The 922,746-nt window shown below is 49.1% G+C and carries 762 protein-coding genes, 1 tRNA gene, 4 rRNA genes, 6 pseudogenes and 1 riboswitch (1 of these 774 running past the window's edge); of the genes and pseudogenes, 410 read left to right on the top strand and 363 right to left on the bottom strand.

The genetic code is table 11. The features are described from left to right. Positions 1–900, top strand: the final stretch of a protein-coding gene (locus AC27N8_RS10800) for a CheR family methyltransferase (protein ID WP_487066800.1). Its footprint begins 1,803 nt before the window's first position; 900 of the gene's 2,703 nt are visible here — the last part of the coding sequence; its start codon lies off the left edge, out of view; the stop codon is at positions 898–900. Positions 901–914: 14 nt separating this feature from the next. Here AC27N8_RS10800 and AC27N8_RS10795 read toward each other — a convergent pair whose 3' ends face one another. Together AC27N8_RS10795 and AC27N8_RS10790 are read right to left on the bottom strand one after the other, a co-directional pair. Beyond that, positions 915–2,816, bottom strand: a complete 1,902-nt coding sequence (locus AC27N8_RS10795; RefSeq protein ID WP_487066799.1) for a protein kinase domain-containing protein — start codon at positions 2,814–2,816, stop codon at positions 915–917. Positions 2,817–2,939: 123 nt separating this feature from the next. Beyond that, positions 2,940–3,494 (bottom strand): hypothetical protein, encoded by a 555-nt coding sequence (locus tag AC27N8_RS10790; protein ID WP_487066798.1) that lies wholly within the window; start codon positions 3,492–3,494, stop codon positions 2,940–2,942. Between the two features lie 276 nt (positions 3,495–3,770). Here AC27N8_RS10790 and AC27N8_RS10785 point away from each other — a divergent pair, with 276 nt between their 5' ends. Together AC27N8_RS10785 and AC27N8_RS10780 are read left to right on the top strand one after the other, a co-directional pair. Next, on the top strand, positions 3,771–4,466 hold the full coding sequence (locus AC27N8_RS10785) for a hypothetical protein (RefSeq protein WP_487066797.1): 696 nt from the start codon (positions 3,771–3,773) through the stop codon (positions 4,464–4,466). 95 nt (positions 4,467–4,561) lie between these two features. After that, positions 4,562–4,840: a mycoredoxin gene (locus AC27N8_RS10780; RefSeq protein ID WP_487066796.1), complete on the top strand. Its 279-nt coding sequence runs from the start codon at positions 4,562–4,564 to the stop codon at positions 4,838–4,840. Between the two features lie 207 nt (positions 4,841–5,047). Here the strand turns inward: AC27N8_RS10780 and AC27N8_RS10775 are convergent, their stop codons facing one another. After that, positions 5,048–5,653 carry a hypothetical protein gene (locus tag AC27N8_RS10775; protein ID WP_487066795.1) on the bottom strand — a complete coding sequence of 202 codons (606 nt, stop codon included), beginning with the start codon at positions 5,651–5,653 and terminating at the stop codon, positions 5,048–5,050. 279 nt (positions 5,654–5,932) lie between these two features. Here AC27N8_RS10775 and AC27N8_RS10770 point away from each other — a divergent pair, with 279 nt between their 5' ends. Both AC27N8_RS10770 and AC27N8_RS10765 read left to right on the top strand, forming a co-directional pair. After that, positions 5,933–6,487, top strand: coding sequence for an RNA polymerase sigma factor (locus tag AC27N8_RS10770; protein ID WP_487066794.1), 555 nt, complete (start codon positions 5,933–5,935; stop codon positions 6,485–6,487). Beyond that, positions 6,480–7,730, top strand: coding sequence for a hypothetical protein (locus AC27N8_RS10765; RefSeq protein WP_487066793.1), 1,251 nt, complete (start codon positions 6,480–6,482; stop codon positions 7,728–7,730). Before AC27N8_RS10770 ends, AC27N8_RS10765 begins: the two co-directional genes overlap by 8 nt. A 107-nt stretch (positions 7,731–7,837) precedes the next feature. On the opposite strand, the gene AC27N8_RS10760 is transcribed toward AC27N8_RS10765, so the two are convergent. Then, complete coding sequence (locus AC27N8_RS10760; protein WP_487066792.1) at positions 7,838–8,632, bottom strand: DUF4388 domain-containing protein; 795 nt, start codon at positions 8,630–8,632, stop codon at positions 7,838–7,840. Between the two features lie 195 nt (positions 8,633–8,827). Continuing rightward, positions 8,828–10,849, bottom strand: coding sequence for a methyl-accepting chemotaxis protein (locus AC27N8_RS10755; RefSeq protein WP_487066791.1), 2,022 nt, complete (start codon positions 10,847–10,849; stop codon positions 8,828–8,830). A gap of 753 nt (positions 10,850–11,602) precedes the next feature. On the opposite strand from AC27N8_RS10755, the gene AC27N8_RS10750 reads away from it, so the two are divergent. Both AC27N8_RS10750 and AC27N8_RS10745 read left to right on the top strand, forming a co-directional pair. Further along, positions 11,603–12,859: an amino acid ABC transporter substrate-binding protein gene (locus AC27N8_RS10750; protein WP_487066789.1), complete on the top strand. Its 1,257-nt coding sequence runs from the start codon at positions 11,603–11,605 to the stop codon at positions 12,857–12,859. 122 nt (positions 12,860–12,981) lie between these two features. Next, on the top strand, positions 12,982–13,866 hold the full coding sequence (locus AC27N8_RS10745) for an NAD(P)-dependent oxidoreductase (protein ID WP_487066787.1): 885 nt from the start codon (positions 12,982–12,984) through the stop codon (positions 13,864–13,866). Between the two features lie 21 nt (positions 13,867–13,887). On the opposite strand, the gene AC27N8_RS10740 is transcribed toward AC27N8_RS10745, so the two are convergent. Together AC27N8_RS10740 and AC27N8_RS10735 are read right to left on the bottom strand one after the other, a co-directional pair. Further along, positions 13,888–14,631 carry an SDR family oxidoreductase gene (locus AC27N8_RS10740; protein WP_487066785.1) on the bottom strand — a complete coding sequence of 248 codons (744 nt, stop codon included), beginning with the start codon at positions 14,629–14,631 and terminating at the stop codon, positions 13,888–13,890. A gap of 29 nt (positions 14,632–14,660) precedes the next feature. After that, entirely contained in the window at positions 14,661–15,020 is a 360-nt protein-coding gene (locus tag AC27N8_RS10735) for a nitroreductase/quinone reductase family protein (protein ID WP_487066783.1), read from the bottom strand. 412 nt (positions 15,021–15,432) lie between these two features. Here AC27N8_RS10735 and fxsT (AC27N8_RS10730) point away from each other — a divergent pair, with 412 nt between their 5' ends. Both fxsT (AC27N8_RS10730) and AC27N8_RS10725 read left to right on the top strand, forming a co-directional pair. Next, positions 15,433–18,393, top strand: a complete 2,961-nt coding sequence (gene fxsT / locus AC27N8_RS10730) for an FxSxx-COOH system tetratricopeptide repeat protein (protein ID WP_487066781.1) — start codon at positions 15,433–15,435, stop codon at positions 18,391–18,393. 881 nt (positions 18,394–19,274) lie between these two features. Continuing rightward, positions 19,275–22,235, top strand: coding sequence for a tetratricopeptide repeat protein (locus AC27N8_RS10725; protein ID WP_487066779.1), 2,961 nt, complete (start codon positions 19,275–19,277; stop codon positions 22,233–22,235). A 522-nt stretch (positions 22,236–22,757) separates the two neighbouring features. On the opposite strand, the gene AC27N8_RS10720 is transcribed toward AC27N8_RS10725, so the two are convergent. The 5 genes from AC27N8_RS10720 to AC27N8_RS10700 form a co-directional block, all read right to left on the bottom strand. Then, positions 22,758–23,237: a putative molybdenum carrier protein gene (locus AC27N8_RS10720; RefSeq protein ID WP_487066777.1), complete on the bottom strand. Its 480-nt coding sequence runs from the start codon at positions 23,235–23,237 to the stop codon at positions 22,758–22,760. Position 23,238: 1 nt separating this feature from the next. After that, entirely contained in the window at positions 23,239–24,549 is a 1,311-nt protein-coding gene (locus AC27N8_RS10715; protein ID WP_487066775.1) for an MFS transporter, read from the bottom strand. Positions 24,550–24,565: 16 nt separating this feature from the next. Next, a complete protein-coding gene (locus tag AC27N8_RS10710; protein WP_487066773.1) occupies positions 24,566–25,921 on the bottom strand; it encodes an NAD(P)-binding domain-containing protein in 1,356 nt (451 codons plus the stop codon). A gap of 106 nt (positions 25,922–26,027) precedes the next feature. Further along, entirely contained in the window at positions 26,028–26,519 is a 492-nt protein-coding gene (locus tag AC27N8_RS10705; RefSeq protein ID WP_487066771.1) for an arsinothricin resistance N-acetyltransferase ArsN1 family A, read from the bottom strand. Between the two features lie 75 nt (positions 26,520–26,594). Then, complete coding sequence (locus AC27N8_RS10700; RefSeq protein ID WP_487066769.1) at positions 26,595–26,927, bottom strand: hypothetical protein; 333 nt, start codon at positions 26,925–26,927, stop codon at positions 26,595–26,597. A 297-nt stretch (positions 26,928–27,224) separates the two neighbouring features. Here AC27N8_RS10700 and AC27N8_RS10695 point away from each other — a divergent pair, with 297 nt between their 5' ends. Together AC27N8_RS10695 and AC27N8_RS10690 are read left to right on the top strand one after the other, a co-directional pair. Beyond that, a complete protein-coding gene (locus AC27N8_RS10695; protein WP_487066767.1) occupies positions 27,225–28,088 on the top strand; it encodes a Hachiman antiphage defense system protein HamA in 864 nt (287 codons plus the stop codon). Beyond that, positions 28,085–31,294, top strand: coding sequence for a DEAD/DEAH box helicase (locus AC27N8_RS10690; protein ID WP_487066765.1), 3,210 nt, complete (start codon positions 28,085–28,087; stop codon positions 31,292–31,294). The genes AC27N8_RS10695 and AC27N8_RS10690 overlap by 4 nt, the downstream gene beginning before the upstream one ends. Before the next feature lie 46 nt (positions 31,295–31,340). On the opposite strand, the gene AC27N8_RS10685 is transcribed toward AC27N8_RS10690, so the two are convergent. Next, positions 31,341–31,955, bottom strand: a complete 615-nt coding sequence (locus AC27N8_RS10685; RefSeq protein WP_487066763.1) for a UbiD family decarboxylase domain-containing protein — start codon at positions 31,953–31,955, stop codon at positions 31,341–31,343. 521 nt (positions 31,956–32,476) lie between these two features. Here AC27N8_RS10685 and AC27N8_RS10680 point away from each other — a divergent pair. After that, entirely contained in the window at positions 32,477–34,240 is a 1,764-nt protein-coding gene (locus AC27N8_RS10680) for an NB-ARC domain-containing protein (protein ID WP_487066761.1), read from the top strand. Between the two features lie 87 nt (positions 34,241–34,327). Here AC27N8_RS10680 and AC27N8_RS10675 read toward each other — a convergent pair whose 3' ends face one another. The 3 genes from AC27N8_RS10675 to AC27N8_RS10665 all read right to left on the bottom strand — a co-directional run bounded on the left by AC27N8_RS10675 (position 34,328) and on the right by AC27N8_RS10665 (position 38,037). Beyond that, on the bottom strand, positions 34,328–35,005 hold the full coding sequence (locus tag AC27N8_RS10675) for a TMEM175 family protein (RefSeq protein WP_487066759.1): 678 nt from the start codon (positions 35,003–35,005) through the stop codon (positions 34,328–34,330). 47 nt (positions 35,006–35,052) lie between these two features. Further along, positions 35,053–35,190, bottom strand: a complete 138-nt coding sequence (locus AC27N8_RS10670) for a hypothetical protein (RefSeq protein WP_487066757.1) — start codon at positions 35,188–35,190, stop codon at positions 35,053–35,055. A gap of 129 nt (positions 35,191–35,319) precedes the next feature. Next, positions 35,320–38,037: a CDGSH iron-sulfur domain-containing protein gene (locus AC27N8_RS10665; RefSeq protein WP_487066755.1), complete on the bottom strand. Its 2,718-nt coding sequence runs from the start codon at positions 38,035–38,037 to the stop codon at positions 35,320–35,322. A 211-nt stretch (positions 38,038–38,248) separates the two neighbouring features. Between AC27N8_RS10665 and AC27N8_RS10660 the strand changes: the two genes are divergently transcribed. From AC27N8_RS10660 to AC27N8_RS10635, 6 genes are all read left to right on the top strand, one after another. Next, a complete protein-coding gene (locus AC27N8_RS10660; protein WP_487066753.1) occupies positions 38,249–38,587 on the top strand; it encodes a nuclear transport factor 2 family protein in 339 nt (112 codons plus the stop codon). A gap of 25 nt (positions 38,588–38,612) precedes the next feature. After that, positions 38,613–39,113 carry a (2Fe-2S)-binding protein gene (locus AC27N8_RS10655; RefSeq protein WP_487066751.1) on the top strand — a complete coding sequence of 167 codons (501 nt, stop codon included), beginning with the start codon at positions 38,613–38,615 and terminating at the stop codon, positions 39,111–39,113. 64 nt (positions 39,114–39,177) lie between these two features. Then, positions 39,178–41,553: a xanthine dehydrogenase family protein molybdopterin-binding subunit gene (locus AC27N8_RS10650; RefSeq protein WP_487066749.1), complete on the top strand. Its 2,376-nt coding sequence runs from the start codon at positions 39,178–39,180 to the stop codon at positions 41,551–41,553. A gap of 76 nt (positions 41,554–41,629) precedes the next feature. Next, entirely contained in the window at positions 41,630–42,478 is an 849-nt protein-coding gene (locus AC27N8_RS10645) for an FAD binding domain-containing protein (protein ID WP_487066747.1), read from the top strand. Positions 42,479–42,647: 169 nt separating this feature from the next. Next, entirely contained in the window at positions 42,648–43,397 is a 750-nt protein-coding gene (locus tag AC27N8_RS10640; protein ID WP_487066745.1) for a type 1 glutamine amidotransferase domain-containing protein, read from the top strand. A gap of 582 nt (positions 43,398–43,979) precedes the next feature. Next, a complete protein-coding gene (locus AC27N8_RS10635; RefSeq protein ID WP_487066743.1) occupies positions 43,980–45,188 on the top strand; it encodes an AfsR/SARP family transcriptional regulator in 1,209 nt (402 codons plus the stop codon). 55 nt (positions 45,189–45,243) lie between these two features. Here the strand turns inward: AC27N8_RS10635 and AC27N8_RS10630 are convergent, their stop codons facing one another. After that, entirely contained in the window at positions 45,244–46,059 is an 816-nt protein-coding gene (locus tag AC27N8_RS10630; protein ID WP_487066741.1) for a phage antirepressor N-terminal domain-containing protein, read from the bottom strand. A gap of 364 nt (positions 46,060–46,423) precedes the next feature. Between AC27N8_RS10630 and AC27N8_RS10625 the strand changes: the two genes are divergently transcribed. From AC27N8_RS10625 to AC27N8_RS10580, 10 genes are all read left to right on the top strand, one after another. Then, entirely contained in the window at positions 46,424–47,248 is an 825-nt protein-coding gene (locus AC27N8_RS10625; RefSeq protein WP_487067923.1) for a type 1 glutamine amidotransferase domain-containing protein, read from the top strand. Positions 47,249–47,425: 177 nt separating this feature from the next. Next, positions 47,426–49,147: a thiamine pyrophosphate-binding protein gene (locus AC27N8_RS10620; RefSeq protein WP_487066739.1), complete on the top strand. Its 1,722-nt coding sequence runs from the start codon at positions 47,426–47,428 to the stop codon at positions 49,145–49,147. A 70-nt stretch (positions 49,148–49,217) separates the two neighbouring features. Continuing rightward, positions 49,218–49,598, top strand: coding sequence for a nuclear transport factor 2 family protein (locus AC27N8_RS10615; RefSeq protein WP_487066737.1), 381 nt, complete (start codon positions 49,218–49,220; stop codon positions 49,596–49,598). A 65-nt stretch (positions 49,599–49,663) separates the two neighbouring features. Further along, the gene (locus AC27N8_RS10610) at positions 49,664–51,199 is read left to right on the top strand and encodes a GMC family oxidoreductase (RefSeq protein ID WP_487066735.1); all 1,536 of its coding nucleotides are present in this window, start codon (positions 49,664–49,666) and stop codon (positions 51,197–51,199) included. Between the two features lie 48 nt (positions 51,200–51,247). Further along, entirely contained in the window at positions 51,248–51,853 is a 606-nt protein-coding gene (locus AC27N8_RS10605) for a DJ-1/PfpI family protein (RefSeq protein ID WP_487066733.1), read from the top strand. After that, complete coding sequence (locus AC27N8_RS10600; protein WP_487066731.1) at positions 51,847–52,293, top strand: VOC family protein; 447 nt, start codon at positions 51,847–51,849, stop codon at positions 52,291–52,293. The genes AC27N8_RS10605 and AC27N8_RS10600 overlap by 7 nt, the downstream gene beginning before the upstream one ends. Before the next feature lie 78 nt (positions 52,294–52,371). Next, on the top strand, positions 52,372–54,549 hold the full coding sequence (glgX, locus tag AC27N8_RS10595; RefSeq protein ID WP_487066729.1) for a glycogen debranching protein GlgX: 2,178 nt from the start codon (positions 52,372–52,374) through the stop codon (positions 54,547–54,549). A 438-nt stretch (positions 54,550–54,987) separates the two neighbouring features. Beyond that, the gene (locus tag AC27N8_RS10590) at positions 54,988–55,206 is read left to right on the top strand and encodes a hypothetical protein (RefSeq protein ID WP_487066727.1); all 219 of its coding nucleotides are present in this window, start codon (positions 54,988–54,990) and stop codon (positions 55,204–55,206) included. Positions 55,207–55,255: 49 nt separating this feature from the next. Beyond that, positions 55,256–57,469: an AGE family epimerase/isomerase gene (locus tag AC27N8_RS10585; protein ID WP_487066725.1), complete on the top strand. Its 2,214-nt coding sequence runs from the start codon at positions 55,256–55,258 to the stop codon at positions 57,467–57,469. Positions 57,470–57,529: 60 nt separating this feature from the next. After that, entirely contained in the window at positions 57,530–58,006 is a 477-nt protein-coding gene (locus tag AC27N8_RS10580; RefSeq protein WP_487066723.1) for a hypothetical protein, read from the top strand. Positions 58,007–58,185: 179 nt separating this feature from the next. Here AC27N8_RS10580 and AC27N8_RS10575 read toward each other — a convergent pair whose 3' ends face one another. Next, the gene (locus AC27N8_RS10575) at positions 58,186–59,145 is read right to left on the bottom strand and encodes an LLM class flavin-dependent oxidoreductase (protein ID WP_487066721.1); all 960 of its coding nucleotides are present in this window, start codon (positions 59,143–59,145) and stop codon (positions 58,186–58,188) included. Between the two features lie 275 nt (positions 59,146–59,420). Here AC27N8_RS10575 and AC27N8_RS10570 point away from each other — a divergent pair, with 275 nt between their 5' ends. From AC27N8_RS10570 to AC27N8_RS10535, 8 genes are all read left to right on the top strand, one after another. Beyond that, positions 59,421–59,990 carry a dihydrofolate reductase family protein gene (locus AC27N8_RS10570; RefSeq protein WP_487066719.1) on the top strand — a complete coding sequence of 190 codons (570 nt, stop codon included), beginning with the start codon at positions 59,421–59,423 and terminating at the stop codon, positions 59,988–59,990. Between the two features lie 317 nt (positions 59,991–60,307). Then, complete coding sequence (locus AC27N8_RS10565) at positions 60,308–60,763, top strand: hypothetical protein (protein ID WP_487066717.1); 456 nt, start codon at positions 60,308–60,310, stop codon at positions 60,761–60,763. A gap of 1 nt (position 60,764) precedes the next feature. After that, a complete protein-coding gene (locus AC27N8_RS10560; RefSeq protein ID WP_487066715.1) occupies positions 60,765–61,541 on the top strand; it encodes a glycosyltransferase family 2 protein in 777 nt (258 codons plus the stop codon). 25 nt (positions 61,542–61,566) lie between these two features. After that, a complete protein-coding gene (locus tag AC27N8_RS10555; RefSeq protein ID WP_487066713.1) occupies positions 61,567–63,846 on the top strand; it encodes a glycosyltransferase family 4 protein in 2,280 nt (759 codons plus the stop codon). A gap of 217 nt (positions 63,847–64,063) precedes the next feature. Next, positions 64,064–66,169, top strand: a complete 2,106-nt coding sequence (locus tag AC27N8_RS10550) for a DUF2206 domain-containing protein (RefSeq protein ID WP_487066711.1) — start codon at positions 64,064–64,066, stop codon at positions 66,167–66,169. A 43-nt stretch (positions 66,170–66,212) separates the two neighbouring features. Continuing rightward, positions 66,213–67,379, top strand: a complete 1,167-nt coding sequence (locus tag AC27N8_RS10545) for a glycosyltransferase family 4 protein (RefSeq protein ID WP_487066709.1) — start codon at positions 66,213–66,215, stop codon at positions 67,377–67,379. 51 nt (positions 67,380–67,430) lie between these two features. After that, positions 67,431–68,642, top strand: a complete 1,212-nt coding sequence (locus AC27N8_RS10540; RefSeq protein ID WP_487066707.1) for a glycosyltransferase family 4 protein — start codon at positions 67,431–67,433, stop codon at positions 68,640–68,642. A 3-nt stretch (positions 68,643–68,645) separates the two neighbouring features. Further along, a complete protein-coding gene (locus AC27N8_RS10535; RefSeq protein WP_487066705.1) occupies positions 68,646–69,608 on the top strand; it encodes a PIG-L family deacetylase in 963 nt (320 codons plus the stop codon). An 85-nt stretch (positions 69,609–69,693) separates the two neighbouring features. On the opposite strand, the gene AC27N8_RS10530 is transcribed toward AC27N8_RS10535, so the two are convergent. From AC27N8_RS10530 to AC27N8_RS10520, 3 genes are all read right to left on the bottom strand, one after another. Next, on the bottom strand, positions 69,694–71,139 hold the full coding sequence (locus AC27N8_RS10530) for a cellulase family glycosylhydrolase (protein ID WP_487066703.1): 1,446 nt from the start codon (positions 71,137–71,139) through the stop codon (positions 69,694–69,696). Further along, on the bottom strand, positions 71,133–72,644 hold the full coding sequence (locus AC27N8_RS10525) for an oligosaccharide flippase family protein (protein WP_487066701.1): 1,512 nt from the start codon (positions 72,642–72,644) through the stop codon (positions 71,133–71,135). The genes AC27N8_RS10530 and AC27N8_RS10525 overlap by 7 nt, the downstream gene beginning before the upstream one ends. A gap of 305 nt (positions 72,645–72,949) precedes the next feature. Further along, positions 72,950–75,193: a sensor histidine kinase gene (locus AC27N8_RS10520; protein ID WP_487066699.1), complete on the bottom strand. Its 2,244-nt coding sequence runs from the start codon at positions 75,191–75,193 to the stop codon at positions 72,950–72,952. A gap of 265 nt (positions 75,194–75,458) precedes the next feature. Here AC27N8_RS10520 and AC27N8_RS10515 point away from each other — a divergent pair, with 265 nt between their 5' ends. Together AC27N8_RS10515 and AC27N8_RS10510 are read left to right on the top strand one after the other, a co-directional pair. Beyond that, positions 75,459–76,292, top strand: coding sequence for a sensor histidine kinase (locus tag AC27N8_RS10515; protein ID WP_487066697.1), 834 nt, complete (start codon positions 75,459–75,461; stop codon positions 76,290–76,292). A 198-nt stretch (positions 76,293–76,490) separates the two neighbouring features. Continuing rightward, complete coding sequence (locus AC27N8_RS10510; RefSeq protein WP_487066695.1) at positions 76,491–77,537, top strand: universal stress protein; 1,047 nt, start codon at positions 76,491–76,493, stop codon at positions 77,535–77,537. A 120-nt stretch (positions 77,538–77,657) separates the two neighbouring features. On the opposite strand, the gene AC27N8_RS10505 is transcribed toward AC27N8_RS10510, so the two are convergent. Both AC27N8_RS10505 and AC27N8_RS10500 read right to left on the bottom strand, forming a co-directional pair. After that, positions 77,658–78,278 (bottom strand): hypothetical protein, encoded by a 621-nt coding sequence (locus AC27N8_RS10505; RefSeq protein WP_487066693.1) that lies wholly within the window; start codon positions 78,276–78,278, stop codon positions 77,658–77,660. A gap of 413 nt (positions 78,279–78,691) precedes the next feature. Further along, a complete protein-coding gene (locus AC27N8_RS10500; RefSeq protein ID WP_487066691.1) occupies positions 78,692–79,255 on the bottom strand; it encodes a VanZ family protein in 564 nt (187 codons plus the stop codon). A 300-nt stretch (positions 79,256–79,555) separates the two neighbouring features. On the opposite strand from AC27N8_RS10500, the gene AC27N8_RS10495 reads away from it, so the two are divergent. Together AC27N8_RS10495 and AC27N8_RS10490 are read left to right on the top strand one after the other, a co-directional pair. Then, the gene (locus AC27N8_RS10495; RefSeq protein ID WP_487066689.1) at positions 79,556–82,918 is read left to right on the top strand and encodes a winged helix-turn-helix domain-containing protein; all 3,363 of its coding nucleotides are present in this window, start codon (positions 79,556–79,558) and stop codon (positions 82,916–82,918) included. Positions 82,919–83,096: 178 nt separating this feature from the next. Next, the gene (locus AC27N8_RS10490) at positions 83,097–84,269 is read left to right on the top strand and encodes a cytochrome P450 family protein (RefSeq protein ID WP_487066687.1); all 1,173 of its coding nucleotides are present in this window, start codon (positions 83,097–83,099) and stop codon (positions 84,267–84,269) included. Positions 84,270–84,371: 102 nt separating this feature from the next. On the opposite strand, the gene AC27N8_RS10485 is transcribed toward AC27N8_RS10490, so the two are convergent. Next, a complete protein-coding gene (locus AC27N8_RS10485) occupies positions 84,372–85,226 on the bottom strand; it encodes an SDR family oxidoreductase (protein ID WP_487066685.1) in 855 nt (284 codons plus the stop codon). Between the two features lie 168 nt (positions 85,227–85,394). Between AC27N8_RS10485 and AC27N8_RS10480 the strand changes: the two genes are divergently transcribed. Further along, positions 85,395–85,772, top strand: a complete 378-nt coding sequence (locus AC27N8_RS10480; RefSeq protein ID WP_487066683.1) for a winged helix-turn-helix transcriptional regulator — start codon at positions 85,395–85,397, stop codon at positions 85,770–85,772. Between the two features lie 130 nt (positions 85,773–85,902). Here the strand turns inward: AC27N8_RS10480 and AC27N8_RS10475 are convergent, their stop codons facing one another. Continuing rightward, positions 85,903–86,754: an alpha/beta fold hydrolase gene (locus AC27N8_RS10475; RefSeq protein WP_487066681.1), complete on the bottom strand. Its 852-nt coding sequence runs from the start codon at positions 86,752–86,754 to the stop codon at positions 85,903–85,905. 242 nt (positions 86,755–86,996) lie between these two features. On the opposite strand from AC27N8_RS10475, the gene AC27N8_RS10470 reads away from it, so the two are divergent. Continuing rightward, on the top strand, positions 86,997–87,557 hold the full coding sequence (locus AC27N8_RS10470; RefSeq protein WP_487066679.1) for a Uma2 family endonuclease: 561 nt from the start codon (positions 86,997–86,999) through the stop codon (positions 87,555–87,557). 60 nt (positions 87,558–87,617) lie between these two features. Here AC27N8_RS10470 and AC27N8_RS10465 read toward each other — a convergent pair whose 3' ends face one another. From AC27N8_RS10465 to AC27N8_RS10445, 5 genes are all read right to left on the bottom strand, one after another. Beyond that, on the bottom strand, positions 87,618–87,908 hold the full coding sequence (locus tag AC27N8_RS10465) for a hypothetical protein (RefSeq protein ID WP_487066677.1): 291 nt from the start codon (positions 87,906–87,908) through the stop codon (positions 87,618–87,620). 201 nt (positions 87,909–88,109) lie between these two features. Then, positions 88,110–89,006: an endo alpha-1,4 polygalactosaminidase gene (locus AC27N8_RS10460; RefSeq protein WP_487066675.1), complete on the bottom strand. Its 897-nt coding sequence runs from the start codon at positions 89,004–89,006 to the stop codon at positions 88,110–88,112. Between the two features lie 164 nt (positions 89,007–89,170). Next, positions 89,171–90,601, bottom strand: coding sequence for an ABC transporter substrate-binding protein (locus AC27N8_RS10455; RefSeq protein WP_487066673.1), 1,431 nt, complete (start codon positions 90,599–90,601; stop codon positions 89,171–89,173). 56 nt (positions 90,602–90,657) lie between these two features. After that, entirely contained in the window at positions 90,658–91,554 is an 897-nt protein-coding gene (locus tag AC27N8_RS10450) for a carbohydrate ABC transporter permease (protein ID WP_487066671.1), read from the bottom strand. Between the two features lie 62 nt (positions 91,555–91,616). Next, on the bottom strand, positions 91,617–92,645 hold the full coding sequence (locus AC27N8_RS10445) for a carbohydrate ABC transporter permease (RefSeq protein ID WP_487066669.1): 1,029 nt from the start codon (positions 92,643–92,645) through the stop codon (positions 91,617–91,619). A 398-nt stretch (positions 92,646–93,043) separates the two neighbouring features. Here AC27N8_RS10445 and AC27N8_RS10440 point away from each other — a divergent pair, with 398 nt between their 5' ends. The 3 genes from AC27N8_RS10440 (at position 93,044) to AC27N8_RS10430 (ending at position 96,570) form a co-directional block, all read left to right on the top strand. Further along, positions 93,044–94,081, top strand: coding sequence for a LacI family DNA-binding transcriptional regulator (locus tag AC27N8_RS10440; protein ID WP_487066667.1), 1,038 nt, complete (start codon positions 93,044–93,046; stop codon positions 94,079–94,081). A gap of 36 nt (positions 94,082–94,117) precedes the next feature. Beyond that, positions 94,118–95,419, top strand: a complete 1,302-nt coding sequence (melA, locus tag AC27N8_RS10435) for an alpha-galactosidase (protein WP_487066665.1) — start codon at positions 94,118–94,120, stop codon at positions 95,417–95,419. Between the two features lie 233 nt (positions 95,420–95,652). Further along, complete coding sequence (locus AC27N8_RS10430) at positions 95,653–96,570, top strand: ROK family protein (RefSeq protein WP_487066663.1); 918 nt, start codon at positions 95,653–95,655, stop codon at positions 96,568–96,570. Between the two features lie 19 nt (positions 96,571–96,589). Here AC27N8_RS10430 and AC27N8_RS10425 read toward each other — a convergent pair whose 3' ends face one another. Both AC27N8_RS10425 and AC27N8_RS10420 read right to left on the bottom strand, forming a co-directional pair. After that, positions 96,590–98,383, bottom strand: a complete 1,794-nt coding sequence (locus tag AC27N8_RS10425) for a WD40 domain-containing protein (protein WP_487066661.1) — start codon at positions 98,381–98,383, stop codon at positions 96,590–96,592. Next, positions 98,361–98,969, bottom strand: coding sequence for an RNA polymerase sigma factor (locus tag AC27N8_RS10420; protein WP_487066659.1), 609 nt, complete (start codon positions 98,967–98,969; stop codon positions 98,361–98,363). Before AC27N8_RS10420 ends, AC27N8_RS10425 begins: the two co-directional genes overlap by 23 nt. Before the next feature lie 157 nt (positions 98,970–99,126). Here AC27N8_RS10420 and AC27N8_RS10415 point away from each other — a divergent pair, with 157 nt between their 5' ends. After that, a complete protein-coding gene (locus tag AC27N8_RS10415; RefSeq protein ID WP_487066657.1) occupies positions 99,127–100,383 on the top strand; it encodes an RNA polymerase sigma factor in 1,257 nt (418 codons plus the stop codon). Between the two features lie 26 nt (positions 100,384–100,409). On the opposite strand, the gene AC27N8_RS10410 is transcribed toward AC27N8_RS10415, so the two are convergent. After that, positions 100,410–101,024, bottom strand: a complete 615-nt coding sequence (locus tag AC27N8_RS10410; protein ID WP_487066655.1) for a hypothetical protein — start codon at positions 101,022–101,024, stop codon at positions 100,410–100,412. 331 nt (positions 101,025–101,355) lie between these two features. Here AC27N8_RS10410 and AC27N8_RS10405 point away from each other — a divergent pair, with 331 nt between their 5' ends. The 4 genes from AC27N8_RS10405 to AC27N8_RS10390 all read left to right on the top strand — a co-directional run bounded on the left by AC27N8_RS10405 (position 101,356) and on the right by AC27N8_RS10390 (position 106,065). Beyond that, positions 101,356–101,934, top strand: coding sequence for a YdeI/OmpD-associated family protein (locus AC27N8_RS10405; protein WP_487066653.1), 579 nt, complete (start codon positions 101,356–101,358; stop codon positions 101,932–101,934). A gap of 109 nt (positions 101,935–102,043) precedes the next feature. Next, positions 102,044–102,871, top strand: coding sequence for a MerR family transcriptional regulator (locus tag AC27N8_RS10400; RefSeq protein WP_487066651.1), 828 nt, complete (start codon positions 102,044–102,046; stop codon positions 102,869–102,871). A gap of 201 nt (positions 102,872–103,072) precedes the next feature. Further along, positions 103,073–103,936, top strand: a complete 864-nt coding sequence (locus tag AC27N8_RS10395) for an SDR family oxidoreductase (protein WP_487066649.1) — start codon at positions 103,073–103,075, stop codon at positions 103,934–103,936. Between the two features lie 386 nt (positions 103,937–104,322). After that, positions 104,323–106,065, top strand: coding sequence for a serine hydrolase (locus tag AC27N8_RS10390; protein WP_487066647.1), 1,743 nt, complete (start codon positions 104,323–104,325; stop codon positions 106,063–106,065). A gap of 66 nt (positions 106,066–106,131) precedes the next feature. Here the strand turns inward: AC27N8_RS10390 and AC27N8_RS10385 are convergent, their stop codons facing one another. Beyond that, complete coding sequence (locus tag AC27N8_RS10385; RefSeq protein WP_487066645.1) at positions 106,132–106,968, bottom strand: IS5 family transposase; 837 nt, start codon at positions 106,966–106,968, stop codon at positions 106,132–106,134. Positions 106,969–107,111: 143 nt separating this feature from the next. Then, the gene (locus AC27N8_RS10380; protein ID WP_487066643.1) at positions 107,112–108,092 is read right to left on the bottom strand and encodes a helix-turn-helix transcriptional regulator; all 981 of its coding nucleotides are present in this window, start codon (positions 108,090–108,092) and stop codon (positions 107,112–107,114) included. Positions 108,093–108,209: 117 nt separating this feature from the next. Between AC27N8_RS10380 and AC27N8_RS10375 the strand changes: the two genes are divergently transcribed. From AC27N8_RS10375 to AC27N8_RS10355, 5 genes are all read left to right on the top strand, one after another. Beyond that, positions 108,210–109,358 carry an epoxide hydrolase family protein gene (locus AC27N8_RS10375; RefSeq protein ID WP_487066641.1) on the top strand — a complete coding sequence of 383 codons (1,149 nt, stop codon included), beginning with the start codon at positions 108,210–108,212 and terminating at the stop codon, positions 109,356–109,358. A 321-nt stretch (positions 109,359–109,679) separates the two neighbouring features. Further along, positions 109,680–110,417 carry a M15 family metallopeptidase gene (locus AC27N8_RS10370; protein ID WP_487066639.1) on the top strand — a complete coding sequence of 246 codons (738 nt, stop codon included), beginning with the start codon at positions 109,680–109,682 and terminating at the stop codon, positions 110,415–110,417. A gap of 370 nt (positions 110,418–110,787) precedes the next feature. Continuing rightward, positions 110,788–112,296 (top strand): alpha/beta hydrolase family protein, encoded by a 1,509-nt coding sequence (locus tag AC27N8_RS10365; protein ID WP_487066637.1) that lies wholly within the window; start codon positions 110,788–110,790, stop codon positions 112,294–112,296. A gap of 89 nt (positions 112,297–112,385) precedes the next feature. Beyond that, a complete protein-coding gene (locus AC27N8_RS10360) occupies positions 112,386–113,363 on the top strand; it encodes an alpha/beta hydrolase (protein ID WP_487066635.1) in 978 nt (325 codons plus the stop codon). Positions 113,364–113,691: 328 nt separating this feature from the next. Next, positions 113,692–114,561 (top strand): DUF6585 family protein, encoded by an 870-nt coding sequence (locus AC27N8_RS10355; protein WP_487066633.1) that lies wholly within the window; start codon positions 113,692–113,694, stop codon positions 114,559–114,561. A 146-nt stretch (positions 114,562–114,707) separates the two neighbouring features. Here AC27N8_RS10355 and AC27N8_RS10350 read toward each other — a convergent pair whose 3' ends face one another. The 5 genes from AC27N8_RS10350 to AC27N8_RS10330 form a co-directional block, all read right to left on the bottom strand. Further along, positions 114,708–116,249: a WD40 repeat domain-containing protein gene (locus AC27N8_RS10350; RefSeq protein WP_487066631.1), complete on the bottom strand. Its 1,542-nt coding sequence runs from the start codon at positions 116,247–116,249 to the stop codon at positions 114,708–114,710. A 14-nt stretch (positions 116,250–116,263) separates the two neighbouring features. Next, on the bottom strand, positions 116,264–116,797 hold the full coding sequence (locus AC27N8_RS10345) for an RNA polymerase sigma factor (protein ID WP_487066629.1): 534 nt from the start codon (positions 116,795–116,797) through the stop codon (positions 116,264–116,266). Between the two features lie 362 nt (positions 116,798–117,159). Continuing rightward, positions 117,160–118,302 (bottom strand): pyridoxal phosphate-dependent aminotransferase, encoded by a 1,143-nt coding sequence (locus AC27N8_RS10340; protein WP_487066627.1) that lies wholly within the window; start codon positions 118,300–118,302, stop codon positions 117,160–117,162. A gap of 39 nt (positions 118,303–118,341) precedes the next feature. Beyond that, complete coding sequence (locus AC27N8_RS10335) at positions 118,342–119,223, bottom strand: bifunctional helix-turn-helix transcriptional regulator/GNAT family N-acetyltransferase (RefSeq protein WP_487066625.1); 882 nt, start codon at positions 119,221–119,223, stop codon at positions 118,342–118,344. Positions 119,224–119,507: 284 nt separating this feature from the next. Continuing rightward, positions 119,508–120,419: an NmrA family NAD(P)-binding protein gene (locus AC27N8_RS10330; RefSeq protein WP_487066623.1), complete on the bottom strand. Its 912-nt coding sequence runs from the start codon at positions 120,417–120,419 to the stop codon at positions 119,508–119,510. A gap of 218 nt (positions 120,420–120,637) precedes the next feature. On the opposite strand from AC27N8_RS10330, the gene fxsT (AC27N8_RS10325) reads away from it, so the two are divergent. Beyond that, positions 120,638–122,965: an FxSxx-COOH system tetratricopeptide repeat protein gene (gene fxsT / locus AC27N8_RS10325; RefSeq protein WP_487066621.1), complete on the top strand. Its 2,328-nt coding sequence runs from the start codon at positions 120,638–120,640 to the stop codon at positions 122,963–122,965. A gap of 169 nt (positions 122,966–123,134) precedes the next feature. After that, positions 123,135–124,157, top strand: a complete 1,023-nt coding sequence (locus AC27N8_RS10320) for a CPBP family intramembrane glutamic endopeptidase (RefSeq protein WP_487066620.1) — start codon at positions 123,135–123,137, stop codon at positions 124,155–124,157. Positions 124,158–124,246: 89 nt separating this feature from the next. Here the strand turns inward: AC27N8_RS10320 and AC27N8_RS10315 are convergent, their stop codons facing one another. Next, complete coding sequence (locus AC27N8_RS10315; RefSeq protein ID WP_487066618.1) at positions 124,247–125,134, bottom strand: SDR family oxidoreductase; 888 nt, start codon at positions 125,132–125,134, stop codon at positions 124,247–124,249. A gap of 57 nt (positions 125,135–125,191) precedes the next feature. After that, positions 125,192–125,845, bottom strand: a complete 654-nt coding sequence (locus AC27N8_RS10310; protein ID WP_487066616.1) for a TetR/AcrR family transcriptional regulator — start codon at positions 125,843–125,845, stop codon at positions 125,192–125,194. Positions 125,846–126,279: 434 nt separating this feature from the next. Between AC27N8_RS10310 and AC27N8_RS10305 the strand changes: the two genes are divergently transcribed. Next, positions 126,280–127,431 carry an epoxide hydrolase family protein gene (locus tag AC27N8_RS10305; protein WP_487067922.1) on the top strand — a complete coding sequence of 384 codons (1,152 nt, stop codon included), beginning with the start codon at positions 126,280–126,282 and terminating at the stop codon, positions 127,429–127,431. A 120-nt stretch (positions 127,432–127,551) separates the two neighbouring features. On the opposite strand, the gene AC27N8_RS10300 is transcribed toward AC27N8_RS10305, so the two are convergent. Next, complete coding sequence (locus AC27N8_RS10300) at positions 127,552–128,130, bottom strand: cysteine hydrolase family protein (RefSeq protein WP_487066614.1); 579 nt, start codon at positions 128,128–128,130, stop codon at positions 127,552–127,554. 203 nt (positions 128,131–128,333) lie between these two features. Here AC27N8_RS10300 and AC27N8_RS10295 point away from each other — a divergent pair, with 203 nt between their 5' ends. Continuing rightward, a complete protein-coding gene (locus tag AC27N8_RS10295) occupies positions 128,334–128,900 on the top strand; it encodes a TetR/AcrR family transcriptional regulator (RefSeq protein ID WP_487066612.1) in 567 nt (188 codons plus the stop codon). A gap of 540 nt (positions 128,901–129,440) precedes the next feature. Here AC27N8_RS10295 and AC27N8_RS10290 read toward each other — a convergent pair. After that, a complete protein-coding gene (locus AC27N8_RS10290; RefSeq protein ID WP_487066610.1) occupies positions 129,441–129,809 on the bottom strand; it encodes a hypothetical protein in 369 nt (122 codons plus the stop codon). Positions 129,810–130,011: 202 nt separating this feature from the next. Further along, positions 130,012–130,941: an MmyB family transcriptional regulator gene (locus tag AC27N8_RS10285; protein WP_487066608.1), complete on the bottom strand. Its 930-nt coding sequence runs from the start codon at positions 130,939–130,941 to the stop codon at positions 130,012–130,014. Positions 130,942–131,085: 144 nt separating this feature from the next. Between AC27N8_RS10285 and AC27N8_RS10280 the strand changes: the two genes are divergently transcribed. The 3 genes from AC27N8_RS10280 to AC27N8_RS10270 all read left to right on the top strand — a co-directional run bounded on the left by AC27N8_RS10280 (position 131,086) and on the right by AC27N8_RS10270 (position 134,329). Next, positions 131,086–131,913 carry an SDR family oxidoreductase gene (locus tag AC27N8_RS10280; protein ID WP_487066606.1) on the top strand — a complete coding sequence of 276 codons (828 nt, stop codon included), beginning with the start codon at positions 131,086–131,088 and terminating at the stop codon, positions 131,911–131,913. Positions 131,914–132,233: 320 nt separating this feature from the next. Continuing rightward, positions 132,234–133,256, top strand: a complete 1,023-nt coding sequence (locus AC27N8_RS10275; RefSeq protein ID WP_487066604.1) for a hypothetical protein — start codon at positions 132,234–132,236, stop codon at positions 133,254–133,256. Between the two features lie 275 nt (positions 133,257–133,531). Next, a complete protein-coding gene (locus AC27N8_RS10270) occupies positions 133,532–134,329 on the top strand; it encodes a DUF899 family protein (RefSeq protein ID WP_487066602.1) in 798 nt (265 codons plus the stop codon). A gap of 402 nt (positions 134,330–134,731) precedes the next feature. On the opposite strand, the gene AC27N8_RS10265 is transcribed toward AC27N8_RS10270, so the two are convergent. Beyond that, entirely contained in the window at positions 134,732–135,373 is a 642-nt protein-coding gene (locus AC27N8_RS10265; protein ID WP_487066600.1) for a TetR/AcrR family transcriptional regulator, read from the bottom strand. A 118-nt stretch (positions 135,374–135,491) separates the two neighbouring features. On the opposite strand from AC27N8_RS10265, the gene AC27N8_RS10260 reads away from it, so the two are divergent. Together AC27N8_RS10260 and AC27N8_RS10255 are read left to right on the top strand one after the other, a co-directional pair. Further along, positions 135,492–136,460: an amidohydrolase family protein gene (locus AC27N8_RS10260; protein ID WP_487066598.1), complete on the top strand. Its 969-nt coding sequence runs from the start codon at positions 135,492–135,494 to the stop codon at positions 136,458–136,460. 191 nt (positions 136,461–136,651) lie between these two features. After that, complete coding sequence (locus AC27N8_RS10255; RefSeq protein WP_487066596.1) at positions 136,652–138,046, top strand: S53 family peptidase; 1,395 nt, start codon at positions 136,652–136,654, stop codon at positions 138,044–138,046. Positions 138,047–138,053: 7 nt separating this feature from the next. On the opposite strand, the gene AC27N8_RS10250 is transcribed toward AC27N8_RS10255, so the two are convergent. Continuing rightward, the gene (locus tag AC27N8_RS10250; protein ID WP_487066594.1) at positions 138,054–138,182 is read right to left on the bottom strand and encodes a hypothetical protein; all 129 of its coding nucleotides are present in this window, start codon (positions 138,180–138,182) and stop codon (positions 138,054–138,056) included. Between the two features lie 121 nt (positions 138,183–138,303). Between AC27N8_RS10250 and AC27N8_RS10245 the strand changes: the two genes are divergently transcribed. Both AC27N8_RS10245 and AC27N8_RS10240 read left to right on the top strand, forming a co-directional pair. Then, a complete protein-coding gene (locus AC27N8_RS10245) occupies positions 138,304–138,969 on the top strand; it encodes a PadR family transcriptional regulator (RefSeq protein WP_487066592.1) in 666 nt (221 codons plus the stop codon). A gap of 51 nt (positions 138,970–139,020) precedes the next feature. Further along, entirely contained in the window at positions 139,021–139,998 is a 978-nt protein-coding gene (locus tag AC27N8_RS10240) for a quinone oxidoreductase family protein (RefSeq protein ID WP_487066590.1), read from the top strand. 101 nt (positions 139,999–140,099) lie between these two features. On the opposite strand, the gene AC27N8_RS10235 is transcribed toward AC27N8_RS10240, so the two are convergent. The 4 genes from AC27N8_RS10235 to AC27N8_RS10220 form a co-directional block, all read right to left on the bottom strand. Further along, positions 140,100–141,335 (bottom strand): outer membrane protein assembly factor BamB family protein, encoded by a 1,236-nt coding sequence (locus AC27N8_RS10235; RefSeq protein ID WP_487066588.1) that lies wholly within the window; start codon positions 141,333–141,335, stop codon positions 140,100–140,102. A 281-nt stretch (positions 141,336–141,616) separates the two neighbouring features. Beyond that, positions 141,617–142,246 carry an NADPH-dependent F420 reductase gene (locus AC27N8_RS10230; RefSeq protein ID WP_487066586.1) on the bottom strand — a complete coding sequence of 210 codons (630 nt, stop codon included), beginning with the start codon at positions 142,244–142,246 and terminating at the stop codon, positions 141,617–141,619. A 392-nt stretch (positions 142,247–142,638) separates the two neighbouring features. Beyond that, the gene (locus AC27N8_RS10225) at positions 142,639–143,649 is read right to left on the bottom strand and encodes a methyltransferase (RefSeq protein WP_487066584.1); all 1,011 of its coding nucleotides are present in this window, start codon (positions 143,647–143,649) and stop codon (positions 142,639–142,641) included. 107 nt (positions 143,650–143,756) lie between these two features. Next, positions 143,757–144,647, bottom strand: coding sequence for an alpha/beta fold hydrolase (locus AC27N8_RS10220; protein ID WP_487066582.1), 891 nt, complete (start codon positions 144,645–144,647; stop codon positions 143,757–143,759). Positions 144,648–144,799: 152 nt separating this feature from the next. On the opposite strand from AC27N8_RS10220, the gene AC27N8_RS10215 reads away from it, so the two are divergent. Continuing rightward, positions 144,800–145,273, top strand: coding sequence for a MarR family winged helix-turn-helix transcriptional regulator (locus tag AC27N8_RS10215; protein ID WP_487066580.1), 474 nt, complete (start codon positions 144,800–144,802; stop codon positions 145,271–145,273). Positions 145,274–145,315: 42 nt separating this feature from the next. On the opposite strand, the gene AC27N8_RS10210 is transcribed toward AC27N8_RS10215, so the two are convergent. Both AC27N8_RS10210 and AC27N8_RS10205 read right to left on the bottom strand, forming a co-directional pair. Continuing rightward, entirely contained in the window at positions 145,316–145,909 is a 594-nt protein-coding gene (locus tag AC27N8_RS10210) for a DinB family protein (RefSeq protein ID WP_487066578.1), read from the bottom strand. A gap of 618 nt (positions 145,910–146,527) precedes the next feature. Further along, positions 146,528–147,472 (bottom strand): LysR substrate-binding domain-containing protein, encoded by a 945-nt coding sequence (locus AC27N8_RS10205; protein WP_487066576.1) that lies wholly within the window; start codon positions 147,470–147,472, stop codon positions 146,528–146,530. Between the two features lie 114 nt (positions 147,473–147,586). Between AC27N8_RS10205 and AC27N8_RS10200 the strand changes: the two genes are divergently transcribed. From AC27N8_RS10200 to AC27N8_RS10180, 5 genes are all read left to right on the top strand, one after another. Continuing rightward, a complete protein-coding gene (locus tag AC27N8_RS10200; protein WP_487066574.1) occupies positions 147,587–148,615 on the top strand; it encodes an NADP-dependent oxidoreductase in 1,029 nt (342 codons plus the stop codon). A gap of 400 nt (positions 148,616–149,015) precedes the next feature. Then, entirely contained in the window at positions 149,016–150,314 is a 1,299-nt protein-coding gene (locus tag AC27N8_RS10195) for an erythromycin esterase family protein (protein WP_487066572.1), read from the top strand. Positions 150,315–150,640: 326 nt separating this feature from the next. Then, the gene (locus AC27N8_RS10190; protein ID WP_487066570.1) at positions 150,641–151,024 is read left to right on the top strand and encodes a nuclear transport factor 2 family protein; all 384 of its coding nucleotides are present in this window, start codon (positions 150,641–150,643) and stop codon (positions 151,022–151,024) included. A 149-nt stretch (positions 151,025–151,173) separates the two neighbouring features. Beyond that, positions 151,174–151,554: an ArsR/SmtB family transcription factor gene (locus tag AC27N8_RS10185; RefSeq protein WP_487066568.1), complete on the top strand. Its 381-nt coding sequence runs from the start codon at positions 151,174–151,176 to the stop codon at positions 151,552–151,554. After that, on the top strand, positions 151,535–153,844 hold the full coding sequence (locus AC27N8_RS10180) for a heavy metal translocating P-type ATPase (RefSeq protein ID WP_487066566.1): 2,310 nt from the start codon (positions 151,535–151,537) through the stop codon (positions 153,842–153,844). The genes AC27N8_RS10185 and AC27N8_RS10180 overlap by 20 nt, the downstream gene beginning before the upstream one ends. Before the next feature lie 38 nt (positions 153,845–153,882). On the opposite strand, the gene AC27N8_RS10175 is transcribed toward AC27N8_RS10180, so the two are convergent. Next, entirely contained in the window at positions 153,883–154,332 is a 450-nt protein-coding gene (locus tag AC27N8_RS10175; RefSeq protein ID WP_487066564.1) for a MarR family winged helix-turn-helix transcriptional regulator, read from the bottom strand. A gap of 99 nt (positions 154,333–154,431) precedes the next feature. After that, positions 154,432–156,288, bottom strand: a complete 1,857-nt coding sequence (locus AC27N8_RS10170) for a chloride channel protein (RefSeq protein ID WP_487066562.1) — start codon at positions 156,286–156,288, stop codon at positions 154,432–154,434. 430 nt (positions 156,289–156,718) lie between these two features. Between AC27N8_RS10170 and AC27N8_RS10165 the strand changes: the two genes are divergently transcribed. Then, positions 156,719–156,961, top strand: coding sequence for a Uma2 family endonuclease (locus tag AC27N8_RS10165; protein WP_487067921.1), 243 nt, complete (start codon positions 156,719–156,721; stop codon positions 156,959–156,961). Here AC27N8_RS10165 and AC27N8_RS10160 read toward each other — a convergent pair. Beyond that, positions 156,956–157,783, bottom strand: coding sequence for an AraC family transcriptional regulator (locus AC27N8_RS10160; RefSeq protein WP_487066560.1), 828 nt, complete (start codon positions 157,781–157,783; stop codon positions 156,956–156,958). The two genes, AC27N8_RS10165 and AC27N8_RS10160, sit on opposite strands and share 6 nt — an antisense overlap. A gap of 196 nt (positions 157,784–157,979) precedes the next feature. Between AC27N8_RS10160 and AC27N8_RS10155 the strand changes: the two genes are divergently transcribed. Continuing rightward, positions 157,980–159,911, top strand: a complete 1,932-nt coding sequence (locus AC27N8_RS10155; RefSeq protein WP_487066558.1) for a right-handed parallel beta-helix repeat-containing protein — start codon at positions 157,980–157,982, stop codon at positions 159,909–159,911. Positions 159,912–159,918: 7 nt separating this feature from the next. On the opposite strand, the gene AC27N8_RS10150 is transcribed toward AC27N8_RS10155, so the two are convergent. After that, complete coding sequence (locus AC27N8_RS10150; RefSeq protein ID WP_487066556.1) at positions 159,919–162,939, bottom strand: tetratricopeptide repeat protein; 3,021 nt, start codon at positions 162,937–162,939, stop codon at positions 159,919–159,921. Positions 162,940–163,162: 223 nt separating this feature from the next. Here AC27N8_RS10150 and AC27N8_RS10145 point away from each other — a divergent pair, with 223 nt between their 5' ends. The 5 genes from AC27N8_RS10145 to AC27N8_RS10125 all read left to right on the top strand — a co-directional run bounded on the left by AC27N8_RS10145 (position 163,163) and on the right by AC27N8_RS10125 (position 169,004). Then, positions 163,163–163,861 (top strand): alpha/beta fold hydrolase, encoded by a 699-nt coding sequence (locus tag AC27N8_RS10145; RefSeq protein ID WP_487066554.1) that lies wholly within the window; start codon positions 163,163–163,165, stop codon positions 163,859–163,861. 314 nt (positions 163,862–164,175) lie between these two features. Then, positions 164,176–164,733: a hypothetical protein gene (locus tag AC27N8_RS10140; protein WP_487066552.1), complete on the top strand. Its 558-nt coding sequence runs from the start codon at positions 164,176–164,178 to the stop codon at positions 164,731–164,733. Continuing rightward, on the top strand, positions 164,730–165,878 hold the full coding sequence (locus AC27N8_RS10135) for a methyl-accepting chemotaxis protein (protein ID WP_487066550.1): 1,149 nt from the start codon (positions 164,730–164,732) through the stop codon (positions 165,876–165,878). The genes AC27N8_RS10140 and AC27N8_RS10135 overlap by 4 nt, the downstream gene beginning before the upstream one ends. Before the next feature lie 236 nt (positions 165,879–166,114). Continuing rightward, on the top strand, positions 166,115–167,848 hold the full coding sequence (locus AC27N8_RS10130; protein ID WP_487066548.1) for a thiamine pyrophosphate-binding protein: 1,734 nt from the start codon (positions 166,115–166,117) through the stop codon (positions 167,846–167,848). Between the two features lie 139 nt (positions 167,849–167,987). After that, on the top strand, positions 167,988–169,004 hold the full coding sequence (locus AC27N8_RS10125; RefSeq protein ID WP_487066546.1) for a 3-oxoacyl-ACP synthase III family protein: 1,017 nt from the start codon (positions 167,988–167,990) through the stop codon (positions 169,002–169,004). A 221-nt stretch (positions 169,005–169,225) separates the two neighbouring features. Here the strand turns inward: AC27N8_RS10125 and AC27N8_RS10120 are convergent, their stop codons facing one another. From AC27N8_RS10120 to AC27N8_RS10100, 5 genes are all read right to left on the bottom strand, one after another. After that, positions 169,226–170,122 (bottom strand): heme NO-binding domain-containing protein, encoded by an 897-nt coding sequence (locus AC27N8_RS10120; protein WP_487066544.1) that lies wholly within the window; start codon positions 170,120–170,122, stop codon positions 169,226–169,228. A gap of 65 nt (positions 170,123–170,187) precedes the next feature. Further along, positions 170,188–171,282, bottom strand: coding sequence for a nitric oxide synthase oxygenase (locus AC27N8_RS10115; protein ID WP_487066542.1), 1,095 nt, complete (start codon positions 171,280–171,282; stop codon positions 170,188–170,190). 450 nt (positions 171,283–171,732) lie between these two features. Beyond that, on the bottom strand, positions 171,733–174,315 hold the full coding sequence (locus tag AC27N8_RS10110; RefSeq protein ID WP_487066540.1) for a peptidase domain-containing ABC transporter: 2,583 nt from the start codon (positions 174,313–174,315) through the stop codon (positions 171,733–171,735). Positions 174,316–174,413: 98 nt separating this feature from the next. Next, positions 174,414–174,974: a hypothetical protein gene (locus AC27N8_RS10105; protein WP_487066538.1), complete on the bottom strand. Its 561-nt coding sequence runs from the start codon at positions 174,972–174,974 to the stop codon at positions 174,414–174,416. Positions 174,975–175,156: 182 nt separating this feature from the next. Further along, complete coding sequence (locus tag AC27N8_RS10100) at positions 175,157–175,414, bottom strand: hypothetical protein (RefSeq protein ID WP_487066536.1); 258 nt, start codon at positions 175,412–175,414, stop codon at positions 175,157–175,159. A gap of 563 nt (positions 175,415–175,977) precedes the next feature. On the opposite strand from AC27N8_RS10100, the gene AC27N8_RS10095 reads away from it, so the two are divergent. The 3 genes from AC27N8_RS10095 (at position 175,978) to AC27N8_RS10085 (ending at position 179,011) form a co-directional block, all read left to right on the top strand. After that, a complete protein-coding gene (locus AC27N8_RS10095) occupies positions 175,978–176,529 on the top strand; it encodes an RNA polymerase sigma factor (RefSeq protein WP_487066534.1) in 552 nt (183 codons plus the stop codon). After that, complete coding sequence (locus AC27N8_RS10090) at positions 176,522–178,015, top strand: hypothetical protein (RefSeq protein ID WP_487066532.1); 1,494 nt, start codon at positions 176,522–176,524, stop codon at positions 178,013–178,015. The genes AC27N8_RS10095 and AC27N8_RS10090 overlap by 8 nt, the downstream gene beginning before the upstream one ends. Positions 178,016–178,222: 207 nt before the next feature. Further along, the gene (locus AC27N8_RS10085) at positions 178,223–179,011 is read left to right on the top strand and encodes a hypothetical protein (RefSeq protein ID WP_487066530.1); all 789 of its coding nucleotides are present in this window, start codon (positions 178,223–178,225) and stop codon (positions 179,009–179,011) included. A gap of 18 nt (positions 179,012–179,029) precedes the next feature. On the opposite strand, the gene AC27N8_RS10080 is transcribed toward AC27N8_RS10085, so the two are convergent. Beyond that, positions 179,030–179,398, bottom strand: coding sequence for a hypothetical protein (locus tag AC27N8_RS10080; protein WP_487066528.1), 369 nt, complete (start codon positions 179,396–179,398; stop codon positions 179,030–179,032). Between the two features lie 622 nt (positions 179,399–180,020). On the opposite strand from AC27N8_RS10080, the gene AC27N8_RS10075 reads away from it, so the two are divergent. Further along, positions 180,021–180,218 carry a YwbE family protein gene (locus AC27N8_RS10075; protein ID WP_487066526.1) on the top strand — a complete coding sequence of 66 codons (198 nt, stop codon included), beginning with the start codon at positions 180,021–180,023 and terminating at the stop codon, positions 180,216–180,218. A 202-nt stretch (positions 180,219–180,420) separates the two neighbouring features. Here AC27N8_RS10075 and AC27N8_RS10070 read toward each other — a convergent pair whose 3' ends face one another. The 3 genes from AC27N8_RS10070 to AC27N8_RS10060 all read right to left on the bottom strand — a co-directional run bounded on the left by AC27N8_RS10070 (position 180,421) and on the right by AC27N8_RS10060 (position 182,901). Beyond that, entirely contained in the window at positions 180,421–181,527 is a 1,107-nt protein-coding gene (locus AC27N8_RS10070; RefSeq protein WP_487066524.1) for a ferritin-like domain-containing protein, read from the bottom strand. Between the two features lie 224 nt (positions 181,528–181,751). Further along, positions 181,752–181,913 carry a hypothetical protein gene (locus AC27N8_RS10065; RefSeq protein ID WP_487066522.1) on the bottom strand — a complete coding sequence of 54 codons (162 nt, stop codon included), beginning with the start codon at positions 181,911–181,913 and terminating at the stop codon, positions 181,752–181,754. 109 nt (positions 181,914–182,022) lie between these two features. Continuing rightward, a complete protein-coding gene (locus AC27N8_RS10060; protein WP_487066520.1) occupies positions 182,023–182,901 on the bottom strand; it encodes a spherulation-specific family 4 protein in 879 nt (292 codons plus the stop codon). Positions 182,902–183,147: 246 nt separating this feature from the next. On the opposite strand from AC27N8_RS10060, the gene AC27N8_RS10055 reads away from it, so the two are divergent. Then, on the top strand, positions 183,148–183,771 hold the full coding sequence (locus AC27N8_RS10055) for a GNAT family N-acetyltransferase (protein WP_487066518.1): 624 nt from the start codon (positions 183,148–183,150) through the stop codon (positions 183,769–183,771). A 68-nt stretch (positions 183,772–183,839) separates the two neighbouring features. Here the strand turns inward: AC27N8_RS10055 and AC27N8_RS10050 are convergent, their stop codons facing one another. Next, the gene (locus AC27N8_RS10050) at positions 183,840–184,388 is read right to left on the bottom strand and encodes a DUF6036 family nucleotidyltransferase (protein ID WP_487066516.1); all 549 of its coding nucleotides are present in this window, start codon (positions 184,386–184,388) and stop codon (positions 183,840–183,842) included. Then, positions 184,385–184,993, bottom strand: a complete 609-nt coding sequence (locus tag AC27N8_RS10045; protein ID WP_487066514.1) for a hypothetical protein — start codon at positions 184,991–184,993, stop codon at positions 184,385–184,387. The genes AC27N8_RS10050 and AC27N8_RS10045 overlap by 4 nt, the downstream gene beginning before the upstream one ends. 606 nt (positions 184,994–185,599) lie before the next feature. Here AC27N8_RS10045 and AC27N8_RS10040 point away from each other — a divergent pair. Beyond that, positions 185,600–186,397: a class I SAM-dependent methyltransferase gene (locus tag AC27N8_RS10040; protein ID WP_487066512.1), complete on the top strand. Its 798-nt coding sequence runs from the start codon at positions 185,600–185,602 to the stop codon at positions 186,395–186,397. A gap of 101 nt (positions 186,398–186,498) precedes the next feature. Here AC27N8_RS10040 and AC27N8_RS10035 read toward each other — a convergent pair whose 3' ends face one another. Then, complete coding sequence (locus AC27N8_RS10035; protein ID WP_487066510.1) at positions 186,499–188,394, bottom strand: arabinofuranosidase catalytic domain-containing protein; 1,896 nt, start codon at positions 188,392–188,394, stop codon at positions 186,499–186,501. A gap of 520 nt (positions 188,395–188,914) precedes the next feature. On the opposite strand from AC27N8_RS10035, the gene AC27N8_RS10030 reads away from it, so the two are divergent. Continuing rightward, on the top strand, positions 188,915–189,421 hold the full coding sequence (locus AC27N8_RS10030) for a hypothetical protein (protein WP_487066508.1): 507 nt from the start codon (positions 188,915–188,917) through the stop codon (positions 189,419–189,421). Here the strand turns inward: AC27N8_RS10030 and AC27N8_RS10025 are convergent. Continuing rightward, positions 189,385–189,912, bottom strand: a complete 528-nt coding sequence (locus AC27N8_RS10025; RefSeq protein ID WP_487066506.1) for a hypothetical protein — start codon at positions 189,910–189,912, stop codon at positions 189,385–189,387. The genes AC27N8_RS10030 and AC27N8_RS10025 overlap by 37 nt on opposite strands. 623 nt (positions 189,913–190,535) lie before the next feature. On the opposite strand from AC27N8_RS10025, the gene AC27N8_RS10020 reads away from it, so the two are divergent. The 8 genes from AC27N8_RS10020 (at position 190,536) to AC27N8_RS09985 (ending at position 203,264) form a co-directional block, all read left to right on the top strand. Further along, entirely contained in the window at positions 190,536–191,099 is a 564-nt protein-coding gene (locus AC27N8_RS10020) for an RNA polymerase sigma factor (RefSeq protein ID WP_487066504.1), read from the top strand. Between the two features lie 44 nt (positions 191,100–191,143). Continuing rightward, a complete protein-coding gene (locus AC27N8_RS10015; RefSeq protein WP_487066502.1) occupies positions 191,144–192,568 on the top strand; it encodes a HEAT repeat domain-containing protein in 1,425 nt (474 codons plus the stop codon). 21 nt (positions 192,569–192,589) lie between these two features. Beyond that, on the top strand, positions 192,590–193,054 hold the full coding sequence (locus AC27N8_RS10010; RefSeq protein ID WP_487066500.1) for a toll/interleukin-1 receptor domain-containing protein: 465 nt from the start codon (positions 192,590–192,592) through the stop codon (positions 193,052–193,054). Positions 193,055–193,487: 433 nt separating this feature from the next. Next, the gene (locus AC27N8_RS10005) at positions 193,488–200,225 is read left to right on the top strand and encodes an RHS repeat domain-containing protein (protein WP_487066498.1); all 6,738 of its coding nucleotides are present in this window, start codon (positions 193,488–193,490) and stop codon (positions 200,223–200,225) included. A 406-nt stretch (positions 200,226–200,631) separates the two neighbouring features. After that, complete coding sequence (locus tag AC27N8_RS10000; protein WP_487066496.1) at positions 200,632–201,681, top strand: beta-galactosidase; 1,050 nt, start codon at positions 200,632–200,634, stop codon at positions 201,679–201,681. After that, on the top strand, positions 201,662–202,108 hold the full coding sequence (locus tag AC27N8_RS09995; RefSeq protein ID WP_487066494.1) for a hypothetical protein: 447 nt from the start codon (positions 201,662–201,664) through the stop codon (positions 202,106–202,108). Before AC27N8_RS10000 ends, AC27N8_RS09995 begins: the two co-directional genes overlap by 20 nt. 43 nt (positions 202,109–202,151) lie before the next feature. Beyond that, positions 202,152–202,673 (top strand): nucleotidyltransferase domain-containing protein, encoded by a 522-nt coding sequence (locus AC27N8_RS09990; protein WP_487066492.1) that lies wholly within the window; start codon positions 202,152–202,154, stop codon positions 202,671–202,673. 315 nt (positions 202,674–202,988) lie between these two features. Continuing rightward, on the top strand, positions 202,989–203,264 hold the full coding sequence (locus tag AC27N8_RS09985; RefSeq protein ID WP_487066490.1) for a ClpX C4-type zinc finger protein: 276 nt from the start codon (positions 202,989–202,991) through the stop codon (positions 203,262–203,264). A 77-nt stretch (positions 203,265–203,341) separates the two neighbouring features. On the opposite strand, the gene AC27N8_RS09980 is transcribed toward AC27N8_RS09985, so the two are convergent. Further along, positions 203,342–206,713, bottom strand: coding sequence for a HEAT repeat domain-containing protein (locus AC27N8_RS09980; protein ID WP_487066489.1), 3,372 nt, complete (start codon positions 206,711–206,713; stop codon positions 203,342–203,344). Positions 206,714–207,077: 364 nt separating this feature from the next. Here AC27N8_RS09980 and AC27N8_RS09975 point away from each other — a divergent pair, with 364 nt between their 5' ends. From AC27N8_RS09975 to AC27N8_RS09905, 15 genes and pseudogenes are all read left to right on the top strand, one after another. Next, positions 207,078–207,722 (top strand): P-loop NTPase family protein, encoded by a 645-nt coding sequence (locus AC27N8_RS09975; RefSeq protein ID WP_487066487.1) that lies wholly within the window; start codon positions 207,078–207,080, stop codon positions 207,720–207,722. Between the two features lie 96 nt (positions 207,723–207,818). After that, positions 207,819–208,874, top strand: coding sequence for a leucine-rich repeat domain-containing protein (locus AC27N8_RS09970; protein WP_487066485.1), 1,056 nt, complete (start codon positions 207,819–207,821; stop codon positions 208,872–208,874). Positions 208,875–209,187: 313 nt separating this feature from the next. Then, positions 209,188–209,862, top strand: coding sequence for an HAD family hydrolase (locus AC27N8_RS09965; protein WP_487066483.1), 675 nt, complete (start codon positions 209,188–209,190; stop codon positions 209,860–209,862). Positions 209,863–209,893: 31 nt separating this feature from the next. Beyond that, positions 209,894–210,715 carry a DUF6585 family protein gene (locus tag AC27N8_RS09960; RefSeq protein ID WP_487066481.1) on the top strand — a complete coding sequence of 274 codons (822 nt, stop codon included), beginning with the start codon at positions 209,894–209,896 and terminating at the stop codon, positions 210,713–210,715. Between the two features lie 24 nt (positions 210,716–210,739). Continuing rightward, on the top strand, positions 210,740–211,357 hold the full coding sequence (locus tag AC27N8_RS09955) for a WD40 repeat domain-containing protein (protein WP_487066479.1): 618 nt from the start codon (positions 210,740–210,742) through the stop codon (positions 211,355–211,357). Beyond that, positions 211,354–211,701, top strand: coding sequence for a WD40 repeat domain-containing protein (locus tag AC27N8_RS09950; RefSeq protein WP_487066477.1), 348 nt, complete (start codon positions 211,354–211,356; stop codon positions 211,699–211,701). The genes AC27N8_RS09955 and AC27N8_RS09950 overlap by 4 nt, the downstream gene beginning before the upstream one ends. Positions 211,702–212,338: 637 nt before the next feature. Further along, positions 212,339–212,941, top strand: coding sequence for a Uma2 family endonuclease (locus tag AC27N8_RS09945; RefSeq protein WP_487066475.1), 603 nt, complete (start codon positions 212,339–212,341; stop codon positions 212,939–212,941). Between the two features lie 50 nt (positions 212,942–212,991). Further along, a pseudogene (locus AC27N8_RS09940) lies at positions 212,992–213,159 on the top strand (YwbE family protein). Continuing rightward, the gene (locus tag AC27N8_RS09935) at positions 213,122–213,451 is read left to right on the top strand and encodes a hypothetical protein (RefSeq protein ID WP_487067931.1); all 330 of its coding nucleotides are present in this window, start codon (positions 213,122–213,124) and stop codon (positions 213,449–213,451) included. The pseudogene AC27N8_RS09940 and the gene AC27N8_RS09935 overlap by 38 nt, the downstream one beginning before the upstream one ends. A 49-nt stretch (positions 213,452–213,500) precedes the next feature. Then, positions 213,501–214,675 (top strand): IS3 family transposase gene (locus AC27N8_RS09930; protein WP_487066473.1). Its coding sequence is split into 2 segments (ribosomal slippage): positions 213,501–213,773 and positions 213,776–214,675, totalling 1,173 coding nucleotides; the frame shifts between segments, so codons are not numbered across the junction. Between the two features lie 283 nt (positions 214,676–214,958). Continuing rightward, positions 214,959–215,513, top strand: coding sequence for a hypothetical protein (locus tag AC27N8_RS09925; protein WP_487066471.1), 555 nt, complete (start codon positions 214,959–214,961; stop codon positions 215,511–215,513). Between the two features lie 606 nt (positions 215,514–216,119). Further along, on the top strand, positions 216,120–219,128 hold the full coding sequence (locus AC27N8_RS09920) for a TIR domain-containing protein (RefSeq protein ID WP_487066469.1): 3,009 nt from the start codon (positions 216,120–216,122) through the stop codon (positions 219,126–219,128). 279 nt (positions 219,129–219,407) lie between these two features. Continuing rightward, a complete protein-coding gene (locus AC27N8_RS09915) occupies positions 219,408–219,950 on the top strand; it encodes a tyrosine-type recombinase/integrase (protein ID WP_487066467.1) in 543 nt (180 codons plus the stop codon). Further along, the gene (locus AC27N8_RS09910; RefSeq protein WP_487066465.1) at positions 219,947–220,597 is read left to right on the top strand and encodes a site-specific integrase; all 651 of its coding nucleotides are present in this window, start codon (positions 219,947–219,949) and stop codon (positions 220,595–220,597) included. Before AC27N8_RS09915 ends, AC27N8_RS09910 begins: the two co-directional genes overlap by 4 nt. Positions 220,598–221,048: 451 nt before the next feature. After that, the gene (locus tag AC27N8_RS09905) at positions 221,049–222,053 is read left to right on the top strand and encodes a sigma-70 family RNA polymerase sigma factor (RefSeq protein WP_487066463.1); all 1,005 of its coding nucleotides are present in this window, start codon (positions 221,049–221,051) and stop codon (positions 222,051–222,053) included. A gap of 512 nt (positions 222,054–222,565) precedes the next feature. On the opposite strand, the gene AC27N8_RS09900 is transcribed toward AC27N8_RS09905, so the two are convergent. Together AC27N8_RS09900 and AC27N8_RS09895 are read right to left on the bottom strand one after the other, a co-directional pair. After that, positions 222,566–223,909 carry a PP2C family protein-serine/threonine phosphatase gene (locus tag AC27N8_RS09900; RefSeq protein ID WP_487066461.1) on the bottom strand — a complete coding sequence of 448 codons (1,344 nt, stop codon included), beginning with the start codon at positions 223,907–223,909 and terminating at the stop codon, positions 222,566–222,568. Positions 223,910–224,052: 143 nt separating this feature from the next. Further along, positions 224,053–224,319 carry a hypothetical protein gene (locus AC27N8_RS09895; protein ID WP_487066459.1) on the bottom strand — a complete coding sequence of 89 codons (267 nt, stop codon included), beginning with the start codon at positions 224,317–224,319 and terminating at the stop codon, positions 224,053–224,055. Positions 224,320–224,602: 283 nt separating this feature from the next. On the opposite strand from AC27N8_RS09895, the gene AC27N8_RS09890 reads away from it, so the two are divergent. Next, entirely contained in the window at positions 224,603–225,013 is a 411-nt protein-coding gene (locus AC27N8_RS09890) for a hypothetical protein (protein WP_487066457.1), read from the top strand. 66 nt (positions 225,014–225,079) lie between these two features. Here the strand turns inward: AC27N8_RS09890 and AC27N8_RS09885 are convergent, their stop codons facing one another. Beyond that, positions 225,080–225,871, bottom strand: a complete 792-nt coding sequence (locus AC27N8_RS09885; RefSeq protein ID WP_487066455.1) for a hypothetical protein — start codon at positions 225,869–225,871, stop codon at positions 225,080–225,082. A gap of 1,014 nt (positions 225,872–226,885) precedes the next feature. On the opposite strand from AC27N8_RS09885, the gene AC27N8_RS09880 reads away from it, so the two are divergent. Beyond that, positions 226,886–227,782 (top strand): hypothetical protein, encoded by an 897-nt coding sequence (locus AC27N8_RS09880; protein WP_487066453.1) that lies wholly within the window; start codon positions 226,886–226,888, stop codon positions 227,780–227,782. 242 nt (positions 227,783–228,024) lie between these two features. After that, positions 228,025–229,059 carry an SIS domain-containing protein gene (locus AC27N8_RS09875; protein ID WP_487066451.1) on the top strand — a complete coding sequence of 345 codons (1,035 nt, stop codon included), beginning with the start codon at positions 228,025–228,027 and terminating at the stop codon, positions 229,057–229,059. Between the two features lie 122 nt (positions 229,060–229,181). Here the strand turns inward: AC27N8_RS09875 and leuD are convergent, their stop codons facing one another. Beyond that, entirely contained in the window at positions 229,182–229,802 is a 621-nt protein-coding gene (leuD, locus tag AC27N8_RS09870; RefSeq protein ID WP_487066449.1) for a 3-isopropylmalate dehydratase small subunit, read from the bottom strand. Between the two features lie 123 nt (positions 229,803–229,925). Continuing rightward, a complete protein-coding gene (gene leuC / locus AC27N8_RS09865) occupies positions 229,926–231,371 on the bottom strand; it encodes a 3-isopropylmalate dehydratase large subunit (RefSeq protein WP_487066447.1) in 1,446 nt (481 codons plus the stop codon). Between the two features lie 233 nt (positions 231,372–231,604). Here leuC and AC27N8_RS09860 point away from each other — a divergent pair, with 233 nt between their 5' ends. Continuing rightward, positions 231,605–232,510 (top strand): LysR family transcriptional regulator, encoded by a 906-nt coding sequence (locus AC27N8_RS09860; protein ID WP_487066445.1) that lies wholly within the window; start codon positions 231,605–231,607, stop codon positions 232,508–232,510. 57 nt (positions 232,511–232,567) lie between these two features. Here the strand turns inward: AC27N8_RS09860 and AC27N8_RS09855 are convergent, their stop codons facing one another. Together AC27N8_RS09855 and AC27N8_RS09850 are read right to left on the bottom strand one after the other, a co-directional pair. Further along, positions 232,568–233,164 (bottom strand): hypothetical protein, encoded by a 597-nt coding sequence (locus AC27N8_RS09855; RefSeq protein WP_487066443.1) that lies wholly within the window; start codon positions 233,162–233,164, stop codon positions 232,568–232,570. Between the two features lie 155 nt (positions 233,165–233,319). Then, positions 233,320–233,868, bottom strand: coding sequence for a hypothetical protein (locus AC27N8_RS09850; RefSeq protein ID WP_487066441.1), 549 nt, complete (start codon positions 233,866–233,868; stop codon positions 233,320–233,322). Between the two features lie 645 nt (positions 233,869–234,513). Here AC27N8_RS09850 and AC27N8_RS09845 point away from each other — a divergent pair. Beyond that, a complete protein-coding gene (locus AC27N8_RS09845; RefSeq protein ID WP_487066439.1) occupies positions 234,514–234,714 on the top strand; it encodes a helix-turn-helix domain-containing protein in 201 nt (66 codons plus the stop codon). 231 nt (positions 234,715–234,945) lie between these two features. Here the strand turns inward: AC27N8_RS09845 and AC27N8_RS09840 are convergent, their stop codons facing one another. Next, the gene (locus AC27N8_RS09840) at positions 234,946–236,622 is read right to left on the bottom strand and encodes a serine/threonine protein kinase (protein ID WP_487066437.1); all 1,677 of its coding nucleotides are present in this window, start codon (positions 236,620–236,622) and stop codon (positions 234,946–234,948) included. 550 nt (positions 236,623–237,172) lie between these two features. Between AC27N8_RS09840 and AC27N8_RS09835 the strand changes: the two genes are divergently transcribed. From AC27N8_RS09835 to AC27N8_RS09820, 4 genes are all read left to right on the top strand, one after another. Further along, positions 237,173–238,003, top strand: coding sequence for a GNAT family N-acetyltransferase (locus AC27N8_RS09835; protein ID WP_487066435.1), 831 nt, complete (start codon positions 237,173–237,175; stop codon positions 238,001–238,003). 380 nt (positions 238,004–238,383) lie between these two features. After that, a complete protein-coding gene (locus AC27N8_RS09830) occupies positions 238,384–239,061 on the top strand; it encodes an HAD-IA family hydrolase (protein ID WP_487066433.1) in 678 nt (225 codons plus the stop codon). A gap of 1,040 nt (positions 239,062–240,101) precedes the next feature. Further along, entirely contained in the window at positions 240,102–240,287 is a 186-nt protein-coding gene (locus AC27N8_RS09825) for a hypothetical protein (protein ID WP_487066431.1), read from the top strand. Between the two features lie 748 nt (positions 240,288–241,035). After that, positions 241,036–241,224, top strand: coding sequence for a helix-turn-helix domain-containing protein (locus AC27N8_RS09820; RefSeq protein WP_487066429.1), 189 nt, complete (start codon positions 241,036–241,038; stop codon positions 241,222–241,224). 200 nt (positions 241,225–241,424) lie between these two features. Here AC27N8_RS09820 and AC27N8_RS09815 read toward each other — a convergent pair whose 3' ends face one another. After that, positions 241,425–242,639, bottom strand: a complete 1,215-nt coding sequence (locus tag AC27N8_RS09815) for an MFS transporter (RefSeq protein ID WP_487066427.1) — start codon at positions 242,637–242,639, stop codon at positions 241,425–241,427. Positions 242,640–243,101: 462 nt separating this feature from the next. On the opposite strand from AC27N8_RS09815, the gene AC27N8_RS09810 reads away from it, so the two are divergent. The 5 genes from AC27N8_RS09810 (at position 243,102) to AC27N8_RS09790 (ending at position 248,428) form a co-directional block, all read left to right on the top strand. Next, positions 243,102–244,322 carry a 6-phosphofructokinase gene (locus AC27N8_RS09810; RefSeq protein ID WP_487066425.1) on the top strand — a complete coding sequence of 407 codons (1,221 nt, stop codon included), beginning with the start codon at positions 243,102–243,104 and terminating at the stop codon, positions 244,320–244,322. Positions 244,323–244,402: 80 nt separating this feature from the next. After that, positions 244,403–245,152, top strand: coding sequence for a YqjF family protein (locus AC27N8_RS09805; RefSeq protein ID WP_487066423.1), 750 nt, complete (start codon positions 244,403–244,405; stop codon positions 245,150–245,152). Positions 245,153–245,547: 395 nt separating this feature from the next. Further along, positions 245,548–246,606, top strand: coding sequence for a phospholipase D-like domain-containing protein (locus AC27N8_RS09800; protein ID WP_487066421.1), 1,059 nt, complete (start codon positions 245,548–245,550; stop codon positions 246,604–246,606). A 197-nt stretch (positions 246,607–246,803) separates the two neighbouring features. Next, positions 246,804–247,808, top strand: coding sequence for a D-alanyl-D-alanine carboxypeptidase family protein (locus AC27N8_RS09795; RefSeq protein WP_487066419.1), 1,005 nt, complete (start codon positions 246,804–246,806; stop codon positions 247,806–247,808). Between the two features lie 176 nt (positions 247,809–247,984). Continuing rightward, positions 247,985–248,428, top strand: a complete 444-nt coding sequence (locus AC27N8_RS09790) for a GNAT family N-acetyltransferase (RefSeq protein ID WP_487066417.1) — start codon at positions 247,985–247,987, stop codon at positions 248,426–248,428. Between the two features lie 12 nt (positions 248,429–248,440). Here AC27N8_RS09790 and AC27N8_RS09785 read toward each other — a convergent pair whose 3' ends face one another. The 6 genes from AC27N8_RS09785 to AC27N8_RS09760 form a co-directional block, all read right to left on the bottom strand. After that, complete coding sequence (locus tag AC27N8_RS09785) at positions 248,441–249,034, bottom strand: GNAT family N-acetyltransferase (RefSeq protein WP_487066415.1); 594 nt, start codon at positions 249,032–249,034, stop codon at positions 248,441–248,443. Positions 249,035–249,157: 123 nt separating this feature from the next. Continuing rightward, positions 249,158–250,870 carry a peptide ABC transporter substrate-binding protein gene (locus tag AC27N8_RS09780; protein ID WP_487066413.1) on the bottom strand — a complete coding sequence of 571 codons (1,713 nt, stop codon included), beginning with the start codon at positions 250,868–250,870 and terminating at the stop codon, positions 249,158–249,160. 493 nt (positions 250,871–251,363) lie between these two features. After that, entirely contained in the window at positions 251,364–252,689 is a 1,326-nt protein-coding gene (locus AC27N8_RS09775) for a zinc ribbon domain-containing protein (protein ID WP_487066411.1), read from the bottom strand. A gap of 368 nt (positions 252,690–253,057) precedes the next feature. After that, on the bottom strand, positions 253,058–253,939 hold the full coding sequence (locus tag AC27N8_RS09770; RefSeq protein WP_487066409.1) for a hypothetical protein: 882 nt from the start codon (positions 253,937–253,939) through the stop codon (positions 253,058–253,060). Between the two features lie 223 nt (positions 253,940–254,162). Then, positions 254,163–255,353 carry a formaldehyde dehydrogenase, glutathione-independent gene (gene fdhA, locus AC27N8_RS09765; protein WP_487066407.1) on the bottom strand — a complete coding sequence of 397 codons (1,191 nt, stop codon included), beginning with the start codon at positions 255,351–255,353 and terminating at the stop codon, positions 254,163–254,165. A 340-nt stretch (positions 255,354–255,693) separates the two neighbouring features. Continuing rightward, positions 255,694–257,409: an ArnT family glycosyltransferase gene (locus tag AC27N8_RS09760; protein WP_487066405.1), complete on the bottom strand. Its 1,716-nt coding sequence runs from the start codon at positions 257,407–257,409 to the stop codon at positions 255,694–255,696. Between the two features lie 291 nt (positions 257,410–257,700). Here AC27N8_RS09760 and AC27N8_RS09755 point away from each other — a divergent pair, with 291 nt between their 5' ends. The 3 genes from AC27N8_RS09755 to AC27N8_RS09745 all read left to right on the top strand — a co-directional run bounded on the left by AC27N8_RS09755 (position 257,701) and on the right by AC27N8_RS09745 (position 261,353). Further along, positions 257,701–259,371 carry a thiamine pyrophosphate-binding protein gene (locus tag AC27N8_RS09755; protein WP_487066403.1) on the top strand — a complete coding sequence of 557 codons (1,671 nt, stop codon included), beginning with the start codon at positions 257,701–257,703 and terminating at the stop codon, positions 259,369–259,371. A gap of 229 nt (positions 259,372–259,600) precedes the next feature. Next, entirely contained in the window at positions 259,601–260,140 is a 540-nt protein-coding gene (locus AC27N8_RS09750) for a hypothetical protein (RefSeq protein ID WP_487066401.1), read from the top strand. 22 nt (positions 260,141–260,162) lie between these two features. Beyond that, on the top strand, positions 260,163–261,353 hold the full coding sequence (locus tag AC27N8_RS09745; RefSeq protein WP_487066399.1) for a methyl-accepting chemotaxis protein: 1,191 nt from the start codon (positions 260,163–260,165) through the stop codon (positions 261,351–261,353). Between the two features lie 102 nt (positions 261,354–261,455). Here AC27N8_RS09745 and AC27N8_RS09740 read toward each other — a convergent pair whose 3' ends face one another. Next, on the bottom strand, positions 261,456–262,169 hold the full coding sequence (locus AC27N8_RS09740; protein ID WP_487066397.1) for a YjbE family putative metal transport protein: 714 nt from the start codon (positions 262,167–262,169) through the stop codon (positions 261,456–261,458). Between the two features lie 402 nt (positions 262,170–262,571). Further along, the gene (locus AC27N8_RS09735) at positions 262,572–262,823 is read right to left on the bottom strand and encodes a helix-turn-helix domain-containing protein (protein ID WP_487066395.1); all 252 of its coding nucleotides are present in this window, start codon (positions 262,821–262,823) and stop codon (positions 262,572–262,574) included. 549 nt (positions 262,824–263,372) lie between these two features. Between AC27N8_RS09735 and AC27N8_RS09730 the strand changes: the two genes are divergently transcribed. The 6 genes from AC27N8_RS09730 to AC27N8_RS09705 all read left to right on the top strand — a co-directional run bounded on the left by AC27N8_RS09730 (position 263,373) and on the right by AC27N8_RS09705 (position 269,638). Next, positions 263,373–264,551 carry a lipid II:glycine glycyltransferase FemX gene (locus AC27N8_RS09730; protein WP_487066393.1) on the top strand — a complete coding sequence of 393 codons (1,179 nt, stop codon included), beginning with the start codon at positions 263,373–263,375 and terminating at the stop codon, positions 264,549–264,551. A gap of 767 nt (positions 264,552–265,318) precedes the next feature. Beyond that, positions 265,319–266,416: a substrate-binding domain-containing protein gene (locus AC27N8_RS09725; protein WP_487066391.1), complete on the top strand. Its 1,098-nt coding sequence runs from the start codon at positions 265,319–265,321 to the stop codon at positions 266,414–266,416. Between the two features lie 241 nt (positions 266,417–266,657). Continuing rightward, on the top strand, positions 266,658–267,620 hold the full coding sequence (locus tag AC27N8_RS09720; RefSeq protein WP_487067920.1) for an ABC transporter permease: 963 nt from the start codon (positions 266,658–266,660) through the stop codon (positions 267,618–267,620). Continuing rightward, a complete protein-coding gene (locus tag AC27N8_RS09715) occupies positions 267,617–268,414 on the top strand; it encodes an ATP-binding cassette domain-containing protein (RefSeq protein ID WP_487066389.1) in 798 nt (265 codons plus the stop codon). The genes AC27N8_RS09720 and AC27N8_RS09715 overlap by 4 nt, the downstream gene beginning before the upstream one ends. Before the next feature lie 174 nt (positions 268,415–268,588). Then, positions 268,589–268,705, top strand: a 5S ribosomal RNA gene (rrf, locus tag AC27N8_RS09710). Positions 268,706–269,077: 372 nt separating this feature from the next. Continuing rightward, positions 269,078–269,638, top strand: a complete 561-nt coding sequence (locus tag AC27N8_RS09705; RefSeq protein ID WP_487066387.1) for a hypothetical protein — start codon at positions 269,078–269,080, stop codon at positions 269,636–269,638. A 111-nt stretch (positions 269,639–269,749) separates the two neighbouring features. Here AC27N8_RS09705 and AC27N8_RS09700 read toward each other — a convergent pair whose 3' ends face one another. The 4 genes from AC27N8_RS09700 to AC27N8_RS09685 form a co-directional block, all read right to left on the bottom strand. After that, on the bottom strand, positions 269,750–270,235 hold the full coding sequence (locus tag AC27N8_RS09700; RefSeq protein WP_487066385.1) for a MarR family winged helix-turn-helix transcriptional regulator: 486 nt from the start codon (positions 270,233–270,235) through the stop codon (positions 269,750–269,752). 334 nt (positions 270,236–270,569) lie between these two features. Continuing rightward, complete coding sequence (locus AC27N8_RS09695) at positions 270,570–271,349, bottom strand: SDR family NAD(P)-dependent oxidoreductase (RefSeq protein WP_487066383.1); 780 nt, start codon at positions 271,347–271,349, stop codon at positions 270,570–270,572. A gap of 429 nt (positions 271,350–271,778) precedes the next feature. Beyond that, the gene (locus AC27N8_RS09690) at positions 271,779–272,741 is read right to left on the bottom strand and encodes an SDR family NAD(P)-dependent oxidoreductase (protein WP_487066381.1); all 963 of its coding nucleotides are present in this window, start codon (positions 272,739–272,741) and stop codon (positions 271,779–271,781) included. 98 nt (positions 272,742–272,839) lie between these two features. Beyond that, a complete protein-coding gene (locus AC27N8_RS09685; RefSeq protein WP_487066379.1) occupies positions 272,840–273,583 on the bottom strand; it encodes an SDR family NAD(P)-dependent oxidoreductase in 744 nt (247 codons plus the stop codon). A gap of 182 nt (positions 273,584–273,765) precedes the next feature. Between AC27N8_RS09685 and AC27N8_RS09680 the strand changes: the two genes are divergently transcribed. After that, the gene (locus AC27N8_RS09680) at positions 273,766–274,392 is read left to right on the top strand and encodes a TetR/AcrR family transcriptional regulator (RefSeq protein ID WP_487066377.1); all 627 of its coding nucleotides are present in this window, start codon (positions 273,766–273,768) and stop codon (positions 274,390–274,392) included. Positions 274,393–274,795: 403 nt separating this feature from the next. After that, the gene (locus AC27N8_RS09675; RefSeq protein WP_487066375.1) at positions 274,796–275,290 is read left to right on the top strand and encodes an RDD family protein; all 495 of its coding nucleotides are present in this window, start codon (positions 274,796–274,798) and stop codon (positions 275,288–275,290) included. 115 nt (positions 275,291–275,405) lie between these two features. Here AC27N8_RS09675 and AC27N8_RS09670 read toward each other — a convergent pair. Together AC27N8_RS09670 and AC27N8_RS09665 are read right to left on the bottom strand one after the other, a co-directional pair. Continuing rightward, a pseudogene (locus tag AC27N8_RS09670) lies at positions 275,406–275,696 on the bottom strand (SDR family NAD(P)-dependent oxidoreductase); the annotation flags it as partial. A gap of 179 nt (positions 275,697–275,875) precedes the next feature. Continuing rightward, positions 275,876–276,973, bottom strand: coding sequence for an alpha/beta fold hydrolase (locus tag AC27N8_RS09665; RefSeq protein ID WP_487066373.1), 1,098 nt, complete (start codon positions 276,971–276,973; stop codon positions 275,876–275,878). A 128-nt stretch (positions 276,974–277,101) separates the two neighbouring features. Between AC27N8_RS09665 and AC27N8_RS09660 the strand changes: the two genes are divergently transcribed. After that, positions 277,102–277,695: a TetR/AcrR family transcriptional regulator gene (locus AC27N8_RS09660; protein ID WP_487066371.1), complete on the top strand. Its 594-nt coding sequence runs from the start codon at positions 277,102–277,104 to the stop codon at positions 277,693–277,695. Here AC27N8_RS09660 and AC27N8_RS09655 read toward each other — a convergent pair. Beyond that, positions 277,623–277,960 (bottom strand): annotated as a pseudogene (locus AC27N8_RS09655) (ATP-binding protein). The gene AC27N8_RS09660 and the pseudogene AC27N8_RS09655 overlap by 73 nt on opposite strands. Positions 277,961–278,455: 495 nt before the next feature. Here AC27N8_RS09655 and AC27N8_RS09650 point away from each other — a divergent pair. Further along, on the top strand, positions 278,456–279,928 hold the full coding sequence (locus AC27N8_RS09650; RefSeq protein ID WP_487066369.1) for a glycoside hydrolase family 10 protein: 1,473 nt from the start codon (positions 278,456–278,458) through the stop codon (positions 279,926–279,928). 160 nt (positions 279,929–280,088) lie between these two features. Here the strand turns inward: AC27N8_RS09650 and AC27N8_RS09645 are convergent, their stop codons facing one another. The 3 genes from AC27N8_RS09645 to AC27N8_RS09635 all read right to left on the bottom strand — a co-directional run bounded on the left by AC27N8_RS09645 (position 280,089) and on the right by AC27N8_RS09635 (position 282,693). Beyond that, positions 280,089–280,907: an aspartyl protease family protein gene (locus tag AC27N8_RS09645; protein WP_487066367.1), complete on the bottom strand. Its 819-nt coding sequence runs from the start codon at positions 280,905–280,907 to the stop codon at positions 280,089–280,091. Positions 280,908–280,959: 52 nt separating this feature from the next. After that, complete coding sequence (locus AC27N8_RS09640) at positions 280,960–282,087, bottom strand: trans-sulfuration enzyme family protein (protein ID WP_487066365.1); 1,128 nt, start codon at positions 282,085–282,087, stop codon at positions 280,960–280,962. A gap of 533 nt (positions 282,088–282,620) precedes the next feature. Further along, a tRNA-Ala gene (locus AC27N8_RS09635) sits at positions 282,621–282,693 on the bottom strand. Between the two features lie 241 nt (positions 282,694–282,934). On the opposite strand from AC27N8_RS09635, the gene AC27N8_RS09630 reads away from it, so the two are divergent. Further along, on the top strand, positions 282,935–283,894 hold the full coding sequence (locus tag AC27N8_RS09630) for a serine/threonine protein kinase (protein ID WP_487066363.1): 960 nt from the start codon (positions 282,935–282,937) through the stop codon (positions 283,892–283,894). Positions 283,895–283,905: 11 nt separating this feature from the next. Here AC27N8_RS09630 and AC27N8_RS09625 read toward each other — a convergent pair whose 3' ends face one another. Continuing rightward, on the bottom strand, positions 283,906–284,676 hold the full coding sequence (locus AC27N8_RS09625) for an SDR family NAD(P)-dependent oxidoreductase (protein WP_487066361.1): 771 nt from the start codon (positions 284,674–284,676) through the stop codon (positions 283,906–283,908). Between the two features lie 324 nt (positions 284,677–285,000). On the opposite strand from AC27N8_RS09625, the gene rrf (AC27N8_RS09620) reads away from it, so the two are divergent. Then, positions 285,001–285,117: ribosomal RNA gene (rrf, locus tag AC27N8_RS09620) — 5S ribosomal RNA — on the top strand. A gap of 547 nt (positions 285,118–285,664) precedes the next feature. Then, positions 285,665–285,919, top strand: a complete 255-nt coding sequence (locus tag AC27N8_RS09615) for a hypothetical protein (RefSeq protein WP_487066359.1) — start codon at positions 285,665–285,667, stop codon at positions 285,917–285,919. A 20-nt stretch (positions 285,920–285,939) separates the two neighbouring features. On the opposite strand, the gene AC27N8_RS09610 is transcribed toward AC27N8_RS09615, so the two are convergent. From AC27N8_RS09610 to AC27N8_RS09595, 4 genes are all read right to left on the bottom strand, one after another. Beyond that, a complete protein-coding gene (locus tag AC27N8_RS09610) occupies positions 285,940–286,953 on the bottom strand; it encodes a hypothetical protein (protein ID WP_487066357.1) in 1,014 nt (337 codons plus the stop codon). A gap of 30 nt (positions 286,954–286,983) precedes the next feature. Next, a complete protein-coding gene (locus tag AC27N8_RS09605) occupies positions 286,984–287,499 on the bottom strand; it encodes a hypothetical protein (RefSeq protein WP_487066355.1) in 516 nt (171 codons plus the stop codon). A gap of 231 nt (positions 287,500–287,730) precedes the next feature. Continuing rightward, positions 287,731–289,833 (bottom strand): S9 family peptidase, encoded by a 2,103-nt coding sequence (locus tag AC27N8_RS09600; RefSeq protein ID WP_487066353.1) that lies wholly within the window; start codon positions 289,831–289,833, stop codon positions 287,731–287,733. Between the two features lie 245 nt (positions 289,834–290,078). Further along, on the bottom strand, positions 290,079–290,999 hold the full coding sequence (locus AC27N8_RS09595) for an endo alpha-1,4 polygalactosaminidase (protein WP_487066351.1): 921 nt from the start codon (positions 290,997–290,999) through the stop codon (positions 290,079–290,081). Between the two features lie 462 nt (positions 291,000–291,461). On the opposite strand from AC27N8_RS09595, the gene AC27N8_RS09590 reads away from it, so the two are divergent. Both AC27N8_RS09590 and AC27N8_RS09585 read left to right on the top strand, forming a co-directional pair. Beyond that, positions 291,462–292,082, top strand: a complete 621-nt coding sequence (locus AC27N8_RS09590; RefSeq protein ID WP_487066349.1) for a hypothetical protein — start codon at positions 291,462–291,464, stop codon at positions 292,080–292,082. Positions 292,083–292,430: 348 nt separating this feature from the next. Further along, a complete protein-coding gene (locus AC27N8_RS09585; RefSeq protein WP_487066347.1) occupies positions 292,431–292,727 on the top strand; it encodes a GlsB/YeaQ/YmgE family stress response membrane protein in 297 nt (98 codons plus the stop codon). A gap of 101 nt (positions 292,728–292,828) precedes the next feature. Here AC27N8_RS09585 and trxB read toward each other — a convergent pair whose 3' ends face one another. Both trxB and AC27N8_RS09575 read right to left on the bottom strand, forming a co-directional pair. After that, on the bottom strand, positions 292,829–293,779 hold the full coding sequence (trxB, locus tag AC27N8_RS09580) for a thioredoxin-disulfide reductase (protein ID WP_487066345.1): 951 nt from the start codon (positions 293,777–293,779) through the stop codon (positions 292,829–292,831). A gap of 54 nt (positions 293,780–293,833) precedes the next feature. Further along, positions 293,834–294,337, bottom strand: coding sequence for a peroxiredoxin (locus tag AC27N8_RS09575; RefSeq protein WP_487066343.1), 504 nt, complete (start codon positions 294,335–294,337; stop codon positions 293,834–293,836). A 283-nt stretch (positions 294,338–294,620) separates the two neighbouring features. On the opposite strand from AC27N8_RS09575, the gene AC27N8_RS09570 reads away from it, so the two are divergent. Beyond that, positions 294,621–295,082 (top strand): MarR family winged helix-turn-helix transcriptional regulator, encoded by a 462-nt coding sequence (locus AC27N8_RS09570; RefSeq protein ID WP_487066341.1) that lies wholly within the window; start codon positions 294,621–294,623, stop codon positions 295,080–295,082. A 166-nt stretch (positions 295,083–295,248) separates the two neighbouring features. On the opposite strand, the gene AC27N8_RS09565 is transcribed toward AC27N8_RS09570, so the two are convergent. The 5 genes from AC27N8_RS09565 to AC27N8_RS09545 form a co-directional block, all read right to left on the bottom strand. Further along, positions 295,249–295,527, bottom strand: a complete 279-nt coding sequence (locus AC27N8_RS09565) for a hypothetical protein (protein WP_487066339.1) — start codon at positions 295,525–295,527, stop codon at positions 295,249–295,251. A gap of 252 nt (positions 295,528–295,779) precedes the next feature. After that, a complete protein-coding gene (locus AC27N8_RS09560) occupies positions 295,780–296,433 on the bottom strand; it encodes an MOSC domain-containing protein (RefSeq protein ID WP_487066337.1) in 654 nt (217 codons plus the stop codon). Positions 296,434–296,496: 63 nt separating this feature from the next. After that, a complete protein-coding gene (gene rocD / locus AC27N8_RS09555; RefSeq protein ID WP_487066335.1) occupies positions 296,497–297,699 on the bottom strand; it encodes an ornithine--oxo-acid transaminase in 1,203 nt (400 codons plus the stop codon). A 110-nt stretch (positions 297,700–297,809) separates the two neighbouring features. Continuing rightward, positions 297,810–298,694, bottom strand: a complete 885-nt coding sequence (proC, locus tag AC27N8_RS09550) for a pyrroline-5-carboxylate reductase (protein WP_487066333.1) — start codon at positions 298,692–298,694, stop codon at positions 297,810–297,812. Positions 298,695–298,734: 40 nt separating this feature from the next. Next, positions 298,735–298,872, bottom strand: a complete 138-nt coding sequence (locus AC27N8_RS09545) for a hypothetical protein (protein WP_487066331.1) — start codon at positions 298,870–298,872, stop codon at positions 298,735–298,737. A gap of 279 nt (positions 298,873–299,151) precedes the next feature. Here AC27N8_RS09545 and AC27N8_RS09540 point away from each other — a divergent pair, with 279 nt between their 5' ends. From AC27N8_RS09540 to AC27N8_RS09530, 3 genes are all read left to right on the top strand, one after another. Then, positions 299,152–299,667 (top strand): hypothetical protein, encoded by a 516-nt coding sequence (locus AC27N8_RS09540; RefSeq protein WP_487066329.1) that lies wholly within the window; start codon positions 299,152–299,154, stop codon positions 299,665–299,667. Continuing rightward, complete coding sequence (locus AC27N8_RS09535) at positions 299,633–300,442, top strand: aldo/keto reductase (RefSeq protein WP_487066327.1); 810 nt, start codon at positions 299,633–299,635, stop codon at positions 300,440–300,442. Before AC27N8_RS09540 ends, AC27N8_RS09535 begins: the two co-directional genes overlap by 35 nt. Positions 300,443–300,565: 123 nt before the next feature. Next, the gene (locus tag AC27N8_RS09530; protein ID WP_487066325.1) at positions 300,566–301,333 is read left to right on the top strand and encodes a class I SAM-dependent methyltransferase; all 768 of its coding nucleotides are present in this window, start codon (positions 300,566–300,568) and stop codon (positions 301,331–301,333) included. Positions 301,334–301,434: 101 nt separating this feature from the next. Here the strand turns inward: AC27N8_RS09530 and AC27N8_RS09525 are convergent, their stop codons facing one another. Continuing rightward, positions 301,435–302,445 (bottom strand): NADP-dependent oxidoreductase, encoded by a 1,011-nt coding sequence (locus tag AC27N8_RS09525; RefSeq protein WP_487066323.1) that lies wholly within the window; start codon positions 302,443–302,445, stop codon positions 301,435–301,437. Between the two features lie 174 nt (positions 302,446–302,619). Between AC27N8_RS09525 and AC27N8_RS09520 the strand changes: the two genes are divergently transcribed. The 8 genes from AC27N8_RS09520 (at position 302,620) to AC27N8_RS09485 (ending at position 311,148) form a co-directional block, all read left to right on the top strand. Further along, positions 302,620–303,081: a winged helix-turn-helix transcriptional regulator gene (locus tag AC27N8_RS09520; protein WP_487066321.1), complete on the top strand. Its 462-nt coding sequence runs from the start codon at positions 302,620–302,622 to the stop codon at positions 303,079–303,081. A gap of 187 nt (positions 303,082–303,268) precedes the next feature. Then, positions 303,269–306,514, top strand: a complete 3,246-nt coding sequence (locus AC27N8_RS09515; protein WP_487066319.1) for a winged helix-turn-helix domain-containing protein — start codon at positions 303,269–303,271, stop codon at positions 306,512–306,514. Positions 306,515–306,660: 146 nt separating this feature from the next. Continuing rightward, positions 306,661–307,872 carry a macrolide family glycosyltransferase gene (locus AC27N8_RS09510; RefSeq protein WP_487066317.1) on the top strand — a complete coding sequence of 404 codons (1,212 nt, stop codon included), beginning with the start codon at positions 306,661–306,663 and terminating at the stop codon, positions 307,870–307,872. Positions 307,873–307,957: 85 nt separating this feature from the next. Beyond that, positions 307,958–308,935, top strand: coding sequence for an ATP-binding cassette domain-containing protein (locus tag AC27N8_RS09505; RefSeq protein ID WP_487066315.1), 978 nt, complete (start codon positions 307,958–307,960; stop codon positions 308,933–308,935). Then, complete coding sequence (locus tag AC27N8_RS09500) at positions 308,925–309,758, top strand: ABC transporter permease (RefSeq protein ID WP_487066313.1); 834 nt, start codon at positions 308,925–308,927, stop codon at positions 309,756–309,758. Before AC27N8_RS09505 ends, AC27N8_RS09500 begins: the two co-directional genes overlap by 11 nt. Before the next feature lie 245 nt (positions 309,759–310,003). Beyond that, entirely contained in the window at positions 310,004–310,414 is a 411-nt protein-coding gene (locus tag AC27N8_RS09495; RefSeq protein WP_487066311.1) for a hypothetical protein, read from the top strand. A gap of 51 nt (positions 310,415–310,465) precedes the next feature. Further along, positions 310,466–310,855, top strand: a complete 390-nt coding sequence (locus tag AC27N8_RS09490) for a hypothetical protein (RefSeq protein WP_487066309.1) — start codon at positions 310,466–310,468, stop codon at positions 310,853–310,855. Positions 310,856–310,965: 110 nt separating this feature from the next. After that, positions 310,966–311,148, top strand: coding sequence for a hypothetical protein (locus AC27N8_RS09485; RefSeq protein ID WP_487066307.1), 183 nt, complete (start codon positions 310,966–310,968; stop codon positions 311,146–311,148). Positions 311,149–311,151: 3 nt separating this feature from the next. Here AC27N8_RS09485 and AC27N8_RS09480 read toward each other — a convergent pair whose 3' ends face one another. Beyond that, complete coding sequence (locus AC27N8_RS09480; protein WP_487066305.1) at positions 311,152–311,994, bottom strand: SDR family oxidoreductase; 843 nt, start codon at positions 311,992–311,994, stop codon at positions 311,152–311,154. Between the two features lie 192 nt (positions 311,995–312,186). Between AC27N8_RS09480 and AC27N8_RS09475 the strand changes: the two genes are divergently transcribed. After that, positions 312,187–312,762 carry a PadR family transcriptional regulator gene (locus AC27N8_RS09475; RefSeq protein ID WP_487066303.1) on the top strand — a complete coding sequence of 192 codons (576 nt, stop codon included), beginning with the start codon at positions 312,187–312,189 and terminating at the stop codon, positions 312,760–312,762. A 236-nt stretch (positions 312,763–312,998) separates the two neighbouring features. Next, on the top strand, positions 312,999–313,484 hold the full coding sequence (locus AC27N8_RS09470) for a nitroreductase/quinone reductase family protein (protein WP_487067919.1): 486 nt from the start codon (positions 312,999–313,001) through the stop codon (positions 313,482–313,484). Positions 313,485–313,666: 182 nt separating this feature from the next. Here AC27N8_RS09470 and AC27N8_RS09465 read toward each other — a convergent pair whose 3' ends face one another. From AC27N8_RS09465 to AC27N8_RS09450, 4 genes are all read right to left on the bottom strand, one after another. Further along, complete coding sequence (locus AC27N8_RS09465; RefSeq protein ID WP_487066301.1) at positions 313,667–315,397, bottom strand: glycerol-3-phosphate dehydrogenase/oxidase; 1,731 nt, start codon at positions 315,395–315,397, stop codon at positions 313,667–313,669. A gap of 213 nt (positions 315,398–315,610) precedes the next feature. After that, positions 315,611–317,113: a glycerol kinase GlpK gene (gene glpK / locus AC27N8_RS09460; protein WP_487066299.1), complete on the bottom strand. Its 1,503-nt coding sequence runs from the start codon at positions 317,111–317,113 to the stop codon at positions 315,611–315,613. Positions 317,114–317,353: 240 nt separating this feature from the next. Next, complete coding sequence (locus AC27N8_RS09455) at positions 317,354–318,394, bottom strand: hypothetical protein (RefSeq protein WP_487066297.1); 1,041 nt, start codon at positions 318,392–318,394, stop codon at positions 317,354–317,356. 172 nt (positions 318,395–318,566) lie between these two features. Further along, on the bottom strand, positions 318,567–319,532 hold the full coding sequence (locus AC27N8_RS09450) for a helix-turn-helix transcriptional regulator (protein WP_487066295.1): 966 nt from the start codon (positions 319,530–319,532) through the stop codon (positions 318,567–318,569). Positions 319,533–319,689: 157 nt separating this feature from the next. On the opposite strand from AC27N8_RS09450, the gene AC27N8_RS09445 reads away from it, so the two are divergent. After that, positions 319,690–320,061 carry a glyoxalase superfamily protein gene (locus AC27N8_RS09445; RefSeq protein WP_487067918.1) on the top strand — a complete coding sequence of 124 codons (372 nt, stop codon included), beginning with the start codon at positions 319,690–319,692 and terminating at the stop codon, positions 320,059–320,061. 54 nt (positions 320,062–320,115) lie between these two features. Further along, a complete protein-coding gene (locus AC27N8_RS09440) occupies positions 320,116–320,856 on the top strand; it encodes an SDR family NAD(P)-dependent oxidoreductase (protein WP_487066293.1) in 741 nt (246 codons plus the stop codon). Positions 320,857–320,958: 102 nt separating this feature from the next. Here the strand turns inward: AC27N8_RS09440 and AC27N8_RS09435 are convergent, their stop codons facing one another. The 9 genes from AC27N8_RS09435 to AC27N8_RS09395 form a co-directional block, all read right to left on the bottom strand. Then, positions 320,959–321,348 carry a hypothetical protein gene (locus AC27N8_RS09435; protein ID WP_487066291.1) on the bottom strand — a complete coding sequence of 130 codons (390 nt, stop codon included), beginning with the start codon at positions 321,346–321,348 and terminating at the stop codon, positions 320,959–320,961. Between the two features lie 260 nt (positions 321,349–321,608). Beyond that, positions 321,609–322,526, bottom strand: a complete 918-nt coding sequence (locus tag AC27N8_RS09430; protein WP_487066289.1) for an ABC transporter ATP-binding protein — start codon at positions 322,524–322,526, stop codon at positions 321,609–321,611. A 30-nt stretch (positions 322,527–322,556) separates the two neighbouring features. Then, on the bottom strand, positions 322,557–323,318 hold the full coding sequence (locus AC27N8_RS09425; RefSeq protein WP_487066287.1) for a hypothetical protein: 762 nt from the start codon (positions 323,316–323,318) through the stop codon (positions 322,557–322,559). After that, complete coding sequence (locus tag AC27N8_RS09420) at positions 323,305–324,156, bottom strand: ABC transporter permease (protein ID WP_487066286.1); 852 nt, start codon at positions 324,154–324,156, stop codon at positions 323,305–323,307. Before AC27N8_RS09420 ends, AC27N8_RS09425 begins: the two co-directional genes overlap by 14 nt. After that, on the bottom strand, positions 324,153–325,100 hold the full coding sequence (locus tag AC27N8_RS09415; RefSeq protein WP_487066284.1) for an anti-sigma factor family protein: 948 nt from the start codon (positions 325,098–325,100) through the stop codon (positions 324,153–324,155). The genes AC27N8_RS09420 and AC27N8_RS09415 overlap by 4 nt, the downstream gene beginning before the upstream one ends. Before the next feature lie 9 nt (positions 325,101–325,109). Next, positions 325,110–325,718, bottom strand: coding sequence for an RNA polymerase sigma factor (locus AC27N8_RS09410; protein ID WP_487066282.1), 609 nt, complete (start codon positions 325,716–325,718; stop codon positions 325,110–325,112). Positions 325,719–326,103: 385 nt separating this feature from the next. Beyond that, the gene (locus AC27N8_RS09405) at positions 326,104–326,535 is read right to left on the bottom strand and encodes an SRPBCC family protein (protein ID WP_487067917.1); all 432 of its coding nucleotides are present in this window, start codon (positions 326,533–326,535) and stop codon (positions 326,104–326,106) included. A gap of 87 nt (positions 326,536–326,622) precedes the next feature. Next, a complete protein-coding gene (locus AC27N8_RS09400; RefSeq protein ID WP_487066280.1) occupies positions 326,623–327,069 on the bottom strand; it encodes an SRPBCC family protein in 447 nt (148 codons plus the stop codon). 9 nt (positions 327,070–327,078) lie between these two features. Continuing rightward, positions 327,079–327,627: a MarR family winged helix-turn-helix transcriptional regulator gene (locus AC27N8_RS09395; RefSeq protein WP_487066278.1), complete on the bottom strand. Its 549-nt coding sequence runs from the start codon at positions 327,625–327,627 to the stop codon at positions 327,079–327,081. A 47-nt stretch (positions 327,628–327,674) separates the two neighbouring features. Between AC27N8_RS09395 and AC27N8_RS09390 the strand changes: the two genes are divergently transcribed. Further along, a complete protein-coding gene (locus tag AC27N8_RS09390) occupies positions 327,675–327,848 on the top strand; it encodes a hypothetical protein (RefSeq protein ID WP_487066276.1) in 174 nt (57 codons plus the stop codon). A 59-nt stretch (positions 327,849–327,907) separates the two neighbouring features. Here the strand turns inward: AC27N8_RS09390 and cofH are convergent, their stop codons facing one another. Next, complete coding sequence (cofH, locus tag AC27N8_RS09385; protein WP_487066274.1) at positions 327,908–330,343, bottom strand: 5-amino-6-(D-ribitylamino)uracil--L-tyrosine 4-hydroxyphenyl transferase CofH; 2,436 nt, start codon at positions 330,341–330,343, stop codon at positions 327,908–327,910. Between the two features lie 395 nt (positions 330,344–330,738). Here cofH and AC27N8_RS09380 point away from each other — a divergent pair, with 395 nt between their 5' ends. Both AC27N8_RS09380 and AC27N8_RS09375 read left to right on the top strand, forming a co-directional pair. Continuing rightward, complete coding sequence (locus AC27N8_RS09380; RefSeq protein ID WP_487066272.1) at positions 330,739–331,176, top strand: MarR family winged helix-turn-helix transcriptional regulator; 438 nt, start codon at positions 330,739–330,741, stop codon at positions 331,174–331,176. 130 nt (positions 331,177–331,306) lie between these two features. Next, the gene (locus AC27N8_RS09375; RefSeq protein WP_487066270.1) at positions 331,307–332,182 is read left to right on the top strand and encodes an LLM class flavin-dependent oxidoreductase; all 876 of its coding nucleotides are present in this window, start codon (positions 331,307–331,309) and stop codon (positions 332,180–332,182) included. A gap of 186 nt (positions 332,183–332,368) precedes the next feature. On the opposite strand, the gene AC27N8_RS09370 is transcribed toward AC27N8_RS09375, so the two are convergent. Continuing rightward, a complete protein-coding gene (locus AC27N8_RS09370; protein WP_487066268.1) occupies positions 332,369–333,220 on the bottom strand; it encodes an NAD-dependent epimerase/dehydratase family protein in 852 nt (283 codons plus the stop codon). A 180-nt stretch (positions 333,221–333,400) separates the two neighbouring features. Here AC27N8_RS09370 and AC27N8_RS09365 point away from each other — a divergent pair, with 180 nt between their 5' ends. Together AC27N8_RS09365 and AC27N8_RS09360 are read left to right on the top strand one after the other, a co-directional pair. Beyond that, positions 333,401–334,222 carry a helix-turn-helix transcriptional regulator gene (locus AC27N8_RS09365; protein WP_487066266.1) on the top strand — a complete coding sequence of 274 codons (822 nt, stop codon included), beginning with the start codon at positions 333,401–333,403 and terminating at the stop codon, positions 334,220–334,222. Between the two features lie 210 nt (positions 334,223–334,432). Further along, the gene (locus tag AC27N8_RS09360) at positions 334,433–337,069 is read left to right on the top strand and encodes a DUF2298 domain-containing protein (RefSeq protein WP_487066264.1); all 2,637 of its coding nucleotides are present in this window, start codon (positions 334,433–334,435) and stop codon (positions 337,067–337,069) included. A gap of 183 nt (positions 337,070–337,252) precedes the next feature. On the opposite strand, the gene AC27N8_RS09355 is transcribed toward AC27N8_RS09360, so the two are convergent. Beyond that, positions 337,253–337,525, bottom strand: a complete 273-nt coding sequence (locus AC27N8_RS09355; RefSeq protein ID WP_487066262.1) for a hypothetical protein — start codon at positions 337,523–337,525, stop codon at positions 337,253–337,255. A 277-nt stretch (positions 337,526–337,802) separates the two neighbouring features. On the opposite strand from AC27N8_RS09355, the gene AC27N8_RS09350 reads away from it, so the two are divergent. From AC27N8_RS09350 to AC27N8_RS09340, 3 genes are all read left to right on the top strand, one after another. Next, positions 337,803–339,443, top strand: coding sequence for a Vgb family protein (locus tag AC27N8_RS09350; protein WP_487066260.1), 1,641 nt, complete (start codon positions 337,803–337,805; stop codon positions 339,441–339,443). Positions 339,444–339,672: 229 nt separating this feature from the next. Continuing rightward, positions 339,673–341,085, top strand: coding sequence for a S1C family serine protease (locus tag AC27N8_RS09345; RefSeq protein ID WP_487066258.1), 1,413 nt, complete (start codon positions 339,673–339,675; stop codon positions 341,083–341,085). A gap of 200 nt (positions 341,086–341,285) precedes the next feature. Continuing rightward, the gene (locus AC27N8_RS09340; protein WP_487066256.1) at positions 341,286–341,801 is read left to right on the top strand and encodes a YtxH domain-containing protein; all 516 of its coding nucleotides are present in this window, start codon (positions 341,286–341,288) and stop codon (positions 341,799–341,801) included. 121 nt (positions 341,802–341,922) lie between these two features. On the opposite strand, the gene AC27N8_RS09335 is transcribed toward AC27N8_RS09340, so the two are convergent. Beyond that, entirely contained in the window at positions 341,923–342,396 is a 474-nt protein-coding gene (locus tag AC27N8_RS09335; protein ID WP_487066254.1) for an SRPBCC family protein, read from the bottom strand. A gap of 187 nt (positions 342,397–342,583) precedes the next feature. Here AC27N8_RS09335 and dinB point away from each other — a divergent pair, with 187 nt between their 5' ends. Continuing rightward, positions 342,584–343,690, top strand: coding sequence for a DNA polymerase IV (dinB, locus tag AC27N8_RS09330; protein WP_487066252.1), 1,107 nt, complete (start codon positions 342,584–342,586; stop codon positions 343,688–343,690). A 1,062-nt stretch (positions 343,691–344,752) separates the two neighbouring features. Here dinB and AC27N8_RS09325 read toward each other — a convergent pair. The 3 genes from AC27N8_RS09325 to AC27N8_RS09315 form a co-directional block, all read right to left on the bottom strand. Further along, positions 344,753–345,835 carry an ABC transporter permease gene (locus AC27N8_RS09325; RefSeq protein ID WP_487066250.1) on the bottom strand — a complete coding sequence of 361 codons (1,083 nt, stop codon included), beginning with the start codon at positions 345,833–345,835 and terminating at the stop codon, positions 344,753–344,755. 249 nt (positions 345,836–346,084) lie between these two features. Next, on the bottom strand, positions 346,085–347,251 hold the full coding sequence (locus AC27N8_RS09320; RefSeq protein WP_487066248.1) for a ParB/RepB/Spo0J family partition protein: 1,167 nt from the start codon (positions 347,249–347,251) through the stop codon (positions 346,085–346,087). 136 nt (positions 347,252–347,387) lie between these two features. Next, positions 347,388–348,410, bottom strand: a complete 1,023-nt coding sequence (locus tag AC27N8_RS09315; protein WP_487066246.1) for a ParA family protein — start codon at positions 348,408–348,410, stop codon at positions 347,388–347,390. Positions 348,411–351,082: 2,672 nt separating this feature from the next. Here AC27N8_RS09315 and AC27N8_RS09310 point away from each other — a divergent pair. Further along, on the top strand, positions 351,083–352,783 hold the full coding sequence (locus tag AC27N8_RS09310) for a M3 family metallopeptidase (protein WP_487066244.1): 1,701 nt from the start codon (positions 351,083–351,085) through the stop codon (positions 352,781–352,783). 98 nt (positions 352,784–352,881) lie between these two features. Here AC27N8_RS09310 and AC27N8_RS09305 read toward each other — a convergent pair whose 3' ends face one another. Then, positions 352,882–353,478, bottom strand: a complete 597-nt coding sequence (locus AC27N8_RS09305) for a GNAT family N-acetyltransferase (RefSeq protein WP_487066242.1) — start codon at positions 353,476–353,478, stop codon at positions 352,882–352,884. 894 nt (positions 353,479–354,372) lie between these two features. On the opposite strand from AC27N8_RS09305, the gene AC27N8_RS09300 reads away from it, so the two are divergent. The 4 genes and pseudogenes from AC27N8_RS09300 (at position 354,373) to AC27N8_RS09285 (ending at position 358,166) form a co-directional block, all read left to right on the top strand. Further along, complete coding sequence (locus AC27N8_RS09300; RefSeq protein WP_487066240.1) at positions 354,373–354,933, top strand: alpha/beta hydrolase; 561 nt, start codon at positions 354,373–354,375, stop codon at positions 354,931–354,933. A 654-nt stretch (positions 354,934–355,587) separates the two neighbouring features. Next, positions 355,588–356,322 (top strand): annotated as a pseudogene (locus tag AC27N8_RS09295) (transposase). Next, entirely contained in the window at positions 356,300–356,830 is a 531-nt protein-coding gene (locus tag AC27N8_RS09290) for a hypothetical protein (RefSeq protein ID WP_487066238.1), read from the top strand. Before AC27N8_RS09295 ends, AC27N8_RS09290 begins: the two are co-directional and overlap by 23 nt. A gap of 1,072 nt (positions 356,831–357,902) precedes the next feature. Continuing rightward, positions 357,903–358,166: a hypothetical protein gene (locus AC27N8_RS09285; RefSeq protein WP_487066236.1), complete on the top strand. Its 264-nt coding sequence runs from the start codon at positions 357,903–357,905 to the stop codon at positions 358,164–358,166. 101 nt (positions 358,167–358,267) lie between these two features. On the opposite strand, the gene AC27N8_RS09280 is transcribed toward AC27N8_RS09285, so the two are convergent. From AC27N8_RS09280 to AC27N8_RS09265, 4 genes are all read right to left on the bottom strand, one after another. Next, positions 358,268–360,073, bottom strand: coding sequence for an ABC transporter permease (locus tag AC27N8_RS09280; RefSeq protein ID WP_487066234.1), 1,806 nt, complete (start codon positions 360,071–360,073; stop codon positions 358,268–358,270). A 71-nt stretch (positions 360,074–360,144) separates the two neighbouring features. After that, on the bottom strand, positions 360,145–361,092 hold the full coding sequence (locus AC27N8_RS09275) for an ABC transporter ATP-binding protein (RefSeq protein WP_487066232.1): 948 nt from the start codon (positions 361,090–361,092) through the stop codon (positions 360,145–360,147). A gap of 79 nt (positions 361,093–361,171) precedes the next feature. Continuing rightward, positions 361,172–361,777, bottom strand: a complete 606-nt coding sequence (locus AC27N8_RS09270) for a hypothetical protein (RefSeq protein WP_487066230.1) — start codon at positions 361,775–361,777, stop codon at positions 361,172–361,174. 170 nt (positions 361,778–361,947) lie between these two features. Beyond that, positions 361,948–365,376, bottom strand: a complete 3,429-nt coding sequence (locus AC27N8_RS09265) for an Eco57I restriction-modification methylase domain-containing protein (RefSeq protein WP_487066228.1) — start codon at positions 365,374–365,376, stop codon at positions 361,948–361,950. 165 nt (positions 365,377–365,541) lie between these two features. Between AC27N8_RS09265 and AC27N8_RS09260 the strand changes: the two genes are divergently transcribed. The 4 genes from AC27N8_RS09260 (at position 365,542) to AC27N8_RS09245 (ending at position 370,808) form a co-directional block, all read left to right on the top strand. After that, on the top strand, positions 365,542–366,225 hold the full coding sequence (locus AC27N8_RS09260; RefSeq protein WP_487066226.1) for a TetR/AcrR family transcriptional regulator: 684 nt from the start codon (positions 365,542–365,544) through the stop codon (positions 366,223–366,225). Beyond that, positions 366,222–367,877: an MDR family MFS transporter gene (locus tag AC27N8_RS09255; RefSeq protein WP_487066224.1), complete on the top strand. Its 1,656-nt coding sequence runs from the start codon at positions 366,222–366,224 to the stop codon at positions 367,875–367,877. Before AC27N8_RS09260 ends, AC27N8_RS09255 begins: the two co-directional genes overlap by 4 nt. After that, entirely contained in the window at positions 367,874–369,514 is a 1,641-nt protein-coding gene (locus AC27N8_RS09250) for a CocE/NonD family hydrolase (protein WP_487066222.1), read from the top strand. The genes AC27N8_RS09255 and AC27N8_RS09250 overlap by 4 nt, the downstream gene beginning before the upstream one ends. A gap of 403 nt (positions 369,515–369,917) precedes the next feature. After that, positions 369,918–370,808, top strand: coding sequence for a fumarylacetoacetate hydrolase family protein (locus AC27N8_RS09245; protein WP_487066220.1), 891 nt, complete (start codon positions 369,918–369,920; stop codon positions 370,806–370,808). Positions 370,809–371,048: 240 nt separating this feature from the next. On the opposite strand, the gene AC27N8_RS09240 is transcribed toward AC27N8_RS09245, so the two are convergent. Both AC27N8_RS09240 and AC27N8_RS09235 read right to left on the bottom strand, forming a co-directional pair. Beyond that, complete coding sequence (locus AC27N8_RS09240; RefSeq protein ID WP_487066218.1) at positions 371,049–373,496, bottom strand: hypothetical protein; 2,448 nt, start codon at positions 373,494–373,496, stop codon at positions 371,049–371,051. Positions 373,497–375,447: 1,951 nt separating this feature from the next. Then, positions 375,448–376,746, bottom strand: a complete 1,299-nt coding sequence (locus AC27N8_RS09235) for a hypothetical protein (RefSeq protein ID WP_487066216.1) — start codon at positions 376,744–376,746, stop codon at positions 375,448–375,450. Positions 376,747–377,162: 416 nt separating this feature from the next. Here AC27N8_RS09235 and AC27N8_RS09230 point away from each other — a divergent pair, with 416 nt between their 5' ends. Both AC27N8_RS09230 and AC27N8_RS09225 read left to right on the top strand, forming a co-directional pair. Then, positions 377,163–378,596 (top strand): MFS transporter, encoded by a 1,434-nt coding sequence (locus AC27N8_RS09230; RefSeq protein ID WP_487066214.1) that lies wholly within the window; start codon positions 377,163–377,165, stop codon positions 378,594–378,596. Positions 378,597–379,042: 446 nt separating this feature from the next. Then, positions 379,043–379,198, top strand: coding sequence for a DUF5679 domain-containing protein (locus tag AC27N8_RS09225; protein WP_487066212.1), 156 nt, complete (start codon positions 379,043–379,045; stop codon positions 379,196–379,198). 85 nt (positions 379,199–379,283) lie between these two features. On the opposite strand, the gene AC27N8_RS09220 is transcribed toward AC27N8_RS09225, so the two are convergent. After that, positions 379,284–380,255 (bottom strand): serine/threonine protein kinase, encoded by a 972-nt coding sequence (locus AC27N8_RS09220; RefSeq protein ID WP_487066210.1) that lies wholly within the window; start codon positions 380,253–380,255, stop codon positions 379,284–379,286. A 204-nt stretch (positions 380,256–380,459) separates the two neighbouring features. Here AC27N8_RS09220 and AC27N8_RS09215 point away from each other — a divergent pair, with 204 nt between their 5' ends. Beyond that, on the top strand, positions 380,460–381,092 hold the full coding sequence (locus AC27N8_RS09215; protein WP_487066208.1) for a TetR/AcrR family transcriptional regulator: 633 nt from the start codon (positions 380,460–380,462) through the stop codon (positions 381,090–381,092). Positions 381,093–381,096: 4 nt separating this feature from the next. Here the strand turns inward: AC27N8_RS09215 and AC27N8_RS09210 are convergent, their stop codons facing one another. Continuing rightward, the gene (locus AC27N8_RS09210; RefSeq protein WP_487066206.1) at positions 381,097–382,305 is read right to left on the bottom strand and encodes a lipid II:glycine glycyltransferase FemX; all 1,209 of its coding nucleotides are present in this window, start codon (positions 382,303–382,305) and stop codon (positions 381,097–381,099) included. Between the two features lie 785 nt (positions 382,306–383,090). Continuing rightward, positions 383,091–383,924 carry an NAD(+) diphosphatase gene (nudC, locus tag AC27N8_RS09205; protein WP_487066204.1) on the bottom strand — a complete coding sequence of 278 codons (834 nt, stop codon included), beginning with the start codon at positions 383,922–383,924 and terminating at the stop codon, positions 383,091–383,093. Between the two features lie 282 nt (positions 383,925–384,206). Between nudC and AC27N8_RS09200 the strand changes: the two genes are divergently transcribed. Beyond that, the gene (locus AC27N8_RS09200) at positions 384,207–385,352 is read left to right on the top strand and encodes a right-handed parallel beta-helix repeat-containing protein (protein ID WP_487066202.1); all 1,146 of its coding nucleotides are present in this window, start codon (positions 384,207–384,209) and stop codon (positions 385,350–385,352) included. 88 nt (positions 385,353–385,440) lie between these two features. Here the strand turns inward: AC27N8_RS09200 and AC27N8_RS09195 are convergent, their stop codons facing one another. Further along, positions 385,441–385,839 (bottom strand): hypothetical protein, encoded by a 399-nt coding sequence (locus AC27N8_RS09195; RefSeq protein ID WP_487066200.1) that lies wholly within the window; start codon positions 385,837–385,839, stop codon positions 385,441–385,443. Positions 385,840–386,128: 289 nt separating this feature from the next. Here AC27N8_RS09195 and AC27N8_RS09190 point away from each other — a divergent pair, with 289 nt between their 5' ends. Continuing rightward, on the top strand, positions 386,129–389,239 hold the full coding sequence (locus AC27N8_RS09190) for an FtsX-like permease family protein (protein ID WP_487066198.1): 3,111 nt from the start codon (positions 386,129–386,131) through the stop codon (positions 389,237–389,239). 8 nt (positions 389,240–389,247) lie between these two features. On the opposite strand, the gene AC27N8_RS09185 is transcribed toward AC27N8_RS09190, so the two are convergent. Beyond that, a complete protein-coding gene (locus tag AC27N8_RS09185; RefSeq protein WP_487066196.1) occupies positions 389,248–389,790 on the bottom strand; it encodes a hypothetical protein in 543 nt (180 codons plus the stop codon). A gap of 44 nt (positions 389,791–389,834) precedes the next feature. Next, on the bottom strand, positions 389,835–390,365 hold the full coding sequence (locus tag AC27N8_RS09180; protein ID WP_487066194.1) for a hypothetical protein: 531 nt from the start codon (positions 390,363–390,365) through the stop codon (positions 389,835–389,837). 309 nt (positions 390,366–390,674) lie between these two features. Between AC27N8_RS09180 and AC27N8_RS09175 the strand changes: the two genes are divergently transcribed. The 3 genes from AC27N8_RS09175 (at position 390,675) to AC27N8_RS09165 (ending at position 394,563) form a co-directional block, all read left to right on the top strand. After that, positions 390,675–391,724: a hypothetical protein gene (locus AC27N8_RS09175; RefSeq protein ID WP_487066192.1), complete on the top strand. Its 1,050-nt coding sequence runs from the start codon at positions 390,675–390,677 to the stop codon at positions 391,722–391,724. A gap of 299 nt (positions 391,725–392,023) precedes the next feature. After that, positions 392,024–393,178: a LacI family DNA-binding transcriptional regulator gene (locus tag AC27N8_RS09170; protein WP_487066190.1), complete on the top strand. Its 1,155-nt coding sequence runs from the start codon at positions 392,024–392,026 to the stop codon at positions 393,176–393,178. A gap of 11 nt (positions 393,179–393,189) precedes the next feature. Further along, a complete protein-coding gene (locus AC27N8_RS09165; protein WP_487066188.1) occupies positions 393,190–394,563 on the top strand; it encodes a GH1 family beta-glucosidase in 1,374 nt (457 codons plus the stop codon). Positions 394,564–394,667: 104 nt separating this feature from the next. Here the strand turns inward: AC27N8_RS09165 and AC27N8_RS09160 are convergent, their stop codons facing one another. Together AC27N8_RS09160 and AC27N8_RS09155 are read right to left on the bottom strand one after the other, a co-directional pair. Beyond that, positions 394,668–396,467, bottom strand: a complete 1,800-nt coding sequence (locus AC27N8_RS09160) for a hypothetical protein (RefSeq protein WP_487066186.1) — start codon at positions 396,465–396,467, stop codon at positions 394,668–394,670. A gap of 178 nt (positions 396,468–396,645) precedes the next feature. Then, entirely contained in the window at positions 396,646–398,130 is a 1,485-nt protein-coding gene (locus tag AC27N8_RS09155; RefSeq protein ID WP_487066184.1) for a hypothetical protein, read from the bottom strand. A gap of 486 nt (positions 398,131–398,616) precedes the next feature. On the opposite strand from AC27N8_RS09155, the gene AC27N8_RS09150 reads away from it, so the two are divergent. Further along, positions 398,617–399,045 (top strand): winged helix-turn-helix transcriptional regulator, encoded by a 429-nt coding sequence (locus AC27N8_RS09150; protein ID WP_487066182.1) that lies wholly within the window; start codon positions 398,617–398,619, stop codon positions 399,043–399,045. A gap of 152 nt (positions 399,046–399,197) precedes the next feature. Here the strand turns inward: AC27N8_RS09150 and AC27N8_RS09145 are convergent, their stop codons facing one another. Both AC27N8_RS09145 and AC27N8_RS09140 read right to left on the bottom strand, forming a co-directional pair. Next, complete coding sequence (locus AC27N8_RS09145; RefSeq protein ID WP_487066180.1) at positions 399,198–399,530, bottom strand: hypothetical protein; 333 nt, start codon at positions 399,528–399,530, stop codon at positions 399,198–399,200. Positions 399,531–399,671: 141 nt separating this feature from the next. Beyond that, positions 399,672–400,937 carry a Glu/Leu/Phe/Val family dehydrogenase gene (locus AC27N8_RS09140; protein ID WP_487066178.1) on the bottom strand — a complete coding sequence of 422 codons (1,266 nt, stop codon included), beginning with the start codon at positions 400,935–400,937 and terminating at the stop codon, positions 399,672–399,674. Positions 400,938–401,160: 223 nt separating this feature from the next. On the opposite strand from AC27N8_RS09140, the gene AC27N8_RS09135 reads away from it, so the two are divergent. Continuing rightward, entirely contained in the window at positions 401,161–401,637 is a 477-nt protein-coding gene (locus AC27N8_RS09135) for an Lrp/AsnC family transcriptional regulator (RefSeq protein WP_487066176.1), read from the top strand. A 30-nt stretch (positions 401,638–401,667) separates the two neighbouring features. Here AC27N8_RS09135 and AC27N8_RS09130 read toward each other — a convergent pair whose 3' ends face one another. Further along, positions 401,668–402,072: a hypothetical protein gene (locus tag AC27N8_RS09130; protein ID WP_487066174.1), complete on the bottom strand. Its 405-nt coding sequence runs from the start codon at positions 402,070–402,072 to the stop codon at positions 401,668–401,670. Positions 402,073–402,321: 249 nt separating this feature from the next. Here AC27N8_RS09130 and AC27N8_RS09125 point away from each other — a divergent pair, with 249 nt between their 5' ends. Next, positions 402,322–404,109: a protein kinase domain-containing protein gene (locus AC27N8_RS09125; RefSeq protein WP_487066172.1), complete on the top strand. Its 1,788-nt coding sequence runs from the start codon at positions 402,322–402,324 to the stop codon at positions 404,107–404,109. Positions 404,110–404,119: 10 nt separating this feature from the next. Here the strand turns inward: AC27N8_RS09125 and AC27N8_RS09120 are convergent, their stop codons facing one another. Further along, positions 404,120–404,605, bottom strand: coding sequence for a hypothetical protein (locus AC27N8_RS09120; protein ID WP_487066170.1), 486 nt, complete (start codon positions 404,603–404,605; stop codon positions 404,120–404,122). Positions 404,606–404,962: 357 nt separating this feature from the next. Between AC27N8_RS09120 and AC27N8_RS09115 the strand changes: the two genes are divergently transcribed. Beyond that, positions 404,963–408,085, top strand: a complete 3,123-nt coding sequence (locus tag AC27N8_RS09115; protein WP_487066168.1) for a type IV secretory system conjugative DNA transfer family protein — start codon at positions 404,963–404,965, stop codon at positions 408,083–408,085. Between the two features lie 73 nt (positions 408,086–408,158). Here AC27N8_RS09115 and AC27N8_RS09110 read toward each other — a convergent pair whose 3' ends face one another. The 3 genes from AC27N8_RS09110 to AC27N8_RS09100 are packed head-to-tail and all read right to left on the bottom strand — an operon-like array spanning position 408,159 to position 411,322. Next, entirely contained in the window at positions 408,159–408,965 is an 807-nt protein-coding gene (locus AC27N8_RS09110; RefSeq protein WP_487066166.1) for a hypothetical protein, read from the bottom strand. Positions 408,966–409,019: 54 nt separating this feature from the next. Further along, entirely contained in the window at positions 409,020–410,108 is a 1,089-nt protein-coding gene (locus AC27N8_RS09105; protein WP_487066164.1) for a methyl-accepting chemotaxis protein, read from the bottom strand. Then, on the bottom strand, positions 410,105–411,322 hold the full coding sequence (locus AC27N8_RS09100) for a serine/threonine protein kinase (protein WP_487066163.1): 1,218 nt from the start codon (positions 411,320–411,322) through the stop codon (positions 410,105–410,107). Before AC27N8_RS09100 ends, AC27N8_RS09105 begins: the two co-directional genes overlap by 4 nt. Positions 411,323–411,678: 356 nt before the next feature. Between AC27N8_RS09100 and AC27N8_RS09095 the strand changes: the two genes are divergently transcribed. Beyond that, positions 411,679–412,014 (top strand): hypothetical protein, encoded by a 336-nt coding sequence (locus AC27N8_RS09095; protein WP_487066161.1) that lies wholly within the window; start codon positions 411,679–411,681, stop codon positions 412,012–412,014. A gap of 34 nt (positions 412,015–412,048) precedes the next feature. Here AC27N8_RS09095 and AC27N8_RS09090 read toward each other — a convergent pair whose 3' ends face one another. The 4 genes from AC27N8_RS09090 to AC27N8_RS09075 form a co-directional block, all read right to left on the bottom strand. Next, positions 412,049–413,203: a zinc finger Ran-binding domain-containing protein gene (locus tag AC27N8_RS09090; RefSeq protein ID WP_487066159.1), complete on the bottom strand. Its 1,155-nt coding sequence runs from the start codon at positions 413,201–413,203 to the stop codon at positions 412,049–412,051. 148 nt (positions 413,204–413,351) lie between these two features. Further along, positions 413,352–416,009 (bottom strand): hypothetical protein, encoded by a 2,658-nt coding sequence (locus tag AC27N8_RS09085; RefSeq protein WP_487066157.1) that lies wholly within the window; start codon positions 416,007–416,009, stop codon positions 413,352–413,354. Between the two features lie 33 nt (positions 416,010–416,042). Then, on the bottom strand, positions 416,043–418,880 hold the full coding sequence (locus AC27N8_RS09080; protein WP_487066155.1) for a hypothetical protein: 2,838 nt from the start codon (positions 418,878–418,880) through the stop codon (positions 416,043–416,045). A gap of 177 nt (positions 418,881–419,057) precedes the next feature. Further along, positions 419,058–422,363 carry an ATP-binding protein gene (locus AC27N8_RS09075; protein WP_487066153.1) on the bottom strand — a complete coding sequence of 1,102 codons (3,306 nt, stop codon included), beginning with the start codon at positions 422,361–422,363 and terminating at the stop codon, positions 419,058–419,060. A gap of 301 nt (positions 422,364–422,664) precedes the next feature. Here AC27N8_RS09075 and AC27N8_RS09070 point away from each other — a divergent pair, with 301 nt between their 5' ends. From AC27N8_RS09070 to AC27N8_RS09060, 3 genes are all read left to right on the top strand, one after another. Beyond that, entirely contained in the window at positions 422,665–424,644 is a 1,980-nt protein-coding gene (locus AC27N8_RS09070; RefSeq protein ID WP_487066151.1) for an ArnT family glycosyltransferase, read from the top strand. 161 nt (positions 424,645–424,805) lie between these two features. After that, entirely contained in the window at positions 424,806–426,785 is a 1,980-nt protein-coding gene (locus tag AC27N8_RS09065; protein ID WP_487066149.1) for a glycosyltransferase family 39 protein, read from the top strand. Between the two features lie 141 nt (positions 426,786–426,926). Further along, positions 426,927–428,903, top strand: coding sequence for an ArnT family glycosyltransferase (locus AC27N8_RS09060; RefSeq protein ID WP_487066147.1), 1,977 nt, complete (start codon positions 426,927–426,929; stop codon positions 428,901–428,903). Positions 428,904–428,996: 93 nt separating this feature from the next. On the opposite strand, the gene AC27N8_RS09055 is transcribed toward AC27N8_RS09060, so the two are convergent. Further along, a complete protein-coding gene (locus AC27N8_RS09055; RefSeq protein ID WP_487066145.1) occupies positions 428,997–429,626 on the bottom strand; it encodes a hypothetical protein in 630 nt (209 codons plus the stop codon). A gap of 419 nt (positions 429,627–430,045) precedes the next feature. Here AC27N8_RS09055 and AC27N8_RS09050 point away from each other — a divergent pair, with 419 nt between their 5' ends. The 8 genes from AC27N8_RS09050 (at position 430,046) to AC27N8_RS09015 (ending at position 441,626) form a co-directional block, all read left to right on the top strand. Beyond that, a complete protein-coding gene (locus AC27N8_RS09050; protein WP_487066143.1) occupies positions 430,046–431,437 on the top strand; it encodes a hypothetical protein in 1,392 nt (463 codons plus the stop codon). A 422-nt stretch (positions 431,438–431,859) separates the two neighbouring features. Next, a complete protein-coding gene (locus tag AC27N8_RS09045; RefSeq protein ID WP_487066141.1) occupies positions 431,860–433,176 on the top strand; it encodes a hypothetical protein in 1,317 nt (438 codons plus the stop codon). Between the two features lie 52 nt (positions 433,177–433,228). After that, positions 433,229–434,542, top strand: coding sequence for a CHAP domain-containing protein (locus tag AC27N8_RS09040; protein WP_487066139.1), 1,314 nt, complete (start codon positions 433,229–433,231; stop codon positions 434,540–434,542). Positions 434,543–434,798: 256 nt separating this feature from the next. Further along, complete coding sequence (locus AC27N8_RS09035; protein ID WP_487066137.1) at positions 434,799–435,110, top strand: hypothetical protein; 312 nt, start codon at positions 434,799–434,801, stop codon at positions 435,108–435,110. Between the two features lie 185 nt (positions 435,111–435,295). Beyond that, positions 435,296–435,700, top strand: a complete 405-nt coding sequence (locus AC27N8_RS09030; protein ID WP_487066135.1) for a hypothetical protein — start codon at positions 435,296–435,298, stop codon at positions 435,698–435,700. Between the two features lie 22 nt (positions 435,701–435,722). Beyond that, complete coding sequence (locus AC27N8_RS09025) at positions 435,723–438,404, top strand: VirB4 family type IV secretion system protein (RefSeq protein ID WP_487066133.1); 2,682 nt, start codon at positions 435,723–435,725, stop codon at positions 438,402–438,404. 14 nt (positions 438,405–438,418) lie between these two features. Continuing rightward, positions 438,419–439,177, top strand: a complete 759-nt coding sequence (locus AC27N8_RS09020) for a hypothetical protein (RefSeq protein ID WP_487066131.1) — start codon at positions 438,419–438,421, stop codon at positions 439,175–439,177. A 22-nt stretch (positions 439,178–439,199) separates the two neighbouring features. Continuing rightward, a complete protein-coding gene (locus AC27N8_RS09015) occupies positions 439,200–441,626 on the top strand; it encodes a thaumatin family protein (protein WP_487066129.1) in 2,427 nt (808 codons plus the stop codon). Between the two features lie 121 nt (positions 441,627–441,747). Here the strand turns inward: AC27N8_RS09015 and AC27N8_RS09010 are convergent, their stop codons facing one another. From AC27N8_RS09010 to AC27N8_RS08995, 4 genes are read right to left on the bottom strand one after another with little or no spacing between them, the layout of a single operon-like run. Next, entirely contained in the window at positions 441,748–443,601 is a 1,854-nt protein-coding gene (locus AC27N8_RS09010) for a TRAFAC clade GTPase domain-containing protein (RefSeq protein WP_487066127.1), read from the bottom strand. A gap of 40 nt (positions 443,602–443,641) precedes the next feature. Continuing rightward, positions 443,642–444,778, bottom strand: coding sequence for a hypothetical protein (locus tag AC27N8_RS09005; protein WP_487066125.1), 1,137 nt, complete (start codon positions 444,776–444,778; stop codon positions 443,642–443,644). 1 nt (position 444,779) lies between these two features. Further along, complete coding sequence (locus AC27N8_RS09000) at positions 444,780–446,378, bottom strand: hypothetical protein (RefSeq protein ID WP_487066123.1); 1,599 nt, start codon at positions 446,376–446,378, stop codon at positions 444,780–444,782. Then, positions 446,375–448,114, bottom strand: a complete 1,740-nt coding sequence (locus AC27N8_RS08995; RefSeq protein WP_487066121.1) for an Hsp70 family protein — start codon at positions 448,112–448,114, stop codon at positions 446,375–446,377. Before AC27N8_RS08995 ends, AC27N8_RS09000 begins: the two co-directional genes overlap by 4 nt. A gap of 197 nt (positions 448,115–448,311) precedes the next feature. Here AC27N8_RS08995 and leuS point away from each other — a divergent pair, with 197 nt between their 5' ends. Then, the gene (leuS, locus tag AC27N8_RS08990) at positions 448,312–450,792 is read left to right on the top strand and encodes a leucine--tRNA ligase (RefSeq protein ID WP_487066119.1); all 2,481 of its coding nucleotides are present in this window, start codon (positions 448,312–448,314) and stop codon (positions 450,790–450,792) included. Positions 450,793–450,912: 120 nt separating this feature from the next. On the opposite strand, the gene AC27N8_RS08985 is transcribed toward leuS, so the two are convergent. From AC27N8_RS08985 to AC27N8_RS08960, 6 genes are all read right to left on the bottom strand, one after another. Continuing rightward, positions 450,913–452,754: an MraY family glycosyltransferase gene (locus AC27N8_RS08985; RefSeq protein WP_487066117.1), complete on the bottom strand. Its 1,842-nt coding sequence runs from the start codon at positions 452,752–452,754 to the stop codon at positions 450,913–450,915. Positions 452,755–452,963: 209 nt separating this feature from the next. Continuing rightward, complete coding sequence (locus AC27N8_RS08980; protein ID WP_487066115.1) at positions 452,964–453,527, bottom strand: Fur family transcriptional regulator; 564 nt, start codon at positions 453,525–453,527, stop codon at positions 452,964–452,966. An 82-nt stretch (positions 453,528–453,609) separates the two neighbouring features. Beyond that, the gene (locus AC27N8_RS08975; protein WP_487066113.1) at positions 453,610–454,512 is read right to left on the bottom strand and encodes a metal ABC transporter permease; all 903 of its coding nucleotides are present in this window, start codon (positions 454,510–454,512) and stop codon (positions 453,610–453,612) included. A gap of 6 nt (positions 454,513–454,518) precedes the next feature. After that, positions 454,519–455,430 (bottom strand): metal ABC transporter permease, encoded by a 912-nt coding sequence (locus AC27N8_RS08970; protein ID WP_487066111.1) that lies wholly within the window; start codon positions 455,428–455,430, stop codon positions 454,519–454,521. Between the two features lie 15 nt (positions 455,431–455,445). After that, positions 455,446–456,222, bottom strand: a complete 777-nt coding sequence (locus tag AC27N8_RS08965) for a metal ABC transporter ATP-binding protein (RefSeq protein WP_487066109.1) — start codon at positions 456,220–456,222, stop codon at positions 455,446–455,448. Between the two features lie 49 nt (positions 456,223–456,271). Next, complete coding sequence (locus AC27N8_RS08960; RefSeq protein WP_487066107.1) at positions 456,272–457,183, bottom strand: metal ABC transporter solute-binding protein, Zn/Mn family; 912 nt, start codon at positions 457,181–457,183, stop codon at positions 456,272–456,274. 227 nt (positions 457,184–457,410) lie between these two features. On the opposite strand from AC27N8_RS08960, the gene AC27N8_RS08955 reads away from it, so the two are divergent. Beyond that, positions 457,411–457,812 (top strand): hypothetical protein, encoded by a 402-nt coding sequence (locus AC27N8_RS08955; RefSeq protein ID WP_487066105.1) that lies wholly within the window; start codon positions 457,411–457,413, stop codon positions 457,810–457,812. Positions 457,813–457,929: 117 nt separating this feature from the next. Here the strand turns inward: AC27N8_RS08955 and murA are convergent, their stop codons facing one another. Beyond that, positions 457,930–459,222: a UDP-N-acetylglucosamine 1-carboxyvinyltransferase gene (murA, locus tag AC27N8_RS08950; protein WP_487067916.1), complete on the bottom strand. Its 1,293-nt coding sequence runs from the start codon at positions 459,220–459,222 to the stop codon at positions 457,930–457,932. A 235-nt stretch (positions 459,223–459,457) separates the two neighbouring features. Here murA and AC27N8_RS08945 point away from each other — a divergent pair, with 235 nt between their 5' ends. The 4 genes from AC27N8_RS08945 (at position 459,458) to AC27N8_RS08930 (ending at position 463,360) form a co-directional block, all read left to right on the top strand. Then, a complete protein-coding gene (locus AC27N8_RS08945) occupies positions 459,458–460,120 on the top strand; it encodes a DedA family protein (RefSeq protein WP_487066103.1) in 663 nt (220 codons plus the stop codon). Between the two features lie 149 nt (positions 460,121–460,269). Beyond that, on the top strand, positions 460,270–461,136 hold the full coding sequence (locus AC27N8_RS08940) for a HEAT repeat domain-containing protein (protein WP_487066101.1): 867 nt from the start codon (positions 460,270–460,272) through the stop codon (positions 461,134–461,136). Between the two features lie 246 nt (positions 461,137–461,382). Further along, entirely contained in the window at positions 461,383–462,630 is a 1,248-nt protein-coding gene (locus tag AC27N8_RS08935; RefSeq protein WP_487066099.1) for an MFS transporter, read from the top strand. A 109-nt stretch (positions 462,631–462,739) separates the two neighbouring features. Then, positions 462,740–463,360: a Dps family protein gene (locus AC27N8_RS08930; protein WP_487066097.1), complete on the top strand. Its 621-nt coding sequence runs from the start codon at positions 462,740–462,742 to the stop codon at positions 463,358–463,360. Here AC27N8_RS08930 and AC27N8_RS08925 read toward each other — a convergent pair. Beyond that, complete coding sequence (locus AC27N8_RS08925; protein WP_487066095.1) at positions 463,354–463,635, bottom strand: hypothetical protein; 282 nt, start codon at positions 463,633–463,635, stop codon at positions 463,354–463,356. The two genes, AC27N8_RS08930 and AC27N8_RS08925, sit on opposite strands and share 7 nt — an antisense overlap. A 62-nt stretch (positions 463,636–463,697) precedes the next feature. On the opposite strand from AC27N8_RS08925, the gene AC27N8_RS08920 reads away from it, so the two are divergent. Beyond that, positions 463,698–463,838 (top strand): hypothetical protein, encoded by a 141-nt coding sequence (locus AC27N8_RS08920; protein ID WP_487066093.1) that lies wholly within the window; start codon positions 463,698–463,700, stop codon positions 463,836–463,838. Between the two features lie 7 nt (positions 463,839–463,845). Here AC27N8_RS08920 and AC27N8_RS08915 read toward each other — a convergent pair whose 3' ends face one another. Continuing rightward, a complete protein-coding gene (locus AC27N8_RS08915; RefSeq protein ID WP_487066091.1) occupies positions 463,846–466,866 on the bottom strand; it encodes an NACHT domain-containing protein in 3,021 nt (1,006 codons plus the stop codon). Between the two features lie 357 nt (positions 466,867–467,223). On the opposite strand from AC27N8_RS08915, the gene AC27N8_RS08910 reads away from it, so the two are divergent. Both AC27N8_RS08910 and AC27N8_RS08905 read left to right on the top strand, forming a co-directional pair. Further along, positions 467,224–470,592, top strand: a complete 3,369-nt coding sequence (locus AC27N8_RS08910) for a type 2 lanthipeptide synthetase LanM family protein (RefSeq protein ID WP_487066089.1) — start codon at positions 467,224–467,226, stop codon at positions 470,590–470,592. A gap of 255 nt (positions 470,593–470,847) precedes the next feature. Continuing rightward, positions 470,848–471,078 (top strand): mersacidin/lichenicidin family type 2 lantibiotic, encoded by a 231-nt coding sequence (locus AC27N8_RS08905; protein WP_487066087.1) that lies wholly within the window; start codon positions 470,848–470,850, stop codon positions 471,076–471,078. A gap of 578 nt (positions 471,079–471,656) precedes the next feature. On the opposite strand, the gene AC27N8_RS08900 is transcribed toward AC27N8_RS08905, so the two are convergent. Both AC27N8_RS08900 and AC27N8_RS08895 read right to left on the bottom strand, forming a co-directional pair. Then, on the bottom strand, positions 471,657–472,796 hold the full coding sequence (locus AC27N8_RS08900; RefSeq protein WP_487066085.1) for a carboxylate-amine ligase: 1,140 nt from the start codon (positions 472,794–472,796) through the stop codon (positions 471,657–471,659). A 215-nt stretch (positions 472,797–473,011) separates the two neighbouring features. Then, positions 473,012–475,303 carry a sensor histidine kinase gene (locus AC27N8_RS08895; protein ID WP_487066083.1) on the bottom strand — a complete coding sequence of 764 codons (2,292 nt, stop codon included), beginning with the start codon at positions 475,301–475,303 and terminating at the stop codon, positions 473,012–473,014. A 518-nt stretch (positions 475,304–475,821) separates the two neighbouring features. Here AC27N8_RS08895 and AC27N8_RS08890 point away from each other — a divergent pair. The 3 genes from AC27N8_RS08890 (at position 475,822) to AC27N8_RS08880 (ending at position 480,476) form a co-directional block, all read left to right on the top strand. After that, a complete protein-coding gene (locus AC27N8_RS08890) occupies positions 475,822–478,854 on the top strand; it encodes an ATP-binding protein (protein WP_487066081.1) in 3,033 nt (1,010 codons plus the stop codon). 69 nt (positions 478,855–478,923) lie between these two features. After that, positions 478,924–479,316 (top strand): response regulator, encoded by a 393-nt coding sequence (locus AC27N8_RS08885; RefSeq protein ID WP_487066079.1) that lies wholly within the window; start codon positions 478,924–478,926, stop codon positions 479,314–479,316. 44 nt (positions 479,317–479,360) lie between these two features. Then, positions 479,361–480,476, top strand: coding sequence for a DmpA family aminopeptidase (locus AC27N8_RS08880; protein ID WP_487066077.1), 1,116 nt, complete (start codon positions 479,361–479,363; stop codon positions 480,474–480,476). Between the two features lie 3 nt (positions 480,477–480,479). Here AC27N8_RS08880 and AC27N8_RS08875 read toward each other — a convergent pair whose 3' ends face one another. Next, complete coding sequence (locus tag AC27N8_RS08875; RefSeq protein ID WP_487066075.1) at positions 480,480–482,267, bottom strand: protein kinase domain-containing protein; 1,788 nt, start codon at positions 482,265–482,267, stop codon at positions 480,480–480,482. Positions 482,268–482,656: 389 nt separating this feature from the next. Here AC27N8_RS08875 and lepB point away from each other — a divergent pair, with 389 nt between their 5' ends. From lepB to AC27N8_RS08855, 4 genes are all read left to right on the top strand, one after another. Next, positions 482,657–483,208 carry a signal peptidase I gene (gene lepB, locus AC27N8_RS08870; protein WP_487066073.1) on the top strand — a complete coding sequence of 184 codons (552 nt, stop codon included), beginning with the start codon at positions 482,657–482,659 and terminating at the stop codon, positions 483,206–483,208. Positions 483,209–483,487: 279 nt separating this feature from the next. After that, a complete protein-coding gene (hemE, locus tag AC27N8_RS08865) occupies positions 483,488–484,558 on the top strand; it encodes a uroporphyrinogen decarboxylase (RefSeq protein WP_487066071.1) in 1,071 nt (356 codons plus the stop codon). Between the two features lie 20 nt (positions 484,559–484,578). Next, positions 484,579–485,664 carry a uroporphyrinogen decarboxylase gene (gene hemE, locus AC27N8_RS08860; protein WP_487066069.1) on the top strand — a complete coding sequence of 362 codons (1,086 nt, stop codon included), beginning with the start codon at positions 484,579–484,581 and terminating at the stop codon, positions 485,662–485,664. 468 nt (positions 485,665–486,132) lie between these two features. Then, positions 486,133–487,584 (top strand): hypothetical protein, encoded by a 1,452-nt coding sequence (locus AC27N8_RS08855; RefSeq protein ID WP_487066067.1) that lies wholly within the window; start codon positions 486,133–486,135, stop codon positions 487,582–487,584. Positions 487,585–487,767: 183 nt separating this feature from the next. Here the strand turns inward: AC27N8_RS08855 and AC27N8_RS08850 are convergent, their stop codons facing one another. Beyond that, positions 487,768–489,459, bottom strand: coding sequence for a S53 family peptidase (locus AC27N8_RS08850; RefSeq protein ID WP_487066065.1), 1,692 nt, complete (start codon positions 489,457–489,459; stop codon positions 487,768–487,770). Between the two features lie 625 nt (positions 489,460–490,084). Here AC27N8_RS08850 and AC27N8_RS08845 point away from each other — a divergent pair. Continuing rightward, positions 490,085–491,542 (top strand): hypothetical protein, encoded by a 1,458-nt coding sequence (locus AC27N8_RS08845; RefSeq protein WP_487066063.1) that lies wholly within the window; start codon positions 490,085–490,087, stop codon positions 491,540–491,542. A 65-nt stretch (positions 491,543–491,607) separates the two neighbouring features. Next, positions 491,608–492,795 carry a hypothetical protein gene (locus AC27N8_RS08840; protein ID WP_487066061.1) on the top strand — a complete coding sequence of 396 codons (1,188 nt, stop codon included), beginning with the start codon at positions 491,608–491,610 and terminating at the stop codon, positions 492,793–492,795. A 129-nt stretch (positions 492,796–492,924) separates the two neighbouring features. Here the strand turns inward: AC27N8_RS08840 and AC27N8_RS08835 are convergent, their stop codons facing one another. Continuing rightward, the gene (locus AC27N8_RS08835; RefSeq protein WP_487066059.1) at positions 492,925–494,325 is read right to left on the bottom strand and encodes a hypothetical protein; all 1,401 of its coding nucleotides are present in this window, start codon (positions 494,323–494,325) and stop codon (positions 492,925–492,927) included. Between the two features lie 359 nt (positions 494,326–494,684). On the opposite strand from AC27N8_RS08835, the gene AC27N8_RS08830 reads away from it, so the two are divergent. Both AC27N8_RS08830 and AC27N8_RS08825 read left to right on the top strand, forming a co-directional pair. Beyond that, positions 494,685–495,404, top strand: coding sequence for a ThuA domain-containing protein (locus AC27N8_RS08830; RefSeq protein ID WP_487066057.1), 720 nt, complete (start codon positions 494,685–494,687; stop codon positions 495,402–495,404). Between the two features lie 48 nt (positions 495,405–495,452). After that, positions 495,453–496,463: an aldo/keto reductase gene (locus AC27N8_RS08825; protein ID WP_487066055.1), complete on the top strand. Its 1,011-nt coding sequence runs from the start codon at positions 495,453–495,455 to the stop codon at positions 496,461–496,463. An 82-nt stretch (positions 496,464–496,545) separates the two neighbouring features. Here AC27N8_RS08825 and glk read toward each other — a convergent pair whose 3' ends face one another. Continuing rightward, complete coding sequence (gene glk, locus AC27N8_RS08820) at positions 496,546–497,547, bottom strand: glucokinase (RefSeq protein WP_487066053.1); 1,002 nt, start codon at positions 497,545–497,547, stop codon at positions 496,546–496,548. A 375-nt stretch (positions 497,548–497,922) separates the two neighbouring features. Then, the gene (locus tag AC27N8_RS08815) at positions 497,923–499,035 is read right to left on the bottom strand and encodes a WD40 repeat domain-containing protein (RefSeq protein WP_487066051.1); all 1,113 of its coding nucleotides are present in this window, start codon (positions 499,033–499,035) and stop codon (positions 497,923–497,925) included. 285 nt (positions 499,036–499,320) lie between these two features. Between AC27N8_RS08815 and AC27N8_RS08810 the strand changes: the two genes are divergently transcribed. Further along, positions 499,321–500,175: a PHP domain-containing protein gene (locus AC27N8_RS08810; RefSeq protein ID WP_487066049.1), complete on the top strand. Its 855-nt coding sequence runs from the start codon at positions 499,321–499,323 to the stop codon at positions 500,173–500,175. A gap of 125 nt (positions 500,176–500,300) precedes the next feature. Beyond that, positions 500,301–500,825 carry a GNAT family N-acetyltransferase gene (locus AC27N8_RS08805; protein ID WP_487066047.1) on the top strand — a complete coding sequence of 175 codons (525 nt, stop codon included), beginning with the start codon at positions 500,301–500,303 and terminating at the stop codon, positions 500,823–500,825. A gap of 189 nt (positions 500,826–501,014) precedes the next feature. On the opposite strand, the gene AC27N8_RS08800 is transcribed toward AC27N8_RS08805, so the two are convergent. After that, positions 501,015–502,940: a bifunctional homocysteine S-methyltransferase/methylenetetrahydrofolate reductase gene (locus AC27N8_RS08800; protein ID WP_487066045.1), complete on the bottom strand. Its 1,926-nt coding sequence runs from the start codon at positions 502,938–502,940 to the stop codon at positions 501,015–501,017. Between the two features lie 312 nt (positions 502,941–503,252). Beyond that, positions 503,253–504,017 carry a 2-phosphosulfolactate phosphatase gene (locus AC27N8_RS08795; protein WP_487066043.1) on the bottom strand — a complete coding sequence of 255 codons (765 nt, stop codon included), beginning with the start codon at positions 504,015–504,017 and terminating at the stop codon, positions 503,253–503,255. Between the two features lie 287 nt (positions 504,018–504,304). Between AC27N8_RS08795 and AC27N8_RS08790 the strand changes: the two genes are divergently transcribed. The 4 genes from AC27N8_RS08790 to AC27N8_RS08775 all read left to right on the top strand — a co-directional run bounded on the left by AC27N8_RS08790 (position 504,305) and on the right by AC27N8_RS08775 (position 509,345). Then, positions 504,305–505,342, top strand: coding sequence for an ADP-ribosylglycohydrolase family protein (locus AC27N8_RS08790; protein WP_487066041.1), 1,038 nt, complete (start codon positions 504,305–504,307; stop codon positions 505,340–505,342). Between the two features lie 198 nt (positions 505,343–505,540). Next, positions 505,541–506,269 (top strand): histidine phosphatase family protein, encoded by a 729-nt coding sequence (locus AC27N8_RS08785; protein ID WP_487066039.1) that lies wholly within the window; start codon positions 505,541–505,543, stop codon positions 506,267–506,269. 195 nt (positions 506,270–506,464) lie between these two features. After that, complete coding sequence (locus tag AC27N8_RS08780; RefSeq protein ID WP_487066037.1) at positions 506,465–507,499, top strand: NAD(P)-dependent alcohol dehydrogenase; 1,035 nt, start codon at positions 506,465–506,467, stop codon at positions 507,497–507,499. Positions 507,500–507,662: 163 nt separating this feature from the next. After that, positions 507,663–509,345, top strand: coding sequence for a CocE/NonD family hydrolase (locus AC27N8_RS08775; protein WP_487066035.1), 1,683 nt, complete (start codon positions 507,663–507,665; stop codon positions 509,343–509,345). A 123-nt stretch (positions 509,346–509,468) separates the two neighbouring features. Here AC27N8_RS08775 and AC27N8_RS08770 read toward each other — a convergent pair whose 3' ends face one another. Both AC27N8_RS08770 and AC27N8_RS08765 read right to left on the bottom strand, forming a co-directional pair. Next, the gene (locus AC27N8_RS08770) at positions 509,469–511,157 is read right to left on the bottom strand and encodes a L,D-transpeptidase (RefSeq protein ID WP_487066033.1); all 1,689 of its coding nucleotides are present in this window, start codon (positions 511,155–511,157) and stop codon (positions 509,469–509,471) included. A gap of 241 nt (positions 511,158–511,398) precedes the next feature. Continuing rightward, on the bottom strand, positions 511,399–512,145 hold the full coding sequence (locus tag AC27N8_RS08765; RefSeq protein ID WP_487066031.1) for a hypothetical protein: 747 nt from the start codon (positions 512,143–512,145) through the stop codon (positions 511,399–511,401). Between the two features lie 1,031 nt (positions 512,146–513,176). Here AC27N8_RS08765 and AC27N8_RS08760 point away from each other — a divergent pair. From AC27N8_RS08760 to AC27N8_RS08745, 4 genes are all read left to right on the top strand, one after another. Continuing rightward, a complete protein-coding gene (locus AC27N8_RS08760; RefSeq protein ID WP_487066030.1) occupies positions 513,177–514,343 on the top strand; it encodes a WD40 repeat domain-containing protein in 1,167 nt (388 codons plus the stop codon). Between the two features lie 463 nt (positions 514,344–514,806). After that, positions 514,807–515,895 carry a fatty acid desaturase family protein gene (locus tag AC27N8_RS08755; RefSeq protein ID WP_487066028.1) on the top strand — a complete coding sequence of 363 codons (1,089 nt, stop codon included), beginning with the start codon at positions 514,807–514,809 and terminating at the stop codon, positions 515,893–515,895. 285 nt (positions 515,896–516,180) lie between these two features. Further along, positions 516,181–516,561: a hypothetical protein gene (locus AC27N8_RS08750; protein WP_487066026.1), complete on the top strand. Its 381-nt coding sequence runs from the start codon at positions 516,181–516,183 to the stop codon at positions 516,559–516,561. A gap of 230 nt (positions 516,562–516,791) precedes the next feature. Continuing rightward, on the top strand, positions 516,792–517,796 hold the full coding sequence (locus tag AC27N8_RS08745; RefSeq protein WP_487066024.1) for a DUF4349 domain-containing protein: 1,005 nt from the start codon (positions 516,792–516,794) through the stop codon (positions 517,794–517,796). A gap of 117 nt (positions 517,797–517,913) precedes the next feature. Here AC27N8_RS08745 and AC27N8_RS08740 read toward each other — a convergent pair whose 3' ends face one another. Then, positions 517,914–518,222, bottom strand: coding sequence for a hypothetical protein (locus AC27N8_RS08740; RefSeq protein ID WP_487066022.1), 309 nt, complete (start codon positions 518,220–518,222; stop codon positions 517,914–517,916). Between the two features lie 418 nt (positions 518,223–518,640). On the opposite strand from AC27N8_RS08740, the gene AC27N8_RS08735 reads away from it, so the two are divergent. Continuing rightward, positions 518,641–519,282: a hypothetical protein gene (locus tag AC27N8_RS08735; protein WP_487066020.1), complete on the top strand. Its 642-nt coding sequence runs from the start codon at positions 518,641–518,643 to the stop codon at positions 519,280–519,282. A gap of 67 nt (positions 519,283–519,349) precedes the next feature. On the opposite strand, the gene AC27N8_RS08730 is transcribed toward AC27N8_RS08735, so the two are convergent. Together AC27N8_RS08730 and AC27N8_RS08725 are read right to left on the bottom strand one after the other, a co-directional pair. Next, entirely contained in the window at positions 519,350–519,742 is a 393-nt protein-coding gene (locus AC27N8_RS08730) for a response regulator (protein ID WP_487066018.1), read from the bottom strand. Positions 519,743–520,070: 328 nt separating this feature from the next. Then, positions 520,071–521,681: a gamma-glutamyltransferase gene (locus AC27N8_RS08725; protein WP_487066016.1), complete on the bottom strand. Its 1,611-nt coding sequence runs from the start codon at positions 521,679–521,681 to the stop codon at positions 520,071–520,073. Positions 521,682–522,058: 377 nt separating this feature from the next. Here AC27N8_RS08725 and AC27N8_RS08720 point away from each other — a divergent pair, with 377 nt between their 5' ends. Further along, positions 522,059–523,810 (top strand): MptA/MptB family glycosyltransferase, encoded by a 1,752-nt coding sequence (locus AC27N8_RS08720; RefSeq protein WP_487066014.1) that lies wholly within the window; start codon positions 522,059–522,061, stop codon positions 523,808–523,810. 89 nt (positions 523,811–523,899) lie between these two features. Here AC27N8_RS08720 and AC27N8_RS08715 read toward each other — a convergent pair whose 3' ends face one another. The 5 genes from AC27N8_RS08715 to AC27N8_RS08695 form a co-directional block, all read right to left on the bottom strand. After that, complete coding sequence (locus tag AC27N8_RS08715) at positions 523,900–524,685, bottom strand: ABC transporter permease family protein (protein WP_487066012.1); 786 nt, start codon at positions 524,683–524,685, stop codon at positions 523,900–523,902. A 43-nt stretch (positions 524,686–524,728) separates the two neighbouring features. Then, entirely contained in the window at positions 524,729–525,715 is a 987-nt protein-coding gene (locus AC27N8_RS08710) for an ABC transporter ATP-binding protein (protein ID WP_487066010.1), read from the bottom strand. Further along, on the bottom strand, positions 525,708–525,929 hold the full coding sequence (locus AC27N8_RS08705) for a helix-turn-helix transcriptional regulator (protein ID WP_487066008.1): 222 nt from the start codon (positions 525,927–525,929) through the stop codon (positions 525,708–525,710). The genes AC27N8_RS08710 and AC27N8_RS08705 overlap by 8 nt, the downstream gene beginning before the upstream one ends. Positions 525,930–525,945: 16 nt before the next feature. Beyond that, positions 525,946–526,350: a hypothetical protein gene (locus tag AC27N8_RS08700; RefSeq protein WP_487066006.1), complete on the bottom strand. Its 405-nt coding sequence runs from the start codon at positions 526,348–526,350 to the stop codon at positions 525,946–525,948. A 455-nt stretch (positions 526,351–526,805) separates the two neighbouring features. Next, entirely contained in the window at positions 526,806–527,288 is a 483-nt protein-coding gene (locus tag AC27N8_RS08695) for a TIR domain-containing protein (protein WP_487066004.1), read from the bottom strand. 107 nt (positions 527,289–527,395) lie between these two features. On the opposite strand from AC27N8_RS08695, the gene AC27N8_RS08690 reads away from it, so the two are divergent. Next, positions 527,396–527,587, top strand: coding sequence for a hypothetical protein (locus AC27N8_RS08690; protein WP_487066002.1), 192 nt, complete (start codon positions 527,396–527,398; stop codon positions 527,585–527,587). Positions 527,588–527,597: 10 nt separating this feature from the next. On the opposite strand, the pseudogene AC27N8_RS08685 reads toward AC27N8_RS08690, so the two are convergent. Together AC27N8_RS08685 and AC27N8_RS08680 are read right to left on the bottom strand one after the other, a co-directional pair. Beyond that, a pseudogene (locus tag AC27N8_RS08685) lies at positions 527,598–528,749 on the bottom strand (IS3 family transposase). Positions 528,750–528,978: 229 nt separating this feature from the next. Further along, the gene (locus tag AC27N8_RS08680) at positions 528,979–529,392 is read right to left on the bottom strand and encodes an RDD family protein (RefSeq protein ID WP_487066000.1); all 414 of its coding nucleotides are present in this window, start codon (positions 529,390–529,392) and stop codon (positions 528,979–528,981) included. Positions 529,393–529,968: 576 nt separating this feature from the next. On the opposite strand from AC27N8_RS08680, the gene AC27N8_RS08675 reads away from it, so the two are divergent. Then, a complete protein-coding gene (locus tag AC27N8_RS08675; protein ID WP_487065998.1) occupies positions 529,969–530,976 on the top strand; it encodes an aldo/keto reductase in 1,008 nt (335 codons plus the stop codon). Positions 530,977–531,014: 38 nt separating this feature from the next. Further along, positions 531,015–531,821, top strand: a complete 807-nt coding sequence (locus tag AC27N8_RS08670) for a carbon-nitrogen hydrolase family protein (protein ID WP_487065996.1) — start codon at positions 531,015–531,017, stop codon at positions 531,819–531,821. Positions 531,822–531,838: 17 nt separating this feature from the next. Here AC27N8_RS08670 and AC27N8_RS08665 read toward each other — a convergent pair whose 3' ends face one another. After that, a complete protein-coding gene (locus tag AC27N8_RS08665) occupies positions 531,839–533,038 on the bottom strand; it encodes a class I SAM-dependent methyltransferase (RefSeq protein WP_487065994.1) in 1,200 nt (399 codons plus the stop codon). Positions 533,039–533,284: 246 nt separating this feature from the next. On the opposite strand from AC27N8_RS08665, the gene AC27N8_RS08660 reads away from it, so the two are divergent. Then, positions 533,285–534,127, top strand: coding sequence for a DUF4352 domain-containing protein (locus tag AC27N8_RS08660; RefSeq protein WP_487065992.1), 843 nt, complete (start codon positions 533,285–533,287; stop codon positions 534,125–534,127). A gap of 208 nt (positions 534,128–534,335) precedes the next feature. On the opposite strand, the gene AC27N8_RS08655 is transcribed toward AC27N8_RS08660, so the two are convergent. The 6 genes from AC27N8_RS08655 to AC27N8_RS08630 form a co-directional block, all read right to left on the bottom strand. Beyond that, a complete protein-coding gene (locus AC27N8_RS08655; protein ID WP_487065990.1) occupies positions 534,336–535,292 on the bottom strand; it encodes a hypothetical protein in 957 nt (318 codons plus the stop codon). Positions 535,293–535,618: 326 nt separating this feature from the next. Next, on the bottom strand, positions 535,619–536,071 hold the full coding sequence (locus AC27N8_RS08650) for a hypothetical protein (RefSeq protein WP_487065988.1): 453 nt from the start codon (positions 536,069–536,071) through the stop codon (positions 535,619–535,621). Positions 536,072–536,157: 86 nt separating this feature from the next. Then, the gene (locus tag AC27N8_RS08645; protein ID WP_487065986.1) at positions 536,158–536,655 is read right to left on the bottom strand and encodes a CoA-binding protein; all 498 of its coding nucleotides are present in this window, start codon (positions 536,653–536,655) and stop codon (positions 536,158–536,160) included. Positions 536,656–536,660: 5 nt separating this feature from the next. Continuing rightward, on the bottom strand, positions 536,661–537,995 hold the full coding sequence (locus AC27N8_RS08640) for an O-acetylhomoserine aminocarboxypropyltransferase/cysteine synthase family protein (protein WP_487065984.1): 1,335 nt from the start codon (positions 537,993–537,995) through the stop codon (positions 536,661–536,663). A 134-nt stretch (positions 537,996–538,129) separates the two neighbouring features. Further along, positions 538,130–539,923 carry a hypothetical protein gene (locus AC27N8_RS08635; protein WP_487065982.1) on the bottom strand — a complete coding sequence of 598 codons (1,794 nt, stop codon included), beginning with the start codon at positions 539,921–539,923 and terminating at the stop codon, positions 538,130–538,132. A gap of 433 nt (positions 539,924–540,356) precedes the next feature. Next, positions 540,357–540,959, bottom strand: a complete 603-nt coding sequence (locus tag AC27N8_RS08630) for a 3'-5' exonuclease (protein ID WP_487065980.1) — start codon at positions 540,957–540,959, stop codon at positions 540,357–540,359. A 467-nt stretch (positions 540,960–541,426) separates the two neighbouring features. On the opposite strand from AC27N8_RS08630, the gene AC27N8_RS08625 reads away from it, so the two are divergent. The 5 genes from AC27N8_RS08625 to AC27N8_RS08605 all read left to right on the top strand — a co-directional run bounded on the left by AC27N8_RS08625 (position 541,427) and on the right by AC27N8_RS08605 (position 547,917). After that, positions 541,427–541,630: a hypothetical protein gene (locus tag AC27N8_RS08625; RefSeq protein ID WP_487065978.1), complete on the top strand. Its 204-nt coding sequence runs from the start codon at positions 541,427–541,429 to the stop codon at positions 541,628–541,630. A gap of 516 nt (positions 541,631–542,146) precedes the next feature. Next, positions 542,147–543,169 (top strand): AAA family ATPase, encoded by a 1,023-nt coding sequence (locus AC27N8_RS08620; RefSeq protein WP_487065976.1) that lies wholly within the window; start codon positions 542,147–542,149, stop codon positions 543,167–543,169. Beyond that, positions 543,159–544,199: a DUF58 domain-containing protein gene (locus tag AC27N8_RS08615; RefSeq protein WP_487065974.1), complete on the top strand. Its 1,041-nt coding sequence runs from the start codon at positions 543,159–543,161 to the stop codon at positions 544,197–544,199. Before AC27N8_RS08620 ends, AC27N8_RS08615 begins: the two co-directional genes overlap by 11 nt. Further along, entirely contained in the window at positions 544,196–545,140 is a 945-nt protein-coding gene (locus AC27N8_RS08610; RefSeq protein ID WP_487065972.1) for a VWA domain-containing protein, read from the top strand. The genes AC27N8_RS08615 and AC27N8_RS08610 overlap by 4 nt, the downstream gene beginning before the upstream one ends. 122 nt (positions 545,141–545,262) lie before the next feature. Next, positions 545,263–547,917: a DUF8189 domain-containing protein gene (locus tag AC27N8_RS08605; RefSeq protein WP_487065970.1), complete on the top strand. Its 2,655-nt coding sequence runs from the start codon at positions 545,263–545,265 to the stop codon at positions 547,915–547,917. A gap of 305 nt (positions 547,918–548,222) precedes the next feature. On the opposite strand, the pseudogene AC27N8_RS08600 reads toward AC27N8_RS08605, so the two are convergent. From AC27N8_RS08600 to AC27N8_RS08590, 3 genes and pseudogenes are all read right to left on the bottom strand, one after another. Then, a pseudogene (locus tag AC27N8_RS08600) lies at positions 548,223–549,875 on the bottom strand (glycosyltransferase); the annotation flags it as partial. Positions 549,876–550,154: 279 nt separating this feature from the next. Further along, the gene (def, locus tag AC27N8_RS08595; protein ID WP_487065968.1) at positions 550,155–550,658 is read right to left on the bottom strand and encodes a peptide deformylase; all 504 of its coding nucleotides are present in this window, start codon (positions 550,656–550,658) and stop codon (positions 550,155–550,157) included. A gap of 182 nt (positions 550,659–550,840) precedes the next feature. Beyond that, positions 550,841–551,911, bottom strand: coding sequence for a serine/threonine protein kinase (locus AC27N8_RS08590; RefSeq protein WP_487065966.1), 1,071 nt, complete (start codon positions 551,909–551,911; stop codon positions 550,841–550,843). Between the two features lie 757 nt (positions 551,912–552,668). Between AC27N8_RS08590 and AC27N8_RS08585 the strand changes: the two genes are divergently transcribed. The 6 genes from AC27N8_RS08585 to AC27N8_RS08560 all read left to right on the top strand — a co-directional run bounded on the left by AC27N8_RS08585 (position 552,669) and on the right by AC27N8_RS08560 (position 560,650). Further along, positions 552,669–553,739 carry a BMP family lipoprotein gene (locus AC27N8_RS08585; RefSeq protein WP_487065964.1) on the top strand — a complete coding sequence of 357 codons (1,071 nt, stop codon included), beginning with the start codon at positions 552,669–552,671 and terminating at the stop codon, positions 553,737–553,739. A gap of 193 nt (positions 553,740–553,932) precedes the next feature. After that, positions 553,933–555,306, top strand: coding sequence for an ABC transporter permease (locus AC27N8_RS08580; RefSeq protein WP_487065962.1), 1,374 nt, complete (start codon positions 553,933–553,935; stop codon positions 555,304–555,306). 2 nt (positions 555,307–555,308) lie between these two features. Further along, positions 555,309–556,256 carry an ABC transporter permease gene (locus AC27N8_RS08575; RefSeq protein ID WP_487065960.1) on the top strand — a complete coding sequence of 316 codons (948 nt, stop codon included), beginning with the start codon at positions 555,309–555,311 and terminating at the stop codon, positions 556,254–556,256. Positions 556,257–556,271: 15 nt separating this feature from the next. Further along, positions 556,272–557,852 (top strand): ABC transporter ATP-binding protein, encoded by a 1,581-nt coding sequence (locus AC27N8_RS08570; protein WP_487065958.1) that lies wholly within the window; start codon positions 556,272–556,274, stop codon positions 557,850–557,852. Between the two features lie 283 nt (positions 557,853–558,135). Continuing rightward, positions 558,136–558,726, top strand: coding sequence for a PadR family transcriptional regulator (locus tag AC27N8_RS08565; protein ID WP_487065956.1), 591 nt, complete (start codon positions 558,136–558,138; stop codon positions 558,724–558,726). Positions 558,727–558,859: 133 nt separating this feature from the next. After that, on the top strand, positions 558,860–560,650 hold the full coding sequence (locus tag AC27N8_RS08560; protein WP_487065954.1) for an MDR family MFS transporter: 1,791 nt from the start codon (positions 558,860–558,862) through the stop codon (positions 560,648–560,650). A gap of 97 nt (positions 560,651–560,747) precedes the next feature. Here the strand turns inward: AC27N8_RS08560 and AC27N8_RS08555 are convergent, their stop codons facing one another. Further along, positions 560,748–560,990 carry a hypothetical protein gene (locus tag AC27N8_RS08555; protein ID WP_487065952.1) on the bottom strand — a complete coding sequence of 81 codons (243 nt, stop codon included), beginning with the start codon at positions 560,988–560,990 and terminating at the stop codon, positions 560,748–560,750. A gap of 700 nt (positions 560,991–561,690) precedes the next feature. Between AC27N8_RS08555 and AC27N8_RS08550 the strand changes: the two genes are divergently transcribed. After that, the gene (locus AC27N8_RS08550; protein WP_487065950.1) at positions 561,691–563,046 is read left to right on the top strand and encodes an NRAMP family divalent metal transporter; all 1,356 of its coding nucleotides are present in this window, start codon (positions 561,691–561,693) and stop codon (positions 563,044–563,046) included. Between the two features lie 42 nt (positions 563,047–563,088). On the opposite strand, the gene AC27N8_RS08545 is transcribed toward AC27N8_RS08550, so the two are convergent. From AC27N8_RS08545 to AC27N8_RS08515, 7 genes are all read right to left on the bottom strand, one after another. Then, on the bottom strand, positions 563,089–564,720 hold the full coding sequence (locus AC27N8_RS08545; RefSeq protein WP_487065948.1) for a hypothetical protein: 1,632 nt from the start codon (positions 564,718–564,720) through the stop codon (positions 563,089–563,091). A gap of 202 nt (positions 564,721–564,922) precedes the next feature. Beyond that, positions 564,923–565,141 (bottom strand): KOW domain-containing RNA-binding protein, encoded by a 219-nt coding sequence (locus tag AC27N8_RS08540; protein ID WP_487065946.1) that lies wholly within the window; start codon positions 565,139–565,141, stop codon positions 564,923–564,925. A gap of 32 nt (positions 565,142–565,173) precedes the next feature. After that, positions 565,174–566,190, bottom strand: coding sequence for a hypothetical protein (locus tag AC27N8_RS08535; protein WP_487065944.1), 1,017 nt, complete (start codon positions 566,188–566,190; stop codon positions 565,174–565,176). Continuing rightward, on the bottom strand, positions 566,178–566,435 hold the full coding sequence (locus tag AC27N8_RS08530) for a hypothetical protein (RefSeq protein WP_487065942.1): 258 nt from the start codon (positions 566,433–566,435) through the stop codon (positions 566,178–566,180). The genes AC27N8_RS08535 and AC27N8_RS08530 overlap by 13 nt, the downstream gene beginning before the upstream one ends. Before the next feature lie 202 nt (positions 566,436–566,637). Continuing rightward, a complete protein-coding gene (locus AC27N8_RS08525) occupies positions 566,638–567,039 on the bottom strand; it encodes a hypothetical protein (protein ID WP_487065940.1) in 402 nt (133 codons plus the stop codon). A 114-nt stretch (positions 567,040–567,153) separates the two neighbouring features. After that, positions 567,154–567,468, bottom strand: coding sequence for a hypothetical protein (locus AC27N8_RS08520; RefSeq protein WP_487065938.1), 315 nt, complete (start codon positions 567,466–567,468; stop codon positions 567,154–567,156). A gap of 606 nt (positions 567,469–568,074) precedes the next feature. Next, the gene (locus AC27N8_RS08515) at positions 568,075–568,722 is read right to left on the bottom strand and encodes a thiamine diphosphokinase (RefSeq protein ID WP_487065936.1); all 648 of its coding nucleotides are present in this window, start codon (positions 568,720–568,722) and stop codon (positions 568,075–568,077) included. A 252-nt stretch (positions 568,723–568,974) separates the two neighbouring features. Here AC27N8_RS08515 and AC27N8_RS08510 point away from each other — a divergent pair, with 252 nt between their 5' ends. Further along, positions 568,975–569,241: a metal-sensitive transcriptional regulator gene (locus AC27N8_RS08510; protein WP_487065934.1), complete on the top strand. Its 267-nt coding sequence runs from the start codon at positions 568,975–568,977 to the stop codon at positions 569,239–569,241. Between the two features lie 22 nt (positions 569,242–569,263). Here AC27N8_RS08510 and AC27N8_RS08505 read toward each other — a convergent pair whose 3' ends face one another. Beyond that, on the bottom strand, positions 569,264–570,178 hold the full coding sequence (locus AC27N8_RS08505; RefSeq protein WP_487065932.1) for a glycosyltransferase family 2 protein: 915 nt from the start codon (positions 570,176–570,178) through the stop codon (positions 569,264–569,266). Between the two features lie 529 nt (positions 570,179–570,707). Between AC27N8_RS08505 and AC27N8_RS08500 the strand changes: the two genes are divergently transcribed. After that, positions 570,708–571,100 carry a response regulator gene (locus tag AC27N8_RS08500; RefSeq protein WP_487065930.1) on the top strand — a complete coding sequence of 131 codons (393 nt, stop codon included), beginning with the start codon at positions 570,708–570,710 and terminating at the stop codon, positions 571,098–571,100. Between the two features lie 48 nt (positions 571,101–571,148). Here the strand turns inward: AC27N8_RS08500 and AC27N8_RS08495 are convergent, their stop codons facing one another. Together AC27N8_RS08495 and AC27N8_RS08490 are read right to left on the bottom strand one after the other, a co-directional pair. Then, a complete protein-coding gene (locus AC27N8_RS08495) occupies positions 571,149–572,675 on the bottom strand; it encodes a family 20 glycosylhydrolase (protein WP_487065928.1) in 1,527 nt (508 codons plus the stop codon). A gap of 23 nt (positions 572,676–572,698) precedes the next feature. After that, positions 572,699–574,669, bottom strand: coding sequence for a S9 family peptidase (locus AC27N8_RS08490; protein WP_487065926.1), 1,971 nt, complete (start codon positions 574,667–574,669; stop codon positions 572,699–572,701). A 515-nt stretch (positions 574,670–575,184) separates the two neighbouring features. On the opposite strand from AC27N8_RS08490, the gene thiO reads away from it, so the two are divergent. The 3 genes from thiO (at position 575,185) to AC27N8_RS08475 (ending at position 581,730) form a co-directional block, all read left to right on the top strand. Then, positions 575,185–576,300, top strand: a complete 1,116-nt coding sequence (gene thiO / locus AC27N8_RS08485) for a glycine oxidase ThiO (protein WP_487065924.1) — start codon at positions 575,185–575,187, stop codon at positions 576,298–576,300. Between the two features lie 659 nt (positions 576,301–576,959). Continuing rightward, positions 576,960–578,440: ribosomal RNA gene (locus tag AC27N8_RS08480) — 16S ribosomal RNA — on the top strand. Between the two features lie 310 nt (positions 578,441–578,750). Then, a 23S ribosomal RNA gene (locus AC27N8_RS08475) occupies positions 578,751–581,730 on the top strand. The 16S and 23S rRNA genes sit together here, the layout of an rRNA operon. 159 nt (positions 581,731–581,889) lie before the next feature. Here AC27N8_RS08475 and AC27N8_RS08470 read toward each other — a convergent pair. Continuing rightward, positions 581,890–582,498 carry a DJ-1/PfpI family protein gene (locus AC27N8_RS08470; RefSeq protein WP_487065922.1) on the bottom strand — a complete coding sequence of 203 codons (609 nt, stop codon included), beginning with the start codon at positions 582,496–582,498 and terminating at the stop codon, positions 581,890–581,892. Between the two features lie 70 nt (positions 582,499–582,568). Then, positions 582,569–583,993, bottom strand: coding sequence for an ATP-binding protein (locus tag AC27N8_RS08465; RefSeq protein ID WP_487065920.1), 1,425 nt, complete (start codon positions 583,991–583,993; stop codon positions 582,569–582,571). 446 nt (positions 583,994–584,439) lie between these two features. Between AC27N8_RS08465 and AC27N8_RS08460 the strand changes: the two genes are divergently transcribed. Both AC27N8_RS08460 and AC27N8_RS08455 read left to right on the top strand, forming a co-directional pair. Further along, complete coding sequence (locus AC27N8_RS08460; RefSeq protein WP_487065918.1) at positions 584,440–586,149, top strand: hypothetical protein; 1,710 nt, start codon at positions 584,440–584,442, stop codon at positions 586,147–586,149. A gap of 80 nt (positions 586,150–586,229) precedes the next feature. After that, positions 586,230–586,664, top strand: a complete 435-nt coding sequence (locus tag AC27N8_RS08455) for an OsmC family protein (protein ID WP_487065916.1) — start codon at positions 586,230–586,232, stop codon at positions 586,662–586,664. A gap of 105 nt (positions 586,665–586,769) precedes the next feature. Here the strand turns inward: AC27N8_RS08455 and ureG are convergent, their stop codons facing one another. From ureG to AC27N8_RS08400, 11 genes are all read right to left on the bottom strand, one after another. Further along, on the bottom strand, positions 586,770–587,507 hold the full coding sequence (gene ureG / locus AC27N8_RS08450; RefSeq protein ID WP_487065914.1) for an urease accessory protein UreG: 738 nt from the start codon (positions 587,505–587,507) through the stop codon (positions 586,770–586,772). Between the two features lie 81 nt (positions 587,508–587,588). After that, the gene (locus AC27N8_RS08445; protein WP_487065912.1) at positions 587,589–587,711 is read right to left on the bottom strand and encodes a hypothetical protein; all 123 of its coding nucleotides are present in this window, start codon (positions 587,709–587,711) and stop codon (positions 587,589–587,591) included. 41 nt (positions 587,712–587,752) lie between these two features. Further along, complete coding sequence (ureC, locus tag AC27N8_RS08440; protein ID WP_487065910.1) at positions 587,753–589,477, bottom strand: urease subunit alpha; 1,725 nt, start codon at positions 589,475–589,477, stop codon at positions 587,753–587,755. Between the two features lie 234 nt (positions 589,478–589,711). Then, positions 589,712–590,233 carry a GAF domain-containing protein gene (locus AC27N8_RS08435; protein ID WP_487065908.1) on the bottom strand — a complete coding sequence of 174 codons (522 nt, stop codon included), beginning with the start codon at positions 590,231–590,233 and terminating at the stop codon, positions 589,712–589,714. Positions 590,234–590,415: 182 nt separating this feature from the next. Then, a complete protein-coding gene (locus AC27N8_RS08430; protein ID WP_487065906.1) occupies positions 590,416–593,403 on the bottom strand; it encodes an amino acid permease in 2,988 nt (995 codons plus the stop codon). An 81-nt stretch (positions 593,404–593,484) separates the two neighbouring features. Continuing rightward, positions 593,485–593,823 (bottom strand): STAS domain-containing protein, encoded by a 339-nt coding sequence (locus AC27N8_RS08425; RefSeq protein WP_487065904.1) that lies wholly within the window; start codon positions 593,821–593,823, stop codon positions 593,485–593,487. Between the two features lie 23 nt (positions 593,824–593,846). Beyond that, on the bottom strand, positions 593,847–594,317 hold the full coding sequence (locus AC27N8_RS08420; RefSeq protein WP_487065902.1) for an ATP-binding protein: 471 nt from the start codon (positions 594,315–594,317) through the stop codon (positions 593,847–593,849). Continuing rightward, positions 594,292–595,425 carry a PP2C family protein-serine/threonine phosphatase gene (locus AC27N8_RS08415; protein WP_487065900.1) on the bottom strand — a complete coding sequence of 378 codons (1,134 nt, stop codon included), beginning with the start codon at positions 595,423–595,425 and terminating at the stop codon, positions 594,292–594,294. Before AC27N8_RS08415 ends, AC27N8_RS08420 begins: the two co-directional genes overlap by 26 nt. A gap of 16 nt (positions 595,426–595,441) precedes the next feature. Beyond that, positions 595,442–595,792, bottom strand: coding sequence for an STAS domain-containing protein (locus AC27N8_RS08410; RefSeq protein ID WP_487065898.1), 351 nt, complete (start codon positions 595,790–595,792; stop codon positions 595,442–595,444). After that, positions 595,768–597,774 (bottom strand): glycosyltransferase, encoded by a 2,007-nt coding sequence (locus tag AC27N8_RS08405; RefSeq protein WP_487065896.1) that lies wholly within the window; start codon positions 597,772–597,774, stop codon positions 595,768–595,770. The genes AC27N8_RS08410 and AC27N8_RS08405 overlap by 25 nt, the downstream gene beginning before the upstream one ends. A gap of 355 nt (positions 597,775–598,129) precedes the next feature. Next, positions 598,130–599,452 carry an oligosaccharide flippase family protein gene (locus AC27N8_RS08400; protein WP_487065894.1) on the bottom strand — a complete coding sequence of 441 codons (1,323 nt, stop codon included), beginning with the start codon at positions 599,450–599,452 and terminating at the stop codon, positions 598,130–598,132. 244 nt (positions 599,453–599,696) lie between these two features. On the opposite strand from AC27N8_RS08400, the gene AC27N8_RS08395 reads away from it, so the two are divergent. After that, on the top strand, positions 599,697–601,052 hold the full coding sequence (locus AC27N8_RS08395; protein ID WP_487065892.1) for a cellulase family glycosylhydrolase: 1,356 nt from the start codon (positions 599,697–599,699) through the stop codon (positions 601,050–601,052). 72 nt (positions 601,053–601,124) lie between these two features. Here AC27N8_RS08395 and AC27N8_RS08390 read toward each other — a convergent pair whose 3' ends face one another. The 8 genes from AC27N8_RS08390 to AC27N8_RS08355 all read right to left on the bottom strand — a co-directional run bounded on the left by AC27N8_RS08390 (position 601,125) and on the right by AC27N8_RS08355 (position 608,152). Further along, positions 601,125–603,209 carry an amylo-alpha-1,6-glucosidase gene (locus tag AC27N8_RS08390; RefSeq protein ID WP_487065890.1) on the bottom strand — a complete coding sequence of 695 codons (2,085 nt, stop codon included), beginning with the start codon at positions 603,207–603,209 and terminating at the stop codon, positions 601,125–601,127. A gap of 229 nt (positions 603,210–603,438) precedes the next feature. Beyond that, positions 603,439–603,759 (bottom strand): urease subunit beta, encoded by a 321-nt coding sequence (locus tag AC27N8_RS08385; RefSeq protein WP_487065888.1) that lies wholly within the window; start codon positions 603,757–603,759, stop codon positions 603,439–603,441. A 21-nt stretch (positions 603,760–603,780) separates the two neighbouring features. After that, positions 603,781–604,083 carry an urease subunit gamma gene (locus AC27N8_RS08380; RefSeq protein ID WP_487065886.1) on the bottom strand — a complete coding sequence of 101 codons (303 nt, stop codon included), beginning with the start codon at positions 604,081–604,083 and terminating at the stop codon, positions 603,781–603,783. A 49-nt stretch (positions 604,084–604,132) separates the two neighbouring features. Continuing rightward, positions 604,133–604,966, bottom strand: a complete 834-nt coding sequence (locus AC27N8_RS08375; protein WP_487065884.1) for an urease accessory protein UreD — start codon at positions 604,964–604,966, stop codon at positions 604,133–604,135. Positions 604,967–605,119: 153 nt separating this feature from the next. Then, positions 605,120–605,827, bottom strand: coding sequence for an urease accessory protein UreF (locus AC27N8_RS08370; RefSeq protein ID WP_487065882.1), 708 nt, complete (start codon positions 605,825–605,827; stop codon positions 605,120–605,122). A gap of 110 nt (positions 605,828–605,937) precedes the next feature. Then, positions 605,938–606,216 carry a hypothetical protein gene (locus AC27N8_RS08365; RefSeq protein ID WP_487065880.1) on the bottom strand — a complete coding sequence of 93 codons (279 nt, stop codon included), beginning with the start codon at positions 606,214–606,216 and terminating at the stop codon, positions 605,938–605,940. Beyond that, complete coding sequence (locus tag AC27N8_RS08360; protein WP_487065878.1) at positions 606,183–607,358, bottom strand: zinc-dependent alcohol dehydrogenase; 1,176 nt, start codon at positions 607,356–607,358, stop codon at positions 606,183–606,185. The genes AC27N8_RS08365 and AC27N8_RS08360 overlap by 34 nt, the downstream gene beginning before the upstream one ends. Before the next feature lie 26 nt (positions 607,359–607,384). Continuing rightward, positions 607,385–608,152: an SRPBCC family protein gene (locus AC27N8_RS08355; RefSeq protein WP_487065876.1), complete on the bottom strand. Its 768-nt coding sequence runs from the start codon at positions 608,150–608,152 to the stop codon at positions 607,385–607,387. 367 nt (positions 608,153–608,519) lie between these two features. Between AC27N8_RS08355 and AC27N8_RS08350 the strand changes: the two genes are divergently transcribed. Then, positions 608,520–610,019 (top strand): sugar porter family MFS transporter, encoded by a 1,500-nt coding sequence (locus AC27N8_RS08350; RefSeq protein ID WP_487065874.1) that lies wholly within the window; start codon positions 608,520–608,522, stop codon positions 610,017–610,019. 180 nt (positions 610,020–610,199) lie between these two features. On the opposite strand, the gene AC27N8_RS08345 is transcribed toward AC27N8_RS08350, so the two are convergent. Further along, positions 610,200–610,463 (bottom strand): 4Fe-4S dicluster domain-containing protein, encoded by a 264-nt coding sequence (locus tag AC27N8_RS08345; protein WP_487065872.1) that lies wholly within the window; start codon positions 610,461–610,463, stop codon positions 610,200–610,202. Between the two features lie 675 nt (positions 610,464–611,138). Here AC27N8_RS08345 and AC27N8_RS08340 point away from each other — a divergent pair. From AC27N8_RS08340 to AC27N8_RS08325, 4 genes are all read left to right on the top strand, one after another. Continuing rightward, on the top strand, positions 611,139–612,107 hold the full coding sequence (locus AC27N8_RS08340) for a hypothetical protein (protein WP_487065870.1): 969 nt from the start codon (positions 611,139–611,141) through the stop codon (positions 612,105–612,107). Positions 612,108–612,316: 209 nt separating this feature from the next. Beyond that, entirely contained in the window at positions 612,317–613,186 is an 870-nt protein-coding gene (locus AC27N8_RS08335) for an ABC transporter ATP-binding protein (protein ID WP_487065868.1), read from the top strand. Between the two features lie 13 nt (positions 613,187–613,199). Next, complete coding sequence (locus AC27N8_RS08330) at positions 613,200–614,633, top strand: ABC transporter permease (protein ID WP_487065866.1); 1,434 nt, start codon at positions 613,200–613,202, stop codon at positions 614,631–614,633. A 114-nt stretch (positions 614,634–614,747) separates the two neighbouring features. Beyond that, the gene (locus AC27N8_RS08325; protein ID WP_487065864.1) at positions 614,748–615,695 is read left to right on the top strand and encodes an aldo/keto reductase; all 948 of its coding nucleotides are present in this window, start codon (positions 614,748–614,750) and stop codon (positions 615,693–615,695) included. A 171-nt stretch (positions 615,696–615,866) separates the two neighbouring features. On the opposite strand, the gene AC27N8_RS08320 is transcribed toward AC27N8_RS08325, so the two are convergent. Beyond that, the gene (locus tag AC27N8_RS08320) at positions 615,867–616,583 is read right to left on the bottom strand and encodes a DUF4388 domain-containing protein (protein WP_487065862.1); all 717 of its coding nucleotides are present in this window, start codon (positions 616,581–616,583) and stop codon (positions 615,867–615,869) included. A 609-nt stretch (positions 616,584–617,192) separates the two neighbouring features. Here AC27N8_RS08320 and AC27N8_RS08315 point away from each other — a divergent pair. Then, positions 617,193–618,143 (top strand): MBL fold metallo-hydrolase, encoded by a 951-nt coding sequence (locus tag AC27N8_RS08315; protein WP_487065860.1) that lies wholly within the window; start codon positions 617,193–617,195, stop codon positions 618,141–618,143. Positions 618,144–618,267: 124 nt separating this feature from the next. Here AC27N8_RS08315 and AC27N8_RS08310 read toward each other — a convergent pair whose 3' ends face one another. After that, positions 618,268–618,660: an ACT domain-containing protein gene (locus AC27N8_RS08310; protein WP_487065858.1), complete on the bottom strand. Its 393-nt coding sequence runs from the start codon at positions 618,658–618,660 to the stop codon at positions 618,268–618,270. Positions 618,661–618,823: 163 nt separating this feature from the next. Then, positions 618,824–619,816, bottom strand: coding sequence for a helix-turn-helix transcriptional regulator (locus AC27N8_RS08305; RefSeq protein WP_487065856.1), 993 nt, complete (start codon positions 619,814–619,816; stop codon positions 618,824–618,826). A gap of 602 nt (positions 619,817–620,418) precedes the next feature. Between AC27N8_RS08305 and AC27N8_RS08300 the strand changes: the two genes are divergently transcribed. The 4 genes from AC27N8_RS08300 to AC27N8_RS08285 all read left to right on the top strand — a co-directional run bounded on the left by AC27N8_RS08300 (position 620,419) and on the right by AC27N8_RS08285 (position 626,299). Further along, positions 620,419–622,275, top strand: coding sequence for an ABC transporter ATP-binding protein (locus AC27N8_RS08300; RefSeq protein WP_487065854.1), 1,857 nt, complete (start codon positions 620,419–620,421; stop codon positions 622,273–622,275). Then, positions 622,272–624,131 (top strand): ABC transporter ATP-binding protein, encoded by a 1,860-nt coding sequence (locus tag AC27N8_RS08295; protein ID WP_487065852.1) that lies wholly within the window; start codon positions 622,272–622,274, stop codon positions 624,129–624,131. Before AC27N8_RS08300 ends, AC27N8_RS08295 begins: the two co-directional genes overlap by 4 nt. Positions 624,132–624,370: 239 nt before the next feature. Further along, the gene (locus AC27N8_RS08290; protein WP_487065850.1) at positions 624,371–625,711 is read left to right on the top strand and encodes an MFS transporter; all 1,341 of its coding nucleotides are present in this window, start codon (positions 624,371–624,373) and stop codon (positions 625,709–625,711) included. Positions 625,712–625,834: 123 nt separating this feature from the next. Continuing rightward, positions 625,835–626,299 carry an SRPBCC family protein gene (locus tag AC27N8_RS08285; protein WP_487065848.1) on the top strand — a complete coding sequence of 155 codons (465 nt, stop codon included), beginning with the start codon at positions 625,835–625,837 and terminating at the stop codon, positions 626,297–626,299. A gap of 11 nt (positions 626,300–626,310) precedes the next feature. On the opposite strand, the gene AC27N8_RS08280 is transcribed toward AC27N8_RS08285, so the two are convergent. The 4 genes from AC27N8_RS08280 to AC27N8_RS08265 form a co-directional block, all read right to left on the bottom strand. After that, a complete protein-coding gene (locus AC27N8_RS08280) occupies positions 626,311–626,946 on the bottom strand; it encodes a DUF4291 domain-containing protein (RefSeq protein ID WP_487065846.1) in 636 nt (211 codons plus the stop codon). 97 nt (positions 626,947–627,043) lie between these two features. After that, positions 627,044–627,595, bottom strand: coding sequence for an RNA 2'-phosphotransferase (locus AC27N8_RS08275; protein WP_487065844.1), 552 nt, complete (start codon positions 627,593–627,595; stop codon positions 627,044–627,046). Positions 627,596–627,657: 62 nt separating this feature from the next. Next, positions 627,658–628,137 carry an NUDIX hydrolase gene (locus AC27N8_RS08270; RefSeq protein WP_487065842.1) on the bottom strand — a complete coding sequence of 160 codons (480 nt, stop codon included), beginning with the start codon at positions 628,135–628,137 and terminating at the stop codon, positions 627,658–627,660. Positions 628,138–628,200: 63 nt separating this feature from the next. Next, positions 628,201–628,956, bottom strand: a complete 756-nt coding sequence (locus tag AC27N8_RS08265) for an HAD family hydrolase (protein WP_487065840.1) — start codon at positions 628,954–628,956, stop codon at positions 628,201–628,203. 249 nt (positions 628,957–629,205) lie between these two features. Here AC27N8_RS08265 and AC27N8_RS08260 point away from each other — a divergent pair, with 249 nt between their 5' ends. Both AC27N8_RS08260 and AC27N8_RS08255 read left to right on the top strand, forming a co-directional pair. Beyond that, positions 629,206–630,120, top strand: a complete 915-nt coding sequence (locus AC27N8_RS08260) for a PP2C family protein-serine/threonine phosphatase (protein ID WP_487065838.1) — start codon at positions 629,206–629,208, stop codon at positions 630,118–630,120. Between the two features lie 164 nt (positions 630,121–630,284). Continuing rightward, complete coding sequence (locus tag AC27N8_RS08255; protein ID WP_487065836.1) at positions 630,285–631,331, top strand: phosphotransferase enzyme family protein; 1,047 nt, start codon at positions 630,285–630,287, stop codon at positions 631,329–631,331. Between the two features lie 19 nt (positions 631,332–631,350). Here AC27N8_RS08255 and AC27N8_RS08250 read toward each other — a convergent pair whose 3' ends face one another. Then, on the bottom strand, positions 631,351–632,370 hold the full coding sequence (locus AC27N8_RS08250; protein WP_487065834.1) for a GAF domain-containing protein: 1,020 nt from the start codon (positions 632,368–632,370) through the stop codon (positions 631,351–631,353). A 355-nt stretch (positions 632,371–632,725) separates the two neighbouring features. On the opposite strand from AC27N8_RS08250, the gene AC27N8_RS08245 reads away from it, so the two are divergent. From AC27N8_RS08245 to AC27N8_RS08235, 3 genes are read left to right on the top strand one after another with little or no spacing between them, the layout of a single operon-like run. Beyond that, positions 632,726–633,562 (top strand): SDR family oxidoreductase, encoded by an 837-nt coding sequence (locus tag AC27N8_RS08245; protein ID WP_487065832.1) that lies wholly within the window; start codon positions 632,726–632,728, stop codon positions 633,560–633,562. Positions 633,563–633,609: 47 nt separating this feature from the next. Continuing rightward, a complete protein-coding gene (locus AC27N8_RS08240; RefSeq protein WP_487065830.1) occupies positions 633,610–633,987 on the top strand; it encodes a hypothetical protein in 378 nt (125 codons plus the stop codon). Continuing rightward, complete coding sequence (locus AC27N8_RS08235) at positions 633,987–634,124, top strand: hypothetical protein (RefSeq protein WP_487065828.1); 138 nt, start codon at positions 633,987–633,989, stop codon at positions 634,122–634,124. The genes AC27N8_RS08240 and AC27N8_RS08235 overlap by 1 nt, the downstream gene beginning before the upstream one ends. A 66-nt stretch (positions 634,125–634,190) precedes the next feature. On the opposite strand, the gene AC27N8_RS08230 is transcribed toward AC27N8_RS08235, so the two are convergent. Beyond that, positions 634,191–634,673 (bottom strand): GNAT family N-acetyltransferase, encoded by a 483-nt coding sequence (locus tag AC27N8_RS08230; protein ID WP_487065826.1) that lies wholly within the window; start codon positions 634,671–634,673, stop codon positions 634,191–634,193. Between the two features lie 274 nt (positions 634,674–634,947). Next, positions 634,948–635,772, bottom strand: a complete 825-nt coding sequence (locus tag AC27N8_RS08225) for a sugar phosphate isomerase/epimerase family protein (protein ID WP_487065824.1) — start codon at positions 635,770–635,772, stop codon at positions 634,948–634,950. A gap of 385 nt (positions 635,773–636,157) precedes the next feature. On the opposite strand from AC27N8_RS08225, the gene AC27N8_RS08220 reads away from it, so the two are divergent. From AC27N8_RS08220 to AC27N8_RS08210, 3 genes are all read left to right on the top strand, one after another. Continuing rightward, positions 636,158–636,964 carry a hypothetical protein gene (locus AC27N8_RS08220; RefSeq protein WP_487065822.1) on the top strand — a complete coding sequence of 269 codons (807 nt, stop codon included), beginning with the start codon at positions 636,158–636,160 and terminating at the stop codon, positions 636,962–636,964. Positions 636,965–637,102: 138 nt separating this feature from the next. Further along, on the top strand, positions 637,103–638,266 hold the full coding sequence (locus AC27N8_RS08215; RefSeq protein ID WP_487065820.1) for an FIST signal transduction protein: 1,164 nt from the start codon (positions 637,103–637,105) through the stop codon (positions 638,264–638,266). Positions 638,267–638,473: 207 nt separating this feature from the next. Beyond that, the gene (locus AC27N8_RS08210; protein ID WP_487065818.1) at positions 638,474–639,058 is read left to right on the top strand and encodes an NUDIX domain-containing protein; all 585 of its coding nucleotides are present in this window, start codon (positions 638,474–638,476) and stop codon (positions 639,056–639,058) included. 60 nt (positions 639,059–639,118) lie between these two features. Here AC27N8_RS08210 and fxsT (AC27N8_RS08205) read toward each other — a convergent pair whose 3' ends face one another. The 3 genes from fxsT (AC27N8_RS08205) to AC27N8_RS08195 all read right to left on the bottom strand — a co-directional run bounded on the left by fxsT (AC27N8_RS08205) (position 639,119) and on the right by AC27N8_RS08195 (position 644,098). Continuing rightward, complete coding sequence (gene fxsT / locus AC27N8_RS08205; RefSeq protein WP_487065816.1) at positions 639,119–641,572, bottom strand: FxSxx-COOH system tetratricopeptide repeat protein; 2,454 nt, start codon at positions 641,570–641,572, stop codon at positions 639,119–639,121. A gap of 355 nt (positions 641,573–641,927) precedes the next feature. Continuing rightward, positions 641,928–643,202, bottom strand: a complete 1,275-nt coding sequence (locus tag AC27N8_RS08200) for an adenylosuccinate synthase (protein WP_487065814.1) — start codon at positions 643,200–643,202, stop codon at positions 641,928–641,930. A 5-nt stretch (positions 643,203–643,207) separates the two neighbouring features. Next, positions 643,208–644,098, bottom strand: coding sequence for a TrmB family transcriptional regulator (locus AC27N8_RS08195; protein WP_487065812.1), 891 nt, complete (start codon positions 644,096–644,098; stop codon positions 643,208–643,210). Between the two features lie 149 nt (positions 644,099–644,247). Between AC27N8_RS08195 and AC27N8_RS08190 the strand changes: the two genes are divergently transcribed. Then, the gene (locus tag AC27N8_RS08190; protein ID WP_487065810.1) at positions 644,248–645,057 is read left to right on the top strand and encodes an AAC(3) family N-acetyltransferase; all 810 of its coding nucleotides are present in this window, start codon (positions 644,248–644,250) and stop codon (positions 645,055–645,057) included. A 174-nt stretch (positions 645,058–645,231) separates the two neighbouring features. Next, positions 645,232–646,812: a phytoene desaturase family protein gene (locus AC27N8_RS08185; RefSeq protein ID WP_487065808.1), complete on the top strand. Its 1,581-nt coding sequence runs from the start codon at positions 645,232–645,234 to the stop codon at positions 646,810–646,812. A 652-nt stretch (positions 646,813–647,464) separates the two neighbouring features. Here AC27N8_RS08185 and AC27N8_RS08180 read toward each other — a convergent pair. Both AC27N8_RS08180 and AC27N8_RS08175 read right to left on the bottom strand, forming a co-directional pair. Then, positions 647,465–647,635: a hypothetical protein gene (locus AC27N8_RS08180; RefSeq protein ID WP_487065806.1), complete on the bottom strand. Its 171-nt coding sequence runs from the start codon at positions 647,633–647,635 to the stop codon at positions 647,465–647,467. Positions 647,636–648,031: 396 nt separating this feature from the next. Next, on the bottom strand, positions 648,032–648,223 hold the full coding sequence (locus AC27N8_RS08175; RefSeq protein ID WP_487065804.1) for an AsnC family protein: 192 nt from the start codon (positions 648,221–648,223) through the stop codon (positions 648,032–648,034). A 529-nt stretch (positions 648,224–648,752) separates the two neighbouring features. Between AC27N8_RS08175 and AC27N8_RS08170 the strand changes: the two genes are divergently transcribed. The 9 genes from AC27N8_RS08170 (at position 648,753) to AC27N8_RS08130 (ending at position 657,240) form a co-directional block, all read left to right on the top strand. Beyond that, positions 648,753–648,992 carry a hypothetical protein gene (locus tag AC27N8_RS08170; protein ID WP_487065802.1) on the top strand — a complete coding sequence of 80 codons (240 nt, stop codon included), beginning with the start codon at positions 648,753–648,755 and terminating at the stop codon, positions 648,990–648,992. 184 nt (positions 648,993–649,176) lie between these two features. Further along, entirely contained in the window at positions 649,177–650,604 is a 1,428-nt protein-coding gene (locus tag AC27N8_RS08165) for an ABC transporter substrate-binding protein (RefSeq protein ID WP_487065800.1), read from the top strand. Between the two features lie 40 nt (positions 650,605–650,644). Beyond that, a complete protein-coding gene (locus tag AC27N8_RS08160; RefSeq protein ID WP_487065798.1) occupies positions 650,645–651,625 on the top strand; it encodes a carbohydrate ABC transporter permease in 981 nt (326 codons plus the stop codon). An 18-nt stretch (positions 651,626–651,643) separates the two neighbouring features. After that, the gene (locus tag AC27N8_RS08155; RefSeq protein WP_487065796.1) at positions 651,644–652,507 is read left to right on the top strand and encodes a carbohydrate ABC transporter permease; all 864 of its coding nucleotides are present in this window, start codon (positions 651,644–651,646) and stop codon (positions 652,505–652,507) included. Between the two features lie 214 nt (positions 652,508–652,721). Further along, positions 652,722–652,964, top strand: coding sequence for a hypothetical protein (locus tag AC27N8_RS08150; RefSeq protein ID WP_487065794.1), 243 nt, complete (start codon positions 652,722–652,724; stop codon positions 652,962–652,964). 310 nt (positions 652,965–653,274) lie between these two features. Then, positions 653,275–654,573, top strand: coding sequence for an ArsB/NhaD family transporter (locus AC27N8_RS08145; protein WP_487065792.1), 1,299 nt, complete (start codon positions 653,275–653,277; stop codon positions 654,571–654,573). A gap of 134 nt (positions 654,574–654,707) precedes the next feature. Further along, positions 654,708–655,346: an RNA polymerase sigma factor gene (locus tag AC27N8_RS08140; protein ID WP_487065790.1), complete on the top strand. Its 639-nt coding sequence runs from the start codon at positions 654,708–654,710 to the stop codon at positions 655,344–655,346. A gap of 125 nt (positions 655,347–655,471) precedes the next feature. Further along, the gene (locus AC27N8_RS08135) at positions 655,472–655,690 is read left to right on the top strand and encodes a hypothetical protein (protein WP_487065788.1); all 219 of its coding nucleotides are present in this window, start codon (positions 655,472–655,474) and stop codon (positions 655,688–655,690) included. 413 nt (positions 655,691–656,103) lie between these two features. Continuing rightward, positions 656,104–657,240, top strand: a complete 1,137-nt coding sequence (locus tag AC27N8_RS08130) for a lipid II:glycine glycyltransferase FemX (RefSeq protein WP_487065786.1) — start codon at positions 656,104–656,106, stop codon at positions 657,238–657,240. 285 nt (positions 657,241–657,525) lie between these two features. Here AC27N8_RS08130 and AC27N8_RS08125 read toward each other — a convergent pair whose 3' ends face one another. The 4 genes from AC27N8_RS08125 to AC27N8_RS08110 all read right to left on the bottom strand — a co-directional run bounded on the left by AC27N8_RS08125 (position 657,526) and on the right by AC27N8_RS08110 (position 661,748). After that, positions 657,526–658,122 carry a LysM peptidoglycan-binding domain-containing protein gene (locus tag AC27N8_RS08125; RefSeq protein WP_487065784.1) on the bottom strand — a complete coding sequence of 199 codons (597 nt, stop codon included), beginning with the start codon at positions 658,120–658,122 and terminating at the stop codon, positions 657,526–657,528. Between the two features lie 491 nt (positions 658,123–658,613). Continuing rightward, positions 658,614–659,447 (bottom strand): carbohydrate ABC transporter permease, encoded by an 834-nt coding sequence (locus tag AC27N8_RS08120; RefSeq protein ID WP_487065782.1) that lies wholly within the window; start codon positions 659,445–659,447, stop codon positions 658,614–658,616. Positions 659,448–659,465: 18 nt separating this feature from the next. Next, positions 659,466–660,431 (bottom strand): carbohydrate ABC transporter permease, encoded by a 966-nt coding sequence (locus AC27N8_RS08115; protein WP_487065780.1) that lies wholly within the window; start codon positions 660,429–660,431, stop codon positions 659,466–659,468. A 30-nt stretch (positions 660,432–660,461) separates the two neighbouring features. Next, positions 660,462–661,748 carry an ABC transporter substrate-binding protein gene (locus AC27N8_RS08110; protein ID WP_487065778.1) on the bottom strand — a complete coding sequence of 429 codons (1,287 nt, stop codon included), beginning with the start codon at positions 661,746–661,748 and terminating at the stop codon, positions 660,462–660,464. 483 nt (positions 661,749–662,231) lie between these two features. On the opposite strand from AC27N8_RS08110, the gene AC27N8_RS08105 reads away from it, so the two are divergent. Further along, entirely contained in the window at positions 662,232–662,879 is a 648-nt protein-coding gene (locus AC27N8_RS08105) for a uridine kinase family protein (RefSeq protein ID WP_487065776.1), read from the top strand. Positions 662,880–662,964: 85 nt separating this feature from the next. Here the strand turns inward: AC27N8_RS08105 and AC27N8_RS08100 are convergent, their stop codons facing one another. Further along, entirely contained in the window at positions 662,965–663,891 is a 927-nt protein-coding gene (locus AC27N8_RS08100; RefSeq protein ID WP_487065774.1) for a phosphotransferase family protein, read from the bottom strand. A gap of 269 nt (positions 663,892–664,160) precedes the next feature. On the opposite strand from AC27N8_RS08100, the gene AC27N8_RS08095 reads away from it, so the two are divergent. After that, the gene (locus AC27N8_RS08095) at positions 664,161–665,279 is read left to right on the top strand and encodes a carboxylate-amine ligase (RefSeq protein WP_487065772.1); all 1,119 of its coding nucleotides are present in this window, start codon (positions 664,161–664,163) and stop codon (positions 665,277–665,279) included. A gap of 9 nt (positions 665,280–665,288) precedes the next feature. Here AC27N8_RS08095 and AC27N8_RS08090 read toward each other — a convergent pair whose 3' ends face one another. Further along, positions 665,289–666,029 carry an N-acyl homoserine lactonase family protein gene (locus AC27N8_RS08090; RefSeq protein WP_487065770.1) on the bottom strand — a complete coding sequence of 247 codons (741 nt, stop codon included), beginning with the start codon at positions 666,027–666,029 and terminating at the stop codon, positions 665,289–665,291. A 292-nt stretch (positions 666,030–666,321) separates the two neighbouring features. After that, positions 666,322–667,200 (bottom strand): DUF6585 family protein, encoded by an 879-nt coding sequence (locus AC27N8_RS08085; protein ID WP_487065768.1) that lies wholly within the window; start codon positions 667,198–667,200, stop codon positions 666,322–666,324. A 239-nt stretch (positions 667,201–667,439) separates the two neighbouring features. On the opposite strand from AC27N8_RS08085, the gene AC27N8_RS08080 reads away from it, so the two are divergent. Next, positions 667,440–668,714, top strand: coding sequence for a DUF4097 family beta strand repeat-containing protein (locus AC27N8_RS08080; protein ID WP_487065766.1), 1,275 nt, complete (start codon positions 667,440–667,442; stop codon positions 668,712–668,714). A gap of 315 nt (positions 668,715–669,029) precedes the next feature. On the opposite strand, the gene AC27N8_RS08075 is transcribed toward AC27N8_RS08080, so the two are convergent. After that, positions 669,030–672,269, bottom strand: a complete 3,240-nt coding sequence (locus tag AC27N8_RS08075; protein ID WP_487065764.1) for an efflux RND transporter permease subunit — start codon at positions 672,267–672,269, stop codon at positions 669,030–669,032. Between the two features lie 119 nt (positions 672,270–672,388). Then, positions 672,389–673,012, bottom strand: a complete 624-nt coding sequence (locus AC27N8_RS08070; protein WP_487065762.1) for a TetR/AcrR family transcriptional regulator — start codon at positions 673,010–673,012, stop codon at positions 672,389–672,391. Positions 673,013–673,348: 336 nt separating this feature from the next. Between AC27N8_RS08070 and AC27N8_RS08065 the strand changes: the two genes are divergently transcribed. From AC27N8_RS08065 to AC27N8_RS08055, 3 genes are all read left to right on the top strand, one after another. Further along, complete coding sequence (locus AC27N8_RS08065) at positions 673,349–674,296, top strand: N-acetylmuramoyl-L-alanine amidase (RefSeq protein WP_487065760.1); 948 nt, start codon at positions 673,349–673,351, stop codon at positions 674,294–674,296. Positions 674,297–674,663: 367 nt separating this feature from the next. After that, positions 674,664–675,011, top strand: coding sequence for a hypothetical protein (locus AC27N8_RS08060; protein ID WP_487065758.1), 348 nt, complete (start codon positions 674,664–674,666; stop codon positions 675,009–675,011). A 602-nt stretch (positions 675,012–675,613) separates the two neighbouring features. Next, entirely contained in the window at positions 675,614–675,898 is a 285-nt protein-coding gene (locus tag AC27N8_RS08055; protein WP_487065756.1) for a hypothetical protein, read from the top strand. 44 nt (positions 675,899–675,942) lie between these two features. Here the strand turns inward: AC27N8_RS08055 and AC27N8_RS08050 are convergent, their stop codons facing one another. Further along, positions 675,943–678,324, bottom strand: coding sequence for a phosphoketolase family protein (locus AC27N8_RS08050; RefSeq protein WP_487065754.1), 2,382 nt, complete (start codon positions 678,322–678,324; stop codon positions 675,943–675,945). A gap of 494 nt (positions 678,325–678,818) precedes the next feature. On the opposite strand from AC27N8_RS08050, the gene AC27N8_RS08045 reads away from it, so the two are divergent. After that, the gene (locus AC27N8_RS08045) at positions 678,819–681,131 is read left to right on the top strand and encodes an MMPL family transporter (RefSeq protein ID WP_487065752.1); all 2,313 of its coding nucleotides are present in this window, start codon (positions 678,819–678,821) and stop codon (positions 681,129–681,131) included. A gap of 91 nt (positions 681,132–681,222) precedes the next feature. Here the strand turns inward: AC27N8_RS08045 and fgd are convergent, their stop codons facing one another. After that, positions 681,223–682,236 carry a glucose-6-phosphate dehydrogenase (coenzyme-F420) gene (fgd, locus tag AC27N8_RS08040; RefSeq protein WP_487065750.1) on the bottom strand — a complete coding sequence of 338 codons (1,014 nt, stop codon included), beginning with the start codon at positions 682,234–682,236 and terminating at the stop codon, positions 681,223–681,225. Between the two features lie 353 nt (positions 682,237–682,589). On the opposite strand from fgd, the gene AC27N8_RS08035 reads away from it, so the two are divergent. The 3 genes from AC27N8_RS08035 to AC27N8_RS08025 all read left to right on the top strand — a co-directional run bounded on the left by AC27N8_RS08035 (position 682,590) and on the right by AC27N8_RS08025 (position 685,691). Continuing rightward, positions 682,590–683,468: an aquaporin gene (locus tag AC27N8_RS08035; RefSeq protein WP_487065748.1), complete on the top strand. Its 879-nt coding sequence runs from the start codon at positions 682,590–682,592 to the stop codon at positions 683,466–683,468. Positions 683,469–683,906: 438 nt separating this feature from the next. Then, positions 683,907–684,155: a hypothetical protein gene (locus AC27N8_RS08030; protein WP_487065746.1), complete on the top strand. Its 249-nt coding sequence runs from the start codon at positions 683,907–683,909 to the stop codon at positions 684,153–684,155. 552 nt (positions 684,156–684,707) lie between these two features. Continuing rightward, positions 684,708–685,691 carry an NAD-dependent epimerase/dehydratase family protein gene (locus tag AC27N8_RS08025; protein ID WP_487065744.1) on the top strand — a complete coding sequence of 328 codons (984 nt, stop codon included), beginning with the start codon at positions 684,708–684,710 and terminating at the stop codon, positions 685,689–685,691. A gap of 136 nt (positions 685,692–685,827) precedes the next feature. Here AC27N8_RS08025 and AC27N8_RS08020 read toward each other — a convergent pair whose 3' ends face one another. After that, on the bottom strand, positions 685,828–686,907 hold the full coding sequence (locus AC27N8_RS08020) for a lactonase family protein (RefSeq protein ID WP_487065742.1): 1,080 nt from the start codon (positions 686,905–686,907) through the stop codon (positions 685,828–685,830). 21 nt (positions 686,908–686,928) lie between these two features. On the opposite strand from AC27N8_RS08020, the gene AC27N8_RS08015 reads away from it, so the two are divergent. Beyond that, entirely contained in the window at positions 686,929–688,614 is a 1,686-nt protein-coding gene (locus tag AC27N8_RS08015) for a M20/M25/M40 family metallo-hydrolase (protein ID WP_487065740.1), read from the top strand. 56 nt (positions 688,615–688,670) lie between these two features. Here AC27N8_RS08015 and AC27N8_RS08010 read toward each other — a convergent pair whose 3' ends face one another. Continuing rightward, positions 688,671–688,880, bottom strand: coding sequence for a hypothetical protein (locus AC27N8_RS08010; protein WP_487065738.1), 210 nt, complete (start codon positions 688,878–688,880; stop codon positions 688,671–688,673). Between the two features lie 94 nt (positions 688,881–688,974). Here AC27N8_RS08010 and AC27N8_RS08005 point away from each other — a divergent pair, with 94 nt between their 5' ends. The 9 genes from AC27N8_RS08005 to AC27N8_RS07965 all read left to right on the top strand — a co-directional run bounded on the left by AC27N8_RS08005 (position 688,975) and on the right by AC27N8_RS07965 (position 699,182). Next, entirely contained in the window at positions 688,975–689,769 is a 795-nt protein-coding gene (locus tag AC27N8_RS08005) for a PhzF family phenazine biosynthesis protein (RefSeq protein ID WP_487065736.1), read from the top strand. Between the two features lie 165 nt (positions 689,770–689,934). After that, positions 689,935–690,417 (top strand): hypothetical protein, encoded by a 483-nt coding sequence (locus tag AC27N8_RS08000; RefSeq protein ID WP_487065734.1) that lies wholly within the window; start codon positions 689,935–689,937, stop codon positions 690,415–690,417. 135 nt (positions 690,418–690,552) lie between these two features. Beyond that, complete coding sequence (locus tag AC27N8_RS07995) at positions 690,553–691,818, top strand: acyl-CoA dehydrogenase family protein (RefSeq protein WP_487065732.1); 1,266 nt, start codon at positions 690,553–690,555, stop codon at positions 691,816–691,818. A 1-nt stretch (position 691,819) separates the two neighbouring features. Further along, a complete protein-coding gene (locus AC27N8_RS07990; RefSeq protein ID WP_487065730.1) occupies positions 691,820–692,872 on the top strand; it encodes a phosphotransferase family protein in 1,053 nt (350 codons plus the stop codon). A gap of 389 nt (positions 692,873–693,261) precedes the next feature. Next, entirely contained in the window at positions 693,262–694,104 is an 843-nt protein-coding gene (locus tag AC27N8_RS07985; RefSeq protein ID WP_487065728.1) for an SDR family NAD(P)-dependent oxidoreductase, read from the top strand. A gap of 140 nt (positions 694,105–694,244) precedes the next feature. Beyond that, complete coding sequence (locus AC27N8_RS07980; protein ID WP_487065726.1) at positions 694,245–695,159, top strand: LLM class flavin-dependent oxidoreductase; 915 nt, start codon at positions 694,245–694,247, stop codon at positions 695,157–695,159. A gap of 238 nt (positions 695,160–695,397) precedes the next feature. Next, entirely contained in the window at positions 695,398–696,810 is a 1,413-nt protein-coding gene (locus AC27N8_RS07975) for an ABC transporter permease (protein WP_487065724.1), read from the top strand. 23 nt (positions 696,811–696,833) lie between these two features. Beyond that, positions 696,834–697,637: an ABC transporter ATP-binding protein gene (locus AC27N8_RS07970; protein WP_487065722.1), complete on the top strand. Its 804-nt coding sequence runs from the start codon at positions 696,834–696,836 to the stop codon at positions 697,635–697,637. Positions 697,638–698,015: 378 nt separating this feature from the next. Then, on the top strand, positions 698,016–699,182 hold the full coding sequence (locus tag AC27N8_RS07965) for a sensor histidine kinase (RefSeq protein ID WP_487065720.1): 1,167 nt from the start codon (positions 698,016–698,018) through the stop codon (positions 699,180–699,182). A gap of 8 nt (positions 699,183–699,190) precedes the next feature. Here AC27N8_RS07965 and AC27N8_RS07960 read toward each other — a convergent pair whose 3' ends face one another. Continuing rightward, positions 699,191–699,748 carry a hypothetical protein gene (locus tag AC27N8_RS07960; protein ID WP_487065718.1) on the bottom strand — a complete coding sequence of 186 codons (558 nt, stop codon included), beginning with the start codon at positions 699,746–699,748 and terminating at the stop codon, positions 699,191–699,193. Positions 699,749–699,753: 5 nt separating this feature from the next. Further along, positions 699,754–700,935, bottom strand: coding sequence for a hypothetical protein (locus AC27N8_RS07955; RefSeq protein ID WP_487065716.1), 1,182 nt, complete (start codon positions 700,933–700,935; stop codon positions 699,754–699,756). 252 nt (positions 700,936–701,187) lie between these two features. Here AC27N8_RS07955 and AC27N8_RS07950 point away from each other — a divergent pair, with 252 nt between their 5' ends. Both AC27N8_RS07950 and AC27N8_RS07945 read left to right on the top strand, forming a co-directional pair. Next, positions 701,188–701,907: a response regulator transcription factor gene (locus AC27N8_RS07950; RefSeq protein WP_487065714.1), complete on the top strand. Its 720-nt coding sequence runs from the start codon at positions 701,188–701,190 to the stop codon at positions 701,905–701,907. Between the two features lie 83 nt (positions 701,908–701,990). Continuing rightward, on the top strand, positions 701,991–702,218 hold the full coding sequence (locus tag AC27N8_RS07945; protein WP_487065712.1) for a hypothetical protein: 228 nt from the start codon (positions 701,991–701,993) through the stop codon (positions 702,216–702,218). On the opposite strand, the gene AC27N8_RS07940 is transcribed toward AC27N8_RS07945, so the two are convergent. The 4 genes from AC27N8_RS07940 to AC27N8_RS07925 form a co-directional block, all read right to left on the bottom strand. After that, a complete protein-coding gene (locus AC27N8_RS07940; protein ID WP_487065710.1) occupies positions 702,190–702,375 on the bottom strand; it encodes a hypothetical protein in 186 nt (61 codons plus the stop codon). The two genes, AC27N8_RS07945 and AC27N8_RS07940, sit on opposite strands and share 29 nt — an antisense overlap. Positions 702,376–702,501: 126 nt before the next feature. Continuing rightward, positions 702,502–703,005, bottom strand: a complete 504-nt coding sequence (locus AC27N8_RS07935; RefSeq protein WP_487065708.1) for a GNAT family N-acetyltransferase — start codon at positions 703,003–703,005, stop codon at positions 702,502–702,504. A 203-nt stretch (positions 703,006–703,208) separates the two neighbouring features. Next, a complete protein-coding gene (locus AC27N8_RS07930) occupies positions 703,209–704,192 on the bottom strand; it encodes an RpnC/YadD family protein (RefSeq protein WP_487065706.1) in 984 nt (327 codons plus the stop codon). Between the two features lie 117 nt (positions 704,193–704,309). Then, the gene (locus tag AC27N8_RS07925) at positions 704,310–704,786 is read right to left on the bottom strand and encodes a Chromate resistance protein ChrB (protein ID WP_487065704.1); all 477 of its coding nucleotides are present in this window, start codon (positions 704,784–704,786) and stop codon (positions 704,310–704,312) included. 245 nt (positions 704,787–705,031) lie between these two features. Between AC27N8_RS07925 and uraD the strand changes: the two genes are divergently transcribed. The 10 genes from uraD to AC27N8_RS07875 all read left to right on the top strand — a co-directional run bounded on the left by uraD (position 705,032) and on the right by AC27N8_RS07875 (position 716,162). Then, positions 705,032–705,565 (top strand): 2-oxo-4-hydroxy-4-carboxy-5-ureidoimidazoline decarboxylase, encoded by a 534-nt coding sequence (gene uraD / locus AC27N8_RS07920; protein ID WP_487065702.1) that lies wholly within the window; start codon positions 705,032–705,034, stop codon positions 705,563–705,565. Between the two features lie 66 nt (positions 705,566–705,631). Next, a complete protein-coding gene (gene pucL, locus AC27N8_RS07915; protein WP_487065700.1) occupies positions 705,632–706,561 on the top strand; it encodes a factor-independent urate hydroxylase in 930 nt (309 codons plus the stop codon). Between the two features lie 47 nt (positions 706,562–706,608). Then, on the top strand, positions 706,609–706,971 hold the full coding sequence (uraH, locus tag AC27N8_RS07910; RefSeq protein WP_487065698.1) for a hydroxyisourate hydrolase: 363 nt from the start codon (positions 706,609–706,611) through the stop codon (positions 706,969–706,971). A 2-nt stretch (positions 706,972–706,973) separates the two neighbouring features. Continuing rightward, positions 706,974–708,224 carry an allantoate amidohydrolase gene (locus tag AC27N8_RS07905; protein ID WP_487065696.1) on the top strand — a complete coding sequence of 417 codons (1,251 nt, stop codon included), beginning with the start codon at positions 706,974–706,976 and terminating at the stop codon, positions 708,222–708,224. Positions 708,225–708,227: 3 nt separating this feature from the next. Further along, positions 708,228–709,598 (top strand): allantoinase, encoded by a 1,371-nt coding sequence (locus AC27N8_RS07900; protein ID WP_487065694.1) that lies wholly within the window; start codon positions 708,228–708,230, stop codon positions 709,596–709,598. Between the two features lie 52 nt (positions 709,599–709,650). Continuing rightward, positions 709,651–711,060 (top strand): FAD binding domain-containing protein, encoded by a 1,410-nt coding sequence (locus AC27N8_RS07895; protein WP_487065692.1) that lies wholly within the window; start codon positions 709,651–709,653, stop codon positions 711,058–711,060. Further along, positions 711,057–713,258 (top strand): xanthine dehydrogenase family protein molybdopterin-binding subunit, encoded by a 2,202-nt coding sequence (locus AC27N8_RS07890; RefSeq protein WP_487065690.1) that lies wholly within the window; start codon positions 711,057–711,059, stop codon positions 713,256–713,258. Before AC27N8_RS07895 ends, AC27N8_RS07890 begins: the two co-directional genes overlap by 4 nt. 46 nt (positions 713,259–713,304) lie before the next feature. Beyond that, positions 713,305–713,796 carry a DUF3830 family protein gene (locus AC27N8_RS07885; protein ID WP_487065688.1) on the top strand — a complete coding sequence of 164 codons (492 nt, stop codon included), beginning with the start codon at positions 713,305–713,307 and terminating at the stop codon, positions 713,794–713,796. A gap of 243 nt (positions 713,797–714,039) precedes the next feature. Further along, positions 714,040–715,089: a glycoside hydrolase family 16 protein gene (locus tag AC27N8_RS07880; protein WP_487065686.1), complete on the top strand. Its 1,050-nt coding sequence runs from the start codon at positions 714,040–714,042 to the stop codon at positions 715,087–715,089. A 59-nt stretch (positions 715,090–715,148) separates the two neighbouring features. Continuing rightward, positions 715,149–716,162: a thaumatin family protein gene (locus AC27N8_RS07875; RefSeq protein ID WP_487065684.1), complete on the top strand. Its 1,014-nt coding sequence runs from the start codon at positions 715,149–715,151 to the stop codon at positions 716,160–716,162. Positions 716,163–716,416: 254 nt separating this feature from the next. On the opposite strand, the gene AC27N8_RS07870 is transcribed toward AC27N8_RS07875, so the two are convergent. Next, positions 716,417–717,313: an MBL fold metallo-hydrolase gene (locus tag AC27N8_RS07870; protein WP_487065682.1), complete on the bottom strand. Its 897-nt coding sequence runs from the start codon at positions 717,311–717,313 to the stop codon at positions 716,417–716,419. Positions 717,314–717,608: 295 nt separating this feature from the next. Here AC27N8_RS07870 and AC27N8_RS07865 point away from each other — a divergent pair, with 295 nt between their 5' ends. Beyond that, complete coding sequence (locus AC27N8_RS07865) at positions 717,609–718,229, top strand: TetR/AcrR family transcriptional regulator (RefSeq protein WP_487065680.1); 621 nt, start codon at positions 717,609–717,611, stop codon at positions 718,227–718,229. 103 nt (positions 718,230–718,332) lie between these two features. After that, positions 718,333–719,139 carry a hypothetical protein gene (locus tag AC27N8_RS07860; RefSeq protein ID WP_487065678.1) on the top strand — a complete coding sequence of 269 codons (807 nt, stop codon included), beginning with the start codon at positions 718,333–718,335 and terminating at the stop codon, positions 719,137–719,139. A gap of 42 nt (positions 719,140–719,181) precedes the next feature. On the opposite strand, the gene AC27N8_RS07855 is transcribed toward AC27N8_RS07860, so the two are convergent. Then, positions 719,182–719,718 (bottom strand): HNH endonuclease, encoded by a 537-nt coding sequence (locus tag AC27N8_RS07855; RefSeq protein ID WP_487065676.1) that lies wholly within the window; start codon positions 719,716–719,718, stop codon positions 719,182–719,184. Positions 719,719–719,953: 235 nt separating this feature from the next. Next, positions 719,954–720,715, bottom strand: a complete 762-nt coding sequence (locus AC27N8_RS07850; protein WP_487065674.1) for a sensor domain-containing protein — start codon at positions 720,713–720,715, stop codon at positions 719,954–719,956. A gap of 314 nt (positions 720,716–721,029) precedes the next feature. Here AC27N8_RS07850 and AC27N8_RS07845 point away from each other — a divergent pair, with 314 nt between their 5' ends. Together AC27N8_RS07845 and AC27N8_RS07840 are read left to right on the top strand one after the other, a co-directional pair. Further along, entirely contained in the window at positions 721,030–722,457 is a 1,428-nt protein-coding gene (locus tag AC27N8_RS07845; RefSeq protein ID WP_487065672.1) for a sensor histidine kinase, read from the top strand. Between the two features lie 118 nt (positions 722,458–722,575). After that, entirely contained in the window at positions 722,576–723,331 is a 756-nt protein-coding gene (locus AC27N8_RS07840) for a response regulator transcription factor (RefSeq protein ID WP_487065670.1), read from the top strand. A gap of 308 nt (positions 723,332–723,639) precedes the next feature. Here AC27N8_RS07840 and AC27N8_RS07835 read toward each other — a convergent pair whose 3' ends face one another. Together AC27N8_RS07835 and AC27N8_RS07830 are read right to left on the bottom strand one after the other, a co-directional pair. After that, on the bottom strand, positions 723,640–725,412 hold the full coding sequence (locus tag AC27N8_RS07835) for an ABC transporter ATP-binding protein (protein ID WP_487065668.1): 1,773 nt from the start codon (positions 725,410–725,412) through the stop codon (positions 723,640–723,642). Positions 725,413–725,429: 17 nt separating this feature from the next. Next, entirely contained in the window at positions 725,430–727,229 is a 1,800-nt protein-coding gene (locus AC27N8_RS07830; protein ID WP_487065666.1) for an ABC transporter ATP-binding protein, read from the bottom strand. Between the two features lie 308 nt (positions 727,230–727,537). On the opposite strand from AC27N8_RS07830, the gene AC27N8_RS07825 reads away from it, so the two are divergent. The 4 genes from AC27N8_RS07825 to AC27N8_RS07810 all read left to right on the top strand — a co-directional run bounded on the left by AC27N8_RS07825 (position 727,538) and on the right by AC27N8_RS07810 (position 733,669). Beyond that, positions 727,538–728,428 (top strand): RDD family protein, encoded by an 891-nt coding sequence (locus AC27N8_RS07825; protein ID WP_487065664.1) that lies wholly within the window; start codon positions 727,538–727,540, stop codon positions 728,426–728,428. 248 nt (positions 728,429–728,676) lie between these two features. Beyond that, a complete protein-coding gene (locus AC27N8_RS07820; RefSeq protein WP_487065662.1) occupies positions 728,677–730,650 on the top strand; it encodes a primary-amine oxidase in 1,974 nt (657 codons plus the stop codon). 188 nt (positions 730,651–730,838) lie between these two features. Continuing rightward, positions 730,839–732,137: a 4-aminobutyrate--2-oxoglutarate transaminase gene (gene gabT / locus AC27N8_RS07815; protein WP_487065660.1), complete on the top strand. Its 1,299-nt coding sequence runs from the start codon at positions 730,839–730,841 to the stop codon at positions 732,135–732,137. A gap of 26 nt (positions 732,138–732,163) precedes the next feature. Further along, entirely contained in the window at positions 732,164–733,669 is a 1,506-nt protein-coding gene (locus AC27N8_RS07810) for a gamma-aminobutyraldehyde dehydrogenase (protein ID WP_487065658.1), read from the top strand. Here AC27N8_RS07810 and AC27N8_RS07805 read toward each other — a convergent pair. After that, a complete protein-coding gene (locus tag AC27N8_RS07805) occupies positions 733,659–734,321 on the bottom strand; it encodes an alpha/beta hydrolase (protein ID WP_487065656.1) in 663 nt (220 codons plus the stop codon). The genes AC27N8_RS07810 and AC27N8_RS07805 overlap by 11 nt on opposite strands. 333 nt (positions 734,322–734,654) lie before the next feature. On the opposite strand from AC27N8_RS07805, the gene AC27N8_RS07800 reads away from it, so the two are divergent. From AC27N8_RS07800 to AC27N8_RS07790, 3 genes are all read left to right on the top strand, one after another. Further along, a complete protein-coding gene (locus AC27N8_RS07800) occupies positions 734,655–736,280 on the top strand; it encodes a peptide ABC transporter substrate-binding protein (RefSeq protein WP_487065654.1) in 1,626 nt (541 codons plus the stop codon). 167 nt (positions 736,281–736,447) lie between these two features. After that, a complete protein-coding gene (locus AC27N8_RS07795; RefSeq protein ID WP_487067915.1) occupies positions 736,448–736,861 on the top strand; it encodes a MarR family winged helix-turn-helix transcriptional regulator in 414 nt (137 codons plus the stop codon). Positions 736,862–736,951: 90 nt separating this feature from the next. Beyond that, positions 736,952–737,623 carry an SGNH/GDSL hydrolase family protein gene (locus tag AC27N8_RS07790; protein WP_487065652.1) on the top strand — a complete coding sequence of 224 codons (672 nt, stop codon included), beginning with the start codon at positions 736,952–736,954 and terminating at the stop codon, positions 737,621–737,623. 120 nt (positions 737,624–737,743) lie between these two features. Here AC27N8_RS07790 and AC27N8_RS07785 read toward each other — a convergent pair whose 3' ends face one another. Beyond that, complete coding sequence (locus tag AC27N8_RS07785) at positions 737,744–738,253, bottom strand: hypothetical protein (protein WP_487065650.1); 510 nt, start codon at positions 738,251–738,253, stop codon at positions 737,744–737,746. A gap of 386 nt (positions 738,254–738,639) precedes the next feature. On the opposite strand from AC27N8_RS07785, the gene AC27N8_RS07780 reads away from it, so the two are divergent. Continuing rightward, positions 738,640–739,059, top strand: coding sequence for a YidH family protein (locus AC27N8_RS07780; RefSeq protein ID WP_487065648.1), 420 nt, complete (start codon positions 738,640–738,642; stop codon positions 739,057–739,059). On the opposite strand, the gene AC27N8_RS07775 is transcribed toward AC27N8_RS07780, so the two are convergent. Further along, complete coding sequence (locus AC27N8_RS07775; protein WP_487065646.1) at positions 739,056–739,640, bottom strand: GNAT family N-acetyltransferase; 585 nt, start codon at positions 739,638–739,640, stop codon at positions 739,056–739,058. The genes AC27N8_RS07780 and AC27N8_RS07775 overlap by 4 nt on opposite strands. A 531-nt stretch (positions 739,641–740,171) precedes the next feature. Between AC27N8_RS07775 and AC27N8_RS07770 the strand changes: the two genes are divergently transcribed. Then, on the top strand, positions 740,172–740,531 hold the full coding sequence (locus AC27N8_RS07770) for a hypothetical protein (protein ID WP_487067930.1): 360 nt from the start codon (positions 740,172–740,174) through the stop codon (positions 740,529–740,531). Further along, positions 740,438–740,764, top strand: a complete 327-nt coding sequence (locus AC27N8_RS07765) for an RNHCP domain-containing protein (protein ID WP_487067914.1) — start codon at positions 740,438–740,440, stop codon at positions 740,762–740,764. The genes AC27N8_RS07770 and AC27N8_RS07765 overlap by 94 nt, the downstream gene beginning before the upstream one ends. Positions 740,765–740,868: 104 nt before the next feature. Here AC27N8_RS07765 and AC27N8_RS07760 read toward each other — a convergent pair whose 3' ends face one another. Beyond that, on the bottom strand, positions 740,869–740,997 hold the full coding sequence (locus tag AC27N8_RS07760) for a hypothetical protein (RefSeq protein WP_487067913.1): 129 nt from the start codon (positions 740,995–740,997) through the stop codon (positions 740,869–740,871). Between the two features lie 760 nt (positions 740,998–741,757). Between AC27N8_RS07760 and AC27N8_RS07755 the strand changes: the two genes are divergently transcribed. From AC27N8_RS07755 to AC27N8_RS07745, 3 genes are all read left to right on the top strand, one after another. Next, complete coding sequence (locus tag AC27N8_RS07755; protein WP_487065644.1) at positions 741,758–742,720, top strand: hypothetical protein; 963 nt, start codon at positions 741,758–741,760, stop codon at positions 742,718–742,720. Between the two features lie 237 nt (positions 742,721–742,957). Then, positions 742,958–743,344: a hypothetical protein gene (locus AC27N8_RS07750; RefSeq protein ID WP_487065642.1), complete on the top strand. Its 387-nt coding sequence runs from the start codon at positions 742,958–742,960 to the stop codon at positions 743,342–743,344. Continuing rightward, positions 743,341–744,801: a hypothetical protein gene (locus AC27N8_RS07745; RefSeq protein WP_487065640.1), complete on the top strand. Its 1,461-nt coding sequence runs from the start codon at positions 743,341–743,343 to the stop codon at positions 744,799–744,801. Before AC27N8_RS07750 ends, AC27N8_RS07745 begins: the two co-directional genes overlap by 4 nt. A gap of 269 nt (positions 744,802–745,070) precedes the next feature. Here AC27N8_RS07745 and AC27N8_RS07740 read toward each other — a convergent pair whose 3' ends face one another. The 3 genes from AC27N8_RS07740 to AC27N8_RS07730 all read right to left on the bottom strand — a co-directional run bounded on the left by AC27N8_RS07740 (position 745,071) and on the right by AC27N8_RS07730 (position 748,448). After that, positions 745,071–746,423 (bottom strand): MFS transporter, encoded by a 1,353-nt coding sequence (locus AC27N8_RS07740; RefSeq protein ID WP_487065638.1) that lies wholly within the window; start codon positions 746,421–746,423, stop codon positions 745,071–745,073. 35 nt (positions 746,424–746,458) lie between these two features. Further along, positions 746,459–747,511: an alpha/beta fold hydrolase gene (locus AC27N8_RS07735; protein ID WP_487065636.1), complete on the bottom strand. Its 1,053-nt coding sequence runs from the start codon at positions 747,509–747,511 to the stop codon at positions 746,459–746,461. A 106-nt stretch (positions 747,512–747,617) separates the two neighbouring features. Further along, on the bottom strand, positions 747,618–748,448 hold the full coding sequence (locus AC27N8_RS07730) for a helix-turn-helix domain-containing protein (RefSeq protein WP_487065634.1): 831 nt from the start codon (positions 748,446–748,448) through the stop codon (positions 747,618–747,620). A 237-nt stretch (positions 748,449–748,685) separates the two neighbouring features. On the opposite strand from AC27N8_RS07730, the gene AC27N8_RS07725 reads away from it, so the two are divergent. Then, positions 748,686–749,108: a hypothetical protein gene (locus AC27N8_RS07725; protein WP_487065632.1), complete on the top strand. Its 423-nt coding sequence runs from the start codon at positions 748,686–748,688 to the stop codon at positions 749,106–749,108. Between the two features lie 159 nt (positions 749,109–749,267). On the opposite strand, the gene AC27N8_RS07720 is transcribed toward AC27N8_RS07725, so the two are convergent. Then, positions 749,268–750,920: a Na+/H+ antiporter gene (locus tag AC27N8_RS07720; RefSeq protein ID WP_487065630.1), complete on the bottom strand. Its 1,653-nt coding sequence runs from the start codon at positions 750,918–750,920 to the stop codon at positions 749,268–749,270. 362 nt (positions 750,921–751,282) lie between these two features. Between AC27N8_RS07720 and AC27N8_RS07715 the strand changes: the two genes are divergently transcribed. Both AC27N8_RS07715 and AC27N8_RS07710 read left to right on the top strand, forming a co-directional pair. After that, a complete protein-coding gene (locus AC27N8_RS07715; protein WP_487065628.1) occupies positions 751,283–752,803 on the top strand; it encodes an alpha,alpha-trehalose-phosphate synthase (UDP-forming) in 1,521 nt (506 codons plus the stop codon). A gap of 95 nt (positions 752,804–752,898) precedes the next feature. Continuing rightward, complete coding sequence (locus AC27N8_RS07710; protein ID WP_487065626.1) at positions 752,899–753,720, top strand: hypothetical protein; 822 nt, start codon at positions 752,899–752,901, stop codon at positions 753,718–753,720. Positions 753,721–753,853: 133 nt separating this feature from the next. Here the strand turns inward: AC27N8_RS07710 and rpoD are convergent, their stop codons facing one another. Then, positions 753,854–754,975: an RNA polymerase sigma factor RpoD gene (gene rpoD / locus AC27N8_RS07705; RefSeq protein ID WP_487065624.1), complete on the bottom strand. Its 1,122-nt coding sequence runs from the start codon at positions 754,973–754,975 to the stop codon at positions 753,854–753,856. Positions 754,976–755,757: 782 nt separating this feature from the next. On the opposite strand from rpoD, the gene AC27N8_RS07700 reads away from it, so the two are divergent. Together AC27N8_RS07700 and AC27N8_RS07695 are read left to right on the top strand one after the other, a co-directional pair. Beyond that, a complete protein-coding gene (locus tag AC27N8_RS07700; RefSeq protein ID WP_487065622.1) occupies positions 755,758–756,930 on the top strand; it encodes a metallophosphoesterase family protein in 1,173 nt (390 codons plus the stop codon). A gap of 146 nt (positions 756,931–757,076) precedes the next feature. Next, entirely contained in the window at positions 757,077–757,799 is a 723-nt protein-coding gene (locus tag AC27N8_RS07695; protein WP_487065620.1) for a cytidylate kinase-like family protein, read from the top strand. 104 nt (positions 757,800–757,903) lie between these two features. On the opposite strand, the gene AC27N8_RS07690 is transcribed toward AC27N8_RS07695, so the two are convergent. Next, on the bottom strand, positions 757,904–758,164 hold the full coding sequence (locus AC27N8_RS07690) for a hypothetical protein (RefSeq protein WP_487065618.1): 261 nt from the start codon (positions 758,162–758,164) through the stop codon (positions 757,904–757,906). Positions 758,165–758,754: 590 nt separating this feature from the next. Here AC27N8_RS07690 and AC27N8_RS07685 point away from each other — a divergent pair. From AC27N8_RS07685 to AC27N8_RS07665, 5 genes are all read left to right on the top strand, one after another. Further along, entirely contained in the window at positions 758,755–760,989 is a 2,235-nt protein-coding gene (locus AC27N8_RS07685) for an ATP-dependent Clp protease ATP-binding subunit (protein WP_487065616.1), read from the top strand. Positions 760,990–761,299: 310 nt separating this feature from the next. Further along, positions 761,300–763,522 carry a murein biosynthesis integral membrane protein MurJ gene (gene murJ / locus AC27N8_RS07680; protein ID WP_487065614.1) on the top strand — a complete coding sequence of 741 codons (2,223 nt, stop codon included), beginning with the start codon at positions 761,300–761,302 and terminating at the stop codon, positions 763,520–763,522. 243 nt (positions 763,523–763,765) lie between these two features. Further along, a riboswitch (TPP riboswitch) is annotated at positions 763,766–763,875 on the top strand. A 193-nt stretch (positions 763,876–764,068) separates the two neighbouring features. Then, a complete protein-coding gene (locus AC27N8_RS07675) occupies positions 764,069–764,863 on the top strand; it encodes an ABC transporter ATP-binding protein (protein WP_487065613.1) in 795 nt (264 codons plus the stop codon). Then, positions 764,860–765,627: an ABC transporter permease gene (locus AC27N8_RS07670; protein WP_487065612.1), complete on the top strand. Its 768-nt coding sequence runs from the start codon at positions 764,860–764,862 to the stop codon at positions 765,625–765,627. The genes AC27N8_RS07675 and AC27N8_RS07670 overlap by 4 nt, the downstream gene beginning before the upstream one ends. A 30-nt stretch (positions 765,628–765,657) precedes the next feature. Beyond that, positions 765,658–766,713 (top strand): ABC transporter substrate-binding protein, encoded by a 1,056-nt coding sequence (locus tag AC27N8_RS07665; RefSeq protein ID WP_487065610.1) that lies wholly within the window; start codon positions 765,658–765,660, stop codon positions 766,711–766,713. Here AC27N8_RS07665 and AC27N8_RS07660 read toward each other — a convergent pair. After that, complete coding sequence (locus AC27N8_RS07660; protein ID WP_487065608.1) at positions 766,698–767,372, bottom strand: thiaminase II/PqqC family protein; 675 nt, start codon at positions 767,370–767,372, stop codon at positions 766,698–766,700. The two genes, AC27N8_RS07665 and AC27N8_RS07660, sit on opposite strands and share 16 nt — an antisense overlap. Before the next feature lie 184 nt (positions 767,373–767,556). On the opposite strand from AC27N8_RS07660, the gene AC27N8_RS07655 reads away from it, so the two are divergent. Next, positions 767,557–768,519: an alpha/beta hydrolase gene (locus tag AC27N8_RS07655; RefSeq protein ID WP_487065606.1), complete on the top strand. Its 963-nt coding sequence runs from the start codon at positions 767,557–767,559 to the stop codon at positions 768,517–768,519. Positions 768,520–768,801: 282 nt separating this feature from the next. Here the strand turns inward: AC27N8_RS07655 and AC27N8_RS07650 are convergent, their stop codons facing one another. Beyond that, entirely contained in the window at positions 768,802–770,613 is a 1,812-nt protein-coding gene (locus AC27N8_RS07650; protein ID WP_487065604.1) for a hypothetical protein, read from the bottom strand. Positions 770,614–770,799: 186 nt separating this feature from the next. Here AC27N8_RS07650 and AC27N8_RS07645 point away from each other — a divergent pair, with 186 nt between their 5' ends. The 6 genes from AC27N8_RS07645 to eccCb all read left to right on the top strand — a co-directional run bounded on the left by AC27N8_RS07645 (position 770,800) and on the right by eccCb (position 778,548). Continuing rightward, positions 770,800–771,558 (top strand): VWA domain-containing protein, encoded by a 759-nt coding sequence (locus tag AC27N8_RS07645; RefSeq protein ID WP_487065602.1) that lies wholly within the window; start codon positions 770,800–770,802, stop codon positions 771,556–771,558. A gap of 35 nt (positions 771,559–771,593) precedes the next feature. Next, positions 771,594–772,487, top strand: a complete 894-nt coding sequence (locus tag AC27N8_RS07640) for a hypothetical protein (protein WP_487065600.1) — start codon at positions 771,594–771,596, stop codon at positions 772,485–772,487. Further along, entirely contained in the window at positions 772,484–773,419 is a 936-nt protein-coding gene (locus AC27N8_RS07635) for a serine/threonine-protein kinase (protein ID WP_487065598.1), read from the top strand. Before AC27N8_RS07640 ends, AC27N8_RS07635 begins: the two co-directional genes overlap by 4 nt. A gap of 171 nt (positions 773,420–773,590) precedes the next feature. After that, complete coding sequence (locus tag AC27N8_RS07630; protein WP_487065596.1) at positions 773,591–773,893, top strand: WXG100 family type VII secretion target; 303 nt, start codon at positions 773,591–773,593, stop codon at positions 773,891–773,893. 157 nt (positions 773,894–774,050) lie between these two features. Then, positions 774,051–774,419 carry an EsaB/YukD family protein gene (locus AC27N8_RS07625; protein WP_487065594.1) on the top strand — a complete coding sequence of 123 codons (369 nt, stop codon included), beginning with the start codon at positions 774,051–774,053 and terminating at the stop codon, positions 774,417–774,419. A 46-nt stretch (positions 774,420–774,465) separates the two neighbouring features. Further along, the gene (eccCb, locus tag AC27N8_RS07620; protein WP_487065592.1) at positions 774,466–778,548 is read left to right on the top strand and encodes a type VII secretion protein EccCb; all 4,083 of its coding nucleotides are present in this window, start codon (positions 774,466–774,468) and stop codon (positions 778,546–778,548) included. A 55-nt stretch (positions 778,549–778,603) separates the two neighbouring features. Here the strand turns inward: eccCb and AC27N8_RS07615 are convergent, their stop codons facing one another. Beyond that, positions 778,604–779,002 (bottom strand): PPOX class F420-dependent oxidoreductase, encoded by a 399-nt coding sequence (locus AC27N8_RS07615; protein WP_487065590.1) that lies wholly within the window; start codon positions 779,000–779,002, stop codon positions 778,604–778,606. Between the two features lie 343 nt (positions 779,003–779,345). Here AC27N8_RS07615 and AC27N8_RS07610 point away from each other — a divergent pair, with 343 nt between their 5' ends. Beyond that, positions 779,346–779,933, top strand: a complete 588-nt coding sequence (locus tag AC27N8_RS07610; protein WP_487065588.1) for a chemotaxis protein CheB — start codon at positions 779,346–779,348, stop codon at positions 779,931–779,933. 20 nt (positions 779,934–779,953) lie between these two features. On the opposite strand, the gene AC27N8_RS07605 is transcribed toward AC27N8_RS07610, so the two are convergent. Then, positions 779,954–780,724, bottom strand: a complete 771-nt coding sequence (locus tag AC27N8_RS07605) for an SDR family oxidoreductase (protein WP_487065586.1) — start codon at positions 780,722–780,724, stop codon at positions 779,954–779,956. 187 nt (positions 780,725–780,911) lie between these two features. Beyond that, positions 780,912–781,613: a CDP-alcohol phosphatidyltransferase family protein gene (locus AC27N8_RS07600; RefSeq protein ID WP_487065584.1), complete on the bottom strand. Its 702-nt coding sequence runs from the start codon at positions 781,611–781,613 to the stop codon at positions 780,912–780,914. Between the two features lie 300 nt (positions 781,614–781,913). Between AC27N8_RS07600 and AC27N8_RS07595 the strand changes: the two genes are divergently transcribed. Next, positions 781,914–783,269 carry a zinc ribbon domain-containing protein gene (locus AC27N8_RS07595; protein WP_487065582.1) on the top strand — a complete coding sequence of 452 codons (1,356 nt, stop codon included), beginning with the start codon at positions 781,914–781,916 and terminating at the stop codon, positions 783,267–783,269. Positions 783,270–783,293: 24 nt separating this feature from the next. On the opposite strand, the gene AC27N8_RS07590 is transcribed toward AC27N8_RS07595, so the two are convergent. Beyond that, positions 783,294–783,452, bottom strand: coding sequence for a hypothetical protein (locus AC27N8_RS07590; protein WP_487065580.1), 159 nt, complete (start codon positions 783,450–783,452; stop codon positions 783,294–783,296). A gap of 250 nt (positions 783,453–783,702) precedes the next feature. On the opposite strand from AC27N8_RS07590, the gene AC27N8_RS07585 reads away from it, so the two are divergent. Next, on the top strand, positions 783,703–784,329 hold the full coding sequence (locus AC27N8_RS07585) for a hypothetical protein (RefSeq protein WP_487065578.1): 627 nt from the start codon (positions 783,703–783,705) through the stop codon (positions 784,327–784,329). 57 nt (positions 784,330–784,386) lie between these two features. On the opposite strand, the gene AC27N8_RS07580 is transcribed toward AC27N8_RS07585, so the two are convergent. The 3 genes from AC27N8_RS07580 to AC27N8_RS07570 all read right to left on the bottom strand — a co-directional run bounded on the left by AC27N8_RS07580 (position 784,387) and on the right by AC27N8_RS07570 (position 787,726). Then, positions 784,387–785,208, bottom strand: coding sequence for a sugar phosphate isomerase/epimerase family protein (locus AC27N8_RS07580; protein ID WP_487065576.1), 822 nt, complete (start codon positions 785,206–785,208; stop codon positions 784,387–784,389). Between the two features lie 209 nt (positions 785,209–785,417). After that, on the bottom strand, positions 785,418–786,560 hold the full coding sequence (locus AC27N8_RS07575) for a dihydrodipicolinate synthase family protein (protein WP_487065574.1): 1,143 nt from the start codon (positions 786,558–786,560) through the stop codon (positions 785,418–785,420). Continuing rightward, positions 786,557–787,726, bottom strand: a complete 1,170-nt coding sequence (locus AC27N8_RS07570; RefSeq protein WP_487065572.1) for a Gfo/Idh/MocA family protein — start codon at positions 787,724–787,726, stop codon at positions 786,557–786,559. Before AC27N8_RS07570 ends, AC27N8_RS07575 begins: the two co-directional genes overlap by 4 nt. A 267-nt stretch (positions 787,727–787,993) precedes the next feature. Between AC27N8_RS07570 and AC27N8_RS07565 the strand changes: the two genes are divergently transcribed. Then, positions 787,994–788,980 carry a COX15/CtaA family protein gene (locus AC27N8_RS07565; RefSeq protein WP_487065570.1) on the top strand — a complete coding sequence of 329 codons (987 nt, stop codon included), beginning with the start codon at positions 787,994–787,996 and terminating at the stop codon, positions 788,978–788,980. Between the two features lie 180 nt (positions 788,981–789,160). Here the strand turns inward: AC27N8_RS07565 and AC27N8_RS07560 are convergent, their stop codons facing one another. After that, positions 789,161–791,755, bottom strand: a complete 2,595-nt coding sequence (locus AC27N8_RS07560; RefSeq protein WP_487065568.1) for an RICIN domain-containing protein — start codon at positions 791,753–791,755, stop codon at positions 789,161–789,163. A gap of 222 nt (positions 791,756–791,977) precedes the next feature. Between AC27N8_RS07560 and AC27N8_RS07555 the strand changes: the two genes are divergently transcribed. From AC27N8_RS07555 to AC27N8_RS07545, 3 genes are read left to right on the top strand one after another with little or no spacing between them, the layout of a single operon-like run. Next, positions 791,978–792,346, top strand: coding sequence for an ArsR/SmtB family transcription factor (locus AC27N8_RS07555; RefSeq protein WP_487065566.1), 369 nt, complete (start codon positions 791,978–791,980; stop codon positions 792,344–792,346). Next, positions 792,324–792,473, top strand: a complete 150-nt coding sequence (locus tag AC27N8_RS07550) for a hypothetical protein (RefSeq protein WP_487065564.1) — start codon at positions 792,324–792,326, stop codon at positions 792,471–792,473. Before AC27N8_RS07555 ends, AC27N8_RS07550 begins: the two co-directional genes overlap by 23 nt. 11 nt (positions 792,474–792,484) lie before the next feature. Beyond that, a complete protein-coding gene (locus AC27N8_RS07545) occupies positions 792,485–792,925 on the top strand; it encodes an SRPBCC family protein (protein ID WP_487065562.1) in 441 nt (146 codons plus the stop codon). Between the two features lie 115 nt (positions 792,926–793,040). Here AC27N8_RS07545 and AC27N8_RS07540 read toward each other — a convergent pair whose 3' ends face one another. Then, positions 793,041–793,535, bottom strand: coding sequence for a hypothetical protein (locus AC27N8_RS07540; protein ID WP_487065560.1), 495 nt, complete (start codon positions 793,533–793,535; stop codon positions 793,041–793,043). Positions 793,536–793,684: 149 nt separating this feature from the next. Continuing rightward, on the bottom strand, positions 793,685–794,926 hold the full coding sequence (locus AC27N8_RS07535; protein ID WP_487065558.1) for a DUF4097 family beta strand repeat-containing protein: 1,242 nt from the start codon (positions 794,924–794,926) through the stop codon (positions 793,685–793,687). Between the two features lie 186 nt (positions 794,927–795,112). Here AC27N8_RS07535 and AC27N8_RS07530 point away from each other — a divergent pair, with 186 nt between their 5' ends. Then, positions 795,113–795,616 carry a DoxX family protein gene (locus AC27N8_RS07530; protein ID WP_487065556.1) on the top strand — a complete coding sequence of 168 codons (504 nt, stop codon included), beginning with the start codon at positions 795,113–795,115 and terminating at the stop codon, positions 795,614–795,616. Here AC27N8_RS07530 and AC27N8_RS07525 read toward each other — a convergent pair. The 4 genes from AC27N8_RS07525 to AC27N8_RS07510 all read right to left on the bottom strand — a co-directional run bounded on the left by AC27N8_RS07525 (position 795,587) and on the right by AC27N8_RS07510 (position 800,673). Beyond that, positions 795,587–796,507 carry an ABC transporter permease gene (locus AC27N8_RS07525; RefSeq protein WP_487065554.1) on the bottom strand — a complete coding sequence of 307 codons (921 nt, stop codon included), beginning with the start codon at positions 796,505–796,507 and terminating at the stop codon, positions 795,587–795,589. The genes AC27N8_RS07530 and AC27N8_RS07525 overlap by 30 nt on opposite strands. A gap of 5 nt (positions 796,508–796,512) precedes the next feature. Beyond that, on the bottom strand, positions 796,513–797,499 hold the full coding sequence (locus AC27N8_RS07520; RefSeq protein WP_487065552.1) for an ABC transporter permease: 987 nt from the start codon (positions 797,497–797,499) through the stop codon (positions 796,513–796,515). Positions 797,500–797,562: 63 nt separating this feature from the next. Next, positions 797,563–799,248 carry an ABC transporter substrate-binding protein gene (locus AC27N8_RS07515; protein WP_487065550.1) on the bottom strand — a complete coding sequence of 562 codons (1,686 nt, stop codon included), beginning with the start codon at positions 799,246–799,248 and terminating at the stop codon, positions 797,563–797,565. Between the two features lie 90 nt (positions 799,249–799,338). Next, positions 799,339–800,673 (bottom strand): GH1 family beta-glucosidase, encoded by a 1,335-nt coding sequence (locus AC27N8_RS07510; RefSeq protein WP_487065548.1) that lies wholly within the window; start codon positions 800,671–800,673, stop codon positions 799,339–799,341. 294 nt (positions 800,674–800,967) lie between these two features. Here AC27N8_RS07510 and AC27N8_RS07505 point away from each other — a divergent pair, with 294 nt between their 5' ends. The 16 genes from AC27N8_RS07505 (at position 800,968) to AC27N8_RS07430 (ending at position 816,234) form a co-directional block, all read left to right on the top strand. After that, entirely contained in the window at positions 800,968–802,047 is a 1,080-nt protein-coding gene (locus AC27N8_RS07505; RefSeq protein WP_487065546.1) for a LacI family DNA-binding transcriptional regulator, read from the top strand. A 133-nt stretch (positions 802,048–802,180) separates the two neighbouring features. Then, positions 802,181–804,163, top strand: coding sequence for a glycoside hydrolase family 9 protein (locus AC27N8_RS07500; RefSeq protein ID WP_487067912.1), 1,983 nt, complete (start codon positions 802,181–802,183; stop codon positions 804,161–804,163). A 683-nt stretch (positions 804,164–804,846) separates the two neighbouring features. Continuing rightward, the gene (locus AC27N8_RS07495; RefSeq protein ID WP_487065544.1) at positions 804,847–805,071 is read left to right on the top strand and encodes a hypothetical protein; all 225 of its coding nucleotides are present in this window, start codon (positions 804,847–804,849) and stop codon (positions 805,069–805,071) included. A 432-nt stretch (positions 805,072–805,503) separates the two neighbouring features. Continuing rightward, positions 805,504–805,773, top strand: a complete 270-nt coding sequence (locus AC27N8_RS07490) for a hypothetical protein (RefSeq protein WP_487065542.1) — start codon at positions 805,504–805,506, stop codon at positions 805,771–805,773. 256 nt (positions 805,774–806,029) lie between these two features. Then, the gene (locus tag AC27N8_RS07485) at positions 806,030–806,464 is read left to right on the top strand and encodes a WapI family immunity protein (protein WP_487065540.1); all 435 of its coding nucleotides are present in this window, start codon (positions 806,030–806,032) and stop codon (positions 806,462–806,464) included. Between the two features lie 179 nt (positions 806,465–806,643). Beyond that, positions 806,644–807,057, top strand: coding sequence for an SMI1/KNR4 family protein (locus tag AC27N8_RS07480; protein ID WP_487065538.1), 414 nt, complete (start codon positions 806,644–806,646; stop codon positions 807,055–807,057). 284 nt (positions 807,058–807,341) lie between these two features. Beyond that, a complete protein-coding gene (locus tag AC27N8_RS07475) occupies positions 807,342–807,716 on the top strand; it encodes a hypothetical protein (protein WP_487065536.1) in 375 nt (124 codons plus the stop codon). Between the two features lie 115 nt (positions 807,717–807,831). Continuing rightward, entirely contained in the window at positions 807,832–808,161 is a 330-nt protein-coding gene (locus AC27N8_RS07470; RefSeq protein WP_487065534.1) for a hypothetical protein, read from the top strand. Between the two features lie 165 nt (positions 808,162–808,326). Beyond that, positions 808,327–808,845: a hypothetical protein gene (locus tag AC27N8_RS07465; protein ID WP_487065532.1), complete on the top strand. Its 519-nt coding sequence runs from the start codon at positions 808,327–808,329 to the stop codon at positions 808,843–808,845. A gap of 149 nt (positions 808,846–808,994) precedes the next feature. Further along, on the top strand, positions 808,995–809,642 hold the full coding sequence (locus AC27N8_RS07460) for a hypothetical protein (RefSeq protein ID WP_487065530.1): 648 nt from the start codon (positions 808,995–808,997) through the stop codon (positions 809,640–809,642). A gap of 444 nt (positions 809,643–810,086) precedes the next feature. After that, complete coding sequence (locus tag AC27N8_RS07455; protein ID WP_487065528.1) at positions 810,087–810,446, top strand: hypothetical protein; 360 nt, start codon at positions 810,087–810,089, stop codon at positions 810,444–810,446. A gap of 28 nt (positions 810,447–810,474) precedes the next feature. Beyond that, the gene (locus AC27N8_RS07450; RefSeq protein WP_487065526.1) at positions 810,475–811,200 is read left to right on the top strand and encodes a DUF2625 family protein; all 726 of its coding nucleotides are present in this window, start codon (positions 810,475–810,477) and stop codon (positions 811,198–811,200) included. A gap of 20 nt (positions 811,201–811,220) precedes the next feature. Further along, positions 811,221–811,781, top strand: a complete 561-nt coding sequence (locus AC27N8_RS07445) for a hypothetical protein (protein ID WP_487065525.1) — start codon at positions 811,221–811,223, stop codon at positions 811,779–811,781. Positions 811,782–811,857: 76 nt separating this feature from the next. Continuing rightward, positions 811,858–812,241, top strand: coding sequence for an Imm50 family immunity protein (locus AC27N8_RS07440; RefSeq protein WP_487065523.1), 384 nt, complete (start codon positions 811,858–811,860; stop codon positions 812,239–812,241). A 519-nt stretch (positions 812,242–812,760) separates the two neighbouring features. Then, the gene (locus AC27N8_RS07435) at positions 812,761–813,228 is read left to right on the top strand and encodes a hypothetical protein (protein WP_487065521.1); all 468 of its coding nucleotides are present in this window, start codon (positions 812,761–812,763) and stop codon (positions 813,226–813,228) included. Between the two features lie 177 nt (positions 813,229–813,405). Continuing rightward, positions 813,406–816,234, top strand: coding sequence for a protein kinase domain-containing protein (locus tag AC27N8_RS07430; RefSeq protein ID WP_487065519.1), 2,829 nt, complete (start codon positions 813,406–813,408; stop codon positions 816,232–816,234). 80 nt (positions 816,235–816,314) lie between these two features. Here AC27N8_RS07430 and AC27N8_RS07425 read toward each other — a convergent pair whose 3' ends face one another. After that, the gene (locus tag AC27N8_RS07425; RefSeq protein WP_487065517.1) at positions 816,315–817,289 is read right to left on the bottom strand and encodes an LLM class flavin-dependent oxidoreductase; all 975 of its coding nucleotides are present in this window, start codon (positions 817,287–817,289) and stop codon (positions 816,315–816,317) included. Positions 817,290–817,585: 296 nt separating this feature from the next. Between AC27N8_RS07425 and AC27N8_RS07420 the strand changes: the two genes are divergently transcribed. After that, positions 817,586–818,215, top strand: a complete 630-nt coding sequence (locus AC27N8_RS07420) for a TetR/AcrR family transcriptional regulator (RefSeq protein ID WP_487065515.1) — start codon at positions 817,586–817,588, stop codon at positions 818,213–818,215. A gap of 221 nt (positions 818,216–818,436) precedes the next feature. On the opposite strand, the gene AC27N8_RS07415 is transcribed toward AC27N8_RS07420, so the two are convergent. Continuing rightward, positions 818,437–819,114 (bottom strand): response regulator, encoded by a 678-nt coding sequence (locus AC27N8_RS07415; RefSeq protein WP_487065513.1) that lies wholly within the window; start codon positions 819,112–819,114, stop codon positions 818,437–818,439. Between the two features lie 20 nt (positions 819,115–819,134). Then, positions 819,135–820,901, bottom strand: coding sequence for a sensor histidine kinase (locus AC27N8_RS07410; protein ID WP_487065511.1), 1,767 nt, complete (start codon positions 820,899–820,901; stop codon positions 819,135–819,137). A gap of 221 nt (positions 820,902–821,122) precedes the next feature. Here AC27N8_RS07410 and AC27N8_RS07405 point away from each other — a divergent pair, with 221 nt between their 5' ends. Continuing rightward, a complete protein-coding gene (locus tag AC27N8_RS07405; protein WP_487065509.1) occupies positions 821,123–823,210 on the top strand; it encodes a glycosyltransferase family 39 protein in 2,088 nt (695 codons plus the stop codon). Between the two features lie 21 nt (positions 823,211–823,231). Here AC27N8_RS07405 and AC27N8_RS07400 read toward each other — a convergent pair whose 3' ends face one another. Next, complete coding sequence (locus AC27N8_RS07400; protein WP_487065507.1) at positions 823,232–824,047, bottom strand: alpha/beta hydrolase family protein; 816 nt, start codon at positions 824,045–824,047, stop codon at positions 823,232–823,234. A gap of 111 nt (positions 824,048–824,158) precedes the next feature. Here AC27N8_RS07400 and AC27N8_RS07395 point away from each other — a divergent pair, with 111 nt between their 5' ends. Together AC27N8_RS07395 and AC27N8_RS07390 are read left to right on the top strand one after the other, a co-directional pair. Further along, positions 824,159–824,710, top strand: coding sequence for a DUF6036 family nucleotidyltransferase (locus AC27N8_RS07395; RefSeq protein ID WP_487065505.1), 552 nt, complete (start codon positions 824,159–824,161; stop codon positions 824,708–824,710). Between the two features lie 132 nt (positions 824,711–824,842). Then, positions 824,843–825,289 carry a hypothetical protein gene (locus AC27N8_RS07390; protein WP_487065503.1) on the top strand — a complete coding sequence of 149 codons (447 nt, stop codon included), beginning with the start codon at positions 824,843–824,845 and terminating at the stop codon, positions 825,287–825,289. Between the two features lie 140 nt (positions 825,290–825,429). Here AC27N8_RS07390 and AC27N8_RS07385 read toward each other — a convergent pair whose 3' ends face one another. Beyond that, on the bottom strand, positions 825,430–826,086 hold the full coding sequence (locus AC27N8_RS07385) for a hypothetical protein (protein WP_487065501.1): 657 nt from the start codon (positions 826,084–826,086) through the stop codon (positions 825,430–825,432). A 171-nt stretch (positions 826,087–826,257) separates the two neighbouring features. On the opposite strand from AC27N8_RS07385, the gene AC27N8_RS07380 reads away from it, so the two are divergent. Beyond that, complete coding sequence (locus AC27N8_RS07380) at positions 826,258–826,401, top strand: hypothetical protein (protein WP_487065499.1); 144 nt, start codon at positions 826,258–826,260, stop codon at positions 826,399–826,401. On the opposite strand, the gene AC27N8_RS07375 is transcribed toward AC27N8_RS07380, so the two are convergent. Together AC27N8_RS07375 and AC27N8_RS07370 are read right to left on the bottom strand one after the other, a co-directional pair. Next, a complete protein-coding gene (locus AC27N8_RS07375) occupies positions 826,395–827,714 on the bottom strand; it encodes an MFS transporter (protein ID WP_487065497.1) in 1,320 nt (439 codons plus the stop codon). The two genes, AC27N8_RS07380 and AC27N8_RS07375, sit on opposite strands and share 7 nt — an antisense overlap. 266 nt (positions 827,715–827,980) lie before the next feature. Further along, a complete protein-coding gene (locus AC27N8_RS07370; RefSeq protein ID WP_487065495.1) occupies positions 827,981–829,624 on the bottom strand; it encodes an FAD-binding oxidoreductase in 1,644 nt (547 codons plus the stop codon). A gap of 306 nt (positions 829,625–829,930) precedes the next feature. On the opposite strand from AC27N8_RS07370, the gene AC27N8_RS07365 reads away from it, so the two are divergent. The 4 genes from AC27N8_RS07365 (at position 829,931) to AC27N8_RS07350 (ending at position 834,359) form a co-directional block, all read left to right on the top strand. Beyond that, positions 829,931–830,635: a ribulose-phosphate 3-epimerase gene (locus AC27N8_RS07365; protein WP_487065493.1), complete on the top strand. Its 705-nt coding sequence runs from the start codon at positions 829,931–829,933 to the stop codon at positions 830,633–830,635. A gap of 57 nt (positions 830,636–830,692) precedes the next feature. Continuing rightward, positions 830,693–831,766 (top strand): Gfo/Idh/MocA family protein, encoded by a 1,074-nt coding sequence (locus AC27N8_RS07360; protein ID WP_487065491.1) that lies wholly within the window; start codon positions 830,693–830,695, stop codon positions 831,764–831,766. Beyond that, on the top strand, positions 831,766–832,596 hold the full coding sequence (locus tag AC27N8_RS07355; protein WP_487065489.1) for a sugar phosphate isomerase/epimerase family protein: 831 nt from the start codon (positions 831,766–831,768) through the stop codon (positions 832,594–832,596). The genes AC27N8_RS07360 and AC27N8_RS07355 overlap by 1 nt, the downstream gene beginning before the upstream one ends. A 197-nt stretch (positions 832,597–832,793) precedes the next feature. Continuing rightward, positions 832,794–834,359, top strand: a complete 1,566-nt coding sequence (locus tag AC27N8_RS07350; RefSeq protein WP_487065487.1) for a DHA2 family efflux MFS transporter permease subunit — start codon at positions 832,794–832,796, stop codon at positions 834,357–834,359. 25 nt (positions 834,360–834,384) lie between these two features. Here AC27N8_RS07350 and AC27N8_RS07345 read toward each other — a convergent pair whose 3' ends face one another. The 4 genes from AC27N8_RS07345 to AC27N8_RS07330 all read right to left on the bottom strand — a co-directional run bounded on the left by AC27N8_RS07345 (position 834,385) and on the right by AC27N8_RS07330 (position 838,138). Continuing rightward, on the bottom strand, positions 834,385–835,113 hold the full coding sequence (locus AC27N8_RS07345) for a response regulator (RefSeq protein ID WP_487065485.1): 729 nt from the start codon (positions 835,111–835,113) through the stop codon (positions 834,385–834,387). Beyond that, positions 835,100–836,428: a sensor histidine kinase gene (locus AC27N8_RS07340; RefSeq protein ID WP_487065483.1), complete on the bottom strand. Its 1,329-nt coding sequence runs from the start codon at positions 836,426–836,428 to the stop codon at positions 835,100–835,102. Before AC27N8_RS07340 ends, AC27N8_RS07345 begins: the two co-directional genes overlap by 14 nt. A gap of 148 nt (positions 836,429–836,576) precedes the next feature. Further along, positions 836,577–837,434 carry a class I SAM-dependent methyltransferase gene (locus AC27N8_RS07335; protein WP_487065481.1) on the bottom strand — a complete coding sequence of 286 codons (858 nt, stop codon included), beginning with the start codon at positions 837,432–837,434 and terminating at the stop codon, positions 836,577–836,579. Continuing rightward, positions 837,431–838,138: a TetR/AcrR family transcriptional regulator gene (locus AC27N8_RS07330; protein WP_487065479.1), complete on the bottom strand. Its 708-nt coding sequence runs from the start codon at positions 838,136–838,138 to the stop codon at positions 837,431–837,433. Before AC27N8_RS07330 ends, AC27N8_RS07335 begins: the two co-directional genes overlap by 4 nt. Before the next feature lie 289 nt (positions 838,139–838,427). Between AC27N8_RS07330 and AC27N8_RS07325 the strand changes: the two genes are divergently transcribed. Then, a complete protein-coding gene (locus AC27N8_RS07325; protein WP_487065477.1) occupies positions 838,428–839,612 on the top strand; it encodes a hypothetical protein in 1,185 nt (394 codons plus the stop codon). Between the two features lie 4 nt (positions 839,613–839,616). Beyond that, on the top strand, positions 839,617–840,174 hold the full coding sequence (locus AC27N8_RS07320; protein WP_487065475.1) for a hypothetical protein: 558 nt from the start codon (positions 839,617–839,619) through the stop codon (positions 840,172–840,174). A gap of 10 nt (positions 840,175–840,184) precedes the next feature. On the opposite strand, the gene AC27N8_RS07315 is transcribed toward AC27N8_RS07320, so the two are convergent. The 17 genes from AC27N8_RS07315 to AC27N8_RS07235 all read right to left on the bottom strand — a co-directional run bounded on the left by AC27N8_RS07315 (position 840,185) and on the right by AC27N8_RS07235 (position 858,734). Beyond that, positions 840,185–842,230 carry a GMC family oxidoreductase N-terminal domain-containing protein gene (locus tag AC27N8_RS07315; protein WP_487065473.1) on the bottom strand — a complete coding sequence of 682 codons (2,046 nt, stop codon included), beginning with the start codon at positions 842,228–842,230 and terminating at the stop codon, positions 840,185–840,187. A 219-nt stretch (positions 842,231–842,449) separates the two neighbouring features. Next, entirely contained in the window at positions 842,450–843,397 is a 948-nt protein-coding gene (locus AC27N8_RS07310) for an aldo/keto reductase (protein WP_487065471.1), read from the bottom strand. Between the two features lie 230 nt (positions 843,398–843,627). After that, entirely contained in the window at positions 843,628–844,215 is a 588-nt protein-coding gene (locus tag AC27N8_RS07305; protein WP_487065469.1) for a hypothetical protein, read from the bottom strand. A gap of 254 nt (positions 844,216–844,469) precedes the next feature. Then, positions 844,470–845,399, bottom strand: coding sequence for a cation diffusion facilitator family transporter (locus AC27N8_RS07300; protein ID WP_487065467.1), 930 nt, complete (start codon positions 845,397–845,399; stop codon positions 844,470–844,472). A gap of 198 nt (positions 845,400–845,597) precedes the next feature. After that, positions 845,598–846,209 carry a transglycosylase SLT domain-containing protein gene (locus AC27N8_RS07295; protein ID WP_487065465.1) on the bottom strand — a complete coding sequence of 204 codons (612 nt, stop codon included), beginning with the start codon at positions 846,207–846,209 and terminating at the stop codon, positions 845,598–845,600. Positions 846,210–846,719: 510 nt separating this feature from the next. Then, a complete protein-coding gene (gene cobO / locus AC27N8_RS07290; RefSeq protein ID WP_487065463.1) occupies positions 846,720–847,370 on the bottom strand; it encodes a cob(I)yrinic acid a,c-diamide adenosyltransferase in 651 nt (216 codons plus the stop codon). 57 nt (positions 847,371–847,427) lie between these two features. Continuing rightward, complete coding sequence (locus AC27N8_RS07285) at positions 847,428–848,426, bottom strand: hypothetical protein (protein WP_487065461.1); 999 nt, start codon at positions 848,424–848,426, stop codon at positions 847,428–847,430. A 108-nt stretch (positions 848,427–848,534) separates the two neighbouring features. Further along, entirely contained in the window at positions 848,535–849,452 is a 918-nt protein-coding gene (locus AC27N8_RS07280; protein WP_487065459.1) for an ABC transporter permease, read from the bottom strand. Positions 849,453–849,454: 2 nt separating this feature from the next. Further along, positions 849,455–850,426, bottom strand: coding sequence for an ABC transporter ATP-binding protein (locus tag AC27N8_RS07275; RefSeq protein WP_487065457.1), 972 nt, complete (start codon positions 850,424–850,426; stop codon positions 849,455–849,457). Positions 850,427–850,575: 149 nt separating this feature from the next. Beyond that, positions 850,576–851,496 (bottom strand): hypothetical protein, encoded by a 921-nt coding sequence (locus AC27N8_RS07270; protein WP_487065455.1) that lies wholly within the window; start codon positions 851,494–851,496, stop codon positions 850,576–850,578. Then, positions 851,493–851,807, bottom strand: coding sequence for a PadR family transcriptional regulator (locus AC27N8_RS07265; protein ID WP_487065453.1), 315 nt, complete (start codon positions 851,805–851,807; stop codon positions 851,493–851,495). Before AC27N8_RS07265 ends, AC27N8_RS07270 begins: the two co-directional genes overlap by 4 nt. Positions 851,808–851,932: 125 nt before the next feature. After that, entirely contained in the window at positions 851,933–852,826 is an 894-nt protein-coding gene (locus AC27N8_RS07260; RefSeq protein ID WP_487065451.1) for a class I SAM-dependent methyltransferase, read from the bottom strand. Positions 852,827–852,957: 131 nt separating this feature from the next. Further along, positions 852,958–853,416, bottom strand: coding sequence for a thioredoxin family protein (locus tag AC27N8_RS07255; protein WP_487065449.1), 459 nt, complete (start codon positions 853,414–853,416; stop codon positions 852,958–852,960). 7 nt (positions 853,417–853,423) lie between these two features. Next, positions 853,424–853,918: a DUF4395 domain-containing protein gene (locus AC27N8_RS07250; protein WP_487065447.1), complete on the bottom strand. Its 495-nt coding sequence runs from the start codon at positions 853,916–853,918 to the stop codon at positions 853,424–853,426. A 280-nt stretch (positions 853,919–854,198) separates the two neighbouring features. Beyond that, positions 854,199–856,121 (bottom strand): cellulose binding domain-containing protein, encoded by a 1,923-nt coding sequence (locus AC27N8_RS07245; protein ID WP_487065445.1) that lies wholly within the window; start codon positions 856,119–856,121, stop codon positions 854,199–854,201. A 78-nt stretch (positions 856,122–856,199) separates the two neighbouring features. After that, on the bottom strand, positions 856,200–857,132 hold the full coding sequence (gene rbsK / locus AC27N8_RS07240; protein WP_487065443.1) for a ribokinase: 933 nt from the start codon (positions 857,130–857,132) through the stop codon (positions 856,200–856,202). A 222-nt stretch (positions 857,133–857,354) separates the two neighbouring features. Beyond that, positions 857,355–858,734: a glutamine synthetase family protein gene (locus AC27N8_RS07235; RefSeq protein ID WP_487065441.1), complete on the bottom strand. Its 1,380-nt coding sequence runs from the start codon at positions 858,732–858,734 to the stop codon at positions 857,355–857,357. 351 nt (positions 858,735–859,085) lie between these two features. On the opposite strand from AC27N8_RS07235, the gene AC27N8_RS07230 reads away from it, so the two are divergent. Beyond that, positions 859,086–859,526 carry a hypothetical protein gene (locus tag AC27N8_RS07230; RefSeq protein WP_487065439.1) on the top strand — a complete coding sequence of 147 codons (441 nt, stop codon included), beginning with the start codon at positions 859,086–859,088 and terminating at the stop codon, positions 859,524–859,526. 72 nt (positions 859,527–859,598) lie between these two features. Here AC27N8_RS07230 and argF read toward each other — a convergent pair whose 3' ends face one another. Next, complete coding sequence (gene argF, locus AC27N8_RS07225) at positions 859,599–860,606, bottom strand: ornithine carbamoyltransferase (RefSeq protein ID WP_487065437.1); 1,008 nt, start codon at positions 860,604–860,606, stop codon at positions 859,599–859,601. A gap of 261 nt (positions 860,607–860,867) precedes the next feature. Here argF and AC27N8_RS07220 point away from each other — a divergent pair, with 261 nt between their 5' ends. Beyond that, positions 860,868–861,503 carry an SGNH/GDSL hydrolase family protein gene (locus tag AC27N8_RS07220; RefSeq protein WP_487065435.1) on the top strand — a complete coding sequence of 212 codons (636 nt, stop codon included), beginning with the start codon at positions 860,868–860,870 and terminating at the stop codon, positions 861,501–861,503. Here AC27N8_RS07220 and AC27N8_RS07215 read toward each other — a convergent pair. From AC27N8_RS07215 to AC27N8_RS07190, 6 genes are all read right to left on the bottom strand, one after another. Next, the gene (locus AC27N8_RS07215) at positions 861,500–862,267 is read right to left on the bottom strand and encodes a hypothetical protein (RefSeq protein ID WP_487065433.1); all 768 of its coding nucleotides are present in this window, start codon (positions 862,265–862,267) and stop codon (positions 861,500–861,502) included. The genes AC27N8_RS07220 and AC27N8_RS07215 overlap by 4 nt on opposite strands. A gap of 116 nt (positions 862,268–862,383) precedes the next feature. Continuing rightward, positions 862,384–863,037, bottom strand: a complete 654-nt coding sequence (locus AC27N8_RS07210) for a DUF2278 family protein (RefSeq protein ID WP_487065431.1) — start codon at positions 863,035–863,037, stop codon at positions 862,384–862,386. A gap of 200 nt (positions 863,038–863,237) precedes the next feature. Beyond that, on the bottom strand, positions 863,238–864,119 hold the full coding sequence (locus tag AC27N8_RS07205) for an SDR family oxidoreductase (protein ID WP_487065429.1): 882 nt from the start codon (positions 864,117–864,119) through the stop codon (positions 863,238–863,240). Between the two features lie 203 nt (positions 864,120–864,322). Beyond that, positions 864,323–865,717 carry an adenylosuccinate synthetase gene (locus AC27N8_RS07200; RefSeq protein ID WP_487065427.1) on the bottom strand — a complete coding sequence of 465 codons (1,395 nt, stop codon included), beginning with the start codon at positions 865,715–865,717 and terminating at the stop codon, positions 864,323–864,325. Positions 865,718–865,796: 79 nt separating this feature from the next. Next, positions 865,797–866,795 (bottom strand): hypothetical protein, encoded by a 999-nt coding sequence (locus AC27N8_RS07195; protein ID WP_487065425.1) that lies wholly within the window; start codon positions 866,793–866,795, stop codon positions 865,797–865,799. Positions 866,796–866,851: 56 nt separating this feature from the next. Further along, positions 866,852–867,988 carry a protein kinase family protein gene (locus AC27N8_RS07190; protein ID WP_487065423.1) on the bottom strand — a complete coding sequence of 379 codons (1,137 nt, stop codon included), beginning with the start codon at positions 867,986–867,988 and terminating at the stop codon, positions 866,852–866,854. Between the two features lie 952 nt (positions 867,989–868,940). On the opposite strand from AC27N8_RS07190, the gene AC27N8_RS07185 reads away from it, so the two are divergent. Continuing rightward, on the top strand, positions 868,941–869,654 hold the full coding sequence (locus AC27N8_RS07185; protein ID WP_487065421.1) for an SDR family NAD(P)-dependent oxidoreductase: 714 nt from the start codon (positions 868,941–868,943) through the stop codon (positions 869,652–869,654). Positions 869,655–869,658: 4 nt separating this feature from the next. Beyond that, positions 869,659–870,771 (top strand): S-adenosylmethionine:tRNA ribosyltransferase-isomerase, encoded by a 1,113-nt coding sequence (locus AC27N8_RS07180; RefSeq protein ID WP_487065419.1) that lies wholly within the window; start codon positions 869,659–869,661, stop codon positions 870,769–870,771. An 18-nt stretch (positions 870,772–870,789) separates the two neighbouring features. On the opposite strand, the gene AC27N8_RS07175 is transcribed toward AC27N8_RS07180, so the two are convergent. Further along, positions 870,790–871,029: a hypothetical protein gene (locus AC27N8_RS07175; protein ID WP_487065417.1), complete on the bottom strand. Its 240-nt coding sequence runs from the start codon at positions 871,027–871,029 to the stop codon at positions 870,790–870,792. 160 nt (positions 871,030–871,189) lie between these two features. Between AC27N8_RS07175 and AC27N8_RS07170 the strand changes: the two genes are divergently transcribed. Further along, positions 871,190–871,438, top strand: coding sequence for a hypothetical protein (locus AC27N8_RS07170; protein WP_487065415.1), 249 nt, complete (start codon positions 871,190–871,192; stop codon positions 871,436–871,438). 261 nt (positions 871,439–871,699) lie between these two features. On the opposite strand, the gene AC27N8_RS07165 is transcribed toward AC27N8_RS07170, so the two are convergent. The 3 genes from AC27N8_RS07165 to AC27N8_RS07155 all read right to left on the bottom strand — a co-directional run bounded on the left by AC27N8_RS07165 (position 871,700) and on the right by AC27N8_RS07155 (position 872,670). After that, positions 871,700–872,035: an MbtH domain protein gene (locus AC27N8_RS07165; protein ID WP_487065413.1), complete on the bottom strand. Its 336-nt coding sequence runs from the start codon at positions 872,033–872,035 to the stop codon at positions 871,700–871,702. Positions 872,036–872,122: 87 nt separating this feature from the next. Continuing rightward, positions 872,123–872,395, bottom strand: coding sequence for a hypothetical protein (locus tag AC27N8_RS07160; RefSeq protein WP_487065411.1), 273 nt, complete (start codon positions 872,393–872,395; stop codon positions 872,123–872,125). A 47-nt stretch (positions 872,396–872,442) separates the two neighbouring features. Then, positions 872,443–872,670: an MbtH family protein gene (locus tag AC27N8_RS07155; protein WP_487065409.1), complete on the bottom strand. Its 228-nt coding sequence runs from the start codon at positions 872,668–872,670 to the stop codon at positions 872,443–872,445. A gap of 383 nt (positions 872,671–873,053) precedes the next feature. Here AC27N8_RS07155 and AC27N8_RS07150 point away from each other — a divergent pair, with 383 nt between their 5' ends. Next, positions 873,054–873,368 carry a hypothetical protein gene (locus AC27N8_RS07150; RefSeq protein ID WP_487065407.1) on the top strand — a complete coding sequence of 105 codons (315 nt, stop codon included), beginning with the start codon at positions 873,054–873,056 and terminating at the stop codon, positions 873,366–873,368. Positions 873,369–873,389: 21 nt separating this feature from the next. On the opposite strand, the gene AC27N8_RS07145 is transcribed toward AC27N8_RS07150, so the two are convergent. From AC27N8_RS07145 to AC27N8_RS07135, 3 genes are all read right to left on the bottom strand, one after another. After that, positions 873,390–874,352 carry an aldo/keto reductase family protein gene (locus AC27N8_RS07145; RefSeq protein ID WP_487065405.1) on the bottom strand — a complete coding sequence of 321 codons (963 nt, stop codon included), beginning with the start codon at positions 874,350–874,352 and terminating at the stop codon, positions 873,390–873,392. A gap of 85 nt (positions 874,353–874,437) precedes the next feature. Beyond that, on the bottom strand, positions 874,438–874,611 hold the full coding sequence (locus tag AC27N8_RS07140) for a hypothetical protein (RefSeq protein ID WP_487065403.1): 174 nt from the start codon (positions 874,609–874,611) through the stop codon (positions 874,438–874,440). A 59-nt stretch (positions 874,612–874,670) separates the two neighbouring features. Beyond that, a complete protein-coding gene (locus AC27N8_RS07135; RefSeq protein WP_487065401.1) occupies positions 874,671–875,279 on the bottom strand; it encodes a TetR/AcrR family transcriptional regulator in 609 nt (202 codons plus the stop codon). A 208-nt stretch (positions 875,280–875,487) separates the two neighbouring features. On the opposite strand from AC27N8_RS07135, the gene AC27N8_RS07130 reads away from it, so the two are divergent. Together AC27N8_RS07130 and AC27N8_RS07125 are read left to right on the top strand one after the other, a co-directional pair. Then, a complete protein-coding gene (locus AC27N8_RS07130) occupies positions 875,488–876,324 on the top strand; it encodes an inositol monophosphatase family protein (protein WP_487065399.1) in 837 nt (278 codons plus the stop codon). A gap of 170 nt (positions 876,325–876,494) precedes the next feature. After that, positions 876,495–877,268 carry a sugar isomerase domain-containing protein gene (locus tag AC27N8_RS07125; RefSeq protein WP_487065397.1) on the top strand — a complete coding sequence of 258 codons (774 nt, stop codon included), beginning with the start codon at positions 876,495–876,497 and terminating at the stop codon, positions 877,266–877,268. Positions 877,269–877,357: 89 nt separating this feature from the next. On the opposite strand, the gene AC27N8_RS07120 is transcribed toward AC27N8_RS07125, so the two are convergent. Continuing rightward, positions 877,358–878,905 (bottom strand): tetratricopeptide repeat protein, encoded by a 1,548-nt coding sequence (locus AC27N8_RS07120; protein ID WP_487065395.1) that lies wholly within the window; start codon positions 878,903–878,905, stop codon positions 877,358–877,360. 99 nt (positions 878,906–879,004) lie between these two features. Then, positions 879,005–880,045: an NB-ARC domain-containing protein gene (locus AC27N8_RS07115; protein ID WP_487065393.1), complete on the bottom strand. Its 1,041-nt coding sequence runs from the start codon at positions 880,043–880,045 to the stop codon at positions 879,005–879,007. A 442-nt stretch (positions 880,046–880,487) separates the two neighbouring features. Here AC27N8_RS07115 and AC27N8_RS07110 point away from each other — a divergent pair, with 442 nt between their 5' ends. Beyond that, positions 880,488–880,859, top strand: coding sequence for a hypothetical protein (locus AC27N8_RS07110; protein ID WP_487065391.1), 372 nt, complete (start codon positions 880,488–880,490; stop codon positions 880,857–880,859). 256 nt (positions 880,860–881,115) lie between these two features. Next, on the top strand, positions 881,116–881,505 hold the full coding sequence (locus AC27N8_RS07105; protein ID WP_487065389.1) for a hypothetical protein: 390 nt from the start codon (positions 881,116–881,118) through the stop codon (positions 881,503–881,505). A gap of 39 nt (positions 881,506–881,544) precedes the next feature. Here the strand turns inward: AC27N8_RS07105 and AC27N8_RS07100 are convergent, their stop codons facing one another. Continuing rightward, positions 881,545–882,168, bottom strand: coding sequence for a hypothetical protein (locus tag AC27N8_RS07100; protein ID WP_487065387.1), 624 nt, complete (start codon positions 882,166–882,168; stop codon positions 881,545–881,547). A gap of 238 nt (positions 882,169–882,406) precedes the next feature. Here AC27N8_RS07100 and AC27N8_RS07095 point away from each other — a divergent pair, with 238 nt between their 5' ends. Beyond that, positions 882,407–882,811 (top strand): nitroreductase family deazaflavin-dependent oxidoreductase, encoded by a 405-nt coding sequence (locus AC27N8_RS07095; protein WP_487065385.1) that lies wholly within the window; start codon positions 882,407–882,409, stop codon positions 882,809–882,811. Positions 882,812–883,095: 284 nt separating this feature from the next. Then, positions 883,096–883,845, top strand: coding sequence for a hypothetical protein (locus tag AC27N8_RS07090; RefSeq protein WP_487065383.1), 750 nt, complete (start codon positions 883,096–883,098; stop codon positions 883,843–883,845). A gap of 11 nt (positions 883,846–883,856) precedes the next feature. On the opposite strand, the gene AC27N8_RS07085 is transcribed toward AC27N8_RS07090, so the two are convergent. Further along, positions 883,857–885,908, bottom strand: coding sequence for an APC family permease (locus tag AC27N8_RS07085; protein ID WP_487065380.1), 2,052 nt, complete (start codon positions 885,906–885,908; stop codon positions 883,857–883,859). A 433-nt stretch (positions 885,909–886,341) separates the two neighbouring features. On the opposite strand from AC27N8_RS07085, the gene AC27N8_RS07080 reads away from it, so the two are divergent. Next, on the top strand, positions 886,342–887,106 hold the full coding sequence (locus tag AC27N8_RS07080; RefSeq protein ID WP_487065378.1) for a sensor histidine kinase: 765 nt from the start codon (positions 886,342–886,344) through the stop codon (positions 887,104–887,106). Between the two features lie 108 nt (positions 887,107–887,214). Beyond that, entirely contained in the window at positions 887,215–887,976 is a 762-nt protein-coding gene (locus AC27N8_RS07075; RefSeq protein ID WP_487065376.1) for a zinc ribbon domain-containing protein, read from the top strand. A gap of 2 nt (positions 887,977–887,978) precedes the next feature. Here the strand turns inward: AC27N8_RS07075 and AC27N8_RS07070 are convergent, their stop codons facing one another. Beyond that, positions 887,979–889,013 carry a LacI family DNA-binding transcriptional regulator gene (locus AC27N8_RS07070; RefSeq protein WP_487065374.1) on the bottom strand — a complete coding sequence of 345 codons (1,035 nt, stop codon included), beginning with the start codon at positions 889,011–889,013 and terminating at the stop codon, positions 887,979–887,981. Between the two features lie 633 nt (positions 889,014–889,646). On the opposite strand from AC27N8_RS07070, the gene AC27N8_RS07065 reads away from it, so the two are divergent. From AC27N8_RS07065 to AC27N8_RS07050, 4 genes are all read left to right on the top strand, one after another. Next, positions 889,647–891,020: an extracellular solute-binding protein gene (locus AC27N8_RS07065; protein ID WP_487065372.1), complete on the top strand. Its 1,374-nt coding sequence runs from the start codon at positions 889,647–889,649 to the stop codon at positions 891,018–891,020. 129 nt (positions 891,021–891,149) lie between these two features. Then, positions 891,150–892,112: a carbohydrate ABC transporter permease gene (locus tag AC27N8_RS07060; RefSeq protein WP_487065370.1), complete on the top strand. Its 963-nt coding sequence runs from the start codon at positions 891,150–891,152 to the stop codon at positions 892,110–892,112. A 4-nt stretch (positions 892,113–892,116) separates the two neighbouring features. Then, a complete protein-coding gene (locus tag AC27N8_RS07055; RefSeq protein ID WP_487065368.1) occupies positions 892,117–893,091 on the top strand; it encodes a carbohydrate ABC transporter permease in 975 nt (324 codons plus the stop codon). Positions 893,092–893,277: 186 nt separating this feature from the next. Next, positions 893,278–895,764, top strand: a complete 2,487-nt coding sequence (locus AC27N8_RS07050; RefSeq protein WP_487065366.1) for a glycoside hydrolase family 31 protein — start codon at positions 893,278–893,280, stop codon at positions 895,762–895,764. 46 nt (positions 895,765–895,810) lie between these two features. On the opposite strand, the gene AC27N8_RS07045 is transcribed toward AC27N8_RS07050, so the two are convergent. After that, entirely contained in the window at positions 895,811–896,305 is a 495-nt protein-coding gene (locus tag AC27N8_RS07045) for a MarR family winged helix-turn-helix transcriptional regulator (protein WP_487065364.1), read from the bottom strand. 267 nt (positions 896,306–896,572) lie between these two features. Between AC27N8_RS07045 and AC27N8_RS07040 the strand changes: the two genes are divergently transcribed. After that, positions 896,573–896,992 carry an organic hydroperoxide resistance protein gene (locus AC27N8_RS07040; protein WP_487065362.1) on the top strand — a complete coding sequence of 140 codons (420 nt, stop codon included), beginning with the start codon at positions 896,573–896,575 and terminating at the stop codon, positions 896,990–896,992. A gap of 199 nt (positions 896,993–897,191) precedes the next feature. Here AC27N8_RS07040 and AC27N8_RS07035 read toward each other — a convergent pair whose 3' ends face one another. Further along, on the bottom strand, positions 897,192–897,932 hold the full coding sequence (locus tag AC27N8_RS07035; protein ID WP_487065360.1) for an SDR family oxidoreductase: 741 nt from the start codon (positions 897,930–897,932) through the stop codon (positions 897,192–897,194). A gap of 210 nt (positions 897,933–898,142) precedes the next feature. On the opposite strand from AC27N8_RS07035, the gene AC27N8_RS07030 reads away from it, so the two are divergent. After that, complete coding sequence (locus AC27N8_RS07030) at positions 898,143–898,988, top strand: helix-turn-helix transcriptional regulator (protein WP_487065358.1); 846 nt, start codon at positions 898,143–898,145, stop codon at positions 898,986–898,988. Between the two features lie 233 nt (positions 898,989–899,221). Here AC27N8_RS07030 and AC27N8_RS07025 read toward each other — a convergent pair whose 3' ends face one another. Beyond that, positions 899,222–900,283 (bottom strand): hypothetical protein, encoded by a 1,062-nt coding sequence (locus AC27N8_RS07025; protein ID WP_487065356.1) that lies wholly within the window; start codon positions 900,281–900,283, stop codon positions 899,222–899,224. A 299-nt stretch (positions 900,284–900,582) separates the two neighbouring features. Here AC27N8_RS07025 and AC27N8_RS07020 point away from each other — a divergent pair, with 299 nt between their 5' ends. The 3 genes from AC27N8_RS07020 to AC27N8_RS07010 all read left to right on the top strand — a co-directional run bounded on the left by AC27N8_RS07020 (position 900,583) and on the right by AC27N8_RS07010 (position 906,671). After that, positions 900,583–900,960, top strand: a complete 378-nt coding sequence (locus AC27N8_RS07020) for a hypothetical protein (RefSeq protein WP_487065354.1) — start codon at positions 900,583–900,585, stop codon at positions 900,958–900,960. A gap of 407 nt (positions 900,961–901,367) precedes the next feature. Next, a complete protein-coding gene (locus AC27N8_RS07015; protein ID WP_487065352.1) occupies positions 901,368–904,256 on the top strand; it encodes a malectin domain-containing carbohydrate-binding protein in 2,889 nt (962 codons plus the stop codon). A 612-nt stretch (positions 904,257–904,868) separates the two neighbouring features. Further along, positions 904,869–906,671, top strand: coding sequence for a DEAD/DEAH box helicase (locus tag AC27N8_RS07010; protein ID WP_487065350.1), 1,803 nt, complete (start codon positions 904,869–904,871; stop codon positions 906,669–906,671). Positions 906,672–906,720: 49 nt separating this feature from the next. Here AC27N8_RS07010 and AC27N8_RS07005 read toward each other — a convergent pair whose 3' ends face one another. The 6 genes from AC27N8_RS07005 to AC27N8_RS06980 form a co-directional block, all read right to left on the bottom strand. Then, positions 906,721–906,954, bottom strand: coding sequence for a hypothetical protein (locus tag AC27N8_RS07005; protein ID WP_487065348.1), 234 nt, complete (start codon positions 906,952–906,954; stop codon positions 906,721–906,723). Positions 906,955–907,145: 191 nt separating this feature from the next. Next, a complete protein-coding gene (locus AC27N8_RS07000) occupies positions 907,146–907,565 on the bottom strand; it encodes a hypothetical protein (protein ID WP_487065346.1) in 420 nt (139 codons plus the stop codon). Then, a complete protein-coding gene (locus AC27N8_RS06995; protein WP_487065344.1) occupies positions 907,555–908,067 on the bottom strand; it encodes a pyridoxamine 5'-phosphate oxidase family protein in 513 nt (170 codons plus the stop codon). The genes AC27N8_RS07000 and AC27N8_RS06995 overlap by 11 nt, the downstream gene beginning before the upstream one ends. 291 nt (positions 908,068–908,358) lie before the next feature. Further along, the gene (locus tag AC27N8_RS06990) at positions 908,359–909,201 is read right to left on the bottom strand and encodes an alpha/beta hydrolase (protein WP_487065342.1); all 843 of its coding nucleotides are present in this window, start codon (positions 909,199–909,201) and stop codon (positions 908,359–908,361) included. A gap of 131 nt (positions 909,202–909,332) precedes the next feature. Further along, positions 909,333–909,794, bottom strand: a complete 462-nt coding sequence (locus tag AC27N8_RS06985) for a cupin domain-containing protein (protein WP_487065340.1) — start codon at positions 909,792–909,794, stop codon at positions 909,333–909,335. Positions 909,795–909,899: 105 nt separating this feature from the next. Next, a complete protein-coding gene (locus tag AC27N8_RS06980) occupies positions 909,900–910,655 on the bottom strand; it encodes an SDR family oxidoreductase (RefSeq protein WP_487065338.1) in 756 nt (251 codons plus the stop codon). A 278-nt stretch (positions 910,656–910,933) separates the two neighbouring features. Here AC27N8_RS06980 and fxsT (AC27N8_RS06975) point away from each other — a divergent pair, with 278 nt between their 5' ends. Then, positions 910,934–914,041: an FxSxx-COOH system tetratricopeptide repeat protein gene (fxsT, locus tag AC27N8_RS06975; RefSeq protein WP_487065336.1), complete on the top strand. Its 3,108-nt coding sequence runs from the start codon at positions 910,934–910,936 to the stop codon at positions 914,039–914,041. A 155-nt stretch (positions 914,042–914,196) separates the two neighbouring features. Here the strand turns inward: fxsT (AC27N8_RS06975) and AC27N8_RS06970 are convergent, their stop codons facing one another. The 3 genes from AC27N8_RS06970 to AC27N8_RS06960 all read right to left on the bottom strand — a co-directional run bounded on the left by AC27N8_RS06970 (position 914,197) and on the right by AC27N8_RS06960 (position 917,219). After that, positions 914,197–915,102: a hypothetical protein gene (locus AC27N8_RS06970; RefSeq protein ID WP_487065334.1), complete on the bottom strand. Its 906-nt coding sequence runs from the start codon at positions 915,100–915,102 to the stop codon at positions 914,197–914,199. A gap of 45 nt (positions 915,103–915,147) precedes the next feature. Next, the gene (locus AC27N8_RS06965; RefSeq protein WP_487065332.1) at positions 915,148–916,107 is read right to left on the bottom strand and encodes an ABC transporter ATP-binding protein; all 960 of its coding nucleotides are present in this window, start codon (positions 916,105–916,107) and stop codon (positions 915,148–915,150) included. 284 nt (positions 916,108–916,391) lie between these two features. Next, positions 916,392–917,219, bottom strand: coding sequence for an SDR family oxidoreductase (locus tag AC27N8_RS06960; protein WP_487065330.1), 828 nt, complete (start codon positions 917,217–917,219; stop codon positions 916,392–916,394). Positions 917,220–917,339: 120 nt separating this feature from the next. Here AC27N8_RS06960 and AC27N8_RS06955 point away from each other — a divergent pair, with 120 nt between their 5' ends. After that, positions 917,340–917,936, top strand: coding sequence for a TetR/AcrR family transcriptional regulator (locus AC27N8_RS06955; protein WP_487065328.1), 597 nt, complete (start codon positions 917,340–917,342; stop codon positions 917,934–917,936). Between the two features lie 206 nt (positions 917,937–918,142). On the opposite strand, the gene AC27N8_RS06950 is transcribed toward AC27N8_RS06955, so the two are convergent. The 3 genes from AC27N8_RS06950 to AC27N8_RS06940 form a co-directional block, all read right to left on the bottom strand. Then, the gene (locus tag AC27N8_RS06950; protein WP_487065326.1) at positions 918,143–919,420 is read right to left on the bottom strand and encodes a chitinase; all 1,278 of its coding nucleotides are present in this window, start codon (positions 919,418–919,420) and stop codon (positions 918,143–918,145) included. Between the two features lie 145 nt (positions 919,421–919,565). Beyond that, positions 919,566–921,938 (bottom strand): glycosyl hydrolase family 18 protein, encoded by a 2,373-nt coding sequence (locus AC27N8_RS06945; RefSeq protein ID WP_487065324.1) that lies wholly within the window; start codon positions 921,936–921,938, stop codon positions 919,566–919,568. 286 nt (positions 921,939–922,224) lie between these two features. Then, the gene (locus AC27N8_RS06940; protein WP_487065322.1) at positions 922,225–922,710 is read right to left on the bottom strand and encodes a hypothetical protein; all 486 of its coding nucleotides are present in this window, start codon (positions 922,708–922,710) and stop codon (positions 922,225–922,227) included. Between the last annotated feature and the right edge of the window lie 36 nt (positions 922,711–922,746).

The raw sequence follows: 922,746 nt of genomic DNA, 5'->3' as shown, positions 1-922,746 counted from the left end.
CTGAGTGGCGGCAACGGACGCTTTGTCAGTCTCTCAATTGCTCTCATGCAAATTGACAACAAAGTACTTGAGCTTGCCACGATCAGCGTCATGGATGTCACCGATCATGTCCATATCAGACGGCGCCTGGAGACAGTTCAGGAGCAGCAAACACAACTCATGTATGAGATCAGCGCCACCAACAAACGCCTGAGCGATGTGAATAAGGAGCTGATGGATGCCAATGAAGAATTGCAAGTCGCTAATGAAGAGCTGATGCTAACACATGAGGAGCTCCAGGCCAGTATTGAGGAGTTCGAGACAACCAATGAGGAGCTCCAGGCTACCAACGAAGAGTTGGAAACAAATAATGAGGAGCTCCAGGCTACCAATGAAGAGTTGGAAACAACCAATGATGAGTTACGTGCTCGTACTAATGAACTTCAGGAGCTGACAACTACCCTGGAAAGTGAGCGTGTGCGTTTAGGAGAGATAGTAGAGCTGGCTCCATTTGATATCCTGATCCTGCGAGGATCAAGCCTCATCATTGAAACATACAATCCCAGATATATCCATCCAGTAGGAGGAAGGGCAATACAGCATCAGCCGCTTAAAGAGGTTCTCGACCTCTTCTGGGAAGATACTATAGGAAAACGTATTATGCAATTGGCGCAGGAAACCTATATAAAGGATAGAGTTTTAACGCTACCAAATATGTTGAGCCATACACCAGTCATAGATATCTCTCTGGACCAATCTGGCTGGCAACAATCGTTAGAAGAATATACATCCTACACGATTGTCCCATCTCACGATGCCATCGGTGACGTCGATGGCGTCATCATTTATGCCATCAGTGAGAAAGAACCGGCAAAGCCTGAAAGGCAAATAGGAGCGCGACATATCACAAGCAATGGTTGAGTACAAAAAAATCCTTAGCTAGCAAGTACTTCAATGCCGTTAATCTGAGCGTTGTCATGCACAGTGACAAATTGGATCGTGATCGTACCATCGCTGGCAGGCATAGTCACAAACTGCTCAATCACTGCTTTATCGCTGGCACCAGCGGCTGCCCAGATATCAAAATTGCTCAACACCTGTTGGCCGTTCAGGAGCACATTAAACGTGCGCTGGCCCGCCTTTGTCCAGTAGGTCTCAGCAAAATGTAAGCGCACAGTATAGGAGACTCCAGGTGTCACATGCGGAATGACATAGGTGCTGTCGCCAACACGGTCCGATTGATAGACACTCTGGGGCGCTGGATTGATAACGCCACTCGTATCAATTACGTCACTATGCGATGACTCTGTCGATGGACGTGCAGGCTCGGGATTATTAAAAAAATCCTCATCCGCCACAAAAGCCCCCGAAGAGGTTCCACCTGCATTAATCTGCACCGATCCCGTCCCAACGAGCTTCGGCGTGGGAAGCAAGGTCGGCACAATAGCAGGAACGGCGGTCGCCGGTTTTGTCGCTGGCGAGGTCGGAACTTGCTGAGGTGACATCGGTGAAATACCTTTGGCTGGTGGTGGTGTCCCACTCCCTATGGCCGTACTATCAACGATCACATGAGTAGAAGGGTTCACGTCGCGTGGAGCTTGTTTAAGTGAAGTGGTATACAGAGCATAAGGAATGAGAATACCTATCAGGATCAATAATGCTGAGATCATACTTATCCAGAGCGCAACTGTCTTTTTGCTCCGACCACGCGGCCCTGATGAGACATTTTCTGACGATGGCACAGCGTTTGTATCAGTGGTTGCCAATGATATGGCATTGGCAAATTCCTCGTCCTTGTCATCCAGCTTGATGCCTGCTAGCGCTGGTGGATCGATCGGAAGTGGATTTATCTGCGCTTGCCTATCTGGCACTGCGAGCACTTCAGGTAAACTTGCAGGATCAACATTTTCGGTTATCGTGGGAAAAGGAGTAAATCCAAAAGGTTTTGTGACTGGTACTACCGGTACGTTCCCGACGATCGCTGACGCCGATGTGGTGAGTTCAAGCGAGATTTCAGGGGCTGGTGGGAGCAAACCAACCTCAAGCGCGGACAAAAAGGCATTCATATCTTCATGGCGATCAGAGCTTTTTTTCGATAGTGCCCGCAGGATCGCCAGATCGATGGGCATCGGTACCTTAACATGCGTGGAAAGAGGAGCAGCATAGTCGGTCATGTGCTTCCCCCACATCGAGACAAACTGGGGAGCGACAAAAGGAACACGACCAGTGATCAATTCATAAGCCAGACAAGCTAAAGCATATTGGTCGCTGGCTTTCTCAGTTTCTCCGATAAACTGCTCGGGAGCCATATATCTGGTTGCATACAAGTCGGCTTTTTGATCTGATTGACTTCCCTCAAGAAACGCTGGCAGATAAAAATCTGTCAATTGGACATCACCCTCATCACTGTAGAAGATGTTTTCAGGCTTGATATTCCCATGGATCACATCTTGATCATGAGCATAGCTCAAAGCCCGACCGACTTGCAGCACAATGCTGATCGCCTCGGTCCAATCCATGTACTTGTGACCCAAATGCTTCAAGCGCTCCAGGCGCTGGCGAAGCGAACCACGAGCTCGATATTCACGCACAATATATGGCTTACCTTGCTCAATAGCCATATCCAGGACAGGTACAATATTTGGATGATACATCGATAATAATGGATGCACCTGCGATAAGTTCTGTGCTTGATGCAGAACAAGACCTTCTGAATCAAATATCTTGATGATGACTTTCTTTTTAGTCTCTTGCAATGGATAGGCAAGATAGGTAGTCCTTAGCATTTTAGTAGCTAATTTCTCAATCAGACGATATTGTAGAAAGAACTCTTGCATAAATGCTATCCATCCAAATTAAAAAGGGGTGCGCAAAATATATTGATGTGGACAACTGGCAAAAAAATGCTGCCTGGAGATCTCCATTCAAATACCAAAAAGCCGATACCAGAGGCAGAAGCCTCATGGCATCGGTGGGGGATTCTGAGGATATTGCGACTGAGGCATCGCATACTGTCCACCAGAGGACTGCTGCTGAGCCGGTGTGTAATTGGCTCCCGGTTGATAGTATTGTGCCTGATTCTGCTGCGCTGGCTGATAATATTGTGCCTGCTGGCTCGGTTGATAGTATTGATTTGACGGTGCAGCCTGATTTGCCTGATAATATTGACCTTGCTGATTCTGCGGCCCCATCGGCTGATATTGTTGATAATTGGAATTTGATCTCGCCATAAATGCCCTGGCAGCAAAGATACCTCCAACGACCAGCAGAACAAACAGCGGAAGTATAATCCACCAGAAGTGAGAGACGAACACAAAAAACAGTAAAATCAAGATCAACGCAAGCACTGCTCCGCCGCCGCGACGTCGATAACGAGGGCCATAGTAAGCACGGCGAGAATAGCGTGACCAGGGAGATCCAGCCATCATGCCCCAGAACATGTCGCGTTCCATGCGGCGAGACTGATGATAGTGATGATGATGGTGATGTCCACCTCTATAATGCCCATATGGCATAGTTTTATGACTCCCTCATAATATAAAGTAAATCCCTTAGATACTTCGGGATACTATAACATATATTTATACGAACGTACATTCGCAGAAGTTATCAAACACCAAAGAAAATCTACATCTTTGACTCCTATCACACCAAATTCTAGTATTCATCTATACTGTAGCAATGAATCCATGATATACTAACTACAGCCATCTTCCTCTATAAGATGGAAGTTAGACTATCTAAAAGGGCTTGTATAGAACGCATCATCACCTACAATCAGGAGAAACATCATGACAGATCATCAAACCTCTCGTCTAGATGTGACAGACATTTTCCAACGCCGTCATTTTAGACTGCCCATAATGATCAGCGTATGTGCTCTGTTTTCTCTCTTATTCAGCTCTTGTAGCGTAGATGGAACATCCAATCATCCCACCACCTCACCCACATCCAATCATCTTACATCCCTACCCACATCTGATCACCGCACATCCTTACCCACAGCGAACGGAGATCCTATCCTATCAGAGTACACACTCAAGGTCTTCTTCTCCAAGGCACCAGACTCACTCTCCACTGACTTCACGAAGGTCTATCCAGTAGGCCGTCTCTCCACAACGAGCGCGGTAGCATACTTCTCCATCCAACTCCTCATCGCCGGACCTACGCCTACCGAGCAACAAGCTGGCTACTTCACTGAACTCAATACGATGCTCAGTGGCCCATCAAAATGCACAACGACATCCGTTGGCGGACCAGACTTTACCCTCACACTCAAGAAGAAAGGATCAGTCTCCGAGGAGGACGCTGCCACCTTAAAATTCTGTCGTGCACTCAGTTCCGCAGGCATTGGCGCAGATGCTCGCGTACAGGCAGAGATTAATGCCACGCTAACACAGTTTCCTGCCATCAAAAAAGTTGTCATCCTCACAGAAGACGGCTCTTGCTTCGGCGATATGAGTGGGCAAAATCACTGCTTGCAATAAGGTCATCACGACTACCAGGAAAGTGGAATAATATACTGGCACTTACATGTTTATATATGTAAATATATCTATTGATAGTGAAAGAGAACCTACCCATGTCCGACCTTGAAACCTCTCAGGCAGAGAAAATCACAGCGGTATACGTAACCTCCTGGTGCCCTTATTGCCGTAACGTCAAGCGTTGGCTTGACTCGCATGACGTCCCGTATGAGACCATCAACATCGAAGAACACGAGGACGCCGCTCAGTATGTCATGTCCGTCAACGGCGGCAATCAGACCGTCCCAACCGTCATCTTCCCTGATGGCTCCGTTGAGACAAATCCAGATGCCTCCTACCTGGCGAAAAAGTTTCCTCAGGTAGCAAACAAGTAAGCACCATAGGATTAGTATCTAAGCGAGAGGCCCATCAGGTATATGATACTGATGGGCCTCTCGCTTATGGTCGTTGTATCTATACAAATGCTAGAATAACATACTAAATGATAGCACAAAGAAAATCAAAAAAGTAATAGGAAGCATCCATACAAAAATAGACAAAGATTATTATCTAAAATTATTACAAGAGCAACAATCTTTCATCTATTTAAATTTAAATGATGTGAGCATCGGTTGAAATGCGGTTTCGTCCATAAAATCGAATTGATCAGTATAACTTTGAAAGACAACAGTGAAAAGCCCATCGACTGGATGCTGGGTACCTAATATAACAAATTTCTTGGTTATCGTGGTACTTCCATGTGAAGTGGAATCTCCTGAAATGGTCATTCGTTTCCACACTGCTCCATCTATTGTTATAGGAGTCAATTTAGACTGCGTACTGTTTGTAAGAGTTGTCGCAACTGCACTGAGCTCACTATCGATCACATTATCAACAGTATTCGGATTGGTATCACCAGTTGTTGAACTACTCGTCATAATATCCACAGTTGCCAGTGGGCCAGTCATGTGCACAGTTTGAAAAGAACCATCGGTCCCTTTTTGTAATGGCCAACCATCAGGATAACCAATAGAAAAATTAGATCCTACATACTTTGTAAGGCTTGGGAGAGGAGTTGCTGTTGGAGTGGATATTTTCTTAGGAGTTGTAGCCACTGGATTTGAACTCCCACAAGCGGAGCCAGCAACAATAAATAGCAAAAGGCTCAAGAAACAACAGAAAGTCCGAAAATATTTGAATTTTTTCATGCGATATTAACCTTATTCAAGAAGAAACAGAACCTGATCATATATTCAAATAAAATCAGAATAGGCTCTGTTAAGAGAGTAATGCAGCTATCTTATCAGATTAAATATAGATTTGTCCATATTTGATCTGATAAGAGATAAACCTATCTTCAAAAATGGCTGACTGAAAAGCTGAAAAAAGTACGGGCTACAATGCGGTATACGACGCATGTGTAACGTTTGAGTTACTTCGTCGATAACTCTATGAGATCTCAAAAAAAGGAATCGTAGAGGTACATAATGCAACTGGCAAAGACCGGGTTACATCCAAGCGCCTCCTTCATGGAGGAACTCTACCAGCGCCACAGACATGCTGTGCTGATACATATTTTGCAGCACGTTTCTTCGAAAGAGGATGCCGAGGATATGTTGCTCGAAGTATTTATTGCTGCGCTGGAAAGTCCGATTATCGCCACACTCGATCAGCGTCAACAGCTAGCCTGGCTGCGTCGGGTCGCCTTGAACAAATCGATAGATTATCATAGACGCTCTACGCGCCACCCGGCGGTTCCGATTGAGCAAGCGGATGAGGTTCTTTACGAAGAAGAATACCACTCGCCTGAGCAAGCGGTACTACGTCAGGAAGAGATAATACATCTACGTACCAATATATCCTTGCTCCCGGAGCTTCAGCAAGAACTACTACGGCTACGTTTTGCCAATAACCTGCGCTGTGCAGAAATCGCCACTCATCTAAATAAAAGCGAAGGAGCGGTGCGCACGCTCCTCTCGCGCACCCTCAACGCCTTACGTGGCATTTATGAGAAAGGACGAAAGGAGTCCCAACATGACTGAACATGATGAGCGCTTTCTGCCTGAACAGGTCGATGAACAGATTGAGTCAATAGAACATGCCGCGCCGCAGCAAGCAGTGTCTCACCTCATGCGAGATCTACGCATCGTTACAGGAGACCATACAGAGCTTCTTAACCGTGTCCAAGATCGCCTGCATGCATATATGGAGCAGACACAAACGCCATCGATAGCAGCGCGACCTCGAGAGAAAAGGATACATGCTATGATACAGACACAATCCGTACGGCCCCCAAAGCCTGGCCGACGCTTCATCTCATGGACGACCCTGGTGGCCGCCGTGCTACTCGCCTTATTTGTAACCGGAAGTTCAATCGTAGTGTTCCAGTACGCTCACACGCAAACATCCCCTAACGGCCACGTTGGTGGATCAGGTCCGGTCCAACCAACAAAAAAACCTGTCATAACACCGACACCAACTCCGGCCCCGCTACCATCAAAACTCTGTAACCTGGTAGACGATGGATGGAAGGCTGTATGTACCACACATCAAGAAACACTCATTGATCAAACCAAAAGCATCCAGGGGACTGCTATTCACTTGTATGCTAGCTATGCAGATTCTAATCGTATTATTCTGGTGTACTCCGTCCCACTCAATAAGTCTACTGTAAATCTAATGACGCAAACATTTGTGGAACTAAGCGCCCAAAAAGGGGTCGACATATCCCCTCGATCCAGTAGCGGTGGCTACCCGGATCAAAGCACGTTGTATAACCTGGCATCGATTTCATTGCTCAGCGTTGCGGACACGATCAGCACACTTCACATTCAAGCGAAAATATCCACTGATATAAGTGCGAGCAAGTCGGTAGCCTTCAATTTTTCCCTACCTTTTCATCGCGGCCGTACCGTCACAATCAATCAGACCCAGACAGTCAATGATCAACCAATCACAGTCGACCACGTCAGTATCTCAACGACCAAAACCATTATCTATTTACGTGCCCTACAACTCAATACAGGTAGCGATTCCACTGACGGATCTGATGCACTTGCATCGCCTGGCTATGAGCTGAGCATAGGTAATTGGAGTTCACACAATAAAACCAGAGTAAGTAATAATACCTGGAACAATAATGATGATAAACATCAAGCAGTGGAAGGTATCCAATTGGAAATAAATTATCCACTCCTCAACAAAACTGGTGATTGGACCCTCCTCATTCACTATCAAATGATCCCAGGCGCTAGCAGTGATGTGGTTTTTCACTTCAAAGTCTAATTCCTTGTGCTCGCTGCGACACCATCTGTCAACATAAAAAAGCCCTGACGCGATGCTGCGTTCAGTTCAATCACGATCTCAAAGCCAGGATGAACTCTAGTTAATGTTCATCCTGGCTTTGAGATCGTAATCACTGCGATACTTTCCAAAGCATTCAATGCTTTCATGATTTCTTCGGGCGAGCTATTTGCCTGCGTAATAATCTCATTGACTGAAAGCCGTCCATCGATCAATAGCAGAACCTGACGGCAGGTGCGTGGAAGACCAGATTTGTTAATCAGTCCAATCGCTTTCACTATCGACATAGTGGGACGAGGAACAGCAATCAGAGAGATCGAGGAGGTGGAAGGAAGTACTGCTCTCTGCTCCTGATTTTCTTTTGACACAGGAAGATTTCTTGAGCTTGGCGAGAGACCTTCAAGCGGTTGCGTCCATCCTGGTGAGGAAAAACCATCTGCTGAGAGATTCCAATCCGATTGTGAAATCCGATTATTTTGCGCCAGTGGTAGCTTTATATTCGGTAATGAGGAGCTATTCAGTGGTTGCGTCTGCGGTGCAAAGCCATTAGAGCCTGAATCAGACAGAGGATTACTTGGTGGGAGTGGCGTTTGTGCTGGGAGTGGCGTTTGCGGCGAAGGCGGCAGCTGGTAAGAGCTACTGCTATGCAGCACAAAAATAAAGAGGCATTGTTTCCAACTGCGTAACGTATCAAAGGCCGCTGCTCCCTGAGATGAACCTAGCTGTGCCTGCACGGCTCGGCCGTCTATAAATGTGATTGAGCCCTGCTCTATCGTGAGCCCATCGTAGCGTTTGACATGCAGTTCTCCCGTTCGACGCTCAAGTTGGACCCGTTGGATAATGTTCGCTAGGTTATCAGTTACTCTCCCCTGCTGTTGAGACACATCTTTCTCCAATACAATTATGTGACCTGGTATTTCTTTTCATAAGTCAACTATCCTCACACTTACACGCTTCGCTGCCTGATTAGCTAATATTTTTCTGGATGAACGAATCCAGTTATCCCGGTGGGACGGATTAGCATACAGGCAGCAACACACATAAGAGCGAGGCAGCAACGCGTCAGATAACTTCTAGATTTACCGATATGGTAGAGGGTAAGGTGTGTTCGGTGCCACTGTCTGGCTAGCGACATTTGCTTGCGCGAATATATCCTGGTGCTCAGGGAGCTTGAAGACTTCCGCCGAGGATAATAATCGTTCAGCCAATTGAGCTACACTTTCCATGCGCTGTGCTTCATCATGGATATTCTGGCTACTCTGATGGGTTAAAGTTGAAACGTTTTGCATTGTCAGCAACACTGAATTGGAGATATCTAATTGTTGCTTGGACACGTAGTTAATACGCTCAATCTCCCGCCCTTGTTGTTCAATAGCCGAAAACATCGCGTCGAAAGCAACGCTGGTTTCTCGTGAATATTGTATGCCTGCGACAGTTTCCTGTTCGGTATTGTACATAGAGGTAGCCACCATTTTGATATCTTCGATAATCTGCTTCACCACCCGCTCAACGATGACAGCCTGTGACTTGGCAACTTCCGCAGAGCGGCGTATATCATCGGCAACGGCTCTAAAACCTTTACCATTTTCGCCAGCCATGGCGGCTTGAATAGCGGCATCGAGAGCCAGGCGGTTGGTCTGATAGGCGACACCAGCAATCACTTTCACAATTGTATCAATCTCCTGTGAGCGCTCCTCTAACGCTTTAACCCTTGCTACCGTTGACTCTACATGAGCGCTGATATGGGTAATGCCATCAGTCGCTTTAGCCACCGAATGTCGCCCATTGAGGATAGTTAAATATGCTTCGTTTCCAACTACTGAGAGCGAGTGCGCACGCTCCACCATATGACGGCTGGCATTTGCCAGTTCAAGCACCTGGGCCGTTGCCGATGTAATGTGTTGAATCTGTTGGTCAGTATCTTCCACCACCTGGAGCATATCGTCGTATGCCTGGATAGTCGATCTTTCGACTTCGTTGGCCAGAGTTTTGAATTTGATAACGATACCCCCAAGCTCCGTCACCACATAATTAAATGACCGGGCCAGAGTTTCCAGGCTCCCAGAAGAGGTCTCTGCATGGACGCGTAAGTCGCCTTCACCGATGCCCTGTATCTCTTTCACCAGCTTTTCAATCTGTCCTTGCAGTGAAACGTGACGCAGTTGCGCCTCCTTCATCAATTGAACGATGTTGTCCAGCATCGTATTCATTGAGCTCGCCACCATATATATTTCGTCACGCCCTTCCACCTGCGCACGTTCACTGGTGTCACCTCGTGAGATCCGTCCGGTCAGTGCCGCCAGTTGGGTCAGCGGACGCGAAATGCTGATGTTTACAACAAAGGCTGTTGCCACAATCACCAGAATGGTCAATGCAATGGCACTGATAGTAGCGATTTGCAATGGAAGAATCTCACTGCTACTCAGGCTTGCGACGGCTTGACCAACCGTTGTTGAGATATCTACTACGGTGTTCCAATTTTTTTGAAGGTTCAGAAAGATCGCATCAGCCTGGTAGAGGGTGGAATAGCCAATCTCATAGTCCGGATGGGCCTTGTTCAGATCGGCCAGAACTTGATCTTGATAGTTTTTATAGTCGTTCCATTGATGGGACTCGACCGCATTGAGCGCAACTTGCTGATCATTGATCAAGTGACTATTACCACTACCATTCAATAAGATGGTGCGAATCGTTCTCATCGTAGCCGAGTTAGCTATATCGTAATTACTTGTATACGTCAATAAAGCCTGATCAAAGTTAATCTCGCTCGTCGTAATATCGATCTCGGTCAATGCTCCAGACGCCCCCAAGGAGGCATCTCCTCCCAGGCGGGGACTATCACTGGCAAAGATCTGAGCAAAACGAGCTTGTAACAAGGCATTCATACGCTCCAGATTGATTTGTTGCTCTGTTGCCGTCTGCTGAGCATTAAAACTTGTTTTTACTGCTTCAGCATGAGTGTTTGATGCTTGCAGAAAGAAATAATCCAAGAAAGCTATTGCGGCACTGGAAATAATCACCAGTACGACAAAGAGTACCAGGAGTCGAGGAAATATACGTATATTGCTAAATACACGCCTATTGATGGTGAATCCGGCCATATGTGTGAGTCCTCTCCCGAATTGTATTAAATACTCGTTTTTTAATAAAGTAAATAAACGATACGACCACATAGCTACTAAAAAGTAGGCTGTAAATCGATAAATTAATCTAAAATTAGTTAGCGCGTAGTAATATTTTCCTGATTATATATTATAATGGGTATTTTGTGAACTATGCTAATCTTTCTGAGCTATAAGGTTAGCGGGGTAAGCTATGAATATTACAGAACAATAGTAAAAAGGATGAATACTTATACAATTACTTGAAATACAGCAAAGTACTATCAATGTGGATTGAGAAACCTTTCGATAAAAGCTGGCATAGAAAGCTATTCTCACAAATTTCTTATTCTATGTTTGCTATTCTATTTAAAACAGTATATTAAAAGGCTTGCGAATATCAACAAATTCTGCTAGAGTGTTCGCGAGAACTCAAATACTGAATTTCTCCTTTTTTGAGAGTAAAAAAACAGCTACTGTAGGATATTATAAGCATCATTTGATAGAGCATAGAATATAAAGCGTCCATTTGATGTACTTAAAACCTATATTATACAGAATAAAGAGCAATACATACATACATATGATAGCAAGAATGATATACGTACGTTCAAAGTAAAGAGGAACAGAACATAAAGTTCTCATGGCACTATCTGGTCTCAGGGAAGAGGCTTCATTGTCCTGGATAGCAAGTAAGGATCTTCTCTAGACATTCTCATTGTTACAAATCTTCAGCAAACAGGAGTAATGAACATGTTAAAGCGTCTTAGAGGAGTCCACACGAAGAAATTTTTATCTCTCCTCCTCGCGACATGTATTGTCTTGATGCTCACAGGGTGTGATCAACAAAGTGGACCAGGGTCATCATCCAGTTCCCCGATTAAAATTGGCCTCTCAGTTTCAAAGGCAGGAGATTTTTCTCAAGACGGAGCGGCCCTGCTACAGGGCTACCAGATCTGGGCAGATTACGTTAATAGTCATGGTGGCCTCTTCAATGGACGTAAAGTCCAGCTCGATATCTTAGATGACAATAGCACAAATGCGCAGGCAATCACCGATTATCAGAAAATGATTACTAGGAACCATGATGATTTAATCCTGGGTCCCTATTCATCCACCCTTACATTATCCGTGGCTAGTGTTGCCAAGCGCTATAATTATGCTCTTATCGAAGGCGCAGGAGTAGCTCCTAAAATCTTCGCACAGAATTTCTCTAATCTCTTTTCAGTCTCGCTCTCAGCATCAGACTATTTGAAGAGCTTCGTCTATTATCTACTTTCTATACCACAGGCTCAGAGACCAAAATCTATCGCCTACGTCACATCCGACGATTTCTTCACGCAACCTCAGGTCGATGGTGCCAGGAGCCTTCTGGAAAAAGGAGGCATTTCGACGGCCCTTTACGATGTCTATCCCGCTGAAACGACCAACTATGCACCGATTGCACAGAAAACCATTGCATCCCAGCCAGATGTCGTGGTACTCGGCACAACAGGTCAGTCAGATGCAGTCGCCCTCACCAAAGCGTTCATTCAGCAACATTTCAATCCGAAAGCACTGATCGAAACGGCTGGGCCGGACCAGGGAAGCCAGTTTACCGGACCTATTGGCGGCATATCCAAAGCTGAAGGCGTCTTCGTACCAAACAACGGCTGGTTTCCTAGTTTCAAATCCTATCAGAATAGCGACTTTATCAGCGCCTTCATCGCTAAATATGGCGGGACCGCCCGGGATATCAGCGCTGACTCCGTTGAAGCATTCTCCGTAGGGCAAGTGCTACAGCAAGCTATCAGCAAGGCGAACACCATCGACAACAACAAATTAATCAATGAGCTGCACTCAGGCGCATCCTTCAATTCCATCCAGGGAGCAGTGAAGTTTAAAAGCGATGGTGAAAATTCCGTAGCTGAACCCTTTTTATTCCAATGGCAAAAGAATGCATTGATCCCAGTATATCCAGCCAATCAGGCACAAGCGAATCCAGAATACCCAAAAAAATCCTGGTCCTGATTGACCACAGATGTGCGCAAGAGATATGAAATAATCCAAAGATTGGAAACCTCTGTCCAGGTGGTAGCATCTAAGCACACTTTCAACGCAGAGGTTTTGTATGCAACGATAAGGAGGCTGGTATGACTCATATTGGTTTCGTTGGACTGGGCGAAATGGGTGGTCGTGTTGTCAAACGTTTACTCGATGCTGGTCACGTCGTGACCGGCTACAATCGGACCCAAGCCAGGGCGCAATGGCTCCTTGACGCAGGTATGCTTTGGGGAGAGACTCCATTCGAGGTAGCACAACAAGCGGATGTGGTCTTTACGATGGTGACTCATACAGCAGCCTTGCAAGAGGTTACCGGCGGGGATAAGGGGATTCTGGTAGCTCTTACACCTGGTAAAATTTATATCGACATGAGTACAGTCAGTCCAGCCTTCAGCAAAAACCTGGCCGCGCAGGTAGCTGCCAGGGGAGCACAAATGCTCGACGTTCCCGTTTCCGGCAGCGTGATCACGTTGGAGCAGGGCAATCTATCTCTGATGATCGGAGGAGATAAGGCGACCTTTGAACAGGTCAAAGCCATCCTGCTGGATATTGGACCAAAAGTAAATTATGTGGGCGAACATGGACAGGCAGTCTTGATGAAAATAGCAATCAATCTCAGTCTGGCGGTACAATTTCAAGCCTTTAGCGAAGGAATGTTGCTGGCCGAGAAAGGTGGCATTCCCCGCGAAACAGCCCTGGAAGTCTGGCTGAACAGTGTGCTGGCTTCGCCCTCATTAAAATATCGCGCTCCTTTTATCCTCAACAAACCAGACAACGCGTGGTTTAATGTCAACATGATGCAAAAAGATCTTCTACTCGCTCAGGAATTGGGACGAGAATATAATGTCCCGTTGACCAGTGTCGCTATCGCCAATGAGACGTTAACCACAGCGCGTGCGATGGGCCTGGCCGAAGAAGATTTCGCGATCATCTTTGAGACACTGGCACGCATAGCTGGCGTGATAAAAGACTAAAAGTTTCCTTCATCCGAGGGCTTATAGCTCCTGGCTTGTGGGTCGGAACAGGATCTCGTTCACATCCACCTCATCCGGCTGGCTCATAGCAAAGACGACTATCTGCGCGAATGAGTCGGCAGGAATGGCCATCTCATAGAGTTTCTTAATGTTCGCAGCGATATCCGGCTCGGTCACACTATTGGGCAATTCCGTTGCTACCGCCCCCGGTGAGATCACCGTCGTGCGGATATTATAAGGCTTCACTTCCTGACGCAGCCCTTCGGAGAGCATCAGTACAGCTGCCTTGGTGGCCGCATAGACCGCGCTGCCGGGACGGACCTTATGGCCAGCAACCGAGGAAACATTAATAATATGTCCAGCTTTCTGCTGCTTCATATACGGTAACGCGGCCGCAATACCGTACAGCACGCCCTTGATATTTACATCGATCATCCTATCCCAGTCCTCGATCTTGAGGCGCTCAAGTGGCGAATGAGGCATCAGACCAGCATTGTTTATCATGACATCGAGACGTCCGTAGGTTTGTACAGCCGCATCGACCAACCGCTGCACCTGCTCGGCGTCCGTGACATCCGTTGGGATAGCAAGTGCTTTGCCGCCACTGCTGGTCAACTCGTCTGCTAATGCCTGGATACGATCAACACGCCGCGCCCCTAATACAACCAGTGCCCCCTGTGCACTGAGAAGCCGAGCGGTCGCCTCGCCCAATCCGCTACTCCCACCTGTGATGACGACAACTTTCCCTTCAATATTATTGCTCATAAAATGGTTACTTCTTTCTATCACTCAATTTACTTTTGCTCAAGTGGAACTTCGACGGCAACATCAAGCTTGGGATAATAGGATCGCACGTTCCTCCCATACTTTTCCTTGAACTTCTCAAGAATCCTTGCTATCCGCGCCTCATCGTTGAGAAGATGGGCGCTCGTCGCAAACGTCTCCCCACCGGCAGTCAGACGGATGGTCGGCGTCTTGCGCAAATTTTTGTACCAGTCCGTATCAGATCCTTTCACCGGAAGCAGATAAAGCTTGTCGCCTTCCAGAGCGAACCAGATAGGATAGGAAAGAGATCGACCGGAGGTTCGACCGATCACAGCGATCTCGATTTCGTTGGCGCTCTGCACAGTAGAGCGAAAATGGATATGTGCCATGAAAGTCTCCTTTTCTAGCGGTAGGTACACTCTTACGACTATATCTTCTCCTGGAGAAGAAGCTCATCTGATTAGCGGCATGTACTCTGTCTGGTGTTATTATAAACACCCCCAAGCACAGGAGAATAGAATAATTGTCGAAAATGATTGTCTGATTCTGCAACATCTGAGCTAACAGGACATCTTGCGTGGCACTCGTCCACGAGTATTTAGAGCGCCTTCTGAAGAGAACAATCCATTGGCTATACGAGACATCACGGTGAACGATGTCTCATTAGAGGAGAGGTGATTCTCTATACAAATACTGCATTCTATGCTACAATGGTCCTGCGCCTGAAGAGATGATCTTCTCGCACATTCCACTTAAAATAATCTTTCCGCCACCGATTGAGCGTCCAGAGGAATGCCAACTATGTCCGTTTTGTCGTCTTCCAGAGCCATCAATATTTTCATTTCGTACGACATCGATTCTACAGATGATAAATCTTTGATCACTAAATTCTTCAAGTTCCTGAAGCCCTTACAGAACAAATCGCCGCATCACTGGACCACGAGCAAGCCCGATGCAGGTAGCAATGCCGCACAATATATTGAGGATAGCTTAAATGCTGCCAATTTGATCATCGTGCTTACCAGCTCAGATTTTTTTGCCTCCAAGCAGTGCAGTGAGATAGAGTTGAAAAAGGCTATTGAACTCAAGGGCGCTGGGAAATCCTCTATAATCCCAATCCAGTTGAGTGCCAGCGACTGGCAGAACACTCCACTCAGTCCATACAAATCGCTTCCTTCGAATGGTCGAACAATCATGAGTTGGCCGAAGAATCGCCGCGATGACGCACTCTTACATGTCATACAAGGAATTGAAAAGGCGATCAATGACCTGACATCCTCACAGGCCATTCCACCAGGTACCACGACACGACACATTCACGTATGTGATCCTCCCTATCCCTACGAAGATATTTTTACCGATCGAGAAACCATTCTAGAAAAGATCCCATCATCGCTGGCATCAAGCCATCCGCAACGCACCTCGCTGCTCGCGTTGAGTGGCATTATTGGCATCGGCAAGACGTCGATCGCGCTGGAATATTGCGATAATGCGAGGCGGAAGAAGACTTATCAAAATATCTGGTGGTTCAATGCTGAGTCTCGTATGGCTTTGGGTGCCTCTCTGAGAAGGCTGGCGGAGCAGATTGCGCTGCCTCAGAGAGTTTGCGATGATGAGCAGCAGCTCTTTGCAACGATGAAGGATTGGCTACGCGATCAGCCGAACTGGCTGATTGTACTTGATAATATCAAAGACATCACACTAATCACTCATATGATACCACTACTCAGTAGCGGTCACGTCCTGCTCACGACGCATATACGGGATACAAAAAATCTGACGCACATTCTCTCCGTTACATTGATGGACGCTGATCCTGGAGCTTTTTTTCTGCTGCGCCAGGCTCGGAAGATCGAGAAGCTGGACTCCTACGATCAAGCCTCTGACGTACTCAAAAATGAAGCACTTGACATTGTACGGGCGCTGGGAGGCTATCCTCTCGCGCTCTATCTGGCAGGAAGCTATATCCGCCATTGGGAGATCAGTCTACGGAGCTACCTCACACTCTATCAGGATCATCATAAGCGAGCCACTTTGTTAAACGACAGCGGGCAACAGAAAGATGGATATTATCTATCGGTAGCCAGAACCCACCTCCTTGCCCTCGAACAGCTCAAAGGAACTCAGACATTGAACCTACTATATCTCCTGGCCTTCTTGCATCCCGACACCATCACCGAAGAGTTGCTCACACACAAAGCAGAGGAGCTACACGAGCCTTTGCACTCACTGCTGGCCGACGCTGTGACCTTTCGTCAGGCGCTGGACGAGTTACACGATTCCTCTCTAATCAACTATCATCCAGACAGAGAAGTCTTCCAGATGCAACGCACATTTCAGGAAGTGATCATCGCTCAGCTTACGCCCGAGCAACGACTATTCTGGGCGCAAGAGGCAGTGTACCTGATTGATCACATCTTTCCAGAGGTCAGTTCCGCTCATCTTGCTGCTTGCGAGCGCTATGTATCACAGGCCGAGCACGCTGCTGCCATCATCAGCCGCTTCCAGCTCGCCACAAAAGATGGAGCGCTCCTGCTGGAGCGTCTGGGCTCATTCTGTTTACAACGTGCCTCCTATGACAGTGCTGAAAAGTATCTGACGCAAGCCTTGCAGCTCTATCAAAATCACTTATCCAACGACAAGTTAGATACCGCACAGACATTGAATACATTGGGACGTCTTTATCGTCGCCGCGCCCAGTATAAGCAGGCTGAGACGCTACACCAGCAAGCATTGAAGCTCCGCGAAAGCGTGCTGGGTCCAGATGATCCTAAAACGACCGCGAGTCTACACAATCTAGCAGCCATCTATGGAGATCTAGGGAAGTATCAGGAAGCCGAGCAGTACTATCTACGCGTGCTCGCAGCGGAGGAGCGAACAACAGATCCAGATAATCCCACTATCGCTGACACGCTGAACAACCTCGGCCTGACATACTCCCAGCAAGGATTTTACACACAGGCGAAAAAAGCCTATCAACGCGCTCTTAGAATCTATAAACACTCGCTAGCAAGCGATCATCCTGATCTGGCGTATCCACTCAATGGTCTGGGCGATCTGGCAGAAAAACAGGGCAACCACAAACAAGCCAGACAATACTATCAGCAGGCACTCTCTATTCGTCAGAGTGCATTTGGAGAGGAGCATCCGGATATCGCCTCCAGCCTCAACAAATTAGCAGTCATCGCCGAAGCGCAGCAGGACTATCAGCAGGCTGAAATGCTCTACCAGCAAGCGCTCACCATGAATGAACGACTATTAGGATCAAAGCATCCCGAGGTGGCTACCATACTGAACAATCAAGCACTACTGGCAACCAGACAGGAACAATATAAACAAGCTCGCCCGTTATACAAACGTGCATTGAGCATCTATAAACTGGTCCTGGGATCAGAACATCCTGCGGTAGCCAGCGTGCTCAACAATCAGGGGAAGCTCGCTCGGATGCTCAGAGAAGAGAAACGCGCCGAAAAGCTCTTACGACAGGCTCTCGCCATCCGCGAAAAGAGGCTGGATGCCACACATCCCAGCATTGCGCAGAGCCTGGGCAATCTGGCAGATCTCCTGGCAGAGCAGCACAGATATGAAGAGGCCGAGCCCTTATTCGAACGAGCATTTGCGCTCTATCTTCAGCTACCAGCTCCCAGGCATCCAGATGTTATGCGCGTGCCTGAAGGATATACATCTCTACTAGAGCATACAAATAGAAGCGACGAGGCATCACTGGTGAGAAAAGCAGTAGCCGACCAGAAGGAAAAATAATATCTGTAAATAACAGGTCATGAAAGAAAGGCCAGGGTAAACCGCTCAATTTTATCGCCTCTATGAACTAGAGCACCATGCCCTCAGTCCTTGGAGAAGTATCATCCTGCTTATCCTTATCGTCGTCTCGCTCAGGCTGCTTGACCTTCGGCTTGGATGGTCTGGGAGAGTTCGCAGGATTCGGAGAATTTGGTTGCTCCCCATCTTTCTTTTGGTCTCCGACAGGAAAAGACCAGCTCAATGATGCAAAAGGATTAAAGAGATTTTTCCTGTTTACATCGCTAGATACAAATTCATCTAATTGGGGGGGGTATTAGGTATTACGTTAAAAAAAGCCCCACAGCTCAGGGAAATGCTGGAAGATTTTTTTGGCTGCACATATTGGATCATAGCTTGTCTATCTATTCGCGGAGGAAATTGTAGAGGTAGATGATGTTGAGAGCAAACTTCGTGATCCTCTTCAACGGCTCTCTTGTTCATACAACTCATGCTAGCTCTCCTCATTCCTGCTTTGTCAGTCTCATACAGTTTTAAAACATCTCGTGTAAAGAGATAATATCATAAAACGGGCCTATATTGCAATATATCTATCTATATATTTTAGGCCTGCACATATTCTACAGAAATCAGCAGCAGATCGAAAAACCAATATAAATGCCAATCACTATCAATGAATGGAAAGATACTTTGAAATATCTCTTTCCATTAGCAATTACTCGTTGTTTATTGTATCATATAAACAGATTTATACGCCGATACTATATATTTGAGGGATGGGCCACGTTAAAATTTGCATACACTATTGAGAAAAGAATTCCTCATTTATGGATTTCCCCCTAGAAACAGTGATAATAGATAAATATTGGAGAGATACATAAGCTATGTCTTCTTCACCGCCAGCTCAAGCCATCAAAATCTTTTTCTCTTACAACAGCGCCTCCAGCAAGGATGCACGCCTGTTTGGGAAGCTGACAAACCACTTAAGCATCCTGCGACGACAGAAGCTTATCGATGAGTGGTATGATAGCGCCATCAGTGCGGGAAACAATATCACGCAGGCCATTGAGGCATATCTGCACGCAGCCGATATCATTGTCCTGCTCATCAGTGCGGATTTTGTCGCGTCGGAGCGCTGCTATGATATCGAGATGCGGCACGCTCTGGAGCTTGGTGAGGCAGGAGCAGCACGCTTGATTCCTGTGATCTTGTCTCCGACCGATTGGGAGGCACTTCCACTCTACCAATATAGTCCACTCCCGGCTGGCGGAACTCCAGTGAATCGCAAGCGCAATATTGATGAGGCATTAGTTGAGGTGGCGAAGGGCATTCGTAGGGTAGCTGAAGAACTGGTCCATCAGGTCATCAGAAGCCACAAACGTCCAGACGTGCCCAGAGGTCCCTTGTACCATCTGCCCTATCGGAGAAATGCTTTTTTCACAGATCGGACAACAACGCTCTCCTTACTGGCCTCCTCACTTTCTTTCTCACAGACCCATCAGACACAGATCCTGGCATTAAACGGACTCGGAGGCATCGGCAAGACCCAGATCGCGCTGGAATATAGCTATCGCTCATCCGACTTATATCAGACAGTCCTGTGGCTCGACGCCTCGTCGCACGAGATGTTCTGCACCGAAGTGAGTGCCATCGCGGAGAGACTCGCGCTCCCCAGGCAAGATCGTGAGGATGAAGAACATCTCTTTGCTGCGATCAAGCAGTGGTTGCAGGACCAGAAAACCTGGCTGCTGGTATTGGATCAGATCGAAGATATCGCATTGCTTGACCTGATCGTGCCGCCACAAAGCAGTGGACATGTCCTTCTGACCACGCGTAAAAAGGCAGGGCGAGAGACTACTTCCGAGGTTTTCGTCACTCAAATGGACATCGATGCGAGTGTTTCATTTCTGCTCCAGCGAGCCCGGATCATGACCGAAACAGCATCTGACGAGCAGATTCTTCCAGAAGTTCATCGGCCTGCGCATGCTATCGCACAAGCCCTGGATGGCTTTCCACTGGCCCTTGATCAGGCTGGAGCCTATCTTGAAGAGACCGGCTGTGGGCTGAGCGCTTACCTTGAGCTCTTCCAAAAACAGCAAGAGCGGAGGACATTGTTAGGGAGACGTGGACGGCTTGTGAGTAGTCAGAGCCATCCTGATTCTGTGATGATTACTCTGACACTCACAATCGACAAGGTAACCCAAGATCGAGCCATAAATCGACACCTACTGAACCTGCTAGCGTTTCTGTATCCAGAAGCCATCCCCTACGAAATGCTCGTGGATGGAGCAGACGCGTTGAGCGAGCCACTACGCTCACATATCAGCCATCAAATCGAGCTCAATGAAACGCTCGCCGATCTGCACAGCTACTCCCTGATCCACTACCTGGCCGACACGACAATGCTATGTATCCATCGCATCACCCAGACCATCCTCATAGATACCCTCACAAAAAGGCAACAACGCCAGTGGGCCAATCAAGCCGTCCGTCTCATAAATCGCCTCTTCCCAGAAGTGAGCTTCGACACAAGAGAAGCGTGCGAGCGTTATCTACCGCAAGCACAGCACTGCTCCAAGTTGATCGACGATCTTCAACTCACCTTGAAAGAAGGGCCATTGCTGCTCCAGCGTCTGGGCTCTTATTGTTATCAGCAAGCATGTTATCAAGAAGCGAAAACCTATCTCATCCAGGCGCTGCGGCTACAGGAACAGTCTCCCTGGGCTGAATCGCCGGACACAGCCCGGACACTCAATTCTCTGGCGCTCCTGTATTATCGAGAAGCACGCTATCAAGAAGCCGAAGAGATTCACCTGAGAGCGCTAAAATTGCGCGAACAAATGCTTGGTCCAGATCATCCACAAACGGCAGAAAGTCTCCATAACCTGGCAACACTCTACGAGAACCAGGATCAGTATCAACAAGCCGAGCAATTCTATCAAAGGGTTCTTGTGATTGACGAACGGATACAGGGTCCTGACCACATCGCTACCGCCAGGACCTTAAATAATCTGGGGTCACTGTACTATAAGAAGGGAGAGTATACGCAAGCGGAAATGGCATACCATCGAGCGCTCACAATCTATGAGCGTGAGCTTACGGAGCGACATCCTGATCTGGCCTATCCCCTCAACGGCCTGGGAGCACTCGCCGAGATGCAAGGAGACTATCAACAAGCCGAGCAATTTTATCAGCGCACCCTTGCAATACGCAAGCAGGCACTCGGGGATAAACATCCTGCCACGGCCCAGAGCCTCAATAAATTAGCAGATATATACGAAACACAGGGCAAAGATCAGCAAGCCAAAGAGCTCTATCAACAAGCCCTGATCATTGGTGAGCAAGTATTCGGAGTGGATCACCCAGATATCGCTCTCTTCCTCAATAATCTGGCCTTCCTTGCCGACAAGCAGGGAGAGTATCGACAAGCCGAACAATTCTATCAACGCGCACTGAGTATCTATGAACAAGCCCTGGGAATGGAGCATCGCTTTGTCGCAGACGTGCTTAATAATCTAGGAGTACTCTATCAGGAAAACCAGGATCAAGCACGTGCGGAGCCGCTCCTACGGCGAGCATTAGCCATCCGCGAGCAAGCGCTCGGCGCGACACATCCCGATACAGCTCAGAGCCTGAGCAATCTCGCCACGCTGCTCACCATTCAGCAGCGCTATGAGGAAGCAGAGGCATTGTTCCAACAAGCACTTGCGCTTCGCCTCCAAGCGTTTGGTCCAACCCATCCCGATGTCGCACGTACGCGCGAGAAATACGCGCTCTTGTTGGAAGCCATGGACCACCATGAAGCAGCAGCTATCCTCCGTCAGGCGAACCAGCTAAACGAGTGAAGGGGTAATTGATCCTTTTGTTTTTGGTTTCTGCGGTTCCTGCTGCTCTCTATCGCTCTGTTTTCCGGGTTTCGGCTTAGGCTCAGGGCCTTTCTTCTTGGACTTTGATTTGTCGCCATCATTACTGGCTATCTCGGTGAGAGCATCACTTGATGGATAATTATATGCAGATGCATCTACCTGGGGGGGGGGTATTGGGCATCGCTTCTTTTATCGAGCAGATGTCAACATTACGGCAGATGCTGCTCTCATCCTGATGAACCCCAACTGTCGTCGGTCTGACAGCTTTAGATAGCGTAAGAAGAGAAAAAAAAGAAAAACGCTGTACCATTCTTTATCCTGCCATTACCTTAAATACACACACATCGATATAAACAACCGCGTAGAGACGATGATCTAGCAGCTAACAAAAACTTGCGCTGGTAGAAATATGAGAGAAATGAGCAATCTCCACACTAGATAGGATACCATAGAAAAGAGTCCTATGCCACACTTTCTGAAGGATATTTCCTGCCATGCTATTCATAACGCAGAAAATGCCTCACTGAGGACCATAGTCACAAATGACCCAATTTCAGGCTCCGTTGAAGCACGAGGCCCTGCAACATTAAGGATATGGATATTGTGCTGGCGAAGAAATGTTAATAAAGTAGCCGCCGGATGAGCAGAACCGCGATGAATATGTATAGATGGTTTATAATAATACTGTGTAAAATATTGTGTGAGGGCAGAACCTCCTACAAGATGAGGAGCTATTGAGAAAATGACAGTCCCATCGGTATCACGCACATTCCACGCAGTCCGTTGAGCATAATCATCTGATGGAGTTTCTTTCAGCCCATAACGCAGATCAAGCGGGAAAGTATCTTCAGTCTTACGCCCCCGAGGGCACCACCCTCCATGGGGTATCCCATAGCGAATTGCCCAATCTAAAGCTGCACGATCAGCTCCTGTCTGCCCACCAGATACAATACGTTCCACTTTCTTATCGTTATCTTTCATACTACCTCAAAAGCTTTGATGCACGAGTACGCTCCATAGCATCATCTATCTGTTCGCTCTGCACTACCTGGCTTTCTCCACGAGAGGTCTCAGGAGGTGCCGTGAGCATAATACTAAGCGCTGCGAGCAGGAAGACCCCGATACAGATCTCAAAAGAAGTAGTGTAAGTATGCAACGTATCATACAGCCACCCAGCGAGCAACAACCCTGATCCAGAACTAAGAGCGACGGCGATTCCTTGCCAGGCGAGGATCGATCCATAGGAACGACGCCCCATATGCTCTGCCATGACAGCGGCGCGCAGCGGTGAGACGGCTCCATAAGCTGCTCCATACAGAAGCACATACATCAACAGCCAGGCCAGAGAGGGAGCAAGAATCAAGAGCACGACACCAACAGCTTGCGCAATGATGCTTCCACATAAGAGCAACTGGGGCGAGATTCGCTCGCTGAGCAGGTTGAAAACGACACGACCAGGAAGGCTGGCAAGTCCCAGACCACCGGCGACGCTGGCCGCAACGACAGGATCATAGCTACGTGTGATCAGAGCAGGTATCTGATACACTTGCACGATGGTACTGCCAAGCATCGTCAGCGAGAATGCGATCGTGAGAAGCCAGAACGCAGGAAGACGGAATGCCGAGCGCAACATCATGCCTGGGAGATGTCCAGACACAGGTAATTGTATCGGCAGAGAGCCATCGGGAGAGAGTCCCATATCTTCTGGATGCCGCCTGAGCAAGATCGCATGCAGAGGCATCGCCACCACGAGATGAGAGAGTCCCAGGATAAAGAGCATACTCCGCCATCCCAGATGTACAACCATCCAGCCCTCCAAGGGGATAAAAATAGGCGATGCCAATCCTCCAATTAGAGTCAGGACCGCCAGGGCCGTTCCTCGTTTGTGCTCAAACCAGTTCGCCACGACCGTAAATGAGACCGGATAAAATGTAAGAGCGATCGCCAGTCCAATACCAAGCGACCACCAGAGATAAAAAGCTATGATGGAGTGCACCGTGGAAAGTCCAATCAGTGAGACGCCTCCTAAGAGAGAACCCATCGTCATCAGCACGCGTGCGCCCCAGCGGTCCACAAGATGTCCAACCGGAACGCCGAGCACTCCTGCCAGAACAAGACTCACAGTATAGGCTCCAGAAAGACTGGCCTGACTCCAATGAAAGGTGTTACTCACGGGGACCACCAGCACTCCAAAGAGATACTGTGTGGTCCCGTAAGATATGATGGTCGTCACTCCCAACACCACCATTAAGACCCATCCATAGTAAGGCGACTTACGAATAATTCCTGTCATCCTACTCCATATCTTTTTAATGGATGCGTGACGATCGACGCGTGACTCCAATTGTCACCAGCGCAGGCGTCGCGGGAGCACAACAACTCGAACCACCATCATCTGCTACACCTCCACATGAACCGCCATTATCTGTTGAACAGACGCCGGTCTCCGGCAGAACCAATTCGACGTTGCGAGCCGCTTCCCAATCGCCAACCAGAGCCGCAACGATAGAGCGTACCTGTTCGTAGCCAGTAAGCATCAGAAAAGTAGGCGCTCGACCATAGCTCTTCATCCCCACGATAAAGAAGTTTGTGTCTGGATGAGACAGTTCCTCAACTCCATGAGGTGGAACGGTACCACAGCTATGCAGGTTCGGATCAATAAGTGGGGCCAGAGCCGTTGGACTTTCCAGACTAGCATCCAGAGAGAGACGTAATTCTCGCACAAACGAAAGATCGGGTCGAAAGCCCGTCGTGACAATAATCTCATCGACCGCCCCGAGACGCTCCTCCTCACCCTCAATTACTATCCCCTGAGAGGTCCGAGCAAGCGCGTGCACCTGAACTCCTGTAACCAGACGGATACGCCCGCTTTCCAGCAAATCTCGGATACGCTGGCCAAGTTGCCCACGAGCTGGAAGCCCATCGTTCTCGCCTCCACCAAAGAGCTGTTGTGTCTCCCGCCTGCGAATGGCCCAGACGATCCGCGTCGAAGGCACCTCTTCAGCCAGTTCACTCAGTTCAATTAAAGCATTGAAAGCCGAATGACCGCTCCCCACTACCAGAACACGACGTCCAGAGTATCGCTCTCGCTCTTTCCCCAAAACATCTGGAATGCCATAAAAAAGGGCCTGACGCTCCGTCCGTTCGCCCAGAGCCACGATACCATTGATACCAAGTGGATTGGGTTGAGCATACGTCCCAGAGGCATCGATGACAGCACGTGCCAGAAGATCGCGCTCCTGCCCAGCAAGAGTTTGCACACGCACGAGGAACGGAGCCTGCTCACGATCAGACGTTTTCATTTTATCAAAGCCCAAGCGCGACACCGCCACAACCTGAGTATTCAAGCAGAGCTGGGATTGAATAGCGGCATGTGACGCCAGCTGATACAAATACTGCTCAACAAATTCCCGGCCAGTCGGATAGCCTTCAAGATCAGGTGTCTGCCAGCCCATTGTTTTCAGGAGGACTTCAGCCTGCGCATCCAGCAGATAGCGCCAGGGAGAAAAAAGGCGCACGTGTCCCCATTGAAGCACCGCTGTGCCTACAGTTGGACCAGCTTCCAGGATCAATGGCGTTTCTCCGCGCCCAATAAGATGGGCCGCCGCAGCTAATCCAACAGGACCAGCGCCAATAATCACAACTGGCAAAGATGATTCATTCATAGCAGCAAATCTTCTTTCAAGGATGTTCATAACGTTTAATGTAAGTATCCTTGTAGACGAGTGAAAGAAAAAAAGGACGCAGATGGTTTGTCCAGCTCACATCGTCTCACACAAACCGAACAGGAAACAGATATTCAACAATCACGACATCCCGCCACACTCCATCCAGCTGACCATGCTTCTCATAGATGCCAACCTCCCGAAATCCCAATCCACCCAGTAACCTGCGACTGGATCTATTCTCAACAAAAACACGAGAAACTAGCTTCCAAAATCCAGCCGCCTCGCACTCCCTGAAGAGCTGCAACATGGCCTGCCGCCCCGTACCTTTGCCTCGCCAATCGCGTCGAACGTAGACCGAAAACTCCGCAATACCGGCATAGCAAGGACGCGCACTATAGGACGAGGTCGAAGCATAGGCAACAATCTCGTGCTCATGCTCAACCACTACGATCGGATGGATGCCATCAAACCAGGCAAGCACCATCTCTTCAGTACGCAACTCCGTCTCGAACGTCCCCACCCGATCCTCAATCCCCTGATTATAAATAGCCGCAATGGCCTCAGCATCATCCACCGTCGCTCGCCTGGCACTCATACAGTCTCACCTTTCCCAAAATTTTCTTGTGACACCACCTCATGCATAAGAATCAGCAGGGCCTGCGGAAGTACATCAAGAAACAAATAATCCTTCACTACGCAAAAATTCTTTCATATCTACGGCCCCCGTAATCGAGAGCCAGACCGGTCCCCGGTCTGCTTGCATCTCCAGATTAAAAGCAAAAAAAGGACAACAGAGCCGTTCATAGCTGAGAAAATTTACGATCCTCTGCAAGAGATCGGTCTCATTTGGCAGCTTGAAGGCATAACCGGTTTCAAGCTCGCGCACCTCTTGCACTTGGGCAAAAATCTGCTCGGTATTGGCTTGATGCACAGGCCGCTGCTCTTTAGGAATAGCATCCATGATACATGCGAGGATAGGAGTGCCCTCATGCCTCTTTGTCATATTATCTCCTTCTACTCAATAAATTGAAATGTATCTTTGTCCGCTCTAAGCATACAACTTCAAGCGTACTTGAAGTCAATAGGAGCAGGTATTCGTGGCCAGTGCAGGATAATCCAAATACCATCTTCAATAATACTTGCTAAAGCCCATAAAGTAAGATCTGGGGTAAGTATATCCTTTGTGCTCAGTATAGCCATAATTAGTATACTTCATTGTATTTTAATGGATTCCAGTGCATTATTATATATAATGAGACTTATCAAGAGATTGGATTTTCCGTGGGGTAAGGTAAATTTAATGAGTACGCCATTTGTATTAACAAATAATTATGATATCGACGATCATACTTACCGCGTTTATTCGCTTCATAAGAATGATATCAATGATTGGTTAGATTGGCTGGCTGACGAATACATAAAATTAAGGACTAGTAGAAAACATTTACTGGACAAACTTTCCACCGAAGATATTAGCATAATGAACACCAAACTAATAGAAAAATATCGACTTTTTGCAGTAAAATCTGCCAGCTTATCTGTTCCTACATATATGCAGGGTAATCAGGGCAACTTTAATATTCTTCGTTGCGACTTTGGAGAGCTTATTTGTTATTTATTGCTAGAAAGTTTTTACAGCACTCATCTAGGATATAAAAGCTTGAGTGAGCGAGATACCATATATCAACCAGCTAGAGGAATAGATACTATTGGTATCGAAAACACTTCTCCTATAAAACTTATTATCAGCGAAGTAAAAGTTTCCGACGAAAAAGCTTCTCCCCCGCAAGTCGTGGACACTGGTAAAGATAGTCTTAGAAAACAGCACCTAGAACATATACAAAAGAGAAAAACTGCTACAAAAGCCAAAATTGTTGACCTAAGTAGGCGTACAGACGACCAGGATTTCAGTAAATTGCTATCACTTGTGGCATTTTTACTCGACGAAGAGAGTTGGGAACACCTCCAATTAGTTGCATGCAGTGTTTTAATTCGCCCCGAGACAAAATATAGTAAAAAAGATTTTGGTAGTTTTTTTAATAAACCAAACGAGTATTTACCAGCGTCAGTAAGGTTCCTTATTGTCTGTATTCCCGAGGATGTGGATATAATAATAAAAGAGTGGGATAAAATAATTATCAGCAAGTTGGAGTCATTATCATGAGCCAAGCACAATTTGACGTTGCTGCATATGAAAAATTGTTGTCGGATTCAATTCATCTGAATGATGAGATGGCAACCATTAACTTAATTGCTTATGGGCAAAATGATAATATTGTGTTGAAGTCTCCAGAAAGGCTACCACGCCTTGGCTTGCTCTTTGAAGACCTGGGAATAAAAGCTTTCAAGTTATGGAACAGATCCAAAGAAGAAAAGCATACCCTGGAGTGGAGAGAAGATTTCACAAATGCTTTTTTTTGCTGGAATGCGTTATTTTCATTTCCTACGGAACTTAACAATCATAGTTCTGCTTCACAAGATTACTTTATTCATGACGCAGATCAAGATGTATTACCATCTACCATACTTAATATCGCGTTCCGTATTGCTGTCACCGGTCTTTTAAGTGAAAAGACGGCCGAAATCCGTTTAACACTCAGACAGATTCCTCTCGATGTATCAAACAAAGGGGATTGGCGCCATCACGTTTTAGAATATATCTTTAGCTCTTTTATACGACTAGTCCGTAAAGATAATGGCTGGACAGATATACATCTAGCTTTAACGAATATTAGTAAGCTTCGAGAATTGCAGAGCTCTTTCGAAGAAAATTATTTAACTCATCAGGGCAATGAGGAAAAGCAAGCCAGTGCAGCAGTAGAACTGATTGGGCTCTACCATTTAGCTCAAATTATAACTATCGTAGGGGAATATCTACAAGCAGGTTCTATCCCCATAGCGCGCATAAATGTCAGGTTGGACCGCCACCGAGATCAAGCACTTTTAGCTTTTGAAAATCAAAAGAACATATACCTCGCACATATGACCAATCTTCTCTGGGCGGGATGCCGAGAACTGGTACAGAATGCTATTTGGACTCACACACGTCAATTAAGCGAAAACACACAACAATTTATAAAAACACTAACAGATTCTCATCGTACTGATCCTATACTTGAGCTATGGCCTGGTCAACAAAAGGCTTTACGTAAAAACTTATTAGATCCTTATTCATACGCCGTTCTGGTGCAAATGCCAACAAGTGCAGGTAAAACATTGCTCGCCAAATTTGCGATTGTCCAGACCAAAGCGCTCAAGCCACATGGCATCATTGCATATATTGTGCCGACGAGGGCTTTGGTTAATCAAGTAACGCTAGATCTTAGAGAGGATTTGCGTGAATTGTTGAATGTTGAGCAGGCAGTACCCGCATTTGAGCTTGACCCAACAGAAGAACGTTTCTTACGCAACAAAGTGGACATATTAGTAACGACACCCGAGAAATTCGACTTGCTTATCAAGCGCAACCATCCTGTCACACATGATATGTCTCTAGTTGTCGTCGATGAAGCTCATAACATTAGCGATGAAGGACGCGGATCGCGCCTAGAATTATTACTAGGTACAATCAAACGCGATCGTCTGGGAGTACGTTTTCTGTTACTCTCTCCGTTTTTGCCCAACGGTCAAGAACTTGTAACCTGGCTCGGTGAAGATCGCGCATTACCACCCATTTCAATAGATTGGAAGCCGAATCGAAAAATTGTAGGTGTTGTAGCCAATAAAAAGCTCAATAAAGAATGGTTACTCGAACTTGAAACTTTACCATCTTCCCACATAATGGATGTCAGTGCCGAGAAAAAGTTTTTTATTGGTAAAGGAAATAAGCATCAGAGCATAAAGAGTATTACAAAAGCAATCGTACTATCTCAAAAAGATAGGGGAACAATTCTAATTTTATGTAGAGGGAAAGGAACAGCATCCAAAAGGGCGGTTGAGATCGCATCTGATATGCCCATTTCATTAGAGAAAGAAAGTATTGTTGAGGCAGTATGCCGTTATATAGAAGCTGAAGTAGGACAAAAATCAATCCTCACAGACTGTTTAAGGCACGGAGTTGCATATCATCACTCTGGTCTATCCTACGAAACACGCTGGCTCATCGAAGGATTAATTCGTCGTAAGCATGTGCAGGTCATATGTGGAACAACGACACTCGCTCAAGGAGTAAATTTCCCGATTACTACAGTGATTGTTGAGACGCTTAAAAAAGGCACGAAAGATTTATCGCCACAAGATTTCTGGAATATTGCCGGGCGTGCTGGAAGAACACTTGTCGATACACTGGGCGTAGTCGTTTGCCCGGCCCCCACTTCAGAAAAATCAGATGCTTTTAAAGTTTTTCTAAAAAAAGAGGCCGAAGAAATCGTCAGTCAACTTTCGCTGCTGCTAGAACATATCGACGATATCGCAAACAAATTTGATCTTCCTACCTTACATAACTTTCCTCAACTTTCACCACTCTTGCAATTTCTTGCTCATGCTATGCGTATTTCAGGGGGTGATGATATCGCCAATGAAGTCGAAGACTTACTCCGCGCAAGTTTAATTTATTATCAAGTTCAGAAGGGAAATGCAATCAATGCTCGTCGCCTTATCGACTTATGCCATAAGTACCTCCGCAGCATCCGCAAAGAGCGAGGAATGCTAGAAATTGCAGATCAGACTGGCTTTGCCACACCGAGCGTGAAAAAACTCCTGGGTCAAAAAGAACGAAACCATGAACTAACTTCTGTTGAAAAATGGCATCCACAACAACTTTTTAACGAAGATGTCTCATCATTAAGTAAACGCATTCAGACCATCGCAGACCTGCCAGAAATGCAGCTAAGCGACGGCTATGACGGATCTTTTGATCCAGACAGAATTGCTAAAATACTGCGAGATTGGGTTAATGGGGATACGTTAAAAAATTTAACAGACAAGTATTATCAAGGGAATAAAACTGCGCAGGAAGATAAAATTAGCGATTTCTCCGGCTATCTATTTTCACAGTTACTGGGCAAAGCATCCTGGGGAATTGGGGCATTAGAAACTGTCTGTTTAGCTGGCGACAAAAATGTTCCATGGGAAGAGATCGGTTATGTGCCATCAATGATTTTTTTTGGAGTCCGGAATAAGGAAGCAATTTGGCTGAGAATGGCTGGCGTCCCTCGTATCGTAGCGGATGGCCTTTCGGCTATTTGGCAGCAAAAGCAAAGCGGTGAGCCAAAAGACTATGATGATATCCGTAGCTGGGTAAGCCAACTCACAGATACCGAATGGAGAAATGCGATCCCAGTAACCTCACGTTTAACTCCCTCTGATCTACGCCTTATCTGGCAGGAATTTGCTGGTCAAAGAATTCATAATTCTTCAAACATTGTTTAGTTAGCCTGATCACTTTGATCAAATGGAAGGCATGATCAAGCTCACATCAAGTATAACCATATGATCTCCAATTATCCAGCACCTGCTGTTGAATCTCAGAGGGCCAGAGATCCTTGAAAGATGTAAGCAGGGGTTTCGTGTCCGGAGTCCAGTCGCCATGAGAGACAATATGTGCACGCAGATCAGAGAGGAACCGGGCCGCATGTGGTATCCCCATAACCGTGTGATCTTCTTCCACCGTCACACCTGCCGTCACCACGGGAAGAATTGCATTGTCACGATAGGTCATGGCGGTAATCGTAAAGACAGGTTTAGGTGATCTCTCATGAGCCTCATAGCCAGCGAATTCGCCCATCGGCCCTTCTATCGCGGTCTCCGTGCGAGAAACAAAGCCTTCAATGACAATTTCTGCGCTGGCCGGTACGAAGAGATCGATCGTCTCGCAACGCACAACTTCGGTTGCCGCCCCAAAATACGCGCCCACAATCCCGGACTCATCGACATTCGCGGGGAGCGGCATCCCACCCACAAAAGGAATAAACGGCTCAACGCCCAATGCCAGAGCAATCAGTACCACATCAGCGGCCCTCGTGAGCAGATTGCTGCTGATACCATGTGCAATCTCGCTCATCGTGCGGATTGAGCAAGGAGCAATAATCATCCTATGGTCCTAAAAGAACCGCTGGCAATCGCAGCCCCACGTCGGTCACTGGATAACAGACATCGACAAAGCCATGCAGTTGATGCATCGAGAGGTCTATCTCATATATATATTTCATACATGAATCAAATCTTTATCCCATACACAAATAAGCAGTATTCATGCAGACATTTCTACTTGCCTCTTATTCGGAGTACGCAAAGTATACTCTAGAAAGCTAAAAAAAAGCTTTACAGAAACTTTATACACGACTCATCCAACTGCGCAATTTCGGCTTCACTGGCGTAGTAGAAATATGTTCTAACCAAGCGAGGATAATGGAGCTCATGGATTTACCGCTTTTTAAGAGATGGCATTATGTACAAGTTTTACATAAAATTTAATTGCAACAGGTCATACTATCATTTTATAATGTATAATTGAAGCGCCGTCCAAAAAGGATGAGATTTAAATCACTTAACTTGCGTGGAATAGTTCTCTATTGCTACGGTATCAACACAGCAAGTAGAAAGCTCGAATGCATGGATACTAAAAATGCTTTGCGCCAGGCACGAGAACTGCGTGGATGGTCGCAAGCTAAAGTTGCAAAATCAATCAATTCAGATATTGGAACTGTTAGCCGTTGGGAACGTGGGATTAGTATCCCGTCACCTTACTTTCGTGAACAATTGTGCCTCATCTTCGAGATGGACGCACAGGCACTAGGCTTCTTTTCAGCCTCAGAAACGCCCAAACAAGCCAACGCAACCTTACAAGAGATGCAAGTATTGTCAATCTCTCAGCTTACACAAGAAGAGGCTATCATTGATCCTACCATTCCCTATCCAACGCTCACCGAGTCACTGTTGGTAGGGCGTGGCCAATTACTGAATCATCTGGTTTCTTCTCTGCATGCAGGGGATATCAAGGTGCTTTTCGGACTTCCAGGAGTGGGCAAAACCGCCCTTGTCAGTGTTTTTGTACGACATCCACTCATCCATCAACGCTTTTCAGACGGCATCCTCTGGGCGAAATTAGGCCCTGCACCTGACATTCAAAATCATCTCACACATTGGGCCACTCTTCTGGGCATAGAGCCATGGACTATCAACCACAAACCAACGCCTGAGAATTTGCCATACTTGCTCCATCAGGCGATTGGACAACGGCATTTCCTACTTGTGCTTGATGATGTCTGGACAACTGAGGCAACGGCACCTTTTTTGATCGGTGGTCCGAATTGTGCACAAGTAGTGACAACACGATTCCCACACATCGCCCATGTAATATCTGATAATGCTACCAATGAGTTGGGAGTGCTAAGTAAGGAGGAAAGCTTAAACCTCCTCAGAACAATGGTTCCTGATCTTTCCTCTGTTGACAATGCATCTATTGATGAAGTTATTCATTATACTGGAGGGCTACCACTAACATTAACGCTCATCGGCATTCATCTCCAGATAGTCGCCAAAAGTAGACAACCACGCCGCTTACTGACGGCTCTGAGCTCTCTTACCGAACGTTCTGCACGTCTTCACCTGACCTTTCCTCTCTTTCCCACCGAACGCCTGCCTGCGCTAACCAATGGCGTACAGCCATCCTTAGAGACGATGATCGCTTTAAGTGATCAACGCCTCTCTCCTGCTGCTCATAATGCTCTGCTTTCCCTCTCTTTTCTGCCCACACAACCGGCGAGCTTCTCAGAAACAGTGGCGTTAACCATCACCGGTAGCAGCATCGAGGTGCTCTATGAGCTCCTTGATATGGGGATGCTTGAAAGCTATGCTCCAGAGCGCTACAGGATACATCAAGTGGTAGCCGATTATGGTCGCCTTCATGGAGGGGTTATGATAGATACACGCATCCGCTTGATTGAATATTGTGTGCGTTGTGCTGAACAATTGGAGAGTAACGCCAAACAATTCGAGTCGGAATATGAAGTGGTCTTGCAAGCACTTGATGAAGCTTACACCTTAGGGCATTCAAAAGCTATCATGCAGATAGTCAGTGCCGTCGCACATTTTCATGCCTCCCATCGTATGTATGCACAGGCCGAACAACATCTGACGCGAGCAGCCAGCGTCGTCACCAACCTTAACAACCTTCAACAGAAAGCATCAATTCTTTTTGTACAAGGAGAGATCGCCCAGAGGCAAAAGAAATATTCCCAGGCGGCTGCCTATTACCAGGAAGCGCTCCTGCTCGCCCAGCGCGTACAAGATGACGCCTTACAAAATAAGCTGCTTCGTTATCAGAAGAGGATTAAGCTGATCTCAGAGGACTTTAACACGGACCGAGATGTATAGAGGTATAGTCATACATAACCATGGCAGCAAGCAAAAAGAGAGTCGGCACGCAGACAACTTAGCACTGCGTGCCGACTCTCTTTTTGCTTATTTCGCTAAATGTCTTGGCGGAAAATCAATGTCCCGCATACGGTTCGGAAGGCTGTATATGATGGCTACCACAATATACAAGGCCATACTGGCTTCAACGTTGAGAAGTGAGACGAAAAAGGACACCAGATAGATGGGCAATCCAATCATGTAGCTGATTGTCAACTTACGTCTGGCCGGAACGCTAATATCTTCATAAAGGAGATGATTGTTCGTAGTGGCATACCACCAAATACCACTAAAAAAGAGACCATTAAAGAACAGCGTGGCGCTGTAGATGGCCGTAACAATATGTTCAGCAATGGGAACGTTGACATATTGTGTCATCAAAGAGGTGGCAAAAGGGATGAAGACGATACACATGAGAAAAAAGGTGTTAATCAGCAGTAGGAAGTGATCTACACACTCGATGTAGCAAAACATGTTGTGATGATTGGCCCAAAAGATACCGATCACAAGGAAGCTGGTAAGATAACCTAGATACATGGGCCACTGATCCACCAACGCTTGCAAGAGGAACTCAGGTTTTACATTCGGGACACGGATATCCAGGACCAATAATGTAATTGCTACGGCTATGACCCCGTCGCTAAATGCCTCAACACGAGCAGTATCGCGAATGACGCGCTGCCTCAACCTCGGTTCTCGATCGGGCTTCTCATCATGAGAACCCATGTAATTTCCCATCAGGTAACGGTGTGCTTTCTTTTTGAAGAGAGAAGTTATAGAAGATACGCACGAAAGACAATCAAGGCATTCATCAACTGAGCCGTGCCAGAGAGTGCTGGCCCCAGCAGAGAGATAACTGATCCACAGAGGAAAAATGGATTTGCGCCTCGGCAGATCTGAGAGTTCTCCATAGAGCGGTCAGACTGCCTGCGCAATGTTTCAATGTCTCAATCCTCCTTTTTGAAGATATTCTTTCTATGCAAGTATAGAGCCAGGCACTCTATGTTTCCTCTATAAAACCTTCGTTTTCGTGTCCTGGATTATTCTTTTGTGCCGGATTCGATCCAGCGTCGAAAAACCTCTACTTTTTCAGAGGGCCAGGCCCCATCGCAGGGCATCGATCCTTGCTGGAGCCGTGCCAGGATGGCTGTTGCGTGCTTGACGACGTCTTGATATGACCAGAGGTCAAAAACCCAGGTCATTGACTGCCGATCCTGCAAGCGAAACAGAGGTTTGATATGAGCAGTGAAATGAAGCTCCTCATTTTCGCCTGGTAACGGCGCCACAGTCTCTTCTACCGGTGGAACGAGCGCTGAGACTCTCGATGAGGGCAATCCAGCGGTCCCCCAGTTCCAGGTCGGCATTGGCATATGTAACGGTGGATGCGCTCCGATGGTCGAATTCTCCACAGCGAGCCGCGAGCCCCATTCAATGTATGAAGCAAATGCCGAGCGGAATTCAGCATCAGCGGGAACGCCAGCTTCGTCGGCCGCCTGCATCAGCAAGCTAACCCAGCGAGCACGCTTATCCTCAGTAATACCCTTGCCAATATGTTGTGAAAGCATATGGGAATAGCCTCCACATTGTCCTGAATAATTCTTCGGCCCACCAAAGACCTCACCCAGCCAGGACGCCACGCGTTCAGGATGATTAGGAGACATATGAGCAAATATCGGCCGCAGTAAAGGATCTTGTGGGATATACTTGTCATAGAAGAGATGAGTCATACGCGTCGCCACCGACAAGCCTCCCATCCACTCAAACAGCGAAGGATCATGCGTCTCCGGGGGCACCGGATCGTGAAAATCGACATACCAATGCATCCCACTACAGAAGGGCTTATTCTGGGAGTGGCCACAGCGACACAAGCTATAATGCTCCAGGGAAACGCCTGCGTTGCGCACCTCATCGTTACCCTGATCATCTTTCAGAGGAATATGTCCCGTAATGCGATATGGGCCATCCTTAGAGACTTCGATCGCGGGCGGACGATTCTGGTCAACCTGGTTACGTGCCTCGACATCTCCGAGCGCAAAGCTGAGAGCACCAGAGGGACAGGCACGTACGGCGCGAATTGTTTCATCCATTCTGGCACCGTTGGGACTAACAAACGGCTCCTCGCCAGCATGAAATACTGTGGAAAGTCGATCTGTACAAAAGCCTGAGTGAGCACAGATACCGCGATTATCAAACACGGTGAGCGCCGTACCAAGGTAGGTATCGCGCCGGTCGGCCACACGTCCGGGATCTTTTTGGCTCGTAAAATCGACGCGAGCATGGGTTCCATCGCAGAAAGGCTTCGTAGAAGACGCGCCGCAACGACAAAAAGCCATCTGTGGTCGCGTTGGGACAACCTCTCCCAACCACGTCTTCAGCAGCTCCGCGTTGGTCACAAGATAGGGACCATTAATGGATGACTGAATACTACTCGGCAACGAGCTTTGTAGAGCTCTCAACGCTACCAGTTTCTCCTCGACACCGTGCGGTCCCTCGGCTGGAGCAAATTGACAGGCCAGATCTTGTAGAGCAGCGGTCGCCTCCTGAATCTCGATAGGCACAGGTAGCCGCACGCGCAGCTTTGTCGCTGCCAGAGCCAACTGCCAGAGCCGTTCCTCGAACAGCGCCCAGGCAGGTGTATGATGTGCTAACGCCGATACATTCATATGGCCTTTATCACCAAAGGGCGCACCCGCGCAACGTCCCGGCAGAGATGTGCTATCAACCGGCAGACGTGCCAGCGCCTCTCCCAGGGGACGAATGACGCTATAAAACATCTGTGTGAGAGCATGTGACAGCTGTTCGAGATCGACAGCAGACTCATCGGCACGCGTAATAAAGCATTGTAGCAGCATCAAAAAGGTATCATAGGCACGATTAAAGATGTCAGCAGCCTCGACGGTGAGTTCATCGACAAGCTGCGTGCTTACGGCATCGGACGAAGAAATAGAGGTCCTTGGATCAGCCACAACCGGACGCACAGGTTCAAACGGCCTCCCCTCCTGCTGAGCATCGGCCAGGAGCAGTGCATACTCAGTGGGAATAGTCATCGGCTCATCGGCCGGCGTCCCGGATACGACTGCCGGCGCATCTTCCGAGGTCCCAGTAATCAACGCCACAGCGGCGAGCGCCGAGTTCTGATCAATCACGGCAATGGGTTGACGGTCCAGATTGAGAACCCCCCCTTGCACTTGAGTGTCTGGAGAGCCAATAAAGAGATCATCAGCAGGCAAACTACGTAGACTCAGCGCAATCTTGGCATATAGCTCTCCATTGGTCATCGAAGAGCGTGCAAAGTTATCGGGAGCTTGTCCAGGGGCATCCGCCAGAGGAGATCCTGGCGCATCGAGAAGGGCATTGAGACGCTCATACATAGCCAGTTGCTCAACAGTTGCTGAAGAGAAGGGCCGCAAAGTCAGTCCACCACTGGCACTATCAGCCGCAGTCAAAAGCGGAAATTCAACACGTTGGATATATGGATTCTCGCCTAAAGCGGTCAACAGATTCGAGATCTGGATCATGTACAACAGTCTATCTGTAGCCGAAGCGGCAAGGCGTCGTCGCCATAGGCGAACACTGGTAGCCTGTTCGGCAGTTAAACCGCCCTCACGTACATCGCCTTTAAGCGAGTAAGCGGCAAACAAATACGCACAAGCCAATCCATGTTCAAGCTCAGAGGCACAAGTAAGAAGAAAGATCAACTCTTCCCGTGTAGCTGCTGGTTTCAGGCCTACATCAGAGCCTTGAGTGCGATCTGGCATACGTCTGCTCCTCTCCATAATAAATGAAAACAACATCAAAGGCAACCCGCTGCAATTCAGTCTAGCATCGATAATAAGCAAATGCAAGTGGAAGATGAAATTTGTTAAAGAGACACAAAGTAGTAGTAAAGCATCGGTAAAGCAGTTATAAAGCGGCAAATGGTATTCTGTATCTTATTAATCCGTACAAAAAATGAGAAGGAGAAAGAAGATGGCCACATCTTTTGGCAGGCAGTTTTATGATGAGCAACTCGCCTACATCGCAGCTCACGATATCGATGGCCTGATCGATAATCACTACAACGAAGATGCCGTACTCATGGGACTCGACTTCGAAGTCAGAGGAAGGGCCGCCTTGAAAGATCATTTTCGTGGATACCTGAAGACGCTCGGAAATATCAAAGTAATCTCCACCGACCATTTTACCGAAGGGCCAGACGCAATCTTTTTCGATGCCCATGTGATGACCGATATTGGTCCAGCATTCGTCTTTGACGCTTTTGTCTTGAAGAATAGCAAAATTTCCTATCACTTTACAGGAGTCAAATAAGCGAAAGTCACGAGAGGAAAACGTTATGCAGATCCGGGTAACAGTCAATGGTCAGCTGCATACAGCAGATGTCGAACCACGGCTGCTTCTAGTGGATTTCATCCGTGAGACATTAAAGTTGACGGGCACAAAAATTGGCTGTGACACAGGACAATGTGGAACCTGCATTGTGCAAGTTGATGGCAAGCTGGCCACGAGTTGCTCAATGCTGGCGATACAAGCAGACAATGCGCACATAGAAACCATCGAAGGAGCATCCACCCACGGTCAACTGACGAGTCTTCAGGCAAGTTTATGGGAAACGCATGGGCTGCAATGCGGTTTCTGTACTCCCGGTGTGATTATGACGCTCCAGGATCTTTTACAACGCAATGCGGCTCCTGATAAAGATGAAATTCGCTCCACTCTGGACGGAAACCTGTGTCGCTGTACAGGGTATAACAGCATCGTGCGAGCGGTAGAAGCAGTTGTCAAGCAAAGTCAGCAAGCAGTCGAAGCCGCTCCCGAAGGGGTGTTAACCGATTAGAGAGCGTCCCGTAGTCTCATAAAGCGCGACAAAAAATATTTGGATCGGATTAAGAGGAGAAATCGTGGCTCAAAAAATTCTAGGCTCACCGCTAAAAAGTCGCGAAGACCCGCAGATGCTCCGAGGAGAGGCTCAGTTTACTGCCGATATTGAGCTTCCAAACATGCTGCACATGGCGATATTACGCAGCGCATACGCTCATGCCAACATCAAGAGCATCGATACAAGTGCCGCTTTGCAAATGCCCGGGGTCGTACGCATCATCACCTATGCAGATATCGACGGGAAAATCATGCCACTCCCCTGCGTCTGGATACCTGGAGGCGTCGAGTCTCACTTTCCGCACCATCCATTTGGATTACCAGGAGCCGGTACCGTACTGGCGAATGGGAAAGTGCGTTTTATCGGTGATCCAGTAGCAGCGGTCGTGGCAGAGACACGTTATCAGGCTGACGACGCACTTGAAGCCATCAAAGTCGTATACGAGCCGCTACCAGTCGTCGTCGATGCAGAAGAAGCGCTCAAAGATAACGCCCCCCAGTTGCATGAGGAAGTGCCTCATAATTTGAACGCCGACTGGACCTGTGGGAATCGGGCCGCTACAGATGAGGCCATAGCGCACGCAGAAGTTGTCGTGGAGCTCGACCTCTACAATCAGAGAACCATCAACAATCCCATAGAGCCTCGCTGCGGGATTGGTGATTACAATCAGATTACCGAAGAATATACATTATGGTCCACCACCCAATCTCCCTATAACCATCGCTTTTTACTCTCTGTACTTATATTAGGCATCCCCTTTAATAAACTCCGCGTCATAGCCCCCACCATCGGTGGCAGCTTTGGCACCAAAGGATACATCTATCCAGACATGGCTCTGGTTCTTTTCTTATCAAAAGAGCTCGGTCGGCCGGTCAAGTGGGTGGATACGCGCAGTGGCTTGATGCGTTCGACGGTACAGGGACGCGATCATAAGCAGCATATCACGCTGGCCGGTACCAGAGATGGGAAGATCACAGCACTCCGCTGTACCAGTTATGCTAATCTGGGAGCGTATCCTTCGACGATCGGTCCTGGTGTAGCGACGGCCCTCATGGGACGTAGCATCACAGGAGTCTACGCCATCGAAAATGCCTTCTGTGAGGTGTTCGCCGTCTTCACCAACATCGTGCCACTGGGAGCACAGCGCGGCTCTGGTCGAGCGGAATCGACCTTCCTGACAGAGCGTATAGTCGATCTCTATGCGCGAGAAATCGGCATGGACCCGGCGGCACTGCGCTATAAAAATATGATTCCCCCCGATAAGTTTCCCTATGATAATCAATTAGGGTGGCTCTATGACTCAGGCAACTATCCAGCGACACTTGATCGTGCTCTGGCGATGCTACGCTACTATGAAATGAAGGCCCTGAAAGAAGAGGCGCGACAGCGCGGTAAGAGGATTGGTATTGGATTAGCATCTTTCGTCGCAGTCTGTGGAGTTGGTCCATCAACGCGTATGTCAAAGGAAGGGATGCTTGGTGGCACCTGGGAAAGCGCGAATATCCGCGTTCACCCCAGCGGTGAGGTAAGCATCATGCTCGGCTCAAAATCGACTGGACAGAGTCACGAAACGACCTTTGCGCAGATCGTCGCCGAAGAGTTAAATATCCCCATGGATTCCATCCAGGTCTTCCACTCCGACACGCAAAAGGCTCCCTTCGGACAAGGCACCTACGGTAGCCGCTCATACAGTGTTGGTGGACCCGCAATGCATATGGCGGCGCTCAAGATCAAAGAAAAAATGTGTCAGGCTGCCGCTCATACCTTTGAAGTAGCAGAGACAGACGTTGTCTATCAAGACGGCAAAATCTTTGTGAAAGACGATCCCAAGAAAACCAAAACGTTTCAGGAGATGGCACTGGCTCTCTGGTACGGCTGGAACTTACCACCAGGCATGGAGCCCGATATCGATATCACCAGCGTCTTCGATCCGGCCGACTTCAATTATCCATTCGGCACCCACATCGCCATGGTTGAGATAGATGATGAGACGGGAGAGATCGAGATTAAGCGCTACATCGCAGTCAACGACGTCGGCACCATTGGGAATCCTCTGGTTGTAAGTGGACAAGTAGAAGGAAGCATCACCCATGCACTCGGACAGGCATTGATGGAGAGGGCAATCTATACCGAGCAGGGTGAACTCCTGACAGATAACTTCATGACATATGCGCTGCCCAAAGCCTCCGATATTCCTGACTACGAGCTCGATTATACCGTCACACCGTCACCTCACAATAAGCTGGGTCTCAAGGGTGCTGGCGAGATCGCCACTGTCCCGCCAGCCGCAGCAATCGCGAACGCTGTCTGTGACGCACTCGCAGATCTGGGAGTGCGCCATATTGAAATGCCGATTACGTCTGAAAAAATCTGGCGGGTCCTGCATAAAGTTGAATAAATAAGTAGCGTCGAGCCTTGCAATACGCTTGATCTCTTTGGGAAATACGATTCTTTCTTTGATAGGAGAAGACTCTATGATTACTGTAGCGTTTAACTATGCAGCACCCGACAATCTTGAAGATACCGTGGCTCTGCTAGGAGAGAGAGGAACACGGCTGCTGGCAGGCGGACAAAGTCTTCTCAACGAGATGAAGCTTCGCAAGGCCACCCCCTCTACCCTGGTCGATCTCCGCAAAATTCGAGCGCTGCACACGCTTGAACATCGTGCAGATGGGAGCAGTCGTATCGGTGCGATGGTCACCTTCACGGAGATAGTCGAAGATATCCACAATCAAGAACATCGCCAATCGCTGGTCGAGGCCGTAAAGAGCACTCCAGGAGTAGCGATCCGCAACCGCAGCACCATCGGAGGAAATCTGGCCCAGAACAGTCCTGGAGCAGATCTACCTGCGATCGTGCTATCAGAAGGAGCAAGTATCAACATCTTTGCTCCGCGCGGAGCATTTTCAATCGCAGCGGACGATTTTTATAATGGAACATTCACTCTGGCCAACGATGACATCATCACATCGATCGACCTTCCAGCACATCCATCCAACACAAGGAGCGCCTACGAAAAATTCAAGCATCGCGCCACCGGAAACGCTATCTGCGGCGTAGCGGCGACAATCACGCTAGCCAGCGATAAAACTGTCAGCCAGTGTCGCGTCGCCGTGACCGGAGTGTCCAGACAGGTGCTCCGTTTATTTTCAGTTGAAAAGGAACTCACAGGGAAACGGTTCACCCACGAAAGTATCGCCAATATACCATGGACAGACCTGACGCAAGGTCTCATCACAGATCTAGTCGCCTCAGCCGAATATCGAGCATACATGACCAGAATCCTTACCAGACGCGTCCTCACGCGCCTACAACCCACGTAGCGTCGCACGCTCGCGTGCGATGTCCCACTCGACGTACGAAACAGCACGATCTCGGCAAGCCACACTGGGGTGCCTGATCATACGTCGAGTGGGACATCGTGCCCGAGGGCACGACGCTACGACGGTTGCATCAATTCATATCCCTCTCAATGAAAGGAATGTTAGCATCATGAAGATTCTCATTATTATGACACATATGAAGACGCTTCATCTGATCGATGGAGAGATGCATCCTTCTGGCTTCTGGGCTGAGGAATTAGTCGTTCCGTATCAACTCTTTGAGCGAGCAGGCTATGACATCGATATTGCCACCATTGGCGGTATACGTCCGACAGTAGATCAGACGAGTATCGATCCCACATGTCTGAGCCGCGTCAGGCCAGAAGGCTCCTACGATGACGATGTTGCTCACGCCGACGCCTATGCGCAACTGATCAAAACGCTCCCACAATTAAAGCATCCATTGAATCTGGACCTCTTCACCAGAGAACAGATAGCATCCTATCACGGCATCTATCTGAGCGGCGGACACGGCGCGATCGGCGACATGACAAAATCCGACGAGCTGACACAGCTCTTCCACTGGGTCCTGGAGATGGATAAACCTATCGCGGCGGTATGCCATGGGCATTGTGGGCTCCTCAATTTAAGAGATAGCGAAAGTAACTGGCCCTTTGCAGGCTATCACATCACCTGTTTCTCACACCGAGAAGAGCTAGCCACCACGATGGCAGGCAAACTCCCATTTGTGCTCGAAGTTGAGGTGCGACGCCTGGGAGGTATTTATGAAAAGTGCGATCTCATCTGGGGATCACACGTAGTCGAAGACCGCAACCTCATATCCGGACAGAATCCCTACTCCTCCCTCGAATTGGCGAAAACGTTTATAAAAAAATTAGAGCGCTTCAAATTTGCCTAACAAACGCCTTCTATTTGCCTATAGATTCCTATTGTAAATATACCCTGCTAGCGGGTATGCTTAAACAGGTTTTAAAGCACAAGTGTTGGTAAAAAACAATGAGCTTTACACCAGACAAACAGGTAATTAGAGAATCAATGGAGATTCTTTACGAAGCAATACAAGTACCAAAACACACAAGGATGTGTTAAAGATACCAGAGCTGCCTGGTTGCATTTCTCATACCTGCATGCCTTCAGATAGAACACTATCTCACGTTCTTCATCTGACTGCAAAGACATGTCACAGTGCAACAATGCCTATAATTCAAAGATTTGTGAAGATCTACTTTATCTGATTGCCGCTAAATCCAGAAAAGTGATACATTCCCAAACCAAATTGACTCATTTCCAGTGTTTGCCTTATAGTGATAAGCATCACAACACATTGTTTGGTGAGGGAACAAATCTTCGTATCCAGAGAAGACAACTCAAAGACCCCCGCCTTGCTTCTCATGAACATGGATACTGTTATGGTCAAATATGTAAAGTGAATTCTGTCAATGTGTCTCTAATTTGTAAGTTCGTATATAGGGAGACAAATATGACATCATCACAGCATTTCACGCCATCAAATGCTCTGACAAACACCACAGATTTATCCGTAGAGCTGCTACTGGAGCAGGGATGGGCATATTTAACCCAGGCACGTTATTCGGAAGGCATGGCTCTGCTGGTACTCGCAAACCAGTACGTACCACATGAACAGCGGGATCTGGCTCACTCGCTCGAGACCCTCATTGCCGTTTATGACAAGCAAGCGCAACTCCAACAACTGTTACTGGCAACCAGTATAGAAATTGCAGATACACAGAAACAGTTTCAGGAGTGCCTGATGATTTTTCAGGATGAGCAAACTCTTTTCATCAAAGGACTCACATCAGCCCAGAAAAGTATTGCAAAGAGACTGTTGCCACATCATTCCGATCAGATAGACCCCCTCCTGCTGGAAGAAACCAGAATACCAGTAAAGCTTCAGAAGCCAGATTTGTACGCGATCTGCCTGGCGCCATTTGAGCTACGGCGTGCAGGTGTGCCGCTGGAGTTATGTGCCAATCGCAATGGGCAAGCAATTTTTCGTTATCTCGTCACCCAGGAAAACCGGAGCGCCACCACCGATACCCTGATGACACTCTTGTGGCCCGATGATCCTCCGGACATCGCCTTGAATAAGCTATACGTTGCGGTCAGCCTACTACGTCGCTCCTTGCAAAAAAGCGTCCAGGAACAGAAAGACAAACAAGAAACAAACAAATACATCATCTACAAGCAGGGCCTGTATCAACTGGACACAGCGCTCTTGATCCATACCGACATCGATGAGTTTGTGCGCTTATACGCGATGGGTCGCAAAGAAATTGGAGAGAAATCCATCTCTTATTTTGAACAAGCCTGCTCTCTCTATAAGCGACCTTTTCTACTAGAAGATCTCTATGCGAATTGGTCATTTCAGCCTAGAGAACAGCTCCGACAGATCTATATCTCTATGTGTCACGCACAGAGTCGCTACCATATCGCGATGAAAAACTATGAAAAAGCTCATCATTGGACCACCAAGATCTTGGCCGAAAATCATTGTGATGAAGAAGCTCATCAACATCTGATACGGATCTATGCCATGCAAGGCCGACGGCATGACGCTTTACGCCAGTATCAATTATGCATGCACGTTTTGCATGAAGAGATGAATGTTGATCCAATGCCAGAGACCGTGACGTTATTTCAAACCCTGATGCGTGGAGAGGTCGTATAAACGTTTTTTCTTGTGTAAAAAACTGGCATCAGGAGCACCAGAGACCAGGCCGGGACTAATCTAGCAGCGTTTGATGCCAGTTCGTCAAAAAAGTGAGCACTTCATCAAAGAGATCCTGGGATAACAACCTGTACGATGTGAGTCCATAGCTTTGATAGAGTTCTTCAAAAATATAGCGATAGGCATTCTTTGACGTTGTCCCTTTGGTTTCAAGTAGGTCACAGATCGCTTTAATCGTGAGGCGAATCTCATCTATCTGCACTTCTGAAATAGGATTGGCAAGATTTTGGGGAACTACGGCCGTCAATTCGAGTTCCTGTTGGGAAAGGACCACCAGAGAAGCAGGGTAGCTTACAGAGGGAGGCAAGGTAAGCTGCTCATTGGCCAGTTGAGCCACCGATAAAGCGGTATTACGTATCTGTAAAAGCGTAGCCGAGAGCTCATCTGTATCCATCAACAACGGGGTTGCTAACGATAAGTGATACTGAAGCAGGAGCTGGGCGGTCCATTCGCGCTGAAAGCATCTCCACAGGACCTGAAAACATTCGTTCTGGTAACGCATCAGCTTATCTTTTTGAGGGATCGTCTGAAGGTGAAACAGCCAACCAGGAAGATACTCCAGATGGAGGCACAACATATCTTGCTGTTTCCCATCATCGCCACACATTGTAATTGAGAGAATATATTTTGATAACAATATATCAGTAATCAAGTACTGATACTGAATCTCCCAATCGAGCAGTAAATTATGCACAATCGGCTGTACTGCCACATACATGGCATTTTCGACCAGGGCCACGCTTAATATCTCATCATAAAAATCCACTTTTTGCATACTGGCTCGCGCTTTTTTTCGTATATGGCCTTCCATGGATGATCCCCTTATGATGCTCTTCCTATCCTGTGAGATAGAACCTGAAAGGTACAATATCTTTCCTATGCAATAGACATTACACGGTAGTTAGAGATGGAAGAAGAAAATAAGCAGCAGATGAAATAGTATACTGCCAAGATTATATCATCTCTTTCCCTAATGTCAAATTATCAAATGAAGGATACGAGATATATTATCCCCCAATTCTTGTTGAGGTATAGACTGAACATAGAACCTCTATAGAGTATATATAAAGCATCACATGTTACTCTAATGAAGGGATAAAGAAGATAGGATATCCCTTTCTTGTGCACAAAGTAAGTAGACGCAGTGTGCTTGTACTCAAAAAAGAGGTGACATGATGACAAAAAAGATCCTGATTGTTTTATCAGAATGGGGATACTGGGGAGAAGAGTTGCTTGGGCCTTTAGAAACATTCGACGCGGCGGGATATGAATCCATCTTTGCGACACCAACTGGCAAGCGACCAGTCCCCATTCCTGGTAGTATGGACCCCGATTTCATCGATCCCCCTCTCGGTAAATCGGTCACGAGTAGTGAAACGGCACGCAAAGTACGAGCCCTGGATCAATCTGATCGACTCAACCATCCTCTGAATATCGCCAAGTTAATGCCCGATCGGCCTTACTGGAGTTCTTCAAACTTCTTACGTGAGATGGAAGCCTACAACAACGCAGTGGATGAGACCCAAAAGTTTGTTGAAGAGTATGCGACTCTCTTGCTGGTCGGAGGTAGTGGCCCGATTGTCGACATGGGCAATAATCATCGCGTGCATGACCTGTTGCTGTCATTTTATCGAGCAGGCAAACCCGTAGCAGCTGAATGCTATGGAGTCACCTGCCTGGCCTTTGCTCGCGACTTTGGGGACCGTAAAAGTATCATCAAGGGGAAGCATGTCACAGGACACTGTAAAGAATATGACTATAAAGATGGAACTGGCTTCGTCGGATCGGACATCAACATGGGACCTCCTCCCTTTCCGCTGGAATATATCTTGCGAGACGCCACCGCTCCCGACGGACAATATCACGGAAACTTCGGTCACGAGTTCTCTGTCATTGTTGACTATCCCTTTATCACTGGTCGCTCTACCCACGACTCGTATATAACCGGTCAGAAAATCGTCGAGGTACTGGAGCATAACCTGACCAGATATGGATGGTAGACAGTTTGCCCCTACAATTTGTCGCACTGATCAGAGTACGAACTCACACAAAGAGGCAGCATGAATGTTTTCGGTGTTAGCCTTTACAGCGTCCTCCGTGAACGTCAGTCATGGCGCAACTGGCACCCGCGTCGTTCACGGAAATAGACCAGGAACTTTTAAGGAGGGCAAACATTTATGACAGATAAAACTGGCCGTTTTGCAATCATTGAACAGCTTCTCGCCGACGATATTCACTATATGTTTGGGAATCCTGGCACGGTAGAGCAAGGCTTTCTGGATGCACTGGAAAACTATTATCCCGATTTTAAATATATCCTGACGTTGCAGGAGACGATCGCGGTGGCGATGGCCGATGGCTACGCTCGGGCCACAAAAAAACCAACGGTTGTGCAGCTACACAGTGGAGTCGGCCTCGGCAATGGGATTGGGATGCTTTATCAAGCGAAACGTGGGCATGCACCATTGGTCGTGCTTAACGGCGATGCCGGCATTCGTTACGATGCTATGGACGCTCAGATGGCCGCCGATGTCGTTGCCATGGCCGAACCTGTCACCAAATGGGCCACACGCGTCATTGATCCATCGTCGCTCCTGCGCGTCTTACGACGAGCCATCAAGCTAGCTGCCACGCCTCCCATGGGACCCGTCTTTGTTTGCCTCCCCATGGATATCCTTGACGCGCCGCTCCAGGATCGTGTCACACAGACCTCTTTCCCAATCACACGCACCATACCTGAGAGCCAGCATATCATCCAGGCGACAGAGTTTCTGGCACCAGCCCGGACACCACTGATTATTATGGGTGATGGCATCGCAACCTCAGCAGCTCAGAACGAGTTAACAAAAGTAGCCGAGTTGCTCGGTGCTGAGGTATGGGGCGCTGATTCATCGGAAGTCAATATGAGTGCGGACCATCCTCTCTTCAAAGGACAACTGGGACACATGTTTGGTGAGCACAGTCGAGCGATTACATCAAAAGCCGATGCCGTCCTTATTTGTGGCACCTATGTTTTCCCTGAGGTCTTTCCAGCCCTGGATGATGTATTTGATGCACAGGCCAGGATTATTCATGTGGACCTCAATGCCTATGAGATTGCTAAAAATTTTCCCGTTGATCTTGGCATCGTCAGCGATCCCAAATTGACCCTGGCAGCCTTAGGAGCTCAATTAGAAAAAAGTATGACCGTTGATCAGCACGCAGCAGCCAACGGCCGTCTCAACCAGAGCGTCGCGGCGAGAAAACAAGAACTTGAGGCCCATCGCGAGGCAGATAAAGCCAGACGTAACACCTCACCGCTCCACGCGTCGCAATTTATGGAAGAGCTAGCCAGCCAGCTTCCACAGGATGTCGTGATCTTCGACGAAGCCCTCACAACATCCCCGGACATCTCATACGCGCTGCCAGCAACGCTACCAGGACACTACTTCCTGACACGAGGAGGTTCACTAGGGGTAGGGCTTCCCGGCGCCATTGGCCTGAAGCTTGCGAATCCTGGCAAGACTGTAATCGGATTTAGCGGCGATGGTGGCAGCATGTATACCATCCAGGCCCTCTGGACAGCGGCCCGTCATCATATCGGAGCCAAATTCATCATCTGCAATAACCGTAGTTACCGCTTGCTTAGACTGAACATCCAGCAATACTGGCGCGAGATCGAGGCCCCCGAACATGAGTTTCCCAACTCATTTGACCTGCATAGCCCCGAGATTCGTTTCGACGATCTGGCAAAAGCCATGGGAGTACGAGCGATACGGGTCGAAACAGCCGAACAGATCCGCCCAGCGATCCGTCAGGCGCTCGCAGACGACGAACCATTCCTGATCGACCTCGTCATCACAGACGAAATTCCCGATCATATCCTATCGAAAGCCGTCAACACATACAGCCTGGCGTAGCGGCGTCAGGCATGTCGCTCCATGGCCTCTCGAATACATTTTGGATTTATATGTTTAAGGAGAGAATACGATGAGTACCAGAGATATTGTTAATAAATATTATGAGACCGTCAATAACAGCGATTGGGACACCTGGTTGACGCTTTTCGCCGACGATATCGTCATTGACGAGCAGCTGGCCGGCCATGTTGAAGGCATCGCAGTACTGCGGGGCGCGATCGATGGCATGAAGAAAGGCTATTCCAGGTTCATCAATCAACCGCGCCATGTCGTCGTAGAGGGCTCCGAAGCGTGTGTCATCTCGCATATTTCGGCGGCCAATGCCAAAGGGGTGCCAATAGAAGCGAATGTTGCCAACTATTTCCGACTTGAGGAAGGTCGCATCGTCTACATGGCAAACTTTCATGACACCATTCCTTTTGCTCCATTTGTCAATCAGAAGCTTGATTAAGATCCACGCTTGCGGCGCAGAGCACGGCGCGAGCAGGTGGAGTTGAAAAGAGAGGAGAGGTTTTCATGAGCGAACATGACTTTATAGTGGTTGGAACTGGCTCTGCTGGCTCAGTTCTCGCCAGACGACTAAGCGAAGATCCCTCTGTCCAGGTGCTGGCGCTGGAAGCTGGTGGCCCTGAAGTGCCAGAGAATGTCAACAATCCCTCGCTCTGGTTTACGCTACTGGGCTCAGCCATCGATTGGAAATACAAGAGTGTTCCGCAACCCAGCCTCAACAATCGTGTCACATCCGAGCCACGGGGCAAGTTGCCGGGAGGAAGCAGTAATCTCTACATCATGATGCACATCCGTGGACATGCATCCGACTACGACAACTGGGCTTACAACGGCTGTCCCGGCTGGGGCTATCAAGACGTCCTGCCTTATTTCCAGAAACTGGAAGATCAAGAAGATGATACCAGTCCTGTCGCTGGAAAAAACGGGCCGCTACACGTCGCCAATGCACGACTACACGAGCCCAATCCGACTTCAGCCGCCTTCATTGAAGCCTGTAAAGAGCTAGGCTATCCGGAGACCGCTGACTTCAATGGACCAAATATGGAAGGCGCTGGTTGGCATCATGTCAACATCAAAAACGGCAAGCGTCATAGTGATGCCGTCGCCTACCTCCAGCCCGCGCTCCTGCAACCTAACCTGACGCTGCGCACGAACGCGCAAGCCACACGACTCTTATTCGATGGGAAGCGCTGTATTGGTGTGGAGTATAACCGCAACGGAAAACTCGAGACATCCTACGCACGCCACGAAGTAATCATCAGCGCGGGAGCCATTGAATCGCCCAAACTGCTGCTCCTCTCGGGGATTGGTTCCTCGACGCAGCTGCAGCAATTTGGTATTCCTGTGGTCGCTGACGTCCCTGGGGTCGGCGAGAATTTCCATAATCACGTGCTCACAGGCGTGATTTGCGAAGCATCGCAGCCAGTGCCCACACCACACCAGAACCTCTCCGAGAGCGCACTCTTCTGCAAATCAGAGCCAGGCTGGATCGGTCCCGACCTCCAGATAGGATTTGTCCATGTCCCATTCAACATCATCATTGGACAGGGACATCCAAACTCGGTCAGCATCCTGCCGGGAGTCGTCCGACCGCTCTCACGAGGCTGGATACGTCTGGCAAGCGGCGATCCCTTAGATTATCCCTTAGTGAATCCCAATTATCTCTCTGCCGCCTCCGATCTTGAGCGCCTTGTCCAGGCAGTCAAAATCTCGCGCCAGATCTTTAGAAGCAAGGCATTCTCAGGTTGGATCAAGCAAGAACTGACTCCGACAGCCGATCTCACAACCGACGCACAACTCCGCGACTTCGTGCGGCAAACGGCCGATTCGTACCATCATCAGGCCGGATCGTGCAAAATGGGGCGCGACTCCATGGCAGTTGTCGATACACAGTTGCGTGTGTACGGCGTCGAGGGACTACGTGTCGCCGATGCAAGCGTCATGCCAGTTGTTCCTTCCGGAAACTGCCACGCCGGGATCTTGATGATCGCAGAGAAAGCAGCTGATCTTGTGAAAGACGCTTATGGTCTACGCAAGCAATAACCCAGTGATGACCACTCACAATCGATGAAGACCGGAAAGGAATGGCATATGCCACAGCAACGCTTAGCAGGGAAAAAAGTTGGTGTCCTTTTTGAAAGTGACTACTACGAAAAAGAGATCTTTTATTACGAGCATCGCTTTCCCGAGGAGGGGATCGAACTCCATTTTCTCACTCGTCTCTGGGGACAACCCTCCATCACCTTTACAGGCCACGAATACAAAGCTCCATTTGAGTGCCACGAAAGCTTTGAAAATATGGATGATGAGACACTCAGAAGCTATGCAGCGATCATTGTTCCCTCAGCCATCGTTTCAGATCGCCTGCGTTACACGGAAGACGTGCATAAAACACCGCCAGCAACCGAGTTTCTCAGAAGGGCATTCGCAGAAAAAGAGATCGTCAAAGGGATCATTTGCCACGGCATGTGGTTAGTCGCTCCTGCTCCCGAACTGGTACGTGGGCGACCGGTAGTGGCGCACAACAACTTGATTGGAGATGTCCGCAACATGGGCGCAATCTACACCGATCAAGATGTCGTCATCGATGGTGACCTTATCACTGGACGCTCGGGTCCCCTCTGCCATCTCTTCGCGCAAGCCATCATCGAGAAACTGGTCGCGAAAGAGACGTCCAGGGAGTACGACACATGGTAGCATCAACATTTTCACATATGGCTATCACAGCCAAAGATCCGCTCTCCATCGAGCGTTTTTATACCACACATTTTGGCTTTCAGCGAGCCAGAGTGGTCCCGTTGGGAAACGAGCAAATCGTCTTCTTGAAAAAGGATAACATGTATCTGGAAATCTTCCACGCGACCAAAGAGGCTCCAGCGCCGCCAGCCGAAGCATCAGGTCCTGAGTATCCTGGCTGGCGACATCTCGCTTTCAGCGTGGAAGGCGTCGATGATAAGTTGGCACAATTGGGAGAAGAGGCGCACGTGACGCTCGGACCAATCAACTTCGATACGATTATTCCGGGATGGCGTACCGCATGGATCGCTGATCCAGAGGGAAACATCATCGAAATCACCCAGGGATTTGTTGATCAATGGTCACCTTTAAAATCCCAAAACAAAGCAGAGACACAATAGAGCTCTCGTCAGAGAGCACGCACAACAACGATACATTTATACACGCTACCCACCCTATCCTAGTACAGGAGAACACTCATGACGACTATTGAGAGATCGACGGGAGCGTCCACTTTGTTAGAGACAAAGGTCACTGACAGAAATGGCACTACATACACCATCAGTCCGGGATTTTCTCATCCCCTGGGATCGACTCCAGATCAAAATGGTGTGAACTTCTCCATCTTTGCGGATTTCGCAACGTCTGTAGACCTTTTACTGTTCGACAGTCACGATGATCCCGAGCCATTACTGACCATCAGCCTTGACCCGAACAAACATCAAACATTTCGGCTCTGGCATATCCACGTGTCAAACATTGGTCCTGGCATCCACTACGCCTATCGCGTAGACGGCGAACAGAATCTATCCGGGCGTGGAGATCGTTATAACCCGTCCAAAGTCTTAATTGATCCCTATGCGCGTGGCAATACGAATACGCTCTGGGACCGTGGAGCCGCCTGTGGTCCAGGAGATAACATCAGCACAGCAATGCGCAGCGTCGTCATTGACACCTCTACCTACGACTGGGAGGGCGATAAAACGCTAAAGCATCCCATGAGCGAAACGATCGTCTACGAAATGCACGTGCGAGGCTTCACCAAATCAGAGACGGCCAATGTTGAACACGCTGGAACATTTACCGGCGTGATTGAAAAGATTCCTTATCTCAAAGCGCTGGGCATCACAGCAGTCGAGCTCAATCCAGTCTTTGACTTCGACGAAAAAGAAGTCAAGCAAGTCAATGAGGCCGGCGAGCGCTTAACTAACTACTGGGGCTATGATCCACTGAGTTACTTTGCACCACAAAATTCCTTCTGCGAGTCGCCAGAAACGGGACAGCACATCACCGAGTTCCGTGACATGGTCAAAGCGTTGCACAAGGAGGATATCGAAGTTATTCTTGATGTCGTCTTCAACCATACCAGCGAAGGAGATCATCGCGGCCCCACAATCAACTTCAAAGGACTCGCCAACGACGCCTACTACATCCTCTCGCCCGATGATCGCCAGTACTATATGAATTATTCAGGCTGCGGCAACACCTTGAATACCAATCATCCGATCACATCCAAGCTCGTGGTTGAGGCGCTGCAATTCTGGGTCACCGATATGCATGTCGATGGCTTCCGCTTTGATGAGGCCACGATCTTGAGCCGCGATAGCGATGGCTCGCCGATGGCCTATCCGCCCGTCATCTGGCAGATCGAGCTCTCGGAGGTGCTGGCAGATACCAAAGTAATTGCTGAAGCCTGGGATGCCGCTGGCCTCTATGAGATCGGCTACTTTCCCGGCTATCGCTGGGCAGAGTGGAATGGCCGCTATCGAGATGCCATCCGCAGCTTTGTCAAGGGTGACGTGGGCTATCGGGATGGCAAAACAGTGGTCGCCAATGCAGCCGATGTGATTGCCGGCAGCGCCAATATCTTCCAATGGAATGGTGGCCTCCCAATTAACAGTATCAACTTCCTAACGGCACATGATGGATTTACGTTAAATGACCTGGTGTCCTACAACAATAAGCATAACGATGCCAACGGCGAAGGCAATCGCGATGGCATCGATGAAAATCTCAGTTGGAATTGTGGGATTGAGGGCGAAACAGATAATCCATATGTTGAACAGCTCCGTATCCAGCAGATCAAGAACTTCTGCGCGATCCTGATGGTATCACAGGGTATCCCGATGTTTGTGGCAGGCGATGAGGTGCGACGGACCCAAAAGGGCAACAACAATACCTATTGTCAGGATAACGAGATCAATTGGTTCGATTGGACACTTACCGATAAAAACCAGGACACGCTACGCTTCTTTCAAAAAATGATAGCTTTCCGCAAGAGTCTTCACTCTCTGCAACGGACTAGATTTTTTACCGGCGAGGTCAATCATCGCGGCCTCCCGGATATCGGCTGGCATGGATGTGTGTGTAATCAACCCGGTTGGTACGATCCATCGTGCCGCGTACTGGGCTTTACGCTGGGCAGTGTCGCCGTTCCGGAGAGCGCAGAGGATATCGATATCTTTGTCATTCTCAACATGGATTGGCAAGAACTGGATTTCGAGATTCCGCTGCTCTCCACCCGCAAGTGGTACAAGATTGTCGATACATCTATGCCCTCTCCGCAAGATTTTGCGGAAGTAGGAGAGGAGGAAGCACTTATACAGAATACTTACCATGTACAGAGCCATAGTGTTGTGATACTTGTGTCGCGTTAAATCTGAACAGTTACGGTTCTTGTGAAGAGAGCATGCACTGTCGGATCTCTCAGCCACACAAAAGACGGCATTCACAAGAACGCGTCACTGAGACGCCCGGTCTGCCTGACAACGTTACGCAGTCTGTCCATGGCGAACCAAGTATTCCAACGATAGGTGATATCAAAAGAGTGCGATACGCTGCTCATTGTGGAGTATTTCATCGTCTTCAAGTAGTTTACTCCTATCGTATCTCCTGCGACATTGTGGAAATAGTTCTGACTGACTTCCAGATAGCTGAATGCTTCTGGCGAGGCCCCTCAACGCTGAGGGTGCCATGTCCACAATGTTCGCACGGGCATAGATACTGACACTGAGCGTGCCAGACTCATTTGAAAGTCACACAACCTGGTGAGAGTCTTGTTGGACAAAACATACAGAGAACAAGTGAGTTGTGAAATGGCATCAAACGAGTTAAGGGTCGGTGACAGAGTATGTGTCGTAAGCCATGGTCCTTTCAGGGGACTGCGAGGCACGATCCATAAAGTCCACTGTATTGATCAGCTAAAAGACGATACGCTCTTCCTTTTCTATCAAGTCGCGCTGGAGGGAACCTATATCAAAGAGCCAATCTGGATTCGCGACGAAGAAATTGTATCGGTGTATCAGGAAATTTGAGGCGTACATTCTTTAGGACCGGAAACGTGCAAGAAAGGAACTTTCATCCATGAATAAAATGCAATTCACCTTTTCTGATGGGATTGCTGGCTATGTTACCTCTGTGAATACTGAAGCACAGACATTCAGTCTAAAAACGACCGATGCGCGAGAATTTCAGATAAAATTAACTGCGGCAACCTATGGAGAATTGCTTCGCAATCTGGGAGAATCTTTCCAGGATCTGGGGCAGCCACTGGACCAAGCCTTAAAGATAGGCGTCTACCTGTTTGCCTACGGTATTTTCTATCCAGAGCACGACGACTATACCTTCGAAGCAAAGCATATCATTTTCGCGGGACGCAATCCAGGCGAGTATCGCTTTGAGACACCCGACTGGTGGATTCAGCAGATACAGGCTCTGGCTGAGTTTTATCTGCACGCGCAGTTTCCCGATGGGCAGATCAATTATGACAACTATCGCACGCAGTTGACCTTAGAGGGCCAGAAAATCGAGGGAACACGGCAGGAGACAGATACCATTTCACGTATGGTCTATGGCTTTGCGACAGCTTATATGCTTACCGGCAACGATCGCTATCTGGAGGCAGCTGAAAAAGGAACGGCGTACCTGCATGATCACATGCGCGCCATTGATGAGGAAGAAGGAGTTGTCTACTGGTATCATGGTACAGATCGAAGTCAGGGAAAAGACAGAAAAATTCTGGCCTCGCAATTTGGCGATGACTATGATGCCATTCCAGCCTATGAGCAGATCTACGCGTTGGCAGGTCCAATTCAGACCTATCGCGTCACGGGAGATCCGACGATCCTGCACGATGCAGAGATGACGATCAACCTGTTTGACAAGTTCTTCCTTGATCGCGAAAAAGGCGGCTACTTCTCGCACGTCGATCCGGTCAACTTTGATCCCCGTGCGGCATCGCTCAATCAGGACCGTGCCCGTAAGAACTGGAACTCGGTTGGAGACCATGCTCCCGCCTATCTCATCAACCTATGGCTTGCCACAGGCGAAGAAAAATATGCAGATTTCCTGATCAATACGGCTGACACAATCGTGAAATACTTCCCTGACTACGAACACAGCCCATTCGTGCAGGAGAAGTTCCACGAAGATTGGAGCCACGATAGCACCTGGGGTTGGCAACAGAACCGAGGCGTAGTAGGACATAATCTCAAGATCGCCTGGAATCTGATGCGCATCAACAGCCTGCGACCTCACACCGAATATGTCGACCTGGCTCAGAAGATCGCCGCCATCATGCCGACAGTTGGCATGGATAAAGAACGCGGCGGCTGGTACGACGTCATGGAGCGTGTACGCAATGCGGGTGAAGATTGGAATCGCTACGTCTGGCATGATCGCAAAGCCTGGTGGCAGCAAGAGCAAGCCATTCTCGCCTATCTCATTTTAGCAGGCATCTTAAAGAAGCCAGAATATCAAAGTCTGGCGCGTGAATCTGAATCCTTCTACAACGCCTTTTTCCCGGACCAGGATAATGGAGGTGTCTACTTTAACGTCCTGGCCAACGGCACTCCCTATCTGACAGGAACAGAACGCCTCAAAGGAAGCCACTCCATGTCTGGATATCACTCCTTTGAGCTCTGCTACCTCTCATCGGTCTACACCAATCTGCTGATCACCAAGCAGCCGATGGATTTCTACTTCAAGCCCCGAGTGAATGCGCTTAAAGACAATATTCTACGCATTCAGCCCGATATCCTACCGCCAGGAAGCGTCAAGATTGAGCAGGTCTGGATCGACGGAGCCGAACATACAGACTTTGATGCCACAGCATTAACCGTCAAATTGCCATCCAAGCAGAAGACAGGATCACAAGCCAACCGTCCAGCCTGGTCTGGAGGAGCCACAGCAAAAACGCAGAAATCATTGAACGTCCGCGTTCGCCTGATGCCCGCACAGACTCTTTTTGATACCCAACTGGATATCGCCGGAGATCTTGTCCAGCTCGTGCTCTACGGAGAACTTAACGACATCGCCGTACCAGCCTTCAAAGTCGATCTCGACAAAATCATCGTACTCAAGCCAAAACGACTCGTCCTGCGTGTAGAGAAACTCACCAAAATGTCCAAGGAAGCAGCACGCGAACTGAGCTTCGCCCTACAGAAACTCAATCTCAACGAAGACATCGTGATTGTTGGAACAAATCAAGCAGTCAAAAAAACACTACAAGAGACACAGGTCTGGGAAGATCTACGTGCAATAGCCAAATATCAGGATCTCACGCCAGCCGCAAAATAATCCCATGCCGCAGATATGGCAACTGTGCCACAGTAGCAAAAGATGAGGAAAAAGAATCGCATGAGCAACGCAACTCCCTTGAGTGAGTCCGAAGTAAAGCGCTTTGTGGATCTCTGGTATCACAGCCTGGACATCCACGTCTCACTGGAAACATTTCTCAGCATGGTCACGGAAGATGAAACAATCGAATTTCGCTTCCCGGAAGTCACCGTCACCGACATAGCTGGCTTGACTGCCTGGTACAAACGCGTCACCACCAGCTTCTTTGACGAGATTCATCAGACAGTGAAATTAGCCATCACCATCAGCAAAGATGGTGGGAGTGCAGACGTCAAGCTCGTCACGCACTGGCAGGCCAGCACCTGGGACCCGCCCGCCGCCAAAAGCGAGCGCATCGACTTCCTCGCAGGACAAACCTGGAAGGTGAAACGCTCACGCAAAGATGGCAAGCCCGTCGTTGTCAACTATATCGTCGACTCCTTTGATCCCGTCGGAGGCTCAGGCAGCCTACCAGTCAAAGATACGGCTAAAGCATAACGCTTGCACACATAACGAGTGGCCTGTGGACTAATTTCCACAGGCCACTCCATTTTTTTAATACCACATATAACAGCAATATAATTAGGTAGACAGTATAATATCTATAAATGATATTAAAACATTACATATATTTCTCAAAAATCTTCTCAAGCTGGCATGACCGCAAACGCCTGATATCACATTTGACCAATGATCCTGGCAAGACGAAGTGTTTCTTGCGTTTCGTCTGCAACCGAGCAAAGGCCAAGCTTCAGTTCATCAATTTTCGTTCCGAGCAATTCCAATAGCCGCTCTCGTATCATAGTATCATCGCCAAAGATTATCAGGCTTTCCACAAAGCGATCTGAAACGGCATCAAGCTCCTGAGCTGAAAAGCCTGCTCCAATAAACATGTTACGATACACTGAGAGCGTTGGCACAACGGCTAAACTCTGACGTGCTATCCGTAATGCGGTTGCGCGATCCTCTGTGAGCACCACCCGTACCCCAGCAATGAGCGGCGGTCGGGGGCGCCCGGCTGCGGCTGCACCTGCACTCATAGCAGGCAGCGCAGTATCCAGCAAATAGGGAATCGGACAATACGCAGCAATGGCACCATCAGCTATCTCTCCCGCGAGATGAAAGGCTTTTGGTCCGAGAGCCGAGATAAGTAAGGGCATCTGTGCTGATGCAGGTAACGAGATATCAGTCGTAAAGAATTGTCCTCGATGATGGACCTCGCCCGCTTGGAGAAGAGGATGTAGCACCTGGATATATTCGCGCAAATAGGCGAGAGGCCGTTTCATTTCTACACCATATATGCTCTTGCCCAACTCTGGCAGGCTCGTACCGATGCCGAGTCTTAGTCTACCCGGAGCCAGTGCATCGAAGCTCAATGCCTGCTGAGCCATCAGGACAGGATGGCGGGAAAAGATCTGCAAGACAGAGGCTCCTAGCTTGAGGTGAGTTGTACGAGCCGCCGCCGCCGCCAGCACTGTGAGCGTCTCCAACTTTTGAGGTGGACCACCTACCCAGACTTGCTTCACTCCTACCTGTTCGGCCTCGACTATAGCATTGACAAGCACTTTCTGGTCACTGAGCTCTACCGATATCCCAACGCGTTCCTGCAAAGAACGAACGGCTATTTCTTGTTCCATGACTGTTTTTCCTTGTTTATTTTTTCTTCATCTGTGAACAATTTCCCCAAAGTTTATGTATCATATATGATACTAATCAGAAAGAAGAGAATAATCAATCAGCAATAATGTATGTTTGTTGGATAGGGAACATAATCAAGAAAATGTTGGAAAACGAGAAGAGATTATCAGATAGCGGCATGATTGGAGAAGTTTTTTGGCCTCTCTCGGGATATACTGTTTTTACCTGCCAGATATGGCATTGAATATCATTTACACAGAATGTGGGGAATATCATGGGAAAAGTTATGTTTGGCCTTTCGGTATCACTCGATGGATTTATCGCTGATAAAAATGATGACATATCGCGGGTATTCGCGTGGTTTGGAGACGCATGGGAGCATCTCAATGAGATCGCTGGCGATGCGCTGAATGAGAACGGCGCGGTGATTATGGGACACAGAAGCTTCAATATGATTGATGGCGAGAATGGATGGGTGTTTCCTGATGGCACGGCTCCCGATTGGCCTGTAATTGTCCTGCAATCGCAAGCGCGGGCATCTGTGAAAAAGGGTAAGACGCAATTTCACTTTGTCACCGATGGCATCCAGAGCGCAATCGTGCAAGCCAGAGAGATCGCTGGCGAGAAAAATATAGCGCTTCATGGGGCTAGTGCCGTTCAACAGGCTTTGAAGGAAGGCCTGCTCGACGAACTCCATATGAGCATCGCCCATGTTCTACTAGGCGAGGGCATTCGCCTCTTTGATCATCTCGGCTCGGAACCTATCCCATTGGAGAAAATACGCACACTTGAGACTCCAGGAGCCACTCATCTCTCGTTCCGTGTAGTAAAATCCTCCTTGTAACTACTTTATCAATATTCATTATTCTCCATCAAGCAGGAAACCCCACGTAACGTCGCACGCCAGTGTGCGACGTTACGTTTACAATCTATTTGACATAAGATTACATGTGTTACATAAATATTTGCGTTTATGACAATTTATTCATGTATTTAAATTCAGATTTATAGATATTGACATTCTAAACAAAAGATTGTATTCTTACACTTGTTAGCAGATTAGATAACATTCCAAGATATATATGCCTTAAATTTTAAGAGAATAATATATTGCTTTAATAAAAGCAGCGGGTAGTAGTGATCAGTAGTGGAGGCTTATTAATGCATCTGATAGCTAAGCAATTTTTTAGATTGATACCTGTAGTGGTGGGCGTGATCGTAGTAGTGAGTATGCTAATCCTCTCCAATTTGAACAGCGCATCGTTTAACAATCAACTCGCGATGCTTGATCTCATTCCCCAGCCAGACCAATTGACCGAACTTTATTTCGACAAGCACATCACTTTGCCAGTTTCCATGCCGCGCAACCATATCATACGCTTCGCCTTCATCATCCATAACGTAGAGACAACCGACTATCAGTATGTCTATACGGTTTCGACGAGTGCCAATGGTGTTCGACATATCGTCGATGGCGGACAGGTACGGGTCAAAAATAATCAATCCTATACAAAAGGCGAAGAATTTAAGCTTATAAATACTCCTGGAAGGCAAGATGTAATTGTTGAAATAACTAATAAAAGGCAGTCGATAGATTTTTGGATAGGGAATAAATGATATGAAGACAATTACTGTGATTATACCGGCGTTAAACGAAGAAGAGGGCATCGGTTCCGTTCTCAGAGAGATACCTGTCACTACGCTGCTGGAGATGGGTTATAAGACCGAAGTCATGGTTATCGATAATGGTTCTAAAGATAAAACACGCTATATAGCCAGGCAAAATGGTGCGACAGTTATCATCCAGCCGGTGCGAGGTTACGGAAATGCCTATAAAGCGGGCTTTGCGAACGCATCTGGCGATATCATAGCCACAGGCGACGCAGATCTTACGTATCCCTTTGAGGATCTCCCCGCCATCATCCAAAAAATGGAACGGGACAACCTGGATTTTATTAATACCAATAGATTGAAATATGTTAACTCAGAAGTGATGACATCAAGCCATATCTTTGGCAACAAGGTGCTCACAAAAATCATCAAGCTGCTCTTTGACTTCCCCTTTGTGGATTCCCAGTCCGGTATGTGGATCTTCCGCAGAACGATCTGGGATGAGCTGGATGTGCGCTCATCAGGAATGCCGTTCTCCCAGGAGATCAAGATTGAGGCCCATATGCGCGGTTTCAAGTGTGCTGAAGTGCCCATCAACTATCGCATTCGCTCAGGAGATACCAAGCTCAGTACATTCAAAGATGGATCAAAAGTGATCCTCCAGATCTTCCACAAAAAGTTTTCTACCATCTTTTCCAATCCGAGCCGCGTAAATGCACTTGCCATCAGAGAAACAATCCTGGTCGCCAACGAAAAAGAAAAGCAGTCGGCTATCAAATATTGATCGCGTATTAGAGGAACGTATAAGGATGAAAATATTAATCGTCACGCATTATTTCCAGCCGCATATTGGTGGCATAGAAATTATTGCGTATAACCAGGCCAAAGAATTGGTAGCCAGAGGTCATCAGGTCACGATTATCAGCAGTAAGTTTCAGCATGAGAAAACATTGGAAGAGAGCGAAGGCATCCGCATAGTACGGGTGCCCGCATGGAATGTGTTGGAGAACGCATGCGGCGTTCCCTATCCTCTCTTCTCGCCTCGTTTACTGCTCACGATGAAGAGAGAGGTTAAGCGGCACGACATCGTGCATGCGCATGGCGCTTTATATATGGGATCTGTCTGCGGCGCTTTCTATGCAAAGATGCATGGAAAGCCATTCATTCTTACGGAACATGTTGGCTTTGTGAGCTATAAAAACATCATCATTCATCTACTTGAAAAACTCGCATTTCATACAGCTGGCATATATAGCATCCATGCCAGCTCCGCCACAATAGTATATAACTCACACGTAAACGCACTAATAAAACAATACAAAAAAGAAGTCTACTATCTCCCCAATGGCGTAGATTTTAAGTTATTCCATCAGCCAACAGTCCCAGAAAGACAGGCCATTCGCGAACGTTATGCCATACCTCAGGATAAATTTATCGTCCTGTTCGTGGGCAGGTTTGTATCAAAAAAAGGATTTGATGTTCTTTATCAGGCCAAAGATCCTGCCTATCTGCTCGTGTTTGTGGGTGGAGGAAGTACTCCAGCCTCTATCCAGGCGGATAGCTCGATAAGAATCATAGAGCCATTGCCACAAGAAGAGCTAGCTCAGCTCTATCAAGCCAGCGACGCCTTCATTCTTCCCTCCTATGGCGAAGGATTCCCTCTGGCCATCCAGGAAGCGATGGCGACCGGGCTCCCCATTATTACCAGTAAACAGAATAATCTTGACCAGATACTTGATAGTCCGCTGATCAGCTACGTAGATATTACAGCAGAAGCGATAAAATCTGCCATCAAAACAATACAAAGCAATCGCGCCCTTCAGAAAGAGATGGGCGAATACTCAAGCACCATAGCCAGAAAGCATTTCTCATGGGAGAGAATGACGACCGCGTTATTGGAGTTGTACGATCAAAGCCTGACCCGCCTCACCAATCATAAAGAGGCAACATCCTGCGCTGACAGAGGCAATGAACCAACTATCGTGCAGATCACATCCTATTACCCACCGCATCTGGGCGGGATGGAGAATGTCGCAGCACAGATCTCAGAGAGATTTATAGACAAAGGGTATGAATTATCAGTCTACACATCCGACCGAGGCTATTCCTGGCAAAATGTGGTGAGCACAAAAGTGCCAGTTCACTACCTGAAATCCATCGAATTTGCACACACCCCAATTATATTCAGCCTGTTTTTTCGGCTGCTGACTCTTCCGCGTCATGCGCTGATCCATCTGCATATCGCGCAAGCCTTCGCGCCAGAGGTCGTCTACTTGATAGCCAAAATCAAAGGGATACCCTATATCGCGCATATCCACCTCGATGTCAATCCTTCTGGTCCTCTAGGCTTTCTGCTTGAAACCTATAAGCGCGTCTTCCTCAAAAGAGTGCTGAGGTCGGCCGCCAAGGTCATTTGCCTATCCGAAGCGCAAAAGCAACTGATCGCCGCAAAGTATGTACTCCCATTAGCATCGCTGGTAGTGATCCCCAATGGAGTAGCCGAGACGTACTTCGTCGAGAAAAAAAGGTCAGAAGATAACGTTCCACATCTTCTATTCGTAGGCCGACTGGTCGTGCAGAAGAACCTATCGCTGCTGATTGAAGCCGTGTCGCAAATGCACACGAGCGTCTTTTTGGACATCGTAGGAGAAGGAGAATTGAGAAAAAATATCGAGGCACTAATCCGGAAATATAAGCTAAAAAATGTCCAGTTACATGGAAAAAAGACAGGGGCAGATCTGATTGCCCTGTATGAGGCAGCAGATATATTCGTACTGCCCTCCTTAAAAGAAGGTGTCTCGCTCTCGATGTTGGAAGCGTTAGCAGCTGGTCTTCCAGTTGTAGCTTCCGATGCCCCTGAAATACGAGATATTCTGGGCGAATGTGGCATCCTGATTCAAAATCCTACCGCCGCGAATTATGCCAGGGCTCTTGATGAACTTTTATCCAATACCGCTAAAATGGATACCCTGAGTACTTTATCCGTACAAAAAGCACGCGATTATTCATGGACGAGCGTGCTGAATTCAATAGAAGATGTGTATAAAGAAGTAGCCACTCCGTTAGATTACATGGAGAAAGCGCGTTAAAATTATGATAATCGGTAAAAAAGCCCTGTTTTCTCTCTTACTAGGATGGGACATTCTCACGAATGTCCTTGAGCTTACACATATTACTTTTCTACATATAGCACTACTTTTTTCATGCTGTACCTGTCTACTATTGCCAGGACTACTCATTTCACTGATTATACGTATGAAGAGACTCTCCCTTTGGGAGCATCTCTTCATTGTCGTAGGGCTTAGCGTGGCTTTTTTGGAAGTAGATGGGCTGCTGATAAATATCCTGTTGCCAGTATTCGGCATAAATGATCCACTTCTCTTTCAAAACATTGCCATAGGTTTTAACATCTCTCTCTTGCTTCTTTTTCTATGTGCCTGGCTCAGAAGCAGGCCATTCACAATTCAGATAGCAAAACAAATCTATCTGCCCGAACGCTCGGTACTCGAACGCTGGTTGTATCTCCTCCCACTCTTCTTCCCTCTGCTGGCGACATTAGGAGCGATCATGCTTAACAACGGTGGCAGCAATATCCTGACGCTGATTCTCCTGGGAGCCATCGCCAGCTATAGCCTGCTCCTGATACTCTTGCGCCATAAAATAGCCAGTGATCTCTTTCCATATGCTATTTTTTTTATCAGCTTATCCATGCTATTTACCACTTCTCTCCGTAGCTGGTATATATCAGGCCATGATATCGAAAGGGAGTTCTATATCTTTCAATTGACAAATGCACATCATCTATGGAAAATGGCCTTTTTTCAGGACCCTTACAATGCTTGCCTGAGTATTACGATCCTACCGACAATGCTCACGAATCTCTTAGGCATCCAGGACATGTACATTTATAAAGTCATCTTTCAAATACTCTTTGCGACTTCACCAGTCCTCGTATTCTTCATACTCAGAAACTATACGACTCCGGTGCTGGCATTTTTATCCACATTCTTTTTTATCTCGTTCCCGACATTTTTCAATGACATGCCGATGCTTAATCGTCAGGAGATAGGTTTTCTTTTCTTTGGCCTGGCGCTATATATGATGCTCACTCCTACACTCCCTTTAGGAATGCGCAGACTTCTGTTTATTATTTTCGCACTGAGCACGATCATCTCTCATTATTCGACCAACTTTGTGTTACTGGCATTGATAGCATTCGTCTATCTCTTCACGTTCGTTGGCACACGACCTGTAGTGAAAAACAGCCTGACCTGGCTATCCCTAAAGTCCCACATCAAGTTAAAAAATGCGTTTCCTCAGCAAGTTTTTCTCAGTCTGCCACTACTGATAATTCTCTTTACAGCAACCTATCTCTGGAATACCGTCTATACAAATTCATCAACGCATACCGGCTCGGTCCTCATACAAGTTGTAGATGGCCTATTCGTGCAATCCAGCAACGATACAAAATCAGGCGACCTCTCCTATAGTATCTTCGCTGCGACCAAAACTGATCCCAATCAGCAACTACAAGAGTATATTCAAAGCGTCGTCAAAGCGGGCAATACCGTACAAGCAAAGACCAGTCAATTTTACAATAAAGCCATCACAGATAAATATCCAACCAACCCTCTCCCACAAGAGCAGCTACCACCAACGCCAGTGGGAAAATGGTTAACGTCCCTTCATATCCCAGTATTCGACATTCAGGCAGAACTACGCTCGCTATCGGCTGCTTTCATGCAGATCTTTATCTGCATTGGTCTGTGCGCAATCTTATTTATAAAAAATAAGAAATCGTTTGATCTAGCATATCTGTTGCTCTGCCTGGGCTCCCTCTTGCTGCTACTACTTATCACCATACTGCCCGCGTTATCAGTAGAATATGGAATACTACGTATGCTTCAGCAGCTGCTTTTTGTGCTTTCTTTGCCGATTGTGCTTGGTCTGGAGGCTGTCTTATTCTTTGTGAAAGAACAAAAAAGGGTGATTTTTTCTGCGCTCATCGCCATCTTCTTCTTTTTAAACTTGACAGGATTCATTTCGCATCTGACCGGCGACTACTATCCTCAAATGACATTGGACAATGCCGGTTTGTATTACGATGCTTACTACGTTCATACATCGGATATTTTTGCCATGGATTGGCTCGCAAAAAATGATCCCAGTCATCAAAATGTTGAAGCCGATTTAGCCGGAAACAATAAACTACTGACGTATGCACATATAGCCGCAGCAAGTGACATTTTTCCACCCGTGATCCAGAAAGATGCCTACGTGTATATGGAGGTGACAAGCAATCGAGAAATTGCGATTAGCACAAATATTCTCACCTATAACTCTGCCAAAGCATTCTTAGATGCGAATAAAAACCTTATTTACAGTAACGGGAAAAACAATATTTATAAATGATCATATCCTGATTTCTACTCACATAATAATGGAGACTCAAAACATGAAAATATGCCTCGTGACCCCTTACTTCGCACCGGAACGCGGAGGCGTTGAGACGTACACTCTTCAGCTAGGTACACACCTACGAGATACATACAAGCATGACATCTTCATCGTCACGACCGGACGCAGTCCAGTTGCGCTCTACGTTGAGGAGAGAGCCGGCTTTAAGACATACACGTTGCCGACAAGCATGAGACTGTCCAACACGCCTGTAAGCCTCGGCTGGCGGAGAGCGTTAAATCAGATCTTCACAAACGAGCAGCCTGATATTATCAATGCGCACACGCCCGTTCCTTTCCTAGCAGACACGGCTGAACGTGCACACGGGAACATCCCTTTTGTATTGACTGTCCACAACGACATCGAGAAATCTACCCTCCCTGGCAGACTACTCGCAGGAGCTTACTATCTGCTGCTCGGGAGCAAGACACTTGAACGTAGCGACCGTATTGTTGCGACGTCCGACTTTTATGTAGATACATCACATCGATTACGTGCTCAGCGCTCAAAGTTGAGTATTGTCCCATGCGGCGTCGATACAGATCTGTTTCATCCCCACCCTCATGAGAAGAAAACCGTGCACACAGATCAAAAAGATAGGCGGATAGTCCTCTTCGTCGGGACGATGGATACAACGCATGCCCATAAAGGACTCGACATACTTATCCGTACGCTGGCGCTCCTGAAAGATCGCTATCCGAACATCCTGCTACTGGCCGTGGGTAAAGGGGATGCGATTCCCAGCTACCAAAAATTGGCCCATGATCTCGGCCTCCAGGATCACATCTTGTTCACCGGTCCAGTGGAAAATACCGAGCTGGCAGAATGCTATCGCTCGGCCGAGGTATGCGTTTTGCCATCCATCAATAGATCGGAGGGGCTAGGCCTGGTATTGATCGAGGCATCCGCCAGCCAGATCCCTGTAATCGGGACACGAGTAGGAGGCATTCCTTGTGCAGTCCTCGATAATCAGACCGGTTTACTGGTTCCACCAGCAAATGTTAAGGCACTGGCTGAAGCGCTGGAGCGCATCCTATCGGACACAGATTTTGCAACATTGCTGGGCGTCAACGGCCTTCGTCATGTCAGGGAGCACTTCACCTGGCATGCTGCTGCTGCTGCCATGAATACTGTACTTGAAGACACCATCAATCATCACAAATAACTATCGAAAGGGACATAAACAGTGAACATTCTCAGCCCAAATGAGCGTACGATGCATAATCATGAAGCCCCCAAAAAGATGCCCATGAAAGTATTGGAGATAATTAGCCTGGGATATGTGGCCGGTGGAGCGGAAAATATCGTCGTGCAAATTAAACCCTACTTATTGGATCACGGTCATCAGGTAAAAATCCTTGCCAGCGATATAGGAATCAAAAATAAACATCTCCAACACTTTAGCGATGCCACTTTTAAAAATATCGATCATACTGGTCCCCTAAAATTTTTCTTTTTCCTTTTTAATCCCTTCTCATTTTTCGCCGTACGCAAGATTTTGCAGACATATCAGCCAGACATCGTCCATCTACATACTATGAATCAGGTTACGCCATCAGTGCTCTTTTTACTGAGGAAGTATCCGACCGTCATGACGTTGCATGGACCCGAATCTTTTCTAAGGAACTTGTTGCTCTGGTTTCTCGCACCAGCACATTTTAAGCAGCATCTTTACAATCCAAAAGATCTGACCATCGCAGGGAAGTGCACCTACTTCTATCTCAATGCTATCCAGAAAGCGCTGTATATTCCTGGCCTCAAGAATGTTGATATCTTTCTTGCGCCCAGCAAATACATCCAGACCGTCGCTGAAGTCGATGTATCGCCACTCATCTACCTGCCAAATTTCATCGAGCTCAGGACATTCCATCCTATCACGCACAACTACAACCTGCTTTTCGTGGGGCGCTTAGAACAGGTAAAAGGGACAAAATTCTTAATCCAGGCTCTTCCCGCCATCATTCGCGCCTTTCCCCAAACGTCTCTGACCATTGTTGGAGACGGCTCCAACAAGATGGATCTGCTCGATCTAACCATACAACTGCACCTTGAGCAATATGTACACTTCACAGGATGGGTCAAGAATCAAGATCTGGATAGCTACTATCAAAAAGCGAGCGTTGTTGTTGTACCATCAATCTTTGCGGAAGCTTTCGGGATTGTGATCCTGGAAGCGATGAGCACGGGCAGGCCAGTCATTGCCACCCGAGTCGGAGGCATCCCAGAGATTATCGATGATGGCATCGATGGCTATCTCGTTGATCCTCACAACGCTGAACAAATCGCGGAGAGAACCATCGGACTCTTCACTAAAGAAGCATCATTGACAGAACTGGGCAAAAACGCACGCCAGAAGGCGGAAAAATTTGTGATAAACAAACACGTAGACGAGCTAGAAAAAGTCTATGCAATGATCAGGAGCAAGTAAAGTATGCTCAGACCAGACAGAAAAACGCTCAACATCGTTGCTCATCCCGATGATGACCTGCTCTTTCTCAGTCCAGACCTGCTCCATACCATCCAGGCGGGTGGTTCTGTACGCACAATCTTCCTTACGGCGGGCGATGCCGGTGCTGAAGCTGCCTATTGGCAATCCCGCGAAATCGGCATCCAGGCGGCTTATGCTCAGATGTGCGGAGTAGCTCCTGGCTGGACACACACGAATATCGCCAGTTCTGGACACTCGATCCCGCTTTTTACACTCGCCGAGCACTCGACTGTCTCTCTTATCTTTATGCGACTCCCCGACGGAAATCGCGATGGTCATGGATTTGCCGCCACTCATTATCAGAGCTTACAACAGCTCTGGACGGGGTCAATCTCGACTATTGATACCATCGATGGCCCATCCAGCTATAGTAAAGCGACATTGATCGAGACGCTCAGCGTATTTATCTCATCTTTTCAGCCCGATCACATACATACGCAAGATTATGTGGGAGTCTATGATGATGGAGATCACAGTGACCATCATTCTGTGGCCTATCTGGTCCAGGCAGCAGCGCAAGCGTATAAGCATCCCCATAACTTCGCAGGCTATCAAGGCTATACGACATCCTCTCTAAGCGCAAACGTCCGCGGGACAGACCTCACGGCCAAGCAAGACGCGTTTTACAGCTACGCGCACTATGATCAGGCCGTCGGACCGCTGCCAGCATTTCTACCGCAGTCTTGGAAAATGAACCTGCGCTTGCGCCGGCTGATATTTCTACTACGCTCATTGAGCGCACGTGCTCGCTACCGATTAAAATCGATCGGCTCCTTCCCGACACAAAAAAGAGTAACCTCGACAAAAGACGCCTCCAACGGCGACACAACGTTTATGCCCTGGCTCCAACGTCAATACACCGTGGACGTAAGATCCAGAGGAGATACTCCATTCCAGGAAGCTTAAGAAGATGAAATATCCTTTCGCTCACGATGCAAACGCTTCAAGGAACACGATTTTCCTTCTCTTCATATGTATCATGATCTTTCTACTATTGGATATTCAGCGTTATGGTATAATCTGGCGCGGCGGAGTTATCCTTTGTTGAATCAATAGTATTTACGACCGTGAGTTGAACTTCCCCTGTGCCAGTAGCCTGATAGACAGCATAGTATGTATCTGTTGTAGCATCATAATGGAAGGGCTCAGCCAACTGTAAGATGCCTGTTTGACTGAAGTGCACAGAGTATGTTCCACTATTATCGAGTTGAAGCTTCAGACCAAATCGATCTGACACATGCAGATTCTGTGTTGTTTGGTCACTGCTATTTTGCAGCAGGTAACTCTGTGAGTGAACGACCGTTGTGGTCTGAAGAGAGGCATTGGGCTTCCCTAAAGCGTACTCTTGCAGAATGTATGCCGCCGGAAAGAGGTAGTTCCCATTGTCCTTTACGATAGACCAGGCATCGGGATATTGATCGCGGCTATAGAAATTATAGGCTACAGCTCCCAGTATCTGAGGCTGATGCAGCTCTTTGAGCGCCTGATAGACACCTTGATAGATATTGGCCTGCAACTCTGGACTCCCAATAGTATTCTGATCACTCACAGCATCGCCATTGGCCTCCCCAAATTCCTCAATCAGGATCGGCTTTGTGGTCTGCAAGCCATTCTCGACCTGAGCAAGAAACTGTTTGGTCTTCAGATCAGCATTCACGCCCAGCCCCAAATTATCGCTATCCAGGTCGCCGTACATGTGGATAGCATAAAAGTCAACGATATTGGACAGCTTTTGGCCGCCAGCAAAGTCTGACCAGTTATAGTTGTTCAGATTGTACGGATCTGTTGAGGATTTACTCCCCGCCCACCATCCTACCGTTTGTTTCAGATCTGGATACTTTGTCTTAATCAGCGCATGCGCAGCCTCAAGCATGCTGATATTGGCAGCGGTGAGCAGAGGCTCATTCTTAATATCTACCGCATAGACGGCGGGATTAGAAAAAACGCCACTATCCAGATACTCCTGCACCAGATGCAGATAAACCGGCCGTATATCGGGAGTATGATAATCGCTGTCGTTACTGGCAACCTCAATCAGGATAATCGCCTTCATCCCCTTACTCTGCATCTTATCGAGCACTTGATTCCACTGCTCTGCCGTATAGATAGAATCCAGAGTATTATCAAAGCTGCGCTGGCCATTTGTGATGCGAATAAGATTCACTCCCAGATCAGCAGCAACATCTATCAGATCCTGACCCTTGCTATTGACGATATAGTGTTGTGACGCAGGCAAAATCTGACTCATATCCATATTTTCGCCATAAAAGTTGGGGGTGCTGTCCGCTGCGGAGGATAAGAAGGGATGAATATTCAGCAGCACGGACAGGCTGATATAAGGAGAGAGCATACATTCCGCAAGACAGACAAAGGCACAGATGCCACTTAGCCAGAGCAACAGAACTCTTTTGGTTCTTCTATCTGATCTTTTTAACATACAATACTTTTCCTCACCCGCACTCCAACATAGAAACTATATACGATAAAAAGACCGGCCAGTAACCCCGCGATGATCTGACTGATCAGCCATCCCCAACCGACACCGAGCAACTTGTGCGAGATAAAAGCATAGGATAAAAAGAGGGTGAGCAAGGCTACCAGAACATTTAAGACAACCAGCGTTTTTATCTGATGCTTCACATTCATGATCGCATTGGCAATCAGGAGCAGCGCAGTAAAAAGTGTAGATACGCTATAAAGCTGGAGAAATTGAAAAGCTTCAGAGGCATAGTTTTTACCAAAAAACTGCAACAAGATATTGCCTGCAAAAACAACGACGGCTGTCGCCGGGATAAGAATGATCGCAATTGTGACCGTCGCTTTCCTGACATGTTGTTTGAGTTCGGCTTCATTATAAGAGCCTTCTGTGAGCAATGCCTGACAAGTAGCAATGGGAATGACCAACAAGAGGCTTTGAATCATCGAAGCAATGTAATAATACGCCGCATATCTGGCAGATAATACATTTAATATGATAATTGGTAACACAAGCGATGGCATATTAAACATAAAGCTGACAAGGTAGTTAGCAAAGGAATAGGAGAGAGTCTCTTTCAATAATGCAATATGCACTACCATTGAGGGCCTGATTTTAAAATGAAACACAAGTACGGCCAGACTAAATAATACGCCGAACGCGAACGCCGTGGCCGTCGATGCAAAGACACCATAGGCACCAAATGCGACCAGTATAAAGGGGATAACAATTTTGAAGATACTGATAAGCGTGTTTTTTATGAGTATATTTCCAGCTGCTCTGAAAGCCATAAAGATGCTTTCCACTAACATATTCCAGGAATAAAAAATCACAAAAAGCATGAATGAAATCATATAGAAAAGATTGGACTGCAAGAAGAGTAATTGTGGTGAGAATAAACGTAATCCCAGCAAAAAGACCAGCGACACGAGAAACGTAATCAATGTGACAACTACAAATGAAGAATTAATTAATTCATTTTTGTGCGGAGATTTGGGAAGATACCTATTTAGGCTGGAATTTAAACCCATCACCGTAAAGCTATTTAACAATGTCATCAGAGAGATAAGAGCTGTCGCTACCCCCACATCTTCCGTCTTATACAGTCGCGTCACAATGATCCAGAAGAAAAAGCCTAAGCCTCCCAATATAAACGTGCTCGCCATAGTAAAAAGCGAATTCCGATAGAGGGGATCAGTCATCGCCAGCAGGCAGAAATTTTTAAACCACAGTTGAGTAAATTTTCTGCGCCGGTATGTTGTATCTTCAATCACGGGTAGCGCCGCCGTGATAACCTGGAAAATCAAAGGATCTTCGTTGAGATACAAGCGCTCCAGGCGCGTCTTTTTAAGCGTTCGCGGTATCGTAGAGATTCTTGCTGGCGGTGTGCCTGGGATATCTGGCAGGAGTGGCATCTGTGCGCTTGAAAGGGGCAAATCAAAATGTTTATTACTATCTATCTTCATACATCCTCAACCTGATCCACAAATCTTCCAGAAAACATACGCGTAGAGATCGAAGAAATTTTTATTTAACACGATGCAGCAATCTACTACATTTAGATTACTCACCGCTCCAATACTCAGAGAAATCTCTCGCAGCTATTTTCAAATTTATGCATTAGTACATAACAGGCAATAGTATAACACATTCATAGATAAAAATACAATACTCATTAATTACACAATATTCCCTTGTATAATTTTTATACATAAAATACACCAAAAGAGCAGGCGAGCAGATTAAGGAGAGATAGCGATGGCGGAGGATACTAGAGATCGCTCTCGTCGTCCAGGGGGTGCAAAGGAAAGGAGACAAAAAAGGTAGTTCCGTGCCCTTCCACGGATTGAAACCAGATACGACCTCCATTACGTTCGATTAGTTCTCGGCTCAAATATAGACCCAGGCCAGTGCCATAGATACCATGTGCATGTGCGTTATCAGCACGTTCAAAGCGCCCAAAGATACGCGACTGCTGCTGAGCGGGAATACCGATACCATCATCTTTGATGCTGACAAGAGCTTGCTGATTTTCATCGTCCTCCCACAACTTGATATGGACAGTATCTCCCTGGGGACTATACTTCACAGCGTTATTCAGAATATTGGTGATGACCTGTTCTATACGTGGAATATCAATCGAAACTACAAGCACATCTATCTGAGACTGCACGAGACAGCGATGATCCTCAGCCGTTAATTGGAAACGCTTCACGACGCGTTTGACAAGCGCAACCAGATCAGTGGGCTCTGGCTGAATCTGCAAGCGACCAGCCTGGAGACGTGTCACATCCAGAAGATCATCAGTCAAATCATTCAAGCGTTTCGTGGCCTGCTGGATGCCTGCCAGAGATTCTTGCTGATCATGGGTTAACGCCAGCTCATTCTCTGTCACCAATTGTGAGACCAAAAGCTGGACAAATCCTTGTAAGACGGCTAATGGATTTCGTAATTCATGAGCGGCAATACCAATAAAATCATCCTTCAACGCTTCCGCCTCCTTAAGAGCAGAAACATCCTGATGCATCACCAGAGCTATCGGCTCAGGCTGTGCTAAAGTTTGCGACGAAAGATGCAACGGAAAGGTATGGGGATCAAGAGCAATAGCGTTGACCAGAACAGGAAGCGTCGAACCGTCGGAATGACGGATACTCTCTTGATGCTGATAAATAGAGGTGTTTTGCTGGAGGGCACGGATAGTTGCCATCTGGTCATGAGGGATTGGACGTCCATCCATATAAAAAATTTGAATACCATGCTGTTGCAGAAACGCGCTCATGGGCTGCTCATACGACCAATCAGCCCCCCACACGCTATGAGCTGCATGATTAGAGAGGAACAAACGCGCATCATCCCCATGCACCAGATAAACACTGCTAGGAAGTTCGTCCAGAATACGTTGCAACAAGACACGACGAGCCTCTGTCTCGGCATGAATCAATCGTTCACGCAGCAATCGCCGATTTTCAGTCACATCATGCCAGACAACGACCGCCCCGCGAACAGGATTAAGATGCGGAGATTCATACCCACCGGCAAGTTTGATAACTTCGTCACGGGAAGTAGAGCGATTCTGATGCAGGGGTGAAGCATTCACCACAAACTCACGATGCTCATTCTGTCTGTCCGTCAACGCCACAATCACATCATGTTCTGCCAAACCACTCAGAGCGCTACGAGCGGGGACATGGATAAGAGCCTCCAGAGCCTGTTTGCCATCCGTATACGCCTCTAAATCCTGTCGCAGCACCTGAGCACTACGATTTTCACGCACGATTAGACCGTGTAGATCTACCAGGGTCACACCATCAGAGAGACTTTCAAAAATAGCTTGCAGCTCTTGTGCTTGCATATGCATGGTGTGATGGAGATAAGCATTATCCACAGCCACGGCTGCCTGAGCGGCGAGCCCCATCAGGATCTCTTCATCAAGCTCTGTAAATTGATCAGGAAGAGAATGTCCTAACAATAAGCCGCCACGAATCTCGCCCGACCGATTCAGCATCGGTGCTCCGAGAAAGCTCCGCGTAATTGGATGTCCACGGGGTACCCCGATCGCCTGGAGGTCTTCAACAGGAATCTTCCCATGTGCAAAGGCAAGTGCCGAATCCCGCGCTTCCATCTTCATATTCTCAGCCTCGCGAGGATGTTTATGTCTGAGAGCAAATACATCGGCAACGCGTACCGGAACCTTGTAACGGAAAATGGGTGCAAGTACGCCTTCTCCCCCCATAGGGAAACGACGAAAGAGCTCCTCCTGCTCGGGAGTAGCTCCTACGACTGCCGCCAGATGAAAAGAACTGCCCTCAGCAGGACCAAGCAACTCTCCGTGTTCATTAGTAGGACGAAGGGTAAAGGCTGCAAACTCGGCACCGGTCAAGCTAGCTGCAGTTTCAGCAATCAGATGAAGCAGATGACCTTCATCCTGTTCACCCATGGAGGCTGCACTAATACGGCACAGCGCAGCAAATCGCTCAGGTTCTGAAAGACCATGGTGATTTTTTTGTGTATCCATGGACATAAGTCGCCCTCCAACAACGCGGGGTCATAGTAGCAGTGCACAAAAAGAGAATGCCCCATCGAAATAATAGTATCATATCGCAAGACTGAACGGCTAGATAAACTGCGGCCAACAAAAATCCTATCTGTGACCTCTTTGTGACATAAATAGACCTGAAAACGCTTTCCTTTGTTATTTCTTCTCTCTATACTGAAAAAATAAGAAATATCCGATGAGGCGACGACAATCAGGCATCACAACATGATGAGTGAAGTATATTATGGAACATGAGAAGAAATCCCAGGAAAAGAGAGCTGACACAAACCAGGCCCTCGCTAATCCTGTCCTCAAGACAGAATGGCTGGCGAATCTCAGCCATGAACTACGCAGTCCGCTGGCAGCTATCCAGGGGTATGCCACGCTCTTGCTGCGCCATGAAGAGCAGATCACACCGGAAGAGCATCACGAATTTCTTGAAGCCATCGCCGAGGGAAGCCATCGCATGACCTCCGTGCTCGATAGCCTGTTTGACATCGCCTCTCTCGAAATGGGTACAAGCACATTTCATCCATTTCCAGTAGACCTGCTGCAACTCGTACAAGATATCCTGGCCACGGAACAGCAAAAGTATCCAGAGAGCAGCATATCGCTCGTGGTGAAAAATACATACGCAGCAATGATCTCTGAGCAACAACGTCATTATATAATTCAGGGTGACCTGTTGCTGCTTCAAAAGTTATTGCTCCATCTGCTAGACAATGCGCGTAAGTATACCTCCACATTTCCATCGATCAGGGTCACGCTTACCTCTCAAGGACGAGATCAGTTGAGCGAACATGTTCCGCTACGGGTACGTACATATCTCCAGGAGCATCAGCAGCCATATGTGCAACTCTCTGTCCAGGATAAAGGTATCGGCGTTCCTCCAACAGAGTATGAACGCATCTTTGAACGTTTTGAACGCGTAAATATGCAACTAACCAGTCCTGTTTCTGGATTAGGGCTCGGCCTCACTATGTGCAAATACATTATGACATTACATAACGGAGCTATCTGGGTGGATAGCGTCCCGGGCAAAGGAAGTACGTTCCAGATGCTTTTTCCTGTCACATAACAGGACCAGCCGAACCCGGGAGCGATGATCGTCGCTCCCGGACATTAACCAGCAAAGCTGTGATGAAGTTGTGATGATCTTATTGGCGATTGAGATTTTATTGTGAACAGGCCACCTTACATTTGAAGAAAGAACCTGTTGAATAGACAAAAACGAGTGAGGCTAAACGCCTCACCAGGCGACATAGAGGAGGCATTTATGCTTACCAGAGAAACAGTCATTGAACCATCACAGATGCCGCAGATCGAACAGCTCCATCTCTTCAAACGCATTCTGGTGCCACTCGATGGCTCGGCATGTGCAGAGGAGGCACTCCCGATAGCAGCGCATATCGCTCGCGCCTCGCACGCGACCATTGTCCTGATCCGTATCGTACCACCAACTCACAGATATGATATTTACCCACAGAACCTTGCGGTTATACCAGAGGAGATAAACCAGCAAAGCAAACAAGCAGCCGAGAGCTATCTCAAACAGATCTTTGCTAACGAAACCCTGGAAGGCATCGGTATTCATACCGAACTCCTGATTGGCAATTCAGTCGATGTGCTGGTTAACTACGCGATAGATCAGCAGATCGATCTGATCGTAATGTGCAGCCATGGCAATACAGGCGTGAAACGCTGGATCTCCGGGAGCGTGGCACAACAGATGCTACGTCAGAATCCGATCCCCATGCTGATTGTACGCCAGGGATCGTCCGCACTCTTCCAGGAGATAGAAGCACAACATCGTCCCTTCAACATGCTGGTCACACTCGATGGCTCTATTCTCGCAGATACAGTGCTCCTTCCAGCCGCATGGGTAAGCGCAGCGCTATCAGCGCCCCTACCGGGCAAGCTACATCTGTTACGCATCGTTCAGCCAACGATCCAGATTGACGCACGTGCCGGAAGCATGGTCAGAAAAATGAATGATGAAGCCATCTTTCAAGCCAAATTGTACCTCGAACGTATGGAACATCTGATCAGCCAGAGCGAGCTGGCACCATTTCATCTGGACATCACATCAGCGGTAGCATTTGAAACGGATATTGCCCATACGCTGCTATGCGTCGCCGAGTACGGTGAGACGATCGATCACACAACTGTTGGCACCGGCTATGACACAATCGCACTGGCAACCCACGGCCGACAGGGCTTACCACGCTGGGTGGCAGGCAGTATCGCGGAACAACTCCTGGGAAATACCCGTGTCCCACTACTCGTTATCTCCCATCCTCAGACACCAGGGATGATCATATGAGAAAAAGATCGCTGCAATCGCTTTGAGGAGGCTCTAGAGCCTCCTCTCTTTTTATAATCAGTGCTGTCCCGCCGGGCAATGTGCGATGTCTACTGCAATTATTTATTTAATGCTCAACATTTATTTGAATTTGAAGGAGGCAAGCATAGGCTGAAAATACTGCGTATCTGCGGCATCAAAAGAGGCAGTTGGATTTTGTAAGACCAGGAAAAAAAAGACACCATTGGCAGTCCGTGTCCCCAAAATGATAAATTTTGTGTTTACCGTATTTCCATCAGTCGTAGAGTCGCCGGAAACTGCTTGGCGTTGCCAGGTCAAGCCATCTATCGTGACAGGCGCAAGCGAAGACTGACTACTGTTTTTGAGCGTACTTGCAACGGCGCTAATCTCACTACTAATCACATCACCAACCGAAGTGGTACTTGCAGTAACATCAGAGGTCATCACATCCACCTCAGAGGTATCGCCAATCATACGTACAGTTTTAAAGCTATCGTTTTCATTCTGAACATCCCAGGCATCAGGATGGCCAATAGAAAAGTTAGAACCTGTGTATGTTGTAAGAGCCGGAAGAGGTGTAGGCGTCGGAGTGGGAATGGGCGTGGCCGTAGCTGTCGGGCTAGGAGTGATCTTTGGCGGTGCACTGGTTGTACTACCATTTGCACAGGCAGAGCACATCAAGATAAAAAGGAATACACACAGGTACAGTAATACAGGTAGAGACGATTTTAATTGCTTCATGCGATATTCAACCTTATAGACAAAAGTAAAGCCTGTCATAAATTCAAGATGAATTCAAACAAGTCTGCTATGATAATAAGAACACTATTTTATCAGCATATATGCATTTTTGTCTATACAGCGGTTTCCTTTTACTTATATACATCACCTCAGCCAGATATTGACAAATCATCTACGATACATGTACAGCCTGGCTAAACTGGAAGATTCCTAACGAGATGACTCACGCTCAATTGAAAGTGTCCCATACCCAATTCCTGGCTGCATCGTTCAATCCAAATGGATTTCTGCTCATTGCTGAATATAGTAGTGGAAGCACAAGTATATGGCGGTTGTATGAAATAAAATAAGCGAGAGATAACAGAAAAGAAGAAAATCGTTGATAGAGACAGCTGATCACAACCAACGATTTTTTAACCATCTATCTTCAATGGACCAGTAGGGAGCGATGAGATATCCATTGAACCGATCCAACGTATTCCCAGCGAGCCAAGCACCACGATCAGACCAAGCGCTCCGCCAAGAAAAAGTCCGACGAGATTATCGATGATGTCGGTAACATCGCATCTGCGCCCAAGCATCGGCAGAAGATATTGCATGCCCTCAATCGCAAAGGGAAAGCAGAATGCTCCCACAAAAAGCGCCACGGCCACCAATCGACGCTGCGGCAGGAGGCAGCAGAAACCCAGGGGAAGAAAGAGCAATACGTTGAGGATACGCTCATTGGAATACCTGATTGCGCTTAATTGCTCCAATGCGTAAACGCTCGTTGAGCAGACAGAGGAAGCCGAGAAATCGAGCGATCCACCATAAGGAGTCATGGTAATCGACAAAATCATCCCGATACACAACAACAGCGCAAATGCGATCCAACGAGAAATGTGTAGCTTGTATCCAATCCATCGATGCATAATCATAGTAATAATCAGTACAACCATACATCCGGGAATAGCCCAGGGGGTTGCATCTAATGCCATTGTAATCAGTTCCGTAACACTCCATAGATACATATCGTTTTTCCAGGGACACTAACAAACATTCAGGAAAAAGATATTTCCTGGTAATCAGGATGCTCTATCCTGATTACTAGATTAGCGGAACATGGGGCAATCCGTCATCCCCTATGCAGGGGATTTTTGAGTATGAATTATATGAAGTGCTCAAGCAATGAATTGCTAGGGGGTACATCTATTACCTAACAGAGTATTTATGTTATACTGCTGGCGCGGAGGGTGGGTGTTAGGTAATAGATGTTTTTCTCTGGATGAGGAGGGATCATGTCCAGGCGCGCAACCTATCTGCTACGCTGGTCAGAGGAAGAGCGGGAATACGAGCTCATAAGCGCGGGGATTCCCATCACAGAGCCGCTGGATCTCAAGCCTGACAATCATGTCTGGTTTGATTGGTTGGGGCAGGCACATTCCTTTGCCTTTGCCAGTCGCTCAGGAATTGCCTATACCGTGCGCAAAGAGAAGGTCCAGCGTGGCAGTTCGTACTGGTATGGCTATCGCTCTCTCCAGGGCAAGACCATCAAGAGCTATATTGGTCGAACGGCTGATCTCTCCCTGGCTCGTCTGGAAGAGGTCGCGGTACACCTGAGCCATCGGTCACAAAAGAAAATAGTTCCCGTAAATAGCGTAATCCCCTCTCCAACGCCTACTACCCAGCCGTCCACCTCTACGACTATAAGCAATTCATCTGAACCAGCGCCAGTACATATGATGCCGTTACTCGCATCCAAACTGTACCCGCCCAGACTCCCAGCCTCACTGGTAGCACGTCCCCAACTCGCTGGCTATCTTGATGCGGGCACGGCCCATAAGCTTACTCTACTCTCAGCACCAGCAGGATTTGGCAAAACAACGGCTGTCAGCCAGTGGCTGGCCACACGCAACGCACGTCATGAGCAGTTTTCGGATGAGGCCCTCTCTGTGCCTTCAACCGCCCCATCCGCTCCACTGGTAGCCTGGGTAACGCTGGATGAGGGCGATAACGATACAGTGCGCTTCTGGCGCTACATCATTGCCGCCAGCCAGACCTTTCATCCTGACCTGGGACGCTCAGCCCTGACACTGCTTTCTTCGGCTTTCCAGCCTCCTTTTGAGTTGCCCGCGCCAGAGACAATACTGACGTTTCTGCTCAACGATATCACCCACTACGTGCACAATGGGCTTTTCATCCTGGATGATTACCATATGATCACAGAGTCCGCGATCCATAAAGCCATGGCTTTCTTCATTGAGCATCTCCCTCCAACTGTGCATATGATGCTCCTGACACGCAGCGAGCCACCACTCCCCCTGCTTCACTGGCGAGCACGAGGAGAGGTGCAGGACATTCAGACCGCTGATCTGCGCTTCTCGCAGGAAGAAACGGCCGCTTTCTTGTATCAGATGGGAGGAGTTGCCGCAACGCCTGTTCAATCGCTCTCACAGGAAACGATCCAACAGCTAACCCAACGGTTCGAGGGATGGGCCGCCGGACTACGTTTGTTATTGCTAACCCTGCACGGCCCCAAAGATCAGCACGAGATTAAACGACATCTGACACAACTAGTAGACGAGCCCATTCCTATCAGCAATCCACTTACCTCTCCTCAAAGAGCCATCATGGCGTATTTTATCAGCGAGGTTCTGAGCGCCCAGTCGGAGCCGATTCAACGCTTCCTGCTCCAGACCAGTATGCTCAGCCGTCTGACTGGCTCGCTATGTGACAATATGACTGGTCGCGAAAATAGCGCGGCGCTTCTGGCAGAAGTAGAACAGGCCGGCCTTTTTCTGGAATCTCTGGATGGGCCGGAACAATCCGAACAATGGTATCGTTATCATGCGCTCTTTGCAGAGGCTATGAGAAGCGAGGCGCGGAGGCGCCTGGGAGATGCATATCTGCGAGAATTGTCACTGTTGGCAGGCCAATGGTATCAGCAACATGACATGCTGGCGGAAGCGATAGAAGCAATGCTGTATGCCCAGCAAATCGAGCAAGCAGTGATCCTGATTGAAGCCATCTGCGAGCAAGACAACTTCTACGAATTGCATACTCTGCTGCATTGGCTAAAGCAGATACCAGAAACAATGTTCCCCTCACGTCCCACGCTCTGCTTCTCCTATGCGCAGGTATTGCTTTATACGCGGGATAACACTCCTTTCGGCGCACTCAAAGCTGAAAAAATGACAGCTCTGATAGAAGACATGCTTCAGATGGCTGAAAAAGGCTGGCGTGAGCGCGGTACGGATGCCAGACTCGGAGAGTTTTTCGCCTTTCGTGCTCTGATCAACTGGCAATTGGAGGAGCTTGGAAGCGCGGTTACATATGCTCGCAAAGCTCTGGAGTTATTGTCCACCACACAAGATCACCGGAAGCGCACGCATTTACAGGACACGAAATCGCGTAGCTTCTGTCTGGCGGTATTGGGCATGGAAGCTGCCGGAGAAAGGGGGTTAGATGAAGCTCACCAGTTCCTCATGCAAGCTTATGAAGGGTGTGTCAGTGCTCAACATCGGGGCTTCACACGGGCAACGATGATGATGCTTGCCTCCATCGATCTGGCACGTGGAGAACTTCATCATCCGGCCGAGGTCATGCGTCAGGTTCTCACCGAGGCTCGGGAAGTCAATGATTGGGGCGATGTGACATCTGCGCTTTTTTACCTCTCAGGCATCTATTATGAATGGAATGATCTGGATATGGTGGAACAGATGGCACAGGAAGCCTATGAGAGAGGCAAACATGGCATCGAAGCGGAGATGCGCGCAATATCATTCTTACGTCTCACTCTAACGCAGCAGAGGCGTGACGACACCAGAGCCACCCAACAGCAACTAAGCACACTGCTCGCTCGTCTACAAAGCATCCCATCGGCTCCTGTGGAGCTGAGGTTCGAGGTACTCAACTGGTTAGTCCGCCTGCAACTCTCCCTTGGCGATCTCGCCGCCGCACAGCGCCATCTCGACATGTTTATGCCGCATGAGAAACGGACCTCTACTGCCCTCAGATTCAAACTAGAGCTGCTCCAGATACGCCTTCTGCTCGCACAAGGAGAAACACAGATAGCGCTCCCTCGCCTCGAACGATGCCTCAAGCTGGCCTCTGCCAGGAAACGGATGCATGATGTGCTGGAGATTTTGATTTTGCTAACACGCGCCTATAACGCCAGCCAGCAAAGTATACTGGCGCATCAGGTGCTCCTGCAAGCGCTCTCACAGGCACAGAATGAGGGATTTATTCGCCTCTTTATCGATGAGGGAGAACCTCTGGCAACCGTGCTACGTTCATTCCTCCCCAGGATACAGGAAAAAGAGCTCTCCCACTATGTACAGCACCTTCTCTCTATGTTTCAGGTCGAACAGGAGGCCCGCAGCAGAAACACGCTGGCTCTTCCTTCTAAGATGTCAAAACATGGAGAGATACACCAGCTCACGCTGGACGCTCCCGCTGGCTTGCCTGTAGAGCCACTTTCAGCGCAGGAGCGCCGTGTGCTCCGTTTGCTGGCAGAGGGACTTACAAATATGGAGATAGCACATGAGTTGATACTTTCAGTGAATACGGTGAAAGATCATGTCAAACACCTTTACCGCAAGCTCCAGGTGAACAGTCGCATGGAGGCCAGCGAAGTAACACGCCGCCTGCACCTCTCCTGATCGTCGTCTCTCTCCAGCCACAAAAAAACACCCGCACAAACACCCAAACGGAGGATGTCGTATCATCCCCATGCTCACTATACTTGTAGCAGATAAAGGATACAGAAGAAGCTCACGAGAGAGAGCAGATAAACTGTAATATGACCATTAAACAAATAAAAGCTACAAGGAGTTTTACATGACCACAATTAGCTCACACGCTATTATATCGCAGGAAGCAAAGAGAAATCCTCAGGTCGCCTATGCACAGCTACGCGCCCATGGATCACTCTCCTATGTAGAAGATATGAAAGCCTGGATTACCACCTCCTACGAGGACGCCATTTTCATCTTGAAGGACCCTCGCTTCATTAAGGACAGATCAAAGCTCGCCTCACCAGAGGATCTTGAGGGCGGGGAAGAAGGTTTTCGTAATCTGCTTAGCGAAGATCCACCCGATCATACACGCCTGCGTCGTCTGGTCTCACAGGCATTTACACCACGCATGGTCGAACAGTTACGTCCACGCATCCAGCAGGTTACCGACGAATTGCTGAATGCCCTTCCAGCACATGGAAGCATGGATTTTATTGCCGATTTTGCCTATCCGCTTCCAATAACCGTCATTTCCGAAATGCTAGGGATTCCTGAAACAGACCGCCAGTTGTTCCGCACCTGGACACAAATTATTATAAGGATGCATTATGATGAAGAGAGTGTAGCTGCTTTCGAGGCTTTTAATGGCTACATCGAAAACCTTCTGATCGAGAAGCATGCCCATCCTGCCAATGACCTGACAAGCCTTCTGGTTCAGGCCAAAGAAGATAACGATCAGTTGAGTAAGGAAGAACTGGTCTCAATGATCTTATTGCTGATTATCGCCGGGCATGAGACCACGGTCAACTTGATTGGTACCGGGACTCTGGCACTCTTACAACATCCCAATCAAATGCAACTACTGCGCACCACACCTGAATTGCTTCCCACCGCGATCGAGGAATTATTGCGCTACAGCAGCCCCGTAAATCTCTCCGATGAACGCTTCGCCAGCGAAGATATATCGTTACATGGCCAGATAATCCACAAAGGGGAGCAAATTTTTGCCCTGTTGACCGCCGCAAACTCAGATGAGCAGCAATTTACCAATCCAACCGAGCTCGATATCACACGCCAGAATAATCATCACCTTGCCTTCGGCAAAGGTCTCCATTTTTGCCTGGGGGCACCGCTCGCCCGCATGGAGGGACAGATCGCTATCGAAACGCTACTCCGACGCCTGCCCGACTTACGCCTGCTCGACGATCCAGCAACGCTGAGCTGGAGCGATAGTCCTATGATACGTGGGCTGAAAAGCCTACCAGTAGCTTTCTAAGAAAATTTCTTGAGAAAACGTGAGATGTGACAATCATGTACCAATGAGATCACATCTCACGCGTTGTCGCCTGGATGCTACGTGCTATCCAGTGATAATCTCTTAAGCAATTGCCTGGACGAACGTGCTCTCAATAGGGGACGGCCTGGTGCCAGTGACACGCTCAACAGTATCTGAGACGAATGCATATCCCTCGCGATTCGCCCAGATAGTGATGCCAACCATGATATTGGCTACCGGCTCCGGTAGACCCTTGGCAAGAGCAAGAGTAATCAACTCCTCATCCGATGCGATGGTTATCGTCGCCTTATTACCAGAAACAGCTGACCTCCGTTGCACGAACTCGGCGAGACTGACCGCCTCTGGCCCGGTGACATCTGCAGGCCCTTCAAGATCGGACTTGCCTGCCAGTACAAAAGCCGCCGTACGGGCGCAATCCTCACGTGTCACCCAGCTGACTTTGGCCTGGCCATCAGGCAGAGATACTTGCTCATCAGCCTGGAAGATATCGATAAGGCCGGGAAGAACCTCAGCATAGTAGCTGTTGCGCAAGGACGTCCATTTCATACTCGAAGCAGCCAGAGCAGCCTCGGTCAGACCATGCTCCCGCTGAATCGGCGCGGGCGAATTCGGTTCCGCTCCAATGGCCGAAGTATAGACGATATGGCCAACTCCGGCCTTTTCCGCTGCATCGATTGCCGCTGTGTGCTGATCAACACGCTGGCCTACAACGTCTGTACTGATGATGAGTAAACGTGTCACCCCATCAAACGCCGCTGGCAAGCCCGCAGGATCGCTAAAGTCTGCTCTGCGTACCACAACGCCTCCGCTCGCAAGATCTTCTAATTTCTCGGGATTGCGCGTGAGGGCAATAATCTGATTGGCTGGAACAAGTGTGAGAAGATGCTTCACAACAAGGCGACCAAGTTGGCCGCTCGCACCACTAACTGCATACATAAGAATGGCCTTTCTGTTTGTCTCTATGATCTTTTCTACTGAATTCGCATCTGTAGAGGGAAGATGTTGACAACGTTCCTCCCATTAGTTACTATAAGAGAGAAGCGTTCCTTTTGCAAGAAGGAACCAAAAAGTGCGCTACTTACCAAAAGGTGCGGAGGTAATCTGATGGAAACCCTGACTCCCTGTGTCTATAATGCAGACTGCCCTACCCGGCATGTGCTGGATTTAATCGCCGATAAATGGGCAGCTTTGATCGTCGGTCTGCTCGAAGAGGGACCTTTGCGCTTCTCAGCGCTCCAGCGACGGATCGGTGGCATCTCACAAAAAATGCTCACACAGAATCTGCGCAATCTGGAACGAGATGGTCTCGTACTACGTACAATGTACGCAGAAATCCCCCCACGTGTGGAGTATACCCTGACACCTCTGGGAGAGACACTCTGTGGGCCACTGGCCGCGCTTCGGACATGGTCAGAAGAGAATATTTATACCATCATTGCTGCCCGGGAGAACTATGACGGCCATATAGATACTATCAAGTGAAGGAATCATCTCCCCCAAAGAAATCAAGCCGCTACGTGGGGGAGAGTTAATGCCGTGAGCAAAGGGGGGTTATTCCTTATCTTCACAGTATTGTAATCCGCTAGATCGCGGGGGCGCTAAGCACACGACTCTACAATAAAAACGTATTGACAGCCTGCATGAAAGCATCGAAGCGGTTGCGATGCATGTTATGAGTTGCACCAGGGATCTGGATCGCATAGCTATCCGAAGGTAGGAGTTGCTGTGCCTCTTCCCATTCCGCATCAGTAAAAGTTGAGCCAAGCCTTGCATCAGCGCGCAAGAGCAGCGTTGGAGCTGGCAGTTCTCGTAAGAGCGGGAGCAATTCACCTTGTTTACCCGCCTCAGTAAAGACACTCAGCACCACCTCATAGCTCACCTTGCTACTCGCATACACTTTTGCCTCAATATCGCTGGCCGACCAATCAGGATTAAGGCGTGGCAATTCAGCGCGCAGTTCCTCTGCGGGTCGGCCAATGTCGACCACAAAACGGCTGGCTCGCTGAACAGGATCATCTTTTCCAAAGTTATGCGCGGGATCTTCAAGGATGATTCTATCGAAGGTAAGCTCCGACCGTTGAGGAGCTATTTTGGTTGCCAGCATGAGTGCGGTCGCGCCGCCCCAGGAGTGTCCAAGCACAATTGGATGATCTAAAGCAAGCGCCTGGATAAAAGCAGCAACATCCGTAGCTGTGTCATAAAGACTATAAGGGCCAGCAGCCGGCTTAATACTGTCTCCATGTCCACGCATATCAAGAGCATACACACGATAGCGATCGGACAGCGCCGCTCCAACCCGCATCCAGTTACGCGCTGAACTGGTAATGCCATGCAACAGGACAAAAGATGGCAGATCGACGCGCTCCTCGTTCCAGCTAAGATAGTGAAAGCGACCCGCCGGCAAGTCGATGTTCCGAGATTGTGGATTGGAGGCCGGATCGGATGAGTGTGGTATTTCTAGCATAAAAATCCTCTTATAAAAGCTATCAACAGTGACTTCCTATCATTATGCCATGAAAAGCATATTTTTTTCGAACGTGATGGTATAAAATAAGCCAGAGGGCAGACGTATAGTGTCGTTGTCTTATTTAGTCTCAAACTCCGGGACTAGATATACCAGTCGACGTATCAGATGTATAATATGATGAGAGAGAGCAATCAGAAACCAGTCGCTTCGCTAATAAGACAGAAAGAGCAGGTTTTATCATGGCGCTACCAGAATATCCATTCATTGACGTGAAAGACTATCTGGCTCTTGATGAAAAAGCTGGCAGCGTAAAGTATGAATACTTCGACGGGCGTCTACGCATGCTTGCGGGAGGCAGTCCTGATCATTCGATCATTGCAACAAATATCGCAAGTATTTTCCACAGTGCGCTCAGAAAAACACCATGCACGGTATATAACTCTGATATTCGTTTCAAGCTCTCAGAGTCTCGCTATGTCCATCCAGATGTCACTGTAGGATGCGATGAAAGAGACAAAGGGAAGAAGGATAATATTCACTATCCTCGTGTGATTGTCGAGGTTCTTTCACCAGGAACAGAAAACGTCGACAAAGGCGAAAAGCTTGATGCGTACCTTGATTATCCTTCAATTGAAGAGTACATCCCGGTTGGCTCACAGAAGAAACTGGTTGAAGTGTATCGTCGGGATGGGGATACATGGGTCTCGCGGCGCTATAAACCGGACAGTATGATACAACTGAGCAGCATTGACGTCTCAATCTCTTTGGAGGATATCTATGAGAAGACGAGCCTCACTTAAATCAACCAACACAGAAGAATAGTTTTCTCGTTATAAATATAGATACTACTCGGTCAACGGTCATCGCGCCGATGCGGTATCGGTGATGTGTGTCCAAAACAGCTCCAGAAGGCGATGGGGTGAGAGGCTCACCGACGTAGCGGCGCGGCTCCGCCGTGCTGTCTGTGACTCGTACGACCACGCTCCCCATGGGGTTCCATTGCGGGATCTTCCCACCGTGGATCGTCTCGTCTGCGTTGCTTTCAGATGCACATGGGACGTGTTCGTGCGTGCAGTGACAGCACGGCGGAGCCGCGCCGCTACGTCGGCGAGCCTGAGCGCCTGGTTCAAGGGGCCATCCTCCTTTGCCACGCAACGTCCTTCTGTGTTTTGACAGAGCAATACGTCCTCTCTCAAGAAAAAAGGGCTGCAATTTATATTTAACATAAATTGCAGCCCTCATCAAAAGGAACCAATAGAAGTCCAGTTCCTGACAACTCCATTTGAGAGCCAGAGCACAATGTGAGCTAAAACTTTTCACTCATATCTGGATGACCAGATAGAGCGCCTTCCTTAGCGACATGCAGTGCGTGGCGCATCGAGATCGAGCCCTTTCTTCATGGCATTAAAGTTCATCGAGTTTGCCTTTGAGCAGAATTGCGACGTGGCCAAATCGTACTCAACTTCCATCACCGGCTTACCTGCCTTGATAAAGGGCAGGAAAGAGTCGCATTCTTCATTAGAGAAGCACTGCTCATCCAGTTCCCAATCGAAGTAGGATACAAGCTGTGTGACCTGTGCTGGATCGTTTTTGAGCGCGACCGAGAGACCTTGAGTATGTGCCTCATTGGCCAGAAACACATTGTAGGCAAGCTGATCATTGGCAGACAATTTGAAGCCTGTATTGTTGCCATCAAAGCCATCGACATTGTCAAATTCGACGGCATCAAAGCCCTTGGCTTTACATTGGCTCACCCGTGCTTGCATCAGAGGCTTAAGGATTGACAATTGACGAATATCCAGCCAATTCTCACCATCCCAGTTACCCTGACCGTCGCCTTTCGACACGGCATTTCCTTTGACGCTAGCAGGAAATTGACTGGCATCAGAACGCCAACTCTCCCACGTTCCTGCATCGATATAGCAGGTCACGATGCGCTTTGCATCATGTAGTGTTTTCACTACACTGGCATCATTATTAAACATGTCAATATCGTACATTTTCACATTAAATGTAGTATCAACCTTTCCAGTAAGTTGCCATTGCCAGCTGGTATTTAATGCTGGATGCCAACAGCTGGCACAACTTACTGGAGCAGGGAGTGCTGTGTTCTTTGCACTCGCAGAGTTGAGCACCAGCACGGTACCACCAACGGCACTCACCAATCCTAAGAATACCAGGGTGAAAGCCAGTAGCGGACGTGGCAGTCTGGCCAGAGGTCGAAAGATGTTCGTACGTTGTGTTGTCATGTGTTCCTCCTTGAATATATTAACAGAAAGGGAAATTGCATGGGTATATCCTTTACTTTGCTGCAATAACATCCATCGTAGATGCCATGCAGGAACAGCGTCCCCTGCCATTTCCCGACCTCTCGGGCAGGCACGAGGCGCTATCCTCGCACGGTTCAACAAGATTAATTATCGTTGGATTGAATCACACCATCTGCATCCTGCACAGCCTGATTGGTAGCTTTCTGGACAGAGATTTGATTCAGCCACATCTGATTAAAGGTATCATCGATCTTCGATTCAGCTTCGTTAAAAGCTGGAGTAACGGGAGCGCTGATCGTTTGCCCTTTCGCTTCTTTAAGGAAAGCACTGACGTCAATGCCCTGTTTTTGCCAATAGGAAGCAAATGATGGAGCGGCACTCTGAATGCCAGGCCAGACGATACCATTCTCCGCCACGATCTGTTGCGATTGAGTAGAGGCGAGCCATTTGAAAAGCTCCCATGCCTCTTGAGGATGTGCTGTTTTAGCATAGATCGCATCCGAGAGGCCGTTGAGCACGCTGATGCGACCTTTAGGGCCAACCGGCAATTCCATAATGCCAAGCGGGAAATTGACCTGCTTGGAAAGATACGAGACATTCCATGAACCAGTCTCAATCATTGCAACCTTACCACGGGCAAAGAGTTGCGTCATCGCATCGCCAGAGTTATTTGTCTCGGCCGCCGAAGGCGAGACACGCCACTTCGAAATCAGATTAACAAGATACTGTAACGCCTGGATGTTCGCTGGCTGATTATAGAGAAAATGCTGGCCAAACGGCTTATCCATGAGCTGGCCACCATTCATCGCCATATAGTTCCAATAGATCTCCTGGTTCAGATCAGCTGAAATGAATCCGTACTGAGAGACAGCATTCGCGTTAAAGCCCGATTGATTGGGATGGAGGTTGTTCTTGTCAACCGTCAGCTGTTGAGCCAGTTTGACAAATGAGCCACCATCAGTGGGATTCCAGGTGAGGTCAGTAGGAATAGAGACGCCCGAGTTCTTAAAAGCCGTTTTGTTGTAAAAGAGAGCAATCGTATCCCAGTCTTTGGGCAATCCATAATATTTGCCCTGGTATGCATATTGCTTGAGGAGTTCTGGATAGTAGATCGAGGTGTCCAGCTTATCTTGTGTCATAAGCGGTGTGACATCCATCAACTGCCCCTGAGACATATAATGAGGGAAATAAGTGAGATCATCCCAGAAGACATCGGGAGCGGCTCCGGCGGCCAACTGGGTATCGAGCTTCTGCCAATACTGATCATAGTCAGCCTGCTGAATGGTTACAGTGATGTTCGGATGTAATTTCTCGAATTCATTAATCGATTTTTGATAACCAACTTGCTCATTTGAGTCCCATAAGGCATAGGTCAGATTGACCTTCCCACCCGGTGCCTGTGTCCCACCACAGGCACTCAGCGCAAAGAGCAGCAATGAGATGAGTATAGCTACCGTCGGCCACTGTAGTAGACGAGGGCCATGAAGCTTCCGTGGCGATTGCGGTACCGACCGGTAAGACAATCCCAGTAATCTTGCCTCGACATGTGATCCATTGCGGATACCACGTTGCATTTTCTGCCTCCTCTTTAAGCTAAGAGTCTTAAAAATACGAGAGAACGATGCTCTTTTTATTTGAAGCCACTGAGTTGAATTGAACGTACAATCTGTTTCTGGCATACAAAGAACAATAGGAGCAAGGGACCGAGAATAATAAAGGTCGCTGCCATCATCAAGTTCCATTGTGCGCCATGCATGGATTGGAACGACGTGACGCCAACGGTGAGCACGCGTAGATCATCCGTATAAGTAATGATCAATGGCCAGAGGAAGTCGTTCCAGGCCTGTACAAACGTAATAATCGCCAGCGTGGCAAGAATTGGGCGACTTAAGGGAAGAATGATCATGAAGAGAATCTGAAGGGTACCTGCACCCTCGATACGTGCTGAACTCTCAAGGTCCTCCGGAATTGAGCGGAAGAACTGGCGCATCAGAAAGATACCGTACGGTGAGCCAAGCACAGAAGGAATAATAAGGCCATAGTAGGTATTGATCCAACCAAACTGCCTCATCAGGATGAACATGGGAATCAACGTGACGATATTTGGCACCATCATCGTCGACAGGTAGAGCCAGAAAAGTATATCACGGCCCGGAAAACGCATACGTGCAAAGGCGTAGGCAGCAATTGTGCTAAAGATCAACTGGCCAAGCGTAGAAAAGATCGCATAAATCAAGGTGTGTACAATATAGCCTGGAAAATTGTACTGTGTCATTACATTGAGATAGTTTTGCAGGGTAAAGACAGTTGGTAACGACCAGGGTTCTCCTGAAAAGATCTGGTCAGCAGGCTTAAACGATGTCAGTAGCACCAGCCAGTAAGGAAATATCGAGAGAATCACGCCGATAAAAATGACCACATACCAGATAGTGTATCCAGGAAGTCGACGCAGAAATTGTCCTCTCACGCGCCTTTTTGCCAGCATCGCACGATGATTTAACTGAAGATCAGAGCCAATTGGAAGCATTGAGACCCCCTCCTTTCTAAACTCGGACGTTACCAGACCCACGTCCTCTGATTGAGACATCATTAACTCAGATCATAGGTTGTACGATCACGGAAGTAGATTGCCAGTATCAAGGTCACGAGCAAGAGAATCACAAAGAGCAGCATCGAGAGCGCAGAGGCATAGCCCGCATGGAAGAATTGGAACGCCTCTTTGAAAATGTAATAGTTAAGCACATTCGTTGATCCCGCTGGCCCACCTTTTGTCATCGCGTAAATCGTATCGAACAGTTGAAATGAACTGATTAAATTGGTCACAAGCACAAAGAACATGGTGGGATTGAGCAATGGAAGTGTCACTCGAAAAAAAGTTTGCAGAGGATTTGCTCCATCGATGTAAGCAGCCTCATACAAATATTCGGGAACCCCTTGCAGGCCCGCCAGAAAAAAGAGCATGGTATAACCAACATTGCCCCAGAGCGTTACAATGGCAATGGCAGGTAATGCCAGTTGTGAAGAGGTAAGCCAGGTTAACTGATGAACTCCGAAGATAGCCAGGAAGTTGTTGAGCGCTCCATATTGAGGATCAAAAATCCATTGCCATACAATTCCCATGGCAACGGGAGTAGCCATCCAGGGCACAGCGAAAAGGGTGCGGAATAGCCCAATGCCCGGCAATTTCTTATTCATAAGGATCGCAAGCAGCAGTGCAAGCACCGTCTCCAGGGGGATATTGAGCAGGACAAAATAGACGGTCACAAGTAACGATTGATGAACAGCAGGACTCTGAAGGAGCGTGCTATAATTTTGCAAGCCAATAAAACGTGGATCGGAGATTAATCCCCAGTCGAAGAAACTCAGCACGGCAACCGCGATCACGGGCAGTAGTAAGAAGACCAGAAGACCAATCAGGCTTGGCAATAAGAATGCATACGCCTGAAGGGTAATGCGTGTCTCAAAGCCAAAGATATGGCGGGAACGTGTGCTTTTCCTTACATGAGAGGTATTTGAGCGCACAAAATATGATGTTGGTAGGCTGTCTTGAACGGTAAGAGCTGGCTCTGGTGTTCTCTCCTCAGGAGGACTTTGGGCATTTCGTTGCAGTCTTCGCATACAGCTACTCCTTATTAACCTCTATGAGGGATCAGCTCACAGCGGTAGATGAACAACGTTCCTCATGAAAGGCTTGTAGTTTCCGTATATCTGTGTACCCGCGTACATACTATGAAAGCGATAGTAGCATCTCTTTTTCACCATGTCAAGAGAATATGACTATAGAAATAGACAACGACCAACAGGGTGACCGGGAAAGATGGATAAAAAGACCACTATTTTAAGAAAGTAGCTGTGAAAAATAGCAGTTGCGATGATGATATATGGAAAAATCGAACCGACATAGCATTGAGCAGGCTTAAAATATGAACGCGCGTACTCTTGACAATGCCTAAAAGAGATGGTACTATCCGTTTCGTGAGTTGTACGCGGGTACATGACTAGAGAAGGAGATCTTTATGGTGACGAGCGAACAGGTCGCTCAGCTGGCTGGCGTCTCGCGTGCTACAGTTTCTCGTGTTTTGAATGGTTCAGTACATATCAGCGCTGAAGCAAGGACACGCGTTCATAATGCAATCAAGGCTCTCGGCTACGAGCCAAATGTTGTAGCGCAAAACCTCGCTCGACCGCGTTCACGCATGATTGCGCTTGGTCTCTTTAATGATGAAGAAGGGCTGGCACTCTCACAGCTTGGGCGTACAGAGAATTATTTCTACATTGACATGGTCAGACATATTGACCGGAGCGTGGCAACCAGTGGCTATGACCTTTTCATGCCATCACTGCCGCATAGTACACCAGATAGTTATATTCGCAGCCTCCAGGCACGCCGCACAGCAGGTATTATTATGCTGGCCCCCGACCAATCAGATCCACGGATTCAAGCGTTGATTCAGGCTAACATCCCTACCGTATTTGTGGATACTATGGGAACGGGCCGCCATGCAACCTACGCGCAATCGAACCATCTGGAGGGGGCACACCAGATTGCGGAACACCTCGTCTCTCTCGGACACAGGCGCATCGCCTTTCTCATAGAGCCCTTGAGCAATCCGACGAGTACCGAGCGTCTTCTAGGTTGTCAGCAGGTACTTGCTCGCTCCGGCATTCCATTCGATCCGGGCCTGCTTTGCCAGATTGAATGGAGTACAGACGAAGCCTATCAAGCAACCAAAGTATTTCTAAGTCGTCGGCGTGACTTTACCGCGATTGTCGCCGGGAGCGATATGATGGCGATTGGCATCCTGAGAGCACTCCACGAGGCCGGACTCCGTGTGCCCGAAGATGTTTCACTGACCGGTTTTGACGATGTGGTGCTCAGCCAATATCTGACGCCACCACTTACAACGGTCCGACAGGATAAAGAAGCTCTGGGCAATGGCTCAGTGCAACGTCTGATCGCACTCATTGAAGAAACAGAAGACGTTTCTCCACTGATAGTCCCATCGCAGCTTGTTGTCCGTGCATCAACGGGTCCTGCTCCAGCACATACGTAAACTGTTTTTTTTTGTTGGTAAGGAGCTTCATTCATCATGCCACAGATCACTATTATCGGTGCCGGGAGCGCAGTCTTCTCCCGCCAACTCATAACTGATATATTACAGATCGAAGGACTGGACGAAGGGCGTTTTGCACTGGTCGATATCGATGAAGAACGCCTGGAACTGACGCACCGCATCGCCGAGCGCCTGATTATTCATAGTGGCAAGCATTGGAGCGTGACGGCCTCCACGAACCGACGAGAGGTGCTGGCAGGCAGCGACTTCATCATCAACACCATCGAAGTGGCGGGACTCGCCAACGTCGACCATGACTTTGAGATTCCGATGAAGTATGGTGTTGATCAGTGTATTGGCGATACCATCGGTCCAGGCGGCATCTTCAAAGCCTTGCGCACCGGTCCTGCTTGGCTCGATATTCTCCACGACGCTGAACAACTCTGCCCGAACGCCCTCGTGCTCAACTATACCAATCCCATGTCCATCTTAACGCTGGCCGCGCTCAGGGGCACAAGCATGAGCACGGTTGGTCTCTGCCATAGTATCCAGGGAACCTCAGAGTTGCTGGCTGAGTATCTGGAGGTGCCACTGGCCGAGTTGGAGTGGCGGAGCGCGGGACTCAATCATAATGCCTGGTTTACACAGTTACGCCACCACGGTCAGGATATGTATCCGCGTCTGCGTGAGCGCGCCAAAATTCCTGAGATCTACGAGCAAGATCCGGTACGCTTCGAGTTTATGCTCCACTTCGGCGCCTTTGTGAGTGAGGGAAGCGGTCACTTCTCTGAGTATACCCCCTACTTCCGTAAGCGTCCTGAACTCATCGAGCGCTATTGCCGAGCAGGCTATCTGGGCGAGACCGGCTTCTATGCACACAACTGGTCCACATGGCGTGAGGAGAACGATACAGAGATTCGCGAAATGCTCGCCGGGACACGCCCCTTGGATCTCACACGCAGCTATGAATATGGCTCAAATATCGTTGAGGCGATGGTGCTCAATCGTCCGACAGTATTCTATGGGAACGTACGCAATACCGGTCTTATCGACAACCTGCCCGATGGTTGCGTCGAGGTTGCCTGCCTTGTTGACCGCAATGGTGTGCAACCAACTCATTTTGGAGCACTTCCAGAGCAGTTGGCTGCCATCAATCGCAGCCACATGGCAATCCATACGTTGATGAGTGACGCCTTGCTCACACATGATAAAGAGGCTGCACGCTATGCGTTGCTCCTTGATCCATTAACTGCTGCCGTCTGCTCGCCCGCCGAAATCAGCGCCATGTTCGATGAGATGTGGGAAGCCGAACGCGATTACCTTCAGCCATTCGCATAAACTCACTGTCACTTGTACCTATCTCCAAATTTGGAGTATCCTATTTTGCAGCAAAGACCGTGTAGCGTCGCACGTTCGCGTGCGATGTCCCACTCGACGCATGAGACAGCAGCATCTCGGCAAGCCACGCTGGCCTGCTTGGTCGTACGTCGAGTGGGACATCGCACACAAGTGTGCGACGCTACGGTGTCCTCGCTACGCTCGACACTCATGCCACGAAGAGGAGAATGTACATGAGCACGCTTGTTGACGACTTTGTGCTAGGCATTGATCTGGGAGGGACAAAAATTGCGTTGGCAACCGCCGATACCAATGGAAAATTTCTTTATCAGCAGACGCTAGCCACGCTGGCCGAGCAGGGAGCTGAGCAGGCTATCGCACGCACGCTTGCCAGTGGTCAAGCTTTAGTAGAGCAGACACAAGGACAGGTGCACGGTAAACTGGCTGGCGTCGGAGTCGCGACGATGGGCATCACGTTGGATGATAGCGTCCTGCTGGCTCCCAACGTTCCAGGCTGGGATCGCCTGGCACTACCTTCCCAGATGCGCCAGGCTTTCGCACTCGATACAATACAAATTGAGAACGATGTCAAGGCTGCGGCCCTGGCCGAGTTGCGCTGGGGAGCACTGACAGGTTGCGAGACCGGCCTCTATTTAAATCTGGGCACCGGGATCGCCGCTACACTGGTAGTAAATGGCCGTGTTCTGCGCGGCGCACACGGCGCAGCAGGTGAGATCGCCTATAATCTCCGTCACCTCCACGATGAGAAAGGGATCTCAGCAGGCAAGGCCCCGTTGGAGGAGTTTGTCGGTGGAGGCGCGATACGCGAGCGGGTACGACTCCAATTTGGAGCAGAGACAACCGTCGAGGAGATTTTCCACCGAGCAACCAGCGCTCCCTTCGATGCGGAAGCTCTGACCTTCGTCGAGGCCACCCTGACAGAGATCGCCTTTCACCTGACCAATCTGACCATTGCGCTTGATCCCGAACGCGTGGTGATTGGCGGTGGACTGATGCGCTCCAAAGATCTGATCCTACCTCGACTCGCAGCGCATATCAAGCGCTTCGTGCCCTTTCCACCCCAGATTGAAGAGGCTCATTTTTCACACGATGCAGGGATCATGGGAGCCATTGCGCTGGCCATCCCATGATCCTTATAAATCAGTCTGGTTACTCCGCACGCCACACCTGAATGTTGCCACCACCATTGTTTGTGGCCTGCAAGCCCGAGACAATCAGTTTGCTGTCCGGTGACCAGGCCAGCCCTCGCAGTCTAGGACCCTGAGTCTCCATTTGTTTTGTCACCTGACCAGGATACGTATAGATTGCCTTTCCATTACGCGCATCCAGAATCTGGACCTCAGAACCGCTGATGGCAAGATGCTTGCCATCCGGTGACCACGCAATCGCTGATAGGGGTCCATGGTTACTGGTGGACAGTATACTACCAGTCAGAGCATTCCAGATGCGTAGTGCCAGAACATACTGATTATCAGTACTTTGCGAGGCAATGCGTGTGCTATCAGGCGACCAGATTATTGGGCGAACAATAGAAGATTGATGAGGTATCCGAAAAACCCTCTGAGCTGTTGTAGCATTCCAGATACTAATAGTAGCTCCATCAACTGCCAGATACTTACTATTTGGAGACCAGACTAAACTCTTTGTTGGGGTTGCAGACACCGGCCCACCCTCTGTCGCAAATGTATGGACCAGTCTACCAGTACTGACCTCCCAGATACAAACCCCGGTGTGATAATCCGTATCTTCATAAACTCCTGCGATATACTTACCATCTGGCGACCAGGCTGCACCATTAAATGTGCCATAAAGAGCTGATAGCTGAGTAAAGTATCTTGTCTCTAACCTTCCAGAAGTAGTATTCCAGACCTGTATATCGCCATCGGCAACGGCCAGGTGCTTACCATCGGGTGACCAGGATACCGTAGTCGCAAAAACATTATGATCCACTTGTGGATTTGTCGAAGGCAAAAGCGTATACGTAACGCGATGCTTGCCTGTCCTGGCATCCCAAAGTGTCACAGCCCCATGCCCCTGAGATCCCGTTGCGAGTGCGATACGTTGGCCGTCGGGCGACCAGGCCAGATCATTTATCACCTGATTTTTGCCAAGTGTATACTGATAGACGAGCTGTCCTTGATTACTATCAGCAGTTTTATGGCCCACCTTTGTGCTATGTTGAATCAAAGGAATCCAGAAACCGATACAGAACACAATAATAATAATAGCAACGCAGATAGTCAGCACGCGCAATATAGGCGAAAAGCGAGAAGATGGGGAAGCCGTTTTATGCTTCGATCGGGATATCATTGTTGCTGCCTGTAAACGGCCATTGATTGATCCAGGCATCATATCTTCGGCAGTGTCATATTGAGCAGGCACAATAGGAGTATCTTTTTGAGTTTGCATCTTTTTTTGCTCCGTTTGTAAACGAATAGTCGGTGTAACTGAGGAAGCAGGAAGTTGAGTTACACTATCTGTATTTAATAAGTGGTGCACGGTATCACGCACAGAGCTATCAAAGTCATGAAGGGCCTGAGGCAACAGCCCGCCTGGGATGGGCACATCTCCGCCATGTCTGGTTTTCAGAGCCAATATGACAGCTTCACGAACCTGCCAATCCTCATCATCGAAAGCAGTCAGCATCAACTCATACTGGCCAAGACGGCCCAGAGTAGTCACAGCCGCCGCCCGCACCGAAACATGTTGATCGTGTAAGGCATCTTGCAGACATGCATACAATTGCGCCATCTCGCTGGCCTCTGAAGAGAGCTCCACGCGTTGCAGTGAGCTGGCTCGAAGAGTCCAATCGGATTGAGTCAATGCAACCCGTAACTGGTGCGCTGAAATTGATCCTTGCACATCTTCAGCATGTTTCAGACGTTGAAGAATCGTCGGCAACAAAGAAGGTGGAGCACTATTATTCGGCTGTATTGGGTCCATGCATCAACCTCCTTTCATTAATGTTCGTGCTATAAATGCGACGTAAACGCTGTATACCACGATGCAACCGTGCTTTGACAGTACCCATAGATTGATTAAGTTGGTAGGCAATTTCGTGATACTTGAAGTGCTCAAGATAATACAGTGTAATCGCCTCACGATAGTGGACTGGCAACTGAGCAATCGCCATTTCCAATTCCTGGCGATTCTCCCATTGTTCGACCATCATTTCAGGTTGATATTCAACATCATCCTCGCGCTCAAGCCATTGAGTCTCGTCAACAAACTCGCTGGAAACTTCATCTAGTTTCTTTGCGCGCAAATAGCTATAATAAACATTACGAGCAATTTTATATACCCAGGGACGCAGTGATAGAGCCCGTATGCGGTCCTCAGGATAACGTTTTAATGCATAATATATTTGGAGAAAAATCTCTTGAAGTATATCCTCAGTTTCTTGAGGGCTACCTATCTGATGCAAAAGAAAAGGATAAAGTTGGCGCTGGTACACTAATACGAATACCTCGAAATTGCGATCCAGATCATTTGCCAGCAGAGGCAGCAGATTGGAAGTATCTTTTTGCATTTCTCCCTTTCACAAAGATTTTATAACTACTGATACTAATGAAATAACAAAAAGTGTTAAAATTGTTGCAAAACTCAGCAGGCAATTTACTCATTTCAGTAGTTGTCCATGGAAAGCTACAGCAGGCTAGAAATTTGCATATATATCTGATAGAATAGTGCCGATATATAATGAAGATAGCTCTAATAGCACTAAAGATAGAGGGGTCCCCATCGAAGAGGACACATACACGACACTCACAAATGATCTGGAAAAGCTATTGACGGCTGCTCAGCCTCGCCTTGCACGTCTTGCTCTGGCAAATGGTGTGACTCCTGATGGAGTAGAGGATGTTGTACAGGAGACGTTTGTAAACGTCTGGCAACATCTTGATCATTTACGCGCTCCTGACCATTTTGATGCCTGGCTCAATGGTATTTGTCGCAACGTAAGTAAGCGCTGGACGCGTGCTCAGGGAAGTATTGAGCGTCGCCAGCACACATTCTCTTCATTACACACAGTACAGGAGAGCGACAATGGGATTCCCTCATTCGATATTCCTGATCCCCAGATGCTTGATCTTGCGGAAGAACTCAATCATCAGGACCTGACGATACTTCTCGACCGGGCAATGAAGCATCTCTCGGCCCCTGCGCGTAAGGCATTAGAAATGTACTATATTGCCGAATTGCCGCAACGCGAGGTGGCGTTACAATTGGGAATGACAATTAATGCGTTGGAAGTCAAACTCCATCGTGCTCGTCGCCAATTACGCCAGGTTCTCAATGGCGCATTGCGCGCCGATGCGGAAGCATTTGGCCTCCCTCTCGATAACGATGCTGCGGCTCAGGGCTGGCGTGAGACCAGTATCTGGTGCTGTATCTGTGGCCGACGTCGGCTGCAAGGTCTCTTTGAGCCCCAATCTGAGGGAGATGTTAGTCTTCGTCTGCGCTGTTCAGACTGCTCCATCCTGACTGGCACAGACATCATTCATACCGGCAACCGTGTATCATTCGCTGATATACGCTCTTTCCGCCCGGCCTTTAAGCGGGTGCTACAGGCGGTGCCTGTCTTCTATGCACAAGCGTTTGCCACTGGCTATCAACATTGTCCATACTGCAAGGAGCTTGCCCCCTTAGGCAATATTGAGACTGAAATATTGCCTGCCCCCTTCTATCAACGTCTTGGCATCGTACTCGAATGTCCCTCCTGTGGAAAGATCACAACTAGCATCTTCTCACTCTGCATGACCTACCTTCCTGCCTATCAATTCGTTTTGCAGCACGAGCACTGTCTGATAGAACCTGAAGAGTTGATTGAATACGAAGGACAAGCGGCGATACTTGCCTGCATCCGAGACTTTTTGAGCTCAGAGTGTATTACGCTCATCCTTCACCACCAGACGCTTGAGTTACTTGCCAGCTTCAAAAAATGAGACACAGTCTCGCTTACACGTCTTTTTTAATGATGCGGAATAAGGTCTGGGCGGTACGTATAAACGAAGCCTGCTGCTGTGAGTACGACCCCCGCCGTCCCAACGGTACTCACGATAGTATTGAAGTCAGAATTGGCCCATTCCCTCCAGGTGCGCGGCCTGTCATTCTGTCTATTCAATTCTTCTCGTATCATATTTCGCATGTCATCTCTCATCGTGCCTTCCTCAAGATGTCTGAGATCCCGATCCCCTAAAGCACCGGAGTTACGGGCGAAGGTGCTCATAGGCATATCACCACGCGAGATATGAAATGTATCGGCCTCCTCAGCGTGTTGTTCTTGTTCAAAGCTGCGAAAAGCATCAACACCACGGCGACCTGCGGTGCTTGAAGATGCAATGGCCCTCTCACTTCGCTGATGCTCGGAAGAGTGGCGTTCTGCCTCGAGACTCCTGAGCATATCTGTTTGATGACGGGTACTTGAAGATGCGACAACTTCCTGCTGCTCTCGCCCTTTTTGCTTATCCTGTTGTACTGTCTGCCGGATAACATCAACTGGCCTTGCACTTTCAGTTCTTAACGTTGAAGAGGCCGATTTTAACTCTGGATTGCTTGTACTACGATACAAATTCGTTTCACGCATAGTATACTTCCTTTTTTCTATAATAATGCAAAAACAGTAAAGTATTTGAGATAGAAGAGATACCTTTTATCTATCTCACAGAAAGTATACAGGGGAAAATATCAATGTAGATGCAGAGAAGACGATAACTCACTCAAGAATTACTCAACATTTTTTTCGAGGCTTACACTTCTGGTATAGCGTCTCACCAAGAACGTAAAATAAGCATGAAATTCTCTCATATGTGTACAGGAAAGGGCAACAAGCCAATATCTTAATGAGGGTCAATTCTTTCCTCCTTTGATGGTATTCTTCAAGAAGAGAGAAAGTCATAAAAGAAACGGATATATTCATGGAAACATATGATGGAAAAGAAGTTATGCACTTCGAGGATGCTTACACATGGGAAACCTGGCTTGCGACACATCATCAGAAGCAAGAAGGCATATGGATAAAATTTGCCAGAAAGAGCTCCGGTATACCATCAGTAAGCTATACGGAGGCGCTCGATGCGGCACTGTGCTATGGCTGGATAGATGGCCAAAGCAAGCCCTACGATCAGGTATACTACTTACGGAAGTTTACACCTCGCCGGCCAAAAAGTATGTGGTCGGCGATAAATGTCGGGAAGGTCGAAACGCTCATTGAGGCAGGGCGTATGCAACCGCCAGGCCTCCAAGAGATTGAGGCTGCAAAAGCTGATGGCCGCTGGAATTTGGCCTATGAATCACCAAAGAATGCCACAGTTCCTCCAGATTTTGCAGTCGCGCTCGACCAAAGCCAGGAGGCTAAAAGCTTCTTCGAAGCGCTAAACAAAACCAATAAATATGCATTCATCTGGCGCATTACAACTGCAAAGAACGCAGAGATGCGCCGATCACGTATTCAAAAATGTATAGCCATGCTTGAAGAGGGCAAAAAATTCCATTAAGAAATTGGGCAGTTCACCGCGACGAGTACTTGACTTTCACCCTACCTGAAAGTTGTATGCTGTTGATAACAGAGATTGAGCTCTTTATAAACAGGCAGGAAGAGATGAGATGTTAAAGATTCGCGATTTTGCCAGGCTCGCCGAGGTGTCGATGACCACACTTCGCTATTATGATGAGATTGGGCTCCTCAAGCCGATGCATGTTGATCCTGAGACCGGCTACCGGTTCTACACGATGGATCAGTTACCGCACCTACATCGTATTCTGGCGCTCAAAGAGCTCGGACTGGAACTCACACAGATCGTCGAGATTCTGGACGAAGGCGTTTCATCCGAGGCATTTCAAGGGATACTACGCTTCAGGCAGGCACAGCTCCAGCAGCATATCCAGGCAGAGCAGGAGAAACTCGTACGCATCGAGGCGCGACTGCGTTCTCTTGAGCAAGGCAGCAGCATGCCAGCCTATGAAGTTGTGCTCAAAGCGGTCAAACCGATCACAGGGGTTTCTCTGCACCTGACGACAGCTGGTTTGACGCGCCAGGGACACTGGATCGACATCCTCAGCACTATGTTGAAGCATAACAAGGTCGAACCAATTGACTATATGATTGTACTTCACTCCGAGCCAACGAACGAAAATATCCCAATTTCGGTAGAGATTGTCGCGCCTGTAGAGCCGCGAGATGTCAGCATCTTGATAGCACGTAGTGAGGGACGGCTGACACGTTGTGAACTGCCAGCGTTTCCCTACATGGCCAGTACTATCCATCACGGATCTCCTGCGCTGGTGATGCCGGCTTATCAAGCAGTGGGCAACTGGATGGAAAACAATGCCTACACTATCGTCGGTCAGCGCCGCAAAATTTGCCTGCGTCGGGGCGAATACCTCGACGACTCTCTCTCCGAGATCCAGTTTCCAGTCGAAAAGGTCATCTGACAAGTGAGCAACGAGAACAGGAGGAAAGGAAAGCATACAGGCGACAAAGATAACACACCTATCATAGTATCTGGCTCAGCCCAGGAATTTTTTATTGCTACTTTTATGGCTGAAAAATCAAAGATATAACAGAACAACAGAACAACACGTCGTCATAAACAAAGCGAGACGTGAATGAAAAAAGTCACACAGGAGGTTTTCATGATCATCGTTACTGGAGCCAACGGCCAACTCGGCCGAGCTGTCGTGGAGCAGCTGCTCGAACGTGTTCCTGCCGAGCAGATCGGCGTGAGCGTCCGAGATCTTGAGAAGGCACAAGGACTTAAAGAGCAAGGTATCCGCGTCCGCCTGGGAGATTTTAGCGATACAAAAAGCCTTGCCCACGCCTTTGAAGGGGCATCGCAAGTTCTCATTGTATCAGTCAACAGCTCCGGCGAGACAGCGCTTCATCATCATCGCATGGCGATCGACATAGCCAGGCAAGCAGGTGCCAGCCGGATACTCTATACAAGCCACATGGGCTCGTCCCCGACATCGCTCTTCCATCCTATGATTGACCACGCTGCTACTGAGGATGCACTACGGGATGCGGGTGTGGCTTTTACATCGCTCCGCAACGGATTCTACGCGAGTTCGGCGCTCATGTTGCTCGGTGACGCTGTCAAAACAGGAGTGCTGGCCGCCCCGGAGGATGGCCCTGTTTCCTGGACTACCCATCCTGATCTAGCTGAGGTGGCAGCGATCGCTCTGAGTGAGGAGGTCTTCGACGGCATAACCCCTGCCCTTACAGCCTCCGAGGCGCTCGACCTGGAAGATATCGCAGCCCTGGCCTCAGAATTAGTGCAGCGCCCGATCCGCCGTGTCGTCGTATCAGACGCCGAGTATCAGGCAGGACTGGTCGCGCATGGCGTCCCGGAGCAGAGCGCGGCCATGCTTATGGGTATCTTTCAGGCCAGCCGGCGCGGAGAATTCGCCCGAGTCGATCCAACACTCGCCCGCCTGATCAACCGACCACCAATACTCTTCCGAGATGTTCTAAAAGCGGCGATCTCATCAGCTAGATAAGACCTATTGGACACCGCAGCGTTGTGACCTTTGGCACGATGCCCCAGTAGCCACGCTGGCCAGCCTGATCGTACGTCGAAGTGGGACATCGCACGCGAGCATGCGACGCTACGGTGTCTTCGCTTCGCTCGACCTCTTTCTGCTTGTCTCACATTGTAAAAATACGAATGATCCCCCTTTACCTTTCATCTGCTGCTTTTTGGTCTGGTAAGAGCTATAATTATATTTGGTAACAATCATCGATTAGCATGCCGGCTCGATGGAACATCGCACGTAATTCCATTGCTTGATGAGATTACTGAAACTTCCTTATCCATCCTGGCAGCCAACTATTGTTGTTACATACATATTTCTACCATACACGAATTATTCAAGGAGGATTATTTATGCACACTCAAGAAAACTCACAAGCACTTCCTCAGTTACAGGGCTTTGAGGATTTCGTGCGTACTGCGATGCAGGACTGGAATGTGCCAGGACTTGCTCTTGCTATCGTGAAAGATGGAGCAGTTGTTTTCTCGCAGGGCTTCGGCAAACGCGATGTCGAGCACAATCTGGATGTCACGCCACAGACTCTCTTCCCGATTGGCTCGGCCACAAAAGCCTTTACGACCATGGCGATGGCTTTACTCGCCGATGAAGGGAAGCTCGACTGGGATATCCCACTCAAAGAGTATTTACCTACCTTCAAACTCTATGACGCATTTGCCACCGAGCACATGACTCCTCGTGATCTTGTCTGTCACCGTTCTGGCCTGCCGCGCCACGATCTCATGTGGTATGGATCTCCCTTCTCACGCAAGGAACTTTTCGACCGCTTGCGCTACCTGGAACCAAGCTCTGATTTCCGTACAACCTGGCAATACCAGAATCTGATGTACATGACGGCTGGCTATCTCATAGAGCAGATTTCTGAACAAAGCTGGGAAAGTTTTGTCCAGCAGCGCATTTTTGAGCGCCTGAGTATGAGCCACAGCATCTTTGATACGACACAGGCCCAGCAGACAGCCGACTTTTCCCTTCCCTATCAAAAAAAAGAAGGCGAGGCCAGACTGCTCCCTTTCTACGGTGAGCAATGGGCCGTAGGACCCGCAGGCTCGATTGTCTCCAGTATCAACGATCTGAGCCTATGGGTGCAAATGCACCTGAGCAAGGGAAAACATCAGGATACGCAGTTTGTCTCGGCAGGGCAAATCGCCTTGATGCATAGCCCCCAAATGATTATGGGTGGGGACAGTGAATATGCCGAGTTGCTCGCTTCCAGTTATGGCCTGGGCTGGTTCATCGTACCGTATCGTGGGCATACGCTGATCCATCATGGAGGAAATATCGATGGCTTCAGCAGTCTGGTCAGTTTTTTACCCACCGAAAATATTGGCGTCATTGCTCTCACCAATCTAAATGGTACGCCATTAGGAACCATTCTCACATATAACATCTATGATCGTTTTCTTCAGCTACCGGAGGTACCGTGGAATAAACGCAACAAAGACATATTCGATACGATCGAAACGGCTGGCAAGAAGGGCAAAGAGAAGGCCGCATCCGATCGCCACGTAGATACGCAGCCGTCACATGCGTTGGATGCCTATACAGGCGATTATGAGCATCCAGGCTATGGCCGCCTTGTTATCGAGGAGGATGGAGGGCAATTACACCTGCACTTTAACGCCTTCAATCTCCCCCTCAAGCATTATCACTATGATACCTTTGAATGTGTGATCGAGAAATTCGACGTGAATATCAATATCTTATTCTCCACCAATGCCAGAGGTGAGATTGATGGGCTGAGTGCGCCATTTGAACCGACCGTTAACGATATAGTTTTCAAGCGCGTTCCTCGTCAGGAGATGCTTGACACGAAATTCCTTGAGCAGTTCACTGGCCAGTATACCCTGGTAGGTCTACCCCTGACAATCAGTGTTGTCCTCAAAGGAGAACACGCCCTTGCTCTCTCCATGCCGGGACAGCCAACGTACGAACTAGTACCCCATCAAGGCACAGAATTTCGCCTGAAAGGACTCTCTGGCTTCAGCATCGAATTTACACGTGATGAGTCATCGACAGGCATAGAAGCAACCATTGTTCAGCCCGGTGCAGTTCTCACAGCCAGGAAACTGACAAGTTAACTCACAAATACATTCCTTGCTTTCGCCCATTTCCATTTTGTTATTACTAAGACCTTATCCGAAAACCTAGAAATGAGAAGTGTACTGAAAACAGATGAGCCCACACGCCAACTGCAAAAAAGCCTGATGCGTCTCACCAAGCTTCTCGAAGCGCACCAAAAGGCGACGCCAACGATTGAGCCAGGAGAAAAGCCGCTCAACGACCCATCGTCGAGGTGTTTTGCCCGGTTCCAAACTGTTGACCTCTTCCTCTGCAGGCTGATACCACTTGTGGTACTGAGGATTGAGCCGTACGTGTGGCTCATAGCCACGCTCATACAACTCCCCATAAATGGGATCATGATCGTAGGCAGCATCCAAGCACAGGTTCTGCGGATCGTCGACGGTTGGCTCTGGACGATCAAGACACAACGCGTCAAGGGTTGGAAAAAGCAGTTTACTATCGTGGCGATTCGCTCCCTCAATACAGAGAGCCAGTGGAAGTCCGCGCCGATCACACAGCAGGCTCCGTTTGGTCCCCTGTTTGCCGCGATCGGTGGGAGCGGGACCGACGGCGGCTTTGGCGAAAGGGGCCTTGACTGTCGAACTATCCACGCTTTGCCAGTCCCAAGCGATGCCGAGCAGTTCGTCATAGTGCTGCAACTCGGCTTGCCACAAGCGCTGGAAGAAGCCCTGCGCTTCCCAGAAACGAAAGCGGTCATAGACGGTACTTGATGCTCCCAATTCGCGGGGCAACGCATTCCATTGAATGCCCGTGCGCAACACGTAGATGATGGCTGCAAACATTTGTCGATCATCAGCCGTTGGACGGCCTCCTTTGGGGTGAGGAGGCCGTTGCGGAATCAAGGGGCGAACACGCTCCCACAATTCATCGCTCACTTCCCAAGGTCGTGTTCGTGTCATTACTCTTTTCCACCTCATTTCTTTTTGTTTCTATTGTATCACTGGTTTTCGGATAAGGTCTAAATAGGAACAGGCAAGAAAAGGATCACTCATGATGAAAAGAGAAGAGGTATTTCTCCAGCTATGAAGAAACAGGTTAAACACTACTCTGACTCGCTTCCTTGCATTTTCATCTGTTGTGCATAGTCTGCGAGCTTTTGTGCATACTGGCCCATCACAACCCGTAATTCCTGAGGTCGATGGATAATGAAGGGAATACCCAGACCAGCAAGCTTTTGCGCCATCCAGGACAAATCGTGAACCTCATAGCGCAAGAGAACTTCACTCCCTCGCTCCTCAAAAAACGCCTGAGAAAGACGCAGAGACCGTTGTGCCTCCGGGAGCGTTGTTTTCAACCATACTTCGATTTGCCACTCTTTGGGGACTGAGTCCAGCGCCTGCTGCACGGCTTCACGTACATCAAAGTTGGTCGGGAGACAAAAGGTTTCATTCGCCATTTCGACTTGTGCGATACGATCGAGGCGAAAGAGTCGTTGTCCTTGTCGTAAATGACAATAGCCGATCGTGTACCAGATCCCATCGCGTGAGACAACACCATACGGATCAAATCCGCGCTCGGTGACTTCATCTCGCGGAGAGCGATAGTGCAGGTGCACCCGCCGACCAGCCTGGAACGCCGAACTCAGCACCGTCACGACAAGTAGCGAAGGAGGAAAGCGAAAGGCATCATCATCAAAGAGAATTGTCTGTGCTACCGCGCTGGCCTGAGTGCGCGTAGCTTCAGGCAACACACGCATCACTTTCGCAAGAACTCCTTCAAAAGCGGCGGACGCCTGCGCAAACCCCTGCACTCTCGCGATTAACAGCGAGAGTGTCAGCGCCAGGGACTCATCCTCAGTGAAGATCAGCGGGGGAAGTTTGTAGCCAGGACGCAACCGATAAGCTCCGTAGCGGCCTCGTTCTGCCTCTACAGGAATACCTAGATCACCCAACATCTCGATATAATCTCGCACGGTGCGAATATTGACCTCAAGCCTGCGAGCCAGTTCTGCACCTGTCATGCGTCCATGCGCCTGCAAGAGTTCAAGCACAGTAAGCACACGGGCAGTCGGGCGGTATACCACTTTTTTTCCTCCAGGCAAATTCTTTTTAATCAGGGTCAATTTTACCATCATTGCGGAGTAGACTACAACCATAAAGACGTTGCACACAAATGCACTGAGAAAAAAGGGGAAACTTTTATGAGTGTCACACCATTTACCATCCACATCGCACCTGAAACACTAACTGACTTGCAGGAACGTCTGGCTCGCACGCGTTGGCCAGACGAGATAGCGGGAGCAGGATGGGAGTATGGAACGAATTCAGACTACCTGAAGGAATTCGTAGACTATTGGCAACACAACTTTGATTGGCGAACACAAGAACGCGCTCTCAACGCATTTTCCCATTTTCATGCTCGGATAGATGGCTTCGGGCTTCATTTTATCCACGAGCGAGGAAAAGGTGAAAATCCATTGCCACTCGTCCTCCTGCATGGCTGGCCAAGCTCTTTCTGGCAAATGCTCACGATCATTCCGCTCCTCACTGATCCAGCGCGTTACGGGGGAGACGCCGCAGATTCATTTGATGTGATCGTTCCTTCACTTCCTGGATACGGGTTCTCAGATCGACCTGATGAAAAGGGAATGGGCTTCGGGCGCATAGCGGACCTCCTGGCGAAATTACTCACGGAGGAATTAGGCTACGAACGCTTCGCAACGCGTGCCAGCGACCTGGGTGCTGGTATCGTACAACAACTCGCGTTGACCCATACCCAGCACTTGATCGGCATTCACCAGAGCGGAACCAATCCCTATATAGGAAACATTCCCAACGACTTAACCAGGGCTGAGCAGGAGTTCGTAGCGAATGCCCAACGATGGAATCTACAGGAAATGGCGTATGCGATGGAACACTCCAGCAAGCCACAGACGCTAGCATACAGCTTAAACGACTCTCCAGCAGGATTGGCAGCATGGATTATCGAGAAATTCCGTGCGTGGAGCGACTGCGATGGCGTCATCGAGAAGCAGTTCAGCAAAGATGACCTCCTGACCAATCTGACCATCTATTGGGCGACCCAGACCATCAATTCCTCGATCCGCCTCTACTATGAGATGGTACGCAACCCGGGAAGTTGGGGACGTGCAGAGGTGCCAACAGCTATGTTGATGTCTCCCAAAGACATGTTTCCAACTCCTCGCGAGTGGGTTGAGCGATCTACGAAGGTACAGCGCTGGACAGAGATTCCTTCCGGAGGACATTTTCTGGAGAGAGAAGAGCCAGAACGAGTTGCCGAGGACCTACGTGCCTTCTTCCGTCCTTTCAGACAAGCAGGTAAGAAGTAGTGTGACAACGCGTCACGACCATTTAGGAGGAAAGCGAGGTGCAAAGATGGTTATAAGAGTCCATCTTTGCACCTCGCTTCCAAACATGCTAATTTCTAGCAATCAGCTGGAATGATCAACTTTTAACGATTGCGTGTGTTAAGACACAAGGATTCGTATCATTTGACCAACTTGCCTGTACTGGATAGCTACTAATATCACTTCGAGGGCTTACTCTTCACTTGATGAATTGCATTGTCCCTCTCTCTAGCTATCATACGTCTAGGTCATCTGCTATGCTGCTACAAAAATACATCTTCATCCTGTTCAGAGGAGGAAATAATGGTTCAATTCAATGAACTGGCAACTATGCCAATACCGGCTGCCAAAAGTATTTCGAACTGGAAGCAGGTTATTATCGAGCCAGATAACGAACCACTCGTTGAGTTATCAAGTCTGAAAGCACGTAATATACAGCTCGAACCGGCATATTTTCAGTGGAAAATCCCATTTGCCACCCCCGAAGTATATACACGGACCACCATCGCGCACAAACTGGTTGCCCTGGCCGAACATCTTCCTGATGGCTATCAGCTATTAATATGGGATGCCTGGCGTCCTTTAGCTGTCCAGCAAGCCCTCTTCGACAGCCAGAGTCAGATTATCAGACAGCAACAGCCCTCGCTCTCGGAAGAAGAAGTCATGACCCAAACAGCAGTTTACGTCAGCCTTCCATCTAACCATCCTTTACGCCCATCACCTCACTATACAGGCGGCGCGATTGATTTAACCCTGGCTGATGCCAGCGGTCAACCACTGCCAATGGGCACAGATTTCGACACGTTCGATGCACGCTCTCGGACATGCAGCCTGGAAGAACTACAAGAGCAGGGAGTTACATTGAGCCTGGAAGATACAACAGCGTTACGCAATCGACGTATTCTCTATCATCTCATGAGTGAGTATGGTTTTACCAATTATTGTGAAGAATGGTGGCATTTTGACTATGGAGATCAGTTTTGGGGAATTCAGACCTCAAAACCCGCCATTTATGGACCTATTGAACCTGTTCATTCTTAATCTAACCATGCTCTAGCATGATAACCGTAGCGATGAAGCTACCTCAGACATAGGGAGAGAGCGGTCACCACAGTGCCCGTCGTCGCTACGGACCCGCAGTCACTTCCTCAAAAGATGGCTTCTGAATATGCAAAAATGGAGCAGTCAGTTGCCAAATCCATCTAGCAAGCATTTTTGAACGAAGGAATATAAATCTCTCCCTGATAGAAATGTGTGAGCAGGAAACATGATGCTGTGATCTCGTTGTGAGATACCAGAGCTATCCTGTTCTCAGGCTTCCAGTAGTTTATGCATGTTGAACACGTTAAACAAGAGCTTGTGGTGGCCGAGGACTCTCATCAAAAACTGAGAGCACAGAGGGGAGAAGCGCATGAGACCTATTGAAACGTTGTTGATCGTAGCTAATTCCCTTACATTGCTGATATTCGCCGTGCCACAACTGCGTGTTATTCGCTGGACAAGATACATCGTCCTTATCACGTTATCCCTGGCTCTGATCCAGATTCTTGGAGAGGGACCACGCTGGCAAATGATCCCTGCCTATATATTGAGCGGACTCTTCCTGCTCGTTTGGGTGGTCCAATACTTTGAGAAGTCGAGTGGCATCGTCAAACGTCTTATCCACAGCCGATTGATCCTGGGATGTGCAATCTTCCTGTGTCTACTGGATCTGGGATTTGCCACCGCACTCCCCATCATACTTCCGGTCTTTCAATTTCCTCATCCCAGTGGACCCTACCAGGTCGGGACGCTGACTTATCATTGGGTAGAAAATCGTCACGAGATTTTCAGCACTGACCCCAACGCTCAGCGTGAATTGATGGCGCAAGTCTGGTATCCAGTCATGGGAGACACATCATCGGCGCGTGCTCCCTATGTACAGGATGCCAGCGCACTTTCGGCCTCCCTGACAAGAGTGATCCATTTTCCAGTTTTTACCTTTGATCACTTCGAATACGTCACCACTAATGCAATTCCGTCCGCCCCTGTAGCAACTGCCAGACCAAACTACCCGGTGTTGATCTTCTTGACCGGCATATTCGGCTTTCGTCAATCGAATACCTTCCAGGTCGAGAATCTGGTCTCTCACGGCTACATCGTCGTGGGACTTGATCAACCTTACACGGCCGCTACGGTCGTTTTTCCGGATGGATACCAGATAACCGGATGGACCCACGCTCAGATGGATCCTTTCACCAATCAAAGTCTAAGCCCGATCGAGCCTGCACCAAAGCTTAACGGCATTGCTCTCAAGAATGGAAATATGCCATATTTAGCACAAGACGTCAGTTTCACTCTGGACCAACTTAGTGCTCTCAACAAAGCTGACCCGAATGGCATTCTTGCCGGACAGTTCAACCTGTCACGAGTAGGAATATTCGGGATTTCGCTGGGTGCGATGATCGCCAGTGAAGCCTGTCACATGGATGCACGCTTGAAGGCCTGTCTGATGATGGATGCCGCAATGCCTGCCGATGTGGTTCAGGCTGGATTGCGACAGCCTGGCATGTGGATCACTCGCCCTGCCAGCGATATGCATCTCGAAAACTGGAAAGAGTCAGACATTACCCAAACACTGAATACAATAAAGGCAGTGTTCAATAAAGAATCTACCGGCAATGGATACTATGTATCGGTGCCCGGAATGTTCCACGTCAATTTCACCGACGCTCCCTACTTTATCTCGATTGGACCTCTGCTAGGTTTTACTGGACCGATCAATGCACAGCGAGGGTTCGACATCGTCAACGCGTACTCTCTGGCGTTCTTTGACCAGCATCTGGAGGAGCATCCGGCAGCACTGCTAGCAGGTCCGTCAAAACAGTACCCTGAAGTGCTCTTCTCTTCGCGAAGCATCAGCCACACATCGCTTCCATAAGTTCATTTGCCGGTCACTCATCAGTAGACTGGAAAAATACCGAGAAGCATAATTTAACCTCTCAAATTGGTAAATTGGAGCAAACAAATATGGACAAAGCGTTGAAAAAAGCTGGTATTGAAGAGAAATATTTTCACACCGGCGAAGTTATCATGAACTATGTTGTCGGCCCGGCTAATGGCACACCTCTAGTCTTCATCCCAGGGCAATCTGTCACATGGGAAGAATACACATTGATTTTGCCTCAACTGGCAGATAAATTTCAGGTGTTTGCGGTTGCCTTACGTGGTCATGGCAAATCGAGTTGGACACCAGGCAAATATACATTCAATCAACTAGGACAAGATATGACGGCCTTTCTCAAAAATGTTGTAGGGAAACCAGCCATAATTGCAGGTAATTCATCAGGTGGAGTATTAACTTCGTGGCTGGCTGCGAATGTGCCGGAATGTGTCAAGGCCATCATTCTTGAAGATCCTCCACTGTTTCGCTGTGACTGGCCCAACATAAAGACCACGGAGGCTTATGATATGTTTCTGGGACTCAGCAGAATGGCAATCGCAGGCGGCGGCGGTTTCTCAAAATTTCTCGACGGAACAACAAGGAGGGCTAAGAGTTCCGATGGTGTCATGAATCTAAATTTACCACCCAGACCAATTATAAAGTTACTAGTTTGGATGATAGCAGCGCACCAGGCTTTCTTCCCTGGCAATCCTATAGATTTGAAAATATTGCCTCCTCAGGCACGAATAGTCATCAAAGGGAATACGCAGTTCGATGGTAATTTCTCCAGGGCGTTTGTAGAAGGTACCGTCGGTGAAGGCTTTGATCATGCGACGACACTGGCCAGGATTACACAGCCAGTACTGTTTTTACATGCAAACTGGTTCATGCATAATGGGAGGCTTGCAGGTGCCCTGGATGATAATGACGTCGCACATGTCAGATCACTGGTCAAAGGACCCTGGAAATATGTGCGTATGAACTGCGGTCATGCAATCGCACTTGATGCACCTGACAAGGAAGCCAAAGAGATATTGACCTGGGTTGATGAGTACGTAAAATAGGATGTTCAATTGTCTCCCAAAGCCAGATTGAATAATGTATACGCAATAACTTTGGAGGGAAGGAGGGACTGACGATGTTGTTTACAAGGCCTCCTCAAAACACGTTATAAGCAATGGCTGGACTATTCTAGAAGCTCACAATGATAAGCTTCCTCCTGTTTTAAAAGATGGTTGATTTGATTTTGCCCTGACCTGACCTGCTCAGGAGGAGATTGTACTGGGGAGGGCGGGAATGGTAGGATAGAGGAGAAAAAGCGTCTACGTCACGCTATCATAGAACCAGAAAAATTAGCATTCCATATTTTTTGGCAAGGGAGTGACAAAAACTATGCAAGAGCTAGAACCTGATCCATTAATAGCCATGTTAACACGTCTTGGCAACGAGTATGAGTTGGGTAAGTTTCGTGAAAGCTACAATCAAAAAAACTTTCGTAACTTCGCCATATACGCCTCTATCTTTCTCGCGTTGACTCTGTCTCTAACTCTCCTGGGGCTGCTTCATGGAGACGGTTGGTGGACATTCTTTGAGGTTGGGATATTATTCCCTCTTACTTTCTTCAGCGTGCGACCACTGTTTACCTATGTACGCGAGCGGGAGGCAATCCTCCATCGCTATGAGTATGGGCTGGCGCAACTGCGTTATCATCAGGGGCAACTGATGCATATCGATGTTATTCATTGGCAAGATATCGCTATGATCTGGCATAAGATACAATTTGTGCTGCTCGTATGGCACTTCTGTCGCCTCCAGCGCCATGATGGAACCATCTTTATAGATCAAAACCTCGCATTTCCTATCCGCCGCGGATGGCTGGTTGCATCAGAGGGTTTTGATCTCGTCGATTGTGTAGAAAAGGAAGTGCAACGTGTTCTCTGGCCGGGGATAATTGATACCTACCAGCAAGGACAATCCATCGCTTTTGGCACGCTTATGGTGAGCCAGAAAGGTCTTCAGTATAAGGGCAGGCTTTTGGCGTGGTCGGAGCTTTCGAGTATTGAGTATGCAAGAGCGCAGGTAATGATCGTCAAAACGCAACGCACAAATGTCAGCCAGCAGAAAACACATAGCCAGCCTCTAAAAGTCACTATTCCTTTAAAGGAGATAGCTAATCTCTATACTCTACACATGCTGCTTGCATTCGTACAGGAGCAGGATACAACCGTAACATTTCATATCCAGAGCCTGGGTTACCTGTAGAAATGTTTGGGTGCTCCTCAGAACGCATGTGTTTTCCAGGAGGAGTATATCTGATGGAATGCATTTTTCCAGACAAATATACTCTGATCCTCACCCTGTTGGTTCACACCGCAACAACGCTCCTAGAAAACATGGTTACAGTTCTTCTATTTAGCGGGAGCATCCCACACATTCACATCAATCGTATCGTTCGTTTGCGTATTTGGCATACTTGCTGTGGCAAGAAACGCATCATTTGGTGACCAGGTAACGCCCCGAATTTCTCTACCCTTTTCCTGATAGGTAAAAAGAATCTTCCCAGTCGTAGGATTCCAGATAGCCACATTTCCTACCTGTAGCTGACTTTGCTTCGAACCACTAGCGATCGCCTGTTCTGCGTTTTCAACCGAGGCAATGCGCATCCCATCATGCGACCAGGCGAGAAATTGCACCAAATCACCTGACGAGGCAAGAGGATAGGTCAGAATAGGCGTGCCGGTCAAAGCCTTCCAGACCTGGATCTGATTTTTTGTCTTGATTACTCCAACAGTATTGTTCCCAACCTGGACACTCATACTGACTACCAGATAGTGGCTATCTGGTGACCAGGTCACTGTATCCATTGACCCATAACCTGTCGCCGTAACAGTATACACGGGCTTACCCGTATTTACATCCCAGACACGTACTGATGGGTCCCAATTCATAGAAAGGGAAGCAATATACTTACCATCGGGCGACCAGACGACACTCTCTACATCGGCAATAGAGCCTGTCAGAGTCTTGACAACGGCACCAGTACTGCTATTCCAGATGAGAATCTGATGATCTTGCGGGTTATGAGAGGATATGCTTGAGTTTTCCAGACTGGAAGCTATATATTTGCCATCAGGCGACCAGGCCATTGCCCGTACGTAGGAACCTCCCCCACTGTGAGAAAGAAGAGGGATCAGTACACTGGTAAGGGATTTCTTCATGTTCGCTGTCGAAGACGTTGGACCGGTAATCAGCACATGACCAGTATTGGAGTCTATGACCTTCACAGTATTGGTAGCAATAGCGACACGTTGACTGCCATGTGGATCCCAGGCAACATTTTGAATAGGGTCCATTTCTCCACTGGAAGGAGAATATGTCACCTCGTTTTTCCCGGTCGTAGCATCCCAGATATGCAGGTCTTTCCCCACCAGGGCAAGACGCTTGCCATCAGGCGACCACTGTAAACCCATCATGCTGGTATCATGCACTTTATGATTATAGACAACATGGCCTGGATAAACCTGGGATGATTGAGTTAGGTGAGTATTTCCGCCCTGAGCTATATGTACTCTGGAAAGCACCACAAGTAAGTTACCTACTAGCAGGGCTGCCACCAGGACAGCAGCAGCCAGCACGAAGGTTCGTTGGAGAGAGGCAAAGCGCCGCTGGCGTGATCCACTCTGCATCCTGTCAGGGGTGGGTGATAAAGGAATATGCATGGGGATAATCTTTCCTCCTGTATTCTGAGATCGCTGCGAGCGACTACGCCTGTGAATATGCTGCCAGGCATAGTTGAGCGATTGCCTATCAGCCTGGGCATCCGCCTGGTAGAGTTGCTGTAAATCAGCAGTTAGCTGTGTATGAGACTCATTGAGGTGAGCCTGCTCCATAGCTTGATCGATCTGCGTATCAATGTCTTTGGCATGAAAATGTTCGTTCGATGTCTCCATAGTGCCTCTCCTTTTTAGTGCTTCTCATAGATAGAGCGCAGGGTGTTGAGAGTACGCGAGAGTAACATGCGTACCGTACCCGCTCTTTTGTCGAGGATGTGTGCAATCTCTGTGCTACGCAATCCATTGACAAAGCGAAGATAGAGTATTGTGCGCTGTAACTCTGGCAGCCCTTGCACATGCGAATGCAGCAGCGCATAGCGCTCTGTACGCATCGCATGCTGTTCTGGCTCCTGATCCTCATCAAAGTAGAGCGCATCCACAACCTGCTCTAGAGGCAATACCTTCCGGAACTTCCGGCGACGATACAGATCAACCTTCTTGTTCTGTGCCACCCGCCACAGGTAGGCTCGTTGTCTCTCTCTGGGCACATCCTGAAAATGCTTCTGATCCAGCGCTGCCAGGAAAACGTCAATGAGCAGATCCTCAGCATCCTCACGCGTTGGCGTATGGAGACGTAAGTAGGCAAAGATCTCCTGAGCGTAGCACTGGTAGAGTTCGGCCGCAAAGGCATCATTCGTGGCCGACATGCGTACGTCTTGTTGCATGGTTCATTGTCCCATCCTACTAAGTAATTGTTCTCGCTAGCGATTTCACTCTATGTGTCGCTCAAGAACTAAAAATGCCACGGCGAAGTACTCCAGGACACGCATCAAAAACGACTGTAATAGGTAATATTGGAGAATAAGAGGAAGTTTTTCTGGGAAGTTTCGTGTTCCATGAGGTTTATCACGAGCCCGATTCAAGACACTTGCACTTGTTGATGGGCGATAGAGAACCAGCATTCTATGATATTCAGAAACAAAAGGATGAAGATAAAGGGATACCAATAGATTACGAATACCCCTTTATGTCAACAACTTGCAATAAAAAGCTTTTTTATCTTTGAGATTCCTCAATTATGGATTTTTCAGCCATCTGCATGTGCTATTTGCTGCACTACCGCCGAAATAATATTCAGGGCAATCTGAAGATCGGACAATGAAAGAAAACCAAATCCCAGACGAAAGATGCGTGGCTCATCGCCGAACCAGGCGCCATTGGACACCCTGACCCCCTCATGAGATAGAGCATCATAAAAGCGGCTCACAGCATTGTCAGAAAAAAATGAGGGCTTTAAGCGCACGCAGCAGATTGCTCCTGCATCAGGCCGGACCCACTCAACAAGCTCCTGATTCTCCGCTACCCACTCTACTGCCCTCGCAAGACTTTCCGCCAGAGATTGACGGCGTTCGGCAATGATGCGCTCACGCTGCGCAAACACCTTGAGCGCCAGAGCTTCACAAACTGGCGAGCAGGAAACAACTGTATTGAACTTGCCGAGTACCAATTGCTCACGCAACGCTGGATCTCGCGTAATCACCCATCCCAGTCGCAATCCAGGAGTGCCATGACACTTGGAAAGTGACGCGACAGAAATGACTTTTGGGCTCAAAGAAACTGCGCTCCTGGCGATAGGATCATCCCCATAGGCAGCTTCACGATAGGTCTCGTCTACCAGAAGATAGGCATCAGGACATCTCTCTTCCAGCAACATTAGAATTTCGCGGAGCGTTGATGAAGGAATGGCGACTCCTGAAGGATTCTGTGGCGAGGCCAGACTTACCAGTTTGGTGGATGGAGAAAGATACTGGCGAAGATCCGCTGGATCAAGTTGATAGCCCTGCTCGAAGGAGAGCGGTAGGACGCGCACGTCTGCACCAACAACGTCCAGAGCATTGCGTGCCATGGGAAACAGCGGTGAGGTTGTCACCGCTTCATCACCACGACCACACAGAAGAAAGGCGATAAGAAACAATGCATGCATGCCACCTACAGTGATAACGACATCATCAGAGTTCACTTCATGCGCATCGGCAATTGCCTGACGGAGCCGGGGATCGCCCGCAGCTGTCGCGTAGCCGAGCATCATTTCACCCAGACCCTCCTCCCCCGAAGCATCGAGCAACTCGGCGAGTCTGAGATCAGGCCCAACGCTTTCACCAAGATCGTAGCGGGGCGTCTCCCCCACCAGGGAGATAATGTCATTCTTAGGAAATCGCGTCAGTTGCATGGATATCTTCCTTTCAAAATGAAACGGGACAAACAAGCTTTAAAAGAGCTTTTCAAACCAGTAATGGGCATAGGGCTCGTCATTGAAAGCCTCAACGTCTTGATATCCAGCGTGACGATATAGTTCGATGGCTTCCGTAAGATTCCGGTTCGTTTCCAGGTGAAGAATCTTGATACCAGCTTGCCTCGCCTCGTGTTCCAAAGCATCCAGAAGCCGCCGCCCCAACCCCAGCCCACGCGCACGCTTCGCGACCCACATGCGCTTGATTTCTCCTAGAGCGGTTTCGTGAAACTTTAACGCACCACAACCGACAGGCTCCTCTCGCAAACGAGCTACCAGCAACAGGCCAGATGGGCGCACAAGCTCGTGCGGATGGGCCGAAATGCCCAGGGTAGGATCAAAACCAGCCTCAAAGCGCTGGCCCAGTTCCGTAAAATATTGCTCAAGGCACCATCGGGCATCCTGACTGGTTGGATCAGCAACGGTAATCTGGACCATGGATGCAATAAGAAGCCGCTCAACCAGTGCCATGGCTTCCCCCAACTTCAGGCGCTGGCTCTCGCCGAGTGGCTCCAACAAGGAAGTGACAAAGGCATCAGAGCGCTGATCCAGCTCTGCACGTTCACGAAAACCAGCTTTGGTCAGTTGGGCAAGGCGAATCCGTCCATCTTGTTTGCTTGCCCTCACTACCAGCAAGCCTTGTTGCTCAAGAGAACGCAACAGGCGACTAACGTAGGCAGAATCAAGAGACAGTCGGCGCCTCAGTTCTCGAACCTCAGTCCCTTTTTCTCCAATCTCCCACAAGAGCCGTGCTTCGCCAAGTGGACGGTCTCGACCCAGAAAGTGATCGTTGAGAACCCCCACGCGCTCAGTCACGGTGCGCTGAAAGCTACGAACCTGATCCACTAAAGACATCTCCATGCATACCTCCAGAGGTGTTCAAGAAGTGACTGCTCATTCTCTGATTATAGTCAGAGAATGAGAGTAAAATGCAAGAGATTAGAGATTTGGATATCTGCATAAAGTAGATTTCAATAAAGGCCAGGTGCAACTCTCTATGTTATTCAAGTACCTGATTCATCTACGTATCGACAGCCATTGCGATTTCTGCCAATGCAATCGTCAAGCGCAGCAGAAGGGGATTTGCCGGGCAAGCTGACACTCGAGGGCAGAAACAGAGATAGATGGCAACTTCGTTATAGTGACTATTTATCAGGCTCAGGCCACACTTGCCGAATAAAGTCCTCGAGGGTCAAAGGAGCTCTCTTCCCTATTGTAGCTACGTTATCGTTGACTCCACGATAGTTCCCACGCCTGAAATCTTGATAGAACGCGACCAGATGAGCAACCAGATACGGATCAAGGCCAATCCCTATCGCGATTTGTTTCCATTCCTCTGGCGGGGTATCAACATACCGAACCTGTTGACCAAGCATGGTACTGAATACTTCTGCTGCTTCACTTAAGGAAAACTCTTGAGATCCTGTAAGGCGATACGTCTTACCCGCATGATGAGACGGATCGAGCAAGATTTGTGCCGCTACGCGTCCTACATCTTCAGCAGCCACCGGTGCATAGCTGGCGGTGCCACAGGGAAGTGCGATTGTACTGCTTGCAGTGCGGCCTCCATGCACGGATTGTAAGAAATTATCAGTAAAAAAGGTGGGATGCAGATGGGTCGTTGCAAAGCCACTGCTTTCGAATAGTCGCTCTGTTAACCAGAATAAGTGTGCCGCAGGACTTATCGCAACCTCCTGCGCCTCACGCTGCGATAGATTCACTACTGTCCGGATACCTGCTTCTTTTCCGATAAGAGCAAATGTTGTGGAAGCGGTCAGCAGGTCACTGAGAATAGGATAACAAAAATAAACACTCTCAATGTTAGTCAGTGCTCTTCGGAGAGCACGGCTGTCACGCACATCCCCTTCCACAATATCGACAGAATCTTCTGCAAACAGAGCAACTGCCTCTGCTCGATGATGAACTAATAGACGCGCAGATGTGTCAGAGGCCAGCAAATGTTTCACTACGGATCGACCCGTTTTGCCAGTTGCTCCTATAACAAGAGTACGTGGATCTTTTATCAATGCTTCTATCCCTTTCACATTTTCGTTCACATCTTCCCTTGAAGATGTTTTATTTCTTAATACGTGCATATACATAGCTTCTTCTCTTATTAGAGAGTATACCTTCAAGCGTTTCTCATATGAAGAGCGTTAGGTATCGTTTATTTATCGTTTGAGGAATATCCCTTTTCGCACATTTGTTTTTTATGTGTATATGGAATTCCCCCAAATTTGGAAGGTAAGTGAAGAAGAGGCCAGGAGAAAACTTCGTGAAAAGGAATGATGCTTTACGCCAGCATCGCATCCAACGGAACTGGCGTCAACAAGATGTAGCCGATCAATTAGGAACCACACACGGAACAGTCCAGCGCTGGGAACAAGGTACCCAACAACCAAGCACCTATTATCGTGTCAAACTAAGCACTCTTTTTGGACTGAGCGCCCAGGAACTAGGACTGATTGATGAGGTTCCATGCTCTTTAGAGAGTCCTTCTTCCAAAGAGAGAATACCAGAGAAGATCCCACTTTGGACTGTGCCTTATGCTCGCAATCCTCATTTCACCGGGCGCGAGGGCTTCCTCGCACAAATAATGCAGCAACTTTCTCCTCAAGAAGCAAGTCAGCCAGCGTGCCTCCAGCAGGTAATTTTGACTCAGGCTCAGGTAATCACCGGATTGGGCGGCATCGGCAAGACTCAGATTGCTGTCGAATATGCCTACCGTGCTCGCCAGCAAGGGAGTTATTTTCATATCCTTTGGATCGCTGCTACCAGTGAAGAAAGTATCCTCACAAGCTTTGCCACACTGGCAGAACGGCTACCTTCCATATCAGCCAAAGGTGAAACGGATCAACACAAACTGGTGGCATCAGTCATTCAGTGGCTGGAACACTGTTCACATCCCTGGTTGCTAATTGCAGACAACGCCGATGACCTCTCTCTTATCCAACCATATCTTCCTCAGTGGGGCAATGGTAGCATCCTGCTCACAACCCGGGCCAGCGCAATCGGCCCGTTGGCCACCTCCATCGAAATTGATAGCATGAGCGTCATGGAGGGGTCAAATCTCTTGCTGCATCGTGCACATCGCTGGATACACGCCTCAGATGAAGAGATTAATGAGGCAGCGAATATCGTCGTGGCGCTGGCACACTTTCCTCTCGCCATCGATCAGGCGGGTGCCTACATTGAAGAAACAAGATGTAGTTTGCACGACTATCTGGCTCTCTATCAACAGCATCAGCACGCCTTGCTTGCATATCGTGACAAACTTGCCTTGCAGTATCCAGAGTCAGTGATGACTACCTGGTCCCTCTCATTTCAACACCTTGAGCAAACCAATCCCGCCACGGCTGAGCTCTTGCATCTGTGCGCCTTTCTGGCACCAGATCACATTCCCGAAGAACTCCTGAGCGCGGGTGCACCTCAATGGCCTGCCGTGCTGCAACAGGCCGTCACTGATCGCCTCACCTTCAATCAGATGCTCGCAGACGTGCTGCGATTTTCCCTGGTGAAACGGTCTTCAGAGGGAAACTTCTTCAGTATTCATCGCCTGGTACAGGTTGTCTTACTGGAGCGTCTTTCCTGGCAGGAGCAGGAGCAGTGGGCACAGCGGCTGGTTCGGGCCATGCAGATTCTGTTTCCTCGTTATCCGCACGACGCCGTTGGTACCTGGGGTCAGTGTCAGCGTTATCTGGAACAGGCACAACAGTGTGACGTGCTAATTCAACGCTATCAACTCTCTTTGCCTGAAGCGGCTGATCTGCTTGAACAGGTAGGAACCTACCTGTTTGAACGCGCCCTTGACCTTTTGGCCAAGCCACTCTTTCAACGAGCACGTTCTTTGCGTGCCCAACAAAAGAATTCCAATCCTCTCTCTGAGGTCCCACTGGCAAGCAAACTTGCGCTCCTCTACCATCATCAAGGTGCATATGCGCAGGCCGAGGAAATCCGTCAGCATGTATTACGTGTATGGGAACAACAAGGAGAACCGGAACATCTGCTAGAAGCCTCTGCCCTGAACTATCTAGCATTGCTCTATCACCAGCAGGAACACTATGTACAAGCCGAGCGACTTTACCAGGTAGCGCTTCAGTGCTGGGGACAAATGGCGAGAGCAGAGCAGACGCAGGCAGCTTATGCACTCCTTGGACTTGCCAATATATATCAGGCACAGCAGAGGTATACTGAAGCTGAGCCACTATATCTGCAAGCGTTACACATACGAGAGGCACGGCTAGGGCCAGAACATTTTCAGATCGCCAATCCCTTACATGGCTTAGCAAACCTGTATCGAGAGCAGAAGCGTTACACAGAAGCAGAACCACTCTACAAACGAGCATTACGTATACGAGAAGAGGAGGTAGGACCAGAGAGTGCTGAGATGGCCATGCTTTTATATGATTTCGGGCGTTCACAGCATGACTGGAGAAAGATTCCCGAAGCAGCTTTGTTATATCAGCGTGCATTAACGATACAGAGAAAAGTGTTTGGTACAGCTCATCCTTTGACGAACGCAACAAGTGAACAGCTCAATTTGATCTCTGCTATCCCCTGGACTTATCCAGAAGCGATTGAGGATGTTGCTCAACATCCATAAAACGACCATACAGTCCAACGGTGACGCATAACAATGAGCTTGCGGCAACCGCTGATAAGCACATTCATCTGGGAACCGTTAACAAGGGAAATGCTGGTAGCTTTTAGTTTTTTTATGTAAGCTTTTTGTCTTCAAATGCGACTCCTTTAGAGAAAAGAAAGGAGTCTTTATGATTTTCGTACGTCGTTTACTTTCTTCCAATATCGGACAATTGGTGATAGAAATCGTCCTGGTGGCGGTTCCAGTGATTCTGCTGGAGGCTGTGTGGAATCTGCTACCTGTATCGTTTCGTCAGAGTATCGCTGGAGACTTGCTACTCAATATCTCGGCGGCAGCTATTATCACTGTTGTATTCGTCCAGACACTTCGTAAGATAGAACATAGTTCGCCCTCCGAAGTAGGACTGTCGAGGCATCAGTGGCTGCGTCAACTTCTGCTCAGCTTCTCATTCGGCGGTGCTTTGATGACCGCTGTTACTCTTCTGCTGACGATAACCGGTTCCTACCATATTACCGGCATTAATCCCCTGGCGATTGTCCAACTGATCTTTTTCATCGTTGCCTTATGCCTGCTGGCACCGCTTTTGACACGAAACAAAAAGATCGGTTTCTTCCACTATGTGCTTTTTGCCTTCCTTGTCTTCGGGCTATTTTCTACGATCATTTCTCTTATCATACTGGCAGCAGGTGTGATTCAAGAGGAATTTGTCTTTCGTGGCATGATCTTTCGCAAACTGGAACGCTCCTTCGGTTCCTGGATTGCTCTGGTGGTCAGCGCAATCGTGTTTGGATTCATTCATCTGGTAACGCCCCATTCAACCCTGATAGGGGTCATCGCGATGATGATTTCAGCCGGAGTCCTCATTGCTGCTGTCTACATACAAACCCGTAGTTTGTGGTGCGCAATAGGCGTACACCTTGGCTGGAACTTTTTTCAAGGCTCCGTCTTCGGCACACAGATCGCCGGCTATGCTCTGCCCGGCTTTTTTTCTTCGGTCATTACCGGGCCGGAGGCCTGGACTGGGGGAAGTTTTGGTCCTCAAGCGGGCCTGGCAACTATTCTCATTGTTGGCTCCGCGGGAGGAATCATCTGTTTCCGCGCGGCTCGTCAGCATCGGATGCTTCCACGCAACTGGCAACAGCCTCCCTCAACCAATACCCAGCCAGAACACACGAATGTGCCTGTAGCGTAAGCTTTAGAGCTGCCACATGGTACTGAAGATCCGCATGTGGCAGCTACCTCTGGTTTATAGCACCATGTATCTGAAGAGAAACGTGAATGTTAGTTTTCCAGGAGAGGCTGCGAAACCGGCTCGTGTTGCCGAATCAACGTCTCGGAGACATCCCAAAGACGGCGGCGAATAGCCACGTTATGTGATGGTTTAGAAGAGCGACTCTCTTTGCTGTTAGAGAAGTACTTCCCGCTCACTCCTTCAACTTCGGGTGAGGTCGCCAGATAGAGCTGCGTCTGTGCTCCCTTCTCGGTGCTTATTCCTACGACGGAGTAGAGCAAGCCAAAGAGAAAATGTACAATACCATTTGTCCCATTATTAAAGTTGGAGACAACCAGACCGGGATGGAGCGCGTTGACGGTGACACCCGTGCCCGCAAGCTGATCAGCCAATTCATAGGTAAAGAAGATTTGTGCCAACTTGGACTGAGCATAGACATCCATAGCTCTATATCTTTGTATTCTTTGCAGGTCAGCAAAATCGATTCGCCCCATCATATGGGCAGCCGAACTCACATTCACAATACGTGCTGGTGCACTGGCCTTGAGTGTATCCAGTAGCAGTTGTGTCAGCAGGAGTGGAGATAGATAATTGGTCTCGAAAGTCGTCTCCAACCCATCAACCGTACTTTTGTATTCGGCATTTACCGCCCCGGCATTATTGATCAAAACGTGAAGCTGAGTATATTTCTGTTTGAATTCCTGCGCCACACGACGCACCTCAGAAAGTTGGGAGAGATCTGCCACGATCAGATCTACCTGAGCATTGCCGCTTATCTGCTTGATTTCTGCCTGCACCGCTTCCCCTTTCGTGCGATTACGACAGACCATCACAACCGTCGCCCCCATTTTTGCTAACTCTCTAGCCGTCACTTTGCCAATCCCGGCACTGCTACCCGTCACCAGACAAATCTTTCCCTGCATATCAATAGTTGCCATCACAATCTCTCCTATGTGAAAATAGATCGAATGATCATTCTAACGCCATTAAAATTTTTAGCGGGCAATTGCGTCCCAGCATGCCCCGGCACAATCCTTGAGCACGTTCTCATCAAGGCTTATCAGGCCCGCCGAGACCTGTCGAGCTAGCCTGAGCGCTACGCCCAGCGTGAATTCAATCACTACCTCCAACGGAAGATCCTTGAGCAAGTCCTGACGGCGCAGATCCTCTACCAGCCGATGAAATGCTTGCCCATCAGAAGGAATTTCTCCTTTGAGTAAAGCTTGACTATGCATGCCATCAAGCGCATCATAGATCGTTTCTGCAGTCTCTTGCTGTTCCGCCTCCAGGGTTTTTACTGAGGGCATGCTTTCGTACTGCTCCAAAAAGAGCATCGCTTGTGGATGAGCCTGGCAATAGCGGAAGAGGGACAACCAGAACAATTGAAAACGTTTTGCCAGCGGTTGTTGTGGATCATCAACGGCGCCAATAGCACGGTTCATCTCTCCTTTGATACGGTAATAGAGCGACCTGAGCAGATCCTCCTTACTATCGAAGTAATGATAAATGATACCTGCACTGGCCCCCGAGCGTTTGGAAATGAGCGACATCGGAGTATGCTGCAACCCATGTTCGGCAATCAGTTCAAGTGCCGCCTGCAAGATAGCTTCACGTTTGTCTCCTTTAGGTACCTTCTCTCCAATTCGCATCGAACCCTCATCTCAAGAACGCAGGCAAACAGCCGCATAGATCGAATAATCATTCTATTTATACCACAGACTCATCACTTATGCAAGGACCAGATAGGATATACAAGGAGAAAATAAAATTCTTGTTTCATTTAAGAAAGGTTTCAATCCCTGCCCGGCTTCTTCTCCTTTTCGGACGGTGTAGCTCTAGTATACCATAGGAGGCGAGCTGACACCACAATTTGCGAGAGGCTGAGCTCACAGATAGCGGAGCACCTATCTCTCGCAAAGTGCATCCTCGTGATGCCAGACTATAAGATTTCTCTTCTCCCACTGTCCAAAGGGGGAATTCCAATGATACAGTTGGACAAAAAAAGAAGTCAGGCACGACAGAGAGGCGACAGTCATGCTATACTCAAAAAAGAGAAAACGACTGTTGTAGAAAAGGAGCTATGATGACGGCAGAAGCGTTCACCATCCACATTCCCCAAGCGATTCTTGACGACTTGCACGAACGGCTGGCTCAGACGCGCTGGCCCGATGAGATAGAGGAGGCTGGATGGGATTATGGCACAAATCTGGACTATCTGAAGTCTTTAGTTGCCTACTGGCAATATCAATTTGATTGGCGGGCACAAGAGGCACGACTCAACCAATTCGCGCAGTTTCGCGCCGAGGTCGATGGATTTGGCATCCACTTCATACACGAACGTGGCAAAGGACCTGCTCCACTGCCGTTGATCTTGACCCACGGCTGGCCTGATTCGTTCTTTCGCATGTACAAGATCATCCCTATGCTGACCGATCCTGCTCGCTATGGTGGCGATCCTGCCGATGCGTTCGACGTCATTGTGCCATCGCTGCCGGGATATGGTTTCTCAGACCGTCCACGCAAGCCTGGCATAACGTCGAATAGTGCCGCCGAACTGTGGGCGCGCTTGATGACAGACGTCCTTGGTTATCGGCGTTTTGCTGCCGCTGGTGGAGACATTGGAAGCGGAGTCACACGCTATCTGGCATTCGCGCATCCTGATCTGCTCGTTGGGATTCATCTCACAGACAATGGCCTTCCACAAAACACCGAAGTACCCGATCTATCCGAGGCAGAGAAAGAGTATCTCAACGCCGTCCAGCAGTGGCGCATGCAGGAGGGTGCATATGCCTTGATGCATTCAACCAAGCCACAAACACTCGCATCGGCTTTGAACGACTCTCCTGTTGGCCTGGCGGCCTGGTTCTTGGAAAAATTCCGTACGTGGAGCGATTGCGATGGCAACGTGGAACGGCGTTTCACCAGGGATGAACTGCTTACAAATATCACGATCTACTGGGTAACGGAAACGATCAATTCTTCCATGCGCATATACTACGAGAACAGCCGTCTGTCACCGTATTTGAAACCAGGACAGCACATTGAAGTCCCGGCAGGAGTCGCGATCTTCCCTAAAGACATATCGCTTCCGCCACGTGAGTGGGTGGAACGCAGTTTACGTGTCCAGCGATGGACTCAGATGCCATGTGGCGGGCATTTTGCCGCGCTAGAGGAACCTGAACTACTGGCTGAGGATATACGCGCGTTTTTCCGTCCGCTCCGTACAACTCGCTGAGTACATAAGGCTTCTCACCGCGTCAATCATGTTCTTTGCCCTCCACACCAGACGCTTTTCAAAAGAAGCGCGAGGTCCAGCCACAACTGCGTTGAAATCTGTCACTCATGGCATGATTAACTATTTTATCCCCTCGCACCATTGCTCGCTTGTGATAACGTCAGCCTGGCGAGGAAACACTTTCGTCAGTAGTACTCGTTGAACCTCTTCATCGTTGTCCAGACAGCAATCAGACAACACGGTCAGAAGATAATCTTTGTCCGCAGCCTCGCGCAGCGTTGATAAGACAACCCCGCTGGTAGCGATGCCGCAGAGGACCAGATGCCTGATATCCTGTGCCCGCAACAGAACCTCCAGGTCGCTGCCCATGAACGCACTGACACGCAGTTTTGTGACCACACTATCGGTCGGCAGTGGAGTAATAGCTGGATGAATCTCCATCGCAGCCATTGCTCCTTGAATTGAAGATGAGCGCTGCTTGATACCTCCAAACATTTTATTACGCGGGCTAATTTCTGGATAGCCCGGACGAAATTTTACTCTGATGTAGATAACGGGAATATTCGCAGCCCGAGCGACCGCAATTGTTGTGGCCAGACGAGGAAGCAGATCACTGTCATTAGCATAGAGCGCAACAGTACTAGGTTGCACATCCATGACAAGAAGCGCGGTCTGATCTGATGGATTAGTAGTAGGCATTTATTGTAACCCCTTTCGCGTCATTAGTGTACATAATTGTAGGCTTAATCTCGCCAGTGCCACCGCAACGTGCACCATTGGGAAGCGTGAGAGCCGAAACTAGCAAACAACTATTGTAATTCGTATTATCCGTGAGGTATGCTCGTAAAACAACCAACAATATCGCAATAGGTGTTGCAATAATAAAAGAGATGAGACAGTGCATGAATACGAAGCACAATCAGAGTTTCCGGGACACCGACTTGAAGATACAAAAGGTCTTGCTGGACGCGATGGAGTGCACCGAGTTTGACCAGATCACGGTGCAGTCTCTCTGCAAAAAAGCTACGATCAACCGCTCCACCTTTTACGCACATTATGTTGATATCACTGACCTACTGGACAAAACGGAACAGGCAATGAGCAAGATGCTGGTGGACCAATACCGCAAGCGAAATATCTCTGAGCAGAATATCTTTTCGCCAAAATATCTCTGGTTATTTTTAAGACACATCCAACAGCACAAACGATTTTACAAGCTTTGCTTACACAACAAGAAGAGTTTTCCAATCAAGCAAGGATTCGAGCCACTCTGGAATATGATAGTGAAGCCAAGTTGTCAGCGCGCAGGAATTACCTCTGAAGATGAAATAATGTACTATTTTGTCTACTTTCAGGCCGGTCTCACGACGGTACTGAAACGCTGGGTCGAAACTGATTGCAAGCAAACGCCAGATGAACTGGCTAAAATCATGGCGCATTGCCTTCCCGATCTGACAGCAAGCTATTAAAACGCAATATGACATCTTTCCCTCACACAATCTGATAAGGAGCTGGCAGCGAGGGCGTGCTATTTTGCGACATTGCCAGTGTCATCGGTCGGCATCTGAACCTGCCGGTAGTCAGCATTGCCCACGAAGAGGCAGATGCCCACTTCAACAATTTCTCGGACCCGTAACGGCGCTTGACATCCCGAGATCAAGCGCACAGGCCCGAAGCAGCCCGTGCATCCCGGACTCATCTCAGACCTCGAACAGCACCACTTCAACAACTGATTTGAAGCTGAGAGCCACTACTTATGACAATCAAATGTATGGGTAGGGATGACATACGCTCATAAAGCAAGTGGAGTACTGGAGCAGGCACTCATCCAACACAAAAATGAACTGAAGGCCACGCAAAGCGCTTTGTGTGGCCTTCAGTTTTATTGAGATAAAGAGATAGCTTAGTTTCAATCCCTGCCGGGCTTCTCGTCCTCTTCGGACGGCGCGGCTCTCGTGTACCATAGGAGGCGGGGGAAAACCACAATTTGCGAGAGGCTCTCTTTTGGGCTATTTTTGCTGTTCAAGGAGAAAAGCAATTCCTACGACGAGCAATGCCAGAGAACCTGGCAGATTGATGAGAAAGATCACCTGGGGTCCCAGACGGATGGTCAGCAGGATGAGTGCTACCTGGAGCAGCAGGAGAGGAACGGCCAGACCAAAGCTTAAAGGACGAGTTCTTCTAAAAAACACAAACAACACCATGAGGAACTCGATCAGCGCGGCAGGCGCTATGATAAGGAATCCTTCCCCAATGTTGGCGGGGCTAAGGGTGATAGGTATGATGCCAGCCTGAGCCATGAATGGAAAGAGGGTTGTCCAGAGCAGGACCAGAACGCCTATGAGCAAGCCCAAGCGCCATCGTGAATCGCGTATCATACGTCTATCCTCATATCTCATTGCGTGTGATCGCTGCCGGGCGCGATCGTTGCTAATCTCAAGGATAGCAGGGTTGGAGGAAAACGACATGGGACAAATGACATCTCTCTGCGATGATGCGATGAGGATACTGAGAACCTTCGGCGCTTCAGAAGACGAGCTGATTTAAGCTATTTGAAGCATGAACAGCACCGTTCTCACCTCAGCCAACCGGCTCGGATCGAGCGTTCACGCTGCCGAACGAAGCATAAGCGGCATGCGCCGCCTCATCGACCGGCAGCAGCGCCGAGATGGCTGGATAGATTTTGCTACTCACGGAGATAAGCATATGTCGTACACGTATGGGTAACAACTCGCTGGTTGTCGCCACACGTGTAAACACCATCTTTGTCGGAGAAACTTCCTGACCGATAACTTCGTGCGATCTTTCCCAGTACGTTTGAAAATCTGGAACCGAAGCACACCACTGCTGGACGCTCTGTTGATACCAGGCATCATACTGAGAGAACACGTTCAGCTGCTTGAAGTGTTGAAGCGCATACATGACATGTTTTTGCCACATAGCGTATGCTTCTGCATTGACCGTGGAACGTACACGAAAATCCGGGTTAAAGAGAAAAGAAATCGTCGTGCGCTGATGCGGTGCAAAAGTCTCGAGAGAGGGCACATCGAGGAGGCGTAGAAATAACTTGTTTGCGGCATGGACCTGGAACCTTTGCGTGACCACGATGGCTGGATAAGGTAAGTTCTCCATGATCTGTTGCGCCTGCTCCAACGCTTGTCGCAACGAATCGCCTTCCAACGTCGGCTGTTCGGGTAGATATTGTGCAGCCAGTAGGAAATCGTTACGCTCACTGAGGCTGCATTCCAGATAGTCGGCAATCGTCATCAGCATGGAACGGCTCGGCAAGCGATTAGAGCGTCCGATCAGCCAGTTTTTATACGTTGGGCATGCTTCGTCATTCAGTTCGAGCTGCGTAAAACGCTTCAACTGAGGATGGCCCTTCTCACGGTATTCCTCGTGACGTTTCTCGCGTACCGCTTCAATGACTCCGAGCAGTTGATAGAATATACGCGCATTATCTTTTGAGGACGTATCATCCTCTCTCATTGCAGGTGATTGTAATAGCATCTTTCCCTCATACAATCCAATATCGATTGCATACTAAATGACAAAGGGCCGAAAGTCAAGCGTAGTTTTACTCTTGGTAGAACATTTGGTTTCGTCTATAGTATTCCCAGGACACACAATCGCTAGTAAAAGGAGAACTTTATCATGCGTGTTTTCGTCACAGGGGCATCAGGCTACATCGGTTCAGCCGTCGTCCGCGAACTCATCGATGCAGGTCATACGGTTATCGGTCTGACCCGTTCAGACAAGGGTGCCGAAAAATTGAAGGAGGCTGGGGCCGAAGCATATCCTGGCACCATCCACGACCTCGACAAACTTCGTACTGCCACCACCGCCGCAGATGGCGTCATCCACCTCGCGTTTGACCAAAACCTCTCGGACTTCTCAGGCTCGCTCACTACCGATCTGCGTGCCGTCGAGGCAATGGGGAAGGCGCTCGAAGGAACAGGCAAGCCATTCGTAACCACTGCTCACCTACACGGAGAGGCATCAGATAATGCAGTGCTCGCACTGACTGGCGTGCGATCATCGGTCGTCAGACTCTCCTCATCGGTGCACAGCGAGTTCGACAAGCATGGCTTAGTGCCGATGCTGATCAACATCGCTCGCGAGAAAGGCGTCTCAGCCTATGTCGGCGACGGAACTAATCGCTGGCCCGCCGTCCATCTCCTCGATGCGGCCCACCTGTTCCGCCTCATACTGGAAAGCGCTCCAGCAGGATCACGCTTTCAAGGAGTTGGCGAAGAGGGTGTGCCATTCCACGACATTGCCAACGTCATCGGTCGGCACCTGAACCTACCGATAGTCAGCATTTCTCGCGAAGAGGCAGATGCCCACTTCGGCTCGTTTCTCGGCCCCGTGACAGCACTCGACATCCCTGGATCGAGCACACGAGCCCGGGAAATCCTGGGATGGCAGCCTGTGCACCCCGGACTCATTACAGACCTCGAACAGCACTACTTCAACAACTGATTTGAGGCTGAAAACCACTACTTATGACAATCAAGCGTGTAGGTAGGATGACATAAGCTCATACAGCAAGTTGCTGGCTGAAGCTGACACGAATCCAGCCTACAAAGAAGCAGAAAGCTACGCAAAGCGCTTTGCGTAGCTTTCTGCTTCTTTGATATGAAGAGCCGTAGCTTCGTTTCAATCCCTGCCGGGTTTCACACCTTCTTTGGCCTGCGTAGCTCTAGTATACCATAGCCAGAATGCGTGGCGAATTCTCTCATGATACCTGCGTTCATATAGATGCAAATACATGTATTTATATTATGAAATAAGGAAAAATTATGTACAATAATCCCAATCAAAACAATCCTTACCAGCAGCCAATATACACTCAAAATCTCCAGGGGCTCAATCCACCAATCTATCCGCCCCCACCCATTCGACCGTCAAACAATTCTACGCCTCCATCACGCCCATATAGCAACAAGATACTTCTGCTTCTTCTATGCGTCTATGTGGCATTCTGGATAATCGGATTTATTGGCAGCTCCATTCCTGCCAATTCAGCAGGAAATATCTTCCTGACATCGTTAGCAGAAAGCCTTGTCTGTGGCCTCTTCGTGGGTGTACTGATTATGGACTGGAAGGGATACACGACACTTAATGGGCTTATCACGTGGCAACAAAGAGGCATCAAAAAGGCACTCATCGTATGTGCATTAATCTTCCTCTTTATGATCACGATTGGCATCTATCTTGTTCGCGCATATCTTCAATCTAGACAAGTGATGACTGGACAACTCCACAGGCCAATAAAAGCACGCAGAAATACAGTCGCCATGATCGTAGGTATCATCGTATGTCTCTTCTCTCTTCTCACTTTTTCTGCCAGCGCGACGGCAGCCACCGCAGGCACAACGCAAGTACCTCATCCAACCGTTGCGGTAAAACAGGTTGTCAAACAAGCCACCCCTACACAAAAAGCTATCCCCACGCCCAAGCCAACACCCACACCCACACCTGTTCCACCCACGCCGACGCCTGTCCCACCAACACCCACACCAATTCCACCAACTCCAACGCCTGTCCCACCGACGCCAACACCTGTTCCACCAACTCCAACGCCTGTTCCAGCAGTCACTGGAGTTGGTGGCAATCCATACGGATATGACTTCAACCCTGGAAATGTAATTTATAATCCTGCTGCCGATTTTTGCAGTTATGTGACCTGTGTCACCACATTCTGGACTGCCACAAACGGCTATGTGGTGGAATGTGCTGATGGCCATTATAGTCACAGTGGCGGTGTTCGCGGAGCATGTAGTCACAACGGTGGCGTAGCAGCAATATTGTATTCTCATTGATTGATGCATATAGCATCCCTCGTTGCAGTGTCAATTCGGACTCACGCGCTGAGAAGGTTTTGACACTTATTTTTGTCTCATGTATCGCCTCGGTCCAGAGAGCATGCAGACATCCAGCCCGGACTTCGGTAACGGATCAAGGATTTAAGTAAGATCGAAGAAGTTTTTTTCTTTCTCTGCCAGTAGAATAAATCTACTGGCACTTGGTGAGTTCATCACTGCTCACCATACATCATCCTACATGCCAAAAGGATAAGAAAGAAGGAGACACACCTATGAATGCACCTGATCAACACAATTCCACGATCGGCGGCGACACTGCTACGCTACCAGCAGTGGTCGACCGGGCTAGCTGGCAGGCAAAACTGGACACGCTGTTGCTTCGGGAAAAGGCACACACTCGCGAAGGGGATGCGATCGCGGCAGCTCGCCGACGGCTGCCGATGGTGGAGATAGATCCTACCATTACGCTGATTGGCCCGCACGGACCGGTCTCGCTGCTGGAGGTCTTCGAGGGTCGACGGCAGTTGATTGTCTACTTTCACATGTGGCACACCGGTCAACCTGCCGAAGCCCAGTGTGAGGGTTGCACATTCTTCAACGGCCAGGTGCGCGAGCTCTCCTACCTGCATTCCCGCGATGTCACCTATGCAACGTTCTGCGAAGGTCCGTACGAGGAGAGTGCTCGTTACCGCGACTTCATGGGATGGGACGTCCCATGGTACTCGGTACAGGACTCCTCCGACGCTTTGATCGCCGGGCGCGGCTTTGGCATGCTGGTATGCTACCTGCGGCACGGCGACCGCGTATTCGAGACCTATTGGAGCACTGGACGCGGCCCGGAGGTGATGAGCTCCAGCTATGGGCTGTTGGACATGACCGTGTACGGTCGACAAGAGACCCATGAAGATTCGCCCGCCGGCTGGCCGCAACACTGGACAAACAACGGCACACAGTTCCGCACCGATGGACGTCCCACAGCTCAGTGGTCCCGACTGTCCGCCGAACGCTCCGACAACCTCGGCGCCCATGTCACCGCCACCTCTTCACACTGCTGTCATAACGAGCAGTAACCTATCGGAAAAACAACGAACTGGTGTACCACCTCAATGATCCACCAGTTCATTACCCTTGAGATCTCTTCTCATCCCTGGATATTTTTTGCAGCAAAAGGTCAAGCGAAGCGAAGACCGTGTAGCGTCGAACGCTTGCGTACGATGTCCCAGAAGTTCGTATGAGACAGCAGCATCCCGGCACACTACGCTGATGAGCCTGATTGTACGTCGAGTGGGACATCGTACGCAAGCGTTCGACGCTACGGTGTCCTCGCTTCGCTCGACACGGATTTTGGGAACCCTGTCTCTAGAAGCGTTCTGATTGCAAAAAAATGAATCATACTCCACGACATTTAGCAACTATTTTTAATAGTAGGAGGCAGATTGAGGAGAGAGGATAAAAACGTAATAAGAAGTCTTCTACAGAGTGGTCCTCTCAGCGTTCCCAGTTCCAAAAAGAATAAGGGCGACAATCTGCTCGGGCAGTTGATCATCGAACGGTTGGTCCGTTGCATTCGCTCGCACCAGGATCGGTCCAATGGCAACTTCTATGAGAAAGTGCGCATCAACCTCTGCGGGCAGTTCGCCACGGTCTTTGGCTCGCTGGATAAGCACTTCGGCCCTGCTGAAGCGATCCCGCCAATAAGCCTGACGCACCGCTTCCAACTCCGGCTGTACATTGTGCCCCATCACAATCTTGTCAATGACTTTTCCTAAAGGAGTCTGTATACGCACGATAATCCCGCGCAGCAACTCCACCGCATCGTCATGGAAGTTGCCTGTATCTGGTGTAGGCGTCTCTGTGGCGCTAAAGTTTTGCAAAGCATCAGCCACGATGGCCGCTTTGGTTCCCCAGCGACGAAACAACGAGGCTTCATTGACTCCGGCAACAGAAGCAATCTCTTTTGTTGTCATGGCCTCATAGCCTCGTTGACTCAACAGTTCAAGCGTGGCAGCAAGCACAGTTTTTCGCACGTGTGCACTGCGTCCTCCTGGACGGACCCTGGACTGAGAAGATGGATATCCCGCTCGGATAGGTGGTTCGTCTCCTGATTTCTTCATGTCTAGAGTATAACTCTTACCTCTGCAAAAAGCAAGTGGCACTTGCTTTTCATGACAGGATCTGCTATACTCCAAAAAGTAAGCGTCACTTGCTTTAGTAAAAGGACAAAGAAAACATATGAAGATAATCACGCTTGAAGAGCATGTTCAGTTTGCAGAGATCACTGAGGCGGTTGCCCGGTTATTGCCTCATTCACAGGAAAGTTCTTATCCTTCCCCGACCGCGCAACTCGGCGATCTGGGAGCGAGTCGCCTGCAAGCGATGGATGCGATGGGCATCGACGTCCAGGTTCTGTCGCATACCGCGTCGGGGATACCATCGATTCCGGCCGCAGAGGCGGTTTCGCTGGCACGCGAGATCAACGACCGACTGGCGGCGGCCATTCGTGTTCATCCAGACCGCTTCGTGGGCCTTGCGACCCTACCCACTCCTGATCCAGAAGCTGCGGCTGCCGAGTTGGAGCGGTCGGTGAACACGCTAGGTTTCAGAGGCGCGATGATCCATGGACAGACCAATGGCCGTTTTCTGGACGATCCAGCGTTTCGACCCATACTCGCAACGGCGGCCGCGCTCGACGTTCCCATTTACCTGCATCCTGCTCCACCATCTCAAGCCGTAGTGGATGCCTACTATGCTGGCTTTGATCCTATCGTCAGTGCAAGCTTTGCCACCTTCGGATGGGGATGGCACCTGGATACCGGTATTCATGCGCTACGCATGGTACTAGGAGGCGTCTTCGATCTTTATCCCGGCCTGCAAATCATTCTTGGTCACTGGGGAGAAATGATTCCTTTCTATCTGGACCGCTTTGCCAGGGGATTGACTCCAATGGCCAGGCATTTGCAGCGCCCTGTCGCAGACTACTTCACCCAGCAGATGCATGCCACTCCCAGCGGAATGTTCACGCTTCCTCAATTCCAACTGACATTGCAAATATTAGGAGCTGACCGTATTATGTATTCCGTTGATTATCCTTTCCAGAAGGGAGATCAAGCCAGAGCATTTCTGGAGAATGCCCCAATCAGTCCTGCAGACAAAGAAAAAATCGCCCACAGCAACGCCGAAAGGCTATTTAAACTTGCTTAGCTGTGACCTGAGAGAACTTGAAGGCAACCGCTTCATAAGATACGAAAATAAAAACGGATCAAGAACATGAGTTGCTCCCTCCCTCACCCGAACGAGGGAGGAAAAATCATACATTCTAGTGATGGCGTTTGAGAAACTTTCATCTATACTCATAAATAAGCATGATTATACATAGAATGAAAGGACAAAGGATGGTCTCTTCTCATCGTACGCATCTATCGCACTACGCGCGCATCATAGGGATGAGTCTTACTTTAATAGTAAGTTTAAATACACTGGCATTTCTCAATGCATCCACGACTATGGCTCGTAGCGCTTCACACATTGGCGCACTCTCATCATATGGACATTGGACAAAATGGGATATCAATAGTGCTCCAACTGATGCCGCCTGCCGTAGTACCTATCAGATACCATGTTACAGTCCACAAGAGATGCGTCAGGCATATAATCTGTCTGCGCTCGTCAATCACGGCGATAGCGGTAAAGGTCAGACAATTGTGATCATCGATTCCTTTGGCAGTCCAACGGCCTATGCTGATCTGAAGCAGTTTGATACTGACTACGGAGTCCCTGATCCCCCATCGTTCAAACAGTTAGCTCCGCTTGGATCAGTTCCTTTCGATCCAAACAATAGCGATCAGGTTGGCTGGGCCGCGGAGACGTCTCTGGATATCCAGTGGGCACACGCGATGGCTCCCGCTGCAAGCATAGTGGTCCTGACAAGTCCAGTCTCCGAGACAGAAGGCATCACAGGCATGCCTGAGTTCCTCAAACTTGAGCAATATGCCGTCAATAATCACATCGGCAAAATCATCTCGCAGAGTTGGACGGCGACCGAAAATACCCTCTTTGATGCTCCAGGTAAGCAATTGATCAGCCAATTCGAACAATTCTATCAATACGCAGCCTCACAGCATGTCTCAATCCTCACCGGAACAGGAGACTTCGGCTCAGCGAATGAAGACATCAACGGCGACATTTATCCATTCCCAACCGTTGGCTATCCGTCATCATCACCCTGGGTCACCGCAGTCGGAGGCACAAGCCTGTACGCCGATACCAGTGGCAACTACCAATCCGAGACCGTCTGGAACGATAACCTGGTCAACGCCACCGGAGGTGGTATCAGCCAATACTTTAAGGAGCCAATGTACCAGCGCCTCAGATTACCTGAGCAGACCCAGAAACTGCTAAATGGGTATCGTGCTATCCCAGATATCTCCATGAATGCAGATCTGAACACACCAGTACCCGTCTACATGAGCTTTCTCGGAAGCTCAGAGAACGGCTATCAGCTCTTCGGTGGTACCAGCGAAAGTACTCCATTGTGGGCTGGACTCGCCGCAGACGCCAACCAGTATGTCGGACATCCACTTGGTTTCTTGAATCCCCTCCTGTACCGCCTCGGCGTGAACAAGCAGACAGGGACCACCGTCTTCCACGACATCACCGTAGGCAATAACGCGAACGTTGTGGAAAAGATCCCTGGTTATCAAGCAACTCCTGGCTGGGATGCCGCCACCGGCTGGGGCAGTCCTGACGCTCAACCGCTCTTTAGCGCGTTGAGACAACTCACATTCTAATCTATCCTCATACATGCAATGTACGCCAGCTCTGGAGCTGGCGTACATTGCATACTTCCTGCTTGAGACACCATCCCGCCCAACCCACAACGATTACCAACAAGAGAATCCTGATGGTCACTGCTATTAAGAGCATCGCTATCCCCCTTCCCTCGCTCCAGCTCACATCTTCTTTTTAAGTGTCCTCCACCTTCTTTATATCTTTTTGATATATATATTAGTATATCAAAAAGATATAAAGAAGGTGGAGGCAATGCATGACACACGAACGTATCGAAGCAGGCCACACAGAGGAAACGCCTCTTGATCAGGACAAGGAAGAGGTAAGTCGCGGTCATAAGCGCCTCATCTATGAACTGTTCGTGCTTGGAGAACTGATGGATGGACCCTATCACGGCTATAAGCTGCGCGAAATTCTCAGCAGCATATTTGGGCCATTTCGTCAGATTAGTTGGGGCATCCTCTATCCGCTGATCCGCCAGCTTGAACGCGAGGGCTTGATTGCCTCCGAGCATGAGATGGCGACAGAGGCACGTGAGCAGACGGGATCCAGCGTCCGACAACGGAGACGCTACGCGATCACCCCGGCTGGACGAGCACACTTCTACACTCTGATGCTCGAACAGGGCAATTACACTGCTGACTATCGTGAACTCTTCATGGCCAAGCTCAATAATTTTGATCATCTCTCTCTTGAGCAACAACTCGTCGTCCTCTTCCACTATCGTGGATATCTACAGATCGAGGCTATCTACCTGAAAAGAGGCAAGCAACTTGCCTCAACAGATGCCTCTATTCCTGATAAACAGCGTGCACATATTCACCGCAATATTCGCTTCAGGGAGAGCGGTCTTGAAGGAGAAGCGCAATGGATTGAACAATACATCAAATTATTAGAAGGCCAACAAGAGGAACATTTATAAAAACGCCAATGATTCAATGGGTACCTATGAATGAACGCAAGGAGGGCAGTGATGACACAAGTCATTCGTATTCATACTTACGGTGGTCCCGAAGTGATGCACCTGGAAGAGATATCTCTTCCAGAACCAGGACCCGATCAGATACGTGTGCGCGTCGTAGTAGCAGGAGTCAATTATTCTGACGCGGCCACTCGTCGTGCGCCTCATCCTTTTTTCCCAGGCAAACTTCCCCTGGCAATAGGCAACGAAGGTGCTGGATTTGTAGAGGCTGTTGGATCTAATGTAACCACAGTTCAAGTAGGAGACCGTGTAGTATGGGCATGGGTTAACGGCTCGTACGCGACTCACATCCTTGCTCCGGTGCGGCAGGTATTTCCCATTCCCGAGACGATCACGTTTGAGCAGGCAGTCGCATTAATCATGCAAGGCTGCATGGCACATATCTTATCTCAATCCGTCTATCGCCTTAAGCCGAGCGACACCTGCCTGATCCAGAGCATCGCAGGTGGAGTAGGTTTGCTCTTATGCCAGTTAGCAAAAATCAGTGGTGCCCACGTCATTGGAGTTACCTCCACGGCAGAAAAGGCTCAGGTAGCCCGTGAAGTGGGAGCAGATCACGTACTCTTGTATTCACAGGAGGATGTCAAGATGCAAGTACGCTCTCTCACGCAGGAGCGAGGAGTCAATGTTGTCTACGATGCCGTTGGGAAAGCAACCTTTGAGACGAATCTCGATTGTCTGGCGAAGCGAGGCACTTTTGTCCTGTATGGGGCAGCAAGTGGACCCATTCCCCCATTCAACATATACACGCTCGCAGAAAAAGGCTCATTGTTTCTAACACAGGTCGCTCTGGTACACTATATAAGTTCAGGAGAACTCCCCGATATACTCCAGGACCTGTTCAGGCTTGTCAATGAAGGAGCCCTGCATCTCCACATCGGAGCGACTTTCCCTCTGGCTGATGCAACCAAAGCTCATGAAGTTTTGGAACAAGGGCACACAATCGGGAAAGTGCTCCTGTATCCGTAGCAGGATTAGTAGAAGCAAAATTCCATCTCCATTCGCAGAACCAATATTGCTTCTGCCTCTTGAGAACAGAATAAGAAGCAGAAGCAATTATACATGTATAATTAAGGGAGACGTAAAGCGTAGAGACGATCGTTATTGATCAAAAAGAAAACCATGCCATTCGCGACAATAGCTGAAGAGAGAGGTTGCATGAATCGGTCGTACTGATTTGCCGGGACTGTATACTGTGACAAGAGCGTGCCCGTTTTGGCATTGATGGTCATGATACCCACTCCAGTAGCGATATAGATGACACCGTTTGCGACCGATGGAGAAAAGGAGATATCACCAGGAAGCGCCTTTTGGGTTGGGGTAGGCCAGACACGTCCACCTGTCTTTTCGTTGAGAGCGACTAAACCAACATTACTATCCACCACATATACCAATCCATAGGCGATAGCCAGGGAGCTGCCATAGATATTGGCAGGTGTATACCAGCGTTTTTTGCCTGTTTGTGCATCTAAAGCAAACACACCATCACTGATGCTAGTAACGTAGACAAGACCATTGTCCACTGCTGGCGCACGTAGAGGGCGTATGCCCAGATTATCTTTCCAGAGAGGCTTGCCGGTTGTGGCGTTGAGAGCATAGAATTCTCCATTGTCATCGCTATCGTAGACAACCCCATTAGCAACCGCAAGCGTCATCGCTCCGGGTGGGTTGACAGTAACAAAACTCCAAAGCACTTTACCAGTTGTGGCATTAAGAGCATACACACTTCCATTGCCTTTTGGAAAGCCCAGTCCTGATTCAGTGTAGACAACACCGTGATTAACAACAACGGCATAGGCGGAGGCGACCGCCGCACTCCAAAGCTTCACGCCAGTCGTGGCATTGAGTGCATAGAGCAATCCACCATCATTGGCATAGACAATGCCGTTAGAGACAGCGGGTCCGCCGTTGCCAGGAAGCGTACCATGTGGCAGAGTATAGTGCCACGCCAGTGACCCGGTTGTGATCTTAAACGCTGATAGTGTATCTCCAGGCATATAGGTATAGACATATCCGTTCGAGGTGACAATCTCAGTTGGATAGACATTTCGGTCAGTTGAGAGTGTTGACCAGGCAAGTTTGAGTTTACTTACATTGGATGGGCTCAATGTGTGCTCGTTAAGATTAAAACGGGCATTATAAAGATTAAATATGTTCCAATCGCTTGTGGTCGACGTGGTGGCTGTTGGTGTACTTTGCTGACTGTGCGCAAACGCGAGACGAGAGGTAGCCAGTGAGGAAAGAGCCAGTAAGATCACCACAAAAAAAGGAAGTGACATTTTAAAGAAACGTCGCGTATCCTTCATACAATAATCCTTTCATTGTCAACAGAAGATAGTAAAAAAATCATAGATTGATATATATCTTTTACGCGTCAGTATGTACAAAAAGATTCATGTAGAATGATTCTGTCAAAATTCAAAAGAACATCATCAGTCTTATCAAATCACGTTATCAAGATGAAGATGTATTGGGAAGCAAAACATCATTCATATAATAATAGAATATTCTCTGATCAATTATGACAAAAAGAAAGACCATGAGCCAGTCTCTTTTTTGACTCATGGTCTTGCGTAGAAAATATAGGTTACAAACCCAATACTTTGAAGGCAAGATGACGACCTTTTTTCTGTCCAAATGCCAGAGTAAACCAGAGAGCCGCAATGGAATCAAGTACCTTCAATTGCTCATTTCCACCAAGGTAGACTGGACGTAAGCCAACGTCTGAGATCAGTTGCCCGACTATCGTTTGCGCATCCCCATCAGGTCCACAATAAAAAAGATCGGCCTGAATACCATCAAATGTGGGTTCGGCCAGGTTTTCCCATCCCAATGCATTAAAAGCCCGGTAGATTTGCGCCTGGGGAGCATGCTGTTGGAAAGGGGCCAGATTATGCATTGAGTCTTCGCCCATCCGATTCGCAGCATCAATAATGATGCGACCATTGAGCTCGGATGCATATTGCTGAGCAATTGCTTCGACAGCTCCTCCTGGAAGCGCGATCAGTACGACATCGATTTCCCCTTGCAACGCATCCTCAGGTGTGCCAATGACTGCTCGCTCACCGAGTTCACTACGTAGTGTTTGAGCATGCCCCCCCTCAGGATCACGAACACCAAAATGCACCTGATGTCCCGCGTCACTCCACTTTTTACCCAACGTGCCACCAATATTGCCTGCTCCAAGTACAGCAATGGTCAAAGATTTTTCTGCCATAGCGGTCTCCTCTCGAACACTGACTGAGCAAAGTGAACAGATAGTTCCTTCCTATCTCTCCATCTCGCCTTTCTTTTCAAAGAAAGATTGAATTCAACGTTTTATCCCCAAATCCCTGGTGCAGGAAACTCTTCAAAGCAAGATGGTTGCCAAGGCGTATGTAGGACAGCAACATACATAGAATTTCCTCTTTAATTTTTCACGCATTGAATTCTGTCTGGTGCTAACAACTTAATAGATGATATTTTAATCATAAACGGCGAAGACGAAGTTGTCAATTATATCGTAGAGGCAAGCCATCGTGTGCTCCAGAAAAGGAAAGCATGCGATGGCTTTTCATTGGTTGCTGCCCTGGTTGTACGCAACGTCACAATCGTACAGATAATACTCCCTTATTTGATGCCGACAACCATAGACTCAGCTCCAACAAGATGTTCAATATAGGTGTGGCGGAAGCCAGCTGCTTGCATCCACGAAACGCACGCGGCACCAGTGTAATCGAAACCACCACGTGTTCCAAGCAACATATTCAAGCTCATCAATAAACCAGCAGTGTTCTCCCGGCGATCATCATCAATGATGGCATCATAAACAAGGAGAGCACCGTCATCTGGCAATGCCAGATATGCTTTGTGAAGTAAGAGCTGTTTTTCTTGAAGATTCCAATCATGCAGAACGTGCCCCATAATCAGCACATCCGCGTTCGGAAAATCCTGCTTAAAGAAATCACCGGCGACAAAGCGTAGGCGATCTTGCAAGCCAGATTGGAGTATATAGTCATCAAACACCTGCTGAACGGGAAGCAAGTCAAAGCCGATGCCATGTAGATGATCATGTGCCAGCGCAATCTGTACCGCACAGTGCCCTTGTGCAGTCCCCACATCAACAAAGGTCTGATACTTGTGCCAGGGAAATTTGCTGGCAATGGCCAGAGACGGACCCTTGCTCAGTCCAGTCATGCCCTGTAAGAAATTCCTCACACGGATTGGATCAGGATACATAGCATCAAAAAGATCCTCACCAGATTGCATATTCATCTGTGGCTCTCCTGTACGTAACCCTTCGGTCAATGCTCCCCACAAAGGATACAATCCGCCATTTAATGTGGCTAACCAGCCGCCAATGTAGGAGGGTTTCTTCCGATCAAGAAACAGATCCGTTTCGGTAGTATTAGAATAGGTATCATCATGTCGCTCTAACATTTGGAGCGAGACGAGTGCATCGAAGAAATCTCGCGCACTCCGTGGATGAATCCCTAACCTTTGTGCGAGTACTTGACCATCAAGCGGACCATTGGCAAGCTCAGTAAATACCCCTAATTCAGCGGCGCTCAGGAGGGTTTTGGAGGCCCAAAAACCCGTTGCCAGTTGTAAAATCCCTGTAGGCGTAATCTCATAACTCATCCAATACCTCCATATATTTAATCTCAGTAGATTTTATTATTATACTTCAATATAGAAGATAAATTATCCTGTAAACGCCCTTCAATCTTATTGATTCTCCTTTCTATTTATCGAGCAGTACCAATGTTGCTGAAGAATTCGAGAAGAGCATTGGCCACCTTCTCGGGCGCCTCCAGAGCTGCATAATGGCCGACGCCATCAAGGGAAACCGATTGGACCTGGTTCAGCGCGACCTGACTCATCGTTCTGAAAGTGAACTCACCGCCTCCGGCTCCGATCGCGAGCACAGGCATACTCAGCTTGTGAGCGGCGGCGAGAGCTACAATGTCTTCGCCCTCCTGGAGCATCGACTTATAAAGGCCAGTCGCCCCGCGCCAGCCGTTGGGACGGGAATAGGTACGTACGAACTCGTCGATGTCAGCTTCGGTGATCGCTCCTGGTGTCACGCTCATGGATGGGAATATGAATTGTCCAAAGAACTCGCGCTCGCGACCAGTAAGCAGCATCTCGGGAATATGCGGAGTGACAAGCACGCCGATGTACCAGGTGCCCCCGTGTGTGACGTCGGCCAGCCTCTCCACGCCGAACCCGGGCAGGCCCGTTTCGATTGCGGTAAAGCTTTGCACATCCTCCGGGTGAGTAGTCGCAAGGCGGAAGACAGTTGCTCCACTGATATCCTGACCCGTAAGATGTACCGGGCCAACGTTGAGCTTTTCGATGAAAAGGTGCAGATCTTCAGCAGAGGCCTTGCTGTCGTACGTACCAGGTCCGTTGTCAGAGTCACCAAAACCACGCAGGTCGACAGCGAAAACACGGTGATTCTCAGCGAGCAGTGGAAGAAGTTTTCGAAACGCCCACCACGTTTCAGGAAAACCATGGACCAGTAAGACGGGAGAGCCAGTAGTCCCTGCTGACACGTAGTGAAGCTTTGTTCCGTTGACTTGTACATAATGATGCGAGATACCAGTTAGCGCAGCACCTACTTGATTGTTATTCATACATTTCTCCTCTATACTAATTAGACAACCTGGTTGTCTGTATACATAATAGACAACCTGGTTGTCTTTGTCAAGTGGCATTGCGATGAGGGAAAATTTTGACATATGACAGCCTTGACGGTCTCCGTTCGCTATGCTACTATCAGTGAACTATGTCTCTTTCAGGTGCTACTCTCACAATGCTTTTAATTGGCGGTTTTCGTTCACTGGTAGACGCTGCGCAAGCTGAGCTTGCCGCCCGCGGCTACGAGGATGTTCGTCCCGTTCATGACTTCGCTATTCGCGCCATTGCCTCCGGTGCCGACAACGCTTCAGAGCTAGCTCGACGTCTCGCAGTCTCAAAACAAGCGGCGGCGAAAACCATTGGAGTCCTTCAAAAGCGCGGCTACGTTGTACGTGAAGAGGACCCAGTAGACGCTCGTCGCAAACGCCTTCGTGTCACCGCACACGGCTTCAATATGCTGCAAGAAGCTGAAGAGATCTTTGACGAGTTACGCAATAAATGGGCTCAGCAGATCGGTACCACCCAGCTCGAGGAAATGGAGAAACACCTGACAGTACTGGTTGGCACCGATCCTATTCGTCTTGATACCTCTGGCTGGCTTGCACGAGACATCGACGAATAGGTTTCGCCTGTGAAATTTGAGGAAAACCGAGTACGTTCCTATTTAATCCAGTTCGACCACTGGCAGGCCATGTACGCCGAGGATGGTGGAGACTTCGCTGCCGTGATGGATGTCATGTTCGAGCACATGCCAGATAATCCACTGGAGAGAAATGGCAGGTCTCACTTCTCCAGAACGAGCCGCTGCATCCAACCACATCTGAGCAAATGGCTGAAGCGTTGGCTCAACCAGTTTTGCGTGTCGCACACGCTCCGTCTGATCTAAAGGCGGGAAGACCTTAAAAAGATCAGCAGGGGTCAGGCGAGCAAGCGTCTGTTCGATCATCTGCCAGGTCTTCTCCAGCCCAGCAACAAGTTCTGCTGCTGAGTGGCATGGATCCACGTTCGCCTCACAGACTCCCAGAGCCCATAATTCGAGGGAAGTCAGATCGGCGCTCCCCTCGCCCATCCGTGCGTGAAACCACCAGGCGCGATCTGCGACAATGTGCGTCACATACATGCCAAGCGACCAGTTTTGCGGCGTGTTACGCAAAGCAAGCTGCTCTTCTGTAAGAGGCGCAATGGCTGCGATAAGGCGCTGCTGGTAGATACCCCAACCTGCATAAAAAGGGAGGAGTGAATGCTGATGTTCTGTCATGATAGGTATTCCTTGCTTTTTTGAGAAAAAACAGCACGATCATATCAACTTGTGCGAGGAAATGATGGGACAGAAAGAAGGAGGAGAGAGCAGGTCAATCGTTTGCACAATGACCAAGGATGCGGCTGCCACGATAGGAAAAAGAGAGCATCCATCTGCCAATGGTATGGTGGATGGGAAACACCAGCGATACGTTCGCCGGAGATCTATGCCTGGCACCTATTTGCCGCATGTGCTTCTCCATATCTCTGAGCACCATCACATGCTTGAATCCGCACTATCAAGCGTCTTGCTTTGGCAAAGCCAGAAGGGCTATCTCTGAGCACCTGCCTTGCAACATTTTAGATGCAGAACAAAAAAGCGCTCATGCCCACTGAGAGACACGCGATAAGTGGAAACAAAAAATGATGACGTCTGTTTCACCGTTTAAACAGGAAACAGGATGGAGTTAGCAGCACACTGACATAGATACCAAAACCTCTCAAAAAATGAATGAAAACCTTCCCGTCTTTATTATATCACCTCCTATCTACTTACACACTGCCTTACAGACACATCTTTTCGAGTACAAGATGGAGGGAATAAGAAGGGGTTGCTTCGACCACAGCAATTCCAGAATCAACGACGAAGTTCCTCAATCGCTGTTGCGGTATGTGTATGATGCTCTAACACCTCACGCGCAACGGCCAGAAATTCCTGGACCAAAAAAGAGGTGTCTTTTAGACGCCACACCAGAGCCGTTTCGATAGCGCCATCATCATCGAGATCGACAAGAGGACGATAAACAATCCCAGAATTGCGAATGTCTGCTGCTGAGGCTGGCACAATGGCAATACCCAGGTTTGCTGCCACCAGCCCAAGCTGCATATGAATGTCGGGGACCTCCTGCGTAATGCGCGGACTAAAGCCGCAGAGCTGAATGATCCGATCGTAAAAAAAATGCGAAGCCTGGCGCTGGCAAAAAATGAACGCTTCATCACTCAGAGAATGGATCGAGACAGACGCCTGTGAGGCGAAAGGATGAGATTGTGCGAAAGCAGCAACGAGAGGAATATGTTCAATAATAACTGAGTCTAGCTCATCTGGTAGCGCAGAGGAACAGATAACAAAACCGACCTGGATCTGTTGCGCTTGTATGGCCTGCATTTGATCCTGGATAGTCATCTCTCTCAGGCGGATCTCTACAGCAGGAAAGCGCTGACGATAGATGGTCAGCATGTCAGACATCAGGGTAGTGGTCGTGTTCGTACTCTGGGTATATCCAATGTCTAGCCAACCAGCCAGACCTCGTTGTGTATCTTGCACCCGAGAGAGAGCATACTCCATCTGCTCAAGCACGCGTTGAGCTTCCTCCAGAAACACCTGACCTACATTCGTCAGCGTCACGGTATGGTAATTCCGCTCAAAGAGCTGCACTCCTAAGGTCCGCTCCAACTGGCGAATCTGTTGACTTAAAGGTGGCTGCGCGATCTGTAATTTCTCGGCGGCGCGGCCGAAATGCAGCTCTTGAGCAACGGCGATAAAGTAGCGCAAATGGCGCAACTCAACATTCTGGCTATACATATTATATCTCGCAGGGATAGGGACGATATATTGGACATATGGCTAGTATAGCGCTATAGTCAAGAGGTAATCGACGAGATACCTGATAATCAATATGTTCATAAAGGAGAATATATGAATACTGAAACGTCCCACACCATGAAAGCCGTCCAGTTTCACACCTTCGGAGGCCCTGAAGTATTAGTGTACGAGGATGTGGAACGTCCTGTAGCGGGACCAGGCGAAGTTCTAATTCACGTATTTGCGGCGGGCCTCTACCCTGGTGATTTGTATATCCGCTCAGGGTTTGCCACCGTGCCAGAGCCTGTGAGGCGCTGGCTTCAGGATTGGCCAATCTCTCTGCCGCTTATTCCTGGCTCACAGATGTCCGGGATTATCGAGGCTGTTGGGCCAGGAGTCACTGCATTTCACAAGGGTGATGCCGTCTATGGCCTGCTTCGCTTTCCCGGTAGCGGTTCTCCGGCTGGAGCCTATGCCGAATATATCACAGCTCCGGTAGAGCACCTGGCACTCAAGCCAGCAGGCATCGATCATATCCAGGCGGCTGCGGTCCCGATGGCAGCTCTAACCGTATGGCAAGGGATTATGGAGCACACGAATCTAAGTGCAGGACAGACCGTGCTGGTCAATGGGGCTGCTGGTGGAACGGGTCACATCGCAGTACAACTGGCAAAGGCCAAAGGAGCACGGGTCATCGGCGTCGCATCCGGGCGTCACGAAGCGTTTCTGCGCGACCTGGGTGTTGATGCGTTCATTGATTACACGACCACACCTCTAGAGCAAGTAGCTCATGAGGTCGATGTAGCCATCGATACCGTTGGCACAATGGGAGAAAATCCGCTACTCGGGACGCTCAAGCACGGCGGCACGCTCCTGTGGATTGGCCTGCACACTCTGGAAAACGGCGTGATCGGAACTGAACGTACCGAGGCTGGCGTGACTATTGAGAAAATCCAGGTCCGTTCCAATGGAGAGCATCTGGCTGCAATCAGTGAGTTAATCGACAAGGGGCAGTTGCGCGTCAATGTCGATACAGTTGTACCTCTGGCAGAAGCGCCGAAGGCGCACGAGCGGGGCGAAGCTGGACACTTGCAAGGCATCATTGTCCTGCGTGTCACGGAAGAAGACCACAGCCTGGAATAAATGAATACTTCGGGACGCAAAGATATAAAGCAGTACCAAGCTTCATGTAAAACTCTCAAGTTTGTAGTTGAGACTTTTTGCAATACACGTCCCGGTCTCTCACAGAAATCCAAGTATATTGAGCCTGCTCTTATCCATTTTTGTCCATAGACATACTGCGGGCTCTCGTTCTACCCTCCATTATTGCATCTGTGTTGTACTGTAGAGACGTGATCCCCAAAAAGCCTGGCAGCCTGGATCAGAGATGCATGCATGCAAAAGAATACTCGATCTGCTGAAGCCTGGAGAGTGTTCTCACGTTTCCAGGCTCCCATGCTCAAGAGAGCGCTAGACAAGGGCATGGGAGAGAGAAGCAGCAGTTGGATGAAATGGTACAGTAAAAATAACGGAGGGTAGATTCATGACGCACTCAACAAGAGTATATGCAACGCTTGACGACTGGATTGCACACGAAGCGATCCCATGCTCGCTCGATTCTCGCCCGGATTTCAATGCTGCCGTTGATACGGTGATCGACTCACTTGGCACTTCGATAGTTTTGCTTGGCTTTGGAGAAGCGCTCCATGGAGGGGAAGAGCTGCTTGTCCTGCGCAACCAGCTCTTCCAACGCCTTGTCGAAACCCATGGCTACAGCGCCATTGCCGTTGAAAGCAGTTTTCCTCGGGGATCGATCATCAACGATTACGTGCTTGGCCGCAGTACGACATCTTATGAAGCGGTGCAGGAGACCGGATGGAGCCACGGTTTTGGCACGTTCGAGGCGAATCGAGCACTGATCGAGTGGATGAGGCACTACAATGCTGATTCAACCCACCAGAGAAAAATCCAATTCTATGGGTTCGATAGCCCGACCGATATGATCGCAGATAGTCCCCGCCAGACACTCTATGTTGTGCTTGATTACCTTCTCTCAGTTGATGAGATGCTTGGTCAGGAATATCGCCAGCGCATCGACCTGCTACTCGGACAGGACTCTGCCTGGGAAAATCCAGCTGCCGCGCTCGACTCGACGCAAGCGATAGGTCGATCACCAGAGGCAACCGCACTACGGATCGAGATCGAGGATCTGATTGCAGAACTATACGTGCGCCGTCCTGAATTAGTCGCAAAAAGCGACAAGAGACGCTATCAGGAAGCAGTCCACTATGCAGTGGGAGCTCGACAACTTTTACACTATCATGCGACGCTCGCACAAACGTCCGAAAAACGCCAGAGCCGCCTACTCGGCATACGTGCCGCCATAATGGCCGAGAATCTGGAGTATATCGTCTCACGTGAACAGGGGCGAGGCAAAGTCCTGGCTTTTGCTCACAAGAGCCATCTCAAGCGTGGAAAGGTAGAATGGCAATGGGGAAAAGAGACCGTGAGCTGGTGGCCCGTTGGATCTCATCTCCATGAACGGTTCGATAGCCGCTATGCCGTCATCGGCTCAGCCGTAGGCTCCTCGCCAGCCAGCGAGATCGGACAACCAGAAGCCGGGACACTTGAGGCGCGGCTTACATCCACACCCGGACCGGTGAGATTCATCCCCACCCATCAAGGGCAAGGGCTTCCTGCCGAGGAAATTGCGGCACTTCCGATTCGCTCCGGCAGCAGGAAGAACGGAAGCTACGAACCACTCACCCCCCAGAGCTTCACCGATTTCGATTGGTTCGCTGTTCTGGATACAACAACATACAATGGGTGGGGTCATCTCTAGAAAGCGGAGGCGCATGCCACAAGCAATCGCGCCCTCTGATCGCGAGATGCACAAACACTGAATTCTAAAGAGGCCACTCCAATATGGAGGCAAACAAAAAAGCGAGGAGCCTCCACATTGGAGTGGTCGCTCCTTCATCATACCTTTTGTCTTGCTTGCGAAAGCCGAAGTATATCCCTGGCATCCTCGATCCAAAAAATTTGCCACCACCCAGGATTGCTTGAGCGAAATGTCGATACGTACTTCTCTCCTGCATACGAATATGGTACTATGACATCTTCACATGAGATGAATCTTACTCTATACAAGCTAAAGGAAGATAAATCATGGAAAACCAAGAAATTCGGGTTGCACTGGATCGGCATTGGGCAGCCTCCGCAGATGGAGACATTGAAGCGGAACACGAAATCTATCACGACGACGTCCTGGTCGAATATCCACAGTCAGGCGAACGCATCCGAGGTCGCCATAACATTCAAGCCCTGCGCGGACACCATCCGGCGAAGCTGGGATTCACCATCCGGCGCATCCTTGGGAGCGGCGATCTCTGGATCACAGAGTATATACTCAGCTATAACGGGCAGCCAACACAAACAGTCAGCATTATGGAGTTTCGTGATGGCAAAGTTGCCCACGAGACTCAGTATTTTGCCGATCCGTTCGAGGCGCCTGCCTGGCGAGCTCAATGGGTCGAGCATCAGGAGAAATAAAAGCCGCTCTATCGTAATGGCTTGACAATGCATGGACTTTGAAGGTAATATGTCATTAGTTGCTGACGTATTAACATGACAGATCAATACCTTCACGAGACCTTTAACAACACCTGTTTAGAGGTGGAAAAAATCAATAAGGAAGTCTCATGCCAACATTACAAGCGCAGGCGATCGCGCTCAAAGCAAAACTGTATCGAGGATTGGCTGACCCATCTCGTCTCTCCATTTTGGAGGCGCTACAAGAGGGGCCTCTTGCCGTGCATACGATTGTCGAGAAGACAGGATTGTCACGAACCAATGTCTGTAACCATCTCCGTTGTTTATCGGATTGCGATCTTGTCACTTCCGAGTCACAGGGACGCTACACCTTTTACCAATTGAGTCATGCAAAAATCGCTGACCTGTTTCAGATTACAGAGGATATCCTCCGTGATATTGCTCGCGGAATGTATGAGTGTACAAATTATACGGAGCTACATCCAGGATTTGAAGCGAAAGGTGGGACCGATGAGTGCTGTAACCCCTGATGGATTGTACCAACAAGAATTGAAGATTCAAGGGATGGATTGTGCCGACTGTACGCGTCGGGTAGAGCACGCTCTGACCAGATTGCCAGGAGTCGCCTCAGCCCAGGTGTATCTCTCCTCAGAAAAGGCGGTAATCAGCTATGATCCAACACGAACCGATGCGACCTCTTTCAAGAAAGTGATTGAAGAAGCAGGCTACGCGGTTCCTGATACCACACTCCCTATTGACCAGGGTACACCATCGAGAAGAGAGCTACGCGATATAACCCGCCCACTTCTCACCCTCTTTGGACTGGTATTTGGAGCCGTGCTCTTGATTGTCATTGCCGGAGAATGGCTTGGTCTTTTTGCGCGGGTGACAGATGTTCTTCCCTGGTATGTGGGATGGGGCATCGTCGTCATCACAGGCTATCCCATCTTCTGGAACGTCCTCAAAGCGGCACTACAGCGCCAGGTCCTCTCGCATACGCTGATGAGTCTGGGTGTCATCGCAGCGCTGGCAGTTGGTCAGTGGCCGACCGCCGTGGTGATTGTGTTCTTCATGCGCATTGGCGACTATGCGGAACATTTCACAACCGAACGCTCCCGACAAGCGGTCAAACGCCTTTCTGCCCTCTCGCCTCAGACAGCACGCGTGGAACGTGCCGGTCAGGAGCAGGTTATCCCGATTGCAGAGGTTCACAGCGGAGAGACTATCATTGTCCGTCCAGGCGAGTCGATTCCGGTAGATGGAACGGTGATCTCTGGCCAGGCAACGATTAATCAGGCTGCGATTACGGGCGAGTCGATACCAGTCGAGGTTACCGAGGGAAGCAAGGTGTTCGCGGCGACGCTGGCACAATGGGGAAGTATACGCATACAGGTAATATCTATCGGCGCCGAGACGACCTTCGGACACGTGATCACGATGGTCGAGGAAGCAGAAGCGCATCGTGCTCCGGTTCAACGCATTGCCGATCGTTTTTCCGCCTACTTCTTACCGGTTGTCGCAACGATTGCTCTAGTCACATTGGCAATCAGCCGCAATCCTCTTTCGGCCGCAGCCGTCCTCGTTGTTGCCTGTTCCTGCTCCTTTGCGTTAGCCACGCCCATCGCGATGCTCGCCTCTATCGGAGCCGCCGCCTCACATGGTCTGCTCATAAAGGGAGGAAAATACCTGGAGGCACTCGCGCAAGCTGATGTCATCTTCATCGACAAAACGGGAACCGTCACAGCAGGTCATCCGCAGGTGACCGATATTGTGCCTCTGGCAGACGCCAGCGCCGAAGAAATCCTGCTCCTGGCCGCCAGTGCCGAGCGCGATTCCGAGCATCCACTGGCAGAAGCAGTGCGCCAACATGCAAAAGCCAATGGACTCACTCCTCAAGCGGTATCACATTTTGAAGCCATTCCAGGAATGGGCATTCGAGCGCGTGTGAATGGAATGCAGATTGCTCTTGGCAACGCTCGGATGATTACAGAGCAGGCTCCTCTTCTCATCACGCAGACGCTTGAGCAAGCGGGGAAATCATTGCTCCTCCTTGAACGAGAAGGGACACTGCTCGGCATCATCGCAGTAGCCGACACGCTTCGTCCAGAAGTAAAAGGAGCAATCGAACAACTTCAAGCACTGAACATTCATCATATTGAACTCTTGACGGGAGACAATCAACGCACAGCTGAAGCACTCGCAGTGGCTCTGGGAATCACCTATCAGGCGGAATTGCTGCCAGAGGATAAGATCTGCATCGTACGAGAGGCCCAGGAACAGGGGCATACCGTTGTGATGATTGGTGATGGAGTCAACGATGCACCAGCACTGGCACAAGCCAACGTTGGCATCGCGATGGGAGTCATGGGAACAGATATTGCCCTGGAAGCGGCGCATGCGGCTTTGATGCGGGAAGATTGGAATCTCGTGCCTGACCTCTTTACTATTGCACGCAGGACTATGCGCGTGGTAAAGACAAACCTCACCTTTACGATCCTCTATAATCTCGTTGGACTCACGCTGGCAGCATGTGGTATCTTGCCACCAATTCTGGCAGCCGCCGCGCAGTCCCTTCCAGATTTGGGCATCATGGCGAACTCTGCACGCCTGTTACGCCAGAAGCTTCCTACGACAGCGGGTATCTCCCCAGCAATGACGAGACCAACAGACAAGACCGACGACGCCTGTGCATGTGGCAGCCCTGATTGCTGTGGGACGACACAGGAAAGTGAACCGCAAGAGGCACAATCACCCAGCGTATCAACCATCCAGCTCGCTCCTCGTGGAAGCTGGAGAAAATCTACGTCAGCGCACTCATAATGTGACTATTTGAGATGATAGGAGCGCTCTTCCTCCCTCTACTTCTCGTTTGCCACATCTTCAACGTTATTTGTACTGACAAGAAGTGCATTCAAGGATTGGACAAAGGTAGAACCAGTTGAGCGTAACTCTGCCAGCATCTGTCGGGAAAGAGCGTACAAGATCTCTTCACCTTGCAGCGTAAGACTTACAATGACGCGCCGCTGATCTTCATCGTCGCGCTGCCGTTCAACAAGCCCTCGCTTCACCAACCGATCGATTAACTCAACGGTACTGTGATGCCGTATCTGAAGCCGCTCAGCGATTTCACCCACTGTCGCTCTCCTTCCCGCGGGCAACCCCTTGATTGCGAGTAACAGTTGATGCTGCTGCGGCTCCAGATCAACCGCATAAGCAGCTTCTTCACTATAGCGAAGAATGCGACGAATCTGATAGCGAAACTCTGCCAGAGCCTGATAATCAGTGAGAGAAATACTCTCTTCATTCATAATTCTTCTCTTTTACTTCTTTACAAAGCGCTTGTTGTGATCGTAGCATGCTACTCCAACGAAGTCAATGAGGGGAAAGCATATTGGCTTGAGGAGTCATTACTTCCTCATTAAAGCCCGGCGCGGTAGAAGTAAACGCAGATTGAGAACACGCTCTCGCTGGCGCTCTTCCTCTAAATTGCGCATTCGTGCTTTGAGGAGATCTCCAAGTGAGACGATACCTAACAGTTTTTGTGGCTGATCGCGTTCAACCACAGGGAAACGGGTAAAACCAGATTCAGCCATGCGATACACAACAGCTCGGAGTGGCTCATCAGGATAAGAAACAACTGGTTGAATATGAACAAATTTCTTCAATTGATCATTCTCATCCTGGCCATCCTGTCTTTGCAAAATCTTCTGTAGCTCTTTGCGGGTCATCACGCCAAGGAGAGCTTGTTCTGCATCCATAATGGGGAACAGACGTTGAACACGGCTCTGATCGGGAACATCCTGTAATAATAGTGTCAGATCTTTGGACGTCATCGTTTCTGAAAGTGCCACCACATTTGTACGCATCACCTCGCGCACAAACAGAATCTCCAGCGGATCGATTGCATACTCGCGGCTGAGATGATAGCCACGCCGACTAACCTTCTCGGTGAGAATAGAGCGGCGCATCACCAGGACCGTAAAACCATGCGCCGTGATAACAGCAATCAGCAGTGGTAAGAGTGCATTCATATCGTGCGTCAATTCGAGCGCGAAGATAATAGCGGTGAACGGAGAACGCATCGTTCCTCCCAGAACAGCGGCCATACTGATAAGCGACCAAAATCCCGCACCTTCATTGGGTAAGAAGAGCCCTTCAATCCCACCAAGCGCTCCGCCAATCATGAGTAGGGGCGCCAGGACGCCGCCTGATGTTCCTGAGCCAAGTGACATTGACCAGATGAGTGATTTGACGATAAGAATGCCAAGAATTAAGCCCGTTGTGGCATTGCCCTGAAGCAGGCTCCCAATCATATCATAGCCAACACCGAGCGCCTGAGGAAAAATCAAGCCTCCAATTCCGATGATCAGGCCACCGATAGCCGGCCACCACATCCAATGGATCGGTAGGAGGTGGAATAAATCCTCGCTGGCATAGACTGCCATGGTCAAAAGTGCGGCAAGCGCACCCGCCAACACTCCTACGAGGACGCATCCAAGAAATCCTCCGACGCCAATAAACGCAGTGTGTGGCGGCGTGGGAAAGAGTGGACCAGGTCCGAGGAGATAATAACGCATAATGGCTGCGACCGCACTTGATAATGCAACGGGGACCAGACTACGTGGCTTCCACTCAAAAAGCAAGAGTTCGACGGCAAGCAATACAGCGGCGATAGGAGAGGCAAAAGTAGCCGACATCCCTCCAGCTGCACCTGCGACCAGTAAAATCTTGCGCTCAGCACTGGTAAGATGAAAAAGCTGAGCTACCATTGATCCAACGGCTCCTCCCGTCATGATAATTGGTCCTTCAGCTCCAAAGGGACCTCCCGAACCGATCGAGATGGCAGAAGAAAGTGGTTTTAAGAGCGCCACCTTTGGTTCGACACGGCTTCCGTTGATAAGGATAGCCTCAATCGCTTCAGGAATACCATGTCCACGGATACGCTCTGAACCGTAACGAGCCATAAAACCAATGATGAGGGCACCAATCACAGGAACAATCACTTCAAAGAGACCGAGATGATTGCCCGCAGGAGAAACAAGATCGGTACTCCAGCGCTGAAAGAAAAAAAGGTTGGTGAAAAGCCCGATCAACCGGAGCAGAATCAGCGCAACGAATGCGCTGATAATCCCAATACCAAGCGCCAGGAAAGAGAGCAGGATCATACGAGAGTTTGCGGTAAAGTCCCCAAGTTTACCTAATGCTTCATGGTTTCCCAAATTTTTAAATGAATGGACAAAACGCGGCCACAGCGTGAAAAACATATATCCTACTCCTCTTTCTCCATATATTAAATATTATCTCTTCTTTTCCATTTTTATTGAATAAGATAGATACAATCTCTTGGGAGTACTTGATTCCTTTGATTTTGTATCGCTTTACGATACAAATATACACAACAGGAAGAAAGATGTCAAGAAGGTTTCATGATTATACGTTGCTCACAAAGAAGCGATAGCAACCCCAAAAGTGCAGGAATGCCAGAGGGAATCGGTCAACAACAACTTTTGCGAAACCCTGTGCATAGAGAATAGAGTGCTTGACACGCTTCTCAAGGTTCGGTATCCTTTGTGTAAAAGATAACGGCGAAGCAGATGATACCTCTCCAGCATTTGAGCGCATACAGATTGCAAGCAACCTTACATTTTCTGCTCTAGAGGAGATAAATATAGGGCTTTGGAACATACACAAACGATGACGGTTGAAGAATACCTTCATCTAGATAAAACCGATGCAGAAAATCGCTATGATTACGTTGACGGCCAGGTATATCTGATGGCTGGAGGAACATTTAACCATAGCACGATATGCGGCAATATTTATAGCGTTCTTCGGAATCTCCTTCAAGGGAAACCATGCCGTGTATACAATTATGTACACATAGACACAAATCATGTTCCCTTCTTAGAACAGGTGCCTGCATACGACCTCTTATAGCGGAGCAAGGTTCTTGTCTTTCGAAATATTTATCGTCTCCTGTGCGGTGCGAAATTCCCTGGGGCTGATACTATACTCTTTGTGAAACGCTCTGTTGAACGTGCGTGTGCTTTGAAAGCCACAATCATATGCGATCTGGGTTATATGCTTGTTTGTGCTTAAAAGCATATGACGTGCCCAGCTTACGCGAATGCCGTTTACATAATCACTGAAGCTGACGTTAATTTTTTCGGAAAAAACTCTGGACAAGCGATATTTACCGACACCCAGGGTTCTGGACATATCATCGAGAGAGAGCGGTTGCCTGAAGTTCTCGTTTATAAAATGGATGATTTGATAAATGACATCAAAATAATTGGCGTCGACATTCGAAATCAGTTCCATTTGTGGCAGCAACCGCGAAAGGATAATGTGTATATACGCCTTGCAGATAGGTGAACACACAAGCTGGCTGGCAGCACTATTGCGATTACATTCATCGATCAGCGTATGTATGGCATAAGGCACATCCTTATGAAGTTGATCACTGCTGACAAAGGGATTTTGGGGATGAAATTTCATGAGCGTATTAATAAAATCGCCCACAAGTGCCACATCGAGAATGACAATAATACAGTGTGTGTCTGTTTTGTCTGTCGGAGTATGATAGCTGTGTACGCTATTAGGAAATATGACAGAAAGATCGCCGCCTTTTAATAGCTGCTTACAACCATTGATTGAATTTTCAATTTCTCCGTCCTCCACATAGAGCAGTTCAAGTTGGGCGTGAAGATGTGGCAAAAATTCCAGATTTTCTGCTCGGAAAATCAGCAGGTCACCCACGCGATTCTGATAAAACGGAATCAATAGCTCCCTCCATACTGCAATATATGGCTAAAACAAAATACTTTCTGTCAAGTATTATAGGATGTTGTGTGCTAACATTCAATCGTAAATTGACCATGGCAGAAAGATTATGAGATATTCGCGCTACCGCGTAGTAGCGCGCTGAGCCAGATTATTTTAGGGAGCAATACAAATGAAAAAAGAATTTCATGTGGCCGTTATCGGAGACGATTTTTCAGAAGGCAGCAAGACACATCCTTTTCGAAGCATTTCCCAGGCGGCAAAGGTCGCAGAGACAGGTGACAAAATCATCGTCCACGAGGGTGAATACCGTGAATGGATAAAGCCTGAACACAGCGGCTATAGCAATATCAATAGAATTACATACGAAGCAGCTGAGGGCGAAAAAGTCGTCATCAAAGGTTCGGAGCGCATACAGAACTGGGAAAAGCTTGAGGGTACAGTGTGGAAAGCGCTTCTCCCAAACACGCTTTTCGGTGAATATAATCCCTATAAGGAGACTGTCAGCGGCGACTGGATGATTTATCCGGATATTTACCGTCACACCGGAGATGTCTATTTGAATGGAGTATCCTTTTACGAGGCAAATTCCATCGAAGAGGTGAAAAACGCGCAGAAGCGCGAAGGTGTAGTCGTTGTTCCGTGGACAATGAAATTTGAAAAAATACTGCATCCTGAGCAGACAATATATCAGTGGTACAGCGAAGTAGACAATGAGAACACGACCATTTATGCAAACTTTCAGGGCGCAGATCCGAATAAGGAACTGGTAGAAATCAATGTCAGAAAATGCTGCTTCTACCCTGTGAAAACGGGCATGAATTATATTACGGTAAGAGGATTTGAGATGGCTCAGGCCGCCTGCCCATGGGCTCCGCCAACTGCCGATCAACCCGGCCTTTTGGGTGCCAACTGGAGTAAAGGGTGGATCATTGAAAACAACGTTATCCACGACGCAAAATGCAGCGCCATCAGCATAGGGAAGGAGGCCTCCACCGGTCATAACCTCTCCACACGCAGGCATCAAAAGCCTGGCTATCAGTACCAGATGGAGGCGGTCTTCCGTGGTCTCCAGAGCGGCTGGAGCAAGGAGAAGATAGGCTCGCATATCATCCGTAACAATGTCATATACGACTGCGGACAGAATGGCATCGTCGGCCATCTGGGCTGCGTTTTCAGCGAAATTTACAATAATCATATCTACAACATCGCGGTAAAGCATGAGTTCTTCGGCTACGAGATCGCAGGCATCAAGCTTCACGCTGCTATCGACGTGAAGATCCATCACAACCGCATCCACAACTGCACGCTCGGCACCTGGCTCGATTGGCAGGCCCAAGGAGTCCGCATCAGCAGTAACCTCCTCTACAACAACGACCGCGACCTGATGATGGAGGTCACCCATGGTCCCTATCTGGTCGACAACAACATTTTTGCGTCCGATTACTCCTTCGACAACGTTGCCCAGGGCGGAGCGTATGTGAATAACCTCATCTGCGGCAAAATGCGTATAGAGAAGGTGCTGGATCGCTCCACACCCTATCACTTTCCGCACACCACTGAGGTGGCCGGCACAGCAGTGGTATATGGAGGCGACGACCGCTTTTACAACAACATCTTCGTCGGTGGCAAAGACATCGAGAATTGTGGGACAGCCGGCTTCAATCCAAACACAGTCTCCTATGAGGAATATGTCGAGCAGGTGCTCGGTCACGGCGTCGGAGACCTCGATATGTTTCAAAAGGTCGAGCAGCCGGTCTATATCGCCGCCAACGCTTATTTAAACGGCGCTGAAGGCTTTGACCGCGAAAAGAACGGCTACTATAGTAAGGCATTTGACCCCGACGTAAAGATCATCGAAGAGGGAGACACGGTTTATCTTGATATGAACGTAGAAAAAGCGTTGCTAGACATTCCAGCAAAGATCGTTTCTACCGAAATGCTCGGAACAGTACGCATTGTGGATGCCATTTTTGACGATCCGAACGGCGAGCCGATTGCCCTCGACACCGACTACACCGGGGCACTCAGGGAGGGTAAACCTGTCGCAGGGCCGATTGAGGGACTTAAAGCGGGCTTCAATCACATAAAGGTCTGGAACTGACTTATCCTTACGCTCTTGCTTCGTCGGATCCCTGCAAGGCCTGAAGGCGCTGACGTGTTTTGCAGGTTTTAGGGTGTTCCAGACCCAAAACCTGCTCTCGAATGTGCAAGGCTCGATGGTACAACACCAGAGCAGCTTCCCATTGTCTTTGTTGTTCGTACAACCTGGCATAATCGTGAAGCGTCTCTGCCACATCTGGGTGACCGGAACCCAGGCTCTGCTCTCGAATGCGCAGAGCTCGTTCATACAGGGGGATAGCCTCCCCATATCTTCCCTGTTTGTAATACACATTCGCAATGTCGTTGAGCGGAAAGGCTACCAGCGGATGGTCTGGTCCCAGGCTCTGCTCCCAGATATGCAGAGCTCGTTCATACAGGGGGATAGCCTCCCCATATCTTCCCTGTTCGTAATACACAAGTGCCAGATTGGTGAGCGGGGAGGCCATCTTTGGATGGTCTGGTCCCAGGCTCTGCTCTCGAATGCGCAGAGCCCGTTCATATAGAGGGATGGCCTCTCCATATCTTCCCTGTACCTTATATACGTTTGCAATATTATTGAGCGGAGAGGCTACCTTTGGATAGTCTGGTCCCATACTCTGCTCCCAGATATGCAGCGCTCGTTCATATAGGGCGATGGCCTCCCCATATCTTCCCTGCTCGTGATACACTCTCGCCAGGTTGTTGAGTGGAAAAGCCATATTTGGATGGTCTGGTCCCAAGCTCTGCTCCCAGATATGCAGCGCTCGTTCATACAGGGGAATGGCCTCTCCATATCTTCCCTGTTCCTTGTATACTATCGCAATATTATTGAGCGGAGGGGCTACCTTTGGATGGTCTGGTCCCAGGCTCTGCTCCCAGATATGCAGCGCTCGTTCATACAGGGCGATGGCCTCCCCATATCTTCCCTGCTCGTGATACACGAGCCCCAAATTGTTGAGTGGAAAAGCCATATTTGGATGGTCTGGTCCCAGGCTCTGCTCCCAGATATGCAGCGCTCGTTCATACAGGGGAATGGCCTCCCCATATCTTCCCTGCTCGTGATACACTCTCGCCAGGTTGTTGAGTGGCTTGGCCACCAGCAGAGCATTTGATTCCAGGCTCTTCTCCTCCTGATCCTTCTCGCCTTGCTTCGTAGAAAGGATTGCTATGGTGTTGTGTGCGAGAGCTCTGTCGGGATGTTCCAATCCAAGCTGGCGTTCGCGGATGTGCAGCGTAAGCAAGAAGAGGGGTTCTGCGCGTGCGTACATCCCACGTTCGTATAAGTAACAACCAGCCCTGTAGAGTACCTCTGCCGCTTCGGGCGAGAAGACCTGATACTGTTTAATCAAAACCTCACAGTTCAGAGCCTGTTCCAGCAAACGTTGAGCGATGGGCCAGGAAGCAACCTCCTCCGGCTCGTCAGGGAAAACGTGATAGACCGCACGCACAAACCGTTCGGCCCAGTGGTGCTGCTCTGCTGGCGTCAGGCGCGCCTGTTGCACTGCCTGCACCAGACGATGTAGACTCAGCTGGCGCTCTTGTCCAACCCGTTTGATCAGCGAAAAGGAGAGCAGCGTGGAGAGCATCTGGTTGAAGCGCCACCGATCGGCAACCGCTTCTCGCAGCGCCTGGGGCCAAAACAGTGCTCCCTCGATCACCAACTCTTCAGGGATAAAATCAGGGGCAGCAAAGGCACAGAGCTGCAAGAACTCCGCTGCCGCCGGATCATCCCGTTCAATTTGTTCAAAGGCCAACTGCCAGGTGGTGGCGATCGAGTCGGCATAGCCCGTCATTTGGTTGCCCCGGCGTGCGAGGAGGCGATGCTGATAGGCCTGATACAATTGCAGGTAATCGGCCAGGTCACAGCTCGTTTCTTCGAGATAGGCACCGGCCTGATCGATAGCCAGGGGGAAAGACCCGAGAAGCCGGACAATCGCACTCGCCTCCGCTTGCTCTTGTAGGGTGGCGTTATCGCGCCCTGCTCGCCGTAAGAGCAACTGGGTGGCATCCTCTAATGATAAAATATCGATCTCTATCGACGGCGCCAGAGCGACCGAAGCACTGGCACGGGTGGTAAACAAGATGCTTCCCCAGCCTTCCTTCGGCAGATACGGCGGCAACCACGTGAGGTCATCGGCGTTGTCATAGATCAGCAGCCAGGGCTGGGGACACTGTTCGAGCCAACGCAGGGCATGGTCAATCAGCACGCGTTGTTTCCTATCTTCCTTTGCCCTCAGCTCAGAAACGTGCTCGGTAAAAGCAACAAAGCTTGCCATGGCAGCTTCCTCGCTGGCAGCGTTGATCCAGATAGTATGTACGTAGCGTTGCTGTGCTCTGGCCTGGTAGGCGTATTCAATAGCAATCTGTGTTTTGCCGATGCCTCCCAGACCCTTGATGACCTGAGAATACGTCTGGGCCACCAGGGGTGGTGATGGAGACGCAGATGCGGCGAACTGCTGATGCAGTTGCTCAAGCACCATCTGCCGTCCGGTAAAGTGGGGATTACGTAGAGATGGCACGATCCAGATACCCCGTTCACGAGCGTCCATGGAAATCTCGTTGCTCCCACTCGCCTGTTGCGCTCTTTCGTCAGATGAAGATGAAGAGATCCGATCGCGTAGTGCATCAAGCCAGCGCTCATCCAGTGGGATCTTTTGATGCGCCTGTTGCCAGATGGCACGAATCTCCTCTTCCTCCTGCCCGGAAGCCAACGCGTGCTGTTCGATAGCGTATGCCAGCAGTCTTTGCAAATGGGAGGTTTTCGGATAACTCTCGCCAACTTCCCAGCGGCTCACGGCTTTCCGAGAGATACCAAGCAGCGTGGCCAGGTCAGCCTGAGTCAATCCAATGGTCGTGCGCAGGCGCACAAGCGTTTGAGCAAAGGCATAGTCGCGCTCGCTATAAGGAAAATGGTTCATCGTGATCATCCTTCCCGTATCCTGTGGGAGCGCATCAGAGAGAGGAGGAAAAAGGATCTGGGCATCAGTATTGGGCAGTGCTGGGCAGTGTTGGGCAGTGCACTGGATCTGATCTGTCGGTATACTTCTCATTGTTGGATACGCTCCACGTGGATCCATTCTGATGGGGGAGATCTGGAGGACTGTTCAGGGACTTCAGATCTCCCGTGGTCTTCTTCCCTATAATAGCATAATACCAGAGGATTGGAGAGAAAACCAGAGCTTCGGGAAAAAAAGGAATACCACCACACAGAGCGCACAATAAAAAAAGGACGAGCAGAGCATTCTGCTCAAGAAACACCCAAGGAGAACATTCATGAGTACATCCCCATCATCGAAGCCAACCATTATATTTGCCCACGGAATCTGGGCAGACGGCTCATGTTTTAACAAGGTGATTGCGCCACTTCAAGCAGAGGGATATGAAGTGATCTCAGCTCAATATGGGCTTGATAGCGCCGAAGCGGACGTGGCTGCTGTCATCCGTACGCTAGGGCGTGCCAGCAATCCTGTTATCCTGGTTGCTCACTCCTATGGCGGATCGGTCATTACCGCTGCTGGAACCGACAAGCGCGTGGTTGGGCTGGTATACATCGCTGCGCTTGCCCCAGACGAAAGTGAGACGTCGCAGAGTCAGCAAGGCCAGTTCCCGACCACAGAGATCTTCTCTCATGTTAGCCTCTCGGATGGACGAGCCTGGATGCTGCCGTCAGGCATTAAAGCCTTTGCAGGAGATCTATCCGAGCAGGAGCAGCAGGTCGCCTGGGCGACCGCCTTCGCGCCCGCTGAAGACCTGTTCCAGCGGAATGCTCCGGGGGTTGCCTGGAAGTCAAAGCCGAGCTGGTACATTGTAGCCACGCAGGATAAAACCGTCCACCCTGAATTGCAACGCTTCGTATCGAAGAGAATGAATGCAAAGACCTATGAAATTGCCAGCAGTCATGTCCCGATGCTTTCCCACCCTGATATCGTCCTTGAGGTGATCCGTACTGCAGCACAGTCTGTTCAAGGATAATCCACACCAGCAGCAAGCGTGCTGGGACCAAAGGCTGATGAAGGACTAGCAAGTGCTTCTCAACAAGGAACTTCTGCTGAAATACGCGGCAGAAGTTCCTTTTTCTCTGTGCTAAACCCTCCTGCATTGGAAGCGGAATCGCTCTATGACTTTTGAGTCACCAATGGCGGCATAGAGCAACAAATTTCGCATTTCTTCGATAACAAGGTGAGACTACAAACACAGCCTATTCAACAGTATAGAGATATGCCAAATAGTCTTCAGAAACAAAGCAAGCATAATCACAACCTTATTCATTTATGAGGAGAAAAGTATTGGGAAACGATCCTTTAGATGTAGGTGTGGGTCTGGAGTTCAGTCTTTTTATCTTAGAAAGATATCAGCGCAATGGGCTGTTGCAGGCTGAGCTACATCATGTGCCTGGAATAAAAGGCAAATGTATTGGCTATCTTCAGCTTGCTAAAGGCAAAGTAACATCTTGTTCTGTCAAGAAAGATGGGCAACATATATTGATAGATAAAAACACGCTCATACGCGTGGACAATGAGCGTGGCCCATTCGAGTGGAAACTCACGGCCCTTCCAGACCCACCCTCATCCAAGCCAAGTGAGGAGACGCCTGTTACAGAAATGCACTCACCAATACCAAGGAAGACGGCGCCACTTGATCGCGAGTTAGAACGATTAACAGGGTGGACATCTACTCAAAAGTATATGTTGTCTGCAGTATACGACGCCATCGATGGAAGGAGAACCATTGATGAAATCAAAAGAGAAATTCCACTGACGCCAGGAGGGATTAATGAGGCTTTACGTATACTTCTGGCCCTAAGAGTGATTATTATTCCACAAGGAGGAAGCGAAATAATATGAACAAACCCATCACATCTAGTTTGCCGACAGAAAACAATCGGCGCTGGTCTCCAGATGATTTAATAGACCAGCCCACTCAAAGTAATAATCTGGTTCAATGGTGGTATAGCCACACCGCTATCCCTGAGGTTGCTACCAACGCAAGCTTTATTAAACGCGAGGCATCGCGCAAATCGCATCTACTTTCTACGATTATTTTTTGGCTCTTCGTGATGTTTATTTCGTTTATCCCAGCATGTTTCGTCGTTCCCAACCATTACATTATCTTTGTTGATCTTGGGATGCTGATTATTTGCCTCATGGCCATTTTTTTCAATCGGTCTCAACAGCCAAAAATAGCCAGTATCTTACTCGCTGTTGGTTTTGAATTAGCTCTCACTGCGGTTATCTTTACCACTCTGCCATTAGACGAACCAAGTATCCAGCAATATGAGCTTTTTGTGTTTGGCGAACTTCTTTGTGTCTCGCTTTTGAACCCTGGCAGTGTCTTTCTCGTTATGCTCTACAATATTGGTGTGATTGCGGCCAGCCTCTTTTTACAACCTCATACAGCCATTCTGGCACAAGACTTACAGGCACAATGGGCTGCTATTCTGATCAGGCCAGTCGCTGTACAATTCCTGGTTGCATTTGTCAGTTGGTTATGGGTTCGTAGTGCGTTCCAGGCCATCAAACGTGCCGATCGTGCTGAGATGATCGCCAAGCTAGAGGAGCAGTTAGAAGTGGAGCGACGTACACTGGACGAGGGTATTAAGCTTATTCTGGATACCCATGTCGCCGTAGCAAATGGAGACCTCTCTGCTCGTGCACCTCTTACTCAGAATAATGTGCTGTGGCAGATCGCACGTTCATTAAATATGCTGCTTGATCGCTTACAGCGGGCATCGCGAGCAGAGAAAGAGCTGCAACGCGTAAGGCAGGCGGTAACTTCAACGGTACAAAACATTCAGTACGCGACGCAATTAAATCAGACGCTTAGCTTGCCTCTCACACAAGTTCCCGAAATCGATCCACTGATCGTTGAGATCCAAGGCAAAACGTTTTCTTATGGTCCATCTCTCTTTGGAAATCGCACAACCGGTACTGCTACGCGAGACGACCCATCAATGCGTGCCGATGACGACACTCACTTCCCAGGCATATAGAACATACCTTTCATCTGCGCTATCTTATTTCAAAAACAGATACGCTATAGCATAAAAGGTTGTAAATATGGCAATAAAGATCTCCTGAAAATAGTCAAGCCAAGACTTCGGGAGATCTTTATGCCATCTTATATGTCTTGTATTCCTCTCGGAGCGAGATCTTTGATAAAGGTTTTTTCGCTCGCTCCCCTCTACTTTTGTGATGCTATTCTTCTTGTCGAAAGGATTCGTTCGCAATGGAGTCAAAGAAATCATTATCTGCCGTCCATGTTTTGTTACAGGCACTTGAGGAGGAGGGGGTTACCCATATCTTTGGGGTTCCTGGTGGCCCCCTTGTCCCCTTATTTGAAGCCTTAGATCAAAGGCAACATATTCAACCTATTCTGGCTAAACACGAGGAAGGCGCCGCTTTCATGAGCGAGGGCTATGCTCGTGTCAGACACGGGTTGGGAGTCTGTTGTGCTACCAGTGGACCAGGCGCGACAAATGCTCTTACAGGAGTTGCCAGCGCTCATAGTGATTCAATTCCTTTGCTGGCTTTGACAGCTCAGGTTTCCACAAGTGCCTTCGGAATGGGCGCAGTACAGGATAGTAGTAGCGGTAACTGGAATGTAGATGTGGTTGATGTATATCAAGCCGCAACGAAGCTTTCTCTGATGCTGCAAAGTGGACAACAAATGCCACAAATGATTCGCCGTATGCTACGTACAGCGCTTTCAGGCCGCACAGGTGCTGTCCACCTCAATCTGCCAGCAGATGTGGTGAAACAGCCTGCCACGGCGATGACGCGTCCTATTTCAGCGTATCGCTCGCACGTCGTTCCGGCAGGAGACCCCGAGGCAATCGCACAAGTAGCACAAGTATTGCATAAAGCCACGCGACCAGCTCTCCTTGCGGGTCATGGTGTCAACCTTGCAATGGCCTGGAAGCCGTTACAGCGTATCGCCGAAGCCTTACATATACCCGTGGCCACAACGCTCAAAGGCAAAAGTGCCTTTTCAGAAAGGCATCCTCTGTCGTTAGGCGTCTTCGGATTTGGCGGTCATCCTCTCGCAGAAGAGTATCTGTATTCCGAGGCAGTTGATGTGTTGGTTGTTGTGGGAAGCAGTCTGGGTGAATTCCAAACAAATGGCTGGGATCAGCGTTTAGCACCCGAACATCGGATACTTGTGCAGATTGATCTCGATCCGCAGATGATTGGCAATATTTACCCTGTTGACTATAGCATTGTGGGCGACGCAAACTCTATCCTCTCAGCGCTTGCCGATGTCCTCACGACGTCAATGCCTGCCATACCACGCGAGACATACCATATATTGGAACAGATGCATATGAAGACTCCCCGCTATTATCAAGCCGAGGCGCTGCAAGAGGGAAGCGAGACGCTTAAACCACAGGCAGTGGTTGCTAAGATGAGTGAAGTATTACCGGATGAAACATTGTTCTTTGTCGATAATGGAAACTGTCTATCGTGGGCAGGCCAATTCTATGAGGCTCGCCAGCCGGGAACAGTATTCTTTGCGACGAATGTTGCTTCAATGGGATACGCGATTGCGGCCGCCATTGGTGGTCAGATCGCGGCCCCTCATACGCCAGTTGTGGCTCTGCTCGGCGATGGTGCATTTGGAATGAACGGTATGGAGGTTCATACAGCGGTAGAGTATAACCTCCCTGTTATCTGGATTGTCCTCAACAATGGAGGACATGGTATGGCTTATAATGGAGAAATCATGCTCACCAACAAATCATATCTGACCATTTTTCAGCAGCCTCTAGACGTCGCCACCATTGCACGCAGTCTGGGAGCACATGCCTTCAAAGCGCTTAATCTTGCCGAATTTGAAGAAAGTTTAAAGCAAGCGCTTGCTTTACGCTTACCCTGTATGATTGAAGCTGTGGTAAACGTTGACGAAATACCTCGTTCGCTACAGCAGCGAGCAGATACCCTCAAAGCTTTTTTTGGCAAGTAGAGCACTTTCAAGACAGGTGACAGGAAAGTTTTTTCGAAATCTGTGCTTGTCGTATAAAAGATTGCTTGTAACGACGTTAGCAATTATATATATGATCGGTTCGTGGCGCATCGCTTTACTTAGAGAAGGATGCATATAAATGGGATTATTTAAACAGCCGTCTTTATTCTTTCAATCGCATGGCATGCAGCGCAGCCAACCAAAACGTGTGGGTATCAAAGCGGCAGGATATAGTCTTCCTCCCCACGTTCGTTATAACGATGATCCTATCTTTGAGCAGATCATTAAAGAAAAAAATGCGCAAGGGATATCAGAAGCAGATCTTTTTACGGGCATGAAAGATCGGTGCTATTTACAAAAAGATGAACGACTGGAAATGCTGATGATAAACGCTGCACGTCAGGCCATGCAGCAAACGCATCTGGATCTGGGAGATATTGATCGGCTTTACGGCTACGCATCAGTACCAGAATTTTACACGCCCAATGGTCTCTACGCCGTTCATTATGGACTGAGACTTCCTGAACAGACATTGGTTATCCCTATCAATAACGAATTTAGCACTTTTTTGCTCAGCGTCATTGAAGCATGCAATGCTATTGTGGCAGGATATAGCAGGCATGCGCTGGTCGTGTGTGGAGTCAACTGGACAAAGTATATGGATTATACACAAGGGCATGCTCTCAGCGTTGGAGATGGTGCGGGGGCTGCTGTTGTGGGTGAGGATGCCGACTTTGTATTAGTTGACTATGCGACGCAAACAATCAGCGGACAATATGGAGCCATGACTATGCAGGTGCGTGATGGTGGTACTCCCACGTATAAAATTATGGAAGATGAGGGGATCTACTCATTCCAGGTGTCAGCAATGCAGGGGATACCAGAGATGGTTCGAGCTTTATTGAAAAAGCATGGCCTGATAGGAAACGACATTGCTCTGATTACTCATCAGGCGTCCCGCGTGCTTATGGATCACTGGTCCCAACAAATTCAGCCAGGAGAATACCTCGACACGCTAGAGCAGTTTGGTAACTTGACCTCAGCGTCTTATCCTGTTACGCTGGCATATCATTATCCAACGATTAAAGCCGATTACCTTGTACTCGCTGCGGTTGGGGTAGGCTATCATCAAACGGCCTTGCTCTTTCGGCGCTAGTATTTCGGCTGTGGTCCTAACTCCATCCAGGAGTAGGCTACGGATAAATGTCGCGACCTCGTAGACTGCAATCAAATGAAGAACCGCTCTGAAAGCGTCAATATTTTTCTATCGACATTATTCATGCTGATAGAAAAATATGACGCTTTCAATACGTATGAAGCAACATGATACGACAAGAACTCATTCATCCTTTTGCTCTTGATGATCCTCAATGGTTCTTAGATGGAACGATTTAAGTAGCCAGAGAACGATCTATCAGGGTTCGGCGCATTCAGGCGCGGTACCTGCCAAAACAAACGCGTAGTAAGTGTGTCTCCCTCATATGCTGAACTCGCTACATACCCAACAATGATCAGCTGCTCTAGAAGCGTGTGAATAGAAAACAGACGAAGATGGGCATGTTTTCCCTGGAGAGCTTTCATGATTTGGGATAAAGTAAGAGCGTATTCTTTTCCGGTCGGAAGAACTTGAAGCAATAGCACTTCGAGTTCTTTTTGTTCCTCATGATGTGCATTATGATGTGTAACCGCAGGCACTCGCTTTTTCCCTTTCATTGGGGAAAAATACACTTGAAAACGGCATGCAGTTGCACCTTGTAGCATACATGTCTGTTCCAGGATATGAACCTCCTGGTGATAGCGATGTGCTGCACCCTCAATAGCACCATGGAGGATGGGACATAATTTGCGTTCATTTTGATAGACTAAAATGAACTCATTCGCATCTTGAGAAATCATCTCATAGTTAAAGAGTGGCGGTGTTATCAGAGAGGACGCTTGCTTCATCTGCTGATGGGCTTGACTCATCATGAGCAGTAGATCGCGTGCATTTGTGACTTGTGAAAGAATTTGATCACAAATACGACTGGTCAACCCATTAAGAAGAAAATAGTGTCCATACTCACGTAAAAGAGCTGGTAAAGGCATATGAGTATCTTCGCTCACAAAAGAAACTGCCTGGACGACTAAATCATCTTGATAGACACGATCGATGATTGGACGTGTCGCAGCAACCCCACCAAGTTTGTATGCAGCTTCCCTATAGCGTTTAAAATAATGAGTTCCAAATCGTTCCTGGACAAATTTCTCAAATGTCACGAGAATGAGACCGTGCATATTTTATTCCTTTTTCTTATCTGACACCAACAGCGTGTAAAATGATGGATGTCTTCAAGGTGTTCTTATTCAATTTGAGCCGTAAATTGTGGGGACCTTAGCCCATCATGCATTGGACAATGAAAAACGGGAGTCGTTGCCGCTGACATAGGTGGAACGATCCAACCCCAGTCGGCCACAACATCTCGTCCTGTTTCTCGCTCACGTTGCATAAATGTCATAAATTGCTGCGAAGCGGTATGATGATCGACGATCATAACATGATGCTGTGCAAAGGAGGACAGGACTGCAACATTCAATTCAAGGAGTGCACGATCTTTCCAAAGAGAACGATTTTTTCTGGTAGAAAGGCCCAATTTCTCTGCAATGACAGGTAGCAGATTATAGCGTTGTTCATCTGCTAAATCGCGTGCCCCAATCTCAGTGCCCATATACCAGCCATTGAACGGAGCAGCGGTATAGGAGATTCCTCCGATCTCCAAGCGCATCTGAGAGAGGGCTGGAAGGGCATACCAACGTATCTGCATATCCGCAAACCAGGGATAGTCAGGATGCTCTATAGGAACCTCAAGCACAATCTCACGAGGCAGTTCAAAAAGACCAGGTGCACAATGAGGAACTTGAATGGCAACTGGAAGCAGATCAAAGGCACTGCGCCTTGCAGGTTCTTGCCATCCCCACTCTTTCATCTGCTGCGTCAAAGCGATATTGCCACGATCTCCTAAGACCGTGCCATCTGGTAATACATATCCTGCATACGAGATAATTTGTGGATTTATGATGCGTATCCCCATTTGATGAGGTAATTGTGGTGCAAATACCGATATGAGCGGTTGAATTTTTCCATGGTTGGTGGCAACAACTATATGCTGAATCAAGGCGGCAAAAATATCAGCCGCACTTGAGAGGTGTCGTTGATCAAGCAGTTTCAAGGATTGCCAGTGAAGTCGACCAATACAGCGAGAGCTATTGCGCCATGCCAGTCGTGCGCCATAAAGGAGCTCTTCAGGAGTATGAGCATAATATCCATAGCGCTCTATCTGTGATTGGACTTGAATAGAACGCTCTTGTGTACCTTGCCATCCTTCTTGCTGGAGGAACAAATAATATGCCTGCGCGGCCTCTTGTAAATTTTTACTGTCATGAATTTCTTTTAACAACAGGTTCCTTCCATTCTGGTGAAATATAAAGATCTCTATTGAACCAATATAATAAAGATTGACTATATATAGTGTCAAGAAAGCATGCGTATAGTGCTAAGAAGGTATAGGAGTATTTGGTATTAGATTATTTCTTTCCTTGTGAAGACCTGAGAATGTATACTTCTATTCTATGACTATATGGGCTGCTGCGAATAGGAATACACCAACACTGTAAATATTCAGAAAGAGGATCTAAAAGAGGGAAGGACGAGCTGTCCCAGAAGCGTCTGATGTAAGACAAGGAAAAGAGCAGAACAGGACCTTTCGCATCTCTGCTCATGCGATAGCGTGAAGGGTTACAGAAATCTGGTCATACAACCCTTTCTTTAGGATTCCATTCCTCCTCCACGCTCACTTCCTGTCGCTCTCCTTGAAAGCACGACAAGAGACGCACTCGAGACAAGGCATTTACGCAGCCTGAATCTCACCATTCTCTACTTGTATTTTGATCAGTTGCGCGTAGAAACCACAATATCGAAGCAGTTGATTATGGGTACCTTGCTCAACAATACGGCCTTGATCCAATACCAGAATGAGATCTGCATTGCGAATAGTACTGAGCCGATGTGCTATGATGACCTGGGTACAACGTAGGCGATTGAGATTCTGCTCAACAGCCCGTTCCGTCGTCACATCCAAAGCGCTGGTAGCCTCATCAAGCAAGATCAGCGCAGGTATGGCAGCCAAAGCACGTGCCAGAGCCAGGCGCTGACGTTGTCCACCAGAAAAGACGCTTCCTCCTTCTGAAAGCAGCGTTTCGTATCCCATAGGCATCTTTTCAATGTCTTCATGAATGGCGGCCGCCTGTGCCGCCGCAATAATCTGCTCCATATCCATGCCAGGATTATTGAAAGAGATATTGTCTCGTACCGACCCACTGAAGATAAAGGCCTCTTGTAGGACAACACCAAATTGTCTACGCACCTCTTGAAGGTTGAGTCTCTGTAACGAGATCCCGTCAAACAGAATATCTCCCTCGGTAGGAACCATTAAACCAATCAGCAATTTACCTAAAGTACTCTTACCTGATCCAGTTTTCCCAACCAGCGCCACCTTCTGACCAGGTTGGATACGTACCGAAACGTTCTTTAGAATAGGTGCTGTATTAGGATCATATTGGAAACTTACGTTTCTCAGTTCAAGCCCCCCTTGTAGCTTCGGAGGCATGAGCACCTGATGAAGATCTTGCTCTGCTTCGTTCCCCAGCACATCAACCAGACGATCAAAGTGCGCACGTGCCACCTGTACCTTTTGCCCACTAGAGGCCAGTGAACTAAGGGGTGTCAGAAAAGAGACAGCAAGTGTATTGAGCGCCAGCATGGCACCTACTGTCATTGCACCAGAGATTACTTGAGTCGCCCCAATCCAGAGGAGCAGTATGGGCGAGAGGAATTGCAAGATCTCAAAGACAATACCAACCACCGCCAACAGGTAATTACGGCGAATAGAGATATTCATTTCATCAAAAAAGAGATTTGTCCAATGTGCGAGAACTCGCTGTTCAGCGCCAGCCGCCTTTACAGTGGCAACACCAGCCAGAACCTCATTCAAATATCCCTGTGTTTTTCCCTGTGCCACCAGATCACGTACAGTCAACCGACGAATCGCAGGAGAGGTAGTCAGCAATAATCCCACCTGAACAACGCCAATGATGACCGTAATACCTGCAAAGAGCTTCGATGCCACAATCAGAGCGACAAGATAGACAATAACAGAAAAACCATCCAGTAAAGTAGAGACCATCTGACTCGTCAGGAGATCACGAATGGCTGCATTACTATCTACACGAGCCAGGAGATCACCATTCAAACGCATCTGGAAGAAACGATACGGTAAACTAAGCATATGTTCAAAAAAATGAACCATCATTTGAGCATCGATACGTGTCTGCAAATAAATGAGTAAAGACGTTCGCAGCAGCTTCATGATGCCCTGGATAAAAATCAGAAAGAGCATACTCATTCCCAGAAGCGTCAAAAGATTGCTGGCTTTCGTTGGAATAATGTAGTCCACTATCATCTCAGTTAACAGTGGTGCCCCTAACCCAATCAGTTGAAGTAAGAAAGAAAGGCCAATAATCTGAGCCACAACACCTTGTAGACGCGGCAAAGACCGCAGATAAGTCCACAAAGAGAGAGTACCAGTAGAAGCCTGCCGTTCGAATTGCGCTCCTGGTTCGAGCATAATCAAAATACCAGTAAAGCCCGCTTCAAACTCCTTAGGAGATAATTTCCTGCGTCCTAATGCTGGATCAAGCACATCTACATACTTGGAGGTCCAACGCTCCACAACCACGAAATGGTTAAATTCCCAATGGACAATCGCTGGAAATGTAATAAAACGAAAGTCATTCTTTTTTAATGAAACAGTGCGTACCCGCAGCCCATACTGACGAGCCGCCTTGACAATAGCAAGCGCAGAGAGCCCATCACGCCCCACGCCACAGCGTTCCTGAACGCCTGAAACGCTTGTTGCATATCCATAATAATTCAGAATCATCGCGAGACAACATGCACCACATTCAACAGCACTCATCTGTCTTAATTCATGAACACGCTTCCAGCGCTTTTTACGGCGTGAGGAGGATTTACTTTGTGTGGAGGGCTGTTTACGTACCTGCTCTTTGGTTTGCTCCAATGGAGGTGCGGCGGAGACGCTAGCAGGTCTGACATTTGTATCAGGTCGATGCGGAGTATTTCCTCGCACAACCTCACTTTGAACACCGGCAGAGGATGCCTGTGGAAAAACATTGCCATTGAGTGGAGTGCTTGGACGGCTGGGTAACGAAAGAGTATAAGCTCCGAACAGAGCATCCTTGCCTATCTTTCTGGCTGGACTGAGCAAGGGAAAGATTGCAGGAGGCAACAAGGAATCCTGAGCAAGCTCCTGGGAAGAACTGGGTAGCGACAAGCGAGGTGGTACCAGTATTCTCTGCCGATCCTCCTGTCTGGCAGTTTCTTCCGAAAAATGCACATTTTGTGCTTGTTCCATAGTGAGTCTATCCCTTTTATCTCATAACTACGCGAGGCTCTCTTCCTTAAAACCTTAAATGCTAAAGAATCCAGCATAGTTACTTTATTTGTGAGAAATTACTTTAAGCCCGGCAATGAGGAAAGCACGCTTTGCGATCCTGTCTGAATTTGAGCATTGCACAGGCTACCAGCGTAGATCTGAGGTGAAGCCACCTGCCTCATAGAAATCGTGACTGTAATAGATGGCCCTGTAATTATTTGTGCAAGTCCTCCTTGCAAAGCAAAACGGCTACGCGCTTCGTCAGGGCTAATAATCGCTGTATCCACATGTTCAACAGAGCCAGTCACGTTAATGGATGTAGGGCCAATACTCACAACGGCGGGTTGTCCAATATGCAGGTCTGTCCGATGATCAGATGAAAAAAAAAGCACTGCTACTACATCGGCCGCTACTTGTCCTACCATCTTCTGTTCCACAATCACTCCCTGGCTCTGGACCACAACCGGGACTTGTACAGACCAGGCAAATCCTCCCGCGGCGATAAGCAGGAGCAGAAAAACCCAGAAGAAGATTAATGCTGGAGGATAAGACACACGTAGTAATATCCCTTGTTCTTGTCTCTGTTGATACTGCTTCAAGGCACTTTCTCGAAAGATCGATTGTTCCGACTTAGGCATTATGATTTCCTCTGATCTCTCGCAGCCTGATTTTCTTATCTGGCTCACTGGACTCCTGCCTGACAATTGCAGGCAGGAGTCCAGTGAACGGGCAAGGCAAAGCTCAATGCAAGCAGACCGCATATATGTTCTTTACCTTGCTATACAGTAATACCTGAATTAAAACAGGCTATCTGGTATTATTAGAAGAGCAAAGATCCTGGTGTGACCTCAGGGGTACTGACATTCACGCCAGCTGCCTGTGTGCCAATACCGCTAATCCCGATACTGTTAATCGCCTGGGCTGCGGGGCTAGCAATATTGCCAACGGTACCAAGCACACCACCCACATTCACTGCCTGAAGCAGGCTACCACCGGTAACTTGATCCAGTTGCTCATCAGCAACCTCTTCCAAAACCTGCTCTTCGATTACTGCGTCCTTCTTCGTAAATTTAAACATGATAGACTCCCTTCCATTCATAAACGTTCGCCAGTTCTTGCTGACTTCAGAGATCTGCATAGATCCTGGCAACAACAATTAAATGTATACTTACCGAGCAATTCATCAATATTTTTACTTTATAAGCAAACATATCACATCGATGAATATCAATATAAACATCGGCAAGTAATTAAATACTCTATTAATGAATAACAGAGATTTTCGAGATTGTTGATAAATTACCAAATATTCAGGCATTTCAACGCTCTCACAATAGTTATCGGAGAAATGTCAAAAATGTTACGCGGTTCGTGGCAATTGCTGAAAATCTGTTTTGTTGGCTATCATATTTTCCGTATCTGCATCACTATTGACGTGATGTAGATCCAGCTCAAAGCAAGCGAGAGAAAGAAGCCAGGCCAGCATTTATCTCCATCAAGTACGCAGATCTCCTTTTAGCACGTTTATACAAAATCGAGCAGATAGCCTATTTGGCTAAGAAACAAGTAGCCACGCAACATTCTTATAAGTGCCTCGATAACAAATATGAAGTCATAGAAAATACCTTCTTGAGGAGCACAATGTACCAAAGACAAAGGCAAGCTCTTGACGGTTCACCAATTGAAAGTCTTTATCACAAACATTCACGCAATGTTTTGAAATATGTTCATCGTTATATTTTTTCCAAGGAAGACGCAGATGATTTATTAGTCGAGGTCTTCCTGGCTGCTATGGAAAGTTCTACATTATTCACATTGGAGATGGAAGAACAATTTGCCTGGTTGCAACGAGTAGCACGTAACAAAGTCATCGATTATCAGCGGAAAGTCATCAAATATCCTGCGGTAACGCTTGAAGATGTACTGGATAGCCCATTTATAGCTGATCATCTTACTCCTGAAAAGGCCGTGGTAAAACGGGAAGAAATAGAATTGTTACGCACCCACATGGCGGAATTACCAGAGTTACAACAGCAGGTATTGCAGCTTCGTTTCGAAGATGGTCTACGCACCAAAGAGATTGCATTAAAGCTTCATAGAAGCGACGGAGCCATCCGCTCCTTGCTGTTGCGTTCCCTTAATCTTTTGCGTAATCTTTATAGCTCACACGAGGAAGAACAGATTAATGGATAGTTGCGATGAAAAGCTGACACTTGAAAACGTGGATGAGCAGGTAGAGCAGTTGCTTATGCTGCCACAAGAGATTGAGCATGCAAATCTAACGCCTCTGGTCCGCACTGTCCATAATCTCCGAAGTGTCTACGAAGAGGACCGTAGGCTGGAACAGGTCTGGGCACGTCTTCAGCGTCATGTGCCCAATATGGGTGCGGTTGGCTCGCTAGAGTCGGTTGAGGAGATACCCACGAGCCCGGCAGTAGCGAGGGAAAAGAAAACGCTACAAAATTTACGTAGCAAAGACTTTAACCCAATCCTGCGCAGGCCAAATAAGCAACGACAACAACCATTGCGTTGGAACTGGTCCTACCTCGGCGTCGGATTAGTCGCAGCCATGCTACTCATTAGCTTTTTTACCTGGCCGTTATGGACTTATGCAATTCATAGCTTACAGACTGCAAGCATTCAACAGCCCACAAAGGTAGCAACACCTCAATCCCAGTCAACAGGAAATCTACCTGGAATGAAACAATACGCCGGGACATACTTCAAGATTCAGTATCCCACGGATTGGAAAATAACGAGTGTTGATGCAAGCGGCACAAGTTCCTCTTTGCAAAAAGTGCATTTCCGTCCATTGGCAACGAGTTCTGTAGAAGTTACTATCGATATAATGTCCAGCAGCAATTATTCCAATGAGCAGTTGTTGCAGATGGACCCTGATGTAAAATCGGGTACGCTACTAAGTACAAGTAAAGTAATCTATCATGGGATTCCCTGGGCGATAGGTGTCGTCGAACGCGCAGACTCTACGCAGACTCAAATGAGTAAATTTAAAGTGGCTTACTCCAATCAAGGGGCCCCACGGAGAATCGAGTTTGCCGCGACATCAGATATGTTTAATGTTTATTCAAAAATTTTTGATGCTATGTTCGCTTCGTTCTCTACGCAACCAGATCAGGTGGCTACATCTACACCTACACCCATACCTACACCAGCGATCACACCTACAGCCCAACCGATACCAACAAATACTGCAACGCCAACGATCACGGCGACATCGACACCAACAACTAATGTGCTCGATAACTTAAAAGAATATATCAACCAGTATTTCAAGATCCAGTATCCAGCCAACTGGATAGTTACCAATGTAGCAACAAAAGATGGCTACATACAAACCATACAATTTCGCCCATCTGCCACAAGTTCTGTTTTCGTCAATATCAGTGTCATGAACAGCAACCCTCTTTCGAGTGCCGAGCTGCTACTCACGGATCCAGATGTGGAACTGGGTGCATTGCTAAGCACGAGTACGGTTACCTATCATGGGATTCCCTGGGCGGTTGGGATCATTTATCTCGCAAATACAACACAAGCTCAAGTTGCATACTCTAACCTGAATGCCCCCTACAAAATCGAGTTTGGAGCGCCTCAGGATACGTTTAGTGCCAATACAAAGATCTTCAATGCCATGTTTGCTTCATTCTATCCGATACACTAGGGGTTCACGAAGACGAAACCATCTACTGACCGCTGCGTGGCTCATTTGTTGTGGATGGGTGGGCGAACAACCATAATTGTTCGCCCACTACTTTGCAGAACGCACCAGATACTATAAATGCTGGAGAAAAGTTCTCTATCAGATCCAGCAAACAACGTACAGCAAGTATGCTACCAAGAATTACGCATCAAGAGGAATGTTTCAAATATGAAGAAATTAAGAATAAATGGACAAGCCTTGCGTCAGCCTGAAAGGCCAGGGCAAGCGCAGAGCAAGGCGCACATTCATCAAAAGACAGACCGATTGGTTTCTCTGCGCGTTATTATAACCATGCCGGTACTCTTATTGATAGTTATTTTGGGATTTACCTCTTTCGTTAGAGTGAATAATGCCTATGCCAAAAGCATGTGTGGTATACTTTCCATTTGTCCAACACCCACACCCAATCCAATCCCTAAGCCGACGCCCACGCCTAATCCAATTCCTACACCGACGCCCACGCCTGATCTAATCCCTACGCCTACGCCCATACCTATACTTAATCCAACGCCTACACCTACTCTTAGCGCAACACCCACACCGAATCAGGCAATCACTCCACACGCAGTTTCGTCACCAACAGCGACACCTGGCGTATCGAGTGTGATAATCTCTAAAGGAGCAGGGCAAACACCTGGCCCCACACCAACAAGCATCTCCGTTACCAGGAATAGAAACCCGGAAAAACAGATGCAAAATCAGTTGGGAGAGAGTGGATTTTCACATATGATGATACTTATCGTGATTATTTTCTTATGCCTGCTCCTGATCCTGGGCACCGGGTTATTTTTCTTTCGCCGTATGCTTTTACCACCGATTGATGTGAAGATACCACCGAGTGGGGTCAGTTACTGGTTACCCTCCTCACAAATCTTTTCACCAAATAATACAAGTGGTATTCGTGCTAAGAGCGAGACTTTCTCCAGCATGCAGCATAATCAGAGGGAAAGCATATAGAGATTGTTTATGATCACCCTAACGCAGTTCTTCCACAGTAGGTAATTTCGTCCTGGGTCGCCACACTGCACTGCCCTCTTCATCTCTAGCAATGGTGCCTAGCCAGCCCGGCAGATTGGCATTTGAAGGCGATTGACTATTCATCAATATGTACAATTCCTGTGATTGCTTATGATAACGATGAATATATTCATCAATCTCAAATGGATTAAGCTTCTTGTCTCCATCCGACGAGATCGCTTCAAAGAGCGCTGTTTGTAAGCCTGACAGTTTCTTCGTATAATACTCATCGACCATCTGTCGTACACTGGCTCGCTCTGCTTTTGTCATCGATCTTGTTTGGAGAGCTGCTAACAATTCCTGCATTTGTTCCAGTTTTCCAGTCATTATTTCCACTCCTATTAAGCATACTTGAGATTTATTTCATCACAACGAGGATGAAATGTCCAGCGGTTTTCATTGCTTCCTTATGGCTGGATAACCTATATTACTCTTACCAGTATCATAAAACAAAGGGAGGTATCTCGTGGAATTCACCTTGAAGGCAAGCAACAATCGTATTGCCGTGCCTCGGTCTTCAGTTCAATCGATGGCCAGAGCAGCAATATGGCTGGATTTCCACGAGATGGATGCTCAACAAGGTAAAGCTCGCCAGCAGTGTCTGAAGAAAGCAATGTGAGAACTCTATATTTGCACAACACTATCAATCCCTGTGGAAAATTTTTAGCTGCTTGCATCTCATCAAGAGTGTGGAGTATCACTCGCATCCGTAGTTTCTTACACCATTGATTGAATTTTCAATTTCCCTGTTCTCTATATAGAGCAAATCAAGTTGGGAAGTTGGGCATGAAGGTGTGGCACAAAATATGGACAGATGAAGTGAAAGTGTGTTACTCTGGACAATAATGTTTCATCCAATGTGTGATGGTGAACATCAGGAAACATATAAAATCTGCTCTGGGAAAAGAGACATCCATTCACCAGAGATGACAGTAGAAAGCACAACTGCATGCCAGATGGACACATCCGTCAACATATCCGTTCGGGAATCACCGTATCAATCGTGCTCAAGCAAGACCAGCGAACAGGAAAACTGACCCGAGGCATCGTCAAGGACATTTTGACAAACTCCCCTTCTCACCCACATGGGATCAAGGTACGACTGGTCGATGGACAGGTTGGGCGCGTACAGAACATCGAGGAGTAATACCACACGAAGCGAACCTTACTTCCTTCCTCCTCCAAATCCGATGCAAGCCCAAGTGGAAATAGAGCCAACAGGGAGTGGGCCTAAGGCAAGCGACTTGCCTTAGGCCCACTCCCTGACCTCGACTACAACTACAGTCCAGCATAATCCCTGCACTGGTGCACAATTTTGGCGTGGTTCATTTCAACGGAGAGAGGCTGCTTTAAAAGCCGCGTTGGGCCGCATCAGCCTCTTGAGCAAGTCCGTTGAGGACTTCAAAGAATGCATGCGGTTGCCCAATAAAGAGTCCGTCTTTGATCAAACTCTGGAGTGCTGCATTGGCCGCTCCATGCGTCTCGGTCGGGCGAATAATCGAGATGGCAGGCAGTTTGCGGCTGAGGAAGATGGTTGGTTCGGGCATAATCAGATTGGTCTGAAAATCCTCGCCACCAAAAGGAGCCACGTTCAGATTAGGGAACGTCAAACCATTCGTAGGATCTGTCACCACAGGTATGTTGCCAGCTTTGTCGTGCCAGGTCTGAAAATGCGCTGTTTCGGTCGGGCCAATGCTCAGAAGAATACGCAGAACTTCGACGTTGGTGACGCGCTGTGCGAGAGACGGGTAGAGACTACTCCCCCCCTGCTCAATAAAGCCAAAATGGAAGCCAGCGGTATTAGCAATAGCCTGGATATGGTCTGGATTAACCGTATCATGATCGTCGCGAGGAATAGCAGGAAATTGTCCTTTGGAGAGATCTGGGATAGCCTGAGCAAAGGTATCTCCAAAATCGGGATTCCGCGTGCGGCTACGATACTTTGTCCACCAGCTTGTATCCACAGTAAGTTCCATCAGGTTGGTCAGACGACCAATCTGCTGAGCTCCCCGCGCTTTGCTACTTGGTAAGGTGCGAAAACGATCCAGGTTGACAGGTTGAGCTCCCTTGGAGATCAGATAAGCATTGAGCCAGGTAAAATGGCTCATCTCATCTTCGGTATTGTCGTGGATATACTGCGACATATCACCGTCGAGTTGAGCAATAGCATTGGTATATGCCTCATTTCCACTCCCACCCGGCAATTCTCTATCCTGAATGCCTGCCAATTCGTTGTATTGCTGCCACAAATCCGTTTCGATGATCTCGGCTGCAGACAAGAAACGTAGAATGGCGATGTCTCCCTGGGTAAGGTCACGGTTGGCGGTTGCGGCAAAGGCTGAAGTACCACTGGACAGCAATCCAGTACCGATAGCTCCTGCTGCTCCTACGAAACCTGTACGCAAAAAAGCACGACGGCTATCAAAGCTTCGCAAGTATTTTACCTTGTGTTCCATGATTTCTTCTTTCTGCGACTTATGCCGCATGTACATCTGGATCTGCATCTTCATCGAGACAAAATCAGGCAAAAAGTACATGTTACAAGTAGAGTGCTTACTAAAGAATATTTAATGCTGTATATTATCTGTGTGGCCACAAGAAGCATTGGTGTACCATTGATTCATACGTGTAGAGGTTACAGGTCTCGGTAGTGGCGAGTTGTCAAGGGGATTTTATCCATTCATGTTGTTGGTATTGATGAGTCAAAATATTCTTTCGTCAACGAACTGGTTGGTCGCATATTGACGATCGCGAAGGTGACCCTCTTCCTGAAGGCCCGGCTTTTCGAGCAGCCGTGTGGAGTCGAGATCAGGAAAAGACGACGCACTATCGAAGAGTGCATAAGAATCTCTTTGATAGCGCGCCGTCTTCCACAATTTGCACGTCTTAGTTCGTTCTCAGCAACTTCCCGTTGAGTTTCAAGTCGCTGCTTGAATTTCTTGACCAGTGCTCTAGCAGGAACGGGCTTCGGTCGACCAGTAAGAGGGAAGCGAAGCCCAGGGATTACCCGCCAGCGTGTCATCAGTGATATAGCGATATGTGATGCCAACTCCCAGACTATTCAAACTTGAGCAGGCACTGCGGAGATCACTGGCACTGGCCTCATAAATCAAAGCTGCAAAATCAGTCGACTTATATTTGCGCACCCATGAAGGTGCTTGAATACTGCCATAATCTGCGTAGCTCCCCTCAAATGTCACCAGAATATTCACCACATTGCCTTTGGCGAGCGCCCAGTCGGTTGCCGCGTACGTCCCCATATTGCCGATCACCAGATCGTGCGAGGAATTACCTTGTGTGTGAATATAGGAGTACAGATCTCTATAATAGCTCGCGGTGGTCGGATCATCAGACATCTCATCCAGGAAGATGCCATTGACTCCATACCAGCGATAATACTCAGCGATTTCTGCTTTTACATCAGCCTTCGAGCGAGCTCCATAACTCGTATGCACGTAGCCAACCACGTTCTGATTGTCATGCTGACAATGATCTACTGCCGCCGTATAACCACTATCGACTGCCGTGGCAGGGCCAGAATCCGGATTCAGAATGGCAATACTCTGAGATGGCATAGTATCACACATCGTGAACCAGTCATTGGTACCATTCACAACCTCAGGATAAAAATAAGCAGGCACAATAATCTTGTTAGTAGTCGCTCGAGGTGTAGGTGTACTGCCGCCTTTGTGTTTTTGTGGCGTATGTGAAGCATATGCACTACTCTTGACTGTACTGGCAGCATGAGCAGAACTACTACGCACAAGTACTCCGGAGATAATCGCAATTGCTACTAGAGTAAGCACGACGATTTGCATGATTTTCTTCATTGCCAAAATCCTTTTTGTTCTCGTTTGCTTTTTTAATCGTAAATCTTTAACGATCAGGAAACCCATACGCAGTGTATCATGAACGTAGAACATAGTTCAATGTAGAGAGCTCTACATCTATATAGTAGGGAACTATTCCTGGTCGGTTAAGGTAAGGTATGATACCACTATACGTTTTTGTACTCACAACAGCAGATCGAAATCGGCAAATTCTATCAATTCATCATTGAACCAGGAGAGAAACACATGGATGAACGAGATGAACGAGACACACCAGAGGTCGATGCATATCCCTATCTCAGTGGGCAGGCCGTGAGCGAGGCACCTATCCCCATGAAATCGAAGAAGGACAGGGAAACCGGGTCGGAATCGACCCCCTATCTTCCCAGGACAGATCTTCAGTTGCTCCGCCTCGACCACGCACCAGCCCTGCTTGCGTTCGAGCGGGAGAATCGAGCCTACTTCACGGCATCGATACCAGATCGGGGGGATGAGTTCTTCACCGAGTTCAATACGCGGCATGCACAACTACTCGCGTGGCAGGCTACCGGGACGGATTACTTCCACCTGCTAGTGACCGAGCGCGGCGAGGTGCTGGGGCGAGTGAACTTGACTAAAGTGGCAGATGGGTCGGCGGAACTGGGGTACCGGATTGCGCAGAAGGCGGCGGGGCAGGGACTGGCGACAGCGGCGGTGCGCAAGGTGCGCGAGTTGGCCGCCACAGAGTACGGACTCAGCAGGCTGCGTGCGAGAGTCACACTGGACAATCCAGCTTCGCGCAAGGTGCTTGAACACAATGGGTTCGTTGCCACTGGCAATCTCACGCTCAACTGCAAGCCAGCTATGTCCTACATCTGCGAACTTCGGTGATGCAACGTAGTCTTATCTCTGCCGACAATGACAATTCTCAATGAATAATAAGAACATTGTTATCCACCCTAGAGAAGTTGACGAATAACTTGATAACGTTGAGCAAACTGCGATTGTGAGAGATTGGGAAAACGCTTATCATATGGTGGCACGCCAATTTTTTGTATCACATCCCGACATAATACATCAAGCTCTGCGACATCCACAAATCCCTGACTAACCAGAAGCTGGACGTCAATCGCATCTTGTCGGCTTGCTCGTTGCGTTTTGGATAAAGCAATGCTGTACCAGTCAAAATAAAACACATCAACTTGATTGTAGCGCTGAATAAAGGCCGATCGAGCCTCCCATTGTGTCGGTAAAGGCAGAAAGTCACCTGGAGAAGCAAACTCAATATTGATATTCATGGTCTGCTTCAAACGTGCAATCTGATTGGTGAGGTTGGCGGGATCGATCGTAATATGAATATCGATGTCGAGCGTTTGCCCAGGACGAATCCCTCGATGGACCAGTGCCGCTCCTCCCGTTAAATATAATCGTCCCGACTCTCGGGTCCGTCCAACCTGGACAAGAAACTGCTCAATTTCTCGTTGCCCAATATGTGGTCGCATACTCATGCCGAAAATCCTTCCTGAAGACTGATTTGTTGTAGTACCACTCTGGCATCTTCTGGGAGCTCGCGATGATGAGCCTCTTCCTGCGTCAAAAGATGATTGATTTGATTTTGCCAGTCTTCAAGAAAATTCAGTGGGAGACCAGAACGCTGCTGTTGATACTCTTGTAATGCTAATAAGCCATGCAACCCAGAGCCAGCATCTGGCGAAGGTAAGTGACGCTCTTCCCAGAGTGCACGAAATGGAGTCACTGGAAATTGTGAAAGATGACCAAAAGCGCAGGTCAGCCGAAAAATCCACCATTGCTGAAGATAGAGCGTTGCCAGCGTCAAAACAGCAATCTGCTCAGTAACAAGTTCATCACTGTTCTGGAGGGCATCCACAATGGCTGAAGATAGATCTGGATGTAAGAGAAACAAAGAAATACTTGCATTCTCAACCAACGGATACCCACATGCAGCCAGGCGTTGAATCAATTGCACCGCATCAATATCAGCATCCTTCCGATGAAAAGAAGAACCATTCCCTCGGAGGTAGTTCACGCCCTCGGCATCCAAGAGCGTGATCAGGGCATCAACTTCCTCCCAATCAAACTGTATATCTATCATATTTATTCTCACATGAAAGTTTATATCATCGTATCCAAAACAGGAACATAACTCAGTTTATATATTTTTAAAAGCCACCAAGCGTATCTCGATGGAAGACTCATTCATCATACTCATACGTGCGATTGCGTGAGAGACGCTCCAATTCGTGATAGGCATCCTCGCTCATGATTTTGCCTCTGCCAGATCATCCACGGCGGTTATCCCTCACGTTGAGCATTCATCGCCATGAGATTCTCCTCTACACACATACAAACAGATCATGTTCCCTCTGAGAAACAGTGTACCATAAGACTACTTCTACCACCCTCTCCTATCATCTTATCAGAAAATCCCTACAAGTACAGCGACAGCAAGATCTTTCGCTTAGCTACGTACATAGATTGGAAAATCATTTCCTGGAGATAAAAGAATGTAGGGAGATTGACTCTTCTTTTTTATCTCCCAACTTTCGCGAATCCTGGCATCTTTCATGATATAGTAGATAAAAAATAGATAATTTCCTATACCAGATGTTATAAATTTTTCGCCCAAGAGACATGTATGTTGGTGGAGGCAAGCTTAAAACGAGAAGCGCCCATTCAGACGGTAAGGAAGGAAAAGCACATGACTTCAACGAAGCCAAAACCAGGCCATCTGGACTTAAAGTATGCAGAACAATTCAAGGACACAAGTATTGTCGAGGTGTATCATCATCGGCCTCCTTACTCAGACAAAACCATCAATCTGCTCCTGGAACTGGTGACTGATGAGCCACGGGCCATTCTCGATGTTGGGTGTGGAACAGGGGACCTGGCGCGTCGGCTCGTGAGCGGGGCGCAGCGCGTGGATGCGGTTGATTTTTCCCGGGCGATGCTCGATAAGGGGAAAACCTTACCAGACGGCGATCATCCTCAACTCAACTGGAGAGACGGACGCATCGAGGACATGACACTCCAGCCTCCCTATGCTCTCATCACCGCAGGGGAGAGTCTCCACTGGATGCAATGGGAGATTATTTTTCCGCTGTTTCACCGCATCCTGACCTCTCATGGCTTTCTGGCCATTGTTAAGCGGGGAGCGGAACCCAGCCTCTGGGATGATGATCTCAGGTCTATCGTTGCACGCTTCTCAACCAATCAAGAATTTCGTCCTTACGACCTCATTGAGGAATTGGAGATACGTCACCTCTTCCAGAAATACGGGAGCATTCTAACGCATCCGGTCCCATTTACGCAATCAGGAGAGGAGTATATTCAGTCCATTCACTCAATGAACGGGTTTTCTCGGGAACGTATGGGTGAAAAAGCAGCCAACGCCTTTGATGAGGAGGTCAGAAAAGTGATCTCGCCTTTTCTGCAAGACGGAGTGCTGACGCTGTCTACTTTCGACACGCTTGTCTGGGGGATTCCTCAAATGCCATAGCATATGAAAACACGTCGCTCGCCACGCTATGTGATGTCGATCGTGGAACGAGACAAGCGACGCGTAGATATGAACTACAATTAAGTATACTTTCCACAAACTCAGGGAATCTGAAAGACCTGGGGCGAGAGATTATTACAGGTCCAGACCTGCAACTGCGTGCCATTGGCTGTATTGCCCGAAGGATCGTCCAGACAGATACCCGATTGGGGATTGAACAATGAGCCGTTGGCTTGGGGAACCCACTGCTGACCACCAACACCATTGCAGTCCCAGATCTGAAGCCTGCTACCTGGTGCAGTTCCATTTCCAATGATATCCAGGCACTTGCCCAATGCTTGAAGTGTGCCATTGGGTACGACTGTCCAAATCTGTGCATTGGTGCCGTTGCAGTCGTAAAGCTGCACTGGTGTCCCATCGGCCGAGTTAGATGACTGCACATCCACGCATTTGCCGCCGGGCGCACCTATTGCGCCTATGAGTGGCTGACTCGGAAGCTGGAAGACCTGAGGCCAGAGATTATTACAGGTCCAGACCTGCAACTGCGTGCCATTGGCTGTATTGCCCGAAGGATCGTCTAGACAGATACCCGATTGGGGATTGAACAATGAGCCGTTGGCCTGGGGAACCCACTGCTGACCACCAACACCATTGCAGTCCCAGATCTGAAGCCTGCTACCTGGCGCAGTTCCATTTCCAATGATATCCAGGCACTTGCCCAGCGCTTGAAGTGTGCCATTGGCGGCCACAGTCCAGTTCTGGGCATTGGTATTATTACAGGTGTAAAGCTGTACTGGTGTCCCATTGGCGGAGTTAGCTGCCTGCACATCCACGCATTTGCCGCCGGGCGCATGAATCGCCCCGCTTGTTCCGTTCTCAGCACTGGTACTATAGCCAGCGGCGACGATGCTGGCCTGCACCGCGTTTTCGGTTGCGTCCGAAGGGTAGCCGGAAGTCATGACGCCTTCGTAGAAGGTACCAGCAGCACCGTTACTGTTATCACCCCCGATGCCCAGAATGATAGCCCCCTTTTTGCGCATGGGGTTATAGCCGGGGACATTGGGGCGTGGTCCACTATACATAGTGGTCAGGCCGCCGGATTGAGCATTGCCCGCCTTGATGGCCCAGAGATTGGGGCCACCATTCATCATCGCGGTCACAAAGCGAGATGAGACGGTCTGATCGCCACTGTTGTATCCAGGGTTGACACCAGAGAACAGCCCGTTTTCCTGGTCGGTCATCACCCAGGGACCACTGCCCGGACCACCATCAGTATTCGTGGTACCATCGCCCTTCCCAAAGTAAATGGTCTCCATCGTGCCATTGCCATCATCATGGGCGTCGGTCTCGGCGTTGCCGTAGTCGAAGCAGCACCCGTGGTTATAGTGCGTGCCGTCAACGACCGCATATTCGCCCTCTGGATTGTCCCCTGTCGCGATGCCGTTGGTGTTGTCATTGCGATAGCCAGTGCCAGGGACCACATAGACACCATACGCCTCGTGACCATTCACCGTGATCGGTGCAGCCGTCGCGTACGCCAGATTGTCATATCCGCCCGCAGCCGGACCAGAGAATCCGCCGGGAGGTGCTTGCGTGAGGTTGTTGCCACGCCCGGACTGATCGTAAATGATCGTGATGACGCAGCTCGTGCCCGCGCAAAACGAATCTTGCGCCGCAGCGTTAGCATAGCCTCCAGTAGAGAGTACGCCAACATTCATTGTGGCGTTATCCGAGGCACGTCTGACCTGGTACAGGCTCCCATTATAGCCACCGTATAGAGCACGTACTGTACTATGGGCCGCCACGCAGGGCGTGCTGCCTGACGCGTAAATGTCGCATGGCAATGATCCAGCAGCCAACGTTGGCGTTGTCATAGCGCCAAATAGATTGACAGGGCCAAAAGTGCTTGCCACAAGACACAACGTACCTACGAGTGCCAGTATGATTCTCCAACTGTGCGCGGGGAGGTATTGCGCACCTGTTTTTGAGGGTTTCACGTCCTTGTTTCCTTTCTATTCGCAGAAATCTTTGCTTACTCTTCCATGAGTAATGGCCTGTTTTCACCGTATTCCCGCAAAGGAGACGACCTCTTAGCATCGTCAGAGCGGTAACCGGTTTCCGCAGAAACCACGTATTACAATGTGTGGCTAAAGCTCAGACTCACTGAAACAACAAAGGCAAGCATCTATCCCGGGTGGCTTTGTGCCACTCATCTTGTTCTGATCAGAAGGTGTGCGCCATGTGTACTTACATCAGCAAGCAAGCATCCGCTGATACTAAATAGCAGGCAAGATACGCAAGATACGCCTTTATTATTTTCATATACAAAATTGTAGCTGATAGTATTTGTTTTGTAAAGAGCTTGAAAAGTGGAGGGAGAAAAGATCATAGGGAGAAGCTTCTCACGCAAAAAGCTTGTAATTCGGTGAATGGAGGAGTGGACAATGAGAGAAATCACGTGTAATCTCTTCTTTGGAATGGCCCCAGGCAGCCTTCCTCACTGAAAGGAAACAGGTCATGATTGAAGCGACCACTGATCAAGAGAAGATTGGTCAGGCACTGCGTTGGATTGTCTCTCTCCTCACGCGTTACGAAATCCCCTACCAGATCTGTGGGGGAATGGCTGCGAAAGCATATGGGGCAACACGCCCGCTCGTAGATATCGACTTCTATGCGGCGTTGCAGGAGAGTCCACACTTCCAGGAATTCATGAAGGAAATCCATCCTTACCTCATTCGCGAGTGGTCGCCGCATCTGAGCGCTTCCTGGGACATCATCTATCTGGCATTGGACTATCGAGGAATGCAGATTGAAATTGGCGAGGCGACCACCCAACCGCGTTTCTACAACCATCGTGATAATCGCTGGGAAGAGCATCATATCGATTTTCTCGCATCTACTCCTCTGTATCTCTACGGAGTGAATGTGATGGTCATGCCAAAGGATGAGCTGCTTGCGTACAAAGCAATGTTGGCTCGCGATGTGGATCAGCTCGATATCGCCCAACTGACAGCAGCCTCCTGAGAAGATCGTTCACAAACGCAGGTCGAGCTAGTGAGCAAGAGCACGTTCTTCTCTAAAAAGTGGAACGTTTCACCTGCTTGCCTCGCTTTGATATACAAGGAGAGGATCAAAGGACTCATAAGGAGAGAATAGATGGCACCATAGAGGCTCATTTGTACTGACATCGCTTGCGCCCAGATCCCTAAGAGGATGCCCAGAACAAGACCAGGGAAGATACCCAGGCGCAACACCAGAAGCATCGGCGATTGAGACGCTTGCAACAGGTACATACCAAGAACAAAGCAGACAAGTAAGGCAAGAGCAACAAGACCTGTCGCAAGGCGTTGTTGAAATTCTCCCCCATGCCTGGAGTGAGGCAGACAAGTCGTTTTTGTTTTTATCATAATGATGATGCTTGTCAGCAGAAAAACAAATGGGAGCGTTGCTCCGATGATGAGAATAAGGCTATATATGAGATTATTCCCCGATAGTATGTAAACCACGTTGTGCATGTAAGCCTCCCTGAAAAGCAGTAGTGGTACTTCATACTCTACAGTATATCTGGGGACGCGTCAATGCCAAGTGTTATTTGCCTCATGACACTACGACTCCATCTACCAATAATCCCGGATCAAGTAACTTGCTCTTTAATGGTAGTTTTATACAAGGCACAAAAGGCAGGAGAAGATCATAAAAGAGGTATTTTGCCAATGATAGATCGTAAACACGAAGAGTAAAAGCCGAAATGTGTGGTGATTCAGCCACAGTAATATTTCCGCCCTATAGAACTGAACAGGAATTTAGTCCTGTCTATGGTGAGATAAAGGACAAATGCTATCGAGAAACTGACTATTTATACACTTAGGCAGACATGCAAAGGGAACACGGATAAAGATATAACCAAAGTAAAAGAGGGAAAAGATTCATTGTATGCTGTAGATATCAGGAGAGTCAAATAAGGGAAGAATATTTCATTCCTTAAGCCATATTTCTACATATACATATTTTGCAACAATTATATCTGAGAGTAATTATAGTGCATATTTTCCACTATATTATATCTGCTAGAAGTGAATCAAGGAAATATAGGATCAAGAGACTAAGAAGGCGCTTAGTAGAAGAGGAGCAACAAGACATGCTTAGATACGAATCGAACGAAGAAACCTCTCCTTTAGATCAATGGTTTCAATTATACCGTTCTCCTTTATTGGCGTATATATATCAGCAGACTACCTACCATGGAGAAGAAGCAGAAGATCTCCTGGCAGATGTATTTGCTAGAGCCCACCGGACATTAAAAAATGGAGATCCTGATGCAATCACTAATCCATTTTTCTGGCTTCGAAAAATCGCTTTCTGTGTGTGCGCGGATGCTATTAAACGTCATCAAAATAGTCCACAGATATCATCTATAGACGATTCCCCAGAAAAAGATTATGCAACTCCTATCACAGACGAGATGAGAGCACTCTTGCCAGAAAATATTATACTGCATGATGAATTGAACCATAAGTTATTACAGGCAGTACAAGCGTTGCCAAAAAATGAACAAAATGTGATCAGGTCCCACTATATAGATGAGAAGAAAATGCCCGATATTGCGAAAGAAGCCGGACGATCAAGAAGCGCTGTTTATCAGGACCGCACTCGAGGATTACAAATGTTACGAACCCATTTAAAAGAATGGGACGGTAAGTAAGAGATGTAGTATGCAATCTCATCATATAAAAAGGAGGATTCACAATGAGTTTTGTTTCAGGTCAGGAATTTTTTGAGCAGCGAGAGCAGCATACCGATCCCATTTCCTTGTTTCCGTGGTGGAGAGAGTGTGAGGAACAATCCTCATCACCATTCGATCACGTATCATTCACAACAAAGAATGAGTTGTGTGATGAAATAGGTGGCTTCAATGAGTCAGCATGTCTCACATGGTTGCATGCATTAAATGAAGCTACTTACGAAGAGCGCCAACAGGCACTTCCCCTCCTGCTTCAATTATTACAAAAGGCAACTGATCAAGTAAGGGTCAATATCATTGATCTTCTTGGCGGACTTGGTGATCATTCACCACTTCCTGTCTTGTTGCTCGCATTGAGCGATCCATATTGGGATGTAAGAGCTGCTGCTGCGCAAGCGATTGGCAATCGTTCAAATCTTCCATTGCAACCACTACTTCGAGTGTTAACGCATGAACGTGATATGACCGTTCGAGAAGCACTCATTCGCTCACTGGGAAAGCATCCAATGCAGATTCCTCTTCCGCTGTTTATCGATGTACTTTTTTCCGATCGAGATTGGTTGGTCCGGCAAGCCGCTGCCTGGGCACTTGGGCAACTCAGAAATGGTATACCAACAGCGGCACTCTGCCAAAGCTTGCAGTCAGATGAAGATGAATCAGTCAGAGCCGAAGCGGCAAAGTCGCTGGGATTAGCACGGACGACTGAGAGCGAAGAAGTGCTCTATCAAGCACTAGCCAACGATGATAATGAGGAAGTACAGGATGCCGCAGCCTGGGCCTTACAGCAATATGATGAAGAAACCAGGGGGATATCTGCTCGTAAGAAACAACGTCAGTCGCTTTTTCATGATCTCGCAAAAGCATTTCCTTTGTCTTCCTGCTTTCAAAATGAAAAAAATGCCGAGGTATTCTGGGCTTTAGCTCAATTTATGGGCGAAAAGCAAGGGTGGGTCACGCGACATCAACTCGTATGGACAGCACAGGAGTCTGTCTTACTACTTCATTGTGTGTATCAAGAGGCTGGTAAGACACTACAAGAAGCCATCATCCCATCACTTCAAGATACACATATGATTGAACCATTAGAAGCTGCATTGCAAGGAGAAAACGAGGTGGTGCGCCAGGCGGTAACGCAAATGTTCCATGATCGTGATACGCGTGATGGAAGAGATCCTTTTCTCCTTGGCTTTTCGCTTGCGTCCCCACAAGCACATGATCAAGCGTCTCTTCCATCACGCATTCTTCTCTCAGGAATGAGTTGTCGTCAAGTACGCCGAAGTGATTCTGGTTTAGCGAATAGGATTGTCGATGTCCTTTCAAATACAGCGCCTCTTCTTTTTTCATCTCAGTCAACGTTATGCCTTTCAGAACTCAAAATCTGGCATCAGCTCGACTTTGAATTATTAATGCAACAATATGCTAGTGCGTAAAATTTGAGGAGAATCAAACAAATGATGCAAATCGCATCACAACCAATCAAGCTCTTTTATAGCTATGCACACCGTGATGAGCGACTTCGTCAAGGGCTGGAAACACATTTAAGCGTGTTACGGCAACAAGGAGTGATTACAGAATGGCATGATCGCAAAATTGTGGCTGGCACAAATTGGAAGCAACTGAGTGATACCCATCTCATGAGCGCAACGATTATCTTGCTACTCATTAGCTCAGATTTTCTAGCTTCCGACTACTGTTATGGAAACGAGATGCAACGTGCATTGGCACGTCATGCAGCAGGAGAAGCACGTGTTATACCTGTGATTCTGCGTCCAGCCGATTGGCAAAAAGCTCCTTTCGCTCATCTTCAATGTGTTCCCACAGCAGCAAAACCTGTTACCCTGTGGACGAATCGCGATAAGGCTTTTCTCGATGTTGCCATCGCCATTAGGGAGGCTGTAGAGAACTTACAAGGATGATTCCAAGGAGTCCTGCGGCCAGCACATTTGGAAAGAGAATGCCCCAACAGTGGTAGGCACGTTGAGAACGAGTATCCTCAAGCCAGTATCTGTTCAGAGTCGGGTTATGCCTATCAAAAATAGTGCAAAACCGCAATAAATTGACAAAATAAATAAAAAAATGCAAGAAGACACTGCAACACGATAATATCGTCTTCAACTCGACATAGTATCGTCCTCAAAACGACATGGCGCGATATATAAAAAGCGTGGCCTTATCGCTATACTTGGAAATGGCATAGAGATTTTCTCTGTGTTCCCTTCAGAATGAAGATGCCCATTTTGAAAATCTTCCATAGCGTTGTTAATACGACTCCTCCAAATTGCGTTATCTGGAGCCGAAGGCATCACACGTGCAAGTGTTATACAGTGAAACCTACAAGGAGACAAAACTATGTCCGGTCATCAGGATCTATCTTCTTTCCCTGACGATTTTCGGTCGATCTCTCCACCACCACGTCGACGCCCTTTCCGACGTCTGTGGAGCATTTTCTCTGTAGTAATGATTAGTATTATTTTGTTTACCATCCTATTGGGGAATGGACCATTTCCAGCCTCAAAAGCCTTCGCCGCAACCCTTCAGAAACCCGCAAAAGGCGTAACCACGTACCAGCAATTCATGAAGCTGGCGCACAGCACTCCGCAAGCCAATAGGACACCTGTCCGTCAGCTCACGAAACCGACAACAAAGGCGGCTCTGGCTTCTACACAATCGAAGAAAAAGAGTACGGCGAAGAACTTGCCAAGTGTACAACCGGCGAAGATGAAACCTATACGCCTGTCGCTGGCACCCACATTTCTCGGCGCTAACCAGACGGGAACTCCCCTGACACAGATTGGCAGCGATCAGCACCTCGAAGTGCAGGTGACACCCGGCACGTTGAATGTTACGAGTGCGCGTCTGGTCAATGGCACTGCACCGGCGGGGATAGCAACAAGCGGATTGACCTTGCAGGTGACGCAGAATTCCGGTCACTATGCCGGTGTGAGCAGTGTGTTGGGAACCTATACCTTGAGCGTACTCGATCAGCAGGGGCATGCTGTTCAGGGTATTACAGCACGCCGTCCCATCACGATCGTCTATCACTACCAGCCGGGAGAACTCAAAGCGCTGGGCATTGATCCTGGTCGCGTGATCCTGTCCTGGCCCGGATTGCTATCTGCTGCACGCAAGGCGAACAAGCCCACAACGGGCCTCAGCATTCGTATGACCAACAATGCGAAGACGCACACCTTGACGGCTCAAAGCAGTGTGATGACAAGCGCCAGTATCTTTGCGCTTGCCAGTGTGCCTACGGTGCAACAACCACCCAAGCCCCACCTGGCCTCCGTCCAGGGCAATTCTGGTAATCTGACCTATAGTTATCCGATGCAGTTGCCACCAGGTCCTGGAGGCTTTACGCCACAACTGGCATTCAATTATTCGTCAGCCATGCCTAACGGACGCCATAGCCAGTTGGCACCGGCAGATAATATGGGAGATGGGTGGACCCTGGGGATGGGATCGATTACGGCTGAAAACTATTCTGATAACAGTGCGAATGGTAATGCACAAACCCGCTATTTCTTAAGTGGGCCAGATGGGGTCAGCGATATGCTCATCCCTGACCCCAATAATGTGGGCTACTTCTATACCGAGCATCTTTCCCATGAAAAAATTCTCGGCCTGAATATGAGTAGCACAACCGATACACCGAGCTGTTTCCATGTCTGGGGTGTTTCAGGAAACTATTATGAATATGGCTGTACCTCCGATTCTTTGCAATACGTTACGGACAGTACGGACACAAAATCGACCTATCGATGGGATCTTAGTCGCATCGTTGCACCTCGCAACGGACCTAATGCGCCCAGCAAACAGATTAAAATCTCCTACTTCCAAGATAAGAACAGCGCTACGACGGGTTATGATACGGTGCGTGACGCTGTGATGGCACAGGTCGTCTACGAAACGGTGGATCCATCGACATCTCCGAGTACGACCATGATAGTTGGGACCATTGATTTCCAGTATCGTGCCCCTACGGTCCCATCTTCCTCCTCAGTGCCTTCAGGTACCTCGCCCTCGTGGATTACTGCCTATGGCACGAACTATAACTGTAAAGACGCCACAGGTCAGAATACCGTGAAACCACCTGAAAAAACGACGTTACGCTGCGACGATCCGGTGAATTACAATTCTAATTATCCTTCACCAGCGGTGATGAGCACGTTCTCCCTGCAAGGCATCACCAGCTATGTAGGAAGCGATCACGCAAAACATCTAGCCTATGGCTACACCTTCGACTATCTGGATACACCCTTTTCCGAGCATCAGGACCCCTTGACGCTTGACTACCAGTATTGGGCAGGAGAACATCTGTTGACCGATATTACTCCAATCCAATATCTCGGCGGTACAGCCTACCCCCTGAAGCAGATTGCATTTAGCTACGTCCCTCTTCAGAATACATACTACGACAGCCAGGAAACAGCCAACGATGGCTCGACGCAATACCAGTTGCAAACGAACTGGCAATACCTGAACTATTACGTCGATCTAAATACGAATATTGGTGAAAGCGTTGACTACCAGACAGCTTATAGCAACACTCATGGGACGCCCTATGTGATGGATAACAATGGCGTCGTTATCGATGATCGTCACGATCCTTTCTACTGTACCAATCAGGCCAAGAATAGCGACACCAGCAAACGCTGTTCCGGCAACTATGCCCATCCAGATGATGAGACCTGGTCAGTGCAGGTGGTGACCAACCGGGAGGCATTGGGCAAAGATAGCGGCGATCCTAATCTGCAGCCGGCCACCTACAACTATACCTATACACTTGGTGTCTGGGGCAACTACAAGAACGATTTTAGCGGCAATGGCCCTTTCTGTTACCCTGCTAAAGGGAGTCCTTTGCCAGCAGGCCAGAATGATTGTGTCTTTGATACCTTTATTCCCGGTACAACAGATGGCAATACGGATCAGGACTGGCAAGACTTCTATCACGGTGAGTTCCATGGATTTGCTAAAGTGTATACTGTTCCACCAAGTGGCAATCTCGAAGTACAGACCTATTACACGCCTGAATCCTGGGGCACCCCCGAATCCGATGCCCAGAATTATCAATCGGGTCAGATGATCAAAGATGATATGTATTCGGGTGATGGTGAGAACGACGGACAACTGATCAGAGAGACCGTCAACCAGTACAGTGGCACCTCCGACTTCTTGCCATCAGGGACCTCTGCCTACAGCACTGCCTGTGTGGATACGAGTGTGGACAATGTCTACACGCCTTGTGAAATCGTCAAGGCCTTTAGCAAAACGACTACCTATGATCAGGCCGGAACCGCAAACACCTCGGCTCCCTGGGTCCAGACGACTGATACCTATGACGACTACAACACCTCTGGCGGCCTGCAAACAAGTGGGTATCACAACCTGCTCCAGGAGCAAATAACCAGCTCAAATGCTCCCACAATTACGAAGAAGTTGACGTATGCAACCAACAATTCGTCAGGTAGTAACTTTACCTATTATACCGTCGATAAAGTGAAGCACAGCGAAATCGATGATGCCTCTGGTCATATCTGGCAGTGCCAGGATACAACTTATGATGAGGGCGTTTCGGGTATTCATACGCCAGCGGCAGGCGATGCAACAACGGTCAAGACCTATAGTGATTGTAGCCATCAAAGTAGTACTGCTCTCACAACCTATAATGCCTACGATGGTTTTGGTAATACCGTGGGAACTGTGGATGCCTTTGGTGTAGCCAATAATAGCCTGTATAGCAGCAATGGCTGCACGCTTGCAACAACCCCTTCCGTGTTGTCATCATCCTGGACGAAAGGGCATTACACCACCTGCACCGTCTATGATAGTTATGCTGCTCAAGCCATCAGCCAGCAGAATGTGCTTGCACAGACTAGTAGCGCGGCTTATGACGACACGCAAGGACATATGCCAATCAGTAGCACGGATATTACTGGGCAAACGACGAATGTAGCGTACGGCATAGATAGTAATCGAAATCAGACGTTGCAGACTAAGAAACCAGGGGAAACGGGTTCCTATACGTCACAGTCCAGCACCTTTTCAACCTGTGTCTTTGCAAGTAAGGTATCCTGCTACGAGATTGATAACGGGTCATCGCTCTACCCTGGTGCTGTCTCGCGTACTTTCTACGATGCTCAAGGACACGAGGCCGAGACGCGCAAACCGCTGGATGCAACGCATGACATCGTCACATTTACTGTCTACAATGAATGGAACGACTCCAAGTTTGTGAGTGAATCGTTCCGTGTCGCAAATGGCAGCAGCTGGGTCGATCCTTTCACTGCGAAAGATGATCAGGGTAACATACCCACCGGTACCATCACGATAACGGATCCGCTAGGTCGTGCCATCTCGATTACTGACCCACTGGGCAATCAATCGCGTACCATCTATAGCCTGAGTACACTGAATTGGCTCAATAGCGATAGTAATACCTATGAAGTAGCAACGAGCATTGATGCCAACAAGCATGTGCAGGATACCTATACTGATGCACTTGACAACTATAAAGATGCATCACCCGACAAGAAGGATACCCCTGCCAATGAGAAGACTCCTCGTATCCGTTATACCCTGGCCTACACAGGTAGCTACGGTGGGACGCTCACGGGCAACACACTTACGACGATGCAGTACAACGTACTGAATAAGCCAACTTCAGTCATGGTTACTGATCTGACACCCCAAACAGGACAGAACGTAACGAGGGTGACGACGACGACGACCTATGATGATTTAGGTCGTATGACCAGCCTGAACGATCCAGACCGTGGAAGCCATACGTATACCTATGATGCCGATGGACGTCAGATCACTGATGTTTCTGGAACACGCACCCTCGGTATTAGCTATGATCTGTTGGGACGAGCGCGTTGTATCCAGGATGCGGCACCAACCACGAATGGATCTGGCAGTTGCAGCAGTGGCAGTCACCCTCTGGTGCAGAATAGTTATGATACCAGCTACCTGCAACTGTCAAGGACGACCAACTACATCACCGGGAAACTGGGTCAGAGCATCGCCACGACCTACTATCCTGATGGCAGTTCGGTCGCTGCAACCGAGCAATTTGAGTACGATCAGCGCGGGCATACGATCGCAACTAACGAGAGTATAAGCAATCCAGGTAACTGGAACATAACCACATCTTTACCAACCTATCTGGAGACGCAGACTTACAATGATAATGACCAGCTAATGACGACCCAGACACATGCTGGCAGCCAGATCGGCTATACTGTTAGTCAGGCATATGATGGTACAACGGGTACGCTCATTGGGTTGAGCAACAACAATACCGGAGTTGCGAATCTCGCCAGCCTTTCTTACAATGCAGGTGGCTTGATTAGCGATATCAGCTTCCAGACAGCAAGTGGTACCGCGCTGGCGGATGAGCAGCTTTCCTATGATGGTGATCAACGCCCGACCGGAACAACAGTTACATGGCAAAGTGGCAGTGGAGCAAGCGGCACTGTATTCAGTACCAGCCGCAGCTACGATCCGGTTGGAAATGTCATCAGCTCTAGTCTGATCCAGTCTGCTCTATCGAGCCAGGCCAATTCAGGAGGCAGTGAGACTCAGAACTTCTGTTATGACGAACAAAACCGTCTGATGTGGGCTGGGAATAGCGGTACTCAGCCAGGGTCGGGCAACGGAACCTGTGGAACTGCAACGCCAGGGAATAGCCTGAGTGGGGCTGGCTATAGCAATACATATGCCTACACCCACTTGGGCCAGATCTGGCAGGCACCGTTGAATGGAACGGGAGGCTCACAGCAGTATCTCTACTGCAATAGCAACATGCCACATCAGTTGACGGGCGTGTATCCGACCGGGACCACTTGTTCGATCACATCAGGAGTAACGGCATCGTATAGTGCCAGCTACGATAGCTGGGGCAATATGACCTCGAGAACTACAGGAAATACCAGTACAACACTCTCCTATGATGTGCTTGATCATCTGACGCAATGGAATAGTACAGATAGCAGTAGCTCTGCCAAAAACCGTCAGGAATGGTATGCCTATGACGCAAGTGGTAATCGTGTCTTGCTCAGGGATACCAGTGGTGGAAATACAAGCATCACAACCTATGCGTTCGGCCTGGAAGAGCATCATTATGATGGCTCAGGAAACAGTACCAGCAACACGTACTACTACAGTTTGGATAAACGATTAATTGGCCAGTTTGATGGAACGAACACTCAGTTCAATCTAACTGACGAATTGGGTAGTGTGCTTGCCACGTTCAATAATACTCCTAGTGCCGCCTCTGTCCTCACCAATCAAGCCTACGGCCCCTATGGAAACAAGCTCTATAGTGCGGGAACAATGGGGACAAACAAGGGCTATACGGGGCAATATGCGGATGCGACTGGGCTGGATTACTACAATGCGCGGTATTACGATCCGTCACTGGGAGTCTTCATTACTGCGGATATCAAGCAGGATAATGCACATGGATTCGATCCATATGCGTATGTGCAGGACAATCCGGAAACGAAGAATGATCCGACTGGACACTATACATGTAATATCACATGTCGTGAGGCACAAGTTCAGAAAAACGCACTGGCAACCGCTGCTTCTTTTCAACATTTTGTAGATTGGGCTCGTGGTCTCACTGCTCCTTGGTGGATGAATATGATTGGATCAATGTCTGGACTAAGTGCTTTGCTAGGAGCTTTAGCTGATATCGCAGAGGTTTATGCACAAGGCTTTGCAGCAGAGGCGAAAGCCCCGCTCTCATACTTAACTCAGCCAGGGGTGTATTCACTAACTCATGACATGGCAGAAAAGGCCAGTGCCCTAACGGGGAAGTATATGCTCATTGGTATTGGTGTTGGCCTTGCTGGTGCTTTACTTCCATTGCTTGGAAAAGCCATAATTGGTCTTGGGGGTGTGGTCGCACAGTTCTTTGGTAGTGCAATAATGCAAGTAGGATTGGCCGGACCTATAGATGCAGGTACCGTAACAACAGGCATTTGGATTGGAAGTTATGCAATGGAGAATATGTATGGCACCGCCCTGGCTCAACAAGAGGACATAGCGCCAAGTAATTGGGATGTAATTTACAAGCAATAGCATTAGTATCATCTTGTCATAGCATTGGCATTTAGATTGAAAGCCATGTAAATGGAAGACAATGTGATGTCAATGCTGGTTCTCAAAAAGGCTGTTGTCCAGACTTCGTTCCAATGCTGGCACCTTCCATCTTCCAGTGCTTCATACACGCTGGGCCGCTTTCATCGAAAAGCTGGCAACAACGACAGTTCAGGCAACAATCGGTTCTGCTTTCGCAGGCCAAGGCATCTGTCAACTCGAAGAGTGCATCGCCACTACGAGAAAAACACTGCCAGTTGTATTAAGGTCTCATTACTCGTTCCGGTAATCCTCTGCAATGGGGATTGCCGACACGATTCCTGTTAGTTTAAATAGCAATATTTAGAAGTGTGTTAGAAAGATTAGGTTTATAGGAGATACAGATACAATGCACATACCACATCGCATAATCTTCATCATCATCCTCATATTCATAACCCTCATGCTCACCCCAACAATCGCCAAAGCCCACCCAAACACCCTGCCCGCTGACCCAAATTTCAAAGGCATCTACGAGTTCAGCGGGCACAACTCCTCGACGGACGCAAACAATCCCTCCATCGCAGGCACATACCTGGGATACTACTGGTCCCAACTCGAACCACAACAAGGACAATACAACTGGGATCTCATCGATCAGCAGATGCAGCCCTGGATCGATAATGGCAAGAACGTCATTCTACGCGTCGCCACCGCTGGCTGGACCAGTTGGGATCCCAGCTCAAACTCTGGCCACGCCACCCCACAGTGGGTCTACGATCGGGGTGTCTCGTCAGTGACCGAAGTCGACAACGCCGTACTGCCACAGTACTGGAACCCGCAGTTCCTCCAGAGCTACGGAGATTTTATTCAGGCATTCGCCGCTCACTACGACGGCAATCCCCACATCAGCGCCATCGAGATGGGCATCGGCACGGGTGGCGAGACCAAGGTCGATACGCGCACCAATAATCCTAACCTGCTGGCCGACTGGCAGGCTATCGGCTATTCAGATCCGGTCTGGTGGGACACGATGCAGCAGATCATCACCAGCTACAGCACATCCTTTCAGCACACACCGCTGGTGCTGATGCCTGACGCGTCATTTATTGGCAAGACGCATGGCTATGGCGAATCGCTGGTGCTCGACTATGCGGTTTCACATCATCTGTGGCTGCAGGATAATGGTCTGGCGACAGATCGTAGCTTCACGACGAATCAATGGTTTCAGGTGCCGCTCATTTCGGAGCAGAGGAACGCCACAACGAAGAGCGGGGATACGTTGTTGGATGATATGACGGCTGCGCTCAATCTTGGTGCAACCTATATTATGGTCTTTGCCAGCGATATTGAGAGCAGCGATAATCAGGCAGTGCTGCAAGAAGTGGCAGCGTTGGGAAATTCCTCCTCGACGCCAACGTTAGCAGCGGAACATGAGCATGAGCGGTATCTTAGTTGAAGAGAGAATAATTAAACAGATGTACTATTATGATAATACAGAGGTTCAACCAGATATTCACGGCAATGTAGACATCGATAGAGTGTATTGCCTCGATTTCCATCAATTTGATGAGGCAACCTGGCAGCAGTTGAGTGCTGTTTACAGACTCCTGCCGAAACAGAGCATAAAGGATGGAACCACGCAATCGATGTGGTTTGGCGAAGAAGACGCTTCGAAATACTATCTATGGGCATCTGTTGAGCCATCAGGGCTCCAAATCGCAGATCATCTAAAGATGAGCAATTGGCAAGCATGGGAGCAAATTTCTCATAAACACTTGACACAGTTTCCGCTGTTTTTGGTATTAGGAAAGAAAGTACCTTGCCTGTCTTGGAATCACTTTACGTTCTGTCAAAACCGTAAGGTGGCCTCTGGATACATATAGCGATAACAATTGAACTAAAATCCCTTTCTAAGGAGGAAAGAAGTTGAATACCACAGACCATACATTTGATTTTGTCCTGGATATCATGCACCAACTTGCTCAGGCTCAGATCGCCACGTGGTTGTGTGGAGGCTGGGCCGAGGAATTGTGGGGGATGTGCCCTACAAGATCTCATCAAGATATTGATCTGGTGTATCCAGCTCCCGATTTTGAGCGGCTGGATCAGTGGCTGGCTCTCTCTCCTGACCTGTCAAACATTCCTGCCAAGCACTTTCCCCACAAGCGAGCATTTCATGCGCAAGGTATGATGGTCGAAATCATATTACTCGAACCAGATGCACACGAAAGATACCACACATATTTCTTCAATCAAGGCTATCACCTCGTCTGGCCTCACAACACCTTGAATCTTCTCTCGGTCAGAGGGCAAGATGTTCCGGTGGTCAGCGATAAAGCCCTTGAGCTCTATCGCTCTCAGCATCAATATATCGATGAAGCATACCAGTTGTATCTCCAAGAACAGTTTAACAGAGATCTACATACGCTCCCTCATAGAGGATCTTAAGGGGCGGCTTGATGGATATGCAAAAAGTACTTCGTATTATTCTATCATGTTCTATCATGGATTTATTTCTCTCTCCCTCAATGTGCTAGTAGCATGAACATCTTCCTTTTTTTGGAAAGGATTGCGAAGTGATGGCGTAGAGAGTCTGAGATGGGGGCGGAGGAGATATTGATCAATATAATGCCATTGTACAAATGGAGCTTTATAAGTGCGCACGATATGTTATAATAATAAAAAGAAGAATTGGATCATATTTTCTCTTCGATAAGAGATAACAAGAGAACATATCAAGCGGGAGAGGAATACAAAAGGTTGATGTGGGAAGATACCAAGCAGGAAAAAAACGTTCTTGCTACATGTTCCTTTTGCAGCAAGCGCCAAGATCAAGTCAGTCGGCTCACAGCAGGGCCGGGCAATGTCTTTATTTGTAATGGGTGCGTTGATCTCTACAGGGAACACCTTGAAAAAATGGCCGGAGAACCCATAGCCACAGAGAAACTCATACGTGTCTGTAACGTCTGTGGAAATCGTCCTCCCGCAAGTCATCATTACTGTTACAATTGTGGATTTCAATTCGCTCTGGAAACATAAAGTACAACATTGAGCTGAAAAAGACATTTTCAGCTCAAACAAAACAAGGCAGAACGTACAGAATAGCATGCCGTTTGCTACTCTGTGCTGTTAGTAGGAAAGGTAAATTGCGCTTCGGCTGCCACGAGTGATGCTGGATCGTTTTGATAGTTCCGCAAGCGCTCCTGCCATGCTGGTGTCCACCCTTTGGCTCCTTTCACCTGTAATAGCAGGGCCGTCAGCGCGATACGTCGCAATCGCTCATCTTCGCTGGTTACCAACATGGCTTCCAACTGACTAATATCCGCGCTATCAGGATGATTCATGCCTTCAGCGAGCAATATAGTGTTCGCTTGCGTGCAGATTTCTGTACCAAGTGCTCCAGTCGCGGTCGCTGCCAACAAGAATGTACCAACCTCGCTCCAGGGAAGGGAAGTGACAATCAACATGACTTGTAGCTTGATCGTGAGTGGATCGCTCGCCAGCACAGGCAAGAGAGCTCGCACGATAGGCAGAAAGCGTCTTCGATTTTCGACCACTGCTCCTTGGAGAACGTGTACGCAAGTGTAGAGCGCAGAGCGATTTGGCAGAAGATGTTGAAAACGTGCGACAATAAAGGGAAGATCACCAACGACATAGCTTCTAAAAACAGCCCCTGCCGCCGCCTCACAGATCTCCTCATGTGTGGAATCCATGGCCTGAAGCAGCATCGATAACAAGGTATGCTCATCGTCAGCCACAGCCACACGTACACAGTACTTGAGCACAGCCGCCCGTACTTCCAGTTGCGGATGCTGAAGCAACAGTACAAAGAGATGCATTAATCGGCGTTGCGCTTGATATGCAAGACTGTCAGCTGAGACACGAGTCGCATTCATCGTGATCCAGGTAGAGAAGTTACGCCATCCCTGGCTCCATGTCAAAGCACGGAACTTCGCCCGATAACGATCGTTCCCCTGACGTCGCTGTCGATATTGGCGGGCATCCGGGGTCAGACTCATGTGAACGGTGCTCAAAACAATCGCACTATCGGAGGAATGCGTCTCCTGCTCCAGAATCTGCCAGACCTCATCTCGATCCAGGTGATACCACAAACTACGCAGAAAGGCGACACGTACATCACGATGGACAACTTTCTCACGAAATGACAAGAATTCTTGATATGCCTCTTCGCCTGGCAACAGTGCCAGAGTCCGGACCACCTCTTTCGCGATGCGTACTTTCTCCAGTGGCATCTGCCGCAAGATCGTCAGCGCTTGCGGAGGGGGAAAGTACAGACACAGAGCATGCAGGGCAGCAACAGCATTGCCCGTATTGGCCTCATGGACCGTACGCAACAAGATCGGCATCCCTTGCCCAGCATCCATCTTGCTCAAAGAGAAGAGAGCTGCATCACGCACCACCTCACGTTCATCATCGAGAAGCACCAGCATATGAGACACCGGAAGAGCTGAGAGAGCCGCCAGTTTTTTGATGGCTGACCGAAGACTGGGATCAAACGAGGAGTTCTCCTTGATAGTAACCAGCAACGTTTCAGCAAAGAGTTCTTGCTGTTGACGGGTCCAGCGCGCAAATCCATGCTGCGCAGGGAATACAAACATCGCATGACCGGTACTAAAACGACCCTGATAGCTGTGTTGACCGAGGAAGGGAGTCAGCAGATCCTGGCGATAGGTATGTAGGTACGCAGAAATAGCTGGTCGTGTAATCCAGCTAGGATCATCCTGCAACAGATCAGGAATTAAGATAGCAGCATGCGCAGGTTGATAGGTCACGAAAAGCGGCAGGATTTTATCAGCAAAGTCGGGTGAAGATGTGCCCTTCAGGACACGTTCCAAGACAGTGAACAGTCCCGGAAACAGACGCAAATGAGGCTTGAATTGTTCCGCGATCATCCATAATTCGTCATGCTGCTCATGTGTTTCCCACTCCTCTAACACGCGCTGGAGAACATCGACAACGCAAAGCACATCAGCATGTGAAAGCCCTCGAAAGTATGCTGGGGATATGTGTCTCGGTCCTTGCCTCTGGAAGATCGTTGCAAGTTGTCCGGCACTCCAGGCAGGATAACGAGGAAGAAGCCTCAAGACGAGTTGATATAATTTGCTCGTCGTATTAAGAGATATATCACGAGCGTTCAGAGCATTGGAAATGATCTGTGTCAGATCGTCCAGATGCTCTGGCTGCCAACGACCAGGCGGAATAGATACCAGATCAAAGAGCATCGAGTCGCGCACGGTATCTTGTTCTTGACCTCGCTGCTTGATCATCATCAGCACATCAGGCAAGCAACTCTGCTGATAGTAAGTGGCTTTCACAAGAGCACTGACTGAGCCTGCACGTAATGCAGCATTCGGACTCCTCAAATACGGAGCAACGAGCGTCTGTACTTCCTCCCACGGCAAAAATGCCACATACGGCAAACGATTATCAGGATGCATCTGGAGAACTGGCAACGTCAGATGGCGACGCGCTTCAGCTTCTCTCACCGCTGCTGGTAAAAGAGCGAGCTTCTCCGTAGAAACACATCCTCGATGATCACGCAATTGATAAGTATAGGCATGGTACAACGCCACGCGCGTCGCTATCGCCACATCCTCAAAATCCATTTCAGACAGATCAAGACTAGGATACTTTGTCATCAAGCGGAAAAGGAGATCACTATCTATGTTGCGCCTGAAGGCGTATTGCAACTGATAAAATTGAATATCGAGACGATCGTCGGAACGGATCATCAGATCAATCATGGCCTCAGGTCGTGAAATCAACAAAGGATGGAACGCAATCTGCTGCAATGAAACAGAGCGCGTGAGCGCCGTAACCAATGCCACAGCGGCATCGGGCGCTTTTTTGGCGATAATCGACATGCTCGCATTCGCATACACCAGTAGTTGCAAATCAACATTTGTGGATGAGCTGATCTGCTCCTGGAGGAGATCACAGGCGATCGTTGGATGATGACGCGCCAAACGACGCCAATCGATCAGCTTCAATTGTGCTTGAAAGTCATGAACAAAGCGACGCACCAACGTCGCAGAACCAAACGGAAGCAGATAAAGTGACAGGGGATCACGCTTGTCAATGAGATCCCCAAGGAAGACGTCGATCAGGTCTGCATGGTGATACTGAGCAAGTTTCCAGAGGAACGGGATGCATTCCTTAGGATAAATCAGATGAAGCGCCCGGCGGAGTTGAGCCTCATCACAGATCATAGGTGCCAGCTTGATCGCCAGATGACGAATCGTCCGCGATGGATCAGTCAGTGCACGGACAACATGTTCACCATCATAACTTCCATAGCAGGATTGAAGCGCCAGGAAACGTTCATAGAAATCACCTTGCTCTAAAGCAGTTAAGAGGGAAGCGCTAGCAACATCTTGTACCGACAGGCGTCCGAGATCAATCAGAGAAGACAATCTGGCTTTGTAGGGAAGAGGTTCCAAGATGTGCAGGAGTTGCTGGGGTGTCATAAACAGGTGGCCCTGGTTCTTATGCATAGGCCAATGCAGTTATTCAATACAGAATCAAGAGGGAAACTGTGTTGCACATCATACATGAAAGCATCCACTCTGTCAAGCAAGCAATAGACGAAATTTCTCCAGGTATCTCGCAAACCTTCTGATATCCGTGCATGCAATGAGCATCTTGACTTTTTACTCGCCTTTGTGTATATTGCATCATGAAAAGATTTTTATCAATCATAGAATTGTCTTTCATTCCTTCGAGAGCAATACGAGGTTTTCTTTTCCTGCTATTTCTCGCAGATATCCTCTCATCCCCATAAGAAAAGACAATCACCTCTTCAGAGAGAACAAGCCACTGCAGAAAGGACGCATGATGCTCAAAGTCCACATCATGGGAGGATCTGGTAGTGGGAAGACGACGCTCGGAGCAGAAATAGGCACCAAGTTTGATCTCCCTTTTTACGAAATGGACATACTTGGCAAAAAAAACGGGACACAACATATGGCCTGGATTGAGGATGCCTTCACAATCAGCTCTCTTTCAGGTTGGGTTACAGAGGGTGGAGGCCTCATTTGGAACGATCCCATTCTCGCTCAAGCCGACTATATTGTTCTGCTTGAGATTCCCTGGCGAACAGCTGCCTATCGCATTGTGCGTCGTCACATTGCCAAGAGCCTGCGAGGCATCAATCCCTATCCAGGGATCAGGTCGCTGATCTCATTCTTAATGAGTAGCCGCCAGTACTATTTCAATCAGTGTCCTCCTGATCTAATAGAGGCAATGAACAGATGCCTCGAAGAGCAACAAATGAGCCCGGAGTCACTTCATACTGAATGGTTGCTTGCACGCCTTGAGAAGTATGGAATAGAAATTATCCGTCCACCCACAGAAGAATTCGTGCGTAGGTATCTTGAACCGTATGGGCAGAAAGTGATTTCTATCAAGAATAAGGCGGATCGAGAACATTTCTTTTCTCTTCTCATACAGTTCAAGTCAGCGGAGGATGCCGTTTAACAATTTTTTCGAACATTGATTTCTGTGATTCAACAGAGCTTCTGGTTCTTCCATCGCTTTGGTGAATCCGCCTACTTGCGTCTAAACGGAGGAACGATGGCAAACGATCAAGATCTGGTGAAACAACTTCAAAAATATTTAAAGAATTGGGACCCTGATGGAAAGTGCAAAGGCATGCACGAGCCAGGAGGGCTCTGTACAACATATGACGAACAGGGATCGCTGATTGAACTGCATCTCTGCCAATTAGGGTTAACTCAGGTTCCCGGGGAGATATGGCAACATCCCTCTTTGCAAAGGCTCTTTTTATCGAACAACCAACTCAGATCCCTACCTGCCGAATTTGGCACCCTCTCCGTATTGCAAGAACTTCATCTGTACGATAATCAGCTCAGCTCCCTGCCTACCGAGATTGGGAATCTTACCAGCCTGCAACATCTTAATGTGGATATGAATCAGCTCAGCTCCTTACCTGCGGCAATTGGCAGCCTTTCCATGCTCCATCTTCTTTATTTACCAAACAACCAGCTCAGATCTCTGCCTGCTGAAATTGGCAATCTTACCAGCCTGCAAGGACTTCATCTACCGAATAACCAACTCAGTGTTCTACCTGCTGAAATTGGCAATCTTACCAACCTGCAAGATCTTGACATGATCGACAACCAGCTCAGATCTCTGCCCGCCGAGATTGGCAACCTTACCAGTCTGCAAAGGCTCTACCTGGCTGGCAACCAGCTCCGCGCATTACCTGCTGAAATTGGAAAGCTCTCCAAACTACAATATCTTGAGCTCGATACCAACCAGTTCAGTGCTTTGCCTGCTGAAATCGGCAACCTCACCTCTCTCCTGGGGCTTAACCTGATCAATAACCATCTCACAGCTCTGCCGACTGAAATTGGCAACCTCACCTCTCTACAAGGACTTGAGCTAAGCAACAATCAGATCACAGCTCTGCCGACTGAAATTGGCAACCTCACAAGGCTACGGTGGCTTGGGCTAGACCACAATCAGATCATCTCTCTGCCGACTGAAATTGGCAATCTCACGAGGCTCATAAAGCTTCGCCTGGACAATAATCCGTTGCAAACACCTCCATCAGAAATTATTGCGCAGGGTATTCAAGCCATTCTTACCTATTTGCAGACACGGTAATGAGTAAAAGGAGGAACATTTTGCGAAATATCCAGTTTCTGCAATTCGATCATGTAATTAATACACAACCATGAATCTATGCTGAGGTTTGACTTCTCAATAAGTATCAATAAAAGCAAGCAGGTAGATTCACCAAAGCTGTGTAAGAGCCTTTTTTACCTGAGAATATGGTAAACTAGGAAGTAAAGAAGAACACATTGTACATGATCGTAGTGACATCATACGTATTGTCTCTACCCAATTGAACCAGAGCCTGTCTTCGACTGACATTTCTACAAAAAATGGTATGACACCGCAAAGTGAAGAAGCACTGATGAAACACTATCGTTGCATATTTATCGACTGGTATCAGACGCTCTCAACCTCGCTCTTCTGGGAACATTGGGCAGATCCAACGCACCCTCTTCACGCTCTGCATGCTCCTGTAGTGTCATATGTATTTCATCATTCAGAAGATACCCCTGAAACAAGAGCATGGATGCGTGGAGAACTTGCAGTGGAGGAGATTCTTCAACAAATGTGCCTGCGTCATCGCTTAGACTATGAGCTCGTTTTGCAAGAGCTTACGGTAAGTTGTCAGGCAATGAAGTTTGTATCGCCGACAGTACCTCGTTTTATTGCACAGTTACGGGCTGCGGGCATGCGCGTCGCAATTGCGACTGATAACATGGATACCTTTACCCGTTGGACGGTTCCCGCCCTCAAGCTCCATACGCTCGTCGATGATATTTTGAATTCGTTTGATGTACGCGCATTAAAAGGTGATCTGGATGGCAGTGGCAGAAGCCTCTTTTTTGCAGATTATCTTGAGAAACATGCCCTCAAACCAGGCGAAAGCATCTTGCTTGATGACAATCATGAAGAGGATTTTGCTGCCCTCATTCGTGGCTTTGGTATTGATTATCATCCCATAGAGCCGGGAGGAGGACTCCTCCCGGCTTTGGAGATGCTTGTGGAAGGGAATACGCTCCATTTTCTCCAGGAGTAGTAGAGGCTCGAGAGAGGAACACTTCATAATAATGAAGACAACAAACATATTCTCCAATGAAGACAATCAACTGAGTGAGATCAATCAGCTTGGTACACCTTTGGAGATCTATCGATTGAAACCCAGTTCTATTCGCTTCCTGCGCATCATCAGTCTGCTTCTCTTTCTCACAGGCATCGTGATCCTGATCTCCTTACTTCTTCCAATCTCTCATCCCAACTCCGCTTCTCTCTTGCCTGCTTTATGCGGTAGTTTCTATGTCCTATTTCAGGGAGGCTTTTTTTACGGCATGATGGTCCGACAAGCTCAGAGCATGCGTGTCATTGTGTGCGAACAAGGGCTTCTCCAGATCAAAAAAAGAATCAGGCACAATCGTGTTGAAGTCGTCCACTGGAAAGATATTATGGCAATACAGAAAGGATTTACCTCAGAGTATTTCATCACCTATCGGGATAATAAACAGATCCGTCCTCCTGCCTCACTCACGCTCACTAATAACTATCAAGAGCTTGACGAGCTTATCGCACTCATCAAAAAACGTCACAAGAGAGTTACCCATGTGGAGAAGGAAAGTATCCAGAAAAGTTCAATCGAGGCTCCGCCCCGGAAAGGGATGCGTTATCGCTGTCCGTGCTGTGGATGGAAAACGCTGAATACACATGAAGAATACGAGATGTGTCTGGTGTGTTCCTGGCAAGATGACGGACAGAATGATGTGGATGCCAATACGAACCGCATACTAAGTCCAAACCATATCAGCCTGGCATTGGGCAGGGAAAATTACCTACGCTTTGGAGCTATTCGAAAAGATGCATTGCCATCGGTACGCCCACCGCTGCCAGAGGAGATGTAGGGAAGCAAGGCGCATTTCAAAAGCATGAGGGACTTCTCTCACATTTTCGCGACAGAATTGAGGGATTTCTCCCATGCTTTTGCTCCTGACTCACGTTATACTATCCCTCGCAGCTCGGACGGCCGCTATATAGCTGATGTTACAAGTGATGGCTCTATAAAAGTAAAGGAAACAAGTGGTAAGATCTACACTTATACACTTCCAATACATAGTGATATTCGCATGCTTGCCTTCAGCCACAACGGAGAGTATCTCGCATATATAAACAATCAAGATCAAGTACTTCTCTGGGCACGGAAAGAACAAAAGAATGAGCCTGCTTTCCTTTTCCAGGTAGAAAATATCAAGGAACTCGCTTTTAGTAAGAACGATGAGTACTTAATTACTGCCAATAACACGAATAAAGTATTCATCTGGCAATGGAAAACACAGGCGAAAGAGCCATATCTTGTCCTACGTCACGAAGATTCCACATGCATACGCGCCCTTTATCCGAATACACGTTATCTTCTTACGATAAACAATGACGCAGGTGCGCGAGTATGGGATATGACAACAGGAGTATTATTACAACATCTCCATCATAAAAATGACATTGTATCTGCAACGTTTGACAGTGAGGGAAATATCTGGCAACCGTGAGCATTGATTATACCGTTAGTATATGGAATGTTTCTACAGGAGAACAGCTTGCACGTCTGTCACAGGATGGCAAAGTCTATGCAGTCGCATTTAGTCGTGATAAGAAATATCTAGCGACAGCCTGTGACGATGCCATTGTACGAATTTGGCAATGGAGGCCGCATAATTTAGAGAGAGAAGCTAAATTACGTCTGGCAAGCAATTTAACATACGAAGAATGGCAGGAATACATTGAGAACGATCCACACCAAGAAACATTTGGTGATTTAGGATGGAGAGAACTTCCCCTCGAAGATCAGTTTGATGATGAGGAAACCAACTCTGTCACAAAAAATTCCTTATAAGGAGGCATCGCTCTCACATCTGTCTGGTGACAAAGGAGGCTCTCATGCTGGTTTGTTCTCATTTTTTTGACAGCCAATTTACTTAAACAAGACGGTTTAAGCCGGACGAAGACGAATCGGTACGCATGCATTTTTAAGCTCAATTCTCCAGAAAAGACATCCTCCAAGCTCCCCTCGTTGAAGTAAAAATGGTAAGACTGGTATCAAACAGGGGCCTGTATACGACCCCTCATCGGGGAGCCTGAGGAGCGCATCGATGGGGATATTCAAAAAATGCTGAGTACCGATTGACAGCCAATTTGACAGCCAAGTTCAAATACTGCTCAACACTCTCCCAAAAGTCTTCCAAAGCGGCTTTATCACGTATATTGTCTGGCTTCTTTCAAACTCGCTTTGACGGCACAAAATCTGCAACAACCATTGCAAGTAACCAGGTTTACTATACCTGATAAGCCATCTTCTTTGAGAATGGGCTATTTCACATTTCATGGTACAATAGCCTTGACAGAGTAAAGCAAAAATAACTCTGTCATCTTGACAGAGTTATTTCTATGAGAAAGCAACAGGAATGTCAGGCATTTGAGCGCATACAGATTGCACATATCCGTACATTTTCTGCTCTAGAGGAGATACATATATGGCTTTGGAACATGCACAAACGATGACGGTTGAGGAATACCTTCATCTGGATGAAACCGATGCTGAAAACCGCTATGAGTACGTTGATGGCCAGGTATATCTGATGGCTGGAGGAACGTTTAACCATAGCACAATATGTGGCAATATTTATAGCATTCTTCGGAACCTCCTTCAAGGAAAACCATGCCGTGTATACAATTCTGATATCAAAGTGCAAATTTCTCAAAAACGTTACTTTCATCCCGATATTACGGTCACATGCGATCAACGAGACAGAGGTACCGGTGATCTGCTTCAATCTCCACGGGTCATTTTTGAAGTCCTCTCTCCAAGTACTGAAATTTCTGATAGAACCTGGAAATTTCAAAATTATCTCGCACTTCCAACACTGGAAGTTTATATCCTTGTCAGTGCCAAAGCTTTAAAAATGGAAATGTACCATAAAGAAAATGGGAAATGGATATACGATATGTATGAGGCAAACGCAACAATCGAATTGCTGTGCCTCGGTCTTCAGTTCCCCCTCAATGATGCTTATACAGACATAGTATTGGACGAAACACCCTTAGAAAATGGTGAAAGTGATCATGAAATTGGTTGATACATTCTTCATGAGTGAAGCAATTTCGCTTAAACCTCTTGCAAGAGCCAATGAAGTATGTTATCTCCCCAATCGTCCTCAAGCAAGACCAGCGAACAGGAAAACTGACCTGAGGAATCGTCAGGGACATTTTGACTAACTCCGCTTCTCACCCACATGGGATCAAGGTACGGCTGGTCGATGGACAAGTTGGGCGCGTACAGCACATTGAGGAATAATACCACAGACCATACCTTTGATTTTGTCTTAGGTATTATGCATAGGCTCGATGGATTTCTGGCATTACGAGAGTACCACCAACAACGTTATGGTCTTCCCGTTAACGTGCTCGATGACTGGCAGAATCAGATCAATCATTTGCTTCTCCAAGAGGAAGCCGCTCATCGAGAAATCTCTGATGAGGTCAGAAAATCATTGCTTCAATTAAGACCAGACTTTTCCCTAATCTCTCATCGCAGCAATTTGCACAACACTATCAATCCATGTGCCAATCTGGACTTGACCCGCTAGGATGGATATGGTAAACTTGGAGAAAGACTCCAAGAGGAGGGTCAAGAACATGGCAAAAATGATACGCACGTTTACGAAAGAATTCAAGCTGGAAGCAGTGCAGCTCTTGCAATCGAGCCAGAAATCGCAAGCGCAAATTGCCAGAGACCTGGGTATTGCAGACAGCACGCTCAGCAATTGGTGCAAACAGTTCATCGAACGAGGAGAACAAGCATTTCCTGGAAGTGGGCATCTTCCTCCATTAGAAGAGGAGAATCGACAACTCAAGCGAGAAGTTGATGTCCTTCGACAGGAGCGTGACATCTTAAAAAAAGCTATCGGCATCTTCTCACGACACCAGATCTGACGTATCAGTTTATTGCGGATCACCGTCAGGACTACTCTATTCGCGTGTTATGTCGAACATTGGACGTCTCAGAAAGTGGCTATTATGCCTGGGAAACCCGTCCGGCCAGCACGCACGAGCGAGAAGATGCCAAACTTTCCGCCTTGATTCAACAACTCTTTCTCGAGCATCGCCAGGTCTATGGGAGCCCACGTATTCATGCGCTGCTCGCCACACAGGGGATTCATTGTGGACGCAAACGGGTGGTGCGCTTGATGCAATCGTTGGGTCTTTCAGCCTTGCCTAAGCGGTCTCGTCGTCCCATGGGCACCGCGAGCGATCCAACGGCCCGCTTTGCACCCAATCTGTTGGATCGTGATTTCAATGCATCGGCACCCAATACGAAGTGGGTCACCGATTGCACCATGATCTCGACACAGGAAGGATGGCTCTATCTCGCGGTCGTCCTTGATCTGTTCGCACGTCGGGTTGTGGGCTGGGCGATGGCCGCTACTGAGGACGAGGCGCTGGTGACGATGGCACTCCGCATGGCCTTAGCTCGGCAGCAGCCTGAAAGTGACTGTTTTCCACTGTTACATCATTCAGATCGGGGCAGCGAATATACCAGCCTGGGCTATCAAGCGTGTTTGGCCGGGGAAGGAATTCAGGTGAGTATGAGTCGGACCGGGAACGCATGGGATAACGCTGCGATGGAGTCTTTCTTTGCAACACTGAAGAAAGAGTGTATCTACCGATCCTCTTTTCAAACACGGCGACAAGCACGTCAAGCGGTTTTTGAGTACTTAGAATGTTTTTACAACTCAATTCGGCTTCATTCTACGTTAGCCTATGTCAGTCCGATCTCGTTTGAGCAGGCAAACGATCAACCGATGAGCTAACCATCTTTTGTCTCTCTATCTTTGCGGGTCACTTCCAGATACAACCACACAAAAAAGTGGATGGTCTCCCACGGCAGTGAGTTGCTCCTGCATGAGACTAGGATGCCCTCCGAGGTATCCGGAGCTCTGGGCCTGCTCTGGCAGTGAGTTGCTCCTGTGATGGCCCACCTATGATGTTATTATTTGCTTGCCAGAAGGCAAGAGAAAGGAGGTGTATAGAAAGCTTGTGGCTTTCTCTCTTTTCCCTTGCCTTTTTGGCTGTGTACAGAGAGGAAGAACAACCATGGCTCATGCTAATCGCACCCAAACGACCTACAAAAATCGTATTCAGACACTCAAGAAACAAATCCGCTCGTTCCAAGAGCAAATTCAATCCGAAGAAGATTTCATCGCGTCCGTCAAGACGCCAGGTTCCTTACTCAGAGCGTTTTTGAGCCCTTCTCTCGTGCGAGGGAGCCAGCTTCATCAGGTGACGCAAGCCCGATCGAGAAGCTCACAACTGCAACTCCAACTGTTTCAGGCGGAAATTGAGTTGCAAGACCTCGAACAATTGCGTGCACAGTATCCCGATCACGATCGGCTGATTGAGCAGGCAGCCAGGGTCAGTTTTCAATCGTGGAGCATCGAGATTCAGGAAGACGAATTGGATGTGTCGGAGCGCAAACTGCTCCTGCAAGAGCGTTTAGAAGCCAAACGCTTGCAAGAAGAAGAGCAACATATCCTGGATGAACTTCTTGAATTAGAGCGCAAGCAAGAAGAACTTGATCGCAAGCAAGAGGAGCTCGCCCGAAAAAAAGCGCATCTTTCAAGACGCGCCCATTCCAAACGTTCAAAATAAGTAACGATCAAACAAAGAGAGGAGTATGGATACGCCCATACTTCCATCTTTGCGTGCTTGCCCCCCTCTTTTCCCTCGTGAATGCGGTTGCTAGTCATCCTTATAGGTAAAAATCCTGAAGTAAAGGATATGATCCTACTCTCTTCGCATTGTTTTGCCCTTTATTTACCTCTGCTGTATGCCGCTATGGATCTGATGATCCATATGCGGTTTTTGTGTGCTGAAAAAGCCATGTGGGTCATGCACGATCCATCATGGCTTTTTTGCTGCCTAAAAGGAGTGTGATAATGCAACGAAGTCCTCCATGCAAAAAAAATGGCCTCATCATTTTACACACCATCAAAGATCGCCGTGGATATCCCCACTCCCATCGCGATGCTTCAAAATAATGCGGGGGATATATCAAAGGAGAAGCCATTCATGCTTGTTTTAAAAAGAAAAGCCGGCTAAATTATTGTGATCGATGGAGATCATAATAAATGTTCTTGGAATTGCCATATGCATCTTTTGTCCTACCTTCACTCACAGCCCTTTCCTCTTGCATGTGGAAAAGAAAATCTCTATACTAGACGTATACTTATATGTAGTAATAGATAGGAATTAATAATGAAGAAGAGTAACAATAATGCCTCATTACAAGCATCCCACTCCTCTCTCTCGATGTTCTGTGCTGCTGCTCCTGCTGATGAGACGTTGCTCGCTCACTGGGAAACCGCTCTTCTTCCCTTCACTAACCATGCTCATTTGATCTCATGCTGGTCTGAACATCACTTAAATGCTGGCACAAATATAGAACAGGAACGCACATATCATCTTGAGCAAGCTGATCTGATTATTCTCTTGTTAAGTCCAGATTTCTTTGCCTCCCAGACCTGTTTAAAGGTAATGCAGCGAGCACTTCTCCATCATTACAATAAGACCGCACAAGTCATTCCATTGCTTTTACGCCCAGTCCATTGGCAAGCAACAGAACTGGGAACATTGATTCCTTTACCTCTCAATAGCATACCTGTTACCCAATGGAAAACCGAGGATGAAGCGTGGCATGCCTGTCTGCTCGGTCTTCAGCCCATTCTTAGGCACCTTATATCTGTGTCTACTTTTACATATCCATCTGTACGAAAGCAACGGCGTGCCACATCTGATCGGGAACGAGTGCTGGATCGCCTGCAACAAACGTACCAAAGTTTGCTGGATCAATCCTTACAAGGAATAGCATGGATAGAGTTGGGTTTAGCAAGCAAGCCAGATGCTGTCCGTACGGCGGGTTCTCTGCTTATGCAGCTACCAGAACAGAGGGAACGCATCCTTCCTACAGGTACCTCGATTCTAGCCATCTACGAACAAGCTCAAGAAGAGTTGCTCATTCTGGGAGCACCGGGAGCTGGCAAGTCCACGTTGTTGCTGGATCTAGCCCAGAACATCGTAGAACGCGCTCTCATTGACGACACCTATCCATTACCTATTATCTTGCCTCTCTCTACTTGGGCAATCCAGCAACCTCCACTGGGTAAATGGCTTATTGAACAATTCGCACATACGTATGATGTGCCACTCAAAGTGAGCACACACTGGGTAGAGGATGAACACATCATCCCACTACTCGATGGTCTTGATGAGATGGAGGAGACTGCACGCGCAGCCTGTATTGACGCCATCAATACCTATCATAGAGAGCATTTGACGCCACTAGTCGTGTGTTCACGCCAACACGAGTATAATACAGCAGCAACAAAAGAACGCCTCGCACTGCAAAGTGCAATTGTGGTGCAACCACTCACTGACGAACAAACAGAAACATCGTTACGAGCAGCAGGCCCGGCCTATATTGGGCTACGAGTGGCACTCTCTCAGCAGCCTGTTCTGCGGGAACTCGCCACAACTCCCCTGATGCTCAGTGTTTTGCTACTCACCTATCAAGAATCGCCCCGAGAGGCCATACTTCACTCGATCGTAAATTTGGAGCAACAAGTATGGACTGATTATGTCGCCCGAATGGTACAACGCAAAGGTGATAAAACTCGTTATCCCCTGGAGTATACCAGTCATTTGCTAACATATCTGGCACAACAAATGCATGTACATCAGCAAACGATTTTTTATGCTGAATATCTACAAACCGATTGGCTAACAAACACACAGCAAAGAATCGTTGCATGGCTCAGTATCCGTCTTCCTGCCATCGTGATCAGCTGTATTACTTCTTTTCTTATTTTACATCTGATACGAGGTGACGCTGATCTAACAGGTAACGTTGGAACGGTACTACTTGGAGGAGTTATAGGAGATTGCTTGGCCCAGCCGACTAACCCAGAAATGCCTTCGATTGAATGCCATCCATCTCCATCGAAACGTATTCAGTTCATACGTTGCATATTCATTAGCGTCCTTCTGGCGGTCAGCTTTGGCATCAATCTCTATCAACCAGCAATTCGTTCATCTGATACAGCCTATTCCCTCGTCTCCTGGATACGCGACGGTAGCATTGTCGGAATCGGGAGTGGGCTAAGTATCTGGTTCTTTCAGGTTCTTCTATTTCAGCGCCAGAGGCAACAAGTTCTCATTTCATCTCAACACTCTTCCTGGTATACATTTATATCGATAAGATTCGCTACTATGGCACCTCAACGCGTCTGGCTGGCAGCACTCGCCTTAGGCACTGGAATGGGGCTAAGCTTCGGGTTAACAGTTGTGCTGCGCTCCGGAATAATAGAAGGGCTAAGTGTCGTATTGGGCGCAGGCTTGATCATGAGTGCATCAGTCATATTGACTCATATCGTCCTCACTAGCTCAATTACTTCCCTCCGCTTTGCAGAGCGCATTTCTTGGACATGGAAGCATCTTCTTCAATTAGAGCATCTCCGTACGAGTGTCATGCTTACAGGGGTTCTTTTCCTTTTCTTTGGGCTCAGCTATGGACTTAGCGTCGGACTCAGCTATGGACTCAGTATTAGCCTGATCTCTGGGATCAGCACAGGGTTGATCTCTGGGCTCAGCTATGGCTTGAGCTACGGACTAGGTTATGGCTTGAGCTACTGGTTGTTACTTGGGCTCTATCAAGGCATAACTCAAGAACGTGTAAAGGATCAAGATCGTCATCGCTTCAATCAGGGCATTCGCCGCTCGTTGCGCAATGGAATATTCCTCAGTCTTATAAGCGCGAGTATCATTCTTGGGATAAGCGTGTTGATCTTCGGATTGATCTCCTCACTACTCTCTGAAATGAGCCTCTGGCTAAACTTCGGACTCAGCACTAAGACGATCTCAGTACTTATCAGCAAGCTCGGTTACGGACGAAGCTTTGGGCTGACCTCCGCACTGATAATTCCAATCAGTGGATTTTTAATCACGTGGGTACTGAGTGGAGGTGTAACCATTCTGCGCCATTATATTATTCGCTGGTTTCTTGCCCACTCTCATTGTCTTCCCTGGCAGGCACAAACATTCCTCGACGATGCAACAACACGCATCTTCCTCCAGCGAGTAGGGGGAGGCTATCGTTTCATCCATCGCCGATTGCTAGGCTATTTCGCTAATCTGACAACGATAGTGACTCAAACATCAGCCGTAACTGATACTGAAACAATAACATCATCGAATGAACAGAAGATATGACTGCATGAGCTTCACTATCAAAGTAATTTGAAACGTTATCATTCGAGAAGTACGAAATCAGATCAATGAGAAAGCATCTACGGAAGCATTAGCAGAAGTTTGCACACAATTTTTCTCAATTGAGCAATTCTCTACTCCCATAGTTCTTTCAATTCAGAAAAAGAAGCTCCAAGTCTCAAAAAAAGGAGGAAATGGATAGCAATGGCTTCAAATTTGCCGACAGATGCTGTAAAATAGACGAATCCAGTCTTGCCCTTCATTGAAAGGGAAGTACATCACATGGTCAAAATAAGACAAGGTTCTGATGCACCTGTAAAAAATGCCAAACCCAAAAGTGATTATGGGGGTGGAACTATTTATGAGCGTCAAGACGGGCGCTTCGTCGCGAGCCTGCGATTAATCAGCGGAAAGCGTATTGAGCGTTACGCCAAGACAAGAAAGGAAGCCAAGGAGAAATTAAAGCAGCTGATTCGTAAACATGAGCAGGGCTCTCTGGTGACAGAACGCAATCAAAAGGTGCGAGACTATCTTGACGATTGGCTTGAGATACGCCGTGATTCTCTTGCCATTAAAACAACGACGTATGTCTCGTATAGCAGTTATATTCATCGAAATGTGGTGCCAATACTTGGAAATGATACATTGCAACAATTGACCGGCACACAGATTCAAAAACTGTATACACAACTACGCAGCAATGGTATTTCGCCAAATACGATTCATCTCATCCATACCATACTCAATGCCGCCTTTGGTGATGCCGTCAAATGGCATAGAATAGCGCTCAATCCCTGTCAGCATCTCACAAAAAAACTGAGATGAGATACATCACACATGAGCAAGCAATGCAGTTGGTAGAAGCGGCGAGAGGATACCGTATTGAAACAATTCTTTTAGTCGCCGTCACGCTCGGATTACGACGGGGAGAAATTCTTGGTCTGCATTGGGATGATATCGATTTCGAGCAGGGAATGCTCCATGTGAGCAGGACAGTGTCCTACATTCCACCTCATACGGGAGCACGCCATATGCATCTTGAAACGGATCCAAAGACAGCAACCAGTAAGCGTACCATTATCCTCCCAACGTTTCTTCAAGAAGCGTTGAAAGCGCATCGTTTGCAACAAAGACAGGAACGCATGAAAGCGGGGAAAGCCTGGGAACAGCATCAGCTTGTCTTCTGCGGTCCGCTGGGAAAGCACATCAATCCATCATCGTTGTGGGCACAATTTAAACACGCGCTTCAGAAGGCTAATCTCCCGGATATGCGTTTCCACGATCTACGTCATTCGGCGACCACCATCTTACTGTCAATGGGAGTGAACGTGAAAGTGATTCAAGAGCTACTGGGACATGCCAATATCAGCATCACACTCAATATCTATTCACATGTTACTCCGGCTATGCAGCAGAATGCCATGAGAGAACTTGATCAGAAGTATCAGAGTGCGCAAAAGGAGCGAGCATGATTACATTAATGGAATCCTAAAACAAAGGTAAAGCAAGGCTTATCCCCGTGGGACGAGCGCAATTTTTGACAGCCAATTTGACAGCCAATTTGTAAAAACAAGACGGTTTAAGCCGGACGAAGACGAATCGGTACGCATGCATTTTTAAGCTCAATTCTCCAGAAAAGACATCCTCCAAGCTCCCCTCGTTGAAGTAAAAATGGTAAGACTGGTATAAGACAGGTACATTCTTACACAATTTCTGTAAAAAAAATCTTGTACTCCTCGCGATGATGGCCAAAAAAAGGTCTTTTTTGTTGTCTCCAGGACTGATTGCGTGACGATTCATTAAAAAATGTGGCTATTTCTTTATGTATCAAGAGGAAGCAATGTAGGAGATGGTAGAAAGCTTCGCCACGTATACTCAATTTCATTAGAGGCCAAATAAACACCCATTTGAGAGGATGTCCAGATGAAAAATACGATGGTAATCGATGCGCCCACAACTTCTACTTCTGATATGCATATAGAAGCGAATCCGGCTGAACTAAGTTTGAATGATTCAAGTCGCTTTTATCGCTATGAGATCGGACAGGTTGATCTACTCTCCTCGGATGAGGTGAAAAACCTGGCCGAACGTATTGAGAAGGCTCGTGTCCTGACAGGCAAGCGCCAACGCGGTTTACAACAGCGTCTGCCCAAAGAGCCCCGAGAGCTGAAGGAAGTTGAGGCTACACGTGAGGCGAACGATGCGAAAACGCAGTTGATCGAGGCGAATCTTCGTCTGGTGATGCATATCGCTCGTAAGTATAAAGGCTTCGGTGTTGACCTGATGGACCTCGTCCAAGAGGGCAATATTGGGCTGATGCACGCCGTGGAAAAGTTTGATCACAGAAAAGGCTATCGCTTTAGCACCTATGCGACCTGGTGGATTCGACAATATGTTACACGCGCACTGGTCGAACAGGCACATATGATCCGCGTCCCCCTCTACAAAGTGGAGGAGATCAAGCGCCTGGGTCGCGTACGCCGCCGTATACAACAGGAACATGGGCTCGAAAACGAACCAACCTTAGAGCAGCTCGCTCTACAGATGGAAGTCAGCGTCCAACAGGTCATCGCCTTACTATCCACGAACCAGGAGACCGTCAGTCTCGACATGCCACGCAAAGGCGGCGATGATGAAGTTACCTTGAGCGATCTGTTAGAAGATGATCCTATCTACTCTCCTGAACGGGTTGTGATCTCGGAAACATTGAAGGAACACATTCGCGACCTATTATCCGTGCTATCACAACGCGAGAGGAGGGTGTTACAACTCCGCTACGGTCTCAATGACCAGGGTGAACATAGTTTATCAGAAACAGGAAAAAAGTTAGGCCTGAGCCATGAAGCGGTACGTCAGGTTGAATTCCGCGCGTTGCGCAAATTAGACTCACCAAGCCGCAGCAAAAGGCTCCAAGACTTTTTGGGGTGATGCGATTGAGCCATTTCGATGATGAGTAACAGGACGATGTAGACATAAGATGATGTCCTGTATGACCAGAGGTCGAGCAATAGATGAGCCCGCCAAGCACATCAAGCTCGACCTTTCTTTATGCACAATGTCGATTGTATGCATTGAGAAGTGCACTGGAACATAGTAATCCACTAGATTGTAGGGACTCCAGGCTTATGAAGATACTTTTGGGGAGATAAGATGCCTGATGAGAGCCCTTCCCCTCCCAACGCCGTTCCTTGCCGGGGAACACCTCCCTCTTATCAGGCACCTCTCGATGATGAGCACTTAAAGTCTACCATTACTATCCCACTTAAGTGAATGAAGAAAGTATTAAAAGAATCAAAGTGCTGCCTGACAACTCTTTTTTCTACTGCATTGATCAGAAAAGAGTTGTCAGGCAGCACGATAAAAAATCTATGATGATACATTATCTCTTAAATCCTGATAGCTTTTTACTTCTGAGCTACCTCCTACAACCTGGCTAGCGCTTAGATCTGGGCAACAACAACGCTGATATTGTCACTTCCGCCACCACGTAGAGCTGTCTGAACCAGGCGATCGGTCAGCAGCAGCGGATCGTCACTGGAGCGGATGATCCTCTCAATGGCGGGATCACGAATCATTTCCCAGAGACCATCCGAGCAGAGCAGCAGGCGATCGTGTGGCTCCAGATCGATCTTAAATGAATCGACTTTGAGATCCTCCATTTGCCCAAGACTACGATAGATCTGACTACGGTCGGGATGCGTATACACCTCGTCCGGCGTGATCTGTCCAAAGGCCACCAGCGAGGCCACAAGAGAGTGATCACGCGTAATCTGGATCAATCCAGCACTATCGCGAAACAAGTATGTCCGGCTATCCCCGACATTGACAATATAGGCCCGCATATTAATCACCAGCACAGCCGTCAACGTCGTCCCCATATCAACTCCCTCGGCCTTGCCTCGCTGATAGATGGCCAGATTAGCCCATTCCACTCCTCCGACCAGCATATCGGTGAAAAACTCATCGCTCAGCTCTTTCCCCATAATGATGTTTTGAAGCACTGTGTGAGAGACCGTTTGCATCGCCATCCGACTGGCCACCTGACCATCCTCATGTCCCCCCATCCCATCGGCGACCACAAACAGACCGAATGGCAACAGCTGATTCTGATACGTGTAGCTGCCTTGCATCACTACAACACTATCTTCGTTAGGATAATGACGACGTGCAACTCCAGGATGCCAGCCAACTCCCACACGCATGGGCAAGACCCGCATGGCCGTCGACGTGTTGACTGACGTCCGCTGCATATTGCCAGCCGGACGCGTCGGCAGATCGGCAAGTTCAGGCTGAGGATGCAGTCGAGGCGTCGTCAGAGAAGCGGTCTGACCATGATCTCCCCTGGATGGTCGCTGCGGGAGGCGCAGTCGCGGAGCGGTCGAACTCAGTGTGTCCGCACTGATGCCCGATGGAGAGACAGCTAGCGAGAACTGTTGCGATGGCAGCCATGATGCGGCCGCCTCCCGCATGCGCTCCGAGGAGGTCGAGTTCGCACGCAGATGATGTCGGATAAGCATCCCACCACTATACAGTAAGAGATACCAGAGACCTCCCCAGGCCAGCGACCAGAGCAATGATCCAGTCAAACACCAGAAAGAGGAGGTATTATCAGCAGCCCACAAAGCAGGCAAGATCAGAAGCGTCTGTATAAAAGATACCCAGGAACTCGGAGGGAGGCCACCATCAGCAATCAGGAAAAAAATGCCCGCACAGACCAGACCCATCCAGGTAACGTAACGTAGCCAGCGATTGATATCATACAGTGTCAAAAACTCAGCGAACATGCCCTATTCCCTTGCTTTGCTCAAAACGCCACAGCACACATCATGAGTGATCTACGTACTTCCTACATGAATAACTAAGATGATGCAAGAAATGATGTCAGCAATACATATAAATAGTTACAGTGATGACATACAGACACATACTACCGTGCAACATCGTAGAAAACAGGGACAGGCTCTACCCGGGGAAGATCACTCTCCATAGCCTGCACATACAACTGACACACCATCATCGTCGCCGTATGCTCGCCAACCTGATCCGCCAGACAATCCTGGCACTGACCAACCTGATCCATACGCGCATGGATAAATTCATGGCGCGCCGTACCCGAAGATAATCCAGATAAACCACGGCGCATCGCCTGTAACTCCAACTCGATACGCTCACGCAGTTGAGCAATTTCACTCATGTAAGGGACCTCCTGAAAGATGTGACACCAATCCGAACTTGCTTTAAGTATAAAAGATGCGGATTTTAGCTAGCTCCCAAGACAACTCACAGCTCATCCGGAAATATCGGCAGAAAAAACAGGAAAGCAGCACAGTAACGTAAAAATCCATAGGTACTATCCCCATTGACTGTAGATACCATACTATCGATAATTAAGGTATGTCTCTTAAGAAAAGATCCTGATGCAGAGATAAGATAATTGCTCAAACACCACGACTTTGAAAAAACTCGCAGAAGTGTGGATGGGCTTTAATTTAGCAAGCATCGTCCGTATCCCGCCGGATATAAAGAAGACATTGAACAATCTTTCCCAGAAAATTTTTTGTTCAATGTCTTATACGTCTTATACCAAGTCTTCTAATTTTTCTTCCTCAGGCCAGCATGGACCATCCAATCAAAAGCAGATACCTGATCAAAAACCTTATTACTTAGTTGGAACTGGGCACAATCAAGGTAGCGAGTTCGGAGCCAATCTCATTGAACTTAAAGGAAAACTCTTTAAATACTTCGTGCAGCAAATTATAGAGCCACAGCAACATACCCCAAGCACAGTATTCCCCGATGACAAACAGCCAAAAGAACGACTCCAAGCATTTCTAGATAATCCTACTTACTCAATATTTTTTAGATATAGTAGCTCCATTTCGCCATAGTAATCACTTTCCCAAGAATTAAACTATTTCTCTGAGCACACCATGGCAGATCCTTTCGAATAAAAATCACCAATCTTGCAGAGGAGCGCGCCCATCGCGCCAATTCCACTCACTATCCTTGAGGAATTGCGTTAGTCCTTGATTATAGGAAATATTCCAATCGCGGAAGCCAATGATACATTCCCATAAGGCCTGAGCGTTCGCCACAGAGCCATGTTGTAGCAATTTATCAACCAGAGGGAGGAAATCTGCGGGTTTGTCTGGAGCGTCCTCTACGGCGCGCATGAGCCATTTATGATAGGGATAGAGGACGCGATTGTACGCAAGGATCAGGCGAGCAGCATAGAGGATCATTTCGGTGGTGGAGTGAGCCATCAGGTAGGCGGATTGTCTCTTTTCGGCTTCGCGCACGAACCAGTTCATCGTTTGTACCTGACTGTAGAATGCTTGCATTTTTTCTGCTCGTTCGGCCTCCTGGTAGACAGGTATCTGCTGCACCAATTTGTCCAACTCGGGGATGTGGGAAAAGGCGGTGATGACGTTTCTGAATGCAGCCCGTGCTGGCTCGCTACCTTTTTGAGCGACATCGCGCAGGAATTGCAGATCCAGTATTTTGCCGTCGACGTATCCGTCTGGATAGTCGCAGAATTCGGTATTGTAGTACCAGAAGCTGTTACGGCTCACGCATTGGGCATATTCTTCGTCGGTGGCGATGATCATGATATCGACATCGGAGTTGACATCGCCCCAGCCTTTGACCAGCGATCCGCCGACGAGCAGGGCCAGATAACGTGGATCATCCTGGAATTCTGCGACGAGTCGCTCGATAACACGCTGATGATGTGGTTGAAGGTACATTATGCTTATCCTTTCACATGCATACGCTTTATTTTCATGTGCCTAACGCTCCCTACAATTTCTCGCCACTACTTCCCGAAGACGGAATATTTGGCACCAACACATAAGCCGTAACTAAATATTATCAAAATGAAACGACCTCTAGACGATCCCAAAAGACCTTTTTTCTATCTTTTCTCCCCTATATATTATGTAAGTGAACAGAGTTGTTTATATTAATGGCCTTAAATAATCAATCCATTAACGCACATTTATGATAAGGATGAACTCGTGGATCATGAAAAGTTTTTTTGACCTCTGTCTATTTCTTTTCTCACACCATGACAATCCTTTCCAAACATAGCATCTTTATAAAAAAGGAAAAAACACATGTATAAAGGAAACAGAAGAGAAGGGGTTGAACATACGACACCTTCTGCGAGTGATAGGAGCAACGCAACCCCCAATCTATTACGTGATGGAAGGTATAGGTTACTTGCACCAGAGTCATCTTTACAACAGCCAGAGCAAGACACCCATTCTTCACCAATAAGATCGCGTGTTATTAGGACAACACGCCATCAGTATAGCACTGACACTCCTTCACCTTCTACACCCCCTAGACAATTTGAGGCCCCCATACAACAGCCAGGACAAGACACCCATTCTTCATCAATGAGGTCGCGTGTTATTAGGACAACACGTCATCAGTATAACACTGACACTCCCTCACCTTCTACACCCCCTAGACAATTTGAGGCCCCCATACCATCTGATACTTCACCTTACGCTTCTAGATTTAGATCGGCAAGTGAATTACCTTTAACGTCTTTTCCACCTCGTAAATCTGGCTTTGACTCTACGCCAGTCAGCAGCCGGCCATCACTATCACCACTCTTTTCTTCACATGAGGCTTCTTCATCGAGTGCAAATAGAGATTTATCACTACTACCTATACCAGCTCATAATTCACATGAGGCTGCTAGATTAACCAAAAGAACTAGCCCAAATTATAATCCACGCGGTGTTTTTGCGATGGAAACAGTGAGTGAAGAACCATCAACATCCAGTGGAAGACCTCCTTTTAGCCGAGATTCACCATCATTTTGGCGAGATTCAATATCAGCTGAGGATGACTCAACGTCTAAATCAGACAAAAGATCCGGATCACACTTTGAACCTGCTGTTACAAATAGGGGGATTAAAAATCGTAGAAGAGAGGGATCAGTCATAGACCCGGCTATTGCACAGGAAGCTGCTGAATTATACAAACGCGAAGCAATCCGCAGAGAACTTATATCAACTATTGATTCATCTCATGCTTCTACTTCAAAATCAAAATTAGAAGCACACCTATCATCTCATGATTCTAGATCAATGTGGGACAGGAATGTCGAACAGACACTACCTCCTATGGGGACAGATGGACCTTCTACATCAAGCGGCCAGCGTGGTCATAGATCTGGTTGGGGTAAAGCGCGGGCTAAAATAAAGGAGCAAGTCCGAACAATTGATCCACCCCGTAATATGGAGCGCCCCCCTTCTTTCCAACGAGTGACAGTTGACGGTGCACAATTTGACTTAGAATGGACTAAGCCAATCATCGAGCATGTTGCGCCGCAAAGATTCGAGGATGCAAATTCTCAAAAGCTACATAATACTATATATAATATGTTCAGAGACAGAATAGACGCATCCTTACTTGTCATTGGCATGCCTAGAGAAGATCCAAACAATTCGAACAATACAATCATCAAATTAGATAGACCACTGGCTCAACAAAAAGGCCTGCAAGTTATTGAGATAAGAGAACCCAATGCAGTAGGCTATAGCTTACCGACAGAAGATTGGGTAAAAATAAATAACTTACTAAGCCATCGAGATTTTCAGAGCCTTGCAAGGGCAAATAATTGGCAAGATGATTGGATTTAATATTCATAATCGTCTTAAATATAACAAAAGAATCATATGTCTCTTCCTTACTCGTTAAAACATATCATTTGGAGCTACATGCTATCGCGTTGCGGTCTCGTGGAATAATAGCCGCCCGTACCAGTCGTCTAGACCACTATACCAGAATATGTGATATAGTTACAAATGGGAACAGATAGATAGGCTAAATTCATCGAACCAGCAGTGGGATTCCACTTGCGCTGGGTATATATGGAGGACATATGGCATCATTACTTGAACAGGAGATCTTTAGTCAACCGGAGGTAATTGCACATCTTTTGGCGTTGGAGACGGAGCATATTAAGCAGATCGTGGCTGAACTTCCGGCGTTCGATTATATTTTGATTGCGGCTCGTGGCTCATCAGATCATGCTGCGACATATGCCAAATATGCCTGGGCGACCTTTGCAGGCTATCCTATTGCACTGGCGACGCCTTCGTTGCAGACGCTCTATGCGACGTCTCCGCGCATGAAAAACGCTCTGGTCGTCGGTATCTCACAATCGGGACAGTCGCCAGATATTGTGGCTGTCCTTGAAGAGGGCAAGCGTCAGGGACGTCCCACGATCGCGATCACAAATGATAGCAATTCGGCACTGGCGCGCATCGCTGATCATGTGGTGGAGCTGCATGCCGGTCAGGAGCGCAGTGTGGCGGCGACGAAGACATATACAGCTCAGCTGGCAGTGATGATGCTGTTCGCAGCACTTTGGAATGGTGATCCACAACGTCTGGCCGAGTTACAGGCGGTCCCTGATCAGATTGCCAGGGTGCTGCAAAATGCTCCCACAATCGCACAACAAGTGGAGCGCTATCGCTATATGAATCAGTGTATCGTGGTTGGTCGAGGCTATAATTACTCGACATCGTTTGAGCTGGCACTCAAGCTCAAAGAGTTGACCTATGTGATGGCCACGGCCTATTCTTCAGCCGACTTTCGCCATGGTCCGATCGCGACCATCGAAGAGGGACTTCCAACCATTCTGATTATGCCATCCGGGGCAACGGCGGCTGATATGCTGGATCTGGCAAAAGATCTCCAGAGTCGCAAAGCTGAGCTGATAATCATCTCCGATAAGGATGAGGCGTTAGCGTTGGCTCAAACAGCTTTTGCGCTTCCTAAAGATATCCCTGAATGGTTAAGCCCAATCGCCGCGATTATCCCTGGACAGCTACTCGGCCTGTATCTGACGCTGGCAAAGCGCCTGGAGCCTGATATGCCGCGTGGCTTAAACAAAATCACTCTTACCCTTTAGTAGCGTCGTGCCCTCGGGCACGATGTCCCAGTAACTCGTACGAGTTAGCAGGATCTCGGCGAACCACGCTAGCCCGCCTGATCGTACGTCAAGTGGGACATCGTGCCCGAGGCACGACGCTACTAGCGAGTTGCAAAAAACCAGGGAGCTTCCTGCTTACGTTTCTGCTCATAGGCAACGATATCGTTGTTCATCGAGAGAGTCCAGGCGATCAGATCAAGCCCCTGAAGCATGCGTTCTTTCCTGAATGAGTCAATATCAAAATGAATGACCTTTTTGTCGGGAAGCGTCACCGTCTGCTGCGCCAAATCTACGTCCAGGGAGTAGCCAGGGGTGGCTTCGATATCCTTGAACAGCTGCTGGACAGTCTGTTCATCCACAACAATTGGCAGTAGATCATTGCTGAAGCAGTTGTTGTAGAAGATATCAGCAAAGCTGGGCGCGATAAGCACGCGGAAACCATACTGCGAGAGTGCCCAGGGAGCGTGTTCACGCGATGAACCGCAACCAAAATTATCGCCAGCAACCAGGACGCTTGCTCCCTGGTAACGGGGCTGATTGAGGATGAAGTCAGGATTGGGCTCCTGCGTCTCTCCAAGATAGCGCCAGTTGGCAAACAGGGCGGCCTCAAAACCTGTACGGCTGGTCGTTTTAAGAAAACGCGCCGGAGTGATCTCATCGGTGTTGACGTTCACACGATCCAATGGCAACACCAGACCGGTATGGGTGGTAAATGCTTTCATGAATTATTCTGTCCTCTCATATCCCCAGGCCAGCCAGATAGATCACAATTGAGCGCGTCACGCCACTATCCTGGCGAAAAATGCGCGATGATCCATTTGCATCTGGCGGCGAGGGAATGTCAGCTACCATTCGCGAATATCGACAAAGTGACCGGCCACCGCTGCAGCCGCCGCCATTGCAGGACTCACAAGATGCGTGCGTCCGCCGCGTCCCTGACGGCCTTCGAAGTTACGATTACTCGTCGAGGCGCAACGCTCGCCTTCACTTAAACGGTCACCATTCATAGCGATACACATGCTGCAACCAGCCTCGCGCCACTCAAAACCAGCCTCGCGGAAGATATCGGCGATCCCCTCTTCCTCGGCCATGCGACGCACATTTGTTGAGCCGGGGACAACCAGTGCCCGTACTTCCGGCGAGACGTGCTTCCCTTTGACATATTGAGCAGCAAAGCGTAGATCGTCAAGGCGGGAGTTGGTGCAGGAGCCGATAAATACCGTGTTGACTTTGATATCAGTGATCTTCTGGCCAGGCTCCAGGCCCATGTAGGCTAAAGCACGCTCATAGCTTTGACGCGTCTCGGCGTTTGTCTGTAGAGCCGGATCAGGTACGCTTCCATTGACGTCGCTGACCATGCCAGGATTGATGCCCCAGGTCACTTGAGGACCCAGTCCTGCAATGTTGACCTCATGTACAGCGTCAAAGTGTGCACCTGGATCGCTTGGCAACAGTTTCCACGCGGCCACGGCCTGGTCGAATAGTTCTCCCTGCGGCGCATAGGGACGTCCTTTGATGTAGGCAAACGTCGTCTCGTCGGGAGCAACCATCCCGGCCCGAGCCCCAGCCTCGATAGCCATATTACATAACGTCATACGGCCCTCCATCGACAATCCGCGCACGGCCGAGCCACTGAACTCAACGGCGTAACCAGTTCCAACGCCAGTCCCCAATTGTCCAATGATCGCCAGTGCGAGATCTTTCGCCGTCACGCCACGGGCAAGCTCTCCCTCCACGCGGATATTCATTGTTTTAGGCTTATCCTGCCAGAGGCACTGCGTCGCCAGTACCTGTTCCACTTCGCTCGTCCCAATGCCGAAAGCTAACGCCCCAAAGGCGCCATGGGTCGAGGTGTGCGAGTCTCCACAAACGATGGTCATGCCGGGGAGCGAGATACCCAGTTCCGGTCCAATGATGTGGACAATTCCTTGACGTGCATCGTTCATATCGAAGAGGGTCAGACCAAAGTCACGCGTGTTATCTTCAAGAGTATCGATCGAGGATGTGACAGCCTTATCCACAATATCAAGCCGTCGACGGCCCTGTGTGGTCGGGATATTATGATCCATCACCGCAATCGTCGCATCGGGACGACGTACAGGCAAGCCTGCGGCACGGAGGCCCGCAAAAGCCTGCGGCGATGTCACCTCATGGACAAGGTGGCGATCGATATAAATCAGGGGAGTCTGACCTGCCAGATCCATAACGACATGAGCATCCCAGACTTTGTCGAATAGCGAACGTGGACGCTGCTGCGTCTGATCGTCCACAGAGTGATTTTCAGCTGCCATATGCACAATCTCCTCTTTACTTTTCCTGTCTGCGCCGTAGAGCAGGAACTTGCCTACCGCAATACAAGCGACATCATTGTTCTATGCAGTATAATAGCACAGAATTGATATGTCTAATACCTATTTTAGTCGTGGTTGATGCTTTTTAATTATCAACTCTCACATCCCTGCGACGTCGTACGAGTTACAGAAACATCGTACGCAAGCGTACGACGCTACTTTTAGGAGAAAAAATGGAGTTACGTCAACTTACCTATTTCCTTACGGCAGCTCAGACACAGAATTTCCGTAAGGCCGCCGAGATATGCCTGGTGGCGCAGCCAGCTTTGAGCCGTCAGATTGCGGCACTGGAGGAGGAGTTGGGAGTTCAACTTTTCCGTCGGGTGAAGCAGCGCGTTGTCCTGACAACGGAGGGACAGGATTTCGCGACGTATGTGCGTGCCGCTCTGGATCAGCTCCAGCAGGGCCAGCAGGCGATGGCTCGCTTGCAAGATGGAGAGCATGGCACGATCTATATTGGGAGCATTGAGCCGCTGACAACGGCATTCTTACCGAATATCTTTCCGATTTTTCATCAGCGCTATCCCCATATTCAATTGAAGGTGCGTGTCAATCGGACGGATAATCTGCTCAAGCTTATCGAGCAGGGCGAGTTGGATCTTGGACTCATTTTCAATCCGAGTGTGCGGCCAGAGATCCTGGTAGTTCAGGAGCTCTTTCATCAGCCACTCCAGGTCATGGTCTCAATCGACCATCCGCTCGCTCAGAGCAAAGTCACATCGGTCACATTGGCCCAACTACTGCACGAGCCAATCTTTCTGCTGGGAGAGACGTCACGCCTGCGCCGTGCGGTCGAACGCGCCTTCACATCACAAGGACATAGCCTCCAACCGATTGTGGAGATAGAGTCGGTTGCCGGGCTGAAAGAGATGGTCAGGCATGGCAAAGGCATCACCTTTATGCTCTCAGCACTCCTCTATCCCAGAGAGATCGGCCGGGAGGTCGTACTGCTTCCCATCGAAGACATCACCGAAGAATTCGTTTTTGCCCTCGTCTATCATCGCTTTCGCCATATCTCGCAACCGGCGCGGCATTTTATTAATACGGTTATGGACACCAGAATGTCGACCTGGCAATAGGGAAACCGCCTGGGTTTTAGCAGCAGGTTGTAAAAAGCAATCGGCAACGTAGAGCCATCACGTCCAGGCATCAAGCACTTGCCGGCTCACCAGAGTGCTCTGCTCAGGCAATTTTTCCTTGACAGTCCAGATACTCCCTCCGGTAGGGAGGCCCGGGAGAACAACATTATTTGTACAACCATAATTCACGCGCTCGTTATCGATGATGGGAGTAGCACCGGTTAGAAAAGTGCAGATATCGCCATCGGACAAACGCAACGTCCAGGGTTGATGATCCGCCGAGGTGGCCGTGCTGGCGGGTAGAGGCTCTGTCAGCATAACCTTGATACCGAGCGTATCAACAGCGGGCGCAGTATCACAAACGACATAATCCTTATAGTTGGTCGAGCTAAAACAGGGATCATAAATTGTATCGGTCACGATACAACGCCAGGCATCAGGGCGAGGAGCCGCCAATGAGGTCTCCCAACAGTTTCCAGAGAGTGCAGGAGTATTGCGTGTTCCGACTGGATAAAAATGTTGCACATGTGTCGCGCTGGCCGCTCCTACCATCCCCATAGTTCTGGCAGCCTGGACACTCTGATGAGGAAGCGGAGCAACGCCAAGCAGAAGAAACACAAATGCTGCGATGAGAAATATCTTATTCAATACCATAATTTCCCTCTCACCTTTCTACGTACCAACCAATGTATCTGAAAAGAACAAACATTAGAATACAGGGACCTATCACACATAACGTCTGTGACACATAAAAAATCACGCTGACATGGTAAATAAGGAAAAGAGAGCTCACACTGGCGGGATATCACCTAATAAGGACGCTTAAAATCTTCTGGCCAATAGTAGGTGGGATCATCAAAATCGATAATCACCGGAACTTGCGTGCCTCTTGCAGGCAGCAGCATATGACGGACACGGCGCTGATAGGTGTAGACTTTCTCGGTCTGAGGATGAGTCCAGGCCAATTTCAAACGATATTCGATGGTACCAAGAAAAAACCAGCGCCTCCATTTCATAGTATGGACTTCCTCAATATCATTCACAGTCGCCATAATCTGAGTCCCATAGCGTCTGAACCAACTCTCCTCCTGTCCCTGGATGAAGGTGTCAGTAAAGATAAAAAGGAATCCAAGTATCAAGGCTCCAGAGAAGATCCCAGCCCAGGGAACAGCAGAACTTAATAACCATGCTCCCCAAAACGTCTTAAGAGTAATCAGGCCACTCAAAAGTAGTACAAAAAGTAGCACAATGCTATACATAAGCAAGCGAAATGCCCAGCGCTGTATTGTATAAAAAGCATGAACATGCGAACGCGCTTTGCGCTTGTCATGTAACGGCTCATGTATATTTGTTTGCATATCTATTTCACAATCGACTTTCTGATATGTTAATAGCGAACATTTCGCAGGCCGAGTATATGCAGCCCGTATGTTCACTTGAATCGTCTCATTGAGTATTTTAGAGGAACGCACGATCAAACCAATCTGACCCAATTGTACGATAACTGTCTCTATTTTCACCAGTGGCTCGTATATATAAACATGCTCTTAAACTATTAGTTTTATTGAGATAAGAAAAAAAAGTATTAAGATAACGCTCGCTGCTTCGAACAACCTGCATTAAAAGAGTTGCAGAGAACTATTCAAGTACTTTTTTCTTATGGCTTCAATATATGTGCTATCTGGCAAGCATATCATAGATACATAGTACTTTTTATGATTTGAGGCCGTAAAGAGATGTCAGGTATCTACAATAGAGCTGACCACCATAGATAGCACGGAGACCTGAATAACAATAACTATCTTATGCAAAAGTGTTTTGGATAACAATTTTTTAAAATAGAGGATAGACCTTTACAAATATCAATTCTTGTTATACAATATAAATACAAGAGCTACATAGTTTTATTCAGTAGCAGGTATTTTTTAAACTTATCCTGTTATTGAAAAATTAGCCGTCGCGGACGGTATTCAAACACTCAAAAATTAAAGGAGCGAAACCACATGAGCGAGCTATTGACTGTATCGGAAGTTGCCAATATATTAAGAGTAGATGATACGACAGTACGTCGTTGGGTCAAACAGGGCGCATTAGAAGCAATTGTATTGCCCCATGTAAACGAGCGCCAGGCCTATCGTATTAAACGTGAAACGTTAAACAAATTGTTGACCGGCTCAGAAGAATCCGAATTAGCACACGCATAGTTCTACTACATACGCATGTGCGGTCATCAATTCATGTGAAAAACAGACGAACGTATTCAGCGCGGATGTCTCCAGGGATATCCGCTTCTTTGTGTGCGACCAGACTTTTTTCTCCATCCGGCCTATCAAAAAGAGATAGGCTTTATAATAAAAACCTATCTCCAGGACTTTTTGGTTCATCTTTTATCCATAGCAACGACGATAGCATGACAGCGATAAAAAAGGACATTCTTAGCAACGCTGAAGGGTTTGAGCCATCAAAGAGACCGATCCAAAACGATCGGTCGGCTTTTTTGCCAGAGCGGTCGCGAAGACAGCATCTACGGTGCGCGGTAGCTTCGGATTTAGTGTGGATGGCGGCGGTGGCATCTTTGTCGTATGTAAAATCTTCATCACGTGTTCAGTTGTCCCCTGAAATGGCGGACGACCGGTAAGAATCTCATAAACGATCGCGGCAAAACCATATTGATCGGAGGCAGGCGAGACGATATGATCCCAACGTTCTGGCGCGATATATGGAAGGTCATCGGGTGTAGTTGGAAGAGACGAGCCATCCTGCACCACAGAAAAATCAGAGAATGCCACCTCAAGTTTCTGGATACGTTTGCCATGATTGAGAATTAAAATATTAGTAAATTTGAATTTCTGGTAGGTCACCTGATAATTATGTGCAAACTGGAGTGCATCCGCCAGTTGAAGAATGATAGGCAGTGTATCTTTTAACGAAAAACTCCCCACACCTCCATTGCGTCGCAGCCAGCTTACTAAAGATCCCTCAGCACAAAACGGCATGTTTTTATAGACAAAATTGACTCCGCTGATATAGGATTTGCCACAGTTTGAAACCGGCAGAATGTGAGGATGTTGCAAAGGTCCAAGCAGGTCAGCCTCTTGTTGAAAAACGGTTACCTCTTCGGGAGCATCATTGAGCATGTGATAGGGCACCATATCCACCTGGATGGCCTTCAAAGCACTCTCCTGCTCACGCAAGCGATCATATGTTCTGTAGACTTCGCTATAAGCGCTACTACCCAGACGAGCACGTATATGATAGCGTCCCAGGCTTTGTCCATCCAGATAGACCTTCTCTTTTTTAACTTCTGGTTGTTGCTCTTTGGGCAATTCCAGCGGCACAGACGGCTTCTTCTCACGCGGTGGATAAGCGGGATAGTTTGGCGCCGTTGCAAAGCCAGAGCGAGAAACCGGTGGAGGTGTCGGCGATGGAGGTGGCGTGGACAATGGAGGCGGCGTAGGTGATATGGGAGGATTTGTATGGGTAAAGGGTAAATGCACGTCAGGCTCTGTCGGTATAGCGTCATGATTTACCGACGAAATGGGAGTTGAAGAGAGATCATTTGAAAATTGCCACTGACTATTACTCCCCCTGGTCGGGTGAGTATTGCGTGAATGAAGCGGACTAGTATGATGAGATGATTGAAAAGGTGGATTTATAGGTGTTTTTGGATAGCCATCAGTAGACCTCACAGATGGAAACACCGTAGAAGTGGTATCTTGCAAGCGAATAAATAATGGCTCCCAATCATATTTTTGCACTAACTGTTGCCGTAAGCGGTTAATAAATAATCGATTAGTATTATCATCAGAACGTAATACTAGAGCTAAGGGTACAAAATGCCCTTGCAAAAAAGAAGTAAAAGCCTCTAGCTCATTCACAGCCACAACAGTTCTATAGCCTGCTGTAGTCAACAAACCACCAACATATTGAGCACGTTCTCGTTGCAGATCAACAATTAAAACTGTCAGAGCGTTACGAACCGTCATCTCCTTAGAGGTCTTTGAAACCAATGACTGACTCAGACGCTGCTGTAAGAGCTTGAGCATAGCATTCAAAACTTGATCAGGCTGCTCAAAAGAAAATGGAATTTCGTGTATTACCATGTTATCCATAGATATATTCCTAAAATCGCATACCCCTGAGAGGCGCCTAGTGTTGTAGACCGACAACACGATGTTTCTAAGTTAAACGCTCTTTTTATCCTTTATATAGCGAACCCATTTAGACCATAACACACAGCATCATTGCAAATATTCTTTGTCTACTATTCATGAGTTATTACCTACATCATAGCACAGATTGGTAGGTGGTGTTAATAGAAAGGATTCTTTATTAATACAAAGAACATTCTTGTATTGAACAACTTTTGACCACGCCTATTTATTGATGGGATCATTGTCTCAATAACAAGCATTGATGTTGGAATTATTTTTCGGGATGCAGATAGATAATATTATCTATTATAATACGACATAAGAGCAACACCTTTCAAGAGCTTCTTGATATTTTTCGGTTTTTTTTATTTATTCACCAAATAGTGCTCAAAGCTCCATTGAGAGATGACAAGCGTTGTACTGAAAGCTCTTGATTATAGTAAAACACACATGGTAGGATACATAAAAAGTAAGCGTATCCAATCAAGCAATGTTAAAGGATAGTTTATTGAGCACACGCAGCCATATCCTCCAACAAGCCACCAATTCTGAAGCAGTAAAAGCCATCGAAGATAATTTAATTGCTTTTATTTTATACTGTAGCTGTGTTCCAGGAGCGCAAACCGCTCACAACCAGGATCACATCGCCGCGATTACCGGCATACCTCAACCATCACTGAACGTCATCATGCGCACGCGGATGCATGAACAGGACATCAGCGAGCGCATCGCCGCCGCAATGCTTCCCTTTAAGGAGCGTCAGGTACCGATGCTCTGGTGGATCTTTCCAGATACACAACCCACAAATCTAGGTATCCACCTGAGGCAGCACAGCCTCCGCTTCAATGGGACAGAACCAGGCATGGTCATGGAACTCACACAACTACCAGCCACGCTTGCACTGGCCGAACGCTTTCAAATCGAAGAGGTCCAAAGCAAAGGTGCCTTAGAAGAGTGGATTCAAGTCTCATCGAGAGCTTTTGGTGAAGAAGTATTCACACTTGACTCCGACTATGGTAGATTTGAACAGTGTCTGGGCTGGGGACCAGAGCGTCCCTATCGCCGCTTCCTGGGACGCCTTGATGGCGAAGCGGTCGCAACCTCCTCGCTCTTTCTGGGCGCAGGTGTCGCAGGATTATATTCGGTCGGGACACTGCCACAGGCTCGCGGGCAGGGTATTGGAAGCGCTATCTCGCTCGCTCCTCTATTGGAGGCACGCTCGTTAGGCTACAATATCAGTATCTTACAGGCATCACCCTCGGGATACAGTGTCTATGCCAAACTTGGCTTTCGTGAATGCTGCCAGATTCAATCCTATCTCTGGATACCAGAAGATTAAAGTAGTGCCGCGCTCAAGCGGATTACGACACTACTTTTGGTTGGATATATGCCACGAGAATGCGATATTCGCACTAACATGATAAACTTCCAGGATGTATACTATGCAAAGGCATGGCGCTGGCAATATAATGCAGACTATTTTTGGCAACAGCGCCAGCACAAAGCGGAAAGTATCCAATATTTCGCGCACCATCGTAGCATAGACAGAACCATTTTTTATAGGGAGTGAGACAACCTACAGGATCAAACGCAGCGAGACGTGAAGCATCGCCAATCCTGAAAAGCAGGCAACTTCTTTTGCACTTCACGTGAAGCTCGATAGACCTGTGTATTACAGCCGGGCATTTCAAGAAAGGATGATTTAAAACCTACATACTTATGACTAAGAAAAAAGAATATAAGAAAATATTAACTTGTCGTGTGCTACTCTTCAATCTAGATGGTATCCTTGTCGACTCGTCAGCGAATAGAGAACGGCATTGGAGCGAATGGGCTCAACGGCATCAATTGGATGTGACACAGGTACTCAGTTGCTTACCCGAGTGTACGACACTCGAAATGATACACAAGTTCGCTCCTACGCTTCCAACTGAGCTGGAGGTTCGCTATCTAAACGATATACAGACACTGGATACACGCGATGTAGTAGCTATGTCTGGAGCATTAAAGCTGCTCGAACAATTAGCACCAGAACAATGGGCGATCGTCACATCCGATCCTCCGTTACTGGCGAAAGCGAGACTGCGTGCCGCCAAACTTCCGCAGCCGCGCCTCCTTGTCTCCAGCCAGGATGTCAAGCAAGGTCAGCCCGATGCAGAAGGCTATCTTAAAGGAGCAGCCTTAATGCATGCCGATCCAGAGGAATGTCTGGTGATTGATGATTCCCTGGCAGGGGTAGAGGCGGCGACAGCAGCTCACATACCAGCTGTAGCCGTAAGCACAGCTCTCTCTCAGGCAGATTTCAAAAACGCCGAGATCTGGGTGTCATCGCTCGCCCTCCTGAAAGTTGTAGATAGCACCGAAGAGGACGAGATCGCCTTAGCTGTCTCAGAATAGTAAGCATGAGAAGCCTGCTGCCTCCTATTATCTCAAAGATGGGAGCAGCAGGCTTCTCATTGTGTCTAACTCATGCCACTCTCCTAATCCTTGATCTCTCTCCCTTGCTCTATCTTGCCTTCAGACAAGAAATCGCCGACAACACATGTCTCATCTGAAGGGAAGGAAGTATCAGTTATTATGGTCTTGTCTGTACTTACGGCTATCTTCGGTGGCGTCTGTGACCAAAAACAATCACGCAAATGACTGTGAGTACCATTTTGGTGATATTGACAAAATTTGTCTGTAATCGTCTTGACAATGGTACTGCTTTATGGTATCTTAATAAAGTAATACATCGATAGAGAAAAAACTGCTACTTTTATTGTATCAAGACAGAGAAAGAAGTCGGAGGAAATGCATGATTAGCTACATTAGCAGAAAACAATGCAGCCGCCGCATGATGTCTGTCTCGATATCCCATCACCTCAACCCCACGTTTGAAGGATGTCTGGAAGACCGAAATGGTGAAGACATCTATGCATTTGGCGGTAGTTGGTCAGACCTAAGTTTGTAGAGCTGCGCCAAACTCGCATTTGTTTTTTCTGCTTCATGTAACGGCACAAGGATGCCGGAAGCACTTTTTTAGTCCATTTTCAAGCTTCTCGTATAGGTATATACTCCTGCGCGTATGCGTACATTCAGGTTAAGAACTCACACACACAGTTGTGCTATTCTGCCCTGAAGCCGGCGCACAGCGTACTACTATATATCGATATCTATATGGAAACACTACACTCAGAGAGTGTCGCGTTGTTTTTTTGTGCTCAAATTACCAGGAAATCGGCTCAGAAAAGCCGGCTCGTCAGGAAAGGAGATAAAAAATGAGTCACGCATATATACTGAAATTTTTACCGCTTTTCGGCGAGTTAAAAAGAATTCTTTAGTGTAAGAGCAAAGTCATAAAACAAGCGTCCATGAGAGTAACAACAGTCGTAAAAAAACGTCTTTTGCAGTGTATCCACAGGCTGAAGAAGCCACGAGCAACGAAGGTGACAAATATGATGCAGTTGAAAAAGGGAATGATGGTCCTCCGTCAGGTTGAGCAGACAGCCGATCAACAGTGGGGAAAAACTGCTCAGAAGCGTGTCGTCCTGAGCACTCGTGTAACCCAGCAGCAAGAGACACGCGATCGCCGCTTCCAGAAAGGAATGATGGTAGGATCTGCCGCGAAGGGGCGTGATTAGTCCTCGAAGAGCTTCAATAACGTAGCGCAAACAATATGAATGACAAACCTCTTTAACAGGGTCGGGGCCGTAAAAAGCCCCGACCCATTTTGTTCCCATTTCTCGTATTCCACGCCACAGATGATCCTGCCAAAATATTCGTCGGGCGGAGGACGATAGATTCAGACGAAATCACAACACAATCCTTCTACGTGAGTCTTGTCTCATTCTAAATCAGTGGTTGTATCATAGATCTTTATCTCTATAATTACTTTAACTCTGTTTTATCTTTCAAAGCAGATACATTTGTAAAACAATATAAGGAATATGACAGGGCTAATTCTATCTTTCTTCATCTAGTATTTTCTGTTAGAAACCTCCACCAGTATCTGCTACATACTACAATCATATGACAAATAGTACAGAAGTCTAGTCAGGTCAATTTACATTTCCAGCTTCAATTCCCAATTGCCCTCTAGGATGAAGTGTTGTTCTAAAAGGTGCCTGATAGCGCATGGGGAGCCAATTATCGGGCTTTTACACTGGCGTGCGTGACAATTATTTGTGTCAACTACTAAGCTCGAAGAATCAGGATGGTGAAAGCACAGGATGCATAAAGTATAACTTCTTTAAGCATCTTTACAATTTCACAACATTGTTATACAATGTTTGTGTAATAACCAGTTACGACATTGTTTCACACCTTTTTTTATTCTAAATAGATAAAAGTGAGTGTAAACATCAAGAATTTTTAAGGGGAGATATCACTATGAGCGATCTTTTAACTGTATCTGAAGTTGCTGAAATTTTACGTGTCGATGACACAACCGTTCGCCGCTGGGTCAAACAAGGTGCGCTGGAGGCCGTTGTACTGCCACACGTGAATGCACGTCAGGCATACCGCATCAAACGCGACACCTTGAACAAAGTATTAGGTAGCGAAGGCTTACTGCAATAGATAGACAGATATAACTGTATAAATCTATAATGGAGAGGCTGTATTCTTTACTATCAAATACAGCCCTCCACTTTTTTATTTATACGAGCAGCTTTTTTTAAAGACCACTATTCCTCTCAAGTATTCCATGTAAATGTACGCTAAATTTATATTCACATGCCCACATATTTTCAGTACCGGTACCAAAGTACCAATTGCCATTACGCAAATGAATGATCTTTTTTTAAACAGAATTGAAGAATGAACCAGACACTTAATAAACAAACAATCAAAACGATAGCGTAAGGCATCACAGACCATAACCCGACAAACTGCGCCATATTGCCAGCAATCCAGGGTAAGAAAGCGCCGCCGACACATCCCACACTGATCAAGAAGCCAATCATCGTGCCCACACGATCCTGAGGAACCATCTGAGTTGTCATAGCGATCGCGGTGGGAAAAATTGGTCCAAAGCAGAAGCCTGTCAGGCAGAGACCAAAGGCCGCCAGCACACTGATAGGCGCAATCCAGACCAACAGGATGCCCACACCAGATCCAAACACGCAGGCTTGCAACGTACGCTTCTCGCCATAGCGCTGTGCGACATGCCCTAATACCACACGCCCCAGAGTCAAGCCCAGCCAGTAGCCACTCACAATCCAGCCAGCGGCTAAAGTAGCCACATGGCGTTGTTCGGTAAAGAAGCTATAGCTCCAGCTTCCCATCACGATTTCAACACCTACATAGAAAAAGAGAAAAAAGGAGAAGAGCCAGGTGAGGCGCTGCTTGAGCAGCAAGGAAAGTAGATGTTTTTCCGCCAGCCCTGTCTTTGACGCCTCCGCCTCCAGCGTAGAACGATTCTTAAAGATCAGCGCAATCCCAATCAGTAGGACCAGACATAAAACAGCCCAGACAATATATACACTGTTCCAGGGGAGTTTCACAGCTAAAAAGGCCGAGGCAACAACCGGTGCCAGCCAGGCTCCCGCGCCATAGAAAGCATGCAAGTAGTTCAAGAGAACGGTGCTCCGAGGCAAACCAGCAATATAAGCATTCAGACCTGTATCCACATTCGAAATCCCAAATCCCAGAGGGAGCAGGCAGGCCGCAAAGATGAAAAATGGAGGCGTCAAGCTCAGTAAAAACATACTGATGCAAATGATAATCGCTCCCATGAGCAGAAATTGTCGAATCCCTAATTTTCTCATCAACAAGCCACTATTGACTGAAGCAATCAGATAACCCAGGGTGCTGAATAAAAAGATCAGGCTCACCGTAGATTTGTTGATCTGATAAAATGTTCCCATGCTGGGGATAAGTACGCCGCTAGTGCCATCATTGGCACCAATCAAAATAAAGAGTAAGAAAGCCAGCCCTACCTGAAGACGAAAAGAAATCTGAGAAGTCCGATTTTTGAGCACCGATTCAGCCATGAGGTCACATCCACATCTAGTGAGCCCAGTTTTGAGAAAAGAAAACCAGGGAAATACGGCATAAAAGAAATGGGATGTCTTCAATTGACATCCCTCTATCTCTTTATTCTATAACGTCTGGCTGAACGATATCAAGTTTTGCAAATGGATTTGCAAAGGCAAGAGACCTCAACAGAGGAGAAAAGGGGCTGGACAGGAGAATATAAGAGTGGCGGTTGAGCATTTTTCACATCCATCCCCATATGTAAAAAGTATCCATAGAAACAAAAATGCATAATGATAGAGTCACATGCGAATAGAGGATCTCTTGTCGACAAGAGTGGTATAATTTTCCCTGTACATCTTTGTGAGACGAAAATGTTTTCGTATGAATAAAGAAAAGGGAATATACCTTTTTACCTCCCAACAAGCAAAAAGGTATAGCGTTATAAAGAGTAAGTCTCGATTGAAAAGAGGTTGATCATGCCAGGAAATGTATCGAAACCTATCCGCTCCCTTGGCGTGCTGACTGGCGGCGGCGATGTGCCAGGACTCAATGTGGCGATTAAGGCACTGGTCTATCGTGCCGAGACGATGGGCATTCGCGTGATGGGATTGCGCGCTGGATGGGAAGGGATTTCATTCCTCGATCGCTCACGTGGACAAGAGGCACTTATTTTCCATGAAGAAGATCCAGCTACCTGGAAAGATGGCTATCTGAGGCCATTGACCCGTCTTAATACGCGCAGCATCGACCGACAAGGTGGAACGATCCTGCAATCATCGCGCACCAACCCGGCCAACACACGCGTCAGCGATCTGCCAGCTCACCTGAAATCGTATGGAGAAGGCCACAAGCCGGAAGATCGCATCGATCTGACCAAAGAAGTCATCGCAAATCTGGAGTTTCTTGAGCTCGATGGCCTGGTAGCGATCGGCGGCGATGACACGCTGAGCTATGCATCGAAATTATCGGCGGCCGGCATTCCAGTCTGGGCCATTCCAAAAACGATGGATAATGATGTCCCTGGCACCGATTATTGTATCGGCTTCCAGACGGCAATTAGTCGGGCCGCTGAATTCATCAACCGCATCCGCTCAACGGCTGACTCACATCGCCAGACAGTCATCTTCCGTCTCTTCGGACGAGATGCTGGCTTTACCGCTCTCGAGACTGCCGCAGTCACCTGGGCCGATCGCCTGATCATTCCCGAGGTAGCCATCAATATCGATACCCTGGCAGACCTGGTCATTCAGGACCGTCAGAATCCAGAGGGCTCCTCATTTGTCGTCATGTCGGAAGGTGCCAACCTGGGCATCACCCTCCCCACGATCGGTGAGGCGGATGCCTATGGACATAAGAAAAAAGCTAATGTGGCAGAATTTCTAGTCGATGAACTGACCACACGTATCCCCGGCGTACGCTTCCTGCCCATCGACCTGACCTACTTCCTGCGCAGTGGCGAACCAGAGGTCTATGATAAAGATATCGCGATCAACTTTGCCAATCTCATCATGAGCAAGGTCGGTGAAGGAGTGGATAACGTCATGGCAGCGCACCGTCATGGCACCTACATCTGCACGGACATCCCGGGCAAAGATATTCCAGCTCGCCGCGTCAATCCCGCAGATTATCATGAGACACGTTACCGCCCACGCTTCGAACGCCTCACCGGCCCTTACGAACCCCAGATACGCCAATAGCGTCGCAAGCGTTGCATACGATGGTCCAATTCATCGTACGCAACGCTTCGCCATCTCATACACACAAAGGAAAAAGCCGCATGAGAGCAGATGAAATTCTCACATCAACGGAATATCGTAATTATCCTCTGCCCACGGGCAGCTGGGTTATGCGCCAGAACTGGCATGAACTGCTCTTCGCCAATTGGCCTCTGGCACCAGAGGTATTACGTCCATTGATGCCATCCTGCTTCCAGGTCGACACCTTTGAGGGCCAGGCCTGGATCAGCATAGTCCCGTTTCGTATGAGCAACGTCCGACCACGCGGACTACCCGCTGTTTCCGCGCTCTCCCACTTTCCCGAGCTCAATGTACGCACATATGTGACGGCAAACGGCAAACCAGGAGTCTATTTCTTTAGCCTGGAGGCTGGTAATCCGATCGCTGTTGCGATTGCACGTGCGGTATTTCATCTCCCCTATTTCAACGCGCTGATGCAATGCCAGCGCAACGACACGACAATCCAGTACCGCAGTCATCGCACGCACCGAGGAGCTCCAAAAGCAGATTTTAGCGCCAGCTATCGTCCTACCGGACCCGTGGCATACGCCCAGCCTCACTCAATCGAATCCTGGCTCACTGATCGCTACTGTCTCTACACAAACGTCGGCAGACAGGCATATCGCGCCGACATCCATCATCTCCGCTGGCCTTTGCAGGCAGCCGAGTATGAAAGCACAACCAATACCATGGCACATTCCCATGGCATCCAACTACCAGACACACAGCCACTCCTGTATTATTCGGAGCGCTTAGAGGTCCTGGTCTGGCCGATTCAGCGCATAGCATAGCCAGATAGAGCTATTTAATAATCCAAAGAGGTTACCAAAACGCTAGAATAAGAAGATATCATTGAACAAGCAAAAGTTGTTTTAGCGTGGCTATTATAGGAATTTTATAGAGTTGAGTTGTATATATGAAAAACCACCCGGTGAGAATGCTCCAGAAAAAGAGGAAGTATTCTTTTAAACTTCCAGAAGTTATACGGAAGAGGCCATTCAGTTTTGCTCTTGACAAGCCAATCTCAATCCAACTACTCATACGTGATCTTATCATTTCGATCTTCTCTATTCAGCTCATAACCGCAATCATCTTAGTCATCGTCTCGACCATCAGGGACAGGAACAAAAAAAATCGTAGTTTTCCACGTATAGCGCTCGATGAGGTTCAGCTAGAAAATAATTGTTTGCAATTATACTGCTATGGACAGGATCTCTATGATGATATGCTGGAAGCGATCGATAATGCCAAAGAGTGCATCTACATAGAAACATATATCTGGAAAGATGATGAGGCTGGTTGGGCCTTCAAAACACATCTTGAGAAGAAAGCGGCCGAAGGTGTGGCAGTCTATGTAGTTTTTGATCGCATTGGTAACCTGGTAGTTCCGCACAGCTTCAAAGCCTCATTTGATCCCGCCATCCACCTCCAGCAATACCTATCGGTCAGCTCAATTCTGCACCTCTTTGATCCACGGCGCTACGCGCTCGATCATCGAAAACTGCTCATTGTTGATGGTGAGATCAGCTTTATCGGTGGCTACAATATCGGGAGCCTGTATGCTGCATCCTGGCGCGATACCCATCTACGCATCAAAGGACCACTCTCAGTCGAGATAGCTTCTTCGTTTATCGATTTCTGGAACCGCTTCAGCAATCGCAACGACCATATCAAGACGCGCCTCTCGCGTGGTTTTGATCCGCTCGTCACGCTGCACGGCAATGATGCTCTACGCCTGACATTTCCAATTCGCGATATGTACATTGAAGCTATCAATCGTGCCGCCCACTCAATTCTGCTCTCAAACGCCTACTTTGTCCCCGACAGTAGCTTGCTAGAAGCACTCAAAGAGGCAGCCGGGCGTGGAGTTGACGTACGAATCCTCGTTCCCTGGACCTCGAATCACGTCATTACGGACTGGATCTCCCATAGTCACTTTAGCGAATGTCTGGATGCAGGCATCCATGTCATTGGTTATACACACGCCATGCTCCATGCAAAAACCTGTACCATTGATGGTCAATGGTCAACGGTGGGCACAGCCAATCTGGATCGTTTGAGCTCTCTTGGCAACTACGAGATCAATGTAGAGATCTATAGCACTGAGTTTGCGCAGCAGATGGAGAGGCTTTTTGCCTGCGATACCGATCAAGCCATCGAGCTGACAGCAGAACAATGGCACCATCGTCCCTGGTATGCCAAAATCAGTGAGCATATTCTCACTCCTCTACGTTTTATGATGTAAGAGTGTAAATCCAGTAGAACAACTCAGGCCTCTTCTTTCTGAAAATTTGCGGGCAATAATACTTTGTCAGCACTAGAAGTAAGTAGTGGATAGTACAGCTAAAGCAGTACCACTCACTACTTACTTAAGCAGAAAGAGGTGTTGAGTAAGGTAGATAATAAGAAACCTATGAAGAAATTTGAGGTATATACTTCATCATGAAGCGTTACGTTATTGCAACCGTCCTATTAGTCATCGCGATTGAACTCATCTTTACCATTCCGATCATGGTTCTGACGCCACTTGGAAGCAAAGTCATCGCAACATTAGGCCCCACACCGACTCCTAAACCGACACCCACCCCGCTACCAGTGCTTAATGCCCTTGGGAGCACGCCTCCGACCATAAAATCACCTGTGGCTTATCTACTCGATGCAGATACAAATGCTACGTTACTCAGCATACGCGGAACCGAGCGACTGCCAATGGCCAGCACGACAAAAATAATGACGGCTATTATTGCGCTGGAGATAGGCGATCCGCACCAGATAGTCACCGTCAAACAGGATGCAATTACCGAGATCGTAAAAAATATGGGTAGCAATGCCGGACTGAAAGTAGGAGAGAAGGTTCCGTTAAACCAGCTACTCTATGGCCTGATGTTACCATCAGGCGACGATGCAGCGATCGCGATCGCCGACACGCTCAGTGGATCGCCAGCCAACTATGTCAAGCTTATGAATCAGTACGCGCACAAACTCCATCTTAACAATACGCATTACATTAATCCCGACGGCCTTACCTACTACGATGGCCCCAACAAACAAGCTGATCCAAACGAATATACCACGGCCGCTGACCTGGCTCAACTGACACGTTATGCCTTACGCAATCCAGTCTTTGCCCAGATCGTCCAAACCCAAGAATTTGTTATACCGGCCAATAATGATCATGCCGCCTACGATTGGGTCAATACCAACGATGCGCTCGCTTCCTATCCAGGCATGCTCGGAGTCAAAACTGGCTACACCGTCGAGGCGGGCTATTGCCTGGTATTTGCCGCCAGAAACGCGAAACACACATTGATTGGTGTCGTTTTGCAAGGAAAAGCGATTGGCGATCGTCTCGCCGATGCTCCAACGCTCCTCGACTGGGGATTGGCCTTGCCGCTGGCTGAACCAACCCCCATACCTACGCCGAAACCTACGCCGACACCAAAGTAGGTCAGCATTGGCAAAATGGTCGCGTCTGTGCCACTATTAAGAGAAAGGAATCTGTGTGGATGTTGTATCAGAAGTCGAGTTAACCTTCTGATACAATGCCCGCATAGCAGCGATTTGTGAAATAGCTTGTAGCGACTAAAACATGTGTATTATCAAAAATGAAGAGGCGTATTTAAATGAAAGTTGAGATCAACGTAGCTCCGCTTGAAGAGAAACTTATCGTACGAAACCTGCTGGAACTTTGTCTGCACGACTACAGTGAATTCACAAACAAGAATATCAATGATTATGGTCTCTTTGATTATCCCTATTTAGATCACTACTGGACTGATCCTGACCGTTATCCTTTTCTGATCAGGGTTGAGCGCAAACTGGCAGGCTTCGCCCTGGTTCACAAGGTTGGAGAGCCTGCCACCTATAGCGTGACCGAGTTTTTTATCTTACGCAAATACCGTCATCAAGGACTGGGACAGGTCGTGGCGCATCAGATCTTTGATATGTTCCCCGGACGCTGGAGGGTCCGGCAGGATGTCGAGAATGCCGATGCACAGCTTTTCTGGCGTAAGGTCGTGGCGCGTTATACCAACAATCGCTTCCGCGAAACCAAAAGTGATACGTAAAAATCCTACGCTTTAATAGGCCCGCATTTTCGTCTCTAATCCAGCTTTCACCAACGGCCATTCACTATCAATGATACTGAAATAGGCAGAGTGGCGCCGATATCCATCAGCCAAAATGATATGATTACGTAGCACACCCTCTTTCACTCCTCCAATACGCTCAATTGCCGCCTGCGAACGCAGATTACGGCTATCGGTCTTCAGCTGCACACGGATAGCTTTCAACACCTCAAAAGCTTGGGTCAATAATAAATATTTGCACTCGGTATTCACTCCAGTACGTCTGACCGCAGGATCGATCCAGGTCCAGCCAATTTCCAGGCCATAATCTTTCGGCACAATGGTCAGATAGCGTGTAGAGCCGATAGCCCGTCCTGTAGCGCGCTCAATAATCGCAAACGGTATACACTCGCCCGCCTGCTGTGAGCGCAACGTATCGATGATCCATTGATCCATCGCCTCGCGGGAAAGACATGGATTGGTCGACATATAAAGCCACATCTCGGGCTCTTGTCCAGCTAAAAAGAGATCTTCAGCATGCCTGGGCTGCAATGGCTCCAAACGGACAATCTCCCCGGTCAATGTGCAGGGTTCAACAGACATCATAAATTTAGTGTTTCATCCTTCCTTCTACTAATATTATTCTATTATAAACACAAAGAGGCGCTTCTGCGAAGAACTATTAGGGCCGTACGCTACTCCGGGTCTCATACCACTTCGCTAGAAGTCTCAATGCTTTGCAATGTAGAGATTGGCCCAATTAAAGGGTGGGATGATATTTGTGGCATCAAAGACGTATCCATGGGCATATGACTTGAGCGCACATGAGTTTGTCCCTTGATACATCGGCAACCAGGCCACATCGTTAACCAGTTGCTGCTCGGCATCGTTATACAGAGCGTTGCGCTTGCTTGTATTTTTCTCAACGTCAGCGGCACTCAGCTCCTGCTGAACTTGCACCTGCTGCGCAGCGGCGGGAGTAGTGTTTTGTCCATAGTTGGTAGCGTTATTGGGCGAGCCAGCACTGAATTGGAGCGTGGTGAAGTCTTGCGCATCGGGATAATCATTATTCCAGGATGATTGAAACATTTGCAAGCGACTGTTCCCCACCGTTTGAGGCTGCATATTCGTTAAAGTATCAAAGTCCATGGGCTGGGCCTGAACATCAACTCCAAGCACCTCTTTCCATTCGTTGATGGCGATCTCGATCTCTCGATTGCTCTCAGAACTCCCACTTGGATAAGCAAATTTTATCCTGGGCAAGGCTGCAGCGCTAGCATAGCCTGCTTCACGGAGTCCTTCGACAAATAATTGCTGAGCTCTCGCTGGATTTCCACTGGTACTGGTTGTGCCATCGGGACCTGTGAGGTTGGCATTATAACCTGGCATGCCTTGCGGAATAATATGATTAGTGGCGACAACGACGTTTTTGTAGACAACTTTGACCATTTGACTTTTGTTGAGCGCCAGCGCGAACGCTTGACGAATTTTGATGTTGTCAAAGGGTTTGGCATTAAAATTCAGCCCATAATAAGTGATCTCCAGTAGGGGCGTCTGATGATACTCATTAGAGCTCTGAATCTGACTCAAAAATGGTGTGGGGACAGGCGTCAGGTCGACCTGACCATTACGATACGCTTGATACGCAGCGTTGACGTCTTTGTAGAAGAGGAAATTTACGGTGATGTCTGGCTTCTGTTTAATATAGTTGGGATTTGGGATCAGAACGACACCATTGCTATGGCTATAGCTTTTGACTTCAAATGGTCCTGACCCCCCGCCCTGGTTGAGATGATCTGTGAAATGGGCATTTCCATAGGCGTCAATGAGCTTTTTCTCGACAACGAAGGCGGTCGGATAAGTCAGTGCTGATAGAAAATAAGAGACCGGTTTGTTAATCTTGATCACAACTGTGCTTGGATTGGTTGCCAGTATGCTATCACCGATAATGGTAGAAATCTTGCCCGCCAGTAGCTTATCGGAATCCTGGATTAAATTTAAATAGGTGGGCGCGACGGGCGAATGTAGAGCAGGCTGAAGCGCTCGATCCAGGCTATAGACGACGTCTTTTGAGGTGAGAGCGGTGCCATCGCTAAATTTTAGATGTGCTTTCAACCTGAAGGTCCAGGTCAGACCGTCACTGGATGTAGACCAGGATTGGGCCAGTTCTGGAACCACTTTTTGCTGCTCATCAAGGGTGACTAAACCCGTAAAGACCATGCTGATCGGCACCAGCGAGGTTGAGGAAGCAACCATAGCTGGATCAAAGGTTGTAAGATCCGATAGACCCACTTCTGGTCGATTAAAGACTTGCTGATTGGCTGGTGCCCTGTCCGTGCCACTGATGGAAGCGCCTGAGCCCCAACAGGCACTTAGGATGACGGCCAGCGCCGCTAGCATAGTGGGGATGATCCCAAAAGCTAACTTTTTTGTAGCTCGCATGGAGAACCTCTCCTTTGTGAAGGAATAAAAGTGGATAAGAGTCAAACTGTCATAGCGTGTCAGTGCAATATCCAAAACGACTCTTAGATGATGCGCCTTAGATAAATTTAACTCTATGAAGCAGTTCTTCCAATGTAAATACGCTATAAATCCGTTAAAGCTCACACGTATCGATAGATACAAAATTATCTAGTATTACTTCTTTTCGATTACTAAAACTTAAGCGTAAAAATGGAATCTTAAAGTGCTAATAGAGCGCGCTAGCCGCCAATAGAGCTGGCGCTTTTGTATAAATAAAGGAGTATCCGTTGTTATGAGCGATATGTTGCATATAAAATGCGATTTTTTATCTATGGTTGATCTCCTCATGGGTCTCAATTATCACAGAGGCCAGCCATACATAAAAAATCGCTAAATGTCGCAGCTATTGAGGCCCAAAAGAGGGGGAGTTTATCAATTCGTGACCAAATATAAATACTATCTCTCTACAGGATTACCCGGTGACGGTGAAATGTACAACCTGAGCCAATTTCCCATCGCTACAATCAGCAATATGGCACCAATAAATCTCGGCAGCTCCTGTTGTAGTCGCAGTGTAATATTTCGCCTCAAAATATCCGACCGTCTCATACGCCTTTATCTGCAATGGATCGTCCTGTACAATACTTGTCGAATCTGTATAGAAGCGTACATTCACATAATCTTTCTCAGTCGTGGCATCAAATTTCGTCGTATCCAGATGAAATAAGACATAAATAGGAGCGTTTACCTTAAACGTCGAGGTGACAGTACCCGCAGGAGCTTCTAGCGAAGCAGCATCTACCGCGCTCGATGTCTCTACATTTGTCACAATTTGTGCCGCAGTAGCATCGATGGCTTTACCCGACGGAGCAGTGCCATTGGCCACTGGCGTCGTAGTAATCGCAACGGTTGGTGTAGTAGCGACCGTCGTCGGTGTACTGGCCGTTGCTGCTGGAGTATGCGCGCTGCTGGTGGCAACGGGCGTAGGATTGGTGGTAGCGGTGCCACTTCCAGGATTAAGTAAGGATGAGACAACGAGCGAGGCAACAATCCCCAGGATAACAACAAGTGCAACAACACCAAAGATTAATCCCAGGGATTTTTTCTTATCTGTCACTGGCTGCTGTTGCCCATATCCTGGTCGACCAAGCGGCTGCGATTTCGCTCCCGGACGATTATAGAACGCCGAGCCTGGATGCTGATAAGGGGTCGTTGGATCCACCGACTGACTCACTCCCCATTGCCCAGAGGGCTGCTGATACGATGAAGGCTGCCCGGCTCCCCATTGCCCCGACGGTGGCTGCTGTGGTCCTAATTGTCCTGACGGTGGCTGCTGTGGTCCCCATTGTCCTGATGGGGGCTGATACGATGGGGGCAAAGGTCCCAGTTGTCCTGATGGTCGCTGCTGTGGTCCCCATTGTCCCGATGGGGGCTGATACGATGGGGGCAGAGGCCCCAATTGCCCCGATGGGCGTTGCTGTGGTCCCCACTGTCCCGATGGGGGCTGATACGATGGGGGCAGAGGCCCCAATTGCCCCGATGGGCGTTGCTGTGGTCCCCACTGTCCCGATGGGGGCTGCTGTGGTCCTAATTGTCCCGATGGAGGCTGCTGCGGTCCCCACTGCCCTGACGGAGGCTGCTGCGGTCCCCACTGCCCCGGCTGTTGATAGGGAGCTCCATAATTAGAAGGTGGTCCACTATATCCTGGCTGGTTGGCTGCGGGCACCACAACATTCCCACAATAAGAGCACGTGCTGGCACCAGGAGGTAGAGGTGCTCCACAAACCCGACACTGCATATATGTTTCTCCTCGCCTGAGAATTGCATTCAATTGTAAAAGATATGCATAAAAATATATATCTTTAGAATGAAAAGGGCCATTTTATCCCTGGTCTTCAAAATAGCATGCATTCAACAATAGTACAATAGTTTGGGCTCTTACATTGTCTAATTTGTGCTCTAGAGTAGACAAATCAGAAGCTCATCCTAATAAACGGCTATAAAAGATGAAACATAACAACAAGGAATAAGCCGTCCTCTCAAAGTACTACTTAAATGCTGTTTCAAAGATACTGTAACTTTTCAGATCAGTTTTGGTAGTAAGCCAGCGAGAAAGAATATCATCGACCTGATATAGAGGGGAATATTGAATTGGATGAACATGATCTATTCGGAGAAAGCTTGAGTGTTCTGATGCTGGGCCATAGAGCGTGCTATAGCCTCTTGATGTGCCCGCTCCAGCGTTTTCCACTCTCCTCTATGACTCAGGCCACCAATCGGCCCAAAACGTTCCTGAAAGCGATTTTGAATAAAAAACTGCTCGAACTCAGCAAAGTCATAACACATCATCAGCACGAGCGCGTCCAGCGACGGCGAGGGAAATTTCTGGCTGGTAAATAGCAATGAACCACGCGGCTGCTCGATCTGACAGGTATAGAGCTGTACAGGTAGGCCAGTCTCGGGATCTGAGCTGGTTTTTTGACGCACAACGACAACCATCCCAGACGCATCCGTAGCTTCAACTTCGCGCTCATCCTGATAGTCTTTGATATAATACTCGTTGAGCGTATGCTGAAGGAGCTCGATGCGAGCTTCAATATGGCTCGGCAGAGCTACTATGATGCGCTTGTCCTCGTGCTTGATCAATTTCAACGTATTTGGACCATACCATATCTCTATCCAGTGATTTTGAGGAAAACTGTCGTAGAAATTTACCACGCTCATGCCAACATTTCTCAATGCCTGCCAGATAGGTCCCTCTTCACGTTGTAGCGACGACGCATCACCGCGAATCCAGCTCCAACCTTCAACGGTCTCAGAAGAGCCAAAGGCCCAACACATAGTATCACCTGCCGCAAGAACATCCTCAACGATGTGCCGATCGTAGCTTCGCATTAAAAAATGACCAATTTCATCATAGAGGGCAGTCCACAGGCCATTGTCACAATCTTCGTGGTAAAAGCCACACTTTTGCATATGGTCAAGAATGTAATCTACGGATGCTTCGATATAGGTATCCGCATAATCGATAAATTCAGCACTATCCACGCCTTTACTCCTTCTTCGTCAAAAAATTGTTGTTACCCCTGCGGAAACAAAAGATGAGTAAGTCTTTACTATACAGTATACTCACGACACAAAGGAGAAGGGCAACGTGGCGACAGGATTGGCCATATTCTCAGCACATGCAGAGCGCTCGAAACAAGTAAATGCATGATGGTCAGAGACATCTTTTCAAACGTCTACACCAACCATCATGCATCTCAAGAGGTTAATTGAGTAATCCGTTAGGATCAAGGACAAATTTCTTTGCCACACCCTTATCAAAATCGCGATAACCTTGTGGAGCATCTTCAAGAGGAATCACCGTTGCGTTGACTGCCTTTGCAATGTGCACCTTATCATGCAAAATAGCCATCATCAACTGGCGATGATAGCGCATCACAGGAGTCTGGCCAGTGGTAAAGGAGAGCGATTTCGCCCAGCCAAGGCCCATTTGTACACCAAGTTGGCCCTTCTTCGCATTTTCGTCTATGCCACCAGGGTCGCCCGTCACATACAGTCCAGGGATACCGAGACGCCCGGCTACACGGGTAATCCCCATAACATCATTTAGCACTGTAGCGGGAGCCTCGCCAGCATCATGGCCATGTCCACGGGCCTCAAATCCCACACAATCGATCGCCGCATCCACCACGGGCTCGCCGACAATCTGCTCAATCATGGCTGGAAGATCAGCCTTCGTGCGGAGATCCACTGTCTCACAGCCAAAGCTTCTAGCCTGTTCCAAACGTTGAGGATTCATATCTCCAACGATCACAGCTGCCGCGCCCAAAAGTTGACACGACGCAGCGCACGCCAGTCCCACCGGGCCGGCTCCAGCAATATAGACGGTTGATCCCGTCGTTACACCAGCGGAAAAAGCTCCATGATAGCCGGTTGGAAAGATATCAGAGAGCATCGTCAGATCCTTCATCTTCTCCATCGCCTGAGCCTTGTCAGGAAACTTCAAAAGGTTCCAATCGGCATAAGGGACCATCGCATATTGCGCCTGCCCACCGATCCAACCGCCCATATCAACATACCCATAGGCTGCCCCCGGTCGCGCCGGATTGACATTTAAGCATACGCCAGTATTACCAGCCTTACACATGCGACAACGCCCACAAGCGATGTTGAAGGGCACCGAGACGATATCACCTTTGCGAATAAACTCGACATCACGCCCAAGCTCAATCACTTCACCCGTGATCTCATGCCCCAGTGTTTGTCCTTTAGGAGCCGTAGTGCGTCCGCGCACCATATGTTGATCACTACCACAGATGTTCGTGGCAATGACACGGAGAATAGCCCCGTGTTCGCACTTGCGATGCTGCTCTGCCAGTTCCAACTTTGGATACTCAATGGTACGTACTTCTACTTTTCCAGGTTCAACATATACAACACATTTATTACCTGCCATGCTTTTATCCTCCTTTGGATAACAAAATCACACATTGATATCCTGAAAATCTCATAGCCTGAACACCTCTGTTAACAGTCATTTCCATGAGATTAACTCAGCATATATTTCTACTATCAATATAAGATATAAAAATAACACACGCATCATCATGTGTCAATGTACATCAATGAAGATTTTGGTGTCGAGAACTTCCCTCACGCCAACACACATGAGACCCTTTGTCCATGACACAAATTGGCCTCTTTGGTAGGAGAGATCTGCTACCAGATAAAACCTACCGGCAGAAAGGCACAAAGAATTTTTGATTCATTTTCCTTATATATCAATAAAAGATGTATTAATGCAATGGTGTGTAGATAGTATAGCCATGCAGAAGGGTTCTTCGATAGGTTGTCGTAACTGTTTTCTGAGCAACCTGCTCCCGGAAGACCTGATTCTGAGGCGAGCCATTGGGAAAAATGTAGGAGGGATTTGCAGCTTTCTCTACTGCTGTTTGATAGGGGAGATAGCGGTTATTACCAAGATGAAGCTCCTCATCCAGAGAGCTACAAATAATCTTTTCATTGCTGAGGAAGATCAAGTTATTGCATGTCCAATATTCAGAATAGACGTACCTGACATTCAGGGACTCCAGATGCTTGACAATGTCTTGCTGATTACTATAAGTAAGCTGAGCCACAGGTACCTCATTGATAAAAATCAGACTGGTTCCATAGATAAACATGCCCATCACCAGAGCTAAGAAGAAGCGTCGCGTCCATAGACCAGCGGTTTTCTTCCAGGGAGCTGAGTCATGTAAAGAACGAATGCCGTTCCACAAAGGCCATAACACAGTCGGTACCGAGATGAGCACACCAATCAGATAACGCGTGGTAACACCAGGTGATGAGGTAACAGAGGCACTCGTCGCATAGAGCACAAGCGTGCCAAGCGCACAAATCATCACCATCAAGCGACCACATTCACGGATCATTGTCTGACGCTGCTCAAAGGTCAGATCAGGTGCAAAGAGTGATGTACCATTACGATGGCTCCAAATATTCCGAACGACCTTAAAAGACAGAACAACCGCGATCGTAAACAAAATCAGATACCCAATCCCCCAACTATATTGCATAATGCCACAAGTCACATCGGTACCACCAAAGAAAGGATAAGTTGCTTGCTGGCACACGGGATTATAACTCAGTATCTGAGGCAGACTAATGCCAAATGCTCCAACCAGATGGGCTAAAAACGGCGCTTGGACATCGCTGGTTCCATTATGAATATTCATCAACTCGGCGATGGAACCTTGATCGAAAGGAACTTGTATGTTATAGATAATTAGAGGCAAAAGCCCGACGATGCTGCCAAGCAGTAAGCTTAATCCGGCGAAAGAAAAGACCTCGCGGCGGCAGAAAAGAAGTAAGAAGAGGATACCCATACAGGCAAAAGGCAGGATGAGCATATCAACCCACATAGCTAATCCGATGAACAATCCTAACAAACCATAGATGCCAATTCGAAAGAAATTAAGCCGCTTGATGGAGGGATCCATAGGCAGCGACAGGGCCAGCCACACAGCGATCAGGCAGATAGCAACAGCAAAAAATTCCGTCTCTGGATATTCACCTACAGCCTTCATCTGCAAGAAGACAATACTTGAGGCACCGAAAGAAAAGAGGATAGCGATAAAGAGAGCAAATTTTTTGGTCTGAAGTAAGCAAGTTAATCCATACATACACACAAGAAACAAGGCAAAAAATGGTAATAAACCCAGTCGTAGCATAAACAGGGAGGATCCGAAGGCACGAAACAAAAGCGCGGAAACATAGCCCTCGATAGGCCCAACATAGAGCTCGCCACGTTGACCATAAAAGAATATAGGCCATTCGCCATTATAAGCAACATGGTTTGCCAACACACCCATATTCCCTTCATCACTATTTGTGATTGGCCAATTGAGCGTAATCAAAGCCAGACGAATTGCCAACCCAATGAGGACAATCCCCGCGAGATAGAGTTCATACCTTCCAATGTGAAAACGTTTTAATCGATCGAACAACTTCATTCCACCCACTCCTTATGCATGACAAATTTCTACAGATGTGTCTATACTTTTCATAGATACGTCTATAAATATACAATGTTGTACTACTTTGTATTGCATATACGACGAAAGATAAACTATCTAGCTAACATAAGCAACCCGTCTTAGCTGAGAACAGGTAATAAAAGGCTATATATATGTCGATTACGTTCAATGTGGTAAGCTAAGAAAAAATATGATTAGACACTATTCTCAGATATAAGAATAGGCATTTGTTTTACTATCGAAAAATGATGTAGAGGAGTTTCTCACGTGCCCAACAGGACATATCTCACTGGCGCTCAAGCAATTATTGCGACGTTACAGGCCTACGACGTCGACACAATCTTCGGTATCCCTGGCGTTCACACGCTCCCCATCTATGACGCCATTTATCATGAACCGGACATGCGCCATATTCTGGCCCGACACGAACAGGGTGCAGGCTTCATGGCTGAAGGATATGCCCGCATTTCTGGACGTCCTGGAGTTGTCTGCACCATCACCGGACCAGGCGTGACAAACGTCTGCACAGCGGCAGCAAGCTCTTATGCGGATTCGATCCCTCTCCTGATTATTAGTAGTGCACTTTCTCTTACTTCTCAGGGGGCAGCCAGAGGCGAACTTCACGAGGTCAAAGATCAGCTAGGCGTTATGCGCTCGCTGGTGGGATGGGCACGGGCCATCGAGCGTGTTGAGGAGATCCCTGCTGCTTTGCAGGAAGCTTTTCAAATTATGCGCCAGGGCCGTCCACGTGGAGCCTATCTCCAAATCCCCTATGATATCCTCACGCAATCCGCCGAAATGATCATTCCCACGCCCGAACTTAGCCAAAGACCTCGACCTGCCAGAGAAGCTCTGGTCGAGGCGGCCACTATCCTGCGCGACGCGCATCATCCGTTGATTGTCGCAGGCGCAGGCGTCACATTCTCTGGAGCCAACACACAACTGCTCCTGCTGGCCGAACTCCTGCAAGCTCCCGTACTCCTGGCCAGTAAAAGTCATGACGTTCTACCAACGCAGCATCCTCTCGTCATCAGCACCAACGACAATCTTCCTCCAGAGCTCGACACATTTATCGCCAGCCACGACGCCGTCCTCGTCGTGGGAAGCAAGCTAGGAGCCGAACGTACCAACAATCAGCGCCTGCCATTTAGCGACAAATTGATTCATATAGATATCGATCCGCAGGAGATCAGGCATAACTATCCCGCACAGGTGGGCATCGTCTCCGACGCAAAATGCGCCCTCGAAGAGCTCTATAGCATCATGCAAGATGATCCACAAGAGCGTCTGTCACCGCAAGACCAACTTGATAGCTTACGTACAATTCTCTATCAATATACAGAAAGCTTTCAAGGTGAAAACCTCAAGCTGCTGGCAGGCGTTAGCGCAGCACTGGAACGGCTGCCCGCCGATACGGTCGTGGTAGCAGATATGACAATGCTTGGCTATGCAGCCGCACAATGTCTTCCCCGACATCAACCACGGACATTTATCCATCCCAGCGAGCTCTGCACCATTGGTAGCGCTCTTCCGCTGGCATTGGGAGCTCAGGTAGCAGTTCCAGAGCAAGCAGTCATCGCTCTCTGCGGAGATGGTGGCTTTCTACTCAATAGCAGTGAGCTGGCAACAGCCACACAAGAGAAATTACCGATTATTATCATCATCTTCAACGACTCAACCTTCACACGCGTCAAAAAAGACCAGCATAAAAATTATGAGCAACGCTACATCGCCACAGACCTCATCTCTCCCGACTTCATTGCCTTAGCGAGCGCATTTCATGTCCACGGCATACACGTCAGGACACCAGAAGAACTCAGTCTCGCCATTCAAAATGCCGCTCATCATCCGGGACCCACAGTCATAGAAGTGCCCATCAGTTCGCCCCCATGGGAAAAAGAACAATCTGCCGAGCAGCCCATCACAACGTTCGCTTAACTCAAGTGCCTGCAACCTTAAAATATATGCACTTATTAATGCAGATTTAATAGACGTAGCACATAAGACTATGTTAGATTTTATTCTGCGAACCCAATTATGTCATAACATTTTTTTGATAAAGACAAGTTCTATTCTTCACAACACAAGTAACACAAGAAATAACAACTTTAGAAAAAATGTGTGAATGACATGGTCTTTATATCTGATAGATGGTAAAAGGTGCATCGTGGGTAAAGAGAATATCGATGCAAGTCTTGGTCTTGAGTTCAGTCTTGCATTATTCGAGCGCTACCGAAAAAATGGGCTGCTACATGCGGAATTACAACATGTACCAGGTATTCGTGGACGTTGTAAGGGTTTTTTGCACCTGATTGAAGGAATGGTTGTCACGTGCTATATAGAGGATAAACATGATCAACGCCACTCAATCGACAAGGATTTTCTTGTGCGTGTGGATCGAGAACATGGTCCATTTGAATGGACGCTGGCATCCAATTCGGTACCTCTTTCAGCGCAGCCGAAAACAACGACACCACTGCGTGGTACGCAGCACTCACCCGTCCCTAAAATTATTGCTCCACTTGAACTGGAAAAATTAGACAGTTGGACATCGAAACAAAAATTGATGTTATCGAGCGTGTACGATTTGATCGACGGTGTGCTCAACATTGACGATATCAAATCCAACTCAATTCTTTCAGCGGAGGTCACAGAAGAGGCGTTACGCGTACTGCTTTCGATGAAATTAATTGTAATTATGGTGTAAAGGTAGAAGGGAAGTCTTGACTATGACCGATCAAATATCTCCAGAAAAGTCTCTCACCAGGAAGCACTGGTCTCCCACAGAGGTAGTAAAACGTGATGCAATGCAACGGCCCACGGCACTCCAGTGGTGGTTCGAGCTCACCTCAATAGCAGAGGTTGGAAACGATACGAGCTTTTACAAACGTGAAGCGGTACGCAAATCCCAACTGCTGAGCATCGTATTATTCTATTACACAATTGTCGTCATCGTATTCCTACCGTGTTGCCTCCTGTTACGCAACCCAAATATTGCCTGGGCGGATGGAGGATTAATCCTTTCGGCCTTCACAGGCCTGATCTTAAATCGCTATGGTTTCACAGCTCTGGCCGCAGTGATTATCGTAGCCATGTATGAACTGATGCTTAGTCTGGCACTAGTCATGCTCACCCCTCTGGATGAGCCAAGTATTCAGCTTTATGACCTGTATATTATGGCCGAATTATTAGCCGTCTCATTGCTACCGGCACGGACCGTATTCATCATCGCTTTTATCAACTCGCTTATCGTACTGGCCAGCCTGACACTACAACCCCATCTGGCCCCGATGAATCTGGATTTGCAAAGTCAATTTATTCCATTGATGATCAGGCCCATTGCGCTCCAATTCATCGTAGCCGGTGTCTCCTACGTGTGGGTACGCAGCACAACCAGAGCCATTGAACGCGCCGATCGAGCCGAGATGATCGCCACGCTGGAGCATGCTCTAGGGGATCAAAAACAAGAGCTGGAAGATGGGATTAAAGAGATCTTGAAGACACATGTGGCCGTAGCGAACGGCAACTTTAATGCGCGCGCTCCATTAACGCAAGACAATGCCCTCTGGCAGATCGCCCGAGCCTTGAATACATTGCTTGTCCGTCTACAACGTGCAGTTCAGGCGGAGAGAGACCTCCAACGTATAGAGCATGCAGTCTCGTTGTCGGTCCAGATCATCCAGCAGGCGGAACAGCTCCATCAAGCGCCGCAGCTTCCATTCACCAATACCAATCTTGATCCACTGGTTGCGGTATTGCAAGGCAAGTCACTCACATACGCGCAGCCACCATTCAGTCAGAGGAGTAACACGCGCACGCCAGCGCCAGATGACGATATCAGAATCACTCATAGCCCTCGTCAACGTCCACCAGCGCCAGATGATGATATCAGAATCACCCATAATCCTCACAGAAAATAATCCTCTTACAGCATACGTGCCAGAAAATTAAGAAGTTCGGGACAGATAAAACAAGAATGCAGGTTCACTTGCAACTGGAGGAGCGTTGTAAAAGAATCTGCATTATTGCTGATATTTTATTTTCTGGACGCGTCGGTACAGAAAAAGATCGGCCAGCGAGACAACGGCCAGAGCCACCACAGGGGCAGCATACTGTATCCAGGGGAACTGGACAAAGAAATCTTGTAAGCTATCATCGCCCAGCAGGATATGCGATGCGGTCCAGGCCAGGACAAGACAGGCAAGATCCAACAGCCATGGCAAATGATCCATCAGCCGCGCAATCAGCGAACTACCGACAAGCAAGATACACAGACTGATGACCAGGCCTACGATCAGAAAGAAGATGTTCCCTTCAGCTAATGCTCCCACCGCCAGAACATTATCCAGGCTCATGGTGGCATCAGCCACTAAAATAGTCACGAAAGATGCGAAGAGACCGTTATCGCCCTTGTGCTTCAAAATCTCCTGCTCACGATGGATGTCCGCGGGCGTTTTCGTAGCATCTTTACTGCGATCAAACAAGAGTTTCACGGCAATGCCAAGCAAAATAACCGCACCACAGGCACCGAGGTAGGGAATCTGCAAAATCACGGTAGCCAGAATAGTCAAGAAGATACGTAAAATGATGGCGCCGCCGCCGCCGCAGATAATCGCCCACAAGCGCTGCTTTTGCGGTAAGCCAGATGCGGCAACCCCAATAATCAAAGCATTATCACCACTTAAGACAAGATCAGATAATACAATTCCTCCAATAACAATCAACCATTGAACCATGCGACGCTCCTCGCTAGAGATAGGCACTCCATCCCCACTACTATCCAGAAACATGCCCTTCTGCGCTCAGGTCCGCACGTCATTGACACTTTATCCGCGAACGTTGATAGATTTACATAGCTACGTCGGACAAGAAAAAGGCAACAGAATAGTATGGCCTATAGATTTTATAGGTTATTCATGTAAACGCAAAGAGGAAACCATTATCAAACAAAAATGGCACAGATAACCAATAGTCAGGAAAGGATCTCAGAGTGAAAGCCACTCAAGCCAGAAGAAAAGGGAACAATCTCGGACAAAATCGTTCCCTTTTAGGAGTAAAGAGGTTCTATCAAACAAAAAACGAGAGAAAAAAGCAGTGAGCTTTAAACAATCATTCCAGTTTTTATAGAACGAACATGCTTAGACGGCCGCAGTGGAAGTTGTATTGAATAGCGCATCGAGTGTATTTTTGCGTACACGATAGCCACAACGTTTGCCACTATGTGGCAAAGCAACAGCATCCAAAGCCCCGGATTTAATCCAACGACGTACAGTAGTATCATCGACACGTAAGTGGCGAGCGACCTCGCGCACGGTAAGCAGATCCTTACCTGAAGCGTTCTCGTTCGCAACCGTCTCTTCTTGAACTTCTTCGCGTTTATGTCTGGCCAAGGTTTTGACTCCTCTGATAATATTACACAAATAACACTCTTACAAGACAATAGTTTACTTTGTCTGAACAGCATCCTTGATTGAAACTGAACTGTATTCCTGAAACAGCCAAGCATAAAAATTTGCTATGCTATATTTATAGCATTACATATTCAACTAATGCAATATAAATGCTCCTACAGTTCAATTTATAGAACCTAGACGTTGTATTGAGTGCTTTGGGGTAAAGATTTACTCCTAGGATTACATCGACAAATCAGAGCAAAAAAAATGATCTGGCTTAACCGAAGCAAAGTCGCATGGCATGGTTGGAAAGCTTACCGCTTCTTATCATCAGAGATAGAGGGTCAAAGCAATTTTAAAAGAGGATAAAACCCATTCCGATCCTATCCGAAGATGATCCAAAAGTGCTGTGTGCTATCTTTAGAGTATCTAAATATGGTATACCAATAAGGTGTGAAGAGCAGAACTGTTCAGTAGCACAGGAAGATTTGTGGTGCGAAGCATACAAAGATAGCAAGAAGGGCTAGATAGAAAGTATTATCTATTATGAATACATCAGCGCATATAACTATTCAAGAGATTAGCGATCGCGAACAGTGGAACACGTTCGTCAGTCAACAAAAAAATGTGCATCTTATGCAATCCTATGAGTGGGGAGAGCTGAATCAATATCTAGGTGCGCGCGTGTATCGCCTGGGTGCGCTGGAAGATCATCGGCTCGTCGGCATTATGCAGCTGCATGTAGTAGCCATCCCCTTGCCAGTCGTCCGGCTGAACTACCTCTATTGTATTCGCGGACCCATTCTAGAAGATCCTGATGCGCCCATCCTGGGAGCATTAGTCAGCCATGCCCAGAGTATCGCCCGCAAAGAGCAGGCCGTTGTGCTGCGTATCGATCCAAACATCGCCGACGACGATCCTCAGGTAGAAGCATGGCTCCAGGCATTCAAGCGTCTGGGCTTCCAGACCAATACACATACCGGCGTCTCGCGTCGGAGCTGGGTGCTTGATCTGAGTCCCAGTGCAGAAACCCTGCTTGCCAACTTTAAAATGACCTGGCGTCAAAATGTCCGCTCATCACAGCGCAAAGGAGTCACGATTCGCGAAGCCACAACCGATGCGGATTTCGATGCTTATTATAGTATCCTCTCAACCACCAGTGAGCGCGACGATTTCTTTATCCATAGCAAAGAATATCATAAACAAATTTTCGAGCACTACCACAGGCAGGGGCAGGCAGTCCTTTTTCTGGCCGAGCATGAGGGCGAGGCGATCGCAACCAAAATGCTGATTAAGGTCGGCGATTGGTGCTGGGATATGTTTGGTGGATCATCCAATCAGAAGCGCAACCTGAAAGCCACCTATCTGATCCAATATCAATGCTTCCTGTGGGCCAAAGAACACGGTTGCACCTTCTTCGACTTCCGCGCCATTCCAAACATCCTCAAGCCGAACGAAGAGATGTGGGGCGTTTACGAATTTAAAAAAGGGTTTGATGGCTTCTCACGACTGGTGATTAACACTCAGGATTATGTCTACAAGCCACTCGTGTACAAAGCCTGGAACGCCTTGATTGAATATCGTCGAGCTCGTCGCAACAAACTGCGCGAACGTCAGGCAATCGAGCGTACAGCCCAGGAACAAAATCAAGCCAAAGCACCAGGCAACGACAAAGCAGCCCCCACCCCATCCGAGACCCCCAAAGTAGCATCAACCTCAAAGTAGCGTCGCACGCTTGCGTGCGATGTCCCAGCGAATCGTACGAGACAGCACGATCTCGGCGAGCCACGCTAGCCGGCCTGATCGTACGTCGAGTGGGACATCGCACGCAAGCGTGCGACGCTACTCTCTGCACATATGTGCAGAGAGTTAGGCGTTTAAAGCTTTTTGAGAAGCGTTTCTTTCTCTCCAGAAGCGCTTCTTTATAGCTGATAAAAAGCTGGCTCGATCCACTTAAAAAGCACATTTGAGCATAGATCATATAGCTAATATAACTATATATGCCTGTACAGACATGCAAGAATGCCTCTATTTATAATTATGCACATTTGGGAATTGACATTGATCAAATCGGGCACTATAATTACGACTATGTATGTGTTGACTGATTGATTTATCTGGAATTTCTTTTTGGTGTGAGAACGATACGCCAGAGTTATTTTAATAGTGCAGAATATTTTTGACGATCTGTACTTTTACCTCTAGCGGTTTTCAAGATCATGATTTATCTGACACACTGACATCTCCAACCACGAGCGCATTGGAAACTTTGAGCATCCAATGTGTTTTCTTATACATGAAAGCGAGAAAAAGGAGGGGTAGTTTCAGGAGGTCACAATCTTGTATTTAGAGGTTGGCTTGTGCTATATATTCAACAAGGTGGTTATGAGAGTTGCGTGCAAGCTAGCAAATAAAACAAGGTGGTTTTATAAGAGTTGAAAGACGGTCCACGATCCCAACAAAGTTGTTTCGAGAATTGAAAGGCAGTCCTAATGAAAGAGAAAAATTCCGCTCTTAACATTCCAAATGTCCATCTCAATCGCCGCACATTATTAGCCGGTTCAGCAACCGGAGTTGCAGGTCTATCGGTCTCATCATTATTAGCAGCATGCGGTGACACCACCACAACGACATCAAAAGGCAACACATTTGGCAATTTTCCATCGCATCCCGCATGGAAATTCACCTTCGTCAACCACGTCACCACCAACACCTTCTTCGTACCAACCCGCTATGGTATGGCAGATGCAGCGGCCGCGCTTGGATGTGCCGAACCTCAATGGGTCGGATCAGAAACAAGCCTGGCATCTCAGATGGTTGACCAGATGAATACGGCCATCGCCGCCAAAGTTGATGGCATAGCAATCGCACTGACTGACGCCAACGCTTTTAATGATCCAGTTAAGCGAGCCCTGGCAGCAGGCATTCCAGTTGTGTCATACAACGCGGATGCTCCTGCATCGAGCAATAACGCCCGACTGGCTTATATTGGACAGGATCTTTATGCCTCTGGCGTTGAGGTAGGCAAAAAGATGGTTGAGCTTGTTCCTTCCGGAGATATTGCAGGATTTATTGCGACACCGGGCCAGCTGAACATTCAGCCTCGTATCGATGGAGTGAAAGACGCCATTAAAGCTTCAGGCAAGCCAATCAATTTTGTTGAAATCACAACAGGTGCCGAAGAGACAGGTGAGCTTAACAGAGTCGAAGCCTATTATCTTGGGCACAAAAACCTCAAAGGAATGGTCGCAGTCGACGGTGGTAGCACCAGCGCCATTGGTCAAGTCATGGCGAAGTACAACCTCGCAGCACAGGGCATCCACGGTGGAGGCTACGACCTGGAGCCATTGACGCTGCAAGCGATCTCAAAAGGAACGCTCGACTTCACCATTGACCAGCAACCATACCTCCAGGGATTCGTCCCCGTTGTCCAACTCTTCCTGTACAAGCTCTCAGGAGGTCTGGCCCAGCCATCGAACACCAACACTGGACTGCTCTTTGTCACCAAAGACAACGTGAATAACTATCTCAAAACCAAGACCCGCTTCGAAGGTAGTTCAACCACCCAACAGGTAGTACCTGCGAGCTAATCACCTTTGCACAGAAGGACGACTTGCCTATGGTAAAAATAGGCAAGTCGTATACATCATCATTTGTGAACGATCATGCTGAACGGGCAAGTATGCAAACAGCTGCACACTTCCTTTGCCGTGCGAGTTCATCAAAGGACATCTGTGCAATGTCACCACAAAGGAGTATCAAGTGGCTAAAAAGGTTCTTGCCAGCGATCCACCACAAGAGATAGCAATAGAAGATCAGCCACGCGGCAACATCGGCGCAGCGATTGGCAGCTTTTTCATCAGAAGGCGAGAAGCCAGCATCTTTCTGGTGGCCGTCGCGCTTATCATCTATTTTCAGGTCTCAAACTCAAATTTCCTCTCGCTCGATAACGTCAAGACGATAGCCCAATTTGGAGCAGCGACGACCATCATTGCGGCAGGAGAAGTCATGGTCCTGATCTGCGGAGAGATCGATCTCTCCGTTGGATATGTGTTCGCGATCTCCCCATTCATCATGTATTTCGCCTATAATGCGGGAATTCCCATGCCGCTCGCCATTCTAATTGCTCTGCTGGCCGCAGCCGCCATTGGTCTGGTAAATGGCTTTGTCACCGTCTTTCTTAAAGTCCCATCGTTTATCACGACCCTTGGTACATTGTACATACTCAACGGCTTAACCCTCACCATCTCTGGTGGTTATCCGGTTCTCGTCCCCCAGCTCGATGGTGGCATATCCGCAGTGCTGGGCAACAATATCTACTGGGAGAGCTTCTGGGCCTTGCTAATCGTGATCGTGATGCAAGTGGTCCTTTCAGGTACACGTTGGGGACTGCATACCATCTCCACCGGCAGCAACATGATAGGTGCCAGCGAAGTTGGTATTAACGTCAACCGTATCAAGCTGGTCAACTTCATGATGGTATCTGTCTTCGGGGCCATCTCAGGTATCCTCGAAGCATTCCGCGTCACCTCTATCGATCCCACAGCTGGCGGTAACGACATTATGTTTTCCGCAGTAGCAGGAGCAGTTATCGGTGGAACGGCCCTCCAGGGAGGCTCTGGGACGATCGTAGGAGCACTGCTGGGAACGCTGGTTCTCTCATTACTCAAAGATGGTTTCACCCTGATTGGAGTAAGCGCATTCACATTCGATCTCATTCTGGGTATCGCAATCATTTTCGCGATGATCCTGAATATCCGCTTGCAGGTATTGCGAAAGGCAGGTAAGCAATGACCGATATCGATTTGACAGAGACACAACAGAGCGAGGCTCCCGACGTGATCCGCATCGAAGGATTGGTCAAGGGCTTTGGAGCGGTCAAAGCACTACGCGATATCAATCTCCACCTCAAAAAAGGCGAGATTCTGGGCTTACTCGGTGACAACGGAGCCGGTAAATCGACACTCATCAAACTCCTCACCGGCTTCATACAGCCCGATGCCGGCAAAATCTTTATCGATGGACAAGAGGTCAGGCTAACGTCAGTGACGCATGCTCGCTCGTTGGGCATTGAGACGGTTTATCAGGACCTGGCACTTGTCAATGAGCTGAGCGTCTATCACAATATGTTTTTGAAGCGCGAGCTGACCTGGAAGCCATTACCTTTGCTGAGAAATAGGGCGATGCGCGAAGAAGCGAGAAAGCAGCTCAAAAGGATAGGAGTACGCATTCAGTCGGTCGACACCGAGATTGCGAAGCTTTCAGGAGGTCAGCGGCAAGCGATCGCGATCGCACGCGCAGTCTCCTCAGATGCCAAGATCCTGCTCCTCGACGAGCCACTGGCCGCCATGGGAGCAAAAGAAGGTGCCTTGATTCTGGATCTGATCCGCAACCTCAAGAATATGGGCGAGGTATCAGTGATTATCATCGCACATAATTACGCGCAAGCGCTCGAAATCTGTGACCGTATCAATCTACTGCAACACGGCGAAATCACCATGGATAAGCCAGTCGCTCCCACACTGCTGGAAGAACTCAATGACCGGGTGATGAGCGAATACCGCATCAATCGAGCAGCCGGGCAATAACAATCATGCGATCATGGGGACCTGTCAATCATCAAAGTGCAGGCCCCAGCGATCCACGGCGACAAATGCCTTCCGTTTCTCAATCCTGTCAGAAAGTCGCTGTAAAAGGTGTTGACAAAAGCGCATAAGTGTTGTAATATGTCAACTATCAAGAACGCCTGTATGTGCAGGTGAGCTGGTGACGTTAGCGAAGAGGGCACACCCGTTCCCATCCCGAACACGGTAGTTAAGCTCTTCCTCCCCGATGATACTATATGGGCAACTGTATGGGAAAATAGGAAGTCGCCGTCTCACCCGCCCACATGGGCGTTTTTTGATGCCCATATTAAGAGTCTGTAGAAATTCGTCAGATACAGAACTCTGGTCTTCCTGTCCTCATTGAGGATTCCTACGAAAATTCTCTAATCAACCTCCTATGGCAGTACATCTCCTCCTCATGGATCTTGGTCCACTTTGCCATGTAGTTGCTCAGGAAATATAAGAGGTATATATCAGGCATATGATTAACCAATATTCTTAATGGAAAAGTGGAACTATTTTTGTGCTTTGGTTCATATCTTCGTAACGCTATTACATCATTAAGTTTCGATTACATGAAGGAACTTTTACGATAAGAATATCGTCAAATTAGAAAGAAGATATTCTTGAAAGGATCATGAGAAGATGACAAGACCCAAATGGTGGTGCAGTGCTGGTCTTTTGACAGCGATAATACTTGCCGGAGCAGTATTTTTCTCCATGCAACATGCAGCAGCCTCATCTTTAATCCAACACCCACCAGTAACCCCTACTCGCTTTAATATAGATCAAACATATATGCCAGGCACTCCCGCTATCTCGGTGGAAGAATCAAATGCAGCCACACAAGCAAAAAACAATTATATAAATACGTCTTTGACTCCTGCCTTTTCAGCTACTGATGTAAGGATTTTCCTCAACAAGAAAGGATTTTATGCAGGACCGCTAGTCAAGGGAGCACACTTAAAAATTCTGAGCATCCAATTTGTAACGGCAAAACAAGCACAGACATTCATGTCTGGGGAAAGCGTTGGCCGTCCTGATAATTATTTAGTTTGTTATGTCAAAGTCCAAGGTCCATTTCAACTTACTCAGGTACATGGAGGTCCTCATATACCAGGTATAAAGGCAAGATCAACCGCAGAGATTGGAGATGCTGTCTTTGATGGTCATACAGGGAATAATCTTGTATGGGGAATTTATTAGTAACCCTAAAATAGAAGATGCTCTACACGAAGTGAGCGGATTTTTTCCTCAGAAGAACCATATCATCGGTCTTTCCAACGCTCCTTCACAAAGGATTCTCACAAGTATGGTTTATGCTAACTGCGCCGTGAACTTCTTAAGTTGCTCCAACAAAGTTACGTACTCATCAAACTCAATACTGTAGCGGCAATTAACCTGCATGGGCACGTCCACTGTACGTTCACGCAATGCACGCCCCTCGTCCGTGAGCGAGATGTCTACAACACGCTCATCCTGGATACGGCGTTGCCTTTTAATGAAACCTGTACTCTCAAGGCGCTTCAGAAGGGGAGAGAGCGTACCGGAATCAAGATGCAACGTGCGCGCAATATCCTTTACAGAACATGTTTCACTATCCCACAAAACAACCATTACCAGGTACTGCGGATAGGTCAGACCGAACGTATCCAGCAATGGCCGATACACATCCATAGCCGCACGCGAGGCTACATAGAGTGCGAAACAGAGCATGTCATCGATTTTTCCCTGGCCCTGCTCCCACCTATTCGTAGCCTTACGCGTATCCGACCCATCTTCCTGGCGCGATGAAATTGTCATAGTAAATCTCTCCCTCCTTACATCTGAACAACTAGCATACGATTTTAGAGCACGCAATGAAATAGATGCCAAGGAAATAAAAAGCAACCAGCAAGTAAATGGCCTCCCAGGTGGTTCTAGCTCGCTTTTGGTGATGGAAAGGTTTTTCAAACCAGGCCAAGGCCTTTCCATCACCAAAAGTGATCCAGATTCCCAATGTAAGCATTTGCCCTTCTGTTGGGTTAGCTTTGCCGGCGGGGTTGCAGTCACGTTATCATTTGAGACCCTAACGCAATATATTATGATCAGCGACTAACCCACCGCGAATCTTCGATTCTCACCAACCCTCTGATCGTTACTGGCCTATGAGTTGTTGACCACGCTGATCATAAATGCTCACAATCTCGCCTGTAGCACCCTCTTGTATCAAATTCACAATCAGGCGGGCCGGTTGATCGGGGTTGAGCAGCAAGCCCTGCTCGTAGGTACTTTTGAAGCGCTCATGGATCTGTTGTCCGACACGTTCGGGCGGTTGATGGCGTACATGAGCGTTCATCGTCGTGTCCACCGCGCCAGGACGTACCGCGTTTACCGTCACGCCTGTGCCCGTCACTTCTGCAGCAAGATTGAGTGTCAGCATCTCCAACCCTGCTTTGCTGGTCGCATAGGCATTGCCATACGGCATGCCGGTTTCTGCCGCTGCGCCTGCCGAAATATTGACAATTCGGCCCCATCCTCGCTCAAGCATCGCCGGGACACATGCACGAATCCAGCGAAACGGGCCGGCAAGATTCAGTTCAATAGCGGCTACCCACATATCCGGATCAATAGCAGTGATTGGCCCCAGAGGTTCCACAACGCCTGCATTATTAATCAGAATATCAATATGACCCAGTTGTCGTACGACCTCCGTATAAGCATGGGTGATATTTGTGGCTTCGAGAAGATCACCAGTCACTGCGATACCTCGTCGTCCTGATGCACGAATATCGCCCACCACGCGCTCAAGCTCCTCGCTGCCACGTGCGAATACAGCCACGTCGCACCCGGCCTGCGCCAGAGCCAGCGCAGTCGCACGACCTATGCCGCGTCCACCGCCCGTGACAATCGCTACCTTTCCTGTCAACTCGCTCATTATACATTCCTTTACTACTGCCATGTAAATGACAAAATTCTGTGTCGTATTTTTTTGACAATTGCGTGTCGTATCGAGGACCAAGATGTAGTTTCAGCGAGTTCGCGCTCTCTCGCTTATGAGTCCGATGAATTCGGTGTCTCTTTTGCTGCTCTTGGTCAATGCCCTCCCACGTGGATTTTGCCCTCCAATGGAAGCATTTGCCCTCCGACACCGGGAAAGCATCTCTCCAAGCAATGTCCACGGACCAGGGATCATAGTCGTTCCCACCCCAGCTAAGTATGCTCCTTCTAGCAACAGTTCGGCAAAGCGCGACATAACAATCTTCCAATCCATCCAATGCAAGCTTGCCCCTGCTGTCACAAGCGTATAGGGGAGGCTGGAGTTGCACTTCTTCGATACGACCGGCGCTCCTTCAGGATACCGCGCTCAAGGATGCTGGGTAAGAGACAAGTCAACGCCGGAGACCTTGACGACGGCCTGCCATGCAGCTTCCTGACTGGCACGATCGTGGAGGTGTGGCTGGCGCTGCGCCTCAATTGGGCCTGTGAGCTTCCCTTGAGCCGAGGCGAAGAATTGCCCTGAGACGTCGGTTCCGAACTCCGACGCCTGGAGGTACCGACGGGCCGCGGTCTCCGGCGTCTGATTCATGCCGGGAATGAGGTTCACGATTGGGATAAATAGATACTTCAACGCCGGGCCAGCGTTTCGCACCACCTTGGTGTCGGTCGCCCCACCGGGCGAGACAGCGTACACAGCCATGCCGGAGGGTAGCCGGCGCGCCAACGCCGCGACCCACCAGGCGATAATGAGCTTTGCGTCGGCATACGCATTGTTGGGCACGTACCTCACGTTCGGCCCGTTGCGCAGCAGGGCTTCCACAGCGGCGGTTCGGTCATCGCGGTAGTACTTGGCCGCAAAGGCTGGCACGTCGGTGTAACTGAACATGGGCACGCCCCCTCGGGCAGGTTCCGCCCCGGCGATAACAATCCGCGCGTTGGGGCTCAGAAGGTTGGCGCGGAGCAACCCGACAGTCAGGTGATGATGGCCAATTAGCGGGGCCTGAGTCGCCTCGATGCCCGCCGCAGTGAGCACGCGCTTCTTCCCTCCGACCATCCCTGCATTGAGCAGGAGGAAATCGATCGGCCTACCTAGCCTGACCAGTTCGGCAAGGGCGGATTGAATGCTGGTCGGCGCGTCCAGATCCAGCTCCAGCGACATGAAAACCTGTGTCTTGGTCTCAGCCGCGAGTTGAGCGGCCGTTTCTTGAACCCGGGCCAGGCTGCGCCCGGTGACGATAACCTGGCGGTAGCCCTCGATGGCGAGCATACGGGCTGCCGCATAACCAAGCCCGGAGGTGGTGCCGGTTACGAGTGCGATCGAATGTTCCATGTGTATTTTCCTTGCTGATTTTGAACTCTTTTGTATGACACTCCTGTTGTGAACATGTTTTGTTGAGGATGAAGGTCTCTTTTTTTCCTGTTCCTCGACTAGACGGCTGTGCGTCCCCCATCGACGTGAAGAGTGATGCCATGCACAAAATTGGATTCGGGGCTGGCGAGGTAGACAGCGGCGTCAGCAATCTCCGAGGGCGAGGCCGCTCTTCCGGCGGGCAGGGTACTGGTCATTTGATCGATGAAAGCCGCTCCCACTGTTTCGTTGGCAGGGGTGAGGGTTGGCCCTGGAGCAATGGCATTCACATTGACGCCGCTGGGCGCAAACTCCGCCGTCCAGGATTTAGTAAGTTGGGTCAAAGCCGCCTTTGTGGCTCCAAAGAGAGCCAGCCCAGGCAGGCCTATATGAGCGGCCATAGACGTGATGTTGATGATTTTTCCGGCTCCTCGCTCGGCCATGTGAGGAGCGAGAGCGGCGGTAAGATAATAAGGAGCTTTCACATTGGTGTTGAGCAGAGCATCGAAGGTTGACTCGTCCATCTGCGCAGTGGGGCCAAATGTAGCCATGCCAGCATTATTGACGAGGATATCGATCTGGCCGAACACCTTGATGGCCTCGCCCACTAAACGATCCACTTCCGCTTTTGAGGATAGGTCAGCGAACACGAATGCCGCTGATCCAGCGTTCGCGCGAATCGTCTCGACGACAGCTTTCCCGCGTTGCTCGTCACGCCCAGAAACGACGATGTTCGCGCCCTCACGTGCGAAGGCTTCCGCAATGGCCTGACCGATGCCCGAGGTAGATCCGGTCACGAGTGCCGTTTTTCCCTGTAAACGCATAGAGATTGCCTCTTTCTATACCTGATAATGGACTACATGGTTCAAATTTTTGAACCATGTAGTCCATTATAACAGAAGTGGACTAGGAAGTCCAGCGTATGGTATACTCAGAGACAAGACTACTCTCTTTTCGCCTCTTGTGACGACGAAATGGGAGCACATGAGAGGAAGGAGGATCAACCATGCCGAGGGAGTTCCTTACCCCACGAGGGCATAATAGTCGTGAGCGTATTCTCACGCAGGCCGCGCGGCTGGTCTATGAGAAGGGGGTTCAGGGCACCAGCCTGGACGATATTCGCGCGGCGACGGCTGTCAGTAAAAGCCAGTTGTACCATTACTTTGCCAATAAAGAGGACCTCGTGCTGGCGATCATTGAACGGCAGACGAGCATGGCTCTGGCCGGACAACAGCCCTTGCTCGATCATCTCGACAGTTGGGAGAATCTCGAACGCTGGGGGGCATTGCTGGTTGCCTCAACAGAAGAACGGCAATGTATCGGGGGGTGTCCAGTCGGCTCACTGGCAAGTGAACTGGCCGATCACGACGAGGCAAGTCGTGTGGCCCTGGTCTCGTCATTCGATCAATGGGAAGGATACCTGATCAAGGGATTGACCGCAATGCAGACGCGTGGCGAACTGCGGAAGGATGCCGATCCGGCAGAACTTGCGGTCGCGGTGATGACCAGTTTGCAGGGAGGACTGCTTTTAGCGAAGACCTGCAAGACGACGCAACCATTACAGATTGCGCTGCGCACTGCATTCAGCTATGTACGCTCGTTCGCGTCCTCAGGAGAAGAGCATCGTACATGACGGCTGAGCATTGTTGCGCTGAAAAAGGATGTTGAAATGAGCGCACGTGATTGAAAGAGTCGCTTACCATCCATTATTCCTGGCAAAAATTCCACCATTATCCTGGTAGGCAAGCGCTTGCCTACCAGGATAATGGTGGAATTTACACATTCTTCAACGAGTGATTCAGCTCTGTAACGATATCTTTCCGAGAGCTTGATTATCAACGGGGAATGCAGCCTTACTTATCGATTATCATCACCATTTGACAAAATCGCTGTTATCACGTTTATCTCTTAGACAAATGAAGTGAGAGTGCAGAACAATATTTTTGTTTACATCGTGAAACGCAAGAGCGCTCGGTGATCCTCACCATCTCTTCTTCATGTTACAATTATTCATCACACATTAAAGGAGTTTACTTATGCAATCTCAGGTCCCTTATCAGACTGCTACAGCCGCCCCGGCTCTACAATATGTCGGTGTTGGTCGCCGTTTTCTTGCCACACTTATCGACTTCATCATTCTTTCCATCATCAACGGCATCGTTAGTGCTATTTTTTCAGGCTCATTTACTGAGGGAGCCAACATTGTCAATGGAGTGATCTTTGGCAATAGTAACTCTCACCAAGTCACTAGTCTTCTTACAGTCCTCCTGGTGCTTATTCCCTGCCTCTACTTTATTCTCCTGGAAGCCGCATCCGGAGCCACTATTGGCAAGATGCTCCTTGGCATCCGCGTCGTCAAGGCTGATGGCTCTCCCATGACCAGAGGCGCTTCCTTTATCCGCAACCTGTTACGCATTATCGATATTCTTCCTACCGCCTATATCCTTGGAGCCATTCTCATCTGGACCTCTCCGACCAAGCAGCGCCTTGGTGATCGCGTTGCCCACACCGTTGTCGTTCGTCGCAACTAAGAGCAATTTTTGTAGACCTGAGAGAATATCATGAAGTACACACCTCTATCCAATATCTTTAATATTCTCTCTTATCTCTTCCAGTCATTTTACCCGCTACTTGTAAATTTGGGAATTATTCTGGTGATTCCGTCCCTTTGACATAGCGGAAGAAGGTCGAGCGAGAGATGCTAAGCAGAGAGCAGAAAACGTTGGTGCGGAACTGCGCTTCCAGTTCCCCGGCGGTTGTGCCTTCCAGAGGTCCAAACAGGCCATAGCCGGCATTGTTCACCAGGGTATCGATACCGCCGAAGCGGGCGAGCGTTTCTGCCACTGCCGCAGCGATGCTCGCCTCATCGGTGACATCGAGTGGGAGCGCCAGCACGTTAGCACCCACTAAAGACGAAAGATCCGCGAGCTTGCGGGCGGTGGCTGCAACATTCCAGCCCTGCTACGCGAAGAGTTGCGCGATGGCCTGGCCAATGCCGGATGAGCTGCCGGTGATGAGAACTGTCTGAGTCATGGTGTGTCTCCTCCATTTTATGTAAGTATCTGTATGCATGTTGATCTTCTCATTCCCTCACAACGAGAATGAATGGACTTTCTTCAAGTGCTTGTTCTTTCTGGATCTTCGTTCGCTCGGGGGAGAACCAGCGGGCGCACTCGCGCGAGGAGTGCTTGCAGGAACGAGTCGGGGCTGGTCAGAATGGCGACATGGCCTTCGCCTTTCAGGAGCAGTAGCTCTTTTTGCGGTGCCTCGAGCGTGGTGAAGTAGTCTTCAACCGGTTGGGCAGGTGTTTGCAGATCGGTATCGCCCTGGAAGAAGAAGATAGGCGTCTCGAAGGCGGTTCCCAGGCTGCGTGCATCGTAGGCCATCATCTGCTCAAAGAGTCTGGCGGGAGTGGAGAGGAACCCGTTGAACAGGGCAAAGGCGTCTTTGAGGGTGTGGTTTGGCGAGGAAAGCGTCGTCGAGAACACATTGGGAAGACTACGCTCAGGGGCTGGCCGGGGTGCAGCACTCATAATGGCACGTTGCTTGCGCAGCCAGGTCTGCGCGTTCGGGTAAGGCGGGCGGCCAAGCGCTTCGAGGGTCCGAAGCGCTCTGGCCTTGCCCTGGCTGCGCGCCTGTTCGAGAGCCAGGCTGTAGGAAATGTCTTCGCTAGCTGCCATATTCACAATCTGGCCGGTGCCCACGTAGGCAGAGAAGAGGTCAGGGCGACGTTTGAGCAGAGAAATGCCCAGGATGGTACCCCAGGAGTGAGCAACGAGGACAAGCTGGCGCTGGTTCAGGTATGTGCAGACAAACTCCGCGACTTCGATGCCGTCCTGGACCATGCGCTCGATGGTCAGGGCGGAGCTTTCGGTTTTGCCGTTGCGGCTCATGGTTTTGCCAGCGCCGCGCTGGTCCCACTGCACAACGGTGAAGAAGGTTTCCCAGGCCCGAAAGATGGAGGTGAACTGTGCATAAGACAACCCTGGCCCGCCATGCAGGACAAGCAGGATCGGGTTACTGCGGTCTTCGCCGCGAATTTGAAGCCACTGTTCGATGCCGCCGATTGTGACAAAACGGCCTTCGGCAATGCCGTTGGGTGTGCGAATAGCGAGCGATCTGGCGACGCGGCGCTGGAGCAGGACGCGGCAGATGAGGGCAAGGGTCGGCACAAACACGAGCAGGCCGACCAGGCTCAAGAAAACAATGATCATCAGGTAATCCTTTCCAGACGGTAACTTTTGTTTCCGATAGACGAAAGGGGGGACTGGCTTTTTCCTTTCAAATGAAATATAATACATATGTGTATAAAATACAAGCCTGTATTTTTTAGGAGAAAAAAATGGTCAAACAGACAGATATGCCTGCGTGCCGGGTGCCCAAAGGCGACAAGCGCGAGCGCACCCAGGCGAAGCTCATCGAAGTAGCCGCGCAGGTGATTGGCGAAAAGGGCTATGAGCGAGTCACGTTGGAGGAAGTAGCAAAGCGGGCGGGCATGACGCGCGGGGCGATCTACGGCAACTTCAAGAATCGGGAGGACCTCATCCTGGCGGTCGTGGGGACACGCTGGCAGCCCATCGCTCCACCGTGGCAGCCTGGTGCATCACTCAAAGAGCAATTGCGCCTCCTGGGCGAAGCAGTGGTAGCATCGGTCCCCGCACGCCGCGCGCAGGCAGTGGGGGCGTTCTCGTTCCAGCAGTATGCCCTGACTCACGAAGAGCTGCGAGCGCGCCTGGTGGAAGCGAACGCCGACATTTACCACTGGGCCGAACACAACTTACTGCAAGTTGTGCCGGAGAGCGCCCTGCCCATTCCAGCCGATCAGTTTGTGAAAGTGCTGCACGCGTTGACAGAAGGGCTGCTCTATCTGCGCTTTCTGACCCCCGAACTGATTACGGACGAGGTGATCAGAGCAGCGTTCGAGGCCCTGGCCTGAACGGGGAAAATTGACCCCTTCTCAGGATCTTGTTTAGCAGATGTGTTTTTCCTTTTGCTGGAAGGGGTACGGTCTTTCATGCGAAAACTCTTTCCCGGTATGGAGATCACCTCCGTGTGATGGAGCAGGCGGTCCAGCAATGCGGTTGCAAGCACCTCGTTGCCCAACAAGTGGCCCACTCCGAGAAGTTGGTATTGGAGGTCAGAATGGTAGATCCTTGTTCATAGCGATCTCGAACCAACTCAAAAAGCGCGTTAGTCTGCACCTCTGTCAATTTAGTGTAGCCAATCTCATCAATGATCAGCAAGCGCGGAGTCAGCAGCCCCTACTGGGAGCATAACCCGGGCAGCGAAGAACGGGTTCCCAAAGCCCAGGCCATGATCCCGGCACCAGAATAATTCCCAAATTTACATCCAATGCGTAATGATGAGACGCGAATGTATTTAGTTTTTTATCAGTTTCAAGCAGTCTCGATTCGCGTTAAATCGCCTGTGGCTCTGAGATGGCTTGTAACCTGATTATAAGGCCATTCTCTGACAATATGATCGGGATCTCTATTCGTTGACATTTACGCGTGGCATAGTGTATACCTTGGATAGTTTCTGCAAGCGCTTGCAATCACTTGCTCAGTACCCGCTCTTACAGCATCATAAAGGATACATTGAAATGTATGGGTGGGTCAAAACATGAGTATGTCTACTCATCCTGATGTAGATCCTGGCTCACTTATTTGTCTGGAATGTCAGAAAGGAAAACAAGGATGTTTCATCGCTTCACGCGAAAAAGGTTTTTCGTGATACCTCTAACGCTTCTCCTCATATCTCTATTCTCCAGTACACTTTTTCTTAACTCGGCAGCCGCCGCCTCGACGCTCGGGGCTGCGGCCGCAGCCAAAGGCCGAACTTTCGCAACTGCGGTTGCCAATAGCCACCTTGGCGAGTCGCAATACGTGAACACGCTCGATACGGAGTTCACTGGCGTTACTCCAGAGAACGAGATGAAGTGGGACACAACCGAGCCATCCCGTGGTTCATTCAACTTTTCAGCCGCCGATGCAATCGTCAGCCACGCGCAGAGCCACAATATGAAGATCAGGGGACATACACTGGTCTGGTACAATCAATTACCTGGCTGGGTCAGCAGTATCAACTCGGGCAGCGACCTGCTCCAGGTCATGAAGAACCATATCACGACCGAGATGACCCATTTTAAGGGCAAGATCGCGTACTGGGATGTCGTGAATGAGGCTTATGATGGCAGCACGCGACGCAATTCGATCTTTCAGCAGTTGATCGGCAACAGCTATATCGAGGATGCTTTTATTGCGGCACGCGCAGCCGATCCCAGTGCCAAGCTCTGCTACAACGACTATAGCACCGATGGCATCAACGCCAAGAGCACGGCGATCCTGAATATGGTCACCGACTTCAAGTCTCGCGGCATCCCCATCGACTGCGTCGGCTTCCAGGCGCATCTGATCGTGGGACAGGTCCCTTCAGACTTCCAGGCCAATTTGCAGCGCTTCGCCGATGCTGGCGTCGATGTCAATATCACCGAACTGGATATTCGCATGTCTACACCGGCTGGCACTGCTAATCTTCAGCAGCAAGCCAGTGACTATCAGAAGGTGATAGCGGCATGCCTCTTAGTCTCACGCTGCACCAGCATCACCGTATGGGGCATTACCGACAAATACTCCTGGATACCAAACACGTTCTCAGGACAGGGTGCAGCATTGCTCTTTGACGAAAACTATAATAAGAAACCCGCCTATACCGCGGCACTCAATGCCCTTGGCGGAGCTAGCACATCACCCACCCCGACACCCGGAGTTACGCCCACAGCGACACCACCTCCAGGTAATACGCCCACACCGGTACCAACACTCACACCCACACCAACGCCTCCTCCAGGCACAGGAGGTGTCCATGTCGCCTACTCGGTACCAAGTCAGTGGACAGGTGGCTTTACCGGGAATATCGTCATCACTAATAACGGCAGCAGCGCCATCAATGGCTGGACGCTCCAGTTTAGCTTCCCTGGCAATCAGCAGATAAGCACTCTCTGGAATGGTACAGTGACTCAATCCGGCGCTCAAGTGACCATCAATAACGCGAGCTATAACGCCGCCATTGCTCCCGGCGGATCGGTAACCGTCGGCTTCAACGCTTCCTGGAGCGGCAGCAATCCGAGTCCCACCAGCTTCACTTTCAATGGTGCAGCTACCAATTAATTGACTTTCTCAGTTCTCTTATATGGAGGCTATTCTAGCTTGCGCCCACGTTACGCTAGCAATAGTCTCCATCTCGACGGCGCATAGCGAACAACATCCAGCCAGGATCACGAGCAATATTTAGAGCTAAAAATAGATCATACTTTCTGTACAAAAATAATCAGGCTTCAAGCAGAAGGGTTGCGTTTGCATAATCGATCGTCACGCGGTAGGAGCAGAGGTACGAATATCCCAGGATACCATCCACTTTCATTCCGATTTTCTGTCTCAGCGGACCAAAAATATCGGCGACGGTCACCGAGAACTGGAGTTGCAGAGCCGTCCCAACCGCAAGCGACGAAAGCATCCCTTGTGATCCCATGCCCGTGCTTTTTGCTCCTTTCATTTGCCTGGCCTCTGTCGTAAGCAATCCGAAATGGTTGGCCAGTTCCGGCGAGATCACAGTCGTAGTAGCACCCGTATCAAGAATGAACTCGAACGGCCCCTGCTCGTTAACTATGACCGGGACGACCGGAAAAGGAGCAATTGTGAGCGCGAGCGCAGTTTCCGCTCCCACATGCCCGCTGACACCAGCCTGGGTACTCTCAACAAGGCCGAGTGTTGCCTGTTGGTAATCAATGGTCAGACGCAATCCTTGAAAGTAATTGGTTCCAAGAGTACCTGCAATGGGAGTAGCAAGAGTCTGGCTCAATGCACTCAGATCTGTGATCCCAACCGTCAGATTCTCCCGGGTCACGGCTCCGACTGACAGGCTTGCCACTTGCCCCTTGGCCGTCTCAATGGTCCCTCCCGCATCTCTTCCTATACGAGATTCTTCTCCGACGAGACCCAGATGGTGAGCGACATCAGCTGAGAGGATACAGTGAGAGGCACCTGTGTCCACAATAAAATCGAACGGCCCACGCCCATTGATGAGAGTGGGGACAAGCAGGACGGGACGTTTTTCACCCGCAAAGCGAAAAGTGATTTCTGTCTGCATATGTTTCCTTCCCTGGCAAAACATATAAAGTTTCGTATATCGAGAGGAGTGTTCATACCAACGCAGCGGCAGAGCGTATCGCCGCGTCAAGATCAGCCCAGAGATCGTCGGCATCCTCGATACCAACGCTGAGCCGGAGGAGCGAAGGTGGAAGGTGTTCCTGTCCCGGGATCGCTGCTCTTCGCTCCATGGTTGATTCCACAGCCCCGAGGCTGGTAGCATGGTGGATGAGCCTGGTATTTTGGCAGACCCTATCAGCAAACTCAGCCCCTCCTAGCAGATCAAACGAAATGATGCTTCCGAAGCCCTTGAGCATGCGCCTGGCGATATCATGCGTCGGATGTGAAGGCAAGCCTGGATACCGGACACGAGTGACCATCGGATGCATTTCAAGCCGCTCCGAAAGCATCATGGCTGTTTGCTGAGCCCGTTGTAAGCGAAGCGCAAGAGTTCTCGCACCACGAACAGCCAGAAAGGCTTCAAGCGTCCCTGGTGTTGCGCCAGTTAGCTCACGAGACTTCCTCAGGGCATGCCAGAGAACATCGTCTCTGGTCGTGGCGACCCCTGCTAATAAGTCGGAATGGCCACCAATAAACTTGGTTGCTGATTGCAGAGACACCGTAGCACCAAACTCAAGTGGTTGCTGATTCAAAGGCGTGGCAAAGGTATTGTCCACTGCAACGATCGCTCCTGGCTTGCGCGGTGCCGCACAGATAGCCTCCAGATCTGCTACCGTAAGTAAGGGATTCGAGGGGGATTCAAGCCAGATGAGGTCAGCAGCGCCACAGGAACGAATCCAACCAGCGGTATCATCTACCGCCACCCGCTGTACCGACCAGCGCCCTTTCTCGACACCAGCTGTGGCCAGGCCTGCAACACCTTGATAGCAATCATCTGGCAGCACCACAACTGCACCCACCGCCAGCTGATCAAACACAGCGGCAATGGCAGCCATACCGGAAGCGAACGCCACGGCCGAACCTGCCTCAAGTCCGCCAACGACTTCTTCGAGCGCTTCCCAGGTCGGAGTACCATCATCGCGTGAGTACTCGCGCCCACTGCCGATAATGAAGTTCGATGCGGGAATCAGGGGAACGTTCAGCGGCGCACCAGATTCGGAAGCACGGCCTGCCGAGACAAGCCACGATTCTGGTTTGATTTTTGATGGATATCTCTCCATTATGCCTCATACCTCCAGACAAGAAAACTTCTACTACGTAACTGCCAGATCAAAAGCGAACGGTATCACAGCCCAAGTTATATGGGTCTCCCTTACTTTACCCTCTTTGACCCCACCAGACAAGTCTTCTGCGGACCTGCGACTCTTAATAAGCAAATATCACACAAGTACAAACGCTACATTTTTTTGAAACTGCGATAAAGATTATAAATCATACAAACACAAGCAATCGACATAATTATTACAAATATGCGATTTAGATAAATATCTTGAGGATAAAAAAGGTAAAAAGTTCCAGGAATCAGGGCAAGAAAGACTAAAATTACATAAATAAGTAGTAGCGGCCTATTCAAGGGTCTCAATTGTGGCTCCTTTTACTTATAATTTTATCAAGCACTTGTTAGTTATACGGCTTAAGAGCCGAAGGAGGTGGTGTTTATGACGAATTTCAAGAAGCAGAGATAGAGGAAGAGGAAGCATAAAGAGAGGCTAGAAGCGGGTTGATCCCCATACTTCTAGCCTCTTGTGTTGAGTGGAGACGAGGAGATTCGAACTCCTGACCTCCGCCGTGCAAAGGCGGCGCTCTACCAGCTAAGCTACGTCCCCAGATGACATCCTCATGCAAGCGATCATGTAAATCGTCCGTATGTGTTTGTGGTGGTAGTATCACAGATTCGTTGCGCTTTGTCAAGTAGTCGGACGAGCAATTTTAGTGTCTTTCGGGAGGCAATTGGGAGTAATGCGGTCAATATGTGCGTAAAATGGGTACGCAAGATACTATTTTCCCGGGCAAGAAAGTTCTATAATTGTTGATAAGGGAGACGCTTTATGAGGAGGGTTCAGCTCTATGGAATTGTATTGTGCGCACTGTGGTGTGGCTCAGGTTGAGGAGGAGGAGGATCTGTGTTCGACTTGTGGGCAAGCGGTCGATCTCAGGGAGGAGCTGTTGCTGGGTCGCTATGAATTGCTGACTTCGATCGGTTCGGGGGGCTTTAGCGATGTGTATAAGGCTATCGATTATGTGCAGCGTGAGATTGTGGCGATCAAGCGTGTTAATCTTGATGGGCTGACGACGCGTCAGATCATTGAGGCGACCGATACATTCAATCGTGAGATCCAACTGCTCAGCGATCTGTTCCATATACATCTGCCGCGTATCCACGAGCACTTTACGGATAGCAATCATTGGTATCTGGTGATGGATTTCATCGATGGGTTGACGCTGGAACAATTTATCGAGCGACGTATCGCGAGCGGCATAACAGCTGATACATTATTTATGCCACTCGACGATGTCCTTTCGATTGCGCTCCAGTTATGCTCAGTCCTCAAGTATCTACATACACGGCAGCCGGCGATTATTTTTCGTGATCTCAAGCCATCCAATGTCCTGCTTGATCCGCAGGGACACGTTTTTTTGATCGATTTCGGGATCGCTCGCCGCTTTAAACCTGGCAAGCAGAAAGATACGATTCCCTTTGGCTCTCCTGGCTATGCCGCTCCTGAACAATACGGCAAGGCACAGACAACTCCACGGGCTGATATCTACAGTCTGGGAGTCCTGCTGCATCAGATGCTCAGTGGAGACGATCCAGCGGAGAGTCCTTTCAAGTTTACTCTATTACCGATCCACGGCTCTCCTGAGATGCTCACGCTGCAATCATTGATCTCTTATATGGTCTCGCTACATATGGAGCAACGACCCGCTTGTATCGAGGACGTTGAGGATGTCTTACTTCATCTCACCACAACCAGACAACAGTCGCTCTTACTTAGCAAGCGACAGGCTCGCTTCTGGCGAAGATGATATTTCTATGCTCAATCACGCAAGCTAGCACCACCATTCACATGGAACACTTGTCCATTGATCCAGGCACCATCATCCGAGAGCAGGAAAGCGATCATAGAAGCTGGATCTTCTGGACGGCCCAGACGCGAACTGCGCAATTTGGCAGCGACCTGTGCTCTGACCTCGTCTGACGTCGTCGCTATCGCAGTCTCACTCATAACTGCCCTGGGAGAGACAGCATTGCAACGAATATTTTCCTGGCCCCAACGTGAGGCAATATGCCGGGTCAACACGTTCACACCCGCTTTAGAACAGGCGTAGGCCACACGTCTCGGCTCAGCGTCAATGGTAGAATCAGAGGAGGTATTTACAATCGCACCACCTCCGCGTTGCAACATCAGAGGCAGGGCCGCCCGAATAGTGTAGGCAAAACCGTAGAGGTTTGTATGGAAGGTGCGATCCCAGACTGCGACATCCATACTCAAGAGATCGCCATCCTGCCCAAATGTTTGTGGAGAAAGATCCGCGCCATTATTGTGAAGAAGGTCTATACATCCAAATGCTTCAACCGTCGTGGCAATCAACTGCTGACAGGATACCTCATCCGAAAGATCAAAAAATACTGCCAGAGCTTCGCCGCCAGTCGCCATGATCCGCTCAGCAGTTGCTCTAGCCCCATCCAGATTGATATCACCAATCACTACACGTGCTCCCTCTGCTGCCAGGCGTTCGGCGCTAGCAGCCCCGATGCCCGTTGCACCTCCTGCGACAACGACGATCTTCCCTTGTAATCCAAGCATAATATTTCCTCTCCTTCTCTCATCGCTTATAAATAGCCCTGGATGCACCTTGCCGGCCAGTTCCAAAATATCCGCATTGTTCTTTTCCAGGTTCTGGTCTAATTTGGAGATGTACAGGTGAGCAAACGTCTGCCCAGTTATCTTTTTTCCTCGCTCTATAGGCACTGAGAATGAAAACCTCTCCAATAGCATTTATTTTATCCGAAAGCAGGTAAGAATGCTAGATTGCTTAATGAATAAAATCCGCCCCGTAACAGGGGGTTGACAGAAAGTCTCAACTGTAGTAGTATTCTTTTTGTAAGAAACACCTGTATGTGCAGGTGAGCTGGTGACGTTAGCGAAGAGGGCACACCCGTTCCCATCCCGAACACGGTAGTTAAGCTCTTCCTCCCCGATGATACTATATGGGCAACTGTATGGGAAAATAGGAAGTCGCCGTCTCACCTGCCCACATGGGTGTTTTTTTGATGTGCTCTACTGTATCTAGCGCTATCGACACGTCTCCCTCATCTACAGCCACCACGTAGATACAGTCTCCCCTCAGAGTGTTTCATTTTCACTTATCGGACGATATATTTTATAGACAAAAAAAACATACCCTGATCGGCTTAAAAATGTTATGCTATTTCTATCCGTATGCAACATTGGAGAATCTTCACACGTATCTACTACAGAGAATAGCACAGACCCATCCTATGTTTGCATAAATCAACGTCATAGTACAGGACGTTCGTAGCCTCCGACATGTGCTGGCAGCAAAGTAGTATGCAAGCCATATCACTCTGGCAGTGATGCCTCTTCTCAAGAGAAGAACTGGAAGACATGTTTTCCACTGAAGGAAACATTCAAGCATTCTTTCTTCATACCAACTCGTGCGCGAAGAACAAGGCAAACCAAGCAAGGCTTATCCTGGAGGATACTTTTCTTTTCGATCGATCACAGCACGCAGACGCACAAAGCTTACATGCCAGAGGAGATACGACAAACGATGACACATTATCAGATGCAACTTATTGTGCCAATTGATGATAATAATAAAAGCAAGTTGAGGAAAGATCTGGAGTATCTTGAGCAGTGCTTCAAAGATGTCACTGGCAGCTTCACAGCTTATTCTGATCAACTGTACCGTATCTACAGCTTAATTTGTACCGAAGAGCAATCAGCAGTTTTATCAACCAGAACCCGAGGCCGCTGTGCTCTCCTGGAGTTAGCACCTCATAGCGACACACTCCATTCCCAGTAGCCTCGTATCCCACCCCCACCCTACCGAGGTGAATTCAGCCGAGAGCTCCGTTCCGATAGATAACTTATCTCTGGAAGCAGAGGATCAAGCGGAGTTCCCGTCGGCTGCGGATAGGTAACAGTACTGTTTTGAATCCTCGCTCGTTGCAGGTCTCCCATAATTTTATTGGTGACATATTGCGTCCGTTCGAGTTGATCTGAGTTGCGCTTCCAGCGCTGGATGCGATTCAAGAGATTATTCAGCGGTCCCGTAATCGGCCATAGCGGATGCTCCATCGGCAGTGTCACTCTGGCTTCTAAATCTCCGTTGGCAATGGACGTGTGGACTTGAGCCACTAATGCAATCCCTTCTTCCAGCTGCTGCTGATCCACAACGCGCTGTTGCTCATGGACATGGAGCTCTTTTTGCAAGAGGATGATTTCTTCTGCACGATCCGCTCGACGAATAGTCGCGATATGATTGCGCATAATTACAAAAACAACCAGGCCAACAACCAATTGGATAGCCACCGGTAAGATAATAAAAACCGAATAGAGCCCTTTACTGAGCATCTGATCATATAATGTACTATGAGGCTGGAATGAAGATATCAAGAGAATAATAGTGCTGGTAAAAAATGCAGTCAGTAGCGCTGCCACAGGCGGCATAAGTGATCCTGACAGGATAACTGGCAAGACGAGTGCTTCAAAGACCGGAATTAAGGTTGGGTCCAGCGGATTCGTGAGCATTGTCCCGACAACATAAATTATCGTGCTCATAACAATCAGCGTGGCGGCCAGGATATTGTATCCCAACTTGCTGGCTGGCCAGGCACAGGCAACTGAGAGGAAAGCCAGGGTAGAGACATAGGGGGCAGATGCTCTTGATGCGTTAAAAAATCCTAAGGGTAAAACTAAAATCGTCACCGAGAGGATAATCAAGAGAAACATACTGGTCAGACGCGCATAACGTGTTCGCTCTCGATCAGCAGGATTCGCATCCGGTTCCCGCCTGGGCAAAGTCAACTGGTACCACCATCTTAATGGGTCTTGCATACATTTCTCCTCTTCGATATATGAGATACGCTATTCAATAGCATCTATCAGATGTAGATACTCAATGGCTTCATCAACGAGTTCAGAAGGAAGTTGTAGTTGGACTTTGATTTGCTCAGAAGTTCTCTGACCATTCACCATGGCATAAACCATACGCAGTGTCAGACGTTTTTTCATCGGCAATGTCTCTATCGAGGAAGGATCCAAAGGACCTTTTTGGCGTAGCATGCGCTCAGTGGCTCGCTGAGGCATCGATGGACGATGATGCTCCGCAATCATCATCATCGCTACTTCAACGTTAGGATCAACCCGCACAAACCATGGCTGACTATTTAGCAACAGCTCATGGACTTTTTTTCCTTCATACAATAACTTGCCTTCAAACGTCTGAATCACACATCCAAGGATATTCCCTTTCTTGATAAAAACAAAACCTTCGCATGGTTCTCGATAGCCAGCAATAAGAAGGGATGTGCGTAATTGTGCAGCTGTCTCGGCAAGGTATTCAAGGAGCGTTTGTAGATCAAGATAATAAGTACTTTCCATCAACGCGTATCCTTCTGGAAGAGTCAATAAGCTCTTAGAGCTCGTGCTTTCTTACAGGTGTTTCCTCTTCTTACAGGGGTTTACAAGGAGAATAAAATGCGCTCTTTGCATTTTTTAGACCGAAATAGAGCGTTACAAGATCCTTTCCGTAACTGAATATCTTTATTTTACATAAGCTGTATTTTAACATCCAGATAGGTGAAAAACAATACAGCATAGGTATTATGGGTGTCATACAATGCCTGATGGCTCTACTTCAGGTTTTACGTCGATGTATGTATTAAACCACAGCAGTGATTTTTCGTAGGCAAGCCAATACAGTCCAGGTTTTTCAGAGTTGGTATGCCAGGTTGCCGGGATACGTACCAGGGCAGTTGGAGCCTTAGCGATCATCTTCAAGGCCATGTAGAATTGCTCAGATTGCCCGATAGGACAGCGCAGATCGTTCTCGCCGTGCAGCAGCAGCGTAGGAGTAGTGACATGCTCAACCGAGGAGAGAGGCGAACGATCATGATAATAAGCCATCCGCTCGACATCCCAGGGATAGCCCTGTGCTTGCTGGACCATCCAGAAGCCCATATCCGACGTGCCAACAAAGCTGGCAAGATCAGAGACGCCAGCCATTGGAGCCGCCGCCTTGAAACGATCGGTATGCCCTACAATATACATACTCATATATCCGCCATAGCTGGCTCCCGTCACAGCCAGACGTTCGGGATCAGCAAAACCACGTTCAATACAGACATCCACGCCCCGCATAATATCCTCAAAGTCGCTGCCGCCCCAATCGCCAACTACCTGTCTCATAAACGGCTCGCCATAGCTGGTGCTGCCATGAGGATTGCAGTAGAAGATGCCGTAACCCTGGGCCGCAAAGTAGTGATTGATAGGATCAAGAGCCGTTCCCAGACTAAAAGCACTATGGGGTCCACCATGAATACGCACGATCAATGGATAAGGCACGCCCTCACGCGCTCCGACAGGATGAATCAACCAACCTTCCACTTCAGCATTGAGCGCTCCGGTATAGACAATCCGTTCGGAAGCACCCCAGCTTCTTTCAGCAATCCACCGATCGTAGAGATGTGTCAGACGCTCGCTCTGAGCGGCAACATCGCCAGTCACAGGCAAACGATAGAGCTCCCAGGGATGATCGCTAAACTCCTGGGCCGCCAGTAGATGCTGTCCATCGGGAAATAGTGTCACGCTCAAGGTAAGAGAAGTTGGATGACTCAGACGCGTGATGGCACGCCAGACCACTTCAAGTTGATAGATGTGCACAGAGCCCGAGACCGTGGCCAGGAAAAAGATTTTTTGGCCATCACCGCTCCACTGTGGACGATAGGGACCAGGTCGACCAAAGGCGCAACCAACCCTGATGGAAGCGTCGTACTCAAAGTCGGGACTGATACATAAGGGATGATCCCCAACATTGCCATGCCGCGTCACAAGGAAAAGTCGGGCCACACCAGGACCATGGACATTGGAATCCCTTGACCCCACAACCGCCGCTGACAGTCCATCAGGTGCCCATGCATAAGTCTCGGCCTCAATAGTGCCCTCGGTCAGGCAGCGAGCCGCTCCGCTTGCGATATCAATCGCCCAGAGATCAGTCACAAACGACGCATCACGCTCGCCCGACGTCTGTAACACACCAAGCTCACGACTGTCGGGCGTCCAGAGGGGCATCGCATAAAAATCCTCGCCGGAAGTCAGTCGGCGCACCTCGGCTAGCGCCTTCCAGTCCGTATTATCCGCAGGAGCAGGCATCACAAAGACATGGGTAGGACGCTCCAACAAGCCTATGCCATCCTCACGATACCAGACACGCGTAACGGTGCGCAAGCGTAAACGCTCCTGCTCAGCCAGCTCCTTTTTCGTCGACTCATCCAGGGCCTTGCGACCCAGCAGCAGATCATCATCAACCGAAGCCAGCGTCGGCGCAGTAAAAGCAATCATCTGCCCATCAGGAGACCAGGCAGCTTCATTGACTCCATACAACATATTCGTGAGCCTGCATGCCTCACCACCATCGCTATCGATCAGCCAGAGCTGATTGCCCTGTTCCCGATCCGACGTGAAAAGCAGACGTCGACTATCAGCAGCCCAGACAGGATGGCCATCTTTTTTCAAGCCATACGTTAACTGGCGCGGAGGCGCGATAGCCGCTCCGGTCTCGTCCAGTAACAACAAGTAAAGCAAGCTAAAGGTATCATTCTGCTCGCGGCTACAACCAGTCATCACAAAGGCCACGCGTCTTCCATCGGGAGAAAGCGCAACCTCGCCCAGATTTTGCATTGACCAGAGATCATCCATCGTTATCTTATGTGGCATAATCTTGTTTACACCTTTCATGCTGTGATTAAAAGTATACTGCGATCATGTGTCAAAGGGAATCCAAGCAATATCTTACTGCCTCAGGTACTGACTGCAAGCGATACATACATAGTAGGCACTGTCTGCAAAGCACAATGCTGAATGCCATAAAGCAAAACAGATTCTAACATCTTAGCATATAGAGGCTAGAAGATGTAGAATCTGTTTATTTTTACTCTAAATTAGAGACGTTGGTCTCTGCTTTAGCGGCAAAGAGTACGAGGAGGATCTAAATCAATGGATTTTTTCTGAGCATTGATATTCATCGCATTAGCTTGCGGACAAAATGCTGACGTAGCAAGATTGTACTCAACATCCATTACCGGCTTGCCAGCAGCGACAAAAGGTTTAAGCATATCACACTCCTCAAACTCAAAACATTGCTCTTCCAGGTCCCAGTCGAAATAGGGCAGAAGCGTCTTAATTTGATCGCCATCATTTTTCAACGCAACTGAGAGTCCTCGCATATGAGCCTGATTGGCTAACCATTCATTAAAAGTCAGCTGATCGTTTGCAGATAGCGAGAAGCCACTCTTATTGGTATAACCATCGACATTGTCAAACTCGATGGCGTCAAAACCCTTTGATTTACATTGATCCATACGGGCTTGTAGAATGGGGGCAAGCACCGAAATCTGGCGGATATCAAGCCAGACCTCACCAGGCCATCCGTTGGATGCACCTTTTACCGATGCGGGAAATTGCGCAGCATCCGAACGCCAATTCTCCCAGGTCCCTGCATCAACATAGCAGGCTACCTTGTGGCCAGCATTATGCAAAGATGTAACCACTGCCGCTGAATTATCAAACATGTCAATGTCATAGAGAGTTGCTGAATAGGATTGGTCAACCGTTCCCTGCAACTGCCACTGCATGGTGATATTCACGGCTGGATGCCAGCAACTTGGACAGGGAACAGGCCCAGTGGTAGGCGAGCCACTGGTGGCGGTCGGCGTTACATTAGCTATCGATGTCGCGGTGGGAGTCACTTTGGGAGTCGCCGTTACGATAGGAGTAGCAGTGGCTTTGGTCACTGGAGTCGTCACAACCGTGGGAGTCACTTTAACGACTGTCGACGCCGTGGGAGTCACTTTTGTACAATGAAAACGATTATTCTGGGTCATTCCAGGCTTGCATTTTGTCTGGCTAGTAGATACTTTTGGTGTAAAAGGATTATTACTAGCGAATACTCCTCTTGTGAAAAATATGCTTGCAACTACCAGTAAAACAAGTAGTGGAGTTGCCCAAATTAAGACACTTTTACGTTTTAACATATATCTCCTACTAATATTTATGCACTATGTTTGTAGACGAACAAAGTTCGAATGGAATATATGTTAATAGTACAAAAAGATACATTCAAGATGGTACTGGGGACAGTTTGTAGTGAAACTTTTACAAAAACAATCTTGTTACAGAAAAATATCAAAAAGATATGTTACAATAAAGTTAGTAAGCTATTGCGTGGTTAAAATAGCTTTAACATGTAATATATAGTAGAGTTGATTCTCTTAATGAGAAAGTATCTGGTGCTATATGTAAACTTTTAGGGTAGCATCAGGTGACATGGATGGAGGTTGGGTGTGATGAAAAAGCAGGTATTTCAATTATTTTTCTCTCCTATCTGCCTATGTGCGCTGGCATGTGTTCTCATGAGCTGTAAACTACCGACAGCTCCTCCAGCCGGGGCCAATATAATCGACACGAGCAAGACAAATGATACGCAGAGGCAAGCAACGCCTACAAATGCAAGCATGAAGACATACATTGGCGATGGCTACACAATAGATTATCCACTCACATGGCAGTTCAATACCAACACCACAAACGCCGGCAATTATCAGGGAGATTACTTTACCGATGCAACGAATGCCTATGCCTTCCACGTCTATCCCAGCCAGGATCAGACCTCACCGGTCACTATCCTCAATCATCTCCTGACAAACATTCCCGGAAGCCAACTGCTTGCTGGCTCACCAACAATCAAGGTCCATGGGATTGTCTGGCAGCAGGGGAAGGCGCTACGCACAGATCAAGTTACGGGTCAGCAGCTTGAGATTATGGGCTGGGTGGCAAAGAATCCCATGGCGGCTCAGCATATCCCTTACTTTGTGCTGCACGCCGACGGCGCTCCCGGCAACTTTGATCATTATATGAGCGCGTATTTCTTGCCCATATTACAAACATTCCACTTCAACCCAAAGTAGCGTCGTACCCTTGGGTACGATGTTCCACTCGACGTACGATCAGGCACGCAAGCGTTGCGCCCCGAAACCAAGCAGTATCGTACGAGTTACTGGAACATCGTACCCAAGGGTACGACGCTACTTTGGCTCAGGGATTTCTAAGCTTGACAGAGCAAAGCTTAGAACGCTTAAAGCAACTTTAAGAGTTGATTAGTCTTGTTGCTCCTCCTGCTAAATATGTATCCTTTCTCATTTCGGCTCTCGTATACTACTCAGAACGGAGAAAACAAGAACTTCTCCCAAACTCAATGATTTTTTTACAGCGCAATCATACATTTTACCGTTTTGATGAAAGAAGGAGTTACGATTATGTTAACTTTTGCAACACTGGCTTTAGGTGATGTCGCTCTATCCTCAGTCCTCTGGTGGTTGGTCGTGGGCCTGATCGCTGGCGCACTGGCAGGCATGGTCATGCGTGGTGGTGGTTATGGTATCGTCGGCGATATCGTCGTTGGACTGGTTGGCGCATTACTTGGTGGTTTCCTGGCCAGCTTGCTTGGTCTTGGTTCGTCCAGCCTTATTGGAGAGATTATTATCGCCTTCATCGGTGCGTGTGTCCTGATCGCCATCCTGCGTGCGATCTCTGGTAGCCGAACTCGCGTATAACACCAATATGTAGCTATCAGCCTTGTCAAGGCTAACGAGATAAAAAAAATCCCCTTCCTCGCTTGTAAGCAAAGGAAGGGGATTTTTTTATAGAATGAAATTTAGTCCCAGCTTTCGATACTGACATCCAGTCCCTGATCGGCCAGCCAATGTTCGACATCGAGGGCAGCACGACAACCATCGCCGGCGGCGGTGATCGCCTGGCGATAACGATGATCCGTCACGTCGCCAGCTGCGAAAACTCCTGGCACATTAGTCATCGTGTGCTCTCGCTGGAGAATGTAACCAGTCTCATCCAGATCGAGGACGCCTTTGAAGAGCTCGGTGTTGGGCTGATGTCCAATCGCCAGAAAGACGCCTTCGATCGGTAGTGTGCTCTCGACTCCAGTCGTCACGTCGCGCACGACGACACCAGTGACCGCCTCATCGCCGCGTACATCGATAACCTCGCTATTCATTAAGAAGCTGATCTTCTCATTTTTGCGAGCACGATCCTCCATGATACGACTGGAGCGAAATGCATCTCGGCGATGAATGATGGTCACATGACTGGCGTACCGCGTCAGGAAGGTAGCTTCTTCCATCGCAGTATCGCCACCACCGATCACCACCACATTTTTATTCTTAAAGAAGAAACCATCACAGGTTGCGCAAGCCGTCACGCCACGTCCCTGGAGACGCTTCTCATTCGGCAGGTTCAGCCATTTCGCGCTGGCACCGGTCGAGATAATCACGCTGAGCGCCTTGTATTCAGTGCTATCCGTCTTGAGTGTGAAGGGATGCTGGCTGAAATCAACCTCAATCACGTCCTCTGGGATCACTTCTGCACCGAATTTACGCGCCTGCGCCTCAAACTTCTCCATGATATCAGGACCCATCACGCCTGCCTCAAAGCCAGGGAAGTTCTCGACCTCGCTGGTGAGCATCAGCTGCCCGCCAACCTGATAACCTTGTAACATCAGGACAGAGAGATTGGCACGCGCAGCGTAGATGGCGGCGGTATAGCCCGCTGGCCCTGAGCCGATGATAATGACTCCGTATGTTTTTGACATGTATTTACTCGATTCCGCGTCGTACGCATGCGTGATACCGTAGAAACACAACGCTTATGCCTGCTGGCCATTCAACATTTGAATGGTTTTCAGGGATTCAGTGATATGCTTCTCCAGAGCTGTCATTGATGAAAAAATGTGGCGTACAATACCTTGCTTGTCAATAATATAAGTGACGCGTCCCGGTATGATACCAAATTTATTGGCCACTCCATAGAGCTTTCTCGTGGCCCCCTTAGGATCACTCGCCAGGATAAAAGGTAGCTTATGCTTGCCGGCAAAATGCTGATGCGAAGCTTCTGAGTCCGAGCTAATACCAATAACTTCAGCGCCAGCGTCCTTAAAGACCTCATAACTGTCGCGAAAAGCGCATGCCTCCGCAGTACAGCCAGTGGAATCGTCCTTTGGATAAAAATACAGCACCACGGCCTTTTGATTAAGAAAATCATGCAAGCTGACAGGCGAGCCGCTCTGGGTGGACAGAGTAAAATCTGGAGCCTGATCACCTACTGCTATCTTACCACCTTTGACCGAGGTTTGAACGTTTTCTGTGCTCATCGTACTGCTTCCTCACCTAATTTATAACGATACAGATGACAAAATAAACACACTCTTCAAGAGAGGCTATTCCTGCCAAATTAATTTGTGTACAAATTAATTTATATCTATTTTATAGCACACACAAAGAAAATTGTCAAGAGTGGAAGCGCGAGAACGTAAGAGTATGAAAGCCTACCTTGACATCCATTTAATCGTATGCTATACAATTTTAATCAATTAGTTGTAGAAGTGAGAGAGCAGGTGTTGTTTCGTCATCAGTCAGAAGGGGAGCATTTCTAAAATGAATACTATCAATATACCAGATCAGGACGAGGCAGCCAGGATTAATGATATGCTCTGTTTTGCTCTCTACGCCACCTCACGAGCCGTCACAGACGCCTACCGGCCGCTGCTGGACAAGCTCGGGTTGACCTATCCACAATATCTCGTACTATTGGTCCTCTGGGAACATCATCAGAGTTCCATCAAAGACCTGGGAGCAATTTTACATCTCGACTCAAGCACCCTTTCACCTCTCCTCAAACGCCTGGAGGCCAGCGGCTTCATCAAACGACAACGCCGCGCCAATGATGAGCGTGTAGTAGATGTATCTCTCACTGCTGAAGGCGAAGCATTAAAAAAAGAGGCTGGTAGCATTCCGTTCGAGATTGGTCGCAAATATGGCTTCGATCTAGACGAATACATCCAGCTACTAGGGAGTCTACGCAAACTCACAGAAAATCTCGGTGCAACGCACCAGTAGCATCGTATCCAGGGATGTCCTATAAATAGTAAGAGACAGCTGCCTGCCACATAATGCCAATGGGAACACATATCATATCACTAGAAACAAAACAAAGATAATCTCTTATTCAGATGGTTCAAGCTGAAATCTTAGTAAACGTATTGGATAAGACCGTGGGTCCTTCTCAATGGTTACCTTTGAAATTGTACAATCTGGAAAATAGTTTCTGGTGAGATAAAGGTAAGACTTCCCCAAAGTGCCTATTCTTCTCCTGAATTTGGCTCTCATTCAGGGCTTTGATATCCTTTTCACGATAGAAATCCTCGATTTTTTGGCTTCCATCCGATCTATGTTTTGCCTGCTCAGCTTGTGCACGTACAGCATCAAGTACAACAGGGCGATTAGTATCGGACAAAGAGGAACGTTCAAGAGGTTTATGAGAGGATTCTCCTCCTTGATACATATAATATCTTGCTCCTTTAATTATATTTTAGGCTATTTTATAGATTTTATGTATTAATCTAATACATTGTTTCATTATATCATGGGAAAAATTGTAATATATATCGTTTTAGTATCGTTTAGAGGTCATCAGTGAACAAGAGGTAAGTATCGATGATGCATCAAAGCAATTTGCAAGATAGACAATGTTCGAGAACACTGTCTATCTTGCAAATTGTTGGGTCGGGATTGAAAAATGCATCTATAGAGAACGCTATTTTCCATCGACGCGTCGCATAATTAATTCTTTCCACCAGTCGTTGAGGAGTGGACAGGCAACAAGCATGCTGGCAGCCTCCCGATCAATCGTGCGAGAATGTGCGACCTTGTTAATCAAGGCAATGGTACAATCCGGGTATGGATGCTCAATACGTTTAACAACCATGCCCGGTTCGATCATCCCTTCTTGCAAGACGCTACAATACCATCCAGTGCGTCCAGTCTCTGCGACACGGGCTGTCAGCCCTGTGAGGTTCCAGCGCTTCTCGATTTTTGTGCATGGATAACGCGCACCAGCTACCTGAATACGAGCCTCACCAAGCGCATACACATCGCCGATACAGACGATATCCTCGGTCAAGCCATCCACAGTAAAGTTTTCGGCGAAACCGCCGGGACCAATCTCAGAATGAGGAAACTCCTCCTGCCAGAGCGGATAATGGCTGGCCGCATACATAAGCACAGCTTGATCCAGTTGGCCATGATTCTTTGTATCTGCCTGCTGGCTGCCATCAAGATGCGTTATGTAAAGCCAGCGCGGCTGAGCACTCGGCAAGCGCACAAAAGATGTTTGCAGCGTATCATAGTGTTGGGGAGTCCCAACTTGTACCGATTGCAGCGTTCCTATATTCATATTCATCGCAGACATTATTTGTATCCCTCCTTAAAGAAATCAAGCGGATTACGAAGCTTATATCCAAAGTATACGACGTTATTGCAGGTTACGAATAATAATATCAACAGCCCAATCGGCAGTTTCCTGATCAATAATGAGCGGCGGCGCAAAGCGAATGACATTTTCATGTGTCTCCTTGCAGAGGAGCCCCTGCTCTTTGAGTTGCTCACAATAGCGGCGTGCGCCACCGGCTTCAGGGAACAATTCGATGCCGATCAACAATCCTTTGCCACGCACCTCATTTACGAGGGGCATCGTCTGGAGATGCGCCTGTAACTTGTCGAGGATAATTTGTCCCAGCTGTGCCGAGCGCTCGATCAATTGCTCATCGACCAGCACATCGAGTGCCTCAATCGCCACGGCAGCCCCTAAAGGATTTCCTCCAAAGGTTGAGCCATGTTCGCCAGGCTGGAATACATCCATGAGCGCCCGGTTCGCCAGGATGGCGCTGACTGGATACATTCCTCCCCCAAGCGCTTTGCCGATAATGGTGATATCAGGCTGGATCTGCTCATATTGATGGGCAAAGAGCAGGCCCGTGCGTCCCAGCCCGGTCTGGATCTCGTCGACCAGCAAGAGAGCATTGTGCTGAGAGCAGAGTCTTCTGGCATCCTGGAGATATCCTCGCGGAGGAATGATCACGCCGGCTTCTCCCTGAATCGGCTCGATCAGTATGGCTGCCGTGTGTGGAGTAATGGCTGCTTCAAGCGCTTGACTGTCTCCATAGGGGACGATTACAAAGCCGGGCGTGTAGGGACCAAAGTATTCACGATACAGACGTTCAGAGGAGAAGGAAAGTGCCGTCACCGTTCGCCCATGAAAATTGTCCTGCGCCACGATGATTTCTGCCTTGTTTGCAGCAACGCCTTTGACCGTGTACGCCCACTTGCGCGCCAGCTTGATCGCCGTTTCGACGGCCTCTACGCCGGTATTCATCAGGAGTGCCGCATCGTAACCAGTCAGACGGGTTAAGCGCTCCAGAAGTAGAGCATATTGATCGGTATGAAACGCTCTTGAAGCTAATGTTAGCCGCTGAGCCTGGGCAGTCAGAGCGCGCACCAGGCGGGGATGACAGTGTCCATGATTGAGGGCAGAATAGGCACTAAGCCCATCAAGATAACGCTTGCCCTCCACATCGTAGACCCAGACACCTTCGCCTCGCGTCAGAACTACATCCAATGGCGTGTAATTTCGTGCACCATGCTCTTTTTCAAAGCGCAACAAGTCTTCTGTACGCATATTTCGCTTCCTCTCTTCGCCGCTAAAATGACAATTTCATCCCGGATGGTGCAACGAATGCCCTAAAAAGCCATCGTCAAAGCCATGAACGTCTCGGATGACAAATGATCCTATTTCGTACTCACATGAGATCCTGATGCCTGAACTGCAGATACGTCAGGGACGTGCTCAAATAATGCTCCCAACTCAGCCGCTCGCTGCGTCGCCGCTTGTACCGCCCGCAAGAATAGTCGCTGTCCATCGCCCAGATCAAGTACCGCGATCCCGGCCATTGTTGTCCCATTGGGCGATGTGACCTGACGGCGCAACTCGGCTGGATCTTTATCCGACTCCTGTAACATCCTGGCAGCTCCATAGAGCGTCTGCACCAGCAAAGTCCGACACGTCTCGGCAGGCAGCCCGCAGGACAGTCCAGCATTGAGCAGAGCCTCCACCACGTAATAGAAGTAGGCAGGTCCCGTGCCGGACAGTCCAGTGACAGCATCCATATGACGCTCCTCGACCACCACTGACAGGCCGCTGGCTGAGAAAAGTTGCTGCGCCAGATCCATATGCTCCGACGTCGCCCAACGTCCAGCGCACAGCGCCGTTGCCGAGGCCTGCACCGCGCTTGAGGTATTAGGCATCGCACGGATCACCGGCACAGACACTCCCACGAGTCCCTCGATGCTTCCCGTGGGAACTCCGGCCGCCACCGAGATAATAATCTGGCGCTCCGCTAGCACGGATGACACCTCTTGCAGGGCTAATCCCAGATCAAACGGCTTCATCGCCAGGATCACAAGATCAGCTTGAGCACAAGCTGCACGCTTATCCTGACTGCTGCGCACACCATAGCGCTGCTCAAGCTCAACCAGGCGCTCGCGCTTGCTCCGATTGCAGATCGTGATGCTTTCCGCTGGCAATAATCCAGCCGCCAGTATACCTTTGATCATAGCTTCACTCATAGAGCCAGCCCCGAGAAAAGCTATACGATATGCTCCCCTTTGATCCATCGCTGATATCCTCCATTCCAACGCATAAAAAAACGTCCTCTCACCCCCAAAGGGCGAAAGAACGTGCTTTCGCGGTACCACCTTCATCCGCACACGCCGGAACAGCATCTTTACGATCCCAGCATCCTGACGCAGTGCGCTCATTGCTCTGGTAACGGGCGAGTCCCGAGATACTCATCGCATCTTTGCTCAGGGGTGGGTTCAATCACGCTTGCGGAAGCCTCTCTCAGCGCATCAAAAGCTTCTCTCTGCACGCACACGTAAGGATTTACTGTTCCCCTTTGATTGCAACCAATCTAATTGTCTCAATTTGTATCATACACGTGCTCGACTGTCAAGGGAGCAAATCATACATCTTTCTAGATCTTTATATAGAGAATAAAACGTATAAGTATAGTATATAACTATTTTAATATCAGAGAAAGAAATCTCAACTACAAACAGGGAAGATTGCAGCATGAAGAAAAGATCAAAGATGAGGACATACATTATTATTGCTCTGGTCCTACTAATAACACTTTCTCCCGGGCTAACATTTTTCTATTTCCAGGAATATCGATCTCTAGCGCTCAGCATTGTGCTCATCCTCGTAGGAGTATTTAATATCTATGTAGGCATCCAACTGACACGTACAGCCAAACGACTAAAGGGAGAGTCCGTGCCATGGTGGAAGCAGTACCAGATCATATTTGGCCTATTTATGACATGCTTTGGAATGCTAGAATATAGTGCATGGCTTGATACAGCAAGCAGGCTCTTTGCAACCATTATGGATGGCTGGATAGGAGACATCGTCGGAATAATCTTCGTTCTATTCATGCTTGGGCTTGGCTTTTATGGATTTGTCTTAGTCTTAAAGGATTTTGAAAAAAGAAGAAAAGCCAGACAAATACAACGAGGTGAAGAACGTTCTCTGTACCACAGATCGGGAGTAAAACATGGAGAAAAGAAGTCTGGGGAATTCAGGACTTGAGGTGCCTGTCATTGGAATGGGTACCTGGCGCACCTTTGATGGAAGCGGGAAAAACTTTGAAGCCAATGCACGCTCGGTCGTCGATCAGGCTCTGGAGGTAGGCGCAAACTTCTTCGACTCCTCTCCAATGTATGGGCAAGCGGAGCGCGTCCTGGGAAAATCCCTTGAGGGAAAAAGAGATGACGCTCTGGTGGCGACGAAGGTATGGACCTCGTCGGCGAAAGAAGGACGTCAGCAGATCGAGCAGGCGCTCCAATTTTTTGGCGGTCATATTGATCTCTATCAGATTCATAACGTGCTCAACTGGCAGCATCACCTTCCTATCCTGGAAGATCTAAAAGATGCCAGGAAGATCACCGCCATCGGAGCAACGCATTATAGTCCCGGCGCGTTTGGTGAACTGGCCACGATTATGAAGACCGGACGCATCACAACGATTCAGATCCCCTATAATCCAAAAGAGCGCGATGTGGAACGTATTATTCTTCCTCTGGCGGCCGATCTCGGACTGGGAATCATCGTCATGCGTCCCTTCGGAGAAGGATCGCTGCTCCGTAAAGTCCCTTCCGAAGCTGAGATCGCACCTCTCACAAAATTTGGTGTCAGTACATGGCCGCAGATCCTCTTAAAGTGGATTTTGAGCGACCCACGCTGCCAGATCACGATTCCAGCAACCTCAAAGCCTACACGCATGACAGAAAATGCGCATGCTGGAAATCCTCCCTGGTTTGGAGCCGAAGAGCGAGCTTATATATCACAACTCGCCGCACGGTAGCAGCTGGCCTGGACGCCTGACACAAGGGGCCATCCTGTCTGGATAGACCACTATCTACATGATATACTATTCCTGATTTTTGTTAATTTAGCGGTGAACAACGAATGAACAAAGGATTCAAGGATGATTGACTATTCAGAGTATCTGGAAGGGTATCGAGATGCACAGGCATACGAGCTGGAAGAAGGTGACTATGATGAAGATTATCCATTGACTGTGCAGCTGGCTCGCTCGCTTGACGGACCTATACTCGATCTTGCCTGTGGAACCGGAACGATGGCCATTCGCATGGCGGAGCAAGGTTTTCAGGTCACGGGAGTTGATATTATTCCAGAGATGATCGAGTTGGCCGCTCAGAAGGCGACAAAACAGGGTGTCTCAGTTGAGTGGGACGTGGCAGATGCACGTACCTTCTCTCTCCAGAAGCAGTTCTCATTCATCTACATGCTGGGAAATGCCTTTCAGCACTTTTTAACGCGAGAGGACCAGGAAGCCCTGCTTGCTCGCGTGCGGGAACATTTACGACCTGAAGGACGCTTTCTCTTTAGCACACGCCATCCCTCGCCACGCAATCTCTTTGAAGCTCGCTTTTCAGAACCACAGACGTACACCATGTCCGATGGAAGGCAATATATTCTCAGAGAGCACCCAGAGTACGAATCGATCACGCAGATTCAACACTATACCTTCACTGAACACTGGCTCACGCCAGACGGTCTCCGGGAGAAGAAGCAGTATCGCTCAGCACTGCGCTATGTCTTTCCCCAGGAGATGGAAACCTTACTCTTCTACAATGGATTCCAGAGCTGTTCGTGTTATGGAAACTGGCAGCAAGAACCTCTGACAGCCACCTCTCCATACATGATTTATGTGTGCCAGAGACGAGTCTAGCCAGAGCTGTTCACCTCTACTCTTATACTGTATACAGAATTCAGTAAGACGGGATTAGCCGTATCCCGTCTTACATTGGACACAGCGAACTTTGGTAAACGTTACTCTATGACACTCAAAACAATTTTCCCACGCAGATGCCCTCTCTCACCATGCTCGTGCGCCTGACGCGCTTCCCAAAGAGGCACTATCTTTTCAAGAACAACCTGCACACGCCCGGCATCGATCAGTTTGCCAATTTCAATCAGCTTGTCAAATTCGATCGATTGTGCGCTATCATGTTGCACCAGGCCGCTCACAATGGTGATAGATGCTTCGGCTGCACGTTCAGCAGAGTAATAACTCGAAGAGACTGGAACCAGCCTTCCACCTTGCTTGAGGATATTCAGCAGACTATCACCCTTCTGAGCAGTTACCGTATCAACGACCAGATCGACCTCATGGGCTGCTTGTTCCAGTGGCGTGGTCGTGTAGTCAATGAATTGATCAACACCGATTTCGCGTAGAAACTTCTCGTGGCGTCCTGATGCCACGCCGATAACCTGTGCCCCTCTGACCTTTGCCAACTGTACAGCCAGATGACCAACTCCACCAGCGGCGCCGTTAATCAGGACAGTTTGTCCAGCTTCTAGCATCCCATACTCAAAAAGTGCTTGCCAGGCCGTTAGCCCTGCTGTTGGGATGGCTGCCGTATGGGCATGATCGATGGTTGCTGGTTTGAGGACCAGATTACTGGCAAAAGTCGTGGTATATTCTGCATATGCTCCAATGGAGGGGCCATTGCCTCCCACAAAAGTCTCCCCCAGGCGCGTCATACCATATACCGCATCGCCTGGCTGAAAAGAGGTAACGCCTGGTCCAACTTTCTCGATGATCCCTGAGACGTCAAAGCCCAGAATAAGCGGGAGAGGAGGGTAAGGAGGACGAAGGCTCTCCGGATAGGCCGCAAAGCCGCTACGAATTATCAAATCAGCGGGATTAACTCCGGCAGCGGCAACACGAAGCAGAACCTCGCCTGGTCCTGGTGTAGGACGCTGCACTTCTTCGTATGTTAAGACTTCTGGTCCTCCAAAAGCATAGATCTGTACCGCTTTCATGATGGCGTTGTTCATAATGCTGTCCTTTCCTGGGCCTGAACGTCAACTGAATTCTGTTGCTGACGTGGGCCTATTCACAATCAACTTTATTCGCTTGTCATTGTAGGACGGGTAGTGTAAAATGTGAAGTAGGCACCTTTTTTTTACCTTGTTTCAAAAAGTAAACTTGCTCTCTTAAAGGAAAATAAGATGGAAATTCCATTAGAGGAACAAACATGCTTGTCGCTGGCTCGTGAAGCACTGGACGTCCTGGGAGGGAAATGGTCATTTCTTGTTCTGACACAACTGGCTACTGGTCCACGACGCTTTAATGAGTTGCGAAGGACATTAAATCCCATCAGTACGAAGGCATTAACTGATACGCTACGTCATCTAGAACACAACCAGATCCTCCACCGTCAGGCGTTTCCGACGGTGCCTGTGACTGTAGAATATTCTTTAACCGAAAAGGGGAAAGATTTCCAGGTTGTCCTGGTAACGATGTACTGCTGGGCACAGAAATGGAGAAGTTCTCAAGATGAAACCTCGCCATCCATCCCATGGGCAACGCTTTTCCAGGGGGCAACCGAGCAGTTTGAGAAGCTGGAGACCGAAGTGAACAATTTGAGAAAAGAGCAGGAAAAGCTGAAGCAACAACAGCCTGCTTTCTAGCCTGCCTGAATGGCTACTAATCAAAGACTCTTTGCTTCTACCAGGCGCATTGACGTTTAGTCCTCCGATGGGTATACTCCGTTCTGTAACTGTTGAGAGGAGACAGGTCTGTTAGACGAACAATATTGTGCATAGAGTTTGCTATTTTGTTCAGTAACCTTCTCCTGTTCTAAGCGAAAGAAGCGACATGGACAAGTCATCCGTTGCACGTGGGATGGTTCTCGATACAACGTTGGTGTATCAGCAATCTGGTCGACAGATGACGCTTGTCGTTGGCACTCCTTCATGGTTTGCCTGGTTGCAGAACGCGACCTCTTTCACCTTCAAATGTGAGGAAGGCAGTTTCACCGCACGCAGATCGCGTGCCAGTAGTGGTCGTGGCAGTTGGTACTGGTATGCATATCGCCGCATGCATGGTCATCTTTTCAAGCGCTATCTGGGAACATCAGAGCATTTGACACTTTCGCTCCTCCGTGAAGCGACGTTCCAGCTACTTACACGAGGCAGCGAAAGGGAGCATAGGTCAGTCGTTGTACCTTCGGCCGATACAGCAATTGTTGATAGTGATCCAGTTCTGCTGACTAAACTGCACGTTCCACCATTATCAAGGCAGCATGTCATGCGTCCGCGTCTCACTGATCTTCTGGAACGGGCAGCACACCAATCATTGACGGTAGTCTCAGCTCCCGCAGGTTCGGGCAAAACTACGATACTGGCAGAGTGGGCGACAAGGACCGATCATTCAGTGGCCTGGCTTACGCTTGATGCAGCCGCTAATGACCCTGCGCGCTTCCTTTCATACTTTATGGCCGCACTGGCTCGCCTGGATACACGTATCGGCGCCGAGATGCAGATCAATCATGCTGCTCTTCTACATTCCTGGGATACGATAATAATCCACCTTCTCAACGATGTTACTGGCTTGCTTGAACAAGACGTCGTGATCATCCTGGATGATGTCCATCTCATTACCAAGGACGTGGTTCATGCCATGCTCCATTTTCTGCTTGACCATCTGCCAGTCCACCTCCATCTGATGATCGGAACACGTTTTGATCCACCGTTGCCCCTGGCGCGTCTGCGTGCACGTAGTCAATTATGCGAACTGAGTGAAAAGGAGCTGTGTTTTACACTCACCGAGTTAGAGGCATTTGGAGAGACAATGGATCTTACACTCTCCAGCGAAGCAATAAGCTTGCTGGCAGAGCGTACTGAAGGCTGGATTACGGGCGTTCAATTACTGCTCCTGGCCTTGCGTGGACATGCCAATGCTGCCGAGTTTCTACGAGCATCTGCTGGCTCGCATCGTTTTCTCCTGGAGTATGTCAACGAAGAAATCCTGGCGCAGCAGACGCCTGAGATACAGCGTTTTCTGCTCCGAACCAGCGTCCTGGATCGTCTCTGCGGACCACTCTGCGATGCGATTACAGGCGAGACAAATGGGAAAGCACAGCTTGCAAGCGTGCGACAAGCGAAACTCTTTCTCAGTGCATTGGACGAGACGCAAACCTGGTATCGTTACCATCCTCTATTCGCCGAAGCGCTGCGCACGCATCTGAGGATACAATCACCTGATCTGCTTCCTGAACTCTATCGTCAGGCATGCCATTGGTATGAGCTGCACCAGCACAAAGAAGAAGCATATGAATATGCTCTTCTGGCGGGAGAACTCTCGCACGCGGCAATGCTCTTAGAACAACTGGTACCACAGCTCCTCAAGCAGGGAAAGTTTCTGCGCATAAAGCAATGGCTGGCGCAACTCCCGCCCGCATTGATCACCAGCTCTCCGCTCCTCTCAGTGGCTACAATCTGGACTCAGGTGATGCGCATTTTTAGCGATCCACCACATGTACCAGAAGACACACGCACAGCGGTCCCAAGCGGGGCACAACTGATGCGCATACAACATACAACGGAAAATTTCGTGGAGACTCTGATTGAGTACCTCGACCGGCAGATCCAGGAGCAGACGCAGGATACTTCCATCTACGGGAGTGATCTTCAATATGGACTTTCTCTTTTGCAAGCCGTGCTGGCGCTAAATCAAGGTGATATCTCACGAGCGATCTCACTCGCGTCTCAGACTTCACTCGTGCACTCCCATCTTGAAAATGCTTTGAGCCAGCTCATTGTAGTAGGTCGACAGGCGATCCTTGGGACTGCCTATCTTGCAAGTGGAAACCTGGGAGCTGCCGAACGGGCACTCCTGGAAATCGACCACTCTGGTGAAATCAGCGCCGCTTCTCCCCTCAATCTCTTTGCAATTCGGAGCCTGGCAGACCTGTATGAATCTCAGGGACGCCTGCATGCACTTGGGAGGCTCCATGATGACCTGTTGCAGATACTTGCTCAACGTGGTGATCCGGCGCCATTGTTTCTGACGCTCCTCCAGATACGCTCTGCTACCTTGTTATATGAATGGAATTACCTCTCGGAAGCTGGAACTAAAGCACGGCTGGCACTGGAACAGACGTCACAGATGGATACAAGCCCTCTTGTTTTCCATCTGTTGAGTTTCTGGGTTCAGATACGTGTGGCAAGAGCACAAAACAACGAAGAGCAAGTCCAGCAATTGTTCAAGCTGGCAGAAGGAGCACATGCAAAGCTTCAACAGCTTCCAGCTCAGAGAAAAAATAGCACCAGCGAAATTACCGTTCACTTTATCACACGTCCCCCTCTCCCAGCACACATGGACATATTTACAAGCACGATTCTGGTACGTCTGGCACTCATGTGTGGCCAGGGGGAATTGGTTGAGCACTGGGAAAAAACGTGCGGCTTCCTCTTTGATGATCCATTGCCCTCTCGGCTTTCGAACAGAGATTATATTGCTTATATGACGCTGGCACGTGTGTTGCTGGCACGCGGACGTGACCAGCAAAGCCCATCTGCTCTTGCTCAGGCAGGTATGTTGTTAGGACGCCTGCGCAGCATCACGGCAGCCAAGGGCTTTTATGGATGGGCCATAGAGGTCCAGATGCTTCTGGCACTCGTCCTACAGGCGCAAGGGAGAATCAAACAGGCGCTCCGCACACTCGAACTCGTGCTGGCTCAGACTCAAGCAGAAGGGTATGTGCGCTTGTTTGCTGACGAAGGCCAGCCGATGGCACGCTTGCTCGCGCAAATCGCGCCATACACAACAATCTCAGCAGCCTATCTGCAACAGCTGCAAACGGCGATCACACCCGTTCAGCCTGTATTACTCGATACCCTACACGCAACGCGGCACCAGCCGCTACCTGAGCGCTTGAGCTCTCGGGAACAAGAAGTACTCATGCTCCTAGCGGAGGGCCTTTCTAATCAGCAGATTGCAGATCGTCTGACGATCAGTCTCAACACGGTGAAACGCCATGTGAAGCATCTTCTGATCAAACTCACCGTGACCAATCGCGCACAGGCAGTTGCTCGTGCTCGCGAGCTTCAATTACTCTAACCTCGCAGAAATACTCCTTATAATGCTCCTTTGGGAGGAAGGTGCTGCTCTTTCTCTGCTATAGACTATGCATAGTCCAAACAGGACGGTGATGATCACGCATCGCCCAAAACTTTAGCTGTCAAGAAAGAGAAAGGATTTTTTTTATGGCAACGTACGCATTGTTTTCTCCTCCTGCTCACGGCCATGTCAATCCAACACTGGCGCTTGCCCAGGAACTGGTTGCCCGTGGGGAGCAGGTCATCTATTACCTCCCTGAAACATTCCGTTCCGTCGTGGAGGCAACAGGAGCAACCTTCCGCCTCCACAATACTACTATGCATGCAGGCGCACCATCCACTCAGTCCAACAAAAAAGAAAACCCAAGCGGGATACCTATGCGCAGGATGCATCGGATGATACAAGAATGCTTCAATGTCTTACCCCAACTTCTCCCAGAGGTACGAGCAGAGCAGATTGATTACATTCTCTATGATCGCATGTTTCTTCCGGCAATTTTTCTGAGCCTGATTCTGGATATTCCTGCTGTCGCTCTGAACCCAACGTATGTACTCAACAACATTTTCGAGGAGATGCAAGAAGACAGTCGAGAGCAGCTTCTCGCTCCCCTTAATCAAGATCTAGTTCGTCTATGCGACATGTACCAGTTACCTCATTTCACGATACTAGAGCTACTCCTGGAACGAGCCGATCTAAACATCGCTTTCCTGCCTCGCTCCTTTCAGCCGGGAGAGGAGAATCTGGATGAGCAACGCTACCTCTTTGTCGGCCCTTCATTGCAGACGCATCGCTATTATAGCGGTGACTTCCCACTGGACAGCCTGGACAAACATCCACTGCTTTACATCTCATTGGGAACAGCCTTCAATAATCAGATCGAGTTCTATAACCTGTGCTTCGACGCCTTCGCACAGAGCAAGTGGCAGGTGTTACTCGCATTTGGTCAAAACATCGATCCTGCGGGACTCAAAGAAACTCCTGCCAACTTTATCATCTCGCCACATGTCCCACAACTGGAAGTGCTCCCGCGTGTAGATGTGTTTGTGAGCCATGGCGGGATGAATAGTACGATGGAAAGCCTCTCGTTTGGCGTACCGCTCGTTGTGGTGCCACAGATGAGCGAGCAGGAGATGACTGCTCGCCGCGTCCAGGAACTCGGTCTGGGTCTGGCTCTCGATAGCGAGACACTGAGCGTGGAGACACTCCGTGCTACTGTCGAACAGGTTGCCAGTGATCTCAACTTCCGCGCCCGCACACAGGAAATACAACAGGAGATCTACCAGGCAGGCGGAGCCAGGCGCGCTGTTGATGCCATCATGTACTACGCCCAGAGTACGCAACGTGCAAGAGTGGAATGAAAAGGCTGATGCATGCAAAAGGAAATGGCAAGCAACTGGACATTTACCAAGAATATAACTTAACAGCGTGAAAGGATATACACATATGGCAAAACAACAGACTCCGGAACTTGCCGTTGACGCCCGTGGACTGGTCAAAGTCTTTGGTGATCATCGCGCCGTTGACGGTATTGATCTGCACGTCCCAGCCGGCAGTATTTACGGAATTCTTGGCCCCAATGGTGCTGGTAAGACCACAATGATTAATATGTTAGCGACCTTGCTTCGGCCCAACGGAGGCACAGCCAGCATCTTTGGACACGACGTTGAAAAAGAACCACAGATCGTGCGCCAGCTTATTGGCGTAACCGGTCAGTACGCTTCGGTCGATGAAGCACTCTCCGCAACCGAAAATCTCATGATTTTTTCCCGGCTGCTCGGTCTGACAAAAGCGGCGGCACGGCAAAAAACCGCAGAACTGTTAGATGTGTTTGGTCTGATGGAAGCGGCGAAACGACCTCTCGCGAATTTTTCCGGTGGGATGCGTCGTCGGCTTGATCTGGCAGTCAGCCTCATCGCGCAGCCACCGCTGCTTTTTCTAGACGAGCCAACTACTGGCCTTGATCCACGCACGCGTGCGCAGATGTGGTCGACAATTCGCCGTCTGGTCGATACTGGCTCAACCGTCCTCCTGACCACACAATACCTTGATGAAGCTGACCAGCTTGCTGACCGCATTGCAGTGATCGACAGCGGCAAAGTAGTAGCGGAAGGCACACCCGATGAGTTGAAAAAGTCGGTTGGCACAGCGGCCTTACAGATACGCATACAAGATAACCTTCAGCTCCCACTGGCGCAACAGATTATCGAGACCCATCTTGGTATCAAAGCGAAGCACTTACCGATGGCCGGGAGCTTGAGTGCGCCGATGGCAAACGCAGACAAGGTCAGCGATGTACTGGTCGCCCTCAGGAGTGCAGGCATCCACCTTAGCGAAATGAGCGTCCAGAAACCAACGCTTGACGAAGTCTTCCTGACGATTACCGGACACGATACAAAAGAAAAGGATGTAGATGATGAATAGCACCCAAACTATGAAGGATACCCAGGCCATACCCTCTATCGCAGAGCGTCACCTGAAAAATTATGTCAGCTTGCAGCAGTCCATCAGTAACTCGCTGGTGATGGCGTATCGCAGTATATGCAAAATGCGCCGCACGCCCGAACAATTCTTTGATGTGACCTTGCAGCCAATCATCTTTACCTTGATGTTTACCTACATTTTTGGTGGCGCGATTTCTGGCGATATTCAAAGCTATCTCCCCATCATTATCCCTGGTATTCTGGTCCAAACAGTAATTAATACCTCAACTGTTACGGGAGTGCAACTACGTGAAGATATGGACAAAGGGGTGTTTAATCGTTTCCGCACGTTGCCAATCGCACGCATCTCACCACTAGCAGGAGCACTCCTGGCAGACACGATTCGGTATGGGATTGCGACAGCGCTGACGATTGTCATGGGCTACATCATGGGCTACCGACCGGAACTGCTCGGCATAGTGATCGGCGGTGTGATGGTAATGGGTGTGTCCTGGTGCGTCAGTTGGATTTTCGCGTTCTTCGGCGTGATCGCCCGAACAGCATCAAGCGTGCAGGGGATTTCGATGTTAGTTACGTTTCCACTCACCTTCCTCTCCAACGCCTTCGTACCAGCAAATACCTTACCAGTCTGGCTACAGGTCTTTGTCAAGTTCAATCCCATTTCACATCTTGTCTCGGCGGTACGCCAACTCGCAGATAGTGGCACCATCGGACAGGACTTTTGGCTGACATTGCTTGGCGCAGTGGCAATAGTACTGATCTTTGCACCACTGACCATGAAGGCATATATGCGCAAAGCTTAATATAACTGTCACGGATAGTCGGGTACATTACTGCTATCCGTGACAGTTATCAAATGAGCAGAGATCACAATGATTCCGCCTTACTGGCTGTGCGGTGGTAAGGTATTGTCAAAGGATTGATGTAAGCTCATTGACTCATCTCGCACAACCTCCTCTCATCTATAGCGTATAGAGAATAGAACACATGCTATATAAGCAAGCGCAACATCTACTTTATAACTATAAGAAATCCAGAGGAAAATGTAATGAATACACGCGATCGCACCAAGCAAGAGCAACTCTATATTTCTGCCTATTGGCCTTCCCAAATGAAGAATGAGCAGGCGGTTGGATATGCTATTGCCAAAGACGTTCTGATCTATCGAAGCATCGGCATAATCTACTCGCTGACCACAAGTCTGCTCAGCCTATTCCTTCCTAACCCAATCAAGAATGTGAATACAAATCCCAACCATAAAGGAAGGATGGTCTTTACGTTTAGCAAGATAGGTCTGAGTTTGCTCATCGCCCTCCTTCCGCTACGTCACCGAAAATTAACAGGCTTCTATCAGCTCGACGCACAGGGGAATCCGAGCATTTTTATCGGCAAAAAAGCGCCAAAGAGCATTCTGGGACGAGTCGGGGTTAATCGTAAGCAGTTTTTACAGCAGATATAGTCGCACCAAGCTGAAACACTCTAACAATAAGAAATTCAGAAGGATACAGAAATGAACACACCCGATCATATACAGCCAGAGCAATTATATATTTTTGCCTATTGGCCCCAACAGGACAGCGACGAATTTGCCGTTGGATACGCTATGCCCAAAGAGCTTCTGGTCTATCAAGGCATAGCGGTAATCCTGACACTGCTCAGTGGTCTCTTCAAGCTATTCTACGCGCCGAAACTCCGTTCCCTACCTCTCCTGCTGCGTATGGGACCGTTTCCGATGATGAGCTGGATGATTGTCCTGCTAACCATCCAGAGTAGGAAATCGGCTGGATTCTATCAACTTGATGCACAGGGCAAGCCGATCGCTTTTATAGACACACGGGCGCCTGCACACATTTTGGATCGTGCCAGTATCAAGCGCAAACAGTTTTTGCAGGCGCGCTGATTTAACCGGGAATAAAAACCCTTTCGCCCACGGCGTCACACGCTCCGCCGTGCTGTCTGTGACTCGTACGACCACGCTCCTCATGAGGTTCCATTGCGAGAGCTTCCGCCGTGGATCGTCTCGTTCTGCGTTGCTTCCAGATGCATGTGAAACGTTTTCGTGCGGGAAGTGACAGCACGGCGGAGCCGCGCCGCTACGTCGGCTGGCTTGATCTCTTTGGGGGTGATGATTCCTTCATGTCACAGTATTGTACGTACCGCCGAGCTGCTACCGGTCTGAGAAATTTATGGTGATAGTTATACGTTTGCAGGAATATCGGTTGAAGAAGCGAGATCCTTCTGTGCTTCAACCAGGGCCAGGCGTTCCGTCAGAGCCCTGTGGATAGCGGTAAAGGAGTCACGACCAAGCACGATACGCTTTGGTGCAGGATGCTGGTCAACGCTGTCGATCATAATCCTGGCTATCCTAGTAGGATCGCCAGGCGAAGGATGCGACGTATCTTGCAGGATATGATAGACCATATCCGCCGGCGTCCCCTCATATGCTTCCATCCTTGAGCCAAGCTGTGCGCCACCAAACCTGAACGCTGTACGTGCCCCACCCGGCTCAACAATGGTGACCCCAATATTGAAAGGTGCAACTTCTTGCATCACTGCCTCCATAAAGCCTTCGATTCCCCATTTACTGGCATGATAGAGAGAACCACCAGGAGCAGCAGACTGACCTCCAACGCTGGAAAGCTGGATAATGCGACCACCACCTTGTGCCCGTAGATGTGGCAGAGCCGCACGCACTACCTGAATAGAACCAAGTAGATTCGTATTGATTTGATGGGTGATCTGTTCGTCTGTCAGCGACTCTGCCGGGCCAAAGAGACCATAACCAGCATTGTTGACGACAACATCAATCTTACCACGATCAGCAAAAGCCTTATGCACCACTTCGTAGATTGCCGGTGTATTGGTAACATCGAGATGAGCAAGCCACAGGCGATCGCCGTATGTTGCCTTGAGGTCACTCATCACATCCATATTGCGCACAGTGCCAGCGACGTAATCCCCACGCTCAAGTAGTTGCTCAGTCATGAGGCGACCGAAACCACTGGTCACGCCAGTGATAAACCATGTTCGCTGTGTCATTTCTTCCTCCTGATCTATATACAAATTCGTTGTTACTACCCCATCCATGCTTGCCAGACGAGACCTCTTCTGCGAGAATAGATATTCAATCCTGAAGTATGTAAGGATGTGACATAAGTCAGGATATCACAAGAAGCTATCATATGTCAAAACATTACATATGTCTAATTGAGACATAGGAAGAAAAACGTCATGAATACCCTGGGATACATTCTACTAAGTCTGATAGCACGCGAGCCGATGTCAGGATATGACCTGACAGCTCAGTTAAAAACCCGCTTTACTCCATTCTGGGCGATCAGTCATACACAGATCTACCCGGCGCTGCGGGAGTTGGAGGAGCAGGGTCTCTTCCGCTTTAAGCTGGTAGAGCAACATGCGATACGCCCTGATAAAAAGGTATATGAGATAACTGAAAAAGGGCGGACAGTGCTTCAGCATTGGGTGGAGTCACCCACTCCTCTCACCAGCTTACGTGATGAGTTCTACTTAAAAGCTTACAGCCTCTGGGTGGCTGATCCAGCACGTCTAATAGAGATGTTTCACGAACAGATTCGACTTCATACCGAGCATCTTGCCTTCCAGGAGCACATCCTGCAGAAGAAGCGAAGCGCTAAGGTTGACACACCAGAAGGTAACGTTTTCTTCGAGATAAACGAGTTATTATTCGCGTACACCATTGGCTACGAACACAACTATCTTGCCTGGTGCCACTCTGTCCTCCACTATCTCGAACAAAGGCGATCAATGCATGAAGAAGGGAAATAGAGAGGGTACGCTTCGCCTTTGTGCCACGGAAACGCTCCCATGACCAGCGTCAAGCGCATCCGAATAGAGAGCATGTTGTGATGAAATTGAGGTACGAGGACATGCTGCTGTGATAGCGATGTGACAGGAGCTTACTATGATTCTATCATATAAATAGTGAGCAAATATGATCATGGCATGCATTAACGCGAAATCCTTGATCAGGCCTGTAAGCAGGAGAAGGGACCGTGGCTGAGATGAAATACGACGACTTTCTGCGATGGTTATACCGAAAAAAACGACCTAACTGGATCGCGAAGATCATGAATAAGTATGGAGCAATGATCGCATCATTAGGGCTCACACGCGATTTGATGGTAACGCTGGAAGTAACTGGAAGCAAGTCTGGGCGTACGATCTCGCTGCCGGTCGTGATGACTAACTTTGAGGGGCAGCAATACCTGGTATCAATGCTGGGAGAAAATGTACACTGGGTCCACAATGTTCGTGCCACAAGAGGCAAAGCAGCCATCCGAAGCGGCAAACGTGTGGAGGTTCACCTCGAAGAGGTTCCCGATGAGCAGCGTGCGCCCATCTTGAAGGCATTCCTGCAACGCGCACCAGGAGCGCGACCTCATATCCCCGTAAACAAAAATGCCCCCGTTGCGGAATTTGCAAAGGTTGCACAGGCCTATCCAGTCTTCCGTATAGAGAAAAAGGTCGAGGCAAAGCAAACAGCCTGAGCACACGAACCCTTGATCAGGCCTGTAAGCAAGAGAAGGGACCATGGCTGAGTGGAAGATCACTTCATGCCACCAGAAGCTTCCTCCGAAATGGTTGGCTTCAATGAATAGCTTATTGAGTACTCCACAAAAAGTGGGTTGTCGTACGTGCACGACAACCCACTTTTTCTACAAACACGATGTTAATTAAGCACTTCCTGGACCGGAGCATTGATGGGCCGGGACTGTGTCTGACCACGCTCGGCAGCGTACTCAAGATCAATCTCCTGCTGATACTCGTCGATCATAGCCTGCTTGCGACTCTCTGACCAGTTGAGTTCACGTCCCAGGATGGTGGCGACTTCGTTGGCGATGCCCAAACCGCGCTGACGGTCTTCAAGGATGATTGACATACGTCGCGCCAGGACATCTCTGAGGGTCATAGCCATCTCGTTGCGGACAGAGTAGAGCACTTCGGCTTTGATGTATGGCAGGTCGTCGATGAGCCGGTTCCCAAGCATAGGATCTTGCTCGACGAGATCCAGCACTTTCTGGGTGTTCGTGCCATAACTGTCTCCGAGATGCTGGATGGACGATTGAGCGAGACCAAGTTTCAGTCCTCGATCATTGATGTTGTGGCGGATACGTGCCCAGCCAGCACTACCTTGCAGGGGTATAGCTTGCGTTGGATGCACTGGCCTGGCTTGATCACGCCGGTTTAAGACATCAATGGTGTCCTGAGCCATGCGTCGATAGGTGGTCATCTTGCCACCGACAATCGAGATCAGGCCGGACTCGCTCTCCAACACGACGTGGGAACGCGAGAGCTTGGCGGTCGACGCTTTAGTGTTGCGCGGCTTGACAAGCGGACGATAGCCTGAGTAGGTGCTGATGATATTGTCCTGCGTCAGGTTGAGCGAGAAGTAGCGGTTCAGGTATTTGAGCAGATACTGGATCTCTTCGTAGGTGGTGACTGGATGCTCAAGATCTCCACTACCGGTATCTGTTGTGCCGAAAACAACGCGTGATTCCCAGGGGACAAGGAAGAGGATACGCCTGTCCTCAGTTTCGGGCAGAACGATGGCTCGATCGCCGATCTGGAGATCCTCACGTGAGAACATCAAATGGACCCCCTTACTGGGCTCGATGCGAATCTGTGGCTCGACTCCGGTCAATTCCTCGATATCAGCCGAGTAGACACCGGTCGCGTTGATAATATAGCGCGCTTTGACAGTGAAATCACGATTATCGATATTATCGTGAATCACCGCTCCATTGATCTTGCCATTGCTATCTTTGACAAAGGAAGTCAGTTGCGTGTAATTAGTGATGCTCGCACCATACTGGGCCGCCGTCAGGATCAGAGTCATCGTCAGACGCGCATCATTCGTCTGAGCATCATAGTAGGTAAAGCCATCCTTCAAGCCCTTTGTCACGAGCGCAGGGGCATATTTCAAGACTTCTTCATGCGTCAGGTGGCGATGTCTTTTGACGCTACGCTTACCAGCCATCAGATCATACAGAGTCAGACCGAGATTAAGGATCTGCTTCAGTCCAATCCCACGCGGCGTGGTAAAGGGCATGCCAACCGGATGACGATCCCCTTCATACATGGGGAGCACAAACTCGATGGGATGAACCAGATAAGGTGCGTTTTGTAGCAGTAATCCACGCTCGACGAGCGCCTCGTGGACCAGGCCAAAGTCGAAGTTGGGCAGATAGCGAATACCACCATGGACGAGCTTCGTCGATTTACTACTGGTACCACTCGCAAAATCGCCTTTTTCGACCAGCGCGACACTATATCCACGTGAAGCAGCATCCAATGCGACGCCCGCGCCCGTCAGACCACCACCGATCACCAGCACATCAAACTGTTCTTGTCCTAATTTTGACACATTACGTGTCCGTACTTCCGCTGAAAGAGGTTCCATATACTTTCTCTAAGAATGTACAGAAGCGAAATGCGATCAATGATTAAGAGACCATCGTAGCACTCCCTCTTCTGTACAATTCTTCCTTTCTGCATAATCTGAAGTGTAACTCGAAGCATACATTGATCATCACATCCATATGTTTTCGTAACATCCAAAGAGGGTGTGCGTCGTCGAGACAAACAATCTACATCCTACACGTGCAGAAAGAAATTATCGTTCCCAATGCAAGGAACGCTCAACCGCTCGCTGCCAATGTGTATAGTGATCATCACGCTGATCTTTACTCATTTGTGGCTCAAAGGTGTGATCAATCGCCCAGTATTCTGAGACTTCCTCCATGCTTGCCCAGAACTTGACCGCCAATCCAGCCAGATAGGCCGCACCAAGGGCGGTCGTTTCGGCGATCTTTGGTCGCTGGACCGGCACACCCAGGATATCCGCCTGGAACTGCATTAAGAGATCATTGGCCACAGCACCGCCATCGACGCGCAAAGCTTTCAGGTCAGTACCGCTATCAGCGACCATCGCCTCCAGCACGTCACGCGACTGATAACACATCGACTCAAGCGTCGCCCGCGCAATGTGTCCCATCGTCGAGCCACGCGTCAGGCCAACAATCAGACCACGCGCATAAGGGTCCCAATGTGGCGCACCCAATCCGACAAAAGCCGGTACAAGATAGACGCCCCCATTGTCCTTTTCGGATGCCGCCAATGCTTCAACATCGCCGCTGCTCTGGATAGCTTTTAAACCATCGCGCAACCACTGCACGGCCGCTCCAGTCACAAAGATGCTCCCTTCCAGGGCATACGTAATGCGAGGCACCGAAGGGATATCCAATCCCCAGGCGATCGTGGTCAAAAGGCCATTTTTGGAGGGCACCGCCTGCGAGCCTGTGTTCATCAACATGAAGCTACCAGTCCCATAGGTGTTCTTGGCCATGCCAACCTCGTAGCAAGCCTGTCCAAAGGTTGCCGCCTGCTGATCGCCAGCAATACCAGCCATCTTGATAGGGCCACCAAAGAACTCAGGATCGGATTCGCCATACACGGCGCTCGATGGCTCTACGGTGGGCAGCATTGAGCGCGGTACACCCAATTCGTTCAGGAGTACATCGTCCCATTCGCCCGTGTGGATATTAAAGAGGAGAGTGCGGCTGGCATTGGTATAGTCGGTCACATGAATGCGCCCCTTCGATAAACGCCAGAGCAAAAACGTATCAACCGTCCCGAAGAGCAACTCACCTCGCTCGGCCTGCTCACGGGCTCCTGCAACATTATCTAAAATCCACTTGACCTTCGTCCCAGAAAAGTATGGATCAATCAGCAGACCTGTCCGCTCACGGACCTCCTGCTCAAAGCCTTTGGCCTTTAGGGCGGCGCAGATATCAGCGGTCAGACGGCTCTGCCAGACAATCGCGTTGTACACCGGCTTGCCAGTGGACTTCTCCCAGACCAGCGCCGTTTCACGCTGATTCGTGATGCCCAGCGCAGCGATATCAGACGTGGAAGCTCCAACCTTTTTGACCACCTCCTGGGCCATTGCCAGTTGGCTGGACCAGATATCCTCCGGATTATGCTCAACAAGGCCCGGAGCTGGATAAATCTGAGGAAACTCTTGTTGAGCCGTAGCAACGATCGATCCAGCGTGATCAAAAAGAAGCGCTCGTGAACTGGTTGTTCCTTGATCCAGGGCAAGAATATACTTAGCCATAAAAATCCTCTTTCATAGAGAAAGTTGTCCGATACGCTACAACACGACAGACAACTGGACGCAGATAGAGGGCAACCAATGTTGCTCACATCCATGCATTCAAGGAGGGATTGCGGGAACTATCTACAAAGAAACGAAAAACAGAAGTAAAGTTTTATCAAAAGAACTTTCACACTATTTATATAGCTTAAAACATCTACGCTATGCTCATTATTCCAAGCTCTACAGCATCACCACAACCTAATGCATACGCGCTTCCTCTTCCAGGATAGGAAGATTACTGCGAGAGCCAGCTGACTCTGCCTGCCAGGGCCAGCGGCGCAGATTTCCTCCAAGTGGACTGCGCCATGCCGCAAGACCACCTCCTCCTACCAGAGTGAGCACAAGCACGTAGAAGAAAATATCAGACAGAACAGCGTATGGACGATTCCCAATGCCCCAATAGCCAGAGGACCACAAACTGTGTACAATAATGCTATTCTGTAACAATCCCAGATTGAACACAGCAATCAACTGATAAACTTGTATTATACCTAGCACCATAGCACGCATCATATCATCGGCACGTTGAGAAACAATCGCGTCGGAAGTGATCAGCAAGCGGGACAAACGTACAAAGCGTGCCATTAAGAATTCCGCCAGCACAGAGATCACAAGTATCACAGCCGGTATCAGACTGAGCATCCACAAATTATTTGAAACAGTTACATTGAGGCCATTCCATTGAAAAAGTTGTAGCACCGTTCCCAGATGTGGCGCAAAGAACCAGCTAAACGCCAGCGTCTCCAGCAACACAACTACAGGTACCCAGGGAAGGATGTGACCACGATAATCGGACAGCCGCCGCTGTAGATCTGCATAGGTTATCTTGCGCTTCGTAGACCGGCGCAACTTCCATACGGCAAATATTCCTCCCAGGCCTAGTCCCACAAAGAAAGCAATGTAAAAAATGGATAGGGAAGAAAAAGCATCCTCAAAACCATCATTAACGATAGTGCCAGTGAGAACCAAAGCCATAAGCGCCATAAAAACCACAAACAATAGAATGCCCACCCCACTACCAATCATCATTACCCCACGCAGATAACACCAGCTCTGCTTAATATCCTCTAGCATCGCCCGTGGCGGATCAGATGTATTAAAAACGCGCCATTTCAGCAGGCTTTTCCACAATTGGTCGCTTGAGCCAAAGGGAGAAAATCCACGACGAAGGACGAAGGTGCCTGCACCAATAAGAAACAAACTTACTAGTAAAGTCACACATAACTCAAAGCTGCTCATGAGAGGCTCCTTCCAATGTGAGGAGGGCGATTTCCTGTTGAATATGATATCTCAAAATCGTTAATTATATGGTACAGTAGAAAAATACTTATATCAAGTCCACTGTATATCCTACCGGGCTTTTCATATAACCACGAAGCTGCATAGGCTGTAATGATGCAGATGCATAGTGTTATTTGTCTACTGTCTGAGGAAAATGAGATGCGATCTGAAGCAACTGCTCGCTCAATATACGCAGTTCATCGCGCAATTCTGGCGGATTGTGTACCACAAATGGAAGATTGAGCGACACCAGATAGCGAGCCATACCAGCGACGTCTAGATAGTTTTCCCGGAACAGGACTCCTGTCGCTGTGGGCGTCAACGTCCCGTAGGATGGGGGGATCTTTTGCCGGACGGTGGATAGGTCTGCCTGGAACTCGACTTCTATCTGAATGTTAGCAGGCTTATGCCTTTCACGGATAAAGGTTTCGTAATCAACGTCCGGTATTTTCTCAAAGGTCTCGGAGAGGATCTGCACCTTTTGGATGCGATCCAGACGAAAGATGCGATTCCCCTGGCGCAGGCAGCAGTAACCCATCAGATACCAGTGTCCCTGCCAACCAGACATGCCATACGGTTCGACTTTGCGTCTGGTTATCTCCTGATTATATGAGCAGTACTCGATCTCGATACGCTGAGAGGCCTGAATAGCTCCACTCAGGTCTATCAGGAGCGAGGCGTCAGGACGCACTTGCTGGCTCTGTGGAAAAAGGACAAGATGCGATGAGATGGCGTTGAGACGCTCTCGCGCAGGCACGGGCAATACGCGCGAGACTTTAGCTAATGCTCCCTCAATAGCCTGCGACGAATGTTCAATCTGCAACCATTCGCTGGCCAATAAGCTAAGCATAATAGCCGTCGCCTCTGCTTCGGTGAAGATCAGTGGAGGAAGCTTAAAGCCCGGACGTAGTCGATAGCCCCCAAGACGACCGATGTTGGCCTCGATCGGGATACCGACATCTTGAAGATGCGCGATATAACGCCGTACGGTCCGTACGTCCATCTCCAGACGAGCAGCGAGCTCAGGACCGGTGATCGAGGGTCTGGCCTGAAGCAGTTCAAGAACGGTCAAGACGCGACTGGTCGGATGATACATCTAAGCTTCCCCTTTGTGCGTTGTCGCAAACAAGATATCTTCTCCATCTGCACGAAAAACATCTTTAAACGAGGGTCGATTCTGTCCTCTTTATAACATATACTGAGAACAGAAGCAACAGTAAAGCCTGAATAAAAGAGGAGAAAAAATTATGGCAATGCAGATGAAACTCGAACTGGTCATCGTACCTGTCACGGATGTTGATCGCGCAAAGGCTTTTTATACCGAGAAGATCGGCTTTCACGCAGATCATGACCATCAGGTCAGCGAAAACCTGCGTTTTGTGCAACTGACCCCTCCTGGTTCTGCCTGTTCCATCGCATTCGGTATGGGGATTACCACCATGCAACCTGGCTCACTCGAAGGTGGTCTGCTGGTCGTCGAGGATGTAAGAGCTATCCGAGAAGAACTGCTAACGCGAGGTGCGGATATTAGCGAGGTCGATGTACAGCCCTGGGGAGACTTCGTCCACTTTAGCGATCCCGATGGCAATCGCTGGTCTTTTCAACAACTTCACAAACGTGCCTAGCCACCACACAATCCTTCGTTCAATAATGTACTGCTATAAAATAAGGAAATATGTATGCGTTTACAGGGAAAAACTGCTCTGGTTACGGGAGCAACGTCAGGGATTGGTCAGGCAATTGCAGAAGCTTTTGCGCGTGAAGGGGCGTATGTAGTCGTGTCAGGGCGAAACGCGCAACGTGGCAAGGCTGTTGTCGAGACAATCCAGGCGGCTGGTGGAACGGCCGCTTTCGTAAGAGCAGATCTTATCACAAAGGCAGAAGCCGATCGCCTTGCCAGGGAGGCAAGCGAAGTGTTTGGCCCTATCGATATTCTGGTGAACAATGCGGGAGCCGGAGTCGTTGGTCCAACTGCACAGACGGATGAGGTCGCCTTCGATGCAGTGGTCGCAACAAATATGAAAGGACCATTTTATCTCACAGCAGCCCTGGCTCCTTCCATGGCTGAACGGAAGTCGGGAAAAATCATCAACATTACAACCATAGTTGCCCATATTGGGAAATCTGGATTCGCTATCTATGGGGCCACGAAGGCGGCACTCACATTGTTTACCAAATCCTGGGCAGCGGAATTTGGTCCCAGCGGCGTCAATGTCAACGCGATTTCGCCTGGCCCAACCCGTACCCCCGGCACCGAATTCATAGCAGGGGCTCTGGATCAGCTTGCCCAACAAGCTCCAGCCGGGAGAGTAGCGAGTCCTTCCGAGATTGCAGAAGCCGCAGTCTATCTGGCCAGCAATGAGGCAAACTTCGTGCATGGAGCAATACTTCCCGTTGATGGAGGACGTATAGCTATCTAACGCGCAGTACGTAGACAAAAACGTGAAGAGCTATCTCGCCTCAACGAGAGAGACATGCTCTTCACATTCTATCATGGACCAGGAAGCTGTTCTTGAGAGAAATTACGGCTTTCTTTCGAATCCCTTTGGATCTCGTAAATAGGCATCAAGATCTGGATCTTCCTTTTCTTCCTCAAACGCGTCAACCACCTCAAAATTTGCTTCCAGTTCCTGACGAACAACGTTGAGAAAGTCTCTTGCAGCCTGATTAAAGCGCTCACATTCATCTTGCCGCCAGGGACCAGGATCAGGAGGATAATCCCAATTCAATGCCTGATCATGCCACTCTATAAGAGCATTTGCTCGTGTGATAGTTTCCATGGATAAAGGTAAATCCTCTGGCGCAATACCATAGCCAAACTGTTCACGGGCAGCCTTATTCGTGCTCCAAAAGCACTCTCCATGCCACTCAAACCAATAACGAATACTATATTTTGGTTTAAGGTTCATCATGAAATCTCCTTTTAAACATACAATTTTAATATACTATCAGCAAATCCTTCCTGTTACACTGGTTTCATACCCCTCTGTATGAGAGCTTGATAAAAGGGGTTCTCTGATTGATACGAAGGATAAAGAGGAGAAAAGGAAACCGAGCATGCAAAAAACCTATGCTAAAACTTTTTCTAACGTTTGTCGAGAGACTGTGTGTTTAGATACACAGTCTCTTTTTTTATCTCACCGCCGAGACAGCGCATGGATACGAAAGTTCTCTATCTGTTGGCCACATAATTTGTGGCTTGAGGTACGCCGTTGCCGGATGCCTGCTGACGCAGCCAGATATAGCCATCTTCCAGTGTTGGAGGGAGAGCCTGAAGGTTAGCAATGTCACCGTGAGGCTGTGGCCCCACGACATGATAAAGCGTTCCATCATGGTGTTGTTGTACAGAGATGACACTTAGTTCGTCCGGGATACTATAGTTCGCAGCGGCCAGGAATTGCCAGACATGACCCGTGGCGGCATTAATCAGATTGCTCGTCAGGCCATTGAAGGCCACATTTCCCTTACTGAGTACAGCTACGCGTTCGCAGGTCTGACTAATATCTTCGACGACATGTGTGGATAGTAGTACGATGCGATCTTTTGAGACTTCATTGAGAAGAGTGCGCAAGCGAATGCGCTCCTCAGGATCTAGACCCGCCGTGGGTTCATCGATGATCAAAACGCGAGGATCTCCTAGCAGGGCCTGGGCAATTCCCAGACGGCGCTTCATACCGCCTGAGTAGGTTTTGATCGCACGGTTAGTTTGTTCTGTCAGATGGACGATATCAAGCAACTCGGCGATCTGTTGCTGCCGCGCAGGGCGATTATAAAGGCGTTTGAGAAGCCCCATATAGTCAAGAAACTCCCGTCCTGTTAGATCAGGATAGAGGCTGACCTCCTGCGGCAGATAACCAAGATGGACGCGGAACTCTTTGCGCTGCTTCTTCTGACTCAGGTCATATGGACCAACCTGAACATGACCACTGGTCGGACGGAGTAGGGTCGCTAAGATACGCAGTAGCGTGGTCTTTCCAGCTCCATTAGGACCAAGAAGACCAAACATGCCACTCTCAATGTACAAGCTCACATTTTGTAACGCCTGATGGGTACCATAATTTTTTGACATATTCTCAATCATAATATTCATGAGCAAATCCTTTTGATGTAAAAGTCACGATTACTGTCTTTGATCTAAGAGAGCTTCTTCATGCTGCATCCACAGATAAACTCCTACGGCGAAAATGAAGGCGATACCGAGTAATACCAGACGGTTTGTCAACCAATCAGGTGCCTGCAACGCCCAATAAGAGTAGGGAATGAAGAAGATGTGCATAGCCGGGGTCGACAATAGTGGCTCGTGCAGGAAAAGCGCGACCATTAAAGGGATGAGAGCAATCACAACTCCCAGAGCAGCATTATGAGTAACCATTGAGCTGAATAAACTCAACATACTCATAAGCAAGACTGGAGCCAGCCAGATCAGCACGAGTATGAGCAGGGACTGATGTGGCATATAACTTACACCATTGCCGAGGCTCCACAGTAGATAGGTAGCTGAACCGAGTAGTAGTAGCACGAACATGAGCACGTAGCGCCAGCACAACACTTGTCCAATGCCCGAGTAAGTTGCTATAGTCAGCTCCAGGAGCGGATCTCCAACGATAAGGGTACTGGCGAGGATACCACCCAGTAATCCAGCACCTGATTCCAGGACAAAAATGCTAAAATGTATGACATCGTCTCTTCTACCTATCCGTAACTCAAACCAGAGCAGAACACATGATCCGAGAAATCCCAGCAGCATCAGCAGGAAGAGCCACCAATTGAGCAGGCGAAAATGATAGTAGATCAGTAATAGCGTGTCGCGCCATGATAAACGCTGTGAAGTTAACGTCTCTGTGTACTGCGGCGCTGTCTTCATCGGCTCAGATACGCGCATTTGATCCTACCTCCTCGCGTTGAAGACGGAATAGCAGACTTCCATACGTCAGGACAACAGCGATAAAGGCGGTCAGTAATAACATCTCGATATTCTGTAGCGCTAATGGCATGGAAGGATCCACACCCAATATCCTTGAACCCTGGCCAGGCAATAAAGCCGGGATCACATAGCCTCCATTCGGGTTAAAGATAGTATCGGCGAGATCTGGAAAAATTGGTGGATGCACGTTTGCATAGAGCCAGATAAGTGCCATCGCGATTTGTACAATACGTACAGGTAGCCAGCTCGCCACAAGCAGGGTTATGCCAAGCAAGGCGGCATATGATGGCAGATAGACCAGCACAAAGCTTTGCAATAAGGCCCACAGCAGAATCATGTGGATACCTTGAATCACGAGAATTAATCCATAGAGGAGCAGGCTGCAAAAAACTGGGATCAGGATGGCCAGATAGTTGCCGATGAATTTCCCCAATAGATATATCCCTATCCCCTGGGAAGTCGTACGTTGGAGCACGACCATGCCCAGGCGTCGATCACGTGCTATACGATCTGCAACGAGCAGCGAGACCACGATACCAAAAGTTAATATAGAGAAAAAGGTAATAACATCAGTAATATTGTAAGCAACGATAGCGCCAGCCTCATCAGGCAAGCTATCACCTTGTACGCCTCTTAAGATGAGCCAGAGACAAAAAAGAAAGATGCAAGCAAAGGCCAGCCAGAAGCCCCAACGTCGCCATTGCATCAAGATTTCGATGCGTATAGTGGCCCAGATCTGCCATATCGCCGCAAAAAAAGGATTTTTGGAAGAAATTGGCTTTGTCGATATCATCATGTGAAATGTTCTCTCTTTCCAAGAACAATAAAGACTACAAGTAGTGTCAGTACGGTGAGTGCGAAGAGGGGAGGCCCCTGATGCCAGAAGTCTTCATATGGTTGTAACCAGGCCATTTTCTGCACCAGAGCAATGTTTCCAGGCAGACGTAAAACCCAAAGTAGAGAGCAGACAAGGATGGCTGTGCTGGTATTCATCACCACGCTTAACAGGAGTGCTAAGGCACTTAAGCAACACAGAGGTGCAAACCAGTTGCTGATAAACCACTCTGGTGTAGCGATATGATGCAATGAGAAAAATGGTAATACCAGACCACAATTGATTAATAGATCATAGCTAAAAACCAGGAAACAACGTATTCCCAGCACCACTTGAGGTGAAGTGGGAGCTGCCAGAGTCATCTCGCGAGCGGGATCAGCCTCCTGACCATAAAGAAAGGCCATACTGAGCGCTGTAAGCAATGCTGCCAGTAATCCAGCATTAGCGGGCGTGTGCCCCCAGAGCGCTTCTCCCCATGCCGGAGGGAGATAGACAACCAGAGCTGCCAGAGGCAATAGCAAGAGAGGCAGCACAAAGAGATCAAGCTTGATCAGGCGGACCTGTATTTTGCAATGCTCTACACAGATGGCGAAAGCAAGCCAGCATGTTCTGAGCTGCGCAGACAACCAGGCCCAGAGATTTGGAGTAGGTACGACTAGCTGATCAAGCTGGCTTTCGATCTGGGCAAAAAGATCGGCGCGTGGCTCTGGCGTTTGGTAGCTGATGTCTCGCATCATCCGACGCATGCTGGTTAAAGCGGCAAGCTCCTCCTGGCAGCGTATACACGTACTCAGGTGAGCCTCAATAACGTGTTGCTCCTCTGGTGAAAGCGTGCCGTTAGCCAACCATTCCAACTGATCATGTGGACAGTTAGCATACACAGAATCATCATCGTATTGTGCCATAAGGAAATACTATGCCTCCCATCCATTTTGTAATAAGGCGGCTTTCAATGCGCGCCGTGCGTAGCTTAAGCGACTCTTAACAGTACCGACAGGAATGGTAACAATCGTCGAGATCTCCAGGTAACCAAAATCCTGGAAAAAAGCCAACTCCAGGATCTCGCGATGCTCTGGCGTTAGTAGTTTCAAGGCTTGCAGCACTTCATCCTGTGTGCATCTGTGCAGAATAGTATCTTCTGGCGTAAGCGCATTATCTAAAAGATCTTGGGCAGCATCGAGACCGACAAATGTAGTGGTTGTTACTCGTCGTAGCGCTTTGAATGCCTGATGATGCGCAATGCCAAAGATCCAGGAGTCTGCCCGAACTTTGCCACTAAAAGTATGTGCCTTCTGCCAGATAATTAACATGACCTCTTGCAGAACATCTTCTGCTAACTCTTTTTGCCCTATCAAGTGAAAAAGATAGCGAAACAGCGGACTCTGGAAACGCATATAGAGTTCTGCAAAAGCTTTACGATCTTTTCTGGCAATACAGGTCAGCAGGAAGTTTTCTGGAAAGTTTTCACTCTTCGGTTGACTGGTCATCTTACTTGTGCTACTCAACCCTTCAATAAGTGTCAACTGATTTTGCCTCCTCTGAAAGTAAGTACCAGCATAGGAGGAAAAGGTTCAAACAAAATACCCACTAAGAAAATTGGTCTAATCGAAAGGGGGTCTCAACATTTTGTCCCGATTTTCTCTCGCTTCCAGCCGAGTGCAAGGGAATAAAAATATGGGGACTCCTGAAGCGTTTTTGTATTCATGTGGCAACCCATATCGCCTGCTCAGAGTATAGAGTGAGACAGGACAGCGGAACAATGGAGAAATCGCTCCTGCCATTAGAGAATTTCACCCTATATGGTCTGTAAATTGGATCGCTCTGCCAGAGAAGAGAGTCAAAGCTTTTCATAGGAATAAAGGAGAAGAATGGCTCGCCGTAGAGGCAGGCCATTCTAATTGCTCTGCACTAAGCCAGGGGAGAAATGCCGGTTTCGATCCAGGCGGCCAGGTTATTGAGATGGCGATTCCAGCCGCCTTCACAGACGTTGTAACATTCAACTCCAGGAACTAAACCAAGATGAGTCATGTCGATGCGGGTCTGCTGGTTTTCTTCTGATATTTCAAAGACAATACGCGTATCTTTCCATTCGGTTGTGTCTTTAAGCCAGTGCAGATAACAATCGGTCACCAGCCACACCCATTTTTTGTTCGGAACAACTTCTACTACTTGATGAGTAACTGTTGTCTTTTCAGTAAACATGGTGAAAACATCGTTGAGGTGTTTGGCACTGCCTTTGATATTAGGAGTCCACCAGGAAGATACGTTGCTAATCTTTTCAAACGCTTCTTCCGCTGGAACTGTGGTGGCGATGCTTTTGTGATAATCCTGCGTAATCATTACTGACAACCTCTTTCCTTTGAAAATGCTTGCTTTTTCCTCTGCAAGGAAGGCTTTTTATGCTCTATCAGCTCGACCTCGCACATACTATCTGGGGCCAGGTGGAGGGCAGATGCCAGTTTCGAGCCAGGCAACCAGATCGACCAGATGAGCGCTCCATCCGCCATTCACGGAGTGATAGTAGTTATCCCAGTCCTCACCTTCGCCGATGCCTGTGTGAATGAGGCGGAGATGCGTACCATCGTTTTGAGCCGTCAATTCAAAGGTGATCGTAGTGGGATGAGGCTCCATAGCCTCCCAGGTATAGCTGAGACGATGGGGCGGCTCATACACAAGGATCTTGCCAACTTCAACTACACTCTCTCCCCACTCAAATCTGATTGCTCCCCCCGGGCGAGCGTCGACCTCAGCTTTTACCAGGAACCAGCGTTCCAGGTCTTCTTTCCTGGTCAGAGCCTGAAAGACGCGTTGGGGACTCGCTTTGATAAAGAGTTCTTTCTCAAGTGTTCGCCCAATCAAATGTGTTTGCTCCATAATACATCGCTATCCTTTCTCATCAGTCGTTTCGGTCAACGAACGCAATTGGTCAAGCCGCTGATCCCAGGAAGATTCTAACTGTTTCCATAAATCATCTCCTTCTGGGAGTGAGGTGATCAATGTGGCAAGCACGCGGCGAAAGGTGGCGATCTCATCAGAGGAATGATATGGTAAAAGTTCCCGGTGGAGCGCGTTTTCCCAGCGTGAAAGTTCTGGAATCAAGGTAGCCTGAGTCTGTCTTCCCGCCTCGGTCAGCCAGACACGCACGATACGTCGATCAGGATCGTTACGCTTGCGTTCGACCAGACTTGCTCTCTCCAATTGATCGACGAGCCAGGTGGTTGAGGTAGCATCAAGCTGAGCACGCAGCCCGAGATCACGTAGAGGCAACCCATCCTCGAGCCAGAGCTGGCGTAGGAGAAACAGTTGCGAGGGCGTGAGAGAAGAGCCAGCCAACGCCTGAGTGTAAAATTTTGCGAGTTTGCGTGCCGCTGCTCCCAGCGCAAAGCCCAATGGCTCTTCGGGGTTTTTCCCCTCCTGGTGATCGATTTCCATCGCCTAAATCCTCCTAATACATATTATTCTAATTAGAAAGATCTTCTTTGTCAAGTCTGTCAGGTGTGCTCATTTTTTTGCCCTGGGAGACCAGCAGAAAGATGTTGAGCGATGCCCCGTACGAGTCACAGGAACATCGCACACAAGCGTTCGACGCTACGGTGTCCTCGCTTCGCTCGACACTGGTCATGGGAACGCTACATCCAATAGCACTCCCATGACAAAAACAGGAGCATGAAGAGAACATCGAGTATACTCTTCATGCTCCGACAGCGCTATCTTAGCGAGTTCGGGCGTAGTGCTTGCTGGGAGTCAGTACGATTGGCTGGAGTTCCTGGGCGGCGAACGATGTTTGACGTCGCTCATCGCTCACTGGTCGGTACAGCGTGGTGCGCTGCGCTGGGGTGCGGCCGATCTCGTTGATCAGGGCTTCCATCTGCTCAGGAGGCAGTTCCTGGCCCATCTCGCCGCCAGCGGCTCGTGTAATACTCTCATTCATCAGAGTCCCGCCCATATCGTTACAGCCGGCCTGTAGACAAGTCTGTACGCCATCTTTGCCCATCTTGACCCATGAGACCTGGATGCTTTTGATGGCGGGATAGAGCACTAAGCGGGCCACGGCGTGCATGAGGACCGCTTCGCGGAAGGTTGGTCCCTGGCGAGCCTTGCCTTTCCAGTAAACGGGCGCTTCCATGTGCACAAAGGGTAGCGGTACAAATTCGGTAAAGCCTCCGGTACGCTCCTGGAGCGCTTTGATACGCATCAGGTGACGCGCCCAGTGCTTGGGCTGCTCCATGTGCCCATACATGATAGTGGCAGTAGTGCGGAAGCCAATTTTATGCGCTTCTTCCATCACATGCAACCATTCATCGGTCTTCAGCTTATCGGGACACAGAGTCGCACGCACCTCATCATCCAGAATCTCGGCAGCGGTGCCGGGAAGCGTGTTGAGTCCCGCCTCTTTGAGACGTACAAGAAACTCGTGGACGCTGATGTGAAGCGTTTGCGCTCCCTGCCAGACTTCGAGTGGCGAGAAGGCGTGGATATGCATGTCGGGTAGGACCGCTTTGATCGCTCGGCACATCTTCAGGTAGGTGTCACCCGTGTACTCTGGATGAATGCCTCCCTGCATACAGACTTCTGTTGCTCCGCGATCCCAGGCCTCCTGAGCTCGGCGCACGACTTCATCCTGAGCGAGATCGTAAGGGGCTCCGCGCAGGTTCTCGCTGAGCTTTCCTTTGGAGAAGGCACAGAATTGACAACGGAAGTAGCAAATGTTGGTGTAGTTGATGTTGCGGTTGACCACATAGGTGACGGTATCACCATTGAGGCTCTTGCGCAAATCATCAGCCGCTCGGCAGACGGCGACAAACTCATCGCCGCGCACCTGAAAGAGTCGCACGATCTCGGCCTCGGTCAGAGGCTCAGCGCGCAGGCATTTCGCCAACAGTTCTTTCACTTCGGCGGTAACATTTGCATCCTTGAACGCAGGATCGTGGATCACCTGGGCACTATAATCGGAAGGAATGGCAACCTGCTCGCCAGGAGACCAGGTATCAACGCGAGCCAATCCATCGGTGTCACTCATCTTGATCACCGCAGGAGCCATCTGCTTATCCTGCCAGAGAGCGCTATCCTGCACATAGCTCGGATAGACAGCCAGGCGCTCGACGAGAATCTTACCTGTCAGCCGTGTCTGCTCTTCCAGTTCCTGGAGGTGCGGCCAGCGTGCCTCGGGATTGACATGATCAGGCGTGACTGGCGAGACGCCACCCCAATCGTTCAGGCCGGCTGCCACCAGATGCCGATAGCCGTCAGGACTGAGATTAGGCGGGGCCTGGATGTTCATGGCCGACCCGAAGATAATACGTGCAATCGCCAGTGTCCAGAGCAGATCATCGAAATCTGGTTCGGGAGCATCAGCCATTTTTGTATCTGGCTTGGCGCGGAAATTCTGAATGATAATCTCTTGAATATGACCGTAGCGCTGATGCAGGTCACGCAACGCCAGTAGCGATTCAATGCGCTCCAGTCGGTTCTCTCCAATACCAATCAGAATACCCGAAGTAAATGGGACATGCAACTCTCCAGCCAGGCGGATCGTCTCCAAGCGCACAGAGGGACGCTTATCCGGCGAGCCATAATGAGGTCCACCACGCTCACTGAGACGCTCTGATACCGTCTCAAGCATAATCCCCTGCGAGACCGAGACCGGACGCAACAAAGCCAGGTCCTCAGCAGTCAACACGCCGGGATTCATATGCGGCAACAGACCTGTCTCGCGCCAGACCAGCTCGGCCATCGCCGCCAGATAGGCAATCGTGGATGGATATCCTAAAGCCTCAAGCTCCTGACGAGCCGCTTTATAACGCAGCTCTGGCTTGTCACCTAACGTGAAGAGCGCTTCCTTACAGCCAGCTTCAGCACCGGCACGCGCAACCTCAAGAATCTCCTCACTCGTCATATACACACGCTCCCCGCGCCGCGGAGGCTGCGCAAAAGTGCAGTAATGACAAACATCCCGACACAGCTTGGTGAGCGGGATGAATACTTTACGCGAATAAGAGATCCGATTAAGATGAGCCTGATCACGCAATTGCGTGGCTGTCTCTAACAAAAGGGGAAGATCGGAGAAGGTATGCAAGCCACGAGCTTCTTCATCTGAAGGGAGCTCTCCGTGGAGCACGTGAGAAAAAATATCGTTCTGGGCTATCATCTTCAAAATAGTACCCTTTCAAATCGACATCGGACAAGGATAGTCACCTGAAAGAAACAATGGTAGCGATATAAATGAACACAAGTATACGTAAACGCTGTGAAATACAATAATCACTACAATTGACATTACAAGGATAACCATCAGATGCAACATATTTAAGTGTAGTAGCAAAAAAAACTTTTGTCAACGTCACTCAAAACAACAATTTTTGATGGCATTCTATTTCCTGTCTATGGGGATTTACGGTACAATTCTGCATAAACGCTCCTCAATTGTCATAGACCGACTCCGAAACGCAAAGAGAAGAGAAAAGCCGAGTTGACAGCATCAAGAAGATATGGTTTAATCTCTTTAGCTGGTTAATGAAAAACATTGGAGGATGAAGGATGAGGATGAAGACGGAATCGTTTCTACAGATGTTTGCGTATCTTGCCAGGCAAGCCAAGGAGGCTTGTGAGCAACAGCTTCAACGCTATGGCGTTCACGCTGGTCAGCATCACCTCCTCGAATTGCTCTGGGAGACACCCGAGGGCCTTACGGTGGGAGAAATAGCCGAACGGCTTGCGGTTGAAGCCCCTTCGATCACCCGAACCGTTCAACGGATGGGCCGCCAGGGATTGGTGGAGAAACATTCCCATCCCACTGACGCTCGATTGGTCATTGTGAAAGTGACGACGGAAGGAAAGGCGCTTCAGCCGGTCATCCCGCAGGTCATAATGCACGTCGAGGAGCAGATGCTGGCAGGTCTCTCTGAGGTCGAACGGGCCTTTTTGATGCGTCTGCTCAAACAGATGATTCAGAATCTTGAGGATATCCCTTCGGAACCTTGACGTGCGAAAGCAAAGCACCTTGAGCTCGATCTGTTTTGCCCATTTCATTAACCGGTTAATTTTTTGAGATCTGCCTGACTGCTTCCCCTAGAAACGATCAGGCACTTGGAAGAAGAGAAAGAGAGCACTGATGAGCACCCAGGTACACTTTGGTATTCATACTCCCCAACAGCATATTAGCTATCAACGACTCCTTGAGATCTGGTTAGAGGCTGACCGTGAGCCTTTGATTGACCATATGTGGCTCTTCGACCACTTTATGCCTTTACGTGAGCCTACAGATGGTCCCTGTTTTGAAAGCTGGACCTTGCTCGCAGCACTTGCCGCAGAGACAGAGCGCGTGCGTCTGGGACATCTAGTAACAGGCGTTACGTATCGTCATCCTGCTATCCTGGCCAGAGAAGCCGTCACGGTGGACCATATCTCAGGAGGGCGGCTCAACTTTGGCATTGGAGCCACGGCGCAAGAACATCAGGGCTATGGCCTGGCTTTTCCTGGCGCAGCCGAACGGGTGAAACGGCTCGATGAAGCCTGCCAGGTCATCCAGCAGCTTTGGACGGAAACGAACCCGACCTTTGATGGTCACTATTATCAATTACACCAGGCCCATAGCGAACCGAAGCCCCAGCAAAAGCCGTTTCCCCCAATCATTATTGCCGCAGCAGGCGACCAGATGCTTAGGGTCGTTGCCAAACACGCGAATGTGTGGAGCGCCATGTCTCCAACCATCGAGGATTTTCGCGAGAAAAGCGCTCGTCTGACGCAGTACTGTGAAGCTATCGGGCGTGACCCCAGCACACTTGAACGCTTAGGCGCCTTTCGACTCAATCCAGCTGATACGGATTTTCGTCAAGCACGTGAGACGGCACAGATCTGGATCGATGCCGGGGTAACCCATCTTGTCTTGAGTATCGTTGAACTCTACCAGCAGGAAGAAGTCATCCCACGTCTGGTTAATGAAATCATCAAACCACTCAAGCAGAGCAATGAACAGAAATCAGCTTGAAACGGTTTTGATCTCCTCACTCTCCTCTGGATCAACTTCATTGTGCTTCTCCTGGAAGGTCCAGGAATGCTTCCGGCGGCTTTTGCTGAGAAAGTCGTCCGGAAGCGAGTTTGTCAAAGACGAGCCGCCGTGGCCCAGGAGCGTTCTCCAAAAGCAGAAGGCCCAAAGAGGATCCCAGCAGCAGCATTAAAGTGCACCTGCATCTCTTGCCGCGTAATATGAAGGATAGATGGGACGGAAGCCCAGTTCGTCGCGAATACGGAGGGTATCGACGATCCCTCCCCATGGATCATTAAAGGGGACATTTGCATTACTTGCACCTTCTGGCAGATCATTCAAGCGTCGCAACTCGATGAGACTCATGGGCGCATCATCGGCAACATTGTAGATCTGACCATCGATACCAGCGATCGTAATAGCGCGCAGCAATGCCTGCGCGACATCGGCATGATGCACCATATGCAGCCGTCTTGCTGGATGCCACTGCATTTCGCCAAGCATCGGCAGGGCATCGTGCACATGAGTATCGCCTTCTCCATAGACAAAACTCAGGCGCAGGATACGCACTCCTAAACCTTGTGTGTGATACATTTCCAGCAGAGCCTGTTCAGCCGCGATCTTGCTTTGCGGATAGGTGGCTGTTCCCCGCAGGGGATCATCTTCGCGAGCAGGCCGACTATGATCTGGACCATAGACATTGCTCGTGCTGGTAAAAACAAAGCGCTCAACCCCTGCGGAGAGGGAGGCGTTCGCCAGAGCGAGAGCGCCATCCTCATTAGTCGTCCTGATGCGCTCCTGGTCGGCTCCCCGGAAAAAGGCTGCCAGATGCACAACGGTCTGGACTCCTGCAACAGCCGCAGCGAGGCTCTCTGGCTGGCTCAGATCTCCCACTATTACCTCAGCCCCCAATCTTTGAAAAGCCTCAGCCTGATCCGCTCGGCGCACGAGAAGACGCACGTTATTTTCACGTTGCAACAGACGGGGCACGAAGTGACTGCCAACTTTACCAGTTGCACCTGTGACAAGAATAGTTTTCATGATCATTTGACTCCTTGTAAATGAACGCTTTTTTCTATTATCAAAAGAGAGGTATTGCCAGATCTCTTCGCGCCTCTCGCTTGACCTGGACTCCACAGACTTAGTATGCTTGAAAGACATTCAGATAACCAACCTCTCGTGATCGTACGATTGTGAGTGGTAGGATAAAGAGGGAAACAGATGGAAGAAATAAAACAACGACAAGCACTCGCAGCCTTTTTGCGCACGCGCCGTGCCCGACTCTCCCATGCAGAGGTAGGATTACCAGCACGCAGCAGGCATCGAACGCCCGGGTTGAGACGCGAAGACGTGGCGGAATTGGCGAATATCGGAGTTTCGTGGTACACCTCGCTGGAGCAGGGAAAGGATGTTCATCCCTCAATGCCAGTCCTGGAAAGTATTGCACAGGCGCTCAGGCTCACCCATGTGGAGGAAAAGTATCTGTTCCTGCTGGCAGGTTATACGTTGCCCATGAAAGTGCCACCAGAGGAAGAAGAGGTCCCTCCAGAACTACAGCGCGTAGTGGAGGTGCTAACTCCGCATCCAGCCTTTATCATGGGGCGGCGCTGGGATGTTCTTTTCAGGAACCGGGCGGCTGACCTGGTCTTTTGCTTTGATGAGCCCTTTCCACCGTACTCACTCAATATGGTCTGGCGCTATTTTCAGATGCAAAAACACCCGCTCAATCTTGACTGGGAGGTACAGGCGCGCAACCTGGTAGCCCAATTTCGTGCCGATTATGCTCGCTATCCAGATGATGCCTCTTTTGAGGAGTTACTCCATGATTTACAGCACATGAGCCCATTATTTCGAGAATGGTGGGAGCAACATGATATACAAGGTTTGCCCAATGGGCCACGACTCATCATGCATCCAGTGCTCGGTCTCCTGGAATTCGACCATGTGCAGGCCATCTTTTCTGCCAGTCTCCGTATAAAAATCTATGCCGCTTCCCCTTCGACCATCTCGAAGTTAGAAAAGGCATTGTCTGCTTCCTACTGATGAGGGGATCGTAAGCAGAGCCTGTCTCCTGGGAAACAACCATAGCAATGAGAGTTCAAGGCCCACATGAGAGCGTCGAAATACGCTCATAAGGTGGACGTATATGATACAGTTTATCCAGCAGAGAGCAATGATCGTTCTGTATGGTACGTTACATAAATAGAAGGCTTTCGAGTCAATTAGACACTTTTTTTGTAGAGATGGGTGTATATGTTTGAGTTATTTCAAATGTGGGTGCTGGTTGAAGTCCTGGGGATTGTCTTCCTACCTCTCACGGTGACTGTTTTCCGCAATGTGCCAGATCGCGGATGGGCCTGGAGCAAGGCTCTGGCTCTACTGGTGACCTCGTTTTGCGTCTGGTTCCCTCTGATGGTTTTCCACGCTCTGTTCTTCAATTGGATCTTTGTCTTCGGCGTGGTAATTGTGCTCCTGGCTCTCAATGTGATCGGATTCTTCCGTACACGTCAGACACTCTGGCAGCTTGTACGCTCGAACGGATGGTATGTGTTTGCGGCTGAGGCCGTTTTCTTTTTGATGGTGTTACTTTTAGGTATACTACGCTCATATGGGCCAGAGATCGTTTCCTATGAGCGCTTTATGGATGAGGGGTTCCTGGCTTCGATCATGCGAAGTCAACACTTTCCTCCCACGGATATGTGGTACGCTGGCTACTCCATCAATTATTATTACTACGCTCACTATATCATCGCCATGCTGGCCAAGTTGTTGGGACAGATTCCATCTGTAGCCTTCAACACCGGTATCAGCATGTTGTATGGCCTGGCCGCTGTGAGCCTCTTTGGGATCACCAGCAATATTATTTCATGGTCGCATCGCTACCGGGCACAGAAACGAGCGACTATCTCAGACATTGAAAATCAAAGAGAGCCGATCATCTCGGATACAGAGGTATTGGAAGCACCAGCACCAGAAGAGCAGGAAGTGGTGGTGGTCGATGAGCTAGAACAACCAGAGCTAATCGCTGCTGCCACGAGCGTTGAGATACCTATCTATGCCGAAAAAAATGCCCTACGACATGGTATCCCTTTCGCAGTGTTTACAATCGTGATGGCTCTGATCCTTGGCAACATGGATTCTGCGGTGACATGGTATCAACAACATGGAGCGGTGCAGGACTACTGGTGGTTCAATGTGACAAGGATTATTCCACATACCATCAACGAGTTTCCCGCTTTTAGCTTTCTACTCTCAGATTTTCATGCACATGTCTTGTCTCTTCCCTTTACCTTGCTGGCAATTGGCTTCGCGCTCAATTTTCTGCTCAGTCCGGACGGCAAAGGTATCTTTCTCTTTGGACGCGGATGGCGTCTCGGGCTGACACTGGGAACTGCTGCTCTCTCGATGGGTGGGTTGTTCGTAATGAATGGCTGGGATCTACCAACCTATTTCGGCCTGGTCATCGTATCAATAGGCATCCAACAATGGTTTGCCCATGAGAAGTACTTGAGCTTCCAATGGATCGCGAACGTTTTGATCGCTGTCATTCCTCTTGGAGTGCTGGCCGCTCTGGCATATGCACCATTTCTGTTGTTTTTTATATCACCATCCCAGGGCATTGGTATTGTCTCGCTGAATAGTCGTTCCTCAGTTGGAGATGAGATACTTATCTACGCGATATTTATCTTTCTGTTTGTCTCGCTTCTTTTCAGTAACATCCTACGGCATCTGCTGGCTCCTGCCAGCGAGACAAAAATTGCAGCTATTAGCATTGAAGAGGCTGAAACAGAGGATGCTTCAGCGAATGAAGATGCGACAGAGGAAGCAGAACAGCAAGCGCCAGTTGAGCCGATTAAGCCATCTACCATACCAGAACAAGATAGCTACCTCTCCTGGTCGTTCATTGGCATCCTGACCGGACTCGGTTTCGTCTTACTGGGTCTGATCTGCCAGTTTATCAGTCCTAATAATGCCACCTTATTCATCGCATTTGGTATTACAGTTACGGCATTAGTTATCGTCCTTCAGCACATCAATGACCGTGCACATGCCTTTACACTCTTTCTCGGAGCACTGGCCTTCGCACTCATTCTCGGCTGCGAGATCTTTTACTTGCGCGATGTCTTTGAAGGCAGCGATCCTCGTATGAATACTGTCTTTAAGTTTTACTTCCAGGCCTGGACTCTGCTCTCCATCGCATGCAGCGCCGGACTCTACTTTCTCATCGAAAACGTCCAGATCAGTAAATTCTTAGTGGCTCCTCTCGGAGGTATTCGCCGCGTATTTACGGCCGGAAAAGTCGTCTGGATCATCTGTCTGGCGTTTCTCCTCCTGGCAGGATGTATCTATCCAATCTTTGCGCCGTACAATCGTTTTAAAACCTTCGATCCCGCCACCAACCAGGTAGGTATGGTACGTACCAATAGCCTGGATGGCATGACGTATCTCAAGACAGTGGATATTCTAGCCAGCGATTACGATGCGATTCAATGGTTGAACACAAACGTCAGTGGAACACCAGTTATTGTCGAAGCAGTCAACTCTCAAGGAGGCGACTACACCAATTACTCCCGCATCTCAGCCTTTACCGGTCTACCCACAATTATGGGCTGGGTGGGACATGAATATCAGTGGCGCGTGACGTGGCTCAATAAGAGTTTGATGAACACTGCGGATTTTAATAGCCGTTCCAGTGACATTAATGCAATTTATTCTGATCCCGATAATCAACGCGTCGAGTCCCTGCTCGCCAAGTATCACGTTGAATATCTCTATGTGGGTCAGATAGAACATAGTACGTATCCGAATGCCAATCTCACACGCTTCTCCAGTTTCATGCAAGTAGCCTACAGCGCTAACGGAGTTACCATCTATAAAGTCAAACCATAAGTGTTATTCACGATCAGGCAAGCAAAAGGACTTGTACTTCTACTTGCTGTCGCTTTTGATATCATATCCAAGTCCCGTGCTAAATCGGCTTGACAAACGGATTGTGTTGAACGTTAAACGGGAGCGCAGAATACGCATCTACACTCCCGTTTAACGCAAAAACTATATGAAACGCATAGTTACTTATTCGGTACCTACATCCATATCCATGACCTGAATGCCCTCACGTCGCAGATCAAGCAGAGTATCGATAACCCCCTTCGCACTTTCAATTGCCTCCTGAGGCGATTGCGAATATTCATATGAAGGATCAGTCTTAATCACACGCCCATTCCAACGAAAGATTCCGTCAAATTCAGTCTCCGAAATCTCTTCCACCCAGATCAGGATTCCTTTATAGCGTGTCGTCATCACTTCTCTGTACACCATCGCTAACTCGGTATGCACTTGCTCCAAACAATCTCTCTCGTCAGGATACAACACATTTAGTATATATACTATATCCAGACAGGAATTTCATCCTATAGAATGACGTTATAGCCCCTCTCTCCATCAAAAAAAATCCCTCATCTGCCATCTTTCTCAGGCCATTATGGAGCATAACTACTACGTATTATAATTACATATAGGGCTACAATTTAATATATAGCATAATACATGCTCTATACATCTTATCTTATTGCCAATCATATTTTACGTATTCTGAGTTTATCTCAGGGAAGATGAGGCACGTGTGAGGCATCAATTCAGTCATCGGGATAACCTACAACACCTATTCCAGCAGCAGAAAGGGGTACCTGTTCTGCTGACATTTCTCTGCATCATCTGTGCAGCTCTGACAGGATCTCCAACAACGATTCAGGCACAAATGAGGATCTCCAATCATATTGCAAGCCAGGCAAACAGCAAAGATGTCTACATAGAAGGACAGACAACGCATACAAGCAAAAATATCACGTTGATCCATAAACAGACGACTCATGTCGATGGACAGAACATGCAAGGAGATACGCAAACATCGCACACGCATCTCCACTCTAAATTTGTGGTCCCGACATGTATGATCGCCACAGTTACTGAGATACATATGCCACTCGGCATCGCCCTGCCCATTGATATCACGCGGGGAACAGACAGTAATTATTGGGTCAGCGATCTGCAAGGCAATGCCATTGATAAAGTCAGCAATACAGGAGCAATTGTATCCTATGCGCTACCAACCGATAATGCCGAGGTGGAGGGTATCACTACCAGCCCTGATGGAACAATCTGGTTCGCCGAAAACAATAGTATCGGGCAGATTACTGCTGATGGGACCATCACTGAATTTCCATTACCGCGTCACAATACATCATCGCTCGGCATCACTGCTGGTCCCGATGGAGCAATCTGGTTCACAGAAGATAACTTGAATAGAATTGGACGTATCACGGCAAAGGGCAACGTGACTGAGTATACCCTGCCCAAACCGAACAGCGATCCAACTGATATCACGCTGGGGCTCGATGGTGCCCTGTGGTTTGTGGAACCAGCAAGCGATAGCATCGGTCGTCTCAGCACGGCTGGTATCCTGACAGAATTTCCATTACCCACCAAAAATGCTTATCCATTTAGTATCACTTCAGGTCCAAATAATGCTCTCTGGTTCACAGAACGCAACAAGAATACCATTGGTAGTCTCACTCCCGATGGGCACTTCAAAGAATTCATCGTGCCCACAGCCAAAAGCAGGCTTAGCCGCATTGGCAATGCCGGAGATGGAACACTGGCCTTTAGCGAGGAGAGAGCCAATCAGATTGGTCGTATCAATGCCGACGGTATCATTACTGAATTTCCGCTTCCTACATCTGATACTCAGCCATTCAGCATTACAAATGGGGGACAAGGGAAGATCTGGTTCACAGAGACAAATACAGAACAGATTGGTAGCCTCATCTTTCCAGCTGTCTCGACCACGCAAGCAGATATGTCTATCCAACAACGACATACCGGCACAAATCCCTTGCAGATAGGAAAACATGTAGCAATCACGATCGTTATCAGCAACGCGGCAGCCAGCGCAACGGTCTCGCCACAAAAAGCGCTGGCTCTTGATGAGATTATTCCAGCCGGGCTGAGCAATATACACGTCACAGCAGACCCCAACTGGCAGATTGTCCTGTCACAAACGGTCAGTCCCGCGCTACTACACGGAACTTATACAGGAGACAATCCAATTGAGCCGGGAAGTAGTATCCCATCGGTAACCATCGGAGGAACAATTAGTGCCTCGGCCATCCCCGCCCTGGTCACCACAGGAATAATCACAATCCCCAACGACAGCAATATCTATAACAACATCGCCACAGATACTGTGATAGTTGCCACCTCTTAAGTTGAAGCGATACGACATCAGGGAGTTGAAAATGATGCATAGTTTTCAACTCCCATCCTTCATGATTAATAGATCGACACATATGATTTTTGAGTTCAATCAAGAGATGTATGCATCCGCATTAATCCACTCTTTGGAGGAATACAAATAGGCAAGGGCAGGCTATAGTTATAATTATGAAATTGTCGTTTGCTCGTCCCCACTATATTCAGAGTTGAGGAGTATTTCCATGGATTATCCTGATCAAAATGCTGATGCTAAGGTAGCGTCGCATCAGTTTCAGCCACCGCCAGGCTCAGCCGCCGTACCACATGCAGAATATAGAGGGGAACAAACCGTAGCACAACAAGAATTCTCAATTGGCCAGCAACGAGCAAACAGACACCATACGCCACGCCTGCCGCTCTCGGAATCAGCAGTACCATATCCTTACACACCTCCACCTGCTGGAACGGGCTATGCGACACCTTATCAAACTCCTTCCGCTGGCCTAGGCACACCTGGCACTGAAGCACGTCCACCTGGCTCAAACATATCTAGCAATGGAACAGTTCCACCCGGCAGGAATGAGGACAAAAAACGACGTTCCAGGCTGCTAACCTTGCTGTTGACTGCACTGATTGCTCTTTTGCTTATTAGTGGCCTGGGGGGTTGGCTGATCGGAAATATGATGCCTTCATCCAATCTGGGGACGGGCGATGATCCATTAACAGGACAGACATCGATAGAAAGCGTAGCTGCCAACTTTCATACTTCGGTAGTTGAAATCGCCTCACAGACCAGCCAGGGATCAAGCCTGGGGTCTGGCGTCATTATCGATAAGAGAGGCTATATCGTCACCAATAATCATGTCATCGCCGATAGCGAGAATACAAGGGTGATCCTCTTCGATGACACCAGACTACCAGCCAGAATCATCGGCACAGATCCGGTTGATGATCTGGCGATCATCAAGATTGATCCGCCAGCTCATATGTCAGTTGCTCAGATTGGCGACTCTTCAACCCTGGAGGTTGGTCAATCGGTGCTTGCCATCGGTAATCCACTAGGCATAACACAAACAGTCACCAGCGGCATCGTCAGCGCATTAGGACGCAATGTCTCTGAGGGCAACGGCAATACAATCATCGGAGCGATTCAGACCGATGCCGCCATCAATCCAGGCAATAGTGGCGGAGCTCTGGTCAATATGCAAAGCGATCTGATCGGCATTCCAACACTCGTCCCTATAGATCCAGAATTTCAGACACCGGCCACAGGCGTGGGTTTCGCCATTCCATCCAATCGGATCAAGTTTATTGTGCCGCAATTGATCAATTCTGGACACGTGACAAACTCAGGTCGAGCCTCACTAGGAGTGCAGGTCATCAGTGTTGACAAAAACATAGCTTCTCAAGCCCAACTTTCAGTCGACCATGGAGCTCTGGTCGTCAGCACACCATCGAACAGCCCTGCCAGTCAAGGAGGCTTGCGCAGGGGTGACGTGATTGTTCAGTTCAACCAACAGCCAGTAAATGACATCATTGGCTTGCAAGATGCTCTGCTTACCAGACAGCCTGGCGATGTTGTAACTGTCCATATCTATCGAGGTAGCCAGCAATTAACGGATACGGTGAAATTAGGGGAACTTCAGATCTCATGATGACCCGTTACAATGAATTATAAAGGATGCCCTGTGTGGATGGTACAGACTTGAAACTCTTTTTCTTTGAAAGACGTGTGTTTGTAAAGAATTCGTCTACGCAGATTGGAGATAAGGAATTCTTTGCCACAGATTCTTCGATATAAATAAGAAATAGTATTCTGCACTACTATGTGCGAGCGAACAGAAAGGCATAAATCATGGGTAAATTTCTCCCTGGTCTCTTCGTTGGAGCCGCTATCGGCCTGCTACTTGCTCCTAAAAAAGGGGAAGAGATGCGTCTTGAGCTTTCCGAGCGTTGGAAACAGCTACAAAACAAAATGTCTGGTTCAGCGTCAGAGGATATGAGCGCTGACACAGCCAAAGATGATCACGCAGATCCAATTACGCTACCAGCAGATGCACTTGAAACATCCAGGCCGACAAGTAGTCCCATGAATAGCGACAAGACATCATCTCCAAACTTCGGTAGAACGCCGGCAGACGCCATGACCTCTACGCAGTCGATTGCGACCCCACCAGTCAGTACAGCAGCCTCAATCGCTACGACAACTCCATCAAGGACGTATAGCTATACTGGCACTCCTGAGCAAGATTCAGCAGGAACACTTGATGATACAACAGATCCAAAACTCGACGCGCCTTATCAGAATCCAGCCAAGCCGAACACCGCAAGTCGATGGCTAAACAATAACAATCAGCCCAGACGAGGCTAAGCAATCAAGTTGCATACGGCAAAAAATCCGTATGATGGTGATATTCCATAACATAAAGGATCTCACAGCAGTAGCTATGAGATCCTTTATGTTATCTCAATCCTGAGGAGATGTGCACACTTTATCTGGCAGATTTGGGTTCAACTTTGCTGCCATGACCTTCACACAGGTTTTTGATTGAGGCCAATGCAGCATCCAAGCCCTCCTGAATGGTTTTATCCTTACTACCGGTGTTTTCGGCCAGTTCTTTTTTCAGGGCAGCAGGCGGATCAAAAGTCAGGTGAACCACAACTTTTGAGGATGACCCTCCATCTAATGGAGTGACCTGCAACCAGCCCGAGTACTTTTCTGCATTATCAGAACTCCACTCCATACGATGTTTCGCCTTATCAAAACTGAAATGTCCCTCTTCATCGTAGGAGTGGCCATGTGCCTGTCCCTGGACACGCACGTTATCGTTGTCACCTTTATCTGCACTGGCTTTACGCGTAGTGGGTAGATATTTCGGTAGGTTATCAACTTGCGAGATGAAATTTTCAACGTGCTCGGGCTCAACTTTAATGACTAAAGAACTTTGATATTCCGCCATCATCATAATCCTTTCTTTTATCTGGATATGTAGACAAAAAAGCAGTGACTATATCTGTATCCTGGCATCTATCCGTTGATGGGCGTTCTCAAAGGAAGATACTTTGAGCGGTTACATGATATGATGAGATCAGTATACACAGCCCGTTAGCATGTTGTAGAAACGACCACAAAAAGATGCATGAGCAGCAGCAATGGAGCAAATAAGGAAAATTATTCATATCGATATGGATGCTTTTTATGCCTCGATCGAGCAACGCGATCATCCTGAACTACGCGGCAAGGCAATTGTCGTAGGTGGAGATCCCATGAAGCGCGGTGTAGTCGCAACCTGTTCATACGAGGCGCGGAAATATGGCATCCATTCGGCCATGGCGGCTCAGCAAGCATATCAACGCTGTCCGCACGCGATCTTTCTGAGGCCACGCTTCGACGTCTATGGCCGTGTCTCCGCGCAGATCATGAGCATCTTTCGTAGCTATACAGATCTCGTCGAACCACTCTCCCTCGATGAGGCCTATCTGGATGTCACAAATAATCATAAAGGTATCGCATCAGCCACACATATTGCTCGTATGATCAAAGAACAGATCTACTCCGAAATCGGACTAACAGCTTCAGCAGGCGTCTCCTTCAACAAATTTATCGCCAAGCTTGCCTCGGACTATCATAAGCCGGATGGCTTGACAGTTGTAGCACCACAACAGGCTCTGCATTTTCTGGAGCAAATTCCTATCGATAAATTCTTTGGTGTTGGTAAGGTCACTGCGGCACGGCTACGTACCTTGAAAATTGAGACGGGAGCCGATCTTAAACGTCTAAGCGAAGAAGAACTTCAGCAGATCCTCCGTAAGCAAGGCACTATCCTTTATCACTACGTACGTGGAGAGGATAATCGACCAGTACAACCCACACGCATCCGTAAGTCGGTGGGGAAGGAGACAACTTTGAGCGAGGATATCGCCGATCCCGAACTAATTCTCCCAATCATGCACCAGATGGCCGAATTAGTAGAAAATCGTCTCAAAGAACTCGATATTGTGGGGAAAACAATTACGCTCAAACTACGCTGGAGCAATTTTCAACTCCTCACGCGCAGTATTACGCTCCCGACAGCTACTCAAGATGCAAGCAAGATGATCTCGATCCTTACACCAGTACTGCGAGAACAACTTCAAGTGGAAAAACGGCATGTACGGCTGGTAGGCGTGACAGTCTCGCATCTGCTCACCAAAGATGAGGCTGAGCGCTCGAAGGTGATCCAAACGCTCAGCCTGTGGGATGATTTTACAGAGTCATAAAAAATTTGTGCTTATATTTTACCGCCTGGCTCAATTAAGCCGAGCAGGGATAAAGTATCTACGCTCGCAGTAGCGATGTCCGCCAGGATAGTATTTATTACAGCATAAGCGTAAGGCGAAGATTCTATACGTATTCATAACAATATTGACATAACCACAACTACGCGAAAGCCCAAAAATATTTCGATCTGGTATAGATCTGAAAAATGCAGAGGCTATGCCTTACCTTGTAAAAGCCATGCCTTAGAAGGTTTTCCTGGTGGTCATCCAGTCATCAAAATCTCTATTCGCTTCAACTGCTCTCCAGTCAAGATAAGAATGCCCACTAATTTCAACTATTTTTAGTATCTATAAAGGAAATGGAATAGATAAAATCATTATAATCTCAAAATTCTTCAAAATTTTTTAATCATATTGACTTTTTGGTAATTATAGTATATATTGTTTTATAAGGAAAAGCGATTAAGGACAGTACTGCATTGTCAGGTCGTCTATACTATGTTTAATCTAAAGGATAGATATAGTCATATGCATGGATGATTAAATGTCTGGTTCGTTTTACCGCGTATCTTTGGGGAAGAGAAGATACATACATTTATTTGTGGGAGGATTTGATGCATTTACCGATATGCATATGCTCTGTTTCAACTCATTTTGAGAAACAGCCGCGATGCATTATCAGCATCTAATCTTAAAACTGTATTTGCCGGTGGAAGTAAAAACTAGCTTTGATGTGTGTCGGGGATGTAACAGGGATGTCAGCGTTTCTTGCACCTACTGATGGTTTCTTACACCATATCAAGTACAGATTTTATAGATTGTTTTCTCTAAGGACGGAGGCCGGCAATCTAGCAGATTATTTTCTCTAAGGATGGAGTTCAATAATCTTAAAAGATTGTTTTCTCTAAGGATGGAGGCCAACAGTCTAATGGATTGTGTTCATCTAAGGATGGAAGACACAATCCATTTCTTCTTCTTCTAAGACTCATTAACTCCCCATTTCCATATCCTGATCATTTCACTACAATCCCCCTCTATAGTCAGCATTTTCATCCACTCTTTTTAGAGACTCCATGACCGGCGCACAATGATCGCTCCCAACAAAACAGCGCTCGCTGCTATGGCAATTAATACTGCAAGGTCGGTAGAAAAGCCGATCAGATCTGGATAGAATAGGGCTTGCCGTAGACCATCAATCGCATAACGTACGGGATTAAAGATACTGATAGTGCGTAACCATTGCGGCAGAAAAGCAATCGTCGTAAAACCTCCGCCTAAGAAGAAAAGATATGTCGCGAGAATGGATGAGGCCATGGCGATGTTGCGGGTGCCTCGCAGCAAAGTTCCCAGGATAGCTCCCATGCCAGATGCGCTCAATGCGGTTGCGAAAAAGAGTGCGATAAGCGCAAGCCAGTGATTACTTGGCGGGGCAATCGTTCCAGTGAGAATACATATAATCAGGCAGGGAATAAGCACAGCAAAAGATGACAAGAGGCCGCCTAGCAAGCGTCCAATAACTAATATCCATGCACTCAGGGGCGCCAGCACGAGATAACGAGCAGTACCACGTTCGCGATCATGAGCACATAGAAGCGCTGGTCCCATGAGGCCTGTACTCAAAATGAGTAGCACAAATACTGGCAATACTTGATAGTGTAAAAAATCAACGTTGGTCTCTCTAAGGTCATGCTCATTAATAACGATATGATATGGATTGGGGTACTTAATCTGGTTGCTATTGGCACTCAACTCTCCATCAAGACCCAAAGCGGGAGCGTCAAACTGCCCAACAGAACGCTCCACGCTACGCCGGATATCATCAGCGAAATCGATGTCGATATTGTTGAGATCGAGTTGCAACTCAGCACTATAAGTCACAGCTTTTTGATCAAAATCGCTCGGGATGGTAATAATCGCTGCGACTTCTTGATCATGTAGCAGACGTGTAGCATCTGGAGCACTTGTCTCTGTCAAAGCGTAGGCATCCGTATCGGCTTTGAGTAGCTCCGCCATCTGTGTCGCGTACTCGCCATGAGCCTGGACGACTAAAGCTACTGGCTCTTGTGAGACTGTCAGAGATAATACGACCAGCAGGATAGTCATCCCTAATGGAGGAATAAGTGCGCTGGCAATAGCCAGGGGCATACGACACCAAAGTAAAAAATCCAGATATGCCAGCGACCACATCCCCTTTAGGGCATATACAGCTCCAGATGATAGGCTTTTTAGAAACAGCAATGGATCTGTGCTCTTTTTCTTATGACGTTTTTTTCTTGCGGTCTTCTTCGTTATCAGAGTCATTCAAGCTTGATACATCCTTCCGCTTATACCCATATGTTGTAAGCAAGAGCTTATCAAAACAGTTGCCGCGCCCGGAGTTCACAGAATATATGGCTATAATTCCTTGTCTACTTTAGCCGTGACCTGTGCATGTATCTTACCAATATCATCAATAAACTTTTGCTCGCGATTCGAGATGCTCTTCCGCTGCTTGATGCCTTCATAATACGCTTCATAGGCACGCTGGATTGAACGCAATTTTGCACTCCCGATCCGAATAGCTTCGATGTCTTGATCGCTTACATGCATCTTCACAGAGATATCCGTGCTGACAGCAACCTCATCGTTTCCTTCCGAGCTTCTCGGTAAAGATGATCCATTTTCCGCCTCAGAAGTATCTGTATTTGACATCTCCTCAGGCAATGAATGATTGCTGGATGCTCTCGATCTGGATTGTCGTACACTGAGCTCGGTCCCGCCTGTGGAAACACTACTACTCCTGAGCATCACAATCAACTCTGAGATATCGCCCGCCAGGTCATCTGCGGTCAACGTCCCCACAGTTAAGCGATCGATAAGTAGAGCACGGTCAGCCTCGTTGGGAACTTTGATCAGATAGGCTACAACGCGCAGACTGTCTGGCTTGCGCTCGATAAATGCTTGAATATCGGGAGACGCTTCCGCCAGGCGCAGACGGTTCACAACGTAGCCACGTTTTTTCTTAATGCTATCGGCAATCTCTTCTTGAGTATATCCTTCACGCTGCATACCAAGGAATAGACGCCCAAGTTCGAGATCGGTCAGATCTTTACGGTGGATGTTTTCGACTGCGGCAAGACCAGCCATGGCGGGATTATCCAGATCTTCGAGGACAATCGGCATGGTAGCTTTTCCAGCCAGACGGGAGGCTTCTCGGCGTCGATGACCAAATCCGATCTGGAAATAGCCCTCCAGTTCGGGATGCTTCCGTGCAGGATATGCTCCCAGCAAGTCATAAGCTTTGATACCTTCAGCCATTTCCCGTAGGTCATCATCAACTAAAATTTCTCTGCGTGGCTGATAGGGATTATCAAGCAATAAGTCAATAGCAATATATTGAATCCGTTTCTCGTCGCGTAACGTTTCTCTCTCGATGCTCGCTTGACGAGATAGGGGTTGTTCACTATCCGATAATGCTGTCGGTGCCATATCCTGCTCGGTCGGCACATTCGCTTTAAACGTATTCGAATTGAGCAGCCGTTGAAGATTTGCAGCCGCTGCGTTGCGTGATGATTTTGCCACTTGGTATAGCCCTCCATACCTGGTAGTATTAGAAAGAGAAAAGAACATTATGTACGATCTCTAATAAAAATCATGTTCTTTAGGTGCGTTGCACCATTTTCATAATGGTCTCTCCTCTGTATATGATTTTTAAAACTTAATGAACGTCACTTTTTTTTAGTGCTCTCAGCTGGCGCTTACGCTCGCGCTCATCCTCCGTCTGCTGCCGCTCTTTGAGCAAGTGCTGCAAGGTCTGTTTGATGGATTGTTTGCCAGGACCACCTACAACATCCAGATATTCCGCCAGAAAGCCCCAATATTCAAAAGCTGAGTCGCTCAGATGATCATTCAGCACCACGACAGAACGGCGATTGGCCGCTTCCAAAAATCTCTTGGGATTATCGCGAATAATGGTCTCAAAGATGCGAATATCTTGTGAGTTTGTAATCTCACGAAAAGGATCAATCACATCCTTGTGTACATTCAGATCTCGCACTTTATTGAGCACGACACCTGCGATTTTTAGATGAGGATTTCCTTCCTCCTGCGCTTGCTGAATAGCATGATAAATGTTTCCGAAGCCAACTGCCGTCAATTGCTCCGGTACGAAAGGAATACATACCCAATCGGCAGCATAGACACCATTCTTGGTGAGGATGTTAAGCAGGTCAGGGTTAGAGTCGCACATGATATAGTCATAGCGTTTTCTCGCTGGTATAAGTGCTTTGCGCAGTAATAATTCCTTTAGAGGTTTGCCACGAATAATCTCATCGCCTTCATCGCTCAACTTCAGTGGGATAAGATCGGGGCCACGAATTACCCGATTGTTCTGGCCATTCGCTTGCAGGAGAGTTAGAGAATGAGGATCACTTGGATCTACTTTTTCCGTTGGACAAAAAAAGGTACGAGACTCTAAATCATAATAGGTTGGAACAACCACATCTTCCAAGGAACATTTTTTAGCCAATAAATCATACAGAGAGTAACCGATCTGATCCGGAAGGTAGCCAAAGCTATAGGTTGTATGCGCCTCCGGAGCGGCATCGACCATGAGAGTCGAGCAGCCGAGAAGATTCATCATTACCCCCATATTGACAGCAGTTGTTGTCTTGGTACCTCCACCTTTATTAATGCCAATAAGGTGGACACTTCCTCCAGCGTCATGCATATCTGTATTCATGTCGTTTCCTTCCTCATCGTGATGCAAGATTTCCAGAATGTGGGTTCTTCCCTGCGGCTGTCTTCGTTGCCATTTAATCCAATAATGAATAGTTTGTCTGTGCGAAAACATCTTATCCCCTTCTCCTCGACATATCACCGTATTTCTCACTTACAGCGAACCCGTGAAACGTTTAGAAGCCTAACGACGAGAAACAGTTAGCAAGTCATTTTTCATCTAAACGTTCTTATCTGATAAAAGAATATAAGTGAGAATCCTCATTGATAAAATCAAACTTGTGTAATTTAACAACTCTCCCAAAGTTTTTGGTTAATCAAGTAACGCACTTAAAGCTTGGCATGAAATCACAGGCTTACCAGAACTTTTTATTAGCTAACTAGCTCTTTTAAAGCTTGCATGAAGTCAAACAACTTTACAAGAGATCTGATTAATCAAACAATACGCCCAAAGCGTAGAGTGAAATCAACATCGCCTCTAAAGTTCTTGTTAAAGATGCAATCTAGTCAAAGCTTATGTGACACAAACAATCAGCCACAACGGTTAGTTAAACAAGCAATCCACTCAAAGTCTGGTATGAACCCAGGACGCACTCAAAATCAAGAACGAAATCAGTAATTATCTAAAGCTTTTTGTTGGCGAGTAATTTGCTTAAAATCTAGTCGACACCAAACAAATTCTTAGAGCTTCTGGCGGATTAACAATTTTCTTAAAAGCTGTCTTGGCGTCAAACAGCTTTCCAGGGTTTCTAACTGAGCAGCCAGTTTCTCAAAATTGATCAGTAGCCTCTAAAAATCTAACATGGCATCACCAGGATTCCTAATTGATCAGTAGCCTCTAAAAATCTAGCTTGAGATTAAACGAGTTTCCAGGCCTCCTAACTGATCAGCAACCACTTAAATCCTGGCTTGGCATCAAACAACTTATCTCACGCTCCCAGAATTTTTGCCAACCAGCTAACTTATTCAAAGCTTTTTATCAATCAGCCCATGCACTCAAAGAATTTGTACTAGCTCATCATATCAAATTGTTTTCGTGAAAACAATCTTTCCTGGGTATTTGTCATAAATCTCGGGATAACATTAGTCAAATTGTTTTCGTGAAAACAATTCTTTGTCATTTCTGCTGTAATTTCCCGAGGTCAAAATCTGGCATTTCTGCTGTAACTCCCCAAGATCAAAGTTTGTCATTTCTGCTGTAACTCCCCAAGATCAAAGTTTGTCATTTCTATGTATCCCGGGCATATCTCTATTATCATTCTCATTTTCATTCTCCATCTCTCCAATATTGTTTTCGCGAAAACAATATTGACTCTTTCCGAGGATACAACTAACATACAATCAATTGACCCTGGCTAAACCAACAATATGATCTATCGTTTGTTATCAAATGCAATCGCCAACGCCTCGTATGTACGGCGACATCGTGATTAAGCATCTCGGCAAAACCACCTGGACTCATCTATGAAAAGCCGACCAGTTGACCAGAAGCGTGTGAACCTCTCGTGCGGTTTCTCTCAGACGATTGAAGGGCATGGTATTAAATGAGATCGTTTCAGAAGCGCTCACGTGACCAACGATAGCCAACTGTCCGTCTTCCCTAAGCTCATCAGCTTCCTGGTGCATACCACAAATGATAGTTGGGAATGAAACGCTCCAGAAAGAAACCTGCCTCTGAAAGCATGACAATGTACAGAGCTGGCTCGATGAATTGTCTCACGAATTCATTCCCGTCGAGATCTTGTGTTTATGCACTAGAAAGATCTAAACATTCGAAGATCTGAACACACAACATTAAATAGCCTTACCTATTCATTTATAAGCAAGCTTCCTAAGAGCTCTGGGCATTTCTCTTCAACAGATCTGCTTTCCTTAATGTTAACTGCGATGACCATGCTCATATAAGTAATCAAGGCGTAGATATGTACGCATGCCATCGATCATTGCTTTTTATCGCAGTCTTTCTCTAGCTATCCAATAGGCATTTCCTCCTTATAATGAATAATGGATAGTGGCAATGCCCCTCTATTCCTAAATCGATTATTCAGATCAACATCATTCCATAAACTCTTTCCAAAAATCCCGCAAGATAGGAAAATGCACTTTTACTATTTCTAGCTCACTGCTCTCCTAATCTCCCATTTCTTGTGTTAAATTTCTGAGTATTCCTTCCTTATTTACTTAATAGTCATCTACAGTACCCAATACGGAAATTTATTCCCACCAAAAAATAGAATCAAATTATCTTCATACACACATATAACTGGCCGGCTGAGATGAGATGCGAACATCTGGTAAACAAAAACATGTGTTTGCTCATCCTTAAATATTTCAAGGATGGCTTAATATATCAGCCTTTAAAGAACGGGAAAGAAAGTATGTACTCTTATCTCTTCAAACTCAGCCACATTAAACTCAATTCATTGAAATAAATCGTGCACCACTACGGCGCCAAACACCAAAGTGCTCTGCGCACATACACTAAGTCAGATACGTTTTTTATCTTGACATGCATCTCTTAATTATGTATCTTCTATAGAGGCCACCAATCTTAAAGAGGCATCGCGGACAATGAGCGCCAACTAATCTGCACCTTATCCCATTTCGTAGATAAATTTATTTGACCCTCTTATTCTCCTCCATTGGCAAAAGGGTGAAAAGTAAAGAGTATTTAATATGCATCCAGCAAAGATCATTGAGCCATTAAATTGGAAAACGCTAGAACCACATTTCACACTCCTCCTTGAAGAAGACTTAACACCTCAACTGATACCTTCCTGGCTGGAAAAGTGGAGCGATCTTGAAAAGGTCGTATGGGAAGCCAGAGCGGCACTCAAGCGAGATAAGTCCTGGGACGAAACTAACATAGCAGCTCAACAAGCCTATCAAAACTTTATCGAAGAGATCTTCTCCCCTTATCAGATAATAAGCCAGGCACTTAAGAAAAAGCTTCTGAGTGTTAAGAGTTATGTACCAACACCCGAGTATGTACAAATGTTACGCTACTTGCAAGTTGAGGCAAAGCTCTTTCGACAAGAAAATATCCCATTGCAAGCCGATATTGCCTTACATAGCAACGAATATGGCAGCAGGCGTTGGGGGATGAATGTAGAGATAAATGGTGAAGATATTCCACTTCTACAGGTCGAGCAGCGTTTTGCCGGACATGATCAAGCTATACAAGAACAAGTCTGGAGACTGGTATGGACGCGTTGGAAAGATGAACGTGATGTATTCGATCAGCTATTTCTTGATTTGCTTCATAAACGTCGCCAGATAGCGCAAAATGCGGGGTTCCCAGATTATCGGGCTTATCGCTGGCAAGAATTAAAAAGAATAGATTATTCTCCAGAGGATTGTCTTGAGCTTCATGAAGCAATCGAGAAGGAGATCATCCCACTATCCAGAGCACGGCGAAAATTACGTCAACAGTCACTGGGACTCACATCTACCAGGCCGTGGGATCAGGAACGCACCCAGGAGATTGATACTGTATCTCACCCTTTTGCCAATACTAAAGATTTTGAAGAGAAGTTAGTCCAGATATATCACCGTATAGATCCTACATTTGGAAATTTGTTTGAAAGGATGCGCCGCAACTATCTTGATTTAGGATCGCGTAGAGGAAAATCACTTGGAGGCGAAGAGTGGATCTTCCCAGTAACAGGATTACCTTATGTTAGAGCCTATACTTCTGGTACATATGAAGATGTAAATCTGGTTGTGCATGAAAGTGGGCATGCATTTCATAGCGCTCTTTCGTTAGAGCAGCAGAAGCTTTTCTGGAATATGGGCGGCCCTGACGAATTCTGTGAATTTGCAGCGATTACAATGACATATCTCATCAAACCATATTTGGAAAAGAAGTCAGGGGGCTTCTACACACCTGAAGTAGCAACTCATATCTATCATAAAGAATTGGAGGATGTTGTCATAAAATGGCTTCCCTTCATTGCACAAGTAGATGCTTTTCAACATTGGGTATATGTATATGCTCCCAAAGATGTCACTCCTGCTGATCTAGATGGGAAATGGCTAGAGTTATCAAAACGATTTAATTCTGGCATCGATTGGACCGGATTAGAACAGGAACGTGCTTTAGGTTGGCAAAGAGTAGGTTTTATATTCTCTACGCCCTTCTACCAGATCGAATATGCTCTAGCACATTTAGGGGCGCTTCAAGTGTGGCAGAAGGCACAAAATGATTTCGCCTCAGCATGGCACAGCTATAGAGAAGCTCTCTTACTCGGTGACACACGTCCTCTTTCAGAATTATATAAAGCCGCTGGAGCAGAACTACCATTTGATAAACAGATAGTAAAGGATATCGTAAACTTTCTTGTGTTATCTCTTGATCAGCAGGATCGATCACTTTGATTTTTTAAATCCTGGTAATCAGATAAGTGTTTTCGCGAAAACAAAAATCCTATCATTATCATATGTATAGCTTTGTCATAGCAGCTACCAAAGATGGTTTAACCCACGCGCCGAGAAAATTTTCCTCGACGCCGTATGGCAACAAAACCAAGCTGCTGATAAAGGCGCATGGCTCCAGGATTATTGACATTCACATCGAGGATTACTCCCTCTTTCCCCATTTCCTGCCATTTTTGCAGCGCATAGGTTGTCAATGCTGCACCAAGCCCCCGCCCTCGCCAGTTGGGATGAACCCCAACTTGAATAATATAGCCATGCTGCCCCTCGTCAGCGTTGGTGATAAATCCCACTGCCTGACCCTGGACCACTGCAAGAACGGACAGATCGGGGCGAAAGGCAGGATCGCTAGAGGTCCAATCGACCCATTCTGCTTCACTCCAGCCAGGAAAGCCCGGTCGCTCCCGAAACGAAGCATCATAGACGGCAAAAAAAGCATGCGTTCGCTCAGGTGCCCATTCGAAATAGGAAACCTCAAACGGAACTTTAACCTGGGAATGTATGTGGGAGAAATCATTGCGCATGACCTCTTCAGCAAAATCCAATGTGTATCCTTTTTCCATATAGGAAGCAATAACTTCATCAGTCACGTTTTCAGAGCGAATCTCTTTGGGGGGAACGGAATGATCTTGTACCATGATTCAACTACTTTCTTGAGAACAGTTCTGTTTTCTATGAGAAGATGTGGCCTATATTACTTTATCACTGTGATAGAGGTCAACACTCTTATTCCGATTGCTAAGAATTTCCCGACTATGTAAATAGGCGGAGCCACTTGCATAAGATCTTTCTGAACCTACGCTAGCAAGGCTGCCAAACTTCAGTTCTTGCTTCTCACAATTGACCAATATATGATCACGCAACTTGTACAACAATGGAAAACCAACGTGGTCTTATACAGTGGCGCTCGAAGCGCGACTTCCCCATAATCATTTTAGCTCAGAAACCTAGCCAGGAAAGGACAGGCTTTTCTAATCGATCAAGTAAGGTGAGAGGAATAGCCTTTTCCTAACAAGTTTAACTGTTCTATTTAAGTAGTAGAGACTCATTATGGCCTCATGTCGAGAGGCTAATCCTTAGTTTAATGTATAAGTGAGTAAAGGTTACTCTCGCCTCACCGTCAGACCAGGGCGATTCGCCCAGCAGAAGAACGTGCTGATAGAGAGAAAGATCTTCCAGGTTATCGTTGCCAGTAAGCTGGATATCTTCTCCAGATGCAACTCTTTCCGCTCTACAAGCTTGGCCTACTGAATTGGCCTTCTCATAGATACTATGAAAAGACTTGTTCGCTTGTTCATAACATTTTACCTGCCTCCATTCATGGAGTGCATGTTTTCCAACTTTGCCAGGGTACTTGAGAAGATGTGGGTAGGCGTGCTTGCAATATGCAAGCAACTTTATCGAGAATATGTCTTGAGTAGCAGAGAGTTCTGCCTTCCTAAGCTAATACCCAGTCAGGTTATCAACAAGGAAATCTCCCCTCACATAAGAAAAAGAGCGGGCTTACAAGAGAAACGGAAGGAATATCGATCATGACGATGCACGTCTTTATGATTCAAGGCGCCGGTGCTGGTGCTTACGAAGTGGACAAAAAGCTTACCACGAGCCTCTCACATTCACTCGGCCTACAATACAAGGTTCACTACCCTGCTCTACCACACGAAGATGATGCATCCTATGAAGAGTGGAGGTATCACCTCGAAAAAGAGTTAGCTCCGATACAGGGGCCGATTGTTCTTGTCGGCCATTCAGTTGGTGCTTCGATTCTCATCAAGTGGATAAGCGAGATGAAAGTAGAGAAACCAATCGCTGGCATGTTTCTTCTCGCGTGCCCATTTTGGGGTGGGAATGGCTGGCGCTACTCTGGCTATGAGGAACTGATGTTGCTAACTAGTAGAGTAACACATCTTTCAAAGGGCAGGCAGCTATTCTTGTACCACTGCCGTGACGATGCAACCGTGCCGTTTGACCATCTTGCGCTCTACGCTCAAATCCTCCCAGAGGCAACTGTATGTGAAAGAAAAGAAGGTGGTCATCAATTCAATAACGATTTGTCTTTTGTCGCAAAGGATATAAAAAGCTTGCACCTGTAGCCGAAAACTGGCCTGCTTTAGTCAGAGAATAGTGTTCTGACAAGGCCACATGCGTTATCAAATAAGATGCTTGATCAACGAGCTGGCGGTACAATAACAGGCAGATCGGTTAAGGCAGTCAAAGAGAAAATACATAGTAGCAGTTAAGTGATCACAAATGCATCCGGCCAATAGCTTCGTCGAGAGCAAACCATCGGTTTCTACAACAGCCTTCTTTGCATGTACGCACCTGGGCTCGATTGAATAGAGCTACGAACTTTTCGTCGACCAAAAAGGCAAAATGTGTACTCAATTGTTTTCGCGAAAACAATTGAGCTATTTCGCACAAATCATAAGATGAGCTAGTACAACTTCTTTGTTTGAATCATTACATAATCTATATAGAAATCAAACTCAGCAATTCTAATAATTTCTTATCCTTGTCTTTATATTGACGTTTAGATAAACGAGTAAAAAAAGGTACCCCTTGGTTGTCAAAGGATACCTAAACGTGTACTGTTCTTTAAGACATTTCAAAACCAAAAAGGATAGTACAAGGTGAACTGTAACATATTGAAGGCATTTCGTCATCAGGTCTACAACAGCTTTGAATGAGGAGCCGATGCCCTCTTCAATCTCTGTGATGCGTTGCTGTGCGAGCCCGAAGCACGCAGTGTGCCAGAGTTGTCGCTCTCTGCCCACTTTGAGCGTGAATGGACCAGTGTGTACCAAGCCCTCTCCAATGGGAAAATCAATGAGGAGCAGTTGCGAGAGGTGTGGGTGAAGGCATTGCTGGCTGATGTGCCTGCGGGTGGAATGGTCTGGATCAGTGTCGATGCGAGCACGATTGCTCGTCCCGAGTCCGAAACCAGTTCGGATCGAGGGATCATCCACGTGTCGAATCTGCCACGAGCCAGCAAACCCATCAGCGTGGGATAGCAGTTTTCGACCGTGATGCTCTTGCCCCAGGAGCCCAGTAGTTGGGTCGGGATCCTGGATCAAAGACGCATTCCAACAACGCAAACGGCCATCGACGTGGCCATTGCTCAGGTGCAAGCGGTGGTGCCAGTGATTGATCGTCCCATCGTCCTGGTGGCGGATCGTTGGTATGCGACCGCTGCATTTCTGCGTGCCTGCAAAGCCTTGGGCATTCACGTGCTCATTCGGCTCAAGCGCAATCGCAAGCTGTATCGACGCCCGAAACGCACGAGCCCACGAGGACGGCCTCCTTTGGATGGTCCTCTCTTTCAAGGGAGTCGTCCCGAGACCTGTCGAGGCACCGAGACGGTCTTCATGTACAAGGAGAAGAATGGCAAGCGCGTCACGGTGAGACGATGGAGCGGGTTGCATTTCTGGCAAGCGCGTCATGGTGAGCCGATGGAGCGGGTTGCATTTCCGGCAAGCGCGTGAGATCGCCATCTGTGTCTTTCAGGTGAAAAGGGAGGGAGCCAAAGACAGCAAGCGGGATCCACGTGAGAGTTGGTTTGTCTGCCTGGATGACGATGCGGTACCCATCGCTTTGGATGGAGTCACGCGCATCTACGGACGACGTTTCTCTCAAGAACATGGATATCGCTATCTGAAACAAGATATGCTCTGGACGCGTGCCCATGTGCACACGCCAGAACAATTTGAACGCTGGAGTCTGGTCGTGAGCATCGTGATGAACCAATTGTACCTGGCGCGGCCGTTGGGGCAAGCCATCTATCGACCATGGGAAGCCCGTCAACGCTCGGTCACCCCTCGACACGTTCGTCGGGTGATGGCGAGGATTTTGTCCCAGGTTGGCACACCAGCTCATCGGCCCCAAAGACGCGGAAAATCGCCTGGACGAGCACCTGGGTTTCATCCCAAGCCGGTTCCACGCTATCCAGTGGTCATCAAAGGGCCAAAGAAGCCGTCTACCGCCAGTGGATGAGCCAATCTGAGCTCTCATCGTGATCATGTTCCCTTCTCGCTGAACGTTTCAGAAACGTTCAGCGGAGTCCTGTTTATCTAAACGTCAATTTATATTTATTGGTCTAAATAACAACAGAATAGTGACCTGTCTAAATAGCAATATACAAAAGACAAGACGGGATGAATCTCTTGCAGAGACAATACAATGGCAACCATTGTTTTCGCGAAAACAAATGCTTTCCCAAAATTATCTTCTATCCCATCAAGTCCCACTTATTAGCATTTTCAGATAAGATTATATAGTGGCAATCAATTAGCCAAAGTAATCATAGTATCAGAGTATAGCCCAAATCTAACAGCAAGATTCCATCACGTCTAATTGTTTTCGTGAAAACAATTAGCAGCATCCTAAACCCATATCATCGTACTTGCGACGTCGAGCGACGTCATACGCTTAACTTGATCTTTAAGTAAGAAAACAAAATTTTATACAAGATTTATATAAGCTTCAAACTTAACAAAGTTAAATATCGGCCGCTTCATTTATGCAAGTCCTTATAAAAGAGATCTGCGTACAAAAGAATATTTCGCTGCAATGACTACAAGAAGAAAGCATTACCTGATAATTTAAATAAATTAAGATCAAATAAATGACTGAATGATTTTGTATCCTTTCTAAATTAACATACATACGGTTTTAACACCCTCAAGAATAAAATCATAAAATCTAGATGCAGCAGGATTAATTAGAGAAAAACTTCAGAGGAAACTAATAAGAACATTCAAAAGTGAAAGATTTGAGGTGACTATCTTCTGCTATATCAGCACTCATATTCTTTAGTGCACTCATACATCTTGGTAGCGAGGAGACTTCACTCGAACTTCCACAATTTATAACAGAGAAAAACATCAATGAAATATCTGACCAAATCTCATAGGCATCAATTAATCACGACTCTAAGTTTTTATCTTCAAATTGAATAAAGCAAATAAACAACAAAAGCTGGCCTGGCCTCATACTCTGAGAGAGAAAGATATGCATGATAAAATAAGGGATACGAACAAAATGAGGAATAACTAAAGAGGATTTAATGATGCGAGAGCGTTTAGCAGAAGCAATTCAACTGCGTAAAACGGGACAAGCACTGCAAGACCAACCTATCTTGGAAGAAGCACGTGCACTCCTTTTAGAATTGGTTGCAGCCTATCCAGATGACGCCGAAATCACCTTTCAGGCCGCAGTGATACATGACAATCCAGGGCTTGAGAGAGACTCCATTCCTTTCTATACACAAGCCCTTGCACAAAGGATCTCAGGGATGAAACCTGGTGAAGAGGTGAAAAGTCATATCTGAATCTAGAGAGTAGCGTTAGATAAAAATGAGCCCGGTTTATTGCTTGGAACACAATAAACCGGGCTCAGGAGACTCTTCCCGGAAAGGCTAAAGAAACTTCTCTATTTAGCATCATCGTCATCGTATATTGGGCGAATCGATCCATCTGGCAAGGTAGCGCCAGCAAGTGATCTTGCTTTTCCCAACTGATCTACGCTTAACCCCTGCGTTCCCTTCAAATTTGTGGAGGACAGATCAGCATCTTGTATATTTGCTCCATGCATATCAGATCCATCAAGATCGGCTCCCGACAGGTTAGCTCCATTGAAGTTACTCCCAATCAGAACGGCGAAATTTAACTTAACATTATGCAGGTCAGCATCGCTCAGATCGGCACCAGACAAGTCGGTATCGCTCAGGTCCATACCTGCCAGATAGACAGCCTGAAGATTAGCTCCATTGAAACTGATCACATGAAAATCATCATCGATAAGCTTCGTCGAATACAAGAAACGGATAAGGATCGCTTTACGTCCAGGATCTAACTCCCTCAGCACCTCCAGGGTCTGAGCGTTAGCAACAAGCTTAGCGGCATCATTATCATGTGCATAGAGCAAGTTATCGTTCGCCAGCAGATCAGAAATAGTATGCATATAATTCAGAAGAGCGGTCTCATGCTGTTGATTAGTTGCATCAAGCAAAGCAGTCTGTTGTTGCTGGGTCAATATATCAGCACTACGTACTTGCTGATAGTAATACCAGGAAACTCCTCCAACCAGATAAAGACCACAAAGCGAAATAAGTAATGACCTTCGATTCAAAAACAGAAAACGTTTCTTCCACAGCCGGTCAATAGCTAAAATGCGGTGATATCTCTGGGGTGACTGCCGTGTCATAGCTTTTTCGACCACAGCTGAACGCAACATCATGCCAGCTAGAAATAGCATCACCACAGCCCATCCTAGCAGAGCCACAAAATTGATCGCAACCGACTCAGGTGTAACTTGCAAATCATAAAATGCTGGCTCAAGAATTCCCACAGCGTAATACACGGGGGAAATATGAGCTAGAGCCCAAATAATATTGCCATCGAAACGCTGAGGCTCAAGCGAACCACTCACGATATACAGAGGTAAAGCAAGTCCAAAGACAAGAGAAGCTACGGGTAATGTACGCTTCAGCACCGCCCCCAGAGCAACGCCAATACAGCTAAAAATAACGATACAGAGCAGAATCACGCCGATCATTTCAAGTGGATGAAGTGGCACAATTTTATAACCAAAGATTGCGACAGCCACAGGTAATATCATCGCCACAACCGCAAAAAGATCAGTCGCGACAACGCGCCCCAACAATGAGACCATCGGATGTACTGGTGCAATCGCCAAAATTTTCACCGTCCCAGCTTCGAACTCGCGAGCCATCGCCATAGCACTCAAAATGCAAGCGATCACAAAGGTATCCAGGGCTAATCCACTCACAACAAGATAGGGAATAAAGCCAGTATCATGATCTATCAGATCATGCTCGACAACGTGAACACGAATATCGGAGAAATGAAGCTGTCGACCAAAGTTCACTACAGCAGAAGGAAGAGCACGTTGTATATCATCAGTCATATCAGTATTTACATTATCGACAGAAACTTGGAGGGCAACATCCTCGCCATGAGCAATTGAGTAAGAAAAGTTAGCGGGAATAGTGATAATAGCAACAATGGCCCCTTTATTCAAAGCAGCCAGAGCGGACACTTTGTCCATCAGACGCAAATCAAAAGAATGATGGGTGTCGGCTAACTGTGCAATAAAGTCTTTAGCATATGGACCTTGATCGTTCGAAATGATCGCAGTAGGAGCATAACTACCAGTCAGCCCAAAGAGGCTAACAAGGAACAAAAATGTGATAGCCTGGGTAATCGTAAGTATCACAAATAAACGTGCACGCTTGAGCTGGATTAATTCCGCTCGTATGCCTGCGATAAAAGCCGTCCATAGAACACCTATGATGGCCCCCCCTCTAAAGCACTCAAAACTTCAGCCAGATCAGCGCCACGTATCCGAAAACCATTGACAGTTGTTGCTTGCAAAACCAAACGCATCAAATCATCAGGAACAACATGACCACGAAGAAAAAGGGAGAGACCACTCGCAGTCCGTTCAATACGTAATACGCCATCGACATCGGCCAGAGCATTTGTGATAACTGCAGCAGCAGCCGAGGAACATTCAATATCCAGACAACTTCCAGCGCGAGCGACCAGGATAGAGGGAGCCTCACTGATTAATAACCTACCGTTTCTCAAGACAACCACCTCATCGCAGAGAGCCAGAGCCTCATCCAGATAATTGGTCGAGACAATGATCGTCGTCCCAGTCGACTTAAGAAAACGCAAATGAGACCAGATTGCATGCCGAGCTTCTACATCCACGCCAAGGGTAGGCTCGTCGATAATCAACAAATCAGGAGCATGGAGCAGAGCACGTGCGATAGCCACACGCCTACGCAGGCCACCTGATAAAATATTGACGCGATCGTTAGCGCGGTCAGAAAGAGATAATAACGCAAGGACTTCTTTGATCCTACTTTTAGGATCGGATATGTGATATAAGGAGGCGGCAAAGCGCAGATTTTCAAACGTAGTAAGCTCATCATAAAGAGCCGTCTCCTGAAAGACAACGCCCAGTCGCTGCCGAAGTTTACTTCCGCGCACAGGAAACTTCTGATCAAAGACCATAATAGATCCACTTGAAGATTGGCGTAATCCAGTGATCAGACTAAGTAAAGTTGTCTTTCCCGCTCCATTGGGACCAAGGATGCCTGTAATAGTACCTTGCTTCATCGTAAGTGTAATATGGGATAAAAGTTGTCGCTTTCCAATCTGATAGGAAACGTCATCAAAACGGACAGCAAACAAAGGAAGAGAGCCATGATACATGTTGGTCCTCACATCAAATAATTCCATCAAGTAGCTGGAGCGCGCCAGGATAGAGCACACATTATCATCATTTACATAATTCTATCGGCACTCATTCATTATATTCAATTAAAGGCAATCCCAGCAATTGAGCACCGGCCTGAGCACGAACAAGATCGGCATCGGGAGCCAGCAACTTATCATTAGCGGGAGTATGAAAGACGCGAGCTGCGATCTGAAAACCTGCTTTCGCAATCCCTTTACGCGAAGCATGATTGGAAGACTGATGGATAATCCAGAAGCGCTCAGATCCGCTCACCTCACGTAAAATTATCTCCTGCAACAGGCGAGGGTAAAATCCCTGGCCACGCCAGGGTAACATGGTGACAAAATGATACAAATAGAGTTCGTCCGCTGACAAATCAAATGATACACTCGGACTCCCAAACGCTGCACGATTACGAGCCAACCAACCATAAGCAACCACAGTATCATGCAGATATGCTATCATGGGACTATGTTGCGCACGATAGCGCTCCTCAACGCTTTTAATAGGAATATTTGAAAGCCTGGCCACAAAGGGTACATCTTCAGACGTTGCCACATGCCAACCTGCCAATGGAGACATGAGAGGCAGTTCATCACCTCTCCACCAGGTCCAAAGATACCCAACTCGCTCAAGCCTGCCAGGACTATCACGCCGATTAAGTTTTTGCATAAACCTTGGTACTCCTACCATGTTATTTCGTTTCATTGACACAACGGATTACAGCATATAAAAAGCATATTACATTGTTTTTATTATCGCACATCATCAATAGGCACTTATACCTTCCATACCTCATCCTGAACCTGATAAAAAGGCACGAAAGCATAGCCAGAAACAATTCACATAAACGCATTTATAGATCGAGTATGTTCCTGACAGACCAGCCAACTTTCTTCAACGGTTCCTTCTGTTTGCCATGAAAGCAAGCGTGGACCTAACCGCGTCGCAATCTCTGCGGGGAATTGCCAGTCTTCAAGTTGAAATATCTCGCGTCCGACGTATTTCAATCTTGCAAAAGCGAGTAAAGTCAACGACGTCTGCCTCAATTCAAAGGGTTTGTGTTTATCAACACGCCAGAAGCCTTTCGCATTCTGAGGATCATCACGTAAAATCCAGCAAAGATCCTCATATTCCAGGCCATATAGATCGGCCACCAGAGCATCTAATATACAGCGGAGACGGAGACGTTCATGGTCGGTAACAGCCCAGAGTTGGAGCCAGTGATACTGTCCCAGAGTCGGATACAATACCCGCAATTCCAGCCACTGCGGAGCAAAGCGAGGCATGATCAAGTTCAGACGTGCCGCCAATTGAGCACAGATAGTTGGACACAATATATCAGGAGCCAGCAATGGTACCTCAGCAATCACAAAATAGTTCAAATGCAGTCCACCCAGACGGCAGCGCACAGCATAGTCAAACACAAAAGAATTCAAGTTAGCAAGCAGAGCGAGGACACTTATTAGATCTCCGCAGGCTGGTTGCAAGATCGGGACAACATTACCGCAAGGCAAGCCCGAGATAAATGTCGCATACATAGAGCGTGCATTAGTGGCAGAACTAATATCCATAAAACCGATCTTATTGCCCAAACACGATGTTTCTCTAGACTGATAAATTGTCTGAGACATTAAATACTGTGGCTCAAATATTTTGTTAGCCCAGGGAATACCGCGCCAGCAAGCTCGACGACCAGTCCCGGATACCCATCCTTTTTCTGCAGGATCAAAGGAGCCAACCATACGTCCTTCATAGACAGGCAATGCTTGAGAGCCATCAGGATGTATCCAACGTCCGTAGAGATCGGGGGAATAGCCACACCGCTGCCATAGAGGAAGCGGAGCAAAGAGCGACACATCATTAGTCATATCAAACTCGCGTCCATAATGAATAAGCCAGCTCTGTGCAGTCAGTGCATCCAACAAGACTCCGCTGGAATAAAGCTTCTCAAGCACGGAGATATCCTCGGGATTCTGAGTTTCAATAATAGTCAGAGAAGCAGGGCTAAAGTACGCGATCTGCTGGCGTGATAAGGTCAGCAGATCAGATGTGCAACGTTCCAGGGCTGAGACATGTTCCTGTTGGAAGGAAACACGCAGATGGTTGGTTACTCCTTCTTTTTTGATGAGTAAAGCGACGAACTTAAAGGAAGTATGAATATCGAAGATACGCTGGCGATTACAAAAACCAAAGAGCAACAACCAGTTACACTGATCCAGGAAGAGACGTCTGAGTGCGGCCGCACCTTGATCTGTGTAGATGCTAGCCGGACATATCATGCCCAGATAGCCATGTGCTCTCAAAAGATAATGTGAGACCTCCAAAAAAAGCTTATAAGTATTCAAATCGACGGAGCCTTGATATCGAAAAGGAACTTCTCGATCTTCAGGGCAGGCATATTTGACCCAATTGCTCATGCATTTAAAGTGCGCCTGATAATTAACCCAGGCGCGTTCAATCTTAAAATCCTGCTGAAAGATATGCATCTGTTCAGAGAGCGCTTCTTGCTTCCCATATAATATATAAAGAGGGTCATAAAGCCGGAAAAATTCGCGCGAGCTAAGCTTGCTCGTCTCCCAGGGAGGATTCGCAAGGATTGCATCAAAACCTGGTGCTGACCGATGAAAAACCTCCGGAAACTCAAGTTCCCAATGGAAAAAGCAGAGTTTCGCAGCCAACGCTGCCACAATCTGATTGGTCAAGGATGTAGCCGGTTTATGCAGGCTATAAGAGGCTGGAGTTGGTACATGAGCGAGTTGATCAATTGGCCAAAACCAGATAGCGCACCACTCATCAAACCTCGCCTTGAGGTCATGAACAGAGGCACATGTAGCATTCTCCGCCATAGAGACTGGTTCGGATTGAGACCATACATTCATCAGAGCCAGCCATTGCGGCCGAATAATCTCATCGCGCATCGTATGTAAGGCCCGTGTCTGTAGGCCAGTTTGATAATGAACGCCAGAAACATGATCCTTATCGCCGCCATCACGCATCCAGGCGAGCAAAGGATAATCATCATAAGTACAAGACCAGGCTCCGATAAGTGCATTTCCAACTTTGATATGCTGCTCCAAATATGTAAAAGGTATATGACTATCGGAAAGATCAATCCATAAACAGATACGTGCCAGTTCAATCGCCAGCGGAGAAAAATCCACACCATACAGACAACGCTCGGCGATCTGACGCCGCAGATGTTGCTTGATAATCTGCTCCGGAGATGACAGATCCAGGAGATGATAATAGCACATTGAGCGATATGTGATATCTGTCAGATAGCGCAACGCTGCCAGTAGAAATGAGCCCGATCCACAAGCAGGATCACAAATCTTCAGAGAGAGAATCTCTTCAGGCAACCGAGGAATCGTTTGATCATCAGAGCTAAAAGTTAGAGGAAACAATGTCTTCTTTACCAGAGCACAGGCCAACGGTAAACCAGTATAAAAGGAGCCAGAACCTTTGCGTGTACCGCTCTGGCGAGCAAGAGAAAATGGAGTCAGGTTAGCCATATAGATCTCTTGTTCGGCGCATAAAGGCGCAGAAAATTGAGTGGTAGATTGCAGATGAAAAGAGAGCAATCCTTGATAGATCTGGCCAATATATTCAGGGCAAATCTCAGCCATATCGCGATCAATCTCAGCGTAAAAAGGTTGCTTTTGTGATGATGGAAGAGAGAGAATCTCTTGGATTGCTTCAAGTAAATCCAGGGTCAAAGTATCTGAAATAGATGGCATATCCAGCGCCTCAAAGAGGGAGATCGCACGTACAACTGCATCCAAACTATCCCCGGAACCAGGCCGAAAAAGAGTCCCTCCATAAGAGGGAAAAGAGAGCTGATCGTGACAAAATCCAGCATGAATCATGGCAAATAAATGTAACAAATGTGACCACGCATCTGAGGAATCATCGCATAAATGTGTGGTGGAACCACGCAATCTTGCCAACAAAAAAGTCAGACTATAGCATCGAAAATAGAGAGGATTAGAACACGGAAATAGGTCTCGCGACTCCGCTAAGAAAATAATGACCAGACGCAAAATGATGCGAATCATCGCCTGATACAGAGCATCTAACAGGCAAGATTGATCGATACGACTACCATCAGGACCACAGGAAATAGTATCCAGTAAATGCCAATTTCTCTGGACCATCTGATTCAGTGCCGTAACAAGTACAGATGCAGGTTTAGCAATACGCTTACTTGAGAGGGCGTATTTTCTCTGTGACCAATCTAGATCGTCTATCGCACTCTCATCTCCATTCATTGCATATCCTCTCTCATCATCAAGGTCAGAAAACAAGCATCCTCTCTTTACTATACACAGATCGTCAGGCAGGCAGGATTTGCATATTTACTACTTGCATTTTCGATGCACTTAGTGTAATATTTTACCAGGTAAACTTATTTGTAATGATAACAAAGGATGCGTATGAAGACAACAGAAACTGAGATGGGGCTGCGCGAGCGTAAACGTGCGACGACGCGTGCCGCCCTTGAACGTATTGCCATAGAGATGGCACTAGAACAGGGTTACGAGCGAGCGACCGTTGAGGCAATCTGTGCAGCAGGTATGGTCTCACGCCGTACTTTCTTCAACTACTTTGGCACCAAGGAGGGCGCATTCATCGGCCCCCCGACTCCAGATCCCGATGAGCAGGCCACGGATGCCTTTGTGCATCGGGGCAGCGACAACATCATCACCGATCTTGCCAGGACCATGACTGCCACCGCATTGGACCACGAAGTCGATAACGATCTCATCCTCAAGCGAGGTCGACTGATCCAGGCAACACCTGAGTTGTGGGAAGCTCTGATGGTCAGGATGCGCGACAGTGAAGATCTCTTCGTGGCGCTCGTCTTGCGCCGGTTCGCGGCCGAAGGACGGCCCAAAGATAGCAACAACGACGAGGCCGAGGCACGTATGATTGCTACTCTGGGAATGGGAGTTGTGCAGTTCATGATGCGCGAATGGCAGGAATCGGGATTGGAGATCTCTCTGTCCGAAGTGCGCGACCACGCGATTGCGCTCGTGGAACGTGCACTCTTGCCAGCGTCTCTGCGCGATCTGGCAAATCCAGGCAAAACTACCACAAATAACAGAGGCAATCAATGACTCAAACAAACGATGCGGTGGTCGCCTCATCTAGCGACGTCGATAAGAAGGACATCCTTCTTGTTTTCATAGGCCTCGTGATAGCCGAACTCTTGTCGTCACTCAACGAGACCATCTTCTCTACCGCGTTGCCAACCATCGTCGGTCAGTTGCACGGCGTCGACCAGATGCTGTGGGTGATGACTGCCTACCTTTTAACCTCCACGATCGTGCTGCCAATATACGGCAAAATTGGTGATCTGATCGGTCGCAAGGGACTCTTCATCGGCGCGATCGCAATCTTCATCGGCGGCTCCACTATTGGTGGCTTCGCTGGCAATATGACGTCGTTGATTATCGGTCGCGCAGTACAAGGCATAGGTGGCGGCGGGCTAATGATCCTGTCTGAAACTATCGTCGCCGACGTGGTACCTGCACGTCAGCGAGGTCGGTATATAGGTATCATCGGAGCTGTATTTGTGCTGTCCTCAATTGCTGGGCCACTCGTCGGCGGCTGGCTTACTGATGGACCTGGCTGGCGTTGGGGCCTCTGGATGAACATCCCACTCGGTATCCTGGCCATCGCCTCTACGGCGATCTTTATGCAACTGCCGAAGATCGCGATCAGTAAACCGCGAATGGACTGGATCGGCATGGGGCTGCTCACCATTACATTAACCTGCCTTGTGCTCGTAACGACGTGGGGCGGCACGATCTACGCTTGGGGCTCAGTGCACATCATCTCTCTGATCGTCACAGTTGTCGTCGCTGGTGCACTGTTTGTGTTGGTCGAACACCGCACAGCAGAGCCAGTGATGCCACTCACTCTATTCAAGGATCGCAACTTTAACCTGACCACCATTACTGGTCTCATCATCGGCATCGCAATGTTTGGCACGGACAGCTATATGCCCACATACCTGCAAATGGCCACCGGCGTAAACGCCACCCAGGCAGGTATGTTCATGCTCCCGTTGCTGCTCGCTCTGATGATCGTCTCAATTGCCACTGGCGAACTGGTCAATAGAATCGGTCATTATAAATGGTTGCCAATCACCGGCGCCACAATCGTCGCCGTGTCACTGTTTCTTCTCTCCATGATGACCGCAGATCTACCAGTTTGGATGCTGTGCAGCTATCTGGCAGTGATGGGAATAGGACTGGGTGCCTGCATGCAGATCCTGGTGGTAATTGTGCAAAACTCATTCCCAGCATCGATGGTCGGCACCGCAACGGCGTCAAACAACTACTTCCGCCAAATTGGTGCTTTGATAGGTGCTTCGATTGTCGGTAGCCTCTTCGCTACCCGGCTCGTCCACCTGCTCGCTGGCCGGATGGTGGGCGGATCGAACTCGATCACCCCCGAACTCGTGAAAAGCCTACCACAGCCAATCCACCATATTATCGTGGAGGCATACAACGACGCACTCGCCCCTATCTTCTTATTCCTAATCCCAATCGTTGTCATTGCAGTCCTTCTCCTCTGCTTTGTAGAGGAGAAGCCGCTCGCCACCACCGTCGAACATGACATCCGACCAGAATTCCTGGATAACAATGGTAGGAATGACGGAGCACTGGCTGACACCAGTTCCTCCACTGATACCCGAACATTTATGGACTCGCAGACCGAAATTGAACACCATATAGTGAAAAACAGGAGTACTTCGTCATGAGTATAGCTAGCCGCCTCTTAAGCTGGTACTTACATTTTCCGCCAGCTGAGACCCACAATATTGTCATTACCCGCAATATTCCCATTTCAATGCCTGATGGGACAGTCTTATACGCCGACCACTATACGCCGCGCCGGGGTCCCAAACGTCCAACAATTCTGGTGCGTTCGTCCTATGGTCGCAAAGGCTTTGTCCGCGCCCTCATGGTCATGCCATATGTTGAACGCGGTTATCAGGTCTTGCTGCAAAGCTGTCGGGGGACGGGAGGGTCTGAAGGGAAATTTGCCTATGTGAGCAATGAGCGAGAAGATGGCCTGGCGACAATAGCCTGGATCAAGCAGCAGCCCTGGTTTACAGGCGAATTGGCCCTGATTGGGGCCAGTTATCTGGGCGTGGTACAGTGGGCGGTGGCGGCAGAGGCTGGTCCAGAGCTCAAGGCCATCGTACCACAAATTACCACGTCAGATTTTCATCATTTTCGCTTCCAGGGAGGCTCACTTAACCTGGAAACCTCCCTGGACTGGTCCACGTCAATGACCGGAAAGTTGATAGAGAGAGGCGGTTTAGCTGGTCTACTGGCGATGCAAAGGCAGCAGCGCGGATTGAAGAAAGCTTACATGCATCTGCCTTTAGGAGAAGCGGATCAGGTAGCGATTGGGGAGAAATCGGAAGCCTATCAGGATCGGATTCGCTATGCCGAGGATGATCCACGCTGGGCAGTGGTTATGTTCCGCGATAAATTGGCGGAGGTCACAGCTCCAGCCTATTTAATGAGTGGTTGGTACGATCTGTTCCTGGCCCCCCAATTGGAAGATTTTCAGATTTTACAGCAAGCTGGGAAGCAACCATATCTCTTAATTGGTCCATGGGTGCATGGAGAACCGGATGGTGGTGCGGCAGCGGTGCGCGAAGGTCTGGCCTGGTTGCATGCACATATTACGGATAAGCAATCTGATCTACGTGAAAAGCCTGTACGCCTCTTTATCATGGGTACGAAGAAGTGGCGCGATTTTGACGCCTGGCCACCGCCAGCTCAGCCCACGACCTGGTACTTGCAGGCTCAAGGTGGTCTGGCCCCGGTACAGCCATCCGTCTCCGAGCCAGACACGTATCGCTATGATCCAGCCGATCCTACGCCTGCCATCGGTGGCAATTCATTAGGAGTTGCCGGAGCAAAAGATAATCGCAAACTGGAGGCACGAACCGATGTATTAGTCTATACCAGCACAATTTTACAGGAAGATCTCGAAGTAATTGGCCCAGTGAAAGCTGAACTGTTTGTACGTTCCAGCCTGGAACATACCGATTTCTTTGCCAGACTTTGTGTGGTCGAGGCTTCGGGAAAGTCGATTAATCTTTGCGACGGCATTCTGCGTCTGACGCCAGGCAGATCAGTTCCTCAGGAGGATGGCAGCTTGCACATACATATCGAGCTCTGGCCCACAGCCTATCATTTTCGCAAAGGTCAGCGTTTGCGCATACAAGTTTCTAGTGGAGCACACCCACGTTTCGCGCGAAATCTGGGCACGGGCGAGCCGCTAGCAACTGGCACAAAATTGCAGGTCGCTAGCCAGACCGTTTATCACGACCCCACACATCCTTCACGAATTATTCTACCTGTGACCACAAACGCATAATTTAAATTCAGTAGCTGGAGGCAAGCTCACGGCTCTCCACGCGAGTCCCCTGGAGCTTGCCACTAGAGGACTCGCATGTGAAAGATTCCAATGCTCGCGTGAGCGTGACATACCCACCTCCTGAAAAAGGAGGAAATTGCATGCCAAGGGCATGCAGAGAACTAAAAAGCCCTGATCAGGCAGCTAGCTAACCTTGACACCGAGATAAGGGACATGGTACGTTTCGAACAAGTCGTCAAACTCAAGTTGAGTTTAACATCGCACCGATGACTTACATTGCATCGAAGGAAAACTGAGATCCGTTGGCAGAGGTGCCATATGCCCAAAAGGAAGCATGATCGATCATGCAGGATACCTACAGACGTGGGCATTGATTCAAATACATTCAGGAGACAGAATATTTATGCGTCTACTTACATTTCATTCACCAACTGGCCTACGACTGGGCATAAAAACAGAGCAAGGCATTATTGACGTAGCGGCAGCGCGTGAAGTATTCAAAGAGAACGTATCCACTCAAAGTATCCCAACCACCTTTGAGGAACTCTGTAGTGGAGAGGAAGTAAATCTTGAGGGTTTAAGTGACCTCATCGCTGCCAGTAAGGACCAGAGTGGCAGCTGGCTCCTGGTAGAAGAAACCATTAAATATGGTCCAAGCGCATCTCGTACGGGAAAAATTATCTGTATAGGACTCAATTATCGGCGCCATGCGGCTGAATCGAACAAACCGGTGCCAGAATCTCCAATCATCTTCGCCAAATATGCAAATGCGCTGGCAGGTTCGGGTGAAGAGATTCCACTCCCATCTTCAGCAGAGAAATATGACTACGAAGCAGAGCTTGCCTTCATCATCGGACGCCGAGCCCATAATATTAGCCCGGATGAAGCGCTCAACTACGTGCTTGGATATACCAATGGGCATGATCTCAGCGCACGTGATCTCCAGTTTCGCACCTCTCAATGGATGCTAGGAAAGATAGGAGACAAATTTCTTCCTGTTGGACCTTATCTAGTCACCAGCGATGAGGTAGCAGATCCACAAAACCTGAGTATCAAACTCTGGCGCAATGGAGTAATTCGTCAGGACTCAAATACATCTGACATGGTCTTCAACGTTGCTTATCTCATCAGCTATCTCAGCCAATATCTCACACTAGAGCCCGGAGATATTATCAGCACCGGTACGCCAGAAGGGGTTATAGACGGACATCACGAATATGGCTGGCTCAAAGCCGGTGATGAAATCAGCATCGAAGTAGGAAATCTTGGACGACTCACCAATGTCATGAGCTAAGATAGAATATAAAGTGACCAGATAAAAAGGTTGTCCACTTACCAGAAGAGCTATCTGGAGCTTCAATTACTCAGTAAGCAAGCAGCCTTTTTATTTTGATAGAAGCATTTCACTACACTGGATGTATTTCTTATAGTTTTTTTCAACGTGATAATTGATTCTTCAGGAAATAACTTCTCCTCTTCATCAAGAGTACTCAGAACCCGTTGAAGCGCTCAGGGCTAAAGCATACAAGTATCATTATGAGCGTTTTTTGTATTTTTTAGTACGGATCTTCTGACCACTATTAATCAGGGTATGCATTTCGCCAGCAAACGCACGATAGCTCATACTAGAAAAGCGGTTGATTAGTTCTTGCGTTTCCACATCGGGTTTATTTTGCTGATAAAATTTACAACGAGAAGTAAAGAAAGCTCCGGGATTTTGTAGGGACTCATGGCCTGGCTCATGCATAGCAAGTATGGTATCAATAAACCCGGACATAACTACCTCGGGCTGATATTTATCTAATAATTTTTCATTTTGTTTATTGACCTTAGCAGTATTTTCGCCATTGTCGCTATCAAAGACAGTGGTTAAAAATTGAGCGCCGCTAATACGTAACGTATCGTTATTAAATATATTATTAAATAATATATTAATATTACGGTTACGTAATACGTAATAGAAAGCTTCCAGATAATCTTCCGGGTCTACCTCGGCGGGTATCCGTAAAGGTTTAATTTCCGGTTGATACATCGCGATAAAGTCTTCCTGTTGGCGACGTCGATACGCTTCTGGATGGGCCTCAGAGGCATTTCCATCTTCTACTGGTAAACTTTCCTCGAGGGAAGACTCTTGAGCAGATGAGTCTCCTTTTGGTTGTGAAAGAGAAGACTCCTGTGATTGATTGTCTACCTGAACAGACTTTAAAGTCTTCCTTGTGATAACTTTGGCGGTAGACTCTTCATAATTGTGGTCTACTTCTTTATCATTTGTTGTTGTATAAGAGTCTACCTCTTCAGCTGCTTTTCTGTCTGCTGCAAGTTCATCCTCTGTTTGAGGCTGATATGTGGCAACCATTGGCTCAGGTCGATAGGTATTGCGTTGAAGTTCCAGATCAAGTTTATATTCGCGTCCAGTCAGGCCAAATACATAGCTGCAAGCGCTATCACCATTGATATTATAAAGCGCTGAGACCCTTTTGATGATACTGATTTCAACTGCTCTCCATAGGTATGGCTTCATACGTGCGAAGTAGCTAGTACCATATGAACGCTCATAATGAACATTCATATGGTCATAAATTAAATTGAAAAAGCTTCTTGGTAAAAGCATTGCATCCCAATCAATCTCATCGCACTCAAACACCTGACCATAGAACTCCATCATATCAATGATAGAGTTCATCTCCCTGGTGCACAGGTAACAGATATAACCACGCTCCTGTTTAACAATCTCGTGTGACTGATTTTGGCTATCGTTCTCATCATTTGGGTAGACTCTCGGCTCATTATTTGGGGGGTCTACCTGGGGGGGAGACTCCGTTTCCCCTATATCGGATTGATTATTACCTGGAGAGTCTACCTGAGGGGTAGACTCTCCTTCCACTTTGGAGGGTATTTCAACTTGTATGGGTCTTGTTTCTCCTCCTATATAGGATTGTTGTACCGGGGAAGAGTCTACCTGAGGGGTAGACTCTTCCTCCACTTTGGAGGATACTTTTGCCTGTACCGGGGTAGACTTTCTGGCTTTTTTGTGAACGGATACTCGGGCCGCATGACTTTTCTCTTTAGTTTGGAATGGGAGCTGCGTTTGGTACTGTTTGGCTGTACTATTGCCGCCGCTTGTACTCTGTTGTTGGGAGGTAGAAGTCTGCCCTATGGAGGTAGACCCAGATCTTTTTTCCGCTTGGGCTACAGTTCCCTGCCTGGAAAAGACAAACTTGTGAATTACTTCTTTCATCAGGCGTAAGGCGAGATGTTTTCCTTGCTCTGCTTCAATACCTTCTGATTGGATTACCTCAATCATTGATCCCATCAGTAAATGATGCAGGTTTATATCGCGCTCAGAAGGGCGAGAGAGGCTTTCTGTTGGCTGTTCCACCTCAGATATCAAATTGTAGAAGATAAGCCGTTCTTTGACTCTCCTGGCGAACTGACGCACCTTTGGGCGGCTTTTCACGATGAGCTTGTCGAGTGCGTGTAAATTTTCTGGTAGTGTATATGTCTTAAGCGGAAATACAAGCATATTTCCGCTGCTATGTTTGTGTCGGTAGAGGAATCCCAGAGATATCAATACGCTTACATATTTATGTGTTGTATCATATCCCCACTGTATGGCTTTTGCGAGCAAGCGAATCGTACGTGTACTAATCACGGCGACGCGCTCCCCTAATGCCTCCAGGTTCGGGAGTACGTTCTGGATGACCTTGGCATGCTGGAGTATTCGGCTGAGAAATTCTATTCCGCTATTAGGTAAGATTTTAGAGATTATTTCCAGGGTGTATGGATCGATTTGTTCATAGGCATTCCCGCAATCCTGCGCGAGCAGAGCCAGTAGAGGATCGAAGACCTCCTCATCTGACTGCCTTCGATCTGCAACAACCGTACTATTTTTCATATACGTCTCCGCTTCTTCATTGACGGATTTCAACGGTAAACAACTAGCCTTTTTTGGGTTTATAAATTGCTCGCATTGTTCAACCACTACGTACCTCCCCACAGTGTCACATCTGTTTCTCACTGCATAGTTGTTTTGTGTTTTCTCATCGCAATGTATCGTTCGTAAGCATTACTGCTCATGTTTTTAGTCGTTTAAGTGCCAGAAAAATTTCGTGTATTGACTATGCATTCCCTGCTACCTTTCCGCATCCAGTCGTGATGTACATGTTACCCCGCATAATCGATTTTTACTAGTGGGTATATGGTCTATTCGTCACTTATTACTCGGAGACTTTTACGCACAAAAATGCACCTAACAATGGTGGGGTTTTCTCCTAACCACGGTGGGGTTTTCTCCTAACCACGGTGGGGTTTTCATTTTTTCACACAGTACTTTTGTACAGTATTCAATCTACAGTGTATTTGCTCCCTTGCTTGGCGCTCAAAACAGGCCATTACTATCTTTTCTCCCATCGCTCCTCTATCTATTTGCCTCTATATTTCACCTTATCTATACTGATTCGTGCAAACCAATTTGAGTAAGTTCAATATGCTAGTTGACAAAATTATTATTGTTTCGCTATCTTGTACAATATTATCTGTAGAAATGCACCGGACCCTGGTGGGGTTTTTGAAGAATCAAAAAAGCTTAAAAATCATCACTATTTATATATTCATAATCGATTCTATGACTTGAATGCTCCCAACCCCGGTGGGGTACGCTATATAGAAATATATAGAATTTCTCCAGACCCCGGTGGGGTTATTTGCTATATGGATCTGTGAAAATGCACCAGACCCCGGTGGGGTTTTTGGAAGATAAAATTTCGAAAATGCACCGAACCATGGTGGGGATAGGAGTACCACTGGATCATAGGAATGCGCCGGACCCTGGTGGGGTTGTTAGAAATCGAGAGTTGTAGGAATGCGCCGGACCCTGGTGGGGTTCCTTGTCAGAAATTCTACAAAAATGCACCGGACCCTGGTGGGGCTCTTGAGCTCATGGCTGATTTTTAAGTTTTTTTTCTGCGTGAAGGTAGTAAAAATGGGCTAGGTATCTTTCAAAATATCTTCTGAGCTAATCTTTAGCTTATGGAACGCCAGGAGCGCGACGAAATAGTTATTCCCTCTCTATGCTTTGAGGATAGTGGCTGATGTAAATCATCATGTCTCTCAAGTACTCTCAATTACTTTTTCTGAAAATGCACCGGACCCCGGTGGGGTTAATTGAAATGTAGCAATATAATCTGTTCCTATATATAGGTATATTTTCTAAAAGCAGCAAAATTTTTAATATTTTAGATAGATGCATTTTTATCATCTCAGCTTTTGAAAATGCACCGAACCATGGTGGGGTAATCATAGGTAAGAGATCATAAAAATGCACCGGACCCTGGTGGGGTTTCTTTTATCCACGACTCCCAAAAATGCGCCGGACCCTGATGGGGTTTCTGTACAGAGAGATCATAAAAATGCGCCGGACTCTGGTGGGGTTTCTGTGGATCGAAAACCCTAAAAATGCACCAGACCCTGATGGGGTTGTAATAGCCGAAAAAAGCAGAAATGCACCGAACCCTGGTGGGGTTTTTGATTGGTACTTCGCTAGTTTTGTTCGCTGGCACTAATGCGATTTTGAGCTTGTGAAGTATACAAACTAAGGCGTTTTTGCCACCGCTCTATACGAGTAATAGTTACTATCCACTAACGGTAGCAGAAGAATATCTGGCTTTGGAAGGCGGATATTACGTCTTTTATGGGCTGTTTTAGCTGCATGGCCTGCCTGATGGATGGCTATTTAAAGGGCTATCTGATGCTGAAAACGACGACTATGCGCCCGACCCTGGTGGGGTTCTGGCCTTTTGTGTCGATAAAAATGCGCCGGACCCTGGTGGGGTCGGACGCATTGGCCTGGTATTTGAGGATAATCAGCAGGACATTAAGAGAGCTTTTTACGATGTTTCTCTATGAAATGCACCGAACCCTGGTGGGGAAGCCCATTAAAACTGTTCGCGCTCGCGTGTACGTGTCTTGCGCAAGCGTTTTTTCGAAGGATTATTCATTGCCTGATACTCTTGTATCAATTTTATTGGAGGCAAGATCTCCCAACGTGATGCTAACCAATCCTTGCTCCAGCGTGTCTGGTTCCTATCGACGTCCGTCAGACAATACTGTTTTCCAATGATCCCCATCGCCTCTAATTTCTCCAGAGCTGCCTCTACGCTAGGCACGAAGCGTGAAGTCATATGGCGTTCATCCACTGAAACCATGCTGGACAGTAACAGTTCAGACATCATAATAGGCGTACTGAAATCTCCCTGCTTGGCTTGCTCCCGCCAGCGCTCAGTCAGATAGAGTGCGATGCGTAAGGCATAGCGATCATTTTGAGGATTGAGCTTGAAGATCTGGCTATCCACCTCAGCTAGATAATAATTCTGATTCTGCTCATAGGTGCTGATCCAATCGCCCGGCGATACCAGAAAGCCCACGATGATTCTTTCATTGAGCAGCGTCTTGCGGCTCACTACGGAGTAGCGCATGTATGGTCCATCGACCTGGATGGAGACGGATTTGCCTTTCACGGTGATCGTACAGTTGCCTCGCACGTTGCAGGAGGCTAATAAGGCGAGATCCTGGAGGACTCTCTGCTTTTGTTCTGTTCGATAGCCATCGGTGTAACGCTTGGTCGTGCCTGGATGAGCTACGCGGCTATGCTTTTTGACTCCCTGCCATTGGAGAATCTCCTCTAAGAGGATGGCTACACTGCCATTTTTTGCCACTTGATGGTTATACCTGCGGATATTCCACAGCCCGAGGATGATCCGTGCGGCCAGGACAGTACTTTCGCTCAGCTGCCGAATCTGCTTGAGCGCCTGAGGTAGCTCCAATGGTCGCTCAGGTGTCCCTAAATAAACTTCCAGGGTGTTGGAGGCCAGATATGATATCTCTCCGTCCCCGGGTTTCCACATATTCTTTTGCGCTAGAGAGGCTTCTCTTACCGCTTGATCTGGGCGGTAGTTGGTGACTTTGATGTTCTCAGGAATGTAGGGCATGACGTTTTCAAAAAGAGTATTCTCGCTCTCAATTTCTACGCCATCCAGAATATGCGCAATATATTCTGTTGCTTCTTCCTCTGTCATGTAGTCTGTAATGTCCGCGAAGGTTTGATCAAGCAGTGCCGAAACTTCACTTGTGCTGCCAGGCTCGGCTTCGACTTCCGTTTCAACTTCTTCGGGCATCTCGGAAGCTACAGTCTTTGTTGGGACAAGATGAAGCTCCTGTTGTTGATGTTTATCCATCAAAAAATCCCTTCAGGATACTTGACATAGGCCATATAAATTCGTCAATGCGTGCGCAAAAATTGGTTCTATCACCATTGTACCGAACATAATTGCATCTGTTGGATGATAGCTTGCGACGGAAGGTCTCGTGTTAACATTCTGCGCAGGCTCCCTTTATCTCTTACCCTCATATTTGCGTCCTTGTGGGTAGGGTAGCATATTGTACGGCTCTTGTGAAGTGGCTAAGAGATCCTAAATGCTGCTTCTTGCTCTCTCTGGTAGGAATTTAGCTGGCCTGATTGTGCGCTTTTCGCACCTTCGCGAGGAATGATGATATGATTATGCGTCTGGATGTGATTAGAGATGTGGTTAGGGAAGTCTTTGTATCGTTATAACAAATAGTGTTTTGTCTCAATAAAAAAATGGATAAACGTGTGAAGCCGCATCTTCTCAATGAACAAAAAATAGCTGAGCAAAAAAGCTCTTTATGTAGGCCAGATTCCCTGACGACTGCATCTGGTTCGCTTGCTCTTTCGCCTGCGCGTATTGAGAATGCTGATTATTCCTCCATCTATACCAGCATTTTTTCTACTCTGTTACTGCGTATCACCAGTCGTGTGAGTTTTGTATTGCTCGGTTTCTATCTGGGTGCACATTTCTCCTCGGCGGCGATGGTCGCTTTAGTCCTGGAGTCTTTTTATATTACTGAACTCCTGCTGGCTCCTGTGGCCGGTAGTCTTTCTGATCGTTTTGGACGCAAGCCATTTTTGTTGCTTGCGCCTCTCTGCGGCTCACTGGCCGCTTTATGTCTGTGGGTCAGCACCTGGATCTATCCACGTCCCATTTTCACTCACGTGCATGGGCCGCTGCTTCTGCTGCTGGCTTTGATTTTGTGCGGACGCTTGCTGGAGGGGGTCACGACTGCTTTGAATACTCCTGCCAGCCTGGGATATATTACTGATGCGACTGCTGGCCTCTCCAGGCTGCGTACAAAGGTAATGACAGCCTTCGAGGTGGCTACTGTTGGAGGCATCGCGCTCGCCATCCCTTTTGGTGGCCTGATTAGCAAATGGATGGGGAATCGAGGCTTTCTGGTTGTCATTGGCCTGCACATCTTTAATGCCATTGTTATCGCTATCTATCTCAGGGAGAAGAGTTATCATGAGCAGCAGGCCAACAAATATAACTCTCTCACTGAAAGTGTAAAGATGCTGCGTGATAAGCACATTTTTACGTTTCTGCCGGCCTGGCTCTCCATCAATACGCTGGTTGGTGCCTGGATCACTCTGATTGTGATTATGTTGACCTATGCTAATCCTGCGGCCGACCGACGTTATCCGCATCAATTGTTGTATGGCGGCTTTAGCAAGGATACAGCGACATTAACTTTTGGTGGGTTTTGCCTGTTCTTCTTGCTCGGGATGGCGATCTGGATACAGATTACGCCACGTTTACGACGGACCACCATTATGCTGATCGGCCTGGCAGGACTTGTGCTATGTATTCTCTCGCTAACGCTGATCAATAGCCTGGGTGAGAACCTCTCAACGCTCACTGCACACGATTATCAGGTACTTTTTCCACTACTGTTTGTACTGTTGATCGGGACAATTCTTTTAAGCGGCTTTACACCTGCTTCTCTGAATCAACTGGCTGCTATCGCTGAGCATAAAATGGGCAAGGGTGGCGCGGTAATGGGACTTTATTCTGTGGTGCTCGGAGTTGGCCAGTTAATCGGAGCTTCTCTAGGAGGCGTCTGTATCGATTATGGAGGCTTTTACGGCTTGATGGCTTTCTCTGCCGTTTTAGGGGTCTTCTCCCTTTGTAGCGTCCTTTACATGCGCATCTATCGGCATGATCTCATCTAAGCTGTGCTTCTGCTGGCCTTGCCTGGCCCATCTGATGTGCCAGATATGTGCTTGCAGACGCACACGCAAGCGGAAGAGCCTCGCTCCAGAGGCTCTCCGATGGGACTATTCTCCCTATTAACACAGCTTGCTTGTTGAAAATCTGTTGTTCAGGTGTATACTCATATCTAGCGCAGCATTTTCTTTTGAGATGCTGATGCTATAGTAACGTAATCGAAGGCATCAGTTGTCAAAAGCATAAAGTCATCTGGGAGTAGTTTCTTTGCTGGCAGTATCTCAGGACGCTCCAGTAACGGCTCTAGAAATCCAATTGGTATTTTGAACTGTGTTCCTGAGTCTTCTTGAGGTTGTAATTCGTTACAACAACATAAGTGCATGATTGCCTCCTGGCATTAGGCTCATGCATCAGCTGGATACATACAAATATTAGCGAGGAGATAAAGATAATGGCAGATATCGCATATTGTGTGAAATGCAAAGAAAAAAGAGATATGAAGGACCCCCATCAGATTACTATGAAAAATGGTAAGCCTGCACTGCAAGGTACCTGTACTGTCTGTGGTACAAAACTGACACGTATCCTTTCAAGCCAGAAAGCCTAATCGTATACCACGATTGAAAGTCCCACTGCTACTATTCAAGCAAGTGGGACTTTTTTTGTGCCTGCGACGATATTGGATAGGAGATCTAGTCGCGCTTGAAGTTGAGCGGCGACTTAAACTGCATTTTTACGTTTGCCTTGATCGGAGGAATTTCTGGAGCTTCTGGAGCTGTTAATTGCCCTTTCGCTTGCGCAATCTTATAGGACCATTCGAGCTCCTCTGCAAAGCGTTTCACGCTGGGAAAGCGTTTACCGCCATCTTTTTCGAGCGTGCGGAGGATGACCTTTTCGACATTCTCTGGGCAGTAGACACCGCTCTCTTTGAATGCTGGAGGCGCTACGAAGAGGTGCTGATGAGTTATTTCATAGAATGAGCCCTTAAAGGGCCAGGAGCCGCTGAGCCATTCGTAGACCATGATGCCAAGCGCATACTGATCGCTCCGACGAGATGGTTTTCCCTGAAGCTGTTCTGGTGCTGCGTACGGCGTTGTGCCTTCAAATGCGCGTAGTGAGGAGATAATCGGGCTCAGGCTATGTGAGACGATAGTCGTGCCGAAATCACTGAGCATAATCTCGTTGTTTGGGCCTATCAGGAGATTGTGCGGCTTGATGTCTCGATGGACTAATCCTCGATCGTGAAGGTATTGCAAGGCTTGTACAATCGGCTGGATAAGCTGGATAACTTCTTCCAGTGCGATACGTGTCCCTTTGGGGTAGCGTTGACGTAAGCTACCATGTGGAGCATATTTCATGACCAGAAACGCCACATCATCTTCAATCCCAAAATTAAGTATGGGCACAATGTGTGGATGCTCTAGTTTCGTTAATGCAGCTGTTTGGGTGAGGAACTTCTCGGCGCTCTCGCCGGTCCAACGACCGTAGAGCAGCTTCAGTGCTACCTGGGTATGCTCTTTTTCATCGTAGGCCAGAAAAACCTCTGAAAAGTCGCTCTTGCCCAGAAGCTGCTCTATATGGTAGTTCCCAAGACGCTCATATGTAAATTGACCATTATTCATTTTACTGGCTGTGTGCCAACTCCTCGCATAAGTAAGGAGCAAACATGCTTCTTGCTTAGCTTAAATTGTACTTGTCGACGCGAATAATTGTCAACTAAACAGCTCCGAGTCCCCTAAATAGCTACGAGATTCTCCTGGATGCTTGACAAAACATGACTTAAGCGTTAATATGATGACTGGTAAGTCATAATTTAGAACGTATAGTCAATGCTTTTCTTTTTATGCATGCAGTGAGGAGACAGCCGTATGGAAGCACCCCAGCATCTTTCTCTGAAGGAGAGACAGCGCCGTGAGCGAGAAGATTTAATCTTGCAGGCGGCTGAAGATGTGTTGCTGGAAAAAGGCTATCGCGATACATCCATGGATGAGATCGCGGCTCGGGTAGGTATTGCCAAGGGAACCTTATATTTACATTTTGCGAAAAAAGAAGATTTAATGCTCGCCTTTTTTCGGCGCGAGATGCAGCAAATTTTGGATGAGTTCAGATTGATATGCGCCGAACCCAAGAGTCCTCAAGCCAAATTAGAGGCTATCGTGCGCTCGTTACATCAGAAGCCCTTTGATCGTCATGGACATCTGCTATTCATTCTCATCAACAACGAAGATTTCCAGATCACCTTAAAGCAGCAATCGAAATCGGTCCTGAGAGAGATCTCGAATGAAGTCTCGACCGTCCTGGACGAAGGGAAAGCGCTCGGAGACTTTGACGCAGCCATCCCAACGCCCATCATGGTCGGGAGCTTTTTCAGTCTTTTCTCGCCACTGATCTACCGTTTCCAATCCTCTGGATCGTACTCGCACGCTGACGTTGTGCGCTTCATCGAATGTATCTATTTTCGAGGTATTGGAGGGAAGTACACGCTCAAAATCTCATCATGAGAAATTATCTAAGTGAGCTATTTGTGAGTTCAGTATCGACGTGTTGAGCTACTTGTTTTGAACTGATCTTTTCAAGTTGCCTTACATCATGTGTCTCTGGTTGATCCGTCCGTATGGACAGATCTCGTTGTTTCTGAGCTTGTTTTATCGCACCTTTTTTCTGTTCGGCTAGCACAAGATGTTTTTGTGCTCCGAGTTTGCTATACCAGTGACGCATATCTAGTAGGCGGCGATAGATCCAATAGATAATGGGGAGATAGACGAAGTCATGCGTCTGCATTGAACGTATCGCCTGTCCGCCGAAGCCACTTTTAAAGACATACACCCCCCACATTGGTTGACCTTCTTCCAGGAGGTCTGGAATGCCCCGGAAGTTATAGAACCAGCAGCCCTGTTGTTTCGCCCACCGAAAGGCTGTCCATTGCAGGAGATGGTTGGGCATGCGATCGCGCTGCTCATTGCCTGAAGCTCCATACATATACCAGCACCAGCGTCCTTGGGTGACGAGGAGAGCCGCAGCCAGTGGCTTGCCATCATATTCGGCGATGAGTAACCTGGATCTCTCACCATAGAGTGTCAGCACACGCTCATAGAAGGATTTATTATAGACAAAGAATGAATCCCGCTCGCTGGTGGTATGAAGCAGGTCGTAGAAGATATCCAGTTCAGCCGACGAATTGCCGTGACGCACCGTGACCTCTTTGCGGCTTGCTTGACGGATACAATAGCGCCAGGTCTTCTTCATGCCAGCCAGTAGTGTCTGCTCATCAGGGCGGATATCCAGTATCCACTCATGACGCAAATGGCGAGCGTTGGGATTGCATACAAAACCATATTTTTCAAGGGCTGTCAACCAGAGAACGTTATCAGCGGGGACGCCAGGCTCAATCTTGAGCATAAATACGTGATGCTTCTGTGCCAGCACCTGTACAAACTTGAGCAAAGTATTCAGCGCGAGAGTATCAGGGTTGTCGATAATTGGACCTCGCGGAGCGTAGAAGTAGCCAATTTTTAGGGGCGAGATATGAGTGATAATGATCAACATTGCCGCACACAGCTTCCCCTCTGCATCGATTACTCCACAGCGCAGTACATCGTGTGCACGAACAGGAAGCAATTCTCCCCACTCATACGTCTGTGTGATATTGCAATACGTTGATGCCGAAATAAAATCATTCCATTGTTGACGATCAGTAATAATTTGTGCTTGCATAGAACCTCAAATCTGCTAATCAGGCCGTCATAGTTTTATGGCAGGTGTGAGGAATAATGCTATTCAGGAGTTAGAGCTAACCACAACATATCCTCTCCCCACATCTTCGGAGCATAAAGCATATAGCTATTATAACAATATGATCGTCATCTATTGTAAAGCTGAATATATCTAGCAAATTTGTACTATGCCCATTTAAAATATGTAAATTCATAAATGCTAAAAATATAATATATAAAGTTAATAAATCGAAAAATGTAACTATACAGTGCCAAAAAAATTGTTAATGTTACTACGTAATTACGTAAATTCGTAACATATATAAAAAATAAATAATAAGTCTTAGAGTTCGAATTCGAACTCTAAATAAATCTTCTAAATAAAATTACTATTCGTAAGTACGTATACGTAATACGTAATTTTATATTTATATAAAATTTTAGAATCTGTATATATACGTAATTACGTATTACGTATACGTAGCAATCTTTTCCCCTCCAAATATGTTGGATATTTGAAAGTCTACCCAGTCTTCGTTGATCGCGTGAGTATTACCAGGTGTGCAGCTAAAAAGTCTACCAGGTTATCCTTTTAGGATATCAGGTAGACTTGATTTTTAAGACGAAAGAGTCTACCGAGTCTCCTTCATGTGAGCAGATGAGAGAGTCTACCGAGTCTCCTTCATGTGAGCAGATGAGAGAGTCTACCGAGTCTCCTTCATGCGAGCAGATAAGAGAGTCTACCGAGTCTCCTTAAAAAAATTTCAAGCAGCGACTTTTTTATAGTTACTTTTCCTGGTTAAGCCAACTGGTGATTAACGTATAAGCCAGACTTAATGGCGGAGGGAGTCCAGGTAATGTTTCGCGTGTAAACCAGCGGGCATCGTCCAACTCATCATCCTGAGGTTGGAAGGTTCCAGACTTATATTGTGCTATGAAGCCGACCATCAACTGGCTAGGGAAGGGCCAGGGCTGGCTATTTATATATTGCAGATTTTGGATTTCAAGTCCTGTCTCTTCTTTTACCTCTCGATGGACACATTCTTCCAACGTTTCTCCAGGCTCAACGAAGCCAGCGATCAAGCCATAGCGCTTGCCCCAACCTGGTTTGTGTCCCATGAAGATGCGGTCGCCGTCCTGAATGAGGACAATAATGGCTGGTATGACTGGTGGATAGGCGTTGTAATGGCCTCTGGGACATTGTTTTCCCCAGGTTTTCTCGATGTTTGTCAGGGGAGTGGCACAGATAGGACAGTAATGACTGCTTTCTAGCCAACTCATGATCTGTGAGGCGTATGTGGCGATGTTGTATTCAACCTCCGAGATGATGCTGTAGAGCTCGCGTAACCCGACGGCCTTCCAACCTGCTGGGAGTAGCTGTTCTGGATCAATTGTGCTTGCCAGGCATGGTTGACCGTTCAACTTGCCTAGAAATATGATGGGATCGTGCTTGATATTTGTGAGTAGCTCTGCTTTTCCCTGAATGAGTCTATTGTCCTGATCCAAATCCTGGATCAGCAGTTTTTTATCTTGGAGGAGAAACCAGAGAGCTGATTCGGTTGGGAGTGGAGTTGGAGGATATACGCGCTCAAAGACATTGTTTTCGTGTGCTTTATCCATAGGAAGCCCTGCATTTTCCATTGTCTATTTACCTACTGATTCGTTATGCTAGTTGCGACATTGAGAGGTTTGTGAAGTTGATGATGGAGACTTTTTTGAGTTTAATTGTATAGTATCACACCGAGGACTTGCCTGATGATCCTTTGAGAAAAGCTGTTATCTGGCTACGTTGCAGTGCCACAGCATTGTGTATATAATATATAAAAATGAATCTAAATAATTTATCTGAATAATGTTTTTATGTGGCTGGGTGTTTGGTTTCCTGCTATGGAGTTGTCTATCATGTATTTACGATCAATTTATAATGATCATCAGCCGTCAACTGTGCGTATCGTTTCACCTTTATCATCTGCTTCTGACCATTTTTATCCTACGATTGCCGCGGCGCTTGCCATGTCTCAAAGCGGTGATACTATCCTGATCAGGCCGGGATGCTATCGGGAATCTGTCGTTATCGATAAGGCAATCTCCCTCATCGGGGATGGTGATCGAGCACAGATTGTGCTTGAGAGCAATAATCGTCCCTGTCTCACTTTGAGAGCCCCGGGTATTTATGTTGAAGGACTGACAGTGAGCGTGCGCAGCAGCCTCAACCGAGAAAGCTATCTCTACGGAGCCATCGATATTGCCAGAGGACAGGCTGAAATCGTTAATTGTGACCTCTTTTCATCCTCTTATGCGTGCCTTTATATTTCTGGACATGACACTGTAGGGACTGTACGCAGTTCTGCTATCCATGACAGTTCTGGCTATGGCGTATTGATCGCGACTGTGAGCCGAGGTATGCTTGAGCAATGTGAGATCAGCAAGAACGTCTTTGCTGAAGTAGCGGTTATCCAGAATAGTGAGGTGCTGTTGCAGGACTGTATCATTTCGCACGGGAAAGGCTATGGCCTGCTGGTGACCGAGTGCAGCCTGGGACGGGTACAGCATTGCGATATCTCGCAGAACGCGCAAGCAGGTGTTGCAATCTGTGAGGGAAGCGAGGCTGAAATCTCTGCCTGTACATTGCACGATGGCCGAGCCTCCGGAGTAACTTTCCGGCAGGATGCTCATGGCGTGATTGAGCATTGCGAGATCTTTGCTAATACAAGCTCGGCTGTAGAAATTAAACAGCATAGCGATCCCATCGTCCGCAATTGTAGGATTTATAAAGGGAAATGGGCAGGTATCTCTGTTAGTGCAGGCAGCCAGGGGATCATCGAGGATTGTGATATCTTTGATAACATCTTAGCCGGCATCGAAGTTTCCTGGGAGAGTGATCCCATCATCTGTCGCTGTCGTATCCAGCATCATGCCTATCAAGGGATTGCTGTCTTTCACCGGGGACGTGGCACCGTAAAAGATTGTGATCTTCGCAAGAATGATCTTGGTCCCGTATTGATCGAAGCTGGCTCCCAGCTTTGCCTGGAGCACAATTACGAATAATTACTATAGCGCTTAGATGAAATTCCTTGCTCCTGGTTATCATCCGAACCACACCCTTTGAGGTGCTCCTGGTTGGTATTTTGCTGCGTTAGCTCTGTGAGTATCTCTTAGAGGGGATGCTTCTCTGAAAGACAGGTTTCACAGAACGGTCCAGAAAGATATAGCCAAGCGTGATTGCGCTCATCAGAATACCGAAGAGAGGGCCTGCCAGATGGATATCCTGATAGGAGGGAAGTGTAGTAAGAAACAGCTCATAAAGAATCTCGGCTATCTCGTAGGCGGCCGTCAGCCAGAAGGCCCAGAATCGGACGGTCCACAATCCATAGACCACCGCCATCCCCACCAGGGCTCCCACCAATGATGCGATAAAGTCGCGTGGATCATGTAATGTAAAGAAAAGCAGCCCAATACAACTTAGCACTCCGAACAACTCAAAGAGGGCCAGTCTTTTAATCCCTGCCGGGCAACCTTTGTAACTTATTTTCATGGTAAACTATCATCCTTATTGCTGCATAATATTTCTATCATTATACATATATACTCATTATTATAATGATAGCAACAAACTTATATTTGCTCCAAAGCTTTGAAAAAAGCTTTTTCTTTTAAAGAGAAAATAGATGCTTATTAAAATATAAACTCTTTTAGAGTAAAAATCAATAAATATCTCTTTCTTTAGGTATTTTATATTGACATTTTTGGATTTGGAAGAGCATACTATCACCATTGCCTTGTGCCATAATGTTTATTTGTGCTTGCTATGAGAAGAGGTCCTTATGGTTAAATCTGCGCGACCCCAACGAAGTAATCGTTCGCCGCTATCGTCGGTGTTGACGCTTGCCTGGTGGCGTTGGAAGCAAACGAGATTTTTACTCAGTATGATTGCCCTGGGGATAATTGCATCCGTCATTATTGCCTGCTCGATACCTCTTTTCACAGATATTATGACCACGGCTGGTCTCCGTAACACGCTGCGTGAGACGCCTGATAGCTCAGAAATTGAGGCTCATGCCACTACAGTTGGCATATCTTCATCAGTCATCAAGAAGGTCCAGAGGGACTTTGAGAGCATTTTGCAACCTGGATTTGGTTCTCTGCTTCAAGCGCCCGATTTTGAAATGTCCTCTTCAGACTTTTCATTTGCGCCGTCATCGGGAATACCCTCGAAGAACAACTCGCTTGTGATGCTGGGTGCTGACCTTACACAGGCATCCGGGCATCTCAGTAACCTCAAGGGACATATGGCTGGTGCCAGTAGCGGTCAACCGTTGTCGCTGGAGGTCATAATGACCACGGCAACAGCGAAGAGTCTTCATCTCACGGTTGGTTCTACCTTGCCACTACAGCTCAATTATTTAGCCCGTCCGATAGCCACGAATGATTTTAACAACAATGGATCTTTTGACTCTCCGCAGGAAAAGGTTGCCAACGTCACGGTGCATGTGGCGGGATTATTTGATATCAATACAGCGAACACATCCTACTGGCACGGCGCAAACTTCCAACCATTGGTTACCGGCTCTGGCAGCGCACCCATTTCTACATACATAATGTTAGCCTCGAACAGCAGCCTGATCGCGCTTTTTGACTCTTTACAGTCGCAGAAGCAAGCTGATGCTATCTTCTCCTCAGCCGGTGACTACAACCTGATCTGGTACTATCATATAGACCCATCTCAGATTGTGGTTGGGAAGCTTGATCCTCTTTTGAGTGCCCTATCGAATGTGCAGAATCAGTTTCAGGCCTCCTACAATGATGATATATCTCTACGCGAGGAATCGAATAATGCCCCCTATCTATGGGATATGGCGCTGACGAGTCCTCTCTTCAGTAGTCCACAGAATCCCAGTGAACTGATGAGTTTTGAGAGCCGGATCGCAGTGGCCCAGATTCCCATTGCTGTGCTGGGTATGATGATCATGGTGCTGATCCTCTTTTTTGTAAGCTTGATGATGGGACTCTTAGTCGAACGTCAGAGTGATACGATTGCACTCCTGCGCTCGCGTGGTGCCAGCCGCAGTCAGATTTTCTGGTCACTTATGACACAAAGTATTGGCTTAGGAATCGTCGCCTTAGTGCTTGGTATCCCGCTCTCCTTACTTGCGGTCTACACACTCTCAAAGAGGATCCTCCCGACCAACACGCAAGATTCCTTGAACGTCCTCACTGGTAACGCCGATGCCGTGATCACGACTGGGATTCTTTACGCCTTTTCGATTGTGTTTATCGTCTTGTTGACTATGGGCTTCGCCATCTTCAGCGCCTCGCGCTCAGACGTTCTTGCGCTACGACGTCAATCATCATCGCGCACGCAGCGCCGTCCGCTCTGGCAGCGACTCAACCTGGACCTCTTAGCGGGCATCATCGCGCTTGCCGGTTATGGAGTCTCATTTTACCTGACAAGCCTGGGGAACGTCCTTCAGGGAGATGCACAGATATTGATCGCCAATCCACTATCGATTATCACTCCCTTCTTTCTCATCATTGGCTGTATGTTCCTCTTCTTGCGCCTCTTTCCATTATTATTAACCTTTATTACCTCGCTGGTTGTGCGTGGGCGGGGAGCGGTCTCAATGCTGGCTCTGGCGCAGATTGGACGTTCGCCCAAACAGGCGATCCGCATGGCGCTACTATTAGCTTTAGCTGTAGCCTTTGCGTTCTTCACCCTGGTCTACATGGCCTCGCAGACGCAGCACATCCAGGACATCTCTATCTACGAGGTTGGAGCTGATTTCGGTGGACAGTATACCCAGTCAAACACGCAGCGGGATGCCACCGGGGTCACCAATCTGTATACGCACATGCCAGGAGTCCTCTCGGCCAGCTCGGGCTACGTCGCGCAGGCCGTGGGTGGGAAGGGTGGCATGGTGATGGATGTGCGTGCTGTCGATGCTTCGACTTTTGCCTCAGCTGTGCTCTGGCCTAGCGAGCAGGAGTCGAAAGCAGGAACGAAGTTGCTGGCGCAAGAAGCGCAACAGAGAAAAGGCGCGATCGAACGTAATCTTATCCCATCGATTATCGACACACGCACGGCCAATCAGCTCTACCTGCACGTCGGCTCGCCGCTCACCGTTCACATGTCGGGATTAAATGTGACCGATATGGATACAATTGTGATTGGGATTATCCCGCACGTCCCCACGGTCAACGATCGCATCGGAGTAGGAGGGAAGAACACCGTCATCCCGGGAAGTATCATCGTGGACTATCCAACCTACGAAACCATCTACGACACAGCTCTCAAGAAAAGGAACTTGTCGGTGTTGGCTGTCGACACTCCTGCGATCAACCACGTCTGGCTGCATACCAATGCGGATGCAATTTCGCTGACAAATATACGTTTAGCTTTAAAACAGCCCACGTACACCCTTCAGAATCTGCTGGATCGCTGGTCAATCCTGTCCTCCTTGCACAATGATCCGTTATATCTCATCCTATCGGGACTACTCATCATCGGAACAATCACAGCCTTACTCCTCGCATTTGTTGGAGACCTGCTTGCCTCCTGGCTAAGCGCACGCGTACGCCTGACAAACTTCGCCATCCTGAGAGCCATCGGAACCACGCCGAGCGAAGTTGCCAGTATGCTAACCTGTGAGCAAGGCATCGTTTACGCGACCGGCCTCCTGCTAGGGATCGGCTTTGGAGCTATCTTATCTGCCACCGTCATCCCGGCGCTCTCGCTCACCGACGTGAACAGCACGCTTGCCACCAGCGACCAATTCTATGCACTCCAGACAGCCTTCCCAACCAGCATCGTCGTCCCAGCGACCCTCTTATGGGGACTCGTCATCGTCGTCGCGCTCTACGGTATCGCACTCACCATGATGGTGCGCATCGTCTCCGCTCCCACCATGAGTCAGACGCTCAGGCTGAACGAGGATTAGAGAGTCAATTATTGCTGGAGAGCAATAGTCGTTGAACGTTTTAACAAGAACCACATTGAAAACAAGTAAATGCATGAGATAATAAAGAATCCTAGAGATCCAGCTACACTAAAAAATAATGCAGCAGCAGGTAGGTTAGAATTATTGTTGTAAAAAAATGGAAGGATAAAAAGTATCACGACGGTATAGAAGGGGATACCACTGAGAAAAACGATACCTCTTTGAGTGGAAAGTTCTTTATGTCCAAAATGTTTGCTTAGAAACCTGACTTCAAAGAAGATAAAGGCCACTTCTAAAACAATAAAGAGGATGGTTAGCCCCAACCCGTAGAAGCTGGCAGGAACAGATGGCTTTTGACTTTCTGGTATAAGTTGTAGAGACGCAAAAAAAGCAAAAAAAATGCCTGCGCACAAGATGATAAATACGGTGGCTGGCAAAAAAATGCGTAAGAGCGAACGAGCTGCTGAATCTCTCTTTTCAGGGGTGATTTTTTCTCCCTCCTTCGGGGGAGGAAGTAATTCATGCTCGTGAAGAAAAAACTTTACGAGCATTGATGTATTCACTAGCAAAAATGATGTAAGGAAGAGCATATTCATCAGGCAACGTGTTCAGGAGACGGCGAGACGGACTCATGCTTATCTTCACGATATTTGAGCACCAACGCGGTTGCACGTGCTATCCACAGGCCGATTGAGACAATCACCAGATCAATCGCAAGAGCCGTAAGCGTTGGGTTGAGCGCAAAAGGAATGTGCCCTTTTGTAAAGTCGCCATTAGCATAAGCGGCTCCCTCGCGCAGGAGTATGGTCAGGAGCCAGATCGCCAGATACAGGAAGCCACCTTTCATCCATAGCGCACCAGTAGTCTGATCGTGCCAGAAATGGATCGAGCGCATCAGCAGGAAGCCCCCTGCCAATCCAATCAGCAGTGCGGGAAGCGCTAAGATGAGCGCAAGCGTATGCGTGAAAAGTGCGTTTGTGCTGAACAAACTTACGACAGAAAAAAACACAATCACTGTTGCTATACTTACTGCGCGCACTGGCCGTACAGGTTGGGGGCGTAGACGTCGGTAGATAATGTATATAGCTAAAAGGATAAAAATCCCTACAGGCAATACTTGTTGCATGAAAAGGTCCTTTCTTAAAGGTCTTTTTATTTGTCGTCAATTAATAGCATGCTCATTCATGAGTATAGATGAAAGCTTCTCAAACGTCATCACTAAAAGGTGTAATTTTTTTCTCCCTCCTTCGAGGGAGGGAGCAATTCATGCTTATGAAGAAAACACTTTTGAACGATCCCTAAACGATACCTGGACGACTGCTAAAGTGAAGCATAGATAAGTCTTTATTTGCTATAATTTGGGGATGATGAGAGTTTGTATAGCTAAGGAAAGAATTTTTAATCTATTTCTTATAAGAAAGTGGATATATAGAAGATGGAAAACAGAAATGTTAAGTATGGGCCTAGAGCACCAAGGTCTAAACAAGCCGATAACTCAAGTAGCCAATCCTCAGCGAATCCCTTAATGAGTGACTCTGGAAGAAGGGGAGACACAGATGCAGTTCCTAAGGGAGATAAGAAAAAAACCGATGTGGGAAGCCGTTCTGCATCAGACCCCCTTGATAAAGATGTGCTCCGTCGATGGAAGACAATGGCACAGCTAGAGCCGAATGCGGCTAGAAATGAAGGGAGATTAGGAGCGAGCACGAGGGGAGAGAGGGGGCTGAGAAGGGTTCCAATTGATCAAAGTACTTCCCTGCGCTCTGATATACGACACGCATTAGATGTGCAGCAGGGAAGTTCAAGATTCTCCACGTTAGGCCGCCCAGACAAAGCAATTTTACGTCAAGAGATTCCAGAAGTAAATACTGGTACTCCGCAACTGGGGCAAGTGCCTGGAAGCACAGAAGGTACATCATCATTCCGCCAAGAAACAAGACAACCGAGTGAGCATCTTGATCACCCAGACACTAAGAAACTGGAAAGCTTGCTACAATTTATTAAGAAGTCCTATGGAGATCCCAGCGATCTCATTTCTCAACACCGATCGACGTTAGACGGCAATTATGTAGAAGTTACGCTGAACCCTAATGAAATGAGAAGTATCAACAGATCTCTTATCGGTGGGGTACCCGAAACATATACTCTGCCATCTGAAGATTGGAGTCGCCTTAAAGGAGTCATAGGTACGAATAGTAAAGATATAGGTGGTCCTTCACAACATGAATTGGCTGACGGTTTTGAGAAAATAAGTCAAATAATTCAACAAGATATACAAGCTCAGGCAGTACCTGGTCGAGACATTAAGCTGAAACAAGAAGAACCTACACATGTGCGCTATGTAATAAGAGATGCAAGCAATAATGAAAAAATATACAATGTATCTCGTGATGGACATTCCAAATTAGAGAATCTGATTAACGCTAATAGAAGCACGAAAACCGAACAAGAGGAAAAAGCGAGTGCAATTCCCGAAGGCTGGTAGGTCTTTTATGAAAGCTTAACCTGTTAGGGCCACACTATGGCCTCTCTATTCCTTGTTGTTCGATGGGAGTAGTATTCCTTAAATAGATTCATCTAAGGATGCTGCAAACTCTTCAGTTTTTTATAACAATGCCGATAACCTCTCCAAAGTAGGCAAAAGCCCTTGACAAGAAATCGATTTCTCAGCATACTCTTGTCAGAGAAATCGATTTCCCAGACAGTTCGGACGGCCGAGGCTTGATTTCTCTTGTGGCGCAACGGAGCGACATAGTAGCCAATTCAGTAAGAAAGAGTGCAGCTATGAGAGCAAAATTGACGATCCAGGATATTGCACGTCTGGCTGGAGTGTCCAAGGCGACGGTTTCGCGGGTACTGAATAATAAGCCGACGGTCGATCCTGAGATTCGCGAGCGGGTGATGAAGGTTGTCAATGAGCGTGGATTTGTACCCAGTATTACGGCGACTGTTTTGCGTGGAGGCCGGGCACAGCTGATTGGTGTCCTGGCGCCTCCGCTGACGTGGCCTTCGGTGCCAGAGATTATGCGCGGCGTGGCAGCCGTGGTCGAGCACACACCCTACGAGATTGTGCTCTACACGATCAGTCAGACGCGTGATCACAGCGAGATCCTTGATCGTATTCTGGCGATGAAGTTGACCTCTGGACTCCTGGCCATCTGTCCGGGTCATCTCGCGGATCACCTTGTCCACCTGCACGAGCAAGGCTTATCTGTTGTGACGATCGATGATCAGGAGCTGCCTATTCAGACTCCATGGGTTGGTACCGATAATCATGCGGGCGCATATGAGATTACCAGGCATCTGCTGCAACTGGGACATCGTCGTATTGCCTACATACAGGGACCAGGCGAGTTTCGGTGCGTGCGTGAGCGCTATGATGGCTACGCTCGTGCGCTGACCGAAGCGGGCATCGAGCTTGATCCCGCGCTGGTAATTGGAGGAGGAGAATTTAGTATTCAAGGCGGAGAGGCCAGCGCTCGGACGATTTTTTCTCGGCCTGTCAGTGAGCGGCCCGATGCGATTTTTGCGGGAAACGATCAGATGGCTTACGGTGTGTTGCGTGTGGTTGATGAGTTTGGCATTCGGGTGCCAGCCGATGTGGCTGTGGTAGGCTTCGATGATATCCCGCTCGCGGAGCATATGCAGCCACCATTGACGACTATCCGTCAGCCGCTCTTCGAAATGGGAGTGACCGCAGCGGAGCTGCTCCTATCTATCATTGACTCGCGACTACCATCGACGGCCGGCCCGCATGGTGTTGATTTCGCATCTTCTCTCGCTACAAAGGCGCAGCGAGAAGCACCTATCCGCAAACTCTTGCCCAATCAACTGATAGTTCGCTCATCGTGTGGTACTATGCCAGGACTAGCCAATCGGCGTCCGCCCATCATCAATCCCGGTATTCTGATGGGTGTACTTCAGGATCAGCATACTTAGAGGAGGATTAATTGAGTATTTCTCATGACGCGAGCGTATTGACAACCTCGCAGGAAGTTATTAGCGCTTCATTTCCCAAGGATTTCATCTGGGGAGCCGCGACGGCAGCGTATCAGGTGGAAGGTGCTGCCCACGAGGATGGACGAGGTCTATCGATCTGGGATCAATTCTCTGCTACGCCTGGCAAGACCTACCAGGGAGATACCGGCGATGTTGCGACCGATCATTATCATCGCATGCCTGCCGATGTTGCCCTGATGAAAACATTGAACCTGCAGGCCTATCGCTTCTCCGTCTCCTGGTCGCGTGTGCTGCCACAAGGGACTGGAGCGCTTAATCCGGCGGGCCTGGATTTCTACGAGCGTCTGGTGGATGAGCTGTTAGCACAGGATATCACACCCATGTTGACGCTCTATCATTGGGATCTTCCCCTGGCGCTGCACGAGCGTGGTGGCTGGGAGAATCGTGATACCGCTTATGCCTTTGCCGATTATGCAGAGATCATGGCGCGCCGCCTGGGCGATCGTGTCAAGCACTGGCAGACGCTCAACGAGCCATGGTGTGTTGCCTATCTTGGCTACGGATCAGGCATTCACGCGCCTGGCAAAAAGGATCCTTCTGTCTTAGGAGCGGTCGGACATCATCTGCTGCTCGCTCACGGATTAGGTGTGGCGCGTTTACGGCAACATTGTTCGTCGGACACAAAAGTTGGTATCACGCTTAACTTCACGCCGGCCTATGCTGTCGATCAGCATCCGAGCACGCTGGCGGCTGTCGAAAAAGACACACGTGGCAATAGCTGGTTTGGTGATCCAATCTTTCGCGGCCAGTATCCAGACGGCCTCTTCGCAGACCTCAAGACCAAAGAGCCCACCATCGCTCCCGATGATTTCGCCATCATCGGAGCGCCGCTCGACTTCCTGGGTGTCAACTACTACACGCGCAGCGTCTACCAGTATAATCCCACCTCTGGCAAGGGCGAGATCGTGAAGCATCTACCGAGCTCAAAATACACTGCGATGGGATGGGAGATCTATCCTCAAGGAATGACCGAGCTCCTTGTGTGGCTGCATCAGAGATATGCTCCACCGACCCTGCTGGTTACAGAAAACGGAGCCGCCTTTGATGATACCTGGGATGGAAGCAGCGATGAAGTTAATGATGCCGGACGCTTATCCTACATTCACGACCACATCGAAGCCGTCGGAGAGGCTATCAAGCAGGGAGTGCCGATGGGGGGATACTTTGCATGGTCTCTCATGGATAACTACGAGTGGATGGATGGCTACAGCAAACGCTTCGGCATCATTTATGTCGACTATCCTACGCAGCGCCGTATTGTTAAGGATAGCGGTCGCTGGTATGCCAACCTGATCAATCCTTAATCTCTTATTGCCCAACTCAGAACCTTCACGGCCAAACGTAGCGTTCGATGTTACGTTTGGCTTCTTTCTCCATGAAGTGCCATGATCATTGGCAGAGCATTATCTTATTTTGTAGAACTGAGCATCTGTAATAGCTGCTGCTGGAAATGATCAGCTGCTTGACGGGTTGCCGGTTTATCCCGCACAAAGATACGTACAATGGGATGATCAAAGACCGAATAGCTTTCATCGGCGTCACTATCGTTAAAGGTGAAACCCCATAGATGGGGAGGATCTGTGAACTGGGCAACCAGGTGAAAGCCTAGTTTCTCGCTTAGCAGGAGCTGGTAGTAGTGTGTGGTCATGGGATAAATCTTTGGCAATTGCATGACAGGCTTATCGTTGCGATCTGATGCCATTACAATGACATCGCTGTGTGTTATCGAGCTGACCAGCGTCTGAAGCTTTATAAAGGAATCGCCCTCATACATATCCACGCCAGTGGCAGGCATACGGAAGAAAGTATCAGGCAGTTTGCCATCCAGTGGAAGTGGCAGCCGGGCGTCGCCCTGTTCATACATGATCGAGCTGCCTGAGGGAATGTGATTGAACATCCAGTCGGACGCCTGAATGAGTGTATTCGTACTGTGATAGACATTCACCAGTGCCAGACCTTGAAACATTGTCCCTATCACTACCAGAGAGGTAACTGCATAGGCTAGCCAGCTCCACGAAAGCTGATCGTATCGCTCACGGACTTTTATCGAGCGTATCCAGGCGCTCAACACGGCTGCCGCGATCAAGGTGAGCAGAGGATAGATTGGCAGCATATAGCGCATAAACTTGACATAAAAGCTGCCGGTAATACTGGCATAAGCGACGATCCAGGTGATCACAATCGGCCACAGTCCGGCTCGCCGCCTGATCATGCGGTAGAACAGCCAGAGCAATCCGCAGCCAGCGACCAGACCCATCGTCGGCCCCAATCCCCACAGTACCAGATTTTTCGCCTGATATGCATAGGGAAGAGTCGGTGCAAATTGAATGATATACGTCACCCCGGAATTGCCTATAGACATTTGCCCTTGCTGCATGAGATTCTGTACGAAGTTCTGCCGATCGAGCAAAGCGTAGGGCATAACGATCAGGAAAGTCAGACAGGTGGTTAGAGTGGATAATCCAAGCGAGATCAAGGCCGAAATCAGCGTCTGTCGAGACCAGCGTAGCAGGATCGCAGTCACTATCGGAACGGCCAGAGGGGCTGCGCTGAACTTTGTTGCCAGAGCCAGTCCATAGCCCAATCCAATGAGTAGAGCCACGCGGTAGGGAGCGCTTGTATTCACCAGCGTAACGCATCCAAGCAGTGTTAGCATCACAAAAAAGAGCAGCATCCCATCAACCGTGCTATAGTGAGCTTGCTGTATCTCAAAAGGAGTAAATGTGACAAGTAGTGCCGCCAGCAAAGACATAGGCCAGGGGGAGAAGCCATCTGATAGCTCATCCTGACATAAACGCAGCCCCAACCAACCAGTCAGCAGAATCGTGCCAGTTTCAAAGCTGGCTGATAGATAGCGTCCCACCAGCGTCAAATGATCCAGGATACGAGCATCCGGAAAAATAGTGGCGAGCAGATGTCCAATCAGAGCTAGCAGATAAATGGGAAATGATCCATAGTAAAACAGGTGCGGATTGAGTGGCGATGTGATCGGATTGAGAAATTGTCCGATGCTTTGCGGCCAGCCAATATGTTGTGCATACGCGACGATATAGGGTTCGTCAGGATGAAAATTATAGCCTTGATCCCAATTGAGTCCATAGGTGCGCAGCACAAATCCCAGCCCTGCGATCCCCAGCAGAGCGAGAGCGTACCACTGAGAAATGCGTTTCGGTGTCGAGGATCTCTTCAAAAATGCATCAAGATCCATAAAAAGAAATCCTCGAGGAGTTTGGCCGTCTGTTCTCTTGAATAAAGATCAGAGATGTAAATTTGATAATAATCAACCTATATACACCTTCGTACTGTAAATTAATCCTTATAATCACAGTATAAAGATCTTAAAAAATGCTCCCGTGTTCACCAATGACTGAGTGGTTACGTATCTTTTAAGGGTTCCTGGTCTGTTCAAGGGTTAATGGACCCTGTTGGGTAAGCTCGTTGAGGCGGACGGTAATAAATTCGCCAAATGTATGATTGCTGAACGTACTGTTGTCGAACGAACTGCCGTACTGATCATTGAATGGTCCAGTCAAACGATGCGCGAGTTCCTTGTTCGTAAAATTGCCATGGCTAGCCGTAGCATTACTGCTGGTATCATTGGTTCTGCTTAGCGCCTTTTCCGCCGCCCTTTCTGCAAGGTAAGCGCCAATACTTACAAACTGCCACTGTGCGTTGTCAACAATGGCGTTCGCTGGAAAGGGGACTTTGTCGAAGAGGTAATTTCCAAATGTTGAAGAAACGACATTTGAGGCGAAGGCTGACGGGAGAAATCGTCCGGCCAGCACTGAGGGAAAGGCAGTACCCACGGCTCCGAGGGCAATAGCAAGAGCGGCCTTACCTGTCCAGGTACGTGTCAACCTTGCCACTCTGGTATTCAGATCACCCGCTTTCGTCATTGCTCTGCCAGACCAGCTGGCAGGGGGACCACTTGCTCTTTGCTCTTTACCAATCTGATCTTTCCAATCGGTAATTCGATTATCTATTTTTCCACTCGTTACGCCAATGAATTTCTGGAACTGGTTATCACCGGAAGCTTCTTTAAGCTTGTCAGTCATCTCACTAATTCTGCTTTCTAACGCGCTTATATGTTTTAAATCACGAAAGATATCCTCTGCCATTTCCGAATGTCTTGAGTCACCATCTGCATTAATCTTTAACCTTCTGAGTAAGTTTCGTGCATCCGCCTTGACAGAATCGTCGACTGATGATCTGCTGTCGTGCCGTTGTACGAGGACGCCTTCCTCTGTTCTTCTTGGGTTACGAGTCATCTCAATTGGGGGACCACCATGTTGGTGCGAGGATTCTGGGGTGTCATGTACTTCGAAGATTCTGTCCGACAATTCCTGATCGTTGAATTGTCGGGAGAAGCCTGGGGAACTGCCTTCGCCAGCTCTACTTAATAGAGACGCGACATTAGCAAGTTTTGTAAACTCTCGAGCCTCGTGGCTGGTTAGTTCGGTTGTAGGGTGTAATTCTGAAGGATGATCTGAATACGGAGCGATATCACGGATAGCTTGTTTTCCTTGCACCTCTGACTCGATAGTGTGTGAAGTAGGTGCGTCCAATACTTGTGATGAAGATGGTACATTCTCATCACGTTCTTTCGATGATGATCTGGAGATAGTACGGAGGACGTCTGTGGCAGCGTTCTGTGACCCGGTACGACGTAACGTAGCTGTATTTAAATCACGATCTCGTATGGAAGATTCTGCGAGGTCACGCACAACATTTGTTATAGCGTTCTGTGACTCTCTACGGCTTAAAGCAGGTGATTTGTCTGAAACATCTTCTTGTGATGCTGACTTGGCGCCAGGATAAGTTGTATCTTTTAAGTTGCTTGCTGATCCGCGGGGCGTAGGACGACGATCCATAGAACGTTTCTCCTTTATACCTTTATATATGAATAGTTTTCAATCCCTTTCGACAAGGGCTTGCAGGGTGAAATCCTGCTAATACGCTTAAAAAGCCGATCTACACCGATGCTTTAGCCGTAAGAACGCATGACGATTTGACCGTACAAGTGCACGGCCGTAAAAATTAAAGATTGACATCTTTGTCAGGATAAACGCAATCGCGTCACAATCGGGAAACTGGTTGCTGGCACTGCAAATATTATAAATAGTACTGAATTCGCTTTCACTTATGCCAAGTATAGAAGATGATAGTCCTTTATGTCAAGAGTTTTATGATATAGTTGATAAATTTTGTCAATATTAGCCCAGGTTGTGGATCGAAGCCTGTTGAGACCTCATTAGAGTGAAAATCATACTGGTAAACATGACCTCTGAACAACCATATCTTACTCTGGAAGAACGTGCATCTTGTGGGAAGGGACTAAAAAGTGGTAGAGTTAGCATATGGAAACGAAGCAGCAAACATCACCTGATATTTTTCGATCTGACTGCTTGTCGCGGCAAGTACTGGGATTGATCTCGGACCAGTGGACGCCTCTGGTTATCTACGCATTGCAAGAGGATACAATGCGCTTTGGCCAACTGCTCAAGCGTATCGACGGCATCTCAAAAAAAATGCTGACCCAGACATTGCGAGCCATGGAACGCAACGGCCTGGTCCAGCGCGTCGTCTACCCGGTTGTACCTCCCATTGTAGAATATTCTCTCACGCCGCTGGGGCAGACCCTGAGAGAGCCCATAACGGCGCTAGCGATCTGGGCATATGGACATCTGTCAGAAGTTGCGTACGCCCGGGACGAATATGACCAACGCACCCATACACAAATCCAGGCTGAAACAGCCTCCCTTGTCCAACAGCGCCAGCCAACGTAGCGTCGTACGCTCGCGTACGATGTCCCAGTAGCTCGTACGAAACAGCAGGAAGGATCTCGGTGAACCACACTGGTGGGTCTGATCGTACGTCGAGTGGAACATCGTACGCGAGCGTACGACGCTACTATATTTATGTCAAAATTTGACAGTATCTATATATTTCTTGAGGTTGGGTCTTCGTTCAGCAGTAGATATCCATAGCAGAGGACGCAGTAGACATAGATGCCAGTGTTGCGCAGCTTGGCGCGAATGCGATCGATATGCTTATCGATCATGGCTCGTACCTGATCATCGGCATCGCAATTATATGTACTGCGAGCCATCTCTACATAAGTAATTGGATAGCCGTGTCTGAGTGGATAAAACAGGCGATATTCAGTTTTTGTTAAAGTGACTTTTTTATCTTTAATCAGCAGTGAATGTGCTGCATTATCATATTGTATATCTTCTATATTAACGGTATGAAGATCACGTTCATACGTCAAAGTGATACTCTCCTTCATTGAGAAACCCTTTCGTCGTCTCTTGTCGTCTGGATAGGGCTTGCAGAGGGCATGACTGTCCTCTGCTTTGTTATGATTGGCTTTAAGTGTTTCTGTAGAGTGGAGTGATTCATCGCTTTCGACTTACGGATAAATGCTTCTGATGCGTGTTGCTTCCGCTACTCGTCCTACGGCGAGCAGGTAGACTGCCAGACGATAGTTACATAATTGTTTCTCGCTTGTCGTTTTTACGGCCTGGAAACTTTCTTTCATCATAGCTTCCAGACGTGAGTTCACTTCTTCCTCAGGCCAGAAGATGCCCTGGAGATTCTGAGCCCATTCGAAATAGCTCACCGTGACGCCGCCGGCATTGGCCAGCACATCCGGGATCACCGGGATGCCGCGCTGCTGGAAGATCGTATCCGCCTCAACCGTCGTGGGACCGTTGGCAGCCTCAACAATCAATTTGGCCTGTACCTGTGCTGCGTTAACGGCATTCAGCTGACCTTCGGTTGCAGCAGGGATCAGAATATCGCAGGGTTGTTCTAATAATGCTTCATTGCTCAGTTGGGTCGCTCCAGACACGTTTGTCAGATTACCATCTGCGCGTGCAATGTCGAGCGCATTCTGCACATCGATGCCATGTTTGTTATAGATCGCGCCAAAGACATTTGAGAGCCCGACGATCTTGCAGCCTGCTTCGGATAACAACTTGGCGGCCACCGATCCAACGTTGCCGATGCCCTGAACGATCACACGAGCGCCTTTCAGCGGGATGTTATACACCTGGCAGGCTTCACGCGTGATAATAAAGACACCGCGTCCTGTCGCCTCTACGCGTCCTGTACTGCCACCAATCTCCAACGGCTTGCCCGTGACAACTGATGGCACCGTATAACCGCGATGCATAGAATATGTATCCATAATCCAACCCATGACCTGGGGATTAGTATTCATATCGGGAGCCAGAATATCGCGTTCCGGCCCAATAATCTCAGCGATCTCAGTCGTATAGCGGCGCGTCAGACGTTCCAACTCGGTCGATGACAACTCGGTTGGATCGACAATGACTCCACCCTTGGCACCTCCAAAGGGAATATTCATGAGAGCGCATTTCCAGGTCATCCACATTGCCAGAGCGCGTACCTCGTCGAGCGAGACATGCGTATCATAGCGGATGCCACCTTTGGCAGGCCCGCGATTTGTATTATGTTGCACTCGATAGCCGGTAAACATCCTGATCTTGCCATTATCCATGCGTACAGGAAAGTGAACCGTCAATTCGCGCTTCGGGGTACGTAAGAGCGAGCACAGTTCTGCATCGAGCTGTAGGTGTCTGGTTGCCACATCGAACTGTTCCAGCGCCTGATCCAGGGGATTTTGCAGGCGATCTTTAATCAGTGTCGTCATGATTCCTCTTCTTTGTGTAATGGTGGGATGAATTTTAAGAATAAATGCATCGTGAATAGTTAGCAATAATATGTACTAACTATCCATTTTTCTTAGCAAAAGATAATTACAACTAGGAAATGAATTATTATGTTTCAAGTATAAAGCTTTTATAAGTTATAATAAATAGCAAGGTAAAGGTATGATTCTGAAAATGACAAATTTTGAAAGGTGGTTTGACACTTTGACCTTACAAAATGAAAACCTGCTCGATGACACTGGCTGGCAGATCCTGCAAGAGTTGCAGGAGAATGCTCGCATCACATTTAGAAATCTCGGTCGACAGGTTGGTCTCTCTGCTCCCGCTGTGGCGGAGCGTGTACGTAAGATGGAAGAGGCGGGTATTATTCGTGGATATCGGCTGGAGGTAGATCTTGCCAAAGTTGGTTTACCGGTGACAGCCTTTATTCGTATGAGTGTGCCGAAAGATAAAAGAGAATATATTGGCGAGCATCTGCGAGCTATTCCTGAGGTCCTTGAATGCTATCGTGTCGCGGGCCTGGATTCTTTTATTCTCAAAGTCAGCTCTCCATCGATCAATCAACTTGAGAAACTCATTGATCGTGTCAGTCGCTACGGCCAATCCAATACATCGATAGTACTTTCTGTCACGATGATCAGGAACAGCATCGAGCGCGTCAAAGATGAGTGGGCGGAGTAGTCTATGGAGCAACGTCGTAACTAGACTCTCTTAGTGATACGTCGCTTCTGATTGTTTTTGTTTATGGAAGTCGAGCGTATAGCCGCAGTCGCCAACGCAAATAATGGTAATGCCATGAACTTTTAACTTGCCATTCGCATTGCTTAAATGTTTTGTTACGTGCCAGCGTTCTGCCAGATGAGCACAACGTCGTAGTTCCTCAAAGCTCACATAGACATTAGGAGTCTCTATGTCAGTGTTGCTGTTCTGACGCAGTGCAACCTGCTGAAGCCATTCAAAGTGGCTTAGCAAGCGCATGCAGAGTATATATTCCGTTGGCGAGAGTCGGACGAGTCTCCCATTGATTTGGAGATGGTGAAAGGCATCATTATGATAGATCATGTAGCCGATCAACTGAGGTCCTTCGCTTAGTTCATCGATAATTTTAGGATTCATAGTGGGGATAGTATACTTGAAATCCTCTCGGTTTTTGCAGAATTTGTGCGTATTTTTTGCGGCATATCTGGATCAGGCGTCAAAGACGTTGAGGATGGAACATAATTTGTCCCTCTAACTTCCTCTCTTTTTCAGATGGTATGTTGTATATATGACATATAATGGGTAAGCATGTATTTAAGCATGATGAGCCTGGAGTCGTTCTGATGTTTTCACACGACCTTCTTCATGATGGAAGGATAGGGAATAATGCGTGTCTGTCGTGCGTGTGGTAAAGAGAATCAAGCGGATGCACGTTTTTGCCATTGGTGTGGTGAAGTGCTGATTGCCAGCTCAGCTACTGGTCGACTATCGTCTCAGACGTTGTTGCACAAAGGTCGCTATGCAATCATCAATTTACTGGGAACCGGGGGCATGGGAGCTGTTTACAAAGTACTCGATCTTTTCGATACGGGGCAGCGTGTGCTGGCTGTCAAAGAGATGAGTCAGAGTGGCCTCTCGGGTCAGGACCTGCGTGATGCCATTGCCTCCTTTGTTCGAGAGGCTGAACTGCTTACTCGCCTTGATCATCCCAGCTTGCCGCACATCTACCAACAATTCGAAGATAACGGAAGACGTTATCTGGCGATGGATTTTATCGAGGGCTCCACTCTAGAGGAGCATTGGAATAATGATTGGCAGCGAGGGAAAAATGTAGCTATCGAACGTATACTGCGTATCGGCTTACAGCTCTGTTCAGTGCTGGATTATTTGCATTCACAACAGCCAGCCATTATTTTTCGCGATCTGAAGCCCGCCAATATCATGTTAAATCCGCAGGGTCAACTCTATTTGATTGACTTCGGCATTGCGCGCCTCTTTCGGCCCGAGCAGACCAAAGATACCATTGCACTGGGTTCGCCTGGATATGCCTCTCCTGAGCAATATCGTAACTCCACCTCGCCACAATCTGATATTTACAGCATGGGAGCGGTCCTGCATCAACTTCTGACCGGCGACGACCCATCGCTCAACCCCTTTAGATTTAAACCCATCTCGATCGACGTCCCGATACTGGAGGATCTCGTCATGAGCATGGTCGAGGCCGACAAGTCTCTGCGTCCTCCTAATATAAAAAGTGTCCAGAAGATGCTCTTGCGTGCCGAACAGACGCTCCCGCCGGTCAGGAAAACGACTGGAGGCCTGCCTCGATCCACTGTGACCGGTAGCCTGACGAGGCCCACGGTGGCTGCTGGCACGACCGGCACAATTGGCAACACCGGATCAATCTCCAGTGTCAGATCGTTAAATATCTATGTACTCGTCTCGCCAGATGCGCAGGATCAACGCCTCTGGAAATCCATTCAAGAGAAGCTCCTCTCCTTAATTGACACTATTCCCAACGTAAAAATTCAGCACAGTGCCGCACCATCGCAGCAGAATCTAACGACCCGCAGTGAAGCCATCGATCGAGCCGATCTGTTACTCGCGTTGCTCAGTGATCACTTGCTCTCATCGCCTACCTGTATGATCGATGTGAAGAGAGCCGTCGGACGTGCTGGCATTCGAGGAGTAAAAATGCGTTCGCTGCTCTTGCGTCCCTGCGACTGGGAAAATACCATCCTATCGCGCATCTTGCTGGCCTTTCCCGACGTTATCAAGCATGCCAGCGTCTACGCGCAAGAGCTGCGCACACTCGAAGCGGCCAAGAGTATCCGTATCTTGCTGGCCAGCCTGATGCTCATGGGGAAACAGACCGGACCGATGAATCTCTTACAATGGCTCTTATGGCAACTTTACGGCAGTGGTGGCATTGATTGCCCCTACTTTGTTGTCGGGCAATACGCACTGAGACATGTCCGCTCCTCAGGAAGTGCTGGAGTGCTTTTTTACCTCCTGGATCTTAGAACATTGCACACGGTAGCCGAATACACCATCGCCTCGCATAACAGTACACGCATCGCCAGCCTATTAAAGATCATCGCCCCCACGAAGACCGCCCCTCTGGACGTCCAGGGGACCGCCATGCGTGAGCGTCCCATCTTACGAGAAGCGTAGCGTTCAGTTCTTACCTGGTGGATGTGAGCAGATAACCTTTGCGGTACATGGCTCGGACAGTGAGGGCAAAGCCATGCTTCTTGAGTACCGAGCTGACGCCGTGAGGTTCTTTGACCGCTCGCCGTACCATTTTGAGCTCACGCTCCAGGGTGCTATGTCCCTGTTTGGCGCTATGCTCCAGGTGTTTATGCCAGCGCTCGATCTGGGGGGCCAGGACTGTGAGGGCATCTTCGTGCGAGTTGGTGATGAGGACGCGGCGAAAAATCGTTTCTGAGCAGCGCAGACAGGCTAGAAGCTCTGCATAATTTGCTCCATGCGATGCGCGTAGCAGGAGAAATAGCAGGCGAAATGAGCTGTTTGAGAAGCGGCATTGAGCGGAGATACGTTCTGGTCCTACCAGAGTAACAATCCGTTCTTGAGCATTCAACATTAAACTATATCCTGAAGGCAGTGCGGGTACATCTGCCGAGGAGAGCTGAACAAATTGTGTTCTCATAGAGACGTGCTCCACTCATCTTTCTGTATTTGGCTTCATGATAGCAGAAGGATTATTGAGCAGGCAGAGGAAAGTAGGGACAGTTTTGTCTTGAAGTCATGTTTATCAGGATGGGCTAAATAAGCTTAAAAATCATTAAATTGATGCAAACTTGCGGCAAAAGCTGAAGAGAAATATTCAGTTGAAGTAGGCGTTTTTTACATACCGCCCTTCTACACTTCTTAAGTAGAAATGTTATTTTCTTTAAATTTTTTTGCGATAATTCTCTTTAAGAATTCCTGTATAATAAGAAAGGAGGGGCGGCGCAGCATTTATGGCCTGGGTGCCTGAGTGTATACGTCACTCATTCTGATAGATATGAAACCCGATATATTCTCGCAAAATCAGCAGCAGTCGAAACCTTCTTTTGCCATCCAGATTGTTCCGCCGCTTCATTCGAATACGGAACATGCGATAGCACTTGAAGCGACCATGCAAAGTCTGGTTCTTGACAGGCGTCATCCGATCGCCTTGGAACTGGCGGGCACCGTTCAGCGTCGTCGTTTTATTGTCCGAGCGACCTCTCAGATGGCACTCGACCATGTCGAATCGTTGCTGCACGCTCAATATCCTCAGAGTGAGATACGTCCACTCGATCCGGGCGATGACCCATTCCGTTTAGATCCTGGAGAGGCTATCACTGCGGTTGAGCTTCTGGCAGGAACGGCTGCCTTTTTGCCCTTACGTACCTGGCAAGAAGCCCAGAAAGATGGCACTGATCCACTTTTGAGCCTTCTGGGAGCCCTGGGTCACTTGCCTGAGGATACGCGTATCGTGGCTCAATTGGGACTCATCCCTGCGGCAAGTAACTGGTCGCAACAGAGCCTGCGTAAAGCTATCGAAAGCCCGCTGGAGCCGGAGCGTCGAGAAGAGACGCGTCGGAATATTACCTCGCTCGTAACTGGTGATGTAGTTTCAACCTACTTTAGTAATGTCCTTATCGCCAATGTTGGTGTAGCAGCTGGATTGATTTTTCTGCTGCGTGGATTTATTCCGAGCTGGGTTCCGGGAGCCATCGCCAAGATCTTGATTGGTGAAGGTGCGCAGCTCCCGGCCGCGCAGACCTCACAGCTGATCTTCTTAGCTGGAGTATTGATCCTGCTGGAAGCGTTCTTTGTGTTTCTGTATCTCGGTGTTCGCTCGACTCTCAAAAATCGAGCGCTCTATGATCCTAAGGTGGTCGCCAGTAAAATTTCGCGCATGGCATATCATACCCGCTTGCGCCTGTATGTGATTGGTCCCAAGGAGAGCCCGAACCCACACTCGGTCATGCAACGTCTGGCCGACGAGCGTGCGCAGGCAAATATTCGCGAAGAGCTATTGTTGCGCATGGTGGCCGCTTACAGACAATTCCACATGGCCAATGGAGCCTTTTTTGTTCCCAAGCGTATCTCATCGATGGAGGTGGAGCGTCTGCTCTCCGTGAATATGATGGGCGAGGCTGGATGGCAAAAAGGTCTGCGCAACTCGCGCCATTTGATTAGTGTGGATTCCGTTGCGACTCTCTGGCATATGCCACCTCCACAGGCGCTACCAGAGCTGGCACTGGTCGAGCATCGTCGTGCGCGTACATTGCTTATTCCGCCAGCCGTGACGCGTCAATGCGAGCATCTGCCGCCGATTGGCTATTCCGAACACGCTGGTTATCGTCTCCCCTTTGCCTTGTCTCAGGAGTTCTTTAATTTTCATACACTGATTGGTGGCAAATCGGGTGAGGGAAAGAGTGTCCTCATTCAGCATATCGCGCAGGAGGCGATGCGCCTGGGTGGCCTGGTCCTGATCGATCCCTTTGGTGATCTCTGTGAGCAGGTTCTGCAATTGGTGCCGCCCGATCGCTCTGAGGACGTTGTCTTTATCGACCTCTCTGATACGCTGGTCTCGGTGGGCTTGAATCCGCTGGACGTTACGCTGGGACATCGGCGCGACAAATTCATCGCCGATCTCTTGAAAATGCTGGCACAGATCTGGGCCTCCAGTTGGACCGCTAAAATGGAGAATGCCTTCGAGATGAGTCTGCGTACTCTCTTTGAGGCCAATAAGCTTCTCGTATCCAACGACCCGAAAGATGGGCCGGGTTTGCAGTACACCCTGCTGGATATTCTGCCTCTGCTGACCAATGCCAATTTCTGCCATACCCTCTTACAGCAGATTGAAGATGACTATCTGCATCGCTGGTGGAGCGAGTACTATGAGCCGCTATCGCTTGTGCAGCAGCGTGACGTTATCAATCCGATTGCCTCCAAAGTGGCAAAATTTGAGAGCCTGGTCGCTCGCCGTATTCTGGGACAGGGAGTCTCGACTCTGGACATCCCTCAAATGATCCAGGATCGTAAGATCATCCTCTTTAAGCTGGCCAGAGGAGTCGTTGGCAACGAAGTGGCATCCATGATTGGAGCGACGCTGCTGGGACTTATCCAGAACACCCTGGAAGAGCAGGATCGGCAGAAACAGTCGAACAATACCTGCTTACCAATCATCATCGATGAATTTCATCGGGTTGCTGGTGCTGATTATCGCACGTTGTCCGAGTTGCACAAATACGGAGCGACTTTCTTCCTTGCCACACAATCGCTGGAATACCTCCAGAAAGTCAACCCGCTTTTGTGGCCGACCTTGCAAGCCAACGTTCGACAGATCATCGCCTTCAATATGGCTTCTCCGGATGCGACGATGCTTTCCAAAGAGCTGGGAGTTGATCAGGATGACATTCTGTACCTTGATGTCAACACCTGCTATGTATCCGTACTGGCCGCAGGCACACGGCAACCAACGTTTTCGCTCAAGCTAAGCCCGACCTATGTTGCCAGCGCTGCCCTGACCGAGAGCATCCGCACACGCTGCCGTATCCGCTATACCCGCTCGGTGGCCGAAATTGATGAGCAACTCAGTGAAGCCATGTTACGAAGTATCCGGCTGGTTCCACAGGCGGGAGCTCACCCATCCTCGACTCTGGTATTATCGCAGGAGAAAGACTCAGATCCTCCTGCGCTGCCGTCACCCTATCGGCATGAGGGCCAGCGGGAAGAGAGACGTGGACACGAAGAGAGACGTGGGCGGGAAGAGAGATACGGACGCGAAGAGCGATATGGACAAGAAGAGCGATACGGACGCGAAGAGAGCGAGCAGTCGGAAGAGGCCCTTCTTGAAGGAAGGGAATACCGGAACTATCGTGAGCGCCTGGGCGGTGAAAGCTCTTCTCGTCGCCTGGAGCGCTACAAAGAACAAAAAGACGGCTGGAGCAGTCCGGAAGATGTCATGTACATGGAAGACGTCTCTGAAGTTCCCTCCGCAAGGTTTGGCACGCAGGAAGAACCTACTGCTGATATGCTTGAAGAGATGGAACTGATGGAGCTTAATTCCTATAATATGGATGAAGAGGGCCAATCCGAAGAGGACGAATCAGGGGAGCACAAAAAACCTGTTCTCTACGATCAATCCTGATGGAAGAACCAGCATTGTAGAAGTTCCTACCATTTTATCCGCGAGCCAACGTCACGTTGGCTCGCTTTCCATTTTACAAGGTTTTCCAATCGATCACGTTCCATCCGGTTGCTTTGCTGCCCGCTAACGTTGGAACATCGGACAGATAGACGAGTATCTGCTGCTGCTTGATTGTTGTCTTGCTGGCATTTTTGCTTGTAACCTTCACGGTTGCTAAAAATGAAGCGGAGACTAATTTGGTCTGCGTGGATTTGACAACGGTTTGTAGTTGTGCCAGTTTGACCATCTGAGCGCTCTGCCGCAACTGATCTTTTTGTGCTTGCGTAAGCCATTTTGAATCTTCGTGTGGATCTTTAGGCTCGGTAGGTGTGCCCTCATAGAAGTGCTTTTTGGCGCTGGAGGAGAGCATTAATGTAGGTGTGTCCAGTGAGCCCAATTGCTTGATATCAAATGTCTGGTATGCGAGCACGAATGATGCAACGCATGCCTGAGCGTTCGCCAGATCCTGGCTATTTTTCCCTACTTTGTTCCATGCAACCGGTATTGCGGTTGGCAACTTTCCTTTGGCTGGCTGTTGCACATATTTGATGTCCTGGGGATTGGCGGTACAGGTGCCATCGCTATACTTGCTTGCGGTGGTTTGACTGCCTGGAGCGGTCTTGCCGCTCGTGGCAGATTGTGGGTTTGTGGCTGGTTGCGGGATGAAATAGCTGGCGAGCGAGAATGATGCCAGAGCGCCGATGCAAATAATTATGAGCAAGCGTGTCGCCATTTGCAGGGTATAGTTTTCTGGCTCTGCGGCGGGCAGTTCGTGGAACATGGAGGTATCAGCAGGCTTTTGAGGGCCTGCTGCTGGCTGCTGCGAGGCATTTTTTGGCATACTCACTTCTCTTTTCATATAGTTTATGCAATGTGATGATAGTCGGCACTTATATTAACCATTTGCGGCATCATCTTCCTCGATAGTCAGGGCAGAGGTAGCGCTGCTCCAGCGCTCAGCCAGTACTTCTAGTTCGCTGAGGCGTTCAACAGTTTTTAGCGAGCTGACGCTGGATTGATAGATCTGCTGAGCTACTGTATAAAGCTCATCGATTAAAGACTCAGCCAGCGTTGATGTCTCCTCGGCGCCGCCAAGGACTCCTTCGAGTAATGTTGTCTGTCTTTGTAGCTCATTCATCAACTGGAGGAGTGAGGGATCAGTTAGTTGATTCAGATGCATTTTGTCTTCTATCTCCTTCGAGATATCAAAACTTAAGTGGAGGACGTTGCTCAGGTGTTGCATGAAGGCAACTATCTCTTCAATATTATGGGCGGTATGTGAGAGGCTATGAATCTGGCTTTCAGTGTTTTTGGTAAGTTCAAGCGAGCGATTGAGTACTCCTTGTGCTGTTGTTACAACGACCTGGGATGCATAGCGTGTCCATTTGACAAACTGGGCGAGTTCTTCAACTAATGAGTTACACGTGTCGGCGATGATGCCCACGATCCCGCTTACAGGCCCTGTACTTACGCGTAGATCCCCGTTTGACATCGGTGCGAGATCCCTGATGATGCGTTGGAGTTGACGCTTCATCAAATCGGCATCTTGCGAGCGTACATTTGTGGCAACGACCTTCGCCTCGGAATGCGCTGCGATCTTTTTTTGCTGCTCTCTTTGCTGCTCGAAGAGCTGGTTGATGGACTCGGCAAGCGCGGCTAGCTCGCTTTGTTGGTGGATTGTGACCTTGATTTCTTGATTGCCTGCCAGAAACTCCTGACAAGCTGTGGTGAGCTCGGTAGAGTATTTTCCCCTCGCACGGTACATCAGAGTGATAACCTGATACTCTCCCACCAGGGCAACGACGGCGACCAGCAGGAAAAGGATGGTGAATAATATGCTGCTTTCTGCCTGGACATGTCGTGAACCATAGGCTCCCATAAGGAGGATCGCGGCTACCGGGATGATGGATGCCAGGAGTTGCTGTAAATGCTGAGCTTTCTTCTGCGGAGAATTTTTATTGATGAGTGCATTTGACGTTGTCATTTACGATCTCCCTGGATACGTTGTCTGATTTCCTGAATATGTTGCGCCATTTTCTCCATATCGCTAAGGATTTCCGTCTCGGTGCGCAACGGCGTACTTTTATCGAATTGTGGCTCTTCATCTGCCTCATTAGGAGCAGATGAGGCACTGAGTGCTGCGATTGCGATGGTATCTTTGCTTTTTTGATTGGGTTGGATCTCTGGCTGACTTTGTGGAGACGCGACGCGACTCTGAGCACTGATGGGCGCTTGCAATGGACCGGTTTGCCTTTGGATGCTTGCTGTGTGTGAAGAAGGAGAGGCAGATGTGTGTAGACGTTTATCCAGTGTGTTAGCGAGTGCGGTTGTCAGATCTCCGGCTGTGGCAAAACGGCGCTCCGGGTCGCGGTGGAGGGCTCGATTGATCACGAGCTCCAGCGCGATGGGAATCTGCGGCGCGACAGTGTGTAGTACAGGCAATGGCTCACGGATATGTTTCTGTGCCACCTCCATATAGGTTGTTCCTGTAAAGGGCAACCTCCCACTCAGGAGCTCAAAGAGTAGAATTCCCAGCGCATAGATATCCGAGCGGGTGGTGTTTGGTCCCCCTCTGACCACTTCGGGAGCGAGATAGGCCGGCGAATTTATATACTCATTGGCTATATTTTTGAGGTGTTGATTGCTATCATGCTTCTCATTAGCTTCGACCAATCCCTGCATCAGCAGTAGCTGTGGAAAACCCACTTCCATGAGTTGAAGCGTGCCATCTTCCTGCCATGCGACCGCGTTTGGTGTAAAGAATTGATAGGTCAGGTCCTGCTGATGCAGATAGTCGAAGACATGGCTGATAGGAGCCAGAATATTGAAGATTTCTGTCGATGTCCACTCTTTTTGTTTATGTAGCTGCTGCGCCAGGGTTATTTTCTCACTCTCGGGAGGGAATATCAAGTAGAGCTGCCCCTTTTCATCTCCATAGCCGAACAGAGAATGTAATGATGGATGGCGTAATTTGATGAGGCGTCTGGCTATGCTGGTGAAGCGCTCCTTAAAGCGTGCATGTGCTGTTGCAGGAAGCGTGTCGGGAATATGCAAAAGCATGATGGAGAGTTCGGAAGGCAACCAGATCTCTTTTGTGTGAGCATGATACAACGTTGTTAGCTTGTCTCTTTTAAGTACCTTCTCCAGACGGTATCCACGTATCATATGCCCCAGGTTGGGATCAGTTGGCGTATCCATGGAAAAAACAGAACCTTTCTACCATCTCTGAGGGTGTGTTGTGCCGTTGACACTCTTGTGCTTCCATGCTTCTCGGCTTTTGTCCTGTAGTATGACAGAGACGTATGTGTTTATGTAGAGGGATGTAGGGACAGAATGAGGATGGTTTTTTGCTGATCGTCAGGATGCCTTGTAGCTTTAGTACTTTTCTCTTAAATGGACAACAGTACCGTTATACTTGCACTTCACAAGTTGTCCTGTGTAATATAGTTGTAGGAGAGTACAAGATTTTTAGTGTAAATGGTTAAAACAGCCTCTGGGTTCCACCAGATAGCGCCTGTAAGGGCTGAAAGTGGTGAAAGACTATGAGCATGTGTATGTCGCAGAGAGAACATGAGGTATCTCCCAAACAATTGAGTAATATCATGTGGGATGACGAACGCCATGTATTAAGAATAGCACGTACCAGTGTCACATTTACCAAAATGGAGTATCGCATGCTATCTTCTCTGAGAGATGGCCGCCCAGTATCGTATGTAATTCTTGCCCGCCTGATGTACGGTCGCGAGTTGGATGGTAAGGTACGTACGATGATGGACAAACTTATTGATCGAATTCGTGGCAAGCTCCGCGGGACAGGAGTTTATGTCTACTGTGTCCTTGGCTATGGATACTTCTTACTGCCCGAAATTCTGTCTTTAAAAGATCTGTAATTGTATTGCTAGTATTGTCCTCCTCTTTTAGTGCCTACTTTTTCTGAGTAGGTAGTGTAAATGGATGATCTTTGATGAAGGAGAAGAAGACCGAAAAGGATGACGTGAAGGAGTGCCAGAATGCTGGTATCCAGGACGGAGCAAAATAAAATCCGACTATTACGCTTACGATTACAACCAGAGCCGGTACGATGAGACCCAGGGAGTGTGTGCTAACTATACCTTGCGTGGTATGATTGTAACCCTGACTGATAAAGAGTACACCATGTCGCCGTCTTCCCCACAGGGAAACGTTATCGCCCAGTGAAAGGTCTGCTCCGCGCATATTACCGCGAATCCTTGAATCTTTGAGTTCGTTCTTGTACGTTTGTATGCGTACAGTAGTCATGACAATGCGGTCAGTGGATTTCTCCTGTTGCACATTGATAATGATCCAGAGAAATTCGACGAGTAAGGTGGCAATGGCAGCAAAGAAATCAGGATAGTCAACGATCTCTTCTTTCGATTCTATATGCTGCACGACTCCAGTAAGCTTGGGCCTGGTTCTAGGAAAGTACCAGGGAAGTTTGTCTTTCTTCCAATTTTCGGGATCAACTTCTGGCTTCTGCTGATCGCGTGAGATGACTTGTCCCCCAAATGGGTCTAGTGGCATGATTTCTACCGCAGTTTCGTACGGTTGATACATCTGGACTTCCATTTGCTGTTTCTTCCAGAGCGCACGAGAATCTGCGTTCGTCAGTTGCATACTATCGCGTAGCGCGATATCGCGTGATGTCCCTGCTCCATTGGTCGGTGGACGCCGTGTAGGGCGACCCGTTGTTTCTCCGCTCTCGGCAGGTATCTGAGGGTAAGGGGTCTGAATCTGTATGTCGGCGTTGTCTTGCAGACGATTCGTACCATTACGTATTGGACGTTGTGGTCGTCTTTCCCTACCTGGTTCTTTAATGCCTTGCTCATCTCGCTGTGGAGCTACCTCATTCAAAAAACGTTCGTATTCTTCTATATCCTCGTCTCTCTCAGGCTCGGCGTTGACGCTAACTGGAGACGCTGAGGCTGAAATAACTCTGCTTGATGTACCTGCTTGCCTCTCTACATATGGTGCTACCGTCAGCGGAGCGCCACAATTTGTACACTTTGAGGCACTTTCGAAGTGACGATAACCACAGGCTGGACATTTAATGGCTGGCATACAAATTCCTCATTCTTTTGATCTCGGTGTATAACCTCAGCATCGAATTTATTTTTGTGAGTTTCCTCGCTAGTTCCATTGCAAAAATACATATGACATAGTGTAGAGCATTACAACGTAAATTGTTAGTCGGAAGGAGGGAAAGTTTTTACCCTCGCATCAACATATTATTAATTGAAACGAACTGGGATTGATTAATCCGTTGAAATGAATCCATCATTGTGCTCGAAATACCGGAAACAAATGCTGCTATTAATAAGTAACGATAATGTCTGTTTGCTAAACGCTCTTGCCGCTCGTACGCAATCATTGTTTTCATCTGATCTTTAGCAGCATCGCGGTGACGATCTACCTTATCCTCATCAGATTTATAATAGCTCTTGGCGATATCTCTTCGCGTTTCAAGTGTGGTGAGCGCTTGTACTTCACGCTCTTTTACTGTTGTCGCTAAAAGCCTTTCCATGACCGCTGTTTCATGCTCCTGTTGTTTTTGCCGTAGGCGGTCCGAGGCGCTTTCAAACCTCTTTTGGGCCTCTTTCAGGCTACTTGTGCCCCCGATTGTCTCGAATGTATCCCTGCGAATTGATGACTCACGATATGCTATATCAAACTGCATCTTTGCTCTGCTTTGCTCTGCTTCGGCGGTGTGCAGTTCCTGTAGAGCCACCGTTTCTTTCTCTATGGCTGTAATCAAGTGAGCTTCTTTTTCCTGTACCACCTTTGTCTGTTCTAGCATGCGGTCTTCTACCATCAAATACTCGCCTTGATTATCCCGCTCATATCTTCTTTGTGTCATATATGCCCGCTCGCCGGCACGGAGCGTATCATTAAGCTCAAAAATTTTTTTATCTCTTTTATCAAGCGCCCCATGAAGTTTCTCAGCTTTTTCCTGGACTTTTTTTCTTTTCTGGCCGATTGATTCTTTTTCATAGAGCCGATTAACTTCGGTCAGGGCTGTGTCGCGCTGCGTCCGTAAGTTATCGCAAGTTTGTTTGAGCTCCATCGTACTCTCTTCGAACTGTTGTAGAATCCTGGCACGTTTTTTGTCCTGCTTGACGCCTAAAGCTTTTCTTTCTTCTACTGATCCTTGGCTGCTCTGCTTGCTTTCTTTTTCTAAAAGTTTTAGTTGTTTAGTATATGTTTCCAGTGCGTCTGTTTGTGCGCTCTCGTAAGCGGATTCTGCAAGTTGGAGTGGCTGTTCATAACGCTTCTCGATCTGCTTTTTTAGATGAAGATAGGCCTCTTGATCGACGTGGGTGCTGTCATCTGCCTTTTTATCGCTTAGTTTTGTTAGATCATGGATAGCGGCTCTGGCAAGTGCTGGAATCTGCTCTGGGTCGGTCTTCGTGTCTATTTCAACATACTTCATGATCGCCGGGTACTCGGTGTGCAGGTCTGGTAGGGGCCTGGGTGTTTTCTGATTGGCATTTTTAATCTCAGTGATAGCAGCAATTCTATCGTGAGTTTCTATCGCCGTGCGATCATCAGGAGTAGTTTTAAGGAAGGTCTTTCGTACTTCTTTGGCTTCCGGTGAGAAGTATTGGATCAAGTCGAGGGCGCGATGAACCTCATTGGTGGCTTTTTTGATGGCGGTGATTTTATCCTGGCTTTTAGGATCAATTGATGCGGCAGCCATCCGTCGTATGTCCTGACGTATCTCTGCACCAGCCGTTATCTGGCTGGTAAAGCGCTTCGCCACCTCTTGATGAATAGATTTTTCTTGTGCGTTGATTTGCAGCGTATAACGGATGGCCTCTTTTGCGGCACGTTTAAGAGCGTTTTCGCGTTGCCCCTCATTCATATTAGGATCTTTGCGGGCGAGTTGAAGCGCTTTATCTACGTCATCCCGCGTCAGAACTTCATGAAAGCGTTTTGTAAGATGGGATTTCGCATCTAAAAGTTGCTTATCGGAGTCGCTTGCCTGGGTAAGTCGAAAGGTGATATGCTGCTTAACGACTTGTTTTAGGAGGTCCTTAACTGCCTCTTCACGTGCTGTAGCGTCTAAGCTTGAGTCGTTGATGGCAGTTTTTGCAGTATCGAACGGCTCATGCAGAACGCCCTTTCTTTCCTTCAATGCATCTTTGCTGTCGGAGATGGTTCTTTCGCTCTCGTAGACTTTTATACCAGCTTGTTGTGCTCTCCTTATGCTGTAGGAATCCGACTGTACCTCACTTAACGTTTGATGATACTGCTGAAGCGTGATCTTTGTATGAGAATGTGCCGATGTTCCAGGATGACGCATATCTTCTAAATCTTGTAATGCATCCTTTAAGCCATCGACCTGCTTGGCAACCTTCCCCTCTTGCTCTTGCAACTCTTCCGTTCCCTTATGCAACTTCTTTGCCGTATCGGCCACCTTTTTTTTTGCTTTATCAAGGCTGGTTTTTATCTCTTTTTGTGCATTCGCTTTTGCCATTGTTAGCTGTAGGTAGCTTGCAAGATCGTGTGAATGAAATTGCATTTGTACTGTTACGTCATGCAAAGATTGCGTGCGTGCTTCCCGAATTTCTTGCTTATCTTTGTCCGCTTGTTTTTCTAACGCCCTGAGCTCACTCGGAGTCAATTTGGTGTTACTAATCTCTTTCAAGAGCTGCTCATCCACCATACGTAGCTCCTTTTCGCTATCTGCATGGATATCATTGATGAGCTTCTTCCCTTGCTTGATGGCGTATTTCGTGGCCTCATCCTGTTGTCGCGCAAATTCAGAACGGTTGTCGAACATCCTGGTGAATTTTTCCATTGCACCGGTTTTGTTTATCCCCTCTGATTTTTCCCGTGACGTTTTGCGCAACTTTTCGATACTCATCGCTATCTCTCTCCTGTGTTTTTGTGGAAAAATCTATCCACGCATCAACATATTATTAATCGAGACGAATTGCGACTGTTCAATACGTTTGAATGCATCCATCAGGGAGGTAGAGATACCCGCTACAATAGCCGCCCAGAGCTGCTGGCGATAATGCCTTTTCATGAGACGCTCTTGCCTTTCAAACATGATTGTTGCTTTCATATCCTCGCGTAAGCGATCGAGGAAACGGAAATATTTGGCATCTTCGGCATCATCTCTTTTTCCTGCCATCTCTCTCTCTTTTTGAAGCTTATGAAGATGCTCCTCGGCCTTATCCAATTCTGATTTCTTAAGTAGCCTATCAGTTATTGCTACCTCGTGTGCTTGTCTGGCTTTGTCTACTTTGTCTTCTGCCTTGTTCCACGCTTCCAGTGCCTTATTTGATGCCTCCAGGGCACTCGCTTTTTCCGCTTTGACGTCGTCTTTGTCAGGTCCAGTTTCAGGCTTTTTGTTTATTTCTCGTAGATCTCTATTTTTCATTTCGTAGTCTCGCTGGTATAACTTGGCCTCAGTTTCAGCCCGATGGAGAAGGTCGAGTTTTTCGCTCTCGACCTCCACTGCTTGCTTGTGTGCTATAATCGGCTTTTCTGTCTCTTCCATGTGTTTTAGGATTGCATCATCTAATGCTAATGCTTTTCCATATTGGTTATGTTCGTAGCGGGCCTTGACTGCTTCGGCTCGATAACCGGCTGCGATGACATCTACAGTCTTTTTTAGTGCGCTATCTCTTTTACCAAGCGCTTCTTGCAAACTCTGAGCTTTGGCTTTTACATCTGCATGTAGATCAGCTATCGATTCACGTATATAGAGGCGATTCGCCTCAGCTAATGCACCATCACGAGCTGCAACTATATCATCATGCTTTTTCTTTGTCTCTAAAACACGCGCTTCAAGTTTTTCTACGGCCTTTGCCCTTTTTTCTTGCAGCTCAGTTTCAAGAGTCTTTCCACCAAATAAGGAATTGGACTGCTTGCTTCTTTGCTTATCGATACTTTTTTGAGCTGTGTCATCGTCTCTGCTTGCTTCAGCTAAGGCGTGGTCATATTCATTCTTGGCTACTCGTATTTGTGGATCGTAGGTGTCTGCAATCTCTTTTTTGAGGGCTGTGTAAGCATCTTTATGGGCCGCAGTACCATCAGTAGACTCTTTCTCTCTAAGTTTTAGCAGTGCGTTTATTGACTTTTCAGAGATCTTTGGAAGATCTGCCACATCGGTTTTTGTGCTTACATCGATATGATCCTGAATTGGCTTAAGGTCGTCTTCAAATTCGGTCGAGTCAGCAGCAGGCTTGTTTTTATGCCTGTTGATCGCTTTGACAGAAATGTCAGTTTCCTCCGTTTTTGTGCGTGTGGAATCTAGGACGTCACGCCTATCGGGATATTTTTCGCGAAAATTAGTGCGTGCAGTGTTCGCTTCAGGTGAGAAATGTTTGATTTGATCCAGCGCTTCATGAACCTGATCGTTGGCTTGTAAAACCCTTTCGTTTTCGGTATCTTTGTCATCTGCGATTGTCTGTCGAATGGCACGTGATGTGATTACACGCGTGTCTGCACCAGCCTCAACCTGCCTCATAAATCGTTCGGTGGCTTCTGTGTGAATAACTTTCTCTTCTGCGTCCTTACCAGCAGAAGCACGAAATGACTCTTTAAAGGCGTTTTGAAGTTTACCCTTGACTGCATCTTGCCCGGCAAGTTCGGCTGGTGTGAGTTTACTTATATTTTGTATTGCCTGCTCTACCTTTTCCTGGGCAAGGATTTCCGCATTGCGCTTTTTTATACGATCGCTTGGACTTAGATACTTTTTGCCATCATCTGACCTGGTAAGCCGAAATTTTGGCTCTTTGAGATTATCTTTTATAAAATCCTGCACAATAGTTGCACGGTCTTGACTATTGGTAGCTCTAAGGAGATCATCATAAGCATCTTGAATTTTGTCGGCAGCAGGATAGGTTACATCTGCCCTCTTGGAAGCTTTATCGCTGGCTTTTTTTGCCTTTTGCAATGTAGCTTTATCCGACAAGGTTTTGGTAAGTGCTATGTCATATTGATCAAAGGTAATATCCTTATGGGGAGAACTTGAGCTGGAGAGATATCCAGTGACGGATATTCTCTCTATTGCCGATGTGGAAGATTCTGCTGATGAAGATACGACTTCCCCGGAGGCATCTTCGGCAAACGCACGTGCCTTTTGTAGTTTTGTCCAGGCTGCGTGTAGGCTGGTAGCGTTTGTTTCTACGGCTTTTGCCTCTGTATCATATACCTCATGGGCTTTGACGAGTTGATTCGCTACATCTTTAATTTTTTTGTCCTGTTTTGCGACACTCTCTGCCATTTCTTTTCCAGCCATCTGCTGAGCTAATTTGTGATGTAGCCAGGGAACATACTTGGCTGGACTATGTTGTAATTCTACACGAAGGGTATTGATTTCTTCATCAAAATCCTTTTTAAGTGCTTGCTGTGTTTTATCCGATTCCTCTTGTAACTTCTCTTTCGCAAGTTTTGTTAAACTAGTATCTTGAAGCTTTTCTACCAGGTCGGCCTTATTTTTTTGAACAGCTTCCTGGTATGCCTTCCGTGCTTCTTCAGACGCCTCCCGCGTCTTTTCTTTTGCATATCCGCGTATTTCTGGTGCCAAACCGGCATACATGGATTTTGGATTAACACTCAATGCCTTGTGAATCTTTTCAGTAATGGGTCTTTCTGTTCCTGCTAAATTACTGGTTCTCTCACTAGGGAGTTTTCTGTTTGGTCTCATCAAATAACCAGTTCGCTCACGGGGAATGCTTCTAGTTACCTTCTTGCCTAAATTACCTAAAACTCTTCTCTCCATTTTATCTCTCACTCCTGAGCTCGCGCTCTTGCTCGGCTTTTGTATCAGGGCATTTTGTAAGGCTAAAAATGAACATCTATGAGTTTTTACGACAGAATAGTTGCCCATAACTATAGTTTAGAACATTATCAAGCAGAATAATAGTCCAAATGAAGGTATATTTGCAATTGTCAGATTTTATTCATCGATGTCGTCGTCGTCTATATCAAAATCCTCGTCGTCGTCATCTGGTGGAGTGCTTTCGGGGAGAGGCTCCTCGAAAAAGAAGTCTTTTGCAGTATCGGATAAAATAATTTGCTCATATTCACTAAAGTCTTGCTCCGCGATAGTATGGAGGAAGGCACAGTAGCCGATCTCCATCACGTATTCGGTTGGTTGAGATCCGATCTCTTTACCCATCCAACTTTGTGCGATGCTTGACGCTGCATACACGACGGCTTTGTAACGGTCAGAGAGATTTTCATGGGAGGAATCGGTTAGTTCTTCATTGATCCACTTGCTATTTTTCTCGGTCAGCAGGCTCTTGGTATCGGTGCGGTAGAGGCAACGGGAGGGACAATGTTTACAGCCAGAGAATGGTCCCTGTTGCCGCAGCATGATCTTGCTGTAGCGCTTGGAAAATTGGAAAAGATCTTCTTCGACCACCTCTACTGCCTTTGTCTGCTTTTCCACTAATTTTGGATCATCCTGCCGCCAGTTATGTTTAAAGATACGCAGATAGCCGACCAGACTGCGTGTCAGTAGGATACGCTGTTCCTCTACTTCGAGGTAGCTCCAGCCAAACTGGGCACCGCGCTGGTGCAGTTGATCCGAACAACCGCGGATCAGTGCCATAATGAGCACCGTGGTATGTTTATCCTTGGGCAGATAGGACATCTCGGATTCTATCTGTTCGGAGAAGTGGAGGATTGATTCTAACACGCTGGCTGGATTTGCTACCAGGCGCAACATGGTATTGGCCCAGATCCATTTGCTTTTGACCGAGTCGAGTACTCGACCAGCTGCCTGGTAGATGGCTGGATCAGGTCCTCCACTAAACGTGCTGGGTATTCCATAGGAATTTATATCGGTAATTGTCTGGGCGAATTGGACCGAGGCATATTTGCTACTCATCTGTTTCAGATTTTTATCTGTCAGAGGACTGATATTGCGTTTATAGTTCTCCATGCGTACCAGATAGGCGTGATCTGCTCCTTCAGCGAAGATGGCTGCGGTGCCGGGTGTGAGAATGCCCAGATGCGTTAGCTGCTCCATATTAAGGTTCATCGTTTGCCCGATGCTTTGTCGATCATCCTGAGCAATGAGGCGGTGAACAATTTTCATGTTGGTGTTTTTGAGCACATCTGGTGCCAGCTTGCTGGGGATCTGTTCGGCCACAAGCACGCCCTGCCCATAGGCGCGTACCTCAGAGAGCATGTTGGTGAAAACCTCGATGGCCTGTGCACGCGGATTAGAGGATTCTCCGTCTACCTGCGTGGAGGTGTTTTTGAGCAGGCGGTGGGCTTCTTCGAAGACTATCAGATGTTGGAGTCCTGTGGGAAGATTGCCAGTCGCCGCTTGTAGGCGGCGATATTCGTAGAGGCGTGCCAGAAACAGTCCCATGATAAAGGTTTTTTCGTCGTCGTTACCGATGTTTTCCAGTTCGAGGATTGTTGGTACGGAGAGTAGATCCTTCATTGGGATGCCACGCACGGTGTCGAGCATGAGTCCTTTGGAACCGATACGCAGAGAGCCGATGCGTGATTTCAGCGCGGCTTTGACGTTACTTTCTACTTCATGGTGATAGCCTAGCTTGGTTGTCACCTCTTCCACCTTGTAGTAGAGATCCGTCATGGTGGGAAAGATCGGATACTTATCGCGCTCCGCCCAGTTTGCCAGACGCACATTGATACCGCTGGTAAGATCCCAGCCGCGGTCTTCATACACATCATGCAGGGCAGTTTCCAGCACCTGTGGCATTGGCGCATAGAGCGGAAATGCCGCATTGAAGACCGCTTTCAAGAAGTCGATATGGGTCAGGAGAGAGGCGCTACCCGGCTCATCGTCGGTCTCGAACTCGAAAGGATTGAGACGGAAGGGGGCAACCATTTCGTTGCCGAGCGTGTAGACATGCAACTTAGCACGATCGCCAAAAGCACTGTGGAGTGCACGATACTCTGTCTTGGCCGGTTCAATTACGAGGAAAGGCTTATTGGCATCAATCACTTTATCCAGCATATTCATCACGGTCGTCGTTTTACCACTACCGGTAACACCGATGACTACTGCGTGCTTTGCCAGAGCGTCCAGAGAAATGTTATAGGTCTCGACGGTATCTTTGCCATTATGCAGGATTGTGCCGATGGGGAGTTGCTCGGCGTCTGTATTGCGGAAGTCAGAGTCGAAGTAGACGAAATCGTGGATCGCGTAGCCTGGGACCTCTTCACGGGGGAATTGGACCAGCGTACTTACTTCGGTTGAGGTCAGAAAGGTGTGGAAGCCTTCTAATGATGCGCCGTCGTGTTGCATCAGTGTGGCACGTAGTGGTTCGGGACGTGAATCGGTGCCTGACAAAGCTCCAATTAGTAGAGAGCCTAGCCGTTGTGCATCGTCGACCGAGTTGGCACCAAAATAGGTCCTGGCAATCCACTGTCCAGCGGCCATCCCCTGGTCCAGACGCTCAAGCTGCTTTTCCAGCAGGCGAATCAAATATTGTGCCCGATAGTTGACCATATCGCCACTATACGTCTGTGTCAGACCACCGGAATCGATCAGGGTTTTTTGCAGGTTTTCCTGCTTCGCCGCCGACCACTGGACACGTGAGCGATTGGTGATCTGTGTGAGTAGATCGATCGTCTTCATGCGCTCTTCAACGACTTTGGAGCGCGGTCGAGGATGCGCCTGGACGATATAAGCCCATTGTGCTCCATACATGCCACGAATGATGCGTTCGAGCGGAGCCTGATTCTGTGAGGCGCTTTGATTGAGTGGAGCAGCATTTTGTCCGGGCATCTGTGTCTGATCAACGTCTCCACCGCCCTTATCGTTGCCAAACGTTTTGCGGCTGGGGACGCCTGTAATCACGCCACCGACATACATATGAGGAAAGAGCCTCTCCGACATCTCTGCGACATCGACCGGCTCCAAATTGATATTAGGAAAGATCCCTTCAAGCAGCGAGCGCGTGGAATTCTCCGAGCCCAAAGAGATAAACACCTCGATGCGCTGCGAGCTTCCCAGAATAATCATCGTCAGATCGGCCTGTATCTGATTGTGGCAGGCCATCACAAGGTCTGCCATATACTGCCCAAAGTCAATCCCCTGCGTATTACGTTTCCAGAAATTTGCGATACCCCGAATACGAAAAAAACATTGCTCGCTCTCGTCAAACAGATTGCGGGGATCAAACTGCTCAGGGACCGCGCCTTCTAGATGAAAGCGTTCAAGCCGACTGATCAATTTGCCCAACATATTAAGAGCTTCGACATCAAATCCCTGAACCATAAAAAACGCTGCCTTTCGTACCTCTCAATATCTACTCACGCTCAGATTAATGGACGTAGCAGAATACTCCTAGTCATAAAGGGGGACAGTTTCTTTTTTGAGACTTAAGGAAGATGCATATAAGACATAAGCTTGTCCCCCTTTTCCCCTTTTCACTGGCAAATCATTCTTCCTATACTAGATTGGCTAGCGAATACGGTACTGGCTAGCGAATCGCCTAATGATGTTGGGTAGATATTATAATTGAGTAGATATTATAATTGAGTAGATACTGTAATCAAGTAGATATTATGAAGGAATTATGAATCAGATATTATATAAGGAGATAAAAGACGGAGAAGAGACGTCTTCTTCGCAGGCATCAGGTAGCTGGAGGCAGCGCCTTCCTCGCTGGTATCTTCTGGGAATGGGTGGTGTGCTCCTGATCTCGCTCGTGCTGAACTTTTATCGCCTGGGACAAGATGGATATGGGAATTTCTATTATGCAGCAACTATCCAGAGTATGCTGCTGAACTGGCATAACTTCTTCTTTGCCTCCTTTGATCCAGCAGGCTTTGTGAGCGTGGATAAGCCTCCCATTTCCTTCTGGCTTCAGGTGGGAAGTGTCAGGCTCTTTGGGCTGAGTCCCTGGAGCGAGATGCTGCCACAGGCACTCGCTGGCGTGCTTTCAGTGCCCTTGCTGGCCTATCTGGTGCGACGGACATTTGGACCACTGGCCGGCCTGCTGGCGGCCGCCTCATTGGCGGTGACGCCGATCAGTATCGTGACGAACCGCAATTTGACGATGGATAGCTTATTGGTCTTTGTGATGCTTCTGTCCGCCTGGGCACTGTTGCGGGCAGTGGAGACAGGTCGCTTGCGCTTATTACTGCTCAGCTTTATCGTGCTTGGCATTGCCTTCAACATTAAAACACTGGATGCCTATCTGATCTTGCCCGCTTTTTTTCTCCTCTACTGGTTTGCGGCTCCCCACAAGCCAAAGGCGCGCTTGCTGCATCTGGTGCTGGCGCTGGTCGTCTTGCTGCTAGTCTCATGTTGCTGGATTATGGCCGTCGACCTGGTACCGGCCTCGCAGCGTCCGTTTGTAGGATCGAGCGGTTCCAGCAACTCGGAATTGCAGTTAGCACTGGTGTACAATGGGGCCGGCCGCCTGTTTGGAAGCCTTGAAAAGATGGCTTCGACGTCCACAGCTCAAGCCTTAAAGCTGCAAGACCAGTTACCTGTTTTTGCACGCTCCAGTTTTTTTCTGGGAGATCCAGGACTGCTCCGTCTGTTCAGTATGCCGCTGGGTGCGCAGATTGGCTGGCTCATTCCATTGGCGGTGCTGGGGCTGATTGGGGTGCGCTGGGATAAACCTTCGTTCTGGCCGCTGAATCGGCAACAGCAAGGACTCGCCCTCTGGGGAGTATGGTTTCTGACCCAATATATCTTTTTTAGCTCAGCCAGCTTTTTTCATTACCATTATATGGTGCAGATGTCCCCCCCCATTTGTGCCTTGCTGGCGATGGGAATCGTGACGACCCGGCGCGAAACGCAGCGTCGACGCTGGCTTTTGCCCGTGCTGCTGCTGGCGACCGCACTGGTGCAGATTGTGTTATTGAGCTCGTATCTCAACGACTGGGAAGTCTGGTTGATCCCCTTTGTCTTGGTGGGAGCAGTGGCTGGAGTACTGCTGCTCCGCTGGTCCTCCTCGCGCAGTAGGAGCGTTTTGTTGACGATGGCGCTCTGCGCTCTGTTGCTGGGGCCAACCGTCTGGTCGGTTCTCCCCTTGCTTGAGCATCGAAATGATACCTTTCCCTATGCCGGTCCGACAGCCAAGATTAGCCCTCTGGAAGTATCTGCTTTACAGGTGGATCAAGAAATGCTTCCCGATCAGACTTTGATGAGTTACCTGATACAGCATCAGGGGAAAACGCGCTATCTGGCGGCCACGATGTCATCGTATCAGTCGGCCCCAATAATTATAGCCACGTCTCAGCCTGTGATGACGATGGGTGGTTATGGGGGGAATGATCCAATTCTTACAGAGAAAGAACTGCAACAATTCATTGTGAGCGGTAATGTCCATTACTTTGTTTTGCCCCAGATGATTCAAGAAGCCAATTTGAATCCTGAAGTGAGGCAGTATCAAATCACCCTGGCCGAGATATCAGAGGCTGCTGGTGTTAATAATATTAATCCGCTGATCAACTGGGTCCATAGCCACTGCACTCGGGTGCCACAGAGCCAGTGGCATACCTCTCAAGTGGTAACGATGCTTGATGTGTATGAATGTGCTTGATCTGATCCGTCTCTGTTGGAGCAGGAGGATAGGTCTAGTGCGCAAGCTTGTCCCTATTTTCCCCTTGTCCCTGGCAAACCATTTTTCTTATACTGATTGGCACGATATTCAGCGTCGGATGCTTGCGTCCGACGCTACTTAGTGGACAGCATAAAGGACTTATGGATCAGACATCACCTCTCGCGATAAAAGATCAAACAGAGACGACCTCTACGCAGGCATCAGGTAGCTGGAGGCAGCGCCTTCCTCGCTGGTATCTTCTGGGAATGGGTGGTGTGCTCCTGATCTCGCTCGTGCTGAACTTTTATCGTCTGGGACAAGATGGATATGGGAATTTCTATTATGCAGCAACTATCCAGAGTATGCTGCTGAACTGGCATAACTTCTTCTTTGCCTCCTTTGATCCAGCAGGCTTTGTGAGTGTGGATAAGCCTCCCCTTTCCTTCTGGCTTCAGGTAGGAAGTGTCAGGCTCTTTGGGCTGAGTCCCTGGAGCGAGATGCTGCCACAGGCGCTCGCTGGTGTGCTTTCAGTGCCTTTGCTGGCCTATCTGGTGCGACGAACGTTTGGACCGCTGGCCGGCCTGCTGGCGGCCGCCTCATTGGCGGTGACGCCGATCAGTATCGTGACGAACCGCAATTTGACGATGGATAGCTTGTTGGTCTTCGTGCTGCTTCTCTCCGCCTGGGCACTGCTGCGTGCGGTGGAGACAGGTCGCCTGCGCTTATTACTGCTCAGCTTTGTGCTGATTGGCATTGGCTTCAACATCAAAACGTTGGATGCCTATCTGATCTTGCCAGCTTTTTTTCTCCTCTACTGGTTCGCTGCTCCATATAAGCCAAAGACGCGCCTGCTGCATCTGAGTCTGGCGCTGGTTGTCTCGCTGCTGGTCTCGTTTTGTTGGATTATCGCCGTTGATCTTGTACCGGCCTCGCAGCGTCCGTTTGTGGGATCAAGCGGCTCCAGTAACTCCGAATTGCGGTTAGCTCTGCTGTACAATGGAGCCGGCCGCCTGCTGGGAAATCTCAAAGAGATCTCTTTGCTGCCCACGGCTCAATCACTGAAGGTGGAGAATCAGTTGCCAGCTTTTCTAAGTCCTGGTTTCTTTCTGGGCGATCCAGGACCGTTGCGTCTGCTCACGATGCCTTTGGGTGCGCAGATTGGCTGGCTTATTCCGTTGGCTGTGTTGGGATTGATCGGGGTGCGCTGGGATAAACCCTCGTTCTGGCCGCTGAATCGGCAACAACAAGGACTCGCCCTCTGGGGGGGATGGTTCCTGACCCAATATATCTTTTTTAGCTCAGCCAGCTTTTTTCATCCGCACTATACGGTGCAGATGGCTCCTCCGATCTGTGCCTTGCTGGCGATGGGGATCGTGACAACCTGGCGCGAAACGCAGCGTCGGCGCTGGCTTTTGCCCATGCTGCTGCTGGCGACTGCACTGGTGCAGATTGGGGTGTTGAGTGCCTATCTCAACGACTGGGAAGTCTGGTTGATCCCCTTTGTCTTGCTGGGAGCAGTAGCTGGAGTACTGCTGCTCCGCTGGTCCTCCTCGCGCAGTAGGAGCGTTTTGTTGACGATGGCGCTCTGTGCCCTGTTGCTGGGACCAACTGTCTGGTCGGTTTTTCCCTTGCTTGAGCATCGGAATGATACCTTTCCTTATGCCGGTCCGACCGTTGCAATTACCCCCCTGGAAGGGGCCGTGCTACAAGTAGATCAGGGAGTGATTCCTGATCAGACACTGATGAGTTACCTGATACAGCATCAGGGGAAAACGCGCTATCTGGCGGCCACGACCTCCTCGTTTCAGTCGGCCCCGATGATTGTGGACACGGTTCAGCCGGTGATGACGATGGGTGGCTATCAGGGGCAAGATCAGATTCTTACAGTAAGAGGACTGCAACAAGCTATTGCCAGTGGTCATGTCCATTACTTTGTGCTACCCCAGACGCTTCAGGAAGCCCATTTGAGTCCTGAACTTTTGCAGTATCAAATCAGCGTGACCGAGGGACTAGAGGCCGCCGGTGATACCAATATTGATCCTCTGATGAGCTGGGTCCGTACGCATTGTGTGCAAGTGCCACAGAGTCAATGGCATACCTCTCAAGCGGCAACCCTGCTGGATGTGTATGACTGTATTTGATCTGATCCGTCTCTGTTGGAGTATGAGGACATGTCTGGTACGCAAGCTTGTCCCTATTTTCCCCTTGTCACTGACGAGCCATTTTTCTTATACTGGCTAGCGAATCACCCGATGCTATTTAATGGACAGTATAAAGGACTTATGGATCAAACATCACCTCTCGAGATAACTGATCAAGAAGGAACATCCTCTCCACAGGCGGCAGAGCACTGGAGGCAGCGCTTTCCCCGCTGGTATCTCCTGGGAATGGGTGGTGTGCTCCTGATCTCGCTCGTGCTGAACTTTTATCGTCTGGGACAAGATGGATATGGCAATCTCTACTACGCGGCTGGCATTCAGAGTATGCTGCTGAACTGGCATAACTTCTTTTTCGTTGCGTTTGATCCTGGGGGCTTTGTGAGTGTGGATAAGCCTCCGCTTTCCTTCTGGCTTCAGGTGGGGAGTGCGAAGCTCTTTGGGTTGAGTCCCTGGAGCGTGATGTTGCCACAGGTGCTCTCTGGCGTGCTTTCAGTGCCGTTACTGGCCTATCTGGTGCGACGAACCTTTGGACCGCTGGCTGGCTTGCTGGCGGCCGCCTCATTGGCGGTGACGCCGATCGGTATTGTGACGAATCGCAATTTGACGATGGATAGTTTATTGGTCTTCGTGCTGCTTCTGTCCGCCTGGGCACTGCTGCGTGCGGTGGAGACAGGCCGCTTACGCTTGTTACTACTTAGCTTTATCCTGATTGGCATTGGCTTCAACATCAAGACGCTGGATGCTTATCTGATCTTGCCAGCTTTTTTTCTCCTCTACTGGTTCGCCGCTCCTCACAAGCCAAAGACACGCTTGTTACATTTGACCCTGGCAATGGTCGTCTCGCTGCTGGTCTCGTTTTGCTGGATTATCGCCGTCGACCTGGTACCGGCCTCGCAGCGTCCGTTTGTGGGATCGAGCGGCTCCAGTAACTCCGAATTGCAGTTAGCTTTGCTGTACAATGGAGGCTCTCGCTTGCTGGGAAACCTCAAAGAGATCTCTTTGTTGCCCACGGCTCAATCACTGAAGCTGCAAGATCAGCTCCCGGTGTTTGCACGTCCCAGTTTCTTTCTGGGCGATCCAGGACTATTGCGCCTGCTCACCATGCCACTGGGTGCGCAGATTGGCTGGCTGATCCCCCTGGCGGTGCTGGGATTGATCGGGGTGCGTTGGGATAAGCCCTCGTTCTGGCCGTTGAATCGGCAGCAACAAGGACTCGCTCTCTGGGGAGGATGGTTTTTGACTCAATTCGTCGTTTTCAGCACAGCCAGCTTTTTTCATCCCCACTATACGGTGCAGATGGCTCCCCCGATCTGTGCGTTGCTGGCGATGGGAATCGTGACGACCTGGCGCGAGAAGCAGCATCGACGCTGGCTCTTGCCTGTGATGCTGCTGGCGACCGCGCTGGTGCAGATAGTGTTGTTGAGTTCTTATCTCAAAGACTGGGAAGTCTGGTTGATCCCCTTTGTCTTGCTGGGAGCCGTGGCTGGAGTTTTACTCCGCTGGTCCTCGCAACGCAGTAGGAGTGTCTTGTTGGCGATCGCGCTCTGTGCCTTGTTGCTTGGACCGACTGTCTGGTCGGTTCTCCCCTTGCTTGAGCATCGAAATGATACGTTTCCTTATGCCGGTCCCGCCGTTGCGATTAGCTCCCTGGAAGGATCAGTTTTACAGGTGGATCAAGGTTTGACTCCCGATCAGACACTGATGGCTTACCTGATGCAGCATCAGGGGAAGACGCGCTATCTGGCGGCTACGATGTCCTCGTTTCAGTCGGCCCCGATGATTATAGATACGGTTAAGCCTGTGATGACGATGGGTGGCTATCAAGGGCAAGATCAGATTCTCTCGGTGAAAGGACTGCAACAATCCATTGCTAATGGAGAGATCCGCTACTTTGTACTCCCCCAGACGCTTCAGGAAGCGCATTTGAGTCCCCAATTAATGCAATATCAGATCAGCCTGGCCGAGGGATTAGAGGCAGGCGGTGGTACCAATATTAATCCACTGATTGACTGGGTCCATAACAATTGTACCCGCGTGCCGCAGAACCAGTGGCATACCTCTCAGGCGGCAACGTTGCTGGATATCTATGATTGTGTCTGACTGGATAGGTTCTAATATATATTTAGGGAATGGGAGTAGCGTGGATGTTCTGCTGCTCCAAATGACCTAATTGCTTACTAAGAGTTGTAATTATTAAGAACTTGATGCTTTTTCTAATACAGAACCTTCCTTTCCTGCTGCCCCACCCATTCCTTGCACTGCGCCTCCTCCTATTGCCGTAAACATTTGACTTAGCTGGTCTAGCCTTTGTTGTTTCTCTCTCTTATCCCAATCTGCCTTTTGTCTATCATAGGATTCTTGATCGCTCTTAGCTCGAAACGCTCTATCTTCTTCTCTTTCCGCAGCTCTAGCTTCCCGTTCCTCCTTAAATGCTTTGATTCTTTCCTGATGTTCCTTATCTGTATTCTTACTTTCTTTGCTTTCCTTCGACTGTGCTTGCTGTTCACTCTCGGGGGTTGTCTCTCTGGTCGTTTCTCTGGTCGTTGATCTGCTGGATTCTGCCTCAGTCTCGTTTATAGTTGATGATCGTGACCTGCTGGATGAGTCTCCCGAGTCTGTTGAGTTGGTTGTTTCTTGTTGTTTGCTTAATGCAAATGCGCGGAAAACATCGTCATTACTAGCGTCCTTCTTATTTTGAACGGGTTGATCGCTTGCATCCCGCCCGGATCTGCCCATCTCTGTACCGCCAAATGTTGACTGGCGACTAACACCTTCTTGACTGCCGCCTCGGCCGCCTCGGCCTCCGCCTCCGCCTCTTCCCATAGCAAAACCTCCTTTTGGGTTGTTCGATCTGCAAACCCTTATTTATACTTCCTCTCAACCATAAATTATATGACATTGAAAGGCTAGTCGGAAGTGGGGACAAACGTACCGTCATTGCCAGGTCCTATCCGGATTTTTGAGGAATTTTGTCCCTATGTTCCTCTAGACGTGCGCAGTGGCTATACCCTATTATTGAAGCATAATCGGCTAAAATACTACTATTTAAAGATAAATAACTTAGAATTTTTACTGTTGATGTGAATGTGCAGGCTGTGGATGGTCTTTTCTAATGTGATGCAAGACTGGAGCACACTATTTTGAAGTATACGCTAACAACTGTGAAGCGGGTGAGCAGGTACTTCTTCGCAAAAACAGGTAAGAGGAGACGTAATCGTAGGCATACAAAAATGTCTTTTGGCATGCGTATATCGTACTTTGCTGCTCTCTTTTTTGCCGGTGCCTGTTTGTTCTCTCTTTCCCCGAGCACAGCCAGCTGGATTGCAAGCCAGCATATACTCTCGGGAAATTCTGCTTCCTCGTCATCAAAGAGTGAAGCCTTTACCCCGGCGACCGACGGTCCCATTGATAAAGGCACGATATTACAATACAGTGCTCAGGGTAGATTAACCATGTACCCGGCTGCCAGTAGGAATGTTCTTTCTTCTGCGACTGTCGATGAGCAAACCAGGAACCTTTCCTATATGCACAACACCGGTCAGGGTGGCATAACCAATGTGAATAGAGCAGATCTTGGTAGTGGCAACGATCCGAATGCGGATTGTAAGGCAGCGCTAAAAAGTTTAAAGGGCGCTCAAGATTCTGATAAGTTACCAATACCCTCTTCTTGTGCTGCCTCTACTAATGATTTCTTGACTGGCGGGGATAAAGGCATCTATAACGGAGCAGTGTATAACATTCCGTCCAATATCACGACCTCAAATGATGCTGTCAAAGGCTTGTTATTGGCCATGCAAGCGATTGCCTGGGCGCTTCTCGTCCCGATTATTATGACGATGGGAATGGGCTTTATGACTGGCAAGGGTGCCCTACGCTATTCCGATATGTTGGAAACATTGCCGCGCCTGGTGTTGGCGGTGATCGGCATTGGAACTTGTTTGCTACTGTCAAATGGCCTGATTAGCTTTGGTTACATCTTTAACGTTGGGTTTATGCAAGTGCTGCATAACATTGCTCCGAACCTGCCTCCGGTATCGTCTGTGCTGATGCCTAGCGATCACTGGGAGCATTGGCTCCAGATTTTGACGGCGGCAGGTGCGCTCCTCTTGGTCGCGTACCCTGTTTCGGCCGCCAATTTTGCTATATTGGGAATTTTTGAGGTACCAGTTGGAGCAATCGCAGCTGTGGTCATGGTTGCCATCGCCATTGGTTTGATCCTTGGCTATATCCCAGATTATATCCTAACAGGTTTCTCGATGGTGATTGCAGGACAGGCGATCATTCGCTTCATCCTGATTGATCTCTATGTGGTGCTGAGTCCGTTAGCGATTGTGGCGGCCGCGCTCCCTGGCCAGGCTGGTGTCAAGTTTGCACGTGATTGGGTGACCGGCTTTCTGAGCCTGATTGCATCGCAATGCGTGGTCCTTGTGGCGATGGGTATGGGACTGGTGGTCCTGGGGCAGTATGGGCAGAATGCCGGCATTGTTTCGATCATGATGAAATATTCCACCTTGATCTTGATGATGCGTGTACCTTCACTCTTCAAGACTGGCGCGGTCCAGCTGATCCAGGAGGGCGGTTCGGTGGTGGCACAGGTGACACAGAAACAAGCGGCTCCCCTTGCGCCATCCTGATCGATGGGCGTGGGAGGATACTCAGTTGGGCTTATCTTTGTGCCTGTGAAGTGTGGAAAATGTATCACTGTTTGTGTATTTATACCTGAAATCCTAGAGGATTTTGTCCCTATTTTCCTCTAGACGTGCGTGGTGGCTATGCTCTATTATTGAAGCATAATCAGGTAAAATACTACTATTTGAAGATAGATAACTATGAAGTTTTTGCTGCTGATGTGAATGTGCTGATTGTGGGTGGTCTTTTTTAATGTGACGCAAGACTGGAGCACACTATTTTGAAGTATGCGCTAATAACTATGGAGCGAGCGATCAGATACTTCTTGGTGCGAAAAAGTAGAAGCAGACGTAATCGTACGCGTACAAAATTAACTTTTAATATGCGCGTATCGTTATTCGTGGCTCTCTTCTTGGTTGGCGCCTGTTTGCTTGCTTTATCTCTGAGTGGTGCTGGATGGCTCGCAAGCCAGCATGTGACCTCGGGGGCTTCTGTTACCTCGCTTTTAGCGAGTGCAGCCTCTAACCAGGCTGTGGGAAATCTAACTACCAAAGATACCATTTTGCAATCCAGTGCTGAGGCCAGATTGACACAGTTCTCACCAGCCAGTGCGAACATTCTTTCCTCTGCGACTGTCGATGAGCAAACCAAAAATCTTTCTTATATGCGCGGCACCGGCCTTGGTGGCGTTTCTCTGGCGGCCGACTATGATCCGATTAAGGATTGTAATGATGCTCTGCAAAAATTAAAAGGTGCTCATTATTCGGATAAGGTTCCTCTGCCTTCTTCTTGCGCGAACGCGAATAATGATTTCTTGACTGGCGGGGATGGTGGCAATTATTCCGGAGCGGTGTTTACTATTGTTCCTCTTCTCACAACTTCAAATCCGGCGGTTACAGGCTTGTTGCTGGCCATGCAAGCAATTGCCTGGGCGCTTCTTGCCCCAATTATCATGACAATGGGATTTAGCTTCATGACAGGCAAGGGGGCTCTACGCTATTCCGATGTGCTAGAAGCGTTGCCTCGTCTGATACTGGCGGTAATCGGCATTGGAACCTGTTTGCTGGTGGCAAACTTCGTGATTAACCTTGGTGGCGCCTTCAATATCGGGTTTATGAATGTGCTGCATAGCGTTGGCGGGAACAACCTACCTGGGATAACTACTGTGCTGATGCCCAGCGGGCAATGGGAGCAATGGCTCCAGATGCTGACAGCGGCTGGCGCGCTGATCCTGGTTGCACAGCCTGTCTCGGCTATCAATCCTCTGGGGATACCGGCTGGAGCAGGTGTCGCTGTGGTCATGGTTTCTATCGCCGTTGGCCTGATCCTTGGCTATATTCCCGAGTACATCCTGACGGGTTTCTCAATGGTGGTTGCAGGACAGGCGATCATTCGCTTCATCCTGATTGATCTCTACGTGGTGCTGAGTCCGTTAGCGATTGTGGCGGCCGCGCTCCCTGGTCAGGGGGGTGTCAAGTTTGCCCGTGATTGGGTGTCTGGCTTTCTCAGCTTGATTGCATCGCAATCTGTGGTCCTTGTAGCGATGGGCATGGGACTGATAGTCCTGGGGCAGTATGGGCAGAATGCCGGCATTGTTGCAATTATGATGAAATATTCTACTCTGGTCCTGATGATGCGTGTACCTTCACTGTTTAAGACTGGTGCAGCTGACCTGGTGAAACAGGGCGGTGCAGTGGTGGCACAGGTGGCACAGAAACAGGCAGCACCTCTCGCTCCATCCTAAGCGATGGATATTGAGAATACACTTTTCGGCTTGTCTTTTCTAGGAGCATAAGATGATATACCGCAGGAATGTTCGTAGCACAATCAAGGTTATTCCGGGGGAACGCCTACTTGCTTTAGGCGTACTTGGTAGTATCTTGTTGCTTTTTCTGACTTCCTGCGGACAAGCATCGGGTGCTCAAAAGACCCAATGGGTACAGCCAGCGGATGCAACCACTCCTAAATGGATTGCACCCGCGCTCAAGCAAGGATTTTCTTCTTATCATCAATATATAGCAGCACAAGCGAGCTCGATCGCTACAGCCTTATATGGTGCGCAGGCCGATGAATACTTCGCAGATGATCCAACCATGGCGGCGGTAATCACTTATTGGAAGAGTTCATGCCATAAGGCTGACGGCTCGCTTTGTCCCAATGCGCAGAGCGGTGATTTACAGTGCGTTGAATTTGTGACTGGTGTGTTTGCCACCATCGATAATCAGCTACCGTATATTGGTGATGCTGACAAGTTCTGGGATCTCTATCGAGGCAAAGCTGGCTGGCAAGAGATCGCCGCTAATACGATACAGAAAAATCCTCCAGTACTGGGTGATATTGTTGCCTGGAGCGGCAATAATACTGGCCATCTGGCGATTGTGGTCGATCTAAAGGCTCCAACGTCTGATCAAGATGGTTATATTATTGTTGCACAGTCCAACGCGCCCAGTGCTTTTGAGGAACTGGCCTGGCATACCAATGGTCAGATTGATTCATGGCCTGGCTATAATCTGCAAGGTTTTATCCGTCAGCAAGATCTCGCTCCATGTTTGTTGCTCCAAGCCACCCCGGCGCAACAACAATGGGAAGTCATGGCAGGCCAGGTTGCTGTCTATTATGGAGTGCCCTCGAAATATCTGCTCCGACAATTATGCCAGAGCAAATTTCAGTCAACTGACAGTCAAGGGCAACCGATGATTAGCGCGACAGGCGGGATAGGTATTGCACAAATGTCATCGTCCGTTGCGGCTCAGATACCGCGCTGTATCATTAACTTTGTCAACAATTCTCCTAATTGTGCGCACATGCCTGGCAGTCTCCCCAAGGGAACAGGCATTGATCCCAGGAAGCCAGCAGAAGCGATACCAGCTGCTGCCTATGAGATGTCGCTGCTTTATCAGCATTATCTCAAAACGAAAGATATGCGCGTCCCCCAGGACGAGCTGGAAGCTTATACAATGGCCCTTGCCGCTTATAATGCTGGCGAGGTAGTTATCGATAACGTTGTTCATTCATGTGGCAAGTCTGGCTGGCAGAGTTGCTTGAACGAGCAACAAAAAGATCAACATACTACAAAGTATGTGAATGCCATTCTGAGTAAGAGTAGTTGAATGAATTCTTTGTACTAGCCCATTTTGATGGGTACTCTTGCGGCTATGACGTTTTATCTGTTATTGTGTGTGTGGATGGTGAGGCTTGGGCGTCGTCCAAAGCCGCCTAAACCTTACCATCTATACCTGGAGTCGCGCAGACAGCCTGGATCAGGTATGGAAGGTTTGAACATGGATGGACTATGTTCTTTCGTTAGCGTTGATAAATTTAAATGTCTTCACATGATGTGGAGACAGGAGAAAGGGTGACAAGCAAATGGCATTTATTCTGCATGGACTTTCTTTGATTATTATGAATGTGTCTATTCTGTTTAGGAGCCTTGATCTGGGTCCTCTGCAAACTGAGCTCTCTACTGTGATCGGTAGTGTGACCACTCTGCTTAAGGGCCTTGGTATCGCGGTCTGCGTTCTTGGTATTATGGTCGGGGGACTGATGCGCGCCACTGCTTTCGGTAATGAAAGAAAAGTTGCTATCTCTAACCAGGCTATTGCCTGCGCCGTGATCGGTCTGGTCATTGTGCTGGTTGCCCAGGGTGCCGCAACAGCTTTCAATGGTCTTCTACCATAAAGTTTATTTGGTTCCTCATTATTGTGCACTGCTTCTCTAGCAGGCAAAGAGAGATGCGTTTGATACGTTTTATAGAGAAGGAATTATCGACTTTACATCGGTCCTTTCCTGGCGTATTTTTCCCTACAGAATGTGTCTTGTCTCTCGCATTAGTGAGAAAACGAATGTAGATATTGAGTGTAGATATGAAGAAAGAGGAATTTCCAACCTTTTTAAATGAGCAACCATCAATCATCTTTGGTCGTACTGGTCGCGAACTTTTAGTCATTACGATAGGACTGGCATGTGGATATCTCACCTGGGTGAGTCTGGGAAGCTTCATTGGTGGTGATGTGCTTGCCAGTAATATTGCCAAAGGTTTTCTGGTTGGCGTGATACTCGTAGTTGCCGGAATTGTGTCTTTTTTTAAGGTTGCCACAAGACCGTTGGAAGAATGGGCTTTTGTGTGGCTCTTTTACGCCATCATCCCCAAAATTTATCTGTATATACCTGAGGAAGTAAGTGTACTTGTCGACCAGTCAGATGAAGCTGATGCGCTGGTCAACAGTAAAAAATCTGACGATGATGACGACTTTGGTGATGACTACTGATTAGATTTGGAGCTATATTTCCATGTTAACTGCACCAAAAACTCCTAGTATGCTTATAAGTGGCACCCCTAGTGTAGTAAACGCATTTATCAGATTGCGCCAGGTAGAGGGTGATGTCGCGTGTCTTGACTTTGGACGTAAAAATTTAGATTATCGAGGTTTCCTCAAGGTTGGTGCTATCAACTTTTCCCTGCTCTCAGAAGAGGAACAGGAAGGGGTTATCGAGGGCTTTAAAGGCTTCTTGAATGGTATCTCTTATCCTATCCAGATCTTGATTCGTAATCGCCCCCATAACCTGGACCAATATTTACAGTCCATGGACGCTGTTAGAGGTACCCTGGCACCTATCACACGTGACCACGCGAAATTCGTACGCGCCCTGGCTTCCAGACGTGCGCTGGTGAAACGCGAGTTTTATGTGATTGTGCCTTCAGATCGTCAGGTCGCCAAGGATAAAACTGAGGCTCTGATCAACGCACAAATGCAGTTGAAATTGCGCCTGGATGAGCTTTTGCGCCAATTAGAGCGTATGGGATTGGGTGGCAAGCGTTTAACATCGCTAGAGATTATACAACTTTATCAAAGCTGCTATACCCCCTGGGAAGCCTATCTCAGGCCCCTTACCGAAAACGCGCTTGAGGGTAGTCATGGAGGGCCGACCGTCTCTGCCATGGATAAATCTGTTCCCATGGATCTTTCTAGCATTAATATGTCCCTCGAAGATGTCCCGGACGCTGCTACCGACTCAAAGAAGAAAAAGAAGAAACCCTCTAAAAAGGATAAAAAGCAGGAGGCCAACAGCAAGCTCCCTGACTTTATTAAGGTCCCTGATCTGATTGCTCCAAGCTCTATCCAGGTGTTTCCTTCGTATGTGCGTATTGAGGGAGAGTCGCATCACGAATATGTGCGCACCCTTGCGCTGGCCAGCTATCCACGTAGTGCTTACCCCGGCTGGTTTGATAGTATCATTCAGGTTGACGAGCCCAATATCGATTTTAGTATCCACATCACTCCCCTCGCCCCAGAACAGGTGGGATCGCGCCTGGCTCAGAAAGCCGTAGAATTCCGTGGTGCGGCGCTGGTCTCTGAGCGTCAGGGACGTACCGCAGATCCATCCACAACCATCGCTCTGGGCGACGTTGAAAAGTTGCGTGAGAATATCGCACGTGGTACCGAACGTGTGTTTAACATGTCGGCCTTCATTCAAGTTCGTGGCCGTGATCGTCGCGAATTGGGTGAACGTAGTGATCGCCTGGCCGGTACGATTCGCGGCCTCGATTTTCGTGCTCTGCCAACTCATTGGCAACATCATGTGGGCCTGATGAGCTGCCTGCCTGACGCTAATAATCAGCTGGGACGTGGTCGACTTTTTGGTACAGGTTCCGCTTCAACCTTTTATCCCTTTACTAATAGCGATATTAGTATGGATACAGGTGTGATGTTTGGTGCCAATCCTAATGGTGGTCTGGTCATCCTCAATCCTTTTAATAGCCAGCAGCTAGAGAACGCTAACATGGTGGTCTTTGCGAAATCTGGAGCAGGCAAAAGTTTCTTCCTCAAAACAGTGACCAGCCGTTTGCTGCCGACCTGCAATGTCTATGTGATCGATCCGGAAGCCGAATATAGTAACATGTGTGAGACCGTTAAAGGTCAGTATGTACGTCTCTCTTCGGATTCGTTGCAGATCAATCCCTTTGAGCTCTATGGAGCCGCAACCAATACCACTCAGGCTGTGGATGGGGCTAAGGGCGAGGCTAACTTTTTCCGTGAGAAACTTCTCAATCTAATTACACTGCTTAGCCTGTTGCTCTCCGACGATGGTATGTTGCCGCAGAAGGAGAAGGCTTTCCTTTATAAATGTCTGATTAAAACCTATGAGAATCGTGGCATTAATATGGATGCTTCAACTCATGGGAATGTTCCCCCCAATATGCAAGAGTTTTATGTAATTCTGTCGAGTGCACTGCGTGGTGACGATCGCTTTGGTGTGGGCCAGGATACTTATGGATTGGGTGAACGCCTGGAACGTTATCTCCACCTTTTCCCGATGCGCACGCGTGTGGTGCTTGATAATCGCTTTATAGATTTTAATATTCGAGAGCTGAACGATACGCTTAAACCTATTGGTTTGTTCTTGATTGCTGAATTTCTCTGGACAAAGATCCGCCAGGCGCGTCAATCTAATGTCCCGTTGCCGAACACGATTATTTTGATCGATGAGGCCTGGTTGTTGATGCAATTTGAGCAAGGGGCGAAATTTCTTGAAGAGATGGCACGCCGTATCCGTAAATATGGTGGTGGCTTGTGGTGCACTACTCAGAATTCCGATGACTTCCTGGGTTCTGATGAAGGCAAGACGATCCTGGCTATGGCTACCATGAAATTTTTGATGAAGCAAGATTCTAGTACGATCGATTCGGTTGTGCATACATTCCATCTTAGTCCCGGGCAGAAGAGCTTTTTACTCGGTGCACGCCGTGGTGAAGGTCTGTTCTCCACCAAGAGTTGGACACAGATGGAGGTTCTTGCCTCCCCTCTGGAAGCAAAAATGGCGAATACCACCCTTGCTTCGACGACACAATTGCAACAGTCGGCGAAAGATATCGAACTGAATTATCAGCAAGCAGTCAAGCACGAGCGAGAAATGGCACGTGCAAGCACGAATGGCCAGGCCGACGGCAATAAGCGGGGCGATTTCAGATGAATCTGAGGCTAAAAATGGAATCATCATCGGATGCTGCATCAAAAGATTTTTCAGCGGCAGTGATGCGACGCGCGCTGGTTGGCTGGCTACCCATTCTTGTTGTGTGTATCGTGATCTACTGGGTATCGGGTGGTATACCACCAACTGTGTGGCGACTCCTGGGGAGCGTTTTGCTTCGCTGGAGTGCCTTACAAACTATCCTTGGTGGGGCTGTCTTTGTACCTTTAATCATCCTGGTCGTACAGTCCCTGCTTATCCTGGTTGCCTGGATACTTCTTATTGTAGTAGCCTGGCGTGAAATTGGCGTTTATAGAGCATTGCGAACGCAGCAGCGTGTCAGTCGCTTAAAGGCGGCTCTGGCTTTAAGTCAGAACGTTCCTACTGACACGCCGCTGGTAGCGAAAAGCCAGGGTGTGCAAGTGCTACCCGGTGACAGTCGGCGAAATGAGGATTCTCTCAAGGGCACGGGCATTCAAATTGTCTCTCCGAATGAGGGTGAGCAGGATGATGCATTTGATATGGATAAGGCTGTGTTTGAACTTTTCTCTGAACCTGATCCCTCTGAAACTGTCGATGTCAACGATAAGCCAATACATGTGGATGAAACCAATACGGTTTTTGTCTATGGCAATCCCTTCGAGGGCGATCTTCCAGAAGTCTTTAACTATGATATGGATCTGAAGCGTGAGGTTAAAGATATGAAAAATAATATGCGCCCGAAAGCCACAGATGCCGATAAGTTGGCTGAAAAAGATCAGGATGCTGACTCATAAAATAATCGAAAGGGATTTCGGTATGGGAAAAAATTTGTTTACGAGACGTCAGAAGAAGAGACCTTTTTTTCTTCTGACGTTGATCATAATTACTCCGCTACTGATGGGTGTACTGTGCGGTGATCCTACACCTCCCCTTCCACTGTCGACTAATAGCTCACTGACAAATAATATCTTCGGCAAAACTGATTTTTCGATGCTCAAGATGTTTGATGCTAACAATGGTTGGGCGATCACACCACAAGCGGTTCTACGTACCTCCAATGGAGGGGCAACCTGGACTGATCTCACACCGACCGATTGGGAGGCGACTAACGGCTCAAGTTCCAATACTCCTGGCGCTGTTTCAGGGATTACCACTGCGTATTTTCTGGACCCGAGTCACGTTTGGATTGTGGCGGAAACAAATATTTCACAAGGTGATCTTGATGCAGCTTCGACCGCTGCCAATCAAGTGACGGTTACCAATAGTGGTACACCTACTATTAATAAAGACCAGATGCCACCGCTTGGAACCAGCGTGTATGTGCGTTCGACGATTGATGGAGGACTCACCTGGATGACCTCTAAGCCAATCACTATAAAAAATCTGGTTGGCATTAGCCAACCAGATTTTCTTGATGTACATGAAGGCTGGATCGAGTTGATGCACGGCTCCGGAGGCAGTAATATGACCGATGGTGATGTGTATCATACGGTCGATGGTGGGATAAATTGGAAGCAGCAGCGCATCAATATTTTTTCGCCTCTCGGTGGTCCTGGTGGAACATTTGTGGCGTTAAATGGGCTGAGCTCCTCGGTACAGTCAACTTTGTCAAAGAGTATTCATCAGACAAACCTTGCGGCCGCCTCGCAAGTGTCGGTGGATGGTCAGCTGTCTGGAGTCACTATCGCTCCTACCTGTGTGCCTGCTACTGCTAATGTCTCTTCTAATCTTCCTCAGTGCGCTGCTACCATGCCGACCCCTTTTCAAGGGTGTACAGTTATTGGGACGACCAAGTATGTAGGCCTGGCTACTGCCACGCAGCCCAGTACACCACATGTCTGGTTGAGTCAACAAATTGGTGAAGGAGCCGTCTGGAGGCAGATGGGCTTTTTGCCTGTTCCTGGCGGAACTCTGAAGCAGTCGTCAGATTCAATGGTTTCCAGTTCGCCGCCGTTTATGTCTCCGGATGGAACTGGGATTCTACCTATTCAGGTGCAGGGTGATCCTGATGGAGATGATCCAACGCATTTTTCTGTGCACCTGTATCGCATCAAAATTGCGTCGCCTTTAGGTGACTATATAGTTAGCGATATGAGTCCAACTTCAACATTTGCCGTCCCATTTATTTATGCCCAACATACTTTAGCTGCTCCCGATGGCCAGCATGTCTTTGTCGTGGGACAAGATCAGACCAATGGGACATATGGCGATTGGCATCTCTATGAATTTGATGGTACTAACTGGATATCTCTGACGAATCAGTTTGATGCCAGCGTCCCAGCTGCACGTCAAGATTCAGTGGTTAGCTCAACCTTATCAAATCTTAGTTTCATCAGCCCTACCGAGGGCTGGGCCAGCAATGGCTCGCTGCTCTATCATGTCAGGATTGCTAATGGTTCAGCTAACTGGTCGCAGGTTTATCCTCCGTCCAGCGCCACCAAGACGCCAGACGTTCCTAGAGTGCCCGGTGCAGTCGTAGCTCCGCCAGCCAATCCAGGCCCATGTGGTGTACAGGTTGTGAATGTGCCTACTCCCCCCGGAGGACCATCTACCCCAGACTTGCATACATTTACCTTTGTCAATAAGATGTCGTTCCCTGTCTGGGTGGGTTCAACGGGAGATGGCCCGGTGAATTTCGCTGGCTGGGATGGAATATTGGCCCCTGGGAGTAGTCATAGTGTCCAGGTTTCGACCCCGAACGCTGGCGTGTGGAGAGGGCGCTTCTGGGGAAGATCGTGTAGCGATGCTGGTGATTGTAACGACCAATTGGGGAGTAGTAACGGTGAACCGGCTTCCCTGGCTGAATTTGCCACGAATGTTTACGGTGGATTGATCTTTTACGATGTTAGCCTAGTGGATGGCTATAATCTACCGATGCTGATCGAGGGCAGTGATGGGTCACCGTCTCCTAGCAACTGTGGTAGCCACGCCTGTACCGATCTAAATCAAAGCTGTCCAACACCTTTGCAGAAGGTCGGTGCTAATAGTAACGATAAGATCTGCATGAGTGCCTGTGCTGTCGCCACAGATGCGGGAGCGTCCACCATTGATCAGTATTGCTGCCTGGGAGCGTTTGGTCCTGGCGTCTGCAATCCTGACACCTGGCCTGCCGACATGGATTCCGCGAAGCTTTTTAAGGAAGCCTTCCCGCATGCTTATAGCTACGCCTATGATGACGCGACCAGTACCTATACCTGTCCCGAGACCTGTAGTTTCTCTATCATCTTTGGTACCACCCCGTAAAGTAGCGTCGCGCCCTCGGGCGCGATGTCTCACTCGACGTACGATCAGGCAGGCCAGCATGGTTCGCTGAAATCCTGCTGCCTCTTACGTCGAGTGGGACATCGCACCCGAGCGTGCGACGCTACTTTTTAATATTTCCGATATGAGTTAATATCCAGAGCAGGGGATGTAGGGGATGCAAGGGGGAGTTCAGATCGGCCTGTATCTCTTCGTGCGCTGAACTGGCGAAATATTCGACGTATTTGAAATGGGCCTCTATGTCGCGCATTAAGGGCTCAAGCCCACGGGCGATGAGGAATGTGCGTACCAGATACCTTATGGCTTCGGCTTCGGTATGGATGGCTGCATCGTTGGTGCGCACTTTCTGGATCGCTGAAATGCTGATCTCTTTCTGCAAGATGTCTGCGTCTGCCTTGGTGATGACGATGGCTATGGGAATCGCGGAGCGCCAACGATTGTTGATGCGTCTGTAGATTTCAAGCTGTTGCAGCATGTGTTCGTAAATTTGCATGATGATCAGTTCGCCAGGTGGCGGGAGTTGTATGTCAGCATCGCTTTCACTCTGACGGCGTGATGGGAGGCGCGGCAGTGTCAGCGGATCGATCATAAAAAGAATGGCCTGGATGTGACGATAATACTGCTGCTTGGTGCTATTCACGGTGCTCTCAAATGAGCTTCCGCTGGTGTCGTAAAGATTGAGCATGTAGGGCGTGCGTGTCTGGAGTGCTCGCATCTGGAGTGTGTAGGCCGCTGGTACGATCTCTTGCGTTGGTGAGAGCTTGTCACCGTTTTGAAGCTGTTGCGACAATATTTTGAAGCTTTTTTTCTGGCGCGGATCGCTGAAGGTGATGCTCATTGCGTGTTGTTGGGCGTAGGTCGTGGAAAGTTCCTGCATGGCGCTGATGAGGTGAGTTGTTTTTCCGACCGCCCGGTCTCCAATGTTGGCTATGTGGATGTTTGTTCCATGTCCGAGGTTGCTGTTCAAGATATGATGACAGTGAGGACAGACGCGTGTAAGGCTATTTAATCCATACATATTTAATGTTGGCAGCTTTGTGCCGCATCCGCTACAGCGATGAGAGAAGATGCCATAGGTATCAGGCTTGAGTTGTGGATGCTCCGTCTGGCACGTTGGGCAGATGTAGATCGGCATCGACATCTCTTTATGGCAGGCGGGACATTGTAGAGCAAAGTGGCGTATGCGCATCGTAATGCTATAGGTTAATGAGAAGATGGTGATGCTGACTAACGCCACGCTTTGCCAGATCAGGAGTATACCTGTGTAGATACAGGTGTAAATGCTACAAAACTCGATCGCTAATCCATATTGTATAAACCCCGCCAGCTGACAGCTCGATTTGATAAGCCAGAGCCAGTAAGAGATATGCCAGTTTCTCATCCACGTCCAGCCAGTCAGTGTGTCGGCGGCATCAAACCAGGAATAGCTGAAACGACGCAGGTTCTCGTAAAGATGATCTACCACCATTGCCTCTATCTGCCATCCACGATCGAAGGCATAGCTCTTATACGCTGGTGGAGGCTTGATGCTTCCCTGTGCTATGATTGGTTCCCGCGGATATTTATGTCCAATGATAAGCAGCCGCTCCAAATTTCTGATCGCGATAAACAAGCCGCTAACCAGGCCAGTGCCGATAAATAAGATCGGTGTGCCAGGTAATAAAAGAACTATGACAAAGAGTATATTGAACAGAATGGTGATCAGGAGCGGTCCGGTCATGATGATGCTCTGGATAATTGCGATTTTTCCATATGTGCTTGGCTGGATGTGTAACACCTGCTGACCGAGATATCCTGAGAATATCAGCAGCCAGTCGTGTGCTTGAATGATCCAGTTGAGTAGCTGTGTTGCCGGGCCGATGATGTCAATTTTGCGCCCTTTTAGCATTATAAAGCCTATGAGCTCCAGGAGTATCAAGACGCCAGCATTTAATCTTCTGCGTATATCTTTGTTCATGACTCATATCTTTCATCAGCAACGAGAGCCTGTGCATATTTTAGACGAGTTTTAGTTGATGTAAAATCCAGAGAAAAGGGTCTTCAATGCGCAAAGTACTGGCAGCCGAAACTCTGCTGTTGGAGCCAGGTGGCTCGCTGGGTGCGGAGATGCCAGAATAGGTATAGCGTGCAAAGTTTTCGTGAATGAATTGATTAAACTGTGGGCTTATCCATGATGCAAGATAGTTTTCAATTTCTGTATGGACTGATTGCAGGTCTTTGAGATCGATGTGTCCGTGATGCTCGGATGGATGATGAAGTGCCGAGTCTGGTTCCAGGAGTGCTGTGAGGTTATCGACTTTTGAGAGCGTGAAGGCTGTCGGCGTGCGCACTTTCTTAGATCCTGGTAGATGCTGGACCTCTTCAAAGAGGTAGCGTAGATGCTCGACGTTATTTTTCGGAGTCGCCTCTTGATCGAACTGTGGCAGTTCCTTGGCTGAGATCTGTTGACGGATGGCAGGAATCTGAAGTGGATCAAGCAGGAGAATGATGCCATCGGCGGAACAGATCTGGCGGTCTGGTTGCGCTGTACTTTCAGATGCTGCGCCACTGGTATCGAACAGACTGATATTCAGTGCTCGCCGCTTATGACCCTGTATGAACATGAAACGCAATGTCAGTGGAACGTTGTCCAGCTTGACCACCTCAACGGCATCTGGTGTTGTTTTTTTCTGTGTGAAGAGGGGCTGATAGAAATCTTGCTGCCAGCGCTGTTGCACGCGATCATCGGGGATGCGGATTGTAAACTTGAAGTGCTTGCTCGTCTCATATTGCAGATGATTGACCAGCGCCGCGATATATTGCAATCGCTCAGCCTCCTGGGCTCCAATAATCGTAATACTATACTGATCGATCAGTCCTGTCTCATACGGCAGTTCCTCATGGCACCTGGGACAGATGCGTGTATGGCTGGCGTAATGGCAGGCATCGCATGCTATCGTACGTAGAGGGTGGAGGTGTAATCCATGCCGCTCGGGAAAAAGGATACGTCCCTGAGGCGTTTCGTGTGCATTATGAGCCTTTGCATAGATCTCGTCTGGTACTTGTCCGCTGCAATCTGGCATGACGCAACGGAAGAGCAGTCGAGTTGCCGAGAAGCGGTGATAACAGGATGGACAGATAATTGTACGTGCCATATCAGCTTAACCTCAACTGTTTGCGGGCTGGGTGATGAATGATGATCGTGTTATACAGACGCTCATCTTCTAAGAAAAGCTTGCCAAACGTTTGAGTCGGAAGCACTGTGCTGGGAAGGTCGATACGGATCTCGCCTTTTTTATTTGTTTGACCTTCGACGACGTAAAAACGATCGCCGTCGCTTTTTTTGAGCGGTAATCCATGTGCTTTACTGATCAAGACAAGCGGTGGAATTGGCCCAGAGTTGTTGACAATCAAGTACAGTACACGCTTGCGATGCAAGATCTGAGAGGTTTGAATCTCATAGGTCAGGATGGTTTTATGCAAGTGCAGGTGAATATAGGTACCGTTTCCTACGACGTGCAAGCCATCTCGATCGATAATGGAAGAGATGAGGATGCTGTAATGTTGATCCCAGGTGCCATTGATGTCGTAGTATCCCAATCGATCGTATTCGGATTGGCTGACGTAGATCGTGGTGACATCTTTGGTGTTATGCTGTATCGCTCCCGTCCCATCGCCGTATGAAATATAGACTGCCTGGCAATTGGGTGGCCATTTCCAATAGAGGCGGATCGCCGAGTTTAAAATATGATATTGTAGGTCTTGTACATTCTCAACATCGGCGGAGGATTGAACGGTATTGAGCGGCTCACCAGCAGGCACGATGTCTGTACCAGTGCCGCTCTCTCGCTCGTGTCGTACCAGACCCGGCATCGTGATAAACCATTGATGGGTTCGACCATAGTTTTTTAATTGTGCCAATGCTTCTGCTTCTTGCCAGCCAGCTTTTGTCGCTTGTTCAAGATAGTAGAGTACCTGTTTGGGATGGATCTCTTTGATTTTGCAACGCCTGACATTATCCTCAAGATCCTTGAGCAACTGGCGGAGTGATGTCTGACGGAGTGCTTCGTCGTATCTGGCTCGCATCTCCTCCGATTTGAAGAGATTCATCACGAAACCTGCCAGTTCTACGCGGACGGTAACCTCTGCCGTGGGAGGCAGCCGTACTTCATCGATATAGATCTTTTCGGCCGCATGAAAGATGTCACCTGTCTTGCTTTGCGCTGTACATTCCACAAAATCATAGAGCGTCTGCATATGCAGAATTTCCAGACGATCGGTAATGTTAGCCATCATGGAGGCATCGAGAGGTTGATGCTTCAGGTCATATTGCATGTCTATGGGGGGAGCTTTGACGGTGATGCGCTTCTTTATCGATTCGGCTGACGCGATATGTTTGAAATCTTTTGTGAAGCGGTTAATCTCTTCTGGTTCTACATGTTCTTTCAGGTTAAGCAGCAACAACTGCTTCTCAAAATACTCGTTTTCCGCCTGATAACGTCTGGCAAGCAACTCGCGAGCCTCAGCCGCCTCCTGTGAGCGCAATTTGGGGTTTTCCATGATCTGACGTATCTGAGGAAGGAGGGCACGATTCAACTGTGCTAGCAGGGCTTTTTTCGCCACTCCATCGCTATCGCGGTTCCACTGCCGGTTTTTTTCCTGCAATGATTTTTTATAGGCCGCAGCATCCCACTCCTCGTCAGGATTGATCTCGAGGAGCAGGAAAAAGTTGGGGCGGGCTGCTGATGTCGTCATAGAATTTTAATTTGTTGTGAGCGAATTCTCGCCTCTTGCAACTCGACTTGCGTCATTGCTCCTTTCGTTTCGAACGTGGTGTCAATGATCGTGTTGCTATGAGGCTCTCTTCCCGTAACATGCAGGCGGCCCTGCGTGTTCATCTCGATAGTGACTTCAATCGGCGCGCTTTCTGGCAAATTTGCAGGCAAGGTCAACGTGATTGTACCAATCTCGGAGTCATCGGAAAACTTATCTGGCTCAACAATGCGGGATTCCTCAGTCGTCTCCATAATCGTCAGCACCACTGTCTCCTGCTCAGCTTCGATGGTTCCATAGGTCTTTGTCTGTGTGATTGGCAGTGGATCGTTGACTCTGACCAGATTCGAGATGACTTTTCGACTCCTGGATGTTCCATGATCGATGGTGGCTATGACTCCAAAGCTGTGGCTGGCTACGTTCGTGATGGCGGATGAGGTGAGCTTGCCGATTGCTTCATCTTCAACGCTGAGCGAGCGAGCCACGGCAGCCTGGGCCTTTTTGAGGAAGGTTGATGGAATCTCTACTGGCTCGTTGGCCGATGCTGAGTTTCTCGCGTTTTTGATAATTCGCTCGGCATCATTGCTGATGCTGCTGACTTTTTCCGCTACCTGTTGCATTTCGGCCGCTCGGGTGCGAATGTTCTGCTGCAGAAATAATCTCTGCCCATAGAGAGCGGCCCCTTTGGCCACTGCCTCATCGGGTTCGAACAGACGCAGCGGCAGTTGAAATTCTTTATCCAACCGCTCGGTAACCTGTGGCATCCTGGTGGAGCCGCCGACCAGCACAATCTGATCAAAGTGAGTATAGCCACGCTTCCGAGCAGCATTCATGGTGAGCTTTGTAAACATCATCGTGCGATCAAGCAGACTAGCTGTAAGCTCATCGAATGTATCGCGTGTCAATTCTACCTTTACTGTTTGCCCATTGTGAGAGACCGCTACGCGTGTCTTCCCACGAACAGTCAGAGCACGCTTCGCTTTCTCGGATTTTAGCCACAGATCTTGTAAGGTGTCTGCTGCCTCGAGGGGATCATCCGGTGAACCGGTGTGCTCTCTCCACTGCTGAGCCAGGTAGGTGACGATGACTTCATCCCAGTCACGACCTCCCAGATGATGATCACCACCGGTGGCCACGACGGTCGTCGCATCACTCTCGATCGCGATAATCGCAATGTCGAACGTTCCTCCACCGAGGTCATAGACCAGTACAACTTGATCATTGCTATGTTGCAAGCCATAGGAGATAGCAGCAGCAGTCGGCTCGCTGATAACTTCGTGTACATGTAAGCCTGCGATCTCGCCTGCGTGAGCGGTTGCTTCACGCTGTGCGATGCCGAAATAGGCAGGGCAGGTAATTACAACGTCTCTGACCGGCACGCCGAGCGTCTCTTCCGTATCAATCACAATTTTGCGCAGGATATAGGACGAGATTTCTTCCGGAGAATAGTCTTTTCCATCGTAGTGAAACTGCCAATCGGCTTCGCCCATGTGACGTTTCACCATTTCAACCACGTTATCCGGGTTCAAAATGGCACTATTCTTCGCTTCTTCGCCCACGATACGCGCCTCTTTTTCGAAGAGAACCACGGATGGGGTCGTTAATTGATGTTCCTGGTTGGGAAGCACATTTGCCTTACCACTGGCATCCACATAGGCAATGCAGGAGTAGGTGGTCCCAAGGTCAATTCCAAAAATGATGTTTTGTTGATCGCTCACTTAGACTTCGTAATGCCTCCCTCTTTCAGAGTGGGGAATATATATCACGCCTTACCTTAGCAAAAGCCAATGCGCTTTCAAAGGGGGATATAGGGACAGTTCTCAAAATCTGTCGTGGCCTTCGCACGTAACGTTTTACTGCTCGACTAATGATATAATGTTGGTGATTTTGCACGAGAAATAATGAGGAGGATGCTATGTCTGAAAAACCACCTGTTCATGCGGCTTCTGTACCTGTGTCGCAGCTACGCGCTCCCAGATACGACTTTGCTCTCTTTGAGCAGAAGTGGCGTGAGCGTTGGGAGGATCAGAAGCTCTACCAATTTGATTTAGAGCGAGCTCAGAAGCCGTATTATAACTTGATGATGTTTCCTTATCCTTCGGCTGAAGGTCTGCACGTTGGCAATGTGTATTCCTACGTGGGCTCGGATATCCATGGGCGCTGGAAGACGATGCAGGGTTTCGATGTCTTTGAGCCGATGGGCTTTGATGCCTTTGGCATTCATAGTGAAAACTTTGCCATCCAACGTGGTATTCATCCGCGCATCCTCACGGCACGCAATGTCGAGCATTTTCGCGAGCAGCAGCTGAAGCGTATCGGCAATCGCTTTGATTGGTCGCACGAGTTGAACACGACCGAGCCCGAATATTATCGTTGGACGCAGTGGATCTTTGTGCAGCTCTTTAAAGGCGGATTGGCTGAACGTAAGGCTGCTCCTGTGAACTGGTGTCCGCATGATCAGACGGTGCTGGCCGATGAGCAGGTGATCGATGGTCACTGCGAGCGCTGCGGGTCGGTTGTGGAGCGTCGCTGGTTGGAGCAATGGTTTTTGAAGTCGACCAATTATGCTCAGTCCCTGCTGGATAATCTGGAGCAGCTGGATTGGACCGAGCGTGTGAAGTCTATTCAGCGCAACTGGATTGGTCGCTCAGAAGGGTTGGAGTTCCAGATGGTTGTCGCCGGGATGCCTGAGCAACAGATCCAGGTCTATACGACGCGTCCAGATACCATCTTTGGGATGACCTTTGTGGCGCTGGCACCACATCATCCTCTGGTGGATCAGATCACTACTCCCGCCCAGCGTGCGGCGGTCGCCGCCTATCAGGAGACCGTGAACAGCCTGCGTACCTCAGACGAGCAGACGACGACAGGTGTCTTTACGGGTGCCTATGTATTGCATCCTTTTAGCGGAGAGCGTATCCCGATCTGGATCGCCGATTTTGTCCTGGAGGGCTATGGCGCGGGTGCCGTTATGGGTGTGCCTGCTCACGATGAACGAGATATGGCTTTTGCGCAACAGATGGGTCTACCAATCCTGTTTGTGGTGCAGCCCGTTGGGAAAATGCTGACCGCTTCCGAGCAGACGCAGGCTTTTATCCTGCCCGGCACCCTGACCGACTCAGCCGCGTATTCTGGTATGACCTCTGAACAGGCCCGTATAGCTATCATTGATGAGATCGAGGCGCGAGGATTGGGCCAACGGAGCGTCAAATATCGGCTGCGCGATTGGCTGATCAGTCGACAGCGCTACTGGGGACCACCGATCCCGATCATCTACTGTCCAGAACACGGAGCCGTTCCTGTGCCCGAGGATCAGCTACCTGTCCTGCTGCCAGATGTCGAGAATTGGATGCCATCCGGTACCGGCGTTTCTCCGCTGGCGGCCATCGAAAGCTTCGTCCAGACGACCTGTCCCATCTGCGGGCAGCCCGCCCGACGTGAGACCGATGTGAGCGATAACTTTCTGGACTCGGCCTGGTATTATCTGCGCTATCCATCGGTTCATGATGTCTCACAGGCCTGGGATCCTGCGATGACGCGTAAGTGGTTGCCTGTCGATATGTGTATCGGTGGAGCTGACCATAGCGTGCTGCATCTGATGTATGTACGCTTTATCGCGATGGCTTTACACGATCTGCATCTGCTGGAATTCAACGAACCTTTCACGCACTTTCGCGCCAACGGAACAATCACGCGCGATGGTACCAAGATTTCTAAGTCGAAGGGCAATGTAATCAATCCTGACGAATACATTCAGCGCCTCGGCGCGGACGCCTTTCGCCTGCATCTGATGTTCATGGGTCCCTATGAGGCCGATGGCGATTACAGTGATCGTGGCATTGGTGGCGTCGTGCGCTTCCTGGATCGTGTCTGGACGCTGGTGCAGCAACGTTATGCGCAGGCAGCGCGGAAATCGACTCAGCTCAAGCGTGAAGAGCAACGCCTATTGCATCTGACCATCAAGCGCGTCACCGATGGTATACAGGCATTCAAGTACAATACATCTATCGCTGCCCTGATGGAACTGCTCAATGCGCTGGAACGTCGCACAATCAGCACCCGTCAGGAGCTCAAAACGTTGCTCATGTTGTTAGCTCCTTTCGCTCCATATATCGCAGAAGAGCTCTGGGAGCAGATAGGACAGACTGGCTCGGTCCATCGTGTATCCTGGCCTACCTACGATCCGCAGGCTTTGCTCCAGGAAAGCATGATCCTGCCAATTCAGGTCAATGGACGTCTGCGCGATCGCCTGGAGATCGCCTCCGACACATCCGAGGAAGACATCAAGCAGCAAGCCATCGCAGCCGAGAAGATCCAGCCCTTCATCGCCGGACACACCCTGCAAAGGATCATTTATGTGCCCGGACGCCTGCTAAATATCGTCACCAAACCGTAGCGTCGGACGCTTGCGTACGATGTCCCACTCGACGTACGAAACAGCAGAATCTCGTCACACCACGCTAGCCTGCCGGATCGTACGAGAAACTGGGACATCGTACGCAAGCGTCCGACGCTACTAGGGTGTGGAGGTATTATCGGGCACGAGGGCTTTCCAGGGGCTACCGGTTGTGCCTGTACTGATCTCCTCTTCGCTGATCGGCTCATGCGGATTGGGCATATCGGCCGGGGGCAGGTTGCCCGTGAGGATAGGCTGTCGTGCTTCCTCGATCTTGGTCTGAAGCTGAGCGCGTTTCATCGGCTGAGTCTCCTGTTTCTCAAGGGCCAGACGACTATCGATCTCCGCCAGCAGGAGCGCTATCTCAGGACGTAAGACCCGGTTCCGCTCTGGGATACGGCTCCATTGCGCCATGGCTGCTGGATAATATCCTGCTCGATAGCAGTAGAGACCAAGCATGGCGCGTGCATCATAGATATTCATCCGCTGCCAGAGAGCCGCCTCTTCGGCAGGTGTCTCGATGACGTCCTCGCTGGCCTCGATGCTCTCGACGTGATGGTAGAGCTTGATGCGCATGATGGCTAATGGATAGCCATAATAGAGTGCCAGTCGTAGATGACGTCTCCGGCCGGGAGTCTCCTGCTTGCCCACAAAATAGCTTTTGGTCCACGTGCCGCTTGACCAGATGATTGCCATCAAGACAAAGGCCAGGAAGCGTGCCATATAGCGCTGCCAGACAATCGTATCCACGGAGATCATCACGCTGAGGGCGGCAAAGATTGCTCCAAGCGCCCAGGCTCCATAGACCAAGCGCTTGCGATTCCAGCCGAGCAGGTCGAAGTGATGATGCAGAGGAGTGGCTAAAAATGGCAAGGGGAATTCTGTGTGTGGGACGAAGTGCTTCTTGTTATCGAAGCGCAGGATGTGCAAACGACGACGATATAAGGGTGTAAGGATGCGTGTGGATATGATGACTGATAAGGCTTCCAGCACGAAGACTCCTCCAATGGTTGTTAAGAGAAGAATCTCGTTGCGCGAGAAGATGGCAATCATGGCGAGCAGGCCACCTAGAGCCAGCGCACCGCTGTCACCCATATAGATGGATGCTCTCCTTTTGACCATTGCGCTACGGCGAGCGGCCCAGGGGGAGGGCCAGTTCCAGGGAAGAAATCCCAGCACGCTGCCAGCGCAGAGAAGTGCCAGGATCTCCAGCACGATGCCTTCGGGATGATGTCCGAGATCTCCTAGTCGTCCTGTGACAGCAATTGCCAGCGCAATCGCTGCGCTGAATACCAATCCACCAGCCAGACCATCAAAGCCATCGCTAAAATCGACGGAGACAGCTGTGGCCGTTCCTGTAAAGCCTGTCAGGAAGACCAAAAAAATAAACCAGCCAAAAAAGGCGGTTTGTGGAAAAATAACCCTACAAGGGATGTCTCCGAGCGTATGGTTGTTACAAATAAGTTGCCCTAATCCTGGTAGATCCTTCCATAGACTGTACGATTCTTGACCTCCCGGAAAGAAAAAGAAGTAGCCGACAGCGGCCAGGATCGAGACGAGAAAGACGCCGGCAAACTTGGTATGCTCGGTCAGTCCCTGATTGCGATAGACTTTACGCCAATCGTCACAAAAGCCCACCACTGCATAACCGAACGTCGCACCCAATCCGATCAGGAGTAGGGACCATTGATCCTTATTGAGATCAAATAAATAGCCCGCAGCTATCCCCGTAATCACAATCGCTATCGTAAAGGCCGGCCCACCGACCAGAGGAAGCTCAACAGTTTTGATTTCGCGTCCATTGGTTGGCATGTCCATACGATGTGTCCCGGGTTTATGCTCACCACTGCGAAATGTACGGAAGAGCGTACGCGCAATTCCACAGAACAGCAAACTCATCACAAGACAGATAGCAAAGACGAGAAATAACCAGCAGATTTGTATTAGTTGTATCGAATTCATTATTTATTAAACTCTCAAGACCGATTTGCGGATAAAATGTTGTCACATGTCGGTTTACGACGGTTATTCCTCTATCCATGTAACTCTATCACTCCATCGGTAGGAAAATAGTCCCCCCACTGTTGCGTGGATAAGAAGAGATCTCCGTTATTCATTTGACGTTGCAACCCCAAAGAATTGGTCCATCTATCGAAATGGGATGTGGGAGATTAGGAGCGGCAGGTGGAGCAGCGTCCAAAGAGCGAGAGCGCATGTCCTTCGATTTCGAAGTTAGTTTGAGCTCCAATCGCGTCTAGCTGCTCTTCTGGCAGGCAGAGGTCGACTTCGACGACACGATGACATTGGGTGCAGGTGAGGTGATGATGATGGTTGTCTCCGCAGACGCGATAGTGATGAGATCCATCGGCAAATTCGATACGGTTCAGCAGTCCTTTGTCGACCAATTTTTCGATTGAACGGAAAACAGTGGCACGCCCAATCGTTGGTTCGAGCGAACGCAGCTCCTGCCAGAGATCATCTGTCGTGAAGTCGTTTCCCTGCTTGGCAAGTTCGACCAGTCGTTCTGCGATAAGGCGGCGTGGACGGGTGTTGCGCTGACTCATTTCATCGAAAGCTGCAAAAATCTTGTCCCCTATCTCCGTTGGCATTGCTGATTCTCCGTTTTTTTTATGTGCATGTGTCTGTATTCCTGAAGTATAGTATGCTTGCCAGACGTGATCGACCCCGGCGATAACTCTGGCTGAATACTTATAGTCTACCACATTTGATACCATCTAACCACGTCCCTTTCCACAAATTTTTTGAGTGGTAACACTTCCAAGGTATGTATCGCATATAAATCATTTCACACAATTTTTAGTAGATCAATGGATATTTTTCTTCTTTACTTATACAACATGGTACGATTTTTTCTTTACGCGTCACGCGGATGATGCCGAGCCGGTTGACGATTACTGCCAGAAAATATGCCACGGCGGCCAGTGCTGAGATGTAGAAGCCGACTGGTAGATAATGACCGAAGCTGCCAGTGAATGCCAGCAATAATCCAGCCCAGGTGAACAGCAGGCTGAGCACGATTGCCAGGCTGATGGATGCTCTAGGGTGATGGGTCAGGCGGAGTGCTGTAGCAGCTGGAGCGATCAGCAGGGAGATGATTAGCAGCACGCCGACGACCAGGATCGAGACGGAGATGGTGACCGATAGGAGCACGAGAAAGATGATTGATAAGCTGCGTACAGGTACTCCCCGCGTCTGTGCTACCTCTGGATCGATAGTGGCAAAGAGTAGTGGGCGGAATAAGAAGGCCAGTACCGTAAGGACTATGATGCCGCAGATAAGGGCGATGATCACGTCCGATCGTTTGACGCTGAGAATGGAGCCGAAAAGGATACCTACTCCCGAGGTACCCGCGCCCGCGCTACCTGATTGAGTATAGATGGTTAAGAAGAGAACTCCCAGACCGAGTGCAAATGAGAGTACCATACCGATCTCCACGTCGCGCCCCCGGATACGCTCTCCCAGCACGCCCATGCCTAAGGCTGAAAGCAGTGAGAAGATGAGCATGCCAACCAGCGAGCTAAAGCCAAAGACGAGCGCTCCTGTGGCTCCGGCAAAGCCGATGTCGGATAATGCTTCACCTGCGAATGTCTGCGAGCGTAGGACGACAAAATAGCCCGTACAGGCTGCAACGATGGCTACAATTGTGCCTGCAAAAAACGCGTTTTGTACAAATTCGTATTGAAAAAGCCCTGGCAACATAAATCCTTATCTCCCTCTCAGTGCGCGTTCGGTCAAGGTTGGCTCTCTGGCCTCGATGACAGGCTCTGCCTGCTCGCTCGCTGGCAGATCGCGGCGTCCGCGTCCGATCCAGTATGGCGAGGCGATACGTACGATGATATAGATCCCAAATGAAATACTGGCGATATAAAAGCTTGCCGGCCAGATACCATTATCTACAGCGCATAAAATGCCGATCCACATATAGCACAGTCCCAGCACCACTGCGATGAGAATGGCCCATAACGGACGCTGCGATATCCTTATCGCCGTTGCGGCCGGTCCTACTAATAATGTAAATACCAGCAGGGCTCCGACGATCTGAATCGAGACCGAGACGGTGATTGCTACCAGGATGAGAAATATGACTGCCAATCCTCGCACCGGGATACCACGTGCTTGCGCCAGGATGGGATCGAAGGAGCTAAAGAGCAAAGGGCGGTAGATAATCAGTATGGCGATGACGGTGAGCAGGGAGGTGGCAGCCATGAGTGCCACGTCGGTTCGGCTGATGCCCAGGATAGTTCCAAAGAGGACGCTATAGACACGTTCTGCATAGCCAGAGTAGAGTGAGAGGAACATCAAGCCGAGCCCCAGTGCCAGGGTCATGATAATGCCGATGGCGATGTCACGCTCCTGCAACTCTTTGCCGAGCAGGCCGATAAAAATACCGGCTACGATCGTAAAGACAAATAGACCGTAGATGGGACTGACTCCAATCAATACAGCGCCCGCCGCACCCGCAAAACCGATATTGGGCAGTGCATGTCCCGCGAAAGTCAATCCACGCGCAATCAAGAAGTAGCCGATGACCGCAGCGACGATGGCAATCGCTGAACCTGCTAGTAGCGCGTTACGCACAAATTCGTATTGGAGCGCATCCAGTATCGCAGCCCACATAGAAGTGTATCCTCTCTAGATTTCAGCTCCAACAACAAACATCCGTCCCAGTGCCTTCACAACTTCTACCGGTGATCCATAGAGCCGGGTTAATGTCTCGCTGGTGATGACTTCATCGGGAGATCCAACCGTACATTGCTTGTTGGCAACATAGATCACTTTGTCGACAACGTTGAGAAGCGGATTGATATCATGTGCAACCAGCATCACGGCAACATTCCGTGTCCGACAGACGCGGTTCACCAGGGCGACAATCTCCTGCCCCCGAGCGATGTCGAGGTTCGAGAGCGGCTCGTCGAGAAGCAGGAGGCGCGGGTTTGTCAGGAGAGCCTGCGCGATCAAGAGACGCTGCTGCTCTCCTCCCGAGAGTTGTCCCACGGGCGCGTTCGCGAAATGGAGCGCGTCAACTTCCAACAATGCCTTGTCGATGCGCTCATCGCGCTGACGACTGGGCCAGCCCGGACCCCAGCGATGTCCATCGAGCCCAAAGCCGACGATATCGCGTGCTCGTAAGGCGAGATCCGCTTCGAGTGTGCGATGCTGCGGTGCATAACCAATCTCGGTATTGCCACGGCGTGGTGCTCTACCCAGTACCTGTATTGAGCCAGCGCTCGGCTTGATTAATCCCAGGATCAGCTTCAATAGCGTGCTCTTTCCGGCTCCGTTAGGACCCAGGATAGCATGGAACTCGCCCTCCTGGATGTCCAGATTAATCTTTTCCTGGATTATGCGCGTTCCCAGACGTATCTGTACATTTTCAAGAGAAACAACCGGTGTTTTTGCTTCTGTCATTGCATCATTTCCATTTGTTCCTTATAGAGCTCACGGCTCTGCCTACAGGTTATTTGGCAGAGCTTAATGCCTGCTCTAAAGCCTCTAATTGGGCCAACATCCAGCTTTGATACGTTTTATCAACTGGCATTGTCTCGGTGACTCCAATCATAGGGATACTCTGCTGTCTGGCATCGCTCTGCAATTTGTTGGTCACAGCTGATTGTGTCTGTTTATTGTAAATCAGCACCTTGATGAGATGCTGATTGATCTGGTTATCGGTCGTGATGACACTGTTGGTTGGTGGATCGTTCCCTTCGGCCAGCGCTTTTTGAAAGGCAAATGGTGTCAAAACAGTGAGGTCGAGCAGGCTGGTTTGATAGAGAAAAATAGTTTCTGTCAGACCAACTGGCGTATGCGCGTATATAGCCTTTATATCTGTCATTTTTTGCTCGATTTTTCCCACCGCAACGTCAAACGTTTGTAGGTTTTTTGTGTAATCCGCCGCGTGGGGAGCATCGATTGTTTTCAGCGTTTGCGCCAGGTATGCGGCAAGCGTTTTCGCATTTTCTGGATTGTACCATACATGCTCATTGTCGGGCAATTTGACGGTTGCTATCTCGAATGCCTTGATGACCGTGCGGTCAGTTGTCTCCGTACTGGCTATCAAATTATCCATCCAATCGTCGTAGCCACCGCCGTTGGCAATTACGATTCTGGCTCTGGCGATCGCTTTAACCTGGTTCACGTTGCTCTCGTAACTGTGCGGATCAACGTTGGGGTCAGCGAGGATACTGCTGACATTTACGTGTTGGCCACCGATCTGTTTGGCAATATCGCCATAAAAATTTTCCGCCGCCACGATCTGAATTTTCCCATCGGAACTTGTCGTTTTCAGCGCAATGGTCTGGCAGGCGCTCAGCAACAATGAGATCAAAACAAATAATAAGAACCAGGCAGCCCTCGTGTATCTGAAGACCATGGATGAAATTCTCCCTAAAATAATGATCGGGTTCTGTGTGTTATTGATATAGTATCTCTATTACACATAGGATACCATAGTCTTGATGGTATTGCCAAGCAGCTAACTTCTGCCGAAAAGCATTGTCCTCTCTTTATCGTGAAGCGACGTGTTAATAATAAGAGATGGCTTTCTCTGCTCATATTAATTGGATTTAGGCCATCTACGTGAAAGAGAGGATGTTTTGTATGCCTGAGGCGAAATTGTTTGCCAGTAAGCTTCCTGGTGCTTACTCGATTGGTACACCTGATGGCCCTGACCTGGTAAGTGGTCAGGCACTTGAGGTTCTATTGGGAGGCCACTGGATCAGTGGTCGTGTCAAATATAGCGATGGCGTGCTGGATACTGAGGCAACGGATACGCAACGTGGAGGGACATATAATCAGAGCCATAGCGATGAAAATGATACCATCGTCGAAGCCTCGGAAGAATCCTTTCCGGCCAGCGACGCGCCAGCCTGGTCCGCAGAAAAGCAAGCGGGACAAGCCTCATCGGCGGCCAGTCTGGCCGCCGGATATTATTTTGTGGCGGACGCAGATCAGAGTATTTGTGGCATCTGCGTAGGGATGCAGATCCGCAACCAAAAGTAACGTCGCACGCTCGCGTGCGATGTCCCACTCGACGTATGATCAGGCAGGCCAGCGTAGTGCGCCGAAATCCTGCCGTCTCGTACGAGTCACAGGGACATCGCACGCGAGCGTGCGACGCTACTTTTGGGGAACGATGGCTTCGAGGCGTTCCTCCTCGATCTGGAGTCCCAGACGGCTCAGGCGGCGAATGATTGAGCTATAGCCGCGAGCAATCATCTGGGCATTGTCGATGATTGTCTCTCCTTCGGCGGCGGCTCCTGCGATGATGAGGGCGCTGCCAGCTCGTAGATCGTGTGCCCAGACGGTTGTGCCAGTCAGTTGAGATGGACCACTAATCACGGCTGATCCATCCTCCAGGGTGACGTGTGCTCCCATTTTGTTGAGCTCGTCGGCGACGCCAAAGCGCTGATCAAAGAGCGTTTCTCGCACGTATGATGTACCTGTGGCGAGGGTGGCCAGTGCGATCAGTGGGGATTGCAGGTCGGTGGGATAGCCAGGATAGGGCCAGGTGATGACGTTGACCGGGCGGAGCTGTCCTTGTCGTCTGACGCGGATGACAGGGCCATCTTCCTCTAGTTGAACACCCATCTGCTCTAGCTTCGCTCGCACTACTCCAAAGTGTCGCAGGTTGGCTCCAATCAGAGCGACATCTCCCTGCGTGGCGGCGGCCAGCATGGCCATCGTGCCCGCGTCGATGCGATCCGGCATGATGGTGTACTCAATGGCGCTCAACTCTCGTACGCCCTCGATCTGGATGATACCTGTGCCTACGCCAGAAATTTTGGCTCCCATCAAGTTTAAAAATGTCGCTACATGGGCAATTTCTGGTTCGAGGGCGGCATTTTCGATGATAGTTGTGCCTTCGGCCAGGCATGCGGCTGCAATGAGATTCTCGGTGCCGGTATGACTCGGCGTGTCGAGGTAAAGATAGGCTCCCCGAGGCTTTTCCATGCGTACCGAGATCACACTTTCATCTTCAGTAATTTCGGCTCCCAGGCGGGCAAAGCCTCGATAGTGGAAATCCAGGCTGCGCTTTCCCAGATTGCAACCGCCGACGGTCTCAATCGTTACCTGTCCGGTACGCATCATCACGGGAGGCAGAAAGAGGATCGAGCCTCGAATCAGGTTGGTGAGCTCGGATGGTAATGTGCTGGATGTAATCTGCGACGCGTCTATGACGAGCACTTGCTCCTCTTCGTGCAGCTTGATCTGTGCACCGAGCGCCCGTGCGATCTCTATGGCGACATATACATCGTTGATTAATGGGACGTTATGTAAAATTGTCTGCCCTCTTTTAGCCAGGAGAGAAGCAGCAATAATCGGCAATGCAGCATTTTTGGCCCCTTGAATGATCACAGTTCCTTCAAGGGGTTGGCCTCCGCGCACATGATAGCGCACTGGTGGACGTATCGACATAGAAGTAGAAATCTCCTTTAAACTATCTGCATAATCTATGCGTAAATAGCATAACATATTAAAATAGAGATGAATGGAAGACCATGACAGTGGTACAATAAAGACTCTCTTGCAACATGACCGGACAATTCTCAAAGAGGTAGTTGGATATAAAAAGGAACTCCCTTCGTAATAAAGGCATATCACTTATAAATATGGAACACGATTGAGTAATCTTTAGGAGATATCTATGTTCGCAGCGATTATTTCTTTTCAGACTTTGCAGGATGCGTTGCATACGTTTGGGTATCCGGCAGTAGCTTTTTTTGTACTGATCGAGTGTATGGGCATACCGATTCCCGGAGAGACGATGTTGCTGCTGGCTTCATTTTACGCTGCTACTGATCCACAATTACAAATTATCATTGTTATCCTATGCGCCTCTCTGGGAGCCATTCTCGGCGATAACATCGGCTATTATGTTGGCCGCACAGGCGGGCGCGCTTTTGTAGCCAGATTTGGACGCTTCTTTTTTGTGAAAATGGAGCATCTCGATATTGCTGAGCGCTACTTCAATCGTCATGGAGCTAAAACTGTTTTCTTCGGACGCTTTATCTCCATTTTACGCATCTTCTCCGCTTTTCTCGCCGGCATGAATCGCATGCCATGGCGTACATTCATGCTTTATAACGGCCTGGGTGGCATTGTCTGGTCGACGTATGTTGGCTTGCTTGGCTATATCGCCGGACACTACTTCCATGAGCATTTTGATCAGGTTGAGGGATTGGCCCGCACAATTGGATGGGTGGGCTTTGCCGTGGTTGCTGTGATCGTGATTGTGGCTATCTTCCTGATACGCAGACGCATCGTGAAAAGCATCTCAAAGCCAGTTACCTCTGGGGAACTGCACTGATCTCATCTGCTCCGTTGAAAAAATCATGATGAAAAAAATAACGTCCTGGCCTTTTTTGCGCAAATCTTTATGTTTTTTTCAGACAATTTGCTAGTTTTTCCGCTAGAATAGTTACGTGTGGTGATTTTATGCTAAGTAGGGGGTCGCGGATGTTTTGTAAAGCCGAGAGTGCTCTTGGGGAGTTAGGGGATACGGTGGTGGTTGAGCCGCTCATCGCTGTGAACTTAAATTCTGATGAACTCGAAGGTGATTATATGGACGTAAATGTAGTGACCAACATTGTTTTTGCATTGAGAAAGTTAAATAACACGCGGGCAGTTGAGCCATTGCTGGCTGCCACGGCCCGTCGCGATGAACAGACACGCGCTGTGATTGCTCTCTCGCTGGGTAGCTTTGGTGATACCCGGGCGGTCGAGCCACTGATCAATTTACTCGACGATGATGAAGCGTTGATTCGCTGCGCGGCCGCTTGTATGTTAGGTGATCTGGGCGACCGACGCGCCGTTGAGCCTTTGTTGGCGACTCTCGATGATGACGATTTTGAGACCCGCAACAGTGTGATAAAGGCGCTTGGCTTGTTAGGAGATAAGCGTGCAGTCTCCCCGTTGCTGGCGCGCCTGGAGCGGAATAAAGCCGACTACCGGCGTGTTTTTATAGTCGAAGCGTTGGATCGCTTCGGGGATTTGTCGGCAGTTGAGCCGCTTATTCAGCGTCTGTTAGATCTTGATGAAGATGAAGAGGTACGTCAGGCTGCCACTGAGGTCTTAGGACGTCTCGGCGATAAGCGTGCGGTCCCCTTCTTGCTCCCTGAATTGGCGGATACTGATGGCGACTTTGCTTATGAGTTGCGCTGGCGTGCAGCTGTTGCACTGGGGCAGATCGGCGATACACAGGTGATTGCACCATTGCAAGCGTATCTATCAGATCCAGAACCGGTAATGCGTATGGCTGTCAGCGGGGCTCTGCGTCAATTATTAGCCGTGCAGGCCATCGAGGCTTCCGATGAATTAGCTTAAATTGTATCTATAATAAAAATAGGCTAAATTAAAGCTTGATTACTCTTTTGTAGCTGTCTGCGATTTTGATCATAGCAGCTATGTACTATACTTGTAGGAATTTTGAGTAGAAAAATGCACGCCAGATGTCGCGAATCGCTTGCGAATCTGGTGACCGCAAGCAAAAGAGAATCGTCTCTAGATATATGAAACGTCATAATCTTATATCCTCTCTATCCTGGAATCCAAAAGTAAAAACAGCAATTTATGAAAAACAATGCCTTGACCCAACTTCCTCCCTTTGTACGTGAGCGCTTTACCTGGCTCGCTTATGGTTTATTAGCGTGTTTTGCCTATCTACAAGCTTCACCTGGTCCTCTTATTCCTTTTTTACATTCTGAAATGCATCTCGATTATACGCTTGATAGCCTGCACCTGAGTGCGGTCGCTTTAGGTATGATCTTATCTGGTCTATTCGCTGACCGCATGTCCGCTCGTTTCGGACGTCGTATCCTTCTCTGGGGTGGCTCCTTTGGTATGCTTTTCGGCGGCCTGATTGTTGCTGTTAGCTATCAACCCGCGATGAGTATCGCTGGCATGTTCGTGATTGGTTTGATGGGCTCTGCCGTGCAGATTATGGCTATATCGACCCTCTCTGATCAACATGGACAGTACCGAGCCATTGCTATTACCGAAGCTAATATGATTGGCAGCATCGGTGCTGGTCTGGCTCCGATCTGTTTAGGATTGCTGGTAGTGCTGGGCGTTGGATGGCGTGGCATCTTGTTCCTGCCTCTTGCTTTTGTCTTGCTGCTGGTACTGTTCGGTTTTAAAAGTCGGGTTCCCGAGTCGCATCAAGAAGTGAGGCATATTGCATCGAGCCGCATGAAGTTGCCATCCGCCTTCTGGCTCTACTGGGTAGCATTGATCATGGGAGTTGCCGTCGAATGGAGCGTATCATTCTGGGGAGCTGGCTATTTGAATAGCGTTGTCGGCATCGAGCGCACCACTGCATCGACGTTGATGAGTCTATTCTTCCTGGCCGCCGTGATTGGACGTTTCATTTCGAGTCGTCTGGCACGCTATCTGACTGCGGAACAACTGTTGTTCCCGGTATTGGGCGTTGCCGTGGGAGGATTTATGCTCTTCTGGCTTGGCTCCGTGGCCTGGATTAATATCCTGGGACTGTTTGTTACCGGCCTGGGCATCTCTAACTTTTTTCCTTTGACTATGACCGCTACAACCAATCGCATACCGCGCTACTCTGATCTTGCCAGTGCACGAGCGGCATTTGGTAGCGGGCTGGCAATGTTTTTCTCTCCTCTGATCCTGGGCAGAGTCGCTGATCTGATCGATCTTCGGCACGCATTTAGCATCATTTTACTCTTATTCATTCTGGTAGGAGTCTTTGTCCTCCTGGGGAGCCGGGCAGTCAAGCGCTCCCAACACGCAACTCAGGCGAGCGAACTTGCAGTGCTTGAGCTTGACCCTATCTTGGGCGACGTTACATTGTGAAACATCTCGGCATACCAATACGTGTAGCTGACAGACATGTCTACCATGTCTGTCAGCGTTTTTCTGACGCTGTGTTGCAGGTTTAAATGTGAGGATGAGGAGTTGTATTATGACGACGAAATCACAGCCACGGGCTAATTCCAAGAACGGTAAGCCAGAGGCGGAGCCGATTCTTCAGCAGAGATCGTATTTACTTCAGCAGTATAGCCAGCAGCACTATGTGCCGTTGAGCTTGCCTGAAGAGTCGATAAAGCAGAGCGTTCAGATCCTGAATCAGCTTCTGGCTGACTCAATCACGATATATTATCTCTACAAGAAGCATCACTGGCAAATGGCTGGTCCGACCTTTTATCAGCTACACCTGTTGCTGGATAAACATGCTGAAGAGATAGAGGTGACGATCGACGTGATCGCAGAGCGTATTCAGTCGTTGGGTGGCGTTGCTCTGGCGATGCCTTTCGATGTGGCTGATCAGACCAGTATCAAGCGTCCTCCCATCGGCGAGGAAGATATTCCCGCAATGCTTTCGCGTACGGCCGAGGCGCATGCTTTGATTATCAAGGAACTGCGTGATGGCATTGAGGCTACCGATGAGAATAAGGATGCTGGCACTAACGATCTGCTCGTCTCCGATGTCCTGCGTGTCCACGAGCTACAGCTCTGGTTCCTGACACAACATCTTGTAGATACTCCAATCGTGAATACCAGCTCAAAAAATGGTGCTCACTGAGCCTCGCAACATGTCCCACTCGACGTATGATCAGGCAAGCCTACGTGGGTTCGCCGAGATGTTCCTGTCTCGTACGAGTCACAGGGACATCGCACGCGAGCGTGCGACGCTACTGCTCTGTCAAAGGTCATCGCGTCGATGCTGCATAGGAAACATGTCTCCAAATGTGCCCAGGGGCGATGGGGTGTGATGCCCACCGACGTAGCGGCGCGGCAATTCGCTTGATCGCGACGTACCGCCGTGCTGTCTGTGACTCGTACGACCACGCTCCCCATGGGGTTCCATTGCGTGATCTTCCCACCGTGGATCGTCTCGTCTGCGTTGCTTTCAGATGCACATGAGACGTATTCGTGCGGGAAGTGACAGCACGGCGGTACGTCGCGATCAAGCGAATTGCCGCGCCGCTACGTCGGCGAGCCTGAGCGCCTGGTTCAAGGGGCCATCCTCCTTTGCCACGCAACGTCCTTCTGTGTTTTGACAGAGCACTACGTTGGGGTTTTAGCGGCTGGTAAGCTATGTTGCTCCTGATGAGGATTTGGAACTAGCGCTGCAAAATAGTCCAGGAGCAGGCGATGGACGAAAATGTAGCCGCCTCCCACTTTGCGTAGCAAGATACGTTCGGTTGCGAAGTCCAGGAATTGTGAGTAGTTCCAGGGAATCGCGCCACTGCGCCAGAGGAGGATACGGAGCACTGTATGCTGGATACAGGCCCATCCTCCTATGAGCAATCCGACCAGTAAACCGCAGGATGGGCCAATAAAGAGCGCATTATGCAATCCTAAGCCCAATACTTCATCCAGCCCCTGATTGAGCATCTGATTTAATAGCCCGCTAGAATCTTTACTGATCCAGGAACTGAGCGCTAAGGTGAAGAACGAATATGATTTTGTGAAGAGGAAAAGCATCATGACCTGGATGCCCCAACTGATCCAGCCACAGAGTGCTCCGACGATCAGGCCGTTGCGAGCTGAGCGTCCGATGCCTTGATTCGGGGTGAGACGCCGATGGCTCTCGATCTTGTAACTGACTAATCCATGTAACAGCCCTAAAATAATACAATAGCTTAAACCGAAGCCCAGTCCCGTGCAGAGCCCGAAGCCCAGCCCTACGATGGCACGATAAATAAGTTCGGCATCATTCCCGAGTGCCAGCATACTGTTAAGTTCAATGCTCAAATTTTTAGCCAGGGTCACGCTTGGACCGAAGATTAATGCGTTGCTCAAGCCGACTCCCAGACTTACTAAGCCACCTACCAGAGCTCCTTGCTTGAGGTAGCGTGTCGTGATCAGTCCTCTGATGAGGCTCTGCGGCGACCAGGTGATGATTTCGGCTAGCTGGATAGTCTGGCTCCTTTGCGCAAAGAAAAGTAGCAGCAGGACGGCGATGAGGCCGAAACTGATACCTACGATTAAGCCGAAGCCGATACCGATGGTTGGACCGATGAGAAATCCAAAGCTCAATCCTGTACAGAGGCCGATCAGACCTCCAATCAGAGTACCCTGCTTGAGCAGAGTGTAGAGTGTATGTTTTTTGTAGTTGCCAGGTCCAGGGATGAGTAATAGACTGAGCAGAGAGCTTGTCAGGCCAAAGGACGTTCCAACGATGATGCCTTTTAATGGCAGATGCCAGGTATAGCCGCCTGGCATGAGGATCGTCAGCAATGCGACACCGATGCCGTTGCGGACGGGGCCGTTGGTGAGGAAACTTAGCAGCCAATTTTTCATTGTATGTGCGGATGGAGCCACGCGCTGTGCCGGTGGACCCGCGATGCGCCCGCTTAATAAGCCTCCTAGCAGAGCCCCCATCAGGCCATAAATGGTTCGAATGGTGACGGTAAGCGTTCCCAGAAAGAGCAGGCTGACGACCAGGCTGACCAGTGCACCAATACAGGTGCCAATTAACTGAATTGCCAGACGCTCATAGACACGTTTGTATTGCGGATCTTCTAACCAATCTGGCTGAATATGCTCGATGTAAAAAACACTTTGATTTTGTTGCTTCATCTGGCGGGCAAGATAGGCTAGCCATTGCACCGTCCGAGTCGGTGGATGTGTGGTTGAGGTACCTCGACGTGTCAGCATCCTTTGTACATAGGTCGCAAAGATCTGCTGTCGTTTGGCATCAAGCGAGTTATCTTTGAGGATGCCGTCGAGTGGCATGCCATGATATGCCAGCGTCAGGACACTGAGCATTAATGGCGTTGTCGCCAGCTCTTGGAGCGCGAGATCCTGCTGGAGGGCGAGGCGTAACGCTTCAAGGGGCTTCCCCACCGTCCTGAGATACTGTTCGATCTGCTGCGTATTTAATGGCTGGATCACGATCGCCAGTTGCAGACCCAGCTGGCTTGATAGCGCATGATATTCAGCACTTCGACTACAGACAACGGTTGGAACCAGTCCATGCTTGCGGCGAAAAAGATTAATTTCTTCAATGCAGGCACTCCGATGAACTGCTGTGACCTCATCTAAGCCATCGAGCAGAAGTAGAATACGTTCGTTATCGATCCAGGATTGTCCAATCTTGCGCGGCACCTGATACTTATCATGTAGCTCCTCAATGAGCCAATCTCGCATCGTTGTACGCTTGATCGTCCAGGATGAAAGATTGAACACGACCGGAATCAGCGCTGTTTCGTCCTGTTCGGCACGGTCGAGTAGCTTACGCGTGAGCTCAAGCAGGAGCGTCGTTTTCCCTGCTCCGGGTTCTCCCAAAATTAGCAATGCTCCATCAGCCTCGTCGTAGACCTGGATGATGGATGTTCTGGGTGGCAGCGTACGTTTGGCTTGAGCCGATTCTTGTAGTAGATGCCAGGGGTTAATCACTGCATCGGGTCGGGTCTGAAATCCCAACTCGATCAGCGTGGCATGATGCAACGAATGCTCCAGGACATCGGTGATCCAGAAGCGGCGCACTCGCTTGAGCAAATGCTGGCGGTTATTTTTTTCCTGAGGATATACACTGTGTTTCATATTCCTGGATACTATATTATCGATACTTGTCTGGGATGCATAGAGCGTGGCATACTCGGTCGGTTGCCCTGGTTCCTGCCCGTTCGTCGGTGTGTAGTTTGAAGCGGGCGGGGCGTTTGAACTTAGCTGCTGCTTTGAGTCCACACGTTGATATGGATAGAGTTCGGGTTGCGTCATCTCAAAAGAGTGCTGTGGTTTGTTGTTTGAGATGCCTGGTTGAGCGATAGTTTGATACGGGTCATATGCTTGCGGAGATGCAGTTTTGTTTCTTTCGTCTACGAGCGAAGGGATGAGTCCTATCGCCTGGGCATCCAGATGGAAAATCAGGCATAAGGCGTAGCAGTAACGAGCTCCAGGCACGCTGATGCCGTCTTCCCACTGCTGGATATGGTGAGAGACGACCTCACCCGGGGCGAAATCAGGTAAATGATTCATGTATTGAGCCACATTGGCATGTGTCCAACCACGCCTCTCGCGTTCTTGCCTCAGTCTCTGATTGGGGATTTTTTGTTCTCGTGGACAAATCTTTTCTTCCATCCCTTACTTCCCTCCTTCACTTTGTCCTTGAGGAGCACGTTTACACACTATTATGTTATAACATAGCATCAACAAAAAATATTCGTATCTGATGATGCAAAATTATTATAGCATGTGAAACTCAATAAAGCATCTGATCGCCTTGGATTCCCATGAAATAGTACCATCACCTCTGATTTTATAGCATATTACTCCTAATTTATTATGAAATGACATGAAAAGTCGTATGCTTCGTCTTAATCTTTAGCTTGTAATAATTCGATACGAATGTCGCACCGTAATTTCAGTGCGGAATTATAATTATAAATATAACAGGGTAGTTGTGAAGAAGGGGATTGGGTATCCCAGGAGGTTCGGATGATTGGTGAAGGGCTTAAAATGATCTGTCATACGTCCAGGAGGGAGATTTCGGCTTCCTGGTATCGGGCTCTGACGTTGACAGAGAGGATCGCTTTATGGAAGGCCGCTGGAAAACCAAAACTGGCCTCCGATCGCCTGGATATGGAACTGGCACGACAGAAACTATCCTGGTGGAAGGCGCAAACTCCATTTGAACAGGGTACGCTCTTTGCCAGGCGTCTGGCCATGGATGGTTTGACTGAAGATGAACTCCTCTACTTGCTGGCTGAACCTATTGAGGCTATGCAGGAACGTGTGGTCGGAGATCTGGTCTGGTTGGATAAATTGCTCCAGGCTTTCCGGATGACTGATAAAGATATCCCTACTTCGCTGCCTCCCTTACCACCTCTTCAAGGTCTGGAGGTCTTTGCTAATGCCATTCGGCCTCTTTTGCGCCACGCCTGGAAACGTCTGCATGTCGAGATGCGTATCTTGCTCCAGCGACGTAAGGAACCACCATTTGATCCCGAGACGGTCAGCGAGCAGCTTTTTTTGTTGCTGCCTGGAGAGCTTTTGCGCAAGGTGAGTAAGGTGCTGACACTGGAACTTAATGTGATGCGTGTGCAAGGACGCTTGCCTGGTGAGACTCCCGAAGAGCGCTTTGCATACTTTGTTGATTGGTGTAGTCAGCCCACTGCCATGTTAGCTATCCTGGAGAAATATCCCGTGCTGGCGCGCCAGCTGATCGCGTTGATGGATCAATGGCGGGAGGCTTCTTTGGAGTTGTTACAGCGTTTATGCATGGATTGGAAAGAGATCAGGGCATCACTTTCTCCTACTAAGGACCCCGGCCTCCTGGTTGAGATTCATGGGGGGGCAGGCGATGCGCATCGTGGCGGACGCAGTGTCTTCCTCCTGCGTTTTAGCTCGGGGCTCAAGATAGCTTATAAGCCCCGCTCGTTTGCCATCGATGTGCACTTTCAAGAGCTGCTGAGCTGGTTGAATCGTCGTAGTAAGTTGCCTCCCTTCCGTATCCTGCGTCTGGTCGATAAGGGCACGTATGGCTGGTCAGAATTTATCGACGTGCATGACTGCACCTCAACGGATCAAATTGAACGCTTTTATATTCGTCAGGGAGCCTATCTGGCGCTTCTGCATATGCTGTCAGCGACCGACATCCATGCGGAGAATCTGGTGGCAGCGGGAGAGCATCCCGTGCTGGTGGATCTGGAGGCGTTGTTTCATGCTCGCATTCGTCACAACGGTGATGGGGAACAGTTGGGTGATGCGATTGATGAGTTGCTACAATCTTCTGTGTTAGCTGTTGGTTTGTTGCCACGGCGGATCTGGTCAAGTGAGCAGATGGTTGGGGTTGATATGGGAGGTCTGAGTCAGATGCGTGGCCAGGTCTTTCCGCTGCCGTTGAACAAATGGACTCAGGTGGGTACCGATCAGATGCATGTTGTGCGCGACCATATGATCTTGCCAGGACAAAAGAATAACCCTAGAGTGAACGGCCTGGATGTAGAACTTTGTCAGTACCAGCATTGCATCATATTTGGCTTTGTAACGCAATATCAGATGCTCATAGAACATCGCGAAGAACTGCTTGTGGATGTCCTGCCCCGCTTTGCTCGTGACGAAATTCGCCTGATTCTACGTCCTACCATGGCCTACAGCCTCATGTTACAGGAAAGTTTTCATCCCGATGTCTTGCGCGACTCATTGGATGCCTATCGCTATCTGGATCATCTGTGGGCAGTCACGCGTCAGCAGCCCTATATGGTCGACGTGATCGAGTCTGAACGTGCCGATCTGCTTTCTGCCGATATCCCATTTTTTCTGACGCTGGTATCTAGCAGAGATCTCTACACGAGTAGAGCCGCCTGCATCCCGAACTTTCGGGTCCAGACCGGATTAGAGACCGTCACGCAACGCTTGCAAAGCCTCGATGAGCATGATCTTTTGCGTCAAGTATGGATCATTCAAGCTTCTCTCGTTACCATCGCTGGCGAAAAGTATCAGCATCGGCAGGCACACCTACCCACCCTTCAACTTCGAGCTCCTTCTTTTCGCGCAACTTCTGAACATCTCTTGACGGCAGCGCAGACAATCGGGCGTCGTCTGGATACTCTGGCGATTCGAGATAGCCGGCGTGTTCATTGGCTTGGTATGTCGTCGGGAGCCAATCAAGAATGGCAGATTAGCCCGGCAGGTAATGATCTGTATAATGGGCTCGCCGGCATTGCATTTTTTCTTGCCTATCTGGGAGAGGAAGAGGACCAGGAGCAGGCCACTGAACTTGCCCGCTCTATTGCCTTTTCGTTTTATCAGCAGCTGGAACAGCCAGACGCGCAACCGCTCTTTGGTACGGAGATCGGTGCTTTTGACGGCTGGGGCTCGTTACTCTACTTGTTTGCTCATCTGCAAGCGCTCTGGCATGAGCCCTGGCTGATCGAAGCAACTGAGCATGTCCTTGATATTATCATTCCCCTGATTGAGCGGGATACCGTCTTCGATATCGTACATGGCTCGGCTGGCTGCCTGGCAGCTCTGTTAAGCCTGTATGCGGTCATTCCTCGGCCAGCTATCCTCGCTGCCGCGTTGCACTGCGGGCAGCACATGATTCAAGGTCTGGATCTGGCGTCAAATGACCTCTCGGTGAGCGACTTGCATCAGAAAGGGCTGCTGACTGGATACGCTCATGGAGCGGCCGGAATGGCGTTGAGTCTGGCACAGTTAGCAGCAGTTAGCCAGCAAGAGCAGTTTCGCGTGGCAGCCTTCTCGCTACTCTCATTTGAACGCCAGTTGTTTTCGCCACAACATAAAAACTGGCCTGACTTACGCATTGTAAAGCCTTTGACAAAAGCCGCGCTGACGGCCAGTGCTCAACTGCCAGGCCTGGAGATCAAAGTTCAACATATGACCAATGCTCAACTATCAAATCCATCACGTTTTATGGTGGCCTGGTGCCACGGTGCTATGGGCCTTGGCTTGAGCCGCATCGAATTACTGAAGTATATGCCCGATGATCGCGTGGCGATCCAGCAGGAGATCGAGGCGGCACTTCAGACCACACTCAATGCTGGCTTTGGATACAATCATTCTTTGTGTCACGGTGATCTAGGTAATCTCGAGTTGCTTCTCTCTGCTACTGAACAACTGGATCTGGCTCATTATTTGGAGCCGCTGACTCGTCTCACTGCGGTACTGCTGGAAAGTGGTGAACGCAATGGCTGGGTGACGGGACTCCCTCTCGGTGTTGAAACTCCTGGGATCATGCTCGGTCTGGCAGGGATGGGATATGAATTTTTGCGTTTGGCTCAACCTCATCATATCCCTAATCTGCTGTTACTGGCTCCTCCCATGCACGTAGCGGCTATCTAGTATAGCTCAAGCGCAGGGAATCAGCACATTTTTGCTTATAGTCTCGATAATGCGGCTCTGCTCTGGCTGTATTTCACGCGTACATTTCAGTACTGCTGAAATTGCTGCCAGCGCTAATGGTGATCATGATAGTTCGTTTATCGAACCTGTTGTTTTGTAACATTGGTAATGGTGAGGATGAGGGTGAACGCCGTTTTTTCAAAGCGATTTCTCCCAGAACCATTTTTCCATGCTCTACTAAAGGAGGAGTTTCTTATGCCTATAGATATTGTACGCGCCTGGACCGATGAAACGTATCGACGTAGCCTATCATCGGATGCTCTGGCGCAATTGCCAGAGCATCCATCCGGTCAGATTGAGTTGCTGGATGCCGATCTCGCGGCCATTTGTGGGGGCAGTGGCGGACCGACCGCCAAATTTTCATTAGAATGTTCCGGCGACTGCTTGAAATCGTCATACTGCTTTACCTTTGGCCCTTGCTGCTGAGTACCGTGATTCCCCAATAAGATGTTCCTGTGAACTGTCTGACATGCTCAATCCTGGCACTCCAGATTTTCTCACCAGTGGTGTGAATGTCTGGATGTGCTCTGAGGGCCGTTTTGTATGGTAAGCAGGGACATCGTAATCAATTTGGGTGGAAGGCGGGAAGCAATCCGTCTTGAGAGATCTCCCGAATTACCTCCATGTTTTGTCTCAGGTTCACAGCGCCTGCACTCGTTTATCAAAGGCGCTGCTATCAAGCGGAGCAAATTCCCGAAGCAAGCAGAGCACCTCACAGGTGCGAACGTAAGCGATCACAACCTTTTCTCCAAAAATCTTATGCATGAATTGCACTTATATCTTGATATAACGCAAATGTGGTACAGGGTTTTTACGCCCTTGTGAGATCCCATAGCCTCAAAGACCCTCCATTGATCATATTACCAGGGAGGCGGTGGGAGCCGAAAATGTTACATAAGTGGTATGGGTAACTCACAGGGGTGTAAAACCCCTGCGCTACATTAAGGTTATTTAGATGAAAAAGATGTAAAAGAATCACCATCTACTTGGACTTATCTGATTCCTTAGCGCGGTTCTGCGCGAAGGAGCGTTTCACTCTCTATGGCGGTTTCAGCTACAATGAGATCTACGACATCTTCGTAGTGTCCAGTCTTGTGGAAAATCTTGCGTTGCCGCATAGCGCCGTTGCCGTGGCTGAGCGTGGTATGGACAAGCTCGGATATCTCATCCCAATCGTTGCTTGCTTCCAGCGCTGGACGTAGGAATTGCAGAAAGTTTTCGATGAATTTGGGTGCCGTCACAGTTGCTCTTGTGGTTGAGTCGATGAGATGGTTCTCAAAACCATAACGGGCGGCATGCCAGTGCGCGGCCCGCAAGAGTTCGTTTGGTGCTTGATTGTAAGGAAGATGGCTTTCGGCCTGTTCTGCACACGTCTGTGCAAGCGCACGTACGAGTCCTGCCAGCATGACGGTTTCATCGACGGTCATGCATACATCGGTGACACGAAATTCGATGGTAGGGTAACGATCTGAGAGTCGTATATCCCAATAAATATGGCTGGCGTCAGGAATAGTGCCAGCCTGGATTAACATCTGTAAAAGTTCATCGTATTCTTCACTTGAGGCGAAGTGGGGCGGTGGTCCAGCCATGGGCCAGCGCGACCAGATGATGGTACGATAACTGGCGTAACCTGTGTCATCGCCGAGCCAGAAGGGCGAGTTTGCGCTCAGCGCCAGGATCGGTGCCAGCCAGATGCGAGCACGGTTCATGATTTGAATCGCTTGCTCACGATCACGATAGCCAATGTGGATATGACATCCCAGAATAACTTGCTCGCGTGCGATCTGCTGATAATGTTGCTCTAGCTGTAAATAGCGTTCTTTTTTTGTGACTTGTTGATCATGCCAATGAGAGAATGGATGTGTCCCGCTGGCTGCAATCCAACTGTCGGCCCTGGCTGCGGCTGTAATAATCGTCCTGCGTGCAGATGTGACGGCGCTACGCGTCTCCGCTAATGTATGGCAGATAGGCGTGGCGGTTTCAATCTGGCTTCTTAAGAGTTCTACATCGACGTGTTCGCGTTGATCTGGTTCTATGCAAGAGAGAATACGATCACGATTGGGAGATAAGATGCGGGTGGCTGGATCAATGATTTGGAACTCTTCCTCAACACCGATAGTCCAGGGGGACATCTGAGACGGCATGCGTGTTTCCTCCTTAAATTAGGTCGGTAATCCTTTTGGGGGAGCTCAGCATTGGAACTACTGTGAAGCGAAATCAGTCTTTGAAGCCGCTCATTCGTTTTGCTCTTCTAGTTTGCCTTATCAGGTCCAGCAAAATGAGTGTTTTTGTCGCATATTTCTGCAATGAACATCCAAAAAATGGATGATGCTACAAACTCAGTCACCTTCTTACGACCTTAAGGCAAATAGGATGAATGAATTGGTAATGAAAACCAGAAGGAAGATCCTTCATTGTCCTTACATTGTACCCCAACTTGCCCCTGATGTCGCTGGATCAAAATCTGGCAAATATGTAAGCCCAGTCCGAGGTTGATCCCTGTGCCTTGCTGATCCTTTGCATTGTTCGTGCGATAATAGCTTTCCCAGATGCGTTTCTGATCATCTTCTGAAAGTCCTGGCCCTTTGTCATGCACCCATACACGCGCTACATCCTCCTCAATCGTCACTTCCACCGTTACAAGTACGCCAGGATCGGAGTATTTCAGGGCATTTGTCACGTAATTCGATATTACCTGTCCAATGCGGTCGCCATCGACCAGCACAGATACTGTGGCCTGAGCTGGCAATTTGAGGTAAATCTCATGATCGCCAGCTGTATAACGTAGATCTTCGACCGTCTCTGTGACAATCTGGATGAGATCCTGAGGCTGTAAGTTAAGTTCTAGCTTGTCAATGGCCAGTCTTGAGATATCGAGTAGATCGTTGATCAAACGATTTTGCACCCGAGTCTGTCGTAGTGATTGCTCCAACAATTTATCCAATTTATAAATCAGGAGCTCAGCTTCTGGCTCTAAATTTTCTGCTTTTTCTCGTGTGAAGCGCTGTAAGCGTCTCTGTGCAAGTTGGATGCTGCCATTGATGGCTGTTAAGGGAGTACGTAGCTCATGCCCTACAATACTCATAAATGTCTCTTTTTGCTTTTCTAGCTGTTTTTGGGCTGAGATATCAATCACAAGTGCTGTTACCATGTCGCTATTGGCCTGGATCAGAGCACCAGCGATCATAATGGGGACGCGTTTGCCCTCTTTATCGTAAAGTTCTTTTTCATAGGGCTTAAATATATGGTGACTTTGCAACTCTTGCAGCAGGTCACGGTCATGCTCTCTTTGTTCTGGCACGGTCTGTTGTATCCAATTGATCCTTCCTTTGCGCAGGTCTTCGCGTTTAAAACCGAGTAGTTTTAGGAATGCATCGTTGGCTTTGTGGATGTTTCCTTTCCGATCAATAATGATAACACCAATGATATTTGTTTCAAGGAGCCACGAAAATTTCGCTTCACTGGCCTCTAAGGCTTCTCTAACACTTTTATGTTCTGTGATGTCATGGCAATAGACAATCAAGCCCTCGGTAGCGGGGTAGAGGCGAAAGTCGTACCAATGCCCATCTCTTGAGGAGAGATTTTCAAATTGGAGCATTTGTTGTGTTTCGACCGCTTCATGAATCTTTTGCTCTAGCAGAGATCCCTGTAGATATGGGAACTCTTCCCACACGTTTTTTCCCAGGAGGCTTTTGTGGGATCGATGAACCAGTGCTTCGGCCTTCCTGCTGATGTACGTAATATGCCAGTGGTTATCCAGAAAGAAGAGGCTATCGTCGATCGTTTCTAGCACGACCTGGAGATGATGATTGGTATCCTTTAATGTTTTTTGCAGCTTTCTTTGATCGGTCATATCGGTGGCGACACCAATCACATAGCTCGATACACCCTGATCATTGTGGATGATACGCCCTATCACTCGAATCCAGCGTTCCTGGTGATCGGGCCGCATCAGGCGGCGATATTCAATACTATAATCGGAGCCAGTTTTTAATGCGTTTTTGACGATTTTATCTACACGTACACGATCTTTAGGATTTACAAGTTGTAGATATTGTGCATAGGTGCAGATATCATGAGATTCACGATTGCTTTTATCCAGAGACATCGATATCTGATCACTGGCTAGATCCCAGGACCAGAGACCAATTTCGCGAGCGATACTCATGAGGTAGAGTTGATCGTTTTGCTCTTGATTGATGTGTTTGGGCTCGGGGGAGAGCTGATTGGCGATGAGCATGCTGCTGTGCTGGGTGTCTGGATGTCTCCTGATGATTTGTTTGCTTTTGACAATAATGCTTGAACCATCCTTGCATGTCTGGCGCAACAGCCCTTCCCAGTGTTCACAGGTGATCAGAGAGCCAAGGCTCTCTTCAGCGCCGGCCGGTAGTTGAGATCGGAGCAGTTCATGATAATTTTGTCCCAATGTTTCTTGTTGTGTCCACTGATAGAGTTGCTCCGCGCTTTTATTCCAGAGCAAAATATGTTGTTCCTCATCGCATAAAATAATTGCATCATGAACTAACTCAATTAAATCTGTGTTAATCTGTGTTTTAAACTCTTGTAATATCGAAGCATGCTCAGATTGATAGCTGATGTGTTTTTTGCTCTCGGCTTTCATCTCATGCATTAGTGGATTGTCCGGCCTCAAATGTCACCTCCTGGATATGCTCGTTTGCAGCATGGATGGCAAATCTGGTGTCCTTACATTGCCTTTGTCACGTATGTATAAGTAAACAAGAAAATTGAAAGCTATTCCTATCTCAGAACAATCTAAATAATGCATATTTAATGTGAGATGAATTTTATCCCTGTTGAGATTTCTTCAAACTGGATCAATCGATGTTAACTATAATAAAGTTGTTCAATATTTATTATAGCATATCATCTTCAATGCATGCAGAGATATCCTCCTTTTGACCGGCAGATGGTCAGCACTCCTCTTACTATTTGCTTGTGCCTGGAGAAATCCTTTCGAATGAGCCTGCCTGGAAGGACGAGGTCTTCATTTCCCGGCTCTGATGAGGTATGATAAAATTGTGTTCAATTGCCTTCTGATCATGCCTCATAAAAACACTATGTGCAGTGAGTTGAATTTTGAGGTGCAACCAAAATTTTATTTAGAAAGAAGCCGCTCTTCTTTCGTTCTACATAAAGAGTGCAATAATTATGAGTAATACTTTATCGTTGCCAATCTTTCAACGTCCACAGCGTAGCTTAATTGAGCAGATACGCCAGCGTATTTATCTTTCTGTGGCTATTTTAGTGATTTTCCTATTTATTAGTTCTGGCGTGGGCATCTATCTTTCCTGGAATCAGCAGCAATTGAGCAATCAGCGCGTGTCGATACACGATAATGTGAGCACCCTTTTGCAAGCGATGCTAGATCAGGAAACTGGTCTACGTGGCTATGTGGCAACGAATAATTCCGACTTTTTGCAGCCCTTGACGAGTGGGCGTACGAGTTATACTACGGCTTTAAAAGCGCTGAATGTTACTACGAATACGGGTGGTTTTCAGCAGACATCAGATGCTCTGGCTCGTGTCGATAATAGTGTTTCGACATGGACGACGACATATGAAGATCCTCAAATCTCGCGTATGCAGGTTGGTGACTTTTCTATTGCCCGTTCGAATGCCACATATACGCAGGGGAAAAACCTTTTTGATACGTTAAGGAGGCGAATTACTACCTTACAGCAAGCCAGCGATGCCGATCTGGCGATGATACAGCAACGTTATATTGTCACGGATTGGAGTATCCTGGCAGTGATGCTGGTCCTCACTTTAGTGATCACGACTTTTTTAGTTTCAACCTTCCAGCGTTATATCAAAGTGCAACGCGACCAACTTGCCAACCTCAAGTTTGTGACGACTGCCTTTGGGGAGGGTGATATGACTGCTCGTTTCAAGGAGGGCCGCGATAGTGAATTCAATGAAGTTGGGCGTACTTTTAATAAGATGGCCGAGATCTTGCAAGAGCAACAGAGTGGCTTAAGAGATCGAGATATCCTGGAACAGGTGACGCAACTGAATACGATGTTGACTGAGAGCCTCGATCTGACTGTATTGATGCAGAAATTTTCTCAAAGCATGTTAAGCCTGCTTGATGTGCAGATCGTCGCACTTTATCTCTATGACCCACGTGAGAACGTGCTCAGGCTCTTCTCTTCACGCGGCTTGCAAATGGAGGGGCGATTGACAAGCTTTGCTTTTGGTGAAGGGTTGATCGGTCAGGTGGCTCAGGATCGTGAGCCCTTGATGATCTCATCGCGGGAACAAAGTAGTAGTCCATTTGCCATTAAAACTATTGTCGGAGAAACCTTGCCCGCCAGCCTCTATCATCTACCATTGGTACAGAGCAACGATCTGCTGGGCGTGCTGGCTGTTGGCTCGGTCTTTCCCATGGGAGAGCGGACACGCAACGTGCTTCAAGTCGTCTCAAGCAATCTTGCCACGGCTATTGGTAATACGCAGACATACCAACATACGCAACGCCAGGCGACCGAATTGGCTGAGTATGCTCATCAGCAAGAACTGACAAACAGTGCTCTGCGACAGCAGCGCGATGAGCTCACCGTTTTAAACTCGGCTCTGGAAGAGGCCAATCGTGTTCGCAGCCAGTTTTTATCGACGATGTCGCATGAGCTACGCACACCGCTGGCCTCGATCATTGGTTTTAGTCAGCTGATTATGCGCTCGTCCGCAAAGTCTCCCCTTGCGGCGCGGCAGAGCGAGAACGTAAAACGGATCTTAAAAAATGCGCAACATCTTCTCAGCCTGATTAATGATGTGCTTGATATCGCCAAGATGGAAGCCGGGCGCATGGATGTGAATGCTGCCGAGGTCAATGTACAAGAATTAATTACGGCTGTCGTCGATGAGACACGATCGATTGCTATCGATCGCAAGCTCAAGTTGGATGCTGAGATAGATTCCGAGATCACAACTATCGAAACCGATGCGCGTAAGTTGCGTCAAATTTTGTTAAATCTTGTCTCAAATGCACTGAAATTTACGGAACAGGGCTCGGTACTTGTCTCGGTAGTGCGCCAATCGACCTCTCCAGGATTGGGCGAGGCTGGCGAGCAGATCGCTATTTCGGTCCAGGATACGGGAATTGGGATCTCGGCGGAGAAACAGGAGCATATCTTTGAGGCTTTCTATCAAGTTGATAATACAAATAGTCGCGCCTATGAAGGGACCGGTCTGGGACTCTCAATCGTACGTGAGTTGACAACCTTGCTGGGTGGCAAAATCGAGATTCATAGTCAGGTGGGGATAGGCACTACATTTACAATTGTCCTGCCACTCCATATACGCGATCAACGTTCTATACAGGATCTGCGTCTGAATACCTTGCACAATCAAAAAAATGTCGAGTTTTCGCCTACCGGCTACGCGTTTCCGGTGGCTGACCAGACAGATCAGTTGACCAACTCGGATGCTGAGGAGGATCTCCAGCAGAACGAAGATGCTCGGCTGATTATCGCGGTTGACGATAATCCTGACGTATTAAAGCTGATTGCAGAGTCGCTAGAGCAATCGCCGTATCGGGTCATCGGTATCCAGGATGCAGCTAAGGCCATTGAAGTGATCCAGGAACTGCACCCAAGCGCGATTACGTTGGATATCATGATGCCCAAGATCAATGGCTGGCAGATTCTGCACCAATTGAAATCGAATCCGCTCACGGCTTCGATTCCTGTGATTCTATTGACGGTTCTGGAAGATCGTTCCGCTGGCTATGTGTTAGGAGCAGATGAGTATCTGGTTAAGCCGGTTGCTCGGGATGCTTTGCTGAATGTGTTACAGCAATTAGTGCAAGATCGGCCCACGACGTTGCAGGATCGAGAAAATTCGGCTTCAACGTCGATTTCGACCGAATATGTGACCAGGTTCGATAAGGCGTCTGGAACTCTGAAGCCAATTTTGCTGGTGCATAGCGAGCCAAACATCCACGCGCTGATCGAGAAGCTGATGGATCGAACTGGTTATGTGCTGCAAAGGACGTCAGATGGGCAGGCCTTGATGGATATCATTGAGAAGAGCCGCCCGGATCTCTTAATGATGCTGGTGAATATGGATGATAGTAGACATTTAGATGAACGTATACGTGTTGTTGTAGAACAAAAGCAGCAAGTACCTCCCGAGATCTCTGAAGGTCAAGTCGATGATAGTGGACAAACTCCTCAGACTTGAGTATTATTTTTCAAGACTTTTCTGGATTTTGTGCAAGAGTCGTCGCCGTATGTTTATCGAGGTGGAATTATGAGTGCAGCCGCACGTGAGCAGATCAAAAAGCAAATTTTAATCGTTGATGATAGTGAAGACATGCGTCAATTGCTTCAACAAATCCTGGAAGAAGAGGAAGACTATCTCCTACTTTTTGCCGAAAATGCAGCTGAGGCTATCAAACTGGCGCAAGAGCATCATCCCGACCTTATCCTGATGGATATGTCTCTACCTGGTATGAGTGGTTGGGAGGCCGTGGCCTATTTACGCAAGTTGCCTGCTTTTGAGACTACTCCGATTGTTGCCGTGACTGCTCATGTCTCTCAAAATGATCAGGAGCGTGCACGAGGAGTTGGTTGTACCGCTCATCTGGGCAAGCCCTTTGATGTTATCACTGTCCTTGATACTATTGCAAGATTGTTAGAATAGTAAGTGATCTCTTTTAGTGTTTGGTTGGTTTGGAGAGGAGTCTTATGAGTATACCACGAGCACGTTTGCGCGATCTAGGAATTACTATCGGTACCTTGCCTACGGGCACCTATAATGCGATTACGGATGTTCCTGGTATCCTGGTGGGACACGAGACTATTTTGCTGGATGAGCCACGCGTTGCGCGTACCGGTGTCACGATGATTGTTCCACGCGATGGTGATATCTGGGATGATCATGCCTGCGCTGGCTTTTTCAGTTTTAATGGATGCGGCGAGATGACCGGTCTACCCTGGATTGCTGAGTCCGGGATGTTGCATACGCCGATTGGTATCACTAACACGAATTCTGTCGGCGTGGTGCGCGATGCTCTGGTAGCTTATCCTGTAGAGATGGCAAGCAACTGGGGTCCTGGTGGGATTCCATCCATCTCGTCATCCTGGCTTGGCTCGCTGCCAGTCGTGGCTGAGACCTGGGATGGCTGGCTCAATGATATCACTGCCTTTCATGTGACCAAAGAGCATGCCTTTAGGGCTTTGTCCGCAGCTAAAGGAGGCCCGGTGATGGAAGGGAATGTGGGTGGTGGTACAGGGATGATCTGCCACGAATTTAAAGGCGGTATCGGTACCTCGTCGCGACGCGTTCCATATCTCGACCAACGCTACACTGTTGGTGTCCTTGTGCAGAGTAATTATGGAAGTCGGCACTTGCTACGCGTCGATGGTGTTCCTGTGGGGCGCGAGCTCAATTTCTCGAAAGTTCCAGATCCCTGGACAACTCCTCCCAAAGGAGGCTCAATCATTGTCATCGTTGCCACCGACGCTCCATTGGTGCCGACGCAATGTACACGTCTGGCGAAACGAGCAACCGTTGGTTTGTCGCGTGCAGGAGGAACTGGGAATAATGGCAGTGGCGATATCTTTCTTGCCTTTTCAACCGGGAATCATATTCCTTCCTCTGCGGAAGGTCTGTTGACGTTACAGATGGTTCCTAACGATCATCTCACCCCGTTCTTTGATGCCGTCGCCGAGGCGACCGAGGAAGCCATCCTCAATGCGTTGACTGCTGCCGAAACGATGGTAGGTTGGCAAGGGCATAGCGCTCATGAACTTCCTCTTGTCGATCTGCAACATATTATGGAGTACTTTCGCCCTTATTAATCCTCATTTGTGCGTGGTCGATACTTTTCCGTCGGCGGCTACCTGGATAGTAATCTGTGTGATAGGTCTGGTCGCTGGCCCCTTCAGAACAGCCCCTTTGTGGGCTGGATCGAAGCGGGACTGGTGTCTGGGACAAATAAGCGCCTGACTGTGCGGATCATAATTGATCATGGCGGCTTCGTGGCTACATGTACGATCGTAGGCGACCAGTGAGTTATCTGGCAGGCGGATTAAGATACCAGGTCTGTGCGTCACAGGATCGGTGAAGTTCAGGGATGCATTTTTGCCCGGAGCTGTTGAGCTGATTAGCTCTCCGTTGGCTGTGCTACTGGCTGTCGATGCAGTCTCGGTTGCACTACTGTTGGTCCGGGTCTCGTTCTTATTCTGGAGCAGGTGCCAGATGCTTAACCCTCCTGCTATCAGTACCCCGGTCGTAACGACTCCATTGACGGCTTTAATAATGCGTCTGCGCCCCGGATCGGGGCGGGAGGAACGTTGTTGTGCGGATGGGGCTACTTTGACACTGGCATGAGCGGCCGTTGAGCGTAAGAGATTATCTGTCTCTGCTTGTGTCCAGGGGAGAGCCTCTTCCTGGGATTGTTTCTGGAAGATAGTCGTATCCAGAGGGATGCTCTTCGGAGTGGTCATATCGGGAAGCTGGCTCTGCATACTGTCCGGTGCTATTAAACTGGCGGTATTTGTATGTTGGATGCTTGTCATGTGCTCTTGCGTGTGCATAGGGAAGGATGGAAAAACGCTTGTGATCCTGGTGGCAGTAATGCCTGGCAGCGCGATACTTTCGTCAGGTGGCAGCGTATCGAGCAAGGCGAGGTGGATCTTGATTGGTAGTGCCGGACCTGTGTGCTGTGCTACGGGTTTGGCTGCTTCCTCTATGACGTTTAAGACACGTTCAAAGGCGGTGACAAGCTTACTGGCTACCTGCAAACGGAGCTCTGGTGAGCGTTCCAGGGCGCGTTGGAGCGCGATATCCAATCCAGCAGGTACCTCTGCTGCGATCGATTGTAGCGCCGGGACGCGCTCATGGACGTGCTGTTGCAGAATGTCGAAGGGATTATTGCTGGTAAACGGAGGTTGTCCGGAGAGCATCTCGAAGGTCAGAATGCCTAGCGCATAAACGTCTGCGCGTGCGTCAAAGATGCCACCCTCAACAACCTCGGGAGCGATATAGACCGGATTGGTGAGTAGTGTACCTGCAATACTGAATAAGCCTGGATACTGATGAGCTACCTGTCCGATGCCACGTATTTCAAGCATATGTGCCAGGCCGAAGCCTGCCGTCATCACGGTATAGACGTCGCTCGATCCTTCTTCGCGTACCAGCAGGACATTTGAGGCTTTGAGAGTTCCATGGATCACATTGTGGGCATGAGCATAGTCCAGCGCATCAGCGATCTGACGCAGCAGTGCCAGCGTCAGATCTGGTGAACAGCGTTGCTGCTTCTTGAGTAGAGAGGCGATGGTCTCCCCTTCGATGATGGGCGTGACCAGATATGGATAGCCATTCTGCTCGCCGTAGTCGTAGGTAGGCACAATATGAGGATGGCGTAATTGACATAATGCGTGAGCTTGTTGGGTGAAGCGTGCCATAAAACGTTCGCGCACACTTCCCTGGCAATCGGGTGGTAGCAGGAAAATCGTGAGCATTACCTGTTCCATTTCACCTTCTTGCCGTGCTGCGTACACAGCACTTAATTTCCCCTGACCCAACAACTGCGAAAGGTAATAATCTCCGATAGTTGTTCCAACCAGTTGTTCCACCAAATCGATCATCGTGGCCCCCTTGACATGTGCCTCCAAACGCGTCCAGGCATGCTCTTGGCGTTGGACATTGGGATATAGTTTATATATATTCTACGTCGAAGGTCAACAAAAACACGATGCTACTAGGACTTGTGGCTCGTTGAATCATTTTATAGATATACGTATTTACTTATATGATTGTAGGTGTATTGAAGTAACAGATAATTGAACTTGGTAGTTTTGGGCTACATCGCATGTCTTTTCCAGCTTTTTTACGCGCCTTGCGCTATACTACGCCTACAGGTTTACTATTTAAAAGCAATACGGAAGATTTTTCTTGCCAGCTCCTCAGCGTCTGCGTTTTCTCGCAATCTGTTGGGTATAGAGGGTGTGAGGTTTCTTCCCTATGGAGATTTATCTTGAAACGATCGCATTTTACGCGTGAAATTGTCGAATTGGTAGTGATTACTTTACTGCTTTTTGTCGTGATTCGCTTTGTTGTGCGTGGATATCATATGCAAAGCGCCAATATGCAGCCGAGTATTAGCCAAAATGCTTATATTATGGCGAACCGTACTTCCTACCTTTTTAGCAAGCCGCAGCGAGGCGATGTTGTGATACTGCACGATCCACTTGATACCAATGTAGATGATATGGTGCGCATTATTGGGCTACCGGGAGATGATGTCAAAACTGACAAGACGCATGTGCAGGTAAATGGTGTGATCCTTAGCGAGCCATATGTCTCAAAAAGTACCAACCCCGAGGGTAAGGAATGGAAAATACCTGCGGGGGCGTATTTTGTGCTCAACGATAATCGTCAGTTTGTGAATGACTCTCGTAACTGGGGTACGGTAAACTCTGATAACATCGTTGGGAAAGCTGTGCTTGTCTTCTGGCCTGCCAATCAGATCGGATTTATTGATACTCACTCCGCAGTATTTGAGCAAGCCAAAAACGCCGCTCCCTGATCTGACCTCTTCCCACACAAATCCTCCTAAATCCTCACAAATCTGTGACAGATTGTGATGGTCCTACAGATTTTTGAGATTTCTCATTGCATTCCAGCTTACAACACGTTATGCTATGAAAAGCAATCGTCGATACAGTGTGTGAGCCAAAGTAGCGTCGTACACTTATGTACGATGTCCCTGTTCATGGTACGAAATGGCTCTCCAGGGTATATTCCGGGCATTCGAGAAACTGGAATATGACCCGTTCGTAGATCAAATAAGATACAAGGAAGCTGTATGCAGTTATCAACTCAACCTGCACCAGATCAAAGTGGGATCGCTCGTTTTAGCGCAGCGTGTCAGTTGCAGCCAGTAGAGACAACGCCAGTCTGGTTTATGCGGCAAGCAGGACACTGTCTGGCTGAGTATCGGACGTTACGAGAGTCCTATGATATTTTAACTATCGCTCGCACTCCTGAGCTCTGTGCCCGCGTCTCGCTTCTGCCAGTTGCCACTTATGGAGTCGATGCCGCCGTCATGTATACTGATATCGTCCTCCCATTTGCCGGTATGGGGGTCCAATGCGAACTTGATCCCGCCCGTGGACCCATCGTTGCGCATCCTATCCGCACCATGCAGGATGTGACCGCGCTCCGTGTCACGTCCGCTGAGGAGTCAACTCCCTTTGTGCTGGAGGCTATCAGCCAGGTCAAGCGTGAACTGGCTCAGAAGCAGGCTGTGATTGGGATTGCTGGCGGACCTTTGACGCTGCTGCTCTACTTGATCGAAGGCAGTCCAACCCGTGACTACAGCGTCGCCAAAGCGTTGATGTATCAACAGCCGGAGGTCTGGCATGCGCTGATGGAGATCATGACCACTGTACTGATCGATTATGTACAGGCTGAGGTGCGTGCCGGAGCGGATGTGATCCAGATCTTTGATAGCAATAATGGCATACTTGGGCCGGCAGCTTATCAGCAGTATGTTCAGCCGTATGCGCAGCGCGTCCTGGATGCTGTGAAGCAGGCTGGAGCATTTAGTATCCATTTTGGAACAGCGAACGCGAGCCTCTTGCCCGCGATGGCCAAGGCAGGCGGCGATATGATTGGTGTCGATTGGCGTGTCGATATAGATACAGCCTGGGAGCAGATCGGAGCCGGACATGGCATTATGGGAAATCTCGATCCGACGCTGTTACTGGCTCCCTGGGATACCGTGGCGGCCGCCGCACAGGAGGTCCTTACGAGGATAGATGGACGTCCCGGGCACATCTTCAATCTTGGACATGCTGTTCATCCTGCCACCGATCCGGATACATTGCGCCGCCTGGTTGATTTTGTCCACCAACCCAATAACAATACCGATTAGAGCTTGCAAGGATTTATATTATGAATGTTACAACATCAAGTGTGCAGTCATCGACATCGTTAACGGCACAAAGTCGCTTCTTACGTGCTTGCCAGTGTCTACCAGTTGATGCCACGCCGGTCTGGTTAATGCGTCAGGCTGGTCGCTACATGGAAGAGTATCGTGCCTTACGAACTCGTTATCCCATCCTGGAGCTCATCAAAACGCCCGAGCTGGCTGCGGAAGTTACCATGCAACCGATACGCGCCTTCAATTTGGATGCAGCTATCATCTTTGCTGATATTCTACCTCCGTTACAAGGTATGGGACTTGATTTAGAATTTATGAAGGGTGAGGGACCAGTTATCCATAATCCGGTACGTTCCAGAGCCGACGTAGAGGCGCTACGCGTGCCTGATCCTCTGGAGAGCCTCTCTTTCACCCTGGAGGCAATTCGCCTTGTCCGCCGCGAACTGGAGCCCCGTAGGATACCTCTGATAGGCTTTAGTGGTGCCCCCTTTACACTGGCTTCATATGCTATCGAAGGTGGGAGCAGTAAATCGTATCTGCATACCAAGGGCCTGATGATGGGTGATCCCGCGACCTGGCATCTGCTCATGGAAAAACTCAGCGAAGTCGTCGGACACTATCTGCTGGCTCAGGCTCAGGCCGGGGCGCAGACCCTGCAATTCTTTGATAGCTGGGTTGGAGCTCTAAGTCCCGCCGACTACCGTGAATATGTTCTGCCGCACAGCCGTCGAGCGCTGGAGATCGCCAGACAGGGCAATGTCCCCATTATCCATTTTGGCACCAACACCAGCAGCATGCTCGACCTGATCCAGGAGGCGGGTGGTGACGTGATTGGGATTGATTGGCACATCGATCTGGATCGGGCTTGGCAGTCTCTCAAGCCTGGATCTGCCATCCAGGGTAACCTTGACCCGGTCACCTTGTTTGCGCCCTGGCCCATAATCGAAAAAAGAACCAGAGAGATTCTGGATAGCGTCGCGGGGCGACCCGGACACATCTTTAATCTTGGGCACGGCATTCTTCCAGGCACACCGATCGAAAACGTACGGCGCCTGATTGATTTCGTCCACGAATACACGACGAAAAAAACCTCGTAGCATAGAGTGGTTACCCTTTTCGTTATTATATACCGCAAATGTAGCACAGGGGTTTTACGCCCCCTGTGGGGTACCATTGCGTCAAATATTCACCTATTAATCATATTACCAAGGAAGCGCTGAGAGCCGAAAATGTTGCATGAGTGGTATGGTTACCTCACAGGGGGCGTAAAACCCCTGTGCTACATTTTATGTGTTCACATACGTAAAAGCATAATTTCACCTTTTGCATGTGCTTTGCTGCGCTCAAAATTGGCTGGAGCTACTAGATAAATACCTTTTTTTTGAGTAAAATAGTGAGAGGCAACAATAATACGCGATATCATAAGTATAGTTACATACTTCTAGTTGATCGGTTTGCAAAAAAAGTTTTTCTACAGGCTTGTTGCCGGCAGGGATGCGTTCTGATATAGTGTGAGAGTGATATCGGCATGGATGAACGATATCTCACGTAAGGAGATGATCAACTTGAAAATGAGTCGAAAATCGGCATTGCTTTGGATAATGTCAGTTTTCTCAATTGTTGTTATCATAGTGCTTGTGACCTATCTTCTTGACCTTAGTGCAACTCCAGAAGATCCTCTGCTTCACGTATATGTAACTCCCAAGGCATCATCTGCTGGCAAGCCAGTGCTTCAGAAACTTGAACTTATTACTGATCAGGCTTATGGAACCGGGAATCAATATGTGCCCAATGGCTGGGGAGCTCAAAAAGATCGTATTATTCGTACCACGCAAGGCGATCTCTTTATGACTTATATTTCGTCCGGTACTGGATTAAACGATCGAGAGTGGCACTTGATGCATGAAGCACCACATGGCACGTGGAAAGAGATCGATAATGGAGATGCAGGCGCTGAACCCATTAATATTGTATTAGGAAAAGATGACTCTATCCATCTTTTTGCCTGGCCCGGCACCCAGGGCAAATTGCAGCATATCTTTTCGACTGATAATGGGAAGACCTTTCAGCAGGAGTGGATTACAGGCAAATGGATACAAAATCAGGAGCAAGGATATAGTAGTGTCGGTGTGAATGACAATGGCGATATAGTGCTGGTGCAGACTGGCCCTGATAAGCCGGGCGTCTTTAATTGGGTCTACTATAGCTCACGTTCAAATACCTGGACCTTTCATAATAATACATTGGATTTTCGCTATACCTATGCGTTTCTTTTTCCTGGCTATAGTAATGATCTATCGATCGTTGCAACCCGCGATGTCAAGCGCGGCCTGCTTGGTCTGCCACAAGCGCAAACTGGTAATCAGTGGATTTTTAATGAAGTGAAGTATTTTCATATCGATGATATAACACAGCCACAGCCACAACTCGATCAGACGCTGATTAAGGAGGTTCAGCCCAGAGATCCTGGTGATACCAGCGATCGCGACGTGACGTATGTCACAGATAGCTACATCGACACTTCTAACCGCTTGCATGTACTTTATTTGAATGAATACGACGGACCGCATCAAGCGATTATTGAGAATGGAAAACTGCTCAAAGATGTGCAGATGCGCAATGTCAAGTTTGGTCAAAAGATGAGAATCACTCAGGATAAGCAGGGGCATTTTTATATTGTGACGATGGGGGAGCAGGGAAACACGATCAATATCTATCCGGGCGCCACTGACGATACCGATGGGACAAAACTTGGTCCAGTTACTCAACTCGATATTTCGCAGTTTCCTGGCTGTACCGATTATGATTTTTGCCATTCTCCCACCTTTACTACTCCTCGCAACGGCAATGATTTATCGGATACTATCGATGGGGTCTATGGGAATTTTAATAAGGAAGTGTATTTTCGGATTAATTTGCGTGGAAGTACGCAGGCTGCACAATCACGCTTGCTTGCACCTCTTTCGGCAATGATATCCGCTGTGGAGGAGAAGCGCCGTTCCATATTTCTCCCCTGAACTGTGCGGAAAATTGTACCTGCGCCAGATCGTACCAATGAGTACGATCTGGCGAAAACAATGCTGAATGAAGCACAAAACATTATCGTACTCATTGGTACGATCTGGCAAAAGCAGCGCTGGATGAAGCATAAAACATTTCATCCAGCGCTGCTTTTTTGATAGATGGCGTATGATGCAGGTTTAATCCTGCTGATGAGACGCATTTGATACTGCCGAGAGTGATGGAGCTGGCGTCGTAGTCGCCTTTTCAAGCGCATCGAGCAATAGCGTCCCATCAGGCGTTCCCAATCCCGTACAGGCGTCCCAGCCAACACCAGCGGCATAGCTACCGTTATCTCCACTGGTAACATCGCGCAGCGCTTTTGTCTGCAGGAGGCTTTGATAGTTCTGATAGAGAAATGGATTCAAGAAGCCAACTGGTTTGCCCAACTTCTGGTTGATGAGTGCGATTAAGCCTGCCCATAAGGGGGCTACTGCACTGGTACCGCCAATTGGCATACTCTGTCCATCCACATAGATCTGATAGCCCGTCTGTGGATCAGCATCGCCTGCCACATCGGGCACTCCGCGTCCGACACGTTTGTCTGCATTAGTGGATGTCGGAACGTTAGCATTAGCCTGCCAGGTTGGAAGTGCAAAAGTATCACTGATGCCACCACCAGTTGCGCCATTACTACTCGCCATATTGTTCCAGACAACTTCGCTCGACACGACGTTGTTGGAGGAGTTTAGCGTGGTGCCACCGCAGCCAAGCACATTGGGACTTGAGGCCGGAAAATCAACGTGCGCTTTTTGATCATCGACACCGTCTCCAGACCCGTTGTCACCTGAGGCACAGCAGATGGTGACACCTAATGCCGTAGCTGCCTGAAACGCCTGATCCATTGCTTGCATCGCCTGAGTAGTCCAACTTGACTCTGGGCCTCCCCAGCTGATCGATATGACCGATGGTGCGTTGGTCGTGTCATGGATCGCCTGCGTGATAGCGTCAAGGAAACCGCGATCAGTGTTAGGGGCGAAGTAGACGGCGATGCGGGCTTTGGGAGCGATGCTGCCTGCAACTTCAATGTCGAGGACCACCTCACCGTCGGCGCTACCCGGATCACCAGATGGGCTATTACTTGCTCCATCGACTGCTACACTGACAACCTCAGGTGATGACAACTTGAGTTGTTGAAAGTAGGTTGTCAGATCTGTATCCTTATATCCGCCGCCGAGCTCAATCAGTCCTATGCACTGGCCAGAGCCATCCAAAGTTGTCGGGAAGTCGTACAGTTGTGCGACCTGGGGTGTCGTGTACCCGCTGGTTTGCGCTCGTGGGTGCCGAATCTGATCTGCAACATCGCGTGGGAATGATTTTTTTGAGGTTTGGAGGTAACGGAAGAGTGGTTTGGCTTGTTGCCTATCATCAAGACCAAAGACCCCTGTGACAATATTCTCAAGTTCGTTTGGGATGTGTACGTGGCCTGTACGACCTCTGAATGTCTCGTTCCCATGTTTATAACGCTTGAGTTCGACAGCAAAGGCTGCCATGATATCTGAAGCCGTACCGCTCAGGACTATCTTGCGTGCTGCTGGCTCGACGCTGCTAACCGTGAGATGGTGCTGCTGTGCAAACGCTTGCACTTTGGTCAGATCTTCAGTGGTCGCGCGATGAGTCGAGGCATACTCGGCTCTGCTGAGCCTTGGTCCGGGCTGTTTAGCATGTGCGCTGATATGATCAATATCTTGACCTGCGGCCGGATCACGTAGATACACGCTGACTTCGATCTGCTCGGTAGGATCGAGTGGTCCGATCGCTTGAGCATGTGCCGGTAGTTGTCGTGTACTGCCAGCAAGTCTTGAAAAACCCTGGGGTGGTAAATTCGTCATACTGAACTCCTTTTCGCTCTTCTCAAAGCATCAACACTAACATTTCCCCATGTATTTACTACAATATTTTGCCATAAAAAGATCCAAATCGCCTAAATTCTGACCTTTCTGTATACCGCCAGCGAGATGGAAAGGTGCATTATTCAGTTTCTTGAGGCTGAAATCTTTATCTATGCTTTTGATGCTGAACTCCTTAAGATCTGTAATGCTTTATGCTTTACGTTGTGTGAATGGCTGAGTTTATACGACGTGGGGATTATATCATATCCGCACTACTGCCTGATCCATCAAGGATGATAAGATCTATCAAGCGGTTACAATCAGGGGGTGGATGCAAGAAAAGAAGTGCATCATCTGCTCATTTCAAGGCGTATCGTGCGTTTCATTGAACATCAATGAAGTGAAAATGGAGAACTAGATTAAAATGTTGAGAGATTATGGACTGATTGTAAGCGTTTATTTTTATATATGTGTGTATACTATCATTTTACTCCTACCACCAAATGGTATTGCTCATTCCTAGTTTTTTGATGGGGTTCGTGCTTTTTTGTATGATCCCGGAATATGCTTGTAGATTGAGATTGTAAACGTGTTAGATAAATATCTATGAAGAAGGATTGCCGAGGTGAAGCCGAAAAATCTGCCTCCTTCAAAAGAGGATATGAACAAGCGTCCATGGAAACGCCCATTATTTATCTTTGTACTCGTCGTTGTGATCGTCATTTCATCGTACCTGATTGCTACTCAGGGCATCTACTTACAAATTCCAGCTATGATCAGCGGGCAGCATAATCAAAGCAGTCAGACAACTCTCTCTGGAAATAGCCTTTCTCCAACGCCACTGGCCTCAGTAGCGGTACCTGAGAGCCAGTCAACGGTTGTGCAACCTGGCACTCCCGGTCAGCCTGTGTTGGAGGCGTTGGGACAGGTGACTGATCAGGCGTTTGGGACCAATAATGTCTATGTACCCAACGGTTGGGGAACTCAGAAACTGCGTATTATTCGCATGACTACAGGGGATCTTTTTACAACCTATATCTCTGCAGGCAGTGGAGATCGTGATCGTACCTGGCATCTGCTGCATAAAGCACCTGATAGCACGCACTGGGAGGATATCAAGCAAGGAGACGCAGGAACAGAGCCGATCAATATCATCCGCGGACCCGATGACCAGATCCATCTTTTTGCCTGGCCGGGGACGAATCAAGTGGCGCTGCATCTGGTCTCAACCGATATGGGTCAGAGCTTTACTCAGGAAGTTTTGCAGGGACAGTGGTCCTCTGACCAGGGCTATAGTGGAGCATCGATCAATGCACAGGGAGATATTGTCTTTTTCCAGACCGGAGGCGATGTGCCTGGTATTTTCTACTGGACCTACTACTCGGCTGCAACGCATGATTGGACTTTTCATACGAGTCAGATGCAGTATAGACATACCTATGCTTACTTTTTTCCTGGTGATCATAACGATCTGGCAATCGTGGCCATGCGCGATGTGGAACGTGTCTATTTGAATTATCCTTCGTCCTCGGGATTTGATTATATTTTTAATCAGATCAGCTACTTCTATATTGGCAATGTTACTGCTCCTACATTGCAACAACTCAATATTGTCCAGGTTCAACCGCGCAGCGCCAACGACGCTGATATTACGTATGTCACCGATGTGTATATGGATACTCAGGGACGTACCCATGTGCTTTATAATGATCAATATGATGGTGCTCATCAGGCCATTGTCGCGCAAGGGAAGGTGATCAAGAATGTTAAAATGGATATCTCCGCTGTAAATAAAGCGCGTATGATCCAGGATACGCAGGGACATTTCTATCTGATTACGATGGATGCTCAAGGGAACACGATCAATGTGTATCCTGGGACAGCTGCTGATACAGATGGTACCCAACTTGAGCCTCCTACGCGGCTTAATATCTCAGCGTTTCCTGGCTGTACCGACTACGATTTTTGCCTTGAACCGACCTTCACCGTGCCCCGTGGAGGCAATCCACTCTCAGACACCATCGATGGCATCTATGGCAATTACACCAACGAATACTACTTCCGTATCAAACTACGCGGGTGACATCCGGTTTTAGGAGCTGCCCAGGAATAGATAGATAAGCACTATCTACCCAAAGAGGAGGAAATATGTCAACCTGGATTGCCTTTACTGATCAGCGTCTGGAGTTGTGTCTGCTCAATACCATTAGCCGTGAAGTGAGTCACTTTTTTCCGGATATGCGCGTAGAATATTACAATTGGTCACCAGACGGATGCTATCTCGCTTTTTCTGTCCTTCCTACGCCGAGCACAAATGGGTCGTATACATTTTTTCTCTTTGAGAGCGAGAGCAAAACGATACGGCAGATGGCTCAGGCCAGAGGGAGATTTATCTGGAGCTGGTCTCCGGATGGACGCAAGCTAGCCTTTACGAATGAGCCGGGTAGCGACGAGGCCGGAAAGTCCTGCCTGATGGAGGTTGAGAGTGGGACAATAGAACTGATCATGGGAGAAAGCGCCTTTGCGATCTGGTCGGGGGAGAGTGGCGAGTTGACCGGACTCTGGCAGTATCACGATGAGACTGAGACCATTTATGTGATGGAGCCGGATGGAAAGCGCCGGCGTTTGCTTACTCCTGGGGAGCACATATATTTCTCGCGGCACGGACATAGTTGGAGTACGGTCACAAACTGGTCACCCAATGGCCAGTTCTTTGCCTCGCATCTGTACCAGCGCGTGGAAAGCTTCGATAGTCAGGGTCAGCTTGTGGAAAGCCGGGTTGATGAGCACTTGCAAGTGGTGAATATTGAAGGAAAAGTGATCTTTGAGAGACCCTGGGAAGCGCATCTCTATGCTTGGTCGCCCGATAGTCGCCATCTTGCCTGTATCGCTACGACTGATGAAGTGGAAGGTAGGGAAGGTCCAAAAGTGGGCGAGCAATTGGTGTGCGTATTGCCCTGGGATGGCTCTGCCCTGTATATCCTGGGCACAACCAGATTTTGGCCCCATCATCATGTGGCCTGGTCGCCCGATGGGCAGTATCTTGCCTTTGCCGGCTATCCAGAAGGACAGCCCCGTGATGGCCAATGTGTCCTCTGGATAGGTCGGGCCGATGGGCAACAGGTCCATGCCCTGACCAGGCCGCGGCAGCTGGGTGAGAATGAGATGACCACTCCTGTCTGGCCGACCTGGTCGCCCGATGGCACCCGGATTGCATTTGTCGATACCGGGTCTCTGTTGTTGGTTGACTTGCATGACAGAACGCCTCACCCTTTTCCCGGTGCAGAGGAACTAAGCGGGAATTACATCACGGGAAAGATAGCCTGGCAACCATAATGAATTGTACCAGTTTCTGTCTCTCCTGTACGCTTCATTTGATAGATGAATACGTGTAAATCTCAAAAATGTCTCACATCTGTGAGTCGTAGGGCATGCAAGTATGGTAACCAAAGGTAGCGTCGAACGCTACTTTTGGACGGTTTCGTTGGTAATCACGGTCTGGAGTGCTACCAGTGCGATGTTGTCGGCTTCTGAAGTAACCCAGTCTTCACGCTGGGGGGCGGCGCAGGTTTTGCAGGGATACTCCTGGCCGTTTGGTAGCACGCGATAACTGAAGCCGGGTACGGGACCTGCCAGGAAGAGGCGTTGTCTGGCCACGTTGATCAGGCTCTGTTCTAGCTCTGACCAGCGATTATTGAATGCCTGGTTGGCGAGGTGGACTGCTATCAGAGTGTGCAATTGACGCGTCTCTTTGATACTCTGATCGACATAGCCTGTCTCATGACCGAGGTAAGGTCCCAGGAAGAGCTTGAAGTAAAAGCCACCGTTGACAGGATCACGTAAAGGCGAGGTCACAAGCCCATCGAGCATCTCTTTTGCCAGCGAGAGATACGCTGGTGTATGAGTATAGACGCCGGAGCGAATTAAGGCTTCGATCTCCTGACCGGTCTCGCCCATGCGCGCTTGCGGGTCCAGCAGTTTATGTGAGCCAAACTTTGGATCGTTGATGATGTAGAGGCGTCCGAAGAGGTGATAGTGGGTGTCATAGGTCTGCTGGATCACGGTCTGGACGTCTCTACGACCGGCGGTGATCCATTCTGGATGCTGGAAGCGAGTGCCAGCATCGACGAGGGCCAGTCCGGTTTCAAGGGCGTGATCAACGCGATAGCCATCTTGCAAGCGTTGTCGATCGCTGCCGGCGGTAGTATCGACGGGACCATGTTGCACTCCGAGTTGAGGGTCGATCAGCTTATACTGTGAGGCTGCCCAACCACGCATCGCAGTATTCCAATAGTCTGTATCATGACTAAAGTCTCTCAAATGCATCAGTGTAAAGTAGATCCAGCCCTTATTGAGGACCGTATGTCCCCATTCTCTTTGGACTGTAGGCAGGAGACGTGTAATGTATGTATTCATCGACGTGTCGCCTGGATGGCTGGATCTATACCAGTACATATTTTCGAGCAGGCGTAGATCATTGGCACTATCTGTGCGGGTTGAGTGCCCACGCTGGTCGCAGGCCTTGGGACCGCAATTGATCTGTGCGGTATCGCTTTTACGCCAGTTGATCAACGTCGTTTGATGTTGCGGGTCCCAACTGTGAGCGTTCATGTCATTGAGGACCTGGAGTACTATCGAGCTCAATGAATTTGAGGGCTGCTGCACTGCTGCCTGGGGTAATCCCTCTTTTGGATTAAAGGGCGCTCGGATAAAAACGGTGTACATCAAGATGATGAGAACAGCTATCGGTATCACAAACAAAAGCGTTGTGGTTGTCTGACGTGCTTTGGGCGAGCCTCGGTAGCGATGCCAGGCGGAACGTTTCTTTGGCTCTAAAGGAGCTTTTTTCTCTTGCAATTCGTTCATATGTGTCCTGATCCTTTCATGGAGTATATGTTCTGCGCTCCATTTTTGTATTGAATGCTCTATGCCTTTATAATTATCATAGAGGTCTCTACCAAAGAATGAGCATTATAGAAATAGCTGCTGTAGCTCTACCATCGGCAATAGTTATGAACTTCATAGGGCAGATAAATACTAAAATATGTCGCGATTTCGCAGACCTCTGGCCGTAAACACGTGCTACAATGATGGCAAGCAATGATGGCGCGATTGGATTGGGTGATGGGAAGCGCTTCGCTTTTTCATGTTTCCCATCACCTAACCCAAGCAAACCTCTCTCAAGCCAATCTGTTGTTGGTATTGGATATAGAAGGAGATGTGGAATGACAGAAAATATACGTGTAACGATCTGGAACGAATATCGCCATGAAATCTCGTCGCCGGAGGTAGCCAGGATTTATCCTGAAGGCATTCATGGGACGCTGGCGAAGGCGCTGAGTACAGATAATTTCACTATTCGTACAGCCACTCTTGATGAGCCTGAGCATGGCCTGACCGATGAGGTGCTGGAGAATACCGATGTGTTAACCTGGTGGGGACATCGAGCTCATCCCGAAGTCCAGGATGAGATCGTTGCCAAAGTTCAGCGGCGCGTTCTGGATGGCATGGGGTTGATCGTCTTGCATTCAGGTCACTTCTCTAAGATCTTTAAAGCTTTGATGGGTACCGATTGTGATCTGCGCTGGCGCGAGTCCAATGATAAGGAGCGTCTCTGGGTGGTGGCTCCAGGACATCCCATTACAGAAGGCATCGGCGATTACATCGAGCTTGAGCATGAGGAGATGTATGGTGAGCCGTTTGGTATCCCAGAGCCTGATACCCTGGTCTTTGTCAGTTGGTTCACTGGCGGCGAGGTCTTCCGTAGCGGTTGCTGCTACACACGCGGTCAAGGACGTATCTTCTACTTCCGTCCCGGCCATGAAACCATCCCAACCTATCACAATCCTGAGGTTCAGAAGGTCATCAGCAACGCGATCAAATGGGCCGCACCGACCACTACGCGCACATTGGTACGTGGCAATACACCCGCAATCGAGAAATAATATTTGTCTGGCTGGTGTGTGAGTAGAGATAGAGAAAAGAGGAATAGTATGTCAGAGCAGGATGCCCCTCAGTTTGCCGAAAATCGTTACGACACCATGCAATATCGTCGTAGCGGTCGCTCTGGTCTTATGTTACCCGCGATCTCCCTGGGAGCCTGGGAAACCTTTGGTGGATATCGCGGTGAAGAGATTGCTCGCGCCTGTCTTTATCGTGCCTTTGATCTTGGAATTACGCACTTTGACCTGGCGAATAACTATGGACGACCTCCGGGCAATGCTGAAAAGATTGTAGGCAAGATCCTCAAGGATATGCCGCGCGATGAGCTGATTATTTCGAGTAAAGCTGGCTATCTTATGTGGCCGGGACCCTATGGAGAATGGACTTCAAAAAAGAATCTTGTCGCCAGTCTGGATCAATCACTAAAGCGACTGCAACTCGATTATGTCGATATTTTTTACGCCCATCGTCCTGATCCAAGTACACCACTTGAAGAGACCATGGCCGCCCTAGACTTGATTGTCCGCCAGGGGAAAGCGCTCTACGTCGGTGTGAGCAACTTTCCAGGCGATCATCTGGAGCAAGCAGTACAGGTGACCAGACAGATGGGACTTACTCCTATCACGATCCATCAGCCGCGCTATAACCTGCTTGATCGCCGTCCGGAATATAACCTCTTTGATCATACCGCCCGGAACGGGATTGGCGTGATTACTTTCAGCCCGCTGGCACAGGGGCTGCTCTCCGACAAGTATCTGGGCGAGGATCTTCCCAATGATTCGCGTGCAGCTGCCTGGTGGGGGCGTACAAACAATGAAGATGTAGTGCAGGGCGAGAAGTTGACACAGATCCGTAATCTGAACAAGATCGCTCAGGAACGTGGGCAGACACTGGCTCAGATGTCTCTGGCCTGGAACCTGCGCTTACCTGCTGTCACCAGTGTGCTCATCGGAGCATCCAAAGTCGCTCAGATCGAAGAAAACGTGGCCGCACTTAATAATCTGGAATTCAGCGATGCCGAGCTGCAAGCTATCGATGCCATTGTAGCGCGTACATTTTAAATCATTTAAGTAAGAAAGTAGATCTATGCCCGTAAAATAAATGCCGGCATAGATCTATAAAAAGGCGAATTTGATCTTTGCTTTAAAGATCAAATCCTAAAGATGCAGCTCCAATTAATCCAGCTTTATTATTGAGAATTACATGCACGGGCACATCGGCCAGCATCTCGGTGAAGCGACCTTTGCTTGTAAAGGCGTGCAGGAATTCCTGTTGTTGCAGGAATGGGAGGATGCGTGGTGGGATGCCTCCTCCAAGATAGACTCCTCCAGTTGCCAGCGCTTTTAACACCATGTTGCCACATTCAGCTCCAAGGATCGAGGCGAATGCTTTGAGCGTGGCGACACAAATACTCGCCTTTTCTCCCTGTTCGTTGGTAGCCATAGCTGCTTTGACAATGATTGGATTATGGTCAGTTGTCTGGGCGAGCTGGTCCGCCAGCCATTGAGGTTCGTTGAAAAGGCCTGATGCTTTGATATAGTTATAAATATTGGGGAGCCCGACTCCTGAGCAGACATGTTCGTAGCTCACGTGAGGCATCTGTTTTAAGAGGTGGACGAGCATTCCGATCTCGAAGCCGTTGGTGGGAGCAAAGTCAACATGACCACCTTCTGATGGGTGGACACGATAATGAGCACCATCCCAGGTTAATGTTGCCTCTCCTAGACCAGTACCGGGCGCAACGACGGCGAATGTTCCATGCGTGGCCCGCTTTCCTTCGTTGATGGTGTGCAGGTCAGATGGACGCAGATGGGGGATTGCATTGGCGAGCGCAGCTAGATCGTTTAATAGTGTAATTGCGGGGATTTTTAATGTTCGCTCCAACTGCCTTTCTTCCATCTGCCAGGGCAAATTTGTGATCTTTGCCTTGCCCGCTACCACAGGACCAGCCACGCCAAATACACCCTGCTCGATTGTAATATCTGGCAGATTAATCTGAGTCATAAAGTCATGCACCAGGGCTGCCAGTGTGGCATACTTTGCACTGGGTAATGTTGCTTCGCGCAATGGTGCTCGCACATCTTCTTTTGATGCATACAGCGCCAGATTAGTTTTTGTCCCCCCAATGTCACCAGCCAATAACATGATTTATAGTAACCTTTCGATATATATTCTGTGACAAGTACATGTAATTTCATTATCGTAGACAAGACTGAACAAAGTCGTTGTTGTTTGCTTGGTAGGTAGCCGCAGAGATGGATTGAGACTCTTCAATGTTTAAGTCGGCTTTTTAGCGCTAAGTTGAAGTATGCGTTGGGATCATCTACTTCAATATCGAGCCAATTTGATAAAGTATCATTTCAATTGGTATGTTTAGCCGCCACTCTACATAGTAAACAAATAATACCACAAGATAGAGCTTCCTGGTTTATCTGTATACCCACATCCAGAAGTTTTCTCACGGATGCATCTCATCGCGACCAAGCATCTGACGCGACGTTTGGTCGTGATGCTCCTTGATTAAGCTGTATAAATGCTCCAGACACGAATCGTGTTGTCGTATGAGGAAGTCACAATCTGGTCTCCGCTCGGCGACCAGGCCAGATTCGTGATGGTCAGTGTGTGTCCTTTATATGAAGTTGTTTGACCATTGGCAATGTTATAAATGAGTGCAAAACCTTTGGGATCAGGAAATTGTGGACTACCGCCGGCACAGCCCAGATAATGCCCATTGGGCGACCAGGCAATTGCTAGTATTGGTGCACCGCCGCTCGGAATCGTATATTGGGCAGAGGTTTTGCCAGTGGCTACAGTAATAACTTTGATCTTTTCACCATCGTCATATGCCAGCAACTGGCCATCGGGCGACCATGCCAGCGCATTGGCTGCACCTTTGAGCGTCAGGATATTCTTGCCAGTGCGGCTATGCCAGATACGGATGGTGCGTTCAAAGATGCCTCCGATAATATTGTCGATGCTTGAGGCCAAAAATTGGCTGTCGGGTGACCAGGCCAGGCGTGAGACAACCTGTCCTCGATAGGTAAGTACAACCTTGCCTGTGATCGCATCACAAATATGGACGCTGGCTCCCTGCACGTCACTGCCAGACAAGGCGATCCGCTTGCCATCGGGCGACCAGGCAACTGCATTGATGTAAGACATGCCTGCGGAGGTCATGACTTTGGCGCCTGTGTGTGCATTCCAGATTGTCATTGGAGAAACTGGCTGCACATGATGTGTATCAGTGGCTGTTTGGGCATTGGGCTCGATGCCGCCCGCGGTTACAAGAAAGCGACCATCCGGCGACCAGGCAAGGACTACGCCATCCTGAGATTGAATACTGGTTAGTGTCTTGCCGGTCTTTGCATCCCAGATCTCAATGGGCGCAGAGTTTCCTCCAGAGGCGATGAGATCGTCGTGAGGAGACCACGCCAGCGCATTGGTGAAATTGTTCTGTCGTACCAGTAACGTCTGGGGGGTCGAAAGCTCAGCCATATATTTTGCTGCCCCCACAACTCCTCTATATTTTAGCTCAAGTCCGGCCGCCACTAATCCCAAACCAGCCAGACAAAGAGAACGACGAGGTATGTTCTGAAGATATGTATGGGTGGAAATCGCCACGCGAGTTCGCATATATTATATCCTTTCATCTTGTGGCCTTTATCGGCCATGTACAGAGATTATAACGCCTTATATGCTCATAAACATAAAATATATATTAAGAAGCCATAAAAATCCATAAATATAGAAGAATTCATGCATACTTATTTTAAAGCGATATTACCTGCCTGGAGACATGACATTTTCGTGGCTTGATGTGATACGTTATGTAGAGGCTCTCTTTTTTGAGGAAGAGGGGCTTGCCAAAGTGCATAAACTATTGCGTATATAGGCGCATTTACTAGAAAGGATTCTCCATTGGAACTACTAACTTCGCATCTCGTACTCTCTTCCGATGATGCGATTGACTTACAGATGCATACAACCTATAGCGATGGATTGTGGACCCCTGAAAAATTGATCGATTATTTAGTGAGTGAGCATTTTGCTCTGGTCGCAGTCACCGATCATGATCGTGTTGAGGTCTCCGCCTTGACGCAGCAGTTGGCGGCACAGAAGCAATTACCCGTGCTGGCGGCGGTTGAAATGACCACAAAGTGGCATGAGTATCCGACTGATATCCTTTGTTATGGTTTTGGTCCTCAGCACGAGGAGCTGAAGGCGCTCGGTGATGCAGTGATACAAGGCCAGCAGGAGAATATCCATGCAGTCTACGAGGATCTTATCCACAAAGGATACACCTTCCCGCGCCAGCAAGCTGTCTTGCCGCATAGCAATGGGATGCCGCTCCATTTTGACGATATTGCACGTTTGCTGATCGTACATAAATATGCTCCTAACACGCTCACTTTGTGGAAGATATTGACCGATGCCGGACTACGCTCCGTTTCAAGCGATTGTGCGGCAGTTGTTAAGGCGGCGCATCAAGCGGGAGCGGTCTGTATTCTGGCACATCCTGGACGCGACGATATTACGCGTTTTAGCGAGACAATGCTTGATCAACTGCGCCAGGAGGTTGATCTCGACGGCCTGGAGGCATATTATCCTTTGCATACGGATGAGCAGCGTGAGATGTATCTTGCATATGCACAGACACATCAATTGTTGGTCAGCTCAGGATCGGACTCGCATAGCTCCAGTCGCAAGCCGATCAAATATCGAGCCGAATTATGTCGACAATTGCTTGAGCGCGTCGGTATTCAGGTCAAATAATCCTACGCAACTGGCTGGATATGTCCATGTATCATGAGATTGTGAGTTTTTGAATAATGGTATCCGTTGCCATCTGGCTATGATTTATAACGTGGTGTGACTAAAAATGTAAGGATTGAATTATTATGATCCGTGGGAAAAAAATATGTATACGCCCAGTAACAAATGCAGATCTATTATTAGTAGGTGCGCGAGCTAATGACGTTGAGTTTATCAGCTCATACAATAACTTTGGCTTTACCCCAGAGCGGCACTTCACAGATGCATTTGAGAAGAATGGATTATTGAGCTCCACATCTGGGACACTCATTGTCGCGACATTGAACGATCAGTTTGTCGGCTCTCTCTCTTATCATACTGTCCGCTATGGACCGAACGACGGCAGCAGCGCTTACAATATTGGTATTGAGCTATTGCCCGAGCATCGTGGACAAGGATATGGCGTAGAGGCACAAAAGCTGCTGGCGCAATATCTTTTTGACACCTATCCGATCAGTCGTGTCGAGGCTTCAACTGATGTTGAGAATATCCCTGAACAGCGTGCACTGGAAAAAGCAGGTTTTAGCCGCGAAGGAATTATGCGTCAGGCCCAGTGGCGGAGCGGTCAATGGCACGATCTGTTGATGTACAGTAAACTCCGTCACGAGTAGCGTCGCACGCTTGCGTGCGATGTCCCACTCGACGTACGAAACACCCGATCTCGGCACGCAGTGCTGGGGAGCGATATCGTACGAGTTACTGGGACATCGCACGCGAGCGTGCGACGCTACGGTGTCCTCGCTGCGCTCGACACTTATTCTGGGAACACTTCGAGATGTAGTGTCCCCATGGCAAATGAGTTACGAGGATATGATACGTGAACGTACGACATTACGAATGTAAGGGATAAGTTCACCTATGAGCTCAAAGCGGTCAAGCGGCATGATATACGCACCTTGTACCTCTGGTGCCAGAACATCGAAAAGCTCCCTCGTGATCTCCAGACCGACGGTGCCACCAGACTCTCCAGCCAGGCGCAGGCGGGTTCGTATCTCCTCAGGAATTACAATCCCGGGCACCTCATTGTGAAATTTTTCGGCCTGCTGATACGAGTGCAGAGGCTGTAAACCTATCAAAATGGGAATGGAGATTTCTCCATAGCGATCTTTATACATCTGGATGAAATTTAAGTAGATCTGAGCGTCGAATACAGGCTGAGTCATGATATATTGCGCTCCGCCTTCGATCTTGCTGTGCAGGCGTGTGAGCTCCAGTTCGATGTCGGTGGCCACTGGATTGGCGGCGCATCCGATGAAGAAGGAACTGGCAACGGCCAGCTTGCGGCGATTAGCATCCCGTCCCTGGTTGAGACTACTCAAAATGGAGATCAATCCGATGCTATCGACATCCCAGATGCCCGTTGCATTTGGAAAATTGCCACGCCCGGGAGGATCTCCAGTGACGGCAAGAATATTGTGAATATCGGTGGCGTGTGCTCCGATGAGGTCACTCTGGACTGCCATCAGATTGCGGTCGCGTGGTGTGAAGTGCACGATAGTCTCAATCCCGACGTGCTGCTGGATCAGCCGGGCTGCTGCGACATTATTCATACGGACCAGAGCCATGGCATTATCCGTGATATTAATCGTGTTGGCTCCGCTCTCGCGAATGAAGGTAGCGTTCTGGAGGAAGCGCGTAAACTTCACGCTTCTGGGAGGGCTCATCTCCACGCTAATCACGAAGTGATTTTCTTGTAGCCATTGTGCAAACTGTGTCGAGGCTGGTGGCGTATCTACTGGAGGCGTCGCAGCTTCCTGATTGCGCTCGCGTATGGCCTCAAGCGTAGCAGTTGATGGTTGAATTGTCTCCTCAAGCGTTGTTGCGGGTGTTAACTCGGCAAGCACATTGTGCATGGCCGCGATATGTTGGGGGGTGGTTCCACAGCAGCCACCGATCATTCTGATGCCGATATTGAGGAAGCGACGTGTGTAATCAGCGAAGTAATCAGGCGTCGAGACATAAATAAATCTATTGCCAACGCGTCGAGGTAGGCCAGCGTTAGGCTGGACCGCCACGAAGAAATCCTCGGTCGCATAGCTACACATGCTCTGAGCCACATCAAAGATACTGGCGGGTCCGAGGGCACAATTAACTCCAACGACATTGGCGCCCAGATCGCGTAGCGTCTGTGCCACCATCAGAGCATCCTCGCCGCTCATGACCGTGCCGTCTTCTCCAAAGGACATCAGGGCTACGACAGGTAGGTCGGTGAGTGTGCGCACAGCCGTCAACGCCTCGCGCATTTCGGCCAGATCGGACATCGTTTCAATGATCAAGAGGTCAACGCTCGATTGGAGGAGTGCTTCTGTCTGTTCGAGAAAGGCCGCTCGGGCGTCCTCTGGCTGGATGGTACCGATCGGAGCGAGGGGACTTCCCAGTGGTCCTATGTTCCCGGCCAGGAAGATTGGCTGTTCGCTTAATTCGCGCACCTCACGGGCGATTTTTGCGCCGGCTCGATTGATCTCATAGACTTTATGCTCTAAACCATGCTCGGCGAGACGAAAGCGATTTGCTCCAAAGGTGTTGGTTTCAATGATCTGAGCGCCGGCGGCTACGTAGTCGAGGTGGATTGATTTGATGAGCTCGGGTTCCGTGAGATTAAGGTGTTCAAAACACCGTTCGTAAGAGATCCCTCGTGCATAGAGCTCAGTTCCCATTCCACCATCGCACAGTAGCGGTCCATGCCGTAATCGCTCTAAGAATGGATGTTGCGTTCTTGTAGTCATGATAAAGCTTTCTCAGCAATGTAATACGATCCGATGTCCTGAAGGTTTTCTGCACTTGCAAATAATGGCAATTTCTGTCAGATAATAAATATCTCTGTTCATGAGTTGTGATTTAGCCTTATTTAAGTATATCATATCTATCATCACGCATGTGATTTTATATAAAGAAAGCAACTGGCGTTTCTTGTCGAAAAAAGAGTCCTACACAAACGTACACCTTTGTAGTGTTGATTGGCTATGTGTAGGAGTCATATCTGCTCTAGAAGTTTTTTGATCATGGGTGTCGTGATGAGACTATTTATCGGATACGTTTTAAATTTTGATCAGTTCGGAGGCTGGACTGGCAAGTTGCAGCAATCCTGTCTGATCCTCGATACCTGTCACTGTGGGCACATAGTTGCTCCCACTCTTTGTCAGGCAGTACTCGATATCCCGTTGGTGTCCGATAGCGAGCAGGTCAAGGGATGATTGCGCCTTTTTGCGGAGAATAGCCGGTGGATAGTTTTCGTAGATTGTGATGGCACCATATGTGCTGTCATGGATGATCAGGTGAGGATACTGGCGCAATAATTCTTGTGCAAGATATCCTGCACATGCCGTGTCTTCCAGCGCGAAATGACCGTATTCAGCCGCACACACAATCGAGATATTGCTATCTTGTTCCTGTGCAAGTTTTAACGCTTTAGCTGTCACTGCCGCTCCATTATAAAAGCATCCAGCCAGACGAACACTGTTTTCTGGACAGGCGAAGAGTGCTCGTGTGCCATTGCTGGTTGTCAGCACCAACTCGCGCTCGGTGAGATCCATTTGAGCAAACTGTGCTGGTGAATTTCCATAATCGAATCCTGGAGGGGTCTGAGTATGGCGTTCGCCACACAAGAGCCGTCCCGGAATAGTCTGCCCGGAAGCCAGAGCTTGTTCGAGCGTGTGAGCGGCAAGCACCTGCTTTGCGCCTTGCTCAAACATAATCGTCATCGTCGTGGTTGCCCGCATAACATCGATAACAATATAAATATCATTTTCAGATGGTTCAACGTAGCTAAGTTCGGCAGGATTAAAATAAATTCTGAGCTGCAAAAGACTTCTCCTAAGATTATAAAATTCCTTCTATGATAACTTTGTGCAGTCGCGACATGGCATTATGAGCCTCTGGAGTCGGCTACCCTCTTACTATACACGATTCTGCCCAGAATACAATTATGCGACCTGGCAATAAAATGTACTTGCTTATGTATGTAATAGCCATCCATCCAAAGTGGTGTCGGCCAGGGCGTGAGAATAGCGTGTAGCGTTGCCAGTTATCCTATGTTATATTAGAGCTATTCTATCATTTTGTTTGGCGAAAAAATAGAGAGTATGTATATATGCAAAATCCTATTGATAGCGCCCCGCACATCCAACGTGCTCTGGGTTGCCTCCTGGGAATGGCTTATGGAGATGCTTTGGGGGCTGAGACTGAGTTTTTGCAGATTGATGAGATTCTCAGACGCTATCCGCCAGCGGGACCTCAAGATCTGGCGCATCCGTTGGCTCGAGTAACAGATGATACGCAGATGGCGCTGGCGGTCGGCGAAGCTTTGCTGGAAGCTGTCCGACCGTATACGCTGAAGACGTTAGAAGATCCGCTGCGCGACGCTTTTACCGCCTGGAATGAGAGCCCGGATAATAATCGTGCTCCCGGCATGACCTGTATCCAGGCTTGCGATTATCTGGCCTGCGGCCTACCCTGGTACAAGGCAACGATTATCCGCTCGAAGGGCTGTGGAGCAAATATGCGCGTGGCTCCGGTGGGCCTGCTCACGGCAAGCAAGGACGGCGTGACTGTCCCGGAGCGCGCAGCGATTGCGCAATTTCAGGCAGCTTTAACGCATGGTCATCCAACAGGTCTGGCTGCTGCCGATCTGACGGCCTACGCAGTGGCTGATCTGGTGGCGGATGGCGATCCAGCGGACCTGACGGCTAGATTGATTGATTATGCGCAGAGTCAGCGTACCACGTATCATCACGACTGGCTTGGACCACTCTGGCACCGCTCTGGAGCGGCTTCGCCGGAGGAGTTTATCGGACGTGGCTGGGATGAATGTCTGGCGGCATTGACTCGCTTACAGCATGCTTTGTTCCACCTTGATCGTCGCACTGATCCCTGCCTGGCAACCGGCGCGGGCTGGATCGCAGAGGAGGCATTGGCTACAGGACTGCTCTGCTTTTTAATGCATCCAGATGACGCCGTCTCCGCCATTCGACGCGCAGCCGTCACCTCTGGCGATTCCGATTCTATTGCGTGCCTCACTGGAGCTTTTGCTGGGGCTCATCTGGGATTGAATGCCTGGCCTGCTGCCTGGCTTGAGCGCATTGAATATCAAGAGCGCCTGACCCGTCTGGGCAACTTCTGGGATGCCTGAGATGTATGCACTCAATACTCTGAAGAGAGGAATAAAATCCCTTTCGCTCACGACGTCGGTGAGCTTGATCTCTTTGGGGAGATGATTCTTTTATTTGAACACTATTGGACACTTGGGCTTGCTGTCTTCGTGCATGAGTTTATTGTATAGTATCAATGATGTTTCTAATCGATGTGCAAGAGGAGATAGGAGCAATTCTTGACTACTACTGATCTTTATTTGATTCGCCATGGCGAGGCGCAGGCTGCACTGCTGAATGTTATTGGTGATACATCGTTGTCGCCGCTTGGTGTGACGCAGGCGGAGCATCTGCGTGATCGTTTGATGGCAACCCATGAGATTAAGGCGGATGTTTTTATCGCCAGCACCTTGCTGCGTGCGCATGAGACGGCGTCGATTATTGCGCCGGCTTTTGATGTGCCGCTACTGCTGGATGATGAGATTCAGGAGATTCGTCCAGGGGATGCCGCAGGGATGACTGTCGAGGAGTGCAATCGTATATTTGGTTGGGTGGATTTTAAGGAGACTCCTTTGAAGCCGATGGCTCCCGGTGGCGAAAATTGGGGGCAGTTCGTGTTGCGTGTCGCGACGGCTCTCGATCGTATTCTCCGTGCATATGAAGGGAAGACGATCGTGCTGGTCTGTCACGGTGGGGTGATCGATAGCTCGTTCCTCTATTTTTTGAAGGTAAGCTCTTTATCGTATCCTCCGTCCGGCTTCAAGACGCGCAATACCTCGATTACGCACTGGCAGAAGAATGATGATGCTCGTCGGCGTTGGCGCATGATGCGCTACAATGATGCCTTTCATCTCTATGATATTGATACTCCCGTGAGGATTCCCTGGGAGCAGATCCGCCACGCGCCAGCCTCGGATATGGATCGTCCCACCGTTCCTCTACCTACTGAGGATGCTTCTGAGAACTGATGAGCGACTTGCGTTGGCGCTAGCCACTTGGTTTCTGCGACTTGTTGCGATTCCTGGTTGTGCGTTTTTTTGAGTCCAAGCTTGAGCAGAGATGCGTGCTATAATAGGCTATGGGTGTATAAATAGACGATGTCTGCTTGATTAGTCATGGAATTGTAGTGGGTTTGCTGAGTTGTTAGAGAGAAGGCGTTTGTAATGGTTGCTCTGGTTTTAGAAAAAGCTCATGAATTGTCGTTGCGGGATATCGATCTTCCTACGGATCTGGGACCACATGATGTACGCATCGCGATTTCTACAGTCGGTATCTGTGGTAGCGACGTTCATTATTACGAGCATGGGGCTATCGGCCAATTTATTGTGCGAGAGCCTATGGTGATGGGGCATGAGGCTTCTGGCACGGTCGTGGAGTGCGGAAGTGAGGTAACTCATCTGAAAGCTGGCGATCGCGTCTGTATGGAGCCAGGGATACCTGATCCTAATAGTCGAGCGAGCCGCCTTGGTATTTATAATCTTGATCCAGCCGTCCGATTCTGGGCCACTCCACCCGTCCATGGATGTCTGACACCCTACGTTGTGCATCCCGCCGCCTACACATTCAAGTTACCTGATAGCGTGAGTTTCGCTGAGGGCGCGATGGTCGAGCCGCTTGCTGTCGGAATGCACGCAGCTACCAAGGCGAAGATTAAGCCCGGCGATCTGGCTGTAGTGCTGGGAGCGGGTCCCATTGGGATGGTGACGGCTCTCTCGGCTCTGGCGGGTGGCTGTAGCCAGGTGGTGATTACGGATGTGGTTCCAGAGAAACTTGAGCTTGCCCGGACACTCGGCTCTATCGTGCCGGTGAATGTGGCGCAAGAGAGCCTCGTCGATGTTGTGAATAAGCTGACCGATAATTGGGGCGCGGACCTTGTCTTTGAGGCGAGTGGTAATGCACGTTCGATTGCCAGCGTCTTTGAGCCGCTTTGCCCTGGTGGTCGCGTGGTCTTTGTCGGTATGCCGAGCGTACCTGTGCAGGTGGATATCGTAGCCGCTCAAGCCAAAGAGGCCAGTATAGAAACGATCTTCCGTTATGCCCATATGTATCCGCGTGCGCTGGCACTGCTTGGTAGCGGCAAGATAGATGTCAAGCCTCTGCTGACTGATAGCTTCGCTTTTCAGGATAGTATTCAGGCGTTCGAGTATGCAACACATGTCAAGCCTACGTCCGTCAAGATACAGATTGTTCTGCCGTAAGTAGCATCCTCAATCAGATTTTTAAGCGTCGGTATGATGCGAAGCGAGCTGCAAGCAAGCATCATACCTCTCTTACGCAAGTTCCGCCCCGTATATCCTACACACCTCTCACATGATACTTTGTGGTAGACTTTAGCTACAAACATCTGGTAGGGAGTGTTTCATGACGAAAATATCATATCCTCGTGAGCTACAAATCCAATTTGACCAGCGTGTGCCTATGCGTGATGGTATTACACTTTCAGCTGATATTTACATGCCAATAGGCCAATTGGAGCCGGTTGAGAGATATCCGGTAATTTTATCGCGTACTCCGTATATGAAGGCTAGTGTTAGTCTGGATAAGATTAAGTATTTTATTCGACGTGGTTATGTTTTTGTCTCGATGGATGTGCGCGGACGTGGCGATTCAGATGGCGAGTTCGTGCCGTATTTTAATGAAGGTTTGGATGGCTATGATGCTGTGGAATGGTGTGCCAGTCAGCCGTGGTCCGATGGGAACGTTGGGACGCTTGGCTCATCATATGGAGGTCGTATTCAATGGTTGGCCGCTGTCGAGCGTCCTCCGCATCTAAAGGCCATGATCGTGCTGGTTCCCCCCTCTGACCCTTTTGTCGAGACGCCTACCGGGACGCCAAGTCCCATGCATCTGTGCTGGCTGCATCTGGTCAGTGGGCGTACCCTGCAATCCATGGATCTGGTTGAGTGGGAGCAGGTCTATCAGCATCTGCCTCTGGCGACGATGGATGAGAGCGTGGGACGCCGTATCCCCGTCTGGCGGCGCGAGATGCAGCATACTCAATTGGATGATTATTGGAAGCCACTCTGTTATCAAGCCAAATTTGAGCAAGTTGATGTGCCGGTTCTCCATATTTCAGGCTGGTACGATGATGAGCAGATCGGTACGCCACTCAACTATATCGGTATGACAACCCGAGGAGCCACGGCACATGCGCGTGCTCATCAGCGTTTATTGATGGGTCCATGGGGCCATGCAACCAATGCCGATGATCGGCTGGGAGCGGTCGAATTTGGCCCACATGCCATCATCGATCTGCTGGCTGAAGAGGCACGTTGGTACGATCGCTATCTGAAAGGGGAGGTGGTTGATGTAGGTGGGCCTGTGCGCCTGTTTGTGATGGGGCGCAACGAGTGGCGTGATGAACAGGAATGGCCTCTGGCGCGTACCCAATGGATCCCATATTACCTTCACAGTCAGGGACACGCCAGGAGCAGATCCGGTGATGGTACCCTGTCCACGCTGGCACCCGCTGAGGAGCCAATCGATACATATAATTATGATCCGCTCAGCGCAGTTCCCTTTATCACCGATGCCACCTCTTCGCAGATCGGTGGCCCCGATGATTACTCATCTTTGCAACAGCGCAATGATATTCTCGTCTATGTCAGCGAGCCGCTGGCGACCGATGTCGAGGTGACTGGTCCAATTAAAGTGGATCTCTATGCTGCTTCTTCGGTGGCCGATACCGATTTTATGGCGATGCTGATCGATGTCTGGCCCGATGGCCTTCGCCAGCGTCTCTGCGATGGGATGGTACGAGCACGTTTTCGTCTGGGTATGGAGCGGCCTGCTTTGATCGAACCTGGTCAGATCTATCACTACACCATTGATTGCTGGAACATTTCGCAGGTCTTCAAGGCTGGACATCGTATCTGCTTGCAGGTAACATCAAGCGCTTTCCCTAAGTATGATCGTAACCAGAACACCGGAGCGCCTCTGGGTATAACGACTGAGACTATCGTGGCAGAACAGCGTATCTATCATGATAAAGATCATCCCTCTTCTGTTCTGCTGCCCATTATCCCGCCCCCATCAATCCAGTAGCGTCGCACGCTCGCGTGCGATGTCCCACTCAACGTACGAAACAGCAGGATTTCAGCGAGCCACGCTGGCGTGCCTGATCATACGTCGAGTGGGACATCGCACGCGAGCGTGCGACGCTACTGATTAATACACGATCGAATAAACGGTGTCATTCGTTTGTGTGAAGTTCCAGAGCCAGGCTGCTTCTGTCAGGGACATGTTAATACAGCCATGAGTACCTTCGTTGCTGGCGGCTGGAGCATAGTGTGGATATTGCTTGCCAGGGCCGTAGTCGTCATCAGATCTCCACCAACTATCGTGATAATAGTATTCGCCAACATGATACATCATCGCGTAGTTGATCTTCGTCGCCGGATAATAGAAAGGCGAGTCTTTATTTTGATCGAATGCTTTAAACGTGGCGGGCGCCTGTCGATTGGTAATCGAGGTAAATCCAGGAGGAGATGGTTTCTCTGGCATACCACTGACGACCAATGTCGAGTGTATAAGCCTTCCATTATCATAGACGCGCAGTGCTCCGTTATATGTCGATGTGACAATGACTTTGCCCGATGTGACACCGAGCTCCTGCATCAATTGCAGATCGGCTTGATGAGCTTGATCCGCAGGCGTTGAATCGACTGCATCCTTCGTCTCAGCTTCAAAGAGCACCTTTTGCTGTTTGGTCGAGTCGATAATAGCTTGATAGTCATCGGTTGTGGAGGCAGCCGATAGCTCTGTTTGTAGATCGTATACGGTGCCGTTCCAGTAATCGTACGCGGTATCGTAGCTCTGACCGTTCCAACTGTCATTATATTGGTGTGCGTGGCCCCAATTTTTTGCATCGGTCATCAGTTGCGTGACGTTATGATTGGCCTCAGTTGATAACAAGGGAAGCTGAATATCGTCCATATCTTTTGTGATCTGGGTGGAGAACTGGTTGTATTTCCCATCATCGAGCAGCTGCTTGTCGGCATCATGCTTGGCTTGATAGGAAGTAGCGGTACCACCATAACTCTTGAGTGCATCGATGGAGGTCTGAAACTGGCTGAGTTGCTCCTCTCCCAGATAAGGGATCGCTTGCGTCGTCATCGCATTGGCGGTCTGCGTTTGCGCATTGAGTTGATCGATGATTTTATCAAAATCGCTGGGTTTGGTGGCGACTCTAAATTGCTGAACATCTGTCGTGACCTGCTGGTCAAGAGAAGAGGTATCCAGCTTTGAGGTCTGCATCGTTTTGATCAGATTTTTTAGGTGAGTGAGATCGTCGTTAGCGGTGCCGAGCATCTCAAGGGACTCAGTGGCCTGCGTTGCTTGCTGACTGACCTGCAAAAAATCCCCGGGATTTTTGGCTGCGTTCATTTTCGTCTGCACTGTGGTGAGTGTAGGAGAGAAATTTTGCGTTTCTACATAGCCTTGTAGCTGACGCTGTGACAGGATGGTTGAGAAGGCTTTGACATCTGTTGAGGCTTGCGCCCCCATTTGTTGGGTCTCTTGATAGACGAGTCCCTGGACCTGGACCGTTAATGTCTGATAGTTTTTAGAAAGATTTGTATAATAGTCTGTTGATGGCTGGCTTGAAAAAATTGAAATTGGTGCTTGTGTATTTTGAACTTTGTTTTCCTGGGCAATAATTGGGTTGAGCAGATCGGTTGGTACGCCTATGCTGCGGGCATTGGCAATGGCTTTATCTAGCGCTGTCTTATTGACTGATGCCTGGTTTTGAGTTTGTGGATTGCCACAAGCGCTCAAGAGCATCATGACAAGTAAGGCTACACTCAGTATCGGCAACGTTCTTTGTAGACGTTGTTTGGGGGTCTTATGATGGACCATGATAAGATGTGCCTCCTGGGATCCATGAGCCTAAAAGATCTATTGGGCTAATAATAATATTTTATATATATCTCTCTATATATTATAAGTTATTTGAACGTCAAAATGTCGCGCTCTTACGACCAAATGTAATACGAAAACAGAATATACATCCAAACTCGTAGGTCTGAGGCTCTTGATTGTGTCGGCACTCTCAACTATTTAGTAAACGTGCTCCTGAGGAGGATTTTGGGGATAGCTTTTAGATAAGCTCCCCCCAAAATGGAATGGCTTTATAAGAGCTATAACGCTCCTTCGTTATCTGCCTAGCCTCTGTATTGACACGTTTCAGTTCCTGTTTATCCAGATCCATGAGGTCTGAGAAATCTTTACAGAGAAATGAGTAGAAATCAGGTGCGTAGACGACTATGTCCGATTGTCGAATCGATACAACTGGATTTCCTTCCTGATAGGGCTCGCTGAGGAGGAAACGATGATCATAGATAGGTATCAACTTTGGAGCCTGTGTGATAAGCACCTCAATCTGTTGTCGCTGGCCATATTTCGTGACGGGCTTTCTGCCCCAACCAGATTTCCACGCATTATTATGAATAACCTCGTAACTCAGATCATCGATAATTTGTTGATAGGCATTTGTAATCAGATGCGTGTCGGTCTGCCAGTTATGGAACAAAGATGAATCTGCAGGGATGATCTCACGGGTGTCGCCATCGTACGTAGCGATAGTGATAGGCTGATCCAGGCAATGCAGAAATTTTAAAAAGAGACGATAATCAGGCGGAAAACGCAGTGACCAGCGTTGCTCAAGCGCGTCTATCTCAGGATCGCTAAGTCCGGACCATTTCGTATTGGGCCGCCAAATATAACTTATTTTATCCTGCGCCAGAAATTCCTCAAATGTAAGGGGCTGATGTGAGCGCCATTTTCCCTCGGTCTTATCTCTGAGCTGGGTGAGAAACTGTTCATTAATAATCTGTGTTTGTGGCATAAATAGTTTACCTCTACTGGCTTGTGTTGGCTTAGATGATGCGTATACAAGCCTAATATGCTTAACCTTTCTTGTCAACAGCAAACAAACAAGGAGCAGTCCTTTTTTTGCTATTTGGTCATCCTTATCCGCAGATTAGATAGTATTTTCCCTTTTAAGAAAAGACCTCCAGAAAGACAGAGCAGTTTGGAGCAATCTTCCTGGCGCATTATTTATCATATATTGTGTAATTTGTGATGTGTGTCACTTAAAACCTGTGATATGTAACATTGTTTGTCCACTGCAGAAAAAGTATACTGTATCCATAAGAGATACATCAAAACAATCTGATGCCTCTTATAAGTAGCGGGGTTACTGATTTTAATCTTGATAAGTACAAGAGAACAGTTATGTTGAAAGGGAAAATCATGAAAATTTCTAACATCTTCCTTGCAAGCCAGAGCACCAACACAGCATCCCAGGTTGTGGGCATAGAATTAGATGATCAGGCGTTGGAAAGTGTCAGTGGCGGCTGCGCAAGTAGTACTTTTAACGGCGGTCATGGTTATAATAACCATCCTGTTTTTCACCATGAGAATCATGGATATGGATTTCATCAGCCATGTCATCCATGTCCTCCATGCCCTCCCCATCATCCTAAAAGATGCTACTAAGCGCAATCTGATCCTCTAAGTTGCTTGCCGGTGAAAGATAGGGAGAGCAAAAATTGATCCTCCCTTGTATGCTGCTATACGCTATCCTTGTCTTTTACCTGTCAAAAGAGAGACGAATAACCTTTAACTTTAGGTTGAGGTTATTCGTCTCTCTTTTTATACACAGCCTTATGCGCAAAATTTACAGTTCACTCCTGACTTATTGTTCATCTGAGGTGGCAAAAATCTGATGGATACAAAACGGTGTGAGTCTCAACGATGGTACAGAGAAGTCGATAGCTACGTAGCTTATTTTATGGGTCTTGTATTAGAGCGATATTCTCATTTATAATGAGAGGCACTGTAATTTATTATATAATATATGTGAATGAGAGAAACATGAGAAACAGCGGACCATCGACTTTTTCTTCGCGAGCAAATACGCAAAGGTTGGTTTGGTATGACGATCAGCCCGCTCGTATCCAGCATGGAGGTGATCTGACTCTGCGCATGGCATTCATGCTGGTGCTTCTGTTACTTGTTGTTTTCACTGGAGTATTGTTTACTCAGGTCCCTTTCTTGAATAATCAAATGCCTGGCAATATGGGGGATACGATTTTCACATATAGTGCTCAGGCGACGACCGGAGTGTCGTCATTATCCTGGTCGCCGGATAGTCAGCGTGTGGCCTCTGGTAGTTCTGATGTACGTGTCTGGGATGCTATGACTGGAGACCATGTGCTTACCTTGAAGGTAGCCAGTGCCAGGGGCATGATGATCAATGCGCTCAGCTGGTCGCCAGATGGTAAGACGTTGGTAACCGGAGGCTCGGAGATTGCTTTGTGGGATGCCCAGACTGCTCATAAAAGATTAGTCTATAAAACGCAGGCTGAGAAGTCCTATCCTAAGGGGATACTTGTCGTCAATGCTCTGCGTTGGTCGCCAGATAAGCAGACAATGGCGGTCGCCTATACTTATAAAGTTAGCTCAACTGCTAAGAAGACGCAGACGACGGTCAATTTGATCGATGTATGGAAAATTGCCAATGGGCAACATCTTTATACGTATAAGGGTAATCAGGGCCAGACCTTATCGCTGGCCTGGTCGTCGGATGGCAAACGTATTGCTTCGTCGGGGACGAACGGTACATTGAATGTGTGGGATGCGACTACAGGCAAGCATGTAGTTAACTATGCCACCACGGATAGTGTCTTTTCTATAGATTGGTCGCCAGATGGCAAATATCTGGTTTCGGCATCAAACACGGCTGTAAAGCTTTGGGATGTGGCTATTCCTGGTAAACCTCTGAGTACGCTGACAAATTATTCGAGTACGAATGCTCTGGTGGCCTGGTCGCCGGATGGTAAATATCTGGCTTCTGCGGATACGACGATCCATATCTGGAATCCTACCACGGGCAATGAACTTTTTAACTATACTGATCTGCCTGCACCTATTAGCTCATTGAGTTGGTCGCCAAATAGTAAATATCTGGCTTCTGGCAATGCTGCGCTCGATAGTACTACTGGGAGCACTGGCCAGGTCAAAGTCTGGTATGTCCAATAAATCAATGCACACTTTCTAAGCTTCTATATTATAAATGCCAATCGAGGAGGAGTTTTTCCCTGCTTGATTGGCAATCTTTTTGCCCTCTTGCCACCCCCTCGCTGAGAAAAATACCCGAAAGTGCCTCTTTAGGGACATTTAAAATTGTCGTGAAACAAATTCGATACTTTTTATCTCTTACTAGTGATGCCTATTTAAGGGGACGTGTAATTACAAGAAAGTTTTTTATACGCCAATCTAGCTGTTTTAGATTGTAAAGAATGAAGAGTTTTCCTGTTTTCACGAATAAAATAGGCGTGTACGTTGAATTCGTAACTAATCATTTTTCACCCATAGTACTACAAAGTAGCTGATTTGTCTTATATCGAATCTCGTACACAAAATGTGATCATTTTCAGCCATGGGTGCTGATGAGAGATTTCAACTTCTAGTCTATTGTTTTGTCAACAAGGAAACCATTTTAATGAATAAGAATGCATTGCTTGATTCGCCAGACGGTGGTTCGACGCTCCCATCTCTTGCGCTAGCTACTACTGACACATCGAGTCGAGAATATATCGCACTGAAGCAGTTGATGAAGAAGCGTGGCTTATTAGAGAAACAACCAGCTTATTATACCTATAGAGTTGCTATTCTGGCTGGTTTGATGACCATAAGCTTGCTTTTTCTCCTCTTCGTTCCCTCCTTTGGATTACAACTGCTAAACGCAGTCTTTATGGGATTTGTATTTACGCAGCTTGGCCTATTAGGTCATGAAGCGGGCCATCGACAAATGTTTAATCATGCATGGCAGCATGATCTTGTCGGCTTAGTGGGTGGGAATGTCCTGGTTGGTATGAGCTATGCCTGGTGGATGGATAAACACAACCGTCACCACAGTCATCCCAACGAAATTGACATGGACCCGGATATCGAGATACCATTCCTCGAATTTACCGGCAAAGAAGATCTCGATAGTTTGAGCCCCTTTAGACGCTTTCTTGTGAAGCACCAGGCAATCATCTTGATCCCTGCCTTGACTACCGTATCGTTCGGTCTGTGTATTAACAGCGTCAAGTTTTTACTGCGTAACAGACCAAAACATAACTTCCTGGAATGGGCAACATTGGTAGTGCATTATACATTTTACCTTGGACTCATCTTCACTCATATGAATATCTGGCAAGGGCTTCTATTCATTGTGATCAATCAAGCCTTCACAGGCTTCTACCTGGGATCAATCTTTGCTCCGAACCACAAAGGCATGCCTGTCCTGGACAAAAACAGCAAATTAAGTTTCTTACATCGTCAGGTTATGACTTCACGGAACATCCATGCTCATCCGGTGACAGACTTCATTTATGGTGGATTGAACTATCAGATTGAGCATCACCTCTTCCCCAGTATGCCACGTAACAAGCTGAAAGAAGCTCAAATCCTGGTAAAAAGCTTCTGTGTTGAGCATGAGATTCCTTATCACGAAACAAACATTAGCCAGTCGGTTAGAGAGATCCTGGGACATCTGCACGAAATTGGGGCTCCTTTACGTGCGCGTAAAGTCAAGATGGCTTAACCGCAGCTAGAGATTATAATTTCAGATACAAGGGACGAGATGGGCTATGGGATAGCTATCTCGTCCCTTTTCATGTCATCTTGCTGCTCAGATGGAATTTTTGATCAGGCTCTATTTGTATTCTCTTTCGCGCTTGAAGAGCGTCAAGTAATAGTGAAGAAAGTATGAATAGCGCAACGGTGTAGACACAAGGGGCAATTTGTATCTGGATGGGTCTGGAAGGTGTGTTCTGCCTGTACGTCGATGCTATAATGAGCAAAACTATACAACGTAAGGGAAAGAAAGATGGATTATTCAGATCAAGTGCCTTTGTCTGAAACGGCTGCTATTGGGCCTGAATTGACTTCTGAGTATCAAGTTGGGGTGGAGACGATCTTTGTGGGTTCTGCTCTACATAAGAAGACGCTGACTTTTATTCGTTACGCTTTGCTTTTGGATGCGATCGATGAAGGTTGGTTATATGAGCAGCAAGGGTGGATGTTTAATCAGCTCCAGTATTATCGTGAGGCGATCGATGCCTTTGATCGGGCTCGTCAACTGGGATACGCCAACGATGGCTGGTTGTATAAGCAAAAATCGTATGCTCTCAATAAGTTGGAGCGCAGCGATGAGGCTCTTGAGGCCGGTGAGCGTGCTCGTCGCCTTGGCTATGTTCACGAAGAGTAGATGTTGATGTCTTTGCGTTGAGCTGAAACTTTCTTTGTTTTTGTGATGTTCAATGTGATTCTGAGAATGAAAAACTGAGCGGGAACTATTTGCCAGCATACAGCGTCTTGTATATGAATATCGGAATACTCTGTTATTCATGGGGCAATTTTATTCAAAGATAGTGTATGCATATTCACTCATTGTCCTACTTTCACTATAACATCGTGATATATAAAGGAGTGGGTCTCATGGCATCTAAAAGATCATCTCAAGGTAAAGTATTATTTTTATGGGTTTTTCTTAGTATCGTACTTGTAGTTTTTCTTGCCGCCTGTGGCTCGGCTACTTCGAGTTCTTCTACTGCTACCTCATCGCATTCTATCTCAGAACCGCAAAAATCTGCTGCGAATCCTGGCAGCATCAATGGACCAGCTCAACCGAGCTATACATCGAAAAGTAATGATGCTTCAACGCAGAGTACTGGACCTTCTTATCTGATTAAAACGCTCAAGGTGACGATGCAAGTCCAGGACCCGCGTAAGGTTGCCAGTACGATGGCGGCCTGGATTAGCGTGACCGACCCCCGTTCAACCTCAGCTGGAGCCAATATTACTCAGAGTACTAATCCCAATGCTAATGCCAATTCTTACGAAGTAGATCTCACCTATGAGGTTCAGGCTGCTCTCTATCCAAAAGTATATGCCTATCTGCGCGATTATAATCTTCAGAAAGGCACCAATAGTCATATGGTGGGTTTTAACGAGACGGTGCAGAACGTGACAGATGATTATATTGATACACAATCGCGCATTAAGAATTATAAGGGTGAGCAGGCACGCCTTTTAACCTTTCTTAGCCAGGCTACGAACATCAATGATGTCCTGTCAATCGAAACAAAGCTGACCGAGGTTGAAGGAAACATCGAATCCAGTGAATCTCATCTGAACTCCCTGACGAATCAGGTGAGCTATTACACAGTGACGATCGATCTGCAACCATTCGCCCCGACTATGCCTGCACCACAGGCCACACCAGATCCCGGTTGGTCATTCAATCAGGTGGTGAGCGGTGCTTTTGGCGCCTCGCTCGATTTTGGACGGAGTTTGCTAACCTTCCTGATCTGGATACTGGCCTTTGCTATCTATGTTGTGCCTGCCTTGCTGATTGTCTTCATGATTGGAAGATATCATCGTCGCATCTCATTATACTTTGAGCGCCTCTGGCCGGTACCGACTCCGCCTAAAACCAAGTAAAGTTTTTTCATCTCTTTACGGTTAATGATCCGTAGAGTGATAAAAGTTTCTCTATTGTGACGTCAGTAGATTATGTAAGCTAGCAGAAGAACCTGCTAGCTTACGATTTTGATTGTTTTACGCATTTTCTTGTACTTGTTGGTCGTTCTCGATCTGAAACTTGACATCGTTCTCAGAGATGCTACTGTAGTCTGGATGGAGCTTAAAGGTGACATCGCGTATATTTTTGGCACGTCGTGAGTATTCTGTCCCTGACAGCCGTGTGAGCGAAGCGAGCAGTTGATCGATATGCTCGGGTGTACCAAGGTTATGGATATCCATCAATAAGACGGCACGGGGGTCAATCTGGGTATCTTCGACTAACCTGTGCAAGGTGATGTGATGCTGAAGCCTGGCTTCTTTGAACGTGATGCGGCTACCACTCATAGATCTTTACTTTCACTATCTTTCTTACTACTTTGCATGCATCTGCCTGGATGAAATCCAAACTACATTCATGTCCCCGTCTATTAAGACGATTTAAATGGAACATATTATGTTGCAAACTCTTCCATCTGGATAAAAGTACCAATACTATTTTTGGGAGGGTATTCGCTTCTTACCCTTTCCCTGACCTTTACTGACCAAGTGTATCTTATTCTCTCTATTTGGTGTATTCTGCATCTCGTGGTAAGATCAAAACAGATACTGCAAGGAGTCGCCAGCGAGCAGATGTTTTCAGGGATGAAAATTCCTGAGCCAGACTATTGTCGTTAGAATGCTATTGGGATTGTTATGTGGAGAGAGGAATGTCATGATAGATTATCGAAACAGGCAATTGCTTCGCCGAGGAAGCTTTATCCGCATGATGCGTTTTAAAATAGTTGCCATCATCGTACTGGCGCTTGGAGTAATCATCCTGGGGACCTGCTGGCTACAAACGTCATCGTCATCAGCACATACGCTGAGTAACGACCATGTCGGTACAGAAACAGGCACGCGCCTGGATCTGAGGCAAGCCCTGACCCCACCTGTCGGCCCCCATTATACGATGAATGTCTACTTTTCCAGGCCCATGACCAGTGGAGCTCCTCTGGGGACAACTTTTCCTGTAAAGCGTGTCGATCCACTCCTGAATCACGTTGGATCTGTTGGAGCTCTGGCCAGTTATGCCATTCAGCAACTCATCATTGGTCCAACGCCATTAGAAGTGCGAGCCGGTTATAGATCGATGGTGCAACATGCCCTGTTTGGCAGATCAAATTGTGCAGGACAGCAAAGTTTTGTTCTCGCTGTTGATAAAAAAGGCACACAACCGAAGCCGGGCACGGCTACTATCAGATTATGCCGTCAGATCTCTTCTGCTGGTATTGGAATGGATGCCGGGATTCGTGCCGAAATTGGAGCGACACTTAAGCAGTTTGCCACGATCAAAAATGTTGTGATTTTGCGTAGCGATGGTCATTGCTTCGGCGATGAAAGTGGGGTTGATCTCTGTCTGCGTTAAAACTTATGGAGAAAAGACCTTAGTAGCTTGCTTACTTAAGGTCGGAAAGGGTCGTCGCATCCAGGACTTAAGGCGTCTGGATGGGAGAGAGGGAAAGCATCCTCTGGACCACTTGCAGTAGCTCATCGACATCGAAGGGCTTGAAGACGATATCAACGAGTGGCATCGTCGATCGATCAATCTTTCCCTTTAATTCGTGTTCCGCGGCGGTGCACAAAATTAAGGGGATCATTGTTGTCGCTTGACCCTGTCTGACAAGGTTGAAAAATTGCCAGCCTTCTTGTTTGACTCCCATCATAAGATCAAGGATAATCAAGTGCGGTCGGATGCGTTCTACCTCGATGAGATCAGTATATGCGGTATCATGGGTATATACCTCGTAGCCCTCGGTTTCCAGGAGTAAACGGTATAATTCCAGGATATCTGGCTCATCTTCAATGACGAGAATGCGTGTTGTCACGTGCTTACCTCATGCAGTAGCAATTTTTCTAAGAAATCTATCCGAATTACTGGATTGTCTACCAACAAAGGCGAAATAAAGAGATACTTCACGGAAAAATTGATGATGACCATAAATTTAAGCGTTGGATACCCATAGTATACCAGAAGATCGAGGTTTTTGCTCATAGGTATTTTCCGAGATTTTCAGTAAAATTTCTTGCAACGTGAAAATTAAATAGTAGCACAGGGGTTTTACGCCCCTGTGAGGTTTCAATGCAGTATAAGTAACATTTCGTGTGAAATAACATGTAAGATGTGTAAAGAGATCCATGAAAAAGTGTCTGACGTTACTCGTTGACAATTGTCAGGATTCCGGTCCCGGGGCCTATGTTAATGGCCGCCCAATAACCAGTATCTATGTCGGTGGCTGGCTGGAGTGGTTGCCCCATCTGCTTCACTTGCTGTATGATATCAGGAGCGAAGTTTTCTATCTGAATGGCCTGATTGGATGTGCTGGCGTTGTTTTCAGTAGCGTAGTTGCCCCAGCGTGGCAACCCGATCGATGCTTCGATACTCATCTGGTGGGCCAGTATGTTTAGCGTGTTTTGGATGTTACATCCGATGGAGCCTGCACCCATAGCCCCGGCTGCCAGCAATGGCTTACCGGCTTGTAAGACGATGTAGGCGATGAGCGGCTCGCTTACCCGTTCTCCTGATCTGGGAAGTCGCCTCTGAAGTTGATCTGCGCTGCTGTTCAGCGCGATTCCTTCAACAAAGATACCGGTGTCTCCCCACGCGTCCGACGCATTGGTGTGCGCGGCGCTGATGATATTTCCTATACGGTCGACGATGACAATATGATGCGCGTTGATCTCGATGGCTGGTCCTGAGTGTACGCTCTCTTTGTTGCGTATGGATGCGGCTATCGTTTTGGCTTGCTCTGGCGTAAAGGTCTGCTTGAATGCCGTTTGCATGGGAGCTGATGCGCTTTGAGGGTCGATGTGTAAGTCGGTCGCGTTTGTGACTGTTTTGAAGATCTGTAATTCTTCAAATAGTGTTTCGGCCGCTTCGGTGCGTTGTGGCCTGATGTGCAATTCAAGCTCTTCGGCGATGGCGAGTGCGTAGAGCAGCATCGCTCCTCCATAGTGTGGTGGCTGGAGTGTGTGGATTTGATAGTTGAGGTAGCTACCACGTAAAGGTGGCTCCCAGTGTGCCTGATAGAGCTGCATGTCTTCCAGGCGCATCGTTCCTCCATACCGGTGTATGGCATTGATGAGATGGCGGGACCATTCTCCTTTGTAGAAGTAGGTTGTTCCTCGCAAGGAGATTTTTTTGAGCGTTTCGGCCAGCTGGGGCTGACGGAAGAGGCTCCCTTTTTCGGGTAGCTTCCCGTCTGGAGCAAAGATGGCTCGCCCTTCTGGGTGTCGCAGGAGTATGTCTTGACGCCGTTGTAACGCCTCTATATAGGCATCACTGAGGAGAAAGCCCTCACGGGCAAAGTAGATCGCTGGACGCCAGAGATCGGTCCAGGGGAGCACTCCAAAGCGATGCCAGAGCGTTTCTAAACCCGCAACGACTCCTGGCACGAGGACGGCTCGTCCAGTGCTGCGATGCGCGGCATGATCATAATCGTTGCTGTCGTTGAGGACACGATTGAAACCGGCGTTTAAGGTGTGGGTTTCTCCACTTATCGATTCATGGATGATGAGTCCAAGTGAGCCTGCGAGTGTGCTGGTTCCTGGCTGGACAACGCTGTCTACTGCGATCATTGTTACCAGAGCGTCCGCTGCGCTCCCTCCAAGTTGCAAGACTTGTCGGCCTGCGTAGGTGGAAAGGGGATGATGGTTCGCGATCGCTTCTTGCGTCGCCTGAGCCGTTTTCTGTGGGTCGCTGGTGGTGTTGTCAAGTAAAGTGGCAAATTGTTCATGATCCCAATGGGTCGGATTGAGCGATGGCATAGAGTATATCCCTTCTATATGGTGCTTATGAACAGCTGTCTTTTGCATTTCTTGCAGTTTATTGCCAGGAAAAGAATTTATCGCTCCTTGTAGGTTTCTATCTTGTGTACTTCTGTTATGACGTATGAACATGCAGCGCGTTAAAAACTTGCAGAGAGTCAGTACCTTTTTTGTGCTAAGCAGTTACCTTGACTTCTTTCTCTCGTAGTAGACAAGTGTAGTGTATGTTCAGAAGACGTTGTGGGCCTCATAAGGTGCGAACGTATTGAGTGTAGAAAAAAATTTGCATGAATAAAATAATTGAAACAAGGCAATCAATAGAAAATAAAGCTAGGGAACGCTCTGGTGTGCGTCCATGGTTAATAATAATTTGCACGATGGCTTTTGTCATGTGTATTCTGTTGACTCTAACTCCCATTGCTCGCATTGGTCATTTGCGTGCTATTGGCTATACCATGGATATTGCCACCCCTGCTGGATTTTCTCCCTTAGCCATGCCGTTTCTGACGGCCTGGGGAAGATGGTTACCATTTTATCTCTCCAGTCATTTCCAGACTCCTCTTGGGCTCTATTTGACTGCTGATTTTGAGGTGCTGGTGCTGATTGCTCTGTCCTTTGTTGCTTATACTGTGATGGCCTTCTTGATCGCTCGACGCGCTTTGCCGGAGCAGTTGCGTTTGGTGCGTCGCTGGATGTGGATCGGGATGATTGCGGCGGGTTTGATCTTTGTACTGACTCCTGGTATGGCTTCAAAGGATCTCTTTGTCTATGCCGACTATGGAAATCTGGTGGGTGCTCATGGAGCCAATCCTTATTTTACGACGCCTGCGGAGATCTCGCACGGCGATTTACTGACGCGTATCGATGGGTGGAATACCGTTCCCTCGGCTTATGGACCCGTTTGGATGTATCTGTCAGGTCTCCTTTCCCTTATTTTTGGCGATCATCCACTACCATATTTTTATATCTATCGATTAATTGCGTTGACCTGCCATATCCTCAATGTTGTGCTGATTGGACGCATCTTGCGTAAATTGAATCGATCTGAGCGTACTGTCACCTTTGGCATGTTACTCTACGCCTGGAATCCTCTGATGCTCTTCGAAGGTCCTTTGGGAGCGCACAACGACGTTTTTATGAGTACTCTGATGCTGTGGGGACTTTTGTTGTGCTTTAGCGCCGATCAACGCGGGTTTACGAAGCTGAAGAACTATTGGCCTGCGCTGGTGGTCTTGACGCTTGCTGTGATGGTCAAATTTACCTCTATTCCACTGATCATCTTCTTTTTACTGGTCCTGGCAACCAAAACGCTGGGATCTCCTCGCACACCTGTGCGTGCCATGCCCTGGATGGCTGCACTGAAGAATGTGCTGGTCGCTGGTGTGATCTCCGGGGCGCTGGTCCTGGCCGGCTATCTGCCTTATTGGATTGGTCATAGTATAGGTTCCATCGCGGATAGTTTTGGAGCTCCTCCCTCCTCAAGTGGAGCTCAGAATTCCTTGATGCGTGTCGCCATCAATCTGATCTATTCCAGAGCTGCGTCTGGCAGGATCGTTGATACGCTGGCGAGCCGCAAATTCTGGAGCATCATCGATGTGGTAGCAATCGGGATCGCGATGCTTATCGGTGCCTGGTATGCCTGGCGTGCGCCCTCGGTACGTACCCTGATTCTGGGAAGCCTGGCAACCATGACCGTTATCCTGCTCGTCACCCCCTGGTTTTATTCCTGGTACGTCGTCTGGCTGATTGCCCTGGTTCCCCTGGCGCTGGCGTTTTCTAATGGACGCCTTACAAGAGCGCTTCTGACTTTCTGTCTGGTCTTTTCGGCCACGGCGTTTGTCACATATATCAGCGCTGCATTTTTACATGTGAATGGCTACCAACTAGTCGTGCGCTACTTCTTAATGATCGTTCCACCACTCGCCAGCGCCGTCGTTGTCTACTTCGTGCCCCCTGAACGCTTTCAATTGGCAATCCTGACAGACTCACCAACCGTCGCAGTGCAGGATGCGTCTGTTCTTGATACAACTCGCCCGCCGGACATCTCTCGTGATGATGTACAAGCCAGCGAAGTGTCTGATCAAGAAGCAAAGAAGCAGAAAAAAACTAGCACAAGTCCGTTACGCTAGATGGTTCCTGTATAGAGGAAATCTATGGAATAGCAGCACAGGCAGTCTCGTTGACGTACGAGACTGCCTGTGCTTTATCAATCCGCTTGTTAGATTTTTGCCATGACCTCTTCACGCTTCCAGATGGCGGCTGAGAAGATGAGTAGCAATCCATCAAGTAGATAGATGCCTGCCACTGCCAGGCTAAAGATCCAGAGGCCCCAACCCACGGCGGTAAAGATCAGTGCAAAGAAGCCGATCCACAGCGCCGTCGTCACCAGAGAGCTGTAGGTCTGAGCCGCTTGAAATGTGCTGACGCGTGACGAGATCACGCTTGCCACCACTGCTCCAAAGAGCGCAAGAGCAAGGGTCATTAAGAGAATCAGTACGGAGAGGAGTATTGGCACCAGGCTCAAGACGTGTGGTTGAAAAAAGAGCACCAGCTCTATAAAGTAGACCATCACGCCAATAACAGTATAGAGAAGTGCTGGCAGGACAGCCCCTAACAATTTTCCAGTAAAGAGTGCAATGTTCGAGGCTGGCGTGACCAGCAGCGGTAGCAAACTGCCACGCTCTTTGTCACCTGCAAAAACGCCTGCCGCCACGCCGATCGAGCTTTGTGAATTCAGTACCCCAATATATGACAGGAAGAAGGCAATTATGGTTCCGGAGAAGCTCCCCTGATGTGGGTCATCAACCAAAGGACCCAGGGTAAACCAGATCATTCCTGTGAGCAGAGCCAGCGAGAAGATCAATGTCGTGGTGGTTGTGCGGCCGCGTAGCGCCTCTCTACTCTGGCGTTGCGCGATAAGCCAGATAGTCGACAGTGTTGAGTTCGGTCGATACGCAGTTGCAGGAAGAGCGGTCACAGGACGCGTCGTCATAGGTGTATTCATTATCATACCTCATCTGTAAAAAAGTGGCGGAAACCTTAAGCTATTAAGCACTTCTTTGACTGAACGCAGGTCGCTCATCGCCGTCGTTCATGGCAGAAGTATAAACGTCTTCCAGCGTTGAATGCTCGTTGGTGACAGAGACAATCTGGGCGCCAGCCTGAACTAGCAGCGTGAGTACATGCGGGTTCAGGCTATGTGGCTGCTTTGTGCGATATTCCAGGAGTTGTAAGTGAGCATCATCATGGAGCGATGAGGGCAGAGCGCCCAGTTTTGGCTCAATAAGTCCTTCGATGTGCTGTAATGTATCCAAAGCGGATGGGGGAATATCGGCTAATTCGATGCGTACCAATATATTGCCAGTGGCCTGTGCACGCAAAGCGTCTGGAGTATTGCAAGCAATGATATGTCCCTGCCGAATGAGAGCGACTGTATCAGCCAGACGCTCAGCCTCATCCAGGTCGTGCGTGCAGAGAATGATACTACGGCGCTCATGTTTGAGGGTGAGGATCATCTCACGCACATTCCGGGCGGATAAAGGATCCAGACCCGACGTCGGTTCATCCAGATATAGAACAGCCGGTTCATGGATCAGCGCACGCGCCAGGGCGACCTTTTGCTTCATCCCTTTAGAGAAGCTGGCCATTTTCTCTTTCTGATGAGCACCCAATTCAAAAAATGCGATCAATTCCTGAGCACGGCGTAAGCGATCTTTGTATGGCATGCCATACAGCTTGCCAAAGAAATCCAGGTAATCTGGCAGTGTCATCTGCTCGAATAAACCCGGGACATCTGTTACCAGCCCGATTGCGGTACGTACTGCCGTTGGATCGCGTCGCACATCATAGCCACTCACTATAGCGGTACCCTCGGTTGGAGCCAGTAGCCCTGAGAGCATACGTACCGTCGTTGTTTTGCCCGCGCCATTTGGGCCGAGCAGCGCAAGGAGAGAACCATCGGGGACACTCAGTGAAACATCCGAGACGGCTGTAAATGTCCCGAAACGTCTGGTAAGAGACTGCGTTTCAATCATATTTTGGCTTCCTTTCTAATACAGGATCATCCTGAAAGATTTCTTCGATAGGCAACTGGAAAAGGCGAGCAATCTTAAATGCCAGCGGCAAACTGGGATCATACTTCCCGGTTTCAAGCGCATTGACCGTCTGGCGCGAAACTCCCAGGTATTCGGAGAGTTCGGCCTGTGACCAGTTGTGCTCGGCCCGCAAAACTTTCAAGCAGTTTTTCATCGTATACTCCATTTGCTCACTGATACCATCGTGATGCAATGGTTGTACCGATGCCCCATAATGCAATCATGAGGGGAGGAATCCAGATCCAGCTAATGGCTGGAAAACCGGCATATTCGAGCAGACCGTAGGTGAACGTCACCACACAGGTGACACCAAAGCTTAAGGCGAATGCCTCCAATTGGATACGCCTCTGCAATTCATCAATGCGGCGAAAAAAGCGTAGAAACGCCAATAGCGCAAAGAAGATAGGGATCATTGGAGCCAATGACAATGGAATGCGCCACCACGCTGAGGGTGCGCTATGTTTAATCAGAAAGACTGCGATAATAAGAAGCACTGCATAGGCCAGCATGGCAGTCAAAAATTCGCGTTTATAGGTTTTTGAAACTGATCCATTATTTGAATCTGACTGGGTCATAACAAGATGTGTTCTTTCTAGAGGCTAACTGCATCCCCAATATGTAAAGCAAGCATGTCTTTTTGTCAAGTCTACTTGTCATATTATAGTTAATGATAAGCATTTTTGTCAAGTGTCCTTGTCTTTTTGTCTGGGAATTGCTGGATGATGGCCGTGAGGTTGTCGGTCTGCGTTAATAAAGGCTTCAGGTCAGTCGAGGAATCTGTTGGCGCATTGTGTTCGGATAGAGATTATATCTCCTTCGCGACACGATCACGTTTGTATGTTGTCTGCATCCTTGGATGCTTCGATTGATGCGTATCGGACCAGCTTTCGCGCGCCTGTCTACCATCCACATGTGATACAGGTAATTCGGAAGATCGCTGCATTGCTATGTGAAAACTCCCTCCGAATTAGCCAGCTTCAATGGGTCTCACACCCAATCCTTCCCAGTTACACCGATAGGGAGTTCGCTCTTATTCTCTAGGAGTTTTCAATCTTGTAATCACTCTCTGGATTTCTTCTACAATTGAGGTAATTGCCTGGTTGCGATTTCTCGAGGCTGACACAGATCCTTTCCCTTTAGGTAGAGCTTGCATCTTACCAAAGAGACTATTCTCTCTCCAACCGGCAGTTTCGCGCACAATAATAGGGATGACAATGCTAAGACCTCGTTGATATCTACTCATAGATGGCATGAGTTCATTTTCATATAGCTCTTCGGAGGATATAAAATCTGGACTTATAAGTAACAAAATTATATCTGCTGTATTGATATATTCCCACTGTTTTTCCAGGGCAGACTCACCAGCTAAGCTAGTCCCCATATGTTGAATTTTTATTTCTTTATTCCTTTTCATCATGCTGAAATGTTTTTCTAGCATAATTACAAAATCTTCTTCTGCATCAGCATAGGATATAAATATTGATATTGGTCTATCTTTTGCTTGTGGTGGCATATCTAATTGATCCTCTCCTGAGCTTTTCTCGATTTTTCTTGTTTGATCCTTTAAATTAGCCTTGTTATTGTAGAGCAGCTCGAAAATCAAGTCAAGCATCGGCATGTATGGATATTACGGGCAGTGGAGAAGGGGGTGCGCTTCATTTTTTGCAGCATCCGTGTCAAGCGAAGCGAGGACACCGTAGCGTCGAACGCTTGCGTGCGATGTCCCACTCGACGTATGATCCAGGTCCCCAGCGTGGTGTGCCGGGATGCTGCTGTCTCGTACTGAGCTTGACCCACTTTCACGGACAGTAGGAACAGGTGGTTACATGATCAACGCCTCATATTGTGAAGGGCTCACGTACCCTAAAGAAGAATGACGGCGTTGACGATTGTAAAAGCATTCGATATATTCAAAGATGAGAGATCGCGCGAGAACCCTGGTTTGAAAGGGTGAGCGCGGGACACATTCCCACTTCAGCGTGCTCCAGAAGGACTCCATTGTCGCGTTATCGTAACAATTCCCGGTTCGGCTCATGCTCACGCTCATTCCTTGAGATATGAGATACTGCTGGTATCTTAAGCTCGTGTATTGGCATCCGCGATCAGAATGATGCAAGAGACCCTGCTCCGGATGGCGGCGTTGCACAGCCATGTGCAATGCATTGTGTACCAGTGTCTCATCTTGGATCGGAGCCACTGCCCAGCCCACCAGTGATCGAGAACAGAGATCAAGAACTCCTGCAAGAAACAATGGGCCCTCTTTCGTCTCCAGTATCGTCACATCCGCGACCCACTTTTGGTTGGGAGCTGCTGCTTGAAAGTTCTGGTTCAGGACATTTTCCTCCTTCTGATGGGTGGGATCCTGGTGCGTTGTCTGGATACGATGCCGCTTGATACGGGCACAAAGGCCACGTTCTTGCATCAAGCGAGCCACCCGCTTGCGCGAACAGTGATAGCCTTGTGCTTGGAGTTCCACATGAATGCGGGGGCTCCCGTAGCACGATCGATTCGCCTGAAAGGTTTCTTCAATGATGTTCTTAAGCTTGCCATCTTCTCGTGCATGTTGGCTCTCCGGGTTCTTTTTCCACGCATAAAACCCACTGATCGAGACCCCAAGGGTCCTACAGAGCCGTGAGACAGGGTACTCTCCTTGATGATCCCCGATAAATCGATAGATCATCGCTCTGCCTTGGAAAAGATGGCAATGGCTTTTTTTAAGATGTCACGCTCCTGTTGTAAAATGATATTTTCCCGGCGTAACCGATGAACTTCTTCATCTTGAGGCGTCTGATGACCGCTTCCGGGAAAGGCATCCTTGCCGTGTTTCATCATCTGATGCTTCCATCCTTGAACGGTATTCGTCTTCGAGACCAAGATCTCGTGCGACTTGAGCAAGCGGCTTTCCACTGCGAGCGATCAAATCAAGCGTTTCCTGTTTAAATTCTGGTGTAAAGACGTTTTTACCCGTTTCCATTTCTTTCCTCTTTCATAGTCAGTATACATGTGTTCCTACTGTCTATAAAAGTGGGGCAAGGTCATACGAGCTCCTGGGACATCGCACGCAAGCGTTCGACGCTACACGGTCTTCGCTTCGCTTGACACGGATGCTGCAAAAGAAAGGCTCCTTTGCAAAATAATTTGCAAGAGAGCCTTGCTTGATGCATCCAAATTAATTTGAATGTTTGAATATAGTGAGCGAAAAGTTACTTTCTGACTACAAAGGTATGGGCAACTTTGTCGCCGAGGCGCTGATTGCTAGCTGAGGTCCAGATGAGGATGACTCCAATAATATAGGCAAATGGCAATATATCGATGATGCGCAGAAGATTGCGAATGATCGACTCTGTCCAGCTAATGGGTGCTCCACTCTGATTGACTACGCGCAAGCCTAACGCCATTTTACCCAGGGTGGCTCCCTGAGTAGCTTCCAGGACGATATAATACACTAAGGCAATGATTCCAGTGATCGTCTCGCCTATAGCTAGCTGGTCTTTCAGCAAAAATCCCAGAATTCCTCCAATAATACCCAAGATAATACCATCGAGAAAAATTGCCACAAAGCGTCTACCGACTCCGACTCCCTGTAATGCTGTTGGTGCCTGTTCTTGATAACTCATCTAACCCTCCGAATAATGCCGATAATTTGGTTTCCAATAGTTAATGACTGGATCCTCCTTCAATAGTAAGATATTATATTGAAGACGTCAATAGTTATGAATTCTATCAATTTATGGAATTATTGAATAAATATCCTATAGCTTAGAAAATTTAATTTCAATGATCTCCTTAAACGTAGATACATAAAAATACAACCTGTACTGTCCTATCTTGATAACATGATAAATGCCCCACGCTGTTTTTAGCGCATATATCGATTTATTCATTCGAGTGAATAAATATAGTAGGCACGTAAGATAGTGTTATCTGTAAGAAGCACATGGGTTCCAATTAATAACAGCAGTATCATTTCTGATGCAAGTGTAACAGGAACTGCTCCTGTCTCAAAGATCGTTATAGCTCGTGTGTGCATCGTATAGGTATCGCTTAAGCGGATAGCGAGGCGTTTTTTTGTTGCTTGCTTGCAGAAGCGGAGTGCCAGGTGATATGTCTATACGTATAAAAGATAAATCACATACGCCATTGGTGGCGCTGATATCTGTAAGATGATGATGTCGTAAAGAGAGGATTATATAATGCGGATAAAACGTCTTGGAAGTACAGGGCTGAAGGTGAGTGAAGTGTGTCTGGGGACGATGACCTTTGGAAATCAAGCTGATCAGGCAACGGCCTTTGAGATTATGGATGCCGCTGAGCAAGGTGGCATTAATTTCTTCGATACGGCCGATGTCTATCCGGGAGGACCATCCAGTCTCACAGGCATCACGGAGGAGATCGTAGGAAATTGGTTGCATGAGCGTCAGGCACGTGAGCGGATTGTTCTGGCTACGAAGTGCTACGGTCGTATGGGTCCTCATGCGAATGATCAGGGCTTGAGCCGCCGTCATATCATAGCTGCCTGCGACGCGAGTCTGAAACGCTTGCAGACCGACTACATTGATCTCTATCAGGTACACCAGTTTGATGCCGAGGTACCTCTGGAGGAGACGCTGCGTGCCCTGGATGATCTGGTCCGAGCTGGCAAAGTACGCTATGTCGGCTGCTCAAATTTTCCCGCCTGGCGTTTATCCGACGCTCTTGGGATCAGTAAACTGCACGATTGGGAGCGTATTAACTGCGTCCAGCCGCGCTACAATATCCTTTTCCGTATGATTGAAGAAGAACTGCTTCCCTTGTGCCAGGAACATGGAGTCGGCGTCATCGTGTATAATCCGCTGGGAGCCGGTATGCTGACCGGACGCTATGTCGAGCAGCAGGCCGCTGAGACCGGTACGCGCTTCACGTCCTCAAATCCCAATGACCTCTATCGACGTCGTTATTGGAATGATGCTGTTTTTACGGAAGTGAAAAAGCTGTACGAATTCATGTCTCCACGGGGTAAGAATCTTACACACGTTGCCATCGCCTGGGTGTTATCCCAGCCAGCGGTCACCAGCGCGATCCTGGGAGCCAGTCGTCCCGAGCAGCTTAAGGATAGCTTGCAAGGAATCGAACTCACGCTTGATCAGGAAGAACTCAATGCCTGCGATGAGCTGTGGTATAATCTGCCACGCATTCGCGATAAAGAAATCGCCAGACGCTAGTCACTAGCTGCCAGTTATTAGAGAAAGGGAGGCCTTTGATGTCCGTAACGACGATTGCAGTCGCTCAATTACAATCTGACGTTGATCCGCGTGAGAATCTGGCCAGAGCGGTCGATGCAATCGATCGAGCAGCTCGACGCGGCGCACGTATGGTCATCTTACCCGAAATTTTTATGGCTCTCATCGTGAAGGAGCATTTTACTGCGTCCTACGCCAGAAGCGTTTCTCAATCGCTGGATGGTTTCTATGTCTCTGGCTTACAGGAGGCGGCTACACGGGCTGGCGTCTGGGTTGTGAGTGGGATGCTGGAGACGGCTCTCGCTACAACTGATAAGACCTTTAATACGACTGTTGTGATTGATGATCATGGATCGTTAATCACATCGTATCGCAAGACGCATATGTACGACTCCTTTGGCTTCCAGGAATCAGCCGTCTTCGCCTCCGGGGATACGCTCTTTACTCCGCTGGAGACTCCCTTTGGACGCATGGGACTCTTCGTCTGTTATGAGTTGCGCTTTCCTGAGATCGCGCGCATTCAATCTCAGCAGGGGGTTGACTTCTTTGTGATGCCTTCCGCCTGGGTGGCAGGAGCGTTGAAAGAGTTGCATTGGCAGCATCTGGTGGCGGCCCGTGCCATCGAGAACACCGCCTACATGCTGACCTGTGATCAAGTTGGTAACTCCTACCTTGGACGATCCCTGCTGATCGACCCGCTTGGTGTTGTCATGGCTGAAGGCACTGAGGGCGAGTGCCTTATTTATGGCGATGTTGATACTCAACGCCTGGCTCAGGTGCGCGAACTGGTTCCCGCGCTAACACATCGCCGCCCCGAGCTGTTCTGATTGCGGGGTGCGTGACGCTACCCGGGGAGGATTTTTTCGGCGACGAGGGTAAATGTTTTTGGCAGGCCGATATCATCGATTTTGCTGTTGGGCTCTTCATCGAGGCTGCGTATGAAGAGTCCGGCGGCTGCGAAGGCGCTGACGATCTCTCCGAGGGTCCATTGGCGCAGGTAGACGCGTTGAGGCGTGCTTTGTTCGCTCTCCAGTAGATGTTTGCTGAAGGCGACGTTCTTGACGGTCAGTGTTTTGTCGAAGTAGTTGCCCGCTACTTTGTGCTTTTTTCCCTTGGATGCGATCAGTTTCGTCGTGACGGGATGGAAGTCCTGTAGGATGAGGCGTCCTCCAGGTTGGAGGAGCTGCTCGACGATCCGCGCCAGCGGCTCAAGGTCGATGAAGTAGTGGAGAATGCCTAGCTCCATGAGGACCAGATCATAACTGCTGTCGAGTTCAGTGTTTGCAAGCTGAAGGACGTCGGCGACAAGATAGCGGATCTCTACCTCGGCGGCTAAGGCTACTTCGCGGGCGTAGCGAGCATTCTCTTGCGAGATGTCTACGATAGTGACATCTGCTCCCAGCAGAGCCATCGCGATCGCCTTTGCTCCATGCGATCCCAGTAAGTTGATAACTTTTTTGTCTGTCAGTAGTCCTAGCTGCCTGCTAATTGAGGATAGACGCGCTAAGGGATCTTTACGCAGGCGCTCGGCCATATGTGCAGGCGTACCGTGACGATGTATCCAGGCTTCGTAGGCGTCCTGATTCCAGGCTGCCTGATTGAGTTGGCTGTTGTGACTCTGGATGCTCTGTAGATGCTTCTTAATGGCCTGATAGGTTGGATCTGAGTGTGATAGAGTGTGTAGGTAGTAGTCCAGGGCTTTGATCCAGATATGTCGTCCCTCGTGCTCGATGGCCAGACGATCTGGATCTGTCTGTACAACGGTGTTGCGAAAGCCATAGCATTGGATCTTCAGCGTCTCGTTGTACGCATGGAAGAGTTCGTAGCGCTCTCTCTGCTCTATCTCGCTGGCGGCATGGAAGAGCTTATGGGCTTGCGGTAGTACATCCCATTGGATAGAGAGCTCTATCTTGTCAGGAGCGGTCGAGAACACTCCCTGGACGAAAAGCGCGGACGTGCCAAGCAGTGTATAATCAAGTGAGCGCGTCTGTAATGTATCGATGACAGCTGTAAGTATCCGCCACCAGTCATTGTGGGATGCCAATAGATTCACCTCGCATAGTTTATGTGTCTCTATTGTATCTCACGTCGTTCAATGCTGTGAGTGAAGCCGCATCGAAGGCTCAGACCTTTTCTGGGTACGGATGAGGAACTAATATTTGCTTGTCTTGTCTAATTCGTTCTGTTATACTACGCTTTAATCGAAACATAGTAATACATAAAAGCGCCATTTTTACCAGTATAGTATAAGTTTTAGATATATTCGTCGTTGAGAGGATTTATACTTTTTATGGATCATTATCCTAATCAACCGCAACCTGAGCGTGATTGGCAGAATCCTTCAGATGCAGCGGGACAACCAGGCGGTCCGCAACAACCCCCGGTCTATGGACAACCTCCATGGGGAGCGCCGGCCTATCCCCCCTATGGACCACCCGAAGGTGCACCACCATATCCTCCGTATGGATATCCTGCGGGAGCGCCAGCCTATCCCCCCTATCCGGGATACATGCCAGGCCCTCCACCTCGAAAGAGCAGCAAGACCTGGTTATGGGTCTTATTGACGGTGATTGGCCTCTCCCTGGTCGTCTGTATTGCTTCATGTATCATTTTTACAACGGCCTTTGTGCCTGCTATTAGCTCATCAGTACAGTATGCGGAAGCGACGGCTTCGGCCGTGGCAACTCCTGATGATGGGACTGGCGGTGGAACTTTTACTCCGAATGTAAAAACGGTGGCGATTGGACAGGCTGTGACGATCAAGAATGTCGCTTGTACCCTTACTTCAGTGAAAATTATCGCTGGCGATGCTACTGCCAGTCCAAAGTCGGGTAATGAGTTTATTGCTGTCGATATCAAGCTGACAAATCATAGCCAGCAAGCACAGACGTACGATGCGTTCGAGTTTTATGTCGTAAACTCTGCCGGTAAAGCCAGCTTAAACTCTAATGTGGTGCCAGCCGCGTATAAGCAACAGCTGTCAAAAGGCGTACTCGCGCCAGGGCAGTCGGTTGAGGGCAAACTTGTCTATGAGGTTGTACGTAGCGATCATGGTCAGACGTTGGAATGGCAGCCAGATTTGAATGCCAGTCCACAAGATGCCAATATCGGTGCTTGGGATCTTGGATTGTAAAGCATCCTCTGCCCAAAGGGCAGGAACTTTGCTCAAAGTTGCATGGAACAAACTCTATCCAGCAGTTTCATCCAGGCTCCCGCCGAGTCTGGATGAAATTTTGATGCGCTCCGAGCGAAGGCGTCGATTGAGACCCCTTCATAGGAGGTCTCAACACTTGTATCTCCTATTTCTCACTAAGGATTTAAGATGGTGATGCTGGGTGCTATTACCAGGCATCCATATAGGATTGAGGTCGTGCAGTTGTTCGTCCTACATATTCTCGCTGACTTACAAATTCATTTATTTTTGCCCAATCCTTTGTCGGTAGGCTGTATGCTATTAAAGATTCATCTGAATGCCCAGGGGACACAACGTTATTTTTTTCAGCCAGATTCCTATCTAATTGTATAATTGTATGCTCCGAATTTGTTGGATCTCTTTTCTCGAAGCCAACGATAAGTGCTGATGCATCTTTTCCATTTTGAAGCATATCAGATACCTTATCGTATAAATGTTGGGAATAGGGGTTGGCGAAGGTTTCTGTTTTATCGATTTTGGTGTGATCATGCGATGATGATTGTTGTCCGTAAGTTTCTGGAGATTCACGCACAAAGTCTGTGTGTGCATGTGTTGAGAACTCGCTGGAAAGTTGCGGTGTTTGAAACTCGCTGAAAGGCTGCCCATGAGTCATATAGTCAAAGTTTTCATTGAAAACTTGCCCTTGCCTGTTTATCTCATTGACTTGTTGGGGAGGACGGCGACGGTCTGCAAATTGGGATGATGATTGTTGTCCGTAAGTTTCTGGAGATTCACGCACAAAGTCTGTGTGCACATATGTTTGAAAATCGCTGGAAAGTTGCGGTGTTTGAAACTCGCTGAAAGGCTGCCCATGAGTCATATAGTCAAAGTTTTCATCGAAAACTTGCCCTTGCCTGTTTATCTCATTGAGGTGATGGGGTAAACGTTGGGAAGCAGGTATGTCAGCGGATGCGCTGGGTCCCTCGTGCTGTCCGTCAAATGTACGTTGATACCGGATAACATTATCTAAAGGTTGCCCGGATCCTGATGGAGAGTGGGGGTGCTGTTCCCCGGTTTCCGAAAAGTTTCTCCGATCTCCTTTGTGTTGGGTTTGTTGGTATGTTTGGTCACTCGGATTGGAGTAATGTGATTCTCCTCGTCTCATGATAGAAATTTCCTCTTATTATAAGCGCTATGATGAACGCTAATGATTATATACTGAACTGGAGTTAAATTGACTAACCCCTCAGAAGCTGTAAGTTGGAGCATAAAAAATCAAAATTCCAGCAGAACAGCTATGCTCAGGTGCCAGACTGTGGATATCATACAGGATTTACATATATAAGGGAAGTCTACTAGGAAATTATTCATCGGTTGAGGATTTTACAGGCCATGACGCGCAAATATCTCTGGTTTTCGGAGGATAATCATCGAAAACCATGCGACTGGAGGATATAATAACCTTCTTTGTCGAAATTGCTGTATCTTCTCTTATTTAGAGAAAATCTTTTTGAATATAAAGTTGAGCCCCCCAATCACAAGTATGCTCAGCACAATCACTGTGAGAAGCGTCCCCTTGAAGAGCACGACCATAATGAGCATGAGGAGTATCACGAGGAGCGGATTTTTATACCAGAGCTCAGTGGATCTCTTGCTTAAAAAATAGCTTCCAATGGCGAGCGCCAGATACAGTGGCACCATAATCACGATTGGTACATGTAGTAGCACGACCGGGCTGATGAAGAGGATTGAGATGGGGAGTAGCAGCCAGGGATTATGATGCCAGACACTTCCTTTGCCTCTGGGTCTATTTCTATAGGCGAGCCAGGAACTTACTCCCAGGCCGATCAATAAGGCGAGCGCGTAGACATATGTTATCGTAGGAAGCGCATTTGTGGGAATACCAACCAGCGACAACAGTGTCGAATCTGTCTTGCTCTGCATAAATAAAATCCTTGCGTATAGTTTCTGAGTGCTTTAACTATACAAGTTTCTCTTGGAGAAAAGCAAGGAAAAGCTTATCAATTTGCTTACAATTTGCGTGAGAGGATCACTCCTGTATTCAATCCGATGGTATGCAGACCTCCGAAGAAGCGCGCATGCTCCATTTTGACGCAGCGGTCCTGTACAAAGATTAATCCAGCCTCCTGCGCTTTTTGGCGCGTTTCTTCGTTGCGAATACCCAGTTGTAGCCAGAGGACTTTGGCTCCCACGTTGACGGCTTGCTCGACAAATTGTGGCGTGTCTGCGGCCTTACGGAAGACGTCGACGATGTCGATCTGCTTGCCCGCTGCTTTGGCGTCGGCGAGCGAGGCGTAGACTGTCTGTCCCAGGATGGTTTGTCCGGCGTAGCGCGGATTGATCGGGATGATGTCGTAACCTTCTGAGAGCATGTAGATGCCTACGAAATGGCTCGGTCGATAGGGATCGGCTGAGAGACCGACGACGGCGATATGTTTGTAATCTTTCAAGAGCTTTAAGCGATCATACATGTCGGGCGTGAGTTCGCTAGATGTTGTCTCTGACATGGTGGTTAGGCTCCTTCTGCGTTGTTGACGCTCAATTGTATTTCCGGTACGGCTCTTCTGAGCGCCTGATCAAGGTCCCAGAGGATGTCTTCGATGTTTTCGAGACCGATCGAGAGGCGGATCAGGTCGGGCGTGACGCCTCCGGCGAGTAGATCCTCTTCTGCAAGCTGCTGATGGGTGGTGCTGGCCGGGTGGATGATTAAGCTGCGCGCATCCCCAATGTTGGCGAGATGGGCAAAGAGGCGTACGGAATTGATGACTTTTTTGCCTGCTTCATAGCCTCCTTTGACTCCGAAGGTGAAGACGGCTCCGCTGCCGAGGGGTAGATAGCGTTGGGCAAGCTCATAGGAGGGATCATCTGCTAAGCCCGCATAACGTACCCAGCTGACGGCCGGATGCTCATGGAGAAATTTGGCGACCTGCAAGGCGTTCTGACAATGACGATCCATGCGCAACGAGAGCGTTTCTACTCCCTGGAGTAGCAGGAACGAATTAAATGGACTGATGGTCGGTCCGGAGTCACGCAGTGTCTCCACGCGAGCTTTCATCACGAAGGCGAAGTCTCCAAAGGTCTCGTAGAAGCGTACGCCGTGATAGCCTGGCGATGGATCAACAACATGAGCAAATTTCCCATTATCCCAGGGGAATTTTCCGTTTTCGATCAGGATGCCTCCAATGGAGGTGCCATGACCGCCGATAAATTTGGTCGCCGATTGCACGACGATATCGGCACCATGCTCGAATGGTCGACAAAGATAAGGGGTCGCGAACGTGTTATCCACCACCAACGGCACGCCGGCTTCATGTGCGATATCGGCGACGGCGCGTATGTCCAGCACGTCGCCACGCGGATTGCCGATTGTCTCTCCATAGATGGCGCGTGTCCTGGCTGTGATGGCCCGGCGGAAGTTTTCGGGATCGGTGCTATCGACAAAGATCGTGTTGATACCCCAGGTGCGTAGCGTCAGATCGAATTGCGTATGAGTGCCACCGTAGAGATTGTTGGCCGAGACTAATTCATCGCCCGGCCTTAGCAACGTCATCATGACAACCATCTGAGCCGCCATCCCGGAAGCGGTCGCAACTGCTCCTGTACCTCCCTCAAGCGCGGCAATTCGCTCCTCAAAGGCGGCCGTGGTCGGGTTCATGATGCGCGTGTAGATATTTCCAAAGCGCTGAAGCGCGAAAAGATGTGCTGCATGATCGGTGTCATCGAAAATGTATGACGCTGTTTGATAAATTGGCACTGCTTGCGCACCCGTGGTTGGATCGGGACGCTGCCCTGCGTGCAGGGCCAGCGTATCAAATCCAAAGGTGTGGTCGCCATCGATTTCTGGCATAACGGCTTGCTCTCCCGATTATTTTATGATACCTGTCGCAAAATGAGAGGTACTCTAATCATAAAACAATATATACCATGAATATCTTCCAGCGCCAACTCGCAGGCCCGTCACGACACTACCGTTTCCCTGTTTCAGGCGTAGTTGACGTTGGCTATGACGTCAGGCTGTTGGTCGTAGGACGAGAGTATGGCATCCTGGATGTCCCGCAGTAGCTGCTCGGAGGCAGTGCCTATCTCGATTTCGTTGGCTTCCTCTTCAGTCATAGCGATGTGCATGTGATGGGCCAGCGCAACGAGTTCTTCTCCAACAGGAAAGTTCCTGGATCTCGAATGCATGCGCATAGGGCTGGTTGTTGGCGCTACGCTGTTCTGCTCAAATGGCGGCGTGCTCTCCGCAGCGAGTTGGATCGGCCTGGGCTGCTGGGAGGCGTGAGAGCCCGCATCTCTTAAATCCGGGCTGTTGGTATGCGTTCTCTGGTGGCGCAGAATCTTTATCTGCTCAAATTGAGCAAAGGCGGCATGGTTAAGCTCATCCATAAAGCGATCCATTCTATCGCTGCCGGCATGCATGCTGTCTTGTGGCTCGTCATAATCAAGCAGATCCTGGAAGACGCTTTTGATTAGATTGGAGAAATATTGATCGGGATTTTTGATGCTCAAGTCGTCCTGAATGCGGTTGATGAGCAACAGGCGGCGAAAAATAACCGCTGCATCCTGCTGCGATGCCTGAGGTGCATAATCGTGAAATGCCTGTGAAACTTCGCGCATGATCATCGATGATAAGAGTGGCAGACGCGTTAGATGCTGATTTTTTTGTCTGGCCTGCTCTCTCTCCGCCTGGGTTGTGGCGATGCTGGGAGTCCTTTGCTGCGTCTTTGGCTGCCTGCCTGCTGCTTGAAGGCTCATTGGCGGTTGCTGCATGTATGTTTTATGGTTGTCCGGTGCGTTGACCGGTGTGGATTGCTGTCTATCTGCTTGTGGCCTGGCGTTCGGTTTTTGCGCGTTGACTTCTGCTCGCAAATTTTGTGCCGGCGATGGCGTTTGCGCTCTTGCGTAGGATGCGTTTGACGGCGCCGCTTTTTCGGGTGCTTTCTGAGCGGTCAGACGCGGCTCGGTGATAGGCTCTCTGCTTTTAAGGCCAGGTTGGTTGGATGCGCTCTGTCGCAGATGTGGTACGCTTTGTCTGATTGGTTGCTCTTTTTCAGGCAACTCGGCATACGATGAGTCATACATATCGGCAAAACTGGCGTGCGAGAGCTTCTTTCCACGTGTCAGGTGTAGATGATTGCTCTTGATTGAGACAATGGTGACAGGCGGTACGTCTGTGTCTGCTTCTGATCGTCTGTCGTTCGATAGGCACGCGGTGTCGGGCATACCTGGTGCAGCGAAGAATGGATTGGTATGTGCTGCTGTGATGGGCTCCTGACTCGGTTCTGTATAGCTTGTAGAGATGGTATCCATTCGTTTGTCCGTTGCAATATCATCTATTAATGTGTTACGATGGCGATGCACGCGCACAAGTTGGCTGATCATTTGTAAAAACGGTGTGCAGTCATAATGGATACAATGTGTGCCACCATTATTTAGATCATCCCACTCGGAGATGATGATAAAGCCTTCTTTCGCCAATTTGCGGGCATCACGTTGTACCTGGCGTCGACTTTTGCCAAAGAGCTCCTCTATCTGCTCTTGCGCGAACCAGGATTTCTTGTCATTTTTTGCCCACAGCTGGAGCAAGCTCCTCATAAATGAGAACTCTGTTTTGGACATCCCGAGCTTGGAATAATAGTTTTCCAGTGCAACCGGAAAAAAGACGATACCTTCTGAGAGAAGCTCTTCGTCGTACATTTTTTGGAACGATTGTAGCTCAGGCTGATTTAAAAGTCCCCATTGTTGTGCCGTCACAGTGGAGATGATAGCACTCATACCCACCCCCTATAAAACAAAATCCCCAACAGTCACTCCTAACTTCATCCCTTGGTCAAAAATTTGTCGCTATTCAGGTCCCGTTTATATGACATATATCAGAAAGATTATGCTTTTGTTTATACGATTTTAGCTGCGTCTTTGTCGCTCTTTTTGGGTTCTATTCTACTATATCAGGGGCTGCTCATGGATTATTGGTTGGTCCAAAAAGAGCCTTATTTCTCAGACGACTTTTACCCGCTCTTTACGATGAGATGAAAAGATTATAGCACGACAAACGACTTTTTACGATGTCTTTTCCCATGGCTAATGGTACTAATTTCCTTTTTCTCTACCGCTTTCTTCTCTCTCATTCAGATGCCAGGACACTGTGAGGTAATGGACGCGGCTCAGGCTTTTTTTATTCAGCCGCGCGGAATTGGTCGATGGTTTCTCAGGCGCTGAGATTGGCGAGCGCTAAGAGCAATTGTCTGGCTGCATCGGCGTCATCGAGTGAACGTTGGGAACCCGTGGGAATATTGAAGGCCGCGCAAGCCGCGCTCAAATCGTGCAACTTGTATTCTCTTTCGGACGCTTTGACACCTGCGTAGAGAGCGTATTTTGCCATCAAATTGTGTGAGATGATGGCCGGAAGCGCGAGCTGATGGCGGGCCGTTGTCTGACGGAGAACTTTGAGTTGGACGGCAGCGTTGTAAATGATCAATTCGTTTTGGATTAATAATGGATAGAGATGTGGCCAGATTTCTATAAATGTAGGGGCTTGTTCCAATATTTTGGCCGAGGTGGCATGGATATTTCCTGTCATGGATGCGATTGGCTGCGTAGGTTTGATAAGCGAATCAAAAACGGTATGACCATAGACATCTACAATTGAAACCTCGATGATTTCTTCATTGGTCATCATACTGGCAGCCTCTATGTCGATGATCAACGGTCTACGCCTGACAACCTGTTGTGCCCAGCGAATAATGGCGGGCCGATCGGTTAAATCTACAGGCAGCTGTTGTGCAGTCTGCTTTCTATTGTCAATCGCCATATTTTCAGTTCCCCTTTTAAGCAATCGATCATATAGGTGAAATATATCATATTCTGCATTTCGAGGCAATAAATAGAAAATTTATTAGGAGCAACACATTGATTTTTCTACTCTAATCATTTTTATCTGTATTTCACTATTGAAATTATATAAAGAGTATTTCATATCATTGCCATATCATTGCTGGAAATGAAAAATCAATTTTGTTGGCATAGAAGGAGTAGATCATGCGTGCGATGCCTGATTATCGGCTGTCAGGATGAGTTGGATATTTATTCACTTACGATTTATTCGTACTAGTACGAATGGCTTATTTTCACACAGTGCGGCGATGAAAATGCGTCTAAAGCTGCCTTCATGTGCTATTTTACATAGTAGCCGTGGCGTCATAATCAGACGCAGCGTGCAAGAGGGCCTTTTATTATTATCAGGTATAATTTTTTATCTAAAGAAAGGTTGACAAGCTCATGAAATCAACCAAATTAATGTTGCTGGGATTGGTACTCATGCTGTTGGCCATTGGCCTGGCTCAAAATATCGCCCCGGCCATTTATGGCGTATCCGGTACAGCACCTCCCGTGATCTTAAAATACTTCCCCGGCTTCGAAGCCTTCCTGCTGGTGATCGGCCTGGCCACCGGACTTGTCGGCTATTTCCAAAAGGACAAGTAGCACTCAATCAAAGCTCATGGCAACGTGGTCCAATTAGCCTTGATGACCCCTGGCAATTCGCTTGATCGCGACGTGCCAGGCTAGCCGACGTAGCGGCGCGGCTCCGCCGTGCTGTCTGTGACTCGTATGATTCGGCTGGGATGCGGCTCTCAAAGGAAAGTCATCTCAATGCAACGCCATGGGCAACGTGGTCGTACGATTCACAGACAGCACGGCGGAGCCGCGCCGCTACGTCGGTGAGCGTTTTTGCCGTGGGCTAAAGAGTATTGTGTGCAAGCGTACGATGCGACATTGCTGCTGTTCATTGATCTCCACATATCTTCTTCATTTCCCCACTCGTATACTGGTAAATATTGTACCGATTATCTCAAGAGGTAAGGTGAAGTGTATTGTCATTGAGCTTTTTATTGGATAAATGATCTTTCACTGCCGATGAGTATTCGTGTTGACTATTTCTGTCCTCTTGTGTATGAAGAAATGATTCAAATTAGAAGCTAGTGGAGAAAGACGATACATATGCTACATGCTCAACCATCGCGACCAATGCAATCTCTGGCTCCTACCCAGCCATCTCCAATCGAGCCAGTCCTGTTTGAAGTGAAGCGCCTGATCGTGGGCCAGGATCATTTGTTGGAGCGGCTACTGGTGGCTCTACTGGCTCGTGGACATGTTTTGCTGGAGGGCGTGCCTGGTCTGGCTAAGACGGCTACGGTTAAAGCTCTAGCCGAAGTGGTCGGCGGCACATTTGGACGTGTCCAGTTTACGCCTGATCTCGTACCCGCTGATCTGATTGGTACACGCATCTATCACGCCAAAAATGCCGAATTTTTGACCGAACTGGGTCCTATCTTTGTGAACCTTTTGCTCGCTGATGAGATCAATCGTGCGCCAGCCAAGGTGCAGTCGGCGCTGTTGGAGGTGATGCAAGAGCATCAAGTGACAATTGGTAAGCAGACACATCTTGTGCCAGATCCATTTTTAGTGTTGGCGACACAAAATCCCATTGAGTCAGATGGAACCTATCCGCTGCCAGAAGCACAGCTCGATCGCTTTATGTTTAAAGTGCTGATCGATTATCCTTCGTATGAAGATGAGATCGTGATTGTGGAGCGTGTGACCGGTGCTGCCGTTACGCTACGTTCGTTGCTGACCGTGGAGCAGCTACGCGAGTTTCAGCGAACCGTTGATCATATTTATGTAGATCCGCATGTGGTTTGCTATGCCACGATGCTTGTCCATGCCACCCGCGAGCCTGCGAAGTATGGCTTTGAGCATCTGCGCTACGCCCTGACCTATGGGGGGAGTCCGCGAGCCTCAATTAATCTGATCACTGCCGCACGTGCTCTGGCCTTTGTGCGTGGACGACGCTACGCTCTGCCTCGCGATGTGGCTGATCTGGCTGCCGATGTGCTGCGGCATCGGATGGTTCTGAGTTATGAGGGTATGGCTGCTGGCGTTACAGCGGATTCTATTGTGAATGAGGTGTTGCAGCGCTTTCCACCTCCTCATATTGATCTGGGAGACCTCTATGTGGCGTGATCGAAGTTTTCTTCGCTTACTGAAACCTCCGCTGGCAGATCCAGATGAGCAGCCGAGATGTGTACCTCCGGTTGCTCGCGCATCTGATCCCTTGCTGCGGCGTCTCAACTGGCAGCTTATTCGTCCTCTGGCGAGTTATCTGGGCGGTAGTGAGCGTTCGCAGTTTCTGGGTGCGGGTGTCGAGTTCTCGGAGTTACGAACGTATCAGCCCGGAGATGATATTCGCTTTATCGATTGGAATATCTCTGCCCGCATGGAGCAGCCGATGATCCGCGAGGCTCACGTTGAACGCTCTGTCGATGTCTGGTTCTTGCTCGATATGAGCGCTTCAACGCGTTGGGGAACGGCGGCCTGCCTCAAGTGGGAGAGAGCCGTCGAGTTTACTTCGATCGCCGGACAGCTCTTCAATCGTACTGGTAATCGTCTAGGAGCGCTTCTCTTTGCCGAACAACCATCGACGCTGATCCCTCCTGAGCCTGGGCGTCTGCATTTGATGCATCTGCTCAAACAGTTGCAGACACAGAAAATCACTGAGGATACTGGTACGACCGATCTGGCGGCTATCCTGACGAAAGCACATGCTGTTCTTCGTCGGCGTTCGCTGGTTCTGGTCGTTTCGGACTTTTTGGTTAATGATACCTGGCAGCTGGCCCTTGGCAAGCTGTCTCAACGACATGAAGTTATCGCGGTACGGTTAGTTGATCCTCGTGAGGGCGAACTGCCCGATGTTGGTCTGGTTACGCTGCAAGATCCTGAGACTGGAAGGCAGTTGCATGTGAATACGGCCGATGCCAGGCTGCGTGAGCGTTTTAAACAGGCAGCACAGCAGCAGACGGAGAAGCTTGAGGCTGAATTGGCGATCTGTGGAGCCGCCTGCCTTTCGCTCCATACAGATGAAGACCTGATGGTTTCCTTGCTTCGCTTCTTGCGGACACGTCGGGATGGGAGGCGCTCTGCACAGGTACGGCGTCTGGGGACTGCCGGACGTGTTGTCAGACAAAATAGTAACCTACAAGGGGATGCACAATGAATTTTCAATGGCCCCTCTGCCTTTTGTTCTTTCTGCTTATTCCACTGATTATGTGGATCTATATCCGAGCTCAGAAAAAGCGGCGTCTGTACGCTGTACGCTTTACCAATCTTGCATTGCTGGAGAGTGTGATGGGTAAGGGTCCCGGACTGCGACGCCATATTCCTCCATGCATTTTTCTAATCGCTCTGGCTGTGTTGATCTTCAGTCTGGCACGTCCAACTGCGACCATGGCTCTGCCGCTGAAGCAGGCTAATGTAATGCTGGTCTTCGATGTATCGGGCTCGATGATGATTCAGGATATGTCTCCCAGTCGTATTATGGCTGCCAAGCAAGCGGCACATACGTTTGTCAAGTCACTCTCTGATAGCGTGCAGGTTGGAGTGATCAGCTTTAATAATAGTGCGGTCTTGCGTACTCCTCTGACACACGATCACACGCTGGTTCAGCAGGCGATCGACGCTCTGACACCGGGTGGTGGAACTGCGATTGGCGATGGGCTGGATGCCGCTCTGGATCAGCTTCTGCAAGCTCCTCGTGACGCGAATGGTGTCCCACCTCCATCGACGGTGGTCCTGCTCTCCGACGGAGCCAATAATTCGGGCATTGACCCGACTGTGGCGACCGAGCGAGCTCATCATGAGCATATCAAGGTGGATACGATCGGGATCGGGACACGTAATAGTCCACCGACCAGCGATGGTCATCAGACCGTTGGCCTGGATGAGGGGGCGCTTAAGGCGATTGCCAGTCATACCAGCGGCCGTTACTTTTATGCCGGCGAGACAAAGACACTTCAGCAGATCTATGCCGATCTGAGCACTCAGATTAGTTGGATCAAGCAGCCTCTCGAAATCACGGCCGTTCTTGGCTTGCTGGGAATGCTCTGTTTTCTAATGGCGGGCTTCTTAAGCCTCTACTGGTTTCAGCGCTTTCCATGACTACTGAAGAGAGTGTGAGTACTTTTTACCCATTGTTTAGCATCTAAAAACAACAAAAACTCTGTGCCGTGGTAAGATAAAGTTAACCGAATGACCACGCTTTGAAAGGCAGAACGCTATCGATGGCCTATGATGTAAGTAAGACACTGGGTAATTATCGGTTACTCCAACTGCTGGGACAGGGCGGCTTTGCTGATGTCTACCTGGGTGAGCATATCTATCTTAAAACGTCAGCCGCTATCAAAGTGATGAGGGTTCTGTTGAGCTCCGATGCGCTCCCGCCCTTCCTGGCGGAAGCGCGTACGATCGCTAGCCTGAGGCATCCCCATATTGTCATTGTGCATGACTTTGGTATTGAGAATGAGGTTCCTTTTCTCGTCATGGGATATGCACCTTATGGCTCCCTACGCCGCCTGCATCCTATCGGAAGTCGCGTCCCATTGGAGAAGGTTGCTCTCTACGTGCGGCAGATGGCCGATGCTTTACAATATGCTCATGATCAGAAAGTTATCCATCGCGATGTCAAGCCAGAAAATATTTTATTAGGCGATCGTCAGGTGTTGATGTTGAGCGATTTTGGCATCGCTGTCACCCTTAATAGCATGCCGAGTAATCCTGTTGTCCGCGAGAAGAACACAATGGGTACCACGACTTATATGGCCCCGGAGTTGTTTACTGGCGATGCCGTTTTTGCCAGCGATCAGTATTCGCTAGGGATTGCCGTCTATGAATGGTTGTCCGGCACTGTTCCGTTTAATGGTTCCGATATGGAAATTGCTCTGCAACATGTACATATCACTTTGCCATCGCTGCGCGATAAAGTGCCAGGCTTGCCCGATGGGGTCGAGCAAGTAATAAAAAAGGCGTTAGCCAAGAAGCCCGAAGATAGATTCCCCTCAATTGCAGCGTTTGCCAATGCTTTTGAAGTCGCCTTTAGTAGTCATTCAAGCTTTGAGGTAGAAGTATCTGCTGTCCCGCCCACCTTACCTCCGCTGGCCGATACGGTTGACACCGATACTCCGACCGGTCCGGGTTTGCAAAAATTAGATCAGACTACCTGGCATGCTCCTCCGATGATGCGTTTTGGTAAACCTGCCTGGATGGATTCGCAATCCCCTGTGTCAGATGTAGCTCTCCCGGAAGCCACTCCGCCGTTATCTGCGGGTGACAAAAAAAGCATGATGGCTCAGGTGCCTGTATCTTTAAAATTACCTGCACAGACACAGCTTGGGTCTAAACGTTTTTTTGATTACGCTTCCACTCCAAATATAGAAGCAGTAGAGAATCCAGCGGCATCATCAGGGATGCGATCGCATTATGCACCCAAGCAAACAACGTTAATTCCACAAACTACATCATCATGGCAAAATGTACAGAGCTTGCCCATTGTCCTGGCGCTGAAGCAGAAATGGAACGCGCAAGCGGCCCCAGCAATCAAGCATTTCTGGGTGGATCGGACGATGCCCAGAGTGAGGCATTTCTGGGTGGATCGGACGGTACCCAGGGTGAAACATCTCTGGCTAGAGCAGATTGTACCAACTGCCCACACGGCCTGGTTTGATCACATTGTGCCATCATCCAGACATTTCTGGGTACATCGAGCCATCCCCACAATCAGAAAGGTCTCCTCGATCAAGTTACTGTCTCCCGATCAGTCGGAGGCAGTCCCACCAGATATCTACGCTGCAAGACAGAGATCCCTGCCACCATCAGTGCCACGCACGATGTTCTCAGCACAATCTGTGCGAGCATATCCGCCTGTGCAGAGCGATCAAAAGGTCTCAAGACGCGTCATGATTGGTGGCATTGCCGCTTTGGCGGCCGCTGGTGTGGCTGGCTCGATTGCCATGGCTGCCGCTCAGGGTGTCTTTTCTCCCAGGCAAGCGGTACCGACTCCTGTACCGACGCATGCGCCGCTCAATCATCAGCCGACGCAAGCTCCAAAAACTACAACTGTATCGACTCCTCAGAATCCGACCTTGCTAGCTCCGACGCGCCCAAGCGCAACCTCGGCGAGCAGCGGCCAGATGGATGTGTTTATACGTGGCAGCGATGGTGGTCTGTGGCAGCGTCACCACGACACTCAATGGAGTAGTTGGAACACGAATATCGGCGGCCTGAAGTTTGATCCAGTCGTCACGAGTTGGGGACCTGGTCGCTTTGACGTCTTTGTGCGCGGAGCCGATAATACGCTCCAGCATAGTTGGTATGATGGGAGCTGGCATCCCTGGGAATCTCTGGGTGGAGCGTTGACCTCTGACCCCACAGTAGTAGCCTGGGGACTTAATCGCCTGGACGTGTTTGTGCGCAGCACAGATAATGCACTCTGGCATAAAGCATATGATGGGAGCTGGCATGATTGGGAGTCCCTTGGTGGAGTCCAGCTGTCAAGCCCTTCTGTCTGTACCTGGGGCGCTAATCGCCTGGATGTGTTTGTGCGCGGCGGTGATAGTGCCCTCTGGCATAAAGCATATGATGGGAGCTGGCATAATTGGGAGTCCCTTGGCGGCTCCTTCGACTCTGATCCAGGGGCCGTCTCGATGGCGGTTAATCATCTGGATGTGTTTGTACGTGGCGCGGGCAACGCGTTGCAGCACATAAGTTTTGACGGAAACTGGCATCCCTGGGAGTCGCTGGGTGGCACGCTCACCTCAAGTCCCTGTGCCGTGACCTGGGAGAGCGGCCGTCTCGACGTGTTCGCTCGCACTGCTAATAATGTCTTACAGCAGACCTGGAACGAAGGTGGTGCCTGGAGTTCGTGGGTCTCTCTTACGTAGCACATGTAACATTATACGCGCGTGTGCGATGTTTCACTGAACCTTTCCCTCCAGCGATGCCTTTACTGGCGTCAGTAAAGTGATCTTCCTTTCGGTTCCCTGACTCTTCACAAGCAGTGATAGTTTTCTTATAATGCTTTTCAGGCGGCATCCTCTTCGTTTGTTTGTTGCGAGAGCGATTTAACCCATTGGTAGTTTCCCTGTATGATTGCTCCTTCTGTGAGCTCGGTGGCCAGATAGAGCCAACAGATGGCATTGGCTGTGGTCAGATAATCTTTGTTGGCCAGGGCTGCGGCGGAGTTGCTCATGCTTTGATACAGTGCATGATTGGTCAGGAGCTCGTAGAGATGTGTGGCGACCTGGGTCGTATCTCCTGTTTCTACCAGAAAGCCTGTGACGGTATCCTGGATCTGTAGCGGGATGCCTCCGACTTTATAGGCCACAACGGGCTTGCCTTTTAAGAGTGCCTCGGTTACTTTGACTTCGAAGCCTTCCTTGATCGATAGCTGGAGGACGATGGCGCTCTTGCGCAGGAGCGTGTTGAGAACCTGATCTCGATGCGGCAGGCGGGCAACTTTGATGTCTGTGGCAAATGAGGCGTAAGGTTCAGTCTGCAAGATTCTTTTGACCAGGTTGTAGATCGGTAGACCGTCTGGATCGTCGACGGAGCCGTTGCCAGCAATGATCAATTGTGGGATGGGCTGCTGTTGCGCTTCAAGCATACTGCGTAGTTGACGATAGGCGTCTAAGACATCCGGTATGCCCTTCGATGGATCGAAGCGTGCAATCTGTACCAGGTATGGTCGTTCGAGATCCAGGGGCAATTGTCCATCTTCTACTAAAATGTGATTGAAATGCCGCATATAGAGAGCCATCTGATGCTCACTCAAGGATTTGTTGAGTCCGTCAATGGGATCGGTGGTGGCAGGCATATAGAGCACTTTTTCGGCCGGGACGCTGTCGGGCACAAACATCTGGAGCGGATGGCTGATAAAGAGGTCCGCCTGACTGATGAAGTTCCATAGGAAGCTCCATGTGGTGTGCTGAGGCGTTCCTTCGATGTTGGCTAGCTCCGCTACGATCTGAATATGCGAGCGAAAGATGATCTGTGCGTCCGCATTAAAGCGTTTGATGTGTGGTATTAAGCCGGCTGGTTGAGGATCGTCGATGACAATGACGTCTGCACGTTCGATAACTGGCTGAAGTTCACGCGCATTTTCCTCGCTCCAGTCGAGATAGCGCTGTTTATCCTCATCAGTCAACTCGATTGAGGGACTGGCAACATTTTGCAGCACGTTATGGAATTTGGCCTTGGTGATCGCAAAGATCTCTTTTTGGGGCAGCAGGATGTACCAATGAGCGTCGACCCCTAGTAGACGTAATAAACGGATGAGCGCGTGACGCATTAAAGCGACACCTCCTCCCTGGGGCGTGGCATTGATAAAGATGAGTCGTTTGCCGACAAATTTCTGAGCGAACGTTTCCAGCTGCTCCACATCTCCATTTGTATCAAGCTTACGATAATCATCGAGCGTCCCTAGCTCACTGACGAGCACTTCGCGCTCTGGAGATAGGGAGACTTCAATGAGATTATCTTGATCAAAACGCGCACGTATATCGCTGATGCTATCTGCGGCACTAAGGCTAGCGTCTTCGTTTGCTGGAGTAATGATGGGGATAATGTCTTCTTCTAACCAGAGTCGAGAACCAAGTTGTGGTGAAAAATCTTTCTCACTCAGTGAAGCTGCGATAATCTGCAAATCGTTCTCAGCGGCCGCTCGTTTTAGCCAGTACAGGGCACTTTCATCAGAGGTAGTATCAAGTAATGCTTTGGCGTAAGTAACTAAATGTTCATTGTGCTCCTCCGCTATTTGGAGGTTTCCATCCTCTACCTGGAGATGGGTATACGCTGCAACCGGTAACGCTGATTGTTCTGCTTGTTCTTTCTGTATACTCACTTGTAGTGCTTTCTTTTCTTTTTTTATAACGTCATCATTGAAAAAGGGGATAGGTGAGGTGTTTTGTGCTATCTTATTGCCAGTTGATGTAGTATGAGTCAACGAATGATTCCTCCTGAGTCTGTCAAACTCTAAAACTGACAGCTGATCAGCTAGAAATCGGCAGGTATAAGTTTTACTTATAAAAACACAATAACAAATTTGGTAACTGTATTATTTCAATAGATCATCGAAGTTCCATTCATTTTTTAACGAGTGTCGAATAGCTGAGGTCACATATCACCCAATAGTTAGCTGTTCATCAGAAAAATCATCTGGACCCATCCTGTGGAGCTTATCAGGACTATCAAGGCGGTCGACGTAGACAATACCGTCCAAATGATCAATTTCATGTTGAAGAATACGTGCAAACCAACCATCTGCGGAGACGCGGATCTGCTTTCCACGTGCATCCTGACCCTTCAACAGAATCCTTGCTGCACGTTGAATCTGCTTACCCTCAAAGCCTGGCGTGCTCAAGCAGGCTTCATTGCCGAGCGACTCGCCATCGGCCTTTACAATCTCTGGATTGAAGATGGCTACCTTATGACCCTCGTATTGTGCCACAAAGATACGTAGCGACTGAGCAATCTGAGGGGCTGCCAGACCTGCACCACCCACATCATGCATCGTCTCAAACATATCGTCGACCAGCCGCTGAAGCGAAGGATCAAAGTGATGGACTTTCTTCGCTTTCTGATGCAGGATTGGCTCATCCGTAATGATAATCTCACGTATCGACATTGTTGTAGTGCTCCTAGTTGCTAGCCCCGCCCGATCTCTTCTTCTACAATTATTATATGCCCGCTCCAGCGGGTTTTAAAAGAGACCCACATTATCCCCTGGAGTGGTCACACTTCTATCGCAATCTGCAGCAAAGGATAAATCCCTTTTTGCCCGTGGCGTTAACGCTCACCGCCGCTACTTTAGTGCGTGGAAGTCGCAGCAGGTGGCGTCGGCTGGTTGTGGTTTGGCTGGTTGGGATGTGTGTTGACAAAAAAGAGAATGATTAGAAGTACAATCAGGACAGCTATGCCAATCATCCAAACAATTTTGGGGAGGGATAGGAATGAGTTGCTTCTGGGCTGAGCCGGGGCGTGTGCGGGTGTTGTCGGGACGACGTTGATGGTGGGCGGTAGCTGTGTTTTCAGGCTTGGTATTGCTGGTACGGGTTGTGGTGCGGCGTCAACATGGCAAGCCTGATAAAAGGCATTGGAGAGCGCTTTAGCGGAGCGAAAGCGGCGCGTCGGGTCCTTTTCAAGCGTCTGGAGAATGACCCGCTCGACATCAGGTGTCGCGTTGGTGGTGAATTTCGATGGCTTTGGGGGCATTTCGCGCAGATGTTTCATGACAATATTGACCGGATTGGTTCCCTTGAAGGGAACGGTTCCGGTGACCATTTGAAAGAGGAGCACTCCAAGGGCGTAGATATCGCTGGATGGTGTGGCCGGGTCCTCAACGAGCTCGGGGGCCATGTATTCCGGAGTACCAATCAAGAAACCGGAGCGCGTCAGACTATATTCATCCTCGATACTTTTGACCAGACCAAAATCTGTCAGATAAGCGTAGTGACCATCACGTAGCAACACATTAGATGATTTGATGTCTCGATGCAAGATACCATTGTCATGCGCAAACTGAAGCGCGCCAGCGATCTGTTCAAGCAGATGGCAGACTTCCTCCAACGGCATGGGACCCTCCGCAATCCGCCGGCTGAGTGTTCCGTACTCGATGTAGGGAGTGATCATATATGACCACTGTCCATAGTCTCCGTAATCAAGGGCCGGCAAAATGTGCGGCTGGCGCAGCTTTGCCATGGCCTGCGCTTCACGACGGAAACGTTCATAATATTCACCTGTGCTCTTGCGCACAACTTTCATGGCGACGATTTGATGGGTACGCAGGTCTTGCGCGAGGTAGACTTCAGACATTCCACCTTTGGCAAGTTCGCGTTCAATATAATAATGATTGACTGTTATATGTATAAGTTCTTGCATGAGTATGACAAACTCCTCGAACAATGCAATGCAGAGAGAAAATATGCCTGAGAGGCAATACGTACAATATATGATTCCAGGTTGGTTGCGTGAATGAAAGGTTTTTATGGTTGTATATGCCAGATTGGCTTATATGCTGCCTGGTCTATTGAGGATACAGTAACCGCTCGTCGAAAGATGCAGCCCTCTTATCATAAACCGTGAGGGCTGATCTAGCAAGAAAAAATGCTTATGTAAGATGTTTCTCTCATGAGAGAGTGGTCCTGTTCCTACTTGTGTATAGCATGTGGACGCCTCTTCAGCGCAGATTTTGTATATGGAGAGGCAATGTCCTTTTAATACAATACATCCACAACGTCAGGAATGTTTGCGTGAGAAACGTACATATGCGTGCGTATATCTATAAGGATAAGCAAACTAGCGTTCTGTGTTTGTACAGGATGGAAAGACAATTTGGAGTGGACGTGCTTCCCTGTGACGGCTTATTAATGGAGCACGTGGATTTCAAGCCGGCTTGCCCGTGTGCGTTTTATACATAGTTTTGCTGATAGTGTATCCATATTTATTGCGATCTGGTTGGGACTTATATAATGAAGAGAGTATGTGCTCCTGGCTTGCGGGCATTTTTGTCTGACCGGGAAGAATATACGCGCTCATTTTATGAGAAATTACGCATGTACATTAAATAAGAAGTGCATTGCGCCGATATGGATTTATTTCGCAATCATTTTTGGAGAGCATTGAAAGGAATATCTTTATGAGAAAAGCTGGCACATTAAGCCTCTTTATTTCTCTCATGGTGGTCTTTGGCGTTGTGCTTGCAGCCTGTGGTGGAAGTACAACCCCTGGTACTACATCTTCCACGCCGGCAGTCAAAACGGTGACTCTAGTGACCGACATTGGCGGCTTAAATGATCAAAGCTTTAACCAATCAGCCTATGCTGGTTATACCAAGGCAATGAATGAATTTAAGTTCCCCAAAAAAGTTATCGAGACCACATCCGAAAGCGACTATGTGAGTAATCTGACACGTGCCGCTCAGACGTCTGATCTGGTGATCGGCGTCGGATTCTTGATGGCATCGGCTATGGATACCGTGGCGAAACAGTATCCGGGAAAAGACTTTGCTCTCATTGATTCTTGTCCACCCGATCCGAAAGATAGCAATAAGTGCGATCCTTTGAAGAACGTGGCCCCTCTGACCTTTAAAGAAGAGCAGGCCGGTTGTCTGGCTGGTGTTGTCGCTGGTGAGCTGGAAACACTTGGCAAATCGAAAGTTCCAGGCTTACTGGGAAGCAACACTATCGGAGCGATTGGTGGTATTTCGATTCCTTCTGTGAATCGCTACATCGCTGGATATCAGTATTGCTCCAAAAAGGTTGATCCATCCATCACGGTGAAGATCAACTATTCTCAGACCTTTGACGGTACTGCTAAATGTCAGGATGCTGCCAATAGCCAGATCAATCAGTCGAAAGCTGATATCCTTTTCCAGGTAGCTGGTGGCTGTGGCCTGGGCGTCTTGCAGGCTGCAAAGGCCAAGGGCGTCTACAGTGTTGGTGTCGATAGCGATCAGTCGGCGGTTAATGATAGTGTGGTCACCAGCGCCATCAAGCGCGTTGATCAGGCTGTCTACCTTACCACAAAAGATTTTGAGGCTGGCAAATTCTCCTCAAACCCTCCTGTCTTCAGCCTGGTAAATGACGGCGTTGGCGTCGGAAAATTGTCCAGTGTTGTGCCATCTGAGACCGTTACACCGATCTTGAACCAGTACATTGCGGATATGAAATCCGGTAAGCTGGTCGTGCCGGACACGATCCAGAAATAGTCTGACGGAGACGATCCGTTGTTATACCTGTGATGTGAGTAGATGATGAGGAGTGTACTTATCATCTACTCACATCATGTGTGTTGGGGATAGTTGTCTCTTCAGATGGTGAATGATATTATAGAATACAGATTGATGTCCTTATCAATATTTCTCGATATGTATTTTCTGTATTGCGTGCAGGAGGAGCCATATGGCAACGCCAACAGTACAGCGTAGGACCTCAGCTCCGGTGGCCAGGTTTATCCAATGGATACAGGTGCTACGTGCAGCTCTGGGGAGACCACTTATCGCTGTACTCATAGCATTTGTGCTGGGAATTATCATTATAGCGATAACCTCTCCTGGAGCGCTAAGTGATCGTTTTTCGACTGCGTTCTCCGCATACTACTATCTCTTGAATGGTTCCTTTGGTAGTGTGCAAAACATCTCGTTTACCCTGGCGAAATCCACTCCATTGATTTTTGCGGGACTCTCCGTAGCCATTGCCTATCGTGCTGGACTGTTCAACATCGGCACGGCCGGTCAGCTGACTGTCGGCTCGATGGTAGCAGGCATCATTGGGCTGCGGCTGACCATGCTACCTGCGGCACTTCTGGTTCCACTGATGCTGATTGCCAGTATGGTGTCTGGAGCGCTATGGGGCGCAATTGTTGGCGCGTTGAAAGCCTGGCGGGGTGCCCATGAGGTCGTAACGTCGATCATGCTCAACTGGATCGCCTTCTATGTGGCTGCCTATCTGGTTGAAGGACCGTTTCAGGCTCCTGGACTGGTGCAGCAGACGTTGCCACTCGGACAAAATGCGACGCTGTCATCATTATCTCTGCTGTACAATCAGACATTAGGTACCTTTTTACCGCCGCTGGCTTCTCCTGAGCAATATACGGTCGATGCAGGCTTGCTGATTGCTCTGGTAGCTCTGGTTGTCTACTGGTTTGTGACAGCTCGCACGACCTTTGGCTATGAGTTGCGCGTGATCGGACAGAATCCGAAGGCAGCCAGATATGCGGGTATTCCGCTAAAAAAGAACATTATTTTGGCGATGGCTTTGGCGGGAGCTTTTGCTGGCCTGGCTGGTTCAACGCGTCTGATGGGACAGGTGCCTTATCAGCTGATTAGCTCATCGTTTGCCACCGATAATACGGGCTTCAACGCCATCGGCGTTGCCCTGTTAGGCCGGACCACTTCAACGGGTGTGCTCCTGGCTGCGCTTCTCTTTGGTGCGCTGGCGCAATCTGGACCCTATATGCAGAGCTTTGTGAATGTTCCTGGCGACATTATCTACATCATGCAGGCGTTGGTCCTCTTTAGCATCGCGGTTGAATATATACCGGTGGGACTGCGCTTCTTTTCGCGCTTTGCTGGTCGGGGTCCCCGCCCTGAACTGGTTCCCAATCTGATGCATGTTGAGGCGGCTGAGGCGGTGATAGTTCCGGCAACCGCCGAGGGGAGTGAACCGCCAGGCGATGGTGAGAGCACAGCACGAGGCGATGAGGAACGTGAGCCGCGAGGCGATGATGTTGGTAAGATAGATCCGGCTGCTACTTCGACGGGTCAGGAGGGCTAATCGTGTTTTTGTCAATTCTTTGGGGTGTCTTGATTTCGAGCGATCTCTGGCAGTCCACATTGCAATTCGCCGCACTGCTCCTGCTCCCCGCGCTCGGCGGACTAATCTCCGAACGGAGTGGTGTGGTCAACATTGCGATGGAAGGCATGATGTTGATCGGAGCATACACCGGCGTGATGACGACTCTGGCTACCCATAATGTCTGGCTGGGAGTGCTGGGTGCGATGATTGCTGGCGCATTGTTTGCCTTGATCCATGCTACCGTCTCGATTCACTTTATGGCGAACCAGACTGTGAGCGGTATCGCCATCAATCTGGCGGCCCTGGGCCTGACAAACTTTCTGCTGCCTCTCCAGACAGGCGGACAAGGCGTGACAGCTCTGAGTGGCTCGCTGCGTTTGCCGCAGTTGTCCTGGGGGCCGTTAGCGAATATTCCGTTCCTGGGACCTGTCCTCTTTCAGCAAAACGTCATCTTTTATGTCGCGATCGTGATCGTAATCGGCATCCATCTGCTGCTCTTCCGCACCAATATTGGCCTGCGGATTCGTGCGGTGGGTGAGCATCCCCAGGCGGCCGATACCGCTGGAGTCAATGTGCGTCTGGTGCGTTACCTGTGTGTGATCTCAAGTGGCTTGCTATCTGGTCTGGCCGGAGCCTTCCTCTCGTTGGGTATCGCCGGTATTTTTAATCAGAATATCACTTCCGGTGAGGGCTATATCGCTCTGGCCGCCATGATCTTTGGAAAATACACGCCATTTGGTACCGCAGGTGCGTGCATCATTTTTGGCCTTGGTGAAGCTTTGAGTCCGCGTTTGCAGAGCACTGGTGTCAATGCAGAGCTGCTAAGCACTCTGCCTTATCTGTTAACCCTGATTGCTCTGGTGGGCCTGGTAGGCCGTACAACCGCACCAGCAGCGGATGGTGTTCCCTATGAGCCGGCGTCAGAGTAGGAATAAGGTGTATCCATGCAAGAGAGTACAGTCGTCATACAGCCTGAAGAGAAGTCATCGCCTTACGCAGTGGAGATGCTGGATATTTATAAAGCCTGGCCGGGCGTCGTGGCAAGTGATCATGTGAATCTGAAAGTTCGTAAAGGAGAGATTCATGCTCTGGTCGGCGAGAACGGTGCTGGCAAGTCCACTCTAATGAATATCCTCTACGGAATGGTCTCGCCCGATAGCGGCGAAGTGCGTATCAACGGGAAGGCAGTCCAGATTGCGGGACCGCGTGACGCGATTCGTCTGGGTATTGGTATGGTGCATCAACATTTTATGCTGATCCCTCCCTTGAGCGTGGCGGAGAACATCGTGTTGGGACATGAGCCCGGCGGATTGTCTTCGACATTTCAACGGAAACGCGCCTACGAAGCGATCCAGGAGTTAAGCACCCGCTACGGCCTGCCGATTGATCCAGGTATCCTGGTTGAAAAGCTCTCTGTAGGCCAGCAGCAGCGCGTAGAGATCCTCAAGATGCTCTATCGCGGTGCTGATATCCTGGTCATGGACGAGCCGACCGGTGTGTTGACTCCTCAGGAGACAGATGATCTGTTTATGGTATTGCGCGATCTGGTCAAGCAAGGGAAGACAATTATCTTTATCACGCACAAGCTGCGCGAAGTCCTGGATGTGACCGATGCGATCACTGTGCTGCGTCGCGGCAAGAATGTGAGAGAGCTGGTCACCAAAGAGACCAATCAGCGCGAGATTGCACGTGCGATGGTCGGACGCGACGTATTGTTACGTGTCGAGAAAGCGCCCGCTCATCCAGGACCTGCCGTCTTATGCGTGCGAGATCTGCAAGCCAGATCTGATCGCGATCTGGACATCCTGCACAAGGTGAGCTTTGATGTCCATGCAGGCGAGATTCTTGGTATTGCAGGCGTCGAAGGCAATGGGCAGACCGAGCTGATTGAAGTGCTGACAGGCATGCGTAAACCAACCGGGGGACGGATCACGGTTACGCCTGTGACAGACAAAGATACAGGACAGGCACGCGACATTACTGGTCTGAGCGCGCTTGGAGTTAGATCTGCCGGCATGTCCCACATCCCAGAGGATCGCCGCAACAGTGGTCTGGTGATCGCAGAATCCATCGAAGCCAACTCGGTGCTGGGACGACAACGCTGGCAGCAATTCTCCTGGGCCAGGATGATGCTGCGCTTCAAAAACATCGCCACATGGGCGCAGAAACTCATCCGCGACTTCGACGTCCGCACGCCATCGGCCATTGCAGCCATGCGGACACTCTCCGGAGGAAACCAGCAAAAGCTCATCATTGCCCGCGAACTGGGATCAGATCCCCTCGTCCTGATCGCCGCCCAGCCCACACGTGGAGTCGATATCGGAGCCATCGAATTTATTCATCGCCAACTCATCTCCCAAAGAGACGCCGGGAAAGCCGTCCTGCTCGTCTCCGCAGAATTGGATGAAATTCGCTCGCTCTCCGACCGCATCGCCGTCATGTACGAAGGCCAGATCGTCGATATCGTCTCACCAGAAGCCACCGAAGAAGAGCTAGGCTTCCTCATGACCGGCGGCCAAAAGTAGCGTCGCACGCTGGCGTGCGATGTCCCACTCGACGTACGATCAGGCGGGCTAGCGTGGCTTGCCGAGATGCTGCTGTCTGTACGAACTCCTGGGACCTCGCACGCCAGCGTGCGACGTTGCGGTGGTGAGTTTGATCTACAATTTTCCGATGCAAGTCTTGACATGGGGAGATCTTCATAGATATAATAGGTCATAGTGACAGGTTATAGTGACAGGTTATAGTGACCTGTCTGCTTGTTTGATACCATCGTGAGCGTTAGAAGAGATAGAAGGAATGCCTGATATGTATGAACTCATCATCCTCTCGATCCTGATGAGAAAGGCGGCTCATGGATATCTGATCTCTAAAATCATCAATGATATTTTTGGCCCTTATACCAGGGTAAGCAACGGCCGTCTCTATCCGCTGCTGGCAAAGTTGCAACATGATGGTTTGATACAAACTGTTCCGATCGAGGAATTTACTACCCCGGTTGGTCATGGTGAGCGTCATACGCGTAGCTATGCTCTGACGGCAGAGGGTCGTAAGCGCTTCCATACATTGATGATGGATACAACTTCCAATCTGGGAGATTATCAGCGTGTCTTTTGGCACAAAGCACAGATGTTGAAATATGTGCGGCCAGAAGAACGCGTCTACCTGCTTGATCATTATCTTAATTATTGCCAGGCTCATATACTGCATTCGATCGCTGAGAAAGAGGATATGGCCACCTTTACTGATGATCGTATTGATTTTGACGACCAGCAGTCCTTACTGAACATAATGCAACATATGATCGATGTATGGCAGCTAGAGTTTTCATGGGCACAGAAGTTGCACAAAGATGTAGTGCAATCAATGCAGGTACAAGAAGCAGATGTAACAGAATAGATCGAACATGTTGAGTCTTGCGCACTGACATTGAGGTCCCCGCGTAAACACGTCTCCGACTTGGAGGTTTGTACTGCATGTTTTCTAGCACTCGACTACTGATACTTTGGAGGTAGGAGGCCTCTTTTCTTTTATGGACACAAATGTGACTTCCAATCAATCAGTTCCACCATCACGTGATGCAACGCGGGTACAAGGCTTTGCCTTATTTAGCATCCTGGCGGCTCTGATGTTGACATTATTGCTAGAGGCACTGGATCAGACGATTGTGGGGACTGCTCTCCCGAAAATCGTTGGTCAGCTCCAGGGATATAATCTGTATTCATGGGCAGTAACAGCCTATCTGCTTGCATCCACTACAATGATTCCGATTGTTGGCAAGCTTTCCGATCAATTTGGACGCAAATGGTTTTTTGTGGTAGGTGTGATTCTGTTTTTGTGCGGCTCGGCCCTGTCTGGAGCGGCACAAACGATGGCGCAACTGATCGCATTCCGTGCTCTGCAAGGCCTGGGAGCCGGCACTGGTATTGCATTGGTGTTTACGGTCGTGGGTGATATTTTCGCGCCCGCTGAACGTGCGCGTTGGCAAGGAGTATTCTCTGGTGTTTATGGCTTCTCCAGCGTCGTAGGTCCGACAATTGGCGGTTGGCTGACTGATCATGGTCCGCTACTGGGTAATCTGGTGACAAATGAGACACGCTGGCGCTGGGTCTTCTATATTAATATTCCAATTGGAATTATTGCTTTAATTGCATTACTTGTCTACCTGCCAAATAATCTCTCTCAGCGCACGAATAACTTTACCGGCTGGGCGGCTATTCGACGCATCGACTTTGTCGGTGCGGTACTGGCCTCCAGTGCGACAATCTGCCTGCTGCTGGGATTAACCTGGGGGAGCGATCAAACATATGCCTGGAATTCAGCGCAGGTTGTCGGAACATTAGTTGCATCGGGTGTTCTGTATATTGCCTTTTTCATCGTTGAGCGCCTGGTCTCGGAGCCGTTATTGCCGCTTGATCTGCTGCGCAATCGCGTGTTTGCCGCCGACTGCCTGCTCAGCTTGATGATTGGTAGTACGCTGCTCCCATTGGTGATCTACTTGCCTCTTTTCCTGCAAGGTATCCAGGGACAATCGGCTACAGACTCCGGCGTTGTGATCACTCCTCTGACGATCAGCGTTGTGATTGGGGCCGCCCTCTCTGGCTTTGTGATTGCTAGAATAGGACGCTATCAGATCGTTGCTATCGTTGGATCGCTTTTGTTGGTCCTGGGGATGTTCCTGATGACGCAACTGACAGTGTCCACCCCCTTTCTGGTGACGGCACGCAATATGATCATCGTTGGTGTCGGTATCGGGATGTTCTTCTCGTTGCTCACGCTGGTCGTTCAGAACTCCATTCCTCGCACACGGATGGGTGTGGGTACTGGTGCCACACGCTATCTCACAGCGTTAGGTCAGACCGTTGGTGTCGCCATCGTTGGGACCGTTGTGAATAACTTTCTGGCCTCTGATCTGCCAACGCGCCTACCCGCCAGCGTAATCCAACGCCTGACCCCTGCGGGCTTTGCGGCTGCATCGAATACGCAGGTACTGATTAGCGATACCTATCGCAATACGGTTATCAATGAAGCATCCAAGCAGGCAGCGGCACATATTCCCGCAGGACCATCACATGATGCGGCAGCGGCAGCGGCGGTCCAACAAGCACACTCGATGCTGAATCAAGTGTTTGAGGCCTTAAAGCAATCGCTCGCCGTAGCCATCCAGCATGGCTTCTGGGTTGTATTCATCTTTGGCCTGGTGATCTTCGTTGGAGCGCTTTTGCTGAAAGATGTTCCTTTGCAAGGCCGGGCGCCTCAACAAGCCAGCAGTGAGCAAAAGACTCCTGCAACTGAAGAGAATGTTGCGCCTTCTGCATCCTGAACAATCATTATTCAGATAATTTGCATAAACACTGGATCGTCAATAGACTATTAACGATCCAGTGTTTATTATCTCAGTAACCTCTCGTTGTCCCGCATTAGAGCTTGGCGTAGACAAAGTCGGTATGGTTGAAGAGTTGTTCGATTTTCGTGCTGGTAAGCGGATCGGTGTAACTCAAGAGCAAGCAATCGTCATTATCCTGTTTCATACCAAGGATGCGTACCTCTTCCTGCATCACGACAATGATGGCACCTCGCTGCATGAGTTGAACATTCTTCCAGGCATAGGCTGTCTGCTGACGAGCAAAAAGTTGTTGTTGTTGATTACTCTTTTCAACCAATGTATCGTCTCCTTACACGCCCTTACTGCTGTAGACATAGTGAAACAGCTATACTTCTCGCAGCCATGCGATGCAAAGGCGTTAAACGAATGGAACGCTGACCGTATATTTTATCTATATCTATTATACCAAATTTTGCATAGTTTGGCGCAGCTGAGCAGGGAGATATTGCCTGAAGAATGCTTATTTATGTAGATCAAATCTCTTTTTTCGTGCATGGGATGTGGTTGACTTTTGACTATGTGAGAGCGTATACTCCAAATGGTCAGACATCCCAAATTTTACAAGAGAAATGGAGAATTATTATGAAGCCTGCGAGTAGTAGCAAACCTCCCAGTAGCTGGAAGATGCACTATTCAGTGGCAGTAGTATTGATGATCTGATAGCTTGTCCTACATGATTACTTCCTGTGCTATCTCCTCGCCTTCGCTACTCCTCTGCTAATACTGCCTCTTCTATCTATTCTATTCATCGCGAAGGTTTTTAAGCTTCTATAAGTGGTGCATTTGTACACATTCTTTTTGTGTGCCCATAACCCTTTCATTCTATTCGTTTGACTTGCGCAATTATCGGTTTGATTGGATGACGCAAGCCTTCTTTCGCTCTGCTTTTCAGGATCGCTGCTGATCTGTCTCTAGCTATTGTGCGGATATATCTTTGCGTCATCCTGAAGAAAAAATGCTGCATGGAGGATCTCATCATGAAGAAGTCCTTAAATAATCATGATGTTTTATTGACAAATACAGGGACACGCCTCAGCCGCGTGCATAAAAAGAAGCACCACTTTCGTTTCTGCAAGCCCTCGCGTAGTTTTCTCTTTTACATTGGAATCTTTGGCCCAGGCTTGATTGCGGCCAACGCCGGTAATGATCCAGGCGGCGTACTGACCTATAGTCAGATGGGTGCTCAATATGGTTATCAGATGCTCTGGGTGATGGTCCTGCTGACCATTGGGGTGGGGATTGTGCAGGAGATGTGCGCTCGGATGGGGGTTGTGACCGGTAAAGGACTCACCGACCTGATCCGCGAGAATTTTCCCTTGCGCTTGACAGTCTTTATTATGTTTTCTCTTCTGCTGGCCAATGGTGGCATTATTGTGTCTGAATTTATTGGCATCACTGCGGCAATGGGACTCTTTCATGTGCCGGCTTATATTTCAGCTCCGTGTGGTGGATTGCTGATCTGGTTGCTGGTTGTAAAAGGATCGGCGAGTTGGGTCGAAAAAGTCTTTGTTACCCTGACTCTGGCCTTTTTTGCCTATATTTTGTCCGCCTTTCTGGCGCATCCCGATGGGGGACAGGTACTGCGTGGAAGCCTTGTCCCGGTCGTACAGCTGAATGGTAGCTATCTGCTAATCCTCATCGCGGCGATTGGTACGACTATCAGCCCGTATATGCAGACGTATGTACAGAGCGCGGTCGTTGAGAGAGGTCTGCCCTTGCGAGATTATAAGTATGAGCGCCTGGAAATATATGTCTCATCAATTTTTTCGAATGCGATCTCTTGCTTTATCATTATCTCAACGGCTGCCACATTGTTTGTGCATAGCGGTGGACGAGGAGTCGTCCTCAATTCTGCCGCACAGGCTGCGGAGTCGCTACAACCATTTCTGGGCGTGTTGGCTCGTGATGCGTTTGCCTTAGGTCTGTTGGGAGCAGCCTTGCTGGCGGCTAGCGTATTGCCACTCACCACCAGTTATTCGCTGACCGAGTCTTTTGGTTTTGAAAATGGTGTTAATAAAAAGTGGCGTGAAGCTCCCGTTTTTTGGGGACTGTTTACCTTGCTGATTGTGATCGGAGTTGTCGTTGCGATGGTGCCCGACCTGCCAGTTGTTCAGATCCTGCTCAACCTCTATCTGCTCAATGGCCTGTTATTGCCGATTATTCTCTTTTCTGTGTTGTGGCTGGTGAATAATAAGCGTCTCATGGGATCGTATACCAATGGGCTTGTTTACAATATTCTGGCTTATACGTTGACGATCGTGGTCAGCTTGCTGGCTCTGGCTTATCTTATTGTGCAGTTGGCCGGACTGTTTGGAGTGCAACTCTTGAAATGAAGTTGAAGGGACCGAAGGGGGCGTAAAACCCCCTTGCTACAGTTAGTTGCCTCGGACGATCAAGTTACTGAATGCGGCTTCAGATCCTGCCTGACTTACTCCCATGCCCAATCCGCCGCCGGTGAAGGAGGTGTCCTTGATGGAACCTACCTGCTTGCCGTTGACCGAAAAGGTAAATTGTCCATTGGTGCTGGTGACACTATAGACGTTGGGCTGGTGCGGTCCAAGGAACTCTTTCCCATTTCCTTTGCCTACACCGGCCTCGTTATTTTTGTCGGGGAAGATCTCTTGCCAGGGACTCTGGTCATCGCCGGTGGTCCGATTGTCGAACTTGTCGAATTCGTAGGAGATGTTTGTGCCGTTGTTGACGCGCAATAGATAGAATGAGGCTTTGGTGCTACTATAGCTATGATAATTCATAATCAAGCCATAGAAGCTCAACGCATCGGTATTCTTTGTATCGTAGGCCACGTTTTGCATGGTTAAGCTATAGGTATAATTCTTTGGCAGCTCTTCTGCATACATAATAGCATAGCCGAAATTGGTCCCATTCTGGCGAATGTGATATGTTCCATTAGTAAAGGAATAGACGATGCCGTTATGGGTGCCGATGATCCAGTTGTGAGCGTTTGAGGCCAGAGTGTCATCAACCAGGATCGATGCATTGGCGACGGCGGTCGCAGTCGCTTGCACCATAGCTGTACTGGTGGCTCCTACTTGATTGTTGGCGGAGGGTTTGGCTGTATTTGTGTTTATCTTCGTAGTTGTAGGGGATCCACCAATATGCAGGAGAAAGACGGAGGCTGTCCCGATGAGTACTATAAATACCATTGCGACTAATAAGAGTATTTTTCCCTGGCGTTGTATGCCTTTGCCCGCGTTTCCTGAGGATGGCGGAGGGAGCGCCCCTGAGGGCATCTGAGAAATTACTGGCAGGATGCCTGTTTTGAACTCTCCGGGCCTGCCTGGGACGGGAATTTTTACAACCTTCACTGCTTGATTGAGTTTGAGCATTCCAGTATTGCCGCTATACTCACCCATCTGCGACCCTAACGTGCCGGTCGGATTTCCCAGCGCACCCGTTGGATTCCTCAATGTGCCTGTAGGATTGTTCATTGGAAATACACCGCTGCCATACGGTCCTACCGCTTGCTCGCTTCCGGGTGTGCCAGGGTTGAAGCCGCCAAATTGCGATGGATTGTTTTGCTGCTCATTGCCAAGCGTTCCAGTATTGAAGCGACCAAATTGCGATGGATTATTTTGCTGCTCATTGCCAAGCGTTCCAGTATTGAAGCGACCAAATTGCGATGGCTTTGCTGGTGTGATGGGCTGTGTGCCATCATCGGCGCTGGAAAAGGGCGAAGGGCTCATATTGAGGTTGGGAGCGACTCCTCTGCCACCAAAAAAGTTGCTCTGCGATGATGAAGCGTTTATGGTATTATCCTGTGCAGCGAATGGCATCTGTCCCGATTGGTAGACCTGTGTCTGATCGCCATTCCATGCTGTGTTGGGTGAAGCTACGTCACTGGATGGAAGACCGAACGGACTGTTCATCGGTCCTAATCCCCGGCGCAAACGTGGAGGCGAGAAATGATTCTCGTTGGCTGTGTCTGGTGACATCGAGTTTCCATATTGATCTGGACGCCCTGGGAATGGTGGTTGGTTTGCAGACATATACAGTCCTTTTTGTTTATTCAAATAAATTGACATATGTCCCTGTCAATTTTTAAGTTTCCCTTTTCCCTCTCCGCACCTCGTACCATTATACATATTAGCTACCTTCTATGCTTTTGGCAATGAAAGGACCTTATAAGTATGACTAAAGTCATAAGGACAAATGCTTGAAGCTATCCTGGCTCTATGCTGGCATGCCTGGTTATAGACCATGCGAGCTTTCAGGAGTCTCTACAATAATAAGTTCGATCATCGCATCGTCATCGATAGAGGCTTCAAAGAGTTTGGACTCATTGGTGTCATCCATAAGTACATACACGACCCCGCCATCAGCTGCATTGATGATACCAGTCTCGCCTGTAAGTTTGATACGTACATGATCGCCTTCCTCAAAGGTGGTTCGATTGGTCTGTATCTCCATGATCTTATCTGCCTTTCCCGACGCGCCATTGACTACCCGGCTGTGTTGCTGGCAACCAGGCCCTTAGACGCTGCTCCCATGCGTAGTGCTTCCTCAAGCGGGGCTGCGATACCACCGGCTGTGTTGGCAACGTAGAGGTTTCCTGTGATGTGAGCAATCGTGCTGCCTTTGTATTGATGGATATCTTCAGGATCGGACGTTTTTCTTCCCAGAATCGCGTTAAGCTTGTGGACCTGATTGATGACATGCTGTTCATGTTCTGTATCGATCAGGAGCAGTGCCACGTCGGTCGGAAAGGTGGAGGCACGCTGGATAAAGTGCATCAGCTCATCGCCCGAGATTTCAAGATCCGTTTTGCACTCAACTATAACTGTAAGACCTTCAGGAGTGAATGCAAGCACATTTATGTCGTTGAGATGATTCTGATCCCATTCCTTGAAGCTGACGCGACGACGTGCAAAGGCGTTGTGATTGCGTTGTAAGTATTCCTGGACAACCCACTCAAATGTGGCGTTGATGGTTGCAATCGAGCTGATCTGCTTTCCACGACTCCATTTGTCCTGCTCTTCGTGGACCATTTCTTGCGCCCGTAAAAATTGCAGCGCTTGCGATAGCTGATGGTTTTTCGTTGGAGGTCCCATCTGTTCGAGCAGTTCCTCGTTACTCCATTGATATTCAACGGGAGCTTCAGGTTCACCCTCGGTCTCAGTATCGGCGGGCGTCTCTTCTTCTGTGAGCGGCTGTTGCTCGGATGCGGCTGGTTCAAGAAAGCAGCGTAATAATAGACGATGATGACGTTGATCAAGAAAATTGAGAAAACCAGCTTCATCGCACCAATGTTTATCGGCAATGATCCAGCGCAGGCTCACGACACGGGGATCGCCCGCATGCAGGAAGCTATGTGTTAATGTCCAGGTTCCTGGTACACTGCGCAGGCGCGTATCGAAACCAGTGATGTGTGTCATATTCATCTCTGGTCGGTAAGTGGTATGATCTGGACTATCGGGTTTTTTTGGCGCACGGGCCATTCTCTGTCCTAATTTCCCCATGTGGGCACACTTTCACGACATTGCTGTTTACAAAATTCCCACAAGCTGATTTTTGAATGAAGCATACCTTTAAGTAAGGAAATTTCCGCTTGTGAGAGGTCTTCTTCAGCTTGATAACATAATTTGCCTGTTTCTCGCTCTTTGACGGTACGCAGGGCTTGTGTGACCTTCTCTGAGCCTTCTAAGCGCTTTAATTGGGCAAACGCTTCCAGAAAGGTGGCTCTCGTCTGGACAAATGTTTTCATCGCTTTTTTCTTTTCTGAGGTTATTTGAGGATGAACATGGCTTAGAAAGAATCAGAATGAGACAACATAAGTATACACTATTTTTTAGGAAATTACAATCTTAATCAAATTTCCCTTAACCAAGCACTGAAGTATTGATGCAAGCCTGGGCCTGATCTGAGTGCAAGGGTGCTGGCTGTTGCTGCTTTCTGACCCCGGTTGGTCAGGCTGTGATGTGGTCGATGGTCGAGGCGATGTCGCGCGTGTTTTGCTCGACGAGCTCCTGTCCCTGAGCACGATAGAAGGCTTTATGATACTGGCCTCCTTGTTCAACAATCCTCACTTCCAGTTGCTCGGATTCGAGGAGTTCCGCGTAGGTGGTTGCTCCATTTTTGTGCAGCGTGAATGGAACCTCTTTCGATGCTGTGTTGCGATAAGTGTTCTGGGCTGAGACGCGTATGGACAGGTGTGACGATGCGACTGGATAGGTGATGCTGCATGCGACTTCATAGAGGTAGGAGGCCGATTCGCGTAGTCTCTCATGCATGATGCATTCATAGGTAATGTGGATACTGGGAACGTTGGCCTGATCTTTGTGGCTGGAGGACTGAGTCGCTGTTGGCATGGAAAGCTCACTTTCTGGTTCTATCTTGCTGATAACCGTCTCATGGAGGCATGAAGCGAAATGCATACGTGATCTCACAAAGAATATTTTCTTATGCACTATTCCATTTGATTCTTACCAGGGCCAGAGCATCAGACCTTTCAAGCGTAGAACCATCTGTTCGTAGCCATTGGGGCTATCCTCTGCTGCTACCTTCTTGTCGAGTGATGTGGTAAGCAGCGGTTTCAGAGTACGATGCTGTTCTTCTTTCCAACGCTCTTCTGTGTCTCCCTTTGAGACGGCGTTTAGAATGGTCATGACAAGATGATAGTCGGTCGAACTGAGCTTATCATAGCGCATCACCTCTTGGATGCGAGCAGAATACGCGCTGGCATGCTCGATTTTCCGTTGTGCGGGTTTTTCGTTTATTTCAGAAGGTTGTTTATTCATCACTGTTCCTTTAAACATTGATCTCTACTGGTTCAATGCCTTTTAGACTCGATCATTGTAATGATTTCGATTCTTGTTCTTGTCTCTGGATCGTCGTACGTTATTCCGATAGACCATGTATCCAAAAGCGCATACAAAGATAATGAGGAATAACAGAACTATAAATGCTGACATAATAAAATCCTCTGCCAGTTACTTGTTGCGAAAGAGAAGCTTGTCGGTACTTTATCTATGATGAATGGCCGATAAGCCTGCTAAAAATGAGGAAGGATGACAAATAGGTGTGTCCGCTCTATATCTCCTCAGCCTGATCGAGAGTCGGTCTTATCATCGCTTTCTGCCCTGACTCTTAATACTGATAGAGAAAGAGTGATACGAAAATGGATTCTATTTCCTCCTTAAGTGTACCACATAATCTGCAACCTATGTGAAGAAAGATTACTAAAAAACAGTGTAAGCCTATTTCTATGCATTTTATTTGATAGAAGAATTGCTGCATTTGGCGTGGCTTATCCTTAAAAAATAGAATAATACATGTCTTTGTAATGCTAATCAGACGCGAAAAAAACACCATATCATCGGTAAAATTCGTCAGGATTAAACTCCTTATGAAGTCGCTTGAGTCGTGTGAATGATCAAGAGGCTACCATCTTCTATCGAGATGCTGGCTTGCTCAGCAGTAAGCTCGTTACTGATGCCTCGCACCGCTCCGAAGTGTAAGGTGGCTCTGGCGAGTGGATAGGCCAGATTGGTGCTGGTGATGCCGGTAACCCGGGTCGTATAAGGGAAGAGTGATAGAAAATCCCGCGTCGTGCCGTTGATATAGCTGACGCCTGGACCTTTCAGCAGCCAGCAAGTCGATGGACCATCTATAATCCGAATAGGCATATCTGCAAAGTTTGAGAGCAGAAAAAAGTTCGCCAGTGTGTGCTCAATCCGTGCACCTCCTAATGCTCCCAGCAAGCTCACAGTACTGGCCCCCTGTTGATGAGCCTCACGTAATGCTAATTCTGTATCCGTCTCGTCCTTTTGGGTAGAGACACGTACTAGCCGACTCCCCTTCTGGATAAGTTCTTCCATTTGTGCGGTGGGCAATGAGTCGAAGTCTCCTAAAATAATTGCTGGAGTACATCCATACTGTAAAGCTGTGGCAGCTCCACTATCAGCTGCTATGATCATATCTGCCGTATGAATAGCCTTATCTACTTGAGTGCCGGGACGTAATGTGCCTCCCGCGAAGATAACGATATGCATTGATCTACTCCTTCTTGTACATTTTAACAACAACTTTTGGCTTGCCCCACGCTACGTATGATTAGGCCCGCTAGCGTGGGACGCCGAGATCCGGCTGGCTCGTACGAGGTCCTGGGACATCACACGCGAGCGTGCGACGCTACACGGTCTTCGCTTCACTCAACCTTTTCCTGCTTGCGCTCTTCGGATAGTATATTGTATACTGAGTCTAACCCCTCCCCAGGGGGTATTGTAACGAAAGCGAGAAGTGGTATGCAAGCAGATAAGCAGGATGTTCTCAAGCGGTTGAACTATATTGATGGGCATCTGAATGGCATTCGTAAAATGATTGAAGATGATAAATATTGTGTCGATATACTCCGTCAGACGTATGCCGTGCGCAAAGCAATTGAGAAATTGGAAGCCTTGATTTTAGAGAACCATCTGCAAACGTGTGTACCAGACGGTATCAAGTATGGACGAGAACAAGCCATCATTGAAGAGCTACTCCAGCTGTATAATCTGGCTGGCAACCGTTAAGGTACTGAGCGCTTTTGCCGCACTACTTCGTTGTTTCGACACGTTGCCAGATGTCTTGATAGGATCGGTGTTTGATGTGTAGTTCCATCCAGACACAGAGCCAGAGATGAATGCGGGCACAAAGCAGGCAACAGGTCCACCATCTTTCACGCCAGGACTGGCCATAGGCGAGCGCTGAACGTAGTCCGGTGAATGCCTCACGCTTGAACGAGCGCATCTGCTCGGGCGGTCGAACATAATTTTCTGCATCTGGGAGCAGCGGCACCGGGGCTTTTGCCGAGCCTGCGCTGCTCCTCACCTTTTGTAGCAGCCAATCTCTATACGTCGTAGGATAGCGTACCGCTACTTTCGCTTCTGGCGCATAGGATAACATATATCCTTGCTGCCATACCAGTTGAGAAATGTAAGTATCATCGGCGAGTGTGTTGTGAGGTAACATGGCGAGAAGCTCACTGCGGGCTGCGTAGAGATAGCCCGAACAATCGAGATACCGTTGCTGCTCCGAGAAAAGCGTCCGTGTGTAGTGTGCCCCTGCATCTGTGAGCAAGTGTGACCAGTAACCAAAACATGATGTGCGTACATTGGCAGATATCGGACGACCGGTAACCGCTCCACATTTGGGATCTTTGAAGTGGCTCAACAGCGCGGGAATGGCATCTTCCTGGACAATGACATCGCCATCTGTGAAGACGCAGATACTCCCTCTGATATGCTTGAGCGCGAGATTTAAGGCGGCTGGCTTCCCTTTTCCTGTATCGATGAGATGTTGCACTTGAGGATAGCAGTCTGTGAAGATACGCACAACGTTAGCTGTCTCTTTATCGGGGCAGACAACCAGAATCTCATATTCTTCTGGCCATGCTTGCTCGATTAATGCTTTGATGGAGACTCCAACGGTTCTTGGCTCGTGATAAGCCGTGAGAATGCAACTGATCATAAACTTCCCCCCGACAACATACCTTTTCCAGGACAGAGATGATGAGATATCTGTGATGAGAATTGTGGTGATTTGTTGTGTTTACTTGTGCCTGATTATGCCTGCATTTTACTTTACCTGAGTCGTTTATCGGGGTCAAGCGAATAGGACTTCTTTCCAGTTTTTATCTCCAATTAAAGCGTATCAATTAAATGTACATTTGGAGTTAAAACAAGGTGCCACTCTATCAGCTTTAGAGAGCTCCCTCTTTCTAGTTGTACGCGGATGGCGTAGGAGTGACGTCTGTTTGTGTAGGGGACTGTAATGATATTGCGGGTGGTAGATATATTGACGAAATGGAGCTCTAGCATAAGTGTAAGTTTAGGATTTTTGTCTATCGGGATCGTCAATATATTTACTGTCAATCATGATCTGTGCTACGATATGCTTGACTAGTTGGTGTTTTTACGGCTTTTCAGTTATAAAAATATATGTACCATAGGGCGCTTATATTTTTGTGCTGGACAAGGTTACTGAGGGGCATAAAAATTTGAACATAGGGGTTCTAGATGATAATCTTGCGATTCTCGCTTTTTTATCCACAACGTTAAAAATGGACGGTCATAACGTTTTTGAGCATACCACTGGCAAATCGATGTTGGATGCTATTTTTTCTCCAACGCGTTCTCCTCAAGATGCACAGCCATACGATCTGGTGGTGTTGGATCTCCTGTTGCCTGGCACGATGACAGGTGCCGATGTGTTTTTTGCGATCCGTAAAGAATTTGAGTCCTGGCAATTACCTGTGATTGTAATTACGGCGGTGAGTGGTCCAACGCTAGAGCAGTTTCGGCATATCTTGCCCGATGATGTGCCACTGTTGCGTAAACCCTTTGCACCGCGTACTTTACGACAACTTATCGATAACTTGACTGAACATTAAAGCCTGGATTGATCTGCTGTTACGCATACTTTCCGCTTCATACAGTATTTATTCAGAGATGTTCGGCTGAGAAAGAGCAACATATCCTGGAGCCTGTCCAATTGCAGCTTCAATCGATTGATAGGATGCATAGTGTGGTACGAGCTTTGGCGATCCCCAGTTCTTTTGAGCAAGTGCTTGCAATAAAGGTGTAATCTCTGTATCTATTTGTTGTTCGGTCTTGGCCGCAGGATAGTCACACCATACGTGCAATTTTGCTCCCATGATCCTGCGCTGGTTGTGCGTGATGCTCTTGTTTTGATCGAAGACTGTGAGTTCATAGTCTTCGTAGATGCTTTGCGCCGAGGTGGTAAATGGATTTTTTCGATCTGCCTGCCTCAGGACGTAGTAGAGGTAATCTGAGTTGGCATTCATGATTGAGATATCGAGCTTGACGATCTCTTCGGGAGCTAAACCTGAATCCAGCCAATGTTCAATCAGCATATCTGTGGCTATCGTGACGCGGCTACCGCCATATAAGCCATCATTCCAGACGCGTGTTATCTTGCCGTATGACTTCACAAGTTCATTTGCCCAATTGACAAAGCCGAGGTAGGTATCTCGTTCAGTTGCATCAGGTCCGTAATGAGCGCGAGCATAGGCGAGCAATTGCGGATAATCTTTGTATTCTTTGCCCATGATATATTCGTCGGAACCAATATGCCAGTAAGGTCCGGGGAAGAGCGGGATAAACTCATCCAGCAGGTCCTTGACAAAAGTATAGGCATCATCGTTGCTCAGATCGAGATCGCCGATCTGATGCTCTCCTGTCGCGCTGACAAGTTGAAGCTCTGGATGGGGGGCGAGCGCCGTATCCATGTGTCCTGGCATATCAATTTCAGGCACAATCGTAATATGGTAGCGTTGGGCGAGCTCGATCAGGGCGCGAATCTCATCTTTTGTGTAGTATTGCGGGGCAACTATTTCTGGATGTCGGACACTCTCCAGACGAAATCCCAGGTAATCGGAGAGGTGAAGATGGAAATAGTTGTATTTCAGGTAGGCTAAGATGCGGATATGGTTCTCTAACCATGGAATTGAAAAGTATTTACGTCCAAGATCAACCATCAAGCTGCGCTGGCGATACACAGGCCAATCGCGGGCTGTCCCGGCAGGGATGGCTACATTCTGTTTGAGCAGTTGGAGCAAGGTACGGGTTCCATAAAATACCCCATGCTCGGTAGGAGCGCTAATCTTTAGCGTCTCCTTGATCTCAAGCAGATATCCCTCAGCTCCCAGTTCTACATCATCAGGGGTCAAGCTGATAAGTATGTCGCCCGCTTGCTCGGGGGATGTGCTCTCTACAATTGCTATCGCGTGGCCCGTTAAATCCTTGAGGTCAGAGGCAAATACTTCTGCTGTAGATTGTAGTTGAGAGGTATAGCTATGATCAATGACGATGCGAGATTGCCCGCTGAAGGTATAGTGTCCGGCAGCGGCCGTCCATTCTTGTAAGGCAGGAATAGTGTATGGCCGTTCCTGGTTGGCCAGAGTGCTGATTTCAGTATGAGCTGATTGATTGCTTTCAATGTCCATGGTTACTCCTTTGTAATTGCCTTTTATAAATACTTCTTAAACCATTCCAGTGTGCGCTGCATATAGTCAAGTATATGCGCTCGCTCTTGCGGACCATGACCCTCTCGTGGATATGAGACAAGTTCGGTTGGGACGTTTTGTTCGCGTAATGCTCGATAAAATGCGTGCGCCTGATTGATTGGTACACAGCCATCTCTTTCGCCATGGACAATTAATGTGGGCGTTGTGACACGGCTCGCGTAAGTGATTGAAGAGCGCTCGCGATAGCTGTCTGGATGGGTGAGGGGCGTGATCGGGTTGTCGATAGTGCCTAAAAAGCGCATGTCCCAATCCTGGATATTCGTTTGTGCGTGAAAGCTGTGAAAATCGCAAATCCCTGCTCCCATGACCGCGGCCTTGAAACGTTGCGTCTGCGTCACGGCCCATGATGTCATAAATCCACCATAGCTCCATCCCATAATACCGATGCGTGTGCTATCGACGAGTTTGCGCTCTATCAGATAGTCAACGCCGGCCAGTGCATCCTGGAGATCCTTGCCACCCATATCTCCGATCACCGCATCAGCGAAGGCTGTACCTCTACCCATGCTACCGCGAATGTTTGGCCTGAGAACCGCGAAGCCAGCCGCCACCAGATTTTGTGAGAAATAGTTATCCCAATCGCCCTGCCAGCAGGCCGAGGGTCCACCATGAATATGCACGATAAGCGGAGGGAGCGTGTTGGCTTTTTGTGGCCTGGGCCAGGTGACAAGCGCTTGTATCGACCAGCCATCAACGCTTTGATAGCTGATGTGCTCGGGAAGAATCAGGTCGAGAGTCTCTTCTGCAATCGGGTTGAGGCGCGTGACACGCTGCCATGTCAGTGCTGGGGGCCGGTCATCCTCTATATGTAGCTCTCCAGACCAGATATCGTAAGGATGCTGCTCTGAATGCGTGGCTGCGATAGAGCGCATGTCGGCGGTTGTGGATAGATGTGGCCAGTAACGATCTCCAAGCAGAAAATCGTCCGAAATTGTGGTCATTGTGCCACTTGTCTCGTGGAATACTGCGATACGTGTTGTCAGGCCTGCCCAGCCAGCACAGAGTATGCGCTGACCATCGGGATACCATTTAAGCCAGATAGGACTCCAATCGATATCGGGCGTGACGTTATGCGTTTGTCCATCTGTCAGGGAGTGGATGAAGATATCGCCACCACCTCGATCCGGATCGCTCCACTCGCCAGAGACGTAGGCCAGACGCGTTCCATCAGGTGACCATGTCAGAGCAAAGGCTTGCCGCTGGAGGTGACTTATTTGCTTGATTGCTCCTCCGCTTGCCGCTACCAGACCAATCTGTCCACGGTACCAGTCCGTCTCTTCTGATCCGGTGGCATAGTAAAGCGCGAACTTTTGACTATCAGGTGACCAGGTATAGTGCCAGATGGTGAAACCATCGGGGGTGACAGGTTCGGGGCTATCGGCATCGGGTCGTATGGTCCACAGGCGCAGATGACGCCCTTCCGTAGCATTCTGAACGCGTGGATCTGCTTGCGGTTCCTTGCCCGCCAGGGTGCAAAATGCGATGTGTTTACCATCGGGTGCCCATGTGACATTGCTGACGGCGTTCGGAAGCGTACCGAGCTGGCGCTCTTTACCTGTACGCAAGTCTATGATGTAGAGCTGAAAGCTTGATACGCTATTTTCGCGCTCAATCTTGGAAGCAAAAGCCAGATAATGACCGTCAGGCGACCAGGAAGCCGCATTATCTCGTCTTGGTCCTGTGGTCAATGGTCGTGCTTCCTTACCAGCACTGTCTGCCAGCCAGAGACGATTGCGCGCTCGCTCCTGGTCGGGTAACCATTCACTGACAAGGTATACAATCTGTTTGCCATCAGGAGAGATGACTGCATTGGATGCTGTCCGGACGCTATAGACTGTCTCGGGTGTGACCGTCTGGCGTTGTGTCGTTGTCTGAGTCGTAAGCTGATCGCTCACTGGATGGGGGGCGTTCAAAACAGATACTCTTTCTAACTTTTGCTTACATACTATGAGGGTTATTCTTTCTAAAGAAATGATATCATACTTCCTTCATAATTTTTTGACCTTTCTTTGATAGATTCCATATAATTTTGCCCTATACTAAAAGTGATACTGCAGAGGGGATTGATACTATCGATAGAGGCGGGTATCTGGTTGGCAACTTCCTATATGATACTCTGATCTCTGCCAGAGTATGGCATCCATGTAGAGATGATCACATCTGGATGCCCACCTCTATCGATACACTAGATTCTCTTGTTCTGTGAACCTAACTCTCTGATAGCGCTGCAGTATCCCCCCTCTTTACGCTAAATCCCACGTCTTTGAGATTACAGCTCTTTTTTGTAGCCAACGCTGTTTTCACCTGCTTTAAAATCCTCTCCTGTTTGTCGTTTTCTGACAAGTTCTTGCTTGCTGAGTGGTAAGATAGTTGTTATGTTGGTACTTAGATAGTTGAGCGTTGCGAGAATTGGATTGGATGTGTTTGGATGCCTGTAACTGATGTTGTGATTATTGGCGGTGGCGTGATTGGAAGCTCTATTGCCTATTTTTTGCGTAAGGCTCATGTGGATGTTGTTTTACTGGAACGAGGGGCTATTGGTGGTCAGGCTTCTAGCGCTGCCGCTGGCTTGCTCGCTCCTCTTGGACCTATTTCAGGATCGGGACCACTTGCCGACCTGCTGCTCTCAAGCTTCGGGCAATTTGCTTCTCTTGTGCCTGCTCTGGAGGCTGAAAGTGGCCTGCGTGTGGGGTATGAGCAGTCTGGAGCATTACGTGTGGTGCGTAATGCGAAGCGAATTGATCATTTGAGGCAGCGTATGGAGTCGTGGAAGCGGTCAACCAGTTTGCAGGTGCTGTGGCTGGATGGCGATGAGGCTCGGAAGTATGAACCAGCGCTTTCCAGGGATGTTTGCGCAGCTGTTTATGCTCCTGAAGAAGCCCAGGTTCAAGCTACTCAACTTGTACGAGCGTTTGCCCAAGCTGCGCAGCATCTTGGTGCTCATGTGTATAGTGATACAGAGGTAGGGGCATTGCTCTATGATAATAAGAGCGTGGTAGGCGTGAGGACTTTACAGGGAGTTACTTATCATTGCAAACAGGTTGTACTGGCAGCTGGAGCCTGGTCGGCACGACTATGTACATCACTTGATGTAATGTTACCTGTACAGCCCGTTCATGGACAGATGATTGCTATGCAACAAGCCGCGATACCTCTACGCCACCTTATTTTTGGCGATGCTACATATGTATTTCCTCAAGCACAACAGGTTCTCGTTGGAGCTACAAAAGAAGATGAGGGCTTTAATATCGCTGTCACCCAGAAGGGGATATCTCGCCTGCAAACTACTGCACTCAGGCTTGCGCCTACTTTGTCGGCAAGTACTATCGAGCGTAGCTGGGCTGGTTTGCGTCCAGGCACTCCTGATCGAGCTCCTATTTTTGGGCCTGTACCTGGATGGGAAAATATTATACTGGCAACTGGACACAATGGTATTGGTGTGTTGTTAAGTCCCCTTAGTGGCCAATGTATCGCTGAGTATGTAATAAGCAGTCAATTGCCAGCACTTTTAAGGCCGTTCACGCTTGAGCGATTTCTTTCGTAGACAAGGTGAGCCTGATTTTTAGCTGGTTATTCCCAATTTGGGCTATGTTAGATTTTTGGTGTTAGAAACGCTTGACAGACGCAACACTCTTATGGCATAATCACTGAGCTGTCAAAAAGCGACAATCACTGCATCTTCTTCTGAGAGTATGTGCTCCTGTCCTTGTATATCAGTTGTGCCACGCTAAAGTGGCTCTCCGAGAAACATTTCTCTGGTATCTCCCAACACACTGTTGAGACCTCCCCAGGGATGTGCTGGCCCTTTTTTCTGGTCCCTGACTTGTCTTGACAGGCCGGACGACACGAATCACGAGTTTTCGGAGCCGCGCAAAAATTGCTCGGAAAACGCTTGACAAAGCACAAGGGATATGCGATACTACAGCTACGGAACGAGCGAGACACAAAACAACGAAACGCTCGATCCACACGAAAACACACGTTTTCGTAGATTGTACCTTGACAACTGAAGAGTGGAAAGCAGAACAGTAACTGGAACACACAGGTGTTTCACGTTCCTGTCAATTCGGTCCCGCATGTCATGTGCGGTGACCATTAATCTCTGCGAATTTATAGCCAATGTTAATGTAACTTGGTCATGATCGCAACTTAACGCAAATTGCATTTTTTCGCATCCTGTACGGGGTGTTGAATATATAAAATTTGATGGCGAGTTTGATCCTGGCTCAGGATAAACGCTGGCGGCGTGCCTAACACATGCAAGTCGAACGCTCTGAGCAATCAGAGAGTGGCGGACGGGTGAGTAACACGTGGGCAATCTACCCCGAGGTGAGGAATACCGGCGAGAAATCGCCGACAATACCGCATACGCTCTGCAAAGAGCAAAGTCTGCAAAGACGCCCTGGGATGAGCCTGCGCTCGATTAGTTAGTTGGTGGGGTAATAGCCTACCAAGACGTCGATCGATAGCTGGTCTGAGAGGACGATCAGCCACACTGGGATTGAGAACGGCCCAGACTCCTACGGGGGGCAGCAGTGAGGAATTTTCGTCAATGGGGGCAACCCTGAACGAGCAACGCCGCGTGCAGGAAGAAGGTTTTCGGATCGTAAACTGCTTTTCTCTGGGACGAGAACGGACGGTACCAGAGGAATCAGCCTCGGCTAACTACGTGCCAGCAGCCGCGGTAATACGTAGGAGGCGAGCGTTGTCCGGAGTTACTGGGCGTAAAGCGCACGCAGGCGGTCAGATCAGTCTGGAGTGACAGTCGTCGGCTTAACCGACGAAGTGTTCTGGAAACTGTCTGACTTGAGGGCTTCAGAGGGACACGGAATTCCGGGTGGAGTGGTGAAATGCGTAGATATCCGGAGGAACACCAATGGCGAAGGCAGTGTCCTGGGAAGTACCTGACGCTCAGGTGCGAAAGCTAGGGGAGCGAACAGGATTAGATACCCTGGTAGTCCTAGCCGTAAACGATGACCACTAGACGTTGGGGGTATCGACCCCTTCAGTGTCGCAGTTAACACGATAAGTGGTCCGCCTGGGGAGTACGGTCGCAAGATTAAAACTCAAAGGAATTGACGGGGACCCGCACAAGCAGCGGAGCGTGTGGTTTAATTCGATGCAACGCGAAGAACCTTACCAAGGCTTGACATGGATTTGCACCAGCGGTAATGCGCTGTCTCTTCGGAGCGGATCCACAGGTGCTGCATGGCTGTCGTCAGCTCGTGTCGTGAGATGTTGGGTTAAGTCCCGCAACGAGCGCAACCCCTGTCGTTAGTTGAACTAATCTAACGAAACTGCCATTTCAAAATGGAGGAAGGCGGGGATGACGTCAAGTCAGCACGGCCCTTACGCCTTGGGCGACACACACGCTACAATGGTCAGGACAAAGAGTTGCCAACCCGCGAGGGGGAGCTAATCTCGTCAAACCTGGCCTCAGTTCAGATCGGAGGCTGAAACTCGCCTCCGTGAAGGTGGAGTTGCTAGTAACCGTAGGTCAGCACACTACGGTGAATACGTTCCCGGGTCTTGTACACACCGCCCGTCACACCACGAAAGTTGGCAACACTTGAAGCCGCTGGGCTAACTCTTCGGAGAGGCAAGCGTCGAGGGTGGGGTCAGTGATTGGGGTGAAGTCGTAACAAGGTAGCCGTACCGGAAGGTGCGGCTGGATCACCTCCTTTCTAGGGAGCTACCGTCGAGGTTCGTGGATTCCATGAACGTTTCTAACTCGACGCACTTCCAGGTCGACACAGGACATGGTACATCTGTCCAGCATATCTGCGCTGGTTTCCACTCTCCAGAGGTTGGGGTTTCGCCCCACGAGCTACGGCTTGTGGTGTGCGCCAATCTTGCACGTTTACAACTGCATAGGATATCTCTTCAATTTTGCTGAGCGCAATGTGTGGTCAGCCGAAACTGAAGCAGAGGATCGAAAGTTTTTATCACCAAAAGATAAAATGTCAAGCATTCAAGACATGACAAAGATGTAGAGAACAAGCTACACAGAGTACGAGGTGGATGCCTTGGCGCTGAAGACCGAAGAAGGACGCGGAGACCGGCGAAACGTTTGGGGGGAGCTGCATGCAAGCGATGAGCCCCAAGATTCCGAATGAGGCAACTCTTCCAGAGTGATGTCTGGAAACCGCCTGCTGAACACATAGGCAGTGACGGGGGGCAGTGGGTGAACTGAAACATCTCAGTAACCCGACGAAAAGAAATCAACCGAGATTCCCGTAGTAGTGGCGAGCGAACCGGGAGCAGCCCAAACCGGAGGTTCTTCGGAACAACCGGGGTTGTAGGACCGATATCAAGCAATGATGAACTACTCGAAGGCGTTGGAAAGCGCCACCAGAGCGGGTGAGAGTCCCGTAGAGGACGGTTTATCAACGTGGATCGGTATCCTGAGTACCACGAGGCACGTGAAACCTTGTGGGAAGCTGGGGGGACCACCCTCCAAGGCTAAACATCTTCAGCGACCGATAGCGAACAAGTACCGTGAGGGAAAGGTGAAAAGCACCCCGAGAGGGGGATGAAAGAGACCCTGAAACCACGTACTCACCAGCAGTCAGAGGCCACTGTCTCTTGCGAGACCAAGGGCTAATGGCGTGCCTTTTGTAGAATGATCCGGCGAGTGCATCGTCGTAGCCTGGTTAACCAACGGTAAAGTTGGGGAGCCACAGAGCAATCGAGTCTGAACAAGGCGACCGTTGCGGCGATGCGACCCGAAACCGTGTGAGCTATCCATGAGCAGAGTGAAGCGGATGTGACAGTCCGTCGAGGCTCGAACCCACCAGTGTTGCAAAACTGGGGGATGACTTGTGGATAGGGGAGAAATTCCAATCGAACACGGAGATAGCTGGTTCTCCCCGAAATGTATTGAGGTACAGCTGCATGATTGAGAACTATCCTGGAGGTAGAGCACTGAATGGGCTAGGGGCCTTTTGCGGGTTACCAAACCCAACCAAACTCCGAATGCCAGGACAGATTGCATGCAAGTGAGACAGTGGGGGCTAAGCTTCATTGTCGAAAGGGAAACAGCCCAGACCATCAGCTAAGGTCTCTAAATATGCGCTTAGTGTCAAAGGGAGTCATTTCGCCCAAACAGCCAGGATGTTGGCTTAGAAGCAGCCATCATTGAAAGAGTGCGTAATAGCTCACTGGTCGAGTGGAGTGGCACCGACAACGTATCGAGGCTCAAGCGCGTTACCGAAGCTATGGAATTTTACAGTCTCCTTGGAGTCTGTAGGGTTGGTAGGGGAGCGTTCTGCGGGCAGAGAAGCCAGATCGAAAGAACTGGTGGAGCGCGCAGAAGTGAGAATGCCGGAATGAGTAGCGTCATGTCTGTGAAAACCAGACACACCGAATGCCTGAGGGTTCCTGGGCACCGTCAATCGTCCCAGGGTGAGTCGGGTCCTAAGCCGAGGACGTCATAGTCGTAGGCGATGGAAAGCAGGTTGGACATTCCTGCACCGGAGTACTTCGTTACGAGCAATGGGGGGACGCGGTAAGGAAGGTGAGCCCATCGAATGGACAGGATGGGTCTGTATATGGAAGCGCGACGCCGAGGAAAATCCCGGAGTCCTGTGCGTGACCAGTGCAGCGAGCGGTCGCAAGACTGCGGAAGTCATTGAACCCTACGCCGCCAAGAAAAGCCTCTCGCCAGAAGCTTACTCCGCCCGTACCGCAAACCGACACTGGTAGGCAGGGGGAAATCTCCCCAGGTGATCGAGCGACCCTCTGTTAAGGAACTCGGCAAATTGACCCCGTACCTTCGGAAGAAGGGGTGCCCTAGTAGCGATGTCTTTTCGGAGATGGCGTGAGGGGGTTGCAAGAAATTGGCTCAACCGACTGTTTACCAAAAACACAGGTCTCTGCGAACGCGAAAGCGGAAGTATAGGGGCTGACTCCTGCCCAGTGCCGGAAGGTTACGAGGAGCGGTGATCGTAGCTGCGAATCTAAGCCCCGGTGAACGGCGGCCGTAACTATAACGGTCCTAAGGTAGCGAAATTCCTTGTCGGGTAAGTTCCGACCCGCACGAAAGGAGTAACGAGTTGAGCACTGTCTCGACAGAGGACTCGGCGAAATTGAAGTACCCGTGAAGATACGGGTTACCCACGACAGGACAAAAAGACCCCGTGGAGCTTTACTACACCTTGATCTGGATACGAGGTGGATCGTGCGTAGCATAGGTGGGAGTCGGAGAACCTATCCTTGTGGGGGTAGGGGAGACAACAGTGAAATACCACTCTCGATACAGTTTGTGTCTCATGCGTCACCGTGATCCGGGACGCAGACAAGGTCAGGCGGGTAGTTTGACTGGGGCGGTCGCCTCCCAAAGAGTAACGGAGGCGCCCAAAGGTTCCCTCAGGGTGGATGGACATCACCCATAAGAGTGTAAAGGCAGAAGGGAGCTTGACTGCAAGACGGACAGGTCGAGCAGGGACGAAAGTCGGGCTTAGTGATCCCACATTCCCGAGTGGAAGGAGTGTGGCTCAACGGATAAAAGCTACCCCGGGGATAACAGGCTTATCTTGCCCAAGAGTTCACATCGACGGCAAGGTTTGGCACCTCGATGTCGGCTCGTCGCATCCTGGGGCTGGAGTAGGTCCCAAGGGTTGGGCTGTTCGCCCATGAAAGCGGCACGCGAGCTGGGTTCAGAACGTCGCGAGACAGTTCGGTCTCTATCCGTCGTGGGCGTAGGAGAATTGAGGGGCGTCATCTCCAGTACGAGAGGACCGAGATGGCTTGACCGCTGGTGTGCCAGTTGGCCTGCCCAGGCCACAGCTGGATAGCTATGTCAAGAAGGGATAAGCGCTGAAGGCATCTAAGCGCGAAGCCGCACCCAAGATGAGTTCTCCCAACACTTTCGAGTGTTTAAGATCCCAAGCAGACGACTTGGTAGATAGACGACACGTGGACATCCGGTAACGGACGGAGCGAAGTCGCCCTAATGATCGAGCGGCTTGTTTCACAATTGTATCTTCATCATGGACTTTGAATGCGGGTTCTCTGCTTCAGCGACGGTTGATCGCACGCGGGGCTCGGCAAAATTGAGGACAGATCCTATGCAGTATGTACTCTTTCGAGAAGAGAGACCCTACTCATGCACGAGTAAGGTCTTTTTTTGTGCTTATTTATATCCTTCGTATTCCATATTACGTGCAACCCAGAGAGCTGTTTCGCGACCGTACAGACGCTCTATGACATGCAAACTCATATCGATGCCCGCTGAGACCCCTGCCGACGTAATAATATGCCCTTCATCGACAACACGTGTGTCGGCCAGCACTTTAATCAGGGGATAAGCTTCTTGCAGCCTCTCCACGCTACCCCAATGGGTTGTGGCTTGATGATCATCCAATAGCTTACCTTCAGCGAGGAGAAAAGCTCCAGTGCAGACACTTGTTGTCAGTTGTGTTAGCTCATTTTGCTGCTGAATCCACTTGATAATTTTCTGATTATGGACTTCCTTGCGTGTCCCCTGTCCACCTGGGATGACAATGATGTCAAGCGGTGGATGATCATCAATTGTCGCTATCGGCTTGACCAGTAAGCCTCCCCGGCAAGAAACGATCCTATCTGTTTCGGCGATAGTGATGGCCTTACAAAGTCTCTGCGTGTCGTCAGCTTGATGTGGATCGCGTGCGGTCGCGAAAACCTCAAACGGCCCACAAAAGTCCAGTACTTCGACCTCATCAAAAATCAGGATACCAACAGTCAGTTGTTTGCTTTCTTCCATATCAATAAAATCTCCTTTTGCGTTTTTACTAACAAATTACTGATGATGATCTTTTCAACGTATTACTTTTCTAGCGTGTGGTTTCTGTAATCGGTGCAGGTTGGACGTATTTGAATTCAGCTTCCAGATCATCCACAAACTGGCGTGCGCTGCGGCCCGAGCGACCAGCATGTTGACGCTCCCACTGCATGGCGCGACTATGTAAATCGTCTTCAGAGATATGAATATGACGCTTTTGCGCCAGCTCTTTGACAATTCGTAGATATTGTTTCTGATCAGGTGAGAGAAAGGTCACACGCAGGCCAAAGCGATGTGCTAATGACTGCTTCTCATCCATTGTATCGCGCCAATTTACATCCTCGGTTGGATTTCCGCGTTCATTAAAGTTCTCGCGGATCAAGTTCATGCGATTTGAGGTGGCGCAGATCGCTACATTCCTGGGACGCGTCTCAGATGTGCCTTCGAGCAGCACTTTGAGCTTTTTGTAGGATGTCTCATTCTCTTCAAAGGAGAGGTCATCGATAAAGAGTAGATAATGGGGAGCGCGTCCACGAAGTTCTGCGACAATTAGTGGTAGATCGTCAACGTGTTCTTTATTGATCTCCAGCAGGCACAGACCCTGCTCGGCGTAGGCATTGGCGATGGCTTTGACCGTCGATGACTTACCGGTCCCTGGAGGTCCGTAGAGGAGCATATCATGTGCGGGCAGACCAGCGATGAAGCGTTCGATGTTGGCTGTAAGCTTTGTCTGCTGCCTTTCCTGTCCGATCAACTCGGACAACTGAATCTCATCGGGATGAGCTATCCCTTCGAGCTGTTGTTTGGTCCCTTGCCAGCGTAGGACGTGGTAGTGTGCGAAGGGACCTGTCCCATAACGTGACCAATAGTGCTCAAGTGGAGAGATCAGGTCTTTCCAATCGGTGGCTGCTGCGATTGTTCGCGTCAGCGCCTGGCGAGCATGATTGCTTGCCTCGACGCGTCGAGGCTGGAGATTATGCCAGGGAATCCAGGCTGTGCCGAGTGCTGGCATAGTTGGAATAACTGCTGCACAGGTCTGCTCCCAGAGCATCTGAGCGTCCAGCTTAAAGAGGCTCTGGAGCGTTTGAAGATCATGCTCAGCCTGGATACGTATCCCTGCCGGAATCTGTTCTCGACCGAGATCTTCAACCTGTGTGCTCCAGAGATTTCTATCGTCGATCAGTCGTGCAATCAGATAAGCTTGCCAGGCATCGGCCACAGTATTGATTGAGTCTTCGTACATACTTGCCGCGAGTTGGTTGAATGCATTGCTGTAAGCCTCTGCCGTGACGATCGGATCTGGTTGTGTTCTCGCCAATTGTTGCAGCAATTGTAAGATAGATTGTCCTGTACTGTCAGAGAGAACACCACGTAGCAGGGTGAGTCCATGGATGCTGTAGGCTGCTGTGCGGATCTGTGCGGAGGGATCGAAATCTGCATGTTGATCATGTTTGTGTTCATTCATATCTATTTGCATAGAGCGAGGATCATCCTTTAGTTCTGTGATTATGCCAGGGTTGGAAGATAGAGCATTCTGATATCTGCCTGGTTCTTAAAATAATGGACGTGCGCGTGGAAAGACATATCAAGAAGTATAGCATATCCAATAAACGACTTTGTATCAAAGGCTTTCTTTGTATCTCGATGAAAAATGTAGTGTACCGCGTTTTATCTATAGCGATGATTTTTCTCATCAAATGAGCTATTGGATATGAGTGAGATGTCAAATGTTATAATATTATCTATATATGTTGGCATGCCAGGATAGATTAAAAGAACTATATCGCTCTATACGCAGGCTTTATTACTTGTCGTACGCTACATCTTTCAGCAATGCGGTAAGCGTAAACTTAATCTTGTTGATATTGGATAAATGACTGAGATAGATAGTGTTTGAGCCATACAGTTATTGAGGAGAAGATAATGGCATCACAGGAGCATCCTGAAGCGTCTAACATATCGGAAGAGGAGCGTGGCCGCTCGCGCTCAGATGTGAAGGCGCCAGCTTCAGCACCAATTACTGATAAGTCAGCTTCAGATGACATTTATAAAACCATCCGTGTTCCTTCTCCGGTGCCTCATGATATAGAGCTTGCGCTCAATGAAGCGACGCCGGTTTCCAATGATGCTCGAGATGATAGGCAGAGCGCTTTACCTGATGAAGCAGATATCGAAAAGACGACGAAAATTCCTAAATATACACGCTCCAGTATCTATCAAACAGCCGTACCAGAGATCCATGTGCCTGTTCATGATACCGATAAGCCATCGATCGATGTGTCTCATATTATCAATGTGACAACTCTACCTTTGTATCAGAGCAAGCAACCGCGCTCAATTGATGCAGGATTACAATATAGGTGTACTATTCAGGGAAGGCGACGACGTTTTGAGCTGCGTCCTGTGCTAATCCCTCTCTTCTCCCTGCTCATTTTTGCTGTGGGAGTACTGGGAGTCCTCTATTATTCAGGTGTCCACTTCGGCAGTCGAGCCGTCTCAGCAGTGATCCTGCCCGCAGTTAACAAACCAGACGCTCTCACGCCGGCGACCAACATTTTATCCGTACTGAGCGGTACGATGAGCGCTTCGCAAGGGTATACTGATAGTGCTCAGCAAGTGGCCTATATTGATCCGCAGCGGCATATTCAACTGCTTGCCAACGTCGATGGACAATCCTGGCAACAGGCTGATCTCACGCATCTGACATCGGCTCCTGTTGCAAATGATACTGGTCTGACCAGTTATAGTTGGATCAAAGGTGGCAGGCAGCAGGTGGCGTATCTTGATGTCTTTGGTCACGTCCAGTTGTTGTCGTCTGGAGACGATGGAGTCTGGCATGTGTCTGATCTCACGCGGCGTACCTCTGCTCCCTTAGCAGGTGGTACGGCTCTGATTGGATATCAGTGGCTGCAAACAGGATCGCAGCAAATTATCTATATCGATCAAGCGTATCACATCCAGGAACTGACCAGTGTTGACGGGACTAACTGGCAGGTTACTGATCTTACCAACCTGACGCATACGGCTGTTTCAGATGGGACTGCCTTGACCGCTTTTATCTGGACGCGAGCTGCCGAGGAGCAGGTTGTCTATGTGGATGCGCATCGACATATTGTGGATCTCTCTACAACTTCAACTGGTACATGGCAGAGTATTGATCTCTCGGAGACATATCACGCACCGCTATCGAACGGATCTGTGCTTGTAGGTTATGAGTGGGGCGTCAATGGAACTATGCAGATTGATTATATCGATAATCGTAACCACATCCAGGAATTGTCAGACTCGCTGCAAGGGAAATGGACACTAAGCGATGTGACAGCAACGACAAACAGTCCTGTGACCAATGGACAGGCTCTGGCAGGCTTCGATTGGATACAGGGTGGAGCTCGCATTCTGCTTTATATCGATGGCAATAAGCATATCCAGGAATTATCGCAACTCCCTCAAGAGAACTGGAACGAAGCTGATGTAACTCAGCTTACATCCTCACCTCTTGCGAGTGGAACCGGCCTGATGGGATATACCTGGCCTGTAAATGGAAGCCAACTGGTTGTGTTTATGGATACAACTCATCATCTACAAGCATTATCTGATATTGCTAATGGTAGCTGGCGCAAGGTAAACTGGTAGTAGCAGATAGAGATTATCTGCTCAACAACCTTTTAAATGACTTCGACATTTTTATAGTCCTATGAAGAAGGAGAATTTCTATGGCGATTCGTAAGGCAGATGCAGAGTGGCGTGGCGATTTACAACAGGGACAGGGTACTGTACGCCTGGGTAGTGGAGCGTTCGAAGGGCAGTACTCTTTTCGCTCACGTATGGGCGATGGCTCAGGAGGAACCAATCCTGAAGAACTGATCGGGGCTGCCCATGCTGCTTGCTTTTCCATGGCGTTATCTGCGGCACTGTCCGGTGCAGGGCATACACCAACCAGCGTCCATACGACTGCAAGCGTTCATTTCAGTCCAGTTGAAGGTGGCTTTGCCATTAATCCCATTGAATTGACCACTGAGGCTGTTGTGCCTGGCATCGATGATGCGACCTTCCAGAAGTTTGCCGCCGACGCAAAACAAAATTGTCCTGTCTCGAAGGCTCTGGCTGCTACCGATATTCGTTTGAATGCGACTCTGCTAGAAGGATAATACTGGCGGGATCGTTCGATTTCACTGCTATAGCGCAGACAATACAGTTATACCGTATTGCCTGCGCGTTTATTTTTGTGGGCTGTTTGATGATTGTGGTGCTTGCTAGTGCGTGTGTGAATGTACATGCTCGTGATCATGCGTATGACCATCGTCATGATCGTGGCTATGTGGTTGTCCCACATAAGGCGCGTGAGCGTCGATGATACCTGGACGTTGTGCCGTGGGAATGGCTAGTTGTTGCTCAAGCCAGCCGATAACGGTATCCAGCCCTGTTTCATCTTTGAGATTCGTGAAGACAAATGGTCTATCTCCACGCTTGAGCCGAGCGTCGCGCTCCATCACCTCAAGTGAAGCACCGACATAGGGAGCCAGATCTATCTTGTTAATGATTAATAAATCCGAGCGCATGATGCCAGGACCACCTTTGCGAGGAATCTTATCGCCGCCAGAAACGTCGATCACGTAGATAGAGACATCCACCAGCTCGGGACTAAATGCCGCCGCCAGATTATCTCCACCACTTTCGACAAAGATCAATGCCAGATCCGGAAGGCTCTCCTCTAGATCAGCAATGGCCTCCAGATTCATCGAAGCATCCTCGCGGATCGCTGCATGTGGACATCCACCTGTCTCGACGCCCCGAATTCGCTCTAAGGGCAGCGTTCCCTGACGTTGTAGAAATTCGGCATCTTCCAGCGTATAAATATCGTTTGTGACGACCGCCAGGTTATAGCGCGGCCAGAGATGCTTGCTGAGACGGTCCACTAGCGCTGTTTTTCCACTGCCCACGGGACCAGCGATCCCCACACGAAAGGCTCGTACAAAGTTTGTGTCTGTCATAATTGTATCCTTCGTTTATCACATTATGGTACATGCATGTAGCGTCGCACGCTGGCGTGCGATGTCCCACTCGACGTACGATCAGGCAGGCCAGCGTGGCTCGCCAAAACGCTGCTGTTGCGTGCGATATCCCACTCGATGTACGATCAGGCGGGCCAGCGTGGCTCGCCAAAACGCTGCTGTCTCGTACGATGAACTGGACATTGTGCCCTTGGGCACAACGCTACGTTTGGGGTCGATAATCCTTAAAAGAGAAAGTAGCGCTGAGCAAGAGGCAGTGCTTCTGCTGGTTCGCAGGTCAGCAGCTCGCCGTCCGCTCGTACTTCATAGGTCTCCGGATCGACTTCAATCGTGGGTGTGGCATCGTTATGGATCATATTAGCTTTCCCGATGGCCCGACAATTCTCGACCGCTACCGCTTGCTTCTGTAAACCTATCTTCTGTGGTATACCCGCTTCGAGAGCAGCTTTAGAAACAAATGTCAGACTTGTAGCCGCCGTCGCGGCTCCAAATGAGCCGAACATGGGACGATAAAGGACTGGCTGTGGCGTTGGTATGGAGGCATTGGCATCGCCCATCGCGCTCCAGGAAATGAAGCCTCCCTTGACGATCATCTCTGGTTTCACGCCGAAGAAGGCAGGCTTCCAGAGGACAAGATCTGCCAGCTTGCCTGGCTCAATCGAGCCGATCTGATGGGCGACCCCATGAGTGATCGCTGGATTAATGGTATATTTGGCAACGTAACGCTTGACGCGAAAATTATCATTGCGACTGGAATCCTGTGGCAGAGCGCCGCGCTGCACCTTCATTTTATGAGCTGTCTGCCAGGTACGCGTGACGACCTCACCGATCCTCCCCATCGCCTGTGAGTCGCTGGAGATCATGCTAAAGACGCCCAGATCGTGCAGAATATCCTCCGCTGCGATGGTCTCCGGACGTATGCGACTTTCAGCGAAGGCGACATCCTCGGGCACCTGGGGATTGAGATGATGACAGACCATAAGCATGTCTAGATGCTCCGCAATTGTGTTGACCGTATACGGTCTGGTCGGGTTGGTCGACGAGGGCAAAATATTGCCGTAAGAGGCGATACGGATGATGTCTGGCGCGTGTCCTCCGCCAGCTCCTTCGGTATGATAGGTATGGATGGTGCGCTTCCCAATCGCGGCGATGGTATCCTCTACGAAGCCAGCCTCATTGATTGTATCTGTATGAATCGCGACCTGTACATCATATTGATCGGCCACCTTCAGGCAGGTATCGATGGCGGCAGGCGTTGTTCCCCAGTCCTCATGCAGCTTGAGCCCACAAGCGCCAGCGCGTAATTGTTCCGCCAGTGGCTCCTCGGTTGAGGTATTGCCTTTGCCCAGGAAACCGAAGTTGACCGGCCAATGCTCGATCGATTGCAGCATTCGCGCCAGATTCCAGGCTCCGGGAGTGCAGGTGGTGGCATTGGTCCCGGTTGCAGGCCCTGTACCGCCGCCAATCATCGTGGTGATACCGTTCGACATGGCTTCATAGATCTGCTGCGGCGCGATAAAGTGAATATGAGAATCGATGCCACCGGCTGTGACAATCATATTTTCGCCCGCGATAACTTCTGTGCTGGAGCCAACAATCAGAGCGGGATCGACGCCATCCATCGTATCAGGATTGCCCGCCTTGCCCACTTTGACAATACGTCCATCTTTAATCCCGATATCGCCTTTGACGATGCCCCAATGATCAATAATGATCGCATTGGTAATTACCAGATCCAAAGCTCCGTTCGTCCCCTCACGCGTGGCGCGGCTGCTCTGCCCCATGCCATCGCGGATCACCTTGCCGCCTCCAAAGGTGATCTCGTCGCCATAGACGGTGTAGTCCTGTTCGATTTCAATGATTAGCTCGGTGTCTGCCAGACGTACGCGATCGCCAGTTGTCGGACCATACAGATCCGCGTACGTCTGGCGGGAAATATGCAAGCTCATACCGATGATGTCCTCTCATCTTTGATTGCAGTCATAGTGAACTACCCGAAATATGCAAAAAGTAAGATTTTTTCTACCTCTTTAGTATACCATTCTGATAAGAGCCATACCTCCCTCATGCATCTCGTAGCCAATCAGGCTAACCGGGCAATTGGGCGTATGGCTCTTAAAAAGATTGTGGGATGCTTTACTCATCACTTCAAATTCTTTGAAAGGGATTGTGGCTTTTTGATGTCAAATGGGTGCCTTATCTTTATGGCTACTAACTGTAGTATTCACTTCTTGCTCAACCAGATGCACGATATCTTTAAAACTGTCCAGCTCTGTTTCACTCATGATTCTTGGCATGAAATCGACCATGCAAAGTGTGCCAATTGCGTATCCGCGTGGTCCGTGCAACGGGTAACCTGCGTAGAAGCGAATAAATGGTGGCCCGGTGACCAGGGGATTTTTGGCAAAGCGTGCATCCAGTGTAGTATCCATGACAATCATTGGCTGATTGAGGATGATCGTTTGAGCGCAAAAGGAGATATCTCTCGATGTTTCTGAAAGTGCCAGCCCCTGGCAGGCTTTAAACCATTGCCGTTTGACGTCAATTAAGCTGATGAATGCCACAGGGACGTTATAGGCCGTTCTAATGTGGCGAATGAAGTGATCAAAACGCTCTTCTGCTGGTGTATCTAACAGTCCAAGTGAATAGAGATCTTCGAGTCGCTCTTTTTCATCTGCTGGTATTAGTGCCTTCTCTTCTGTCATGATAAACCTTTCTTTGGTTGAATTTTCGCTGAGCACGTCACCCTGCTCGCGTTTTGTAATCGGCATTGACTTATCAAACAATGAGAGAATGAATCTCAGTATTTGTGAAACATCGGACCTCTTTTCTCTGTATTCCAAAAACGTTCTAGCGCACAAAAAAGAGTCAGGTATTGATAGAATCTCTAATTAGGGGTATCTATGATGTTCCAATGCGGAACAGTGGCAATTACTTTTTGGAGAGCGGTAATCACGGATGGATCGAACTGTGTACCGGCAAAGCGCTTGAGCTCTCTGATCGCCTGCACTGAACTATTGGCTTTGCTATAGGAGCGGCCCATCGTTAATACGCCATAGACATCGGCAACCGTAATAATGCGTGCTTCCAGAGGAATGTCCTCGCCACGCAGATGATCAGGATACCCCTGCCCATCCCAGCGTTCATGATGTCCGCGGATGGCTGGCGCTAGCGTGCGTAGCGCCGGAATGCAACTGATCACCTGTGCTCCTATAGCAGGATGAGTTCTCATAATCTCCCATTCCTCAGGCGTCAATTTGGATGGCTTGCGTAGTATGGCATCCGGTATAGCAATCTTTCCCAGATCATGCAGGCGAGCTGCCAGGCCGATCATGTGTGCGCTGGCAGCGTCTATACCCATGATCAATGCGATCTGTATCGCGAGTAGGGCCACGGCTTCTGTATGTTCGCCTGTGCATGGATCACGCATATCCAGGAGCGTCGCAAATCCTTCCGTTGTGGCATCAATCATTGTTTCTTGATAGGTATTTGCTATCATATCCTCGTCATCCAGGGGTGCTATAGTGTGGTCAGATGCTGCATGAATCTGATTTCGGCCCATCTTCTTGGCCGTATACATAGCGTTATCGGCTGCATCTATCAGCCCGGAGCAATCGGTGGCATCCTGTGGAAAGGCTGTCACCCCGAGTGAGCAGGTGAGGTGATTTCCACCTGTGGCGACAAAGATATGGTGTGCGATCTGCGTGCATATTCGCTCGGCGACAAGACGCGCATCTTTCTCGCATGTCTTGGGCAGTAGAGCCATAAATTCTTCACCACCCCAGCGACCAAGGATGTCCTCGCTACGTAGACACTGTTGGACTTTATGACCAAACTCATGGAGCGTGGCATCTCCAGCCAGATGACCACAGACGTCGTTGACACTCTTGAAATGATCGAGATCTATAAAAAGGAGACTACAAGGCTGTTGGTTCTTGAGCATGTTTTCTAACTTTTGGGCCAGGGCGCGATGGTTGAACAGGCCCGTGAGGGGATCGGTAACGGCCAGCATGGCCAGCTCGTCGTGTGCCTTCTGTAACTCGGTATTATATCTCTGCATTTGCTCATGAACAGCAATCAAGCCTATACGTGCATGAGAGAGGGATACGGCAACTGATACCAGTTGCCCTTGCATAATATTAAAACTTGCGGCCATTGCGCCGACCTCGTCATAGGAATGGACCACGATCGGTGGAATATCAATCTGTACTTGCGCCGCTTCCAGATCGCCTCTTTGTAACGCGTGCATGGCTACAACGAGATCTGTCAATGTACCACGTGTCAGCCGATCGGCCGCCTTGGCGACTTCGCCGACGGCGTGTCCGATCATACCGGGCAGAATAAAGCCAACTGCAAGGGTCAGGATGGCAGAGGCGACGAAAAAATCTTCCAGAGTGGTAATCAGTTCGATATACGATCTACTGATATAATGGATGGCAAGCAGATATCCCACACTATCTAATGATAGGACAACGAGCATTGAGCCTGTGAGCTTGAGATGTAACGAATGCAAGGAGATATGTCCACCCACCAGATGCCGATCGTTCCAACGCCGTAGAGCGTAAAGGAGAGATCCTGAGTAGGTGAGGGTAAATCCGGCAATCACTGTGGGCAGGCCAAACTGCTCAAAGCCGAGTATGGTGGAGAGACACCAGATGCCTGAAGCAAGCAGTCCCAACATGATAGTGCCTCGCGGTGCGCGATATGGTCGCGCCATGGCAGGTTCATTACGCCGTAGTAGCCAGACAGCAACATTTGGCAGGCAGATGCCTATCAGATAGGTTAGATTGGCAGCAGCAATTACCCAGGTGGGATCACCAGTCAGCAAGAAAATAATGGCCATGCCTGCGGTTAACAGGGTTGCTACCCAGGGCGTATCTGTCGGTAGGCGACGTGCGAGCACAAGTGGTAGCAAGCCATCCTCCGCTAATTGTGAGAGTGTACGGGCAGCTCCGGCTAGAGGTTGTAGCGTTCCATGGAACATATTAAATATCATAAACCAGATAGTGACCGCTCGTGCCAGACTGCCAAACCATGGAGCATAGGTTGGTCCGAGCGTTTGTGCCAGATTGCCGATTAAGGGCGTTGGGCCGAGTACTCCAAGCCAGATGACAGGGAGAAAGATGAAATAAATAGAGGCCATGGCTCCGCTGGCAAAGATGGCGCGAGGGACATTTTTATTGGGGTTGATTGTCTCTCCGACATGACAGGTTGCTGCCTCAAAGGCTGGAGCTGCGAAGCCGACCAGATAGAGACCCGCCATGGCGCTGGTTAAAGAACCGAATAGCCCAGGAAATGGACTGATGAGCTGAAAATTGACTGCCTGCTGCCAATCAACCTGACCACTCAAGACCGGGATTAATCCTGATAGAAAGGCCAGTAGCGCCGATGCGCTTGCCAGAGGGATAGCCAAGTAATTTACCCAGCGGATCCCGCAGAGATTAATCAGCGTAAAGAAGAGTACTAACAGCGTGGCCAGTAAAGGTACTGATATGTGAGGGAGATACCACTGCGAGATAGCGCTGGCTGATAAGATAGCGGTGAGTCCACAGGTTGGCACCCATCCCCACCAGTAGCAGACGCCAGTGAGATTGGCAAGTACTGGGCTATAAGGCCGAAAGGCTTCCGCGCATGTGGCGGCGATGCCTCCAACGCGATTAGGCCACATCAGCACAAGTTCTGTCCAGCCTGGGGCCGCTGCCCAACCCAGCAGTAGGCCAAGGATCAGGAGCGGAATGGCTGCGCTCCCCTGTCCCATGATTAATGCACCCAGTAAAAAGAGACTCTGGTTGCTTCCACCCATCGCCAGCGAGGTTGTTCCGATCCAACCTATCGTGCGCGGATGAGGGGGGAATGGTTGAGTGATCTGACTCATGATAGTTATCTCTACCCTTTCGTATCGGCGGTCACTGCGTCAGAGTCTATCGTTAATTGCATGTATACTGGGGGCTCCTGGCTACAACTGGCTGATGGCATCTTCGACCGTATTGGCCAATGGAAAAATTTGATCGAAATGCGTCAGCCGAAAAATACGCCGTGCATCTTCCCCTTGCGGCAAGATCAGCCGCAACGTTCCATCTACGGTACCGACGTACTTGAGCAGCCTGACAAGAATGGCCAGAGCCGCGCTATCCATAAAGGTGACCTGCGAAAGATCAAGCACAAAATGCTTGACCTCTTCTTTGCGAGCCTGTTCGATCTGTTCCTGCATGGGAGGAAGCGTGAAGACGTCCAGCCGTCCCGCAAGCGAGAGTAATCGATATTTTTTTGCATGTTCCTCTGTCGTTATCTGCATTGCTTCATCCTTTCTTTGCGTCGTTATGCGCTTGCGAAATACTTGATTAATGACCAACAATTTTTATTCTCCAGGCGTTGATAACTTACCGTGTCGACCAGTTGTCGCGCCAGGAAGAGCCCATACCCATGAATTTGAGCCTCTTCGAGGGTAGGTTCTGTGGTTTGACTTTCATCAAACGGGATGCCATCATCCATTAAGTTGATTTTCAGATAGCGTTCATCTGGGTCGAGTAATAGCGAGACAGAGATACGCCCGAGCGTCGGATTATTCTTATAGGCATGTAAGGCACAATTGGCGTAGATCTCGTGGACGGCTAGCTGGATGTTGTAAATCGTTGCCTCTGGATTGGGAAGATGCTTCATGTGTGCCAGTAGAGGCGGGATGCAACTACCCAAGACATTTAAGTATTTCAATGAGGCTGGAAAATCCAATTGAATGCTATCATCCAGTTCTGTCTGCAGCGTCTCATTGCGCTCTGTTTGCGTGCTCATGATTATTTCCTTTCATAATGAAGAGTGTTTGATCATCCATCTGACTGGTACCGGCCGCAAAGCGGCTGATGATCTCCTGAAGCTGAGTCCCTATCTGATAGGTGGGAAGATGAGCCAGGTCCTCTACGGCTTTGATTAAGCGTTCATAGCCAAACATCTCGCCGTCAAGATTCATACATTCATTTAAGCCATCGGTTCCAGCGAGCAGGACATCGTTGGTATGAAAGGATATCGTGTGCCTGGCGCATGGACTTACCAGGACCACTCCTACTGCGGTGCTATCGGCGTAGAGCAAGGTCGCCGGTCCTCCTGCCGGACAATAGATGACAGGTGAATGGCCGGCATTGGCATAGGATAGCTCATCTGTTGTTCCGTCATAGCAACCCACGAATACGGTTGCAAACATGCCTACTTCCGTAAAGTCGTCGTAAAGATCCTCATTCACGCGCCGCAGGATTGTTTTTGGATCCATGACAGGGATAAAACGTGCGGCTGCGTGGAGCACAATCCTTGTCATCGCCATAAACAGAGCCGCAGATAGCCCTTTACCACTGATGTCGCCAACTGCAAAGACAAAGGGGCGATCCTTTGAAACGGTAAAATCGTAGAAATCTCCGCCTACCTGGGTTGCGGGACTACTACTGGCAAAGATATCCAGTCCGACCACCGTGGGAAATGACTGCGGTAAAAGTTGGAGTTGGATATTGGCAGCCATATCGATCTCCATTTTGAGCTGGGCCTGAGCGATTAATTCTGTGGCGGAGCGTTCAAACTTTGTTTGTATGGTTATAAGCTGTGAAAGAAGGACCGCATCAGTCTGTAAGCGGCCTTTGCGGGCTGGCCCCAGTACGCCATTGCCCAGGACACCAATCTTGCCAACGACCTGTCCTTCCTGGACGATAGATGCGAAAACAACGGCCTTATAATCTCCACAATCGCTCAGCGTGGCTCGGGCTGATTCTGGCCAGCATACGAGTAGCTGGTCGCTCCAGATGCCAAACGCGTGTACACCCAGTGCCAACCACGATTCAGCAAGCTCGTCAAGCGTGGCGCGTTGCATTGTAAGTGTATGGCGGAGAAGGTTATCAGACTCTTTATAGATCATCATACCGACACGTATCCTTTTATGCTACGGGTTGTTGTGCACGCTCAATCGCTTCTTCTTGCGTGTCGCAGATCGTAAAGACACTATCCAGGCGTGTCAACTCGAAGATAATATGAACCGTTTGCTGCATCTGGCAGAGTATGAGCTCGCTGTGCAGTTGTCGGCAGCGTTTCATCCCTATGACCAGAGCCGCCAGCGCTGTTGAGTCGATAAAGTTGACTTCGGAAAGATTCACTATGATATTGCGTTGCTGTTCATCGCTCTGCGTCTTTTGCAATAATTTCTCAACTGCTGGCGCTGCGTAAGCATCGAAGCGGCCATTGAGTTTGAGCACTGTAATCTCGTTTATTTGTTCATTGGTGATGTCCATTGCAGACTCCTTTTTTCTTGTTGCCCACTGCCATCGGTTAGAAGTTGGAAGTGGAATAGGTACCAGTCGACGATGTCGTCGATGGGCAGACCGCTGGCGGCTGCATAATTTTGCTGTCCAATAGCTTCGCGCTCGTTATGGTTATCCAGTAAAGAGGCGATTGCCAGGGCCAGGCCCAGCATGTCCTCAGGCTCAAAAAACTTGCCCGTATAGCCCTCGGCCTGAATCACATCGGCCAGATCGCCGATGCGTGGCAACACGACTGCTTTACCATACTGTCCTGCTTGATGCAGCACTCCTGAGCTGCCAGTTGTACTTACGTAGGGGAAGACTACAACGGTAGCCTGCTGAAAGAGTTTCGTCACCTCCTGTTCTGGCACATATCCTGTAAATTGCAGGTTAGCGACGTGCGCGTAACATTTCTGTAAGGATGCCAGATAGCCAGGCGTATTAGGATGATCGCTGCCAGCAATGATCAGCTTTAATGAGTTCTCTCTTTGCGATTGCAAGGTTTGAAAGGCCTCAATCAGCATTTCTAACCTCTTATAGGTGCCAAATTTACCAAATGTCAGGATAATCGGCTTCTCGACAATCTCTTTAAAGTCAGGTGGTGGCAACTCTTCGAATGCGCCATGGGGAATCAGTATCACGTTATGTGCTCCATAATATTTCTCCAGATGGTCGACATAACTTGGTAGGGTGACCGCAACCGATGTACTGGTAAGCAAGAGGCGTGTACAAAGCACTCCAAAGAAACGTACCAGCGGCTGTGATGCCTTGCTGACTCCAGCTTGATCCAGATTAATGGTATCTATGAGATTGTGCAGGAGTACCATCGTGGGAAAGCCTAAACGTGATGCCAGTACAGGAGTCATTAAGCCCAGAAACGCAGCCGCTTTGCGGGAGCCAAAGGTGGCAAAATGCACGTTAAAGAGGACCACATCTGGTCGTTCTCTGATCAGCATGGCGAGAATGCGTGCGACATTTTTCTTGGAATTGAAGCGCCAGCACGGTAGGATACGCGTTAAAGGGAACTGCCCGCCGCCAGGGTTGGGATTCGGATATGTTTGATTGGCAGGGAGTTCATCGGTGAGCAGGAGGATCTCATCGACTGTCGTCTTCTGTTGTAAGAAGCGCACAAAATGATACGCATACTCGTTGAGACTACCCGTCCCGGGTGGATAGGTTGAGACCATGGAGATGCGCATCTTTGCCATACGCGTATAGATCCCACGCAATGTATTGAATTTGATCACGAACAGGTCGCGCAAAAATGTATGTGAGACACGGAATGGATCGACCTTTGAAAATGGAGCATCGATCCACTGGACTGGTATCTCTGCAAGGCGATAGCGCCATTTGTTGGCCAGATAGAGGATTTCGAGATCAAAAGAGAAGCCCTTAATCGTTTGTGCCGTAAAGAGTCTGATGGCGGCATCTCGTTTATACAATTTGAAGCCGCATTGAGTATCTTTGATCTTGAGATGAAAAAAGGTGCGTACCAGCAGGCGCAATGAGTTGCTCAAGATTTTCCGTACCATACTCTTCTCGGCCTCCTGGGCTCCCGCGGCGGCCCGAGAGCCAATCGCAATGTCATAATCCTCATCTATGACTTTGTGCAGGAATGCTCCAATTTCTTCGACCGGGGTAGAGTTATCGGCATCGGCAAACAATATATATTTGCCGCGTGCGTGGAGCATGCCTCTTTTTACCGCACTTCCCTTGCCCTCGTTCTTTGGTGCTTGTAGGATGTGTAAGTTCTTAAAATCCAGAGCGCGTAGCAGACCCAATGTATCATCGGTAGAGCCATCGTCCGAGACAATCAACTCCCAATCTATTCTCCTATCGGCCATACAGGAGGCAAAAGCACCGATCGTCGGCAGGATACGCATCTCTTCGTTGTAGGTGGGAATAACAATGGAGAGACAGGGTGCCTTTTCATTAAGTGTTCTTTTCCAGCGTTCATAGGTGTGATACGACATGTATCTCCCATTCCCTTCTTCATGCACTCTTTTTTACATCTCTATGGATACTCACATCTTCGTCGCGGTGTAACCGGCCTTGACTTTATTCTTTCGACACTGATTGATATATGGATCAATTTATAGTGTTGAAAAATCCAAGCCAGTAAATGGAATCCAGTGACGTGGAAAGCCACATATGGATAAATAAATAATCATATCCGTGACCTTTGCATCCAGGTGTATGTATATATACACACAGTGCATATGGGATGTCAAACTCTATAAAAAGACCTATCTCAATCTATTTATATTAAGGTAGAGCATGATCATATCGATCTTTTGTTCTGGCAGTGCTGCCTGGGAGTGATGTACGTTATATCTCTACCTGCGCATGTTTGGTAATCGCATAGCGCTGCTTGACTATGAGATCCCAGGTGAGCATGATGACTGCCAGCACGGCCATAAGAACAACCTGAACCATCACTACTTGTGCCAGACTTTGATGATAGAGTAGTAAGCCGATGACCTGAGCTATGGCCCCGCCAAGTACGATATAGTTGCCTGTTCCCGCTCCGAGAGAGAGATAATAGCTGGCGAATGCTGACGCCAGAGCATAGAAGGCTGTGGCCAGGGCATAGAGCCAGAGCAAAGAGGCAATGGATAGGTACGCTGCACCAAACAGTATGAGCACGATCTGGTTGGGGATGGTATAGCAGAGTAGAACTAATATGACTGAGATGAATGTAATCATGATGCTCATAAGCCAGAGCCATGGTCGGTGTGGTTCTCCACGTTGATAATGTCTGGCAACGATGGGGAAGAGCACCACCACCAGTGACCAGGTTGCGAAATAAACCATTCGTCCAATCAAGGCTAGAGCCACATAATGACCGGCGTCTTCGGATGAGAAGAAGCGTTTCACCACCAGGATATCGCTGTTGGCAATAATGATCTGTCCTAGTAAGCCCAGCATCACAGGAGCAAAATAGATCAAGAGCCTACGCTGCTCAAGGCGAGCGAATTTGGGATGGATGGATGGCAATGCATGCCTCGTGCTACGCGTTGGCAGCCAGCCAGCTACGAAGGAGAGAACAATGACGGCGACCAGTCCGTCAATGGATAAGCCTAGCAGTAAAGCGACCAGTGCGCCTCCCAGACGGGTCCACATCTCTAACTGGAGACTGAGCGCCAGCCGTCCGAAGCGGGCGCGTCCCTGGAGTATGCCACGCTCAATAGCCAGCACAAAAAAGATTGGCAGGCCAACAGCCAGAATGGGAAAGGACCAGAATGAGTGCATATGGAATAGTTGCTGCAAGGGACGCGCACATACTATTAAAAGAATGGCTGTGATACTCCCTATGACCAGGGCGACACGTAGTGCCCAGGTTCGCAATGACGCTAACTGTGTCAGATCCTCGTGCGCACTGGAGACTGCGGCAAACCAGGCAATGGTAGTGCTGAGTGCCGTGGTCACAAACGTTAGCATCAACAATAAGGTAACAACCAGACTGAGGTCGGCGAAGAGGACAGGTCCGAGCCAACGTCCAACCAGCAGATTGAAGAGGTAGTTTCCTAGATTCACAAAGGTACTGCTGAAAAAAAAGAGTCCACTTTGCACGAGCAATGGGCGCTCATGCAGGGCCGCAATGGGATGGCGACAAAACGTCTTGATGGAAAAAATGGGTGCTACACTCATCTACAATCTCCTCCTACTCCTGCATCAAATTGGCTCCATCCGTTTTTACTGTAAATCAACAAATAATATAAAGGCAGCAATGAATTTTATGAAGATAAATCTGGTTGAAATATATATAACATATATTTGTTTTCTTTGTCAAAAACGATTATAAGAACAGCAATGCTATACTTTATTAAGAGGGTAAAATAAGGACCACGATATCTCGCTAACAAGTCCTGTTGAACGGAAGGAGTATGCAAGCATGAAGAGAAGAGTTCAGAGAGGCCTGTTATGGCTCTGTATTGCCATCATCTTGCTTGAAAGTGGTTGGGGCCTGAGTACAGCCTCAGGGAACGCGTTTGTGCCTCTCTTGAGTAGGGCCGAAGTTGTTTTTACACACCATCGTCTTCTCACTCGTGTGCATAGTCTGCGCTATGGAGTTAGCGGGAGGCGGTTAGAAGATGTATCTGTGGGCAAAAGTGCTTTGAGATCTCCTGTGGTGACGCCAGGTGTGACACGTGAGCACTTTGTGACAGCCCATGGAGGCAGTATGCTGCTTGATGGTCAAAAGTATCAATTCACCGGCGTCAACTATTATCCCAGGGCCACACCCTGGAATAAGTTCTGGCTGAACTACGATGAACATCTGAGTGATAGCGATTTTGCGTTATTGAATAAACTCCATATCACAGCAATTCGCATTTTTCTTCCTTTCTACGAATTTGGTGGAGCTCAAGTAAGTAATCCCCCGAGCGTTGCGGCGGACCCATCTATTCAGATTGTCAGCAACCCATTGGCAAAAATCGGCGACCTCCTGCGTTCAGCCAGAGAGCATCAACTTCATGTAATCATGACACTCTTCGATCTGCACTCCGACTATCGCCAGTCTCACTGGTCACAGACCGATCAATATCTACAGACGATCCTCACGCATTTTCGCGCTGACTCCACTATTCTGGCCTGGGATGTGAAGAATGAACCGGATCTTGATTATAAAGCATCCACGATGGGACTCGTTGATAGCTGGTTGATACACATCATTCACCTGACGCATTTATACGATCCTGATCATCTCGTAACTATTGGCTGGTCGACACCAGAGGCCGCGCAGACGCATATTACGGGACTTGATTTTGTCTCGTTTCATTATTATCGACCGGTAGTGGATCTGCCGCAAGTTTACACTGCACTCAGGAAAGCCATCCCGGACCTGCCTATTCTGCTGACGGAATTTGGCCTCTCAACCTGGAACGGCAATGAGAATGCCAGGGGACATACCGAGCAAGAGCAAGCGCAGTACTTCATGCAACTGCTCAAGTACTGGCGTACAACCGGAAGCCCTGGCAGCTTTTTCTGGACACTTTATGATTTTAGCTCTATCCCGGCCGCTATCTTTGTCAATGATCCCACGCAGATTGAGATACAGAAGCACTTTGGTATTGTGCGTGCCGATGATACGTTCAAACCTGCTGCGACATTATTTACTCCTGTCGCTCAATTGCCTGAGTCCGCAGCTTCACCAACCTTTAACTGGCTCGAACCGCTGGGCATCCTGCTTGGCGTAACCCTGCTCGTATGCATTATCCTCTTCTTGCTGTGGAAATCACGCTCAAAGTAGCGTTGTACGATCTGGCTCACCATTGTTACGCGCCGAGATCCAGTTGCCTCGTATGAGCGGTGCCACTTGAGTTTAGGAGATAGGTTCATGTAGACCATCTTGAGAGATTGGCATCTCCAGTGTGCCACGGCTAAAAGCGTCGGCCAGACCCCAGCGTCCCGGTATATTATAAATATCCAGGCGACCAAAGTGGAGCGGTACCGCCGGATCAACAAATAGGCGCTCTCCAATCGGTTCCAGGCCCAGCAAGATGCGTATGAGCAATAAAGGTGCGCCCGTGGCCCAGGCCTGAGGGCTACAGGCGGTCGGATATTCGACAGGATATTTTGTCAGTTGACGCTGATAGCCTGCGAATGCTTCTGGTAAGCGCCCTTTGAAGAATGATGCAGCCTCAAGCATACTGACGGCCAGACGTGCAGCCTCCTCACGATAGCCATATTTCCAGAGTCCCCAGGCGATCAGGGAGGTGTCATGAGGCCAGACGGTACCTATATGATAGCCAAGTGGATTATATCCCCCTTCGGTTGTGGCCATCGTGCGTATTCCCCACCCAGAGAATAAAGTATCGCTCATCAAATGTTGCATACACTCCCCGGCCTTATCTGCATCCACGATCCCACTCCATAACAGATGCCCTATATTAGAGGTGAGGGCGTCCACTTTGTGACCATCACCGTCAAGCGCGAGCGCAAAGAAATGACGCTCTGGTAGCCAGAAATCTTGATTGAAACGTTGCTTGAGTGTCGCAGCCTCATCTTCTAGCTGCGAAGCCAGCGCTGGATCGTGCCAGAACTGGCGTGCCAGACGAGCGCAACGAACTTTGGCATCGTAAACATATCCTTGAATCTCACATACTGTACGCGGTAAACTCGATTGAGTGCCATCCGCAAAGAGGATCGAGTTCCATGAATCCTTCCAGCATTGGTTTTCCAGGCCAGTCTCCTTATTGCCTCGTTCATACTCAACATAACCATCGCCATTGCGGTCGCCGTATAATCTGATCCAATCCAGAGCGGCCCGCGCCTCCGCCTCGAGCTTGCACACAAGTTCGCTATTGCCACTCCACCGTTCATACTCATCGAGAAGGATTAGGAATAGCGGCGTCGCATCGGCCGAGCCAAAATAAGGAGAATGAGGACGCTCTTTGAAGGTCGTTAACTCGCCGTAGCGCAACTCATGCATGATCTTACCAGGCTCTTCATCGCAGAAGGCATTCTGCTTTGAGCCCTGCCAGAGCGCCAGCGCGAGCAGTGTCGTCTCGGCCAGTTCAGGCACAAATGGTAATGCCTGCAAACTGGTAATAATGCTGTCGCGTCCAAAGATACTCATAAACCAGGGGAGGCCGGCGGCAGGTAAGCTTTTTCCTGGAAATAGTAGAGGATAAAAGCGCAGTGCTGCTAAATCTATCAGACTTCGTTGATAGATCTGCTCCAACCATTTCCATTCGCAGGAGACCTGGGGCGCATTATTTTTCCATTGCTGCAGGCCGTTGATCATCTCCGGATGGAGGAGATTGCAGGTTGTCTTGATTGGTCCATCTATCACTTGTTGCAAGAGGACTGCTGGCGAAATCTTCACATCGATGCGTGTTTTCCACTCGCCATGTGGTGATATCTCAACTGAAAAGGTGATGCCTTTTTTATCAAATATAGGACGATTGGTAGCCGTAATCGAGGTCTCGCGTGTATACTGTTCACGCTGATAGCCCAGGATCAGCTCATTGCACTCAACATTGATACGCTGATACACCTGACCTTTCTTCTTGAGTGCATCTTTGACTTCAAAAAGATCGGCAAAGTCCGCCTCCGCCTCAAGTCGTATGGTTAGCTGGACCGCAATATTTTTGTGATTAAGGAGCGTGAGTTCCTCGTGAAAGCCGTCGCAGACGACGCGTTTTCTTATCACAGAGAGATCCGCATCGGTATAGGCGATTTCAGGTCCGGGAACCAGAAAAAATTGCACTGCAAAGTAGTCGAGATCATCGATGGATAGCACGCTGAGGCGAGCACCATCCACTGTCAAGAGCCAGTGTGAGAGGAAGCGTGTGTCATATGAGAACAGTCCCGTTGGCTCATGGGGAGAAGCTTCAATATCGCCGCACGAACTGCTCACAACGAATGTGTTGCCATCTAGAATATGCACCTGATTGGTACCCATTGTATAGCTTCTCCTCATTGGATCGATACCTTCACAAAAATAGCAGAGCCATGGAAAAGTATGCTGGATACATTCTATACATGGTCTTCTCCTAAACGGATCAACCAAAAGATGGAGCTTTCCTTACTTTCATGGATGATAAGAATAAGGTATTAGATCATTTGTGACAGCGGTGCAATGGGTACCGTGTAAAGTTTGGGGTTATGACACTTTTGCTGCTACTGATAGGTTAGCTATTTTTTAGTGTGCCATTCACCTTGCCGTTGTGTCCATAGATAATGCCAGCGCCGCCAAAGGGGACCAGATCCACTTCTTTCTCATCGCCGGGCTCGAAGCGTACGGAGGTGCCGGCGGCGACGTTGAGACGTAGTCCATAGGCTTGTTCGCGCTCAAATTCGAGTCCTTGATTGACTTCATAGAAGTGGAAGTGGCTGCCGACCTGTATTGGACGGTCGCCGAGGTTCTTGACGAGTAGCCGTGTTATTGGTCGTCCGGCATTGAGTTCAATGCTGCCAGCGGCGTCATTAAGCAGATATTCGCCTGGTTTCATGAATGTGTGCTCCTGTTTTTACTATTGGATGGGATCATGAATGGTGACGAGCTTGGTGCCATCCGGGAACGTGGCTTCGACCTGGACTTCGTGGATCATTTCGGCGATGCCGTCCATGACGTCATCATGACTCAGTATGGTGGTGCCGAAGATCATGGTCTCGGAGACGCTTTTTCCGTCGCGTGCTGCTTCCATGATCTCCGCCGTGATGATGGCGATGGCTTCCGGATAGTTGAGCTTGAGTCCTCGGGCTTGTCGCTTACGTGCGAGCTCGGCGGCGACAAAGATCAACAGTTTTTCTTGTTCGCGTTGTGTGAGTAGCAATGATCTCTCCTTTTCTAGCCTATCTCTTTGAGACGTGGCTCTCCATTGTTTAGTAGACTTTGCGGGGCGGGATAGCTTCCCGTCCATAGAGTGCTTGTGTGGCTCTGCGCCAGAATGTGAGCAGACCTGCTGGTAGCGCGGTACCACGCTTGCTCAGGGCGCGGATGACTAATCCATGAGCTGTCAGTGCGCTGACACCCCAGCGGATTTCGTCTGACACGGTTAATTGTTGGGCAATCGCGTTGAAATCTTTTTCTAGTTGAAGCCAGAATGCGGGTTCCAGGCCAACTTTGCAAATAAAGAAGCTACAGAAATAATTATAAGGACCTAGTCTGATCTGGGAAGATAGCCGTTGTTTTTGTGGTTCCAGCTTAACCTGCTCAATCGCAATAGGTCTTCCTGCGGCGGAGATCTCGCATCCTATCTGGAGCAGATCATAGTCAAAGAGTTCGCCACGAGCGGTCCGGCCGGGGGCCACCGTCTCCCACCACATCAGTCCCGCGCCTTGTGCGAGCTCGATGCTGGTGTGCTGGCGATAGCGAGCTCCGGCGAAAGGAATCAAGGGATCGGGGACATATTCGAGTAGTCCATTTTCGGCCACCTGGATCTGCGTGATTTGCTGCGCGTGTGCTGCTGCGGGCCGACTGCGATAGATACGTGTCGCGCTCGTTGACGTTATCTGAGCATAGGCATCTCTCCTGACATCGATATTGATTGCGAGTTGATCGCCTCCCAGGACGCCCCCCGAGATGTTGTGGAGATGAACCAGGGCTCCACCTGCTGGCAGCGGAAAGGCTCGGATGATCTTTAAGGGTGGACGCTGTTCGATAATCTGCACCTGAGTTTTTTCGCGCTCACGTTGATAGGTAAAATTCAGGTGCAATGCTCCCGTGACAGAGGATGTGTGTCTATGTGTCGTTTGAATTATGAATCAACTCGACTTTCTCAATGATTTTCTCAAAAATTCATGCATTGGTCTTGTAATGAAATTGTATCATTGGACAAATAACATTGTGCTTTTATCTACCTGTGAGGATTAGCTAATAAATAGTCGTGTTGGGAGCATGGGATGCCTCATACTGCCAATATCCAGCAGAGGCGTAAAGAGTGTCAACTCTGCCAGATCTTGAGCGGAATGGATGCTTGTCTCGGCGATCGTAGCAAGAGTAGTTTTCAGCCTCCAGACGATACTGCTGGCTTGCTGTTGTCCCAGGGGCAGTAAGCGCTGGCAGGTGGAGATCAGTCCGCTGAGCGCTTGCTGGAGGTAAGCAAGGAGCGTGGTCGTTTCATCAATCCCCAGGGTCGCTCCTACCAGACCGAAGGCGATACTATAATGGATATCGGTACGCTGCATTTTTGCGGCCTGGAGTGCTTGCTGGATACGTGGTGATTCTTCCAGGGCTCCCACGAGTTGTAAGAAGCGACGCCCTAACGTAGCGCTTGCCGTGCGGCTCTCGCGAGCCATTTTAAAGGCGCTCAAGTGTGTATTAAGGCTGAGCCATTGAGTTGTAAACTGCTCCGAGTCATCTAGCGCGGCCAGACGATAACCCAGACGGCAAAAAACGCCCTCTAATTCTCCATTGGTTGTCACATAGTCTTGAAGGAAAGCTTCAAGTTGCTCAACCGGGAGATTGTCCTCTACCGTGATGCTCTCCAGCCCAAACGAATGGGCGGTCGAGCCTATAGGTAGAGCGCTATCGGCCAACTGAAGTAATCGTAGAAAGGGCACTGTCTCAATATACATAGAATCTCATCACATCCTTGAAGAAAGTTGGTGCAGACCTTGATGTTTTAAACGAGAGACTCGTCTGTAATGTAGTGTAGCGCAGTGCTGAAAAAAATACAATTCTTGACCTATCCCCACGCACCAATGCTCGCTACCGTAGCGTCCAATATTGTGAAGATAGGAATAAAGCCCCTTTCGCCCATGGCGTCAACGCTCACCGACGTAGCGGCGCGGCTCTGCCGTGCTGTCTGTGACTCGTATGATTCGGTCCGGGGGCCGTCTCTCAATGGAACCCCATGAGGAGCGTTGTCGTGCGAGCTCCTGACAGCACGGCAGAGCCGCACCACTACGTCGGTGAGCGTTGAGGTGATGCTTAGCCGTTTGGTTTGAGTATCACTTTGATACAATGATCTTCTTTATTTTTGAAGAGCTTATAGGCATGTGGTACTTCATCCAGGCCAACACTGTGCGTGATGACAAATGATGGATCAATCTCGCCCTCTTCAATGCGCTTGAGGAGTGGTTGTAGATATTTATGGACATGTGTTTGTCCCATTTTAAAGGTCAATCCTTTAGCGAAAGCGGCTCCGAAGGGAACCTTATCCAGATAGCCTCCATACACGCCGGGGATCGAGACGGTGCCTCCTTTGCGACAGGCCTGGATGGCTTGTCGGAGCACGTGTGGTCGGTCTGTGGCAAAATGTGTCTGATGTTTGACATGTTCATAGGCTCCGATTGCTCCGGTGTTGTGAGACTCTAAGCCGACGGCATCGATACAGGCATCGGGACCACGTCCGCCGGTTGCCTGCTTGAGCAGCTCGACGACATCCTGCCCTTCGTAATTGATCACTTCGGCCTTGCTCTGGTCTGCTGCCATGCCCAGGCGGTCGGGAAATCTATCGATGGCGATCACGCGCTCGGCCCCGAGCAGATAGGCGCTCTGGATGGCGAATTGTCCGACCGGACCACATCCCCACACCGCTACTGTATCGCCGCGTTGGATGCCACAATTTTCCGCTGCCATATATCCTGTAGGAAAGATATCGGAGAGGAAAAGTACCTGTTCATCTGTCAGGCCATCGGGAACTTTGATGGGACCAACATCTGCGTAGGGAACGCGCACATACTGAGCTTGCCCGCCAGCGTAGCCTCCATACAGATGCGAATAGCCAAACAGGCCAGCTGCGGATTGTCCATACATGGCTTCAGCCATCCAGGCGTTGGGATTTGAGTTATCGCAGAGCGACCACATCTGATGTTCGCAGAAGTAGCAATGTCCGCAGGAGATGGTAAAGGGGACAACCACGCGATCGCCTGTTTTCAGATTATCCACGGCCTGCCCAACCTCGACCACTTCTCCCATGAACTCATGTCCCAGGATGTCTCCTTTTTCCATGCTTGGAATGTAGCCGTCATAGAGATGAAGATCGGAACCACAAATGGCACTGGTGGTGATTTTGATAATCGCGTCACGAGGATTTAAGATGGCTGGATCTGGAACTGTTTCGACACGTACATCATGTGCACCATACCAACATACTGCCTTCATAATCAAACTCCTTCTTCACTCATTATTTACTTTCTACCGTTCCCTGTTGGCTGGCCCTGCGTCGTAGGAATCTCGCCTGCTTCCATGATCTCTTTAAAACGTCGTAGTATTTCCAGCGTCTCGTATTCAGCCATAGTGGCCTCGAAAGGACCAGCAAGCTTATGAATATGATCGGGTTGGAAGAAATCGAGTTCAAGTGTCACAATTGTGCCACGGCCCTCGGCGGCAGGCTGGAAGCGTACCTGACCGGCGTTGGCGGTTGATGTCTCTCCGTGTACATGCCAGGCGATGAGCTCGGAGGGCTTATCGACGAGAATTTCTGAGTTCCATTCCAGGTTGGTATGGTCGGCGACCCAATGAGATGTTCTCTCACCAGTAAGGGTAACCGTCTCGATATCTGGTGTATACAACGGAGCAAGCTCGACGTTGCGCCAGAAGCTGTAGAGCTCAGAGGCATCGCGTTGAATGGTCTGGGCACGATGGACGCGCACTCCTTTGCGTCCGGGGATATGACTGACATTGGCCGAGATATTTGGTCCCGTATCGTTGATCTTCAGTGTTTTATAAAGAGCACTTTTTCCGCTGAGGCCACGATACGTTAGCGCCGCACCAATGATGGCAACACCAGCTCCAAGCCAATCTCGACGTAGGATGCCATATGCGAGTAGCGAACTTCCTCCAAGGGTAGAAATCCAGCGTTCCACAGGACGTATATTCGTCGCTGGTACTGGCTGCTGCTCTGTCCTGTCGGTTGTATTTATTCTGTTATTGGTGTGTGATTGAGTTGAAGCCATAACACATCCTCTTCTAGTACAAGATCATATCGATATACACATGAATTATTACCTTGATCTATCACTAGTACGCGGTGATTAGTTTTCTGGTTTCGTTAGCTTCCATTTATGCTTTATGTTTTTGACGCTTCTTACCTCATCAAATAGCTGCTTGCCCAGGTGTATTTAACATTATAAGTATGTTTTTGCGCCTTATCTTGATGAAAATTATCTAATCACCTGCACATTTTTTTGTAGATGCAAAATGACTTTTTTGCTCAATATATATAATGAGTGTAGGAAAATCATCTAAGGATTTTTGAAGATCATCGGCGAATATGGTGAGAACATGCTTATTTTAATGGGAGAGATGTGGAGGAGGAATACTATGTGTGAATCTAATTATCGTAGTGCGGGTGATAGTTTTCGGCCTGATCCATTATCATCTCAATATGAACAGTTTGCAGGGAAACCTCGGAAATATTGGCGTCAACGTCTCTTACTCTACCTTGTTGTGATGGTGGCGGCACTGGGTGGCTTGCTGTTTGGATACGATACGGCGGTCATCTCGGGGGCGATGCTCTTTTTGCGCGATCAATTTTCTTTGACCCCCTGGATGCAGGAAGTGACGGTAAGTACGGCGCTTCTGGGAGCTGCAATTGGGGCGCTGGGTGGCGGTAAGTTGAGCGATGCCCTGGGACGACGTAAGACGCTGCTGATAACGGCCAGTACATTTACTGTTTGTTCTTTGTGCACATCTTTATGCTCAAACTGGGGGATGTTTCTCCTTTTTCGTCTTCTGGTTGGCTTGAGTATTGGAGCCACGGCCAGCGTTGTGCCAGTCTACATTTCTGAGCTTGCTCCCTCGAATCTGCGCGGCGTATTGGTTAATTGCAATCAATTAGCTATGACAATTGGTATTGCGGCTGCATATTGGGTGGATCTCGCTTTTACCAATGCTCGTATGGGTTGGGCTCCTATGTACGCTGTCTCGGCCCTGACCGGCTGTGCTTTGTTTCTGGGCATGCTCTTTACGCTTGAATCTCCCCGCTGGCTGGCCAGTAAGGGACGCTGGCCGGAGGTGATTCTTGTCCTGAATCGCTTATGTAGTAATGAGGAGGCCGAACAAGAATGGAAGACTATTCGCGCTTCCTTTGTTGGTGGTCAGCAGCGAACCTCATGGAAGGTCTTGTTGCGTCCTGGACTGCGGATGGCTTTGCTGGTCGGTGTTGGCTTAGCGATCTTTCAGCAGGTGGTTGGAATCAATACCGTTATCTATTACGCGCCAACCATTTTTCAGTATGCTGGTTTTGCCTCCGCATCCAGTGCGATTCTCGCCACCAGTATCGTAGGAGTGGTGAATGTGATTACAACCATTTTTGCCGGTATGCTGGTTGACCGTGTGGGACGTCGTCCACTCTTGATTGGTGGTGTCTCTGCCATGGTGCTCTCATTGATTGCATTGGGAACCATTTTTGCACTTGGTCCTCAGCAAGCGGGATATCTCATTTTAATTGTGCTATTGATTTATGTTATTGCTTTTGCCTTGAGTCTGGGACCGGTCTTCTGGCTTATGTGTGCCGAGATTTTTCCGACGCATTTACGCTCTACAGGAGCCAGCATTGCCACCTTTGCGAATTGGAGTGCCAATCTGCTGGTCAGCATCACATTTTTGTCCTTGATCAGCCTGCTTGGCAAAACGTTTACTTTCTGGTTATATGCTTTAATGGGTGTTTTTGCGATTATCTTTTGTCTGGCTTTTGTGCCAGAGACGCGGAAGAAGAGCCTGGAGCAGATTGAGGCGTACTGGAAGAATGGCCGTAAATGGGAGACCCAGGAAATTTCAACGCCAGCATCCTCCTTGACCACCCTTCAAACGAAGCCTTAAAATCTTGTGGCAGATAAAACATAATCTGTGGGTGAGCGCATAAAAGTAAAAAAGATGATATCTCTTGCATCCCGGTAGATAAATCTGTTATCCAGGAGAGGCCTTGCAGGAGATATCACTTTATTATTTACCCTATTTTTTGCCAATCCTCAACTTTTGATCGAGTAGCAAGCAAGAGTGTTAGGCACCTTGGAAGAAATCTGCGTTGATTTTGATATACTGCTTCCACTCAGCAGGCACCGCAGATTCTTCGAAAATAGCTGTGACAGGGCAAGCTGGTTCGCATGCACCGCAGTCAATGCATTCGTCTGGATTAATGTACAGTTGCTCCTGGTCATCATATCCATCTTCGCCGGGTCCTGGATGGATGCAGTCAACGGGACAGACATCCACGCAAGAAGCGTCTTTGGTGCCAATACAAGGCTGGGTGATTACATAGGCCATAATGAAAAATCCTTTCAAGATTATCTATCAGGGAAGAATGAACCCTTCTTCCTATTATTGTACAATTCGCGCCCGGTGTAAATGTTATTTGGGAGATTTTTTCCTCGTCGGCTATTTTTGTTTCCCTTTACCTGATATTATACAATGAACCCCAGAGAAAAATCCTCTTTTCTCTATGAATAGTTTTTCTTCTCATGCATTGAGCGATGTTTATTACTCTCATACTAAAAAGATGAGGGGAGAGAATTATCAAAGTTCATATGTGCAGAGTAATTTAAGCTGTTCTTCGGTACTTCTTGTGGAAGAGATCAGTTTACCGTTGAGATTAAAATTGGATATGTCTTTTTTATTTGAAATGTAAAGGTAGCTGTTAGCAAGAAATAGCTTGATAAATAGATATTTTGTCCTAAAGGGGCTACTAATATCTTGCCTAAATTGCCGTGTTAGTGTTAGTGTTAGGATATCACGACATTCTATTCAAGGCAATCGATGCGCATGTAAAAATGGATGGTAAACATGTTTTGTATGTATTGTAAGGCGGCACGTGAAGAAAACGAATATCCATGTCATAATTGTGGTGCGCCTTCTCCTTTAGCAAAAAACCAAAAATCGAATCATAGAAATACGCCGTCTACTGCTTGGACACAATCCTCTTCTCCCTCTGCGGACTATGCTGTGCCACAGCTTTCTTTTGAGGATGCCTTTTCTTCCTCGACCTCGTCTGAGGCCAACCAGCTCGATTTTCCGACCCCTGATGAGATCCCTTCAGCTTTCTGGCCACAGTCTGATGCCTCACAGCGCTCTCAAGTATCGTCTGATGGCTTTAGTAACCGCTCGGGGCAGACACCTATTCCTGAGGGGCCTACAACGATCCCACAGCTTGATTTTGGCGACCCCATGCCTACTGACCTTCCTCCCCAGGAATCTTTCCCTGCTGCCGGACGATCATCCATGTTGCCTGCACTTTATCAGCCGCAGCCTACGGGACAGCAGCCCACGCTCTCGCTGCAACTGGTACCTGAACATGCTATCCAGCATTTGCTGCCAGAGATCCCTGATCAGGAGGATGGCGTACATATCCCGGCAACCTATACCACTCCCCGTCCACTTATCTCTCGCAAGCGTGCCATCAATGGCTTTATCAGCGTTATGCTCATGATCGGCCTTCTCTGTGTCGGCAGCGCGTATCTGGTCAAGAATAGCAGTATGCTGCAAGCTATCGGCATTGGTCGTTCTATCACGAACATTGCGCCCACTCCACAGCCCAAACTGCCTGAGCCACCCAAAAGCCAGGTCTCTGGTCCTGCGATTGCCAATATCCCTTCGTCTGCGACCTCATCGCGCTATGATCCAAAGACACTAGAGCCTACGCTCTCTGTACAGGATTTCACTGTCAACCAAACGGTCTATGTGACCTATACCGTGCAACTTACCAAGCAAGATGGACAGGTCTCCGCAAAGTGGTATACCAATAATCAGATTTATTATACGCAGACAAGCGCTATGATCAGGGTGAAGGACTTGAAAGCCAACGAGAATCGAAGCGGCTTGTTTGAGATGCGTTTTATCAACCCTGCTGAATGTAAAGTAGAGCTGTGGTGGAACAACCGGCTAGCCACAACTATGTACTTTGTAGTTCGTTGACCACTATGCATAGACACATATCTATCCAAGGCGGGCGCTTTTTCTCTCTTTGACTTTTTGTGCATGCTGACGTCTTATGTTAGTGTTAAGATTTTATTTCACAGAGAGAAACGTAAAGCGCTTGATGCTTTCGGGAGTTATATGTGGGACTCAAAGTAGAACATATTAATAAATCCTTTGGATCTTTTCACGTTATCAAAGATTTATCGATGGATGTGAAAGAAGGCTCCGTTTTTGGTTTGCTTGGTTCCAATGGTGCCGGTAAAACGACAACGATGCGGATGATTTTAGATATCTTTCGCCCTGATAGTGGCAGTATTACCTGGAATGATAAAGCTGTGAGCGAGATCCCGCGTAGTAGCCTGGGTTACCTTCCCGAGGAACGCGGATTATACCTGAAAATGACGGTTGAAGACCAGTTGCTCTTTCTGGCTCAACTGAATGGTTTATCCAAAAGTGCGGCCAAAAAAGAGCTGGATGAATGGTTGGATCGCTTCCAGATCAATGCCAATCGCAAAAAGAAGATCGATGATCTTTCTAAAGGCAATCAGCAAAAGGTACAATTTCTTGCTACTATTCTTCACAACCCCAGTATTCTGATCATGGACGAGCCATTCAGCGGACTCGATCCCGTCAATGCCATCGTGCTGAAAGAAGCCTTTTTAGAGATGCATCGGCGCGGAAAAACCATCATCTTTTCCACCCATCAGCTAGATCAGGTAGAAGAGCTGTGCGAGGATATCGTGATCATCAATAAAGGCGAGGTGGTTGTAAAGGGAAGTGTCCCGGAGGTCAGGCGCCAGCATGGACGTAATGTAGTGCGCTTGCAGCTTGATAACGATCCTGACGCGCTCTGGCTGGATACGTTAGATGGCGTACAGGTGATCAAGCGGCGTCAGGATTATATCGAGCTACACATTCGCTCTGATGTGAATCCCAATCTGATTGTTGAGGCTGCGTTGCAGCATGCCGGTCGTATTAACCGCTTCGAGCTGGTTGAGCCATCCCTGACAGACATTTTTATTGCGCGTGTAGGCAAAATTGCACTACCTGATGCTCCCGCTGCTGTGGCGAATTGAGGAAGAGGCAACTATGTCCAATAAAACCGAACAACCGTTAAAAAGTCCTACAACCGTTGAGCTACCCGCCCCGATTATACGCTCCGAGCAAGATCAGCGTGGCCATACCCTGCACAATATTGGCCTCATTCTCAAGCGGGAGTACAAAAACCGTGTCACGCAGCGCAGTTTTAAGATCACCACGATTATCTTGATGATCTTTATTGCTCTCGGTACCTGTGTGCCAACCATTATTGGATTTCTTGCTGCCCGCGCACAGACTCAATCGACAGTGGCTATTGTTAATAGTGCAGGGAATGTCGCAGGATTACAGGGAGACTCCTTACAGCAATATATCAAGAGTAGTCTGAATAGTAGCAACACTGCGAATCAGACTACCAGCCAGCCACCTGCTGCCGCGCACTTTGTTATCGTCTCACATCCTGCGGCGGACATAGCTGCTCTGAAGAAGAATGTTCAAGATAACAAATTAAATGTTCTGCTGGTGATTGATCGTGACAATAGTCAGCAAGATGCTCATTTCACCTACTATACCGCTTCAAATAGTATCAACGATAGCGATCTCACGCAGGTAGAAGCTATGGCGAGCCAGCTGAATATGCTGGACAAGTCTTCGCGTCTGGGCCTGAACGCTGCTCAGACTCATCACCTGCTGGCGGCACCAGACTTCAATGTGGTCCATACGCAACAGGGATCGCAGTCTCCTTCGCTTATCAGTGTGACCATTGGCTACTTTATTGGAATAGTTGGCGTCGTTTTGATTTTTATGGCTGTCTATCTCTATGGCATGTGGGTGGCAGTGGGAGTCGCTGAGGAGAAGGGAAGCCGTATCATTGAGATTCTGTTGAATGCGGCGACCCCATTCCAATTGCTCTGGGGTAAAATTATCGGAATTGGTGCGGCTGGCTTGACACAGATGGCTTGCCTGGTCGTGGTAGGGATCATAAGCCTGTTTTTGCAAGGGCCTTTAAACCTCGTGCTCACTGGTCATAATGGATCGAGTCTCCTGAATTCTGATTTTTTGAGCGTCTTTCGTAGCTTGCTTCTGTTTTTACTCGTGTACTTCCTGCTCGGATTTTTACTCTATGCGACGTTGTTTGCCGCTCTCGGAGCGCTTGTACGCCGCCAGGATGAAGTACAAAATACGATTGGACCCTTAACAAGCCTTTTCATGGTTGGCTATCTGGTCAGCTTTGTGGGAGGTTCAGCCTTTCCGGATGCTACCTGGTTCAAAGTCATGTCTTTTGTCCCTTTCTGGACTCCCACAATCATGCTGATGCGCGTGGCAACCAACACAGTCTCCGCCTGGGAAATCGGCCTGAGTATCCTGATTTTGCTGGTTTTTATTGTGATCTGTGCCTGGATCTCGTCTCGCATTTATCGCTTTGGACTATTAATGTACGGGCAGACGCCAGGCTTTAGACAATTAATTCAGTTGTTTCGCTAAGCATCATCAAAGATAGCGCATCCAATAGCGTATAATAATAAGAAACTGCCGGCTATAACAATAGTGGGCGGTTTCTTTTAGATACTGCATGTGTACGAAAAAGGAGTGGCAACTATGCTAGATCCCCAGGCTTCCTCGTCCTATCCAGCGCGTCCGCTTGGAAAAACAGGCTTGCAGGTATCTGCTTTATGTGTTGGCTGTGCACCCCTGGGAAATATGCCAGCCACCTTTGCTTATTCGGTCAGTGAAGAGCGCGCTTTAGAGACGATTCGAGCCATTTTTAAGAGTCCAATCACCTTTGTGGATACGGCGGCTTCTTATGGCGATGGCGAGAGTGAGCGCCGCATTGGTCTTGTGTTGAAAGAGTTGGGTGGTGTGCCAGAGGGCTATGTGCTGGTCACGAAGGCGGATCGCGATTTACAGACGGGTGACTTTTCGGGAGAGCAGATGCTGCGTAGCGTCGAACGGAGTCTGCGGCTGTTGGGACTTACGCGCTTGCCTCTGGTATATTTACACGATCCAGAGCATATCTCTTTTGAGCAGGCGATGGCTCCTGGTGGATCCGTCGAGGGACTACTGCGCTGCAAAGAGGAGGGATTGGTCGAACACATCGGTGTTGCCGGTGGTCCGATCGATCTGATGACGCGTTTTGTCGAGACCAATCTCTTTGAGGTGGCTATCTCACATAATCGCTATACCCTGTTAAATACCGAGGCCGATCCATTCTGGGATCTATGTCATCAACGCGGTGTGGCTGCTGTCAATGCGGCTCCGTACAACAGTGGTATTCTTGTCAAGGGAGCGGCTGCGTATCCACGTTATGAGTATGGGCCGGCGAATCAGGAGATTATTGCAAAGGTAGTACAACTTGAGGAGGCCAGTCAGCGTTACCACATCCCGTTGGCCGCATTAGCGCTACAATTCTCTTTGCGTGATCCACGTCTCGCCTCGACTGTGATTGGAATGTCGCGTCCCGAGCGTTTGGATGAGACGCTACGATTGTCGCAGCTAGCTATCCCAGATGCACTCTGGCACGAGGTTGAGATGCTTCGCTCGCATTAGCATCTGTAGGAGATATTGCTGGAGCAGAATGCATCTATCAAGAATACGTGTGATTGTATCCCGATATTTCATCATTCACTCCAGCATATATAAGGCCACGGAGCGTGGCACGACAATCTACAAGGTTTCAACATGGAAATTCTCTAGGAGCGTCTGGCATTGTTCCAGACATTACGCATGATATACAATGCCAGCTCTCTCCAAATCAGTTAATAGTTCTATGACCTTTTCGGGGTTTTTGTTCATCAATGAGATAATCTCATTCGTTGTGCGCTGCCCATCAATCAGCATAAATAAACGTCGATGTTCGCGTGTCAGCCCAACCTGATCGATAAAGGCCAGCACGCTATTATCAGTTCGGATACGATAAGGCGTTTGTACAACAAAGTGATTTGGGACAGATAATGGGTTGGTTGATCGGTTCCTGTTAGTCGCGGACGGGTTGGTGTGTGGGGTCTGGCTTCTACTATCCGTACGCGATGGCGTGTTTGGACGCGATGACAGATTTGAACGCGATGACAGATTTGGACGCGATGATGTATCTGGACGCGATGACAGATTTGGACGCGATGAAAATGATCCAGAGCGCGTTGTCGTTTGCGGTCCACTGATTTGTGGGTAGGAAGGGATCTGACTGGTTTGAGATGCATCTACAATAAATGAGAAACGGCACGTTGTCCAGGTCGTCAACCATCCCAATGCGACTGGACCCGTTTGCTGTCCACATTTTGCATCTATTATTTGTCCATTGACAAAGACTATCATCCCTTCTTCAAAGGTATTATTTTCGCCACGCTCTACTGTTAGTGTACCAGTGCGATGCCCAATCTGGATAACTTGTATGACATCGGCCAGATTATTTGTTGTCGTTTCTCTCGGTTGAGACATAGATACACCACTCTACTCGCCAATGAGTTTGTTTGTCCAGGGCGCTTCTTGGATGGATGACACCTTGCAAAGGTGTCCATTGTAACTGTTCAACGTACTGTCTAACGATGTGTTACCATCGTTATTTGTAAAGTACCCTGACCAATTACTTGTTGCTTTATCCATAGTTGCAAAGCACCCTGAATAGAAAAAGTGAAAATAGTAGTAAGATTATTATATCTACCTTTTTCTTTTCTTACAATACGTTTGTGAATAGCATCTTTTGTTGCAGGAAATAAAATGCCCTTTTCGCATAGTAGTATACTTCATTTACATTGATATTTCGACGCTAATTAGCCCCAAGTTTCCCAACATGGTTAAGTAAATTCGGTATGGCCCTTTCTACCCTGTGATGTTTCTGATGGCGATTTTATCGCTTGATGACAAAAATAAGAGCAAAAATCTTTGCTCTTTCTTATATTTCACTGGATTTCTCTTGATTTCCATGATAATCTGACGCTGGTACTCTCTGTGATTCTGATAAAAAAAGTCGAGTAGCACTTTGTTGAATTTCCAGAGATACGCAATGATGATTGGTTTTTGACAGAATTGAAAAGAGGTATATTTTTCATGGGGAATACGTTGACGCCCTTCAATTCACCATATTTTCAACTGGAAGAGGTTGCCGACGGCATCTATGCAGCTATTGCACGCGTTGGTACGGGAGCCTGGGGGAATGCTGGTATTGTAGACCTTGGCGAGCATACGCTGGTCTTTGATACATTTACTACTCCACTGGCTGCTGCTAGCTTACGAGAGGCTGCAGAACAGCTCACGGGACGCGCTGTAGACTATGTGGTGAACAGTCATCATCACAGTGACCACGTCTGGGGCAATCAGGTCTTTGAGGGAGCAACTATCTTTGCTACCGATATAACCTTCGATATGATGCGCACAACAGGCCTGGCCCGCCTGGATAGGATGCGCAACGATCCTGTGCCATTGAATGAACTGCTGGTTGCGCAGGCGCAGGAACAAGATCCGGCTTCGCAACAAGACGCGCAACTCTATCTCGACGAGATTCAAGCCGTCTCTGCCGCGCTGCCCACGATCCAGCTGCGCCTGCCCGATGTTACCTTCGAGCGCCGTCTCGCCTTCGCTGGATCGAAACATGCCGCTGTACTATTGACCTTTGGGGGAGGTCATAGTCCCAGCGATGTCTTGCTTTATTTTCCAGATCTCTCGCTGGCTTTTATGAGTGATCTTGTGCAGGTTGGTTTCCATCCTGCCTTGAATGATGGGAATCCTGATACCTGGATGCAGATTCTTGCCACAGTGGAGCAGTTACAACTTACCACGATTATCCCTGGACATGGTAAAGTTGGTACGGGCCAGGATATTCTTGTTATGCTGCAATATCTTCATGATCTTCAGCAAATAGTGGCATACGTCCTCAATGCTGCCCTGCCTGTAGAAACTTTGCTGACAATTGATGTGCCGGCTCCCTATGCCTCATGGCAAGCGGCCACTATCTTCAAAGAAAATCTCCAATTTCTGTATGACTGGCAACGCCAGGAGTAGCGTCGCACGCTGGCGTGCGATGTCCCACTCGACGTACGATCAGGCAGGCAAGCGTGACTCGCGGAGATGGCGCTGTCTCGTACGATGAACTGGACATCGTGCCCGAGGGCACGACGCTACTATATCAGGCGCTACAGATGGTGTGACCCGCCTGCGTGAGAATTTGGATGGCTTGATTAAGATTTTTATCTTTGATCAGGATATGCGCCGTGTAGTATGTGCTGACTGTAAAGACACTTAGTGCGGCCTCTGAGAGAGGGGTGATGATTGCAGCCAGCACGCCAGTCGCATCGGGCTCGAAAGCGTCGCGGAGGCGGAAGCTACGCCAGCCTTTGGTGTAGATCACCTCCTCGGGAATAGTCTCCTGTGAGCAAATAATTGACAACTCTTCGTTCGTTTTGGTGATGGCTACAAAGTTTCCTGCCAGCATCGCTGCCGTGATGGAACTGTGCGGATCAAGGCGACAGATGGCGAGTATATCTGGTTGCAGGATGAGGCGTAAGCGTCTCTGTGTCATGATGAATGCCTCCCTGGGATTGCTATCGAATCTTTTCTTGTCACTCTCTTCTTAATGATAAGACATCAGCAGTGCCAGTTTTTTAAATTCTCTTTGTAAATCTGCCTGGAAGTAATCTGACATAGTCGTTGAGGATCGGCGTAGGTGTAGGTACTGCCGGAGATCAGTATTTTTCCGCGATCGCTCGGGCCGCTAAGCCGACTGCCTGACGTACCTGCGGTGGCTCCAATACGGTGGCATCGGCCCCTAATCCGAGTGCGTAGGCGATGGCATCGTCAAGCGATTCGCTGCTAACCTGCACGATGGCGCTTCCATTGTGGAGCTCTTGCAGGATTATTCCATCTCCATGCAGGAGTCTATAGCGTGCCGAGGCCGTCAGGTGGAGTTTGAGGGTAATGGGAGGATGTTGCCTGGCTAGCTGTTTGTTTACTTCGCTCCAATAGGTGTGCAGATTGAATTCTGGATGGGCGGTAATCGCTTCCTCACAGACATAGACCTGTTCAATATCATTGACGCGAAATGTGCGGAATAGCTGACAGCCACCGCAGAAGGCGACGAGATACCAGTGTCCGGTCCGCACATGACGCCCGCTTTGCGCTTTAAAGACCAATCCATGAGGTTCGATGTGTTGCCAGATAACTCCCGCACTTGCACACGTGTTGCATTGTGTATTAAGATAAAGGATATCCATTTGATATGCACCCAATAAGGCCGCCCGAATCGTCTCTAGATGAGTCGGAGGTGTGGATGTGTTGCACCATGCCGATGTATCAAAGAGAATGTGTTCTCGCGCAGCCCTGACGTCTATGCGATATTCCTCCGGCAGGACCGCTTCTAGTTTGACGAGCGCTCGATGTAGATCCGTATCGCCAGCGAACAGGTTATCATTCCCTGAGACATCAGCGCTTAAAATCAGCGAAATAGCCTCTTCACGCGTGAAGATAGCTGATTCAAGGTGATAGTTATCAGGTAAGTAATAGCCGCCGCCTGGACCATATTCCATGGATACCGGTATATGTGCTAATGAGAGCGTGATGATATCTCTGTAGATGGTACGGGTTGAAACTCCTAAAATGTTGGAGAGGCGCTTGGCCGTCATTTTCCCTCGGGCTTGCAGCAGTAGCGTAATCGCCATGAGGCGTTCGGTCTTTTGCATATCTTTAATTATGTGCTAGATATTCATAAAAAACAAGAGGTTTTTTCACTATCTGTGATTCGCTATCCTGTGGATTCAATAAAGGAAAAACCAAAAACACTGGTAACTTCTGTAACATCTATGACCATCCTACTTTTGCTGGTAAGAAGATAGATCGCGAATTTGGTACAAATTCCCAAAAAGAAGTGGAATGACTGACAGGCATATGTCAGCTATTTCCTTTTAAACTTGGAGGGATGATACTAACCTATCACATTCATCGACGCATGTGAAGATTATTCAGCCGTAACTGTGACCGCTTGCTCTCCTCTTGCTACTGTTTCAGTGTTTTATAAGCTGTGTTATGTGGGTGATGGGTTGTGCACATTTGAGTCGCACAGCCCACCACCCACACAACGTAGCATAGAGCACTGTGCTGCGAAAAAGGATCTGCCGCAGGAAGGTATGTTTATGCATGAGTAATCACTCCATATGTTTTGGTGAGGTGTGATGGCGTCATAGGTCATCTTTGTTTTATGGGCATAACCAGAAGTGCCCCGACACGCGCTGGGTAGGTGGTAGGTATCAGGTGCTAAAGCGTGTCAAGAAAGGAATAATCTGGAATGCAGCTAACACAAGCACGGATCAATCAACAGGCTTCATCTTCTCCTCGTAAGTCTCACTTTAAAGAAAATATGCGCATTTACGTGCGGCTTATTAAGCTTCTGCGCCCTCATTGGGTGCAGGCGGTTGGGACTATTGTGTGTCTTATTCTCGCGACCGGTTTCTCGTTGGTCGTTCCCTCGCTTTTGCAGTGGGTCGTCGATGTAGGTATTCGTTCAGGCCGTTTCCAGGATCTTTTATGGGCTGCATTGGCGATCCTGGTAACCAGCGCGTTACGTGGTCTGTTTGCGTATGGACAGGGCTACCTCTCACAGGGTCTCTCGTCGCTGGTCGCATATGATTTGCGTAATCAACTTTATGATCATTTGCAGCAGTTGAGCTTCTCCTTTCACGATGACTCGGAGACGGGTCAGTTGATGTCGCGTATGACTGCTGATATTGAGGCGGTACGCAATTTTTATCCCATGGGATTGACACGTGGTATTCTGGCTATTGTCACCTTTGTCCCGATTATCATTTTACTGTTTCAACTTGATATCTATCTCTCTCTAATTACATTCATTTCTATCCCGATTCTGTTGCTCCTTTCTGGCATCGCGCTGAGCCGTTTTCGTCCACTGATGCTGGCCTCGCAGAATGGTGTGGGAGAACTGAGTACGATCATGCAGGAAAGCCTGACTGGAGTGCGGGTCGTCAAGTCGTTCGCCCGTGAAGATTTTGAGATCGATAAATTCGGCCACAAGAATCTTGAACTGCGCGAACTGAATATGCGTGCGATGCGCCTTTCGGCCTGGAATCAGCCCTTGCTGGTCTTGTCACTGAACGTAATCACTGTGCTGGTCCTGTGGGTTGGTGGCATCGGTGTGATCGATCACAATTTGAGTCTGGGCACGTTAGTTGCAGTAACTAACTATATCTTGCTGCTTGGTACACCGGTACGTACGCTGGGATTTATGCTGAACTGGTGGGTGCGCGGCCTGTCTGGTGGCGTGCGTATCTTTAGCGTATTGGATACAAAATCCAATCTGACCGATGCACCTCATGCGAAAGCTCTGGGTAAGGTTGATGGACATGTCCAGTTTGAGCATGTCTCCTTTGCCTATAGCAATGGCATTGAGGTTCTGCACGATCTGACGATTGATGCGCCCGCCGGACAGACGATCGCGATCCTGGGTCCTACTGGGAGTGGTAAGAGCTCGCTGCTGCATCTGCTGCCACGCTTCTACGATGTAAAGAGCGGTCGGGTGCTGGTTGATGGTTATGATGTGCGTGATGTGACTCAGGCTTCGTTGCGCCGCAATATTGGTCTGGTGTTACAGGATGTTTTCCTCTTCAATGCGACTGTCCGCGAGAATATCGCCTACGGCGTGGCGCACGCAACTGATGAGGAGATCCTGGCGGCAGCGAAGGCTGCTCGTATCCATGATTTTATCCTGACGCTGCCTGATGGCTATGATACCTGGGTCGGTGAGCGTGGCGTGACGTTATCTGGTGGTCAGAAGCAACGTGTCGCGATCGCTCGCACGCTGCTGCTCGATCCGAGCATCCTGGTGCTTGACGACTCCACTTCGAGCGTCGATATGGAGACCGAGTATCTGATTCAGCAGGCTCTGGATGAGGTGATGCGTGGCCGGACCACTTTTGTCGTGGCTTCGCGCCTGCGTACGATCAAGAATGCCGATCAGATCGTCGTGTTGGAGCGTGGACGTATCGTTGAGCGCGGTACCCATGAGTCGTTGTTACGCAATAGTGGCCCTTATTCGCAACTCTATGATCTGCAACTCCGCGAGCAGGAAGAGTTTGAGAGCCAGATGCTTGAACCTTCTGTCGATACCCAATCGGAGGTGCTTCAGTGAGTAAAAAGATCACAGCGGCCGGGCGTGCCGCTTCCTACGCCAGTTATAAGCGTTCCCACACCTGGATTGAGAATAGTCTGGCTCATTCCGATGAGGAGGAAGGGCTCGATTTTGACTGGAAAATCGTCCAGATGTTTCTTCCCTATATCAAGCAATATAAGCGTCAGGCGATCCTGAGTATTGTACTTATGGTCGTCTACACGTTGCTGAATATCGCCAATCCTTTGATTATTGGATTGGCGATCGATAACTATATCACGCATGGGGATCTGCATGGGCTGGCGATTATCAGTGGCATCTTTCTACTGATGAACGTCGCGATGTGGTTAGCGCAATACTGGCAGGTCTGGACCATGTCGTGGGCCGGTCAGCAGGTCCTGTATCTCTTGAGCGCCGATATGTTCAAGCACTTACAGCGTCTCTCGCTAAGCTTCTACGATCACACGCAGATCGGGCGCGTGATGTCGCGTCTGCAAAGCGATATCGATGTGCTGGAAGGCATGCTCAGCTCGGGACTCCTCTCGATCCTGGGATCGGTAGTGGCCCTGGTTGGTATCGTCATCTTCATGCTGGTGATGAGTCCTTTGCTGGCCCTGTTGACCTTTATTGTCTTGCCTATAATGTTCTTCATCGCCGCATTCTGGCAGAAGCACGCGCAAAATTCGTTCCGACGCACGCGTGCGTCGATCTCGCTTGTCAACTCGACCTTGCAGGAGAATATCTCTGGTATGCGCGTCATTCAGAGTCTGGTGCGTGAGGATCGTAATCAGGATGAGTTTGACGCTTTAAATGCATATAACCGTGATACCAATCTGGACTCAAGTAAGATCGCGGCACTGATTCTGCCTCTGGTTGAAGTTGTGGCGGCGCTGGCGATCTGTCTGACAGTTGTCTATGGTGGTTATATGGTTTCGCGGGGAAGCTTGCTGATTGGGACTCTGGTGGCGTTTGTGCTCTATATCAACCGCTTCTTTGATCCGATTCGTGATCTGAGTCAGCAATACACGCAGTTACAACGTTCGGGAGTTGCGGCTGAGCGTATCAATCAGATCTTAAAGATCAAAGTTGATATCGAGGACAAGTCAGATGCTATCGAACTGCCTCCTATCGCAGGCAATGTGGATTTCCAGGATGTTGTCTTTGGCTATAATCCCACGCATCCGGTGCTGAAGGGGCTGAACTGGCATGTCGATGCCGGTCAGACGGTCGCTATCGTTGGACCAACGGGAGCTGGCAAGAGCACCATCATCAGCCTCCTGACGCGCTTCTACGATATTCAGAGTGGCTCAATTAAGATCGATGGCTACGATCTGCGCGATGTCACGCAGAAGTCGTTGCGTAGTCAGGTTGGAGTTGTGCCACAGGAGCCATTTCTCTTTACCGGCTCAATTGCGGATAATATCCACTATGGTCGTCTGGATGCTAGCAGAGAGGATGTCATAGAGGCCGCAAAAATCGTTGGTGCTCACGATCTGATCATCCAACTGCCCGAAGGATATGACACACTCATCCGTGAGCGCGGTCGTAACCTGAGCATGGGTCAACGCCAACTGATCTCCTTTGCGCGAGCTCTGCTAGATGATCCGCACATTTTGATCCTGGATGAAGCCACGGCAAACATTGATACCTTTACCGAGGCGATTGTTCAGCAAGGACTGAAGAAGCTCCTGCGCGGACGAACAGCCTTTGTGATTGCGCATCGACTGTCAACCATCAAGGACGCCGATAGTATCGTCGTATTGCAGGCTGGTCAGATCGTCGAGCAGGGCACGCACAGCGAACTGCTCCAACTGGAGGGCGAATATGCATCCCTCTATTCGATGGGCTTCCGCCACACACCATCGTTAGCCGTTTAAAGTTCGCCTGGTAAGAGAAAGGAAATAGACTCCAAAAGTTTTATGGGCGGTGAAGTAGTCGCTAACTGCTTCACCGCCCATAGCTTTAATCTAGCATTTTTGTTGTATAATGCTATGGCAGGTTCTACTGAAAGGATAAGACTTTGTAAAATTCCAGCTCTACATCTTTTATTTATCCCCCTCTTGTAACGCGAAGAAGTACCACGAAGAAGTGTTTTTGCACAGAGAGGAATCATTCCATGAATGTAATCAGTTTATTTGCCGCGCTCAATCGTCAGCAACGTAATACTTTTCTGGCCAGCTTTCTTGGTTGGACATTGGATGCCTTCGATTATTTTATGGTGACGTTGGTCACGTTACGCATTGCTGGCGACTTTCGTGTGGCACTCCCATCCATCGCCTTTGCGGTCACACTGACCTTGATGCTGCGTCCTGTGGGGGCGCTCATCTTCGGCATTCTGGCTGATCGCTTTGGTCGGCGTACCCCTTTGATGATCGATATCGTCTTCTATTCGGTGATAGAATTATTGACGGCCTTCTCCCCCAACTACATTGTCTTTCTGGTTCTCCGCGCTCTCTTTGGCGTGGCGATGGGAGGAGAGTGGGGATTGGGTTCATCCTTAGCCATGGAGACGCTGCCGACCGAATCGCGAGGTCTTTTCTCTGGCATTTTGCAACAGGGTTATGCCTTTGGTTACCTGATTGCTGCTGTCGTCTATTTTGTGATTTTTACCTTTTTCCCATCCTTTGGCTGGAGAGGTATGTTCATTATTGGTGTACTACCAGCGCTACTGGTCGTTTTTATACGTTTTAGTGTGCATGAGTCGCCAGTCTGGGAGCATCAACAGACCTTGCACAGAGAGAGAGGTACCAATGTCTGGCGTGGGATGGGGACCGCCATCAAAAGGCATTGGATTCTTTTTTTCTACCTGATCCTCTTGATGACAGGCTTTAATTCGCTCTCGCATGGGACTCAGGACAACTTGCCTGCCTTTTTGCAGGCGCAACTGAAACTTGATGTGAGCGCCACTTCGACCATTACCGTGATTGCGAACATCGGTGCGATTATTGGTGGTACTGTGTTTGGATACTACTCGCAATATTGGGGTAGGCGACGTGCGATCATAATTGCGTGTATCATAGGTATCATCATGATTCCGTTCTGGTCGGGATTGATTAGAATACCTGGAGTGTCTATACTTGCCTCCATCGCGATTGGAGCATTCCTGTTACAATTTATGGTCCAGGGTGCCTGGGGAGTTATCCCTGTGCATCTCAACGAGCTGTCACCGACCGATGTGCGAGGGACTTTTCCGGGTTTTGCCTATCAGCTAGGAAACCTGTTTGCGGCAAGCATTGTAGTGGTTGAAGCCCTGCTGGCGCAAAACATCGGAACAGTTAAAACGCCCAATTATGGGGTTGCCCTGGCGATCTTTTCTGCGGGTGCCTTCATCTTTGTGATCATCTTTGCTGCTATCGGCAAGGAGGCTCGAGGAATCGAGTTTACACAGGCTGATCGTGAGGAAGCTGCTGTTCCTGCTATTCCTGGTGAATCGGCTTCAGGAGAGGCTGTAAGTTAAAGAGCATATTTTTGTCCCAGGACAATCCTGCCCCGTTTTGTCATCGGAACCCTGCATCTCGAGGCGTTCCGATGGCAAAAAATGAACGACACCTAAATTGAGTGGTAAGGAGATTCACGCTGTATGTCGACCCACTATGAAACCGTCGCATTAATCGACGCTCCACCTGCTGAAGTCTATGCCGTGCTGGCAGATTATCGTTATGGGCACCTTCAGATTGTGCCGCCGACCTATCTCAGGCATCTGGAGGTCGAAGCCGGTGGACAGGGTGAAGGGACAATCATTCGTTATCGCAAGCGACTTTTCGGCATGGAGCGTCCTGGCAGAGCGACCGTCCACGAGCCGGAGCCTGGCAGGCTTCTGACCGAGCGGGAGACCACGTCCTCGCTGGTTATGACATTTGCCGTCACGCCGGTCAACAATGGTCAGCAGGCCCATGTTCAGCTTGCGGCGCGCTGGGAGCCTGCCTCCACTCTTTCAGGCAAGCTAGAGCAGTTGTTTTATCCCTATGCCATGAAGCGCCTGTTCGTTCAGGAACTGGATCTGCTGGCAAAATTTGTCGGCCAGCAGAGACGCAGCAAAAAGTAATCGCCTGTGTATTATCGATCCTGCTTGCTAATACCGATATGTTTATAGTGCGTTGGATACTCTTTCTCATGTGGAGTAATCAGGTGGAGGAAATCTGCTGCTAAAGCATGGACACGCTGCTGCTGGACAAAATCAGAGATATCCTCGATAGACATAATCCAATCATGAGCATAGCGCTTCAGAATAGAGCCCCGCAATCCAAGCTGGATAGCTCTGCGCTCAAGCCTGGCTCCGGAGGGATCATGATCGGGGTCCCACTGCATACGTACCTCGGACGTTTCTAAGGCCCGTTTCCAGGCATCTGTCGTTGCATAGAGCTCTGCTGTATAAGTAGATGGAACCGCTTCTGCCAGTATATCGTCAAAGGCCGAGCGCTTCAAACGAATCGCCAGTGTAACCTCCTGCTTATCTTTTGTACCCCATCCATTACGAAACATCATCCACAAGAAACCCGGCTTCACCCAACTCATACGAGAAAATGAGAAATCACCACCAAAGTAGCCGTTTCTGGCCGCGAAGTGACCAATAGAGGGCTGGTAAGCCTGATAAACAATCACAGATTCGTCGTCGTACTGCGCAAGGATATGACGACCGGATTGTGGCCAGCCCTTACATTGTTCCTGATATACATTAACCTCTAATTTCATATATCCTCATCTGCGATTTTTGTACCGGACCTTCATAAATGATTATGGAGGAAAAGGGCTCCTCTCTCCGATGAGAGAAATTTATCGCCCAGTTTTTTCAATTTTCAGGGAACTCGATGAAATCAGGTGGTACATGGTCAGTAAGCCAGACCATATCGTTGCCATAATAAAACTCGATCTGTTGCTGCTGTGCCTGAAGCGCCCGGATGCGCAGGATGACCGGGCGTGGTGTGCGGCGCAGAGCGACGGAACGTGCGGTCTCTTCTTCGGCGGAGAGGTGGACGTATTGACGCTTCATCGGCTTGAGTCCCTCCACTCTGATGGAGCGGGCGGCTTTTGGAGTTGTGCCGTGGAAAAGCATCGCTGGAGGGATTGCCAGCTCGCGTGTGATTTTCTGGGGGATGGAGTGTCCATAGTAGGCGCGAATCATGTCGTGCTGGATCTCGAAGCGCTGCTTGCTCGATTGGGCAATGATAGCGTTGAGGTCGTCAATGCTGACATGCTGCCAGCTACTGTGCTCACGGAGAGCTTCCAGGAGATCCTGTACAGCCACCCAGCCTTCGTCGTCGAGCGTGAGAGCAAATTGCTCAGGATGATGGCGTAAGGCATAAGCAATGGTACGACTTATCTTTACAAGTCGTTCTTCCATCTCGAAAAGCTCCTTCAAACAATATGTATAAGAACATCAGGCCTTGCTCAATAAAGACGTGCTTAGCGTGTATAATTCCAACTCTGCATCTCGCCTTTGTGGAAGGGCATGATGCCATGGAAGGGTTGTGGATTATCGTCAAAGACCATCGGTAAGAATTTATGGTCGCTGGGCCAGAGCGGGAGAGTTGGTAGAGCCTCTTTTGAGACCCACTCCAGAGTGCCTTCTTCGTTGCCAGCGTGTGGCTCTCCATGCCATTGATCGATGACGAAGACGAAGCCATACCAGTTCTCGCCATTTTTGCCAAATTCCGGCCAGGAGATCGTACCGCGTAGTACGGCATGGTCCACGATGATCCCTGACTCCTCCTGGATCTCGCGTTTGATGCACGCCACGATATCCTCATCGGGCTGTAGTTTTCCGCCGAGGCCATTATATTTTCCATAGTGGATATCATCGGGACGCTTATTGCGATGAATCATCAGGATATGTGTGCCGTCGGCTGATAAGATATAGCCAAGTGTTGCAACGATAGATAGCATTGGCTTCGATAACTCTCTTTCTTATAGTAATTAGTACGCTCATCTGCGCATGGATGATGGCTGTCAATGTGTTGTGAGCGTGGAGGGACGAGCCTGGGAGACGTTAAACAGTGTCAGAAGATCGGCAAAGGAATGGACCGTGCCATCTGCAACCTCGGGTGTGATGTCTTCCGGCCATGTGCGCGTCTCGTGTTGTATCCACACGGTTTTCATGCCCACCTGATGTGCTCCCCAGACATCAAAGTGAGGATTGTCTCCCACAAAGAGGATCTGTGCTGGCTCTGTGTTCAGGCAGCGAGCGGCTGCGAGGAATATCGATGGATCTGGCTTGGCGACACCAAATTCCTGCGAGATAAAAATACATGAGGCGTATGGAGCTATCTCCAGTTTGGCGATTTTACGTTTCTGTTGCTGTGTCTCGCCATTTGTGACGATGCCAACGGGTATATGTCGTTCGTAGAGAGTGTGCAGGAGTAACTTTGTCTCATTTTCGAGTACGACGTGATCAATGACGTTTTTCTGATAGCCCTCGATGAGCTCTGCCGTTGAACCCTGTACCTGTGGATAGCGTTGTTGTAAGCGCTGAAAATATTCATCACGTGGCATATAGCCATGTTGGTCTATTTCAATCAGATAGCGACTCATCTCGGCCAGCTCGGTGTTCTGCTCGGGAGCATAATACGCTTGAGCAAAAGCTTGAGCCCAACCTTGAAAGGCAAGATGTCTATGATGTAAGGTGTCGTCTAGATCGAAGAGGACGGCCTGAGTATGAAAGGGAAGGTGAGTTTGCTGGGTTAGCTGCTGTTTCGGATCTGACACGTTTTGGTTCTCCGCTGAATTGGTTTATTTTTTCGCATTTTTTTATGAATGATCTTATTTTCTCGTCTATATCATAATAGCACACTATTCACCTCCCTTGAGCCCGTGTTCAGCCTATCCCCTTACCCGACAACACCTACGGAAAAAAGCTCCCTGTTGTGCTAAAATAGTCCAATATACTATTGGCAACGACCCACATCAAATTTTTATCTTTTTATGTAATTTTGGCTGGAGAAAGAGGACCTCTCTATGACTATAACTATGAAAAATTCTTCTCAGGCGGCGGCAATGACTACTTCTCTGACATTTGTATACTCCAGTGTGCCTCATGAAGGACATCCGTATTACAATGATGATACTGTCCTGCTTGATAGACGTCGTGGATTGGCTGCGGTCTTTGATGGCGTCGGTTCTGGTCCTGGTCAACTCGCCTCTCGCACGGCTGCTCGTGTGATACGACGTATCTGGAAACGTGTGCACGCGCAACCTGAACTGCTAGCTCTCCCTACGAGCCTTGATCTGGAGTCGCTACTGCCGCAGATGCTTACTGAGGCTCATCAACAGATTCTCATTGAGGGAGAGCGTCGAACCAGGGGCCTGCCAGGTATTATACGCTATCCTGCCACGACAGCGGCGCTGGCGCTCTTCTGTCAGCTGGAGGACGATCATGGATACCGCATGTATTACGAGCATGTCGGCGATAGTCGTATCTATCTCTGGCGTCCCGGTGAGCCGCTACGACGATTGACGGATGACGATGGATTTCTTTCTCTGCGCGTACTCGATGGCTCGGTGACGCCCGAGGATGCTTTACGCATCGATCAGGCCGAGTTAGATGAAGAGCTCAACGACGTCGAGCGTGGCTACTTTGATAATCGCAATGGGATTACACAGGCGCTCGGTCATGATAAACCTCTCGAAATTCATCTGGGCCAGATTGACATTCTGCCGGGCGATCGTGTCCTCATCTGCTCCGATGGCATCCACGATAATTTGACAGATAAAATTTTAGCTCACCTGTTGGAAACCTCATCGCGTACTGGTGCGGCTAAAAAGATCACACGGCAAGCCATTGAGCAATCGCACCAGGTCTCTCCCCAGCAGATTCGCTCTAAAAGCGATGACATGAGTGCCATTGTGATCACATGTAATACTTCCCGTTAACAATTGCGTGTTATACTTACATATGTTTCCAGTCATTGGTCCTTTTCTGGCTAATTTATTGACTGGCTGGTTATATATATTTCTTATTAATGTTTTATGACATGCATATGTGTATCTATGGCGCGTCTGGTGGGTGTGGATGCATTTGAAGGTTGGAGATTACTTTGGAAAATTCGAGCTACAATAGTCAGATTCGGCAGTTGCGCATTTTGGCGGAGGCTGCGCTGACACGATACGATATTGGGAATGCTCGCCTCTCTTTGTTGTCGCATCGCAAAGATACGGTCTTTCGTGTGAACAGCTACGCTCGTTCTGTCTGGTCAGGCTCAGATGCTGAAAAAGCAGAAGAGGGCCGCTTCGTGTTGCATCTGTGTGATCCTGAAGGTCTCGATGTGCCGATGTTGCTTTCCGAACTGCAATGGCTTGCGGCTTTACGACGTGATACCGATCTACTTGTACCTGAGCCTGTCCTGACACGTGATGGTGAGGCGATCGCTGTTGTACAGGTTGAGGATATCAAAGAGGAACGTTTCTGTGTTTTGTTGCGCTGGGTTCCCGGACGCAGTGTCGACTCAGGTCTGTCTCCAACCTTATTTGAGCGTGTTGGCCTCTTCATGGCTCGCCTGCACCAGCACGCCAGATACTTTGTGCCTCCCAGTGGCTTCATCCGACCGTCCTGGCATTGGGAGACGGTCATTGGCGACGGAACGATCCTTGATCCCGATTTCGCGACCACTCATTGCGATGATTTAATCACTGGATATGAGTATCGGCTTTTGTCTGAGGTCGCAGTGCGCGTACGCGATGAGTTGGAGCAGCTGCCACAGACTGCTGATCATTATGGTCTGATTCATGGGAACTTTCAGCAGCCCAACTATCTCTTTTATCGCGGCGACATCAGTGCTATCGACTTTCAGCACTGTGGATGGAATTATTATCTTTTTGATATCGCCGTTACTTTTGGTGGCATTGCCGATCGTCCTGATAAAGATGTCTTGCATCAGGCGTTCTTTCGTGGCTATAAGCGTGTGAGAGCGCTTCCGGCACGCTATGAAGAACTGGTTACTGTCTTCACAGCCTTGCGGCTGATTGAGCATCTTAACATGTTATTCCGCTCGCACGATAGCGCTGTACGTGCTCTTATTCCCACGGACTTTCCTCTGGCTTTAGCCCAACTCCAGCAATACTTTAGTACTCATGCTCATCAATGATAACATAACGCATGTCGATCTACTCATGTAAGGGTTGTGAGCCGGGTGAATCATCCTCTACCTCGCTAAACGTGCCGGCAAATAGCAGTAACTCTTCTTCCAGTTCTTGATAAATCTGTCGTGTCGCATCAGGCAGTGTCAGATAGCGCCGCTCGTGGGTGGCCCTGATGATTAATTCATGGATGCGCTGATTGAATTGAGCCGTAAGCGTTTTTTGTTGCGTGGGTGATGGCATCATTCCCAGGGTGATCTGTTCAAAAGCATGAAAATCTGTCTCCTCAAAGGCAAGCAAGAAGAGGTCGGTATAGTGTTGGATAAGCTCTCTATGGATAGCCGTAAAGTGACCCGGCTGTGTACTTATGATCGTTAAGCTGCCAGCAATTTGATCCGCACGGATAAGTGGATACGTGATCATGCTTTTCTCATGTTCATCCTGTATCGGTTGCCAATGTGTATGGCTTTTATAGACATCAATAGCCAGAGGACGATGCATCTGGACGGCATAACCAACCTGTGATTCTAATCCAAAAAAACGTATTGTGGGGATGCTATGCTGCCAGGGAGGCGTTCCTTGCCCATCGAGTAGGTGTAGACTGCGCACTTTCTGCTCTTCGGATACGGTGCATTGGTTGGCAATGATGAGCATACCTTGATGTTGCGTATCCAGATGCATCAACATCTGCTTGAGTACTAATGCTCTGATGGTTGCACTACGCGAGATCGAGGGCTGTTGATTATGGGCCTCAAGCACTTGTGCATAAAAATCACTGGGAATCTCAGGTGATAGTTCTTCTATCACTGCAATATCGAAATTAAGCTCGGGGAACTCTTCTATAATTAAGGAAACAAGTTGTTCTCGCCTGTCTGGAAGCGCTTCGAGAAGTGCGTAAAGATATTTCTGTCGTGGCTGTATATTACTCGTTGCCCAACGAGTCAGGGTAATAGGATTGATTTCTAGTATATGCGCAATGCGCTGTCGCTCGGCATCATCTGCAATCAGTGTCTCTAATAGTGTACGCCATCCTGGCACATTATCCATATTACTCAATAACTACTTGTCTAACTAGAACTCGTAGGTTCGTAATGACTTGATAGTTATCTTACGCCATAAAAGCAAGATACGTCAATAAGAAAATGTATAATCTATAATTACACTTTATTGCCAACCGTGAAATGGATATACATACCTCTCCGTTTTCTATTTCACATCTTTATTTCAATTATTAGATGTTTCTACGATAAATAACCGAATAGCAAATATCCACTAATCAACTTTAATTCAAATACCACACACAAATGGAGTTTATGTTTGAAGGCCATGTGCAATATGCTACAATAAATTTTATCGAGCTAGTTTTCTCGTTGCGTTGATTGTTAATGATGAAAGAAAAATTATGAGTAATCAGGTTCAACTTCAGTCGCTCTTTGACGTCAAGGGGCAGACTGCTGTCGTGACTGGCGGTAGCGGTGGATTGGGGAGTGCGATGGCGTTTGCATTGGCGCAAGCGGGCATGAAAGTAGCAATTGTGAGCCGTCGCGAGGAATCTGTCCAGCGTGTGGCGCAGGAGGTCCGCGAGCAAGGAGGAGAGGCGCAGGGCTTCTCTTGTGATGTCGTGGACCGTGCTGCTCTTGAGCAAACGCTCGAACAGATTACCGCGCGCTTCGGTCCGGTTGATCTTCTGGTCAACGGAGCCGGTGGCAATCAGCCAGGAGCGACAACATCGCCGGAGCGCTCTTTTTTTGATCTGGATAACCAGGCCATTGATCAGGTCTTCGAGCTTAATTTGTCGGGCACTTTGAAATGCTGCCAGGTTTTTGGACGCGGGATGGCTGAACGTAAGCGTGGATGTATTGTCAATATTGCTTCGATGAATTCTTTGCGACCACTGACGCGTATCCCGGCGTATAGCGCTGCCAAAGCGGCTGTCACTAACTTCACGCAATGGTTGGCTGTGCACATGGCTCAAGAATACAGCCCGGCAATTCGCGTCAACGCGATCGCGCCTGGATTTTTTATCACCGATCAAAATCGTTTTCTGCTCACGCAAAAAGATACCGGCGAGTACAGTGAGCGTGGCCGGTCGATCATCGCGCATACCCCGATGGCTCGTATGGGTGAAGCTGAAGATCTGGTCGGAACATTATTATGGCTGGCAAGTCCGGCGGCACAATTTGTGACCGGTATTGTCGTGCCTGTCGATGGCGGCTTCTCCGCTTTTAGCGGCGTCTGAAGTAGCGTCCGACTCATGATCGTGGGGTGTGCTAAGAGTTCACTGCTGTGAAAAGAGCTAAGCCCATCTCGCCCACGGCGGAGCCGCGCCGCTATTACATTATCAAAGGTCATAGCTTCTCTGTCGCATGGGAGACGTCTATCCAAAATGTGTCAGAAAGGCGATGGGATGAGACGTTTACCGACGTAGCGGCGCGGCTCCGCCGTGCTGTCTGTGACTCGCACGACCACGCTCCTCATGAGGTTCCATTGCGCGATCTTCCCACCGTGGAGCGTCTTGTTGGCGTTGCTTCCATCGGCACGTGGGACGGTGTCGTGCGTCCAGTGACAGCACGGCGGAGCCGCGCCGCTACGTCGGTGGGCGTCTCACCCCACGACTTCACGGATCTGTTTTGGGAACATATCTCCTCTGAGACAAAGGAGTGATGATCTTTGGCAGAGTAGTAGCGGCGCGGCTCCGCCGTGCTGTCTGTGACTCGCACGACCACGCTCCTCATGAGGTTCCATTGCGTGATCTTCCTGCCGCGGATTGTTTCGTCGGCGTTGCTTCCATAGGCACATAGGACGTTTTCGTGCGTCCAGTGACAGCACGGCGGAGCCGCGCCGCTACGTTTGCTGGCTTGATCTCTTTAGGGACCCAGGAGCTTTTTAAAGAGGACGCGTGCACCGCCTTGTCCATCGTAGTCCGGGGTGATCGCGATCCCATCGGCCAGCGCTTCCCCGGGTTCAATCGTAAAATTCAATTTTTGATGGAAAATGATCGAGCCTTTATTCTGTGGAGATGTCACGCTATAAACTTCTGTACATCCCCACTCGCGCATCAAGGCAAAGAAACGTAGATACAGAAGTCGTCCTATACCGCGTGTGCGGTAATGTGGGTCGACCCCTACAAAATGGATGTACGCGTGACGTGGATATGTTTGCGAGCGAAAACCAATCAGAAAGCCGACACGTTTGCCTTGATCTTCGACGATAAAGCTACTATTCTGGAAATGGATAAAAAAGAGTTTGGGTAACATACTGGCCACGGGACGATTACCCCACCATTCATCAACAACTTGAATGATCGATGCGTAATCACCTACAGCTATCTGGCGAATGACATAACTCATTATACTGCTGCTGCTCCTTGCTGCTATCTACGACAGCCAGTATACATCATTTAAATAAAAGTATTGCCAGGGTCTCCAAAATATTCTATAAACGCTGCTCTGCTTTTGCCGGATTTTACGTTGGATGTATGCTGAAAGTATGAAGGCACCTCCCTATTTCTGGATGTCCGCCTATATCTCTTTAGGTGTCCACCCAGAAACAGGGAGGTGCCGAGCGAGCAAGGGCTTTGGGATATCGAGCAATATTGCAATGTGGTTGCTTGCTTCATACACTTTATGACAACTGTTTTTCTACTTCATACAACCATGCGATATGTTGCGGCAATGCGATTTCTGGGTCTTCTATTTCTGGATGCCAATGTTTTTCCCATTCAACAGAGATATAGCCACTATAGTTATGAGCGTGCAGGGTCTGTAACTGTTCTCGCACAGGAACCTCTCCCTCGCCCATGAGCACGAGTTGCCAGCCAGATGCTTGGGTGCTGTCGCGTCGGGCATCTTTGACATGTACATGCCTGACATATGTACCTATCTGTTGCCATACTTCCTCAGCTGTCTCTCCCATACGATAGGGATGATGGCTATCCCAGAGCGCCGTTATGGCTGGAGAGTCGATGGCTTTCAGCACTGTGCCCACACGATACGCTGAGGCGAAGCCATCATGTGTCTCCAGAGTAATCAGCACGCCGGCTTGTTCTGCCTGAGAAGCAATCTGGCGTAGTGCAGCTATTATCCATGTATTTTGCAGCTTGCTATCCTCGCCGCTGCCAGCGCCGCCAAAGATACGCAGTATCGGTACCTGTAGCTCCTGTGCCAGAAGAATCCAGGCACGCAGATCCTCAACATTTTTAGCGCGTGCCGCTGGATCGCTGAGATTAAATAAACAGGATGTATCGAATGCACACATTTCGATGCCTCGTGAGCGAAAGAGCGTGGCGGCCTGCCTCACCTTCGCGGCGTCCTCCACTGGATCGATCACCTTACCATCCAGCAAGCGCAACTCCACGCCACTATAGCCCATGCGTACCGCATTCTCCGCAATCTGCTCCACTGTCCATTGGGGACAACCGAGGGTACTAAAGGCAAATTTCATTTTCATCTCTCTCTATCCGTCAAGTGACAGATCTCCGTTGCTTTTGGCGCTCAATGGCAGAGAGCATCCGCAGATCTGCTATGTTGCTCTACGATGATGTTTGAAGGTTGTTCGTCGTATCTACCTGTAATTTATTATGGCACCGATCCTCAAAAAAGACCAGAAATCCTTTTCTTTTTGGCGATGAGGGGGGCCGTTCCCTATTTTTGTTATCTCCGTGCGCTTATTTTCGCGTTTCGGTGTAGTATATTGTAAGCAGTATAAAATAGAACCTTTGCTATGACGAAGAGAACTTATCGCTCTTGCGTGACGGTATCGTGACGGTATATGGTATATTTTATGCGATGAATGTAGATATAGGATACATGTTTATGATATGAAAAGGAATCATATGGAGAATGAGCTTGATGCATCTCTTTTTCATAAGATAGCTATTCAAAAAGATCTTTATAAGCGCGTGCTGGAGATGCTTGCGACCGTTGATGATGATACACGTCAATGGCGCATCATCCAGGCAGTCTTTGAATATATGGTCTTCCGCTTTGATTCTGAGAAAAAAGGTCTTGTGATTCGCTATGCAAAAGTTGGATATGATCATGAGGATGGCATTCATAGCCTCTATGAGACATCGATGTATGGAACTCCTCCCTGGCCGTTAACCTCTCAGAATTTAGTCTATTGGGGCCGGAGTCATCTGGCTGGCTGGGCGGCCGCACTTCAGCGCATGCAGCGCTGGGATGTTACTGATAGTAGCCAGCAGCGACCTGTGGATGTTGATGAACACGAGCAAAGTGCCTGTGCCTATCCTTTGCTACAAGGGGACAACCTGGCTGGAGTATTTGTGGTTTCCAGCGTGCAACCGGGGTTTTTTAGTCATCCTGCAATCTGGGAAGCTGTCCATGAATGTGGCATGTTGTTAACGCTGGCCTTTGAGGCGCAAGATTTTTATCCCTGTGCGCGGCTGAACTTAGTGCTGATGCCTGATCTGGCCTGGCAACGCGCTGAGATGCAGCGGATCTATGTTGAGCGCATGCTGGCTTGCGCGAGCCAGACTGGCTTGCCTCGTCGACATGCAGAGGCAATTGTGCGGCGAGAAATAGAGTTGGAATTTGAGGAATACATGAAAGCACAAATTCGCTTTACAAATCCTACCATATCAGATCGCAGATACCAGGATATCATTAAAAAGCAACCCTGAACCGTCTCTGCTGTACTCATAGCCTTGAATAGCATGCTGTGTTGTCATCGCTTCCAGAAAAAAATTTTTGAGGTAGAGGAAAAATTGATACTGGCTGTAATGTCTGGTTCGACTTTTAATTAGGATGGAGGGTATTTCATGACAAAATCTGCGACAGTATATACAAATTTTTCTACCAGTTTAGAGGCAGGAAAAGATCTTGGTTTGCAAATCACCTACATGCTTTCAGTTGCGCCTGATGTGGTGATTCTTTTTGCCGCGCCTCAGTATGAGCATAGTGCTCTCTTACAAGCGCTCCAGCGTACCTGTAATCCCCACATATTAATTGGATGTTCATCGGCAGGCGAATTTACTTCAGCTATTTATGGAGAAGGATTAGCCTGTGCTGTCGCAATCAACTCAACCGACATACAATTTACTGCCACGATTGGACGGCATCTACATACGGATACGCAGCAAGCCGCTCAAGACATTGTTGCGGATCTCCGAGGCGATCAACTCAAAGAGTATCCCTATCGCTCGGCCTTAATCCTGGCTGATGCGTTGGCCGGGCACACGGATGAGCTGATCGAGAAGTTGACATGGCTCACCGCCGGTTCCTCCCAGTTTTTTGGGGGTGGTGCCGGTGACAACGGGCAATTTGCCTATACTCCAGTTTTTTATGGCACTGAGGTGGTAACTGACGCTGCCGTCGTGTTAGAGATCTGTTCCAGGCGACCAGCAGGCCTTGGTTCCAGTCACGGATGGAAACCGATCAGCGATCCCATCGATGTGACATCGTCTGAGGGAATGCTTGTGACGGGTCTTAATCGCAAGTCGCCCTTAGACGTCTTTCAAGCGCATGCTCGGGCAACGGGACAAAATCTAGACGTCACTGATCCATTGCCCTTTTTTCTCCATAACCTGATTGGTATCAACATGGGCATGGGATATAAACTGCGTGTGCCCCTGGCCCTGACTCCTGATGGATCTATCCTTTGTGGCTCTGAAGTCCCTGCTGGAACACAGATCTGTATTATGGGATCAACAGTTCAATCGGCCACAGAGGCGGCCGAGATCGCCGCCAGGAGCGCCGTCCGCAGGCTTTTAGGAGAGAAAGCCGCCGTGGCGCTTTTCTTTGATTGTGTGGCGACACGCATGAAAATGGGGAAGGAATTTGGTTTTGAGCTAGCAAAGGTGCAAGAGGTCATCTCTCCCATCAGATACGTTGGGTGTAACACGCATGGACAGATTGTACGCGCCGATGGACAATTCAGCGGCTTCCATAATTGTACCGCCGTAGTGTTTCTGCTTCCCGAATAGCATCCGATGCTAAGCACACAATACAGTGAAGATAGGAATAAAAAAACGTTCGCCCACGGCGTCAACGCCAGCCGACGCTGCGTCGGCTGGCTTGATCTTTTGGCTGGATAGATGCGATGGTAAGCGTATATGCTATAATTTTGATAATCTGAACACAAAAAGTTAAAGCAAAAGTGAACACGACTGTGGTGGAGGATATAAATAATCATGGATAAAAAAGTCGATATTATTGATAAGCGTCTGGTATTTGATGATTTTTTTAAGATCGAGGAGATCCATCTCCGTTTTCGACGTTTTGATGGTCAACTCAGCGATCCTGTACGCCGCTTGATTTTTGAGCGTGGCGATGCGGTCGCGGCTCTGGTTGTCAATCTTGATACACAAAAAGTGCTGCTCATCAATCAATTTCGTTATCCCACGCTTGAAAAGGGTCCAGGATGGCTGCATGAAGTGGTGGCGGGAATGATCGATGGCCATGAGCAACCCGAGGAGGCTATGAAGCGGGAGATTCATGAGGAGATTGGCTATCAGGTTAGTGATCTCACGCCTATCGCCACCTTTTATGTATCGCCTGGAGGAACGTCGGAACGCATCTATCTGTATTATGCCGAAGTGCGCGACGCGGACCGCGTTTCAGCAGGCGGCGGTCTGGTCTCTGAGCATGAAGACATTGAACTGGTAGCGCTCTCGTTTGACGAATTATGGGATGTTCTCAAGCGTGGCGAGATTCGTGACGCGAAGACGCTCATCGCAGTACAATGGTTGCAGATGCATCAAAACAACAAGGTCTAATTCTCCATTTCAAATCTCGTGACGACACAATTTTGTGCTTGAGCGCGTTCTAGCCCTGAGCTATCTTGTATATTTTTCTGCTTCTTCCGATGAAAGTACCTGTTGATAGCGCTTGCGTGTTTCTATGGTGTCAGGATGATCTGGGCCGAACGTCTTTTCACGGACGGCGAGGGCTTGTTTATAGAGAGGTAATGCGAGTGAGCCGCGCTTCTCCGTTTGATATAAGACGGCCAGATCGTGTTGGCTTTGTGCGGTGCGAGGATGTTGTAGTCCAAACACCACTGTGCGAACGTGTAGTGCTTGTTGATACCATATTTCGGCCTGAGCTGTATCGCCCTCGGCGAAAGCTAGATCGGCCAGATTGCGCAGTGTGAGGGCATGATAAGGATGGAGAGGGTTGATTGCTTGATCGCAGAGTGCATGTGCTTTCTGATATAGTTCTTTTGCTTCTTTAAATCTCTCCTGAGCAAAATAGAGTTGTCCTAGATTATTGAGTAGGGTAACAAGATAGGGATGCTTTGAACCGAGGAACTGCTTGCTGATGGCCAGGGAGCGTTTATAGAGGGATTCTGCTTCCAGATAGCGTTTCTGGTCGAAGTATAAATAAGCTATATTTTGCAAACTTTCGGCGACATCCAGATGATCCTGACCAAGAACTTCCTCTCTGATCGCTAATGCTCTTTGATAGAGGGGCTCTGCCTGCTCATAGAGACCGCGAATCCAATAGGCTCCGGCCAGATTGTTCAGGCTGGTGGCGACGTCAGGATGCTTTAATCCGAGTTTCTGTTCCCGTATCTGGAGGGCTTGCTTATGAATTCGTTCGGCTTGCTGATAATCTCCTTTGAAGTAGGCCAGCTCGGCGATATAGTTCAGGCTCTCGGCGACGTCAGGATGCTCTGGCCCTAACATTTGCTGGCGGATGGCTAATCCCTGTCTGATACATGCTTCGGCTTGCTCATACTGAGCGCTTTCGGAGAGAGACGCTCCCATGCGATGTAGCAAACGTCCGGCTTCCTCCGAGACAATATTTTCTTCTTTAATCAATGTTGCGCACATCAGGGCATGCGTGTGCAGGCGTTGGCATTTCGACCACGTTGTGACAACTTCTACCATCGGGAAGGCATAGTTGACGAGTAAGATCGTTTTCTGTACCCAGTCGTGATAAGCCTGAGGGTCTAATTGGGCCTTGAGCGCGGCCTGCACCAGGCGATGAATGCTGAGTAGTTCCTGATCTACATGTCGCTTGATCAACGAGTAACTGCGCAGAACTGCCAGGACTTCATCCAACTGGAGCAGATTAAAGGTGAGAGACTCAAGCATTGGAGGAGGAGCGTTATCCTGCCTGAGAAAGAGCTCTTCAGGAATGTCATCTGGCGAGATAAAGGCGCAGATGCGGAGCAGGTCTGCTGCTGGCTTATAATGCTTCTCGACCTGTTGTACTGAGAGGGAGAGCGTCGCCATCATGGAGAGCGGATACTCTCCTCTGAACTGTCCTCTTCGATTGAGGAGTGTGGCGCTGTGTGTCTGGTACAGTTTACGGTAATGGACAAGGTTACAGCCAGTCTCATCAATATAGGCGCCAGCCTGATCGAGAGCCAATGGAAGTCCATCCATTGCTTCGACTATAGCGCGTGCCGCAGCCATATCTGCCGATGTAAGCTCGGTTTGCGATAATATTGATTGCATCCCCCCACTGCGATGAAGCAGAAAACGTATACCTTCTTCCGGTGTGAGAGGATCTAGATCGAGCGTTTGTGCCATTGTCCCTAGCGTCTGCTTACGAGAAGTGAAAAGGAGAGCCCCTTTCTGAGTAGGTGGCAGAAATTGCTTTACCAGATCGGTGTCTTCTACGTTATCTAAGATTAGTAACCAGTCGGAATGATACGTCAACCAACGCATGATAGCGGTTCTGGTCCTCATCGGCTCTTGCTCCCGTGCTTCTGGCAGGTGCAGCAGATCTGCTATCGTGATCAGGCTGGAAAGAAGGCTTTCCTGTGTTTCAGCCGTCATCCAGAAAACGGCCTGATATTCCTGTGCATACCGGTAAGCATACTCGATAGCCGTTTGCGTCTTGCCGATCCCTCCCAGCCCGCTCAATGCCCAGGACTGTGTTAAAGTGACCGCCTGTTCTTGATGAAGGAGTACATGAATGTGCTTTAACACTTCCTCGCGGCCTGTAAAGAATGGGTTACGTGTGTAAGGAATCCCCCATATGTGTGACGTATTTGCGGACGCTTCTTCTACTGAAACTGACATATCTGTGTCAGTTTCATCCAGAGATGAAAGATTGTGGGTGAAGAAGTTAAACTCTTCGATTTGCTTGTCAAAGAGCTCGCTGATCTGTTGGCGAAAATAGGCATTAGGACAGGTTGTGCCAGCTTCCCAGCGGCTGATGGTTACCCGTGTCGTTCCTAATCTATCGGCGAGATCGCGCTGTGACCAATGGCGGCGTAGTCGTTCCTCACGCAGTTTTGACCGCTTCTTTCCAGTTTGTTCAGCATCCTGCCCCATCATGTACTCTACTCCTATCCTTTCGGTATTTGTAATGCTTTTCATCTCTGCCACGGGAGAGAATGGCTCTTGAGGGCTCAAGCCAGCGATTAGCAAGTTAAAGGGAAGCAGCCATAGATCCCTGGATGATACTTTTTGTTACATAAGAGTATACATCTTGTTACACCTTTTTGTCCTCTTTTCTGACATAAATTAAATTCACCCCAAAAGTAGCGTTGGACGCTTGCGTACGATGTCCCACTTGACGTATGATCAAGCACGCCAGCGTGGCTCGCCGAGAGTCTGCTGTCTCGTACGAGCTACTGGGACATCGTACGCAAGCGTCCGACGCTACTTTGGGGTGATAGAATTCATGTTTTTAGGGTATAAGTGTCTGGTCGCGGTTGGGTCCGACGCCGACGCTGTGGATCGGCACATTGACAAGCTGCGCCAGGCGTGCGAGATAAGCGCGTGCGTTTTCGGGTAAATCCTGTAGGGTTTTGGCCTTTTCTGTGGATTGTTGCCAGCCGGGCATGATCTCGTAGACAGGTTCGCATTTTGCATGCAGAGTAGGATCTGGTAGGTGCTCGATAAGCTCTCCCTGATAGCGGTAGGCGGTGCAGATTGGGATCTCGGACAAAGTATCCAGCACATCGAGCTTGGTGATGTTGAGACCTGTACAGCCATTAATTTCGGTGACATAGCGTGTGACAACCGCATCAAACCAGCCTACTCGTCGTGGACGTCCTGTTGTTGTTCCGAACTCCCCACCCAGCGTGCGCAGATGACCTGCCATCTCGTCCTGAAGCTCGGTTGGCATTGGACCTGTGCCTACCTGTGAGCTGTAGGCTTTAGCGACTCCGATGACCTGATTGATATATCTGGGAGGAATACCGGCTCCGGCGGCGGCTCCGGCAGCGGTCGGTGATGAACTGGTCACGAAGGGATATGATCCCCAGTCGATATCTTTCATCGCGCTTAATTGTCCTTCGAGCAGGATATTTTTCTGGCTTTGCAGGGCGGAGCGCATCAGCGGGACTGTGTCGATAATCCGAGGTCGGAGCTGCTCTCCCCAGGAGATGGCTTTGGCCAGCAGCTCTTCGATGTCGAATGGTTGCTGTCCGTAGACATGCGTGAGGATGGCATTATGCTTCTTCATCACTGCGGTGAGCTTATCGCGCAGGATGTCTGGATGGAGTAAATCGTGGAAGCGGATACCGATCCGTCCCACTTTATCTGTATACGCCGGTCCGATGCCGCGTCCTGTGGTGTCGACGCGATAGGCTCCCCGAGCCTCGTCCTCGACCTTATCCAGTAAGATATGATAGGGCATCACGACATGCGCACGATCTGATACGTACAGGTGTTCGGTTGAGACTCCCTTTTGCTCGATGGTGGCTAATTCAGATAAAAGATCCTGTGGGTCAACGGCCGTCCCTGTTCCCATGATGCACGTACAATTGGGATTGAAAATACCGCATGGAATGAGATGGAGTTTGAACTCACCGTAGTCATTGACGACGGTATGGCCTGCATTGCCACCTCCTTGAAAGCGTATGCATAGATCTGTATCTCTACTCAAAAGATCCACGAGTTTGCCTTTGCCTTCGTCGCCCCATTGAGTCCCCACAACTACAGTTACTGTTCCAGCCATAATGGCTACTCCTCTCCAACTTTGAATGCTTCGCGCACTGCTGTCTCTAAATTTGATGGTAGATTGATTGGTTGTGATCCCATCGTCGTAATGGCCACCAGTTGCTCAGCATCGGCGGCGGGCAGCAAGCTACTGCGTAAGTGTACCAGATGCGGACCAAAGGTCGCTTCCAACTCTGGTGAAAGTTGCTCATAGATCGCAGCCAGATAGGCTTCATTACGAATTAATTTTTCGACCACACGTACCATAGTACGATTCTGAGTCACCACGCCGCTCGTCGGAGCATCCAGCGATGCCACCAGAGCCTCCTCAAAGTCAATCGTAAGCGCGATGACATGGCCTCCTACTACCTGCTCAGGCCCCTCGTGCTGATAGATCAGCGCATAATCCGCGCTGGCCGTGCCAAAGAGATTCAAAATGACCGTACAACCGCGATCGCGGGCCGCTTGCAAGACATCGGCGAAGCGCTCAAGATCCTCGGCCCACAGGCTGGCAGCGACACGGTGTTGTGCTTGCGTGATCAATTCGCGTAAACGCGTCTCAATACGGACACGCTCGCTCAACTCCCAGAAGTGTCCCACGCTATCGGGCTGTTCGAGAGCCGTCAACTGCTGCTCCAGCTCCTGACAGCGCTGAATCGTCTCGGCCTGGATACGTTTGAGCAGGGTCTCTGGAGGTACCGGAGCATAACGGATTGGATCCGCGCTAACTGCGGTGACCCGCTCTTTCGCCGTCAAGGTTTCAAGTGCCTGATACGTATTGGCCCGTGGCAAGCCTGTCCCCTTGCTGATCTCATAGCCGGTCGAGAGCGTATGCTGGAGCAGAAAGATATAGATCTGAGCTTCAGCTCCTGTGAACCCAAGACGTTTCATCTCTTCGATGGTTGCTGTTGACACAAGTCTCACCTTTCTTCTCTTTTTATAGTAGTAGTAGCCACTACTACTATAGTCAAGATTACTTAGCTTGTCAAGGGAGGGACAGAGTTTCTTGCTTTTGCTTGTCAGCGGTGGTAGTCTGATCAAGGTAAAAAAGGAGGATGATTGTTATGTCTGAAGAAAGCGTTGTGCAGGAGACATCAGTGCCGTGCACGCGCCAGAGTCTGGCGCGAGATCTGCGTAATCTGGGTATCAAGCAGGGCATGATCGTGATTGTCCATTCGTCGCTGCGCTCCATTGGCTGGGTTAGCGGCGGACCAGTCGCGCTTGTCCAGGCGTTGATGGATGTTGTGACGGCCTCGGGAACCATCGTGATGCCGACACAGACCGGGAACTATTCAGATCCAGCCAACTGGCATAATCCGCCGGTCCCGCAAGCCTGGTGGGATATTATCTACGCAGCCATGCCTGCATTTCAGCCGGAGATCACGCCATCTTATTTGATGGGAGCCGTCGTCGAAACCTTTCGTACGTATCCTGGAGTGCTTAGAAGTAATCATCCGCAGGTCTCATTTGCGGCCTGGGGAAAATATGCTGCCCAGATCCTCGCAGATCAGTCGCTTGAATATGGCCTGGGAGAGCAATCCCCGCTAGCTCGCATGTATGATCTGGAAGGATGGGTTTTACTCCTCGGTGTCGATTACAACCGCAACACATCGTTTCACCTCGCTGAATATCGCTGCCCGGGAGCCCAGAAAGTCATGTTGGGAGCTCCCATCATCGAGAACGGAGAACGTGTTTGGAAGCGCTTTCAAGACATCGATATCGACTCGGAGATCTTTCCCGCTATCGGACAAGATTTTGAACAGGCTCATCGCGTACTGATCGGCAAAGTTGGACAGGCGGAGTCCCGCCTATTTCAGATACGTCCCGGCATCGACTTTGCCACCGTCTGGTTACGTCGTCAACGCGGCTTTTGAGCGCGCATCCTCTACAGATCTGGATCTAATCGTTATCTGGAAAGTTGTCTATGCCCTCAAACCTCTGTACATAAAAAGAGGTGCAAAAAGGCAGGGATGTAAGCGTATAGAAAAAGTGATATTACTCGCTGTATATTCGATGACGCTATCGCCAGAACGAGGAGTAACTGGAGCATGGAAACATATGACGTTATTCTTATCGGGAGCGGTCATAACGCGCTTATTACCGCTGCCTATCTGACCCGAGCGGGCCGCAGTGTCCTGATACTGGAGAAGAATGATCGTCCGGGTGGCCTGGTTCGCACAGATGAATTGACACTACGCGGTTTTAAGCACGATGTCTATTCATCTGCGCATCCCCTTTTTCTCACTGGACCTGTTTATGCGGACTTCGGAAGTGCTCTAACCGAGAGAGGTCTACGCTATATAAATACCGACCTGCCAACGGGCGTCTCATTAGATGATGGTCGGACAGCTGTATTTCCCAGTTCACTTGAGGCGTTGATCGCGGAGGCTGAACGACTGGCTCCTGGCGATGGCACAACGCTTACTCATCTGCTGGGAGAACTGAATCCATATGTGAATGATGTCTTTGGGCTATTCAATCTAGATCTTACCTCATCTGTGGCCACGGAAATTCTGGCACGCTTGTTGCACACTGGCGATCGTCCTGGATATTCGACCTTTGCGGCCTCATTATTTGATACAGCGCGCACTGTGGTTGATCCCTTCCAGTCCCCGGTATTGCGTGCGATGCTGGCGCCATGGGTTATGCACATGGGTCGTACGCCCGACGAGGCTGGGAGTGGTATCTGGGTGAAGCTTGTCATCCTGGCACTGATGGGAGCCGGTATGCCCATCCCCGAGGGCGGGAGTGAGATGCTTGTTCGTGCTCTGGCGCAACTGGTCATAGATCAAGGAGGAGTGATTCGTACCAACACACAGGTCAGCGGGATCTCCTTAGAACAGGGACGCGCCTCGAAAGTGCGCACCACGAGCCACGAAGAGTTTCAGGCCAGACAAGCCATTATCGCCTCAACCAATCCAGATCAGCTTTACCTCTCACTCCTGGCGGAGCACGACGTTGATGCTTCCTTGCGTGCGCAGGCGCAGCGTTTCCGTTATGGGCGTGGATGTGTACAAATTCATCTTGCGCTTGATGAGCCGCCAAGCTGGCCCGATGAGCGCTTTAACCGGGTCGGACAGCCACATTTGACCGCCGGGCTTGATGAATGTACCCTGGCTATTGCTCAGAGTAGCGCAGGACTCCTTCCGGCGAATCCGACCTTTACCGTCGATTGCCCGACGAATCTTGATGCGACCCGTGCGCCATCCGGTAAAGCTATTATGCGCATCCAGGTTCTTGAGGTGCCGTGCCGTCCGCGTGGCGATGCTGCGCATCAGATTAATGTCGGTGATGGCACGTGGACTCCAGATCTGACCGAACGCTTTGTTGAGCGTGTACTGCACATTGTGAGTAAGCATATCCCAAATATTCCCACCGCTATCATTGGGCATGCGGTGCTGACTCCTGATACGCTGGCACAGTTTAGTCCCAATCAGGGACCCGGAGATCCATACGGCGGAGCGCATGACCTTGCTCAAAGCTATCTTTTCCGACCGCTGCCTGGTCAACCGAGTCATGCTACAGCCATACCCAATCTCTTTATGGTGGGAGCTGCCACCTGGCCCGGACATGGTATCAATGGTGGATCAGGATATATTGTCGCTCAGCAGCTTCTCAATGCGCCCTAAATGTCAGATTAAAATTGGGACAAAAAAGATCGCCTTCCATCTGAAGGCGATCTTTATATATTGTGCAGCTGTCTTTTATAAGAGGCGTAGCATCGTGGGCTTTTTGTTGTCGAGAGGTGATATCCCATCGAGGTGACGGAATGAGCAGTGAACACAATAAGATTGTAAGACTGAGCTATGTGGTCGCTTCAAGGTGCACGCGTGCTTGCTGCAAACGGATAGCCCACAGTCCATGCAGGATTGCACATTCCACCATTTTAGTTTTGCTGTACACAGAGCGCAAGTCATTTCTTCCTGTACTTGCTTCATTGCTCAATTCTCCTTCAAACGCAGAACATCTTTCGATGTTGATTACATTTCAAAATATCGATATTGCCTGTAGTTTGCTGTGAGTTTCGTGTGTTTTGTTAGGATCTATTAATATCCGACTTCCTTACTACGATATTAGCATAGCCTAATCTTTTAGTCAAGATCAATGTTGAGGAAAATCAGTGTTTTTGGCCCAGATCCTGATTTTTCTGTGGGATCTTTGCTGGTTCTGCCCGGAAGAGGCTCCTGTGGACAAAGATAATGCTGGCAGCTCTCTTGATATGAGAGGTTTGCCAGCAATGAAGTATCGTGATTGATGTGATTGTGGTTGGTCTGTGCGTTGTTAGTTATCGTCGCACTCGCAGAAGGTAAATGTATTTGAGCACGTTGGGCAGTAATACTGTAAGTTTCCATCGTTATCCGTTTCAGGAATCACTTCTTCGAGGTCTGTCAGTAAGATGCCTTCTTCTTGATCGTAGGGACATGTCTGATATTTAATGCGCTCTAGATTCATGACTTTCTCCCTTTTGAGTTTGCTTGCCTCGCTACTTTATTTGCTTCCGCGAGGTTGACTATTTTTTTCTGTCAGCGTCTGAGCAGGAAGTTGTTTCTTCGCTGCTTTCCATGGTGACTTTATAGTCTGTTTTTGCAATCCTCAATTTTTCCTGCAAGGTTGGTCATGAAGTACTATAGAGTTTTAGCATGCTTCGTGGCTACTTGAGTTTTTCCTGGATGAGTGTATGCTTTGCATTGCTATCGGAGGTATAAAAAAATTGTTGTCGGGAGGTATAAAAAAGCGGCCCTCCCATTGCTGGGAACGCCGATTTTTTGTATGGCATAGTGCTTTTGAAGAGGAGCGAGAGTCCTCCCCTCAGCACCATTGATTGTTATCTATAAGAATTTTAACGAATTAGTAGCCCCACTTCCAGCCCCTCATAGTATCCTCGGCAACTGTTCTCCAGCCACGAGCGGCAGCCTCTGATTTGAGTCCTGCTTGCTCTGCCAACTCAGCGTCACTAATGTTGGGATTCTTGCGCAGAATCTGAATGATTTTGTCTGTGACTTTGTGAGTTGATGATGTTTTTTGCTCGGATGTGTTCACTACCAAACCTCCCTTACAATGCGTAAATACGTAAGAAGTTGACGACTCTACAGGAATATTTCTGGTACCACTTCCGATTGTGCCTTCTCGCTTGACCACATTGTCGGGAAAATGTCTGGTGGTATGTTAGTGGAAGGCGCCTATACATTTTTAGCTGTGCACGTATCGTTTTTCGTGGTATCACTATTGTACAACTTTTTGGGAGGCATAGCTACTATTTTTGGATTCCTGCCAAAAGCTGAACCTTTTCGTGCTCAAGCAAGTGAGGCTGTTTTCCGTGACCTTTGTCTTAGCTGGTTCGTCCCTTATTATGAGAGTGGAAAAATGTAAGTTCCACCTCGCTTCTTTGAAGCTATGCCCTGTATTTTATCCATGTATACTCGGACCGGGATGAACCGGTAGGGAAGTGGGGAAGCATCAATGTCCGTAATTAAAAATTATGTGGTTCGCCAGGTTACTAGATCAGTGTAGTTCTTTTGAGCAATGTGGGTCCTTGGTGTGACTTTTTGAGATTCATAAGGAAACATCAATGAACCTTTTCGGTTTTTGGAAGCGATCGCAGTTTGGAGCCCCTGATGAGGTTATCCAGGCCGCCTGTGATTTTTATGGCACCACGCCAGAGCATGAGCCAGCTGTTAAAGCTGAGAAGCTCAAAGCTCTCTCCGACAACGTCTGGGTAGTGAAGTTGAACGAGAAAGCTAGCGCCGTGGTAGCGTATTCCCCCAGGGAAAAGGAGCATACCCTTACGGCTCCCTGGTATGGCGAATGACGCACATGAGCCTTTAATGTCTGTCTTAGTGAGAAAATAAGGCTTGTCCCTGGTCATCGGATTACTCCGGTGGACCAGGTTTTTTTTGTTTTTTTCTGCCTCCAAGACGATATTGTATTAAAGAGTGTGCTTCATTAAGAGGTCAAGCGAAGCGAGATCTCGTAGCGTCGCACGCTTGCGTGCGATGTCCCACTTGACGTACGGTCAGGCAGGTCAGCGTGGATCGCCAGAGCCTGCTGTCTCGTACGAGCTCCTGGGACATCGCACGCAAGCGTGCGACGCTACGGTGTCTTCGCTTCGCTCGACTTGCAAAAAAGGGAAATATGAGATGGGATGTGTGCGCAAACCTGGCCTGATGGTTTCTGTCAGCTGCCTGCTTCTGTTTGTCCTGCTGGGATGTGGCGTCGCGCCTCTATTTCCATACGCTGATGTTGGAAGTAATCGTCAGAAGATCGCTGTGACGCTATGGTACTGGAATAAATCTATCGATGAGCGCTTGCTTGCTGGTGTCGAGAGGCAGTTTCCGCAGATCGCCTTCCGAGCGTTAAAGCTTGGTGGGGGATACGATACCAAGCTCCGTACGGCTCTGGCCGGACACGCCAATATTCCGGATCTGGCGGGCATCAACGCGAATATTGCGACCTACTTTCCCGATGATGATCAATTCGTTGATATTCGTACGCTTGCCAGTGCGCACTTGCAGCAGGAGTATCTACCGTGGAAATGGCATCTCGCGGTCGCTCCTGATCGTCATGTGCTGGCTCTTCCCATGGATACTGGTCCCACCGCCCTTTTTTATCGTGCTGATTTGTTTCAGCAGGCGAGATTACCTTCCTCTCCAACTGAGGTGACGCAGCGCTTAAAAACCTGGGATGACTATATTCAGGCGGGCGAGCAGATGCAACGTGCGACTGCAGGTCGCATCCATATGTTTGATTCCATTAATAATGTGTTTACGCAGGTCATGTCGCAGAGCTCTACGCAATTCTTTGACGCCTCCAATCGTTACATTGGTGATCAGGGTCCTGTCAGGAGAGCCTGGCAGTATGCCGTCAGCATCCATCAAAAGGATCTCAGCGCCAGGACAGCCTCATATACGACCGATTGGAGTGCGGCGATCAGTAACGGCTCCGTGGCGTCTTTTGTCGGCGGTGTCTGGATGAAGCATTGGCTCATCGATTCTGGACCACGTACCGCTGGCAAATGGCGGATTGCCAATGCTCCGGGTGGACCTGGGAATGCGGGTGGTTCGTTCCTGGCTGTAACCAGAGCTTCACAGCATCCCAAAGAAGCTTTTGCGATCGCGCAATGGTTGACGAGTCCTCAGAACCAGATCAGCTCTTATCGCCATAGCGGCCTCTATCCTTCAACTCTTGCCAGTTTGCATGATGTCAGCCTGGCGCAGCCCGAACCCTTCTTTGGGGGTCAGGTCACGACTGATATCTTCAGCGACGTTGCCACTCATATTCAGCCCGTCTATATTGGTCCACAGACCGATATTGTTCAGAATGATCTACAGGCCGGATTGACTCTGGTCGAGATGCAGGATGCGAATCCGCAGGCGGCCTGGGAGGCCACTCAAGCACAAATTCAGAGGGAACTCTCTCATTAGCGTTCGTTACCGATCTTTAAAGGAGAAGGGAGGATCAACTATGAGTAGTGTGAGTCAGATGCCAATCCAGATACAGTCGGAAAGCCTTGCGCAGCCGGGATCTTCTGTGCCTGTGTCCGTGCCAGCGCCACATAAGCAGTCGCATGCATGGCGTCGGATATTGCCATGCTATCTGTCAGTCGCGCCATTTTATCTCCTTTTTGCCATCTTTGGCCTCTTCCCGCTCGCTTTCTCGCTTTACTTATCCTTCCAGAAGTGGGATGGCATTGGTCCCATGACGTTTGTCGGCCTGAACCAGTTTGCTTATCTGCTCAGTGATATCTACTTCTGGCATGCGATCGTCAATACGCTGGAGATCTGGTTTCTGGCGACGCTACCGATGATCTGTCTCGCCATTGTATTGGCTTGCTTGTTAGCCTCACCGCTGGTGAAACTCCCAGGCTTTTATCGTATCGCCTTCTTTCTGCCGCATGTCACCTCGATTGTAGCGGTCGGCATCGTCTTCACGACCGTGTTCAGTACTCAGTTTGGCCTGCTCAACGCGCTGCTGACCTCTCTCGGCTTGTCGCATGTGGCGTGGCTGAGTACTCCATGGGGCATGAAAGTTGCTATCGCCTCGATGATCATCTGGCGCTCGCTTGGATATCATGCGATCATTTTTATGACGGGCTTGCAAAGTATCCCGCTGGTTTTGTACGAGGCTGCTCGGATCGATGGCGCATCCTCGCGCCAGATCTTCTTGCGTCTAACGCTGCCCTTGCTGCGTCCCGTGATTCTCTTTAGCGTGATTACTTCGACGATCAGTGGGATGCAGGTCTTTACAGAGCCACAAGTTCTGTTAGGCAATACGGGAGGGCCTGGAGGCGGTGGGATGACGATGGTGTTGTATCTCTATCAGCAAGCTTTTGTTGGCTATCATTTTGGTTATGGGGCTGCGATTGGCTGGGGATTGTTTGTGGTGATTGTGTTATTCTCTCTGCTCAATTGGATGCTGGTGCAGAGGCCAGGGATGCGTACATAGAAAGATAGGACTGCTTATATGCTAAGATTCTATCCTGCCGGTGGATCTAATATGCTTTTTCCTCGCCTGACGAAGCAGCTGATGGTGCATATCATCTTGCTATTGGGGAGCGCCCTGGCGCTTTTCCCCTTTTATTGGCTGCTTGTGATGTCCACCAACGTCTCCAGCGACATCTTCACCTATCCGCCCCGATTGACCTTTGGTCCTGCGCTGATTGAGAACATTACAAATGTTTTGCGCAACATCGATTTCTTCGGAGCCTTTTTCAATACTGTCTGTGTGGCGACGGTACAGACCATCCTTGTACTGTTTTTCTGCTCATTGGCGGGATTTACCTTCGCAAAATTTGCGTTTCGCGGCAAGAACGTCCTGTTTGTGCTCTTGCTGGGGAGCATGATGATTCCCTCACAACTATCGGCTGTCCCCTCGTTTGTCTTAATGGCGCAGCTTGGCTGGGTCAGTAGCTTTAAAGCTTTGATTATTCCTGGCGCGGTGACGGCCTTTGGCGTCTTCTGGATGCGTCAGTACGCTCATGCTGCAGTTCCCGGTGAACTGGTCGATGCCGGATGCATCGATGGCTGCGGACATCTGCGCCTCTACTGGCATGTGGCGTTACCAATCTTACGACCAGCGTTGGCCTTTCTCGGCATATTTACTTTTGTGAATGCCTGGAACGATTATATGTGGCCACTGATTATCCTTAATGATCCCACGAAATACACCTTACAGGTAGCGTTGTCGCAGTTGAATAGCATTTATAGTACCGATTATGGCATGGTGATGGCTGGTACATTGATGGCTACACTCCCACTATTACTGATCTTCTTTTTAGGGAGTCGCCACTTTATTGCTAATATAACGGCCGGAGCTCTGAAAGAATAGTCAAAATAGCTTGAAAAAAGCGGTATTAGCGGCTAAAGAATGAGAATAAAATAGAACAAATGTTCGGTATTAAAATTTCTTAATACAGCTTCTTTTTAGTGTACTTCATTCGAATATAATGCTTAGTTGTTCGTCTCTATATATAGGTAGGATTGTGGCAATGCTTACGAGTACTAGATTGAAAGAGCGAGCGGGCAAAGAAATGAGGACAAAAATGGAGTTACAGCCACCGAAACATGCTCAATGCTCACATGATAAAGGTTTGGGGGTATTATTAGTCGATATCGACTCTGAAACCATCCCCCGTACAGATAGACGCGGCAATTGGCAATATTATTGTTTAAAAGGTCATCATATATTTTCTGTCCGGTCGGCTCATACAGATCTTCTGGTCCAGAAAGAAAAAATCCAGAAAGAAAAAGAGGAAGAGGAAAAACAGAGCGCTTTACCAGTTTAGTGTAAAGTTCATATCCCTGCCTGACTAATCATCTTGTCATCACTGAGCCTATAGAGTAGAACGACACTATAGCTTCATGTCTATAACCTCATGAGCCATCAATGCAAGCGCGATGGCTCTCTTAACATATCTTTTTTAGCCTTTCTTCATCATCCTTTCGCAACCACTTGCCAGCTTTTTGCCCACTTCATGATTGTTCTGAGACTGCATCTGTAATTCATGGCTGTTGAAACGTGCTACTATACAATTATTAAGACAGCCGCCAAGCGCAAGACATGGCTGAATTACGATTGTATGGAGAAAAACTTTAATGATCTGGCAAGTTGTACATGAGATCGTCGCGAGTATTTTACTGGTTGTCGTGCTTATCCTGGTCGTTGTACGACCATATAAACTGGACATTGCCTGGTTTACAGGTATCGGAGCAATCATCGCCATCGTCTGTGGCCTACTTTCGCTGGCCTCTCTCATTACCATCTTTGGAGATACCTGGGACGCCACCATCACGCTCATCGCTTTATTTTTGCTGTCGCAGGCCCTTGATAGTAGTGGCTTCTTTAACTGGTCGGCGCTCTTTCTGGCCCGCCTGGCGCGAGGCTCGGGCTGGCGTTTATACGGGTTGATGCTGCTTCTGACATTAGGAGTGGTTGCCTTGCTGGCCAACGATGGTGCTGTCCTGATGCTAACTCCTATCTTTGCTCGACTCCTGAAAAAGATTTATCCACGAGAAGCGTATCGCCTGCCATTTATTTTTGCCGCCGGCCTCTTTGCCGATGCTATGAGTATTATCTTTATCCCCAGTAATCTGACAAACATCATCATCGCCGACGCCAATCAGCTCAACTTCCTGCGCTTTGCCGCCTGGATGCTTTTGCCAACCCTCTTCGCCTTTATCGTTGGTGGTGGAGCTTTTGCCTTGCGTTTTCGTCATCAGATCAGCGCATCTTATGATGTCAACGTTCTGGAAGAGCCGAAGAGCGTCATCGTTGATAGGGTGATGTTCTCGATTAGCTGGTGGGCTTTAGGCATCCTTGCCGTGGGATATATCGTTGGAAATGAATTTCACGTTCCTTTTTCTCTGATCTCGGGCGTGATTGCTCTGGCTATGCTGATTTTAGTACAGTTGCGAGGATTGCAATCGGCTCGCGTCATGGTCATCAAAGCTCCCTGGACTGTGCTGATCTATGCGCTCAGTATGTTCGTGGTGATTACTGCTGCATACGAGTCACAGGTGCTTGATTTTTTAGTTAATCCCTTAACCGAGGCGGTCCGCTCTGGACTATCGGGAGCGCTCGTTGCTGGTGGTATTATCGCTATCTTATCGGCCGTCGTGAACAATCTGCCAGCGGTACTGGTGAGCGTCCTGGCGTTACAGAAGGCTGCACATGTCAGTCAGACTGCGATCTACGCCATTGTCATCGGCACCAACATAGGCCCCAAACTGACGCCGTTTGGTTCCTTAGCCACCCTACTCTGGCTCGGCATCCTTAAAGACCATGATGTTGATATCTCATGGAGCACCTATATGCGCGAAAACTGGTGGGTCGTGCTCTTAACGCTTGCCGCCGCCTTCGGTGGCTTGTGTCTTTCTGGCTTTCTCTTCCCATAAGCGTAAACTAAGCTTATTTTAATCTCTTAAATTTATGCTTAGACTCTCTTATAGAAGAGCTTATCACCCTCAAAAACGCTTGTATTCCTGACCGAAACAAACTATGCTAAGGAGGATAAAAGAAAGTGAGGTTGATGAACATGCAAGTACGGGAACGAACAGCATCTATACAAAATAATGAATTGACTGACGGAATTCTGGTAAAGCAGACGCTTGCGGGTGATCAAGCAGCGTTTGAGGTATTGGTAAAGCGTTACAATACACCAATTTTTAATTTCATCTGTCACCTTTTAAATGATTATGATCTTTCGTGCGATGTTTCTCAGCAAGTTTTTACGCAGCTCTATATTTCAATGCCGACCTTGCGCACTGGTGAGCCGCTCAAAGCGTGGCTTTTCCAGGTAGCCCGCAATCGTTGCCTGGATGAGTTGCGCCGGAAGCGTGCCATCCACTTCTCGGAGATGGAATCCGCGCACGACGAGGATGATCTGTCACCGCTGGCTATCATTCCTGATAGTGGCCCTCTGCCTGATGAATTGGCCGAGCGTAGCGATCTCAAAGAGAAATTGCATGCAGCGATTGATGCCTTGCCTCCAAAATTCCGCATGGTCGTCTTGCTGCGCTATACGTCGCAATTGAGCTTCTCGGAGATTGGCAAGACTTTGAGTATGCCTGAAGCAACTGCGAAGACGTATTTTCAGCGCGCCCGCCCTCTGTTGAGGACTGCTATGGCCGCGCATTGGGAACCACGCAGTGCTCGTACAGCCTCATAAATCACTAAGCATGTTCACAACTTTCTCAGAATTCTAAGCTTTAGCTTAGAATTCTGAAACTTCCCTCTCAAGTTTGTCGTATTAAAACCAGTTGATAAATACGATGAATGCAGGAGGGATTTTTAATGAATAATGTGTCGTTTGACTTTTTAAATGATAACGTTGATTTGAGCGATGATGAAATAGATGAGTTGCTTACACAGATGCTTCATGTTGATCCACCTGCAACACTGATCACGAGTATTATGCACGCTGTCTCGGCCCTGCCACAGCCCAAAGTGCTCTCTCAATGGAGCGGCTTCGCTTTCTTTGTCGCCGATGACGATTTCGACCAACTTTGTTAAAATACAGGTAATAGTTACCTGTATTTTTTGTATGTGTTTTCGCTGTATAGCTTTATTTACTTCTGCTCTGCATCAGGATATTTCCACCAGTCAAGATCTCCATATCATCTCGCCTCTATCCGTCGCTTAGCAAGTTTGGTCGCTCTTTTGTGACGCAGAAGAGGACTTTAGAGCTATGACTTTGCATCTTAAGACACAAAAAATATATAAATGTGTGGATATATGTCGTACTTATTTCGAGTCAGCCATTTTTCTCCCGATGTGAATCACCCAATCGTTTATTTAGAAGATCACCAGGACGATTCTTAGCAGCCAGAAAGACTATGTCCTCTGTTGCTTCTCTGTTACGTGGTAGTACCGAGGATTGAAAATATGCTCAAGGCTTTATACATAAATAGAAAAGGATAGTAAAAATGCGGGCGCAAATTATTACTGATCGCCAACAATGGAATGATTTTGTGGCGGCGTCTGAGTTATGTAATCTGACGCAAACTTATGAGTGGGGAGAGTTGATGAGTAAGCGCGATTCCGATTCGTTGCATGTCGGGGTTGTGAATGAGGATGGATCACTTTGTGCTGGTATGATGATACTAATCTTGACACTGCCAGTTCTGCATGCAACTTATTTTTATGCTCCGCGTGGGCCGATTATTGACGATCCAGCCTCGCCAGCCATGACCATACTGCTGAATTTTGTCAAAGCGGAGGCGCACAAGCGTGGAGCGTGTATGCTGAAGGTCGAGCCAGGCGTCCAGGATGGCAATACTCAATGGTCACAGGCTTTGAGTCACTATGGTTTTCGGACCATTCCGTACGCTCATCATCTGCGCCACGAGTGGGTCACCGATATCCGTGATGATGAGCAGACGGTCCTTTCCAGGATGCATAAGAAGACGCGTCAGTATATTCGTACATCTGGACGCACTGGTGTAACTATTCGTGAAGGCGGCTCGCCATCGGATCTGGATGCCTTCTATCGTCTCTATTGCGACACGGGTGTACGCAGCGATTTTATGGTGCTGGACAAAGAGTATTATGAGAAATTCATGCGCTTATATAAAGAGTATGCGGCTCTGCTTGTGGCTGAACATGAAGGTCAGATCATCGCTGCGGCCATGGTCGTGCGTCTGGGACGTTGGAGCTGGAACATGTATGAAGCCGCCTCTGAAGAATCGCGCCAGCTTCGCATCAACTATCTGTTGCAATGGCAGCGCATTCTCTGGGCGAAAGCGCATGGATGCTGGTATTTTAATTCGCGTGGTATCCCTGACAATCTTGATGAGAATGATGAGCTATCTGGCGTCTACAACTTCAAACGCGGCTTTGGCGGCCACGCCATGCGTTCGTTAGTGACACATGATCTGGTCTATCGCCCCGCCATCTACAGCGCATATCGTGTCTTATTGGACGGCAAACATTGGTACGATAAGCGTCAGGCTGAGAAAAAGCACGCCGAAGAGAAAAAAATGGCCGAGCAGAGGCAGGCCGAGAAGCAGCAGAGCCCTGCACCTGCCGCCAGCGCTGACAAAGAGAAGTCCTCGCCTGCGTAGCGCCAGAAGGGTGTATTGAACGAGCGAACCTGATCGTGTGGCGAAGTAGGGGCCACGTTCACGGCACCCGTAACGACCGCATTATGCCATGCATCCCTTTTTGTTGTTTCTTTCGATTTATAAATGATTTCATACGTAAATTTGATGCCATCTCGCTTCATCTGCTATAGACATAGAAAAAGCGTTTCAGAGAACAAGCATAAAGTGTTCTCTGAAACGCTTTTTCGTCAGGTGAAGTTGTCGCTGTTAACTCAACAAAAACGAATACATCGATATTCTTCTATCTTACGGTTGGCAAGACCATTCGCGCCAGCTGTATCCATCGCGCACGAAGATGTCGTGGGCGGCAATGATATTCGCCTGGGCGTTGTAAGGCGATTGGCTGGCTTGCGATGTTGTAGACCATGTGCTCGGATAGAGAATTTGGAATACACCGGATGCGTTACTACTAGGATTGGTTGCGTTGGGATTCATTCCTGATTCACACATGGCAACATTCCTGGCACCGGCGGCATACGATCCGAAGATGGCATCAATCAGACCGCTGACATCGGTATTGGCAACATTATCGACCCCGGACTTCGTTGTTGGAGCTTGTACAGGAGCTGGAGCGCTCGGTGTTGTGGGCGTTATGGGCGCGGGCGCTACACTGTTGGTGACAGGAGCTACACTCTCGGTCGTAGCTGACTGTGCGTTTTTCGTGATGCAGATACGCTGATCTACGTAGATCAGATCTGGATTAGGAATCGCGTTCTCCTGAGCAATTACATGCCAGTTGGCCTTGTATCTCAGGGCGATCAAGCTTAACGTGTCTCCAGATTTCACAATATACGGTTTTGTGCAGCTTGCTGCTGCGTGAGCCGGTGTTGTAAAGATGCCCATAGCAATTCCTGATGCACAAAGCATGCTTGCAACGACACTTAACTGTACTAAATTGACGACCTTTCTGTTACTTGACCCTAAAAAGTTTCGAACGTACGTATATAACTTAGACATTTTTTCCCTTTGGCTAGACAACTTCACCTATCCACCCCACGGATATCTATCCGGCTCACGAACCGCGCTCTGACCCAATCGCAGACCATCCGCTTAAGCGCGACGTAGCTGCGTGGGCGCAGTGTTCGCGATGATAAAATCATCGCTTGTTGATCAGATCACCGTCCGTAGAACATTGATAGAATAGCATGAATCAATTTGAAATACAAAGAAATAGCCATAATGACCTATACCAATCGAGTTAGGCGAAAAATCCTACTTACCAGGATTTTGTTACGCATTTTATCGTGAATGTAGCGCTTAGCGGGGAGCAAAAGAAGCGCTCGCTGCTACCGCCTCAAGGCAGTGAGAGCGAGCGCTGAGGGTCGAAAAGTCGCTTAGAATTTTAGTGCGCCAGCCGAGAGATTGGCGATAAATTGGCGTGAGCCGATGAAAAAGACAACTAGCAAAGGAATTGTCGCCATCAATGTGCCGGCCATGACCATACTATAGTCGGTATTGTAGACGCCATTGAGCTGAGCCAGAGCCAGCTGCAACGTATAGCTTTTCTGATCGGTCAGGATTACCAACGGCCAGAGATAGTCGTTCCAGGCGGTAATAAACGTGATCACGCCCAGAAAACCCAGCGCGGGTCGTAAGGCCGGGAGTGCCACACTCCAGTAGAGACGTAGATGTCCGCAGCCATCGATGCGTCCAGCGTCGATCAGATCCGTCTGGATCGCAGCCAGCGAATACTGACGTATCCAGAAGATACCGAAAGCCGTTACCATGCTGGGGATGATCAAAGGCAGGAAGGTACCAACCCATCCCAGATCCGCCATAATCACAAACGAAGCGACCAATGAGCTTCCTGTGGGGATAATCATGGTTCCCAGCAGGATCACGAACAGGATGTTTTTCCCTGGAAACTCAAATTTGGCAAAGGTGAAACCCGCTAACGAGCAGAAGAAGAGCACCAGAACGGTGACGCTACATGCGACGAGCAGTGTATTGCCAAAGTTCCTTAGAAAGTCGATGTTTTGAAAAACATGTGAAATGTTTGTCCACAGTTGTCCACCCAGAATAAAATTGGGCGGAATGCGATAGATGTCACCAGTCGTATTGCTCGCCATCACAATCATCCAGTAAAATGGGAAGACCGAGATGAGCAGAAAAATTAGCAGGATTACCTGTATAATGATGCGCTGTGTCTGAGTACCATACTCTTTCATAGCATTGACTCCTTGTTACTAATTATCACCACGTTGGATGATTCTCCAATTAATAGCGGTAAAGACAATCAAGATGAAAAAGATGATCCAGCCGATTGCAGCACCATAGCCAAAGTGATAGGAGTTGAACGATTCCCAATATTGATAAAGTGACATCGTTAAACCCTGATTGCCTACTCCACCGGCCACCGCTTGTGAGTTGCCATTGAAGAGGATATTGGGCTCGGTGAAGAGTGTCATACCTCCGATGGTCGATGAGATGACGGTGAAGAGAATGACTGGTCGCAATAAAGGAATTGTAACCCGGAAAAAGATGTCGAATGTATTGGCCCCATCCAGGCGTGCCGCCTCATAGAAATCGCCGGGTATGCTCTGCAAGCCAGCCATGTACACCAGACCGTTATAGCCCACCCAGCGCCAGATGACGAGGAGGGCGACCGCCCATTTCATGGACCAGAAGCCGCTGAACCATTGGATGGCTGGCAGATGCAATGCTGTCAGTACCTGGTTGATCAGGCCGTACTGGATACCAAAAAATGAGTTGAAGATCAATGCGACGGCTACAATGGATGTAATATTGGGAAGGAAAAAACAGACCTGGTAAAAGAATTTGGAGCGCTTGCGCTGATTGAGCAAAAAGGCCATGATCAGTGCCAGCAAGAGCATCGGGATAGTTGACATGAACCAGATCTCGAATGTATTAAGAATGGCCGTACCCAGCACGGAATCGTTGAAGGCATAGATGAAGTTATTCCAACCAACAAATGTCATCGTGCCAATGCCATCCCATTTTTGGAAGGCCAGGTAGAGCGAAAAGATCACAGGGATCAGCCCAAAGGCCAGGAAGATGATGTAATAGGGTGCAATCGATAGGTAGATTGGCAGATATTTGCGGAACGTCCCTTTCGATTTGGCGACATCGCGTTGCTGCTGTTGGGTCTTGCTTTTGTTTTTTGTCAGCGTGATAGGACTGGCGCTACTCATTGCGCTTTCCCTCCTTCATTGGTATGGGGATTATGCAAGTAACAACTGTTTTTGAATATTTTGCTGTGTAGTCTGCCAGACTTTATCTGGATTGCCGTGTGCCAGTGCTACCAATTTCAAGCCATTCTGTATCTCCGTATCGACTGTACTCTGATCCACACTGAGGTAGAAATCTGGAATGTTCTTTGCTGCGGCGGCAAAGATATCATTCGTATTTTGTCCTCCATAAAAAGCCTCGTTCGAATTCATTGCGCTGGCGCTCAGTGTGCTGATCGTGGATGGAAAGAGTTGAAGCGATTTGTAGGCGGTCAATTGATTGCTGGGGTTTTCTAGCCATTTGATGACTTCATACGCTTCTTTGGGATGGGGACTGGCTTTGGTGATGGCTAGAAATGAGCCGCCGTTGTTACTATCGCCACCTGGAGTACGCGCTACCCGCCATTTCCCCTTCGTATCGGGAGCGGCTTCTTGTAGGACCTCTTTCATCCAGACCGCGCCGACAAACGAGGCAACCGTACCATTGCTGACAGCGGCATTCCAGTCATTGGTGAAGGGGTCTACGTTGGCGCTTAAGCCTTGCTCTTCTACCTTCATCGCGGTATCCCAGGCTTGTTTTACCTGGCTCTGATCGCCGATGTATTTGTTGGAGCGATCGAAGTATTGCAGTTCATGTTGCCCCAGTGACATCTGATAGACAGAGTTGTAGATGTTATCGGTAAGCTTTACTTTGCCGTCAGTTGCTGCTTTAATCTTGGCTCCTGCCTGGATATAGTCATCCCAGGTTTTCATGAGGTTGGTTACTGCCTGCGGATCGGTTGGGAGGCCCGCTTTAGCAAAGATGTCCTCGCGATAAAAGAGGCCGGTTGGTCCAGTATCCATGGGGAGAGCGATGAGCTTACCTGTGTTGGAGACACCGAGGTTCCATTTCCAGGATAAATACTGTGATTGGAGATCTCCAGCTCCGAGTGTCCGTAGATCGACAAATTGATCTTCATCGGGAAAATAGGTGGAGATATTCGAGTTGATCCCGATAATGTCGGGGATACCCGTGTGACCAGCCATCGATGTGCGAACTTTACTATCGTAGTTCGTGATTTTTTCGGCGGTCAAATTGACATTCGGAAACACTTTGTTGACTTGAGCAATTAAATCATCATCAATGGAGCGGTTCCAGTACCACATTGTGAGCTGTATTTTTCCACCTGTACCAGTGCTGGCACATGAGATGAGATTAAGCGATATCGATAGTAACGCAAGCAGGCATAAAAGGCCTCTCGTTACCCTGTGAAGCGTCGTTGAGTGGAAATATCCAGGCATTCGTTGCCTCCTTGTTTTATCATAAGCAGTATGGTGCTGATTGAGCGGCTTACTCATGAGCGGCTTACTCAAAGGAAAAGGTAAAGTCAACAGTGACTTTATGCGAGCATTGTAGCTATAAATCTCCTTTCATCCAGATAATATCCAGTGTCCCAACTTATATACTTTATGCAGCGGGGAGAAAGAGTGACAACCTTGTTCTCAGGTATGTGATCTCAGCCATACAAGTATGTATAGATTTACCGCTGAACTATGTATATGGAAGTATGTAACATATAAATTTTCCAGCGTCAAGCCATGCAGCCAGTGAAAGCCTAAAAAAATAGCGCTTGCTTGCATAATGCATGGACAAATTTACAATTTTTGTATAGAATTATACTCTTGAGAATAAGAATTTATATCGCTGTATCTATCAGGCCTTACTCTATGTAAACGTGCTCTATATATACACTCATAGCAAAAGCCCCGGAAGGAGCTCTATACTTGCATACTCCAGTCTTGTTGACGCGGATTGACGAACTGCCTCTGGCACAGGTATATCTGATTGCCGGTCCAGCCGCATCGGGCAAAACCACCTTTGCTACCGAGTTAGCTATCCATCTCAGAGCGGCCGTCCTATCAATGGATCATTATTTTGTCGACGAGCAGGTGGTACCAATCGAGTATGATGAGACGTATGGCGACGCCCCGCAATGGGAGAGTCCTGAGGCCTATGATCTGCCAGCACTGGAGCAAAACATCAAAGAGCTCCTGCAAACAGGAAAAACGCTTATTCCTCAATACAGCTTCGTCGCCAACCGGCGTATCGGCTACCAGCCAATGACGCTAAAGCCGCAACAGCCATTGATCATCGAAGGACTCTACACCATTCGCTGGCAAAATTTTTTTGCGCAATACGCTCAATCAAGCGTAAAAATATTCGTCATTGCCGACACACTCATTCGTCAGACGCGGGCGCGCATACGCGATATCGAAGAGCGTGGCAAACCCCTCGCAGCGTTTAAAGCTCGCCGACATTTTGTAGAACTCGGCGAACAGCGCTGGGGCTTATCTCAAGAACAGGACGCCGATTTCATCCTGGAGATCCATGACACCTTCTCATACCCCATCTTTTTCACCCCCCAGACATAGCGGCGTCGGCTTGGCCACGCCGAACAGTGACTCGTATGAAATGCTTATCAGGGCACATAGTTTCTCCCATCCCACTGATATGATGTTATGTGTGGTAAGACACCTTCTCGAATGCCTGTTTGATAAATAATGTATGTGCGGCTCGCATAGATCTCTCCGCGTCGGCATCGGCGGCCCATTCAGCCAGCTGAAAGGCTGGACGTAAAGCGGCATAAAGGTCCCAGACGGACAGATTGGTAAGATCGATAGCGTTTAGCGCTTGATACTGTTGTGTAAAGCTCTCCATGGCATCGATCCCAAAGGCCCACAGGATTTCCAGGCGACTATTTGCGAGGTCCGCAAGTGGATCTCCGATTTTGGCATCCTCCCAATCGATCACTGCGACCAAATTTCCATCCTGCCACACGACATTGCCTGGCCAGAAATCCCCGTGGAGCAAGGTTGATGCGTTCCGCTGTGGGACAGGCCAGACTTTTTCCAGTACATCACGGATGTGTCCCTCGCCCAGCGACTCATCCACGCTTGCGGGCCGTGCTTTCAGCTTTGCGGTAGTGATGATTGCTTGTTGAGGCAGAAAAGAGATCTCTTGTGGCGAACAAGTGGTCATGTGGATGTTTGCTAGCTGTGTGGCGAGCTGCGCGATGAGATCAGGTATCTCGGAGAGGATGAATACAGTTTTTCCCTCGATGTATTCGATGACAATGTAAGGCGTGGAGAAAATCTCTCTGGATTGATCGAGATAATAAGGCTGCGGGGTTGCCACTCTGTGGGATTGCAGTATCTGTAAGAGTTTAAATTCGTCGGCAGCGATCTGTGGATTATGCTTGAGGTCGATCTCACCATGTTGGCGTACAAGCATTTTTTGCTTTTGTCCATCCGATAACTCAACCTCAAGCCCGGTTACCTGTGCTGAAACCCCTCCGATGAGCTCCCAGGCGCGGATTAACTTGTTGTGGGGATTAATCTTTTGCACCACTTGCTCAAACTTTTTTGTGTCGATGAACTTTGTCATTGAATTGCATTTCTCCCTTTCTGCATATTTTGTCCGGCAATGTCTATGATTCTTCTTGATCTTAGCCTATGCCAGGATCAATCGTCATTGGCTCTATGAGGATACCTTATCCGGCTCACGCTTGAGCCAGTTCACCGCTCCTACTTGGAGCAGGGTGACTGGATCGTAATCTTTATTCTCATCGTACTATCTATAACCCTGTTGATACAACCAGCTAATAGGTAGCGGCAGGCTTTGAGCGAACTTTTACTTTTGGAAGGTACTTATACATGTCATCTCACGACGAGAAATACACCCTTGGAGTTGAAGAAGAATATCTTGTTCTCGATCCCATCACACGTGCGTTTCGCTCCGACTCTCTAAAGCTCCTCAGGAAGGCGCAGCGTACCCTTGGAGATCAAGTGCAGCCTGAGATCCAACTTTCTCAGATTGAGACCGCCACGTCCGTCTGCTCGACGCTAGCGGATGTGCGCCGGGAATTGATCCATCTGCGTCAGGGATTATTTACGGCCGGCTCTCAAGTGGGAGTTCACATTGCTGCAGCTGGAACGCATCCATTTGCCGATTGGAGAGATCAGCAGACGACTCCCAAGGAGCGCTATCAGGCTTTGCTGCGTGATTATCGGCAGCTCACGCGTGAGCAGGGTATCCAGGGCTGTCACGTCCACGTGGGGCTACAAGATCGCGAAGTGGGCTTGCAAGTAATGAATCATGTGCGTCCCTGGTTAGCGGTGTTGCTGGCTCTGGCTGCCAACTCTCCGTATTGGCTAGGTGAGGAGACAGGATATGCCAGTTTCCGTACCGAAATCTGGTCGCGCTGGCCAACCGCCGGACCTCCGCTGGCATTTGACTCGCTTGCGCAGTACCATGCCGTTGTGCAATCGCTTGTTGCCACCAAGAGTGTCGACGATCCAACCAAGATTTATTGGGATGTGCGCTTGTCTGAGCGCTTCAAAACAATAGAATTTCGGGTTACCGACGTTTGTTTGACCATCGATGAAGCTGTGATGATCGCTGGACTCATACGCGCCCTGGTGCGGACCTGCGTGCAGGATGTGCTTCACAACGTTCCCGCCCCCACCGTGCGTCCGGAACTGCTTCGCACCTCCCACTGGCGAGCGGCTCGCTACGGATTGGATGGCGAGCTGATTGATACGCGTGCCGAGGAAGCTATATCTGCTCATGAACTCGTTGAGCGGCTGCTCTCCTTTGTGCGTCCGGCGCTCGAGGCTGAAGGAGATTGGTCCGTGGTCTCCTCGCAGGTCGAGCAGGTGCTTCAGCACGGCAATGGAGCAGCCAGGCAGCGACAGGTCTATCAGCGTACCGGCAAGATGGAAGATATTGTCGATTTTATCGTGGCAGAAACCGCCAAAGGCGTCACGATGTAGCGTACCTGCTCACGCATAATACTCAGGTGCTTTCTTGAGAGCCTGCCACTGCTGCCCATCGTGTCCAAAGATGACCAGTGCTATATGCTCGCGTTCGACCAGCTCAAGGAGCTTCTGCGTGCTGGCGCGTAGCTGTTCCTCATTATCATCGTTCGGCCAGGCGCGTCGCTCGGGAGTGAATGTCTGCTGCATCATGACGGCGTCGACGGCCAGAAGTATCGGGCCAGATTGTGGCAGGTGTACGAGCACTGATTGATGACCGGGAGTGTGCCCGCTGGTCTCGATCAGTGTCAGGCCTGGCAGGATTTCGGTATCGCCATCGACGAGTCGGTAGCGCAGAGCTGGATGATCCCAATGGCTGCGTGCGGCGGCGAAGCGTGGATGTCCGCTCCGGGCCAGAACATAATGTTCGCGCTGGACGATGAGTTCGGCTTTGGTAAAGGCATCATGATATCCTGCGTGGTCGACGTCGAAATGGGTACAGATAAGCATGTCGATGTCCCCGGGCTGCAGATGCAGTTCCTCGAGATGTTTGAGGACGCTTTTGCTATTTTCCTCCGCCGGTGCTTCTGGCAGAGGTGCGACGTCCGCCGGCAAGCCGCTGTCGATCAGAATATGTTTCCCATCGTTTGTCTCGATGAGATAGCAGCCTGAGATCATCGAGAGTGTGCGGCCTGCGGCTACAGGGATAGTGGAACTCGATAACTGCATCAGATAGAGTTTTTGTGGCGCAGAAATTGGTGTATTCATTGATTAATCCTTGTTGTGAGATGTGCTTGCGCGCTGCTTTAACGCTCTGGAAGTAGTGCTCTGGATGGAGTATATGGATTTTTTGCTGCGAGATCTGTAAAGAATGTTACAGACAAGGTATGCTTTTTCTGCTATAGTGTTTCCTGACGAGGATTTGGTGATCTGCGAGGCATGGGATGATGCAGTGCCGTAGTGTGCGCGCAGGACTTAGCAGGAGAAATTTCTGTGGGAGAGGTATCATTACTCATATGCGCTTTTGGGTCGAGATTACAAAAGCGCATATGAGCTGGAATTAATCACTTTCAGCTCTAAACGCTGGCAGTAATTCTTTCAGGATCAGGACGTTATCTATGTCTGAATTGAGCTCTTCAAACCAGAATTTATCCTCCATTGTATTGATCGTGATCTGCGTAAAAGTCTTTCCTATCTCAAAGGTATTGATCTCTTCCCATGAGATGCTATCTTCTTCCTCGACGTTTGAGTGGACATGGGTGACGCCCTCTTGATCGATGATCAGATTGCCGAAGTCCAGGTCCTCGCCTAATCGATAGAGCTCAAGCATCCCGGGACTGCGATAATCTGTATAGGCGCGCTCGATTGTATCGCAGAGTTCCATACTTTTCTGTACTTTTGGCTCAAAAATAATCGTCGCGTCTTTGTCCGTGATAAAGGTAAGCGTGTTGCGCAGGATACGCTTGGGGCGTTTAGGATCAAGCTTTCCACGCAGGAGAGCTTCGATTTTATCCCAGCGCAGTGCATAGCTCTGCTCGCGGCCTTCGAGAAAGACCAGACCATCTTCAAAAATATGGACTTGCTCGCGATGACGGTAGCGATACTCGCGTAAGTTGCGCCAGCCCTGAAGAAAGCAGCCAAAGAGTATGACCAGACTGATCACTCCGATTGCACCGATGGAGCGCAAGGTGGGAGGATCGCTTAAAGTCGATTGTAAGGTTATCTTACGTAGTGTCGCAATCAAAAAATACAAGCCGATCAAACTAACTACAAACCAGACAACGGCGTTGATGAGCAGTCGAGGTCCACTGATGGTCGATTGAGTATAGGATGCACGTAGTTGACCTAGATGGTATTCGTTAGCAATTTGTTGTATCTCAGCATAATAAGGCGAAGAAGAATCATTATTGATATTTTGTGTATCTTGCTGTGACTTCACGCTTTGTCTAGCCTCCGTTCAAAATGACCTTCATTTTGTTGTATTGTAAACGATTATACACTATTGATCTATCATATGCGCGATTTTGTACTCACGTCTAACGAATGGTAGGAGTACCAGGTGATCCTATCCAGCATGAACGCTTTTCTACCTGGATTTCCTGGTTAGTTATTTCTGCTATACTCTTATCAATCAGTCATGCTACGAAATCCTGACACTCTAATTGGGAAGGAACTTCTATGATGAGCGAGCAGAATTCCATGTTTCAATCTCAGTCTCAATCTCAAGAGCAAGACGCCACGCAGGTACCGCCAGAACCAACCTACGTGCCGCGTCAACAACCTCGTATTACGCGTAAGCTGGCTCCCGATCCCTACGAGCAGGCAGATGAGGTACCAAATGTGCCTCCATGGCAGCAATCGTCACCGCCGCTTTCAGAAAGCTATACCAGTGGATATAACGGATATCCAGGAGAGGCCACTCAAAGACCGCCAAATGGATATTCGGGAGACGCTACTCAAAGACCACCGAATGAATATCCAGGGGGAACTGCTCAAAGGCAGTCAAATGGAGAGAAGCTCAACCCTCAAGCAGCGCCCATCAACGAAAAGTGGATCTATATGTTTATCGGTGTCGTGATTGGCGTTGTTTTTGCTTCACTATTTGCCAGTAGTGTGGCAGGATTTACTCCATTAATTATCGTAGCGATCGTCGGACTTTTATTCTGGGCCTATACTGGTAACCGCTCGGTCATCGAAGAGCCTCCACGTATCTTTGCCGTTGAGGCCACGCCAATGCTCGTTGTGCAGAATACTGTTGGAACTTTGCATATCCATCGAGGCGAGTCTAATCGCGTCGTAATCAAAGCACTCAAGAAAGCCAACGGCAGATTCTCGCATCCAGAAGACATGCAACTATTATCCACGCAGCAAGGAGATCTGATTACATTCAACGCCACAACCCGATCTGGACGCTCTGGGATTGTTATTCCGGCGCATGTTGCACTGGATATTGAAGTTCCTCAGTTTTGCGATGTGCAGATTCAACAGGCAATCGGCTCGATCAAGCTAGAAAACGTCGAGGGAAAGTTACAAATCAAGCAAAACGTTGGAGTACTGGAAGCTAAAAACGTGCTCCTGCATCAAGAGACGAGACTGGATCTACATGTTGGCTCAATCAAGCTAGAAAACGTCGAGGGAAAGTTACAAATCAAGCAAAACGTTGGAGTACTGGAAGCTGAAAATGTGCTCCTGCATCAAGAGGCGAGCCTGGAGATAAATGTTGGATCGATAAAGTTTGCGGGCGAGCTTGATCCAACGGGGAGCTATCGCTGTAAAGTTAATATGGGAATGATTGAGATGATGTTACCTGCCACCTCCGCCTTTGATGCTCACACGTCAACCAATATCGGCTCAACCACGAACCAGTTCGGTGCTACGAGCGTCGGGATGGCTCCGCGTGCCCGCTTAGACCTGGACGTCAATATCGGCTCCATTGAACTACGTTCCCGTTAATCACAGTTTTTTGCATGTAGCACATTTCGAAGAGTAAGCCAGTAGACGTAGCGCCGTGGTCTTGTGCCCGGCGGCCTCGTGACGTACGTAACTTCCGTTTTTATTGATCAATCCTCGAATGTCTCTCACGCCTAGAAAACGGAACACAATGGAGGAACGTTTTCGTGCGTGAACTGGCCGCCGGGCACAAGACCACGGCGCTACGTCGGCGAGCATTTGAGCTTGGGGCGAAGGGGAATTCGTTTTTCCGAAACAGGTAGGGAGACGACTCGCGTTGGTGAGTCGTCTCCCTACCTGTTTCGTGTGCCTTGAAGCTTAGAGGGCTGGTGCCGGCTCAATTGCTGGCTGATCCTCTGTGACTGGTTCCACAGGCGTAGATCCAGAGCGTCTGCGTATGCTTTCGACGGTGACGTACAGGGTGGGGACCAATATCAGTGTCAGGATGGTCGAGGAGATTAATCCACCGATCACCACGATTGCCAGTGGTCCTGAGATGAAGCTTCCACCACTATTGCTAGAGCCACCAAAGCCGAGCGCCATCGGTGAGAGGGCGAGAATTGTGGCGATAGCGGTCATCAGAATTGGGCGTAAGCGATGGCGTCCGCCTTCGATGATAGCCTCTTGTGCCGTGAGGCCTCGCTTACGGTATTGCCGTACCAGATCCAGTAGCACGATCGCGTTCGTAACCACAATCCCGACCAGCATCAGGAGACCAATCAGAGCGGCTGCTCCCAGCGGAGTTCTGGTGATCAGCAGCAGGACAAATGATCCTGTGGCTGCAAACGGAATCGAGATCAGGAGGATAACAGGCTGCAACAGGCTGCGGAAGGTTGCGACCATGATACAGTAGACCAGAGCGATAGCAATCACCAGAGCCTCTTCCAGGCTGCTGAACGTATCTGATTGCTGTGAGGTGACGCCACCCAGTGAATAGGATACTCCAGCAGGGAGATGCAATTTTGAGAGATCATCTTGTACTCTCTGGCTGACTGCACCAACGTTGGTATCGGTAATCGCTGCCGTGATCGACGCTGTGCGGTCGCCGTTGATATGCGTGATCTGTGTTGGGCCGGGAGCATTGGTCACGTTGGCCAGATCGCCCACGGTTGCATTTCCGATGGTGGTTGGGATTGAGAGCTTACGGATCTGCTCGATCGTTGTGGGCGGCGTGCCGTCGTAAAGATTGACATCCAGTTTGGTGTTATTGATGGTGATAGAGGTGACAGCAGGCACTCCACTATAGATGATGCGCAGATTTTGTGCCACCTGTGCTGCCGTCATACCATATAACAACGCTTTGTGAGGATCAACCTGTACCTCAATTTGTGGTGTGGCGGCGGTCAGATTACTGGAAACATTCTTTAAGCCGGGGAGCTTGGCCACCTCATCCTGCACCTGCTGCGCCGCGCTACTCAGCGTCGTCTCGTTTGACGCCTTGACATCCACTTCCAAGGTTGAACTTCCCAGGCCGCTTGATTGTCCGCTGGTGAGTTTCAACGTTCCAGCATCGGTGATGGCCGAAAGGCGATCATTGACGGTTTTCTGGAAGGCAGTCTGATCCACGTTATCATTGGTGGTCAAAGCAATGGAGGCAGTATTGCTGCCGCTGGCACCTGAGAAACTGGCGAAGCTATTCCCGCCAGATCCCACCACGGTTTGTGATATTTTGATGCCTGAGACACCTTGCAAGGCTTGTTCAACCTTCTGGGCGGCGGCATTCGTCTTATCCAGACTGGTGGTCGCGGGTAAGGTGATACTGATGGAATACGTATTCGAGCCAGAAGATCCAAACAGATTGGTTTGTAGCTGCGTGGTCAATCCAAAGGTAAAGATCAGTATGACGAGTGCCAGGACCAATGTGAGTGCGCGATGCCAGCCACGACCGGTGACCCAGCGTACGACTACCGTATAGCCACGCTCCAGGAAGGTCTCTCGCTCGACTTTGACTTCTTTTCCGGGGGCCGGTGCTTTGAGAAACCAGGAGGCCAGTACCGGGATGATGGTCAGGGCGACGAATAAGGAGGCCAGCAGGGCGATGGTAATCGCAACAGCGAATGAATTGAACAATTCTCCGACGATACCACTGGTGAATGCGATCGGTAGGAAAACCGCGACGGTCGTCAATGTTGAGGCTGTTACTGCTCCTGCGACCTCGCGTACCGCCTCGGGGATGGCTTTATCCTTCGGCTCGCCTTGTTGAAGATGCCGATAGATATTCTCAAGCACCACAATTGAGTCGTCTACAACGCGTCCCACGGCGATTGTCAGGCCGCCGAGCGTCAGGATGTTCAGCGTGTAGTTGCCTGCATAGATACCAATCAATGCAATTACGATCGAGAGTGGGATAGAGATCGCGGTTACCAACGTCGAGCGGATCGAGAAGAGGAAGATGAGAATGACGATAATGGCGAAGATAGCGCCAATAATGCCTTCTCTGACCAGATCTGAGATCGATGAGGTAATCGTTGGGGCTTGATCGGAAATAACCGAGATGGTTGTATGGTTGCCGAGCTGTGTCTCCAGGCTTTTGATTTGATCTCGTACAGCATTGGAGATGGTCACTGTATTACCATCTGACGTCTTGACGATTGAGAGTCCCAGGCTGGGCTTCCCGTTGGTACGCGTCAATGATGTTGAGGGCTCCAGGATCTCTTCGACCTTCGCGACATCTGACAATTTGACTAATGTTGGGATTGCACTGGCTGCTCCAGTATCGCCAGTAGAGCCAGTGGCTCCAGTAGCGCCGGTCGCTCCGGTGAATCCGGTAGAACCAGTGGCGCCAGTGGCACCGGCTGTGCTGCCCGCCCCAGTAGCGCTGGTGCCGACGATCAGGTTTTTGAGATCGTCCAGCGAATTGAGTGTATTTCCTACTTTAATCGGCACCGTTTGCCCATTCGAAGTCACGTCGCCAGCCGGGAGGGTGAGATTATTGGCCTGTAAGGCTCCTTCTATGGCGGTGACGCTCAGCCCTTTGGCCTTCATTTTGGTTGGGTCAAGAGTGATGCTGACAATCTGGTTGCGTACTCCCGTGACGTTGACGCTGCCAACACCACTGATACGCTCCAGGCTGGGTTGGACTGTTTGTTGTAACTGAGTGGCCAGGGTGGCGCTATCCGTATCTGACGTGACGGCAAGCTGGATTACGGGTAGATCCGAGATACTGAAGGATTTTACTGTCGGGGTGACTCCCGTCGGTAAGCTTGATTGGACCTGCGCGATGCGTTGTGTCAGCGTCTGCTGCGCCTTGTCCAGATCGGTATTATAATCAAACTCGACTTCAATAATTGATGTGCTCTCATTTGAATACGATGTGAGTGATTGAACTCCATTTATCCCTTGAAAGTTTTGTTCGAGTGGATTGGTGACGCTGCTCTCGATGATCGATGGCGAGGCTCCTTGATAAACGCTGACTACCGAGACCGCTGGCAGCGATATCGATGGAAATAGCTCTTGTTTCAAGGTAGGGATAGTGATGGCGCCAAAAATCAGGATAGCTATCGTCACCAGGGCGACGATACTTTTATTGGCAAGGCTAATCCTTGATAAAAAGGACATATAGGGTGCTCCTTATGAACAATAGATTTTCCGCTGTGTTTACTTATTAAACGTTTAGTAAGTCCAGGCGCAATTGATAATATTAATGGAGTTAAAGAAGCTTCTTTGCTTAATCAGATTCATACATTGTTTTTTGTTGCGATACCATCCATCAAACAATTCACAATCGTTTGAGCTATCCGTGACATGCTTAACTCTGTATCCTCTCCCGTATTGCAGATTTGCCAGGGTTGCTTGGGATGCATACTTACAATCATGCCCTCATAAAGCGAGGCGTAGATGGTTGCAGAGGTCGCTGCAGCCAGCTCCCCATCGTCGATGCCTTGTTGAAAGAGAGCTATCAGACCAGCGCGACGTTCAAGATGCCGCTCAAAGAGTAATTTCTTACTCAACTTGTCTTCATGCAAAAACTCTTGTATATCGCGCATCAAAGAGGCAGAATTGCTAAAAGGATGCGTAAAAAAGCTTTCAGCCATATATACAAGTTTGGGACGTATCCCCTTCATTGTCGAGATCGCTGCCATAACCTGCTCTGACCGATTATCTATTAATCGGTTGAACATGGTTATGAATATCTCCTGTTTTCCCTGAGGAAAGTAATAGTAGAGAGCAGCAGGAGTTACCTGTACTTCTTCCGCAATATCCTTCATGGATACGCCCTTGAAACCCTTCGCGAGAAAAAGTTGTTCCGCCACTGCCAGGATGCGGCGTGGTGTTTCTGGATCTCGATCAACATGATGCATGTCTGCATTGACTCTTTCTAAAACCATAAACATAACGTGACATTTTACTAAATGAATGTTAAGTAAGCGATATTATATACTATACAGTTTCAGAACAAAACCTGTCAAGCTCAGCGAGGACACCGTAGCGTTGCACGCGAGCGTGCAACGCTACGGTGTCATTATGCGGTTTTGGCGTGTCTGATGCAATGAACGTGGTATTATGCGCAAGCATGATCATGACAAAAGTACTGCTATAAGGTGGACATATGCTATAATATGAGAGGAAAGGGAATTCGAGAGCACTATATATAACTTTACCGTTGATAGGATAGGTGGAAGATGGAGGGTGTGTTTATGCCGAATAAAGTTGATGTCACCTGGATTCCTAATCAGAATTTTTTCCCTAATAGGAATGGCGCGCAGCCACGTTACGTGATTTTACATGGTACGGCGGGAGGTACTAGTGCTGTTGCCATTGCGAATTACTTTGTATCTACGGAGAATACAGCCAATCCGGTTAGCAGCCACTATATTATTGGGACCGCTGGCGAGATTGTGCAGGCGGTTTCAGAAGATGATGGGGCCTGGGGTAATGGCGTGCTTACTGCGGGACATGCCACTTTCTGGAACCCGGCGCTCAACCCAAACAACATTACCATTTCGATTGAACACTGCAAGCCCTCACTCGACAACTCCGATAGCTTGACGGCCAGGCAACAGGCGTCCAGTTTTCAACTCATCTATGATATCTGCCAGCGCTGGCACATCCCCATGCATGATGCCAATTCCAGTGGAGGGATTACTGGTCATTTTTCACTAGATCCCATCAGCCGTAGTAATTGCCCTGGATCATATCCATGGAGTGCTCTGTGGACGTACCTCAATAGCCAAGGAGAAGTATCTGTGAAAATCGATTTGAATACCCCCGGCGTGAATAGCTTCTTTACCAGCGGTGCTGGTGGACGCTGGTCCTGTAAAGCCAATAAGATGCTGGTTGGTGGTGCTATTCTGGCCTTTTATCAACAGTTTGGCAATTATGGCTTATGTGGCATTACCTATCTCGGTCTACCTTTGAGCAATGAGATCGCAGCCAAGGTCAGTGGCCATCCAGAGATTGTCTATCAGCGCTTCGAGCGGGGTGTGCTCGCCTATGATCCGTCGCACATACTTGATTCTCCTCCAGGAGCCGGAGATGTCTATTGTATGCACGTTGATAAAGGTCTCGGTCAGTTTGCGGCCCAGATGCCAGCAACGGTAGCCGCTACAACATCACCGTCAGCGAAGGTCAGTGGACGCAATTAACTAACCATCATTGTCATATATGCTCAGTGCAGGCATATGTATGTGCTGGTTAGTTAACATAACTCTTGCATACATATGCTGCTGCTGAGGAAATAATCGTCTATACGCAACTTTGTTTGATATTCGAGAGAAAGATCCGTCTCTCTATAATAGGATAGGAAAAAATGCACGTGGATACGATCGTTGTGGTGGAGTTGACTGCGTCCGTCTTGCAGTTAGCTATCTCTGTAGCTATCATTGGTTCGAGCTAAGCCTTGCATGGTTGATGATTTTCATGGTTACTCTGCTTCGGTTGAAAAGCTCAAATGGATGGTTTTGCGGGAGAGGTGCATCGATTGTATTTCTATGATCATAGAGGAGAAGTTGCGTGGATAATCTACAGCTTGTTTTGATTGGCTTTCTCATTTTACTGCTACTTATTGTTGTGATCAATGTGATCAATGCCATGTTTGCTAATAGCCAACGTAAAAAGATTCGTCGCAGTACGCGGCAGCGTAATCGTATCGATATGGATCGTGTGAATGATGGTTACCGCAACGAAAATCTAAGACAACAGCGTAATAGTCCTCAAGCCCAGCGTCGCAGTTCTGCGCCAACGCGTCACAAACAGAGCGCCAGTAGCTCAAATTATGCGCATAGCCATAGCTCTCCAGCGGCACAGCATCCTTCAGGCAATCATTCAAACAATTATTCTGGTAGTCGCAGCCACCGTTAGATCGGTGAGCTCATTTACTTGCTGTCAATCGTAAAAACCTGATTAAGCTTCCTGGTCAGGTTTTTCAGGTACCTTTTTCCTAAATGATCTGCTATTTTCAGGTTTTTCCTTGTGCGAGCCTATTGTATCCTTTATAATGCGGACATGGCAAGGAATTTACTTTCTATCATAATTATAAGCAAATATATAAACGGATAAAGTTATATATATAATTATTTGTCTTATTCTTTGCGTCTACTCTATCGTTTTTTATTCCAGTTCCTCGTGGTGGCGTTATCACTGAAGATGGTATATGGAGTCTTTTTCTACTGATTAACTGGTAATATGCTTCATATTAGAATGTTACTCTAATCAATAATACATATATGCTTGTTGTGATGAGGAATATAGTGGTAGTGATTTATGGATACATGGTATGTTTTAGGTCGGTGATCAATCATTGTGGGAGGGTACGGCGGGTTGAGAATGTACATTAGCCTTCATGCTATGCCAGTAAGATGATGTCCGGGTGGGTAAGTGAGCGCGGAGGGATATGCTACTATCGTGGCCTCTGGAACGTTCTTCTAAATTTTTTCTACAACCTTATTAAGTGAGCCCAAGGTATGAACCAATCGAGATATACATGTAAATATTGTCGACGTCCGACTTCAACGTGTTGCCCTGAGTGCAACGTTGCCTGTTGTATGGCCTGTGGAGCGAACGTCTGCCCTCTCTGCGTGCGCATCAAGCTGGCTCAAATTGAGCGAGCATTACGCCAGCGCCTGGTCCCCTGGCAGCATGTAGATGTCACTATGATGCCTATCCGCCGCACGATTGTGGTGCAAACTGAAAAGAATATTAACGCTGGAAGAGGCGATTCCTCTCATCAGAGTGCCTTTTTCCATTGAAAAGATCGACCCACGGAACGGCCTTGTTCCGTGGGTCGACGCAACTAATCGCTCCAGACCCAATCGGTCACCTCGGGCAGATCCTTAAGATTTTCGCGCACATATGCGTGATGCTTTGCCAGCATATCTTCACATTCTGCGATCAAATCTGGTACCAGATTCTTTACCCGTGTGGCTCGCTTGAGTGCTTCTATACAAAGATCATAACGACTCATACCATTTTTCACGACCATATCGAATGGTGTGGTGGTTGTTCCCTCCTCGATAAAGCCACGTACATGGAAGCGCCAGGCGTTGGTGCGCCCGTGGATGATTTCATGAATGGCTCGCTGATAGCCATGGAAGGCGAATACGACGGGCTGCGTGGCTGTGAAATGGCTCTCAAAGGTTGCCTCATCCAGGCCATGAGGATGAAAGTATGCGGGATATAAAGCCATTAGGTCAATTACGTTAACGACGCGTACTTTGAGCTCGGGAATATGTTTGCGTAGCCACCAGGCTGCTGCGATGGTCTCCATGGTTGGAATATCGCCAGCGCATCCAAGTATGATATCAGGCTCCATCTTGTCTGTATTGCTGGCCCACTCCCAGGTTGACAGACCTCGCTCTGCATGATCGATCGCGTCTTCTATGCTCAGATACTGTAGCTGCGGTTGCTTGTCGATCACGATCAGGTTGACATGATTCTTGCTGCGGAAGCAGTGATCGGAGATGGCTAATAAGCTGTTGGCGTCTGGCGGCAGATAGATGCGTGCGACGGCTCCTTTTTTCGAGAGCACGACATCGATCAGGCCAGGACCTTGATGGCTGAAGCCATTATGATCATTGCGCCAGCAGGTTGAGGTTAGGAGAATGTTGAGTGACGAGATGGGTTCGCGCCAGGGTAATTTGATCCCTTCTTGCAGCCATTTGGTATGTTGAACAGTCATGGAATCGGAGACCATGGCGAACGCTTCATAGGTGGCAAAGAGTCCATGGCGTCCAGTCAGTAGATAGCCTTCAAGCCAGCCCTCACAGAGATGCTCGCTCAGTACCTCCATCACGCGTCCATCGGGAGAGATGTGATCGTCGTCGGAGATGATCCTCTCTACCGAGCAGCGATTCTCCACCGTAAATACGTCTCCCAGACGGTTTGAATTGGTTTCGTCGGGACAGAAGAGGCGAAAGTTTTTCTGCTCGGCATTCTGAGTGAAGATATCGCGCATCAATTTGCCCAACTGGCGCGTCGATTCGTAACGTTCGGTAGCTGGATGCTGAACCTCAATGGCATAGTCCTTATAATCTGGCAGGTTGAGATCTATCCGTAGCTTGCCGCCGTTTGCTATCGGATTCGCACCCATGCGGCGATCTCCTTTGGGGGCCAGCTCCGCCAATTCGGCTACCAGATGCCCTGACTCATCGAAGAGCTCTTCTGGCTTATAGCCGCGCATCCAATTCTCCAGGATTTTGAGATGCTCGGTATTATTTTTGACATTTTCCACCGGCACCTGATGAGCACGAAATGTTCCTTCGATTTTTTTGCCATCGACGACTTTTGGTCCGGTCCAGCCCTTGGGTGTGCGCATGATGATCGCGGGCCAGGGAGGACGACTTTTGAAGCCATGTTGTCGTGCGTCCTCCTGATACTCCCGGATCTTCGCGTAACAGGTATCAAGCGTTTCCGCCATAATCTGGTGGACCACTTGAGGATCATCTCCCTCAACCAGAAACGGCTCATAGCCATAGGCTGATAAAAGCTTCATCACATCATCGATCTCGTCACGACCGAGTACCGTTGGGCCTGAGATCTTATAGCCATTCAAATGCAATATCGGCAAGACGGCGCCATCGCGAGCTGGATTGAGGAATTTGATGCTTTTCCAGGAGCCTGATAACGGTCCTGTTTCGGCTTCACCATCGCCAACGACAGCGATGGCGAGCAGATCGGGATTATCAAAAACCGCGCCGAAGGCGTGTGTCAGCACATAGCCAAGCTCGCCTCCCTCGTGGATTGATCCCGGCGTCGGCACGCTGACGTGGCTTGGGACGCCTCCGGGAGTCGAGAATTGTCGAAAGAGGCGATACATCCCCTCAACGTCTTCGGAGATCTGCGGATATATTTCCGTGTAGGTGCCTTCGAGATAAACATTTGCCAGCAAGGCTGGCCCCCCATGTCCGGGACCTGCCAGGTAGATCGCATTGACGTCTTTTTCTTTAATCAGCCGGTTGACATGGACATAGATCAAATTGAGCCCTGGCGATGTTCCCCAGTGCCCAAGCAAGCGTGGCTTGATATGCTCAGGGCGGAGCGGTTCGCGTAGCAGTGGATTGGCCTGGAGATAAATTTGTCCTACGGTTAAATAATTGGCCGCATTCCAGTAGCGATGAAGATTTTCAAGCTCGTCCGGTTGGAGATATGGCGTGGCATTTTTTACCTGATTTGTCATTAAGTGTAGCCTCCTACGAAAAATATCCGTATTATGTATCTCACTTATTCAAACGCTGCGCAGGTTTTCCGTACTCTACATGTGACTTATCCCCCTGGACAGGCAAGGAGATTCCATCTACATTACGCTGGCATGGGATGAATCGATACTCCTCCATTTCACTCGCCTGGATAACTCATTTTTGTCACGATGAATATCTCTATGACCGCAGGGTTTGCTATTGTATCCCTTTTATTCTATTGTGCTAATCCTGTAAAAGCAATCCCAATCTGTCAGGGTGAGCTACCTGTCCAATCTCATACCTGGGAAGATTGGGGCAAAGTTATGGTTATTTGCACTATAAAAATAAACATATATGAATGTAACTCTCATTTTTTGCTATACTCTGTTTGAGGGATACGCTGAAACAGAAGGTGTTGTGTCTCCTTTATTTTGCTTATGCTGGCTATTTTGTATCACAATCACCATGGGCTTTCTATCTGAAAGGATCTTCAATGTTAACCGGGCTTGGCGGATTTTTATATCGTGCCCGATGGGCTATTCTTGTTCTAACAATAATCTTGACATGCTGTATGGGTATTTATGGTCTCGGTGTTTTCGACGCTGAAGGTAGCGCCAGTCTCAATGATCCCAATAGTGAGTCGATCAGAGCTCAGACTCTGATCAATAATACCTTTTCCTCTCAGGGCGATCATAGTGGGTCGCTGATCCTCTTATTGCGGGATGGAAATCTGAAAATCACTGATCCAGCCTTCGAGCGGGCGGTGAACACGCTGGTGGATAAACTGAAGGATCGTCCGGAGGTTACTTCGACGACTTCCTATTATTCTACTCATAGTAGCGCTTTTGTTTCTCGTGATCAGCATGAGACCTTTGTGCTGTTTAATGTATCTATCAAAGATGGAGAGACAACGGTATATAATCGCCTCAAGCCATTAATTGTTTCTCCTGATCTACATATAGAGATCGGTGGCACGATCGCCTCGGATGCCCAGTTCAATGACCAGCTGAGACATGATCTGGAGTTTGGCGAGTTGATCTCTCTGCCGATTGTGGCTGTGCTGCTTGTTTTGATCTTTGGTGGTTTTGTGGCGGCGCTATTACCGCTCATTATAGGTGGTTTCGCCATCTTAGGCTCGTTTGCCATCCTTAACCTGTTGACACATGTTACCTCTGTCTCAAGCTTTGCCACCAATGTTGTGACCATCATTGCGCTTGGACTCTCGATCGACTACTCGCTCTTTATGGTGACGCGTTTCCGTGAGGAACTGGTCAAAAATGAGGGAGATATTCAGAAGTCAATTCGACGCTCGATGGGAACTGCCGGCCGAACGGTGCTGTTTTCGGGCCTGACGGTCTGTACCAGCCTGGTGAGCTTGTTAGTTTTTCCGCAGGATGTCTTGCGCTCGATTGGTCTGGCTACGATTGCTTCCGCGCTGGTCGCCATGATCGGCTCAATTTTTGTCCTGCCAATGATCCTGTCCCTGTTAGGACAGCGCATCAACGCACTTTCTATTCAGCGGCTCTTGCGTGGACGGCGTCCACAACCTGTCGCTGATGCTAATGCAAAACAAGGGGCCTGGTATCGCTTCTCCTACTTCGTGATGAAATGGAGCATTCCGATTGCTCTGGCCTGTGTCCTGCTCTTATTGGCTCTCGGCACGCCATTCTTGCATATCGCCTTTGCCTCCACCGATAGTCGTTCGCTTCCCTTGACTATCTCGGCGCGTACCGTTACTGATGAGCTCTCGCAAAACTTCCCTGGCCAGAATGATGCAACCGTGACGATTGTGGCTCAGACGCATGGTGACGTGCTCTCAGACGATAATCTGAAGCGGCTCAATGACTATGTCAACCTGTTGCAAAAACAATCTCATGTTTCCAAAGTAACCAGCGTTGTGAGTATGGTGCCGGGCTTGACTCTGACACAGTATCAGCAGCTCTACGCGCATCCAACACTGAATCCCGCGCTCACGACGGCGGCGCAGCAGATTACGAAAAAGAATGTCACGCTGATTACGGTCACGTCTACATTAGATCAGCATTCGTCTCAGGCTCAGGATCTGGTCACACAGATTCGCGCTATGCATGTCCCTGCTGGCGTCTCTTCTCTGGTTGGTGGAGCTGTAGCTCAGAATATGGATCAGCTTGCAAGCTTACGGGTGAGTATACCGAAGGCCGCAAGTGTAATGGTTGTTGCCATCTTTTTGCTCCTCTTCTTGATGACTGGCTCGGTGGTCATGCCTTTAAAGGCCATCATTCTGAACACCTTATCGCTCTCGGCAACCTTTGGAGCGCTGGTCTGGATCTTCCAGGATGGACATCTCCAGAGTCTGCTTGGCTTTAAAGCCTTTGGGGCACTGGATAGTACTCAGCCGATCCTGATCTTTGCGATCGCCTTTGGACTCTCGATGGATTATGAGGTTTTCCTGCTCAGTCGCATCAAGGAGCAGTTTGATCGCACGGGGAACAATCGCGAATCGGTGGCGATTGGCTTGCAGCGAACTGGCTGGCTTATTACCAGTGCTGCCCTCTTGCTGGCGATTGTTGTGGGAGCATTTGCGACCTCGCGCATCATCATTATCCAGGAATTGGGCGTGGGTATCGCGCTGGCTATTCTGGTAGATGCTACGCTGGTGCGGGCCTTATTGGTGCCGGCTATGATGACTATGCTGGGAAAATGGAACTGGTGGGCACCGCGTCCGCTTCTCTGGCTCTGGATGCGCGTCGGCTTGCGCGAGACGCTCGATGATGAGCCACTTGAAACTGTCCCTGTGGAGAGTGATCAGAAATTACTTCCCATTTAGTCTTGCCGGACTCTTCACGCTGATACAAAACTGCGCTCCTGCTTATTTCAAAGGGGAGCGCAATTTTATATGCTTCTAGTGTGGGGAATCGCTAGCCCCAGCGTTGACGCAGGCGGGGAAGAATCTCTTTTGCATAGAGTTGCAGGAAGCGCGATTGATCGTCTCCAGGCGCGTGGAAAATGAGATGGGTGAAGCCATATTCGATATATGGGCGAATCTGCTCGATGTGCTCTTCTGGATCACTTGAGACAAGCCAGCGACGATGTGCTTGATCGGCGACTTCTTCAGCTTTCCTTTCCATCTCACGAGCGTCATGGATGGCCACCTTATCCTCTGCTGAGAGGGCTAACGCGGACCAGATGCGCGTGTCAGCCAGAGCACGATCTTTATCTTTATCGAATGAGACTTTGACTTCGATGGTGCGCTCAATGTCATCGGGATCTTTATGAACGGCCTTTGCTCCTTCTATGACCGCTGGCAGAAGCTTATCCCGATACAGTTCCTCGCCTTTGCCAGAAGTGCAGATGAAGCCATCGCCGGCTCGTCCAGCGAAGCGTGCAGCCACCGGGCCACCTGCGCTGATGTAAATAGGAATGGCCTGATCAGGCTTATCATAGATCGTGGCATTCTGTGTTTTATAATACTGACCATCAAAATTCACGAGATCTTCGGCCCACAACTGCTTGATCAAGGCCACTGCCTCGCGCAACCGTGCCAGACGCTCTTTCGTTTCAGGCCATTCGGATGCGGTTACTGCCACCTCGTTGAGCGATTCGCCGGAACCGACACCCAGAATCATGCGTCCTGGATTAAGCGCTCCCAGTGTGCCAAACGCCTGTGCGACGATGGCTGGCTGATAGCGAAACGTTGGGGTTAGAACACTGGTGCCAAGCTGTACACGTTTTGTGCGCTCGCCGAGAGCGCCCAGCCAGGCAAAGGCCTGCGGGGCATGACCATTGGTATGACGCCAGGGTTGAAAATGATCGCTAATCCAGACGCTATCAAAGCCAACCTCTTCCGCTTCGACTGAGAAATCAAGCAACTGTCGCGGACCAAATTGCTCTGCGGATGCCTTATAGCCAAATTTCAAGGGATGCTTTCCCATTTCAGGATCCTCTCTGTATGTAAAAGGTGTAAGTCTTGCTCTATAGCAATATCTATCCTTGTAGAATAACAAAAGTATAGGCCTGGTTTGTTCCAATGCACTTGATCCCTCAAGGATATCACTTATCGCGACATCTCTCAAACTCTGCATCCAGCCACCTTTGCTACCTACGATCATCTGGACTGTTATGACAAAGATGCGTGGACAATGCGATCTATGATTGAAAAATATGTTAGAAATTTAGTCTTCTCACTATAATAGAGGAAGTGGTATCTGAATAATTCTAGTAGCGTAGTGAATACCATCATGATACGTTTTTGCGCTGCGCCAACCGAGGAAGAAGGATTTTTAGTATGAATGATAGTTCAAATAGTGGAGATCGTGTGGATGTTTGTGCTGGCGAGTTGAACGAGTCAAACGCACAGTCGATGGATATCGTGATGCCGCAGAAGGGTAGTACTCTTTTTATGCGCAAACACCGTAGCGCCCTGGTCGCTGAGTTTCTCGGTTGTTTTTTATTCGTGTTTATTGGAGCGGGCTCGATCATTGCCAATAGTTGGACGCAGGGAGCCATTAGTCCGGTGGGTATCGCGGCGGCCCATGGCCTGGCATTAGGGATATTAATTACCGTCTTTGGTGTTACCTCTGGTGGACATTTTAATCCGGCTGTGACGGTGGCTTTGTTGATTGCCCGACGTATTCGTCCTCTGCTGGCAATGTGTTATGTGCTCGTCCAACTATCAGGAGCTGTACTTGGTGCCTCATTACTGCGTGTCGTTTTCCCATCTGCTATCTGGCAGACCGCTCGGCTGGGCACACCTGCTCTTTCGGCCGGTGTGACCATTGGAGCTGGCGTCGCTGTGGAAGCGCTCCTGACGTTTTTTCTACTGCTGGCGATGTATGGCACCTCGGTGGATGATCGAGCTCCCAAGTTGGGCGGTTTTGCCATTAGTCTGACCGTGGCGGCTAATATTCTTGGTTGTGGAGTGCTCACTGGTGCCGCCATGAATCCTGCTCGTGCCTTTGGTCCGGCTTTAATCAGCGGTATCTGGACCAATCATTTTGTCTATTGGATTGGCCCTCTGATTGGAGCCGCGCTAGCCGCATGCATCTATGAATATCTGATTATCCCCCGCCCAAAGGGAGAGGAAAAAACTGATCGGGCGTCGCTGGATGCTAAAGACCGGCATGCCTCTCGACGTGCCAACAAACACACTATGTATACGCGCTAAGAGAATGCAATATGTTTATGCTTGAGCCACAATGCTGTGAATATTCGCTGCCGTTTGAGGGAGTCGTTGATCTGCTGACTGAGAAAATTGGATCTTTCGCCTCCCTCACAACTATAACTGTTGATGTATAGCTATACCTGGCTACTCAATCGCCGTGTTACTTGTGGAAGAGTAAGAGTAGAGCTATTACCAGGCCGTTAATTGCTCTTGTTGAATTGGATCTTTTGTTGTATAAGAAGTATAGGTGATACTATTCTTGATCAACCTTTCCCGGCTCTAACTGTCTGTAGCTGAGAGATCAAGAAAAATGGATGACCATATTCAGGACACAGACTGATGAAGAGCATCATCGCTGTATCTTAGCGTATTTTAGCCATTATTTTCAAGTACGATACGTGGGATTTCATGCCGCAGAATTCCTGGAAAGTGATACTCGTTGTGCAAGAGCAATCTGAACGCAATCATATAATTGATCAGGATGATGATCTCGATCAGGATGAGGGAGCTGAACTGGCTGAAGTGATTTCCACCACCACCAGTCGCAAACGCCTGAACATGATATTATTAATCGCCTTAATTCTTGTGCTTCTCCTATGTACCTATCTCGGCGTTACTACCCTGCAACATATCCCCCCCGACACCTCAGATAGCACCCTGGGATTAATCTATCATATCGCAGCCAGATAAGGTTGTTCAAGAAGGAAGCGCCTGTTAAGCCAACCCACGTAGCGTCGTGCCCTCGGGCACGATGTCCCACTCGACGTATGATCAGACACGCCAGCGTGGCTCACCGCGATCCTGCTGGCTCGTACGAGAAACTGGGACATCGTGCCCGAGGGCACGACGCTACGTGGCTCCCACTCTGAATAGCCATAAACCTTTTTTCCTCAGAATGGTAATATGTCACATTTTGGCATTTTTTTTCGTCCTCTTGATGTCGATTTGCTGGAGAAAGTGCTGCAAAGCCTGCTCTCGCCTATGTTCAGGTGTTGTGACATTGATGTGCTTGATCCAAATGATCAGTGTTATGTTTCTTAGAATAGGTCATTTGTCACGTCTAATCTATATAACGTACAGCCTATAATGGCTATATTCAAATTGAATGCTACAAACGCCGTCTCTTTTGCGATATTTACTAATGATAAGAATAATTTTTGGATGGTAACTACTCTATCTTACTGGTGGGTTGTAGGGATCTTTTGGCCTTTTGAGTTGTTTGTATAAGTGGGAAGGTTAACGATGAAGATTCTTGTTACCGGTGGGACTGGCTTTCTGGGTCGGTATCTTGGTTCTGCTCTGTTGGATCGAGGACATCGGGTGTATTTGATGGGCCGTAACTTTTCGGGGGTGCAGGATTTGATTGCTGATGGGGCGGTGCCTGTCTCCTGCGATCTTCGTGATGCCGCGGCGGTACGTGCGGCCTGCGCTGATATGAATATCGTTTATCACATGGGAGCGCTGGTCTCACAGTGGGGTGAGCGCTCAGATTTCTTTGATATCAACGTTGAAGGTACGGCAGCTGTGCTGGCGGGATGTCGTGAACACGCTGTCAAGCGCTGTATTTACATCTCGTCGACGTGTGTGACTTTGTCGGGTCAGGGTCAGTGTAAGGGTACAGAACAGGCACCGTATGGACGACGTTTGACCTCTCTCTATTCGCTATCGAAGCAGCGGGCCGAAAGTCTGGTCAAGGCCGCGACCGATGTGCAGACAGTTGTTATTCGTCCCAACGTCATCTTTGGCCCGGGCGATAAATGGCTCTCTGGTATCGTTGAAGATGCTTGTAAGCATCGGCTGTTTCAGTTTGGCAATGGACAAAATCAGGTGGATGTGACCTACGTGGATAATGTGATCCATGCGCTCATCCTGGCTATGTATGCCACTAACGTGGTGGGTAAAACCTACATTGTGACAAATAATGAGCACGTTGTGTTGTGGGATATGATTCGTACACTCCTGTATCGTTTGAAGTGTCCGGCCGATGTGCGTTATGTGCCCTTACCGATTGCGCGTGCCGCTGCTGCCGCCATGGAACAACGTTCCACGCTGGATGGCACAAAGCCTTTATTCACACGTTTTATTATTAATCTGCTTGCCAGCACCCAAACCTTCGATATCAGTGCGGCACAGCATGATCTCAACTACACGCCGATCGTATCGGTCTCCGAAGGTATCGAGCGCACGGCGAAAGCGTTACAAGTATATCGGCAGCTAGCAATGTGAAAACAGACAGAAGATGAAATCTCTGCTGTCTTATCCATCTGAAAAGCCTCATTATGTTATGTGTGCTTCCTCGCTACAGTATAACTAATTAAGCAGAGCGCTTAATTAGTTATCAAGGGAGCGGGTCGCTGATCTGCTAATCGATAATTTTGATGCAGACTGGACTTGGAACCTCTATCTTTTCTCCTGTCGCCGTTAAGTCTCCTGTTTGTTGATCGATGGCAAAGGTGACGATGCTGTTGCTGAGTTGATTCGCCGCCAGCAAAAAACTGCCCGTTGTTGTCAGAGCGAAATTGCGTGGACATTTTCCTCCGGTTGCTACCTGTCCCCTGCTGGTAAGCTTGCCCGTGGCTGGATCGAGCGTGAAGACGGCGATGCTGTCATGCCCTCGATTCGATCCGTAGAGGAAAGTTCCCGCCGGATGAATGTGGATGTCGGCCGTGGTGTTTTCACCCTGGAAATCCTCTGGCAGCGTCGAGATCGTCTGGAGGCTTGTCAGCTTTTTGCTGTCAGGATCAAAGGCGAATGCAGTAATCGTCGAGTCGAGCTCATTGATGCTATAGGCATAGTTGGCTGTCGGATGAAAGGTAAAGTGTCGCGGACCTGATCCCGGCTGTGTAACTGTTTCTGCAACGCGTACGAGCTTTTGTGTCTCTGTATCGAGCTGATAGGTAACGATTTTATCCTGTCCAAGGTCTGCCACAAAAGCGTATGTGCCGCTGGGATCAAAGGTAGCTGAGTGCGCATGCGCTTTTTCCTGCCGATCGGGACGCACGTTGCTGTTGCCATGATGCTGAATTTTATCGGCGAGCTCGCCGATTGCTCCATCTGCTTGTAGCGGAAAGAGGCAGATACTTCCTCCACTATAGTTGCTGACGACGAGATAGCGCTGACTTCCGTCGAGGGTAATATGGCAGGGGTCTTCTCCCGTGGTGGGTCGTTGATTCAAAAAAGTTAGTGCTTTCGATTGCGGATCGATTGCGAATGCCGCTATCGACCCTCCCACCATGCCCATGATTTCTCCGGTTTCGCTGACGGTATACAGTCTTTGCCGATCATCGCTGATGGTAAGAAATCCAGGATGTTCGATCCCGGCTGTCCCGTTTAGATAGGTCAGAGCTCCCTTATTGCTATCGAGCGTATAGGTAAAGATTCCTGGATCTTGTTGGCTGGCGTAGGTGCCAACATAGACGTACGTGTTTGTCGCTTGTTTCATTGCAAGGTACATCCCTTCTGCATGGTGATAACGATGTGGGTATGCTATCATTATGGCATGAAAAGTGAAGATTGGTACACGCAGGTAAAAAATTATACCGAGCGACTGGTCGCTCGACGCGGTGTAAGCCCCGGCTCAGATGAGATAACGGTGGCTAAAGAGATCCTCTCATTGCTCTGTGCTGATGGTATGGAGCAGGTTTACACTGAATGTGCTTTGGATGCGCTTGAAAATGATCCCTATCAGCGTCAAAACGTCTATGCATTCCTGCGTGGGGTCTCGGCGGAGACCGTTGTCTTGCTGGGTCACTTTGATACCGTTGACACATCGGACTACGGAGCTCTGGAACCATTCGCCCTTGATCCGGCAGCTCTATTTGAGCAGAGAGCAGCTTTGTTGCCAGAGTCAGAGTCAGCCGCCGCTTTTTCGGATTGGATGTTTGGTCGTGGTGCTGCCGATATGAAAAGTGGTATCGCTGTACATATTGCTCTGATGCGTCATCTGGCCCAACTTTCTCGGGTGAAACCATATCCCCTCTCTATCTTACTGCTGGCTACATGTGATGAAGAAAACGAATCAGCAGGCATCCTGCATGGGATCTCGTTACTGCTCCAACTACGCGAGCGCTATGGTTTAAACTATATTGGAGCGCTGAATACCGATTATGTGACGTCTCGCTACCCGGGCGACGAGCAACGTTATATCTATGCTGGCTCGATTGGAAAGCTATTGCCATCATTTCTCTGTGTGGGACGTGAGTCGCATGCAGGAGATCCTTTTCGTGGTCTGGATGCGAATCTTTTGGCCGCCGAACTGATCCGCGATCTCAGCATGAACAACTCTTTATGCGACGCTGTCCCTGGACAGATCACCGCTCCACCTGTAACCCTCCATGCCACTGATCTTAAAGCGCACTATGACGTCCAGCTGCCCATCATGTCCTACTTCTATCTCAACGTATTGACCCTGACAACCACTCCCCATCAGCTTTTAGAGCGCCTCTTCCAACGAGCAGAAAACGTCATGACTCAACTGCTTCAGCGCATCGACGCAACAGAGCAGCGCTGGTATCAGGCCAGTGGTGAGCTGGACAGAGCTGAGCGCTTGCCGCAGCGGATTGGAGCAGTCTATCTCTATGCCAACCTGTATACTGAAGTGGTGCAGAAATATGGTCAGGAGCGTGTATCGAGCGAGTTAGAGGCTGAACGAAATAATTGGTCCAGCGCCGTTGATAGCCGTGAGCTATGTATGCGTCTGACGCAGCGCCTCTGGCGGTTGAGTGAACATCAAGGTCCAGCAGTAATCATCTTCTACGCGCCGCCATACTATCCCGCGCTATCGCCTGTGGCTGGACCCTTGCAGGATGCCGTTGATGCTGTCGTCGTCGCGCATCCAGAGCTTCAACTGGAGCAGCGGCCCTTCTTCCCCTACCTCTCAGACATCAGCTATCTCGGCCTGGATCGTGGACTGGATCTGACCGCTTTAGAGGCCAATCTACCCATCTGGCAAGCGGAAAAAGCCGCCACCGCCATAGGAACGTATCATCTGCCGCTGGCGGCGATGCAGGATCTCAACATTCCCGGCATCAACTGGGGACCGTTTGGACGTGGCGCTCATCAGCGAGACGAAGCCGTTTTGATGTCCTATTCCTTTGGCCTACTTCCCCAACTCCTACTTGAAACCATTGAGCGCCTGTGCTCTCAGTAGCGTCGTACGCTTGCGTACAATACGGTAAAGTTAAGGAATCATCACCCCCAAAGAGATCAAGCCAGCCGACGTAGCGGCGCGGCTCCGCCGTGCTGTCTGTAGCTCGTATGATTCGGCCTGGGAGCGTCTCTAAATGCAACGCCATGGGCAACGTTGCCGTACGAATCACAGACAGCACGGCGGAGCCGCGCCGCTACGTCGGTGAGCGTTGACGCCGTAGGCGAAACGGTTTTTATTCCTATCTTAACAGTATTGTACGCTTGCATACGATGCTACTCTTGCTGTAGACAGGTAATACATTCCCTTATACAATAGAGTAGAGTAGATTCTATTGGACAAAAAGGTCAGGAGCAGAGAAATATGAGTTATCCTCTCTTTCATGTTGATGCTTTTACGAACACCCCTTTCACCGGTAATGCGGCTGCGGTCTGTATCCTGGATGGGCCACGCGAGGATGCCTGGTTGCAGCAGGTGGCCAGCGAGATGAATCTGGCGGCGACCGCTTTTCTTTATCCTCAGGACGATGGATATCGCTTGCGTTGGTTTTCGGCGCACGTTGAGCTTGAGCTGTGTGGTCATGGGACGTTAGCCAGTGCTCACACTCTCTGGACACATGGCTATCTGGCGCACGATGGGCAGGCCCGTTTTTTTACGCGTGGTGGCCTGCTCACCGCCAGGCGGGATGGCGATTGGATCGAGATTAACCTGCCCGCAAAATTGGAAGAGGGAGTTGAAATTCAACCGCTCTTCCAGGAAATTTTAGGTGTGGCACCGCTCTATATAGGCAAGAGCCAGCTTGATTATCTGGTCGAGCTCGAATCTGAAGAGATTGTGCGCAAAATCCAGCCTGATTTTGCTCGTATGCTCACCCTCCCGGCACGTGGCGTGATTGTTACAGCCGCCGCCAGCGAATCTTCAGGCTATGATTTTGTCTCGCGTTTCTTCTGCCCCAGTGTTGGCATCAACGAAGATCCTGTAACGGGCTCCGCGCACTGTGTCCTTAGCCCCTTTTGGAGCAAGCGTTTAGGGCGCGAACAACTCACAGGTTATCAGGCATCGAAGCGTGGTGGTACCTTGCGCGTGCGCTTTGATGGCGATCGCGTGCGCATTGGTGGACAGGCTCTGACGGTGTTGCGGGGCGAATTATTCCAATAGCATGTTTTTATAGTGTTCTGAGAGGTTTTGATGCTGGCTGATGTGCTGCATCAGATTTCTTATAGTTCTAAATGATCGTATATCTTGGACAATTCTATCATGGCATGAAGGTTGAGATGTTGTCTGGGATGCATTGTTAGAGATCAAGTGTAGGAAGAATTGTATATGCAACGGAATTTGTTATCACTGGCTTTTTTGCTGGTTTTCTTAGTGATGCTTACCGCATGTGGTGAGCAGAGTTCTATGCCATCAAGTATGAACATGGGCACGACAACTCAGTCGACGCAGACGGTCAGTACAAATACTAAAGCTGTTGATGTCACAATCGACGAAACCGATGACAAGATCGCCTCATCCCTGCAAACATTTTCGGCTGGAACTGCCTATCATTTTATCGTGAAAAATAGCGGTCAGGCGGCGCACGAATTTATGATCATGCCATCTTCTATGGCTATGAATGGTAGCTCGATGGGCGAGATGGATAAGCAAGCATTTGTGGATATTTCCAACCTCAACCCCGGTGAGATAAAGACCATCAACTATACCTTTCCCACGTCGACAGCTGGAACGCATCCTGAATTCGCCTGTCATCTCCCTGGACACTATGAGGCTGGCATGAAACTTGACGTAACTGTCCAGGGTTCATAAAAGACCTTGCAGATGCTCTTGTGCTGGATTTGATGTTATACTGTCAGTGATGTGTAAGAATTCTGGAGGCGCAATCTTCTTATAGCATAACGATGTGTGTATAAGATTGCATATTTTACGAAGGAGTATGCTTTCATGGACTTTAGTCTTTCCCCCGCAATACTTGAACTGAAGCATCGTACAGCGAAATTTATCCAGGACTACGTGATCCCCGAGGAGGGCCATGGGGATGAGCATACTATTTTGCCTGCCGACAAGCTAACGGCGCTCAGGAGTCGAGCGAAAGAAGCAGGTCTGTACGCTCCGCACGTAGAGAAATCCTGGGGCGGCCTCGGGCTTGATATGCGAGGACAGAGCGTGGTCTTCGAGGAGGCTGGACATAGTCTGATTGGTCCTCTGGCGCTCAATTGCTCTGCTCCCGACGAGGGGAATATGCATTTATTAGAAGTCGTCGGAACTGAGCAGCAAAAGGAGCGTTATCTGCGTCCGCTGGTGGCTGGTGAGATCCGTTCATGCTTTGCGATGACCGAACCGCCTCCCGGAGCTGGAGCTGATCCCTCGCTCTTGCAGACAACGGCGACGCGGCGGGGGAGCGACTGGGTTATCAATGGCGATAAATGGTATATTTCCGGGGCTGATGGTGCCTCCTTTGCGATCTGCATGGCCCGAACCGATACTGGCGAGGCCGCGACGGGACATCAGCCGCGAGCGAGTATGTTTCTGATCGACCTGCCCAATCCGGGCTTCCAACTCGTCCGTCAGATCCCCTCCCTGGACGGCGCATTTATCGGAGGGCATTGCGAGATCGTGATCCGCGATTGTGTGGTCTCTGAGGATGCTGTTCTGGGAGAGGTCGGCGAAGGTTTTAGATATGCTCAGGTGCGACTGGCTCCTGCCCGCCTGACACATTGTATGCGCTGGCTCGGAGTGGCACAGCGCTCCCTTGATATCGCGGCGCAGTATGCGAATACGCGTGAGAGCTTTGGTAATCAGCTCGGACGGCATCAGATGGTTGCCGCGATGATTGCTGACTCGGCAACCGATATCCATGCCGCTCGCCTGATGATCTGGCACGCCGCCTGGCTGCTCGATACGGGGGGCGATGGAAAATATGAGACCTCGATGGCGAAGACCTTTGTGGCGGAAGCCGTCAACCGGGTAGTGGATCGGTCTGTGCAGATCTGCGGCTCTCATGGCATCGCCACCGACCTGCCGCTTGCCACCTTTTATCGTGCCGTGCGACCGTTCCGTATTTACGATGGCCCATCAGAAGTCCATCGCAGCGTCATTGCCCGGAAGATCCTGAAGGAGGCCGCAGCGACAGCCCGTGACGAACGTCCTCATGAAGGCAATGTATCCAACTTCAAGCAGGATCGAGCTCGGCGCGTGGAGGGATTGTAATATGGCCGATGATCTGGAACGCTTGCTCGTAGATGGTACCGCCCTCCAGGCGTATTTAGCCACCGCTCTGCCTATTTATGATGCCACCATACCGCTTGGGATTGAGCGTATCCGTGGTGGTCATTCCAACGAAACCTTCTTTATCACGGCTGGCGCGCATGAATGGGTCCTGCGGCGTCCGCCGTACGGACCACTGCTACCTACCGCTCACGATGTCGGACGCGAATATCGTATCCTGCAAGCGTTATCCGCTACACCGGTCCCTGTTCCGCATCCGCTGCTATTTTGCGACGACATCAGTGTCATAGGAGCACCTTTTTACCTGATGGAGCGTATCCCAGGCATCGCCATTCGTGAAACGTTACCGGCTGGCTTTGTGACTGATATCCAGAGCCGCGCAGGTATCGGAGAAGTCCTCATCGACACGCTGGCCACTCTGCACATGGTTGATTGGCAACAGGTTGGCCTGGAAGGCTTTGGGAAGCCACAGGGCTACCTGTCACGTCAGCTACGGCGCTGGAGCGGTCAATTGGACGCCTCTCGTACGCGCTCCATACCGGCACTCGACGCAGTGACAACCTGGCTCCAAGAGCACGTCCCGGACAGCCAATACACTTCGATTGTCCACGGTGACTATCGTCTGGATAATGCTTTGCTGGCTCCAGAGCCGCCTGCACGTATCCTTGCCATCGTCGACTGGGAAATGGCAACCATCGGTGACCCATTGGCCGACCTCGGCTATCTCCTCTCCTTCTGGAGCGAGGTCGATGATCCGCCCTTTACGCTTGGCGATGCCGCCTGGCAGATGAGTGCGCAGCCTGGTTTCTCGACCCGTGCAGAACTTGTCCAGCGCTACGCCGCCCGCACGCAGCGCGAGGTGGCCCATCTGGATTTTTATGTAGCACTCGCTATTTGGAAACTGGCCATCCTGCTCGAAGGAAGCTATAAACGCTATCTGGCGGGCACTACCGACGATCCCTTCTTCAGATTACTCGATCAAGGCGTTCCTGCGCTTGCGCAACGTGCTCTGTCAGCCTGTCGCGGAGAAATGTGACGTTTTCAGTAATCCAACAATGTTTAGACTGGGATAATACATATCACGTATTATCCCAATTTTATATATCTGAAGAATTTTCTTTTCTACCAGGATCAGGAAAGCTGGAAAGCGCGTGCAGATAACGGGTAGGCGGATAAAAGTGTAAAAGGAGTCCTTTCATCATTGCCTTACCTCTTGACTGAGAGCGCGCTCTAAACTGTAAACTTTGAGAAAGCATAGGAATAGCTTCTCTGAAGAGGCTTCCAATGCCACTCTTTCTCGTCGATTGCCGATTGGATATCCATGGGAGGCTTCAGACGAGATGCAATCAGATGAGCTTACGAGGGGATGAGTGTAGTGGAAAAGAAAGTATTTCTGCCACCCTCAGGTATATGAAAGGAAAAACGATGTCAAAAGTTTGGTTGATTACTGGAAGTGGGCGTGGCCTTGGGCGCTCGTTGGCCGAAGCGGTCCTGGCTCATGGGGATCAGTTGATCGCGACCGCGCGTGACCCACATCAGCTTGCCGAACTCATTGAACGCTACGGTCAGAATGTTCGCGCTGTCGCTCTGGATGTGCGAGATCGAGAGCAGGTAAAAAATGCTGTTAATGCCGCCATCGAAACCTTTGGGCGACTGGACGTTGTCGTCAATAACGCGGGCTATGGTAATGTCGTGTCTATTGAAGAAGCGACTGAAGAGGAGTTTCGTGATCAGTTGGAAACAGACCTGTGGGGTGTGATCAATGTGACTCGTGCCGCGCTCCCATTCTTACGCCAACAGCGTGCGGGTTATATCGTGCAGATCTCCTCGGTTGGTGGACGCGCCGGAGGCTCTTCAGGACTGGGTGCATATCAAACGGCCAAATGGGGTGTGGAAGGTTTTTCAGAAGTGTTGGCGAACGAAGTCGCTCATCTAGGTATAAAAGTATTGATTGTTGAGCCGGGCCTGATGCCAACCGACTGGTCAGGTTCATCAATGCATATCACTCAGCCTGGAGAAGATTATCAAGCCCCCATCGGTCAAAGGCTACAGATGATGAGCACGTGGAAGAAAGATAGCGGGAGCGATCCGACGAAAGCCGCGCGGGTGATATTGAACATCATTGACGAGCCCGATCCACCGCTACGTCTGCTGATTGGCAGTAGTGCTGTCCAAAGAGCAATCGAACGAGAGGAAGAGAAGATTGCAGAAGCACGCAAATGGCAAGCCATAAGTAGCTCTACCGATTTCCAAAGCGTAAAATCCTGAAAAGGAGCGTAGGAACGCTTACATACGCAAGAAACGGCCAGCCAGTGAGTATCTCAGGTATCCATACTTGTTCGTCTGTATACGGAAGCATCGAGAGAACCGTATAGATGAGAGAGGACTGTCTCATAAGGAGGTTACTTGTGACGGATCGTATTCAATTTGGCTGGTCGATGCCCGTAGGTAACGGTGATATTGATCGTGGTGCTTATCTACGAGCATACACCAAGGGGCTGGAGATTATTGCTCGCTCCTTCGACTCGGCCTGGTTCAGTGATCACCTTCAATATGGCTCGCATGACCTCCTGGAGGCGTGGACCGCTCTGACCTACCTCTCCTCAAAGCGTCCCGAGCTGAAATTTGGACACATGGTGCTCTGCCAGCTCTTCCGCAATCCCGCGCTGCTGGCGAAGATGGCGGCGACATTCCAGTATATGAGCCAGGGACGCTTTATCCTGGGACTGGGAGCAGGCTGGAATGCGGAAGAATGTGCTGCCTACGATATGTATTTTCCTCCTGCTGCCGTGCGGGTCGAAGAACTGGAGGAGACGCTCCAGATTATCAAGGCTCTCTGGCAGCATGATAATGTGACCTTTGAAGGCCAGCATCATAGTGTCACCAATGCATATTGTAATCCCAAGCCAGATCCCATTCCGCCCATTCTGATCGCAGGTTTCAAGCCGAAGATGCTTAACGTGGTCGCTCGCTATGCCGATTGGTGGGATGTAGGAGAAGCTGATCTCGACTCAGTGAGGAGACAACTCTCCTATTGTGCGCAGGCCTGTGCCGCTGTGGGACGAGATCCATTATCTTTGAAACTGGTCATGCAAGCGAACTGTCTCTGTGCTCCTAACGAATCGATCATCCATGAACTGGGATCGGGAAAAATCCATAACTCATCGCACGCCTTTGTCGGCACGCCCAAACAGATCATAGAGCAGATGCGTCCATTTATCGACCTGGGCATCAACTATTTTATTCTTACCTGCGAGGGATTTCCTAATTTGATCACGCTACAGACATTAGTGAACGATGTTTTGCCACAATTGAAACGTTAAGAACTCCGAGAATGTTGAGCTTACTTGCTCTTTGCCTCTGACCTATCCTCCTTTTGCTACTTCTACAGGATTCTTTAGAAGTTACACACCAATTTTTTACAGCTTCAATGCAGTTTTTTGACAAGCCTCTTCTATACTTGAGACTAGAAGATATGTAAACGTTGTTGCGCTGTCTTAATCGTATTGAGAGATAACAACTTGAATAGACTGAAGTGTGTAAAAGGAGCTGAAACATTCTATGGGTATAATCGTGCGCGGTATGGGAAATGCATTACGCAATCCTGTACGCTTAATCCTGGTCGTGATCCTGCTGGGAGCGAGCCTGATGTTTGTGGCTGCCATGATCAGCCTGAACAGTAGCGCTCAACAGGAGATCGCCAGTGTCCATAAGCAAGTGGGCACCTCGATCACCATCAATTATGCGGAGAACAATGCTGGACAGTTCGGTGGCACCTTTGGTGGTAATGGGAGTGGTAGTGGTAGTGGTTCCAGCAGTAGCAGTGGCTCTGGGGCTCCTAATCGTCCTGGTGGTTCTACAGGCTCGACGACACCGAAGGCCAATACAGGTGGATTTGGCAATATCAGCACCACTCCTATTCCTGACTCAGTTGTGACCACAGTATCCAAAACTGCGGGTGTTGCCAGCACAGAGGAGACGGTGCGCCAGACCGATACCGATGGCAAGCTGAAAACGACCTCCATTACTGGAGCAGACGGCAAAGCAATCAGCTTATCCCCAACGGTCTACGGTATTTCCAATGGAGCCACGCACTATACTCTTGGCTCGGGCAGCACGCCGACAATTGTCTCCGGGACGAATTTTCTGACCGTCGGCTCTAGTTCAAATGTGGCGATGATGAGCAAGACGCTTGCGACCAGTAACAATCTGAAAGTTGGCTCAACCTTTACCCTCAAAGGGAAAACCTTTACTCTGGTGGCTATCTACACCACGGGTGCCGATCAATTGTCGAGCGACACAATTGTCATCCCATTGACCGTCGCGCAAAGCCTCTACTCGGTCAAGGGAGTTGACTCCATCACAGCTTACGCCACAACCTACGATCAGGTCAGCGCTGTCGCCAGTAAATTGAAATCGACGTTGGGCACAAAATACGATATCGTAACATCTGATTCGACCTATGCGAGCACCTTTAGCGCCTTGAGTGTCGCGCAGAATAGCATCTACCTGGCCTTATTGGTCTCGATTACGGTATCAGTGATTGTGATCATTTTTGCGGTCTTCATTGTTGTCCGTGAGAGAACCATTGAGATCGGCACCCTGAAAGCCATCGGAGCTTCCCATTGGCAGGTGATCCGGCAATTCTGGGGTGAAGTCTTGTCCATGAGTGGCCTGGGAGCCATCATCGGCATCGCTTTACTGGCCTTCTTCGGACCCATCATCTCGCAGAAATTCGACGTATCTACCGCCTCCTCGACGACTGCAACCGCAGGCCCTGGTGGAGGAGGAGGCTTCTTCTCAAGAGCATCATCAACGCTCAGCAATGTCCACATCGCAGCAGCCACGCTGAACCTGGAGACCGTCCTGATTATCGTTGGACTCGGTATGGCCCTGGCTATCCTGACGAGTGTCATTCCAGCCTGGTATGTCTCGCGCATCAAACCAGCTATCGTCCTCAGAAAAGGCAATTAGTAACGTAACGAAAGGATCAGACAATGACAATGGAACTTCCTCCCTTCAAACAAATCCCGTTTCCGGGTGAGAATACTACCGGGCAAAAAACAGGCGTAACCACGTCTATCGCAACGCTGCCGTTACCTCCAGCGTCGGAAACTGAGCATAAAAAAATTACTGTCTATGCCAGGGGACTGAGCAAGTTTTTTAAGTCGCAAGGAGAAACGATCAAAGCGGTCAACGATGTCAGCTTTACCTTCACCGAGGGGCAGTTTGTCTCGATCATGGGGCCGAGCGGATGTGGTAAGTCGAGCCTGCTTTATGTACTCGGTGGACTGGATCAGGCAACGTCCGGAGAACTGGTCATCGATGGCGTTGATGTGCGTCGTCTCTCGCCACGTCAGGAACACCTGTTTCGGAGGCAGAAACTTGGCTTCATCTTTCAATCTTTCCATCTGATACCCAACTTGAGCGCTCTTGAGAATGTCATGTTGCCCATGCAACTGATCGGCGGAAAGTCACGTATGAATGTGCAGGAACGAGCCAGGAGCTTGTTAACACAGGTCGGTATCAACGAAGATCGCTATAATCATAAGCCGGGCAAATTATCCGGCGGGCAGAAGCAACGCGTCGCGATTGCTCGTGCCCTTGCCAACGACCCCCAGGTGATCCTTGCTGACGAACCAACCGGTAATCTGGACTCCAAAAACGGTCGGCTGATTATCCGACTTCTCAAGACGCTTGCCGAGCAAGGTAAGACCGTCATCGTTGTAACTCATGATACTGGTGTGGCGGACATTGCTGATGTACGTATAAACCTTGAGGATGGCACCATCAAAGAGTAACCTTCGATGTTTATATCCCATGTTCTATAACTTATACGAACTGGTTTACCAGCGTCTATTCCAATAGCGTCCATCCCCTGTGAGGAAACTGATCATATTGAGTGGTCGAGTTATAGCCGCGAGGGGATGGCGCTCCGTGTGTTTTGGGAGTATTTTATATATTCACGACTGAATGATGATGTATCACGATCGTAAAAAAGAATGTTTTTCATAAAGAGTAAACAGATGGCAGATTCTAGCTGGATCAGGACGAAGTTTTGAAACTGTTTATTTTTAATACTTATAATATGGCTAGATATTATAAAAACAATAGAGGACGTGCGTACATATGATTTATAGATTGTATCTGTTGACACCATTACTGCCTGGGAGCTAACCATGGGAAATCGGTATACTCGTCGAACGAAAGACCGGTCACGCCGTAAGCATAACAGTTTCAGGCGTATCTTCATCTTGTACTGCGCTGGTATTCTCGGAGCGACCTTTGTAGGCAGTGCTGCCATCGAATTTCTGCTTCTCATCTGGTTTCTGCTATTTGTCAAGCATACAACGCTTGGAACATCAGGCATCGCTCTAAATGATCTGGTGTTATGCCTGGCACTATTGACCCCTTTTGTTGTCTTGATCATAGCGATACTCTTTTTTGCCTGGTTGATGGGACGTAAAGTAAGTCAACCGGTCAATGAACTCATGCTTGCAGTTGAGCAGATTCGTCAGCAGAATCTGGATTTCACCATCAACTACAGTGAGAGCAACGAACTGGGCGATCTTTGTTATGCGTTTAATGAACTACGCCGCGAGTTGCAGGAATCGCTGGAACGCGAGTGGCGTAAACAAGAGGAGATGCGGATAATGATCGCGGCACTCTCACACGATCTCCGCACGCCAGTTACGATTATCCAAGGGCATGTCGAAGGACTTGTGCGGACGGAGGCGGGCGAGAAACGCCACCAACGTTTGGAGCGCTATCTGCCGGTGTTGGAGGCTAGCAGCGAGCGTATGATGCGCCTGCTCAATGATATGTTGCTGGTCTCCGCGCTGGAGCAGACTAGCTTTATCCTCCAATTGCAGCCTGTTGCGCTAGAGGAAGAAATGGCACGTAAAGTCCGCGTGTATACGCTCCAGGCTGCGGTTTCTGGCATTACCTTTCTGTACCGTTTACATAATTCTGTCGCTGATCTATCTCCTGTAATGCTTGATCTCCATCGGGTCGAGCAAGTTTTAGACAACCTCTTTGAAAACGCCACACGCTATACGCCAGTACATGGCCAGATTTGCCTGACTTGTATCCGTGAGCCACGCTCTCTGGTATTTATCCTGAGTGATAGCGGAAGCGGCATTGCTCCAGAAGACCTACCGCACGTCTGGGAGAAATTTTATCGTGGTCAAATCTCTCCAGACGCAAAGCCTACTCAAACCACTGGTCTTGGCCTCTACACCTGCAAACTACTGGTAGAGCGTCATGGGGGAACAATTACGCTGCGGAATCTACCTGTGAGTGGCTGTGAAGTAACCGTTTGTCTCCCCGTAGTTGACGCGTCATGATGCTTCTGTTATATGGTAACCAGCTCCGGTCTTGCTTTGTGGGCTTGCTGTGAGAGCAAGAAGATGAGCAGCCCATAGAGCGGAATGAGTCCAATAATCCAGCCAAGCCAGTTGGGAATCGCCGGCAACGTGGTCGCTACGATGGGGACGGATACTTTTCCCTGACCTGCGCTGCTTGTGACTGTAATATCAAGCTTCCACCGACCCTGTACCGTGATTTCTGCATCGCCCTGGATGCCGTTCCGCACCTTTGAGTCAGGGCTGATACTTGCACGTACGGGAGTCGCAGAGACATCTGAGGGGTCGGGCGTCGAGATGACGTCATATGTCAACGTGCCGTTGACTGGCTGCTGTGGAGCAATCGCAAAAGGTAGTGCGTAGCCCGCGTTGGCTGGATTGGTATAGAGACTGACTGTCAGTGGATAGGGACCTGCCTGTACCTGTACCACACGAGCAGCCTGACTGCCATGTGTGGTTGCAGCAATCGAATACGTGATCTCTCCACCCACTGCCAGCAGGATAATTACTCCGCATGCGAGCAATAGAAATTGGAATGGCTTTGTCATCTTTATTACCTTTCCAGAGAGCTGATTGACTCACCTACATTACGACCAAAAATGATGCCCAGATATGCCCCGCCAAGTCCTAGAAGTATTGAAACCAGCGAACCAGCTATCCCCATGTAAAATGCAAGCAGTAAAGGGAGCGGGGGGAAGTAGGGAATAATCGGCAGGACACCGGCGAGCAAGGTGGCGAAAGTCAGAAAGAGCGTTAACTTGTTGTGCGACCAGCGTTGACGTCGCGCTTTATGCATGATGTTATCAATTATGATGGCAACAATCAGAGGCATGATGGACCATTGGAGCGCTACTGCTGAGGTAAAAGGTGGGTTTTCGCGGTATTGTAAGTGCTCAACTGTCAGTAACCAGCTAGTGGCAGGCTGCACGAGCACAACCATGATCCCTGCCAGCAGGATATAGCAGCCACTAACAAGTGTAGCTGTCCAGCGCCAGGGGATTGCAAACACTGCCGTGATCAATGTAAAGGCGATTAGCAGGCCTGATAAGAGAGGAAAAACACTGAACCTCATGAATCCCAGATTGATCCAATGCATGTCGTCAAGCGCGTTGAGGAGTAGTAATGTAAAAAGGCTCAGAACCGTTGCCAGTGCAAGGATGACTCCCCATGTGGCTCCATATCCGCTACGCGGGTGTGCTTGGCTGGATTTGTTGGCCAGCTGTGCAGCAGAGGCTAGCATATAGACGGCACCCAGCGCTACTATACCCATGCTGGCAATAAACATGATGTGAAAAGGAGCCCAGATGGAGACATCTATACCAAAAAGTGTGTGCCAGTAGGCATCGAGAGGAAATGCGGCAGCGGCCATAAGCGCAGCAAAGCCAACTACGTATCCACCTAGAGGACCTGTAAAGATCTCCGCGAAGCGCAGGCTATGTTGCTCAACGGTCTGATTGCGTCGTGCCCACCAGCTCTCGATCAATATTGCCAGCAGTCCTGCTATGCCGCTGAGGGTAACTCCACTCAGCATCATGATATGAGGAGGAATGAGTGTACGATCGCGACCAATGTAAGAATGCCATTGAATATCCCAACTTGTACCCTCAAGGAAAATAATCGCGCCCAGTAATGCCGCTAACCCTAATATCAGACGCAGCCGCGCTACGGCTTGAAGTGAATGTGCGAACAGTACTGTGCCAGTGATGAGTGTCTTTCCGTCAAAGACTCTGTCCATATAAAGTTTCCTTCCAATTTATAGAGAATGCAAACGATGAAGCCATCACAGCTATGTTTATGAGTGTGTATCATGATGTATATCGATCTGTCCCCAGTATGGGCCAGAGTTCTAAACGAAACCTAAACTATGAGGCGTTGAAGATATGTTAGAGGAAAAGTTTTGAAACTGTTTATTTTTTTAGCCTATGATGTGGTTATGTTATATGCAGGAATGTTTTAGTGATGAGGCAGAGCCTTAGAAAGACAGAAGATGTCAGCGAACCAGGACAAACCACGCGGGACTATTCTCGTAGTTGATGATGAAGATGAAATTGTCCAATTCATTCAGGATGCGCTTGAGGATGAGGGTTATACCGTCTATGTGGCCTTTGATGGTACACACGCTCTGCATCTTGCTGGTCAATGTAGTCCGGACCTGATTGTGCTTGATATCATGCTGCCTCGGCGTGATGGCTTCGCTGTATGCAGAGAGCTACGCGAAAAATTAGATATTCCCATTCTTTTCCTGAGCGCGAAACAGAGCGACGCCGACAAGATCCAGGGCTTTAGCGTCGGTGCGGACGATTATATCATGAAGCCATTTAGCATCAAAGAGCTGATCGCACGCGTTGAGGCTCATCTGCGTCGGCAACGTCGCATCCTTCTGGCTCGGGATGCTACTTTGTTACGTTATGGCAAATTGACCATCGATCTTAGTGCCTACAAAGTATGCTATGCAGGTGAATCCTTATCCTTGACACGTAAGGAATTCGAAATTATTCAGCTTCTCGTCTTGCATCCGCGCCAGGTCTTCTCACGCGAGGTGATGTATGATCGCATCTGGGGGATAGATTCCCTGGGTAATACCGAGACCGTAACCGAGCATGTTAAACGTATTCGCCGCAAGTTGGCACAATTCGATACACAAACCGAATATATAGGAACCGTCTGGGGCGTAGGTTACAAGTGGGAAATCAATACATCACTATAAAAGGATTAAGTTAGAATATCTTTGCATGAATGTATATAACAATAGTTTTGCATCCTAATACTCTTAGAAAGAGGTTTGAATTTATGGATAGTCTAAAGAATCCAACCTGGTTTTATGGAACTATTGCTTTTACCGTGGCGACGTTGGTGCTCTGCTTTTACTACCTCATCCCTAATATCAACCACGTGCCTATCCCCGTCTCTGCCGATCCTACAATGGTACATTATAAGTATGTCCAACTCTGTGGAATCCTTGCTGTGCTGGGATTGATCGGCGTTTTGATTACTCGTCCGAAGGCTGGAGTGAAGTAAGGGCTACACTTAAACGCCAGCTCTCATGTGATCCCAGCAGCAGTAACGCATTGTATTGGATCGGTGTCAGATTGAACTCACGTAACACCTGACGATCTCCCTCATCTAAAAGCACAAAAAGATCATGGAAGATGTGATATGCTCGATAGACATCCATAGCTTGTCGCATCTTCTTAACAGATTAGTTGTGCGTGCAACTGTTGCGTAAAATACCGTTGCCATAAAAAATATAAATAGAAAAGAAGAGAAAATCAAGCGGTTTGGCTGAATATTTTGAGATATTTCATGCCTGGCGCTCCATAACGAGAAATGATGCTGTTCCAGATGTTTCAGATTGCTTGAAAGTCCCTACCTGCGTGAAGCCAACGTGCTCGTAAGCGCGGATAGCCCGTTTGTTGAAGTCGAGGACGTAGAGCTTAAAGGTATCGGGTTGAAAATGCACTCTGGCAAACTCCAGGCCCGCTTCGATGAAGGACGCTCCAAAGCCCTGCCCGGTCAGATCAGGACGCATGCCAAACCCCACTGTCAAGGTATGGACTGCATCATCGGTATAGAGCGCCGATCTTTCATGATCCCATGGCTCTGCTGACGTACCAAAACAAAAATGACCTACCAGTTGTGCATCTGCATCGTGCACTCCATAGTAAGGGCTGCCGCGATCCAGCATCTCCCAGCGAATATCCTTGAGGTCCTCCGGGAGATTATACATTGTGTATGGCTCGCTAAAATGCCAGGACTGCATCTCGATGATATCGATTTCAGTCAGAGGAGTAAATGTAAATTGCATCTGCCAAATCCTTTAATTAATTTTTTATCTATTTTATCAGATATCCTCTCAATGGTGCGCGTCTCGGCTGAGCTTTCTTTGCTTTCAAACCAAAAAGAGGAAATAGATCTTCATCGTGAGACCTATTTCCTCTGAATCTTTTTTGTGTCTGGGATCGCCATGATTGGTATTATATAGTTGCAATGCTGTATGATAGTGCTACATTACTGCCTGAGTGCCATAAGTAGATGCTGTCTGGCTTCATCCTCAGAGCGTGACAGCCCTACTTTGATTACCAGCTGCTGTACAACTTTATTGGATGTCACGACAATTCTACACTGTTCAACTAATGATAGCAAACCTGGAAAACGAGCCTGTACAAATGATAATAAGATGTCAAAATCTTCTATGCGAGCCTCGTCGCGAGCTTCCTCGCGGCCTTCTTCGCGACCTTCTTCGCGACCTTCTTCGCGACCTTCTTTGTGGGCTCGATTACGCAAATCTTTAAATGCCCAGGTATCGTACAAAATGTCTTCGAGCATTTGAAACCTCCTTTTAAGCCATTCCTGCTCATCGTCTCCTTCAAAAGCGAGTGAAGATAATCCATAGAAAAGCGCAATCAATTCCTTGTCGGCATTGCCATCGAGCAGATTCTGAAGCGCTTTTTCGACCACTTCATGTTGTTGTCCATCGCGTGTCAAAGGGGCTAATGGAAGGAGCCCTTGAAAACGCCTCTCAAACAGCATTTTCGTCGGAACTTCCCACAACTTAATGACGGTAAAATTGAAACGATGTATCTCCGCACCAGTATGATCGTGTACGACGTAGGGTGATACAGTATCAACATCGGCTTCTTTTAAGAAAATGACCGTTGAATAAATGGGACGCTCAAATTTACGGCTTGCAATAATATTATACTCGCACAACCGCCTTCCCATGTTAGGATCGGGACCAGATTGAAATTCCAGATGCATGGCATAATGTTTTGAGCCAATGTGAAAACCATAGAAGCTATCGGCATCGACATAGCTCTGCATATGTGTTGGTATTTCTTCATCGACGATGGCATCACCGACTAACCATGAGACGTAATCTTGCGCGGCATGTGCCATAAGTAATTTGAGATGACTATCCCAGGATTTATGTAATAGTTTTTGCTGTGGTTCCTGCTGTGGTTTTTTTAACAATTTTTGCTGTGATTTATGCAATCGTATTCCTCCCTGACAACATATACCTGTGTTACATGAAAATTATAACCCAAAAGTTATTATCTGTCTAGATAAACCATGATACTTGAGATATGCAGAGAGATGATCTAAAACTCGTTATAGCTGTGAGGAGCAGTAGGTATAAACCATCAGCGCAAACTCGTAGATCGCTTGATCGCATTGTGCAAAGAGATCGGTTGCTGCGTGGCTATGGGTATTGGGGAAAAAATCTCGCTGTCGAATACTGCGTTGCCTGACTGCCAATTTGTGGAGTGATTGCTCATGAGCTTCTAGTTTGGTAAATGTCCATTGTTCAGTACGCATATCGTGTAGCAACGCCTGTAACAACTGCTGTTCTTGCTGGAGAAACTCATCATACTCTTGTTGGCGTTCGGCCTGAAATTTGTGGATAAGCTCTTGTTGTTGTTTATCATCGTTGGCTTGCCAGGGAGAAAAATGCCCTGAAGCGTGCTGCCTGGAGAGATCAGCGCTTATGCGCGTCAGGAACTGCTCATGTTCGGAGGTATAAGGGAGTATCCAGCGATCGTTTTTGATCTGTAGGGCTCCCACTCCCTGCAAACGTCGCCTGATCATCAAAGGGATACCAGAGGAGGCTGTCGATATTTGTACTCTAAAAAGTAACCATGTCTCGATGTGCGTAGCTACCTTTCTGACAACGTAATTTTATTTTAGCATGTGTGAAAGATGAAATACCAGCCGTCGACTGCAATAGCTATAATCTATGTGTATAATATACACTTGACGGACCCCTAACGTCTGTCTATACTAAACATATTGGGATGGGATGGTGTTGTATTGCTTGCTATAAAGGATCTTATATGGCAAATGGACAGGCATTTACTCTACAAGAGATTAATCTCCTCGATAGGGACAATTTTGTCCAGGCGTTGCGCTCGTTATTTGAAGGTCCCCCCTGGATCGTGACCGCAACCTGGCCCGATCGACCATTTATCTCCGTAGGCCAGCTGCATCAGGCATTATGTGCTGTCATGTATGCTGCACCACTGGCACAGAAAATCGCTCTCATTCAATCTCACCCTGATCTTGTGGGACGTGCTGCCCTGGCTGGAACTCTCACGCCTGCATCGACTAATGAGCAGGCATCCGCTGGACTGGATCGTCTCACGCCTGCCGAAATCGCCGCCTTCACACGCCTGAATGCGCAGTACCGTGAGCGTTATGGCTTTCCCTTCGTGATTTGCGCTCGTGAAAATAAAAAAGAAAGCATCCTGGCCGGCTTTGAGGTGCGTTTACAGCATACGCGAGAGCAAGAGATTGAGGCCGCTCTCGTGGAGATTGCTAAAATCTGTGCATTACGTCTACGCGATCTGTTTCGTTCTGAGCAGTCCTGAATGCTTTTTCACAAACATTCCTGAGTGCTCTCTATCCGCACTTGCGAGATTGAGAGGTGATCTGTTATGAGCAACGAGTATACCTTCTCCACCAGTTATGGCAAATTGTGTGTTCCCATCTATCGCGTCTATGCGCGTCCTCTGCTGGGAGTCAAGCCCATCCCCGAATCGCCATACTCTGGCAGTAAAAATATTCTCTTTGCCTACGAGATAGACGTGGAAGTATTGGGAGAGAATTTTTTGCCGGCTTATACTCATGGTGATAATTCGAACGTGGTCGCTACAGATAGCATGAAGAATTTTGTGATTCGTGAGGCGTTGACGTTTGAGGGTGCGACGCTCGAAGAGTTTCTGGATACGCTTGGGCGTCACTTTTTGGAGACCTATGCACAGATGCAGCGCTTGCGCTTGAGCGGTCGTGAAATGCCCTTTGCCGCTACCACGATTCCCGATGGGGATGAGTTTACTGATAGCTCGGTGCTCTTTCAGCGTACTCATACCGATTATGCGACGGCGACTCTGACCTTTGAGCATGTGGATGGCGTTTCAGCCTTAATCGACCATCGTTGTGGCCGGATGGGATTGGAGCTTTTCAAAGTTACTGGGAGTGCCTTTTCGCGCTTTGTGCGTGACGAGTATACGACTCTGGCCGAGCGTGTCGATCGTCCACTTTTTATCTATCTGGATGTCTATTGGAAATATAGTGATGCTCAAACGCTCCTGGCGATCGACCATGAGCAGTATGTCCCTGCTGAACAGTTACGTGATTTAATCCAGGTTGTCTTTCATGAATTTGTCAGCGAATCGATTCAGCATCTCGTGCACGAGATGGGACTTCGCATTTTATCTCGTTATCCTCAATTGGCTGAAGTCTCGTTTGAAGCACAGAATCGTACCCGCGATGTATTTTTTACTTCTGAAATAGATGAGAAAATTAAAGTCTATAGCGATCCCTTCTCTGCTTATGGCATCATTACTTTAACGGTAAATCGATAGGATTGAGAATGTTCCTAATCTAAAATTCCTGAGAGGAAATGGATGCCATGTCTGGTCTGCTTACAACACACGTTTTAGATACGATGCAAGGCCGTCCCGCCGCCGAGGTTCCGATCCAGCTCTGGAAGCTGGCAGACGATAGTGGCGCTCGTACACTCCTGACGACGATGCACACAGATCAGGAGGGTCGTACAGCGGAGGCTTTGCTCGCGGGCGATGCTCTGAGGACTGGCCGCTATGAGCTAGTCTTTGCTGTGGGAGCATATTTTCTTCGTCAGCAGATTGTACTGCCGCAGCCGCTCTTTCTTGACGAGGTTCCCATCCGCTTTGGAATCGCTGATCCTACGGCTCATTATCACGTCCCACTGCTGATCTCGCCCTGGGCCTATAGTACATATCGAGGGAGCTGAGTATGCAATTTGATCTGGCCGCACGCCTGGTGATGGAGCGCTGTGATATGCTGGGCACTTATAGCGAGGATGCAGATTATTTGACGCGTCGCTTTGCCACTCCGCCGATGCATGAGGTGAATGAGCTCGTCGCAACCTGGATGCTTGCTGCCGGTATGTCGGTACAGCATGATTGTGTCGGTAACCTGATTGGCCGCTATGAGGCGCTTGAACCTGCTGCTAAGACGATGGTCTTTGGTTCTCATCTCGATACGGTCTGCGATGCCGGCAAGTATGATGGTCCTCTCGGTGTGTTGACGGCTCTGGCTTGCGTGGAGCATCTGCATGAGCAGCAGCGTCGTCTGCCGTTTGCGATTGAGATCCTTGGCTTTGCAGATGAAGAGGGATTGCGCTATCACACGACCTACCTTGGTAGCCGGGCGCTCACTGGCACCTTCGATGTCGCTGCGCTCCAGTTTGTTGACGATGCTGGGATTAAGATGGCTGATGCGATTCAGCAGTTTGGAGGACAGCCTGATCCTGTCCTCTTGCAGACAGCTCGCTGGCGCAGCGAGGATCTGCTTGGTTATTGCGAGATTCATATTGAACAGGGACCAGTCCTGGAGGCGCTTGAGCTTCCCGTGGGAGTGGTTACATCGATTGCTGGTCAGCATCGTTATCTGGTAAATTTTCTGGGGCAGGCCGGACATGCGGGCACCGTCCCAATGGATATGCGTCATGATGCTCTCTGTGCGGCCTCAGAGTTTTTTCTGGCTGTCGAGGCACAAGGTCGTAAGACTCCTGGACTCGTCGCGACTGTGGGGAAGGTGCAGATCCATCCTGGAGCCAGCAACGTGATTCCCGGACGCGTGTTATCGAGCCTGGATGTACGCCATCAAGAAGGCGCTGTGCTGGCTCAGGCGTGCGAGGATCTGTATGCGGCTGCATTGCGGATTAGCTCGGAGCGAGATATCAACTTAGACTGGCAATGTATCCAAAAGAACAGCACCATCTTTTGCGCTCCACAACTATCCACAATGCTCAAGCAGGCCATTGAAGAAGAAGACTTTCCGATCTATGGGCTGCCAAGTGGAGCAGGTCATGATGCTGTGGCGATGAGCGCTCTGACTGCCGTAACGATGCTTTTTGTACGTTGCAAAGGTGGGATTAGCCATCACGCCGACGAGTCAGTGAAAGTAGGGGATGTTGAGGTCTCTCTACGTATTATGGATCGTTTTCTCGACCATTTATGTCGCATGGAGGGAGGAGCATAAGCCATGAGTATATATGATCTCGTTATTCGAGGTGGCACGCTGGTAACTTCTAAAGGAGTGCAAAGGGTTGATCTTGCCATTGCCGATGAACATATTGTTGAACTCTCTCCTGAAATCAACGCACGTGCGAAATCTGTGATCGACGCCCATGATCTGCATATCTTTCCGGGAGTAGTTGATCCCCATGTGCACTTCAACGATCCGGGACGAGAAGCATGGGAAGGGATTGCCTCTGGCTCGCGCTCCCTGGCTGCTGGCGGGACCACGACCTTTTTTGATATGCCTGTGAACGCTCATCCTCCCACCGTCGATGCTGCCAGCTTTATCGCCAAGTTGACCGTCGCCAGAGCCACGGCTTTTGTCGATTTTGGCTTATGGGGTGGCATTGTGCCAGGCAATCTCTCATGCCTGGATGAGTTAGCCGAGTGTGGTGTGGTGGGTTTTAAGGCTTTTATGAGTAGTAGCGGTATCGATGATTTTTTGTCGGTTGATGATGCGACGCTCTATCAGGGGATGGAGCAGGCGGCGCGTCTGGGAAAAATTGTGGCTGTACACGCCGAGAATGATGGTATCACGACGGCACTTGCACAGCAGGCTCAGGCGCAAGGGAGGACAGGCATCCGCGATTATCTGGATTCGCGACCGGTTGTCGCAGAGCTTGAGGCTATCGGACGAGCAATCACCTTTGCTGAAGAGACTGGATGCGCACTTCATATAGTACATGTCAGTAGTGGACGTGGTGTGAGGTTGGTTGCCAATGCCAGAGCTCGCGGCGTCGATGTGAGCTGCGAGACCTGTACCCATTATCTGGTGTTGACTGACGAGGACGTGATTGAGCTAGGCGCGGTCGCGAAATGTTCTCCTCCGATCCGTTCACAAACGGAGCAGCAAGCGCTCTGGCAGCATCTCTTCGCCGGTACATTGCCGATGGTCACATCTGATCACTCGCCAGCTCCACAGTCACTCAAAGGAGACGCAAACTTCTTTAAGATCTGGGGAGGCATCTCAGGCTGTCAATCACTACTGGCCTTATTGCTGGCTGAGGGCTATCATCGTCGTCATCTTCCTTTAGAGATGATTGCGGCCGTGACCGCTGAATATGCTGCTCGACGTTATCAGATCTTTCCGCGTAAGGGTCATCTCGAAGTGGGAGCAGACGCAGACCTCTCTCTGGTTTCATTGCAGGACCGCTATACGCTTGATGAGCAGGATCTCTTTTATCGACATCGTCAGAGTCCCTATGTGGGACGTGAGTTACATGGGCGTGTGGTACGTACTTTGTTACGTGGGAACACAATCTTTCTTGACGGTAACATAGTAGGAGAGGCTACTGGCCGTTTATTGATCCCACAGCCTCGCGGTGTTGGCGTCTAGAGAAGCCATCGTTTGAACCTGATGTGTGTCATGGAGTAGAAAGCGATTGCCTATGTGGCAGACTTACGTACAACCAACGAGCTTGTCTGAAGCGTTGGATGTGTTGCAGGAATATGGGACGCGTGCGCGTATCGTGGCGGGAGCAACTGATCTGCTGGTTGAACTGCAACGTGGGGTGAAACCCACTACTATGTTGATCGACATAAGTAAACTGCGCGAATTGAAATACGTACGAGCCGACGATGAATGGATCGCTCTTGGGGCTTTGGCGACGCATAATGATGTGATTTTGTCTGAAGCATGCCATCAGTATGCTCTGCCACTGGTGCAGGCCTGTGGCGAAGTAGGGGCTCCTCCCATTCGGACGCGAGCAACTATTGCGGGAAACATCATCACCGGATCGCCCGCCAACGATACCATTGCTCCTCTGCTGGCACTGGGAGCGCAAGTTCTCTTGCTGAGTCCGACCGGTGAGCGTAGTGTTCCCTTGAGCGAATTCTATACGGGGATGCGTCGAACCGTTCTCCAACCAGACGAACTACTTCATGAGATTCGCTTCCCGAAGTTATCTGCCCAACAGCGTGGACTGTTTATCAAACTCGGCCTGCGCAGATCTCAGGCCATCTCGGTCATCAACATGGCTCTGGTTCTGACCTTCGCTGCGGATGATCCTCTGATTGTGCGCGAGGCTCAGATTACCTTAGGCTGCCTGGCTCCATTGATCATCCATGCTGATACAGTAGAGACCTATCTGCGTGGCAAGCCACTGGACACCGACGTTTGCCTGGAGGCGGGCCGGCTGGCGTTGCAGGATGTGCGACCAATTGGCGATGTACGTGCCTCTGCCACCTATCGCCTGGATACTTTATCGTCGTTACTGACTCAGGCTTTGCAGCGTATCGCGGCTGATGATCTCCATGCTGCGTGGATGCAGCATCCCGTCTCCTTAGAAACCGAACGCAATCAACTCGGGCCACCGCTGGAATGGCATGACGTTATTGCTACCACTATTAATGGTCAAACTTACGAGCTTGTTGGTGCTCAGCAGAAGACGTTATTGAATGCTTTGCGGGAAGACGCTGGCTTGATCGGTACCAAGGAGGGATGTGCCGAAGGCGAATGCGGCGCGTGCACGGTCTGGCTGGATGGTAAGGCGGTGATGTCCTGTTTGGTGCCGGCGGCTCAGGCGCATGGAGCGCGCGTTACGACGATTGAAGGTCTGGCTGATGGTGAGCAACTCCATCCATTGCAGCAAGCTTTTATTGATCAAGCGGCGGTCCAGTGCGGCTTTTGTATCCCCGGCATGCTGATGGCAGGCGCAAAGTTATTGGATGAGCATCCTCAGCCCTCAACCGAGCAGATCCAGATCGCGCTCGGTGGTAATATTTGCCGCTGTACTGGATATAGGAAAATTCTCAATGCTGTCGCAAGCGTCGGAGAGCGTAAAGGGGAACAGTCATGACTGAGGGAATAGGCGCTTCTTTGCCGCGTCCAGACGCTTTGGGCAAAGTAACAGGAGCCACACGCTATCCTGCCGATCTGATACAGGCAGGCATGCTGCAACTTCAAGTTGTGTTTGCGCATCGTCCACATGCACGAATTCTCTCTATCGATACCGCTCCGGCCTTACAGCATCCCGGCGTGGTAGCCGTTCTGACCGCGCAAGATGTTCCCTACAATGCCTTTGGACTGATTGATCCAGATCAATCGGTGCTGTGTGCTGATGTGGTGCGCTTTGAAGGTGATAAAGTTGCCTTAGTTGTGGCTGAATCAAAGTTGGCGGCGCAGGCCGGAGCAAAATTGGTCTCGGTCGAGTATGAAGATCTTCCTATCGTCAGTGATCCGCAGGCCGCTCTTGCAGCCGACTCTCCACTCGTCCATGAAGCGCTCGGAACCAATCTGCTGGGCTATTTCCCGCTGCGCAAAGGCGATGCCGCGCAGGGACTGGCGGAGGCTGATCTGGTTATCGAGCATACTTTTACGACTACCTGGCAGGAGCATGCGTTTCTTCAGCCCGAGGCTGGCATTGCGTATATCGATGAGCAGGGACGCGTGATCCTTGAGACGGCTGGTCAATGGATGCATGAAGATCGGCGACAGATCGCTGCAATGCTGCAACTGCCTGAGGAGCAGGTGGTGGTACGCTATGCGGCGATTGGAGGAGCGTTTGGTGGTCGTGAAGATCTATCGATCCAGCATGTACTGGCTCTGGCGGCCTGGAAGCTACGGCGACCAGTTGCCATGGTCTGGAGTCGCGAAGAATCGATGATTGGACATCATAAGCGGCATCCAGTCACTATCGAGTGTCGCTGGGGCGGCAAGGTCGATGGTACTATTACCGCAATGGATGCGAAGATTGTGGCCGATGGGGGCGCATACGCTTCAACCACGATCGAAGTCGTGAAAGACATTGCTCTCTTCGTCAGCGGCTGCTACGAAATTGAGCACATATCTGTTGATGCCTATGGAGTCTACACAAATAATATTCCCAGCGGAGCTTTTCGTGGCTTTGGAGCTCCTCAGGCGCAATTTGCGTGCGAGGTTATGGTGACGCGCCTGGCGCAGGCACTCCAGCTTGATCCAGATGAAGTGCGGCGTAAAAATATCTACCGCGAAGGCAGTCTGGAGCCGACAAAACAGCCCTTACCTGCTGGTGTCAGTGCCTTGCCAGTTTTTGAGCGCTGTGTAGAGGAGGCTCGTACGCGTTGGCAATACGGAGAAGCGCGTCCAGAGAGCGCTCCTCATGTGAAGCGCGGGATTGGTATTGCCTGTGGCATCAAAAATGTCGGCTACTCCTTTGGCTTTCCTGAGCAGGCAACGGCTACCGTCGAGGTCTATGGACAAGCCGAGTTGGAGCGAGCAGTGGTGCGTGTGGGGGCTGCCGACGTGGGACAGGGATCACATCTTGTCCTGCGACAGATCGCAGCGGAGGCGCTTGGCTTACCTATCGAGCATGTGACCATGATCTGTACCGATAGCAGCGAATCTCCCAATGCAGGTAGTGCCTCCGCTTCGCGCATGACTTTTATGGGCGGACGTGCCGTCCACGATGCTGCTCAGGCGGCTCGCAAGCAATGGAGCTATACCGACGATTATCAAGCGCAAGCGACCATTCAATATCGTGCACCGCATACGACGGCCGTTGATCCAGAAACGTACAGCAGCGTCCCGAATTACTGTTATGGCTATGCTGCTCAGGCGGTAGACGTTGAGGTAAATATTCTCACCGGACAGGTACGTGTGCTAGGAATTATCAGCGTGCATGACGTTGGGAAAGCTATCAATATGCAGCAGGTCAGCGGCCAGATAGAAGGCTGTCTGGCGCAGGCGTTGGGCTATACGCTGATCGAGAATTTTCAAATGCAGCAGGGACATGTTCTGACTCCATATTTTAGCACCTATTTACTGCCCACAACACTCGATATGCCAACCGAGATCATACCTGTCATACTTGAATTAGCCGATCCCCACGGCCCCTTTGGGGCACGCGGTATGGCTGAGATGCCGCTGGTTCCCTTTGCTCCAGCGGTTGCTACCGCCATCCATGCTGCCACAGGAGTCTGGCTCTCGCAGCTTCCCATGACGCCTGAACGCGTCCTGAACGAATTAAAAAATTTATCGGATACTATAGATACAGGCGATGCTGTCACGTTATACTGATCGTAACACAAAAAGAATATGAATTGTCATTAGGATAGGAATTTTTATGCACATATTACGTATCATTGCTGGCCCATTTACCTTTAAAGCGCAGATGGAAGATGAGTTTGCGCCCGCTACCTGTGCCGCTTTTCGCTCGATCCTGCCATTTCGCACAAAAATTATCCATGCACGCTGGAGCGGCGAAGCCTGCTGGATACCACTGGATAATCCTCAAACTGGAGCCGCTTCAGGTGTATCTGACCAGCTTCATGATGAGAACGCCAAATGGATTATTCCAGGCACCTTCGATACTTCTTTGGCCTTTGAGAATCATACCAGTCATCCAGGCCCGGGGCAGATCCTGTTCTATCCTGGTGGGTATAGCGTCCCTGAGATCCTCTTTCCTTACGGTAGCGCCAGCTTCGCGAGCAAAATGGGAGGACTAGCCGGCAATCATTTCTTAACTATTATCGAGGGTGCTGAACAATTTCGCACGTTTGGCCGTAAAGTATTGTGGGAAGGGGCTCAGGATATCCTTTTCGAATTGATTAAGTAGAGAGTTAAACTCTGACATACAAAGGATACAAGCGTCGTACAGTTGAGTACGACGCTACTTTATGGCTAAAGAGTTGTCATCTTGATCTAAAAAAAATTATAGTAAAAACATGCATGTCGCAAAAGAGTTAAAGTATCTCTTAAATTAATACTTGAAAGACTCTTCTGACTTTTTGCCGGCTTGCCTATTTGCTTTTTGAAGAGGTGGTGGCAAGGAAGTTTTATTTTATATTTGAGGATGTCTATGCAAGGATTTCGTTTTAAACGAAGAACGTTGCTGATCGGGCTTGTTTGCCTGATTGTCATAAGTGTCTCTATTTCATCGTTTGCGTTAGCGCGGCGAATATTACCCTCTTCAACACCTGCCGATGCAACGAAAACTACGCCTGTTCGGTCTACTGCGACCACGATGCCTACCAGTCCCGTGCTTAGTATCCGTGCGCAACCGACGCCGACGCCTCGGCCCACTCCAACGTCTGTCCCTGTGGCGACACCAACCCCGATCGCCACTGCTCTGCCTACGGAGCCTGTCAGCACAACGACAAATCCAGCTCCTGGTCAAACGCTGATCTGGTCTGATGAGTTTCAGGGAGCAGCGGGTACGCCGCCGGACGCGTCGAAGTGGATGGCTGAAATAGGCAATGGTGGAAGTAATGCGGGCTGGGGGAATTTGCAACTGGATTATGATACCGATAATCAGAATACCTATCAAGATGGACAGGGGAATCTGGTAATTGAGGCCAGAAAAGAGAATCCTGCCAACTACATGTGCTGGAATGGCCCTTGTCTCTATACCTCCACGCGTATTACAACTTCGGGAAAGTTTTCGACGCAGACCCATGGACGGGTAGAAGCGCGGCTCAAATTTCCTATCGGACAGGGTATCTGGCCGGCGTTCTGGATGTTGGGAACGAATGGTCTGGTCTGGCCAAACAATGGCGAGATTGATATTATGGAGAGTCAGGGGAAAAGCCCCACCATCAACTACGGATCATATCATGGCCCCAACCTCAACGGTGGTGGTACCTATACGTTGCCAAACGGTGCGCGTTATACCGATGATTATCATCTGTTTGCGGTCGATTGGGATCACGACAAAGTGAGCTACTCCGTAGACAACTACGTTTACAAAACGCTGTATCGCAGCAGCGTGAGCGCCTCTCAATGGGTCTTCGATGGACCTTTTTTCATTATCCTGAATGTTGCGGTGGGAGGCAATTGGCCAGGCAATCCTGATGCCAGTACCGTTTTTCCACAGAAAATGTTTGTCGATTACGTCCGTGTCTATGCCTGAGTAGCCTGAGCATAATGCTTGCCAGAAATAACATTGATCATTAAGTGGAGAAATTTTCCATGAAACGTAAGTCAAAATATTTAATCCTGGCCTGTAGTATCTGTGCCGTCTTGATCACGCTTGTGCTTATTTTTGTCGTGCCAACGATTAGTGCCAATTCTTTTCATACTCAGAAGCCCTCCGCTGCTCATAGCGCTGCGTCAGCGACTCCAGAGTCGACCCTGGTATCAACCCCAACGTCCAAAGCTTCTATCGTCATTATCAAACCGCAACCAACGCGTACAGCGGCAGTGCCGACTCCAACGCCGGTGCCACCAACGCCTATTCCTCCGACTCCAACGGTTGCCAGTGCCCAATCAAATCCAGCCACACCGGCTCAGGGGCAGCGGTTAGTGACCTTTGTGAACAAGACGCAGCAGATGATCTGGGTGGCTGCGTCGAGCAATCCGGGACATACTCTGGCCACCACCGGCTGGCTGCTGCCCGCCGGTGCCAGCGCCAGCACTATGATACCTGATGCCTGGAATGGACGCATCTGGGGACGTACTGGCTGTACCTTCGATAGCGCTGGCAACGGACATTGCGAGACCGGTGATTGTGGAGGACATTTTCAATGCGGCTTGAATTGGGGCGCTCTTCCTTCTACGCTGGCCGAGTTTAATTTTAATTCCTACGCTGGCCTGGATTTCTATGATGTGAGCCTGGTTGATGGCTCTAATCTTCCTATGTGGATTAATAGTTATGGTGGCGACAAGACGGACGTTATCAACGCCGATGGCTGCTCTGCTGCCGGCTGTACTCATGATGTCAATGCGACTTGTCCAGCCGTACTACAGATTAAGAACGCCAGTGGTAAGCTGATTGCCTGTACAAGCGCTTGCAATGCAATTGGTGGCGATCAATATTGTTGTCGAGGTCCTCAGGCATGCGATCCGACAACCTGGCCTGTGAACTACGCCAGGATTTTCAAAACGGCCGAACCGTTCGCTTATTCTTACTCCTCTGACGATGCTACCAGCACGCTGACGTGTAAGCCTGAATGTAATTATCGCATTACCTTTGGTGTCAGTTGAAACGTTAGAGCTTATAAATCTCTTATTTTTATCCACATCACCTCGTTCAAGCAACACTTTTTATCGCTAGATAAGCTGCTTGAGTGGGGTGATATTCTATGTGATCTTGTATCGGCTCTGTTGGGCGCATCGTAGCGGAAAGATAATGTTTACCCAGGGAGACGATAACGTGATATCGCCTCCCTGGGGCAATACATTTCAGAGAAGGAGAGGTTTCTGCTCTTTAAAAGAGAAGAGCCCATCACTCTTTTCTTTTAAAGAGACGGCAAGACCAGAGGTGTTCCTGTTATTTCTGCGTACAAGCTGTGGATTTCAAAAGGGATCCACATGTCGTTCTTCCACCCCTGATAGCGTTCCTTAACGATCTGGATTGCTTCCTGATCAATGAGTTCAAGTTCCTGTCCCTGCTTGACACGCCAGTTTACCTCCTCATGCACAAAGATCAAGTGTTCCTGAAACTCCTGCAGCAATGCGACTGCTCCTATCTCTCCATGTCCTGGGACCACGGTGGTTGGAGCAAGATTGATCATGTGTGTCAGGACTTCGGTCCAGCGTCTGGAACTTGCATCCTGATCAAAGAAAATGGGGAGCAAGCGATTCTCCACGAGGTCGCCCGTGAAGAGGATCTTTTCGTCCGGTAGGTAGATGATCTGGTCGCCACGGGTATGGCCCGGCTGTTCGCGTAGCACCACACGTTTGCCGCCGAGATCAATGGTTTTTTCACCTTGATAAGTTTCATCAGGTGTCACCAACTCTACCTCTTCGAGTGCCTCGCTGACCCCGGGACCCAGACCCCGAAAGATATTCAGGTAGAAGGCCCCTTTCTCTTGCAACTCTTCTGCCTGGGAGGTATTGGTTATGATGGTGGCGTGGCCCTTGAAGACTTGAGCACCGAAGGCATGTTCTGGATGAAAGTGGGTCGTGGTAAGCAATAGTGGCTTTCCTTCAGCTACCTCCATCGCTTTGCGGAGCACACGCTCTCCATTTGCTCTCCCTATGCCGCAATCGATAACGAGCACGGCGTCTGCGCCAATCACGATCCCGATATTGGGTACCAGATCAGCATACTGATCTGGAAGTACGATGATTCCAGGGGCAATTTCCCTGGCTAATGCGGGTTGAACCAGAGGAACCTGGTTAATTTGAGGCATTACTTCTTCTCCGATCTCAACTTTGGGTGAAGACACCCCTCAATGAGGCGAAAGCGCTTTTGTCTATCGAGTTCGTCCTGAAAGTGTCTGTTCATTTAATCTTCTCTTCGACGCAGCATCACGCTTCGCTTTTTGTCAACAACACAGAGAGTTGGGAATAGTTGTTGTACAAATCTCTGTTGGATACAATGCTACTGGATGATCCCATCTAAGTATTGGACAAAGATACGTTTCTGTTGGTTAGATCACACATAAAGCAAACTGTTGAAAATATATTGAGTGGTGAAAGAAGCATATGGTACAGAGGAAGAATAACGAAAGAGAAGACCCACGCGTGCTACGTACGCGGCAACTCTTGTTGCATGCCTTTTCTGACCTTTTCTCAGAAAAGGGCTTTTATGCGATGACGGTGCAGGATATTACTGAACGAGCGAACGTCAATCGAGGTACATTTTATACCCACTTTGAAGACAAGTCTGCGGCCCTGGAATACTGGTTGCGTGAACAATTTCAGGAGCGTGTGGCGAATACCGTCCGTAGCTCAGGTCCATGGAACCTGAGCTCCTTTCGTTTGCTTATTCAGACCGCCGCCGAGTGGTTCACGCAGTTACACGAGTTGACCAGTTCCGCCGATCGGTCACTTATCCCTCTGGTGGTGATAACCCTGCAAGAGGCGCTCTTCGAGTTGCTCCTGCAAGAGTTGAAATTAGTTGTTGCCTCTAAAATGGATCAGCCGGTTGCGCTGGAAACTATTGCCATGGTTATGAGCTGGGCGATTTTTGGGACCGGCTTCCAATGCTTTCATCCATGGGATGAGCCAGTGGTCGTCGTGCCACCAGAGGAGTTGGCTAATCAAGTGACAGGTATCCTGATCGGTGGCTTAGCACAAGCACTGCCTGCTTTCCGACTCGATTGAGTGGAACTTGAGAAAGGAAAACCCACTCTTGTGGTGCTTGCATCGAGTTGTTCCTCGATTCCGTTATAATAGCAAAAGCTTAAATGGGAGGAGGATCTTATCCATGTATTACCCGCGAAAATCCCGCTTTGTGGCAGTCTTGATAGTCCTTGGATGCTTACTTGCTGCGGCGGGTGAGGTTGTGAATGCGTCAAATATGGATGTGTTGAGCCCTTCCTGGCGTTTCTCGCTTGGCTTGATCGTGGTTGGGACTTTTATCCTGTTGCTTGGGCTCTCCCCGTTTGCGACGATGGAGGCCCTGATCGGTGAATACGGCTTTGTTGGCTGTAATCTCCTGGTACTTGGTGGCCTACTTGTCATCATCGGAACGGTGGCGCTGGATTGGATTATCTTACCATTTTTGATCAATCTGGCGAATATTCTTGCGGCAACGATTAATGGTCCTGCGACCAGCACGCAGAATGCTCTCAACAAAGTGATTTCAACTATTAATGGTCTGGGGGGATCGTTTCTCCAAAAACTTTTTCCAGGGGCCACTCCCCGTATTCCAGCGGCCCATATTCCCCTGGCGAACGGTATCGATCTGGTTAATAAGGCGCTGGTTCAATTGCACTTCCCCACCATTGATCGACTTACATGGTGGGGACACTTTAGTCTCTCTGGAGGTCCACTTGCGCTTGGCTGTCTGGTCTTGGGATTGGCTTTACCGCGTAAATATACCTCTCCCATTCCCGCACTGCTGCTGATCATCTTCGCCTTATTAAACGTCTTATGTCAATTTGTTGCCGCCATCCCTGCTTATCTGGGCAATCTCACCGCAGTGGCCCTTTTTCTCACGTTGGCGTGGTTAGGCGTCTCTGTCTGGCTGGCGACACGCCCCGTGCGCTTGCGTCCCATTCGGCTTGCATAGCACCGGCTGCATAAGCAGGGCAAGGAGCCTTTGATTGCACCGTTATTGTGGACGCTGTAGTATTCTCTTTTGCCAGTGCAGGTCTGCGCGGATCTGCTTCTCTGTTTTGCGATGAAAACGTTTGGCGTCCTCGCGAATGTGTTCATTGTATGACGACCAATTATCAAGATGCCCTAGCAGCAGGTGATGTTCTCGGCCCCTCGCCTCGCAGAGCGTGATCAGGTTATGCGGATCAAGCTCCAACGTTGGATGTAGATGGAAGGGCTTGATATGATGAACCTGGACGCTTCTTCCTTTGTAACCACAGACGACACATGCTGGCTCGATGAGTTTATGTGCTTTTGCTACGCTGGGCCACAGTGGACTGCGATCGTGCCCGTGAAGTTTAGCAACGTGCCTTTCATGCTTTTTGCTTCTGAAGAGCCTCCTGGCCTTATGATGCCTTGTAGTGCTATGACGTCTGCGGCGTGTGCGCGTGAGGATGAAGAGAATTGCCCATAAAATAAGTATCGCGATTACTATCAGGACAGGAAGGGGTAATGCCATAATCATTGAAATAGTGTGTAACAAAATATCCATTTATTTTCCTTCTTGTGTGAAGCGACCATGCTCCCATGCGCAGATATGATTTTTCGGAGCTCTACTATTGGTGAATTTGTATGAAATCATATCCAATTGCAGAAGAAAATGCAAGCGTGCTATTTATTGCGATAGCTTTTGTTCAAACTTTTGCTGGCAAAAAAACGCGCACCTGTCAGTGCCTCTTGTCCTTATCTGAGGAAGCTGACGTGTGCGCGTTTTTTGATCTTGTGCGTTATTCTTTAGGATAGCTGTGCGTTGTGGCATGGTTGTCGAAACAGAGTAAGGCGCGAGCCAGAGCTGCCGATGCCTCAGCCATCTTTGTCAGAGATATGCGTGTGATTAGTCCCATCAGTAGCCCCACGGGCACCACGATAAAACTATGTAAGAGCATGATTGGTTCGAAGTAGTTGTGCGTATAGATGAATACGTATCCCAGCATGTCGACTTGTAGATGGATATCCTCTGATACTGGTACGCCGTGCTGTACTAAGGTCGCAGTCACAAAGACTGTGATCAAATAGGCCAGTGGCATCAGGGTCAGAGCCACGGATATGGCCGATAAGGTGACGGCTATCGTAAAGGCGATAATGCTCAGAGGGAGTTTTAAGATCATATAGAGCATGCTGGTCCAGGTGAGTGGATCACGTAGCAGCTCTCCGAAATGCCGCATCAATTTCCACGTTGATGTGTACTCCTGATATCTCGGTGTTGGTTCTGGCAACGGCATGTGCAGTAAACTCCTGATCATATGACGCTCGACGCTTGCCATTTTTTGTGTGAGCCACAGTGTGATAAATGTGATTGGCAAGCCGATCCAGATGATCAACGTGCCTACTCCTAAGGACAGTCCAACTGCTATGAGGGTAAAATACAAGATGCTCAAAGGCAATGCCAGCATAAAGAAGATGATTGCATCCATACTTGTATGTTTGCGTTGCGTATAAAATGATTGTTCTGCCGTATTGTTCAAGGGAGCGTAAAATTGTCTCTCCATGATATGTTCTCTCCTACTTTAGATTATTTACAAGCTCGTAAGATTGACGACGCTGTTGTGATAGTCACAGTATGCATGTCAGATATGGCGAAAGTAGTTTGAATATGTCTCCAAATTGTCGCGTTTGATCATATCGTGGAGACAATTTCGTGACAATTTGGCTTTATGATTGACATGCATATCTGTCATACTCTTATCTGGGACAGATGTTTTGCGTTCGGAGATAGCTTTGACCACAAAGATTGTGATTGGAGTGTTGCATCAAGATTGTATAGCACTAAGAATTATTACACCTTGTCAGGAGAATACACATAATGATTGGTTCCTACTCTGCCCAGCAGGAGAATAGATTGCAACTTCAGACTATCGGGATGCGTCAATCCTTTCAAAATATCCTCTATCTTTTCCTTTCATTCCCTCTGGGCCTGATCTACTTCGTATTGCTTGTTCCTTGCATTGTCACCGGTATGACCTTAATGGTCTGTTTGGCCTGGATTGGCGTATTCCTCTTTATACTGTTAATTCGTTCCTGTTGGGGATTGGCAACCTTTGAAAGATATCTGGCTGTGCGCTGTCTAGATATCTCGCTTCCTCCGCTTATCTCTTCGACCAGGCAGCAGACATCCCTCTGGAAACAGCTGATTGCACAGATGAGTAATCCTGTGACCTGGAAGATTTTGGCTTTCCTGCTCGTGAAATTTCCCCTGGGCCTGTTTGTGTTCCTGATCGCGCTGATTTTGCCTGTACTAAGTCTCGTGATTGGAATTGTCGGGCTGATTGTTGGTTTGCTGACGGGACCCTTTTATTTCTTGATACTCTGCTTTTCACGCCCTTCGGGAAGTGGATCGCGTCTGTGGCGCTATCTCTGGCTTTCGCTGGGTGGTTTTGGCCTGAATAGCTTGACTCTGACGATTCTGAATGGTTTAGCGTTGATGATGGGACGGTTTGCACGTGTGATGCTGAGTACAAGCATTGCGGAGCGGCAACTGGAAGAGGCGGAGGCTCTGGCTGCTCTGGAGCGAGCGAGAGCCGATCAAGCGGAACAGAGGAGGCGTCAGTTGGTTGTGAACGTTTCGCATGAGCTACGTACGCCTGTGGCCAATATCGCGGGACATCTCGAATCGCTGCTGATCCTGGCCGATGATCATGCTGATGGTCCGCCAGTGGAGACGCTACATGACTATCTTATGGTTGCTCATCGTGAAGCGTTACGTCTGGGTTCTCTGGTTGATGATCTCCTGGCGCTGGCTCGGATGGAGTCGAGCGAGTTCGAACTGGATATGCAAGCGGTGCTGGCTTCGGACGCTATTGAAGAGGTCTATCAGACTTTGATGCCGCTGGCACAGCGTCAGAAGCAGGTGACGTTGGTGCGTGGATCTGCTCATCTGCCGCCTGTGAGGGTGGATCGCCAGCGCTTGATCCAGATTCTCCTGAACCTCGTGCGTAACGCCATCACCTCGACGCCGGCTGGCGGCATCGTGTCGATGACGTTAGAAGCTGTAGATGAGCAGCATCAGGCTCTGATTGTGGCTGATAACGGCATTGGTATTCCAGCGGAAGAATGTGCGCACATCTTTGATCGTTTCTATCGCGCTGATGCGGCTCGCTCACGCGATAGCGGCGGCTTTGGACTGGGTCTGGCTATTGTCCATGATCTTGTCACAGCCATGGGTGGAACCATTACCGTCGAAAGCGTCGTTGGCCAGGGGACCAGCTTTTCCATCCTGCTTCGACTCGCTTAAACTTGTCGCTTTTTTGGTTTCGGTATCTTGAAACAGGCATAAAATATGTTAGAATGGCAGAGGTGTAGTTTGATTTGAACTGACTCATGATTTTATATTTACAAAGGAGCATGACTGAATGGCGACTATTCTTGTAGTCGAAGATGATCGTGCGCTTAATGATTTACTCCGTACACATCTTGAAGCCGATGGGCAGACAGTATTTCAATCCTTTGATGGTCCATCTGCTCTGCTTGCGGTTGAACGGCATCAGCCTCAATTGATTCTTTTGGATTGGATGCTCCCCGGTATGGATGGGTTAGCCGTCTGCCGTAGTGTTCGTCAGCAGTATCTCACTCCCATTATTATGCTCACCGCCCGCGATGAAGAGATTGATCAGCTTCTAGGCCTGGAGGTCGGAGCCGATGATTATATCAGCAAGCCATTCAGTATTCGTCAGGTGTTGGCACGTGTGAGAGCTATCCTGCGGCGCGTCCATTTAGAGAGCCAGCGCTTTCAGACAACACAGACAGTACAGACAGTACAGACAGTACAGACATCAACGCACGAAAACAGATCTGCTCCCCCTCTCCTTACGCCCGCTGCTCCTCTCATACGCGGCCCTTTACATATTTTTTTGACCGAGCATATTGTCAAACTAGATGGGCGGGAAATTGATCTTACGCCGAAAGAATATGATCTACTGGTGCTTCTCACATCGCATCCTGGTTGGGTCTTCAAGCGTGAGGTCCTGCTCCAACAGGTCTGGGGTGATAGCTATGAGGGCTTTGATCGCACCATCGATAATCATATTACGCGCCTGCGTAAAAAGCTGAGTCCTATCGGCGAGAAGATCGAGACCGTCTGGGGAATCGGCTACCGCTTTATTGTGTAAGCAACACAATAGAGGAGCTTGATTACTTTCTTGATCCACTATTTTTGAAGCCATTAGCCGAAGCATGCAAACATGTCATCACATCGCTGGAAGTGTTACAGCCACTCCTGCTCGAATTGTTTCTGGCACAATCTGAAGACGAAGCCAGAAAACATCTGCTCACAGCCCTGAGAAAGTGACCTAAAAGGTTATTGATTATTCTTGTTGATTTGTTCTGTAAAATACCAATGCTCTTTAAAGAGCATTGGTATTTTACAGAACGAAGATGTGGAAAAGCCAGAAGAACTACCTATATATATCGCTGGTCTTTAAGCGCTTGCCTGCTCAGCACCATGCCAGAGATGTTGCATTTCGGTGCTACTCACCAGCAGTTCAGCCAGTGTACCTGTCGCTTCGATGCAGCCATCTCTCAGGACGATAATCTGATCGGCGCGTTGCAGAACTGCTTTACGATGTGAGACCACCAGGCATGTATGCAATTGTTCTCGTAGCAGTTGCTCCCAGAGTTTGTGCTCGGTTTCGACGTCGAGAGCGCTGGATATGTCGTCGAAGACGAGGAGCTCGGAGTCGCGTATGAGCATACGAGCAGTGGCCGTGCGCTGAATTTGTCCTCCGGAGAGCTTCACGCCGCGTGTGCCAACGATTGTCTGTAGTCCGTTTTCCAGACGAGCTATATCGGGCTCCAGGACCGCCATCTGGATCGTTTGCTGTATTTCTGCGGGCTCTGCCTGGCGTCCGAGCAGGATGTTTTCCTCTAGCGATGTGCTGAAGAGATGTGGCACTTGCGGCGTATAGGCGCTATGCGGCGGTACAAAGAAGCTGGCTGGATCAGTAATCTCGTGTCCATTCCAGGTGATCCTGCCTGCATCCCTGGGCAGTAATCCCAGGATAGCTTGCAACAAGGTCGTTTTGCCAGCAGCAACTCTGCCCGTAATCACCGTCAGCGTTCCACGTCGTAGCTGGCAATTGATGCCTGCGATGCCGCGTCCTGTTTCTGGATAACGATAGGTCAGGTCGTGGATAGCGAGGATTTCCAATTCGTCTTGCTGCGTTTTGATCGGCTGTATAAGCTCAGGGATAGGTTCCTTCAGGTAGAGTGGATCATTGTTGAGGAGCGTTTGCTCGGGTGCTCCCTGGAGGAGGTCGACGAGTCGCTGATGTGATACTTTGGCCTGGGTATATTGTGCGATGAGCGATGCACAGCCTGTGATGAAGTTGGTGATGGTTCCCAGATAGTAGATGAAGATGGCGATATCTCCTGTGTTGAGATGCCTATAGAGAGCGGCCAGTACGAGGATCATACCTGTCCCGACTCCCACGATGTTGCCAAAGATAGATTGTAGTGCTCCGATGAAGACGGTGTCGCGCAGGATCTGCCTCTGCCGAACCTGGCTGAGCTGGCGGAAGTGCTCTACTGCGTAGGTCTCGGCTCCCGCGATCTGGATGGCTTGTACCGCTCCAAAGATTTCTCCAATGGCTCCGGTGAGTATTCCGGTTGCTTCTCGGCTGGCCTCCCGGAATTGTGTCTGTCGTTGTCGCATGGCTTGTGCGATGATGACGACGCAGAGTAAGGGGACGAAGACGAGCAGCGTGATGAGACGATCGATGCGTAGCAGGATGATTGCTGCCGGGATGATGAAGAGCGAGAGCCCAACCATGTCGAATAGATACGCAAAAAGTAGATCGATGACATCGACATCGTCTCGAAAGTAGTTAATGGCCTCACCTGCCGAACCTGGGATAGATCTGGCCCCCGGTCTCTGTAAGATGTGGCGTAAGAGATTGCGTTGCAGCAATGCTTTGGTGGCGATGATACTTGTGTAAGTGGCTGGCAAGGAGCCGAATTGGATCAACGCTCTTAGCAATGCCGTCAGGACTAATCCTCCCAGTATCAGCCAGGGCAGTATGCTGATGCGTAGAGAGCTGTGTGTGAGGATGGTCAGGGAATTAAAGAATGCCTGAAATATTAATCCAAACATGAGTCGCCCGATGACGAAAAAACCGATCGCCCCTGTCATGGATATGAGAAAGTTCCAGGAACGATAACGTATCAGACGCCATATAAATTGATAGGTTTTCATTCGTGTGATCCTTTCTCTTAGAGGCTATCGTTATGGTTGGAGAAGCCATGCGCACTATCGCTTTGTGCTGATCTTGCGTCGACCGTTTCCAGACTCGTGTGTAGCAGTTGTGAAAAGCGTGACGTGGGATCGTTTTGCAGGAGTATCCTGGCCCCGTATTCTTGTATGCGTCCCTCTTCGAGGATCAAAATATCGTCGACGCGCTGAATCGTGCTCAGGCGATGAGCAATTACGATAGCGGTCCTCTGCGCAAAAAGCTTATTGATGGCTTGCTCGATGTTGCGCTCGGTGGCGGGATCAAGTCTTGAGGAGGCTTCGTCCAGGATAACGAGTCCTGGATGTGTCAGAAAGACACGTGCAAAGGCCAGCAGTTGTGCTTCACCTGCTGAAACTCCCTCGCGATCTGATCCCAGAAGAGTCTCCAGACCGTCAGGCAATCTTTGATACCAGTAGTGAAGTCCGACATCGTCAAGGGCCTGATAAATCTGCGTGGGAGAGATAGCTTTGTTAAAGAGGGTCAAGTTATCGCGCACCGTAGCATGAAAGAGCTGTATATCTTGCGTGACCATGCCGATGCTTTGCCTCAATGATTGGAGTTGCAGTGTCGGCAGAGGAAAACCATTCAGCTCTATACTGCCAGCCTGCGGATCGTAGAGACGAAAGAGGAGACGTGCTACTGTGGTTTTTCCGCTCCCTGTACGTCCCAGGATACCTAATACCCTGCCTGCTTCAAGCTTGAATTGGATCTGATGCAAGATCGGTTTACCGGCTAGATAGCCAAATGTGACGTTGTTGAAGGCAAGTGAGAATGCTCCTCTGTTCTGGAGCGTGTGTGTGCCGTCGTGTAGGGCCGATCGTGTCTCGCGTAGCTCTTCGATCCGTTGGATACAGGCCTCGGCTAATTGCAGATCTTGCAGTTGCTGTTGGATCTGCTGGATCGGCTGTGACAACTGGTCTGTATAGGCGTAGATCAGATAGACGACCCCGATTGAGATGCTGCCTTGCATCCAGACGTAGCTGCCGATGAAAAGCGCGAGGGCTGTACCAATCACAAAAAGCAGCAGGCTAATAATAGACATCGTGGAACTCGCCATACGTGCTGCTCGATAGCTCCGAGCCCATTCTCTGGTGAGCAGGTAGAAGCGTTGGAGCACATACGCGTTGGCGCCATTGGCGCGGATATCTTCAGTGCTAATCAATCGCTCACTCAAGAAGCCGTAGAAGGTTGTGGTGGTCTGGCGCATGGTGCCGGAGAGCGGTATGGCACGCTTACGCAGGTACATTAATATGAGCAGGGCGCTGATTGAGAAAGCTGTCATTGTCGCTCCAATACGCCAATCGATCAAGAAGAGTAGTAGCAGGATGGCGATGAGCAGGATCAGACTGGTACATAAGTTGATGATGAATTGTGAGAAAAAATTTGTCAGCGCATTGACATCTCCATCGATCCGCTCAATCATCTCGCCGGGCGAGCGCATTTTGTGATAACTCAGATCTAGTGAGAGGCAATGAGCGACAAGATCGCTGCGCAATTGATTGGTGGCCGTCCATGCCACTCTGGTGGTGAGATAGATGCTGGTAATCGAGACGACTTGTTGCGTCAGGGCAACGCCTATGAAGATGAAGCCTTCTCGTACCAGGCTGCTCGTCGTGCCACTGGTAGTAGCTATGTCGATGAAAGAACGCAATATTTGTGGATTAAGCAGTTGTAGGGCAATACTGGTGGATAGGGTGCATGCCAGCAATACGATGCCGGGCCATTGTGGGCGTAAATAGGTGGTCAGTAAAGATAGGTAACGCTTTAGCGTGATGTGCATCGACTCCTCCTTATGAAGGTGATATGCGACAACGGTAGCTACGGTAGGCAACGCGTCAGGATATATTATTGTAAGATGGCAAAAGAAACATCGTCCAAAGAGACGATGTGCAGATATTGACAATTATGGTATGATGTAACCGTAGACAATGGCGTTTTGTGGTTTTACCAGGATAGTCCTCTAGTTCTTCTCCAATCAGGGCTTGCTCCAGCTTTTCAGGCTCTTGCCTGCTTGAGTATAATTGGTGAACAAAGTTAATTTGCTCGCGGATGCTGTTGAATAAAATCTTCTCAGAGAAGAGAGTACTCATGTCTACAAACGGTGTCGTTGTATCCTCATCAGAGGTTTATATCTCGCGTACGCGCACGATCTTTTTGCGTATCGGAGCAGGTCTCAGCGACCTGGCGATCCTTGCCAGTCTGGAGGTCTGGATTGGTAGTGTCTTTGGCGTGGTGGACCCCATGGGCAGCTATAATTTATTGGATGGAGATGGGCTGACACTTTTTGTGGGTAGCAATGCGACCATTCATCCTGCGTGGTTATATCTTGTTGCCTTCCTCTACTTCAGCATACAGGAAATCTTCTTCAGTACCACCGTCGGCAAACTCCTGTTCCGTTTACACGTTGTCAGATCGAACGGTAAGCGCCTGACATTTTTAGCTGCCCTTATACGCAATCTCCTGCGCTTTATTGATATGCTGCCATTGTTTTATCTTGTTGGAGTTGTCTCCGGCTCACTTTCCCCCACCTTCCAGCGTGTCGGTGACCGTTGGGCGCGTACGGTTGTGGTACCGATTAAAGCATTGCCAGCGGCAACCTATTCTCATGCGCAAGTATTGAAGCGCTATGTATTCGTAAGTATAGGCGTGATGATCTTTGTGGGATTTTGCCTGCATTATGTCTATTATGAGCGTCCGCCGCTTGTCTTACAAAGCTGGATCAATATTAACAACGCCTACGAATTCATCCCGCCCGCCTCACTTCCACCTTGCGGCCAGGTCAAAAACCTGTCCGGAGATTATGTCGTCCAGAGGCAGATCCAATTTGTGCAAGTAAAAGCGGCACAGTGGCATAACGGTCTCGTCACATATCCAGTCATCTACAAAGACGAGATTCCATGCAGTGGCACCATTACGCTGCAATGGAGAGGCTTCTTTGATGGAGGTTGGTCCGTGTCGCAAGTCCAGATTCAAAATTGAATGAAATGCCTCTTTGATCTGTCTTTTTTAGCATGAAGGCTCTCTGCTCGTGCGCCTATTGACTTGAAGTTTGTTCCCATTTACAATTGAGAAAATGATCCAACTATCATAGTAATGGTGGATTTTACTTGATCATGAGTTGAATGTGTCCTTTGGTATGTGGCAATGCACCTTCAATCTTGCTCGATCTTCCCATATCACCTTGTGTCTTCCTGCGAGTTTTTAGATGCAGAGAAAGTGGAACTTCTATGTCTGAAATTGAAATACATCAAACCGATCCAGCACCTGTGTCGCAACTCAACTTGCATCCTCTGGAGCCTCTGACGGCAGAGGAGATCGCCGCAGCGGTGACGATTCTGCGTGCGGAAAGGGAGTTGAGTGAAACTCTTCGTTTTGTGTCGGTTAATCTGCATGAGCCAGCGAAAGAGGTTGTGCTGAGCTATCGACCAGGCCAGCCGATTGTGCGGGAAGCATTTATTGTGTTGCTGGACTCCGCGACCGGGTTTGGTTACGAAGTGGTAGTTTCAATTACCTCTGGACGAGTGGTTTCCTGGCACCAATTGGAAGGCCTGCATCCCGCTTTTCTTCCAGACGAGCTAGCGGCGACAGAAGCCCTCTTAAAGTTGCATCCCCCCTTCATTGAGGCGCTGCGCAAGCGTGGTATCACCGATATGGATCTGGTCATGACTGATACCTGGACGGCTGGTAATTATGAGAGCCCGGAATTTCAGAAGAGACGTCTGGCACGCACGATTGTCTATGCGCGTGCAGAGCCGAGTGATAATGGTTATGCGCGCCCTGTTGATGGATTGGTTGTCCTGACGGATCTGCTCACCAACGAGGTCTTGCGCATCGATGATATTGGGACGGCTCCTATCCCTCCGACCTCGGGCAACTATACGCCCGAGTCGGTCGGCCCGATGCGTAGCGATCTAAAGCCGATCGAGATCACGCAACCGGAGGGTCCGAGCTTTACCGTCAACGGCCATGAGGTGAGCTGGCAGAAGTGGCGCTTCCGTATCGGTTTTAACACGCGTGAGGGTCTGGTTCTGAACACATTAAGTTATGAAGATCAGGGTCGTGAGCGTCCCATTTTATATCGGGCGTCGTTGGCCGAGATGGTTGTTCCATATGGGGACCCAAATATCAACCACTATCGGAAAAACGCGTTTGACGTGGGCGAATATGGATTGGGAACTCTGGCAAACGCTTTGCGCCTCGGTTGTGATTGTCTGGGGGCGATCCATTATTTTGATGCCTTGATGACCGATAGCCATGGAGAGGTGCTGGAGTTGCCCAATGCTATCTGTATGCACGAAGAAGACTACGGGATTTTATGGAAGCATTATGATTGGCATACCAATCGTACTGAGGTACGTCGTTCGAGGCGTCTGGTCGTATCATTTATCGCGACCGTGGACAACTATGAATATGGCTTCTACTGGTATCTCTACCAGGATGGAACGATCCAGTTTGAATCGAAACTCACCGGCATTATGAGTACGGGCGCGGTACCGCCGGGAGTCAAATCCAAATATGGTCAACTGGTGGCACCGTTGTTGAGCGCTCCCGTGCATCAGCACATTTTCAACGTGCGCCTCGATATGATGGTCGATGGGCCTGACAATTCGGTCTATGAGGTGCATACGGAAGCTGAGCCGCTGGGACCAGAGAATCCTTTTGGCAACGCATTTTTCGCTCGCTCGACTCTGCTCTCGACCGAGTACGAGGCGCAACAGATCATTGATCCGCTGGCATGTCGCTACTGGAAGATCGTCAATCCGAACAGCCTCAATGTTATGGGCGAGCCAGTCAGCTACAAGCTCATGCCAGGAGAAAACGCGCTACCTTTTGCCCATCCCGAATCGAGCATCATGCAGCGCTCAGGCTTTACCACGAAGCACCTCTGGGTGACGCCGTACAAGCAAGACGAGCGCTATCCCGCTGGCGATTATCCCAATCAGCATCCAGGCGGTGACGGACTTCCACGGTGGACGCGGGCTAATCGCTCCATCGAGAACACTGATATCGTCGTCTGGTACACGATGAATCACAACCACATCCCGCGCCTTGAAGACTGGCCTGTGATGCCGGTGGCTGCCATTGGTTTTATGCTCAAGCCTGCTGGCTTCTTTGACCGCAATCCGGCCCTGGACGTCCCCGAGGTCATGTCGCATTATGATCACGCCTGCGACTGTGGCGACGCGTGTCATTGTAAGTAGCAGGAGCGATGAAGCTACATGAGATGTTGGCTTTGCCGAAATTTCTATCCTGAGGGGATAAAAAAGGTTGTAAAATTTGCCTAAAAAAGCACTGGCTTTCTGATATCTTTCACCGTATAGTTATCCTATGTAGATAATGGACAAGCAAGTGTATCAGGTAAGATACTGGGGAAAGTAAGGAATGTAGTATGCTCAGCAATCAATCGCGCACGGCGGCTCTTCAGGAATTGCGCACACAGCAAGTGCCACGAGGTGTATCAAACGCCCATCCAATCTTTGCGGCACGTGCGCAGGGAGCGCGTCTCTGGGATATTGAGGGTAAAGAATATGTTGATTTCGTTGGTGGAATCGGCGTCTTAAATGTAGGTCATAATCATCCCAAAGTAGTACAAGCCATCCAGGAGCAATTGGAGCGGTTTACGCATACATGTTTTCAAGTTGTGATGTACGAACCGTATGTCCGGCTCGCCGAGCGCCTGAATCAGCTGGCCCCAGGCGATGATCCCAAAAAGACTATCTTTCTGACTACCGGCGCCGAGGCTGTTGAGAATGCTGTCAAAATTGCACGCGCTTCAACCGGGAGGCCGGCAATCATCTCGTTTACGCACAGCTTTCATGGCCGTGGCCTGTTAGGGATGTCCTTGACCGGCAAAGCCACCGCTTATAAGCAGAACTTTGGTCCGTTTGCTCCCGAGGTGTATCATGCACCCTATCCCTATGCCTATCGAGGATGGAGTAGCGAGCGCTCGCTCGAAGCTCTACAAGAACTCTTTCTAACTCAGGTGACGGCGAATCAGGTTGCCGCGATCATCATCGAGCCGGAATTGGGTGAAGGCGGATTCGTTGCCGCTCCCGCCGCGTTTTTGCGCGAGCTCAGGCGCATCACTCAGGAGCATGGCATCTTGCTGATTGCCGATGAGATCCAGAGTGGCTTTGGCCGTACTGGCAAGATGTTTGCGATTGAGCATAGCGGCGTGGTGCCCGATTTAATTACGGTGGCCAAAAGTATGGCGGGCGGTCTTCCTTTATCTGGAGTGATCGGTAAGGCGGAAGTGATGGATGCTCCAGTCGCAGGTGGATTAGGTGGAACCTATGCTGGGAATCCGCTGGCCTGTGCGGCCGCTCTGGCGGTGCTGGATGTCTTTGAGCAAGAGCAGATATTGTCCCGCTCGGAGCAATTAGGTGAGCAATTCCGCACGCGCTTCCTCGCTTTGCAGCAGGAGCTGCCAGCGATCGGTGAGGTGCGAGGATTGGGTATGATGATTGCGCTTGAGTTTGTTCAGGATGCTCAGACCAAAGAGCCTGCTCCTGCGCTGGTTGATCGTATCATTGTGGAAGCTCGCGAGAGAGGCATCCTCTTGTTGAAAGCGGGCCTTTATGGTAACGTACTGCGTATTCTGGTGCCGCTCGTGATCGATGATCCCCTGGTTGAGCAGTCGCTGGACACGCTCAGCGAGGTTATTCGATCCGTGGCTGGACAAAACTGAAATAGAAATGGAAAGGGATGGGACCTATGACCGAGTTTAAGTTGCTTATTAATGGAGAACTGGTTGGTAGTAGTTCAGGTAAACTCATTGATGATATTAATCCGGCCAACGGAGCAGTCATCGCGCAGGTCCCTGAGAGCTCTCTGGACGATATGAAGAGCGCTGTGGCGGCCGCACGGACAGCTTTCGACGATGGACGCTGGTCTGGCCTGACTCATGGTGAGCGTTCGACGCTACTGGAAAAGCTCGCTGTACTGGTCGAGGCCCATGCCGACGAGCTGGCGCAATTGGAGTCTCTGGATACGGGTAAGCCAATCAAGTTGGCACGCGATAGTGATATCCCATTTGCGGCTGATAATCTGCACTTCTTTGCCGGAGCGGCCCGTCATCTGGCCGGATCAGCATCCAGCGAATATACTGGCGGCCATACGAGTATCATTCGCCGCGAGCCGATCGGAGTCGTTGCCTCGGTTGCGCCCTGGAACTATCCTTTCATGATGCTCATCTGGAAGATCGGTCCCGCGCTGGCAGCTGGCAATACCGTTATCTTTAAAGCCTCGCCCGAAACACCTTTGACAGCTCTCAAGATGGGTGAGCTGGCCATCGAGGCCGGTATCCCGGCAGGCGTACTGAACATCCTGACAGACGGTCCAGACGTGGCTCCGCAACTGGTCGCGCATAAAGATGTGGATATGGTCTCCATCACGGGGAGCACACGTAGCGGCAAATACGTCATGCAGGCTGCTGTTGAGACCATCAAGCACGTGCACCTGGAACTGGGAGGAAAAGCGCCCTTTATCGTCTACGAGGATGCGGATATTGAAGCCGCGGCTCAAGGTGCGGTCGTGGGTGGATTTGTCAACGGTGGACAGGACTGTACGGCGGCTACGCGTATCTACGTCCAGGATAGCATTTACGATGCCTTTATCTCCTCGCTGCTGGATAAGGTCAAGCAGGTGCGTATCGGCGATCCAGGCCAGGAGAGCACCGATCTGGGATCACTCATTTCTCCGCGCCAGCTTGAGCGCGTCGAAGGCTTTGTCGAGCGAGCGTTTCACAATGGTGCCAATGTACTCATCGGAGGCAAGCGAGCCTCGATCGCAGGACTGGAGAAAGGGAGCTTTTTCGAACCCACCGTCATCGCCGAAGACCGTCAGGATACAGAAATCATCCAATCCGAAGTCTTTGGACCGGTCCTCGTCGTCTCGCGCTTTAGTACCGAAGAAGAAGCATTAAGCATGGCCAATGGTGTCGTGTATGGTCTGGCCGCCTCGGCCTGGACGAAGGACATCTATAAAGCTATGCGGGCCAGTCAGAGGCTGAAATTTGGTACCGTCTGGATCAATGATCATCTGCCGATCACCTCTGAAATGCCTCATGGAGGCTTTAAAGAGAGTGGTATTGGCAAAGACATGTCGATGTATTCCTTCGAAGAATATACCCAGATCAAACATGTCCTGATCGAACTCACCGGACAGGCCCGCAAAGGATGGCACTATACCATTTTCGGCGATCCTGAGGTTATGAATTGAGAAGTTGCTTCATCATCGCGTTGACCATATCGACCTCTTCATCGTTGACGGTATGGCCCATGTTGGGATAGATGCGTTTGGTGATGCTGCCATCCAGTTCCTGAAAAATCTCTTCGGTGAAGTCGACGCGCTCTTTAGGCACGTGTGGATCTCTATCGCTACATCCAAGAATGATTGGCGTGCCTGAGAGCGATCCAGGATAATCGCGTGACATATCTTTGGGACCGATGACTCCACCGCTCAAGCCAACGATGCCTCCGTAGCGACGTGCATTGCGAGCGGCGAATTCGAGTGCCAGACAGGCTCCCTGAGAGAATCCGAGCAGAATAACGCGCTCCTCAGGTATCCCGGCTTCTTTCAGACGTGCCAGCGTATTGGCAATCACGGCCAGCGCCGATGAAAGTTCCGGCTCGTTGCTGGTGAGCGGTGCCAGAAAGCTTCTTGGGTACCATGAGCTACCGGCGGCTTGCGGAGCGAGATAGACAAATCCACGCGGTTGAAGTTCCGTATACAATCCCAGGATATCCCGTGCGGATACTCCACGACCATGAAGCATCAGCATGGCAGCGCGTGCCTGTACCAACTCCTCGCCGGCCATCAGTATATTTCTACCCTCATGAGGCCCTATATGCGTGCGTACATTTTTTTCCAATATATCTCTCCTGACTGTGTTGTTTATAACCTTGATTTTAAAGCAATACGGGGAGCGCAACGTGATTTTAGTAGACCATTCGTATATGCTATTGCGTTTACACGACATATTATAAATTTGATACTGTAATTTGTCAATTTTACTGGTGAAGCAATAGAATGCTCTAAATACCATTTATATATGTGAGTTTATCTATGCGTCTGGCTGCTTTCTTTTGTGTCGATATGGGGTTCTGATGCGTGAAATAAATAGTTTGTATTTTGATCTGCTTTTAGCTATAAAGGTGTGGGATTTCTGAGTACTTCTGGATAGTAGAAAGTGAGCGTTGAATTCATGTCTGTTGGATGGAAGAAAAGTTGGCATTGTTTATCTTTTATCGCCCTGATCTTTGTCATGGGATTGCTAAGTGCATGTGGAGGTTCTTCGGCCAGCACCTCCAATGCGCAGCCAGCGGAGACGCAAGTGTTGCGTTATCCAAACGTAGGAACGGCCGATATTGGTAAGCTTGATCCGGCGAGCGGGCCTGACTCAAATTCCAATGAGGCGATTAGCATGATCTTTAGTGGACTGGTTCGACCGGATCAAAATCTACATGCGATTCCTGATCAAGCCAGCTCATGGGATATCTCAAATGACAATAAGGTCTACACCTTTCATCTGAAATCTGGTCTCAAATTTTCGGATGGCACGGCCGTTACCGCGCAGACCTACGTCGATACCTGGACCCGCTCGTTGCTTCCAGCCACGAAATCGCCGACTGCGCCTGTGCTTGAGTCCTCGATTGTAGGAGCAAACGATGTTTTAAGTGGGAAAAGCACAACGTTGAGTGGCGTCAAAGCGGTCGATGATCAGACGCTCCAGGTGACATTGGTACGTCCAACGGCGTATTTCTTGCAATTGCTCACCGTGTCACTTTTCTACCCACTCAACCAGAAGCTGATTGCTCAATATGGACAGACCGACTGGGTGAACCATGTCGCCGGTAACGGCGCGGGCACGGGACCTTTTATGGTAAAGTCCTGGCAGCATGGCGTCAAAATGGTTCTGGTGCCCAATCCTAACTACTATGGCACAAAGACAAAGTTGAAGGAAGTGGATATGTCGTTTGTGCGAGACGATGCAACCGCTTTCAAGGGCTATCAGGCCAATCAGTTTGACTTTGTGGATAACCTTACCGCAACCGATCAGTTAACGGCTCAAAGTGTAGCGGGCTTTGTACGTAAACCTATCCTGGAGAGCGATCTGCTGTTCTTTAACAATAAGATGGCTCCTTTTGACAAGACGGCTGTGCGTCAGGCCTTTGCCGCTGCCATCGATAAGCAGACGCTGGCCAGATCGGTCTTTCATAACTCTGTCACGCCAGCCAGTACGATCATTCCGCCAGGCTCGTATGGTGCGCAAGACTATCAAGGAATTCCTTATAATCCGACCAAAGCCAAACAGCTACTGCAATCCGTCTATCCAGACGTCAGTAAAGTACCGCCTGTCTCTTTTTCCTATCCCTCATCGCAAGTCACACCTAATCTGGCCCAGGCGCTGCAACAGATGTGGAAGACTGCTCTGGGCATCAATGTTCAACTGGTTCCTATGGAGCTAACAACCTACAATAATGCCACTACGAAACGTAACGTCCAGTTTGGATTTACACAATGGGGAGTCTACTTTCCTGATCCCTATGAATGGCTTGACCTCAGTCTGCTCTCGACGGCAGACAATAATAACGGCAACTGGAATAATCCAGCCTTTGATAAAGCCGTGACGCAAGCCGAGCAGACGTCGGGAGATCAGCGTCTGGCTCTTTATGCGCAAGCCGAGCGGATCGCCATTGACAACGTGGGCTGGCTGCCGATCGATCATCAATCGGAAGCCGCCATCATCCCGGCCAAAATCCATGGCCTGGCTCTGGGAAGCAGCGGACTCTACTTCGGCGATTGGTCCAGTATCTATCTAACCCAATAAGTCATTGTGCTGGTCCCAAATACAGCGTCGTGCCTTTTCAGGTAGTAGCTTCGTTGATCAAAAAGCCTTGACAGGAATAGCTAACACTATTATACTTGTAATAGTGTTAGCTATTCCTGTTGAAGGAGGTCTGAAAGATAGATTACAAAGAGCTTGCTTTGGAGTTTATGAAGCATATGCGAAATATGCGTAAATTGAGACAGGCAAATCCGCAGAGACTGGTTGATGAATCCATGCAAGGAGAACAGTTTGCACTGCAATTCATTGCTTCTCATCATGGTTATGTGCTGCCAGGTGAAATCAGCACTGAAATGGATATTAGTTCTGCACGTATTGCTGCCACCCTGAACGGCCTGGAACGAAAAGGACTGATTACACGCCAAATTGACGTAAGTGACCGCAGGAGGATTTTGGTTGAGCTTACTCCTAAGGGAAAAGCTGTGGTGGAAGAACGATATCAAGAGACAATGGAAATGATCACGAAAATGCTCAGCAAATTAGGCGAACATGACGCCCGGGAATATGTGCGCATCATCGGCAAACTTGCGGAAGTAGACCCCTTGCAGAACCCAATGGAATAAACTGCGGTCACAGCAAAGTGACCGCCTTTAAACACCGTTTTGCTAACACTGTTAGAAACAAACCCTGTTATATAGAAGGAAGAAATGATTATGTCAGAACAATCACAATCGCTAACGAATATGAACCCCGATATCGAAAAAGTGCAAAACGAAATCAGAGAACGTTTCGCGCAACAGAATCAAACGGCCAAACAGGGACAAATTGTTTTTGTCGGGTCTTCCCTCATGGAAATTTTCCCGATTGAAAAAATGCAGCAAGGCCTTGGCCTGGATAAACTGATTTACAATCGTGGAGTCAGGGCAACGACGACGGCGGATCTGCTGAAGCATATAGATCTTTGCATCTTTGATTTAGCACCGAGCAAGATTTTTATCAACATTGGTACAAATGACCTGGGCTTCAGCGTTCCTGAAGCCATTTTTCTCGCAAATTATGACGAGATTTTACGGCAAATTAAGGAAAAATTGCCTGAGACGCAGGTGTTTGTAATGGCTTACTATCCAGTCAATGCGGTAGCGAATTTCGGTGAATCAGAGGCTGAGCATGAGTCGCTATTTGCGACGCGAACTAACGAAATACTTGAATTAGCGAGCAGCAAGGTAGAGCGTCTGGCGCAAAAGCATCACTTTGAATTTATCAATGTCAATGCTGGCCTGGCAGACGCTGACGGAAATTTGCGGCAAGAGCTTACATTTGATGGGGGGCACATGCTGCCTGCAGGGTATGAAATTGTGCTTGGAAATATGAAAAAATACTTATGACATAAAAATCACAAATTCGACGGTATTAGTGCGCTAAATGATAGGAGGCCAGGCGTACGATGCTACGTTTGGCTTCCTTCTTGATGGGACGGCACGCTTATTTATGAGCGTGCTGTGAACTCAGATCATTTGATTTTCGGAGAAAAGACGGCTAACAAGGTCTGCAATCTCCCTCAGATCTGTATCTCCCATGCTTTGTTTCTCGACGTGAAGTTCATCTTGCTTTGTATCAATCGCACTCATCCGCTTACGCTCCTGGAGCTTGGATTGAAGTGCTTCATTGAGCAGCTTTCCTTTGGTAACCTCTTGAATAGTCGCTTTCTCTGCATTGGCCGTGATCGCTTCGCACCCCCTTGTCCGCTCTTCTGCTTGCTCTGTCCGTTTACGCTGGATCTCACTCCCAAAAAAGAAACCTGCAGCCCCGAATGCGATTGTCTCAACTCCGTTGAATAGATAGACAGCACGTGTCCACTGCACTTCACTTTCATTTGTAAGTCTGAGCAAATAAATGATAAAAATGGCAAAAGCGGTTAAAAACAAAAAGGCAACAACAGGAGCCATATAAGCCTTGAAATTATCGCCTCCGAGATTAATAAAGCTTCTTTTCTCTAATTTCCTATCTCCCATCATTCAAGCCTCCTTCGAGCCATCAAAATTGATTGTATCGTCTTCAGAATAAGAGCTTGCCACCACAAAGAATGATGGACTCGTAAACATTGTGATTACTTTTAACGTTTTTAGTGGCTTGAATTAATAATATAATGCAATGATTTGCATTATATATAATGGTGCTGATGACGAGAAAGAGATGGTTTTACCTATTTATCATACCATAAAAATCACTTTGTTGGAAATGATATGTTGTTTTTCATAAAATACGGCGCTTTCGACGGAGCTTTTCCCGGTATGTTAGACTGAAAGCAGCATTCTTACAAAGCCGCTTGCGGGAAAGAATTTCATAGAGCGCAGTTAAAGATAATAATAGATAGTAGTTTGGACTAAAGGGATGAATTTCTATGCCGGTTGAAGACAAAGATATGCCAGATGTCCAGATAGAGGCCAAGCCGAAGTCCAAAAATGCAGATATATCTAACCATCTAGCCAATGAGCGCACGTTTCTCGCCTGGATTCGTACCGGGTTGGCGACGATTTCAATTGGTTTTGTGGTGGCTCGCTTTGGGCTATTTTTGCGCGAGATGGGACTTAAGAGTGAGCCGATTCCATATTCCTCGCTGCACTACTCGATGATTTTTGGTGTGGCGCTTTCTGTAACTGGTATTGTAGCCATTGTGATTGCACTGATAAATTTCCTGCAAGTGCGTCGTGACATTGAGCAGAATACTTTTCATCCCCGTGTTGGTTACGTCGTCACGCTGACAGTGCTGGCTATCCTGATTGGGATATTTTTATCGCTCTACTTACTTTTGAGTACTTAAATCTTTCGAGCCCGGGCATCTTCCCATTCATGCTTGAGCAAGCCAAAGCTGTATTGATCCCAAAAGCGGTTGCGACTGAAGACGCTTTCACGCGAGGTTCCTTCCTGTATGAAGCCGAGCTTTCGCAATATGCCAGTTGATCGATTGTTCCCCTCATCCACATGTGCTTCGATGCGATGGAGCCCTATGGTAGTAAACGCAAAGGACACAATTGCAGTGAGCGCTTCGCTCATGATACCCTGACGCCAATATGCGGGATGGAGCTCATAACCGGTCTGGGCACGATAAAAATTGTCATCGAACCCATAGAAACCGCAGGTACCAATCAATGTGTCATTGCCTTTGAGAGTCATCCCCCACTCAACATTTTGGTGCTGCTGATACCATCCCTGTAACCGTCCAAAAAAGGCCTGTGTCTCCTCCAGAGTACGATGTGGCATTTTGCCGCCCGAAAACTCCATCATATCTGCATTAGAAAATAAGGCGAACAGCGCTGGCACATCGTTGGATTGAATCTGCCGTAATATCAAGCGCTCGGTCTCGAGGCGTGGGAAATGTGTGAAAATAGCTTCTATGTCCATAACTGAGTTTCTATCCTGTCTATGATGCCGAACTGATTGGGAAGCTTACAAAGTCATCACCAGATTTATAGAGATAGTGGTGAAGACCCTATTCTCAGAATATATCACATTTCATGAGAGATTTTTCAAAAAAGGCGTTCTTGACATTTTTCATTGGGTTCAGTATACTCCGAACAGTAATGATACGCTCTAGAAAGGTTTACTTTTAATGAACTCACCTCTTGTTATGATCGTGGTGGATTGCCGCTAATCTCAGGACAGACGCGTCCATGAGAAAAAAACGACGGTTATGATTAATCGTTGTGATCCCGCATCGCTATGGTTGAATGCTGCATTACCTGTTCAGGTAGTCAGCCCTCTCTGATAGCTTTCTATCGCCGCCTCCACCACCTCTTCCACACGCACGCTCTACCCTTACAACATTTTTTCCGCAGCATTTTTGTGTCCGTTTGCATACAGCCTTGTAGAAAGCTGTACAAACGCTCAGACTTCTTATAGTTTTGAAACAGGAAGTCTAGAAAGAAAAGTAATATGAGTAGCTATGCACAACAACCCACTGTCCTCTCTTTTGGCCTCTGCGCCACATCTGCGCCAGTCTATCAGACACGCGTGGCGCTATGGCTTGATCGAAAGAACCGCCATTTTTTACACGAAAAAGATGAGGATAAGCTTTGCGCACAACTCGTAAACATACAAAATGCTCCTATCAGGAACGTGCCGCCCGGACGACAACGCATCAACACCGCCATAACCGCTCGACATCAGACACCTTTAAATGCCGGCATTGCCGACGTTTTATTGGTCCCGTCCCCTATGGGGGACATCATAGAAACCATTGTCCCTTTTGTCTGCACTCGCGCCACGTCGACGAGCGCAAAGGCGATCGCTTGAATGAGTGTGGAGCGAAGATGGCTCCCATCGGCTACTTTCAGCGTCCCAACGGCGAATACGTCCTTGTACATCGCTGTCTGAACTGTGACTTCGAACGCTTTAATCGTATCGCTGCCGACGACGACTTTGATCTGGTCCTGACCTTACCCGAGTTGCCGCCACGTACGAGTCGAGATCTCAAGCTCCAACGTATCCAGACGCTGCTGGATGGAACTGCGATCGAAGAAATTTGAAATCCCGACGCTCCTGTTTATCAGGAGCGTACATCACAAAAGATTATTTTTGCATATCTTTGAGTAACCTGGCTGTCTCTGCTGCGATCTCAGATAGTATCCCATTATCTATCACTATATTTTGAATTTTTCTGGATAGCCAACATATTGATTGTCATGATTTGTCCAAATACTTCCTTATGCCCAATATCTTGATCTCGGTGCCCTTCAGGATTGCGAAAAGCTCCAAACACACCACGAAATAAATTTGTCCAAGTTTCTCGTTCACCTGCAACAGGGGCAATGGGCTCCAATATGCCTCCTTTTTCATCGTGTTGTTTACAAGGTCATTTCCTGTGTGTTCTGCCGATTCTCCACTAGCTTTACGTATCATAACTTCAAGTTGTTTGGCACAGAGAAAGACTGCAATGTTAGGATGGTCCTTAAAGCCTGTAATTTCAGACAGCAATTCCTTCTCCATTATCCAGTAAGGGAAGGTTATTGCTATGTTTTCACCATGAAAAATCTTCCAGATTTGTAGTGGCCTGTGTCTCTCTGTACTGTAATTAATTACTGTATTCATCGTGATACGATGTGATGGTTAAAGTTGTCTCTTCACACATCACCGTCCTTCTTCATAACCTAGCCTCTTTTTGTTGTCATTTGTTTCATGCGTTCTATCGGCCAAATTACTTTCAATCTTTAGCTATGATGAGTTTATTACTATATTATGCGCCAATATGTGGATTATTCTGCTTTTTATCTCAAGGATTTGCTGCTGTTTAAGAGAACTACTATATGCCTGTAAGGTCGTTAAGGGGACGTTAATCGCGTTCAGTAGAAGCTCGCTCAGAGTGAAAGCAGAGGGGAATCGCCTGAAAAACTATTGAAGGAACTATTAATATACTTCCAACTCACAATAAGGTTATTGTTTCCATGTGTAATTTTAACTTTACCTAACGTTATATACGTATAGATCCCAAATAGAGTGTTTTTGCTAGAGAGGTACAGCCAATGAATAACTTTGCTAATGTCTGTGGACTTGTTTTAAGTATCGCAGGTCTTATTTTTGCAGTTTTTAGTGTGGTAGATCACCAAGGTAAGATACCTATAAGTAAAAAGAAGGTTAAAGGTACTGTAACTGTCTCTCTCATTACTTTAGGTATAATTGTCATCATATCCTTTCCGTCTGCCTTTTTACCTTTGGAGGCTCCCTCTACAAATAACATCGGAGCTCAAACAACGCCACATGACAATAATTCTCAATCTTTAAATGTGCCATCATTAACACCTAGCCATACCTTTTCTACGAAATTTGCCTCTACCCCAACCTCTCTACCCGCGCCGACTCCACTTCCTCCAAAGCCAGGAGATTTATTGTACCAAGCAGACTGGTCAAATGGTCAGATGAACGGATGGGCCGGTGGCAGTGATTGGAGTATAGTTGCTGGGATGTTCGTCAATAGTGGAACTCAAAAGTTGTACAAATTCTCTATGGGTATCGTTCCTTATGAACCAGAGGAAAATAACATCAAGAATTATGCCATTGAGGCAAAGATACAGCTTAATCAGTATACAGATGGAGATAATAACCAAGTTGTTAATTATGGCAGAGATATATTCGGTCTTGTATTTCATTCACCAGATGGGCAAGATGAGGGATATCTCTTTGCTATTTGTTCATCAAATGCAGGTGCATGGAATTGTGGCGAAGGTCCTAATGAAATATTTCTTGCAATACGGGCGATGAATGGGAATGGATACAAAATTATTAAAGAGAGACCTTATACATCTCCTAAATACGGAGAATTGCATATCTATCGTGTAGAAATAAAAGATAATAAGATAACTGCTTATATTGATGGAATAAAGCTCTTGGACGCGATAGATTATACTTATACCTCAGCCGGAAAAATCGGTGTGTGGAGCACACGTTGTCAGATCAGTATTAGTAGCTTTAAGGTTATTGCACTTTAGTTCTTCTTATAAAATTACCCTTTTGGGAGATCGTTATATTAATGCTAGTCTTTAAAAAGGAAGGTGTTGGTTATCAACTATCCCATAGAAGCCCATTATTACTACTAACTTTTAACTTGTAAGAAGTGATCGTTATAATATTTGCCTATACTTAATGGAAGTAATGATTCTACTAAATTTTGTAGGTGATCGGAGAGAGCACTCATATGTGATCTCAGTAAGTTCAGGAGTGGTAAAATGGTTCAGCAGACATGGATAATAACATTCGACGATGTTTCTCTTTCTGAGGCGAATCGGTATGCCAGCCAACTAAAGTTGATGTTACAAAGCATACCTTACGACATTAATATTACTCAGCAATCAAGCGTTCCCTACACACAAAATTTAGGGGATATGATAACTGCTACTATTAAAGATCCTGGCGCGATTGTTGCTGTTTCATCTGCAATTATTGTCTTTATTCAAAGCTGGCGTATCACGATTAAGGCCAAAGTGACTGTTAAGGCCAAAGATACTGAGAAAGAGATTGAGATAGGGGCTAAAAATATTAATTCAAAAAATTACAAAGAGACTTTAGCGTTTCTGATAAAACAGGCGGAAGAGTGTGGGAGTATAGAGGAATGACTCTTACTCTCAAATATCCTCAACCTGCCGATAAGACCTTGGTTATAATTCTAGGTGCGTCAGAGTGGCCCGATGCAGAAATTTTTGCTCCTTCTGCTGCTTTTGCTAAAGCGGCTCAAAGTATTCATGAATACTTTGCAGGCTGTTTCAATATACCAGAAAGCAATCTTCTTTGGCTATTCGATAAATCATATCTCGCGCAAGATATGGATATAAGGATTAGTAAATTTCTGAATGAGATGAAGGAGAAAGCAAATCAAGTCATAATATACTATATTGGACATGGGCAGATTACTTCCAAAGGATATGGATTATATTTACCAATCCGTAAAACTCAGAAACATAATCCAGAATTTTCGAGTTTGAGTATGGAGTATCTGACAGAAACTATCAGGAGTTCAGCTCCTCAGCTCAAGCGGATTTATATTCTTGATTGCTGCTTTGCAGGCAGAGCTTTCTCGTTTTTGCAGAATAACGCGTTTGATCCGGACAATGCAGGTGAGGTAGTAATCCAAGCTTTACGACATGTTAATAGAAGTGAGCATTATGCTGCACTCTTTGCTTCTGGTCATGATACCGCAGCAGTTCTCCTTCCCGATGAAACAAACACATTTTTTACAGAAGCCTTTTTACGAGTAGTTAACAGTACATCAGAGCCTCTCTCTTTATTGGCTGTTAAGGAGAGAATGAAAATCCACCTAGATGATTTGTTTAAAAGTTATGGACAGAGGTACAGCGATGTACAAGTGCCACCATTTCCTCAAATCTATGAAAGTGAAGTGACGCAATTATCAATATTCCCTATTACTATAATGCAAACAGATCAAATAATTGCTGAAATTATGAAATGTTTGTCGGATACCCCCTATCGTGAAATACGACTTGTTTACTGCGAACCACGAACCAAAACGGTTCGTGTGCTATGTTCCAAGTTTCAAGGAGACCATGATTTTCATCGCATATTTCAGCAGATTGAAGAAACTACTGGATGGCGAATCAAGGTCGATGTATGGGAAGAATTGGCACCTATTATTGCTATAGCCCACTCTACGACTTCTTCTCTTATGGAGGGGGAGCCTATTAGTTTAAATGGCACTAACGAGCGGGGTGGGCAGAGGAGGGTTAAGAGGGAGAAGGAGTTAACTACTGAAGAAAGGGAGCCTATTAGTTTAAATGGCACTAACGAGCGGGGTGGGCAGAGGAGGGTTAAGAGGGAAAAGAAGTTAACTGCTGAAGAAAGGGAAAGTTTGGAGAAAGATTTTAAAAGGACAGTAGAGAAAATATTACTTAATAACTTTGGTAAACGACTGCAGTTACAGTCTAGTCATTATCAAGAAGAACAAACACTGTTCCAAACCATTGTTCCGAATGTTACTGAACGGGAAAAACAAATATTAAAGATAGAGTTTGAGCGTGAGCATTCAGGACATATATTGGGAGTAGCCGCACGTTTTTAATCACGTACTACTGTGAGATGAAAACCTTCCTTACTGTAGCAGGGTCATAATTGTACTATTACAATAATTCATTTATGGCAAAATATATAAAATGATGCATCTTCTCAATAATTTGAGGTAAAGTGGCTTCAAAGTTTTAACTATTACATAGTGAATCTACTTCTGACCTAGATTTAACTAGATGATCTTTTTCTTTCCCCAAATTATTGAGAAGATGCCACTGTCAGTTGCTTAAGCAGCCACACAAGTGCTACCTGAACTTATAAGAACTAAATTTTGAAATTCTGACGCTCTTGCGGATCGGCGAGGCCGAGATGGGATAGAGCGTAGATTGCGCCGATAATGACCAGAATGCCGCTACCCGTGAAGATCGTGTCGAAGGGACCAAATTGGATACCGAGGGCAGTCACATGAAAATTGTGCAGGACGTTACTTGCCAGATAGCCAGCCGTCGCCGTACCGAGCAATCCGACCAGCCCTAAGATCGGATTGAGTATGGCTGATATGCGTCCCATGTAGGCTTGAGGCGTGACGAGCATGATGAGTGGTGTGACCGCAACATTCATCGCTGCCTGGAAGGTTCCAATGGTTATGAGTATGATCAGTGCCGGGACAAACATGGTCATGCGGGAATAGGTCAGGAGCCCTATTCCTGTGAGTAGCAGTGAGAAGACAAAAGTTTTTATCAGGCCGATCTTTGCAATGATCATCCCCGCCAGGATCGCGCCTAGCAATGAGCCAATGCCCATTGCTGTGGCGAGCAGTCCATAGAGATTGGCGGGAGCGTGTAGATTATCCAGTACAAAGAATATATCCAGGGCATTGAGGGCGCTGGCTCCAAACATGACGATCGCTACGGTAATCAGCAGCGTCGCAATGATACGATTATGCCTGGCGAATCCAAGACCTGCACGGAAATCCTCGATGAAATTGTGGGCTGAAGTCTGCTTGTCTGTTACTTCTGGTACGCGTACCATCCAGAGTATGAGAAATGAGATCAGAAAGGAGCAGGCGTTGATGGCGAGTGCCCATGCCGCACCTGTGGCGAGGAAAAGGATCGGGGCCACGGCTGGCGCGATCAGCATAGCTACAACCATACTTGTCTGCGTCAGGCTGCTGGCCTGGGTGCGATAGGGGCTTTCGACGATGTCTCCGATGAGGGAGAAGCGTGCCGGCGTGAAGAATTGTGAGCAGACAGAATTTAAGAAGACAATCGCATAGACCAGTCCCAACTCTACTGGCGGGGCAAGATGGCTTGCTGGAAAGAATGACCAGACAAGAGGTGTTGCTGATAAGACAAGGATCGTTGTAAGTAGAGTGCGTAGCGCATCCATGAGTAGCATCGTCCTGCGCTTATCCCAGCGGTCTACAAAGACACCTCCGATGGGGCCGACACAGAGTAGCGGGATAGCGATCGCTATTGGTATGCCACTGACGGCCAGTGGTGCCCAACTTTCTCCCCTGGCCAGGACGAGCGTGATCCAGATGGTCAAAGTGGTGTCAAAGATGAAATCTCCAAAGGTTGAGATTGTGCCTCCTAGCCAGAGCAGCGCGAAATTGCGATGAATCAGGATACCAGGCTTTTTACTGGACGTCACGGGTAATGTTGTGGTTGGCTCCATAATGCTCCTCCCAGGGTCGCTACGCACTTTTTTTCTTATGACTTAAAGCTATTTCCAGGCTGTATCTGGCTCTCGACGCAGTAGTTGTGCGCGATCGAGATGAGTTCTTGCTGAAACTTGTCTGTTTCCTCAAGATTGATCATGTGGGCTGATTGCTCGAACCAGATCAGCTTTTTAAATGGTGCACGCAGCGAGCGGCTGAACTCCTCAACCAGGAGAGATGGGGTGACATAGTCATATCTTCCCGCGAAGAAAAAAACAGGCACAGAAATCTCTTGTATTTCGCGTGGAAAATTCACTGTTGCGAGTGTGTCTAGCATCGCCATCGTTGAAAATCTGATGCCCCTGATAAAGCGTATCATGTCCCCCATGGAATATTCGGGAGCTGCAAGGGTAATATTGAACAAGTCGAGCATCTTAATGGCATGTGCGTCCCCTTTATAATGAGAAAGCCAGCGGCGTTGCGTCAGAATGCCGTTTTTCTTGTAGGGGGGAGTGCCAATTTTCTCCAGGCTGCGTATGACTTTTTGATTGTTCTCTCTACGGGCACTATCCAGAACGTATCTATATGAAATTTCTTCGCCGCGTTGTGCATCGACAACCTGCCCCATGCCAACCACTGCATACAGGAGATCGGGGCGCGCAGCTGCGACTTTCATGGCCAGGATGCTTCCCCAGGAGTGTCCTACCAGTAGGATCTTCTTCTGACCGAAGCGCGAGAGCAGGAGCGTAATGACCTCAATCGTATCGTTTACGAACCGCTCAATTGTCATGGTCGCGGGATTGATTCCCGGTCGGAATGATTTGCCTGCGCCTCGCTGATCCCAGTTGACACAGATGAAGTGTTTTTCCAACTCCTTCATCGTGGTATGTGCCAGACCCATCTCCGCGCTGCCGGGACCGCCGTGGAGGAAGAGCAATATCGGTAGCGAGACATCCTGTCCGCGTATGAGAAGCCACTGTGGATCTCCGTTGAGATCGACTTGTTTTAACTCGGCAATTCCATGCGGTGTTGCGATCGGAGGAGTAAACGTTTTGCCTGATCGCATCATCGATCCGAAAAGGTTGGTGATGATGTTTGACGACATCTTCTGTCTCTCTTTCGCGCCGATTCTCATCCTTGAATCGGACAAACTAATTCTCTATAGCGTTTAACACGTTGCTATAGATTATGTAATACATTTTTAATGGAAATCAGGTACCACTTTTGCGTTTCAGTACTCCGCGTACTTCGGGTGAGGCGCTTAGAATACCGAGATGGCGGAAGCGACCGATCGCTTGCTCGATGAGATCGGGCGTGACGTCATCGGCAATGCTACAAAAGCCTGTGATATTAAGCTCTAGCTGCCGTCCCTCGGCGATAGTCTTTTCAAGGTCCGCACGATTTAATATGGCGGCTCCCAGCACAAACGAACGCTTGGGCTTTACCTCGGCCGTTGCTGGTACCGGCGTGGTCGGTTCCTCTGCGAGAAGCCGATGGGCCACCAGCGCCATTGACCATTTCAGCTCCCCTTCAACTTCGTGTGGTTCTTGATATTTTTCCAGGAGCGTATTGATCTCGGAGAGCAGCGCTCTCATTTCTTCTACATTGGCATACAGATTGACAGAGGCAAGTTCCATCACGGTTGAGCCGTTTTTTACGTTAGGGCTTTCACTGACGATAGTTTTGATGGCTTCTTGCTCTATCTTACGAAACCATCCCTGTAATGCCATGGTGATCTCGTCTGCTGGTGCTGTATTCAGGACTTCAGGGGCTACCCTGATATCTTTTGCTGTAGCACGGTAATATTTTTCGAGGATACCTCCCTTTTCTCGCGTTTCTACCAGTCTGATGACTCCAATGCGCTCAAGCGCATGGACGTGATAGTGCGTTTTCGCAGACGTTTCGCCCAGCACTTCACCGATTTGTGTCGTTGTCATAGCCATATGGGCAAGTAGCTCGATGATGCGCAAACGTAGCGGATCAGAGATCGTTTTGACCTGTTCTATCGAGGTCAGTGTATAGGTTTCCTGGATGTCTTTCATTTTTTTTCTCGATCAAAAAAATTTTATCGGTCAAATTTATTATAATGACTAAATTTATTGTTGTCAAGGGAATGGTTGTTCAGGCATGCGGTTAAAAGCTATTTTGCGGCTGGTGACAGTTTATATGTATGCAGTCCCAAAAAATGAGTAGTAATATACAAGACAACTTACGTAGAAAGAATGTATAATAGCTACATGTTCTGTTTTTCATTAGCATAGAGTGGAAGGCTTGTTGGAATGCTAACAAGGGATTTTTTTCTCGGTGTTCTTATTTTTGTTTTATCTGTTTTTGTCGTGTATCTTCTTCAGGCTTATCATTTGTTGTTTGCGATGCGCTACATTATTGCGATTGAGGCCATCTTATGCGCGTTGACGTTTGGTGCTGAGGCCTGGCAGTGTGATGTTCCCTGGCGTGGTAAAAGCAAATTATTCTTAAGTCTCTTCCCATTTATCTGCGTGCTTTTGCTGCTTTTGCCATTTTCGCCCCTGACTTATTTTCCTCCTGAAAATCAGACGGTTGATGTGTTGAACACCATCGGTATGGTGTGGGAGGCTGGATGTGGTTGCCTCTTGCTCTGCTTCACAACCTTTTTTGCGATCAAGGTGCAGAAGTTTTTCACCGAGGTGGCCTCGGTAGAAGTGCTCCATTTCCAGGAATGACTGAGTAGCGTCGCACGCTCGCGTGCGATGTCCCTGGAACTCGTACGAGACAGTTGGATCTCGGCGTGCCACGCGGGCGTGCCTGATCGTACGTCGAGTGGACATCGCACGCGAGCGTGCGACGCTACTTTTGGTCGCAGATTAGTCGGCCCTTTATCCTCAGTGGATCGGTTCTGGTGATGCATTGGGAGCTTTTTCGTGGAGGGAGAGATGTTGTTCCTCCAAATCTAAATCTTGCTCCATCTTGTGGAAAACTTCATCATTGATTTCTCCGGTTGCACGCAATCTGATCAAGGTGCTGCGCTCTTCCTGATGTATCTCTTGCAGGATATGATGGAAGTTGGCGCGGAATTTATGATTTTTTTGTTTGTCGAAATCATCGGCCTTACTTTGTTCAACCATGGCGAGTTTCTTTTCGTAGTAGGTACTGAGATTTGTCATATACTTCTGTATCTCTTCATCCTCGTCCTCTTCATCGTTAATTTCTCTTTGGAGCTCATCCAACTTCAGGAGAGCCGCTTGCGTCGAAGCTGTGATGGCTATCCTTGTTTCTATTTTGACGCTGGGATCGTCGCTCACCTTGAGCCATTGGATCAGGGGTCCTAAGGTGAGCCCCTGGACAAGTAGCGTGAAGAGGATGACTCCAAAGGTCAGAAAGATCAGTAAATCTCGGGCCGGAAACGGTTGCCCGGCGCTAATAATGACTGGAATTGCCAGCGCAGAGGCGAGCGAGACGCCACCACGCATTCCAGACCAGCCGACGACCATTGCGTAGCGCCAGCTAATGCCGCGTTGTATTTGAGGATTGTAACGATGCAAGAAACGTACGAATGAGACGGTGGCGAATGACATCCCTATCCGTACCAGGGTGATGGCCAGGCTGACCAGGACAATATATGTGATGATCGAGAGTAATGTGTAGTGAGATAAGATGACTAGCAAGCTCTGTAATTGAAAACCGATCAACAGAAATATGAAGCTGTTGAATATAAAGGTGAGCAGATTCCAGAATGCATTGGCCTGGAGTCGTGTTTCGGAGGAGAAGAAGGTAGCCGATTGCCTACCCAGATAGAGTCCCTCTGCGACCACTGCCAGTACTCCAGAGACTCCCAGCGTTTCCGCCAGCAGATAGGCCGCAAATGGCGTGATAGCTGTAATAATGATCTGGCTGGTGGTATCGTTGAGCTGCGTATGTAACCAGGATACGCAGATGGCGATCCCCAATCCAATGAGCAATCCTCCCACACTGACGATGACGAATTCCATACTGGCCGAGGCGAGCGAAAAGCTGCCGGTTACGGTTGCGCTAATGGCAAAGCTATATGCCACCAGACCTGTAGCATCGTTGACCAGGCTTTCTCCCTCGATAAGGGAGGCGATGCGGTTAACAAGTCCTTGTTTGCCAATAATGGCGCCAGCGGCAACGGTATCTGTGGGGGAGACCACCGCACCGAGGACAAAGGCAACCGGCCATGGGATGCCGGGGATACAGGTATGGACCAGAATGGCCACGACTATCATCGTTACCAGCACGAGTCCAATCGCCAGGATTAAGATGAGGTTTATCTCCTGACGGAAATTACGCCAGGAAGTCCTCCATGCCGATGAATAGATGAGTGGTGGCAGGAATAATACCAGGATCAGGTCAGGCTTTAACTCGATGCTGGGTAAGCCTGGGATGAAGCCTAGAATACCTCCTCCTAGCACCAATAGTACAGGATATGGTATGCTTAGACGAGCAGCCGTTGTTGCCAAGAGCACAGTTGCTATGAGTAGCAGTAATATAAAGAGAACTACTTGATCTAAAGCCAAAAGCTACGCTCCTTTTACATCTACCGCAGCGAAGTACTTTGCCCTTTATCAACATCGAACTGCACTGAGATTCTTCTCAAGCTGTGCTTTCGAGGCTTTTTATCCGCTACGCCTGGGACATATCTTACAAAGAATTTTATTATATCTCACCCTGACTATTTTTGAAGTCCAACGGTTATCATACCGGATTGGTTGAAACGAATTGCCAATCGATGTTGCTGTGGCTTTTGTTTTTGACGTATGTTGTTTTGCTGACGATGATTATATGTACGCATTCCTCTCTGATGAAACTTGTTCGTTTGTGTGGAACGTGTATCATAAATACATGAGTCTAGCTGCCGTGAAAGAGAATAATTAGGTATATGACTATAACCACAAAGCCGCGCGTGCTTCCAGAGAGCGATACGGTTGCGATAAGTGCAGATCGTCTGATCATTGCGACGAATCGAGGTCCTGTTGAGTACGATAAACGGAAAGACGGAAAGCTGAAATCGCGTCGAGGTTCGGGAGGAGTGGTCACGGCACTGACCGGGACTGTGCGTCATATGAACGCGACCTGGGTGGCTTTGGCAATGACCGATGGTGATCGTGAGGCGCTCAAAGAGGCTGAAGATGGAGTGCTTTCATCTCCTATACCTGATATTCGTGTCCGCCTACGCTATGTAGCAGTCTCGAAGTCCGCATATCACAAACATTACGATATGATGAGTAATCGCGTACTCTGGTTTACGCAACATTATATGTTGGAACAGGCTGAAGATGCCTTTACTTCAGAGAAGATGCTGGACGCCTGGGAGAATGGCTACACCAGGGTGAACCAGGCGATTGCGGATGCCATCAATCTGGAGATAGAACAGGGATCTGGCAAAGCTCTGGTGATGTTGCACGATTATCATTTTTATTTAGTTTCAAGGATGATTCGCGAACGCAATCCAGACATTACCATCCAGCAATTCATCCATATCCCCTGGCCTGAGAGCCGCTATTGGGCCTCCTCGCTGCCCACCGATATCACCAGAGCTATACATGAGGGTCTGCTCGGCAATGATATTCTGGGATTCCAGACACGCTCGGATGCCAGAAATTTCTTCGAAGGTGTACAGAGTCTGCTTGAGGATGTCGATATCGACCGCGAGCAAGGATCGGTCTCCTGGCATGGACACACTACCTTTATTCGCGATTATCCCATCTCCATCTCCGTTGACGACGAACGCCGTCAGATTGCCTCGACGGCTGGCAAGCGAGCCAGTGAGAAGATCAAACCCCTGCTGAATAAATATACCATTATGCGCGTAGATCGCGTGGAACCGACAAAAAATATCGTCCAGGGTTTTCTGGCTTTTGAGACGCTCCTGGAACAGCATCCAGAACTACAAGGGCAGGTAAACTTTATTGCTTTTTTGATCCCCTCACGTCAATCGTTGCCCATGTATCGTCGCTATCACGAAGAGATGATGAAAGTAATTGAGGATATCAATCAGAAGTATCAGCGTGATGATTGGTTGCCTATCCGCGCCTTTGTGCAAAATGATCGCGTGATGGCGCTGGCAGCCCTCCAATTTTACAGTGCCCTTCTTGTCAATTCACTCATCGACGGCATGAATCTGGTGGCGAAAGAGGGTGCAGCTGTGAACACAAATGATGGCGTGATCGTACTCTCGCGTACCAGTGGTGCCTTTCAGCAACTTGGCGATGCCTCCATCTCCATCTCACCGGCCGACCGCGTAGAGACGGCTGATGCGCTCTATAATGCCCTGACGCTGCCCATAGAGGAGCGCAAGAAATTAGCGCAGCGTGCCCGTCAAGAAGTAGAACAGAATAATCTGCATCATTGGATCACCCAGCAAGTCGATGATATAAATAATCTCTTGCAGACCCGCTGACGTTTCTGTTGACAAAGTGCGCATTGTTCTTTATGCTTGATGGATAATAGAAGTTCTGTTATGTTTCTATTGACACTTGCACAGGGAGCATATGCATGTTTGAGCCATTACGTTTTAATAAACTCCTCAAAGCTGTACCGGGCCTCAGTCACCTTCAAATGACGCCGAAGGCGGCGCATCATGCGAAGTCGCGCATCTACGAACAGATTGATGTTGATAAAGTGCAGAAGTCGGGACATGGTGGTAAAGAGACGCATCATGTCCATGAAGATATCGTCAAAGAGGTGCGTGTCGACACGCATAAGGCCACGGCAACGCATGCGGCTCGCAAAAGCATTACCGAAGATATCAAGGTGAAGAAGGTTGAAAGCGTCAATGGGAAAGAGGTTGGGACCACCGAGACGCTGACTCACGTGCATGCCACAGTCTTTGGCGTTGCTGAGATTGAGATGACACCACCTCATCCGCCACGCGAAGACACGCCTCTCTACGTCAGGACGCATAATCATCTCGTCAATAAATTGGACTCACCCTGTGCCATCTGTGGAGTACGTAAGTCAACTCTAGATAATCCCAGGGAAAATCCCTTTAAAGCCCAGGCCATGGAAACGCATCATTATCCAGTCGAGCGTAGCCTCTTGAATGCTTGCGACCCTAAAAAAATCCATATTGCCTTTGCGCAGGTGAAAGATCACCAGACCCTGGAAGAATTCATCGATTCGGAAGCGAATATCATGGTCTTATGCGATATTCATCATCGCCATCCGCACTATGGCATTCATCATCTGCTCGCCCAGGACTTTTTCATCCAGCCCTATCTCTTTGGCGGCTATCAGGTTGTGGCCGACGAAGATGAGCAGCAGAAAGTGCTGGCCTCCAATGAGCGCGTGATTCAAAGGCATACGCAAAAAAAATAAAAAATAGCGTCGTACGCTTGCGTACGATGTCCCACTTGACGTACGATCAGGCAGGCCAGCGTGGTGCGCCGAGATCCTGCTGGCTCATACGAGCTACTGGGACATCGTACGCAAGCGTACGACGCTACTTTGGTTAATCGAGATAATCTTGCAAATGATGTGTATAGCTCAACTGACGAAGCTTGCGTAGTGCCTTCGCCTCGATTTGTCGAATGCGCTCACGTGTGACATTAAAGGTCTTGCCCACCTCTTCGAGAGAATGGCTCTGACCATCAACGAACCCAAAACGAATCTGAATAATTTTGCGCTCACGCTCGGATAGATTATCCAACACCTTATTGATCTGCTCTTTGAGCAACTGGCGATCTGCGCCTTCTGTTGGTGTGGTTGTGGTCTCATCTTCGACGTAGTCGCCCAGATTCTTATCGCTGTCCTCGCCGACTGGAGTCTCCAGACTGACGGGCCTCTGGTTGACATGGATAATCTCCAGCACCTTCTCGGTCGAGATACCCATCTTTACTGCGATCTCTTGCGGCGTTGGCTCGCGTCCCAGCTCCTGTACCAGGCTGCGGCTGACACGGCCCATGCGATTGATCGTTTCTGCCAGATGGACAGGGAGGCGTATCGTCCGTGCCTGATTGGCGATTGAGCGGCTCACTGCCTGCCGAATCCACCACGTGGCATAGGTACTGAACTTATAGCCCTTGGTATAATCGAACTTATCGACGGCCCCGATCAAGCCAGTATTGCCCTCTTGAATTAAATCCTGGAGGGATAATCCACGGCCGGTATATTTCTTGGCCACACTGACGACCAGTCGCAAATTTGCCTCAATCAGATGGCGATGCGCCTCATCTGATTTGTCCATAATGTGACGATCGGGCTGAATATTTAAGTAGCGGGCACGCTCTACCTCAAGCTTACCTCGCTCGATAGCTTGTGCCAGACGAACCTCTTCTGCTGCAGTCAGCAAAGGAGCGCGACCGATCTCGCGCAAGTACATCGCGACCGAATCATCGACGTCGCTCGTGCCCGCGATCAGGATCTCATGCTCCTTATTTGTATCGCCAGCCTCTATATCTTCGATATCCTCGTCCTCCTCCTCGTCCTCTTCCACAAACGTCTCGCTATCTGTAGCCTGACCATGAATATCGTCAATTACATCGTACTCTGAAGCTATTGGCAAGGTATCCATGCCAAACGGAAGCGTTGCCTGGTATCTGTCTGTATCTTGTTCTTTTAGCATAGTCACCATAGGAATCTCCATTATAGAATAATTACTACTCAAATAAATACACGGGCATGCGACATTCAAGCCAGATAATCTGGGTGGACACGCTCAGCTGCTGGTATGTATGATAGACGACCGACACTGAGAAAAACTTAAAGGTGCGATCCAAATGGCGGCTTTTACCGCTATCGAGATCAGATAAATGAACGAGAGTAGTCGGGGAAATTCTGGAGTATGCTGCCAACAAGTGTGCCTGTCCTATAAGTAGAGGCAGTATGCATCTCAAAGTACTATCGATTATGATAACAGAATAAATTGCTTTGCTATTCCCATTCTCTACCTCAGTCTATAAATTGGAAAACCTTCGGGCATCTCAATATGTTACCACTGCTCGCGCAGGGAATATACGCAACAAGAATGATCGTCACGACGCTCATTTTTTGAAAAGGTCGATAGCGCTGGCTTCGAATGTGACAAACACTTTACGAATTATACCATATACCACTGTTTGTATGCTTGTAGAATCGCCATGACTGTGAGTTTTGGGCTATTAAGTTGCAATTTTGTGGTAATGGTGTCTATATCAGCCTCCCTATCAGCATGATTTTTCGGCCCGATGCTGCCCTTGCGGGCTGAAAAGATGGCCGCTTATTTTGTGATCGGTCGACACGCTGCACTTTCAACGTAACTTTTCTGGTATAATACGTTACAGCACCAGTAAGACGTAAAATGTAGTGCTATTATTCTATTATAGTGTATGTAAATAATACCCAGGTTCCAGGTATAAGAGATGGAGAGATTTTGCTATGAGCGAAAATTTCAGTGATCATGCAGCCAGTCGGCGTTTCGGTGTTGAGCGTCCAGATCCACAGGGGAGCGAAATCAATCGCCTCCACAGTAGCGTTGCTACCCAGCCATTTCGACCATTGCCTGCGCCCACGGGTGCTGCTCCCTATCATGTGGAGCTGGAAAACATCCTACCGGCATCAACTATGCAGAGTATCCTGGCAGCTAAAAAGATGGTTTTCCATACGATCGGCGACACCGGCGGTGTGAAGAATCCGGCGGATCAACAATTGGTCGTGTCGCATATGGAGCATGATCTTGCGGCTCCCAATCTTGCTGACCGACCAGCTTTTTTCTATCATCTGGGCGACGTCGTTTATTATTATGGTGAAGAAAGCCAATATTATCCCCAGTTTTACGAACCTAATGCGCATTACTCAGCTCCCATCTTTGCCATTCCGGGCAACCATGATGGAGACCTGATCGATCAATCTGTGCCCTCGCTGCAGGCGTTTGTCGCCAACTTTTGTACCAAAGAGCCTCAAATTGCCACCGCGTCCGGAGACGCACCACGCGATACCATGACGCTTCCCAATGTCTACTGGTCTCTTAACACGCCATACGCCACCTTTATTGGGCTCTACACAAACGTCCCTGAAGGCGGTTCGCTTGACGCTACGCAGATTGCCTGGTTCCACAATGAATTGAAACAGGCCCCTAAAGACAAAGCACTGATCGTTGCCATGCATCATCCTATCTACTCAGCAGACAGTCATCATTCTGGGAGTAAGTACATGGAAGGCATCCTCGACTCCGCCATGGATGCCACTGGACGTATCCCTCATCTTGTCCTTACCGCACACGTGCATAATTATCAACGCTTTACGCGCGAGTATAAAGGAACGACAATTCCCTATCTGGTTGCAGGATCGGGTGGATATTGGAATCTTCACTTGATGCTGGCCACGATTAGAAATCCCACCACGCCCATCCAATTTCCCTACCAGTTGCCAGATCGTCCCGATGTCAGCCTGCAAGCCTTTAGCGATACCCGCCATGGCTATCTCAAGATGACAGTTACGCCTGACGCCATCCAGGGTGAATACTATACGGTTCCTCGTTCACACGAGTCCTGGAGCGCTCCTGCCGCCCTGTTTGATCAATTCTCCATCCCACTCTCGCAGGCGCGCTAAGATGGCTCTCAGGCTTATCTCATATGTACGTATAGGATATTGGTTCCGACACTCTTTCTCGTCCGAAGGCTTGGGGTGATACGTTAAAGAAGTACACAACGGCAATTGCGCGTGTGATGAAGATAGATTGTGTTGGAGGCAACATTATGTCAATACAAGTAGTCACTGTCGCGAGAGATTATGGGAGTGGTGGTGGTGAGATCGCTCGCTTGCTGGCGACAAAATTAGGTTGGCATCTGTTTGATCGGCAGGTGGTGAGCAGTGTGGCGCAAAAGTTGGGCATCTCGGAGGATGCAGCGGCGGCTCGCGATGAGCATGCCGATAGTTTTGTACAGCGTATCCTGGATGCGATGCAATTTAGTGGTCCTGTCTACGCGCCGATCATTATGCCTGAGACAGAGACTCCAGTGGTGATCGGTGCCAGGCAGTATCATGAGGCTCTACGACAGGAGTTGCTGGCGGCTACGGAGATTGGAAATGTGGTGATTGTTGGCCGAGGGGCGCAGATCCTGTTGGCTTCACGTCGTGACGTCTTGCGTGTGCATATTGTCGCTCCGCTTGAACAACGCATTGCCTATGTGATGCAGCGCGAGAACCTGGATAAAGCTGGTGCGCAGGCTCGTATTGAGCAAAAAGATCAGAGTCGCCGCCGCGACATTAAAGAGCAATATCATCGCGATCCCGATGATGCACAGATCTATGATCTTACTATCAATACTGGTGTCCTTGATTTGAACAGCGTGATAGATCTGATTCTCCTGGCCTTAGAGCGTAAGGAGCAGCGCTTGACGGTGCCAGAGGAGAATCTGGGTCCCAAACAGGGCCTCTCCTCCTATCCGGGTCTGTCAGACGTTCCCGCAACGGAGTAAGGCACAAAAGATTGTCATCAGTAAAGGAGCTCTCTGGAATACGCGTCCAGAGAGCTCCTTTATGTGCGGCGGTTGCATACGGATGATAGCGCAGACTTTACTACTTACGGTTCATCTTCAGGCATTTCTCGTTCGTCGGTATCGGTATCGGGTGCGGCCGTCTCTTCGAGTAGGACTTCGGGAACATAATTCTCAACAGGAGCCTGCGCATTCTTTTCTATATGACTCCGCTGGCGATCGAGCCAATTGAGAAGATCCAATGCCTCTTGTGGCGTGAGCGTCTGTCGGACGCCTTCTCCTGTGATAGCAAGCATACCTTGCTCATGAAGTTCCACAAAATGTTTTCCCAGATCGCGTGTGCTCACTGTATTATCCTTCCTAATAGATCAGAAAGTGTGAAAAATAAATAGCTACGAAGAGATCTACTTCACCTCTTTATAAGGTCGCTATATTTCCTATTATACGTTTGTCTCCGCGTATTTGCTACAATTTCTCTTGGCTGTACGGCCTGGAATAATATTTGTGACTTGTTCGTTATCAATCACAACTGGCAATCCTCTATGGAGAATGCCAAATATGGAAAACATCGTGCGCTACCCCTGTTCACAAACGAGAATTAGCAGTAAAATGAAACGAGTGCCAGTTCCGGGAATATTGGAAGAGTGGATGGTGTTTTAACCAGTACAATCCGTATCGTAGCAAACAAACATTGTAGGTAGCGAGCTATTTCGTGAAGAAATATAGCAGTTTGGCAATCTTTTAGAAAGACTGCCAGATAGGGAATAAAAATCGTCTCGGCATCGTTTTATTAGGTAAGTAAGCAATAAGATGACGCGAGTGCTAAAAAAGCAAATCCCCAGGACTCGCCACCGTTGCAATGCTTTATGGATCATCACGCGGAGATCATCACTGGATGGTTTCCAATGGACATAAAGAATGAGGAGCATAAAAATACATGAAGTGTGAACGCTGTCAGAAGAACCCGGCTCAAGTTCGCGTAGAGGCAATGGTAAACGGACGCCGTGAATCCCATTTCCTGTGCCAATCCTGTGTCGAAGAAGTAATGGACACGATGAACCAGATGGGCGGCTTCGGTGATTCAGAAGTACCCGGTGCTCCATCTCCTTTTGGCTTTACATCAAATAACAATAATACCTTAGGTTCAGCGTCTCGTGCAGGTGGAGTAAACACTGCGACGGCTGAGAAGCAGACCAAGCAGAGTAAGACTCCGACGCTTGATCAATATGGACGCGATCTGACCTCAGACGCGGCCGAGGGCAAACTCGATCCCGCTGCGGGACGTGAGCGTGAGCTTCGTCGCATGATCACCATCCTGGGACGTCGCCAGAAGAACAATCCAGTCTTAATCGGGGAGCCCGGTGTTGGTAAGACTGCTATCGTTGAAGGATTGGCTCGCAAAATCGTGTCTAACGAGGTTCCTGCGACCTTGCGTGGCAAGCGTGTCGTATCGCTAAACATGGGTAGCATGATTGCCGGCGCCTCATTCCGAGGACAATTCGAGCAGCGTATCAAATCCATTCTGGAAGAACTACGTAACGCTCCTGAGATTATCCTGTTTATCGATGAGCTGCATACTGTGGTGGGTGCCGGTGCCTCTGAAGGCTCGGTGGGTGCTGCTGATATGATTAAACCTGCTCTGGCTCGTGGCGAGTTACGCTGTATCGGCGCAACCACGCTGGATGAGTATCGTAAACATATCGAGAAAGATGCTGCTTTAGAGCGTCGTTTCCAGCCTGTGAAGGTCGATGAGCCATCCGAAGAGGAAGCCATCGAGATGCTGAAATTGCTGCGACACAATTATGAGTTGCATCATGGAGTCAGTATCACGGACGAGGCGATCGAAGCCGCCGTCAAGTTGTCGAATCGTTACATCAACGATCGCTTCTTGCCAGACAAAGCCATCGACGTGATGGACGAGGCTGGTTCCGCTTTGATGCTCGATGCCTCCGAGAGGGGTCTGATTAGTCCCTCTACTCTGGAGAAAGAGCTGGCCGATCTGCAACAGCAGAAAGAAGCTGCCGCAGAAGCTGAAGATTATGAGCAAGCTGCCAAACTTCGTCAGCAAGAGCTGGTCACTCTGCAGAAGTTAGAGCGAGCGCGTAGCCAGAGCGATCAGATGGTCTCCCTGCTGGTAACTCCAGAGCAGATTGCCAAAGTTGTGGAGATGTGGACCGGTGTTCCCGTAAGCCAGATGCTGGATAGCGAGCGCACAAGTCTCCAGAGCCTCGAAACGGATCTGCGCGCCAGAGTTGTTGGCCAGGACGAAGCGATCAGCGCCGTGGCGCGCTCTATCCGCCGTTCGCGAGCTGGATTGAAAGATCCTAATCGCCCAATTGGATCGTTCCTGTTCTTAGGACCAACCGGTGTCGGTAAGACCGAACTGGCGAAGGCGATCGCCGCCGAACTCTTCGGGGGCGAGGATCACATGATCCGACTGGATATGTCGGAGTACATGGAGCCACATACCGTCTCGCGTCTGTTTGGTAGCCCTCCCGGATACGTTGGCCATGATGATGGCGGACAGCTCACCGAGCAGGTACGTCGTCGACCATACAGCGTTATCCTACTGGACGAGGTTGAGAAAGCTCATCCCGAAGTCTTCAACTCACTGTTGCAGATCATGGATGATGGACGCTTGACCGATGGACAGGGTCGCACGGTAGACTTTAAGAACACGATTGTGATCATGACCAGTAACGCTGGAAGCTCTGATCTCAAGCGAGCTGTTAACATAGGCTTCACCACGAAAAAGGGTGACGATGCTCGCAGCGAGCAGTTCGAGATCATGCGCTCCAAAGCCATGGAGGGATTGAAGCGGGCGTTCCGACCGGAGTTCATCAACCGGATCGATCAGATTGTGGTCTTCCACAGCCTGGGCCGAGAGGAACTGTATCGCATCGTTGATCTGATGGTTGCTCAAGTGCGCACGCGCTTGCAGGAGCAGAGGATCGAACTGGTTGTCAGTGACGAAGTGCGCGACTTCTTATTGGAGGTCGGCTTCGACGAAGAGTATGGAGCTCGTCCATTGCGCCGAGCTATCCAGACCCACATCGACGACGCGCTGGCAGATGCCATCCTCGATGGTGCTGTTGCCAGCGGACAACAGGCAATCCTGAGCATGGACGAGGGCAAGATCGTTGTTCAGTCTCAAGAGAGGGTGCAGGCATAAGCATCCACGTTTAAGATCGTCATACAGAAGGGAGGCTCGTTGCTTAATTGCGACGAGCCTCTCTTTTTGCGTTTTTATTTAAAAATATGCCATTGATCATCTTTGCTTGTCAGTATGAAGACGCTTGTAGGATAGGAAAAAAATCCTTGTTATTTGGTCCATTTTTGATGAACTGGTCGTTTTTTGTTAATATACTTTTGATGAAATAATAATTTCTCCGAATATACTTGTGCGGAAGTAAAAAAGCCAACGAAAAGGGATTAAATGCGCTGTATCAATCATAGTGGACGCAGCATATAAAGGAATATCAGTGAAAAACGACGAACAGCAATTACCGCAGGGGCCAAAGCCTCAGCAGCCACCATATCAAGGCTGGTCATATGATCAACAACAGCCAAAGGTGTCGCCCCCGCTCGGGCCGCCACATCCTGGTCCATATGCAAATTATCCCGCTCGACCAGCGGGGGCACCATTTGAGCAATCGGGTGCGGGCTTGCCGCCAGCCGCATATAATCCTGATCTCACGATGAACATGGGTGGTTCACTTGGCTACACTCAGGGACTACAGCACAACGCGATGAATATCGCACAGCCCTCTCAATCCTTGCCACGCATACGTCAGGAGCGCTTGCAGCAGCTGCGCCAGGAGCGTTTACGTCGTCAGGGTGGGCAAGCGGTTGGGAGCGTCTCCATGCCGGGCTTGCCAGACGGCAAGCACACGCTGCCTCCCAGGCCACCGTTTGAGTCACCTGGAGGTCCTGCGATTACTCCCGTGAGAGCGTCCACGGTGGCACCGGCGGATTGGTCATCTGCCAGCAGCCGTACGAAATCAGGAGCACTGCTACCCAACGGCAGGTTACAACGCTCAGCCGCACCTGCTCAGGATACCGCATCGATCCAGCGCGTCAGGATGGGACGTGTCTCCACTTTAATTAGCGGCGCTTTTATGCTCAGTAGCATCCTGGGACTGGTTCAGACGTTTCTTTTTACCTATATTTTCGGTCGCTCCGCATCAGGAGAAGCTTATTTACAGGCGTATCTTATCCCCAATCTGATCTACACGGTGATCTCTGGAGGAGCACTGGGCTCTGCCTTTATTCCTGTCTTTACGATGTACTCAGAGAAAAATAAGGATGATAAGACGGCCTGGCATGTGGCGAGTAGCACCTTGAATCTCTCCAGCGCAATTATGATTGTGCTGGCGATTGTCATGATCTTTCTTGCTCCTGTCCTGGTACCGCTCTACAGTAAACCCAACGAGGTTGCGCTGATTGTGACTCTGACGCGTATTATGCTCATCCAGGCGGTTGTGCTCGGATCGGGCGTGATCGTTGGTGCGATCTTAAATACAAAGCAGGATTTTACGCGCACTGCTCTTGGAACTGTACTGTATAATGTGGGCTTGATTTTCGGTCTGATCATCGGCTTCTTTCTGACCTTTCATGCTTCTCAGTCAAGCTCACCCTCTAATGTCGCCGTGTATGCAGCCACCTGGGGTGTTGTGCTTGGTGCCATCTTACAGGTAGGAGTACAAATCCCCGGCCTCTTCAAGGTCGACATGCAGTATAGTTTTGTTTTTGACTGGAAGCATCCGGGTGTGCATAAGATCGTTCGCCAGATGATTCCGCGTGTGATTAATGCCATGATGCTCTCGTTCAGCACAGCGGTGGATCGCTATCTCCTCTCCTTTCTCGTCGCCAATGTACTGAACTCATACATGCAAGCTTTCTCCATCATGGTCATGCCGATCACCCTCTTCGGTTCATCGGTCTCCACGGCAGCCTTCCCGACTATCGCCAGCTACGTCGCCAAAGGACGGCTTGAGCGTGTGCGTACCATCATCATGGAGACGCTACGCGGCATCCTCTTTTTGATAATTCCTTCCAGTGTCGGACTCGCCGTCCTATCGTTTCCCATCGCGCAGGCGTTGCTAGAACATGGAAATTTTGATTACATCGCGACACAATACTCCTCAGTGGTCCTGCTCTTTTTTGCCATCGGTGTACCAGCTCAAGCAGCCATCGAGATCCTCACGCGTTCCTTCTACGCCTTGCAGGATAGTAAGACGCCTGTCATCATCAGCGTGATCCAGTTTATTATCAAAATTGCTCTGAGCTTGATTCTTATCAACCTGGCAGTTTTCGGCGTCCAATGGGGCATGGGAGCTTTGGCTCTCTCCACATCCATCGCGGCCACGCTTGAGGCTCTGGCCCTGTTTATTCTGCTGTATCAACGCCTCGAAGGATTTGACTTACAGCCGTTCCTGCGCTTCTTTGGACGTGCCTTCATGGCATCGGGAGCGATGGGCATCGTCTTATTCTTAATGCGCCTCATCCTTGACCGTATCATCGATACTACCAGCATGCCACGTCTGGAGATTGGTGGCATTTTCCAGGCTCTGATTAAACTGCTGATCGAATTGGGTTTTGGCTCGGCAGCATTCCTGGTCGCCGCTCGCCTGCTCAAGATGGAGGAAATGAATTCTGGCCTGGTACGTCGCGTGCTCAATATGCTCAAGATTCCCTGGCTTTAGATCCGTGCTTTTGTATTCACCCGCTCACCAACGTAGCGTCGCACGCTCGCGTGCGATGTCCCTGTAACACGTATGAGACAGCAGCATCTTGGCGAGCCACGCTAGGGAGCCTGATCGTACGTCGAGTGGGACATCGCACGCGAGCGTGCGACGCTACGTCATCGCTTCGCTCGACTTTCTCTCTTTCCAAAACACATCCCATGGGATATACTTGAGGGAACAATATTATCGAATAAAGCATCAAATTGCTGCTAGGGGAGTCTGAAGACTGAGAAGTGGACGTATGTAAGCGTCCCTGACCCTATGAACCTGATCTGGATGATACCAGCGGAGGGAAGTAGCACGTATCTATCTCATCACCGTTTGTCTGTGCCAGAACTATGAACAGGCAGGTTGTGCGTGATTGGCAGGTCGTGGCCGCTACCCTCCAAGGGTAGCGGCTTTTTCTATGCCTATCGTCGATATGGATAAGAGAGACTATTTCCTGGCAGGCAGTCGTGGCGTGGCTAGCTGTCCAGGGATATTGAAGATCTTACGAGGTGTCTGATGGATGCTGTTCACGTGGATAGTTCTGCGCTGGCAAAATTATCCGTGATGGGTGTTACGAAAATATATCAGGAGGGGAAGCGTCAGGTTGAAGCGCTGGCGTCCATTGATCTGACGATTGCTCCGGGAGAGTTTGTCTCTATCATTGGACCAAGCGGCTGTGGTAAGAGCACGCTTTTCAATATTATCGCTGGTGTGGAGTCGCCGACGGCTGGAGTATTGGTCATCGATGGCGATCAAGCCGGCGAGCGAGCCGGAAAAGTTGGCTATATGCCGCAGCAGCCTCTGCTGTTGCCCTGGCGTACGGTGGAGGAGAATGTGCTGCTGGGTTTGGATATCCGGCACGTTCCGCGCAAGGAGGGACAAAGACAGGCTCATGATTTATTAAAGCGTTTTGGCTTGCTCGAATTTGCGGAGAGCTATCCATCGGCCTTATCGGGAGGGATGCGCCAGCGCATCGCCTTGCTGCGCACGGTCTTATTTAACTCTTCATTTCTTCTCCTGGATGAGCCTTTCGGCGCTCTTGACGCTTTGACGCGTATCAAGTTGCAGATCTGGCTCCTCGACGTCTGGCAGAGTTTCCATTCCAGCGTTCTATTTATCACCCACGATGTGCGCGAGGCTATTCTACTCTCTGATCGTATCTATGTCATGAGTGCTCGTCCAGCCTCGATTGTACGCGTCATCGACGTCGACCTGCCGCGCCCCAGGAAGCAGGAGGATCTCGCCACGGCACGAGCGATCCAGCTGGAGCAAGAGTTGCTCTCGCTGCTCATTGAGGAGCAGTCGCTATGACGCTCAAACGGATTGCAGGTTTTGGACCGGCCTTTGTGCTGGCCGTGACGCTTTTTGTGCTCTGGGAACTTGTCGTGAAGACGCAACTGGTTGCCAGTAACTTATTGCCTACTCCTGTTTCTATCGTACGGGCGTTGATCGACAATTGGAATGTACTCTCTGTACACACGCTACAGACGACGCTAGAGACCGTGTTGGGACTGGCTGTGGCAACTATCCTTGGATTGCTCCTGGCCGTCCTGATCGATCTCTCACTGTGGCTGAGACGTGCATTTTATCCACTCCTGATCATCTCGCAGACAATTCCTATGGTGGCGCTGGCTCCTCTGCTGGTGATCTGGTTTGGCTTCGATCTGGCACCCAAAGTGATCGTTGTCACGCTGTATTGCTTCTTTCCTATCGCCGTGGCCTGTGCCGATGGTCTGGCAAGTACCGATGGCGATCTGATGAAGCTGTTGCATAGCATGAAGGCAACGCGCTGGCAGACGCTCTGGCTGGTACGCTTACCTGGAGCAATGCCCTCCTTCTTCTCCGGCCTGCGTATTGCTGCTACCTACAGTGTCACTGGAGCCATCGTTGGCGAGTACGTGGCGGCGCAGCAAGGACTCGGCATCTATATGGAGCTGGCATCGCGTTCGGATGCGATTGTGCTTGTTTTTGCGGCTATTGTTGTTACCGCCATCTTGAGCCTGTTGCTCTTCGGACTGGTTTCTCTGCTTGAGAGTATCGCTTTACCGTGGTATCGACGCAGAGTGCAGAAGTAATCTCACCATTTATTTATGGAGGCAAACATTATGAAATCCCGTGCTCGTATCTTTTTAACGCTGGGGATTCCTGTTCTCATCATTTTAATCATCGCTGGTATCTATCTCGTGCAGCAGCGCGGAAGCGCGGCCAATACAGCGTCACAGGCAACGTCCAACAAGCCGCTCACGACCGTGACGCTGGCCCTGGATTGGACTCCCAATACCAATCATACGGGCTTGTATGTGGCACAGTACAAAAAGTGGTATGCCCAGGAAGGGATCGATTTGAAGATCCTCCCGTACTCTTCGAACGTCACTCCTGACGTCCTGGTCAACTCGGGCAAAGCCGATGTCGGTATCAGCTCGACAGAATCGATCGTGGCCGACGCCGCTGCTGGCCAGCCTGTCGTCTCAATCGCAGCTATCTTGCAGCACAACACATCATCGCTGGCGGTGCTGGCGGACTCCGGTATTAAAACTCCACGTGACCTGGATGGTAAGACCTATGGAGCTTTCGGAGCACCGTATGAAAGCGCGGTTGTCAGCCAAATTATCCAGAAAGCTGGCGGCAAAGGCACTTTTAAGAGCGTCACCTTGAACATCGATACCTTACAGGCCTTGAAGAATCACAGCATCGATTTTGCCTGGATCTTTGATGGAGCTGAAGGTATCCAGGGTCAAGACGAAGGCATCAAACTAAAAACGTTCCCCATCATCGACTTTGGCATCCCGGACTACTACACACCGACCCTGGTCACCAGCTCCAAAGAGATCAAAAGCAGCCCTGATCTGCTTAAACGCTTTATGGCAGCGACTACACGTGGTTACGAATATGCCCGCCTTCATCCCGAAGAATCGGCTCAGATATTGATTGCAGCCACACCCAAAGGAACCTTTAGCGATACGAAATATGTCGTGGACAGTCAGACGTATCTCAGCCCGCGCTACGCCGATACCGGACGTAAATGGGGCCTTCAGGATGCGGCCGCCTGGCATGGCTATCCCCAATTTATTCTCGACAAAGGCGGCGTACAAAATGCCGAGGGCAAAGTGGTGAAGAGCCTGGATCTCAACGCGTTATATACCAATCAGTTCTTGCCATAAGCATCTGAGAGGGGATGGGTTAAGATTGTGTCGTAGAAAAGCAGTTCGAACTCGTGACTGAGGCGGATGGCTTGTGTGATTCTGCGACGCTCCTCTGCATCTGTGTAGCGCTGTAGGAGTTGCTCATCGATCGGAGCGACGTGCGCCTCGATCTCCTTATGGCCTGAAAAAAACATTGTCTGTTCAGCTGTCAGGCCATAATGGATGCTGAAAGCGGGGACGATCCGCAAGCAGATCTGAATAAAGATATCCTCGCTGGCACTGACGGCGGCCAATTTTTCTCCTGGAGAGCCATAGGCCAGCATCCAATAGAAATAGTTCGTGAGAGCCATACAGCCTGCCAATGGTTGAACGTCATCAAAATCCTGCTGCTGCAATCCCAGAGCGGCACCGAAGGTCAGCAGCGTCTGGATACCTCCCACTTTGGGGATCAGCTTCTGGATCAAGAGTTCCTGCGCTGCGAGATCGGTTGCGGCTGCGATCGAGAGGGCGTCGAGGCGATATGCCTGACGTACCAGCCACCAATCCTGCAAAGCGAAGAGGCGCAAGCGTTCGCGTGGTAGCGTGCCCTGTTCGATCTGCTGCCATAAGGGATGGTAAAGCAGTTTATGACGTAATGTTTCCAGGTTTTCGGTCAGGATGGTATCAGCAAAACTCATAATTAAAAGTACCCATTCTAGTCTCTCTATGCTATCTTTATGAAAGCATCCACGAGTGGATGCGGTGCGGTGGAATATCAGTAGTAGTATACGGTATGATTGGTAGAGTGAGAACCATTATTTATCCTCGCCAGACTATGGCGAGATATTTTTATTGCATGCAGCAAGAGGAGCTTCGAGATCCATGCCAGTAGTAGGAGTCGTGCTGATTATTGTCCTTGTCCTTATCTGTATTGTCCTGATAAGTGCCAGCCTGATTTTTTATCGTATCGCTGTCTATCGCCAACCCAAGACTTTTCTGGTGAACAATCCCGACCTGGAGCAGGTTACCAACGTAGATACCCCCGATACTCCTGATGTTCCAGTGACCGATCTTGAATGGGTTAATGCGCAGCCGTTTGAGATCCTGGAAATAAAATCCTATGATGGCTTACTGCTCAAAGGTTATTATCTGGCAGCGCCAGCGCCTACGACAAAGATTGTCATGCTCGCCCATGGCTATACGGGCAATGCCAAAGAGAATATGGGATCGCTTGCTCAGATGTACCATGAGGAGTTTGGCTTTCATGTATTTATGCCCGATGCGCGAGGTCATGGTATCAGCGAAGGTAGCTACATTGGGATGGGATGGCATGATCGTCTTGATTATATCAAGTGGATGCATCTGCTCATGCAGCGTATTGGGGATGAGGCTCAGATTGTGCTGCATGGCATCTCAATGGGTGGTGCGACGGTGCTGATGGTTAGCGGAGAGCAGTTACCTGCTCAGGTTCGATGCGTGATCGCTGATTGCGCCTATACTTCGGCAGCCGACATTCTGACGTATCAATTGAAACGGCTGTATAAACTGCCACCATTCCCTTTTTTTCCCTTGACCAGCCTTGTCTGTAAACTGCGCGCTGGCTATTTCTTTGGAGAAGCTTCAGCGCTCAAGCAGGTCGAGAAAACGGTCGAGCCAATCCTGTTCATTCATGGAGCAGAAGATACGTTTGTGCCGACTGAAATGGTGCATCGGCTCTACGATCGCTGTCCAACCTATAAAGAGATCCTGGTAATCCCCGAGGCTGGCCACGGACTGGCATATTCTACGGACCCGACGAGCTACACGCAAAAGGTAAAACTGTTTCTGGAGCATTTTGTGTCGTAGCTAGTTGCCTATCGCGTTCCATGTGGTAGTGGACCGGCTTTAGGACGCTGTTGGCGAAATCGGTTGAGATGACTATACCAGCTTCTATCAGTTTGGAAGGGTACTATGATCAGGCTCATCGGAAGATGGATCCTGCTCCCACACACGTCCTCTTGTCAGGACAAAATTCGCCAACAGAGTCTTTTGGCGCATCCATCTATCCGCCATGCGCGATATAGGTACATCGGGAGAGCGCTTCACCACCATGTGAAACGCTCTCCAAAATGTTTGGTGCAGTGGATGCTATTGTCCGGCGTATTTTTCGAGCGTGAATGCTGCCAGATGCTGGACGTGATCAAAAATCCAGAGACTTCCTCCCACGCGCTCTCCGCTGCTGGGATCAAATGTGCCATTGTACATCTGGACGCTCTCGCTATACAGGTTGTTCAGGATGGTGTTGGTATTCGCGTCGTTCATTGCAGGATTCTTATCCTTTTTGGTAATCTTGACCGCTTCCGTCGCATTGAGTAACTTCACGGCATTCTGTCGCATCTGCTGCAATATATTGCCCTCGGCGTTCAGGCTATCGCTGAGCTGAAGTATCTGTTTGGCCTCATCAGGCGTGGTAGCAGGTGCGCTCTTGAAGCCGCCGAGATGGGTTTGCAACGATTTGATATATCCTGGAGGATTATCATGCTCCGGATTCAGTTCGAGCAGTCCGACTTTGACCGCTTCCTGATTGATACCCTGTGTATTGGTTTGCAAGATGGTTGCATTTGTGACATCTATGCCGACATCGGTGCTGCCGTCGATATAATCGAGCATGTAGACCGCGTCGGCTTGCAAGGTTTTGAAGTTTCTTGTGGTCCAGGCGTTGTAGGCCAGGAGATTGATATAATTTGTGTTATTGAGTAACCAGTAGGCCAGTCCTCCCTTAACCTGAAGCTTGGTTAGCTCCGGATCAGAGTAGAGGAGATGCTTGAGATGATCCAGGTGTGTTAGCGTACTCATGTTAGCCATATTACTACTATTGCTCATATCGGTGCCAGAGGTGTCCTGAGGGATGGCGGCATAGTAGCGCCAGAATTTCTTATCCATATTTGGCGTGCTTGGCGGTATGCTGGCGCTCTCCTCCGTGATCAGAACGCGACTGCCCAGAGCCAGGAGATTGCTGCCGTTGGGACTGGTATATGTGAGTTGTGTCTTGCCGTTTTCGATTGGCGGCATTTGATCCAGGCGCAATGGATTGCTTTCCTGCTGATCGATGTCCGGGAGCAGCCAGGCGTAGTAGCTGTTGCCGCTGGCTGGAGCGACGAGATTATTTAAGTCGATCTCGATGCCATCGTCGATGCTGTCGGTGCCTGTACCTTTCACCAGGGCCGAGCTGGTGAAGTACGCGTATCCAACTACTGGATTTGGCACGGGCTTGACCGGCTTGGGCGCGAGATAGATACTGGCTGCGGCGACAATCGCTATCACTGCCAGAACTGAGATGATGGCGATCAGCAAGGCTTTGAGGCTGATGCGAGACTGTATGCTTCTAAATTTTGGCTGGCGAGGCGCCGAGAGCGTTGGATGATCAAATTGTGAGGCCGAGGTCCTGGGTTGGCTTCCGGCCTGGCGCGAATTGGATATCTGCCGATGCGAAGATATGGATCTTTTACTGGGCAACTGTGCCGGGAATTTATCTGTGTCATGAATAGAAAAGGTGAATAAAAGTTTTTCTAGCGTTTTAGGATAGTCCTGGTAGAGATTATATGTGTTGAGCGTTGATAGGGCTGGCGGTATGGGGACTGAGAGCTCTTCTGGTCCTGGAATGACGCGTACCATCCCCTGAAGGGTCCCTTGTTCGACTAATTTACGTGCCGCATTATAGAGAAGACTGGTTCTTGAAGCCTGAAGAGTGGCAGAAGTTTGTGCAAAAATGATCCATTGACAGGTGGGCAGCTCGCGGGTCAGAAATTGTACAAACTCATTATCTGCCTGATTGGGCGGCTCAATTATAAATGTAGCCCCCGCTGCTTGTAAGTCTCGCGCCAGCTGTTGCATGAGATTCGTGGCTGGACTGGGACCATCTTCTGGATAATAACAAATAAAGATACGCGGCTCATTCACCGTTAGCCTCCTTATGTTGTAGAAGAATAACTTATTTAAAAATTATCAGGCATTTAAGTATAACTGGAAGTATAGCAGAGTGTGGTATACTTCTCAAGTAAGAGTCCTATATTATTCCATATAAAGAAATAAAGATGTTTGTGTTGCGATGTGTCAGGTGTACTGATTTAGGGGAGCTTTGTGATTATGAATGGTATGCTCTATACGCAGCCTGCGACTTCTCTTACGCCAGCGCTGATTATTTATCTGATTGATGCGAGCCATTCTATGAATGATCCATGTGGAGACTTGACAAAAATCGAAGTCGTGAATAAGGCCTTGCGCGATGTGATTAAAGATATGGTGCGCCGCTCTATGCGTGATGGTCTGGTTCAGCGACGTTATAAGGTGGCGATCTTTGCCTATAGCACGAAGGTGGTCGATGTCCTGGGAGGCATTCGCGATCTTCCCGAACTGGTGCGTGAGGGCATTCCTGTCCTCAGCGCGGGCGGCGAGACCGATACGAGTGCTGGCTTCGAAGCCGTAGAAGCTCTGCTCTTACAGAATATTGCCACCTTTCAGACCTGTCCGGCTCCGCTGGTCTGTCATCTCACCGACGGACTCTTTACAGAAAGTGATCCCTCCGCCATTATCCGGCGCATTCAAGCTATGTCCGTAGAGGATGGTCCAGTCTTAATCGAGAACGTCTACGTTGCCGATAAGATGTTACGTAGCCCGGTCTCTGATTGGCATACCTGGGGTGGCGTGCTTAAGCCCAATCAATTGACGAATGACTATGTACGCCTGCTGTTTCAACTCTCATCGCCGCTTCCCGAGACCTATCGCTTAAACATCAACAATTATGGATACCGCTTGCAGAGCGGAGCTTCACTCTTTTTTCCGGGCTTTCATTCCGATCTGGTGCGCCTGGCATTCGCTGTCTCTTCTGCCACTCAATTGAAATAGCGAGCCATGCAATTGTCTGCGATTGGAGGTGTTTCATGCGCCGAACTGGTGATCACGCTCTTTTCAGTGTCACGGAGACAGATCAGCTGACCGATACTTTTGTGCACGTTCCGCTGGGTCAGACGGTAGAGGCTCGTCTCTTTTCCTCGCGTTGTCATGAGGCGCAGAGCCAGTCTTTGCCTAATCAGGACTACGCCAGGATCATCTATCAGCAGAATGATGCTTCCCTCTGTTTTTGTCTCTGTGATGGCGTGGGGAGTTCGTATAAGGGCGATTTCGCTGCTCATTACCTGGCGACGCGTCTGGTGAGCTGGTTGCATGGTCTCTCTGATCTGCGTGCCGGTCCACTCAAGCTTGGACGCTCTTTGCGGGAATATCTGAACGGGCTCGCGCCGCCTGCGCAGGAGGAGTTAGCCTCGCAACCTTTCCCTGAGGATATTCCTCCTCTGGTTCAGGAGGTGCTATCAGAGCTGCTCACTGACTATGGGAGCGAGACGGTCTTTCTTGGTGGACGCCTGGATTATGCCGCGAGCGCTACTGCACAACGGACTCAATCCTTCTGGCGTCGTTCCAATCCTCCTCTCGGACGTGCTTTTTTCTGCTGGATGGGAAATGTCTCAGCGCAATTGTCTACGACTCCAGAGCATGCCATTATGCTTGGTGATAGCACTGATCGGGATGGTCGCTGGTCAACGCGACACGGCTGTCGAGGGACACTGCGCGTCTGGAAGCGCTCGCTACGCGCTCTTGAGCGGCTGGTTGTCTATACGGATGGCTTTGAAGAACCTGACTTATCGCTCTTTGATGCGATGGGTGATGCGTGGTCGACGCAGGCACAGCAGTTGCTCACTGTGCCTGCCCAGGATGATATGACGGCATTGGAACTTCACTGGCAGTATGCCATTCATCAAAAGGCGGCACAATCATGAATATGTTTAATCCCCAGGTCGGTCTGATGCTCCCAATTGGCTCGGCGTATTATCGTTTTTTGCCTCATCCCTACTTTCCAGAGGACGAGCAGGAGGTGTTTGTGATAGAGGGAGGAGAAGCCTTTGTATATAAGATTCAACACATGGGCCTCAAAACGTTCTATGCACTAAAGGTGATGAAGCCTGGTTATCGAGATGCTTATATGGTCAAGGTGGCGCAATGTCTGACGCAATATACCTCGCTGCCGGGCCTCTTTCTGGCGCAGCGCTCGTGCCTGACGCGTGAAAACTATCCCGAGCTGGTCAAGCGTTTTCCTGATCTCGAATATGCGGCCCTGTTCCCCTGGATTGAGGGGCGGACCTGGGCTGGCTTGATGTCTGATCCAGTTGCGAGTTCCCTCTATACGCTTGCAGACGCTAAAAATCTGGCGCGAGCCATGGCCTATGCGCTCTGGAATCTGGAGGCGCATTCTCTGGCTCATACCGATATCGCAGGCAGCAATGTGGTGCTTGGTCCTGATTTCAAGCAGATTCAGCTGATTGATCTGGAATCTTTATATATCGCTGGCATCAAGTTACCGAAGAAGCGCAGTCACGGCTCGCCGGGCTATCAGCATCCGGAGCAGGATGAGCGCGGACAGTGCCGCCTCGATGGCGATCGCTTTGCGGGAGCGATTCTGCTGACGGAGATGTTGACCTGGTGGAATCCTGCGGTACGTGCTCAGACTCCTGATGATGCCGAGTCCCTTTTCTCGTCGCGTGAGCTGCAAGCTGCCGATGAAACCGTGCGCTGGCGGCGCGTGCGTCGGACACTGGCGCAGCTCGATGAGTCTCTGCTGGACCTTTTTGATCAAGCCTGGTATTCCGCCTCTCTGGAGGAGTGTCCCGATTTTGGGACGTGGTCGATGACTCTGGCTTCGGTTTTCTTGTAGTATCATTGCAATTTTTGGGCCGATGCTGTAATTTATAAGGGATAATGCGTTAATAATTTTGATGGATGTTTCGACTATATCAGCATTATTAATTAATATGAATCTGTAGTTGTCGATTTTTGTATGTGAGCGCTGCATGGCACGCTTACTTGTAAGTGAGAGGAGTTCTCGATGGCCGGTGATGGTATACAGGTTGGATATGAGGGGCTTTCAGCCGCCGCAGCAAATTTTGACCAGCGTGTACAGGACCTTGAAAACATCCTGCAACAGGTGACAGCTGCTGTGAACAATCTGCAATCCGACTGGAAGAGTAATGGAGCTGTGAGCTTTGAATCTGCTATGACCAAGTGGAATAGTGATGTCCGCGAATTGAATAATACGCTCGAAGAGATCAGTCGCAACGTAAAAGAAAGCAATCAGGTCTATCAGAGCGTGGATGCATCGATCCAGAAGTCCTTTGGCGGTTTCTCCTGAAGCATCTTAGTGCGTAATCTGACACCTCACAATTTTAGCCGCCGCTAGTATGTTGGTGCGGCTGGAGCGTTGCTTCATTCCATTGAGCGAACTCCGGTCACACCAACCGATAGAAACTAAACTATTATCTTATTCATAGGTTTTTTGAGCATCTGTTATGCAAAATGTGCTTCTCACAATTATTGGCCCGTATCGAAATTATGACCTGGAGTTGCCAGGTGATGTCCCTATTCGTGATCTGCTTCCTCTTTTAGTGGATATTTGTGGCCCGACAGATTCATCAATGAGTGATCATGGATCAATTGAGTGGTGTTTGCGCGTTGCCGATGGCTACCGCACGTTGAGTGATGCTCTCTCTCTGACGGATGCTGGTGTCTTTGATGGCATGATTCTCCATTTGCAAGAGGTCTCCTCGCTCAAAGAGGAGCCAGTGCCAGAAACGGGCTTTCGACCTCGATCCCTCACTCCAGGCCCTGATACTGGTGGGATTGGGATACAGTGGGATCGGAAGGGTCTCTTCTCCTGATGCCTGTGATTCGCTATAAAACGCATGCTGTTGAGGATTCTGCACTATGTATGGAACAAAGTTTTATCGACCAGCCAGAGCCTATCCTCCTGTGCTGCCAGCAGAAGATATTATAATCAATGCTCCTCCCGTCATGCCTCCAGCGCAAGGGACGGCGATGATCTGGATGCAACTTTTGTTGCCAGTGGTGGGTGGCCTGGGATCTTTTATTTTTATTATCGCTTTTCATTCCAATGGACTCATGATTGTCGCGGGAGTGGCGATGGCTGTCTGCTCGATTGGCTCCGGAGTGGCAATGGGTATGATCCAGCGTAGAACGCAGAGGAAGCAACGCGAGCTTGATAGTGAGCTCTATCGCTCGTATCTTGCGCAACGCCGTTTGCATCTGCGCAAGATCACGCAGCTACAACGTCAGGTCAGCGAGCGCGTTTATCCAGCATCTCCCCAACTGACCGAGTATGTGGGTGGACAGGTGCATCTGTGGGAGCGCCGTCCCGAAGATCCCGATTTTCTTCAGGTACGTATCGGTGTGGGGCCGATGCCTCTGTGCTGTCGCGTGCATCTGGATCTCGGCAACAATCCGATGGTACGTTATATACCAGAATTGCGTGCTCTGGCTGAGGCTCTGGTCAATGAGTGGAGCTATCTCGACGATATGCCGGCTTTGATCCCACTGCGCCAGCTGGGTATTCTCTCGGTCACTGGACCGCGTCAACGAACGCGCACACTGGTGCAGGCCATGCTCTGTCAGGTTGTCGCCCATCAATCGCCAGAGGACGTGCGCTGCATGGTCTTTTTCCCCGAACACGCTGCGATCTCCTGGAACTGGCTGAAATGGCTTCCGCACGTCCACCGCCTGCGTCAGGTCAAGGCCGAGACGCCCTATGCCCCCGACCATCTCTGCATGCTCGCCAGCACGATAGATGATGTACGCCATGTCTTACAGCAGCAGATCAAGCCTGAGTTAGATCGTCGTCGTCGCCTGCTCGATGATAAAGACCGCAAGGAGAGGCCAGAAGCGCGTATCAACATTGTCCGGCCGCATCTGGTTATCATCCTGGATGGCTTCTCCCCTTATGGACCATTGGGGCAGCTTCCAGAGATGGACGAGCTCTTTGCTGGGGCTGCTCAGTTAGGGGTGACGATTATATGTCTGGTCGATAAGATTAGCGAGGAGCCCGCGCTCCTTCAGGCGCGCCTTTCGATCTCGTCGATTGGTCGGCTGGATTTTGAGATGCTGCACATGGGCGGACAACGTCTGGAGGGTCTTAATCCAGATACGATCACCGCTCAAGATTGTGAGTGCATTGCTCGTAGTCTGGCTCCCTTAAGTCTGGCCGATGCGGATGCGCAGCAAGATCTGTCACAGGATGTTCGCCTGCTCGATCTGCTCTCTATCCCCTCCTCCGATACATTGCAGGTCTCCAAGAGCTGGCAGAACCACGAATTGCATGATCTCCTGCGCATTCCGCTCGGGATACGCGCCGATGGGGAACCGTTGGTGCTGGATCTTAAAGAGTCTGCGGATAAAGGCATGGGTCCTCATGGCCTGGTAGTGGGGGCGACAGGTTCCGGGAAGAGCGAGTTATTGCGCACGATTGTTATCGGTCTGGCCGCGCAGCATGATCCCGAGATGGTGAACTTCGTGCTGGTCGACTTCAAAGGAGGTGCCTCCTTTGCCGATTTTGCGCCTCTGCCGCATGTAGCTGGAATTATTACCAATCTTCAGGGTGATAGTGCCCTGATCAATCGCTCGTATGAAGCGATCCTGGGAGAGCAGCAGCGTCGTCAGCGTATGTTGCACGAGGCAAACAACGTAGAGAACATCAAGCTGTACCATGCGAGGCGACGTTTGCAACCTCAATTGGAGCCGATGCCCTATCTGGTGATTATTGCCGATGAGTTCGCCGAATTGATTGCGCAGCAACCAGATTTCCTCGAGTTATTTGTGACTCTGGGACGTGTAGGACGGAGCCTGGGCATCCATCTACTCTTCGCCACGCAACGTATCGATGAAGGGCGCATTCGTGGCCTGGAGGGTCATCTGCGCTATCGTATCTGCCTGCGCACCTTTAGTGCTGCCGAAAGTTCATCTGTGCTGGGAAAGTCGGATGCCTATTATCTGCCTTCTACTCCTGGTATGGGCTATTTTAAGGTCGACACCGATGTCTATCATCTGTTTAAGACCGCTTTGATCTCGATCCCTTTTGTCTCAAGGAGTGAGCAGGTCTCGCCTCAGGCGCGTATCCGGGAATTCACGGCGACTGGCAAACTGATCAAGCATCAGTATTCCTCGCTCTCTGCTGCTCCGACAACGCTGCTGGTGGAGGAGGCCAGTGCTCTGCACACCGAGATGGATGTGGTGATTGATCGTCTCTCAGCGGTGCCCGGCCAGCGGCGGCAGAGTGTGCATCAGGTCTGGCTGCCGCCGCTCAGTAAATCATTGCCCCTGTACGTCATTCTGGAAGACTATCTTCATCGGCCTCTCAATGGAGAAAAATTGAGCTCTCCAGCAGCATTTGGTGCCATGCGCGTGCCGGTGGGCCTGGTCGATATCCCATTGATGCAGGCTCAGGAGCCGATGTGGCTGGATTTCTCTGGCTCGGGTGGCCATCTGGCGCTGGTTGGGGCTCCGCAGAGTGGCAAGAGTACCTTCTTGCGCACCTTGATTACATCATTTATGGTGACACATACACCGACCGACGTTCAACTCTATTGTATCGACCTTGGCGGCGGTTTGCTGCGTACCTTTGCGGATGCGCCTCACGTCGGTGTGGTTTGTGGCAAGGCTGATCGCGATAAAGTGCGGCGCGTGCTGCGTCAGATGCGCAAAGTGATTGAGGATCGTGAGTTCTTTTTCCGCGAGCATAGTATCGATAGTATGGCAGCTTTCCGTCTGCGTCGCTCTGCTGGCGAGCTGAAAGAGATGCAGTTTGGTGACGTATTTCTGATCATCGATAACTTTTCGCAGTTCTGTATGGAGTTTGATCTGGAGGCGGAGGTCACTGAACTCGTGGCGACCGGGCTGACCTATGGAGTGCATGTGGTGCTGGCAGCTAATCGCTGGGCCGAGATACGCTCTAGACTGCGCGATAACATTGGCACGCGTCTCGAACTACATCTTAACGATCCGCTGGATTCTGAGTTTGGCAAAGTGGCGGCCATGAAAATTCCGGTTGGAGTGCCCGGACGAGGCGTGAATAAAGATAAATTGCTCTTTCAGATTGCCTTACCGTTGATTGATCACTCACTATCCAGCGGAAGTGGACCGGCGCCAGCTCCGCAACGTGTGCTGGAGACGTTTGTCCACGATGTACGTTCCGCCTGGGAGGGTGAGGTCGCCCCACCGATTCGCCTTCTGCCCTCGCTGGTCTCTTTGCGGAACCTGCCCTCGGCCGCTGTACCCGCTCAGCCCTCTGGTATTCCCATCGGGCTGGAGGAGTCGCGCCTGGACCCTCTCTTTGTGGATCTGATCTCCGCTGGTCCGCACTTCTTGATTCTGGGAGATTCTGAATGCGGTAAAACAACGCTGTTACGTACCTGGATGCGAGGTATTGAGCAGCGTTATCCTCGTGATCAGGTAGCGTTTGGGATCATAGATTATCGCAAAATGCTGCTTGATTTCGCTGAAAGTAAGAACCTGCTCTCGTATGCCTATAATTCCAGCACGCTGACCGAATGCCTGGGAAACTTTCGTGTAGACCTCGAAAAGCGTCTCAAGGCGGGAGCAGATCTCTCCTTAAATCAATTGCGCACCAGGAAGCGCTGGGATGGGCGGCACTATTTTCTCTTTGTTGATGATTATGACGCGCTGGCGTCGCAATCAAACTCTCCTTTGAGTCCCCTCCTGGATGCCATCTTAGCTGGACGCGATATCGGCTTCCATCTGGTCATCGCCCGTCGCGTTGGAGGTATTGGACGTGCCTCCTTTGAACCCATACTCCAACGCCTGCGTGAAATGGGCACAGCTGCCCTCATCATGAGCGGCGATGCTCAGGAGGGACGCATTATGCATGGACAGGCTGCCGGCCCACTACCTCCCGGACGTGGCTATTTTGTCAGACCGAAGCATCCCGCCACGCTGGTACAGGTCGCCTATAGCGAACCTGATGACTCTGATGAGGACTAATCGCAAGTCAGGACAAACATGGTTGTCCTGACTTGCTCCTCTATTCTGACTTCGTTCACACGTTACGCTTTGTCATGGTGGGAGGCTCGGTGGTTGAGTCCCAAAAGATAATGCGCGTGGGGATGATGCGTATCAAGGCTGGACTGAGATTGGGATCGATGGCTTTCCCACCTTCGGGAAGTGCCAGTGCTTGTCCGCGTATTTCCAGGCTACGTGTCTTCCAGGGAGGTAATACATCGTCTACCAGAAAAGATGCCAGACCATTGCGGGCGATGTTCCGGAACTTCTGCGTATTCCCGTTATCATATCCGCCAATATCGATAGTGTCCTCCGTTGGATTGTAACGAAAGCCAACAGCGGCGACTTGTGGCTCTCCACGCTGATTCACTGTTGCCAGGCGTCCAAGTCGTTGTGTTTGTAAATAGGCTAATTCTGCTTCGGTAAATTTGCTCATAATATATGTATGTACTTTCCTTTAATAAAATGTTCCTGTTGCCTATCGCGGCAGTTACAGATTTTTCTTTCTGCGTTGAGAGTAACAGTAGGGTGGAAAAAAAGGCATGTACCTATGGTCAGTTTTTCCTGCTCATTTGTGCAAGCTGGGGTGTCTTATCGACGGATTGAGCGAGAAACAGTCGAGAGATAGCATCATCCCTCTCGTCATTGCCCTCGTTTAATTTGATAAGCCTCATGATAAAACATCAGAGATGGTGAGGTAAGTGTAGGGAAAAAGTAGACTCGATGAGATATATGAAGATATAATATGGATGTTTGAGCTTATGTGAGGGATGGTCTCTATGGCCGGATACGATATTATTGTGATAGGCGCTTCGGCAGGTGGCGTCAATGCTTTGCGTCAGATTGCTGAGGATCTGCCTGCTGATCTACCGGCTGCGGTTTTTATGGTTTTGCACGTGCCGCCGATTGGTCGCAGCTACTTGCCTCAGATTATCAGTCGTTCTGGTCGCCTTCAGGCGGTACATCCCACAGATGGGATGCCCATTGAGCAGCAACATATTTATATCGCGCCTCCTGATTATCACATGCTACTTGAGTTAGGTATTGTCCGTGTGATGCATAGTCCGAAGGAGCATCGAAACCGCCCCGCCATCGATCCACTTTTCCGCTCGGCGGCCGACGTCTACGGTCCGCGTACCATCGGAGTTGTCTTGACGGGCGCACTGACCGATGGGACTTTAGGTCTGGCCGCGATTCATCAGCAAGGCGGGATGACGATTGTGCAAGATCCCCGGGACGCTCTTTATCCAAGTATGCCAATGAGCGCCCAGACCCTGGTACCAGTCGATTATGTGCGCCCGATCACGGCGATTGGTCCACTGCTGGAACAGCTTGTGCGTTTTCCTAGGCTATTGCCTCCGTTGTAACCTCTGGTATTGGATGAGCCTTAAAGTCCACCTGTATTGCGCATCAATCCACCATCGATGAAGAAGGTTGAACCTGTCACATAGGCCGACGCATCTGAGGCCAGGTAGAGGGCGAGTTTTGCAATTTCTTCTGGTTGGCCCATGCGATGAAGCGGGATCTCATCCAGCAACGCCTTCAGCTTCGTGGGATCGGCTTTCACATCGGCATCGATCGGAGTATCTACAGCTCCCGGGCCAATATTGTTGACGGTAATGTTATGCGGGGCGAGTTCCAGGCAAATAGTGCGCGTCAGCATACGCAATCCACCCTTGGCGCAGCAATAGGGGACATTGGCCAGCATTGGCAGATCTTCGTGGACCGATGAGATATTGATGATGCGTCCAGCGGTCTGACGCTTTACCATTTCACGTGCCGCTGCCTGAGCGCAGAAGAATGTTCCTTTGAGGTCAACGCCGAGCACACGATCAAATTGATCTTCGGTGACGTCCAGAAAGGGACTATGGATCTCCATTCCGGCGTTATTGACCATAATATCGAGGCGATTGAAATGCTCCACCGTCTGCTGAATCAGTCCAAGTGCCTGTTGATACTGTGAGACATCCGCTTGTATGACCAGGGCGGTGCCTTGTTGTTGCGTGATTAATTGTCGAACCTCTTCCGCTTTATCCTGAGCGTGGGCATAGTTGATCACGACCGTTGCACCTTCACGCGCTAACTCAAGCGCGATAGCTCGTCCGATACCGCTATCTGATCCAGTGACAATCGCCACCTTTTGATCGAGTTGTCCCATAATATTTTTTCTCATCCTTTCAGATAAACATACGCACTCTACAAATGGCATCAGGTATATTGCATTCTTTTTTGTCTTATCTTTATCACGGATGCGCGTCCCAAAAAGATTTTACGGGCATATGCGCGCTGGTACAATCGTGATATGAGCTGAACTGGCTTATTTGTCTTTGCTTGCTCTACGCGGACTACTGTGTTTTCTCTGACGATGACGTCTTTTGACTGTCAAGCGACATCTTCGAAGTTTTATTCTGCGTTGCTAATGCGTCATGCTGTTGCGTGGCTTTAAAGACAGTCAGCATACGTTCAATAGCGGTTATGTTGGAGAAGACTGCCAGTATTGCCAGTGCCCACATGGTCACGACGATGCCAAAGAGGAGTCCAACGGCGAGAATCACGACGCGCTCTGGTCGTGCCAGCAGGCCAGTTTTGCACTCGACGCCAAGTCCCTCGGCGCGTGCTTTGGTATAGCTTACCATCAGGGAACCGACAATCGAGATATAGATAAGTACGATCATCCAGATCTGAATATTGCCTCCAAGCCAGAACGCATCTTGCATCGATGGATGAAATAACGCATAAAAGAGCAGACCTGACAGGGTAATGGCTTCAGAGTAGCGATCAAGGGTTGAGTCAAAGAATGCCCCAAATGTGGTGGCCAGATTGCGTACGCGAGCGGTGGCTCCATCAAATAGATCAAAAATACCGGTAAAAAGCACCATCAGGCCACCGACAAAGAAGAGACCTTTTCCGATCACGATGGCCGTCACGAAGCTCAAGAGCAAGCCAATCAGGGTAAACGTATTTGGTGAAATGCCCAGGTTTGCCAGAGGACGCACGATTTGTGCCGCAATATATCTCGCCCATTTTTGTATATCATTATTGAACATCGATATCCTACCAACTTTTTCGATAACTAATTTCAACTGACCATCATATCTCAAGAGCAATCGATTATAATTGTTATTGTAACACCTGCAAACTCAGACTTGTCTGACAGACCTGCATCGACTGCCTGATCCTTCCCCTTGTTATACGTATCCAATGGGCAATGTTGCTCTACATCCAGAGCAATAGCCTGCTACCTTTCCAGACTTCCTGGCGTGTTATTATTAAGAATATAATTCACGAGGGATTCTCACTATTGGATATGTCATCTAGATGCAGTTCAAGCGATGAAAGAGGCAATAATGGCACAAACTGTCCATGATCTGCGCAAAACCCTGGCTCAAGAGGCTCTCCAAGTGGTAGAGGGAGCTCAACTAGAAGCAGTGCGTATGCAAGCGCACGAATATCATCCTGAGCACCTGCTCTTGAGCCTGCTGAAGCTCGATAATGCTGCCAGTTCCAACGTCTTTAGCCTGCTTGGTATGGATGTACGTTCAATGACTCAAGCCGCTGCTGAACTTATCCATCATGTCGGTCCGGCAAACCCGAGTCAGCAGCAGATACAAAAGATCTTACCCTCGAAAGAAGCTCAGGAATGTCTGGACTGGTCGGCATCCTTTGCGGAGCAGAGACGCAGCCCGGATATCCGGGCGGAATATTTGTTACTTGGTATCCTCCGCCATGCCCAGGTGCAACCGTTTCTGGTTTTATTGTATCCTTCCAACGAAGCGATGCCAGCCTATCTGCTTGAGGAGGATGGTGCCGCCTATACCAGTGCGATGGACCAGTTGATCCAGATAAAGATACGCGAGTATAAACATCCAGGACAAAATGTCTCTGCGTATCCTCTGCTCACCTGTGAGCGTCCAACCGTCGTCTTTGTCAATATCGTGGGGGCCGAAGCCGTCAAGCAGGAATTACGCCCCTTGATCTCGTATATACGGCGGCCACAGCTATCCCAGCGCATGCTACAAAGCACCTTTCTTGAAGAGACGCTCCTGCTTGGACATCCCAGCACCGAGAGGAAATTACTCGTACAAGCGATCGCAGGTGAAGCGATTGTCTCGCTGGTAACGTTATCGGTGTCCCGGCTGGTTGATCTGATGAATGCTATGCAGGCAGGCAAGGTTGATCCGGACACGCTGGTCTGGCTAGAACGTGAATATCCATCCTTTCAGAAGGAGCATGTAGTGCAAGCAGGAAGAAGTATCCTGCGTTCCGCTTTCGAGATGGCGAAGGAATGGTCTCCATGTCTACTCTATCTTGAAGATCTAGATGCCCTGGGCCAACTGGAGCATCAAGGAGTACAAGGGGCACTTCAGCGTCGTCTCCTCTCGGAGCTAGATGCCCTCGATTGGAAGCAGTCGATGGCGGTCATCGCCACCGCTTATAAAACTGAGATGCTTGATCCCGAATTGCTACAAGCTGGCCATTTTGAGCGACGGGTTCTGTTAAGCGAGAGCCATGCCATTCATCCCGCCGCGCAGACCAAGCTCTGCCTCACGTGCAAGCGAGAAGCGCTGGCTGCCTGGCATTTCTGTATCTATTGTGGTACCTCGCTCACGAAAGCCTGTCCGAATTGCGGCGCGGCACATATCGAGGTCGAAGGTTCGCGCTACTGTTTTTCCTGTGGCACGGACGTGTGGACGCCTGCCTGAAGGACTCGCCAGTTGAACCTGCCTTTAAGACTGTCCAACGCCCTGGCAGTTTGGGCACTCGTATGTCTGTTCTAGATCAAGATATCCAGAGCCACCACACATATTACAATCGTCGCTGGCGAAATCACTTTCGTCAGCGATTTCGTCATAGAAGACTTGCAGATATTCTTTGAGTAATTGCATCGTGGGTTCCTTTCACGAGTCAGCCTGCCTGCTAGTTGAGCGTAATGTATCCTCATCCGTATCTACTGAGCTGTGCTACTCATTGACCTTTTTCGGCTAGTTGAAAGGGAATATAATGAAGTAGCGCCATCAAAGTCTTATTCTCATTGCCTATCCCGGTTCCGGTAAGGTTGTTGTTTCCATAAGCTTTGATTGACCCTTTCGTGTATGATAAAGGGAGTAGATATTCTGTTCGTAGGGAAGGCCTGATATGCGTATGCAATATGAATGGGACTCGTTTGTAGAGCAATTTTCCCGGTTGAAGGATGCTCTTGGGAAACCGATCGACCCTGAAATTTTTGAGACAGTGGTCGTGCTCAACGCGCTTGGCATGTCGACAGTGATGTCATGTGGAGGTCATCTGGATCAGCGGCGCGGGTTGATTATGCCCTGGGTGGATATTGATCCTCAGGATGTGGGCTTAGTTGATCTGGTGCAAGAGGAGGCAATGCTTGTTGAGCGCTCGCGTCAGATCCATCAGACCATGAAGCGTCTGCGCGAAGAGCGAGCCGAAGCTACGGACATTCAGCGTGCTCAGATGGATGCGAATGAGCTCTATCAGAGGCTACGCACCGTCCAGGATAGCATGCGCCAGATGCGCTCCGAGCTTAGAACGCAACTGGCTGGTTATCTGACAGAATTTTATCAGACGCGTCACGTTGCCTTCGATCGGCGGCTGATCCTGAGCGGCATGGGGAGAACCAGGCTACAAAGCCAGGGAGCTCTCGATTTTCATGTGAACGCATCCGCAGACGTTCAGCGGCAGAAGCTCGCTGAATATCGAGAGGAGATGGCGATCTTTACAGGTTTTCTCAAAAAGATCTACGAGGCTCACTAATCCTGATGTATATGTGACTATTCCGAGGACGTTAGTGCGCTTGAAGCGTTAGTATGCTCAGACATGCTCAAGGTAGCGCTGAGCCAGTAGATCAAGGATCTGGTTGCCGGGAGTATCCCAGATGGTCTGATTGAATATCTCAACTTCGATTGGCCCCCGATAGCCTGCCTGATCGACCGCACTGCGCAGCTTCCGTAACTCGATCACACCGTCGCCCATCATGCCGCGACCTTTGAGGATATCGGGGAGCGGTACGAGCCAATCGCTGATGTGAAATCCCAGGATATGTCCGCTGGCCCGCGTAATCTGCTCATAGACGGCCGCGTCCCACCAGACGTGGAAAGCGTCGATAACGACTCCCAGCTGCGCGACGGCGAACTTTTCGACGAGTTGATTGGCTTCGCTCAGGCTGGTGATGACTGAGCGGTCGGCGGCATACATCGGATGCAGTGGCTCGATAGCCAGCGCGATCCCAAATTGTTGCGCGACGGGTAGCAGAGCATTTAATGCGTCCTCGACCATCCCGCGAGCGGCCTGGATATCGCGATCGGGAGCGGGTCCGCAGACCAGGACCAGAACCTTCGTCTGGAGCGTAACGGCCTCTTCAATGGCGCGGAGATTATCGTCGATGCGTTGTTGACGCTCGCCGGCTGTCGTGGCGGGAAACCAACCTCCCCGACATAAGCTGGACACCTGAATACCTGTATCATGGACAATCCGAGCGCTCTCTGCCAATCCTGTTTGAGCGACCTTCTCGCGCCACAGGCCAATCGATGGGATACCGGCGCGGATACAGCCCTCGATGGCCTCGCGCACGCCCCAGCGATCAGTGGTAGCCTGATTTAAGCTCAGCCTCTTGAGGTCCGTGAATGGATACATGAGCATAAATCCTTTCTCTGCAATACATTTCATTGTGGGAGAAATATCCCTTCGCTTTAGGCATCAAAGCTCACCGACGTAGCGGCGCGGCTCCGCCGTGCTGTCTGTAGCTCGTACGAAGCAGCTCATCTGCGTCTCTCAACGCAGGCTAAAGGGGAACGTTGCGTACGGGACGTGACAGCACGGCGGAGCCGGCTTGCCTGCTCTCTTCAGAGGGGCGTTATGGTCTGCATGCGTTTGCAGGCCAGCTCTGGATCTATTAAGAGTCTGGCCTGATCGGCCAGGATGAAGATCTGGGCGAGATGCTCAATGGAGCGGCTCTTTTCCAATCCTCCTACCATCTGAAAATGCTCCTGATGGCCGTTGAGATAGGCCAGAAAGACGATGCCCGCTTTGTAGTCATAGGTTGGATGCTGAAAGATGTGGCGTGAGAGAGGGACCGTCGGTGTCAGAATCTGCTCATAGCTCTGGATGTCTCCCGCGTCGAGGGCGTGCAAGGCTGCCGCTGCCGCTGGCGCGATGGCATCAAAGATACCGAGCAGAGCGTGGCTATAGCTTTGTTCGTCTCCAAGCATCAAGGCGGGATAATTGAAGTCGTCGCCAGTGTACATCTTGACGCCAGCGGGCAAGCGGTGGCGCATTGCAATCTCGCGTGCGGCATCCAGGAGTGAGATCTTGATGCCATCGATCCTGCTGGCGTGACGTCCAATGATCGTCAGACAGGTATCCATGGCCGTTGCGAGATCTGTTGATCCCCAGTAGCCGGTCAGTGCAGGATCAAACATTGCTCCCAGCCAGTGGATGATGACTGGCTGCTTGACCTGTGAGAGGATCTTGTCGTACACGTGGATGTAATCGTCGGCGGATTGTGCGCAGGCTGCCAGAGCACGACTGGCCATCAAAATGATGTGGCCTCCTGCGCCTTCAATAAAAGCGCACTGCTCCTCATAGGCGTGTTGAACTGCCTCCAGTGTGAGTTGTGAAGAAAGTTTCAGCTGATCGGTCCCTGCTCCACAGGCGATTCTGGCGCCTGACCGGGATTTTGCTGCGGCGAGTGAGCGCCCGATCAGCTCGCGAGAGGTTGTCCAATCGAGTCCCATCCCTCTTTGAGCGGTATCCATCGCCTCGGCGACGCCCAGTCCGAGCGACCAGAGATGATGCCGATAGGCCAGCGTCGCATCCCAATCGAGCTGATCGGGACGCTCTGCGTGCGTGTCGAGGACGACGTGTGCTGCGGCGTAGGCGACACGGCTATGTGGTGCGCTTGCCTGTACAGGATAGGGACTGGCTTCTCCTACCTGATAAGCTTGTTGAGTGCCATCGGCCAGGGGCAGCAAAAGCGTTGCACTCATGGTCTGGCCTCGCTTCCTGTTGTGAGGGGAGGAACATCAAGCCAGCGGCGTTCGGCCCAGGATTGTAGTCCCAACTCGGCCAACTGGACTCCCTTTGCTCCTTCAGCCAGTGTCCAGCGGAACGGCGTATCGCAGACCACATGTTTCAGGAAGAGCTCCCATTCAGCTTTAAAGCCATTATCGAAGATATCGTTATCGGGGACATCCTGCCAACTCTCCTGGAAGCGTATCGTATTTGGTACATCGGGATTCCAGACCGCTTTGGGCGTGGTGACGCGGCTCTGGACCTTGCATTCGCGTAATCCTGCGCTGGCGCTACCCTCTGTTCCATCTACCTGCATCGTGAAGAGCTCATCGCGATAGACGCGGACCGTCCATGAGGAATTGAATTGGGCGATAATCCCGTTTTCGAGCTCGAAGGTGGCGTAAGATGCATCATCGGCGCTGGCCGTATAGGCATGTCCTTGCTCGTCGAAGCGCTCGGGGATATGCGTTGCGCCGAGGCACGAGACCGCTTTGATGCGGCCAAAGAGATTCTCGATCACGTATTGCCAGTGGCAGAGCATGTCGACGATGATGCCTCCACCATCTTCTTTGCGATAGTTCCACGATGGCCGCTGCGCTTTTTGCCAATCGCCCTCAAATACCCAGTAGCCGAATTCGCCGCGCACCGAGAGGATGCGTCCAAAGAAGCCGCTATCGATCACGCGCTTGAGCTTGATCAATCCAGGCAAGAACAGCTTATCCTGTACCACACCATTTTTTACACCGGCTCGTTCAGCGAGCTGAGCCAACTCAAGCGCCGTTGCCACATCGGTCGCGATTGGCTTCTCGCAATAGATATGTTTGCCAGCTTGAATCGCTTGCCGCAAGGAATCGGCTCGTTGTGTTGTTGTCTGAGCATCAAAATAGATTTCGTCCTCAGGATTTGTCAGGCACTGTGCCAGATTGGTACTCCAGCGCTCAATGCTATGTGCCTGTGCTAGCGCAGCGATTTTCTGTTCATTACGGCCCAACAGCACCGGATCAGGATAGATACTATCTCCGCCAGCAATCGGAATACCTCCCTGTGCTCGAATAGCTGCGATTGAGCGAATCAGATGCTGATTGGTTCCCATGCGTCCCGTGACGCCGTTCATAATAATCCCGACTCTTCGCACGGTCATTATGCCACCTCCATTCATCCTTGCTCACCAGGAATAGTCACAAAAAGAAAACGTTTACTTCCCATAGTCTAATTGGTTATCTTGGCCTTGTCAAGTCCTGGATTTGAGCATAAAATGGGCATAAGTATGCTTTACAGTTTGTGAGATTCAACATGAATCCAGAAAATTGCCCTCCAGACTCTTAACACCTTCCACTTTATTCTCTATAATATGAAGCAAGAAAGATACTTTTAAGAAAGAGTAGCTGTCATCATAGGAGATCACACTTTGACAAAGCGTCGTTTGATGGAAATATTTTCTATTATTGCCTGTTTCGTGTCGTATCTGACACTTTTACTTGGTGCAACGGTCACGAAGACGGATGCCGGTGAGGGATGCGGTCAGACCTGGCCGTTCTGTCATGGAGTTATTATTCCGAACTTTTTATCGATAGATACTGTCTATGAATATAGCCACCGCGTGATTGCTGGCCTGGATACAGGTGCAATCTGCATTATCGTTCTCTGGTCATGGTGGGTCTATCGCAAAGACTTTCGGATCAAACTCTTTGGCGTACTGAGTGTCTTTTTTGTTTTCTTACAGGCTGTGCTCGGAGCGTTAACCGTCGTATACGAAGGCACGTATGCCAAAGAGGGACTGCTCTCTCTGCACTTTGGCTTCTCCCTGGTCTCGCTGGCGAGCGTTGTGTTGCTCTCGCTGCGTATTTTCCAGATAGGATCGGATAAAAAAGATATCCAGGACCCGGCGGTACCACCATCTCGATTATTGCAGTATGGCATCTGGCTGGTGACGGCCTACACCTATTATGTAGTCTACTCGGGAGCGTTGGTGCGACATTCTTCGTCGACTCTGGCCTGTGGAACCGAATTTCCCGGTTGCGGTGATGCATATCTACCCGGCTTCTTCTCAAATACCGGTATCCAACTCCTGCATCGCTATTCGGCTGCCAGTATCTGGCTCTTCATACTGGCGCTCATGATCATTATCGGATTGCGCTTCCAGAGTCGTCGCGATCTCGTCTGGGGAAGTCGTTGGGCCTTTATCCTTGTCTGCTTACAAGCTGTGACCGGCATCGCAACTGTCATGACAGGTGCTCAACTCTTCGTCTCGCTGATCCACACTACTAATATTGCTATGCTTTTCTCGGTGCTGTGCTATCTGTGCATGCAGGTCGAATGGCCCTTCCGGAGGCGCGTCAAGAGTACTCCGGCACTCAATAATCTCCCAGTGTCGAGCGCAGCAAAGACACTGTAGCGTCGCACGCTCGCGTGCGATGTCCCACCCGACGTACGATCAGGCAGGCCAGCATGGCGCGCCAAGTTCTAACTGTCTCGTACGTCGAGTGGGACATCGCACGCGAGCGTGCGACGCTACGGTGTCTTGCTGCGCTCGACACTGGTCATGGAGAACAACGTTTCCATTAGGATAGTACAACTAGATAGATTTGAGCCACCACTGTTGATCAGTCTGACCCATATTGGTCCACTGCTGAATCTTCCCTCCATCGCTGGTAGACCAGTCGGTATCGTCGAGGACTTTCCCGCTGAAGCGATTGACGATATAGTAAGATCCGTTCCCGACTGCAACCAGGCTCCACTGCTGGTCGGTCTGACCCATATTGGTCCACTGCTGAATCTTTCCTCCATCGCTGGTAGACCAATCGGTATCGTCAAGGACTTTTCCACTGAAGCGATTGACGATATAGTAGAAACCATTTCCGGCAGAGACAAAGCTCCACTGCTGATCCGTTTGGCCCATATAGGTCCATTGCTGGATTTTGTTTCCGTCGCTAGTAGACCAATCGGTATCATCGAGAACTTTTCCACTGAACACGTTCGAGATCGCGTAATACCCGCCGGTAACACCCTGAGAGGCTGTTGTCTGCTGAGGTTTTGGCGTTGGCGTTGGTGTAGGCGCCACTTGAGGTTTTGGTGTCGCCGTTGGTATTGGCACAGGCGTCGGCGTTGGATTCGGATGCGAAGCCGGGTTAGAAGTCGCACTCGAATTCGATGATGTCGTCTGATGTGTTTTTGTTGTATTCCCTGATTTTGTACTCGAAGACTGTGGGGGCTTTGATTGTGGCTTCTTCGTCGGCGACGAATTTGGCTGTGGTTTCTTCGTCGGAGAAGGCTTTTGTTGTGTACTCTTCGGTGGAATTATTCCAGGAAGCATTGTTGAGATATAAATACTGGTTGGCGTCGCCGGAATTTTTGCTGTCGATGCTATCGATGATGGCGTTTTATTTATAATCTCAGCAATTGTTGGAGCGGTGATGGGTGATAGTACCGTGCTTGTAATCGCCAATACTGTTGCTACTCCTAGCAGAGCGAGAGAACGCTTTTTGATTGGTAAGATGATACCAGGATGGCTGCTATTGGCAGGCTGTTTTGTGAGCTGTGGAGCGCTAGCAATGATTGGTTTACTCTTGCTGGCGACTGCAACTGGTACAGGTTCAGGCGTGCTGGTATCCTGTACAGGCTCAAGCGCTACGGGTTCAAGTATATGCTCAGTCGGAGCTGTAATACTGACAGGGCTTATCTGCTCATCAGGTAAGTCAAAGAATGGTAGGTCAAAAATGGGCATCTCTGGACGACTATCGGGATCAGTATTGTGAGCAGATAATCTATCCAGACTCTCTTCAGAAGTGAGAGAAATTTCTTCAGGAACAAGTTGATTCTCTTCAGAAGTAGGAGAAACTTCTTCAGGGACAAGCAGTTGATCCTCTTCGGAAGTGAGAGGAATTTCTTCAGAAGCAAGCGGCTGATCCTCCAGCTTTGCAAAGGAATCTGTCTGCTTGGTTGCCAAAGAAGAGAGGAGACCTAATCCGGCGAATGCATCTGTAGCTCTCTCTTTTACGCGTTTTGCCACGTCGACGACTGATGTTTTCTCCTCAACTATAGGCGTAGTTTCTGCTACCATAGTAGCAGGCTCCGCTGCATGGGCTGGCTGAGAAAACTGCTCGCTCTGGGGATCGCGTTCCAGTGCCAGTACATCGTTAAGCATCTCTTCATGCATCATCGCCATACTTACGTCAGGCTCTGGGGATTGCGTGGATGCTTGAGGTAAGAGCAGCATATCCTCTTCGTTCGACACATATTCTGCGAGCAGGCGAGGACGAAAAGGCGTAATTGGTAGGACCAGATTATCTTGCGTTATTCTCGATGACTGAGGAGGGGTCGGACCGGTTAAATGCGAGAATGGAAAGATTGGGGGCTTTGGGTGTATGGCTGTTCTTAAGGCAATGAGAAAATCTGCCACGCTCTCATAGCGCTTCTCTGGCTTATTGGCAAGCGAGCGTAAAATTACAGTCTCTACATCCTTTGGTAGATCAGGGACCAGCGCTGTAGGAGCAACTGGTATCCGAGGCAGGATATTGTCCCCTTGCTCTTGCCTGGACCGATGCTGACCTGAAAAAGGGAACTGTCCTGTTGTTAACTCGTAGAGTAAACAACCAAGAGCATATTGATCAACGGCTGGATGTATGACACCAGCTAATTGCTCAGGTGCCCGATAGTCCCGTGCCTCAGGATCAAGATCGCGCATGAATTGATCTTCATGGATAAGTTGGGGCAAGCGAAAGTTAGTCAATAACGTATTGCCGATGGTATCGATGAAGATATTCTCTGGTCGAATGTCTTGATGAATAATCTGATGATCATGAGCAAAATCTACGGCGTCTCCGAGCTGCTCTATAATTCTGAGCGCGTCATTTCTGCTTAACTGCTTTGAGCCGTCGAGATGCGCACGTAACGTCTCTCCTGCCGCATAGCCGCGAACGATATAAGGTTTTCCCTGCTCTATTCCTAACTCATAGATTGTCAGAATAGACGGATGGGCCAGTTGCTTAAGCTTATTTTCCAGACGTTTAAAGTCGTGTGGTGTTGCCTCAGGTGCAAGGCATTCGACATCAAAAATTTCGAGTACCACACGCTGCTCTGGTTTATCCAGATGATACGCCAGATAAATGTCGTGCTTGGCCGTGCGTGCCATATGATCGGTCAAGTAATAGCGATTAAATATATGAGACATTTTATCCTTTTTAAGTTGCTCTCAATGATATATATTGCTATTATATAATAGCCGATTCAAATTATAAAGGTCTAATTACTTTCCATAAAGTACTAATTCATGAAACTCTGTTGCCATTCGTTTGTACCTATACAGTGTAAGTTTAGGCCCGGAGGATACGATACTACATGGGCTTTGATATGCTCTTTGACAATGACACACAATTTTTGTATAATTAACTGTATGGTTAATGATTCATCTGAGCGACTCGATACAGTTTTTTTTGCGCTGGCTGATCCCACCCGTCGGATTATCTTAGAACGTCTGGCGCAAGGCGAGGCTTCTGGAACGGAACTGGCGCGGCCCTTCTCGATCTCCGTCCCGGCGATCTCCAAGCACTTACGCGTGTTGGAAAACGCCGATCTTATCCTGCATCGGAAAGAGGGACGGACTCATCGTTTTCGCCTGGCTGCCAGTCCCATGAGAGAAGCTGCCGTTTGGCTTGCACAATACCGGCAATTCTGGGAAGCGCAATTCGACTCTCTGGAGAGCTATTTGCTGACCACATCCACCGAGGAGCAAGACGCTGATGATACCTCCTATACCCTCTGATACAGCCTCTCTGGTGCTGCGACGTGCGTTCCTTGCCAGTCGTTCACGTGTCTTTCGTGCCTGGACCAATCCAAAGGCATTTGATAAACAAGCCCTTGACACGTATCCCTTGACCGCATATAAGTGAAAGGAATAACTATGCCAGCCATTGTCAAAGAACTGATCATTGCTGTCGCCCCTGAGAGAGTCTTCAAAGCCCTGACACAGCAGGATGAAATCGCTCGCTGGTGGACCGATGACCTGAGTACCACGTCGGAGGTTGGCTCTCTGGCTGAATTTCGCTTCAGGCAAAGAGCCTTTGTCTTGCAGTTTGAGATTGCTGATCTGAAGGATAATGAGGAAGTTCGCTGGACGCTCAAACAAGGTCCGGAGTCATGGGATGGGACCACTATTATCTGGCAACTCACGCCGGCCGAGAACGGTACCAGGGTGCTTTTCACTCAGGATGGCTTCGCTCAGGTTGACGAGGCATATCAATCGACACGCGGGACCTGGGAATACTTCCTGGATAGTTTGCATGCATATCTGGAGACTGGAAAAGGCACTCCTGGCCATCCTTCGGATACGAAAGCGCCTTAAGAGATGATCATATCCAGAAAAGCAGAGCCGTCGATCAGCTTAGCTCAACAAGATGTTTTCGCTGAGCTGATCGACGGCTCTGGCATTCGGTGATGAGAGCGGGTCGCTTAAGCGTTTATTTCATTATAGTAAAGGGATAATTGTGACTCTGTCCGCTCTTGAGTGCCTGATCAAAAAGGTTCCAGAAGATTTGATCAGGCTGACGTGTGTCCCATTGGGATAAGGTCAGGCCATGGCAGCCGTTTTTTTCGACACTTGCGCGGACGATGATGCGTTTGTTGAGTGCAAAGGTAAGGGAGTAGACGTCACCCTGACGGAATTCTTCGCAAGTGCGTTCTTGTGGGTATGCTGGCAACTGGTACATCTTGCGATAGAGGGCGGTGATGAGTGGTGAGTTGGTGATATTTATAACTGGACCGCCGGGCCGTGTTTGTAATTGTATCTGTAATATATTTACTGCTGTTGAGGCTGGCTTGCTGGCTGCTAATGAGTTGCTGCTGCTGAGAAAAAAGAGGAAAAGAAGGCAACATACACTGAGCAAAAGTGGTCTCCAGGCTGCTTTAAGACGACGATGCGGCTGTTTTGATATGGTTAAGGGTGTATTCAGCATTTTTAACTCCTTATATAGAAATTACATTGACTATTGAAGATAGTATTTAATCTTCTATAAGGGAGACGTATGAGAAGCCTTATATGTTCCCATACGTCAAAAAATGCCGTAAATCCATACATATATATTGTATTAAATGCATTTATCAATCATAACCCGCGATGAATGATGATAATACCGCCGCCGGTTTTGGCTAGCAGATGAGCTCGTGGGGCGCTGCCTACTTCGTTACTATTGAATTCATTGACGACTTTGCCCGATCCTGTGGATGCCTGTAAGCTAAACGCTGTGCGCTGCTTCAGGGTAATGTGGATGCGACCGCTCCCGGTTCGTAGCGTATAATTTCCGATAGGATCAAGCGTGCCAGAAAACTCAATCGATCCGCTGCCGGTTTTGAGGAGGGTCTCTTCGGTCAGGCGCGACTCCAAGACCTGGATTTTACCGCTCCCAGTGGTGAAATTTGCGCGACCATTAATCGACATGGCCTCGATTGATCCGCTTCCCGTTCTCATCTGTATGGCTCCAGCGATTTTGTGCACATGCATAGAGCCACTTCCGGTTTTGAGCGTGATGCGACCTTGCAGTTGAGATGCGTTGACTTTTCCACTTCCGGTTGATAAGCTGATCTGGCCCTGTAGTTCGTGAGCCTGGATCGATCCACTTCCAGTGTGCAGCGTAATCTCTCCATTAATATCCTGGATGAAGATCTTGCCCGAACCGGTCTTCACCTGTAGTGTGCCATTTTGTGGGACCGTGATGTCGAGATCGAAGTTTCTGAAGCTAAACTGGAATGGAAACCATTTGATCTCGCTATTGATGGTAATCATATCTCTCTGCTGCTGATAGTTGAGCCGCATATTATCAAGCGATGTCCAGACGCCGGAGACGCGCTTGGTGGGGGCTACCGTGATCGTGTGTTGCTCACCGCGGTGAATCGTGATCGTGCCGGCGGCGTTGTTGATGATCAATTGGGGATGCTCCTGTACCTCAAATGTTTTTATGGGGAGTGACATGGATACGATGCGCCAGTTGGTGATGATCACGAATATGGCTGCGGTGATCATAAGTGACAGGAATATCCATATGATGCCGCTGGATAAGAGACCCATCATATTGGCTAGCAGGATAACCAGGCAGATGATACCGCCAAAAATGAGAACGTTACGTCTATTTTGTTTTTCATTGCTCGATGGACGTAGTTTTTCGCCGTCTCCGAGCCAATCGCGTGGCGGAAATTGGTCGCTATAGCCCTCGGCATAGGGACGCTCTGCTGGATCGTAGGGAGGCGTCTCCTCGGATTGGGTCCTCTGTTCTTGCGGATCTGTATTGTTGACACGTTCAATCGGTGGGATATGTTCTGGCTGCGAATAAGTGCCTTCTTGACTTTGCATCGCGCTAACTCTCCTTTACGCCTGAAAAACAGCCCAAACTTTCTTTGGACACTACTATTTCATACGATCCAGCATGAATGAAGTTTGGGCTGTTTTTTGTGTTATGCTAGAGAGAGATTTTTCTCGTAGTCATATGATTTTATCTCATCTTTATTGTTATGTTTTGACTATATTGTAAGAAAGGATGTGTCATTCTCTTCCTGGCACAATTATATCTCGATGAAAGTACAGACAAAATCTTCCTCAGGTCTCGCGCGGTTAAAAAATATTGTCCGCATCGCGATGGGCGTTATGTTTATTGGGATGTCCAGTATGCATTTTATCGCCGCAGATACAGAACTGAAGATCATTCCCGAATTTCTCCCCTTCAGGCGTACGGCCCTCTATCTGACAGGACTCTGGGAGACCGTCGGAGGCATCGGCCTGCTCATACCTCGCTGGAAGCGCGTTTCGGCCTGGAGTATGGTCGGCTTGTTGCTTGTCGTCTTTCCGGCCAACATCTATCACGCCGTCAAAGACATCCGCTCCGGACGCTTCGCGAAAACGCGCTTTTATCATTGGGTTCGCTTCCCTTTCCAAGGCGTCTTTATCTGGCTCGTCCTGTGGAGCACCGACGCGACGCGGAAGCGCCTTTCCCTGAAGAGATCAAGCTCACCGACGTTACTGGGCTTTGAGCTCTTTGATGACTGAGCGATGTTCTGTGCGCAGCTTTGGATTGGCGATCTCGTCGATGCCAAAGTTGATCAGGGCGAGCCCGGCGCCCAGGATGGCGATACAGAGTCCTGGGACGAGGAACCACCACCAGGAGCCGAGTGCCAGGGCGTCGTCGTTGCTGGCCCAGTAGAGGATGCTTCCCCAACTGACGCTATTGATGTTGCCGAGTCCGAGGAATTCCAGTCCTGTTTCGGCCAGGATGGCGTAGATGATGGTCCCTAAGAATTGCGAGGCGACGATGGCGATCTCGTTCGGGAAGATCTCGAAGAAGATGATCCTGAACGAGGATTCTCCGCTGGAACGGGCCGCATCGACGCTATCGATGTTGCGCATCAGGAGCGTCTGTGAGCGCATCACGCGTGCTCCCCAGGACCAACCGGTGACGGTGAGGACGATGCCAATGGTGAGCGGTCCTTTGTAGGCGATGAATGCGGCCAGCAAGATGGCCAGTGGCAGCGTCGGCAGAACTAAGAAGACGTTGGTGATCAGCGAAAGTACCTCATCGATCCAGCCTCCGAAGTAGCCCGACACCAGACCAACGACGACCGAAATAATCATCGTCATGGCACCGATTACAAAGCCCATGATCATCGAGAGGCGTGTGCCTATAATGACCTGGACCAGAATATCCTGTCCCAGTTGTGTCGTCCCAAGCCAGTGGGCCGCCGAGGGTGCCTGGAGCTGATCTGGACCCGGCGCACCGGGATCGATATGGATGAATAGGGGTCCAAAAATAGCGATCAGCGTGAAAAAGAGCACAATAATCAGGCCGATCAGTACCTTGGGGTTGCGGCTGATCATGCGCCAGAAGTCTCTGATACGGACTCTGGTCGATGTGGCCGTGGGCGTGATAGAAGAAACACTCATAATGGCTATCCCTTTCTGGTGCGTACGCGTGGGTCCAGGATCACATAGGCCACATCGGCCATCAGGTTGGCGGCCAGTACAGCAATCGAGATGACTAAAAATATCCCCTGTAAAAGCGCATAATCCAGGTTCTGGACCGCTTCCAGCGTGGCGTAGCCAATCCCTGGATACGAGAAAACGATCTCGGTGAGAATTGATCCGCTGACGACAAAGCCGAGTGAGAGCGCAAATTGGGTGACGTTGGGCAGGATGGCGTTCCGCGCCGCATACGTTGACATCACGCGCCAGGTCGAAAGTCCCTTGGCCTCAGCCAGCAAGACATAATCTTCGGAGAGCGTCGTGATCATGGCATTGCGCATCCCGAGCATCCAGCCTGAAATTGAGCCGATCACGATCGTGAGTGCGGGCAGAAAGGCGTACCAGGAGGCGCTGAGAATGAAATCGATATTCCATCCTATCGTAGTATCATCGGCATCATAGCCGCCATGCAGCGGGAACCAGCCCAGATTTGCTCCCAGATAGTAGAGCAGGACCAGTGCCAGCCAAAAATATGGAATTGCCGATAGGAAGGTAAAAAGGGGTGAGAGGATTGCATCCATCCAGGAACCGCGTCGCCAGACGACGATGATGCCAAGGACTGTTCCGATGACGAAGCTGATCACGAGCGAGACTCCGACCAGGACGATGGTCCAGGGGAGTTCCTGTGCCAGCACTTCGCTGACGGGTGTGGGCATATAGGTGACGGAGATGCCGAGGTTTCCTTGTATGAGATTGGTAAGATATTGGAGGTATTGTTGCCACAGGGGAGCATGATTGACTCCGAGGGCGATTTCAAGTGCGCGGATGGCTTCTGGTGATACTTTTCCCTTCATGCGCCCCAGCATGGCGGCCGCCGGATTTCCTGGCGAGAGATGTGGTATCAGGAAATTCAGCGTCACTGAGGCCCAGAGCGCGACGAGATAGAAGACAATACGACGGAGGATGTGGCGCATAGATGTTCTCCTTCTAAGGAGTATATTGAAAATGCGTCGTATCCAGGGATACGACGCTTCTTTTTACGGGTTGACTGGTTGCAGGTGGAGTATCACATCTTCGGTATCGGGAGGCTCAAGCGTGCCTGCCGATTGATAAGGATCGGTCGCGCTTGGCCAGCCAGTAAATTTGGCTGTGCTGTACTGTCCCCAGTATGGCTCGAAGGTGAGTGGGATACTCGGGAGCTGCTCAACCATGATTTTTTCTAGCCCCTGGATCGCTTTGGTCTGGGTGGCTGTATCCGTCGATGAGGCATAGTCATTTAATAATGCATCGGTTGTTGGATCGATCCAGCGCTCGTAGTTGGTCGAAGCGGCCTGACCGATCGGGGCACTGTTTGCACTATTTAATAATCCGTTGTAGAGGTAGTAGGGCGAGGGACCGGCCGAGGTCCAGAGCATCGCGGTATCATAATCGCCTTGCTGCAACTTGTCGTAGTAGGTGTTGTAGTCGATGGTATTCACGGTGACTTTCATGCCCGCGCTGCTCAGACTCTTTTCCATCAACTGCGCATCGTTAATCCAGTCGTTGAAACCGCTCACCACGTTCAGATTAAACGCCAACTCCTTGCCATCTTTGGCAAAGATACCATTAGAGCCTTTCTTGTAGCCGGCGCTCTCCAGTGCGCTCATCGCGTTAGCGATGCTAAAGGTAAATTTCAGGTCCTTATACGCGGGCGAGAGCAATTGTGAGTATGCGGGCAGCAGGCTGGTCGGCGTCGCGGCTGGCTCATAGCCACCTTCTCCGACTGTGTTCAGTTGATCGCGATTGATGGCGTCACTGATGGCTGTCCGTACGGCTAGCTGATCAAATGGCGCTTTCTTCAGGTTCAGGTAGAGGTAGACGACGTCGCTGGACGGATACCAGTAGTGGTTGTGCTGCGGATCTTTGTCAACGTACGATTTTTGGACGTTTTGGATGTAGAGATTGGTCCAATCGACCTGTCCATGCTCAAGAGCCAATTCGTCGCTGGTATTGTCGTTGAAGGCAGGAATCTTGATCAGCGTGACTTTGGCTTTGTCCGCTTGCCAGTAGCCGGCGTTGCGGGCCAGTGTAACGAGCTGAGGGGTGAAGGTTTTGAGCGTGTATGGACCTGTTCCAATTGGATTAGGATCGGCGTATTGGCTGGGATCTCCTTTAACTTTGGACCAGATATGCTGTGGTAGGATGAATGTTTGTCCTCCCAGGTACCAGAGGATGGGCGAGAAGGGCTGCGTCAATGTGACCGTAACGGTATTGGCATCCGGGGCGGCGACGCTTTTGATGTAGGAGTCAATACCATTGAGGTCCAGGCTGGGATATTTCTTGATCAGGTTCAGGGTGAAAACGACGTCAGCGCTGCTGAAGGTTGTGCCGTCAGACCATTTGACGCCTTTGCGCAGATTGAACGTCACGGTCTTGGTGTCGCTGGAGACGCTGGTGCTCGTGGCCAGCCAGGGTTTGGATGTCCCCGAGATGCGATTAAACATCAGCATGGTTTCGTAGATAAGTCCCTGGGTGCCGCTTACGACGCTACCTGCGTATGGATTAAAATTTCTTGGATAGTCACCCGCTTGGTTCGCTTGCATGATGAGTGTGGTGTTGGCTGTTTTTGAGCTGTTGCTGTTACCACAGGCTGCCAGCACTGCTGTGAGGATAAGCATGCATGCCAGCATAAGTTGTCCTTGCTTGCTTGCCATCGTCCTCGGGAAAATGATTGTACTCGCCACCGATAACCTCCTGCTTGCGCAATAGTGTCTTATGTGGTTGGTTCAAAGATATACAAATCCGTGCTACAGATATCTTCCCTACGGTTGTGATTAGTGCACAGTACTTGTGGCCACTACATTTTTGTACCAGTGGCCGCTGGCCTTGATGGTGCGCTTTTGGGTGGGATAGTCGACATAAATAATGCCAAAGCGCTTGCTATATCCCTCCGACCACTCGAAGTTGTCGAGCAGCGACCAGACAGAATAGCCTGCCAGTGGGACTCCTTCGGCGACGGCGGCGTGGACTTGTAATAGATGCTCGCGTAAATAATGAATGCGACGTGGGTCATTGACGCTATTGTCTGCGTCGACGGTATCGGCGAAGGCCGCGCCGTTCTCGACCAGATAGATCTGTGGAATGGCGTACTCACGATGCAAGCGGGTGAGCATCTGGTAGATGCCTGAAGGATAGACCTCCCAATTGAGCTCGGTGTGCTCGACTCCTTCGACAGGCACGGATGGATACTCACTGAAGGCTGTAGCGTCGTGCTGGATCAAGAAACGCGTGTAGTAATTGGCTCCCAGGAAGTCGAGTGGGCGAGCAATGATCTCTGCATCGCCGGGCTCAGTTTTTGGAGCGACATCGCCAAGATGCTCAAGCACGTCGGCAGGATAGCTGCCGCGAAAGATTGGATCAAGGAACCAGCGATGCATTTTGCCATCCATAAAGCGTGTCGCAGCGCTATCCTCTGGCGACGAGGTGGCGGGATCAAGTTGGGTGAAGTTGAGCGTAATTCCGACCTGTGTCCTGGCGTCGCCGTTGGCGCGGATGATCGGGACCACCAGTCCATGAGCCAGCAAAAAGTGATGCGATGTTTGCCAGGCGACGCGCACATCTTTGACGCCAGGAGCATGAATGCCAATTTCATAGCCCTCGAAAGCAGTCACCGCTGGCTCATTGAGGGTGAGCCAATGATGGATACGCTTGCCAAAATGTTTGGTGACTACCTCGACATAGTCGGCGAATGCATAGGCCGTCTCGCGTCTGGCCCAGCCACCTTCATCCTCAAGCACCTGAGGTAGATCCCAGTGATAAAGCGTCGCAAAAGGCTCGATGCCAGCCTCTAATAATGTGTCGACCAGACGATCGTAGAAATCGAGTCCTGCCTGATTCACCTCTCCGCGTCCTGTGGGGATGATGCGTGGCCAGGCGATGGAAAAGTGATACATATCGATGCCGAGCTCTTTCATCAGAGCAACATCCTCGGCGTAGCGATGATAATGATCACAGGCCACCAGGCCACTGTCACCATTAAGTATATTTCCGGGTGTGGCGCAGAAGCGATCCCAGATAGATTCGCCACGACCATCCTCACTCGCCGCCCCCTCAACCTGATAACTATATGTGCCTGCCCCCCAACGAAAGTTCTCAGGAAATTGAACCATAGTCCCTCTTTTCATTTTCACTGCTAGCATCCTTGTAGCAATAACTTCAACATCCGCGATGAACTCAATGAAACATGACTGTTATTGGATGATGAAACAATAGTAACGTACTCCTCCCGAAAATGTCAATGGGAGGCAAGCAGAAAGCTATCTTCGCTTCGCTCGACCTTTTTAATGCCTGAATTGACTTTCTTGCCAGGATAGATTATCATTCTTAAATGAACTTTGTTGTGAAATATATGCGCATTATTTCATGAAGCTGTTTGCTTGTGACGGTAAGGAGAACAATTGGACGTGGCGGATTCAGTTACTGCAAAAGATGTTGCTCGACGTGCCGATGTCTCTGTGGGGACAGTGTCGCGTGTCTTTAATAATCACATGAATGTGAGCGAAGAGATACGCCAGCGTGTCCTGCGGGTGGCTGCGGAACTTGGATATTTTCGTGGCTCTCCACTCAGTGGACAGGTTGCCACTGCTCGCTCGACAGGACGTATGCTCAAAGAAGTGGGCTTTCTCTACTGCTCCAGTATCGAAGCCACGCCAGCCACCATGGACCCTTACTGGACCCCTATTTTTCATGGAGTAGAAAGCGCTTCACGCAAAGCGAACATCAAGATCACCTATCGCACTATCACCGATATCCGTAACACTCCCCATTTATTGACAGCGGCCCTTTACGAGATGCGTCTCGGTGGTATTTTATTGGTGGGGCAGGCAGATAAGGAGATCATCTCGACCATCCAGGCGACGCACACTCCTCTGGTACAGGTGGATAATTATGCGCTGGATCTGACAACGCCCGTTGATACGATCCTGCCCGATAATTGTCAGGGAGCGGCGAAGGCGATGGATTATCTTTTCGAACTGGGTCATCGGCAGATCGCTTTCATTGGCGGTCCCACGCTGCCGGGACAGGGTCCGATGAGCATCTACTCGGCGCAGCAGCGCTGGATGCAGTACTGCATGGCCTTTCTGGATCGCGGCCTCTTGGTCTCATACGATCTGGTGGAGGCTGGTAATTTTACGCTGGAGGGAGGATACGAAGCTTGTAAGCGTCTCCTGGAGCGGGATGTCTCTTTTAGTGCCCTGTTTTGTGTCGATGATGTGACGGCGATTGGTGCGCTGAAGGCTCTGCGCGAGGCAGGCCGTAAGGTTCCAGAAGATGTCTCAATCATCGGTTTCGACGGTATCGATCTGGGCCAACATGTGACGCCTTCTCTGACGACCATTCGCGTTGATGCTAAAGCTCTGGGTGAGGTGGCGCTGAATACTTTGATCGAGCGTGCGACGAATCCTGACGAACCTTATTTGACCAAATTAATCGGTATTGAACTGGTGAAACGTGAATCGGTGGCCGCGCCGCGCCTGACGTAATGTTGGTACCATCTCACCATTTGATGAGGTATGCAAGCAACAGTTTCCAGTTTCAGGAGTGGGATGTTTCTGTATCCGCCAATCATCAGTCCAGGGACCCTTGACAAGGAAAGCGGGGAAAAATCCTTTGGAAATGTACACAAAAGCTCATTTAAAAGATTCGACCCATGATCCAAAAAGGTATCAAGCCTTTATCCCTATCTGTATGCTCGTGTGTGGTAGCATCCTGGTACTCTCCTTATTTCTGACGCAGCAAAGTACCGGCTACGCGGCCAGCAAAGCCTATGTACGTCTGAATCAGGTTGGCTACATCACGGACGAAACAAAGCAGGCCATCTTGCTCGCCTCCGGCTCCGATAGTGCTGCCACCTATAGTCTGGTCAACACATCAACTGGTGCAACGGCGTATTCTGGGACCGTCGGAGCCAGTAAAGGAAAGTGGAGTACGGCGTTTCCCAATAGCTATTTGATCGATTTTACCGCTTTTAAGACCGCTGGCAGCTATAGTATTCATGTAAGTGGGTCGATTGGTGCGACCTCTCCCACCTTTAAAATTGCCAGTGGTGCAAAGCTCTACACCAACCTGCTCTCCAACGCCCTCATCTTCTATCAATCGCAGCGAGACGGAGCAGATGTCGACTCCAGCGTCCTGGATCGTCAGCCATCGCATCTCACCGACGAAAAAGCCTCGATCTATAGTTCTCCCAGCTACGACGACAACGATACTTTGCAGGGGACGCTGACAAAGATCGGTGGACCCATCGACGTTTCGGGCGGCTGGTTTGATGCTGGTGATTATGTCAAATTTGTCGAGACCGCCAGTTATACTGACGCCATCATGCTCTACGCTGCTCGACAGTATCCCAGCCTCCTCAGCGGCGGCGCAACCAACTTCAAGCGCGAGGGCAAGTATGGCCTGGATTGGCTCCAAAAAATGTGGAATAACTCCACTAAGACACTTTATTATCAGGTCGGGATCGGAGACGGTAACGGTGATAGCATCTTAGGCGATCACGACACATGGCGACTTCCGCAGGCCGACGATAAGTTGAGCGTCACGACCAGCAGTCCTGCCTATTATGTCAAATACCGTCCAGTCTTCGCGGCAGGAGCCGCCGGAGCTCAGATCAGTCCTAACCTGGCCGGACGCCTGGCTGCCGATTTCGGTTTGTGCTATCAACTCTATCACAACACAGATCCAACCTATGCCAATAAGTGCCTGAGCAGTGCCGAAAACATCTTTGATCTCGCCAAAACCAGCAGCGTAGGCGATCTGCTCACCGTCTCCCCACATGACTACTATCCCGAGACCGAATGGCGCGATGATATGGAACTGGGTGCCACTGAACTGTATAACGCGATCGCGCTGGGTAATCTGCCATCAGGACTCAAGCACACCGATCCTGCATACTATCTGAAGGCCGCCGCCAAATGGGGCAACGCCTACATCACTGGTCCCAATGATGCTGCCGACTCGCTCAATCTGTACGATGTCAGCGGATTGGCTCATTATGAACTGTATAATGCGATCACTCAGGCTGGAAAGCCCGGCGGATTGGCCGTCACGCAAGCGGCTCTGCTCAGCGACCTACAAAAGCAACTGAATGCAGGCACCACGCAGGCCAAAAGTGATCCCTTTGGCTTTGGCATCGCCTATGGCGGAGGTGATGCCACTCCCCATGCACTCGGATACGCACTTGAAGCCTCCTTCTATGATCAACTGGCCGACAAAACCATCTACAAGACCTTTGGACTGACACAGCGTAACTGGGCTTTGGGTGCGAACGCGTGGGGATCGTCTTTCATCGTCGGAGCAGGTTCCACGTTCCCCAATTGTATGCAATCCCAGATCGCTAACCTGTCTGGCTCGCTGGACGGCAAGTCTCCTTTGCAACTCGGCGCCACAGTGGATGGTCCATCCGATACCGCAAACTTTAGCGATCTCGGTCTGCAGGATGGCATGCGAGCTTGTCCGGCCAACGGGAGCGATCCTTTCAATGCCTTCACTGGCAAAGGTGCTCGCTACTACGACAACGTTGTCGCCTGGCCCAGTACTGAGCCCGCCGATGATTATACCGCATTGACTATCTTGCTCTTTGCGCAACAGGTTGCGTAAGCATAGATAAAGTGCTTTTCGCAGCATAGTTGTTTCTCTTCGAGGGGATGAATCGCCTCGAAGAGAAACAACTATGCTAATTCTTACTCTCAGAATAGAACACAATGAAAATAATGATGAATGCCCTATTAGAGCATGATCAGGAGCACACGCTAGTGCATTTTCTTTCAGACATCGGGAACTGTGCGCATTGTGGATAGGGAAACTTCCTGATATCGGCTCTTATTACGATGTTGAATTTGAAATATCGGACCCATTAGTTTGGGGAGTGAATATAACGCCTTCAATGTACACTGCGTGCAAAATCGAGGATAATGGAAATAGTGTTATTATAACTGGTCAGATTATTAAAGGTGAAGAAGAAATTGTCCATTTGAAATTATCTGACAGTGTTGTGTTAATTGAAGTGAGCAATACTGAATATGTGAAGGAATGTTTTGTAGAAATTAAAACCAAATACCCTTTAGTATATGATACTCACATATAAAAATGCTCGCCTGTGACCTTTGCAGGATTTAGCTTATGGAAACCAATCATGAGAAACTAACGCGATTATTAAAAGTTAATCAGGTGAAAATAAATCGCAAAAAATCATCGCCTGGGTTTGGATCATTTTCCAGGTGAGTATACTCCCTCACTTTCAAGTATTTTTCATTTGTTTTGAGTAGTAAGGAGAAGATAGAGTGTTTAAAGATCGTTTGCTCGAAGCTTACGAGTCTTTCCATCCAATTCAATACACCTTATTAGATGAGTTATTGATACGTCAAGATACTCCTCACGAAGGGACGATATCACATGTTGCGATAGAAATGACCCTTTTTGGTGAAGGCGTTGAAGTTGGCATTCTCCATCTGTCTTTTTATGGAGTTGTTAATCTTCAAGTTAATCTTCCTAAAGAATATAATTAGGTTGGCTTGGTAAGTATTGTGTCGATGCAAGATCATCAATGGGAGTACATCGATTACGTGGTGAGAGAAACTGAGAATAATCTTTTCTCATTTTATTGTAAAACATTTGAGGTTCATCTGGAAATGCTCCCAATTGAAGAATAAAACTGGTGATACGATCAACGGTCACAGTTGATTTGCGCCAGACTAAACATAATTATGAATAGATGCAAATCAAAACCAAACACAATAGCTTTTTTATCTATGCTATTGTGTTTGGTTTTTTTATCCTTTAAAAAACATATCTATATATACGAATAGTGGTAACGTTGAGACAGGTCTGACTTGTGAAATGTTGGTTAGTGGAAGTGAACCCATGAAGATAGCATCTGACCGAGGATTTGAAAACCTTAGAATAACAGCTACGCGTATTTTATCTGGGAGGAACACATTATGCAAGACAAATTTGAGTTGGCGATAGTAAGATATCGCAAATATATTGCGGAAGGAGAAAATATTGAGAACATAATTTATTCTTTACATCAAAATGGCTTCACGGTCATTGAGTCAATGAAAGCGTTAAAAATACTTTATAATGTTCCTTTAAAAGAGGCAAAAGTTTTTATTACGCATAGTCCTACTTGGGCTGATGTTGTTAAATCGCACGAAGAATTACATGAACAGCTAGCAGATATGGTTATGAAGCCGCTTGATATTGAATAGGACGGTAGATAATTGACGTTCCTACGAAAAATCTTCTGGAGTGTCCAAGTTAGGCAACCTCCTTTTCGACCTTTTTCTCCGATAGTTATGTTAACAGTAGCAATCCAGAGGTGACCTTTCCGATCTTTACCGTAGTAGGAAGGTGAAGATGCTATATGTTGATTATTTAAATTGATATGGAGGTTATGATATGGGGGTTATATTATGCGAATTTTAGGAACAGAGCATGAAGAATTTAAGTTAACCATATTTCAGTATGATCAAAAACGTAATAAAAGATAAGTGGAAATCAAATATATTGAAGGCGTCAATTTATATAAAATGTAATAACACAATAGAAGGTAGTAATACTACGTTATTACATACGAAGGAACTAAAGGGTTTAGAAATTTGGTTTGATAATATATATCAACGTCATTTAACACCGAAAAATTTTGAATTTTACTATGGGAAATTTTCTTTTGAACTTTTAAATATCTATCATGATGCAGTACAACTACAAGTTAATTTTGATTTTAGCACAGGAAAAGGAAGTAAATTACCTTCGGGAAGACATATTAATAATGAATGGACTGGAAATCTTATTATTACTAAGTCATTTGAAGACCTTTTGCAAATTATATCTTCTCTTCGCGAAGACACGGCCAGATTTCCAGGACGAATCGTAAAGGAAAGGAGAAAGAGAAAGTAAAAATTTGGTAACTATTCAGGTTATCTAGAAAGAGGAGAGTGAAGAATATGGCTTTAACATTTGAACAATTTCAGCAGAATTTTAAAGGGCATTCCGTTCCTGAAGTGCTTATGGAATTATTACAGTTTCAAAATCGTGTCAATAATTGATACAGCGGTTCGTTTGAACTAGACAATAATTTGGATGCATTATTTGTTTCATATATTGGAGAAAATCAGGATTTGTTGAAACAGTTTCTACCTTTTGGACATGATAGTAACGGATCAGTTTATGCTTTCTGGCTTCATAAGGAGATGCCTTTAGAGCAAGCACCCGTTATTTATTTAAGTTCGGAAGGCGAAGGATCTGCTGTGCTTGCTGACACATTAGTAGATTTCCTTCTTATCTTGGCCTATGATGAAGAGCCTGTTCTTGGAGAATATTCTGAAACAGAAGAACAAATTGTTCACACGCCAGCAAATCAAGAATTTCGTGTATGGCTTCGAGAAGCCTATAATCTGATTTCCATAGATTCTCCTGATAAAATTGTGCATCAGGCTCTTTTACAACAACCAGATTTTAAAAAGTGGCTTAATCTACATCAGACAATATGATTAAATTAGTCTTTAATCCCCGAACAAAGTGCCGATACGATGGAAGCGGCAGGCACATGTCACTATTTATCTTCAGCCCCAGTTTTTTCATGTCCAGCAATTGCATGTATCTGGTTGGTTAGCGAGTAATCTTGTTGATTTGAACATCAGTAAGGAGAAACATAAGTGTATTATTTCTAGCTCAAATACTGTATCAAGGTATAGCATCCAATATGTTGCAGATGCATTTCGGATTCATTGGATAAAAAATATAAATTGACTTCAAAAATAGAGGAAATTTTAGGATGGATGACATACTTCTTTTGCCGGAAGATTTACAGCGAAAATCTCTCTCCAATAGAGAGATTGTTCTGACCTATGATGATGCACTGAAAGCTCTGGATATTCTCGAAGATGCTCATTGGGCAATTCTTGGGTGGGAACCCTGGTTAAAAATCTCTGAGGGACATGACCATCCTGTTATGGGTGGTGATTTTCCCCGAGAAGCAACGGAAGATTGGTCGACCTACATCCACCGATCCGCACAGCTTTGTCGCCGCGTCATGATGGAGGAACAAGAGCGCTGGGATCAGGGAACATTTTGGTCTCAAGACCTTCCGGGGACAGGGTATGAAAAAACGATGGTGCTCTATTTCTGCCTTACGGCTACCGATAAATGATTGAGAGCGTCTGCAGCCTCTCGTTCAGTCAAGCAATTGCTATGACGGCCCGAGCGATCCCATTTTGTTGGAGATTATTACTATTAAAATCTCCTTGAGAAAGGAATAGATGAGGATGGAAAATGCAATTATTCACATAGAACGCAAAGTCGCATGGGTAGATCTTCTCCGTTCATACAAAATTGTTCTTGATGAAAAGGTGGTTGGCACTATTCGCTCGAAAAGACATTGCTCAATTGAAGTTCGACCAGGGCGCCACGAAATCTTTTTAACTATTTCTTGGTGCTCCAGTCGACATCTCCTCCTTGATCTTGCATCTGGTGAAGAGGTTAAATTGGTGTGTCAGGGGCGTATGTCAACATCTCCACTTTATGATGTTACTGTTGGTGCTGATGATTACATCATGCTCTTTCAGGAACCCTTTATAGATCCTCTGAAATATTAATTTTCAATATTTAGATTATATGTTAAAAGGCAGTAGTTTTTAATGAGCTATCTTATAAACTTGATAAAATATGTTTTAGTAGAAAGGCTCTGATGTGATTTTACTCGACAGTTGCATTGAAGCTCTTGGCGAAAATTCTGTCGTATCAGGGAAATAGAAGCATTTTTGGGGAATATCACAAACAACAAGTTCCCTATGATTAAAGTTGAGGCTGTATCAATGACACAGGAAGTGACATGCATTACAGAGGGTGTGTACTCTAATGCTTTAGTTTATGGTAACAAATACATAATCCTTGCCTGCGATGAGGAAAAGCATCAGGTGAAAGTGCGGGGCAAAAATGGAAGAGCTCGATGGTATCCCCAGGGTTGTTTCGACATGCTAGGTGTTGAAGCACCAATGCTTACACGTATCTTAAAGTGTGTTTCATTAGAGACGGCTACGGACTGGATTGAGGTAGATATAGAGCTATCGAATGGTCAGCGACGCTGGTGCTACTTTATTACTCCAGAAATGCTAGCCAGAGAGCCAGGAGAAATTATTTGCGGCACAGAGCGCCTTCTAAGTTATAATAAGCCTCATATGATCGTTGTAAATGTGCTTAGTAAAGAAGGGATTGGATCAGCCCTCCAGTATATTCAGAGCCAGGGAGCATTACTCGATTGTACTAAATTGATTGAATAGCAGAGATAGAGGTGCCCTCTATAAAGGAACTACTATGGTCTCGGTGAATTTCTGTGGAGGTAATGCCTGGAGAACGCAAGCCATTGGAACATTGAAGCCAGGGGATCAGATGTGAGCTTACACTGGGAACGCTAGTAAGGATTTGTCTCATGATTGAAGATATTTTAAACCACATAATGTCTTTATCGGAAGAGGAAAAGCAACAGTTTTTTCTTAAAGAGAAAGATAATCTTGTTCAATATATATCTGAATTAATACACATTTTGCAACGACCAATGAAGTCTTTATGGCCTGAAGCGATTCAAGTCCTTGGAGCTATCGGTTATCCTCGTAATGGACCTGCTCTCGCTACGTTGGTGGAACATTTATGTGATGGGAATTGGCCTGGCTACCTGGAAGCGGAACAATACCTTGCGACAATAAGTCCGCCTATTGTTGTTCCATTTTTCATTGAGATATTTTTGGATGAGGGAAAGGGAAGACGCTATTGGAGTGATGATGTTGAAGAACTTTGTCTGGCTTTGTCTAGAATGGGTAAGGAGTTTATCATTCTGTGTATTCCCTCATTGCTATATATCTTTTCTCAAAAAGAGGCACTCGCGCTCTTCGATATCGAGCGGTTATTTTATGCCATCGATGTGCTTGATTCAGAATACTTGACCTGTTTTATCCCTATTATTTTGCGAATAAGAAAAGAATCTCCTTATGAAGAGATAAGAGATACAGCTCAGATTTTATTGGAAAAAATTCCTGAGCATATAGTTATGTTGTATCAATATGTTATAAAAAAACAATGATAAAAACCTTATAAAAGAAGAATGAAGAAGTAGAGTCATGAAATTGCGAAGAACCTGATGATTTTATTACTTTAACCAGTTGTGGAAGCCTTGATCTAGGATGACCTGGTCGGAAGAGTATCACTGATGCCCAGACGATATATCATCTGGAAGTCACTCAAAATTATCCATTTTCAGCAGGTCTGGACAGTTTATCGTTTATAATTGTGCTCAAAATAAAGTCGGATGCTGGATATTGCCATAACTTTTATTTCTTGTATTGACATACATGCCCCGATCTGTTTTGATGATAACATCACATCTTGTTTCAGGTTCTTCGAACCATACTTGATTGGCTGCTCAAAAACAAGTTATATAGCTAATTGTTGATGAAGAGACCCATCTCGGCTACCCAGTAGTATTCAATAGAGAGGTTGTATTTTCTATTTATGAGGAGATTAATAGATGCTGAGGAAATCTCAAAAATATACTATTTGGATTGAAGCTGAGCATTGGTCTGCAAATCAATGGGATTATGCTGATAGTAATACAGATGTTTTGGTGATTTGGGAGGATAAGACTCGTTGGGTAGCAAGTTTTTTTTCTTACAGGAATATTCATACGCTCACTGAAAAGAATCGGAAAACGAGAGAATGTCTGCTGGGGAGCTATTTTTGGTCAAGCGATATGATCCTGGTTGAAAATACGAGTCGAAAACATATTGAAGAGGTAGTTGCTGGGTTAATTCAAGAAGATCAATTTGAAGTGATTTTTTCACTTCAGCCGCCTGATGATGTGAATATCATCACTGATATTCACATATAAATCAGTATATATACGAAGAGATTGTGTAATGAACAATAAACCTCTTCGCGCTTTAATTGATTTGGATGATCCGGCTTGGCCTGTCATTCAAAAAATGATCAATCATGCAGAAAATTCTGTCACACTACTTACTGCGGAGAGGAAACGCAGTGAAGCTATTTTAAGTTATCTTCAAGTGACCACACATTCTACTTTAGGTGCGATTGCCTTCGAAACTGGAGGCATCTTGATTGATCGTGGCTGGCTGCGCTTTCTTGGATCTGGTAATGAACAGATGCAAGGAGATTTGCACTCTTGGAATATCCGTGATACAAACACTGGAGAAGCTTTAGTCGAAGATGCATTGATAGTCGCTCATGATATTATTGGTGGATTTTTTGCCATCAATGGTGGTGCGTTTCCTGGCAGAACAGGGAATATATTTTATTTTGCCCCGGATACGCTTCAATGGGAAGATACAAATAAATCCTATACACAATTTCTTGAATGGGCACTCATGGGAAGTTTAGATATATTTTATGAAAATATGCGCTGGCCTGATTGGGAAGAGGCTATTTCAACAATGAGTGGTGATAATGGAATATCGATCTATCCATTTCCATTTCTTAACCAGGAAACTCCGATCTCAAGTCGTTCACGTCGTATTGTTTCTATGCGTGAATTGTGGGATGTATATACTGATCTTTCAAAACAAATTGGCGATCTTCCGCCAGGAGCCAACATCCAATTTACTATAAAACGTGATAGTGAATGAATAAGTAAAGGAAGGCATGTATGGCAATCCTGGCTCATTTGGTCGCAACATCGGCCTCAGCGAAAAAATGGGATTCCTCTGACCTGATCACTTTTATTCGTGAGCTTCTCGATACAAGTATTTTTACTCTTCCGGCCGCCATCCTTGTTGGACAAGCTCGCTCTCTTCCATCTTATTGGGGTGATGCCACTGACTCTTATATTACGCCCAATGCTCCTGGATTTATGCTCGCTGTAGAAGATGCCGATTTCCCTCGAGATTTGATCTGGTACTATGGATCTGATAAGAGAGCATTCCTGGCAGCTCTTGAGCAGGTTCCTTTTGACGAAAAAGATTGCTGTATTAGCTTTCCCGGTGGATGGAATGGATGGGATGGTGCTGTGATATATGCGTTAAAGCAACCCTTTCTTCTTAATTTGCGAGGGCCTGAGAATATATTGATTCATCGTGACGTCACTTATTGCCTTATTTTCTTCTCAATGATAGGAGGAGGTGGAGGTGTGCCGGGTACTATCTTGCAAAAGCTCCTGATAAGCTATTTTGGACCTGATCTTTTTTTAGAAGAAGTGGTAGATTGGTAAAATTTTTCGAAAATACTCCAAAAGCAATCACTTTCAGCTCGGAAGATTGTGCTACCTTCTCAATAGGAGTAATGATGTGTCTTGGTATGAACTTGCAGAAAATCCACTGGCTATTACTAATCTTTATAGGACCGTTCCTTCTTTGGATGCAGTGAATATCTCCAAAATTACCTTTTTAGCAGACCGTCCGTCACTTAAAATCCTTGTAGAATTACCGTTTCCCGATCGTGTACCGCAGCGTTGGAAGTACCAAGGATATAATGCTATTTGCGCTGAGTTAGGGTTAAGCAAGCTTTTGTCTTTGCATATTATGCATAATGGTCCGCTTGATTCGGCATCTATACGCCTAGGAAAAACGGTAGAAGGGTTGATATCATTTAACGTTTATCACCAGCAGATATGTATCTTGCAAGGAGAGTCTGAAATATTTTATTTGTTGATAATCAAAATTAAAATATGATGAAAATAGTTATCAAGGAAAGAAATATATTCATGAGAGGATTTCGCTGCTTTATTTTAAAGATGTGAGAGGTAAAATATGTGGTATGAATATTGCGATAATGCCTTTTTGGTCACGAGTGTCTATACTCAGGTGCCGTCTTTAGAAATATTTCATTTGTATGAAATGCAGTGGCAGCCATCGTCATCTGTAATCCTTTTACGTGGCAATTTAAGCTGTTTTCCCGATGACTCCTTGGATTGGTCTCTTCCATATAATACTGCACAGATATGCTTGGAATTTAATGAAGTAATACTGGTTGAGATGTCTATTATTAATCCTCTCACTGACCTTATTGTACAAGTTAGTATAGAGAAAAATGATGAAGATCTAATATTATTTCAAATTGCGCGCATATGCGCATAACGCTAGAATTGTCTCTTTGAAAAAGTATATAATCTCTATTTAGAAAACCATCTTATTGTTATGCTCGTCTTTGGAATTTAATCCCTTGGAGGAGCATCTCTGGAGAGACGTTAGTTGGAAAAAGATTCGGAAAGAAGATACAGGTATTTTATGCTTTTTTTGAGAGAGAGGTACCAAAAATGGAAAGAGAAGATGGCGGTAACGGATGAGGATTTCGAACAGACCCCTGCAAACAAACGTGAGTATGCGAGCTGTAAAAGGACCCGCGGGAGTGTAGGCTTTATCGCGTGCCTGGGCTATGCATCGAGTGGTGTAATTGCTATTATTGGCATACTTATCTCTGGAGGTCCCTTATTTGGTGCATATTTAAAATCAGCAATCATGCTATATTGGGTCTTCTCTGCATTTGTTGTTTTCTATAGGACGGAAGAAATGTATCTTATCGATCGCCTCAATAGCTATAGAATCCCCAGAACTGCTGGAACCGCAGTAAGGAAATGGTTTCTTTTTATGCGGAGACGTGTTCTCTTCGGCTTGATCTATACAAGTCTCTTAGTTGTGGTGTGGAGGTTCCATCTCTAGCATATGGGACTATCATGGACACCATCCTCAAGTGCTTGCTTTGGTACATTTGCCGTGAAAAGCAAAAAAATATCCTCTCAAGTCCATTTATCATTTATACTTAAAAGAGGGTTATTCTCTTTATAGTTGAAGAAATATTTTTAAGACCATAGGCAATAATCTCATTAAGGTTATTTTATGTTACAGACATTCAATCATTATTCTATTACTGAGCACATCGCGCGAAAATTTGCCTGGGATACCTACCGCTCGCACCCCATACAAGAACCTGAGCATACGGTGATCCTCAAGATTTTTGATGCGGAATGCCTCAATCCAGCTGCTACGGCTGAGTACTTTCAGAGCACGCAGACACGGCTCCAGCAACTGAGGCATCCCGCGCTGGTACCTGTGCTTGATTTTGGCATTGAGCAGGGACAGCTTTATATTGTTACTGAATACCTGCCTGGTGGATCTCTGCGCACGTATTTGCAGCAGCGTATTTCACATCGCCTGACGCAGGATGAAACATTTCACATCCTGACGCGTATCGGACAGGCTATTATCTATGCGCATACACAACACACATTACATCTGAACATCAGACCTGAAAATATTTTCCTGACGGAAACAGGGGATGTTCTCCTGACCGATTTTAATTTGCATGACCTTATCGGCGAAAAAAAGCTGGAGCAAAAACTTGCAGATAGCACGATCAGCTATCTGGCCCCGGAACAACTCACAGGCTTGATTTCAGAGCAGCTTGCACAAACAATTAATAAAACTGCGCCGGAACAATTAGCCGCCAGTATTGGTCCGCAGAGTGATCAATATGCGCTGGGTTGCCTTCTCTATGAGCTACTGACGGGCACCGTACCATTTGCCGTCAATGACCTTCTATTCTTCTGGCAACACGTTCCACGCACGCCCTCTGCTATTGTCTCGACGCTCCCCCACACTGTCGATACGGTGATAATGCGGGCACTCTCAAAAAGGCCCTCAGAGCGTTATGCTGATGTGGCTACATTTCTGGCGGCACTCTCCTCGGCCATATATCCGGAGCCGCCAGCCTTTCCATTCGCCCATATCACCAGAGAACTTAAGCCAGCGGCATCGACTTCAAAAACAGATGAAATACTACTCCCGCCACAGCTCGTTCTTGGTACGACCTATAAAGAAAAAAAACGCCAGCATACTCCCACACCGGCCCAATCGCCGACCAGTAAGGAAACGCTCCGTGCTCAGCCTGCACGAGATAGCGATACGAAGCGCTCCACTGGCGGCAACTATCAATCAGGCACCGAGTACGTTGATAACTTTTTTCAGCGACAGCAGCCTCCTGTCATGCCCATTGAGCCTGTGCCCCATCCTGAAGCGTCGCATATAGCTGCGGAGATCGAAAGCTCAGAAGACGACCCATCTCCTGACAACCATAGCGCAGATCTGGATCAAACAGCCTCCTCATTGGACACAACCAACGTCCCGCCTGAGATCCCTGAAAATGAATACTATACTTTTGATACGGAGCCAGATCCTCTGGAGGAAATCAGCACTACGCCGCTTATTTCACAACCGGAAGAGATTAGTCCTCTTCATTTCACAGCACAAAAAGAACCAGATCCTCAGGAAGAGATGAGCTCTGCGCGACTCACGGCACAGAACGAGCCAGATCCTCGCGAAGAGGTCAGCACTGTACCGCCTATCACACTATATGAGCTCGATATGCTTGAGGAGGAGCTTTTAGGCTTTACGCCAGCGTCTCTAGAGAATGTTAAGAACTCTTCTGGCATGTTACCGAGCGTGCGTATCGCCTCGGATGAGCACACGCAGATACAGCAACCTCGTCCCATACAGGAAGACGATGCGCTCATGATGCCTCTTGCCATGGCATCCGCAACGGACCTTGATCAGTTTGAGGATGAGTATGGACAAATACCGCAGCTCTCTCCCATACAGGACGACGAATTTCTTGCCATCCTCACCTCCATGCCACCTGCCACTACCTCATATCTTGACCAATCCCGTGACGAGCATGTGCAAAGCACTATCGTAGATGATCCTCCCCTGATTTTGCCTGCGCCATCTCCCGTTGAGATCGTGCCAGAAAAAAGGAGATCTAGCAGGAGTAAGCGTGCCAGTGCGGTGGATGTGAAGCCTGTATCCATGCCACCACTACGTCGCGAGAAGCGTAGATCTACTATTTTGCTCATAATAGCTCTACTCTGCGGCATTGCTGCAACTCTGCTTGCCTCTATGTTTAATCCAGCAACTATTGTCGTGGCTCTGCAACAGACGCAAGCCACACCGACGATGCTTGCCCGACTCATTCCAACCGCTACGCAAGGGACAACGGGTATACAGTTAGCGACACCCACAATCGCGCCCACGCGTAAAGCGACACCCACGCATAAAGCGACGCCAAAACCGACGGCGACGCCCAGGCCGACGGCGACACCGGTGTCGACGGCGACGCCATTGCCACCTGGACAAGTGGTTAACAACCCTCCACCCACACCCACACCGATACCCACGGCGACGCCAAAACCAGCGCCGACGGCTACCGCCACGAATGTGGCACGTAACGCTACCGTCACCGCCAGTAGTTCCGAACCAAATAATGGCTGGTCGCTGGCTGCTGTACATGATGGACAAAGGGCAGAGACCAGCTCTTCACCAGGCTGGTCAAGTAACGGTGATATCGTTGCCAATCATAGCGAAACGTTACAATTTGACCTGGGCAGCCAGCAATATATCGATGAAATGGACTTTTATCTCTGTACCAATAGTGGCGCAGCTGGCTATGGTATGCCCGTCAACTTTACCATCGATGTCTCAAATGACGCGCAGAGCTGGACCACCGTTGCGTCACGTACGAATTATCCTGCGCCGACCACGACTGCATTACAAGGTTTTGGTTTTAGCTTACAAAACGTACGCTATATTCGCATTGTCGGAAGCAGTCTGCGACAGAGCTCAGGCGATAACAATCTGTATCGCATGCAGTTTGCCGAAGTTGAGGTCTATTAATCTCATCCTCCTTAAGGATGATATTTGCTCCAGGCTCCGAGTCGATGCTGCTATCGGCTTTGGAGCCTGGGGCAGATTCTCTAGGCGATAAACTCCTGTGCGAAGCGCCGAATCGGAGCGAGGTTGAGAGGTTCAGGAAATCTGAATACCAACTCGTGTGTACCGGCCTCCTCGTACTCAGCGATCCGCTTGCGGATAGTCTCCGGACTGCCCACCAGGGCTGAGGAATTTATATAGTCCTTCATGCCAGCGGGAACTTTCGCCAGCGCCTGCTCATCGGTATCCTCAATGATGCAGATCAGCCCCACCGTGCAATGGATACTTCGATAGTCACGTCCAACGGCCTCGCAATGCTTTTTGAGCACCGACAACTTATGCCGAATTGTGGCAGGATCGCCGGACAAGTTGCAGGCATCGCCGTACTGTGCCACCTGTTTGAGCGTGACCTGTTCGCCGCTACCAGCGATCAGTAAGGGGATGTGCGGTCGCTGTATCCCTTTTGGCTGATTGATGGCTCCATGTACCTGATAATACTTCCCCTCAAATGTGGCCTCTTCCTGTGTCCACATCGCGAGGATAATCTGAACGGCTTCGCTCAATTGTCCTGATAACACAGAGGTTTTCGGCTGCTCGTGACCATAATAGGCGTGGAACTGATCCGCTCGAAGCGGAGTGCCGGACCCGATGCCTAATGTAAGTCGACCATGGCTGATTACATCCACGGTACTTGCCATTTTTGCCAGCAGCGCGGGATGTCGATAGAGATTATTGGTCGCCATCTGGCCGATGCGGATACGACTGGTATCGCGTGCCAGAGCTGCCGTCGTCGTCCAGCACTCAAAGAAAAAGTCTTCCAATGATTGTATCGCTCCGGATGTATTTCCAGCCCAGCCTGCTGACCACAGGAAATCGGACGTCCAGATGGTATCGTATCCTGCTTCCTCGTAGGTTCTGGCAATATTCGTGACAGTCTCGTAAGCCTCCAAAGGATCTTTTATCCCTGCCAGCTCTCCCACCCCGCCATGCGGTAACGCCGCGCCAAACTTCATAGACATAAAGCTCTCTTTTCTTTTTTTGCAAGAAAATATCTTGCCCTTTTCAAACGATATGATAACCTATCGTATCATCACGGCAAAGCCATGTCAAAGGGGTCAAGCGAAGCGAAGACATCGTAGCGTTGCACGCTTGCGTGCGATGTCCCAGTGACTCGTATGAGACGGCAGGACCTCGGCGCACCAAATGAGCAGGCAGGAGGCGAGGTGAAAGCAAATATGCTAGAATAGAATCTCTCATATCGTTAATCTGTCATTCATAGAAAAGTGTGCCAAAGTCGGAAGGAATGAAGGAACCCATGCGAACGTGGTCTGATGATCATCCGAAAGCTCGCCTGCTTGAGCGCAAGCAGGAAGCGATCAGAGTTGCGGCGAAAGAGCTATTCCTCCAGCATGGATACGCCGATACGACGATGGAAATGGTAGCCGCGCAGGCTCATGTGTCCATTATGACGCTCTATCGCCATTTTCGCGGGAAAGACATCCTCTTTCAGGAGGTAATCCGGCATCTCTGCGACCAGCAAGAACGAGATGGTCAGGGAATGCTCGGGCAAGGGGCTCCGATCGAGGTACTGCATCAATTGGGAATGGGAAGACTCACTCATGCTTTCAGCGCGGAGGAGATTGCCCTGTATCAAGTCATTCTTGGCGCGATAGAACACTTCCCCGAAGTGGGACAGATGTATTATCACCTGAGCCTTGAAAAAGCCATCAACCCGCTGAGCGCCTATCTGCAAGAACTGGATCGCCAGGGAAGCTTATGCATTCCTGATCCAGATTTCTCCGCGCAAGCTTTTTTTGCCTTACTGGAAGGACGGCTCGTCGAGCGTGCACGCCTGGGGATAAAACCTTTTCCTACCAATAAAGAGATTGAGCAGCACGTTGACGCCTGCGTCACATTTTTCCTGGCAGCCCATCGTCCCCAGTAGCGTCATCGCGTCGACGTCTCATTGGAGACGTTCATGCAAACAGATCCGGAAGGCGATGGAGTGACACGCCCACCGACGTAGCGCCGTGGTCTTGTGCCCGGCGGCCTCGTGACGTACGTAACGTTCGCTTTGGTCACTCAATATTGAGATGAGGAACCTTTTCATATGTGAACTGGTCGCCGGGCACAAGATCACGGCGCTACGTCGGACTCCCAGACATCTTACAAATCATCGTTCGAGAACGGAATCTGGATCTCATCGAGTCCGATCAAGCCTTTCTTGATGGCATAGATCGCCGCCTGCGTGCGATGTGCCAGTTGTAATTTTGTCAGGATGTTGCCAATATGCGTTTTGACGGTCTCTTCGGTAATCACAAGTGTCTCTGCGATCTGTCGATTCTTCTGTCCGAGTGCGAGTTGTCTCAGGACAGCCAGTTCGCGCTCGGTCAGCCTGGCATTATGCCGGCTTGTCTGAGTGAGCTCCTGCATCAGAGCGCTGGCAATCCTTGGATCGAGTAACGACTGTCCACGCATAGCAGCGCGAATAGTCTCGATCAGGAGCTCTGGATCGGCTTCTTTGCGTACATACCCGATGGCTCCTGCCCGCAGGGAGGCTATAACGTGTGAGTCGTCGGCTGAACTGGTCAGGACAACGATCCGGACGTTGGGGGTAAGCTCGCGTATGCGTCGGATCGTTTCTACGCCATCGATACCACCGGGCATCAACATATCCACCACCGCCACGTGCGGCAACCACGTCTCAATCGCCAGTAGGGCCTCTTCGCCGCTGCTCGCCTCGCCAATCACATGGAGATCCTCACTCATTTCGAGAACGCTTTTGAGACCCTTACGGACCATTCGGTGATCATCGATCAGTACAATCGTAATCGGTTCCTGCATGACTTTCTTCCTCGTGAAAATTAGCTTTTTGCTGTAATGCGCGCACGCCAGAGAAGCATCTGGCGCAGGTCGACTGTTATCCCCAGAAAGATGCAAAAGAAAATAAATAGGATGTAATATGCTAACCAGTGCCAGAAGGTATCCACCAGCATATGAACAAGTGTGTTCTGGATGATTAGTGGTGTAAGCAGGCCGAGAAAAATGATGCTGCGCCAGCGTATAGAGGTCTGTCGCTGCTTGATATCCGTAGCGAGTCCATGTGGTGATAGCAGCGCGTAGAAGCGATTCTGTGAGCGCTGGAAATTCCGATATACGTAGAGATAGGATAGCAACAATGCCGATGTAAACACGGAGAAACATATCCCCATCTGCCACCAGGGCGTCCTGGCCGCTAAGATCATGCCCCAGAGTACGACATTCGCTAAGGAGAAGATGAGCAAACGCATAAAACTGATCCAGCCGACCTGCTCATGAAAATGGAAGCCGCGTACTTGTAGATCATCCTCGCCGTGGTAGAGTCGCATACGTACAATGGCTAGATGGGCGCGGATCAGGCCGTAGAGCATAAATATTATGCAGGCAGCTAAGAGAAATACACATAATCCTTTTGTTTGCAGCTGGGCATTCGCCGTAAATAGTGCCAGATTGACCATGAGTAAGATCAAGGTAAAAATTGCCACCGTTGAACGTATCTGTAGCCCCTCTCGTACGTGCTCGATAGTTTTTTGTCGCGCCAATTCTTGCTGCTCGCTCTGCTCTTTCATCGCGAGCGGCAACAGGAGTGGCACCTGGATTTGAAGCGTCGTACCCTTGCCCATCGCACTCTCGATCTGCACCTGCCCGTTCAGCGTGCGTACCCGCTCCTGGATATTGGCTAATCCCATCCCTTTTTGAGCGCTTTGGGGATCGAAACCCTGCCCATCGTCATGGATCATTACCAGCAGCGCTTGATCATCGGCTGCGATAGTACATTGGACCTGGCGGGCTCGCGCGTGACGTGCAATATTAGCAAATCCCTCCTGGATAATGCGAAAGATGGCTTCTTGCATCTCTAGTGGACAGCGGTCACTGCCTGGAAGTATGGCAATATCGGCTTCTACCCTGACTCCACTGCGATATTCTAGCGCCATCGCCTGCGTCTGGACCGCCTCGCTGAGCGTTGTATGCTCCAGAGCGACCGAACGGAACTGCTGCAATAATGCCTGCATCTCCACTTGAGCCTCGTTGGCGCTACTCTGGATATCCTCGATGGCTGCCTGAGCTTTAGTCAGATTCCCCTGCACATGAGCTCTTGCTGCAATCGCGCTCATACGGATACTAAAGAGCTGCTGCTTAATCGAATCATGCATCTCGCGTGCCAGACGATTACGCTCTTCCAGAGCGGCCGCCTCACTTGTCTGGCGAAGCAACTGCTCATGGTATCCAAGCGCCAGCTCTTCCCTTTGGACGACGGATGCTAGCGAGTTGAAAAGAGGAAGAAGTGGCCAATGCCAAAATGTCTGCGAGCACTCAACTTTTTTGCCCTCGGCCAGACGCATCAGTGAGAGATAGAGCATGAATAAACGATATTGCATATTTGCCGTTGTCAATAATCCAACGACGACGCTACATATGAGCGTCAGTACAATGCTGAGCACAGGCGTACTGCCCGCTATACTCAACCAATGTAGCAAGACGAGATCGGTCGTCCCCACGAGCAGATAACTACCTGCCAGCTGGATCGTGATGCTTTTATTTGTCTCGCCCCCGCCACGTACAAACTGCTGCTGCATAGGGACCTCTTCCATTTCCTTTTCTCTTCCCGCATTGATCGTGAGTTGTTTCAGGATATTTCTAGTATAGCTGCAATCACTTCTCACGTCATCACTGATAAGTTCGAGTTTTTTCTGGCTCTTTTGGGGGAGCGAAAGCTGGTTCTTTTGTTTGAGGAAAGAAACTCTGGATGTCTCTATACTTGTGTCGGAACAGCTTACTATTCATTTGAAAAAGTGAGGAGACACAGGATTCTATGCACGATGCTGAAGTAACGGTGCAGTCACCTGCTGCTACCGATCATAATGTACCAGATAAGAACCAGCAAAAGCTCTCGCTCTGGCAGCGTATCGCTTTGGGGGTACTACTCTTATTGGCTGTTTGTTTGAATTTTTTGCGCCTGGGACAAAATCATTACGGAGATATCACGACTGGCGTGAACAGTTATTATGCGGCGGCTGTGCAGAGCATGTCGCAGAGTTGGTACAATTTCTTTTTTGCCTCCTTTGATCCGGGTGGATTTTTGGCGATCGATAAGCCGCCGCTGGGCTTCTGGATACAGGTGCTAAGCACACGGATCTTTGGTTTTAGTGCCTGGAGCCTGCTTGTACCTCAGGCGCTGGCAGGCGTTGGAGCGATTATCATCCTGTTTATATTGATCCGACGTAGCTTTGGTCCAAATGCGGGCTTGTTGGCGGCGCTGGCCCTGACGTTGACGCCTATTAGTGTGGTGACCAGTCGGAATAATACCATCGATAGCCTGCTTGTGCTGGTGATGCTGTTGGCTGCCTGGGCACTCTCTCTGGCCATCGAAACGGGGCGCTTGCGCTGGCTCGTTGTGTGTGCGGCCCTGATTGGATTGGGATTCAATATCAAGATGCTTGAAGCTTATCTGATCCTGCCAGCCTTCGCTTTGACCTATCTACTGAGCGCGGCTGGACGCTGGCGGCAACGTTTGCTCCACCTGCTCCTTGCCACGCTTGTGCTGCTACTCATCTCTTTTTCCTGGATTACTATCGTTGATCTGGTACCTGCGGGGCAGCGTCCGTATGTTAGCTCGACGCAGCATGATTCTGAGCTGGAGTTGGCGCTGGGATATAATGGCGTGAGCCGTGCCTTTGGTATCGGTAGTAATACTGATTCTACAGGCGGCCAGAGTGCAGGCACAGTGAATACCACCAATATATTGGTCACTTTTGGTCTTGCCAGTACCGGCCTACCAGGTCCACTACGGCTGATTGGTCCATTACTTGGCGGTCAGATCGGCTGGCTGTTGCCGTTCGCGCTGATTGGCCTGCTTGCCGCCTGTGTCGCGTACAAGTGGAGGCGACCTTTTCTGGCTGTAAGTCCATATGCGCGAGGCTTGCTCCTCTGGGGAAGCTGGTTTATTACTCTGCTGATCTTCTTTAGCGTAGCATTTTTCGATCATCCCTATTATCTGGTAACCTTTGCGCCGGCGCTTAGTGCCCTGGTTGGGATCGGTGGCGTCGCGATGTATCGGGCGTATCGAGCGCGCACTGGCTGGCAATGCTGGCTGTTGCCGCTCTCCTTGATTGTAACGGCGTTGGTTCAGGCGAGCATTTTGTTACATTTTTCTCTTCTTAATCATCTCTTTGCACAGATGATTGTTATCTTGAGTATTGTGCTGACTGTACTGTTGGTCATTGGGCTGATCGTAAAGAGTTTTCCTGGACTCAAGATAGCTCGTCCCATCTTTATTATAAGCTTTATCGTGTTGTTACTTGCTCCAGCTTTTTGGTCCGAGTTGCCTCTGGCCATCGGCACGGATACCGTGAATCCAACTGGCGGCCTGCCCCAGCCTCTTACCGTATTAGTGCTAATTGCCCATGCATTGATCCCGGAAAGTGCCCACGCGCAGCCAGCGCTGGAGCAGTACCTGACGGAGAATAAGGGGCAGACGCGTTATCTGGTAGCTACTATGAACGCTCCAACCGCCGCTCCGTTCATCCTTGATACTGGCCAGCCGGTGCTGGCCTTTGGAGGCTACAATAGCTTCGATCAGATCCTGACCGCTCAGCAAACTGCGGCGCTGGTGCAACAGAACCAGATACGTTTTTTTCTGTTACCGGTCTTTACTCCGATTAAATTAGGGACGCTATCTCCAACGGCGCGTCAGGAATTGAAGTCAATTCTGCCTGCAAACAATCAGGAAACACTAGTTGTACAGCCGCAGCCAGCACTTTCGCAATGGGTCACTGCTCATTGCAAGATCGTTCCGCGGACAGTGGCCGAGCCGGGATCTAGCGGCCCTGCCGATAGCGTCGATCTTGGCGAAGGATCTACGGTCAAGACACAATTATTCGATTGTGCTGCCGCACAGTAATTTTTTCTCTTTGTTTCTTCACTATGGAATTTGCATCAGGAGCTGCATCGCTGTGAGTGTCTGCTGCCACGCTGAAGAGGCTGGATCGATCACATCGAAGTGTGTGGCATCAGACATCTCGATCAGCATGATCTGATCGCCAGCGGCTCTGGCTTTTTTGGCGTAATCCTGACTGACAATCAGTGGGACACTATCATCGTTTGTGCCATGAACGAGGATCTGTGGTATCCCCAGGGGTAACATCGCGGCCGGCGAAGCGTCCCTGTAGCGGCCAGGGACGTTCGTCGGCTTGCCGCCCAGGAGCTCGCGAGCTGCATGCCTGCCCAGGTTGAGCCGTTCGGAATGAATCAGATCTACGACGCCTGCCAGACTGACTGCTCCTCTTAACGTAAGAGGAGTCTCCGTGGTTCTGAGCTGACTCCCTTCTGACAGTCGATGCCTGGCAGCCAGCCAGTAGGCGAGATGACCTCCAGCAGAATGTCCGACGGCGATGATCCGCTTCGCATCCAGTCGATAGGTAGAGGCAATTGTGCTCAAATAGTCGGCGGCCTGAGCCACATCCAGCAGGGTGCCCGGCCAGGCTCCGCCCTGATCTCCGATACGCCGATATTCGATGTTCCAGACGGCTATGCCACGTTGGACCAGATCATGGGCCAGTGGTCGCATGAGTGTGAGATCATAAGGATTACGCCAGAAGCCTCCATGGATCAGCATCACGACTGGATAGTTGCCTGTTCCTTCCGGCAAATAGAGTTTGCCATGTTGGAGCTTGTCTGTTCCATAGGAGAGTTTATAGGTAAGGGGTTCGTTATAAGCAGAAGATGTATTCGGCTCCATTGTCTATACCTTTCGCCCAGATTGAGATTATACTTGCAGTATAACAGGCTCTGCTTGTGATCGATAGAAAGCAGGAGAATTGTAACGTAAGAGAAGAGGAGTTTTCGGGGCATGGAGAGAAAAGAGGTTGAAATCTACCTGCAAGAGCTGGGCGATGAGCTGGAGCTTAAAGGATTGCAGTCGCCGGTCCGTGTGATGATTGTGGGTGGAGTAGCGATGCTCTTCCTGGCTTTTAATCGCGAGTCGACCGAGGATGTCGATGTGGTGTTGATGGATATTGAGGGCGATTCTTCAACTAATCCGACGCCGGAGACCAAATTCTTTAAGGCTGCTGTGCATGCCGTTGCAAAGCGCTATCAGATGAAGCGCACGTGGATCAATGATGATGTGGCCTATTTTATCCGCGATATGGCTCCCAATCCAGAAGCCAGGCTCTGGCGCGAGTTTAAGAAGCTGCATGTCTATCTGCCCTCAAAAGAATACATCCTGGCGCTCAAGCTGATGGTCTATCGACAGAAGGACATGGCTGATATCGATGCACTGATGAGTCAGCTCAATGTGACCACGCGTGAACAGGCTCAGGCGATTGTGGATCATTTTATCCCCGATGAAGCCTGGAAAGAGCAGTATCAGTTGGAGGATACTTTAGATGAATTATTTTAGTGCTCTGTTTCGTCGTGATATAAAAAAGGATTGAACTGTCACTTGAGTCGCGAGAATTGAATCATTCCTGCAAATTGATTGGTCCGCATGATACAATAGAAGGGTGAAGATAAGAGCGAGCGAGGTAAACTTATGAAGACATGTACTGAATTGCAAACAATCGCAATTTCATACCAGGAAATTTGCGCGGGTGCTGATCCCTGGTTGCCACTGGGAAATTTCATGAACGATTTCTTCGGTAACTTTCCTGAATTACGCGAAGAAATGGTCCTCGATCCCGTCCAGATGCCAGACGAGCCGACCGAAGATGAATTTCGTTGGGCAGTTTTCTGTGCGGCCTCTGTTGAGTATCTCTGCCAGAAATATGAAGTTCCTATCCCCGACTGGGCCATGAATCCCGCCTATACGCTGACCGAACCCTGGTACTATTCGCGCGGAGCACACAAACCCAACGTTCGCGAACGTCTCGAACGTGATACCCCTGAGCCGTTTGTCAGGCGCAACATCTATTGTGGTGGTCGCGTCTTCGCCAACAAATATGAGCTAGCTGCTGAGCTACGCCAGCGCAAATCCGCGTAATAGTATCTACACATCGATCTGGCGTATCCTCTCTTCCGGGAGCATGTATTCATGCTACCCGATGTTTTCATGCGTTTACCACAAATAAGCGTCGTACGTGAGCGTACGGCGCTTATTTTTTCCCTGGTCGACATTTATCTTTATCTTTTCTCCTCTGGCTCCGTTTTGGGTGTTGGCGTAATGCCGGGTTGTGCTGGAGGTGTGCTCTGAACTGGCTGTGCTTGAACGTTTGGCTGGGGCGCTGGCGTGTACGCTGCCGGAGGTGGCCCATAAAAAAATGGAGGTGGTCCATAATGAGGGCTCGTGGGCGCCGGCGGAGTGTTGGGTGGGGTCACGGCAGAGATATATTGACCGACGTAACCACCAATCCAGCCGAAGGCTATGCCAGCGCCAATGGCAAGTACCATCGTTTCCGCGCCGACGCCGATGGCCTCCCAGGCGGTTGCGAGTGGCTGGCCTCCCGTGGAGTTGCTGAGGCTAAGTGTGATGACGAGCACGTGCGATACTGATGCAATCAGACTGGCAAAGATGCCACTGAATAAACCATTTTTGGTAGCTTGATTGAGGTCGCCAGTGCGCTTGCCGACCCAAATTCCCAGAAAAAAGAAGCCGATGATCCAGATGATCGGCGAGACCAGAAAGAGGAAGGCGGTAATTGATGGTGTGGAGGTGATCCCCGATGTGAGTGGCATGGAGAGTATCCACACGATACCTTGGAAGATGCCCAGGCAGATGCCTAGAATGAATGTGACACGCAGGATGGCACTGCGCTCAGCTACTTGTGATTGTGTGACCATGACAGATATCCTTTCTGTTTTGTAACAGAGCATGTTCAATGATTTTTCGCCCATCAATATTTTTACTCATATGAGTGTAATATGCTGCAAGAAATCCATTGACTTGATCTGGATATATTGTAATGTACACGTATGTGCCCTCACAGTGTGCCTGCTCATGAGTTTGTCGGTGTGCCGAATAGTGATAATTGGATGCGAGACCTGACGCTACGTTGGCCGGTCGGGACTGCCGAGGGAGAAACGGGTCACCTCGTTGCTCAACAAGATGGGCTGGCATTTCACCTCGCTGGTATGCATATCCACAATGTTTATTGAGGCTGCTCCAGGAGCTGTTCTTCTGGTTGGAGCGTATCTACAGGTGCGCGTAACCTTTGCAGGCGACGGATCTCGGGCCAGATGGCGGCGACGAGCGCTACGACTACGATGGTACCGAGTCCTCCGCCTGCGACCGCCAGGACTGGTCCGAAGAGCTGCGCGGCGAGTCCTGACTCAAATCCGCCCAGCTGGTTCGAGGTTCCGATGAAGAGCGAGCTGACCGAACTGACGCGTCCACGCATCTCGTCGGGGGTGCGCACGAGGACAAGTGTCGAGCGGATCACGACGCTAATATTGTCGCATGCGCCGAGCATGAAGAGGGCCAATAGTGAGAGCCAGAACCACTGCGAGATCCCAAAGATAATCGTCGCGACCCCAAAGCCGGCGACGGCGAACAGCAACGTTGGACCGGCTTTCGTGAACGGTGGTCGAGAGGCCAGGAAGAGTGCCATACAGACAGCTCCAATCGAATCTGCTGCCTGTAGCCATCCCAGGCCAACGGGACCAACGTGCAGGATATTTTTCGCGAAGATCGGCAGTAGCGTGGTTGCGCCTCCCAGCAGGACCGCAAATAGATCGAGAGTAATAGCTGCCAGCATGATCTGTGTATGTCCGAGGAAACGTAAGCCTTCGGCTAAGGACTCCAGGGTCTTCTTTTCGAGTACGCGTCCCGCTCTGCGTCGCACGCGCATCAAGATCAGTAAGGTGGCACAGATCGTGAAGGCGCCCGCACTTACGAGGTAGACGATGGTGGCACCATTAAAGATTCCAATTAAGAAGCCGCCAGAAGCTGGTCCAATCACCGATGCGAGCTGCGAGATACTACTTCTCCAGGTCGTAGCGTTCTCGTACGCATCTTCTTGCACCACTTGAGAGATAAGTACTTGTCCGGCAGGTAGATTAAATGTCTGGGCGCAGCCCATCAGTATCAGACAGCCATAGACAAGCAGCAATGGGCCGGTAAAATAGGATAATGCAGCCAGACCAAGGGATGCAATCAGCAAGGTTGCCTGAGACAGTATCGCAATCAGCTTGCGGTCATAGCGGTCGACGATATCGCCTGCGGGCAGCGAGAGTAAGATAATCGGGATCACTTGAGCTAATCCGACGCCTCCCAGAACGAGGGCTGAGCCTGTTCGGTTGTAGAGCTCCCAGCCGATGGCAACAGTGATCATTTGCTGTCCGAACATGGCCAGGAAATTGCCGCTGATAAGTAGACGGAAGTCGCGAAAGCGCAATGCGCCGTAGGAGTCGTGAGGATTGTGTACCGTTTCGGTCGATGATGCTGGTGTCAGGGCTTTGTTTCGTTTCACGTTAGTTTACTCGCTATCCATTCACCTGTTCCCATTGTTTTCTGGAAGCGACAAGGTCAAATCTCTAAGAGGTCGTAGGTGGCGCGTTGAAATGGGATATGATGATCAATAATGGGTCAATGTAGTGTCTGGCGCATATTTGCATACGCCATTGTAGAAATAAACGCAGCATAACGTCTCATCACTAACAGTATAAGGCGAAGCGCCAGCACTTGTCAAAAAGACAGTGTTGGCGCTTCGCCTTATGATGAGCGGGCAAAGCTTATTCAGGCGAGAGGAATGCTCTGTTTAAAGTGAAAGAGATTGCCGGGATCATAGCTCTTCTTTACTTGCTTGAGTCGTGCCAGATTGCTTCCGTAGTACGCCTGCTGCCAGTTGGATAGGTCTGGATCAATGTAATTCTGATAGGCGCTACCACTGGCATAAGGACGCATGGCCTGCCAGGTGTCGTTGAGCCAGGAGAGGTTTGCTGCGATCGTGGACGATGAACCATCGGCGGGCCAGCTGCCAGTATATTGGATCGAGAAGAGTGTGTTGCGATGCACAAAGGCAGACGCATCCTTGGCGACGCGGTTGATAGCTCCGCCGGAGGCATCGATGCCAATCCCACTGCCGCCGGGTACCGAAGATGCCTGACTCTGGTTGATGGCATTGATCAAGATATCAATGCCTTTGGCTGGCAGCTTGGACGTGAAGAAGTCAGATTTCGCTTGTGAGGTATCGCGTGGTACCTGTCCTTGTGGATTCTGGCTGGGTAGGTGACATTCATCGACTGTCTTGTTATAGCAGCCTGCTTCATAGAGCATAATGTTGAGTACGCTATCGCTTGTGACATAGTTACTGGCTGGCTGCGTGCCAATGCTATTTGTCAGCTGTTGGAGTAGCGGACTTAAGCCATCGGTCGAGCCTACATAGACACCATTCACCTCTACAATCGGACCGCTGTTCTTATCGTTGTTGGTCAGAAGCACGCAGCCAGACCATATCTCGTCAGGCGCTGCTGGAGCCCAGTTTTGCCAGGCGTTAACCACAGCTGCGGCACTGCTCCACGGCCAGGTAAGTGTGAAGCGCGTCAGCGTTGGAGCTGGATAGGTACGAAACGTGAAGGAGGTTACCACTCCAAAGTTGCCGCCGCCACCGCCGCGCAAAGCCCAGAAGAGATCCGCGTTGTGGCTGGAATCGCAGGTGACAAGCTGTCCATTTGCCAGCACCACCTGGGCGGAGAGTAGATTATCGCTTGTCAGGCCAAACTTACGACCAATCACACCGATCCCACCACCCATTGCCAATCCTGCGATACCCACCGTCGGGCAGGAGCCTGCCGGAAGAATGCGATTATGTTGCGTGAGCGTAGAATAGACATCCACCAGCTTGGCGCCACTTCCTATCGTCGCGTTTCCTGAGTTCGCATCGATCGTCACACTATTCATCTTCGTCACATCGAGTACCAGCCCCTTCGTGGTCGAATAGCCGGCATAAGAATGGCCACCCGAGCGAGCTGCGATGGTCAGGTTATATTTGCTCACAAAGTTCACCGCTGCTTGAACATCTTTGGGGGACGCGCAATAGGCAATGGCGGCTGGCTGGGTCGTAAATTGCGTATGATAGAGCAGCAGTGAGGTTCCATATTGTGCGCTGCCTGGGCGTACCAGTGTTCCCTGTAAACTTTTTGAGAAATCTGTCCAGGCAGCCTCATTGAGAACAGGAGTGGGAGTTGGTGTCTCTGCTGGCTTGTTTGTTGGAGACGTTTTGACCGGAATATATGGAGTAGCACTTGCCGATGAGTCTGGCTGTGGCTGGCAAGCTCCTAATATGATCGGTAGCGATCCTGCCGCGCAGAGCGAGAGAAACTCTCGGCGACGTATGTGAGCATCTTCAATCCATCCCTTGATATCCTGTTGCTTTTTCATACTTTTTCCTTTTTATGTATCACAATGTTATCCAAACAACATGATGTAGCGTACTTTTTCACCGATTATCTCTGTGAGCAAATTTGTTTTGAAGCATACCGTGTGCTTGATAGATAGATTCTAATATAAATACGTCAGTTGTTCTATGCACAGCTTCACACTTTGGAAGGAAATCAGATCATAGCTCTATGACTTTCTTTTACCTATGTGTTACTCTTTGTTTTAGCTGATAAAAGAAAATCATTTTTAAATAATCGTCAATGAAACGAATAACGACCAGCCATATGAGTACAAGGAGAAGACATAATGAGTATCTGGCAAGCGCTGCCACGCCAGCGATTACTCGCGGAGCTGTCGCTGTGGTCCGCCGATCTTATTCATCTTGCTGATGAGATGGATCGCATGGAGCCGTATGCGGATCTCTATCATATCGACGTGGCGGATGGGCACTTTGTACCTCTGCTCTTATTCTTTCCGGACCTGGTTGCGCGACTACGACCTCTGACCAGTACACTCTTTCATGTCCATTTGATGACTGAAGGGGCGGTACTTTTGCAGCAGATTGGAGACTTCGCCAGTGCTGGTGCCAATCTCATTACGCTGCACGTGGAGAATGGGGAGGCCGTACCGGAGGCATTGGATCTTCTACAACGGCAGCATGTCCAGGCGGGGCTTGCGCTGGGACTAACTACTCCTCTCGAAGCGGTCGTCCCCTATCTCGATCGCGTTGAGCTCGTGACGATGATGGGGACCGTGATCGGTCTCAAAGGACAGGATCTGGCAGCAGAAGCATGTCCACGGATTCGAGCCATGCGACAGCTCTTGCGCACGCATGGATATGCTGATCGCGTCAGGATAGCTGCTGATGGCGGCATTCGCGAACGGACCGTCCCCGCTTTACGCGCAGCCGGAGCCGATACCGTTGTCATGGGATCGCTGGCCTACGGCAGCCGCGATCTTGAGCAGACATTTCGTTGGCTACGCTCTCTGCCTGTACCGATACCGGGATGAAGCTGTTTGAACCTTGCAAGTCTGATGGTAAATCACTAGAGAGCAGGAGAGGCAACTATGGAGAAAGAAGCACGATTACTCAAAGTTGGGATCGTAGGAGCCGGTCCAATCTCGCAGGCGGCCCATTTTGAATCCTGCCGCAAGGCACGGAACGTCGAATTATACGCTATCTGTGACCTGGCGGAAGATCTGGTCTCACAGATGGCCGCGATCCATCATCCTCGCGTCACCTATCTGGATTACGATGAGATGCTGGCCGATCCCAACGTCGAAGCGGTCATCGTAGCCACTGCTGATCAGTTCCATGCCGCCATGACCTCCAGAGCGCTGTCTGCTGGCAAGCATGTTCTGGTCGAAAAGCCGCTGGGAGTCAGCGTTGAGGAGTGTGAGGCACTGCGCAAGGATGTTCAGGCATCGGGACTGGTGCTCCAGGTCGGGACAATGAAGCGCTTTGATCCGGGCATCGCCTTTGCACATCGCTTTATCCAGGACGAGATTGGGCAGCTTCTCGCGCTCAAAGCCTGGTACTGCGACTCGACGTATCGGTATATCGAGACCGATAATCTGCAACCGCTGATGGTGACGAGTAGCCATGTGCGGCGACCGGCTGGCAATCCGAAAGCGGACAGGCAACGCTACTATTTATTGGGGCACGGCAGTCATCTTGTTGATACGGCCCGTTTTCTTGGTGGAGAGATCGTACGTGTCCAGGCCAGACTGGTGGAAAAGTTTGGTGCCTACTGCTGGTTCGTGGCGGTAGAATTCGCCGATGGCAGTGTTGGTCATCTTGATCTGACCATGGCTGTACGTATGGACTGGCATGAGGGTTTCCAGATTTATGGCGAGCATGGAAGCGTGCTTGGCAAGACCTTGAATCCCTGGTATCTGCGTTCCAGCGAGGTAGAATGTTTCAGCGAGCGTGATGGTCAATATCATCGCGTCCTTGGAGCCGATGCCCATGCCTACAAGCTACAACTAGAGGGCTTTGCTGAGACGATCTTGCATGGGATGCCTCAACATGGAGCCAATGTAGAGGATGGCGCTGAAGCCGTACGTACCCTGGTTGCTATCGCCCGCTCCGTCGAGGTGGATGCCTGGGTCTCAATCGCTGACGTCACAGGAGATGTATAATGCAGCTCGGAATTTTTGCTCGCACATTTGCTCGTTCCACTGTTGAAGAGGTCTTCGACGCTGTAAAAGAGCATGGACTGAACTGTACCCAATTCAACTTATCCTGTGCTGGTGTGCCAACCCTCCCGGAAGAAATTGATCCCTTACTGGTTGCACGTATCCATCAGGCTGCACAGAGTCGAGATATTGAGATCGCGGCTGTTTCTGGCACCTATAACATGATTCATCCTGATCCGCAGCAGCGCCAACAGGGCCTGAGCCGCCTACGGACTCTGGCAGCCGCCTGTCATGGACTGGGGACCAACGTCATCACGCTCTGTACAGGCACCCGTGATCCCGTTGACATGTGGCATTGGCATCCTGAGAACGCCTCCCCTCAGGCATGGACTGATCTCCTCCACGCGACAGAAGCAGCTCTGACCATCGCTGAGGCTGAGCATGTGACGCTGGCCTTTGAACCAGAGCGGGCCAATGTTGTGAATAGCGCTGTACAGGGACACGCCTTACTGTCTGCTATGCGATCTCCACATCTGAAAGTGATCATCGACCCGGCGAACCTGATCCTGCCGGGCGACGAAACACAAAGGCGTCACATAATGGATGAAGCATTTGACTTGCTGGGAGAATACATCATCATCGCCCATGCCAAGGATCGAGGACCCGACGATACGTTCCTACCTGCCGGGCAGGGCCTGCTTGATTATGAACATTACATCTATCTCCTCCGCAAAATCTCCTTTGCTGGTCCTCTGATCATCCATGGCTTGCCCGAAGAGCAGGTGGATAAGACCCTTAAGTTTCTTTATGAGCGCATGAATTTTATCAAGTGATAAAATTTGGTGCAAAATATGTACTCAAAACCTCATCTTCATTCGTCTATATAATTGAGTATGTCTGGAAAATGAGAGATTCCAATGGCTGCCTGAACGCTGCTCGTCGCAATTATTTCTTAAATTCTCTTTTGCCAGATATACTTGCGCGATACATATGGCGTTCAATAGCTTATCAAGTGATAAAGGAGTGCACGATGGCGTTAGACTCTCAACCCGCTCAGGAGTCGCACAGTGTGCCTGATCCCGCTTATAAATGGCGCGTTTTAGCGTCGGTTGTGATTGGCCTCTTCATGGTCATCCTCGATTCCACAGTTATCAACGTTGCTTTAAAAACCCTCCAGCAGCACTACTCCGTGTCGACGGATGAGGCTCAGTGGGTGATCAGTTTATACACGCTGGCATTGGGTATCTCAACACCGTTGTCAGGCTTTCTGGGCGATCGTTTTGGTATCAAGCGTATCTACCTGCTGGGATTGACTCTCTTTGTGATTGGCTCGCTTTGTTCTGGATTAGCTCAAACGTTGCCGCTCCTGATCGCGGCGCGTGCTATTCAAGGTATCGGTGGTGGTATCGCGTTACCGCTTGGGACGGCGCTTCTCTTTCGAGCTTTTCCCCCCGGACAGCGTGGAGCTGCCTTTGGTATTTTTGGTATCGTCCTGGTTTTCGCCCCGGCGATAGGGCCACTGCTGGGCGGCTGGCTGGTCGATCGCGATATGCTCTCCTGGATTTTCTTCTTGAACCTGCCAATCGGAGCCATTGGCCTGATCGTTGGAGGCCTCTCCTTACATGAAGCTCCAGGTTCCAAAGCTGTCCGAGCGAATATTCCGGGAATTATCCTCTCCGCCCTGGGCTTTGGAGCTATTCTCTTTGCCACCTCCATTGCGGGTCAGCAGGGAGTCGGTTGGGGAGATGCACGCGTGCTAACCAGTTTTGCCATCGGTTTTGTCTCCCTGGCGGTATTCGCTGTGCTGGAACTGCGCTCATCGAATCCGCTGCTGGATCTGCGTCTGTATGCGATCCCCAGCTTTACCATCGCCAGTATTGCCAGCATGGTTGGTATCATTGCTCTGTTTGGAGCTGAATTTCTGTTGCCACTCTACCTGCAAATTCTGCGTGGAGAGACGGCCTTTCAGGCCGGACTGACCTTATTACCTCTGGCCATCGCATCGGCCATTTCAGGCTTGATCGGTGGTCGTATCACAGACCGTATTGGCCCTCGTATCCCCATCGTCATCGGCTTTTTGCTGATCACGTACAATACCTATCAACTGGCACAGATCAAGATCGATACCAGCCTGACATTCATCACATTCTTGCTGGTAATACGCGGTATTGCGGTTGGACTGATTATCCAGAATAGTCAGCTGGCAGCTTTATGGAACGTGCCGCCTGCGCGGATCAATCGAGCGACGCCACTACTGCAAGCGACACGGCAGACGATGCAATCGATTGGTGTTGCCGTACTGGCGACCATCCTCACCAGTGCTGTCACGATTGCCATCCCGGCCAACATCCCGAGTAGTGGAGACATTGCCAAGCTACCACCGGCCACGCAAGCTGTCATCATGCAGAGCATCCACCAGTTTCAGAACCAGTATATTACTGGATTGGAGCATGCATATACAGTGACCTGTATTGTTGCCATCCTGGCGGCGATACTCTCGTTCTTCCTACCGGGCTGGCCTGGCAAGTACAAGCTAGATAAGGAGTCGGAGCCAGTGGTGCAGCAAGCAGCGGCGCAGCCCGACGTGGCCGTGTGAGATCGGTCAAAGCGCTGAAAACGTTCTAGAGGAGTTTATGCTCGCGGGCATAAATCACAGCTTGCGTGCGATCGCGTAATCCGAGGCGGCTGAACAGGTGGGCCAGATGGTTTTTGACCGTTCCTTCGCTGATGATCAGATGTTCAGCCACTTCGCGATTGGTGGCGCCCGTGGCGATCAGACGTAGAATCTCGCGTTCGCGTCTGGTCAGTCTGGATTCTGTGCTGCTTTCGCTGGCCGATGGGGAGGATGGAAGGGCTGCTGTGACTTCAGCTAACTTTGTCTCTTGTGTGGGCGTTGCGGGCTGCTTGATGAAGCGTTCGATGACAGAGGCATCCAGTTGATAGACTCCTCTGAGCGCTGCGAAGATGGAGGCCGTCAGATCTGAGATCGGCAGGTCTTTGAGCAGATAGCCACGAGCTCCTGTGCGTAAGGCGTCTTTCACATAGTCGTTGTCATCGAAGGTCGTGAGCATGAGGATACAGCACTTTGGCAGTTGCTTGAGGATCTGTGTAGTGGCTTCAACGCCATTCATCACAGGCATGCGCACATCCATCAGGATAACATCCGGCTTCAGGGCGAGCGCTTGTTCTACCGCCTCCTGTCCGTCGGCCGCCGTCCCAACCACGGTCAATCCTCGCTGGACATACAGCAGTGAGGCAATCCCATCGCGCACCAGCCGTTGATCATCGACGACCAGCACACGAATTACCTCAGAATGTGTATCGGCACTGCTTTGCTCAAATTGCTCCATATGATCCTCTTTCCGCCAGCACGGATGCTTCCTCTGGAATATCCCTCTGTGCTGAGGTACTAATTGTCGCTGTTAGATCGGTTCCCTGTCCAGGAGTGCTCTCTAGTTCTAAGACGCCATTAACCAGCATCAAGCGCTCTTGTATACCCAGGATACCATAACTTTGCTGATTTTTTTCTGCTTGCAGAAGTATAGAGGCATCAAAGCCAACGCCATTATCGCTCATATGCAGGCACGCTTCCTGGGAGTCAAATGTGAGCGCGATCTGTACGTGGCTGGCCTGAGCATGGCGTTGAATATTGGTACAGCCTTCCTGAGCGATGCGGTAGATAGTGGTTAATATGTGTCTGGAAAAGGCTTCTTCATTCCCTGTCACAAAAAAATCAACGCTCAGACCATTCTGGCGTAGCTGTTCTGCGAGCAGTGTGATCTCGCGCACGCAAGAAAAAGGTAGTTCTGCCGTACGCAGCGTGCTGACAGAACGGCGTACATCCTGTAACGCCTCCTTTGCCACGTCGCGGGCATCCCGAACAGCTTGCTGCGCCTCTTGTGGATGCTCTGCCTGATACACAAGTGCCTTCTCCAATTGTACATGAATGGCTGTAAGTGAGTGTCCCAGACTGTCATGGATCTCACGCGCCAGGCGGTTGCGCTCCTCTATGGTTGCGAGAGTGGCTACTTGTTCTGCATAGATATGCAGTTGCTGATGTGAGCGCCTCACTTCTTCCAGCAATTCTTCTGCGCGTATGCGACTTTGATATTCACGCAGTTGCCCATCTCTCTCATGCAAGATCCCCTGAGCCTTTAAGACACTCCAGATACAGATGATACAGAAAATGCACAAAGAATCGAGGCTGATGCCATTTTGATCGATACGTGGATCAAGATTGAAGGATGCGATGTAGACAATAATGACCAATGCAGCCATTGTATAAGCGGCCTTAGGTCCAAAGTAGAGCATGGTGCGATATGGCAAGATAAGATAGAGCATAGTTGTATAAGCGGGCGACAGCAGGATTGCCAGAGAGATACAAAGACAGCGCAGGCATAGAAATAATGTCGCAGGAAGTCCTGGTGTTTTGTTGCCATACTGTCGATATTCTAAATGGTCAAGCAAGGACAGCGAGAGAATCAGCAATATAAAAAAAGGTATCAGCCACCAGGTTGCGCTCTGGATGAGTCCTAGAATGCCGAGCGCGAGTCCGATGAGATAGATAAAGGCGCTACTCGCATCCGCGTTTGCCATGGGAAGTAGTCTGCGCCAACCTGAGGACGTTTTCCTGTTTCCGACTTGCCAATCGCTCTTTCTGTTCATCTTAATTTCCTCTTACACCTGTGCTAATGGCATGATATTGTTACATCCTTGCCTGGGCTGCAAAGATGGAAAGAGGGGCGTCTCCTCTTCCATCTTATTATGAGCATCATAGAAGAAAATAAGCGAGTGCGCAAGATGTCGTTTGGCACTATTGTGCTTGTGTGCTTATGTTCTCATATTGGTAAACGATGGTACGTTCCATTCTGCGCAGCGTGAGATTGATCTCCTGGATGCGGTAAAGGACCCGCCACCATAAGGGGAAGCGGGAAAACGCGACCAGCTCACTTGGCTTGAATTCCTTGATCAGTTTAAGCTTTGGTTCAAGCTGCTTGATATCCTGTGGATCATCGAGCCCCCACTTGTAGGTTGCACCCGTACCTCCGACGTTTGAGCCCGCTCTTTTCACAATCCACGGATTGCCGACGTCGAAGATCATCTGACCAGTGGGAAAGTGCGCGACGACCGCATTGAGGAGCGCTTTCACTTCCGTCTCGCTCAGGTAGTGCAACACGCCCTCGGCGATAAGCAGACCGGGTCGATCCTGCGGGACCTCGCTCAACCAGTGCAAATCCTCCAGAGGAGCGCCGATCAGATGGTAGGAGTTCCGTTCAGGAAACAACTGGCGTCGCAAGTCAATCACATCCGGATAATCTACGTCGAACCACTGGACACTGGCTGGCGGGTCGACTCGGAAAACGCGACTATCCATCCCGCAGCCCACGTGGAGCACGATCGCATCCGGATGATCTGTCAGATAGCGGCTCGTGAGCAGATCAAAGGTTGCGGCTCGCGTGGCGATGATAGTACATCCAATCTTGTTCCATATGCTCCACGAGCCCACTCCCTTGTAGTGCTGGCTGATGTCGTAATCAATATGCTGCATGGCTTCTTCTGCCCACGGGTCGCGCAAGATAGGATTCTTCCATTGGCTCTGGAGTGCTCGACCATTCAAGGTCATGAGCATCGTCTCTTTTTCCTTGGTGAAGTGGATCTTCTCAGGGGTCATTGCTTACTCCTTTTTGTAAACTGTGCCTGCGCCTCTGCGATTTTTTTGCGCATTAGTGCTTTCCCTGCTTCGAGGTTTGCCCCTTCTTTTGGCGTGAGCAAGTACTCGCAAAGCTCGGCTACGGTTTCCACTATCTCATCAAAAGATGGCTGGCTCGCCCTATTGGAGTCAGCGGGGGGGGCCTTTGTGCGAGAAGAGAGGGCAGCAAGGATGGAAGGAGTCAGTGCATCCAGGATGAATGCCATAGCTCTCGTGTTGATGTCCTGACGAACGACTCCGACCTCTTGCATGGTCTGGAGATACTCCGGCGTTGGACCAGGATCAGGTGGCCAGGAGATGAAGAAATTGCCTGGCCTGGAGAGATATTTACCAAATGTCTGCTCATCTCGCGTATACATAGCTGTCATCAATGGTAACTGCTTGAGGGAAGTAAGCAGACCCCGATAGACGCTGGCGACCGAGCCTCCCAAAGGATCACTCTCTAGATAGCGATTCCATACTTCCGCATAGATGTTCAATTCCCGTAGCAGAAGGGCTTGTATCAAATCATCCTTTGAGGGAAACAAGAGATAAACCAGCCTGCGGTTTAAGCCGACGGCATCCGCCACATCGCTCATCGTGACTTTATTGTACCCATGCCGAAGCAGCAGTTCAGCCGTCACGTCTAAGATGGCCTGCTCGCGTTCTTTCTCATCAACTCCCATGATTTCTCGCTTTCACAAAATTTGTTCATTTGTTAATATTGTAGACTCGTTTTCGCCTTTTGTAAATCCCACTATCAGATGGCTTATCTTAATGCTCAACTTCACAAGTCGATCGATAGATGTCGTTTGGCCTATAACTCTAATGTGCCGCGTTTAAAAGATAGTCCAATGTATTATAAAAATAGTTCTTTGTGCACTTCTTCTCTCTGTTCGCGGAGTGCTATGCTTGTCTTGCCCGCAAAAATGGGCTGTTACGCAAAATGTACATGAGAAAGAGAAGGATACTTCTATGGCAGATATTATGGGGACGCTCTCAAGACCGTTGCTGGAGCGCAGAATAAAAACGCTGACGCATCTGGTCACGCTGCGATTGGTTACGGGCTACTGCTTGCTGACCATTTCGCTGATGGGTTTGTTTGGATCTAATTGGGATATTCAGTGGCACGCAACTGTTGGTCGCGATCGCACCTTTACTCCTCCACACGATATCATTTTGGCTGGTATCGGATTGCTTGGGCTTCTCGCGCTTACAAGCATCCTGATCGAAACGTTCTGGGCGCGGCAGAATCCGGAGTTGATAGAAAATAGTACCGACTTTCTTGGTGTCTTGCATAGTTCTGTTGGATCGTACTTTGTCGGCTTCGGAGCTGTCTGTGCGGCCGTCGCCTTTCCACTTGATACCTACTGGCATTCGCTGTACGGAGTTGATGTCTCCTTGTGGGCGCCGTTCCATACGATGCTGTATATGGGGGGAATCTTAGGTGTCACAGGGATCACGTATCTATTCCTGTCAACTGTTCATCTTTCGCAGAGCCTGCATCTGCAAAAATCGCTCCGACTGGCGAATGCTGGCGTGATTATCGCGCTGGGATTGTTGCTTTCGCGACTCACTACCTTCATCTTCCCTGCGATTGAACTGAGCCCTGGTGGGATTAATCTGTTTCCATTGCTACTGGGCATATGCGTTGCCCTGGTCTGTACCCTTGCTGTGCGTGTCCTGCGCTGGCCAGGGGTTGCCACGCTGACAATCCTGGTACTGGTTGGGTCCTACCTTCTCCTCAGCGCGCTGATACCACCAGTGATGACATGGTTGGTGCAGGCTGAAAATCAAATGTACCTGCCATCTACGACGGCGCTTCGCTCAATCGTTGTGTCCCTCATCGGACAAAGTCCCTGGCTATTACTTACTGGATTGAGTGTTGATGGCGTGCTTCTCCTGGGCAAGCGTGCACACTGGTCATCAACCAGGCTCAACTGGGGAATCGCGCTTGCGGTGGCATTCAGTACAGCGCTTGTGGCGGCTTTGAAGCTTATCGAGATTGCGGCAGTGTTCTCAGGCGGACAGAGCACAAGTGGTGATCATCATAGCGCTCTTCCATTCTTGATCGCCATCGTGCTGACAATTCCCGGTGCCTTGCTGGGAAGTTGGCTTGGCGCCTTGATCAGTCAGACGCTAGAAACGTTGGAGAGGTAGGAAAATGCGTAAAGTAACACAAATTGTCCTGTTATTATTCGCAGTTGGCTCCCTGATTGCAACTGGAATTGCATTTTATCGCATCGTTCTGGCCTCAACCATTCATGGTGCGCCTGTAAGCTTTGTGAATACTACGGCGGGAGCCTATCATCTCAGGGTCGCCTTTTATGATAATCCCATCAATGCGGGCGACGTCATACCCTTTGCTATCGCTCCCACGGCTGGCACTCAAGGATCACTCAGCTACACGGTCACTGCGACTCCTGGTCCAGGCGTCTCAGGCTCGTTGACACAAAGTGACATGGGCACCTCTCCCAGCGGTTCTTATGGAATTCCTGGAAGCATCACATTTGTCACACGTGGAAATTGGACCTTACATATCATCGCCAGCGGTGCGGCTGGACAGGGACAGGCAGACATTCCCATCACCGCTGTGGCCCCGCCGGTCATACCCACATGGTTAGCCTGGAATATCGGCCTGCTGCCCCTCTATGGCCTACTCATTTTCTGGATCACACAGGCGGTGCGCAGACGCACCGCCCACGTTGAGCTTGCGCTGTAACGTCCTACGACTACTGTTTAATATATTGGGAGGCTCGATGAGCCAGTCCCATGATGCTCAGCATCGGATTGACTCCGCTGGCGGCGGGGAAGACGCTGCCGTCGCAGACAAACAATCCTGTGACGCCGTGGACCTGACAATTTCCGTCGACGACCGATTGCTGCGGATCAATGCCCATCCGATTGGTGCCCATCTGGTGGGCGCTAAACATCACGACGCGATTGGCTCCCAGACCATGGTGTTCCAGTTGTCGATCAAAATCTCGCCATGCCTGCTGGCTGACTGCGTCCTTTTCGTGCCGCTTGAGCTGTGTAGTTCTGGTTTGCAGCGAGACGACTTCGGTGGCTCCGGCAGCCATGTGGATACGGGCTGCTTGTCGTAGCCCGTGTAGGATATGCTGGCGATCGAATGGATCGGTTACGTAGTTGATGACCGGTTCACCATAGCGATCCAGCGTGACTGAGCCTTCTCCTTTATCGCGAGCCAGCACAATGATCGTGCTCAGGTAGGAAGCCTGGAGCATGCGGCTGCGATACGTCCGCGCTGACTGCCAGGGTGTGCCCATGGCAATCATGCCCGGATGCGTTGGAGCTGCCTCTAATTTGTAGCCATAATTTCCATCGAGCTGTCCAAACTCATCGCTGTAGGCGGACTGCATCACGCCCTTCCAGGGATAGATCTTGTCTGGATATACACCTCCGATGGTGGTGGTGGGATGCAGGTGGAGATGTTGTCCAATATGCTTGTTCTCGATGCCTGAGCGTAGCAGTAGCGCGGGTGAGTGGATAGCACCGGCTGCGACGATCACTGTTCTGGCATGGATCGTGACGGTGATATTTTCACCGCTCTGGGGATCACGGATCGTGGCCTTGACGCCGACTGCACGCTGCTGCTTGATCAATATCCGCTCGGCGCTGCAATTGACAATGATCCGTGCGCCATGTTCATAGGCATCCTGTAGATACGTTTTGGTGGTTGACTGTTTGCATCCATAGCGACAGCCAAAGCCACAACTGCCGCAGCGCTGCTCGCAATCGATGGCGTTACGTCGCAGCGTGCCTGCGTGATAGCCTAACGCTTGTGCGCCGTCAAAGAGAAGTTGGTTCTGGCGATTATGCTCGCTATTCTCGCTATTGATGCGCAGGCGTTGCTCGACAGCGGCGAAGCTCTCCTGTAGACCTGCCTCCGTGAAAGCGGCGAGGCCAGAGGATTGCGCCCATTCCTCAAGGATCGCATCAGGAGTTCTGAACGAGGTATCCCAATTGACGACCGTCCCGCCTCCCAGTGTGCTGCCGGCCAGGACGATGATTCCCAGATCTTTGGTCGTGAGCAGCCCGCGTTTGAGATAGAGTTCAGACATGGATTGCGCTTCCTGGAGTGTGAAGTCGGCTTCGCTATGATAGCCTCCCTTTTCTAACACAATCACCTGCTTACCTGCCAGAGCCAATTCGCTGGCCACCACGCCTCCGCCAGCGCCAGAACCTATGACGATCGCATCGCACTCTAATATACTATCTTGCGTGATAGCCAATGGTTGGATCGGACGTTTCATCTGTGGAGCAGGGCTTGGCGGATCATAATCAAGTACCTCCCAATTGGGATTGATACCCTGTTCATCAGGCATGGAGAAGAAGAGGAAGCCTGCCAGCCGCTTGACCGTCTGGAAACCCTGGCGGAACGCTCCCAGAGGGCTCTCTGCCAGAGCCAGGACATATTTTTCCCGCCACTCTTGTTCAAGCTCCGCAAAAGGCTTGAGTTTACCGATTAGCAGCAAGCCTGTCACGGGACTCATCAGAGCCGTAAGCAAGCGTCGAAAGTCGGCCTGAGCCTCTACATTCTCCTGAGCCACCTGCTCGGCGATCAAGCTGGCAAGACGGAGATCGCTCGCAGAGCGTCGATAGTAGTCTTTTTGAAGCTCTGTACTATCAGGAGGAGGATCAAGCTCGGGAAAGAACGTCTCGCAAAATTTTTCGAGCGTATACCATTCGGCTGCTGTCAGCCAGGCGATATTATCCTGTTGTGCTATGGGCGTATTTGAAGATGAGTTGATCGTCATTGATGCATCTCCTTTGAGCGAAAGTGACGACGCCTGTTCAAATTGACTCTAGCACAAGTATAACAGACAAGTTACGCCGTACGCTTGCGTGCAATATGGTAAAGTTAAGGAGTCATCTCCCCAAAGAGATCAAGCGAATTGCCGCGCCGCTACGTGGGTGAGCGTTGACGCCGTAGGCGAACGTTTTTTCATCCCTCTCTGAAACAAACGTATGTGTTTTTAAGCGCTGGCTTGATTGAGTCGTTCGATGGCGGTCTGATCGAGTTTAATCTCGGTAGCCTTGACAATCTCGTTGAGCTGCTTGACCGACGTGGCGCTGACAATTGGCGCTGTGACACTGGGACGTGCAAGCAACCATGCCAGGGAGATCTGAGCTGGTGTGGCCTGATGGTCTTTGGCCACCTCATCAAGAGCATTTAGGATTTGATAGCCACGTGGGTTGAGATAACCTTTGACCATGTGAGAGCGTATGTTCGGAGCGAGATCTTGCTCGGAGCGATACTTCCCGGTTAAAAATCCACTTGCCAGTGCGAAGTAACTGATGACTCCTATGCCATTTTGTTGGCAGATTGCTTCGAGTTGCTGCTCATAGTCGGCGCGGCTATAGAGATTGTAGAGTGGTTGAAGGCTCTCATAACGTGGATATCCATGCTGCTCGCTGACCTGTAAAGCTGAAGTCAGGCGCTCTACAGTGAAATTTGAAGCGCCGATTGTACGAACTTTTCCCTGTTTGATGAGATCTGCATATGTGCTCAGTGTTTCTTCTTGCGGAACAGTCTCATCGTCGCTGTGTGATTGGTAGAGATCGATGTAATCGGTCTGTAGGCGCTGAAGTGAGTTTTCTACCGACTTCAAAATATGTGCTCTGGACAGACCTTTACCGCCGGGACCCATGTCGTTGCCAACCTTGGTTGCAATGATCAGTTGGCTGCGCTTCCCGCGCTGCTTGAGCCATTTTCCTAAAACGGTCTCTGACTCGCCACCTTCGTGACCAGGCACAAAGCGTGTATAAGTGTCTGCTGTATCAATAAAGTTGCCACCGGCGGCGACAAAAGCATCCAGAACCGCGAAAGAAGTTGGCTCATCGGCGGTCCACCCCAGTACATTGCCGCCGAAGCTGAGATTAGATACCTGTAACTGTGAGCGTCCAAGTGTACGATTTTCCATTATATAAAAAAAGCTCCTTCTTATCTCGACTTATTTGTATTTTGCACAGTTTTGTGCAGTACTTTACGTCGTATGAGATAACAAAGAGTTGTAATACAAATATTCCTTTGTATCAGACTTGAAGAGCTTATGCATACGGATCTTCTGACGCCGAAGGTACAGAAAACCGGCATACATAAGCTCTCCCATGCCGCCAGCCGATGAGGCAGGGTGTGCTTTCCGTAGATGGATCAGGTACGACGGCGCGTGCTTGTATATTCTCGACGGCTTGGCACATTCTGGAAGAAGATGACGCGTACGAGTGACACGATCCCCCAGGCGATCAAAGCATAGATCAGCATGGCCAGGATGGTCGAGATTTCAAAGACGCCAGTGCTTCCGATGCTCTGGTCGTTGAAGATACCGTTGAAAATGCCCACAAAAGCATGGCTGAGACTATACAGGAAGCTGATAAAACTGCTGGCTTCATTGGCACCCAGGAGACGGAAGATAAAGCGCAGCCCCAAAACGACTTCCAGGACACCTAACAAGAAGTAGATAATCGATGTGATCCAGTAGCGAGAATTGATCATGCTCTGGCTGAAATCGCGATAGACCTCTTTGCGCTGCTCTACACGATTCCCACTGGGATCTTTATAGGTTTGTCGCTTGCGCTGGACAGATGCTCCACCCTGACTGATATTCTGCTCGGTTACATCCGCATATCCCTCTTGTGGATAATTGCTTTGGTTGGGATACTGTGGATAATTGCCTTGATTGGGATATTGGGGATTATTTTGTCCTTGCGGATCGTATGGTGGATATTGTTGCTGAGACATACTGGCAAGACCTCCTTTGTCAATGATTATAACTGACAAGATGTCAGTCAAGTGCTTCAAGTGTGCTCACGTCCTTGCGTAAATAGTACGTGAATTATGAAGAAGCTCTTATATAATACGAGTGAAGTCAAGAGAAAGTGGCGTGCTCGTATTCCTGATACCTTGAGTATCGATTGGGGCAAGCTTTGCATTTCATGATACCATATATTTCATCAGGCTGGCTTTCTCAATCGTCCTCATTTGGGGGGAGGATTTCACGCAGGATGGACGCTGTCATCCAGTGATTTGCGATCCAGTCCCATATCCTCGAAGCTGACAGGATCTTCTTTGGGCTCTAGATGGGTGAAGACGGTGCATTCGGGGAGTGTACGTCGCACTTCGAGCTCGATTTTTTCGCACATGGAGTGACCCTTCTGGACCGACCAGCTCCCAGGCACGATCACGTGGAAAGAGACGAAACGTCGCGAGCCAGACTCACGGGTACGTAGGGCGTGAAAGTCGATGCCCTGCTCTCGATAGCGATCAAATATGGTGTTGATCTGTGCCAGTTCTTCATGTGGTAGCGCGGTATCCAGGAGTCCCAGGCCGGTCTGGCGCAAGAGCTTAAAACCTGTCCACATCACGTTAATCGCCACCAGGAGTGCCACGATGGGATCGAGGATATCCCAGCCACTTATCACGACAAGAATGATCCCGACAAAGACACCTACCGTGGTATACACATCGGTGAAGAGATGATGGGCATCCGCCTGGAGCGTGACAGAGCGTTGGCGCTTGCCTGCTCGAAGCATAAACCACGCCAGGATACCATTCACGAGTGCGCCCGAGGCAGAAAAGGCTAAACCCAGGCCCGCCTGGTCGATGGCTACTGGATGCATGAGGCGTGGAATTGCCTCGATCGCAATGATGATGGCTGCGACAAGGATCAATGCTCCTTCAACTCCACTGGCAAAATATTCGGATTTGGTATGACCGTAGGCGTGCTCTTCATCGGCAGGTCGGGATGCCAGCGTGAGCGCCCAGAAGCCCACGAGAGCCGCGACGAGGTTGACAATCGACTCTGCGGCATCAGAAAACAGTCCCACCGAGCCGGTTAGAAAGTATCCGATAAATTTCACAACCATCGTGAAGACAGCTGCTGCTATCGACAACCCCATATAAAAGCGCGGCGAGCGTGGTTTCATAACGTTTCCTTTATACATCTTTCTCAAGTAGTATCAGTCTGTTGAGCTTACATCCTGACAGGTCAATACAGTCCAACTATAGTATCATACTTGGTGTATCTCGAAAAGGAGGAATCGATCATATCAGCAGAAAAAATAAAAAAAGAGTGATCGCTATGGCGATCACATCTTTTTACGGCTTTATTTCTGGCGCTTAATTTACGGCTGGCACTGCCATTCTCTCCACGAATAGCCATCACGCACGAAGATCTCATGGGCGGCCTTAGTATTGGCTGTGGCATCATAAGGGGATGCACTGGCCTGTGAGGTACCATACCAGGTGCTTGGATAGAGGATCTGGAATAAGCCAGCTGCATGGCTGTTGCCGATCGCATAAGAATTTGTGGCACTTGGATTCATGCTTGACTCACACATGGCGATCCGCATCGCCTGATCCGCGTAGCTGCCAAAAACCTGACGAATAATACCGGCTGTATCGGAAGCTGCAACCGTCTGTGGTGCTACGAAAGCTACCGGTGTCGCAGTGGGCTGGCTCTTTACAACGGGTTTGACGGCGGGCTTGCTTTTTACAACAGGTTTGTTCTCACTCTGGACTACATGTTTGCTCAATGGTGTGCGTACGGCCATCTTCACTGATGTTATCTGTGCCTGTTGCGCGTCAAGACGAGCCATGGCCGCAAATGACGTCTTCGCATTAAAGCTTATCGATGCGGTCAACAGTATCAAGCTTAAGAGGAAGGCCAAGCTAAGCTTAGCAAATAACGATGATTTCTTTGTGTAGTTTGTCTGGACATTCTGATGTAAACGCAAGTTGTTCTCCTTTTTACTGATCTTATAGACCAATAGCGCATGTGCTTCCACAGATAGTTACAGTAGTACGGAACTAATAAGGAAACTACTGCTATCTATTCACTTCAATGTTGTTGAATGACCTGTCCGAGGTCGTGAGAGGAAACCGTTCGTATTTTGTTGACCTGTGGGGTGATAGCCTCAGGATGATTGCGATCTCACTGATTGTGTTTCAGGCGATCTGCTGTAGTCCTATAATAACACAAGCAGGATGAAACATATTGAAACACTATGAAACATAGCCAGAATGGGCTATGTGATCGTATGAAGCGTCTTCTGGAGCGGATTTACAGCGTGGTATGTATTGTTGTATCTTCTCTTGTCACTGCTATCGCACGTCTTGATCATGTTGCCCTGGCGCGTGACAGCAGTTAGTTTTCTTCAATAGAGAAGTGCATATGAGTATTTGTGAACATTAGCATTGAGTATAAGTAAAACCGTAGTCAGTAGATGGATACTCAAGCATTGGTTTTAAAATTCGATGCCCTTTTGAGCTCGAACTCCCTGGAGCTTATACGGATGCTTGATCTCACGCATCTCTGTGACCAGATCGGCGAACTCAATCAGCTCAGCGGGAGCATCGCGGCCAGTGATGACGATGTGCATGTTGGGATTGCGCTGGCGTAACGTGGAGAGGATCTCTTCAACTTCGATCCAATGATACTTCAGCGTATAAGTAATTTCATCCATAATCACCACATCATAGAGGTTGCTCTCGATCTTCTCGCGGCATTGTCGCCAGCACTCCTGTGCCACAGCTCGATCCTGCTCAATATTCTCGCTCATCCAGGAGAAGCCCTTGCCCAGAGGAATAACCTCCACGCCCATGCGCTGAGCTGCTCGCACTTCTCCCCATTTACCAGTTTTGGCCTTCAAAAATTGCAGCATCACCACACGCAGATCCTGGCCCCAACTGCGCATCAATAGTCCCAGTGCGGCAGTAGTCTTGCCTTTGCCATTCCCTGTGTTGAGGATCACTAATCCTTTACGCTTAATCGTATTGCGAGAACGTGCCAGCGCTTGCTCCTGACGCTTACGCTTGCGTCCCTCGGTACTCGTCTCATCGTACTGCTCAACGGAGTCAGTGCTATTGGTTGTGGATTGTACATTCTGTTCGTCCAAATCGGACCTCCCTGTATAAAAAATTGCTTTATCTTGCGAGAGGTCCAGAGGACCTCTTTAGTTGTTGGAACCCGAGTGAAAAAGTCCCAGCGGTCTTGCAAGGAGTGCATAGCCTAATATCACAGCAAAACATTCCAGGACAACAAAGATACTGAGAACAAGCACGAAGCGTCCGGGCTGCTGAGGACCTCCTCCTTCGCCAAATATTTCTCCGAGTGCTAACATGATTCCCATCACGATCCCTATTAGGATTGCGGGTTTCCAGATGTGCTTGCGTGGATTTAACCAGCTCACAGTCGCATGGATAAAAGACCAGCTAAAAACATTTTCAAGCACCCTATACACAGATGCCAGAGGACTTGTATGTGCTTTTAGCCAGGTATAGATTGCTGCCATATCGTCAATGAGATCCTCGAAAACCCTTTCTGATGGAGACGAGATTGCTCCTCCCACAACCCAAAGTGGGAAAAATAGGAGCATTGCACCAACTCCTACGGTTAAGAGTGCTCCCTGGATGCTTTGACGCCAGCTTTCAGGATAAAAGGCCAATATCAGTAAGCTTATCATAAAAAAGCCCAGAGCTCTGGTCCAGCCAGCATGTAACGATAATATTGCATCTGGCTTTTGGATCTGGTGATAGAGAAGCCAACCTGCCATTACTGTAACAAGAGCTAATCCTCCAGTCAATGCCGCCAGCATATATCCTGCTTGCAGGCCGATCCAGACAGAAGGATGGCGCACCATGGCTATAGTATCAGAGGCTAGTGTGATCAAGATAGATGTGTAAGAAAGGTATATTCCTCTTACAAGGAGTAATTTCTGATTTTCTGCGACTTGTTCTCTACGATAAGGACGAAACGTACGGAGTAGTGAAAGCAAGGCTGTAAATAGTGCAAACTGGACCGCAAATGAGCCAATAGCATCATATGGATCATCAGCAAAAGGATTTACTTGCGCTAAGGTTGATAGATGTTTACTTAGCTGGAAAAACAGATAAAATATCACTGCCACTGTCATATTGAGGCAGGCACCTATTTTCAATGCTTTTGTCATCATTGTATTCTTTTACTCCCTTGTTGCTATCTATCTCTGAAGCTATGTTCGGTCGGCAGAATTATTGATGCGCGTTGAGAGGCCGCGTATAAGAGAGGATACTACCATGACTTACTCTTTGATGTCGCGTTTCCAGGTGAGAACCAGGGCAATCACAACGAAAGCGAGCGCATACGTACTAATGACCCAGAGAGCGTGAGAACCACTCACTGCGACCAATGGTTCGCTTCCGAAAGACTCAAAGCCGCTCTTGGCTGCTTCGGGCAGAAACATGTCTGGTAGGCGGTTAAGGAGCGGTCCTAGAAAGTAGGCTGTAACGTTTCGCCAGAAATCATTATGAGTTATCTGTGCGAGCACATTCATAACAGGCGAGCCAATATTATCGAGAGGAAACCAGACCAGCGAGGCGCTCAAACCAAAGGTAAGCGATCGCCCGAGCACGCTCATAGCTGCTGCTAGCAGGATTGTTGCTATCATGTTGATGAGGACTGTGAGCAGATCGATCCCGATATTTGACCAGAAGGCCGGTGTAAGGGCATGCAGCGAGTTCAGGTTTCCGTCCAGAATGAGCATTTGTCCACAGGTAAGCAGGATGGTCAAGAGGGTAAAGGTCACCAGAAGAGCAATTGCGATCAAGGCTAGCATGACAAATTTTGCGAGCAGTAGTTGCACACGGCCTGCTCCACGGGCCAACAAGATGCGAATCGTACCATACTGATACTCGCGCCCGATGACGAACGAGGTGAAAACCAGCAGAAAGATACCAGAGAGAATGCGGAAGATGACCAGATTGCTTTCCATTGAGTAGTAGAGATAGTGGAGAGGAGTGTGTTGCAGATCTGCGATTACTTCTCGCGGGTTTGCCCCGAGCAGATACCCGGCGCTAAAGATAATCGTCAGAAGAACCAGCATTGACCAGAAGAGGCGAGCAATTTTCAGGAACTCCCCGCGTATGATGCCTGAAAAGTTGGCATGTAGAGACGGCAAAGAGGCTGGTTCAGATGTGGTAATAGTCATCTGTGTGCTCATGTTTATTTATCTCCTTCATTCGCTTTGATCAATGAGAAAAAAACCTCTTCAAGATCCTGGGTAGCAGGAGCGAGGCTTTCTGGTAGAAAGCCAGCCTGGGCCAGGAAAGCATAAAGATCACGACCGCTTCCCTGGGGTGCAGGCGTAAGGAGTGTTCCGTTGCTATCCAGGCGTGCGGATTGGCCCCAGGGCTGTTGCTGAAGCAAGATCAGGGCTTCTCGAGCATGTTCGAGCCGTATCGTAAACTCGCCTTGTCCACGCAGCAGTTCCTTGACGGTTTTATCTGCAACCAGCTTGCCGGCATTGAGAAAGATGACACGCGAGCAGATCTGCTGGACTTCGCCCAGGAAGTGGCTGGAAAGGAAGATCGTCTTGCCCTCGCTTGCCAGCCGATGCACCAGGTCACGCATCTCAACAATGCCTGCTGGATCAAGCCCGTTGGCTGGCTCGTCAAGAATGAGTAGATCAGGGTTGTTGAGCAAGGCAATTCCTACGCCCAGGCGTTGCTTCATACCGAGCGAGTAGGTGCGCACGCGATCTTTCTGGCGTGTTTGCAATCCCACTTGTTCAAGAACTGTTATAACGTGCTGGCGTGATACACCGCCAAGAATCGTACCTATGGCTCGTAGATTCTCTTGCCCGGTCAGATGGAGATAGAGCGCTGGCGTTTCGACCAGTGCACCGATACGTGGGAGTACGTGAGCATGTTCGCGAGCGAGATCACGTCCAAAGATTTCGACACGTCCGGACGTTGGAGCAATCAGGCCAAGCATCATACGAATAGAAGTTGTTTTCCCTGCTCCATTGGGGCCAAGGAATCCAACAATTTCCCCGCGCCGAACCTCCAGGTTGAGTCGATCAACGGCCACGCGTGAGCCGTAATGTTTGGTCAAATCGTAGGTGCGTAGGATTGTTGCATCTGCTAGAGAGAAAGAATTCGCCGTTGTGGCATGCAAAGCATGTTGTGCCTCCATCTGTTTCTCCTTTTGAAAATTCTAGAGGTATTTTTGACTGATATGCTGTTGACAGTATGTCTGCTTGTAATATATATGGCCTGCTTGCTGTGCACTCTAAAGCAAACAATCAGACGGCATCGCCGCGCATAAGAGAGATGTGCGAGCGTTTATTGCGCAGGTTTGTATAGAGTAGAATGGGCAGAGTATCCCTTTATGAAGAAGAAGATAGCGAGCCCGGACGCTATTGCCATCATGAGTACAATTTTCAGCCAAGAGCCGGATGTACTTGTTCCAAATATCCCTTCGTTGCTGTTAAAAAGTTGAGGGAGATCGCTGCGCAGGCATAATCCCCAAATCAGTGTTGCCCCGAACACTACAAGCATAGAAAGTGTCATCAGGAGGGAGGGCAGTATTGCGAAGCGCAGGAGTCTGGTAGGAATATGACTACGTGTGACCGCGAAACAGACCGCACCTGTGCTGGTGACTACGGTGCCAAGGAAAACGACGATAAAAATGCTACGAATGAGCCATGTCAGAAAAGTTGAAGTGCCTGAAGGTACCAGCGCTTCAAGCAGTAAGGTAGTGCTTATGAAGATCGCTACAGCGAGAATAGGAGTCATGAGGAAAAGTAGCAGTCCATAACGCTTATCGGCAAGTGCATTCTTGACGACTGCCGCCACGATAGGCAGACCGCCGATGAGCATCGCCAGTAGTCCTGTGACTGCTCCAATCACGATAAGATCAAATGAGAATCCTACCAGGCTATAGGCTTGCGCGGCCTCGGCAAAATCAGAATATTCGGTCAGTTTTTGAAAACTGATGCCAGCCACGATAAAACCACAGTAAGCACAGAACATGGTTAGCAGAGAGCGACGGAGTGTGGAGAGCATTAGTTGTATCCTTTCAGAGAGGAGTAGAGTCGCTGCACCAAAAGAGGGATGAAGATGAGCATCGAGAGCACCACAGATGACATCAAATCCCTCGGATAGTGAGAAAGGATGAGATGCCAGTACCACGAGAAACTCCTCTTCATAACGATCCCGCCAGATACGTGGATAAAGAAGTAACAGCAGTCGCTGTATATTCATAACGTTGCTAACCTCCGCAATCCAAGCGTTGCCAGGGCCTCCATATTGGTCAACTGCTCACGCAAGAAAGCTATCCCGGTTGCCGTCAAACGGTACGGGCGCCGTCCGCGTTCCTCTGCTGGAAGTACCTCAATCAAACTAGACTCTTCCAGGCGTGCAATCGCTCCATACAATGTCCCTGTTCCCAGTCGTACGCCTGCCATTGTCTCAATATCTTCCATGATGGCATAGCCATGCTTTTTGCCGTCAGCCAGGCTGGCCAGGATTAAGATAGATGGATCTGAAAAGCGTCCAAGGTTGGGCTGGCCCATAAGATATTTTTCCTCCACATAATATAGTACGTCCAACGACATGTCACACGAAGACATGTCGTTGGACGTACTATATACTAAAATGAATGGAGCTGTCAATAGCTGTCTGTAACTTCTGGGAGTGCTTAAACTTTACGTGCGAGTGCAAAGTAGCAGCGGCTGTGAGCGTGTGCTTCTTCCCATTCGTTGCCGATTTTATCTATAACGCTATCAAACTCTTTCGGATCGACGTTCAGTTCCTTTACATAGATGGGTTTAATTCCTGCATAGGCAGTGAGATGACTTTTCGCCAGGAGCTTGCCTTCGCGCCCTCCCCATTCGCCGACTGGCAGGTCGTGGAAATAGACTTGTTTATCGGTGAGCAATGTTTCATCTTCCATGAGCGTGCTCAGGGACTCGCCGATGGCGGGATAGATGTTGCGTGAAGTACAGAACTGCTCAATCCAATCTGCCATCTGTTGTCCTGCCTTTTGCATGGGCTCAACGCGATGGAGTATCTCTGTCAGCTCAAGCCATCCTCCTGGTGCTGTGACGCGGACCAGCTCTTTGAGTAGCTCGGGCCATTTATCGGCGGGTATCGCTGAGGCGAGGAAGCGTTGATGGACAAAATCAAAGGTGTTATCGGGGAATGGCAATCCTTTAAGCACATTCCCCTGGATGAAGTGACAATTGGTTGGAACTGTTTCGGCAGCTGTCGGGGGCATCTCGATATCGATTCCGGTCACCTGTGCATGTGGAAATTCGGCGCTGACCTCGCGTGCCCAGCGACCGGTTCCACATCCCACATCGAGAATTTTGCGTGGAAGCTGAGTCATCATCGGGGCTACATAGCTGACCTTGAGCGCTTGTTTGACGAGATAATGTTGAAAGTCCAGGCGGTTGATTTCTCCCAGATCCTTGGGAAGCACGTAGGGAACATCTTGTCGATAGCGACGTCCACTGAGGAGCACCTCTACCGACTGCTCAACGTTTGTGCTGGTTGCAGACTTTTTTTTCTTCCAAAACGGAAACCACGGCATGCTCTATTTCCTTATCCTTGTCTCTCATCCATTAAATGCGGGTAAATATGCATAATGCACATGGGTTTAAAGCACGGAGATATATGATTCGTAATCTTCACTCTCAAGGACATATTCTTGCTGGGAATATACTACAGTGCCAACAGTTCGTCAACTTGAGTAAGGAGACGTTGAGTATTCGCAAAGCCATAATTGATTGCTCGTGCCTGTCCATTAGCATCTAGCACGACCGTGCTGGGCACGGTCAGTATGTGATAGGTTTGGACGAGCTCGTCGTTGGTTGTGGCATCGATATCCACGACCGTCACGGCGTTGCCGCGTGCCTCTAGCACGCGACGCAGGGCCGGCGTCTGCAACTGATGGCATTGCCGGCAGTCGATGCTGCTGAATGCCAGTATCCGTGCCTGAGAGCGTCCGGGCTCTGCTCGATCGCCAGTTAGCGAAACAGGAACGGATACTGTCAGTAGTGGAGCGGCGGCTAACGCTTTCTGACGCTGAGTCTCAATGAAGCGGCGGCACAGCCAGATGACTGCACTGCCGATTGCACCTACAACTACGAGTATTGCCAGACGGATAAATATCTCCTGCATAACTGCCTCACACTCCTCTCCAATGGAAGTTGCCCTCGTAGCGTACCTTTGGGAGGAGGCCAGCTCGCCCTAGTTGATAGTAGACAAAGCAACCAGCACAGAAACCCGTGGTTAGATTGATGCCTGCCAGGATGAAGACGATAATATCCAGTATCCAGCCAATGCTCGTGGCGGGCGTGAGGAAAAGGACAATGCTGGCGGCAAAAAGAAAGATCGCCCCCACTCCCTGCGCAAAGAGGTGCGGGGCGGGATCGTCCTCGACAATGCGTGGTTTTAACAGGCCCAGCGGCACGACCACATACTTGTAGAGGAGTCGATATGGACTCGCCTGAGGGAATAACGCGGCCAGGGTCATTATTAGCGCGGTGATCAAGACGAGGATTGGAAGGTTGAATAAAAATGCTACTGCGGTGAGCAGTACGGTGCATCCTTGCGAAAATTTGCCTTGATGCGTGTCTACACGCAGTACCTGTGTAGTGGTGCTTGGTGATGGTGTGTTCATGAAAATTCAGCTCCTGTGCAAGGGTAACAGATGGCGAAAATGCTTTTATAATTTCTATTGTACAATTAGTGCAAAAGCTGTCCGTGTCGGATCTTTCTCACCTGATTGTAAGTTGACAATGTATATATATATTGTTATGTATTTATCTAAATTTGTCAATGAAAAATTGATGAATACTCAAAGAACTGCATCTGTGCCTGTAGGTTGACGACCTCCTCAGGGGGCTTGGCGAGGAGGTCGTGATGAGCTTGCACTAGATGATCTGCTGGCTAAGAGGTCCTCAGCAGGATTTTACCTGCGAGAGGACATTATTCCAGATCTCTTTGTCAAAGAAAAATCCTTTCGATGATGGACCATCTCCATCTGGCAAGGTTTCGCTGACCAGACGCTGGCTGCCGAGATACGCTCCTTCGTAGCCATGTGCCAGCTTATAGAGAAGATCCTGTGAGCCAACGCTTTCCAATTGTTCATCTTTCGTCTGTAATGTGCCACATCCCCAGGCTCCCAGCGCCACCAGCGTTGTGCGCGAAGAGATACTATTCATCCAGCCTTCATAGGCATAGAGAGCATCGCTGCGTGCGCCATCCGAGTCGTCGGAATTGAACTCATGCTCCATACCGGCTTGTCCCTCATATGGACTGGTGGTGCCGTCGGCGATCTTGGCCTGACCGCCCGCTCCCGTGCTGGTCACAGTATCCTGATAGGTGAAGGTGGCAAGCTGATCAAAGATCCCGACCGTGTTGCTGAGATCCAACTGATTATAGATAAATGGATGTCGAACACCTTGTCCGCTGCCTCCACAGCCATCGTTACCGCCGTTCATCAAGAGATTGCCATCATTGGCCCACGCGGCGAGAATATTGGTGAAGCCAGTGGTTTGTAGCTGCTGCGTAAAGGTTGTATAGTCGAATGCTGTGAAAAAGCTATTCAGGACGTCAGAGCCGAAGTAGAGTCCAGCTGCAACTTCGATATTGAGATACCCCTCTCGATAGTTGGGATTTTTGGTTTTGCCGAATTTACATGGTCCATCGAGATCAGCTTTGAAATTGTTGACATCATTGAAATCATAGTTGCCCGCCACGGCCAGCGCCAACATGAGTATGGTGACTTTGGCCTGCTGATCTGTGGGGACCTCACTCCAGATAGTTGGTTCGTTTTCTGCCAGTAGTAATCCTTGCGCGATATCATTATGTGACCAGCCTTCTAGGCCACCATTGGCATCAGGCTCTTTGCCACCCGAAACCATATTGCCGACCGATGCAATCAGGCGGCTGGCTACGCTTGTGCCATCGCTGGCTTTCGCGTCGGGCTCGTACCAGGCTACCAGGGCCAGATAGTAGAAGGCTTTGGCGTTGTAGACCTGCTTCGCCAGGTCGCCCGGCCGAGGACTACCACTGGTCGGGGCGGGATAGGATACCAGTGGGGCCGCTACTGCACTATCGATCTGTGCTTGTGTGAAGGTTGGTGTCAGTCCTGGCAGCGAAGGAGGCGCTGGCGCTGGATTTACGATCGTCGTGATTGGATCGGGTGTAGGTGTGGGTGTCTCCGTGGGCGTAGGAGTCGGCGTAGCCGTTGGCGTCTCGGTTGGCGTAACCGTTGGAATCTCAGTCGGCGTGGCTGTGGGAGTTGGAGTGCTCGCTGTCGTGCCATCGGGCTCTTTCCCCCAGATGAGTTTTCCGTCCTGATACAGGGTTACCTTTGAGGCGTCTTTGAATGAGGAGCTGGATGTATTAAATGAGTAGTCGTTGCTCTGATTGAAATAGCTATAGTCAGACTTCCAGGCGCGAATCTTGATTTTTCCAGTCGCGCTATTGGCTGCCAGACGTCCAGATTTGAAACCGATCTGAAGATAGTAGTCGGCGGTTGAGGTCGCTGGTGTGTTGGCAACCGCTTTTTCTGTAATGTTGCTACAATCGATCTGAGCATAGTCGCATGTCACTGAGACATGCTTATTTGTATCGCGTGTAAACCAGTAGCGCATCGTAAATTGCTTTAGTGAGACACTGCTATCCGTTGTATTGACAATTTGAAACATGCCCTGGGTCTTTTTGGATGCTTTATCTGTGACAGTGGCGGCATATTGCACTTTAAATGAAGTCGCCTGGGCATGACTGTCATGGGGGAGTTGTATGATAATTACACTTAATATGAGAGCTAATAAGCAACATGTTACTATGATGAAATATTTTGATTGATGTGTCATTCTGTTCCTTCCATAGAGTCATCATATAAAATATCTGGTCTGCTTCTCTAAGGATCATATTGCTGAGGAAGTCCTTTTCTACTTTGATTGCTCTACCTCAATCCGCTGCGGAAATGATTGTTGCGCACCTGTGCGCGTGGTGGAAAGTGCTGCAAAGATGCTTGCCTGCCGCATGACATCTGTGAGATCTATGTGATGGATATTTTTGCCTCGTTGTTGCTCCTCATTGAGGAGGGCAGCCAGCGCACCGGCAAAGGCATCGCCGGCTCCTGTAGAGTCGATCGCGTGGACCTTATGAGCGGCCTGGAAGGTGCTCTCTTTCTCTGTGGCCCAGACAACTCCAGCGGCTCCAAGCTTGACAATCCCGATTCGTGCGCCTCTCTGATGAAGCTGCTGTGCCGCTTCTTTGGCCTGTTCCACAGTACTTATCTGTGTATTGAGGATCATTTCGGCCTCTCCTCGATTGGGCGTAATCACATCCACCTGCAGCAGTGCGGTGGGAAGTGTGCTCTGACCTGGGGCCGGGTCGATGACGATGGCTGCGCCTTTTTTGTGGGCGATCTCGATGGCCTGAAGGACGATCTTCAGAGGGATTTCGAGCTGCATCACGAGAATATCATCCTGCGTGAGTATCTGCTCAAGATTTGTGAGTGCTGCTGTCCCGATCTGGTAGTTCGCTCCTGAGACGACAGTAATACTATTTTCTCCCTGCTCGTCTATGTGGATGAAGGCCAGTCCGGTAGAGCTTTCTGCCTGGTGTGCTACATAGTCGAGATTGACTCCCGCCTGGTGTAGCAGACTCAGGGCGGACTCAGCAAAAGCATCGTTTCCCACCGCGCCGATCATCGTAACAGCGGCTCCCATGCGACGTGCTGCCAGTGCCTGATTGGCTCCTTTACCTCCCGGCGTACTGGTAAAATCTTTGGCCAGGATGGTCTCTCCTGGTTGTGGCTGATGCTGGACTTGAACTACCAGATCCAGGTTGATGCTGCCAAACACTACAACACTCATACGCGCTTGCCCCTTGCAAGAAAATCTCATCAGTCGCGTTACAAAAAGCGCAAAAAATAGCTCTGATCGTCTGTCTACGCGAGTACTATGAAAATAAATGAAGTTTACAAACTCATTATCATTATAAGTATAGACATTTTTTAGCTGGAAGGGAATGACCAGGGTGATCTTAAGGAAAATTGTCCCTTAAAATCACCTTTCTCGCAGGAACATGCTGCTCTATTAATACTTGTAGAAATGCTGCAATGTTTCCTCTTCGGGCGATTTCTCTTTGAAAAAGGCAACTTCGTTGCGCTTGACTGCGAGATACGCTTTACTGAGCAAGGGACCGAGGGCTGTCGTCAGGACTTGATCGTTTTCCAGGGCATCCAGAGCAGCTTCAAGTGAGGTTGGGAGGCGATCGATGCCGCGCTGAGCCCTCTCATCGTCGCTGTAATTGCCGGGATCGATCGTCTGCGCCTGACCGGGATCGATACGGTTCGTGATACCATCCAATCCCGCAGCCAATAATGCTCCCAGGGCAAGATAGGGATTACCACTATGATCGGCTGGCTTGAACTCGATATTGGTCGATTGTTCTTCGTTCCCACGATATTGGGATGGAATGCGTACAGCTCCCTCGCGATTATCGAAGCCGTAGGCGCTGAAGGCCGAACTCCAGTAATGCGGCAGCAGGCGACGATAGGAATTAGGGCTACCATTTGTCAGCGCGATCAGTGCATGAACGTGGCGCAGGATGCCGCCAATAAAGTAGAGTCCAAGTTGACTGAAGCCGTTGGGGGCACTGGGATCATAGAAGAGATTTTTGCCAGGATGCTCGCTCTGCTCGGTGCCCCATAAGCTCAGATGAATATGGGCACCGCTGCCCGCCTGATCCAAAAACGGCTTCGGCGCGAACGTGGCATAAAGATTATGTTGACGGGCGACTCCGCGAATGGTTTCGCGTGCCAGCAGGACATTATCGGCGGCGCGTAACGCATCGGTATGGCGCAAGGAGAGCTCTTGTTGTGCCGGGCCGAGCTCGGTATGGAAGAGTTCAATCGATACTTTTTCGGCCTCCAGAGCTGCGATAATGGCATCGATGACCTGAGCTTGCTCATCCAGGCCAATGCTGCTATAGCAGAGACTGCTATCGGCAGGGGTGTACTTTTTCCCTTCTGTTGTCTCTTCCAGGCGCGCCAGATAAAATTCGTGCTCGACTGCGGCCTCGACTCTGATCCCCTGTTGTGCCAGTTGCTCCAGAGTGCGTTTCAGAAAAGTGCGTGGGCAGGCATCGGAAGGGGTCCCATCAGGATTCGTCAGATCGCTAAACATAGTGGCCGCATGGGGGACATAGGGGAGTACCACAAATGTCTCAGGATCGGGGAGAATACGAAACTCTCCGATCGGTCCCAGACCTTCGACCTCGGCGAGTGTTTCCACTCCTGTAAATGCCTGCATCGCTCGTGTCTGGCCAATTCCTTCTTGTAGTCGTGACGCCAGCTTACTGACATGTGTGGCCTTTCCACGAATGATGCCACCATTGTCGCAATACAAGAAGCGTACCAGGCGTATCTTTTGTTCCTGGGCATGTTGGACGATATTGTGGATACTCGTGCTCATGAATTGCCCTTTCCTTAAAAAATATCTTGCTCCATCTTAAAATAAGTGTGCTTATCTGAACATGTCTGAAGGGAGATATATGAATTAGCCTATAGCTTAGTCAATCGATGCAGGATTGTCAACAGATTTTTTTCGATCTGTACTGTCCTGTTTGCTGAAACATCTGGCAGGAACTATTGGAACGTGAGGCGTTTTGAAACGTAAGTTCTTTGAGGGAGATATGCAAGCTTGCATTTTCATTGCTTGCTCATTTTCACGTCTAATTGACAGGTTGGATACGTGTACATTACTAGTGGCACATCGTTTCTCTGTGACAAAAAAATGCTTTGGCATTAGAATAGGAGATCTATTATGGGACACGGAGGACATCACGGAGGAGGCGGCGGCGGAGGCTTTGGAGATGGCGGCGGTAGAGGCGGCTTCGGCGGAGGAGCCGGAGGAAACTTTGGAGGAGGAGGCTTTGGAGGTCCGGGAGGTGGCTTTGGCGGCGGCGCTGGAGGAAACTTTGGAGGAGGAGGCTTTGGAGGTCCAGGAGGAGGCTTCAGTGGCGGAGGTTTTAGAGGACCGCGTAGAGGTGGCTGGGGTGGTGGACCCTGGGGACCTCGTCGTCGACGCGAATGGGGCGGCGGAGGTTTTAGAGGACCGGGCTTCGGCGGAGGCTTTAGAAGTCCATATTATGGTCGAGGTGGTGGGTACAGCGGCTGCTCAGGTTGTGTCGGTTGTCTGATCCCGATTGTTGTGCTGGTAGGATTGGCTGTGACAGCTCTGGCTCGCTTTGCCTTTTGGAAGTAACATCTATCCTTTTCGATCGGCTCGCTACCCTGGGCGGCGAACCGATCTTTGTCTTCAGTTGGTGACGCCGATTTATAACTGGCTGGTCAGTGTGGCGACCAGTACAGCCTTAATCGTATGCAACCTGTTCTCAGCCTGATCAAACACGATTGATGCCTCAGACTCAAATACCTCCTCAACCACCTCAAGACCATCCAGGCCAAAGTTTTCATAGAGTTCTTGCCCGAGCCTGGTCTCCGTGTTATGGATAGCTGGTAGGCAATGCATGAATTTGACCTGTGGATTTCTGGTGTTGGCTAGCATCTGGCTATTTACCTGATATGGTTGCATATATTTGACACGCTCTTTCCATAGATCGGGAGTGCCTCCCATTGAGACCCAGACGTCCGTGTAGAGGAAGTCACAATTCAGGACAGCGGTCTCAACGTCTTCAGTCAGTAAAATACGTGCCCCTGTCTCTTGCGCTGTCGTGCGAATCTGTTCGACCCTGGCATGTTGAGGCCAGCAGGCTTTAGGTCCTGCCAGACGTATATCCATTCCCATCTTGGCGGCGCCGATCAGCAACGAGTCGGCCACATTCGAGCTGACGTCCCCCAGGAAGCAAAAGGAGATCTCTTTTAATGGCTTCTGTGAATATTCTTTCATCGTAAGGAAGTCGGCCAGAGTCTGTGTGGGATGGGCTTCATTGGTGAGACCATTCCAGACCGGGACGCCTGCGTGATGAGCTAACTCTTCGACCACTGATTGCGCAAAGCCGCGATAGCCAATTCCATCATACATCCGGCCAAGTACACGAGCCGTGTCTTTGATAGATTCGCTCGATCCCATATGTGAGCCGGTTGAGCCAATGTAGGTGACATGAGCACCTTGATCGTAGGCGGCGACTTCGAAGCTCGTACGTGTCCGTGTCGAATCTTTTTCAAAGAGCAGCACAATTTGCTTCTTTTGCAGCGAGAGCGTCTCCGTCCCGCTACGTTTTGCCGCTTTCAGTTCTGCCGAGAGGCGTAGCAAAAAATCGATTTCTTGCGCTGAAAAATCATCGAGCTTCAAGAAATGTTTGTGTTGCAAATTGACAGTCATTATTTTCTCATCCTCAGTATTTCGTCTCGTCGTGCAAGGGTCGATCCATACACAGTATTTTTCTTCTAAGTCTAAAAATATAGTGTATCACCAGCGCTTCGTCAATATGGAATATATCCATAGTCGGAAAATTCCCATGGAGCCCTGCGATGGCAAATCATCCTCAAGGACAGGTGTTTTCATCCCTGCGATCAAATTGTTGTATATTTTCAATATGTTGTTCAATGCTGATCCATAGTATAGAGAGAGAAGGAGCCAGTCATGTCACCACTTTTTACGAGCGGAGATATCGTCTTATTTCAAGGTGATAGCATCACAGATGCTGGACGCGAGCGTGAAAATCCTGACCATCTGGGTTATGGCTATGCGGCGCAGGCCGCCTCGTGGTTTCAGGCGCAGTATCCTGAGAGAGACGTCCGTTTTCTCAATCGAGGTATCGGTGGTAACCTGACCAGGGATCTGGTGGAACGCTGGCAGCAGGACTGCCTGGATCTTCACCCGACCTGGATTTCATTGCTCGTGGGTATCAATGATGTCTGGCGGCGCTATGATAATCATACCGTAACTCCTCTAGAGAGCTTCGAGCGATCCTATCGGACGCTGCTTGAGAAGAATGCGGCGAGCGTGAAGGCGCGTCTGATCCTCTGCGAGCCGTTTGTGCTGCCGATAACGGCCGAGCGCGAAAGCTGGCTGGAAGATATTGGCCCTAAAATTTTCGCCATTCGCCGGCTGGCACGCGCATATAGAGCTATCTATGTGCCCTTCGACGGTCTATTTGCTCAGGCCGCGACGCAACGCGAGCCGGCCTTCTGGGCCAGCGATGGAGTTCATCCATCCCCGGCTGGACACGCGCTGATGGCGCAGGCGTGGCTACGAGCCGTCAAGGCGCTCGCTTAACGAGCGCGTGCGGCTTTTTTTTCCTGGCGGCGACGTGCGGATGCCGCCACCCCTGCATAGAGGATACGCCGAATACAAAATCCGAGTAGAAATCCGCTGATGATGGCTATCAGCAAGAGGAGGGAAGCGGAAAGCCCCGCCGGGATACGTAGTACGCTGAGCAGAATGATCAAACCGGCCAGCAGGACAATTCCTACGATGAGCGCAATCTCTGTCAGGAATGGCGAGATCAATGATCCTTCCGAGCCGAATTGCGAGACCTGCATGCTGAGTGTGCGCAGCACCACAACTTGATCATTATCCCCAAGCTCTTGTACCGTTTGTAGAATCTGGTTGTACTCGGCTTTTGAGATCGTTTTTCTGAGCAGTTGATGAATATCCTGGTAGACGCGTAATAAGGCAGCCAGCAGGAAACCAACCAGATAGGCCAGCACGGTGAAAAAGACAGGTCGAATCTCGGTGGGATTGGCCTGGATCAGGTAGCCCAGGACCGCCAGGCAGAAAATGACCAGGATCACCGCCAGCACTGACCAGATAGCTCCTTTGACGAAGTGTTTATAGAGCAGGCTGAAGACAAGCGGTATAAAGCGTTTCTGTACCAGTTGTGATCCTCCTGCGCCCAGAACTGCGGCCTTCTTTTTATACGGCAGATGTTGTGTTGCTTGCAATAAGAGGCGTGATTGCTCTCTGAATGAGAGCGCAGAGAGTCTGGCGATCAGAAGTTGCTGCGGCACTTCAGCCGGATGATAGGGTTTCTGAGACATGGTATGGGCTCCTTTTGCCTGCTTGTCTCGACCTTCATGGGCATCCAGATAGGATGCCTTCAAATTATAGCTCATGCGCACAGATGTTTGTCGGTGCGCATGAGGATGAGCTCGCTTTATAGTGCGTGTCCGGTAGTGTCATCGGTCTCCCAGGATTGGGATTGAAATTTCAAGAAGATGGCGGTCCAATTATTTTGCGCTGGAATGTATATAAGAAGAGCTCCATCTTGCCAGATGCCATCTTCACTAGCATGACCCTTATCGTTTCCCTGGTTCATGTGGATATTGTGTATGCCATTGCCTGGCTCAAAGCCAAAGTTGGCATCGGGTTTGCCGTTCTCGGGACCCCAGCGCGTCCCGAAGGCATAGACGCGTGCCTCTGGATCGCTGATGGCTTGCTGGATATGTGTATCGACAAGCTCATTTAACTGCGTCTCCGAGCCGATATCAGTAAAATGAAGCGGCTGCATCTGGGAGGCATCGACAATATTGCTGCGCACAAAGTCGATGGCCAGACCATCAGGCTGGCTGGCGAGTGCGGTAAAACCGTCGGGCAGTTTGAGCAGGTCAGCTGTGGTTTCGTATTTGAAGTCTTCGTCGACGTGGTAGAGCAGATTGTAGGGTTTGACGTCCGAGAGGACGTTGACGGCGATGCGGTAGTCGATGCTTTGCTCGTCGATCACGTGGATCTGGTAATGATGCGACTTTGGGGTGCCTTTGATGCTTTCTGTTGGATGTGCTTTCAATACGCCATAATCTTGTATCGGCATCTGTTTCTCCTTTTTATAGTGCCACCAATGGCAATCCAGAAATAATCATCTGCATGATGCCAACAAAATATTCGGGCATAAAACATGCAGATGCCATCTCTCTTATTGGTAACGATTTTAGAGTGCCTGATAGGTACATTATGACAAGATCTTATGAGTTTGGCACGGTTATTCATTTATTTTGGCATATAATGTCGCTTTTAATTCTCCTGCGTTTGAGGGAGATGTACCATTTCGGCACTGATGTCCCACATCTGCTTTTGGAGCGTCTCGTTATACGTAATAGCCGCTGATGGCTTGGGAATGCTGTTGACAAAATATTTTCCTGTCACCTGCTCTACGTCGGGCGATGTGGCCAGATAGACCGATGTACTGGCTCCCTCCTCAGGAGATGCTCCGAGAACTTTTAAGATAGCTCTGGCAATTGTCCCTATCAGGGGACCAACGTTGTTCATGCCAATATTGGTACCTACAAAACCTGGATGGAGCGCGTTGATGGTCACACCGGTTCCCTGGAGCTGGCGCGCTATCTCATAGACGGTAAACATTTGAGCCTGCTTCGCGTTCCCGTAGACACTCATCATGCTATAGCGTTGCTTTGATTGCAGATCATCAAATGCCACTTTGGCATTCTGGTGAGAGCCGGAATTCACGTCGATAATGCGTGCCGGAGCACTGGCCTTGAGGAGATCCAGTAAAAGATATGTGAGCAGGAAGGGAGCTAAATGATCGACTGCGAACGTAGTCTCAAAACCATCCACGGTTTCTGTGCGCCTGGTGAATGTTGCTCCGGCATTATTGATGAGCACGTGTAGTTGTGTGTAATGCTCATGGATGTCTTTCGATAGTTGACGAATAGATTCCTGGATAGAGAGATCAGCTATGAAGAGATCTATGGATGGATTATCACATTTTGTTTTGAGCTCTTGCTGTACCTGCTCACCCTTGGCACGATTACGCGCCACGATGATGACAGTTGCCCCCCGACTTGCCAGAGCATACGCCGTGGCTTTGCCAATGCCATCGGTTGCGCCCGTAATTAAACAGATTTTACCTTGCATCTGTGTTGGATCTACGCTCATAAATGGTCCTTTCATACAGCCCATGTGTCCATTCAAAGAAGGTGAAATATCAAAGTAGCGTCGTGCCCTCGGGCACGATGTCCCACTTGACGTACGATCAGGCAGGCCAGCGTGGTGCGCCGAGATCTTCCTGTCTCGTACGAGTTGCTGGGACATCGTGCCCGAGGGCACGACGCTACTTTGATGAGCATACCATACTCTTGCTAGCTTGTTAAGCGTTTATCGGCGGCGGTGCTCCCATATGAGGTGATGGCGATGGGCGTGGCAAGTTTCTCTTCTAGCAGCGAGAGGTATCTCGCGCATTCACCTTTTGAAAAATGGTGTCCTGCCTGTGGTGTAAATGTCTGATATTCAGGTGTGCATTGCTGGAGTTTGTGGGTGAGCTTTTCTTGATGGAGCAGGTTGGAAGGCTGGTGCACCTGTATGCTGGTCAACCTATGATGATCATGTGTGAAGTAATCGGACAGATCCTGTGTCTCTTCTGGATAGCGATAAGCGGTACATACCTTCCAGGCTGGCAGTGTTGCCAGACGGTCAAGATGCGTCACGGCCAGAGCATCAAGCTTGCCTACGACCGAGCGGGCATAGTTTGTGGCGACCAGATCGAAATGTCCGACACGAAACGTCTGTTGCCAATCATTCCAGACGTTGTGGGCTTCTGGCAGTGCCCTGGTCAGATGGATATCTTCTGTCGGAAATGGTCCGGCTCCGTGACGTGTCGCGTAGGCGCGCACGATACCAAGCCGGAAGGTCTCACCGCTGTAGTTATGCTCCTGAAGTAGTGTGTCGGCGTTAGCAAAAGTTGTGGTGCTCCAGGTTGAATAAGGAGCAAAGGCGAAGTTCTCGTCAAGCAGTACGCCTTGCGCGCCTTCGAAGATCATGACGCCGTCCTGAGCCAGGAGGGCGCGTATGCTATCCGCATCAACGATCTCGACGCAGTCAGCGAAGTACTCATAGACATCGATGCAGTCCTCAATGTCCTGTTCACTGGTAAAGGTGGCAAGCTCCTGCTGGACTGCGTCTGTACTGGGAAGCTTGTCGCGGATGGTGGCGATCTCGGCGTATTTCGCTTCGCGTAAAAAGCTGAGTTTTTTTCGCATAGCTGCTCGATCCTGTAGATCGCCAGCGAAGAGGACCTCATTGCCATATTTGAGATGATCCGCCATGCACTCGCCGATCCCTTCTCCGCAACTGCCGTGCCGAGCTGTGCCGCGAGCGACTTCTTGTAGCCTGTTGGCCGCCTTCTGGAAGGGCGTGATGACGAGTGCCTGTCGATCTATCTGCGTGCGCTGGAGGGCGTTTCTTACGCCAATGGAGCTCAGATGGCGCTCTTCTTTGAGCATGTTGAGCGGATTGATGAGCATGAAGCGTGAGAGCAATGTTTTTGTCCAGGGGAGGAGCATGCCACTGCCGAATTGCGCAAAGGTGTGATGCCTTCCATCTCCGGTGACGACGTTATGCGCTGCCTGCGGTCCTCCATTGTAACGGATAATCGTATGGGCTCTGCGCTGTCGGGTAAGAAAATCGGTCATTGTTCCTTTACCGGCATCCCCGAAGCCCAGATCGGCGATCAAGATGGCTTGCTTTGTCTGATTCATAACATCGACTCTTTCTGGTCTGGCGTCCTACGCGGGAACGTTGGCTCCGCGTAGGACTTGAGGCGTTGGCAATGAACTATTAGATGCGCTCGGTTTTCGTACCACCTGTGGTATTCTGCTGGATCAGCTTTGTCAGATCATCACCTGTCGTGGTGGCGACTTTATTGCTGGCATAGACTTGTAGTGCTTTGGCGGCGGCTTTAATCGAGTTGGCATTGGCACCCGCATCGAGCAGATCTTGTTCTCCGGCGGCCAGATTGATCGCCTCTTCGGTGAGCCCGATCGCCAGTGCGATTGTTTCGCAGACCGCGTTCTCGTCGTCGAGGAAGATGACATTCTGGCCCAGTAAATTCTGCCAGAAGTTCTGGATACCTGTATCTCGTCCGTGACCGGCATTGCGCGGAAAGATGAAGAAGAAATGATAACGACGCTGCACCTCCGCAATGATGCTTTGCAAGGGGATATCTTGCTGCAAGGTGTCGCCGATAAGATTGGCTACCTGCTGCTTGTTGACGAAAGGATACGCTTTTTCGTCTCCAATCAGGAAGGCATAGCCCTTGCTGCCACGTTTCTCCCAACAATCGATCGAGGTATGTCTGGCCAGAAAGTAGAGCGGCAGTTCGTAGGATTCATGATTGGTGCCACCTCCACCACCTTCAAGTATGATATTGCGCAGATGCTCATCCATCTCCACGCCGCTCTCGAACTGTCCTACTTGCAGCGGGATATGATCGCAGGTGGCATCGCCAAAGGCTCCAAAGAGGATCTGGGGGTCCTGGATATAGCCTTTGAGCAGCAGAACCTTCATCAGTTCAACCAGCTTCTGCTGGAAGATACGCGGAATTTGCCCCATCGAGCCGGTTTCGTCAAACAGGATGCTGATCGCGTTTGAGCGCGGATGCGTATCACTATCGCGGCTCTCGCGCATCTTGACCCATTTGGGATCGAGTGTGGGATGAATATGCCAGCGTCCATTGGAGCGAGCCGCATTGCTATAGGCGAAGTCATCCTTCTTATGCGCTTTCCGTAGACGTGCCGCTTCTGTGTAGGCATCTGTTGACCAATTTGTGCTACCCATGTGTGTATCCTTCCATTCTATGTGCTAATGATGACGATCAATTTGCCCGAGCTCCGTTAACGTCCGGGCATTGCGAACTCTCTAAAACGCCGTGGTCCCCACAGGCGTCCGATCAAGTCATCGAACTCTTGAAGCAAGCTGATCGCATCCTGTGGTCGTTGTTGGGCCAGCGGAAGCATGCATCCCTTCAAGTAGTTTTGCAACTGCCAGGGGATCGTGGCTGGCAGCGTTTGCTTGTATGGATCACCACCCAGCAGGTCGACCATACAGCGAGCAGCCATGGCGATATCCAATCCCGGAGTGGGAACCTCTTTCGCCAGAACTTCACCCGGATACCATGCACGATAGGGAGCGCTGAGTGCACTGATACGTTCACCTGTCACCGCAGAATTGAGGGTGGCATATGACCAATCAATCAGTACCACACCATGCTGCTCGGGTTGAATCAGGACATGGGTGGGGAGCACCGCTCCATGGATGACTGCATGATTATGTGCAAATCCAAGTGCAATCAGTAAGCGTCGCCAGATCCACGCCATATCCCTGGGATCTATGCCCGACGTATAAGCCTCGCGCACCTCCTTTAAAGAATAGAGTCCCGGTGTATAGGCGAGCACGTTGACGTGTCGGACCATACCTGATGCCTCTTCCCGATAGGAAAAAGTATTGTTGAGCTGTGAGACAAAATGGCGCTGCTTCTGATAGTCGTCGCTCCTGCACAGATGGCTAAGAATCCGAGCCTCATTGGCAACCAGATCGTTGTCGGCTGGTTGCAGCGAGATCTTGAGGATCTCCTGGATCTGCTTGTCTGCAACCTGCGTAGTAGCCCGATACAGGCCACACAGATCTCCTTGCTTGAGCAGACGCGTGAGCGCATATGTATGCCCTTTGATGTGGATCATAAATGTGTCGCTCTGAGTGGCAGCATCTGCCGTACCGTAGGTACCCTGTTCAATCTTGACTTGCGCCTGCTCCCAGAAGTGTACTAATTTTTTGAAGGCCGTGCTGGCTCTCAAAAATTGCTCTGTTTGCTGATAGGCGTCGGGATGGACAACCTTGGCGATCCGTCTGAAGACTCCTTTCGTCGTCAGCAGCATCTCGTCCGGCGTCCCTGAGGCAGGACCGAAGACGTCTTCTGGCCTGGATGCCTTATCAAGTTCTGCTTTCATATGATCGAGTTCTACATTTCTCACTCCGAAACTCCTTTCGCCTACCTGGATGATCAGGTTATCTATCTACTCTATCAGAGTTAGTGTAAATAGTACACTAACTCTGATAGAGTAGATATACCATAGAAAAACCCTCCTGTCAAGGGCTTCTTGTGGTTGTGATTGGCTTCTCTTTTATTTTTGAATCAGAGAGATAAAAATTAGATTTAAATGCAATATTAGTCATAATGCTTCTGTTTTTCTATCTATATGTAAAAAGTATGTATGTGAATATTTTGGATGTTGTTGCTTGTCTATACATTTATAATTAAAGTTGAAGGTGTTGATTGCTGAAAGTTTATGAAGTGAATTGACTCAAAAATGAAGAAAAAATTTCTATGCGATCTCCATTTCAGAGGTTGAAAATCTCTAGTTTTCAGAGAAGCAATTTTAATCTCATGCTAGTCAGTCTCTTATTGCTAGGAGAGTTGTTTTTAACGTTATCTATTGCGCAACCAGAGGCCAATGTTGGAACAGCGCATGCAGTCTCTCATAGCCATGTCGTGACAAGAAATATCAGGAAACCGATATTTCCCGCAACGTCGTCTCTGGGAAAAGATCAGCCATAAGAGAGAGGTCATATAATACAGGAGGCAGAGGTTTTTCTGCTTGAACCTTTTCCTTAAGTATGTCGTGCTCTACAAATGTAATTGTCAACGCCGTGCGCAATGGTCTGAATGAAAATAGTAAGCATGCCTCTATCGTTCTCTGCTAGTGGAACGATAGAGGCATGCTTTTGCTTGAAGCAAGCAACTGGAAATTTGCCTGAAACTGCAAATTGTTGTATGCAACATAATACATAAAAGATACGCTAGAAAATCTGCGGCTGTCCTTTTGGACAGCGAAAATACTGTTCTCCCGCTCAGTACGCGCATGCGCCTTTTCAGGTACAGTGATAGCACAATAAAAGATCATTTATCTGAAAGGAGCCTGATATATGACTCATGTTACTGACAACGTTCGCCAACGGACAGCATTGATTACTGGTGCTTCTCGTGGATTAGGTTTGGCTCTGGCTCGCCAGCTTGCGCAGTTGCACTGGCATTTGATCATTGATGCCCGTAACGAGGCTGCTTTGGAGGTGGCACGTGCTGAATTGTCGTCATGGACAGCAGTGACCGCTATCGCTGGCGATGTTTCTGAAGCCTCTCATCGCCAGGCGCTCGCCGACGTAATCCGTGCGCATGGCCAATTGGATGCTCTCGTCAACAATGCTAGCTCTCTGGGGGCGAGTCCGCTCCCTTTCTTGTATGAGTATCCTTTGACAGTGCTGGAAGAGGTCTATCGGACAAATGTGCTTGCTCCGCTGGGCCTGATTCAGGCGGTCAGGCCATATATGGCGGCTGGAGCATGTATTGTGAATATCACGAGTGATGCAGGCGTGGAGGGATATCCAGGTTGGGGCGGCTATGGATCAAGTAAGGCCGCTTTAGAGCAGCTTTCGCATATCCTTTCGGTTGAAGATGAGGCCATGCGCATTTATTGGGTTGATCCTGGCGATATGAGAACACAGATGCATCAGGATGCTTTTCCCGGAGAAGATATTGCTGATCGACCATTACCTGAAGAAAGCGTGCCAGGTTTGCTCAAACTGTTGACAGGTAACTATCTCAGTGGTCGTTACAGTGCTCGCTTGCTGGGCCAAGGATAAGATTATGATACAAGCATCAACTACAACCTCTCTGCCGCAGACAGAGAGGGCTTATGCGGAAGTGCTTCATTTCGAGCTACCGCCGGAATGTGAAGCCAGTATGCCTCCCGAGGCCCGTGGATTGTCCCGTGATGAGGTACGTCTGATGGTCTCTTATCGCTCAGATGATCGCGTCGTCCATACGCAATTTCGGCAACTGGGCGACTATCTCAGCGAAGGTGACGTGCTGGTTGTGAATACCAGCGGGACGTTAAATGCCGCGCTTGCTGTGACACGCTCTGACGGTATGTTGCTAGAGCTTCATCTCTCGACGCGCCTGCCCTCCAACCTCTGGATTGTCGAGGTGCGTATACCTGATGGGAAAATGACGCGCCCTTATTATGACGCTATTCCTGGCATGACGTTGGCACTGCCCGCAGGTGCCAGTGCAACGCTCCACACCCCCTACGAGGCTCAGGCTGATGTAACGACGCTGCCGGCGCAACCACGGCTCTGGATCGCTACATTGCACCTACCATCAGCCTATCAGGACTATCTTGCCTGCCATGGCTTTCCCATTCGCTATAGCTACGTACAGGAACAGTGGCCTGGCACATATTATCAGTCGGTTTATGTGACAGAAATGGGGAGCGCCGAAATGCCTTCGGCCGGTCGTGCCTTTACTCCGGAGCTGATCACCCAGCTGGTCGCTCGTGGTATCCAGATTGCGCCATTACTGCTCCATACAGGAGTTGCCAGCCTGGAGAAGCATGAACCTCCGTACGAAGAATACTATCGTGTGCCAGCGACGACCGCTCAGATCATCAATGCCGCGCACGCCGATGGTCGGCGCGTGATAGCAGTCGGAACGACCGTCATCCGAGCGTTGGAGACGATCACTGACAACCATAGTCACACGCATCCCGGCGAAGGATGGACACGCATGATCATCACGCCAGAACGTGGCATCCATGCTGTCAACGGACTGCTGACCGGATTGCATGAGCCTCAAGCTACCCATCTGCTGATGCTCGCTGCCCTTGCCAGCCCGGAGCACCTTCAGCTCACCTATCAAGAGGCTTTAAGCTCGGGATACCTCTGGCACGAATTTGGCGACCTGCATCTGATCCTGCCCTGATGCGGTCAGAAGTATCAATCAATGATTGGAATCATGCGGGCCAGATGTGAGAATAAGCAAGGCCTGTTCGAGCCACATACTCACTTGTACACGTGTCAAGATCTGCATTTCATACCAGCGTTCAAAGGGATAATGTGCCAGAAGATCAGTTACCATTTGTTCTCGATCGAATGTGTCCAGGCAAAACTGATCTGAGTGTACCACTGCTCCCAATGAGGTAAATAGAAAGAATCGCGCTTCAATCTCTAGCCTTGACATCCTTCTTCCCACTCTTTTCTTATCAGTGTTTGCCTGTTGAAAACAAGACAAGGTCGCCATGCTCAGTGATTGATTATTCAATAATTGAGTATATAATGAAGTATAAAAGAGAATGCGCTTAAAATCAATCTGCCTATGTATGAGGACCTGTGGGAGATCTATGGATGCAAGAAAATTAATTGACCATGAGCGATTAGCATTTCTCGCTATTGAAAGGTCGTATAGAGAATATAATCTGTCGACTGGTGACGAGACACGGGAAGGTGCGGCGCTCTTAAACGAACTAGAAAAGAAGCTGGCAACTGGCAATGGAGAGTTAAATGAAGAGGATTTTGTGCTCCTGAGAGAGTCTCTGGCATATTATAGTAATGTATTACAGTGCCTGACCGATGATGCGTATCAAAGGTAATCGTTCCAGCTGGGCTTTGTCTGGATGCTTGCTCCAGCTAACAGATATCGTTTGATCGTGAGGTTGAGATAGTGATCCTGCGGACGCTTCGACCAGACTGGAGAAAGCGAGCCCACTAGCGGCATAGGCATTCATCTTCAGGATGAATAACTTTGTGGGTAGAGATGAGAGAAATTAATGAGCTCAGGCAAGTTCTCGCTGATTTAGCATAGCATGAGCTTGCCTGAGCTGCTTGGGGATTACTGTGCACTGATTCTGCGCTTATGCGTGTACCTCTTCTAAGGCGACAAGGTGTCCTGTGCCATTGAGGGTACTCAGATCGATATCGGCAATGCAGCGCACTTTGACGTAATTCAGGGTTAGTGTGCCCTCGATGTGTGCGGTTCCGCTGCCCCGTTCGAAATTGGCCTGACTGAGATCAGTCTTATCGCTATCGACGCGGACTCCCAGGTCTGTACCTCCACGGGTGCCTGTGAACTTGATGAAGACATACTTCATTTCAGTGACACGTTTCTGTAGCTCTTCCAGTGAAGGTTGCGGGCCGCCGACCGTGATAGGATGTTCTCCTTCTGAGAGCCGCTGTACCAATTCATTCATCTTTTCATGCTCCTTTTGCTTACCGCGATCGCTCTTGTGGGCTTGAGAGCTTCTGTCTTTATTTTAAAATAGCAGGGACCTTTGCCTTTATGCGCCGGGTTCCTGGCTTGTATAGGCATAGCGTAGATCTTCTGGGATCGCAAATTTCAAGGTTTGCTGACAAAATTCTTGCCAGGCAGGAGTGACTGTATCGAACAGATTTCCCTGGTTGAGAATAGGGCTCTCGACGACCGTAAAATCATCCCAGAGATAGACAATGGTGTCATCGCTCAATACTGCTCCGTTTTCGGCAGGGCTCTCCTGCCAATCTGGATATTGGCGCATTTCATGGAGTGGATATGCTTTACAATATTTACGCATTAGTCTTCTTCCTCTTGCATTGGCTGGAGCGATAAGGCCACTTATCTTTACGCATTTTGTTCTTGTTCAGCCATCTTTTTGCGCAGGCTCAGCGGGCGCATATCGGTCCAGACTCCCTTGATGTATTCCAGACATTCAGCTTTGGTGCCACTTTTGCCACCATCTGTCCAGCCAAGAGGATTCTCTCGGTCGGCGAGCCAGATGGAATATTGTTCCTCGTGATTGAGGACAACTTTATAGATGCGTGTATCTTCTTGTTCATCGTTGGTTGCCATTGTGGATATCTCCTTACACTGAAATACTATTCTTGTTCTATTCTATCAAAGGCTGTCCATCTTGTGAACGCCAGCGCAGCATTAATTTGGGCCTATAGATTGTGGTTCTTCCCAAAATAATGTATAATCATTATATCTCATAGATTTTCTGATGAGCTCTGCTCCGCGTAGAAAATAACGTTTTGAGCCTCTTTCCCCACTGTAAAGCCGGTTCTTTGTGCTCTCTTACGTTCTTCGCCTTCCATTCTCCATATATGAGTGTCGCAAGCATAAACATAGACAGATGGTATCATTTCGAGCTATCTGCCGCCGTGTGGATCGCTAGTGCTAAGCATGATCAAGCATCAATTATCATTGTAATCACATAAAGTCAGGCGAAAAAAATGGACAACGACACCTACTTAAAGCAAAAAAGAGCCGCTCTAGGACCTGAAGCCTACAACGAATTGGTAAAAGTCCTCGATAGCTACGGAGATAATCGCTGGTGGCTATCTGATGATCCGCGTGTTAGAGCCTATCATCAAACGCTAGATACCAATGGCCCTTTGATTCTCCCCTACAAGCAGTTCATGGTTGATCTTGGCATCTTGTTGGGACGTGAAGTCCAGCTCTACGAGACAAGAGTGAGCAACCGTGTCTTGCTCAAAGAAGAGGCTGAACGTATCTTGTCAGCTCAGGAGCAAAGCATCTTAAGCTGACAAGAGCGTATCCTTGGATGCCTAGTAGCTAATCACGCCTTCTAAGATGTCATCGATACGCTTGAGATCACCTTTCGATAGTTTAATCTCGGTTGAGCGGATATTCTCATCTACCTGTTCGGGTCGCGAGGCTCCGATAATGGCGGATGAGATGTTGGGGCGATGTAGGACCCAGGCCAACGCGAGCTGGCTGAGCTTATAGCCACCTTCATCGGCTAATTTTTGAAGCTCCTGCACGGCTGAGAGAGTCTTATCTGTCAGCAGATGTTGCATGAACATGTTTGTCTGCTTATTGGCGGCTCGTGTTCCGGAGGCCGGTTTCTGACCCGGCTTGTATTTCCCTGTCAGGACTCCCTGGGCCAGTGGTGAGAAGACAATCTGCCCGATACCCTCGCGCTCGCAGAGCGGCACGACTTCGGGCTCGATGTGACGATCGATCATGTTGTACGACGGCTGATGCGATACGATCTTATCGAAATTACGCTCTTGCGCAATATGCGTGGCATCGGCAATATTCGTCGCCGTCCATTCTGACACTCCCACATAGAGAACCTTACCCTGCCTGACCAGATCATCCATCGCCCGTAACGTCTCATCGATAGGCGTCTCGGGATCGTAACGATGGCACTGATACAGATCAATGTAGTCAACCTGTAAACGCTTCAAGCTCGCATTGCACTGCTCCATAATATGCTTCCGCGACAGGCCACGATCATTGGGACCGGTTCCAATCGGGAAAAACACCTTTGTCGCCAAAAAGTAAGAGCTTCGCTCGTAATCCTTCAAGCCCAGGCCGACAGCCTTCTCGGCCTCACCATTATTGTAATTATTTGAGGTATCAAAAAAGTTGATTCCAGACTCATATGCATGATGAATGCAATCGATAGCGATCTGCTCTTCTACCGCATTGCCATAGGTGAGCCAGCTGCCCAGCGCGATTGAACTTACTCGGACACCAGCACGCCCCAAATGACGATACTCCATTGTTTTTGCCTCCATTATGCTTTCTATCAACCAATATTAAAGTGGCTGCTTACTTAGTATACGTTCAATCTAACCTTGAACGCTTCTACTCAAACGCCGCGCCGTGTCCAACCAGCCAGGATGACCCCTGGCACCAGTCATCCAAGCCCGCCCACGTAGCGGCGCGGCTCCGCCGTGCTGTCACTGGACGTACGAAACCGTTCCACATGCAGATGGAAGCAACGCCGACGAGACGATCCACGGTGGGAAGATCTCTCAATGGAACCTCATGGGCGACGTGGTCGTACGAGTCACAGACAGCACGGCGGAGCCGCGCCGCTACTTTTCGGAGGGGGATGGATATACCAGTGCACGAATAGCTGATAGGATCTGCTCTGCATCAACGCGATGATTACTAAGCAGGGCCTGCATGGCGCAACCTTGCGTAATAGCCAGTATTACGGCCATCAATCCGTCGGATGTGACCTGATGAAAGCGTTCTGGTTCGCTATCGATCGCTGCCTGTATGATAGGCAATAGTGTCTGCCTGGAGCTCTCAATCGCGTCCTTGATACGTTTATCGATGGCAGGATCGTGTATAGCGAGTGGCCAATACGAGATAAACAGTCTCAATCTATCTGTCCCTTGCTCATCTTGTGAGAGGTCTTGAAGATCAAGCTGAAGCCATGCGAGCAAACGCTCTACAGGTGGTACATTTTCACTGACTTGCCAGGTCTCAAAGAGCGAATCAAGCAACCAATCTAAGAGTGCTTGCAGTAACAGCTCTTTCGACTTGAAATGGAAGAAGACCAGGCCCGTACTTAATCCAGCCTCGGCGGCAACCAGACGAATGGTCAGTCGCTCCAACCCCTCGTGCGTTGCGACCCGATATGCGGCCAGCACGATTTGCTCCCGTCGTGATTCTTCAGACGCTTTTTTCCCTGGCATAATGACCCTCCTGATGAAAGCGCAGACAGAAATTTCATTGCAAATGTATTGACCCTTTGGTCAATGTAATGTTATACTCCGTATGCATTGATCGTTTGGTCAATATTATGCAGAGCAGGAGCCTTTTGTCAAGAGGACTATTCCCTGTTGGCGTAGGAGTATCCTGCATCTGCTGCTGCGACTTTTTGTAATTCAGGAGAGAACAACAATGGATAGACATATTACACCCCCACCATATTCTGATACTGCTAGCGTGACAGAGGATGCGGCGTTGTTAACGAAGGTTATTGATGCAGTACATGAGGCTGGCACGCGACTGCTTGCGCTCTATTCGCCTGATGCCCGCCCAGGTGATTGGAATGAGATCGCGAATGCAGGACGCCGTAACGAGGAAACATCTCTTGGTGATCTGCAGGCTGCCTTGATGGCGGCCCGCCCCCAGGCGCAATGGGTGGACGATGAGCAGGAGACAATTGGGCTGCCTCCCGGTGAATGGTGGGTAGTTGATGCTGTGGAAGGTAACGTCAATCACGTCCACGGGCTGCCAGAGTGGTGTGTGAGCGCTACCCTTCTCCGAGACAACATCCCTGTTCTGGCCGCAGTGTACCAGCCAATCGGAGACCTGACTTATACAGCAGTGCGTGGAGAAGGGGTCTATCTCAATGGGCAGCCACTCCACACCTCGAACAAGTCCGACCTGGCAGTGGCGATTGTCACCACTGGTCAGGCCGAAGCTGGACAGACAGACACCTATCGGCGTTTCGGTGATGCGGTTATTGCTATGCTGGGCCGTGCCTTGCTTGTTCGTGCGACTGTTCCTTCGACCTTTCCTCTGCTTATGGTTGCTAGCGGCCATTACGATGTCTTCTGGCAATATGAGCCTGTGCTGCCTGGCATTGCCGCCGGGGCCTTATTCATCACGGAAGCAGGAGGTATCGTCAGTGACACTCATGGTCAGCCCTGGCGACCCGGCAGCCCTGACTTCCTTGCTGCTTCACCCAAACTCCACGCCGCTGCTGTAGAGGCTCTTTCAGCGATCGTCTAACATCAGTGAAATAATAGAAGTGTCTGAATACAGCCAATATAGCCAGGCATAAAAATTTTACAGCTGTTACTTTTGGTCGCGATGCTTGCGCTCGGTGCCACTTTCATCGTATGATGTGCTGATTTTTGCTGGTTATGCTTATGTCAAAAGGAAGTATCCAAAGGAGCAATATGAGCGCATCTTATCGCGATCAGCCGATCACATTTCAGGAATGCTGGCTGCAACTCTCTGGTTTGATGGAAAAGGTGCTTGCCACCCAGGTTGAAGCCATCCAGCGGGCCGCACAACTCTGCGCCGACTGCATTGAGCGTGATGGGGTTGTGCATACCTTCGGTTCGGGGCATTCACGTGCCTTCGCCGCTGAACTGGTCCACCGGGCTGGCGGATTAGCGCCAATCAATCGCATCGACTTCGAGGATCTGGCTCTCTATGGCAACTGGCCGTTGGAGCGTGCTCGCAGCCTGGAATGTGAGCGCGATCTGGAAGCAGGCAAAGCGTTGCTCGACTGTCATCAGATCGAGGCGCAGGATATCTTTCTGATTGCCTCGCAATCGGGGGTCAACGCGGCCATCGTCGAATATGCTCACCAGATCAAAAAGCGCGGACACCTGCTAATCGCCCTCACCTCTCTGGAGCATACACAGCGTACTCCATCGCGCCATCCGCTGGGCCAAAAACTCTACGAGCTTGCAGATATCGTTATCGACAACGGCACCGCCAGCGGAGACACTTTGTTGCAGCTTCCGGCGGGAGAACAGATCAGCTCAGCCTCATCGCTCATCGGCGTCCTGATTGCCCAACTGCTCAACACCGAGATAGCTGCTCAACTGCTGGCACGCGGAAAAGAGGTCCCCGCCTTCGTCTCGGATAACATCCAGGGAGGCATTGAGCGCAATTTGACGCTTCAGCGACGCTATGAAAAGCGTGTCCGTTATAAGGGTTAATGTAACTTGTCGCTGTATAAGGATTATAGTGTTGGAAAACATATGAGTGCAGTGCCGGGATGTCTTACGGGCCACTTTGTCTGATGAGACTATGTGAGTGGCAGTTGATCTATGTTTGATCTGTTAGAGAGAGACGTGTGACTATTACTCACATCCAGAGTAGCTAGCCAGGTTGTGATATATTGGGCAATAATATTCTCCATTTTTGCAAATAAGGCGCGACTGGCTTGACCGTAGCTTCTGGCCTCAATGATATGATTCCTGCTTGCTTCAACACGCGCCAGCCCATACATTGCAGATGCTTTCAAATGTTGTGCACCTAAACGTTCAGATTTGCTCAAGACTTCTTGAAATGCTTCCTCTGCTTTCTCAATCTGCTGTTGCTTGAGATGCAATTCACCAATCTCGTTCAATGTCTCGTTGCAGAGCCAGTCGTGCCCAACGCTCTTCGCAAGCTCCAGACTTTCCTGTAAACATTGTTTGGCGTACTTCCACTGCTTCCTTTCACTGGCCAACATGCCCATATTCTGCAAGATGCCGCTTTCGCGCACTATATTTTCTACCCTGAGTGCTAATCTATACGCCTCTTGATAGTGTATTTCTGCTTGCTGATACTGTTTTTGTCTGAATGCCAGCATCCCTAGATTCATCTCGATCGCGCTCACCCGCTGTATATCCTGTATCTTTTGAGCGCAGAGCATGCCTTCTTGATAGTATGCATATGCTTGCTTATAGTCGCCCTTCCACTCGGCCTTCACTCCCAGGTTTTGTAATAATGATCCCATTGCGTGCCAGTCATTAATCTGGCGGGCAAGTTTGAGTCCTTGTAGATAGAAAGCGTTTCCGCGTACTGGCTCAGCTCGATAGTCATCTTCGATTTCTCCCAGGTTCCTCAAAATAAGACTGGCAATGTGATGATCTTCTCGTTTGTATGCAAGTTCCAGCCCTTCTTTCAGATAGCCTTCAGCTCTGAGCCAATCTCCACGACTAAATATAACTTCTCCTATATAGGCAAGCAGCTGGCTGATAAGTTCTTCATTAGCGATCTTGCGAGCTTTGGTGAGTCCATTCTGATAGAACTGTTCGGCCTGGGCTAATTCGCTACGAATATGGGCGATGCTGCCCAGATGAAACCAGTTTCTACTTTCAGCCTCCTCATCGTGAGTTGATAATGTGGCCTGCCAGGCTTGCTTTAGATAAGTCACCGCCAATGTATAGAAGCCTCTCGCTTGCAGAAAAGGGATAAATAAATGTATACCATCATGGAATAATCGTTCCATGCCACGGCGTTGAGCGATCTCAAAGGCTATCAAAATATTTGCATATTCCTGCTCAAGCAGAGTGTGATTAGCTTGATGCTCTCTAAGGAACGTGATGAAAAATAGCACCATCTGTTCTTCCACGTGGGCGATTGAGCTATGCTGTTGTGCATAGTCTGCGATTGTCTGATGTAAGGTATAGCGACCAGGACTGGAACTTTCCAGCAGGCCCATATCGCTGAATTGATCAAGGTCCCGTTCTGATAGGTCACAGACGGCTAGCGCAGCTGCCTCCGAAAAATTATTGGGTTTGGCTGGAAAGATCGAGAGCGCACGAAATCTTTCTTGTGCCTGCGGATCTAATTGCTGCTCGCTCATCTGGATGATTGTTTGTAACGAGAGCGATGTGCCAACCGAAAAGTTCGGTGGATGCTCCGAAGAAGCTTGTGGAGCGGTCAGATGTAACCTTGTATCTGCCTAATGCAATTGCTCAAGTGCCTGACGAATCCTGCGTGGCTGATGGTCATGGGCTTGCACCTGGAGATATTTGCCCATAATGGTGAGCGCCAGTGGTAGTCCTCCTACCAGAGTTGCGAGCTTATGGATTTCATTGGACGTTTCGTTCACTACTGCTGGTACCACTTGTCGCCAAAGAGCAATACTATCAGACTCATTTAACTCTCTTAGGTGTAGTGCCTTCTTGCCTGCAAAGTGTAGCGCCAGAGGTGGAAGACGCGTAGTCACCAGATGAACACATTGCCGCCCTCCAACACGAAAGTCCAGAGCGGTTGTAATGTTCCATGCATCATCCAGAATGAGTAGCATGCGGCGGTTCCCAATGGTGTCCCGAATCAGACTGGCGAGGGTATGCGCGTTCCCCATTTTTGCCGTAGCCATCTCGGAGGAGGCTAAACCAAGTAACGTTCCCCATCTACTGAGCAGGCGAAACCAGTCTGGATGCTGACCGAGACCTGCCCAGAGGATGCCATCGGGGAAAGCATCCACAACTTTTGGATCATGAGCCAGAGCGAGCGTGAGCGCTGTTTTTCCGACGCCAGGTAGTCCATATAAAGCCAGAGATCCCGTGTAGGCCAAAATCTGTTGCCTCAAAAGATGTAGTTCGCTGTCCCGACCAATCAGCGTACCATCTTTAAGCAGAGAAAAGGGGATAGCCGGATCATATATGTGCATTGATTTATCTGGCTGTCTCTGCTCATTCTCAACTTTCCATCTGTTCGCTGTTAAGCTTGTGCTTGGACGCTCCTCAAGCTTATCCTGTTCAATGGTGGTATTCCGGGCAGATGACTGAGCATCGGATGTGAAACCGAGCTCTCGTGCACTTTTGCCGAAGAGTGTGCATAGTTTGGTACGAAAATATACGCTTGGTAGATGATTCCCTTGCTCCCAGCGCTGAATTGTGATAACCGATGTTCCCAATTGTTCCGCCAGATCATGCTGTCGCCAGTTACGATTGATACGTTCCAATCGTAACTGTTCGTTCCATTGAACTGTCATCATGAATCCACCCCTTTTGCTTGTGTATGCTAAATGGATAAATACACCATTTATACCATTTACTTTATCAAAAGGTTTTCATAGCTATTTGTCAGGAATATGAACTATATATAGCTTTAGCGTAATGATATTTTCCCTCTGGATGAAACTGGGCGATGTGCCTGGGTGACTATTACTATAATAGACGTGCCAGATGATATTTTGTTGCGTGCAAATGTTGGCTAAATGATAGGTAATGTTCTTTCTTGCTGAGTGGTTTTTGAGTACTATTGAGACGTGGATGTATGAAGTTGAGGAGCGCGTATAGAGAATAGCCTATACTTGCAAGTCCGCATTTTATAGGAGATAAAAGCGAAATAGCTACAATGCTGAATAAGCGCTTTTTCTGTGACGTCCCGTAAAAATATACCCATCTTTGGGTACTCTACCGAAAGGTAAGGAACTAATGTCAAAAAAGATTATTGTCATCGCTTCTCTTGCTCTGTTGCTGGCAAGCTTTCTGGCCTTTGGAGGCACCAGGGTTGCTTCCGCTCAGACGGCTCATCCAGCGAAAGCCACCATTGCTCTTGGGTGTCAGGACCCATCGGCTGAAGCTGAATTACATGGATTTTTAAGTCACCATTTTTATCAATGTTCAGGTACCTATGCTGTTGCTGACGCCATCTACTTCTTCTACGCGGGAGGCTGGTCTGGATTCTTTGTAACGGCCGATGGTTCCACACACCTCTTCTGTGATGGAAACCGATGGGATATATTTCCTTTTTCACTTACTGTAACGGTCATCTATCTATCGCCTACTAGAGCATCCTGGTGCTAGGGATAGCTGAGGAAGATGATTGCTAACCATCTCTGCATGTAACATTTGGGTTACCTGATCACTAGATATCAAGTAACCCAATTTGTTATATGTGCTCTTCGTGTCGTTATGATCATTTTCATCTACCCTCTATCTGCATCGATAGATATCTGTTAGATCGGCGATTAATATGTAATAAGATAGTCTTTTAAACGCCCTTGAGCAGTTAAACGGGACTATTTTGATTGATGAAATACCTTAATTTGTGGAGCATAAGATGAATCCAAACGATGAAGATGTCTACTCAACCTATGGTCGTCGTCAAATCCTTACATCATTGGGAGCGATTGGACTGGGAACAGTCGCCTTAGCCGCCATCGAATCCGCGCCTGTGCAGGCACAGGGCGAGCATGTTGAACAACACACAGCTCAGAGTGTCACCTATCAAACCGAGAATTCCTGGGGATCGATCACCCAATGGCATCAGGCACCTGATCTCACCTTTGCGCTCAATGATGGCATTATCGGAAATTTAGCCAGTATTAGCTGGCGAGATCAAATGGGTAATTCGGGCAGTATCAGCTTTCAATCAGACGGCAGTAGCTTTTTTGGCTACTATCAGAAGAAGAACGAAGGCCCGATCGCTTACCGGGGCACCAGACGATAGAAGATAAGTCATGACAGATTGCACGTAAGCGTAGCCAGATTACATCGCTACGTTTACGTGGTAATTGAGGTGCCAGGCCACCTCATCGATATTGGACAACGCGCCACTGAGAGATAATTTTAGTCCACCATGGCGGATAATTTCAATACCGGCATCGCCTCTGGCTGTGCTGAGCGACTGCGCTTTGGGCTGTTGTGGATCGGGCATCTGTCGTGGAGTATAGGTGACTCTAAAGACTTCGGGCCAGCGCAAGACATCACAACGTTGCCCAGTCTGCTTGATCAGGCCATACTGATAAATATAGACGCGTTGTTGGCGATGCTCTGCATTAATGATCGGTCGATTGCCCCACTTGGATCGCATCGCGTTAGTATATGCTAATATCAAAGGAGTTATCATTGTTCCAAGAGGAATCAATCCCACATAAAAGGGATGATAGCCAGAAAACAAATCTATCACGGCTGAGGCTGTAGTGACCATTAAGGCCAGGGTGAAGAATACTAGAAAGCCCATAAAAAGGCGAGAAAAACGATAGCGGCGTATATCCTCTTGCGTGTAGATAGTATAATACGCCTTTTCTGGAGTTCCCATCTGATAACTCTCCCCCAACATCATCATTTCATTAGGTTGACCCTCTTCTTGCGAGGATAGCTGTTGGAGCATACAATCGTGGTTTCCTTCCTTGACATAATAATATTCTCGCTTAGGTACACGTGCCAACGCTCTGTATGGATGTGTAGCAAAGCAAGCCACTTTGCAGAGATTGCCAATAAATTAAGTTATGTTTGCCATCTGGATTTTGTATGAAAATTCTGTAATAAAGGATCGCTTATGTCCGCTACTTCGTATATAATTTCAGTAGGAAAATTGATCTTATATCCAGTAAAGGGGCGTATAACGCATGAGTGATTGGAATAAGCATGTCATAGGAGAGTTTCGTGCCCATGGAGGAAAAGTGAGCGGGCGCCTTGCAGGTGCACACTTGCTCCTACTCACCACGACAGGAAAAAAGTCTGGCTTGCCACGCACGACGCCACTCGCATATTTATCTGAAGGAGATCATTTCATTATTAACGGATCGGTACTTGGAGCGCCGAAGCATCCCGACTGGTATCTCAATCTGCTTGCTCATCCCGAGGTCGTGGTTGAGGTAGGTAATCAGACCTTCGATGCCATTGCCACGGTCGCAGAAGGCGCGGAGCGAGAGCGCTTGTGGGCTCTTGCTGTCGAGGGATGGCCCGTGATCGTCGAGCATCAAGCGCAGACGACACGTCAAATACCCCTGATTACCTTGCAACCCAAGTAGTGTCGTAAGCTTGTATACGAGATCCAATAATTGGCATGACTCGTACACAAGCTTATAAGCATTATGAATCTGGCTCGATAGCCTCTGTTGTGTCTGGTACGGTAACGGAACTCTTCTCCCTGGAGATATATTCCATGACTAACCAGTAGATGGCCCCACGCAGCAAATCCCCGCTGAGCCAGGAAAAAGGTGTGATAGTTTGCCGGACCTCTACACGCCAAGAGGAGTATAAATATTTACACATATTATCGCAAGCAGGAAATTCAATGTGATAGAGGAAATTCATGGTTTCTGATTCTCGGTGGAGCAAGAAGGCTGACAATATCCAACCAAGGCAGACTTCAGATACGGGCAATCCACGTACCAGGGATTTCCTCAGAAATAGAGACGATCCAAATGATCCATCAGGACAAAGAATGCGTTTAGAGCATGCGAGTAATTTCTCTGATACGCATAATCAATCGAATAGTGATGTGCTTCGAAACATGGAGACTTTGACTGGAGGTGGCAGACGTGCTGATATTGGCAGCGGAGAAAACTCCTCAGATGAAGAGAGCCGATCCAATTTTTTAGCGAGACCTTCCAGGGCTAGCAGGCGCGATACGTCATATTTAAGAGTCTCCACCGCAGAGATGGATAATCCATCCCTGTTGGCTGAACAAGCATCCACATCCAGGAAGTATCACAGGTTTATGCAGCGTCGTCCAGCGGATTTTGAGGATTTTAAAAATCATTATTCTCCATCTGAATATGATGCAAACGAAATAAGGTTGGCTCAGATCGCTTCGCACAAAGCTTTTGGGGAGAACTGGTGGAACTCAGTTACCTCTGACGAGATTATCGATAAAATAGATAATCTCATCACAAGGTCACGGCCATCGCGATCGGCGAAATTGTCAAAAAAGCAGATTGATCAGATAAATTTTGAGCATCATACATTGGATGTTGCCGTTTTTGATAAAATACCTGCACAAGACCATGTGCATTTTTATGCTCAATTAGATCGTGTGACACAGAATCTCGCGCAGGAGTAAAGGTAGCGTCGTTATTGTATTTTTTGTAGATGTATGAGTTGATTATTCGTCTGATCTGATACTACTCTGACCGGTAGGGATGATGTGGGTTCGTGCAAGTGGGTTGCCTGTGTGGCCGAGATGATCGTTTCGTCGGGATGAATCGATTGCCAGATTTCTTCGATCACTCCGGGATGCTGATGCCGAAAGACAAAGCGGCATTCAATCTGCTGCTCCATTGTACGAGCATTGATACGTCCCATGAGATCTCTGGCTTGATTGTCGTTCAAATGGGTCTCTATCATCCTGAATGGCTCCATCTTATGGCTCGAAGCCTTTTCTCCTAGATACAGAAAGACGATCGGTTTGTGATCACAGTCCGCCAGCGCTGTGTCGACGATCGGATCGTTCATCTCATCGTCTGAACTGAGGATGGCCAGTATCTGTGCTTTGAAATCACTTTCCACTCCTGTCGTCAGAACGGGAATACGCCCCTTCTTTTTGGCATGTTGGTAGTTCCGATAGGCAATCAACATGCCGAGTGCTGCCACCGTGCCTCCAAAGGCGGTCGCCAGCGGCTTGGCGACAAGATTGGTGCCCCAGGCTGTCAGCACCAGCAAGGTGGTGAAGATGCCCAGCACAAAGTTAAGCGTGGAGCGCGTCCATGCTCCTTCCGGTTCTGGCTGTTGAGCCGGTACTGGATTTTTCTTGGGCTGGCGTACTTCCTGCTCCTCTTTTTCTGAGAGTTGGGAATGTTCAATATTTTCCATGCTCTCCTTGAAACTGCTATTCATCTGCTCGTTTTCCAGAGCGTTTTCTTCGGAGGCGACTACCTGTTCGCGTTGTGCTGTATCGCTGATCGTGCCACGCAACTGTGCGCGGATTTTGCGCTCGCGGAAGCGGACAATATCTATCCCGATACATGTCAGAGAGAAGGCACCGAGTAGTCCGAAGGCATACATGTCGCCGAGGATGTTGATGTCACCATGCACAATGAGCAGGACGATGATTGGTACCGCTGTGGCGATGAGGATGGAGAAGTGTGGCGTCCCGCGTAGTTTATTGAGCTTCAGTAGCCAGTTGGGAAAGAATTCCATGCGTGCGAGCGCCAGAAAGACGTGATACGATCCGATAATGGCGGTGTTGCTGGCAAAGATGAGTAATGCACCCGCACTGATGGCAACCTCTGTCTGGAGGAATGGTCCTCCCCATTTTCCGGCGAGTAAGGAGATCAGCTGGTTGGAGAGCACTGGATCTGCGGCCGCTTGAGGTAGTAGGAGCGTCGAAAACATCACGAGCAGGGGGCTGGTCAGGCCGATCGTCAGCACCACCAGAAACATTGAACTGCGTCCCACTTTGCTACGAGGCAACTTCATGACCGGCGAGAGCTGCGAGATGCTTTCCAGGCCAGAAAATGCTAAGAATGAGCCTGCGAATCCTACTAATAGCGTAACAGGTGTCAGAGTGTGGGTGGAAAACATCCTGGGAAAGAGCGCCAGCACCTGGGAGAAGGTCATGTGGGTGAAGATGGTGACGAGGATGGCCAGATCACTGAGAAACGCGATGACCGCTGCTACCATGCTGACTTTGGCACTTGCGCTCACCCCGATCCAGTTAAGTACTCCGAGCAGCACCAGCATCAGAATGGTGATCCAGACCGTTATCGAGAAGCCAATGATGGTGTGCTGAGGCCCGAGACTCGGCAGGATGACGCTAAAGTAGAGGATTCCTGATAAGCAACTGATTGCGGCTGTCAGGAAATAGTCGACCAGAATAAACATGCCTCCCAGAGCCCCAAACCAGCGATTGAGGGCACGTGCCGATACTGTGACGACTCCTCCACCTTGTGGAAAGCGATAGGTGACCTCGACGTATTTGAAGGTAAGCAAGATAAAAACTATCATAGTGAGGAAGACAAAAAATCCTGCCAGAGCATTGACCGTCTGATAAAGGATACCTGGCACATAGTAGATTGAGGTTCCTATATCGGCAAATACGACGGCCCAACAGAGCAAAGGACCAAGTTGTCCAGCACCTTCGCTATTCTTCTCAGGTGCTGTATCTCGTTGTGAATGCTGTTTCATGATATCGTTAACTCTTTCTGACGGGTTTGATGAAAATCGTGTTTATTTCTATCTCCTTGCTGCGGTAGCCTGCCTCTAGCACGAATAAGGAGAGCAATACGCTTCGCTTGCACGATTTATCGGATGTAAGCAGAGTATACTTGATGGAAAAGGGGCTTTAGCTGTATTGTCTGTCCTGGATGAGCTCCTGGAAATTTGATCATATGAGAAGATTGTGCTATATTGATACTATCCTATAGCGATTTTAGGTGGATGAGCTATGAATAGATAATCATATGTGTATTTCTATGATTTTAGCTATGGTCGCAGCTTATCGATAAATGTTGCCGATCCCGCAGCGTGTAGTTCTATCATTGGATAGATGTCATCGGTGTTGATCGTAGGAATGATCAGGCTAGTAGAAAACGAGGTCAGATAGTTGTTGGAGCAACGCGTGCCGAATGATAACGAAGATAGTCGCTATGATGCTTTTATGAGTCTGGCCAGTCACGAATTAAGGACTCCTTTGACGACCTTTAAAGGAAATGCGGAACTGGCACTGCGGCGTTTGGATAAGTTGTTGGAGCAAGGAGAATATGATCCATCCTTCCTGAAGGCCATGGAACATATTCGTCAACCGCTTTCCTATGCGATCTCGCGTACCAATGTGCAGGAGCGTATGATTACCGATCTGCTTGACTCTTCACATGTGCAACAGTTGCATGCCTTTAAGCTCTCCATGCAGCCATTTGACCTGTTGGTGCTCTTGCTCCATACGGTCGCTGATGTGAAATTGCTGGCTCCCGAGCGTCACATTGTGTTTCGAAGCACGGAAAATGTCGCGCTGATCCTCTGTGGAGATGCAGATCGAATCGGCCAGGTTCTCTTCAACTATATCACCAATGCCCTCAAATATTCGCCAGTGACCCAGCCAATTGAAGTCCGTCTCACACACAATGGCGAGTTTGCCTCTGTCTCCGTACACGACACGGGAGTGGGATTATCAGCGGAGGATCAGTCCCGGGTCTGGGAACGTTTTTATCAAGTACCCGATGTCGAAGTGCACTACGAAGCGGGCGTGAGTGGCCTGGGATTAGGTTTATATCTGAGCTGTAAGATTATCGAGCAGCACCATGGTCGGGTCGGCGTCCAAAGCGTCCTCCACGAAGGATCAACCTTCTGGTTTGATCTGCCGCTTCAGCCTGTCAACTGTTTATGATGCGAAACAAACGTTTTCCCTGGACATTCAGAGGAAAAAAACGCCTGCTCTCAGAGTTTATATGAGCAGAGAGAAGTATTTTTTCAATGCATGTACAAGGGGAATTTGATGGCACAAAATTATGTTGTTCCAAATATTTATCAGGATATGAGTGATCAGTCGCAGGGATACTTTGCTTTTCGCTTTACCTGTCAGCATTGCTACTGGCAGATTGATACTGCGCCGATCCGCTCAAAGGTGGCGACGGCCACGACGGTGATGGACATTGGTATCGGCATGCTCAACGGTTTCTGGGGGCGGGCTGCCGAGGCTGGCGAAAAGATGTACGGCTCAAAATGGCATGCTGAACAGGCTCAGGCATTACAGAAATCCTGGGGAGATATCCAGCATGAATTTCATCTGTGCCCTAAATGTCACCGCACCGTCTGCATGCGCTGCTTCAATGTGCAGTTGAACCTCTGTACCCAGTGTGCACCTGACCTCAAAGCTGATGGTGCGCAATTCCAGCATCAGATGAATGTCGACGCTCAGCGCTCACAGATTGAACAGCAGTATCAAGCGCCACAATTCAACGTTAACGCCATCCCATCGGCGGTCACTCCGGATCTGATCCAGCCCGGCAGCCCCGGAAGTTCGCATGCCCAACTGCCTGTCCAATCGCTATCGCAACAGCTCAGCCCATTCAGCAACGTCACATATCCCACAGAGGTCGCCTGTCCCACCTGTCGCAGAGTAGGCCCTCCCGGGAAATTTTGCCAGGATTGCGGCACGAAACTTCCTACCCCACAACTTTTTTGTCCCAGTTGCTCTGTACAACTGGAGAATAGTACACGCTTTTGCCCTGAATGCGGCACAAAGTTACTAACGTAACGCTACTGTTTGGGTGGGGCGCAGGATTGTCTGATAACCAGGGAGGTCGAGAGCTCAACGTGATTTGAGTCGAGCGGCTGGCCGGCGATGAGTTTGAGGAGCATATTGGTGGCCATTTTCCCCATCTCCATCAGAGGCTGGCGGATCGTTGTCAGTGGCGGAGCCATCTGAGCGGTATACATAACATCGTCGAAGCCGATGATGCTCATGTCTTCGGGGATGCGGATGTTGCGCTGATAAAGCGCCTGATACGCACCCGTGGCCTGAGCATCATTAAAGGTGAAAATAGCGGTTGGTGGATCATCAAGATCGAGCAGGGCATAGGTCTGTTTTATGCCATCTCCTAAAAGATAATTTCCTTCGCAGATGAGTGCTGGATCGACTGGAACGCCAGCACGCTCGTGCGCCTCACGATATCCCGCCAGGCGTGCGCGGGAGGTCATGAGATGGAGTGGACCTGTGATAATACCGATGCGCCTATGTCCTAATGAAAGAAGATATTCTGTCGCGGTATAGCCTCCCAGCCAGATGGTTGAGCCGATGGTCGGGAAGGCGGTGGTCGGCTCGTTGCGATCACCGATGGCGATAAAGGGGATCTGCTGCGCCATTAAGGCTTCTGTAATGCCCAGTTTCTCATATGGTAGGAGCAGGAGTACGCCATCGGTTGATTGATCAAGCATGCGACGTAACCATAAACGCTCCGTTGTTTCATCTTCATTGGTGGCAAAGACGACCAGACGATGTCCACTCTGCTCAAGTGCATCCTGAATGCCATGCATAATCCCCACATCATAGCCACCTTCTAAGCGCATCAGGACCAGGTCGATTAAGCCGCTCTGCCCCTTGCGTAGATGGCGCGCGGCGTGGTTCTGGACGTAGTCGTAGCGCTCGACGACTTTTTGAATGCGCTCTCGTGTCTGGATGCCTACGCCAGGCAGATTATTCAGTACTTTGGAAACGGTTGTGATTGAAACGCCGGTTTCCTCAGCAATTTGCGCCATTGTTAACCGTTTGAATTGTTTCGGCTCCAGCGTCATACATTCCCCTCAGCTTTAGGTAAACGATAACTCATTTTTGTTTCGTTTATCGTACCATGATTTTTCCTGGATTGTCAACCTACGGGCGCTAATCCTGTAGTACAAGCTACTTCTTACATGAATCGCCGCATCTATTGACAATCGCCAATTTCTATGTTACCTTTTCTTACAAGCATGAAGTTAAACGTTAACCTTAATCTATTTCTCAATTCTCGCCGGTTCGGGGTATAGACAAGGATGTCGCTTGTTCATACGAACAGGTTAACGTTACCCAATCTGGCGGCAATCAGGTGTATCTGTTTAGATATTTCGTCACTGTGAGACGAATGTATCTCCTTGGAGGTTGATAAGCTATGGCGCTCTTTTCATCTTTCAGCAACTCATTCTATTCCGACTGTCTTCTTTTTTCCAGAGATGTCCTTATCTGTGGAAGCCCACATCTACCAATTATCATAGCATGCAGGTAACGCCATTGCCCATTGTCCAAACACGGCTTTATCTTGTTGTCACCTGAGTAGCGGCCGTATCGCGCTCCCTTGATTGTCAACCTTCGTACGTTGTGACCTTGTCATTACAGACATGCCAACAACATGACGTTATAATCTCATGTCTTTTTTTAAGGAGGCTTTATCCATGGACAAGCTTATTCGTAAGGCATCTGGACTCGACCGTCGTGACTTTTTACGCTATTCGGCGACCCTCGGCGCTGGCGTGATTGGCCTGGATGCTCTGGCCGCTTGCGGCTCGACCACTACTTCGACGACCACTTCTGGAGGGACCGCATCGGTGAATAACCTGCCCGCCAGCAATCTGCCGGACGCGATCAAGTCGTATAATACGACTGTCCAGGCATTTGAGAAGGCGTATCCGGGTGAAAAGATTACACCCAAGGACGATCCATACGATCCAACCACCTATTTTGCGAAAGTGGCTGCCGGCCAAGCCGAGGATGCGACGGCGAGCTATTTTACTGAGCCCCCGTTGTTGATTCAGAAGCATGCCGCCGCCGATATCACCAGCCTGATCAAGAGTTGGAAGTACTATTCCAGCTACGATCCGAGCATTCAGTCGATCATTACCGATGCCTCAGGCAAAATCTATGGCATCCCGACCGCTGGCTACGCGCTGACGCTCTGGTACAACCGTAAGATGTTCTCTGCCGCCGGCCTTGATCCCGATAAGCCCCCGACCACCTGGGCGCAGTTCCAGGAGTATGCGAAGCAACTGACGACCTCAACCGTTGCCGGATACGCTGAGACCAGCACTCAGAATCAGGGTGGATGGCATTTTACCAACTGGATGTATACCGCTGGCGGCGATATGCAATCTGCAGATGGTAAGACCGCACTCTTTAATAGCGATAAGGGAATCAGTATCCTTCAGATGCTCCAGGATATGCGCTTTAAGGATAAGTCGACCACCAAGCAGCAGCTGTATACGCAGAATGATCTATTGCAGTTACTGGCTACCAATAAAATTGCCATGGCCGTGATGGCTCCAGACTCGATGACACCTTTCAAGTTCCAATATCAGGCGAATCTGGATGACTTTGGCATTGGACCGATGCCTCAAAATGGCGGAGATGCTGCCCTGACTGGTGGAACGGTCTTCGTCTTCAATCCCAAAGCGGCCAAAAACGTCCTGAAGACCGCCGTCGACTTTGTCATCTACTCCAACTTAAACTTGACGACCCTGGAGAGTCAGTATAAGGAAGCCACAAAGAATCAGCTCCTGGTCGGCCTGCCCACCAACGTCATCTTTGTCGGCGATTTTCAGAAGCAACTGACAGAGCTTGGCAACAAATACGCCAACGTCCCGGTGGCGAACTACAAGCCCTTTACCTCATCCAGCCTGAAACTGCGTGCCGAGCCACGCGCTCAGACGCAAAAGATGTATGCTCAGCTTGACTCTGTCGTACAAGCGGTTTTAACTAATGCCAATGCCAATCCCAAGACATTATTGGATCAAGCGGTCAAGCAGTTCCAGCAGGTTCTCAATCAAGCCTGATCTATTGTAGCGTCGCACGCTCGCGTGCGATGTTCCACTTCACGTACGTAACAGCACGCAAGCGCCAACGTTTCGTACGAATGACAGGAACATCGTACGCAAGCGTACGACGCTACTGAGGAGATATCTATGGATGTACATTCGTATCCACCGTCATCTTTGACACGCAGTGGAAGCGTATCTGAGAGCAAAAGTGCACGCTTGCCGCTCCAGAAAATCAGACGAGCTATCCGACGGAGCTGGATTGGATATCTCTTTTTGCTTCCAGCTCTCCTGGTATTCTTGATCTTTGTCTGGTATCCCATCGTGCTGGGCTTCATCATGAGTTTTCAGAACATTGATATGATTAATCCTCCGGCCTGGGTTGGTTGGCTGAATTATCTGCATGTGATCAATGATCCTCTCTTCGCGGTCGCCTGGCATAATACGCTGGAATTTACGCTCTACGCGCTGGCTTTTGGCTATATCATCCCGATTATTCTGGCCTTGCTGATTAACGAGATGCGTCACGCCAAAAGTTTTTTTCGCCTGGCGTTCTATCTGCCTGTGATGCTGCCCCCGATCGTGACCGTGTTCCTCTGGAAGTGGATTTATAATCCCGATTCTGGCCTGCTCAATGCCATCTTAGCCCTGGTCCATCTCCCGGCCGGTCTCTGGTTTGAGAGCGTAACCACCTCATTGCCCTCTCTGGTCGTTGTGGCCACCTGGAGTGCTGCGGGCTCTACGATCCTGATCTATCTGGCGGCGCTCCAAGGAGTCTCGGCCTCCCTGTATGAAGCGGCTGAGATCGATGGCTCAAGCCTCTGGCAGCGACTCTGGCATATCACCTTGCCATCGATCCGACCGGTCATGTTGCTGATGCTGATCCTCCAGCTAATTAGCACGATGCAAATCTTTGTCGAGCCCTTTACGATCACGGATGGCGGTCCGCAGAATTCAACCATGACGGTGCTGTTATTGATCTACAATTACGCTTTTGTGCAGGGCGATTTTGGAGGCGCGAGCGCTCTGGGAGCTGTCCTTTTTGTGGTACTGGCTATCTTTGCGCTGATATACATGCGTATCACACGGGATTCGATGCAAGGAGATTAATCAAATGAGCTTACTTCTAAAGGACACACCGGATCAGACGGTGCCAGTACTCCCTTTGCGGCAGCGATTTTTCCGTCGAGCGTCGCAAGAGAACGATGCCAGTGAGCGGACGCTGGTCTCGCCTTTGACCTTAACGCGTCCGCTGGGACGTACTCTCTACTGGATCGTTTTTATCCTGCTGGCCCTATTTACGGTGGTCTCGCTGGGACCGGTCTACTGGATGTTTAGTGGCGGCTTGAAGACCAGTAGCGAGATCTTTCAATCTCCTCCAACCTTCTGGCCGGTGCATCCTGCATGGAGCAATTATCTTCAGGCCTGGAGCGTCATGAGTTTGCCGCTCTACTTTACCAATACCTTGCTGCTGGCCGCAGGAGCTGTCCTGTTACAGGTGCTTGTCTCGGCCACGGCTGCCTATGCCCTGTCAAAGTTACAGCCGGCCGGTAAAGGCTTCATCCAGTTCTGCTTTTTTTGCACCTTGATGGTCCCTCCTGTAGCCTATCTGATCCCACAGTTTGTCAATATCAGCAACCTTCCCTTTCTCAATATCTCGTTATTCAACTCCTGGGGAGGCGTGTTACTTCCGGAGGCGGCCAACGCTTTCAACATTTTGATCCTCAAAAGCTTTTTCGATGGCATCCCTGGCGAATTGACGGAGGCCGCTCGCCTCGATGGTGCCAATGCCTGGCAGTTATTTATGCGTATAATTATACCGTTGTCTCGTCCTGCTCTGGCTGTGGTCACGATTTTTACTGTCGTTGCCAGCTGGAAAGATTTCCTGTGGCCTTTGCTGGTGTTGTCCGATAGTAATCTTCAGCCCTTGATGGTGGCTCTATACCATGAATCGCAACCAAATGCGGGCTTGCCTTTTAATTTTCTGATTGCTGGACTTGTGCTGTCGAGCGTCCCGCCGATCCTGCTCTTCCTGCTCTTCCAGCGACAGATTATTCGCGGCATCAACCTCACCGGCTTGAAGGGATAGTAGCGTCGTGCCCTTGGGCACGATGTCCCACTTCACGTACGAAACAGCTCGATCGTGTGATCGTACGCAGGCGAGCGTCGCTGGGGTGCGGGATCGTACGTCGAGTGGGACATCGTGCCCAAGGGCACGACGCTACTTTTGGGTACTTGTGATATTGAGGCATGAAGTGAAAAGGAAAATGTGTTTATGGATACTGTAATGCCTGCAGATGCGAGCAAACAGATGTCATCTTTTGCTCCCAGCGGCTATACTGCGCTTGGTAAGGCGAAGATGGTAACCCATGATGGTTCTCGCGTGCGTTTGTCAACTGATGCGGAGATTGTTGAAGTGACCGCTCTCGCGCCGGATCTGTTTCGTGTGGGCTTGTTTGCGCATGGACGCCCCGTTACATACGACTCTGCGGCGGTCGTAGAGAAGGAGTGGGAGGTGGGCGATGTGACCGTCTCAGAAAGGGATGTCTCCGTTTCCCTTGACACATCTGCTGCCAGTGCGCATATCTCCCTTGATCCTTTGCGCATCGGATTTTCAGATCCTACGGGTCGCACGTTTGCCGTCGATGATGCAGAGTTGGGGATGGGCTGGCTACATGGAGCTGAACAGGCGGCCTTGATCGATATTCCTAATCCGCTGGGGACGCTGGGGACGCCTCTGCGCGTCTACAAGCAGCACGCGGATGGTGAGCGCTACTTTGGCTGCGGCGAGCGTACGGCTGGTCTGGATAAGACGGGATCGCATCAAATTTTCTGGAACGTCGATCCTCCTCGTGGGCATACGGCCCTTCAGAACAATCTATACGTCTCGATCCCCTTTACACTGGCTCTGGCTGACGGCAAAGCCTGGGGCTTCTTTCTTGATAGTCCGGCCTTTTCCGAGTTTGATCTGGCCGATGAGGATGCGCGTCGTTCGTGGTTTGGCACCGCCGCTGGTAATCTTGTCTACTATATTTTTTGTGGACCGACCCCTCGCGACGTCCTGGCCCGCTACACCGAATTGACCGGACATACTCCGTTGCCTCCCATGTGGTCGCTGGGCAATGGACAGAGCCGCTTTGGTTATGACACGGCTGCTGAGTTGCTCCGCGTGGCGCATAGCCTCCGTGAGCACGACATTCCGTGCGATACGCTCTATCTTGACATCGATTATATGGATGGCTATCGCGATTTTACCTGGGATCGCACGCGTTTTCCTGATCCAGAAGGGATGTTGCAGGAACTGCGAGGAATGGGTTTTCATGTAGTGACGATCATCGATGCGGGGGTGAAGGTCGATGAGCATTATCGCGTCTACGCAGAAGGTCGAGATCGCAATCTCTACTGCAAGACGCTGGATGGCAGCGATTATCAGAACGCTGTCTGGCCGGGACTCTGTGTTTTTCCGGATTTTATCAATGCAGAGACGCGTTCCTGGTGGGGAGAGCAGCATCAGACGTTGCTCGACGCAGGAGTCGCAGGTATCTGGTGCGACATGAACGAGCCCGCGCTATTTATTCCCTTAAACTCGACTATGCCACCCAGCGTTGTCCATTCCGATGGAGACATTGTCAAATTCCACCTGCAAATCCACAATGCCTATGGCTCGCTGATGTCCAGGTCGACTCGTGAAGGACTCCTGCGCCTGCGTCCGGAGCAGAGGCCATTTGTGATCTCACGTGCTGGCTACGCAGGCATCCAGCGCTACGCCCTGCTCTGGACCGGCGACAACTCCTCGACCTGGGAGCATCTGGCGATGAGTATCGCGCAGTTGCAGAATCTTGGACTTTCGGGGATTGGTTGGTCTGGCGTCGATATTGGAGGCTTCTACGGCGATGCCAATGGTGAACTGCTGGCTCGCTGGGTCGAATGGGGTATCTTTCAGCCCTTCTGTCGCAATCACGCCGAAAAGATGACGCGCCATCAGGAGCCGTGGGTCTTTGGCGAGCCATACACATCGCTGTGTCGTAACATGCTCAAATTTCGGCAGCGACTGCTTCCTTATCTCTATACGCTCTTCGATGAATGCCATCGCACCGGACAGCCATTGCTGCGTCCGCTCTTCTGGGAGCATCCCGAAGACACCACCGCCTACACGGTCGATGACGAGGTTTTCTGTGGCAACGCGCTGCTGATCGCTCCGGTGACGAAGCCGGGGATCGAGTATCGTTACGTTTACCTGCCCGCTGGCACCTGGTTCCACTTCTGGACCGGCGAACGTGTGGATGGTCCCGCGCATATCCTGGCGCATGCGCCGCTGGGTCTACCAGCGCTGTATATGCGAGCCAACGTCGCTTTGCCTCTGGGAGAGTCGATGAACTATGTTGGAGAAGTCGCTACCGATGCTTTGACTCTGGTACTCTATCCTACCGAGGGCAGCGGCACATCTGCGCTCTATGAAGATGCCGGTGATGGCTACGAGCAGGAGCAAGGTAACTATGCGCGGCGCACGATTACCTGTGAGGTGGAAGCCCGACATATCCGCATCACATTGGGAGTTCAGGATGGCAGCTTTACGCCGACGCGCCAGCATATTCAACTGGAATTGCGCGAGATCTCTACCATTCCAGAATCCGTCTTGTGCGGAGACATCTCTACCGATTGGAGCTATAATGCTGAGCAGAGGATACTTGCCATTAATCTAGAACAGTCATTTGAGGCACAAGTACTTGATATCTTACTCTCTTCAGGAGAGCCAGTATAGTCTCGGCATAGGTCATCCTGACATCTTCGGGATGACCTATTGCATATTATTTACTAACAGAAACACGCTCAGTAAACTTCTTAACCCGTTCCAATAACTCTTCATATTCACCCTGTTCAAAGTTATACTTGCATCCGATCTTTTCCGGCACCTCCGCAGCACGCGCTTGTAATGCTCGCCCCTTGTCTGACAGGTAGATATCTACTACGCGCTCATCCTCTGCACGGCGTTGCCGTTTAATCAGCCCGGCACTCTCCAGACGTTTTAGCAGAGGTGATAGTGTTCCAGAATCAAGATGCAGAATACGCCCGATCTCTTTTACTGAGCACACCTCATGTTCCCACAACACGATCATGACCAGATATTGCGAATAGGTAAGCTCCAACTCATCGAGGAGTGGTCGATACATATCTATCGCGGCACGTGATGCTGCATACAGGGCGAAACATAACATATCATCGATTTTTATCTGGTCGTGTTGCTCCCCACTGCTCGCATTCTCAGTATTGGAAGCATCATTCTGTCTCGATGAAAGTGTCATACTCTTGCTCCTTTTCATTTACTTGCATGTCATTGTATAGCACACAATTAAATAGAAGTCAATGAGCTGTCGATTACCCTTGACATAGTCATTGCCAGTCACCTACAATATTGTTAGAAATTAAATTTGATCAAATTTAATTTCTAACAATTGCTTATTGATCGTTTCTTTAAAGCGCCTCAAGCATACAGCATGGTCTTGCCATAGATAGAACTGTACATATCAGGTGCACTCGCGCTTTATACAAAAAGAGAAAAGGAACAAGATATGAAAATCCTCTACACAGCCGAAGCAACAGTCCGTGGTGGACGTGAGGGAGAAGCCAGCTCCTCGGATGGCAACCTGGTAGTAAAGTTAAGTGCCCCCAAAGAGATGGGAGGCTCGGGTGAAGGCACCAATCCAGAGCAGCTTTTCGCCGTCGGGTATGCGGCCTGCTTCCAATCAGCGCTTAATCGTATCGCGCAACGTGAACACGTGGATGCAAGTCAGTCCACCATTACCTCTAAAGTAGGCATTGGACCAAACGGCCAGGGAGGATTTGAGCTCGCCGTCGAGCTACGCGTCTCGATCCCCGGAGTAGATGCTACAACCGGCCAGCATCTGCTTGAACTCGCGCATCAGGTCTGCCCCTATTCTAACGCCACGCGTGGCAACATCCCCGTTACTCTCACCTTCGAAGAGATGTAGCAATCAAGCTAACGTAACCTCGTGGTCTTGCGGCATTTAATCCAATTCATTGAGTCTGGAATGGTTATCGCAGCCAAAGTAGCGTTGTGCCCTCGGGCACAATGTCCCACTAGACGTACGATCAGGCCCCCCAGCGTTGCTCGCCGAAATCCTGCTAACTCGTACGAGAAACTGGGACATTGTGCCCGAGGGCACAACGCTACTTTTGGGCTCTATGGCTACGATCCCAGTCTTGCTGAGCTTGCCGATCAAGAGCGTGTGGATCAGCTAGCAGCGCAGCTTTGATCGCTCGACTCCCTTCATCCGCAAGCACTTCCTCATCGCCAGCGATAATGCCCTCAATCGCTTTTGTCGCCACATCTTCTGGACGGCTCTTTGGAGCATCAATATTTACAGCCATCTCGGTATCAATATAACCTGCATGGACGCCAACGACCAGTGTTCCTTGCGATCGTAGTTCCATACGTATACCGTTGGTCATGACCCACTCAGCAGCTTTCGACACACCGTAGGAACCTGCCAGCGGATATATAAACCAACTCACAACGGATAACATATTGACCAGGGCGCCTCCACCGTTCTTTTTCAAAATCGGAGCAAAGGCCCGGCACATCGCCAACGTACCGAGATAATTTGTATTGATATCATCACGAGCATCGTCGATGGATGGAGCTTCAAGCAAAGGGCTCCCATTGAAAATACCAGCATTATTGATCAGAATATTGATATCCTGACAGGCTTCGACAGCAGCCATAATATCATCCTCATTCGTGATATCGAGTTTCACAGGCTGAAGACGGGGATCGTCCGTCTCCAGTGGCTGACGAGAGCCAACATAGACTTTCCGAGCTCCCGCATCAAGTAAAGCCTGCACGAAAGCCTTCCCAAGTCCTCGATTTCCGCCTGTTACCAATGTAACTGATTCATGTATATCTGTCATAATCATCCTCTATAAAGACAAAAAACTAATGGCATAACCACAACACAGTTTTTGCAATCCCGCGAGGAGTTCCATCGACACCTCTGTGATGGATCCACTCACGTAATCTGTCACGAGTGTATAATGAGAGACATCGTTTGACGAGAGAAGCATTAATCCTGGAATTAATACTTCTAGTTTCCGGTCACATCGACTTTGCGGAGCATGCTCATGAATCAATTAGAGTTGGATCGTCATCACGAACTAGCCGCCTTCTTGCGGAACCGCCGCGCTCGCGTCTCGCCAGAACAGGTGGGATTACCCAGAGGGACGCGCAGAAAGACACCAGGCTTGCGACGCGGAGAAGTGGCTCAGCTCGCCGGAGTGAGCCTTGAGTGGTATACCTGGTTGGAGCAGGGGCGGGATATTCACGTCTCAGTGCAGGTCTTGGAACGTCTGGCTAGTGTCTTGCAGTTGGATGCGAACGAACGCGCACATCTCTTTTTGCTTGCCCTCAGACAGTCACCTCCAGTCGAAACGTTTTCGCCAGCCACTATCAGCCCGATCTTACAACAGTTCCTTATTCAACTTGGGACAACCCCTGCGTACGTTGTTGATCCTCGTCTGAATGTCTTGGCATGGAATGCCGCCTCCCGCGTCGTTTTTGGCGACTTTGCCATGCGGTCTGAGCGAGAGCGAAACTTGATCTGGCACTTATTCACCTCCCCTTTGTTGCGGCAAGCAGACGAGGAGTGGGAGGAACGGGCATGCGTGTATCTGGCGCAATTTCGTGCTGGTTATGGCCGTTTCATCAACGATCCCTGGTGGGCCAAACGAATCGCTGAACTCTCCCAGATCAGTCCAGAATTTCAGGAATTATGGGCTCGTCATGATGTGCTCAACGTGTCGGAAGGAAGTAAAACGATGCATCATCCGCTTGTCGGAGAACTGGCCTTTGATTTCCTCTGGTTCCAAACGGTCGATTCCAGCGACCTGCGACTGCTGATCCACACCCCACAGAGCCACTCTGGGACCGCCGAGAAAATTGAGCGGCTTCTGGCTTATGAGTCTCAATGAGATAGGCGAAATGATCCTTCACTGTGCACATGGATCTGAAACATCGGGAAAGTTGTCTCGTGCTTCTTACTGATCTCAACTGATAAGTTAGTGTCGAAACCATCTTATGGTCTGCTTAACTCAAGGCCTATACTATGAATATCATTCGACCCAGGTTATCCCGAAATCTTTGGAATGACCTGGGTCATTTGGAGATACACACAGTAAACTTCTTAAATCGCTCCAATAGTTCTTCATGGCTGTGATAGAGAAGCCAAATCACGATCTATCTGTGCTATACTGCTTTTAGTTTTTTCTATCGCTGTTTGATTATCCTTTTGCCGAGAGCGAAGCGTTTTTCTCTGTTGAGATTCATCTCGGGATGATTGATTAAGAAGCTCCTTTTCAGCAATAAGGGTTTGGCCCTTCTCCCGAAGGGATGCTGCCTCACTATCAAGCATTTCTCTGAGGCTCAGGTGTTTACCCGGAAAATTGGGTTTGAGACCTAACCAATTTGCAGTTAGACTTTGCTCCTCATGTTCGCAGCGATCTAAGTCTCTGATTTTTTCATAACTGATCCCTTTATAATTTCCTTGATACTCATAAGATCGAATAAACTCCAGGGTGTGAGAGGGGATATCTCGAATAGTCTGTAAATCATCTGGATTAAGTTCCCTACGGGCTTCAATTGCCTTAAGGTCTCTATTGAACTTTCCCCAAGTACTCTCTCTCTGCATAAAGCTCTCTTTTTGATTATCCATATGTTTATGCTGGTTATCTATAAATTCTTTTACGGTTTTTAAGGTCTCAAGTCCCTGCTCAACTACTTCCTGATCACGGTTTAAATTGGTTAATTTCTCATTTAACTCGAGCTTGTAGGTATGAAGAGCTTCTGACTGTCTACGCGTATCACTTTCCTGGCGATGTGGATTCTCAAGCGGTAAATGGGTATTTTCGCTGAGAGGTTGATGATCACGCGAGCTTCCCTGGACACCTTCATCACTAACTGGCAGTTGATAATCTTCCCTTTGGCTAACGGACTCTTGCCTTGACATTTCAGTTGCCACTGATCGATTCTTCAATGGTCGTGGGCCTTTTGGGGCGTCAGTCTGTGATCGTGAGTGCAGATTATCAAACGTTATCTGCCCTGGAAATTGCAGTGTTTCAGTTGAAGCGTTTGCTGCTCCAGGTCTCTGTCCAAGCTCATGTCTTAGTACATCTGATTTATACGTAGATGTTGTTGGTTGCACTTCTTTCAAATCTTTTTCTCTTAGAGAAGCATCTAAAGTCTTTTCTGTGGGAATTTTTCCAGGCATATATTACTCCTTCTTAATATAGATCTTTTTATAAGTATTTTGAGGTTCGTAGTTAACAAATTTCTCTTTATTTCAGGAAATTGTTACTTGTGATCCAGTATATTTATTGAAACGTGAAAAAACCAGGTGTTGAAAGGGTCAATCCTTTTACTCATCTTATCTTGAGATGGATGATCCTTCTTGATAATTTGGATAGAACAAAAGCAAGTTAAGAGCGTATAAATAGATAGCATAGATATTTGTGCCTATTTATAGGATCGTCGCAATGCGATTTTTTATCGCTGGAGAGAGATAAAACGATGCAGATGCAAGAGCCAGAACCCGGGATGCAATCCGGAGCGCGAAGTCAGAGCAGTCAGACATCTGACGCGTATTGGGAGGGCTATGCCAACGAAATCCCCGCACAACCTCAGGAGAAGATCTATCCCCAACAAGGGAGTGGTCGCAACAAAGCTCTCTGGATCATCACCGTCATCTTTGCCTCGCTCGGCTTTTCCTCTTCTATCGTCGGTATCGTCGGTTCTGCAATCGTATTACGCTTTTCGGATGGGCAGGGCAGGCTCTTAGTCGGCGGATTGATGGGTCTCACAAGCTCAATTGCTGCCTTGCTGTTCTGTGTTGCCATCTTTGTCATTGCTGTTGTCGCACTGTCCTGGCCCATCAAGCGGCGGAGATAAGAGCAGGTTAATGCCTGTTTTTCTCTATAATAGAGATTCTCCCATATTATTACCTCTCTTTATGGCGTGATTATAAAATGATTTGCTGTGCCATATTCTATATAAAAGGACAGAATGTCAGAGAGCCCTGGATAAATGGTAATCCAGGGCTTTTAATGTTATAGTTTTACTGCTGGACATTTTTGATGCTGATAACGATAAGCATGATAAGAATCATAACTTATCGTGCGGCGGTACTTTTGGATAATAATGTTTGGCTCTTATTGGTGACATTGTATGATAGATTATGGCTAAATGCGGCTCTACTCTTTATTTATGTGTTTGCCTGATGCTATTATCTGTAGCAGGTCAGTTTTCGCTTTGAAATCAACACTATTTCTGAATCTGCAGGTGAAAGGATTCAAACAATGCGTGATGCATTGCGTAGGATGCATATCCTAAGTTGGCCTGGACTGGTAGCGCTTGTGCTGGTCACGGCCCTCATAGGTGTGGCGCTGGCGACCATTCCGCATGGTTCGGCTGGAGCGGCGGCACCCAATGCTGCGATGGGAGCTACTTTACCGTACGTCGAGCAAGAAGCTGAACATGCATCGACCAATGGTACCGTCATTGGTCCAGATTTTGCCTTCACCCATCTGGCCTCCGAGGCATCGGATCGTCGGGCTGTGACGCTGAGTGGTCAGGGGAAGTACGTCGAGTTTACGCTGACTCAGGCTGCCAACGCGTTGACGCTACGTTATAGTATCCCCGATGCTGCCAACGGAAGTGGTCTCACCGCGCCTCTCAGTCTCTATCTGAACGGAACATACAAACAGGATGTATCATTAACCTCGAAGTATAGCTGGTACTATGGAAGTTATCCCTTTTCGAACAATGTGGGAGATGGTACTCCGCATCATTTCTTCGATGAAGTGCGGGTGATGTTTGGTTCGGTTTTGCCAGCGGGAGCGAAAGTCAAAGTACAGGTCGATGCCAAAGATACGGCACCCTCCTATACAATTGATCTGGCGGATTTCTATAACGTTGCGGCCCCACTGGCGCAACCGGCTGGATCTCTGTCGGTGGCGAGTTATGGGGCCGATCCAACCGGAGCCAAGGATTCCACTCAGGATATCCAGACGGCCGTGACTGCCGCAGAGACTCAGAATAAAGTGCTCTGGATTCCTGCTGGTACCTATCAGGTGAATTCGCATATCATCGTCAACAAGGTGACCCTGCGTGGAGCTGGTCCCTGGTATACGCTCCTGACAGGGAATGGTGTAGGGATCTACGGCAATTATAATCCTAATCCCAGCCAGAACGTGCAATTATACGATTTTGCTATCTTTGGACAGGTTATGGAGCGCAATGATAGCGCTCAGGTCAATGGTATCGGTGGCGCGATGGGAGGCGGATCGGTGATTCAGGATGTCTGGATCGAGCATACCAAAGTGGGTATGTGGTTCGATGGTCCTTTTGATAAGCTGACGATCACCAATTGTACGATTCGCGATGTTACCGCTGATGGCATTAATTTTGATGATGGCATTACGAATTCGGTCGTCAAGCAGACGGAGGTCCGTAATACGGGCGACGACGGTCTGGCCATGTGGTCAGATAAAAAGGCCGATACGAATGATGTCTTTGACCATAACACGGTCTCCTTACCGATTCTGGCCAACAACTTTGCCATCTACGGCGGCTCTAATAATAGCATTACCAATAATCTCGGCACTGATACGGTGACGCAAGGCGGTGGCATTCAGATTGCCAATCGCTTTGGAGCGGTACCTCTTGGTGGTACTACAAAGGTCACCGGGAATACTTTGCTGCGTGCCGGTGTTCTAGATCCAAACTGGCATTTTGGTGTCGGGGCAATCTGGTTTTACGCCAGTGATGGCGCGATGTCTGGTGCTGTGACTGTGAGCGATAATGAGATCGATAATAGTCCATATGAAGCGATTCAATTTATTGGCTCTGCAATCACTAATCTGACGTTTTCAAATGATAGAATTGCGACTGCTGGTACCTTTGCGATCCAGGATCAGGCTTCAGGATCAGCGACATTTAGCAATGTTACGGCCTCGAATCTGGGCAGTGGTGGTACTTACGATTGTGGTGCTGGTTTTAAGATTACGCAGTCATCAGGTAACTCTGGTTGGAACGACGCGCATTGTGCGAGCCTTACCGCTCTGCCGGGCTTGAAACTGACACCTGAGCCGGTCCTGTTGCCGACTCCGGTAGCGACACAGGCTGCAAAGACGCCAACACCGACCAAGGCATCGGTGACGCCGACGCCAGCATCGACAGCAACACCGTTATCGACATCGCTGCCGACGCCAACACCGACTACCTCGGCGACGGAGCCAAAGTTGGTGACCGCTATCGACGCTGGAGGGAATGCCTCTGGTAATTTCCTGGCTGATACCTATTATGATAAAGGGACGGAATATTCGGATACCTCGACGTCGATCCCGACCAATGGCATCAAGAATCCGGCCGCTCAGACAGTGTATCAGACCTGTCGTTGGAACAGCTCATTCACCTATACGATTCCTGGATTAACCTCCGGGAAGTCCTATACGGTGCAGCTTGACTGGGCGGAGCTAACGTTCCAGCAGGCGGGACAACGGAAGTTTAATGTCGCCATTAATGGTACTCAGGTTCTGAGTAGCTTTGATGTCTATGCGACCGCAGGCTACAAAAAAGCCCTGGCGAAACAGTTTACTGCAAAGGCCAATAGTAGCGGTCAAATTGTCATCGCCTTTACGCAGGGTGGGGCAGACAATCCATTTATCAGTGGTATTGAGATCTGGGACCCTTCCGGACAGGCTACGACAGTGCTACCTCCAACGTCCAAATTGGTGCAAGCGATTAATGCGGGTGGTATCAACATCGGCAAGTTCGTTACTGATACTGATTACGATCAGGGCACCGAGTATATGGATACGTCGGCGGTTGTAAATCTGACCAGCGAGATCAATCCTGCTCCAGAAGAGATCTATATGACCTGTCGTTGGGGCAGTGCCTTTACGTATACAATTACAGGATTAACCGCCGGCAAGGCGTATACAGTACAGCTCGATTGGGCCGAATTAACGTTCCAACAGGCTGGACAGCGGACGTTTGATGTGGCGATTAATGGGAAACAATCTCTGGCTAACTTTGATGTGTATGCGAATGCAGGGTATGAGCATGCTCTCCAGAAACAATTTACTGCCACTGCCAATAGCGATGGCAAGATTGTGATCGCCTTCACTCATGGTGGTGCTGATAATCCATTTATCAGCGGTATTGAAATTTACTCTGCTTCATAAAAGAAGCAGGTGATCTATACGATTGGCGAGGCCAGACAGCATGGTTGCATGGTGGCAACGGCTTGTCGCTGGCTTCGCACATCGTTACTGTCTCTGGACGTTTTTTAGAAAACGACTGGATAATGACCGTGTTGCCTGCCCGTTAACTTTACGAGCGAGCAACCCTCCTTTGCAGGTGTGGGTCATTCGGGTGTAATCAAACCAGACGCCGCTTGAAACGGGGTCTGTTGTATGGATTCTGTTGACTTCGATTGTCACCGCGCGTTCGACATCGTTATGCGTGGTGTGATATGGGCATCGTGTGTAATTGGGAACATTGATTTTTCTGCCTGACTTGACGATTCGCTCCTAAACATGTACACTGCAATGGTTATGATTGTTTGCATGGCATGGAGCAGGTTGCTAGCATATCCTGTTCCCCGATAAAGACCTAAAGAGCTCTGAGCAGTCCTCTGTAGAATAACTCTTCCTGCACGCAAGTTCGTATCTGATATCAGCTAGCAGCATTGCTCCCGTAACCTACGGCCTGCTCCTGGTACTCTCTACTGGCATAGTGCCGTAGGGACCTGTACCGCGCCCACAAAAGAGGCGCCTTGGCCGAAAGGATTTTTCATGCCATCTTTTAACGATATGATTTTGCAGCCCGCCACGCGTAACGTGCTGGCGAATATGAAGATTACTGACCCCTCTCCGATTCAATTTGAAGCCATCCCAGCTCTCTTAGCTGGTCACGATCTGATTGGACAATCAGCCACCGGATCAGGTAAGACGCTTGCCTATAGTATTCCATTGGTCGAAAGACTATCGAAAGAACGCGTTGCTCAGGCGTTGGTTCTGGTACCCACGCGAGAGCTCGCCGTCCAGGTCAACACCGTGTTGAGCAAGCTGGCCATGGGCCGCCGACTCACCACAGCCTTGCTGGTCGGTGGACGCCCCTACGCTAATCAGATGTCGTCGTTGCGCTACGGCGCTCAGATCGTCGTTGGCACGCCAGGACGCATCAAAGATCACATTGAGCGTGGTAGCCTGGTACTGAATCAGATACGTATCTGTGTCCTCGACGAGGCCGATCAGATGCTCGACATTGGTTTTGCTCCCATCATTGAGGAGATCCTGTCGACCATGCCTGAGACAAAACAAATGGCACTCTTCTCCGCTACTATGCCGGATTGGATCGCCAAGCTTCAGGCGAAATTCCTCAAGGATCCCGTCAAAGTTGATATTACTGTCGCCACGGCTGGCGAAAGCACCATTGAACAGATCGCTTATCAGGTTCCTCACGACCAGAAAATGGCCGCGCTCTGCACACTCCTGCATTCCTCGCAGGGAGAAAGCAGCCTGATCTTTGGTAAAACAAAATATGGCGTCGAGAAGTTAGGCAAGCAGCTTGGCCGCCTCGGCTTCGCTGTTGGCACACTCCACGGCGACAAGAGCCAGCGTGCTCGTGACGAGATCCTGACCAAATTCCGTAATGGACAGGTCCATACCTTGCTGGCTACCAACGTGGCAGCGCGTGGCCTGGACATCAAAGGCATCTATCAGGTTATCAACTACGAGCTCCCAGAATCGAGCGAATTGTTTACCCATCGTATCGGTCGTACCGGTCGCATGGGACAAGAGGGCAAAGCCATCACGTTGCTGGTCCCATCGGATCTGCCTAAATGGCGCCGTATGGCGAACAATCTGGGACAAGCTGTCAAGTTGCAGCGCCTCATCATCGATGAGGAGGCCATCCTTGCCAGACAAGAGGCTCCTGGTATTCCAGAGCACGAGTCGATTGAGGATCAACGTTCCAACAGAGGTCGCAGAGATTTCTCGGGCGGCCAGGATCGTGAGCCGCGTCCATTCCGCAATCGCAGAGACTTCTCCGGTAGCCAGGATCGTGAGCCAAACAACGACCCACGTCCGATCCGCACGAGCAGAGACTTTTCCGGTGGTCAGGAGCGCGAACCAAACAACGATCCACGTCCGATCCGTAACAACAGAGATTTTTCAGGTAGCCAGGATCGCGAGCCGGACAACGAGCAGCGCCCCGCTAGAGGACGTCGAGACTTCTCGAACAACCAGGAGGGCGGACGCTTTGAGCGCTCAAAGCGTGAGAACTATCCATCAGCCGCCGACACACGACGACGTCCTGAGAGCAGAGATTCCGCCACACCCACGCGAACGTTTGTCAGGCCGTCAGAAGATTTGAGTGTGCCAGAACGCTCGCATGCTGGAAGATTAAAAGATGGTAGCCGCCGACCAGCGGGAAAGCCATCAAGCTTCAGTCGCAGCGCAGCGGGAAAGCATAAAGCCTACACCTTTGCCGAGACAGAGGCTCAGGCTCGCTCAACCACGAAAAGAGCTCCCAAAGCCGGTCAGGCCGGACGACCACGTCGTACCGCCGTTACCAACCGCGCCACGGGTCGCTAATCGCTCCAGATGCAAAAGGGGGATGTGCCTCCAAAACAGGTCCGCTACGCTATGGGGTGACAGGCTCACCGGCGTAGCGGCGCGGCTCCGCCGTGCTGTCTGTGACTCGTATGACCACGCTCCTTATGAGGTTCCATTGCGAGATCTTTCCACCATGGATGGTCTCCCCGGCGCTGCTTCCAGATGCAGGTGGGACGTTGTCGTGCGTCCAGTGACAGCACGGCGGAGCCGCGCCGCTACGTCGGCTGGCGTTGATGGCTGGTGCGAAGGGTATCTTATGCATATTCGTGGGGAAATCTATCCGTGTGAAGGATTACTGATGTGTCCGGGGATCTGTTTTGGACAAGGTCATTCTCGTCATATGATTGCCCGGTATTGTTGCTCGCTCTGCTGGGCTCTGGGGATGTGAAGGCATAAACGGCTTCACATCCCTTTTAAATCTCTGCAAACAGCTTTTCAGCACCACTTAATAAATCAGAGCGTCTTCAGTCTATTCCAATCGATCACGGGCCGTGAGAGCTGGCGTTTTTGTAGATACTTCTTACTGGCCTTGCCCGTGGCGCGCAGTGTTTGTATTGTGCCGAGTGGACCTGTCAGCCCTAGTCCAGGCGTAAAACGTTGAGGATGTAGTATCCAATCGTCCCCAATCATCTCCAACGTCCCCGTGATTGAGTACGTTTTGAGCTTCCCGAGCTTTTCATCGTGACTATGGCACAGGAGTGTGGCCGCCCCCGCTTTTATCGCGATCCTGGCCTCAATGGCAAGATGGATTACTTGTGCCTGATCGTCAATACGAGGCTGACAGAGAATGCTGGCTGGATATCCATCCGCGTCGATCGTGGTCAGGACGGCATTTGGAAATTGTTGGAGATATTTCACGCTTTTATCCCACATAGTTGCCCTCTATTTCTTGTGCTGGCTGTTTCATATCTCCCTCAGGCCAATATCTGATGCGCTGCGGAGTAATATAGATGCGTAAGCGTAGGAAGTACCAATCCGTCAAGGATTGAGTGAGAGCATTCTTTGTATATGCTCGACTGGACGGTTGGCGTTTGAAGAGGAGCGCCCAGAAGCGCTCCATTTCATCATCCAATGTTACCACCTCGTCCGGGGCTTCGGCGGTCCCCTGTACCAGCACCACGGGCGGATTAGTGAGGTTACTTCCGGTTGGATTTGAGAATAAGAGCGAGACGTGTGGATTACGGCGAATATTAAATACTTTCTGGGGAAAGCCGATTGATGTCGTAATTAAGAAGCGGCCTGTCTCTGGCAGAAAGAGCGTGGAGATAGGCCATGTACTGGGCACACCATTTTTATTGACTGTTGTAAACTCACAACAGAGAAAGTTACGAAATACCGCCTCAATCTCGGGCGGAAACTCCTGTTTTTTGTTCATTCATTCTTGTATCCTTTAATTTATTGCCCCCATGTTGAAATTCCTTGCCTTGAAGTATACCTGATGTGGTTCTCTTGTGTCGAGGTCGTTAGAGATCGTTAGTCGATCGTTTAGAGATCGTTTGATAAGGGGAACGACTTGTCCGAGCTACTTCTCGTTGGGAGGAGCCGGAATTTGTGCTCCCAAAAACGTCGAGGGTAAAATACCACCTGAAAAAATCGGCGGTACGATTACAGTGGTGAGCACGTTTGTCCGGCAAAGATGCTGGCTGGCGTGCTCACTACTGCCATACTAAAGCTGTTTTGTGATGAAGGAGAGCGTGATTTCGGCCACTTCGCGCCATCCGTGATCAATGATCAAAGAATGTCCGCGATTGGGGAGTTCGTGGAACTCGGTGACGGCCGGGTTGTCTTTTTGTCGTTTGTAAGCAGCATTGACGACGACCGATGGGACCGTATGGTCTTTCTCTCCTGCGATAAGCAAGAGGGGGCCGCGCTCCGGGTTCCTGGTGTTGACCTGGTCTTCCGTCCATGGATTGAGGTTGGCGGCGGCAGCCTGGAAGATGGGCGTGCCGGAACCAGGGACCGCAAACGTATCGTAGAGCTCGTGGGCTTCGTCTTCCGAGAGCATATTAGCGAAGCCGTAGCGAAACTGCTCGAAGGTCAGTGAAATAGCCCGATGGTAGTTGAATGGATTCGAAAGAACAGGTGCGCCGGACTTGAGCTCGGAGAGCGGTATGGGCAGCACGCCACGGAACCCGGCTGGATCGATGGCGACTGTGATAGCGGATAAGCCCTGATCTGCCAGTTGTTGGGCAATGAGACCTCCGAAGGAATGACCAACCACAATTGGCTTCCTCTTGAGCTGGCCGATGGCCTGAGCATAATAATCGGTGACCTGCTTGATCCGCTTATTGGCAAAGACCTCCGGGTCCTCATGTGCTTGCTCGACTGTCTGTGGATCATCAGGCCAGCCAGGGGCAAGTGTCGTATAGTCTCGCTCTTCAAAGAGGGTACGCCAGGAGTCCCAGCTGGATGCCAGTAGATAGAGGCCATGTACGAAGACGACCGGCCGCTTCCCTTGCGCGTTGGCGCGGTCGATCTGTTGCTGTTCCTGAAGCGTGAGTGTTGTCATAATCTACTCCTTTTGATGTATCGGTGGGCATGGTTCTGCCCGATGAGATATTTGTTGGAGGCTTCTATTACCATCTTGTCATTGCCTTCTGTGAAGACGTTGGATTGGACAGCCCCCGACGCTAAAGATGATTATTCCGTAAGTGGAGGGCCAGTCACTACCAGACCATATCTGGCTGCTAGTGCTCCGAGCGCTTGTACATCCAACTCTGGAGCCAGATAGAGGGGGCGCAGCTCTTCAAAAAAACCTCTGAGTCCGCCTGGAAGAAAGGTGACGAGTAGCTTTCCCGCCGTCAATGATCGCCAGGTATGTGATACACCTGCTGGGATGCGGATAGAGGTTCCTGCACTCGCAGTAAAAAGGTTCTCCCCCAGTTTCACCCGATAGGTCCCCTCCAGAATATAGAGCAGCTCTTCCTGCTTATGGGTATGTTCAGGTGGTCCCACCTGTGGCAACGTGATCGTCACTGCCTGATCGTAGAGCCCATTGGTGGTTTGCGCGGTCGCTTTCCAAATCCAATACTCCCCACTCGCTTCAAATGTAACCTCTCCTTCGTTCGCGCTCTGCACAAGCGATGCCATATGTGTAGTCATGAATAATCTCCTTTTCTTTTTCTTTTCTCATATGCTTCTTGCTGAGGAAGGTAAAAAGCTGATCTACGCAAGCCTGCGGATGCTCTCCAGGTACCCAATGATCTCTTAGATGGTATTTAAGAGCCAACCACCATCTGCTGCGATCTCCGCGCCTACGACAAACGAGGAATCATCAGAAGCGAGAAACAGCGCCACATTTGCCACTTCTTCTGGGCGACCCAGGCGCTTGAGTGGCGAATGGCTGATGCGTGCCACGTCCTGAGCGTCCAGAATCGCCTGTGATGATCCCGACCGGGCCAGGAGCCGCGTGGCGGTAGGCCCAATCGTAATAGTATTCACTCGAATACCGCGATCGATGAGTTCAGCCGCGAGTGCCCGTGCCAGTGCGTGAATTGCTCCCTTGTTGGCAGTATAGAGCGAACTGCTGGGGATGCCGGTCAGGGCGTTGACCGAGCCGTTGAAGATGATGGATGCTGACTCATTGAGTAAAGGGAGAGCCTTTTGGACTGTAAAATACGCTCCCTTGAAATTGGCGTCAAGCATCTCATCGAATGCCGCTTCATCCACCTCTTCTAACGCGGCTCCCTTAAAGACGCCTGCGTTGACAAACAAAATATCCAGCCTGCCAAACGTCTCGTGTATACGAGCCATCAGTTGCTCGATCTCACTAAGTTGTGTGACATCGGCTCGAATCGCCATCACGTCGTGACCTAATTCGCGAGCAACCGCCTCAAGGGTTTCACGGTCTCGTCCTGTAATCACGACTTTGGCTCCGTTGGCATGAAATGTTCTGGCCGTTGCCAGACCAATTCCGCTATTGCCTCCGGTTACTAATGCCACTTTTCCTGTAAGGGAACTCATACCACTCTTTTCCTTTCGATGGGTGATCTTCCTCTTAGAAAAAGGATACCTCCATTGGGTTGCTTTTTCTGAGGGCGTTATCGGTCTTTCATGTGACCTTTCACGTCACTTTCAAAAGGAACAAGAACGAAGAAAAAAACTTCGTAACGTATCGCATACTATCCAGCGTATCGTATACTATCCAATGGATGCCCTTCTTTTCCACCCAGGCGAGCAGGAACATCAGGGAAATATTTTTGAGTGTCCCCATCACATTAGGGAGATCAGGAGGAAATGCTATGCCGAGGAACGAATTCTTACGTCGGCAACGCATCGAGCGCAATTGGCGGCAGCAAGATGTTGCGGACCAGTTGGGCACTACCATCACCACAATTGGGCGTTGGGAACGAGGTTCTCAGCAACCCAGCGCCTACTTCCGTATCAAGCTCTGTGCACTCTTTGGCAAGAGCACCCAGGAGTTAGGATTGGTGGACGTGCTTCTCTCATCACCAGAGAACACCACCGAAGACACCACGCAGGCTGTGAGCACTCCCTCCCAGGAGACCGAGCTGTGGACGGTACCCTATACGCGCAATCCCCACTTTACCGGACGCGATGATCTGCTTGAACAACTGGAGCAGGTGTTTACGGTCGAGACTCCAGATCAGAAAGTAGGTGTTCGTCAGGCCACATTGACCCAGACTCAGGCCATCAAGGGGTTAGGCGGCATTGGGAAGACGCAGATCGCCATCGAATACGCCTATCGTGCTCACCAGAAGGGGCGCTATCACGATATTCTGTGGATCTCTGCTGCAAGCGCAGAGACGATCTTGACCAGCTTTGTCGAACTTGCGCGTTTACTCCCGGTTCGTGTGCCCCAGGAGGAGACGAATCAGCGCACCATCGTTGCTGCCGTCCTGCACTGGTTAGAACAGAGCGTGCAGCCCTGGCTGCTTCTCGTCGATAATGCCGATGATCTCTCCCTGGTTCAGCCCTATCTCCCTCGCAAAGGTAATGGACATATTTTGCTTACTACAAGAGCCAATGCCGTTGGTTCACTTGCTTCCTCCATTGAGGTCGATATGATGGGGATTATGGAAGGGACTCATCTCTTACTGCGACGTGCTCACCGCTTTTCGGCCTCCTCTCCAGAAGAGATAGACGAAGCCATCAATGTGATTATTGCCCTGGGACAATTTCCTCTGGCCATCGATCAGGCAGGAGCCTATATAGAAGAGACCGGATGCAGCCTGTACGACTATCTCCAGCTCTATCAAAAGCATCGCTCGGCGCTGCTTGCGCGGCGCGGGGAGCAGACCACAAACTATCCAGAGTCGGTAGCAACGACCTGGTCCCTTTCGTTTGAGCAGGTGGAACGGACCAATTCGGCTGCCGCCGAATTGTTACGTCTTTGTGCCTTTCTCGCCCCCGATCATATGCCGGAAGAACTGTTCACCGAGGGAGCTCCTTATTGGCCACCTCAACTTCAAGAAGCGATGGAGGATCGCTTCACCTTCAACCAGACGCTCGAGACCTTGCTGAGTTTTTCCCTGATCAAGCGGCTCTCTGAAGAGCGGATGCTGAGTATTCATCGTCTGGTACAGGTCGTCCAAATGGATCGCATGGACATCCAGACCCAACGTTCCTGGAGCGAGCAGGTAGTGCGGGCCATGCAGACGGTCTTCCCTCAAGATCCGAAAAACGTGGACACCTGGCCTCAGTGCCTGCGCTATCTGGAACAGGTTGAGGCGTGCGATACGTTAATCCAACACTATCAACTCCTGTTGCCTGAGGCAGCGGATCTACTTGACCGAACCGGCAGTTACTTTCTTGAACACACGATGTACTCTCAGGCAGAGGTCTTGTATCGGCACGCGCTTGGCATCCGCGAGCAGCGCTTCGGTGTGGAGCATCCTCAGACAGCGGCCAGTCTGAACCATCTGGCGATTCTCTATCGAAACAGTGGCAATTATAAAGAGGCAGAGCCGTTATACCAGCGTGCTCTTAGCATCCGTGAGCAGCAACTCGGTCCTTTTCATCTCGACACCGCTGACAGCCTGTACAGTCTGGCAAATCTCTATGAGTCTCAGAGAGTCTACCCAAAGGCAGAGCCGTTGTATCAGCGAGCGCTCCGCATCCGTGAGCAGCAACTTGGTCCTCACCATCTCGACACCGCTTTTATTCTGAGCAGTCTGGCGCTCCTCTACATCAATACGGGACGCTATGAGGAGGCAAAACTATTGCACCAGCGTGTGCTCCACATCCGTGAGCAGCAGCTCGGTCCTTTTCATTATCTGACAGGAAATAGTTTAAACAATCTGGCCATCATTGCTACTCACAAGGGACAATACATAGATGCGGAGTCGCTCCACCAGCGTGCGTTACACATCCGTGAGCAGCAATTTGGTGCATTCCACTTTTATACAGCGCAGTCTCTGTACAATCTGGCAGAGCTATATATGAAGCAAGGACGCTATGGAGAAGCGGAACTGTTGTTCCAACGTGCGCTGAGCATCTACGAGCAGCATCTCGGCCCTTTGCATGTGCACACAGCGGATGTGTTAGCCTGTCAGGCCATGCTCTCTCTCAAAATGGATAAAGAGGCAGAAGCGGAAGCGCTGGCTCTGAAGGCGCTACACATCCACGAAGAACATCTGAATGCTTTCCATCCTTACGTTGCTTTCGACCTGACGATCCTGGCGACCCTCTATAGAGGCCAGGGGAATTATGCCAGGGCAGAGCCTTTGTTTCTGCGTGCGCTCACCATCAATGAACAGACATTGGTCTCCACTCATGAGCAAGTGGCTCTCACCTGCTATGAATTTGCTCTGTTGCGGCACGCACAGGGTCACGACGACGAGGCCCGCTCCCTCTATGAACGCGTTCTGGCAATGCAAACACACACGTTGGGAGCAACTCATTCTCAAACCAGCGAGACCCGTAAGCAGTTAATTGCGTTGTTGCACAGCATGGGTTGCACTCAGGAAATAGCACAACTGGAGCAAGCACAGCTAGAAGCAACGGATCTTCTGAGAGAGGAAACCCCAGTCAGTAGTATGGGTGTGTCACTGAAGCAGAGTGCAGAGGTGAGTGGCGTATGGGACGACATTATTCCCGCGTGCCCTCTGTGTCAGCAGCCTGGAGAGGTCCGCAAAAGTGGGAAAAATCGGTCGGGGAGCCAGCGGTTTCGCTGCTGGAGGTGCCAGTTATATTTTACTCCTCAACCAAGTACTCAGCAGCCCGATCAGTTGCGCCAGGCCGAGGCTCTCGCGCTGGCAGAACAAGGTATGAGTTATCGTCGAATCGCGCGCCAACTGGGCGTGCATCATCAAACTGTGAGTACATGGGTTAGTGCTCTCAAACAGCGTACAGTGTCAGATAAGGTAGTCTCCAGTGTGAGGCTATAATGTATGCGTTGGAGTATATACTTGCACGACCGATCTGTGCTATACCGTTGCGAGCATCCAGGGGACACGCTCTGGTGTCGCCTGGATGTATGCCTGCTTTACAATTAACTCTCTGGAACTTCGGGAGCGTCGTTTGGCGTATCCACATATGAGATTTATGACTGCACGTCACGCTGTTTGGTTATCAAGAGAGAAACTGCCAGGCAGATGCCCGCATAGACAAGCGCTACGACGATGGTATGGAGGCCGGTTACTGTTACTCTTGGTCCCGCAATTGTGTCGGGAATGTATGTGCTGATGGCAACATTGGGTAGTATATTCAGATTTGGTCCTAACAGATAGGCGCTCATTTTTGGCAGTATCTCTCCCGGAAGGAGGTTATGAGCCAGCTGAAACAGGATAGTGGCAATATTATCAAACGGGAACCAGATCAAGGCAGCGGCCATACCGAAGGTGAGTGAACGTCCTATGACGGTCAATGTGGTGGCGACCAGGATGGAAACCCACATATTAAGAACCAGGTAAAGGAAGTACTGTACAAAGATACCTGTGCAATGGGATAGGATGGTACCCATGGCATTGAGGCTTCCGGTTGCCATACTGACCTGAGAACATATTAAGATGCCATTTAAAATGAGGCCGCCAATCTGGACCAGGAGCGCAAAAATGAAGAGGGCGACGATCTTGCCGAGTAAGAACTGAACTCGACCTACGCCTCGTCCCAGGATAACGCGAATTGTCCCAAATTGATAATCCAGACCTATCACGAAAACGGTGACCACGAGAGCCAGGTATCCTGAAAGGGCTCGGAAGATTAGCAGGTCTTGTCCCAGCACAAATTGATAGATGTATGAAACGGGATCGCTTTGCTGTAACTTTGGGGTCTCATTGTAGTTCAGCAGGTAAATGGACGCTGTAAAAAAGATAGTCAGCACGATCATAATCCAGGTTGAGCGTAGCCAGGTCATCTTTACCAATTCGCTGCGTACTATCCCCGGAAAGCTAGGTCTGGCTCGCTGAGCGTTTGATGAGATTGTTGTGGTCTGCGTATAAAGTTCCATTGTTTTCCTTCCATGTTGATATAGTATCAGTGAAATTTTTGTGGTTTAATCATTGGTCAGGTCTAAGAATATTTGCTCAAGGTTTTGTTCGCGCTGCATAATTGTTTCGGCCACAAAATTGAATTGGATGAGAAAACTTGCCAATCTGGCGGCCTTATTTTCCGGAGCTCCTGTGATAATTGCTCCGTCGGGCTCCATATATGTTTGCTGGCCCCAGGATTGTGCTTTCAGCAGTGTTAGCGCTTCCTGAGGTCGATCAACGCGGAGGAGAAATTCATGATGGCCGCTTTGCTTGATCAGATCGCTCATGGAGGCCTCTTTTACCAGCGTACCTCGCTTAATGATGGCGACGCGCTTGCAAATCTGCTGCACCTCTGTCAGGAGATGGCTGGAAATGATGATGGTTTTGCCGCTGGCCGCCAGATTGCGTAGCGTTTCACGCATCTCGATGATCCCTATCGGGTCCAGGCCATTGGTCGGCTCGTCGAGGATAAGGAGATCAGGATCGTGGAGGAGCGCTACCGCGATACCCAGCCGCTGCTTCATCCCGAGTGAATAGGTGCGAACCTTATCCTTTTGACGAGAGCGCAGATCTATCAAATCGAGCACCTCATCGATACGCTGTTCCGAGACGCCTCCGAGCACATTTCCGAAGGCTCGTAGGTTGCGGCGAGCATTGGTATGCAGGTAGAGAGCGGGAGTTTCAATCAGTGCGCCCACGCGTGAGAGAAGCTCAGCTGGATGGGTGGTTATATCCTGACCAAAGAGCTCCACGCGACCGGACGTGGGAGTAATCAGCCCCAGGATCATGCGGATCGTTGTCGTTTTACCCGCTCCATTGGGACCAATGAAGCCAAAGATCTCTCCGCGCTTGACCTCAAAGTCCAGGTGATTGACGACCGTACGGTCCTGATACATTTTTGTCAACTGCGTCACTTTAAGAATCTGCTGCATCTGCTGCGGGGCGTCGGAAGGGATTGTGACCCCCTGTGGATATGGTGTCATACCAGTTATTCTCCTTCATCTATATGTGTTATTATCTAGAGATTGCATGCTATGAGCTGCTTTTCTATCTTTTTTGTTCTGTTCACAGTATAGATGAGCATTGTTTGAGGTCTGTCATGTTCCTGTCGCCTTCGTGTTGAAGCTTCGTCGCAAATCTGTCGCAGCACAGAAATCTTCTTGGGAGCGTCGTCCAGGTGTGAAGATGAATAAAAGTGATCTCTGCTCATCGATTTATCAAAGATGTCACCCTGGAATTGCCAAATGTACAGGCTCTCAGTTTCACATCAGTTGTTGATGTAGTGCTCTTCGAGGTCCTGGATCAGTCCGGGATGCACAGGTCGCCATCCCAGGAGTTCCCGGGTCTGTGCACTTGACCTCGGGATGTCGCGCGCCGCCACCATACCCAGGAAAGGACCGAAGTGGGTGTTTGCATCTTCTTGGGGAATACTGACTACTGGCAGATTCAGGCGGCGACCAATGACGCTGGCAATGTCGCGAAATGGTACTCCTTCGTCGCCGACCCCGTCAAGCCGTGAACCCGCCGGAGCGTTTTCCAGTGCCAGGCGGTACAGATGCGCTGCATCAAGGCGATGGACGGCCGTCCAGCGGTTGGCTCCGTCGTCGACGTAGGCAGAGACGCCCTTCGTGCGGGCAATGGTAATCAGTCTTGGTATGAAGCCGTGCTTGTCGTCCTCGTCGTGCACAGACAAAGAGAGAGAGGCAACTGATGCACGCACGCCAGCCAGTGCGAACACTGCGTTATTCGATGCCTCTCCGTTTAAATGAGCAGTGGTCACAAACGGCCTGCCTGTGCCCTCAAGCGCCGCTCCCATAGTCTCGACGGCGCGCAGATCGGCGGTGAGCGCGGCTGCAAAGTCCGAGAAGTTGTGTCCAAACGCCAGGTGAATGACGCCATCGGCAGCGGCGGCACCACTGCGAAGGCTGTCGAGGTCGTCAAGGGCACCACGCTGCACCTCAGCCCCAGCTTCCTTTAGTGCAGCGACACCGTTATCTGAACGTGTAAGTCCGATGACCTGATGACCGGCAGTGATGAGCTCGCGAACGACGGCGGAACCGATGTAGCCTGTTGCTCCTGTGACAAAAACGCGCATAAGAAAATTCTCCTTCTCCTGGTAAGAACGATCGTGAATGTGATAAAATGAGGTTACCTCTCATATATTAACGGAGGAACCCTCACTTTGTCAAGGGGCAATAGCTCGAGGAGAAAGAATTTGCAGGAATTGAATGAGCCAATACCAACTAACCGCCCAATGCGAGCTGATGCCCAGCGTAACTACGCCAGCCTGCTGAAGACGGCGCGAACTGCGGTCGCGGAGCGCGGCGCTGACATTGTCCTGGAGGACATCGCCAGATCGGCTGGAGTTGCGATCGGAACGCTGTACCGTCACTTCCCCACGCGTCAGGATCTCCTGGAAGCGGTGTTTTTGGATGAGACCAATGAATTGAGGGCGCACGCTGAAGAACTCGCAAGTGCTTCCGTTCCTTTCGACGCCTTCATGAGCTGGCTTCGTCTCCAGATGGACTTCGCGGCTCGCGGGCGGAGCATGGGAGCTGCCATCATGACTGCCAAGCATGTTCCGGGAACGAGAATCTCTGATGCGAACAGAGCGATGCACCAGGCGGGAGAAGTCCTGTTGCGCCGCGCCCAGGCTGCAGAACAAATCCGAACGGACGTCCAGATTATCGACGTGGTGCGACTCGTCTACGGAATCGCTATGGTGAACGCACATGTGGCTGATCCTGATGGGGCCAACCGCATGCTTGATCTCGTCATCGCTGGCATCAGAACAAAGCCGAGTCAGGAGTGAAGGTGGGCCATGTCCTGACTACGAACGACGTGGCTTATGTATGCAGTAGCGGGAGTGCCCTCTGCCGCATATCATTGTGTTTCGTTGGGGCTATTTCGAAACAGGGCGATCCCATTGTGATGCTCTCATACAAAGCGGGCAGCCGCGAAGATAGATTCTTCACGTCTGCCCGCAGGTAGATCGTATAGGCCGCTATTGATGTACGATTAACAACTGCCGAGAGAGGTCCAGACGCCGGCGGGACCGCCAGGGACATCATTCTCTGTCCACCACTTGGCCTGCCAGAGGGTGCCGTTATAGGTCACTTTGTTGCCGCCGACGTAGGCGACTCCAGTTGTCCAGGCGGGGACTCCGGCACATGAGCCACCCGTGACAGGTGTGGGAGTCGGAGTGGGAGTTGAAGCGATTGTCGTTGGAGTGGGTGTCTTTCCCGTGACAGGTGTGGGCGTTGACGTTGGAGGTGTTGCTCCAGCGAATTGTACCACGTACTTTGTGAAATCCCAGCTGTTCTGGGCCACGCTGCTGCACGTGCCTGAGAGCGAACCGTTGTTGTCGACGGGATTACATTGGCGGTCGCGGTTAAGCGCCCAGAAGGTATAACGGCCGAGGTGATTGTTTTCCGCAAATGTTAAGACTGATTGGAAGTCGGCCTGATAGAAGTATTCAGCGCTATCGGTACGGCCATTCATGCCTGAGAACCCTTCGTGGGCGTAGGCGGTAGTGCTGCTCCAGCCGAAGGTGTTCATCAGGATGGTGTTGAAACTCTGCAAGGCGGTAATCTGACTGCTGGCACCACTAAAGCCACCATCGAAGGGCATGATACTGAAGGTATTTGGTGTGAAGCCCACTGTTTTGGAGGCGGTTAGCAGCAGTTGCCCGAAGTAGCCGGTGCCGCTGGTGGTGCCCGGAATGGTGACTGAGATATAAAGGTTGGGATTGTTGGCTTGCAGGATCTTGGCTGCGCCTAGCTCGTAGTTGATGGCGTTGGTGTTCTCATATTCTGGCTCCTCCAGATCGAGGTCGATGGCGTTCAAGCCATACTTTGTGATCACGGTCTGCTCCGCAGCTGCGACAGCTGACGCGCTGCCACAGGTCTCGCCGAGCTTGGTGCCGCCATAGCCACCAAATGAGACGGATACATCGCCGCCGGCTGAGCGTACCGCATTGATAATCGGTGCGATCTGCGTGTCGGAGGAAACATTATCCATACCGGCATCGGCCTCCCAGGCCGGCGTACAGCCACCGTTAGCGACAACGAAGGCCAAGGTGAAGGCTTTGGCGCCGCTGGCCGACATGACTGTGGTGAGGCTGGGTGGTGTGTTGGCGAGTGGCATGACATAGGGAGCGGCTCCATACCAGTTGCTGCCAATGGCGTTGGCTGCTTTGGCGTTGAGCGGCTGGATGATGGCCACGGCCACGAGTGAGATGAGTAATACTACAGCTACTACACCTGCTGCAAATTTGATACGCTTGTTTTTTGGCATAGTTGTCTCCATGTATCGGAATATAATAATCAAGGGGCAGTGCTATGACGACTGCTGCGTCCTGACCCATCATTGGGTCAAATGGAGTTAGTGGATCGAATGGGGCGAGGAGCTTATGCTCCTCGCTTTTGTCATGAAGGGTAGTTTAGCTTAAGGAAACATCGTCTACGTAGTCATTGGCCTGTCCATACCAGTCATGCACATAGATGGTGATACTGGTGGTGGTCGGCGTAAATGTATAGCTCAGGAGTGTATAGCCAGTGCTATTTGTCCATGTGCTGCTGTAGCCATTGACTCCAATATACGCGTAGCTTCCCTGCACGTAGGCTGTCAGCGTGTACGAGCGATTGGCCTGTACTGTGATAGTCTGCGTACATTGACCCGTGGTCGAGCTGGAAGGGGTCATTTGCAAGGCATGCGTTCCGCCGTGTACGGGACTGCTGACAACAACGTCTCCGCTATCGCAAGTCCAGCCGTTCAGGGTTCCTGCCTCAAAACCGGGATTGACGACGAGATTCCCGGCGACAGGCGTGGGCGTCGCTGTTGGCGTACTGACAGGAGTTGGTGTGGGCGTCGGCGTATTGGTTGTTGTGGGCGTAGGAGTCGGTGTACTGCCTGGTGTGGGCGTGGGTGTAGGTGTGCCAGTAGGAGTCGGAGTGGGTGTTGGTGTCCCGCCCGTACTACCAGTCAGGCCGCTCGAAACAGCATTAAGTAAAGTCCCAGTGCTATCATCCTGGTCGAGGGAGAAGACCATCGCTCCAGCCATACCGTTGCTCTTGATGTAGGTATCTTTGGCCGCAATGGATTGTGGATTATCTCCGGTATAGAAATTTGAGCCATCGTAGATCCACGAAGCTTGTGTGGTTGAGTCGAAGAAGTTATCGCTGGCATTCGTGGTCAGTCCAGCCGCTACAAGCTCTTTATAGTCCGCGACGCCAGGCGTCTGGCTGTACGTAAAGCTGCCTGACGGTCCGCTGGCTTTCTGATAGAGCCCATGATTGCTTCCCGCCGGGACACCGGTCCATCCACGATAGTAGAAGGGGATGCCCATCACAAGCTTACTGGCCGGGAAGCCTCCAGGGATGCTGTAATCGGTCAGGCCGGTGGTCCAGGCTTTGATGCTGGTCTCGATGTTGTATTTCTCGTTGCCTGGGGCAACCACTGCCGAGGGATCGTTCGCCGATGCATGTAATGGATCTTGTAAGTTTGTTGGTCCAGTGGCTTCAAAGCCGCCGTGCATATCATAGGTCATTACATTGGCGTAATCCAGATAGTTTCCTACCTGATTGGTCTGGATCTGCGCGATTTTGTCCTGACCGGAAGGCACTGCCGCTGTGAGGAGGTAATGCTTGCCGATGCTGGCACCATAGCTGTCCAACTCGCTGCGGAACTCTTGCAGTAAGAGCGTGTAGTTGGCCTTGTCGGCTGTACTGTAGTGGTTGCCTGTGTGGCCAAGCACGCCTGGATATTCCCAGTCGATATCGAAGCCATCAAAGATGCCAGCCGCCGCCGCTGTACCGCCTGACGCGTCGCCACTGATGCCCGTTGGGAGGTTGCCCTTGATGAACATGTTGATACAGGAACTGACAAACTTCTGGCGTGAGGCGGCCGTTGCAGCGACATCGGAGAAGTATTTCGAGTAGGTCCAGCCACCGAGGGAGAGCTGAATTCTGAGATTGGGATATTTGGCCTTCAACTCGCGCAACTGATTGAAATTTCCCTTGATCGGCTGGCTCCAGGAGTCCGTTGAGCCGTCGACCGTGCTGGAGGTATAGCTCTTCTGATAATCAGCGAAAGCATCGCCCGCGCCATCGCCGGCGTTGGCATCGCTCTCATTGGTGGAGTCGGAGGCTTTGATCGTCTCAAAGCAGGTGAGGTTGGTGGGATCAATGTTCTCAAAGTCGTAGATGATGGTGGTTAACTTTGAGGCCGCTCCCGAGGAGACGATGCTCGATGGGTAGTAGGCGTTGCCGTAGATGCCCCACTGGTCAAAATAGGCCAGTTTCTGATAGGGAGTGGCTCCTGCGGCCTGCGTGGAGGCGGTCACTGATGAACTTTGGGCTGAAGTATTGCCATCTTTGTCGTAGGCCTGGACGGTAAATGTGTAACTTTTGGATGAGAGGAGTGAGCTCACCGTTACATTGGTACCCATTGAGGTCGCAACGATGTTTGTCCCATTGTAAACGTAGTAGGCCGGGACATCTCCCGTTCCCGAGCTATCGGTGGATGCTGACCACGAGAGGGTGATGGTCTGCGGTCCCGTAGCAGTCGCCTGGATGTTGGTCGGCGTGGAGATATTCGTCGCGTTGGCTGCTCCATGCGCGATCGCTGGCACCTCGATCACTCCTCCGATGATCAGGATGAGCAGGCAAATGACGCCAGCCACCGTTTTCGCGGTCTTCTGTCTGGATTGCGTGGGTAGAATGGAAAGAGGGACGGTCTGCTGCGACTGAAGCCTTGTGCTTGATCCACTCCGTAGGGGATGCTGTAAGAACTTCAGCAGCTTCGTTTTCGACATGCGTTACTCCTTGCTAGCAGTGATCCTTCCGCCAGCCGATCTCGAATACGAATGATACATTAGCTTTTGTTGGACAATCATAAGTCATAAAATAAGGGAATTACCGAGTTCAAGCGTACTTGTCTATTCAAGTGTACCTGATCCTGGTGCATACGTCAAGATGTCTATACCAGTAGTCATGTTACCTTGCCTGAGGGTGGGCTAAGATTCTGGCGATTTTGGTAATTATTTAGTAGGCTCACGTAGAAGATGCAAACTGAATATCTATTTCTAACAACATATAATCTTATGGCCCAGGATTTTCAAGAGACTCTACATGTTTTTGCGCTATGATTTTCTGCTTTTGAGCATATTGTTTTGTCAAAATATATCCGTAAAGAGTAAGTCCTATGACCAATAAGCAAAAAAGGAAGAAGAAGCCCAAAGCTTCAAATAAATACTCTTCATAGAATTGAGAAACATGTCTACTAACGAGTGGCAATCCGATAAGACAAAGAAAGATTCCAATGCATTCTTGATATAAAGCGGAAATAATAGAATGATTTTTCCACCACGGGAGTAGAACCTGTCCACTCAATTTTATCACTTTTTCCTGTACTTGAGCGGTACGAAATGTGATGATCCCTGCCAAAAGGAGTATGCTACTTATATCAAACAAAATAACTCCAAAAGCTAAGCGTCTATAGGTTGATGAAAAGGTCACGATTATTAACGCTAGTAAGAAAATACTTCCAGCAAGAGTAGATATGCATATCCAAAGTCGTTTATTCATACTGATTTTCCTTTTTGTCAAAAAATACAAAAAATG

The organism is Dictyobacter sp. Z7_2, assembly GCF_057551105.1.
Note: the sequence above shows the minus strand (reverse complement) of the source record. Positions and strands in the feature narration are given on the sequence as shown.

Excerpts from the sequence above, each read along its gene's own strand:
- AC27N8_RS10795 (WP_487066799.1), bottom strand. The coding sequence starts at position 2,816 with ATGCAAGAGTTCTTTCTACAATATCGTCTGATTGAGAAATTAGCTACT.
- AC27N8_RS10790 (WP_487066798.1), bottom strand. The coding sequence starts at position 3,494 with ATGCCATATGGGCATTATAGAGGTGGACATCACCATCATCATCACTAT.
- AC27N8_RS10785 (WP_487066797.1), top strand. The coding sequence starts at position 3,771 with ATGACAGATCATCAAACCTCTCGTCTAGATGTGACAGACATTTTCCAA.
- AC27N8_RS10780 (WP_487066796.1), top strand. The coding sequence starts at position 4,562 with ATGTCCGACCTTGAAACCTCTCAGGCAGAGAAAATCACAGCGGTATAC.
- AC27N8_RS10775 (WP_487066795.1), bottom strand. The coding sequence starts at position 5,653 with ATGAAAAAATTCAAATATTTTCGGACTTTCTGTTGTTTCTTGAGCCTT.
- AC27N8_RS10770 (WP_487066794.1), top strand. The coding sequence starts at position 5,933 with ATGCAACTGGCAAAGACCGGGTTACATCCAAGCGCCTCCTTCATGGAG.
- AC27N8_RS10765 (WP_487066793.1), top strand. The coding sequence starts at position 6,480 with ATGACTGAACATGATGAGCGCTTTCTGCCTGAACAGGTCGATGAACAG.
- AC27N8_RS10755 (WP_487066791.1), bottom strand. The coding sequence starts at position 10,849 with ATGGCCGGATTCACCATCAATAGGCGTGTATTTAGCAATATACGTATA.
- AC27N8_RS10750 (WP_487066789.1), top strand. The coding sequence starts at position 11,603 with ATGTTAAAGCGTCTTAGAGGAGTCCACACGAAGAAATTTTTATCTCTC.
- AC27N8_RS10745 (WP_487066787.1), top strand. The coding sequence starts at position 12,982 with ATGACTCATATTGGTTTCGTTGGACTGGGCGAAATGGGTGGTCGTGTT.
- AC27N8_RS10740 (WP_487066785.1), bottom strand. The coding sequence starts at position 14,631 with ATGAGCAATAATATTGAAGGGAAAGTTGTCGTCATCACAGGTGGGAGT.
- AC27N8_RS10735 (WP_487066783.1), bottom strand. The coding sequence starts at position 15,020 with ATGGCACATATCCATTTTCGCTCTACTGTGCAGAGCGCCAACGAAATC.
- fxsT (WP_487066781.1), top strand. The coding sequence starts at position 15,433 with ATGTCCGTTTTGTCGTCTTCCAGAGCCATCAATATTTTCATTTCGTAC.
- AC27N8_RS10725 (WP_487066779.1), top strand. The coding sequence starts at position 19,275 with ATGTCTTCTTCACCGCCAGCTCAAGCCATCAAAATCTTTTTCTCTTAC.
- AC27N8_RS10720 (WP_487066777.1), bottom strand. The coding sequence starts at position 23,237 with ATGAAAGATAACGATAAGAAAGTGGAACGTATTGTATCTGGTGGGCAG.
- AC27N8_RS10715 (WP_487066775.1), bottom strand. The coding sequence starts at position 24,549 with ATGACAGGAATTATTCGTAAGTCGCCTTACTATGGATGGGTCTTAATG.
- AC27N8_RS10710 (WP_487066773.1), bottom strand. The coding sequence starts at position 25,921 with ATGAATGAATCATCTTTGCCAGTTGTGATTATTGGCGCTGGTCCTGTT.
- AC27N8_RS10705 (WP_487066771.1), bottom strand. The coding sequence starts at position 26,519 with ATGAGTGCCAGGCGAGCGACGGTGGATGATGCTGAGGCCATTGCGGCT.
- AC27N8_RS10700 (WP_487066769.1), bottom strand. The coding sequence starts at position 26,927 with ATGACAAAGAGGCATGAGGGCACTCCTATCCTCGCATGTATCATGGAT.
- AC27N8_RS10695 (WP_487066767.1), top strand. The coding sequence starts at position 27,225 with ATGAGTACGCCATTTGTATTAACAAATAATTATGATATCGACGATCAT.
- AC27N8_RS10690 (WP_487066765.1), top strand. The coding sequence starts at position 28,085 with ATGAGCCAAGCACAATTTGACGTTGCTGCATATGAAAAATTGTTGTCG.
- AC27N8_RS10685 (WP_487066763.1), bottom strand. The coding sequence starts at position 31,955 with ATGATTATTGCTCCTTGCTCAATCCGCACGATGAGCGAGATTGCACAT.
- AC27N8_RS10680 (WP_487066761.1), top strand. The coding sequence starts at position 32,477 with ATGGATACTAAAAATGCTTTGCGCCAGGCACGAGAACTGCGTGGATGG.
- AC27N8_RS10675 (WP_487066759.1), bottom strand. The coding sequence starts at position 35,005 with ATGGGTTCTCATGATGAGAAGCCCGATCGAGAACCGAGGTTGAGGCAG.
- AC27N8_RS10670 (WP_487066757.1), bottom strand. The coding sequence starts at position 35,190 with ATGGAGAACTCTCAGATCTGCCGAGGCGCAAATCCATTTTTCCTCTGT.
- AC27N8_RS10665 (WP_487066755.1), bottom strand. The coding sequence starts at position 38,037 with ATGCCAGATCGCACTCAAGGCTCTGATGTAGGCCTGAAACCAGCAGCT.
- AC27N8_RS10660 (WP_487066753.1), top strand. The coding sequence starts at position 38,249 with ATGGCCACATCTTTTGGCAGGCAGTTTTATGATGAGCAACTCGCCTAC.
- AC27N8_RS10655 (WP_487066751.1), top strand. The coding sequence starts at position 38,613 with ATGCAGATCCGGGTAACAGTCAATGGTCAGCTGCATACAGCAGATGTC.
- AC27N8_RS10645 (WP_487066747.1), top strand. The coding sequence starts at position 41,630 with ATGATTACTGTAGCGTTTAACTATGCAGCACCCGACAATCTTGAAGAT.
- AC27N8_RS10640 (WP_487066745.1), top strand. The coding sequence starts at position 42,648 with ATGAAGATTCTCATTATTATGACACATATGAAGACGCTTCATCTGATC.
- AC27N8_RS10635 (WP_487066743.1), top strand. The coding sequence starts at position 43,980 with ATGACATCATCACAGCATTTCACGCCATCAAATGCTCTGACAAACACC.
- AC27N8_RS10630 (WP_487066741.1), bottom strand. The coding sequence starts at position 46,059 with ATGGAAGGCCATATACGAAAAAAAGCGCGAGCCAGTATGCAAAAAGTG.
- AC27N8_RS10625 (WP_487067923.1), top strand. The coding sequence starts at position 46,424 with ATGACAAAAAAGATCCTGATTGTTTTATCAGAATGGGGATACTGGGGA.
- AC27N8_RS10620 (WP_487066739.1), top strand. The coding sequence starts at position 47,426 with ATGACAGATAAAACTGGCCGTTTTGCAATCATTGAACAGCTTCTCGCC.
- AC27N8_RS10615 (WP_487066737.1), top strand. The coding sequence starts at position 49,218 with ATGAGTACCAGAGATATTGTTAATAAATATTATGAGACCGTCAATAAC.
- AC27N8_RS10610 (WP_487066735.1), top strand. The coding sequence starts at position 49,664 with ATGAGCGAACATGACTTTATAGTGGTTGGAACTGGCTCTGCTGGCTCA.
- AC27N8_RS10605 (WP_487066733.1), top strand. The coding sequence starts at position 51,248 with ATGCCACAGCAACGCTTAGCAGGGAAAAAAGTTGGTGTCCTTTTTGAA.
- AC27N8_RS10600 (WP_487066731.1), top strand. The coding sequence starts at position 51,847 with ATGGTAGCATCAACATTTTCACATATGGCTATCACAGCCAAAGATCCG.
- glgX (WP_487066729.1), top strand. The coding sequence starts at position 52,372 with ATGACGACTATTGAGAGATCGACGGGAGCGTCCACTTTGTTAGAGACA.
- AC27N8_RS10590 (WP_487066727.1), top strand. The coding sequence starts at position 54,988 with ATGGCATCAAACGAGTTAAGGGTCGGTGACAGAGTATGTGTCGTAAGC.
- AC27N8_RS10585 (WP_487066725.1), top strand. The coding sequence starts at position 55,256 with ATGAATAAAATGCAATTCACCTTTTCTGATGGGATTGCTGGCTATGTT.
- AC27N8_RS10580 (WP_487066723.1), top strand. The coding sequence starts at position 57,530 with ATGAGCAACGCAACTCCCTTGAGTGAGTCCGAAGTAAAGCGCTTTGTG.
- AC27N8_RS10575 (WP_487066721.1), bottom strand. The coding sequence starts at position 59,145 with ATGGAACAAGAAATAGCCGTTCGTTCTTTGCAGGAACGCGTTGGGATA.
- AC27N8_RS10570 (WP_487066719.1), top strand. The coding sequence starts at position 59,421 with ATGGGAAAAGTTATGTTTGGCCTTTCGGTATCACTCGATGGATTTATC.
- AC27N8_RS10565 (WP_487066717.1), top strand. The coding sequence starts at position 60,308 with ATGCATCTGATAGCTAAGCAATTTTTTAGATTGATACCTGTAGTGGTG.
- AC27N8_RS10560 (WP_487066715.1), top strand. The coding sequence starts at position 60,765 with ATGAAGACAATTACTGTGATTATACCGGCGTTAAACGAAGAAGAGGGC.
- AC27N8_RS10555 (WP_487066713.1), top strand. The coding sequence starts at position 61,567 with ATGAAAATATTAATCGTCACGCATTATTTCCAGCCGCATATTGGTGGC.
- AC27N8_RS10545 (WP_487066709.1), top strand. The coding sequence starts at position 66,213 with ATGAAAATATGCCTCGTGACCCCTTACTTCGCACCGGAACGCGGAGGC.
- AC27N8_RS10540 (WP_487066707.1), top strand. The coding sequence starts at position 67,431 with ATGCATAATCATGAAGCCCCCAAAAAGATGCCCATGAAAGTATTGGAG.
- AC27N8_RS10535 (WP_487066705.1), top strand. The coding sequence starts at position 68,646 with ATGCTCAGACCAGACAGAAAAACGCTCAACATCGTTGCTCATCCCGAT.
- AC27N8_RS10530 (WP_487066703.1), bottom strand. The coding sequence starts at position 71,139 with ATGTTAAAAAGATCAGATAGAAGAACCAAAAGAGTTCTGTTGCTCTGG.
- AC27N8_RS10525 (WP_487066701.1), bottom strand. The coding sequence starts at position 72,644 with ATGAAGATAGATAGTAATAAACATTTTGATTTGCCCCTTTCAAGCGCA.
- AC27N8_RS10520 (WP_487066699.1), bottom strand. The coding sequence starts at position 75,193 with ATGGATACACAAAAAAATCACCATGGTCTTTCAGAACCTGAGCGATTT.
- AC27N8_RS10515 (WP_487066697.1), top strand. The coding sequence starts at position 75,459 with ATGGAACATGAGAAGAAATCCCAGGAAAAGAGAGCTGACACAAACCAG.
- AC27N8_RS10510 (WP_487066695.1), top strand. The coding sequence starts at position 76,491 with ATGCTTACCAGAGAAACAGTCATTGAACCATCACAGATGCCGCAGATC.
- AC27N8_RS10505 (WP_487066693.1), bottom strand. The coding sequence starts at position 78,278 with ATGAAGCAATTAAAATCGTCTCTACCTGTATTACTGTACCTGTGTGTA.
- AC27N8_RS10500 (WP_487066691.1), bottom strand. The coding sequence starts at position 79,255 with ATGGCATTAGATGCAACCCCCTGGGCTATTCCCGGATGTATGGTTGTA.
- AC27N8_RS10495 (WP_487066689.1), top strand. The coding sequence starts at position 79,556 with ATGTCCAGGCGCGCAACCTATCTGCTACGCTGGTCAGAGGAAGAGCGG.
- AC27N8_RS10490 (WP_487066687.1), top strand. The coding sequence starts at position 83,097 with ATGACCACAATTAGCTCACACGCTATTATATCGCAGGAAGCAAAGAGA.
- AC27N8_RS10485 (WP_487066685.1), bottom strand. The coding sequence starts at position 85,226 with ATGTATGCAGTTAGTGGTGCGAGCGGCCAACTTGGTCGCCTTGTTGTG.
- AC27N8_RS10480 (WP_487066683.1), top strand. The coding sequence starts at position 85,395 with ATGGAAACCCTGACTCCCTGTGTCTATAATGCAGACTGCCCTACCCGG.
- AC27N8_RS10475 (WP_487066681.1), bottom strand. The coding sequence starts at position 86,754 with ATGCTAGAAATACCACACTCATCCGATCCGGCCTCCAATCCACAATCT.
- AC27N8_RS10470 (WP_487066679.1), top strand. The coding sequence starts at position 86,997 with ATGGCGCTACCAGAATATCCATTCATTGACGTGAAAGACTATCTGGCT.
- AC27N8_RS10460 (WP_487066675.1), bottom strand. The coding sequence starts at position 89,006 with ATGACAACACAACGTACGAACATCTTTCGACCTCTGGCCAGACTGCCA.
- AC27N8_RS10455 (WP_487066673.1), bottom strand. The coding sequence starts at position 90,601 with ATGCAACGTGGTATCCGCAATGGATCACATGTCGAGGCAAGATTACTG.
- AC27N8_RS10450 (WP_487066671.1), bottom strand. The coding sequence starts at position 91,554 with ATGCTTCCAATTGGCTCTGATCTTCAGTTAAATCATCGTGCGATGCTG.
- AC27N8_RS10445 (WP_487066669.1), bottom strand. The coding sequence starts at position 92,645 with ATGCGAAGACTGCAACGAAATGCCCAAAGTCCTCCTGAGGAGAGAACA.
- AC27N8_RS10440 (WP_487066667.1), top strand. The coding sequence starts at position 93,044 with ATGGTGACGAGCGAACAGGTCGCTCAGCTGGCTGGCGTCTCGCGTGCT.
- melA (WP_487066665.1), top strand. The coding sequence starts at position 94,118 with ATGCCACAGATCACTATTATCGGTGCCGGGAGCGCAGTCTTCTCCCGC.
- AC27N8_RS10430 (WP_487066663.1), top strand. The coding sequence starts at position 95,653 with ATGAGCACGCTTGTTGACGACTTTGTGCTAGGCATTGATCTGGGAGGG.
- AC27N8_RS10425 (WP_487066661.1), bottom strand. The coding sequence starts at position 98,383 with ATGGACCCAATACAGCCGAATAATAGTGCTCCACCTTCTTTGTTGCCG.
- AC27N8_RS10420 (WP_487066659.1), bottom strand. The coding sequence starts at position 98,969 with ATGCAAAAAGATACTTCCAATCTGCTGCCTCTGCTGGCAAATGATCTG.
- AC27N8_RS10410 (WP_487066655.1), bottom strand. The coding sequence starts at position 101,024 with ATGCGTGAAACGAATTTGTATCGTAGTACAAGCAATCCAGAGTTAAAA.
- AC27N8_RS10405 (WP_487066653.1), top strand. The coding sequence starts at position 101,356 with ATGGAAACATATGATGGAAAAGAAGTTATGCACTTCGAGGATGCTTAC.
- AC27N8_RS10400 (WP_487066651.1), top strand. The coding sequence starts at position 102,044 with ATGTTAAAGATTCGCGATTTTGCCAGGCTCGCCGAGGTGTCGATGACC.
- AC27N8_RS10395 (WP_487066649.1), top strand. The coding sequence starts at position 103,073 with ATGATCATCGTTACTGGAGCCAACGGCCAACTCGGCCGAGCTGTCGTG.
- AC27N8_RS10390 (WP_487066647.1), top strand. The coding sequence starts at position 104,323 with ATGCACACTCAAGAAAACTCACAAGCACTTCCTCAGTTACAGGGCTTT.
- AC27N8_RS10385 (WP_487066645.1), bottom strand. The coding sequence starts at position 106,968 with ATGACACGAACACGACCTTGGGAAGTGAGCGATGAATTGTGGGAGCGT.
- AC27N8_RS10375 (WP_487066641.1), top strand. The coding sequence starts at position 108,210 with ATGAGTGTCACACCATTTACCATCCACATCGCACCTGAAACACTAACT.
- AC27N8_RS10370 (WP_487066639.1), top strand. The coding sequence starts at position 109,680 with ATGGTTCAATTCAATGAACTGGCAACTATGCCAATACCGGCTGCCAAA.
- AC27N8_RS10365 (WP_487066637.1), top strand. The coding sequence starts at position 110,788 with ATGAGACCTATTGAAACGTTGTTGATCGTAGCTAATTCCCTTACATTG.
- AC27N8_RS10360 (WP_487066635.1), top strand. The coding sequence starts at position 112,386 with ATGGACAAAGCGTTGAAAAAAGCTGGTATTGAAGAGAAATATTTTCAC.
- AC27N8_RS10355 (WP_487066633.1), top strand. The coding sequence starts at position 113,692 with ATGCAAGAGCTAGAACCTGATCCATTAATAGCCATGTTAACACGTCTT.
- AC27N8_RS10350 (WP_487066631.1), bottom strand. The coding sequence starts at position 116,249 with ATGGAGACATCGAACGAACATTTTCATGCCAAAGACATTGATACGCAG.
- AC27N8_RS10345 (WP_487066629.1), bottom strand. The coding sequence starts at position 116,797 with ATGCAACAAGACGTACGCATGTCGGCCACGAATGATGCCTTTGCGGCC.
- AC27N8_RS10340 (WP_487066627.1), bottom strand. The coding sequence starts at position 118,302 with ATGCAACTGACGCGATTTCCTAAGAATGACATTATCTCCCTGGTGGGG.
- AC27N8_RS10335 (WP_487066625.1), bottom strand. The coding sequence starts at position 119,223 with ATGGAGATGTCTTTAGTGGATCAGGTTCGTAGCTTTCAGCGCACCGTG.
- AC27N8_RS10320 (WP_487066620.1), top strand. The coding sequence starts at position 123,135 with ATGATTTTCGTACGTCGTTTACTTTCTTCCAATATCGGACAATTGGTG.
- AC27N8_RS10315 (WP_487066618.1), bottom strand. The coding sequence starts at position 125,134 with ATGGCAACTATTGATATGCAGGGAAAGATTTGTCTGGTGACGGGTAGC.
- AC27N8_RS10310 (WP_487066616.1), bottom strand. The coding sequence starts at position 125,845 with ATGCGAATTGGAGAGAAGGTACCTAAAGGAGACAAACGTGAAGCTATC.
- AC27N8_RS10305 (WP_487067922.1), top strand. The coding sequence starts at position 126,280 with ATGACGGCAGAAGCGTTCACCATCCACATTCCCCAAGCGATTCTTGAC.
- AC27N8_RS10300 (WP_487066614.1), bottom strand. The coding sequence starts at position 128,130 with ATGCCTACTACTAATCCATCAGATCAGACCGCGCTTCTTGTCATGGAT.
- AC27N8_RS10295 (WP_487066612.1), top strand. The coding sequence starts at position 128,334 with ATGAATACGAAGCACAATCAGAGTTTCCGGGACACCGACTTGAAGATA.
- AC27N8_RS10290 (WP_487066610.1), bottom strand. The coding sequence starts at position 129,809 with ATGATACGCGATTCACGATGGCGCTTGGGCTTGCTCATAGGCGTTCTG.
- AC27N8_RS10285 (WP_487066608.1), bottom strand. The coding sequence starts at position 130,941 with ATGCTATTACAATCACCTGCAATGAGAGAGGATGATACGTCCTCAAAA.
- AC27N8_RS10280 (WP_487066606.1), top strand. The coding sequence starts at position 131,086 with ATGCGTGTTTTCGTCACAGGGGCATCAGGCTACATCGGTTCAGCCGTC.
- AC27N8_RS10275 (WP_487066604.1), top strand. The coding sequence starts at position 132,234 with ATGTACAATAATCCCAATCAAAACAATCCTTACCAGCAGCCAATATAC.
- AC27N8_RS10270 (WP_487066602.1), top strand. The coding sequence starts at position 133,532 with ATGAATGCACCTGATCAACACAATTCCACGATCGGCGGCGACACTGCT.
- AC27N8_RS10265 (WP_487066600.1), bottom strand. The coding sequence starts at position 135,373 with ATGAAGAAATCAGGAGACGAACCACCTATCCGAGCGGGATATCCATCT.
- AC27N8_RS10260 (WP_487066598.1), top strand. The coding sequence starts at position 135,492 with ATGAAGATAATCACGCTTGAAGAGCATGTTCAGTTTGCAGAGATCACT.
- AC27N8_RS10255 (WP_487066596.1), top strand. The coding sequence starts at position 136,652 with ATGGTCTCTTCTCATCGTACGCATCTATCGCACTACGCGCGCATCATA.
- AC27N8_RS10250 (WP_487066594.1), bottom strand. The coding sequence starts at position 138,182 with ATGCTCTTAATAGCAGTGACCATCAGGATTCTCTTGTTGGTAATCGTT.
- AC27N8_RS10245 (WP_487066592.1), top strand. The coding sequence starts at position 138,304 with ATGACACACGAACGTATCGAAGCAGGCCACACAGAGGAAACGCCTCTT.
- AC27N8_RS10240 (WP_487066590.1), top strand. The coding sequence starts at position 139,021 with ATGACACAAGTCATTCGTATTCATACTTACGGTGGTCCCGAAGTGATG.
- AC27N8_RS10235 (WP_487066588.1), bottom strand. The coding sequence starts at position 141,335 with ATGAAGGATACGCGACGTTTCTTTAAAATGTCACTTCCTTTTTTTGTG.
- AC27N8_RS10230 (WP_487066586.1), bottom strand. The coding sequence starts at position 142,246 with ATGGCAGAAAAATCTTTGACCATTGCTGTACTTGGAGCAGGCAATATT.
- AC27N8_RS10225 (WP_487066584.1), bottom strand. The coding sequence starts at position 143,649 with ATGAGTTATGAGATTACGCCTACAGGGATTTTACAACTGGCAACGGGT.
- AC27N8_RS10220 (WP_487066582.1), bottom strand. The coding sequence starts at position 144,647 with ATGAATAACAATCAAGTAGGTGCTGCGCTAACTGGTATCTCGCATCAT.
- AC27N8_RS10215 (WP_487066580.1), top strand. The coding sequence starts at position 144,800 with ATGTCTCTTTCAGGTGCTACTCTCACAATGCTTTTAATTGGCGGTTTT.
- AC27N8_RS10210 (WP_487066578.1), bottom strand. The coding sequence starts at position 145,909 with ATGACAGAACATCAGCATTCACTCCTCCCTTTTTATGCAGGTTGGGGT.
- AC27N8_RS10205 (WP_487066576.1), bottom strand. The coding sequence starts at position 147,472 with ATGTATAGCCAGAATGTTGAGTTGCGCCATTTGCGCTACTTTATCGCC.
- AC27N8_RS10200 (WP_487066574.1), top strand. The coding sequence starts at position 147,587 with ATGAATACTGAAACGTCCCACACCATGAAAGCCGTCCAGTTTCACACC.
- AC27N8_RS10195 (WP_487066572.1), top strand. The coding sequence starts at position 149,016 with ATGACGCACTCAACAAGAGTATATGCAACGCTTGACGACTGGATTGCA.
- AC27N8_RS10190 (WP_487066570.1), top strand. The coding sequence starts at position 150,641 with ATGGAAAACCAAGAAATTCGGGTTGCACTGGATCGGCATTGGGCAGCC.
- AC27N8_RS10185 (WP_487066568.1), top strand. The coding sequence starts at position 151,174 with ATGCCAACATTACAAGCGCAGGCGATCGCGCTCAAAGCAAAACTGTAT.
- AC27N8_RS10180 (WP_487066566.1), top strand. The coding sequence starts at position 151,535 with ATGAGTGCTGTAACCCCTGATGGATTGTACCAACAAGAATTGAAGATT.
- AC27N8_RS10175 (WP_487066564.1), bottom strand. The coding sequence starts at position 154,332 with ATGAATGAAGAGAGTATTTCTCTCACTGATTATCAGGCTCTGGCAGAG.
- AC27N8_RS10170 (WP_487066562.1), bottom strand. The coding sequence starts at position 156,288 with ATGTTTTTCACGCTGTGGCCGCGTTTTGTCCATTCATTTAAAAATTTG.
- AC27N8_RS10165 (WP_487067921.1), top strand. The coding sequence starts at position 156,719 with ATGACGGTTGAAGAATACCTTCATCTAGATAAAACCGATGCAGAAAAT.
- AC27N8_RS10155 (WP_487066558.1), top strand. The coding sequence starts at position 157,980 with ATGAAAAAAGAATTTCATGTGGCCGTTATCGGAGACGATTTTTCAGAA.
- AC27N8_RS10150 (WP_487066556.1), bottom strand. The coding sequence starts at position 162,939 with ATGAGAAGTATACCGACAGATCAGATCCAGTGCACTGCCCAACACTGC.
- AC27N8_RS10145 (WP_487066554.1), top strand. The coding sequence starts at position 163,163 with ATGAGTACATCCCCATCATCGAAGCCAACCATTATATTTGCCCACGGA.
- AC27N8_RS10135 (WP_487066550.1), top strand. The coding sequence starts at position 164,730 with ATGAACAAACCCATCACATCTAGTTTGCCGACAGAAAACAATCGGCGC.
- AC27N8_RS10130 (WP_487066548.1), top strand. The coding sequence starts at position 166,115 with ATGGAGTCAAAGAAATCATTATCTGCCGTCCATGTTTTGTTACAGGCA.
- AC27N8_RS10125 (WP_487066546.1), top strand. The coding sequence starts at position 167,988 with ATGGGATTATTTAAACAGCCGTCTTTATTCTTTCAATCGCATGGCATG.
- AC27N8_RS10120 (WP_487066544.1), bottom strand. The coding sequence starts at position 170,122 with ATGCACGGTCTCATTCTCGTGACATTTGAGAAATTTGTCCAGGAACGA.
- AC27N8_RS10110 (WP_487066540.1), bottom strand. The coding sequence starts at position 174,315 with ATGGAACAAGCACAAAATGTGCATTTTTCGGAAGAAACTGCCAGACAG.
- AC27N8_RS10105 (WP_487066538.1), bottom strand. The coding sequence starts at position 174,974 with ATGCCTAAGTCGGAACAATCGATCTTTCGAGAAAGTGCCTTGAAGCAG.
- AC27N8_RS10100 (WP_487066536.1), bottom strand. The coding sequence starts at position 175,414 with ATGTTTAAATTTACGAAGAAGGACGCAGTAATCGAAGAGCAGGTTTTG.
- AC27N8_RS10095 (WP_487066534.1), top strand. The coding sequence starts at position 175,978 with ATGTACCAAAGACAAAGGCAAGCTCTTGACGGTTCACCAATTGAAAGT.
- AC27N8_RS10090 (WP_487066532.1), top strand. The coding sequence starts at position 176,522 with ATGGATAGTTGCGATGAAAAGCTGACACTTGAAAACGTGGATGAGCAG.
- AC27N8_RS10085 (WP_487066530.1), top strand. The coding sequence starts at position 178,223 with ATGAAGAAATTAAGAATAAATGGACAAGCCTTGCGTCAGCCTGAAAGG.
- AC27N8_RS10080 (WP_487066528.1), bottom strand. The coding sequence starts at position 179,398 with ATGACTGGAAAACTGGAACAAATGCAGGAATTGTTAGCAGCTCTCCAA.
- AC27N8_RS10075 (WP_487066526.1), top strand. The coding sequence starts at position 180,021 with ATGCCAGATGGACACATCCGTCAACATATCCGTTCGGGAATCACCGTA.
- AC27N8_RS10070 (WP_487066524.1), bottom strand. The coding sequence starts at position 181,527 with ATGGAACACAAGGTAAAATACTTGCGAAGCTTTGATAGCCGTCGTGCT.
- AC27N8_RS10065 (WP_487066522.1), bottom strand. The coding sequence starts at position 181,913 with ATGCACTCTTCGATAGTGCGTCGTCTTTTCCTGATCTCGACTCCACAC.
- AC27N8_RS10060 (WP_487066520.1), bottom strand. The coding sequence starts at position 182,901 with ATGAAGAAAATCATGCAAATCGTCGTGCTTACTCTAGTAGCAATTGCG.
- AC27N8_RS10055 (WP_487066518.1), top strand. The coding sequence starts at position 183,148 with ATGGATGAACGAGATGAACGAGACACACCAGAGGTCGATGCATATCCC.
- AC27N8_RS10050 (WP_487066516.1), bottom strand. The coding sequence starts at position 184,388 with ATGAGTATGCGACCACATATTGGGCAACGAGAAATTGAGCAGTTTCTT.
- AC27N8_RS10045 (WP_487066514.1), bottom strand. The coding sequence starts at position 184,993 with ATGATAGATATACAGTTTGATTGGGAGGAAGTTGATGCCCTGATCACG.
- AC27N8_RS10040 (WP_487066512.1), top strand. The coding sequence starts at position 185,600 with ATGACTTCAACGAAGCCAAAACCAGGCCATCTGGACTTAAAGTATGCA.
- AC27N8_RS10030 (WP_487066508.1), top strand. The coding sequence starts at position 188,915 with ATGATTGAAGCGACCACTGATCAAGAGAAGATTGGTCAGGCACTGCGT.
- AC27N8_RS10025 (WP_487066506.1), bottom strand. The coding sequence starts at position 189,912 with ATGCACAACGTGGTTTACATACTATCGGGGAATAATCTCATATATAGC.
- AC27N8_RS10020 (WP_487066504.1), top strand. The coding sequence starts at position 190,536 with ATGCTTAGATACGAATCGAACGAAGAAACCTCTCCTTTAGATCAATGG.
- AC27N8_RS10015 (WP_487066502.1), top strand. The coding sequence starts at position 191,144 with ATGAGTTTTGTTTCAGGTCAGGAATTTTTTGAGCAGCGAGAGCAGCAT.
- AC27N8_RS10010 (WP_487066500.1), top strand. The coding sequence starts at position 192,590 with ATGATGCAAATCGCATCACAACCAATCAAGCTCTTTTATAGCTATGCA.
- AC27N8_RS10005 (WP_487066498.1), top strand. The coding sequence starts at position 193,488 with ATGTCCGGTCATCAGGATCTATCTTCTTTCCCTGACGATTTTCGGTCG.
- AC27N8_RS10000 (WP_487066496.1), top strand. The coding sequence starts at position 200,632 with ATGCACATACCACATCGCATAATCTTCATCATCATCCTCATATTCATA.
- AC27N8_RS09995 (WP_487066494.1), top strand. The coding sequence starts at position 201,662 with ATGAGCGGTATCTTAGTTGAAGAGAGAATAATTAAACAGATGTACTAT.
- AC27N8_RS09985 (WP_487066490.1), top strand. The coding sequence starts at position 202,989 with ATGTGGGAAGATACCAAGCAGGAAAAAAACGTTCTTGCTACATGTTCC.
- AC27N8_RS09980 (WP_487066489.1), bottom strand. The coding sequence starts at position 206,713 with ATGACACCCCAGCAACTCCTGCACATCTTGGAACCTCTTCCCTACAAA.
- AC27N8_RS09975 (WP_487066487.1), top strand. The coding sequence starts at position 207,078 with ATGATGCTCAAAGTCCACATCATGGGAGGATCTGGTAGTGGGAAGACG.
- AC27N8_RS09970 (WP_487066485.1), top strand. The coding sequence starts at position 207,819 with ATGGCAAACGATCAAGATCTGGTGAAACAACTTCAAAAATATTTAAAG.
- AC27N8_RS09965 (WP_487066483.1), top strand. The coding sequence starts at position 209,188 with ATGAAACACTATCGTTGCATATTTATCGACTGGTATCAGACGCTCTCA.
- AC27N8_RS09960 (WP_487066481.1), top strand. The coding sequence starts at position 209,894 with ATGAAGACAACAAACATATTCTCCAATGAAGACAATCAACTGAGTGAG.
- AC27N8_RS09955 (WP_487066479.1), top strand. The coding sequence starts at position 210,740 with ATGAGGGACTTCTCTCACATTTTCGCGACAGAATTGAGGGATTTCTCC.
- AC27N8_RS09945 (WP_487066475.1), top strand. The coding sequence starts at position 212,339 with ATGGCTTTGGAACATGCACAAACGATGACGGTTGAGGAATACCTTCAT.
- AC27N8_RS09935 (WP_487067931.1), top strand. The coding sequence starts at position 213,122 with ATGGACAAGTTGGGCGCGTACAGCACATTGAGGAATAATACCACAGAC.
- AC27N8_RS09925 (WP_487066471.1), top strand. The coding sequence starts at position 214,959 with ATGGCTCATGCTAATCGCACCCAAACGACCTACAAAAATCGTATTCAG.
- AC27N8_RS09920 (WP_487066469.1), top strand. The coding sequence starts at position 216,120 with ATGAAGAAGAGTAACAATAATGCCTCATTACAAGCATCCCACTCCTCT.
- AC27N8_RS09915 (WP_487066467.1), top strand. The coding sequence starts at position 219,408 with ATGGTCAAAATAAGACAAGGTTCTGATGCACCTGTAAAAAATGCCAAA.
- AC27N8_RS09910 (WP_487066465.1), top strand. The coding sequence starts at position 219,947 with ATGAGATACATCACACATGAGCAAGCAATGCAGTTGGTAGAAGCGGCG.
- AC27N8_RS09905 (WP_487066463.1), top strand. The coding sequence starts at position 221,049 with ATGAAAAATACGATGGTAATCGATGCGCCCACAACTTCTACTTCTGAT.
- AC27N8_RS09900 (WP_487066461.1), bottom strand. The coding sequence starts at position 223,909 with ATGTTCGCTGAGTTTTTGACACTGTATGATATCAATCGCTGGCTACGT.
- AC27N8_RS09895 (WP_487066459.1), bottom strand. The coding sequence starts at position 224,319 with ATGAGTGAAATTGCTCAACTGCGTGAGCGTATCGAGTTGGAGTTACAG.
- AC27N8_RS09890 (WP_487066457.1), top strand. The coding sequence starts at position 224,603 with ATGGGCTTTAATTTAGCAAGCATCGTCCGTATCCCGCCGGATATAAAG.
- AC27N8_RS09885 (WP_487066455.1), bottom strand. The coding sequence starts at position 225,871 with ATGTACCTTCAACCACATCATCAGCGTGTTATCGAGCGACTCGTCGCA.
- AC27N8_RS09880 (WP_487066453.1), top strand. The coding sequence starts at position 226,886 with ATGGAAACAGTGAGTGAAGAACCATCAACATCCAGTGGAAGACCTCCT.
- AC27N8_RS09875 (WP_487066451.1), top strand. The coding sequence starts at position 228,025 with ATGGCATCATTACTTGAACAGGAGATCTTTAGTCAACCGGAGGTAATT.
- leuD (WP_487066449.1), bottom strand. The coding sequence starts at position 229,802 with ATGAAAGCATTTACCACCCATACCGGTCTGGTGTTGCCATTGGATCGT.
- leuC (WP_487066447.1), bottom strand. The coding sequence starts at position 231,371 with ATGGCAGCTGAAAATCACTCTGTGGACGATCAGACGCAGCAGCGTCCA.
- AC27N8_RS09860 (WP_487066445.1), top strand. The coding sequence starts at position 231,605 with ATGGAGTTACGTCAACTTACCTATTTCCTTACGGCAGCTCAGACACAG.
- AC27N8_RS09855 (WP_487066443.1), bottom strand. The coding sequence starts at position 233,164 with ATGGTATTGAATAAGATATTTCTCATCGCAGCATTTGTGTTTCTTCTG.
- AC27N8_RS09850 (WP_487066441.1), bottom strand. The coding sequence starts at position 233,868 with ATGCAAACAAATATACATGAGCCGTTACATGACAAGCGCAAAGCGCGT.
- AC27N8_RS09845 (WP_487066439.1), top strand. The coding sequence starts at position 234,514 with ATGAGCGAGCTATTGACTGTATCGGAAGTTGCCAATATATTAAGAGTA.
- AC27N8_RS09840 (WP_487066437.1), bottom strand. The coding sequence starts at position 236,622 with ATGGATAACATGGTAATACACGAAATTCCATTTTCTTTTGAGCAGCCT.
- AC27N8_RS09830 (WP_487066433.1), top strand. The coding sequence starts at position 238,384 with ATGACTAAGAAAAAAGAATATAAGAAAATATTAACTTGTCGTGTGCTA.
- AC27N8_RS09825 (WP_487066431.1), top strand. The coding sequence starts at position 240,102 with ATGATGCAGTTGAAAAAGGGAATGATGGTCCTCCGTCAGGTTGAGCAG.
- AC27N8_RS09820 (WP_487066429.1), top strand. The coding sequence starts at position 241,036 with ATGAGCGATCTTTTAACTGTATCTGAAGTTGCTGAAATTTTACGTGTC.
- AC27N8_RS09815 (WP_487066427.1), bottom strand. The coding sequence starts at position 242,639 with ATGGCTGAATCGGTGCTCAAAAATCGGACTTCTCAGATTTCTTTTCGT.
- AC27N8_RS09810 (WP_487066425.1), top strand. The coding sequence starts at position 243,102 with ATGCCAGGAAATGTATCGAAACCTATCCGCTCCCTTGGCGTGCTGACT.
- AC27N8_RS09805 (WP_487066423.1), top strand. The coding sequence starts at position 244,403 with ATGAGAGCAGATGAAATTCTCACATCAACGGAATATCGTAATTATCCT.
- AC27N8_RS09795 (WP_487066419.1), top strand. The coding sequence starts at position 246,804 with ATGAAGCGTTACGTTATTGCAACCGTCCTATTAGTCATCGCGATTGAA.
- AC27N8_RS09790 (WP_487066417.1), top strand. The coding sequence starts at position 247,985 with ATGAAAGTTGAGATCAACGTAGCTCCGCTTGAAGAGAAACTTATCGTA.
- AC27N8_RS09785 (WP_487066415.1), bottom strand. The coding sequence starts at position 249,034 with ATGATGTCTGTTGAACCCTGCACATTGACCGGGGAGATTGTCCGTTTG.
- AC27N8_RS09780 (WP_487066413.1), bottom strand. The coding sequence starts at position 250,870 with ATGCGAGCTACAAAAAAGTTAGCTTTTGGGATCATCCCCACTATGCTA.
- AC27N8_RS09775 (WP_487066411.1), bottom strand. The coding sequence starts at position 252,689 with ATGCAGTGTCGGGTTTGTGGAGCACCTCTACCTCCTGGTGCCAGCACG.
- fdhA (WP_487066407.1), bottom strand. The coding sequence starts at position 255,353 with ATGGCAGGTAATAAATGTGTTGTATATGTTGAACCTGGAAAAGTAGAA.
- AC27N8_RS09760 (WP_487066405.1), bottom strand. The coding sequence starts at position 257,409 with ATGAAGTTGTTCGATCGATTAAAACGTTTTCACATTGGAAGGTATGAA.
- AC27N8_RS09745 (WP_487066399.1), top strand. The coding sequence starts at position 260,163 with ATGACCGATCAAATATCTCCAGAAAAGTCTCTCACCAGGAAGCACTGG.
- AC27N8_RS09740 (WP_487066397.1), bottom strand. The coding sequence starts at position 262,169 with ATGGTTCAATGGTTGATTGTTATTGGAGGAATTGTATTATCTGATCTT.
- AC27N8_RS09730 (WP_487066393.1), top strand. The coding sequence starts at position 263,373 with ATGAATACATCAGCGCATATAACTATTCAAGAGATTAGCGATCGCGAA.
- AC27N8_RS09725 (WP_487066391.1), top strand. The coding sequence starts at position 265,319 with ATGAAAGAGAAAAATTCCGCTCTTAACATTCCAAATGTCCATCTCAAT.
- AC27N8_RS09715 (WP_487066389.1), top strand. The coding sequence starts at position 267,617 with ATGACCGATATCGATTTGACAGAGACACAACAGAGCGAGGCTCCCGAC.
- AC27N8_RS09705 (WP_487066387.1), top strand. The coding sequence starts at position 269,078 with ATGACAAGACCCAAATGGTGGTGCAGTGCTGGTCTTTTGACAGCGATA.
- AC27N8_RS09700 (WP_487066385.1), bottom strand. The coding sequence starts at position 270,235 with ATGACAATTTCATCGCGCCAGGAAGATGGGTCGGATACGCGTAAGGCT.
- AC27N8_RS09695 (WP_487066383.1), bottom strand. The coding sequence starts at position 271,349 with ATGAGCGAGTTGACAGGAAAGGTAGCGATTGTCACGGGCGGTGGACGC.
- AC27N8_RS09690 (WP_487066381.1), bottom strand. The coding sequence starts at position 272,741 with ATGGAACATTCGATCGCACTCGTAACCGGCACCACCTCCGGGCTTGGT.
- AC27N8_RS09685 (WP_487066379.1), bottom strand. The coding sequence starts at position 273,583 with ATGCGTTTACAGGGAAAAACGGCACTCGTGACCGGATCTACCTCGGGC.
- AC27N8_RS09680 (WP_487066377.1), top strand. The coding sequence starts at position 273,766 with ATGCCGAGGGAGTTCCTTACCCCACGAGGGCATAATAGTCGTGAGCGT.
- AC27N8_RS09675 (WP_487066375.1), top strand. The coding sequence starts at position 274,796 with ATGCAATCTCAGGTCCCTTATCAGACTGCTACAGCCGCCCCGGCTCTA.
- AC27N8_RS09665 (WP_487066373.1), bottom strand. The coding sequence starts at position 276,973 with ATGATCATTGTTTTCTTGAGCCTGGTCGGCCTGCTCGTGTTTGTGCCG.
- AC27N8_RS09660 (WP_487066371.1), top strand. The coding sequence starts at position 277,102 with ATGGTCAAACAGACAGATATGCCTGCGTGCCGGGTGCCCAAAGGCGAC.
- AC27N8_RS09650 (WP_487066369.1), top strand. The coding sequence starts at position 278,456 with ATGTTTCATCGCTTCACGCGAAAAAGGTTTTTCGTGATACCTCTAACG.
- AC27N8_RS09645 (WP_487066367.1), bottom strand. The coding sequence starts at position 280,907 with ATGCAGACAGAAATCACTTTTCGCTTTGCGGGTGAAAAACGTCCCGTC.
- AC27N8_RS09640 (WP_487066365.1), bottom strand. The coding sequence starts at position 282,087 with ATGGAGAGATATCCATCAAAAATCAAACCAGAATCGTGGCTTGTCTCG.
- AC27N8_RS09630 (WP_487066363.1), top strand. The coding sequence starts at position 282,935 with ATGGAATTGTATTGTGCGCACTGTGGTGTGGCTCAGGTTGAGGAGGAG.
- AC27N8_RS09625 (WP_487066361.1), bottom strand. The coding sequence starts at position 284,676 with ATGCTTGGATTACAAGGGAAGATCGTCGTTGTCGCAGGAGGTGCAACG.
- AC27N8_RS09615 (WP_487066359.1), top strand. The coding sequence starts at position 285,665 with ATGACACATTATCAGATGCAACTTATTGTGCCAATTGATGATAATAAT.
- AC27N8_RS09610 (WP_487066357.1), bottom strand. The coding sequence starts at position 286,953 with ATGCAAGACCCATTAAGATGGTGGTACCAGTTGACTTTGCCCAGGCGG.
- AC27N8_RS09605 (WP_487066355.1), bottom strand. The coding sequence starts at position 287,499 with ATGGAAAGTACTTATTATCTTGATCTACAAACGCTCCTTGAATACCTT.
- AC27N8_RS09600 (WP_487066353.1), bottom strand. The coding sequence starts at position 289,833 with ATGCCACATAAGATAACGATGGATGATCTCTGGTCAATGCAAAATCTG.
- AC27N8_RS09595 (WP_487066351.1), bottom strand. The coding sequence starts at position 290,999 with ATGACCCAGAATAATCGTTTTCATTGTACAAAAGTGACTCCCACGGCG.
- AC27N8_RS09590 (WP_487066349.1), top strand. The coding sequence starts at position 291,462 with ATGAAAAAGCAGGTATTTCAATTATTTTTCTCTCCTATCTGCCTATGT.
- AC27N8_RS09585 (WP_487066347.1), top strand. The coding sequence starts at position 292,431 with ATGTTAACTTTTGCAACACTGGCTTTAGGTGATGTCGCTCTATCCTCA.
- trxB (WP_487066345.1), bottom strand. The coding sequence starts at position 293,779 with ATGTCAAAAACATACGGAGTCATTATCATCGGCTCAGGGCCAGCGGGC.
- AC27N8_RS09575 (WP_487066343.1), bottom strand. The coding sequence starts at position 294,337 with ATGAGCACAGAAAACGTTCAAACCTCGGTCAAAGGTGGTAAGATAGCA.
- AC27N8_RS09570 (WP_487066341.1), top strand. The coding sequence starts at position 294,621 with ATGAATACTATCAATATACCAGATCAGGACGAGGCAGCCAGGATTAAT.
- AC27N8_RS09565 (WP_487066339.1), bottom strand. The coding sequence starts at position 295,527 with ATGTATCAAGGAGGAGAATCCTCTCATAAACCTCTTGAACGTTCCTCT.
- AC27N8_RS09560 (WP_487066337.1), bottom strand. The coding sequence starts at position 296,433 with ATGTCTGCGATGAATATGAATATAGGAACGCTGCAATCGGTACAAGTT.
- rocD (WP_487066335.1), bottom strand. The coding sequence starts at position 297,699 with ATGCGTACAGAAGACTTGTTGCGCTTTGAAAAAGAGCATGGTGCACGA.
- proC (WP_487066333.1), bottom strand. The coding sequence starts at position 298,694 with ATGGATCAAAGGGGAGCATATCGTATAGCTTTTCTCGGGGCTGGCTCT.
- AC27N8_RS09545 (WP_487066331.1), bottom strand. The coding sequence starts at position 298,872 with ATGAGTATCTCGGGACTCGCCCGTTACCAGAGCAATGAGCGCACTGCG.
- AC27N8_RS09540 (WP_487066329.1), top strand. The coding sequence starts at position 299,152 with ATGAAGAAAAGATCAAAGATGAGGACATACATTATTATTGCTCTGGTC.
- AC27N8_RS09535 (WP_487066327.1), top strand. The coding sequence starts at position 299,633 with ATGGAGAAAAGAAGTCTGGGGAATTCAGGACTTGAGGTGCCTGTCATT.
- AC27N8_RS09530 (WP_487066325.1), top strand. The coding sequence starts at position 300,566 with ATGATTGACTATTCAGAGTATCTGGAAGGGTATCGAGATGCACAGGCA.
- AC27N8_RS09525 (WP_487066323.1), bottom strand. The coding sequence starts at position 302,445 with ATGAACAACGCCATCATGAAAGCGGTACAGATCTATGCTTTTGGAGGA.
- AC27N8_RS09520 (WP_487066321.1), top strand. The coding sequence starts at position 302,620 with ATGGAAATTCCATTAGAGGAACAAACATGCTTGTCGCTGGCTCGTGAA.
- AC27N8_RS09515 (WP_487066319.1), top strand. The coding sequence starts at position 303,269 with ATGGACAAGTCATCCGTTGCACGTGGGATGGTTCTCGATACAACGTTG.
- AC27N8_RS09510 (WP_487066317.1), top strand. The coding sequence starts at position 306,661 with ATGGCAACGTACGCATTGTTTTCTCCTCCTGCTCACGGCCATGTCAAT.
- AC27N8_RS09505 (WP_487066315.1), top strand. The coding sequence starts at position 307,958 with ATGGCAAAACAACAGACTCCGGAACTTGCCGTTGACGCCCGTGGACTG.
- AC27N8_RS09500 (WP_487066313.1), top strand. The coding sequence starts at position 308,925 with ATGATGAATAGCACCCAAACTATGAAGGATACCCAGGCCATACCCTCT.
- AC27N8_RS09495 (WP_487066311.1), top strand. The coding sequence starts at position 310,004 with ATGAATACACGCGATCGCACCAAGCAAGAGCAACTCTATATTTCTGCC.
- AC27N8_RS09490 (WP_487066309.1), top strand. The coding sequence starts at position 310,466 with ATGAACACACCCGATCATATACAGCCAGAGCAATTATATATTTTTGCC.
- AC27N8_RS09480 (WP_487066305.1), bottom strand. The coding sequence starts at position 311,994 with ATGACACAGCGAACATGGTTTATCACTGGCGTGACCAGTGGTTTCGGT.
- AC27N8_RS09475 (WP_487066303.1), top strand. The coding sequence starts at position 312,187 with ATGAATACCCTGGGATACATTCTACTAAGTCTGATAGCACGCGAGCCG.
- AC27N8_RS09470 (WP_487067919.1), top strand. The coding sequence starts at position 312,999 with ATGAAATACGACGACTTTCTGCGATGGTTATACCGAAAAAAACGACCT.
- AC27N8_RS09465 (WP_487066301.1), bottom strand. The coding sequence starts at position 315,397 with ATGGAACCTCTTTCAGCGGAAGTACGGACACGTAATGTGTCAAAATTA.
- glpK (WP_487066299.1), bottom strand. The coding sequence starts at position 317,113 with ATGGCTAAGTATATTCTTGCCCTGGATCAAGGAACAACCAGTTCACGA.
- AC27N8_RS09455 (WP_487066297.1), bottom strand. The coding sequence starts at position 318,394 with ATGAGCAGCTTTGAGTTATGTGTGACTTTACTAGTAAGTTTGTTTCTT.
- AC27N8_RS09450 (WP_487066295.1), bottom strand. The coding sequence starts at position 319,532 with ATGTATCATCCGACCAGTCGCGTCTTGACCGTTCTTGAACTGCTTCAG.
- AC27N8_RS09445 (WP_487067918.1), top strand. The coding sequence starts at position 319,690 with ATGCAGATGAAACTCGAACTGGTCATCGTACCTGTCACGGATGTTGAT.
- AC27N8_RS09440 (WP_487066293.1), top strand. The coding sequence starts at position 320,116 with ATGCGTTTACAGGGAAAAACTGCTCTGGTTACGGGAGCAACGTCAGGG.
- AC27N8_RS09435 (WP_487066291.1), bottom strand. The coding sequence starts at position 321,348 with ATGATGAACCTTAAACCAAAATATAGTATTCGTTATTGGTTTGAGTGG.
- AC27N8_RS09430 (WP_487066289.1), bottom strand. The coding sequence starts at position 322,526 with ATGAATATTATGATTGAGAATATGTCAAAAAATTATGGTACCCATCAG.
- AC27N8_RS09425 (WP_487066287.1), bottom strand. The coding sequence starts at position 323,318 with ATGCGCGTATCTGAGCCGATGAAGACAGCGCCGCAGTACACAGAGACG.
- AC27N8_RS09420 (WP_487066286.1), bottom strand. The coding sequence starts at position 324,156 with ATGATGATATCGACAAAGCCAATTTCTTCCAAAAATCCTTTTTTTGCG.
- AC27N8_RS09415 (WP_487066284.1), bottom strand. The coding sequence starts at position 325,100 with ATGGCACAATACGATGATGATTCTGTGTATGCTAACTGTCCACATGAT.
- AC27N8_RS09405 (WP_487067917.1), bottom strand. The coding sequence starts at position 326,535 with ATGATTACGCAGGATTATCACAAAAGCATCGCCACCACAGTTCCAGCG.
- AC27N8_RS09400 (WP_487066280.1), bottom strand. The coding sequence starts at position 327,069 with ATGGAGCAAACACATTTGATTGGGCGAACACTTGAGAAAGAACTCTTT.
- AC27N8_RS09395 (WP_487066278.1), bottom strand. The coding sequence starts at position 327,627 with ATGGAAATCGATCACCAGGAGGGGAAAAACCCCGAAGAGCCATTGGGC.
- cofH (WP_487066274.1), bottom strand. The coding sequence starts at position 330,343 with ATGATAGCCCAGAACGATATTTTTTCTCACGTGCTCCACGGAGAGCTC.
- AC27N8_RS09380 (WP_487066272.1), top strand. The coding sequence starts at position 330,739 with ATGAAGACGGAATCGTTTCTACAGATGTTTGCGTATCTTGCCAGGCAA.
- AC27N8_RS09375 (WP_487066270.1), top strand. The coding sequence starts at position 331,307 with ATGAGCACCCAGGTACACTTTGGTATTCATACTCCCCAACAGCATATT.
- AC27N8_RS09370 (WP_487066268.1), bottom strand. The coding sequence starts at position 333,220 with ATGAAAACTATTCTTGTCACAGGTGCAACTGGTAAAGTTGGCAGTCAC.
- AC27N8_RS09365 (WP_487066266.1), top strand. The coding sequence starts at position 333,401 with ATGGAAGAAATAAAACAACGACAAGCACTCGCAGCCTTTTTGCGCACG.
- AC27N8_RS09360 (WP_487066264.1), top strand. The coding sequence starts at position 334,433 with ATGTTTGAGTTATTTCAAATGTGGGTGCTGGTTGAAGTCCTGGGGATT.
- AC27N8_RS09345 (WP_487066258.1), top strand. The coding sequence starts at position 339,673 with ATGGATTATCCTGATCAAAATGCTGATGCTAAGGTAGCGTCGCATCAG.
- AC27N8_RS09340 (WP_487066256.1), top strand. The coding sequence starts at position 341,286 with ATGGGTAAATTTCTCCCTGGTCTCTTCGTTGGAGCCGCTATCGGCCTG.
- AC27N8_RS09335 (WP_487066254.1), bottom strand. The coding sequence starts at position 342,396 with ATGATGATGGCGGAATATCAAAGTTCTTTAGTCATTAAAGTTGAGCCC.
- dinB (WP_487066252.1), top strand. The coding sequence starts at position 342,584 with ATGGAGCAAATAAGGAAAATTATTCATATCGATATGGATGCTTTTTAT.
- AC27N8_RS09325 (WP_487066250.1), bottom strand. The coding sequence starts at position 345,835 with ATGCCCCTGGCTATTGCCAGCGCACTTATTCCTCCATTAGGGATGACT.
- AC27N8_RS09315 (WP_487066246.1), bottom strand. The coding sequence starts at position 348,410 with ATGAATACAGATATGCATGACGCTGGAGGAAGTGTCCACCTTATTGGC.
- AC27N8_RS09310 (WP_487066244.1), top strand. The coding sequence starts at position 351,083 with ATGCATCCAGCAAAGATCATTGAGCCATTAAATTGGAAAACGCTAGAA.
- AC27N8_RS09305 (WP_487066242.1), bottom strand. The coding sequence starts at position 353,478 with ATGGTACAAGATCATTCCGTTCCCCCCAAAGAGATTCGCTCTGAAAAC.
- AC27N8_RS09300 (WP_487066240.1), top strand. The coding sequence starts at position 354,373 with ATGACGATGCACGTCTTTATGATTCAAGGCGCCGGTGCTGGTGCTTAC.
- AC27N8_RS09285 (WP_487066236.1), top strand. The coding sequence starts at position 357,903 with ATGATGCGAGAGCGTTTAGCAGAAGCAATTCAACTGCGTAAAACGGGA.
- AC27N8_RS09270 (WP_487066230.1), bottom strand. The coding sequence starts at position 361,777 with ATGCAAAAACTTAATCGGCGTGATAGTCCTGGCAGGCTTGAGCGAGTT.
- AC27N8_RS09265 (WP_487066228.1), bottom strand. The coding sequence starts at position 365,376 with ATGAATGGAGATGAGAGTGCGATAGACGATCTAGATTGGTCACAGAGA.
- AC27N8_RS09260 (WP_487066226.1), top strand. The coding sequence starts at position 365,542 with ATGAAGACAACAGAAACTGAGATGGGGCTGCGCGAGCGTAAACGTGCG.
- AC27N8_RS09255 (WP_487066224.1), top strand. The coding sequence starts at position 366,222 with ATGACTCAAACAAACGATGCGGTGGTCGCCTCATCTAGCGACGTCGAT.
- AC27N8_RS09250 (WP_487066222.1), top strand. The coding sequence starts at position 367,874 with ATGAGTATAGCTAGCCGCCTCTTAAGCTGGTACTTACATTTTCCGCCA.
- AC27N8_RS09245 (WP_487066220.1), top strand. The coding sequence starts at position 369,918 with ATGCGTCTACTTACATTTCATTCACCAACTGGCCTACGACTGGGCATA.
- AC27N8_RS09235 (WP_487066216.1), bottom strand. The coding sequence starts at position 376,746 with ATGGATAAACATCAACAACAGGAGCTTCATCTTGTCCCAACAAAGACT.
- AC27N8_RS09225 (WP_487066212.1), top strand. The coding sequence starts at position 379,043 with ATGGCAGATATCGCATATTGTGTGAAATGCAAAGAAAAAAGAGATATG.
- AC27N8_RS09215 (WP_487066208.1), top strand. The coding sequence starts at position 380,460 with ATGGAAGCACCCCAGCATCTTTCTCTGAAGGAGAGACAGCGCCGTGAG.
- AC27N8_RS09210 (WP_487066206.1), bottom strand. The coding sequence starts at position 382,305 with ATGCAAGCACAAATTATTACTGATCGTCAACAATGGAATGATTTTATT.
- nudC (WP_487066204.1), bottom strand. The coding sequence starts at position 383,924 with ATGGATAAAGCACACGAAAACAATGTCTTTGAGCGCGTATATCCTCCA.
- AC27N8_RS09200 (WP_487066202.1), top strand. The coding sequence starts at position 384,207 with ATGTATTTACGATCAATTTATAATGATCATCAGCCGTCAACTGTGCGT.
- AC27N8_RS09195 (WP_487066200.1), bottom strand. The coding sequence starts at position 385,839 with ATGAAAATAAGTTACAAAGGTTGCCCGGCAGGGATTAAAAGACTGGCC.
- AC27N8_RS09190 (WP_487066198.1), top strand. The coding sequence starts at position 386,129 with ATGGTTAAATCTGCGCGACCCCAACGAAGTAATCGTTCGCCGCTATCG.
- AC27N8_RS09185 (WP_487066196.1), bottom strand. The coding sequence starts at position 389,790 with ATGCTCGTAAAGTTTTTTCTTCACGAGCATGAATTACTTCCTCCCCCG.
- AC27N8_RS09180 (WP_487066194.1), bottom strand. The coding sequence starts at position 390,365 with ATGCAACAAGTATTGCCTGTAGGGATTTTTATCCTTTTAGCTATATAC.
- AC27N8_RS09175 (WP_487066192.1), top strand. The coding sequence starts at position 390,675 with ATGGAAAACAGAAATGTTAAGTATGGGCCTAGAGCACCAAGGTCTAAA.
- AC27N8_RS09170 (WP_487066190.1), top strand. The coding sequence starts at position 392,024 with ATGAGAGCAAAATTGACGATCCAGGATATTGCACGTCTGGCTGGAGTG.
- AC27N8_RS09160 (WP_487066186.1), bottom strand. The coding sequence starts at position 396,467 with ATGGATCTTGATGCATTTTTGAAGAGATCCTCGACACCGAAACGCATT.
- AC27N8_RS09155 (WP_487066184.1), bottom strand. The coding sequence starts at position 398,130 with ATGGATCGTCGTCCTACGCCCCGCGGATCAGCAAGCAACTTAAAAGAT.
- AC27N8_RS09150 (WP_487066182.1), top strand. The coding sequence starts at position 398,617 with ATGGAAACGAAGCAGCAAACATCACCTGATATTTTTCGATCTGACTGC.
- AC27N8_RS09140 (WP_487066178.1), bottom strand. The coding sequence starts at position 400,937 with ATGACGACACTGATTAAAGATCGCCTGCAAAATCCCCTGGATCAGGCG.
- AC27N8_RS09130 (WP_487066174.1), bottom strand. The coding sequence starts at position 402,072 with ATGAATCCTAAAATTATCGATGAACTAAGCGAAGGACCTCAGTTGATC.
- AC27N8_RS09125 (WP_487066172.1), top strand. The coding sequence starts at position 402,322 with ATGCGTGTCTGTCGTGCGTGTGGTAAAGAGAATCAAGCGGATGCACGT.
- AC27N8_RS09120 (WP_487066170.1), bottom strand. The coding sequence starts at position 404,605 with ATGAGAACACAATTTGTTCAGCTCTCCTCGGCAGATGTACCCGCACTG.
- AC27N8_RS09115 (WP_487066168.1), top strand. The coding sequence starts at position 404,963 with ATGAAACCCGATATATTCTCGCAAAATCAGCAGCAGTCGAAACCTTCT.
- AC27N8_RS09110 (WP_487066166.1), bottom strand. The coding sequence starts at position 408,965 with ATGCCAAAAAATGCCTCGCAGCAGCCAGCAGCAGGCCCTCAAAAGCCT.
- AC27N8_RS09105 (WP_487066164.1), bottom strand. The coding sequence starts at position 410,108 with ATGACAACGTCAAATGCACTCATCAATAAAAATTCTCCGCAGAAGAAA.
- AC27N8_RS09100 (WP_487066163.1), bottom strand. The coding sequence starts at position 411,322 with ATGGATACGCCAACTGATCCCAACCTGGGGCATATGATACGTGGATAC.
- AC27N8_RS09095 (WP_487066161.1), top strand. The coding sequence starts at position 411,679 with ATGTCGCAGAGAGAACATGAGGTATCTCCCAAACAATTGAGTAATATC.
- AC27N8_RS09090 (WP_487066159.1), bottom strand. The coding sequence starts at position 413,203 with ATGCCAGCCATTAAATGTCCAGCCTGTGGTTATCGTCACTTCGAAAGT.
- AC27N8_RS09085 (WP_487066157.1), bottom strand. The coding sequence starts at position 416,009 with ATGAGTATCGAAAAGTTGCGCAAAACGTCACGGGAAAAATCAGAGGGG.
- AC27N8_RS09080 (WP_487066155.1), bottom strand. The coding sequence starts at position 418,880 with ATGGAGAGAAGAGTTTTAGGTAATTTAGGCAAGAAGGTAACTAGAAGC.
- AC27N8_RS09075 (WP_487066153.1), bottom strand. The coding sequence starts at position 422,363 with ATGGTTCAGGGATTTGATGTCGAAGCTCTTAATATGTTGGGCAAATTG.
- AC27N8_RS09070 (WP_487066151.1), top strand. The coding sequence starts at position 422,665 with ATGAATCAGATATTATATAAGGAGATAAAAGACGGAGAAGAGACGTCT.
- AC27N8_RS09065 (WP_487066149.1), top strand. The coding sequence starts at position 424,806 with ATGGATCAGACATCACCTCTCGCGATAAAAGATCAAACAGAGACGACC.
- AC27N8_RS09060 (WP_487066147.1), top strand. The coding sequence starts at position 426,927 with ATGGATCAAACATCACCTCTCGAGATAACTGATCAAGAAGGAACATCC.
- AC27N8_RS09055 (WP_487066145.1), bottom strand. The coding sequence starts at position 429,626 with ATGGGAAGAGGCGGAGGCGGAGGCCGAGGCGGCCGAGGCGGCAGTCAA.
- AC27N8_RS09050 (WP_487066143.1), top strand. The coding sequence starts at position 430,046 with ATGCGTATATCGTACTTTGCTGCTCTCTTTTTTGCCGGTGCCTGTTTG.
- AC27N8_RS09040 (WP_487066139.1), top strand. The coding sequence starts at position 433,229 with ATGATATACCGCAGGAATGTTCGTAGCACAATCAAGGTTATTCCGGGG.
- AC27N8_RS09035 (WP_487066137.1), top strand. The coding sequence starts at position 434,799 with ATGGCATTTATTCTGCATGGACTTTCTTTGATTATTATGAATGTGTCT.
- AC27N8_RS09030 (WP_487066135.1), top strand. The coding sequence starts at position 435,296 with ATGAAGAAAGAGGAATTTCCAACCTTTTTAAATGAGCAACCATCAATC.
- AC27N8_RS09025 (WP_487066133.1), top strand. The coding sequence starts at position 435,723 with ATGTTAACTGCACCAAAAACTCCTAGTATGCTTATAAGTGGCACCCCT.
- AC27N8_RS09020 (WP_487066131.1), top strand. The coding sequence starts at position 438,419 with ATGGAATCATCATCGGATGCTGCATCAAAAGATTTTTCAGCGGCAGTG.
- AC27N8_RS09015 (WP_487066129.1), top strand. The coding sequence starts at position 439,200 with ATGGGAAAAAATTTGTTTACGAGACGTCAGAAGAAGAGACCTTTTTTT.
- AC27N8_RS09010 (WP_487066127.1), bottom strand. The coding sequence starts at position 443,601 with ATGAACAAAGATATACGCAGAAGATTAAATGCTGGCGTCTTGATACTC.
- AC27N8_RS09005 (WP_487066125.1), bottom strand. The coding sequence starts at position 444,778 with ATGGCACGTACAATTATCTGTCCATCCTGTTATCACCGCTTCTCGGCA.
- AC27N8_RS09000 (WP_487066123.1), bottom strand. The coding sequence starts at position 446,378 with ATGACGACATCAGCAGCCCGCCCCAACTTTTTCCTGCTCCTCGAGATC.
- leuS (WP_487066119.1), top strand. The coding sequence starts at position 448,312 with ATGTCTGAAAAACCACCTGTTCATGCGGCTTCTGTACCTGTGTCGCAG.
- AC27N8_RS08985 (WP_487066117.1), bottom strand. The coding sequence starts at position 452,754 with ATGAATTCGATACAACTAATACAAATCTGCTGGTTATTTCTCGTCTTT.
- AC27N8_RS08980 (WP_487066115.1), bottom strand. The coding sequence starts at position 453,527 with ATGGTATCAAATGTGGTAGACTATAAGTATTCAGCCAGAGTTATCGCC.
- AC27N8_RS08975 (WP_487066113.1), bottom strand. The coding sequence starts at position 454,512 with ATGTTGCCAGGGCTTTTTCAATACGAATTTGTACAAAACGCGTTTTTT.
- AC27N8_RS08970 (WP_487066111.1), bottom strand. The coding sequence starts at position 455,430 with ATGTGGGCTGCGATACTGGATGCGCTCCAATACGAATTTGTGCGTAAC.
- AC27N8_RS08965 (WP_487066109.1), bottom strand. The coding sequence starts at position 456,222 with ATGACAGAAGCAAAAACACCGGTTGTTTCTCTTGAAAATGTACAGATA.
- AC27N8_RS08960 (WP_487066107.1), bottom strand. The coding sequence starts at position 457,183 with ATGGTCTTCAGATACACGAGGGCTGCCTGGTTCTTATTATTTGTTTTG.
- AC27N8_RS08955 (WP_487066105.1), top strand. The coding sequence starts at position 457,411 with ATGCCTGAGGCGAAATTGTTTGCCAGTAAGCTTCCTGGTGCTTACTCG.
- AC27N8_RS08945 (WP_487066103.1), top strand. The coding sequence starts at position 459,458 with ATGTTCGCAGCGATTATTTCTTTTCAGACTTTGCAGGATGCGTTGCAT.
- AC27N8_RS08940 (WP_487066101.1), top strand. The coding sequence starts at position 460,270 with ATGTTTTGTAAAGCCGAGAGTGCTCTTGGGGAGTTAGGGGATACGGTG.
- AC27N8_RS08935 (WP_487066099.1), top strand. The coding sequence starts at position 461,383 with ATGAAAAACAATGCCTTGACCCAACTTCCTCCCTTTGTACGTGAGCGC.
- AC27N8_RS08930 (WP_487066097.1), top strand. The coding sequence starts at position 462,740 with ATGACGACGAAATCACAGCCACGGGCTAATTCCAAGAACGGTAAGCCA.
- AC27N8_RS08925 (WP_487066095.1), bottom strand. The coding sequence starts at position 463,635 with ATGGGGAGCGTGGTCGTACGAGTCACAGACAGCACGGCGGTACGTCGC.
- AC27N8_RS08920 (WP_487066093.1), top strand. The coding sequence starts at position 463,698 with ATGAGACGTATTCGTGCGGGAAGTGACAGCACGGCGGTACGTCGCGAT.
- AC27N8_RS08915 (WP_487066091.1), bottom strand. The coding sequence starts at position 466,866 with ATGGAAGAAAAGATTTGTCCACGAGAACAAAAAATCCCCAATCAGAGA.
- AC27N8_RS08910 (WP_487066089.1), top strand. The coding sequence starts at position 467,224 with ATGATTGGTGAAGGGCTTAAAATGATCTGTCATACGTCCAGGAGGGAG.
- AC27N8_RS08905 (WP_487066087.1), top strand. The coding sequence starts at position 470,848 with ATGCCTATAGATATTGTACGCGCCTGGACCGATGAAACGTATCGACGT.
- AC27N8_RS08900 (WP_487066085.1), bottom strand. The coding sequence starts at position 472,796 with ATGCCGTCTCAGATGTCCCCCTGGACTATCGGTGTTGAGGAAGAGTTC.
- AC27N8_RS08890 (WP_487066081.1), top strand. The coding sequence starts at position 475,822 with ATGAGTAATACTTTATCGTTGCCAATCTTTCAACGTCCACAGCGTAGC.
- AC27N8_RS08885 (WP_487066079.1), top strand. The coding sequence starts at position 478,924 with ATGAGTGCAGCCGCACGTGAGCAGATCAAAAAGCAAATTTTAATCGTT.
- AC27N8_RS08880 (WP_487066077.1), top strand. The coding sequence starts at position 479,361 with ATGAGTATACCACGAGCACGTTTGCGCGATCTAGGAATTACTATCGGT.
- AC27N8_RS08875 (WP_487066075.1), bottom strand. The coding sequence starts at position 482,267 with ATGATCGATTTGGTGGAACAACTGGTTGGAACAACTATCGGAGATTAT.
- hemE (WP_487066071.1), top strand. The coding sequence starts at position 483,488 with ATGCAGTTATCAACTCAACCTGCACCAGATCAAAGTGGGATCGCTCGT.
- hemE (WP_487066069.1), top strand. The coding sequence starts at position 484,579 with ATGAATGTTACAACATCAAGTGTGCAGTCATCGACATCGTTAACGGCA.
- AC27N8_RS08850 (WP_487066065.1), bottom strand. The coding sequence starts at position 489,459 with ATGACGAATTTACCACCCCAGGGTTTTTCAAGACTTGCTGGCAGTACA.
- AC27N8_RS08840 (WP_487066061.1), top strand. The coding sequence starts at position 491,608 with ATGTCAACCTGGATTGCCTTTACTGATCAGCGTCTGGAGTTGTGTCTG.
- AC27N8_RS08835 (WP_487066059.1), bottom strand. The coding sequence starts at position 494,325 with ATGAACGAATTGCAAGAGAAAAAAGCTCCTTTAGAGCCAAAGAAACGT.
- AC27N8_RS08830 (WP_487066057.1), top strand. The coding sequence starts at position 494,685 with ATGACAGAAAATATACGTGTAACGATCTGGAACGAATATCGCCATGAA.
- AC27N8_RS08825 (WP_487066055.1), top strand. The coding sequence starts at position 495,453 with ATGTCAGAGCAGGATGCCCCTCAGTTTGCCGAAAATCGTTACGACACC.
- glk (WP_487066053.1), bottom strand. The coding sequence starts at position 497,547 with ATGTTATTGGCTGGTGACATTGGGGGGACAAAAACTAATCTGGCGCTG.
- AC27N8_RS08815 (WP_487066051.1), bottom strand. The coding sequence starts at position 499,035 with ATGCGAACTCGCGTGGCGATTTCCACCCATACATATCTTCAGAACATA.
- AC27N8_RS08805 (WP_487066047.1), top strand. The coding sequence starts at position 500,301 with ATGATCCGTGGGAAAAAAATATGTATACGCCCAGTAACAAATGCAGAT.
- AC27N8_RS08800 (WP_487066045.1), bottom strand. The coding sequence starts at position 502,940 with ATGACTACAAGAACGCAACATCCATTCTTAGAGCGATTACGGCATGGA.
- AC27N8_RS08790 (WP_487066041.1), top strand. The coding sequence starts at position 504,305 with ATGCAAAATCCTATTGATAGCGCCCCGCACATCCAACGTGCTCTGGGT.
- AC27N8_RS08780 (WP_487066037.1), top strand. The coding sequence starts at position 506,465 with ATGGTTGCTCTGGTTTTAGAAAAAGCTCATGAATTGTCGTTGCGGGAT.
- AC27N8_RS08775 (WP_487066035.1), top strand. The coding sequence starts at position 507,663 with ATGACGAAAATATCATATCCTCGTGAGCTACAAATCCAATTTGACCAG.
- AC27N8_RS08770 (WP_487066033.1), bottom strand. The coding sequence starts at position 511,157 with ATGGTCCATCATAAGACCCCCAAACAACGTCTACAAAGAACGTTGCCG.
- AC27N8_RS08765 (WP_487066031.1), bottom strand. The coding sequence starts at position 512,145 with ATGCCACAAACACAGATTATTAATGAACAGTTTCTCACCCAGCTCAGA.
- AC27N8_RS08760 (WP_487066030.1), top strand. The coding sequence starts at position 513,177 with ATGAGAAACAGCGGACCATCGACTTTTTCTTCGCGAGCAAATACGCAA.
- AC27N8_RS08755 (WP_487066028.1), top strand. The coding sequence starts at position 514,807 with ATGAATAAGAATGCATTGCTTGATTCGCCAGACGGTGGTTCGACGCTC.
- AC27N8_RS08750 (WP_487066026.1), top strand. The coding sequence starts at position 516,181 with ATGGATTATTCAGATCAAGTGCCTTTGTCTGAAACGGCTGCTATTGGG.
- AC27N8_RS08745 (WP_487066024.1), top strand. The coding sequence starts at position 516,792 with ATGGCATCTAAAAGATCATCTCAAGGTAAAGTATTATTTTTATGGGTT.
- AC27N8_RS08740 (WP_487066022.1), bottom strand. The coding sequence starts at position 518,222 with ATGAGTGGTAGCCGCATCACGTTCAAAGAAGCCAGGCTTCAGCATCAC.
- AC27N8_RS08735 (WP_487066020.1), top strand. The coding sequence starts at position 518,641 with ATGATGCGTTTTAAAATAGTTGCCATCATCGTACTGGCGCTTGGAGTA.
- AC27N8_RS08725 (WP_487066016.1), bottom strand. The coding sequence starts at position 521,681 with ATGCCATCGCTCAATCCGACCCATTGGGATCATGAACAATTTGCCACT.
- AC27N8_RS08720 (WP_487066014.1), top strand. The coding sequence starts at position 522,059 with ATGGCTTTTGTCATGTGTATTCTGTTGACTCTAACTCCCATTGCTCGC.
- AC27N8_RS08715 (WP_487066012.1), bottom strand. The coding sequence starts at position 524,685 with ATGAATACACCTATGACGACGCGTCCTGTGACCGCTCTTCCTGCAACT.
- AC27N8_RS08710 (WP_487066010.1), bottom strand. The coding sequence starts at position 525,715 with ATGATTGAAACGCAGTCTCTTACCAGACGTTTCGGGACATTTACAGCC.
- AC27N8_RS08705 (WP_487066008.1), bottom strand. The coding sequence starts at position 525,929 with ATGAAAAACTGCTTGAAAGTTTTGCGGGCCGAGCACAACTGGTCACAG.
- AC27N8_RS08700 (WP_487066006.1), bottom strand. The coding sequence starts at position 526,350 with ATGACCCAGTCAGATTCAAATAATGGATCAGTTTCAAAAACCTATAAA.
- AC27N8_RS08695 (WP_487066004.1), bottom strand. The coding sequence starts at position 527,288 with ATGCCACCACAAGCAAAAGATAGACCAATATCAATATTTATATCCTAT.
- AC27N8_RS08690 (WP_487066002.1), top strand. The coding sequence starts at position 527,396 with ATGGATATTACGGGCAGTGGAGAAGGGGGTGCGCTTCATTTTTTGCAG.
- AC27N8_RS08680 (WP_487066000.1), bottom strand. The coding sequence starts at position 529,392 with ATGAGTTATCAAGAACAGGCACCAACAGCATTACAGGGAGTCGGAGTC.
- AC27N8_RS08675 (WP_487065998.1), top strand. The coding sequence starts at position 529,969 with ATGCGGATAAAACGTCTTGGAAGTACAGGGCTGAAGGTGAGTGAAGTG.
- AC27N8_RS08670 (WP_487065996.1), top strand. The coding sequence starts at position 531,015 with ATGTCCGTAACGACGATTGCAGTCGCTCAATTACAATCTGACGTTGAT.
- AC27N8_RS08660 (WP_487065992.1), top strand. The coding sequence starts at position 533,285 with ATGGATCATTATCCTAATCAACCGCAACCTGAGCGTGATTGGCAGAAT.
- AC27N8_RS08655 (WP_487065990.1), bottom strand. The coding sequence starts at position 535,292 with ATGAGACGAGGAGAATCACATTACTCCAATCCGAGTGACCAAACATAC.
- AC27N8_RS08650 (WP_487065988.1), bottom strand. The coding sequence starts at position 536,071 with ATGCAGAGCAAGACAGATTCGACACTGTTGTCGCTGGTTGGTATTCCC.
- AC27N8_RS08645 (WP_487065986.1), bottom strand. The coding sequence starts at position 536,655 with ATGTCAGAGACAACATCTAGCGAACTCACGCCCGACATGTATGATCGC.
- AC27N8_RS08640 (WP_487065984.1), bottom strand. The coding sequence starts at position 537,995 with ATGCCAGAAATCGATGGCGACCACACCTTTGGATTTGATACGCTGGCC.
- AC27N8_RS08635 (WP_487065982.1), bottom strand. The coding sequence starts at position 539,923 with ATGAGTGCTATCATCTCCACTGTGACGGCACAACAATGGGGACTTTTA.
- AC27N8_RS08630 (WP_487065980.1), bottom strand. The coding sequence starts at position 540,959 with ATGGCGATTGACAATAGAAAGCAGACTGCACAACAGCTGCCTGTAGAT.
- AC27N8_RS08625 (WP_487065978.1), top strand. The coding sequence starts at position 541,427 with ATGAAATCAACCAAATTAATGTTGCTGGGATTGGTACTCATGCTGTTG.
- AC27N8_RS08620 (WP_487065976.1), top strand. The coding sequence starts at position 542,147 with ATGCTACATGCTCAACCATCGCGACCAATGCAATCTCTGGCTCCTACC.
- AC27N8_RS08615 (WP_487065974.1), top strand. The coding sequence starts at position 543,159 with ATGTGGCGTGATCGAAGTTTTCTTCGCTTACTGAAACCTCCGCTGGCA.
- AC27N8_RS08610 (WP_487065972.1), top strand. The coding sequence starts at position 544,196 with ATGAATTTTCAATGGCCCCTCTGCCTTTTGTTCTTTCTGCTTATTCCA.
- AC27N8_RS08605 (WP_487065970.1), top strand. The coding sequence starts at position 545,263 with ATGGCCTATGATGTAAGTAAGACACTGGGTAATTATCGGTTACTCCAA.
- def (WP_487065968.1), bottom strand. The coding sequence starts at position 550,658 with ATGTCGATACGTGAGATTATCATTACGGATGAGCCAATCCTGCATCAG.
- AC27N8_RS08590 (WP_487065966.1), bottom strand. The coding sequence starts at position 551,911 with ATGCAAGAACTTATACATATAACAGTCAATCATTATTATATTGAACGC.
- AC27N8_RS08585 (WP_487065964.1), top strand. The coding sequence starts at position 552,669 with ATGAGAAAAGCTGGCACATTAAGCCTCTTTATTTCTCTCATGGTGGTC.
- AC27N8_RS08580 (WP_487065962.1), top strand. The coding sequence starts at position 553,933 with ATGGCAACGCCAACAGTACAGCGTAGGACCTCAGCTCCGGTGGCCAGG.
- AC27N8_RS08570 (WP_487065958.1), top strand. The coding sequence starts at position 556,272 with ATGCAAGAGAGTACAGTCGTCATACAGCCTGAAGAGAAGTCATCGCCT.
- AC27N8_RS08565 (WP_487065956.1), top strand. The coding sequence starts at position 558,136 with ATGTATGAACTCATCATCCTCTCGATCCTGATGAGAAAGGCGGCTCAT.
- AC27N8_RS08560 (WP_487065954.1), top strand. The coding sequence starts at position 558,860 with ATGGACACAAATGTGACTTCCAATCAATCAGTTCCACCATCACGTGAT.
- AC27N8_RS08550 (WP_487065950.1), top strand. The coding sequence starts at position 561,691 with ATGAAGAAGTCCTTAAATAATCATGATGTTTTATTGACAAATACAGGG.
- AC27N8_RS08545 (WP_487065948.1), bottom strand. The coding sequence starts at position 564,720 with ATGTCTGCAAACCAACCACCATTCCCAGGGCGTCCAGATCAATATGGA.
- AC27N8_RS08540 (WP_487065946.1), bottom strand. The coding sequence starts at position 565,141 with ATGGAGATACAGACCAATCGAACCACCTTTGAGGAAGGCGATCATGTA.
- AC27N8_RS08535 (WP_487065944.1), bottom strand. The coding sequence starts at position 566,190 with ATGGGGAAATTAGGACAGAGAATGGCCCGTGCGCCAAAAAAACCCGAT.
- AC27N8_RS08530 (WP_487065942.1), bottom strand. The coding sequence starts at position 566,435 with ATGAAAACATTTGTCCAGACGAGAGCCACCTTTCTGGAAGCGTTTGCC.
- AC27N8_RS08525 (WP_487065940.1), bottom strand. The coding sequence starts at position 567,039 with ATGCCAACAGCGACTCAGTCCTCCAGCCACAAAGATCAGGCCAACGTT.
- AC27N8_RS08520 (WP_487065938.1), bottom strand. The coding sequence starts at position 567,468 with ATGAATAAACAACCTTCTGAAATAAACGAAAAACCCGCACAACGGAAA.
- AC27N8_RS08515 (WP_487065936.1), bottom strand. The coding sequence starts at position 568,722 with ATGCATATCGTTATCTTCGCGGGAGGCACATTACGTCCCGGCACTCAA.
- AC27N8_RS08510 (WP_487065934.1), top strand. The coding sequence starts at position 568,975 with ATGCAAGCAGATAAGCAGGATGTTCTCAAGCGGTTGAACTATATTGAT.
- AC27N8_RS08505 (WP_487065932.1), bottom strand. The coding sequence starts at position 570,178 with ATGATCAGTTGCATTCTCACGGCTTATCACGAGCCAAGAACCGTTGGA.
- AC27N8_RS08495 (WP_487065928.1), bottom strand. The coding sequence starts at position 572,675 with ATGGACATTGAAAGCAATCAATCAGCTCATACTGAAATCAGCACTCTG.
- thiO (WP_487065924.1), top strand. The coding sequence starts at position 575,185 with ATGCCTGTAACTGATGTTGTGATTATTGGCGGTGGCGTGATTGGAAGC.
- AC27N8_RS08470 (WP_487065922.1), bottom strand. The coding sequence starts at position 582,498 with ATGGAAGAAAGCAAACAACTGACTGTTGGTATCCTGATTTTTGATGAG.
- AC27N8_RS08465 (WP_487065920.1), bottom strand. The coding sequence starts at position 583,993 with ATGCAAATAGATATGAATGAACACAAACATGATCAACATGCAGATTTC.
- AC27N8_RS08460 (WP_487065918.1), top strand. The coding sequence starts at position 584,440 with ATGGCATCACAGGAGCATCCTGAAGCGTCTAACATATCGGAAGAGGAG.
- AC27N8_RS08455 (WP_487065916.1), top strand. The coding sequence starts at position 586,230 with ATGGCGATTCGTAAGGCAGATGCAGAGTGGCGTGGCGATTTACAACAG.
- ureG (WP_487065914.1), bottom strand. The coding sequence starts at position 587,507 with ATGACAGACACAAACTTTGTACGAGCCTTTCGTGTGGGGATCGCTGGT.
- AC27N8_RS08445 (WP_487065912.1), bottom strand. The coding sequence starts at position 587,711 with ATGTCCAGTTCATCGTACGAGACAGCAGCGTTTTGGCGAGCCACGCTG.
- ureC (WP_487065910.1), bottom strand. The coding sequence starts at position 589,477 with ATGAGCTTGCATATTTCCCGCCAGACGTACGCGGATCTGTATGGTCCG.
- AC27N8_RS08435 (WP_487065908.1), bottom strand. The coding sequence starts at position 590,233 with ATGACAGAAGAGAAGGCACTAATACCAGCAGATGAAAAAGAGCGACTC.
- AC27N8_RS08430 (WP_487065906.1), bottom strand. The coding sequence starts at position 593,403 with ATGAGTCAGATCACTCAACCATTCCCCCCTCATCCGCGCACGATAGGT.
- AC27N8_RS08425 (WP_487065904.1), bottom strand. The coding sequence starts at position 593,823 with ATGCAGATAACGACAGAGGAACATGCAAAAAAATATCGATTACTCTCG.
- AC27N8_RS08420 (WP_487065902.1), bottom strand. The coding sequence starts at position 594,317 with ATGAGCACGCAAACAGAGCGCAATGAGACGCTGCAGACAGAACTGGAT.
- AC27N8_RS08415 (WP_487065900.1), bottom strand. The coding sequence starts at position 595,425 with ATGATGATCTATAAAGAGTCTGATAACCTTCTCCGCCATACACTTACA.
- AC27N8_RS08410 (WP_487065898.1), bottom strand. The coding sequence starts at position 595,792 with ATGGACATCACCAATGAACAAATAAACGAGATTACAGTGCTCAAACTC.
- AC27N8_RS08405 (WP_487065896.1), bottom strand. The coding sequence starts at position 597,774 with ATGTCGTATCACACCTATGAACGCTGGAAAAGAACACTTAATGAAAAG.
- AC27N8_RS08400 (WP_487065894.1), bottom strand. The coding sequence starts at position 599,452 with ATGAGTGTAGCACCCATTTTTTCCATCAAGACGTTTTGTCGCCATCCC.
- AC27N8_RS08395 (WP_487065892.1), top strand. The coding sequence starts at position 599,697 with ATGAAGAGAAGAGTTCAGAGAGGCCTGTTATGGCTCTGTATTGCCATC.
- AC27N8_RS08390 (WP_487065890.1), bottom strand. The coding sequence starts at position 603,209 with ATGGGTACCAATCAGGTGCATATTCTAGATGGCAACACATTCGTTGTG.
- AC27N8_RS08385 (WP_487065888.1), bottom strand. The coding sequence starts at position 603,759 with ATGAAACCAGGCGAATATCTGCTTAATGACGCCGCTGGCAGCATTGAA.
- AC27N8_RS08370 (WP_487065882.1), bottom strand. The coding sequence starts at position 605,827 with ATGTATATTGAGACAGTGCCCTTTCTACGATTACTTCAGTTGGCCGAT.
- AC27N8_RS08360 (WP_487065878.1), bottom strand. The coding sequence starts at position 607,358 with ATGAAGGCAGTATGTTGGTATGGTGCACATGATGTACGTGTCGAAACA.
- AC27N8_RS08355 (WP_487065876.1), bottom strand. The coding sequence starts at position 608,152 with ATGGCTTCAACTCAATCACACACCAATAACAGAATAAATACAACCGAC.
- AC27N8_RS08350 (WP_487065874.1), top strand. The coding sequence starts at position 608,520 with ATGTGTGAATCTAATTATCGTAGTGCGGGTGATAGTTTTCGGCCTGAT.
- AC27N8_RS08345 (WP_487065872.1), bottom strand. The coding sequence starts at position 610,463 with ATGGCCTATGTAATCACCCAGCCTTGTATTGGCACCAAAGACGCTTCT.
- AC27N8_RS08335 (WP_487065868.1), top strand. The coding sequence starts at position 612,317 with ATGGATGTGAAAGAAGGCTCCGTTTTTGGTTTGCTTGGTTCCAATGGT.
- AC27N8_RS08330 (WP_487065866.1), top strand. The coding sequence starts at position 613,200 with ATGTCCAATAAAACCGAACAACCGTTAAAAAGTCCTACAACCGTTGAG.
- AC27N8_RS08325 (WP_487065864.1), top strand. The coding sequence starts at position 614,748 with ATGCTAGATCCCCAGGCTTCCTCGTCCTATCCAGCGCGTCCGCTTGGA.
- AC27N8_RS08320 (WP_487065862.1), bottom strand. The coding sequence starts at position 616,583 with ATGTCTCAACCGAGAGAAACGACAACAAATAATCTGGCCGATGTCATA.
- AC27N8_RS08315 (WP_487065860.1), top strand. The coding sequence starts at position 617,193 with ATGGGGAATACGTTGACGCCCTTCAATTCACCATATTTTCAACTGGAA.
- AC27N8_RS08310 (WP_487065858.1), bottom strand. The coding sequence starts at position 618,660 with ATGACACAGAGACGCTTACGCCTCATCCTGCAACCAGATATACTCGCC.
- AC27N8_RS08305 (WP_487065856.1), bottom strand. The coding sequence starts at position 619,816 with ATGCAAAAGACCGAACGCCTCATGGCGATTACGCTACTGCTGCAAGCC.
- AC27N8_RS08300 (WP_487065854.1), top strand. The coding sequence starts at position 620,419 with ATGCAGCTAACACAAGCACGGATCAATCAACAGGCTTCATCTTCTCCT.
- AC27N8_RS08290 (WP_487065850.1), top strand. The coding sequence starts at position 624,371 with ATGAATGTAATCAGTTTATTTGCCGCGCTCAATCGTCAGCAACGTAAT.
- AC27N8_RS08285 (WP_487065848.1), top strand. The coding sequence starts at position 625,835 with ATGTCGACCCACTATGAAACCGTCGCATTAATCGACGCTCCACCTGCT.
- AC27N8_RS08280 (WP_487065846.1), bottom strand. The coding sequence starts at position 626,946 with ATGAAATTAGAGGTTAATGTATATCAGGAACAATGTAAGGGCTGGCCA.
- AC27N8_RS08275 (WP_487065844.1), bottom strand. The coding sequence starts at position 627,595 with ATGGAAGAACGACTTGTAAAGATAAGTCGTACCATTGCTTATGCCTTA.
- AC27N8_RS08270 (WP_487065842.1), bottom strand. The coding sequence starts at position 628,137 with ATGCTATCTATCGTTGCAACACTTGGCTATATCTTATCAGCCGACGGC.
- AC27N8_RS08260 (WP_487065838.1), top strand. The coding sequence starts at position 629,206 with ATGACTATAACTATGAAAAATTCTTCTCAGGCGGCGGCAATGACTACT.
- AC27N8_RS08250 (WP_487065834.1), bottom strand. The coding sequence starts at position 632,370 with ATGGATAATGTGCCAGGATGGCGTACACTATTAGAGACACTGATTGCA.
- AC27N8_RS08245 (WP_487065832.1), top strand. The coding sequence starts at position 632,726 with ATGAGTAATCAGGTTCAACTTCAGTCGCTCTTTGACGTCAAGGGGCAG.
- AC27N8_RS08235 (WP_487065828.1), top strand. The coding sequence starts at position 633,987 with ATGATCTTTGGCAGAGTAGTAGCGGCGCGGCTCCGCCGTGCTGTCTGT.
- AC27N8_RS08230 (WP_487065826.1), bottom strand. The coding sequence starts at position 634,673 with ATGAGTTATGTCATTCGCCAGATAGCTGTAGGTGATTACGCATCGATC.
- AC27N8_RS08225 (WP_487065824.1), bottom strand. The coding sequence starts at position 635,772 with ATGAAAATGAAATTTGCCTTTAGTACCCTCGGTTGTCCCCAATGGACA.
- AC27N8_RS08220 (WP_487065822.1), top strand. The coding sequence starts at position 636,158 with ATGGAGAATGAGCTTGATGCATCTCTTTTTCATAAGATAGCTATTCAA.
- AC27N8_RS08215 (WP_487065820.1), top strand. The coding sequence starts at position 637,103 with ATGACAAAATCTGCGACAGTATATACAAATTTTTCTACCAGTTTAGAG.
- AC27N8_RS08210 (WP_487065818.1), top strand. The coding sequence starts at position 638,474 with ATGGATAAAAAAGTCGATATTATTGATAAGCGTCTGGTATTTGATGAT.
- fxsT (WP_487065816.1), bottom strand. The coding sequence starts at position 641,572 with ATGATGGGGCAGGATGCTGAACAAACTGGAAAGAAGCGGTCAAAACTG.
- AC27N8_RS08200 (WP_487065814.1), bottom strand. The coding sequence starts at position 643,202 with ATGGCTGGAACAGTAACTGTAGTTGTGGGGACTCAATGGGGCGACGAA.
- AC27N8_RS08190 (WP_487065810.1), top strand. The coding sequence starts at position 644,248 with ATGTCTGAAGAAAGCGTTGTGCAGGAGACATCAGTGCCGTGCACGCGC.
- AC27N8_RS08185 (WP_487065808.1), top strand. The coding sequence starts at position 645,232 with ATGGAAACATATGACGTTATTCTTATCGGGAGCGGTCATAACGCGCTT.
- AC27N8_RS08180 (WP_487065806.1), bottom strand. The coding sequence starts at position 647,635 with ATGAATCTAGAGCGCATTAAATATCAGACATGTCCCTACGATCAAGAA.
- AC27N8_RS08170 (WP_487065802.1), top strand. The coding sequence starts at position 648,753 with ATGAACCTTTTCGGTTTTTGGAAGCGATCGCAGTTTGGAGCCCCTGAT.
- AC27N8_RS08165 (WP_487065800.1), top strand. The coding sequence starts at position 649,177 with ATGTCCCACTTGACGTACGGTCAGGCAGGTCAGCGTGGATCGCCAGAG.
- AC27N8_RS08160 (WP_487065798.1), top strand. The coding sequence starts at position 650,645 with ATGAGTAGTGTGAGTCAGATGCCAATCCAGATACAGTCGGAAAGCCTT.
- AC27N8_RS08155 (WP_487065796.1), top strand. The coding sequence starts at position 651,644 with ATGCTAAGATTCTATCCTGCCGGTGGATCTAATATGCTTTTTCCTCGC.
- AC27N8_RS08150 (WP_487065794.1), top strand. The coding sequence starts at position 652,722 with ATGGAGTTACAGCCACCGAAACATGCTCAATGCTCACATGATAAAGGT.
- AC27N8_RS08145 (WP_487065792.1), top strand. The coding sequence starts at position 653,275 with ATGATCTGGCAAGTTGTACATGAGATCGTCGCGAGTATTTTACTGGTT.
- AC27N8_RS08140 (WP_487065790.1), top strand. The coding sequence starts at position 654,708 with ATGAACATGCAAGTACGGGAACGAACAGCATCTATACAAAATAATGAA.
- AC27N8_RS08135 (WP_487065788.1), top strand. The coding sequence starts at position 655,472 with ATGAATAATGTGTCGTTTGACTTTTTAAATGATAACGTTGATTTGAGC.
- AC27N8_RS08130 (WP_487065786.1), top strand. The coding sequence starts at position 656,104 with ATGCGGGCGCAAATTATTACTGATCGCCAACAATGGAATGATTTTGTG.
- AC27N8_RS08125 (WP_487065784.1), bottom strand. The coding sequence starts at position 658,122 with ATGGGCATCTTTACAACACCGGCTCACGCAGCAGCAAGCTGCACAAAA.
- AC27N8_RS08120 (WP_487065782.1), bottom strand. The coding sequence starts at position 659,447 with ATGAAAGAGTATGGTACTCAGACACAGCGCATCATTATACAGGTAATC.
- AC27N8_RS08115 (WP_487065780.1), bottom strand. The coding sequence starts at position 660,431 with ATGAGTAGCGCCAGTCCTATCACGCTGACAAAAAACAAAAGCAAGACC.
- AC27N8_RS08110 (WP_487065778.1), bottom strand. The coding sequence starts at position 661,748 with ATGCCTGGATATTTCCACTCAACGACGCTTCACAGGGTAACGAGAGGC.
- AC27N8_RS08100 (WP_487065774.1), bottom strand. The coding sequence starts at position 663,891 with ATGACAAAGTTCATCGACACAAAAAAGTTTGAGCAAGTGGTGCAAAAG.
- AC27N8_RS08095 (WP_487065772.1), top strand. The coding sequence starts at position 664,161 with ATGTCATCTCACGACGAGAAATACACCCTTGGAGTTGAAGAAGAATAT.
- AC27N8_RS08090 (WP_487065770.1), bottom strand. The coding sequence starts at position 666,029 with ATGAATACACCAATTTCTGCGCCACAAAAACTCTATCTGATGCAGTTA.
- AC27N8_RS08080 (WP_487065766.1), top strand. The coding sequence starts at position 667,440 with ATGATGAGCGAGCAGAATTCCATGTTTCAATCTCAGTCTCAATCTCAA.
- AC27N8_RS08075 (WP_487065764.1), bottom strand. The coding sequence starts at position 672,269 with ATGTCCTTTTTATCAAGGATTAGCCTTGCCAATAAAAGTATCGTCGCC.
- AC27N8_RS08070 (WP_487065762.1), bottom strand. The coding sequence starts at position 673,012 with ATGCATCATGTTGATCGAGATCCAGAAACACCACGCCGCATCCTGGCA.
- AC27N8_RS08065 (WP_487065760.1), top strand. The coding sequence starts at position 673,349 with ATGCCGAATAAAGTTGATGTCACCTGGATTCCTAATCAGAATTTTTTC.
- AC27N8_RS08055 (WP_487065756.1), top strand. The coding sequence starts at position 675,614 with ATGAACCAATCGAGATATACATGTAAATATTGTCGACGTCCGACTTCA.
- AC27N8_RS08050 (WP_487065754.1), bottom strand. The coding sequence starts at position 678,324 with ATGACAAATCAGGTAAAAAATGCCACGCCATATCTCCAACCGGACGAG.
- AC27N8_RS08045 (WP_487065752.1), top strand. The coding sequence starts at position 678,819 with ATGTTAACCGGGCTTGGCGGATTTTTATATCGTGCCCGATGGGCTATT.
- fgd (WP_487065750.1), bottom strand. The coding sequence starts at position 682,236 with ATGGGAAAGCATCCCTTGAAATTTGGCTATAAGGCATCCGCAGAGCAA.
- AC27N8_RS08035 (WP_487065748.1), top strand. The coding sequence starts at position 682,590 with ATGAATGATAGTTCAAATAGTGGAGATCGTGTGGATGTTTGTGCTGGC.
- AC27N8_RS08025 (WP_487065744.1), top strand. The coding sequence starts at position 684,708 with ATGAAGATTCTTGTTACCGGTGGGACTGGCTTTCTGGGTCGGTATCTT.
- AC27N8_RS08020 (WP_487065742.1), bottom strand. The coding sequence starts at position 686,907 with ATGAAACAAGCGACAAACACGTACGTCTATGTTGGCACCTACGCCAGC.
- AC27N8_RS08015 (WP_487065740.1), top strand. The coding sequence starts at position 686,929 with ATGGTGATAACGATGTGGGTATGCTATCATTATGGCATGAAAAGTGAA.
- AC27N8_RS08010 (WP_487065738.1), bottom strand. The coding sequence starts at position 688,880 with ATGCAAGCGTACAATACTGTTAAGATAGGAATAAAAACCGTTTCGCCT.
- AC27N8_RS08005 (WP_487065736.1), top strand. The coding sequence starts at position 688,975 with ATGAGTTATCCTCTCTTTCATGTTGATGCTTTTACGAACACCCCTTTC.
- AC27N8_RS08000 (WP_487065734.1), top strand. The coding sequence starts at position 689,935 with ATGCAACGGAATTTGTTATCACTGGCTTTTTTGCTGGTTTTCTTAGTG.
- AC27N8_RS07995 (WP_487065732.1), top strand. The coding sequence starts at position 690,553 with ATGGACTTTAGTCTTTCCCCCGCAATACTTGAACTGAAGCATCGTACA.
- AC27N8_RS07990 (WP_487065730.1), top strand. The coding sequence starts at position 691,820 with ATGGCCGATGATCTGGAACGCTTGCTCGTAGATGGTACCGCCCTCCAG.
- AC27N8_RS07985 (WP_487065728.1), top strand. The coding sequence starts at position 693,262 with ATGTCAAAAGTTTGGTTGATTACTGGAAGTGGGCGTGGCCTTGGGCGC.
- AC27N8_RS07975 (WP_487065724.1), top strand. The coding sequence starts at position 695,398 with ATGGGTATAATCGTGCGCGGTATGGGAAATGCATTACGCAATCCTGTA.
- AC27N8_RS07970 (WP_487065722.1), top strand. The coding sequence starts at position 696,834 with ATGACAATGGAACTTCCTCCCTTCAAACAAATCCCGTTTCCGGGTGAG.
- AC27N8_RS07965 (WP_487065720.1), top strand. The coding sequence starts at position 698,016 with ATGGGAAATCGGTATACTCGTCGAACGAAAGACCGGTCACGCCGTAAG.
- AC27N8_RS07960 (WP_487065718.1), bottom strand. The coding sequence starts at position 699,748 with ATGACAAAGCCATTCCAATTTCTATTGCTCGCATGCGGAGTAATTATC.
- AC27N8_RS07955 (WP_487065716.1), bottom strand. The coding sequence starts at position 700,935 with ATGGACAGAGTCTTTGACGGAAAGACACTCATCACTGGCACAGTACTG.
- AC27N8_RS07950 (WP_487065714.1), top strand. The coding sequence starts at position 701,188 with ATGTCAGCGAACCAGGACAAACCACGCGGGACTATTCTCGTAGTTGAT.
- AC27N8_RS07945 (WP_487065712.1), top strand. The coding sequence starts at position 701,991 with ATGGATAGTCTAAAGAATCCAACCTGGTTTTATGGAACTATTGCTTTT.
- AC27N8_RS07940 (WP_487065710.1), bottom strand. The coding sequence starts at position 702,375 with ATGGATGTCTATCGAGCATATCACATCTTCCATGATCTTTTTGTGCTT.
- AC27N8_RS07935 (WP_487065708.1), bottom strand. The coding sequence starts at position 703,005 with ATGCAATTTACATTTACTCCTCTGACTGAAATCGATATCATCGAGATG.
- AC27N8_RS07925 (WP_487065704.1), bottom strand. The coding sequence starts at position 704,786 with ATGATCAGGCGACGTTTGCAGGGAGTGGGAGCCCTACAGATCAAAAAC.
- uraD (WP_487065702.1), top strand. The coding sequence starts at position 705,032 with ATGGCAAATGGACAGGCATTTACTCTACAAGAGATTAATCTCCTCGAT.
- pucL (WP_487065700.1), top strand. The coding sequence starts at position 705,632 with ATGAGCAACGAGTATACCTTCTCCACCAGTTATGGCAAATTGTGTGTT.
- uraH (WP_487065698.1), top strand. The coding sequence starts at position 706,609 with ATGTCTGGTCTGCTTACAACACACGTTTTAGATACGATGCAAGGCCGT.
- AC27N8_RS07905 (WP_487065696.1), top strand. The coding sequence starts at position 706,974 with ATGCAATTTGATCTGGCCGCACGCCTGGTGATGGAGCGCTGTGATATG.
- AC27N8_RS07900 (WP_487065694.1), top strand. The coding sequence starts at position 708,228 with ATGAGTATATATGATCTCGTTATTCGAGGTGGCACGCTGGTAACTTCT.
- AC27N8_RS07895 (WP_487065692.1), top strand. The coding sequence starts at position 709,651 with ATGTGGCAGACTTACGTACAACCAACGAGCTTGTCTGAAGCGTTGGAT.
- AC27N8_RS07890 (WP_487065690.1), top strand. The coding sequence starts at position 711,057 with ATGACTGAGGGAATAGGCGCTTCTTTGCCGCGTCCAGACGCTTTGGGC.
- AC27N8_RS07885 (WP_487065688.1), top strand. The coding sequence starts at position 713,305 with ATGCACATATTACGTATCATTGCTGGCCCATTTACCTTTAAAGCGCAG.
- AC27N8_RS07880 (WP_487065686.1), top strand. The coding sequence starts at position 714,040 with ATGCAAGGATTTCGTTTTAAACGAAGAACGTTGCTGATCGGGCTTGTT.
- AC27N8_RS07875 (WP_487065684.1), top strand. The coding sequence starts at position 715,149 with ATGAAACGTAAGTCAAAATATTTAATCCTGGCCTGTAGTATCTGTGCC.
- AC27N8_RS07870 (WP_487065682.1), bottom strand. The coding sequence starts at position 717,313 with ATGCCTCAAATTAACCAGGTTCCTCTGGTTCAACCCGCATTAGCCAGG.
- AC27N8_RS07865 (WP_487065680.1), top strand. The coding sequence starts at position 717,609 with ATGGTACAGAGGAAGAATAACGAAAGAGAAGACCCACGCGTGCTACGT.
- AC27N8_RS07860 (WP_487065678.1), top strand. The coding sequence starts at position 718,333 with ATGTATTACCCGCGAAAATCCCGCTTTGTGGCAGTCTTGATAGTCCTT.
- AC27N8_RS07855 (WP_487065676.1), bottom strand. The coding sequence starts at position 719,718 with ATGGATATTTTGTTACACACTATTTCAATGATTATGGCATTACCCCTT.
- AC27N8_RS07850 (WP_487065674.1), bottom strand. The coding sequence starts at position 720,715 with ATGGAGAGACAATTTTACGCTCCCTTGAACAATACGGCAGAACAATCA.
- AC27N8_RS07845 (WP_487065672.1), top strand. The coding sequence starts at position 721,030 with ATGATTGGTTCCTACTCTGCCCAGCAGGAGAATAGATTGCAACTTCAG.
- AC27N8_RS07840 (WP_487065670.1), top strand. The coding sequence starts at position 722,576 with ATGGCGACTATTCTTGTAGTCGAAGATGATCGTGCGCTTAATGATTTA.
- AC27N8_RS07835 (WP_487065668.1), bottom strand. The coding sequence starts at position 725,412 with ATGAAAACCTATCAATTTATATGGCGTCTGATACGTTATCGTTCCTGG.
- AC27N8_RS07830 (WP_487065666.1), bottom strand. The coding sequence starts at position 727,229 with ATGCACATCACGCTAAAGCGTTACCTATCTTTACTGACCACCTATTTA.
- AC27N8_RS07825 (WP_487065664.1), top strand. The coding sequence starts at position 727,538 with ATGTCTACAAACGGTGTCGTTGTATCCTCATCAGAGGTTTATATCTCG.
- AC27N8_RS07820 (WP_487065662.1), top strand. The coding sequence starts at position 728,677 with ATGTCTGAAATTGAAATACATCAAACCGATCCAGCACCTGTGTCGCAA.
- gabT (WP_487065660.1), top strand. The coding sequence starts at position 730,839 with ATGCTCAGCAATCAATCGCGCACGGCGGCTCTTCAGGAATTGCGCACA.
- AC27N8_RS07810 (WP_487065658.1), top strand. The coding sequence starts at position 732,164 with ATGACCGAGTTTAAGTTGCTTATTAATGGAGAACTGGTTGGTAGTAGT.
- AC27N8_RS07800 (WP_487065654.1), top strand. The coding sequence starts at position 734,655 with ATGTCTGTTGGATGGAAGAAAAGTTGGCATTGTTTATCTTTTATCGCC.
- AC27N8_RS07795 (WP_487067915.1), top strand. The coding sequence starts at position 736,448 with ATGAAGCATATGCGAAATATGCGTAAATTGAGACAGGCAAATCCGCAG.
- AC27N8_RS07790 (WP_487065652.1), top strand. The coding sequence starts at position 736,952 with ATGTCAGAACAATCACAATCGCTAACGAATATGAACCCCGATATCGAA.
- AC27N8_RS07785 (WP_487065650.1), bottom strand. The coding sequence starts at position 738,253 with ATGATGGGAGATAGGAAATTAGAGAAAAGAAGCTTTATTAATCTCGGA.
- AC27N8_RS07780 (WP_487065648.1), top strand. The coding sequence starts at position 738,640 with ATGCCGGTTGAAGACAAAGATATGCCAGATGTCCAGATAGAGGCCAAG.
- AC27N8_RS07775 (WP_487065646.1), bottom strand. The coding sequence starts at position 739,640 with ATGGACATAGAAGCTATTTTCACACATTTCCCACGCCTCGAGACCGAG.
- AC27N8_RS07770 (WP_487067930.1), top strand. The coding sequence starts at position 740,172 with ATGAGTAGCTATGCACAACAACCCACTGTCCTCTCTTTTGGCCTCTGC.
- AC27N8_RS07755 (WP_487065644.1), top strand. The coding sequence starts at position 741,758 with ATGAATAACTTTGCTAATGTCTGTGGACTTGTTTTAAGTATCGCAGGT.
- AC27N8_RS07750 (WP_487065642.1), top strand. The coding sequence starts at position 742,958 with ATGGTTCAGCAGACATGGATAATAACATTCGACGATGTTTCTCTTTCT.
- AC27N8_RS07745 (WP_487065640.1), top strand. The coding sequence starts at position 743,341 with ATGACTCTTACTCTCAAATATCCTCAACCTGCCGATAAGACCTTGGTT.
- AC27N8_RS07740 (WP_487065638.1), bottom strand. The coding sequence starts at position 746,423 with ATGGAGCCAACCACAACATTACCCGTGACGTCCAGTAAAAAGCCTGGT.
- AC27N8_RS07735 (WP_487065636.1), bottom strand. The coding sequence starts at position 747,511 with ATGTCGTCAAACATCATCACCAACCTTTTCGGATCGATGATGCGATCA.
- AC27N8_RS07730 (WP_487065634.1), bottom strand. The coding sequence starts at position 748,448 with ATGAAAGACATCCAGGAAACCTATACACTGACCTCGATAGAACAGGTC.
- AC27N8_RS07725 (WP_487065632.1), top strand. The coding sequence starts at position 748,686 with ATGCTAACAAGGGATTTTTTTCTCGGTGTTCTTATTTTTGTTTTATCT.
- AC27N8_RS07715 (WP_487065628.1), top strand. The coding sequence starts at position 751,283 with ATGACTATAACCACAAAGCCGCGCGTGCTTCCAGAGAGCGATACGGTT.
- AC27N8_RS07710 (WP_487065626.1), top strand. The coding sequence starts at position 752,899 with ATGTTTGAGCCATTACGTTTTAATAAACTCCTCAAAGCTGTACCGGGC.
- rpoD (WP_487065624.1), bottom strand. The coding sequence starts at position 754,975 with ATGGTGACTATGCTAAAAGAACAAGATACAGACAGATACCAGGCAACG.
- AC27N8_RS07700 (WP_487065622.1), top strand. The coding sequence starts at position 755,758 with ATGAGCGAAAATTTCAGTGATCATGCAGCCAGTCGGCGTTTCGGTGTT.
- AC27N8_RS07695 (WP_487065620.1), top strand. The coding sequence starts at position 757,077 with ATGTCAATACAAGTAGTCACTGTCGCGAGAGATTATGGGAGTGGTGGT.
- AC27N8_RS07685 (WP_487065616.1), top strand. The coding sequence starts at position 758,755 with ATGAAGTGTGAACGCTGTCAGAAGAACCCGGCTCAAGTTCGCGTAGAG.
- AC27N8_RS07675 (WP_487065613.1), top strand. The coding sequence starts at position 764,069 with ATGGATGCTGTTCACGTGGATAGTTCTGCGCTGGCAAAATTATCCGTG.
- AC27N8_RS07670 (WP_487065612.1), top strand. The coding sequence starts at position 764,860 with ATGACGCTCAAACGGATTGCAGGTTTTGGACCGGCCTTTGTGCTGGCC.
- AC27N8_RS07665 (WP_487065610.1), top strand. The coding sequence starts at position 765,658 with ATGAAATCCCGTGCTCGTATCTTTTTAACGCTGGGGATTCCTGTTCTC.
- AC27N8_RS07660 (WP_487065608.1), bottom strand. The coding sequence starts at position 767,372 with ATGAGTTTTGCTGATACCATCCTGACCGAAAACCTGGAAACATTACGT.
- AC27N8_RS07655 (WP_487065606.1), top strand. The coding sequence starts at position 767,557 with ATGCCAGTAGTAGGAGTCGTGCTGATTATTGTCCTTGTCCTTATCTGT.
- AC27N8_RS07645 (WP_487065602.1), top strand. The coding sequence starts at position 770,800 with ATGAATGGTATGCTCTATACGCAGCCTGCGACTTCTCTTACGCCAGCG.
- AC27N8_RS07640 (WP_487065600.1), top strand. The coding sequence starts at position 771,594 with ATGCGCCGAACTGGTGATCACGCTCTTTTCAGTGTCACGGAGACAGAT.
- AC27N8_RS07635 (WP_487065598.1), top strand. The coding sequence starts at position 772,484 with ATGAATATGTTTAATCCCCAGGTCGGTCTGATGCTCCCAATTGGCTCG.
- AC27N8_RS07630 (WP_487065596.1), top strand. The coding sequence starts at position 773,591 with ATGGCCGGTGATGGTATACAGGTTGGATATGAGGGGCTTTCAGCCGCC.
- AC27N8_RS07625 (WP_487065594.1), top strand. The coding sequence starts at position 774,051 with ATGCAAAATGTGCTTCTCACAATTATTGGCCCGTATCGAAATTATGAC.
- eccCb (WP_487065592.1), top strand. The coding sequence starts at position 774,466 with ATGTATGGAACAAAGTTTTATCGACCAGCCAGAGCCTATCCTCCTGTG.
- AC27N8_RS07615 (WP_487065590.1), bottom strand. The coding sequence starts at position 779,002 with ATGAGCAAATTTACCGAAGCAGAATTAGCCTATTTACAAACACAACGA.
- AC27N8_RS07610 (WP_487065588.1), top strand. The coding sequence starts at position 779,346 with ATGGCCGGATACGATATTATTGTGATAGGCGCTTCGGCAGGTGGCGTC.
- AC27N8_RS07605 (WP_487065586.1), bottom strand. The coding sequence starts at position 780,724 with ATGGGACAACTCGATCAAAAGGTGGCGATTGTCACTGGATCAGATAGC.
- AC27N8_RS07600 (WP_487065584.1), bottom strand. The coding sequence starts at position 781,613 with ATGTTCAATAATGATATACAAAAATGGGCGAGATATATTGCGGCACAA.
- AC27N8_RS07595 (WP_487065582.1), top strand. The coding sequence starts at position 781,914 with ATGGCACAAACTGTCCATGATCTGCGCAAAACCCTGGCTCAAGAGGCT.
- AC27N8_RS07590 (WP_487065580.1), bottom strand. The coding sequence starts at position 783,452 with ATGCAATTACTCAAAGAATATCTGCAAGTCTTCTATGACGAAATCGCT.
- AC27N8_RS07585 (WP_487065578.1), top strand. The coding sequence starts at position 783,703 with ATGCGTATGCAATATGAATGGGACTCGTTTGTAGAGCAATTTTCCCGG.
- AC27N8_RS07580 (WP_487065576.1), bottom strand. The coding sequence starts at position 785,208 with ATGTATCCATTCACGGACCTCAAGAGGCTGAGCTTAAATCAGGCTACC.
- AC27N8_RS07575 (WP_487065574.1), bottom strand. The coding sequence starts at position 786,560 with ATGAGTGCAACGCTTTTGCTGCCCCTGGCCGATGGCACTCAACAAGCT.
- AC27N8_RS07570 (WP_487065572.1), bottom strand. The coding sequence starts at position 787,726 with ATGACCGTGCGAAGAGTCGGGATTATTATGAACGGCGTCACGGGACGC.
- AC27N8_RS07560 (WP_487065568.1), bottom strand. The coding sequence starts at position 791,755 with ATGTCTCATATATTTAATCGCTATTACTTGACCGATCATATGGCACGC.
- AC27N8_RS07555 (WP_487065566.1), top strand. The coding sequence starts at position 791,978 with ATGGTTAATGATTCATCTGAGCGACTCGATACAGTTTTTTTTGCGCTG.
- AC27N8_RS07550 (WP_487065564.1), top strand. The coding sequence starts at position 792,324 with ATGATACCTCCTATACCCTCTGATACAGCCTCTCTGGTGCTGCGACGT.
- AC27N8_RS07545 (WP_487065562.1), top strand. The coding sequence starts at position 792,485 with ATGCCAGCCATTGTCAAAGAACTGATCATTGCTGTCGCCCCTGAGAGA.
- AC27N8_RS07540 (WP_487065560.1), bottom strand. The coding sequence starts at position 793,535 with ATGCTGAATACACCCTTAACCATATCAAAACAGCCGCATCGTCGTCTT.
- AC27N8_RS07535 (WP_487065558.1), bottom strand. The coding sequence starts at position 794,926 with ATGCAAAGTCAAGAAGGCACTTATTCGCAGCCAGAACATATCCCACCG.
- AC27N8_RS07525 (WP_487065554.1), bottom strand. The coding sequence starts at position 796,507 with ATGAGTGTTTCTTCTATCACGCCCACGGCCACATCGACCAGAGTCCGT.
- AC27N8_RS07520 (WP_487065552.1), bottom strand. The coding sequence starts at position 797,499 with ATGCGCCACATCCTCCGTCGTATTGTCTTCTATCTCGTCGCGCTCTGG.
- AC27N8_RS07510 (WP_487065548.1), bottom strand. The coding sequence starts at position 800,673 with ATGGTTCAATTTCCTGAGAACTTTCGTTGGGGGGCAGGCACATATAGT.
- AC27N8_RS07500 (WP_487067912.1), top strand. The coding sequence starts at position 802,181 with ATGTACACAAAAGCTCATTTAAAAGATTCGACCCATGATCCAAAAAGG.
- AC27N8_RS07490 (WP_487065542.1), top strand. The coding sequence starts at position 805,504 with ATGCAAGACAAATTTGAGTTGGCGATAGTAAGATATCGCAAATATATT.
- AC27N8_RS07485 (WP_487065540.1), top strand. The coding sequence starts at position 806,030 with ATGATCAAAAACGTAATAAAAGATAAGTGGAAATCAAATATATTGAAG.
- AC27N8_RS07475 (WP_487065536.1), top strand. The coding sequence starts at position 807,342 with ATGGATGACATACTTCTTTTGCCGGAAGATTTACAGCGAAAATCTCTC.
- AC27N8_RS07470 (WP_487065534.1), top strand. The coding sequence starts at position 807,832 with ATGGAAAATGCAATTATTCACATAGAACGCAAAGTCGCATGGGTAGAT.
- AC27N8_RS07460 (WP_487065530.1), top strand. The coding sequence starts at position 808,995 with ATGATTGAAGATATTTTAAACCACATAATGTCTTTATCGGAAGAGGAA.
- AC27N8_RS07455 (WP_487065528.1), top strand. The coding sequence starts at position 810,087 with ATGCTGAGGAAATCTCAAAAATATACTATTTGGATTGAAGCTGAGCAT.
- AC27N8_RS07450 (WP_487065526.1), top strand. The coding sequence starts at position 810,475 with ATGAACAATAAACCTCTTCGCGCTTTAATTGATTTGGATGATCCGGCT.
- AC27N8_RS07445 (WP_487065525.1), top strand. The coding sequence starts at position 811,221 with ATGGCAATCCTGGCTCATTTGGTCGCAACATCGGCCTCAGCGAAAAAA.
- AC27N8_RS07430 (WP_487065519.1), top strand. The coding sequence starts at position 813,406 with ATGTTACAGACATTCAATCATTATTCTATTACTGAGCACATCGCGCGA.
- AC27N8_RS07425 (WP_487065517.1), bottom strand. The coding sequence starts at position 817,289 with ATGTCTATGAAGTTTGGCGCGGCGTTACCGCATGGCGGGGTGGGAGAG.
- AC27N8_RS07420 (WP_487065515.1), top strand. The coding sequence starts at position 817,586 with ATGCGAACGTGGTCTGATGATCATCCGAAAGCTCGCCTGCTTGAGCGC.
- AC27N8_RS07415 (WP_487065513.1), bottom strand. The coding sequence starts at position 819,114 with ATGCAGGAACCGATTACGATTGTACTGATCGATGATCACCGAATGGTC.
- AC27N8_RS07410 (WP_487065511.1), bottom strand. The coding sequence starts at position 820,901 with ATGGAAGAGGTCCCTATGCAGCAGCAGTTTGTACGTGGCGGGGGCGAG.
- AC27N8_RS07405 (WP_487065509.1), top strand. The coding sequence starts at position 821,123 with ATGCACGATGCTGAAGTAACGGTGCAGTCACCTGCTGCTACCGATCAT.
- AC27N8_RS07400 (WP_487065507.1), bottom strand. The coding sequence starts at position 824,047 with ATGGAGCCGAATACATCTTCTGCTTATAACGAACCCCTTACCTATAAA.
- AC27N8_RS07395 (WP_487065505.1), top strand. The coding sequence starts at position 824,159 with ATGGAGAGAAAAGAGGTTGAAATCTACCTGCAAGAGCTGGGCGATGAG.
- AC27N8_RS07390 (WP_487065503.1), top strand. The coding sequence starts at position 824,843 with ATGAAGACATGTACTGAATTGCAAACAATCGCAATTTCATACCAGGAA.
- AC27N8_RS07385 (WP_487065501.1), bottom strand. The coding sequence starts at position 826,086 with ATGGTCACACAATCACAAGTAGCTGAGCGCAGTGCCATCCTGCGTGTC.
- AC27N8_RS07370 (WP_487065495.1), bottom strand. The coding sequence starts at position 829,624 with ATGAAAAAGCAACAGGATATCAAGGGATGGATTGAAGATGCTCACATA.
- AC27N8_RS07365 (WP_487065493.1), top strand. The coding sequence starts at position 829,931 with ATGAGTATCTGGCAAGCGCTGCCACGCCAGCGATTACTCGCGGAGCTG.
- AC27N8_RS07360 (WP_487065491.1), top strand. The coding sequence starts at position 830,693 with ATGGAGAAAGAAGCACGATTACTCAAAGTTGGGATCGTAGGAGCCGGT.
- AC27N8_RS07355 (WP_487065489.1), top strand. The coding sequence starts at position 831,766 with ATGCAGCTCGGAATTTTTGCTCGCACATTTGCTCGTTCCACTGTTGAA.
- AC27N8_RS07350 (WP_487065487.1), top strand. The coding sequence starts at position 832,794 with ATGGCGTTAGACTCTCAACCCGCTCAGGAGTCGCACAGTGTGCCTGAT.
- AC27N8_RS07345 (WP_487065485.1), bottom strand. The coding sequence starts at position 835,113 with ATGGAGCAATTTGAGCAAAGCAGTGCCGATACACATTCTGAGGTAATT.
- AC27N8_RS07340 (WP_487065483.1), bottom strand. The coding sequence starts at position 836,428 with ATGAACAGAAAGAGCGATTGGCAAGTCGGAAACAGGAAAACGTCCTCA.
- AC27N8_RS07335 (WP_487065481.1), bottom strand. The coding sequence starts at position 837,434 with ATGACCCCTGAGAAGATCCACTTCACCAAGGAAAAAGAGACGATGCTC.
- AC27N8_RS07330 (WP_487065479.1), bottom strand. The coding sequence starts at position 838,138 with ATGGGAGTTGATGAGAAAGAACGCGAGCAGGCCATCTTAGACGTGACG.
- AC27N8_RS07325 (WP_487065477.1), top strand. The coding sequence starts at position 838,428 with ATGGCAGATATTATGGGGACGCTCTCAAGACCGTTGCTGGAGCGCAGA.
- AC27N8_RS07320 (WP_487065475.1), top strand. The coding sequence starts at position 839,617 with ATGCGTAAAGTAACACAAATTGTCCTGTTATTATTCGCAGTTGGCTCC.
- AC27N8_RS07315 (WP_487065473.1), bottom strand. The coding sequence starts at position 842,230 with ATGACGATCAACTCATCTTCAAATACGCCCATAGCACAACAGGATAAT.
- AC27N8_RS07310 (WP_487065471.1), bottom strand. The coding sequence starts at position 843,397 with ATGGAAAATCGTACACTTGGACGCTCACAGTTACAGGTATCTAATCTC.
- AC27N8_RS07305 (WP_487065469.1), bottom strand. The coding sequence starts at position 844,215 with ATGTCTCAGCAACAATATCCACCATACGATCCGCAAGGACAAAATAAT.
- AC27N8_RS07300 (WP_487065467.1), bottom strand. The coding sequence starts at position 845,399 with ATGAAACCACGCTCGCCGCGCTTTTATATGGGGTTGTCGATAGCAGCA.
- AC27N8_RS07285 (WP_487065461.1), bottom strand. The coding sequence starts at position 848,426 with ATGATGACAAAAGCATTGAAAATAGGTGCCTGCCTCAATATGACAGTG.
- AC27N8_RS07280 (WP_487065459.1), bottom strand. The coding sequence starts at position 849,452 with ATGAGCACACAGATGACTATTACCACATCTGAACCAGCCTCTTTGCCG.
- AC27N8_RS07275 (WP_487065457.1), bottom strand. The coding sequence starts at position 850,426 with ATGGAGGCACAACATGCTTTGCATGCCACAACGGCGAATTCTTTCTCT.
- AC27N8_RS07270 (WP_487065455.1), bottom strand. The coding sequence starts at position 851,496 with ATGAATATACAGCGACTGCTGTTACTTCTTTATCCACGTATCTGGCGG.
- AC27N8_RS07265 (WP_487065453.1), bottom strand. The coding sequence starts at position 851,807 with ATGGGCCAGCCCAACCTTGGACGCTTTTCAGATCCATCTATCTTAATC.
- AC27N8_RS07260 (WP_487065451.1), bottom strand. The coding sequence starts at position 852,826 with ATGCCGTGGTTTCCGTTTTGGAAGAAAAAAAAGTCTGCAACCAGCACA.
- AC27N8_RS07255 (WP_487065449.1), bottom strand. The coding sequence starts at position 853,416 with ATGCAGGAGATATTTATCCGTCTGGCAATACTCGTAGTTGTAGGTGCA.
- AC27N8_RS07250 (WP_487065447.1), bottom strand. The coding sequence starts at position 853,918 with ATGAACACACCATCACCAAGCACCACTACACAGGTACTGCGTGTAGAC.
- AC27N8_RS07245 (WP_487065445.1), bottom strand. The coding sequence starts at position 856,121 with ATGACACATCAATCAAAATATTTCATCATAGTAACATGTTGCTTATTA.
- rbsK (WP_487065443.1), bottom strand. The coding sequence starts at position 857,132 with ATGAGTGTTGTAGTGTTTGGCAGCATCAACCTGGATCTGGTAGTTCAA.
- AC27N8_RS07235 (WP_487065441.1), bottom strand. The coding sequence starts at position 858,734 with ATGAGCACGAGTATCCACAATATCGTCCAACATGCCCAGGAACAAAAG.
- AC27N8_RS07230 (WP_487065439.1), top strand. The coding sequence starts at position 859,086 with ATGGGACACGGAGGACATCACGGAGGAGGCGGCGGCGGAGGCTTTGGA.
- argF (WP_487065437.1), bottom strand. The coding sequence starts at position 860,606 with ATGACTGTCAATTTGCAACACAAACATTTCTTGAAGCTCGATGATTTT.
- AC27N8_RS07220 (WP_487065435.1), top strand. The coding sequence starts at position 860,868 with ATGTCACCACTTTTTACGAGCGGAGATATCGTCTTATTTCAAGGTGAT.
- AC27N8_RS07215 (WP_487065433.1), bottom strand. The coding sequence starts at position 862,267 with ATGTCTCAGAAACCCTATCATCCGGCTGAAGTGCCGCAGCAACTTCTG.
- AC27N8_RS07210 (WP_487065431.1), bottom strand. The coding sequence starts at position 863,037 with ATGCCGATACAAGATTATGGCGTATTGAAAGCACATCCAACAGAAAGC.
- AC27N8_RS07205 (WP_487065429.1), bottom strand. The coding sequence starts at position 864,119 with ATGAGCGTAGATCCAACACAGATGCAAGGTAAAATCTGTTTAATTACG.
- AC27N8_RS07200 (WP_487065427.1), bottom strand. The coding sequence starts at position 865,717 with ATGAATCAGACAAAGCAAGCCATCTTGATCGCCGATCTGGGCTTCGGG.
- AC27N8_RS07195 (WP_487065425.1), bottom strand. The coding sequence starts at position 866,795 with ATGGGTAGCACAAATTGGTCAACAGATGCCTACACAGAAGCGGCACGT.
- AC27N8_RS07185 (WP_487065421.1), top strand. The coding sequence starts at position 868,941 with ATGACTCATGTTACTGACAACGTTCGCCAACGGACAGCATTGATTACT.
- AC27N8_RS07180 (WP_487065419.1), top strand. The coding sequence starts at position 869,659 with ATGATACAAGCATCAACTACAACCTCTCTGCCGCAGACAGAGAGGGCT.
- AC27N8_RS07175 (WP_487065417.1), bottom strand. The coding sequence starts at position 871,029 with ATGTCAAGGCTAGAGATTGAAGCGCGATTCTTTCTATTTACCTCATTG.
- AC27N8_RS07170 (WP_487065415.1), top strand. The coding sequence starts at position 871,190 with ATGGATGCAAGAAAATTAATTGACCATGAGCGATTAGCATTTCTCGCT.
- AC27N8_RS07165 (WP_487065413.1), bottom strand. The coding sequence starts at position 872,035 with ATGAATGAATTGGTACAGCGGCTCTCAGAAGGAGAACATCCTATCACG.
- AC27N8_RS07160 (WP_487065411.1), bottom strand. The coding sequence starts at position 872,395 with ATGCGTAAATATTGTAAAGCATATCCACTCCATGAAATGCGCCAATAT.
- AC27N8_RS07155 (WP_487065409.1), bottom strand. The coding sequence starts at position 872,670 with ATGGCAACCAACGATGAACAAGAAGATACACGCATCTATAAAGTTGTC.
- AC27N8_RS07150 (WP_487065407.1), top strand. The coding sequence starts at position 873,054 with ATGGACAACGACACCTACTTAAAGCAAAAAAGAGCCGCTCTAGGACCT.
- AC27N8_RS07145 (WP_487065405.1), bottom strand. The coding sequence starts at position 874,352 with ATGGAGTATCGTCATTTGGGGCGTGCTGGTGTCCGAGTAAGTTCAATC.
- AC27N8_RS07135 (WP_487065401.1), bottom strand. The coding sequence starts at position 875,279 with ATGCCAGGGAAAAAAGCGTCTGAAGAATCACGACGGGAGCAAATCGTG.
- AC27N8_RS07130 (WP_487065399.1), top strand. The coding sequence starts at position 875,488 with ATGGATAGACATATTACACCCCCACCATATTCTGATACTGCTAGCGTG.
- AC27N8_RS07125 (WP_487065397.1), top strand. The coding sequence starts at position 876,495 with ATGAGCGCATCTTATCGCGATCAGCCGATCACATTTCAGGAATGCTGG.
- AC27N8_RS07120 (WP_487065395.1), bottom strand. The coding sequence starts at position 878,905 with ATGAGCGAGCAGCAATTAGATCCGCAGGCACAAGAAAGATTTCGTGCG.
- AC27N8_RS07115 (WP_487065393.1), bottom strand. The coding sequence starts at position 880,045 with ATGATGACAGTTCAATGGAACGAACAGTTACGATTGGAACGTATCAAT.
- AC27N8_RS07110 (WP_487065391.1), top strand. The coding sequence starts at position 880,488 with ATGTCAAAAAAGATTATTGTCATCGCTTCTCTTGCTCTGTTGCTGGCA.
- AC27N8_RS07105 (WP_487065389.1), top strand. The coding sequence starts at position 881,116 with ATGAATCCAAACGATGAAGATGTCTACTCAACCTATGGTCGTCGTCAA.
- AC27N8_RS07100 (WP_487065387.1), bottom strand. The coding sequence starts at position 882,168 with ATGCTCCAACAGCTATCCTCGCAAGAAGAGGGTCAACCTAATGAAATG.
- AC27N8_RS07095 (WP_487065385.1), top strand. The coding sequence starts at position 882,407 with ATGAGTGATTGGAATAAGCATGTCATAGGAGAGTTTCGTGCCCATGGA.
- AC27N8_RS07090 (WP_487065383.1), top strand. The coding sequence starts at position 883,096 with ATGGTTTCTGATTCTCGGTGGAGCAAGAAGGCTGACAATATCCAACCA.
- AC27N8_RS07085 (WP_487065380.1), bottom strand. The coding sequence starts at position 885,908 with ATGAAACAGCATTCACAACGAGATACAGCACCTGAGAAGAATAGCGAA.
- AC27N8_RS07075 (WP_487065376.1), top strand. The coding sequence starts at position 887,215 with ATGGCACAAAATTATGTTGTTCCAAATATTTATCAGGATATGAGTGAT.
- AC27N8_RS07070 (WP_487065374.1), bottom strand. The coding sequence starts at position 889,013 with ATGACGCTGGAGCCGAAACAATTCAAACGGTTAACAATGGCGCAAATT.
- AC27N8_RS07065 (WP_487065372.1), top strand. The coding sequence starts at position 889,647 with ATGGACAAGCTTATTCGTAAGGCATCTGGACTCGACCGTCGTGACTTT.
- AC27N8_RS07060 (WP_487065370.1), top strand. The coding sequence starts at position 891,150 with ATGGATGTACATTCGTATCCACCGTCATCTTTGACACGCAGTGGAAGC.
- AC27N8_RS07055 (WP_487065368.1), top strand. The coding sequence starts at position 892,117 with ATGAGCTTACTTCTAAAGGACACACCGGATCAGACGGTGCCAGTACTC.
- AC27N8_RS07050 (WP_487065366.1), top strand. The coding sequence starts at position 893,278 with ATGGATACTGTAATGCCTGCAGATGCGAGCAAACAGATGTCATCTTTT.
- AC27N8_RS07045 (WP_487065364.1), bottom strand. The coding sequence starts at position 896,305 with ATGACACTTTCATCGAGACAGAATGATGCTTCCAATACTGAGAATGCG.
- AC27N8_RS07040 (WP_487065362.1), top strand. The coding sequence starts at position 896,573 with ATGAAAATCCTCTACACAGCCGAAGCAACAGTCCGTGGTGGACGTGAG.
- AC27N8_RS07035 (WP_487065360.1), bottom strand. The coding sequence starts at position 897,932 with ATGACAGATATACATGAATCAGTTACATTGGTAACAGGCGGAAATCGA.
- AC27N8_RS07030 (WP_487065358.1), top strand. The coding sequence starts at position 898,143 with ATGAATCAATTAGAGTTGGATCGTCATCACGAACTAGCCGCCTTCTTG.
- AC27N8_RS07025 (WP_487065356.1), bottom strand. The coding sequence starts at position 900,283 with ATGCCTGGAAAAATTCCCACAGAAAAGACTTTAGATGCTTCTCTAAGA.
- AC27N8_RS07020 (WP_487065354.1), top strand. The coding sequence starts at position 900,583 with ATGCAGATGCAAGAGCCAGAACCCGGGATGCAATCCGGAGCGCGAAGT.
- AC27N8_RS07015 (WP_487065352.1), top strand. The coding sequence starts at position 901,368 with ATGCGTGATGCATTGCGTAGGATGCATATCCTAAGTTGGCCTGGACTG.
- AC27N8_RS07010 (WP_487065350.1), top strand. The coding sequence starts at position 904,869 with ATGCCATCTTTTAACGATATGATTTTGCAGCCCGCCACGCGTAACGTG.
- AC27N8_RS07005 (WP_487065348.1), bottom strand. The coding sequence starts at position 906,954 with ATGCATAAGATACCCTTCGCACCAGCCATCAACGCCAGCCGACGTAGC.
- AC27N8_RS07000 (WP_487065346.1), bottom strand. The coding sequence starts at position 907,565 with ATGTGGGATAAAAGCGTGAAATATCTCCAACAATTTCCAAATGCCGTC.
- AC27N8_RS06995 (WP_487065344.1), bottom strand. The coding sequence starts at position 908,067 with ATGAACAAAAAACAGGAGTTTCCGCCCGAGATTGAGGCGGTATTTCGT.
- AC27N8_RS06990 (WP_487065342.1), bottom strand. The coding sequence starts at position 909,201 with ATGACAACACTCACGCTTCAGGAACAGCAACAGATCGACCGCGCCAAC.
- AC27N8_RS06985 (WP_487065340.1), bottom strand. The coding sequence starts at position 909,794 with ATGACTACACATATGGCATCGCTTGTGCAGAGCGCGAACGAAGGAGAG.
- AC27N8_RS06980 (WP_487065338.1), bottom strand. The coding sequence starts at position 910,655 with ATGAGTTCCCTTACAGGAAAAGTGGCATTAGTAACCGGAGGCAATAGC.
- fxsT (WP_487065336.1), top strand. The coding sequence starts at position 910,934 with ATGCCGAGGAACGAATTCTTACGTCGGCAACGCATCGAGCGCAATTGG.
- AC27N8_RS06970 (WP_487065334.1), bottom strand. The coding sequence starts at position 915,102 with ATGGAACTTTATACGCAGACCACAACAATCTCATCAAACGCTCAGCGA.
- AC27N8_RS06965 (WP_487065332.1), bottom strand. The coding sequence starts at position 916,107 with ATGACACCATATCCACAGGGGGTCACAATCCCTTCCGACGCCCCGCAG.
- AC27N8_RS06960 (WP_487065330.1), bottom strand. The coding sequence starts at position 917,219 with ATGCGCGTTTTTGTCACAGGAGCAACAGGCTACATCGGTTCCGCCGTC.
- AC27N8_RS06950 (WP_487065326.1), bottom strand. The coding sequence starts at position 919,420 with ATGCCAAAAAACAAGCGTATCAAATTTGCAGCAGGTGTAGTAGCTGTA.
- AC27N8_RS06945 (WP_487065324.1), bottom strand. The coding sequence starts at position 921,938 with ATGTCGAAAACGAAGCTGCTGAAGTTCTTACAGCATCCCCTACGGAGT.
- AC27N8_RS06940 (WP_487065322.1), bottom strand. The coding sequence starts at position 922,710 with ATGAATAAACGACTTTGGATATGCATATCTACTCTTGCTGGAAGTATT.